The 922746-nt window shown below is 59.8% G+C and carries 824 protein-coding genes, 15 tRNA genes, 8 rRNA genes, 3 other RNA genes, 4 pseudogenes, 3 riboswitches and 1 other annotated feature (2 of these 858 running past the window's edge); of the genes and pseudogenes, 456 read left to right on the forward strand and 398 right to left on the reverse strand.

Annotated features, from left to right (window positions below; translation table 11 throughout):
• The 7 genes from murA to mlaF form a co-directional block, all read right to left on the reverse strand.
• On the reverse strand, positions 1 to 499 hold the beginning of the coding sequence (murA, locus tag ATE40_RS18125) for a UDP-N-acetylglucosamine 1-carboxyvinyltransferase (protein WP_063918698.1). It extends 761 nt beyond the left edge of the window; the window shows 499 of its 1260 coding nt (coding positions 1-499); it begins with the start codon at positions 497 to 499; its stop codon lies beyond the left edge, outside the window.
• 55 nt (positions 500 to 554) lie between these two features.
• Positions 555 to 809: a BolA family iron metabolism protein IbaG gene (gene ibaG, locus ATE40_RS18130; RefSeq protein ID WP_004937066.1), complete on the reverse strand. Its 255-nt coding sequence runs from the start codon at positions 807 to 809 to the stop codon at positions 555 to 557.
• Positions 810 to 949: 140 nt separating this feature from the next.
• The gene (gene mlaB / locus ATE40_RS18135) at positions 950 to 1252 is read right to left on the reverse strand and encodes a lipid asymmetry maintenance protein MlaB (RefSeq protein WP_019453132.1); all 303 of its coding nucleotides are present in this window, start codon (positions 1250 to 1252) and stop codon (positions 950 to 952) included.
• The gene (mlaC, locus tag ATE40_RS18140; protein WP_019453133.1) at positions 1252 to 1881 is read right to left on the reverse strand and encodes a phospholipid-binding protein MlaC; all 630 of its coding nucleotides are present in this window, start codon (positions 1879 to 1881) and stop codon (positions 1252 to 1254) included. Before mlaC ends, mlaB begins: the two co-directional genes overlap by 1 nt.
• Before the next feature lie 14 nt (positions 1882 to 1895).
• Positions 1896 to 2444 carry an outer membrane lipid asymmetry maintenance protein MlaD gene (gene mlaD, locus ATE40_RS18145; protein WP_025160119.1) on the reverse strand — a complete coding sequence of 183 codons (549 nt, stop codon included), beginning with the start codon at positions 2442 to 2444 and terminating at the stop codon, positions 1896 to 1898.
• Between the two features lie 4 nt (positions 2445 to 2448).
• Positions 2449 to 3231 carry a lipid asymmetry maintenance ABC transporter permease subunit MlaE gene (gene mlaE / locus ATE40_RS18150; RefSeq protein WP_004937059.1) on the reverse strand — a complete coding sequence of 261 codons (783 nt, stop codon included), beginning with the start codon at positions 3229 to 3231 and terminating at the stop codon, positions 2449 to 2451.
• Positions 3232 to 3235: 4 nt separating this feature from the next.
• Positions 3236 to 4051: a phospholipid ABC transporter ATP-binding protein MlaF gene (mlaF, locus tag ATE40_RS18155; RefSeq protein ID WP_043129180.1), complete on the reverse strand. Its 816-nt coding sequence runs from the start codon at positions 4049 to 4051 to the stop codon at positions 3236 to 3238.
• A gap of 303 nt (positions 4052 to 4354) precedes the next feature.
• Between mlaF and ATE40_RS18160 the strand changes: the two genes are divergently transcribed.
• The 11 genes from ATE40_RS18160 to npr all read left to right on the forward strand — a co-directional run bounded on the left by ATE40_RS18160 (position 4355) and on the right by npr (position 12389).
• On the forward strand, positions 4355 to 5332 hold the full coding sequence (locus ATE40_RS18160) for a calcium/sodium antiporter (RefSeq protein ID WP_025160120.1): 978 nt from the start codon (positions 4355 to 4357) through the stop codon (positions 5330 to 5332).
• Between the two features lie 16 nt (positions 5333 to 5348).
• The gene (kdsD, locus tag ATE40_RS18165) at positions 5349 to 6335 is read left to right on the forward strand and encodes an arabinose-5-phosphate isomerase KdsD (RefSeq protein ID WP_019453137.1); all 987 of its coding nucleotides are present in this window, start codon (positions 5349 to 5351) and stop codon (positions 6333 to 6335) included.
• Positions 6336 to 6352: 17 nt separating this feature from the next.
• Positions 6353 to 6907 carry a 3-deoxy-manno-octulosonate-8-phosphatase KdsC gene (kdsC, locus tag ATE40_RS18170; protein ID WP_019453138.1) on the forward strand — a complete coding sequence of 185 codons (555 nt, stop codon included), beginning with the start codon at positions 6353 to 6355 and terminating at the stop codon, positions 6905 to 6907.
• A complete protein-coding gene (lptC, locus tag ATE40_RS18175; RefSeq protein WP_019453139.1) occupies positions 6904 to 7482 on the forward strand; it encodes an LPS export ABC transporter periplasmic protein LptC in 579 nt (192 codons plus the stop codon). The genes kdsC and lptC overlap by 4 nt, the downstream gene beginning before the upstream one ends.
• The gene (gene lptA, locus ATE40_RS18180; RefSeq protein ID WP_025160121.1) at positions 7451 to 7990 is read left to right on the forward strand and encodes a lipopolysaccharide ABC transporter substrate-binding protein LptA; all 540 of its coding nucleotides are present in this window, start codon (positions 7451 to 7453) and stop codon (positions 7988 to 7990) included. Before lptC ends, lptA begins: the two co-directional genes overlap by 32 nt.
• Positions 7991 to 7996: 6 nt before the next feature.
• A complete protein-coding gene (gene lptB / locus ATE40_RS18185; protein ID WP_004937040.1) occupies positions 7997 to 8722 on the forward strand; it encodes an LPS export ABC transporter ATP-binding protein in 726 nt (241 codons plus the stop codon).
• A gap of 52 nt (positions 8723 to 8774) precedes the next feature.
• Positions 8775 to 10208: an RNA polymerase factor sigma-54 gene (gene rpoN / locus ATE40_RS18190; RefSeq protein ID WP_063918697.1), complete on the forward strand. Its 1434-nt coding sequence runs from the start codon at positions 8775 to 8777 to the stop codon at positions 10206 to 10208.
• A gap of 23 nt (positions 10209 to 10231) precedes the next feature.
• Positions 10232 to 10519, forward strand: coding sequence for a ribosome hibernation promoting factor (gene hpf / locus ATE40_RS18195; protein WP_004937038.1), 288 nt, complete (start codon positions 10232 to 10234; stop codon positions 10517 to 10519).
• 155 nt (positions 10520 to 10674) lie between these two features.
• Complete coding sequence (gene ptsN, locus ATE40_RS18200) at positions 10675 to 11136, forward strand: PTS IIA-like nitrogen regulatory protein PtsN (protein ID WP_016930212.1); 462 nt, start codon at positions 10675 to 10677, stop codon at positions 11134 to 11136.
• A gap of 129 nt (positions 11137 to 11265) precedes the next feature.
• Positions 11266 to 12120: an RNase adapter RapZ gene (rapZ, locus tag ATE40_RS18205; RefSeq protein ID WP_015379177.1), complete on the forward strand. Its 855-nt coding sequence runs from the start codon at positions 11266 to 11268 to the stop codon at positions 12118 to 12120.
• Positions 12117 to 12389, forward strand: a complete 273-nt coding sequence (gene npr / locus ATE40_RS18210) for a PTS phosphocarrier protein NPr (RefSeq protein ID WP_004937034.1) — start codon at positions 12117 to 12119, stop codon at positions 12387 to 12389. Before rapZ ends, npr begins: the two co-directional genes overlap by 4 nt.
• A 48-nt stretch (positions 12390 to 12437) precedes the next feature.
• On the opposite strand, the gene ATE40_RS18215 is transcribed toward npr, so the two are convergent.
• The 10 genes from ATE40_RS18215 to ATE40_RS18260 all read right to left on the reverse strand — a co-directional run bounded on the left by ATE40_RS18215 (position 12438) and on the right by ATE40_RS18260 (position 21243).
• On the reverse strand, positions 12438 to 14354 hold the full coding sequence (locus ATE40_RS18215; RefSeq protein ID WP_063918696.1) for a BglG family transcription antiterminator: 1917 nt from the start codon (positions 14352 to 14354) through the stop codon (positions 12438 to 12440).
• A gap of 51 nt (positions 14355 to 14405) precedes the next feature.
• Positions 14406 to 15620, reverse strand: a complete 1215-nt coding sequence (locus tag ATE40_RS18220) for a lactonase family protein (RefSeq protein ID WP_063918695.1) — start codon at positions 15618 to 15620, stop codon at positions 14406 to 14408.
• An 87-nt stretch (positions 15621 to 15707) separates the two neighbouring features.
• Positions 15708 to 16448: a 2-dehydro-3-deoxy-phosphogluconate aldolase gene (gene dagF, locus ATE40_RS18225; protein ID WP_063918694.1), complete on the reverse strand. Its 741-nt coding sequence runs from the start codon at positions 16446 to 16448 to the stop codon at positions 15708 to 15710.
• Complete coding sequence (locus tag ATE40_RS18230; protein WP_019453145.1) at positions 16445 to 17563, reverse strand: DgaE family pyridoxal phosphate-dependent ammonia lyase; 1119 nt, start codon at positions 17561 to 17563, stop codon at positions 16445 to 16447. Before ATE40_RS18230 ends, dagF begins: the two co-directional genes overlap by 4 nt.
• The gene (locus ATE40_RS18235) at positions 17547 to 18686 is read right to left on the reverse strand and encodes an amidohydrolase/deacetylase family metallohydrolase (protein WP_063918693.1); all 1140 of its coding nucleotides are present in this window, start codon (positions 18684 to 18686) and stop codon (positions 17547 to 17549) included. The genes ATE40_RS18230 and ATE40_RS18235 overlap by 17 nt, the downstream gene beginning before the upstream one ends.
• Positions 18687 to 18749: 63 nt before the next feature.
• Positions 18750 to 19400: a DUF4310 family protein gene (locus tag ATE40_RS18240; RefSeq protein WP_004937013.1), complete on the reverse strand. Its 651-nt coding sequence runs from the start codon at positions 19398 to 19400 to the stop codon at positions 18750 to 18752.
• A gap of 11 nt (positions 19401 to 19411) precedes the next feature.
• Positions 19412 to 20188, reverse strand: a complete 777-nt coding sequence (locus ATE40_RS18245; RefSeq protein WP_004937006.1) for a DUF4311 domain-containing protein — start codon at positions 20186 to 20188, stop codon at positions 19412 to 19414.
• A gap of 30 nt (positions 20189 to 20218) precedes the next feature.
• Positions 20219 to 20515, reverse strand: coding sequence for a DUF4312 family protein (locus ATE40_RS18250; protein WP_019453147.1), 297 nt, complete (start codon positions 20513 to 20515; stop codon positions 20219 to 20221).
• On the reverse strand, positions 20515 to 20880 hold the full coding sequence (locus ATE40_RS18255; RefSeq protein WP_019453148.1) for a glycine-rich SFCGS family protein: 366 nt from the start codon (positions 20878 to 20880) through the stop codon (positions 20515 to 20517). Before ATE40_RS18255 ends, ATE40_RS18250 begins: the two co-directional genes overlap by 1 nt.
• 36 nt (positions 20881 to 20916) lie before the next feature.
• Positions 20917 to 21243, reverse strand: coding sequence for a glycine dehydrogenase (locus tag ATE40_RS18260; protein ID WP_086012753.1), 327 nt, complete (start codon positions 21241 to 21243; stop codon positions 20917 to 20919).
• Positions 21244 to 21687: 444 nt separating this feature from the next.
• Here ATE40_RS18260 and rnk point away from each other — a divergent pair, with 444 nt between their 5' ends.
• The gene (gene rnk / locus ATE40_RS18265) at positions 21688 to 22098 is read left to right on the forward strand and encodes a nucleoside diphosphate kinase regulator (RefSeq protein ID WP_004936993.1); all 411 of its coding nucleotides are present in this window, start codon (positions 21688 to 21690) and stop codon (positions 22096 to 22098) included.
• A 37-nt stretch (positions 22099 to 22135) separates the two neighbouring features.
• Here the strand turns inward: rnk and ATE40_RS18270 are convergent, their stop codons facing one another.
• Genes ATE40_RS18270 through ATE40_RS18280 form a run of 3 tightly spaced genes read right to left on the reverse strand, consistent with a single transcriptional unit; the run spans position 22136 to position 25189 of the window.
• Positions 22136 to 22924 carry a sulfite exporter TauE/SafE family protein gene (locus tag ATE40_RS18270; protein WP_019453150.1) on the reverse strand — a complete coding sequence of 263 codons (789 nt, stop codon included), beginning with the start codon at positions 22922 to 22924 and terminating at the stop codon, positions 22136 to 22138.
• The gene (locus tag ATE40_RS18275) at positions 22917 to 23798 is read right to left on the reverse strand and encodes a formyltransferase family protein (protein ID WP_019453151.1); all 882 of its coding nucleotides are present in this window, start codon (positions 23796 to 23798) and stop codon (positions 22917 to 22919) included. Before ATE40_RS18275 ends, ATE40_RS18270 begins: the two co-directional genes overlap by 8 nt.
• Positions 23795 to 25189 (reverse strand): FAD/NAD(P)-binding protein, encoded by a 1395-nt coding sequence (locus ATE40_RS18280; protein WP_244889097.1) that lies wholly within the window; start codon positions 25187 to 25189, stop codon positions 23795 to 23797. The genes ATE40_RS18275 and ATE40_RS18280 overlap by 4 nt, the downstream gene beginning before the upstream one ends.
• Between ATE40_RS18280 and ATE40_RS24970 the strand changes: the two genes are divergently transcribed.
• Together ATE40_RS24970 and ATE40_RS18285 are read left to right on the forward strand one after the other, a co-directional pair.
• Positions 25082 to 25333, forward strand: coding sequence for a hypothetical protein (locus ATE40_RS24970; RefSeq protein WP_235049918.1), 252 nt, complete (start codon positions 25082 to 25084; stop codon positions 25331 to 25333). The genes ATE40_RS18280 and ATE40_RS24970 overlap by 108 nt on opposite strands.
• A gap of 199 nt (positions 25334 to 25532) precedes the next feature.
• Complete coding sequence (locus tag ATE40_RS18285) at positions 25533 to 26315, forward strand: AraC family transcriptional regulator (protein WP_019453153.1); 783 nt, start codon at positions 25533 to 25535, stop codon at positions 26313 to 26315.
• A gap of 4 nt (positions 26316 to 26319) precedes the next feature.
• On the opposite strand, the gene cybC is transcribed toward ATE40_RS18285, so the two are convergent.
• Positions 26320 to 26706 (reverse strand): cytochrome b562, encoded by a 387-nt coding sequence (cybC, locus tag ATE40_RS18290; RefSeq protein WP_063918691.1) that lies wholly within the window; start codon positions 26704 to 26706, stop codon positions 26320 to 26322.
• Positions 26707 to 26844: 138 nt separating this feature from the next.
• Positions 26845 to 28185, reverse strand: coding sequence for a metalloprotease PmbA (gene pmbA / locus ATE40_RS18295; RefSeq protein WP_063918690.1), 1341 nt, complete (start codon positions 28183 to 28185; stop codon positions 26845 to 26847).
• A 179-nt stretch (positions 28186 to 28364) separates the two neighbouring features.
• Here pmbA and yjgA point away from each other — a divergent pair, with 179 nt between their 5' ends.
• Positions 28365 to 28913, forward strand: a complete 549-nt coding sequence (yjgA, locus tag ATE40_RS18300; protein ID WP_019453156.1) for a ribosome biogenesis factor YjgA — start codon at positions 28365 to 28367, stop codon at positions 28911 to 28913.
• 30 nt (positions 28914 to 28943) lie between these two features.
• Here the strand turns inward: yjgA and ATE40_RS18305 are convergent, their stop codons facing one another.
• The 5 genes from ATE40_RS18305 to aaeX all read right to left on the reverse strand — a co-directional run bounded on the left by ATE40_RS18305 (position 28944) and on the right by aaeX (position 33116).
• Positions 28944 to 29243, reverse strand: coding sequence for a barstar family protein (locus ATE40_RS18305; protein WP_019453157.1), 300 nt, complete (start codon positions 29241 to 29243; stop codon positions 28944 to 28946).
• 5 nt (positions 29244 to 29248) lie between these two features.
• The gene (locus tag ATE40_RS18310; RefSeq protein WP_019453158.1) at positions 29249 to 29722 is read right to left on the reverse strand and encodes a ribonuclease; all 474 of its coding nucleotides are present in this window, start codon (positions 29720 to 29722) and stop codon (positions 29249 to 29251) included.
• A gap of 280 nt (positions 29723 to 30002) precedes the next feature.
• Entirely contained in the window at positions 30003 to 31970 is a 1968-nt protein-coding gene (aaeB, locus tag ATE40_RS18315) for a p-hydroxybenzoic acid efflux pump subunit AaeB (RefSeq protein WP_019453159.1), read from the reverse strand.
• Complete coding sequence (aaeA, locus tag ATE40_RS18320) at positions 31970 to 32905, reverse strand: p-hydroxybenzoic acid efflux pump subunit AaeA (protein WP_025160123.1); 936 nt, start codon at positions 32903 to 32905, stop codon at positions 31970 to 31972. The genes aaeB and aaeA overlap by 1 nt, the downstream gene beginning before the upstream one ends.
• Positions 32906 to 32912: 7 nt before the next feature.
• The gene (gene aaeX, locus ATE40_RS18325; protein ID WP_004936952.1) at positions 32913 to 33116 is read right to left on the reverse strand and encodes a p-hydroxybenzoic acid efflux pump operon protein AaeX; all 204 of its coding nucleotides are present in this window, start codon (positions 33114 to 33116) and stop codon (positions 32913 to 32915) included.
• Positions 33117 to 33430: 314 nt separating this feature from the next.
• On the opposite strand from aaeX, the gene aaeR reads away from it, so the two are divergent.
• Positions 33431 to 34342 carry an HTH-type transcriptional activator AaeR gene (gene aaeR / locus ATE40_RS18330; protein WP_025160124.1) on the forward strand — a complete coding sequence of 304 codons (912 nt, stop codon included), beginning with the start codon at positions 33431 to 33433 and terminating at the stop codon, positions 34340 to 34342.
• Here the strand turns inward: aaeR and ATE40_RS18335 are convergent.
• Both ATE40_RS18335 and ATE40_RS18340 read right to left on the reverse strand, forming a co-directional pair.
• Positions 34333 to 34677, reverse strand: coding sequence for a hypothetical protein (locus tag ATE40_RS18335; RefSeq protein ID WP_063918689.1), 345 nt, complete (start codon positions 34675 to 34677; stop codon positions 34333 to 34335). The two genes, aaeR and ATE40_RS18335, sit on opposite strands and share 10 nt — an antisense overlap.
• On the reverse strand, positions 34674 to 34949 hold the full coding sequence (locus ATE40_RS18340) for a zinc ribbon domain-containing protein (RefSeq protein WP_019453163.1): 276 nt from the start codon (positions 34947 to 34949) through the stop codon (positions 34674 to 34676). The genes ATE40_RS18335 and ATE40_RS18340 overlap by 4 nt, the downstream gene beginning before the upstream one ends.
• 207 nt (positions 34950 to 35156) lie before the next feature.
• On the opposite strand from ATE40_RS18340, the gene uriH reads away from it, so the two are divergent.
• On the forward strand, positions 35157 to 36098 hold the full coding sequence (gene uriH, locus ATE40_RS18345) for a uridine-preferring nucleoside hydrolase UriH (protein ID WP_019453164.1): 942 nt from the start codon (positions 35157 to 35159) through the stop codon (positions 36096 to 36098).
• A gap of 691 nt (positions 36099 to 36789) precedes the next feature.
• Complete coding sequence (locus tag ATE40_RS18350; RefSeq protein ID WP_063918688.1) at positions 36790 to 38481, forward strand: PglL family O-oligosaccharyltransferase; 1692 nt, start codon at positions 36790 to 36792, stop codon at positions 38479 to 38481.
• A gap of 15 nt (positions 38482 to 38496) precedes the next feature.
• Here the strand turns inward: ATE40_RS18350 and ATE40_RS18355 are convergent, their stop codons facing one another.
• From ATE40_RS18355 to csrD, 10 genes are all read right to left on the reverse strand, one after another.
• The gene (locus ATE40_RS18355) at positions 38497 to 39261 is read right to left on the reverse strand and encodes a CDP-diacylglycerol diphosphatase (protein WP_063918687.1); all 765 of its coding nucleotides are present in this window, start codon (positions 39259 to 39261) and stop codon (positions 38497 to 38499) included.
• 163 nt (positions 39262 to 39424) lie between these two features.
• Complete coding sequence (tldD, locus tag ATE40_RS18360; protein ID WP_063918686.1) at positions 39425 to 40870, reverse strand: metalloprotease TldD; 1446 nt, start codon at positions 40868 to 40870, stop codon at positions 39425 to 39427.
• A 7-nt stretch (positions 40871 to 40877) separates the two neighbouring features.
• Positions 40878 to 41738 (reverse strand): deaminated glutathione amidase, encoded by an 861-nt coding sequence (gene nit1 / locus ATE40_RS18365; RefSeq protein WP_025160126.1) that lies wholly within the window; start codon positions 41736 to 41738, stop codon positions 40878 to 40880.
• Complete coding sequence (gene yhdP / locus ATE40_RS18370; RefSeq protein ID WP_063918685.1) at positions 41735 to 45538, reverse strand: AsmA2 domain-containing protein YhdP; 3804 nt, start codon at positions 45536 to 45538, stop codon at positions 41735 to 41737. Before yhdP ends, nit1 begins: the two co-directional genes overlap by 4 nt.
• 88 nt (positions 45539 to 45626) lie before the next feature.
• Positions 45627 to 47096 (reverse strand): ribonuclease G, encoded by a 1470-nt coding sequence (gene rng / locus ATE40_RS18375; protein ID WP_019453170.1) that lies wholly within the window; start codon positions 47094 to 47096, stop codon positions 45627 to 45629.
• A 38-nt stretch (positions 47097 to 47134) separates the two neighbouring features.
• Positions 47135 to 47719: a Maf family protein gene (locus tag ATE40_RS18380; RefSeq protein ID WP_019453171.1), complete on the reverse strand. Its 585-nt coding sequence runs from the start codon at positions 47717 to 47719 to the stop codon at positions 47135 to 47137.
• 10 nt (positions 47720 to 47729) lie between these two features.
• Positions 47730 to 48218 (reverse strand): rod shape-determining protein MreD, encoded by a 489-nt coding sequence (gene mreD, locus ATE40_RS18385; RefSeq protein WP_004936918.1) that lies wholly within the window; start codon positions 48216 to 48218, stop codon positions 47730 to 47732.
• Positions 48215 to 49240 (reverse strand): rod shape-determining protein MreC, encoded by a 1026-nt coding sequence (mreC, locus tag ATE40_RS18390; RefSeq protein WP_025160128.1) that lies wholly within the window; start codon positions 49238 to 49240, stop codon positions 48215 to 48217. The genes mreD and mreC overlap by 4 nt, the downstream gene beginning before the upstream one ends.
• Positions 49241 to 49334: 94 nt before the next feature.
• Complete coding sequence (gene mreB, locus ATE40_RS18395; RefSeq protein ID WP_003855260.1) at positions 49335 to 50378, reverse strand: rod shape-determining protein MreB; 1044 nt, start codon at positions 50376 to 50378, stop codon at positions 49335 to 49337.
• Between the two features lie 413 nt (positions 50379 to 50791).
• Complete coding sequence (gene csrD, locus ATE40_RS18400) at positions 50792 to 52726, reverse strand: RNase E specificity factor CsrD (RefSeq protein ID WP_019453173.1); 1935 nt, start codon at positions 52724 to 52726, stop codon at positions 50792 to 50794.
• 205 nt (positions 52727 to 52931) lie between these two features.
• On the opposite strand from csrD, the gene acuI reads away from it, so the two are divergent.
• The 11 genes from acuI to fis all read left to right on the forward strand — a co-directional run bounded on the left by acuI (position 52932) and on the right by fis (position 62667).
• Positions 52932 to 53909: an acrylyl-CoA reductase (NADPH) gene (gene acuI, locus ATE40_RS18405; RefSeq protein ID WP_019453174.1), complete on the forward strand. Its 978-nt coding sequence runs from the start codon at positions 52932 to 52934 to the stop codon at positions 53907 to 53909.
• A 155-nt stretch (positions 53910 to 54064) separates the two neighbouring features.
• Positions 54065 to 55066, forward strand: coding sequence for a protein-methionine-sulfoxide reductase catalytic subunit MsrP (gene msrP, locus ATE40_RS18410; RefSeq protein WP_063918684.1), 1002 nt, complete (start codon positions 54065 to 54067; stop codon positions 55064 to 55066).
• A complete protein-coding gene (gene msrQ, locus ATE40_RS18415; protein WP_063918683.1) occupies positions 55067 to 55666 on the forward strand; it encodes a protein-methionine-sulfoxide reductase heme-binding subunit MsrQ in 600 nt (199 codons plus the stop codon).
• Between the two features lie 287 nt (positions 55667 to 55953).
• Positions 55954 to 56406, forward strand: a complete 453-nt coding sequence (gene aroQ, locus ATE40_RS18420; RefSeq protein ID WP_004936891.1) for a type II 3-dehydroquinate dehydratase — start codon at positions 55954 to 55956, stop codon at positions 56404 to 56406.
• Positions 56407 to 56438: 32 nt separating this feature from the next.
• A complete protein-coding gene (accB, locus tag ATE40_RS18425) occupies positions 56439 to 56906 on the forward strand; it encodes an acetyl-CoA carboxylase biotin carboxyl carrier protein (protein ID WP_019453176.1) in 468 nt (155 codons plus the stop codon).
• Positions 56907 to 56918: 12 nt separating this feature from the next.
• Positions 56919 to 58268, forward strand: coding sequence for an acetyl-CoA carboxylase biotin carboxylase subunit (gene accC, locus ATE40_RS18430; RefSeq protein WP_019453177.1), 1350 nt, complete (start codon positions 56919 to 56921; stop codon positions 58266 to 58268).
• A 152-nt stretch (positions 58269 to 58420) separates the two neighbouring features.
• A complete protein-coding gene (locus ATE40_RS18435; RefSeq protein ID WP_004936865.1) occupies positions 58421 to 58663 on the forward strand; it encodes a YhdT family protein in 243 nt (80 codons plus the stop codon).
• Positions 58653 to 60098, forward strand: a complete 1446-nt coding sequence (gene panF, locus ATE40_RS18440) for a sodium/pantothenate symporter (RefSeq protein ID WP_019453178.1) — start codon at positions 58653 to 58655, stop codon at positions 60096 to 60098. The genes ATE40_RS18435 and panF overlap by 11 nt, the downstream gene beginning before the upstream one ends.
• An 11-nt stretch (positions 60099 to 60109) precedes the next feature.
• Positions 60110 to 60991 carry a 50S ribosomal protein L11 methyltransferase gene (gene prmA, locus ATE40_RS18445; protein ID WP_063918682.1) on the forward strand — a complete coding sequence of 294 codons (882 nt, stop codon included), beginning with the start codon at positions 60110 to 60112 and terminating at the stop codon, positions 60989 to 60991.
• Positions 60992 to 61384: 393 nt separating this feature from the next.
• Positions 61385 to 62389: a tRNA dihydrouridine synthase DusB gene (gene dusB, locus ATE40_RS18450; RefSeq protein WP_004936856.1), complete on the forward strand. Its 1005-nt coding sequence runs from the start codon at positions 61385 to 61387 to the stop codon at positions 62387 to 62389.
• Entirely contained in the window at positions 62371 to 62667 is a 297-nt protein-coding gene (gene fis, locus ATE40_RS18455; protein WP_000462905.1) for a DNA-binding transcriptional regulator Fis, read from the forward strand. Before dusB ends, fis begins: the two co-directional genes overlap by 19 nt.
• A 126-nt stretch (positions 62668 to 62793) precedes the next feature.
• Here fis and ATE40_RS18460 read toward each other — a convergent pair whose 3' ends face one another.
• Positions 62794 to 63135, reverse strand: a complete 342-nt coding sequence (locus tag ATE40_RS18460) for a hypothetical protein (RefSeq protein ID WP_004936850.1) — start codon at positions 63133 to 63135, stop codon at positions 62794 to 62796.
• A 247-nt stretch (positions 63136 to 63382) separates the two neighbouring features.
• On the opposite strand from ATE40_RS18460, the gene lpxO reads away from it, so the two are divergent.
• From lpxO to ATE40_RS18475, 3 genes are all read left to right on the forward strand, one after another.
• Positions 63383 to 64288 (forward strand): lipid A hydroxylase LpxO, encoded by a 906-nt coding sequence (gene lpxO, locus ATE40_RS18465; protein ID WP_019453182.1) that lies wholly within the window; start codon positions 63383 to 63385, stop codon positions 64286 to 64288.
• Between the two features lie 300 nt (positions 64289 to 64588).
• Positions 64589 to 65509 carry a kdo(2)-lipid IV(A) palmitoleoyltransferase gene (lpxP, locus tag ATE40_RS18470; protein ID WP_063918681.1) on the forward strand — a complete coding sequence of 307 codons (921 nt, stop codon included), beginning with the start codon at positions 64589 to 64591 and terminating at the stop codon, positions 65507 to 65509.
• A gap of 114 nt (positions 65510 to 65623) precedes the next feature.
• A complete protein-coding gene (locus ATE40_RS18475; RefSeq protein ID WP_230328998.1) occupies positions 65624 to 66322 on the forward strand; it encodes a CTP synthase C-terminal region-related (seleno)protein in 699 nt (232 codons plus the stop codon).
• Between the two features lie 42 nt (positions 66323 to 66364).
• Here the strand turns inward: ATE40_RS18475 and ATE40_RS18480 are convergent, their stop codons facing one another.
• The 3 genes from ATE40_RS18480 to ATE40_RS18490 all read right to left on the reverse strand — a co-directional run bounded on the left by ATE40_RS18480 (position 66365) and on the right by ATE40_RS18490 (position 85861).
• Entirely contained in the window at positions 66365 to 84145 is a 17781-nt protein-coding gene (locus ATE40_RS18480; RefSeq protein ID WP_084799183.1) for a non-ribosomal peptide synthetase, read from the reverse strand.
• A gap of 611 nt (positions 84146 to 84756) precedes the next feature.
• Positions 84757 to 85446 carry an LrgB family protein gene (locus ATE40_RS18485; RefSeq protein WP_004936833.1) on the reverse strand — a complete coding sequence of 230 codons (690 nt, stop codon included), beginning with the start codon at positions 85444 to 85446 and terminating at the stop codon, positions 84757 to 84759.
• On the reverse strand, positions 85439 to 85861 hold the full coding sequence (locus ATE40_RS18490) for a CidA/LrgA family protein (RefSeq protein ID WP_004936830.1): 423 nt from the start codon (positions 85859 to 85861) through the stop codon (positions 85439 to 85441). The genes ATE40_RS18485 and ATE40_RS18490 overlap by 8 nt, the downstream gene beginning before the upstream one ends.
• A 140-nt stretch (positions 85862 to 86001) precedes the next feature.
• Here ATE40_RS18490 and ATE40_RS18495 point away from each other — a divergent pair, with 140 nt between their 5' ends.
• Positions 86002 to 86889 (forward strand): LysR family transcriptional regulator, encoded by an 888-nt coding sequence (locus ATE40_RS18495; RefSeq protein WP_019453187.1) that lies wholly within the window; start codon positions 86002 to 86004, stop codon positions 86887 to 86889.
• Positions 86890 to 86964: 75 nt separating this feature from the next.
• Here the strand turns inward: ATE40_RS18495 and ATE40_RS18500 are convergent, their stop codons facing one another.
• The 5 genes from ATE40_RS18500 to ATE40_RS18520 form a co-directional block, all read right to left on the reverse strand.
• Positions 86965 to 88614 (reverse strand): Na+/H+ antiporter, encoded by a 1650-nt coding sequence (locus tag ATE40_RS18500; protein WP_019453188.1) that lies wholly within the window; start codon positions 88612 to 88614, stop codon positions 86965 to 86967.
• Between the two features lie 197 nt (positions 88615 to 88811).
• Positions 88812 to 90173, reverse strand: coding sequence for an NCS2 family permease (locus tag ATE40_RS18505; RefSeq protein WP_063918680.1), 1362 nt, complete (start codon positions 90171 to 90173; stop codon positions 88812 to 88814).
• Positions 90174 to 90506: 333 nt separating this feature from the next.
• Positions 90507 to 90914 (reverse strand): VOC family protein, encoded by a 408-nt coding sequence (locus ATE40_RS18510; RefSeq protein WP_063918679.1) that lies wholly within the window; start codon positions 90912 to 90914, stop codon positions 90507 to 90509.
• Between the two features lie 47 nt (positions 90915 to 90961).
• Positions 90962 to 91630: a glutathione S-transferase family protein gene (locus ATE40_RS18515; RefSeq protein WP_019453191.1), complete on the reverse strand. Its 669-nt coding sequence runs from the start codon at positions 91628 to 91630 to the stop codon at positions 90962 to 90964.
• The gene (locus ATE40_RS18520; RefSeq protein ID WP_063918678.1) at positions 91627 to 92070 is read right to left on the reverse strand and encodes a lipocalin-like domain-containing protein; all 444 of its coding nucleotides are present in this window, start codon (positions 92068 to 92070) and stop codon (positions 91627 to 91629) included. The genes ATE40_RS18515 and ATE40_RS18520 overlap by 4 nt, the downstream gene beginning before the upstream one ends.
• A 195-nt stretch (positions 92071 to 92265) precedes the next feature.
• On the opposite strand from ATE40_RS18520, the gene bhsA reads away from it, so the two are divergent.
• Positions 92266 to 92526, forward strand: a complete 261-nt coding sequence (bhsA, locus tag ATE40_RS18525) for a multiple stress resistance protein BhsA (protein WP_063918677.1) — start codon at positions 92266 to 92268, stop codon at positions 92524 to 92526.
• 55 nt (positions 92527 to 92581) lie between these two features.
• On the opposite strand, the gene ATE40_RS18530 is transcribed toward bhsA, so the two are convergent.
• Entirely contained in the window at positions 92582 to 93499 is a 918-nt protein-coding gene (locus ATE40_RS18530) for a LysR family transcriptional regulator (protein WP_063918676.1), read from the reverse strand.
• Positions 93500 to 93625: 126 nt separating this feature from the next.
• Here ATE40_RS18530 and ATE40_RS18535 point away from each other — a divergent pair, with 126 nt between their 5' ends.
• Entirely contained in the window at positions 93626 to 94375 is a 750-nt protein-coding gene (locus ATE40_RS18535) for a 3-oxoacyl-ACP reductase family protein (protein WP_063918675.1), read from the forward strand.
• Between the two features lie 190 nt (positions 94376 to 94565).
• Complete coding sequence (locus ATE40_RS18540) at positions 94566 to 95564, forward strand: aldo/keto reductase (RefSeq protein ID WP_019453196.1); 999 nt, start codon at positions 94566 to 94568, stop codon at positions 95562 to 95564.
• Positions 95565 to 95616: 52 nt separating this feature from the next.
• Here the strand turns inward: ATE40_RS18540 and ATE40_RS18545 are convergent, their stop codons facing one another.
• From ATE40_RS18545 to ATE40_RS18580, 8 genes are read right to left on the reverse strand one after another with little or no spacing between them, the layout of a single operon-like run.
• Entirely contained in the window at positions 95617 to 96795 is a 1179-nt protein-coding gene (locus ATE40_RS18545) for an acetyl-CoA C-acetyltransferase (protein ID WP_025160131.1), read from the reverse strand.
• An 11-nt stretch (positions 96796 to 96806) separates the two neighbouring features.
• Positions 96807 to 97202 (reverse strand): carboxymuconolactone decarboxylase family protein, encoded by a 396-nt coding sequence (locus tag ATE40_RS18550; RefSeq protein ID WP_019453198.1) that lies wholly within the window; start codon positions 97200 to 97202, stop codon positions 96807 to 96809.
• Positions 97199 to 98413 (reverse strand): MFS transporter, encoded by a 1215-nt coding sequence (locus ATE40_RS18555; RefSeq protein WP_019453199.1) that lies wholly within the window; start codon positions 98411 to 98413, stop codon positions 97199 to 97201. The genes ATE40_RS18550 and ATE40_RS18555 overlap by 4 nt, the downstream gene beginning before the upstream one ends.
• An 11-nt stretch (positions 98414 to 98424) precedes the next feature.
• A complete protein-coding gene (locus ATE40_RS18560) occupies positions 98425 to 99096 on the reverse strand; it encodes an HAD family hydrolase (RefSeq protein WP_019453200.1) in 672 nt (223 codons plus the stop codon).
• Entirely contained in the window at positions 99093 to 99323 is a 231-nt protein-coding gene (locus ATE40_RS18565; RefSeq protein ID WP_025160132.1) for a tautomerase family protein, read from the reverse strand. Before ATE40_RS18565 ends, ATE40_RS18560 begins: the two co-directional genes overlap by 4 nt.
• A gap of 8 nt (positions 99324 to 99331) precedes the next feature.
• Entirely contained in the window at positions 99332 to 100165 is an 834-nt protein-coding gene (locus ATE40_RS18570) for a hypothetical protein (RefSeq protein WP_019453202.1), read from the reverse strand.
• Positions 100158 to 100952 (reverse strand): AfsA-related hotdog domain-containing protein, encoded by a 795-nt coding sequence (locus ATE40_RS18575; protein ID WP_019453203.1) that lies wholly within the window; start codon positions 100950 to 100952, stop codon positions 100158 to 100160. The genes ATE40_RS18570 and ATE40_RS18575 overlap by 8 nt, the downstream gene beginning before the upstream one ends.
• A 15-nt stretch (positions 100953 to 100967) precedes the next feature.
• Positions 100968 to 101582, reverse strand: a complete 615-nt coding sequence (locus tag ATE40_RS18580) for a hypothetical protein (protein WP_063918674.1) — start codon at positions 101580 to 101582, stop codon at positions 100968 to 100970.
• 244 nt (positions 101583 to 101826) lie between these two features.
• Here ATE40_RS18580 and ATE40_RS18585 point away from each other — a divergent pair, with 244 nt between their 5' ends.
• Positions 101827 to 102741: a LysR family transcriptional regulator gene (locus ATE40_RS18585; RefSeq protein ID WP_025921000.1), complete on the forward strand. Its 915-nt coding sequence runs from the start codon at positions 101827 to 101829 to the stop codon at positions 102739 to 102741.
• A gap of 60 nt (positions 102742 to 102801) precedes the next feature.
• On the opposite strand, the gene ssb1 is transcribed toward ATE40_RS18585, so the two are convergent.
• Positions 102802 to 103332 carry a single-stranded DNA-binding protein SSB1 gene (gene ssb1, locus ATE40_RS18590; RefSeq protein WP_004936793.1) on the reverse strand — a complete coding sequence of 177 codons (531 nt, stop codon included), beginning with the start codon at positions 103330 to 103332 and terminating at the stop codon, positions 102802 to 102804.
• 277 nt (positions 103333 to 103609) lie between these two features.
• Here ssb1 and uvrA point away from each other — a divergent pair, with 277 nt between their 5' ends.
• From uvrA to ATE40_RS18605, 3 genes are all read left to right on the forward strand, one after another.
• Positions 103610 to 106438 carry an excinuclease ABC subunit UvrA gene (gene uvrA, locus ATE40_RS18595; protein WP_019453206.1) on the forward strand — a complete coding sequence of 943 codons (2829 nt, stop codon included), beginning with the start codon at positions 103610 to 103612 and terminating at the stop codon, positions 106436 to 106438.
• Positions 106439 to 106801: 363 nt separating this feature from the next.
• Positions 106802 to 107608, forward strand: a complete 807-nt coding sequence (locus ATE40_RS18600) for a MipA/OmpV family protein (protein WP_063918750.1) — start codon at positions 106802 to 106804, stop codon at positions 107606 to 107608.
• A gap of 219 nt (positions 107609 to 107827) precedes the next feature.
• Entirely contained in the window at positions 107828 to 108625 is a 798-nt protein-coding gene (locus ATE40_RS18605) for a M48 family metallopeptidase (RefSeq protein ID WP_157783364.1), read from the forward strand.
• 15 nt (positions 108626 to 108640) lie between these two features.
• Here ATE40_RS18605 and maa read toward each other — a convergent pair whose 3' ends face one another.
• The 5 genes from maa to ATE40_RS18630 form a co-directional block, all read right to left on the reverse strand.
• On the reverse strand, positions 108641 to 109198 hold the full coding sequence (gene maa / locus ATE40_RS18610; RefSeq protein ID WP_063918673.1) for a maltose O-acetyltransferase: 558 nt from the start codon (positions 109196 to 109198) through the stop codon (positions 108641 to 108643).
• Positions 109199 to 109344: 146 nt separating this feature from the next.
• On the reverse strand, positions 109345 to 109698 hold the full coding sequence (locus tag ATE40_RS18615; RefSeq protein WP_019453210.1) for an MmcQ/YjbR family DNA-binding protein: 354 nt from the start codon (positions 109696 to 109698) through the stop codon (positions 109345 to 109347).
• Positions 109699 to 109702: 4 nt separating this feature from the next.
• On the reverse strand, positions 109703 to 110119 hold the full coding sequence (locus tag ATE40_RS18620; protein ID WP_063918672.1) for a secondary thiamine-phosphate synthase enzyme YjbQ: 417 nt from the start codon (positions 110117 to 110119) through the stop codon (positions 109703 to 109705).
• Between the two features lie 126 nt (positions 110120 to 110245).
• Complete coding sequence (locus ATE40_RS18625) at positions 110246 to 111439, reverse strand: amino acid aminotransferase (RefSeq protein WP_063918671.1); 1194 nt, start codon at positions 111437 to 111439, stop codon at positions 110246 to 110248.
• Positions 111440 to 111519: 80 nt separating this feature from the next.
• The gene (locus tag ATE40_RS18630) at positions 111520 to 111993 is read right to left on the reverse strand and encodes an Lrp/AsnC family transcriptional regulator (protein ID WP_049201491.1); all 474 of its coding nucleotides are present in this window, start codon (positions 111991 to 111993) and stop codon (positions 111520 to 111522) included.
• Between the two features lie 215 nt (positions 111994 to 112208).
• On the opposite strand from ATE40_RS18630, the gene ATE40_RS18635 reads away from it, so the two are divergent.
• Positions 112209 to 112976, forward strand: a complete 768-nt coding sequence (locus tag ATE40_RS18635; RefSeq protein WP_019453213.1) for a transporter substrate-binding domain-containing protein — start codon at positions 112209 to 112211, stop codon at positions 112974 to 112976.
• Positions 112977 to 113020: 44 nt separating this feature from the next.
• On the opposite strand, the gene alr is transcribed toward ATE40_RS18635, so the two are convergent.
• A complete protein-coding gene (gene alr, locus ATE40_RS18640) occupies positions 113021 to 114100 on the reverse strand; it encodes an alanine racemase (protein ID WP_019453214.1) in 1080 nt (359 codons plus the stop codon).
• A gap of 17 nt (positions 114101 to 114117) precedes the next feature.
• On the reverse strand, positions 114118 to 115542 hold the full coding sequence (dnaB, locus tag ATE40_RS18645) for a replicative DNA helicase (RefSeq protein ID WP_025160134.1): 1425 nt from the start codon (positions 115540 to 115542) through the stop codon (positions 114118 to 114120).
• Between the two features lie 167 nt (positions 115543 to 115709).
• Here dnaB and ATE40_RS18650 point away from each other — a divergent pair, with 167 nt between their 5' ends.
• The gene (locus ATE40_RS18650; RefSeq protein WP_019453215.1) at positions 115710 to 116693 is read left to right on the forward strand and encodes a quinone oxidoreductase; all 984 of its coding nucleotides are present in this window, start codon (positions 115710 to 115712) and stop codon (positions 116691 to 116693) included.
• A gap of 299 nt (positions 116694 to 116992) precedes the next feature.
• On the opposite strand, the gene pspG is transcribed toward ATE40_RS18650, so the two are convergent.
• Together pspG and dusA are read right to left on the reverse strand one after the other, a co-directional pair.
• On the reverse strand, positions 116993 to 117211 hold the full coding sequence (gene pspG, locus ATE40_RS18655) for an envelope stress response protein PspG (protein WP_019453216.1): 219 nt from the start codon (positions 117209 to 117211) through the stop codon (positions 116993 to 116995).
• 157 nt (positions 117212 to 117368) lie between these two features.
• Complete coding sequence (gene dusA / locus ATE40_RS18660; RefSeq protein WP_019453217.1) at positions 117369 to 118379, reverse strand: tRNA dihydrouridine(20/20a) synthase DusA; 1011 nt, start codon at positions 118377 to 118379, stop codon at positions 117369 to 117371.
• 205 nt (positions 118380 to 118584) lie between these two features.
• On the opposite strand from dusA, the gene ATE40_RS18665 reads away from it, so the two are divergent.
• Together ATE40_RS18665 and ATE40_RS18670 are read left to right on the forward strand one after the other, a co-directional pair.
• Positions 118585 to 119118, forward strand: coding sequence for a tetratricopeptide repeat protein (locus ATE40_RS18665; protein WP_063918670.1), 534 nt, complete (start codon positions 118585 to 118587; stop codon positions 119116 to 119118).
• Positions 119119 to 119136: 18 nt separating this feature from the next.
• Entirely contained in the window at positions 119137 to 119670 is a 534-nt protein-coding gene (locus tag ATE40_RS18670) for an RNA polymerase sigma factor (protein WP_084799185.1), read from the forward strand.
• Positions 119671 to 119691: 21 nt separating this feature from the next.
• Here ATE40_RS18670 and ATE40_RS18675 read toward each other — a convergent pair whose 3' ends face one another.
• Entirely contained in the window at positions 119692 to 120264 is a 573-nt protein-coding gene (locus tag ATE40_RS18675) for a sugar O-acetyltransferase (RefSeq protein WP_063918669.1), read from the reverse strand.
• Between the two features lie 244 nt (positions 120265 to 120508).
• Between ATE40_RS18675 and zur the strand changes: the two genes are divergently transcribed.
• Positions 120509 to 121021 carry a zinc uptake transcriptional repressor Zur gene (gene zur / locus ATE40_RS18680; protein WP_015379223.1) on the forward strand — a complete coding sequence of 171 codons (513 nt, stop codon included), beginning with the start codon at positions 120509 to 120511 and terminating at the stop codon, positions 121019 to 121021.
• Positions 121022 to 121126: 105 nt separating this feature from the next.
• Here the strand turns inward: zur and ATE40_RS18685 are convergent, their stop codons facing one another.
• From ATE40_RS18685 to ATE40_RS18700, 4 genes are all read right to left on the reverse strand, one after another.
• Positions 121127 to 121336: a CsbD family protein gene (locus ATE40_RS18685; protein WP_004936743.1), complete on the reverse strand. Its 210-nt coding sequence runs from the start codon at positions 121334 to 121336 to the stop codon at positions 121127 to 121129.
• A gap of 314 nt (positions 121337 to 121650) precedes the next feature.
• On the reverse strand, positions 121651 to 122988 hold the full coding sequence (gene dinF, locus ATE40_RS18690) for an MATE family efflux transporter DinF (RefSeq protein WP_019453221.1): 1338 nt from the start codon (positions 122986 to 122988) through the stop codon (positions 121651 to 121653).
• A gap of 101 nt (positions 122989 to 123089) precedes the next feature.
• Positions 123090 to 123698: a transcriptional repressor LexA gene (lexA, locus tag ATE40_RS18695; protein WP_025160136.1), complete on the reverse strand. Its 609-nt coding sequence runs from the start codon at positions 123696 to 123698 to the stop codon at positions 123090 to 123092.
• Positions 123699 to 123800: 102 nt separating this feature from the next.
• Entirely contained in the window at positions 123801 to 124169 is a 369-nt protein-coding gene (locus tag ATE40_RS18700; RefSeq protein ID WP_019453222.1) for a diacylglycerol kinase, read from the reverse strand.
• Positions 124170 to 124317: 148 nt separating this feature from the next.
• Here ATE40_RS18700 and plsB point away from each other — a divergent pair, with 148 nt between their 5' ends.
• Positions 124318 to 126783: a glycerol-3-phosphate 1-O-acyltransferase PlsB gene (gene plsB / locus ATE40_RS18705; protein WP_025160137.1), complete on the forward strand. Its 2466-nt coding sequence runs from the start codon at positions 124318 to 124320 to the stop codon at positions 126781 to 126783.
• Positions 126784 to 126849: 66 nt separating this feature from the next.
• Here plsB and ubiA read toward each other — a convergent pair whose 3' ends face one another.
• Positions 126850 to 127743 carry a 4-hydroxybenzoate octaprenyltransferase gene (gene ubiA, locus ATE40_RS18710; protein ID WP_063918668.1) on the reverse strand — a complete coding sequence of 298 codons (894 nt, stop codon included), beginning with the start codon at positions 127741 to 127743 and terminating at the stop codon, positions 126850 to 126852.
• Entirely contained in the window at positions 127740 to 128255 is a 516-nt protein-coding gene (gene ubiC / locus ATE40_RS18715) for a chorismate lyase (protein ID WP_063918667.1), read from the reverse strand. Before ubiC ends, ubiA begins: the two co-directional genes overlap by 4 nt.
• Positions 128256 to 128647: 392 nt before the next feature.
• Between ubiC and ATE40_RS18720 the strand changes: the two genes are divergently transcribed.
• The 3 genes from ATE40_RS18720 to ATE40_RS18730 are packed head-to-tail and all read left to right on the forward strand — an operon-like array spanning position 128648 to position 132061.
• The gene (locus ATE40_RS18720) at positions 128648 to 130030 is read left to right on the forward strand and encodes an MFS transporter (protein ID WP_019453226.1); all 1383 of its coding nucleotides are present in this window, start codon (positions 128648 to 128650) and stop codon (positions 130028 to 130030) included.
• Between the two features lie 24 nt (positions 130031 to 130054).
• Positions 130055 to 131056 carry a LacI family DNA-binding transcriptional regulator gene (locus tag ATE40_RS18725; RefSeq protein ID WP_063918666.1) on the forward strand — a complete coding sequence of 334 codons (1002 nt, stop codon included), beginning with the start codon at positions 130055 to 130057 and terminating at the stop codon, positions 131054 to 131056.
• 21 nt (positions 131057 to 131077) lie between these two features.
• Complete coding sequence (locus tag ATE40_RS18730; protein ID WP_063918665.1) at positions 131078 to 132061, forward strand: nucleoside hydrolase; 984 nt, start codon at positions 131078 to 131080, stop codon at positions 132059 to 132061.
• A gap of 55 nt (positions 132062 to 132116) precedes the next feature.
• Here ATE40_RS18730 and malM read toward each other — a convergent pair whose 3' ends face one another.
• From malM to ATE40_RS25050, 4 genes are all read right to left on the reverse strand, one after another.
• Positions 132117 to 133016: a maltose operon protein MalM gene (gene malM, locus ATE40_RS18735; protein WP_063918664.1), complete on the reverse strand. Its 900-nt coding sequence runs from the start codon at positions 133014 to 133016 to the stop codon at positions 132117 to 132119.
• Between the two features lie 97 nt (positions 133017 to 133113).
• Positions 133114 to 134406, reverse strand: coding sequence for a maltoporin (locus tag ATE40_RS18740; RefSeq protein WP_156785443.1), 1293 nt, complete (start codon positions 134404 to 134406; stop codon positions 133114 to 133116).
• Positions 134407 to 134435: 29 nt separating this feature from the next.
• Positions 134436 to 135545: a maltose/maltodextrin ABC transporter ATP-binding protein MalK gene (malK, locus tag ATE40_RS18745; protein ID WP_063918663.1), complete on the reverse strand. Its 1110-nt coding sequence runs from the start codon at positions 135543 to 135545 to the stop codon at positions 134436 to 134438.
• Positions 135538 to 136509, reverse strand: a complete 972-nt coding sequence (locus ATE40_RS25050; RefSeq protein WP_043129202.1) for an alpha-amylase family glycosyl hydrolase — start codon at positions 136507 to 136509, stop codon at positions 135538 to 135540. Before ATE40_RS25050 ends, malK begins: the two co-directional genes overlap by 8 nt.
• Before the next feature lie 359 nt (positions 136510 to 136868).
• Between ATE40_RS25050 and malE the strand changes: the two genes are divergently transcribed.
• From malE to malG, 3 genes are read left to right on the forward strand one after another with little or no spacing between them, the layout of a single operon-like run.
• The gene (gene malE, locus ATE40_RS18755; RefSeq protein WP_019453233.1) at positions 136869 to 138062 is read left to right on the forward strand and encodes a maltose/maltodextrin ABC transporter substrate-binding protein MalE; all 1194 of its coding nucleotides are present in this window, start codon (positions 136869 to 136871) and stop codon (positions 138060 to 138062) included.
• A gap of 57 nt (positions 138063 to 138119) precedes the next feature.
• Positions 138120 to 139697: a maltose ABC transporter permease MalF gene (gene malF, locus ATE40_RS18760; protein WP_063918662.1), complete on the forward strand. Its 1578-nt coding sequence runs from the start codon at positions 138120 to 138122 to the stop codon at positions 139695 to 139697.
• Between the two features lie 11 nt (positions 139698 to 139708).
• On the forward strand, positions 139709 to 140599 hold the full coding sequence (malG, locus tag ATE40_RS18765) for a maltose ABC transporter permease MalG (protein ID WP_004936696.1): 891 nt from the start codon (positions 139709 to 139711) through the stop codon (positions 140597 to 140599).
• A 159-nt stretch (positions 140600 to 140758) separates the two neighbouring features.
• Here the strand turns inward: malG and psiE are convergent, their stop codons facing one another.
• A complete protein-coding gene (psiE, locus tag ATE40_RS18770; protein WP_015379238.1) occupies positions 140759 to 141166 on the reverse strand; it encodes a phosphate-starvation-inducible protein PsiE in 408 nt (135 codons plus the stop codon).
• 225 nt (positions 141167 to 141391) lie between these two features.
• Between psiE and ATE40_RS18775 the strand changes: the two genes are divergently transcribed.
• Positions 141392 to 142828, forward strand: coding sequence for a capsule assembly Wzi family protein (locus ATE40_RS18775; protein WP_019453235.1), 1437 nt, complete (start codon positions 141392 to 141394; stop codon positions 142826 to 142828).
• Between the two features lie 61 nt (positions 142829 to 142889).
• Here the strand turns inward: ATE40_RS18775 and pgi are convergent, their stop codons facing one another.
• Positions 142890 to 144536, reverse strand: coding sequence for a glucose-6-phosphate isomerase (pgi, locus tag ATE40_RS18780; protein ID WP_063918661.1), 1647 nt, complete (start codon positions 144534 to 144536; stop codon positions 142890 to 142892).
• A gap of 229 nt (positions 144537 to 144765) precedes the next feature.
• On the opposite strand from pgi, the gene ATE40_RS18785 reads away from it, so the two are divergent.
• The 5 genes from ATE40_RS18785 (at position 144766) to ATE40_RS18805 (ending at position 156313) form a co-directional block, all read left to right on the forward strand.
• Positions 144766 to 146574, forward strand: a complete 1809-nt coding sequence (locus tag ATE40_RS18785) for a cation:proton antiporter (RefSeq protein WP_063918660.1) — start codon at positions 144766 to 144768, stop codon at positions 146572 to 146574.
• A 52-nt stretch (positions 146575 to 146626) separates the two neighbouring features.
• Positions 146627 to 146821, forward strand: a riboswitch (Lysine riboswitch).
• 108 nt (positions 146822 to 146929) lie between these two features.
• Positions 146930 to 148297 carry a lysine-sensitive aspartokinase 3 gene (lysC, locus tag ATE40_RS18790; protein ID WP_063918659.1) on the forward strand — a complete coding sequence of 456 codons (1368 nt, stop codon included), beginning with the start codon at positions 146930 to 146932 and terminating at the stop codon, positions 148295 to 148297.
• 145 nt (positions 148298 to 148442) lie between these two features.
• Positions 148443 to 149360 carry a ketopantoate/pantoate/pantothenate transporter PanS gene (panS, locus tag ATE40_RS18795; protein WP_063918658.1) on the forward strand — a complete coding sequence of 306 codons (918 nt, stop codon included), beginning with the start codon at positions 148443 to 148445 and terminating at the stop codon, positions 149358 to 149360.
• Positions 149361 to 149746: 386 nt separating this feature from the next.
• The gene (locus tag ATE40_RS18800) at positions 149747 to 151426 is read left to right on the forward strand and encodes a ShlB/FhaC/HecB family hemolysin secretion/activation protein (RefSeq protein ID WP_063918657.1); all 1680 of its coding nucleotides are present in this window, start codon (positions 149747 to 149749) and stop codon (positions 151424 to 151426) included.
• A 45-nt stretch (positions 151427 to 151471) separates the two neighbouring features.
• Complete coding sequence (locus tag ATE40_RS18805; RefSeq protein WP_063918656.1) at positions 151472 to 156313, forward strand: hemagglutinin repeat-containing protein; 4842 nt, start codon at positions 151472 to 151474, stop codon at positions 156311 to 156313.
• Between the two features lie 45 nt (positions 156314 to 156358).
• On the opposite strand, the gene ATE40_RS18810 is transcribed toward ATE40_RS18805, so the two are convergent.
• From ATE40_RS18810 to ATE40_RS18835, 6 genes are all read right to left on the reverse strand, one after another.
• On the reverse strand, positions 156359 to 158008 hold the full coding sequence (locus ATE40_RS18810) for a Na/Pi cotransporter family protein (protein ID WP_004936675.1): 1650 nt from the start codon (positions 158006 to 158008) through the stop codon (positions 156359 to 156361).
• A 238-nt stretch (positions 158009 to 158246) separates the two neighbouring features.
• Positions 158247 to 159239, reverse strand: a complete 993-nt coding sequence (locus ATE40_RS18815; RefSeq protein ID WP_033631956.1) for an ABC transporter ATP-binding protein — start codon at positions 159237 to 159239, stop codon at positions 158247 to 158249.
• Between the two features lie 4 nt (positions 159240 to 159243).
• Positions 159244 to 160029 (reverse strand): ABC transporter permease, encoded by a 786-nt coding sequence (locus tag ATE40_RS18820; RefSeq protein WP_015379246.1) that lies wholly within the window; start codon positions 160027 to 160029, stop codon positions 159244 to 159246.
• A 17-nt stretch (positions 160030 to 160046) separates the two neighbouring features.
• A complete protein-coding gene (locus ATE40_RS18825; RefSeq protein ID WP_015379247.1) occupies positions 160047 to 160892 on the reverse strand; it encodes an ABC transporter permease in 846 nt (281 codons plus the stop codon).
• Positions 160889 to 161698: an alkaline phosphatase family protein gene (locus ATE40_RS18830; RefSeq protein WP_063918655.1), complete on the reverse strand. Its 810-nt coding sequence runs from the start codon at positions 161696 to 161698 to the stop codon at positions 160889 to 160891. The genes ATE40_RS18825 and ATE40_RS18830 overlap by 4 nt, the downstream gene beginning before the upstream one ends.
• A gap of 11 nt (positions 161699 to 161709) precedes the next feature.
• Positions 161710 to 162771, reverse strand: a complete 1062-nt coding sequence (locus ATE40_RS18835; protein WP_004936660.1) for an ABC transporter substrate-binding protein — start codon at positions 162769 to 162771, stop codon at positions 161710 to 161712.
• Positions 162772 to 162961: 190 nt separating this feature from the next.
• Here ATE40_RS18835 and ATE40_RS18840 point away from each other — a divergent pair, with 190 nt between their 5' ends.
• Complete coding sequence (locus ATE40_RS18840; RefSeq protein ID WP_019453247.1) at positions 162962 to 163672, forward strand: UTRA domain-containing protein; 711 nt, start codon at positions 162962 to 162964, stop codon at positions 163670 to 163672.
• A 38-nt stretch (positions 163673 to 163710) separates the two neighbouring features.
• Here ATE40_RS18840 and metH read toward each other — a convergent pair whose 3' ends face one another.
• Positions 163711 to 167406 (reverse strand): methionine synthase, encoded by a 3696-nt coding sequence (gene metH, locus ATE40_RS18845; RefSeq protein WP_154747250.1) that lies wholly within the window; start codon positions 167404 to 167406, stop codon positions 163711 to 163713.
• Positions 167407 to 167602: 196 nt separating this feature from the next.
• Here metH and iclR point away from each other — a divergent pair, with 196 nt between their 5' ends.
• From iclR to ATE40_RS18870, 5 genes are all read left to right on the forward strand, one after another.
• Complete coding sequence (gene iclR, locus ATE40_RS18850) at positions 167603 to 168433, forward strand: glyoxylate bypass operon transcriptional repressor IclR (RefSeq protein WP_004936648.1); 831 nt, start codon at positions 167603 to 167605, stop codon at positions 168431 to 168433.
• Positions 168434 to 168685: 252 nt separating this feature from the next.
• Entirely contained in the window at positions 168686 to 169225 is a 540-nt protein-coding gene (gene gntK, locus ATE40_RS18855; protein WP_063918653.1) for a gluconokinase, read from the forward strand.
• Positions 169222 to 170559, forward strand: a complete 1338-nt coding sequence (gntU, locus tag ATE40_RS18860) for a gluconate transporter (protein WP_025160143.1) — start codon at positions 169222 to 169224, stop codon at positions 170557 to 170559. The genes gntK (ATE40_RS18855) and gntU overlap by 4 nt, the downstream gene beginning before the upstream one ends.
• 98 nt (positions 170560 to 170657) lie before the next feature.
• Entirely contained in the window at positions 170658 to 172472 is a 1815-nt protein-coding gene (gene edd / locus ATE40_RS18865; RefSeq protein WP_063918652.1) for a phosphogluconate dehydratase, read from the forward strand.
• A 54-nt stretch (positions 172473 to 172526) separates the two neighbouring features.
• Positions 172527 to 173168 carry a bifunctional 4-hydroxy-2-oxoglutarate aldolase/2-dehydro-3-deoxy-phosphogluconate aldolase gene (locus ATE40_RS18870; RefSeq protein WP_063918651.1) on the forward strand — a complete coding sequence of 214 codons (642 nt, stop codon included), beginning with the start codon at positions 172527 to 172529 and terminating at the stop codon, positions 173166 to 173168.
• 1 nt (position 173169) lies between these two features.
• Here the strand turns inward: ATE40_RS18870 and aceK are convergent, their stop codons facing one another.
• The 9 genes from aceK to ATE40_RS18915 form a co-directional block, all read right to left on the reverse strand.
• Positions 173170 to 174924 (reverse strand): bifunctional isocitrate dehydrogenase kinase/phosphatase, encoded by a 1755-nt coding sequence (gene aceK / locus ATE40_RS18875; RefSeq protein WP_019453252.1) that lies wholly within the window; start codon positions 174922 to 174924, stop codon positions 173170 to 173172.
• Positions 174925 to 174993: 69 nt separating this feature from the next.
• On the reverse strand, positions 174994 to 176301 hold the full coding sequence (gene aceA, locus ATE40_RS18880; protein ID WP_019453253.1) for an isocitrate lyase: 1308 nt from the start codon (positions 176299 to 176301) through the stop codon (positions 174994 to 174996).
• A 41-nt stretch (positions 176302 to 176342) separates the two neighbouring features.
• On the reverse strand, positions 176343 to 177941 hold the full coding sequence (aceB, locus tag ATE40_RS18885) for a malate synthase A (RefSeq protein WP_063918650.1): 1599 nt from the start codon (positions 177939 to 177941) through the stop codon (positions 176343 to 176345).
• Between the two features lie 374 nt (positions 177942 to 178315).
• Positions 178316 to 179245, reverse strand: a complete 930-nt coding sequence (gene metA / locus ATE40_RS18890) for a homoserine O-acetyltransferase MetA (RefSeq protein WP_025160144.1) — start codon at positions 179243 to 179245, stop codon at positions 178316 to 178318.
• A gap of 200 nt (positions 179246 to 179445) precedes the next feature.
• Positions 179446 to 179561 (reverse strand): 5S ribosomal RNA (rrf, locus tag ATE40_RS18895).
• Between the two features lie 45 nt (positions 179562 to 179606).
• Positions 179607 to 179682, reverse strand: a tRNA-Thr gene (locus ATE40_RS18900).
• Positions 179683 to 179696: 14 nt separating this feature from the next.
• A 5S ribosomal RNA gene (gene rrf / locus ATE40_RS18905) occupies positions 179697 to 179805 on the reverse strand.
• Positions 179806 to 180049: 244 nt separating this feature from the next.
• Positions 180050 to 180125 (reverse strand) — tRNA-Glu (locus ATE40_RS18910).
• Between the two features lie 139 nt (positions 180126 to 180264).
• Positions 180265 to 181806, reverse strand: a 16S ribosomal RNA gene (locus ATE40_RS18915).
• A 505-nt stretch (positions 181807 to 182311) separates the two neighbouring features.
• On the opposite strand from ATE40_RS18915, the gene ATE40_RS18920 reads away from it, so the two are divergent.
• Positions 182312 to 182854 (forward strand): gamma carbonic anhydrase family protein, encoded by a 543-nt coding sequence (locus ATE40_RS18920; RefSeq protein WP_063918416.1) that lies wholly within the window; start codon positions 182312 to 182314, stop codon positions 182852 to 182854.
• Positions 182855 to 182892: 38 nt separating this feature from the next.
• Here the strand turns inward: ATE40_RS18920 and aroE are convergent, their stop codons facing one another.
• The 5 genes from aroE to dprA are packed head-to-tail and all read right to left on the reverse strand — an operon-like array spanning position 182893 to position 186437.
• Positions 182893 to 183711 carry a shikimate dehydrogenase gene (aroE, locus tag ATE40_RS18925; protein ID WP_025160382.1) on the reverse strand — a complete coding sequence of 273 codons (819 nt, stop codon included), beginning with the start codon at positions 183709 to 183711 and terminating at the stop codon, positions 182893 to 182895.
• 11 nt (positions 183712 to 183722) lie between these two features.
• Complete coding sequence (gene tsaC, locus ATE40_RS18930; protein WP_063918415.1) at positions 183723 to 184292, reverse strand: L-threonylcarbamoyladenylate synthase type 1 TsaC; 570 nt, start codon at positions 184290 to 184292, stop codon at positions 183723 to 183725.
• 7 nt (positions 184293 to 184299) lie between these two features.
• Positions 184300 to 184845 carry a DNA topoisomerase family protein gene (locus tag ATE40_RS18935; protein WP_019456195.1) on the reverse strand — a complete coding sequence of 182 codons (546 nt, stop codon included), beginning with the start codon at positions 184843 to 184845 and terminating at the stop codon, positions 184300 to 184302.
• 25 nt (positions 184846 to 184870) lie between these two features.
• A complete protein-coding gene (gene smg, locus ATE40_RS18940) occupies positions 184871 to 185344 on the reverse strand; it encodes a DUF494 family protein Smg (protein ID WP_025160381.1) in 474 nt (157 codons plus the stop codon).
• Positions 185316 to 186437, reverse strand: coding sequence for a DNA-protecting protein DprA (gene dprA / locus ATE40_RS18945; protein WP_063918414.1), 1122 nt, complete (start codon positions 186435 to 186437; stop codon positions 185316 to 185318). The genes smg and dprA overlap by 29 nt, the downstream gene beginning before the upstream one ends.
• Positions 186438 to 186570: 133 nt before the next feature.
• Between dprA and def the strand changes: the two genes are divergently transcribed.
• The 5 genes from def (at position 186571) to mscL (ending at position 191390) form a co-directional block, all read left to right on the forward strand.
• Positions 186571 to 187080, forward strand: a complete 510-nt coding sequence (gene def / locus ATE40_RS18950) for a peptide deformylase (RefSeq protein WP_015379260.1) — start codon at positions 186571 to 186573, stop codon at positions 187078 to 187080.
• A gap of 17 nt (positions 187081 to 187097) precedes the next feature.
• Positions 187098 to 188042, forward strand: coding sequence for a methionyl-tRNA formyltransferase (fmt, locus tag ATE40_RS18955; RefSeq protein WP_019456191.1), 945 nt, complete (start codon positions 187098 to 187100; stop codon positions 188040 to 188042).
• 72 nt (positions 188043 to 188114) lie between these two features.
• On the forward strand, positions 188115 to 189404 hold the full coding sequence (gene rsmB / locus ATE40_RS18960; RefSeq protein ID WP_063918413.1) for a 16S rRNA (cytosine(967)-C(5))-methyltransferase RsmB: 1290 nt from the start codon (positions 188115 to 188117) through the stop codon (positions 189402 to 189404).
• A 55-nt stretch (positions 189405 to 189459) separates the two neighbouring features.
• Entirely contained in the window at positions 189460 to 190836 is a 1377-nt protein-coding gene (gene trkA / locus ATE40_RS18965) for a Trk system potassium transporter TrkA (protein WP_004929716.1), read from the forward strand.
• Positions 190837 to 190973: 137 nt separating this feature from the next.
• On the forward strand, positions 190974 to 191390 hold the full coding sequence (gene mscL, locus ATE40_RS18970) for a large-conductance mechanosensitive channel protein MscL (protein WP_015379263.1): 417 nt from the start codon (positions 190974 to 190976) through the stop codon (positions 191388 to 191390).
• Positions 191391 to 191447: 57 nt separating this feature from the next.
• Here mscL and ATE40_RS18975 read toward each other — a convergent pair whose 3' ends face one another.
• The 42 genes from ATE40_RS18975 to fkpA all read right to left on the reverse strand — a co-directional run bounded on the left by ATE40_RS18975 (position 191448) and on the right by fkpA (position 215120).
• Positions 191448 to 191654, reverse strand: coding sequence for an alternative ribosome-rescue factor A (locus ATE40_RS18975; RefSeq protein ID WP_004929720.1), 207 nt, complete (start codon positions 191652 to 191654; stop codon positions 191448 to 191450).
• A 75-nt stretch (positions 191655 to 191729) separates the two neighbouring features.
• On the reverse strand, positions 191730 to 192161 hold the full coding sequence (zntR, locus tag ATE40_RS18980) for a Zn(2+)-responsive transcriptional regulator (RefSeq protein WP_016930321.1): 432 nt from the start codon (positions 192159 to 192161) through the stop codon (positions 191730 to 191732).
• Positions 192149 to 192535 (reverse strand): DnaJ family domain-containing protein, encoded by a 387-nt coding sequence (locus tag ATE40_RS18985; protein WP_019456187.1) that lies wholly within the window; start codon positions 192533 to 192535, stop codon positions 192149 to 192151. Before ATE40_RS18985 ends, zntR begins: the two co-directional genes overlap by 13 nt.
• 149 nt (positions 192536 to 192684) lie before the next feature.
• Positions 192685 to 193074, reverse strand: coding sequence for a 50S ribosomal protein L17 (gene rplQ / locus ATE40_RS18990; RefSeq protein WP_004929726.1), 390 nt, complete (start codon positions 193072 to 193074; stop codon positions 192685 to 192687).
• Between the two features lie 40 nt (positions 193075 to 193114).
• Entirely contained in the window at positions 193115 to 194104 is a 990-nt protein-coding gene (locus ATE40_RS18995) for a DNA-directed RNA polymerase subunit alpha (RefSeq protein WP_002919219.1), read from the reverse strand.
• 25 nt (positions 194105 to 194129) lie between these two features.
• Complete coding sequence (rpsD, locus tag ATE40_RS19000; protein ID WP_004929729.1) at positions 194130 to 194750, reverse strand: 30S ribosomal protein S4; 621 nt, start codon at positions 194748 to 194750, stop codon at positions 194130 to 194132.
• A gap of 30 nt (positions 194751 to 194780) precedes the next feature.
• Positions 194781 to 195170: a 30S ribosomal protein S11 gene (gene rpsK, locus ATE40_RS19005; protein ID WP_004929731.1), complete on the reverse strand. Its 390-nt coding sequence runs from the start codon at positions 195168 to 195170 to the stop codon at positions 194781 to 194783.
• Positions 195171 to 195186: 16 nt separating this feature from the next.
• Complete coding sequence (gene rpsM / locus ATE40_RS19010) at positions 195187 to 195543, reverse strand: 30S ribosomal protein S13 (RefSeq protein WP_004929734.1); 357 nt, start codon at positions 195541 to 195543, stop codon at positions 195187 to 195189.
• A 148-nt stretch (positions 195544 to 195691) separates the two neighbouring features.
• A complete protein-coding gene (gene rpmJ / locus ATE40_RS24350; RefSeq protein WP_002227352.1) occupies positions 195692 to 195808 on the reverse strand; it encodes a 50S ribosomal protein L36 in 117 nt (38 codons plus the stop codon).
• A gap of 33 nt (positions 195809 to 195841) precedes the next feature.
• Positions 195842 to 197173, reverse strand: a complete 1332-nt coding sequence (secY, locus tag ATE40_RS19015) for a preprotein translocase subunit SecY (protein ID WP_004929740.1) — start codon at positions 197171 to 197173, stop codon at positions 195842 to 195844.
• 7 nt (positions 197174 to 197180) lie between these two features.
• The gene (gene rplO, locus ATE40_RS19020) at positions 197181 to 197615 is read right to left on the reverse strand and encodes a 50S ribosomal protein L15 (protein ID WP_004929742.1); all 435 of its coding nucleotides are present in this window, start codon (positions 197613 to 197615) and stop codon (positions 197181 to 197183) included.
• A gap of 3 nt (positions 197616 to 197618) precedes the next feature.
• Entirely contained in the window at positions 197619 to 197798 is a 180-nt protein-coding gene (gene rpmD, locus ATE40_RS24355) for a 50S ribosomal protein L30 (RefSeq protein WP_048232028.1), read from the reverse strand.
• A 6-nt stretch (positions 197799 to 197804) separates the two neighbouring features.
• Complete coding sequence (gene rpsE, locus ATE40_RS19025) at positions 197805 to 198305, reverse strand: 30S ribosomal protein S5 (RefSeq protein WP_004929747.1); 501 nt, start codon at positions 198303 to 198305, stop codon at positions 197805 to 197807.
• 14 nt (positions 198306 to 198319) lie between these two features.
• Complete coding sequence (gene rplR / locus ATE40_RS19030; protein WP_004929748.1) at positions 198320 to 198673, reverse strand: 50S ribosomal protein L18; 354 nt, start codon at positions 198671 to 198673, stop codon at positions 198320 to 198322.
• Positions 198674 to 198682: 9 nt separating this feature from the next.
• Positions 198683 to 199216, reverse strand: coding sequence for a 50S ribosomal protein L6 (gene rplF, locus ATE40_RS19035; protein ID WP_004929751.1), 534 nt, complete (start codon positions 199214 to 199216; stop codon positions 198683 to 198685).
• Between the two features lie 14 nt (positions 199217 to 199230).
• Entirely contained in the window at positions 199231 to 199623 is a 393-nt protein-coding gene (gene rpsH / locus ATE40_RS19040; protein WP_004929753.1) for a 30S ribosomal protein S8, read from the reverse strand.
• Between the two features lie 30 nt (positions 199624 to 199653).
• A complete protein-coding gene (rpsN, locus tag ATE40_RS19045) occupies positions 199654 to 199959 on the reverse strand; it encodes a 30S ribosomal protein S14 (protein ID WP_019456186.1) in 306 nt (101 codons plus the stop codon).
• 13 nt (positions 199960 to 199972) lie between these two features.
• Positions 199973 to 200512 carry a 50S ribosomal protein L5 gene (gene rplE / locus ATE40_RS19050; protein ID WP_004929756.1) on the reverse strand — a complete coding sequence of 180 codons (540 nt, stop codon included), beginning with the start codon at positions 200510 to 200512 and terminating at the stop codon, positions 199973 to 199975.
• A 14-nt stretch (positions 200513 to 200526) separates the two neighbouring features.
• Positions 200527 to 200841, reverse strand: a complete 315-nt coding sequence (gene rplX, locus ATE40_RS19055; RefSeq protein ID WP_019456185.1) for a 50S ribosomal protein L24 — start codon at positions 200839 to 200841, stop codon at positions 200527 to 200529.
• Positions 200842 to 200850: 9 nt separating this feature from the next.
• Complete coding sequence (rplN, locus tag ATE40_RS19060) at positions 200851 to 201222, reverse strand: 50S ribosomal protein L14 (RefSeq protein ID WP_000613954.1); 372 nt, start codon at positions 201220 to 201222, stop codon at positions 200851 to 200853.
• A 172-nt stretch (positions 201223 to 201394) separates the two neighbouring features.
• Positions 201395 to 201649 carry a 30S ribosomal protein S17 gene (gene rpsQ, locus ATE40_RS19065; RefSeq protein ID WP_004929760.1) on the reverse strand — a complete coding sequence of 85 codons (255 nt, stop codon included), beginning with the start codon at positions 201647 to 201649 and terminating at the stop codon, positions 201395 to 201397.
• Positions 201650 to 201841 carry a 50S ribosomal protein L29 gene (gene rpmC, locus ATE40_RS19070; protein ID WP_004929762.1) on the reverse strand — a complete coding sequence of 64 codons (192 nt, stop codon included), beginning with the start codon at positions 201839 to 201841 and terminating at the stop codon, positions 201650 to 201652.
• The gene (gene rplP, locus ATE40_RS19075; RefSeq protein ID WP_004929764.1) at positions 201841 to 202251 is read right to left on the reverse strand and encodes a 50S ribosomal protein L16; all 411 of its coding nucleotides are present in this window, start codon (positions 202249 to 202251) and stop codon (positions 201841 to 201843) included. The genes rpmC and rplP overlap by 1 nt, the downstream gene beginning before the upstream one ends.
• A gap of 12 nt (positions 202252 to 202263) precedes the next feature.
• On the reverse strand, positions 202264 to 202962 hold the full coding sequence (gene rpsC / locus ATE40_RS19080; protein WP_004929766.1) for a 30S ribosomal protein S3: 699 nt from the start codon (positions 202960 to 202962) through the stop codon (positions 202264 to 202266).
• Positions 202963 to 202979: 17 nt separating this feature from the next.
• Positions 202980 to 203312: a 50S ribosomal protein L22 gene (gene rplV / locus ATE40_RS19085; RefSeq protein WP_002223844.1), complete on the reverse strand. Its 333-nt coding sequence runs from the start codon at positions 203310 to 203312 to the stop codon at positions 202980 to 202982.
• Between the two features lie 14 nt (positions 203313 to 203326).
• Entirely contained in the window at positions 203327 to 203605 is a 279-nt protein-coding gene (gene rpsS, locus ATE40_RS19090; RefSeq protein WP_004929772.1) for a 30S ribosomal protein S19, read from the reverse strand.
• A gap of 14 nt (positions 203606 to 203619) precedes the next feature.
• On the reverse strand, positions 203620 to 204444 hold the full coding sequence (gene rplB, locus ATE40_RS24360) for a 50S ribosomal protein L2 (RefSeq protein ID WP_004929775.1): 825 nt from the start codon (positions 204442 to 204444) through the stop codon (positions 203620 to 203622).
• A gap of 18 nt (positions 204445 to 204462) precedes the next feature.
• Positions 204463 to 204765, reverse strand: a complete 303-nt coding sequence (gene rplW, locus ATE40_RS19100; RefSeq protein WP_004951179.1) for a 50S ribosomal protein L23 — start codon at positions 204763 to 204765, stop codon at positions 204463 to 204465.
• On the reverse strand, positions 204762 to 205367 hold the full coding sequence (gene rplD / locus ATE40_RS19105; RefSeq protein ID WP_004929779.1) for a 50S ribosomal protein L4: 606 nt from the start codon (positions 205365 to 205367) through the stop codon (positions 204762 to 204764). The genes rplW and rplD overlap by 4 nt, the downstream gene beginning before the upstream one ends.
• A 10-nt stretch (positions 205368 to 205377) precedes the next feature.
• Entirely contained in the window at positions 205378 to 206007 is a 630-nt protein-coding gene (gene rplC, locus ATE40_RS19110; RefSeq protein WP_015379265.1) for a 50S ribosomal protein L3, read from the reverse strand.
• Between the two features lie 32 nt (positions 206008 to 206039).
• Positions 206040 to 206351, reverse strand: coding sequence for a 30S ribosomal protein S10 (rpsJ, locus tag ATE40_RS19115; RefSeq protein ID WP_001181005.1), 312 nt, complete (start codon positions 206349 to 206351; stop codon positions 206040 to 206042).
• Between the two features lie 378 nt (positions 206352 to 206729).
• Complete coding sequence (gene bfr, locus ATE40_RS19120; protein WP_019456183.1) at positions 206730 to 207209, reverse strand: bacterioferritin; 480 nt, start codon at positions 207207 to 207209, stop codon at positions 206730 to 206732.
• 73 nt (positions 207210 to 207282) lie between these two features.
• A complete protein-coding gene (bfd, locus tag ATE40_RS24365) occupies positions 207283 to 207477 on the reverse strand; it encodes a bacterioferritin-associated ferredoxin (RefSeq protein ID WP_071532885.1) in 195 nt (64 codons plus the stop codon).
• Between the two features lie 132 nt (positions 207478 to 207609).
• Complete coding sequence (gene tuf, locus ATE40_RS19125) at positions 207610 to 208794, reverse strand: elongation factor Tu (RefSeq protein WP_055314187.1); 1185 nt, start codon at positions 208792 to 208794, stop codon at positions 207610 to 207612.
• A 70-nt stretch (positions 208795 to 208864) separates the two neighbouring features.
• Entirely contained in the window at positions 208865 to 210979 is a 2115-nt protein-coding gene (fusA, locus tag ATE40_RS19130; RefSeq protein WP_025159914.1) for an elongation factor G, read from the reverse strand.
• Positions 210980 to 211072: 93 nt separating this feature from the next.
• On the reverse strand, positions 211073 to 211543 hold the full coding sequence (gene rpsG / locus ATE40_RS19135; protein ID WP_004956203.1) for a 30S ribosomal protein S7: 471 nt from the start codon (positions 211541 to 211543) through the stop codon (positions 211073 to 211075).
• Between the two features lie 96 nt (positions 211544 to 211639).
• Positions 211640 to 212014, reverse strand: a complete 375-nt coding sequence (gene rpsL, locus ATE40_RS24370) for a 30S ribosomal protein S12 (protein WP_004930426.1) — start codon at positions 212012 to 212014, stop codon at positions 211640 to 211642.
• Positions 212015 to 212157: 143 nt separating this feature from the next.
• Positions 212158 to 212445: a sulfurtransferase complex subunit TusB gene (tusB, locus tag ATE40_RS19145; protein ID WP_019456119.1), complete on the reverse strand. Its 288-nt coding sequence runs from the start codon at positions 212443 to 212445 to the stop codon at positions 212158 to 212160.
• A gap of 9 nt (positions 212446 to 212454) precedes the next feature.
• On the reverse strand, positions 212455 to 212814 hold the full coding sequence (gene tusC, locus ATE40_RS19150) for a sulfurtransferase complex subunit TusC (protein ID WP_063918427.1): 360 nt from the start codon (positions 212812 to 212814) through the stop codon (positions 212455 to 212457).
• 7 nt (positions 212815 to 212821) lie between these two features.
• Positions 212822 to 213211: a sulfurtransferase complex subunit TusD gene (tusD, locus tag ATE40_RS19155; protein WP_019456121.1), complete on the reverse strand. Its 390-nt coding sequence runs from the start codon at positions 213209 to 213211 to the stop codon at positions 212822 to 212824.
• Positions 213211 to 213933, reverse strand: coding sequence for a helix-turn-helix transcriptional regulator (locus ATE40_RS19160; protein ID WP_019456122.1), 723 nt, complete (start codon positions 213931 to 213933; stop codon positions 213211 to 213213). Before ATE40_RS19160 ends, tusD begins: the two co-directional genes overlap by 1 nt.
• A gap of 347 nt (positions 213934 to 214280) precedes the next feature.
• Complete coding sequence (fkpA, locus tag ATE40_RS19165; protein ID WP_019456123.1) at positions 214281 to 215120, reverse strand: FKBP-type peptidyl-prolyl cis-trans isomerase; 840 nt, start codon at positions 215118 to 215120, stop codon at positions 214281 to 214283.
• 356 nt (positions 215121 to 215476) lie between these two features.
• Between fkpA and ATE40_RS19170 the strand changes: the two genes are divergently transcribed.
• The gene (locus ATE40_RS19170; protein WP_019456124.1) at positions 215477 to 215704 is read left to right on the forward strand and encodes a protein SlyX; all 228 of its coding nucleotides are present in this window, start codon (positions 215477 to 215479) and stop codon (positions 215702 to 215704) included.
• Between the two features lie 15 nt (positions 215705 to 215719).
• On the opposite strand, the gene ATE40_RS19175 is transcribed toward ATE40_RS19170, so the two are convergent.
• The 7 genes from ATE40_RS19175 to kefG form a co-directional block, all read right to left on the reverse strand.
• Positions 215720 to 216892: a MalY/PatB family protein gene (locus ATE40_RS19175; RefSeq protein ID WP_063918412.1), complete on the reverse strand. Its 1173-nt coding sequence runs from the start codon at positions 216890 to 216892 to the stop codon at positions 215720 to 215722.
• A gap of 1 nt (position 216893) precedes the next feature.
• Entirely contained in the window at positions 216894 to 218333 is a 1440-nt protein-coding gene (gene nhaC / locus ATE40_RS19180; RefSeq protein ID WP_063918411.1) for a Na+/H+ antiporter NhaC, read from the reverse strand.
• Between the two features lie 122 nt (positions 218334 to 218455).
• Positions 218456 to 219484 carry a LacI family DNA-binding transcriptional regulator gene (locus ATE40_RS19185; protein WP_019456127.1) on the reverse strand — a complete coding sequence of 343 codons (1029 nt, stop codon included), beginning with the start codon at positions 219482 to 219484 and terminating at the stop codon, positions 218456 to 218458.
• 92 nt (positions 219485 to 219576) lie between these two features.
• Complete coding sequence (gene slyD, locus ATE40_RS19190) at positions 219577 to 220164, reverse strand: peptidylprolyl isomerase (protein ID WP_004930407.1); 588 nt, start codon at positions 220162 to 220164, stop codon at positions 219577 to 219579.
• Positions 220165 to 220276: 112 nt separating this feature from the next.
• Positions 220277 to 220480 (reverse strand): YheV family putative zinc ribbon protein, encoded by a 204-nt coding sequence (locus ATE40_RS19195; protein ID WP_015379274.1) that lies wholly within the window; start codon positions 220478 to 220480, stop codon positions 220277 to 220279.
• A gap of 14 nt (positions 220481 to 220494) precedes the next feature.
• Entirely contained in the window at positions 220495 to 222303 is a 1809-nt protein-coding gene (kefB, locus tag ATE40_RS19200; protein WP_019456128.1) for a glutathione-regulated potassium-efflux system protein KefB, read from the reverse strand.
• A gap of 2 nt (positions 222304 to 222305) precedes the next feature.
• Entirely contained in the window at positions 222306 to 222857 is a 552-nt protein-coding gene (gene kefG, locus ATE40_RS19205; protein WP_025159909.1) for a glutathione-regulated potassium-efflux system ancillary protein KefG, read from the reverse strand.
• Between the two features lie 129 nt (positions 222858 to 222986).
• On the opposite strand from kefG, the gene ATE40_RS19210 reads away from it, so the two are divergent.
• The gene (locus tag ATE40_RS19210; protein WP_019456130.1) at positions 222987 to 224900 is read left to right on the forward strand and encodes an ABC transporter ATP-binding protein; all 1914 of its coding nucleotides are present in this window, start codon (positions 222987 to 222989) and stop codon (positions 224898 to 224900) included.
• A gap of 3 nt (positions 224901 to 224903) precedes the next feature.
• Here the strand turns inward: ATE40_RS19210 and tauD are convergent, their stop codons facing one another.
• From tauD to ATE40_RS19240, 6 genes are all read right to left on the reverse strand, one after another.
• Positions 224904 to 225752: a taurine dioxygenase gene (tauD, locus tag ATE40_RS19215; protein WP_063918410.1), complete on the reverse strand. Its 849-nt coding sequence runs from the start codon at positions 225750 to 225752 to the stop codon at positions 224904 to 224906.
• The gene (gene tauC / locus ATE40_RS19220; RefSeq protein ID WP_019456132.1) at positions 225749 to 226585 is read right to left on the reverse strand and encodes a taurine ABC transporter permease TauC; all 837 of its coding nucleotides are present in this window, start codon (positions 226583 to 226585) and stop codon (positions 225749 to 225751) included. Before tauC ends, tauD begins: the two co-directional genes overlap by 4 nt.
• A complete protein-coding gene (gene tauB, locus ATE40_RS19225; RefSeq protein ID WP_019456133.1) occupies positions 226582 to 227349 on the reverse strand; it encodes a taurine ABC transporter ATP-binding subunit in 768 nt (255 codons plus the stop codon). Before tauB ends, tauC begins: the two co-directional genes overlap by 4 nt.
• A gap of 9 nt (positions 227350 to 227358) precedes the next feature.
• Entirely contained in the window at positions 227359 to 228354 is a 996-nt protein-coding gene (gene tauA / locus ATE40_RS19230) for a taurine ABC transporter substrate-binding protein (RefSeq protein WP_019456134.1), read from the reverse strand.
• A 114-nt stretch (positions 228355 to 228468) separates the two neighbouring features.
• Positions 228469 to 229251 carry a PhzF family phenazine biosynthesis protein gene (locus tag ATE40_RS19235; RefSeq protein WP_019456135.1) on the reverse strand — a complete coding sequence of 261 codons (783 nt, stop codon included), beginning with the start codon at positions 229249 to 229251 and terminating at the stop codon, positions 228469 to 228471.
• A 10-nt stretch (positions 229252 to 229261) separates the two neighbouring features.
• Positions 229262 to 229864 carry a LysE family translocator gene (locus ATE40_RS19240; RefSeq protein ID WP_063918409.1) on the reverse strand — a complete coding sequence of 201 codons (603 nt, stop codon included), beginning with the start codon at positions 229862 to 229864 and terminating at the stop codon, positions 229262 to 229264.
• Between the two features lie 119 nt (positions 229865 to 229983).
• On the opposite strand from ATE40_RS19240, the gene ATE40_RS19245 reads away from it, so the two are divergent.
• The 3 genes from ATE40_RS19245 (at position 229984) to ATE40_RS19255 (ending at position 232215) form a co-directional block, all read left to right on the forward strand.
• Positions 229984 to 230964, forward strand: a complete 981-nt coding sequence (locus tag ATE40_RS19245) for a hydrolase (protein WP_019456137.1) — start codon at positions 229984 to 229986, stop codon at positions 230962 to 230964.
• Positions 230961 to 231194, forward strand: coding sequence for a YheU family protein (locus ATE40_RS19250; protein ID WP_019456138.1), 234 nt, complete (start codon positions 230961 to 230963; stop codon positions 231192 to 231194). The genes ATE40_RS19245 and ATE40_RS19250 overlap by 4 nt, the downstream gene beginning before the upstream one ends.
• A 151-nt stretch (positions 231195 to 231345) precedes the next feature.
• Positions 231346 to 232215: a phosphoribulokinase gene (locus ATE40_RS19255; RefSeq protein ID WP_004930374.1), complete on the forward strand. Its 870-nt coding sequence runs from the start codon at positions 231346 to 231348 to the stop codon at positions 232213 to 232215.
• Positions 232216 to 232253: 38 nt separating this feature from the next.
• Here the strand turns inward: ATE40_RS19255 and ATE40_RS19260 are convergent, their stop codons facing one another.
• A complete protein-coding gene (locus ATE40_RS19260) occupies positions 232254 to 232661 on the reverse strand; it encodes an OsmC family protein (protein ID WP_004930372.1) in 408 nt (135 codons plus the stop codon).
• A 382-nt stretch (positions 232662 to 233043) separates the two neighbouring features.
• Between ATE40_RS19260 and crp the strand changes: the two genes are divergently transcribed.
• Together crp and ATE40_RS19270 are read left to right on the forward strand one after the other, a co-directional pair.
• The gene (gene crp / locus ATE40_RS19265; protein WP_004090925.1) at positions 233044 to 233676 is read left to right on the forward strand and encodes a cAMP-activated global transcriptional regulator CRP; all 633 of its coding nucleotides are present in this window, start codon (positions 233044 to 233046) and stop codon (positions 233674 to 233676) included.
• 49 nt (positions 233677 to 233725) lie between these two features.
• Complete coding sequence (locus tag ATE40_RS19270) at positions 233726 to 235804, forward strand: YccS/YhfK family putative transporter (RefSeq protein WP_063918408.1); 2079 nt, start codon at positions 233726 to 233728, stop codon at positions 235802 to 235804.
• A 40-nt stretch (positions 235805 to 235844) separates the two neighbouring features.
• Here ATE40_RS19270 and argD read toward each other — a convergent pair whose 3' ends face one another.
• The 3 genes from argD to ATE40_RS19285 form a co-directional block, all read right to left on the reverse strand.
• The gene (gene argD / locus ATE40_RS19275) at positions 235845 to 237062 is read right to left on the reverse strand and encodes a bifunctional acetylornithine/succinyldiaminopimelate transaminase (RefSeq protein WP_063918407.1); all 1218 of its coding nucleotides are present in this window, start codon (positions 237060 to 237062) and stop codon (positions 235845 to 235847) included.
• A 130-nt stretch (positions 237063 to 237192) separates the two neighbouring features.
• On the reverse strand, positions 237193 to 237768 hold the full coding sequence (locus ATE40_RS19280) for an aminodeoxychorismate synthase component II (protein WP_063918426.1): 576 nt from the start codon (positions 237766 to 237768) through the stop codon (positions 237193 to 237195).
• Positions 237769 to 237840: 72 nt separating this feature from the next.
• Positions 237841 to 239367 carry a helicase HerA-like domain-containing protein gene (locus ATE40_RS19285; protein WP_063918406.1) on the reverse strand — a complete coding sequence of 509 codons (1527 nt, stop codon included), beginning with the start codon at positions 239365 to 239367 and terminating at the stop codon, positions 237841 to 237843.
• A 210-nt stretch (positions 239368 to 239577) separates the two neighbouring features.
• Here ATE40_RS19285 and ATE40_RS19290 point away from each other — a divergent pair, with 210 nt between their 5' ends.
• Together ATE40_RS19290 and ATE40_RS19295 are read left to right on the forward strand one after the other, a co-directional pair.
• Positions 239578 to 239847, forward strand: coding sequence for a hypothetical protein (locus ATE40_RS19290; RefSeq protein ID WP_063918405.1), 270 nt, complete (start codon positions 239578 to 239580; stop codon positions 239845 to 239847).
• A gap of 17 nt (positions 239848 to 239864) precedes the next feature.
• Entirely contained in the window at positions 239865 to 240143 is a 279-nt protein-coding gene (locus ATE40_RS19295) for a type II toxin-antitoxin system RelE/ParE family toxin (RefSeq protein WP_015379287.1), read from the forward strand.
• Here the strand turns inward: ATE40_RS19295 and btsR are convergent, their stop codons facing one another.
• The 3 genes from btsR to ppiA all read right to left on the reverse strand — a co-directional run bounded on the left by btsR (position 240144) and on the right by ppiA (position 243280).
• Positions 240144 to 240869 carry a two-component system response regulator BtsR gene (gene btsR / locus ATE40_RS19300; protein ID WP_019456143.1) on the reverse strand — a complete coding sequence of 242 codons (726 nt, stop codon included), beginning with the start codon at positions 240867 to 240869 and terminating at the stop codon, positions 240144 to 240146.
• Positions 240869 to 242554: a sensor histidine kinase gene (locus tag ATE40_RS19305; protein ID WP_063918404.1), complete on the reverse strand. Its 1686-nt coding sequence runs from the start codon at positions 242552 to 242554 to the stop codon at positions 240869 to 240871. The genes btsR and ATE40_RS19305 overlap by 1 nt, the downstream gene beginning before the upstream one ends.
• A gap of 156 nt (positions 242555 to 242710) precedes the next feature.
• Entirely contained in the window at positions 242711 to 243280 is a 570-nt protein-coding gene (gene ppiA, locus ATE40_RS19310; RefSeq protein ID WP_019456145.1) for a peptidylprolyl isomerase A, read from the reverse strand.
• Positions 243281 to 243422: 142 nt separating this feature from the next.
• Here ppiA and ATE40_RS19315 point away from each other — a divergent pair, with 142 nt between their 5' ends.
• The 7 genes from ATE40_RS19315 to ATE40_RS19345 all read left to right on the forward strand — a co-directional run bounded on the left by ATE40_RS19315 (position 243423) and on the right by ATE40_RS19345 (position 248406).
• Positions 243423 to 243620 (forward strand): hypothetical protein, encoded by a 198-nt coding sequence (locus ATE40_RS19315; protein WP_063918403.1) that lies wholly within the window; start codon positions 243423 to 243425, stop codon positions 243618 to 243620.
• A 13-nt stretch (positions 243621 to 243633) separates the two neighbouring features.
• A complete protein-coding gene (locus ATE40_RS19320) occupies positions 243634 to 243972 on the forward strand; it encodes a PTS lactose/cellobiose transporter subunit IIA (protein WP_019456147.1) in 339 nt (112 codons plus the stop codon).
• Complete coding sequence (locus ATE40_RS19325) at positions 243969 to 245276, forward strand: 6-phospho-beta-glucosidase (RefSeq protein WP_019456148.1); 1308 nt, start codon at positions 243969 to 243971, stop codon at positions 245274 to 245276. Before ATE40_RS19320 ends, ATE40_RS19325 begins: the two co-directional genes overlap by 4 nt.
• A gap of 73 nt (positions 245277 to 245349) precedes the next feature.
• Entirely contained in the window at positions 245350 to 246330 is a 981-nt protein-coding gene (locus tag ATE40_RS19330) for a LacI family DNA-binding transcriptional regulator (protein WP_063918402.1), read from the forward strand.
• 188 nt (positions 246331 to 246518) lie between these two features.
• Positions 246519 to 247703 (forward strand): MFS transporter TsgA, encoded by a 1185-nt coding sequence (gene tsgA, locus ATE40_RS19335; protein ID WP_004930336.1) that lies wholly within the window; start codon positions 246519 to 246521, stop codon positions 247701 to 247703.
• A 110-nt stretch (positions 247704 to 247813) separates the two neighbouring features.
• Positions 247814 to 248062: an AbrB/MazE/SpoVT family DNA-binding domain-containing protein gene (locus ATE40_RS19340; RefSeq protein ID WP_025159908.1), complete on the forward strand. Its 249-nt coding sequence runs from the start codon at positions 247814 to 247816 to the stop codon at positions 248060 to 248062.
• Positions 248056 to 248406, forward strand: a complete 351-nt coding sequence (locus ATE40_RS19345; RefSeq protein WP_019456151.1) for a type II toxin-antitoxin system ChpB family toxin — start codon at positions 248056 to 248058, stop codon at positions 248404 to 248406. Before ATE40_RS19340 ends, ATE40_RS19345 begins: the two co-directional genes overlap by 7 nt.
• Here the strand turns inward: ATE40_RS19345 and ATE40_RS19350 are convergent.
• Positions 248403 to 249671 (reverse strand): cytosine deaminase, encoded by a 1269-nt coding sequence (locus tag ATE40_RS19350; protein ID WP_275507223.1) that lies wholly within the window; start codon positions 249669 to 249671, stop codon positions 248403 to 248405. The two genes, ATE40_RS19345 and ATE40_RS19350, sit on opposite strands and share 4 nt — an antisense overlap.
• Before the next feature lie 303 nt (positions 249672 to 249974).
• Here ATE40_RS19350 and nirB point away from each other — a divergent pair, with 303 nt between their 5' ends.
• The 4 genes from nirB to cysG are packed head-to-tail and all read left to right on the forward strand — an operon-like array spanning position 249975 to position 255118.
• Positions 249975 to 252524 (forward strand): nitrite reductase large subunit NirB, encoded by a 2550-nt coding sequence (gene nirB, locus ATE40_RS19360; protein ID WP_063918400.1) that lies wholly within the window; start codon positions 249975 to 249977, stop codon positions 252522 to 252524.
• Positions 252521 to 252847 (forward strand): nitrite reductase small subunit NirD, encoded by a 327-nt coding sequence (nirD, locus tag ATE40_RS19365; protein ID WP_019456155.1) that lies wholly within the window; start codon positions 252521 to 252523, stop codon positions 252845 to 252847. Before nirB ends, nirD begins: the two co-directional genes overlap by 4 nt.
• A 16-nt stretch (positions 252848 to 252863) precedes the next feature.
• The gene (gene nirC, locus ATE40_RS19370; protein ID WP_063918399.1) at positions 252864 to 253664 is read left to right on the forward strand and encodes a nitrite transporter NirC; all 801 of its coding nucleotides are present in this window, start codon (positions 252864 to 252866) and stop codon (positions 253662 to 253664) included.
• 50 nt (positions 253665 to 253714) lie between these two features.
• The gene (gene cysG, locus ATE40_RS19375; protein WP_063918398.1) at positions 253715 to 255118 is read left to right on the forward strand and encodes a siroheme synthase CysG; all 1404 of its coding nucleotides are present in this window, start codon (positions 253715 to 253717) and stop codon (positions 255116 to 255118) included.
• Positions 255119 to 255169: 51 nt separating this feature from the next.
• Here the strand turns inward: cysG and trpS are convergent, their stop codons facing one another.
• From trpS to pilM, 12 genes are all read right to left on the reverse strand, one after another.
• Positions 255170 to 256177: a tryptophan--tRNA ligase gene (gene trpS, locus ATE40_RS19380; protein WP_063918397.1), complete on the reverse strand. Its 1008-nt coding sequence runs from the start codon at positions 256175 to 256177 to the stop codon at positions 255170 to 255172.
• 2 nt (positions 256178 to 256179) lie between these two features.
• Positions 256180 to 256878 carry a phosphoglycolate phosphatase gene (locus tag ATE40_RS19385; protein ID WP_019456159.1) on the reverse strand — a complete coding sequence of 233 codons (699 nt, stop codon included), beginning with the start codon at positions 256876 to 256878 and terminating at the stop codon, positions 256180 to 256182.
• Positions 256871 to 257548 carry a ribulose-phosphate 3-epimerase gene (gene rpe, locus ATE40_RS19390; RefSeq protein ID WP_019456160.1) on the reverse strand — a complete coding sequence of 226 codons (678 nt, stop codon included), beginning with the start codon at positions 257546 to 257548 and terminating at the stop codon, positions 256871 to 256873. The genes ATE40_RS19385 and rpe overlap by 8 nt, the downstream gene beginning before the upstream one ends.
• A gap of 51 nt (positions 257549 to 257599) precedes the next feature.
• Positions 257600 to 258412: an adenine-specific DNA-methyltransferase gene (gene dam / locus ATE40_RS19395; RefSeq protein WP_004930319.1), complete on the reverse strand. Its 813-nt coding sequence runs from the start codon at positions 258410 to 258412 to the stop codon at positions 257600 to 257602.
• Positions 258413 to 258496: 84 nt separating this feature from the next.
• Positions 258497 to 259507, reverse strand: a complete 1011-nt coding sequence (locus tag ATE40_RS19400; RefSeq protein WP_063918396.1) for an SPOR domain-containing protein — start codon at positions 259505 to 259507, stop codon at positions 258497 to 258499.
• Between the two features lie 156 nt (positions 259508 to 259663).
• Positions 259664 to 260764, reverse strand: coding sequence for a 3-dehydroquinate synthase (gene aroB / locus ATE40_RS19405; RefSeq protein ID WP_019456162.1), 1101 nt, complete (start codon positions 260762 to 260764; stop codon positions 259664 to 259666).
• A 106-nt stretch (positions 260765 to 260870) separates the two neighbouring features.
• Positions 260871 to 261392: a shikimate kinase AroK gene (aroK, locus tag ATE40_RS19410; RefSeq protein WP_004391482.1), complete on the reverse strand. Its 522-nt coding sequence runs from the start codon at positions 261390 to 261392 to the stop codon at positions 260871 to 260873.
• A gap of 349 nt (positions 261393 to 261741) precedes the next feature.
• The gene (gene hofQ, locus ATE40_RS19415) at positions 261742 to 262986 is read right to left on the reverse strand and encodes a DNA uptake porin HofQ (RefSeq protein ID WP_080062275.1); all 1245 of its coding nucleotides are present in this window, start codon (positions 262984 to 262986) and stop codon (positions 261742 to 261744) included.
• Positions 262983 to 263342 (reverse strand): HofP DNA utilization family protein, encoded by a 360-nt coding sequence (locus ATE40_RS19420; RefSeq protein WP_063918425.1) that lies wholly within the window; start codon positions 263340 to 263342, stop codon positions 262983 to 262985. Before ATE40_RS19420 ends, hofQ begins: the two co-directional genes overlap by 4 nt.
• Entirely contained in the window at positions 263335 to 263835 is a 501-nt protein-coding gene (locus tag ATE40_RS19425) for a hypothetical protein (protein ID WP_063918395.1), read from the reverse strand. Before ATE40_RS19425 ends, ATE40_RS19420 begins: the two co-directional genes overlap by 8 nt.
• Positions 263828 to 264367 (reverse strand): PilN domain-containing protein, encoded by a 540-nt coding sequence (locus tag ATE40_RS19430; protein WP_063918394.1) that lies wholly within the window; start codon positions 264365 to 264367, stop codon positions 263828 to 263830. Before ATE40_RS19430 ends, ATE40_RS19425 begins: the two co-directional genes overlap by 8 nt.
• Positions 264367 to 265200 (reverse strand): type IV pilus biogenesis protein PilM, encoded by an 834-nt coding sequence (gene pilM / locus ATE40_RS19435; RefSeq protein ID WP_019456167.1) that lies wholly within the window; start codon positions 265198 to 265200, stop codon positions 264367 to 264369. The genes ATE40_RS19430 and pilM overlap by 1 nt, the downstream gene beginning before the upstream one ends.
• 121 nt (positions 265201 to 265321) lie before the next feature.
• Here pilM and mrcA point away from each other — a divergent pair, with 121 nt between their 5' ends.
• Complete coding sequence (gene mrcA, locus ATE40_RS19440) at positions 265322 to 267880, forward strand: peptidoglycan glycosyltransferase/peptidoglycan DD-transpeptidase MrcA (RefSeq protein WP_025159904.1); 2559 nt, start codon at positions 265322 to 265324, stop codon at positions 267878 to 267880.
• 51 nt (positions 267881 to 267931) lie between these two features.
• Here mrcA and nudE read toward each other — a convergent pair whose 3' ends face one another.
• Positions 267932 to 268486, reverse strand: coding sequence for an ADP compounds hydrolase NudE (gene nudE, locus ATE40_RS19445; protein WP_015379304.1), 555 nt, complete (start codon positions 268484 to 268486; stop codon positions 267932 to 267934).
• A 446-nt stretch (positions 268487 to 268932) separates the two neighbouring features.
• Here nudE and ATE40_RS19450 point away from each other — a divergent pair, with 446 nt between their 5' ends.
• The 7 genes from ATE40_RS19450 to ATE40_RS19480 all read left to right on the forward strand — a co-directional run bounded on the left by ATE40_RS19450 (position 268933) and on the right by ATE40_RS19480 (position 275835).
• Positions 268933 to 271068: an intracellular growth attenuator family protein gene (locus tag ATE40_RS19450; protein WP_063918393.1), complete on the forward strand. Its 2136-nt coding sequence runs from the start codon at positions 268933 to 268935 to the stop codon at positions 271066 to 271068.
• A 98-nt stretch (positions 271069 to 271166) separates the two neighbouring features.
• Complete coding sequence (gene yrfG / locus ATE40_RS19455; protein ID WP_019456170.1) at positions 271167 to 271847, forward strand: GMP/IMP nucleotidase; 681 nt, start codon at positions 271167 to 271169, stop codon at positions 271845 to 271847.
• Positions 271844 to 272251, forward strand: coding sequence for a ribosome-associated heat shock protein Hsp15 (gene hslR, locus ATE40_RS19460; RefSeq protein ID WP_025304547.1), 408 nt, complete (start codon positions 271844 to 271846; stop codon positions 272249 to 272251). Before yrfG ends, hslR begins: the two co-directional genes overlap by 4 nt.
• A 25-nt stretch (positions 272252 to 272276) precedes the next feature.
• Positions 272277 to 273155, forward strand: coding sequence for an Hsp33 family molecular chaperone HslO (gene hslO / locus ATE40_RS19465; RefSeq protein WP_015379307.1), 879 nt, complete (start codon positions 272277 to 272279; stop codon positions 273153 to 273155).
• 194 nt (positions 273156 to 273349) lie between these two features.
• Positions 273350 to 274969, forward strand: a complete 1620-nt coding sequence (gene pckA, locus ATE40_RS19470) for a phosphoenolpyruvate carboxykinase (ATP) (RefSeq protein ID WP_025159902.1) — start codon at positions 273350 to 273352, stop codon at positions 274967 to 274969.
• A gap of 126 nt (positions 274970 to 275095) precedes the next feature.
• On the forward strand, positions 275096 to 275359 hold the full coding sequence (locus ATE40_RS19475) for a FitA-like ribbon-helix-helix domain-containing protein (RefSeq protein ID WP_004930730.1): 264 nt from the start codon (positions 275096 to 275098) through the stop codon (positions 275357 to 275359).
• Positions 275356 to 275835 (forward strand): type II toxin-antitoxin system VapC family toxin, encoded by a 480-nt coding sequence (locus ATE40_RS19480; protein ID WP_019455155.1) that lies wholly within the window; start codon positions 275356 to 275358, stop codon positions 275833 to 275835. Before ATE40_RS19475 ends, ATE40_RS19480 begins: the two co-directional genes overlap by 4 nt.
• A gap of 34 nt (positions 275836 to 275869) precedes the next feature.
• On the opposite strand, the gene envZ is transcribed toward ATE40_RS19480, so the two are convergent.
• The 4 genes from envZ to cbpA form a co-directional block, all read right to left on the reverse strand.
• A complete protein-coding gene (gene envZ / locus ATE40_RS19485) occupies positions 275870 to 277240 on the reverse strand; it encodes a two-component system sensor histidine kinase EnvZ (RefSeq protein WP_025159901.1) in 1371 nt (456 codons plus the stop codon).
• Entirely contained in the window at positions 277237 to 277956 is a 720-nt protein-coding gene (gene ompR / locus ATE40_RS19490; RefSeq protein WP_004709363.1) for an osmolarity response regulator transcription factor OmpR, read from the reverse strand. Before ompR ends, envZ begins: the two co-directional genes overlap by 4 nt.
• Before the next feature lie 257 nt (positions 277957 to 278213).
• Entirely contained in the window at positions 278214 to 278519 is a 306-nt protein-coding gene (locus ATE40_RS19495) for a chaperone modulator CbpM (RefSeq protein WP_019455157.1), read from the reverse strand.
• Positions 278520 to 278524: 5 nt separating this feature from the next.
• Positions 278525 to 279484 carry a curved DNA-binding protein gene (cbpA, locus tag ATE40_RS19500; protein WP_019455158.1) on the reverse strand — a complete coding sequence of 320 codons (960 nt, stop codon included), beginning with the start codon at positions 279482 to 279484 and terminating at the stop codon, positions 278525 to 278527.
• A 230-nt stretch (positions 279485 to 279714) separates the two neighbouring features.
• On the opposite strand from cbpA, the gene greB reads away from it, so the two are divergent.
• The 5 genes from greB (at position 279715) to ATE40_RS19525 (ending at position 286137) form a co-directional block, all read left to right on the forward strand.
• Positions 279715 to 280188 (forward strand): transcription elongation factor GreB, encoded by a 474-nt coding sequence (greB, locus tag ATE40_RS19505; RefSeq protein WP_019455159.1) that lies wholly within the window; start codon positions 279715 to 279717, stop codon positions 280186 to 280188.
• Positions 280189 to 280345: 157 nt separating this feature from the next.
• Positions 280346 to 282679: a Tex family protein gene (locus tag ATE40_RS19510; RefSeq protein ID WP_019455160.1), complete on the forward strand. Its 2334-nt coding sequence runs from the start codon at positions 280346 to 280348 to the stop codon at positions 282677 to 282679.
• Between the two features lie 606 nt (positions 282680 to 283285).
• Positions 283286 to 283510 carry a ferrous iron transporter A gene (feoA, locus tag ATE40_RS19515; RefSeq protein WP_063918424.1) on the forward strand — a complete coding sequence of 75 codons (225 nt, stop codon included), beginning with the start codon at positions 283286 to 283288 and terminating at the stop codon, positions 283508 to 283510.
• A gap of 72 nt (positions 283511 to 283582) precedes the next feature.
• Positions 283583 to 285898, forward strand: a complete 2316-nt coding sequence (gene feoB / locus ATE40_RS19520; protein ID WP_063918392.1) for a Fe(2+) transporter permease subunit FeoB — start codon at positions 283583 to 283585, stop codon at positions 285896 to 285898.
• Entirely contained in the window at positions 285898 to 286137 is a 240-nt protein-coding gene (locus ATE40_RS19525) for a FeoC-like transcriptional regulator (protein WP_063918391.1), read from the forward strand. The genes feoB and ATE40_RS19525 overlap by 1 nt, the downstream gene beginning before the upstream one ends.
• Before the next feature lie 43 nt (positions 286138 to 286180).
• On the opposite strand, the gene ATE40_RS19530 is transcribed toward ATE40_RS19525, so the two are convergent.
• Together ATE40_RS19530 and bioH are read right to left on the reverse strand one after the other, a co-directional pair.
• A complete protein-coding gene (locus ATE40_RS19530; RefSeq protein WP_019455164.1) occupies positions 286181 to 286465 on the reverse strand; it encodes a YdgH/BhsA/McbA-like domain containing protein in 285 nt (94 codons plus the stop codon).
• A 270-nt stretch (positions 286466 to 286735) separates the two neighbouring features.
• Positions 286736 to 287506: a pimeloyl-ACP methyl ester esterase BioH gene (gene bioH, locus ATE40_RS19535; protein WP_019455165.1), complete on the reverse strand. Its 771-nt coding sequence runs from the start codon at positions 287504 to 287506 to the stop codon at positions 286736 to 286738.
• Between the two features lie 40 nt (positions 287507 to 287546).
• Here bioH and gntX point away from each other — a divergent pair, with 40 nt between their 5' ends.
• Positions 287547 to 288230 carry a DNA utilization protein GntX gene (gene gntX, locus ATE40_RS19540; protein ID WP_063918390.1) on the forward strand — a complete coding sequence of 228 codons (684 nt, stop codon included), beginning with the start codon at positions 287547 to 287549 and terminating at the stop codon, positions 288228 to 288230.
• Between the two features lie 58 nt (positions 288231 to 288288).
• Entirely contained in the window at positions 288289 to 288864 is a 576-nt protein-coding gene (nfuA, locus tag ATE40_RS19545) for a Fe-S biogenesis protein NfuA (RefSeq protein WP_004930777.1), read from the forward strand.
• A 69-nt stretch (positions 288865 to 288933) separates the two neighbouring features.
• Here nfuA and malQ read toward each other — a convergent pair whose 3' ends face one another.
• Both malQ and malP read right to left on the reverse strand, forming a co-directional pair.
• On the reverse strand, positions 288934 to 291024 hold the full coding sequence (malQ, locus tag ATE40_RS19550) for a 4-alpha-glucanotransferase (RefSeq protein WP_063918389.1): 2091 nt from the start codon (positions 291022 to 291024) through the stop codon (positions 288934 to 288936).
• A 9-nt stretch (positions 291025 to 291033) separates the two neighbouring features.
• Positions 291034 to 293439 carry a maltodextrin phosphorylase gene (malP, locus tag ATE40_RS19555; RefSeq protein ID WP_019455169.1) on the reverse strand — a complete coding sequence of 802 codons (2406 nt, stop codon included), beginning with the start codon at positions 293437 to 293439 and terminating at the stop codon, positions 291034 to 291036.
• A 460-nt stretch (positions 293440 to 293899) separates the two neighbouring features.
• Here malP and malT point away from each other — a divergent pair, with 460 nt between their 5' ends.
• The 5 genes from malT to glpD all read left to right on the forward strand — a co-directional run bounded on the left by malT (position 293900) and on the right by glpD (position 300596).
• Positions 293900 to 296614: an HTH-type transcriptional regulator MalT gene (gene malT / locus ATE40_RS19560; protein ID WP_033631899.1), complete on the forward strand. Its 2715-nt coding sequence runs from the start codon at positions 293900 to 293902 to the stop codon at positions 296612 to 296614.
• 82 nt (positions 296615 to 296696) lie between these two features.
• Positions 296697 to 297023 (forward strand): thiosulfate sulfurtransferase GlpE, encoded by a 327-nt coding sequence (gene glpE / locus ATE40_RS19565; protein WP_063918388.1) that lies wholly within the window; start codon positions 296697 to 296699, stop codon positions 297021 to 297023.
• A gap of 171 nt (positions 297024 to 297194) precedes the next feature.
• On the forward strand, positions 297195 to 298031 hold the full coding sequence (gene glpG / locus ATE40_RS19570; RefSeq protein WP_019455181.1) for a rhomboid family intramembrane serine protease GlpG: 837 nt from the start codon (positions 297195 to 297197) through the stop codon (positions 298029 to 298031).
• A 50-nt stretch (positions 298032 to 298081) separates the two neighbouring features.
• Complete coding sequence (locus ATE40_RS19575) at positions 298082 to 298840, forward strand: DeoR/GlpR family transcriptional regulator (protein WP_004930797.1); 759 nt, start codon at positions 298082 to 298084, stop codon at positions 298838 to 298840.
• Positions 298841 to 299087: 247 nt separating this feature from the next.
• Positions 299088 to 300596: a glycerol-3-phosphate dehydrogenase gene (glpD, locus tag ATE40_RS19580; protein ID WP_019455182.1), complete on the forward strand. Its 1509-nt coding sequence runs from the start codon at positions 299088 to 299090 to the stop codon at positions 300594 to 300596.
• A 57-nt stretch (positions 300597 to 300653) separates the two neighbouring features.
• On the opposite strand, the gene glgP is transcribed toward glpD, so the two are convergent.
• The 6 genes from glgP to asd form a co-directional block, all read right to left on the reverse strand.
• Positions 300654 to 303101 (reverse strand): glycogen phosphorylase, encoded by a 2448-nt coding sequence (gene glgP, locus ATE40_RS19585; RefSeq protein ID WP_063918387.1) that lies wholly within the window; start codon positions 303099 to 303101, stop codon positions 300654 to 300656.
• Between the two features lie 141 nt (positions 303102 to 303242).
• Positions 303243 to 304673 (reverse strand): glycogen synthase GlgA, encoded by a 1431-nt coding sequence (gene glgA / locus ATE40_RS19590; RefSeq protein ID WP_063918386.1) that lies wholly within the window; start codon positions 304671 to 304673, stop codon positions 303243 to 303245.
• Positions 304674 to 304808: 135 nt separating this feature from the next.
• Complete coding sequence (gene glgC, locus ATE40_RS19595; RefSeq protein WP_019455185.1) at positions 304809 to 306086, reverse strand: glucose-1-phosphate adenylyltransferase; 1278 nt, start codon at positions 306084 to 306086, stop codon at positions 304809 to 304811.
• Between the two features lie 15 nt (positions 306087 to 306101).
• A complete protein-coding gene (gene glgX / locus ATE40_RS19600) occupies positions 306102 to 308084 on the reverse strand; it encodes a glycogen debranching protein GlgX (RefSeq protein ID WP_063918385.1) in 1983 nt (660 codons plus the stop codon).
• Positions 308081 to 310267, reverse strand: coding sequence for a 1,4-alpha-glucan branching enzyme (gene glgB / locus ATE40_RS19605; protein WP_063918384.1), 2187 nt, complete (start codon positions 310265 to 310267; stop codon positions 308081 to 308083). The genes glgX and glgB overlap by 4 nt, the downstream gene beginning before the upstream one ends.
• Positions 310268 to 310710: 443 nt before the next feature.
• Positions 310711 to 311814: an aspartate-semialdehyde dehydrogenase gene (gene asd / locus ATE40_RS19610; RefSeq protein WP_063918383.1), complete on the reverse strand. Its 1104-nt coding sequence runs from the start codon at positions 311812 to 311814 to the stop codon at positions 310711 to 310713.
• A gap of 192 nt (positions 311815 to 312006) precedes the next feature.
• Here asd and ATE40_RS19615 point away from each other — a divergent pair, with 192 nt between their 5' ends.
• A complete protein-coding gene (locus tag ATE40_RS19615) occupies positions 312007 to 312600 on the forward strand; it encodes a YhgN family NAAT transporter (RefSeq protein ID WP_025159894.1) in 594 nt (197 codons plus the stop codon).
• 30 nt (positions 312601 to 312630) lie between these two features.
• Here the strand turns inward: ATE40_RS19615 and gntK (ATE40_RS19620) are convergent, their stop codons facing one another.
• The 4 genes from gntK (ATE40_RS19620) to ATE40_RS19635 all read right to left on the reverse strand — a co-directional run bounded on the left by gntK (ATE40_RS19620) (position 312631) and on the right by ATE40_RS19635 (position 316724).
• Complete coding sequence (gene gntK / locus ATE40_RS19620; RefSeq protein WP_025159893.1) at positions 312631 to 313158, reverse strand: gluconokinase; 528 nt, start codon at positions 313156 to 313158, stop codon at positions 312631 to 312633.
• 87 nt (positions 313159 to 313245) lie between these two features.
• Entirely contained in the window at positions 313246 to 314562 is a 1317-nt protein-coding gene (gene gntT, locus ATE40_RS19625) for a gluconate transporter (protein WP_016930400.1), read from the reverse strand.
• Between the two features lie 340 nt (positions 314563 to 314902).
• Positions 314903 to 315898, reverse strand: a complete 996-nt coding sequence (gntR, locus tag ATE40_RS19630) for a gluconate operon transcriptional repressor GntR (protein WP_063918382.1) — start codon at positions 315896 to 315898, stop codon at positions 314903 to 314905.
• Between the two features lie 130 nt (positions 315899 to 316028).
• A complete protein-coding gene (locus tag ATE40_RS19635) occupies positions 316029 to 316724 on the reverse strand; it encodes a pirin family protein (protein ID WP_063918381.1) in 696 nt (231 codons plus the stop codon).
• A 390-nt stretch (positions 316725 to 317114) separates the two neighbouring features.
• Here ATE40_RS19635 and ATE40_RS19640 point away from each other — a divergent pair, with 390 nt between their 5' ends.
• Positions 317115 to 317630, forward strand: a complete 516-nt coding sequence (locus tag ATE40_RS19640) for a GNAT family N-acetyltransferase (protein WP_019455192.1) — start codon at positions 317115 to 317117, stop codon at positions 317628 to 317630.
• Positions 317623 to 318804: a P1 family peptidase gene (locus tag ATE40_RS19645; protein ID WP_063918380.1), complete on the forward strand. Its 1182-nt coding sequence runs from the start codon at positions 317623 to 317625 to the stop codon at positions 318802 to 318804. Before ATE40_RS19640 ends, ATE40_RS19645 begins: the two co-directional genes overlap by 8 nt.
• 61 nt (positions 318805 to 318865) lie before the next feature.
• Here the strand turns inward: ATE40_RS19645 and iolE are convergent, their stop codons facing one another.
• Genes iolE through iolD form a run of 4 tightly spaced genes read right to left on the reverse strand, consistent with a single transcriptional unit; the run spans position 318866 to position 323735 of the window.
• Positions 318866 to 319762, reverse strand: a complete 897-nt coding sequence (iolE, locus tag ATE40_RS19650) for a myo-inosose-2 dehydratase (RefSeq protein ID WP_063918379.1) — start codon at positions 319760 to 319762, stop codon at positions 318866 to 318868.
• 59 nt (positions 319763 to 319821) lie between these two features.
• Complete coding sequence (locus ATE40_RS19655; protein ID WP_063918378.1) at positions 319822 to 320706, reverse strand: sugar phosphate isomerase/epimerase family protein; 885 nt, start codon at positions 320704 to 320706, stop codon at positions 319822 to 319824.
• Between the two features lie 39 nt (positions 320707 to 320745).
• The gene (iolG, locus tag ATE40_RS19660; protein ID WP_004930848.1) at positions 320746 to 321759 is read right to left on the reverse strand and encodes a bifunctional inositol 2-dehydrogenase/D-chiro-inositol 1-dehydrogenase; all 1014 of its coding nucleotides are present in this window, start codon (positions 321757 to 321759) and stop codon (positions 320746 to 320748) included.
• A 35-nt stretch (positions 321760 to 321794) separates the two neighbouring features.
• Positions 321795 to 323735, reverse strand: a complete 1941-nt coding sequence (iolD, locus tag ATE40_RS19665; RefSeq protein ID WP_063918377.1) for a 3D-(3,5/4)-trihydroxycyclohexane-1,2-dione acylhydrolase (decyclizing) — start codon at positions 323733 to 323735, stop codon at positions 321795 to 321797.
• Between the two features lie 545 nt (positions 323736 to 324280).
• Between iolD and ATE40_RS19670 the strand changes: the two genes are divergently transcribed.
• Both ATE40_RS19670 and ATE40_RS19675 read left to right on the forward strand, forming a co-directional pair.
• A complete protein-coding gene (locus ATE40_RS19670) occupies positions 324281 to 326212 on the forward strand; it encodes a bifunctional 5-dehydro-2-deoxygluconokinase/5-dehydro-2-deoxyphosphogluconate aldolase (protein ID WP_063918376.1) in 1932 nt (643 codons plus the stop codon).
• Positions 326213 to 326416: 204 nt separating this feature from the next.
• Positions 326417 to 327253, forward strand: a complete 837-nt coding sequence (locus ATE40_RS19675) for a MurR/RpiR family transcriptional regulator (RefSeq protein ID WP_019455199.1) — start codon at positions 326417 to 326419, stop codon at positions 327251 to 327253.
• Between the two features lie 48 nt (positions 327254 to 327301).
• Here the strand turns inward: ATE40_RS19675 and ATE40_RS19680 are convergent, their stop codons facing one another.
• From ATE40_RS19680 to ATE40_RS19695, 4 genes are all read right to left on the reverse strand, one after another.
• Positions 327302 to 327640, reverse strand: a complete 339-nt coding sequence (locus ATE40_RS19680) for a type II toxin-antitoxin system RelE/ParE family toxin (RefSeq protein WP_063918375.1) — start codon at positions 327638 to 327640, stop codon at positions 327302 to 327304.
• Positions 327641 to 327653: 13 nt separating this feature from the next.
• Complete coding sequence (locus ATE40_RS19685; protein ID WP_019455201.1) at positions 327654 to 327923, reverse strand: hypothetical protein; 270 nt, start codon at positions 327921 to 327923, stop codon at positions 327654 to 327656.
• A gap of 174 nt (positions 327924 to 328097) precedes the next feature.
• Entirely contained in the window at positions 328098 to 328919 is an 822-nt protein-coding gene (iolB, locus tag ATE40_RS19690; RefSeq protein ID WP_063918374.1) for a 5-deoxy-glucuronate isomerase, read from the reverse strand.
• A 77-nt stretch (positions 328920 to 328996) separates the two neighbouring features.
• Complete coding sequence (locus ATE40_RS19695) at positions 328997 to 330502, reverse strand: CoA-acylating methylmalonate-semialdehyde dehydrogenase (protein WP_019455203.1); 1506 nt, start codon at positions 330500 to 330502, stop codon at positions 328997 to 328999.
• A gap of 556 nt (positions 330503 to 331058) precedes the next feature.
• Between ATE40_RS19695 and ATE40_RS19700 the strand changes: the two genes are divergently transcribed.
• Together ATE40_RS19700 and ATE40_RS19705 are read left to right on the forward strand one after the other, a co-directional pair.
• On the forward strand, positions 331059 to 332501 hold the full coding sequence (locus ATE40_RS19700; RefSeq protein ID WP_019455204.1) for a sugar porter family MFS transporter: 1443 nt from the start codon (positions 331059 to 331061) through the stop codon (positions 332499 to 332501).
• Between the two features lie 31 nt (positions 332502 to 332532).
• Positions 332533 to 333369 (forward strand): TIM barrel protein, encoded by an 837-nt coding sequence (locus ATE40_RS19705; protein WP_063918373.1) that lies wholly within the window; start codon positions 332533 to 332535, stop codon positions 333367 to 333369.
• A 36-nt stretch (positions 333370 to 333405) separates the two neighbouring features.
• Here ATE40_RS19705 and fetB read toward each other — a convergent pair whose 3' ends face one another.
• The 5 genes from fetB to ATE40_RS19730 all read right to left on the reverse strand — a co-directional run bounded on the left by fetB (position 333406) and on the right by ATE40_RS19730 (position 336902).
• The gene (gene fetB / locus ATE40_RS19710) at positions 333406 to 334179 is read right to left on the reverse strand and encodes an iron efflux ABC transporter permease subunit FetB (RefSeq protein WP_019455206.1); all 774 of its coding nucleotides are present in this window, start codon (positions 334177 to 334179) and stop codon (positions 333406 to 333408) included.
• Positions 334166 to 334843 carry an iron efflux ABC transporter ATP-binding subunit FetA gene (gene fetA, locus ATE40_RS19715; RefSeq protein ID WP_063918372.1) on the reverse strand — a complete coding sequence of 226 codons (678 nt, stop codon included), beginning with the start codon at positions 334841 to 334843 and terminating at the stop codon, positions 334166 to 334168. Before fetA ends, fetB begins: the two co-directional genes overlap by 14 nt.
• Before the next feature lie 190 nt (positions 334844 to 335033).
• Entirely contained in the window at positions 335034 to 335321 is a 288-nt protein-coding gene (locus ATE40_RS19720) for a FaeA/PapI family transcriptional regulator (RefSeq protein ID WP_063918371.1), read from the reverse strand.
• A 37-nt stretch (positions 335322 to 335358) separates the two neighbouring features.
• A complete protein-coding gene (locus tag ATE40_RS19725; protein ID WP_063918370.1) occupies positions 335359 to 336486 on the reverse strand; it encodes an FKBP-type peptidyl-prolyl cis-trans isomerase N-terminal domain-containing protein in 1128 nt (375 codons plus the stop codon).
• Positions 336487 to 336488: 2 nt separating this feature from the next.
• Positions 336489 to 336902: a hypothetical protein gene (locus tag ATE40_RS19730; protein ID WP_063918369.1), complete on the reverse strand. Its 414-nt coding sequence runs from the start codon at positions 336900 to 336902 to the stop codon at positions 336489 to 336491.
• A 758-nt stretch (positions 336903 to 337660) separates the two neighbouring features.
• On the opposite strand from ATE40_RS19730, the gene ATE40_RS19735 reads away from it, so the two are divergent.
• From ATE40_RS19735 to ATE40_RS19770, 8 genes are all read left to right on the forward strand, one after another.
• Complete coding sequence (locus tag ATE40_RS19735) at positions 337661 to 338191, forward strand: fimbrial protein (RefSeq protein ID WP_019455211.1); 531 nt, start codon at positions 337661 to 337663, stop codon at positions 338189 to 338191.
• Between the two features lie 101 nt (positions 338192 to 338292).
• On the forward strand, positions 338293 to 338841 hold the full coding sequence (locus tag ATE40_RS19740; protein ID WP_019455212.1) for a fimbrial protein: 549 nt from the start codon (positions 338293 to 338295) through the stop codon (positions 338839 to 338841).
• A 71-nt stretch (positions 338842 to 338912) separates the two neighbouring features.
• On the forward strand, positions 338913 to 341414 hold the full coding sequence (locus ATE40_RS19745; RefSeq protein WP_025159889.1) for a fimbria/pilus outer membrane usher protein: 2502 nt from the start codon (positions 338913 to 338915) through the stop codon (positions 341412 to 341414).
• Positions 341415 to 341438: 24 nt separating this feature from the next.
• Positions 341439 to 342185: a fimbrial biogenesis chaperone gene (locus ATE40_RS19750; RefSeq protein WP_048795382.1), complete on the forward strand. Its 747-nt coding sequence runs from the start codon at positions 341439 to 341441 to the stop codon at positions 342183 to 342185.
• Between the two features lie 11 nt (positions 342186 to 342196).
• Entirely contained in the window at positions 342197 to 342808 is a 612-nt protein-coding gene (locus tag ATE40_RS19755) for a fimbrial protein (protein WP_063918368.1), read from the forward strand.
• 14 nt (positions 342809 to 342822) lie between these two features.
• Positions 342823 to 343827, forward strand: a complete 1005-nt coding sequence (locus tag ATE40_RS19760) for a fimbrial protein (protein WP_063918367.1) — start codon at positions 342823 to 342825, stop codon at positions 343825 to 343827.
• Between the two features lie 19 nt (positions 343828 to 343846).
• Entirely contained in the window at positions 343847 to 344386 is a 540-nt protein-coding gene (locus ATE40_RS19765) for a fimbrial protein (protein ID WP_019455216.1), read from the forward strand.
• 101 nt (positions 344387 to 344487) lie between these two features.
• Positions 344488 to 345111: a LuxR C-terminal-related transcriptional regulator gene (locus ATE40_RS19770; protein WP_019455217.1), complete on the forward strand. Its 624-nt coding sequence runs from the start codon at positions 344488 to 344490 to the stop codon at positions 345109 to 345111.
• 16 nt (positions 345112 to 345127) lie between these two features.
• Here ATE40_RS19770 and ATE40_RS19775 read toward each other — a convergent pair whose 3' ends face one another.
• A complete protein-coding gene (locus ATE40_RS19775) occupies positions 345128 to 346039 on the reverse strand; it encodes an arginase family protein (RefSeq protein WP_063918366.1) in 912 nt (303 codons plus the stop codon).
• 161 nt (positions 346040 to 346200) lie between these two features.
• On the opposite strand from ATE40_RS19775, the gene pdxR reads away from it, so the two are divergent.
• Complete coding sequence (gene pdxR / locus ATE40_RS19780; RefSeq protein ID WP_063918365.1) at positions 346201 to 347694, forward strand: MocR-like pyridoxine biosynthesis transcription factor PdxR; 1494 nt, start codon at positions 346201 to 346203, stop codon at positions 347692 to 347694.
• Here pdxR and ATE40_RS19785 read toward each other — a convergent pair.
• Positions 347691 to 348608, reverse strand: a complete 918-nt coding sequence (locus ATE40_RS19785; protein WP_063918364.1) for a DMT family transporter — start codon at positions 348606 to 348608, stop codon at positions 347691 to 347693. The two genes, pdxR and ATE40_RS19785, sit on opposite strands and share 4 nt — an antisense overlap.
• Before the next feature lie 298 nt (positions 348609 to 348906).
• Between ATE40_RS19785 and ATE40_RS19790 the strand changes: the two genes are divergently transcribed.
• The 3 genes from ATE40_RS19790 to ATE40_RS19800 are packed head-to-tail and all read left to right on the forward strand — an operon-like array spanning position 348907 to position 355291.
• Positions 348907 to 350157: an SrfA family protein gene (locus ATE40_RS19790; protein ID WP_063918363.1), complete on the forward strand. Its 1251-nt coding sequence runs from the start codon at positions 348907 to 348909 to the stop codon at positions 350155 to 350157.
• Positions 350157 to 353102, forward strand: coding sequence for a virulence factor SrfB (locus ATE40_RS19795; RefSeq protein ID WP_063918423.1), 2946 nt, complete (start codon positions 350157 to 350159; stop codon positions 353100 to 353102). The genes ATE40_RS19790 and ATE40_RS19795 overlap by 1 nt, the downstream gene beginning before the upstream one ends.
• Positions 353099 to 355291, forward strand: a complete 2193-nt coding sequence (locus ATE40_RS19800) for a virulence factor SrfC family protein (protein ID WP_063918362.1) — start codon at positions 353099 to 353101, stop codon at positions 355289 to 355291. The genes ATE40_RS19795 and ATE40_RS19800 overlap by 4 nt, the downstream gene beginning before the upstream one ends.
• A 33-nt stretch (positions 355292 to 355324) precedes the next feature.
• Here ATE40_RS19800 and ATE40_RS19805 read toward each other — a convergent pair whose 3' ends face one another.
• Entirely contained in the window at positions 355325 to 356224 is a 900-nt protein-coding gene (locus tag ATE40_RS19805; RefSeq protein ID WP_063918361.1) for a LysR substrate-binding domain-containing protein, read from the reverse strand.
• 141 nt (positions 356225 to 356365) lie between these two features.
• Here ATE40_RS19805 and ATE40_RS19810 point away from each other — a divergent pair, with 141 nt between their 5' ends.
• The 4 genes from ATE40_RS19810 to ATE40_RS19825 all read left to right on the forward strand — a co-directional run bounded on the left by ATE40_RS19810 (position 356366) and on the right by ATE40_RS19825 (position 359224).
• Positions 356366 to 357376, forward strand: coding sequence for an aldo/keto reductase (locus tag ATE40_RS19810; RefSeq protein WP_063918360.1), 1011 nt, complete (start codon positions 356366 to 356368; stop codon positions 357374 to 357376).
• Between the two features lie 53 nt (positions 357377 to 357429).
• On the forward strand, positions 357430 to 358227 hold the full coding sequence (locus ATE40_RS19815; RefSeq protein ID WP_063918359.1) for an SDR family NAD(P)-dependent oxidoreductase: 798 nt from the start codon (positions 357430 to 357432) through the stop codon (positions 358225 to 358227).
• A gap of 36 nt (positions 358228 to 358263) precedes the next feature.
• Positions 358264 to 358680, forward strand: coding sequence for an SRPBCC family protein (locus ATE40_RS19820; protein WP_063918358.1), 417 nt, complete (start codon positions 358264 to 358266; stop codon positions 358678 to 358680).
• A 124-nt stretch (positions 358681 to 358804) separates the two neighbouring features.
• Complete coding sequence (locus ATE40_RS19825) at positions 358805 to 359224, forward strand: VOC family protein (protein ID WP_063918357.1); 420 nt, start codon at positions 358805 to 358807, stop codon at positions 359222 to 359224.
• Here ATE40_RS19825 and ATE40_RS19830 read toward each other — a convergent pair.
• Positions 359221 to 359826, reverse strand: a complete 606-nt coding sequence (locus tag ATE40_RS19830; RefSeq protein ID WP_230329017.1) for a Crp/Fnr family transcriptional regulator — start codon at positions 359824 to 359826, stop codon at positions 359221 to 359223. The genes ATE40_RS19825 and ATE40_RS19830 overlap by 4 nt on opposite strands.
• A gap of 239 nt (positions 359827 to 360065) precedes the next feature.
• On the opposite strand from ATE40_RS19830, the gene ATE40_RS19835 reads away from it, so the two are divergent.
• Positions 360066 to 361001, forward strand: coding sequence for a nucleoside hydrolase (locus ATE40_RS19835; protein WP_019455226.1), 936 nt, complete (start codon positions 360066 to 360068; stop codon positions 360999 to 361001).
• 14 nt (positions 361002 to 361015) lie between these two features.
• Positions 361016 to 362008, forward strand: a complete 993-nt coding sequence (gene add / locus ATE40_RS19840) for an adenosine deaminase (RefSeq protein WP_063918355.1) — start codon at positions 361016 to 361018, stop codon at positions 362006 to 362008.
• A gap of 29 nt (positions 362009 to 362037) precedes the next feature.
• On the opposite strand, the gene ATE40_RS19845 is transcribed toward add, so the two are convergent.
• Positions 362038 to 363237, reverse strand: a complete 1200-nt coding sequence (locus ATE40_RS19845; protein WP_063918354.1) for a BaiN/RdsA family NAD(P)/FAD-dependent oxidoreductase — start codon at positions 363235 to 363237, stop codon at positions 362038 to 362040.
• 300 nt (positions 363238 to 363537) lie between these two features.
• Between ATE40_RS19845 and pitA the strand changes: the two genes are divergently transcribed.
• Positions 363538 to 365040 (forward strand): inorganic phosphate transporter PitA, encoded by a 1503-nt coding sequence (pitA, locus tag ATE40_RS19850; protein ID WP_019455229.1) that lies wholly within the window; start codon positions 363538 to 363540, stop codon positions 365038 to 365040.
• Positions 365041 to 365112: 72 nt separating this feature from the next.
• Here pitA and uspB read toward each other — a convergent pair whose 3' ends face one another.
• A complete protein-coding gene (uspB, locus tag ATE40_RS19855; protein ID WP_019455230.1) occupies positions 365113 to 365448 on the reverse strand; it encodes a universal stress protein UspB in 336 nt (111 codons plus the stop codon).
• Positions 365449 to 365881: 433 nt separating this feature from the next.
• On the opposite strand from uspB, the gene ATE40_RS19860 reads away from it, so the two are divergent.
• From ATE40_RS19860 to ATE40_RS19905, 10 genes are all read left to right on the forward strand, one after another.
• Positions 365882 to 366655, forward strand: a complete 774-nt coding sequence (locus tag ATE40_RS19860; protein WP_063918353.1) for an SDR family oxidoreductase — start codon at positions 365882 to 365884, stop codon at positions 366653 to 366655.
• Positions 366656 to 366759: 104 nt separating this feature from the next.
• Positions 366760 to 367668 (forward strand): LysR family transcriptional regulator, encoded by a 909-nt coding sequence (locus ATE40_RS19865; RefSeq protein ID WP_063918352.1) that lies wholly within the window; start codon positions 366760 to 366762, stop codon positions 367666 to 367668.
• A 267-nt stretch (positions 367669 to 367935) separates the two neighbouring features.
• On the forward strand, positions 367936 to 368373 hold the full coding sequence (gene uspA, locus ATE40_RS19870; protein WP_019455233.1) for a universal stress protein UspA: 438 nt from the start codon (positions 367936 to 367938) through the stop codon (positions 368371 to 368373).
• A 203-nt stretch (positions 368374 to 368576) separates the two neighbouring features.
• Complete coding sequence (gdhA, locus tag ATE40_RS19875) at positions 368577 to 369920, forward strand: NADP-specific glutamate dehydrogenase (protein WP_019455234.1); 1344 nt, start codon at positions 368577 to 368579, stop codon at positions 369918 to 369920.
• Between the two features lie 328 nt (positions 369921 to 370248).
• A complete protein-coding gene (locus tag ATE40_RS19880) occupies positions 370249 to 371235 on the forward strand; it encodes an autoinducer 2 ABC transporter substrate-binding protein (RefSeq protein WP_063918351.1) in 987 nt (328 codons plus the stop codon).
• 105 nt (positions 371236 to 371340) lie between these two features.
• Positions 371341 to 372840, forward strand: coding sequence for a sugar ABC transporter ATP-binding protein (locus tag ATE40_RS19885; protein ID WP_025159884.1), 1500 nt, complete (start codon positions 371341 to 371343; stop codon positions 372838 to 372840).
• Positions 372833 to 373822, forward strand: coding sequence for an ABC transporter permease (locus ATE40_RS19890; RefSeq protein WP_063918350.1), 990 nt, complete (start codon positions 372833 to 372835; stop codon positions 373820 to 373822). Before ATE40_RS19885 ends, ATE40_RS19890 begins: the two co-directional genes overlap by 8 nt.
• Position 373823: 1 nt before the next feature.
• A complete protein-coding gene (locus ATE40_RS19895) occupies positions 373824 to 374777 on the forward strand; it encodes an ABC transporter permease (RefSeq protein WP_019455238.1) in 954 nt (317 codons plus the stop codon).
• A 13-nt stretch (positions 374778 to 374790) separates the two neighbouring features.
• Complete coding sequence (locus tag ATE40_RS19900; protein WP_019455239.1) at positions 374791 to 376428, forward strand: FGGY-family carbohydrate kinase; 1638 nt, start codon at positions 374791 to 374793, stop codon at positions 376426 to 376428.
• Positions 376428 to 377027, forward strand: a complete 600-nt coding sequence (locus ATE40_RS19905; RefSeq protein ID WP_019455240.1) for a KpsF/GutQ family sugar-phosphate isomerase — start codon at positions 376428 to 376430, stop codon at positions 377025 to 377027. The genes ATE40_RS19900 and ATE40_RS19905 overlap by 1 nt, the downstream gene beginning before the upstream one ends.
• Positions 377028 to 377054: 27 nt before the next feature.
• Here the strand turns inward: ATE40_RS19905 and rsmJ are convergent, their stop codons facing one another.
• From rsmJ to ATE40_RS19925, 4 genes are all read right to left on the reverse strand, one after another.
• On the reverse strand, positions 377055 to 377801 hold the full coding sequence (gene rsmJ, locus ATE40_RS19910) for a 16S rRNA (guanine(1516)-N(2))-methyltransferase RsmJ (RefSeq protein ID WP_004931005.1): 747 nt from the start codon (positions 377799 to 377801) through the stop codon (positions 377055 to 377057).
• An 8-nt stretch (positions 377802 to 377809) separates the two neighbouring features.
• Positions 377810 to 379852 carry an oligopeptidase A gene (gene prlC / locus ATE40_RS19915; protein WP_019455242.1) on the reverse strand — a complete coding sequence of 681 codons (2043 nt, stop codon included), beginning with the start codon at positions 379850 to 379852 and terminating at the stop codon, positions 377810 to 377812.
• A 118-nt stretch (positions 379853 to 379970) separates the two neighbouring features.
• Positions 379971 to 380432, reverse strand: a complete 462-nt coding sequence (locus tag ATE40_RS19920) for an HIT family protein (protein ID WP_019455243.1) — start codon at positions 380430 to 380432, stop codon at positions 379971 to 379973.
• Positions 380433 to 380448: 16 nt separating this feature from the next.
• Complete coding sequence (locus ATE40_RS19925; protein WP_019455244.1) at positions 380449 to 380853, reverse strand: ASCH domain-containing protein; 405 nt, start codon at positions 380851 to 380853, stop codon at positions 380449 to 380451.
• 135 nt (positions 380854 to 380988) lie between these two features.
• Between ATE40_RS19925 and ATE40_RS19930 the strand changes: the two genes are divergently transcribed.
• From ATE40_RS19930 to ATE40_RS19945, 4 genes are all read left to right on the forward strand, one after another.
• The gene (locus tag ATE40_RS19930) at positions 380989 to 381831 is read left to right on the forward strand and encodes a 23S rRNA (adenine(2030)-N(6))-methyltransferase RlmJ (RefSeq protein WP_004931012.1); all 843 of its coding nucleotides are present in this window, start codon (positions 380989 to 380991) and stop codon (positions 381829 to 381831) included.
• Between the two features lie 130 nt (positions 381832 to 381961).
• The gene (gene gorA / locus ATE40_RS19935; RefSeq protein WP_019455245.1) at positions 381962 to 383314 is read left to right on the forward strand and encodes a glutathione-disulfide reductase; all 1353 of its coding nucleotides are present in this window, start codon (positions 381962 to 381964) and stop codon (positions 383312 to 383314) included.
• Positions 383315 to 383471: 157 nt separating this feature from the next.
• Positions 383472 to 383966 carry a putative pterin-binding protein gene (locus tag ATE40_RS19940; protein WP_063918349.1) on the forward strand — a complete coding sequence of 165 codons (495 nt, stop codon included), beginning with the start codon at positions 383472 to 383474 and terminating at the stop codon, positions 383964 to 383966.
• Positions 383963 to 385747, forward strand: a complete 1785-nt coding sequence (locus ATE40_RS19945) for an ATP-binding response regulator (RefSeq protein ID WP_063918348.1) — start codon at positions 383963 to 383965, stop codon at positions 385745 to 385747. The genes ATE40_RS19940 and ATE40_RS19945 overlap by 4 nt, the downstream gene beginning before the upstream one ends.
• Here ATE40_RS19945 and ATE40_RS19950 read toward each other — a convergent pair.
• From ATE40_RS19950 to ATE40_RS19960, 3 genes are all read right to left on the reverse strand, one after another.
• Positions 385737 to 386588: a helix-turn-helix domain-containing protein gene (locus ATE40_RS19950; RefSeq protein WP_019455248.1), complete on the reverse strand. Its 852-nt coding sequence runs from the start codon at positions 386586 to 386588 to the stop codon at positions 385737 to 385739. The two genes, ATE40_RS19945 and ATE40_RS19950, sit on opposite strands and share 11 nt — an antisense overlap.
• 455 nt (positions 386589 to 387043) lie before the next feature.
• Positions 387044 to 390067: an autotransporter serine protease gene (locus tag ATE40_RS19955; protein ID WP_069168310.1), complete on the reverse strand. Its 3024-nt coding sequence runs from the start codon at positions 390065 to 390067 to the stop codon at positions 387044 to 387046.
• Positions 390068 to 390545: 478 nt separating this feature from the next.
• Positions 390546 to 391097 carry a TetR/AcrR family transcriptional regulator gene (locus ATE40_RS19960; RefSeq protein ID WP_019455250.1) on the reverse strand — a complete coding sequence of 184 codons (552 nt, stop codon included), beginning with the start codon at positions 391095 to 391097 and terminating at the stop codon, positions 390546 to 390548.
• A 351-nt stretch (positions 391098 to 391448) separates the two neighbouring features.
• Here ATE40_RS19960 and ATE40_RS19965 point away from each other — a divergent pair, with 351 nt between their 5' ends.
• A complete protein-coding gene (locus ATE40_RS19965) occupies positions 391449 to 392666 on the forward strand; it encodes a Tm-1-like ATP-binding domain-containing protein (RefSeq protein WP_063918347.1) in 1218 nt (405 codons plus the stop codon).
• A gap of 88 nt (positions 392667 to 392754) precedes the next feature.
• On the opposite strand, the gene spy is transcribed toward ATE40_RS19965, so the two are convergent.
• Positions 392755 to 393246, reverse strand: a complete 492-nt coding sequence (spy, locus tag ATE40_RS19970; RefSeq protein WP_019455252.1) for an ATP-independent periplasmic protein-refolding chaperone Spy — start codon at positions 393244 to 393246, stop codon at positions 392755 to 392757.
• A gap of 543 nt (positions 393247 to 393789) precedes the next feature.
• Between spy and pdeR the strand changes: the two genes are divergently transcribed.
• A complete protein-coding gene (gene pdeR / locus ATE40_RS19975; RefSeq protein ID WP_063918346.1) occupies positions 393790 to 395784 on the forward strand; it encodes a cyclic di-GMP phosphodiesterase in 1995 nt (664 codons plus the stop codon).
• A 16-nt stretch (positions 395785 to 395800) separates the two neighbouring features.
• On the opposite strand, the gene ATE40_RS19980 is transcribed toward pdeR, so the two are convergent.
• Positions 395801 to 396667, reverse strand: coding sequence for a crotonase/enoyl-CoA hydratase family protein (locus tag ATE40_RS19980; protein ID WP_063918345.1), 867 nt, complete (start codon positions 396665 to 396667; stop codon positions 395801 to 395803).
• A 341-nt stretch (positions 396668 to 397008) separates the two neighbouring features.
• On the opposite strand from ATE40_RS19980, the gene yhjD reads away from it, so the two are divergent.
• The 3 genes from yhjD (at position 397009) to ATE40_RS19995 (ending at position 400547) form a co-directional block, all read left to right on the forward strand.
• The gene (gene yhjD, locus ATE40_RS19985) at positions 397009 to 398028 is read left to right on the forward strand and encodes an inner membrane protein YhjD (protein WP_063918344.1); all 1020 of its coding nucleotides are present in this window, start codon (positions 397009 to 397011) and stop codon (positions 398026 to 398028) included.
• A gap of 327 nt (positions 398029 to 398355) precedes the next feature.
• Positions 398356 to 399678: an MFS transporter gene (locus ATE40_RS19990; protein ID WP_063918343.1), complete on the forward strand. Its 1323-nt coding sequence runs from the start codon at positions 398356 to 398358 to the stop codon at positions 399676 to 399678.
• A gap of 101 nt (positions 399679 to 399779) precedes the next feature.
• On the forward strand, positions 399780 to 400547 hold the full coding sequence (locus ATE40_RS19995; RefSeq protein ID WP_063918342.1) for a CDP-diacylglycerol diphosphatase: 768 nt from the start codon (positions 399780 to 399782) through the stop codon (positions 400545 to 400547).
• Here ATE40_RS19995 and ATE40_RS20000 read toward each other — a convergent pair whose 3' ends face one another.
• Both ATE40_RS20000 and pdeH read right to left on the reverse strand, forming a co-directional pair.
• Positions 400548 to 402587 carry an AsmA family protein gene (locus ATE40_RS20000; RefSeq protein ID WP_063918341.1) on the reverse strand — a complete coding sequence of 680 codons (2040 nt, stop codon included), beginning with the start codon at positions 402585 to 402587 and terminating at the stop codon, positions 400548 to 400550.
• Positions 402588 to 402678: 91 nt separating this feature from the next.
• On the reverse strand, positions 402679 to 403470 hold the full coding sequence (gene pdeH / locus ATE40_RS20005) for a cyclic-guanylate-specific phosphodiesterase (protein ID WP_019455259.1): 792 nt from the start codon (positions 403468 to 403470) through the stop codon (positions 402679 to 402681).
• A gap of 237 nt (positions 403471 to 403707) precedes the next feature.
• On the opposite strand from pdeH, the gene kdgK reads away from it, so the two are divergent.
• Entirely contained in the window at positions 403708 to 404640 is a 933-nt protein-coding gene (gene kdgK / locus ATE40_RS20010; RefSeq protein ID WP_063918340.1) for a 2-dehydro-3-deoxygluconokinase, read from the forward strand.
• Between the two features lie 243 nt (positions 404641 to 404883).
• The gene (locus ATE40_RS20015; protein WP_063918339.1) at positions 404884 to 405585 is read left to right on the forward strand and encodes a LuxR family transcriptional regulator; all 702 of its coding nucleotides are present in this window, start codon (positions 404884 to 404886) and stop codon (positions 405583 to 405585) included.
• 48 nt (positions 405586 to 405633) lie between these two features.
• Here ATE40_RS20015 and ilvC read toward each other — a convergent pair whose 3' ends face one another.
• Positions 405634 to 407109, reverse strand: coding sequence for a ketol-acid reductoisomerase (gene ilvC, locus ATE40_RS20020; RefSeq protein ID WP_019455262.1), 1476 nt, complete (start codon positions 407107 to 407109; stop codon positions 405634 to 405636).
• Positions 407110 to 407277: 168 nt separating this feature from the next.
• Here ilvC and ilvY point away from each other — a divergent pair, with 168 nt between their 5' ends.
• Entirely contained in the window at positions 407278 to 408168 is an 891-nt protein-coding gene (gene ilvY / locus ATE40_RS20025; RefSeq protein WP_004929971.1) for an HTH-type transcriptional activator IlvY, read from the forward strand.
• Positions 408169 to 408176: 8 nt separating this feature from the next.
• On the opposite strand, the gene ATE40_RS20030 is transcribed toward ilvY, so the two are convergent.
• The 9 genes from ATE40_RS20030 to ATE40_RS20065 all read right to left on the reverse strand — a co-directional run bounded on the left by ATE40_RS20030 (position 408177) and on the right by ATE40_RS20065 (position 417450).
• A complete protein-coding gene (locus ATE40_RS20030; RefSeq protein WP_038874696.1) occupies positions 408177 to 408878 on the reverse strand; it encodes a DUF2461 domain-containing protein in 702 nt (233 codons plus the stop codon).
• Positions 408879 to 408899: 21 nt separating this feature from the next.
• A complete protein-coding gene (locus ATE40_RS20035; protein WP_063918338.1) occupies positions 408900 to 409433 on the reverse strand; it encodes an immunity protein Sip4 in 534 nt (177 codons plus the stop codon).
• A 53-nt stretch (positions 409434 to 409486) separates the two neighbouring features.
• The gene (ilvA, locus tag ATE40_RS20040) at positions 409487 to 411031 is read right to left on the reverse strand and encodes a threonine ammonia-lyase, biosynthetic (protein WP_025159878.1); all 1545 of its coding nucleotides are present in this window, start codon (positions 411029 to 411031) and stop codon (positions 409487 to 409489) included.
• A 4-nt stretch (positions 411032 to 411035) separates the two neighbouring features.
• Positions 411036 to 412886, reverse strand: coding sequence for a dihydroxy-acid dehydratase (gene ilvD, locus ATE40_RS20045; RefSeq protein ID WP_019455267.1), 1851 nt, complete (start codon positions 412884 to 412886; stop codon positions 411036 to 411038).
• A gap of 106 nt (positions 412887 to 412992) precedes the next feature.
• Positions 412993 to 413919: a branched-chain amino acid transaminase gene (locus ATE40_RS20050; RefSeq protein ID WP_019455268.1), complete on the reverse strand. Its 927-nt coding sequence runs from the start codon at positions 413917 to 413919 to the stop codon at positions 412993 to 412995.
• A gap of 23 nt (positions 413920 to 413942) precedes the next feature.
• Complete coding sequence (gene ilvM / locus ATE40_RS20055; protein WP_063918337.1) at positions 413943 to 414200, reverse strand: acetolactate synthase 2 small subunit; 258 nt, start codon at positions 414198 to 414200, stop codon at positions 413943 to 413945.
• The gene (gene ilvG, locus ATE40_RS20060; protein ID WP_025159877.1) at positions 414197 to 415843 is read right to left on the reverse strand and encodes an acetolactate synthase 2 catalytic subunit; all 1647 of its coding nucleotides are present in this window, start codon (positions 415841 to 415843) and stop codon (positions 414197 to 414199) included. Before ilvG ends, ilvM begins: the two co-directional genes overlap by 4 nt.
• 142 nt (positions 415844 to 415985) lie before the next feature.
• Entirely contained in the window at positions 415986 to 416084 is a 99-nt protein-coding gene (gene ilvL / locus ATE40_RS24380; RefSeq protein ID WP_013814970.1) for an ilv operon leader peptide, read from the reverse strand.
• A gap of 133 nt (positions 416085 to 416217) precedes the next feature.
• On the reverse strand, positions 416218 to 417450 hold the full coding sequence (locus ATE40_RS20065) for an MFS transporter (RefSeq protein WP_019455270.1): 1233 nt from the start codon (positions 417448 to 417450) through the stop codon (positions 416218 to 416220).
• A gap of 341 nt (positions 417451 to 417791) precedes the next feature.
• Here ATE40_RS20065 and ATE40_RS20070 point away from each other — a divergent pair, with 341 nt between their 5' ends.
• Complete coding sequence (locus tag ATE40_RS20070; protein WP_063918336.1) at positions 417792 to 419315, forward strand: YifB family Mg chelatase-like AAA ATPase; 1524 nt, start codon at positions 417792 to 417794, stop codon at positions 419313 to 419315.
• Between the two features lie 28 nt (positions 419316 to 419343).
• Here ATE40_RS20070 and ATE40_RS20075 read toward each other — a convergent pair whose 3' ends face one another.
• The gene (locus ATE40_RS20075) at positions 419344 to 419682 is read right to left on the reverse strand and encodes a MaoP family protein (protein WP_048232148.1); all 339 of its coding nucleotides are present in this window, start codon (positions 419680 to 419682) and stop codon (positions 419344 to 419346) included.
• Positions 419683 to 419801: 119 nt separating this feature from the next.
• Between ATE40_RS20075 and hdfR the strand changes: the two genes are divergently transcribed.
• A complete protein-coding gene (gene hdfR, locus ATE40_RS20080; protein WP_025159876.1) occupies positions 419802 to 420629 on the forward strand; it encodes an HTH-type transcriptional regulator HdfR in 828 nt (275 codons plus the stop codon).
• A gap of 264 nt (positions 420630 to 420893) precedes the next feature.
• Here hdfR and ATE40_RS20085 read toward each other — a convergent pair.
• The 4 genes from ATE40_RS20085 to btuB all read right to left on the reverse strand — a co-directional run bounded on the left by ATE40_RS20085 (position 420894) and on the right by btuB (position 425772).
• Positions 420894 to 420969: transfer RNA gene (locus tag ATE40_RS20085), tRNA-Trp, on the reverse strand.
• Between the two features lie 201 nt (positions 420970 to 421170).
• Positions 421171 to 422712: ribosomal RNA gene (locus ATE40_RS20090) — 16S ribosomal RNA — on the reverse strand.
• A 374-nt stretch (positions 422713 to 423086) separates the two neighbouring features.
• Entirely contained in the window at positions 423087 to 423950 is an 864-nt protein-coding gene (gene murI / locus ATE40_RS20095) for a glutamate racemase (protein ID WP_025921004.1), read from the reverse strand.
• Positions 423895 to 425772, reverse strand: coding sequence for a TonB-dependent vitamin B12 receptor BtuB (btuB, locus tag ATE40_RS20100; protein WP_019452256.1), 1878 nt, complete (start codon positions 425770 to 425772; stop codon positions 423895 to 423897). Before btuB ends, murI begins: the two co-directional genes overlap by 56 nt.
• A gap of 69 nt (positions 425773 to 425841) precedes the next feature.
• Positions 425842 to 426061: riboswitch (cobalamin riboswitch) on the reverse strand.
• A gap of 115 nt (positions 426062 to 426176) precedes the next feature.
• Here btuB and trmA point away from each other — a divergent pair.
• On the forward strand, positions 426177 to 427280 hold the full coding sequence (gene trmA / locus ATE40_RS20105; protein WP_063918335.1) for a tRNA (uridine(54)-C5)-methyltransferase TrmA: 1104 nt from the start codon (positions 426177 to 426179) through the stop codon (positions 427278 to 427280).
• A gap of 33 nt (positions 427281 to 427313) precedes the next feature.
• On the opposite strand, the gene ATE40_RS20110 is transcribed toward trmA, so the two are convergent.
• Positions 427314 to 427685, reverse strand: a complete 372-nt coding sequence (locus tag ATE40_RS20110) for a YijD family membrane protein (RefSeq protein ID WP_019452254.1) — start codon at positions 427683 to 427685, stop codon at positions 427314 to 427316.
• A 15-nt stretch (positions 427686 to 427700) separates the two neighbouring features.
• Positions 427701 to 428333 carry an HTH-type transcriptional repressor FabR gene (gene fabR / locus ATE40_RS20115; protein ID WP_019452253.1) on the reverse strand — a complete coding sequence of 211 codons (633 nt, stop codon included), beginning with the start codon at positions 428331 to 428333 and terminating at the stop codon, positions 427701 to 427703.
• A gap of 218 nt (positions 428334 to 428551) precedes the next feature.
• Between fabR and sthA the strand changes: the two genes are divergently transcribed.
• Positions 428552 to 429949, forward strand: a complete 1398-nt coding sequence (gene sthA, locus ATE40_RS20120; RefSeq protein WP_004931047.1) for a Si-specific NAD(P)(+) transhydrogenase — start codon at positions 428552 to 428554, stop codon at positions 429947 to 429949.
• On the opposite strand, the gene oxyR is transcribed toward sthA, so the two are convergent.
• Positions 429932 to 430849: a DNA-binding transcriptional regulator OxyR gene (gene oxyR / locus ATE40_RS20125; protein ID WP_015379402.1), complete on the reverse strand. Its 918-nt coding sequence runs from the start codon at positions 430847 to 430849 to the stop codon at positions 429932 to 429934. The two genes, sthA and oxyR, sit on opposite strands and share 18 nt — an antisense overlap.
• 151 nt (positions 430850 to 431000) lie before the next feature.
• Here oxyR and ATE40_RS20130 point away from each other — a divergent pair, with 151 nt between their 5' ends.
• The 3 genes from ATE40_RS20130 (at position 431001) to ATE40_RS20140 (ending at position 433763) form a co-directional block, all read left to right on the forward strand.
• Positions 431001 to 431732 (forward strand): glutathione peroxidase, encoded by a 732-nt coding sequence (locus tag ATE40_RS20130; protein ID WP_019452251.1) that lies wholly within the window; start codon positions 431001 to 431003, stop codon positions 431730 to 431732.
• 72 nt (positions 431733 to 431804) lie between these two features.
• A complete protein-coding gene (locus tag ATE40_RS20135; protein WP_063918334.1) occupies positions 431805 to 433253 on the forward strand; it encodes a dihydrolipoyl dehydrogenase in 1449 nt (482 codons plus the stop codon).
• Positions 433254 to 433436: 183 nt separating this feature from the next.
• Positions 433437 to 433763, forward strand: coding sequence for a type II toxin-antitoxin system HicB family antitoxin (locus ATE40_RS20140; RefSeq protein ID WP_063918333.1), 327 nt, complete (start codon positions 433437 to 433439; stop codon positions 433761 to 433763).
• A 36-nt stretch (positions 433764 to 433799) separates the two neighbouring features.
• Here the strand turns inward: ATE40_RS20140 and argH are convergent, their stop codons facing one another.
• The 4 genes from argH to argC all read right to left on the reverse strand — a co-directional run bounded on the left by argH (position 433800) and on the right by argC (position 438286).
• Positions 433800 to 435173: an argininosuccinate lyase gene (gene argH / locus ATE40_RS20145; protein ID WP_043140965.1), complete on the reverse strand. Its 1374-nt coding sequence runs from the start codon at positions 435171 to 435173 to the stop codon at positions 433800 to 433802.
• A gap of 68 nt (positions 435174 to 435241) precedes the next feature.
• Positions 435242 to 436462: an argininosuccinate synthase gene (locus ATE40_RS20150; RefSeq protein ID WP_019452247.1), complete on the reverse strand. Its 1221-nt coding sequence runs from the start codon at positions 436460 to 436462 to the stop codon at positions 435242 to 435244.
• A 25-nt stretch (positions 436463 to 436487) separates the two neighbouring features.
• Positions 436488 to 437261, reverse strand: coding sequence for an acetylglutamate kinase (gene argB / locus ATE40_RS20155; RefSeq protein WP_019452246.1), 774 nt, complete (start codon positions 437259 to 437261; stop codon positions 436488 to 436490).
• Positions 437262 to 437281: 20 nt separating this feature from the next.
• Positions 437282 to 438286, reverse strand: a complete 1005-nt coding sequence (gene argC / locus ATE40_RS20160) for an N-acetyl-gamma-glutamyl-phosphate reductase (RefSeq protein WP_063918332.1) — start codon at positions 438284 to 438286, stop codon at positions 437282 to 437284.
• Between the two features lie 216 nt (positions 438287 to 438502).
• On the opposite strand from argC, the gene argE reads away from it, so the two are divergent.
• Both argE and ppc read left to right on the forward strand, forming a co-directional pair.
• Positions 438503 to 439648, forward strand: a complete 1146-nt coding sequence (gene argE, locus ATE40_RS20165) for an acetylornithine deacetylase (protein WP_063918331.1) — start codon at positions 438503 to 438505, stop codon at positions 439646 to 439648.
• A 259-nt stretch (positions 439649 to 439907) separates the two neighbouring features.
• Complete coding sequence (gene ppc, locus ATE40_RS20170; protein ID WP_063918421.1) at positions 439908 to 442544, forward strand: phosphoenolpyruvate carboxylase; 2637 nt, start codon at positions 439908 to 439910, stop codon at positions 442542 to 442544.
• 112 nt (positions 442545 to 442656) lie between these two features.
• On the opposite strand, the gene metF is transcribed toward ppc, so the two are convergent.
• The 3 genes from metF to metB form a co-directional block, all read right to left on the reverse strand.
• Entirely contained in the window at positions 442657 to 443553 is an 897-nt protein-coding gene (gene metF / locus ATE40_RS20175; RefSeq protein WP_019452242.1) for a methylenetetrahydrofolate reductase, read from the reverse strand.
• Positions 443554 to 443781: 228 nt separating this feature from the next.
• Positions 443782 to 446217, reverse strand: a complete 2436-nt coding sequence (locus ATE40_RS20180) for a bifunctional aspartate kinase/homoserine dehydrogenase II (RefSeq protein WP_025160368.1) — start codon at positions 446215 to 446217, stop codon at positions 443782 to 443784.
• Positions 446218 to 446219: 2 nt separating this feature from the next.
• The gene (gene metB, locus ATE40_RS20185; RefSeq protein WP_060441468.1) at positions 446220 to 447380 is read right to left on the reverse strand and encodes a cystathionine gamma-synthase; all 1161 of its coding nucleotides are present in this window, start codon (positions 447378 to 447380) and stop codon (positions 446220 to 446222) included.
• Between the two features lie 304 nt (positions 447381 to 447684).
• Between metB and metJ the strand changes: the two genes are divergently transcribed.
• Entirely contained in the window at positions 447685 to 448002 is a 318-nt protein-coding gene (gene metJ, locus ATE40_RS20190) for a met regulon transcriptional regulator MetJ (protein WP_004931076.1), read from the forward strand.
• Positions 448003 to 448079: 77 nt separating this feature from the next.
• Here the strand turns inward: metJ and rpmE are convergent, their stop codons facing one another.
• Positions 448080 to 448295 (reverse strand): 50S ribosomal protein L31, encoded by a 216-nt coding sequence (gene rpmE / locus ATE40_RS20195; RefSeq protein WP_004931078.1) that lies wholly within the window; start codon positions 448293 to 448295, stop codon positions 448080 to 448082.
• Between the two features lie 200 nt (positions 448296 to 448495).
• On the opposite strand from rpmE, the gene priA reads away from it, so the two are divergent.
• The 7 genes from priA to rraA all read left to right on the forward strand — a co-directional run bounded on the left by priA (position 448496) and on the right by rraA (position 456567).
• On the forward strand, positions 448496 to 450691 hold the full coding sequence (gene priA, locus ATE40_RS20200; protein ID WP_025160369.1) for a primosomal protein N': 2196 nt from the start codon (positions 448496 to 448498) through the stop codon (positions 450689 to 450691).
• 291 nt (positions 450692 to 450982) lie between these two features.
• Positions 450983 to 452011, forward strand: a complete 1029-nt coding sequence (gene cytR, locus ATE40_RS20205; protein ID WP_019452238.1) for a DNA-binding transcriptional regulator CytR — start codon at positions 450983 to 450985, stop codon at positions 452009 to 452011.
• A gap of 65 nt (positions 452012 to 452076) precedes the next feature.
• Positions 452077 to 453012: a cell division protein FtsN gene (ftsN, locus tag ATE40_RS20210; protein ID WP_063918330.1), complete on the forward strand. Its 936-nt coding sequence runs from the start codon at positions 452077 to 452079 to the stop codon at positions 453010 to 453012.
• Positions 453013 to 453114: 102 nt separating this feature from the next.
• The gene (gene hslV, locus ATE40_RS20215) at positions 453115 to 453645 is read left to right on the forward strand and encodes an ATP-dependent protease subunit HslV (RefSeq protein WP_004931085.1); all 531 of its coding nucleotides are present in this window, start codon (positions 453115 to 453117) and stop codon (positions 453643 to 453645) included.
• A 12-nt stretch (positions 453646 to 453657) separates the two neighbouring features.
• Positions 453658 to 454992 (forward strand): HslU--HslV peptidase ATPase subunit, encoded by a 1335-nt coding sequence (hslU, locus tag ATE40_RS20220; RefSeq protein ID WP_004931086.1) that lies wholly within the window; start codon positions 453658 to 453660, stop codon positions 454990 to 454992.
• A gap of 96 nt (positions 454993 to 455088) precedes the next feature.
• Complete coding sequence (locus tag ATE40_RS20225) at positions 455089 to 456006, forward strand: 1,4-dihydroxy-2-naphthoate polyprenyltransferase (protein WP_015379416.1); 918 nt, start codon at positions 455089 to 455091, stop codon at positions 456004 to 456006.
• Positions 456007 to 456081: 75 nt separating this feature from the next.
• Positions 456082 to 456567 carry a ribonuclease E activity regulator RraA gene (gene rraA, locus ATE40_RS20230; protein WP_019452236.1) on the forward strand — a complete coding sequence of 162 codons (486 nt, stop codon included), beginning with the start codon at positions 456082 to 456084 and terminating at the stop codon, positions 456565 to 456567.
• 60 nt (positions 456568 to 456627) lie between these two features.
• Here the strand turns inward: rraA and zapB are convergent, their stop codons facing one another.
• Entirely contained in the window at positions 456628 to 456867 is a 240-nt protein-coding gene (gene zapB / locus ATE40_RS20235; protein WP_004931092.1) for a septal ring assembly protein ZapB, read from the reverse strand.
• 523 nt (positions 456868 to 457390) lie between these two features.
• Between zapB and ATE40_RS20240 the strand changes: the two genes are divergently transcribed.
• The 3 genes from ATE40_RS20240 (at position 457391) to glpX (ending at position 460925) form a co-directional block, all read left to right on the forward strand.
• Positions 457391 to 458236 (forward strand): MIP/aquaporin family protein, encoded by an 846-nt coding sequence (locus ATE40_RS20240; RefSeq protein WP_025160371.1) that lies wholly within the window; start codon positions 457391 to 457393, stop codon positions 458234 to 458236.
• Positions 458237 to 458278: 42 nt separating this feature from the next.
• On the forward strand, positions 458279 to 459787 hold the full coding sequence (gene glpK / locus ATE40_RS20245) for a glycerol kinase GlpK (protein WP_019452234.1): 1509 nt from the start codon (positions 458279 to 458281) through the stop codon (positions 459785 to 459787).
• Between the two features lie 127 nt (positions 459788 to 459914).
• Positions 459915 to 460925 (forward strand): class II fructose-bisphosphatase, encoded by a 1011-nt coding sequence (gene glpX / locus ATE40_RS20250; protein WP_019452233.1) that lies wholly within the window; start codon positions 459915 to 459917, stop codon positions 460923 to 460925.
• Positions 460926 to 460955: 30 nt separating this feature from the next.
• Here the strand turns inward: glpX and emrD are convergent, their stop codons facing one another.
• Positions 460956 to 462140 (reverse strand): multidrug efflux MFS transporter EmrD, encoded by a 1185-nt coding sequence (gene emrD, locus ATE40_RS20255; protein ID WP_063918329.1) that lies wholly within the window; start codon positions 462138 to 462140, stop codon positions 460956 to 460958.
• Between the two features lie 297 nt (positions 462141 to 462437).
• Here emrD and ATE40_RS20260 point away from each other — a divergent pair, with 297 nt between their 5' ends.
• On the forward strand, positions 462438 to 463049 hold the full coding sequence (locus ATE40_RS20260) for a helix-turn-helix transcriptional regulator (RefSeq protein ID WP_019452231.1): 612 nt from the start codon (positions 462438 to 462440) through the stop codon (positions 463047 to 463049).
• A 3-nt stretch (positions 463050 to 463052) separates the two neighbouring features.
• Positions 463053 to 463799, forward strand: coding sequence for a ferredoxin--NADP(+) reductase (gene fpr / locus ATE40_RS20265; RefSeq protein WP_019452230.1), 747 nt, complete (start codon positions 463053 to 463055; stop codon positions 463797 to 463799).
• 12 nt (positions 463800 to 463811) lie between these two features.
• On the opposite strand, the gene ATE40_RS20270 is transcribed toward fpr, so the two are convergent.
• Positions 463812 to 464231, reverse strand: coding sequence for a DUF805 domain-containing protein (locus tag ATE40_RS20270; RefSeq protein ID WP_019452229.1), 420 nt, complete (start codon positions 464229 to 464231; stop codon positions 463812 to 463814).
• Between the two features lie 199 nt (positions 464232 to 464430).
• On the opposite strand from ATE40_RS20270, the gene ATE40_RS20275 reads away from it, so the two are divergent.
• Together ATE40_RS20275 and tpiA are read left to right on the forward strand one after the other, a co-directional pair.
• Complete coding sequence (locus ATE40_RS20275; protein WP_019452228.1) at positions 464431 to 465015, forward strand: DUF1454 family protein; 585 nt, start codon at positions 464431 to 464433, stop codon at positions 465013 to 465015.
• A 127-nt stretch (positions 465016 to 465142) separates the two neighbouring features.
• Complete coding sequence (tpiA, locus tag ATE40_RS20280; RefSeq protein ID WP_025160373.1) at positions 465143 to 465910, forward strand: triose-phosphate isomerase; 768 nt, start codon at positions 465143 to 465145, stop codon at positions 465908 to 465910.
• Between the two features lie 65 nt (positions 465911 to 465975).
• Here the strand turns inward: tpiA and ATE40_RS20285 are convergent, their stop codons facing one another.
• From ATE40_RS20285 to cpxP, 4 genes are all read right to left on the reverse strand, one after another.
• Positions 465976 to 466965 (reverse strand): sulfate ABC transporter substrate-binding protein, encoded by a 990-nt coding sequence (locus tag ATE40_RS20285; protein ID WP_025160374.1) that lies wholly within the window; start codon positions 466963 to 466965, stop codon positions 465976 to 465978.
• A 186-nt stretch (positions 466966 to 467151) separates the two neighbouring features.
• Complete coding sequence (gene pfkA / locus ATE40_RS20290) at positions 467152 to 468114, reverse strand: 6-phosphofructokinase (protein ID WP_004931116.1); 963 nt, start codon at positions 468112 to 468114, stop codon at positions 467152 to 467154.
• A gap of 231 nt (positions 468115 to 468345) precedes the next feature.
• Entirely contained in the window at positions 468346 to 469248 is a 903-nt protein-coding gene (gene fieF / locus ATE40_RS20295) for a CDF family cation-efflux transporter FieF (RefSeq protein ID WP_063918328.1), read from the reverse strand.
• Positions 469249 to 469381: 133 nt separating this feature from the next.
• A complete protein-coding gene (gene cpxP, locus ATE40_RS20300; RefSeq protein ID WP_063918327.1) occupies positions 469382 to 469861 on the reverse strand; it encodes a cell-envelope stress modulator CpxP in 480 nt (159 codons plus the stop codon).
• Between the two features lie 148 nt (positions 469862 to 470009).
• Between cpxP and cpxR the strand changes: the two genes are divergently transcribed.
• From cpxR to ATE40_RS20325, 5 genes are all read left to right on the forward strand, one after another.
• Entirely contained in the window at positions 470010 to 470708 is a 699-nt protein-coding gene (gene cpxR, locus ATE40_RS20305) for an envelope stress response regulator transcription factor CpxR (protein ID WP_004931124.1), read from the forward strand.
• Complete coding sequence (gene cpxA, locus ATE40_RS20310) at positions 470705 to 472099, forward strand: envelope stress sensor histidine kinase CpxA (RefSeq protein WP_019452223.1); 1395 nt, start codon at positions 470705 to 470707, stop codon at positions 472097 to 472099. Before cpxR ends, cpxA begins: the two co-directional genes overlap by 4 nt.
• Positions 472100 to 472142: 43 nt before the next feature.
• On the forward strand, positions 472143 to 472616 hold the full coding sequence (trmL, locus tag ATE40_RS20315; RefSeq protein WP_019452222.1) for a tRNA (uridine(34)/cytosine(34)/5-carboxymethylaminomethyluridine(34)-2'-O)-methyltransferase TrmL: 474 nt from the start codon (positions 472143 to 472145) through the stop codon (positions 472614 to 472616).
• Between the two features lie 61 nt (positions 472617 to 472677).
• On the forward strand, positions 472678 to 473451 hold the full coding sequence (locus ATE40_RS20320) for a CHAD domain-containing protein (protein ID WP_063918326.1): 774 nt from the start codon (positions 472678 to 472680) through the stop codon (positions 473449 to 473451).
• A gap of 104 nt (positions 473452 to 473555) precedes the next feature.
• Complete coding sequence (locus ATE40_RS20325) at positions 473556 to 474227, forward strand: DUF3313 domain-containing protein (RefSeq protein ID WP_063918325.1); 672 nt, start codon at positions 473556 to 473558, stop codon at positions 474225 to 474227.
• A 61-nt stretch (positions 474228 to 474288) separates the two neighbouring features.
• On the opposite strand, the gene cysE is transcribed toward ATE40_RS20325, so the two are convergent.
• From cysE to ATE40_RS20350, 5 genes are all read right to left on the reverse strand, one after another.
• Positions 474289 to 475110: a serine O-acetyltransferase gene (gene cysE / locus ATE40_RS20330; RefSeq protein ID WP_004931135.1), complete on the reverse strand. Its 822-nt coding sequence runs from the start codon at positions 475108 to 475110 to the stop codon at positions 474289 to 474291.
• 103 nt (positions 475111 to 475213) lie between these two features.
• Positions 475214 to 476233 carry an NAD(P)H-dependent glycerol-3-phosphate dehydrogenase gene (gene gpsA, locus ATE40_RS20335; protein WP_019452219.1) on the reverse strand — a complete coding sequence of 340 codons (1020 nt, stop codon included), beginning with the start codon at positions 476231 to 476233 and terminating at the stop codon, positions 475214 to 475216.
• Entirely contained in the window at positions 476233 to 476703 is a 471-nt protein-coding gene (gene secB / locus ATE40_RS20340) for a protein-export chaperone SecB (protein ID WP_004931139.1), read from the reverse strand. Before secB ends, gpsA begins: the two co-directional genes overlap by 1 nt.
• A gap of 57 nt (positions 476704 to 476760) precedes the next feature.
• Positions 476761 to 477009, reverse strand: coding sequence for a glutaredoxin 3 (grxC, locus tag ATE40_RS20345; protein ID WP_019452217.1), 249 nt, complete (start codon positions 477007 to 477009; stop codon positions 476761 to 476763).
• A 28-nt stretch (positions 477010 to 477037) separates the two neighbouring features.
• Positions 477038 to 477472 carry a rhodanese-like domain-containing protein gene (locus ATE40_RS20350; protein WP_015379424.1) on the reverse strand — a complete coding sequence of 145 codons (435 nt, stop codon included), beginning with the start codon at positions 477470 to 477472 and terminating at the stop codon, positions 477038 to 477040.
• A gap of 297 nt (positions 477473 to 477769) precedes the next feature.
• On the opposite strand from ATE40_RS20350, the gene gpmM reads away from it, so the two are divergent.
• Genes gpmM through ATE40_RS20365 form a run of 3 tightly spaced genes read left to right on the forward strand, consistent with a single transcriptional unit; the run spans position 477770 to position 481614 of the window.
• On the forward strand, positions 477770 to 479314 hold the full coding sequence (gene gpmM, locus ATE40_RS20355; RefSeq protein WP_063918324.1) for a 2,3-bisphosphoglycerate-independent phosphoglycerate mutase: 1545 nt from the start codon (positions 477770 to 477772) through the stop codon (positions 479312 to 479314).
• Positions 479315 to 479323: 9 nt separating this feature from the next.
• The gene (gene envC, locus ATE40_RS20360; RefSeq protein ID WP_063918323.1) at positions 479324 to 480658 is read left to right on the forward strand and encodes a murein hydrolase activator EnvC; all 1335 of its coding nucleotides are present in this window, start codon (positions 479324 to 479326) and stop codon (positions 480656 to 480658) included.
• Positions 480659 to 480660: 2 nt separating this feature from the next.
• Positions 480661 to 481614 (forward strand): divergent polysaccharide deacetylase family protein, encoded by a 954-nt coding sequence (locus ATE40_RS20365; protein ID WP_019452214.1) that lies wholly within the window; start codon positions 480661 to 480663, stop codon positions 481612 to 481614.
• 40 nt (positions 481615 to 481654) lie between these two features.
• Here ATE40_RS20365 and tdh read toward each other — a convergent pair whose 3' ends face one another.
• Together tdh and kbl are read right to left on the reverse strand one after the other, a co-directional pair.
• Complete coding sequence (gene tdh / locus ATE40_RS20370) at positions 481655 to 482680, reverse strand: L-threonine 3-dehydrogenase (RefSeq protein WP_016929697.1); 1026 nt, start codon at positions 482678 to 482680, stop codon at positions 481655 to 481657.
• 9 nt (positions 482681 to 482689) lie between these two features.
• Positions 482690 to 483886, reverse strand: a complete 1197-nt coding sequence (gene kbl, locus ATE40_RS20375; protein WP_004931154.1) for a glycine C-acetyltransferase — start codon at positions 483884 to 483886, stop codon at positions 482690 to 482692.
• A 240-nt stretch (positions 483887 to 484126) separates the two neighbouring features.
• On the opposite strand from kbl, the gene rfaD reads away from it, so the two are divergent.
• Genes rfaD through ATE40_RS20405 form a run of 6 tightly spaced genes read left to right on the forward strand, consistent with a single transcriptional unit; the run spans position 484127 to position 490500 of the window.
• Positions 484127 to 485056 carry an ADP-glyceromanno-heptose 6-epimerase gene (gene rfaD, locus ATE40_RS20380; protein ID WP_063918322.1) on the forward strand — a complete coding sequence of 310 codons (930 nt, stop codon included), beginning with the start codon at positions 484127 to 484129 and terminating at the stop codon, positions 485054 to 485056.
• 22 nt (positions 485057 to 485078) lie between these two features.
• A complete protein-coding gene (gene rfaF, locus ATE40_RS20385) occupies positions 485079 to 486125 on the forward strand; it encodes an ADP-heptose--LPS heptosyltransferase RfaF (protein ID WP_063918321.1) in 1047 nt (348 codons plus the stop codon).
• A gap of 2 nt (positions 486126 to 486127) precedes the next feature.
• Positions 486128 to 487093: a lipopolysaccharide heptosyltransferase RfaC gene (gene rfaC, locus ATE40_RS20390; protein WP_019452210.1), complete on the forward strand. Its 966-nt coding sequence runs from the start codon at positions 486128 to 486130 to the stop codon at positions 487091 to 487093.
• Positions 487090 to 488256 carry a glycosyltransferase gene (locus ATE40_RS20395; RefSeq protein WP_063918320.1) on the forward strand — a complete coding sequence of 389 codons (1167 nt, stop codon included), beginning with the start codon at positions 487090 to 487092 and terminating at the stop codon, positions 488254 to 488256. The genes rfaC and ATE40_RS20395 overlap by 4 nt, the downstream gene beginning before the upstream one ends.
• Before the next feature lie 28 nt (positions 488257 to 488284).
• A complete protein-coding gene (locus tag ATE40_RS20400) occupies positions 488285 to 489526 on the forward strand; it encodes an O-antigen ligase family protein (protein WP_063918319.1) in 1242 nt (413 codons plus the stop codon).
• A complete protein-coding gene (locus tag ATE40_RS20405; RefSeq protein WP_063918318.1) occupies positions 489523 to 490500 on the forward strand; it encodes a glycosyltransferase in 978 nt (325 codons plus the stop codon). Before ATE40_RS20400 ends, ATE40_RS20405 begins: the two co-directional genes overlap by 4 nt.
• Positions 490501 to 490536: 36 nt before the next feature.
• Here ATE40_RS20405 and ATE40_RS20410 read toward each other — a convergent pair whose 3' ends face one another.
• Together ATE40_RS20410 and ATE40_RS20415 are read right to left on the reverse strand one after the other, a co-directional pair.
• Positions 490537 to 491631, reverse strand: a complete 1095-nt coding sequence (locus ATE40_RS20410; protein ID WP_063918317.1) for a glycosyltransferase family 9 protein — start codon at positions 491629 to 491631, stop codon at positions 490537 to 490539.
• 8 nt (positions 491632 to 491639) lie between these two features.
• Complete coding sequence (locus ATE40_RS20415) at positions 491640 to 492596, reverse strand: polysaccharide deacetylase family protein (protein ID WP_019452205.1); 957 nt, start codon at positions 492594 to 492596, stop codon at positions 491640 to 491642.
• 210 nt (positions 492597 to 492806) lie between these two features.
• Between ATE40_RS20415 and rfaQ the strand changes: the two genes are divergently transcribed.
• The 3 genes from rfaQ to ATE40_RS20430 are packed head-to-tail and all read left to right on the forward strand — an operon-like array spanning position 492807 to position 496116.
• Positions 492807 to 493889, forward strand: coding sequence for a putative lipopolysaccharide heptosyltransferase III (rfaQ, locus tag ATE40_RS20420; RefSeq protein WP_019452204.1), 1083 nt, complete (start codon positions 492807 to 492809; stop codon positions 493887 to 493889).
• Positions 493886 to 495013 (forward strand): glycosyltransferase family 4 protein, encoded by a 1128-nt coding sequence (locus ATE40_RS20425; RefSeq protein ID WP_063918316.1) that lies wholly within the window; start codon positions 493886 to 493888, stop codon positions 495011 to 495013. Before rfaQ ends, ATE40_RS20425 begins: the two co-directional genes overlap by 4 nt.
• Before the next feature lie 2 nt (positions 495014 to 495015).
• Positions 495016 to 496116 (forward strand): glycosyltransferase, encoded by a 1101-nt coding sequence (locus ATE40_RS20430; protein ID WP_063918315.1) that lies wholly within the window; start codon positions 495016 to 495018, stop codon positions 496114 to 496116.
• A 44-nt stretch (positions 496117 to 496160) separates the two neighbouring features.
• Here ATE40_RS20430 and ATE40_RS20435 read toward each other — a convergent pair whose 3' ends face one another.
• A complete protein-coding gene (locus ATE40_RS20435) occupies positions 496161 to 497174 on the reverse strand; it encodes a glycosyltransferase family 9 protein (RefSeq protein WP_063918314.1) in 1014 nt (337 codons plus the stop codon).
• Between the two features lie 125 nt (positions 497175 to 497299).
• Here ATE40_RS20435 and waaA point away from each other — a divergent pair, with 125 nt between their 5' ends.
• The 3 genes from waaA to coaD are packed head-to-tail and all read left to right on the forward strand — an operon-like array spanning position 497300 to position 499840.
• Complete coding sequence (gene waaA / locus ATE40_RS20440) at positions 497300 to 498577, forward strand: lipid IV(A) 3-deoxy-D-manno-octulosonic acid transferase (protein ID WP_019452200.1); 1278 nt, start codon at positions 497300 to 497302, stop codon at positions 498575 to 498577.
• Positions 498578 to 499351 (forward strand): glycosyltransferase family 2 protein, encoded by a 774-nt coding sequence (locus tag ATE40_RS20445; protein WP_063918313.1) that lies wholly within the window; start codon positions 498578 to 498580, stop codon positions 499349 to 499351. It begins immediately after the preceding gene.
• 3 nt (positions 499352 to 499354) lie between these two features.
• Positions 499355 to 499840 carry a pantetheine-phosphate adenylyltransferase gene (gene coaD / locus ATE40_RS20450; RefSeq protein WP_004931181.1) on the forward strand — a complete coding sequence of 162 codons (486 nt, stop codon included), beginning with the start codon at positions 499355 to 499357 and terminating at the stop codon, positions 499838 to 499840.
• A 3-nt stretch (positions 499841 to 499843) separates the two neighbouring features.
• On the opposite strand, the gene mutM is transcribed toward coaD, so the two are convergent.
• The 4 genes from mutM to radC (ATE40_RS20465) form a co-directional block, all read right to left on the reverse strand.
• Entirely contained in the window at positions 499844 to 500659 is an 816-nt protein-coding gene (gene mutM / locus ATE40_RS20455; protein ID WP_025160307.1) for a bifunctional DNA-formamidopyrimidine glycosylase/DNA-(apurinic or apyrimidinic site) lyase, read from the reverse strand.
• An 81-nt stretch (positions 500660 to 500740) separates the two neighbouring features.
• The gene (rpmG, locus tag ATE40_RS20460) at positions 500741 to 500908 is read right to left on the reverse strand and encodes a 50S ribosomal protein L33 (protein WP_002442576.1); all 168 of its coding nucleotides are present in this window, start codon (positions 500906 to 500908) and stop codon (positions 500741 to 500743) included.
• 11 nt (positions 500909 to 500919) lie between these two features.
• Positions 500920 to 501156 (reverse strand): 50S ribosomal protein L28, encoded by a 237-nt coding sequence (gene rpmB, locus ATE40_RS24385; protein WP_004931195.1) that lies wholly within the window; start codon positions 501154 to 501156, stop codon positions 500920 to 500922.
• Between the two features lie 262 nt (positions 501157 to 501418).
• A complete protein-coding gene (gene radC / locus ATE40_RS20465; protein WP_004931197.1) occupies positions 501419 to 502102 on the reverse strand; it encodes a RadC family protein in 684 nt (227 codons plus the stop codon).
• Between the two features lie 183 nt (positions 502103 to 502285).
• On the opposite strand from radC (ATE40_RS20465), the gene coaBC reads away from it, so the two are divergent.
• From coaBC to slmA, 3 genes are all read left to right on the forward strand, one after another.
• On the forward strand, positions 502286 to 503503 hold the full coding sequence (gene coaBC, locus ATE40_RS20470) for a bifunctional phosphopantothenoylcysteine decarboxylase/phosphopantothenate--cysteine ligase CoaBC (RefSeq protein WP_043129414.1): 1218 nt from the start codon (positions 502286 to 502288) through the stop codon (positions 503501 to 503503).
• Positions 503481 to 503939 carry a dUTP diphosphatase gene (gene dut / locus ATE40_RS20475; protein ID WP_015379440.1) on the forward strand — a complete coding sequence of 153 codons (459 nt, stop codon included), beginning with the start codon at positions 503481 to 503483 and terminating at the stop codon, positions 503937 to 503939. Before coaBC ends, dut begins: the two co-directional genes overlap by 23 nt.
• Before the next feature lie 251 nt (positions 503940 to 504190).
• Positions 504191 to 504787: a nucleoid occlusion factor SlmA gene (gene slmA / locus ATE40_RS20480; RefSeq protein ID WP_004931203.1), complete on the forward strand. Its 597-nt coding sequence runs from the start codon at positions 504191 to 504193 to the stop codon at positions 504785 to 504787.
• A 31-nt stretch (positions 504788 to 504818) separates the two neighbouring features.
• On the opposite strand, the gene pyrE is transcribed toward slmA, so the two are convergent.
• Positions 504819 to 505460, reverse strand: coding sequence for an orotate phosphoribosyltransferase (gene pyrE, locus ATE40_RS20485; protein WP_063918312.1), 642 nt, complete (start codon positions 505458 to 505460; stop codon positions 504819 to 504821).
• A gap of 96 nt (positions 505461 to 505556) precedes the next feature.
• Complete coding sequence (gene rph / locus ATE40_RS20490; protein WP_063918311.1) at positions 505557 to 506273, reverse strand: ribonuclease PH; 717 nt, start codon at positions 506271 to 506273, stop codon at positions 505557 to 505559.
• A 126-nt stretch (positions 506274 to 506399) separates the two neighbouring features.
• On the opposite strand from rph, the gene ATE40_RS20495 reads away from it, so the two are divergent.
• The gene (locus ATE40_RS20495) at positions 506400 to 507263 is read left to right on the forward strand and encodes a YicC/YloC family endoribonuclease (protein WP_015379441.1); all 864 of its coding nucleotides are present in this window, start codon (positions 506400 to 506402) and stop codon (positions 507261 to 507263) included.
• 55 nt (positions 507264 to 507318) lie between these two features.
• Here ATE40_RS20495 and ATE40_RS20500 read toward each other — a convergent pair whose 3' ends face one another.
• Positions 507319 to 507708 (reverse strand): hypothetical protein, encoded by a 390-nt coding sequence (locus ATE40_RS20500; protein ID WP_019452194.1) that lies wholly within the window; start codon positions 507706 to 507708, stop codon positions 507319 to 507321.
• A gap of 349 nt (positions 507709 to 508057) precedes the next feature.
• Here ATE40_RS20500 and ATE40_RS20505 point away from each other — a divergent pair, with 349 nt between their 5' ends.
• Positions 508058 to 509242 carry a NupC/NupG family nucleoside CNT transporter gene (locus ATE40_RS20505; protein ID WP_004931212.1) on the forward strand — a complete coding sequence of 395 codons (1185 nt, stop codon included), beginning with the start codon at positions 508058 to 508060 and terminating at the stop codon, positions 509240 to 509242.
• A 34-nt stretch (positions 509243 to 509276) separates the two neighbouring features.
• Here the strand turns inward: ATE40_RS20505 and ATE40_RS20510 are convergent, their stop codons facing one another.
• Positions 509277 to 509714, reverse strand: coding sequence for a DUF3574 domain-containing protein (locus tag ATE40_RS20510; RefSeq protein ID WP_063918310.1), 438 nt, complete (start codon positions 509712 to 509714; stop codon positions 509277 to 509279).
• A gap of 253 nt (positions 509715 to 509967) precedes the next feature.
• On the opposite strand from ATE40_RS20510, the gene ATE40_RS20515 reads away from it, so the two are divergent.
• The 6 genes from ATE40_RS20515 (at position 509968) to recG (ending at position 516659) form a co-directional block, all read left to right on the forward strand.
• Positions 509968 to 510585, forward strand: coding sequence for a trimeric intracellular cation channel family protein (locus ATE40_RS20515; protein WP_019452191.1), 618 nt, complete (start codon positions 509968 to 509970; stop codon positions 510583 to 510585).
• A gap of 211 nt (positions 510586 to 510796) precedes the next feature.
• Positions 510797 to 511420: a guanylate kinase gene (gene gmk, locus ATE40_RS20520; protein WP_004931218.1), complete on the forward strand. Its 624-nt coding sequence runs from the start codon at positions 510797 to 510799 to the stop codon at positions 511418 to 511420.
• A gap of 54 nt (positions 511421 to 511474) precedes the next feature.
• Entirely contained in the window at positions 511475 to 511750 is a 276-nt protein-coding gene (gene rpoZ, locus ATE40_RS20525) for a DNA-directed RNA polymerase subunit omega (RefSeq protein ID WP_004931221.1), read from the forward strand.
• Between the two features lie 18 nt (positions 511751 to 511768).
• Positions 511769 to 513880: a bifunctional GTP diphosphokinase/guanosine-3',5'-bis pyrophosphate 3'-pyrophosphohydrolase gene (gene spoT, locus ATE40_RS20530; RefSeq protein ID WP_019452189.1), complete on the forward strand. Its 2112-nt coding sequence runs from the start codon at positions 511769 to 511771 to the stop codon at positions 513878 to 513880.
• Positions 513881 to 513885: 5 nt separating this feature from the next.
• Complete coding sequence (gene trmH, locus ATE40_RS20535) at positions 513886 to 514581, forward strand: tRNA (guanosine(18)-2'-O)-methyltransferase TrmH (RefSeq protein WP_004931227.1); 696 nt, start codon at positions 513886 to 513888, stop codon at positions 514579 to 514581.
• The gene (gene recG / locus ATE40_RS20540; protein WP_063918309.1) at positions 514578 to 516659 is read left to right on the forward strand and encodes an ATP-dependent DNA helicase RecG; all 2082 of its coding nucleotides are present in this window, start codon (positions 514578 to 514580) and stop codon (positions 516657 to 516659) included. Before trmH ends, recG begins: the two co-directional genes overlap by 4 nt.
• A gap of 43 nt (positions 516660 to 516702) precedes the next feature.
• Here recG and gltS read toward each other — a convergent pair whose 3' ends face one another.
• Positions 516703 to 517914, reverse strand: coding sequence for a sodium/glutamate symporter (gene gltS / locus ATE40_RS20545; RefSeq protein ID WP_019452187.1), 1212 nt, complete (start codon positions 517912 to 517914; stop codon positions 516703 to 516705).
• 240 nt (positions 517915 to 518154) lie between these two features.
• On the opposite strand from gltS, the gene ATE40_RS20550 reads away from it, so the two are divergent.
• Together ATE40_RS20550 and ATE40_RS20555 are read left to right on the forward strand one after the other, a co-directional pair.
• Entirely contained in the window at positions 518155 to 519555 is a 1401-nt protein-coding gene (locus ATE40_RS20550; RefSeq protein ID WP_063918308.1) for a nucleobase:cation symporter-2 family protein, read from the forward strand.
• Between the two features lie 128 nt (positions 519556 to 519683).
• The gene (locus ATE40_RS20555) at positions 519684 to 521345 is read left to right on the forward strand and encodes an AsmA family protein (RefSeq protein ID WP_063918307.1); all 1662 of its coding nucleotides are present in this window, start codon (positions 519684 to 519686) and stop codon (positions 521343 to 521345) included.
• Positions 521346 to 521383: 38 nt separating this feature from the next.
• Here the strand turns inward: ATE40_RS20555 and fabY are convergent, their stop codons facing one another.
• From fabY to typA, 5 genes are all read right to left on the reverse strand, one after another.
• Positions 521384 to 522331 (reverse strand): fatty acid biosynthesis protein FabY, encoded by a 948-nt coding sequence (fabY, locus tag ATE40_RS20560; RefSeq protein ID WP_004931235.1) that lies wholly within the window; start codon positions 522329 to 522331, stop codon positions 521384 to 521386.
• Positions 522332 to 522352: 21 nt separating this feature from the next.
• Positions 522353 to 522790: a D-aminoacyl-tRNA deacylase gene (gene dtd, locus ATE40_RS20565; protein WP_063918306.1), complete on the reverse strand. Its 438-nt coding sequence runs from the start codon at positions 522788 to 522790 to the stop codon at positions 522353 to 522355.
• A complete protein-coding gene (locus ATE40_RS20570) occupies positions 522787 to 523680 on the reverse strand; it encodes a virulence factor BrkB family protein (RefSeq protein ID WP_063918305.1) in 894 nt (297 codons plus the stop codon). The genes dtd and ATE40_RS20570 overlap by 4 nt, the downstream gene beginning before the upstream one ends.
• Before the next feature lie 51 nt (positions 523681 to 523731).
• Entirely contained in the window at positions 523732 to 524322 is a 591-nt protein-coding gene (gene yihX / locus ATE40_RS20575; protein WP_004931242.1) for a glucose-1-phosphatase, read from the reverse strand.
• Between the two features lie 166 nt (positions 524323 to 524488).
• Entirely contained in the window at positions 524489 to 526312 is a 1824-nt protein-coding gene (gene typA, locus ATE40_RS20580) for a ribosome-dependent GTPase TypA (protein ID WP_004931243.1), read from the reverse strand.
• A gap of 370 nt (positions 526313 to 526682) precedes the next feature.
• Here typA and glnA point away from each other — a divergent pair, with 370 nt between their 5' ends.
• The 4 genes from glnA (at position 526683) to ATE40_RS24810 (ending at position 530992) form a co-directional block, all read left to right on the forward strand.
• Complete coding sequence (glnA, locus tag ATE40_RS20585) at positions 526683 to 528092, forward strand: glutamate--ammonia ligase (RefSeq protein ID WP_019452181.1); 1410 nt, start codon at positions 526683 to 526685, stop codon at positions 528090 to 528092.
• A 193-nt stretch (positions 528093 to 528285) separates the two neighbouring features.
• A complete protein-coding gene (gene glnL, locus ATE40_RS20590; protein WP_004931246.1) occupies positions 528286 to 529335 on the forward strand; it encodes a nitrogen regulation protein NR(II) in 1050 nt (349 codons plus the stop codon).
• An 8-nt stretch (positions 529336 to 529343) separates the two neighbouring features.
• Positions 529344 to 530756: a nitrogen regulation protein NR(I) gene (gene glnG / locus ATE40_RS20595; protein WP_004931248.1), complete on the forward strand. Its 1413-nt coding sequence runs from the start codon at positions 529344 to 529346 to the stop codon at positions 530754 to 530756.
• A gap of 113 nt (positions 530757 to 530869) precedes the next feature.
• A complete protein-coding gene (locus tag ATE40_RS24810; RefSeq protein ID WP_015379453.1) occupies positions 530870 to 530992 on the forward strand; it encodes a YshB family small membrane protein in 123 nt (40 codons plus the stop codon).
• Positions 530993 to 531026: 34 nt separating this feature from the next.
• Here ATE40_RS24810 and hemN read toward each other — a convergent pair whose 3' ends face one another.
• Together hemN and yihI are read right to left on the reverse strand one after the other, a co-directional pair.
• Entirely contained in the window at positions 531027 to 532400 is a 1374-nt protein-coding gene (gene hemN / locus ATE40_RS20600) for an oxygen-independent coproporphyrinogen III oxidase (RefSeq protein WP_063918304.1), read from the reverse strand.
• 182 nt (positions 532401 to 532582) lie between these two features.
• Positions 532583 to 533125 (reverse strand): Der GTPase-activating protein YihI, encoded by a 543-nt coding sequence (gene yihI, locus ATE40_RS20605; protein ID WP_025160303.1) that lies wholly within the window; start codon positions 533123 to 533125, stop codon positions 532583 to 532585.
• Between the two features lie 734 nt (positions 533126 to 533859).
• Between yihI and yihA the strand changes: the two genes are divergently transcribed.
• On the forward strand, positions 533860 to 534504 hold the full coding sequence (gene yihA, locus ATE40_RS20615; RefSeq protein ID WP_019452177.1) for a ribosome biogenesis GTP-binding protein YihA/YsxC: 645 nt from the start codon (positions 533860 to 533862) through the stop codon (positions 534502 to 534504).
• A 278-nt stretch (positions 534505 to 534782) separates the two neighbouring features.
• On the opposite strand, the gene spfP is transcribed toward yihA, so the two are convergent.
• Together spfP and polA are read right to left on the reverse strand one after the other, a co-directional pair.
• Positions 534783 to 534830, reverse strand: a complete 48-nt coding sequence (gene spfP, locus ATE40_RS25105; RefSeq protein WP_071892919.1) for a small protein SpfP — start codon at positions 534828 to 534830, stop codon at positions 534783 to 534785.
• Between the two features lie 180 nt (positions 534831 to 535010).
• The gene (gene polA / locus ATE40_RS20620) at positions 535011 to 537809 is read right to left on the reverse strand and encodes a DNA polymerase I (RefSeq protein WP_063918303.1); all 2799 of its coding nucleotides are present in this window, start codon (positions 537807 to 537809) and stop codon (positions 535011 to 535013) included.
• Between the two features lie 497 nt (positions 537810 to 538306).
• Between polA and ATE40_RS20625 the strand changes: the two genes are divergently transcribed.
• Positions 538307 to 539203, forward strand: a complete 897-nt coding sequence (locus ATE40_RS20625; protein WP_015379457.1) for an acyltransferase — start codon at positions 538307 to 538309, stop codon at positions 539201 to 539203.
• Between the two features lie 41 nt (positions 539204 to 539244).
• Here the strand turns inward: ATE40_RS20625 and dsbA are convergent, their stop codons facing one another.
• From dsbA to ATE40_RS20640, 3 genes are all read right to left on the reverse strand, one after another.
• Positions 539245 to 539868, reverse strand: a complete 624-nt coding sequence (gene dsbA, locus ATE40_RS20630) for a thiol:disulfide interchange protein DsbA (RefSeq protein WP_004931264.1) — start codon at positions 539866 to 539868, stop codon at positions 539245 to 539247.
• A gap of 29 nt (positions 539869 to 539897) precedes the next feature.
• Positions 539898 to 540884: a serine/threonine protein kinase gene (locus ATE40_RS20635; protein WP_063918302.1), complete on the reverse strand. Its 987-nt coding sequence runs from the start codon at positions 540882 to 540884 to the stop codon at positions 539898 to 539900.
• A 98-nt stretch (positions 540885 to 540982) separates the two neighbouring features.
• Positions 540983 to 541252, reverse strand: a complete 270-nt coding sequence (locus tag ATE40_RS20640) for a YihD family protein (protein ID WP_004931268.1) — start codon at positions 541250 to 541252, stop codon at positions 540983 to 540985.
• Between the two features lie 148 nt (positions 541253 to 541400).
• On the opposite strand from ATE40_RS20640, the gene mobA reads away from it, so the two are divergent.
• Positions 541401 to 541991 (forward strand): molybdenum cofactor guanylyltransferase MobA, encoded by a 591-nt coding sequence (gene mobA, locus ATE40_RS20645; RefSeq protein WP_063918301.1) that lies wholly within the window; start codon positions 541401 to 541403, stop codon positions 541989 to 541991.
• The gene (gene mobB / locus ATE40_RS20650; protein ID WP_019452171.1) at positions 541988 to 542506 is read left to right on the forward strand and encodes a molybdopterin-guanine dinucleotide biosynthesis protein MobB; all 519 of its coding nucleotides are present in this window, start codon (positions 541988 to 541990) and stop codon (positions 542504 to 542506) included. Before mobA ends, mobB begins: the two co-directional genes overlap by 4 nt.
• Before the next feature lie 72 nt (positions 542507 to 542578).
• Here mobB and rrf (ATE40_RS20655) read toward each other — a convergent pair.
• The 4 genes from rrf (ATE40_RS20655) to ATE40_RS20670 form a co-directional block, all read right to left on the reverse strand.
• Positions 542579 to 542694 (reverse strand): 5S ribosomal RNA (gene rrf, locus ATE40_RS20655).
• A gap of 175 nt (positions 542695 to 542869) precedes the next feature.
• A 23S ribosomal RNA gene (locus ATE40_RS20660) occupies positions 542870 to 545777 on the reverse strand.
• A 207-nt stretch (positions 545778 to 545984) separates the two neighbouring features.
• Positions 545985 to 546060: transfer RNA gene (locus ATE40_RS20665), tRNA-Ala, on the reverse strand.
• Positions 546061 to 546098: 38 nt separating this feature from the next.
• A tRNA-Ile gene (locus ATE40_RS20670) sits at positions 546099 to 546175 on the reverse strand.
• A gap of 87 nt (positions 546176 to 546262) precedes the next feature.
• Positions 546263 to 546395 (reverse strand) — a sequence feature (16S ribosomal RNA rRNA prediction is too short).
• 401 nt (positions 546396 to 546796) lie between these two features.
• Here ATE40_RS20670 and ATE40_RS20675 point away from each other — a divergent pair.
• Both ATE40_RS20675 and mdtD read left to right on the forward strand, forming a co-directional pair.
• Entirely contained in the window at positions 546797 to 547486 is a 690-nt protein-coding gene (locus ATE40_RS20675) for a FadR/GntR family transcriptional regulator (RefSeq protein ID WP_019455463.1), read from the forward strand.
• A 67-nt stretch (positions 547487 to 547553) separates the two neighbouring features.
• The gene (gene mdtD, locus ATE40_RS20680) at positions 547554 to 548969 is read left to right on the forward strand and encodes a multidrug transporter subunit MdtD (protein ID WP_025160302.1); all 1416 of its coding nucleotides are present in this window, start codon (positions 547554 to 547556) and stop codon (positions 548967 to 548969) included.
• On the opposite strand, the gene rbsR is transcribed toward mdtD, so the two are convergent.
• From rbsR to kup, 7 genes are all read right to left on the reverse strand, one after another.
• Entirely contained in the window at positions 548966 to 549967 is a 1002-nt protein-coding gene (gene rbsR / locus ATE40_RS20685; protein WP_063918286.1) for a ribose operon transcriptional repressor RbsR, read from the reverse strand. The two genes, mdtD and rbsR, sit on opposite strands and share 4 nt — an antisense overlap.
• A gap of 4 nt (positions 549968 to 549971) precedes the next feature.
• Positions 549972 to 550898: a ribokinase gene (rbsK, locus tag ATE40_RS20690; RefSeq protein ID WP_063918285.1), complete on the reverse strand. Its 927-nt coding sequence runs from the start codon at positions 550896 to 550898 to the stop codon at positions 549972 to 549974.
• A 61-nt stretch (positions 550899 to 550959) separates the two neighbouring features.
• On the reverse strand, positions 550960 to 551847 hold the full coding sequence (gene rbsB, locus ATE40_RS20695) for a ribose ABC transporter substrate-binding protein RbsB (RefSeq protein ID WP_025160300.1): 888 nt from the start codon (positions 551845 to 551847) through the stop codon (positions 550960 to 550962).
• Between the two features lie 24 nt (positions 551848 to 551871).
• Positions 551872 to 552840, reverse strand: coding sequence for a ribose ABC transporter permease (rbsC, locus tag ATE40_RS20700; protein ID WP_019455467.1), 969 nt, complete (start codon positions 552838 to 552840; stop codon positions 551872 to 551874).
• A gap of 6 nt (positions 552841 to 552846) precedes the next feature.
• Complete coding sequence (gene rbsA, locus ATE40_RS20705) at positions 552847 to 554352, reverse strand: ribose ABC transporter ATP-binding protein RbsA (RefSeq protein WP_019455468.1); 1506 nt, start codon at positions 554350 to 554352, stop codon at positions 552847 to 552849.
• 7 nt (positions 554353 to 554359) lie between these two features.
• A complete protein-coding gene (gene rbsD / locus ATE40_RS20710) occupies positions 554360 to 554779 on the reverse strand; it encodes a D-ribose pyranase (protein ID WP_019455469.1) in 420 nt (139 codons plus the stop codon).
• 173 nt (positions 554780 to 554952) lie between these two features.
• On the reverse strand, positions 554953 to 556821 hold the full coding sequence (gene kup / locus ATE40_RS20715) for a low affinity potassium transporter Kup (protein WP_015379467.1): 1869 nt from the start codon (positions 556819 to 556821) through the stop codon (positions 554953 to 554955).
• 283 nt (positions 556822 to 557104) lie between these two features.
• Here kup and ravA point away from each other — a divergent pair, with 283 nt between their 5' ends.
• Both ravA and viaA read left to right on the forward strand, forming a co-directional pair.
• Positions 557105 to 558613 (forward strand): ATPase RavA, encoded by a 1509-nt coding sequence (gene ravA, locus ATE40_RS20720; protein ID WP_139285596.1) that lies wholly within the window; start codon positions 557105 to 557107, stop codon positions 558611 to 558613.
• A 2-nt stretch (positions 558614 to 558615) separates the two neighbouring features.
• Complete coding sequence (gene viaA, locus ATE40_RS20725) at positions 558616 to 560079, forward strand: ATPase RavA stimulator ViaA (protein ID WP_019455471.1); 1464 nt, start codon at positions 558616 to 558618, stop codon at positions 560077 to 560079.
• Between the two features lie 6 nt (positions 560080 to 560085).
• On the opposite strand, the gene asnA is transcribed toward viaA, so the two are convergent.
• Positions 560086 to 561078, reverse strand: coding sequence for an aspartate--ammonia ligase (gene asnA, locus ATE40_RS20730; protein ID WP_019455472.1), 993 nt, complete (start codon positions 561076 to 561078; stop codon positions 560086 to 560088).
• 155 nt (positions 561079 to 561233) lie between these two features.
• Here asnA and asnC point away from each other — a divergent pair, with 155 nt between their 5' ends.
• The 23 genes from asnC (at position 561234) to ATE40_RS20845 (ending at position 583863) form a co-directional block, all read left to right on the forward strand.
• Complete coding sequence (gene asnC / locus ATE40_RS20735) at positions 561234 to 561695, forward strand: transcriptional regulator AsnC (RefSeq protein WP_004933786.1); 462 nt, start codon at positions 561234 to 561236, stop codon at positions 561693 to 561695.
• 100 nt (positions 561696 to 561795) lie between these two features.
• Positions 561796 to 562236 (forward strand): FMN-binding protein MioC, encoded by a 441-nt coding sequence (gene mioC / locus ATE40_RS20740; protein WP_019455473.1) that lies wholly within the window; start codon positions 561796 to 561798, stop codon positions 562234 to 562236.
• 380 nt (positions 562237 to 562616) lie between these two features.
• Entirely contained in the window at positions 562617 to 564506 is a 1890-nt protein-coding gene (gene mnmG, locus ATE40_RS20745) for a tRNA uridine-5-carboxymethylaminomethyl(34) synthesis enzyme MnmG (protein WP_019455474.1), read from the forward strand.
• Between the two features lie 138 nt (positions 564507 to 564644).
• A complete protein-coding gene (gene rsmG, locus ATE40_RS20750; RefSeq protein WP_019455475.1) occupies positions 564645 to 565265 on the forward strand; it encodes a 16S rRNA (guanine(527)-N(7))-methyltransferase RsmG in 621 nt (206 codons plus the stop codon).
• A 639-nt stretch (positions 565266 to 565904) separates the two neighbouring features.
• Positions 565905 to 566288, forward strand: a complete 384-nt coding sequence (gene atpI, locus ATE40_RS20755) for a F0F1 ATP synthase subunit I (protein WP_004933796.1) — start codon at positions 565905 to 565907, stop codon at positions 566286 to 566288.
• Positions 566289 to 566310: 22 nt separating this feature from the next.
• On the forward strand, positions 566311 to 567090 hold the full coding sequence (atpB, locus tag ATE40_RS20760; protein WP_025160299.1) for a F0F1 ATP synthase subunit A: 780 nt from the start codon (positions 566311 to 566313) through the stop codon (positions 567088 to 567090).
• 49 nt (positions 567091 to 567139) lie between these two features.
• The gene (gene atpE, locus ATE40_RS20765) at positions 567140 to 567379 is read left to right on the forward strand and encodes a F0F1 ATP synthase subunit C (protein ID WP_004093904.1); all 240 of its coding nucleotides are present in this window, start codon (positions 567140 to 567142) and stop codon (positions 567377 to 567379) included.
• A gap of 57 nt (positions 567380 to 567436) precedes the next feature.
• Positions 567437 to 567907 carry a F0F1 ATP synthase subunit B gene (gene atpF / locus ATE40_RS20770; RefSeq protein ID WP_004933804.1) on the forward strand — a complete coding sequence of 157 codons (471 nt, stop codon included), beginning with the start codon at positions 567437 to 567439 and terminating at the stop codon, positions 567905 to 567907.
• A 14-nt stretch (positions 567908 to 567921) separates the two neighbouring features.
• Positions 567922 to 568455 (forward strand): F0F1 ATP synthase subunit delta, encoded by a 534-nt coding sequence (gene atpH / locus ATE40_RS20775; protein ID WP_025160298.1) that lies wholly within the window; start codon positions 567922 to 567924, stop codon positions 568453 to 568455.
• Between the two features lie 12 nt (positions 568456 to 568467).
• The gene (gene atpA, locus ATE40_RS20780) at positions 568468 to 570009 is read left to right on the forward strand and encodes a F0F1 ATP synthase subunit alpha (protein ID WP_004933808.1); all 1542 of its coding nucleotides are present in this window, start codon (positions 568468 to 568470) and stop codon (positions 570007 to 570009) included.
• A 59-nt stretch (positions 570010 to 570068) separates the two neighbouring features.
• Complete coding sequence (gene atpG, locus ATE40_RS20785; RefSeq protein WP_004933811.1) at positions 570069 to 570932, forward strand: F0F1 ATP synthase subunit gamma; 864 nt, start codon at positions 570069 to 570071, stop codon at positions 570930 to 570932.
• 32 nt (positions 570933 to 570964) lie between these two features.
• Complete coding sequence (gene atpD / locus ATE40_RS20790) at positions 570965 to 572347, forward strand: F0F1 ATP synthase subunit beta (protein WP_004933813.1); 1383 nt, start codon at positions 570965 to 570967, stop codon at positions 572345 to 572347.
• 20 nt (positions 572348 to 572367) lie between these two features.
• Entirely contained in the window at positions 572368 to 572787 is a 420-nt protein-coding gene (locus ATE40_RS20795) for a F0F1 ATP synthase subunit epsilon (protein WP_004933814.1), read from the forward strand.
• Between the two features lie 290 nt (positions 572788 to 573077).
• Positions 573078 to 574451, forward strand: a complete 1374-nt coding sequence (gene glmU, locus ATE40_RS20800; RefSeq protein ID WP_063918283.1) for a bifunctional UDP-N-acetylglucosamine diphosphorylase/glucosamine-1-phosphate N-acetyltransferase GlmU — start codon at positions 573078 to 573080, stop codon at positions 574449 to 574451.
• A 150-nt stretch (positions 574452 to 574601) separates the two neighbouring features.
• A complete protein-coding gene (gene glmS / locus ATE40_RS20805; RefSeq protein WP_025160296.1) occupies positions 574602 to 576431 on the forward strand; it encodes a glutamine--fructose-6-phosphate transaminase (isomerizing) in 1830 nt (609 codons plus the stop codon).
• Between the two features lie 336 nt (positions 576432 to 576767).
• The gene (gene pstS / locus ATE40_RS20810; RefSeq protein ID WP_063918282.1) at positions 576768 to 577808 is read left to right on the forward strand and encodes a phosphate ABC transporter substrate-binding protein PstS; all 1041 of its coding nucleotides are present in this window, start codon (positions 576768 to 576770) and stop codon (positions 577806 to 577808) included.
• 90 nt (positions 577809 to 577898) lie between these two features.
• A complete protein-coding gene (gene pstC / locus ATE40_RS20815) occupies positions 577899 to 578855 on the forward strand; it encodes a phosphate ABC transporter permease PstC (protein WP_004933822.1) in 957 nt (318 codons plus the stop codon).
• A gap of 1 nt (position 578856) precedes the next feature.
• Positions 578857 to 579747 (forward strand): phosphate ABC transporter permease PstA, encoded by an 891-nt coding sequence (gene pstA, locus ATE40_RS20820; RefSeq protein WP_019455481.1) that lies wholly within the window; start codon positions 578857 to 578859, stop codon positions 579745 to 579747.
• A gap of 54 nt (positions 579748 to 579801) precedes the next feature.
• Positions 579802 to 580572, forward strand: a complete 771-nt coding sequence (gene pstB, locus ATE40_RS20825; RefSeq protein ID WP_016929614.1) for a phosphate ABC transporter ATP-binding protein PstB — start codon at positions 579802 to 579804, stop codon at positions 580570 to 580572.
• A gap of 11 nt (positions 580573 to 580583) precedes the next feature.
• Positions 580584 to 581318, forward strand: a complete 735-nt coding sequence (gene phoU, locus ATE40_RS20830) for a phosphate signaling complex protein PhoU (protein WP_004933833.1) — start codon at positions 580584 to 580586, stop codon at positions 581316 to 581318.
• Positions 581319 to 581486: 168 nt separating this feature from the next.
• Positions 581487 to 582326, forward strand: a complete 840-nt coding sequence (locus ATE40_RS20835; protein ID WP_019455482.1) for an ABC transporter substrate-binding protein — start codon at positions 581487 to 581489, stop codon at positions 582324 to 582326.
• Positions 582327 to 582407: 81 nt separating this feature from the next.
• On the forward strand, positions 582408 to 583121 hold the full coding sequence (locus ATE40_RS20840) for an amino acid ABC transporter permease (protein WP_019455483.1): 714 nt from the start codon (positions 582408 to 582410) through the stop codon (positions 583119 to 583121).
• 1 nt (position 583122) lies between these two features.
• The gene (locus ATE40_RS20845) at positions 583123 to 583863 is read left to right on the forward strand and encodes an amino acid ABC transporter permease (protein ID WP_019455484.1); all 741 of its coding nucleotides are present in this window, start codon (positions 583123 to 583125) and stop codon (positions 583861 to 583863) included.
• Here the strand turns inward: ATE40_RS20845 and yieH are convergent.
• Entirely contained in the window at positions 583860 to 584528 is a 669-nt protein-coding gene (yieH, locus tag ATE40_RS20850; RefSeq protein ID WP_019455485.1) for a 6-phosphogluconate phosphatase, read from the reverse strand. The two genes, ATE40_RS20845 and yieH, sit on opposite strands and share 4 nt — an antisense overlap.
• Positions 584529 to 584574: 46 nt before the next feature.
• Positions 584575 to 584979, reverse strand: a complete 405-nt coding sequence (locus ATE40_RS20855) for an NUDIX hydrolase (protein WP_019455486.1) — start codon at positions 584977 to 584979, stop codon at positions 584575 to 584577.
• Between the two features lie 233 nt (positions 584980 to 585212).
• On the opposite strand from ATE40_RS20855, the gene ATE40_RS20860 reads away from it, so the two are divergent.
• Entirely contained in the window at positions 585213 to 586550 is a 1338-nt protein-coding gene (locus ATE40_RS20860) for an NCS2 family permease (RefSeq protein ID WP_004933851.1), read from the forward strand.
• A gap of 35 nt (positions 586551 to 586585) precedes the next feature.
• Here ATE40_RS20860 and ATE40_RS20865 read toward each other — a convergent pair whose 3' ends face one another.
• The 9 genes from ATE40_RS20865 to rpmH form a co-directional block, all read right to left on the reverse strand.
• On the reverse strand, positions 586586 to 587638 hold the full coding sequence (locus ATE40_RS20865; RefSeq protein ID WP_063918281.1) for an alpha/beta hydrolase: 1053 nt from the start codon (positions 587636 to 587638) through the stop codon (positions 586586 to 586588).
• Positions 587639 to 587715: 77 nt separating this feature from the next.
• Positions 587716 to 588282, reverse strand: a complete 567-nt coding sequence (locus ATE40_RS20870; RefSeq protein ID WP_019455489.1) for an NADPH-dependent FMN reductase — start codon at positions 588280 to 588282, stop codon at positions 587716 to 587718.
• A gap of 162 nt (positions 588283 to 588444) precedes the next feature.
• The gene (locus tag ATE40_RS20875) at positions 588445 to 589170 is read right to left on the reverse strand and encodes a 4'-phosphopantetheinyl transferase family protein (protein WP_019455490.1); all 726 of its coding nucleotides are present in this window, start codon (positions 589168 to 589170) and stop codon (positions 588445 to 588447) included.
• A 133-nt stretch (positions 589171 to 589303) separates the two neighbouring features.
• Positions 589304 to 590104, reverse strand: a complete 801-nt coding sequence (locus tag ATE40_RS20880; RefSeq protein WP_063918280.1) for an MBL fold metallo-hydrolase — start codon at positions 590102 to 590104, stop codon at positions 589304 to 589306.
• Positions 590105 to 590250: 146 nt separating this feature from the next.
• A complete protein-coding gene (gene mnmE, locus ATE40_RS20885) occupies positions 590251 to 591615 on the reverse strand; it encodes a tRNA uridine-5-carboxymethylaminomethyl(34) synthesis GTPase MnmE (protein ID WP_063918279.1) in 1365 nt (454 codons plus the stop codon).
• Between the two features lie 96 nt (positions 591616 to 591711).
• On the reverse strand, positions 591712 to 593349 hold the full coding sequence (gene yidC, locus ATE40_RS20890) for a membrane protein insertase YidC (RefSeq protein WP_019455493.1): 1638 nt from the start codon (positions 593347 to 593349) through the stop codon (positions 591712 to 591714).
• Positions 593350 to 593351: 2 nt separating this feature from the next.
• Positions 593352 to 593609, reverse strand: a complete 258-nt coding sequence (yidD, locus tag ATE40_RS24400) for a membrane protein insertion efficiency factor YidD (protein WP_004933881.1) — start codon at positions 593607 to 593609, stop codon at positions 593352 to 593354.
• On the reverse strand, positions 593573 to 593932 hold the full coding sequence (gene rnpA, locus ATE40_RS20895; RefSeq protein ID WP_004933883.1) for a ribonuclease P protein component: 360 nt from the start codon (positions 593930 to 593932) through the stop codon (positions 593573 to 593575). The genes yidD and rnpA overlap by 37 nt, the downstream gene beginning before the upstream one ends.
• Before the next feature lie 17 nt (positions 593933 to 593949).
• Complete coding sequence (rpmH, locus tag ATE40_RS24405) at positions 593950 to 594090, reverse strand: 50S ribosomal protein L34 (protein WP_000831330.1); 141 nt, start codon at positions 594088 to 594090, stop codon at positions 593950 to 593952.
• Positions 594091 to 594772: 682 nt separating this feature from the next.
• On the opposite strand from rpmH, the gene dnaA reads away from it, so the two are divergent.
• The 5 genes from dnaA (at position 594773) to yidA (ending at position 601776) form a co-directional block, all read left to right on the forward strand.
• On the forward strand, positions 594773 to 596167 hold the full coding sequence (dnaA, locus tag ATE40_RS20900) for a chromosomal replication initiator protein DnaA (protein ID WP_004933889.1): 1395 nt from the start codon (positions 594773 to 594775) through the stop codon (positions 596165 to 596167).
• Between the two features lie 4 nt (positions 596168 to 596171).
• Positions 596172 to 597272 carry a DNA polymerase III subunit beta gene (gene dnaN, locus ATE40_RS20905; protein WP_004933892.1) on the forward strand — a complete coding sequence of 367 codons (1101 nt, stop codon included), beginning with the start codon at positions 596172 to 596174 and terminating at the stop codon, positions 597270 to 597272.
• Between the two features lie 45 nt (positions 597273 to 597317).
• Positions 597318 to 598403, forward strand: coding sequence for a DNA replication/repair protein RecF (gene recF / locus ATE40_RS20910; RefSeq protein WP_004933895.1), 1086 nt, complete (start codon positions 597318 to 597320; stop codon positions 598401 to 598403).
• A gap of 18 nt (positions 598404 to 598421) precedes the next feature.
• Positions 598422 to 600836: a DNA topoisomerase (ATP-hydrolyzing) subunit B gene (gene gyrB / locus ATE40_RS20915; protein ID WP_049200580.1), complete on the forward strand. Its 2415-nt coding sequence runs from the start codon at positions 598422 to 598424 to the stop codon at positions 600834 to 600836.
• 124 nt (positions 600837 to 600960) lie between these two features.
• Positions 600961 to 601776: a sugar-phosphatase gene (gene yidA, locus ATE40_RS20920; RefSeq protein WP_063918278.1), complete on the forward strand. Its 816-nt coding sequence runs from the start codon at positions 600961 to 600963 to the stop codon at positions 601774 to 601776.
• Between the two features lie 25 nt (positions 601777 to 601801).
• Here yidA and ATE40_RS20925 read toward each other — a convergent pair whose 3' ends face one another.
• Together ATE40_RS20925 and ATE40_RS20930 are read right to left on the reverse strand one after the other, a co-directional pair.
• On the reverse strand, positions 601802 to 602743 hold the full coding sequence (locus ATE40_RS20925) for an ornithine cyclodeaminase family protein (protein ID WP_063918277.1): 942 nt from the start codon (positions 602741 to 602743) through the stop codon (positions 601802 to 601804).
• The gene (locus ATE40_RS20930) at positions 602730 to 603698 is read right to left on the reverse strand and encodes a threonine/serine dehydratase (protein WP_063918276.1); all 969 of its coding nucleotides are present in this window, start codon (positions 603696 to 603698) and stop codon (positions 602730 to 602732) included. Before ATE40_RS20930 ends, ATE40_RS20925 begins: the two co-directional genes overlap by 14 nt.
• Positions 603699 to 604176: 478 nt before the next feature.
• Between ATE40_RS20930 and ATE40_RS20935 the strand changes: the two genes are divergently transcribed.
• Positions 604177 to 605457 carry a YidR family protein gene (locus tag ATE40_RS20935; protein ID WP_019455502.1) on the forward strand — a complete coding sequence of 427 codons (1281 nt, stop codon included), beginning with the start codon at positions 604177 to 604179 and terminating at the stop codon, positions 605455 to 605457.
• A gap of 30 nt (positions 605458 to 605487) precedes the next feature.
• Here ATE40_RS20935 and ATE40_RS20940 read toward each other — a convergent pair whose 3' ends face one another.
• Positions 605488 to 605835, reverse strand: coding sequence for a YceK/YidQ family lipoprotein (locus tag ATE40_RS20940; RefSeq protein WP_019455503.1), 348 nt, complete (start codon positions 605833 to 605835; stop codon positions 605488 to 605490).
• Between the two features lie 309 nt (positions 605836 to 606144).
• On the opposite strand from ATE40_RS20940, the gene ibpA reads away from it, so the two are divergent.
• The 3 genes from ibpA (at position 606145) to ATE40_RS20955 (ending at position 608919) form a co-directional block, all read left to right on the forward strand.
• Entirely contained in the window at positions 606145 to 606558 is a 414-nt protein-coding gene (gene ibpA, locus ATE40_RS20945; protein ID WP_004933919.1) for a small heat shock chaperone IbpA, read from the forward strand.
• A 106-nt stretch (positions 606559 to 606664) separates the two neighbouring features.
• The gene (gene ibpB, locus ATE40_RS20950; protein ID WP_019455504.1) at positions 606665 to 607093 is read left to right on the forward strand and encodes a small heat shock chaperone IbpB; all 429 of its coding nucleotides are present in this window, start codon (positions 606665 to 606667) and stop codon (positions 607091 to 607093) included.
• A 167-nt stretch (positions 607094 to 607260) separates the two neighbouring features.
• Complete coding sequence (locus ATE40_RS20955) at positions 607261 to 608919, forward strand: putative transporter (RefSeq protein WP_019455505.1); 1659 nt, start codon at positions 607261 to 607263, stop codon at positions 608917 to 608919.
• A gap of 42 nt (positions 608920 to 608961) precedes the next feature.
• Here ATE40_RS20955 and ATE40_RS20960 read toward each other — a convergent pair whose 3' ends face one another.
• The gene (locus ATE40_RS20960; RefSeq protein ID WP_063918275.1) at positions 608962 to 610215 is read right to left on the reverse strand and encodes a valine--pyruvate transaminase; all 1254 of its coding nucleotides are present in this window, start codon (positions 610213 to 610215) and stop codon (positions 608962 to 608964) included.
• Between the two features lie 135 nt (positions 610216 to 610350).
• On the reverse strand, positions 610351 to 612414 hold the full coding sequence (locus tag ATE40_RS20965) for an alpha-amylase (RefSeq protein ID WP_063918274.1): 2064 nt from the start codon (positions 612412 to 612414) through the stop codon (positions 610351 to 610353).
• Positions 612415 to 612610: 196 nt separating this feature from the next.
• Between ATE40_RS20965 and ATE40_RS24900 the strand changes: the two genes are divergently transcribed.
• Positions 612611 to 612763: a hypothetical protein gene (locus ATE40_RS24900; RefSeq protein WP_019455508.1), complete on the forward strand. Its 153-nt coding sequence runs from the start codon at positions 612611 to 612613 to the stop codon at positions 612761 to 612763.
• Between the two features lies 1 nt (position 612764).
• Here the strand turns inward: ATE40_RS24900 and ghrB are convergent, their stop codons facing one another.
• The 8 genes from ghrB to ATE40_RS21005 all read right to left on the reverse strand — a co-directional run bounded on the left by ghrB (position 612765) and on the right by ATE40_RS21005 (position 620190).
• Positions 612765 to 613742: a glyoxylate/hydroxypyruvate reductase GhrB gene (gene ghrB / locus ATE40_RS20970; protein WP_063918273.1), complete on the reverse strand. Its 978-nt coding sequence runs from the start codon at positions 613740 to 613742 to the stop codon at positions 612765 to 612767.
• A 73-nt stretch (positions 613743 to 613815) separates the two neighbouring features.
• Positions 613816 to 615084, reverse strand: a complete 1269-nt coding sequence (locus tag ATE40_RS20975) for an MFS transporter (RefSeq protein ID WP_063918272.1) — start codon at positions 615082 to 615084, stop codon at positions 613816 to 613818.
• Between the two features lie 131 nt (positions 615085 to 615215).
• A complete protein-coding gene (locus ATE40_RS20980) occupies positions 615216 to 616181 on the reverse strand; it encodes a sugar kinase (RefSeq protein WP_025160293.1) in 966 nt (321 codons plus the stop codon).
• Between the two features lie 7 nt (positions 616182 to 616188).
• On the reverse strand, positions 616189 to 616941 hold the full coding sequence (locus ATE40_RS20985; RefSeq protein ID WP_063918271.1) for a sugar phosphate isomerase/epimerase family protein: 753 nt from the start codon (positions 616939 to 616941) through the stop codon (positions 616189 to 616191).
• Between the two features lie 165 nt (positions 616942 to 617106).
• Entirely contained in the window at positions 617107 to 618141 is a 1035-nt protein-coding gene (locus tag ATE40_RS20990; RefSeq protein WP_019455513.1) for a LacI family DNA-binding transcriptional regulator, read from the reverse strand.
• A gap of 124 nt (positions 618142 to 618265) precedes the next feature.
• Entirely contained in the window at positions 618266 to 618928 is a 663-nt protein-coding gene (locus ATE40_RS20995; protein WP_016929583.1) for an OmpA family lipoprotein, read from the reverse strand.
• A 246-nt stretch (positions 618929 to 619174) separates the two neighbouring features.
• On the reverse strand, positions 619175 to 619627 hold the full coding sequence (locus ATE40_RS21000; protein WP_063918270.1) for an N-acetyltransferase: 453 nt from the start codon (positions 619625 to 619627) through the stop codon (positions 619175 to 619177).
• Positions 619624 to 620190: a DNA-3-methyladenine glycosylase I gene (locus ATE40_RS21005; RefSeq protein WP_019455515.1), complete on the reverse strand. Its 567-nt coding sequence runs from the start codon at positions 620188 to 620190 to the stop codon at positions 619624 to 619626. Before ATE40_RS21005 ends, ATE40_RS21000 begins: the two co-directional genes overlap by 4 nt.
• Positions 620191 to 620386: 196 nt before the next feature.
• Between ATE40_RS21005 and ATE40_RS21010 the strand changes: the two genes are divergently transcribed.
• The 3 genes from ATE40_RS21010 (at position 620387) to glyS (ending at position 626138) form a co-directional block, all read left to right on the forward strand.
• A complete protein-coding gene (locus ATE40_RS21010) occupies positions 620387 to 622375 on the forward strand; it encodes an autotransporter domain-containing esterase (RefSeq protein ID WP_025160292.1) in 1989 nt (662 codons plus the stop codon).
• 766 nt (positions 622376 to 623141) lie between these two features.
• Entirely contained in the window at positions 623142 to 624059 is a 918-nt protein-coding gene (gene glyQ / locus ATE40_RS21015; protein ID WP_004933966.1) for a glycine--tRNA ligase subunit alpha, read from the forward strand.
• 9 nt (positions 624060 to 624068) lie between these two features.
• The gene (gene glyS, locus ATE40_RS21020) at positions 624069 to 626138 is read left to right on the forward strand and encodes a glycine--tRNA ligase subunit beta (protein WP_019455517.1); all 2070 of its coding nucleotides are present in this window, start codon (positions 624069 to 624071) and stop codon (positions 626136 to 626138) included.
• A gap of 40 nt (positions 626139 to 626178) precedes the next feature.
• On the opposite strand, the gene ATE40_RS21025 is transcribed toward glyS, so the two are convergent.
• Positions 626179 to 627240: a Fic family protein gene (locus ATE40_RS21025; protein WP_244889055.1), complete on the reverse strand. Its 1062-nt coding sequence runs from the start codon at positions 627238 to 627240 to the stop codon at positions 626179 to 626181.
• 151 nt (positions 627241 to 627391) lie between these two features.
• Here ATE40_RS21025 and ATE40_RS21030 point away from each other — a divergent pair, with 151 nt between their 5' ends.
• The 4 genes from ATE40_RS21030 to ATE40_RS21045 all read left to right on the forward strand — a co-directional run bounded on the left by ATE40_RS21030 (position 627392) and on the right by ATE40_RS21045 (position 632419).
• The gene (locus ATE40_RS21030; protein ID WP_019455519.1) at positions 627392 to 628111 is read left to right on the forward strand and encodes a DUF3053 domain-containing protein; all 720 of its coding nucleotides are present in this window, start codon (positions 627392 to 627394) and stop codon (positions 628109 to 628111) included.
• A gap of 544 nt (positions 628112 to 628655) precedes the next feature.
• A complete protein-coding gene (locus ATE40_RS21035) occupies positions 628656 to 630569 on the forward strand; it encodes a PTS mannitol transporter subunit IICBA (RefSeq protein WP_063918269.1) in 1914 nt (637 codons plus the stop codon).
• A gap of 58 nt (positions 630570 to 630627) precedes the next feature.
• Positions 630628 to 631773, forward strand: a complete 1146-nt coding sequence (locus ATE40_RS21040; protein WP_063918268.1) for a mannitol-1-phosphate 5-dehydrogenase — start codon at positions 630628 to 630630, stop codon at positions 631771 to 631773.
• Positions 631774 to 631867: 94 nt separating this feature from the next.
• Complete coding sequence (locus tag ATE40_RS21045) at positions 631868 to 632419, forward strand: MltR family transcriptional regulator (protein ID WP_016929575.1); 552 nt, start codon at positions 631868 to 631870, stop codon at positions 632417 to 632419.
• Here ATE40_RS21045 and ATE40_RS21050 read toward each other — a convergent pair.
• A complete protein-coding gene (locus tag ATE40_RS21050) occupies positions 632416 to 633024 on the reverse strand; it encodes a LysE family translocator (protein ID WP_004933983.1) in 609 nt (202 codons plus the stop codon). The genes ATE40_RS21045 and ATE40_RS21050 overlap by 4 nt on opposite strands.
• Before the next feature lie 142 nt (positions 633025 to 633166).
• Here ATE40_RS21050 and ATE40_RS21055 point away from each other — a divergent pair, with 142 nt between their 5' ends.
• Positions 633167 to 634633, forward strand: coding sequence for an aminotransferase-like domain-containing protein (locus ATE40_RS21055; protein WP_063918267.1), 1467 nt, complete (start codon positions 633167 to 633169; stop codon positions 634631 to 634633).
• 73 nt (positions 634634 to 634706) lie between these two features.
• Complete coding sequence (locus tag ATE40_RS21060; protein ID WP_063918266.1) at positions 634707 to 635069, forward strand: YibL family ribosome-associated protein; 363 nt, start codon at positions 634707 to 634709, stop codon at positions 635067 to 635069.
• Between the two features lie 10 nt (positions 635070 to 635079).
• On the opposite strand, the gene ATE40_RS21065 is transcribed toward ATE40_RS21060, so the two are convergent.
• The 4 genes from ATE40_RS21065 to sodA all read right to left on the reverse strand — a co-directional run bounded on the left by ATE40_RS21065 (position 635080) and on the right by sodA (position 639407).
• Positions 635080 to 635859, reverse strand: a complete 780-nt coding sequence (locus ATE40_RS21065; protein ID WP_019455524.1) for a class I SAM-dependent methyltransferase — start codon at positions 635857 to 635859, stop codon at positions 635080 to 635082.
• Between the two features lie 103 nt (positions 635860 to 635962).
• Positions 635963 to 636634 carry a 6-hydroxyaminopurine reductase gene (yiiM, locus tag ATE40_RS21070; protein WP_033631409.1) on the reverse strand — a complete coding sequence of 224 codons (672 nt, stop codon included), beginning with the start codon at positions 636632 to 636634 and terminating at the stop codon, positions 635963 to 635965.
• 98 nt (positions 636635 to 636732) lie between these two features.
• Entirely contained in the window at positions 636733 to 638661 is a 1929-nt protein-coding gene (locus tag ATE40_RS21075; protein WP_063918265.1) for a methyl-accepting chemotaxis protein, read from the reverse strand.
• Positions 638662 to 638786: 125 nt separating this feature from the next.
• Complete coding sequence (gene sodA / locus ATE40_RS21080) at positions 638787 to 639407, reverse strand: superoxide dismutase [Mn] (protein WP_004934003.1); 621 nt, start codon at positions 639405 to 639407, stop codon at positions 638787 to 638789.
• A gap of 428 nt (positions 639408 to 639835) precedes the next feature.
• Between sodA and fdnG the strand changes: the two genes are divergently transcribed.
• The 8 genes from fdnG (at position 639836) to selB (ending at position 650088) form a co-directional block, all read left to right on the forward strand.
• On the forward strand, positions 639836 to 642883 hold the full coding sequence (gene fdnG, locus ATE40_RS21090; RefSeq protein WP_154618190.1) for a formate dehydrogenase-N subunit alpha: 3048 nt from the start codon (positions 639836 to 639838) through the stop codon (positions 642881 to 642883).
• Positions 642884 to 642895: 12 nt separating this feature from the next.
• The gene (gene fdxH, locus ATE40_RS21095; protein ID WP_004934014.1) at positions 642896 to 643798 is read left to right on the forward strand and encodes a formate dehydrogenase subunit beta; all 903 of its coding nucleotides are present in this window, start codon (positions 642896 to 642898) and stop codon (positions 643796 to 643798) included.
• Positions 643795 to 644430: a formate dehydrogenase cytochrome b556 subunit gene (gene fdoI, locus ATE40_RS21100; RefSeq protein ID WP_004934017.1), complete on the forward strand. Its 636-nt coding sequence runs from the start codon at positions 643795 to 643797 to the stop codon at positions 644428 to 644430. Before fdxH ends, fdoI begins: the two co-directional genes overlap by 4 nt.
• Positions 644430 to 645359 carry a formate dehydrogenase accessory protein FdhE gene (fdhE, locus tag ATE40_RS21105; protein ID WP_019455528.1) on the forward strand — a complete coding sequence of 310 codons (930 nt, stop codon included), beginning with the start codon at positions 644430 to 644432 and terminating at the stop codon, positions 645357 to 645359. The genes fdoI and fdhE overlap by 1 nt, the downstream gene beginning before the upstream one ends.
• Before the next feature lie 114 nt (positions 645360 to 645473).
• Positions 645474 to 646124 (forward strand): DcrB/PsbP domain-containing protein, encoded by a 651-nt coding sequence (locus ATE40_RS21110; RefSeq protein ID WP_019455529.1) that lies wholly within the window; start codon positions 645474 to 645476, stop codon positions 646122 to 646124.
• 40 nt (positions 646125 to 646164) lie between these two features.
• Positions 646165 to 646770: a glutathione S-transferase gene (locus ATE40_RS21115; RefSeq protein WP_019455530.1), complete on the forward strand. Its 606-nt coding sequence runs from the start codon at positions 646165 to 646167 to the stop codon at positions 646768 to 646770.
• A 70-nt stretch (positions 646771 to 646840) separates the two neighbouring features.
• Complete coding sequence (selA, locus tag ATE40_RS21120; protein ID WP_063918264.1) at positions 646841 to 648235, forward strand: L-seryl-tRNA(Sec) selenium transferase; 1395 nt, start codon at positions 646841 to 646843, stop codon at positions 648233 to 648235.
• Complete coding sequence (selB, locus tag ATE40_RS21125; protein ID WP_063918263.1) at positions 648232 to 650088, forward strand: selenocysteine-specific translation elongation factor; 1857 nt, start codon at positions 648232 to 648234, stop codon at positions 650086 to 650088. Before selA ends, selB begins: the two co-directional genes overlap by 4 nt.
• On the opposite strand, the gene ATE40_RS21130 is transcribed toward selB, so the two are convergent.
• Complete coding sequence (locus tag ATE40_RS21130; RefSeq protein WP_063918262.1) at positions 650078 to 650989, reverse strand: LysR family transcriptional regulator; 912 nt, start codon at positions 650987 to 650989, stop codon at positions 650078 to 650080. The genes selB and ATE40_RS21130 overlap by 11 nt on opposite strands.
• 121 nt (positions 650990 to 651110) lie before the next feature.
• Here ATE40_RS21130 and ATE40_RS21135 point away from each other — a divergent pair, with 121 nt between their 5' ends.
• Positions 651111 to 651743, forward strand: coding sequence for a LysE family translocator (locus ATE40_RS21135; protein WP_063918261.1), 633 nt, complete (start codon positions 651111 to 651113; stop codon positions 651741 to 651743).
• A gap of 52 nt (positions 651744 to 651795) precedes the next feature.
• Here the strand turns inward: ATE40_RS21135 and ATE40_RS21140 are convergent, their stop codons facing one another.
• Complete coding sequence (locus ATE40_RS21140; RefSeq protein WP_004934040.1) at positions 651796 to 653043, reverse strand: MFS transporter; 1248 nt, start codon at positions 653041 to 653043, stop codon at positions 651796 to 651798.
• Between the two features lie 217 nt (positions 653044 to 653260).
• Here ATE40_RS21140 and ATE40_RS21145 point away from each other — a divergent pair, with 217 nt between their 5' ends.
• Positions 653261 to 654253, forward strand: a complete 993-nt coding sequence (locus tag ATE40_RS21145; protein ID WP_063918260.1) for an acyltransferase — start codon at positions 653261 to 653263, stop codon at positions 654251 to 654253.
• On the opposite strand, the gene ATE40_RS21150 is transcribed toward ATE40_RS21145, so the two are convergent.
• The 3 genes from ATE40_RS21150 to ATE40_RS21160 form a co-directional block, all read right to left on the reverse strand.
• Positions 654248 to 655171, reverse strand: coding sequence for a GlxA family transcriptional regulator (locus ATE40_RS21150; RefSeq protein ID WP_015376180.1), 924 nt, complete (start codon positions 655169 to 655171; stop codon positions 654248 to 654250). The two genes, ATE40_RS21145 and ATE40_RS21150, sit on opposite strands and share 6 nt — an antisense overlap.
• A gap of 2 nt (positions 655172 to 655173) precedes the next feature.
• Entirely contained in the window at positions 655174 to 655725 is a 552-nt protein-coding gene (locus tag ATE40_RS21155) for an isochorismatase family protein (protein WP_004934049.1), read from the reverse strand.
• A 100-nt stretch (positions 655726 to 655825) separates the two neighbouring features.
• Positions 655826 to 657214 (reverse strand): amidohydrolase family protein, encoded by a 1389-nt coding sequence (locus ATE40_RS21160; protein WP_063918259.1) that lies wholly within the window; start codon positions 657212 to 657214, stop codon positions 655826 to 655828.
• Positions 657215 to 657422: 208 nt separating this feature from the next.
• Here ATE40_RS21160 and ATE40_RS21165 point away from each other — a divergent pair, with 208 nt between their 5' ends.
• The gene (locus ATE40_RS21165) at positions 657423 to 658043 is read left to right on the forward strand and encodes a nucleotidyltransferase domain-containing protein (RefSeq protein WP_063918258.1); all 621 of its coding nucleotides are present in this window, start codon (positions 657423 to 657425) and stop codon (positions 658041 to 658043) included.
• Complete coding sequence (locus tag ATE40_RS21170) at positions 657994 to 658434, forward strand: hypothetical protein (protein ID WP_063918257.1); 441 nt, start codon at positions 657994 to 657996, stop codon at positions 658432 to 658434. The genes ATE40_RS21165 and ATE40_RS21170 overlap by 50 nt, the downstream gene beginning before the upstream one ends.
• A gap of 6 nt (positions 658435 to 658440) precedes the next feature.
• Here ATE40_RS21170 and ATE40_RS21175 read toward each other — a convergent pair whose 3' ends face one another.
• Positions 658441 to 659295: a LysR family transcriptional regulator gene (locus tag ATE40_RS21175; RefSeq protein ID WP_025160289.1), complete on the reverse strand. Its 855-nt coding sequence runs from the start codon at positions 659293 to 659295 to the stop codon at positions 658441 to 658443.
• Positions 659296 to 659421: 126 nt separating this feature from the next.
• On the opposite strand from ATE40_RS21175, the gene ATE40_RS21180 reads away from it, so the two are divergent.
• The 12 genes from ATE40_RS21180 (at position 659422) to ATE40_RS21225 (ending at position 673798) form a co-directional block, all read left to right on the forward strand.
• Positions 659422 to 660621 (forward strand): cyanate transporter, encoded by a 1200-nt coding sequence (locus ATE40_RS21180; RefSeq protein WP_063918256.1) that lies wholly within the window; start codon positions 659422 to 659424, stop codon positions 660619 to 660621.
• Positions 660622 to 660696: 75 nt separating this feature from the next.
• Positions 660697 to 662040 carry an esterase-like activity of phytase family protein gene (locus ATE40_RS21185; RefSeq protein ID WP_063918255.1) on the forward strand — a complete coding sequence of 448 codons (1344 nt, stop codon included), beginning with the start codon at positions 660697 to 660699 and terminating at the stop codon, positions 662038 to 662040.
• 95 nt (positions 662041 to 662135) lie between these two features.
• Positions 662136 to 662230 (forward strand) — tRNA-Sec (locus ATE40_RS24815).
• A gap of 244 nt (positions 662231 to 662474) precedes the next feature.
• Complete coding sequence (locus ATE40_RS21190) at positions 662475 to 663689, forward strand: tyrosine-type recombinase/integrase (protein ID WP_063918254.1); 1215 nt, start codon at positions 662475 to 662477, stop codon at positions 663687 to 663689.
• A gap of 319 nt (positions 663690 to 664008) precedes the next feature.
• Complete coding sequence (locus tag ATE40_RS24410) at positions 664009 to 664275, forward strand: hypothetical protein (protein ID WP_071892039.1); 267 nt, start codon at positions 664009 to 664011, stop codon at positions 664273 to 664275.
• A gap of 55 nt (positions 664276 to 664330) precedes the next feature.
• The gene (locus ATE40_RS21195) at positions 664331 to 664909 is read left to right on the forward strand and encodes a restriction endonuclease subunit S (RefSeq protein WP_063918253.1); all 579 of its coding nucleotides are present in this window, start codon (positions 664331 to 664333) and stop codon (positions 664907 to 664909) included.
• A 6-nt stretch (positions 664910 to 664915) separates the two neighbouring features.
• Positions 664916 to 666439 carry a type I restriction-modification system subunit M gene (locus tag ATE40_RS21200; protein WP_063918252.1) on the forward strand — a complete coding sequence of 508 codons (1524 nt, stop codon included), beginning with the start codon at positions 664916 to 664918 and terminating at the stop codon, positions 666437 to 666439.
• Complete coding sequence (locus ATE40_RS21205; protein ID WP_063918251.1) at positions 666429 to 667658, forward strand: restriction endonuclease subunit S; 1230 nt, start codon at positions 666429 to 666431, stop codon at positions 667656 to 667658. The genes ATE40_RS21200 and ATE40_RS21205 overlap by 11 nt, the downstream gene beginning before the upstream one ends.
• Positions 667655 to 668701, forward strand: coding sequence for a virulence RhuM family protein (locus ATE40_RS21210; protein ID WP_063918250.1), 1047 nt, complete (start codon positions 667655 to 667657; stop codon positions 668699 to 668701). Before ATE40_RS21205 ends, ATE40_RS21210 begins: the two co-directional genes overlap by 4 nt.
• Positions 668698 to 671976 (forward strand): type I restriction endonuclease subunit R, encoded by a 3279-nt coding sequence (locus tag ATE40_RS21215; RefSeq protein ID WP_063918249.1) that lies wholly within the window; start codon positions 668698 to 668700, stop codon positions 671974 to 671976. The genes ATE40_RS21210 and ATE40_RS21215 overlap by 4 nt, the downstream gene beginning before the upstream one ends.
• Positions 671977 to 671994: 18 nt before the next feature.
• On the forward strand, positions 671995 to 672717 hold the full coding sequence (locus tag ATE40_RS21220) for a M48 family metallopeptidase (RefSeq protein WP_063918248.1): 723 nt from the start codon (positions 671995 to 671997) through the stop codon (positions 672715 to 672717).
• Positions 672718 to 672883: 166 nt separating this feature from the next.
• Positions 672884 to 673798: a restriction endonuclease gene (locus ATE40_RS21225; protein WP_063918247.1), complete on the forward strand. Its 915-nt coding sequence runs from the start codon at positions 672884 to 672886 to the stop codon at positions 673796 to 673798.
• Between the two features lie 389 nt (positions 673799 to 674187).
• Here the strand turns inward: ATE40_RS21225 and ATE40_RS24510 are convergent, their stop codons facing one another.
• From ATE40_RS24510 to ATE40_RS24415, 4 genes are all read right to left on the reverse strand, one after another.
• A complete protein-coding gene (locus tag ATE40_RS24510; protein WP_084799188.1) occupies positions 674188 to 675093 on the reverse strand; it encodes an HNH endonuclease family protein in 906 nt (301 codons plus the stop codon).
• A complete protein-coding gene (locus tag ATE40_RS21230; RefSeq protein ID WP_084799190.1) occupies positions 675090 to 677234 on the reverse strand; it encodes an AAA family ATPase in 2145 nt (714 codons plus the stop codon). Before ATE40_RS21230 ends, ATE40_RS24510 begins: the two co-directional genes overlap by 4 nt.
• 340 nt (positions 677235 to 677574) lie before the next feature.
• Positions 677575 to 677796: a helix-turn-helix transcriptional regulator gene (locus ATE40_RS21235; RefSeq protein WP_063918245.1), complete on the reverse strand. Its 222-nt coding sequence runs from the start codon at positions 677794 to 677796 to the stop codon at positions 677575 to 677577.
• 165 nt (positions 677797 to 677961) lie between these two features.
• Complete coding sequence (locus tag ATE40_RS24415; protein ID WP_071892042.1) at positions 677962 to 678531, reverse strand: inovirus Gp2 family protein; 570 nt, start codon at positions 678529 to 678531, stop codon at positions 677962 to 677964.
• Positions 678532 to 679028: 497 nt separating this feature from the next.
• On the opposite strand from ATE40_RS24415, the gene ATE40_RS21240 reads away from it, so the two are divergent.
• From ATE40_RS21240 to ATE40_RS21285, 11 genes are all read left to right on the forward strand, one after another.
• Positions 679029 to 680024, forward strand: a complete 996-nt coding sequence (locus ATE40_RS21240; protein WP_063918244.1) for a hypothetical protein — start codon at positions 679029 to 679031, stop codon at positions 680022 to 680024.
• Between the two features lie 218 nt (positions 680025 to 680242).
• The gene (locus ATE40_RS21245) at positions 680243 to 680971 is read left to right on the forward strand and encodes a YaaW family protein (protein WP_063918243.1); all 729 of its coding nucleotides are present in this window, start codon (positions 680243 to 680245) and stop codon (positions 680969 to 680971) included.
• Between the two features lie 60 nt (positions 680972 to 681031).
• On the forward strand, positions 681032 to 681709 hold the full coding sequence (locus ATE40_RS21250) for a helix-turn-helix transcriptional regulator (RefSeq protein WP_063918242.1): 678 nt from the start codon (positions 681032 to 681034) through the stop codon (positions 681707 to 681709).
• Positions 681710 to 681765: 56 nt separating this feature from the next.
• Positions 681766 to 682230 carry a hypothetical protein gene (locus ATE40_RS21255; protein ID WP_063918241.1) on the forward strand — a complete coding sequence of 155 codons (465 nt, stop codon included), beginning with the start codon at positions 681766 to 681768 and terminating at the stop codon, positions 682228 to 682230.
• An 86-nt stretch (positions 682231 to 682316) separates the two neighbouring features.
• Complete coding sequence (locus tag ATE40_RS21260; protein WP_063918240.1) at positions 682317 to 682676, forward strand: hypothetical protein; 360 nt, start codon at positions 682317 to 682319, stop codon at positions 682674 to 682676.
• 81 nt (positions 682677 to 682757) lie between these two features.
• Complete coding sequence (locus tag ATE40_RS21265; protein ID WP_063918239.1) at positions 682758 to 682970, forward strand: hypothetical protein; 213 nt, start codon at positions 682758 to 682760, stop codon at positions 682968 to 682970.
• A gap of 100 nt (positions 682971 to 683070) precedes the next feature.
• On the forward strand, positions 683071 to 683889 hold the full coding sequence (locus ATE40_RS21270; RefSeq protein WP_063918238.1) for a DUF932 domain-containing protein: 819 nt from the start codon (positions 683071 to 683073) through the stop codon (positions 683887 to 683889).
• A gap of 70 nt (positions 683890 to 683959) precedes the next feature.
• A complete protein-coding gene (gene radC / locus ATE40_RS21275) occupies positions 683960 to 684433 on the forward strand; it encodes a RadC family protein (protein WP_063918237.1) in 474 nt (157 codons plus the stop codon).
• Between the two features lie 30 nt (positions 684434 to 684463).
• Positions 684464 to 684796, forward strand: a complete 333-nt coding sequence (locus ATE40_RS24420; RefSeq protein ID WP_063918236.1) for a type IV toxin-antitoxin system YeeU family antitoxin — start codon at positions 684464 to 684466, stop codon at positions 684794 to 684796.
• Between the two features lie 37 nt (positions 684797 to 684833).
• Positions 684834 to 685154, forward strand: a complete 321-nt coding sequence (locus ATE40_RS21280) for a TA system toxin CbtA family protein (RefSeq protein ID WP_063918235.1) — start codon at positions 684834 to 684836, stop codon at positions 685152 to 685154.
• Between the two features lie 113 nt (positions 685155 to 685267).
• Positions 685268 to 686131, forward strand: a complete 864-nt coding sequence (locus ATE40_RS21285; RefSeq protein WP_063918234.1) for a DUF4942 domain-containing protein — start codon at positions 685268 to 685270, stop codon at positions 686129 to 686131.
• Between the two features lie 202 nt (positions 686132 to 686333).
• On the opposite strand, the gene ATE40_RS21290 is transcribed toward ATE40_RS21285, so the two are convergent.
• Positions 686334 to 687236: a LysR family transcriptional regulator gene (locus ATE40_RS21290; RefSeq protein ID WP_063918233.1), complete on the reverse strand. Its 903-nt coding sequence runs from the start codon at positions 687234 to 687236 to the stop codon at positions 686334 to 686336.
• Positions 687237 to 687376: 140 nt separating this feature from the next.
• Here ATE40_RS21290 and ATE40_RS21295 point away from each other — a divergent pair, with 140 nt between their 5' ends.
• From ATE40_RS21295 to ATE40_RS21330, 8 genes are all read left to right on the forward strand, one after another.
• Complete coding sequence (locus ATE40_RS21295; protein ID WP_063918232.1) at positions 687377 to 688912, forward strand: MFS transporter; 1536 nt, start codon at positions 687377 to 687379, stop codon at positions 688910 to 688912.
• A 41-nt stretch (positions 688913 to 688953) separates the two neighbouring features.
• Positions 688954 to 689994: an HlyD family secretion protein gene (locus tag ATE40_RS21300; RefSeq protein ID WP_019452604.1), complete on the forward strand. Its 1041-nt coding sequence runs from the start codon at positions 688954 to 688956 to the stop codon at positions 689992 to 689994.
• Positions 689994 to 691439 carry an efflux transporter outer membrane subunit gene (locus ATE40_RS21305; protein WP_063918231.1) on the forward strand — a complete coding sequence of 482 codons (1446 nt, stop codon included), beginning with the start codon at positions 689994 to 689996 and terminating at the stop codon, positions 691437 to 691439. Before ATE40_RS21300 ends, ATE40_RS21305 begins: the two co-directional genes overlap by 1 nt.
• A complete protein-coding gene (locus ATE40_RS21310) occupies positions 691420 to 692193 on the forward strand; it encodes a siderophore-interacting protein (RefSeq protein WP_063918230.1) in 774 nt (257 codons plus the stop codon). The genes ATE40_RS21305 and ATE40_RS21310 overlap by 20 nt, the downstream gene beginning before the upstream one ends.
• Positions 692194 to 692214: 21 nt before the next feature.
• A complete protein-coding gene (locus ATE40_RS21315) occupies positions 692215 to 692658 on the forward strand; it encodes a universal stress protein (protein ID WP_019452601.1) in 444 nt (147 codons plus the stop codon).
• A 71-nt stretch (positions 692659 to 692729) separates the two neighbouring features.
• Positions 692730 to 693242 carry an Mpo1 family 2-hydroxy fatty acid dioxygenase gene (locus ATE40_RS21320; RefSeq protein ID WP_063918229.1) on the forward strand — a complete coding sequence of 171 codons (513 nt, stop codon included), beginning with the start codon at positions 692730 to 692732 and terminating at the stop codon, positions 693240 to 693242.
• A gap of 233 nt (positions 693243 to 693475) precedes the next feature.
• Positions 693476 to 694642: an MFS transporter gene (locus tag ATE40_RS21325; RefSeq protein ID WP_063918228.1), complete on the forward strand. Its 1167-nt coding sequence runs from the start codon at positions 693476 to 693478 to the stop codon at positions 694640 to 694642.
• A 193-nt stretch (positions 694643 to 694835) separates the two neighbouring features.
• Entirely contained in the window at positions 694836 to 695072 is a 237-nt protein-coding gene (locus tag ATE40_RS21330) for a DUF4282 domain-containing protein (protein ID WP_019452598.1), read from the forward strand.
• Between the two features lie 55 nt (positions 695073 to 695127).
• Here ATE40_RS21330 and ATE40_RS21335 read toward each other — a convergent pair whose 3' ends face one another.
• A complete protein-coding gene (locus ATE40_RS21335) occupies positions 695128 to 695877 on the reverse strand; it encodes an NAD-dependent epimerase/dehydratase family protein (protein ID WP_025160408.1) in 750 nt (249 codons plus the stop codon).
• 93 nt (positions 695878 to 695970) lie between these two features.
• On the reverse strand, positions 695971 to 696834 hold the full coding sequence (locus tag ATE40_RS21340) for a LysR family transcriptional regulator (protein ID WP_019452596.1): 864 nt from the start codon (positions 696832 to 696834) through the stop codon (positions 695971 to 695973).
• Positions 696835 to 696948: 114 nt separating this feature from the next.
• Between ATE40_RS21340 and ATE40_RS21345 the strand changes: the two genes are divergently transcribed.
• The 4 genes from ATE40_RS21345 (at position 696949) to ATE40_RS21360 (ending at position 702771) form a co-directional block, all read left to right on the forward strand.
• The gene (locus ATE40_RS21345) at positions 696949 to 697707 is read left to right on the forward strand and encodes an SDR family NAD(P)-dependent oxidoreductase (protein ID WP_063918227.1); all 759 of its coding nucleotides are present in this window, start codon (positions 696949 to 696951) and stop codon (positions 697705 to 697707) included.
• Between the two features lie 259 nt (positions 697708 to 697966).
• Entirely contained in the window at positions 697967 to 699835 is a 1869-nt protein-coding gene (bglF, locus tag ATE40_RS21350) for a PTS beta-glucoside transporter subunit IIABC (RefSeq protein ID WP_063918226.1), read from the forward strand.
• 14 nt (positions 699836 to 699849) lie between these two features.
• Positions 699850 to 701253 carry a glycoside hydrolase family 1 protein gene (locus ATE40_RS21355; RefSeq protein WP_063918225.1) on the forward strand — a complete coding sequence of 468 codons (1404 nt, stop codon included), beginning with the start codon at positions 699850 to 699852 and terminating at the stop codon, positions 701251 to 701253.
• Positions 701254 to 701400: 147 nt separating this feature from the next.
• A complete protein-coding gene (locus tag ATE40_RS21360; protein ID WP_415640706.1) occupies positions 701401 to 702771 on the forward strand; it encodes a carbohydrate porin in 1371 nt (456 codons plus the stop codon).
• Here ATE40_RS21360 and ATE40_RS21365 read toward each other — a convergent pair whose 3' ends face one another.
• The gene (locus tag ATE40_RS21365; RefSeq protein WP_063918224.1) at positions 702772 to 703371 is read right to left on the reverse strand and encodes an HD domain-containing protein; all 600 of its coding nucleotides are present in this window, start codon (positions 703369 to 703371) and stop codon (positions 702772 to 702774) included.
• A 97-nt stretch (positions 703372 to 703468) separates the two neighbouring features.
• Here ATE40_RS21365 and ATE40_RS21370 point away from each other — a divergent pair, with 97 nt between their 5' ends.
• The 14 genes from ATE40_RS21370 (at position 703469) to dppF (ending at position 718900) form a co-directional block, all read left to right on the forward strand.
• Positions 703469 to 703933: a MarR family winged helix-turn-helix transcriptional regulator gene (locus ATE40_RS21370; RefSeq protein WP_019452590.1), complete on the forward strand. Its 465-nt coding sequence runs from the start codon at positions 703469 to 703471 to the stop codon at positions 703931 to 703933.
• Positions 703934 to 704093: 160 nt separating this feature from the next.
• The gene (locus ATE40_RS21375) at positions 704094 to 704519 is read left to right on the forward strand and encodes an organic hydroperoxide resistance protein (protein ID WP_004934114.1); all 426 of its coding nucleotides are present in this window, start codon (positions 704094 to 704096) and stop codon (positions 704517 to 704519) included.
• 225 nt (positions 704520 to 704744) lie between these two features.
• The gene (gene eptB / locus ATE40_RS21380) at positions 704745 to 706439 is read left to right on the forward strand and encodes a kdo(2)-lipid A phosphoethanolamine 7''-transferase (protein ID WP_063918223.1); all 1695 of its coding nucleotides are present in this window, start codon (positions 704745 to 704747) and stop codon (positions 706437 to 706439) included.
• Positions 706440 to 706557: 118 nt separating this feature from the next.
• Positions 706558 to 707148 carry a response regulator transcription factor UhpA gene (gene uhpA, locus ATE40_RS21385; protein WP_019452588.1) on the forward strand — a complete coding sequence of 197 codons (591 nt, stop codon included), beginning with the start codon at positions 706558 to 706560 and terminating at the stop codon, positions 707146 to 707148.
• Positions 707145 to 708689, forward strand: a complete 1545-nt coding sequence (gene uhpB, locus ATE40_RS21390) for a signal transduction histidine-protein kinase/phosphatase UhpB (protein ID WP_063918222.1) — start codon at positions 707145 to 707147, stop codon at positions 708687 to 708689. Before uhpA ends, uhpB begins: the two co-directional genes overlap by 4 nt.
• A 95-nt stretch (positions 708690 to 708784) precedes the next feature.
• A complete protein-coding gene (uhpC, locus tag ATE40_RS21395; RefSeq protein WP_019452586.1) occupies positions 708785 to 710116 on the forward strand; it encodes an MFS transporter in 1332 nt (443 codons plus the stop codon).
• 120 nt (positions 710117 to 710236) lie between these two features.
• Positions 710237 to 710313: transfer RNA gene (locus ATE40_RS21400), tRNA-Pro, on the forward strand.
• A 36-nt stretch (positions 710314 to 710349) separates the two neighbouring features.
• Positions 710350 to 710478, forward strand: a non-coding RNA gene (locus ATE40_RS21405) — RtT sRNA.
• Between the two features lie 435 nt (positions 710479 to 710913).
• Positions 710914 to 712605, forward strand: a complete 1692-nt coding sequence (chiA, locus tag ATE40_RS21410; RefSeq protein ID WP_063918221.1) for a chitinase ChiA — start codon at positions 710914 to 710916, stop codon at positions 712603 to 712605.
• 601 nt (positions 712606 to 713206) lie between these two features.
• Positions 713207 to 714814 carry a dipeptide ABC transporter periplasmic-binding protein DppA gene (dppA, locus tag ATE40_RS21415; RefSeq protein ID WP_019452584.1) on the forward strand — a complete coding sequence of 536 codons (1608 nt, stop codon included), beginning with the start codon at positions 713207 to 713209 and terminating at the stop codon, positions 714812 to 714814.
• Between the two features lie 170 nt (positions 714815 to 714984).
• On the forward strand, positions 714985 to 716004 hold the full coding sequence (gene dppB / locus ATE40_RS21420; protein WP_043129106.1) for a dipeptide ABC transporter permease DppB: 1020 nt from the start codon (positions 714985 to 714987) through the stop codon (positions 716002 to 716004).
• Between the two features lie 11 nt (positions 716005 to 716015).
• The gene (gene dppC / locus ATE40_RS21425; protein WP_025160406.1) at positions 716016 to 716918 is read left to right on the forward strand and encodes a dipeptide ABC transporter permease DppC; all 903 of its coding nucleotides are present in this window, start codon (positions 716016 to 716018) and stop codon (positions 716916 to 716918) included.
• A 15-nt stretch (positions 716919 to 716933) separates the two neighbouring features.
• Positions 716934 to 717914 (forward strand): dipeptide ABC transporter ATP-binding protein, encoded by a 981-nt coding sequence (dppD, locus tag ATE40_RS21430; RefSeq protein ID WP_019452581.1) that lies wholly within the window; start codon positions 716934 to 716936, stop codon positions 717912 to 717914.
• A complete protein-coding gene (dppF, locus tag ATE40_RS21435) occupies positions 717911 to 718900 on the forward strand; it encodes a dipeptide ABC transporter ATP-binding subunit DppF (RefSeq protein WP_060424251.1) in 990 nt (329 codons plus the stop codon). Before dppD ends, dppF begins: the two co-directional genes overlap by 4 nt.
• 297 nt (positions 718901 to 719197) lie before the next feature.
• On the opposite strand, the gene bcsG is transcribed toward dppF, so the two are convergent.
• The 3 genes from bcsG to bcsE are packed head-to-tail and all read right to left on the reverse strand — an operon-like array spanning position 719198 to position 722611.
• Complete coding sequence (gene bcsG / locus ATE40_RS21440) at positions 719198 to 720853, reverse strand: cellulose biosynthesis protein BcsG (RefSeq protein ID WP_019452579.1); 1656 nt, start codon at positions 720851 to 720853, stop codon at positions 719198 to 719200.
• On the reverse strand, positions 720850 to 721056 hold the full coding sequence (bcsF, locus tag ATE40_RS21445; RefSeq protein WP_025160405.1) for a cellulose biosynthesis protein BcsF: 207 nt from the start codon (positions 721054 to 721056) through the stop codon (positions 720850 to 720852). The genes bcsG and bcsF overlap by 4 nt, the downstream gene beginning before the upstream one ends.
• Positions 721043 to 722611, reverse strand: a complete 1569-nt coding sequence (gene bcsE / locus ATE40_RS21450) for a cellulose biosynthesis protein BcsE (RefSeq protein ID WP_019452577.1) — start codon at positions 722609 to 722611, stop codon at positions 721043 to 721045. The genes bcsF and bcsE overlap by 14 nt, the downstream gene beginning before the upstream one ends.
• A gap of 189 nt (positions 722612 to 722800) precedes the next feature.
• Between bcsE and bcsR the strand changes: the two genes are divergently transcribed.
• The 9 genes from bcsR (at position 722801) to ATE40_RS21495 (ending at position 738834) form a co-directional block, all read left to right on the forward strand.
• The gene (gene bcsR / locus ATE40_RS21455) at positions 722801 to 722992 is read left to right on the forward strand and encodes a cellulose biosynthesis protein BcsR (RefSeq protein WP_033649881.1); all 192 of its coding nucleotides are present in this window, start codon (positions 722801 to 722803) and stop codon (positions 722990 to 722992) included.
• A 3-nt stretch (positions 722993 to 722995) separates the two neighbouring features.
• Positions 722996 to 723736, forward strand: coding sequence for a cellulose biosynthesis protein BcsQ (gene bcsQ / locus ATE40_RS21460; RefSeq protein ID WP_019452575.1), 741 nt, complete (start codon positions 722996 to 722998; stop codon positions 723734 to 723736).
• The gene (gene bcsA / locus ATE40_RS21465; RefSeq protein WP_063918220.1) at positions 723733 to 726336 is read left to right on the forward strand and encodes a UDP-forming cellulose synthase catalytic subunit; all 2604 of its coding nucleotides are present in this window, start codon (positions 723733 to 723735) and stop codon (positions 726334 to 726336) included. The genes bcsQ and bcsA overlap by 4 nt, the downstream gene beginning before the upstream one ends.
• A 62-nt stretch (positions 726337 to 726398) precedes the next feature.
• Positions 726399 to 728702 carry a cellulose biosynthesis cyclic di-GMP-binding regulatory protein BcsB gene (gene bcsB, locus ATE40_RS21470; RefSeq protein WP_019452573.1) on the forward strand — a complete coding sequence of 768 codons (2304 nt, stop codon included), beginning with the start codon at positions 726399 to 726401 and terminating at the stop codon, positions 728700 to 728702.
• A 5-nt stretch (positions 728703 to 728707) separates the two neighbouring features.
• Entirely contained in the window at positions 728708 to 729820 is a 1113-nt protein-coding gene (gene bcsZ, locus ATE40_RS21475) for a cellulose synthase complex periplasmic endoglucanase BcsZ (protein WP_063918418.1), read from the forward strand.
• The gene (gene bcsC / locus ATE40_RS21480) at positions 729802 to 733275 is read left to right on the forward strand and encodes a cellulose synthase complex outer membrane protein BcsC (protein ID WP_063918219.1); all 3474 of its coding nucleotides are present in this window, start codon (positions 729802 to 729804) and stop codon (positions 733273 to 733275) included. Before bcsZ ends, bcsC begins: the two co-directional genes overlap by 19 nt.
• A gap of 229 nt (positions 733276 to 733504) precedes the next feature.
• Positions 733505 to 735511: a biofilm formation regulator HmsP gene (gene hmsP, locus ATE40_RS21485; protein WP_063918218.1), complete on the forward strand. Its 2007-nt coding sequence runs from the start codon at positions 733505 to 733507 to the stop codon at positions 735509 to 735511.
• A 273-nt stretch (positions 735512 to 735784) separates the two neighbouring features.
• Complete coding sequence (locus ATE40_RS21490; protein ID WP_019452569.1) at positions 735785 to 737071, forward strand: dicarboxylate/amino acid:cation symporter; 1287 nt, start codon at positions 735785 to 735787, stop codon at positions 737069 to 737071.
• A 260-nt stretch (positions 737072 to 737331) separates the two neighbouring features.
• Positions 737332 to 738834: a M16 family metallopeptidase gene (locus ATE40_RS21495; RefSeq protein WP_063918217.1), complete on the forward strand. Its 1503-nt coding sequence runs from the start codon at positions 737332 to 737334 to the stop codon at positions 738832 to 738834.
• Positions 738835 to 738858: 24 nt separating this feature from the next.
• Here ATE40_RS21495 and ppiC read toward each other — a convergent pair whose 3' ends face one another.
• Positions 738859 to 739140 (reverse strand): peptidylprolyl isomerase PpiC, encoded by a 282-nt coding sequence (ppiC, locus tag ATE40_RS21500; protein WP_004934175.1) that lies wholly within the window; start codon positions 739138 to 739140, stop codon positions 738859 to 738861.
• A gap of 109 nt (positions 739141 to 739249) precedes the next feature.
• Between ppiC and rep the strand changes: the two genes are divergently transcribed.
• Positions 739250 to 741274, forward strand: coding sequence for a DNA helicase Rep (gene rep / locus ATE40_RS21505; RefSeq protein WP_063918216.1), 2025 nt, complete (start codon positions 739250 to 739252; stop codon positions 741272 to 741274).
• 32 nt (positions 741275 to 741306) lie between these two features.
• On the opposite strand, the gene ppx is transcribed toward rep, so the two are convergent.
• The gene (gene ppx, locus ATE40_RS21510; RefSeq protein ID WP_019452565.1) at positions 741307 to 742803 is read right to left on the reverse strand and encodes an exopolyphosphatase; all 1497 of its coding nucleotides are present in this window, start codon (positions 742801 to 742803) and stop codon (positions 741307 to 741309) included.
• Between the two features lie 5 nt (positions 742804 to 742808).
• Entirely contained in the window at positions 742809 to 744095 is a 1287-nt protein-coding gene (gene rhlB, locus ATE40_RS21515; RefSeq protein WP_025160400.1) for an ATP-dependent RNA helicase RhlB, read from the reverse strand.
• A 131-nt stretch (positions 744096 to 744226) separates the two neighbouring features.
• Here rhlB and trxA point away from each other — a divergent pair, with 131 nt between their 5' ends.
• The 20 genes from trxA (at position 744227) to ATE40_RS21615 (ending at position 761982) form a co-directional block, all read left to right on the forward strand.
• Positions 744227 to 744553, forward strand: coding sequence for a thioredoxin TrxA (gene trxA / locus ATE40_RS21520; protein ID WP_004934187.1), 327 nt, complete (start codon positions 744227 to 744229; stop codon positions 744551 to 744553).
• A gap of 399 nt (positions 744554 to 744952) precedes the next feature.
• Complete coding sequence (rho, locus tag ATE40_RS21525; RefSeq protein WP_004934188.1) at positions 744953 to 746212, forward strand: transcription termination factor Rho; 1260 nt, start codon at positions 744953 to 744955, stop codon at positions 746210 to 746212.
• Between the two features lie 296 nt (positions 746213 to 746508).
• A complete protein-coding gene (gene wecA, locus ATE40_RS21530; RefSeq protein WP_025160399.1) occupies positions 746509 to 747606 on the forward strand; it encodes a UDP-N-acetylglucosamine--undecaprenyl-phosphate N-acetylglucosaminephosphotransferase in 1098 nt (365 codons plus the stop codon).
• A gap of 27 nt (positions 747607 to 747633) precedes the next feature.
• Positions 747634 to 748686 carry an ECA polysaccharide chain length modulation protein gene (gene wzzE / locus ATE40_RS21535; RefSeq protein ID WP_029988858.1) on the forward strand — a complete coding sequence of 351 codons (1053 nt, stop codon included), beginning with the start codon at positions 747634 to 747636 and terminating at the stop codon, positions 748684 to 748686.
• A gap of 86 nt (positions 748687 to 748772) precedes the next feature.
• Positions 748773 to 749903, forward strand: coding sequence for a non-hydrolyzing UDP-N-acetylglucosamine 2-epimerase (wecB, locus tag ATE40_RS21540; protein ID WP_025160397.1), 1131 nt, complete (start codon positions 748773 to 748775; stop codon positions 749901 to 749903).
• Positions 749900 to 751162, forward strand: a complete 1263-nt coding sequence (gene wecC, locus ATE40_RS21545) for a UDP-N-acetyl-D-mannosamine dehydrogenase (protein ID WP_019452560.1) — start codon at positions 749900 to 749902, stop codon at positions 751160 to 751162. The genes wecB and wecC overlap by 4 nt, the downstream gene beginning before the upstream one ends.
• On the forward strand, positions 751159 to 752226 hold the full coding sequence (gene rffG / locus ATE40_RS21550; RefSeq protein WP_063918215.1) for a dTDP-glucose 4,6-dehydratase: 1068 nt from the start codon (positions 751159 to 751161) through the stop codon (positions 752224 to 752226). The genes wecC and rffG overlap by 4 nt, the downstream gene beginning before the upstream one ends.
• 48 nt (positions 752227 to 752274) lie before the next feature.
• Complete coding sequence (rfbA, locus tag ATE40_RS21555; protein WP_019452558.1) at positions 752275 to 753156, forward strand: glucose-1-phosphate thymidylyltransferase RfbA; 882 nt, start codon at positions 752275 to 752277, stop codon at positions 753154 to 753156.
• Positions 753134 to 753856, forward strand: coding sequence for a dTDP-4-amino-4,6-dideoxy-D-galactose acyltransferase (gene rffC / locus ATE40_RS21560; RefSeq protein WP_063918214.1), 723 nt, complete (start codon positions 753134 to 753136; stop codon positions 753854 to 753856). The genes rfbA and rffC overlap by 23 nt, the downstream gene beginning before the upstream one ends.
• Positions 753843 to 754973, forward strand: a complete 1131-nt coding sequence (gene rffA / locus ATE40_RS21565) for a dTDP-4-amino-4,6-dideoxygalactose transaminase (protein WP_063918213.1) — start codon at positions 753843 to 753845, stop codon at positions 754971 to 754973. Before rffC ends, rffA begins: the two co-directional genes overlap by 14 nt.
• A gap of 1 nt (position 754974) precedes the next feature.
• Positions 754975 to 756225 (forward strand): lipid III flippase WzxE, encoded by a 1251-nt coding sequence (wzxE, locus tag ATE40_RS21570; RefSeq protein WP_063918212.1) that lies wholly within the window; start codon positions 754975 to 754977, stop codon positions 756223 to 756225.
• On the forward strand, positions 756222 to 757307 hold the full coding sequence (locus tag ATE40_RS21575) for a TDP-N-acetylfucosamine:lipid II N-acetylfucosaminyltransferase (RefSeq protein ID WP_063918211.1): 1086 nt from the start codon (positions 756222 to 756224) through the stop codon (positions 757305 to 757307). The genes wzxE and ATE40_RS21575 overlap by 4 nt, the downstream gene beginning before the upstream one ends.
• The gene (gene wzyE / locus ATE40_RS21580) at positions 757304 to 758671 is read left to right on the forward strand and encodes an ECA oligosaccharide polymerase (protein WP_063918210.1); all 1368 of its coding nucleotides are present in this window, start codon (positions 757304 to 757306) and stop codon (positions 758669 to 758671) included. Before ATE40_RS21575 ends, wzyE begins: the two co-directional genes overlap by 4 nt.
• 14 nt (positions 758672 to 758685) lie before the next feature.
• A complete protein-coding gene (wecG, locus tag ATE40_RS21585) occupies positions 758686 to 759426 on the forward strand; it encodes a lipopolysaccharide N-acetylmannosaminouronosyltransferase (RefSeq protein ID WP_063918209.1) in 741 nt (246 codons plus the stop codon).
• 364 nt (positions 759427 to 759790) lie between these two features.
• A complete protein-coding gene (gene thrP / locus ATE40_RS21590; RefSeq protein WP_019452551.1) occupies positions 759791 to 761194 on the forward strand; it encodes a bifunctional threonine/serine APC transporter ThrP in 1404 nt (467 codons plus the stop codon).
• Positions 761195 to 761329: 135 nt separating this feature from the next.
• Positions 761330 to 761406 (forward strand) — tRNA-Arg (locus ATE40_RS21595).
• Between the two features lie 60 nt (positions 761407 to 761466).
• Positions 761467 to 761542 (forward strand) — tRNA-His (locus ATE40_RS21600).
• Between the two features lie 41 nt (positions 761543 to 761583).
• Positions 761584 to 761670, forward strand: a tRNA-Leu gene (locus tag ATE40_RS21605).
• A gap of 74 nt (positions 761671 to 761744) precedes the next feature.
• A tRNA-Pro gene (locus ATE40_RS21610) sits at positions 761745 to 761821 on the forward strand.
• Between the two features lie 32 nt (positions 761822 to 761853).
• A non-coding RNA gene (locus tag ATE40_RS21615) (RtT sRNA) lies at positions 761854 to 761982 on the forward strand.
• Positions 761983 to 762689: 707 nt separating this feature from the next.
• On the opposite strand, the gene hemY is transcribed toward ATE40_RS21615, so the two are convergent.
• The 4 genes from hemY to hemC are packed head-to-tail and all read right to left on the reverse strand — an operon-like array spanning position 762690 to position 766715.
• A complete protein-coding gene (hemY, locus tag ATE40_RS21620) occupies positions 762690 to 763886 on the reverse strand; it encodes a protoheme IX biogenesis protein HemY (protein WP_019452550.1) in 1197 nt (398 codons plus the stop codon).
• A 3-nt stretch (positions 763887 to 763889) separates the two neighbouring features.
• Positions 763890 to 765014, reverse strand: coding sequence for a uroporphyrinogen-III C-methyltransferase (gene hemX, locus ATE40_RS21625; RefSeq protein ID WP_063918208.1), 1125 nt, complete (start codon positions 765012 to 765014; stop codon positions 763890 to 763892).
• 22 nt (positions 765015 to 765036) lie between these two features.
• The gene (gene hemD, locus ATE40_RS21630; protein ID WP_063918207.1) at positions 765037 to 765777 is read right to left on the reverse strand and encodes a uroporphyrinogen-III synthase; all 741 of its coding nucleotides are present in this window, start codon (positions 765775 to 765777) and stop codon (positions 765037 to 765039) included.
• A complete protein-coding gene (gene hemC / locus ATE40_RS21635) occupies positions 765774 to 766715 on the reverse strand; it encodes a hydroxymethylbilane synthase (protein WP_063918206.1) in 942 nt (313 codons plus the stop codon). The genes hemD and hemC overlap by 4 nt, the downstream gene beginning before the upstream one ends.
• A 316-nt stretch (positions 766716 to 767031) precedes the next feature.
• On the opposite strand from hemC, the gene ATE40_RS21640 reads away from it, so the two are divergent.
• Positions 767032 to 769584 carry a class I adenylate cyclase gene (locus ATE40_RS21640; protein WP_019452546.1) on the forward strand — a complete coding sequence of 851 codons (2553 nt, stop codon included), beginning with the start codon at positions 767032 to 767034 and terminating at the stop codon, positions 769582 to 769584.
• Positions 769585 to 769620: 36 nt separating this feature from the next.
• On the opposite strand, the gene cyaY is transcribed toward ATE40_RS21640, so the two are convergent.
• Positions 769621 to 769941, reverse strand: coding sequence for an iron donor protein CyaY (gene cyaY / locus ATE40_RS21645; RefSeq protein WP_019452545.1), 321 nt, complete (start codon positions 769939 to 769941; stop codon positions 769621 to 769623).
• A gap of 78 nt (positions 769942 to 770019) precedes the next feature.
• Between cyaY and lptM the strand changes: the two genes are divergently transcribed.
• The 6 genes from lptM to uvrD all read left to right on the forward strand — a co-directional run bounded on the left by lptM (position 770020) and on the right by uvrD (position 775697).
• Entirely contained in the window at positions 770020 to 770226 is a 207-nt protein-coding gene (lptM, locus tag ATE40_RS21650; RefSeq protein WP_282437009.1) for an LPS translocon maturation chaperone LptM, read from the forward strand.
• A gap of 71 nt (positions 770227 to 770297) precedes the next feature.
• Positions 770298 to 771122 (forward strand): diaminopimelate epimerase, encoded by an 825-nt coding sequence (gene dapF / locus ATE40_RS21655; RefSeq protein WP_004934244.1) that lies wholly within the window; start codon positions 770298 to 770300, stop codon positions 771120 to 771122.
• The gene (locus tag ATE40_RS21660; RefSeq protein WP_019452542.1) at positions 771119 to 771832 is read left to right on the forward strand and encodes a DUF484 domain-containing protein; all 714 of its coding nucleotides are present in this window, start codon (positions 771119 to 771121) and stop codon (positions 771830 to 771832) included. Before dapF ends, ATE40_RS21660 begins: the two co-directional genes overlap by 4 nt.
• Positions 771829 to 772740, forward strand: coding sequence for a tyrosine recombinase XerC (gene xerC / locus ATE40_RS21665; RefSeq protein ID WP_019452541.1), 912 nt, complete (start codon positions 771829 to 771831; stop codon positions 772738 to 772740). The genes ATE40_RS21660 and xerC overlap by 4 nt, the downstream gene beginning before the upstream one ends.
• Entirely contained in the window at positions 772740 to 773456 is a 717-nt protein-coding gene (yigB, locus tag ATE40_RS21670; protein WP_063918204.1) for a 5-amino-6-(5-phospho-D-ribitylamino)uracil phosphatase YigB, read from the forward strand. The genes xerC and yigB overlap by 1 nt, the downstream gene beginning before the upstream one ends.
• Positions 773457 to 773534: 78 nt before the next feature.
• On the forward strand, positions 773535 to 775697 hold the full coding sequence (gene uvrD, locus ATE40_RS21675; RefSeq protein WP_019452539.1) for a DNA helicase II: 2163 nt from the start codon (positions 773535 to 773537) through the stop codon (positions 775695 to 775697).
• Between the two features lie 45 nt (positions 775698 to 775742).
• Here uvrD and ATE40_RS21680 read toward each other — a convergent pair whose 3' ends face one another.
• Positions 775743 to 776216 carry a WbuC family cupin fold metalloprotein gene (locus ATE40_RS21680; protein ID WP_025160392.1) on the reverse strand — a complete coding sequence of 158 codons (474 nt, stop codon included), beginning with the start codon at positions 776214 to 776216 and terminating at the stop codon, positions 775743 to 775745.
• A 455-nt stretch (positions 776217 to 776671) separates the two neighbouring features.
• On the opposite strand from ATE40_RS21680, the gene corA reads away from it, so the two are divergent.
• On the forward strand, positions 776672 to 777622 hold the full coding sequence (gene corA / locus ATE40_RS21685; RefSeq protein WP_004934262.1) for a magnesium/cobalt transporter CorA: 951 nt from the start codon (positions 776672 to 776674) through the stop codon (positions 777620 to 777622).
• 16 nt (positions 777623 to 777638) lie between these two features.
• Here corA and rarD read toward each other — a convergent pair whose 3' ends face one another.
• Together rarD and ATE40_RS21695 are read right to left on the reverse strand one after the other, a co-directional pair.
• A complete protein-coding gene (gene rarD / locus ATE40_RS21690; protein WP_019452537.1) occupies positions 777639 to 778526 on the reverse strand; it encodes an EamA family transporter RarD in 888 nt (295 codons plus the stop codon).
• Positions 778527 to 778592: 66 nt separating this feature from the next.
• Positions 778593 to 779063 (reverse strand): thioesterase family protein, encoded by a 471-nt coding sequence (locus ATE40_RS21695; RefSeq protein WP_063918203.1) that lies wholly within the window; start codon positions 779061 to 779063, stop codon positions 778593 to 778595.
• A gap of 199 nt (positions 779064 to 779262) precedes the next feature.
• Between ATE40_RS21695 and recQ the strand changes: the two genes are divergently transcribed.
• Both recQ and rhtC read left to right on the forward strand, forming a co-directional pair.
• Positions 779263 to 781095, forward strand: coding sequence for an ATP-dependent DNA helicase RecQ (gene recQ, locus ATE40_RS21700; protein ID WP_063918202.1), 1833 nt, complete (start codon positions 779263 to 779265; stop codon positions 781093 to 781095).
• A 12-nt stretch (positions 781096 to 781107) separates the two neighbouring features.
• Positions 781108 to 781728: a threonine export protein RhtC gene (gene rhtC / locus ATE40_RS21705; protein WP_004934276.1), complete on the forward strand. Its 621-nt coding sequence runs from the start codon at positions 781108 to 781110 to the stop codon at positions 781726 to 781728.
• A 48-nt stretch (positions 781729 to 781776) separates the two neighbouring features.
• Here the strand turns inward: rhtC and rhtB are convergent, their stop codons facing one another.
• Positions 781777 to 782397: a homoserine/homoserine lactone efflux protein gene (rhtB, locus tag ATE40_RS21710; protein WP_019452534.1), complete on the reverse strand. Its 621-nt coding sequence runs from the start codon at positions 782395 to 782397 to the stop codon at positions 781777 to 781779.
• A gap of 147 nt (positions 782398 to 782544) precedes the next feature.
• Here rhtB and pldB point away from each other — a divergent pair, with 147 nt between their 5' ends.
• Positions 782545 to 783588, forward strand: a complete 1044-nt coding sequence (gene pldB, locus ATE40_RS21715; RefSeq protein WP_063918201.1) for a lysophospholipase L2 — start codon at positions 782545 to 782547, stop codon at positions 783586 to 783588.
• Positions 783589 to 783592: 4 nt separating this feature from the next.
• The gene (yigL, locus tag ATE40_RS21720) at positions 783593 to 784390 is read left to right on the forward strand and encodes a sugar/pyridoxal phosphate phosphatase YigL (RefSeq protein WP_019452532.1); all 798 of its coding nucleotides are present in this window, start codon (positions 783593 to 783595) and stop codon (positions 784388 to 784390) included.
• Positions 784391 to 784422: 32 nt separating this feature from the next.
• Here the strand turns inward: yigL and glpQ are convergent, their stop codons facing one another.
• Both glpQ and glpT read right to left on the reverse strand, forming a co-directional pair.
• Positions 784423 to 785502, reverse strand: a complete 1080-nt coding sequence (glpQ, locus tag ATE40_RS21725) for a glycerophosphodiester phosphodiesterase (protein ID WP_019452531.1) — start codon at positions 785500 to 785502, stop codon at positions 784423 to 784425.
• An 82-nt stretch (positions 785503 to 785584) separates the two neighbouring features.
• A complete protein-coding gene (gene glpT, locus ATE40_RS21730) occupies positions 785585 to 786940 on the reverse strand; it encodes a glycerol-3-phosphate transporter (protein WP_004934295.1) in 1356 nt (451 codons plus the stop codon).
• Between the two features lie 364 nt (positions 786941 to 787304).
• Between glpT and glpA the strand changes: the two genes are divergently transcribed.
• From glpA to glpC, 3 genes are read left to right on the forward strand one after another with little or no spacing between them, the layout of a single operon-like run.
• On the forward strand, positions 787305 to 788954 hold the full coding sequence (gene glpA, locus ATE40_RS21735; protein WP_063918200.1) for an anaerobic glycerol-3-phosphate dehydrogenase subunit A: 1650 nt from the start codon (positions 787305 to 787307) through the stop codon (positions 788952 to 788954).
• Positions 788944 to 790212: a glycerol-3-phosphate dehydrogenase subunit GlpB gene (gene glpB / locus ATE40_RS21740; protein ID WP_063918199.1), complete on the forward strand. Its 1269-nt coding sequence runs from the start codon at positions 788944 to 788946 to the stop codon at positions 790210 to 790212. Before glpA ends, glpB begins: the two co-directional genes overlap by 11 nt.
• Positions 790209 to 791408 (forward strand): anaerobic glycerol-3-phosphate dehydrogenase subunit GlpC, encoded by a 1200-nt coding sequence (glpC, locus tag ATE40_RS21745; protein WP_019452528.1) that lies wholly within the window; start codon positions 790209 to 790211, stop codon positions 791406 to 791408. Before glpB ends, glpC begins: the two co-directional genes overlap by 4 nt.
• Positions 791409 to 791442: 34 nt before the next feature.
• On the opposite strand, the gene ATE40_RS21750 is transcribed toward glpC, so the two are convergent.
• The 3 genes from ATE40_RS21750 to ATE40_RS21760 form a co-directional block, all read right to left on the reverse strand.
• Positions 791443 to 791988, reverse strand: a complete 546-nt coding sequence (locus tag ATE40_RS21750; RefSeq protein WP_063918198.1) for a DcrB family lipoprotein — start codon at positions 791986 to 791988, stop codon at positions 791443 to 791445.
• A gap of 80 nt (positions 791989 to 792068) precedes the next feature.
• A complete protein-coding gene (locus ATE40_RS21755) occupies positions 792069 to 792503 on the reverse strand; it encodes a GNAT family N-acetyltransferase (protein ID WP_019452526.1) in 435 nt (144 codons plus the stop codon).
• Between the two features lie 41 nt (positions 792504 to 792544).
• Positions 792545 to 793204, reverse strand: coding sequence for a 7-cyano-7-deazaguanine/7-aminomethyl-7-deazaguanine transporter (locus ATE40_RS21760; protein WP_063918197.1), 660 nt, complete (start codon positions 793202 to 793204; stop codon positions 792545 to 792547).
• Between the two features lie 220 nt (positions 793205 to 793424).
• Between ATE40_RS21760 and tusA the strand changes: the two genes are divergently transcribed.
• From tusA to ATE40_RS21775, 3 genes are all read left to right on the forward strand, one after another.
• Positions 793425 to 793670, forward strand: coding sequence for a sulfurtransferase TusA (tusA, locus tag ATE40_RS21765; RefSeq protein ID WP_004934314.1), 246 nt, complete (start codon positions 793425 to 793427; stop codon positions 793668 to 793670).
• Positions 793671 to 793731: 61 nt separating this feature from the next.
• The gene (gene relB, locus ATE40_RS21770) at positions 793732 to 793929 is read left to right on the forward strand and encodes a type II toxin-antitoxin system RelB family antitoxin (RefSeq protein WP_019452523.1); all 198 of its coding nucleotides are present in this window, start codon (positions 793732 to 793734) and stop codon (positions 793927 to 793929) included.
• Entirely contained in the window at positions 793929 to 794204 is a 276-nt protein-coding gene (locus ATE40_RS21775; RefSeq protein WP_019452522.1) for a type II toxin-antitoxin system RelE/ParE family toxin, read from the forward strand. The genes relB and ATE40_RS21775 overlap by 1 nt, the downstream gene beginning before the upstream one ends.
• 59 nt (positions 794205 to 794263) lie before the next feature.
• Here the strand turns inward: ATE40_RS21775 and ATE40_RS21780 are convergent, their stop codons facing one another.
• Positions 794264 to 796582 carry a zinc/cadmium/mercury/lead-transporting ATPase gene (locus ATE40_RS21780; protein ID WP_063918196.1) on the reverse strand — a complete coding sequence of 773 codons (2319 nt, stop codon included), beginning with the start codon at positions 796580 to 796582 and terminating at the stop codon, positions 794264 to 794266.
• Between the two features lie 681 nt (positions 796583 to 797263).
• Here ATE40_RS21780 and ATE40_RS21785 point away from each other — a divergent pair.
• A complete protein-coding gene (locus tag ATE40_RS21785; protein WP_019452520.1) occupies positions 797264 to 798727 on the forward strand; it encodes a serralysin family metalloprotease in 1464 nt (487 codons plus the stop codon).
• Positions 798728 to 798782: 55 nt separating this feature from the next.
• A complete protein-coding gene (locus ATE40_RS21790; RefSeq protein WP_025160390.1) occupies positions 798783 to 799160 on the forward strand; it encodes an AprI/Inh family metalloprotease inhibitor in 378 nt (125 codons plus the stop codon).
• A 42-nt stretch (positions 799161 to 799202) separates the two neighbouring features.
• Here ATE40_RS21790 and ATE40_RS21795 read toward each other — a convergent pair whose 3' ends face one another.
• Positions 799203 to 799829, reverse strand: a complete 627-nt coding sequence (locus ATE40_RS21795) for a lysoplasmalogenase (protein WP_019452518.1) — start codon at positions 799827 to 799829, stop codon at positions 799203 to 799205.
• A 160-nt stretch (positions 799830 to 799989) separates the two neighbouring features.
• Between ATE40_RS21795 and ATE40_RS21800 the strand changes: the two genes are divergently transcribed.
• The gene (locus tag ATE40_RS21800) at positions 799990 to 800346 is read left to right on the forward strand and encodes a DUF2500 domain-containing protein (RefSeq protein WP_063918195.1); all 357 of its coding nucleotides are present in this window, start codon (positions 799990 to 799992) and stop codon (positions 800344 to 800346) included.
• Between the two features lie 3 nt (positions 800347 to 800349).
• Here ATE40_RS21800 and ATE40_RS21805 read toward each other — a convergent pair whose 3' ends face one another.
• Both ATE40_RS21805 and rsmD read right to left on the reverse strand, forming a co-directional pair.
• Entirely contained in the window at positions 800350 to 800622 is a 273-nt protein-coding gene (locus ATE40_RS21805) for a DUF1145 family protein (RefSeq protein WP_004934327.1), read from the reverse strand.
• Positions 800612 to 801232 (reverse strand): 16S rRNA (guanine(966)-N(2))-methyltransferase, encoded by a 621-nt coding sequence (gene rsmD / locus ATE40_RS21810; protein ID WP_063918194.1) that lies wholly within the window; start codon positions 801230 to 801232, stop codon positions 800612 to 800614. Before rsmD ends, ATE40_RS21805 begins: the two co-directional genes overlap by 11 nt.
• Positions 801233 to 801474: 242 nt before the next feature.
• On the opposite strand from rsmD, the gene ftsY reads away from it, so the two are divergent.
• The gene (gene ftsY, locus ATE40_RS21815) at positions 801475 to 803178 is read left to right on the forward strand and encodes a signal recognition particle-docking protein FtsY (protein ID WP_063918428.1); all 1704 of its coding nucleotides are present in this window, start codon (positions 801475 to 801477) and stop codon (positions 803176 to 803178) included.
• Between the two features lie 5 nt (positions 803179 to 803183).
• A pseudogene (locus ATE40_RS24430) lies at positions 803184 to 803477 on the forward strand (ATP-binding cassette domain-containing protein); the annotation flags it as partial.
• 135 nt (positions 803478 to 803612) lie between these two features.
• On the opposite strand, the pseudogene ATE40_RS21820 reads toward ATE40_RS24430, so the two are convergent.
• Together ATE40_RS21820 and ATE40_RS21825 are read right to left on the reverse strand one after the other, a co-directional pair.
• Positions 803613 to 805274 (reverse strand): annotated as a pseudogene (locus ATE40_RS21820) (S8 family serine peptidase); the annotation flags it as partial.
• Positions 805275 to 805392: 118 nt separating this feature from the next.
• Positions 805393 to 806139: pseudogene (locus ATE40_RS21825) on the reverse strand (autotransporter outer membrane beta-barrel domain-containing protein); the annotation flags it as partial.
• Between ATE40_RS21825 and ATE40_RS24820 the strand changes: the two are divergent.
• The 3 genes and pseudogenes from ATE40_RS24820 to rpoH all read left to right on the forward strand — a co-directional run.
• Positions 806138 to 806518, forward strand: a pseudogene (locus tag ATE40_RS24820) (ATP-binding cassette domain-containing protein); the annotation flags it as partial. The pseudogenes ATE40_RS21825 and ATE40_RS24820 sit on opposite strands and share 2 nt — an antisense overlap.
• The gene (gene ftsX / locus ATE40_RS21835) at positions 806508 to 807461 is read left to right on the forward strand and encodes a permease-like cell division protein FtsX (RefSeq protein WP_019455313.1); all 954 of its coding nucleotides are present in this window, start codon (positions 806508 to 806510) and stop codon (positions 807459 to 807461) included. The pseudogene ATE40_RS24820 and the gene ftsX, both read left to right, overlap by 11 nt.
• A gap of 316 nt (positions 807462 to 807777) precedes the next feature.
• Positions 807778 to 808635: an RNA polymerase sigma factor RpoH gene (gene rpoH, locus ATE40_RS21840; protein WP_004934345.1), complete on the forward strand. Its 858-nt coding sequence runs from the start codon at positions 807778 to 807780 to the stop codon at positions 808633 to 808635.
• A 62-nt stretch (positions 808636 to 808697) separates the two neighbouring features.
• Here rpoH and ATE40_RS21845 read toward each other — a convergent pair whose 3' ends face one another.
• From ATE40_RS21845 to panM, 3 genes are read right to left on the reverse strand one after another with little or no spacing between them, the layout of a single operon-like run.
• The gene (locus ATE40_RS21845) at positions 808698 to 810716 is read right to left on the reverse strand and encodes a hypothetical protein (RefSeq protein WP_156785459.1); all 2019 of its coding nucleotides are present in this window, start codon (positions 810714 to 810716) and stop codon (positions 808698 to 808700) included.
• A gap of 43 nt (positions 810717 to 810759) precedes the next feature.
• The gene (locus ATE40_RS21850) at positions 810760 to 811977 is read right to left on the reverse strand and encodes a DUF3142 domain-containing protein (RefSeq protein WP_063918288.1); all 1218 of its coding nucleotides are present in this window, start codon (positions 811975 to 811977) and stop codon (positions 810760 to 810762) included.
• Positions 811974 to 812366: an aspartate 1-decarboxylase autocleavage activator PanM gene (gene panM, locus ATE40_RS21855; protein WP_019455310.1), complete on the reverse strand. Its 393-nt coding sequence runs from the start codon at positions 812364 to 812366 to the stop codon at positions 811974 to 811976. The genes ATE40_RS21850 and panM overlap by 4 nt, the downstream gene beginning before the upstream one ends.
• Positions 812367 to 812771: 405 nt before the next feature.
• Here panM and ATE40_RS21860 point away from each other — a divergent pair, with 405 nt between their 5' ends.
• From ATE40_RS21860 to ATE40_RS21915, 12 genes are all read left to right on the forward strand, one after another.
• Positions 812772 to 813887 carry a branched-chain amino acid ABC transporter substrate-binding protein gene (locus tag ATE40_RS21860; RefSeq protein ID WP_015376289.1) on the forward strand — a complete coding sequence of 372 codons (1116 nt, stop codon included), beginning with the start codon at positions 812772 to 812774 and terminating at the stop codon, positions 813885 to 813887.
• A gap of 117 nt (positions 813888 to 814004) precedes the next feature.
• Positions 814005 to 814931 carry a high-affinity branched-chain amino acid ABC transporter permease LivH gene (gene livH, locus ATE40_RS21865; RefSeq protein WP_019455308.1) on the forward strand — a complete coding sequence of 309 codons (927 nt, stop codon included), beginning with the start codon at positions 814005 to 814007 and terminating at the stop codon, positions 814929 to 814931.
• Entirely contained in the window at positions 814928 to 816211 is a 1284-nt protein-coding gene (locus ATE40_RS21870) for a high-affinity branched-chain amino acid ABC transporter permease LivM (protein WP_019455307.1), read from the forward strand. Before livH ends, ATE40_RS21870 begins: the two co-directional genes overlap by 4 nt.
• A complete protein-coding gene (livG, locus tag ATE40_RS21875; RefSeq protein ID WP_019455306.1) occupies positions 816208 to 816978 on the forward strand; it encodes a high-affinity branched-chain amino acid ABC transporter ATP-binding protein LivG in 771 nt (256 codons plus the stop codon). Before ATE40_RS21870 ends, livG begins: the two co-directional genes overlap by 4 nt.
• A 1-nt stretch (position 816979) precedes the next feature.
• Complete coding sequence (livF, locus tag ATE40_RS21880) at positions 816980 to 817681, forward strand: high-affinity branched-chain amino acid ABC transporter ATP-binding protein LivF (RefSeq protein WP_019455305.1); 702 nt, start codon at positions 816980 to 816982, stop codon at positions 817679 to 817681.
• A 44-nt stretch (positions 817682 to 817725) separates the two neighbouring features.
• The gene (locus ATE40_RS21885; protein WP_063918289.1) at positions 817726 to 818913 is read left to right on the forward strand and encodes an aminotransferase-like domain-containing protein; all 1188 of its coding nucleotides are present in this window, start codon (positions 817726 to 817728) and stop codon (positions 818911 to 818913) included.
• 311 nt (positions 818914 to 819224) lie between these two features.
• Positions 819225 to 820544, forward strand: a complete 1320-nt coding sequence (ugpB, locus tag ATE40_RS21890) for a sn-glycerol-3-phosphate ABC transporter substrate-binding protein UgpB (protein ID WP_019455303.1) — start codon at positions 819225 to 819227, stop codon at positions 820542 to 820544.
• A 78-nt stretch (positions 820545 to 820622) separates the two neighbouring features.
• Positions 820623 to 821510, forward strand: coding sequence for a sn-glycerol-3-phosphate ABC transporter permease UgpA (gene ugpA, locus ATE40_RS21895; RefSeq protein ID WP_015376293.1), 888 nt, complete (start codon positions 820623 to 820625; stop codon positions 821508 to 821510).
• Complete coding sequence (gene ugpE, locus ATE40_RS21900) at positions 821507 to 822352, forward strand: sn-glycerol-3-phosphate ABC transporter permease UgpE (RefSeq protein ID WP_019455301.1); 846 nt, start codon at positions 821507 to 821509, stop codon at positions 822350 to 822352. Before ugpA ends, ugpE begins: the two co-directional genes overlap by 4 nt.
• A 5-nt stretch (positions 822353 to 822357) precedes the next feature.
• Complete coding sequence (locus tag ATE40_RS21905) at positions 822358 to 823428, forward strand: sn-glycerol-3-phosphate import ATP-binding protein UgpC (RefSeq protein WP_019455300.1); 1071 nt, start codon at positions 822358 to 822360, stop codon at positions 823426 to 823428.
• Entirely contained in the window at positions 823428 to 824165 is a 738-nt protein-coding gene (ugpQ, locus tag ATE40_RS21910) for a glycerophosphodiester phosphodiesterase (protein ID WP_019455299.1), read from the forward strand. The genes ATE40_RS21905 and ugpQ overlap by 1 nt, the downstream gene beginning before the upstream one ends.
• Positions 824166 to 824225: 60 nt before the next feature.
• Positions 824226 to 825182 (forward strand): AEC family transporter, encoded by a 957-nt coding sequence (locus ATE40_RS21915; protein WP_019455298.1) that lies wholly within the window; start codon positions 824226 to 824228, stop codon positions 825180 to 825182.
• Here ATE40_RS21915 and ATE40_RS21920 read toward each other — a convergent pair.
• Entirely contained in the window at positions 825163 to 825492 is a 330-nt protein-coding gene (locus ATE40_RS21920; RefSeq protein ID WP_063918290.1) for a hypothetical protein, read from the reverse strand. The genes ATE40_RS21915 and ATE40_RS21920 overlap by 20 nt on opposite strands.
• Before the next feature lie 151 nt (positions 825493 to 825643).
• Between ATE40_RS21920 and ATE40_RS21925 the strand changes: the two genes are divergently transcribed.
• Positions 825644 to 826504 (forward strand): carboxylate/amino acid/amine transporter, encoded by an 861-nt coding sequence (locus ATE40_RS21925; protein ID WP_019455296.1) that lies wholly within the window; start codon positions 825644 to 825646, stop codon positions 826502 to 826504.
• Between the two features lie 33 nt (positions 826505 to 826537).
• Here the strand turns inward: ATE40_RS21925 and metR are convergent, their stop codons facing one another.
• On the reverse strand, positions 826538 to 827482 hold the full coding sequence (gene metR, locus ATE40_RS21930; protein ID WP_063918291.1) for an HTH-type transcriptional regulator MetR: 945 nt from the start codon (positions 827480 to 827482) through the stop codon (positions 826538 to 826540).
• Between the two features lie 90 nt (positions 827483 to 827572).
• On the opposite strand from metR, the gene metE reads away from it, so the two are divergent.
• Complete coding sequence (metE, locus tag ATE40_RS21935) at positions 827573 to 829861, forward strand: 5-methyltetrahydropteroyltriglutamate--homocysteine S-methyltransferase (protein ID WP_071892045.1); 2289 nt, start codon at positions 827573 to 827575, stop codon at positions 829859 to 829861.
• A gap of 83 nt (positions 829862 to 829944) precedes the next feature.
• Here the strand turns inward: metE and ATE40_RS21940 are convergent, their stop codons facing one another.
• Positions 829945 to 830772, reverse strand: coding sequence for a dienelactone hydrolase family protein (locus ATE40_RS21940; RefSeq protein WP_063918293.1), 828 nt, complete (start codon positions 830770 to 830772; stop codon positions 829945 to 829947).
• 487 nt (positions 830773 to 831259) lie between these two features.
• On the opposite strand from ATE40_RS21940, the gene udp reads away from it, so the two are divergent.
• The 12 genes from udp (at position 831260) to hemB (ending at position 841878) form a co-directional block, all read left to right on the forward strand.
• Positions 831260 to 832021, forward strand: coding sequence for a uridine phosphorylase (gene udp, locus ATE40_RS21945; RefSeq protein ID WP_004934432.1), 762 nt, complete (start codon positions 831260 to 831262; stop codon positions 832019 to 832021).
• Between the two features lie 129 nt (positions 832022 to 832150).
• Positions 832151 to 832933, forward strand: a complete 783-nt coding sequence (locus ATE40_RS21950; protein ID WP_063918294.1) for a tyrosine-protein phosphatase — start codon at positions 832151 to 832153, stop codon at positions 832931 to 832933.
• Positions 832934 to 833012: 79 nt separating this feature from the next.
• Complete coding sequence (locus ATE40_RS21955; RefSeq protein WP_019455291.1) at positions 833013 to 833543, forward strand: DedA family protein; 531 nt, start codon at positions 833013 to 833015, stop codon at positions 833541 to 833543.
• A gap of 140 nt (positions 833544 to 833683) precedes the next feature.
• On the forward strand, positions 833684 to 835231 hold the full coding sequence (rmuC, locus tag ATE40_RS21960; protein WP_063918295.1) for a DNA recombination protein RmuC: 1548 nt from the start codon (positions 833684 to 833686) through the stop codon (positions 835229 to 835231).
• A gap of 78 nt (positions 835232 to 835309) precedes the next feature.
• Positions 835310 to 836065 carry a bifunctional demethylmenaquinone methyltransferase/2-methoxy-6-polyprenyl-1,4-benzoquinol methylase UbiE gene (ubiE, locus tag ATE40_RS21965; RefSeq protein ID WP_004934443.1) on the forward strand — a complete coding sequence of 252 codons (756 nt, stop codon included), beginning with the start codon at positions 835310 to 835312 and terminating at the stop codon, positions 836063 to 836065.
• Between the two features lie 13 nt (positions 836066 to 836078).
• Positions 836079 to 836687: a ubiquinone biosynthesis protein UbiJ gene (ubiJ, locus tag ATE40_RS21970; protein ID WP_019455289.1), complete on the forward strand. Its 609-nt coding sequence runs from the start codon at positions 836079 to 836081 to the stop codon at positions 836685 to 836687.
• Positions 836684 to 838315, forward strand: a complete 1632-nt coding sequence (ubiB, locus tag ATE40_RS21975) for a ubiquinone biosynthesis regulatory protein kinase UbiB (RefSeq protein ID WP_063918296.1) — start codon at positions 836684 to 836686, stop codon at positions 838313 to 838315. Before ubiJ ends, ubiB begins: the two co-directional genes overlap by 4 nt.
• 79 nt (positions 838316 to 838394) lie before the next feature.
• Positions 838395 to 838658 (forward strand): Sec-independent protein translocase subunit TatA, encoded by a 264-nt coding sequence (tatA, locus tag ATE40_RS21980; protein WP_019455287.1) that lies wholly within the window; start codon positions 838395 to 838397, stop codon positions 838656 to 838658.
• Positions 838659 to 838661: 3 nt separating this feature from the next.
• The gene (tatB, locus tag ATE40_RS21985; protein ID WP_063918297.1) at positions 838662 to 839231 is read left to right on the forward strand and encodes a Sec-independent protein translocase protein TatB; all 570 of its coding nucleotides are present in this window, start codon (positions 838662 to 838664) and stop codon (positions 839229 to 839231) included.
• 3 nt (positions 839232 to 839234) lie between these two features.
• A complete protein-coding gene (tatC, locus tag ATE40_RS21990; protein WP_019455285.1) occupies positions 839235 to 840005 on the forward strand; it encodes a Sec-independent protein translocase subunit TatC in 771 nt (256 codons plus the stop codon).
• 53 nt (positions 840006 to 840058) lie between these two features.
• The gene (gene tatD / locus ATE40_RS21995; protein WP_025160386.1) at positions 840059 to 840841 is read left to right on the forward strand and encodes a 3'-5' ssDNA/RNA exonuclease TatD; all 783 of its coding nucleotides are present in this window, start codon (positions 840059 to 840061) and stop codon (positions 840839 to 840841) included.
• Positions 840842 to 840855: 14 nt separating this feature from the next.
• A complete protein-coding gene (gene hemB / locus ATE40_RS22000; protein WP_019455283.1) occupies positions 840856 to 841878 on the forward strand; it encodes a porphobilinogen synthase in 1023 nt (340 codons plus the stop codon).
• Between the two features lie 42 nt (positions 841879 to 841920).
• Here the strand turns inward: hemB and rfaH are convergent, their stop codons facing one another.
• Entirely contained in the window at positions 841921 to 842409 is a 489-nt protein-coding gene (rfaH, locus tag ATE40_RS22005) for a transcription/translation regulatory transformer protein RfaH (protein ID WP_019455282.1), read from the reverse strand.
• A 247-nt stretch (positions 842410 to 842656) separates the two neighbouring features.
• Between rfaH and pepE the strand changes: the two genes are divergently transcribed.
• The 3 genes from pepE (at position 842657) to fre (ending at position 845717) form a co-directional block, all read left to right on the forward strand.
• A complete protein-coding gene (gene pepE / locus ATE40_RS22010; protein WP_019455281.1) occupies positions 842657 to 843382 on the forward strand; it encodes a dipeptidase PepE in 726 nt (241 codons plus the stop codon).
• A 62-nt stretch (positions 843383 to 843444) separates the two neighbouring features.
• A complete protein-coding gene (gene ubiD / locus ATE40_RS22015; protein WP_043129093.1) occupies positions 843445 to 844965 on the forward strand; it encodes a 4-hydroxy-3-polyprenylbenzoate decarboxylase in 1521 nt (506 codons plus the stop codon).
• A 50-nt stretch (positions 844966 to 845015) separates the two neighbouring features.
• Positions 845016 to 845717, forward strand: coding sequence for an NAD(P)H-flavin reductase (gene fre, locus ATE40_RS22020; protein WP_025160385.1), 702 nt, complete (start codon positions 845016 to 845018; stop codon positions 845715 to 845717).
• 172 nt (positions 845718 to 845889) lie between these two features.
• Here fre and fadA read toward each other — a convergent pair whose 3' ends face one another.
• Together fadA and fadB are read right to left on the reverse strand one after the other, a co-directional pair.
• Positions 845890 to 847053 carry an acetyl-CoA C-acyltransferase FadA gene (fadA, locus tag ATE40_RS22025; protein WP_063918298.1) on the reverse strand — a complete coding sequence of 388 codons (1164 nt, stop codon included), beginning with the start codon at positions 847051 to 847053 and terminating at the stop codon, positions 845890 to 845892.
• A gap of 10 nt (positions 847054 to 847063) precedes the next feature.
• Complete coding sequence (fadB, locus tag ATE40_RS22030) at positions 847064 to 849253, reverse strand: fatty acid oxidation complex subunit alpha FadB (protein WP_019455278.1); 2190 nt, start codon at positions 849251 to 849253, stop codon at positions 847064 to 847066.
• Between the two features lie 233 nt (positions 849254 to 849486).
• Between fadB and ATE40_RS22035 the strand changes: the two genes are divergently transcribed.
• The 8 genes from ATE40_RS22035 (at position 849487) to birA (ending at position 858994) form a co-directional block, all read left to right on the forward strand.
• Positions 849487 to 850683 carry an MFS transporter gene (locus ATE40_RS22035; RefSeq protein ID WP_063918299.1) on the forward strand — a complete coding sequence of 399 codons (1197 nt, stop codon included), beginning with the start codon at positions 849487 to 849489 and terminating at the stop codon, positions 850681 to 850683.
• Between the two features lie 112 nt (positions 850684 to 850795).
• Entirely contained in the window at positions 850796 to 852127 is a 1332-nt protein-coding gene (pepQ, locus tag ATE40_RS22040; protein WP_019455276.1) for a Xaa-Pro dipeptidase, read from the forward strand.
• Positions 852127 to 852741 (forward strand): IMPACT family protein, encoded by a 615-nt coding sequence (locus tag ATE40_RS22045; protein WP_063918300.1) that lies wholly within the window; start codon positions 852127 to 852129, stop codon positions 852739 to 852741. Before pepQ ends, ATE40_RS22045 begins: the two co-directional genes overlap by 1 nt.
• A 35-nt stretch (positions 852742 to 852776) precedes the next feature.
• On the forward strand, positions 852777 to 854228 hold the full coding sequence (trkH, locus tag ATE40_RS22050) for a Trk system potassium transporter TrkH (protein ID WP_004934492.1): 1452 nt from the start codon (positions 852777 to 852779) through the stop codon (positions 854226 to 854228).
• Positions 854229 to 854249: 21 nt separating this feature from the next.
• The gene (gene hemG / locus ATE40_RS22055) at positions 854250 to 854783 is read left to right on the forward strand and encodes a menaquinone-dependent protoporphyrinogen IX dehydrogenase (protein ID WP_004934493.1); all 534 of its coding nucleotides are present in this window, start codon (positions 854250 to 854252) and stop codon (positions 854781 to 854783) included.
• A 392-nt stretch (positions 854784 to 855175) separates the two neighbouring features.
• A 16S ribosomal RNA gene (locus tag ATE40_RS22060) occupies positions 855176 to 856674 on the forward strand.
• Positions 856675 to 856997: 323 nt separating this feature from the next.
• On the forward strand, positions 856998 to 858035 hold the full coding sequence (gene murB, locus ATE40_RS22065; protein ID WP_019456480.1) for a UDP-N-acetylmuramate dehydrogenase: 1038 nt from the start codon (positions 856998 to 857000) through the stop codon (positions 858033 to 858035).
• Positions 858032 to 858994 carry a bifunctional biotin--[acetyl-CoA-carboxylase] ligase/biotin operon repressor BirA gene (gene birA / locus ATE40_RS22070; RefSeq protein ID WP_019456481.1) on the forward strand — a complete coding sequence of 321 codons (963 nt, stop codon included), beginning with the start codon at positions 858032 to 858034 and terminating at the stop codon, positions 858992 to 858994. Before murB ends, birA begins: the two co-directional genes overlap by 4 nt.
• 48 nt (positions 858995 to 859042) lie before the next feature.
• Here the strand turns inward: birA and coaA are convergent, their stop codons facing one another.
• Together coaA and ATE40_RS22080 are read right to left on the reverse strand one after the other, a co-directional pair.
• Positions 859043 to 859993: a type I pantothenate kinase gene (gene coaA / locus ATE40_RS22075; RefSeq protein ID WP_025160419.1), complete on the reverse strand. Its 951-nt coding sequence runs from the start codon at positions 859991 to 859993 to the stop codon at positions 859043 to 859045.
• Positions 859994 to 860212: 219 nt separating this feature from the next.
• On the reverse strand, positions 860213 to 860761 hold the full coding sequence (locus tag ATE40_RS22080) for a GNAT family N-acetyltransferase (RefSeq protein ID WP_019456505.1): 549 nt from the start codon (positions 860759 to 860761) through the stop codon (positions 860213 to 860215).
• Between the two features lie 395 nt (positions 860762 to 861156).
• Here ATE40_RS22080 and ATE40_RS22085 point away from each other — a divergent pair.
• From ATE40_RS22085 to ATE40_RS22165, 17 genes are all read left to right on the forward strand, one after another.
• A tRNA-Thr gene (locus tag ATE40_RS22085) sits at positions 861157 to 861232 on the forward strand.
• Positions 861233 to 861257: 25 nt separating this feature from the next.
• A tRNA-Tyr gene (locus tag ATE40_RS22090) sits at positions 861258 to 861342 on the forward strand.
• Between the two features lie 46 nt (positions 861343 to 861388).
• Positions 861389 to 861504: non-coding RNA, RtT sRNA (locus ATE40_RS22095), on the forward strand.
• A 36-nt stretch (positions 861505 to 861540) separates the two neighbouring features.
• Positions 861541 to 861615: transfer RNA gene (locus ATE40_RS22100), tRNA-Gly, on the forward strand.
• A 6-nt stretch (positions 861616 to 861621) separates the two neighbouring features.
• Positions 861622 to 861697: transfer RNA gene (locus ATE40_RS22105), tRNA-Thr, on the forward strand.
• Positions 861698 to 861806: 109 nt separating this feature from the next.
• Positions 861807 to 862991 carry an elongation factor Tu gene (tuf, locus tag ATE40_RS22110; protein WP_015376315.1) on the forward strand — a complete coding sequence of 395 codons (1185 nt, stop codon included), beginning with the start codon at positions 861807 to 861809 and terminating at the stop codon, positions 862989 to 862991.
• 260 nt (positions 862992 to 863251) lie between these two features.
• The gene (gene secE, locus ATE40_RS22115; protein ID WP_004929916.1) at positions 863252 to 863635 is read left to right on the forward strand and encodes a preprotein translocase subunit SecE; all 384 of its coding nucleotides are present in this window, start codon (positions 863252 to 863254) and stop codon (positions 863633 to 863635) included.
• A 1-nt stretch (position 863636) separates the two neighbouring features.
• On the forward strand, positions 863637 to 864182 hold the full coding sequence (gene nusG / locus ATE40_RS22120) for a transcription termination/antitermination protein NusG (protein WP_004929914.1): 546 nt from the start codon (positions 863637 to 863639) through the stop codon (positions 864180 to 864182).
• A gap of 165 nt (positions 864183 to 864347) precedes the next feature.
• Positions 864348 to 864776, forward strand: a complete 429-nt coding sequence (gene rplK / locus ATE40_RS22125; RefSeq protein WP_004929911.1) for a 50S ribosomal protein L11 — start codon at positions 864348 to 864350, stop codon at positions 864774 to 864776.
• A 3-nt stretch (positions 864777 to 864779) separates the two neighbouring features.
• Positions 864780 to 865484, forward strand: a complete 705-nt coding sequence (gene rplA, locus ATE40_RS22130) for a 50S ribosomal protein L1 (protein WP_019456443.1) — start codon at positions 864780 to 864782, stop codon at positions 865482 to 865484.
• 337 nt (positions 865485 to 865821) lie between these two features.
• Complete coding sequence (gene rplJ / locus ATE40_RS22135) at positions 865822 to 866319, forward strand: 50S ribosomal protein L10 (RefSeq protein WP_004929905.1); 498 nt, start codon at positions 865822 to 865824, stop codon at positions 866317 to 866319.
• A gap of 63 nt (positions 866320 to 866382) precedes the next feature.
• A complete protein-coding gene (rplL, locus tag ATE40_RS22140; RefSeq protein ID WP_004929903.1) occupies positions 866383 to 866748 on the forward strand; it encodes a 50S ribosomal protein L7/L12 in 366 nt (121 codons plus the stop codon).
• A 332-nt stretch (positions 866749 to 867080) separates the two neighbouring features.
• Positions 867081 to 871109, forward strand: a complete 4029-nt coding sequence (gene rpoB / locus ATE40_RS22145) for a DNA-directed RNA polymerase subunit beta (RefSeq protein ID WP_004929900.1) — start codon at positions 867081 to 867083, stop codon at positions 871107 to 871109.
• 118 nt (positions 871110 to 871227) lie between these two features.
• Positions 871228 to 875451 (forward strand): DNA-directed RNA polymerase subunit beta', encoded by a 4224-nt coding sequence (gene rpoC, locus ATE40_RS22150; RefSeq protein ID WP_019456442.1) that lies wholly within the window; start codon positions 871228 to 871230, stop codon positions 875449 to 875451.
• Between the two features lie 168 nt (positions 875452 to 875619).
• Positions 875620 to 876066 (forward strand): GNAT family N-acetyltransferase, encoded by a 447-nt coding sequence (locus ATE40_RS22155; RefSeq protein WP_063917920.1) that lies wholly within the window; start codon positions 875620 to 875622, stop codon positions 876064 to 876066.
• Positions 876066 to 876530 carry a putative pterin-binding protein gene (locus tag ATE40_RS22160; protein WP_063917919.1) on the forward strand — a complete coding sequence of 155 codons (465 nt, stop codon included), beginning with the start codon at positions 876066 to 876068 and terminating at the stop codon, positions 876528 to 876530. The genes ATE40_RS22155 and ATE40_RS22160 overlap by 1 nt, the downstream gene beginning before the upstream one ends.
• Before the next feature lies 1 nt (position 876531).
• Complete coding sequence (locus ATE40_RS22165; RefSeq protein ID WP_019456439.1) at positions 876532 to 877806, forward strand: sensor histidine kinase; 1275 nt, start codon at positions 876532 to 876534, stop codon at positions 877804 to 877806.
• On the opposite strand, the gene ATE40_RS22170 is transcribed toward ATE40_RS22165, so the two are convergent.
• The 8 genes from ATE40_RS22170 to ATE40_RS22205 form a co-directional block, all read right to left on the reverse strand.
• Positions 877792 to 878487: a helix-turn-helix domain-containing protein gene (locus ATE40_RS22170; RefSeq protein ID WP_244889056.1), complete on the reverse strand. Its 696-nt coding sequence runs from the start codon at positions 878485 to 878487 to the stop codon at positions 877792 to 877794. The two genes, ATE40_RS22165 and ATE40_RS22170, sit on opposite strands and share 15 nt — an antisense overlap.
• Before the next feature lie 826 nt (positions 878488 to 879313).
• Positions 879314 to 880447, reverse strand: a complete 1134-nt coding sequence (gene thiH / locus ATE40_RS22175) for a 2-iminoacetate synthase ThiH (protein WP_015376321.1) — start codon at positions 880445 to 880447, stop codon at positions 879314 to 879316.
• A complete protein-coding gene (locus tag ATE40_RS22180) occupies positions 880447 to 881226 on the reverse strand; it encodes a thiazole synthase (protein WP_063917917.1) in 780 nt (259 codons plus the stop codon). Before ATE40_RS22180 ends, thiH begins: the two co-directional genes overlap by 1 nt.
• Position 881227: 1 nt before the next feature.
• Positions 881228 to 881428: a sulfur carrier protein ThiS gene (gene thiS / locus ATE40_RS22185; protein ID WP_019456435.1), complete on the reverse strand. Its 201-nt coding sequence runs from the start codon at positions 881426 to 881428 to the stop codon at positions 881228 to 881230.
• Positions 881425 to 882174, reverse strand: coding sequence for a HesA/MoeB/ThiF family protein (locus ATE40_RS22190; RefSeq protein WP_063917916.1), 750 nt, complete (start codon positions 882172 to 882174; stop codon positions 881425 to 881427). Before ATE40_RS22190 ends, thiS begins: the two co-directional genes overlap by 4 nt.
• Positions 882167 to 882817, reverse strand: a complete 651-nt coding sequence (gene thiE, locus ATE40_RS22195; protein WP_063917915.1) for a thiamine phosphate synthase — start codon at positions 882815 to 882817, stop codon at positions 882167 to 882169. Before thiE ends, ATE40_RS22190 begins: the two co-directional genes overlap by 8 nt.
• Entirely contained in the window at positions 882810 to 884753 is a 1944-nt protein-coding gene (gene thiC / locus ATE40_RS22200; protein WP_019456432.1) for a phosphomethylpyrimidine synthase ThiC, read from the reverse strand. Before thiC ends, thiE begins: the two co-directional genes overlap by 8 nt.
• 114 nt (positions 884754 to 884867) lie before the next feature.
• Positions 884868 to 884992: riboswitch (TPP riboswitch) on the reverse strand.
• A gap of 39 nt (positions 884993 to 885031) precedes the next feature.
• Entirely contained in the window at positions 885032 to 885535 is a 504-nt protein-coding gene (locus tag ATE40_RS22205; RefSeq protein ID WP_019456431.1) for an Rsd/AlgQ family anti-sigma factor, read from the reverse strand.
• 101 nt (positions 885536 to 885636) lie between these two features.
• Here ATE40_RS22205 and nudC point away from each other — a divergent pair, with 101 nt between their 5' ends.
• The 6 genes from nudC to ATE40_RS22235 all read left to right on the forward strand — a co-directional run bounded on the left by nudC (position 885637) and on the right by ATE40_RS22235 (position 890012).
• Positions 885637 to 886404 carry an NAD(+) diphosphatase gene (nudC, locus tag ATE40_RS22210; RefSeq protein ID WP_025160202.1) on the forward strand — a complete coding sequence of 256 codons (768 nt, stop codon included), beginning with the start codon at positions 885637 to 885639 and terminating at the stop codon, positions 886402 to 886404.
• Between the two features lie 38 nt (positions 886405 to 886442).
• Entirely contained in the window at positions 886443 to 887507 is a 1065-nt protein-coding gene (hemE, locus tag ATE40_RS22215) for a uroporphyrinogen decarboxylase (RefSeq protein ID WP_004929877.1), read from the forward strand.
• A 9-nt stretch (positions 887508 to 887516) separates the two neighbouring features.
• Positions 887517 to 888203, forward strand: a complete 687-nt coding sequence (gene nfi, locus ATE40_RS22220; RefSeq protein ID WP_063917914.1) for a deoxyribonuclease V — start codon at positions 887517 to 887519, stop codon at positions 888201 to 888203.
• Positions 888204 to 888251: 48 nt separating this feature from the next.
• On the forward strand, positions 888252 to 888842 hold the full coding sequence (locus ATE40_RS22225) for a YjaG family protein (RefSeq protein ID WP_025160203.1): 591 nt from the start codon (positions 888252 to 888254) through the stop codon (positions 888840 to 888842).
• Positions 888843 to 889031: 189 nt separating this feature from the next.
• Positions 889032 to 889304 carry a nucleoid-associated protein HU-alpha gene (hupA, locus tag ATE40_RS22230; RefSeq protein ID WP_004929874.1) on the forward strand — a complete coding sequence of 91 codons (273 nt, stop codon included), beginning with the start codon at positions 889032 to 889034 and terminating at the stop codon, positions 889302 to 889304.
• A gap of 36 nt (positions 889305 to 889340) precedes the next feature.
• Positions 889341 to 890012 (forward strand): DUF1481 domain-containing protein, encoded by a 672-nt coding sequence (locus tag ATE40_RS22235; protein ID WP_026036179.1) that lies wholly within the window; start codon positions 889341 to 889343, stop codon positions 890010 to 890012.
• Positions 890013 to 890061: 49 nt separating this feature from the next.
• Here ATE40_RS22235 and purD read toward each other — a convergent pair whose 3' ends face one another.
• Together purD and purH are read right to left on the reverse strand one after the other, a co-directional pair.
• Positions 890062 to 891345 (reverse strand): phosphoribosylamine--glycine ligase, encoded by a 1284-nt coding sequence (purD, locus tag ATE40_RS22240; protein WP_019456427.1) that lies wholly within the window; start codon positions 891343 to 891345, stop codon positions 890062 to 890064.
• A 48-nt stretch (positions 891346 to 891393) separates the two neighbouring features.
• Positions 891394 to 892983, reverse strand: coding sequence for a bifunctional phosphoribosylaminoimidazolecarboxamide formyltransferase/IMP cyclohydrolase (gene purH, locus ATE40_RS22245; protein ID WP_156785445.1), 1590 nt, complete (start codon positions 892981 to 892983; stop codon positions 891394 to 891396).
• A gap of 636 nt (positions 892984 to 893619) precedes the next feature.
• On the opposite strand from purH, the gene ATE40_RS22250 reads away from it, so the two are divergent.
• Positions 893620 to 895118: ribosomal RNA gene (locus ATE40_RS22250) — 16S ribosomal RNA — on the forward strand.
• Positions 895119 to 895242: 124 nt separating this feature from the next.
• Here ATE40_RS22250 and actP read toward each other — a convergent pair.
• The 3 genes from actP to acs form a co-directional block, all read right to left on the reverse strand.
• Positions 895243 to 896904, reverse strand: coding sequence for a cation/acetate symporter ActP (actP, locus tag ATE40_RS22255; protein ID WP_063919657.1), 1662 nt, complete (start codon positions 896902 to 896904; stop codon positions 895243 to 895245).
• The gene (locus tag ATE40_RS22260; RefSeq protein ID WP_019453431.1) at positions 896901 to 897212 is read right to left on the reverse strand and encodes a DUF485 domain-containing protein; all 312 of its coding nucleotides are present in this window, start codon (positions 897210 to 897212) and stop codon (positions 896901 to 896903) included. Before ATE40_RS22260 ends, actP begins: the two co-directional genes overlap by 4 nt.
• Before the next feature lie 91 nt (positions 897213 to 897303).
• Entirely contained in the window at positions 897304 to 899262 is a 1959-nt protein-coding gene (gene acs, locus ATE40_RS22265) for an acetate--CoA ligase (protein WP_019453430.1), read from the reverse strand.
• 901 nt (positions 899263 to 900163) lie between these two features.
• Here acs and gltP point away from each other — a divergent pair.
• Positions 900164 to 901480, forward strand: coding sequence for a glutamate/aspartate:proton symporter GltP (gltP, locus tag ATE40_RS22270; protein ID WP_015376334.1), 1317 nt, complete (start codon positions 900164 to 900166; stop codon positions 901478 to 901480).
• Between the two features lie 275 nt (positions 901481 to 901755).
• Entirely contained in the window at positions 901756 to 903099 is a 1344-nt protein-coding gene (locus ATE40_RS22275; RefSeq protein WP_063919658.1) for a condensation domain-containing protein, read from the forward strand.
• A 42-nt stretch (positions 903100 to 903141) separates the two neighbouring features.
• On the opposite strand, the gene ATE40_RS22280 is transcribed toward ATE40_RS22275, so the two are convergent.
• Together ATE40_RS22280 and ATE40_RS22285 are read right to left on the reverse strand one after the other, a co-directional pair.
• Complete coding sequence (locus ATE40_RS22280; RefSeq protein WP_063919659.1) at positions 903142 to 906237, reverse strand: amino acid adenylation domain-containing protein; 3096 nt, start codon at positions 906235 to 906237, stop codon at positions 903142 to 903144.
• Positions 906238 to 906301: 64 nt separating this feature from the next.
• Positions 906302 to 907912 (reverse strand): condensation domain-containing protein, encoded by a 1611-nt coding sequence (locus ATE40_RS22285; RefSeq protein WP_063919660.1) that lies wholly within the window; start codon positions 907910 to 907912, stop codon positions 906302 to 906304.
• Between the two features lie 533 nt (positions 907913 to 908445).
• Between ATE40_RS22285 and ATE40_RS22290 the strand changes: the two genes are divergently transcribed.
• The 3 genes from ATE40_RS22290 to ATE40_RS22300 all read left to right on the forward strand — a co-directional run bounded on the left by ATE40_RS22290 (position 908446) and on the right by ATE40_RS22300 (position 914807).
• Complete coding sequence (locus ATE40_RS22290) at positions 908446 to 910539, forward strand: TonB-dependent receptor (RefSeq protein ID WP_063919661.1); 2094 nt, start codon at positions 908446 to 908448, stop codon at positions 910537 to 910539.
• Between the two features lie 78 nt (positions 910540 to 910617).
• Positions 910618 to 913527, forward strand: coding sequence for a condensation domain-containing protein (locus ATE40_RS22295; protein ID WP_063919662.1), 2910 nt, complete (start codon positions 910618 to 910620; stop codon positions 913525 to 913527).
• Positions 913528 to 913574: 47 nt separating this feature from the next.
• Complete coding sequence (locus ATE40_RS22300; RefSeq protein ID WP_063919663.1) at positions 913575 to 914807, forward strand: YncE family protein; 1233 nt, start codon at positions 913575 to 913577, stop codon at positions 914805 to 914807.
• A gap of 59 nt (positions 914808 to 914866) precedes the next feature.
• On the opposite strand, the gene ATE40_RS22305 is transcribed toward ATE40_RS22300, so the two are convergent.
• The gene (locus ATE40_RS22305) at positions 914867 to 917149 is read right to left on the reverse strand and encodes a TonB-dependent siderophore receptor (protein WP_025159574.1); all 2283 of its coding nucleotides are present in this window, start codon (positions 917147 to 917149) and stop codon (positions 914867 to 914869) included.
• A gap of 285 nt (positions 917150 to 917434) precedes the next feature.
• On the opposite strand from ATE40_RS22305, the gene fes reads away from it, so the two are divergent.
• The 3 genes in view from fes to ATE40_RS22320 are tightly spaced (at most 32 nt apart) and all read left to right on the forward strand, a layout consistent with a single transcriptional unit that may run on beyond the window.
• Entirely contained in the window at positions 917435 to 918814 is a 1380-nt protein-coding gene (gene fes, locus ATE40_RS22310; protein ID WP_072271055.1) for an enterochelin esterase, read from the forward strand.
• Complete coding sequence (locus tag ATE40_RS22315; protein ID WP_019453420.1) at positions 918789 to 918995, forward strand: MbtH family protein; 207 nt, start codon at positions 918789 to 918791, stop codon at positions 918993 to 918995. The genes fes and ATE40_RS22315 overlap by 26 nt, the downstream gene beginning before the upstream one ends.
• 32 nt (positions 918996 to 919027) lie before the next feature.
• Positions 919028 to 922746 carry the 5' portion of an enterobactin synthase subunit F gene (locus ATE40_RS22320; RefSeq protein ID WP_063919664.1) on the forward strand. Its footprint extends 226 nt past the window's final position, so only the first 3719 of its 3945 coding nucleotides appear in the window; the start codon lies at positions 919028 to 919030; its stop codon lies off the right edge, out of view.

Below are 922746 nucleotides of genomic sequence, written 5' to 3' on the forward strand. Positions count from 1 at the left end.
CAGTCGCGCCCACGCTCACCTTGTCCATAACGATGTGCGCGCCTTTCAGGCGGCCATCGACGGACGCCTTGACGTAACCTTCTTCCAGCTTGATCTCGGCGCCCAGCTGCTCCAGGCCGGTGATGTGCAGATCGACCGGACGCGCGCCGATGGCGCAGCCGCCCGGCAGAGAAACCTGACCGCGGCCGAAGCGCGCCACCAGCGGCCCCAACGCCCAGATGGAAGCGCGCATGGTTTTCACCAGATCGTAAGGGGCGCAGAACTCGTTCACGCCGCTGGCGTCCACAAAGACTGAACCGTTGCGCTCAATCTTGGTACCCAATTGGTTGAGTAGTTTAATGGTGGTGTCGATGTCCTTCAGTTTAGGGACATTCTGCAGCTCGACCGGCTCTTCCGCCAACAGGGCGGCGAACAGGATCGGCAGGGCGGCGTTTTTGGCCCCGGAAATAGACACTTCACCGCTCAGGCGAGTCCGACCCTGCACACGAAATTTATCCATCTGACTACTCTCTGTTATCTAATCTGAAGCTGCCCGCCCGGCAGGGCAAACAGCCTTAAAATCCGTTGAGTTTGCGGTCTCGCTGCCACTCTTCAGGGGTGTACGCCTTGATAGACAAGGCATGAATGCGGTTGTCCGCAATGTATTCCATCAGCGGCGCGTAAACCGTCTGCTGTTTTTTGACGCGGCTCATGCCGGCGAACAGTTCGCCGACCACGATCGCCTGAAAGTGGCTGCCGTCGCCCGTCACATGTACTTCATCCAGTGCCAATGCCTGCATCAGCACGTCTTTAATCTCGTTGGTTTCCATAGTATCCAGTTCTGCCGCTAAAGGATCATAAACAGCCTAGTATCTTAGTGGAATACGATGTTTTCTTAAACTAAAGAAAAAGCCCCTGCGTAACAGGGGCTTTGTATCGCTTTACCACGTAAAGGCGGCGTAAAACGCCGCTAACCGGCGGTATCGACAGGCATTATCGCCTGCAGGTTGTAGAGCGCGATCAGCGTTTTCAGGCGCTCGGTAGCGCCGAAAATTTTTAGCGCGACGCCGCGTTGGCGCTGCTCTTCCTGCAGATGCAGCAACAGCGCCAGCCCGGAGGAGTCCACGCGCTGCAGTTGCGCCACGTCGATCGCGGTTTTATCCGCCATCAACGCGTCGCGCTGCCGCCACAACGGCTGCAGCGTTTCCCGGTCCAGTTCACCGCGCAGGATCAGCGTCTGCTGCTCTGATTCGAAGCTGAGCGCTGCCGACATCAGTTTTTCTTGTCCAGCGTGATAGGCTGCGCGGCGGCGGCCTGCAGCTGTTTGGTCAGGCCGTCGATGCCCTGGGTACGCAGCGTAGACGCCCACTCGTTCTGCTTGGTGGTGATCATGCTGACGCCTTCGGCGATCATGTCATATGCCTGCCAGTAGCCGGTTTTGCTGTTCTTGCGCCATTGGAAGTCCAGACGCACCGGCGGGCGGCCGCCGTTGTCGATGATGGTGACGCGAATGGCCACGATATCGGCGTTGCCCAGCGGCTGTTCAGGCGCGATCTGGTAAGTCTGGCCGTGGTACATCGCCAGCGCCTGGCCGTAAGCCTGCTCCAGGTAAGACTGGAAGGCGGTGAAATAAGCTTCGCGCTGCGCAGGCGTCGCGTCTTTGTAGTAACGGCCCAGCACCAGCGCGCCGGCATATTTCACCTGCACGAACGGCATCAGTTCCTGATGCACGATGGCGCGCAGATAATTCGGGTCCTGCTTGATCTTCGGCTGTTCGTTCTTCAAACGGCTGAAGGTCTTCTGCGCCGCTTCTTGCATCATGCTGTAAGGATTGGTTTGGTCGGCTGCGCTCGCCAGCGGCGCAACCACCAGCAGGGCCACCATCAGTAAACGTTTAAACATGCAGGTATCCTCTCTTAATGATTTGGAACAGCGGGTTGCGGTGCAGCGCCGGCAGCCGGCTCAGCGGCCGCGTCTCCCGATTTGGCGCTGTCCTGACCGCCGCTTTTATACAGGAACTGGCCGATCAGATCTTCCAGAACCATGGCTGACTTGGTGTCCTGAATGGTGCCGCCGTCTTTCAGAATGGCGGTGCCCATTTCAGGATCTTCGAAGCCCACGTTAAGCGCCAGATATTGCTCGCCCAGCAGGCCGGAGGTGCGGATCGCCAGCGAGCTGGTATCCGGGATTTGGTCGTACTTTTTCTGGATATCCATCGCCACGCGCGGCGTGTAGGTTTTCGGATCGAGTTCGATGTCCGCCACGCGGCCGATCACTACGCCGCCGATCTTCACCGGCGAACGTGGCTTCAGGCCGCCGATGTTGTCGAACGTCGCGTAAACGCGGTAGGTCGGCTCGCTGCCGATCGATTTAAGGTTCGCCACCTGCAGGCAGATAAACACGATGGCGCACAGCGCGATCAGCATAAATGCCCCAACCCAGATTTCACTCTTCTTCGTTTGCATCGAATCAATTCCCAAACATCAGTGCTGTCAGCACGAAATCCAATCCCAACACCGCCAGTGACGAATGCACCACGGTCCGCGTCGTCGCCCGGCTAATCCCTTCAGAGGTAGGCACGGCGTCGTACCCGTTGAAAATGGCAATCCAGGTTACGGTAATGGCGAACACCACGCTTTTGATCAGGCAGTTGAGCAGATCTTTTTTCCACTCTACGGCGCCCTGCATCGCCGACCAGAAGAAGCCGCTGTCGATGCCCTTCCAATCCACGCCGACCACCGAGCCGCCCCAAATGCCGATCGCCACGAAGATGATGGTCAACAACGGCATGCTGATAAGCCCGGCCCAGAAGCGCGGCGCCACGATGCGCCGCAGCGGATCGACCGCCATCATTTCCAGGCTGGAGATCTGTTCCGTCGCCTTCATCAGGCCGATTTCCGCCGTGAGCGCGGAACCGGCGCGGCCGGCGAACAGCAGCGCCGTCACCACCGGCCCCAGCTCGCGCAGCAGCGACAGCGCCACCATCATGCCGAGGCTGGCTTCAGCACTGTAGGTGGTGAGCACGATGTACCCCTGCAGACCCAGCACCATGCCGATGAACAGCCCGGAAACCATGATGATCAACAGCGACTGCACGCCGACGCTATAGAGCTGCTTCAGCAACAGCGGCCACTGCTTGCCGGGTTCCGGCCGGCCAATCAATGCGTTGAACAGCATCAGCCCGGCGCGGCCGAAGCTGGCGCTGGTGTTGATGCCACTGCGCCCCAACGACGCTAACGCTCTTAATAACATGAGCTTATTTACTCCCTAAGCCTAGCAGTTCAGTCTGATAGTCCCCGGCCGGATAGCGGAACGGCACCGGCCCATCCGCTATACCATCCAGGAACTGGCGCACGCGCGCATCAGGATTGTTCTGCAATTGCTGCGTGGTGCCTTCGGCGATCACCCGGTGATCGGCCACGATGTAGGCGTAGTCGGCGATGCTCAGCACCTCCGGTACGTCGTGCGACACCACGATGCAGGTAATGCCCAACGCATGGTTCAGCTCGTCAATCAGCTTGACCAGCACCCCCATGGTGATCGGATCCTGGCCGACGAAGGGCTCGTCGAACATGATCATTTCAGGGTCCAGCGCGATCGCCCGCGCCAACGCCGCCCGGCGCGCCATGCCGCCGGAGAGTTCATTGGGCATCAGTTGGGCCGCGCCGCGCAGCCCCACCGCTTCCAGCTTCATCAGCACCGTGCTGCGCAGCAGGGGTTCAGGCAGGTTGCTGTGTTCACGCAGCGGGTAGGCCACGTTTTCGAATACGGTCAAATCGGTGAACAGCGCACCCGACTGGAACAGCATGCTCATCTTTTTGCGCGCGTCGTATAACTGACGGCGGGACAACGCGGGAATGTTGTCGCCGTCAAACCAAATCTCCCCGCTGTCCGGCGTCAGTTGACCGCCGATCAGACGCAGCAGCGTGGTTTTGCCGATGCCCGATGGCCCCATGATCGCCGTGACCTTACCGCGAGGCACCGTCAGGTTGATGTCTTCAAATATCCGTCGGTCGCCGCGCGAGAAGCTCATGTCGCGCACTTCGACCAAATTATCTGCCTTTTGGAGCATGTTAATGGACCCTTTACGACTCATCTTTTGCTGAATCTACCCGTGATGTTAAAGCAATGGGCGCAATCCGTCTCATCTTTACAAAAACTTACTGCCATTTCGCAACCAATGGTGCCATTGGTTTTACTTTTCCGCGCCACCCGGTCAAAATTGGCGCCATAACGAAAAAAAACGAAAGTGTTCAACTATTAGCCGGGAAAAACCGTTGCTGCGACTCAAACGCGCGCAACGGAGGGCAAGCAATACCGCCGCATTGACGGCTTTAACCAACGAACCGGGATAATACCCGACAAAGGACCCTGCATGTTTCTCGCGATAGCATTATTAATCGTTGGTTTATTTCTACTGGTGTACGGTGCAGACCGCTTAGTTTATGGTGCTGCCGTGATTTCCCGCTCGCTCGGCGTGCCGCCGTTGATCATCGGCATGACCATCGTCGGCATCGGCACGTCGCTGCCGGAGTTGATCGTGTCGACCACCGCCGCGCTCAACGGGCAGATAGATATGGCCGTTGGCAACGTATTAGGTTCCAACATCACCAACATTTTATTGATCCTGGGCGTCGCGGCGCTGATCCACCCGCTGGCGGCGCGCTCCGAAATACTGCGGCGCGAACTGCCGTTGATGTTAGCGGTCACAGTATTGTGCGGTTTCGTGTTGATGGACGGCACCCTCAGCAGGCTGGACGGCGTGCTGCTGTTGGCCGCCGCCGCCGGCTTCATCCTGCTGATGCTGAAAATCGCCCGTCTGGCGCAGCGCGAGGGCAGCGACAGCCTGACCATGGAGCAGATCGCCGAGTTGCCGCAGGACAGCAGCAACACCGTGGCGGTGCTGTGGCTGGTACTGGCGTTTATCATTCTGCCGCTCTCTTCCAGAATGGTGGTCGATAACGCGACGGTGATCGCGCACTATTTCGGCCTGAGCGAACTGGTGGTCGGCCTGACCATTATCGCCATCGGCACCAGTCTGCCCGAGTTGGCCACCTCCATCGCCGGGGCGCTGAAGGGCGAAGATGATATGGCGATTGGCAACATCATCGGCTCCAATATTTTCAACACGGTGATCGTGCTGGGCGTACCCGCCCTGCTGTCGCCGGGCAGCGTGGACGCCGCCGCCTTCCAGCGCGATTACTGGGTGATGCTGGCGGCCAGCGTGCTGCTGAGCGTGCTGTGCATCGGCCGCAAACACCGCATCGGCCACCTGGCGGGCGCGCTGTTATTATGCGGCTTTATTGCGTATCTTGCGGTGCTGTTCTTTAACCCTTTCAGTACTTTCGGCTAAACCGACGGGAATGAGTATGTCGAACATTGAGTTGCAACCGGGCTTCGATTTTCAACAGGCCGGTAAAGAAGTGCTTCAGATAGAGCGTGAAGGGCTAGCCCAGCTCGACAGCTACATCAACGCAGACTTCACCCACGCCTGCGAAACCATCGCCGCCTGCAGCGGCAAAGTGGTGGTGATGGGCATGGGCAAGTCCGGTCATATCGGCTGCAAGATCGCCGCGACATTCGCCAGCACCGGCACCCCCTCATTCTTCGTTCATCCGGCGGAAGCCAGCCATGGCGATTTGGGTATGGTCACCTCGCAGGACATCGTGCTCGCGATTTCCAACTCCGGCGAGTCCAGCGAGATCCTGGCGCTGATCCCGGTATTGAAACGCCAGCAGATCACCCTCATCTGTATGACCAACAACCCGGAAAGTTCGATGGGCAAGGCGGCGGATATCCACCTGTGCATCAAGGTGCCGCAGGAGGCCTGCCCGCTGGGGCTGGCACCGACCACCAGCACCACCGCCACGCTGGTGATGGGTGATGCGCTGGCCGTCGCGCTGCTGAAAGCGCGCGGGTTCACGCCGGAAGATTTCGCGCTGTCCCATCCGGGCGGCGCACTCGGCCGCAAACTGCTGCTGCGGGTTAGCGATATCATGCATAGCGGCGACGAAATGCCCCACGTCAGCGCCGACGCCTCGTTGCGCGACGCGCTGCTGGAAATCACCCGCAAAAATCTGGGCCTGACGGTGATCTGCGACGATCTGATGAAAATCGCCGGCATCTTTACCGACGGCGACCTGCGACGGGTGTTCGACATGGGCATCAACCTGCACGAGGCGAAGATCGCCGATGTCATGACGCCGGGCGGCGTGCGGGTGCGCCCCAATATCCTGGCGGTCGATGCGCTGAATCTGATGCAACAACGCCACATCACCGCGCTGTTGGTTGCCGATGGCGACCAATTGCTGGGTGTGGTACATATGCATGACATGCTGCGCGCCGGCGTCGTTTAATTAAGGAATAGAACGGAATGGGTATGGTAGAAACCTGCTACGGGCCGGTAGAACAAGAGGTTATGGCGCGTGCCGGGAACATCCGCCTGTTGATTTGCGACGTTGACGGCGTGCTGTCGGACGGCCTGATCTTCATGGGCAACAACGGTGAAGAATTGAAGGCGTTCAACGTGCGCGACGGCTACGGCATCCGCTGCTTGAAAACCTCGGACATCGAGGTGGCGATCATCACCGGTCGCTCCGCCAAGCTGCTGGAAGACCGCGCGCAGACGCTCGGTATCACCCATCTGTATCAGGGGCAATCCGATAAGCTTTTGGCCTTCCGCGAACTGTTGGATACACTGTCGTTAACGGCGGATCAGGTCGCCTATATCGGCGATGACCTGATCGACTGGCCGGTGATGGCACAGGTCGGGCTGGCGGTCGCGGTGGCGGACGCACACCCGCTGCTGACGCCGCGCGCTCACTATGTCACCCGCATTGCCGGCGGCCGCGGCGCGGTGCGCGAACTGTGCGACATCATTCTTTTGGCTCAAAATAAGCTGGAGGACGCCAAAGGGCTGTCGATATGAGTAAAACCAAACTGTGGATCACCATCCTGTTGACGGTGATCGTTCTGGCGCTGATCGGCTGGAACATGACGGACTTCAGCGACGACACCGCGCCTGGCCCGGCCAACGATCAGGATCCGACCTACCAGAGCCAGCATACGGTCACCGTGGTGTACAACCCGGCCGGCAAGCTGAATTACAAGCTGGTGGCGGAAGACGCGAAGTATTACACCGCCGGCGAGCTGAGCTGGTTCACCCAGCCGGTGATGACGCTGTTCGATGAGAATGCGGTGGCCACCTGGTCAGTTCGCTCCGATCGCGCCAAACTGACAAAAGACCGGATGCTGTATCTGTATGGTCACGTCGAGGTAAACAGCCTGACCACCACCTCGCAGCTGGAAAAAATTAAGACGGACAACGCTCAGGTAAACCTGGTCACCCAGGACGTCACCTCCGATGACGAAGTCACGCTTTACGGGACCAATTTTACCTCTAACGGCATGAAAATGCGTGGGAACCTGCGGACCAAAACCGCTGAGCTGATTGATAAGGTTAAGACCAACTATGAAATCCAGAACCAAAAACCAACTCCGTAATCTGTTGATCGGCAGCTTAGTTTTGGCCGCCAGCGCCCCTGCTCTGGCGCTGAAATCCGACTCCAGCCAGCCGGTCAGCATCGACTCGCTCAAGCAGTCGTTGGACATGCAAAGCAACGTCAGCACCTTCACTGACAACGTGGTGATCAAACAGGGCACCATCGATATCCGCGCCGACAAGGTGGTGGTCACCCGTCCGGGCGGAGATCAGAATAAGACCTATATTGAAGCGTTCGGCAACCCGGTAACCTTCTACCAGATGCAGGACAGCGGCAAACCGGTCAAAGGCCACGCGCAGAAAGTGCGTTACGACGTGGCGACCCAGCTGGTGACCCTGACGGGCAACGCCTATCTGGAGCAGCTCGACAGCAACGTGAAAGGCGATCGCATCACCTATCTGGTGCAACAGCAGCAAATGCAGGCGTTTAGCGACAAAGGCAAACGCGTGACAACGGTTCTGGTACCGTCGCAGTTGCAAGACAAAAACGGGCAAAAAAAGAGTAACTAATCACTTATGGCAACACTCATCGCAGAAAACCTGGCGAAAGCCTACAAGGGCCGTAAAGTTGTCGAAGACGTCAGCCTGAAAGTGAAATCCGGCGAGATCGTCGGCCTGCTCGGGCCGAACGGCGCCGGTAAAACCACCACCTTCTACATGGTGGTCGGCATCGTGCCGCGCGACGCCGGGCGCATCGTGATCGACGAAGAAGACATCAGCCTGCTGCCGCTGCACGCCCGCGCGCGCCGCGGCATCGGCTATCTGCCGCAGGAAGCGTCGATCTTCCGCCGTCTGAGCGTGTACGACAACCTGATGGCGGTGTTGGAGATCCGTCCCGATCTCACCAGCGAGCAGCGCGAGGACCGCGCCAAGGAGCTGATGGAAGAGTTCCATATCTCCCATCTGCGCGACAGCCTCGGCCAGGCGTTGTCCGGCGGTGAACGCCGCCGCGTCGAAATCGCCCGCGCGCTGGCGGCCAACCCGAAATTCATTCTGCTGGACGAACCCTTCGCCGGGGTGGATCCGATTTCCGTTATCGATATCAAGAAAATCATCGAGCACCTGCGTGACAGCGGCCTGGGCGTGCTGATCACCGACCACAACGTGCGCGAAACGCTGGACGTGTGTGAACGCGCCTATATCGTCAGCCAGGGCAAACTGATTGCCCACGGCACGCCGGATGCTATTCTGGCCGACGAGCAGGTAAAACGCGTTTATCTGGGCGAAGAATTCCGCCTCTGAGCGCCGGCGCGCCCTGCGGGGCGACACCGTTAACGGAAGTAGACAGAAGACTATGAAGCAAGGTTTGCAACTCAGGCTCAGCCAACAGCTGGCCATGACTCCTCAGCTCCAGCAGGCGATCCGCCTGCTGCAGTTGTCCACGCTTGAGCTTCAGCAAGAGATCCAGCTGGCGCTAGAGAGCAATCCGTTGCTTGAACAGACCGATCTGCACGACGAAATCGACGCCAAAGAAACCCAGGATACCGAGGGGCTCGATACCCGCGAGGCGTTGGAACAGAAAGACATGCCGGAAGAGCTGCCGCTGGACGCCACCTGGGATGAAATCTACACCGCCGGCACCCCGTCCGGCACCGGCACCGACTACAGCGACGATGAGCTGCCGATCTATCAGGGCGAGACCACCCAAACGCTGCAGGATTACCTGATGTGGCAGGTGGATCTGACGCCGTTTTCCGATACCGACGCCGCCATCGCCACCTCCATCGTCGACGCGGTGGACGACACCGGCTACCTCACCGTCCCGCTGGAAGACATTCTGGAAAGCCTGGGCGACGAGAACGTGACCCTTGAGGAAGTCGAGGCGGTGTTGAAGCGCGTGCAGCGTTTCGATCCGATCGGCGTCGCCGCGCGCGATCTGCGCGATTGCCTGCTGGTGCAGCTCTCCCAATACGCCAAAGACACCCCTTATCTGGCCGAAGCCCGGCTCATCATCAGCGACCATCTGGATCTGTTGGCCAACCACGACTTTCGCAGCCTGATGCGATCAACCCGGCTAAAAGAAGATACACTGAAAGAAGCGATGCTGCTGATTCAGTCGCTCGATCCGCGCCCGGGGCAGTCTATCAATACCGGCGAATCGGAATACGTGATTCCGGACGTGCTGGTGCGCAAGACGCAGAACAAGTGGACGGTGGAGCTCAACGGCGACAGCGTGCCGCGTTTAAAGATCAATCAGCAGTACGCCGCGCTGGGCAACAGCGCGCGCAGCGAAGCCGACGGCCAGTTTATCCGCAGCAACCTGCAGGAAGCCAAGTGGCTGATTAAAAGCCTGGAGAGCCGCAACGAAACCTTGCTGAAGGTCACCCGCTGCATCGTCAGCCAGCAGCAGGCGTTCTTCGAGCAGGGCGAAGAGTTTATGAAACCCATGGTGCTGGCGGATATCGCCCAGGCCGTGGAGATGCATGAATCGACGATCTCGCGCGTCACCACGCAGAAGTTTCTGCACAGCCCGCGCGGCATTTTCGAATTGAAATATTTCTTCTCCAGCCACGTGAATACCGACAGCGGCGGCGAAGCCTCCTCGACGGCGATCCGCGCGTTGGTGAAGAAATTGATTGCGGCGGAAAACCCCGCCAAACCACTCAGCGACAGCAAGCTGGCCACCCTGCTCTCCGATCAGGGGATCATCGTGGCGCGGCGCACCGTCGCCAAGTACCGAGAGTCTTTGTCCATCCCGCCGTCGAACCAACGCAAACAGTTGGTTTGACCTCTATTGAGAAGGAAGACACTATGCAGCTCAACATTACCGGACACCACATCGAAATCACCGATCCGTTGCGCGAGTTCGTGAACAACAAGTTCGCCAAACTCGAACAGTATTTTGATCGCATCAATCAGGTGTATGTTGTATTAAGTGTGGAAAAAGTGCAGCAAATTGCGGAAGCAACGGTGCACGTGAATGGAGGCGAGTTGCACGCCACCTCGGAAGACGAGAATATGTATGCCGCAATTGATACGCTGATCGACAAATTGGCACGTCAATTGAACAAACATAAAGACAAATTGAAGCAACACTGACACCCTAACCCATTCCATGAGGTTGCATACGTCGCAGCCTCGCCGTTCGGCGCGTGACCCGCATGGGTGACGCGCCGAACGGTAATCAGGGTTAAAACCGACGAAAAACCGCCTTGCCGGGTCCGCCCGGTGGCGCGGTTTTAAGTGAAGATGAGATGAACAACGAATATATGCAATTAAGCTCGGTGTTAAACATCGAGTGCACCAAAAGCTCGGTACACTGCACCAGCAAGAAGCGGGCTTTGGAAATTATCAGCGAACTGGCCGCCAAACAGCTCAATCTGCCTTCGCAGGTGGTGTTTGACGCGGTTCTCACCCGGGAGCGCATGGGCAGCACCGGTATCGGCAACGGTATCGCCATTCCCCACGGCAAACTGGAAGAGGACACACTGCGGGCCGTTGGCGTGTTTATCCGTCTCGACCAACCCATCGCTTTCGACGCCATCGACAATCAGCCGGTCGATCTGCTGTTCGCGCTGCTGGTGCCTGCCGATCAGTGCAAAACCCATTTGCATACCCTGTCGCTGGTCGCCAAACGCCTGGCCGACAAAACCGTATGCCGCCGCCTGCGCGCCGCGCAGAGCGACGAAGAACTTTACCAAATCATCACCGAGTGATGCCCGGCCGGCGTGACTTCCAGCCCGGATAACGATACTGTTTCACGATGATGGATCCGGCTGCGGCCGGAATAACAAAGTTTCCAACGGTGGCGATGAACGCCGCCGCGATGCCAGGGGAGTTGCCACATGGTGCTGATGATTGTCAGCGGCCGTTCCGGTTCCGGAAAATCCGTCGCCTTGCGGGCGCTGGAAGACATGGGTTTTTACTGCGTTGACAACCTGCCGGTGGTCCTGCTGCCGCAGCTCGCCAATACGCTGGCGGAACGCAATATCTCCGCGGCGGTCAGCATCGACGTGCGCAACATGCCGGAATCGCCGGAAGTGTTTGAATACGCGATGACTCAGCTGCCGGACAGCTTCTCGCCGCAGCTGCTGTTCCTCGACGCCGATCGCAACACGCTGATCCGCCGTTACAGCGACACCCGCCGCCTGCACCCGCTCTCCAGCAAAAACCTGTCGCTGGAAAGCGCGATAGACGAAGAGAGCGACCTGCTCGAACCGCTGCGCTCGCGGGCCGATCTGATTATCGACACCTCGGAAATGTCGGTGCACGAGCTGGCCGAAATGCTGCGCACCCGCCTGCTGGGCAAGCGCGAGCGCGAGCTGACCATGGTGTTCGAATCCTTCGGCTTCAAGCACGGCATTCCGATCGACGCCGACTACGTGTTCGACGTGCGCTTCCTGCCCAACCCGCACTGGGATCCGAAGCTGCGGCCGATGACCGGTCTGGACAAGCCGGTCGCGTCGTTCCTCGATCGCCATACCGAAGTGCACAACTTCATCTACCAGACCCGCAGCTACCTGGAGCAATGGCTGCCAATGCTGGAAACCAACAACCGCAGCTACCTGACGGTCGCTATCGGCTGTACCGGCGGCAAGCACCGTTCGGTATACGTGGCGGAACAGCTGGCCGATTACTTCCGCTCGCGCGGCAAGAACGTGCAGTCGCGCCACCGCACGCTGGAAAAGCGCAAACAATGACGGTCAAACAGACGGTTGAAATCAAAAACAAGCTGGGCATGCACGCACGCCCGGCGATGAAACTGTTCGAACTGGTGCAAAGTTTCGACGCCGAAGTGATGCTGCGCAACGAAAGCGGCACCGAGGCCGAAGCCAGCAGCGTCATCGCGCTGCTGATGCTGGATTCCGCCCAGGGCCGGCACATCGAAGTCGAGGCGACCGGCCCCGACGAAGTCAACGCGCTGGCGGCGGTGGTCGAGCTGTTCAACTCCGGGTTTGATGAAGATTAGCCGCTGAGGGCGCACCTTTGCGCCCAATCCCCCCATATTATCTCCCACTCAGCTTCGGCTCAGGCAGTCCAGCGCCACCGCTTTGAAGCTGTCGAAGCTGTCGCTGCCCAGCAGGCGGCTCATTGAGCGCTCACGCACGAAGGTGACGAACAGCTCGTAGATCGCCATCGCCTCTTCATAGTCGCTCTTGCTGATCGCCAGCAGGAAAATCACGTGCGCGACCTCGCCTTCGCCCCAGGCGACGCCCTGCGGCGCCAGCAGCGTCACCACCACGGTCTTCTTCGCCAGCAGCCCCAGCGAATGCGGCAGCGCGATGCCCTCGCCCAGCAGCGTGGAGACGATCGCCTCGCGCTCGACCACCGACGGATAAAAGTCCGCGCCGACGTACCCTTCTCGCTCCAGCTGGCCGCACACCCGGCTGAACAGCTCAGCCTGCGTCAGCGGCTCGTTGAGCACCATGAAATGCTCGGCGTCGAAGAACTTCTCCAGCATGTACGGCCGGGTGCGATCCACCAGCACCAGCTTGCCCAGTTGCTCCAGCTGATAATCGGTCGGGAACGGCGACATCACCACCACCGGCTTGTTCTTCTCGCCGATGCGGGCGTTGGAAATCACGAAGTCTTCGTCGATATGCGCAAGCATCTCGTAATCGCGCAGCGAAACGATGCGCGTCATCACCAACTGCGGATACTTGCGCGCAATCTGCGCCTGGATCATGCGCACCGTCGAGTTGCCGGTATCGCACACCAGCATCACCTGCGGGTGGCGTTCATAACCGATGTTGTAATGTCGCTCCAGCCCCACGCCGATATGCAGCACCAGATAGCCGATCTCGTTCTCGCTCAGGGTATAGGGGGTGTATTTGCCCCAGCTGGAGACCGCCGCCAGCGTCACGTCGTAAGCCATCGGATAGTGCTGCTTGATGTTGGCCAGCAGCGGATTGGGGATATTGATCTGGTACTTCACCCGCGTAATCATGGTTTTGATATGGGTGAGCAGATCGGCCCGCAGCTGCTCGTCGCCCTGCAGGTTGTAGTTATAGTGCGCGTTGATGTAGGACAGGATGTAGTCCACCAGCGCTTCTTCATCGTCGGCGTTGATCTCGGTCGGCTGCACGTCCTGCACGCGCCGCGCGGCGATGTTGACCCGCAGATAGGCCTCTTCGGCCATCGCGATCTCTTTGCCGGAGGCCGAACGCAGCTCTGCCGCCAGGCGGGTCGACACCTGGCGCACCGCCTCGTCGCCGTCCTCCACTTCGAAGTCCGGCAGCGGATAGCCGTCGCTGATGCGCCGCAGCGCCACCGCGCAGTAGAAGATCAGATACTGCTCGCCCTCGTCGGTCAGGCGAATGGCATATTGCGACAGCAGCGGGTGCAACAATCCGGCGAACGCCGCCACCTGCGGCTGCAGCAGGATCTCGTTGTTGAGCAACGGGTTCTCGGCGTCGGCCAGCTGTAGCTGGAACAGCAGATCGGTCAGGCAGGCGCGGATCGCCATTTCCGCGCCGAACAGCTTCATGCCGTAGCGCGGCTTGGTTTCGATCGTCAATTGATAATGCGCCAGACGCTCTCTCACCTCAGCCATGTCGTTTTGCAGCGTGCCGCGGCTGACGAACCACTCGTCGGCCAGATCTTCCAGTTTGAGAGAGAAGGCTGAGGTCAAAAAACGCACCAGCAGATAATGCACCCGCTCCTGCGCGCTGCGCGGGGTAGCCTGCTTGCGGCGCTCCTGCTGCTGCAGGGCGCTGAACAGCGCAGCGTTATCGACCTGCAGACGATAGCCGGCCCCGCGATTATGCACGAAGCGCGCGCCGTATTTGTCCAGGATCTCGTTCAGCGCGGTGATATCCGCCCGCACCGTGCGGGTGGACACGGCGAAACGCTTCGCCAGCTCATCCTGCGGCAAAGTCTCGGTTTGCAAAGCATCGAACAAGTAAGCCAAACGCGGGTAAGGAAATCGCACCATTCTGTGTCCGTCAATCAGGCGGCCCGCCCGGCGAACCGGGCGGGCCACGGGTTACTTCGGCGGCGGCAGGAACGCCATTTGCGAAGGGCTGCCGATCGGCAGATAGCCGCCCGCAAAGCTGAGTTTGCCGTCCGTCGGGTTGACGCTGAAGCGGGTGACGTTATCGCTGCGCTGGTTAAGCGCATACAGATAGCGGCCATCCGGGCTCAGCGCCAGCGAACGCGGGTAATCACCGCGGGTCCAGGTTTCCGCCACCGGTTTCAACTCACCGCCGGCACCCACGCTGAACTGGGCAATGCTGTTATGCAGCCGGTTGGCGACGTACAGCGTGCCGCCATTCTTGCTGAGCGCCAACCCCGAAGCGAAGCTGGTACCCTGATAGTCGGCGGGCAGCGCGGAAACCGCATGCAGTTGTTTCAGAGTACCTTTTTGGCGATCAAAACGGTAGCTGGTCAATGTCGAAGCCTCTTCGTTCACCAGCAGCACGGTGCCGCCGTCCGGATGGAACACAAAGTGGCGCGGACCGGCACCGGCGGACGAGGCGGCGATCCACGGCGGATCGTTCGGCGTCAGCCGGCCGCTCGCGGCGTCAAAGCGCCATTGGTAGATGCGATCCAAGCCCAGATCGGTGGAGAACACGAACTTGCCGCTCGGATCGCTGGCGATCATATGGGCATGCGGGCCGTTGTGATCGCTGATGGCGAAGCTGCCGTTCACTGCCGCCGCCGGTTTGGCCGCCCCCGCCGGGCCCTGCTGTTGCTGCACCGAGCTGGCGGCACCCAAGCTGCCGTCCGCTTCGATCGGGAAAGCCGCTACGCTGCCGCTGACGTAGTTGGCCACCAGCAGATGGCGCCCGTCTGGCGTCGATGAGAGATACACCGGCCCCGCTCCCTGCGAATCCACCTGGTTGAGCTGGATCAGGCCGCCGTCGGCCGGATTGACCCGGTAAGCGGTGATACCGCCGTGTTTGCCGCCGTTGAAGTCGGCCACTTCACTGGCGACATACAGCGTCTTGCCGTCAACGCTCAGCGTCAGCTGCGCCGGATTCGGCACTTTGCTGACCAGCGTGGCGTGGCTCAGCGCGCCGCTGGCCGGATCGACCTGCACCCGGTAAACGCCTTCGCCGTTGGGATTGTAGGTGCCGATATAGGCGAAATGAGATGACGTGGAGTTCATTGCATCCTCAGCATGCAGCGCCGGGCCGGTCACGGCCAGCAGCGCCAGGAACAACGCGGTGCGTCGGGTTGAAGCCTGCCAGTTTCGCATAGTAATCCTCAGTATAGGTAACGGCGCGGCATGCCGCGCCACGGGAAAACCTTCGCCTCCCAGCGTTTACCTCATCCCATTACGCGTTCAACCCACCAGCTTTTTGGTCATCGCCAGCAGGGTTTTCACGTCCTGCGGACGCGTGTCGCCGCTGGCGGCGTCGATGATCGAGCTGTAGATATGCGGGATCACGCGTTTCACACCGGCCGCCAGCGCGATCTCGACGATCGGCTCGTAGTTTTCCAGATCGATGCCGCCGGTCGGCTCCAGCATAAAGTCATGCTCGGCACAGGCCTTGGCTATGTACTGGTATTCGTCCTTGCACTTCAGGCCGCCCATCGGGAAATACTTGATGGAGCTGCCGCCCATGTCCTTCAGCAAGGCGATGGCGGTTTCCACCGGCACGATGCCGTCCGGCGCCTCGGCGCTCAATGGGCCGGTAGAGATCTTCACCCAGCCGACGCGGCCGGTCGGCGATACCAGGCCATTGACCACACTGTCGTTCTGGCCCAGCAGCGCGCGGCTGGCGCCGACGCCGGTAAACACCTGGTTAACGTGCTGCGGCTGCACCTGCTGAGCGATCAGGCTGACCATCGCCGACTGCTTCGGATCACCGGCGCCCAGGCCGACCGAGAGCGCGTTTTCAATCAGGCGCGCATAGCGCAGCATGTCGGTCACCGCGCTGTCGACGTCCGGGTAGTTCTTGGAGAGCACGCCCACCAGCACATGGCCTTCCGCCGCGGCATAGATGTCCTGCGCGTTGGCTTTGGAACCGGCCAGCACGTTCAGGCAGACGCGGTCGCGATAGTAGTTAGGCTGCAGCTTCATGCTTGTTTCTCCGTAAACAGGTTCTTGATACAGCTAAAGACGGTCATCAGCTGTTGCTCGTCGACGCTGCGCACGTCGACCTCAATCTTGCCCTCGTTGGCCTTGTAGCCGCGGAAGTAGATGGCAATATCGCCGGTTTTCAGCGCCTGGACGATGTCATAGGTCGACCGCCCCAGCACCGCTTCGTCGAAAGTGATCTCGGCGCGGGCGATATCGCGGCCGGCGCTGTCCCAGACGGTTTTGGCGCTGACGCCGGTCAGGGTGTTGAGGCTATCGAGGAACGGCGTCATCCGCTCCACCATCTGTTGCCCGGTGGTTTTCTCAAGCGTCAGATAGCTTTCAATTGCCTGCGTCAGGCCGAGGATGCCCTCTTTGCCGACCTTCATCGCCCGGCCGATGCCGCCGGACTGCAGCTTCACCCACTCGACGTACTGTTTCTTGCCGATAACCAGGCCGCTGGTCGGCCCCTCGATGGCTTTGGCGCCGCTGTAGATCACCAGATCGGCCCCCATCTGGTAGTAACACATCAGATCTTCTTCCGCCGCGGCGTCGACGATCAGCGGCAAGTTATGTTTGCGCGCCACCACCGCCGCCTGTTCGACGGACAGAATGCTTTTCTGCACGCAGTGGTGCGATTTGACGTACAGGATCGCCGCCGTCTGCGGCGTGATGCAGGCTTCAATCTGCTCCGGCGAACATTCGTTGGCGTAGCCCGCCTCCACCACCTTGCCGCCGCCCAGCGCCACCATGGTGTCCACCGGCGCGCCGAAGTTGACGTTGTGGCCGCGCGGCAACACGATCTCGCGCGGCACGGTGATCGGCGCCGAGTGCAGGTTCACCAGCAGATTGGCGTTATCTTTAACGATCGCTGCCGCCACCGACTGGGCGATGCCCGCCGAGGCGCAGGAAACGATCACCGCGTCCTCCACGTTGAGCAGGTCAGCGATGTAGGCGCCGGTCTTGTTGACCAGATCCTTGATTTCGAAGTAGTGATTCAGGCCGTAATCAACGGCGTCGATCACGTCCTGGCGCGGCGTGGAAACGCCGAGAATGGTCATGCGGCCAGAGGTGTTGATCACCTGCTTCAAACCGTATTTTTCATAAATCGAAGACATGGCTTGCCTCCCCTTGTTCGGTTAATAGGATTTCCCCGGCCACCACCGCGGCCAGCGGCACCAGCAGCTGTTCGCCTTCGGCGGTTTGCCCATCGGCGTCGGTGAAGACCTGCGGTTCCCGGCGCAGTTCAAACAGCGTGAAATCGGCGTCATAGCCCGGCTCCAGCCGGCCCTTGCCGCTCAGCTGCAGCACCGACGCGGCGTTCTCCGTGACGCAGGCGATCACCTGCGGCAGCGTCAGGCCGACGCTGAAGAATTTGGACATCACCGTCGCCAGGCTATGCACCGGCCCGTTCATGCGGTTGCGGCAGTAAATATCGGAGCTGATGGTGTGCGGCAAAATCCCCAATTTGATCGCCTGGCGCGCCACCTCGAAACTGAAGCTGGCGGTGCCGTGCCCCACGTCGAGCAACACGCCGCGCCGCAGCGCGCGCTGGATAGACTCGCGCAATGTGCCCGCCGGCGTCAGAATGCGGTTCGGTTTACCGTTGTAGCAGTGAGTGATGATGTCGCCGCGGGTCAGCAGATCGGCGATCTCGTCCAGATCCGGCGGGTTGTTGCCGATATGCACCATCAGCGGCAGCTGGCGGTTTTCCTGCTGGATCTCTTTGGCCAACACCAGCGGCCGGGTACCGTTTTTCCCCACCACGCTGCTGCTCATGCGCGCCTTGATGCCGATGATGAAACCGGGATGGTTGGCGATGGCCTGGCCGGCCTCGCGCTTGTCGATGTCCGCCATATCCGCCAGCTCGTTCTGCCGCAGCAGGCCGATGCGCGAGATGTTGAGGAAGGCGAAAACGTTGGTTTTGGCGCTGCGCGTCAGCTGATAAAAAGCGTCGATATCGTCGGCGCCGGTGCTGCCGGCATCGACCACGCTGGTGACGCCGCTGGCGACACCGACCCGATCCGGTTCGTCATGGTAAATCGGCGATTCGGGATAGCAGTGCACGTGCGCATCGATCCAACCGGCGCTCAGGCGGCAGTTACCCGCCAGATCCAGTTGGCGAACGGCGCTGACGTCCGCCGCCAGCCGCCCCACCGAGGCTATTTTGCCGTCCTTTACCGCCAGATCGATGAGCGTATCGTCCGCCAGTCTGGCGCCTCTGATTACTAAGTCATACATACCGCATTGCTCCTGTTAGCCCGGGCGCCGCCGCAGCATCGGGCGGCGCCTGGCGCAGGCCTCTTAAGAAATGGCTACCGGGAAGATCGCTCCCAGGATCATCGCGCCGAGGATCGCTCCGCCGGTGATCGGTTTGCCCCAGATATAGAACAGCAGCGCGCCAAGCAGCGAACCGATGCCGATCGGGATCGAAGCGGTCATCGCCGACAGGATGATCAACGGCCCGAGGAAACGGCCCGATGAGTTGCCCGCGCCCATCATCACGTCCGCGCCGTAGGTGGAGTTGCTCTGATTGATGGTGAATTTGCGCGCCAGGATGATCACGTAACCGATCGCCAGGCCGATGATCAGACCGGTGGCCAGCGACGCGGCGAAGTTGGCGACCGGGAACACGATGCCGGCCCCCAGCAGCAGCGCCGGGACGCCCAGCCCGACGCCGGTCTGGATCGCGCCGCCGATGTCCAGGATGCCCACCAGCGAGCCTTCGATGATGCGCGCGAATAGGAAGCTGGCGCCGAACGCCGCCACCGCGCCGTACACGCCGGTATCCATCCCTGCCCGCAGCATGGAGACGAACGCCACTTCGTTAAAGGCGCCGATGCCGTACAGGTAGTACATGTGCGTCCCGGCGAACACGCCGGAGGACAGCAGGCCAACAAAAATCGGGAATGACCAGTCGGCGTACCAGAAGCCTTTTTGGGTTTGCTCTTCCATCATCCCGCTCCTTATTTACCGCTCAGGGTGTTGTGAATGGCGTCCAGCCAGCCCGGCACGCCGAGGCTGAAGGACTCGAGAACTTTCATGTCGAAGCCGCGGAAGAAGCCGCTCAGCACGAACAACAGCACGATCACCGCCATCATGATCTTGGTTATCTTGTTCCAGCCGCTCTCTTCCACGCCTTTGCCGATCAGAATGCCCAGCACCAGGCCCGGTACGGCGTTGCCCATGATCAGCTGCGCCAGGCCGCCGAAGATGGTGCCCCAGAAGCCGGAACGGCGCCCGGCGTCGATCGCCGCCAACCAGAAGATCACCGGCATCACGGTATTCACCAGCAGGTTGGCCGCCGGCACCAGCACCTTGATCGCGGTGACCTGCAGCGCGGCGGGCACGGCGGAAGCGGTGGTGTTGAGGAAGGCCACCACCAGCATGCCGATGATGCCGCAGGCGATAGCCATTTTTTTCGGATCGTGCAGCGTTTGCGCCAGGTTGCGGTTCTTGACCATCAAGGCCGCCGCGCCCCAGTGCGGAATGATGCGGTGGTCGACGTCCTGCGTGAAGGAACCCGCCGCCACGGAAGACGCCCAGGCGTTGAAGAAGAAGCCCAGACCGAATGAGAAATGGGAAGCCGGATCGCCCTCGCAGGAGTTCAGCTCGCCCAGGGTGCGAAACGCCCCCATGCCCTGTGTGGTCGGTGCGTGGAACATGCGCGCGGCGCCGGCCCCTACGCCGACCCCCACCAGTCCACCGATAATAATCGATTTAAATAAGATGATTAAAAACATCAGTATACCCTTTCATTTATGCTAACGTTTTTATTTCGTGACGAAGACAACCTTCTCGGTGTTGATAATGGTTACGTTCACGGTTATTTCCAGAGAAACGGCATAGCTTTTTCTTTCGCGCGGCAAAAAGAAGAAAAGAAATTTCTCTTTAGTTATTTTCTCTTCCGCTTTCAAGACGCTGACGTCCTGCGGCTCGATGCGCAGCAGAATATTATTGGTGGATTTTAATACCGCGCCCTGCACATTAGCCAAGGCGGAAGCAAAAGCTTTCGCTTTGCTGTCGCCTTTACCCTCCACCTTTACCGATGTGGTATATTGCTCTTTCATTATGGATTGCCATGTTTTTTGACGTAGGCTTCCACCAGTTTCTGGCCCAATTCTTCTTTATCCATAAAGCCGAAGCCCAGCACGTTGTAGCCTTCGTTAATTGCCGTCACGCCCTCTTCCACCGAACGCATGCCGTATTTTGCCTTGTAGCCGTGTTTGGTTTGCGCGGTAATCGCACCGGCGCCGCCGCTGCCGCAAAAAGAGATGCCCAGCTGCGCGTTTTCCGCTTTCATCACGTCGCCCAGCTTCATATCCGCCGCCACGCCGGGGATGACCACCGCTTTTCCACCTGCGCTTTCAACGCCTTGTCCGACTTTTTGCCCTTTACCCAAACGATCGCCGATCACTACGGTAATTTGACCCATGGTATATTCTCCTGATTGAAATCGATGCGTTAACCGCTATGCGTTATTATCTTTCGCAACTTCGAAGTGCACGGACAGCAAATAGGCTTCTTCGATAGGCAATGTGCCAAACTGATTCACCACTCGCTCCGCCATTTGCATGGATTCGGCAGAGATTTCGTCGAATAACGATTTATCCACTTCCGGCAATGGCTCACCGGTTATTGAACGCAGCACCATGGCGCGAATATGCGACTCCAGCATCTGTTGCTGCACCGCATTGGTATAAATATTGTCGGCATTCAGCATCGCGGTAATATCCGCCAATACCCGAGCGGTGATCGCCCCGGCTTCGCTGACATCGGATTGTTCAATTTCTTTTATCGAAGCAGATCCATCATTCACTTTTCAGTACCCCTAGATCCCACATTAATCAGTAAGCCGTAAAGCGCATCACCTGAATAACCCGCTTTCTGTGATGTCTTTACCCTACCCCCGCCAGGATTTTCTGTGTAGACCGGTTTTTTCCAGTTCGAAGTGGAAATCGAATGACGCGCGGAGATCCATTTCGCAAAACGGCGCGGCGGCGAAAAAGTAAATGAGATAACAAATACATAACCCGGCTAACCGTTTCTTTTGCCACGATTGACGATAAAAGCCTTCGTGATCGGGATCTCTTTCTTTTCTCGCCTCAACCGCCTACTATCAATAGGACAAACCGACATTACCCACACCCCCGCTCCTCTGGCGCGGGGGTGTTGCTTTGTGTTGTTTTTCCGAATTTATGGGTGCACAGACTGGCACCCTTTGATTTGACTGGAGAGTGGAATGACCAAGCCCATCATTACTATTAATGAGCTGGATGCGGAACGCCTGGATGCGCTATTGGAACAACCGGCCTTTGCCAACACCGACGTCGCCGCTGCGCTGAACGACGAATTGGATCGCGCGGAGATCCTGCCGCCTGAGAAGATGCCGGCCAACGTGGTGACCATGAACAGCCGCGTGCGTTTTCGCGATCTGCACACCGATGAAGAGCACGTGCGCACGCTGGTCTATCCGGCATCGCTGAAAGACAGCCACGATCAGCTGTCGGTGATGGCGCCACTGGGCGCAGCGCTGCTCGGCATGCACGTCGGCAAGCAGATCTCCTGGCAATTGCCGAACGGTGAAGAAGCGCGGATTGAAGTGCTGGAATTGCTGTACCAGCCGGAAGCGGCGGGCGAATACCACCGTTAAGCGGTTATCAGGGCGGCATCCGGCCGCCCTTTCTGTCTCAGAGGCAGATGGCGATCAGCACGGCGATCAGCAGCAGTACGTAGATTTTGGCATGTAGTGCATCGCTCACCTTCGGCAAACAGCGCCTGGCAAACACGATCCCCGCAATCCCCGCCGCCACCAGCAGCCCCAGAATGTTCAGATTGACGTAGCCCAGATACTGCGGCCCGCTCATCTCGCGCCACCCCAACACGACATACATCAGCGCGCCGATCACCGCCACCGGGATCGACAACGGGTTGGCGGCGCTGACGCAATACTTCATGTCATAACCATGGCGGCGCAGCAGCGGCACGGTCATCACGCTGCCGCCCACCCCCAGCAGAGTGGCGATGCCACCGATCAGCGGCCCGCCGCCCCACAGCGTGGCGGTGGACAGTTCGGCGCGCGCCGGTTTGATCAGGAAGCCCCGGCGGAACAGACAGTCAGCGATGGTCACCGCCATATAGACCACGAACAGCCCGCGTATCACGCCGTCCGCCAACAGCGAGGAGGCGAACGCGCCCAGCGCCGCCCCGATGCCGATGAAAAAGATCAGCGGCACGATGGTTTCGCGCAGCAGGTTGCCGCTGCGCCAGTTGGTCAGGGTGGCGTAACTGGCGTTGAGGATCATCACCGCCGTCGAGGTCGCCACCGCAATATGCATCGCCTGACCGGGCTGCTCGCCCGACGCGGAGATCAAATGATAGACAAAGGGCACCACCACAAAACCGCCGCCGAAGCCGAACAGAATAGTGGTGATGCCGGTCAGAAAACCGGCACCCAGCACGATGAGCGTTTCAATCATGGCCGTGCGCCCGAACGAAGTCGTCGAACCCGGCGCAGAACTGCCCCGCCAGCGGGTGGAAACGATCGCCGACGAACAGCCCCAGATACTGCTCGCGCACGGCGTCATGGTCCACCAGCTCAATGCCCGCCTGTTCCGCCAGCGCCAGCGTCTGCGCGTCCGGGAAGCCCCAATAGCGCGAATCGCCCTGCTTCTCCGCCGCTATCGCTTCGCTGTGCTCCGCCCGCATCAGCTGGCGCGCCAGGAAGCCGCCGCTCTGCACGCCCAGCAGCATCATATTTTCCAGGAACGACAGGTCGTGACGCAGCTCGGCAGGCAAGCGGGCGAGCACCGGCCCCGCGTCCCAGTGCTCATCCATTTCATGCAGCGTCACCGCACAATCCTTGTCACCGTTCATCATCGCCCGGAACAGCGTCATCACCCCGCGATAGCGCGGCAAATCCCCCGGATGCAGGTTCCACAGCAGCTTGCCGCGTCGGCTGAAGGCGCGCACATAGTCAGCGGAAAATTTCTGATAACAACGCAGGGAGATCACCCCGTCCATATGCCCGAGGCTGCTGATAAACGTGGCGTCGTTGATGTCGAGAACGCGATGCGCTTTTACCCCGGCGGCGGCCAGGAACAGGGCCGGCGGCTGATAGGCGCCCTCGCAGGCGCCGGCGTTGCGGCCAACGAACGGAAACACGAAATCATTCAGCACTTCGCGCTCATACAACCCCAGTCGGCGAACCGCCGGCTCCTGTGTGCGTCCGGCGCTTTTCGCCAGGGGGAAATACACCGTAAAAGCACAGTCGTCCTTCAGGGCGGCGATCAGATCCTGGCACACCAGCCAGGAGAAAATGTCGTTGCCGACAAAGAGCGCTACGTTTTTCATACTTCAGCCTTCTTTGCATTGAAAATAGGGTTATTGAACACGATCTTGCTGATATCCCGCGTGATGGATTCCATCGCCGAGGTGTAGAAAAGGTCGCCCTTGGCGGGCGCGCCGAGCGAGTAAAGATGCTGCTCGCGACCGCGGCGGTCCGCGATTTTCAGCGTATGCGGGTCGCACTTCACGCCGCCGAACAGGTTCTCCTGCACCAGCCCATCCTCCAGCAGCTGATGGCTCAGGCGATTGGGCGGCAGTTGATAAGAGGGTGTGGTGCAGTTGAACAGGTATTGCGTATGCACCCGAGCATCATGGCAACGCAGGATAAACCCGTCCGCTCCCTTGCTGATATCCGCCAGGCCGCCACAGACGCGCAGACGCTGGCTCTCCAGGGCCGCCGCGATCTTGTTGGCGTTTTTGATCGGCATGGCGTGCCGATTGCGCATCCAGGAGGAGTTGTAAAAACGCATGAAGACCTGCCGGTTATGAGCATCCATCTTGACCCAGGCAGCGCAGACTGTCGGATGGATCGCCGCCAGATAGCTGCAGATATGTTCCCGGGCAAAGCGCGCCCGATCGAGGCTGTCCGCCAGATCGCGATAACAGTCGCGCCTTTCCCCCAGCGCCGAAAGCACCACCAACCGCTCCGGCCCCGGATAGTGACGCGCCAGCGCGGCGTTGATCGCATGCACCAGCTGATGCGCATCAATAAAATCATTGCCGGCGACAAAGCGCCGCAGCTCCGTCACAAACGATTCCGGCGGCGGACGCATCAGCGCCGGCTGCACGCTGGGGAACAGACCGGAACGCGACAGGGCACAGATATCGGTCGCCCCCAAACGCTCCATAAGTTCAACGATGGCGTCGATCGCCGTCAGGCTGCAGCCGATGACACCGATGGCCGAGTAAGGGTTGATCGGCGGCAGCTCCTGATGCGCCTGATAAGCGATCACCCCGTCCACCGGATAGAGACATTCCGGCGGGTTGTGCCCCGAACACAGCACCAGCGCGTTCATCTGTTCGACGGCGCCGCAGGCGGTGGTCAGCCGATAGCCCGCCTCGTGCGGCGCGATGGCGTTCACTTCGGCGGTCACGAAATTCAATATCACGTTACTGTCCGCCGCCATATACATTGTCATGTCGCGAATAAAATCGAGATATTCCCGATATAGCCAGCGCGGCGGATAACGATCCTGACAAAATTGCGGAAAATGCATGGCGATCCAATCGACGAAATGCGCTTCGTCGAAAATATCCGCCGACATATTTTCCGGCGTCATATTTAATATATGGCTGTCAAAATCGCTGCTGTATGCCATCCCGCCCTTGAAGCCCTGCTTGTCGAAAACCGTCAGGGAAAGCGGTCTTTTGCAATGATTAACCGACTTATTTTTTATAAAGTTATAGGCAAAAGAGATCCCGGCGGCTCCGCCGCCAATCACACCGAACTTATACATGAAATATCACCTTATAGTCATTTAACTGCGCTAAGAACTATTGCTTCAGGTGTTGGAATAAAAAGACGCTTTATTCCTTATTAACTTCTTGTATTGCGAGAACGAGAACGCTCGTCCCACCCCGGTGTGAAAACTTGCACGGGCTTCCTGGCCGATAAAATAACGGCGCCCCGGACAAGCATTATTTTTCTGCCCCGATAGTAGAACCCGGGGAGCTGGCTTGCTTTATATGAAGGGCCAACTATCATTGCGTTTCGGCCAATCTGCTCGCCAAAGGGGATACATGCGCAATGTTCGCATTGATGACTTCGACCATGTAGCGCGCGCGGTGATCGCCATCGGTACCGACTATCCGCCGGGGCATCTGCTGCCGATGCACAGCCACCGGCGCGCGCAGTTGCTGTACGGCGCCACCGGCGTGATGCACGTTTTCACGCAGCAAGGCAATTGGGTGGTCCCGCCACAGCACGCGGTGTGGCTGCCGCCGCAGATGCCGCACGCGGTGAGGATGGTCGGCGTCACCACTCGCAGCCTGTACCTCGAACCCGGCGCCTTGTCCGCCGCACAGCCTCAGGTATGCCAGGTGGTCAGCGTCACCCCGCTGATGCGCCAGCTGTTGATGGCGGCGGTGGATATGCCGCTGGAGTATGAGCAAGCGGGACGCGACGGGGCGCTGGCGACCCTGCTGCTGCACGAGCTGGCCCGGCTGCAGCCCTTGCCGCTGCATATCCCGCTGCCCGCCGATCCGCGGCTCGGCGAGCTGTGCCACGCCTTTTTGCAGCATCCCGACGCCCACGACTCCGCGCAGCAGTGGGCCCCGCGTCTGTACATGAGCATTCGCACCTTCAGCCGCTTCTTTCGCGCGCAGACCGGTATGCCGTTTTCGCAATGGCGCCAGCGCGCCTGCGTGGTGCTGGCGCTGGCGCTGCTGGCGGAAGGGTGCAGCGTGACGCAGGTGGCGATGGAGATGGGGTATGACAGCAGCGCGGCGTTTTCAACCATGTTTCGCCGCGTGCTGGGGCAGGCGCCCTCTGCCTATCTGACGGAGGATGGGCGCGAGGGTTGACGGATTAGCGGAATTTCTTGTGGTTGGCGTCGCGGGTCTGCTTGAAGCCCTGCGCCACTTGCTTCGCTTCGGCGACTTTGCCTTGACTGGCCAGCGCCAATGCCTGATCGATCTGGCCGATCAGGGTATCCAATCCGCGATGAAAATCTTGCATTTCCGGGCTGTCGGCGGCTTTGTCCTCCAGCTTCGGCGGGGTGCCTAGTTTGGCATCCTGCGCCGCCGCGCGCATGTTCTGCAGGCTTTGTTTGAGGGTGGCGGCGGAGTCGGTATTCAGCACCGTTTTGTAGTTTTCCGCCAGGGTGTCCATATCGTCGCCGAGATCGGCGGCGACCGCCAGCGAACTGGCCGCCAGCAGCGCCAACGCCGCCAGCGCTTTCAGGGTATTCTGCATGTTTGCTCACCTTCCAGTTATTGTTTTAATTAACCCACCGTTACCATAGGCAAGGCCGGGCGAAATCGAAACCGGAGATTTGTAAGCAAGGTTGAGACAGGATAATGCGCAGCCGGCGGGCGCCGGCTGCGCTGGGGATCACTGGCCGGCGATCTTCATTTCCGGCAACAGCACCGAACCGCACTGGATATTGCTGCGGGTTTCGATATCGCTGCCAACGCTGACGATGTTGCGCAGCATGTCTTTCAGGTTGCCGGCGATGGTGATCTCGCTGACCGGATATTGGATTTCGCCGTTTTCCACCCAGAAACCGGCGGCGCCGCGCGAGTAATCGCCGGTGACGCCGCTGACGCCCTGCCCCATCAACTCGGTGACTACCAGGCCGGTGCCAAGCTGTTTCAGCATGCCGGCAAAGTCGGCGCCCTGCCCGGCAATGCGCCAGTTATGGATGCCGCCGGCATGGCCGGTGCTGTGCAGGCCCAGCTTGCGCGCCGAATAGCTGGTCATCAGCCAGGTCTGCAGCACGCCGTCCTTGACGATATCACGCCGTTGGGTGCGCACGCCTTCGCTGTCGAACGGCGTCGACGCCAGCCCTTTCAACAGATGCGGATGCTCCTCGACGGTCAGCCACGCCGGCAGGATCTGCTTGCCGAGCGAGTCCAGCAGGAAGGTGGATTTGCGATAAACGCTGCTGCCGCTGATGGCGCCCACCAGATGGCCGAACAGCCCAGTGGCCACCTCGGAAGCGAACAGCACCGGCGCCTTCATGGTCGACAGTTTGCGCGGCGCGAGACGCGCCAGCGTGCGGCGGGCGCACTCCTGACCCACCCACTCAGGGCTTTGCAGATCGCCCATCGCCCGGCCGATGGTGTAAGCGTAATCCCGCTCCATGTCGCCGTCCTGCTCCGCGATGACGCAGCTGGACAGCGAGTGACGGCTGGAACAGTAGCTTTGCAGCATGCCGTGGCTGTTGCCGAACACCTTGATGCCGTAGTGGCTGTTGAAGCTGCCGCCTTCGGTGTTGGTGATGCGCTTGTCCGCCGCCAGCGAAGCCTGCTCGGCGCGCGCCGCCAGCTCGATGCCGCGATCGGCGTCCAGTTCGATCGGGTGGAACAGATCGAGATCCGGCGCCTCAAACGCCAGCAACTCTTTCTCCGCCGGGCCGGCGCAAGGATCTTCCGAGGTGTAGCGCGCGATGTCCAACGCCGCCTGCACGGTGCGGGCGATGGCGTCCGGGCTGAGATCGGTGGATGAGGCGCTGCCTTTGCGTTGGCGGTGATACACGGTAATGCCCAGCGCGCCATCGCTGTTGAACTCGACGTTTTCCACTTCGCCGAAGCGAGTGCTGACGCTGATGCCGGTCGATTTGGTGACCGCGACTTCCGCCGCGTCGGAACCGGCGCGGGCCAGCTCCAGCGCCTGAGAAACGGCCTGTTCCAGCGCCTTGCGCTGTTCTGCAACTTGAGTGACTACTTTCATCAATCTGCCATAATTAATCAGAAAATCGTTGAGAAAAGTGCCGGAGCGGCGTAGTTGTGCACGCGAGGCGGCGCGCAAAAATCCTGAGATCTCTGCCGTTGAGTCTAACAGGAACCGCGTTGAATTTCGCATAAAGCCGGCAACCTGTTAGGATTAGCCTCTTTTTAACGGAGCCTACCATGAACAAACAGCCTGAAGACTGGCTCGACGATGTCCCGGAGAATGAAAACGAGGACGATGACGAGATTATCTGGGTCAGTAAAAGTGAAATTAAACGTGATGCCGAAGCGCTGAAAGACCTGGGGGCCGAAATGGTCGATCTGGGCAAAAACGCGCTGGACCGCATTCCGTTGGACGAAGATTTGCGCGCCGCCATCGAGCTGGCGCAAAAGATCAAGAAAGAAGGCCGTCGCCGTCAGCTGCAGCTGATCGGCAAGATGCTGCGCGCCCGCGATATCGAGCCGATCCAGACCGCTCTCGACAAGCTGAAAAACCGCCACAACCAGCAGGTTTCGCTGTTCCATAAGCTGGAAGCGCTGCGCGACCGCCTGGTGGAAGAAGGCGATGACGCTATCCCGTCGATCCTGGATCTGTACCCGGCCGCCGATCGCCAACAGCTGCGTTCACTGGTGCGCAACGCGCAGAAAGAGAAGGCCGCCAACAAGCCGCCTAAGGCTTACCGCCAGATCTTCCAATACCTGCGCGAACTGGCCGAAGCGGCCGACTAAGCGCCGCCGCCATCCCGGGATGAACCCGTTTCATCCCCGGTGATGCGCCGGTTCGCCGCTGCTTTCGCGGATATTGAAACGCAGGCTGCCTTCCAGCTCTTCTTCCGCCTCTTCAAACAGCAGAATGATCGCGCCGAAACGACGCTTGCTGCGGGCATTCAGGTGGGTGAACTCGATTTCCACCGGCAAACCGATATCGCCGGTCACCACGTCCCACAGCGCGTCGAGGTTGGCGCCAAACTCCTCGTTCAGCGCAAACTTGTGCGCGAAATCGCGGTAGAAGGCCGGCACATCCTGGATCTGCTCAAAATCAAACTCTACTTTTGCCATCAAACTCACTCCACACGAATGAAGTTTTTGTAATGGTCGCGCGTGACGAAGATCAGACCGTCGCTCGAATACAGCAGGCGATCGGCGCCGCGCCGGCCACACTGGTAATTGATGTCCGCTTCGCGCCAAACCCGGCCGCCGGCGGTCGGCAACTGCCCCTCACGGTTAGAGAATCGATCGCCGCCAATCGCCTTGCCCGGCAATACCGAACAGAGGTTGCCTGAACGCGGATCCCAACCCTGCTCGCGCGCCTGCTTCTTGGTGACGTAATAGTCCGGCAGGCGCTGATGCTGCTGCAGGTAACTCACCACCGTTTGCTGCTGCGTGAGTCGATCGATGCTCTGCGGCTGCCCCGCCGATGCCGGTGCCTGCGTTACCGCCGGGTTGCCGCCGATCGCTCGGTGCTCGTTGCCGCGCAAGGCGCTGAAAACGGCGATAACGACGGCGATGACGATCGCCAACAGAATCCGCTTGTTCATGACATTCCCTGAAATTATGCCGCGGGAGGCGCCGCAGCTCCCCCAGGCTAGTTAGGTATATAGCCGTTCTGGATGAAACTAAGATGACCGCCGCGTAACGTTTTCGCGGCGGCGAAGGTTTCATCCATTCATGACAATGATGCCACTTTCCAGCCGTTCTGGCACTCGGAGTCTCTCTGAAAACGGGCCGTCTCACATGAGACGACCCGCCGTGCCAGGCATTGCTTTCAGTATAGTCAGGGAAGGCGCCGCATCGCGCGGCGCAACAGGTGGGAACGCATCAATCGATCAATGCGTGACGATAGCGATGCAGCATGTCGGCCAGGCGTTTCACCGGCCCGGTGACGCTGAGCGGTGCCTGATTGTCTACCAGCTTTTGCTGGTACTCGTTCATTTCACCCAGCAAGCGATCGTAGTAATAAGCGCGCTTGACGTCGTTCTTGGCGGAGACCACCCGATCGGCGGTGCTGCGGATCTGGCGGTGGAAGGCCGACAGCTCTTCGCTGATCGGGATTTCCGCCCGCTGCATGCGCTGATGGGCGATGATCAGGTTCAGCGCCAGACGATACTTGGCGATATCGTTCGGGAACATCATCAGCAGCTGGTTAAGCTGCTGATACAGCGCCGGCAAGTGGTTCTGCCGGCGGCGCGCCGCCTTGGTGGTCAGCGCCGACACCGCGCTGCTGACGAATTGGTTGAGCAACGTGCGGCCGGTGCGTTCGCGCGAATTGTCGCGGATCAGCAGCAGCACCATCAGCCCGACGCAGCTGCCGAGGAACTGGCCGAGCGCCCCGTCGAGAAACTGGGTCACGTTAAACTCCATTGGGTTGCTGAGCACTAGAATGTTGATGGTCCCCGCTAACAGCCCCAGCGAACCGAGCCGCCGCTTTTGCACCTCGATGCCGATGAAAAACGCCAGCAGACCGAGGCTGAGACACAACAGCAGAATGCTCTGCTGCGTCGCCGGCAGGATCACCATGAAGAACAGGGAACCGACCGGGATCGCCGCCAGCATCCCCAGCACGAAATCCATCGCCACCATGCGTGGCGCCGGGGTACGCATCGCCAGCGAAGTGATCACCGCGATGATCACCATAAAACCGCTGCCGGATGTCCAACCGGTCCATAGCCACAGCAGGCTGCCGAAGGCCGTCGCCACGAAGGTGCGCAGGCCGTTGATCATCGCGTGGTGCCCTTCCGCCGAGGTCGGTTTGACCACGGTTTCCTTGCTCAACACGTCCTCTTCAACCGCGCTGATGCTGCCGTTGGTATGCACGCCCTTCGACAGCAGCAGGTAGCGCGTCGCCGCGCCGACCCAGCCGGTGATGGTCGGCAGCGTTTCATCGGAGCGATGGGTGGTCAGCACCTGGCGCAGCAGCTTCATGCGTTTGTGGATCTCCGGCGGGTTTTCCGCCGGCACCATCAGCTGCTCCCGCAGGCTCGCTTGCAACGCGTCCGGGTGATTCAGCAGGATCAGATAGGTTTCGCAGGCCTGAGTGATCAGCGTCAGCGACAGGGTATGCAACGCTTTTACCCGGCGATTGACCTTCTGCCAGCGCGAGGACTCCATCATCAGGTTGTTGCGCATGCCGTCCAGCGCCGTGGTGCTCTTCACCAGGTTGCTCCAGGCGCGGTCGATGTCCTCTTTATCGGCGTTGCTGATGCACATCTGCAGCAGGCGGTATTGATCCACCAGCAGTTGATCGACCGCCCGATCGATGTCCTGCTTGATCGAGCGCGGCGAAAACAGCAGATCCGCCAGCACGGCGCTGACGATCCCCAGCACGATCTCGCTGCAACGCTCAATAGCGAACTGCGGCGCTTCCAACAGATGGGCTTCGCTGGTGGCGACGGTGACGATGATGATCAGCGCGGTATAACCGGCCAACCCCCAGGCGTAAGAGTTTTCCACCTTGATCAGCGAAGAAATCCAGGTGCAGAACCCGGCCCAGATGCAGCACAGCAGCAGCATTACCACCGGCGCGCGGGCGGTGGTGATGATAATGATCAGGCCGACGAAGCAGCCGATAAAGGTGCCGATGATGCGCAGCCAACCGCGATGACGGATGGCGCCGGAGAAGGGTTCACCGCCGGCGGCAAAGGCCGGGCCGGCGGCGACGATGGCGGCGGTCATCGCCGACCACCGCGGGGTTTCCAGATTGAGGTGGAAGCCGACGAACAGCGCAAACACAATCGCGAAGCTGAGTTTGAAGGCAAATCTCAGCCGGATGAAGGTTGGGCTGTTCATCAGCCGAACTCACGCAGCCGGTGCATCAGGCGCACAAAAGGCGAGCCGCTGTCGGCATTGCGGTCGTTCTTGCCGACGATCACCACGGTCGCGGTAGTGCCGGCCGGGTACGGATGCTGCTGATCCTTGGCGTCCAGCAGGATCTTCACCGGCACGCGCTGCGCCAGGCGCACCCACTCCAGGTTGCTGTCGATCGACGCCAACCCTTTGCTGTTGACCGTGCTGCTGCTGTTGTTTACCGCCGCCGCCACGCTGTCGACGGTGCCGTGCATGATGCGGTTGCTGCCCAGCGGGGTGATCTCCGCGCGGTCGCCCTTATTCAGGCCGCTCAGCTTGGTTTCTTCCAGGTAAGCCAGGATGTAGAAGGAGTCTTTCTTCACTAACGCCACCGCCACCGAGCCGCGAGTGATGTATTCGCCGGCGTGTACGTTGAGGTTGGTGATCCAGCCATCGGCCGGGGCGCGCACCGTGGTGCGTTCCAGATCCAGCTGCGCCAGCTCGCGCGCCGCTACGGCCTTCGCCAGCTGGTGCTGCACGGTCTGCAGCGAGTTGTTCGACTGGTCGATCTCTTCCTGCGACATCGCCTGCACGCCCAGCTTCACGCGGCGGCCGGCCTCACGCCGTTTTTCCGCCGCCAGCGTCTGGTAGTAGGCGACGTCGGCGCCGGCTTCCGCCAGGGCCTGCTCATAGCGCGGCCGATCGACCACGAACAGCACCTGCCCTTTTTTCACCAGCTGGTTGTCCACCACCGGCACGTCGGTCAGCAGGCCGCTGACGTCCGGGGCGATCGCCACCACGTCGGCGGTGAACTTGGCGTCGCGCGTCCACGGCGACTCGGTGTAAAACACCCAGGCCTTGAACACCGCAACGATCCCCAGCAGCACAAGAATCAAAGTGATCGCGATCCGGGTTATTTTTATCGAAAAATTTTTCACAGCGACCTCAAACAAAAAGACATGAAATCAAATAAAACAGGCAGCAATACAGCGCGGTGTTAAACAGCGCCGGATGCCAGACAAAATCGTAAATCCCCGTCGGCTGCAGCAGGCGGCGCAGGAGAAAAAACAGCGCCAGCGACACCAACAGCTCGAAAAACACCGGCGGAAACGACAGTCCGAAGATGACCATAACCGGAAGCAAACTCATCACTTTTTCCTTATTGTTCACTGCGCCGGGGGACGACGGGCCTTGCCATTCACATTCTCTTTACATTTTAGCGTGCGCGCGCCACAAATCTTGACCGGACAGCTTGTCCAGGTCACGAACCCGAAAAAAGGTTAAACTTTGGGGCTGACATCCACGACAGGGATTGCGAGGGTGCCGGAGGAGCGGCAGGATTGCAGGGCCGCTCGCTCTCGCACGTTGGTAAGGTCTATTCACCCGACCACGTTATATTAGCCTGCTTACTATCAAGGCATCAACAATCTGTGATCTAAATCACTTTTAAGCCAGAGTGAATAATGGAAAGATTAAAACGGATGTCGGTATTCGCCAAAGTGGTTGAGTTCGGGTCGTTTACCGCGGCCGCGCGCCAGCTCGACATGAGCGTTTCATCGATCAGCCAAACCGTCTCGAAACTGGAAAATGAGCTGCAGGTCAAGCTGCTGAACCGCAGCACGCGCAGCATCGGCCTGACCGAAGCCGGCAAAATCTACTATCAGGGCTGCCGGCGCATGCTGCAGGAAGTCAGTGAAGTACATGAGCAGCTGTATGCGTTTAACAATACGCCCGCCGGCACGCTGCGCATCGGCAGCTCCTCCACCATGGCGCAAAACGTGCTGGCGAACATGACCGCCGAAATGATGAAAGAGTACCCGGGCCTGACGGTCAACCTGGTGACCGGCATACCGGCGCCGGATCTGATCGCCGACGGGCTGGATCTGGTGATCCGCACCGGGGCGCTGCAGGATTCCAGCCTGTTCTCTCGCCGCCTGGGGCAGATGCCGATGGTGGTGTGCGCCGCCAAAAGCTACCTGAGCCAGCACGGCACGCCGCAGAAGCCGAGCGACATGGTTAACTTCTCCTGGCTGGAATACAGCGTGCGGCCCGACAGCGAATTTGAATTGATGTCGCCGGAAGGCATCACCACGCGCATTTCGCCGCAGGGGCGTTTCGTGACCAACGACTCCTCCACCATGATCCGCTGGTTGAAAAACGGCGCCGGCATCGCCTACGCCCCGCTGATGTGGGTGATCGAAGAGATCAAACGCGGCGAGATCGAGATCCTGTTCAAAAGCTACCATTCGGATCCGCGGCCGATCTACGCGCTCTATACCGAAAAGGACAAACTGCCGCTGAAGGTGCAGGTGTGCATCAACTATTTAACCGACTATTTCGAGCGCGTAGCGGCGGTCTATCAGGGCTATCGCTGAGCGGCGCTCAAATAGCGGCGCGCCAGCGCGCCCAGCAGCATCAGCGCCAACATGCCGAGGCCCCACAGCAGCCAAACGGCGTAACCCGCCCAGGTCAGCAACAGAGGAAAATAGCTCGCCAGCCCGCTGCCCAGCTGTTTCAGCCACGGCAGCCAGGCGTCCAGCATCGTCTGCGGCACCAGGCTCAGCGCGCCGTTTACCGGCAGGGATGCGTCGCCGGCCGCCTCCGCCAACGCCGGGAGCCAGGCCAGCATACCGGCAACGCCCCAGGCCAGCAGCGTCCACAGCACCATCGCGCCGAGCAACAGCGCGAGTGTCCAACCGCCCCGGTTCACGGTACGCCGCCGCCGCACTGCGGGCAAAAGCGGCTGCCCGGCGGCAGCGGCGCGGCGCACTGCCCGCAGGTGGCGCTCACCGCGGCAAACGGCTGGCCGCAACGGTGACAGTAACGCGCGCCCGATTTATTCACCGCCTGGCATTCCGGACACTGCGGCCCCTGATCGCCATGCTGGCTATAGCGGTTGCCATGATGCCCGCCGCGGTGACCCGCGCGCTGATGACCGCCGTTAACACCACCTTGCCCCAACAACCTTTTCAGTAAGCTCATCACGCCTCTCCTCTGTGCATTAACGCTGAACCTCACTGTAAACCCTGGAGTAAACTCCAGGGTAAAGCCCGGCGAGCAGGATTTACGTTTCATTACATCGAATGATCGGCAAGGCTTTGATGTAGTTAACAAAATTCGCATCGGCATTCCCCCACCTCGCCGCACTGCGTTATGCTGCGGGAACCTCTCCCTGCATCAGGAATAACCATGAAAAAAATCATACTGGACTGTGACCCGGGGCATGACGACGCTATCGCCCTGCTGCTGGCCTGGGGCAATCCGCAGATCGACCTGCTGGCGGTCACCACCGTGGTGGGCAACCAAACGCTGGACAAAGTGACGCGCAACGCCCTGGCGGTGGCGCGCATCGCCAATATCACCGGCGTGCCTTTCGCCGCCGGCTGCCCGCGCCCGCTGGTGCGCAATATCGAAGTGGCGCCTGACATTCACGGCGACTCCGGCCTCGATGGCCCGGTATTGCCGGAGCCCCACCTGCAGTTGGATACGCGCCATGCGGTAGATCTGATCATCGATACGGTGATGGCTCATCCGCCCGGCAGCGTGACGCTGGTGCCGACCGGCGGCCTGACCAATATCGCCATGGCGGTGCGCAAAGAGCCGCGCATCGCCGAACGGGTCAAGGAAGTGGTGTTGATGGGCGGCGGCTATCATGTGGGCAACTGGAGCGCGGTGGCGGAATTCAATATCAAAATCGACCCCGAAGCGGCGCACATCGTGTTTAACGAAAAATGGCCGCTGACCATGGTCGGGCTGGATCTCACCCACCAGGCGCTGGCCACGCCAGCAATCTGCGAACGCATCGCCGCCCTCGGCACCCGGCCGGCCACGTTCGTCGGCGAACTGCTGGCATTCTTTGGCCGTATGTACCAACAGGCGCAGGGCTTTAGCGCCCCGCCGGTACACGACCCCTGCGCAGTCGCCTACGTGATCGATCCCAGCGTGATGACGGTGCGCAAGGCACCGGTGGATATCGAACTGACCGGCACCCTGACGCTAGGCATGACGGTGGCGGACTTCCGCGCGCCGCCGCCGCCGGATTGCCACACCCAGGTGGCGGTCAAACTGGATCAGGATAAATTCTGGGATCTGGTGGTGGATGCGCTGGAGCGGATCGGTGAGGTGGAGTAAGCGAATGAGAGACGAGATTAACGCGCTTTTACGGGCGCGTTAGTCTGCATCATATCGCGTCAAGCGTGAGGCTCAGGCCATGGCCTCTTTTATTTTCAAGACAGCAGAATATTCCTAACAATAGAGCATTGAATAAAAACCATGAAAAACACTCAAAGACGAGAAAAATCTTAATAAAAATAAAATCACAGCACTCAAATCAAATATGAAAAAAAGCGACAGATGAAGACACAATAAATTGCGGTCGCCACACCGGCATTGGCAACATAAACTTAACAGAGGATTGACGCCTTTATTCTCCATCTTGCCTGTCGATACAATCCGTCGTCGTACTCACCCACTGCGCCAGCTCACACCAAAAATGAGTCCAATTTATTGATTTTAATCAAAAAATAAAATTATTTAATGAAAAATTGACTGAATCGCAATAGATTTGAGAAAATGACACCTCTATTTTTACACACCTAAAATGCCTTTTAAAGGTGAACCAATACGGCTTAACCTTTCTTTATACAAGCAGCACCCCGTATTCTCAGTGTGAAAATAAATTATCATTTCCACATGAAGCACTTTCAATTTTCATAATGTTTTTAGGAATTGAAGCATCAGCGAATTTAAACACCGTAATAAAAGACAGGGAATAATAAAAACATGCATTCAATAACCGATATCGAGACATGGCGGGTTAACCATGACCGATAAATCCCCCGTTAACATACCGACTGCCGCCGTGCTGCCCCTGCTGCTGATCTGGATGGCGGTGATTTTGCCGGTTTATCACCCCAACATGGGCGGCGGTGGCCTGGCGTTGCCGCAAAATATTCTGGCCTGGAGCGCCATGGCGCTCACTACGCTGATAGTGACCTTCACCGTTTGCCTTGGCCGTACCCGTCTTTCGCTTACCCCTACCGCCCGGCTGTTGCTGCTCGGCATCGCCGTGCTGGCGCTGCCGCTGCTGTATACCCGCTCCGAGTGGCGCGAAGATGCCCTGTGGCGCTGCGCCGGTTTGTTCGGCGGTTGGCTGTTCTATGTCGCCTGCCTGCAGCTGCGCCCAACTCCCCGGCAGCGCAGCCTGCTGCTGTACGGCCTGCTGTTCGCCGTCGGCGTTCAGGCGCTGCTGGCGGCTCTGCAGCTGTTCGCTCCCGTGCTGGCCTGGGTAGCCCCTAACGGCGGCCGGGTCTACGGCGTCTTTCAGCAACCGAACGTGCTGGGCAGCTTTATCGCCACCGGGCTGGCTTTGGCGCTGTGGATGCTGTTTTTACCAGCTCTTTCGTCCGCGCGCAGCGAGCGCAAACGGCAGGCGCTGCTGTTCACGCTGTTGACCGCTTTCGTCACCGTACTAGTGTTGGTTCAGTCCCGCGCCGGCTGGCTGGGAGGCGCCGTAGCGGCCTCGCTGCTGATGTGGCGGCTCGGCCGTCGGCGACCACGGGCCGCCCGCCTTGCCTGCTGCGCCCTGACGCTGGGACTGACGCTGGGTGTGACGATACAGCTCACCGGTTTCGGTCTGGGCGAACAAACAGGCTTTCTCGATCGCTCTCCCTCCAACGGCACGCGCCTGACCATGCTGCATGACGTCGGCGCCATGATCCTGGCCAAACCATTGCTGGGCTGGGGCTACGGCGGCTTTGAATACAGCTTCGCGCATTTCCGTCTGCAGGAAATGCCCTGGCGAGAAGTGTTGGAGGTCGCCGGGCATCCACACAATGAAATCCTGCTGTGGTGGGTTGAGGGCGGCCTGCCGGCGCTGGCGGGTATCGTTATCCTCCTCGCCGCCGGCGCGCTGCTGCTGAAACGCGCCTGGCAACGGGATCGCGAGCAGCCGGCCGGCGCGCGCGTCGGGCTGTTTCTGGTGCTGCTGCCAATGCTGGTGCACACTCAGCTGGAATACCCTTTCTATCTGTCTGCGCCGCACTGGCTGGCGTTTCTATTGCTGCTGGCGTTGCTGGACGGCCAAACCGGCGAACCCCGCCCGCTGCCGTTCGCCAAAGCCCTGAGCCTGACGGTGGCGATGGCGGCGATCGGCGTGCTGGTGATGGCGGTCTTCGCCTGGCAAGGGCGCATGGCGCTCACCCAGTCGGAACGCACCATGCTGACCACCATCGACAGCATCGAGCAGATGCCGCCGCCGGCCGCCTGGATCTACCGGGAGCGCAAAACCTTCGACGAGCAATCTCATTCGCTGCTGGTCTATAACCAGACGCGTGATGACGCCCTGTTGACCGGCTATCGACAGTGGGCCAATGCCTATCTGCTGCGCCGTATCGACGCCAACGTCTACGCCACGCTGATCATGATCTTGCGTTACCAGGGCGCTCAGGCGGAAGCCGATGCTCGCCAGCGGGAAGCCGCCTTCCTGTTTTCGCGGGATGCGCGGTTCAGATAGGGAAGAACGCCGCGATCAACGTGGCAAAATCGCGCACTCTTTATCCAGCAACGATTCTACCGACGCGCGATTGCCAACGTCCCAGCCACGTTTCGAGGCCAGCAAGATAAACCCTTGCCGGCCGGCAAATGTGGTCGGGACGATGGCCACGCCATATTCCGCCAGCTGCGACGGCGACAAATGGAAATATTGCGCGACGTCCTTAATCGGGTAAATGCCCATCGCGGTCGGCTGCATCACGCGGCGGGCATAGTAGGTGTGGCGCAACAGCTTATCCGGCAAAGGCCGCCATTGTTCCTGTATGTAGGGGCGCTCCGCCTGCAATTGACGCCGCACATCTTCGCGCAGGCAGGTCAGGTGAATATGCAATTGGTTCTGACTGCGGCCGTATGCGGAGTTGATCGCCATGCCCAACATATCATCCGGCACCGGCCCGCCATACTCGGCGGCCAACCGGTAACGCATCAGCCACGCATAGCCAAAATAATCCGTCCGTTCCCCAGCCAGCAGCTGCGGGCTTTCAATGCCGGAGAGCGGCGCCGTCGGCACCAGGATAAAGTGATAAGGGGAACGCGGGTTTTGCAGCACGCTAAAGCCCTGCGCTTTACCCTGCGGCATATAAATCTGCTCGCACGGGGCCGGATTGCGTTTTTGCTGATAGTTGGCCATGCAGAGCTTATCGACCACGCCCCACAGCGCATCTGAACGGGCGCAGCCCGTCAGGGACAGAACGCCCAGCACCAGCAGCCAACGCCGGGCGGATAATGCCAAACGCCTCATCCTCGAAGTGTTCTGTTTTTTCGCCACGTCAATTTCATTCCATCAATGGGCGCAGGCACGCCTGCTGGGATGCGGCGTCCTGCCGCGCTTAACGTTATGAATGCGAGCAAGCCGCAACAGGGGGAATGATTAAGGGGCCACTGCATGGCCCCTTGAGGAAAGATTACGCCGTGCCGCCGACGGTGAGCGTATCCAGTTTCAGCGTCGGCTGGCCGACGCCCACCGGCACGCTCTGGCCTTCCTTGCCGCACACGCCCACGCCTTTATCGAGCGCCAGATCGTTGCCGACCATCGAGATCTGCTGCATCGCCTCAATGCCGGAGCCGATCAGCGTCGCCCCCTTCACCGGCTTAGTGATGCGGCCTTTCTCGATCAGATAGGCTTCGGTGGTGGAAAACACGAACTTGCCGGAGGTGATATCCACCTGGCCACCACCGAAGTTCGGCGCGTACAGACCGTATTCGACGCTGGCGATGATCTCTTCCGGCGTCGATTGGCCCGCCAGCATGTAGGTGTTGGTCATGCGCGGCATCGGCAGATGCGCGTAGGACTCACGGCGGCCGTTGCCGGTTGGGGCGACGCCCATCAGCCGCGCGTTGAGCTTGTCCTGCATGTAGCCTTTCAGCACGCCGTTTTCGATCAGCACGTTGTATTTGCCCGGCACGCCTTCGTCGTCGATCGCCAGCGAACCGCGGCGCCCTTGCAGGGTGCCGTCATCCACCACGGTGCACAGTTCGGAAGCCACCAGCTCGCCCATATGGCCGCTGAACACCGAAGTGCCGCGCCGGTTGAAGTCGCCTTCCAGGCCGTGGCCTACCGCCTCGTGCAGCAGCACGCCCGGCCAGCCGGCCCCCAACACCACCGGCATATTGCCGGCCGGTGCCGCTACCGCGCCGAGATTGACCAACGCCATGCGCACCGCTTCTTTGGCATAGGCATCGGCGCGCACGTCGCCGTCGGCGATTTCCAGGAAGTAGTCGTAACCGAAACGGCCGCCGCCGCCGCTGGAGCCGCGCTCACGCTTGCCGTCCTGCTCCACCAGCACGCTGACGGAGAGACGCACCAGCGGGCGAACGTCCGCCGCCAGCGTGCCGTCAGTGGCGGCCACCAACACCTGCTCATAAACGCCGGTAATGCTGGCGTTCACTTCCTGCACCCGCGCATCGGCGGCGCGCGCCACTTTGTCGACACGGTGCAGCAGGGCGATTTTCTCTTCACGCGGCAGGCTTTGCAGCGGATCGAGCAGCGGATACAGCGCCCGATAGCCGATCTCGCCCAGGGTATGCGCCCGCCCGTCGCCCTGCTCGCGCACGATGCTGCGCGCCGCCTGGGCGCTCTGCTGCAGCGCATGCAGGGTGATCTGATCGGCATAAGCGAAGCCGGTCTTCTCGCCGCTGACGGCGCGCACGCCGACGCCCTGGTCGATGTTGTAAGAGCCATCCTTGATGATGCCGTCCTCAATCACCCAGGCTTCGTGATAGCTGGACTGGAAATAGAGATCGGCGTAGTCGATACGGCGTTCTGCCAGTTGACCCAGTACCTTGTACAGGTCTTGATGACTCAGCTTGTTGGTAGCGAGTAACTGCTCACTGACAAACGTCAGGCTCATAATGGTTTCACTCTTGATTGGAGGATAGCTTGTCAGACGGCGCCGTCAGCGACGTCTGGAATCGATTATGCTGCAATACCGGCATCTGTTGCCGCAGCGTTTGCAGGCTTGCGGTGTCCACACGCACCTTCAGCGCCGCCACGGCGTCCGCGTTCTCGGCCAGCACCTTACCCCAGCCGTCGACAGCCAGCGAGTGGCCCCAGGTGCGGCGGGTCGGCCCATGGCGCCCCACCTGCGCCGGCGCCAGGATCATGCACTGGTTCTCGATTGCCCGGGCGCGCAGCAGGATCTCCCAATGCGCCTCGCCGGTCACCCGGGTAAAGGCCGCCGGCACCGATATCAGTTCGGCGCCCTGCGCCCGCAGCGCCTGGAACAGCGCGGGGAAACGCAGATCGTAGCATATGGTCATGCCCAAACGCCCGACCGGCGTATCCACCACCGTCAGATGCTGCCCGTGCTGGTAGGTATCCGACTCGCGGTAGTGGCCGTGCGCATCGTTGATATCCACATCGAACATGTGCAGCTTGTCGTAGCGGGCGCGGATCTCGCCCTGATCGTCGAACAACAGGCTGCTGGTAGTGATAAGCTGCGGATCCTCCCGGCTGATCAAGGGCATCGAGCCTACCAATAACCATACGCCATAGCGGCGCGCCAGTTCGCGCACCGCGTTCTGCAGCGGTCCGTCGCCCTGTTTTTCCGCCTGTTGGCGATAGGCCGCGGAGTTGGCGAACAGCAGCGCGTTCTCCGGCGTCATGACCAGTTTTACCCCGGTATTGAGCTGCTTGATCTGCTGTTCAATCTGGGCCAGGTTATCGCGCACCTGATCGCCACTGCACAACTGCAACAACGCAACGTTAGCATTCCTCATGACGCCTTATCCTCCTTTGCCTTACGAAGTACCTCATTGATCTTCGGCTGGTCGAGATCGCCGCCGATATGGTAGCGAATCAGCGAAATCTTGCTCCACAGCGGCCCCAACACCTGCGAGGCGGCAAATACCGCCGCGCCGACGATCGGGTTGACGACAAACGCGGTCGCCACGCCGACGGTCGCCGAAATCGCCGGTGCCACCACCGCCTCCATATCGATGCGGCGGCGCGCCAGATCGATCTGACCGCTCATGGCGATATCCGCCGCCAGGCCGTCGATCAATAGATTATCCGTATGCATTATGCCATCTTTCAGCCAGGCGGTGCTGCGGATGGAATCAAAGTAGAAGCCTTTGCCAAAGGTATCGCTGAAATCGAACTGCAGCTTGCGCAGCAGGGCGTCAAAGCTGACCAATCGCAACAGCTGACCGGCGCGGCCGCCGCCCATGCTGTCGATCTCGCCCTTGCCCATCTTGACCTGCAGCGCGCCGCTCAGCGTATCGACCCGTGGCTGCCACGGCGTGCCATGCCAGTACAGATCGAAATCCACGTCGTAAGGCGCCCCCTTGAGCGGAATGGTGATGCCGAAGAAGGCGGCGGTTTCGTCGATCTTGCCGCCGAGCAGCTTGCCTTTCAGCGAGCTGCGCTCTTCCTGCGCATTTTGTTTCCACAGGCCGGTGGCGGTCATGCGCCCTTTGCCGGTATCGACCAGGCCGTGATCCAGCGTCAGGGTATCGCCCCGATTGGTCAGATCCGCCTCGACCCTACCGAGGTTCTGTCCCAGCACCCAGCACGACTTGCAGCGCAGCATCAGCGAAGGCCAATCGCGGAAGGAAACTTTCTCGGTCGACGGCGGCGGCGTGCCCGCCGCGTTTTTCGTTTCGGCGAACTGCGGGTTGTAATACAGGTAATTGATATCGGCGCGCCACGGCCCGCGATCGGCCACCCGCAGGCTACCGTCCACTTCGTCGCTCTTGGCGCTCACGAGGGTAGCGCCAAGCTGTTTCTCGGCCGACAGCGTCAGCTTATGCCAGGCCTGGCCCCCCAACAGCAGCTGCGGCGTGGTCAGCGCTACGGTGGTGGGGAAACTGAAACCGCCTACCTGACCGCTGCCGCCACCCTGTTTCAGCGCCGGCGCCAGCAGCGCCAGCCACTGCTCGCCGTCCAACGCCGGCAGGTTCAGCGTCATCGATTTGCCGGCTGGCAGCGGCGGCGTGCCGCCACCGTTGGTTTGCCAGGCGGCGCGCGCCAGATTCACCTGTTTCTTGTCGAAGCTCCATTCGCTGTTGAAGCGGTTCTGTTTGCCTGCGCTGCCCGTCAGCATGAAGCCGTTCAGACCGCCTTTAACCTTGACGTTCACCGGCAGCGCCTCACCCGGCGCCTTGTCCAGCGGCGAAGGTAAGTGACTGCTCACTTTCTTCAAATCCGCGTCAATGCCGATATCATAGCTGGCCGAGCCCTGATGCGGCAGCGTGATGGCCACCTGGCTCTGCCAGGACGCGCTGCCGCTGAGCGCATCAGCGGCCTCTTTTGGCAGGCCGGGGAACTTGCCCGGCTGCCAGTCGCCCTTCAGGCCGACGTTGACCTTGTAGTCGCGATCGCCTTCCTGCGTGGTGAAGTTCACCGCCACCGGCTGCCCGAACCAGTTGGCCGACAGGGTGTCGCTCTCCAGATTGCCGTTATCGAAGCGGAATTTGCCGCTAAGCTTCTGCAGCTCGCTTTCCAGCGGCTTGATCAGCAACGAATTGTTGTTCAACGCCACTTCGCCGGTGGCTTTGACCTGCTCGCCGTCCAAGGGGATATCGAGATGTAAGCGCCCACTGACATCACCGCCGATCTGCAGCTGATCCAGCGCCGCCCCCAGCGAATCGTGCAACGGCGTCTGCATGAAGTAGTCATGCACATCGCTGCCCGCCCCCGCCACTTCGGCGTCGATCAGCAGCCGCTCTTTCAGATAATCCGGGATCACCGCGCTGATATTTTTGCCCGCCACCTTACCCAGCCGGGTTTGCGGCGCATGCATCCACAACCCCTCGTTGGCAAAATCGAGATCGATCGCCAAATCGGTCAGCGCCGGCCAGCCCGGTTGGAACTGGAAGGTGGCGTGGCGCAGCGGCACGAAGACCTCGAATTGCCCTTCGTTTTTACGGTACGGGAAGTGCTGCGGATCGCCGGAATAAATCAGCGTGGCGTTATCCACCTGGCCCCCCTGAATGGCGCCGCTCAGGTAATCCACCAGATGCTTGCCCATCAGCGGTTCCGGGAAATAGCGCCAGGCGTCGGCGCCGTCATACAGGCGGATACCCGCCAGGATGTTCAGCCACGGATCGCCCTTGGCCGGCTGCTGGTAGCGAAAATCGCCGTTGACCCACAGCGACTTCGCCTTGACGTCCAGCCCCTGGCTCGCCAGCTCCCAACCCTGCTGGTTATAGCGCCAGGTCAGCGCGCCGCGGGCGCTGCTGACTTCAAGCGGCGCACGGAACATATCGCCGTAAGGCAGGGTGCTGTCGGTAAGCCCCAGCGTCAGACGGCCGTTCTCCACCCCGCCGCTCAACGCGCCGGAGAAGTGGTTGACGCCCGGCAGCAGCTCCCAACGTTGCCAGCTGACATCGCGCCACAGCGCCTGGAACCGGCTCTTTTCCGGCTGCTTGAGCGGGATGTCCAGCGCCAAGGCTTCCAGCTTCCCCTGCGGCTGCAGATCGTTCCAGCGATCGAGCACATCCGGGCTGAGAAACGAGAAGGTCGGCAGCAGCGCCGACAGGCGCTCCAGCTGAATATTGGTCGCGCGCACCCGCAGCTCTTCATTCTGCGCCGGCCCCATGAACTCGGTGTTTTCCGGCAGCCACAGCGCGGAAAGCCTGCCCTGCGGCCAGGCCTGGCCGTCGGTGCTCAAACGCAGCTGCGGCACGTCGAGCTGCCAACCGGTGCCCTGGCGGCGCAGCGACAGCGCCAGATTGTCCACGTCCAGCCGGTGCTGAGCAGCGCCGGTATCCCAGTTGGCCGCCCCCTGCTTGAGCAACGCATGGCCGCCGGCGATCTCGCCGTTCTGCACTTGCAGCCAGGCCGCCAGACTGAAATCGGCGCTTTCCAGCCCGGTGTTGGCACGCAGCCAGCGGGTAAACCAGGGTTTCATGTCGATGTTGTCGGCCTGCAGGTAGACCGTACCGGTATCCAGCAGGCCTTGATTGTCACGCAGGTCCATGCGCAGCTGCACCACGCCATGTTGGCCATTCAACGTCGACAGGCTGATCTGCCCCTCGGCGCGGTGGCGATCGCGGCCGTTGAGCCAGGTCAACTGAGGAATGTCGAATTCGGCGCGCGCGCCGGCGGGCGTCAGGAATGAAATACGGCTGTCGCGCAGATCGAAATGGTCGAGCTGGCGCAGCATCAGATCGCTGATTTTGCCCGGCTCAAGGCCTTCGCCCTGCTGGTCGCCGCCCAGCGTGGCGTTCAGATCGAGCCGGAATTGGTAGAAGGTCAGATCGCGGAACTGCCAACGCCAGTGCAGCAGCGACTGCCACACGTCCAACGCCAGCGTTACGCGTTCGATATGCACATCGCTTTTGGGCAGCGTGGCGCTCAGGTTGCGCATTTCAAGCTGCGGGCCGAAGGTTTCCCAACTGCCCTGCACGAAATCCATTCGTACAGGCACGCCGGACAGCTTCTCCACCTGCGCCAACAGTTGGGGACGATAGTCGTTCAGCTTCGGCAGCATCAGGCGCAGCCCGCTGATCAGCAGCGCCACAATCACAATTAGGGTGGCGCCTGTTGCTAACAGAATCCCAGGCAGTCGCCTCACGCAGTTCTCCTTGCTCCGCTGCCTGGCAACGGGAATATCTATGCACTGACAGGCCCGGCGTGCCGGGCCCTTTCCGATGTCGGGCGGGCTACATCATGACGACGTCGAACTGCTCCTGGCTGTACAACGGTTCGATCTGCACCTTCACCTGTTTGCCGACGAAGATCTCCACTTCGGCCAGCGCATGCGACTCTTCGCTCTTCAGCGCTTCGCCGACCGCCGCGGAGGCGTACACCAGGAAGCGATCGGAATCGTAAGCGTGATGCACACGCACAATCTCGCGCAGGATCTCGTAGCACACGGTTTCCACCGTTTTCACGGTGCCGCGCCCATTACAAGTAGGACAATCGTGACAGAGCACATGTTCAATGCTTTCACGCGTTCGTTTACGCGTCATTTCAACTAAGCCTAGCTGAGAGAAGCCGTTGATCGTGGTTTTTACCCGATCTTTACTCAACGCCTGCTCCAGCGAGTGCAGCACCCGGCGGCGATGCTCTTCGTTGTTCATATCGATAAAGTCGATGATGATGATGCCGCCCAGATTGCGCAGCCGCAGCTGGCGGGCGATGGCCTGCGTTGCCTCGATGTTGGTATTGAAGATGGTTTCATCGAGGTTGCGATGGCCGACGAAGGCGCCGGTGTTGATGTCGACCGTGGTCATCGCCTCGGTTTGATCGATGATCAAATAGCCGCCGGACTTCAGCTCCACCTTGCGCTCCAGCGCGCGCTGGATCTCGTTTTCCACATCGTACAGATCGAAAATCGGCTGGCTGCCGGTGTACAGCTCCAGCTTGCGGGTGATGTCCGGGATGTACTCGCCGGTAAATTCCACCAGCAGATCGTGCGTCAACCGCGAATCGACGCGGATGCGATCCAGCGCCGCGCCGGCGAAGTCGCGCAAAATGCGCTGCGCCAGCGCCAGCTCGCCGTACAGTTTGTACTTGGTCTGGTTGCGCTTCTTGCGCTCCATCACCTTGGTCCACAGGCGCTTGAGGAACGCGGCGTCCTGCGCCAGCTCTTCCTCGCCGATGCCTTCCGCCGCGGTGCGGATGATAAAACCGCCCAGCTCGTCGCAGTGCGGCGCAACGATGGATTTCAAGCGTTCGCGCTCGGCTTCGCTTTCAATGCGCTGCGAAACGCCGACGTGCGCCGCGCCCGGCATGAAGACCAGATAGCGCGAAGGCAGCGTGATGTCGGTGGTCAGGCGCGCCCCCTTGGTGCCGAGCGGATCTTTCACCACCTGCACCATCAGGTCTTGCCCCTGGCGCACCAGCTCGGCGATATCGCGCACGTGGAAGTTTTTCCGCTCGTCACCGGCGACGCATTCGGTATGCGGCATGATGTCGGAGGCGTGCAGGAAGGCGGCCTTATCGAGGCCGATGTCGACGAACGCCGCCTGCATCCCCGGCAAGACGCGGCTGACGCGCCCTTTATAGATATTGCCGACGATGCCGCGTTTGGATTCGCGTTCGATATGGATCTCTTGCAGAATGCCGCCGTCGATATAGGCGACCCGCGTTTCAGACGGTGTGATATTAACCAGTAGCTCAGCTGTCATGCCTTCTCCTCAGAGCCGGTCGATAATGGCAGCGCCCATCAACCGGTTCTTACATCACGTAATGCGACAAAATTACTGAGCAGCTCATGTGTTTCGACCAGCGGCAGACCGACCACCGCATGATAACTCCCGGTTATCGTTCTGACGAAACAACCACCCTTTCCTTGAATTCCGTAGGCGCCCGCTTTATCCATCGGTTCGCCCGTAGCAATATAGTCGCGGATATCCTGTTGCGACAGGCTGCGGAACGTCACGTCGGTCACCACCAATTGGCAACGCACGTCGTGGCGATCGGCGATCGCCACCGCCGTCATCACCTGATGCTGTTTGCCGGACAGGGCCGCCAGCATTTCCGCCGCATGGGCTTCGTCGCGCGGCTTCTCCAGCACCCGGCCGTTGAGCACCACGATGGTGTCGGCACCCAGCACCGGCCGATCTTCCTGCGCCAGCGCCACGCCCGCTTTGGCCTTGTCCTGCGCCAGGCGGCGCACATAGGCTTCCGCGGCTTCGCCTTCCCGGCGCTGTTCTTCGGTATGCGTCAGCAGAATGTCGAACGGCACGCCCAGCAGGGTCAGCAGTTCACGTCGACGTGGGGAGCCGGAGGCCAGATAAAGCGAAGTCATTGATATACCCTTACTGTACGGCGAACTGACGGCGGATTTTGCGCATCAACAGGAATAACCACGGCCACAAAATGCCGTTTACCACACTACTCCAGAACACCTCTGGGCGGAAAGAGACGTTGATCACTAAAAACTCAGCCCAGAACACCACTACATCCATCGACAGCGACAACAGCACGACGATCAGCGCCTGTTGCCACAGCGCCATATTGCGGAACAGTTGGAATTTGAACGCCACCAGGTAAGCGATGATACCCAGCGCCAGCGCGCGCACGCCCAGCGTGGAGCCGAGGATCAGATCCATGATCAGCCCCAGCACGAAGCCGGTGCCGACGTTGACCCGATGCGGCAAGGCCATCACCCAGTAGATCAGGATCAGCACCAGCCAGGACGGCCGGAACATGTAGATCTGCTCCGGCCACGGCATGATTTGCAGCACCAGCGCCACCAGGAACGACAGCCAGATTATCCAGCGCCCGTGGCTGCGGTAGCTGTTCATTGCACGACTCCCGCCGCTGCGGGCTGAACCTGAGGCTGAGCAGACGCCGGAGCGCCGGATTGCGGCGCCGCGCCGCCGGCCGGGGCTGGCAGCTGCGGCCCAACCGAACCGGCCGGCGGCAGCACCTGCGGCATCATCTGCATCAGGCGTTCATTGGCCACGCGGTGTACTTCGTCCGGCGGCAGCGGCATGTCGCCGTTGCGATCGGCGCCCCACAGCAGCAGCAGGTAGCGCAAACGCTGCAGACCGGCGGTTGGCCGCGCCTGAATCACGGTGTAAGCGCGCTGGTTGTCGACCTTGACCGAGGAGACCACCGCCACCGGATAACCTTCCGGGAAGCGGCCGCCGAGGCCTGAGGTCACCAGCACGTCGCCAACGCGGATATCGGTGTTGTTCGGCAGGTGTTCCAGCTGCAGATCGTCGGCGCAGCCGCTGCCTGCGGCGATCACCCGAATATCGTTGCGCAGCACCTGAATCGGCAGCGCGTGGGAGGCATCGCAGATCAGCAGCACGCGGCTGGTGACCTTCGCCACCGCCACCACCTGGCCGACCACGCCCTTGTCGCTGATCACCGGCTGGCCTTCATAGACGCCGTTGTCCGACCCTTTGTCGATAACGACCTGGTCGCTGTAGGGATCGGAACCGGTGGAGATCACCTGGGTAACCATCTTGTGCTCGTCCTGGCGCAGCGGGGAACCCAGCAGTTCGCGCAAACGGGCGTTTTCCTGCTTGAATTGGCCAAGAAGAAGAATATCGCTGTTTTTCAGCAGCAGTTCCTGCCGCAGAGCTCGGTTTTCCAGCTCCAGCTGTTGGCGGGTAGCCAGCGTTTCTGACACGCTGTCCAGAACTTTACGCGGCCCGTTGGCCAGAAAATAGAAAGGGCTGACTGCGGTGTCCATGTAGTTGCGTATCTTCACGAACGTGCCGAGCCGGCTGTCGGCAACGATCAGGCCAATGGCCGCGATCACCGCCAAAAAAAGTCGCAGTTGCAGGGAAGGCCCCCTGCTAAAAATCGGCTTCATAAATTATGCGAGTTCCTCGACAACAGAAAGAGGAACCGTACCCGATTTTCGCTGTGCGCATTCATCCGATACGATTCCTCCTTCCAGGGGCTGACTATTCTTCGCTGAACAAATCGCCGCCGTGCATGTCGATCATTTCCAACGCCTTGCCGCCGCCGCGCGCCACGCAGGTCAACGGATCTTCCGCCACCACGACCGGGATGCCGGTTTCTTCCATCAGCAGGCGATCGAGGTTGCGCAGCAGCGCGCCGCCGCCGGTCAACACCATGCCGCGTTCGGAAATGTCGGAGGCCAATTCTGGCGGGCACTGTTCCAGCGCCACCATCACCGCGCTGACGATGCCGGTCAGCGGCTCTTGCAGGGCTTCGAGGATTTCATTGGAGTTCAGGGTAAAGCCGCGCGGTACGCCTTCGGCCAGGTTACGGCCGCGGACTTCGATTTCGCGCACTTCGTCGCCCGGGTAGGCAGAACCGATTTCGTGCTTGATGCGCTCCGCGGTGGCTTCGCCGATCAGCGAGCCATAGTTGCGGCGCACATAATTGATGATGGCTTCATCGAAGCGGTCACCGCCGATGCGCACGGAAGAGGAGTACACCACGCCGTTCAGCGAGATCACCGCCACTTCTGTGGTACCGCCGCCGATATCCACCACCATGGAGCCGGTCGCTTCGGAGACCGGCAGACCCGCGCCGATCGCCGCCGCCATCGGCTCTTCAATCAGGAACACTTCACGCGCGCCGGCCCCTTGGGCGGACTCGCGGATGGCGCGGCGTTCAACCTGGGTCGCGCCGACCGGCACACAGACCAGCACACGCGGGCTTGGGCGCATAAAGCTGTTGCTGTGAACCTGTTTGATGAAGTGCTGCAGCATTTTTTCGGTCACGAAGAAGTCGGCGATCACGCCGTCTTTCATCGGGCGAATAGCCGCGATGTTGCCGGGGGTGCGGCCCAGCATCTGTTTGGCGTCATGACCGACGGCCGCTACGCTCTTTGGGGAGCCGGCACGATCCTGGCGAATGGCAACCACCGAAGGTTCATTCAGTACGATGCCTTGCCCTTTAACATAAATCAGGGTATTGGCGGTACCCAAGTCGATGGACAAGTCGTTGGAAAACATGCCACGAAATTTCTTAAACATAACGAAAGGATAATCCTGCAAGCTGGGGGCGGAAAATAAAATCCGCCTACTTTACCAACCACACGAAGCAGCGACAAGGCGCAAAAACGTTCTACTTCGGTGAAAAATAGTCTGTATTGTTTCTGCTCGAATGCACGGAAATTGGATGAGGCCTGAATTCCCTGAACAAAGGCTCAGTTTACCACCCTGTCAACGCACGAAACGGCGTAACACAGCTCATAAAATCTAACATATTCCCTGATTGCCGCCGGTGGTAAGCACCTACCAACGTCAGCCAGATAAAAGCTGACAAGAGCCTATCTCAAATAGGCGTCTTTGTCGCAGGCAGATTGGAGAAAACTCCAAAATGACAGGTGACATGGCCCAGATGGATCCGGCGCTCATTCTACGTCAATTTTTGTTCGGCAATCAGCTTAAACACGATAACGACGTGAATATTTTTTACGCCCCGGGTCGATCGGCTCCGGCGACGCGAAAAAGTCGCCCTGCCCGCCGCGGATCCCACGCTCTTTCAGCGTCTGCCACTCGTTGCGCGTACGCACGCTGGCGGCGAACACTTGAGCGTGCGTCCCCGCGCAGGCCCCGGTCAGGCTCTGCACGAACAGCTGATTTTCGTCCCGCTTATCGATACTCCGCACCAGCCCCGGATGGAGCTTGACGATCTCCACCTGCAGCGACTTGATATAGGACGTACTGACCACGGTTAAACCCGCTTTGGACACCGCGAGGCGGCAGCCCAGCCCTGACAACAGCCTCAGCACCGGACGAAGACGGTCGATATGTTGACACACATCTGCCTCCGCAAGTTCAATCAGAATTCGCCGACGCTGACTTTTTTCGCACTGCAGCAGCGTATCGCGCAGCCAGCGCTGGAAAGAGCGCTGCAAAATCGAATCCACGCACAGCGGGAACGCCAGCGTTTCCTCAGGCCATTGCGTCAACAAGGGGATGATACGACTCACCTGCTGGCGATCGTAGCTCTCCGCCAACCCCAACTGCTGAACCAGCGGCATATATTCCGCCGGCAGCAACTCCTGGGAGCCGTCATAGATCCGGCTCATGATCTCGCGATGGTGCACTTCGCCTTCCACGGTGACCGCCGGTTTCTGATACAGCCGCGGGCCGCCGCGCGCCAGCACCTGTTCCAGCAGCGTGCGCCACTTGACGCTGCCGCGCCCCATTTCCGGCACCTGGCTGTCGTACACATACCAACCGTTTTCGCCCTGCAGCGTGGCATGGCGCGTCGCCTGCTCCGCATAGTCGATCACCTGCTCCGTGGTTTGGCCGCTGCGGTACGCCACGATGCCGATGTGAAGGAAGGCCTCACGGTCGATCAGCGCCGTGGAAGGCAAGGCATCGATGGCGTTGACCAGCTGTGACGCGATGCCGTCGGCCTCCTTCAGGGTGCGATGCGGCAACAGCACGGTAAAATCGCTGTGGAAATAGCGCGCCAGCAACGCCGACGGGTAGCGCATCACGAAAGTTGACAGCAGATTGACCAGCGAATACATCAGCTCCTGCACCGCTACGCTGCCGTGCGTGTCGCGCAGGGTCTCGAAATCGGGCAGCCGCACCATCATCACGATGCCGTGCGAACCTTCGTCTTCCAGCTGAGTGGTCAATTGATTATCAAAGAACAGGCGATTGTTCAGCCCGGTTTTGGCGTCCTGTGCGGCGAAGGCGCGGATCAGCGTATCGACCCGGCTGCGCTCTTCCCGCGCTTCCGCCAGATCGGCCAGCAGGCGGTCGAGCGCGCCGCTGACGTTGGCCGGCCACTCACGCACATCGCCCTGCATGACGTTTTCGCGCTCGCCGTTCAGAATGCGCCGCGCGCGGCGTTCCAGGCGATCTTCACCGTCGGCCTGTTCACGCAGCCAGCGCAGGCTGAACAGCAAAACCACCACCATGACGACGATCGACAGCGTGACGGCGGCAGTGGACTGCAGCGTGCGCACATCGCTGGCGAACGGATCGAGGTAAGTGATGTACAGCGTGCTGCCCGGGTGCTGCAACAGGGGGCGCGAGACCTGACGATAGCCGTTCAGCGCATCCCAGGGCTCTTTTTTCACCGTCGGCAATTTATAGTTGAGAAACTGGCTGGTACCGGCCTCTACGCGGATCGACACGATGCCGAGCGGACGCATGACGATCGGCAACCATTTCTCCTGATCGCGCGGCGACTCGTGCAACATGGCCTGATCGAGAGAGGTGACCAGCGAATCAAAGCGACGCTCCTGGCGATCCTGGGTAACGTAAAAGAAGCTGTATGAGCATCCCATCAGCATCAAAAACATCGCCAGCGCGACCAACAGAGTGATCAATGCAGAGAGTTTGGTGGTAAATCGCATCCCTGTGCCTTGTCCGCTATGGTTAAGTGAGTGTTCACCCTTTAGTTAAAAGGGGGTTGTCCAACCCTAACAAGCCTTGCCGAGGAATAAAACCTGCAAGCGCCATTTTTGTCCTTTATCAGGGCCTGAGCCGCTTATTATGCATATAGTCAAAGAAATGTGATTCAGCCATTGATAGAAAAGTGTAAACAAGAGGAAGAGTGACATGCGTGCACTGCTATTGGAACAACAAGACGACCAAACTCTGGCTCATATCAAAGATATCGACAGCGGCCAATTGCCGGAGGGTGATGTTACCGTCGACATCAACTGGTCCAGCCTGAATTACAAGGATGCGCTGGCGATCACCGGCAAAGGCAAGATCGTGCGCAACTTCCCGATGGTGCCGGGCATCGACTTCGCCGGCACCGTGCGCCACAGCCGCGACGATCGTTTCAAAGAGGGCCAAAGCGTGGTGCTCACCGGCTGGGGCGTGGGTGAACACCACTGGGGCGGATTGGCCGAGCAGGCGCGCGTTTCCGGCGAGTGGCTGGTGCCGCTGCCGAACGGCCTCGATGAGCGCAAGGCGATGATCATCGGCACCGCCGGCTTTACCGCCATGCTGTGCGTAATGGCGCTGGAGGAAGGCGGCGTGCACCCGGACGACGGCGACATCCTGGTCACCGGCGCCAGCGGCGGCGTCGGCAGCACCGCCATCGCTCTGCTGGCGGCGCTGGGTTACCGGGTGACCGCCATCAGCGGCCGCGACAGCAATACCGAATACCTGAAGGCGCTCGGTGCCAAAGAGGTGATGTCCCGCGATGGCTATATCGACACGCCGCGTCCGTTGGAAAAACAGCTGTGGGCCGGCGCGGTGGACACCGTCGGCGACAAACTGCTGGCGCGGGTGCTGGCGCAGATGAATTATAACGGCACCGTCGCCGCCTGCGGCCTGGCGGGCGGCTATCAACTGCCGACCACCGTGATGCCGTTCATTCTGCGCAATGTGCGCCTACAGGGCGTGGACTCGGTGCATACGCCGCTGCATCGCCGCCAAACCGCCTGGGAACGGCTGGCCGGCATTCTGCCGGACAGTTTCTATCAGCAGGCCACGCACCAAATCCCTCTCGAACAGGCGCCGGCCACCGCCGCCGCGCTGCTGAACAACCAAATCACCGGCCGCACCCTGGTGAAGATTCGTTGACGCGCTCCCCCCGGCGACGGGGGGTCTCCGGCTTCTGCGAAATTTCATATTTTCCTGCGCCCCCTCGCTTCCGGCCGGCTTTAACGCCATGCTTATTTGATGGAGACCCGCCCGCCGCTCCCCGGCGGCGGGGATCAGTCGCGGAGAACATAAGCATGAACAAACACCCCAAATTGACCGAGGCCGACGTCACGCCGGAGAGCGTGTTCCACCAGCGGCGCAAAGTGCTGCAGGCGCTCGGCATCACCGCCGCTTCGCTGGCGCTGCCTACCGGCGCGCAGGCGGACCTGCTGTCGTGGTTTAAAGGCAACGATCGCCCCAAGGCGCCGCCGGGCAAAGCGCTGGCATTCAGCAAGCCGGCCGCCTGGCAGGCCCAGTTGGCGATGACGCCGGAAGACAAGGTCACCGGCTACAACAACTTCTATGAATTCGGTCTCGACAAGGCCGATCCGGCCGCCAACGCCGGCGGGCTGAAGACTGAAGGCTGGAAAGTGCGCATCGACGGCGAAGTGGCGAAGCCGATAACGCTGGATATCGACGATCTGATGAAGCGTTTCCCGCTGGAACAGCGCATTTACCGCATGCGCTGCGTCGAGGCCTGGTCGATGGTGGTGCCGTGGATCGGTTTCGAACTGGGCAAGCTTATCAAGCTGGCCGAACCGAACAGCAACGCGCGCTACGTGGCCTTCCAGACGCTGTACGATCCGGAACAGATGCCCGGCCAGAAAGATCGCTTTATCGGCGGCGGCCTGAAATACCCCTACGTCGAAGGGCTGCGGCTGGACGAGGCGATGCATCCGCTGGCGCTGCTGACCGTCGGCGTGTACGGCAAAACCCTGCCGCCGCAAAACGGCGCGCCGCTGCGGCTGATTACGCCGTGGAAATACGGCTTCAAAGGCATTAAATCGATCGTGCACATCCGTTTGGTGCGCGATCAGCCGCCGACTACCTGGAACCAATCCGCGCCGAACGAGTACGGTTTTTACGCCAACGTGAATCCGCACGTCGATCATCCGCGCTGGTCACAGGCTACCGAGCGCTTCATCGGCTCCGGCGGCATTCTCGATGTCAAACGCCAACCGACGCTGCTGTTTAACGGCTATGCCGATCAGGTGGCATCGCTGTATCGCGGCATGGATCTGCGGGAGAATTTCTAAGTGCGCCTGACGCCTGTTCATATCAAATGGCTGAAAGCCGCCCTGCATCTGGCGGCGTTTCTGCCCTTTCTCTGGCTGGTGTTGGCGGTGGACCAGGGCTGGTTCAGCGCCGATCCGTCCAAGGACATCCAGCATTTTACCGGCAGGATGACGCTGAAACTGCTGCTGGCCACGCTGATGATCGCCCCGCTGGCGCGCTACGCCCGTCAGCCGCTGCTGATCCGCTGCCGGCGCCTGGTGGGGCTGTGGTGCTTTGCCTGGGGCACGCTGCACCTGATAAGCTACTCCACGCTGGAGCTGGGGCTGAGCAATCTCGGCCTGCTGGGCAGCGAGCTGGTGAACCGGCCCTATCTGACGCTCGGCATCCTCACCTGGCTGATCCTGCTGGCGCTGGTGGCCACGTCGACGCTGTGGGCGATGCGCAAACTGGGCGCCAAATGGCAAACGTTGCACAACTTCGTCTATCTGGCGGCGATCCTCGCTCCCATCCACTACCTGTGGTCGGTCAAAACCTTTTCACCCCAGCCGTTCATTTACGCGTTGCTGGCGGTGGCACTGCTGGGATTGCGTTATAAGAAGTTCCGCGCCTGGTGGCGCTGAATCGCACGGCGGCGCGCGTTATCGCCGTAGAAAAACGCGCGCCGTCGGCGGGAACTTTTTCTGTGTTCCAGCGCTCATATTGCTGTCACGGATCCCCGAGTTCGTCGATTTGGGGTTGAATATCTTCGCTGATAAGACCAGTATTTAGCTGCGAATTGCTACGATATCGTTATAATGCCCGACCTTGTTTCTGTTCTCAGGGTGAATTTACCCCTTAACAGGTGACAAATCGGTAACATCGGGTTATTTTCTACGATGATGGTTTTATTGCCGGAGATACCAGCACAATGGCGGATAAGTTTCACATTTTGCTTCTGAACGGCCCCAATCTCAATCTGCTGGGGACGCGTGAGCCGGAGAAGTACGGCAGCACGACGCTGACAGAGATTGTTAACGGATTGGAAAACCAGGCATCCGCATTGGATATTACCCTGAGCCATCTGCAATCCAACGCCGAGCATCAGCTGATCGATCGCATCCATCAGGCGCGCGGCAACACCGATTTCATTCTGATAAACCCGGCGGCGTTCACGCACACCAGCGTGGCGCTGCGCGATGCGTTGTTGGCGGTGCAGATCCCGTTCATCGAGATCCACCTGTCCAACGTGCACGCCCGCGAACCTTTCCGCCATCACTCTTATCTCTCAGACGTAGCGGTAGGCGTGATTTGCGGCCTCGGCGCGGATGGCTACGCTTTCGCTTTACAGGCAGCGGTTAACCGTCTGTCGAAAACCCACTAATTGCTCCACAAAAAGAGTACGGAATCACACTCATGGATATTCGTAAAATCAAGAAACTGATCGAACTGGTTGAAGAATCAGGCATTTCTGAACTGGAAATCTCTGAAGGCGAAGAATCGGTTCGCATCAGCCGTGCCGCACCGGCGCAGGCTTATCCCGTCATGCAGCAGGCCTACGCGATGCCGGCACAGCAGCAGCCAGCTCTGGCTACCGCCGTCGCCACCGCACCTGCGGCAGAAACCCCTGCAGCACCGGCGGCCATGAGTGGCCACGTCGTTCGTTCTCCGATGGTAGGTACCTTCTACCGCACCCCAAGCCCGGACGCGAAAGCCTTCGTGGAAGTGGGCCAGAAAGTGAACGCCGGCGATACCCTGTGCATCGTTGAAGCCATGAAAATGATGAACCAGATCGAAGCGGACAAGTCCGGCGTCGTGAAAGCCATCCTGGTGGAAAACGGCCAGCCGGTCGAATATGACGAGCCGCTGGTCGTCATCGAATAACGAGGCGCCCCCATGCTTGATAAAATTGTTATCGCCAACCGCGGCGAGATCGCGCTTCGCATCCTGCGTGCCTGTAAAGAACTGGGCATCAAGACCGTTGCGGTTCACTCCGCAGCCGACCGCGATCTGAAACACGTACTGCTGGCCGACGAGACCGTCTGCATCGGTCCCGCGCCATCGGTAAAAAGCTATCTGAACATCCCGGCCATCATCTCGGCGGCGGAAATCACCGGCGCCGTGGCGATCCACCCGGGCTACGGCTTCCTGTCCGAGAACGCCGATTTCGCCGAGCAGGTTGAACGCTCCGGCTTCATCTTCATCGGCCCGAGAGCCGAAACCATCCGCCTGATGGGCGACAAGGTTTCCGCGATCAACGCCATGAAAAAAGCCGGCGTGCCTTGCGTGCCTGGCTCCGACGGCCCGCTGACCGACGACATGGATAAAAACCGTGCCTTCGCCAAGCGCATCGGTTATCCGGTGATCATCAAGGCCTCCGGCGGCGGCGGCGGTCGCGGCATGCGCGTCGTGCGCAGCGACAAAGACCTTGAGCAGTCCATCAACATGACGAAAGCGGAAGCCAAAGCGGCTTTCAACAACGACATGGTGTACATGGAAAAATACCTGGAGAATCCGCGTCACATCGAGATTCAGGTATTGGCCGACGGCCAGGGCAACGCCATCTATCTGGCCGAGCGCGACTGCTCCATGCAGCGCCGCCACCAGAAAGTGGTCGAAGAAGCGCCAGCGCCAGGCATCACCAGCGAAATGCGCCGCTACATCGGCGAGCGTTGCTCGAAAGCCTGTGTGGAAATCGGCTACCGCGGTGCGGGCACCTTCGAGTTCCTGTATGAAAACGGCGAGTTCTATTTCATCGAAATGAACACCCGTATTCAGGTAGAGCATCCGGTTACCGAAATGATCACCGGCGTGGATCTGATCAAAGAGCAGCTGCGCATCGCTGCCGGTCAGCCGCTGTCGATCAAACAGGAAGAAGTGAAGATCCACGGCCACGCGGTAGAATGCCGTATCAACGCCGAAGATCCGAACACCTTCCTGCCGAGCCCGGGCAAGATCACCCGCTTCCACGCGCCAGGCGGTTTCGGCGTGCGTTGGGAATCTCATATCTACGCCGGTTATACCGTACCGCCGTACTATGACTCCATGATCGGCAAACTGATCACCTTCGGCGAAAACCGTGACGTGGCAATTGCCCGCATGAAAAACGCCCTGGCTGAACTGATCATCGACGGCATCAAAACCAACGTTGAGCTGCAGCAGAAGATCATGAACGACGAAAACTTCCAGCACGGTGGCACCAACATCCACTATCTGGAGAAGAAGCTGGGTCTGCAGGAAACCTAAGGCAGCCACGCAGCATCGTCTGACGAAAGGCCGGTTAATCACCGGCCTTTTTCTTTGGCACTACCGCCAGTAACGGCTTGGCAAAACGCCGTCATGCCGTAAAATTCCCTACCTTTGATGAATCCATCACCGTAAACCTATGGGAGACACGGATGGACAAACGCTTTATCCAGGCGCACCGCGAAGCGCGCTGGGCGCTGGGGCTGACGCTGCTCTACCTGCTGGCCTGGGGCCTGGCGGCCTATTTGCCGGACAGCGCCATCGGCGTCACCGGCCTGCCGCACTGGTTCGAAATGGCCTGTCTGCTGGTGCCGTTGCTGTTCATCGGCCTGTGCTGGCTGATGGTGCGCACGGTGTTCCGCGACATTTCGCTGGAGGATCGCGATGCAAACTGAAGTGATTCTGCCGCTGGTCGCCTACCTGTTGCTGGTGTTCGGCCTGTCGGTGTACGCCTATCGCCGCCGCCAGAACGGGAATTTCCTCAGCGAATACTTCCTCGGCAACCGCTCGATGGGCGGCTTTGTGTTGGCGATGACCCTGACCGCCACCTACATCAGCGCCAGTTCGTTTATCGGCGGCCCCGGCGCCGCTTACAAATACGGCCTGGGCTGGGTGCTGCTGGCGATGATCCAGCTGCCGGCGGTGTGGCTGTCGCTCGGCGTGCTGGGCAAGAAATTCGCCATCCTGGCGCGCCGCTACAACGCCATCACCCTCAATGACATGCTGTATGGCCGCTACCAAAGCCGCCTGCTGGTGTGGCTCGCCAGCCTCAGCCTGCTGGTGGCGTTCCTCGGCGCCATGACGGTGCAGTTTATCGGCGGCGCCCGGCTGCTGGAGACCGCCGCCGGCATTCCTTACGACACCGGCCTGTTGATCTTCGGCATCAGCATCGCACTTTACACCGCCTTTGGCGGCTTCCGCGCCAGCGTGCTGAACGACGCCATGCAGGGGCTGGTGATGCTGCTCGGCACCGTGTTGCTGCTGGTGGCGGTGATCCATGCCGCCGGCGGACTGGACAGCGCGGTGCACAAGCTGCAGCAGATCGATCCGGCGCTGGTCTCGCCGCAGGGCGGCGATCAGATCCTCAGCCTGCCGTTTATGGCGTCGTTCTGGATCCTGGTGTGCTTCGGGGTGATCGGCCTGCCCCACACCGCCGTGCGCTGCATCTCTTATAAGGACAGCAAAGCGGTCCATCGCGGCATTCTGCTCGGCACCGTGGTGGTCGCGGTGCTGATGTTCGGCATGCATCTGGCCGGCGCGCTCGGCCGCGCGGTGCTGCCGGATCTCAAGATCCCCGATCAGGTGATCCCGACGCTGATGATCACCGTGCTGCCGCCGTACGCCGCCGGGATCTTTTTGGCGGCGCCGATGGCGGCGATCATGTCGACCATCAACGCCCAACTGCTGCAATCCTCCGCCACCATCATCAAGGATCTCTATCTTGGCGTGCGGCCGCAGCAGATCCACAACGAGCGGTTGATCAAGCGCTTTTCCAGCCTGACTACGCTGGTCCTCGGCCTGCTGGTGCTGCTGGCGGCCTGGCGGCCGCCGGAGATGATCATCTGGCTCAACCTGCTGGCTTTCGGCGGGCTGGAGGCGGTATTCCTGTGGCCGCTGGTGCTGGGCCTGTACTGGGAGCGCGCCAATGCTCAGGGAGCGCTTAGCTCAATGGTGTCGGGTGCGGTATGCTATACGCTATTGGCCAGCTTCAACCTGCAACCGGCGGGGCTGCATCCTATCGTGCCTTCGCTGTTGCTCAGCCTGTTGGCGTTTTATCTCGGTAACGTCGTCGGCGAAAAGCGCCGGGCGACGTCATCATTACCCTCTTGAAGAGAATTGCTATGCCTTGGATCCAACTCAAACTGAACACCACCGGCAGCCAGGCGGAAGACCTGAGCGACGCGCTGGTGGAAAGCGGCGCCGTGTCGGTGACCTTCCAGGACACCCACGACAACCCAGTGTTCGAACCCTTGCCGGGTGAAACCCTGCTGTGGGGCGATACCGACGTGATCGGCCTGTACGACGCCGAGACCGATATGGCCGAGGTGGTGGCGATGCTGGAACAGCACCCGCTGCTGGGCGCCGGTTTCCGCCACAAGATAGAACAGCTGGAGGATAAGGACTGGGAGCGCGAGTGGATGGACAACTTCCACCCGATGCGCTTCGGCGAGCGCTTGTGGATCTGCCCGAGCTGGCGTGACGTGCCGGATCCCGACGCGGTCAACGTCATGCTCGATCCGGGCCTGGCGTTCGGCACCGGCACTCACCCGACCACCGCGCTGTGCCTGCAGTGGCTGGACGGCCTCGATCTGGCCGGCAAAACCGTTATCGACTTCGGCTGTGGTTCCGGCATCCTGGCGATCGCCGCCCTGAAGCTCGGTGCGGCGCGCGCTATCGGCATCGACATCGATCCCCAGGCCATTCAGGCCAGCCGCGACAACGCGCAGCGTAACGGCGTTTCAGAGCGTCTGGAGCTGTATCTGCCGAAAGACCAGCCGGCGGACCTGCTGGCGGACGTAGTGGTCGCCAACATCCTTGCCGGCCCGCTGCGCGAGCTGGCGCCGCTGATCGGCTGTCTGCCGAAGGCCGGTGGCCATCTGGGGCTGTCCGGCGTACTGGCCAGCCAGGCAAGCAGCGTAGCGGAAGCCTACAAAGAGAAGTTCGCACTCGACCCGGTCGCCGAGCGCGAAGAGTGGTGCCGCATCACCGGCCGCCGCAAATAAGCGACACGGCGCGTTGTTCTATCATCCACCGGCCCTGCGCCGGTGGATTTTTTTTGTCCGGCGATCGGCCCGCGAACGACACAAAATTTTATCCACTTTTTCGCCGTTCAACGACGGATCGCCCTGACAATGCGCCTTCCAGGCAGGCTATCCCGGCCAAAACAGCGGGTGAATGCAGATAATATCCTGCACAAAGGCGAATATTTTGCCGCACACAAAATAAGCACTTTTCGTCAACTTATTGTAAAATATATATAATATTTTTATGAATCACCGCGTAGCGCATTTTTCGCCCTAATATCGGGCCAATTGGTTAAAGTTTGGCCTTTCATCTCGGCGCAAAAATGCGTAATATACGCGCCCTTGCGGACACAGTATGGTCACTCTTTGTCTATGCGCATTGGACACCACCAGCTTACTAATTGCCTGATTGCGGCCCCGATGGCCGGTATTACAGATCGCCCGTTCAGAACCCTCTGTCATGCAATGGGTGCTGGGATGGCTGTATCCGAAATGCTCTCCTCCAACCCGGAGGTGTGGCGGACGGATAAGTCGCGTCTGCGTATGGTGCATAGCGATGAACCAGGGATCCGCTCCGTGCAGATTGCCGGATGCGATCCTGATGATATGGCCGCCGCCGCGCGTATTAACGTGGCCAGCGGCGCGCAGATCATCGACATCAATATGGGATGCCCTGCCAAAAAAGTGAACCGGAAGCTTGCCGGGTCCGCCTTGTTGCAGTACCCGGATCTGGTAAAACGGATCCTCCACGCGGTGGTTGACGCGGTGGATGTGCCGGTAACGCTGAAGATTCGCACCGGCTGGGCACCAGAGCATCGTAACTGTGTAGAGATTGCCCAACTGGCCGAAGACTGTGGTATTCAGGCCCTGACGATTCACGGCCGAACCCGCGCCTGTCTGTTTAACGGCGACGCGGAATACGACAGCATTCGGGCAGTTAAGCAGAGTGTTTCCATTCCGATTATCGCGAATGGGGATATTACTGACCCGCATAAAGCCAGAGCAGTGCTCGACTACACCGGGGCCGACGCCCTGATGATAGGCCGCGCTGCTCAGGGGAGACCCTGGATCTTCCGGGAAATCCAGCATTATCTGGACACTGGGGAGTTGCTGCCGCCGCTGCCGCTTGGCGAGGTGAAGCGCTTGTTGATTGGGCACATTCGGGAATTGCACGGCTTCTATGGCCAAGGCAAGGGATTCCGGATTGCTCGTAAGCACGTGTCCTGGTATCTCCAGGAACACGCTCCGAATGACCAGTTTCGGCGCACATTCAACGCCATAGAGGATGCCAGCGAACAGCTGGAGGCGTTGGAGGCATATTTCGAAAATCTTAGCGTAAAAAAAGAGCTGACAGAACTATGTTCGAACAACGCGTAAATTCTGACGTACTGACCGTTTCTACCGTTAACTCACAAGATCAGGTGACTCAAAAGCCTCTGCGTGACTCGGTTAAACAAGCACTGAAGAACTATTTTGCTCAACTGAACGGTCAAGACGTAAATGACCTGTATGAGCTGGTACTGGCTGAAGTTGAACAGCCACTGTTGGACATGGTGATGCAATACACCCGTGGCAACCAGACCCGCGCAGCCCTGATGATGGGCATCAACCGCGGCACGCTGCGTAAGAAGCTGAAAAAATACGGCATGAACTGATACTAGTCAGTTAACGTGTTGAAAAGGCGCAACCTTGCAAGAGGCGGCGCCTTTTTCTTTGGGGCATTCCCGGTTTGCGAGCAATAAAAAAGGCCGCAGCGCGGCCCTTGGGGTAAAGCGGAGACCTTACTCGGTCACTTTGTTCTTGAGGCTTTCCGCCCCTTGCTTGGTCTTATCCCAAGCCTTCTCCGACCCCTGTTTGGTGGAGTGCCAGGCCTTTTGCGAGCCTTCGCTCACTTTACTGCCGACGCTATCGCTCTTGCCTTCGGCGGCGTGCTTGGCTTTCAGCTTCAGCTCTTCACCCTTGTCCTGAGACTGGTGCAGCTTTTCTTTGGCGGTATCCGCCCCTTTATGCGCTTCGGCAACGACCTCGTTGCTGGCGTGAGCGGCGGTGTCGGTCGCGGTCTCAGCGGCGAACACCGGGGAAGCGAGCAGCAGTGCAGACAAGGCAATGATTGATTTCTTCATAAGTCCCTCTTTTCTCAGATACGTGCCATTCGTCATGAAACATGATGGCATAAAATGCCCCTCGAACGATTTAAGAATAGGACTAAAACCAAAAAAATCGATATAAAATTTTATTTTTAATGTATTTCTTGTTCTTTTATGCCACTCACGCAGATCCCGGTCAAAGAGCACGAAAACGTTAAATTTTTCCTGTCACAAAACTATAATTTGTACGAATTATTAACAAGCACTAACAGGGATGGATTCTATGGTTGCCGCGATCATTATCGGCATTTTCATCGTCAGCTTCCTCTACGCACACTCCCGCGGCAAAGAGAAACAAAAGGTTACCCGCCAACTGTTCGATCACTCCACGTTTATGGGGCCGATCAACATGTTTATGACCGGTTTCTCCCGTTTGCCCGCCAAACAGCCCTATTTCGACGAAAAAGGCTTCCCGGAACTGCAAACGCTGACCGACAACTGGCAGGTGATCCGCGAGGAAGCGGTGCGCCTGCAGGATCACATCAAAAAGGCGCAGTCGCACAACGACGCCGGTTTCAACACCTTCTTCAAACGCGGCTGGAAACGTTTTTATCTGAAGTGGTACAGCGACAGCCACCCTTCGGCGCAGACGCTGTGCCCGAAAACCGTCGAGCTGCTCAACCGCATCCCGTCGGTCAAGGCGGCGATGTTCGCCGAGCTGCCGCCCGGCAGCCATTTGGGTAAACACCGCGACCCTTACGCCGGTTCGGTGCGCTATCACCTGGGGCTGATGACGCCCAACGACGATCGCTGCTTTATCGAAGTGGACGGCGAGTCACACAGCTGGCGCGACGGCCAGGCGGTGATCTTCGACGAAACCTACGTGCACTGGGCGCAAAACGCCACCGACCAGACGCGCATCATTCTGTTTTGCGACGTCGAGCGGCCGATGAAGTGGCGCTGGGCGCAGGCGGTCAACCACTGGGTCGGCTCCACGCTGATGTCGGCGGCCAGTTCGCCGAACGACGACCAGGACCGCACCGGCGGCATCAACCGCATCTTCAAATACGTCAATGCGGTGCGCGACGCCGGCCAGCGCCTGAAAGCGCGCAATCGCCGCGGCTACTACCTGCTGAAATGGCTGGTGATCGCCGCAATTTTCGCCGCCATTATCATTCCCAGCCTATAAAACGCGCCAATCTTCAATCCAGGGGCAACGCGAATGAGAATATTCGCATGCCCCTCTTCCGCCACACCCCGTAACCTGTGCTAGCATAAGCATTCCTAGAGCCGCCTCCGCTGGCCAACAGCTATCCCTCCGAAGCCTGATAGCAGCGCAAACCGCCCTTCGAATGTAAATGTTTAGTCAATTATGGAATTCTGACTAAACCCTGGTCATGCCCGGGTGTCTGAGTGGTCGTATCGCTATCGAGTGGAACCTTTATGCGTTACAGCTTGCTGCCCCCTTTAACGTATAAAACGAGTTTCTATGAAACCTGCAAAAGCATTTCAACCGGCCTTGTTGCACCCGCGCTACTGGCTGACCTGGTTCGGCCTCGCTCTGCTGTTCCTGCTGGTCCAGCTCCCCTACCCGCTGCTCAACCGGCTGGGGGTGTGGATGGGCCGCACCTCGATGCGTTTTCTTAAGCGCCGCGTCGCCATCACCCGCCGCAACCTCGAGCTGTGCTTCCCCGAGATGGACGAAGCGCAGCGCGAACGCAAAGTGGTAGGCAACTTCGAATCTCTCGGCATGGGACTCTTGGAAACCGGCATGGCCTGGTTCTGGCCGGATAAACGCGTCAAGCGCTGGTTCAACGTCTCCGGCATCAATCACCTCAAAGTGGCGCAGCGGGACGATCGCGGCGTGCTGGTGATCGGCGTGCATTTCATGTCGCTGGAGCTGGGTGGCCGGGCGATGGGCCTGTGCCAGCCGATGATGGCGATGTACCGCCCGCACAACAACAAGGCGATGGAGTGGGCGCAGACCAAGGGTCGCATGCGTTCCAACAAGGCGATGATCGATCGCAAGGATCTGCGCGGCATGGTGCACGCACTCAAGCGCGGCGAGGCGGTGTGGTTCGCGCCGGACCAGGACTACGGCCCGCGCGGCAGCGTATTCGCCCCGCTGTTCGCCGTCGATCAGGCCGCCACCACCAGCGGCACCTTTATGCTGGCGCGCATGGCCAACCCGGCGCTGGTGCCGGTGGTGCTGATCCGCCGTGAAGGCGGTCGCGGCTACGACCTGCTGATTCAGCCGGCCCTGGAGGACTACCCGCTCAGCGACGAACAGGCGGCGGCGGCCTACATGAACAAAGTGATCGAGAAAGAGATCATGCGCGCGCCGGAGCAATATCTCTGGCTGCACCGCCGCTTCAAAACCCGGCCGGCCGGCGCGCCGTCGCTGTACTGAGCTTCTCTTGCCAGCCCGGCCAACGCCGGGCTTTTTTGTGCGCCGCGTATAAAAAACGGCGGCTCAATATCCCGCTTTGCTGTAATCTCCTTTTTTACCCGCACAGGAAAGGAAATGATGAAAGCTCAAGTCCGCATTGCTCTGGTCGGTGATTACAATCCGCAAGCCGTCGCCCATCAGGCCATCCCCGTAGCGCTCCAGCTTACCGCCGCTCACCTCGACATCGACGTTCAGCCTCAATGGCTGCCGACCGAAACCCTGACCTCCCCCGAAGTCCTGCAAGATTTCGACGCCATTTGGGTGGTGCCGGGCAGCCCGTATCGTCACGACGACGGCGCCTTTATGGCGATCAGGCATGCGCGGGAAAACGACGTGCCATTCCTCGGCTCCTGCGGCGGTTTTCAATACGCTATCGTCGAGTACGCCCGCAACGTGATGGGCTGGCACGACGCCGGTCATGCCGAAACCGACAGCGGCGGCCGGCTGGTGATCGCCCCGCTGAGCTGCTCGCTGGTGGAAAAAACCGGCGACATCGTTTTTCAGTCGGGCAGCCGCGTCGCGCGGGCCTACGGTAGCCTGAACACCCATGAAGGCTACCACTGCAACTTCGGCGTCAATCCGGAATTCGTCGCCGATCTTGAGCGCTTCCCGCTGATCATCAGCGGCCACGATACCGAAGGCGACGTGCGCGCTATCGAGCTACCGGGCCGGCGCTTTTACGTCGCCACGCTGTTCCAGTCGGAACGCGCCGCGCTGCGCGGCGAGCTTTCACCGCTGGTGGTGGAGCTCGTCAAAACCGCCGCTAACGGATAAAAAAAAGCCCTCTTGCGAGGGCTTCACCTACAAGCAACGCGGTCAGCGTCGGGCGAGCGCATTCAGCACGGCGCTGATGCGTTCCCCTAACCCGCGCCGGTTCGCGGCTTCCGACATCATGGTGACATGATCGCCATCGACCAGGTTGACCGTCACCGCCGACGCCGGCAAATGCCCTTCCCAGCCAAGCGCCGAGCCGTCACGGCGGTTGTAACCCGCCGGCTTGATGCGCTGCCAGTAGGCCTCCAGATCGTCGTTCAACAAGCCGGGCATCTCCTCCACCGCTTTAAACAGGTGCAGATTAAGGCCGAGCGGCCGGATAACGCTGGCGCCGACCAGGGTCGCATAGTGATAACGCTTGCGCCACAAAGCGGCTTCCTTCTGCAGATCGTCGAGGAAAGTGCTGATGCCCTGGCCGTGCAGCACGGCCAGCGCCTCCTCCACCGACAGCGGCTGCAGGCGGGCGAACAGCGCCGTCTCCAGCGTCGGATGTTCCACCTCCAGCCAGCTGAGGAACAGCTGCGTCGCATCGCGCATCGCCTGCTGCGGCCGCATGGTGTCGAGCAGGCCCACCAGCGCCACCTCTTCCCCTTCCGCCTGCAGCCGCTCCGCCACCATGTAGGTCAAGATCCCGCCCGAAGAGTAACCGAACAGCTGATACGGCCCGTTGGCTTGCGCCTGTCGGATGACCCCGGCGACGATCTCCGCCATCGCCTCCATCGTTGCCGGCGGCGCATCGGTCATCTCTGGCCATGGCACGGCATAAATCGGAAAGTCCGCATCGATCTCTTTGGCTATCTCATAAACATAGGAGTGATCGCCATAGCCGGTCGGCATGAAGAATACCGGCGGGCGCTGGCCGCTGCGGCGCGCCGGCAATGCCCTGAGCGGCTGTTCGCCCGTGCGCTGCTCGACATGCGCCGCCAGATCCGCCAACACCGGGTGGTCAAAGATCGCCTGTACCTGCAGTGCGATCCCCCACTGCTGCACCAGACTCGCCTGGCGCACCGCCAGCAGCGAGTGGCCGCCCAGTTCGAAGAAGTTGTCGTGTCTGCCGATCTGCGGCAGCCCCAGCAACTCCGCCCACGCCTGCGCCAACAGCGTTTCAGTATCGCCGCGCGGCGCTTCGTAGGCTTCGCCAGCGGCGGCGGCCATCTCCGGCGCCGGCAGAGCCCGCCGGTCAATCTTGCCGTTTGGCGTCAGCGGCATCGCCGCCAGCCAGACAAAGGCCGCGGGCAGCATATAGTCCGGCAGCTGCGCCGCCAGGTGCTGGCGCAGCTCGCTGGCCAACCCGTCGCTCGCCACGTCCTCACGCACGCTGATCCAGGCGATCAACCGCGTATCCGCACCGACGCAGTGGGCATCGACCACCGCTTCGTTCACCGCCGGGTGCGCCGCCAGGCGCGCCTCGATCTCTCCCATCTCGATGCGGAAGCCGCGAATTTTCACCTGACGATCGTTGCGTCGCTGATACTCGAGGTTGCCGTCCGCCCGATAGCGCACCAGGTCGCCGGTGCGATACATGCGTCCACCCGGATTGAATGGATCGTTCAGGAAGCGCTCTGCGGTCAGTTCCGGCCGGTTGAGGTACCCCAGCGCCACGCCCACGCCGCCGATATACAGCTCGCCGGTAACACCCAGCGGCGCCGGTCGGCCGCGCGCATCCAGCACATAGGCTCGGGTGTTGCCGATCGGTTTGCCGATCGGCAAGCGCGTTGCGCCTTGCACCTCGGCGATCGTCGCCGTCGTCGCGAAGGTCGTCGCCTCTGTCGGCCCATAGGCGTGGATCACCTGTACCGGCCCCGCTTCCTGCAGCAGACGTTCGAAGGCACCCGGCTCCTCTTTTTCCCCGCCGCAGATCAGGTAGCGCAGCTGGGCCAGCGTCGCGCCCATGCTGTACACATACTGATTGAACAGCGCGGTCGTCAGGAACAACGTCGTCACGCGATGCTGCGTCAATGCGGCGCTCAGGCGCGCCGCATCCATCACGGTTTCCGCCGGGATCACCACCAGTTCGCCGCCGTTCAACAGCGCCGCCCACACCTCCATCGTCGCGGCGTCGAAGGCCGGGTTAGCGGCGTAAGCCACTCGCTCCGTCGCATCGAACGCCGCATACCGGTTATTGATCACCAACCGGGTGATGCCCTGGTGCGGCGTCATCACGCCTTTCGGCAGCCCTGTGGAGCCGGACGTGTACATGATGTACGCCGCTTCGCCGCTCGACAGCGCCAACGCCGGGTCGCTCTCGTCACCGCCGGCGGCCTCCGGCCGCAGCAGCGGCAAGGTATCCCCGTCCGTCGCTTCACCGACGATAAGACGCGCGCCGCTGTCCTCCAGGATCCACTGCTGACGCGCCGCCGGCAGTTGCGGGTCGATCGGCACATACACCGCGCCGGCTTTGAAGATCGCCAACTGCGTCGCCACCAGATCGATGCTGCGCGTCAGGCGTGCCGCCACGCGCTCGCCCGGTTGGATGCCGCGCGCGATCAGGGCATGCGCCAACCGGTTAGCCTGGGCGTTCAACGCCGCATAGCCGATCCGACGATCGCCTTGCACGATCGCCACAGCCTGCGGCGCACGCTGCGCCTGACGCTCAAACAGCTGATGCACGCAAAGCTCTGCAGGATAAGGCTCCGCCGTCTGATTCCATTCCTCCAGCAGCAGCCGGCGCTCTGACGGCGGCAGGATCTCCAGTTCGCTCGCCGGCAGAGTCGGCTGGCTTTCCAGTGCCTGCGCCAATGAGGCCAGCGCCTGTTGCATATAGCCGCAGATCCTCGCCGCCGGCACCGGCTCGCTGACCTGCGCCGTCAGCCCCAGAGAATCACCGCCGTCTTCCACCGACAGGACGAACGGATAGTTGGTGCGCTCCTGCGCGCTCAACAGCGTCATGCCTTCCGGCAGCACCAGCTCGCTGCCGTTGTTGTGGCGATAGTTGAGCAACGCGCTGAACAGCGGCATCCCCGCCGCCACGCCGCTGCAACGTTGCGCCAGCGCCAGCGGCGCATGTTCATGATGCAGCAACCCGCTCAGCCGCGCATGGGCCTGGCGCGCCGCCGTCACCACATCGTCATCGCCGATGTCGAGGCGCAGTGGCAAGGTATTGATAAACAGCCCCATCGCGCGCTCGGCGCCTTCCCCCGCCTGCATCCGCCCCAGCAGCACGGTGCCGAACACCACGCGGTCGTGGCCGCTGGTGCGGGCCAGCACCTGCGCCCAGGCCAGATGGCACAGGCTGGCCAGGCTCACGCCCAGCCGCTTGGCCTGATGCCGCAGACGTTCGTTCAGCGCCTTGTCGATAGGCTGGTGCGCCGTGGTGACGCCTTTGCCGTCGCCGCGCACGTTGCCGAGCCCGAACGGCAGCACCGGCTCTTCGATGTCCGCCAGCAGGGTGCGGAAGAAGGTTTCATGCTCTTGCGCGCTGACGCTCAAGCGCGCCTGCGCCACCGCATTGCGGAACGGCGGTGCGGCCCCCAGTTCGGCGCCTTTGCCGGCGAGGATCGTGGCGATCTCTTCCTCGATCAATGCCGCCGTGGAATGATCCCCCACCAGATGGTGCCATTGCTGCAGCATCCACCAACCGCCATCGCTATCTTGCGCCACCACCACGTTCAGCAGCGGCGCACGGCTGAGATCCAGGCGCGCGTGCTGAGGATCGAAGCGCGCCAGCAGTTGATCGCCAATCGCCCCCTGCGCCGGATCGAGCGCCAACTCAGTCCACGGCAGCGCAGCGGCGCGCCAAACGACCTGTACCGGCTCGCGGATCGCCTCGCTGATGAACGCCGTGCGCAGAATATCGTGACGATCGATCACCTGTTGCATCGCGGCCCGCCAACGATCCAGACGCTCGCGGTTCTCGAAGCGCAGCAGCGTTGACAACAGGTACGGATCGCCCCGCTCCGCCAACAGGTGGTGGAACAGAATCCCCTCCTGCAACGGCGACAGCGCATAGATATCCTGCACGTTGGCCACGCCGCCCGGCACGCGCGCCACGATGCTGTCGATCTCAGCCTGGTTCAGCGAGGCCAGCGGCAACAGCTCAGGCGTGATGCGCTCGCTATCCGGCCGCAGCAGGTTCTCAGGGATCTCGATTTCGCAGCGCGCCTCCAGCGCCTCCGCCAGCGAGGCCAGCGTCGGGGCGGTAAACAGCGTCTGCACGTTCGCCGTCAGGCCGCAGCGACGCAGCTCCGCGATCAGTTTCACCGCCAGCAGCGAATGCCCGCCCAGTTCGAAGAAATTGTCGTGTCGGCCGACATTCGGCAGACCGAGCAATTCGCCCCAGATCGCCGCCAACAGGGTTTCCGTCTCTCCCTGAGGCGCCTCATGGCCCACGCGCGCAAAGTCGTCGGCCTGCGGCGCCGGCAGCGCGCGGCGATCCACTTTGCCATTCGGGGTCAACGGCAAGTCGGCGAGCATCAGACAGGCCGACGGCACCATGTAGTCCGGCAGCTGCGCCGCCAAATGCCGCCGCAGCTCGTCTGTCAGATCGCGGCCTTCGGCCTCGGCTTGCGGAACGATCCAGGCGATCAACGCAGGATGCGCGCCGCGCACGTCAACCACCGCTTCGCGCACCGCCGGGTGCGTTTCCAGCAGGACTTCAATCTCGCTGCACTCGATGCGGAAGCCGCGGATCTTCACCTGCTGATCGTTGCGCCCGCAGTAATCGAGGTTGCCGTCCGACAGATAGCGCGCCAAATCGCCGGTGCGATACATGCGGCCCCCCTCGTTAAACGGATCCGCCAGGAAACGCTCGGCCGTGAGATCTTCGCGATTCAGGTAACCCAGCGCCACGCCCACGCCGCCGATATACAGCTCGCCAATCGCGCCCAGCGGCACCGGCTGACGGTGTTCGTCCAGCAGATACACCCGCGTATTGCCGATCGGTCGGCCAATCGGCAGACGGTGCCGCCCCGCCGCCACGGTGATGTGCGCCGAGGTGGCGGCGGTGGTGGCTTCCGTCGGGCCGTAGCCATTGATCAGCTGCACCCGGCCGCCCTCCTTCAGCACCCGGGTATAGGCATGAGGATCCGCCGCTTCGCCGCCGCTGATCAGGTATTTCAGCCCCGCCAACGTCGCGGGGATGCTGTGCGCATGCTGATTGAACAGCGAGGTCGGCAGCACCAGCACCGTAATCGCCTGGCGCGTCAGCAGATCGGCGAACGCCGAGGCGTCCAGCAAGACCGCCGGCGGCACCACCACCAGCGCGGCGCCGTTCAGCAATGCGCCCCACACTTCCAGCGTCGCCGGATCGAACGCCGGGTTGATGGCGAAAGCGATGCGATCCGAGTCGCTGAACTCCGCATAGCCGTTATTGATCACCAGTCGGTTGATCCCCTGATGCGGCACCATCACGCCTTTCGGCTTACCGGTTGAACCGGAGGTGTACATGATGTAGGCCAGATCCAGACTGTTGCTCGCCAATATCGGCGCGCCGGCCGGCAGGTCCGCGTCGTCGCTTTGAGGCAGACGGGCGACGCCGACGCCAATCTGCGCGTCGTCCTCACCGCCGTTCAGCAGCAGCACCGCGCCGCTGTCGGCGATGATCCAGTTTTGCCGGCCGGCCGGCAGCTGCGGATCAACCGGCACATAGGCCGCGCCGGCTTTCAGGATCGCCAATTGGGCGATCACCAGGGCAGCGCAGCGCTCAAACCGGACCGCCACCCGCTGGCCGGGCTCCACGCCCGCCTCAATCAGACGCCAGGCCAGTCGATTGGCGCGTTCCGCCAACTGCTCGTAGCGGATAAGCTGCTCGCCATCGATCAACGCCGTCGCCTGCGGCGTGCGCCGCGCCTGCTCGTCGAACAGCTGATGCACGCACGCCTGCGCCGGATACGCCCGCTCGGTGCGGTTCCAATCGTGCAGCAGACGTTGGCGTTCGGCCGCAGGCAGCAGATCGACGCGCGTGGCCGGCTGAGCAAGATCCGCCGCCATCGCTCGCAGCGCCTGCTGCAGATACGCGCCGTAGCGCACCGCCGTGTCGCGATCGAACAAGGCGCTGGCGTAATTCAACGAGCCGACAATGCCGCTGCCGCTTTCCGCCAACTCAAGCGTCATGTCGAATTTCGCGACGTCATAGCTCAACCCCGCATCCGTCGTTTGCAGGCCCGGCAATGCGATATCGCGCACCGAGCCGTCCTGCCAGGCCAGCATCACCTGGAACAGCGGCGTCGCGTCCAGCTGGCGCGGCGGATTGACCACCTCCACCACCTGTTCGAACGGCAGATCGCCGTTTTCCCGCGCCGCCAACACCGTCTCGCGCACTCGCTCGAGCAAGACTTGCAGCGTCGGCTCACCACGCAGATCGACATGCATCGCCAGCGTGCTGACGAAGAAGCCGGCCAGCGGTTCGATTTCCAGCCTGCCGCGGTTGGCTTCCGGCGTGCCGATCACCACCTGCTGTTGGCCGGCCATGCGGGACAGCACCAGACTCCAGGCGGCCAACACCGTCATGAACAGCGTGCCGCCGTATTGACGGCTCAACCGCCGCAGCGCGTCGGTGAGCGCCGCGTCGATGACCAGCGGCACCTCGCCGCCGACGAACGACTGCATCGCCGGGCGCGGCCGATCGGTCGGCAGCGTCAGCAGCGCCGGCGCATCGCCCAGCGTCCGGCGCCAGAACGTCGCCTGCTCGGCCAACCGCTCCTGCGTCAGCCACTGGCGCTGCCAAACGGCATAATCGACGTATTGCACCGCCAGCGGCGGCAGCGGCGACGGTTCGCCGCGTTGGAAGGCGCCATACAACGCACTCAACTCCCGCATCAGGATCCCGGTAGACCAGCCGTCGGAAACGATATGGTGGCAGGTCAGCAGGAACAGATGCCGCTGCTCGCTCACTTGCAGCAAGCAGGCCCGCACCAGTGGCCCCCCTTCCAGATCGAACGGCGCTTTCATCGCCGATTCGGCCAGTGCTTGCAAACGTGGCTCCGCCTGACGCTCGCCGCGCAAGTCGTGATGCGTCAGCGGCATGGCCGCCTCCGGCAAGATACGCACCTGAGGTTGCCCATCCTGGCAGACAAACACGCTGCGCAAGGCCTCGTGGCGGGCATACAGCGCGTCGAGGCTGCGCTGGAACGCCGCTGCATCCAGTTCGCCGTCCAGGCGCAACGCCAGCGGGATATGGTAAGTCTCGCCGATCCCGCCCATTTGGCTCAGGAACCACAGCCGCTGCTGGGCAAACGACAACGGCAACGCGCCGTGACGCGGCGTCGGCACGATGGCCGTCGGCTGCGCCGCTCCCTCCCGTTCAAGCAACTGCGCCAGCGCCTGCAACACCGGCGCTGCGAACAGCGCCGACAGCGGCAGCCGCCAGCCGGCCTGCTGCACCCGATTGGCCAGCTGTACCGCCAGCAGCGAATGCCCGCCCAGGGCAAAGAAGTCATCATGACGCCCGACGCGTTCCACGTTCAACAACTGACGCCAGACGGACGCCAGCAGGCGCTCTCGCTCATCGGCCGGCGCTTCATAAACGGCGCGCGCGGCGGCGCCCAGCTCCGGCGCCGGCAGCGCGCGTTTGTCCAGTTTGCCGTTGGTGGTCAGCGGCAACGCCTCCAGCCACACGAAGGCCGTCGGCACCATATAATCCGGCAGACGACCGGCCAGATGCTGACGCAGCCGCAGCGCCAGCGTTTCCCGATCCGCCCCTTCGCCCGGCACCGCCCAGGCCACCAAACGTTTGTCGCCGCCGTTGTCCTGCCAGGCGTCAACCGCCACACTGCGCACCTCAGGATGGCCCAGCAGCGCCGCCTCCACCTCACCGCACTCAATGCGGAAACCGCGAATTTTCACCTGCTGATCGTTGCGCCCCAGGTACTCCAGCTCACCGTTCGGCAAATAGCGCGCCAAATCGCCGGCGCGATACATCCGTTCTCCCGCCACGAAAGGATCGTCGAGGAAACGTTGCGCATTCAGCTCCGGCCGATTCAGGTAGCCGCGCGCCACCCCCAGCCCACCGACGTACAGCTCGCCCACTGCGCCCTGCGCTACCGGCTGAGCATGTTCGTCAAGCAGATACAAACGCAGATCCGGGATACGGCGGCCGATCGGGCTGCCGCTGCCGGTGATGTCCGCCGGAGACATTTCCCGGTAGGTGACGTGCACCGTCGTTTCCGTTATGCCGTACATATTGATTAGCCGCGGCGCGTCCGGCCGATTACGCGCATACCACGGCGCCAGATCGGCCGGATTCAGCATTTCGCCGCCGAAGACGATGTAGCGCAGCCGATGCGGCGTGTCGTCCTGAGCCTGAATGAACGCCTTAAAGGCGCTTGGCGTCTGGTTCAGCACCGTCACGCCCTGACGGCACACCAGCTGATAGAACGCGGGAGCGGAGCGCGCCGTTTCCTGCGGCACGATCACCAGCCGGCCGCCGTGGCGCCACGCGCCCCAGATTTCCCATACCGAGAAATCGAAGGCGAACGAGTGGAACAGGCACCAGACATCCTCGGCGTCAAAGCCGAAGCCGTCATCGGTCGCGGTAAACAGGCGCTCAACCTGACGGTGTTCCACCATCACGCCTTTCGGTTTGCCGGTCGAGCCGGAGGTATAGATCACATAGGCCAGATTGGCCGCCGTCAGCCCCGCCACCTGCGGATTGGCGGCCTCGGCGCCCCAATCCTCCTCCAGCGCCATCGTCGGCACGTCGGCCCCGCTCAGCGCCGAGCGCCCTGCGGCGTCGGCCAGCAGCAACACCGGCCGGGCATCTTGCAAAATGTACTCCAGACGTTCGCCGGTATAAGCCGGATCGAGCGGCACATAGGCGCCGCCCGCTTTCAGGATCGCCAGCAATCCGACCAGCATCGGCGTGCCGCGCTCCGCACACAGAGCCACCAGGCGATCGGGCCCGACGCCGCGGGCGATCAACACCTGCGCCAACGCGTTGGCTTGCTCATTGAGCGCCCGATAGCTGAGGCGTTCTTCTCCGCACACCACGGCGACCGCCTCCGGCGTGCGCTGCGCCAGCCGCTCCAGATGATGGTGCGGGCAGAGGTCCGTCTGCGGTTCGGCCGGCGTCCGGTTCCAGCCATGCAGCAACCGCTGCCGCTCGTCCTGCGGCAACAGCGCAAGCTGCGAAACCGGCTGCGCCGCCGCCAAGGCGATGCCCTGCAGCACCTGGCGCAGATAGATCCCGTAGCGCTCGGCGGTTTCACGATCGAACAACGCCGTGGCGTAATACAGCGATCCGGCGATCTCTTCGCCGATCTCGGTCAGATCCAAGGTCATGTCATATTTCGCCGCGGCATAGCCGGCATCGATCGCTTCCGCCTGCAGCCCCGGCAGACCGATGTCGTGCACCGAACCGTCCTGCCAGCTCAACATCACCTGGAACAGCGGAGTATGGCCGCGATGACGCGGCGGGTTCACCTGTTCAACCACCTGCTCGAAAGGCAGATCGCCATGATCGCGCGCCGCCAGCAGCGTATCGCGCACGCGCAGCGCCAACGTCGGCAAATCCGGATCGTCGGACAGATCGATGCGCAGCGCCAGGGTGCTGACGAAGAAGCCAATCATCGGTTCCGTTTCCAGCCGGCGACGGTTGGCCTCCGGCGTGCCGATCACCAGATCGCGCTGCCCCGACAAGCGGGACAGCACGACGCTCCACGCCGTCAGCAGCGTGATGAACAGCGTGCATCCCTGACGCAGGCTGAATTGCCTCAGCGCCGCGGTCAGCTCGGCATCGAGCGAGATCGCCACCCGATCCCCGGCGAATGACTGCACCGCCGGGCGCGGGCGGTCGGTCGGCAGCGTCAACAGCGCCGGCGCGTCGCCCAACGTCTGGCGCCAATAATCGGCCTGCTTCGACAACCGCGCCGGCTGCAACCATTGCCGCTGCCAGTGGGCGTAATCCGCGTACTGCAACGCCAGCGGCGGCAGCGGCGACGGTTCGTCGTGACACAAAGCGCCGTACAGCGCGCCCAGCTCCCGCAGCAGGATGCCGTTCGACCAACCATCGGAAATGATGTGGTGGCAGGTCAGCGCGAACAGCTGTTCATCGTCGCTCAGCCGGATGAGGCAGGCGCGCAGCAGCGGGCCGCCGGCCAGATCGAAGGGCGCCGTGACCTCTTCCCGCATCAACGCGGCGGCGCGCGCCTGCGCATCCGCGACGCCGCGCAGATCGTGGATCGTCAGCGGTAAACCGGCGACCGGCAAAATGAGCGCCTGCGGCTGGCCGTCGCGGCTGATGAAAACGGTGCGCAACGCGTCATGGCGCGCATAAAGCGCGTCGAGGCTGCTCTGCCAGGCGGCCAGATTCAGCGACCCGCGCAGCCGCAGCGCCAGCGGCATGTGGTAAATTTCGCTCATGCCGTCCAACTGGGTCAGGAACCACAGGCGCTGTTGAGCGAACGACAGCGGCAAGGCCGCATCGCGCGGCGCGGGCAGAACCGGCGGCAGGCTTTCTGCCTGCGTGATCTGGCGCGCCAGCGCCTGCAAGACCGGGTTGGCGAACAGCGCCTGCAGCGACAGCGGCAACCCGCTTTGCTGCAGGCGGTTGGCCAAACGCACCGCCAACAGCGAATGGCCGCCCAAGGCGAAGAAACTGTCGTTGCGGCCAACCTGTTCCACGCCCAGCAGCTCTTCCCACAGCGCCGCCAGGCGCTGTTCTACGTCCCCCTGTGGCGCCTCGTAGGCTTCACGACGATAGGCCTCGCCCGACGGGTCGGGCAATGCGCGGCGATCGAGCTTGCCATTTGGCGACAGCGGCAGCGTCTCGAGCAGCACGCAGGCGGCCGGCACCATGTAATCCGGCAGTTTGTCGGCCAAATGCCGGCGCAACGTCTCCGCCAGCGACGCCTCCTCGGCGCCCTGCTGCGGCACCACCCAGGCGATCAGGCGTTTTTCACCGCCGTCGCCGCCGCGCGCATCCACCACCGCTTCACGCACCTGCGGATGCGCGGCCAGCGCCGCCTCTATCTCTCCGCATTCGATACGGAAACCGCGGATCTTCACCTGCTGATCGTTGCGCCCCAGATACTCGATATTGCCGTCCGGCAGGTAGCGGGCCACGTCGCCGGTACGGTACATGCGGCCGCCGTGGCCGGCATCGAACGGATCGGCCAGGAAGCGCTCCGCCGTCAGTTCAGGCCGGTTGAAATAGCCGCGCGCCACCTGAATGCCGCCGATATACAGCTCGCCAACCGCTCCCAGCGGCACCGGTTGCCCTTGTTCATCAAGCAGATAGATCCGCGTGTTGGCCACCGGCCGCCCAATCGGCACCGACACCAGCCCGGGTTGGCGGGTGCAATGCCAGGCGGTCACGTCCACCGCCGCTTCGGTCGGTCCATAGAGGTTATGCAACTCGACATGCGGCATCTGGCGATAGAACTCCGCCACCAGCGAGGCGGGCAGCGCCTCGCCGCTGCACATGACGCGCACCACTTGCCCACAGCGGCGGCTCGCGCCTTCATACAACAGGAAGCTTTGCAGCATCGACGGCACAAAGTGCAGCGTTGTCACGCCATACTGTTCGATGGCGCGGCTCAGGTACTCCGGATCCTTATGGCCTTCAGGGCGCGCCATCGCCAGGCGCGCGCCATACATCAACGGCCAGAAGAATTCCCACACCGAGACGTCGAAGCCGAACGGCGTTTTCTGCAGCACCGTATCCGCCGGCGTCAATCCATAAGCCTGCTGCATCCAGATCAGGCGGTTAACGATACCGCGATGCTCATTCATCGCGCCTTTCGGTTTGCCGGTCGAGCCGGAGGTATAAATCACGTAGGCCAGATGATTGGGCTGCGCGCGCGATGCCGGGTTATCGGCATTCAGATCGTTCGGCAACGGTTCATCCAGCGCCAGCAGCGGCACCGCGTGTTCGCCCAGCGCCGCGCGACCGGCGGCATCCGCCAGCAGCAGCACCGGATCGGCGTCCTGCAGGATATACTGTAGACGCTCGCCCGGATAAGCCGGATCCAGCGGCACATAGGCGCCGCCGGCCTTGAGGATGCCGAACAATGCCGTCACCATCGCCAGACTGCGCTCGGCGCACACCGCCACGCGGCAATCCGGACCGACGCCGCGCTGCATCAGCGCGTGCGCCAGGCGATTGGCCTGCGCATTCAGCTGGGCGTAGCTCAGTTCGGCGTCGCCGCAGACCAGCGCCACGGCGTCCGGCGTGCTGCGCACCTGCGCTTCAAACAACGCATGCAGGCAGACATCCTGCGGGTAAGGCTGCGCCGTTGCGTTCCAGCCGTTGATCAGCAAGGCGTACTCGTCGTCCGGCAAAATCGACAGTTCACGCACCGGCATTTCCGGCGTGTGTTCCAGCGCATTCACCAGAGCGGTCAATGCCTGTTGCATATAGCGGCACACCCGCGCGGCTTCGATAGGCTCGATGACCTGCGCCGTCAACGCCAGCGAGTCCATGCCGTCGTCCACCGACAGCACAAACGGATAGTTGGTGCGTTCGTCCGCGCCGATCAGGCTGACCCCTTCCGGCAGCGCCAATTCTTCTCCGTCGTTGTGACGGTAGTTCAGCAGCGCACTGAACAGCGGCGCGCCGCTGTTCACGCCGCTGCAGCGCTGCGCCAACGCCAGCGAGGCGTGCTCATGCGCCAGCAAGCCGCTCAAGCGCGCATGCGCCTGCCGCACCGACGCCTCAACGCTGCGCCCGTCCATATCCAGCCGCAGCGGCAGCGTATTGATGAATAGCCCCAGCGCCCGCTCGGCGCCTTCGCCCGATTCCATGCGGCCCAGCAGCACCGTGCCGAACACCACGGCATCCCGCCCGCTGGTGCGCGCCAGCACCTGTGCCCAGGCCAGATGGCACAGGCTGGCCAGGCTGACGCCCAGCCGTTTCGCCTGTCGACGCAGGCCGGCATTCAGCGTCGGTGCCAGCGCCAGGCGGTCGGTATTGGCGCACTGACCGTCGCCGTGGACGTTGCCGAGCCCGAACGGCAGCACCGGTTCGTCGATGTCCGCCAACATGCCGCGGAAGAAACTCTCATGTTCCTGTTCGCTGAGCCCCAAACGCGCCTGCGCCACCGCATTGCGGAACGGCTGCGCACTGCCCAGCGTCTCGCCGCGTCCGGCCAGAATGGCGTTGACTTCTTCTCCCATCATCGCCAGCGTCGAGTGGTCGCCAATCAGGTGGTGCCACTGCTGCAAGACGTACCAGCTGCCGTCGCTCTCTTCGGCGATGACGTAATACAGCAGCGGCGCCCGCGTCAGATCCTGTCGGATCCGCCGGGGATCGAAACGCGCTTCCAGCTGACGGCCGATCGGCCCCTCGGCCGGATCCAGCGCCAGCTCGATCACCGCTAAACGCGCCCGACGCCAGACGACCTGTACCGGTTCGGATAACCCCGCACCGACAAAAGCCGTGCGCAAAATGTCATGACGATCCACCACCTGCTGCATCGCCGCCAGCCAGCGATCGAAACGCACCCGGCTGTCGAAACGCAGCAATGCCGATAACAGGTAGGGATCGCCCTCTTCCGCCAGCATATGGTGGAACAAGATGCCTTCCTGCAACGGGGAGAGGGCGTAGATATCCTGTACGTTGTCGATGCCGCCCTCCACGCCATCGACGATCTGATCGATCTCCGCCTGAGTCAGATCGGCCAGCGGCAACATCTGCGGCGTGATTGCGCGGCAACCCGGCGCAATCCGATTTTCCGGCACCTTGATCCGCTGCTGCGACACCAGCGTTTGCGCCAGAGCCGACAGCGTTGGCGTGGAGAACAGCGCCTGAACGCTCGCCGACAGCCCGGCCTGGCGCAGCTGCGCCATCAGTTTCACCGCCAGCAGCGAATGGCCGCCCAACTCGAAGAAGTTGTCATGACGCCCCACGCGTTCAACGTTCAACAACCCCTGCCAGATCTGAGCCAGCAGCGTTTCGGTTTCCCCCTGCGGCTCGACATAGTTTTCGCGCATGGCGGCATCCGGTGCCGGCGCCGGCAGCGCGCGCCGATCCAGTTTACCGTTCGGCGACAGCGGCAACGCCTCCAGCCACACAAAGGCCGTCGGCACCATATAATCCGGCAGCGCTGCAGCGAGCGCCCGGCGCAGCGTCTGCGCCAACGCCTCACGCTCCGCTTCCGGCTGCGGCACGACCCAGGCCACCAGACGTTTGTCGCCTTCGCCATCAGTGAGTGCATCCACCACCGCGTCGCGCACGGCGGCATGCATAGTCAGCTGCGACTCGATTTCACCGCATTCGATGCGGAAGCCGCGAATTTTGACCTGCAGATCGTTGCGGCCCAGATACTCCAGGCTGCCGTCCGGCATATAGCGCGCCAGATCGCCGGTGCGGTACATGCGGCCACCCGGCGCGAAAGGATCGGCCAGGAAACGCTCCGCCGTCAGCTCCGGCAGGTTCAGGTAGCCGCGCGCCACCTGCGCGCCGCCGATATACAGCTCACCCACGGCGCCCAGCGGCACCGGCTGGCCATATTCATCCAGCAAGTACGCCCGGCCGTTGGCGATAGGCCGGCCGATTGACGGCATCGCCGCACCGACCGCCGGCTCGCCCGACGTCGCTACCACGGTCGTCTCCGTCGGCCCATAGTTATTCACAATGGTTACGCCAGGCGGCGCCTGCAGCGGCCAGCGGCGAATGCTGTCGCCGCCGATCAGCAGCATCCGCAGATCGGCTGGCATTTCGCCCATCAGTGCGATCTCGGCCAGCGGCGTCACCATAAACCCGACCTGCACACCGCTGCCGCGCCACCATTGCAGCAGCGCTTCGCCATTGCCCGCCGCCTCTGCCGGCGGCAGCAGCAACATCGCCCCTTGCGTCAACGTCGGCCAGATTTCCCAAACGCTGGCGTCAAAACCCAGCCCCGCCATGCTGGTCGTTCGTTCACCAGCCTGCAAACCGGTCGCTGCGCAGTGCCACATGATCAGGTTGATCAGGTGCGCCTGCTCCACCATCACCCCTTTCGGTTTGCCGGTCGAGCCCGAGGTGTAAACCACATACGCCAGATTGTCGGGCTGCGCGCGCGGCGGCAGGTCGTGATCCTGCTCTGGCAGCGCGTCTTCCAGAGCCAACAGCGGCGCCGCCACCTCTCCCAGCGCGGCGCGGCCGGCGCTGTCCGCCAACAGCAGCGCCGGCGCACAGTCCTGCACGATATAGTGCAGCCGCTCAGCGGGATAAGCCGGATCCAGCGGCACATAGCCGCCGCCGGCTTTCAGGATCGCCAGCAGCGCGACGATCATATCCGGGCTGCGCGCAGCGCAAACCGCTACGCGGCTTTCCGGCCCCACGCCGCGTGCCGCCAGATGGTGCGCCAGCCGGTTGGCGCGCACGTTCAATTCCGCATAGCTCAGCGACACCTCGCCCTGAGACAACGCCGGCGCCGTTGGCGTACGCCGCGCCTGCGCTTCAAACAGGGCCGACACGCTCGCCGCCGGCGGGAAAGCCCGGTGGGTGCGGTTGCGCTGGTTGAGCAATAGCTCTCGCTCCGCCTGGCTCAGTAAACGTTCGCCACGCACCGGCGCATTCGGCGCCGCAGCGGCCTGCTGGAGCAGCAACAGCAGATGCTGCGCGGCGCGCAGCATCTGCTCGTCCCCCACCGCGGCACTGTCGTACACCCAACGGAAAGCGCCGTTGCTTTCACTGATTTGCAGCACTGCCCGGGCGCCGGAGCGTTTAACCGCCGCTGCGCCTTCCTGGGTTTCGTCGAACCCCGGCGCGGTATCGCGGCCCAATAGCGCCACAACGGTTGACCAGGCGCGCGAACGCGTGTCCAGGCCGAGCAACGCCGGATGGTAGGCCCGGCGCGCACGCGCCTGCTGCCATTCGCGTCGCATCTGCGCCTGCGCCTCGGCGAAGCCCAGCGTCGGATTCAGCGAGATCTGCAGCGGCAGCGTCCAGACCTGACCCGGCTCGCCGATGCCGTCATCCGTCGCGTTCAGCCAACCAAGTTGGAAATCACTTTCGCCGCCCATCAATCCCAGATACAACGCCAGCCCGGTTAACACCGATTCAACTTCGATCTTGCCCGCGTGTTGCCAGGCCGTAGCCTGCCATACCGGCCGGGTTTCGCGCTGCCAGGCTACCGGGAACGCCGCCGGGGCAAACTGCGCCAATCGCGGTTGCCAGAAGGCCGCATGGTGCCCACCGGCCGCCTGCATCTCCTCCAGCCGTTTCGCCTGTGAAGAGTCAAGCAACGGCAACCGCTCGCCCACCGTCAGGCCGCGCAGCTGCGCCAGCGCTTCCCCCGGCGCCAGCTCGCCTTCGGCGGTGAACCAGCCCCCGATCCGCACCGTCCCTTCCGCCGTGGCGATATTCCAGCCCGCATCGTCGACGCTGAGCAGCGTACCGGGCGCCGCATCGCCGGCGTCATACAGCATTTCCAGGCGCCCAACGCCCAGCGCCCGGTCGGCCAACAGGATTTTCAGCGCGCAATCGCCCGACGGATGGCCGAGTGACGTCGCGAGGCGCACCAGTTCAGCGGCAGGACGATCCCAGCGGATGATGCCGGCGGCCGGCGGCAGTCGGCGAAGATCGTAGAAACTGCCGCTGACGTCCGTTTCAGGCTGCGCATGAAGTTGTTGCATCACCTGAGCGATGCTGCCCTCAGGCTGCTCGCAAAGGCTCCGCAGAATAAACTGGAAACGCCGCTGCAAACTCTCAAGCTGGCTTAATGAATGGGCATGCGGCGCATCGGCAAACATGACGTCCAACTCCTGCGCCTGCTGATCTTCGTAAAACAGAATTTGCATATCGCTGACGGCAATGTTGCCGCCGTAATACCAGCGCGTCTTACATCCCCAAAACGGATCGCCATGATCGAAGGAAACGATATTGATGGCGGGGCCAAACCAGGATGAACTCATGGTGCTGCGATCGCGACGAATGTCTTCACCGCGATATAATTGCCGACGAACCACTTTGGCTATTTCCGCCGCGACCTGTTGTGCGAAATCAGCCAGATGACTTTCAGGGTTAATGGCTAAAATCAGTGGTACCACATTCGCGGTCATGCCAATACTGTTTCGCTCTCGCGTACCGGTCACCGGCAGGCTGAAATTCAACAAGGTCTGACCAGTAATACTATGGAAACATAATGCGACGGCCGTCGCCAATATATGAGCGCGATGCACGCCGGCTTTTTCCGCCCCCCGATCAATCGCCGCTATCTCATTTATTGTTAGTGTGTGATTACTGATTTGCATGGACGAATAAGGGACGAGTTTCTCCTGACGCGTCAGGCTATGGGGCGCGGCGAGCGTGTAGCCTTGCCAGAACTGTTTATCGGTAGCGAAGCGGGAAGAGTCGCGGTACTGCAGATCGTGTTCATACAGCCGGGTAAAACTGCAATTGCTGAATTCAGGAATGGTTTTTTTCTCAGCCAATGCGTTGTAATACAGCACGATACGGCGCATGAACTCTTCGGCGCTGCGGCCATCCACCAGCATGTGGTGAAAACGCCGGTAGAGGATATAGCTGCCCGGCGCCAACGTCAGTAAGGCAAAACCGAACAGGTCCTGATCCAGCGCGGAGATCACGCGATCGGCATCTTGCCGCATCCAGCGCTGCGCCGCTAATTCAGGATATTCGTGGCTGCTGAAATCCTGCACGGCAAGCGGATCATGACTGCGCGCCGCACGGTATTGGTAAAGCTCGCCGTCTTGTTCGGTGAAACGGGCCTGCATCGCCGGCGTTTCTTCAACGATCGCGTCTATCGCCTGGCGCAGCAGGGCTATCTGCAACGGCCCTTCTATCGTGCCGTATCCCCACATATTGAACGGCAAGCCTTCAGACATGCTGGCGCTCAGCCAAAGCTCGCGCTGAGCGGTGGTAATTTCATGCAGTTCGACTTTCTCCACCGCAACATGAGCACCCGCACGGAATTCCCCACTCTTCACATCAGTTTGTTTGTTCATAATATTCTCTAGCACGTTTTCATTACGTTAATGAAAGGGACCGTCCGGATTTAGGCAAAGCCTGGCCGCCCGACAGTTCAAGTCAGAATAAAAAAACCGTAGAAAAGTTGGGTCTCCCCCCAACTAAGAAAGGATGTAATGCTTAATCCAGAGGTTCCCCCTGTGCCTCAATTTGCTGAGGTGTGAAGTATAGGAGAGGATATTTTTTTTGGCGAAATGTGCGAAAGGGAATAAATGACCATTTTATTTCCCCGATATTACTCAGGGATGACGAGCGTATTCCGCTTGTATTAATTCGAGATAATTAGGAAGGAACTCATATTACTTATTATTATTCACCATAGTTAATGTGCAACAATGCTTACGATAAGAGCCTCTCCATATCAATAAGTTATACTTTATTGTTTTAATGAAAATAATTTACTTTTTAATTAATTCATTGCCATTTAAAATGAGCGGCGATTTTGCCTGCAGCGCATCTATCGTTTTTTGTTATAACGATGGGAAAAATTATGCTGAAAAATTTCTTCGTTTTTTCGGGCGTCAATCAACGGCACCGTTCCCAACGACAGACGACGTAAAAGGGGCGGCATAGCCCGCCCCGAGAGGTCTTACCACATCAGCCGGCCGATCAACGGCGCGGCCACTACCGTGATAATTCCCGCCAGCATCATCACCAGGCTCGACACTACGCCCTCCTGCGGCCCCAGCTCATAGGCGCGGGCGGTGCCGGCGCCGTGCGACGAGGCGCCAAATCCGGCTCCCTTCGCCAGGCGGCTACGCACCGCTAGGCGCAGGAACAGAATATCGCCCACCGCCATGCCAAATACCCCAGTGATCACCACGAACAACGCCACCAGGTCCGGCTGGCCGCCCATCTGCTTGGCAGCCTCCAGCGCGAATGGCGTGGTGATCGAACGTACCGCCAGGCTGCGCTGCACCTCTTCCGGCAACGTCAGCAGTCGCGCCAGCCACACCGAGCTGTACACCGCCACCAGCACCGCCGTCGTTACGCCGGCGGTCAGCGACAGCCAGTGGCGGCGAATGATATGCAGGTTCTCGTACACCGGCACCGCGAAGGCGATGGTCGCCGGCCCCAACAGCCACAGCAGCCAGTGGGTTTCACCGATGTAGTCCTGATAGGAAATGTGGGTGACCACCAGCAGCAACACCAGAATCATCGGCGTCAGCACCAACGGCATCAGCAGCAGCGTGCGGCGGCGGCGATAGAGTTTCTTGTTGGCGAAGTACAGCGCCAGCGTCGCCAGAAAACAGGCCAGGCTAAGGATGAAATCATTCATGGCGCTGCTTCCGTCGCTGCAGCCAAATCTCCAGCCGATACACCCTGTCCACCACCAGCCCGGTGGCGCCCAGCGTCAGCATAGTGCTAACCGCGATCACCAGAAAGATCTTCCAGCCCTCGACCATCAGCAGCTGGGCATAGTTGACCACCGCCACCACCGCCGGCACGAAAAACAGCAGCATTTCCGCCAGCAGCCAGCGGGAACCGGCCTTGACCCAGCTCAGCGGCAGAATGCGCAGCAGGATCAGCGCCAACAGCATCAGCATGCCGACGATATTGGCGGGAAGCGGCAGGTGGAATTGTTGCACCAGACGATCGGCGATCAGGAACAGCGCCGCATACAACGCCACCTGAATCGGCACCTGCAAACGGGTCAGCAGGGAGGGGGCTACGCGGCGTAACGCCAGAGACATGAAAGATGACCTCAAACAATAAATTGACGGCCTACAGTATACGCAGCCGGGAAACCACGCCTGAAATGAATTAAAATTATCGACATCATGCCGTCTGGGAATAGTTTCCCACCGGTAGCGTCCCCAAGGAGAACCCTAACGTGGATGTCCGCACCCTGCGCTACTTCGTTGAAGTGGTGCGCCAGCAAAGCTTCACCCGCGCGGCGGAAAAACTGTTCGTCACCCAGCCCACCATCAGCAAGATGCTGCGGCATCTGGAGGAGGAGCTGGAGTGCACGCTGCTGATCCGCGAAGGCCGCAAGCTGCGTCTGACCGACAGCGGCCAGGCGGTGTATCAGCGCGGCCTGACGATCCTCGACGAATTCCGCCAGTTGGAGGCGGAGCTGGAAGACATCGGTTCAGTGAAAAAAGGGGTGCTGCGGCTCGGCATTCCGCCGATGGTCGGCAGGCAGATCGCCGATCTGATCCGCCGTTTTCGCCAGACCTATCCCGGCATCGAATTAAAAATTTCCGAACTGGGCGGGCTGTCGGTCGAGCAGGCGGTGATGTCCGGCGAGCTGGATCTGGCGATGACGGTGCTGCCCTTCGATTCGGAACAGCCGCTGACCTTTCTGCCGCTGCTGGGCCATCCGATGTGCGTGGTGGCGCCGCGCACGCCGCAGTGGCTCAATCGCACCCGCATCAATATCGCCGAATTGGCCGACAGCCCAATCCTGATTTATAACGAGGACTTCGCGCTGTACAAGATGCTGATGAAGGCGTTTAGCCAGGCCGGTTTTGAGCCGCAAATCGCGGTGCGCAGCGGCCAGTGGGACTTCCTCGCCTCGATGGTGCAGGCTGGCGTGGGCATCGCCATGCTGCCGGAACCGGTCTGCCGCTGGCTGGACAAGGAAAACCTGGTTTGGCTGCCGCTGGAGCCGCGCATGGAGTGGCGGGTCGGGCTGATCTGGCGGCAGGGCAGCTATCTGTCGCACAGCGCGCAGGCCTGGATCGCCTGCTGCCGCGACTACTGGCCGCCGGTCAAGTAGCCAAAAAACAAGGGCCGCACAGGCGGCCCTTCGGGGCGGAAATAAGAGGAAAAACGTTTATTCCTCGTCTGAAGTTTACCCTTCGCGCTCGATCAGCAGCGCTTCGAGCAAGTCGAGATCGTGCAGCAGTTTTTGCAGCGTCTCGTTGCTGATTTTCTGCGTGGCGCGCAGGTGGTACAGCTCGCCGCGCTCGGCGCGCAGCGCCGTCAGGCGGAAACGCCGCTCGAGGTTTTCCATCGCCAGCGCATTCTCGATGTCGTCTTTCGAGGCGATGCGCCGCCGCAGCATGCCCGTCACCCGCGAGCTGACCTCTTTCAATACCTGCGGATCGAGGTTCTCTTCGGTATCGGCAACCAGGCGCTCTTCCATTTTATTCACGCTCTCGATCGCCACTTCGGCCGCCATGGCGATCGCCATGCGCTCTTCCTGCTTGCTGGCGCTCTTGTCGGTGACCTGCACGCCACGCAGCAGCAGCGGCAACGCCAGCACGCCGACGATCAACGACAGCAGGATCACCCCGGCGGCGATAAACACCAGTTGATAGCGCGCCGGGAAGGCGGTGCCGTCACTCAACAACAGCGGTATCGACAGCACACCGGCCAGGGTAATCGCCCCGCGCACCCCGGCGAACGACGCCACCCACAGCTCACGCGTGCTGTAATCGCCGAACTGCAGCGGGCGCTTTTTCATAAAGCGGTTGCTGGTTTTCTTCATTACCCACAGCCAGGTGAAGCGCAGCACCAGCAGCGCGGCGTAGATGGTGGCCACGTCAGCGAACAGGTACCAGGTCTGAATCGTCGGATCCAGCTCCGCCTGCAGGATAGAGGTCTCGAGAATGCCCGGCAGCTGCAGGCCCAACATGATGAACACCATGCCGTTGAACACGAACTCCAGCATCGCCCATACGCTGTTGGCGCGCAGGCGCATCGCCAGCGGCGCGTTGCGGATCACGCCGGACTGGCTGATGGTCATCCCCGCCGCTACCGCCGCCAGGATGCCGGAGACGCCGATATGTTCGGCGATCAGATAAGAGGCGAACGGCAGCAGCAACAGGAACACGATCTGGGTCGCCGGATCGTCGCCGCTCCAGCGGCTCATCACCCGCAGCGATTTACTGTAGGTCCAGGTGACCGCCACACCGGCCAACAGGCCGCCGATCGCCACTTTGAGGAACTCCAGGGTTGCGCCGCCCACGGTGAACACCATGGTGCCCATCGCCACCGCGATGGCGAACTTGAGCGACACCAGGCCGGAGGCGTCGTTCATCAGCGCCTCGCCCTCGAGCACGCCCATGATCGGCTTGGGAATGCGCCCTTTACCGACGATGCCGGACAGCGCCACGGCGTCGGTCGGCGACAGCACCGCCGCCAGCGCGAAGGCCGCCACCAGCGGAATGCCCGGCACCATGGCGTAGATCAGATAGCCGACGCCGACCACGGTGATCAGCACCAGCACCAGCGCCAGGCCGAGAATTTCACGCCCGTGATGCAGGAACTCGCGCGTCGGCGTTTTCCAGCCGTCGGCGAACAGCAGCGGCGGGATGAACAGCACCAGGAACAGTTCGGGATCAAAGTCGACGTGCAGCCCGAAATGCGGCCAGGCCAACAGCGCCCCGATGGCGATTTGCATCAGCGGCAGCGGCACCTGGAACGGCAACATGCGCGTCACCACCCCGGACAGGGAGACCACCAGGATCAAAATGAGGATTGTAAAAAAGATTTCCATGCTTTCCTTAGACTCTACGATTCAGACGACATCGGCTCAGGGCCTGCGTTGGTCCCGATAGTAGATCACTTTTTTTACAGCGGTTAAAGCTTGTTGTGCCTTTCAAAACGCGGTGCAGAGCAGAAGAAGACTTATCTTAAGAAGGGAGATGCCGTGCATGCTTCCCCCGCCCGCCGGGCGAGGGAAACGAGGCGTGATTAAATCGCCCAGCCGCCGGCGTAAAACGCCACCAGCGCTACGGCGATCAGCACGGTGCCGATGTTCAGCTTGCGCCATTCGCCGGAGAAGATGCGGCCGATGACCAGCGAGCTGAAGCCCAGCATGATGCCGGTGACGATGTTGCAGGTCAGCACGATGAATACCGCGCACAGCAGGCCGGCCATCGCATCGACGAAGTCGTTGAAGTCCAGCTTGGTGACGTTGCTCAACATCAGCAGGCCGACGTACATCAACGCCGGTGCAGTGGCATAGACCGGTACCAGATAGGCCAGCGGCGACAGGAACAGGATCAGCAGGAACAGAATGCCGACCACGGTGGCGGTCAGGCCGGTCTTGCCGCCCGCGGCGGTGCCGGCGGCGGACTCGATGTAGACGGCGGCGGGTGCGGCGCCCACCAGGCCGGAGAAGATGCTGCTCAGGGAATCCGAGGTCAGCGCCTTGCCACCGCTGATGATCTGCCCGTCTTTATCCAGCAGGTTGGCCTGCCCGGCCACCGCGCGGATGGTGCCGGTGGCGTCGAACACCGCGGTCATCACCAGCGCCAGCACGCTCGGCAACACCACCGGCTGCAGCGCGCCCATGATATCCAGGCTGAAGATCAACGATTTGCCATCAGCGTCCGCCAGGCTCGGCATGGCGAACAGCCCCTGGTATTTCACCGCCGGATCGAAGATCAGACCGATGATGGAAATGGCGATGATCACCAGCAGAATGCCGCCGGGCACGCGCAGTTTCTCCAGCCCGAAGATCACCGCCAGACCGACCAACGTCATCACCACCGGGAAGGAGGTGAAGGCACCGAGCGCTACCGGCAGGCCATCCAGCGGGTTCTTCACCACCAGGCCGACGCCGTTGGCGGCGATCAGCAGCAGGAACAGGCCGATGCCGATGCCGGTGCCGTGCGCCACGCCCATCGGCAGGTTGCGCAGGATCCAGGCGCGAATGCCGGTCACCGAGATGACGGTAAACAGCACGCCCATCAGGAACACTGCGCCCAGCGCCACCGGGATGCTGATGTGTTGGCCCAGCACCAGGCTGAACGCGGTGAAAGCGGTCAACGAGATCGCACAGCCGATGGCCATCGGCAGATTAGCCCACAACCCCATCAACAGCGATCCCAGACCAGCCACCAGGCAGGTGGAGACGAACACCGCCGCCGGCGGGAAACCCGCCTTGCCCAGCATGCTCGGCACTACGATCACCGAGTACACCATCGCCAGGAAGGTGGTCAGCCCCGCCACCACTTCCTGGCGCACGCTGCTGCCGCGCGCGGAAATTTTAAAATAGCCATCAAGCCCGCCGGTTGGTTTTGCGGCGTGGTTCGCTTGAGAGTTCGACATAGGTTACTTCCCCTGTGTTTCATGAATCGGCCCGTCGCAGCAGGCCTGTAATCTCGCCCGCGCCTGATCGCCACGTAATCGTTTACGTCACGTTCCGCTTCCTTGCCCTTCCGTCGCACCGCCAACGGCGATGCGCACCAAGGCAAACGTTTAACTCGCAGCGCGCGGTACGGGTGATTTATGGTGGTTTATTCAAGGCAAACGATTATCCTGCCTTCCCTAGCGTCTAATCAACTAAAGATCGCGGCAAATTATGCAGAAAATGACGGGAATGGCTTCTGCACGAAAAGACGGGGCGACCGGACGCCCCGAGCGACATCTTCCACGACGACATTATTGCGTCTGCACCGCACTGGGATCCATGTACATCAGCTCCCAGATATGGCCGTCCAGATCCTGGAATCCGTGGCCGTACATAACGCCATAATCCCGCGGCTGGTGGTAGGTATTGCCGCCGCCGGCGATCGCCTTGCGCACCAGTTCGTCGACCGCCGCCCGGCTGGGTTGCGACAGACAAACCAGCACCTCGGTGGCCTGCCTGGCATCGCCGATCGGATTTGGGGTAAACATGCTGAATTTGTCGTGGGTCAGCAGCATCACGTAAATCGTCTCGCTGACCACCATGCAGGCGGCGGTATCGTCGGTAAATTGCGGGTTGAAACTGAATCCCAACTGGGTGAAAAACGCCATCGAGGCGGGCAGATCGCGTACGGGCAGATTAACGAAGATTTGCGTAGCCATGGGCTACCTCCGATGAAGAATGACCTCATCGAGTATAGCCCATCGCTTTAACTCAGCAGATCGTAAGGGCCGCCCTGCTCCAGCGCCCGTTGATAGGCCGGCCGGGCATGAATGCGCTGCAGGAAGCCGCGCAGTTTCGGGCAATTGTCCAGCGCGCCGCGCGCCGCCATCGCCTCCAGCGGGAAACTCATCTGGATGTCCGCCGCACTGAAGTCGTTGCCGACGAACCAGCTGCCCTTGTTCAGGTGCTGCTCAAGGTACTCGCAGTGCGGCGCGATCTGCTTGTCGAGGTATTCGCGCTGCACGCCTTTGCCGATCGCGCCCGCCACCGGCCGCAGCAGCCACGGGATCGGCGGCTGGCCGAGACGGCTGAACACCAGTTTCATCACCAACAGCGGCATCAGCGATCCTTCCGCGTAGTGCAGCCAGTAGCGGTATTGCTGACGCGCGTGGAAATCGGTCGGCATGAACATGCCTTGCGCGTCATAGGCTTCCTGCAAATATTCGATAATGGCGCCGGATTCCGCCAGCGTCAGATCGCCGTCGACGATCACCGGCGATTTGCCCAGCGGGTGGATCTTTTTCAGCGCCGGCGGCGCCAGCATGGTGTTCGGATCGCGCTCGTAGCGTTGCACCTGATAGGGCACGCCCAGCTCTTCCAGAAACCACAGAATGCGCTGCGAACGCGAGTGATTGAGATGATGAACAATGATCATGACGAGGCTCCTGTCCGTTGCCACACCAGCTCGCCAACCTGCAAGCCGTTGCCGAGCTGCAGCGGAACCGTGCGCAACGTCAGCCGATCGCCGCTGAAAGCGTAAAAGCGTACCTGACGGCTGCCGATCCAGTTGGGGAACGAACAGCCTTCGACCTGATGCACCACCTGCAGCTCGCTTTCCTCCACCTGATAGCGGCCGAAGTAGCAAATCATATTGATGAAAGCGGTATGGATCTCGCGTTCGGACCCCTGCGCCAAATCAGCGGCGGCGAAACGCGGCCGCACGGCGCTGTAGAGCTGCGCCGCCATCGTGCCATTGGCCTCATAGTGGATGCGCCCCAACACCTGCTCACCCAGCGGATAATTCAACTCGCCATCCTGATTTTTAAACGCCGACGACACCAGCGCCCAGCTGCCGATAAACGCGTTTACCGTCATCAGTCTTCTCCGGTTAAGGATCGTCTGTAAAGGGTAGTGATGATTTTTACCGCGCGCCAGCGGGTGAAAAATAATCAATTTATTTGAATGAAATACTCAAAACTCTCCGATTTTTTATTCCGACCTGCCGCACTACTATTTAACACATCGAGAGACAACGAGCTCTCACCCAATCAATACGCTGAGGAATACATCATGAAAAACGTCAAAATTTTTGCTACCGCTGCACTGCTGGCTACCGCTTCTTTCGCTACCTTCGCCGCTGACCTGCCAACCAGCCAGCCTGCCGCAGACGCTCAGAAAATCGGCGTAGTCTCCGTGAGCGGCGCCGCCAACCTGAGCGCGCTGGAAAGCGAACTGGCCAGCAAAGCCGCCGCGTCGGGTGCCAGCTCATACCGCATCGTCGCCGCCGGCGGTCAGAACAAACTGTATGGCACCGCAGAAATCTTCAACTGATCGTCGAACAGCTAACCGACGGAAGAAAGAAGCCCCGCAAGGGGCTTTTCTCGTTTTAGCGGGCGTCAAAGCGCGCCGCCAGCTTCTGCAGGCGAAACTGCTCGGTGATGTAATCGACGAATACCCGGGTTTTGGTCGGCAAAAATTTGGTGGTGGGAAAATAGAGGTAGACGCTGCCGCGATCGACATACCAGCCCGGCAGAACCCTCACCAGACGGCCGCTTTCCAGATAAGGCGCCGCATTCGGCATGCCGATCAGCGCGATGCCTACCCCCATCTCCGCCGCCCGCGCGGCCGCTTCCGGTTCGTTGACCGTCATCGTGACCGCCATCGCCGGTGCCCGCTGCTCATTGACCGCGTTGCGCAGCGGCTGATGGCGGATACGCCCGGTTTGCGGCGAGCGGATAAAAATGCCCGCATGTTCCGCCAACTGCTCCGGCTCCGTCAGCGGCGGCCGCTGCCGCAGATACTCCGGCGAGGCCACCAACACCCCATGAGCCGGCGCCAGCTCACGCGCGATGATGCCCTGCGCCAATTCAATGCCGCCGCCCAATGCCGCATCGAAGTGCTCACCGATCAGATCGACCTGGCGGTTGTCGAAATGCCAGTCCGGCACGATCGCCGGATAACGCGCCAGAAAGTCCGGCAGCATCGGCAAGACGAAATGCAGACCAAAGGCGGTGCCCATGCTGACCTTCAGCCCGCCGGCCGCCGCGCCGCCGCCGCTGCTCAGCCCTTTCAATGCGCACTGGATCGATTGCAATCCGCCGCTCACCTCGCTGAGAAAACGCTCCCCCGCCTCGGTGAGGATCAGCTTGCGGGTATTACGCTGAAACAGCCGCACGCCAACCACCGCTTCCAGCCGGGTGACATTCTTGCTCACCGCTGCCGGGCTGATGCCCAGCTTGCGGCCGGCGGCGGAAAAGCTGCCGTTTTCCGCGCTGCTGACGAAGCACTCCAGATGTCCCAGCATGTTTTTCCTCTATGGATTTTAAACTTATGGTTTGAACTGATTATAGCTCTTTGTGGCTAGTTACCGCGCGGGCGATCCCAGATACTGACCGTAACGGTTTTCCCTTACCCACTCTGGAGACACAGCATGACCACAGCACAAACTCTGCAAGGTAAAGTCGCATTCGTTCAGGGCGGCTCGCGCGGCATCGGCGCCGCCATCGTGAAACGGCTGGCGAGCGAAGGCGCCGCCGTCGCCTTTACCTACGCCGCCTCGGCCGATCGCGCCGACGCGGTGGTGAACGCCATCACCGCCGCCGGCGGCAAAGCCCTCGCCATCAAGGCCGACAGCGCCGATGCGGCGGCGCTGCAGCAGGCGGTACGCCAGGCGGTGAACCTCTTCGGCAACCTGGATATTCTGGTGAATAACGCCGGGGTATTTACGCTGGGTGGCACCGAAGAGCTGGCGCTGGACGACCTGGACCGCATGCTGGCGGTCAACGTGCGCAGCGTGTTCGTCGCCAGCCAGGAAGCGGCGCGCCACATGAACGACGGCGGCCGCATCATCCACATCGGCAGCACCAACGCCGAGCGCGTGCCGTTCGGCGGCGCCGCGGTCTATGCGATGAGCAAATCGGCCCTGGTCGGTTTGACCAAAGGCATGGCGCGCGATCTCGGCCCGCGCGGTATCACCGTCAATAACGTGCAGCCCGGCCCGGTGGACACCGAGATGAACCCGGACGCCGGCGAGTTCGCCGATCAACTCAAGCAGTTGATGGCGATCGGCCGCTACGGCAAAGATGAAGAGATCGCCGGCTTCGTCGCCTACCTGGCCGGCCCGCAGGCGGGTTATATCACCGGCGCCAGCCTGAGCATCGACGGTGGCTTCTCGGCATAACCATCTCTGAAATGCAAACAGCCCCGTGAAGGGGCTTTTTTATAGAAAAAATATCATTAAATAAGGAAGCATTATTTGGCTTAATCACATTAATGCCACACTCGATACCTTTTTTGAATCGACAACTTTGAAATTCTCTTGTCATTACAGCCAATGCCATACTGCCCAGTCACCCTATGGAGAAGTTAATATGAAAGAAAGAACGCTAGGCAATGGTTTAACCGTATCGGCTATGGGTTTTGGCGCGATGGGATTGAGTGAGTTCTATGGCGACACCGATGATAATACATCGCTGACGGTATTAAAAACGGTGATTGACACTGGCGTCAATTTTATTGACACCGCCAACTTATATGGTCGTGGACATAACGAAAGGTTATTAGGCCATTTCCTTGCCACGCTGGGCCATGCACAGCGCAACAAAATAAAAATTGCCACAAAATGCGGTATCGATCGCTCCGATGACAATGCCTACGCGCGCCGCATCAATAATCAACCTGATTATATTCGCCGTTGCTGTCATGAGTCACTGCAGCGGTTGGGAGTCGAGCGTATCGATCTCTATTACCTGCACCGCGTCGATCCCCAAGCGGATATTGAGGAGAGCATGAGCTGTCTGTCACAGCTGGTGAAAGAAGGCAAGATTGCGCAGGTGGGCTTATGCGAAGTCTCTGCTGCCACATTGGAAAAAGCGCACCATGTTCATCCGATCAGCGCCTTGCAAACCGAATATTCACTCTGGACACGCGATATCGAAGAAAACGTGCTGCCGACAGCCATGCGTTTGGGCGTCGGCGTTGTTCCTTACTCTCCGTTAGGCCGGGGATTCCTGACCGGGAAATATCTCAGCAATCAGGCCTTCGCCGATAATGATTTCCGCAAAAACAATGAACGATTCATTCAGAGTAATATCGAGCATAATGCTAAAATCCTGCAGGCGATCGCCCCGCTGGCGGAAAAGCATCAATGCACGCCTGGACAAATTTCGTTAGCCTGGTTACTGGCTAAATATGAGAAAATCGTCCCCATTCCTGGCACCAAAAACAGTCATTACGCTATCGAAAATGCCCAAGCGGAGAACATCAGACTGACTGAAGAAGATTTAACCTTGCTTAATACATTAAAGGAAAAAATAACAATTATGGGAGAGCGTTATAGCCCAGAGGGAATGAAAGGCGTGAACGCCTGATAATATCAATAAAAAGAGGGCTGAAATATCAGCCCTCTTTTTTATGCTTAATTTATTTTCTCATTACGCTGAGGGCTACCCCCTCACCGCCCCCCACGCACAAAGCGGCAATACCTTTATTCAACCGGTTACGCTGCATATGATGAATCAGCGTAACCAGAATGCGGCAACCGGAAGCGCCGATTGCGTGCCCCAACGCGATCGCGCCACCATGCGGATTGACCCGTTGCGGATCGATGCCAGATGCCGACATCACCGCCAGCGCCTGGGCAGCGAAAGCCTCGTTGGACTCGAGCGCCTCCACCTCGTCCGCATGCCAGTTTTGTTTATTCATGCACTGACGAATCGCCTCGATCGGCGCCGCCCCCATGATTTCCGGTTCGATGCCGGAGTTGCTGAAATGCCCCAGTACCGCCAGCGGCTCCAGCCCGAGGCTCTCCGCTTTCTCCCGGCTACACAGCAGCACCGCCGCAGCACCGTCATTGAGCGATGAAGCATTGCCCGCCGTTACCGTACCCGCTTTTTGAAACACCGGCTTCAGCAACGACAGTTTTTCGTAACTCGTCTCCCGCGGCCCTTCATCCTGCTCGAAACGCGTTACCTCACCTTTGCGACTCACCGACTCAATCGCCACGATCTCATCGCGGAACAGGCCATTCTGCTGCGCTGCCAGAGCGCGCTGATGCGACAGAGCGGCATACTCGTCCTGCTGCGCCCGCGAGATATTGAATTGCCTGGCCACGTTCTCCGCCGTCACACCCATATGGAAATCGTGGAAAGCATCCCATAAACCGTCATGCACCAACGAATCCTTCAGTTCGCCGTGCCCTAAACGCTGACCTTTACGCGAATTGCCGATAAGGTGCGGCGCCAACGACATATTTTCCTGCCCCCCGGCGATCACCATCTCCGCTTCTCCGCTTTGGATAGCCTGCATCGCCAGATGCACCGCCTTAAGCCCCGAGCCACAGACCTTATTGATCGTCAGCGTCTGGGTCGTCACCGGCAATCCCGCCAAAAGCGCCGTTTGTCGGGCGGGGTTCTGGCCGCACCCGGCGGTCAGCACCTGCCCTATGATCACCTGCTCAACCTCTTGTGCCGCCACCCCGCTTTCGGCCAACAGCGCCTTCACCACAGCGCTCCCCAGCGCCGTCGCCGGCTTGTCGGATAGCGCCCCTTGAAAACTGCCTGTCGCCGTACGCTTTGCCGCCACCACCACCACATCTCTCATCACGATTGTCCTTAATCTTCTGGTTGCGCGGCGTGCTGAGCGACGGCAGCGCGATAAACGGTAAGCGCATTCATGCAGGCGGGAACCCCGGCATAGATCGCCATTTGAATCACAATTTCCAGCAGTTCCCGTTGCGTTACCCCCACGTTCAGCGCCGCACGCATATGGAGTTCCAACTGGGCGGATGCATTACCCAAAGTGATAAGCGAAGCAACGGTGATCATCTCCCGGCTCTTGAGATCCAATCCTTCACGCCCTACCACCGCGCCAAAAGCATAATCGGTGATCAAACGCGGCAGGTCGTCGTCCAACTCCCGCAGACGGCCGGTCACCTTATCGGCCAAGCCCGTTTCAAGCCGATCCATAATCGCGCGCCCGTGCTGCGTCAACGCATCCCCGCTTCTCATGGCGCTTCTCCCACCAGCGCCGCTGCTTGTTCGGCTTTTACCGGAATCATCGCGATCAGCAGCAACGAGAGCGCAATGGCGATACCCGCGATCATCAATAACGCAGGAATGCTGTACAACGACACCAGCCATGCTCCCGCCAACGCGCCGCAGCCGATGGCACCATTAAAGAAGGAGACGTAAATCGCTGAAGCGGGGAACGCATTTTCACCGGCCAGGCGCAGCACCCAGGTTTGGAAACCGACGAAGATGCCGGAAACGGCCAGGCCCCAGACGATCACCAACGCCAGAATTTCCGCACTCGTCAGGCTGTTGCCCATCTGGCCAAGGGTCAGCAGCGTTGCGGCGATCAGCACGACAGACAGCACCACCATCGGTTTCAACCATTTGTCGATAAACACGCCGGTGACAAAGTTGCCCGCCAGGCCGGCAATACCGAAAACGAAAAGCATCACCGGGATCATGCTGGAAGTGACTGCCCCAACGCTGTGCAACCAGGGTTCAATAAAGGTGAATGCAGCGAAATGCGCCGTGATGGCCAGCAAAGTCGCACCGTAGATGCGCCACAGCGCGCCTGAACGCAATACGCGAGCCAATGCCTCGAAGCCGAGGGCGCTACTGGCTTTCACCTTCGGCACGACCAAAGCAATTCCCACCAATGCAATCACACTCAGCAGAGACATCAACCAAAAAGCAGGCCGCCAGCCGACGTTCAGCCCGATATAATTCGACAGCGGCACACCGAATACGCTGGCCGCAGAGACGCCACCGAAAACGATGGACGTGGCCAGCCCGATGAATCTTGTCGGCACCAGCGATACCGCCGTTGCACCGATCATCGCCCAGAATGCGCCGTGCGCCAAAGCGCCGATCACGCGGGCAGCCAGTAACCAGTGGTAATTTTCAACCATGGCGCACAGACTGTTGGAGACCAGGATGATCAGCGTCAACGTCAGCAACAGCAGCTTTTTAGGCAAGTTGCCCAGAAACAGCGAAGACAACAGTGCGCTGATCGCGCCAACCCACGCATAGAGCGTGACTGTCAGGCCGATCATCGACTCTGACTGGTGCAGGCCTTCGGCCATCGGCGTCAACAGGCCGATAGGCGCTAATTCAGTGGTAACAATGGTGAACGTGGACAGGGCCAAGATCACCAATGCCAACCAGGTTTTAATGCTCAATGGCTGATTGTCACTTGATAAATTTTTCATCGTATCCTCAATTAATTGGGAGCATTTTCCGCCAGCATGTTCCAATTATTCCGGCGCGCATATTCCGCCAGGTTTGAATGTTCGCCTACACAAACGGGGTTGCCCGTCGCTGACAGCATCGGAATATCAGAGAGATCGTCGCCATAGGCGAAACTTTTTCTCAAATCGATATTATGGCTTTGGCTAAATGACAATAGCGCCCGCTGCTTGCCCTGCCCGATCGTTTGCGGCTCACCGATTTCCCCGGTCAGTTTCCCTTTCGCATCCAACAGCAATTGAGTGCAAAGAATGGCATCGGCGCCGAGCCTCAGCCCTAACGGTTTCAATAACGGCAACATGGAGCCTGAAATAAAAACGGTGAGATGCCCACTGATTTTATGGCGCTGAAAACGATCGACGGCAGAGGCGATATAAGCATCCTGTTCCTGCAGATATTCATGAAACCAGTCCTCCGCTACCTGATAAACATCATCGATATCTATGCCGGAAAACTGCCTGTAATACATACGATTGAGCACCTCTCGCGGCACGCCTTCTGCAACCGCCTGTTGAAAGCGTTTAATAAATTCCTCATAAGCTTTCTGAGTGCCGCGAACATTGCTCCAATAATGATAGAAATGGAACATGCTCTTCATTTTAATCAAGGTTTCATCTACATCGAAAAATGCCGCAGCAGACGTCACGCTTCCTCCTCATAAGTCTTGCGGCGGCTTTTCACCGGAAAAGCGGTATCGTTACCCAATACACCGGCATCCGCCCAACGCGATGGCGAAATTTCGCTGATGACAACGGAAATCTTGTCTAACGGCGCCCCACAATGTAAATGGACCGAGTGCGTAATTTCTTCGATGAGTTTTTTCACTTTAGTCTCATCATTCATTTTCCAGGTAGTAACTTGAACAACTGGCATAGGAAACCTTATTCCACAGTGGTAAATTCGCTAAAAGATAATGCAGGCAATTTCAGATGCGCATGAATATCGCCCCCCAATCCATAAATGCCTATCGCGCCGCCAAAGCTCTGGCGACAGCTCATAAATAAAACCACGACATTAATCACCCGGTTGCTATTTTCGCTCGCGGCCGGGAAAGGGTTGGGCAATTCAGCCCAAAATTCGGCGTGGCCCTGCGCGTCTGTCACGAACACGTTGGGGATCCCCAGTGGTCCCGGCCGGGTTGGCGCAAGCGGCGACAGGTCACGCTCTCGCAAGCTCATCACGGTATAAACGCTATTCGGCACCAGATAATGAAAGCGGAAATCGAAACGGGCCGAGCGGCGATCTTCACTGAGGCTAACGACGAGTTCGCCTTGCGCCGTCATCCAATCGGCCAAAGTAATCGCCGGCAGCCGGCGCGGGCCGTCGGTGGTTCGCATGTCGGCGATGTAGCCTTCATGCAGCGGCACGCTTGGCCTGCGATCGTTAGCGGCCTCCGGCCGTTGCTCCGGTGCAAACGTCATCGGGTAGTTATTCAGCGGCAACGGCAGCGGCAGCGTGTACAGGGTGATATCCGCCAACTGTTCGGCCGTCAATGTCTGCAGTTCGTCGATGACGGTATAGGGTAAAGCCTGGCCAAACGCGGGTAATGGGCTGTTTTTATCTACAATTGCGCCCCCCCACTCAATGCCGTTTTGGCGCGGGATCTGCCCGATGACCACAAAGTTTCCCTTGGCATCCACAACCTCCGCAGGGGGGTAAAGCGGCCCCTGCGTGGTCACGGCCAGAGAGTAGCGCTGGCCGTTAGTCTCAGGCATGCACGCCCCCTCTTTCACTCGGGACGCCGAGACCGGCATTCTGCAAAAGGGTATGCGTCATCTCTGTCGCCAACACCGCTTCTTTTTCACCGATAACCGAAGCCGGATAAACGGTAAACGATACCGACATGCTCGCGCACAGCGTAGTGTGCTGAGAGATGCGGATCTCCGCTTTGAAGCGCGCGCGGCGTTCATTCACGTTCTGCTCCACCAACTCATAGTGGACAATCGCCGGCAACGGGAACAGGAAGTTTTCAAACTTGATGTTCATATCATTGATGACATAGTAGGATTTTCCTGCGCTGTCAGGCAGGTAGAATTCTTCGGTGACAGCAATAAAGGTTTGGCGACACGCCTCAACCAAAATCATCCCCTGAATATGTTGTCCCGTCTGGTGGTCGGCCATCAGTTCACAACGTTCATCAATCAGTAAAGGCAGAGCAAACAAGTTATCCTCAACTTTCTCTGCGGCGCCAATCAATGTGTTGTGATTTATTTTTTTATGCGAATAGGCGTTTCTTGCTGTCGCCGTCAGCTTTTCCAACTCGGTCAGATCTAATTTATTGTCATGACTTCTGTTGCGATGCTGGTTCTCCAGCACTTTCCCGGCATAATCATCGCGCACACCCTGGCCAACAATAAATTGGCTGTTAGTATCTATAATATGAGCAGGGATTTGAGTGATAAGTTCTAACTGGCTAATGGTTACAACGTCTTTACCGTTAGAGAACTCGCTAAACTTATCACCGACGACCACGATTTTCTTCGACATTGCTTGATTTTTCATTACAACCTCAAGTTATCAACAACAAGAAACTGAACGATAAATACGGGTATAAAGACCTTCATTTCCGCCGGTAATATAGCTATCTCCGGCTTGTTGAATAATGGTCTGATAACGGGCATTGGTGAAAGCTTCTTTATAGGCCTCTTTATTTCCATTGAAAGCCGAGATAAACATAACGCCTGGTTGGCCGCTGATCAGTGAGTGATATGCGCCGAAGCTGGTGATTTTATCTTTGTTATCACGAACGACATTGAAAATAGTTTCTTCACGCCAGTGACGATATTGACTGTAATTTTCTGCAGGAACCTCCACATGACGCAGTTGGACATACTCAGTGGCGGGAATATCGTCAACGGTGTCAATAGGCGCTTCAACGAACTTGACCAGCTCGCGGCGAACGTCACCGGCAAGCACGGCAGAAAACGAATGGAATGCAGACTCCAACTCACTTTCCTGAGCGGCAATTTCCTCGACAGAGGAAAATGCGCGTAATTCGAGCAATTCGTTAATATTTTGCTCATCCGAGACAAAGTATTTTCCAGCATGGCTATTCGCCAGCGATTTGAATTGTGACTTATCGGTATTGTCTTTCAGTGGGAAGCGAGTAATGAGTACGTATTTTGCCGACATAAATAAACCTCTGTAGATGTGTGTGTTCAGAGGCTTCACAATAACAAGTCCATAACATTAGAGAATTGTTAGTTTTGTAATATAACTTTTGTATCAATAATGTTATGGAAATATAACAACCGTTCAGGTAATCTGATACAAAAAATAGAATACCGCTGTACCCGACGTGTTGATTCTGGATTTTATTTGCTATCGCCCACCTTTCGCCAATCAGCGTCAGGTCGAATGACGTCGGAGCCCGTAATTGACGATTTTCAATGAAAAACTACCCACAATTAAGCAGTTGCAGTGCTTTCTCGCCGTCGCACACGAGCTGAATTTTCGCCGGGCAGCCGAAAGAATGCGAATGACGCAACCGCCGTTGACCCGGCAAATCCAGTGCCTCGAGGACGTGATTGGTTGCCCGCTGTTTACCCGCGATACCCATCAGGTACATTTAACTGAGGCGGGAATCAAACTGGAGGAGCAAGCCAAACAACTCATTAATCAGCTTTCTCATTTGGTTCAACGACTCAATGTCGAGAGCGACACGGTGAAAATCGGCGTCACGCGTACGCTGGATTTCAGTCTGATCCCCACCATCAATGCCCATTTGGAAAAGCTCATCGATGCCGATGAGATCTCCGCTCATCAACTGACGTCAAAACAGTTACTGCAGATCTTGGCTCGGGGGAATCTGGATATCGCGCTTGTCGGCGAGAAAGCGCCTAACGGCGAAGAAGCCTTTGAATTTCGTTGGTTGTATCGAGAACCGCTCATGTTGGCGCTGCCTTCGTCTCATCCCGCCAGCATTCAAGATACCGTATCGCTGCGCGACGTTGTCGATCTGCCGCTCTACTGGTTCTCCCGCAGTGCAAACCCGGGTTTTTATGATAAGTGCGAAAATGTCCTTCAATCACTGCCTTTTGTACTGAAGCGCAAAGCGGAACCCGACGATTCACTGATCATGCTGGCCAGCATCGCCCGGGGAAAAGGCATGGCACTGATGCCACAATCGATGTGCGTATCCACCCGGGCGGGCTTGTGCTATCGCCACCTGGATGCACAAATGAATGAAAGATTGCATATCGACGTTTATCTGGTGATGCAAAAAAACGAAAAACGGGTCAACGTATTGAACGCAGCCCGACAATTGTTGGCCTCATCGCCAGAGCGCTGAGGCTGCAAAAACAAAAAAGCCCCTTGCGGGGCTTTTTTGTTGGCTGTAAACGGCCGGATATCAGAACGGAATATCGTCGTCGAAATCCATTGGCGGTTCGTTGCTGGTCGCCGGTGCGCTGTTCTGCGCCGGACGAGACTGCTGCTGGCCGCCGCTGAACTGGTTGCCGCCCTGTGGCTGCTGAGGCTGGCCCCAACCGCCCTGGCCGCCGGCAGACTGACCGGCCGGTGCGCCGCCGCCCTGGCGGCCGCCCAACATCTGCATGGTGCCGCCGACGTTAACCACGATCTCGGTGGTGTAACGATCCTGGCCGCTCTGATCCTGCCATTTACGCGTCTGCAGGGAGCCTTCGATGTAAACCTGAGAGCCTTTGCGCAGGTATTCGCCCGCCACTTCGGCCAGTTTGCCGAACAGCACGACGCGGTGCCACTCGGTCTTCTCTTTCTGTTCGCCGGTCGCTTTGTCACGCCAGCTTTCGGAGGTCGCCAGGGTAATGTTGGCCACTGCGCCGCCGTTCGGCATGTAACGGACTTCTGGATCCTGACCCAGATTCCCGACCAGAATTACTTTGTTTACGCCTCTGCTGGCCATGAGCACTTCTCCCGATGATTGATTTCTACACAGTATAAACGCGTCAGTTTACCACGCTGAGTACGAAACCACACCCGTGTTGATAAGTGCGAATTGCATTCCAGAATTGTCTTTTCGATCGGCCTTGTTGCATTCGCATACTGGATATTCATTCAGGTTTTTTTGTGTCATAATTATGCGTTTCGACCAGGCTGTGCCGGTTTTTTGCGAGATCCATCACAAAATCCCCCGCAAAAATCGCGACAGGCGCGGTGTATCATCAAGACGGGAAGTGTAAATGGACAATATCGAAGTTCGTGGTGCTCGAACCCATAATCTGAAAAACATCAACCTGATTATCCCGCGTGACAAACTGATCGTCGTCACCGGCCTGTCCGGTTCCGGCAAGTCATCGCTGGCTTTCGATACGCTGTATGCCGAAGGGCAGCGGCGCTATGTCGAATCGCTCTCCGCCTATGCGCGCCAATTCCTGTCGTTGATGGAAAAGCCGGACGTCGATCATATCGAAGGCCTGTCGCCGGCGATCTCCATCGAACAGAAATCCACCTCGCACAACCCGCGCTCCACGGTCGGCACCATCACCGAGATCCACGACTACCTGCGCCTGCTGTTCGCCCGCGTCGGTGAGCCACGCTGCCCGGATCACCATGTGCCGCTGGCGGCGCAGACCGTCAGCCAGATGGTCGACAATGTGCTGAGCCAGCCGGAAGGCAAACGCCTGATGCTGCTGGCGCCGGTGGTGAAAGACCGTAAGGGCGAGCACACCAAAACGCTGGAAAACCTGGCCGCCCAGGGCTATATCCGCGCGCGCATCGACGGTGAAGTGTGCGATCTGTCCGATCCGCCGAAGCTGGAGCTGCAGAAGAAACACACTATCGAAGTGGTGGTCGACCGTTTCAAGGTGCGCGACGACATGGCGCAGCGCCTGGCAGAATCGTTCGAAACCGCGCTGGAGCTGTCCGGCGGCACCGCGGTAGTGGCGGATATGGACGACGAAAAAGCGGACGAGCTGCTGTTCTCCGCCAACTTCGCCTGCCCGATCTGCGGCTACAGCATGCGCGAGCTGGAACCGCGCCTGTTTTCCTTCAACAACCCGGCCGGCGCCTGCCCGACCTGCGACGGCCTGGGCGTGCAGCAGTTCTTCGATCCGGACCGCGTGGTGCAGAACCCCGAGCTGTCGCTGGCCGGCGGCGCGATCCGCGGCTGGGATCGCCGCAACTTCTATTATTTCCAGATGCTGCGCTCGCTGGCGGAACACTATGAGTTCGACGTGGAAGCGCCGTTCAACACCCTGAGCGCCAACGTGCAGAAGGCGGTGCTGAGCGGTTCCGGCAAAGAGTCGATCGAATTCAAATACATCAACGATCGCGGTGACACCACCGTGCGCCGCCATCCGTTCGAAGGCGTGCTGCACAACATGGAGCGCCGCTATAAAGAGACCGAGTCCAGCGCGGTGCGCGAAGAGCTGGCGAAGTTCATCAGCAACCGACCGTGCGCCTCATGCCACGGCACCCGCCTGCGTGAAGAAGCCCGCAACGTGTTCGTCGAAGACACTACGCTGCCGGAGATCTCCGATCTGAGCATCGGCCACGCGATGACCTTCTTCCAGAACATGAAGCTCAGCGGCCAGCGCGCCAAGATCGCCGAAAAAGTGCTGAAAGAGATCGGCGATCGCCTGAAATTCCTGGTGAACGTCGGCCTGAACTACCTGTCGCTGTCCCGTTCGGCGGAAACGCTCTCCGGCGGCGAAGCGCAGCGTATCCGCCTCGCTAGCCAGATCGGCGCCGGCCTGGTGGGCGTGATGTACGTGCTGGATGAGCCGTCGATCGGCCTGCACCAACGCGACAACGAGCGCCTGCTGGAAACGCTGATCCACCTGCGCAACCTCGGCAACACGGTGATCGTGGTGGAGCATGACGAAGACGCCATCCGCGCCGCCGACCATGTGATCGACATCGGCCCCGGCGCCGGCGTGCACGGCGGCCAGGTGGTGGCGGAAGGCACCGTCGACGACATCATGGCGCAGCCGGAGTCGCTGACCGGCCAGTTCCTCAGCGGTAAACGCGAGATCGCCATTCCGGCGCAGCGCGTGCAGGCCGATCCGACCAAGGTGCTGAAGCTGAGCGGCGCGCGCGGCAACAACCTGAAAGACGTGACGCTGACGCTGCCGGTCGGTCTGTTTACCTGCATCACCGGCGTGTCCGGCTCCGGCAAATCGACGCTGATCAACGATACGCTGTTCCCGATCGCCCAGCGCCAGCTCAACGGCGCCACCATCGCCGAACCGGCGCCGTTCCGCGAAGTGACCGGCCTGGAGCATTTCGACAAGGTGATCGACATCGATCAGAGCCCGATCGGCCGCACGCCGCGCTCCAACCCGGCCACCTACACCGGTATCTTCACTCCGGTGCGCGAGCTGTTCGCCGGCGTGCCGGAATCACGCAGCCGCGGTTACACGCCGGGCCGTTTCAGCTTCAACGTCAAGGGCGGGCGCTGTGAAGCCTGCCAGGGCGACGGGGTGATCAAGGTCGAGATGCACTTCCTGCCGGACATCTACGTGCCGTGCGACCAGTGCAAGGGCAAACGCTATAACCGCGAAACGCTGGAAGTGAAGTACAAAGGCAAGAGCATCCACGAAGTGCTGGAGATGACCATCGAAGAAGCGCGTGATTTCTTCGACGCGGTGCCGGCGCTGGCGCGCAAGCTGCAGACCCTGATGGATGTCGGCCTGTCCTACATCCGCCTCGGCCAGTCGGCCACCACGCTCTCCGGCGGTGAGGCGCAGCGCGTGAAGCTGGCGCGCGAGCTGTCGAAACGCGGCACCGGCCAGACGCTGTATATCCTCGACGAACCGACCACCGGTCTGCACTTCGCCGATATCCAACAGCTGTTGGCGGTGCTGCATCAGCTGCGCGATCAGGGCAACACCATCGTGGTCATCGAGCATAACCTGGACGTGATCAAAACCGCCGACTGGATCGTCGATCTGGGGCCGGAAGGCGGCAGCGGCGGCGGCGAGATCCTGGTCGCCGGCACGCCGGAAACGGTCGCCGATTGTGAAAAATCGCACACCGCGCGCTTCCTGAAACCGCTGCTGGCAAAATAACGGCGGGTTATTCTCTCAACGAGGCGGAATCGTCCGCCTCATTTTTTTAATATTCCGCACTTTTCGCCGAGAAACACCTATCGCTTTAGTGATTGGCATAATATGCCGATTTTTTGCTTCTTCTGAATCATGCCTTTAAAAACAGGCAGTTTCTTCACCTCGAAAAATAAAATCCCTCCTGAATGCCGCCTGTTTGCCTTTTGTTTATTCCCCATGCGCTTCACTATTCCGATGAAATAACGCCGCGCCTGTGCACCGCGCGCATATTAATCAATATAAACATAGCGTTTATAAATAGCCTTCAATAAATGAATGGGCCTATTGGCTCGTACTTTCAATGGGATGATATAAAAGGTGTTTAACGTGGATAATAAATTGGGAACCTCTGCCGCCGCGCTGTTATTGTTTTTCCCCCTCGCCGGTCAGGCGCAAGACGGCGAAGCGTCTTTGACGCTCGCCGGCGGTCTCGCCGTCGCCCCCGCCTATGAAGGCTCTTCTTTTTACAGTATTGAACCTCTGTATCAGGTGAATGCCGGCTATCAAAACGCCAACTGGGGAGAGTTCAGCGCGGGCAGCGAAGGGGCGCGCTGGCAATTTCCGCTGGCCGGGCCCATCGGCATCGCGCTGTTGCTTAACTATGACGCCGGTCGTGACGAAGAAATCAGAACCTTGCGCGGCCGCAACACCCGGCTCAAAGGCATGGGAAAACTGGGTGGCGCACTGGAGGCCGGCGCCGAGCTAAGCTACCAATTCGATCCCTTCCGCGCCTATGTCAAAGGGATGCAGGCGACGCGCAAACGCAGCTACGGCGGGGAAGAACTGGGCCACACCGCCTATGTGGAAACCGGGCTCACCGGGCAATATCCGCTCAGCGAACAGCTGACGTTGATCGGCAACCTCTCCACCACCTGGGCCAACAGCGGCTATCTACGCGGCTATTTCGGCGTAACGTCGCAGCAGGCTCAACGCAGCGCCTTTAGCGCTTATCGGCCGGGCAGCGGATTTAAGGACGCCACGCTCACCGCCGCCCTCAATTATCAGTGGCGGCCGAACGTCGCTTTCCAGGCCGGGGTCGGCGTGACCCGTCTGCTGGGCGATGCGGCCGACAGCCCTATCGTCGAGAAAACCACCTCGGGCATGGCCTTCACCAGCGCCAGTTACAGCTTCTGAGGTTGTTGCCCAGGGTCTGTGCAGGCAGGGAAAACGTCGCGGTTAAAAAATGAACTATAGTTTAGCTGATTGTTAGGTAAACGGATGGATAATTAAGCATTGATTATTTACCTGACAATGTCAGGCGTGACTCCCTCTTATTAAGGATATTTTATGTGTCAACATCATGCGACAGAGAGCCGCAATTTCACCGCATTTCGGCATCGATGGGAAATGCCCATGATCTGGCTGTCGGCGATAATTACGTTGCTCGGTTTTTTATTTGGTATCGCCGCCGTCGTGGTAAATACGGATGGCACTGCACTTGGATTGGGAGACGACGCCAAGGAAACATTGGATACCCTCAGCCTGCTTGCGTTATTACCGCTGATCCCGATCGCTTTCTATATTTATCGTTTCTATCTCGCCGCACAGGCGAAATCCAACGCCTTGCGCATCGGGCCGGCGCAATTTCCGGAATTATTTGCGCTGTATCAGGATATCGGCCGGCGGCTGGAACTCAAGACGCTGCCCAAGCTTTATCTGACCAACGGCAACGGCGTGGTCAACGCCTTCGCGCTGGAGTGCAATCGCCGCCAGCGCTACGTGGTGATCCATTCTGAAATCGCCATGCTGATGCCTACCGCGCCGGAGATCGTGGAGTTCGTGCTGGCGCATGAGCTGGCCCACCACAAACTGCGCCATGTGTCGCTGTGGCGTCTGGCGATCGGCGTCGTGCCGCAGTCGCTGCTGCTGCCCGGCCTGGCTACGACTCGCGCACAGGAGTATTCCGCCGATCGCGTGGCGCTCGCGGTGTGCCCGAACTACGCCAACACGGTGCGGTTGCTGGCCGTCGGCCCCTGGATGCAACATGGCGTGAACCCGCAGGCCTGGCTGGAACAGTGTGAAGACGAGAATAAAGAGCTGTTTGTCCGCATCAGCAATCTGCTGTCTGACCATGCGGTGATGGTTAAACGCTTCAAGGCGCTCAAAGACATTGAGATGCACGGCTTCGAGCGCCACGGCAGCATGTTTTAACCTACTCCGGCGCGCCTACAGCGTTTTCAGCACGCGCGCCGGATTACCGCCCACCACGCAGTTGGCCGGCACGTCTTTGGTGACCACGGCGCCGGACGCCACGACCGCATTATCGCCGATGGTTACGCCCGGATTGATCACCGCACGCCCGCCGATCCACACGTTGTCGCCAATCTTGACCGGCTTGCCGAACTCCGCCCCGCCGACGCGAGTCTCGGCATCCAGCGGATGAGTGGCGGTGTAGATATGCACGCCCGGCGCCAGCAGGCAGTTGTCGCCGATATGCACCTCGCATACGTCGAGGATCACGCAGTCGAAGTTGGCGTAGAAATTCTTGCCGAGATAGATGTTATAGCCGTAGTCGCAACGGAACGTCGGCTCGATGGTGCCGCCCTGATAGCGGCCCAGCAGCTCATCCAGCCACTGCTTGCGCAGCTCGCCCTCTTCCGGCGACGAATGGTTGTAGCGATGCGTCAGTTGGCGTGCGCGCCGGCGTTCGCTGCGCAGCAGTTCATCGCCGGCGTCGTACAGCTCTCCGGCGATCATCTTGCGCTTTTCTTCGCTGATGGCCATATCGGCCTCCTTAATCCGCGTTGCTTGAAGGCTCAAGCGTAGTCGCTTTAGCCAGGCGATAAAAAGGGAACGTTCCCAAATCAGGACCGCGATCACGCTTTAAGACGAAAGAACGGGAAAAAACGGGCGGCGCCGCCGCCCGGCAATCAGGCGCGCAGTTCCTGGCGCACGTGTTCGGGCAGGCCTTCCACCACCAGCTGATAAGAGCTGTCGATCAGCGTGTAAAACTGTGAGTTCGGCAGGTTGCCGTCGAGGAACACCGTATTCCAGTGCGCCTTGTTCAGACCGTCGCAGGCGACGATCTCCGGATGGTGTTCGCGCAGGCTTTCCGCCAGCTCTGGGCTGGACTTGACCGCCAGCGCCGGCCGCCCTTCCACCTCGCACACCATGGCGAACATCACGTCGCCTACCTTGATCTGGCTGGCCTGCCACTGGTTTTGGTCGCTTTGTTCCGCGCCCGGCTTCGCCATGCAGTACTCCAGCAATGCGCTGTTATTCATTGGGTTACTCCCCCTGTAATGTGGCCACAATACGGCGTGCTCCGCCGTGGATGCGGTGCTCCCCCAGCCAGATGCCCTGCCATGTGCCCAGCATCAGCCGCCCGTGCCTGACGGGCAGTGTCAAGGAAGCGCCCAGCAGCGAGGATTTGATGTGCGCCGGCATGTCGTCCGGCCCTTCGTAGTCATGCTGATAGGGTGCGTTTTCCGGCACCTGACGCAGGAAATGCTGCTCCATATCGGCTCGCACCGTGGGATCGCAGTTCTCGTTGAGCGTCAGCGAGGCCGAGGTATGCTGCAGCAACAGATGCAGCAGGCCGGTTTGCAGGCGGTGTAAGTGGGTTAACTGGTTGGCGATCTCGTCGGTAACCAGATGAAAGCCACGCGCTTTTGCGCTGAGGATTAGCGTTTGCTGATGCCACATGAGTGAGCGCCCCTCAATCAGTATATTCTCTCTCCGGTTTGCGGCAACTTCGGCGGCGCGCCGGCAATAAAAAAGGAGCGATATCGCTATCGCTCCTCGATCAACGTCCGTTCAGACTAACAGGCGTTACTGCACCGCGGCAAACGCCTCGGCCACCTGACGCACGTTGTTGTGGTTCAAACCGGCCACGCACATGCGCCCGCTGTGGATCAGGTAGACGCCAAACTCTTCACGCAGACGATCGACCTGCGCCGCGCTGAAGCCGGTGTAGCTGAACATGCCGCGCTGCGCCAGCAGGTAATCGAAGTTGCGCTGCGGCAGCGCGCTCTTCAGGGTGTCCACCAGCGCATGACGCATCTCGAGAATGCGGGTGCGCATGCTCTCCACTTCGTCCAGCCATTGGGTTTTCAGCTGGGCGTCGTTCAGCACTTTGGCCACCAGCTGCGCGCCGAAGTTCGGCGGGCTCGAGTAGTTGCGGCGCACGGTGGCCTTCAGCTGGCCCAGCACGCGCCCGGCCGCTTCTTCGCTTTCGCACACCACCGACAGGCCGCCGACGCGCTCGCCGTACAGCGAGAAGATCTTCGAGAACGAGTTGCCCACCAGGCACGGTAAACCGGCCGCCGCGATGGCGCGAATAGCGTAAGCATCCTGCTCCATGCCGCCGCCGAAGCCCTGATAGGCGATGTCGAGGAACGGAATGATTTCACGTTCGGCGATCACCTTGACCACTTCATCCCACTGGGCGGGGGTCAGGTCGGAACCGGTCGGGTTGTGGCAGCATGGGTGCAGCAGCGCGATGCTGTGCTTCGGCAGCTGTTTCAGCGCGGCAAGCATGGCGTCGAACTTCACGCCCAGGCTTTCGCTGTCGAAATACGGATAGGTATTCACTTTGAAACCGGCGCCGCTGAAGATGGCGACGTGGTTTTCCCAGGTAGGATCGCTGACCCACACCTGCGAATCCGGGAAGTAGCTTTTCAGGAAATCGGCACCCACTTTCAGTGCGCCGGAACCGCCGACGGTCTGAATGGTGGCGATGCGCCCCTGCTGCAGCATCGGGTGCTGCGCGCCGAACAGCAGTTGCTGAATGGCGGAACGGTAAGACTGCAGCCCTTCCATCGGCAGATATACCGAGGCGCCATGCTCGACGCTGTTCAACTGCGCTTGCGCCGCGGCGACCGCCCGCATCTGCGGGATGATGCCCTGCGCATCGTAGTACAGGCCGATGCTCAGGTTTACCTTGTGCGCGCGCGGGTCTTGTTTGAATTTTTCCATCAGCGACAGAATGGGATCGCCGGCATAGGCGTCAACGTTCTGGAACACGGGGTTTTTCTCCTGGTTTATTTATTGTGGTTTGGGCACAGCGTTACGTTCCTAATATAGACGGAAAACCGCATTCGGTTTTAGCTTTCTCGCGCCACCGGCAATAAACCGTTTTCCTTGATGCGATTGAGCACCACCGCCGTTTTGATATGCGCCACGCTTTTGTGCGGCGACAGCGTCTGACTGATGAATTCGCTCAGCGCCGGCAGGTCCGCCACCGCCACTTTGAGCAGGTAATCGGCGTCGCCGGTGGTCTTGTAAGCGTCAAGGATCGCGTCCACTTCCTCCAGCATCTGATGAAAGCTGTCGATCTGCTCCTGCGCGTGCGTGATCAGACTGACTTCGATCAGCCCCACCAATCCCAGACCGACCGCCTCCGGCGCCAGCCGCGCGTGGTAACCGCGGATCAGCTGCGCCTGCTCCAGGCTGATGCGCCGCCGCGAACATTGGGAGGCGGAGAGCCCCACCAGCTCGCTCAGCTCCTGATTGGTCAGACGGCCGTTGGCCTGTAACAGCGTCAGGATTTTCATATCAAAATCGTCAATGTTGTACATAGCCACCTGTAAACTGTGTTAATAAATGTTGACGTTACAGCCTACCAGTTTTTTTACCGTTGCCGACGTCACACCCTGGCGCTTAAATCGCGTACAGCAGCAACGCCCGGCGTTTTCGCCGGTAAGCGGCATAAAAAACGGCTAACCCATGCAGGCAAACGACAATTAACGGCGAAGTAACGCATAAAACCACGAATGTATAAAAAGGACGCCAGATGAAAAAGCTACTCCCCCTCGCGCTGCTGCTCGCCGCCGGCAGCGCCGGCGCGCAATCCCACCTGGACAAAGTGCTGCAGCAAAAGACCCTGGAGGTCTGCACCACCGGCGACTACAAGCCCTATACCTTCCTCAAGGAAGACGGCGGCTATGAAGGTATCGACATCGACATGGCGGAGTCGCTGGCCAAGAGCCTGGGCGCCAAAGTGAAGTGGGTGAAAACCAGCTGGAAAACCCTGACGCCGGACTTCGTCTCCGGCAAGTGCGATATCGCCATGGGCGGCATCTCCGTCACGCTGGAGCGGCAAAAACAGGTGTTCTTCGCCGACAAACTGGATACCGACGGCAAAATCCCGCTGGTGCGCTGCACCGACGTGAAGAAATACCGCACTCTCGAACAGATCAACAAACCGTCGGTGCGCCTGCTGGAGCCGGCGGGCGGCACCAACGAAGCCTTCGTGCACGCCTATCTGCCAAAAGCCAAGCTGACGCTGACGCACGACAACATGAGCATTTTCCAGCAGCTGGTGGATCGCAAGGCGGACGTGATGATCACCGACGCCTCCGAGGCGCTGTATCAGCAGAAGCGTTATCCGAAGCTGTGCGCGGTGAATCCGACCAAGCCGATGCAGTACGGCGAGAAGGCTTACATGCTGCCGCGCGACGATTTGAGCTGGAAACTGTATGTGGATCAGTGGCTGCACCTGGCCAAGGCGACCGGCGAGTATCAGAAGATTATCGACAAATGGTTGGCGGTAAAGAAGTAACGCGTTGAGGAACGGGGCCGACGCACGTCGGCCCCTGCGGCGCATCAGTCGCCGATGTATTCCATCGCCACGCGCTGCGTGAGCTTGGTGATCAGTTCATAAGCGCTGATGCCGGTACAGACGGCGATACGCTCGACCGGCAACGCCGGCCCCCACAGCACCGCTTCATCTCCCACCTTATCGGCGGCGTCCGGCCCGAGATCGACCGAAATCATGTCCATCGACACCCGGCCGACGATCGGCACTTCGCGGCCGTTGATCAGGATTGGCGTACCGGTCGGCGCGCTGCGCGGATAGCCGTCGCCGTACCCCATCGCCACCACCCCCAGCCGGGTATCGCGCGGACTTACCCAGGTGCCGCCGTAGCCGACCGCTTCACCGGCCTTGTGTTCGCGCACCGCGATCAGGCTGGATTTCAGGGTCATCGCCGGCTGCAGCCCATGCTCGGCGCCGCTGCCGTTATCCAGCGGCGATACGCCGTACAGAATGATGCCAGGGCGTACCCACTCGTTGTGGGCGTCCGGCCACAGCAACGTGCCGCCGGAAGCGGCGACCGAGCGCTGGCCCGGTTTGCCGCGCGCGAACTGCTCAAAGCAGGCGATCTGTTTCAACGTGGTGTCGGATTCCGGCTCGTCGGCGCGACTGAAGTGACTCATGATATTGACTGGCTGCGCCACGTTGCGGCAGGCGCACAGGCGCTGATAAAACGCCTCCGCCTGCTCGGGGCGCACCCCCAGCCGATGCATGCCGGTATCGAGCTTCATCCACACCGGCACCGGACGCGCCAGCTCGGCCTGCTCCAGCGCTTCGAGCTGTTCGATGCTGTGCACCGCGGTTTCGATGTTGTTCGCCACCAGCACCGGCAGGTCTTCGGCGCTGAAGAAGCCTTCCAGCAGCAGGATCGGTTTGACGATGCCGCCGGAGCGCAGCATTAGCGCTTCGCCGATGCGCGCCACGCCGTAGCAGTCGGCGTCTTGCAGGGTGTGTGCTGTTTCCAGCAGGCCATGTCCATAAGCGTTTGCTTTCACAACGGCAATCAGGCGGCTTTGCGGCGCCTGGCGGCGCACCTGTTGCAGATTATGTCGCAGAGCGCGGCGGTCGATTACAGCGGTTGCCGCTTTCATTTCAGTTCCTTAGCTGATTATTCGTCATCGTATTGTGGCCCCGCGTAGTTGTCGAAACGAGACCACTGGCCGTTAAAGGTAAGGCGCACGGTACCGATCGGGCCGTTACGCTGCTTACCGATAATAATTTCCGCGATCCCTTTCAGATCGCTGTTCTCGTGATACACCTCATCACGATAGATGAACATAATCAGGTCGGCGTCCTGCTCGATAGAGCCGGATTCACGCAGGTCGGAGTTAACCGGGCGTTTGTCGGCGCGCTGCTCCAGGCTACGGTTCAGCTGCGATAGCGCCACCACCGGCACCTGCAGCTCTTTCGCCAGCGCCTTCAGCGAGCGCGAAATCTCGGCGATTTCCAGCGTACGGTTATCGGACAAGGCCGGCACGCGCATCAGCTGCAGGTAGTCGATCATGATCAGGCTAAGCCCGTCGTGCTCGCGGAAAATGCGCCGCGCGCGCGAGCGCACTTCGGTCGGCGTCAGGCCTGAGGAGTCGTCGATGTACATGTTGCGCTTCTCCAGCAGGATGCCCATGGTGCTGGAAATGCGCGCCCAGTCCTCGTCGTCGAGCTGGCCGGTACGGATGCGCGTCTGATCCACGCGTGACAGCGACGCCAGCATACGCATCATGATCTGCTCGCCGGGCATCTCCAGGCTGAAGATCAGCACCGGTTTTTCCTGGGTCATCGCGGCGTTTTCGCACAGGTTCATGGCGAAGGTGGTTTTCCCCATCGATGGACGGGCGGCGACGATGATCAGATCGGACTTTTGCATGCCCGCGGTTTTCTTGTTGAGGTCCTGATAGCCGGTATCGACCCCGGTCACGCCGTCGTGCGGCTGCTGATACAGCTGCTCGATACGCGACACGGTATCTTCCAGGATGCGTTCGATGCCCTTCGGGCCCTCGTCTTTGCTGGCGCGGTTCTCGGCGATTTGGAAGACGCGGGACTCCGCCAGATCGAGCAGATCTTCACTGCTGCGCCCTTGCGGATCGTAGCCGGCGTCGGCGATCTCGTTAGCGACCGAGATCATCTCGCGCACCACCGCGCGCTCGCGCACGATGTCGGCGTAAGCGCCGATGTTGGCGGCGCTCGGGGTGTTCTTCGACAGCTCGGCCAGGTAGGCGAAGCCGCCGACCGAGTCCAGCTCGCCCTTCTGCTCGAGCGATTCGGACAGGGTGATGAGGTCGATAGGCTTGCTCATCTCCAGCAGACGCTGCATCTCGGTAAAGATCAGGCGGTGCGGACGGCTGAAGAAATCGTTGGCGACCACGCGCTCCGCCACGTTGTCCCAGCGCTCGTTATCCAGCATCAAACCGCCCAACACCGACTGCTCGGCCTCCAGCGAGTGCGGCGGCATCTTCAGCCCTTCCATCTGACGATCTCTGGAACGCTCTCTGGTTTCGTCCGCGTTTGTTTTGTTGGTTGGTTTTTTTCCTGCCATGAAACGTAGTCTTTATCCGGTTGCGAATGAAGGATCCTGACGCGAGAGTATACGTGATTTTTGCGTCATAACCGATGCAAAAAAGGTATTGGCCCCCGCACGGGCGAACTGGATCTCCGCGACTAAAAAGAATAGGGTGAAATCAGACACTCCAACGAGGTAACGACATGGCCAAGCGCATTCAATTCTCCGCCACCGGCGGGCCGGAAGTCTTGCAATACGTTGATTTTACACCGCTCGATCCGGCCGCCGGCGAAGTGCAGATCGAGAACAAGGCGATCGGCATCAACTACATCGACACCTATGTGCGCAGCGGGCTATACGCGCCGGCCAGTCTGCCGAGCGGCCTCGGCACCGAGGCGGCCGGCGTGGTGGTCAAGGTCGGCGCCGGGGTCAGCGCGATCAAACCGGGCGACCGGGTGGTGTATGCGCAGTCGTCGCTCGGCGCTTACAGCGAAATCCACAACGTGCCGGAAGAAAAAGTGGCGCTGCTGCCGCACAACCTGAGCTTTGAACAGGGTGCCGCCTCTTTCTTGAAAGGGTTGACGGTGCACTATCTGCTGCGCCAGACCCACGAAGTGCAGCCGGGTGAAGTGTTCCTGTTCCATGCCGCCGCAGGCGGGGTTGGGCTTATCGCCTGCCAATGGGCCAAAGCGCTGGGCGCGCGCCTGATCGGCAGCGTCGGGTCCGACGAAAAAGCCGCGCTGGCCAAGCAGGCCGGCGCCTGGGCCACCATCAACTACCACAAAGAGGATATCGCCCAGCGAGTAGCCGAGCTGACGCACGGCGAGAAGGTTGGCGTGGTGTACGATTCGGTGGGGCAAAGCACCTGGCAGGCCTCGCTCAACAGCCTGAAGCGGCGCGGTCTGATGGTCAGCTTCGGCAACGCCTCCGGCCCGGTGACCGGGGTCGATCTGGCGCTGCTCAATCAGAAAGGTTCGCTGTATGTCACCCGCCCTTCCCTTAACGGCTACGTGACCAACCGCGCCGAGCTGCAGTACGCCAGCAACGAGCTGTTCTCGTTGATCGGCAGCGGCGCTATTCGGGTGGAAGTGAAAGACGAGCAGAAATTCGCGCTGGCCGACGCCCAACGCGCGCACCAGGTGCTGGAAAGCCGCAGCACCAGCGGTTCCAGCCTATTGATCCCCTGATAACGGCCAAAGAAAAGGGCTCCTTGCGGAGCCCTTTCTGTTACTGCGTTTTGTAGGGGTAGAGCAGAGTCCGCCAGAGACAGGGGTTGCTTCAGCAACACGAATTTTAGTTGTCTCTCACGGTGATGAAATTGGTCGCATCACTGCATCGATAAATATCCTAACAGCCCCGTCCGGCAAAAAACACGCTTTATGTGCCACATCGCGCGGGAAAACTGCCAAGCTGTGATCGCTGCCGCATTAGCGGTGCGGGCGATTGCGCAAGTTTCAGCGTGACTGACTGATTATTCAGCAAAAAATCAGTAGCGTCTGATCTGAGGTTTCTGCATCGAGCGGTAAATCCACACCCCGACCACCGCCAAAATCAGCCACGGCAGCAGCTTAAACACCACCGCGAACAATCCGCCCAACAACATGAACGCCGCCGCCACCAACAGCGCGGCGAAGATCCCCAGCAGCGAGATGCCGGTCACCATCAGCATCACCACAAAGCCAATGAGAAAGAAGATTTCCAACATGATTGCTCCTTTGCAATACAACGTATCTGCAGAGTGAATTACAAGAAGCGTGCCAGAACGGCGAAAGCGCTAACGCATTGAAATGATTAGACAGGCATCCAGTGATACGCTGAATGCCTGGCGAAAAAGACTAACTATTGGTGAAGTTTTTTGTTAATTACGCCATTTCGACCCGCGGTTGGCGCACCAGCGCCAGCGCCTGCTCCACCACCCGCGCATCGGCGCCCGGTTTATGGGCGTTCTCGCTCAGATGGCGGCGCCACTGACGCGCACCCGGCACGCCCTGGAACAAACCGAGGATGTGGCGAGTGATGTGGCCGAGGTAGGTGCCGTTGGACAGCTCGCGCTCGATATACGGATACAGCGCTTCGACGATCGCCACGCTGTCCGGCACCGCGGTTTGCGCGCCAAACAGTTCGCTGTCGACCCGCGCCAGAATCCCCGGATTCTGGTACGCCTCGCGCCCCATCATCACGCCGTCCAGATGCTGCAGGTGCTGCTGCGCCTCTTCCAGCGTTTTCACCCCGCCGTTGATAGCGATGGTCAGCGCCGGGAAATCCCGCTTCAGCTGATAGACGCGCGGGTAGTCCAGCGGCGGCACTTCGCGGTTTTCTTTTGGGCTGAGGCCGGAGAGCCAGGCTTTGCGGGCGTGAATGGTGAACATGTCGCACTCGCCGCGCCCGGCGACGGTCTGAATAAAGTCGCACAGGAAGGCATAGCTGTCCTGATCGTCGATGCCGATGCGGGTCTTCACCGTCACCGGGATCGACACCACGTCGCGCATCGCCTTGATGCAGTCGGCGACCAGCGTCGCCTGGCCCATTAAACAGGCGCCGAACATGCCGTTTTGCACGCGATCGGACGGACAGCCGACGTTGAGGTTAATTTCATCGTAACCGCGCTGCTCCGCCAGTTTGGCGCAGTGCGCCAGCGCGGCCGGATCGCTGCCGCCCAGTTGCAGCGCCACCGGATGTTCTTCTTCGCTGTAGGCCAGATAGTCGCCCTTGCCGTGGATGATCGCGCCGGTGGTCACCATCTCGGTGTACAGCAGCGTTTCCTTGGTCAGCAGGCGGTGGAAGTAACGGCAATGACGATCGGTCCAGTCGAGCATTGGCGCGATGGAGAAACGATTGGCGGCGTAGGTTGGGGCGTGGTTGTCTTTCGTCATGCTGAGTTACTGGCTACCTGATGTCTGTCTGAATTCAACGAACGGCGCGCGGCCGCAAACGGCTATTATAACGACAATCGGCGCCGTTGGGAAAACCGCCTTGTCGCCGACAAAAATTAAGTGGGGGATAAAGCGAATAAACCCACTCGCTCAGGTGTTATCTCATTACGGGCGCGCACGGCGCCTCTGCCTTGAGGACACAACCATGAACAGCTTCATTAAACGCCTGCTGGCATCGGCCATTGCCGGCTGCCTGCTGTTTTCCGGCGGGGCGCTGGCGATGGGCGGCGACGGTAGCGGCCAAACCCCGCCAACCTGTCCGAAAGGCCAGGTCTACGACAGTAAAACCCAGACCTGCACGGTGGATAAAAGCAGCAAAGTCGACGACGCCGACCGCACTAACTATGCCTATGCACTGGCGAAAAGCGGCCGCTATCAGGAAGCGATCGATATGCTCAACACGCTGAAAAATCCCAACACCGCCATAGCGCTGAATTATCGCGGCTACGCCACGCGCAAACTTGGCCGCACCGATGAGGGTATCGGCTATTATTTAAAATCAGTGGCCCTCGATCCGAAATACCCCAAAGTGCGCGAGTACCTGGGTGAAGCCTATATGCTGAAAGGGCGGCCCGACCTGGCGCGCCAACAGCTGCAGGTGATCCAGTCGCTGTGCGGCACCGGGTGCGAGGAGTACCGAGATTTGGCGGCAGCCATCGACCGCCATCCGGAATCTTGATCCGACGCGCCTGCGGAGGTGACTATCAGCGGCGATGCGATACGCGATGAACTCGGCCACTATCTCTCCCGCCTGTGGCGCTATGCGCTGGTGCTTTCGCACCGGCGGGATGTCGCCGACGACCTGGTGCAGGCGACCTGCGTGCGTGCGCTGGAGCGCGCCGCGCAATTCACCCCCGGTTCACATCTGGATCGCTGGCTGTTTGCCATCTTGCACTCTATTTGGCTCAATGAAGTTCGCGCCCAGCTCCTTCGCCAGGGGCAAGGCTGCATGGTGGCGGAAGAGCTGGGCGATGCGGACACCGGTGAACAACCGGTCTTGCTCAATGAAGTGATGCGGCGCGTAAACCGGTTGCCGGCGGCCCAGCGCAACGCGCTGTTTCTGGTGTATGTCGAAGGGCTGTCCTACCGGGAAGCGGCGAAAGTGCTGACGGTGCCGATCGGCACCGTCATGAGCCGCCTGGCGGCCGCACGCCAGGCATTGGCCGATGACCGACAACGGCAACACCGTAAGGAAAGCCATTCGCCCCCCTTACCCCACTCCCGCCGATAAACCGTCGGCCAGCGACCGTACTTATTCCAACGCGCGGATAACCCGGCACGGCTGCCCCAGCGCCAGCACGTTGGCCGGGATGTCGCCGGTCACTACGCTGCCCGCACCGATGGTGGTGCCGTCACCGATGGTCACCCCCGGCAGGATCACCACGTTGCCGCCGATCCATACGTTGTTGCCGATGGACACCGGCTGCGCCGAGGTGCGGAAAGGAAAATCCGGATCGCCGGTGAAGCGTTCATCGGCCTTCAGCGGATGACTCGGCGTGTAGATTTGCACGTTAGGGCCGACCAGCGTGTTATCGCCGATGGTGATGGTATTGCAGTCGAGGAACACCGCATTGACGTTGATAAAACAGTTCTTTCCGATGCGGACATGTTGACCATAGTCGCACCAGAATGGCGTTTCAATCCAGCTTGCTTCTCCCCAGGCGCCGAACAGCTCGCCGAGCAGGCGGTTTTTTTCGTCCGCCTGATGCGAATCCAGCGCACCCAGGCATTTAGTCAACGCCCTCGCCCGGTGGTACATGGCGATCAGTTCTTCATCGCGGCTGTTGTACACCTGGCCGTTTAACAATTTCTCTCTTTCCGTCATCACGCGGGGCTCCAGCTTTTAACGCGGGTGAGGCGCGTTATACCGCTCTCACCGCCCGCTCTCCAGCGCTAAAATCGGCAATGTTGATTTGCCGCCCGCCTGCGGGAAAAAGTTGTGATACACCTCTCGTTTAACGCGGCCAACGCGCCTTTCTCTGCACTATCCTCAGGGGAAAAGGGGCAACTCTCGGCGATTCGCCGTAATCATGGTAAAATCGGCTTTTTTACGTACCGGGATATTTGCGATGAACTCAACCACCCAGGAAAAGCTGTTGGCGCAGGCGGAACGCCTCTGCCAGCAACGCAATGTGCGATTGACGCCGCAACGGCTGGAAGTGCTGCGTCTGATGACTCAGCAACCCGGTGCAATCAGCGCTTACGACCTGCTAGATCTGCTGCGCGTCGCCGAACCGCAGGCCAAGCCGCCGACGGTTTACCGCGCGCTGGATTTTCTGCTGGAGCAAGGTTTTATCCATAGGGTAGAGTCCGCCAACAGCTACGTGCTGTGCCATCACTTCGAACAGCCGATGCATACGTCCGCGCTGTTTATCTGCGATCGCTGCGGCCAGGTGACCGAACGCACTACCGAGGGCGTAGAAGAAACGCTGCAGAAGCTGGCGCAGGAGGCCGGATTTGCGCTGCGGCACAGCGTGGTGGAGGCGCACGGTCTGTGTGCCGGCTGCGTGGAGGTTGAGGCTTGCGACAGCAAGCATGACTGCGCCGAACACGATCACAGCATCGCCATCAAGAAGAAGTAAGCAATACGAAGTCAGGTACTTCCTTGTACCTGCGGCCGGGACGCCAGAGGATGGGGCGACGCCGGCCTGCGCTGTGCGTGCCGCCTTCAATGGCGGCCCTGCAAATTACCAGCGGTGTTTGGTGTGATCTTCCCAGGCTTTCACCTCTTTCTCGGCCGCCTCTTTCTGATAACCGTAGCGTTCCTGAATTTTACCGACCAGCTGTTCGCGTTTCCCTTCGATGACCGTCAGATCGTCATCGGTCAGCTTGCCCCATTTTTCCTTCACTTTGCCTTTAAGCTGCTTCCAGTTACCGTCGGCTTGATCTTTATTCATAGTCTCTCCGTTAACCTGTGGTGAATCAGCGATCCCTGTAACCGGCCGGGGTTAACCAGAAATATTTCTGGCTGATTACGCCCTCACCTTAAGGGTAATCACGCCCATTCATTCGCCAGCCACAAGACTAATTCTAGTCAAAAAAATAAATTAAAATAAAAAAACCAGTATAAAAAACCATTAATAAATAAAATAAAAACAAAAAATGCCAACAAACAAGAAGCTAACGTGAACAGGCCCGGACCGAAAACATGTAAGTAAACATGAATGAAAGCATAAAAAAATCTAATTTATTACCCAACAAAGTTTCTGGACTAGCGTGCAGTAAACCAACTGCCACGCAGCTGGTGACGGTGCCAGATCCAGCCCAACGCCAAGCCGCGCAGCGCCAAAAACACCGCCAACGCCAGCCAGAGCCCATGGTTACCGAGCAGCGGCACGCTGAACAGCGCAATACCATATCCCGCCGCGGCCACCGCCATGCTGTTGCGCATCTCGGCGCCGCGCGTGGCGCCGATAAACATGCCGTCCAGCAAATAGCACCACACGCCGACCAGCGGCAGGATGACCTGCCAAGGTAAATAGTGGGCGGCTAACGCACGCAGCTCCGGCAAAGAGGTCAACGCCGCCACGATCTGCTGGCCGATGACGGCATAGGTCAGGCCAAAGGCCAACGCGACCAGCCCCGCCTGCCGACAGGCCGCGTGCCACACCTTGCGCAGCTGGCTGTCGTCCCGAGCGCCGTAGGCGTGGCCCGAATGGGCCTCCACCGCATAAGCGAAGCCGTCGAGCGCATAAGCGGTGAACGTCAGCAGATTCATCAATACCGCGTTGACCGCCACGACATCGCTCCCCAAGCGAGCGCCGAAGATGGTCAGCGACGCAAAACACAGTTGCAGCAACAATGAGCGCAACATGATGTCGCGGTTGAGCGCCAGCAGGCGGCGCAGATCGCCCCGCCAAGCCTCACACAGCATCGGCAAGGTGATGCCGCGCAGGCGCATCACCCGCCACGCCAGCCACAGGCCGAGCAGCAACGTGGCGTATTCGGCGATGGCGGTCGCCGCCGCCGCTCCCCGCACGTTCCAGCCCAGGCCCATCACCAGCCAGATATCCAGCACAATGTTCAGCAGGTTGCCGACGATCAGCAGGATCACCGGCGCACGCACATACTGCACGCCGAGCAACCAGCCCAGCAGCACCAGATTGGCCAGCGCCGCCGGAGCGCTCAGCCAGCGGATCTCAAGAAAACGCCGCGCCTGTTCCAGCACGTCGGCATTGCCGCCGACGATCTGCAGCGCCAGTTCGATCAGCGGGTAGCGCAGCAGGACGATCGCCACCCCGGCCAACAGCGCCAGCAGCAGCGGTTGCATAAACGCGCGCGCCAGCGCCTGGGGGTTCTGCGCCCCCAGCGCCTGTGCCGCCAGGCCGGTCGTGCTCATGCGCAGGAACAGCAGCAGCATGAACAGAAAGCTGGTCGCCACCGCACCGATCGCCACGCCCCCCAGATAAATGGGGCTGTCGAGGTGGCCAATCACCGCAGTGTCCACCAGTCCGAGCAGCGGCACGGTGATATTGGAGAAAATCATCGGCAATGCCAGGCGCCACAGGGCTTTATCGGTGTCGCTGGTGAAGGCGGAAATCAAACGCATGATGAGATGTTCCCGTAACAGTGGCGAAGGGCAAAGTCAGAAACAAAAACGCCCCAGAACAGGGGCGATTGATACAGGGAGCGGTACGGATGGCGCGGCGTTTAAATCCAGTCGCCGTTGCGGATCACGCCAACCGCCAGCCCTTCGATAGTGAAATTCTGCTGACGCAGATCGACCACGATCGGTTGGAATTCGTTGTTCTCCGGCAGCAGCTCAACCACGTTGCCGTGTTTTTTCAGGCGCTTGACCGTCACTTCGTCTTCGATGCGCGCCACCACGACCTGGCCGTTGCGCACGTCTTGCGTTTTGTGCACCGCCAGCAGATCGCCATCCAGGATGCCGATGTCGCGCATCGACATGCCGTTCACCCGCAGCAAGAAATCGGCGCTCGGTTTAAACAGGGAAGGATCCACCTGGTAGTGCCCTTCGATGTGCTGCTGCGCCAGCAGCGGCTCGCCGGCGGCGACGCGGCCGATCAGCGGCAGGCCTTCCTCTTCTTCCATCAGCAGGCGGATGCCGCGCGACGCGCCGGAGACGATTTCAATCACCCCTTTGCGCGCCAGCGCCTTCAGATGTTCTTCGGCGGCGTTAGGCGAGCGGAACCCCAGACGCATCGCGATCTCGGCACGCGTTGGCGGCATGCCCGTTTGCGAAATATGATCACGAATCAGATCGTAGACCTCTTGCTGTCTGGTAGTTAGTGCTTTCATTCCGCCCCCTGTTTGTTTATACAGTCTTGCTGTGAGTATATACAGGTAAGCGCGGATTGGGAACCGAAGAATAAATAAAAATCAGTCAGTAGGCGCCTTTCGTCAACCGAAATGCTGCCATAAGACCGTGCCCCAAACGAACAGCGCCAGCACGATCGCCAGCGACACCGCCGCCGATCCCATGTCCTTGGCCCGGCCGGACAGCTCGTGATGTTCGCTGCCGATGCGATCCACCACCGCCTCGATCGCGCTGTTCAGGATCTCGACGATCATCACCAGCGCTACCGATCCGATCAATAAAATGCGCGCTATCGCACCCACATCCAGCCACACAGCCAGTATGATAGCCAGGACGGTCGCCACCAGCTCCTGGCGGAACGCCGCCTCGTGTTGCCAGGCGGCGGAAAGCCCTTTATAGGAATAGCCGGCGGCCTTGATGATGCGGGTCAGGCCGGTTGCTTGGTTTGCCATGTTTTCGTGCCTTTCTCAGAGGTCGGTCATAATAAAAAGAGTCTAGAACAGTCCGCGCTGACGGCTCCCGGTTTTCGAACACCACAGATCTGCTACCCGGTTTCTGGTATGCTTGCGGCGCATTGCTAACAAGAGGCTTCACGTTGTTATGTCAGGTTGGCGTAAAATTTATTATAAACTATTGAATTTACCACTTAAATTGTTGGTAAGAAGTAAGGTCATCCCATCAGATCCGGTTACCGAGCTAGGGTTGGATCCCTCACGGCCGATTTTGTATGTTTTGCCTTACAATTCCAAGGCGGATTTGCTGACGCTGCGCACCCAGTGCCTGGCGCAGGATCTGCCCGATCCGCTCGACTCGCTGGAGATCGACGGCACCGTGCTGCCGAGCTACGTGTTCATTCACGACGGCCCGCGCGTGTTCCGCTATTACACCCCGAAAGAAGAGTCGGTAAAACTGTTCCACGACTATCTGGATCTGCATCGCAGCAATCCGGATCTCGACATCCAGATGCTGCCAGTTTCGGTGATGTTCGGCCGCTCGCCGGGCCGCGAAGGCCACGGCACGCCGCACCTGCGTCTGTTGAATGGCGTGCAGAAATTCTTCGCCGTGCTGTGGCTCGGCCGCGATAGCTTCGTGCGTTTCTCCAACACCGTTTCGCTGCGCCGCATGGCCACCGAGCACGGCACGGATAAAACCATCGCGCAGAAACTGGCGCGCGTGGCGCGCATGCACTTCTCGCGTCAGCGCCTGGCCGCAGTAGGCCCAAGCCTGCCGGCCCGTCAGGATCTGTTCAACAAGCTGCTGGCGTCAAAGGCGATCGAAAAAGCGGTCGAGGACGAAGCGCGCAGCAAGAAGATCTCGCACGAGAAAGCCCAGCAGAACGCTATCGCGCTGATGGAAGAGATCGCCGCCGACTTCTCTTACGAAACCGTGCGTCTGTCCGATCGCGTGTTGAGCTGGACCTGGAACCGGCTGTATCAGGGTATCAACGTCACCAACGCCGAGCGCGTGCGCCAGCTGGCGCAGGACGGGCACGAGATCGTCTACGTGCCCTGCCACCGCAGCCACATGGACTACCTGCTGTTGTCGTACGTGCTGTATCACCAGGGCCTGGTGCCGCCGCACATCGCCGCGGGCATCAACCTCAACTTCTGGCCGGCCGGTCCGATCTTCCGCCGTCTCGGCGCGTTCTTCATCCGCCGCACCTTCAAGGGCAACAAGCTCTACTCGACGGTGTTCCGCGAATACCTCGGCGAGCTGTTCACCCGCGGCTACTCGGTGGAATACTTCGTGGAAGGCGGCCGTTCCCGCACCGGTCGTCTGCTGGAGCCGAAGACCGGCACCCTGTCGATGACCATCCAGGCGATGCTGCGCGGCGGCGCCCGTCCGATTACGCTGGTGCCGATCTACATCGGTTACGAGCACGTGATGGAAGTGGGCACCTACGCCAAAGAGCTGCGCGGCGCCACCAAGGAAAAAGAGAGCCTGCCGCAGATGGTGCGCGGCCTGCGCAAGCTGCGCAATCTGGGCCAGGGTTACGTCAACTTCGGCGAGCCATTGCCGCTGACGGCTTATCTCAACCAGCACGTGCCGCAGTGGCGCGAGTCGATCGATCCGATCGAAGCCCAGCGCCCAAGCTGGCTGACGCCGACGGTCAACGATCTGGCCGGCCAGATCATGGTGCGCATCAACAACGCCGCCGCGGCCAACGCCATGAACCTGTGTTCCACCGCGCTGCTGGCCTCGCGCCAGCGTTCGCTGACCCGCGAACAGCTGATTGAACAGCTCGAGTGCTACCTGCAGCTGATGCGCAACGCGCCTTACGCGCGTGACGTCACCGTGCCGACGCAAACGCCGGACGAGCTGCTGGATCACGCGCTGAACATGAACAAGTTCGAGGTGGAGAAGGACAGCATCGGCGACATCATCATTCTGCCGCGCGAGCAGGCGGTGCTGATGACCTATTACCGCAACAACATCCACCACTTGTTGGTGTTGCCGTCGTTGATCGCCAGCATCGTGATGCATCACCGCCGGGTATCGCGCGCCGAGCTGCTGCGCCAGATCGGCATGATCTACCCGATGCTGAAGGCCGAGCTGTTCCTGCACAACGACAAGGAACAGCTGCCGGAGGTGCTCCGGCCGATGATCGACGAGCTGATCCGCCAACAGCTGATCTGCGACAAAGGCGACGAGCTGGTGCTGAACCCGGCGCGCATTCGCCCGCTGCAGTTGCTGGCCGCCGGGGTGCGCGAAACCCTGCAGCGCTACGCCATCACCATGTCGATCCTCAGCGCCAACCCGAGCATCAACCGCGGCGCGCTGGAGAAAGAGAGCCGCATCATGGCGCAGCGCCTGTCGGTACTGCATGGCATCAATGCGCCGGAGTTCTTCGACAAGGCGGTGTTCTCCACCCTGGTGGCGACATTGCGTGAAGAGGGCTATATCAACGACAGCGGTGACGCGATCCGCGAGCACACCCTCGAGGTGTATAACATGCTGAGCGATCTGATCACGCCGGAAATCAAGCTGACCATCGAAAGCGTTAATATGCCGGCGGAGACCAACGACCTGCCGCAAGCCGACGCGGAAGAAGAGCAAGACGAGTGATTTCGCCCGGCGCGGAAAAACAAAAGGCACCCCATGGGGTGCCTTTTTTCTTGCTTTGGGGAACCGTTACCCCGGCAGATAACTCAACGCGATGCCGATAAACACCACCAGCCCGACATAGTTGTTCTGCAGGAAGGCTTTGAAGCAGGCGTCGCGCTCACGCCCGGCGATCTGCTTCTGCTGGTGAATAAACAACGCGCCCGCCAGCAGCAGCGACCAGTAAAACGCCCCGCCGAGCTGCGCCAGATACCCGACCCACGCCAGCAGCAACAGCGTCGCGAGCTGCAGCAGCCCGACGATCAGTTTGTCATAACGGCCGAACAGGATAGCGGTGGACTTGATGCCGATCTTGAGGTCGTCATCGCGATCGACCATCGCATACAGCGTGTCGTAGGCCACCGTCCAGCAGATGTTGGCCAGCAGCAACAGCCAGCAGCTGAGCGGCAGCGATTCGCTGACCGCCGCATAGCCCATCGGAATGCCCCAGCCGAACGCGGCACCCAGCACAAACTGCGGCAGGTTGGTCACCCGCTTCATGAACGGATACACCCAAGCCAACGCCAGCGCCGCCAGCGACAGCCAGATGGTCATCGCGTTCAGCGTCAGCACCAGGCAGAACGAGATCAGCACCAGCACCACGAACAGCACCTTGGCCTCTTTCGCGCTCACCCGGCCGCTCGGCATCGGCCGCCCGGCAGTGCGCTTCACGTAGCCGTCCACCGCGCGATCGGCGTAGTCATTCACCACGCAGCCAGCGGCGCGCATCAGGAACACGCCGAGCACGAACACCACCAGAATCGACAGCGGCGGCACGCCTTTCCCGGCCAGCCACAGCGCCCACAGCGTCGGCCACAGCAGCAGCAGCGTGCCGATCGGTTTATCAATGCGCATCAAATGGCTGTAAGCCCGCCATTTACTTTGAGTCACGCTTCCCTCCAAGGTCTTGCTCTCCTCTCTCATGCGGGAACCGCTGAATACAGCGGTGAAGCCGGTAAAAACAGTTCGGTCAGCAACAGCGGCTTCCCCGCCAACCGCAGCCGCGAACGGCGCGCCCAGAGCGCGTCCTGCCGGCCGATATGAATATAGTCACGGGTCAGATCGCCGCTGCTGAACAGATAGCGCCCGAGCGGCAGCGTGCCCAGATCCACCAATGCCTGATCGGGGCCGGTCAGCGTATTTTCCGGGATCACCGTGCGCCCCAACAGCCAGGGCTGGCCGTCGCCCAGCAGCACCACTTCGCGCAGCCAGTAGCGCGGGCTGTCGGGTAAGTGGTTCGCCTCGTCGCCCAGCGCTTCGCGCGTGACGAAGCATTCGCGCTGCGGTTCGACACGCACCTGGGCGCAATGACGTTCAAATCGGCGGGTCATGGAGCCTAACTCCATCAGCCAGTCGCTGACGGCGGCGGGCGCCGGAGGATCCTGTTCGGACAGCCACTCCAGCGGCGGCAGGATGGAATCCCTGATGCCAGACATTGTTTTACTCCTCGCCTGGACCGCAGCCGGTACGGCGCGCCAGACGATACAAACTGTTAACAGGCCCCCATTGTAGCGCAGAAATGCGAAAGCGGCAGGCTGATTCGTGGCGAAAACGCCGCTCGCCTCGTCCGGAAAAACCGAAGTTCTGTCATCTTTTTGCCATCCGCATTCTCTATCTTCATTCCCCGGCGCGCTGGCGATTCTGTGATCGCACGCAAAGTTTCAGCTTCCTCGCGTTGTGTTATCTACGCGCGTAGATACTCTGATGCCGCAGCGTTGAATCGCCATGCGTCCGACATGATTTGCCGGCACACCTTTGTCGCCGACACCAGGGAAACCATCTTTAACCGCGCCCCTCAAGGCGCAGAACAAAAGAGGATAGCACTGCCATGAGCGAAACAACGCTTGCCACTCCACAGTCCGCCGACGCCGCGCTGGCGGCCGATGAACGCCTGGCAACCAAAGAGGGGCGCAGCCAATTTTGGCGCGCCACCTTCTCCTGCTGGCTCGGCACCGCCATGGAATACGTCGATTTTGCGCTGTACGGCCTGGCGGCCGGCATGGTGTTCGGCGATGTGTTCTTCCCCGAAGCCACGCCGCTGGTCGCGCTGTTGGCAAGCTTCGCCACCTACTCCGTCGGCTTCGTCGCACGGCCTATCGGCGCGTTGGTGTTCGGCTGGATCGGCGATCGCAAAGGCCGCCGCGTAGTGCTGATCACCACCGTGGCGCTGATGGGCCTCTCCACCACGCTGATCGGCCTGATCCCGTCCTATGCGCAAATCGGCGTCTGGGCCCCCGCCTGCCTGGTGATCCTGCGCTTCGCGCAGGGGTTCGGCGCCGGCGCGGAGCTGTCCGGCGGCGCGGTGATGCTGGCGGAGTACGCACCGGCCAAACGGCGCGGGCTGGTGGCGTCTATCATCGCCATCGGCTCCAACAGCGGTACCCTGCTGGCATCGCTGGTATGGCTGCTGGTGCTGCAGCTCGACAAAGAAGACCTGATGAGCTGGGGTTGGCGCATTCCGTTCCTCGCCAGCATTCTGATCGCCGGGGTGGCGCTGTATCTGCGCCGTCACGTACGGGAAACGCCGGTTTTCGAACGCGAGCTGCAGCAAAACCACCAGCGCATGCTGGACGCCGCCCATGCCGCGCCAGATACGCGCAGCTACCTGCAACGCACCAAGGCGTTCTGGGTGATGCTCGGCCTGCGCATCGGCGAGAACGGCCCCTCTTACCTGTGTCAGGGCTTTATCGTCGGTTACGTCGCCAAGGTGCTGATGGTCGATAAATCGGTGCCGGCGCTGGCAGTGTTGATCGCCTCGCTGTGCGGTTTTCTGGTGATCCCGCTGGCCGGTTGGTTGTCTGACCGTTTCGGCCGCCGCATCACCTACCGCTGGTTCTGCCTGCTGCTGGTGCTGTACGCCTTCCCGGCGTTCTGGCTGCTCGACAGCCGTGATCCGGCGATCGTCATCTCGGTGATCGTGGTCGGCATGTGCATCGCGTCGCTGGGGATCTTCGGCGTGCAGGCGGCCTACGGCGTCGAACTGTTCGGCGTGAAGAACCGCTACTCCAAGATGGCGTTCGCCAAAGAGCTCGGCTCGATCCTCTCCGGCGGCACCGCGCCGCTGATCGCCACCGCGCTGCTGTCCGGTTTCGGTCACTGGTGGCCTGTCGCCTGCTATTTTGTTGTAATGGCGGCCATCGGCTTAATCACCACCTTCTTTGCTCCCGAAACCCGCGGCCGCGATCTCAACCTGCCGCAGGATGCCGCGTAGCAAGAAGGCGAACAGGATCCCAATTTGGATAATCACTCCGCGCGACGCGTTACCCGCGCCGACGTGGCCCGCGTAGCGGGTACCTCCGTCGCCGTGGTCAGCTATGTGATCAACAACGGCCCGCGCCCGGTGGCGGAAGCCACCCGGCTGCGCGTGCTGGCGGCGATCGAGCAAACCGGCTACCGCCCGAACGATATCGCGCGGGCGTTGGCCTCCGGCAGTACGCAAACCTACGGGTTGGTGGTGCCGGATATTTCCAACCCGTTCTTCGCCACGCTGGCGCGAGCGCTGCAGCAAGAGGCCTTCAGCCGCGGCCGCGTGTTGCTGCTGGGCGACGCCGGCGACGACCGGCAGCGCGAGTATGAGCTGATCAACAACCTGTTACGTCGCCAGGTCGACGGCCTGCTGTACACCAGCGTCGATCGCCACCCGTGGTTCGATCTGATCCGCGCCTCCGGCACGCCCTGCGTGATGATTGACACCATCGACAGCCAGGCCGACGTCTGCGCCATTCGCGTCGACGAACGCGACGCCGCCTGCCAGGCAACCCGCCATCTGCTGCAGCACGGCCATCGTGATATCGGCATTTTTATCGGCCCGCTGACCATGCTCAACGCGCAGGATCGCCTGAACGGCTGGCGCGATGCACTGCTGGAGGCGGGCATCGCGCCGCGCGACGAGTGGATTTTCGAGGTGCCCTACACCCGCCAGGGCGGCTACCAGGCCACCCAGCGCCTGGTGCGAGGCCCGCGTCCACGCGCTATTTTCACCTCTAACGAACAGCAGGCGCTCGGCTGCCTGTCGGCACTGGCGGAGCATGGGCTGCGCGCGCCGGACGATCTGGCGCTGATCTGTTTTAACGGCACGCAGCAATCCGAATTCAGCGTGCCGCCGCTCAGCGCGGTCGAGCAGCCGATCGACGCCATGGCCAAGCGGGCCATCGCCATGCTGGCCGCCGGCGCCGTACCCGCCGAGCCGCACGAATTCGCTTTTCAACTGCGCATCCGCCGCTCGTGCGGCTGTTAGCGGTTTTTCAGGACACCTTATATGCGTTTGATCATTGATTGCGATCCCGGCAACGGCGTTCCCGGTGCCAACGTCGACGACGGCCTGGCGCTGGCCCTGGCGCTGGCGGCCAAACCGCAGCTGCAGCTGGAACTGATCAGCATCGTGGCCGGCAACACCCCACGTGAAGTGGGCTTTGCCGTCGCCACCGATCTGCTGGCGCAGAGCGGCTATCAAGTGCCCCTCGCCCTCGGCGCAGCGCGCGCCCTGAGCGAACCGCCGGAGCCGTGGCGCGCTCATCTGGACCGCCCGATCGCCGATCCGAAACTGGCGGCGCTGTGGCGCGGCCTGCCCACGCCTTCTTTCGCCAATGCGCCCGCACCGGACGCCGCCATCGCCATCGGTGAGTTGATCTGCCGGCATCCCGGCGAGGTCACGTTGGCGGCGATCGGTCCGTTGACCAACGTTGCGCACGCCATGCAACTTTACCCGCAGATGGCGCAGGCGGTGAAAGAGATCGTCATCATGGGCGGCGTGTTCAACGTTGAGGGGTACATCAAGGACACCAATTTCGGTTTGGATCCGGAAGCCGCGCGGCTGGTATTGAACAGCGGCGCCAATATCACGCTGGCGCCGCTGGACGTCACCACCCAGACCATGCTGACCCAGGCGGATCTGGCTACTCTGACGCAACCGGATACGCCGCTGTGCCGCTATTTACGCGCCACCACGCAGCCGTGGATCGACTATTCGCGCCATACGCGGCGCCTGCCGGGCTGCTGGATCCATGATGCGCTGGTGATCGCCTGGCTGCTGGAACCGCAGCTGGTCACGACCGAAATGTTCCATGTGGATGTGGCGCTGGAAGGGGCGTTGACGCGCGGCAGCTCACGCCGCTGGCGGCCGGAAAGCCTGCGCCTGACGGTCGGCATGCCGCCGCCGCCGGGCAAGCCGGTGCGCATCATGCAGCAGGTGGACAACGCCCGTCTGCTGGCGCTGATCGGCGCAACGCTGGCGCGCGGATGAAAAAAGGTGCGCCAAGGCACACCAATCATCGAGCCAGCATCCGCAGCGCCGGGTGTTACCCCTTGCCTTTAACGCTGCTGATAAAGGTTTTACGCGCGGTGGTCGAGCCCAGCTTTTCGGCCTCATTCATCAGCTTCAGCGCCTTGTCGATATCGCCCGCCTTCACCGCCTGTTTGATGCCGTTATTGAAGTAGCTTTCGGTATCGTTGAGCATCGGCTCCGCCGGTTTCTCCGGGGTCGGTGCTGGCGCGGCGGCCGGGGCGTTCGACCCCACCACCACCGGCGCCACGGTCGGCGCAGGCTGCAGCATGCCAATCATCACGTTGCCGGTGCCCTGTTCGGCGGTCACTTTGAGCTTCAGCGTGCCGGTCGTCGCATGGCCGGCGATCGGATCCGGGATATCCGGCACCGCGTTGCCCACGCCCTGCGCGTAGGCCTTGGCCGGGTTGGTCAGCTGCGTGGTCTTCGCCAAATCCTGGCGGGTGGTGTACACCAGCAGGTAAATCTGTTTTTGACCGAGCGCCGGCGTCAGTTTCAGCGTGCCTTCGAGACGATCGGAGGACATCGCCCCCGGCGGCTGATACGGGAAGTAGCTGCTCGGGTAATACGCCGCCGGGCGCAGATGCTCGTCCAGCACCAGCACGCTCGGCGCGTACAGCGAATTGTTTTTGGCGAGGCTGCTCAGCGTCACTTCCAGCGAACCGCGATCGGCCGGCAGCGTATAGGCGGCGATCGCCCCCTGAATCTCGCCCTGATTGAGCTGCGGGCTGACGGCGTCGAGCTTCACCTCTTGCGACACCGGCGGCTGCAGCGGCTGCCACGGCAGGCTTTGCAGCGTGGCGGCGCTGATGGCCGGCGCGACGGAGACATTGGCCGGCGTATCGGCGTTGGCCGCCAAAGGCGCACCGACGGTCAGCGCCAGCGACAGGCAGAGTGACAGCAGATTCTTTTTCATCGTTATAGCCTCTTTCAGCGCCGCGAAGGATCAGGCAAGAGATCCGGCTGCGGCGAATGCGGTTGGGGGAGAGCCTGCGGCCCTCCCCATCCTGTCGTTACCACCAAATTTCCATCTGGGCGCCGAAGGTGACTTCGTCATCCTTGCCGCGGCTGAAGGTATGCATGCTGGTGTCGTTGTAAGCGGTGCCGGCGTTATACCCGGTATCGTCACTGGTGGCGTAACCCCATTTCTCATCCCACTTGGCGTAGGTGGCGAACAGGCGGATGGCCGGACGCGACCAGATGCTGTTGCCCGCCTGCCACTGCTGCGCCAGGGTCACTTTGTACTGCCCGTTGCGATCGCCGGTGCGCTGGGATTTAACGTTGTCGTAGCCGGCTTCCAGCAGGGTGCTCATGATCGGCGTCCATTTGTACATCGGGCGCACGCCCACGGTGTACCAGGTGGTGCCGTTATTGTTGTCGCGGTCAATATCCTGGAACATGGCGACGTACATCAGCGCCCATTGATCGTTGAAGTCGATGGCGCCGTGATCCAGCACGCGGATCATCTTGCCGTTGTTATCGATGGTGGCGCCTTCGTTGCGGCCGTTGTTCTGCGAGGTCATCGAGTCGGTGGCGTACTGCACCACGAATTTGTTGTAGCCATTCAGAATGCTCTGCGTGTGTTCCGCAGTGAACATCCAGCCGTCTTTGCTGGCGCCGTCGGCCAGGTGGTAATGGTCCTGCGCATTAGCGCGGCCGTAGTCCACGCCCAGCTCCAGGGTGCCGCCCGGGTTCAGCTCCAGCCCGGCCAGGCGCAGGTCGAAGGTATCGTTGACGGTCGGACGCTGTTTCCATTCGTTATCCAGGTAGCCGTAAGAGCCGCCGGATTCGGAGTTGCGGGTCACGGCAGCGGACAGCTTGCCGAAGCCCAGATCGATATTTTCCAGACCGGCGCCCGGGCCGGAGATATCCCAGTAATAGAAGTCGATCATGTGAACGTCATGACGCTGATAGAAGCGCTTACCGGCCCACAGCGTGGAGCCTGGCAGCCAATCGATCAGGTTTTTACCCTGCACGTTGACTTCGCGGAAGCCCGGGGTCACGTCTTCCCAGTCGGAACGCTGCGAGACCGAATAGGCCAGGTTGGTGTCGAAATAGAAGCTCTTGTCGCCTTCTTTCCACACTTCCTGCCCCAGTTTCAGTTCGGCGTAGGTTTCGCATTCGTTGCCGAGACGGTACTTGCTCGCGGCGCCGGTGGCCTTGAAGCACTGTTGCTCACCGCCGCTGCCGGTCCAGCCGATGCCGGAACGGGCGTAACCGTGGAAATCCACGGCCAGCGCCTGGGTGGAGAGAACACCGGCGGCGACAGCCAGTGCCAGAGGAAGTTTGCGCAGAGTAGTCATCATTATTCTCCTGTTATACCGACTTTGATGCTTTAAACGCCCGGCTCCTGGTGCAGCCGTTTACATGCCGTACCGTCTTCACGGAACAGGTGGCAACGGTGAGGCGGCAGGCCGATGGCGAATGTGGCACCTTCTTCTACCAGCACCACGTCGTTCTGGCGGTACACCAGGTTTTGACGGATGGCCGGGATTTGGATGTGGATTTGCGTCTCGTTGCCGAGCTGCTCCACCACCTGTACGTCGCCGGTAAGCCGCACTTCAGAGGCTTCACCGGGCAGCAGATGTTCGGGGCGAATGCCCAGTGACAGGTTGGCGCCGGGCTGAACGCCCGCGCCCTCCACCGGCAGCCACACCAGCTGACGGTTGGGCAGTTCAACCTGCACCTGCCGTGATTCCGCTGCGGTCACCTTGACCGGCAGGAAGTTCATCTTCGGCGAGCCGATAAACCCGGCGACGAAGCGGTTGGCCGGATAGTGGTACAGTTCCAACGGCTTGCCGACCTGCGCCACGCGCCCGGCGTCGAGCACCACGATCTTGTCGGCCAGCGTCATCGCTTCGACCTGATCGTGGGTGACGTAAATCATGGTGCGCTGCAGGCGCTTGTGCAGGCGGGAGATCTCGATGCGCATCTGCACCCGCAGCGCGGCGTCGAGGTTGGACAGCGGCTCGTCGAGCAGGAACACGTCCGGCTCGGCCACCAAGGTGCGACCGATCGCCACGCGCTGGCGCTGCCCGCCGGACAGCGCCTTCGGCCGCCGATCGAGCAGGTGCGCCAGCTGCAGCACCTCGGAAACCTGATTCACCCGTTGATTGATCTCCGCTTTCCTGGCGCCGGCCAACTTCAGGCCGAACGACATGTTGTCCGCCACCGACAGGTGCGGATACAGCGCGTAGGACTGGAACACCATGCCGATGCCGCGCTCGGAAGGCGGCACCTCATTCATGCGTTGGTCGCCGATCAGCAGATCGCCGGAGGTGATGTCCTCCAGCCCGGCGATCATGCGCAGCAGCGTCGATTTGCCGCAGCCCGACGGCCCGACAAACACCACAAACTCGCCGTCGTCGATGGTCAGATTGACGTCTTTGGAAATCACGGCCTCACCGAAGGCCTTATAAACGCTGCGCAGTGTGACGCTAGCCATGCGTTACTCCCCTGCTTTCGCAGTTAACATGTCGTGTGAAAATGGCGGAGGCAAAGCCCGCCAAAACCCATTGATGACCCTCTTGCTGCGCGCCGTGCTGCCATGCCAACGGCAAGGTCGCCTCAGACGGCGCGGCCGCCTGAGTATAAGGCTGCAGGTTTATCAGCGCTTCAAGGCATTGATCCTGATGGGTAATAAGTAAGCGCACCACGCCATCCCGCTGGCTGATCGCGTTCAGCTCGCCGCGCTGGAACAGCGGCGAACGGCGCAGGGCCAGCAGCGCCTGGCAGTAACGTAAGGTGGAATGGCTATCGTGCTGTTGGCGGCTGATGGCCAGCTCGCGGTGTTCGATCGCCACCTGCTGATACCAGCTGATTTCGCCGGCGGTGACCTGTTCGGGGGCTTCATGCCACGGCATCGGCGTTTGCGCACCGCGCGGATCCTGCAGGCCGGCGGCGTGCGGCAGCCCCAGCTCTTCGCCCTGATACAGGCAGATCGGCGCCGGCAACATCGCCAACAGGGTGAGAAAAGCGGTAGCGGAACGCAGGTCGCCCTGCCCCCAGCGGCTCACCACCCGTGGCTGATCGGCGTCGCCGGTGCTCCACAGGCTGTCCGCCAGCGTCGCGCGGCGGGCGTGCAGCACCGCCACCAGCTTCTCCGCGCTGAACGGCATCACGTCCAGCGCCAGCGCGCCGTGGGCGAGCCGCTGCGGCGCGACGGCATTGCAAACGCGGTTGGCTTCATCGCCATACCACAGCGTCAGCCCTTCGCCCGTCACCGCCGCCTCGACCTCCGGTGCCAGCATCTGCGGCAGCAACAGACCGTCGATAGACAGCGCTTTCAGGTAGGGCAGCGCCGCCAGCATGCCGTGCGCGTCACCCACACCGTCCCCGTTTCCGTCACGGAAACTGGCCGGATGGATCCGGTACAGGGTGGGCTGAGTGGCGATAGGCATTGGTGACATAAATCCGGTATCCCTGCTGCGCGTGGCGTTGAAAATCAATGGGGCCGATAGTGCGGGAGTCGCCGGAAAGGGTAATCATCCGTAACAGGATTTTTCATGGGGGAGGAGACGGGAGGATGAGAGAACGACCGCAGCGATGAGAAGTTCCGCGCCGAGGGCAAATCTGTGATCAAGCTGGCAAAAATCGCCCCCCTATTTTGTGCCTGACGCCACAGAATAGAGCGCAACGTTAACTGGATCACACTCCTCATCTCAGGGGCGTAGAGGGGGGGAGGATGAGAATATGTCGCGTTGTGACCCACTATGATCGCGAAACGTCTCTCCTTGATTTATGTGCCCACAAAAAGAAGGACTGGATTATGACTCGCAGCATTACCCTCGCCCGCACGCTGGCGCTCTCGGCACTGGCCACCCTGGTGCTCTCTTCTTCCGCCTTCGCCAAGATTGAGGAAGGCAAACTGGTTATCTGGATCAACGGCGACAAGGGCTATAACGGCCTGGCCGAAGTCGGCAAGAAATTCGAAAAAGACACCGGCATCAAGGTCACCGTCGAGCATCCGGACAAGCTGGAAGAAAAATACCCGCAGGTGGCCGCCACCGGCGACGGCCCGGACATCATCTTCTGGGCCCACGATCGCTTTGGCGGCTATGCGCAGTCCGGCCTGCTGGCCGAAATCCACCCGTCCAAAGCCTTCCAGGACAAGCTGTTTCCGTTCACCTGGGACGCCGTGCGTTACGACGGCAAGCTGATCGGCTATCCGATAGCCGTCGAGGCGCTGTCGCTGATTTACAACAAAGACCTGGTCAAACAGCCGCCGAAGACCTGGGAAGAGATCCCGGCGCTGGACAAACAGCTGCGCGCCAGCGGCAAAAGCGCCATCATGTGGAACCTGCAGGAACCCTATTTCACCTGGCCTATCATCGCCGCCGACGGCGGTTATGCCTTCAAGTATGAAAACGGCAAATACAACATCAAGGATGTCGGCGTCGCCAACGCCGGTTCGCAGGCCGGTCTGCAGTTCATCGTCGATCTGGTGAAAAACAAACACATCAACGCCGATACCGATTACTCGATCGCCGAAGCTGCGTTCAACAAAGGCCAGACGGCGATGACCATCAACGGTCCGTGGGCCTGGAACAACATCGAACAGAGCAAAATCAACTACGGCGTGACGCTGCTGCCGACCTTCAAAGGCAAACCGTCCAAACCGTTCGTCGGCGTGTTGACCGCCGGTATCAACGCCGCCAGCCCGAATAAGGAGCTGGCGACCGAGTTCCTCGAAAACTACCTGCTGACCAACGAAGGGCTGGCGGACGTCAACAAAGACAAGCCGCTGGGCGCGGTGGCGCTGAAGTCTTATCAGGAGGCGCTGGCTAAAGATCCGAAGATCGCCGCCACCATGCAGAACTCGCAAAACGGGGAAATCATGCCGAACATCCCGCAGATGAGCGCCTTCTGGTACGCCGAACGCAGCGCGGTGATCAACGCCGTCAGCGGCCGTCAGACGGTGAAAGCCGCGCTGGACGACGTGCAGACCCGTATCACCAAGTAATGACGTCGTGCGGGGCGCCACGGTGCCCCGCCATTGCTTCACAGAAAGGAACGCCCTATGCAATTCGCTCACGCCGGGACGCCTGCGCGTAAAAAATCGAAGTGGTGGCAAAGCGACGCGCTGAAATGGCTGGTAGTCGGCCTGTTCAGCCTGGTGACCTGCTACCTGATTGTGTTGATGTATGCACAGGGTGAATACCTGTTCGCTATCCTGACGCTGATCCTGGTCAGCGCCGGACTTTACGTCTTCGCCAACCGCCGTGCCTACGCCTGGCGCTATGTGTATCCCGGCGTCGCCGGCATGGGACTGTTCGTCCTGTTCCCGCTGATCTGCACCATCGCCATCGCCTTTACCAACTACAGCAGCACCAACCAGCTGACCTTTGAGCGCGCGCAATCGGTGCTGATGCAGCGCCAGTTCCAGAGCGGCAAAACCTTCACCTTCGGCCTCTACCCGGCGGAAAATCAGCAATGGCGCCTGCAGTTAACCTCGCCGGACAGTGAACAGCCGTTGATTTCCGAGCCTTTCCGCCTCGACGCCGCTGCACCGCAAACCCTGGCATTGACCACCCAGAGCGCCGCACCGCAGGGCGAGAGTGCCACGCTGCGGGTGATCACCCAGAACCGACAGGCGCTGAGCCAGCTGGTGGCGCAACTGCCCGACGGCGGTGAACTGCGCATGAGCTCTCTTCGCCAATTCTCCGGCACCCGCCCGCTGTATGCGCTGGACAAAGACGGCAGCACGCTGACCAATAACCAGACCCAGGTGCGCTATCGGCCGAACGGCGACATCGGCTTCTATCAGGCGATCAACGCCGACGGCAGCTGGGCGCAAGAAACCCTGAGCCCAGGCTATACCGTCACCACCGGCTGGAAAAACTTCCTGCGGGTGCTGCAGGACGAGGGCATCAAAAAACCGTTCGTGTCGATCTTCATCTGGACCATCGTGTTCTCGGTGATGACGGTGATCCTTACCGTAGCGGTCGGCATGGTGTTGGCCTGCGTGGTGCAGTGGGAGGCGCTGAAAGGCAAGGCGATATATCGCGTGCTGCTGATCCTGCCCTATGCGGTGCCGTCGTTCATCTCGATCCTGATCTTCAAAGGCTTGTTCAACCAGAGCTTCGGCGAGATCAACATGATGCTCAGCCATCTGTTCGGCATCAAACCGGCCTGGTTCAGCGATCCGCTCACCGCCAAGAGCATGATCCTGATCGTCAACACCTGGCTCGGCTACCCGTACATGATGATCCTGTGCATGGGGCTGCTGAAGGCGATCCCGGACGATCTGTACGAGGCCTCGGCGATGGACGGCGCCAACCCGTGGCAGAACTTCTTCCGTATCACCTTCCCGCTGCTGATCAAACCGCTGACGCCGCTGATGATCGCCAGCTTCGCCTTCAACTTTAACAACTTCGTGCTGATCCAGCTGCTGACCAACGGCGGCCCGGACATGATCGGCACCACCACGCCGGCCGGCTATACCGATCTGCTGGTCAGCTACACCTACCGCATCGCCTTCGAGGGCGGCGGCGGGCAAGACTTCGGCCTGGCGGCCGCCATCGCCACGCTGATCTTCCTGTTGGTAGGCGCGCTGGCGATCCTGAATTTGAAAGCCAGCAAGATGAACTTCGATTAGGGAGAATAACGATGGCCATGGTTCAACCCAAATCCCAGCGCCTGCGGCTGTGGATCACCCATATTTTGATGCTGTGCTTTATCGCCCTGATCATGTTCCCGCTGCTGATGGTGGTGGCCATCTCGCTGCGTTCAGGCAACTTCGCCACCGGCAGCCTGATACCGGAAACCCTCTCCTGGGATCACTGGCGGCTGGCGCTCGGCTTCAGCGTCACACACGCCGACGGCAGCGTGACGCCGCCGCCGTTCCCGGTGCTGCTGTGGCTGTGGAACTCCATCAAGATCGCGGCGATCACCGCGATCGGCATCGTGACGCTGTCCACCACCTGCGCCTACGCCTTCGCCCGCATGCGCTTTCGCGGCAAGAGCACCTTGCTGAAAAGCATGCTGATCTTCCAGATGTTCCCGGCGGTGCTGTCGCTGGTGGCGCTGTACGCCCTGTTCGATCGCCTGGGACAGTACATTCCGTTTATCGGTCTGAACACCCACGGCGGGGTGATCTTCGCCTACATGGGCGGAATCGCGCTGCACGTCTGGACCATCAAGGGCTATTTCGAAACCATCGATAATTCGCTGGAAGAGGCGGCGGCGCTGGACGGCGCCACGCCGTGGCAGGCGTTCCGTCTGGTGCTGTTGCCGCTGTCGGTGCCGATTCTGGCGGTGGTGTTCATTCTGTCGTTTATCGCCGCCATCACCGAGGTGCCGGTGGCGTCGCTGCTGCTGCGCGATGTGAACAGCTACACGCTGGCGGTGGGGATGCAGCAATATCTCAACCCGCAGAACTACCTGTGGGGGGACTTCGCCGCTGCTGCGGTGCTGTCGGCGATACCGATTACCGCCGTGTTCCTGCTGGCGCAGCGCTGGCTGGTGGGCGGCCTGACGGCCGGCGGCGTGAAGGGGTAATGTGTGCCACTGCAGTGCGTTGGATGTCTTTCCTTATCTTTTACCCTATGGATTTCAAGTTACAGCTAGCGAGTGCAGTCAACAACGCTGTAGCTTGAAAGACGACGGGTAATTATATCCTGTGTCTTTGGCGGCCATTGGCCGCCATTTTTATCTCCGCTATTCCCGTTTCAGCCGATCGGTGTTGGCCAGATAGAGCGTCACCACCAGCACCAATATCGCCGCGGCGTAGATCAGGGTATCGATGGGATTCTTGTGATCCACGATAATCAAACGAATAATCGCGGTAATGCCGATATAAATAAAATAGCGCAGCGGGAAATGATAACCCGACTCAAAATACTTGACGATCAAGGCGATAAATTCAAAGTACAAGAAATAAATCACGATGCCTTCAATCAACAGGTATGAAGAAGACTCTTCGCTATTGATAAAGAGCACCTTCGCCAGGTGAATGGTCTCCTTGACCAGAAACACCACCAGAATTGCCGCCAGCAGCAGCAAGCCTACGTTCAGCACCCGCTGCAGCCCTTTCGCTATCATGATCGAACGCGACGTTTTTGCCATAAAACCTCTCTCTGAATACCGCTAATATGATTCAACCGTGCCAATATAGGCATTGTCTTAAAAATCATGCCCCGTGCGAAAGCACTTTAAACCCCATTTAATTCATAAAGTTATAATAAGATGTTTCTGGCTTATAGATTTGTAGCAAATCGAAATGTCAACTATCATGGGTCACAGAGATCTTTACATAAAACCAATAACCTCGAATTAACAAGGGAATTCTTTATGCGCGCTAAACTTAACGGACTGGTCGCTGCGGGCCTGTTTACCTGTGCATTGTCCGGCCACGCCGCCGGCCTGGTAACCCCTGACAACGATCTGCGTAACGATCTCGCTTGGCTGTCTGACCGTGGCGTCATCAACGTCAGCCTGTCCACCTGGCCGCTGAGTCAGGAAGAGATCAGTTCCGTTATCGCGCAGGCCAAGCCGGTCACCAATACCGAGAAAAACGTCATCGATCGCGTGCAGCGCCGTGTCGATGCCTTGAAAGCCAACATCCGCGTCAGCGGTTACGCTTCAACCGACAAACCCGGTACCCCGCAGGGCTTCGGCCAAAATGAGTACGCCGACGATCGCCTGACCATCGGCGCCGGCGCCAACGGCGAGTTCTGGGACGTACGTCTGCAGGGCTCGGTGGAAGGCGACCAGCGCGTCAGCGACGGCTCCAAATTCAATATGAACGGCTCCTACGGCGCGGTGAAAATCTGGAACCAGTGGCTCTCCTTCGGCGAAGTTTCCCAGTGGTGGGGCCCTGGCTACGACGGCAGCCTGATCCGTTCCGACGCCGCACGCCCGGTGGCGGGCTTTATGCTGCAGCGCGCCGATCAATCGCCGTTTGAAACCCCGTGGCTGTCGTGGATCGGCCGCTGGCAATACCAGCTGACCGCCGGCCAGCTGTCACAGTACAGTTCCGTACCACACACCAAACTGATCGGCGCCCGCTTCACCATGATGCCGACCGATTTCCTGGAGCTGGGCGCATCGCGCGTCATGCAGTGGGGTGGGGAAGGCCGGCCACAATCCTGGAGTTCGTTCTGGAAAGGCGTTAGCGGCCGTGATAATGATGATTCCGGCAGAGGTGATGATCCGGGCAACCAGCTCGCCGGCTTCGACTTCAAGCTGAAAATGCAGCCGTTGATCGGCATGCCGGTCAGCCTGTACGGCCAGTTGGTGGGCGAAGATGAGGCAGGCTATCTGCCGTCGCAAAACACCTATCTGCTCGGGTTGGAAGGCCACCCGGAATGGGGCCCGACCACCATCAACTGGTATATCGAAGGGTCAGACACCCGTTCGGATATGAGCCGTAAAAACTATGTGTACAACCACTACGTTTACAAAGGCGGCTATTACCAACAAGGTTATCCGCTGGGCCACGCCATGGGCGGCGACGGCCAGATGTTGTCCGGCCGCGTCGAGTTGGTGTTGGACGACAGCCAGCGTTGGAGCACCCGCCTGGTATACGCCAAGGTGAACCCGCTGAGCCAAAGCATCAACAAGGCATTCCCGAAATCCGATACGCTGAAGGGCATTCAGGTCGGCTGGGGTTACACCTTCCCGTCGCAGGTTAAGTTCGACACCAGCCTGTGGTACACCGACAACGATCACAGCACCGCCGATGACGTTGGCGCGGGCGTCAGCTTCGAAGTGCCGATCAACCTGTAATTTTCTGCAGACGTAAAAAAACCCGCCGCGGCGGGTTTTTTATTGGCTTCAACTCAGGCGCTTAACGCCATTCCTTGAAGCGGTTGATCAGCGCATTGGTCGAGCTGTCGTGGCTGCTGATTTTCTCGCTGCCCGCCAGTTCAGGCAGGATACGGTTAGCCAGCTGTTTGCCCAGCTCCACGCCCCACTGATCGAAGGTGAAGATGTTCAGGATCGCGCCCTGGGTGAAGATCTTGTGCTCGTACAGCGCGATCAGGCTGCCCAGGCTGAACGGCGTGATTTCGCGCAGCAGGATCGAGTTGGTCGGGCGGTTGCCTTCAAACACTTTGAACGGCGCCACATGCTTGACCTGCTCAGGGGTTTTACCCTGCGCCGCGAACTCGGCTTCCACCACTTCCAGCGATTTGCCGAACGCCAGCGCTTCGGTCTGCGCGAAGAAGTTGGACAGCAGTTTGGCGTGATGATCACCCAGCGGGTTGTGGCTGATGGCCGGCGCGATGAAATCGCACGGCACCAGCTTGGTGCCCTGGTGGATCAGCTGGTAGAACGCGTGCTGGCCGTTGGTGCCCGGCTCGCCCCAGATGATAGGGCCGGTCTGGTAATCCACCGGGTTGCCGTTGCGATCGACGTACTTGCCGTTGGACTCCATGTTGCCCTGCTGGAAGTAAGCGGCAAAACGGTGCATGTACTGATCGTACGGCAGAATGGCTTCGGTTTCGGCACCGAAGAAGTTGTTGTACCAGATGCCGATCAGCGCCAGCAGCACCGGCAGGTTTTTCTCCGCCGGCGTCTCGGCGAAGTGCTTATCCATGGCGTGCGCGCCGCTCAGCAGCTGCTCGAAGTTGTCATAACCGATGGACAGCGCGATCGACAGACCGATCGCCGACCACAGGGAGTAACGGCCACCGACCCAGTCCCAGAACTCGAACATGTTGTCGGTATCAATGCCGAACTCAGCCACCGCTTTGCCGTTGGTAGACAGCGCGGCGAAGTGCTTGGCCACGTGCTGTTGATCGACGGCGCTGCTCAGGAACCAGTCGCGCGCGCTGTGGGCGTTGGTCATGGTTTCCTGGGTGGTGAAGGTTTTGGAGGCCACCAGGAACAGCGTGGTTTCCGGGTTCAGCGGCTGCAGCGTTTCGGCGATGTGGGTGCCGTCAACGTTGGAGACGAAGTGCATGTTCAGGTGGTTTTTATACGGGCGCAGCGCTTCGGTCACCATGTAAGGGCCGAGATCCGAACCGCCGATGCCGATGTTCACCACGTCGGTGATCGGCTTGCCGGTGTAGCCTTTCCACTCGCCGCCGATGACGCGCGCGCAGAACTGTTTGATCTTGGCCAATACCGCGTTCACTTCCGGCATCACGTCTTTGCCGTCGACCAGGATCGGGCTGTTGCTGCGGTTGCGCAGGGCTATGTGCAGCACCGCGCGATCTTCGGTGCGGTTGATTTTCTCACCGGCAAACATCGATTTGATGGCGCCGTGCAGATCGGTTTCTTTCGCCAGCGCCTGCAGCTTCTCCAGGGTTTCCTGCGTGATACGGTTCTTGGAATAGTCCACCAACATTTGGTCGTTGAAGGTCGCGGAGAACCTGGAGAAACGATCGCTGTCCTGGGCGAACAGGTCGGCGATCCGTACGTCTTTCATCTGTGCATAATGTTGCTGCAGGGCTTGCCAAGCAGCGGTTTGACTAGGATTGATATTTTTCATAGCAACACTCTTAGGCTTGAGAATAAAAATGACGCGTTTGTCCGATTGTAGCCTGTTCGACTGTGATTATGATCTCTTTTCTTGCGATAGGCGCTAACTGTCAACGCATTGCCGCCTCGTTTCAGCTTTCACTCTATACTTTTGGCTAACGGCCTGTTATCGGGGTTGCCGAATTGTCATCAGGCTGTGTCATCGTTGCTCATTTCGTCATTTGAAAGGGATCTCGCTTATGGAATTATCCGCCCCGCTCATGTTGGTGCTTATCGGTCTGGCGTCGCTGCTGGCGCAGTGGCTGGCCTGGTTGCTGCGCCTGCCGGCCATTTTGCCGCTGTTGCTGTTCGGCATCGTGCTCGGCCCAACGGTGCATCTGGTGCAGCCGGATCTGCTGTTCGGCGATCTGCTGTTTCCGCTGGTGTCACTGTCGGTGGCGATCATCCTGTTCGAGGGGGCGCTGACGCTGCGTTTCGAGGAGATACGCGGCCTCGGCGGCGTGGTGCGCAACCTGGTCACCGTCGGCATGCTGGTCACCTTTCTGGTCATCAGCCTCGCCAGCTGGTGGCTGCTGGATTTCCCGCCGGAGCTGGCGGCGCTGATCGGCGCGGTGACGGTGGTGACCGGGCCGACGGTGATCGCCCCGCTGATGCGCGTGGTGCGGCCGAACGCCAACATTAACCAGGTGCTGCGCTGGGAAGGGATCGTCATCGATCCGGTCGGTGCCATCTTCACCCTGCTGGTGTTCGAGTTCATCGTGCTGAAGCAGAATGCCGAATCTTATACCCACCTGTTTTGGACGCTGGGCGTGACCGCCGCCGTCGGGCTTATCGCCGGCGCGCTGTTCGGCTACCTGCTCGGCCTGGCGCTGCGTCGCGTCTGGCTGCCGCGCTACCTGCAGAACCTGGCGGTGCTGGCTATTATGCTGACCGCCTTCGGCGTGTCCAACGCCATCGCCGACGAGTCCGGCCTGTTGACCGTCACGGTGATGGGCATCTGGCTGGCCAACATGCGCGACGTGGACACCAGCGATATTCTGGCGTTCAAAGAGGAGCTGTCGGCGATCCTGATCTCGGCGCTGTTCATCATTCTGGCGGCGCGGCTCGACATCCAGGCGCTGTGGAACATGGGGTGGCCGCTGCTGCTGCTGCTGCTGGCGGTGCAGTTCATCGCCCGGCCGCTGTGCATCGCGGTGTCGACCTGGCGCTCTTCCCTGCACTGGCGCGATAGGCTGCTGCTGTGCTGGATAGCCCCGCGCGGTATCGTCGCCGCGGCGGTCAGCTCGCTGTTTGCGCTGACGCTGCAGCGCAGCGGTTATCAAGGCGCCGACCGGCTGGTGACCGTAGTGTTCGCCATCATCATCGGCACCGTGGTGCTGCAAAGCCTGACCAGCGGCATGATGGCGCGCTGGCTGCGCGTGCAACAGCAGAAACCGCGCGGCGTGCTGATCGTCGGCGCCAACAGCGTGGCGCGCATGCTGGCGCAGGCGTTGATCAAGCTGAACGTGCCGGTGATCGTCACCGACAGCAGCTGGGAATATTACCGTCAGGCGCGCATGGAAGGCATTCCGGCCTACTATGGCCACGCCTACTCCGAACACGCCGAGAACTATCTCGATCTGAGCAATATCGCCCAGGTGCTGGCGCTGTCGCCGAATCGCCACCAAAACGCGCTGGCGGTTTATCACTTCGGTCACCTCTTCGGCGAGGATCACGTGTTCGCCATCCGTTCGGGGGCGCCGTTGAAAGGACGCGGCGCCAGCGCGGAAAGTTCGCGTTTTCGCCGGCATGAAATTTTATTTAATCAAGAAGCCACCTACGGCCGCCTGAGCAGCCTGCTCGCCAGAGGCGCCACCATCAAGGCGACCAAATTGAACGAAAATTTCGGTTGGCTGGAGTATTTGGAGAAACATCAGGGCGTTATTCCGTTATTCAGCCAAAAGGAAGACGGTTCTCTACAACCGATTGGCGCCGGTTCCACGCCCGCGATGCCCTGTACGCTTATCGCGCTGGTACAAGATGAAAATCCCTCAACGTCTGTACGTTGACAGAATGGCGATAACCGGCTATTCCTAACAGCCTACTTGCGCACCCGGTGCGCAAGCCAGAAGAGGCGCGTCGCCCAGGTAGAGTGTCAGAGGAGCCGTTTCTCCGTTGACGGCACCCGAGGGGGAGCGACGCCGAGGTAGGGTAATGGCCGGCCATTATCGTATCGACTACAGGGGCTGAATCCCCTGGGTTGTCACCAGGGGATCGCCCACAGGGCGATCGACAAGGTGGGGCGCTTCTGGGTGTATCGTAGCCTGACCTCTACGCCTGCCCCCTGTTTACCGCTCTCCCCTTGTGCCAAGGCTATGGAATTACAGTGCCCCCAAACGGGCATCCCTGACACGAGGTTTCTACATGAACCAAGCAGTACCCCAGAATTCCACCGTGGTGGCCAAGTTCGGCGGCACCAGCGTCGCCGACTTTGAAGCCATGAACCGCAGCGCCGACGTCGTGCTGGCCAACCCACAGGTGCGCCTGGTGGTGTTGTCCGCTTCGGCGGGCGTCACCAACCTGTTGGTCGCCCTGGCCGAGGGTTGCGAGGCCGACAAGCGCAACTACCAGCTTGATGAAATTCGCCGCATCCAGTACGCCATCCTCGATCGCCTCACGGCGCCGGCGGTGATCCGCGACGAGATCGACCGCCTGCTGGAAAACATCGCCATGCTGTCGGAGGCCGCGTCGCTGGCCACCTCGACGGCGTTGACCGATGAGCTGGTCAGCCATGGGGAGCTGATGTCCACCCTGCTGTTCGTTGAAATCCTGCGCGCCCGCAACGTGCAGGCCGAATGGTTCGACGTACGTAAAGTGATGCGCACCGACGATCACTTCGGCCGCGCCGTGCCGGACAGCGCCGCGCTCAGCGAACTGGCTCAGGCGCAATTGCTGCCGCGCCTGCAGGAAGCGCTGGTGGTCACCCAGGGCTTTATCGGCAGCGAGCCGAAAGGCCGCACCACCACGCTCGGCCGCGGCGGCAGCGACTATACCGCCGCGCTGCTCGGCGAAGCGCTCGGCGTCGGCCGGGTGGATATCTGGACCGACGTGCCGGGCATCTACACCACCGATCCACGCGTGGTGCCGGCGGCCAAGCGCATCGACAAAATCGGTTTCGAAGAGGCGGCGGAAATGGCCACCTTCGGCGCCAAAGTGCTGCATCCGGCCACCCTGCTGCCGGCGGTGCGCAGCGACATTCCGGTGTTCGTCGGCTCCAGCAAGGATCCGGCGGCCGGCGGCACGCTGGTGTGCAACACCACCGAGAATCCGCCGCTGTTCCGCGCGCTGGCGTTGCGCCGCAAGCAAACGCTGCTGACGCTGCACAGCCTGAACATGCTGCACGCACGCGGTTTCCTGGCCGAGGTGTTCAACATTCTGGCGCGCCACAATATCTCCGTCGATCTGATCACCACCTCGGAAGTCAGCATCGCGCTGACCATGGACACCACCGGCTCCACCTCCGCCGGCGCCAGTCTGCTGACGACTTCGCTGCTGACCGAGCTGTCGTCGCTGTGTCGGGTGGAAGTGGAAGAGAACCTGGCGCTGGTGGCGATCATCGGCAACCAGCTGTCGCGGGCCTGCGGCGTCGGCAAAGAGGTGTTCGGCGTGCTCGATCCGTTCAATATCCGCATGATCTGCTACGGCGCCAGCAGCTATAACCTGTGCTTCCTGGTGCCGGGCGAAGAAGCCGAGCAGGTGGTGCGAGCCCTGCACCACAACCTGTTCGAATAAGTCATTACCCCTGATTGCGGGCGCAGCACGCTGCGCCCCTGCGTCTAAAAAATCCGTTCAAAACCTGCAGGGGTTCAGCATGTTGAACCCGCAATAAAAAACACAACCACACCCACCGTTCTCAATCTGGCTAAGGAAAACCTGCATGCTGGCACTATTCACGCGCTTATTCCCCCTGTGGGCGATACTGCTGTCCGTCGCCGCTTATTACACGCCGACCACCTTTACCGGCATCGGCCCCTACGTCAGCCCGTTGCTGATGCTGATCATGTTCGCCATGGGCGTCACGCTGCGGCTGGATGACTTTAAACGGGTGCTGGCGCGCCCCGGTCCGGTGGCAGCCGGCATCTTCCTGCACTATCTGATCATGCCGCTGGCGGCCTGGATCCTGGCGATGCTGTTCCGCATGCCGCCGGATCTGTCCGCCGGCATGGTGCTGGTGGGCAGCGTGGCCAGCGGCACCGCCTCCAACGTGATGATCTATTTGGCCAAGGGCGACGTGGCGCTGTCGGTGACCATTTCGGCGGTCTCAACGCTGGTGGGCGTGTTCGCCACGCCGCTGTTGACCCGTCTGTACGTCGACGCCGAGATCAGCGTCGATACCATGGGCATGCTGCTGAGCATCCTGCAGATCGTGGTGATCCCGATCGGCCTGGGCCTGATCGTCCACCATACCCTGACCAAGGTGGTGAAGCGCATCGAGCCGCTGCTGCCGGCGCTGTCTATGGTATGCATCCTGGCGATCATCAGCGCGGTGGTGGCGGGCAGTCAAAGCCACATCGCCTCGGTCGGCCTGGTCGTTATCATCGCGGTGATCCTGCACAACGGCATCGGTCTGCTGAGCGGCTACTGGGGCGGTAAACTGTTCGGTTTCGATGAGTCCACCTGCCGCACGCTGGCGATCGAAGTCGGAATGCAGAACTCCGGGCTGGCGGCCACGCTGGGTAAAATTTACTTCTCACCGCTGGCCGCGCTGCCGGGCGCGCTGTTCTCGGTATGGCACAATCTCTCCGGTTCGCTGCTGGCGGGCTATTGGTCCGGCCGCCCTATCAAGAAAAAATAAACCGCCTGTGGGGGACGCAAACATTTGCGTCCCCACTCTGCTCTGCGAAATTTCGTATTTGCCACTGGTCGGATTGTCATAATTCCCTTCATCCCCTATCATCCGTGGAAAATAAAAATTCAGATTCTTCCTATCCATGCCGATAATGTTGGTAACAGGAAGAGACGTTCTACTTTTTTTAATTAATTAAGTCACCAGGGTTGCCCGCCAAAAAATGAGCAGCCTAATTATTATTTAGATCTATACCCACCGTCTTATTTGCTGCGGCAAATCAAGATACCTCGCAATGTGCATGTCGCTCATTATTTCGGGCCGGCCGTCGGCCGCCCGTGGTTAACCTCATGGATTGGGCTGGCTGCCCCGGCGGCCTCTCAGAATGGATTACAATGATAAAAAAAATCACCGCATTGACACTGCTGGTCAGCACGGCCCTTTCCGCCGAAACCTTGCCGGACTCCCATATGATGATGGACATGTCGATGGGGGAATCACGGCGCGCGTTGCAAGACAGCACGCGTGAAGTCAATCATTTGATCGAGCAGCGCCGCTACCAGCAGCTGAAGCAGCAGCGCTTGCTGGCGGAGCCGGAACCGGCCGCGCCCGCACTGCCGCAGTCCGCGCAGTGCCTGCCGATCGCCGGCGTTTATCTGCAGGGCATTACCCTGCTCTCGCCGGGCGATTTATCTGCGCTGAGCGCGCTGCCGGAAAACTGCATCAGCAGTAACGATATCAATCGCCTGACCCGCGAATTAACGCGTCTTTATGTGCAAAAAGGGTATATCACCGCGCGCGTGCAAATTGTTCGCCCTAATTCACAGGGGGAATTGGGGCTAAGCGTGACGGAAGGATTTATCGAAAAAATAGAAGGCGGCGATCGCTGGGTCAATAGCCGGTTATTATTTCCGGGCCTGGAAGGCAAGCCGTTGAAATTAACCGAACTCGACCAGGGATTGGATCAGGCCAATCGTTTGCAATCGAATACCACCAAGCTGGATATATTACCCGGCCGCCAGGTCGGCGGCTCGGTAATTCGTTTACGCAATCAACACGCCAAACCCTGGTTGATTACCGCCGGTACGGATAATTACGGCCAGAAAAGTACCGGCCAGTGGCTGGCGCGCGCCACCGCCACGCTGGACAGCCCGTTCGGCCTGTCGGACTTCGTCAGCCTGAACGCCAACAGCACGCTGGAAAACCCGGCTCACCGCTACAGTCGCGCCTATACCCTGCTCTACTCGCTGCCGTACGGCGCCTTCACCTTTAGCGGGTTCGCCAGCTTCTCGTCCTATGAGAACCACCAGCAGCTGCAGCACAACGTGGTCAAACTGCACGGCCAGACCCAACAGTACGGGCTGCGCAGCGACTACGTGTTTTATCGCGATCACGATCAGATAGACAGCCTGAGCGGCCAGCTGACCTATAAGCGCATCGACAACTACTTCGAAAGCGTGCGTCTTGAGGTCAGCAGCCCAACGCTGACCCTGGCCGAACTGAGCGCCAGCCACCTGCAAATTCTGCCCAATGGCGTGTTCAGCGCCAACCTCAGCGTCGAGCAGGGGATGCCGTGGCTGGGGGCCGGCCGCCACCCGAGTTCGGTGCACCTCGACAGCCAGTTCACCAAGGGCAAGCTGTTCGCCAACCTCAGCCAGCGCCTCAGGCTGGGCGACGCCACCTATCAGCTCAACAACCTGTTCTACGGTCAATACAGCCGTGACCCGCTGCCCGGCGTGGAGTGGCTGAGCCTCACCGATCGCAGCGCCGTACGCGGCTTCAGCCGCAGCACCCAGTCCGGCGACAACGGCTGGTATCTGCAAAATACGCTGTCTCGCAGTTTCAATCTGGGCGCCACCACGCTGACGCCGCGCCTCGGCGCCGACGTCGGCCGCATTCTGCCGCGTCAGGACAACTCAGGCTGGCGCAGCAGCGCCGGTATAAGCACCGGTGCCACATTGCGTTATCAGCGAGCGCTGGTCGATCTCGAAGTCAGCCGCGGCTGGATTTTGTCTAACCACGCCACGCCGGAAGATCCCGTTCAGGTGTTGGCCCGCTTTTCTTACACCTTTTAATCAACAGTTTTGCAGGACCCCACGGCAATATACGGAGATACATGGATGAAAAATAATAACTTCAGACTTTCGGCGGCAGGCAAACTGGCCGCCGCGCTGGCGATTATTCTCGCCGCTTCCACCGGCGCCTACGCCGCAGAGATCGTTGCGGCCAACGGCGCCAACGGCCCCGGCGTCTCCACCGCTGCCACCGGCGCGCAGGTGGTCGATATCGTCGCGCCGAACGGCAACGGGCTGTCGCACAACCAATATCAGGACTTCAACGTCAACCAGCCCGGCGCGGTGCTGAACAACTCCCGCGAGGCGGGACTGTCGCAGCTGGCCGGCCAACTGGGCGCCAACCCCAATCTGGGCGGGCATGAAGCCAGCGTGATCCTCAACGAGGTGATCGGCCGTAACCCGTCGCTGCTGCATGGCCAGCAAGAGATCTTCGGCATGGCGGCCGACTACGTGCTGGCCAACCCGAACGGCATCAGCTGTCAGGGCTGCGGGTTCATCAATACCAGCCACTCCTCACTGGTGGTCGGCAACCCGCTGGTGGAAAACGGCGTGCTGCAGGGTTACAGCACCTTCGGCAACCGCAACACCCTGAGCCTCAATGGTACCCTGAACGCTGGCGGCGTACTGGATCTGATCGCACCGAAGATCGACAGCCGCGGCGAAGTGATCGTGCAAGATTTCAAGCATTCGGATGGTAACGTGACCTCGGCGACGATCAACGCCATCAGCGGTCTTAACCGGGTAGCGCGCGACGGCACGGTGCAGGCCAGCCAACAGATGCCGACCGCGCTGGACAGCTACTACCTCGGCAGCATGCAGGCCGGGCGCATCAACATCATCAACACCGCGCAGGGCAGCGGCGTGAAGCTGGCCGGCTCGTTGAACGCCGGCGATGAACTCAAGGTGAAAGCCTATGATATCCGCAGCGAAAGCCGCGTCGACGACGCCAGCAGCAACAAAAACGGCGGCGATAACTATCAAAATTACCGTGGCGGCATCTACGTCAACGACCGCAGCAGCAGCCAGAAGCTGACCCGCACCGAGCTGAAGGGCAAGAACATCAGCCTGGTGGCGGATAATCATGCGCACCTCACCGCCACCGATATCCGCGGCGAAGACATTACGCTGCAGGGCGGCAAACTGACGCTCGACGGCCAGCAGTTGAAGCAGACGCAAGGCCATACCGACGATCGCTGGTTCTACTCCTGGCAATACGACGTTACCCGCGAACGCGAGCAGCTGCAGCAGGCGGGCAGCACCGTCGCCGCCAGCGGCAGCGCCAAACTCATCAGCACCCAGGAAGACGTGAAGCTGCTGGGCGCCAATGTCAGCGCCGACCGCGCGCTGAGCGTCAAAGCGGCGCGCGACGTACACCTTGCCGGGCTGGTGGAGAAGGATAAATCCAGCGAGCGCGGCTACCAGCGCAACCACACCTCCAGCCTGCGCACCGGCAGATGGAGCAGCAGCGACGAAAGCGAAAGCCTGAAGGCCAGCGAACTGCGCAGCGAGGGTAAGGGCCAGGACAAGGGTAAACTGACGCTGGAAGCCGGCCGTAACGTTGCGACCCAGGGCGCCAGGCTGCATGCCAACAACGATCTGACTATCGACGCGAAAGACCAGATTCAGATCGGGGTGCAGAAAACCGCCAACGCCAAAGCGGTGCGTGATGACAAAACCTCCTGGGGCGGCATCGGCGGCGGCGACAACAAAAACAACAGCAATCGCCGCGAGATCAGCCACGCCTCCGAATTGACCAGCGGCGGCACCCTGCGCCTGAACGGCCAGCAAGGCGTCACCATTACCGGCAGCAAGGCGCGCGGCCAGACAGGCGGCGAAGTCACCACCACCCACGGCGGCCTGCGCATCGACAACGCGCTGAGCACCACCGTGGACAAAATCGACGCGCGCACCGGCACCGCCTTCAACATCACCAGCAGTTCGCACAAGGCCGACAACAGCTACCAGAGCAGCACCGCCAGCGAGCTGAAGTCCGACACCAACCTGACGCTAGTCAGCCGCAAGGATGCTGACGTGATCGGCAGCCAGGTCGCCAGCGGCGGTGAGCTGAGCGTCGAGTCGAAGACCGGCAACATCAACGTCAAGGCCGCCGAGCGGCAGCAGAAAATCGACGAGCAGAAGACCGCGCTCACCGTTAACGGCTACGCCAAAGAAGCCGGTGACAAGCAGTACCGTGCCGGTTTGCGCATCGAGCACACCAGCGACAGCGAGAAAACCACCCGCACCGAGAACAGCGCCTCAGGCCTCAGCGGCGGCAGCGTGAAGCTCAAGGCGAAGCAGGACGTGACCTTCAGCGGTTCTCAATTGGTGGCCGACAAAGGCGACGCCAGCGTCAGCGGCAACAAGGTTTCGTTCCTGGCGGCCGACGACAAAACGACCTCAAACACCGAGCAAACCAAGATCGGCGGCGGTTTCTATTACACCGGCGGCATCGACAAACTCGGCAGCGGCGTGGAAGCCGGCTACGAGAACAGCAAAACCCAGACGCAAAGCAGCAAGGCGGTCACGTCCGGCAGCGACGTCAAAGGCAACCTGACGATCAACGCCCGCGACAAGCTGACCCAGCAAGGCGCGCAGCACAGCGTCGGCGGCACCTATCAAGAGAACGCCGCCGGTGTCGATCACCTGGCGGCCACCAACAGCAACAGCAGCACCACCCACAAGACCGACGTCGGCGTGAATATCGGCGCCAACGTCGATTACAGCGCCGTCACACGTCCGGTCGAGCGTGCGGTCGGCAAAGCGGCCAAGCTGGACGCCACCGGCGTCATCAATGATATCGGCGGCATCGGCGCGCCTAACGTCGGCCTCGATATCGGCGCACAGGGCGGCAGCAGCGAAAAACACAGCAGCAGCTCGCAGGCGGTGGTCAGCTCGGTGAAAGCCGGCAGCATCGACATCAATGCCAAAGGCGAAGTGCGCGATCAGGGCACGCAGTACCAGGCGAGCAAAGGCGCGGTCAACCTGACGGCGGATAGCCACCACAGCGAAGCCGCGGCAAACCGTCAGGACGAGCAGAGCCGCGAGACCCGCGGCAGCGCCGGCGTGCGCGTCTACACCACCACCGGCAGCGATCTGACCGTGGACGCCAAGGGCGAAGGCGGCACCCAGCGCAGCAACAGCAGCGCCAGCCAGGCGGTGACCGGCTCGATCGACGCGGCCAACGGCATCAACGTCAACGTGAAAAAAGACGCGGTCTATCAGGGTACCGCGCTGAACGGCGGCAGCGGTAAAACCGCCGTCAACGCCGGCGGCGATATCCGCTTCGATCAGGCCAGCGACAAACAGAGCGAGAACCACAGCGGCTTTAACGTCAAAGCGTCCGCCAAAGGTGGCTTCACCGCCGACAGCAAAAACTTCGGCGCCGGTTTCGGCGGCGGCACCAACAACGGTGAAAGCAGCAGCAGCACGGCGCAGGTCGGCAACGTCAGCGGCCAGGGCGTGGAGCTGAAGGCGGGCCGCGATCTGACGCTGCAGGGCACCAACGTCAAGAGCCAGGGCGACGTCAGCCTGAACGCGGGCAACAAGGTCGCGCTGCAGGCGGCGGAATCGACCCAAACGCGTAAGGAAAGCAAACTGTCCGGCAATATCGATCTGGGCGCCGGCAGCAGCGACAGCAAGGAAAAAACCGGCGGCAGCCTCTCCGCCGGCGGCGCCTTCGACATCGCCAAGGTCAATGAGTCCGCGACCGAGCGCCAGGGTGCCACTATCGCCTCAGACGGCAAGGTCACCCTGTCCGCCAACGGCAAAGGCGATGACGCGCTGCATCTGCAGGGGGCCAAAGTCAGCGGCGGCAGCGCCGCGCTCGAAGCGAAAAACGGCGGCATCCTGCTGGAATCCGCCAAGAACGAGCAGCATAAGGACAACTGGAATCTGGGTATCAAAGCCAACGCCAGAGGCGGCCAAACCTTCAACAAGGACGCCGGCGGCAAAGTCGATCCGAACACCGGCAAAGACACCCACACGCTGAGTGCCGGTCTGAAAGTCGGCGTGGAGCAGCAGGATAAAACCACCCACGCCAACACCGGCATCACCGCAGGCGACGTGGCGCTCAACAGCGGCAAAGACACCCGCCTTGCCGGCGCACGCGTCGACGCCGACAGCGTACAGGGCAAGGTGGGCGGCGATCTGCGCGTTGAAAGCCGCAAAGACGTCGAGACAGGCGTGAAGGTGGATGTGGATGCCGGTCTGAGCCACAGCAACGATCCGGGCAGCAGCATCACCTCCAAGCTGTCGAAGGTCGGCACGCCGCGCTACGCCGGTAAAGTGAAAGAGAAACTGGAAGCCGGGGTGAACAAAGTGGCCGACGCCACCACCGACAAGTACAACAGCGTAGCGCGTCGCCTCGATCCGCAGCAGGATACCACCGGTGCAGTCAGCTTCAGCAAGGCTGACGGCAAAGTCACGCTGCCGGAAACGCTGGCCGGCGAAAAACCGCAGGGCCCGCTGTGGGATCGCGGCGCACGCACCGTCGGCGGCGCGGTGAAAGACAGCATCACCGGGCCGGCGGGTCGCCAGGGGCAGCTCAAGGTCAATGCCGACGTGGTGAACAACAATGCGGTCGGTGAGCAATCGGCGATTGCCGGTAAGCACGGCGTGGCGCTGCAGGTCGGCGGCCAAACCCAACTGACCGGCGGCGAAATCCGCAGCCAGCAGGGCAAGGTGGAACTGGGCGGTAGCCAGGTCAGCCAGCAGGACGTCAGCGGCCAGCGTTATCAGGGCGGCGGCCGCGTCGATGCGGCGGCCACGGTAGGTGGACTGTTAGGCGGCGCGGCGAAGCAAAGCGTCGACGGCAACGTGCCGTTCGCCAGCGGCCATGCCTCAACTCAGCAGGCGGACGCCAAAGCCGGCGTATTCAGCGGCAAATAACGCACTCCCCTACGCAACGCCCCCGGAAAACCGGGGGCGTTTTTTTTACAGCGTGCTTGGGGTGTCTTCCCAGTCGCGATCGTCGTCTTTCGCATCCTGATCCAACACGTTGTAGGCCACGGCGCAAAACAGCGAGTTCAGGCGCTTCATGTCCCCCAACAATCCCAAATGCAGCGAACTGGTCTCGATGCTCTGCACGTTTTGCTGATGCAGGCGATCGACGTGCGCATGCGCGTAGCGGCGATCCAGAATGCGGAAGCGGTGCTTGGAACGACGCAGGCGTTTGGCGCTGGTGACGTCGCCGGACAGGAACACCGACAGCCCCAGACGCAGGTTGCCGATCAGCCGTTCGTGCAGCCCGTCCAGCTCCGCCAACCCTTCCGCCGAGAAGGCGCGGCGCGCGGCGTGCGATTTGGCGCCCACGTCGCCGGCCATGCGCTCGATGATGTCGCCCGCCTGTTCCAGGTTGAGCGCCATTTCGATGATCTCTGCCCAACGACGCGAATCTTCCTCGCCCAGATCTTCCTTCTGGATCTGCGCCAGATACAGCTTGATGGCGGTGTACAGCACGTCGACGTCATCGTCGAGTCGCCGCACCTCTTTATCCACGCCTTGCTTACCGTGCAACACTTCGCGCTGCAGGATCATCATGTGTTCCACCACGTCGCCCATGCGCAGCGTTTCGCGCGCCGCGTTGGCCAGCGCCAGCGTCGGCGTATCCAGTGCGCTGGCGTCCAGATGACGCGGCCGCATGCGCGGGTCGTCGGCCGCCACGTCGACGATCAGCCGTTCGCACAGCGTCGCCATCGGCCCGGCCAACGGGATCATCACCAGACAACGGATCAGGTTGTAGAACACGTGGAAATAGATCACCAGCTCTTCGCTGCCACCCGGCAGCTGAGCCATCACATCCGCCAGATAGGAGACGAACGGCAACACCAGTATGCAGCCCACCAGCTTGAACAGCAGGCTGCCGAGCGCCACGCGCCGCCCGGCGGCGTTCTGGCCGCTGGCGTTGATCATCGCCAGCAGGCCGCTGCCGAGGTTGGCGCCGATCACCAGACAGAGCGCCACCTTCAGCGAAATCACGCCGGTGGCGGTCAGGGTGGCGGTCAGCAACACCGCCGCCAGGCTGGAATAGCTGACGATGGCGAACAGCGCGCCGGTCAGGGCGTCGAGCATCACGTCGCCGGTCAGCGACGAGAACAACACTTTCACCCCGGCCGCCTGGGTGATCGGCGTGGCGGCGGCCACGATCAGCTCGAGCGCCAGCACGATCAGCCCCAGACCGATCAAGACGCGCCCGATCTGGCCGATCCGCATCTGCTTGCGGCTGAGGAACAGGAATACCCCAACCAGGATCAGCAGCGGCGACAGCCAGGACAGATCGAAGGTCAACACGCGCGCCATCAGCGCGGTGCCGACGTCGGCGCCGAGCATGATCACCAGCGCAGGCGCCAGCCCCACCAGCCCTTGCGCGACGAAAGAGGTCACCAGCAGCGCCGTGGCGTTGCTGCTTTGCACCAGCGCGGTCACGCCGATGCCGGAAACGAACGCCAACGGCTTTTTCTCAACGCTGTCGCTCAAAACGCGCCGCAGATTGGCGCCGTAAACCCGCATGATCCCGGTGCGCACGATGTGGGTTCCCCACACCAATAGCGCCACGGACGAAAGCAGGTGAAGAAGGGTCAGCACGGAAGATACGCTCCATTAACGCCCGGCCAAAGGAGGCTGGTACCCGATGCCTGTCAGGCGCTGCGGATGGGCGGAACGGTGCTGTTCGCCCCAGCCGCAGCCGGTAGGCTAAAGATGACGGGTACAGCGCGCGGTCCCGCCTGCCGGGCGTGGGTCTGGCAGGACAGCGGGCGGGGGCAGACCGCAGAAGAGAAGGGTTAAGGCGGCGGTGGGAGAGCCCCGGTGCCGCGCTGCGAAGTCATGCAACTTCCCGCAATACAACAGGTTCCAAGTGTAGCCCAATTTCCGCGCCGTCGGGCCGCAGATCGGCCACCGAACGGTTGAGCACGTCAACCAGCAACTCTACCTCGCGAACCTGAATCCGATAGCGTACCACATTCCCGAGCAAACTGTGACCAAGGATCACCCCGCCGATCCCCTGTCCGGCCGGCAACAGGCCGATAGACTCTGGGCGGATCGCCACCTTGCCGGCATAGCTGCGCCCGGTCAGCCGGCCGGCCTGTTCGGCGCTCAGCAGGTTATAGTTGCCGATAAAACCGGCGGCGAAGGCGTCCGCCGGCTGGGTATACAAGGTTTCCGCATCGCCGCTCTGTACGATCTGCCCCTTGTTCATCAGGACGATGCGATCCGACAGGGTCAGCGCCTCTTCCTGATCGTGGGTGACGAAGATCGCCGTCAGGTTCAGCTCGCGCTGAATGCGCCGGATCTGCTCACGCAGATGTTTGCGGATGCGTGCATCCAGCGCCGACAGCGGTTCGTCGAGCAGCAGCAGACGCGGGCGCGTGACCAGCGATCGTGCCAGCGCCACGCGCTGACACTGGCCGCCCGACAGCTGGTGCGGATAGCGCTTCGCCAGATCGCTCAGCTCCACCAGCGCCAGCACCTCCTGCACCCGCTGGCCGATCTGCCCGGCCGCCAGCTTCTGCATTTTCAGGCCGAAGGCCACGTTGCCTTCCACCGTCATATTGGGAAACAGCGCATAGCTTTGGAACACCATGCCGATGCCGCGCTTTTGCGGCGCCAGCGGCACCAGATCCTGGCCCTGCAGTAAAATTTGCCCGCTGTCGACCGGAGTCAGGCCGGCCAGACAGCGCAATAGCGTCGACTTGCCGCAGCCGCTTGGCCCGAGCAGGGTGACGAACTCCCCCTCTTCGGCAGTGAAATCGATATCCTGAAACACCTGGGTCTGGCCATAGTGTTTGTTCAGGCGGGTGACGTTGAGATAAGCCATCGGGTTAACCCTTGTTTTTATTCAGCAGGTTCGCCAGCCAGGTGACGAGCAGCACCACGGCGAAATAAGAGATGACCAGCGCGCTGGTGAAATGCCCGCTGCCGTTGCGCATATTGAACAGATAGACCTGCAGCGTTTCATACTGGCTGCCCACCAGCAGGTTGGCGAACACGAACTCGCCGATCAGGAACGAGAACGACAGCAACACGGCGATCGTTCCGCCCTTGCGCAAATTTGGCAGCACCACCCACAGCGCCGCCCGCCAGGTACTGGCGCCGAGCAGGTGCGCGGCGTCCATCAGATCGCGCAGGTTGATCGCCTGCATGTTGTTGCTGATGGCGCGGTAGATAAACGGCAGCGCGATGGTGAAATAGCAGCCCACCAAAATCCAGGGGGTGCCGAGCAGCGGCAGCGGATCGGCGGCGAACAGTTGCATCAGCCCCACCGCCGACACCACCGGCGGCACGGCGAACGGCAGCAAAATCAGCACGTTCATCACCGCGTCCAGCTTGGGGAAGTAGTAAGCGATCACAAACATCGCCGGCAGGATCACCACCACCGACAGCAACAGCGTGCCGAAGCAGATCAGCAGCGAGTGCCACAGCGCCTGCAAAAAACGCGGGTCGCTCCACAGCGCCGTCAGCCACTTCAGAGTAAAACCGTCCGGCAAAATGGTGGCGCCCCACTGGGTAGCCAGCGCGTAAATCAGCGTCGCCGCCAGCGGCAGCAACAGGATCAACAGCAGCAGGCCGGTCACCGTGCGGTGGTACAAGCGTTCAACACGCGACATGAGCATTCTCCAGCCGGTTATGAGCGCGCATTGAGGTAGCTCCTGCGCAGCATCCATTGGTGGATCACCGTGATAAACGCCATCATCACCACCAGCAGCATCGCCAGCGCGCTGGCCAGGTTCGGATCGAGGGAGATGTCCCCCGCCACCAACGCCGAGATGCGGATCGGGATCACGTTGAAGTTGCCGGTGGTCAGCGCGTACACCGTGGCGTAGGCGCCCAGCGCGTTGGCCAGCAGGATGACGAAGGTGCCCATCAGCGCCGGCGCCAACACCGGCAGGCCGATATGCCGCCAGTAGCGCCAGGGGCCGGCGCCGAGCAGCGCCGCCGATTCGCGCCAGTCGGCACGCAGCGCGTCAAATGCCGGATACAGCAGCAGCACCCCGAGCGGGATCTGGAAGTAGGTATACAGCACGATCAGGCCGCTCTTCGAATAGAGGTTGAAGCTCTCCATCAGACCGTATTTGCGCAGCAGCAACGTCAGGCAACCGTTCAGCCCCAGCAGTATGACGAAGGCGAACGCCAGCGGCACCCCGGCGAAGTTGCTGGTCATGTTGGTGAACGACATTACGAAGTCATGAAACCGCGTCTGGCCTAGCTGACGCAGTGAGTAACTGCCAACTAATGCGATCAGCAAGCCGTAGACGCTCGACCATAGCGAGATCTCCAGCGAGAACTGAAACGCCTGCAGGTAGAACGGCGAGGTGAGGATATCGACATAGTTGCCCCACCCCCAGCCGCTGGTCTCGCTGAAAAAGCTGTGAACGGCGATCCACACCAGCGGGGCGATCTGAAACGCGCCGAACAGCACGATAAACGGCAGCAGGCACAGCGCGGCGATCCATTTGGTTTTGCTGTTCATCGCGCATCCTGCGCCAGCAGCGCCCGGCAGTGCGGCTTGTCGTGCGGCGCCTGCAACAGATCGCAGATCGTGCCACACAGCTCGGTTTGCTGCGGATCGGCGTCATCCAGGCTGAAGCCCGCGCCGAATACGAACAGCGGTACCTGGCGCTCTTCCGGCAATACGCCGCCGTGGCTGCGATCGTCGTTCATGCCGTGGTCGGCGGTAACCAGCACCTGATAACCGGCCGCCAGCCAATCGGGCAGATAGCGCGACAGCGAGCCGTCGGCGCGCCGCGCCGCGTTGCGGTACTGCGGCGAAGAGAGGCCAAAGCGGTGGCCGGCGTCATCGATGTTCATCGGATGGATCAACAGAAAGTCTGGCTGATAACGCAGACGCAGGTTTTCGGCGTCGTCAAACAGATGGCTGTCGGGATAACCGTCGTCGTAATAGAAATGCCCGTGTTGAATCGGCAGCTCGGGGGCATCGGTATGGCGGTCGCGCGCGGCGTCGAACGGCGTGCGGTTATACAATTCGCTGAACCAGTGGTAAGCGGCGGCGGCGGTGGTCAGCCCGGCGGCGCGCGCGTAATGAAACACACTTTGTTGATGAGAAAGGCGCGAGACGTGATTGTGCACCACGCCGCTCTCCACCGGCGTGACGCCGGTGAGGATGCATTCATACAGCGGCCGGGAGAGCGAGGGCAACTCGCTCTCCAGCAGGTACAACCGCCCGCGTCCCGCCGCGCATTCGGCCTGCAGATAACCCATGGCGTCGTGCGCCACCCGGTAGTTGAGGCCGTCCAGCAGCACGAGGATCGTTTTCATGGTGCGTTAACTCACTGCTGCATAAACATAATGACGTTTTCCTGCCACAGGCGCGGCAGCGCTTTGGCGCTCTGTTCCCAGGCTGCCGGATCGGCGATCGGGTGCGCGTTCTTGTACTGCTCGGCCGGCAGCAGCTTGGCTTTGACGTCGTCCGGCAGCGTCAGATGCTCGGCGCGGATCGGGCGGGCATAGCCGCGCGCCAGGTTGATCTGACCGGCGTCGGAGAAGATGTATTCGCGCGCCAGCTTGGCGGCATTCGGGTGCTTGGCGTATTTGTTGATGATGGTGGTGTAGCCGGAAGTGATCGAACCGTCCGACGGGATCAGCACTTCAAAGCGGGTTTTGTCGATCTGATCGCGGTAGTTCAGACCGTTGAAGTCCCATACCACGCCGACCTGCACTTCCCCCTTCTCCAGCGACGCGATCACCGGGTTACTCAGGCTCAGGCGGCCGGCCTTGGCCAGCTTGCCGAAGAACTCCAGGCCCGGCTTGAGGTTTTTCTCGTTGCCGCCCATGGCGTAAGTGGCCGCCAGCACGCCGCTGGCCGCCTGCGAAGCGGTGCCGACGTCGCCGATGGTGACCTGATAGCTGCCCTTCAGCAGATCGGCCCAGCTGTGCGGGATGTCTTTCACCTGTTGCTTGTTAATGATGAAGGCGATGGTGCCGGTGTAAGCCAGCGCCCAGTGGCCATCTTTGTCTTTCGCCCAATCTGGCACCTGATCCCAGGTGGAGGGTTTGTACGGCTGCGTCACGCCCTTCTGCACCGCCACCGGGCCGAAGGCCGCGCCGACGTCACCGATGTCCGCCGTGGCGTTGTTCTTTTCCGCATCGAATTTGGCGATCTCCTGCGCAGAGCTCATGTCGGTATCGACATGCTTCAGGCCGTATTTGCTCAACAGATCTTGCCAGGTGCCTTTCCAGTTGGCCCAGCTGTCCGGCATGCCGACGCTGTTGACTTCGCCTTCTTTTTTAGCGGCCTGCTCCAGCGCCGCCAGATCGGTATCCGCGGCCCAGCTCATCTGGCTGGATAACACGATGGCACTGGTTAACACAGAAGCGCACAAACGTTTCATAACTGATGCTCCAGGTGGTAGTGTGGGGATGGCTGGACTAGTCCAGCAAGGGCCAAACCAATCTAACGGACGAATGTGATAATTATATGTCAGCTTAAAAAAGCGACAGTTTTATCACCCATTGCAACGGCGAAAACGCGACGCTGGTCTACCTTAAAGGCCAAACGCACTGAAACGGGACACCCGCTGTATGAGTGAAGCACCGACGACCGTCGCCACCATCTGCCAAACGCTGCACGCCCGCATCACCGCCGGCGAGTTCGCCGTGGGCGGCAAGCTGCCCTCCGAGCGAGCCCTGAGCGAACAGTTCGCCACCACCCGCATTACCCTGCAGGAGGCGCTCGGCCAATTGGAGGCGCAGGGCGTCATTTACCGTCAGGTGCGGCGCGGTTGGTTTATCTCGCCGCCACGTCTGATCTATAACCCGTTGCAGCGCAGCCATTTTCACGCCATGGCGCAGCAACAGGGGCGCGCCGCCCATACCGAAGCGATAGACAGTGCGCTCGTCACGCTCGACGCGCCGCTGGCCGGCCGCCTGGCGCTGCCCTCCGGCGCCGAGGCCTATCGCATTCGCCGGCTGCGCTACATCGACGGGCGTGCGGTGCTGTACTGCGAGCACTACCTCAATCCGGCCTATTTCCCCGGTATTCTGGACGAAGATCTGACTCAGTCGCTGACCGCGCTGTACGCCGCACGCTACGGCATTCACTACGGCCGGGTACGTTTCGACATGCTGCCCACCCTGCTGCCGCAACAGGCCGCCGCCATGCTGAAGGTGACCTACGGCAGCCCGGCGCTGTTCATTACGCGGGTGAACCGCGATCAGCACGACAGAGTGATCGATTGCGACCTGGAGTATTGGCGTTACGACGCGCTGCACATCGACGTGGAAGCGCTGTAAATGACAAGGGCGCATCGCTGCGCCCTTGAAGAGGAAAATCAGTCGGCGTCGTAGCCGAGGTTTGGCGCCAGCCAGCGTTCTACCTCGCTCACGCTCATCCCTTTACGCGCCGCGTAGTCTTCCACCTGATCGCGCTGGATCTGCGCCACCGCGAAATACTTGCTCTCAGGATGGCTGAAGTACCAGCCGGACACCGCCGCTCCCGGCCACATGGCGAAGGACTCCGTCAGCGCCATACCGGTGTGGCGGTTGACGTCCAGCAGCTGCCAGATGGTCGCTTTCTCGGTGTGCTCCGGGCAGGCCGGGTAGCCCGGCGCCGGCCGGATGCCCTGATAGTTTTCGCGGATCAGCTCCTCGTTGCTCAGATTCTCGTCAGCGGCATAGCCCCAGTGCAGCTTGCGCACCTGTTCGTGCAGGTATTCGGCGAAGGCCTCCGCCAAACGATCCGCCAGCGCCTTGACCATGATTTTGTTGTAATCGTCGTGCTGTGCGTCGTACGCCGCCGCCAGCGCGTCCTCCTCCAGCCCGCCGGTTACCGCGAAGGCGCCGAAGTAGTCGGCCTTGCCGCTGCTTTTCGGTGCCACGAAGTCCGCCAGGCAGTAGTTTGGGAAGTCGGTTTTTTCTGTCTGCTGGCGCAGATGGCGGCTTACCGCCAGCACCTCGCCGCGCTGTTCGTCGCGGTACACTTCCACATCGTCGCCGACGCGGTTGGCCGGGAACAGGCCGTAAACGCCGCGCGGGTTGAGGCTGCGCTCGGCGGCCAGCCGATCCAGCATCTGATTGGCGTCATGGAACAGGCGTTTAGCCTCTTCCCCCACCACCTCATCCTCCAGGATGCGCGGATATTTGCCCGCCAGCGACCAGGTCATGAAGAACGGCGTCCAGTCGATATAGTGGCGCAGCGTCTCGATGCCGACCGCCACCGGGAACACACCCAATTGCCGTGGCGCCGGCGGCTGATAATCGGCCCAATCCAGCGCCATGGCGTTGGCGCGCGCCTTCTGCAGATCGACCGGCGGCGTGCGCGGTTTTTTGCGCGCGTGCTGAATGCGCACCGTTTCGTACTCTTTGCGAGTGCGCGCCACAAACTCGTCGCGCTGGGTGGCGGACAGCAGTGCCGACACCACGCCCACGGTGCGCGAGGCGTTCTGCACGTAGGTGGTCGGGCCGCTGTAGTTCTGTTCAATTTTCACCGCGGTGTGCGCCTTGGAGGTGGTGGCGCCGCCGATCAACAGCGGCAGGGTAAAGCCCTGGCGCTCCATCTCTTTGGCCACGTTGACCATCTCGTCCAGCGACGGCGTGATCAGCCCCGACAGGCCGATGATGTCCACCTTCTCTTCGCGCGCGGTGCGCAGGATTTTCTCCGTCGGCACCATCACGCCCAAATCGACGATTTCATAGTTGTTGCACTGCAGCACCACCCCGACGATGTTCTTGCCGATGTCGTGCACGTCGCCCTTCACCGTCGCCAGCAGGATTTTCCCTGCGGAGGTGCCCTGCTGCTTGCTGGCTTCGATGTACGGTTCCAGGTAAGCCACCGCCTGCTTCATCACGCGGGCGGATTTCACCACCTGCGGCAAGAACATCTTGCCCTCGCCGAACAGGTCGCCGACCACGTTCATCCCCGCCATCAGCGGCCCTTCGATCACTTCGATCGGGCGTTCGGCCTGCTGCCGCGCTTCTTCGGTATCCAGCTCGATAAACTCGGTGATGCCCTTCACCAGCGAATACTCCAGCCGCTTTTCCACCGGCCAGCCGCGCCACTCCGCCTGCTGCACCGCCGCTTCGCCGTCTTTGCTGCCGCGGTACTTTTCCGCCAGCTCCAGCAGGCGTTCGGTGCCGTCCTCGCGGCGGTTGAGGATCACGTCTTCTACCGCCTCGCGCAGCTCGCCAGGCAGATCGTCATAAATCGCCAGCTGCCCGGCGTTGACGATGCCCATGTCCATGCCGTTGCGAATGGCGTGATACAGGAACACCGCGTGGATCGCCTCGCGCACCGGATCGTTGCCGCGGAACGAGAACGACACGTTGGACACCCCGCCGGAGATCATCGCGTGCGGCAGGTGGGTTTTGATGTCGGCGCAGGCTTCGATAAAGTCGACGGCGTAGTTGTTGTGCTCTTCGATGCCGGTGGCGACGGCGAAGATGTTCGGGTCGAAAATGATGTCTTCCGGCGGGAAGCCGACGCGTTCGGTCAAAATTTTATAGGCGCGGCGGCAAATCTCGAACTTGCGCTCGCGGGTATCCGCCTGGCCCACTTCGTCGAACGCCATCACCACCACCGCGGCGCCGTAGCGGCGCACCAGCCTGGCGTGGTGGATAAAGGCCTCTTCGCCCTCCTTCATCGAGATCGAGTTGACGATGCCCTTGCCCTGAATGCACTTCAGACCTTTCTCGATAACGGACCATTTGGAGGAGTCGATCATGATCGGCACCCGAGCGATATCCGGCTCGCCGGCGATCAGATTGAGGAAGCGCACCATCGCCGCCTCGGCGTCGAGCATCCCCTCGTCCATGTTGATGTCGATGATCTGCGCGCCGCTCTCCACCTGCTGGCGCGCCACGTCGAGCGCTTCGTTATATTTCTCTTCTTTGATCAGGCGTTTGAAACGCGCCGAGCCGGTGACGTTGGTGCGCTCGCCGACATTGACGAACAGGGTGTTGGCGTCGATGGTCAACGGCTCAAGACCGGCCAGACGGCAGGCGACCGGGATCTCCGGCAGCCGGCGCGGCGGCACGCCCTCAACCGCCTTGGCCATCGCGGCGATGTGTTCCGGCGTGGTGCCGCAGCAGCCGCCGATGATATTGAGGAAGCCGGCCTGCGCCCACTCCCCGACCTGGCGCGCCATCTCGGCCGCATCCAGATCGTACTCGCCGAAGGCGTTCGGCAAACCGGCGTTCGGGTGCGCGGTGACGTAGGTCTCCGAGATGCGCGCCAGCTCGGCGACGTACTGACGCAGTTCATCCGGCCCCAGGGCACAGTTCAGGCCGAAGGTCAGCGGCTTGACGTGACGCAGCGAGTTGTAAAACGCCTCGGTGGTTTGGCCGGACAGGGTGCGGCCGGAAGCGTCGGTGATGGTGCCGGAGATCATGATCGGCAGTTCCACCCCCAGCGCTTCGAATTCGGTTTCCACCGCAAAGGCGGCGGCCTTGGCATTCAGGGTGTCAAAGATGGTTTCGATCATGATCAGATCGACGCCGCCCTCCACCAGCGCGCGGGTCGATTCGCGATAAGCCGCCACCAGCTCGTCGAACGAGATGTTGCGGAACGCCGGATCGTTGACGTTCGGCGAGATGGACGCAGTGCGGTTGGTCGGCCCCAACACACCGGCGACGTAGCGCGGTTTTTCCGGCGTGCGCGCCGTCCATTCGTCGGCGCAGGCGCGCGCCAGGCAGGCGGCCTGGTAGTTAATCTCGGCGGACAGCGACTCCATGTGGTAGTCGGCCATGGCGATGGGGGTGGAGTTGAAGGTATTGGTTTCAAGGATATCGGCACCCGCCTCGAGGTAGGCGTAATGAATGGCGGTGATCACTTCCGGCTTGGTCAGCACCAGCAGATCGTTATTGCCTTTCAGATCGCTGCCCCAGTCGGCGAAACGCTCACCGCGGAAATCGCGCTCATCCAGACGGTAGCTCTGGATCATGGTGCCCATGCCGCCGTCCAACACTAAAATGCGCTGCGCTAACTGGCGGCGCAGTTGTTCTACTCGATTCGTCACTGTAACCCCTTCCATTGCCATCCAGCCCATCGCTCAACTGCCGCAAAAACCAACGGGTCATCCTAGCACAGCTTGTAGGGACAAAGGGGGAGACGACAATTGAGAGTTTTTCAGGTTGTGCGCCAACACCTCCGATGAGCTGGCGGCGGCTTGCAATTCATCGACAAAAAACGAAAATGAATTCCATCATACGGAAAAAGGAATATCACCCATGGCCACCCCTGCTCCCGCCAAACGCGGCAAGAAGCCCCGCGCAGCAGCCCCGGCCGCCAGTGCGGCGACCGGCCAGGTACAATCGTTGACCCGTGGCCTGAAGCTGCTGGAATACATTTCGGAAGCCCAGGGCAACGTGGCGCTGACCGATCTGGCCCAGCAGGCCGGCCTGCCGAACTCCACCACTCACCGTCTGCTCACCACCATGCAGCAGCAGGGATTCGTGCGCCAGGTCGGCGATCTCGGTCTGTGGACCATCGGCTCGCACGCTTTTGTGGTCGGCAGCAGCTTTCTGCAAAGCCGCAACCTGCTGGCGATGGTGCATCCGACGCTGCGCCGACTGATGGAAGAGTCGGGTGAAACGGTCAACCTGGCGGTACTGGATACCAGCGAGTACCAGGCGATCATCATCGATCAGGTGCAGTGTACGGCGCTGATGCGCATGTCGGCGCCGATCGGCGGCAAACTGCCGATGCACGCCTCCGGCGCCGGCAAAGCCTTCCTCGCCACCCTGCCGGACGATCAGGTGACCAAGCTGCTGCACAAGAAAGGCATGCACACCTACACGCCGCACACCCTGACGCCGCACAACCTGAAAGAGGGACTGGCGCAGATCCGCAAGCAGGGCTTTTCCTTTGACGACGAAGAGCACGCGCTCGGCCTGCGTTGCGTGGCGGCCTGCATCTTCGACGAGCATCGCGAAGCCTTCGCCGCCATTTCTATCTCCGGCCCGGTATCGCGCATCACCGACGATCGCGTGATCGAGCTGGGCGCGCTGGTGATCCACGCGGCGAAAGAGATCAGCCTGGCCTACGGCGGCGTACGCTAATCCAGCCCATCCGCGGGGCGCCGCAGTGCGCCTCCGCTCCCCTTCCTTGCTCTGTTGTCAGCATGTAAATGGCTGTTGGTATCCTGTTTAGCCCACAGGAAAAAAGCTTGAAGCCGATCACAGTTAACGATCCTCACGGCGAAAGCCCATTGCAACCGCTCAAACTTCCTTCGACAATGTTACCGATAACATGTTACCGGTAACAATCGAACTGAACGAAGGTAACGTCACCCGGTGTTTTGGAGCCAAGCCATGACCAACAATCACAATCGCATTTACGTCGTTATGGGCGTTTCCGGCAGCGGCAAGTCCGCCGTCGCCGCCGCCGCGGCCCGCCAACTCTCCGCCGGCTTCCTCGACGGCGACTTCCTGCATCCGCGCAGCAATATCCTGAAGATGGCCGCCGGCGAAGCGTTGAACGACGACGATCGCGCCCCGTGGCTGGCCGCGCTCAACGACGCCGCCTTCGCCATGCAGCGCACCAACAACGTGTCGATCATCGTCTGCTCGGCGCTGAAAAAGCAGTATCGCGACCGCCTGCGCGCCGGCAACGGCAACCTGTCGTTCATCTATCTGCACGGCGAGTTCCCGGTGATCGAATCCCGTCTGGCGGCACGTAACGGCCACTTCTTCAAGCCGCAGATGTTGGTCACCCAGTTCGCCGCACTCGAGCAGCCGGGCGCCGACGAAAACGACGTGATGGCGATCGACATCAATCAGCCGCTGGACGCGGTGATCGCCGATACCGTGCACCATATCCAGAGCTTCCTGCCACAGGACGTGTGCGCGTGAGTACCCTGACGCTGGTCGGTACCGCAGTCGGCTCGGTTTTACTGCTGTTATTCCTGGTGATGAAGGCGCGCATGCACGCCTTCGTCGCGCTGATGCTGGTGTCCATCGCCGCCGGCATTTTCTCCGGCATGCCGCTGGACCATATCGCCGACACCATGCAAAAAGGCATGGGCGACACGCTGGGCTTCCTGGCGATCGTGGTGGCGCTGGGGGCGATGTTCGGCAAGATCCTGCATGAGGTCGGCGCGCTCGATCAAATTGCGGCGCAATTGCTGAAACGATTCGGACAAAGCAAGGCGCACTATGCGCTCGGTATCGCCGGCCTGATCTGCGCGCTGCCGCTGTTCTTCGACGTGGCGGTGGTGCTGCTTATCGGCATCGTGTTCGCCGTGGCGCGCCGCACCGACGGCAATATCGTCAAGCTGGCGATCCCGCTGTTCGCCGGCGTGGCCGCCGCCGCCTCCTTCCTGCTGCCGGGACCGGTGCCGATGCTGCTGGCTTCGCAGATGAAGGCCGACTTCGGCTGGATGATCGCCATCGGCCTGGTGGCGGCGGTGATCGGCATGCTGATCGCCGGCCCGCTGTACGGCAGCTTTATCAGCCGCTTCGTCAACTGGCCAATGCCGCCGGAAGAGAATGAGCCGACGCTGACCAAGGGCAATCTGCCGTCGTTCGGCTTCAGCCTGGCGCTGGTGCTGTGCCCGCTGGTGCTGGTCGGCATGAAAACCATCGGCGCGCGGCTGGTCACTCCGGGTTCACAGCTGCAGCAGTGGCTGGAGTTTATCGGCCATCCATTCACCGCCATCCTGCTGGCCTGCCTGATCGTGATTTACGGCCTGGCGAAGCCACGCGGCATGAGCAACGAACAGACGCTGGCCATCTGCTCCGCCGCAGTGCAACCGGCCGGGATCATCTTGCTGATGACCGGCGCCGGCGGGGTGTTCAAACAGATCCTGGTGGATTCCGGCGTCGGGCCGGCGCTGGGTGACGCCATGATCGGCGCCGGCCTGCCGATCGCCGTGGCCGCCTTTGCGCTCTCCGCCATGGTGCGGGTGATCCAGGGCTCGGCCACCGTCGCCTGCCTGACCACCGTCGGCCTGGTGCTGCCGGTCACCAGCCAGCTCGGGCTGAACGGCGGGCAACTGGCCGCGCTGGCTATCTGCATCGCCGGCGGCTCCATCGTGCTGAGCCACGTCAACGACGCCGGTTTCTGGCTGTTCGGCAAATTCACCGGCGCCAACGAACTGCAAACGCTGAAAACCTGGACGGTAATGGAAACGATTCTGGGCAGCGTCGGCGGCGCCATCGGCATGATTGCATTCACGATGTTTTAACGCCCAAATCGCCCCCGGCCTTGCACACCAGGGCTGCAAATCACCACCGGGGGCACCGCCACAGGCGGCGACTATAACAACAGCAATGTGAGGAAGGCATGATTAACCCAACCTTGTCCCGTGTCACACAGCGCATCATCCACCGTTCCGAGGCCAGCCGCGCCGCCTATCTGGCGCGCATCGAGGCGGCCCGCTCCCAAACCGTCCACCGCGCGCAGCTGGCCTGCGGCAACCTGGCCCACGGCTTCGCCGCCTGTCAGCCCGATGACAAGACGGCGCTGAAAAACATGGTGCGCAGCGATATCGCCATCATCACCGCCTACAACGACATGCTGTCGGCCCACCAGCCCTACGAACACTACCCAGAGCGGCTGAAGCAGGCGCTGAAGGCGGTGGGTGCCGTGGGCCAGGTGGCCGGCGGCGTGCCGGCGATGTGCGACGGCGTGACCCAGGGGCAGGACGGTATGGAGCTGTCGCTGATGAGCCGTGACGTGATCGCCATGTCGGCCGCCGTCGGCCTGTCGCACAACATGTTCGACGGCGCGCTGTTCCTCGGTATTTGCGACAAGATCGTGCCGGGGTTGGTGATGGCCGCCCTCTCCTTCGGCCACCTGCCCGCGCTGTTCGTGCCGGCCGGCCCGATGAGCAGCGGTTTGCCGAACAAGGAAAAGGTGCGCGTGCGCCAGCTGTACGCCGAGGGCAAGGCCGACCGCCTGGCGTTGCTGGAAGCCGAGGCCGCCTCTTATCACGGTATCGGCACCTGCACCTTCTACGGCACCGCCAACACCAATCAGATGGTGATGGAAGTGATGGGTCTGCATCTGCCAGGCGCTTCCTTCGTGCATCCGAACACGCCGCTGCGCGACGCGCTGAACGACGCCGCCGCGCGCCAGGTGACCCGGCTGACCGACACCGCCGGCAACTACCTGCCGATCGGCCGCCTGGTGGACGAGAAAGTGGTGGTGAACGGCATCGTCTCGCTGCTGGCCACCGGCGGCTCCACCAATCTGACCATGCATCTGGTGGCGATGGCGCGGGCGGCGGGCATCATCATCACCTGGGACGATTTCTCCGAGCTGTCGGAAGCGGTGCCGCTGCTGTGCCGCATCTACCCGAACGGCCCGGCCGACATCAACCAGTTCCAGGCCGCCGGCGGCGTGCCGCTGGTGGTGCGCGAGCTGCTGCAACACGGCCTGCTGCACGAAGAGGTGCACACCGTGGCCGGTTTCGGCCTGCGCCGCTACACCCAGGAACCCTGGCTGGATAATGGCCAGCTGGCGTGGCGCGAAGGTGTGGCCGGCTCGCTCGACGCCAAGGTAATCGCCAGCGTCGCTCAGCCATTCGAACATCACGGCGGCACCAAGGTGATGGCCGGCAATCTGGGCCGTGCGGTGATGAAAACCTCGGCGGTGCCCGCCGACAACCAGATCATCGAAGCGCCGGCGGTGGTGTTCGACAGCCAGCACGACATCGTGCCGGCGTTCGAAGCCGGCAAGCTGGATCGCGATTGCGTGGTGGTGGTGCGCTTCCAGGGGCCGCAGGCCAACGGCATGCCCGAACTGCACAAACTGATGCCGCCGCTGGGCGTGCTGATGGATCGCGGCTTCAAAGTGGCGCTGGTGACCGACGGTCGCCTGTCCGGCGCCTCCGGCAAGGTACCTTCCGCCATCCACGTCACTCCGGAAGCCTATACCGGCGGCCTGCTGGCGAAAGTGCGCGACGGCGATCCGATCCGCGTCAACGGCCGCAGCGGCGAGCTGCAGGTGCTGGTCGACGCCGAGGAGCTGGCCCTGCGCACGCCTTGCCAACCCGATCTGAGCGCGGAACACATCGGCTGCGGCCGCGAGCTGTTCGGCGCGCTGCGCAGCCAGCTGTCCGGCGCCGAACAGGGTGCCTGCTGCATCAAATTTTAATCGATAGCCTGGCCGCATCGCCGCCTGGCGGCGGCCACAGAGGAGAGCGTCATCATGAACAAGTGGAAAACAAGCGCCGAACAGATCCTGACGGCGGGGCCGGTGGTGCCGGTCATCGTTATCAACAAGCTGGAACATGCGGTGCCGTTGGCGAAAGCGCTGGTCGCCGGCGGCGTGCGGGTGCTGGAGGTGACGCTGCGCACCGCCTGCGCCATGGATGCCATTCGCGCCATCGCCCAAGAGGTGCCGGAAGCGATCATCGGTGCCGGTACGGTGATTAATCCGCAGCAGCTGCGTGAAGTGACCGAGGCCGGCGCCCAGTTCGCCATCAGCCCGGGACTGACCGACGAGTTGCTGAAAGCGGCCACCGCCGGTTCAATCCCGTTGATTCCAGGCATCAGCACCGTTTCCGAACTGATGCAGGGCATGGATTACGGCCTGCGCGAGTTTAAATTCTTCCCGGCGGAAGCCAACGGCGGTGTAAAAGCGCTGCAGGCGATCGGCGGCCCGTTCCCGCAGGTGCGCTTCTGCCCGACCGGCGGTATCTCGCCGGACAACTACCGCAGTTACCTGGCGCTGAAAAGCGTGCTGTGCATCGGCGGCTCCTGGCTGGTGCCGGCGGACGCGCTGGAAAGCGGCGACTACGCGCGCATCACCGAACTGGCGCGCGCCGCCGTGGCGGGCGCCCAGGCCTGATTTACATCGCAGCGGTGGCGGCCGGCAGCGCCGCCCCGCTGCGCTGACTGAACCGCTGTTTCTTGCGGTAAGCGAACACATCCTCCACGTGCCCCTCGCGGATACGCTGCTGCAACCCGCGCCAATACTCCGCGGTAAACAGATCGCTGTGCAGCTCTTCAAACACCTGCCGGATGCGCCGATCGCCGCACAGGAAATGACGGAACTCCTCCGGAAATACGTCGTTGGGCGCGATGCTGTACCACGGCTCGCTGGCCAGCTCATCCTCCGGATAGCGCGGCGGCGGAATGTCGCGGAAGTTGACCTCGGTCATGTAGCAAATCTCGTCGTAGTCGTAGAACACCACTCGCCCGTGGCGCGTCACGCCGAAATTCTTGAACAGCATGTCGCCGGGGAAGATATTGGCGGCGGCCAGCTGCTTGATGGCGTTGCCGTACTCTTCGATCGCATCGCGCATCTGCTGGTCGTTGGCCTGCTCCAGATACAGGTTCAGCGGCGTCATGCGGCGTTCCATATACAGGTGTTTGATCACGATGCGATCGCCGAGATCTTCCAGCTTGCCCGGCACTTCGCGCCGCAGCTCTTCCAGCAGTTCCGGGCTGAGGCGCGCCTTGTCGACGACAAAATTCTCGTACTCCTGGGTATCCGCCATGCGCCCGACGCGATCGTGCTCTTTCACCAGCTGATAGCAAGCCATCACCTGCGCCTGCGTCACCTCTTTTTGCGGGGCGAATTCGTCTTTGATCACTTTGAACACCCGATCGAAGGACGGCAGAGTGAACACCAGCATCACCATGCCCTTCACCCCCGGCGCGATGATGAACTGCTCCTGCGACTGCGCCATAAAGGTCAGGTATTCGCGATAGCATTCGGTTTTGCCGTGCTTCTGGCAGCCGATCGCCATGTACAGCTCGGCGGTGGTCTTGCCCGGCAGGATCTCGCGCAGCCATTCCACCATCGCCGCCGGCAGCGGCGCGTAGACCATAAAATAAGAGCGGGCGAAGCCGAAAACGATGCTGGCCTCCGCCTTGCCGGTCAGGCAGGCGTCGATAAACAGCGCGCCCGATTCGCTGTGGTGGATCGGCAACAGGAACGGGTAAACGCCGTCGGCCAGGCGCAGCTTGCCAACCAGCCAGGCGGCCTTGTTGCGGTAAAACAGTTCGTTGGCGATCTGAAAGGTCGCGCCCGCCAGCTGCTGTGCGCTGAAGGTGCGTTGCAGCGCTTGCGTGATATAGCGGATATCGCGCGTCAAATCCTCCCACGGCAGCCGCAGCGGCAGATCGCTCAGCAGGCTGCGCAGCATCGCCGGCAGATCGCCATGGGGAGTGAAATCGCGCGCCAGCGGACGCGGAATGTCGCGAAAGCGCCGTTCCGGCTGCGAACTGAACACGAACAGCTTGTCCGGCGTCAGATCGCGATGCTTGAACAGCCGGCAGTAGACCGAGTTAAAAAAGCTTTCGGCTATCTCGAAACGCGGATAGTCCGGCAGCAGATCGATATAGACTGCTTTGACCCGGCTGGGGAAGTCGGCGTCGAAGTATTTCTGCCCGGTGATGCATTTGAGCTGCTCCACCACCAGGCCGACATGATGGTCGTACAGATGGATGCGCTTTTTCATCGCCTGCTGTACCGCCGGCCAGTCCGCCTGTTCGAAGCGCTGCTGCGCGCCGGCGGTCACCTCCAGAAAGCGGCCATACTGCGCATCGAAGCCTTGCAGGATCGTCTGTGCGATCAACAACTCCAGTTTTGCCGCCATCCTTACCCCCGCCAGAAAAAGGAGCCTGCGCATGCAGGCTCCGGGTGAAACGTCTTCAAGCTTGCCGCGTCAGAACTGCTGTTCTTCCGTCGAGCCGGTCAGCGCAGTCACCGAAGAGGCACCGCCCTGAATGATGGTGGTGACCTTGTCGAAGTAGCCGGTGCCCACCTCTTGCTGGTGCGAGGCAAAGGTGTAGCCGCGATCCACTGCGGCGAACTCCGCCTGCTGCACCTTCTCGACGTAGTGTTTCATCCCTTCGCCCTGCGCATAGGCGTGCGCCAGATCGAACATGTTGAACCACATGCTGTGGATGCCCGCCAGCGTGATGAACTGATACTTGTAGCCCATGTCCGACAGCGCCTGCTGGAAGCGGGCGATGGTCTGGTCGTCGAGGTTCTTCTTCCAGTTGAACGACGGCGAGCAGTTGTAGGCCAGCAACTTGCCCGGGTATTTGGCGTGGATGGCGTCGGCGAAGCGCTGGGCGGCATCCAGATCCGGCGTCGAGGTTTCGCACCACACCATATCGGCGTAAGGGGCATAAGCCAGGCCGCGGCTGATCGCCTGCTCGACGCCGGCATGGGTGCGGAAGAAACCTTCCGCCGTGCGCTCGCCGGTGACGAAGGCGCTGTCATACGGATCGCAGTCAGAGGTCAGCAGGTCGGCCGCGTCGGCGTCGGTGCGGGCGATCACCAGCGTCGGCACGCCGAGCACGTCAGCCGCCAGGCGTGCGGCAACCAGCTTTTGGATCGCTTCTTGCGTCGGCACCAGCACTTTGCCGCCCATATGGCCGCATTTCTTCACCGCCGCCAGCTGATCTTCAAAGTGCACCCCGGCAGCACCGGCGGTGATCATCGCTTTCATCAGCTCAAAGGCGTTCAACACGCCGCCGAAGCCGGCTTCCGCATCGGCGACGATCGGCAGGAAATAGTCGGTGTAGCCTTTGCTGCCCGGTTCAATCCGGTTCGCCCATTGGATCTGATCGGCGCGGCGGAAGGTGTTGTTGATGCGTTCGACCACCTTCGGCACCGAGTCCACCGGATACAGCGACTGGTCTGGATACATCGCCGCCGCACTGTTGGCGTCCGCCGCCACCTGCCAACCGGACAGGTAGATGGCCTCGACGCCGGCTTTGGCCTGCTGCAGCGCCTGGCCGCCGGTCAGCGCGCCCAGGCAGTTCACGTAGCCTTTACGCGCCTTGCCGTTCAGCAAGGACCACAGTTTAGCAGCGCCGTTTTGCGCCAGGGTGCATTCCGGGTTGACCGAACCGCGCAGGTTGATCACGTCTTCAGCGCTATAAGGGCGGGTAATGCCTTCCCAACGGGCCGATTTCCATTCCTGTTCCAGCTGCTGGATCTGTTGAGAGCGAGAGGTAGACATAATTTTTATCCTTTCAGTCATGTAGGGTTGATTGGGAAAATTCAGGCCAGCAGCGCATAGCCGGGCAGCGTCAGGAAATCGATTAATTCATCTTGCGTGGTGATGCGCTCCATCAGGTGCGCCGCCTCTTCGAACCGGCCGGCGTTAAAGCGCGCCTCCCCCACTTCTTCACGCACCACCAACATCTCTTCTTGCAACATCTGGCGGAACAGCGCCTTGGTCACCGGACGCCCATCATTCAGGCTCTTCTCGTGGTGGATCCACTGCCAGATAGAGGTACGAGAGATCTCCGCCGTCGCGGCATCTTCCATCAACCCATAGATCGGCACGCAGCCGTTGCCGGAGATCCAGGCTTCGATGTACTGCACCGCCACGCGAATGTTGGCACGCATTCCCGCTTCCGTGCGTTCGCCGTCACAAGGTTCCAGCAGCTGCGCGGCGCTGATCGGCGCATCCTGCTCACGCAGCACGTCCAGCTGGTTTTGGCGATCGCCCAATGCCTTGTCGAACACCTCCATCACCGTGTCCGCCAGCCCCGGGTGTGCCACCCAGGTGCCGTCGTGGCCGTTATTGGCCTCCAGCTCTTTGTCCGCCCGTACCTTGTTCAGCACCCAGGCGTTTTTCTCGGCGTCTTTGCTCGGGATAAACGCCGCCATGCCGCCCATGGCGAACGCACCGCGCTTATGACAGGTTTTGATCAACAGACGCGAATAGGCGCTGAGGAAGGGTTTCTCCATGGTCACCGACTGACGATCCGGCAGCACGCGATCGCCGTGATTTTTCAGCGTCTTGATGTAGCTGAAGATGTAATCCCAGCGGCCGCAGTTCAGGCCAACGATGTGATCGCGCAGGTGATAGAGGATCTCGTCCATCTGGAACACCGCCGGCAGGGTTTCGATCAGCACCGTCGCCTTGATGGTGCCGCGCGGCAGATCGAAACGATCCTCGGTAAAGCTGAAGACATCGCTCCACCAGGCTGCTTCTTCCCAGGACTGGGTTTTCGGCAGATAGAAATACGGGCCGCTGCCCTTGGCCAACAGCTGGCGATAGTTGTGGTAGAAGTACAGCGCGAAATCGAACAGGCCGCCTGGGATGGCCTCGTCGCGCCACAGCACGTGCTTCTCCGGCAAATGCAGGCCGCGCACGCGAGCGATCAACACCGCCGGGTTCGGTTTCAACTGGTAAATCTTGCCGGCTTCATTGGTGTAGGAAATGGTGCCGTTAACCGCATCGTGCAGGTTGATTTGACCGTCGATGACTTTGTCCCAGCTTGGCGCCAGCGAGTCTTCAAAGTCCGCCATAAATACTTTTACGTTGGCGTTCAGCGCATTGATCACCATTTTGCGCTCGACCGGCCCGGTGATCTCAACCCGGCGATCGCGCAGGTCTTGCGGAATGCCGCGGATCTGCCAGTCGCCCTCACGAATGGAATTGGTTTCCGAAATAAAGCCAGGCAATTCGCCGCGATCGATATTTTGCTGCCAGCGGACACGCGCCGCCAGCAGCTCATTGCGCCGCGGCGTGAATTTCGCCACCAGTTCCGCCAGGAACTCAACCGCTTCATCCGTCAATACCTGGCGCTCCGCAGCGGCGAAACCCTGCGTAAACCTTAACTCCGTGCCTGCTATCTGTTGCGTCATGACCTTGCTCCTTCCCATCGTCGCGCCTGAGCGACCGGCGCATTTTCATCAGAAATCACTGTGGATCAGGGCGGATGAAACGATCCTAAACTGGTCAGATCTCATCCCGATAGCTCTAAGAATACTCAACAAAAAATAAAAATCAAAAACCATTTCCATTTTATTATTAAATATTTTATTAACACTTTATTATCAATTAGTTATGAAAAATAACAATACCACCAAGTAAGGAAATCGGTTCCAATAGGCATGCAGGAACATGATAACGCCTTGTCGAACAAGGTATTTCAGGAAGAGATGGGGGAGAAAAAGAGGATCGAACGAGGGATCGTCAACGCGGCGGCCTCGATTCAGCCGCCGGCAGGCAGAAAAATTCAGTCGAGCGTCGGGTTCATATGGCGCAGATCGTAAGGCGTAATCTGGTAGACGTAATAGTTGAGCCAGTTGGAAAACAGCAGGTGGCCATGGCTGCGCCAGGTGGCTTTCGGTGTCAGTGCAGGGTTGTCATCGGGAAAGTAGTTGAGCGGAACGGTGGGATCGAGGCCGGCATCGTTGTCGCGACAATACTCCCCGGCCAGAGTCAGGGCATCATATTCCGGATGGCCGGTGACAAACGCCAGGCGCTTATCTCTGCTGGCGAACAGATAGGCGCCGGCCTGCTCGGATTCGGCCAGGATATCCAGATCGGTATACTGGCGAATCACCTCAGTCGGGAAATCGGCATAGCGTGAATGCGGCGCCAGGAAGCTTTCGTCGAAGCCGCGCGTCAGCAATGCATGCTGCTGCAGCGTTTGGTGCGGATAAACGCCAGAGAGCTTCACCTCGCGCGTCATCTTGGGAATACCGTACAGGATGTTCAACGCCGCTTGTACCGCCCAGCACACGAACAGCGTGGAGGTGACGTGGTTCTTGGCCCAGTCGATCACCCGTTCGATCTGCGGCCAGTAGGCGACATCGCAGAAGTCGACCAGCCCCAGCGGCGCACCGGTGACGATCAAACCATCGAAGTTCTCATTCTGGATGTCCTCAAAGTCGCAGTAGAAATTGTTCAGATGCTCAGCCGGCGTGTTCTTCGACTCGCGGCTATCGATACGCAGCAGCTGGATATCAATCTGCAGCGGCGAGTTGGAGAGCAGGCGCAGAAACTGGTTTTCCGTTTCGATCTTCTTTGGCATCAGATTGAGGATCAGCACTTTCAATGGCCTGATTTCCTGTGTTTTTGCCCGTGAGGATGTCATTACGAAGACATTCTCATCACGCAAGAAGCTGACCGCAGGTAACTCATCAGGAACACGAATCGGCATTGCTTAATCCTCACACATCCATTTATACGTTTAGACTTCCAGATGCCCGAAGATAGCTTTTTTTTCGGTCGATGTCGAGCATTCAGCGGAAAGGTGAAAATGTTTCATTGCGCGGCCTGCGCCAGGATATGAGCAGAGGGAGTAAAGCGGATGAAAAGCAAAAAGGCCATCCTTTCGGATGGCCTCTTGGCTTGTTTGATGCTTGGCAGTGTCCTACTCTCGCATGGGGAGACCCCACACTACCATCGGCGCTACGGCGTTTCACTTCTGAGTTCGGCATGGGGTCAGGTGGGACCACCGCGCTATTGCCGCCAAGCAAATTCTTTTTTCTGCCGAACTTCTAAACCCACTTTAAATAAAGTGGTGCTGATACCCAGAGTCGAACTGGGGACCTCACCCTTACCAAGGGTGCGCTCTACCAACTGAGCCATATCAGCACGCTTAATTTGATGCCTGGCAGTGTCCTACTCTCGCATGGGGAGACCCCACACTACCATCGGCGCTACGGCGTTTCACTTCTGAGTTCGGCATGGGGTCAGGCATCCACCGTGTACGCTTAGTCACTTAACCTCACAACCCGAAGATGTTTCCATCGTTCGCGCTGCAAACATTTGAGAGACTCTATGACAGGTTACTCTTCATCCCAATACATCTACGGAGGGATAAATTTCAGCCGTCATGTTTCAATTTTCAGCTTGTTCCAGATTGTTAAAGAGCAATATCTTAAACATGACTCGCAAGTCATCTTTAAGATTTTTTCGGCCTGTCGTGACCGGTGATAATGTCTTTCACTCATTATCGGAATGGCGTCCCCAAGGGGATTCGAACCCCTGTTACAGCCGTGAAAGGGCAGTGTCCTAGGCCTCTAGACGATGGGGACACGAAAATCCGATTAAACTGAATAACTTAATCGGTTCGTATCAGCATGAATAACTCATGGCATCAACAGGTAGCGCTTTGCTCGTTACTTTCTATCAGACAATCTGTGTGAGCACGCCACTCGAACTAATATCTTTAGGTAAGGAGGTGATCCAACCGCAGGTTCCCCTACGGTTACCTTGTTACGACTTCACCCCAGTCATGAATCACAAAGTGGTAAGCGCCCTCCCGAAGGTTAAGCTACCTACTTCTTTTGCAACCCACTCCCATGGTGTGACGGGCGGTGTGTACAAGGCCCGGGAACGTATTCACCGTAGCATTCTGATCTACGATTACTAGCGATTCCGACTTCATGGAGTCGAGTTGCAGACTCCAATCCGGACTACGACGTACTTTATGAGGTCCGCTTGCTCTCGCGAGGTCGCTTCTCTTTGTATACGCCATTGTAGCACGTGTGTAGCCCTACTCGTAAGGGCCATGATGACTTGACGTCATCCCCACCTTCCTCCAGTTTATCACTGGCAGTCTCCTTTGAGTTCCCGGCCGAACCGCTGGCAACAAAGGATAAGGGTTGCGCTCGTTGCGGGACTTAACCCAACATTTCACAACACGAGCTGACGACAGCCATGCAGCACCTGTCTCAGAGTTCCCGAAGGCACCAATCCATCTCTGGAAAGTTCTCTGGATGTCAAGAGTAGGTAAGGTTCTTCGCGTTGCATCGAATTAAACCACATGCTCCACCGCTTGTGCGGGCCCCCGTCAATTCATTTGAGTTTTAACCTTGCGGCCGTACTCCCCAGGCGGTCGATTTAACGCGTTAGCTCCGGAAGCCACGCCTCAAGGGCACAACCTCCAAATCGACATCGTTTACAGCGTGGACTACCAGGGTATCTAATCCTGTTTGCTCCCCACGCTTTCGCACCTGAGCGTCAGTCTTCGTCCAGGGGGCCGCCTTCGCCACCGGTATTCCTCCAGATCTCTACGCATTTCACCGCTACACCTGGAATTCTACCCCCCTCTACGAGACTCTAGCTTGCCAGTTTCAAATGCAGTTCCCAGGTTGAGCCCGGGGATTTCACATCTGACTTAACAAACCGCCTGCGTGCGCTTTACGCCCAGTAATTCCGATTAACGCTTGCACCCTCCGTATTACCGCGGCTGCTGGCACGGAGTTAGCCGGTGCTTCTTCTGCGAGTAACGTCAATTGATGAACGTATTAAGTTCACCACCTTCCTCCTCGCTGAAAGTGCTTTACAACCCGAAGGCCTTCTTCACACACGCGGCATGGCTGCATCAGGCTTGCGCCCATTGTGCAATATTCCCCACTGCTGCCTCCCGTAGGAGTCTGGACCGTGTCTCAGTTCCAGTGTGGCTGGTCATCCTCTCAGACCAGCTAGGGATCGTCGCCTAGGTGAGCCATTACCCCACCTACTAGCTAATCCCATCTGGGCACATCTGATGGCAAGAGGCCCGAAGGTCCCCCTCTTTGGTCTTGCGACGTTATGCGGTATTAGCTACCGTTTCCAGTAGTTATCCCCCTCCATCAGGCAGTTTCCCAGACATTACTCACCCGTCCGCCGCTCGTCACCCAGAGAGCAAGCTCTCTTGTGCTACCGCTCGACTTGCATGTGTTAAGCCTGCCGCCAGCGTTCAATCTGAGCCATGATCAAACTCTTCAATTAAAAGCTTGATTTGCTTCCACTCGAGAAGCGATGCTCAAAGATTTACTGCATGAATTTTACTTCAGTTAGTCACTCTTCAAGACTTGATATTTTTTGCATCCGAAGATGCTGGATATCGTCTTGTGGAGTGCCCACACAGATTGTCTGATAAATTGTTAAAGAGCAGTGAGTTAGGCGCTTTCGCTTGCTAACTCGAGGTGGCGTATATTACGCTTTCCTCTTTCAGAGTCAACCCTAATTTTCAGGATTTTTTCTCTTTCTTCCCGGCCGCCGTGTGAAGTGAATCACTTGCGCCGTGTCGATGGAGGCGCATTATAGGGATCCGAGTTTTTTGCACAACCCCTTTTTTGATCTTTTCTTTCTGTTTGCACACTTTTCAGCCCTTCCGAGTGGATCTTGTGCGATCAGGGCCATTTTCCGCAGGATCCGGCGCTGCCGTTGGTTGTAATTCCATCGCCAGAGTCTAGTATTGCCGGTAAATATGATCCCGACGTGAGGCAACACTATGTCCGATGCAGTACGTTCTTATCTTCAATACACCCCCAAACTCGGTCAGCGCGTCCTGATCGATCCTTCCAGCGTCGTGATCGGCGACGTCGATCTGGCGGATGACGTCAGCATCTGGCCGCTGGTAGCTATCCGCGGCGACGTCAATGCGGTAAAGATCGGCGCACGCAGCAATATTCAGGATGGCAGCGTGCTGCATGTGACTCACCGCTCCGAACATAACCCCGGCGGTTATCCCCTGTTAATTGGCGAAGACGTTACCGTGGGCCATAAAGCGATGCTGCACGGCTGCGCCATCGGCAACCGGGTGCTGGTCGGGATGGGATCGATCCTGTTGGACGGTGTAGTCGTAGAAGACGACGTAATGATTGGCGCCGGCAGTTTGGTGGCGCCGGGCAAGCGTCTGGCGAGCGGCTATCTTTATATGGGTAGCCCGGCACGCCAGGTTCGGCCGCTGACCGCCGCCGAGTTGGAGGGATTGCTTTATTCTTCTAACAACTATGTACGCTGGAAAGACGAATACCTGTCGGAAGATATCTGATGGGCGCCCCGTTCCCTATAAAGAGAACGGGGTAGGATTTATGCCGCCAGCTCGCTGCGCAGCTGGCGCAAGACCGGTTCTATCTCTGGCATCACGCCGTGCCACAGCAGGAAAGCATGCGCCGCCTGCCCCACCAGCATACCCAGCCCATCGGCGTATTCCGTTGCGCCCTGCAGCTGCGCCCAGGCCAGAAATGGCGTAATGCCTTGCTGATAGAACATGTCATAGCAACGGGTTTGCGCGTTCACCACGCCTGCAGGCAACGCCGGGATCTCCCCGCTGATGCCGGACGCCGTCGCATTGATCACCAGATCGAACGCTTGCTGATCCAGTTGATCCATCGGCGCCGCCGAGATCTCCCCCAGATGCCGGAAAGCGTCGGCCAATTCCTGGGCCCGGCTGAAGGTACGATTGGTGATGGTGAGTCGGCAGCCGAAAGACAGCAGCGGCAGGATCACGCCGCGTGCCGCACCGCCGGCGCCCACCAGCAGAATGCGATCCTGCGGCCGAATCAATTGCTGGCGCTGCAGATCGGTCAACAAACCGATGCCGTCGGTGTTGTCCCCCAGCAGTTCGCCATTTGGCAATACCTTCAGGGTGTTGACCGCGCCGGCCATCGCCGCTCGCTCACTCAGCTCGGAGGCGAGCTCATAAGCACGCTCCTTGAAGGGCACCGTGACGTTCGCCCCCAGCCCTCCGGCGCGGATAAACGCCTGCAAGCTGGTTTCAAAACCGTCCAACGGCGCCAACACCGCGCCATAAGGATGCTCAATGCCGGTCTGAGCAGCAAACAGCGCATGAATTCGCGGCGACTTGCTGTGGCCAATAGGGTTGCCAAATACCGCAAACTTCTCCATGCCCATTACCTCTAGCCCTGACGGATCTGTTCGCCGGTCAGTGCATCTCTGATTTCGGAAGGATTAAGACGGCCGCCCACCTCACCGGCCAATACCGGGAAAGCGTCGCCGAATTGCCGCGTGACTTCATCCGCACTGCGGCACGGCTCCAGCCCGCTGAGATTGGCGCTGGTCGACACGAGCGGCTTGCCGTACTGCCGACACAGCTGCTGCACCAACGGATGATCGCTGACGCGCACCGCCAATGAGCTGAAACGCCCGGTCAGCAAACGTGGCGTCTCCGGCCGAGCGGGCAACACCCAGGTTACCGGCCCTGGCCAGCTGGCAAACATCGTCGCGCGCTGCTGTTCGCTGAGCGCACTGTCATCGATATATGGCTTAAGCTGTGCATAGTCGGCGGCGATCAGAATCAGTCCCTTTTCCCACGGCCGCTGTTTCAACGCCAGCAGCACATTGACCGCCTGTTCACTGTCGGGATCGCAACCCAGGCCGAATACCGCTTCGGTGGGATAGGCAATAACCTGCTGTTGATGCAAAGCATCGATGATAGATAAAAGGTTCGGGCTTAATTCTGAGTTCATGATGTGATTATTCTGTAGTCGCGACGGGTTTGCCGCACAGCTTGCTGGCACAGCACAGGACGGGGCCCTTTGCCGTGCGCTTTTCCATCAGCAACGGGTAATGGCAGTAGGCGCATTCACCGGCGACGGGTTTAACATTGAGGGCGAACTGGCATTCCGGGTAACGATCGCAGGAATGAAAAACCTTGCCGTAGCGCGACTTACGCTGCAACAGCTTGCCTTGCCCGCACTGCGGACAGGTAATGGCGGTTTCGTCAGGCTTGTCGATCACTTCAGTGTGATCACACTGCGGATAATCGCTGCAACCGATAAACATGCCGTAGCGCCCCTGGCGCAGCACCAACGTCGCCTGACACTTCGGGCACTGTTGCCCATCCAACACCTTAACGATATGCCCATCGGCCTGTGCTTTCAGCGGCCGAATATATTGGCATTCAGGGTACTGGGAACAACCGAGGAAGGGGCCGTGGCGACCGCTACGGATCACCAGCTCGGCCCCGCATTCCGGACAGGGTTCATTTTGCCTGGCGGCAAAAATCGCGTTTTTTGTCATAACGTCTTCTATGCGCGTTATCGGCTCAATGCAGATAACCTTCGTTCACTTCAAACAACAGTTCTTCCATTTGCTGATAGGCGCTTTCATATCCGGGGATATTAAACAGCACCATCAACACGACCCATTTCAGATCTTCGAGATCGAATTCCGCATTATCCAAAGCCATAACGCGGTCGATAACCATTTCACGGGTTTCGAGGTTCAATACCTGAATCTGTTCCAGGAACAGGAGAAAACCACGGCAGCCGGCGTCCAAACGCGCACCTTCCTCTTCGGTGTAAATCCGCATCGCCAGCGGATCGGCATCCATAAAGTAAGGGGCATTTTGACCTTCTTGCAGGTCAGCCAACTTCTCAAGCCAATTCAACGCGTTGTAGATATCATCCCGATGAAACCCCGCCTGAGCGAGATCATCGGTCAGTTGATCCTGATCGACGCGCATCTCTGGTTCATTGTGGATATAAGTTTCAAACAAGTACATGAGTACGTCGAACATGGCTTGCCCTCCTTATTCGGACATAGCCGCCGGGTACAGCTGCGATCCACCCTGCTAACTCCAGCTCGAGTAACTTGATTACCACCACTGGCACAGGTTGGCCGGCACGTTCAGCGACGACGTCAACAGGTGTCACCTCATCTCCTACGTTAGCCAACACATCGGCAAATGGCAATTCAACTTCAGCCTGTGACGCACAAATAGTTGTATTTTCGTTCAGCGGCAGCCATTGAAGACCGCTTTCCAGCAATTCGGCGATATCTTTCGGCCCGGTGACCAGATGCGCGCCCTGTTGGATGAGCCAATGTGTGCCCTCGCTCATCGGGTTCCCTAATGGCCCTGGCAGAGCGAACACCTCACGCCCCTGTTCCAACGCATAGCGAGCAGTCACCAGGGTACCGCTGTGCAGCGAGGCTTCTATAACCAGAACGCCCAGACTCAGCCCGCTGATAATACGATTGCGGCGCGGAAAATGGTCGGCCAGAGGCAAGTCGGTGACTAAATGATCTGAAACCACGGCGCCGCCTTGTTCGACTATCTGTTCCGCAAGCCGACGGTGCCGGCGCGGATAGATATTGGCCAGCCCGCTACCCAACACCGCGACAGTACAGCCGCCGGCCGCCAACGCCGCGCGATGGCAAATCCCGTCGATGCCAATCGCCAGACCGCTGGTGATGGCGAAACCGCAGCGCGCCAACTCAGCGGCGAAATGGTTCGCCCATCGCTCGCCGTAATGGCTGAACTGCCGACTGCCGACCATGGCGAGCTGCGGTTGCAACAGCGCCTGCGGATCGCCCTCGATCAGCAAAAACAGCGGCGCATCGTCGATCTGGGCCAGGCGATCGGGATAACCGAGCGCCCCATAGTTCACTATGCGGTGCGCCGGCTTTTCCAACCAATGCAAGGTAGCCGTAAGATAGCCGGGATCCGCCCGGTTGAACTGTGCCCGCTGCCGTTCGTTCAATCCCAGTTCACGCAGCGCGCGATTGGGTTCGCCCCCCATTTGCGATAACTGCTGCACGATCCGACTGGCCGTCGGGGTCTGTAGCCCCGTAACCCCCCGCATCCGTAAAGCGATCTCTTCCAGCCGCATCGTCTGTTCCCTCAGCAAAAACGGTGGTATTACCAATCTGAGCAATTGGTGCGCAATGCTGTCAATCAGGTCGGGAAATGTCTAGAATAGAGGTTAAACCTCGTTCATTACTCGGATACAGATCTAAAGATATATGTCAGTCTTGCAGGTATTACATTTCCCAGACGAGCGTCTGCGCAAAGTCGCAGCGCCGGTAAAAGAAGTCAATGCAGATATCCAGCGCATCGTGGATGATATGTTTGAAACCATGTACGCAGAGGAAGGCATTGGCCTGGCTGCGACTCAGGTGGATATCCATCAGCGCATTATCGTGATCGACGTCTCCGAGAATCGCGATCAGCGCCTGGTGCTGATCAACCCGGAGCTGCTGGAAAAAAGCGGCGAAACCGGCATCGAGGAAGGCTGTCTTTCCATTCCAGAGCAGCGTGCGTTAGTGCCGCGCGCCGCGCAGGTGAAGATCCGCGCGCTAGATCGCGAAGGCAAACCTTTCGAGCTGGAAGCGGACGATCTGCTGGCGATCTGCATCCAGCACGAGATGGATCACCTGATGGGCAAGCTGTTCGTCGATTACCTGTCGCCGCTCAAGCGCCAGCGTATTCGTCAGAAACTGGAAAAAATGGCCAAGCTTCAAGCCCGCGCCTAACCGATCAGGAAATCAACGTGTCTGATTCTTTACGGATTATTTTCGCCGGAACACCAGACTTCGCAGCGCGTCATCTTGACGCGCTGTTGTCATCTGAGCACCAGATTGTCGGCGTATTTACCCAGCCCGACCGCCCGGCAGGCCGCGGCAACAAGCTGACGCCAAGCCCGGTCAAAGCGCTGGCCGAACAACACCAACTGCCGGTATTCCAGCCCAAGTCATTACGTCCCGAAGAGAACCAGCGCCTGGTGGCCGATCTCAACGCCGACGTGATGGTGGTGGTCGCTTACGGGCTGATCCTGCCACAAGCGGTGTTGGATATGCCGCGCCTGGGCTGCATCAACGTACACGGTTCGCTGCTGCCTCGCTGGCGCGGCGCGGCGCCGATCCAGCGTTCACTCTGGGCCGGCGACAGCGAAACCGGCGTGACCATCATGCAGATGGATGTCGGCCTCGATACCGGCGACATGATGCACAAGATCGCCTGCCCGATTGAGAGCAGCGACACCAGCGCCAGCCTCTACGACAAGCTGGCTCAGCTCGGCCCGCAGGGCATGTTGACGACGCTGCGCCAAATGGCCGACGGCAGCGCCACCCGCGAGGTACAGGACGAATCGCTGGTCACCTACGCCGAGAAGCTGAGCAAAGAAGAAGCTCGCCTGGACTGGACCCTGTCCGCCGCCCAGTTGGAGCGCTGCATCCGCGCCTTCAACCCTTGGCCCGTCAGCTACTTCATCATCGACGAGCAACCGGTGAAAGTGTGGCAGGCCAGCGTGCTGGCAGAAAGCGCCAACGCAGAACCGGGCACCGTTATCCATGCCGACAAGCACGGCATTCAGGTGGCGACCGTCGACGGCATCCTCAATCTGATCCAGCTGCAGCCCGCCGGTAAGAAACCGATGTCGGCGCAGGACCTGTTAAACTCACGTCGTGAATGGTTTACCCCGGGCAACCGGCTGTAAGCCACCCCACTGCCCGGCCGTTTATCGCCGGGCCGTTATTTTCTTAATGCCGATCGTTATCAGCTTTAGCCTATGAAAAATAATTACAATCTCCGCAGCATCGCTGCCAAAGCCATCGGCCAGGTGCTGGATCAAGGGCAGTCGCTCAGCACTGTCCTGCCAGCGCTGCAAACCTCCATCAGCGACAAAGATCGCGGGTTGCTGCAGGAACTGTGCTTCGGCACGTTACGCGTGCTGCCGCAGCTCGAATGGTGCATTCAACAATTGATGGCCAAGCCACTGACCGGCAAGCAGCGCACGCTACACTATTTGTTGATGGTCGGCTTGTACCAGCTGCTGTATACCCGCATCCCGGCGCACGCCGTGCTGGCGGAAACCGTGGAAGGTGCGGTAGCGCTGAAACGCCCGCAGTTAAAAGGCCTGATTAACGGCGTTTTGCGCCAATTTCAACGCCAGCAGGAAGAGCTGCTGCAACGCGCCGCCAATAATGACAGCCGCTATCTGCATCCCAGCTGGTTACTGAAACGCATTCAACAGGCTTATCCCGCCAACTGGGAACAGATCGTCGACGCGAATAACCAGAAGCCGCCGATGTGGCTACGCGTCAACCGCCTGCACCACACCCGCGAAGCTTATCTGCAGTTGCTGACCGACGCCGGCATCGCCGCAGAGCCTCATGCAGACTATGCGGACGCGGTGCGTTTGCTGGCGCCTTGCGCCGTGACCGATCTGCCTGGGTTCACCGAAGGCTGGGTCACCGTACAAGATGCCTCGGCCCAGGGCTGTGTCGATCTGTTGGATCCGCAAGACGGCGAGCAGATCCTCGATTTGTGCGCCGCACCTGGCGGTAAAACCACGCATATCCTGGAAGCGGCGCCGAAAGCGCACGTGATGGCCGTCGATATCGACGAGCAACGTCTGGCGCGGGTGAAAGAAAACCTGCAACGCCTGCGTTTGCACGCGGAGGTTAAACTGGGTGATGGCCGCACTCCGCAACAATGGTGCGGCGACAAGCAGTTCGACCGTATCCTTCTGGACGCACCTTGCTCCGCCACCGGCGTGATCCGCCGTCACCCCGATATCAAATGGCTGCGCCGCGATCGCGACATCGCCGAGCTCGCCGCACTGCAGGCCGAAATCCTGGAAGCCGTCTGGCCGCATCTGAAATCAGGTGGCGTGATGGTTTACGCAACCTGCTCTATCCTGCCGGATGAAAACAGCAGCCAGATTGCCGCGTTCTTGCAGCGCCACGCCGATGCCAAGCTGGTTGAAACCGGCGATGCACAGCGGCCAGGGCGACAGAATATCCCGCATCCCGAGGATGGCGATGGCTTCTTTTACGCTAAGCTGATTAAAATGTAATTCTTCAGGGCGTACGTGCGCGCCCTAAGTCTTTCAGTGTGAAGCAGAGAACACGATGAAAATAATTATTCTTGGTGCCGGTCAGGTTGGCGGGACGCTGGCGGAAAACCTGGTGGGTGAAAACAACGATATCACCGTCGTCGATACCGATTCCGGCCGCTTGCGCCAACTACAGGATAAATTCGATTTGCGGGTGGTTCAGGGACATGGTTCCCACCCTCGGGTGCTGCGCGAAGCCGGCGCAGAAGACGCCGACATGCTGGTCGCGGTCACCAACTCCGACGAAACCAACATGATCGCCTGCCAGATCGCCTATTCTCTGTTTAATACCCCTAACCGCATCGCCCGCATCCGCGCGCCGGAATATATCCGCGAATCGGAGAAACTGTTCCTGCCGGAAGCGGTGCCGATCGATCATCTGATTTCGCCGGAGCAGCTGGTCATCGACTATATCTACAAGCTGATCGAATACCCTGGCGCCCTGCAGGTGGTCAACTTCGCCGAAGGCAAGGTTAGCATCGCCGCGGTTAAAGCCTATTACGGCGGCCCGCTGGTCGGCAATGCGCTCTCTTCGATGCGCGAACACATGCCGCATATCGATACCCGCGTCGCCGCCATATTCCGCCAGGATCGTCCGATCCGTCCGCAGGGCTCGACCATTATCGAAGCCGGCGATGAAGTGTTCTTCGTCGCCGCCTCACAGCACATCCGCGCGGTAATGAGCGAACTGCAACGGCTGGAAAAACCCTATAAGCGCATCATGATCGTCGGCGGCGGCAACGTCGGCGCCGGCCTGGCCGCCAAGCTGGAAAAAGACTACAACGTCAAACTGATCGAGCGCAATCAGCAACGCGCCGCCGAACTGGCCGAACAGCTGCACGATACCATCGTGTTCTACGGCGATGCTTCGGATCAGGAGCTGCTGGCCGAAGAGCACGTCGAGCAGGTGGACGTCTTCATCGCCATCACTAACGACGATGAGGCCAACATCATGTCGGCCATGCTGGCCAAGCGCATGGGCGCCAAGAAGGTGATGGTATTGATCCAGCGCCGTGCCTATGTCGATCTGGTGCAAGGCAGCGTGATCGATATCGCCATTTCTCCCCAGCAGGCAACCATCTCCGCCCTGCTGGGACACGTGCGCAAAGCGGATATCGTCAGCGTTTCGTCGCTGCGCCGCGGCGTAGCTGAAGCGATCGAAGCGATTGCTCACGGCGACGAAAGCACCTCCAAAGTGGTCGGCCGCATCGTCGAAGACATCAAGCTGCCGCCGGGTACCACCATCGGCGCTATCGTGCGAGGCGACGACGTGATCATCGCCAACGGCAACAGCAAAATCGAACAGGGCGATCACGTCATCATGTTTATTACCGACAAGAAATTCGTGCCGGACGTTGAACGCTTGTTCCAACCGAGTCCGTTCTTCTTGTAGAACGAATTTATTAGGCGATGGTCTATAATTGCGTAGTTGTTCTCTGCCTTGGGAGGAGATAAAACTTCTCGCCATTTGTGGCAAAGGGAAATTGCTTTGTTAAACTTGAGTTATTAATTCTGCAAGGGGTGCGTTCTATGAGTATGTTGAAAGAGTTTCGCGAATTTGCCATGCGCGGCAACGTGGTCGATCTGGCCGTCGGTGTGATTATCGGTGCTGCATTCGGCAAGATTGTTTCGTCCTTCGTGGCCGATATCATCATGCCACCGTTGGGCTTACTGATTGGCGGCGTCGATTTTAAACAGTTCCATCTGGTGTTACGTGAAGCTCAGGGCGCCGTACCGGCGGTGGTAATGAACTATGGTTCATTCATCCAGACCGTATTTGACTTTGTGATTGTCGCCTTTGCTATCTTCCTGGCGATTAAACTGATGAACAAGATGCGCCGCAAGCAGGAAGAAGCGCCGGCAGCGCCGCCAGAACCAACCGCAGAAGAGAAACTGCTGACGGAAATCCGTGATTTGCTGAGCCAACAACAGCAGCCAAAGCTGTAAAACAGCATTAGGTTACGCCAATAAAAAGCCACCTTCATCGGTGGCTTTTTTAATGCCTTAAAACCAGAAGGCCAGTGGTAAATTATCGTTTGATAGTTTGCCACTGGCCTCCCAGTTACCGCCTTTGTTGTGTTTTTCTTTACGCCGATAGCTGCCTTTGCCTTTCACATTCTTTTCCACTCGTTGGCGGAATAGCGGGTCATGCAGCAGCGCCTCAATGGCGTTATCTTGAATCTGGCCTTTAGTGTGACGATATTTCGTCATGGTAATGCTCCTGTAAAAGGTAGGGTAATAAAACGAGCCGATAATACTGCCGGCAATATAAAAATTAAAGTGCCGTCAGCAACCTTTTTTGCCTTTATCATCGCTGGCGCCCTGCTCCAGGGCTTCCAGAATAGAACAATAGTTGCTGGTATGGGCAGTGCCGCAGCAGGCGTCACTCAAGCGTTTCAACGATTCGCGCATGCGGGTCAGCTCCGCCAACTTGCTTTCCACTTCGCTCAGGCGAGCATCGACGATCGACTTCGATTCCTGGCAGGTATGGTGTTCAGGATCAACCCGGATCGACAGCAGTTCGGCGATCGTTTCCAGAGTAAAGCCCAACTGTTTGGCATAGCGAATAAAACGCAGCCGCTGCAGGTCCTGCTCCGTATACAGCCGATAACCGCCTTCGGTGCGGACATTGTGATCCATCATGCCCTGCTTTTCATAGTAACGCACGGTATCCGGCGTCACTTCGGCGAGCTTGGCCAACTGACCTATCTTGAACATGACTTCTCCTCTCGGGTGAATTTGCCGTCCAGTGCGTGCTGATATTCGCCATGCAAGAAATCCGTGCTCATCCCAGCCTGACGCAATCGATGTTCCAGCAGTGCCATGCGCTTGCTGAGATCGACATAGTCCGGATGTTCGCTATTAATCTCTTGCAGTAAGCGAGCAACGGTTAATGCCTCTTTGCGATCTTCCAGCGCCGGCGGCAGGTAACCGGCATTTTTCAGCAAACGGTAACCGGCGCGTAGCTCGGGCGGCACCGCGCTGTCATCTTCCAGCACAAGCGGCTGCCCCTGGCCGGGCAGATTGTCGAACTCGCCTTTATCCTGGGCATCAAGGATATGACGTTCCGCCCATTGATCGAGCAATCCCATGACAGACAGCCTCGGTTAGCCTAATGAATAAGCCTTAGCATAGCGGATAGGGGCGGGGATCTTAAGCACAGCAGGGGGAATTGCGCACATTTGGCTGGATTTGGACGTAAAAAAACCGGGCAAGCCCGGTTTTTTTACGCGTCTACAGATTACTCTGCAGTTGCCACTTCTGCTTGAGACTCAGCACGATCAACCAGCTCGATGTATGCCATCGGCGCGTTGTCGCCTGCGCGGAAGCCACACTTCAGAATGCGAGTGTAACCACCGGCACGGCTCGCGAAACGCGGGCCCAGCTCGTTAAACAGTTTTGCCACGATCTCGTTATCACGAGTACGGGCGAATGCCAGACGACGATTAGCTACGCTGTCGGTCTTGGCAAGAGTAATCAGCGGCTCAACAACGCGACGCAGCTCTTTTGCTTTTGGCAGGGTCGTCTTGATGATCTCATGACGAACCAAAGAGCCGGCCATGTTACGGAACATAGCCTGGCGATGGCTGCTGTTACGGTTCAGTTGACGACCACTCTTACGATGGCGCATGACCTTATCCTTCTCAGTAAAACCTTAACCTGTGATCCGGTTACTCGTCAGCAATGCTTGCCGGCGGCCAGTTTTCCAGGCGCATGCCCAGAGACAGACCACGTGAGGCCAGCACGTCTTTAATCTCGGTAAGAGATTTTTTACCCAGGTTTGGCGTTTTCAGCAACTCAACCTCGGTACGCTGTACCAGATCACCGATGTAGTGGATAGCTTCTGCCTTGAGGCAGTTAGCAGAGCGGACAGTCAATTCCAGATCGTCAACAGGGCGCAGCAAGATCGGATCGAACTCTGGTTTCTCTTCTTTAACTTCCGGCTGACGTACATCACGCAGGTCAACGAAAGCTTCAAGTTGTTCAGCCAGAATGGTGGCCGCACGGCGGATCGCCTCTTCAGGATCGATCGTGCCATTGGTCTCCATCTCGATGACCAGCTTATCCAAGTCAGTACGCTGTTCTACACGCGCAGCTTCAACATTGTAGGCGATACGCTCTACAGGGCTGTAGCAGGCGTCAACCAACAGACGACCGATTGGGCGCTCATCTTCTTCCGAATGAATTCGGGCAGAAGCCGGCACATAACCGCGACCGCGCTGAACTTTGATACGCATGCTGATAGCCGCGTTCTCATCAGTCAGGTGGCAAATCACGTGCTGAGGCTTGACGATTTCGACATCACCATCATGGGTGATGTCGGCAGCGGTCACAGGGCCAATGCCAGATTTATTCAGGGTAAGAATAACTTCGTCTTTGCCTTGAACTCTCACCGCCAGCCCTTTCAGGTTGAGCAGGATCTCCAGGATATCTTCCTGTACGCCTTCTTTGGTGCTGTACTCATGCAGTACACCATCAATCTCAACCTCGGTCACCGCGCAACCCGGCATAGATGAAAGCAGAATACGGCGCAGTGCGTTGCCAAGAGTATGGCCAAAGCCACGCTCTAAAGGCTCAAGGGTCACCTTGGCGTGCGTCGAACTGACTTGCTCGATATCTACCAGGCGCGGTTTTAGAAACTCTGTCACAGAACCCTGCATTGTGTCCTCTCTTTGGTACTAAGCTTTACTTGGAGTAAAGCTCGACGATCAGGTGTTCGTTAATGTCCGCAGACAGATCGGTACGTTCAGGCATACGCTTGAACACGCCTTCCATCTTAGCAGCATCAACTTCCAGCCAAGTCGGCTTTTCACGCTGCTCAGCCAGCTCCAGAGAAGCTTTAACACGAGACTGCTTTTTAGCTTTCTCGCGGATGCTGACTACGTCATTCGGAGATACCTGATAAGAAGCGATGTTAACAACGCGACCGTTTACCATAACTGCTTTGTGGCTAACCAGCTGACGTGACTCTGCACGAGTAGCGCCGAAGCCCATACGGTAAACAACGTTGTCCAGACGACCTTCCAGCAGCTGCAACAGGTTTTCACCGGTGTTGCCCTTCAGGCGGGTTGCTTCTTTGTAATAGTTGCGGAATTGACGCTCCAGAATGCCGTACATACGACGAACTTTCTGCTTCTCACGCAACTGAACACCGTAATCAGACAGACGCGGTTTACGCGCACCGTGCTGACCAGGTGCTTGTTCAATTTTACACTTGGAATCGATCGCGCGAACGCCAGACTTAAGGAACAGGTCTGTGCCCTCACGACGGCTCAGCTTGAGCTTAGGACCCAAATATCTTGCCATTTTCTTTCTCCAACAATCCTAAAAGCTGCGTTACACGCGGCGCTTTTTCGGCGGACGACAACCGTTATGAGGGATCGGAGTCACATCAGTAATGTTAGTGATGCGGAAACCAGCCGCGTTCAGAGCGCGGATAGTAGACTCACGACCAGGACCAGGTCCTTTAACCATAACTTCCAGGTTCTTGATACCGTATTCTTTCACTGCGTCAGCACAACGTTCTGCTGCAACCTGTGCTGCGAACGGAGTGGACTTACGAGAACCACGGAAACCGGAACCACCGGCTGTTGCCCAACCCAAAGCATTACCCTGACGATCAGTGATGGTAACGATGGTGTTGTTGAAAGAAGCATGGATATGAGCCACGCCGTCAGAGACTTGCTTTCTTACACGCTTACGTGTACGAACAGGTGCCTTTGCCATTATTCAATAACCCCGATTATTTCTTGATCGGCTTGCGCGGACCCTTACGGGTACGAGCGTTGGTCTTGGTGCGCTGACCGCGTACCGGCAGACCACGACGATGACGCAAACCACGATAGCAACCAAGGTCCATAAGACGCTTGATGCTCAGGGTAATTTCACGACGCAAATCACCCTCAACGGTGTATTTGGCAACTGCATCACGAAGCTTTTCGATTTGCTCTTCAGACAGCTCACTGATCTTAACATTTTCAGCAATACCCGTAGATGCACAGATAGCCTGTGAACGGGTTTTACCGATACCGAAGATCGACGTTAAGGCGATAACGGTATGTTTATGATCAGGAATGTTAATGCCTGCTATACGGGCCACTATGCACTCCTACTATTTTATACAGCAACACCATTCTGAAAAGCCCGTTTTCAGGATACTCAAATAATGTTGCAGTGCGACATACAAAAGATTGGCTGGCTAATCTAGCCAGCTCAACCCAACTTTGCAAGAAAAATATGCGAGATAATCAGCCTTGACGCTGTTTATGCTTCGGCTCGGCGCTGCAAATCACACGAACGACACCGTTACGCTTAACGATTTTGCAGTTACGACATAATTTCTTGACGGAAGCACGAACTTTCATTTTTACTCTCCGTAACTTCTCAAACGAATCTGACTAGCGGTTATAGCCTTTCAGATTTGCTTTCTTCAATGCAGACTCGTACTGACTTGACATCATCAGAGTTTGCACTTGAGCCATAAAGTCCATGATGACGACAACCACGATCAGTAGCGAGGTACCACCAAAGTAGAATGGTACTTTCATTGCATCACGCATGAACTCCGGGATCAGGCAGATGAAAGTAATGTACATCGCGCCCACCAGGGTTAAACGCGTCATTACTTTATCGATATACTTCGCCGTTTGCTCTCCCGGACGAATTCCTGGTACGAAGGCACCGGACTTCTTCAGGTTATCTGCTGTCTCACGCGGGTTGAAAACCAACGCCGTGTAGAAGAAACAGAAGAAGATGATTGCAGACGCATAGAGTAACACATAAAGCGGTTGCCCTGGCTGCAAATACAGCGAAATCGTAGTCAGCCAGTTCCAACCGGTACCGCCCCCGAACCATGATGCAATCGTGGCCGGGAACAGAATAATGCTGGAAGCGAAAATCGCCGGGATAACACCCGCCATGTTCACTTTCAACGGTAAGTGTGTACTCTGTGCTGCATAAACACGACGACCTTGTTGACGCTTCGCATAGTTAACGACGATACGACGTTGACCACGCTCGATGAAAACAACGAAGAAGGTTACTGCAAACACCAATACTGCAACCAACAGCAGCAGGAGGAAGTGCAGGTCGCCTTGCCGCGCTTGCTCAATAGTATGGGCCACTGCCGGCGGGAGCCCCGCTACAATACCCGCGAAGATAATGATCGAGATACCGTTGCCGATACCGCGCTCAGTAATCTGCTCACCCAGCCACATCAGGAACATTGTCCCGGTTACCAGGCTCACAACCGCAGTAAAGTAGAATGCAAAGCCTGGGTTTAACACCAGGCCCTGCATACCAGGCATATTCGGCAGACCGGTAGCAATACCGATCGACTGGAATATGGCCAATACCAGCGTACCGTAACGGGTGTACTGGCTAATCTTGCGACGGCCAGCCTCCCCTTCTTTCTTGATTTCCGCCAACGCTGGATGAACCACCGTCAGCAGCTGGATAATGATCGACGCCGAGATATACGGCATGATCCCCAGAGCAAAGATAGAAGCACGGCTGAGGGCACCACCAGAGAACATGTTAAACATTTCAATGATAGTGCCTCTCTGCTGCTCAAGCAATTTGGCAAGCACAGTGGCATCGATACCAGGAATCGGAATGAAAGAGCCGATGCGGAAGACAATCAGCGCGCCGATGACAAACAAAAGTCTGCGCTTCAGCTCGCCGAGCCCGCCTTTAGCACTTTGAAAATCTAATCCTGGTTGCTTAGCCATCTGCTACTTATTCCTCAATTTTACCGCCAGCAGCCTCGATAGCAGCACGAGCGCCTTTGGTGACACGCAGACCACGCAGGGTTACCGGACGAGCGACTTCGCCAGAAAGTACAACTTTCGCGAATTCGATCTGGACACCAACTACGTTAGCGGCTTTCAGCGCGTTCAGGTCGATAACATCGCCTTCAACCAGAGCCAGTTCAGACAGACGAACTTCTGCCGTGATCATCGCTTTGCGTGAAGTGAAGCCGAATTTCGGCAGACGACGGTACAGAGGCATCTGACCACCTTCGAAACCACGACGTACGCCACCGCCAGAACGAGACTTCTGACCTTTGTGACCACGGCCGCCGGTTTTACCCAGGCCAGAACCAATACCACGACCTACACGCTTAGGCGCATGCTTGGCACCTTCAGCCGGAGACAGAGTATTTAAACGCATCTGTTACTCCTCAACTTTAACCATGTAGGAAACCAGGTTGACCATACCGCGAACAGCAGGAGTATCCTCGCGCTCTACGGTGTGACCAATACGACGCAGACCCAGACCGAGCAGAGTAGCTTTATGCTTCGGCAGACGGCCAATTGAGCTGCGAGTTTGTGTAACTTTAATAGTCTTAGCCATGGTCAATTACCCCAGAATGTCGGCAACGGATTTACCACGCTTAGCAGCGACCATTTCAGGAGACTTCATATTCGCCAGAGCGTCGATAGTTGCACGAACCACGTTGATCGGGTTGGTGGAACCATAAGCTTTAGCCAATACGTTGTGCACCCCAGCAACTTCGAGAACGGCGCGCATTGCACCACCCGCGATGATACCGGTACCTTCATGAGCAGGCTGCATGAACACGCGAGAACCCGTGTGAGCGCCCTTAACAGGGTGCTGCAGGGTGCCGCTGTTCAGCGCGACGTTCATCATGTTGCGACGGGCTTTTTCCATCGCTTTCTGGATCGCTGCTGGAACTTCGCGTGCTTTGCCGTAGCCAAAACCAACGCGACCGTTACCATCACCAACTACAGTCAGTGCGGTAAAGCTGAAAATACGGCCACCTTTTACGGTTTTAGATACGCGGTTTACCGCGATCAGCTTTTCCTGCAGTTCGCCAGCTTGTTTTTCGATGTGAGCCATCTTAAACCTCTTCCTTAGAACTGAAGGCCAGCTTCACGGGCAGCATCTGCCAGTGCCTGGACTCGACCATGATATTGGAAACCGGAACGGTCAAAGGATACTTTCGCAATCCCTTTTTCCAACGCGCGCTCAGCCAGAGCTTTACCTACGGCTGCTGCTGCGTCTTTGTTACCGGAATACTTCAGTTGCTCCGCGATAGCTTTTTCTAAAGTAGAAGCGGCTACCAGTACTTCAGAACCGTTTGGAGCAATCACCTGTGCGTAAATGTGACGCGGGGTACGATGTACCACCAGGCGGGTTGCACCCAGCTCTTGGAGCTTGCGGCGTGCGCGGGTCGCACGACGGATACGAGCAGATTTCTTATCCATAGTGTTACCTTACTTCTTCTTAGCCTCTTTGGTACGCACGACTTCGTCGGCGTAACGAACACCCTTGCCTTTGTAAGGCTCAGGACGACGGTAAGCGCGCAGATCTGCTGCTACCTGGCCAATTACCTGCTTATCAGCGCCTTTCAGCACGATTTCAGTTTGGCTTGGGCATTCAGCAGTGATACCTGCCGGCAGCTGGTGATCGATAGGGTGAGAGAAGCCCAGGGCCAAATTCACCACGTTGCCTTTAACGGCAGCACGATAACCAACACCTACCAGTTGAAGCTTTTTGGTGAAGCCTTCGGTAACACCAACAACCATTGCGTTCAGCAGAGCGCGCGTGGTACCCGCTTGAGCCCATGCGTTAGCAAAACCTTCGCGCGGAGCGAAAGTCAGTGCGTTAGCTTCTTGCTTCACTTCAACGGCGTCGTGGATAGTACGAGTCAACTCGCCGTTTTTACCCTTAATCGAAATAACCTGACCGTTGAGTTTTACCTCTACGCCGGCAGGAATGACGACGGGTGCTTTTGCAACACGAGACATTCTTTCCTCCCGAATTAAGCTACGTAGCAGATAATCTCGCCACCCAGACCAGCCTGGCGAGCTGCACGATCGGTCATAACACCTTTAGAGGTAGAAACAACAGCGATACCCAAACCGGCCATAACTTTTGGCAGCTCATCTTTTTTCTTGTAGATGCGCAGACCTGGACGGCTGATACGTTGAATGCTTTCTACCACAGCTTTGCCCTGGAAGTACTTCAGTACCAGTTCCAGAACAGGCTTGGCGTCGCCTTCGATTTTGAAATCTTCAATAAAACCTTCTTCCTTCAGCACGTTGGCAATTGCCACTTTCAGCTTGGAGGAAGGCATGGTGACCGCAACTTTGTTCGCGGCTTGACCGTTACGGATACGGGTCAGCATATCCGCGATCGGATCTTGCATGCTCATCTGTCTTTACTCCCGTGATTCAATTGGTAATTACCAGCTAGCCTTTTTCAAGCCTGGTACTTCACCGCGCATAGCGGCTTCACGAAGCTTAATACGGCTCAACCCGAATTTGCCCACATAACCATGTGGACGGCCAGTTTGGCGGCAGCGTTTACGCTGACGAGACGGGCTGGAATCACGCGGCAGAGTTTGCAGCTTGAGAACGGCATCCCAACGATCTTCATCGGACGCGTTCACATCAGAGATAATAGCTTTCAGTTCAACGCGTTTTGCAAAGAACTTGTCAGCTAATTTCACGCGCTTGACTTCGCGTGCTTTCATTGATTGCTTAGCCATCAGTAACCCTGCCTTACTTGCGGAACGGGAAGTTAAAAGCAGCCAGCAGCGCGCGGCCTTCATCATCAGATTTCGCAGTAGTGGTAATGGTAATATCCAAACCACGAACGCGATCGACTTTGTCGTAGTCGATTTCTGGGAAGATGATTTGCTCACGCACGCCCATGCTGTAGTTGCCACGGCCATCGAATGACTTGGCGGACAGGCCACGGAAGTCACGGATACGTGGAACAGCAATGGAGATCAGACGCTCAAAGAACTCCCACATGCGTTCGCCACGCAGAGTTACTTTACAGCCGATCGGATAGCCCTGACGGATTTTGAAGCCTGCAACAGATTTGCGGGCTTTGGTGATCAACGGTTTTTGACCGGAGATGGCTGCCAGGTCCGCTGCGGCGTTATCCAGCAGTTTCTTGTCAGCAATCGCTTCACCAACACCCATGTTCAGGGTGATCTTCTCGACCCGAGGGACTTGCATGACAGAGTTGTAATCAAACTGAGACATCAGTTGTTTGACTACCTCGTCTTTGTAGTAATCATGCAGTTTCGCCATCGTATTACTCCAAATTACTTGATAGTTTCGCTGTTAGATTTGAAGAAACGGACTTTTTTGCCCTCTTCGAATCTAAAGCCTACACGGTCAGCCTTGCCGGTAGCCGCGTTGAAGATAGCAATGTTAGAAACCTGAATTGCAGCTTCTTTTTCAACAATGCCGCCTGGTTGGTTCAGAGCCGGAACCGGCTTCTGGTGTTTCTTAACCAGGTTGATGCCTTCAACAATGACCTTGCCAGCAGACAGGACATTTTTTACTTTACCGCGCTTACCTTTGTCTTTCCCGGTAATCACGATAACTTCGTCATCACGACGGATCTTCGCTGCCATGTTCGCTCCTTAGAGTACTTCTGGTGCCAGAGAGATAATTTTCATGAACTTCTCATTACGCAGTTCACGAGTTACCGGCCCAAAAATACGCGTACCGATAGGCTGCTCGCTGTTATTGTTCAAAATAACGCATGCATTGCCATCGAAGCGAATGACAGAACCGTCCGGGCGACGTACACCCTTCTTGGTGCGCACCACTACCGCCTTCAGAACATCGCCTTTCTTCACCTTACCGCGAGGAATTGCTTCCTTGATGGTAATTTTGATGATGTCGCCGACGCCTGCGTAGCGACGGTGCGAGCCACCTAGAACCTTGATACACATTACGCGACGTGCACCGGAGTTGTCGGCGACGTTCAGCATAGTCTGTTCTTGGATCATTTTAGTGCTCCGCTAATGTCAACTACTACTTTAAAGACCCAAGTAAAAATTAGGCCGTTGAAAAGCCCCATAACCGAGGGCGCAGCATTATAACACCGCTTACTTGGTATGGGTAGAAAAAATAAACGGCTCATTTTCTGAGCCGTTTATTAAGTGAGAGCCAGCTACTCTATTACAGAATCGCTTTCTCTACAACGCGAACCAACGTCCAGGACTTAGTCTTGGACAGTGGGCGGCATTCGCGGATTTCCACCACGTCGCCGGTACCACATTCGTTGTTCTCGTCATGTACGTGCAGCTTGGTCGTACGTTTGATGAATTTCCCGTAGATCGGGTGCTTCACAGTACGCTCGATAGCAACAACGATGGATTTCTCCATTTTGTCGCTAACAACACGACCCTGCAGGGTACGGATAACTTCAGTCATTTACACACCCGCCTTTTGAGTCAGTAAAGTCTTAACGCGTGCGACGTCACGACGCACTTGTTTCAACAGGTGAGTTTGTTGCAGCTGGCCACTGGCCGCCTGCATGCGCAAGTTGAATTGCTCACGCAGCAGGTTGAGCAGCTCGGCATTCAGCTCTTCAACGCTTTTTTCACGCAGCTCTTGTGCTTTCATTACATCACCGTCTTAGTTACAAAGGTGGTTTTGATCGGCAGTTTCGCTGCTGCCAGTTTGAATGCCTCGCGGGCAACCTCTTCTGGCACGCCGTCCATTTCGTACAGGACCTTACCAGGCTGGATCAGGGCAACCCAATACTCCACGTTACCCTTACCTTTACCCATACGCACTTCCAGCGGCTTCTCGGTGATCGGTTTGTCCGGGAATACACGGATCCAGATCTTGCCTTGACGCTTAACTGCACGAGTCATTGCACGACGAGCTGCTTCGATTTGACGAGCAGTCAGACGGCCACGGCCAACAGCTTTCAGACCGAAAGTGCCGAAGCTAACATCCGTACCTTGCGCCAGACCACGGTTGCGGCCCTTGTGCACCTTACGGAATTTTGTACGCTTTGGTTGTAACATCAGCGACTCTCCTTACTTGCGGCCTTTACGCTGCTGCTTTTTAGGTTGAGCAGCCGGTTCCGGTTGTTCAACTGCAGCCATACCACCCAGGATCTCACCTTTGAAGATCCATACCTTAACGCCGATTACACCATAAGTGGTGTGCGCTTCAGATGTGTTGTAGTCGATGTCCGCACGCAGAGTGTGCAATGGAACACGACCTTCGCGGTACCATTCGGTACGTGCGATTTCAGCGCCGCCAAGACGGCCGCTTACTTCAACTTTGATACCTTTAGCGCCAAGACGCATTGCGTTCTGTACAGCACGCTTCATAGCACGACGGAACATAACGCGACGTTCCAGCTGAGAAGTGATGCTGTCAGCAACCAATTTAGCGTCGAGTTCCGGTTTACGGACTTCGGCGATGTTGATCTGTGCAGGAACGCCAGCGATGTCCGCTACGACCTTGCGCAGTTTTTCGACGTCTTCACCTTTCTTGCCGATAACGATGCCTGGGCGAGCAGTGTGAATGGTCACACGGATGCTCTTCGCAGGACGCTCGATAACGATGCGAGAAACGGAAGCTTTCGACAGTTCCTTAGTCAGGAATTGACGAACTTTAAAGTCGCTGTCCAGGTTGTCAGCGAATTCTTTGGTATTCGCATACCAAGTAGAGTTCCAAGGTTTGACAATACCCAGGCGAATACCATTAGGATGTACTTTCTGACCCATTGCTAGTCTCCAGAGTCTCAGCGATCGGACACAACCACAGTAATGTGGCTGGTGCGCTTCAGGATGCGATCTGCACGACCTTTTGCACGCGGCATAATGCGCTTCATGCTTGGGCCTTCGTCTACGAAGATTTTCGTAACTTTCAGATCATCGATGTCAGCGCCATCGTTGTGTTCTGCGTTAGCAATGGCAGACTCCAGCACTTTCTTAACCAGACCAGCAGCTTTCTTGTTGGTGTAGGTCAGAGTTTCCAGAGCTTGCGACACTTTCTTACCGCGAATCAGGTCAGCAACAAGGCGAACCTTCTGAGCAGAAGAACGAGCGTGGCGATGTTTAGCGATAGTTTCCATCTCTTCCTCCTACCTTAGCGCTTTTTAGCTTTTTTATCAGCCGCATGGCCGCGATAAGTACGAGTCGGCGCGAATTCACCCAGTTTGTGACCGACCATTTCATCGGAAACGAACACTGGTACGTGCTGACGACCATTATGGACAGCGATGGTCAAACCGATCATGTTAGGAAAGATCGTTGAACGACGGGACCAAGTGCGCAAAGGCTTCTTGTCACCGCTTTCCACCGCTTTCTCTACCTTCTTCAGCAAGTGCAGGTCAATAAAAGGACCTTTCTTGAGAGAACGTGGCATGGCTTATCCTCTAATTATTTTTTGCTACGGCGACGTACGATGAACTTATCAGTACGCTTGTTGCTACGGGTCTTCTTACCTTTGGTCTGAACGCCCCACGGAGTTACCGGGTGCTTACCAAAGTTACGACCTTCACCACCACCGTGCGGGTGATCTACCGGGTTCATCGCCGTACCGCGAACGGTAGGACGAACACCACGCCAACGTGCAGCACCTGCTTTACCCAGAACGCGAAGCATGTGTTCAGCGTTACCGACTTCACCCAGGGTGGCGCGGCAATCAGCTGGAACTTTACGCATTTCGCCGGAGCGCAGACGCAGAGTTACGTAGGAACCATCACGAGCAACGATCTGAACGTAGGCACCAGCGGAGCGAGCCATCTGGCCGCCTTTACCTGGTTTCATTTCTACGTTGTGAACCGTTGAACCAACTGGAATGTTGCGCATCGGCAGGGTGTTACCCGCTTTGATTGCAGCATCAACGCCAGATTGAATCTGGTCACCAGCTTTCAGGCCTTTCGGCGCCAGGATGTAACGGCGTTCGCCGTCTTTGTACAGAACCAGCGCGATGTTCGCGGAACGGTTCGGATCGTACTCCAGACGCTCAACCACAGCAGGGATACCGTCTTTGTTGCGCTTGAAGTCAACCAGACGATAGTGTTGCTTGTGGCCACCACCGATATGACGGGTGGTGATACGGCCATTGTTGTTACGACCACCGCTTTTGCTCAGTTTTTCCAGCAGCGGGGCATAAGGTTTACCCTTGTGCAGCTCAGGGTTAACCACTTTAACAACGTGGCGACGACCCGGAGATGTAGGTTTACATTTAACAATTGCCATTGTTCTTACTCCTCCGACTTACTCTGCGCCGCCGATGAAGTCCAGATTCTGGCCTTCTTTCAGGGTGACGTAAGCTTTTTTCCAGTCGCTACGACGACCAACACGCTGACCGTGACGTTTCACTTTCCCTTTAACTACCAGGGTGTTCACGTCTTCGACTTCGACTTCAAACAGTTTCTGCACTGCAGCTTTGATTTCTGCTTTGGTCGCGTCTTTGGCAACTTTGAGAACGATGGTGTTGCTTTTTTCCATCGCAGCGGATGCTTTTTCAGATACGTGCGGTGCACGCAGCACTTTCAGCAAACGTTCTTCACGGATCATGCCAGCATCTCCTCAACTTGCTTCACAGCATCAGCAGTCATAACCACTTTGTCGAAGGCGATCAGGCTAACCGGATCGATACCTGCTACATCGCGCACGTCAACCTTGTACAGGTTGCGAGCTGCCAGGAACAGATTCTCATCCAGTTCACCGGTCACGATCAGCACGTCTTCCAGAGCCATATCTTTCAGTTTCTGTGCCAGCAGCTTAGTTTTAGGCGCTTCTACAGAGAACTTCTCGACAACGATCAGACGATCTTGACGTACCAGCTCGGACAGGATGCTTTTCAGCGCGCCGCGGTACATCTTTTTGTTTACTTTCTGACTGTGGTCCTGTGGCTTAGCAGCAAAGGTCACGCCGCCTGAACGCCAGATCGGGCTCTTTACAGAACCTGAACGCGCACGGCCGGTGCCTTTCTGACGCCATGGCTTTTTGCCGGAACCAGTTACTTCAGCACGGGTCTTCTGAGCACGGGTACCTTGACGGGCACCTGCTGCATAAGCAACAACAACCTGGTGTACCAGCGCTTCGTTGAAATCACGACCGAAGGTAGTTTCGGAAACAGTCAGCGCGCTTTGCGCGTCTTTCAATACTAATTCCATTGCTATCCCCTTACGCCTTCACAGCTGGTTTAACGATCAGGTTGCCACCGGTTGCGCCCGGTACAGCACCCTTAACCAGCAGCAGGTTGCGCTCAGCGTCAACACGTACTACGTCCAGGCTCTGAACGGTTACGCGCTCATCACCCAGGTGGCCAGCCATTTTCTTGCCTTTGAACACTTTGCCCGGAGTCTGGTTCTGACCGATAGAACCCGGAACGCGGTGAGACAAGGAGTTACCGTGGGTAGCGTCTTGGGTACGGAAGTTCCAGCGCTTAACAGTGCCAGCAAAACCTTTACCTTTAGAAGTACCGGTAACATCGACTTTTTTAACGTCAGCGAAGATTTCTACGCTAATTTCCTGACCTGCAGCGAACTCTTGACCTTCTTCAAGGCGGAATTCCCACAGACCACGGCCAGCTTCAACGCCAGCTTTAGCGAAATGGCCCGCTTCCGGCTTGGTTACACGGTTAGCTTTTTTGCTACCGGTGGTAACCTGAACGGCACGGTAACCGTCGGTGTCCAGGCTTTTAACCTGAGTCACGCGGTTCGCTTCAATTTCAATTACGGTTACTGGGATAGAAACGCCATCTTCAGTGAAGATACGGGTCATACCCACTTTTTTACCGACTAAACCAATCATTGTTTCAACCTCTCAATCGCTCAATGACCTGATTAACCCAGGCTGATCTGCACGTCTACACCGGCAGCCAGATCCAGACGCATCAGAGCATCAACGGTTTTCTCGGTTGGCTCAACGATGTCAACCAGACGCTTGTGAGTGCGAATCTCGTACTGATCGCGCGCGTCTTTGTTGACGTGCGGAGAAATCAGAACGGTAAAGCGCTCTTTGCGAGTTGGCAGCGGGATCGGACCACGGACTTGCGCACCAGTGCGCTTTGCAGTCTCGACGATTTCCGCGGTTGATTGATCGATCAGACGATGATCAAACGCTTTCAGGCGGATACGGATTCTTTGGTTCTGCATGAGACCAGAGCTCCAATTATTTATAAACGTAAATAATTACTCCTCACACCCATTTCGATTGATGGGGGAGTGTAATCGTCAACATATAACCCCCATATCGGGAGTATTGTTCGAAAGGCAAAAAAGGCCTGCCAATCGACTGATTCGCTAAAATCAGGCTTACCAAGATTAGGTAAGCCCGCGCATTATACGCAAAATGGCCCAGGAAGCAAGCCGCAGTTGGAAATATGCTCAGGAAATCGTCATTTTTGCGCCTTCAGCGACGGTCGCGGGATGAAGGTGGCGATCAAGGTATGAATTATGCTTGGCGGGTAGCTCCCCTGCCCCACCGTAAAAACGGTTGCCGGCAGGAGAGGCGATGACGAACGGAAGGCAGGCTTACTCTTTGCGTTCTAAAATCTGGGCCTGGGCATAGTTTTGAATGCCGAGGCGAGCGATCAGATCCAGCTCGGTTTCCAGCCAGTCGATATGCTCTTCTTCATCGGCCAGAATGTCGATCATCAAATCGCGGCTGACATAATCGTGAATCGAGTCGGCGTAGGCGATACCTTCGCGCAGATTCTTGGCGCCCGCCAATTCCAGCGCCAGATCGGAACGCAGCATCTCTTCAATGTCTTCGCCGATGTTCAACTTACCGAGGTCTTGCAGGTTAGGGAGCCCTTCCAGGAACAGAATGCGCTCGATGTAGCGATCGGCATGTTTCATTTCGTCGATCGACTCGTGGTATTCCTTATCGTTGAGGCGCATTAAACCCCAATTCTTGAACATGCGGGCGTGCAGAAAATATTGATTGATGGCAACCAGCTCGTTGCCGAGCAGCTTGTTGAGGTGAGCAATGATCTTTTTATCGCCTTTCATAGGTAACTCCTCCTGGCCAGTTCTAAAAGTGTAGAACCTGTAAGCCAAGAGTCAAAAATAACCTTACCCTTTGTTAGGCAACTTCATGCATTGGGATGATAGCTCCGCGTTCCTCCACCATAATTTGTCTTGCCTGACGAATGCACTTTCCACAATCGGTACCAATCGGCACAAGTTCACGCAGCTGCTTCATGGTGTGGGGATTGTGCTGACGCACCGCATTACGGATCGCTTTGTCAGTCACCGCATTACACAGACATACATACATAGAGAGACTCACTTCTTAACCAATGCAATGAGTCTAAATAGGAATGGTTTTTATTTCAATTAAGATTTGTACAAATTGCATAAAAAAAGGGCACCGAAGTGCCCTTTTTTGTGTCGAAAAAATTATTCGCGATTAAGCGATAACTTTAGCAACAACACCAGCGCCTACAGTACGGCCGCCTTCACGGATTGCGAAACGCAGACCGTCGTCCATCGCGATTGGGTGAATCAGGGTTACAATCATGTTCACGTTGTCGCCTGGCATTACCATCTCTACGCCTTCTGGCAGTTCGATGGTACCGGTCACGTCAGTAGTACGGAAGTAGAACTGTGGACGGTAGCCTTTGAAGAATGGAGTGTGACGACCACCTTCATCTTTGCTCAGGATGTACACTTCAGATTCGAACTGGGTGTGCGGCTTGATAGAGCCTGGCTTAGCCAGTACCTGACCACGTTCGATGTCTTCGCGCTTGATACCACGCAGCAGAACGCCTACGTTCTCACCAGCACGGCCTTCGTCCAGCAGTTTGCGGAACATTTCAACGCCAGTACAGGTAGACTTAACGGTGTCTTTGATACCAACGATTTCAACTTCTTCGCCAACTTTGATGATACCGCGCTCAACACGACCGGTAACAACGGTACCACGACCGGAGATGGAGAATACGTCTTCGATTGGCAGCAGGAACGGCTTGTCGATTGCACGCTCTGGCTCTGGGATGTAGCTGTCCAGGGCTTCGGCCAGTTCGATGATTTTCGCTTCCCACTCAGCTTCGCCTTCCAGCGCTTTCAGCGCGGAACCGCGGATTACTGGCAGGTCGTCGCCTGGGAAGTCGTAAGCGGACAGCAGTTCGCGAACTTCCATTTCTACCAGTTCCAGCAGCTCTTCATCATCAACCATGTCGCATTTGTTCATGAATACGATGATGAAAGGAACGCCAACCTGACGACCCAGCAGGATGTGCTCACGGGTCTGAGGCATTGGGCCGTCAGTCGCAGCTACTACCAGGATCGCGCCGTCCATCTGAGCAGCACCGGTGATCATGTTTTTCACGTAGTCGGCGTGCCCTGGGCAGTCAACGTGCGCGTAGTGACGAGTCGGGGTGTCATACTCAACGTGAGAGGTGTTGATGGTGATACCACGAGCTTTTTCTTCTGGCGCGTTATCGATCTGGTCGAAAGCACGTGCAGAACCGCCGTAGGTTTTAGCCAGTACGGTAGTGATCGCTGCAGTCAGGGTAGTTTTACCGTGGTCAACGTGGCCGATAGTACCAACGTTAACGTGCGGTTTTGTACGTTCAAATTTTTCTTTAGACACGGCTATATTCCTTACTATAGCGCTCTCCCCTTCTGGAGAGAGCACGGGACTTTGGTTTTAACCCTGCGGCTTATTTGCCACGGGCTTCGATTACGGCCTGAGCGACGTTGTTCGGTGCATCATCATACTTCAGGAATTCCATGGTGTATGATGCGCGACCTTTAGTCAGAGAACGCAGCTGAGTTGCGTAGCCGAACATTTCGGACAACGGTACTTCAGCGTGGATCTTAACGCCAGTCACTTCAGATTCCTGACCGCGCAGCATGCCGCGACGACGGCTCAAGTCACCGATAACGTCACCGGTGTTCTCTTCTGGAGTCTCAACTTCAACCTTCATGATAGGCTCAAGCAGAACTGGTTTCGCTTTCTTAAAGCCTTCTTTAAAGGCGATAGACGCGGCCAGTTTAAACGCCAGTTCAGAGGAGTCAACGTCGTGGTAAGAACCGAAGTGCAGACGAATACCCATGTCTACTACCGGGTAACCAGCCAACGGACCAGACTTAAGCTGCTCCTGGATGCCTTTATCAACGGCAGGGATGTATTCGCCAGGAATTACACCACCTTTGATGTCGTTGACGAACTCGTAACCTTTCGGGTTAGAGCCCGGCTCCAGTGGGTACATGTCGATCACAACGTGACCGTACTGACCGCGACCACCAGACTGCTTGGCGTGCTTACCTTCAACATCGGTAATCTTCGCGCGAATCGCTTCGCGGTAAGCTACCTGAGGTTTGCCCACGTTAGCTTCAACGTTGAATTCACGCTTCATGCGGTCAACGATGATGTCGAGGTGCAGTTCACCCATACCGGCGATGATGGTCTGGTTAGACTCTTCGTCAGTCCATACGCGGAATGACGGGTCTTCTTTAGCCAGACGGCCCAGAGCCAGACCCATTTTTTCCTGGTCAGCTTTGGTTTTTGGTTCAACGGCGATAGAGATTACCGGCTCAGGGAATTCCATACGCTCCAGGATGATTGGAGAGTCTGGATCACACAGGGTGTCCCCGGTGGTCACGTCTTTCAGACCGATCGCAGCGGCGATGTCGCCTGCGCGAACTTCTTTGATCTCTTCACGCTTGTTGGCGTGCATCTGAACGATACGGCCGAAACGCTCGCGCGCAGCCTTAACGGAGTTCAGCACGGTGTCGCCGGAGTTAACAACGCCGGAGTACACGCGGAAGAAGGTCAGGTTACCCACGAACGGGTCGGTAGCGATTTTGAACGCCAGCGCAGAGAACGGCTCGTCATCACTTGCGTGACGCTCAGCCGGAGTGTCTTTGCCATCGTCCAGGATACCGTTGATCGCAGGAACGTCAGTTGGTGCCGGCAGGTATTCGATTACCGCATCCAGCATCGCCTGTACGCCTTTGTTCTTGAACGCAGAACCACAGGTAACCAGGATGATTTCGTTGTTCAGCACGCGCTGACGCAGAGCGGATTTGATTTCTTCCTCGGTCAGCTCTTCGCCGCCCAGGTATTTTTCCATCAGCTCTTCGGAAGCTTCCGCAGCGGACTCGATCAGGTTCTGGCGCCATTCTTCAGCCAGGTCCATCATGTCAGCCGGCACGTCTTCGTATTCGAAGGTTACGCCTGCGTCTTCTTCGTTCCAGTTGATCGCCTTCATTTTCACCAGGTCGATAACGCCGGTGAATTTGTCTTCTGCGCCGATAGCCAGCTGCAGAGGAACAGGGTTGGCGCCCAGACGAGATTTGATCTGGCCTACAACTTTCAGGAAGTTAGCACCCATACGGTCCATTTTGTTAACGAACGCGATACGTGGCACTTTGTATTTGTTAGCCTGACGCCATACGGTTTCAGACTGTGGCTGAACACCACCAACAGCACAGTAAACCATTACCGCGCCATCCAGCACACGCATGGAACGTTCTACTTCGATGGTGAAGTCAACGTGCCCTGGGGTGTCGATGATGTTTACGCGGTGCGGTTCGAACTGCTTGGCCATACCAGACCAGAAGGCAGTAGTCGCTGCAGAAGTGATGGTAATACCACGCTCCTGCTCCTGTTCCATCCAGTCCATGGTGGCAGCGCCGTCATGAACTTCACCGATTTTGTGGTTTACACCGGTGTAGAACAGAATACGTTCGGTAGTGGTGGTTTTACCGGCGTCGATGTGAGCACTGATACCGATGTTACGGTAGCGTGCAATGGGTGTTGTACGAGCCATTTGATTCCTCTATTCCTAGGGCGTTCAAGTTCAGTTAACCCAAGCGGGCCGATTTGACGCGCCCGCTTGGTTAGCATAACTATCGCGTGGTGATTACCAGCGGTAGTGGGCGAACGCCTTGTTGGCTTCGGCCATACGGTGAACGTCTTCACGCTTCTTAACAGCAGAACCTTTGTTCTCTGCTGCGTCAGACAGCTCGTTCGCCAGGCGCAGAGCCATGGATTTATCACCGCGTTTACGTGCAGCATCAACGATCCAACGCATTGCCAGAGCATTACGACGAACCGGGCGGACTTCAACTGGTACCTGATAAGTAGAACCGCCAACGCGACGCGACTTAACTTCTACAGTCGGGCGAACGTTGTCGAGAGCGACTTCGAAAGCTTCCAGGTGATCTTTACCAGAACGCTGAGCCAGGGTCTCCAGCGCGGTATAGACGATTGCTTCTGCAGTAGATTTTTTACCGTCTACCATCAGGATATTTACAAATTTGGCCAGCAGCTCAGATCCGAACTTAGGATCTGGCAGGATTTTACGTTGGCCGATTACGCGACGACGTGGCATGGAAATACTCCGTTGTTAATTCAGGATTGTCCAAAACTCTACGAGTTTATTTTGACATTAAAGTTAAAACGTTTGGCCTTACTTAACGGAGAACCATTAAGCCTTTGGCTTCTTCACGCCGTACTTGGAACGAGCTTGCTTACGGTCTTTAACACCGGAGCAGTCAAGTGCACCACGGACGGTGTGGTAACGCACACCTGGCAAGTCTTTTACACGACCGCCACGGATCAGGATTACGGAGTGTTCCTGCAGGTTGTGGCCTTCGCCACCGATGTAGGAAGTTACTTCGAAACCGTTGGTCAAACGCACACGGCAAACTTTACGCAGTGCGGAGTTTGGTTTTTTCGGGGTAGTGGTATATACGCGGGTGCATACGCCACGTTTCTGCGGGCAGGCTTCCAGCGCTGGAACGTTGCTTTTAGCAGCCTTCACAGAGCGTGGTTTGCGAACCAGCTGGTTAATTGTTGCCATTAAAAAAGCTCCTGGTTTTTGCTTCGTACTAGCTTCGTAAACATGTGATAAATCCCCTCGTATGCACTACTGGCAAAGTACGAGGACGCAGAATTTTATGGCTGACCAGTATGGGTGTCAAGAAATATACAACATCACTCTCATCACCAGGCCATTTGGCTGCGGTGTTGTTCGGTTAATTCAACGAAGTGATTATAGCCGACGACAGTGATTTTGTGCGAAAAATGACCAACCAATCCCCGGGCTTCCAGGTCGTCCTGCAGCGCATAAAGGGATATGGGGGCGGCGAGCAGCAATTCAAGATGAGCGCTGCCGGCAAGGCCTGCCAGCACGCCATCCTGCAGCAGCAATAGCGCGTCGCCCTCCGCCGTCAGGCGCAGCAGCGCAGGCAGGTCACATTGGTTTGGCGAATGGCTCAGGGTATACAGCATCAGAAGATCCTAAAACGTCATCACGGTATCGTAGCCGGCCAGTTCGCGGCGCAGTTCGTCCGGCGCCAGCACCTCGGCGTCCAGCACCCAATCGGTCACCTGGCCCAGCCCGCGCTCCTGCAGCGAAGCCTGGCACAGATAGCACCGTTCCACGTCATACAGCGGCAGCACGCCGAAGGTGGCGATGTAATTGCGCGCCAAAATTTTTTCCGGCTGTTGGCCCGGCAACAGCTGCAGCACGCCGTCACCAACAAAAAACACCCCTAGATCTTCACTGAGCGCCGACGTGGCGAGCAGCGCGTCCAGCCCTTCCCTGCCGCCGGCGCCGCCATGCGGCCCGTGGGTGAAAACAAAAGCGACTCGTTTCATCATATCCTCAGAACTGCACCAGACGGTCGCAACTCAGCGACGCTTCGGCCAGGGAACCCAGCCCGCTCAGGATAAAACCTGGCTGCAGGTTGGCGTTTGCCAGCCCCTGTTGCGCCGCCTCCTGCTCATCGGAGACGCCGCGGCGCAACGCGGCGGCCACGCAGACGTTGAGCGCCACGCCGTGTTGCTGCGCCAGCTGCGCCCAAGCGCGCACCAGATCGAACTCATCGCTGGCGGGCGCGGTCAGTTGGTTGGCGTTCAGCACCCCTTCACGGTAGAAAAAGACGCTGGAAAGACGGTGCCCTTTCGCCAGCAAAGCCTGAGCGAACTGATAGGCGCTGCTGGCCTGCTGCGTGCCGTAAGCCGGGCCGGTGACCAACAGACAATAATCGAGCATCAACGGTCGCTTCCCGACAGATCGCCGCTCTTGAACTGGCGGATGTACAGATAGACGGTGTGTTTGGAGATATTCAGACGATCCGCCACCTGGTTGATCGCATCCTTGATGTCGAAGATGCCTTTCTCATAGAGGTTGAGCACCACCTGACGGTTCTTGGCGTTATTGGACACCGAGCGGTCGGCGTTCACCTCTTCGATGGTGAACTCCAGCGTCTGCGCCACCAGATCGTCGACAGAAGAGGCGAAATTCACCGACGACGGCACGTCTTGCGTGGCCGGCGGCATAAAGGTCTGCATGATCTGTGAGAACGGCACATCGAGGTTCATGTTGATGCACAGTAGGCCGATCACCCGTTGTTCGCGATTGCGAATGGCGATGGTCACCGACTTCATCAGCACGCCGCTCTTGGCTCGCGTGAAGTAGGCTTTCGACACGCTGCTGTCGTCGCCGGCCATGTCGTGCAGCATGCGCAGCGCCAGGTCGGTGATCGGCGAGCCGATTTTGCGCCCGGTGTGTTCCCCGTTGGCGATGCGCACCGCCGAACTGTTCAGGTCTTCCAGCGCGTGCAATACGATCTCGCAGTGGCCGCCGATCAGCATCGCCAGCCCGTCGACCACCGCTTCATAGGATTTCAGGATTTCATGATCCGTTTGAGTAAACGGACGTTCATTCAGCAAATCAAGTTCGCTGGCTTCGCTGGATAAAAGCGAATTCGACATCGAAGATACCACCCTCATAGATCGCCTGTGCCAGGGGGCGCAGCTAAAATCGCTCGGACCGGCTCGCGGCCGTCGTCAGACATGCGCAGCGCAGTTGGCTGAGATCGACATGAAGCGGCCGGGAACAATTTTAGGTACACGCCCTAAGGGGCAGACGCATGACTGATAAGTCAGAATTATTAGTCTAGCAAAGCGGCCGGAGCAAAGTCCTTGCGTTTGCGCGTGGTATTGACGTTAAGCCCGATGCCCGGCAGGCGTCAAGCCTTCAATGGAGAGAGAGGCGGCGGCGGCCGAAATGAAAACCGCCGCGGAGGGCATCCGCGGCGGTGGCAAACAGAGCGACGAGATTATTTCGCTTTGGCGCCTGCTTTCGCGTCAGCCGGTTTCTCGGCTTTAGCGTCGGCTTTCGGCGCCGCTTTCACGTCCAGCAGCTCAACGTCGAACACCAGCGTGGAGTTAGCCGGGATGCCCGGAACGCCGGTTTTGCCGTAGGCCAGCGCCGGTGGGATCACCAGCTTGATTTTGCCGCCTTTCTTGATGTGCTTCAGACCTTCGGTCCAGCCTGGGATCACGCCGTCCAGACGGAACGACAGCGGCTCGCCGCGGGTGTAGGAATTATCGAACTCGGTGCCGTCGGTCAGGGTGCCTTTGTAGTTCACCACTACGGTGTCGCTGTCTTTCGGCGCTTCACCTGCGCCCGGCTTCTCTACCTGGTACAGCAGACCGGATTCGGTTTTCTTCACGCCTTTTTCTTTGGCGAAGCTGTCACGGTACTTGGCGCCTTTGGTTTCGTTGTCCTTGGCGTCCTGTTCCATCTTCGCCTGAGCGGAAGCCTTCACGCGCGCTTCGAAGCCCTGCAGGGTCTTCTCGATATCGGCGTCGTTCAGCTTGCTCTTGTTGGCGAACGCGTCCTGGACGCCGGCGATCAGCTGATCTTTGTCCAGTTTGATGCCCAGCTTCTCTTGCTCTTTCAGAGAGTTGTCCATGTAACGGCCGAGAGAGGCGCCCAGTGCGTAAGCCGCTTGCTCGTCGTCGTTTTTGAACTTGCCGGTGCTTGGCGCTGCTGCCGCGTCCGCTGGTTTAGCGGCTTCTGCCGGTTTGGCGGCATCGGCTGCCATGACCTGGGTCGCATTCAGAGCAAAAGCCATGGTGGTTGCCAGAAGCGTGACTTTAAACAAAGATTTCATCCATTTCTCCAGTGTCTGAAGCAATGCCCCAAACAATCATTAGGTAAGATAACCGGGCTACTATAGCTGCCTGAAACAAAACAAAACAGTCGCACAGGTAACCAATCGAGTCAAAGTGTGACTCCCACTTTGCCAAGAAGTTTCCCATCCCGCGCTACTCACATGATAAATCAGATTTTTCTTGCAGAATATTCGGCGAGGTTAGCAAAAAACGGCATATCGAGCGCATAACTTTTCAGCACTTTACACTGCCGATCGCAACGTTGCGCGCCGACCAGAGAAATAGCGCGAGCAAACCCGGCGCCAGCTGTTACCATAGCGCCGAATCAGGATTTTATCGCGTCAGAGGTAGCCTCATGCACAATCACGACATTCAAGGTCTGCTACAGCGGCTTGAAGAACTGGAAAGCCGTCAGGCCTTTCAAGAGCTCACCATCGAAGAGCTCAACCAAACGGTCATTCAGCATCAAATGGAAATGCTGAAGATGCGCGAACACCTGCGCATGTTGACCGACAAGCTGCGTTCGACCCAAACCTCGATGATCGCCTCGCAATCGGAAGAAACACCTCCGCCGCACTATTGATAGCCCGCCATGCGCTCATTTCAGGCGCGCCAGCCCGGCGACGGCGCGCTCGAGATACTGGCGCGGGCATCCCAAATTGATGCGAATGAAGCCGCTCCCCTGCGGGCCGAAACCGCAGCCCATCGACGGCGCCAGCTTCGCCTCCTCCACCAGCGCTCGCTGCAATTCCGCATCGCTCAAACCCAGAGCGCGGCAATCCAGCCAGGCGAGATAGGTTCCTTCGGCCCGGGTCAAGGTGCACCAGGGGGCGGCGGCCGCGAGCGCCTGCGCAAACCAGCGCCGATTTTCCGCCAGATAGCCGAGCAACTCGTCAAGCCAAACCGCGCCACGTTGATAAGCCGCAGTCGCCGCCACCATCGACAGCGCGTTGAACACATCCAGGCCGTGAGCGTTCAGTCGATCGACAAACGCCTGCCGCAGCCGGGCGTTGGGGATCAGGAAATTCGAAATGCGCAGCGAGGAGAGGCCAAAGGTTTTGCTGGCGGACGTCGCCACAATCACCCTTTCGCGATAGTCCTCGTTCAGATGCAATACCGAGGTAAACGTCTCGCCGGGCAGCAGCAGGTCGGCCCAGATTTCATCGGAGATCACCGTGACGTCGTGGGCGTGACAAAGCGCCATTAACCGCTCCAGCTCATCGCGGGTCCAGCAACGGCCGGTCGGATTGTGCGGATTACACAACAGCAGCAGCGGCGGCTTACGCTGCGCCAGGCAGGCGGCCAGCCGGTCAAAATCTATCCGGTATCCCAGCGGGGTTTCCTGCAGCGGATTTTCAAGCACTTCTCGGCCGTTCATGGTGATTATCTTGGCGAACGAGCCATAGTACGGCCCCTGCACCACCACGCCGTCCCCCGGCTGGCTGAGCAGTTGGATCAGCATCGCCAACCCGGGCACCACCCCTTCAACCGAGGTGAACCACTCGCGCCGCAGCGGTAAATCGTGCCGCCTGGCGAACCAGTCGATCGCCGCCTGATAGTAGGCGTCGTCGCGCTCGCTGTAGCCAAAGACGCCGTGTTCCACCCGCTGATGCAGCGCCTGCTGCACCTCCGGCGGGCACGGAAAGTCGAAATCGGACACCCACATCGGCAGCAGCTCGCTGCCGTCCAGTTGCAAATAGCGGTCGATGAAGTCCCACTTCACGGAGCCGGTGTTGTGACGGTCGATAATGGCGCTGAAATTAGTCGTCATGTCAGGCTTCCTTACGCTGCAAATCGTTCTGAGGCTGGAGTTTGGCGATACCGAAGCCGGTGAAGCCATAAATCAGGGCGAACACCACCGCGGCATAACATTGAATCGCCCACGGCAGCAAATCGAGCGTGCTCACTCCCAGCGTGGTCGCCATGTAGATGCCGGCGGCCGTCCACGGGATCAGCGGTTCAATGACGGTGCCCGCGTCCTCGACGGTGCGCGACAGGTTTTTATTGTCCAGCCCCATGCGACGATAGGCCCCTTTGAACAGCTCCGCCGGGATCAGCAGCGCCAGCTTGCCGTCGCTGGTCGCACCGGTCACCAGGATGGTGGTGGCAACGGTAGCGGCGATCAGTTGACCGGTGGTGTGCACCACTTTCAGCAGTCGGCTGATGATCACCGTCAGCGCGCCGGTCAGCGTCAACGCGCCGGCGAAGGAGAAGGCGCAGAACACCAGCAGGATCGTGCTCATCATCGAGAACATGCCGCCACGGTTAAGCAGGCGCGGCACGTCGGCGACGATCCCCTCGACGTTGTGGCCCTGGGCGGCGAACATCGACAGATTGAAACCGTCCATCAACGCATTCAGCCCCTGCTGCAGGCTAAAGCCCTGCAGCGCGACGCCGATGGCGATCGCCAGCGCGCAGGCGGCCAGCATGACGGGGATCACCGGCCGTTTGGTCACCGCGCCCCACAGCACCAGCACCGGCGGCAGGATCAGCAGCAGATTGAAATGGTACAGCCCCTCGAGCGCGCTGACGATTTCGGTCACTTTTTCCGGCGTAGCCACGCTGGCCACCGCGCCGGTGTGCCCGGCGATCAGGTACACCACGGCGGCCAAGATGAAGCTCGGCAACGTCGTGTACATCAGATGCTGGATATGGCTGTAGAGATCGGTATCCGCGACGATGGCCGCGAAGTTCGTCGAGTCGGACAGCGGCGAGATTTTGTCGCCGAAGTAAGCGCCGGACACCACCGCCCCAGCTGCGGCGGCCAGCGGCACGTCCAGACCTGCGGCCACGCCCATCAGCGCCACGCCCACGGTGCCGGCCGCTCCCCAGGAGGTGCCGGTGCATACCGAGATCACGCTGGTGATGAAGAACGCGGCGATCAGAATATATTGCGGGCTGATCAGCTTCAGCCCCCAATACACCATGTAAGGGATAGTGCCGCTGATCATCCAGGTGCCGATCAGGCCGCCCACGCAGATCAGGATCATGATCACCGGCATGGCCTTCGCCAGTTTGGCCACGATGGCCTCGATGATGTCGTCCCAGCGGTAGCCTTGCCACCAGGCCAACGCGGCGGCGATAGCGGCGGACACCAGCAGCAGCGGTTCAATGCGCAGGCCAAACTGGCCATAGCCGATGATGAGCAGCAACAGCATGGCCACAATCGGCAGCGTCGCCAACCCAAGGTTGAGCGTTTTCTTATTATCCATATACGGCTCCTGTTGAAGATGGGGTACTGCAACAGCGTAATGGCTTCGATCACCGGAGGATGTGAGCGCAGACAACTGCCCATGTAATCGGTTTCATGCAATAAAATTGTGTGAGCCGCCTCTCATTCACCGCGCTTGCTTTGCTCATGCGGCTCGCCCGCGGCCACGGAGTCTCGCAGGATAAGTTCGGCCGAAAAGCGGTTGTTCTGCGGCGCAACGCCGCTGCCGCTGTGGATCTGTAGCGCCAGGCGCGCGGCGCGGCGGGCCATTTTTTCGATGGGGTAATGCACGGTGGTCAACGAGGGGTGGAGATATTTCGCCAGGGCAATGTCGTCAAAGCCGACGATCGACAGCGCCTCAGGCAGCTGAATTTGCCGTTGGTGGCAGGTGCGCATCATGCCGGCGGCCATCACGTCGTTGAACGTCACCGCCGCGGTAAAGCGTTGATCGCTGCCCAAAACGCGCTCGGCCGCCAGTTCGCCCCCTCTTTCGTTGAAGGGCACGCTGATGATCCAGGCACCCGGCACCTCAATGCCGGCGGCCGCCATGGCCTGGCGGTAACCCGTTAGTCGCTGTGCGCGGTCGTCGATCGGCAGATCCGCCGTCACGCAGGCAATTCTTCGATGCCCCTGACGAATAAGCAATTCGGTCGCCGCCTGCGCCGCATTGGCGTTGTCGAGCCAGATGCAACGGTTGGCGATGGCGGGCAGGTAGCGGTTGATCAGCACCAGCGCGGGCGTGTGAGCAGCGTAACGCAGCAGTTCGTCCTCCCTCATGCGCGTGACGTGCGCCACGATGGCCTCACATCCCTGGTTGATGAGAAAGTCGAGGCCGCTTTTTTCCAGCTCCGCCTGATGTCCGCCGCTGCACAGCATCAGACGCACACCGGCCTGCCGCGTGATGTCTTCCACGCCTCGCGCCAGGCGCGAGAAAAACGGATCGTCGAGGTTGCCGGTCAGCAGCCCCAGCATATTGCCGCTTCTTTTCGCCAACGCCAGCGCGGCGGCGTTACGGTGGTAGTTAAACTCGCGCATCGCCTTCTCGACACGCTCGCGGGTCACCGGCTCAACATAGGCGGTATTATTGATCACCCGGCTGACGGTGGCCGTGGAAACGCCGGCGCGGCGCGCAACGTCTTTCATGGTGGCCATGACATGTCCTGTCGTGCTGTTCGGCGCCCGGTGCGCCGCGCATAAAAAAGGGCAGCCGATGGCCGCCCTCTTGTCTCGTGATCGCGTTCTGCTTAGTGGCAGCCGCAACCGCCGTTACCGCAACCGCCTTTACCGTGGTCGTGACCATGGTCGTGATCGTGGCTGTGGCCGTGACCGCCGCAGCAGCCTTCACCGTGTTCGTGGTGATGGTCGTGCTCGCCGTGTACGTGACCGTGTGCCAGTTCTTCTGCGGTCGCTTCGCGGATCGCGACAACTTCCACGTTGAAGTTCAGGTTTTGGCCGGCCAGCATGTGGTTGCCGTCAACCACAACGTGGTCGCCATCAACTTCGGTGATTTCAACCGGTACCGGACCCTGATCGGTGTCAGCCAGGAAACGCATGCCGACCTGCAGTTCGTCAACGCCCATGAAGACGTCTTTCGGTACGCGCTGCACCAGGTTTTCGTCGTAGTTGCCGTACGCGTCGTTCGCGCCGACGTGAACGTCAAAACGATCGCCAACGTCGTGGCCTTCGAGTGCTTTTTCCAGACCTGCGATCAGAGAACCATGCCCGTGCAGATAGTCCAGCGGTGCGCTCACCGGAGACTCATCAACCAAAACACCGTCTTCTGTACGTACTTGGTAAGCCAGGCTGACCACCAAGTCTTTTGCTACTTTCATGATATCTCCTACCGTTGGCTACTAGGACGCACACCGTTATCGGGATGCGCGCCTTTTCCGGACAGATTGTAACGGAAATCTGTCGCGCTGTACCCTCCGGGATAAAAAAACGCTACTTCGGCTGGAAAATGCCGATCACCTGCTCTTGCGGGCGAACGTGTTTTTCTACCTGTTGTTCGGTCTGGCGCTGATGATGGCCGCACTTGACGCACTCCACCACTTCCACCTGATCCTCCCGCCACACCGCCAGCGTATCCATGGCGCTACAGCTCGGGCACACCGCCCCGGCGATAAATCTCTTACGTGTTGCAGACATCGTTATGCTCCCGCTTATTCATATTCATCCCAGCCGTCGAACTGGCGACTTTCTTTTTGCATTTCGCGATGGAACAGCTCTTCCAACTCGCGCCGCGCCTCTTTCACGCGGGAAATTTGCGCCACGTCGCCCTGATGCGGCGGCATCAGTTCACGCAGCATGCGCATATCCAGGCGGCGGAAATGCTGCTGGGCGCGGAAGGCCTGATGCGGGTGCATGCCCAACTCCATCAGCGCCTTGCGCCCCAGTTCCAGCGCGCTGGAGAAGGTCTCGCGGCTGAACTGTTTCACCCCCGCCTGCAGCAACTCATGCGCCTCCACGCGGCCGCGCGCGCGCGCCAGGATGCTCAGGTTCGGGAAGTGCTGCTGGCACAGCCGCACGATCTCCATGGTGTCTTCCGGCTCATTGCAGGTGATCACGATCGACTTGGCCTTCTCGGCGCCCGCCGCGCGCAACAGCTCCAGCTCGGTGGCATCGCCGTAATAAACCTTGTAGCCGTAGCGCCGCAGTACGCCAACGGCGCTGACGTCGCGCTCCAGTACGGTAATGCGCATCTTGTTGGCCATCAGCAGGCGGCCGATCACCTGGCCGAAACGCCCGAAGCCGACGATGATCACCTGCGGATCGTCGTCTTCCACGTACGGCGTTTCCTCATCCTCGTCCTTGGCGTTGTATCGGCGCGCCAAAATGCGGTCGATGGCCTGCATCAGCAGCGGCGTGGTCATCATCGACAGCGTCACCACCACCAGCAGTAAAGAGAGTTGATCCGGCTGCAGCACCTTTTGGGCGCCCGCCGCAGAAAACAACACGAAGGCGAACTCACCGCCCTGGCTGAGCACGCCGGCGAACTGCAGGCGCACCGAGCTGCGCAGGCCGAACAGGCGCGACACGCCGTAGAGCACGCCGGATTTGACCGCCACCAGCGCCAGCACGCCGATCAACACTTCGGCCAGGTGGGTGTAGAGCACGCCGATATTCAACACCATACCCACCGAGATAAAGAATAACCCCAGCAGCAGCCCTTTAAACGGCTCGATGGAAATTTCCAACTCGTGGCGGTATTCGCTCTCCGCCAGCAGCACGCCGGCAATGAAGGTGCCGAGCGCCATCGACAGGCCGAGCGTCTCCATAAACAGCGCCGAGCCGAGCACCAACAACAGCGCCGCGGCGGTGAAGATTTCGCGCACGCCGGAAGCGGCGATATAGCGGAACAGCGGCCGCAGCAGGAAGCGGCCGCCGATCAGCATGCCGCCGAACGCCGCCACCTTGAGCGCGATTTTCGCCCAATCGTCGCTGGTGCCACCCGCGCCGGCCAGAATCGGGATCAACGCCAGCGCCGGGATCACCGCCATATCCTGGAACAGCAGCACCGAAAAGCCGAGCTGCCCCCCTTCGTTGCGGTTCATGCCCTTCTCGCGCATCAGCTGCAGCGCCATCGCGGTGGAGGACATCGCCAGACCGACGCCGCCGATCACCGCCGCCTGCCAGGCAAAGTGCGTCAGGTACAACAACGCGCCCAGCACCGCCGCGGTGATCAACACCTGGCCGGCGCCGGCGCCGAAGATCGAGCGCCGCAGTTCCCACAGCTTGCTGGGGTTCAGCTCCAGGCCGATGATGAACATCAGGAACACCACGCCCAGTTCGGAGAAGTGCAGGATCTCGTCAACGTCGCGAATGAAGCCCAATCCCCAGGGGCCGATGGCGATGCCGGCGATCAGATAGCCCAGCACCGCGCCGATCCCCAGGCGACGAGCGATCGGCACCGTCACCACCGCGGCGAACAGGAACAGTAAAATGGCGGTCAGTAAGGTTGATCCTTCCATGCTCACCGCCCTCCGTGCGGCAGCGGGTGGCTCAGCCACTCGCCGTAGGCGTCCGCATGGCTGCGCAGCACCTCCGGCTTCTGCCGCCGCGCCCAATACACCACGAACGGCGTCAACCAGTGCATATGGCACATTCCGGCGGTCAACTCGAACGGCCGCAGGATATCTTCCATCGGATAATGGTTATAACCGCCGGTGCGATAGGCGCCTTCCGGCTCGCCGGTGGTGATCACCGAGCGCCAGTATTTGCCCGCCAACGCATTGCCGCCCACCCCGCTGGCGAAGCCGCGCGACAAGACCCGATCCAGCCACTCCTTCAGCAGCGCCGGGCAGCTGTAGGTATAGAGAGGATGCTGAAACACGATGACCTGATGCTCACGCAGCAGCTGTTGTTCGTGATGGATATCGATAAAAAAATCAGGATAGTGCGCGTAAAGATCGTGCACGGTGACATGTTCCAACTGCTGCGCCGGTCGAAGCAAAACCCGGTTCGCCACCGAGTCATGGGATTCCGGATGGGCATACAGCAGCAAGACCTTGGGCGGCTGCGACATCATTCCCCTCCAAAGCGTCGTCAGGGTAGCGGTTTTCCGTTACCATGCATCGCAAAGACAAAAACAGCGCGCGGTGCGCGTTCTGTTACCTTAATGATAATTTAACATACTCTGAACATACGGCGCTTTATGATTGTATTCTCCTCGCTACAAATCCGACGCGGCATTCGCGTCCTGCTGGACAACGCCACGGCGACGGTTAATCCCGGTCAGAAGGTCGGCCTGGTGGGCAAAAACGGCTGCGGCAAATCCACGCTGCTGTCGCTGCTGAAGGGCGAGATCGCGGCGGACGGCGGCAGTTTCACCTTCCCCGGCAACTGGGCGCTGGCTTGGGTCAACCAGGAGACGCCGGCGCTGGACGTGCCGGCGATCGAGTATGTTATCGACGGCGACCGCGAGTTTCGCCAGCTTGAAGCCGAACTGCAGGCGGCCAACGACCGCAACGACGGCCACGCCATCGCCACCCTGCACGGCAAGCTGGACGCCATCGACGCCTGGACCATCCGTTCCCGCGCCGCCAGTCTGCTGCACGGCCTCGGCTTCTCCAACGAACAGCTGCAAAGCCCGGTACGCGACTTCTCTGGCGGCTGGCGCATGCGCCTTAACCTGGCACAGGCGCTGGTGTGCCGTTCGGATCTGCTGCTGCTCGACGAACCGACCAACCACCTGGATCTCGACGCGGTGATCTGGCTGGAGCGCTGGCTGAAAAGCTATCCCGGCACGCTGGTGCTGATCTCGCACGACCGCGACTTCCTCGATCCGATCGTCGACAAGATCCTGCATATCGAACAGCAGACGATGAACGAGTACACCGGCAACTATTCTTCGTTCGAACGCCAGCGCGCCACCAAACTGGCGCAGCAGCAGTCGCTGTATCAGCACCAGCAAGAGAAAGTGGCGCACCTGCAAAGCTATATCGACCGTTTCCGCGCGCAGGCCACCAAGGCCAAGCAGGCGCAAAGCCGTATCAAGATGCTGGAGCGCATGGAGCTGATCGCCCCGGCGCACGTCGACAATCCGTTCACCTTCAGCTTCCGTCCGCCGGAAAGCCTGCCGAACCCGCTGCTGCGCATGGAAAAGGTCAGCGCCGGCTATGGCGAGAAAGTGATCCTGAAGTCAATCAAGCTGAACCTGGTACCCGGCTCGCGCATCGGCCTGCTCGGCCGCAACGGCGCCGGCAAATCGACGCTGATCAAACTGCTGGCCGGCACCCTGGAACCGCTGAGCGGCGAGATCGGCCTGGCGAAAGGCATCAAGCTGGGCTACTTCGCCCAGCACCAGCTGGAATTCCTGCGCGCCGACGAATCGCCGCTGCAACATCTGAGCCGCATCGCCCCAAGGGTGCTGGAGCAGCAGCTGCGCGACTATCTGGGCGGTTTCGGCTTCCAGGGCGACAAGGTCAGCGAAATGACCGAGCGGTTCTCTGGCGGCGAGAAGGCGCGGCTGGTGCTGGCGCTGATCGTCTGGCAGCGCCCGAACCTGCTGCTGCTCGATGAACCGACCAACCACCTGGATCTCGACATGCGCCAGGCGCTGACCGAGGCGCTGATCGATTTCGAAGGCGCGTTGGTGGTGGTATCGCACGACCGTCATCTACTGCGCTCCACCACCGACGATCTGTATCTGGTGCACGACGGCCAGGTCGAGCCTTTCGAGGGCGACCTCGACGACTACCAGCAGTGGCTGATCGATCTGCAGCGTCAGGAAAGCCAGCAGGACGCACCGGAAAAAGAGAGCGGTGGCAACAGCGCACAGGCGCGCAAGGATCAAAAACGCCGCGAGGCGGAATTCCGCACCCAGACCCAACCGCTGCGCAAGCAGATCGCCAAACTGGAACAGCAGATGGAAAAACTGGGCGCCGAACTGGCGGCGGTGGAAGAGCAGTTGGCGGACTCCGCACTGTACGACATCAGCCGCAAGGCCGAGCTGACCGACTGCCTGCAAAAGCAAAGCCAGGCCAAATCCGCGCTGGAAGAGACGGAAATGACCTGGCTGGATGCGCAGGAACAGCTGGAGCAGCTAACGCAGGCGTTCGACGCCTAAGCCTCAGGCCTTGTAAAAAGGTTTATCCCCCAGAATGGTCGCGCGGTGCATGATGCGCCGCTGCGGCAGATAATCCGCGTTGGCGTAGTGTTGCGTCACGCGGTTATCCCAGATCGCCACGTCATTCTCCTGCCAGCGCCAGCGCACCTGAAACTCCGGTTTGGTGATGTGAGCAAACAGGAAATTCAGTAAAGCGTCACTCTCCTTCGGCGCCAGATCGACGATCCGCGTAGTGAATCCTTCATTGACGAACAGCGCCTGCCGGCCGCTGACCGGGTGGGTGCGCACCACCGGATGCAGCAGCGGCGGGTTTTTCTGCACCGCCTGTTGCCAGCGCTGATGTTCCTCGTCACTGCCGCGATGCTTGTGCTCCGGGAACGACTTGGTGAAGTCATGCTCCGCGCGCAGCCCCGCCAACAGCGTTCTGAACGGCGTCGACAGCGCCTCGTAGGCGGCGATGCCGCTGGCCCACAGCGTATCGCCACCGGTGGAAGGCAAGGTCTTGGCCGCCAGGATCGCTCCCAGCGGCGGGTTCTCGATAAAGGTCACGTCGGTGTGCCAGTTATCGTTGTCCGGCGGGTTGTCGTCGTGGGTATCGAGCACGATGATCTCTTCCACGTCGGTGGCGTGCGGATAGACCGGATGAATATGCAGATCGCCGAAGCGGCCGGCCAGATCGCGCTGCTGCAGCGGCGTGATCGGCTGATTGCGGAAGAACAGCACCTGATGCTTCAGCAGCGCATGATAGAGCTGTTCAAACTGGCCGTCACCCAGCGGCCGGGCTAATTCGACGTTTTCCACCAGCGCCCCGATGTAAGGCCCCAGCGGGGTGATATTCAGACGTTCATTCATTGCTGTACTCCATGCCACGGGGTCAATCGACGCTGCAGGGCGCGCAGCCCCAGCTCCAGACCAAAAGCAATCACCGCAATCACGCCGATGCCGGCCAACACTACGTCGGTCGCCAGAAACTCACCGGCGGATTGCACCATAAATCCCAGGCCGCGCGTGGCGGCGATCAGTTCGGCGGCCACCAGCGTCGACCAGCCGACGCCCAGCCCGATGCGAATGCCGGTCAGGATCTCCGGCAGCGCGCTCGGCAACACCACGAAACGCAGCACCTGCCAGCGCGTAGCGCCCAACGCGCGGGCGGCGCGCACCCGCACCTGCGCCACGCTGCGCACACCGGCCACGGCGGAGAGCGTCACCGGTGCGAAGATAGCCAGATAAATCAGCAAGATCTTCGAGGTTTCGCCGATGCCGAACCAAATCACCATCAGCGGCAGATAGGCCAGCGGCGGCACCGGACGATAGATCTCAATCAGCGGATCGAGGATGCCGCGCACCGTGTCGTTCAGCCCCATGGCGATGCCCACCGGAATCCCGACGATCACCGCCGCCAACAGCGCCACCAAAATGCGTCCCAGGCTGGCCGCCAGATGCTGCCACAGCGTGGCGTCCATAAAGCCCTGCGGGCTGGCGATGGTGATCAGCTGGTGCAGCACCTGCTGCGGCGCCGGCAAAAACAGCGGGCTGATCAGCTGCAGCGCCGTCACGCCCCACCAGACGATCAATACCGTCAATAACGTGGCGCCGCTCAGCCAAACGTTGCGCGGTACGCTGAAACGGCGTACCGGCTTGTCCTGCGGCTGCGCCGCGGCCTTCAGAGTGGAATGCAGGCTCATAGCAAGGCCTCGCGCTGTTGGAAAACTTTGCCCAGCACGTATTCGCGCTGCGCGATAAATTCAGGATCGGACTTAATCGCGCGGCAGGCTTCGCCGTCGGCATAGCGTTGGCCGAAGTTCAGCGACAGCCGCTCCACCACCTGCCCCGGCCCCGGCGACAACAGCAGCAGCTCGCTGGCGAGGAACACCGCCTCTTCGATATCGTGGGTGATCAGCAGCACCTGCTTGCCGGTGTCGCGCCAGATGGTCAACAACAGCTCCTGCATCTGCTCGCGGGTGAACGCGTCCAGCGCGCCGAACGGCTCGTCCAGCAACAGCAGGCGCGGATCGGCGGCCAGGGCGCGGGCGATGCCGACGCGTTGACGCATGCCGCCGGAAAGCTGCCAGATAAAATGCCGTTCGTAACCGGCCAGCCCCACGCGCTGCAGCATCTGCTCTGCTACCTGGCGACGCTGCGCCTTGCCGACGCCAGCCAACTGCAGGCCGAATTCGACGTTGTCCACCACGTTGCGCCACGGCAGTAAGCCCTCATGCTGGAACACCACGCCCCGCTCGGCGCTCGGGCCGTGAACGGGCGTTCCATCCAGCGTGATGCTGCCAGCTGAAGGCTCGATAAACCCGGCGATCAAATTCAGCAGCGTGGTCTTGCCGCAGCCCGACGGGCCGAGCACCACCACCAGTTGCCCGGCGGCGATCTGGAACGACACGTCGCGCAGCGCCGGCCGCCCCTGATACTCTGCTGAAAGATGATTGACGTTTAGCATCCTGCTTCCTTACGACTGCGGCGCAGCCTGCACCTGTTTCACAAAACGGTCGGTCACATACGCGCTGTAGTCGCTGTCGACCTGCGGGATCTTGCCCTGCTGCTTGAGGAATTCGGCGGTATCGCGGATCGCCTTATCCACCGGCTGGCCGAGCTGGGCAACCTGATCCGCCACCGGCAGATAACGGTTCCCCTTCACCAGCTCCGGCACCTGCGCTTGCGGCACGCCGCTCAGGCGCGCCAGCGTGCTGAGATGGTTCGGATCTTTCAGCCACTGTTCCGGCGCCGCCAGGTAGGCCTGTTGCGCCTGCAGCGCGCTGGCGGCAAAGGCGGTCACCACGTCGGGATGTTTCTCGGCGAAGTCCTTGCGCACCACCCACACGTCCAGCGTAGGCGAGCCCCATTCGCCTACCTGCGCGGAGTCGGTCAGCACCTTGCCCTGTTTCGCCAGTTCGTTGACTACCGGCGCCCAGACGTACGCGCCGTCGATGTCGCCGCGCTGCCAGGCGGCGGCGATGGCCGGCGGCTGCAGATTGAGGATCTTCACTTGCTCAGGCTTGATGCCCCAATGTTTGAGCGAAGCCAGCAGGCTGTAATGGGTGGTGGAGATAAACGGCACCGCGATGCGCTTGCCGATCAGATCCTGCGGGCTTTTGATGTCATTCTTCACCACCAGCGCTTCGGAGCTGCCGAGCTGCGAGGCGATGAGGAACACTTCGATGGGGAGTTTTTGGCTGGCGGCCACCGCCAGTGGGCTGGAGCCGATATTGCCGATCTGCACGTCGCCGGAGGCCAGCGCGCGCAGCACGCTGGAGCCGCTGTCGAACTTACGCCAGTCGACGGTCGCGCCGGATTTTTTGGCGAAGCTGTTTTCCGCCTGCGCCACCTTGGCCGGTTCCGCCGACGTCTGATACGCCACGGTCACGTCCACCGCGTAGGCGCTGGCCGCGCTGAGCGACAACGCCAACAGCGCCGCGTTGCGTAAGGAAAAGAGTTTGCCCGCCATGTTCCGCTCCGTTGATAAAAATCTGTTCAGTTGCTGACAGTTTTATCTGAGCGATGACGGGCGATAAAAGAATAAAAAAGTCTTCTTTATTACCTTAAGTAATATTAGGGTAAATTACAGCGCGATCGTCCCGCGCAAGAACACGTGAGCATAGCCCCCAAGCAGCGTGCGGTCCCCTTGCAGTTCACAGAACAGCTCACCGCCGCGCGCCGAGATCTGCCGGGCATGCAAGCGATGGCGGCCGAGACGCGCCGTCCAGTAAGGCATCAGCGTGCAGTGTGCGGAGCCGGTGACCGGATCCTCGCCGCCGTCGAGGGTGAAATAGCGCGACACAAAGTCCACCGCGTCACCCGGCGCGGTGACGATCACCGCCCGCCCGGCCAGTGCGATCAGCGCGGGAATGTCCGGCCGCAGCGCGCGCACCTGCGCCTCGTTTTCCACCACCACCAGCAGCGCTTTCGCCTGCCACACTTCTTGCGGTTGCACGCCCAACAGCGCCGAAAGGCCCGCCGGCTCGGCGACTTTCTGCGGCGGCCGGGCGGGGAAATCAAGCACCAGCCGCTCCCGGTCCTGCGCATCGCGCTTGACGAACAGCTCGCCGCCGGCCGAACGGAAACGAATATCCTGCAGCGCCGGGTTAACCGCGCTGAACATCACATGCGCCGCCGCCAGCGTGCCGTGGCCGCAAAGATCGACCTCGCGTTCCGGGGTAAACCAGCGAATGGCGGTCATGTCGCCATCATCCCAGACAAAGCTGGTTTCCGGCAGACCGATCTCGTTGGCGATCGCCTGCAGCCGCTCCGTCGGCAGCGGTTGCGTCAGCAGACAGACCCCGGCCGGGTTGCCGCGCAGCCCTTCGCCGGTAAAGGCGACCACGTGATAATAGTTTTCCGCCATCGTTCGCTCCTTAATGCCAGATCAGTAACACACAGGCTGCAGTCAACAACCCCATGGAAACGTTGAAGATAACCCAGGCTTTTTTGCTGTGCAGCAGGCGGCCGATCACGGTGCCGAACGCCAGCCAGATAATGCCGGCGACGATGTTCACCGCCAAAATGCCCAGCGCAATCGCCGCAATGGAACCGTTATACCTGTCGCCCGCCAGGCTGAAACTCGCCACTGCGCCCAACGCCATCAGCCAGGCTTTCGGGTTGAGGAACTGCAGCAGCCAGCCCTGATAAAGCCGCACCGGCTGCGGCGGCGCCACCTCGGTTTCCAGCTTTTCATAGGCGGCGGTGGCCACTTTCCACGCCAGCCACAGCAGGTACAGGCTGCCGAGGATTTTCAGGATCAGGTGCAGCGACGGATAGACCAGGATCAGGCTGCCGACGCCGAAGGCCACCAACAGCAAAATGCTTTGCATGCCGAGCATGATGCCGATCATCAGCCCCAGCGATCGCATAAAGCCAAAGTTCGCGCCGGAGGTGGTCAGCAGCAGGTTATTGGGGCCGGGCGTGATGGCGGCCACCCACAGGAAGCCCAGCATCGACAGGAATAAACTCGGTTCCATGGCACGGGTGCTCCTCACCCAAGGCGCTTTTTTGCAGTATCATTGTTAGTTATTGGTATTGAAGCTAACAGTGCGTCTGGGATCTCACAATAGTCGCCAACAACATTTTTACTCAACCTATGCATGACGTCTTTCGCCCCCTGACCGGGGCCAGTAACCCGCACCTGCAAACGCTGTTGCCGCGGCTGGTGCGCCGCCGCGTGTTATTGAAACCGCATTGGCAACGGCTGGAATTGCCCGACGGCGATTTCGTCGATCTCGCCTGGAGCGAGGATCCGGCGCAGGCGCGCGACAAACCGCGCGCGGTGCTGTTTCATGGCCTGGAAGGCAGCTTCTACAGCCCCTACGCGCACGGCCTGCTCAACGCCTGGCGCGAGCGCGGCTGGCTCGGCGTGGTGATGCACTTTCGCGGCTGCAGCGGCGTGCCCAACCGCAAGCAGCGCATCTACCACTCCGGTGAAACCGAAGACGCGCGCTTCTTCCTGCGCTGGCTGCGCGACAGCTACGGCGAGGTGCCGACCGCGGCAGTAGGCGTTTCGCTCGGCGGCAACATGCTGGCCTGCTATCTGGCGCAGCAAGGCGCCGACAGCCTGCTGCAGGCGGCGGTGGTGGTCTCGGCGCCGCTGATGCTGGAGCCCTGCGCCTATCGCATGGAGCAAGGCTTCTCTCGCGTTTATCAGCGCTACCTGCTGGGACAGTTGAAACAAAACGCCACCCGTAAGTTGTTGCACTACCCGGACACCCTGCCGCTCAAGCTGTCACAGCTTAACGGCCTGCGGCGCATCCGCGAATTCGACGACGCCATCACCTCGCGCATTCACGGCTTCAGCGACGCTATCGACTATTATCGCCGCTGCAGCGCTCTGCCGCTGTTGCCGGCTGTCCAGACGCCGCTGCTGATCATCCATGCGAAGGACGATCCCTTCATGACCCATGAGGTGATCCCCGACGTCGCCGGCCTGCCGCGCAATATCGAATACCAGTTGACCGAGTACGGCGGCCACGTCGGCTTCGTCGGCGGCACGCTGAAAAAACCGCACATGTGGCTGGAGCATCGCATTCCGGCCTGGCTTTCCCCTTATCTGGACATCCCGACGTGATCATTCCCTGGCAAGAGCTGACAACCGATACCCTGAATAGCCTGATCGAATCCTTTGTACTGCGCGAAGGCACCGATTATGGCGAGCACGAGCGCTCGCTGGAGCAGAAGGTGGAGGACGTGCGCCGCCAGCTGAAAAACGGCGACGTGGTGCTGGTGTGGTCGGAACTGCACGAGAGCGTCAACATCATGCCGCGCGGCCAGTTCCGCGCCGGGCAGGAAGAAATTTAGTGGCGTTCGGTTCTATGACTGACGGAAAAAATCAGGTAACAATGGGGCATTGCAAACCAGCGCGCACCATTTTTTCCTGACATAGAGAGCGTCAACAAGAGCCACAATAATCCCCTGACGCCGGCGCATTCAACACGGAGTGACAACCACCATGTCTGCCAAACATCCCGTTATCGCGGTGACCGGTTCCAGCGGCGCCGGCACCACCACCACCAGCGTGGCGTTCCGCAAAATCTTCCAGCAGCTCAACATTCGCGCCGCCGAGCTGGAGGGCGACAGTTTCCACCGCTACACCCGGCCGGAGATGGACGCGGCGATCCGCAAGGCGCGCGATCTGGGCAGACACATCAGCTATTTCGGCCCCGAGGCCAACGACTTCGGCCTGCTGCAACAAAGCTTTATCGACTACGGCAAGAACGGCACCGGCCGTTCGCGCAAGTATCTGCATACCTACGACGAAGCGGTGCCATACAATCAGGTGCCGGGCACCTTCACCCCGTGGGAGCCACTGCCGGCGCCGACCGACGTGCTGTTCTACGAGGGGCTGCACGGCGGCGTAGTCACCGAGCACCATGACGTGGCCAAACATGTCGATCTGCTGGTCGGCGTGGTGCCGATCGTCAACCTGGAATGGATCCAGAAGCTGATCCGCGATACCGGCGAGCGCGGCCACTCCCGCGAAGCGGTAATGGATTCGGTGGTGCGTTCGATGGAAGACTACATCAACTACATCACGCCGCAGTTCTCGCGCACCCACATCAACTTCCAGCGCGTTCCGACGGTGGACACCTCCAACCCGTTCGCTGCCAAGGCCATTCCGTCACTGGATGAAAGCTTCGTGGTGATCCACTTCCGCGGGCTGGATCAGATAGACTTCCCCTATTTGCTGGCGATGCTGCAAGGATCGTTTATTTCGCACATCAATACGCTGGTGGTGCCGGGCGGCAAGATGGGGTTGGCGATGGAGCTGATCATGGCGCCGCTGGTGCAGCGGCTGCTGGAAGGCAAGAAGATCGAATAAGCGCGTTGAGCGCGGCGGCTGGCCGCGCTCCGTCTCGATTACGCCGGCTGGCGGATCTCGAAGCTGTGGGTCACCGTGGCGGCTTTGTTGAGCATCAGCGCCACCGAGCAGTATTTCTCCGCCGACAGGTTCACCGCTCGCTCTACGATCTTGTCGGTCAGATCCTGACCGGTGACGATGAAGTGCAGGTTGATATGGGTGAACAGCCGCGGGGCTTCTTCGCGGCGCTCGGAGGTCAGCTTCACCTCGCAATCGCGCACGTCATTGCGCCCTTTTTGCAGGATGGACACCACGTCGATCGCGCTGCAGCCGCCTACCGACATCAGCACCATCTCCATCGGGCTGGGCGCTTTATCGCCGGCGTTGCCGTCCATCAGTACCTGATGGCCGGAGGCCGATTCACCCAAAAACGTTAACCCTTCCACCCATTTAACTCTTGCCTGCATTCTGGTCACTCCGGTTGATTTCTTAAAATCAGAGTACGCTTTCGCATAGAAACAGGCAACGTAACCTGATGCTAATCATGCTGAAGCGAGACAACACGAGACACCCGCCTTACTCTGTGCTACAAACAGAGCCGCAATAAATCTTTCCGGGACACTGCATTTCAGGGAAACGCCCAGAGAAAGGCTCCTTTACCGGTATGTTAACAGAATGTAGCTTGCAGCGCTTACGGCAAGTTAATATGCTAGAGCGACAGCGTATTTTTATGACACGCCTCAAAACTTGCCGGTAGCCCTCGCTCATAACAGCGGCTACAGGCGGGTTTTACAGGGAACTCTGACCCCTGTGACACAAGGCAGCGATAACAACAGAGGATAACAGCGAATGGTTCTCGGCAAACCGCAAACAGACCCTACTCTCGAATGGTTCCTGTCTCATTGCCATATCCACAAATATCCATCGAAGAGTACGCTGATTCACCAAGGTGAAAAGGCCGAAACGCTTTACTACATCGTGAAAGGCTCCGTCGCGGTGCTGATCAAGGATGAAGAAGGTAAAGAGATGATCTTGTCCTACCTCAACCAGGGGGATTTCATCGGCGAGCTCGGATTGTTCGAAGAGGGCCAGGAGCGCAGCGCCTGGGTTCGCGCGAAAACCGCCTGTGAAGTGGCCGAAATTTCCTACAAGAAATTCCGCCAGCTGATCCAGGTGAACCCGGACATCCTGATGCGTCTGTCCGCCCAAATGGCGAGCCGCCTGCAGGTCACTTCCGAAAAAGTGGGCAACCTCGCCTTCCTGGACGTTACCGGCCGCATCGCGCAAACCTTGCTGAATCTGGCGAAGCAACCCGACGCCATGACTCACCCGGACGGCATGCAGATCAAAATCACCCGTCAGGAAATCGGCCAGATCGTCGGCTGCTCGCGCGAAACCGTTGGCCGTATTCTGAAAATGCTGGAAGACCAAAACCTGATTTCCGCCCACGGCAAAACCATTGTCGTCTACGGCACCCGTTAATCCCTGAAAAAACGGCGCAATCTGCGCCGTTTTTTATCTGCTCGCTGCCATGTGGCGTCGTCTGATCTACCACCCGGAAGTCAATTACGCACTGCGACAAACGCTGGTGTTGTGCCTGCCGGTGCTGTTCGGCCTGCTGATCGGCCAGCTGCAGCTCGGCCTGATGTTCTCTCTGGTGCCCGCCTGCTGCAATATCGCCGGTCTCGACACGCCGCATAAGCGCTTCTTTAAACGGCTGATCGTCGGCGGTGCGCTGTTCGCCCTCAGCAGCCTGCTGCTGCAACAGGCCCTGCTGTGGCATCTGCCGCTGCCGGCGCTGATGCTGGGTCTGGCGCTGTTGCTCGGCGTCACCGGCGAAATCAGCCCGCTGCACGCCCGGCTGTTGCCGGCGGCGCTGGTGGCCGCCATCTTCGCTCTCAGCATGGCTGGCACGGTACCAATCTGGCAGGCGCCGTTGTTGTACGTCATCGGCACCGCCTGGTACGGCTTATTCACCTGGTTCTGGTTCAAACTGTGGAAAGAGCAGCCGATGCGCGAGACGTTGAGCCAGCTTTATCTGGAACTGGCGGACTACTTCGAAGCCAAGTATTCGCTGCTGACCCAACACACCGACCCGCAAACCGCGCTGCCGCCGCTGCTGGTGCGCCAGCAAAAGGTGATGGATCTGATCAGCCTACTGTACCAACAGCTTAATTTCCTGCCGCACGCCAACAACCTCGATCAAAAGCGCCTGCAGCGCGCCTTTCAGGTGGCGATGGACCTGCAGGAGCACATCACCGTCAGCCTGCATCTGCCGGAAGAAGTGCAGAAGCTGATGGAGCAGAGCCAGGCCGAAGCGATCATTCGCCGCAACGCCCAGGTGATCGCCGGCCGGCTGCGCGTGGTGGCGCACGATATTCTCTACCATCAACATTCGAAGCGCTTTTCCATGACGCACGAGCTGGCGGCGCTGGAAAAAATGGCGGCGCAGCATCCCGACAACCCGGTCGGCCAGTTTTGCTACTACCATTTCAGCCGCATCGCCCGCCTGCTGCGCACCCAGCACCCGCTGTACCGCCGCGATTTGATGCCCAGCCAGCACCGCCTGCCGTTTTGGCCGGCGTTGGCCAGCTACCTGTCGTTCAAATCCACCGCCCTGCGCAACGCCGCGCGGCTGGGGGTAACGCTGGCGGTCGGCAGCAGCCTGGGGGCGGTATTCAACCTGCCGAAGCCTTACTGGATCCTGCTCACTATCATGCTGGTGAGTCAAAACGGCTATAACGCCACCCGGGTGCGCATTCAGCACCGTGCGCTGGGCACGATCGCCGGACTGTTGCTGGCGGCGGGTCTGCTGCAGCTGCAGTTGCCGGAAGGGGAAACGCTGAGCATCATGCTGGTGATCACGCTGCTGGCCTACCTGGTTTCGCGCAAGAATTACGGGCTATCGGTGATCGGCTTTACGGTCACGGCGGTTTACACCCTGCAGCTGCTGGCGCTGAACGGCTCGCATTTTCTGGTGCCGCGCCTGATCGATACGCTGATCGGCTGCGTGCTGGCGTTCGGCGGCACCATTTGGCTGTGGCCGCAGTGGCAAAGCGGGCTGCTGCGCAAAAATGCCCATCAGGCGCTGGAGAACGATCAGGCCGCGCTGCGGCTGATGCTGAAGCAACCCGAGCCGGACGCCGCCTCGCTGGCCTACGCCCGCATGCAGGTCAACCAGGCGCACAATGCGCTGTTCACAGCGCTCAATCAGGCGATGCAGGAACCGGGATTCGCCTCGAACTATCTGGCTGACATGCGGCTGTGGGTCACTCACAGCCAGTTCATCGTCGAGCACCTGAACGCCATGACCATTCTGGCGCGCGAGCACTACATGCTGACGCCGAAGCTGGCGGAAGAGTATCTGCAAACCTGTGAAATCGCGCTGCAAAGCTGCCAGCAGCGGCTGGAATACGATGGCCCGAGCAGCGACAACAGCGGCATCATGCAGCCGCCGGACTTGCATCCGGACATGCCCGTCACCGAGATGGAGCGCCATCTGCGGCGCATCCTGTCGCACCTGAGCGTGATGCATACCATTTCGTCGCTGGCCTGGCGCCAGCGCCCGCACCACGGCATCTGGCTCAAACGCAAACTGCGCGATCAATAAGGGCGCGGCATGCCGCGCCCCGTTATTCGCCGCACGGGCTTCAGGCGTTGATCACGTCCTGCACCGCCAGCTCGAACAGCGCCATGCCGGCTTCGATATCCTGCAGCTCCACCACCAGCGACGGCGCGAAACGAATCACGTTCGGCCCGGCGTTGAGGATCATCAGCCCACGCACAGCGGCGGCGGTGAGGAAGTCACGCGCTCTGCCGTGATAATGCGGCGTCAGTTCGGCGCCAATCAGCAACCCCATACCGCGAATGGCGGTGAAAATACCGTATTTATCGCCGATATTCTGTAAAGCCTGCACATACAGCGCATGGCGCTGCTCAATGCCGCTCAACACCTCCGGCGTATTGATCACATCCAGCGCCGCCTCCGCCACCGCGCAGGCCAGCGGGTTGCCGCCGTAGGTAGTGCCGTGAGTGCCCACCTGCATCACCGACGCGATCTCTTCGGTGGTCAGCATGGCGCTGACCGGGAAACCGCCGCCCAGCGCCTTGGCGGTGGTGAGAATGTCCGGCGTCACGCCATAATGCATGTAGGCGAACAGCTTGCCGCTGCGCCCCATGCCGCTCTGCACTTCGTCGAACACCAGCAGCGCCTGATGTTGGTCGCACAGCTCGCGCACGCCTTTGAGGAAGCCGGCGTCGACCGGCGTAATGCCGCCCTCACCCTGAATCGGCTCCATCACCACCGCGCAGGTATGGTCGTCCATCACCGCTTTCACCGCCGCCAGATCGTTAAACGGCACGTGCACAATGTCGGCCGGCTTCGGCCCGAACCCGTCGGAGTATTTAGCCTGCCCGCCCACCGAAACGGTGAACAGCGTGCGGCCGTGAAACGCGTTATAGAAGGCGATGATTTTGGTTTTGTATGGGCTGTGGCGAGTGATGGCGTAATGGCGCGCCAGCTTGAACGCCGCCTCGTTGGCCTCCGCGCCAGAGTTGGCGAAGAACACCCGATCGGCAAAGGTGGCGTCGATCAGTTTACTCGCCAGACGCAGCGCCGGTTCATTGGTGAAGACGTTGCTGGTATGCCACAGGGTTTCTCCCTGACGTTTGAGCGCGTCGACCAGCGCCGGGTGGCAATGTCCCAGCGCCGTTACCGCGATGCCGCCGGAAAAATCGATGTACTCTTTTCCCTGCTGATCCCAGACCCGGCTGCCTTTGCCGCGCACCGGCACGAACTGGGCAGGTGCATAAACAGGCAGGATAACCTGGTCAAAGGTGCTGCGGCTCACTGCGAATTTGTCAGTCATTTTCGGCTCCACCCCGAAGGTTTTTCGGCGCTATTTCGATGTCATATTGAAAACATAATCACGAAATATGCATAAAAAACCAATCAAGCGCAAACGCAAAACGCCTGACGGGCGAAAAAACGCGAAAGTATTAACGCTTGAGGAAATTATCCAGCAGCTGGTGGCCCTGCTCGCTGAGCACGCTTTCCGGATGGAACTGCACGCCTTCCAACGCCAAAGTGCGGTGGCGAATGCCCATGATCTCATCACGCACGCCGTCGCGCTCGCTCCAGGCGGTCACTTCAAAACAGTCCGGCAGCGTCTCGGCTTTCAGCACCAGCGAGTGGTAACGGGTCACGGTCAACGGATCGCTCAGGCCGCGAAACACGCCGACGCCCAGGTGACGAATGGCCGAGGTTTTGCCGTGCATCACCGCACGGGCGCGCACCACCTCGGCGCCGAACGCCTGCCCCAGCGCCTGATGCCCCAGGCACACGCCGAGGATCGGCAGTTTGCCGGCGAAATGTCGAATGGCGGCCAGCGAGATACCCGCTTCGTTCGGGGTACAGGGGCCAGGAGAAATCACCAGATGCTGCGGCGCCAGCCGCTCGATATCGGCCAGCTGCAGCTCATCGTTGCGCTTCACCAGCACCTCGGCGCCCAATTCGCAGAAGTACTGGTAAAGGTTATAGGTAAAGGAGTCGTAGTTATCGATCAGCAGCAGCATGTTAGGTCCGGCAGAGAAAAACGCCGCCATAGTTTACTGATTTAACCCGCCGCTGCCGACGATAATTTCCGCTTACTTTTTACGGCCGCCGGTGATCGACCCCAGCACGCCGCGCAGGATCTGGCGGCCGAGATCGCGCGCCATGCTCTTGGCGGCGGTCTGGACGATGCCGTCGCGCTTGCCGCCGCGCGGGCCGGTGGAACCGAACAGCAGCTCGTTCAGGCCGTCCATCAGGCCGCCGCCCGCCTGCTGTTGTTGCTGTTGCGCCTGCGGTTGCTGCCCCTGCTGCGGGGTGCCGACGGTGGCAAATCCACCCGACGACAGCTTCTCGTAGGCGGACTCGCGATCGATCATATCCTCATAGCGGCCATACAGCGGCGACTTGTTGATCGCGCTGTTCAGCCCTTCCGCGCCAAGCATGCCCATCTTGGATTCCGGCGCGATGACCATCGCCCGCTCCACCACGTTCGGGCGGCCCTTCTCGTCGAGGAACGACACCAGCGCTTCGCCCACGCCCAGCTCGGTGATCGCCGTTTCGGCATCAAAGGCCGGGTTGGCGCGCAGGGTTTGCGCCGCCGTCTTCACCGCTTTCTGATCGCGCGGGGTAAAGGCGCGCAAAGCATGCTGTACGCGGTTGCCCAATTGGCCCAATACGCTGTCCGGAATGTCCAGCGGGTTCTGGGTGACGAAGTAAATGCCGACGCCTTTGGAGCGGATCAGGCGCACCACCTGTTCGATCTTGGTCAGCAGCGCCGCCGGCGCGTCGTTGAACAGCAGGTGCGCTTCATCGAAGAAGAACACCAGCTTCGGCTGTTCGGGATCGCCCACTTCCGGCAGGTGCTCAAACAGCTCGGCCAGCAGCCATAGCAGGAACACCGAATACAGCTTCGGCTGATTGATCAGCTTGTCCGCCGCCAGCAGGTTGATCACGCCGTGACCGTTGGCGTCGGTTTTCATCAGATCGTTGATGTCCAGCATCGGCTCGCCGAAGAACTGGTTGGCACCCTGTTCTTCCAGCGTCAGCAATCCACGCTGGATGGCGCCGATCGACGCGGTAGAGATATTGCCGTACTGGGTCTGGAATTGTTTGGCGTTATCGCCGACGAACTGCACCATGGCGCGCAGGTCTTTCATATCCAGCAGCAGCAGCGCATTGTCATCGGCGATTTTGAACACCAGCTGCAGCACGCCGCTTTGCACCTCGTTCAGATCCAGCAGGCGCCCCAGCAGCAACGGCCCGAGATCGGAAATCGTGGCGCGGATCGGGTGGCCTTTTTCACCGTAAATATCCCACGGGATAATGGTGCAGGCCTGCGGTTGCCAGTCGGTAACGCCGATCGCCGCCAGACGCGCCTGCAGTTTTTCGGAAGGCACGCCCTCGGTGCCGATGCCGGACAGATCGCCCTTCACATCCGACAGGAACACCGGCACGCCGATGCGTGAGAACTGTTCGGCCATTTTCTGCAGCGTCACCGTCTTGCCGGTGCCGGTTGCCCCGGTGATCAAGCCGTGGCGGTTGGCCAACGCCGGCAAAATCACCAGATCCTGTTCCGGTTTTCCGTCTTTCATCGCTTTGGCGATAATCCGTGGTTCACTCATTTTCTGTTCCTTTGACGCTGACGCGGCGCGAAACGCGCCTGTGGATGCAATAAAGCTATAAGCGCCGCGTAACCCCGTCAAGGACAAACAAAATGAGCGCCGTCGGGGCCTGATGAATTCAGATTGCGCTTAACGTCAGAGCGTCTTTGCTTGAACAATAAAGCACCAGTGCTATAGTGAGCATTACGCTGTATATACGAGGTAAATACCATGTCTGAATCTACCGTGGTAATCCGCGTGGATGACGAGTTAAAAACCGCTTTCGCCAGCGCGGCAAAGGCCGCCGATCGCACGGCTTCGCAACTGTTGCGCGATTTCATGCGCGAGTTTGTCAGCCGCCAGGCGCAGCAGGAAGAGTACGACCAGTGGTTAAAGGAAAAGGTCGAGGTGAGCCGCAAGGCGTTGCGTGAATGCAAGTTCGCCGACGATGAAGAGGTGGCCGCTTATTTCGCCGAACGCAGAGCGAAATCAACGCAATAAAACACAAAAGGACTTTTGTGAAACTGACATGGACGGTACCCGCCATCGCCGATCGTCTGGCGATTTATGAATGGTTGGAACTTAAAAATCCGGCCGCCGCCGCAGAAAATGATGCAAAAATCGCTGACGCGGCGGCACGCCTCGTGCATCATCCCACCAGCGGGAAAACGGGTCGGATAGCCGGCACGCGCGAGCTGGTCATCTCCCCGTCCTATCTGCTGGTCTATGAATTGGCGGCTCAACGCGTCATCATATTGGCCATCGTGCATACTCGCCGCCGGTGGCCGCCGGCATAGTCACCCCCGCAGCCCCAGTTGTTCCTTCAGCGCCTTCAAATAGCGCCGGCTGACCGGAACCGGATCGCCGGCCGACATGATCATCTCCGCCGCGCCGCCCTCTTCGAAGCGGATCTCGCGCACCTGCTCCAGATTGACCAGATACTGCCGATGGCAGCGCACCAGCGGGGTGCGGCTTTCCAGCGTGCGCAGCGTCAATTCGGTGAAACACTCCATGCCGTCGCTACGCACCACAAATACCCCGCTCAGTTTGGAACGGATCGCCAGCACCTCGTCGAACCGCAGCAGATAGATGCGGCTGTGGCCGGTACAGGGAATGTATTTCAGGTAACCGGCGCTCTCATCCAGCACCGCCACGTCCTGCGGTGCACTGCGCTGCCGCAGGCGTTGCAGCGTTTTGCTCAACCGCTTCGGCTCCGCCGGCTTCAGCAGATAGTCGAAGGCATGCTCTTCGAACGCCTGCACCGCGTATTCGTCGTAGGCGGTCAGAAACACGATGTGTGGCATGCGATTGGGATCCAGCATGCCGACCATTTCCAGCCCGCTGATGCGCGGCATTTGGATATCGAGAAACACCACGTCCGGCTGCAGCCGGTGGATCTGGCTGATGGCTTCGATGGCGTTGGCGCATTCGCCGATAATCGCAATCTCCGCCTCGGCCTCCAGCAGATGGCGCAGGTTGTCGCGCGCGGAAGGTTCATCGTCAACAATCAGAGCGTTTAACATCAGGCGGCCCTCTCCATGGGAACATTGAGCGTAATGCGGGTGTAGGCGTCCGGCCGGCAATCCACCCGTACGCCATAGCCCTCGCCGTAGCGCACGCGAATGCGCTTATCCACCAGGTTCATCCCCAGCCCGCTGCAGTTCGGTTTCGGCTGGAACAGCCCGGCGTTGTCCGTCACCTGCAGCAGCAGATGCTCACCCTCACAGCAGGCACCGATTTCGATGCGTCCCACGCCCAACAGGTGCGAGGTGCCATGCTTGATGGCGTTCTCGACGATCGGTTGCAGCGAGAACGCCGGCAGCCGCACCGCCAACAGCGCCTCCGGCAGCGATACCGCGATCTCCAGCCGATCGGCGAAGCGCGCTTTCTCGATCTGCAGATAGGCGTTCACATGTTCAATCTCGTCCGCCAGGCTGACTTCGTCATCCGAGCGCTTGAGGTTTTTGCGAAAGAACGTCGAGAGGGACTGCACCAGCTCGCAGGCGCGCTCGCCGTCGCGACGGATCACCGCCACCAGGGTATTCAGCGCATTAAACAGGAAATGCGGGTTGACCTGCGCATGCAGCAGCTTGATCTCCGACTGCGCCAGCAGCTGTTTGTGGCGCTCGTACTGTCCGGCCATGATCTGCGCCGACAGCAGGCTGGCGATGCCTTCACCCAGCGTCCGGTTGATGGTGCTGAACAGCTGGCTTTTCGGTTCATACAGCTTGATGGTACCGATGACCTGCTGGTTTTCGCCGCGCAGCGGGATCACCAGCGTCGATCCCAGTTTGCAGGCCGGATTGATCGAGCAGCAGTAAGAGAGCTGATTGCCGTCGGCGTAGACCACCTCGTTGTTGTCGATGGCGCGATGCGAATGCACCGAGGCGATCGGCGTACCCGGCAGGTGGTGATCGTCGCCGATGCCGATGAACGCCAGCAGCTTGTCGCGATCGGTGATCGCCACCGCACCGATGCCCAGCTCCTGATAAATCACCCGGGCGACCTTCATGCTGTTTTCCTGATCGAACCCCTGCCGCAGAATGCCCTCGGTGCGCTCGGCGATCTTCAACGCCTTGGACGAAAAGGCGCTGGTGTACTTCTCGAACATGGCGCGCCTGTCCAGAAGGATTTGCATAAACATCGCCGCGCCGACGGTATTGGCGATCATCATCGGCAGCGCGATGTGTTCCACCAGCTGCAACGCCTCGTCGTAAGGGCGTGCCACCGCCAGAATGATCGCCATCTGCAGCACCTCCGCCACCAGCGCCACGCCGCCGACGAACAGCGGGTTGAACAGCAGCTCGATGCGCCCGCGGCGCATGGCGATGCTGTGTACAATGCCGCCGACCAGACCTTCCGACACCGTGGAGATCGCACAGGCCACGTCGGTCATGCCGCCGAGCGTATAGCGATGCAGGCCGCCGGTCAGCCCGACCAGAAAGCCCACCGACGGCCCGCCCAGCAGCCCGCCCAGAACCGCGCCTATCGCACGGGTGTTGGCGATCGAATCCTGAATGTGCAGCCCGAAATAGGTGCCCATGATGCAGAACACCGAGAAGATCACATAGCACAGCAGCTTGTGCGGCAGGCGAATGGTCACTTGCATCAGTGGGATAAACAGCGGGGTTTTGCTCAGCAGATAGGCGATAACGAGATAGACGCACATCTGCTGCAACAGCAACAGCACCTGGTTAAATTCATACATGGCAGCAACTCATCCAGAGACAACAAAGGGCGAACGCCGGATTTCCGGTCTGGTTATTGTCTGCCGATTAGAGCATGAGGCGCGGGAGAAAACAGTGATGAAGGCAAGGCTTCACGAGGAAGGAGCGGCCGACCCCGGCGGGATCGGCCAAAAAATTTACGGCAGCACCTTGGCCGACAGAATCACCACCGGTTTGGTCGGCACATTCTGGTATGGGCCGACGTTGCCGGTTGGTACCTGAGCAATCTTGTCCACCACGTCCATGCCTTTCACCACTTTGCCGAACACCGCGTAACCGAAGTCGCGCTGGCCGTGATCCAGGAAGGCGTTATCCGCCACGTTGAGGAAGAACTGGCTGGTGGCGCTGTCCTTGTCGGCAGTGCGCGCCATCGAGATGGTGCCGCGCAGGTTGCGCAAGCCGTTGTCGGCTTCGTTCTTGATTGGCGCCTTGGTGGATTTCTGCTGCATGTCAGCGGTGAAACCGCCGCCCTGGATCATGAAGCCCGGGATCACGCGGTGGAAAATGGTGTTGTTGTAGTACCCGCTGTTCACGTAATCGACGAAGTTCTGGGTAGAAACCGGTGCCTTCTTGCTGTCGAGCGCCAATTCGATATTCCCCGCCGAGGTCGTCAGCATGACGTGGGTCTCACCGGCGGCGAGTGCGGCTGGCGCCACTGCGGTCAGGGAACACAGCGCGACGAAGGTCACTAAAGTACGTTTGAACATTAACGGGTCCTTTCTCTGAGAGACAAACAACGGAAAAGCGCTTTGATTCTAAAGAGCTGTATCGGCAAGTGCCAGCCATTTACCTATATTTACCCAATTACGGGACATATCCTAGGCGGCCCTGAATTTTGCTGCGGAAAGTATGGGCGCAGAAGACTTTTTTGCCAACCGCATCACGCATTTTTTGCCCAGCGCCGCCATGGGGCGGTTTTTGCGATCCACCTCTCAGTTTGCACACGTATTGTCGTTACTCTATATAAATGAGAGCGCTCTCATTTTAAAAAGAACGGATACTGAGGCATTCCACGACGGCGTCGCCGCGCAACCCCTGGAGAAATGACGTGAGTGAATTGATGACTGAAATCAGCCCCGAGTTTGAAAGCACCATCATGGAACTGCTGGTGTTCTCCGGCAGCGCGCGCAGCAATGCGCTGACGGCGTTGCGGCAAGCGCGCGCCGGCGACTTCGCCGCCGCGGCCAAACACATGGCCGAATCCAAAGAGTGGGTGAAGAAGGCGCACCTGATCCAGACTGAGCTGATCGGTCTGGACGAAGGCTGTGGCAAGTTGGCGATCAACCTGATCACCGTGCATGCGCAGGATCATCTGATGAACGCCATGGTGATCCAGGATCTGGCCGAGGACATGATCGAGCTCTATCGCCGCCAGTCGCAGATGGAGGGCCGCCCATGAACGCGCTCAAAATCGCCGTGATCGGCGGCGGCAGCAGCTATACCCCCGAGCTGGTCGATGGGCTGATCCAACGCATCGAGGAACTGCCGGTCACCGAACTGGCGTTGGTGGACGTCGAACCGGGCCGGCAAAAAGTGGAAATCATCGCCGCCCTGACCCGCCGCATGCTGGCGCGCCACGGGCTGGAGCAGGTGAAGGTCAGCGTGCACTTCGCGCTGGACGAGGCGATTCGCGGCGCCGCTTTCGTGCTGACCCAGTTCCGCGTCGGGCAACTGCCGGCGCGCGCCGCCGACGAACGGCTGGGCCTGAAATACCAGCTGCTCGGTCAGGAGACCACCGGCGTCGGCGGCTTCGCCAAGGCGCTGCGCACCATCCCGGTGATGCTGGATATTGCCCGCCGGGTGGAAAAACTGGCGCCGGACGCCTGGATCATCAACTTCACCAACCCGGCCGGCATCGTCACCGAGGCGGTATCCCGCTTCACCAAGGCGAAGATCATCGGCCTGTGCAACGTACCGATCAGCATGCACCACATGATCGCCAACATGCTGCAGGCGCCCTACGCCGATGTGCAGCTGCGATTCGCCGGTCTGAACCACATGGTCTGGGTGCATCAGGTCACGCAGCAGGGACGCGACGTCACCGCCAAGGTGATCGACATGCTGTGCGACGGCGCGGCGCTGACCATGAACAACATCAAGGAAGAGCCCTGGCAGCCGGACTTCCTGCGCGCGCTCGGCGCCATCCCCTGCCCGTATCATCGCTATTTTTACCAGACCCGCGAGATGCTGGCGGAAGAGATGGCCGCCGCCGGCGAGCGCGGCACCCGCGCGGAACAGGTGATGCAGGTGGAAAAAGAGCTGTTCGAGCTGTATGCCGATCCGCAGTTGAACACGAAACCGGAGCAGCTCAGCTTCCGCGGCGGTTCTTTCTATTCCGAAGTTGCGCTGGAGCTGATTCGTGCTATCCATAATAATCTCGGCACGCAATTAGTGGTCAACACCGCAAACCGCGGCGCAATCCATGGCCTGCCGGACGATGCTGTGATAGAAATCAACTGTATCGTCGATGCCCAGGGCGCGCATCCGCTGACTTTCGGCCCGCTGCCGGAACCGATGCAGGCGCTGACGCAGCAGGTAAAAGCCTACGAACGCCTGACCATCGAAGCTGCGGTGCACGGCGATCGCCGCAGCGGGTTGCTGGCGCTGATCGCTAATCCGCTGGTGGGCAACGCCAATCTGGCGCAGCCGCTGCTGGACGAAGTGTTGGCGATCAACGCGCCGTATTTGCCGCAGTTCAGGTAAGCGCTTAAGCGCAGCCAGACAAGGGTTCGGCGCGCCGAACCCCTTTTTTTTAGCCGTAATCAGGAGTTGGACGATGGTGACACTGGAAGATGTCGCGGCGTTGGCGGGCGTATCGCGCGCCACCGTATCGCGCGTGGTGAACGGCGACAGCAACGTCAAGGCGCCGACCCGCGAGAAGGTTGAACGCGCCGTCACCCAGCTCGGTTACACCCCCAATCCGGCGGCCCGCGCGCTCGCCTCCAGTCACAGCAATACCCTCGGGCTGGTCACCACCTCGTATCGCGGCGGTTTCTTCGGCGCGCTGATGGACTTCGTACAGACCGAGGCCGAATCCCACGGCAAGCAGCTGCTGGTGACCCAGGGCCGCAACAGCGCCGAAAACGAATGGCAGGCGGTGCAGCGGTTATTTAGCCTGCGCTGCGACGGCGTGATCCTGCACGTGCGCTTCCTCAGCGACGACAGGCTGCGTCAGCTGGCGGCGGAGCAACGTCATTTCGTGTTGCTCGATCGCCTGGTGCCTGGGCTGGAGGCCCGCTGCGTCACCTTCGATCACCCGCTCGCCAGCCGCATGGCGACGCAACAGCTGCTCGATGCCGGGCACCGGCGCATCGCCTGCATCAGCGGCCCGCGCGAGCGCCCGTCGAGCCGCCTGCGGCTGCAGGGGTTTGAGGAAGCCATGCAGGCGGCGAACATCGAACCGTTGGCCTGCCTGGAAGGTGTCTACGATCTGGAAAGCGGTTATCGCTGTGCCGATCGGCTGCTGCGGCAAGACGCGCGGCCCAGCGCCATCTACTGCTGCAACGAAGAGATGGCGATCGGCGCCCTGCTGGCGATCAACGAGCATCGTTTGCGGGTGCCGCAAGATATCTCGTTGATCTGCTACGACAGCGGCGAACGCGCGCCTTTCGTGCGCCCGGCGCTGAGCAGCGTACATTTTCCCATCAGCGAGATGGCGCAATACGCTGCGCGGCTGTTGATCGATCCCGCCACTCCGGCGCGCCGTTTTGAGCCGGCGATTATCAACCGCGATTCTATTGTGACTGCGCGCAAATAGATCACAACAACAGGCATCAGCCTTTCATAAATTGCATCAAAAAATCGACAGCCATCACAAAAAATCCCGTTGTCTGTGCTAGGATCCGCCCCCTGGCGGCCTGATCGGGACTTTTCTGCTTTGCCGGGAAAAGCCAGCGGCCTTATGCCAGCGTTAAAACCTCTAACAGACATATTCAGGCCTATACAATGAATGACAGTAACCGCATACGGCTTACCTGGATCAGCTTCTTTTCATACGCGCTGACCGGTGCTTTAGTGATCGTCACAGGGATGGTGATGGGAAACATTGCAGAGTACTTTAATCTGCCGGTTTCCAGCATGAGTAACACCTTTACTTTCCTCAACGCCGGCATTTTGATTTCGATCTTCCTCAATGCCTGGCTGATGGAAATCATCCCGCTGAAGCGTCAGCTGATCTTCGGCTTTGTCCTGATGGTGCTGGCGGTCGCAGGCCTGATGCTCGGCAAGAGCCTGACCATGTTCTCGCTGTGCATGTTTATCCTTGGCGTGGTTAGCGGTATCACCATGTCGATCGGCACCTTCCTGATCACCCACATGTATGCCGGCCGCCAGCGCGGCTCGCGCCTGCTGTTCACCGACTCCTTCTTCAGCATGGCCGGTATGATCTTCCCGATCGTCGCCGCGATGCTGCTGGCCCGCCATATCGGCTGGTACTGGGTTTATGCCTGCATCGGCCTGCTGTACGTGGCGATCTTCGTGCTGACCCTGTGCTCCGAATTCCCGGTGCTGGGCAAGAAAGGCGCCGACGCCGGTCAGCCGGTCGAGAAAGAAAAATGGGGTATCGGCGTGCTGTTCCTGTCGATCGCCGCGCTGTGCTACATCCTCGGCCAGTTGGGCTTCATTCAGTGGGTGCCTGAGTACGCCACCAAGTCCTTCAACATGGACATCGGCCAGGCCGGTAAGCTGGTGAGCGACTTCTGGACCTCTTACATGGTCGGCATGTGGGTGTTCAGCTTCATCCTGCGCTTCTTCGATCTGCAGCGCATCGTCACCGTGTTGGCCGCACTGGCTACCGGCGCGATGTACCTGTTCGTCAGCACCGACAATCCGGAGCACCTGGGCTACTACATCATGGCTCTGGGCTTCGTTTCCAGCGCCATCTACACCACGCTGATCACCCTCGGCTCGCTGCAGACCAAGGTCTCCTCACCGAAGCTGGTCAACTTTATCCTGACCTGCGGCACCATCGGTACCATGCTGACCTTCGTGGTCACCGGCCCGATCGTCGCGAAAGGTGGCGCGCACGCGGCGCTGACCACCGCCAACGGCCTGTACCTGGCGGTGTTCGTGATGTGTCTGCTGCTGGGCTTCGTGACCAAGCACCGCAGCCACGGTCATGTGACGCACTAACGTCTTCGCATCAGATGCACCCAGGGCGCCCGCAAGGCGCCCTTTTTTATGTACATTTTTCACACTTGATTATACATTGTTTATACATGAACAATGGAGAGGGATTGCTCATGAAAGTCTCTATCAAAAAATGGGGCAACAGCGCGGGAATGCTGGTGCCCTCAGCGCTAATGAACGAGCTGGAACTACAGGTAGGTCAGGAAATGGACATGCAGGTTATCGATGGAGCGTTGGTCATTAAGCCGGTTAAGAAACGCTATTCACTGCAGCAATTGCTCGATGGCTGCGACGGTGAAGCGCCGGCCGCCGCAGACGACAGCTGGGAACACATGCCGCCGGCGGGGAAAGAAGTATGGTGAAGCGCCCCGTTTTTCAGCGCGGAGATCTTATCCGGGTCAGCCTGAATCCCGTGGTTGGCCGTGAGCAACAAGGCGACTTTCGTCCGGCACTGGTGCTGTCTCCCCGCGAGTTCAATGCGCTGGGCATGGTATTGGTCGCCCCCATTTCCCAAGGGGCGAATTTTGCCCGTACAGCGGGTTTCACCGTCAGCCTGAGCGGCAGTGGCACCGCAACGCAGGGCGTCATCTTGATCAATCAGGTTCGCATGATGGATCTGGCCGGGCGCAGCGCGCAATTCGTCGAGCATGCCCCCGGCGAAGTCATCGCCGATGCACTGGCGCGGCTTCAGGCGATCATCGACTAACGCCGAAAATCCACCGTCTCATCCTGCTGCAGATGCAGCGTAGTTTCCGCCGGCCGCGTCTCGGCGATCACCGCCCCCTGGCGGATCGAATAACGCACCGGCGTCTGGCGGCGCACCGCATCGAAGCCGCTTTCCGCCGGCAGGATCACCAGGTTGGCGCTGTTGCCGGCCGCCAGACCGTAGTCGCTCAGGTTAAGGGTGCGCGCACTGTGGCTGGTGATCAGCTTCAACCCGTCGTCGATCTGGCCATAACCCATCAGCTGACACACGTGCAGCCCCATATGCAGCACCTGCAGCATGTTGGCAGTGCCGAGCGGGTACCAGGGATCGAACACGTCGTCGTGGCCAAAGCAGACGTTGATCTCCGCCTCCAGCATCTCCTTCACCCGCGTCACGCCGCGCCGTTTCGGGTAGCTGTCGAAACGCCCCTGCAGATGAATATTCACCAGCGGGTTGGCGACGAAGTTGATGCCTGACATTTTCAGCAGGCGGAATAGCCGCGAGGCGTAAGCGCCGTTGTAAGAGTGCATCGCCGTGGTGTGGCTGGCGGTGACTTTCGCCCCCATCTCCAGCTTCAGCGCCAGCGCCGCCACGGTCTCGACGAAGCGCGATTGCTCGTCGTCGATCTCATCGCAGTGCACGTCCACCAGCCGATCGTATTTTTGCGCCAGCGCGAACGCCTTGTGCAGCGACTCCACGCCGTACTCGCGGGTGAATTCGAAATGTGGAATGGCGCCCACCACGTCGGCCCCCAACCGCAGCGCTTCTTCCAGCAGCGCTTCGCCGTTGGGATAAGAGAGGATCCCCTCCTGCGGGAAGGCGACGATCTGCAGCGTCACCCAGGGCGCCACCTCCCGTTTCACCTCCAGCATGGCGCGCAGCGCGGTCAGCGTGGGATCGGAGACGTCGACGTGGGTGCGCACATACTGCACGCCGTTGGCAATCTGCCACTTGAGGGTTTGCCAGGCGCGCTGCTTGACGTCTTCATGGGTCAACAGCGCTTTGCGTTCGGCCCAGCGCTCGATGCCTTCGAACAGCGTGCCGGACTGGTTCCAGGCCGGCTGGCCGGCGGTTTGCGTGGTATCCAGGTGAATATGCGGTTCGACGAACGCCGGCAGCGCCAGCCCGCCCTGCGCATCCAGCACGTCGCTGCGCCACTCCTGCCCTTCCGGCTGCGGCACCAGATGCGCAATGCGCCCCTGCTCAATCGCCAGTTGCCACAATCCTTCATGCCCGCTTAAACGCAGGTTGTCGATAAACTTCAATGGACGTTTCGCCACCCTTCACCTCTGCCGTTGCGCTGGTTTTCTTCATCATACTGGCAGCGGATCGCGCTGACAAAGTCGCCGTTTCGCTCCTACCTCCTGCGGCTACCCCCTGCGGGGTAATTGGCATGCAAACTGACTCGCTTCAGCTAAAGGTGAATAAAATCCGCAACTTATCAAAAATCGTGAAAAATCATCTATATACCACGTTAGAGGTATATAAGAGTGTGATTGATTTGCATCAATAAATTGCCCATCGGGAGAGATAAGGTAAGCCTAGGAAACCAGAATTTTGAGGCAATAATGAGCAGAGTCAAACTTGCCGTCGTCGGCAATGGCATGGTCGGCCACCGGTTCATCGAAGATCTGTTGGATAAAGCAGACAAAGACCAGTTCGAAATCACCGTATTTTGCGAAGAGCCGCGCATCGCTTACGATCGCGTGCATCTCTCTTCCTACTTCTCGCACCACACCGCCGAAGAGCTGTCGCTGGTGCGCGAAGGCTTTTACGAAAAACACGGCGTGAAGGTGCTGATCGGCGAGCGCGCCATCACCATCAATCGCGACGAGAAGGTCATCCACTCCAACACCGGCCGCACCGTCTATTACGACAAGCTGATCATGGCCACCGGCTCTTACCCGTGGATCCCGCCGATTAAAGGCTCGGATAGCCAGGACTGCTTCGTTTACCGCACCATCGAAGACCTGAATGCCATCGAAGCCTGCGCGCGCCGCAGCAAACGCGGCGCGGTGGTCGGCGGCGGGCTGCTGGGGCTGGAGGCCGCCGGCGCGCTGAAAAGCCTGGGGGTGGAAACGCACGTGATCGAGTTCGCTCCGGTGCTGATGGCCGAACAGCTCGACCCGATGGGCGGCGACCAGCTGCGCCGCAAGATCGAACGCATGGGCGTCAAGGTGCACACCGGCAAGAATACCCAGGAGATCGTCAACGGCGGCGGCACGGCGCGTAAAACCCTGCATTTCGCCGACGGCAGCCTGCTGGAAGTGGATTTCATCGTGTTCTCCACCGGCATCCGCGCCCAGGACAAGCTGGCGCGCCAGTGCGGGCTGGAGATCGGCCGCCGCGGCGGCATCGCCATCAACGACAGCTGCCAGACGTCGGATCCGAACGTCTACGCCATCGGTGAGTGCGCCGCCTGGCGCGATCGCACCTTCGGCCTGGTGGCGCCGGGTTACAAAATGGCGCAAGTGGCCGCCGATCACCTGCTGGGCCGCGAAAACAGCTTCCAGGGCGCCGACATGAGCGCCAAGCTGAAGCTGCTGGGCGTGGACGTCGGCGGCATCGGCGATGCCCATGGCCGCACCGAAGGCGCCCGCAGCTACGTCTATCTGGATGAAAACAAAGAAGTCTACAAACGCCTCATCGTCAGCGCCGACAGCAAAACCCTGCTCGGCGCGGTGCTGGTGGGCGACACCAGCGACTACGGCAACCTGCTGCAGCTAGCGCTGAACGGCATCGAACTGCCGGAGAACCCGGACGGCCTGATCCTGCCGGCTCATGCGGGCAGCAAACCGGCCATCGGCGTGGATTCGCTGCCGGAAAGCGCGCAGATCTGCTCCTGCTTCGACGTCAGCAAAGGCGACATCATTCAGGCGGTCAACAAAGGTTGCCACACCGTGGCGGCGCTGAAAGCCGAAACCAAGGCCGGCACCGGCTGCGGCGGCTGCATCCCGCTGCTCACCCAGGTGCTGAACGCCGAGCTGAGCAAGCAAGGCATCGAGGTCAACCACCACCTGTGCGAACACTTCGCCTATTCACGCCAGGAGCTGTTCCACCTGATCCGCGTCGAAGGCATCAAATCGTTCGAGGCGTTGCTGGCCAAATACGGCAAAGGCTACGGCTGCGAAGTCTGTAAGCCGACCGTCGGCTCGCTGTTAGCCTCGTGCTGGAACGAATACGTTCTCAAGCCGCAGCATACGCCGCTGCAGGATACCAACGACAACTTCCTCGGCAATATCCAGAAAGACGGCACCTATTCGGTAATCCCGCGCTCCGCCGGCGGCGAAATCACCCCGGACGGCCTGCTGGCCATCGGCCAAATCGCCAAGGAGTACAACCTCTACACCAAAATGACCGGCTCGCAGCGCATCGGCATGTTCGGCGCGCAGAAAGACGACCTGCCTGCCATCTGGAGCAAGCTGCTCGCCGCCGGCTTTGAAACCGGCCACGCATACGCCAAGGCGCTGCGCATGGCGAAAACCTGCGTCGGCAGCACCTGGTGCCGCTACGGCGTCGGCGACAGCGTCGGCTTCGGCGTCACGCTGGAGCACCGTTACAAAGGCATCCGCACCCCGCATAAAATGAAGTTCGGCGTCTCGGGCTGCACCCGTGAATGCGCCGAAGCGCAGGGCAAGGACGTCGGCATCATCGCCACCGAGAACGGCTGGAACCTGTATGTCTGCGGCAACGGTGGCATGAAACCGCGCCACGCCGACCTGCTGGCTGCCGACCTCGATCGCGAGACCCTGGTGCGTTACCTCGACCGCTTCATGATGTTCTATATCCGCACCGCCGATAAGCTGCAGCGCACCTCGGTGTGGCTGGAAAGCCTGGAAGGCGGCATCGATTACCTGCGCAAGGTGATCGTCGACGACAAGCTCGGCATCAACGATCAATTGGAAGCGGAGATCGCCCGCCTGCGCGACGCAGTGATCTGCGAGTGGAAAGAGACCGTCGAGCATCCGGAAACGCAGCTACGCTTCGCCCACTTCATCAACAGCCCGCTGCGCGATCCGAACGTGCAGGTGGTGGCCGAACGCGACCAGCACCGCCCGGCGCGCCCGGACGAGCGTATTCCCGTCACCCTGATCGATACCGAGGAGAGCCACGCATGAGCCAGTGGATTACCGTTTGTCCCGTCGCCGACATCCTGCCAGGCACCGGCGTGTGCGCCCTGATCGGCGATCGGCAGGTGGCGGTGTTCCGCCCCTATGCCGACGAACAGGTGTTCGCCATCAGCAATATCGACCCGTTCGCCCAGGCCAGCGTGCTGTCGCGCGGGCTGATCGCCGAACATCAAGGCGAGTTGTGGGTCGCCAGCCCGCTGAAGAAGCAGCATTTCCGCCTGTACGACGGCCACTGCCTGGAAGATGACAGCCGTTCCGTCGCCAGCTTCGCCAGCCGGGTGGTCGACGGCATCGTGCAAGTCGCGGCATAACCTTTCGGGAGGCCACATGTTTACCGACACCCTCAACAAATGTGCCGTCAACGCGGCGCGCATCGTCCGCCTGGCGAAGGAGAGCCCGCTCGGTTTCTGGATCAGCTCGGCGATGGCCGGCGCCTACGTCGGCCTCGGCATCATCCTGATCTTCACCCTCGGCAATCTGGTCGATCCAAGCGTGCGGCCGCTGGTGATGGGCGCCACCTTCGGCATCGCGCTGACACTGGTGATCATCGCCGGTTCCGAGCTGTTCACCGGCCATACGATGTTCCTGACGCTCGGCGTCAAGGCCGGCACCATCCGCCAGAGCCAGATGTGGGCGGTGCTGCCGCAAACCTGGCTCGGCAACCTGCTCGGCTCGGTGCTGGTGGCGCTGATGTATTACTACGGCGGCGGCAGCCTGCTGCCGGTGGATACCAGCCTGGTGCACAGCGCCGCGCTGGCGAAAACCACCGCGCCGGCCGAAGTGCTGTTCTTCAAGGGCGTACTGTGCAACTGGCTGGTTTGCCTGGCGATTTGGATGGCGATCCGCGTTGAAGGCGCCGCCAGGTTCATCGCCATCTGGTGGTGCCTGCTGGCCTTCATCGCCTCGGGTTATGAGCACTCCGTCGCCAATATGACGCTGTTCGCCCTCTCCTGGTTCGGCAACCACAGCGAGGCCTATACCCTCGCCGGTATCGGCCACAACCTGCTGTGGGTGACGCTGGGCAATATCCTGTCCGGCTCGGTGCTGATGGGCCTGGGTTATTGGTACGCCACACCGCGTGCCGAACGCCCGCAGGCGGCGAAAGCCGCCGCACGTCAGACCGCCTGAGTTTTCGGGGGCGCCTTTCGCCCCCGCACTGATTATCCCGAGGAGTGCCGATGGACTACCTGCCGATTTTCTGCCAACTGCAACATAAAGCCTGCCTGCTGGTCGGCGGCGGCGAGATAGCCGAACGCAAAGCGCGCCTGCTGCTGGACGCCGGCGCGGCGCTGACCGTCAACGCCCTGGAGTTCACCCCGCAGTTCCGCCAATGGGCGGAAGAAGGCCTGGTGACACTGACCGAAGGCGAATTCAGCCCAAGCCTGTTGGCGGAAAAATGGCTGGTAGTCGCCGCCACCGATCGGCTGGAAGTCAACGCGCTGGTGTACCAATGCGCCAACCAGCAGCGGGTATTCTGCAACGTGGTCGATGACCCGAAACGCGCCAGCTTTATCATGCCGTCGATCATCGATCGTTCGCCGATCATGGTGGCGGTATCCTCCGGTGGCAAAGCGCCGGTATTAGCACGGCTGCTGCGCGAGAAGCTGGAGGCGATGTTGCCGCAGCACCTCGGAAAACTGGCCCAGTTAGGCGGTTCGCTGCGGCAGCGAGTAAAACGACGCTTCAGCAGCCTCGGCGCGCGTCGTCGCTTTTGGGAACGGTTGTTCGCCCACGATCGGCTAGCGCAGTCGCTGGCCAACGACGACGCCGCGCTGGCTGAACGCCAGCTCGAGCAGCTGTTCAGCGAACAGCCGGAAGATCGCGGTGAAGTGGTACTGGTGGGCGCCGGGCCAGGCGATGCCGGCTTGCTGACGCTGAAAGGGCTGCAGCAGATCCAGCAGGCCGACGTGGTGGTTTATGACCGGTTGGTCTCTGAAGATATCATGACGCTGGTGCGCCGCGACGCCGAGCGCATCTTCGTCGGCAAACGCGCCGGCCACCACTGCGTGCCGCAGGAGCAGATCAACCAAATCCTGCTGCAGCAGGCGTTGCAAGGCAAACGCGTGGTGCGCCTGAAAGGGGGCGATCCCTTTATCTTCGGCCGCGGCGGCGAAGAGCTGGAGACGCTGGCAGACGCCAGCGTGCCATTCTCGGTGGTGCCAGGCATTACCGCCGCCTCTGGCTGTTCCGCCTACAGCGGCATCCCGCTCACCCACCGCGACCACGCGCAGAGCGTGCGCCTGGTGACCGGCCACGCCAAAGCCGACGGTGGATTGGACTGGGCGACGCTGGCTGCCGGGCAACAGACGCTGGTGTTTTATATGGGGCTATCGCAAGCGGCGGAGATCCAACGCCAGCTGATCGCTAACGGCCTGCCGGCCGCCACGCCGGTGGCGCTGGTGGAAAACGGCACCTCCTGCCGTCAGCGAGTGATCGAAGGCGAGCTCGGCCAACTGGGCGCCTTGGCCCTGCAGGCCGCCAGCCCCAGCCTGATCATCGTCGGCAGCGTAGTCAGCCTGCGCGGCAAGCTCAATTGGTTCGCCAGCGAGGCAGCGCCCGCCAGTCTGGCGCAAATGGCGTGATAGCGACGTAAAAAAAGCGGCTCTAGGCCGCTTTTTCTATTTGTGCCGGCGTTACGCCTGCGGCGGTACGAAACCGACGGCCTGGTAGACCTTCGCCAGGGTTTCCTGCGCCCGCGCACGCGCTTTGGCCGCGCCATCGCGCATCACCTGCTGCAGGTAGGCTTCATCGTTGCGGAAGCGATAGTAACGCTCCTGCAGCTCGCCCAACATGCCGGAGACGGCGTCCGCCACCGCGCCTTTCAGATGGCCGTACATTTGGCCCTCGAACTCGGCTTCCAGCTGTGCGATGCTCTTGCCGCTCACGCCGGCGAGGATATCCAGCAGGTTGGAGACACCCGCCTTGTTGGCCACGTCGTAACGCACGACAGGCGGCTCTTCCGAGTCGGTCATTGCGCGTTTGATCTTCTTGCTCACCGCTTTCGGATCTTCCAGCAGACCGATCACGTTGTTGCGGTTGTCGTCCGACTTGGACATCTTCTTGGTCGGTTCCTGCAGCGACATTACGCGCGCGCCGGATTTAGGGATAAACGGCTCCGGCACTTTGAACACGTCGCCGTACAGCGCGTTGAAACGCTGGCCCACGTCGCGGCTCAGCTCCAGGTGCTGTTTCTGGTCTTCGCCCACCGGCACCTGGTTGGTTTGATACAGCAGGATGTCCGCCGCCATCAGCACCGGATAGCTGAACAACCCGGCGTTGATGTTCTCCGCATAGCGTGCGGATTTGTCCTTGAACTGCGTCATGCGGCTCAGCTCGCCGAAATAGGTGTAGCAGTTCAGCACCCAGCTCAGCTGCGTGTGCTCAGGCACGTGCGACTGCACGAAGATGGTGCTTTTTTCCGGATCGATGCCGCAGGCCAGGTACAGTGCCAGCGTATCCAGCGTGGCCTTGCGCAACTTCTCGGCGTCCTGGCGCACGGTGATGGCATGCAGATCGACGATGCAATAGATGCAGTCGTAGTCGTCCTGCATCTGAACCCACTGACGCAGCGCACCCATGTAGTTGCCGATGGTCAGTTCGCCGGACGGCTGCGCGCCGCTAAATACGATGGGCTTACTCATGTTTAAATTTCCTGATTCTCTAAAGATGACAGCCCAAGAGCGGGCAACAAATCGGCGAAGCGCTCCAACACCCGATCGGGGTGGCTCAGGGCGATCGATTCGCCGTAGTTATAACCGTAGGTGAAACCGACACTCGGGCAACCGGCGCCCTGTGCGGCTTGAATATCGTTGCGTGAGTCGCCGACGAACAGCAGTTCATGCGCGCGCAGGCCAAGCTTGCCGAGCACCAGGTACAACGGCGCAGGATGCGGTTTCTTTTCCGTCACGTCGTCGCCGCCGATCACCAGCGAGAAATAGTCGCCAATGCCCAACGACGCCAGCAGCGGCGCCACGAACGGCGTCGGCTTATTGGTCACCAACGCCATCGGGTAACCGTGCGCCGCCAGTCGGGCCAGCGTCTCTTGCACCTGCGGGAACAGGCGGCTGCCACTGTCGACGGTCTGCGCATAGAAATGGTCGAAGCGTTCACGCAGCCGGCCGCATTGCTCCGGCGTGCCTTCCGCTTCCGCCCAGCGCAGCGCGCGCTGCACCAGCACGTCGGCGCCGTTGCCGATCCAGGTGCCGACCCGCTCCTCACCCGCTTGCGGCAGGTTCATCTCTTCCAGCGCCATATCGATGGCGGCCGCCAGGCCCGGCGCACTGTCGACCAGCGTGCCGTCCAGATCGAAGGCCAGTGCGCGGATCGCGCCGAAATCAGCCATGGGAAACCTTCGCCAGCTCGCTGCGCATCTCGTCGATCACCTTGCGGTAGTCCGGCTGGCCAAAGATGGCGGAACCGGCGACAAACATATCGGCGCCCGCGGCGGCGATTTCGGCGATGTTGTCCACTTTCACCCCACCGTCGACTTCCAGACGGATATCGCGGCCGCTGTCGTCGATCAGCTTGCGCACCTGGCGCAGCTTGTCGAGGGTACCGTGAATGAACGACTGGCCGCCGAAGCCCGGGTTGACCGACATCAGTAGGATCACGTCGATTTTATCCATCACGTAATCGAGATAGCTCAGCGGCGTGGCCGGATTGAACACCAGGCCGGCTTTGCAACCGTGCTCTTTGATCAGTTGGATGGTGCGATCGACATGTTCGGACGCTTCGGGGTGGAAAGAGATATAGGATGCGCCGGCCTTGGCGAAATCAGGCACGATGCGATCCACCGGCTTGACCATCAGGTGCACGTCAATCGGCGCGGTAATGCCATAGTTACGCAGCGCTTCGCACACCATCGGACCGATGGTCAGATTGGGCACGTAGTGGTTGTCCATCACGTCGAAGTGCACCACGTCGCCGCCAGCGGCCAGCACGTTAGCGGTATCTTCACCTAACCGGGCAAAATCTGCCGACAGAATGGACGGGGCAATCAAAAACTTTTTCATCCGCTTCTCCAAACGTAGGGTCGAGTTGTTATGCGCCGGGGTGCCCCCGGCTTAGCGATACAGCGCCAAAAGCTCGTTCACTTTGCTGCGGCCGAGAATATTGCGGCTGATCGTGCGGCGCGCTTTCACCACATACAGCGCAGCATGCTGATACCAGTCGCGCGTCAGCTCGGTATCGTGATTGGAGATCAATACCGGCACCTGGCTCTCTACCGAGAGCTGGTGCGCCAGATGCGCCAGGCTCTGCTGATCGGCGATGCTGAAGCTGTTGGTGTGGTAAGCGGTGAAATTCGCCGTCGCCGACAGCGGCGCGTAAGGCGGATCACAATACACCACGGCGCCGGCCACGGCCTTCGCCATGGTATCGCGGTAATGCTCGCAGACAAAAGTGGCATTGCGCGATTTTTCGGCAAACCAGTAGAGCTCTTCTTCCGGGAAGTACGGTTTCTTGTAGCGGCCAAACGGCACGTTGAACTCGCCGCGCAGGTTATAGCGGCACAGGCCGTTATAGCAGTGACGGTTCAGATACAGGAACAGCAGCGCCCGGCGGTAAGGCTCGGTGCTAGTATTGAACTCTTCTCGCAGCAGGTAAAACTGATCCGAGTTATTGAATTCATCGGCGAAAAGCGTGCGGGCATCGCGCACGAAGTCATCCGTGCGCAGCTTAACGATGTTATACAGGTTGATAAGATCGCTATTGATGTCGGCGAGAATGTAGGCGTCGTAATCCGTATTCAGAAAGACGGATCCCGCACCCACGAAGGGCTCGATTAAGCAGTCTCCCGCCGGCAGATGGCGACGAATCTCATCTACCAGCGGGTATTTTCCACCAGCCCATTTTAAAAAAGCGCGGTTTTTCTTCATGCCGTCAATTAGCTACTTATACAATTCAGAGCGGCGGATTGTACTCTGTTTCAGACAGCACATCAGCGCACAAATTTAAATGATTTATTTTTTAAGATCTTGCTGCACTTGGTGTACAGGTCGGACCCATGGTTTTTTCGCCTGCACATCCGCCGGCAACGAAGCGATGGCGCGCTTCGCTTCCGCAGAAGACGCGTAGTTGCCGCTCACCAGCACGTACCACGGCTTACCGTCGCGCTTGGTGGCGTACACCAGGTAATTCTGCAGCTTCTGTTGCTTGGCGTAGGCGTTCAGCGTATCGGAGCGCGAAGCGCTGCTCAGCTGCAAGGTATAATGGCTGCCCGGCGCAGACTGCAGAGAACTGCCGCTGCTGCTGACCGCCCCCGCTTTCGCGGTGGAAGACGGCTTGGCCGGCGGCGTATACACCGTAGTCGGTGATTTATGCTGCGTAGCGGTCGGTTTAGTCACGGCGGTTTTCGCCGGCGTTTTATGCTGCTGCGCGGTGCCCTGCACAGGACGTGTCGCTTCGCGCGCCGCGGCGCCGCTCATCACCGTCGCCGGTGCGGTCGGCAACGACGACGCTGCGCCGGTCATGCCCTGGGTCGCGGCATCCACCTGCCCCTGCTGCTGCGACAGCGCATCCGCCATGTTGCCCGGCAAATCGACGCGCTGCTGCGCACCGCCCTGCTGAGGCTGAGTTTGCGCTTCGGTCGGCGTGCCGGAGATCGGCGGAACGCTGACGTTCTGCGGTTGCTGCGGCTGAGTCGCGCTTACGCCGCTGTTGTCGTGGGTATCTGTCGTTCCGCCCGGCACGCCGTTATTGGCAGTGGTCAGCGACGAAGAACCGGACAGGTTGATATCGCGGGCCGCGCCGTTTTGCGCGCCGCTCTCCTGAGCCGCCTCATGTTTGGTCGGCGCCTTCAGGGCGGAACCGATGCCGATAATCAGCAGCAGCAACACCAAAATGCCGATGCCAATCATCAAATGCTGGCGCGAAACGGCGAAGCGCGGCGCAGCGGCCGGCTTGCGCGAACGCGTAGGACGACGATCGCTGCTATCAGGTCTGAGATCGTCTTCCGGTTTAAACTCGTCCATCTGAAACCCTCCAACTAGAGGCAAAAGCCCACCACCGTAGACCTACCGTGGCACGGGCAGATTAACCCGATGATGGCAAAGCGACACCCGTCGTGCTCTGCTCACTGTATTAATATAGATGCAAATGGCGGCTAAGCCACTGTTACTTAGTCCGATTTAATTACGCTTCTGCTCAGGCAGGCAGGCGGCGATCGACGCCAACACCAGCTCATGCCCTATGCCGCCGCGCACTTCCGCCGCGCCGATCGCGGTCGGCAGCACCAGACGCAGTTCACCCGCCAGCACTTTCTTGTCGCGCAGCATGTGCGGCAGATAGGATGCCGGCGTCATTTCCTGCGGCCCGCAGACCGGCAAGCCGGCGCGCAACAGCAGCGCTTTGACGCGTTCGATGTCTTCAACGGAGAACTGGCCGAGACGATATGCGGTTTCCGCCGCCATCACCATGCCCGCAGCCACCGCTTCGCCGTGCAGCCATACGCCGTAGCCCATTTCGGCTTCGATGGCGTGGCCGTAAGTATGGCCCAGATTCAGCAAGGCGCGCAGACCGCTTTCGCGTTCGTCGGCGGCCACGACCTCAGCCTTCAGTTCGCAGCAGCGGCGAATACAGTAGGCCAACGCCTGCATATCCAGCGCCATCAGCGCATCGATATTGTTTTCCAACCAGACGAAGAATTCGCGATCGAGGATGATCCCGTATTTGATGACTTCAGCCAGGCCGGAAGAGAGTTCACGCGCCGGCAATGTCTTCAGGCAATCCAGATCAACCACCACCGAAGCGGGTTGATAGAAAGCGCCGATCATGTTTTTGCCGAGCGGGTGGTTGACGGCGGTCTTGCCGCCCACGGAAGAGTCCACCTGCGACAACAGCGTGGTGGGAACCTGAATAAAGCGCACGCCGCGTTGATAGCACGCGGCGGCAAAGCCGGTCAGATCGCCGACAACGCCGCCACCAAGCGCGATCAACGTGGTGTCGCGCCCGTGCGGTTTTTCGAGCAGCGCCGAAAACACCTGCTCCAACACCGCCAGAGATTTGTACTGTTCACCATCGGGAAGGATCACCTGATCCACCACGACGCCGCCCTGCTCCAGCACCTGCCGGACACGCTCCAGATAGAGCGGCGCCAGGGTCTGGTTGGTGACCAACATCGCTTGCTCACCCGCCTTTAACGGCATAAAAGAAGCCGGATCGTTAAACAATCCGGCGGCGATGGTAATCGGGTAGCTGCGCTCCCCAAGCGTTACAGTAATTCTCTCCATGTCGCGCTCAGTTCTCTGTATGGTGCGGCGGTGGTTGCTCCCCGCAGCGGCGGGGAACACAAATCAGTTTTCCGCATTAGCCGACGGCGAACGCGAAAATCGGCAATCAGTTGCTTTCCAGCATGTTGATGATCTGGTTGGCAACCACTTTAGCGCTCTGATCGTCGGTGCGGATGGTGACATCAGCAATCTCTTCATACAACGGATTGCGCTCTTTCGCCAACGCTTCCAACACCTCGCGCGGCGGAGAGTCGACCTGCAGCAGCGGGCGTTTTTTATCACGCTGGGTGCGAGCCAGCTGCTTCTCGATCGTGGTTTCCAAATAGACCACCACGCCGCGCGCGGACAGACGGTTGCGCGTTTCGCGCGACTTCACCGAACCGCCGCCGGTCGCCAACACAATCCCTTGTTTTTCCGTCAGTTCATTAATGACTTTTTCTTCACGATCGCGGAAACCTTCTTCCCCTTCCACGTCGAATACCCAGCCCACGTCAGCTCCGGTACGTCGCTCAATTTCTTGATCGGAGTCGAAGAACTCCATATTGAGTTGCTGAGCTAACTGACGGCCAATAGTGCTTTTGCCGGCACCCATAGGCCCAACCAGAAAGATATTGCGTTTCTCTGCCATGTTTTTCGGTATTACTAAGACAATTCGTTAATGTTAACCCGCCCCGCCAATCAAATCAGCGGCGGGACCTAAACTGAAACCTCATGAGCGATAGTGCGAGATCAGACGAAAAATTATCTCAACACTCTTGGTAGTTTGGCAACCGAATAAATCGCAATCCACGCCGCGGGAGGGAAACCATATGTTTTTAACGGCGTCTTGGCGCTAACAAAAAACCTCGGTGCTCAATTCGGTAACCCTTGTAAGCTAAATCGGCCGCAGCGTCAAACGCAGATCCCCCCAAGGGGATAAAAAAGTGTATCTGCTCATCAACTTTAGGAGATTTGCCGTCCGGCCGACAGGCAGCCGCTTATCCCTTAATCAACGTCGGCGTAATGAAGATCACCAGCTCGCGTTTTTTCTGCTGTGCGCCGCTCTGCCGGAACAAGCCCCCCAGCAGCGGCGCGTCTCCCAACCCCGGCACCTTGTCCGCCGTATTGCCTTGATGCCGTTGAAAAATGCCGCCGAGCACCAGGGTTTCGCCGTTTTTCACCGTGATCTGCGTCTTAATCTCCTGTTTATCGATGGTCAGCGCTTCGCCCGCCCCCCGGCTGATGGCGCGCCCCGGCATATTTTGGCTGATGTGCAGCGTCAGCGTGATGCGCCCGTCCGGCAACACCTTCGGCGTCACCTCCATGCCCAGCACCGCCTCTTTGAACTCGATCGCGGTCGCGCCGCTGGCGCCGCTTGAGACTTCGTAAGGGATCTCCGTGCCCTGTTTGATGCTGGCGGTTTGCAGGTGCGCCGTCAGCAGGCGCGGGCTGGCGATGATCTCCACCTGATTCTCCTGCTCCAGCGCCGTCAACTCGAGGCTCAGCAAGCGCCCGCTGATGCGCGCCAGGTGGAAACCGGCGTTCACCGCGCTGCGCTCCAGCGGCAGGTTGACGCCGAGATTGCCCGGCCGCAGCGGCTGTGCCGGCCTGTCGTCGGGCGCCAATCCCCAGCGCACGCCAAGTTCACGCAGGCTTTCGCTGTTGATGGTCACGATATGCGCCGCCAGCTGCACCTGCGCCAACGGCGCGTCCATTTCCGTTACGCGCTTTTTCAACTGTGCCAACATCGGCGTGGTGTCACGCAACAGCAGCGTATTGGTGCGCTTATCCGCCAGCACGCTGCCACGCTCGCTAAGCAAGGCGCCGCGTTGGGCGTTGAGGCTTTCGGCAATCTCCGCCGCATCGCCGTTTTGCAACGTCAGCGTCAGACTGTGCAGCGGTTGCCTTTGCGCCAGCGCCTCTCGCTGCTGTTTTTTTTGCTGCTCGTCTGGCTCCGGGGAGACAAGCATCACGTTGCCCTCACGCGTCATCGCCAGTTTGCCCATGCGCAAGGTCAGCGCCAGTGCCTGCGGCCAGGGCACATTCTCCAGCCGCAGCGTCAGGTTGCCGCTCACACCGGGCGCGGCGATCAGGTTCATCTGCCGATAATCCGCCAGCGCCTGCAGGATGACCGTGACCGGCGCGTCTTGAAACTCCAGCGAAATAACCTGTTTATCCTGCGCCTGCGCGGCGCCGAGCATCAGAGACCACAGCGCCATACCCAGTCCAGCGCGTCCTTTCATGATTTGCCATCCTTGCTGTCCATCGTCAGCGATACGTCGCCGTGGCCTGCCGGGCAATCCGGTTCGGCCGCCAGCGCCGTTAACGTCAGGCTGCGCGCCTGCACCTGCGTTACCTGCCAGCGTTCGGCGAGTATCCGCTGCTGCGGCCGCAGGCGCAGCCATTGACCCGCCGGCGTCACCACCCAGCCATAGCGCTGCGTTGGTTGCCCGATGACGCCCTTCAGCCGCCAACCTGCCGGCGATGCCGCCGTCTGCGCACAAGCAGGCTGCGAAGGCGGCGCAAACGGATCGCGCGATTCAGCGCATAAGGCCCACGGCCAGAGCAGCCACCACCCAAGGCCGAGTCTTCTACTCATGCTCATCGGCTCGCTCCTCGGAGGCATCCTGCAGCACCAACCGCACCGTCATGCCCTGCGGCGGGGTCTCCACGCGCAGTTGTACAAGGCGTAAATTGGCCGGTAGCGCCTCCAGCAACGTCAGTAAACCAGCGTAGTCAATGCGCAAGCTCAGCGTTTGCCGCAGCGGTTTTTCCTGCTGCTGCCAGCGCAGCAAGGCGCCCCCTGCCCGTTGCAGCGCGCTCGCCAGATCGCCGGTTGGGAGTGGAGGAACTGGCGCAGCGGGGATAACGGCCTGCGGCGCCTCGTCCAGCTGGCTCCGCACCATGGCGATCTGTTGCAGCAAGCGTTGTTGCCGCTCCGTCGCGTTTGCCTGCTGGCGCCATTCGTCTTGCAGCATCCAGCCGCCGCCCAGCAGCGCCAACGTGCCGATGCCCAGCCATTGCGCGGCCAGCAACTGCCAACCCGACAGGCCCAGCCAGAAGCGCAGCCCGGATGACAAACGGTTATCCATCACGCCCCCATGGCGCCGCCAGATGAAAGGAGAACAGCCCGTCTTCGCGCTGCACCACCTCCGCCAAACGCAGCCGCGGCAGCGCGGGCATCTCCGCCAATCGCCGTTCGAACTGCGAGATGGCCGCAGGAGAACCGCTCAGCCCATGCAGCCGCAGGCCGTTCGCCGCATCGCTGTCCAACGTCGTGAGCCACAGCGCAGGGGGAACGCAGGAGGACAAATGTTGCAGCAGCTGTAAATAACGCCGGTTATGTTGGGCATTGTTCGCCTGCCGTTCGGCGAGGGCGCGGTGCCGCGCCTGCTGAGCCTGCTCTTGTTGCTGTTGACGGGCGAGCAGCGTCAATGCCGCCAGCTCTTCATCCAACGTCGCCAGCCGCTCTTGCCGCTGCGCCTGTTGATGGCGCTGCTGGCCAGCGACGAGGAATCCCGCCAACAACAGCACCGTAACCTGCAACAGCAACACGCACAGCCAGAAATAGCCGCGCCGTCGGTCACGGCGTTGCCGCCAGGGCAGAAAGTTGACCTGATACATCAGCGGTCCTCCTCGCGCAGCGCCAGACCGCCGGCCAACGCGAACGCCGGGGGATGCGTAGGCAACGGCGGACGCAGCTGCGTGAAGGCGCTAAGCGGTGACCAGGAAAGACAGCCGGCGGGCAGAGATCCCGCCAGCACGCCGCCGGCATAGATCGGCCGATCGTCGCCTGGCGGCGACTGGGATTGCAGCGCCCGCAACGCCTGCGCGCCATCGTCGCCCGGCGCCAGGCCAAAGGCGAACGCGCCGTCGGCCGGCGCCACCCACAGCCATTCTCGTTCGAGACGGTGCATCAGCCCCGCAGCGATCGGCACGCCCGCCGCCGTCGCCATCATTCGCAGCGCGCAGGGCGTGATATCGACCGCTTGCGGATGCAGACCAGCCTGGCGCAGACAATGCAGCCACTGCTGCAGCTCCTGTCGCCGCGCGGCGGTCAACAACAACGCCGCCTCATCCGCCGGCGCGGCGCGATAATCGAGCGCCAGCGTCTGGCCATCGAGCGGAAACTGTTTTAAACCGTGGCCGCAGATATAGTCGCTGCGCTCCGGCTCGCGCAGTCGCGCGTCCGGCTGCGCCATGCGCTGCTGCAACACTCGCTGCGCCGGCAGGGCAATGCGTAAGGAAATATGTCGCGGCAGTTGAACGCGCCATTGCCGCAGCGCACGGGTAAGGAATTCTGAAGGTGCCAGGCAGCCGTCGCGTAAAACCGCCTGCGGCAGCGCCTGTTGCCACCAGTGACGCAACTGCCAGCCATTGCGGCGACGCTGAACCGCCATCGCCCGCACGCAGTCGATTTGTATATCCAGCCCCACCTGCCATGCTTGAGGGAACATGTTTCGCAAGCCTCCATAACATCAGATGATAAAAGAACATATCCATGTCGCAGGCTTGCCTTTATACTACCGCGCGGTTGTTTATAAACTGCCCAAATGACTAAGAAATGGGAAATCTCAGGTGAAGTTCGTAAAGTATTTACTAATCCTTGCAGTATGTTGCATCGTGCTGGGAGCAGCCTCGATTTTCGGCTTGTACAAATATGTCGAGCCGCAGCTGCCCGACGTTGCAACGCTGAAAGACGTGCGGCTGCAGATACCGATGCAGGTCTACAGCGCCGATGGCGAACTGATCGCCCAGTACGGCGAGAAGCGCCGCATTCCGCTGAAACTGGATCAAATTCCGCCGGTAATGGTGCACGCGTTTATCGCCACCGAAGACAGCCGCTTCTATGATCACCACGGCGTGGATCCGGTCGGTATCTTCCGTGCCGCCTCCATCGCGTTGGTCTCCGGCCACGCTTCACAGGGGGCCAGTACCATTACCCAACAGCTGGCGCGTAACTTCTTCTTAAGCCCGGAACGCACCCTGATGCGTAAAATCAAGGAAGCCTTCCTGGCGGTGCGCATCGAGCAGATGCTCACCAAGGATGAAATCCTTGAGCTGTATCTGAACAAGATCTATCTGGGTTACCGCGCCTACGGCGTGGGCGCCGCCGCGCAGGTCTATTTCGGCAAAGACGTCAGCCAGCTCACCCTGAGCGAAATGGCGACCATCGCCGGTCTGCCGAAAGCGCCGTCCACCTTTAACCCGCTCTATTCGCACGATCGCGCCGTTGCCCGTCGCAATGTGGTGCTGTCGCGCATGCTGGACGAGCATTACATCACGCAGGCGCAGTACGATCAGGCTCGTAGCGAAGATTTGGTCGCCAACTACCATGCGCCGGAAATCAGCTTCTCCGCACCTTATCTCTCCGAGATGGTGCGCCAGGAGATGATCAAGCGCTACGGTGAAAACGCCTATACCGACGGCTACAAGGTTTACACCACCGTCACCAAGCGGCTGCAGCTGGCGGCGCAGGAGTCGGTGCGCAACAACGTGCTGGCCTATGACATGCGCCACGGCTATCGCGGCCCGTCCAACGTGCTGTGGAAAGTCGGCGAAGCGGCCTGGGATCGCAAACAGATTATCGATTCGCTGAAAAACCTGCCGAACTACGGCCCGCTGGCGCCGGCGGTGATCACCGCCGCCAACCCGCAGGAAGCGACGGCGATGCTGGCCGACGGCAGCAGCATTGCCTTGCCGATGGCCACCATGCGCTGGGCGCGGCCATACCGTTCAGACACGCAGCAGGGCCCAACGCCGAAACGCGTCACCGACGTCGTGCAGGCCGGCCAGCAAGTGTGGGTGCGTAAAGTGAACGAAGCCTGGTGGCTGTCGCAGGTGCCGGACGTCAACTCGGCGCTGGTCTCCATCAACCCGAACGACGGCGCGGTAAAAGCGCTGGTCGGCGGCTTCGACTTCAACCAGAGCAAGTTCAACCGCGTCACGCAGGCCCTGCGTCAGGTCGGCTCGAACATCAAACCGTTCCTGTACACCGCCGCGATGGATAAAGGCCTGACGCTGGCCACCATCCTGAACGATTTGCCGATCACCCGTTGGGATGCCGGCGCCGGCACCGACTGGCGGCCGAAAAACTCGCCGCCGACCTACGACGGCCCGATCCGCCTGCGTCAGGGGCTGGGGCAATCGAAGAACGTGGTGATGGTGCGCGCGATGCGCGCGATGGGCGTCGACTACGCGGCGGAATATCTGCAGCGCTTCGGCTTCCCGGCGCAGAACATCGTGCATACCGAATCGCTGGCGCTGGGTTCCGCCTCCTTCACGCCGATGCAGTTGGTGCGCGGCTATGCGGTGCTGGCGAACGGCGGTTACCTGGTCGACCCGTACTTCATCACCAAGATCGAAGACGATAACGGCAATACGGTGTTCGAAGCCAAGCCGAAAGTGGTGTGCAGCAGCTGTAATCTGCCGGTTATCTACGGTGACACTCGCCGCTCGGCGGTACTGTCCGATGACAACATCGAAAACGTCGCCACTTCGCAGGAAGGCAACAACAGCACAGTGCCGATGCCGCAGCTGGAGCAGGTCACCCCGGCTCAGGTACAGCAGGACGGCGACCAACAGTATGCGCCGCACGTGATCAGCACACAGCTGGCGTTCCTGATCCACGATGCGCTGAACAGCAACATCTTCGGTGAACCGGGTTGGATGGGCACCGCCTGGCGCGCCGGGCGCGATCTGAAACGTCATGATATCGGCGGCAAAACCGGCACCACCAACAGCTCCAAAGACGCCTGGTTCTCCGGTTATGGTCCGGATACCGTGACGTCGGTGTGGATCGGCTTCGACGATCACCGCCGCGACCTGGGCCGTTCGACGGTGTCCGGCGCCATCCCGGATCAGATTTCCGGCGGTGAAGGCGGGGCCAAGAGCGCCCAACCGGCATGGGACGACTTCATGAAGACCGCGCTGGAAGGCATCCCGGAGCAGAAAGTCACGCCGCCGCCGGGCATCATCAGCGTCACCATCGACAAGAGCAGCGGCAAGCTCTCCGGCGGTGGCGGCGGCAGCCGTTCCGAGTACTTCATCGAAGGAACGCAGCCGACGGACTACCCATCGCGCGATACCGGCACCACGTTGACCGATCCGGGCGGCGAAAGCCACGAGCTGTTCTGATCGAAAAGGGCCAGAGAAATCTGGCCCTTTTTTTATGCGGCGCGCAGCGTCTCAGCGCGAAGCGCGCAGAAATGCCTCGGAGAGGAACAGCGCGCTGACGTTGCGCGCCTCGCGGAAATCCGGTTCTGCCAGCAGCGCCATCATGTTGGCGATCGGCCAGCGCACCTGCGGCAGCGGCTCCGGCTCGTCCCCTTCCAGGCTCTGCGGATAGAGATCGTGCGCCAGCACGATATTCATTTTGCTGGAAAAGTAGGATGGCGCCATCGTCAGCTTGCTGAGGAAGTCAAAGCGCTTCGCCCCGTATCCCACCTCTTCCATCAGCTCGCGGTTGGCCGCCTCCAGCACCCCTTCACCGGGATCGATCAACCCTTTCGGGAAACCCAGCTCATAGGATTCAGTGCCCACCGCATACTCGCGGATCAGCAGCAGGTCATCGCCAATCACCGGCACGATCATTACCGCTTCGCGATCCGAAGGCCGCATACGCTCATACACCCGCCGAACACCGTTGCTGAATTCCAAATCGACCGACTCGACGTTAAACAAACGCGAACGCGCGACCGTTTCCACTTTCAGAATTTTAGGTTTTTGCAGGTGTTTATCCATGATTGCCTCAAAGAGGTTACCCAGGCGCAGACGGGGGCAACCGAAATAATGATTGGCGTAGCGCACGGCTCGTTGGCGCTCAAACGCTGACCAAATTCGATCTTGATCACATTGTGCGTTAAGGGCAAGCTTCGCCGCAACGAGCATGAACAGTAATTTACTTTCTTTTAACAAGCGTAGCCAGCGGCGGGCGATTTTCCGTACTGATTCAGCAAACAGCACGCATGAAAATAGGATAATACCGATATCGACGGCACAGGCCGGCTGCTAGTATCACGCAGGCAAGAATCAGTGATAAAATGGCCTTGCGTCATGAAGGAATGAGATCCAGAGCGAGAATCTGTTTGTTCCCTCATTAGTTCTGGGTGCCTCCTGGCGGTTTACTCCGTATAATATTCAGCTTTTCATCAGGTTGGCGAAATTCACGGGTGTGAGATGGGGATTGCATGAGCACAATAGTGTTGATATTGGCCTTAGTGCTTGTCTGCCTGATCGCCGCCGGCCTGTATCTATGGTTCAAGGCCCGCCACCCGTCGGCGCTGACGCACACGTTGCCGTTTATCAAACCCGCCCATCGCAAGCTGACCGACGAAGAGCGTGCCGCAGTCGAGTTCTATCTCAATCAGCAAAACAAGCTGAGCAACAAACTGTTGCCCGGCGGCAGCGCGATGCAGCCCAACGCAAAACTGGCGCTCACGCCGCAAAGCGATAGCGTATATCCCGTGACGCACGCCATCACCCGCTACGGCCTGGCCAGCGACGATCCCAATAAATGGCGCTACTATCTCGACGCCGAAGAGGTGCACCTGCCGCCGTTTTGGGAACCCTATATCACCGCCGACAACCATGTGGAAGTGATCAGGACCCAGACGTTGCCGCTGGTGATTTCGCTCAACGGACACTCGCTGAAAGATCATATCCACGATCGGCCGCAGCCGCCGGTAGTGACCGCCGCACCGACTAAAAACGCCTCTATCCGCAAGGAGGAGAGCGAACATGTCGAGCTGGTGAACATTCGCAAAGAAACGCCGGAAGAGCATGCGCTGAATCGGCCGAACGGCATCCGTGAAGCCGTCATCATCTCCGCCGCGCTGTTGTTGCTGTTCTTTAGCCTGATCAGCCCGGTGCTGGTGATCCCTTGGATGATCTTCGTGGCGGTGCTGATGATCGCCTGGGGCTGCTGGAACCTGTTCCGCCGCCCGGCGCCACGCGAACTGAAAGAGATCCACTGCCTGCGCGGCACGCCAAAGCGCTGGGGCCTGTTCGGTGAATCCGGCCAAGGGCAGATCAGCAATATTTCGCTCGGCATTATCGATCTTATCTATCCGCAGCATTGGCAGCCTTACCTGACGCAGGACCTGGGCAAAACCACCGATGTGGATGTCTACCTCAATCGGCAGGTGGTGCGCCAGGGGCGCTTCCTCTCGCTGCATGACGAAGTGAAGAATTTCCCGCTTCAGCAGTGGGGGCGCAATGCGGTGCTGGTCGCCAGTTCGGCGCTGGTGCTGCTGCTGCTGCTGGTCTATATCCCGCTCAACCTGCCATTGACCCTCAGCATGGCCTGGCTGCAAGGCGCGCAAAAAGTGGAAGTGACCAGCGTGCAAGCGCTGGAAGCCACGCCGCTGCGCATCGGCGATACGCTGAAGGTGCGCGGCAGCGGCATGTGCTATGTGCCGCCGCCGGCCAACGGTGGCGGCGCCGTCAACTTTGCGCCGTTCGACTGCTCCGGCATCTACTGGAACAACGCCGCTCCACTGCCGCCGCCGGAATCGGAAGTCATCGACAAAGCGACGGCCCTGTTGGCCACGGTCAACAGCCAGCTGCATCCAAGCGGCGCCGATCAGAAGGTCAACCCGCAACTGGCCAGCGCCATCGAGAAATCCGGCATGATCCTGTTGGACGACTTCTCCGATATCGTGCTGAAAACGCAGGATCTGTGCCAGGCTGAAAGCGACTGCGTGCGGCTGAAAAACGCGCTGGTCAATCTGGGTAACGCCAAAAACTGGAACGGCCTGGTGAAACGCGCCAAGTCTGGTGCGCTGCAGGGCGTCAACGTCCTGCTGCGCCCGGTAAGCGCCGAATCGCTGGACAGTTTGACCAAGGTGGCCACGTCATCGTTCATCTTCAATGAAACGCGGCTGGCCGCCGCGGCGCTCAACAGCCCGCCGCCGGGCGGTTTCCTGATCAGCAGCGACGAAGGCCGTCAGTTGGTCAGTCACCCGCAGCCGCAGACGCCGCAGAGCGAATACAACGCCCTCGACCAGTGGAACGAGCTGCAACGCCTTTCCAATCTGCTGCTGCACACCCCGTTCCAGGCGCAGGGCGTTATCACCAGCCTCAGCGTTGATGCCAACGGCACTCGCCACGTGGCGCTGCACAGCGAACCGGACATGATCACCCTGTGGCGCTACCTCGGCACCAGCCTGCTGTTGCTGGCGGTGGTCGTCAGCCTGGGTTATAACGCTTGGCGGCTGGTGCAGCGCCGGCGCATCAACCAGCACCGCGTCGCCGATATTCAGCGCTACTACGACAGCTGCTTCAACCCGCAGCTCAATCCGATGTCGATGCGGCCGATGGCCTGAACCTGACGCCGGGGCCTCCGCCCTGTCATCTGCTTATGCTACGCTAACGCTATTATTCTCATCTGCGGACCGTCCGTCGGTCCGCCCGTGGAGTTTTTATGGTCCCTGAGTTTGACTGGCCGCAGATCGATACCGTGCTGCTGGATATGGACGGCACCTTGCTGGATCTGGAGTTCGACAGCCACTTTTGGCTCAGCCTGGTGCCGCAGGCGCTGAGCGAGAGGCGCGCCATTCCGTTCGACGAAGCCCGTGATATCATTCAGCGGGAATATCAGGCGGTGCAGCACACTATGAACTGGTACTGCTTCGATTATTGGAGCGAGCGGTTGGATCTGGACATCTACCGCATGACCAGCGAAGTAGGCAGCCGCGCCCGGCTGCGCGAAGACACCGAGCCGTTTTTACGGGCGCTGCGCGACGCCGGCCTGCAAACCATTCTGTTGACCAACGCCCATCCGCACAGCCTGGCGGTCAAAATCGAGCATACCGGTCTCGATCGGCACCTTGATTTATTGTTTTCCACCCACACATTTGGTTATCCGAAAGAAGATCAGCGTCTGTGGCAGGCGGTGCAGCAGCACACCGGATTCAATCCGCAGCGCACGCTGTTTGTCGACGACGGCGAGCCGATCCTGGACGCGGCGCGCACTTTCGGCATTCGTTACTGCCTGGGCGTGCAAAACCCGGACTCCAGCACGGCGGAGAAAAGCTTCCAGCGCCATCCGTCGATGCGCGACTATCGCCTGCTGATACCGGCGCTGGCCAAGGGGGAAGCATGAAGGAAAAAGCGACGCGCGACGACGCGGTCCGACTGGATAAGTGGCTGTGGGCCGCACGCTTCTATAAGACCCGCGCACTGGCGCGCGAAATGATCGACGGCGGCAAGGTGCATTACAACGGCCAGCGCGGCAAGCCGAGCAAGATTGTCGAACTCAACGCCGAGCTCAAGCTGCGGCAGGGCAACGAAGAACGTACGGTGATCGTGCTGGCGCTGACCAGCCAACGCCGCGGCGCCAACGAGGCGCAGCAAATGTATCAGGAAACCGAAGCCAGCATCGCCAACCGCGAAAAAATGGCGCTGGCGCGCAAGATGAACGCGTTGACCATGCCGCATCCGGACCGCCGTCCGGACAAAAAGGAGCGGCGCGACCTGATGAAATTTAAATTTGGTGAGCCGGAATAACCCCTCACCGCAATGAGAGAAGATTATGTCCAACCATGACCAATTGCACCGTTACCTGTTTGAAAACTACGCGGTGCGCGGCGAGCTGGTTACCGTCAGCGAAACCTATCAGCAGATCCTGAATAACCACGACTACCCGGCGCCGGTACAAAAACTGCTGGGCGAGCTGCTGGTCGCCACCAGTCTGTTGACCGCCACCCTGAAGTTCGACGGCGACATTACCGTTCAGCTGCAAGGCGACGGCCCGCTGAAGCTGGCGGTGATCAACGGCAACAACCGTCAGGAGATGCGCGGCGTTGCGCGCACCCAGGCGCCTATCGCCGACGACAGCACCTTGCATCAGATGATCGGCAACGGCGTCATGGTCATCACCATTTCCCCGACGGAAGGCGAGCGCTATCAGGGCGTGGTCGGCCTGGAAGGCGAAACCCTGGCCGAATGCCTGGAAGCCTACTTCCGTCAGTCTGAGCAGCTGCCAACCCGCCTGTTCATCCGCACCGGCGAAGCGGAAGGCAACGCCGCGGCGGCCGGTATGCTGCTGCAGGTGCTGCCAGCGCAGGACGGCAACCTCGATGATTTCGATCACCTGGTGCAACTGACCAACACGGTCAAAAGCGAAGAGCTGTTCGGCCTGCCGGCCAACGAGGTGCTGTACCGTCTGTACCACCAGGAAGAAGTCACCCTGTACGAACCGCAGGACGTGCAGTTCCGTTGCACCTGTTCACGCCAGCGTTGCGCCGACGCGCTGCTGACCCTGCCGACCGACGAAGTGGCGGACATGCTGGAGCAGGACGGCAATATCGACATGCACTGCGACTATTGCGGCAGCCACTATGTCTTTGACCCGGTTGATGTTGCCGCGTTGTATGCGGGTAACACCGGCGAAAGCGATCAGTTGCACTAAGTTATACCCTCCCGGCGGGCGCGCCCGGCGCCCGCCAACGCCCGCCGTTTGCACGTTTGCTTTTTTCCGTGTGCTATCTCTCAGATCGTAACGAAATACCGCCTAAAACGTTAAATATTTGATACCCATCGCGGTTACGCACCGTTAGATCCCTACAATTGCCGCCAGAAATTCTGTGACCAAGGAGTAGTAACATGCGCGTTAAAGGTATAACCCCTCAGGATCTGGCCGCTTACGGCATTCACGACGTTAGCGAAATCGTTCACAACCCGAGCTATGAACTGCTGTTTAAGGAAGAAACAGACCCATCTCTGGAAGGTTTTGAGCGTGGGGTAGTCACCAAGCTGGGTGCCGTCTCCGTCGATACCGGCATCTTCACCGGTCGTTCGCCGAAAGACAAATACATCGTCCGCGACGACATCACCCGCGATACCGTGTGGTGGGCCGATCAGGGCAAAGGCAAAAACGACAACAAACCCCTCAGCCCGGAAGTGTGGGCCGATCTGAAACACCTGGTCACTGAGCAATTGTCCGGCAAGCGCCTGTTCGTGGTGGATACCTTCTGCGGCGCCAACGCCGACTCGCGCCTGAAAGTGCGCTTCATCACCGAGGTGGCCTGGCAGGCGCACTTCGTGAAAAACATGTTCATCCGCCCAAGCGACGAAGAGCTGGCTGACTTCGAACCGGACTTCGTGGTGATGAACGGCGCCAAATGCACCAACCCGAACTGGCAGCAGCAAGGCCTGAACTCGGAGAACTTCGTCGCCTTCAACCTGACCGAGCGCATGCAGCTGATCGGCGGCACCTGGTACGGCGGCGAAATGAAGAAAGGCATGTTCTCGATGATGAACTACCTGCTGCCGCTGAAAGGCATCGCCTCGATGCACTGCTCGGCCAACGTGGGCGAGAAAGGCGACGTAGCGGTGTTCTTCGGCCTGTCCGGTACCGGCAAGACCACCCTCTCCACCGATCCTAAACGCCAGCTGATCGGCGATGACGAACACGGCTGGGACGACGATGGCGTGTTCAACTTCGAAGGCGGCTGCTACGCCAAGACCATCAAACTGTCTGAAGAAGCCGAGCCGGATATCTATCACGCCATCAAGCGCGACGCGCTGCTGGAAAACGTCACCGTGCTGGCCGATGGCACTATCGACTTCAACGACGGTTCGAAAACCGAGAACACCCGCGTTTCTTACCCGATCTACCATATCCAGAACATCGTCAAACCGGTGTCCAAGGCAGGTCACGCCACCAAGGTGATCTTCCTGACCGCCGACGCCTTCGGCGTGCTGCCGCCGGTATCGCGCCTGACCGCCAACCAGACGCAGTACCACTTCCTGTCCGGCTTCACCGCCAAGCTGGCCGGCACCGAGCGCGGCGTGACCGAGCCGACGCCAACCTTCTCCGCCTGCTTCGGCGCCGCGTTCCTGTCGCTGCACCCGACGCAGTACGCCGAAGTGCTGGTGAAACGCATGCAGGCCGCCGGCGCCCAGGCTTACCTGGTCAACACCGGCTGGAACGGCACCGGCAAGCGCATCTCAATCAAAGACACGCGTGGCATCATCGACGCCATCCTGAGCGGTGAGATCGACAAGGCGGAAACCGTAACCCTGCCGATCTTCGATCTGGCGATGCCGACCGCGCTGCCTGGCGTGAATCCGGAGATCCTCGATCCGCGCAATACCTACGCCAGCCTCGAGCAGTGGCAGGAAAAAGCGCAGGATCTGGCCGAGCGTTTCATCACCAACTTCGACAAATACACCGATACGCCTGCAGGCGCCGCGCTGGTCAGCGCCGGCCCGAAGCTGTAATTCGGTAGCATTACCTCTTCAGCTAAGGCGCGGATCCCGCGCCTTTTTTCATTTTTCGTGATTGCTTTTTAACCAGCGAGACGAGAAAATAAGTCAATGCAATCATTGATAGCAAAGGAGGTTTCAATGGCTACTATCACCGTCAGAAATCTGGACGACGAAATCAAAGAACTGCTGCGTATTTCAGCGGCGAAAAACGGCCATTCCATGGAAGAGGAAGCGCGCATGATCCTGAAGCAGGCGCTGGTGAAAAAGCCGCCACGCTATGGATTGGGTACCTGGATGCATCAGCACTTCGCAGAGTTCGGTGGCGTCGAGCTGGAGATCCCACCGCGTGACGCCGTGCCACCGCGCATCGTCACCTTTGACGATGAAGATGACAACGCATGATTATTCTCGACACCAACGTCATTTCAGAAACGCTGCGCCCCAGTCCGTACTACAACGTCATTAACTGGTTAAATGAAAAGGACAATGACAAGCTCTATCTGAGCGCCATTGTCCTGGCCGAACTGTTCAGCGGCGTCGCCTGCATGCCTGACGGCAAGCGCCAGCGGGATCTCAAGCTCAAATTGGCGGACGCGATTGAATTGAAGTTCGAGGGGCAGATATTGCCGTTTGATGGGCTGTGCGCGATGCAATACGCGGAATTGACGGCAAGGAATCGGCTTCTGGGTAAAGCGATGAGCATGCCGGATACCCAAATCGCCGCCACCTGCCTGCATTACGGTGCCGTCCTGGCCACCCGCAATACCAAAGCCTTCCTCCACTGCGGCATCGAGCTCATCGATCCGTGGCAGGCGCCGACCGGCCGTCGGTTGCATGAGGATGCGGCGGAATATTACGTGATGAGCAGGAAGTCCTGACGGGGCCGCAGCGAGGCAGCCCGCGCCAGGAGGGTCAGGCGTTTTCCCTGGCCGTTTGATGGCCGTTGGCCGACTCTTTTTTCTCCATCGGCAGCGGGATATACGCGCGGATCAACAACCCGCCGCGTTCGCTGGTGCCGATATCCAGCGCCCCGTCGTGCGCATCGATAATACGCTGCACGATCGCCAGCCCCAGACCGGTGCCGCTGGTACTGCGCGCGCTGTCGCCGCGTACGAACGGCTGCAACAGGTGCTTCAACTCTTCCGGCTTGATGCCCGGGCCGTCATCCTCGACCTGGAACCAGCCGCGCTGCAGCTCGCGGCCGCTGCTGACTTTGATCCAACCGTTGCCGTAACGCGCCGCATTCACCACCATATTCACCGCCGCACGCTTAATCGACAGCGGGTGTACGTTCATCATCAGCTCGCCCGGCGACAGCGCGGTTTCAATCACCCGCTCATAACCGCTCTCCGCCGCGACCACCTCGCCCAAAATGGCGTTCAGATCGCTGCTTTCGGTCGGCATTTCCTGCCCGGTGCGCAGATAATCGATGAACTGTTCAATGATGGCGTTGCACTCTTCGATGTCTTTATTGATCGACTCGGCCAGATAGCCGTCTTCGGCGCTCATCATCTCCGTCGCCAGCCGGATGCGCGTCAACGGCGTGCGCAGGTCGTGGCTGACCCCGGCCATCAGCAAGGTGCGATCGTCCGCCAGCTGCTTGACGCCCGACGCCATCTGATTGAACGCACGAGTCACCGAGCGCACTTCGGAAGCGCCATACTCGCGCAGCGGCGGCGGAATAATGCCCTTGCCCACCTGCAGCGCCGCATGTTCCAGCTCCACCAGCGGGCGGTTTTGAATACGGATAAACAGCCAGGCGCCGCCGATCGCCAGCAGCATGATCGCCAGCGTATAGCGGAACAGCGGAGAGAAGTCGCCCTGATGGATTTCCGTCAGCGGCACGCGTACCCAGATATCGGGCTGCAACCAGGTTTTCAGCCACACCACCGGGGAGTTCTTGTTCACCTCCACCCGCACATCGGTCGGCCCGCCAAGCTGCTGCGCCATCTGCTGGCTGAGGAACTGGTAGTGCTGCGCCCAGCGCAGGCCGCTCTCTTCCGCCGCCGAATTGGTGTAGAGAGAGATGCCCAGCTCGCGGTAGATCTCACGACGGAACGCCGGCGGCACTTCCAGCAACGTGCCATCCTCCAGCTGCAGCCGATCGGTCATCAGCATACGCACTTCGTAAGCCAACACCTTGTTGAACTGCTGCAGGCTGGGCAGGATGGCGAAGTTCAGCACCACCAGATAGGTCGTCACCAGGCTGACGAACAGCAAGGTGACGATCAACAACAGGGTTCGGGCAAACGAGCTACGCGGTGAAAAGCGCAATCGCCTCATGCCTTGCTGCCGTCCGGAACGAACACGTAGCCGAGACCCCAAACGGTCTGGATATAACGCGGATGCGCCGGATCTTCTTCAACCATGCGGCGCAGACGAGAGATCTGCACGTCGATGGAACGTTCCATGGCGCTGTATTCACGGCCACGCGCCAGGTTCATCAGCTTATCGCGCGACAGCGGTTCACGCGGGTGGCTGACCAGTGCCTTCAGGACCGCGAACTCGCCGCTGGTCAACGGCATAGGCTCGTCTTCGCGGAACATCTCGCGGGTGCCGAGGTTCAGTTTGAATTTGCCGAACGCGATCACCGCCTCTTCCTGCGAAGGCGCGCCCGGCAGTTCGTTAGCCTGACGGCGCAGCACCGCGCGGATGCGAGCCAACAGCTCACGCGGGTTGAACGGTTTAGGAATGTAGTCGTCGGCGCCGATTTCCAGCCCCACGATGCGATCGACCTCTTCGCCTTTGGCGGTGACCATAATGATCGGCATCGGGTTGCTCTGGCTGCGCAGGCGGCGGCAAATGGACAGACCGTCTTCGCCCGGCAACATCAGATCGAGCACCATCAGATGGAAGGATTCACGGGTCAGCAAGCGATCCATTTGCTCAGCGTTGGCGACGCTGCGAACCTGGAAGCCCTGCTCGGTTAAATAACGTTCTAAAAGCGCGCGCAGGCGCATGTCATCATCGACAACCAGGATCTTATGATTCTCTTGCATGGTATTACTCCCAAAGGCTTTATTGCCTGACTCGAATATTGTTAGAAAACCTTGCCATTTGAGACAGCGTTTAATGGTATGTATTCTAGACGAAATTGTTACAAAGCTTATTCTTTTCCCCATTTATCAACAATTTTCATCGAATGTCGACGGGGGTTCGTCAAAATTTCGCCCTTTATCGGCGCAATGTGGGGCAGCGGCCCAATTTTACGCAATTTCGCCACCGGCGAACCGCACGGTGGCGTTTTGATATCGGGTCAGGAAGTCTGCAGGAAACGCGCCAGCTGCCTACGCAGCTGACGGTTTTCTTGCTGCAACGCATCCACCCGGTCGAGCAGCGTCAGCGCCATGGCGATCCCCGGCCAGTCCAGATCCAGTTCGGCCCGCAGCCTGCGCGCACGCTGCAGATGGCTCAGCGCCGGATAATCGAACACCCAACTCGGCTGCGCCGGCTCCAGCGGCACGATCACGCCCAGGCCGACGATCTCGACCAGCTCATCCTCTGAAATTTCCACCCGTTGGCACAATTCCACCACGGTGAAGGTGATCTCTTTCTTCATCATGTGCTTTACTCCCATTCCGCGCGTGGGTTGAACGGCGCCTGCTCGGCCAGTTCTCGCCACAGGGCGCTGGCTTTCTCGTTGGGTTTCGGCGGCATCACCACCTTGAGAATGACGTACAGATCGCCGGGCTCTTTCTTGCCCGCCAGCCCTTTGCCTTTGACCCGCAGCCGTTTGCCGCTCTGGCTGCCGGCCGGCACGGTCAGCGCGATCTTGCCGGTCAGCGTCGGCACCTCGATGCTGGCGCCGAGCGCCGCTTCCCACGGTGCGAGCGGCGCCACGATGCTCAGGTTGTGGCCGTCGATCTCAAACAGCGGATGCGGCGCGAGGCGGATGACCAGATACAGATCGCCGTTCTGGCCGCCGCCCACACCGGCGACACCCTGCCCCTTGAGGCGAATGCGTTCGCCGTCGCCGACGCCCGCCGGGATTTTCACGTTCAGCGTTTTGCTGGCTTCGCTCACCTGCCGCCCCAGCTCGTCGTACACCGGCAGCTTGTAGGAAATCTCGCGGCTTTGGCCATGCAGCGTTTCCTCGAGAAACAGCGGCACTTCCATCTCCAGATCCTGGCCGCGGAAGCCGTGCCCGCCGTGCGAATGCGCAGAGGAACGGTGGCTGCCCGCCGTCCGGCCGCCGAACATGCTCTCGAAGAAATCGGAGAAGTCTTGTGCGTCGCCGCCACCGTGCCATGAAGCGCTCTGCTGATAGCCACCGTGGTCGCCGCGCGCCTGGCGGCCAAAGTTCGGATCGTTGCGGTGCAGCCGGATCTGATCGTACTCGGCGCGGCGCTCTTCGTCCTTCAGTACCTCATAGGCTTCGGCCAGCTCCTTGAACTTGCTCTCGGCGTCTTCTTCGGTGCTCACGTCAGGGTGATATTTACGCGCCAGCCGGCGGTAGGCCGTTTTGATGGTTTTCAGATCGGCGTTGGGCTCGACGCCCATCGTTGCGTAGTAATCTTTAAATTCCATGCGGTAATACCTTCAATGTGTTGGGTTGTGCGCCAAAATTCCTTGTCTCTCTCGCCAGATATCCTCCTTTCGTCACATTCCTTTTCCGCTATCGCTAAGCATACTCCCGATTGTTAAAAGCTGCGCAAACTGAATAAAAACCGTGCGGCAAGGCGCAGGCCCGCGCGCCATTTTTAAAGCCTTCCGCATTCACGTACACTGTGGCGGTGGCCCCATAAAGATAAATCACGATGAGAACTCAACTGATAACCCGTGAAGGGTATGACAAGCTCAAACAAGAGCTGGATTACCTCTGGCGCGAAGAACGCCCCGAGGTGACCAAGAAAGTGACCTGGGCCGCCAGCCTGGGCGACAGAAGCGAAAACGCCGACTACCAATACAACAAGAAGCGGCTGCGCGAAATAGACCGCCGCGTCCGCTATCTGACCAAATGCCTGGAGCAGTTGAAGATCGTCGATTACTCCCCGCAGCAGGAAGGCAAGGTGTTCTTCGGCGCCTGGGTAGAGGTGGAGAACGACGACGGCGAGATCAAACGCTTTCGCATCGTCGGTTACGACGAGATTTTCGGCCGCAAGGATTACATCTCCATCGACGCGCCGATGGCGCGCGCCCTGCTGAAAAAAGAGGTCGGGGACATCGCCACCGTCAATACCCCGCTGGGCGAAGCGCAGTGGTACGTTAACGAGATAGACTACCCGAAGTAAGCTTTCAGCTTTTTCCGAACCGCCGCCAACGCCGCCGCCTGCGCAGTTCTCTACGCCGCGGCCGCGCGGCGGCGGCCCGCTCCGCTGGCATTTTCCCCGATCAATCCGTATAACTGTCCCCTGTTTATTCACCGTTCTCAATACAGATACCAGACCTATGAATGACCCACTGAGCCGCATTATTGCAACAGAACTGCAGGCCCGGCCGGAGCAAGTCGACTCCGCCATCCGTCTGCTGGATGAAGGTAATACCGTGCCCTTTATTGCACGCTATCGTAAGGAAGTCACCGGGGGCCTGGACGACACCCAACTGCGCCAGCTGGAGACCCGCCTGGGTTATCTGCGTGAACTGGAAGATCGTCGCCAGACTATCCTGAAGTCGATCGATGAACAGGGCAAACTGACCGAACAACTGGCGGGGGCGATCAACGCCACGCTGAGCAAGACCGAACTCGAAGACCTCTACCTGCCGTACAAACCGAAGCGCCGCACCCGCGGCCAGATCGCCATCGAAGCCGGTCTGGAACCGCTGGCGGACACGCTGTGGCAAGATCCCCAGCAGCAGCCGGAGCAGCTGGCCGAACGCTACGTCGACGCCGACAAGGGCGTGGCGGACGTCAAAGCCGCCCTCGACGGCGCGCGCTATATCCTGATGGAGCGCTTCGCCGAAGACGCCGCGCTGCTGGCCAAGGTGCGCGACTACCTGTGGAAAAACGCCCATCTGGTGTCCAAAGTGGTCGAAGGCAAGGAAGAAGAAGGCGCCAAGTTCCGCGACTACTTCGATCACCACGAACCGATTTCTCAGGTGCCTTCGCACCGCGCGCTGGCGATGTTCCGCGGCCGCAACGAAGGCGTGCTGCAGCTGGCGCTGAACGCCGATCCGCAGTTTGAGGAAGCGCCGCGCGAAAGCCAGGCGGAGCTGATCATCATCAACCACCTCAACCTGCGTCTGAACAACGCCCCGGCCGACGCCTGGCGCAAGGCGGTGGTCAACTGGACCTGGCGCATCAAGGTGCTGCTGCACCTGGAAACCGAGCTGATGGGCACGGTGCGCGAACGCGCGGAAGACGAAGCGATCAACGTTTTCGCCCGCAACATGCATGATCTGTTGATGGCCGCACCGGCCGGCATGCGCGCCACCATGGGCCTCGATCCTGGCCTGCGCACCGGGGTGAAAGTCGCCGTGGTCGACGCGACCGGCAAGCTGGTGGCCACCGACACCGTCTACCCGCACACCGGGCAAGCGGCCAAAGCCGCCACCATCGTCGCGGCGCTGTGCATCAAACACCACGTGGAACTGGTGGCGATCGGCAACGGCACCGCTTCGCGTGAAACCGAGCGTTTCTATCTCGACCTGCAGAAGCAGTTCAGCGACGTCCGGGCGCAGAAAGTGATCGTCAGCGAAGCGGGTGCGTCGGTGTATTCCGCGTCCGAACTGGCGGCGCAGGAATTCCCGGATCTCGACGTGTCGCTGCGTGGCGCGGTGTCCATTGCCCGTCGCCTGCAGGATCCGCTGGCGGAGCTGGTGAAGATCGACCCGAAATCCATCGGCGTCGGCCAGTATCAGCATGACGTCAGCCAGAGCCAGCTGGCGAAGAAGCTGGACTCGGTGGTGGAAGACTGCGTGAACGCCGTCGGCGTCGACCTGAACACTGCGTCGGTGCCGTTGCTGACCCGCGTGGCCGGCCTGACGCGCATGATGGCCCAGAACATCGTCAACTGGCGCGACGAGAACGGCCGCTTCAGCAACCGTGAACAGCTGCTGAAGGTCAGCCGTCTGGGGCCGAAGGCCTTCGAACAGTGCGCCGGCTTCCTGCGCATCAACCACGGCGACAATCCGCTGGACGCTTCGACCGTTCACCCGGAAGCCTACCCGGTGGTGCAACGCATTCTGGCCGCTACCGAGCAGGCGCTGCAGGACCTGATGGGCAACGCTTCGGCGGTGCGCAGTCTCAAAGCGGTCGATTTCACCGACGACAAGTTCGGCGTGCCGACGGTTACCGACATCCTGAAAGAGCTGGAGAAACCGGGCCGCGATCCGCGTCCGGAGTTCAAAACCGCGACCTTTGCCGAAGGCGTGGAAACCCTCAACGATCTGCAGGTGGGCATGATCCTCGAAGGATCGGTCACCAACGTCACCAACTTCGGCGCCTTCGTGGATATCGGCGTGCATCAGGACGGCCTGGTACACATCTCCTCGCTGGCGGACAAGTTCGTTGAAGATCCGCATACCGTGGTGAAGGCCGGCGACATCGTCAAAGTGAAGGTGATGGAAGTCGATCTGCAACGCAAACGCATCGCGCTGAGCATGCGGCTGGATGAGCAACCGGGCGAAGGTTCGCCGCGCCGCGGCGGCAATGCGCCGGCGCAAACGCGCGACAACGCCAATCGTTCGGCGGGCGGCAACAAGGCCAAACCGCGCAACGCGGCGCCGGCCGGCAACAGCGCCATGGGCGACGCGCTGGCCGCGGCGTTCGGTAAGAAACGCTAAGCCAGAACCGTCAGGGCGGAGCCTGCTCCGCCCTTGCCGAGAAAGAAAACTTGCGGCATTTTTTGACCCGACTCAATAAACCTTCATCTTTTTATTTCCCGTTGCTGCGTGACCGCCCTCCCATTGTTAAAGCGGCAAAAATCCCTTCTGTAGCCGTTTATTAACAACGTCGTTAACACGCATTTTTCATTTTGCGAATTGTGAGCGAAACACAAATGGTTACCGCTCGTATTACGGCGGAATAATGTTATTGAATTGCCTTTCATCAGAAATAAATAAGGGAAAAACGCCATCAATATTTGCAAACGAGAAAACTCGGCTACAAATACGCAACTGATTTAACTCACCATTCTCATTTGTCGCCGAGTAAAAGCAGTGGTAAAACGGGGCTTATCAAAGCGACACAACCAAAAACTGCCGCCGCCATAATAATTGGTTACAATACCCTTACTTTTTGTATTGAACGCGATAATGATAATTACTATTATTTGCGCTCAATTTATTGCATGACCTTATGGATGAATAGCGCCGACGGCGTGGCATTTTCGCCGGCAACGTCCAATTATTATCAGCCCGATGTTCATCGGCACCCGGAAGGTTAATCACATGCAGCTTCAACCTAAACACACGTATAAAATCGCCGGCTTTTCCAGTGAAATTGCGCCGGCCTATCGCCAGAAACTGTTATCGCTCGGCATGCTGCCCGGCTCTTCATTCGAAGTGGTGCGCGTCGCACCGCTGGGCGATCCGATAGAAATTAAAACTCGCCGCGTCAGCCTGGTGCTGCGCAGGAAGGATCTGGCGCTGCTGCAACTCGACAGTCAGTCCTGAGCCGGCGCGCCCTCCGTTTGCCGACGCGCCTTTGCGCCGGCGCTGTTCTCCTTGAAGACGACACGCTGAACTATGAAAAAACTCACCATCGGTTTAATCGGTAACCCGAACTCCGGCAAAACCACGCTGTTCAACCAGCTGACCGGCGCGCGCCAACGGGTCGGCAACTGGGCGGGCGTGACGGTCGAACGCAAAGAAGGCCATTTCACTACCCCGCAGTCCGACGTGCGGCTGGTCGATCTGCCCGGCACCTACTCCCTCACCACCATCTCGGAACAGACCTCGCTCGATGAGCAGATCGCCTGCCACTACATTTTGAGCGGCGACGCCGATCTGCTGATCAACGTGGTCGACGCCTCCAACCTGGAGCGCAATCTCTATCTGACGCTGCAGCTGCTGGAGCTGGGCATTCCCTGCATCGTGGCGCTGAACATGCTCGACATCGCCAAAAGCCAGCATATCGATATCGACGTCGCCGCGCTGTCGGCACGCCTCGGCTGCCCGGTGGTGCCGATGGTCTCCACCCGCGCCGACGGCATCGGCGTGCTGAAGCAAATGATCGACAATCATCACATCAACGAGCAGCAGGCACTGGTGAACTACCCGCCGCTGTTGCTGAAAGAGGTCGCCACGCTGAGCGACGCCATGCCGCAAACGCTGCCGGCGGCGCAGCGCCGCTGGCTGGCGCTGCAGATGCTGGAAGGCGACATTTACAGCCACCGGCTGGCCGGCCCCGCCGTCGCGTTGCTGCCTGCGGCTACCCAGGCATTGCAACAGCAGCAGCAAGAAGACCCGGCACTGGTTATCGCCGACGCGCGCTACCAGTCTATCGCCACCCTGTGCGACGCGGTCAGCAACTCGCAGCAGGCGATGCCCAACCGCCTGACCGAGCTGCTGGATAAAATGATCCTCAACCGCTGGCTGGGCGTGCCGATCTTCCTGCTGGTGATGTACCTGATGTTCCTGCTGGCGATCAACATCGGCGGCGCGCTGCAGCCGATCTTCGATATCGGCTCGGCGGCGATCTTCATCCAGGGCATTCAGTGGCTGGGTTATACCCTGCACTTCCCCGACTGGCTGACCGTCTTCCTGGCGCAGGGCGTCGGCGGCGGCATCAACACCGTGCTGCCGCTGGTGCCGCAGATCGGCATGATGTACCTGTTCCTGTCGTTCCTGGAGGATTCCGGCTATATGGCACGCGCGGCGTTCGTGATGGACCGCCTGATGCAGGCGCTCGGGCTGCCGGGCAAATCCTTCGTGCCGCTGATCGTCGGCTTCGGCTGCAACGTGCCGTCCATCATGGGCGCCCGCACGCTGGACGCCCAGCGAGAGCGGCTGATCACCATCATGATGGCGCCGTTCATGTCCTGTGGCGCGCGTCTGGCTATCTTCGCGGTCTTCGCCGCCGCCTTCTTCGGCCAGGACGGCGCCGGGGTAGTGTTCTCGCTGTACCTGCTCGGCATCGCGGTGGCGATTCTCACCGGTCTGGTGCTGAAATACACCATCATGCGCGGCGAAGCCTCGCCGTTCGTGATGGAGCTGCCGGTCTATCACGTGCCGCACCTGAAAAGCCTGCTGCTGCAAACCTGGCAGCGGTTGAAAGGTTTCGTGCTGCGCGCCGGTAAGGTGATCGTGGTGGCCAGCATATTTATCGGCGGCCTGAACAGCTTCTCGTTCAGCGGCAAGACGGTCGACAACATCAACGACTCCGCGCTGGCCTCGGTCTCCAAGGTGCTGACGCCGCTGCTGCAACCGATGGGCGTCCACAGCGACAACTGGCAGGCCACCGTCGGGCTGGTGACCGGCGCGATGGCAAAAGAAGTGGTGGTCGGCACGCTGAATACGCTGTATACCGCCGAGCATATCAACAAAGAAGCGTTCGACGCCGCCAACTTCAATCTGCTCGATGAGCTGGGCGGCGCGCTGCAGGAAACCTGGGACGGCCTGAAAAACACCTTCAGCCTGAGCGTGCTCTCCAACCCGATCGAAGCCAGCAAGGGCGACGGCGAGATGGGCGTCGGCTCGATGGGGGTGATGAGCAGCAAATTCGGCTCGGGCATCTCCGCCTACAGCTACCTGATCTTCGTGCTGCTATATGTGCCTTGCGTCTCGGTGATGGGCGCCATCGCCCGTGAATCGAGCCGCGGTTGGATGACATTCTCCATCCTGTGGGGGCTGAACGTCGCCTATTCGCTGGCAACGCTGTTCTATCAGGCGGCGACCTTCAACCAACACCCGCAGTACAGCCTGACGGCGATCCTGGCCGTGGTGGCGGTGAATCTGCTGGTACTGTTCGGCCTGCGCCGGGCACGCAGTCGCGTCACGGTACGCCTGGGCAACGCCACGCCGGCGGCCTGCTGCCAGGGCGCCAAAGGGAATTGCCACTGATGGCCGGGCTGCTGCAGGTGCGCGATGCGCTGGCGCTGCTCGGCAGCGCCCAGGCGCAGCAGCTCAGCCAATCGCTGGCGACGCCGCTGCCGCTGGTGCAGGCGATGCTGGACCGTTTGGCGGCGATGGGGAAAGTGGAGCGTATCGAACAGGATGAGGGCGCCTGTCTGAGCGGCAGCTGCAAAAGCTGCCCGCAGGGCCAGGGGTGCGGCACGGTTATCTACCGGCTGAAGGCCTGAAGATCGGGGGCGCCACGGCGGGCGCCCCTTTGCCGTTGAAGGCTTATTTCTTGTCTTTGTAAACTTCGGCGATGGCGCTGAATTTACCGTGTTCGCGACCCGCCAGAACCACGTAATATTGCCCGCCCTTTTCGTCCGCCAGTTTGGACAGCTCTTCCTTGGCATCCATCGGCGACGTGGTCTGCGCCGTGGTGGTCACGGTGCCGATCTTCTCGTATTTACCCGGGTTTTTATCCAGATCCTCCTTGGTCAGCAGGGTTGCCGCCATGGAGCCGAAAGACACCGAACCCAGCACTGCCGCTGCAATAATCATCTTCAATGATTTCATGACACTAACCTCTCAATGGATAATTTATCTGTTATGAAAGCCGTCAAGAATCCATGCGTAGTACATCAGGCTGCCGCGACATCCTCAGGCTCCGTTGCTTTCCCTGACGGTGCCTGTTTCCCAGAGACGAAACGCCAAAATGAAAAGCGCCGCGTACGGTCTTTTCATTTTGCAGCCAACGCATTGACTCACTAAGTATCGAACAGCTTTGTCTTTTATCCACCCGGCGGTGTTTTTTTTCGCACCTTATTGTGCGTTTTGCCGCCGCATTCAATGTGCTGCAATAAACGCTTCGATCGTCGTCACAAATTCGTCGGGATGAGAGATAAACGGCGCATGAGCGGCCTTAGCCACCATCTGCGACGTGGAGTTCGGCCAGGCGGTATCGAGCAGCTCGGCGACCTTGCGTGGCACCAGCCCGTCCAGATAGCCATAGATCCGCAGCAGCGGCAGATCCAGCGCCGCCAGAGGCGCACGCAGATCGGCGGTGCGCAGGATCTCCAGCCCGCCGTTCAGCACCTCGACGCTCGGCGTCGGCTGGTTGAGCACCACCGCTTTCAGCTGGCGCGCATCCTGACGCGCGCTTTCGGTGCCCAGCGTCTGCAGCGCCAGAAAACGCTCGACGGTGCGTTGGAAATCCAGGCTCAGCTGGTGCTGGAAACCGCTCAGCACGTCCGGACGGATCCCCGGCCACTCATCGCGAGCGGCAAAGCATGGCGAGGAAGCCACGGTGATAAGCCCATTGACCCGCTGCGGCTGCATCAACGCCGCCTGGCTGGCCACCAGCCCACCGAGCGACCAGCCGAGCCACCAGGCCTGCGGCGGGGCGGCCGCCAGCACAATCTCCGTCATCTGCTCTAGCGACAGAGCGCCGAATCCCTGGCTGCGGCCGTATCCCGGCAGGTCGACCAGATGCAGGCGAAAATGCGGCGTCAGTCGCGCCTGAATGCAACTCCACACTTCAGCGTTCAATCCCCAACCGTGCAGCAGCACAAGATCGCGTTCGCCTTCACCTATCGTTTGCCAGTACAGCGCTGTCATTGGTTATTGTCCTTTCATGCCTATTCGTCTCGGAGACGCTATGCTATCAACCCGCGGCCGCTGTTGGCTATGCCGGCAGCCATTAAGCCTGATGCGTCATGGCATCTGCAGCTGCTGTTTGCGCCATCTGCCGGCCAGGCCGCCGTGTTGCCCGTGCTGCGGGCTGCCCGCCGGTGATACGCAAACGCCCTGCGGCCGCTGCCTGCAACGGCCGCCGCCCTGGCAGCGGCTGGTGTTCGTCGGCGACTACGTGACGCCGCTCAGCCTGCTGGTAAAAAGGTTCAAATTTCACCGCGCGCCCGAATTGGCGCCGGCGTTGGCGCGCCTGATGCTGCTGCAGTGGCGGCAGGCGCGCGCAGAGCAGTATCTGAACAGACCCGACCTGATTTTAGCGGTACCTTTGCATGCAACGCGCTGCTGGCGCCGGGGTTATAACCAGAGCGATCTGTTGGCCCGGCAGCTGGCGCGCTGGCTGGGCTGTGCCTATCGGCCCACCGCCTTGCGCCGGGTACGCAAAACCGCCCTGCAACAGCGGCTGAGCGCCTCGGCCCGCAGGCGCAATCTGCAGCGCGCGTTCGCCTGTACCGTGCCGGTCGCCGGCCGGCATATCGCCCTGGTGGATGACGTGGTGACCACCGGCAGCACCGTCTCGGCGATCGCGGCGCTGCTGCGGCGGCAAGGTGCCGCCTCGGTGCAGATATGGTGCGTTTGCCGCACGTTGTAGTGCCACGGCAATGGGCGTATTATAACCGACTATAGAAGTCAACTATTGAGCTAATGCTATGATCCGTATAACAGATGCTGCACAGGAACACTTTGCCAAACTGCTGGCAAATCAAGAAGAAGGCACCCAAATCCGCGTATTCGTGATCAACCCGGGCACGCCGACGGCCGAATGCGGTGTCTCTTATTGCCCGCCGGACGCGGTAGAAGCGACGGATACCGAACTGAAGTTCGACAAGCTGTCCGCCTATGTCGATGAGCTGAGCGCGCCGTATCTGGAAGACGCCGAAATCGACTTCGTGACCGACCAGCTGGGTTCTCAGCTGACGCTGAAAGCGCCGAATGCCAAGATGCGCAAGGTCGATGACGACGCACCGCTGATGGAGCGCGTGGAATACGTGCTGCAATCGCAGATCAACCCGCAGCTGGCGGGCCACGGCGGCCGCGTAACGCTGATGGAGATCACCGACGACAACATGGCCATCCTGCAGTTCGGCGGCGGTTGCAACGGCTGTTCGATGGTGGACGTCACGTTGAAAGAAGGCATCGAGAAAGAGCTCCTGCAGAAGTTCCCGGAACTGAAAGGCGTGCGTGATCTCACCGAGCACCAGCGCGGTGAGCACTCTTACTACTGATACCCGGCGCTCGCGCCACGGTAGATAACACAATGCCGGAAGGGGGAACCCGTTCCGGCATTGTCGTTTTCAGCCCACCGACACCTTGCGGCGCCGTTTATCCAAATCCTTCAGCAGCCGGTTTATCCGCGGATCGGCGAACATCTCCTCCAGCGTCTGGGTCAACTTGCGCCGCCAGTTAGGGTATTGATCGCTGGTGCCGGGAATGTTGACCGGATCGGCCATGTCCAGCCAGTCTTCCGGCTGCAGGCCGAGCAAGGCGCTGGCGCTGTCGGCGACATAACGTTGCAGGCCGCGATTGAGCAGCGGGCTCATGCCGAGCAGCGCCGCCCTTTTGCCCACCTTCTGCGGCACGCAGCCGTAGTGATGCAACCCATCCAGCAACCCCTGCTTGGCGCGTTCCCGGTCGGCGAACAGCTCCCGCAGTATTGCCGCGTCCGGATAAAGCCCCAACCGGTTGCCGAGCGTCAGATCGTCGCTTTGCCAATAGCCGCGCAGCGTCGGCAAATCGTGGGTGGTGATGGTCGCCATCGCCTGCACCGGATAGGCCTGCGGTGCGCGGAAATGGTGCTCGCCGTCGCTTTCGAAATAGAGCACTTTGTAAGAGTAGACGCCGCTGTCGCGCAGCTTGCCGACGATCTCCACCGGCACCGTGCCAAGATCCTCGCCGATCACCATGCAGCGATGACGCTGACTTTCCAGCGCCAGCACCGCCAGCAGATCGTCCACCGGGTATTTGACGTAGGCGCCGCGATCGGCAGTTTCGCCATAAGGGATCCACCACAACCGCAGCAGCGCCATCACGTGATCGATACGCAGCGCGCCGCAGCTGGTCATGTTGGCACGCAACAGATCGATAAACGGCTGATAGCCGCGCGCCGCCATCACGTGCGGATCCATCGGCGGCAGGCCCCAATTTTGCCCCAGCGGCCCCAGAATATCCGGCGGCGCACCGACCGACGCTTTCAGGCAGTACAGCTCGCGGTCGCACCAGGTTTCCGCTCCGCCTTCCGCCACGCCGACCGCCAGATCGCGATACAGGCCGATCGGCATCTGCTGCTGCTGACTCTGCTCAAAACACTGCGCGAACTGCGTGGCCGCCAGCCACTGCAGCCACAGGTAAAAACGGACCGCCTCCTGATGTTCGGCGCAGAACTGCCGCACCGCTTCGCCATCCCCCTGCCGATAACGCTCGGGCCAGGCCGGCCACCCCCACTGACTGACGTCCTCCGCCGCCAAATGGGCATGCAGCGCGTCGAACGCCGCCTGCTGATACAGGCTGTCGCTGCCGTCCGTCACGAACAGCTCGAACGCCTGACGCTGCGCGTCGTTCGGCTTGCGCGCCTGAAACAGCGGGAACGCCAGCTTCAGCGCCGCCAGTTTCAGCTGCATCACGGCGGTATAATCCACCCACTCCGTGGCGCGCGCCTTGGCCAGCTGTTTCTGCGTCGCCGGCTTCTGCCACCAGCGCTGCGCCGCTTCGCTGCGTTGGAAATCCTCCACGGCATTGACATCGATGTACGCCAGATTCAGCCAGCGGCGCGACGAGGGGCTGTAGGGGCTGGCGCTCTCCGGGTTAGCCGGGTACAGCGCATGGATCGGATTGAGACCGACAAAAGCGCCGCCGCGCTCGCCCACCTCTTCTACCATCAGGCGCAGATCGCCGAAATCGCCGATGCCCCAGTTGCGATCGGAACGCAGCGTATACAGCTGAACGCAGGCGCCCCACAGTTTTTTGCCGGTCAGCAAGGCGTCCGGCTCAAAGCAGCGCCTCGGCGCGACGATCACCCGGCATGACCACTGCTGGGCGCCCTGGCTCAACGTCAACTGGTGGTAACCCGCCGGCAGATCGCCGGGCAGCGTCAGGGTCTTGCGCGCGCCGACGCGCCCTTGCAGGCATTCGCCGTCTTCACGCTGCAGCGCCCACAGATATTCGCCTTCGCCCGCCGGCGTCAGCGCCAACGGCGCGCCCTGATAGAATACCTTGACCGCCGGTAACGGCGGCGGCGCGCTTTCCCGTTCGGCAGCGCCCCAGTTCATGGCCGCCAACAGCCTGCGCTTGGTCTCCGGTTCAATCGCCTGCCGCTTGCCGTGGGCATTGATGAAATCGGCAGCGATCCCCGCCTGCGCTGCCGCCTGATCGATACGCTTGCGATCCATTCGCTCTCCTTAACGTTTGGCTTGCCAGATGCGCTGCTGGTAATCGCGAATCGAGCGATCCGAACTGAACATGCCGACGCGCGCGGTGTTAAGGATAGTCCGCCGCGTCCATTCATCCCGATCGCGGTACAGTTCATCGACCCGGCTCTGCGCCTGGCAGTACGAGGCGAAATCCGCCAGCACCAGATAGGGATCGCCGCCTTCCAGCAGACTGTGCAGCATCATGTCGAACGCGTGCTTGTCGCCGTGGCTGAACGCGCCGCTCGCCAGTTCGTCCAGAATCGCCTTCAGGTGTTTGTCTTTCTTGCGGTAGCTGAGCGGATCGTAGCCCTTCGCCAATATCGCCTTCACCTGCTCCACGGTATTGCCGAATATGAAGATATTGTCTTCGCCCACCTGCTCGGCGATTTCGACGTTGGCGCCGTCCAGTGTCCCCACCGTCAGCGCGCCGTTCAGCGCCAGCTTCATGTTGCCGGTGCCGGAGGCCTCTTTACCGGCGGTGGAGATCTGCTCGGAGATATCCGCCGCCGGGATCATCAGTTCGGCTACCGACACGCGGTAGTCGGGAATAAACGCCACTTTCAGGCGATCTTTCACCAGCGGATCGTGATTGATCTTCTCGGCCGCCTGGTTAATGGCGTAGATAATGTTCTTCGCCAGGTAGTAGCCCGGCGCCGCCTTGGCGCCGAACAGGAAGACGCGCGGCACGATGTCCAGATTCGGGTTGTCGCGCAGCTGGCGATACAGCGACAGGATGTGCAGCAGGTTCAGGTGCTGGCGTTTGTACTCGTGCAAACGCTTAATCTGCACATCGAAGATCGCATCCGGGTCGAGCGTCAGCCCCATCACGTCGTGCACGTAATGGGCCAGCGCCACCTTGTTGTCGCGTTTGATCTGCTGATAACGCTGGCGGAACGCCGCGTCGTCGGCGAATTTCTCCAGCCCGCGCAGCGCGTCAAGATCGTTCGCCCACTCCACCTTCAACGTCTCGTCGATCAAGCCCGACAGCGCCGGGTTGCACTGTTTCAGCCAGCGGCGCGGCGTGATGCCGTTGGTGACGTTATGGAATTTATTCGGCCACAGCTGGTGGTATTCCGGGAACAGATCTTTCACCACCAGATCCGAATGCAGCTGCGCCACGCCGTTGACCGCAAAGCCGCTGACCACGCACAGGTTGGCCATGCGCACCTGCTTGTTATGGTGCACCGCCAGCTTGGCCCACACCGCCTCGTCGCCCGGCCAGTGCTTATCCACCAGCTTTTTGAACCTGACGTTGATCTGTTTGATGATGGAGAAATGGCGCGGCAGCAGGCTGCGCACCAATTTCTCATCCCAGCACTCCAACGCTTCCGGCATCAGGGTGTGGTTGGTATAGGCAAAGGTGTTGCTGGTGATTGCCCAGGCCGCCTCCCACTCCAGCTGGTGCTCGTCCAGCAGAATGCGCAGCATTTCCGGAATGGCGATGGTCGGGTGGGTGTCGTTCAGCTGGATCACTTCATACTTCGGCAGTTCTTCAATCTTGCGGCCGGCCTGATGGTGCTTGCGTAAAATATCCGCCACCGAGCAGGCACACTGGAAATACTGCTGCATCAGGCGCAGGCGTTTGCCGGCCTGATGGTTGTCGTTCGGGTAGAGCACCTTGGTCAGCTTGTCGGCTTCTACGCCCTGCTTCTCAGCCTGCAGGAACTTGCCGTCGTTGAAATCGCTCAGGTTGAACGGATGCTGATGAGTCGCCTGCCACAGGCGCAGCGGCTGCGCCACGCCGTTGCGATACCCCAGAACCGGCAAATCCCAGGCTTCGCCGCGCAGGGTGAAGGCCGGACGCCACAGTTCGCGGCCGTCGGCCTGCTTTTCCAGCTTGCCGCCGATGCCCACGTCCACCGCCAGCGCGGCGTTGTGGCGGAACCACGGGTAGCTCTCGCGCTGCCAGTTATCCGGCGCCTCTTGCTGCTGCCCATCGCGGAACGACTGGCGGAACAGCCCATACTGATAATTCAGCCCATAGCCGGTGGCCGGTTGTTCCACCGTCGCCATCGAATCGAGGAAACAGGCCGCCAAGCGCCCCAGCCCGCCGTTGCCCAGCGCCGGATCGGTTTCCTGTTCCAGCAGGTCCGCCAGCTTGATGTTCTGCTCCGCCAGCGCCTGCTCGACGGTGTCGTACCAACCCAGGTTGATCAGGTTGTTCGCCGTCAATCGGCCGATCAGAAACTCCATCGAGATGTAGTTCACGTGGCGCAGCGGCTTGGCGCTTTTACGCGGCGCCGGCTGTGCGGCCAACTGCTCGGCCAGTGCCGCGCTGACGGCTTCCCACCATTGATGTTGCGTCATCTGTTGTGCGGAACTGAGGCCGAACCGTTGCCACTGGCGGGCAAGCGCCGCCAGAAAAGCATCCTTCTTGAGCGTAGGCTGTGACATAAGGAAAACTCTCTATCCAGTAAGTGGGTCAAATTGCCGCTATCGTGCCGGTGAGAAAGCCTGACGGCATCATCCCGCCTGGGGATTAGCTGGGGAGGAGGATTGGGGCGTAGCTGGAATTGTGATCTCAGGCACTTTTTGACTCCCTTGCAACGATGCAAAAAAGCCCGCCAACGCGTGCGGCGAGCACTGAGAACGTTAACCATGACGTTAGCACAAGTATTCGCGCTGCTGAAGTTTTGTCCATGGCCGGAAATGCGATCCGCCATCGCATCGCCGCGCGCCGGCGCCAAACGTAAAAAAGTGTGATCGGCAGCAACTTAACTCCAAGCCGATGCGGAAGCTTGTTGCAATACGTTTAGGGTTGGCAGAAGTTAGGGGGAGCTATTAATTACGAACCATAAAATAATTAGCGCCACTCCAATCCCGGCGGGAACCGCGATTTATACCCTGGAATACTATGCTGATCCCATCAAAACTGAGCCGCCCGGTACGGCTGCAAAATACCGTGATCCGCGATCGCCTGCTGGCCAAACTGGCCAGCGCGGGCAACTATCGCCTGACACTGGTCAATTGCCCGGCGGGATACGGGAAAACCACGCTGATCGCCCAATGGGCGGCCGGCAAAGCCGATCTGGGCTGGTATTCCCTGGATGAGAGCGACAACCAGCCGGAGCGCTTCGCCAGCTACCTGATCGCCGCGCTGCAGCAGGCCAGCGGCGGCCGCTGCGTCAAGAGCGAGGCGCTGAGCCAGAAACACCAGTACGCCAGCCTGTCGGCGCTGTTCGCCCAGCTGTTTATCGAACTGGCCGACTGGCACCAGCCGCTGTATCTGGTCATTGACGACTACCACCTGATCACCAACGACGCCATCCACGAAGCCATGCGCTTTTTCCTGCGCCATCAGCCGGAGAACCTGACGCTGATCCTGCTCTCGCGCACCCTGCCGCCGCTCGGTATCGCCAATCTGCGGGTGCGCGATCAACTGCTGGAAATGGGGACGCAACAGTTGGCGTTCACCCACCAGGAAGCCAAACAGTTCTTCGATTGCCGCCTGGCGGCGCCGATGGAACAGCAGGACAGCAGCCGTCTGTGCGATGAAGTCGAAGGCTGGGCCACCGCGCTGCAGCTGATCGCGCTGTCGGCCCGCCAATCCGCCTCGTCGGCCCAACTGTCGGCCAAGCGGCTGGCGGGGCTGAACGCCAGCCATCTGTCCGACTACCTGGTGGATGAAGTGCTGGACCACGTCGATGCCGATGCGCGCGCCTTCCTGCTGCGCTGTTCGGTGCTGCGCTCGATGAACGATGCGCTGATCGTGCGGCTGACCGGCGAAGACAACGGCCAGCAACGGTTGGAGGAGCTGGAGCGCCAGGGGCTGTTTATCCACCGCATGGACGACACCGGCGAGTGGTTCAACTTCCACCCGCTGTTCGCCTCTTTCCTGCGCCAGCGCTGCCAGTGGGAACTGGCGCTGGAGCTGCCGGGCTTGCACCGCGCCGCCGCCGAAGGCTGGCTGGCGCTGGGGTATCCGGCGGAGGCCATTCACCACGCGCTGGCGGCCAGCGACGTCAGCATGCTGCGCGATATCCTGCTGCAACACGCCTGGTCGCTGTTCCACCACAGCGAACTGGCCTTGCTGGAGGAGTGCCTCAACGCGCTGCCTTATGAGCGCCTGATTCAAAACCCCAAGCTGGCGCTGCTGCAGGCCTGGCTGGCGCAGAGCCAGCACCGCTACAGTGAGGTCAACACCCTGCTGGAGCGCGCCGAGCGCACCATGCGCGAACAGAAAATCGAGATAGACCAAACGCTGCACGCCGAGTTCGACGCCTTGCGCGCCCAGGTGGCGATCAACGCCGGCAAACCGGAAGAAGCCGAACGGCTGGCGACCGAAGCGTTGAAATTCCTGCCGCTGTCGAGCTATTACAGCCGCATCGTCGCCACCTCGGTGACCGGCGAAGTACACCACTGCAAGGGCGAACTGGCGCGCGCGCTGCCGATGATGCAGCAGACCGAGCAGATGGCGCGACGCCATCAGGCGAACCATTACGCGCTCTGGGCGCTGCTGCAGCAGAGCGAAATTCTTATCGCCCAAGGCTTTCTGCAGGCCGCTTACGAAACCCAGGACAAGGCGTTCGAACTGATCCGCGAGCAGCACCTGGAACAGCTGCCGATGCACGAGTTCCTGCTGCGCATCCGCGCGCAGATCCTGTGGTCGTGGTCGCGGCTGGACGAGGCTGAAGACGCGGCGCGCAGCGGGTTGAAAATCCTGGCGAACTACCAGCCGCAACAGCAGCTGCAGTGCATTGCCATGTTAGCCAAATGCTCGCTGGCGCGCGGCGATCTGGACAACGCCAACACCCACCTGCAGCGCTGCGAAACCTTGCTGCACGGCGCCCACTACCATCGCGACTGGCTGACCAATACCGACAAATCGCGGGTGATCCACTGGCAGATGACCGGCGACACCGCCGCCGCCGCCCAGTGGCTGCGCCACACCGAAAAACCCGGCATGGCGGACAACCACTTCACGCAGGGCCAATGGCGCAACATCGCGCGGGTGCAGATCCTGCTCGGCCAGTATGAAGAGGCAGGGGTGGTGCTGGATGAACTGAACGAAAACGCTCGCCGCTTGCGACTGGTGAGCGATCTCAACCGCAACCTGCTGCTCAGCAACCAGCTTTACTGGCTGCAAGAGCGCAAAGGCGAAGCGCAGCAGGCGTTGATCGAAGCGCTGTCGCTGGCCAACCGCACCGGCTTTATCAGCCACTTCGTCATCGAGGGCGAAGCGATGGCGCAGCAACTGCGTCAGCTGATCCAGCTCAACACGCTGCCGGAGCTGGAGCAGCATCGCGCCCAGCGCATCCTGCGCGACATCAACCAGCATCATCGGCACAAGTTCGCGCATTTTGACGAGAACTTCGTCGATAAACTGCTGACCCATCCGCAGGTGCCGGAACTTATCCGCACCAGCCCGCTGACCCAACGCGAATGGCAGGTGCTGGGGCTGATCTATTCCGGTTACAGCAACGACCAGATCGCCGGCGAGTTGGACGTGGCGGCCACCACCATCAAGACGCATATCCGCAATCTGTACCAGAAACTGGGCGTGGCCCATCGCCAGGAAGCGGTGCAGCAGGCGCAGCAGCTGTTGAAGATGATGGGGTACGGTGCTTAAAAACCCTGATATCCCTCTGGTCTTAAACGCCGCAGAGTTGGTTACAATAGCGGCGTCCCCCAATAACGAGGCAGTCAGCAGTATGGAACAGTTCGAAGCGATCAACGTTGAGCAGGCCTACGCCCGCTGGAAAGAAGGCAGCGCCGCCCTGGTCGACATCCGCGATCCGCAAAGTTTTGAAGCCGGGCATACGCCGGGCGCCTTTCACCTCACCAACGCCACCCTGTCGGCTTTCATGCAGCAAAACGACTTCGAGCGGCCGGTGATGGTGATGTGCTACCACGGCAACAGCAGCCGCAGCGCGGCGCAATACCTGCTGCACCAGGGGTTCGACGCGGTCTACAGCATCGATGGCGGCTTCGAGGCCTGGGTCCGTCAGTATCCGCAAGACGTGGAAACCTCCGCCTGATTCCCTCCGCCCGCCGTGCATCGGCGGGCTTCCCCTGCGTTTTTGTGAGCGTTTTCGCGGGTTTTTCGCAGATCCGTTTGCCAGCGCTCAGGATTTCGACGTTATAATCGGCCGTCAGGGTCGCCGGCGCGCAAGCCGCGGCCAAAATCATTCACTTACGACGGAAGAGCAATGGTTAGAGTAATCGCCATATCCAACCCGCGCCTGGCGCTGGCCTTTGTCGACTATATGGCGACCCAGGGCATCCGGCTTGAGCTGCGCAACAGCGGCGAAGCGGCGGAAATCTGGTTGGCCGACGACGGCCACCTCGAGCAGGTGCAACACGAGCTGCAGCAGTTTCTGGCCGATCCGCTCAACCGCCGTTATCAGGCAGCCAGCTGGCAGACCGGCCATACCGACGCCGGCCTGCATTATCAGAGCGAATCCTACCTGCACACCCTGCGCAGCAAGGCCGGGCCGCTGACGCTCGGCGTGATGGTGCTGTGCATCGCGGTCTATATCCTGATGCAGGTGCTGGGCGACGACACCGTGATGTACTGGCTTTCCTGGCCGCAAGACAGCAGCCAGTATTTACAGCTGTGGCGCTGGATCAGCCATGCATTCCTGCATTTCTCCCTGCTGCATATTCTGTTTAACCTGATGTGGTGGTGGTATCTCGGCGGCCAGATGGAAAAACGCCTCGGCGCCGGCAAGCTGTTCGTGCTGGCGGTGGTGTCGGCCTTCTTCAGCGGCTGGGCGCAATCGCTGTTCAGCGGCGCGCTGTTCGGCGGGCTGTCGGGCGTGGTCTATGCGCTGATGGGCTATGTCTGGCTCTCGGGCGAACGGGCGCCGGAGCGCGGCCTGATGCTGCCGCGCGGCCTGATGGCGTTCTCGGTGCTGTGGCTGGTGGCCGGATATTTCGATATGTTAGGAATGTCGATCGCCAACGCGGCACACGTAGCCGGTTTAGTGTTAGGGTTATTGATGGCATTTTGGGATACGCGTCATCGCGCACACAACGAACAATAACAGCCGGGAGCTATGCCCCAGCGGCATAGCGGGCGTTTTAGGGGATTATCGTGAAGCAAACACAGCGTCATGACGCAATTATCGAGCTGGTGCGCCTGCAGGGTTACGTCAGCACGGAAGAGCTGGTCGAACATTTTGACGTCAGCCCGCAAACGATTCGCCGCGATTTGAATGACCTGGCCGACCAGAACAAGATCCAGCGTCACCACGGCGGCGCGGCGCTGCCTTCCAGCTCGGTCAACGCTGCCTATAACGATCGCAAGGTGATGTGGTCGGAAGAGAAAGCCCGCATCGCGCAGCGCGTCGCCAGCCAAATCCCGGATGGCGCCACGCTGTTCATCGATATCGGCACCACGCCGGAGGCGGTGGCCCATGCGCTGATGAACCACAAGAACCTGCGCGTGGTCACCAACAACCTCAACGTCGCCACCCTGCTGACCGCCAAGGAAGATTTCCGCCTGATCCTGGCCGGCGGTGAAGTGCGCACCCGCGACGGCGGCATCATGGGCGAAGCCACCCTGGACTTCATCTCCCAATTCCGCCTCGATTACGGCATTCTCGGCATCAGCGGTATCGATATGGACGGCTCGCTGCTCGAATTCGACTATCACGAAGTGCGCACCAAACGCGCGATTATCGAAAATTCCCGCTGTGTGATGCTGGTGACCGACCACTCCAAATTCGGCCGCAACGCCATGGTCAACCTGGGCAACATGAACCTGATCGACTACCTGTTTACCGATCAGTTACCGCCGCCGAGCGTGATGAAAATCATCGAGCAGTACGACGTGCAGCTGGAGCTGTGCTGATCCGGTCTTAACCTGCGGGGCGCACCGCCGCCCCGTTTCACGCCCCTCTACTCGCCTTGCCCAGCGCCGCCCGCGCGCCCGTGCCATATCCACATCAATTATGTGACTATCATCACCAAACTGTTACCTCTATCACGCCTAAATGTTTTTGTTTGGTTAACTCTTGGCTTGCTTGTTGGTTTTTGATTACAATCATGAGCGAAAACGAACATGAAAGAGCTATTTCGAACATCTGGAGGAAGATGACGTGGAAACCAAAGACTTGATCGTTATCGGTGGCGGCATCAACGGTGCCGGCATCGCGGCGGATGCTGCCGGGCGCGGGCTGTCGGTACTGCTACTGGAAGCGCAAGACTTGGCCTGTGCTACGTCTTCCGCCAGTTCCAAACTGATCCACGGTGGCCTGCGCTACCTGGAACACTACGAATTCCGTCTGGTAAGCGAAGCGCTGGCCGAGCGTGAAGTGCTGCTGAAGCTGGCGCCGCACATCGCGTTCCCGATGCGTTTCCGCCTGCCGCACCAGCCGCACCTGCGTCCGGCCTGGATGATCCGCATCGGCCTGTTCCTGTACGATCACCTGGGCAAACGCACCAGCCTGCCGGGCAGCAAGGGCTTGCGCTTTGGACCAGAGTCGGTGCTGAAGCCTGAACTGAAGCGCGGTTTCGAATATTCCGACTGCTGGGTTGACGATGCTCGCCTGGTGGTGCTGAACGCGCAGGAAGTGGAAAAACGCGGCGGCGAAGTGCGCACCCGCACCAAAGTGACCCGCGCATGGCGTGAAAACGGCCTGTGGATGGTGGAAGCGGTCGATATCGACAGCGGCAAAACCTTCACCTGGCGCGCCAAAGGCCTGGTGAACGCCACCGGCCCGTGGGTGAAAAACTTCTTCGACGACGGCCTGAAGCTGAAATCGCCTTACGGCATCCGCCTGATCAAAGGCAGCCACATCGTGGTACCGCGCGTGCACGATCAGCCGCAGTCTTACATTCTGCAGAACGAAGACCACCGCATCGTGTTCGTGATCCCGTGGAATGACGAGTTCTCCATCATCGGCACCACTGACGTGGAGTACAAAGGCGATCCGAAAGACGTGAAGATCGACGAGAACGAAATCGCTTATCTGCTGAAAGTGTACAACGACCACTTCAAGAAGCAGCTGGGCCGCGACGACATCGTCTGGACCTATTCCGGCGTGCGTCCGCTGTGCGATGACGAATCCGACTCACCGCAGGCGATCACCCGCGATTACACGCTGGACGTGCACGACGAACAAGGCAAGGCGCCGCTGCTGTCGGTCTTCGGCGGCAAGCTGACCACCTACCGCAAGCTGGCCGAACATGCGATGGAAAAACTGGCGCATTACTACCCAGGCTGCGGCCCGGCGTGGACCAAAAACGCCACGCTGCCGGGCGGTGACATCGACGGCGACCGCGACAGCTACGCGGCCAAACTGCGCCGCGCGCACGGCTGGCTGCCGGAAGCCCTGGCGCGTCGCTATGCCCGCACCTACGGCAGCCAGAGCGAGCTGATCCTGGCCGGCGCTAATGGCCTCGCCGATCTGGGCGAAGATTTCGGCCACGGTCTGTATGAAGCCGAGCTGCGTTACCTGACCGAGAAAGAGTGGGTCGTAGAACTGGACGACGCTATCTGGCGCCGCACCAAGCTGGGCATGTGGCTGGACGAGGCGCAGCAGGCGCGCGTGAAAGCCTGGCTGGCGGAACACGCGAAAACGAAAGCGCTGTCTCTGGCTTCCTGAGCCGCAGCGTCACAAAAAAGGGCCGGTTATCCGGCCCTTTTCTTTTGCTCTCACGCTTTACAGTTTCACCGGCTGAATGTGCCAGATTTCATCCGCGTACTCCTGAATGGTGCGATCGGATGAGAAGTAGCCCATATTGGCGATATTCAGCACCGCACGCCGCGTCCACTCGTCCTGATTGAGATACACCTCGTCCACCTTGTCCTGCGTGTCCACATAGCTGCGGTAATCCGCCAACAGCTGATAGTGGTCGCCGAGGTTCACCAATGAGTCGAACAAATTGCCATAGCGTTTCGGCTCCTCCGGGCTGAACACGCCGGTGGCGATCTGCGTCAGCGCCTGATGCAGCTCAGGGTCTTGCTCATAGTACTGGCGCGGGTTGTAACCGTTGCGGCGCAGTTCCTCGACCTGCTCGGCGGTATTGCCGAAGATAAAGATGTTCTCCTCCCCCACATGCTCGCGCATCTCGACGTTGGCGCCGTCCAGCGTACCGATGGTCAGCGCGCCGTTCAGCGCGAACTTCATGTTGCTGGTGCCCGAGGCTTCGGTGCCCGCCAGCGAGATCTGTTCCGACAGATCCGCCGCCGGAATGATGATCTGCGCCAGGCTGACGCCGTAGTTCGGAATGAACACCACCTTCAGCTGGGTATGCACGCGCGGATCGTTGTTGATCACTTTGGCCACGTCGTTGATCAAGCGGATAATTTGTTTGGCGGCATAGTAGGCCGAGGCAGCCTTACCGGCGAAGATCACCACCCGCGGCACGCGCTCGATTTCCGGATCGTCCAGCAAACGGTTATACAGCGTGATGACGTGCAGCACGTTGAGCAACTGGCGTTTGTACTCGTGGATACGCTTGATCTGCACGTCGAACAGCGCATCCGGATTGACCACCACGTTGAGCGTTTTGGCGATATGCAGCGCCAACCGCTCCTTGTTCTGCCGCTTGGCGCGCTGCACCGCCTGCAGGAAGCTCGGGTAATCGATGTTGGCTTTGATCTCGCTCAGTTGGCTGAGATCGGTGCGCCAATTATGGCCGATGCAGTCGTCCAGCACCGTCGCCAGCGGCGGGTTGGCCAGCGCCAGCCAACGGCGCGGCGTCACCCCGTTGGTTTTGTTGCAGAAACGATTGGGGAACAGCCGGGCGAAGTCGGCGAACAGCGACTGCACCATCAGTTCGGAATGCAGGGCGGAAACGCCGTTGACCTTATGGCTGGCCACTACCGCCAGCCACGCCATGCGCACCCGGCGGCCGTTGGTTTCGTCGATGATCGAGACGCGCGCCAGCAGATCGTTGTCGCCCGGCGCCACTTCCTGCACCATCTTGAGGAAGTGATCGTTGATTTCGAAAATCAGCTGCAGATGGCGCGGCAGGATGCGGCCCAGCATATCCACCGGCCAGGTCTCCAGCGCCTCGCTCATCAACGTGTGATTGGTGTAAGAGAACACCTGCTCCACCACTTCCCAGGCGTCGAGCCACTGGAATTTGTGTTCGTCGATCAGCCGGTGCATCAGCTCGGGAATCGACAGCACCGGGTGGGTGTCGTTGAGGTGAATGGCGATCTTGTCCGCCAGGTTGTCGAAGGTTTTGTGCATCAGCCAATGGCGGTTGAGAATATCCTGCACCGTGGCCGACACCAGGAAATACTCCTGCCGCAGCCGCAGCTCTCGCCCGGAAGAGGTCGAGTCGTCCGGATACAACACGCGCGACACGTTTTCCGAGTGGTTTTTATCTTCCACCGCCGCGAAGTAGTCGCCCTGGTTGAATTTGCCGAGGTTGATCTCGTTACTGGCCTGCGCGCTCCACAGCCGCAGGGTGTTGGTGGCGTCGGTGTCGAAACCGGGGATTACCTGATCGTAGGCGATGGCCACGATCTCTTCGGTCTCCAACCAGCGCGCCTTGGCGCCCTCCTGCTGCACGCGGCCGCCGAAGCGCACCTTGTAGCGGGTGTTGTGGCGCGGAAACTCCCACGGATTGCCGTATTCCAGCCAGTAGTCGGGCGATTCCATCTGCTGCCCGTTGACGATGTTTTGCTTGAACATGCCGTATTCGTAGCGAATGCCATAGCCGCGCCCCGGCAGCGCCAGCGTCGCCAGCGAATCGAGGAAGCAGGCCGCCAGGCGTCCCAGACCGCCGTTGCCGAGGCCGGGGTCGTTCTCTTCTTCCAGCAGTTCCGCCAAACTCAGGCCCATTTCGTTCAGCGCGTTGTCGATGTCCTGATAGATGCCCATCGACAGCAGCGCGTTCGACAGGGTGCGGCCGATCAGGAACTCCATCGACAGGTAATACACCTGCCGCACGTCTTGCGACAGCTGGGCGCGGTTGGAGCGCAGCCAGCGCTCCACCATGCGATCGCGCACCGCGAACAGCACGGCGTTCAGCCAGTCGTGCCGGTTGGCGATGGCCGGATCCTTGCCGACGATAAACATCAGCTTATAGGCGATGGAGTGTTTCAGCGCTTCCACACTGACCGTAGGTGAGGTGTAACTAAACGGTGAAGTCATGGCTTTTTAATCCCTTGTAGGGAGCCCAGCCATCCGCCGCGGAATAGCTGGCCCCGCTGAACATGGACGCGGCACGCCGCGCCCCGACAATCAACCCAAACGGCTGCCCGCCGCGCGTCAACCCGAGACGCGAAACGCGGGCTACAAGCGTTGATAAAGCGACAGATACTCTTTCGCCGCCACCGGCCAGCCGAAGTCCACGCTCATGGCGTGACGCTGAACGTGGCGCCAATGTTTCGGCCGGCTCCACAGCACCATGGCGCGGCGAATGGCATTGCCGAGCGCGACGGCGTCGCAATCGTCGAACACGAATCCGCTGGCGGTGCCGTCGGCCAGGTTTTCCAGCGCGCAGTCCACCACCGTGTCCGCCAGCCCGCCGGTGCGGCGCACCAGCGGCAGCGTGCCGTATTTCAGGCCGTAGAGCTGCGTCAGCCCACAGGGCTCGAAGCGGCTCGGCACCAGAATCACGTCGGCGCCGCCGATGATGCGGTGGGAGAAGGATTCGTGGTAACCAATCTGCACGCCAACCTGTTCAGGATAGTCGGCGGCGGCGGCCAGAAACGCCTGTTGCAGCACCGCGTCGCCGGCGCCCAGCAGCGCCAGCTGCCCGCCCTGCGCCAGCAGTTCGGGCAACGCCTGCAACACCAGGTCCAGGCCTTTCTGGCTGGTCAAACGGCTCACCACCGCGAATACCGGCAGCGATTCGTCCACCTTCAGCCCCATGGTCTTTTGCAGATGCAGCTTGTTTTTGACCTTGCTTTTCAGATCGTCGGCGTCATAGCGGGCGGTCAGCCGCGGATCGTGGGCCGGATGCCAAATCTTGTCGTCGACGCCATTGAGGATACCGCTCAACCTGCCCTGCCGCTGCCGCTCCTGCAGCAGCCCCTCCATGCCGTAGCCGAACTCCGGCCGGGTGATTTCGCGCGCATAGGTCGGGCTGACGGCGGTCACGTGGTCGGCATAAAACAGCCCGGCCTTGAGGAACGACATCTGGCCGTAGAACTCCAGGCCGTAGACGTCGTAAAACGACGCCGGCAGCCACAGTTCGGTCACGTGATGGGCGGAGAACAGGCCCTGATAGGCCAGGTTATGCACCGTGAACACCGAACGTGCCGGATGGCCGTTGGCGGCCAGATAGGCGCAGGTCAGGCCGGCGTGCCAGTCATGGGCATGCACCAGCTGCGGGCGCCAGTAGCGGTCCAGCCCCTTGGCCAGCTCGCAGGCCATCCAACCCAGCAACGCAAAGCGGCGGTGGTTGTCGGGGTAGGCGTACATGGATTGATCGTGGTACGGGCTGCCCGGCCGGTCATACAGCCAGGGCGCGTCGATCAGATAAATGCCCACGCCATGGTAGGTGCCGTAGCGCAGGCCAACGCGGCCGGCGAACGAGTCGATTTCCGCCACCAGCACGGTGTCCGGAATGCCGTTGCGTACGTCAGGGAAAGCGGGCAATAGCACCCGAACATCGGCGCCTTCGGCGATTTGCGCCGCCGGCAGTGCGCCAACCACGTCTGCGAGCCCCCCTGTTTTCAGCAGGGGGAACATTTCAGAACATACGTGTAAGACCTGCATTATCACTCCTGAAAGTCGGCCGAAGGCCTCTGGATAAGAAATAAAGCAGGCTTGCCGCTGTTATGCGTGCCGCGTTGCGCAAGCCATCGAACCGTTCATCGGGTGGCAGGCTATCGTTCCGCCACCCACGTTAACTCACAATTTTGACAACATTTCGCGCGTCACCAGCACGATGCCGCCTTCCGAGCGATAAAAACGCTTGCTGTCCTCATCGGCGTTTTCCCCGATCACCATGCCTTCCGGAATATGGCAGGCGCGGTCGATGATGCAGCGCCGCAGGCGGCAGGAACGGCCGACGTTCACGTCCGGCAACAATACGGTAGAGTCGATGGTGCAGAACGAGTTCACTCGCACACGCGGGAACAGCACCGAATGCACCACCACCGATCCGGACACGATGCAGCCGCCGGACACCAGCGAGTTCATGGTCATGCCGTGGCTGCCGGAGCGATCCTGCACGAACTTGGCCGGTGGCAGCGGCTCCATGTGGGTGCGGATCGGCCAGGCGCGGTCATACATGTCCAGCTCCGGCGTCACCGACGCCAGATCGAGGTTAGCGCGCCAGTAGGCGTCCAGCGTACCCACGTCGCGCCAGTAAGGCGGCAGGTCGGGGTTGGACGTCACGCAGGACAAGGTAAACGGATGCGCCCACGCCGCCTGCTGCGCGGTGATTTTCGGGATCAGATCCTTGCCGAAATCGTGGCTGGAACCGGGGGTCGACATATCCTCTTCCAGCAATTGGAACAGATAGGCGGCATTAAAAATATAGATGCCCATGCTGGCCAGCGACATATCCGGGTTACCCGGCATCGCCGGTGGATCGGCGGGCTTTTCCAGAAACTCGATGATGCGGTCGCTTTCATCCACCTTCATCACGCCGAATTCGCTGGCTTCGCTGCGCGGCACCGGCAGACAGGCCACGGTGCACTGAGCGCCCTTCTCGACGTGATCGATCAGCATGCGCGAGTAATCCATCTTGTAGATGTGATCGCCCGCCAGGATCACCACGTATTCGGCTTCATAACGGCGAATGATGTCCAGGTTCTGGTACACCGCGTCGGCGGTGCCCTTGTACCAATGTTCGGTGCTGAGGCGCTGCTGAGCCGGCAGCAGATCGACGAACTCATTCATCTCCTCGTTAAGGAACGACCAGCCGCGCTGAATGTGCTGCACCAGCGTGTGCGACTGGTATTGCGTGATCACGCCGATGCGGCGAATGCCGGAGTTCAGGCAGTTCGACAAGGCGAAATCGATGATGCGGAACTTGCCGCCAAAGTGGACGGCGGGCTTGGCGCGGGTGGAGGTCAAATCTTTCAGACGTGAGCCGCGGCCGCCGGCCAGGATCAGCGCTACGGATTTAATCGGCAGCTGGCGCGCCAACATCAGAGGGTCTTTATTTTCAAACCTAACCATAGCGGACTCCTTTTATTATTTCTGTACCAGTACGCAAACCGAGCGCGCGGCCTGGTGCCAGGCGGGTAATACCGCCCGTGAGTCTTCCTGAGTGAACGGGGCGACAACCTGCCAATCGCCTTCCGGCAGCCTCATCTCCGTCGTTTGCGGCGTGGCGTTGACCAGCACCAACCAGCGCTGCGACAGCAGGATCTGCATGAGCAGCTCGCCCTGCTCCCACTGCTGCGCGTCGAGCGGCTGGCCTTGCGCGTTCAGCCACTGCACGCTGCCGTCATCCTGCCGCCACCAGCGATCCTGCTGCAGAGCGGGGATCTGGCGGCGCAGCGCGATCAGCGCCGCGACGTAATCGGTCAGCGCATCGTCCGCCGTGGCCCAATCGAGCCAGGTGGTGGCGTTGTCCTGACAATAGGCGTTGTTGTTCCCCTGCTGGCTGTGTCCCTGTTCATCGCCGGCCAGCAGCATCGGCGTGCCCTGGGACAACAACAGCGTGGCGAGCATCGCCCGCTGGCTGGCCCTGCGGCGTTGCACAATGGCGTCATCGGCGACCAGGCCTTCCACGCCGTGGTTGTTGCTGAAATTGCGATCGCTGCCGTCGCGGTTGCCTTCGCCGTTCAGCTGGTTGTGTTTCTCGTTGAAGCTGACCACGTCTTGCAGAGTAAAACCGTCATGGGCGGTCAGCATGTTGACGGTGGCGTAAGGCGCTCGCCCGCGCTGATCGTACAGATCGCTGGAAGCGGCAAAACGCCGGGCGAATTGGCCGAGCGATACGCCGTTCTGCAGCCAGAAGCGGCGCATGTCATCGCGGTAATGGTCGTTCCATTCGGCGAAACGCCCGGGAAACGCCCCCACCTGATAACCGCCGGGGCCAACATCCCAGGGTTCGGCGATCAGCTTGCAGCGCGACAGCAGGTCGTCCGCCAGCATCGCCTGAAACAGCGGCGCATCGCGATCGAACCCCGGGGTGCGGCCCAGCACGCTGCCCAGATCGAAGCGGAAGCCGTCAATGTGACACTCGCGCACCCAAAAATGCAGGCAATCCATCACCCAGGCCACGCCCTGCGGCTGATCCAACCGCAGGGTGTTGCCGCAGCCGGTGTCGTTGACGTAGTCCCCTTCGGGCGTCAGCCAGTAGTAGCCCTGGTTATCGATGCCGCTCAGCGACAGCATCGGCCCATCCCTGTCCAGCTCGGCGCTGTGGTTGAACACCACGTCGAGGATCACCTCGATGCCGGCTTTGTGCAGCGCCTTGACCGCATCGCGCAATTCGTTCAGCGGCGTGCCGTCGGTGCTCAGGCTGGCGTAGCGGTTGTCTGGCGCATAGGGCGCCAGCACGTTATAGCCCCAGTAATTGATCAGCCCCAGCCGCTGCAGACGCGGTTCGGAGGTATGCTGTTGCACCGGCAACAGTTCCAGCGCGGTGATGCCGAGGCGTTTGAAGTGGGCGATCATCACCGGATGCCCCAGCGCGGCGAAGCTGCCGCGCAGCGCCGGCGGGATTTTCGGGTGCAGCAGGGTCAGGCCGCGCACATGCGCCTCGTAAATCACCGTCTGCCCCCAGGGCGTGGCGGGCGGGCGGTCGTCCTGCCAGTCATACTGTTCGTCCACCACCACGCATTTCGGCATCAGCTCGGCGCTGTCGTGCGGATCCGGCTGCTCGTAACCGCCGTGCAGGTGCGGGTGGTCCGCCACCGGCCCTTCCACCGCGCGTGCGGCCGGATCGAGCGCCAGCTTGTTGGGGTTGAAACGCTGCCCGTTCGCCGGGTCAAACGGGCCATAGACCCGGTAGCCATAACGCTGCCCCGGTTTGCCGCCCGGCAGATAGCCATGCCAGATGTCGCCGCTACGCGCCGGCAGCGGCAGGCGCACTTCGCGCTGCTGGCCGTCGAACAGGCACAGTTCCACCCGCTCGGCATGCGACGAGTACAGGGTAAAATTGATGCCTTCGCCGTCGTAATGCGCGCCCAGCGGCGCGGCGAGGCCAGCCGTCAGCTCGGTCATGGCGCCTCCCGCAGCAGATAAATGGTCGACAATGGCGGCAACGTCACGCTGATAGAGAAATCGCGCCCATGGCTGCCGACCGTTTCGGAAGAGACCCGCCCCTGATTGCCGGCGTTGCTGCCGTGATAGTGGTGCGAATCGGTATTGAGGATCTCGCGATAGTCACCGGCGCGGGAAATGCCGATGCGGTAGCGATAGCGCGGCACCGGGGTAAAGTTGCTGATGGCGATCAGCTCATTGCCCTGCGAGTCGTAGCGCGCAAAGGCGAACACCGAGTTGTCGTGATCGTCGACCACCAGCCACTCGAAGCCATCCGGGAAGTAGTCGCGCTCATACAGCGGCGCCTGCTGCCGGTAGCAGTGGTTCAGATCGCGCACCAGCCGCTGCACGCCGTTATGCCAGTTATCCAGCCCTTCCAATAAATGCCAGTCTAGGCTGGTATCGAAATTCCACTCGCGCCCCTGCGCGAATTCGCAGCCCATAAACAACAGCTTTTTACCCGGATGCGCCCACATAAAACCGTAATAGGCGCGCAGGTTGGCGAACTTCTGCCAGGCGTCGCCCGGCATGCGGTCGAGGATCGATTTTTTACCGTGCACCACTTCATCGTGCGATATCGGCAGCACGAAGTTCTCGGTATAGGCGTACAGCATGCCGAAGGTCATCTGGTTGTGGTGATACTTGCGGTGTACCGGATCGCACTTCATGTAATTGAGCGTGTCGTGCATCCAGCCGAGGTTCCATTTGTAGTGGAACCCCAGGCCGTTGGCGTCCGGCGGCAAGGTGACGCCGGGATAGTCGGTGGATTCCTCTGCCAGGGTCACCGCCCCCGGCTGCGCCTTGCCGAGGGTCTGATTGGTGTAACGCAGGAAGGCAATCGCCTCCAGGTTCTCGTTGCCGCCGTAATAATTCGGCACCCACTCGCCGTCGGCGCGGCTGTAGTCGCGATAGATCATCGACGCCACCGCATCGACCCGCAGCGCGTCGATACCGAAGCGCTCCAGCCAATACAGCGCGTTGCCCGCCAGGTAGTTGCGCACCTCGTGGCGGCCGTAGTTGTAGATCAGCGTATTCCAGTCCTGATGGAAGCCTTCGCGCGGATCGGCGTATTCGTACAGCGCGGTGCCGTCGAAATTCGCCAGGCCGTAGGCGTCGCTGGGGAAGTGCCCAGGCACCCAGTCGAGGATCACGTTGATGCCCGCCTGGTGCGCCGCCGCCACAAACGCCCTGAAGTCGGCCGGCGTGCCGAAGCGCCGGGTCGGCGCATACAGCCCCAGCGGCTGATAGCCCCAGCTGCCGTCGAATGGATGCTCGTTGACCGGCAGCAGCTCGATATGGGTGAACCCCATGTCCTTCACGTAGTCGATAAGCTGCACCGCCAGCTCTCCGTAGCTGAGCCAGAAGTGGTTGTCGGTGTGACGGCGCCATGAGCCGAGATGTACCTCGTAGATGGCGATCGGCTGGTCAAAATCGTTGGCGCGGCGGCGCGCCTGCGTCGACGGCACCACCTCCGGCAGCGGCGCCACCAGCGACGCGGTGTCCGGGCGCATCTGCGCCTCGAAGGCGTAAGGATCGGCTTTCAGCTGGGTGTTGCCGTAGCAATCGACGATTTCATATTTGTACAGCTGGCCGGCCCGTACGCCGGGCAAGAACAGTTCCCAGATGCCGTTCTCGCGCCGCAGACGCATCGGATGGCGACGGCCGTCCCAGAAGTTGAATTCACCCACTACTGAGACGCGCTGGGCGTTGGGCGCCCAGACCGCAAAGCTGACGCCGTCGACGCCATCCAGAGTAACAAGATGGGCGCCCAAGCGTTCGTAAGGACGCAGGTGCGTGCCCTCGGCCAGCAGCCAGCTGTCGATGTCCTGCAGCAGCGGGCCGAACCGGTAGGGATCGTCGACGATCTGTTGATGATCGCGCCAGCTGACCTGCAGCTGATAGCGGAAAGGATTTTTGCGCCGCGGCACCACGGCGCTGAAGAAACCGCGCGGATCGTCGCAGTTCAGCTGCGCCAGCCGCCGGCCGGTTTGCTGCTCCACCAGCCAGACTTCGCTGGCGTCCGGCAGCAGCGCCCGCACCTGCAGACCGTTATCGGTCGCATGCATGCCAAGCAGAGCGAAGGGATCGGCGTAATGGCCGGCGATGATCTGATCAATCACGTCACGATCGGGAAGTACAGGCATAGTCTTCTTCCTTAGATTAACAGCATGATCTAAGCACGGCTTGTTGGTTAATCCTTGGCCGTTTTGGTCATCATGCAATGCATTCGGTATCTAAAGCGTGATTGCGGTCGGTTATTGACCAATCTTTACTCTGCCGACCTGAATTTCGCTCTTTATGCTTATTTTTTGAAATATTTCAGTCATGGTGAAAAATTGCTCGCCAATGCGTTAAGCATAGCCAATGTCTGTTAAAAACTGCTCAGCATTGCTCAGGAAAATTCTTCATTAAGAAAACTGCCAGCCCGATAGCACGTGCCTGCGGCGGCCGACGAGGAGAGATGCGGGGTGCAGCCCATGGAAGCAGGGCTTGCGATGACCTTGCCCGACGTGGGGCGTGGCGAACAAAAAAGCGGAAAATGAGGCTTTAGGGGGCCGAACGCGGTCAGCCCCCGGGAAGTACAGGTTTACAGCAGGATGCGCAGCATGCGGCGCAGCGGCTCAGCCGCGCCCCACAGCAACTGGTCGCCCACGGTGAACGCCGACAGGTACTCCGGCCCCATATTCAGCTTGCGCAGACGACCGACCGGCGTATTCAGCGTGCCGGTGACCGCCGCAGGCGTCAGTTCGCGCATGGTCAGCTCGCGATCGTTCGGGATCACGCGTACCCAGTCGTTGTGCGTCGCCAGCATCTGCTCGATTTCCGGCAGCGACACGTCCTTTTTCAACTTCAGGGTGAACGCCTGGCTGTGGCAGCGCAGCGCGCCGACGCGCACGCACAGGCCATCGACCGGGATCACGCTGCCGGTGTTCAGAATTTTGTTGGTTTCCGCCTGGCCTTTCCACTCTTCGCGGCTTTGGCCGTTGTCGAGCTGCTTGTCGATCCACGGGATCAGGCTGCCGGCCAACGGCACGCCGAAATTATCGGTCGGCAGTTTGCCGCTGCGGGTGGCCTCGGTCACCTTGCGTTCGATATCCAGAATCGCGGAGGCCGGATCCTGCAGCTCTTTTGCCACGTCGGCGTGCAGCATGCCCATTTGGGTCAGCAGTTCGCGCATGTGGCGCGCGCCGCCGCCGGAGGCCGCCTGGTAGGTGGCGACCGACGCCCACTCCACCAGATCGTTGGCGAACAGGCCGCCGAGCGACATCAGCATCAGGCTGACGGTGCAGTTGCCGCCGACGAAGGTTTTGATGCCTTTGTCCAGGCCCTGCTGAATCACCGCGTGGTTGACCGGATCCAGGATAATGATGGCATCGTCCTGCATGCGCAGCGAAGAGGCCGCGTCGATCCAGTAACCCTGCCAACCGCTGGCGCGCAGCTTAGGATAAACTTCGTTGGTATAATCGCCGCCCTGACAGGTAATAATGATATCGAGCGCGCTCAGCGCGTCGACGTCATACGCATCCTGCAGCGTGCCCTGCTGGCCGCCGAAGGCCGGCGCGGCGGAACCGTGCTGCGAGGTGGAGAAAAAGACCGGGCGAATGGCGTCGAAATCGCGCTCTTCCGTCATGCGCTGCATGAGAACCGAGCCAACCATTCCGCGCCAACCGATGAAACCAACGTTTTTCATAATATCTGTGTCCCGCCCGGATAAGGGCTTATTAGGTGATAACGAGTTGTGTGCAATATCTCCTCACCTTACAAAATGTCGGCGCGGGCGCAAAGTGAATTTATTCGATGGCTGAGGATTTCTCAGCAATCCTTCTTATAGGCAAGGACGCGGCCGAAAAGGCCGAGGTGTTTTCCCGATCACGAGGTCACCATGACAGAGATGATTTCCGCTACGGTATTGCTGTTTTTAATTATGGATCCGCTGGGCAATCTGCCGATTTTCATGTCGGTGCTCAAGCACCTGGAGCCGCGCCGCCGCCGGGTGGTGCTGATCCGCGAGCTGCTGATCGCCCTGTTGCTGATGCTGATCTTCCTGTTCGCCGGCGAGAAAATTCTGGCGTTCCTCAACCTGCGCACCGAAACCGTCTCCATTTCCGGCGGCATCATCCTGTTTCTGATCGCCATCAAGATGATTTTCCCTTCGCAGGAGGGGAACAGCTCCGGGCTGTCCGCCGGCGAGGAGCCGTTCCTGGTGCCGCTGGCGATCCCACTGGTGGCCGGGCCATCGATTCTGGCGGCGCTGATGCTGCTGTCGCACCAGTATCCGCATCAGCTGCCGCATCTGGTGGCGGCGCTGTTGATCGCCTGGGGCCTCTCCGCGGCTATTTTGCTGATGTCGAACCTGTTCCTGCGCCTGCTGGGCAGCAAGGGCGTCAGCGCGCTGGAGCGGTTGATGGGGCTGATTCTGGTGATGCTGTCGACCCAGATGTTCCTGGATGGCGTGCGGGCTTACATGAAGCTGTAGGCGCCTGGCGGCGCCGACAACGGCCCGCGCTTAGCGGGCGGTAACGCGGCGAATATAGGCGAGCGTATCGGCGACCACGCCGTCCAGCGGCTGGTTGATGTCGATCGCTTGCACATCCGGCTCCTGCTCGCCCGGCTCTTCCAGCGTGGCGAACTGGGAAATCAACATCTGCGGCTTGAAGAAATGGCCCTTGCGTTGCTTCAGACGCTCCTCAATCACCGACTGATCGCCTTTCAGATACAGGAAATGCAGGTTGAGATTGCCGTCGCGCAGGCGATCGCGATAGCTTTTCTTCAGCGCCGAGCACACCAGCAGCGACACGTCGTTGGTGCGCTGCATGGCGAAGATGGCGTCGTTCAGGGCCGCCAGCCACGGCGCGCGATCGTTGTCGTCCAACGCATGCCCGGAGGACATTTTGATGATGTTGGCGCGCGGGTGCAGGTAGTCGCCATCCAGCATGGCGGCGTTGGCCTCGTGAGCGACGGCGCTGGCCACGGCGGATTTGCCGCTGCCGGAAACGCCCATCAAAACAAATACGTGATGCTGCGGATTACTCATAATCATGCCCTTATGGGAACTGGCGCGAGCGCGCCAAACGCGTCCCAACTGATAAACGCCGACGCCCCGCAGGGCGCCGGATAAAGATTATACAACCGTCGCCAACAGCAGGCAGCCCACCAGGCCGCACACCGAGATGATGGTTTCCAGCACCGACCAGGATTTGATGGTTTCCATGATGCTCAGGTTGAAATACTCCTTGAACAGCCAGAAGCCCGGATCGTTAACGTGCGAGAAGATGACGCTGCCGGAACCGACCGCAATCACCATCAGCTCAGGGCTGACGCCGGTAGTGGCGATAAGCGGCGCCACGATGCCACCGGCGGTGATCGCCGCCACAGTGGCGGAACCCAGCGCCAGACGCAGCGCAGCGGCGATCGACCAGGCCATCAGAATCGGCGAAACGTTGCTGCCTTCCATCAGGCCGGCGATGTACTGCTCGACGCCGCTGTCCACCAGCACCTGTTTGAAAGCGCCGCCGCCGCCGATGATCAACAGCATCATGGCGATGATTTTAATCGAGTCGGTGATGGTGCCCATCACTTCATCCATGGTGCGGCCACGGTTCAGGCCAAAGGTGAAGATGGCGATCAGTACGGCGATCAGGGTCGCCATCACCGGGTCGCCGAAGAACTCGGCGAAGCGCAGCAGGCTATGGCCCTTCGGCAGCACCATTTCAGCGACCGCGCGCAGCGCCATCAGGATCACCGGCACCAGCGACGTGGCGACGCTGACGCCAAAGCTCGGCATCTCTGCATCGGTAAAGGTTTTCGGGTTGTACAGGCCTTCCGGTACCGGTTTGTCGATGCCTTTCAGGAAGCGGGCATAGACCGGGCCGGCCAGAATAACCGTCGGGATCGCCAGCAGCGTGCCGTACAGCAGGGTTTTACCCATGTCGGCATGGAAGATGGTGGCAATGGCCGTCGGGCCCGGGTGCGGCGGCAGGAAACCGTGGGTCACCGACAGCGCGGCGGCCATCGGCACGCCGACGTACAGCAGCGGAATGCGTGCAGAGGCGGCGATGGTGAATACCAGCGGCAGCAACAGCACGAAGCCCACTTCGTAGAACAGCGCGAAGCCGACGGTGAAACCGGTCAGCACCACCGCCCATTGAATGTGTTTTCTGCCGAACTTGTCGATCAGCGTGGTGGCGATGCGCTGCGCGCCGCCGCAGTCCGCCAGCAGCTTGCCGAGCATGGCGCCGAAGCCCATGATCAGCGCCAGGCTGCCCAGCGTGCCGCCCACACCGGCCTTGATGGAACCGATGACCTTATCGACCGGCATACCCTGTGCAATCCCGACCGCCAGAGCAACCAGAACCAGAGAGATAAAGCCGTTCAGCTTGAAGCGGATCATCAGCAGCAGCAGCAGCGCTACGCCGCCTGCAACAATCACTAATGGCATAATTTTTCTCCAACCTTTTATCGCGACTCTCTTTACGATAGGCGTAAAGCGTGCGGTTGTTTTATTTTTAGGCTCTTTCCCGGTGTTTAAGAAGAGCTGTAGGTGTTGTTAAGTCAGAGGTTCAGTCTTGCAGCAAGGTGACCGCACGCTCATTGTTACCGGTATCATGATACCGGTAACAACATAATCCTCGGAACCGGGTAAACGGCTAAAATTCGCGTTCTGGGACAGAGATCAAACTTATGCCGGCAACGAGCAGCGGGCTTACAGGCGGGATAACCAGCGCGCCTTAGAGCGCGCTGCAAAAAGAAAGAGAGTTAAAACAGAGCGTTAAAATGTCTCAGATGCTGCCGCCGGGGATCACGGTGAAACCGACGTCCACCATGCGCGGGCACACCGTTTCGCCGCGCAGCCGGGCCAGCAGACGCTCGGCGCCGATCTGGCCCATGCGTTCGCGCGGCGTCAGCACGCTGGCCAACTTCGGCACCATCACCTGGCCGATGTCATGGCCGTGGAAACCGGCAATCGCCATGTCCTGCGGGATCGACAGCCCCTGCCGCTGGCACTCGAAGGCCGCGCCGATCGCCAGGTCATCGTTGGTGCAGAAGATACTGTCGATCTGCGGGTAGTCGCGCTGCGCCTGGCGCAGCAGCTCGCCGCCGGCGGAATAGGAAGAAGAGCGGGCGGTCATGATGCTGTACGGCTCCAGGCCGGATTCACGCATCGCCTGCTCATACCCCTGCTGTTTGATGATCGTACGCTCATCCTGACGGGCGCCGAAATAGACCACGTGGCGGTGGCCGTGCGCGATGATCTGCTGGGTCATCTGGCGCGCCGCTTCGAAGTTGTTGAAGCCCACCGCCAGATCGATGCACGGCGAAACGCAGTCCATCAGCTCCACCACCGGAATGCCCGCCACCTCGATCATTTTCAGGGTGCGCGCCGTGTGATGGCGCTCGGACAGGATCAGGCCGTCGATATTGTAAGAAAGCAGCGAGGTCAGACGCTCTTCTTCGCGCTCCGGCAGATAGCCGTAGTGCGCCAGCATGGTCTGGTAGTTGTGCGCGTCGGTCACGCTTTCGATGCCGCGCAGCACTTCGGCGAACACCTGGTTGGTCAGCGATGGCAACAGCACGCCAATCGCCCGGCTGGTGGCGTTGGAGAGAATGTCCGGCGCGCGGTTGGGGATGTAACCCAGCTCATCCAGCGCGACGGCGATTTTTTGCTGCAGGGGAGCGGAAACCTGGTCGGGATTGCGCAGATAACGGCTCACCGTCATCTTGGTCACGCCCACCTTGTCCGCCACATCCTGGAGTACCGGCCGTTTTTTCTTCATTATCAATGAACTGACTAACCGTGAATGGGCAGCCATTTTAGCAAAAAAAACGGCGGGCCGATATTGTCGGTTATGCGACGGCCAACGCAAAAAGGGCTCACATCGTGAGCCCTTGATATTTACCGCTAAATCACACCGGCGGCAGATCGAACAGCAGGATTTCGCTCTCTTCGTCGGCCTGAATCGACAGCGTTGATTCATCCCAAACCGCAAATGCATCGCTGATGCCGGCGGCCTGGCCGTTGACCGAGACCTTGCCGCGCACCACCTGGATCCAAATGCGGCGGCCGGTGTCGATCGCGTATTCCGCCTGTTCGCCTTTATTCAGCGCCCAACGCGACAGCGTCATATCCTGGAACACCTTCAGCGAACCGTCGCGCGCATCCGGCGACAGCACCAGCTGACGACCTTGCGGCGCGTCGAACATGCGCTGCTCGTAGCGCGGCTCCAGCCCGACCTGATCCGGAATGATCCAAATCTGGTACAGATGCAGCGGGCGATCCTGGTTGGCGTTGTACTCTGAGTGACGTACCCCGGTGCCCGCACTCATGATCTGGAATTCGCCGGCCTGGATCTGCTCCTTATTGCCCATGCTGTCCTGATGTTCCACCGTGCCGCTCAGCACGTAGGTCAGGATTTCCATGTCTTTATGCGGGTGAGTACCGAAACCCTGCCCTGCGTCGATCATGTCTTCGTTGATCACCCGCAGCGCCGAGAACCCCATAAAGTTCGGATCGTAGTAGTCGGCAAATGAGAAGGTGTGCCAGCTATCCAGCCAGCCATGATTGGCGTGGCCGCGGTCTTCCGCTTTACGTACATAAATCATATTCAACTCTCCTCAATGTTTTTTTACAGTCTAGTCCTGCCAGCAGAATAAGAAAGCGTAAAAAACTCATGCCTCTGTTCAAAAATTTCGATGGAATGAAACAGCGGAAGGGCAGCGGATTTGTTGAAGGCAGAAGCGGCTGAAAAAAGGGCAAAAAAAAAGCCAGCACCCGAGCTGGCTAAGTAAACACTGGAAGCAATGTGAGCAATGTCGTGCCTTCGCAGTGAGAGTATCAAGGGTTGATGCCCTCCCCGGAACGCATCGCAATAATAATCATTATCATTCGCACCTGTAAAGCGTTTTTTTTGACCCATTGAAATAATATTGACTCAAGGCAGTAAACGGATAAATTCAGAGGTTATTCAACCGGTAAGCGACAGGAGCAGCGACATGAGCGAGATCGTGATACGCCACGTGGAAACAACCGATGCACAAGCCCTGCATCATCTTTATTCTCAGACGCCCGTCTATCGCGATACGCTGCAGCTCCCGCTACCGTCCGTCGAGTCCTGGCAGAAACGCCTCGCCAATCCCGAACCGGGCACGCATAACCTGGCGGCCATCATCGACGGGCAGCTTGCCGGCCAGTTGGTGGTGATGCTGAATCAGCGCGTGCGCCGCCGCCACGTGGCCACCTTCGGCATCGGCGTCGATCCGCGCTACCACGGCAAAGGCGTCGGCAGCCGTCTGATGCAGGCGATGATCGACCTGTGCGACAACTGGGCGGCCATCGAGCGCATCGAACTCACGGTGTTCACCGACAACCCGGCGGCCATCGGGCTGTACCGCAAATTCGGTTTCGAGATAGAAGGCACCAGCCGCGCCTTCGCCATGCGCGACGGCGTGCTGGTCGACGCCTACCATATGGCGCGTTTTCGCACCGGGCAGCCGCGCGGCGATGCGTGATCTCATCCACTGGCAGGGGCCGCTGCGGCGGCCCCTGAATATCAACCGCCGAACCTTTTTACAGGCGCTGGCCGGCCTGACCGCTGCCGCCGGCATATTCTCTCCTCTCACCCCATTAGGTGCCGCTATGCCAACTTCCGCCGCCGGGCGCCCAGGCGCCCGCAACCTGATTACCGATGTACCGGGCCTGAAGGTCGGCGTGGCGCAAGACAGCCGGGTACGCACCGGCGCGACGGTGATCCTGCCGGATAGCCCGGCGATCGCCGCCGTGGATGTGCGCGGCGGTGGCCCCGCCCCCCGGGAAACCGACGCGCTGGGTGAAGACAATCTGGTGCAAACCGTCGATGCGCTGACATTCAGCGGCGGTTCGGTTTACGGCCTGGCGGCGGCGGACGGCGTCGCGGCCTGGTTGGGGCAACAGGGCCGGGGCTACGCGCTGCGCCCGGCGCCTGGCGTGCCGGTCTCCCCTATCGTGCCCACCGCCTGCCTGTACGATCTGGCCAACGGCGGCGACAAAAACTGGCAGCTCACGCCGCCGTATCGCCAGTTGGGCATCGATGCGGTCGGCAAGGCCGGATTGGACTTTCCGCTGGGCAGCGTCGGTGCCGGCTATGGCGCCATGACCGGCATGGGCAAGCTGAAAGGCGGCCTAGGCTCGGCGTCGATCGTCACCGCCAACGGCGCTACCGTCGGCGCGCTGGTCGCGGTCAACAGTCTGGGCTCGGTGGTGGCGCCCGGCACCCGCGCCTTCTGGGCGACACCCTATGAGATCGACGGTGAATTCGGCAACGGCGGTGCGGCGGCACTGGCGCAACTGCGCGCTCAGGGCGAAGACTGGATGGCGCAAGAGCCGCAGGGCGGCAGAAAAAACACCACTCTGGCCTGCATCGCCACCGATCTGGCGCTGACGAGAGTGGAGTTGAAACGGGTGGCCATCATGGCGCAAGACGGCATGGCGCGCGCCATCCGCCCGCTGCATAGCCCGTTTGACGGCGACGTAGTGTTCGCCCTGTCCACCGGGCAGCGCGAGGTACAGGGCAGCCGTGAACTGGCGGTGCTGCAAATCGGCGCGCTGGCGGCGGACACGCTGGCTCGGGCGATCGCCCGTGGCGTGCATGCCGCCACGCCGTGGCCGGGCAGCCAGGTCGTAACCTGGCAAACGCTCGGCGGTTAACACGCCGCCATAAAACAAGGGGCGCCAGCGGCGCCCCTTAATCGTTATTGACCCTCACCGCTTAAATCCCGGCGGTTTCCCGAATATAGCGGCGTGCCTTCACCGCATACTCGAATGGGTTGGCCAGCGCCGGATCCTGCTCGGCCTCCACCACCATCCATCCCTTGTAACCGCGCTCGTCCAGCAGCTTGAACACCGGTCTGAAGTCGATCACTCCATCACCCGGCACGGTGAAGGTGCCCTTCTTCACGCCGTCTAGGAAGCTCAGCTTGTTGGCCTTCACTTCCGCTACCACCTCATCGCGCACGTCCTTCAGATGGACATGGTTGATGCGCGGCAGATACTTCTCCAGGATCGCCATCATCGCCTGCTGGCTGCCTTCCGAATAGTAGGCGTGGCCGGTATCGAACAGCAGGTAGACGTCGTCGTTGACCATGCTCATGTAACGGTCGATTTCGGCCGTGGTCTGAATGCCGGTGCCCATATGGTGGTGCAGACAGACCTGCATGCCTTTGCCAGCGGCGATCTTCGCCAAATCGTTGTAACCGTCGGCCACGCGCTGCCACTCTTCATCGCTGAAGTAAGGCTTCTCTTCGAACACCCCTTTGGTGGTGCCCTGAATGCTCTTGCTCTGCTCGGAACAGCCGATCACCCTGGCGCCCATGGCATGCAGGAAATTCATGTGGTTGATAAATTCATCGATGGTTTTGTCTTTCTGACCGTCGGCGAAAAAGGTGCTGAACCAGGCGTTGCAAATCTGGATGCCGCGAATATCCAGCATTGGTTTCAGCACCGCCGGATCGCGCGGGTATTTGCTGCCCACTTCGCTGCCGGTGAAGCCGGCCAGCGCCATTTCGCTGACGCACTGCTGGAAGGTGTTTTCCTTGCCCAGATCGGGCATGTCGTCGTTGGTCCAGCCGATCGGCGCAATGGCCAATTTCACGTTGTCTTTATTCATGGTCTGCCTCGGTCCTTGGAGGGCCGCCGGTGCACACGCCACCGGCGAGCCGAATAAGATTATTTGCCCAACAGCTCTCTCTCGATGCGTTCTCTGGTCGCCACCGCCTGGCTCGGCATCTTTTCCGGGTAGCCGAACAGCGAGGTGCAGATAATCGATTCGCCGCCGGCCTTGAAGCTGCGGTTGGCGAATTCCATGTCGCGCAGCGTCTGGAACAGGGCATCGAAGTCCACCTCGCCTTCGCCGATGCCGACGTGCTGGTGCACGGCGGCGTCAACGCCCGGCGGGTTGACGATATAGCGGCAATGCTTGGTGTGGTTCATGGTGTCGGCGATCAGCACGTGGGACAGATCGTCCCCGGCGTACTGCAGCATGCCGGCCACGTCGCCTTGCCCCTTGTCGTAGTAGAAGGTGTGCGGCACGCTGTAGAGGTATTTGACGTGATCGCTGCGCAGCGACTTCACCAGATCGGCGGTTTCGTTGCTCAGCTCGCAGAAATCCCAAGGGTGCGACTGGATCTCCATGCGGATGCCCTCGCGCTCGACGATCGGCAGCAGCTCCTCCATCGAGCGATACCACAGCTCCTCGCAGATCTCCGGCTCATTGGGGTTGCCCGCCAGTTCGGTGTTGATCACCTGCACGCCCATCTCCACCGCGATTTCGATCATCCGCCGCCAGTTTTTGACCGCCGCCTGGCGGCGATCTTCTCCCGGCCCGGACCAGCGATACACCACGATAAATGAGGAGATCTCCACGCCGGTCGCTTTCAAGGCGTTTTTATACTCCGCCATGATTTCGCGGCTGGCCTTCGGATGTTTGTAAAACGGGTTGATCTGCGGGTGCGGCGACTGCTCAATGTACTTATAGCCCCAGTCCGCCACCTGCTGAACCATTTTGGTCACGCCCAAATCCCGGATAACGTCGACATCAAAAGCGATCTTCATGGTCACTCCTCTGCAATCGTGGTTACGCGCTACGAGCGGTTATTTACCGTAAAACGCCGGGCGCGCCGGCAGGGTCACCGGCACGATCTCGCCGCTGAGCTGGGCCGCCACGCAGGCGTCGGCGGTCACCGCGGCGGCGTAGCCGTCCCAGGCGGAAGGCCCGGTCAACTTGCCCGCGGCCACGTCGTTGATGAAACCCTGCAGTTCGACGTCATAGGCATCGATAAAGCGATCCTTCCAGTCGGTCAGAATTTCGGTCGACAGGCGGGCGCCGCTGCGCATCTGCACCGAGGACGGTTCCGGCAGCTTGGCGATGCCGGTTTCCCCCACCACTTCACACTGAATGTCGTAGCCGTACTGGCAGTTGACGAAGATTTCGACGTCGATGCGCGTACCCTTGGCGGTTTCAAACAGCACAATCTGCGGATCTTTCAGGTGCGGAAACGCCTTCGGGCTCTTGCGCGGGAACACCACCTGCACCGACACGTAGTCGTCGTCAAGCAGCCAGCGCAGCACGTCGATTTCGTGGATCAGGGTGTCAGTGATCGCCATATCGGTGGTGTAGGCCTCGCCGACCGTCGGGTTGCGGTGCGCGCAGTGCAGCATCAGCGGCTCGCCGATCTGGCCGCTGGTCAGCACCTGTTTCAGCGCGCGATAGCCCTGGTCATAGGGGCGCATGAAGCCGACCTGCACCAGCCGCTTGCCGTGCTTCGCTTCGGCGTCGACAATGTTTTTGCAGCCCTGCGCGGTCACCGCCAGCGGCTTCTCGCAGAACACCGGTTTGCCGGCAGCGATGGCCGCCAACACGAACTCTTCATGACTCGGCCCCCAGGAGGTGACCAGCACCGCCTGTACGTCGGCGGCCTTAATGAGATCGTGTCCGTTGTCATACACCCGCGCATCCAGCTGCAGATCGCTCACCACCTTGGCGGCGTTGTCGCGATTGATGTCGTTGACCGCCACCACGCGAGCGCCCTGCAACACTTTGCTGCAGCGACGGATATGATCGCGGCCGATGGCGCCGGTGCCGATAACCCCAATGTTCAATGTCATTTTCGCTACCCTCGAGATTTATGTATGAAAACGAATCAGTAATCGCGCGCCTTATCGATGTTTTCCTGCAGCTTGCGCGCCACTGCGACGATTTTCTCGCTGTCGGCCACCTGAGCGCCGCCCACGCGCCACCAGCTGAGATACTTGTGCACCATGGTCTTCGGCAGCACCTTGATATCCAGCAGCGTGGATACGGTTTGCCTGCGGGCGTCGGCCAGCGCGTCGAGCAGCTGCTGTTCGGTGGTGACGCGATAGGTTTTACAACCGTAAGCTGCCGCCAGCATGGCGAAATCGACCGGCACCAGTTTGCCGTCGAGCTTGCCGCCCTGTGGATTGCGGAAGCGGAACTCGGTGGTATAGCTGTCCATGCCGTGTTCCATCTGCAGATTGTTGATGCAACCGTTGGTCATGTTGTCGAACAGCACCACGTTGATCTTGCAGCCTTCCTGAATCGAAGTGACCAGTTCGGAATGCAGCATCATGAAGGCGCCATCGCCCACCATCGCGTACACCTCGCGCTGCGGCTCGGCCAGCTTGACCCCCAATGCGGCGTTGACCTCGTACCCCATGCAGGAGTAGCCGTATTCCACGTGGTAACCATGCTCGCCGTGGTTGTGCCAGACCCGCTGCAGATCGCCCGGCAGGCTGCCGGCGGCGGCGACGATCACGCTGTCCGGCGGCAGTTCGCGGTTCAGCACTCCCAGCACCCGGCTCTGGGTCAGAGCCGAGTCGGTCTGGGCGATAAATTCGGCGAACACCCGCTCACGGTCGAGGTGATCGTCTATCTCCGGCACAAAGCCTGTACCGCTGTATTCCACCGAGTAAACACGCTCGCTCTCTTCGCGCTGGGCACCGCGCGCCGCGGCGATGGCATCGCCCCAGCCGGCGCGATAATCGGCCTGTGCCAGCAGCGCGCCCAGCGCGTTCAGGGCCTCGCGGGCGTCCGCCAACACCTGCACGCCGTCGAGCTTGCCGGCGTCGAAGGCGCTGACGTTGATATTGAGGAAGCTGACGTCCGGGTGTTGGAACAGCCATTTGGACGAGGTGGTGAAATCGGTGTAACGGGTGCCGACGCCAATCACCAGATCGGCCTGCCGGGCCAGCGTGTTGGCCGCCAGGCAGCCGGTTTCGCCGATGCCGCCGAGGTTGAATTCATGGTCGCTCGGCACCGTGCCTTTGCCGGCCTGGGTCTCGGCGAACGGAATGCCGAAGCGCTCGGCGAATTCGCGCAGCGCCCGCCCGGCCTGCGAGTACTTCACGCCGCCGCCGCACACCAGCAAGGGTTTGCGTTTGGCCGTCAGCAGCGCCAGCGCGTCCGCCAACATGCCGTCGGTCGCCGGGCGGCGATCGAGCCGGTGCACCCGCTTTTGGAAGAAATAGTCGGGATAGCCGTAGGCTTCCCCCTGCACGTCCTGCGGCAGACACAGCGTTACCGCGCCGGTTTCCGCCGGATCGGTCAGTACGCGCATCGCGTTGATGCAGGCGCTCATCAGCTGTTCCGGCCGCACGATGCGGTCCCAATACTTGCTCACCGCACGGAACGCGTCGTTGGTGCTGATGCTGAGATCGTAAGGCTGTTCGATTTGCTGCAACACCGGGTCCGGCTGGCGGGAAGCGTAAACGTCGCCCGGCAGCAGCAATAAAGGAATGCGGTTGGCAGTGGCGGTGGCCGCGGCGGTGATCATATTGGCGGCGCCGGGGCCGACCGATGAGGTGCAGGCGTAGATCTGCCGGCGCAGTTTCTGCTTGGCGAAGCCGATCGCCGCGTGGGCCATGCCCTGTTCGTTGCGGCCCTGATGCACCCGCAGTTCACCGCTATCCTGCTCCAGCGCTTGCCCCAGCCCCAGCACGTTGCCGTGGCCGAAAATCGCGAAAATGCCCGCGACGAATTTGGTTTCCACCCCGTCGGCCAGCAGATACTGGTTATCGAGAAATCTGACGAGCGCCTGCGCCATGGTTAGCCTGATCTTGCCCATTTACTCACCCTTTAGATTGAGGGCCGCCCCGGAAAGGGCTCGCGCCGAGCCGACAATCCCGTGTTTGTGTTACGCGGCGGCAGCTATTATCTTGAGCAAGCGATGCCCGCTGCTCACGAAGTCGACAACCTGAAACGTGAAGCGATTATAAACAAATATATTTTTCATAAAATCACATTACAGAAGAAACATTTCATTTTGCGATAAAGATCGCATATTGCATGAAAAGCCCGTTTCATCTCGTGGCTTGGCCTTCACCGGCTTCACGCCGCGTATCAGCCGGTAAAGCCATCGACGCGCAAGGCGACAGCCTTTTATCCTGCCGTCACGCCCCTTTTCCGCGCGCCCCTGGCCGCCGTTTCACAGCCGCTTCATCGGCTTTTTCCTCTCCTTTGTCGATGTTTTAAACGCATCACATTTTTGGGGTGTAAATTTCATTCTATATTGAAATTGAAATTTTCATTCCTCATACTGTCCACATGCTTCCAGCAGGGCGCCACGCTCGGGCCGCCGCCGGAGTTTTGCTTAAACAGAAGGAAACGGGTATGGCTACACAAGAAAAACAGCTTGATGTCATTTGTCTCGGGCGCATCGCCGTCGATTTCTATGCTCAGCAGATCGGCGCGCGTCTGGAAGACGCCGGCACATTCGCCAAATACCTCGGCGGCTCTTCCGGCAACGTGGCCTACGGCACCGCCATTCAGGGGTTAAAATCCGGCATGCTGGCGCGCGTCGGCGACGAGCACATGGGCCGCTTTTTGCGCGAAGAGCTGCAGCGCGTCGGAGCCGATACCCGCTGCTTGATCACCGATAAACAGCGGTTAACCGGCCTGGTGATCCTCGGCATCAAGGATCAGGAAACCTTCCCGCTGATCTTCTATCGCGAAAACTGCGCGGACATGGCGCTGACGCCGAGCGACATCGACGAATCCTACATCGCCTCTTCGCGCGCGCTGGCCATCACCGGCACGCACCTGTCGCACCCGAACACCCGCGCCGCCGTGCTGAAGGCGCTGGAATACGCGCGCCGCCACGGCCTGCGCACCGCGCTGGACATCGATTATCGCCCGGTGCTGTGGGGGCTGACGTCGCTGGGCGACGGCGAAACCCGCTTTGTGGAATCAGACCAGGTAACCCGCGAACTGCAGGAGGTGCTGCACCATTTCGATCTGATCGTCGGCACCGAAGAGGAGTTTCATATCGCCGGCGGCAGCACTGATACACTGACGGCATTGAAAAACGTGCGCCGCACCACGGCAGCCACGCTGGTGTGCAAGCGCGGCGCGCAGGGATGCTCCGTGTTCGAGGGCGAGATAGCCGACAGCTGGACGCAGGTGAAGCTGCACGCCGGCGTGCGGGTTGAGGTGCTGAACGTACTGGGGGCCGGCGACGCGTTTATGTCCGGCCTGCTGCGCGGCTATCTGAACGATGAGGGCTGGGATCAGGCCTGCCGTTACGCCAACGCCTGCGGCGCATTGGTGGTCTCGCGCCACGGCTGCGCGCCGGCCATGCCGACCAAACGGGAGCTGGACGACTATCTGCAGCGTGAACAGCAGGTCACGCGCCCAGACCGCGATGCGCGTCTGAACCACCTGCACCGGGTCACTACCCGCAAGCAACAGTGGCCGGAACTGTGCGTGTTCGCCTTCGATCACCGCAAGCAGTTGGCGGACATGGCGCGCGAGGCCGGCGTCGGCGAGGAACGCATCCCGCATCTGAAAACCCTGCTGCTCACCGCAGCGCAACAGGCTGCCACACAGGCCGGCCTCAACGGCAACAGCGGCATTCTGGCCGACACCACCTACGGGCAGGCGGCGCTGAACGAAATCACCGGCCAGGGATGGTGGATCGGCCGGCCGGTAGAGCTGCCCAGCTCGCGCCCGCTGCGTCTGGAGCACGGCAATATCGGCTCGCAGTTGATCGACTGGCCGCAGGAGCACGTGGTGAAGTGCCTGGTGTTTTATCACCCGCATGACGCTGCGGAACTGCGCCGCGAACAGGATGAGCTGATCGCCGACGTCTACCGCGGCTGCTGCAAATCCGGCCATGAGCTGCTGCTGGAGGTGATCCTGCCGGACAGCAACGCCGACAAGGACGAACGTTATTACCTGGAGATGATTGAGCATTTCTACCAGTTGGGCATTCAGCCGGACTGGTGGAAACTGCCGCCGCTGAGCGCGGAAAACTGGCGGCGGGTCGGCGCGCTGATCGACAGCTACGATCCATTCTGCCGCGGCGTGCTGATCCTGGGGCTCGACTCCCCTGAGGCGGTGCTGAAGGCGGGCTTTGCCGCCGCCGCAGATGCGCGTTGGGTGAAAGGTTTCGCCGTCGGCCGCACCATCTTCGGTCAACCTTCGCGCCGTTGGCTGCAGGGGGAACTCGACGATGCGGCGCTGATCGAGCAGGTGAAACAAAAATACCTGACGCTGATCGATTTCTGGCGCCAGTACCGCCCGCAGACGAGCGGCGCTCACTGACAGCGAGAAGCGAGTTCACGTCCCCTTAAGGCCATTTCGCCGCTTTAAGGGGATTTTTTTGCCAATTTTCTGTGAAGTCGCGCAACGTGCGATCGAATAAATCGCTTTTTGAGGAAATGAAATTTCCGCTCCGTCTGTTAAAATACCCTGTCAATATGTCAGGCGTCAGGCCAATGCGCCTTCACCCCACTGCGAGCCGAATGGATGAACAACCCAACTCAACTTTCGCTGTTACAGGACGAGATCCGCCACCGTTATGAAACGCTGAGCAAGCGTTTGAAGCAGGTGGCGCGCTATATTTTGGATAACAGTAACAGCATCGCTTTCGATACCGTTGCCTCCATCGCCGCACAGGCCAGCGTGCCGCCCTCCACCCTGATCCGTTTCGCCAACGCCTTTGGCTTCAGCGGCTTCAACGAAATGAAGCAGGTGTTCCGTCAGCATCTGATGGAAGAAACGGTGAACTATACCGAGCGCGCGCGCCTGTTCCGCCAAACCTCCACCGACGACAACGTCGCGCCGGAGAAACCGGCCGAAATCCTCAACGTATTCACCATGGTCAACGCGCAGGCGCTGCAGCAGCTGGCGATGCAAATCGCTCCCGAGCAGTTGGATCGCGCCGTGGATCTGCTCAACAACGCCGAAAACATCTACGTGATCGGCCTGCGCCGCTCGTTCAGCGTCGCCTCCTACCTCACCTATGCGCTGCGCCATCTGGAGCGCCGCGCGTTTCTGATCGACGGGCTGGGTGGGATGTTCACCGAACAGCTGAGCATGGTGAAACCGAAAGACGTGGTGATCGCCATCAGCTATTCGCCATACGCCCGCGAGGCGGTGGAACTGGTGGAGTTGGGCGCCAAGCGCGGCGCGCAGCAGATCGCCATCACCGACAGCCAGGTCAGCCCGCTGGCCGCCTTCAGCGACGTCTGTTTCGTGGTGCGCGAAGCGCAGGTGGACGGGTTCCGTTCGCAGGTGGCCTCGATGTGCCTGGCGCAGACGCTGGCGGTCTCGTTGGCGCTGAATAACGCCCGGGACGAGTAAGCGGCACGTCTGACGAAAGCGCCCGAGACAGGCTCGGGCGCGGCGGGATTATTGCAGCAATAAATAACGGTAGAGCACGCTTTCCAGATCCTGCTTCATGCTGATGAAAAGCAGAATCTCCACCGTCTGGCCGTCGTAGTCATAGATGACACGGTATTCGCTGTCGGGATCCAATCGTTCGTGCAACCGCACCCCCATGCCCGCCAGCACGGCGTTGAAGCGGTAGCGGGCGGGATCGTCGGCAATTGCCGCAAGGGACGATAACAGCAGGTTATCCACGAACACCCCGGCTGCGGCGGCCCCTATCGTTCCGCTCTTGTAAGACTCGATGTCTTTCAGGCTCCATTCCGCCGCCGGCGCGACGGTAAAACGTATTTCCTGGGGCATCCTGCACCTGGGCCTATTTCCGCGCGTCACGCAGCCGCTGCAAGGTTTCTTCGGGCGACAGACCGCGCTGATTCTTAATCTCTTGCTTCGCCATCATAGTCAGTTTCAACAACGCATTGGACTGGCGCTCGAGATTGCGTTCCCGAATTTCGGCCTCTCTCTCAGCCGCCGTTTGCACAAATAGCTCAGCGACACCATTTTTTGTGACATAGACCCCGCCTTCAAACAGGTCGGGCGAACCTAATCCTTCGCGCGCCGCTTTTTGGGACATGGTGCTCGTCATGGTTGTTCCTCCTGCGCATAGGCAATCACGCTGTATCACAGCGGTTATTGGGATTCACTCAGTCAGAGAGCGAACGCGTGCCGACAGGTTATCATTTGAGCAAGATGGAGGGCAAATTTAGGGCAAATTTATACCCTGATAAAGAGAAGGCCCGGCAAGCCGGGCCTCAAGCGCTTATTGCGCGGCGGGGTAACCTTCGCCGTTAATCCAGGCGTGGTCTTTTTCCCAGGTGAACTTCCACTGCCGCACCGGCCCGGCCATCACGTTGAGATAATAGTTGTCGTAGCCCGCCAGGGTCGCCACCGGGTGATAACCGCGCGGCACTTTCACCACGTCGCGATTGTAGACCGGCATGCACTCGTCGAGCGTGCGATCGTCGGTATAGACGCGCTGCATGCAGAATCCCTGCTCCGGCTGAATGCGGTGATAGTAGGTCTCTTCCAGATAGGTTTCGTCCGGCGAGTCTTCCCGATCGTGCTTGTGGCTCGGGTAGGAGCTGGTGTTGCCCTCGTCGGTATACACTTCCACCACCAGCAGGCTGTCGGCCGGCTCGCTGTCCGGCAGAATGTTGTGCACCAACCGCTGGTTACGCCCCTTGCCGCGCCGCTCCACGCCGATATCCGCCGGCGTAATCAGCCGTGAAGGCAGGTGGCCGCCGCCGGGGGCACTGCACACCGCCAGCTCCAGCTCGGTCTCCGCCCGCACCTCGATGCGATCGTGGTGCGGCACATACACCGCATAAGGCGGCGTGCGTTCGAACGGGCTCATGCGCTTACCGATATGCGGGTATTCGGCGCGCAGCGTGGCCACGGAGGCGATACCGGCGACCAGCACCAGACACAGCTCGTTGTCGCCGCATTCCAACTGCAGCGACTGCCCGGCGGCCAAGCGGTAAACGTCAAAGCCGACATAGCGCCAACCGGCATTTTCCGGCGTCACGTGCTGGATACGCCCCTCGGCGTTCGGCGTCTGACATTTGGCAAGCAGTGAAGACATCTCGATTCTCCTGTTAACACCCCGTGCAAAGGCCGCTGCCCCAAAGGAACAACGGCCCGCTCATACTCTGCGATCGCTTAACCCAGCGTTGGCATGCTGAATTCGGACACCGTCTGCTGCCCGGCCGGCCAGCGCGCGGTGGCGGTCTTCATACGCGTGTAGAAGCGCACGCCGTCGGTGCCGTGCACGTTCAGCGCACCGAACACCGAGCGCTTCCAGCCGCCGAAGCTGTGGAACGCCATCGGCACCGGCACCGGCACGTTGACGCCGACCATCCCGGCCTGCACTTCTTGCACGAACTGGCGCGCATAGTGGCCGCTGCCGGTAAAGATGGCGCTGCCGTTGCCGAATTCGTGGCCGTTGACCGTGTCGATGGCGGTGCGGTAGTCCGGCACCCGCACGATGCCCAGCACCGGCCCGAAGATCTCTTCGCGGTAAATGCGCATGTTCGGTTTCACGTGATCGAACAGCGTGCCGCCGACGTAGTAGCCTTCAGGATAGCCCGGCACCTGATAATTGCGGCCGTCGGCCACCAGGGTCGCGCCTTCTTCCACCCCCAGATCGATGTAGCCCAGCACCTTCTTCTGGTGGGCGGACGACACCAGCGGCCCCATTTCATTCTCTTCGCCGCCCTGCTGCAAGCCAGGGCCGACGCGCAGCTGCGCGATCAGCGGCTTCAGTTTGGCGATCAGCTTGTCGGCGGTATCATCGCCGACCACGACGGCGATCGGCAACGCCATGCAGCGTTCTCCGGCGGAGCCGAACGCGCCGCCCATCAACGCGTTGACCGTGGCGTCCAGATCGGCGTCCGGCATGACGATCGCCTGGTTTTTCGCCGCGCCGAAGGCCTGTACTCGCTTGCCGTGCGCGCTGGCGGTGGTGTAGATATGTTCCGCCACGGTGGAGGAGCCGACGAAGCTCACCGCCTGAATGCGCGGATCGGTGCACAGCTGCGCCGCGTCTTCATTGGCGCAGTGCACCACGTTGAACACGCCGTCCGGCAGGCCGGCTTCTTTCAGCAGCTCCGCCAGGCGTACCGAGGCCGAAGGCACCAGCGCCGGCGGCTTGAGGATAAAGGTATTGCCGCAGGCCAGCGCGATAGGGAACATCCACATCGGCACCATTGCCGGGAAGTTGAACGGGGTGATGCCCGCCACCACGCCCAGCGGCTGCATCAGCGAGAAGCTGTCGACGCCGCTGCCGACGTCCGCCGAATACTCGCCCTTGATCAGATGCGGGATGCCGCAGGCGAATTCGACCACTTCCATGCCGCGCGTCAGTTCGCCCAGCGCATCCGAATACACTTTGCCGTGCTCGCTGACGATAAGCTCGGCCAGCTCGTCGCGGTGCTGTTCCAGCAACGCCTTGAAATTGAACATGATGCGCGCGCGACGCAGCGGCGTGGTGCGCGACCAGTCGGCGAACGCCCGATGGGCCACGTCGATGGCCTGTTTGACTTCGGCGGCGGTGCTCTGCGTGACGCGCCGCTCAACCTGCCCGCTGGCCGGGTTATGCACGTCGACGGTTTGATTGCTGCTGCTCAGGCACACCTGCCCGTCAATAAAGTTACCCACGGTTTTCATGTCACGCCCTCTTTTCAAGTCCGCTGCCGCCTGGCCACACGCAGGCGGCAGCGGCGTTAATCGTCCCGCTCGCCGCACTCCGTCGGCAAGCCGGCTAAATCCTGACCGGATGCAGCAAACTCTATTTCATTGAAAAAAAAGTTTCAAATAAATTGTTTTGGAAAATTTGTTTTTAGTGCGTGAGGTCGCAATTTTGCGGTGTCGATCGGTCGACGCTTTCATTGTCGTGCCAGGGCAGATACCGCGACGAGAGAGAAACCGTGGGTGATGCACGCTGACTTTGCTACAGAAAATCCGCACTGCGCCTGCCCTGCCGTCGCTATCGCCCAGCGCCGAACTCTCAAAGCGTCCGGGCCACTCGCGACGGTTTTTTTTGAACTGGATCTAAAAATCAATATTCCATTATTCACTAATTATGAAATAAATGTTCTTGTTTGTTCCAGCATTTATCGACGACATCGCCTTGATGACAGGCACGGTTCACACCCTTCCGCTCGCCCTCTTTCCGATAACCCAACCGTGCGGACGGAAGCCAGGATAAAAATCGGAGCAACACATGTCATATCAGCGTAAGCACAATACCGGCTACATCTTGCGAATTTGCGGCATCGCCGCCCTGGGCGGCATTCTGTTCGGCTACGACACCGCCGTGATCTCCGGCGCCATCGAAGCGCTGAAAACCTATTTCAGCCTCAGCCCGGCCGAAACCGGCTGGGCGGTCTCCAACGTGGTGATCGGTTGCGTGGTCGGCGCCTTCGCCGCCGGGCCGCTGGCGGCGCGCTGGGGCCGTAAAAAGGCGCTGATGCTGGCGGCGCTGCTGTTCACCGTGTCCGCCGTCGGCGCGGCATTGGCACCGACCTTCACCTGGTTCGTCATCTACCGCATCATCGGCGGCCTGGCGGTCGGCATCGCCGCCACCGTGTCGCCAATGTACATGTCGGAAGTGTCGCCGAAAGACATGCGCGGGCGGGCGCTCAGCATGCAGCAGTTCGCCATCGTGTTCGGCCAGATCGTGATTTTCTACGTCAACTTCAAAATCGCCAGCCTCGCCAGCGAAGCCTGGCTGGTGGAAATGGGCTGGCGCTGGATGTTCGCCTCGGGCGTGATCCCCTGCATCCTGTTCTGCATCCTGGTGTTCATTATCCCTGAATCGCCGCGCTGGAACGTGATGATGGGCCGCGACGATCAGGCGCTGGCGATGTTGACCAAGGTCTCCAACGCTGCCCACGCGCAGAATCTGCTGAAAGAAATCAAAGACTCGCTGCAGCAGGATCGGCAGCAACAACACCGGAAACTGAATTACGGCGACGTGCGGGTGCGGTTCATCCTGTTCGTCGGCTGCATGATCGCCATGCTGCAACAGGTGACCGGCGTCAACGTGATGATGTACTACGCGCCGGTGGTGTTGAAAACCGTCACCGAAAACGCGCAGGAAGCACTGTTCCAGACCATCTGGATCGGCGTGCTGCAGCTGGTCGGTTCGGTGATCGGCGCCATGCTGATGGATCGCATGGGCCGTATTCCGCTGATGCGTTACGGTACGCTGGGCGCCATCGCCGGCCTGCTGCTCACCTCGTACGCGCTCTACACCCAGGCCACCGGCTATTTCGCGCTGTTCGGCATGCTGTTCTTCATGGTGTTTTATGCGCTGTCCTGGGGCGTCGGCGCCTGGGTGCTGGTGTCGGAGATCTTCCCGAACCGCATGCGCGCGCAGGGGATGAGCATCGCCGTCGGCTGCATGTGGGTCGCCAACTTCGCGGTATCGCAGTCATTCCCGATGATCAACGATCATCCTTACCTGTTCTCGCATTTCCACGGTGCCTTCCCGATGTGGATCTTCGCCGCCTGCTGCCTGTTCAGCTACTGGTTTATCGGCCGTTATATCCCGGAAACCAAAGGCGTCTCACTGGAAAAAATGGAGCAGGTGGTGCTGGCCAAACGCCACCGCCATCCTCTGCCCGACGGCAAGCCGCTGCCGCTGGAAAACGGCAAATCCTGATCTCTCACCCTGACCGCTGGAGTAATGCCTCATGACCATTGCGCTGGACCGCTTCTGCATTAACCGCAAGATCGCGCCGAATCTCGATCTGGACAGTTTTTTCCGCCTGGTGAAACGTTGCGGGCTCAGCAAGGTTGAGCTGCGCAACGACATGCCCAGCGGCAAGGTGACCGACGATCTGAGCGACGCGCAGCTCAACGCGCTTGCCGCACAATACGGCATCGACATCGTCACGATCAACGCCCTTGGCATGTTCAACCGGGTGGACGACCCGGCGGCGCTTCTGCAACGCGCCGAAGCGCTGCTGGCGCAGGCCCAGGCCATCCACAGCCGGGCGCTGGTGCTGTGCCCGCACTGCAGCGCCGATGACCAGCGCAGCGAGCAGCAAAAACGGGATGACACCCTCGCCGCATTGCGGCTGCTGGCGCCGCTGTTTGCCCGCTATGGCGTACAGGGATACGTCGAACCGCTGGGTTTCGGCATCAGTTCGCTGCGATCGTCGCTGCTGACCCAGGCGATCATCCGCGATGCCGGCGCGCCGTACCGCATCGTGCTCGATACTTTCCACCACTATCTGAGCGGCGTGACGCAGGCCGATTTCGACGCCCAAATCCAGGTGGCGCAGATCGGCCTGGTGCATCTGTCCGGCGTGGAAGACGCGCGGGAGAAAGGCGCGTTGAGCGACGAAGAGCGCATCATGCTGAGCGAGGGCGATCGGCTGGAGAGCCGCCGTCAGGTGCAGAACCTGGAACGCCTGGGCTACGCCGGCATCTATGCCTTCGAACCTTTCTCTTCCCAGCTGGACAGCTGGAGTGAGGCGGATATCGAACGGGAAATCCGCCAGAGCATCGCCCTGCTGCAAGGGTAAAAAAAACGGCCTCCGCGGAGGCCGTTTTTCATGGCGTTACTTCAGGTTGCCGACCACCAGCTGGTGACGCTGGTTATAAAACTTACGGTAGGCCAGATAGCAGGCGATTATGGTCGACAGGCTGGCGGTGGAAAGCAGCATGAAGGTCACCATAATCTGGTATTTGATCGCTTTCACCGGATCGATGCCGGCGAAGATCAGCCCGGACATCATGCCCGGCAGGCTGACCAGCCCGACGGTTTTCGCCGAGTCCACGGTCGGGATCAGCGAAGCGCGGATGCTGTCGCGGATCAGCGCCGCCGAAGCGAACTTGGGCGTCGCCCCCAGGCTGAGCATCTCCTGAATCTTCTGCTGCTCGCTTTTGAAACGCTGGCCGAGGTTGGTGTAACACAGCCCCACCGCCACCATGGCGTTGCCGGCGATCATCCCGGAGATCGGGATCACCTGCATCGGCGTAAATTCGATAGACCCGGTCAACACCAGCACCGCCAGCGTCAGCACTGCACCGGTGGTGATGGCGATAAACGACGTCACGAAGGCGTGTTCGACGTACTTGCTGCGTTTCTTGGCGTTGTAGGCTGCGTTAAAGCAGATGAACAGCACCATCAGCACGGTGAGAACGGCGTTATCCAGGTCGAAAATATACTTCAGCACATAGCCGACGATGATCAGTTGCACCACCGCGCGGCAGATGCTCCAGATAATGTCCTTTTCCAGCGCCAGCTTTTCCCGATGGCTGATCAGAATGGCGACCACCACCAGGATCATCGACAAGCCCAAGGATTCGTTGGTGATGTTATGCTGATTCATGCTGTTGCTCCTGTTGCTCGGCGCGGTGCGCGCGCAGGGTGATCACCTCGTCCGCATGCGCTATCTCTTCGGTATCGTGCGTTACCCACAGCACCGCCAGCCGCTGCTCCGCCACCAGCTGATGAACGATTTCGTTGACGTTGCGCTTGTTTTCCTCGTCCAGCGCGCTGGTGATCTCATCGAGTAACAGCACCCGCGGCATAAACTGCAGGTTGCGGATCAGGGACACGCGCTGTTTTTCCCCGCCGGAAAGCTCATTGATGCCTTTAGTCAGCATCGCCTCCGGCAACCCGAAACGCGCCAAATCGGCCTTCATTTTCGCCGTGTCCGGCGACTGTTGGCGGATTTGATAGGGCAGCGCCAGATTGTCGTAAACCGTATTGCCGAACAGCGCCGGCGTCTGGAAACAATAAGAGACCTGCTTGCGGTACGCCTCCGGCGACATCTCGGCGATCGCCCGGCCGTCGAAATAGATATTTCCGCGGGTCGGATCCATTAAGGAAGAGATGATTTTCAGCAGGGTGCTTTTCCCGCAGCCGGAAGGTCCGGTGATCAGCTTGAACTCGCCTTCACCCAGGGTGAAAGAGACCGAGTCCAGGATCACCTGGTTGTCTATTTGATAATGAATATCATCCAATCTCAGTATGTCTTTCTTTTCCTTCATTACGATGCCGGCTCCCTACACCTGTTTCCGTCTGAGCGATAAGTATATGGCCGCAAAAAACATCTTAGCAATGCCTGCGCGGCGGGCGGGGAACGCAAAGGAGGATTGGCGGAGCGGAAAGCCCCGCCAAATGATAAGATTAATTAATGCTTAGCTGTAGGAATAGTCAAAAGCGACCGCCAGGGCCGAATCACTCTTTTTTCATCGCTGCCTGTTCGTCGCAGCTGTACCAGCGTAGAGAATTATTGATGCTGCGGTGGGTGCAGCGCACCTTGCCCTCCTTTTCCAACGCCAGCAGCAGGGTGCGGGTGGTATAGATGTTTTCACCGCATTTATCTGCCAGCTCGCGCGTCTTCGGCCACTGCTCCGGCGGGGGATGATGGCCCCCTGACCCTTCCACACGATCCCTGCACAATCCTTGCAACACATTCAGCATCAGCGATTTTCTGCTTTCAAACGTATTCGGCGCCTTGGCCATAGCATTCCTCCTGAGTGGTTACTGCTGAGCACCCCGCTCACGGTTGCACGTCCGCGATGCGCAGGGTGTAAATCATGGTGGCGTTCGGGGGGATCGCCGGCGGGCTGCCCTGCTTGCCGTATGCCAGCGCAGGTGGCACCACCAGGGTGATCGAGCCGTGGCGCTGCAGCTTCTCGATAGCGGCGCGAAACAGCGGCGGATAGCGCGTCAACGGCTGCGAGATCACCGTTCCCGCCAGCTCCATATCTTTGACCACCCGGCCGTCGGGCAAACTCTCGCGCACCACGATGTCCACCCGATCGTCGGTGCCAATCGCGCCGCTGCCGGCATAGTCGACCCGGTAGTAGAAACCGAGCGCATCCTGCTTCACCCCCTCCTGTCGGGCGAAATCGGCCAGGTAGGCCTTGCCGTCCGCAGGGGGAGTCTGCGCCTGCTGCAAACGCTGCTGCGCCGTGCGCAGCGCGCTGTCGATGGCGGCGTCATCCAACCGCAACCGACCGGCCAGGGTATCGGCGATGCCCGCCAGCAAAAGCTGCCTGTCCGCCTCCAGCCCTGCCCGTTGGTTCTCCTGCTGCAGATGCAAAATGTCGCGCCCCAGCGATACGCCGGCGGCATAGGCCTGCTTGTCCGCATCGCTGGCCAGCGGTGGCGCTTGCGCCGCCTGCCGCCGTTCTGTCAGCAAGGTTTCTATCCGCTGCCGTTGCTGCGCCAGCTGCGCGATCAAACTTGCGCTGCGCTGTTCGGCTCGCGTCAGCGAGGCGACCAGCACGCCCACCTCAGGCACCGGCGCAATGGCCTGCTTCACCCCTTTCAACGCATTGATAAGCGGCCGAATATCGACGCCAACCTGCTCCCTTTTCGGCGCCGCAGCGGCCTGAGCCGCCGCCAACTGCAACTCCAACTGACGGATTTTCTCCGCCTGCTGTTGCAAAGAGTGCGTCAGTGCAGTTAAACGAGCGCCATCTGCGCCTGCGACGGCGGCCGGTTTAGCAGCCGGTACGGGCGCCGATTTGCGCTCGGCATCGTCCCTGGGCGCGGCCGGCGGCGCCTGCCGCTGTTCGGCAAACTTCAACAGGGCAGGAATGCCGTCGTCATCGGCGCAAACGGTCCCGCTCACCGCCAACAGCAGGATCCCTATCCCCCATCCTTGCGCACTGCGCTTCACGGCTACAGATTCTCGACCCGGTCAGACAGATCGGACATCAGCTCATGTTCGACGTCGGCGCAGAATTTCTCGGTTTTATATTGATAAAGCGCATCAATAGCTTTGCGGGTGCTTTCATCTACGTTGCCGCGCACCCCGGCATATCCGGAGGCGTTGGAAAGCAGGCCGTTAAAATAGGCGATGCGTTTTTGATAGCTTTGCGGATTAATATTCTTTAAGGAATTAACCCGTTGCTGACAAAGCGCGATGCGCTGTTCATCAGATTTATCATTAGGATTGTTCTGTGAAAGTTTTTTCACGGAATTCAGGTTTGTCTTGCTACCGCCTGCACAGCCAGAAAGCGCCATAACAGAAAACAAAAATATGGCCAAACCCACCGCGCGGCGTCCGCCGCAAGCATTAATCATCGTTATCATTCCGTTTATAATCCTTTAATTGTCACGCAAGTCATCATTATGTAGCGAACGGCAGCAACGCATGCCTTAATTTGATTAATCAAAATGGGTTAGGCAGCGAAAAATCCCTATCACGCAATGCGATAGAATAATTCACTACCGGTGCAATTGTTATTTAATTGTTAACCAATTAGGTCTAAACGCTGGCTAAACGCGAATAAGAAACCCCACTCCCTCATGCACAAACAACCATGAAATAGCAATAAAAACAATAAATTATGTTTTATATTTTGTTTCAGTAAGGAAATTCAGCCTCTGCTGCCTAAGGGCGATATTAGCAAAACAATATTGTGAATTGTAGGTGCCACCCTATTTCCCCCGATCTAATATCTCGCATATCGTTATTTATATAGTGATTTATACTGGATAATATTTGTATACGATCTATTGATTTTAAAGCAAATATATTTCTTTTTCCTTTTGGTTTTATATTCTGAATTTGACTTAATTTAATAAAATCTATTTCCAAGCAATACTATTATTTGCAAGAATATTCCCAGCAACACGTCACACTTAAAACTCGTATTTTATTTACCAAGAAATCCATTGCTGATTTCCAAAATCTCGTTATTTCTCATAAATAACGGATGTTGGCGTATTGCCCAGAGCAAAAGGATCTGGCTCCAGCCGTACGGCCGGCGACATGGCGTTGCCGCCGCTGCGGGGGATTTAGATGTGCTGTTCTTTTTATTTAAAAACTCTCTACAGGAACTTGAGAAATGAAACTGAATAAATTAATGCTGGCAACCGTGATTGCTTTCGCTTCCGCATCTGTTGCTCATGCCGCATCTAATCAGGGCAGCGGTAAAGTCACCTTTACCGGCGAAATTATCGATGCGCCATGCAGCGTCGCACCGGAATCCGTTGACCAAACCGTGCCAATGGGCCAGATCAGCAGCCGCATCCTGGCCAACCAGGGTAAATCCAGCATGCAGCCTTTCAACATCGAACTGAAAGATTGCTCCATCTCCACCATGAAAAACGTCAAAGTGACCTTTACCGGCACGCCTGATCCGGTCAACAACAAATTGCTGGCTCTGAGCGGCACGGCAACCGGCGCCGGCATCGTGATCTACGACAACCTGCACTCCAAAGAAGTGGAACTGGGCACGGCGACCGACGGTCAGGGCCTGAACGACGGCGACAACTCGCTGAAATTCGCCGCTTACCTGCAGGGCAGCAGCGCCTCCGCCGCCGTGGTGCCGGGCGACTTCACCAGCGTGGCGAACTTCACCCTGGCTTACCTGTAATACCCCACAGGGGATGCCGCAGGGCATCCCCCGCTTTATTGCATGCCGACGAGAGCGGCAAGGGAACAGGGAAAGACAGGGAAAGACAGGGAGACGCCAGCATGACTATCCGCCTTTGCGGTCTGTTGCTCATCGCGCTCAGCGTAGGCAACGCGGCGGCAGCGAAAAATCAGGGCCACGGCAAAGTCAGCCTGGGCGGCACCATCGTCGAAACACCGTGCGGCATCGCCAGCGACAGCCTGGATCAAACCGTCGATTTCGGTCTGATTTCCATGACCGACGCCTCACAGGACGGGCAATCGGTGCTGATCGGCAGCCGTCGCCATTTCACGATCAAACTGGTGAATTGCGAACTGGCCAGCCAGGTGAAGCCCGACTTTATCTATCGCGCGGCCAACGTCACGTTCGACGGCACCGCCGACAGCCGAGATCCTTCCCTGTTGGGCGTGTATGGCGAGGCGCAAGGCGTGGCTATCGAGCTGTTGACCGATGCCGGCGCCCCGATCCCGCTCGGCAGCACGACGGCGGATTACCAGATCGTCGCCGGCGACAACACGCTGCGTTTCGGCGCGCAGCTGCGCATACATCCCGATAAGGCGCGGGCGGGCGGCTTCAGCTCTCTGGCCAAATTCACCCTGTCTTATCTCTAGCGCCGGCGGGCGCTGCACAGCATTACGTATTCAGGTCGTACGGATGACCTGCTATTGGGCGCGGACTTGCCATGAGTGATTATGTTATGACGTCATTACTGACACGGAAACACCTACCTCTCCTCGTCATTCTGTCTTTCCTCTGGGTGCGTCCGGCATTTTCCGCCACGGAATTCAATACCGACGTCCTGGATATCGGCGAGCGCAGCAAAGTGGATCTTTCGCGCTTCTCCGACGCCGACTACGTCATGCCCGGCGCTTATTTGCTGGATATCAAGATCAACCAGAAAACGCTGCCTCAGCGCAGCATTCAGTATTTACCGTCACCAGATAACAAGAGCGGCAGCCAGGTGTGCCTGCCGCCCGACCTGGTGGAAAAAATGGCGTTGAAGGAAGAGGCGGCCAAGAAAGTCACCCTGTGGCACGACAACCAGTGCGCCGACATTCGCGCGATCAAAGGTGCGACCGTCTCCGATCGCATCGGCGGCGGCGTGCTGGCGATCACCATCCCGCAGGCATGGATGAAATACTCCGATCCCGACTGGACGCCGCCCGAACAGTGGGATGACGGCATTCCCGGCCTGCTGCTGGATTACAACGTCAGCGGTCAGCTAGGCAAGCAGAGCCATAACAACAACACCGCCCAGAACCTGAGCAGCTACGGCACCTTGGGCGCCAACCTGGGCGCCTGGCGCCTGCGCGCGGACTTCCAGTCCAATTACAACCAGCAGGCCGGCGATCGCAGCACCGGTTTCGACTGGAACCAGATCTACGCCTACCGCGCGCTGCCGATGCAGGCCGCCAAGCTGACGGTGGGCGAGATCTATCTCGACTCCGGGGTGTTCGACGCCTATCGCTTCACCGGCCTCAACCTGGCCAGCGACGAGCGCATGCTGCCGCCTAATCTGCAGGGCTATGCGCCGGAAGTGCGCGGCATCGCCAAGAGCAACGCCAAGATCACCGTCTCGCAGGAAGGCCGCACGCTGTACGAAACCACCGTGCCCGCCGGGCCGTTCGCCATTCAAGATCTCAACAGCTCGGTACGCGGCAAGCTGGACGTCAAAGTGGAAGAGCAGGACGGCACCGTCTCGACCTTCCAGGTGGACACCGCCACCATTCCGTACCTGACCCGGCCGGGCTACGTACGCTACAACGTGGCGCTGGGCAAGACCTCGGCCTACGACCACCGCACTCAGGGGCCGCTGTTTTCCGCCAGCGACTTCTCCTGGGGGTTAAGCAACGCCTGGTCGCTGTATGGCGGCGCGCTGCTCGGCGGCGACTATAACGCCTGGGCGCTCGGCCTCGGCCGCGATCTGAACGTGTTCGGCGCCATGTCGCTGGACGTCACCCAGTCGATCGCCCGTCTGCCCGGCGAGCCGACCGCCAGCGGCATGTCGTTCAAGCTCAACTACGCCAAACGCTTCGACGAGCTGAACAGCCAGATCACCTTCGCCGGCTACCGCTTCTCGCAGCGCAAGTTCATGAACATGTCGCAATATCTGCAGGAGCGCTACGGCGATTACGACAAGAATTACAACGGCCGACAGAAAGAGCTGTACACCATCACCGCCAGCAAAACCTTTATGGCGGAAGACACCGCCAAGGCGATCACCGCCTACCTGACCTACTCGCACCAGACCTATTGGGACGCGCGAACTCAGGATCGTTACGGCCTGTCGGCCAGCAAGCTGTTCAGCATCGGCGATATCAGCAACATCACCGCCTCGCTGTCGGCTTACCGCACCTATTACCAGGGCCGCACCGACGATAGCGTGATGCTCAACTTCACCGTGCCGATCGGCGATCGCCGCCGTGTCGGCTATGCGCTGCAAACCAACAATGGCGATGTCACGCAGACCGCGTCGTACAACGACTACAGCGATCCGGACAATACCTGGCAGGTCAGCGGCGGCTTTAATCAGTCCGGCAAATCGCTGGCGCGCGGGTACTACACCCACAACGCCTCGTTCGGCTCGCTGAACGCCAGCGCCTCTTATCAGCAGGACAGCTACTCGTCGATCGGCGGTTCGTTCCGCGGCGGCCTCACCGCTACCCGGTACGGCATCGCGGCGCACCAGAACTCAAGCAACGGCGGCAGCCGCATGATGCTCGACACCGACGGCATCGCCGGCGTGCCGATCAACAACGGCCGCGCCTACAGCAACCGTTTCGGGCTGGCGGTGATTTCCGACATCACCAGCTACTACAACACCGACACCCGCATCGACGTCAACAAGCTGGCGGACGACGTCGAGGCCACCCGCGCAGTGGTGCAAGGCACGCTGACCGAAGGCGCCATCGGCTACCGCCACTTCGAGGTGGTGAAAGGCAGCAAGCTGCTGGCCACCATTCGCCTTGCGGACGGCAGCGAACCGCCGTTCGGCGCCGCGGTGCTGAGCGAGAAAGGCCGCGAGGTCGCGGTGGTCAACGACGGCGGCTCGGTCTACCTGACCGGCGTACAGCCGGAGGAAAAACTGGACGTCGCCTGGGAAGGCCAACGCCGTTGCCGCATCGTGATCCCGGGCGCCGCCAAGCCGCTGGACCAGCTGCTGCTGCCGTGCGCCACCCTGTAATCCGTAACGCTGAGAAATGATGACATGAACAAACACCCGATAACGCTACTGACCGCCGCCGGCCTGGCCTTGAGCGCCGTACTGCCCACCGCCGACGCGGCGATATCGCTGGATCGCACGCGCGCCGTCTATGTGAGCGACGCCAAATCGATCAGCCTGAATATCGTCAACGAAAACAAAGAGCTGCCCTTCCTGGCGCAGTCCTGGCTGGAGAACGAGCAGCACCAGAAAATCACCTCGCCGCTGGTGGTACTGCCACCGTTGCAGCGCGTGGAGCCGAGCGAGCGCAGTGTGGTGCGCATCACTAAAACGCCGGAGGCGGATCGCCTGCCGCAGGATCGCGAGTCGGTGTTCTACTTCAACCTGCGCGAGATCCCGCCGAAAAGCACCAAAACCAACGTGATGCAGCTGGCGCTGCAAACGCAGATCAAGCTGTTCTACCGGCCGAAGGCGATTGTCGCGCCCAAGGGTGAAGTGTGGCAGGAAAAGCTGGTGTTCCGTAAAAGCGGCGGCGCCATCACCGTCGACAACCCGACGCCGTTTTACATCACCCTGACCGGCATGACGCGGCAAACGCAAAAACAGGGCGGCGGCGCGATTGGCGGTTTTCAACCGCTGATGCTGAAGCCGAAATCCAGCGAAAACCTCAAGCTGCACGACACCGGCATGAACAGCTTCGTCATCACCTACATCAACGACTACGGCGGCCACCCCGAGCTGCGCTTCGCCTGCAACGGCAGCGTTTGCACCGCCGTGCCCGAGAAAAAATAAGGAGGTCCAGCATGGCTGAATTCACCGATCGACTGCGTCCGCTGCTGTTCGGCGCGCTGCTGTGCGGCGGCAGCGCGCTGGCGGCAACGCCGCTGGGCGTGATCGAAGGCACGACCGGCACCGTCAGCTTTCACGGCGGCCTGCTCAGCTCTCCCTGCAGCCTGACGCCGGATAGCCGGGATCAGGCCGTCGATCTGGGCGACGTCAGCGCACGCGACTTCCGAAACACCGGCGATCGCAGTGCGCCGGTGCGTTTTCGCCTCTCGTTCCGCAACTGCCTGCTGGGCGCGCGAGCGCTGGCGGATAACCCGGCCGGCCCGCGCAACGGCGACGCCGGCCGCCTCTACCTGCAGGGTGAGCAGGCCGCCACGCTGGTGTTCCTCGGCGAAAGCGACGTCAACAATCCGTCGCTGCTGAAGCTGAACGGCGGCGTGCAAGGCATCGGCCTGCGGCTGCAAGATCAGCAGGGCCGCGCGCTGGAACTGAATCAGCGCAGCCGCCCCTACATTCTGCAGCCCGGCAGCAACACCCTGTGGTTCAGCGCCAGCGTGGAATCCACCCAGCGGGCGGTGATGGCGGCCGGGTTCGCCGCCGTGGCGCATATTCAGGTGATTTACCTGTGAGGTTCGAGAACGCAATGAAAACTCAACTGACCAAACTCTGCCTGCCGCTGGCGATCGCGCTGGCGGCCCCCGCCGCCTGGGCCAACGGCTATGTCACGCCGGACGGCGGGCCGAAACAGTTCTATATCGACCTCAATCAAAGCAACATCACCAACCAGGTGGGGTTCACCAAACTGTTTCCTTATGATCTCGGCGGAACCTATACCGGCAAGGTGTATTGCGATACCCCTATCCCCACCAGCCCACACTTTTACAAGTCGGATTCAGCCTTGCCTCCTTCCGACTACGGCAACGGCTATTTAAAGCTGAATGACTTTCTGGATTTAAAGGCCGAGGTGTGGATCGCCGGCAACAAGAACGCCTACGTCACCGTGCCCTTTTACAACGAATCGAATTTGCTGAGCCAACACAGCTGCCGCCCACCGTACCTGCAGGTCAACAACTACGGCAGCGGCTCCAAAGGCAAGATCACCTTCCGGGTGCGCAAGAAGATCATCAACGGCGTCGAGATTAACGATCGGCAGATCATCGAGATGTACGGCCGTCTCGGCTCGACCGACGGCGGCTTCGGCCCTAATCCGATGGCGCAGGTGTTTATCCAGTCCGCGATCCTTTATGTGCCGGATAAATGCGTGGTGAACGAAGGCCAGCTGATCAACGTGGAGTTCGGCGAGATCGGCGGCAGCGATCTCAACGGCTCGAACTACCCGCAAAGCATCCCAGTGCGTTTCCAGTGCGAGGGCGGCAGCTTCGAGGACGGCACGCTGAACATCAAGCTGGCGGTGTCGGGTACGGCGGCCTCCTTCAGCAACGAGGTGTTCAAAACCGACAAGAACGATCTCGGCATCCGGCTGACCCACAACGGCCAGCTGGTCATCCCGAATGAGTTTTATCCGGTGCCGAACATCGGCAACGGCGGTTCCTGGAACCTGGTGGCGGCGCCGTTCGCCAACGGCGGCGCGGAGATCGGTGAAGGGGAATTCAACGCGTCGGCCACCATCGTGGCGGCATTCCAGTAACCGAGGGAGGAACGAAAAAATGCGTCTACGCGCTTTAACGCTGCTGGTCTGCGCGCCCTGGTGGGTTGCCGTCATGCCGGCAGCGGCGAACACCGAGCTTATCGGCGCGCCGGTGCAGTTCCACGGTACCGTGGTGAGCCGCCCGTGCAATATCGAACCGCAGTCCGCCGATCAACTGGTGGAGATGGGCACGGTGATCGTCAAAACCCTGTACCGCTACGGCCATACTACGCCGGTGCCGTTCAGCATCAAGCTGACCGACTGCAAGACCACGGTGTTCAAATCCGTCAGCGTGACCTTCAGCGGCACCGAAGACGGAGAACTGCCGGGCAAGCTGGCGATCAACAACGGCGCGAACGGCGCCGCCATCGCCCTGTTCGATCATCAGGGCGCGGACATCGATTTGAACAAGGCCACCAGCGCCGTCGCACTGCAAAACGGCCCCAACAGCCTGAACTTCACCGCCTATGTGCAGGGGAGGCCCAGCGCGATTCAAAACCAAAGCATTACCGAAGGCGAATTCACGTCCGTCGCCAATTTTGTGCTGGCGTACCAATAAGCCCCGCACCTTCCCAGGGAAATCAGGAAAACGACCGGCGCGCAATCGCCGGCGATTGGCCGTCACCGTTCGCTCCGGCGCGGCCTTTTAAGGAGGCACCCATGCCAGATATTCGCTTCACGCTGTTCGACAGCGATAACTTCTACCAGCAGGGGCTGCGTCTGCTGCTGCAGGACTATCTGCACTCCCTGAACGAATGCCATCGCCTGTACCCGCAGTTCTCGCCGCTGGCGCTGCAGGCATTGGATAACATCGAAATCGTGCTTCGCACGCCGGAAGAGCGCTGGGGCTGCGCCAGCTGCTATCAAAGCCCCTACGGCACCCCGCGCCAACGGCAGCTGACCCTGCTGATCCTCGACGACGCGACCCAGCAACAGGTAAAAAATTCACCGCCGCTGTTCAGCATTCATCGGCGCGATTCGGCCTACGCCATCCGCCTCAAGCTGCAGATGGCGTTGGAAAAGTTCATCCAGCACCCGTGGGTGGCGCTGCACGCCGCCGGCACGTGGAAATGCCAGGCTTGCCGCATCGCCGCGCTCAGCCACTGCGAGAAAAAGGTGCTGGGTTTGATGAGCAGCGGCATGTCCGCCTGCAGCATCGCCGGCCTGCTGCAACGCAGCCAGAAAACCATCAGCGCCCATAAACGCTCGGCGATGCGCAAGCTGAACGTGCGTAAAAACAGCGAGTTGAATAAGGTGTTGCTGAATCAGCGGGGTTTGGGTTGAGGGCGATAACACACCATTATGCGCCAGATTGCCGAAACATCGCCGCCAACATATCGACAAGCAGCGCCGCATAATGGCCGGCGGGGTCGAGATCGGGATCGAATACCGTCACCGTCATGCCGCAGCACAGCGGATTTTGCAGCAGACGCGCGCCGATATTCTCCAGCCATTGCCGATCGATGCCGGGTGACCCCGGCGAATCGACCGCTGGCATCACTGTTTGGTCGAGCACGTCCACGTCGAAATGCAGCCAGAAACGCCACTGCGGCTGCGCGGCCAATACCCGCTCGATACGCCGGACAATTTCCGCCTCGCCGATCTGATGGGCGGTAAAAACGTCGATGCGCTCGATCGCCGTCTGCGCAATATCCGGCCAGGCGAAGTCTGCATCCCGGTTTTCGCGCTCCCCCAGCTGCACAATTTGCCGTTCCGGCACCAGCGGCGGCGCGATGCCGGGCCAGGTCGTCAGCAGGGGCTCGCCGCGGCCGCTCGCCAGCGCCAAATCCATCCCTGCCGCCGCACCCAGCATCTGTGCGGTATCGTAGTTGCCGGGGTGGCGAAAGTCGCTGTGACCATCGATATGCACCAGCGACAGTGGCCCCGCCCGGCGCGCCCCGGCCAGCGCCCCCAACAGGATCGAACAGTCGCCGCCGACAACCAACGGAAAGTCTCCTTGCCCCTGCACAGCAGCAACCGCCTCCGCCAACTGTAGATTGAAGGCGCGGATAGCATGCCCATTGCGAATGCGAGTGCCGGGCTGCGCCAGCGGCGAATAAGGCCGTTGCGGCAAGGTGCTGACCGCGCTCGCCGCCAGCCTTTCCACCAGCCGCTGCGCCATCAGCGCCTGCGGCGCCCGCCAGACGCCGGGCACATGGCCGGGCCGCAACGGCCGCAGGCCCAGATTGCTCGGTGCAAGAATGAGGTGCATACGCGCGATCTCCGTGCAAAAAACGTCGTCGTAGCCAAAAGCATAAGCGCCGCAGCGCCGAGCGCGCGTTCTTTTTTCAATCTTGCATGGCGCATAGCGCACAGGGCAAAAGCGGTTTACTCTGAATGTCTATTTTTACACCGTAAAGCGAACCGGAATTCATGCCCAGAACAGCCAAAGTCGTTGACGTTCCCGCCCTCGGCGAGCTCGATCGCCAGGCGGGTCAGCTTAGCCACCAGCTGGCGCAGGCTCTGCGTCAGGCCATCCACCGCGGCGATCTGAAAGCGGGCGATCTGCTGCCCTCGACGCGCCGGCTGTCGGCGGCGCTGAATCTGGCGCGCGGCACGGTGTTGGAGGCGTTCGCCCAGTTGACGGCGGAAGGTTTTCTCGAACCGCAGCCCGGCTCCGGCACCCGGGTCGCTCACTATCAGGCACCGCGCCGCCTGCCCCACGCCACCGTACAGGCCAGTCCGCCGCCGGCGATGCCGCTTTCTTCACAGGCGCAGCATCTGGCGCGCTTTGCCGCTCAGGCGCGGGCGCTGCCGCCGGTGCCGTTCACCGTCTCGGTGCCGATCGGCGATACCGCGCCCGACGATGTCTGGCGGCGGCTCGGCAACCGCATCCGGGCACGCGGCCCCGGCGCGCCTTCGGGCTATGGCGATCCTCTGGGCGCATTGCCGCTGCGCGAAGCCATCTGCGACTATGTGCGGCGTTCCCGCTCCGTGAACTGCACGCCGCAGCAAATCCTCATTACCTCCGGCACCCAGCAGGGGTTGTATCTGGCCGCGCAGATCCTGCTGGACGCCGGCGACAGCGCCTGGGTGGAAGACCCCGCCTACGCCGGCATTACCGCCATTTTCGACAGCCTGTTTCGCGACCGCCGCATGGTCAGGGTGCCCGTCGCCGACGACGGCATCGACGTCGCCGCGGGCATCCGTCTGGCCGCCGACGCCCGCGCCGCCTTTGTCACGCCGTCGCATCAATATCCGCTGGGCATGCCGATGAGCATGGCGAAAAGAAGCGCCCTGCTGGCCTGGGCCAGAGAGCGGCAGGCCTGGATCGTGGAGGATGATTACGACAGCGAGATGCGCTATGCCGGTCATCCGTTCCCCTCGCTGCAAGGGCTGGCACCCGAACGGACGCTCTATCTCGGCACCTTCAGCAAGGTGCTGTTCCCGTCATTGCGGCTGGGTTACGCCATCGTGCCGCCGCCGCTGGTCGACGCGTTTTGCGGCGCCAGGATCCTGATGGATCGCCATCCGCCCAGCGCAGATCAACACGTGCTGGCCGCCTTTATCGCCGAAGGGTATCTCGACCGGCATATCCGCAAAATGCGCGGCGTCTACGCCGAGAAACGCCGGGTGCTGATCGAGGCGATCAACGCGCATATCCCGGCCGAGTTGGCGATGGTGCAGCCCTGCGATCAGGGCATGCATATGGTGCTGTGGCTGAGGAAAGATCTCGACGACGCACAGATCGCCCTGCGCGCCAACCAAGCCGGGCTGGCGCTGCGGGCGGTATCGCCGATGTATGCACCCGGCAACGGCGAACCGGGGCTGGTGCTGGGGTTGGGCGGTTATGCCGATCGCCAGGTACAACAGGCGGTGGAGCGGCTCGCAGAGGTGATCCGAACATGCGCCCGCAACGGTGCCTAGCGGGAAAAACGTTTGGCGCCGAACACGCAAACTACCACGCCGGCCATCACGGCGATCATCATCGGCTGAACGGTCTCATGCAGCAGCCAGCCCGCCAGCGCCAGGCCGAAAAACGGCTGCAGCAGCTGCAGCTGGCCAACCGCGGCGATGCCGCCCTGCGCCAGGCCGCGATACCAGAAGATAAACCCGATCCACATGCTGAACACCGAGACATAAACCAACGACAGCCACGCCTTGCCGCTGACCACGGGCCATCCGGCCGGCGCCGCTAGCCAGGCGGCCGCCAGCGTCAACGGCAACGCCACCACCAGCGCCCAGGAGATCACCTGCCAGCCGCCGATCCGGCGCGACAGCACCGCACCCTCGGCATAACCCAGGCCGCACAGCAGCACCGCCCCGACCATCAGCGCATCCCCCAGCCAGGAGCCGCCGCTCCCCTGGCTCAGTGCGAAGGCCCCCACCAGCGCGGCGCCGACGCCCGAAAACGCCCAAAAAGCGGGCTTGGGCCGCTCTCCGCCGCGCAAAACGCCAAAACCGGCGGTCGCCAGCGGCAGCAGGCCGATATACACCAGCGAGTGCGCCGAGGTGGTGTGCTGCAGCGCCAGCGCCGTCAGCAGCGGAAAACCGATGACCACGCCGAGCGCCACAAACAGCAGCGGCGCTAAATCGGCCCGCGTCGGCCGCGCCTGGCGGGTAAGCAGCAGTGCGCACAGGGCCAGCAAGGCGGCGATCGCCGCCCTGACCGCGGTCAAAAACAGCGGATCGAGCTCCAGCACTGCCACCCGGGTGGCGGGCAACGAGCCGCTGAAGATAATCATGCCGATGAAGCCGTTCATCCAGCCCTGAGCCGAATGCCCGGCGGCGGGATGAGCGGTAGAGGTAACCACAAGAGTTTTTTCAGACTGGCTGTCCATGATGCGAACGCTCCGCACGCCTGAGGCATACCGAAATCGGCAACCCGCGAGGCGATGCCATAAGTGAAAGAGAACATCGTTCCCCAGCGCAGCTTGCCGGGGCTGCGTTCTATTTTTCAGATAAAGCGGTTCAGAGACAGGTCCAGATAGCGAGATTATCGCTGTACCGGTTAGCAAAGCGCGGCGCTAACGCCAAAGAAGGGCGTTTTTCGGGCTGTCCTTGGCCGTTTGGCGGCGCAGTCGGCGCGGTATCATGGACTTTTATGCGTTTTTGTAGAACAGGACAAGGTGCGGCGCCGTGGTGAAACCCTTCTTACGCAGTGGCAGTTTGGATGATGTGCTGGCTTTAGGCGAGAACGGGCAACCGGTCTACGCCTGCGCGCAGCAGCTGCGGGAAACCCTGCGCCTTCGCCGGCAGCAGCAGGCCGCCGACTGCCTGGCGATCCCGCAGCCGAACGAAAGCGGCACCCGCATCGACTGGTATGCACCCTTCCCCGGCAAGGTCACCTCCTGGCTGGCGGCGAGCGATGCCCAGCGAGCGCAGGCGGTGCGCCACCTGGAACACTGCCTGACGACCTTCCGCAGCCTGACGGAACAAACCCAGGCGACCGATCACCCCAGCCACCGCCTGTTCGGCGCGCTGCTGGCCAAAGCGATGCATATCCCCGATCCCAACCACGTCTATCTGGTGGACGACCGGCCGGTGCTGACCTTTTGGGGCTTTATCAAACCGCAGGCGCAGAGCCCGGACGATCCTTTGGCCTGCCTGCGGCCTGCCGAAACGGAAGTGGAAAAACCGGCGCCGATCGCCGCCGCCCCGCGCAAGCCGGCCATGGCCGAGCCGGTAACACCGGCTCCGGTAGCAGAACCTGAACCGGTGCCCACCCCGGCCGAAACCGTCGCGCCCCCGGTAGCCGCACGCCCACGCCGGCGCCGCGCTATCTGGATAGGGTTACCGCTCATGCTGCTACTGGGCGGCGCCTTGGCCGGCTGGCTGGGCCGTTCGCCGACCCCGCCTGCGCCAGAGCCGGCACCGCTGGCCGCAAAACCGCAGCCGGTGTCGCCGGTGAAGGCGGCCGCACCGTTGCCAAAACTGCACTTGCCGCTGGCACACGCGACGCTGATGCCGCCACCACCGGCGCCGGTCCTCCCGCAGCCGGTGGACAAAAACGCTCTGGTGCTGCCACCCGAAGCGGTAAAGGCCGGTTCCACCCGTTTTCTTAACGGCAAATGGCGCGCCACGGTGGCGCTGAAAGATCCGATCACCGGCAAACGCCCCAGCCTGCAATACCGTCTGAACGCGGGCAAGGGCAACGCCATCATCGCCTACGGCGACGGCGTCAGCTGCCGGGTGGCGGTCGAGGCCGGGCTGATGCAGTCCGGCAATCTAGTGATCAACAGCCGAACCAAGGCACGCTGCAGCGACGGCAGCCGCTACCAGATCCCGGAAATCGTCTGCCGCCAGGGCGAGACCGGGGCGGCGGAGTGCACCGGCCGCTACGATGCGGACACCACCTATCCCATGACGTTCAAGCGCGAGAGTAAATGATGCTGGCACCCCTTACGGACTACAAACACGGCATTACGCTGATTCAGGACAGTGGCATCCAGTTTCTGGACTTTGCCCTGACGCCGCTGCTGGACGCCGAGTTTCCCGGCAAATTCGTGCGCAAGACCGCCAGTGGCCCGTTGCTGCGCCTGCAATGGGAGGCCGAGAGCGGCAAATACCAGTTGCCGGCCGAAGGCGGACAGGCCGCCGAGGTGGTACGGCCGGAGTTCAGCTACCCGCTGCAGCAGTCGCTGCGCCTGCTGGATAAGCTCTGGCTGCCGTTGCCGTTCCTGCGCCACACCCCGGCGGGCGTGTTTTTATCAGGCCCGGATAACTGGGCGCGCCTGCAGGTGGTGCAGTTGGATGAGCCGGATCAGGACGGTCATCTGCTGCGCGTGGTGCTGGCCTTCGACACCCGCGCCGCCGCGCCCGCCCAGGAAGCGCTGGCGCCGGGCGAGAGCGATCTCGGCGCCGGCCTTAACTTCGCGCTGGCGCACCGCAATCACGAGCTGGGCGAGTTTCTCGATCTGACCTGGGTGGACGGCTGGCTGCGCGAGGCGTTCAGCCAGCGCGCCGTCGAGCTGGAACAACGCGCCGAGGCGGAGATCAACGCCGGGCTGAAAACCTTCGAGTACCAGGCGCACTACCTCAACCTGCTGCACATGCTCGGCCATCAGCTGGCGGTGCCGCAGATAAAAATGGCGGCTGCGACGCTGCAACAGCCGGCGATCGACGTCGATCTGGTGCTGGACGTCGGCAACTCTCACACCTGCGGCGTATTGGTCGAAGACCATCCGGAAGAGAGCAACGGCCTGAAGCAAACCTATGAGCTGCAGCTGCGATCGCTGTCCGAACCGCATCGCGTCTATAACGAACTGTTCGAGAGTCGGGTGGAGTTTTCTCAGGCCGTCTTCGGCAAGCCGCATTTGTCTTTCCAGAGCGGGCGCGACGACGCCTTCCAATGGCCCTCCATCACCCGGGTCGGCCGCGAAGCCGCGCAATTGGCGCAGCGACGCGAAGGGCATGAAGGCACCACCGGCATCTCCAGCCCGCGCCGCTATCTGTGGGATGAGGAGCGCTATGCGCCCGGCTGGCGCTTCAACGAACGGCACGAACCGATGGCCGCCGCCGCGCCGTTGACCACGCTGATCAACGATGAGGGCATACCGCTGTCCGCCCTGCCGACGGCGCAACGGCTGCCGGTATTCGCCGCCCATTACAGCCGCAGTGCGGTGATGAGCCTGATGTTGAGCGAGCTGTTGGCGCAGGCGCTGATGCAGATCAACAGCATCGCCCAGCGCAGCCGCATGCCGAACGCCGCCGCACCGCGCCGTCTGCGCGCCATCATTCTGACGCTGCCTTCGGCGATGCCAAAGCCGGAGCGCGAACTCTTCCGCCGCCGAATGCAGGAAGCGATCGGGCTGGTGTGGAAAGCCCTCGGCTGGCACCCGCAGGATGCGCCGTTCGACGGCGAACACACCCGCTTCCCGGCGCCGCAGGTGCAGATCGAGTGGGACGAAGCCACCTGCGGCCAGATGGTCTATCTGTACAACGAAACCCAGGTGAACTTCGCCGGCCGCACCGATGCCTTCTTCGCCGCCATGGCGCGGCCCGATCGGCCGCTGGCGCCGGGTGAACAGGCCGGCAAGACATTGCGCATCGCCTCTATCGACATTGGCGGCGGCACCACGGATCTGGCGATTACGCACTACTCGCTCGACGACGGCGTGGGCAGCAACATAAAAATCAATCCGCGCCTGCTGTTCCGCGAGGGCTTTAAGGTCGCCGGCGACGACATCCTGCTGGACATCATTCAGCAGTTTGTCCTGCCCGCCGTACAACAGGCGTTCGAGGCCGCCGGCGTGAGCGCCGCAGCGGCGCTGATGGATAAGCTGTTCGGCAACGAAGGGCGCATGGACGGGCTATCCACCCTGCGCCAACAGGCCGCGCTGCAGATTTTCATGCCCGCCGGGCGCGCGCTGCTCGGTGCCTATGAAGAATACGATCCGCTGGACAGCCGCGCGGAAATCGCCGCCAGCCTCGGCGATCTGCTGCCGCAACGGCCGACGCCGCAGGTGCTGGCGTTTATCAACGGCGAAGTGCAACGCGAAGCCGACAGCGACGCCTTCGATATCCTGCACACGCCGCTGGTGATCCGTCTGGCCGACCTGCACGCCGCCTTCTTGTCCGATCGCATCGGCATCGGCCACTGTCTGCGCCTGCTGGCCGAAGTGGTGGCGCTGTATACCTGCGACGTACTGCTGCTGACCGGCCGCCCGGCGCGCTTCCCCGGCGTACAGGCGCTGCTGCGCCACCTGCAGCCGCTGCCCGCCAGCCGCATTCTGCCGCTTGAGGGCTATCACACCCGCAGCTGGTATCCGTTTAACAAACGCGGCCGCATCGACAATCCCAAATCCACCGCCGCCGTGGGCGCCATGCTGTGCCTGCTGGCGATCGATCTACGGCTGGAAAGCTTTTACTTCAACGTCGGGGATTTCCAGCCCTATTCCACCATTCGCTATCTGGGCATGCTGGACGGCAACAACATGCTGGCGGACGATAACGTCTACTACCGCGACATCGATCTGGATCGCGCCGATTTCGCGCTCGACCCCGCCGGCAGCTTCCAGCTGCGCGGCCCGCTGCGTTTGGGCTTCCGCCAGCTGGACAACGAACGCTGGCCGGCCTCGCCGCTCTATACGCTGACCATCAATGACACCCAGCTGGCGCGCAAGCTGGCCGGCGACGCGGTGATCAGTCTGCGGCTGGCCATCACCGCCAGCGCCGAACAGGGCGCTGAGAGCGTCAAGATCGCGCAGGCGCTGCTGGCCGACGGCAGCCCCGTCCCGGCGCACCACCTGCAACTGAAACTCAATACCCTGGCTGCCAGCGCCTCCGGTGCGACCCACTACTGGATAGACAGCGGGAGCATTTACCCACGATGAACACACAAACCTTCGCCCCAGCGGCCCCGAATAACGCGCTCAGCGCCGGCATTTTGCAGGCGATCGACTGGGTGGACGCCGCACGCCGCCAATCCCCCCGCCTGGAGCGGGAGGCCGATCGCCTGATACAGCGTCTGCGCCGTTGCCATAACCGCGCCGCCCGGTTGGAAAACACCCGGCCTGCGCAGCTCGCCATCGGTTTGTATGGCCACAACGCCGCCGCCAAAAACCATTTACTGGCGGCGCTGGCGCCGGGCGCAAAGCGCTTCAACGCGGACATTTCGCTCGCGGTGCGCTACTGCACGGCGGCCGAAGCGGGCCCCGCCGAGTATCCGATCGCCCTCGCCCTGCTCAATGAAGCGCAGTGGCTGGCCATCACGCTCGACGCCGCGGCGATGAGCGGCTTCCGCCCGGACTGGGACGCCCGCGCGATCGCCGACCATCTGCAGACGCTGGCGCGCCATCGCCAGACGATCGCCGTCGACGGCCTTGACGGCAACGATGTGCTGGCGCTGTGGGACAGCCTGCGCCGCCACGGCGGCAAAGCACAACACACGCTGGACAGGCACTTCTGGCCGCAGGCGGTGACGCTGGCGCCGCAGTTGAGCATCGACGATCGCGCGCGCCTGTTTGCGCCGCTGTGGGGGGAGGAGCCGACGCTGACGGCGCGTTATCGCCAGTTGGCGCACGCGCTGCAGGCCCTCGGCGGCAGCCGGCAGGTTCACGCTCCGCGCCGCGCGCTGGCGCTGCTGACGGCGAGCACCGCGCCGGAAAACGCCGCGTTCGCCGTGCTGACCGAACAAGGCGATGAGCGGGAGGTTGGGCTAAGCGATCTGGCCTGGCTGACCGCTGAAGTGACCACCGCCCTGCCGCCGGCGGCGCAGGCAGGCCTGCCCGCCGACGTAGCCCTGATCGACCTGCCCGGCAGCCGCAGCTGCCCGCAGGCAGAACCGACGCAGCGCCTGCAGCAGGCGAAGCGCGCCCATTTGCTGACCCGCGGTGCGGACGGCCTGCACACCAGCCTGCTGCTGGTGACCGATGCCGCCGCAACGCCGCAGGACGCCGCGCGCATCGGCCAGGCGCTCGCCGGCTGGGTCGACCACACCCAGGGGGAAACCCCGGCGCTGCGCCAGCGCCGCAAGCCCGGTTTAATCTGGGCTATCACGCCGTTCGACCAACGCCAGGAAGGCAAATCACGCCCCGACGACGCCGTTCAGCGCCAGGTCGGCGAACCCGGTGACAGCTGGGCCACGCTGCTGGCGCTGGATGAGCAGGATTGCCGCCGCATGGTGAACTACCTGGCCGCACAGGCGCGCCCGGCCCACAAGCAAGCGCGCTTGCTCGAGCTGCGCGAAGAGTTGCAGCGCGAGCTGACGGAAAGCCTGCTCGGCAACTGGCTCACCGCCGCCGATCCGCACGCGACCCAACAACGCGCCCAACAGCTGCTGCGCGCGCTGCAGGCGCAGGCCGGCCGCCACGGCGAACTGCTGGAACGATTGTTGCCCCAGCGCGATACGCTGCGCCAGCTCTATCAGCAACAGCAGCACGCCGCGCCGACCCCGACGGCGACGCCTTCACCGTTCGGACTGGATATCGATCTGTTCGGCGCACAAGAACCCGCGGCGGCGGGCGGACAACCGGCATCGCCTTTTGCCGCGCGAATCTTCGCAGACTGGATCAATCATCTGCGCGCACTGCCGGACAACCGGCAGCTGTTGGACCTGCTCGGCGTCGACAAACCGCACCTCGAACTGTTGGTCGATGCGCTGATCGGCGCCGCCTGCCGCCTGCAGCTCGATGATGAGCTGCAGCGCGCACTGTGCGCCGGCGGCCTGCCGGAACAAGGGGAAGATCGGCAGATCAGCCAGGCGTTGGCGCTGCTGGGCGACTTCGTCGCCTGGCTCGGCTTCCAGCGGCGCGATGCGGCAACGCGCCCCGAGAGCCGCGTCAACCCCGGCCAGCCGATCTTTACCCCGCCGCCGCAGCCGGCAGTGGACTGGAGCGGCCAGCAGCGGCTCACCCGGCTGGCGCCGACGCCGACCAAAAATACCGCGTTTTATATCTATGACTGGCTGATCGGCCTGCAGACCTTGCTGGCGGAGAATGCGGCGCAGGCGCAGCCCGCGCTGGCAGACGAGCAGCGCGCCGAGCTGGCGGCGATCGTCGCCGCCCTGCGCGCTGTACCGTAGCGGACACAATCCGGGTCGGACACCGCCGCGCAGTTAGTGGCAGGCCGGCCCGGCCGACATCACTTCGCGGAAATGGGTGACCAGCGGGCGCAGGTTGGCCTTGTGCCACACTGCCCACAGCTGCGTGGTGTATTGCATCCAGGGCAGTTCGCGCAGCACCACGCCCTGCGGCGCGTTATGCCGCAAGCTGTGCTGGATCAGCGTCATCCCCAACCCGGCGGCGACCAGCCCCAGCGCGGTCAGCGGCTCGCCCGCTTCCAGTCGAATATCCGGATCGAACCCGGCCTTCACGCAGGCCGCCACGAAGTCGTCGCGCGAATGGGCATCCTCTTTGTGGATCACCGAGATCCAGGCCTGATCGGTGAGATCCGCCGGCTGCAGCTTTTCCCTGTCCGCCAGCGGATGCGTCTGCGGCAGGGCCAGCAGCATGCGATCGTCCAACACCTGCGTATAGTCTAAATCCTGATCGTCGCGATCCGGCGCCGTATTGACCAGCGCTACATCCAGGCTACGCTGCCGCAGCCCTTCCAGCTGCATGGAAGAAGGCTGGCTGTAAAGTACGATGTGCACATCCGGCCGGGAAACCCGCAGCGATCGCAATGCGTTCGACAAGACGCCGGAGTGCATCGCATTTTCGATATAGCCGATGCACAGCCCGCCGTCCTCCCCCCGTCCCAAGCGGCGTCCGAGCGACTCGAGCCGGTTGGCGTGCGTCAATAGCGCGCGGGTTTCGGCCAGAAACGTCTGGCCGTCGGCGGTCAGGCGGATGCGTTGCTGATTGCGCTCAAACAACATCAACCCGAGGCGCTCCTCAAGCTGGGAAATCTGCCGGCTCAGTGGTGACTGGGAAATGTGCAACCGTTCGGCGGCGCGGCCGACGTGCTCTTCTTCCGCCACCGCGACGAAGTATTTCAACTGGCGTAAATCGATCATGTGAGACCTTAAAGGACTTAACTTAGACAAATTATGTCCTATCAAGTCACAACTTGCCACGTTATCTTTAGCCTCGTGACGGGGCAGACGCGGTATGCGCCCCCCAATTTCCCTGAAAAGATAATGTATTGAGGATTCACCATGAGCATCAAAAATATTTTACCCGGCAAGATCGGTTTGGGCGGCGCGCCGCTCGGCAATATGTTCCGCGCCATTCCAGAAGAAGAAGCGCTGGCTACCGTAACCAACGCCTGGGACTTGGGCATCCGCTACTTCGACACCGCACCGCTTTACGGTTCCGGCCTGTCGGAAATTCGCATGGGCGAAGCGCTCTCTCAGTACCCACGCGATGAGTTCGTGCTGAGCACCAAAGTGGGCCGCATCATGCTGGACGAAATGGAAGATCCCGCCGCCCGCGATCTGGGTGAGAAAGGCGGCCTGTTCGAACACGGTTTGAAAAACAAGATCCTGAACGACTACTCGGAAGACGGCACGCTTCGCTCCATTGAACACAGCCTGAAGCGTCTTAAAACCGACCGTCTGGATATCGTCTGGATCCACGACGTCGCTCAGGATTTCTACGGCGACAGCTGGCTGGAACAGTTCAATATCGCCCGTACCGGCGCCTTCCGCGCACTGTCCCGCCTGCGTGACGAAGGCGTGATCAAAGCCTGGGGCCTCGGCGTCAACCGCGTCGAGCCTTGCGAACTGACGCTGGCGCTTGATGAGCCGAAACCGGATGCCTTCCTGCTGGCCGGCCGCTACAGCCTGCTGGATCACGAACGCGCCCTGCAACGCCTGATGCCGGAAGCGCTGGAACAGAATGTCGATATCGTTGTCGGCGGCCCTTACAACTCCGGCGTACTGGCCGGCGGCGAACACTACGAATACCAGAAAGCGTCCCCGGCGGTACTGGCGAAAGTGGCGCAAATCAAAGCGATCGCCGCTCGCTTCCAGGTTGACGTCAAAGCCGCTGCGCTGCAGTTCTCACTGGCTAACCCGGCGGTGGCCGCCGTGATCCCCGGTTCGAGCCGCCCTGGCCGCATGGCCGAAGATCTGGCTGCGCTGGATGCAGTGATCCCGGCTGAGTTCTGGGCGGAGATGCGCCGTCAGAAACTGGTGGCCGACAACGCGCCGCTGCCGATTCGTTAAGTTTTATGGGGCCGCATGGCCCCATTACATCGATTAACTCTATGAGGTACATGATGAAACTGGATCTTTCAGGCAAGGTCGCCGTCGTCAGCGGCTCCACCTCCGGTATCGGTCTCGGCATCGCGCGCGGGCTCGCCAAAACGGGTGCCATCGTGGTGATCGTCGGCCGTCAAAAAACCGGGGTCGATCACGCCATCGCCGACATCAGCGCCAACGTGCCTGGCGCGCAGGTACGCGGCGTGGTCGCCGATCTCGGCACGGAACAAGGGGCAGAGACCCTGTTCGCCGCGGAGCCTAAAGCCGACGTGCTGATCAACAACCTGGGCATTTTCAACGATAAAGACTTCTTTACCGTGCCCGACAGCGAGTGGATGCACTTCTATAACGTCAACGTTCTCTCGGGCGTGCGTCTGGCGCGCCACTACGCGCAGAGCATGACCGAACAGGGCTGGGGACGCATTATTTTCGTGTCGTCCGAATCCGGCGTCGCCATCCCGGCGGACATGATCAACTACGGCGTCACCAAAAGCGCCAACCTGGCGGTGTCTCACGGCCTGGCGAAACGCCTCGCCGGCACCGGCGTGACGGTCAACGCCATCCTGCCAGGGCCAACCTTTACCGAAGGCCTGCAAGAAATGCTGGCGGATGCGGCGGCCAAATCCGGGCGTAGCGCACGCGATCAGGCCGACGAGTTCGTCAAAACCGAACGCCCAAGCTCCATTATTCAGCGCGCGGCAGACGTCGATGAAGTGGCCAACCTTGCCGTTTATCTCGCGTCTCCGCTGTCTTCGGCCACCACCGGTGCGGCGCTGCGCGTTGACGGTGGCGTCGTCGACACCCTGGCAATGTAATTCCGTACCCTAAACCGATATTAAGAGAGAAAGAAAATGGCTAATACATCCGTCTCTATGGACATCCCGGCATCCGCCGACACCGTATGGCAACTGATCGGCGGCTTCGACGCCCTGCCTGACTGGCTGCCGTTCATTCCGAAAAGCGTCGTTTCTGAAGGCGGCCGCGTGCGTACCTTAACCACCGCCGACGGCGGCACCGTCATCGAGCGGCTGGAAGCGTTCGACAACCGTCAACGCAGCTACAGCTACTCCATCATGCAGGCGCCGTTCCCGGTGGTGAATTACCTGTCCACCCTGTCGGTACACGCCACCGACGACGCCAACGTGGCGCGCGTGGAATGGTCGGGCAGCTTCACGCCGGTCAACATCAGCGACGACGAGGCCGTCGCCCTGTTCAGCGGCATCTACCAAGGCGGCCTGGATGCGCTGAGCGGCAACTTCCCGCGCTAACGCCAGCATGCTCAAGCGCTCGCGGCCGATGGTGAAAGCCATTGGCCGTTTTTTGCTTTAGATCTGGAGCAGGATAAATCCGCCAGCGCCGTTTATGCTGTAAAGGAGACTTCCGTTTGAGGAGATGGCCGTGCGCCCTTTCAGCCTGAAGACTATCGACCATGTGGTTCTGCGCGTGCGCGATATGCAGAAAAGCCTGCATTTTTATACCCAGATCGTTGGCTGTGATATCGCCAAACAGCGGCCGGATTTGGGGCTGATGCACCTGCGCGCCGGTGCGGCCATGATCGATCTGGTGGACATTAACGGCGTGCTGGGGAAAAAAGGCGGCACGGCGCCCGATCCTCACCGGCAAAATGTCGATCACGTCTGCCTGCGCATCGATCCTTTCAACGAGGGCGAGCTGTTGGCCTATCTGCGATCGCAGGGGATCGACGTTGATCCCGCCGAATCGCGCTATGGCGCGGAGGGAGACGGCCCGTCCATTTATTTCAGCGATCCGGACGGCAATCGCGTGGAATTGAAGGGGCCGGCGATCGGTTAGGCCCTCTGATTGTCTTCCAGGCCGGACAGCCGCTGGCGATCCGTCACCCGCAGTGACTTGTTTTTAAACTGAATCATGCCGTCCGCCGCGAGCTGCGCCAGTGCGCGGCTCAGTTGCCTGACGGAGATGCCTAATCTGCCCGCCAACAACTCCCGATTTTCGAGCTGAATCTGCACGCCTTCGTCTTTTATTTTAAATAACAGAAACTTTCGCAACTTATATTCTGCCGTTAAGCCGCCGCTCGCATGCAGCAATGAGGCGTTAAGCAGCTTGTCGCTCAGCTGCCGACACATAAAGGTGAGGAAGGCGGGATCGCGCATGGCTCGCTCTCTGATCACCTCGATGGGCAGCGTGAAGATCAGCGCGTCCGTCACCGCCTGAACGCTGCTGAACACCGACCGCTGCGCCTGGGAGAACAGCTCCAGATCGCCGATTACGGAAAAATCCGTTTCAAAGGAAAAGACGATGTGCATGCCGTTCGCGTCGTAATTCTCCACCTGCAGTTTTCCCTGTACGAGCAAATATAGGTGGCTCAAACGATCGCTTTGCGTCACCAGGTGCTCACCGGCCTCGACGCTGACCAGGCGCAAGGCGGCCAGCAACGGGGGCGAAAGCGCCGTTCGCAGATCGTGAGCGTCGATAAACGCTTCTTTTAGCTTGCTGTTACCGACAGTTTTCACGGCGATTCACTCCCGGGGCTTATCCGTTAACGTCTTGCATCCTATCTTTTCGGCTGCGCCCAGCATAGCCGGCGCGCTTCAGAACGAAAAAGGACATCTGGCCTTTTTTGCCTCGGGTCGTCTGGGTATGTTCTCCGCAGACCCCACCCAAGGAGAGTGCCATGCGACATATTCTGATAGACACCGATACCGCTTCCGACGATGCCGTCGCGCTGCTGATGGCGTTGCGCGAATCCGACGTGAAGGTGGAAGCGATCACCACCGTCGCAGGCAACTGCCCACTTGAACAATGCGTCAAAAATGCGCTCATTTGCGTGGAAAAAGCGGGAACCTATGCCCCTCCGGTCTACGCCGGCATGGCGAAACCGCTCTTCCGCACGCGCTATCACTCGCACCATATTCACGGCGAAGACGGCATGGGCGACATGGCCTTGCCGAACCCACAGCTGAGCGCAGAACCCGTTCATGCCGTAGACGCCATCATCGACTGTGCCGCACGGCTCAATGGCGAGCTGGAAATCGTCACCCTCGGGCCGCTGACCAATCTTGCGATGGCGGTGCTGAAGGCGCCCGCGCTGGCCGAACACGTGAAAAGGGTTTATGTCATGGGCGGTTCCGGGCTGACGCCCGGCAATATCACCCCGCTGGCCGAATTTAATTTTTACGCCGACGCCGAAGCCGCGCATCTGGTGCTCACTGCCGGGCTGCCGCTCACCCTTGTCGGCTGGGAGATCGGCATGGGGGAAGCGTTTATCGACCAACGCGATATAGCTCGATTGAATGATCTCAGCGAGCTGGGGCGCTTTGCCGTGCGCTGCAACCGCACGCTGATGGCGTTTAACGCCGGGCGCACCGAGCGTATAGGGTTTGATTTACCCGATCCGACCACCATGGCGGTGGCGCTCTACCCGGACATCGTCGAGACCAGTCTGGAGGCGTATTCTTGGGTAGAATATAAAAGTGAAGGGTCTTACGGCCATTACGTCATCGATTCCACCCACCTGACCGGCAAACCGGCCAATGCGCGCGTAATTACCCGCATTAAACCCGGTCTGTTTAAAGAAAAACTGTTCTCGCTGTTATCTCACCGCGAATGAAATAGGTGGCCGCCATGACTTTCGATCCGAGCAAATTAAACAAGGTGGAATTACACGTCCATTTGGATACCTGTTTAAGCTATCACTATGTAAAGAAGGCCAACCCGCAAATAACCAGAGCGGCATTTAATCGGCAATTTATCGCGCCGAAGCGATGCGCCGATCTGGGGGACTTTTTAAGCAAGATCGCGCCGCAAATAGACCTCTTGCAGACATGCCAGGCGATAACGCTGGCCGTCGATGACTTGTTCGCGCAGCTGGCGGCGGATAACGTCATCTATGCGGAAGTGCGCTTTGCTCCGCTGCTGCATACCCGGATGGGATTAACCGGCGAATCGGTGGTCGAGACGGTGCTCGCCGCGATGCATGACGCCGCGCAAACTTACGGCATCACCGCCGGGCTGATCCTGTGCACGCTGCGGCATTTCGATGCGGCCGCCAGCCTGCAAACCGCCGGGCTCGTGGTTAACTTTCTGGGCCGTGGCGTGGTAGCGCTGGATTTGGCCGCCGACGAGGCGCGTTATCCGCTAACCCACCATGTGGCGGCCTTTCGCGCCGTGCGTGAGGCCGGTGGCAACGTCATCGCCCACGCCGGTGAGGCGAAAGGCGCAGACAGCGTGCGGGAGACGCTGGATCGGCTGCAGGTGTCGCGTATCGGCCACGGCGTCCGGAGCATCGAGGACCCCGCACTCGTCGAGCGTCTGATAGCCACCGGCGTGCTGCTCGAGATCTGCCCCAGTTGTAACCTCACCTGCAATCTGTTCGACAGCATCGACGACCATCCGATAGACCGGCTGAAAAAGTGGGGGGTGCGGCTGAATGTGAATACCGATGCGCGCACCGTCGCCGATACCACGCTGAACAAGGAATATCAGCTGCTGCACGACGCCTTCGGCTGGCGCGATGAAGATTTTAACCGCAGTAACAGGCAGGCGCTGGAGGCGAGTTTTCTCGACGATGACACTAAAATAAAATTAATGAATCAGCTCAATGCCGGGCCAATGTGACCCGGCGCATTTCTAGGTTGAGCGGCGTTTTAACGTTCCTGCGCCGCCAGCGCCTGGGCGCAGGCCCAGGCCGAGCTCCAGGCCCATTGGAAGTTGTAACCGCCCAGCCACCCGGTCACGTCCACCACTTCGCCGATGAAGTAGAGCCCCTGCGCCTTGTGGGCTTCCATCGTCTTGGAGGAAAGTTCGTTGGTGTCGACGCCGCCGAGCGTCACTTCCGCCGTGCGGTAGCCTTCGGTGCCGTTCGGCTGCACGCGCCAGTTCTGCAACAGATCCACCAGCGCCGCCTGCTGCGGGGCATTCAGCTGCTTCAGCGTCGCCTCCGGCAGTTGTCCCAGCATCTGCAAGCATTCCACCAGCCGCTTCGGCAATTGCAGCGCCAGGGTATTTTTCAGGCTTTGGTTCGGGTGTTGCCGCCGTTGTTCATCGAGGAAAGCCGCCAGATCCAGCTCAGGAAGTAAGTTAACGCTCACATACTCACCAGGCTGCCAATAGCTCGACAGCTGCAGCACCGCCGGCCCGGAGAGGCCACGGTGGGTAAACAGGATGCTTTCGCGGAAACTGACGCCGTTCTCGGCGGTGATCACCGCCGGCACCGAGACGCCGGATAGCGTCTGCAAATGCTCCAACAGCGGCTTATGCAGGGTAAAAGGCACCAGCCCGGCGCGAGTCGGCAGCACTTTGAGGCCAAATTGCTCCGCCAGCTTGTAACCGAACGGCGAGGCGCCCAGCCCCGGCATGGATAATCCGCCGCTGGCCACCACAAGTGAGCGAGCACTCACTTTTTCACCATTCAGCGCCAGTTCGTAACCCTGTGCGGTTTTCTCCACGCCCAGCACTTCGCTGCGCAGGCGCATCGTCACCTGGCCCAGCTCGCACTCTTTGACCAGCAGATCCACCACCTGCTGCGCCGAGTCGTCGCAGAACAGCTGCCCCAGCGTTTTTTCATGGTAGGCGATGCCGTAGCGGTTGATCAGATCGATGAAGTCCCACTGGGTATAACGCGCCAGCGCCGACTTGCAGAAATGCGGGTTGTTCGACAGGTAGGCCGCCGGTTCGGCATACATGTTGGTAAAGTTGCAGCGCCCGCCGCCGGACATCAGGATCTTGCGGCCCGGTTTTTTGCCGTTGTCGAGCAGCAACACGCGGCAACCGAGTTGCCCCGCCTGCGCGGCGCAAAACATGCCGGCAGCGCCCGCCCCAATCACTACGACATCAAACTGTTCCACCTGAGCCTCTCTTATCAAAACCACAATCGCGACAAAAGAGCGCCATATTACGCCGTTTCGCCGCCGGTCACCGCCAAATTCACGGCGGCAGATTGTAAAGCCCCGGCGCCGTCAACGCCATAGTAAGAAAATATTACAGAGGTCAGAGGAGAATAACGCGTTGATATTTCATATTTTTGTTATAGACACGCCATCGTTTCGTCATGTCCAAATCAAAAAAACGTCATATTTTCCTTTTCCCCGGCCCCGGTTGTCACTGATAATGCGCGGCGTTCATGTCCACAAACTGGCGTAACGCTTATGCTGCATTTGTTCGCTGGCCTGGATTTCCATACCGGCCTGATGTTAATTCTCGCATTGTTGTTCGTGTTGTTTTATGAAGCCATCAACGGTTTTCATGATACGGCCAATGCGGTCGCTACAGTTATTTATACCCGCGCCATGCGCTCGCAACTTGCGGTCGTGATGGCAGGTTTGTTCAACTTTCTTGGCGTAATGCTCGGCGGTTTGAGTGTTGCTTACGCCATCGTCCACTTGTTGCCTACCGATCTGTTGTTGAACGTCAGTTCAGCACACGGATTAGCCATGGTCTTCTCCATGCTGTTGGCGGCAATCATCTGGAACCTCGGCACCTGGTATTTCGGTCTGCCGGCCTCCAGTTCCCATACGCTGATAGGCGCAATCATCGGTGTCGGTTTAACCAACGCCCTGATGACCCACACTTCGGTGGTGGATGCGCTTAACGTCCCGAAAATGATTGGCATTTTCCTTTCTCTGCTGTTCTCGCCGCTGGTCGGCATGATGGTGGCGGGAGTGATGGTGTTCGCCTTGCGCCGCTATTGGAGTGGCACCAAGAAACGCCAGCGTATCCACATGACCCCTGCGGAACGTGAAAAGGTCGACGGCAAACGCAAGCCGCCGTTCTGGACCCGTATCGCACTGATCCTGTCGGCGATTGGCGTCAGCTTCTCGCACGGCGCCAACGATGGCCAGAAAGGCATCGGCCTAATCATGCTGGTGCTGATCGGCGTGGCGCCGGCCGGCTTCGTGGTCAATATGAATGCAACCGGTTATGACATCACCCGTACGCGTGATGCCGTGACCCACCTGCAGCAATATTACCAGCAGCACGGTGACGCACTGTCGCATGCGGTGTCGTTGACGCCGCTGGTGCCAAGCCCGGATGACGAAGCCGAACCTAACAAGCCGGCCGAGTTCCACTGCGACAGTTCGCGCGCCATGCCGGCGATCGAACTGGCTCAGGGCATGCTGACCAACCTGCAAAGCTACGATCAGCTGACGGTTGAGCAGCGCAGCCACCTGCGCCGCCTGCTGATGTGCGTGACCGACACGGCGGATAAAGTCGCCAAGCTGCCGGAAACCTCATCTGCCGACCAGCGCTTCCTGAAGAACCTGCGTCAGGATTTGCTGCAGACCGTCGAGTATGCGCCGATGTGGATCATCGTCGCCGTCGCGCTGGCGCTGTCGCTCGGTACCATGGTGGGCTGGAAACGCGTGGCTACTACCATCGGCGAGAAGATCGGTAAGAAAGGCATGACCTACGCCCAGGGCGTGTCGGCCCAGATGACCGCGGCGCTGTCGATCGGCGTAGCGAGCTATACCGGCATGCCGGTCTCCACCACCCACGTGCTCTCTTCGGCGGTTGCCGGGACGATGATCGTGGACGGCGGCGGCGTGCAGAGCAAAACCGTGAAAAACATCCTGTTGGCCTGGGTACTGACCCTGCCAATCTCGATTCTGCTTTCCGGTGCGCTGTATTGGGTGGCGCTGAAGCTGATCTAACCGATAGCAACATGAGAAAGGCGGCCGAATGGCCGCCTTTTTTTTGCCTGCATCAAAGGAAACGGACAGACATCAATGCCAGATCATCAGCCCTATCAGGCTGATGACCACCAGGCCGCACAGAGCCGAAGTCAGCATAAACTGCCCGCGCACCCGCTCGCAGCGGCGAATAAACTCCGGATCGTGGTGCTCGACATAGCGCTGCGCAAAGATATAGCGCACCAGCCTCAGCTGCTTGCTGGGTTGCCCGTGGGCGGTGAAGAAACCGCCGCCGTCGACGTATTGGTACAGCAACGGGTCACAGCCGCGCAATACCACCAGCAGCGCGCGCAGAGAAGAGTAATACCGCACCATGTTTACCACACACACCACACATAAGGCCCAAAACAGCGCGACGGTACTGATCATGATTACCCCCTCAAGGCGTTGTTATCCACGGCCATCCGCCGGGTCCAACCGCCCTACCTCATTACCCGATACTCTGCTGGAGCTTACCGCTCTCATCCCCTTTTTTTGCCTGCACGGGCCACGCCCATAACCCACCGCCTCCGAAGACGTTGCCGCACCGCACAGAGAAACTTGCACAGCGTGGTTCTACTCAGAGGGGAAATGATGAGGCCCATATCCATCATTGTAGGTTAATGAAACGCAAACTGGCCTGATCAGTGGATAAAATTTACCGCCGTGCGCCGAAAGCCCCCCGCCGGGGCGAGATAGCGAGTTGTCGCCGGCCGATAATTAGTCGGTTTTTCTGGATAGTCTATCCCGCCGCACGCCGCTGATCTTTCCCCCGGCGCTGGCTAGACTCAGGTTTCCGTTACGTTCATCCAAGGAAACTGTTATGGCAAACCATTCAATCAAGGGAAAAACCGTTCTGATCGCCGGCGGCGCCAAAAATCTCGGCGGGCTGATCGCTCGCGATTTGGCTGAACAAGGCGCCAAAGCGGTGGTGATCCACTACAACAGCGCCGCTTCCAAAGCCGAGGCGGAGAAAACCGTCGCCGCCATTCAGGCCGCCGGGGCGCAAGGCGTCGCGCTGCAGGCCGATCTGACCAGCGCGGGCGCGGTCGAGAAGCTGTTCGCCGATGCGATCGCCGCCGTCGGCAAGCCGGATATCGCCATCAATACCGTCGGCAAAGTGCTGAAAAAACCGATGGTCGACATCAGCGAAGCCGAGTATGACGAGATGGCGGCGGTCAACGCCAAAACTGCGTTCTTCTTCCTGAAAGAGGCGGGCAAGCACCTCAACGACAACGGTAAAATCTGCACACTGGTCACCTCGCTGCTCGGCGCCTTCACGCCGTTCTACGCCGCTTACGCCGGCACCAAGGCGCCGGTGGAGCATTTCACCCGCGCCGCCGCCAAGGAGTTCGGCGAACGCGGCATCTCCGTGACCGCGGTCGGCCCCGGCCCGATGGATACGCCATTCTTCTACCCGGCGGAAGGCGCGGACGCCGTGGCCTACCACAAAACGGCGGCGGCGCTGTCGCCGTTCAGCAAAACCGGCCTGACCGATATCGAAGACGTGGTGCCGTTCATCCGCCATCTGGTCAGCGACGGCTGGTGGGTAACCGGCCAAACCATCCTGATCAACGGCGGCTACACCACCAAATAATCCCGGCGGGGGCAAATATCGCCCCCGCACCTGCTCGCGCGCAACCGCGCCATGCGGCTACACTTTCTGTCGGGAACAGCGCCAAGGAACAGCAGGTCAACGAGATGGACAGATTCAATCAATACCGCGTATTCGTGCAGGTGGCGGAAATGGGCAGCTTTATCCGGGCGGCCCATGCGCTGGAGGTGCCGCGCGCCTCGGTGTCCGCCGCCGTGCAACAACTGGAAACGCAGTTGGGCGTGCGCCTGCTGCACCGCACCACGCGGCAGGTGCGGCTGACCGCCGACGGCGAGCAGCTGCTCGAACGACTGCGCCCGCTGCTGGCCGAAGTGGAAGACATCGATCAGTCGTTTCAGGCCAGCCAGCGCCAGGCCTCCGGGCGGCTCAGCGTCGACGTGCCGAGCCGCATCGCCCGCCGGCTGATCGCCCCGGCGCTGCCCGGCCTGCTGCGGCGCCATCCTCACCTGCAGCTGATGCTCGGCTCCGCCGATCGCGCCATCGATCTGGTGCAGGAAGGGGTCGACTGCGCGGTGCGCGTCGGCGATCTGCACGACAGCAGCCTGGTGATGCGCCCGCTCGGCCGCATCGCGCAGATCAACTGCGCCAGCCCCGCCTACCTGAGCGAATTTGGTTACCCGCAGCAACCCGGCGATCTCGCGCCAGGACACTGGAGTATCGGCTACGCCTCCCCCAAAACCGGCCGCGAATCCCCCTGGGAATACCTGACCGACGACGGCCACACGCGGCGGCTCGAACTGCCCAGCCGGGTGGTGGTCAACAACGCCGAAAGCTATATCGCCTGCTGCCGTGCCGGGCTGGGGTTGATGCAAATCCCGCGTTACGACGTGCAGCATCTGCTCGACGCCGGCGAACTGGTGGAAGTGATGCCCGATTACCGCCCCGCCTCCATGCCGATCGCGCTGATCTATCCCCATCGCCGCCAGCGTTCGCGCCGCCTGGCGGTGTTTCACGAGTGGTTTGAAAGCCTGCTGCAGCCGCATCTGGAACGCTGATTGCACATTTAGCGCTATACTTTGTTTAATAACGCTTATAATTCAAGCGGTCAGACCGTCAGCATTCGCATAACCCATAGGCTTTTACGCCGCGCGGGTGTACAACGAAAGGTATCGGGCGGAGAGCGTTTCGATGCGGCGCAGTGTGATCGCCCCAACATATCATTGCGTTATCCGAATGATACTATGGAACCAAAAGCGCCAGGCGGGTACATGGAACGCCTGCTAACCCTTTTTAATCGGCATGTTTATGGAAGGAGTATTCTTATGGCTTACAAACACATATTGATCGCGGTAGACCTATCCCCGGAAAGCAAGATCCTGGTAGAGAAAGCCGTCTCTATGGCGCGGCCGTACAACGCTAAAGTTTCTCTGATCCACGTCGATGTCAACTATTCCGATCTCTATACTGGCCTGATCGACGTCAACCTCGGCGACATGCAAAAACGCATCTCCGAGGAAACCCATCAGGCGCTGACCGAGCTGTCGCAGAACGCCGGCTACCCGATCAGCGAGACCCTGAGCGGCAGCGGCGATCTGGCGCAGGTGCTGGTGGACGCCATCAAGAAATACGATATGGACCTGGTGCTGTGCGGCCACCACCAGGACTTCTGGAGCAAGCTGATGTCTTCCGCGCGCCAGCTGATCAATACCGTGCACATCGACATGCTGATCGTGCCGCTGCGCGATGAAGAAGACGAGTAAAAAGTAAGCGCCCGCTAACCAAGCTGCCCAACGCCCGCGCCATGCGGGCGTTTTTCATGCCGTCACACCGATTAATCGCTTGATAATCAACCGCCCTCCGATGATATAGTCGCTAAAGACACAACATCCTCCCCCCGAGCATCGCCTAAACCCATTTCTATAAAAAACAGCGGGGGAACATTTAATGCTAAAAGGAGTTATCCATGGAATATGCCGCATCGGTAGAGTCTTTCCTGTCCTCGTTACAGCGCCATAACCCCCACCAGCCGGAATATCTGCAGGCGGTGCGCGAAGTGTTCACTTCGCTGTGGCCGTTTATCGAACGCAACCCGCGCTATCGCGAACAGGCGCTGCTGGAGCGCCTGGTAGAGCCCGAGCGCGTCATTCAGTTCCGCGTCAGCTGGGTGGACGACCGCGGCCAGGTGCAGGTCAACCGCGCCTTCCGCGTCCAGTTCAACTCGGCCATCGGCCCTTACAAGGGCGGCATGCGCTTCCACCCGTCGGTAAACCTGTCGATCCTGAAGTTTCTCGGCTTTGAGCAGACCTTCAAGAATGCGCTGACCACCTTGCCGATGGGCGGCGGCAAAGGCGGCTCCGATTTCGATCCCAAGGGCAAAAGCCAGGGCGAGATCATGCGCTTCTGCCAGGCGCTGATGACTGAACTGTATCGCCATCTGGGGCCGGACACCGACGTGCCGGCCGGCGACATCGGCGTAGGCGGCCGTGAAGTCGGCTTTATGACCGGCATGATGAAGAAGCTGTCCAACAATACCGCCTGCGTGTTTACCGGCAAGGGCCTCTCTTTCGGCGGCAGCCTGATCCGCCCCGAGGCGACCGGCTATGGCCTGGTGTACTTCACCGACGCCATGCTGCAACGCCACGGCCTGGGCTTTGAAGGCATGCGGGTGGCGGTATCCGGCTCCGGCAACGTGGCGCAGTACACCATCGAAAAAGCGCTGGAGCTGGACGCGCGCGTGATCACCGTATCGGATTCCGGCGGCACCCTGGTGGACGAAGATGGTTTCACCACCGAGAAGCTGGCGCACCTGGCGGAGATCAAAAACCAGCGTTACGGCCGGGTGGCGGATTACGCTCGCGAGCGCGGCCTGACCTATCTGGCGGGCCAGCAGCCGTGGAACGTGCCGGTGGATATCGCCCTGCCGTGCGCCACTCAGAACGAGCTGGATCTCGACGCGGCGCAGACGCTGATCCGCAACGGGGTGAAAGCGGTGGCGGAAGGCGCCAACATGCCGACCACCATCCAGGCCACCGACGCCTTCCTCGACGCCGGGGTGCTGTTCGCGCCGGGCAAGGCGGCCAACGCCGGCGGCGTGGCCACCTCAGGGCTGGAGATGGCGCAGAACGCCGCGCGCATCGGTTGGCGGGCGGAGAAAGTGGATGTACGTTTACAACATATCATGGCGGATATTCACCACGCCTGCGTGGAATACGGCGGCGAAGGCAAGCAAACTCACTACGTACACGGCGCGAATATCGCCGGTTTCGTCAAGGTCGCCGACGCCATGCTGGCGCAGGGCGTGCTGTAATCGCCGCAAAGGTGATCTTGTTCACACATCGATTAAATGCTTCAATGCCGGCCTCTGCGCCGGCATTTTTTTCCACCCTCACGCCGTCAAAATGATCTCAATTTGTTAATTTTAAGTTATCAAATAGTTTAAACTTGCCATTTAATCGGTAGTAAATTTACCACCGCCAAATAATTAAACATTTATTTAACAACAAACCCGTCAATATTTTACTTAAATATGCGCAGATCACATTTTATTAACTTCAGCTACGCCCCCTCTTCCATTCCTTTGTAATCTGCAGCGGTGGAAAAACCGCCACCCCTACAGATAAAAAAAGGTACAGCTAATGAAATTTAACCTCGCATTATTAAATGCATGTGTGGTTTCTGCGTGCATGTTATCGACAACACCTGTGTTCGCCGCTGATAAATATGAGATCGCCGTGGTCGCCAAAGTGACCGGCATTCCGTGGTTCAACCGCATGGAAACGGGCGTTAACGAGGCGGCGAAAAAACTCGACGTCAACGCTTACCAGACCGGCCCTGCTACGCCGGATCCGGCAGCGCAGGTCAAGGTGATTGAGGATCTGATCGCCAAGAACGTCAACGCCATCATCGTGGTGCCGAACGACGCCAAGGTGCTGGAGCCGGTGCTGAAAAAGGCGCGCGACAAAGGCATCGTGGTGCTGACCCATGAATCCCCGGACCAGCAGATCGGCCAGTGGGACATCGAGACCATCGACAGCGAGAAATACGCGCAGGCCAACGTCGATGAGCTGGCGAAAGACATGGGCGGCAAAGGCGGTTACGCGATCTACGTCGGTTCGCTGACCGTACCGCTGCACAACGCCTGGGCCGATTCCGCCATCAAATACCAGAAAGAAAAATACCCGGACATGTTTGAAGTCACCTCGCGGTTGCCGGTGGCGGAAAGCATCGACAAATCCTACGCCACCACGCTGGATCTGATGAAAACCTATCCGCAGATGAAGGGCATCATCGGCTTCGGCTCGCTCGGCCCGATCGGCGCCGGCCAGGCGGTGGCCAAGAAGCGCGCCAAGGACAAAATCGCGGTGGTGGGCATCGCCATGCCGGCGCAGGCCGCCCCTTACCTGATGCGCGGCGACATCAAGAAAGCGCTGCTGTGGGATCCGAAAGATGCCGGTTATGCGCTGGTCACGGTGGCCGATCAGCTGCTGCAAGGCAAAGAAGTGAATAAAGATCTGTCGATCGAGGGGTTGGGCAAGGCCGACGTCGATATGGAGCACAAAGTGATTCGGTTTAATAAGATTCTGGAAGTCACCAAAGACAACGCCAAATCGCTCGGATTCTGATTTTTCGCGTAATTTCGCCACACCGGGAAAGTAGTTAAACCCTCGTAGGGGCGCAGCTTTGCTGCGCCCAGGGCTTCGGCCGCTACGCAAGCACAGGTTAACGTTATGACAACCTCCCCCGCATTTATCACCCTGGAGAATATCAGCAAGCGATTCCCAGGCGTGCTGGCATTAGACCAGATCAACCTGACGCTGAATAAAGGCGAAGTGCACTGCCTGGCCGGGCAAAACGGCTGCGGCAAAAGCACCATTATTAAAATCATCTCCGGCGTCTATCAGCCGGAAAAAGGCGCCAATATTTCGCTGGAAGGCAAACTTTTCCATGCCCTGACGCCGCAGCTGTCCGGTTATTACGGCATACAGGTGATCTATCAGGACCTGTCGCTGTTCCCTAACCTGACGGTGGCGGAAAACATCGCCATCCACAGCTACCTGCCCGGCGGCCGCTTCTGGGTACGCCAGCGATTGATGCGCCAGACGGCGCTGGACGCCATGGCGCGGGTCGGCGTGCGTATCGACCCCGATAAAAAAGTGGAAAAACTGTCGATCGCCGATCGGCAGCTGGTAGCGATTTGTCGCGCCATCGCCGCCGAGGCGCGGTTGGTGATCATGGATGAACCGACCGCCTCGCTGACCCGCCAGGAGGTCGACGGCCTGCTGCGGGTGGTCAACGAGCTGAAGGCCGCCGGCATCTGCGTGGTGTTCGTCAGCCACCGATTGGATGAAGTGATGGAAGTCGCCGACCGCATCAGCGTGATGCGCGACGGCAAGCTGGTGGGTACCTGGCCGGCCAGCGAACTGGACAGCCATGAACTGGCGTTCCTGATGACCGGCCAACGCTTCCACTACAGCCCGCTGCCGCCGCTGCCGTCAACCGAACAGGCACCGCTGCTCGAAGTGCGCAACCTCAGCCGCGGCGAGAAATACCGCAACGTCAATCTGGCGCTGCGCGGCGGCGAGATCGTCTCGATCGTCGGCCTGCTCGGCGCCGGCCGCACCGAACTATGCCTCAGCCTGTTCGGCATGACGCGGCCGGACAGCGGCGAGATCCGCATCGAGGGCCGAGCGGTACAGTTGCACAACAACCGCGAAGCGGTGCGCCACGGCATCGGTTATGTGTCGGAGGATCGTCTGACGCAGGGGCTGATCATGGATCAATCGATCTACGACAACACCATCGTCACCGTCTTCGATCGGCTGCATACCTCGCTTGGATTGCTGGATCACGCCAAAGCGACCGAGCTGGTCAACCGGCTGATCCGCGATTTGAACATCAAGGTGTCCGACAGCGCATTGCCGGTGAAGACCCTGTCCGGCGGCAACGCCCAGCGCATCGCCATCGCCAAATGGGTAGCGACTCAGCCGAAGATCCTGATCCTCGACTCGCCTACCGTCGGCGTAGACATCGCCAACAAAGAGGGGATCTACCAGATCGCCCGCGATCTGGCGCAGCTGGGTATGGCGGTGCTGATGATCTGCGACGAGATCCCGGAAGCCTATTACAACAGCCATCGGGTGATGGTGATGCGCAAGGGCGAGCTGATCGCCGAATTCGCGCCGCACCAGAGTACCGAACAACAGATCGCCGAGGTGGTGAATGGATAAGTCATTATTGGCCCGCCTGGCCGGGCGGCACGAGTTTTATCTCGGCCTGCTGGTGCTGCTGCTGGCGATCGGCCTGAGCGCCGGCACCGACGAGTTTCTGACGCTCGGCAACCTGACCGACGTCGCCACCAGCTACGCCATTCTCGGCATCCTGGCCTGCGGCCTGTTCGTGGTGCTGATCGCCGGCGGCATCGACATTTCGTTCCCGGCCATCACCGCCATCGCCCAATATGTGATGGCCAGCTGGGTGATCCAGCACGGCGGCAGCTTCCCGCTGGCGTTCGCCCTGGCTGCCGGCGTCGGCCTGCTGCTCGGGCTGGTGAACGGTTTTCTGGTGTACTGGCTGAAAGTGCCGGCGATCATCATCACCATCGCCACCCTCAACCTGTTCTACGGCCTGCTGGTGTACGCCACCAACGGCACCTGGCTGTACGGCTTCCCGGACTGGTTCATGAACGGCATCAACTGGTTCTCGTTCCAGGGCGCCGACGGCTACGACTACGGCCTGACCCTGCCGCTGCTGTGCCTGCTGGCGACCATCGTCGTCACCGGCGTGCTGATGAACCGTACCCGGCTGGGGCGCCAGATCTACGCCATGGGCGGCAACCGCGACGCGGCGTCGCGCCTGGGGCTCAACCTGCTGCGGCTGCACTTCTGCGTCTACGGTTACATGGGCATCCTGGCCGGCGTCGCAGCGGTGGTGCAGGCGCAGATCACCCAATCGGTGGCGCCCAACTCGCTGCTCGGCTTCGAGCTGACGGTATTGGCGGCGGTGGTGCTGGGCGGCACCAGCATGAGCGGCGGCCGCGGGTCGTTGACCGGCACCCTGCTCGGCGTGGTACTGCTGGCCTTCCTGCAAAACGGACTGACGCTGCTCAGCGTCTCGGCCTATTGGCACCAGGTATTCAGCGGCGCGATCATTTTGATCAGCATCAGCACCACCGCCTGGAACGAAAAACGCAAGCTGCTCAAGGAGATCTGACATGACGCAGTTAACTCGGTTGATCCCAAGCGATCGAATCATTCGCCTGCAGGGCGCGATCATCATCGCGGTGGCGCTGCTGTTCGCCGGGCTGCTCGGATCGCGCTTCTTCAGCCTCGGCAACTTCCAGTCGATCGCTTCGCAACTGCCGATCCTCGGCCTGCTGGCGCTCGGCATGGGCATCACCATGCTGACCGGCGGCATCAACCTGTCGATCATCGCCGGCGCCAACGCCTGTTCGCTGGTGATGGCGGCGATCATCGTCAGCCATCCCGACCAGCCGCTGTTCCTGGTGCTGGCGCTGTTGGCCGGCCTGCTGGTGGCGGTGGCGATCGGCGCGCTCAACGGCGCACTGGTGGCCTGGATCGGCGTGTCGCCGATCCTCGCCTCGCTCGGCACCATGACCCTGATCACCGGCCTGAATATCCTGCTGACCAACGGCGCCGTGATCTCCGGCTTCCCGGCGACGATTCAATTTCTCGGCAATGGCGCCGTGCTCGGCGTGCCGGTGGCGCTGATCCTGTTCCTGCTGGTGGCGATCGGTCTGTGGCTGCTGCTGGAGCACACCACGCTGGGCCGCAGCCTGTACCTGCTCGGTTCCAACGAGCAGGCCACCCGTTTTAGCGGCGTGAACACCGCGCGGGTGCAGATCGCGGTGTATATCCTGTCGGCGCTGCTCGGCTGGGGCGCCGCGCTGCTGATGATGGCCAAGTTCAACTCGGCCAAGGCCGGCTACGGAGAATCTTATCTGCTGGTGACCATTCTGGCCTCGGTGCTGGGCGGCATTAACCCGGACGGCGGTTTCGGCCGCATTCTGGGTCTGGTGCTGGCGCTGATCGTGCTGCAAATGTTGGAAAGCGGCCTCAATTTGCTGGGGGTCAGCAGCTACCTGACCATGGCTCTGTGGGGCGGCGTGCTGATCCTGTTTATCGCGTTACAGAATCGAAAAGCTTAGGAGAAAACAGATAATGGCGAGCTATTTTATTGGCGTAGATGTGGGCACCGGAAGCGCGCGCGCAGGCGTATTCGATCTCAACGGCCGCATGGTCGGTCAGGCCAGCCGGGCCATCGACCTGTATCGGCCAAAGGCGGATTTCGTCGAGCAGTCGTCGGATAACATCTGGCAGGCGGTGTGCAATGCGGTGCGCGACGCGGTCAACCAGGCCGACATCAACCCGATCCAGGTTAAAGGGTTGGGCTTCGACGCCACTTGTTCGCTGGTGGTGCTGGATAAAGAAGGCAAACCGCTGACCGTCAGCCCTTCAGGCCGCACCGAGCAGAACATCATCGTGTGGATGGATCACCGGGCGATCGCCCAGGCCGAGCGCATCAACGCCACCAAACACCGGGTGCTGGATTTCGTCGGCGGCATCATTTCGCCGGAGATGCAGACGCCGAAACTGCTGTGGCTGAAACAGCACATGCCCACCACCTGGGCCAACGCCGGCTACCTGTTCGATCTGCCGGACTTCCTCACCTGGCGCGCCACCCAGGACGCCACCCGTTCGCTGTGCTCGACGGTGTGCAAGTGGACCTATCTCGGCCACGAACAGCGTTGGGACAAGAGCTACTTCCAGCAGATCGGGCTGGAAGACCTGCTGGAACACGACGCGGCCAAGATCGGCAGCGACGTCAAAATGATGGGTGAACCGTTGGGCCACGGCCTGACCCAGCGCGCCGCCAACGAAATGGGCCTGATCGCCGGCACGGCGGTGAGCGTATCGATTATCGACGCGCACGCCGGCACCCTCGGCACGCTGGGCGCTACCGGCGTCTCCGGTGAAGTGGCCGACTTCAACCGTCGTGTCGCGCTGATCGGCGGCACCTCCACCGGCCATATGGCGATGTCGCGCACCGCGCGCTTTATCGGTGGCGTCTGGGGGCCGTACTATTCGGCGATCCTGCCGGAATACTGGCTGAACGAAGGCGGCCAGTCCGCCACCGGCGCGCTGATCGATCATGTCATCCAGTCGCACCCGTGCTACCCGGAGCTGCTGGCGCAGGCAAAAACCCAGGGCCAGACCATTTATGAGGTGTTGAACGCCATTCTGCGCCGCATGGCCGGTGAGCCGGAGAACATCGCGTTCCTGACGCAGGACATTCATATGCTGCCGTACTTCCACGGCAACCGCTCGCCGCGCGCCAACCCGACGCTGACCGGCATCCTGACCGGGCTGAAGCTGTCGCGCACGCCGGAGGACATGGCGCTGCACTACCTGGCCACCATCCAGGCCATCGCGCTCGGCACCCGCCACATCATCGAAACCATGAACCACAGCGGCTACAGCATCGACACCATCATGGCCAGCGGCGGCGGCACCAAGAACCCGATCTTCGTGCAGGAGCACGCCAACGCCACCGGCTGCGCCATGCTGCTGCCGGAGGAGAGCGAAGCGATGCTGCTGGGCGGTGCAATGATGGGCACCGTGGCGGCAGGCGTGTTCGACACCTTGCCGGAGGCGATGAGCGCCATGAGCCGCATCGGCAAGACGGTCACGCCGCAGACCAACCAGATTAAAAGCTATTACGACCGCAAATACCGGGTGTTCCACGAGTTGTACAACGACCACATGAAATACCGCCGGTTGATGCAGGAGGAGGCGTGATGCAGCAGGAATGGCGGCAGGCCCTCCAGGGCTGGCAAACCTACAGCCAGGAGCTGGCCCAGCTGGGCGAACGCCTCGACGCGCACACCTGGCAGCGCCTGCTGGCGCTGCTGGCCGACTGCCACGGTAAAATCGCCGTCACTGGCGTCGGCACTTCGGGGATTGCGGCGCGCAAGATAGCCCATATGCTGGCCTGCGTGGAGCGGCCGGCGGTCTATCTCGACGCCACCGGCGCAGCGCATGGCGATCTGGGCTTTCTGCGCGCCGACGATCTGCTGATCCTGATCTCGCGCGGCGGCAATTCCGACGAGCTGACCCGCCTGCTGCCGACGCTGCAGGCCAAGGGGGTGACGCTGATCGCGGTGACGGAAAATCCGCATTCTGCCATCGCGCAGGCGGCGCAGCTGACGATCGCTACCGGGGTGCAGAAGGAGATAGATCCGCTGAACATGCTGGCCACCACCTCAATTGTGCTGGTGTTGGCGATCTTCGACGCCGCCTGCGCCTGCCTGATGGCGCGCAGCGGTTATGACAAGGACGCCTTGCTGGCGGTGCATCCGGGCGGCGGCGTAGGGAAAAGTTTGCGGGAACAGCGTTGAGGGCCCGACACGCGGGCCCGGCAGAGATTACAGCGGCATGTAGATATCGAAGCGGTGGCTCTTGGTCAGCGTGGCGGCGTGCGCCGGCACGTCGGCCAGCGGCGGCGCGTAGTCCGGGCGTTTCACCACCACGCGCTTGGTCGCCAAACGGCGCGCCGGTTCCAGCAGGCCGTCGGCGTCATCGTCGCTGCCTACCAGCGATTGAAACACCCGCATCTCTTTCTTCACCAGCGCGCTTTTCTGCTTGTGCGGGAACATCGGATCGAGATACACCACCTCGGGACGCGGGCTGAGATCCGCCAGCGCCGTCAGGCTGGAGGCGTGCAGCAGCGTCAGGCGCTCGCGTAGCCACGGGCCGATTTCCGCATCCTGATAACCGCGCTGCAGGCCGTCGTCCAGCAACGCCGCCACCACCGGATTGCGTTCCAGCATCCGTACCCGGCAGCCCAGCGCCGCCAGCACGAACGCGTCGCGCCCCAGCCCGGCGGTGGCGTCCACCACGTCCGGCAGGTAGCTGCCCTTGATGCCGACCGCTTTGGCCACCGCCTCGCCGCGGCCGCCGCCGAAGCGGCGCCGGTGCGCCATGGCGCCGGAGACAAAATCGACGTAGATCCCGCCGAGCTTCGGCTCGTCGCGCTTGCGCAGTTCCAGCCGCTGCGGGGTCAATACCAGCGCCATCGGCGCGTCGTCATCAGACGCCAGCCGCCAGCGCTGCGCCAAAACAGACAAGGCGCCGGGATCGGCGCCTGCTTCACACAATAAACACACGCTCACGTGTCGGGTTATCCTTTAATGCCGTAATGGCGCAGCATAGCATCCAGCTGCGGCTCGCGGCCACGGAAGCGTTTGAACAGCGCCATCGGCTCTTCCGAACCGCCGCGCGACAGGATGTTGTCGAGGAAGGATTTGCCGGTTTCGGCGTTGAAGATCCCCTCTTCTTCGAAGCGCGAGTAGGCGTCGGCCGACAGCACTTCCGCCCACAGATAGCTGTAGTAACCCGCCGCGTAGCCGCCGGCGAAGATGTGGCTGAAGGCGTGCGGGAAGCGGCCCCAGCTCGGCGAAGGCACCACCGCCACCATTTTCTTCACTTCCGCCAGCGTCGGCAGGATCTGCGCCCCTTTTTCCGGGCTGTATTCGAAGTGCATGCGGAAATCGAACAGGCCGAACTCCAGCTGGCGCAGGATAAACAGCGCCGCCTGGTAATTCTTGGCCGCCAGCAGCTTGTCGAGCATTTCCTTCGGCAGCGGCTCGCCGCTCTGATAGTGGCCGGAGATAAACGCCAGCGCTTCCGGCTCCCAGCACCAGTTTTCCATAAACTGGCTCGGCAGCTCGACCGCATCCCACGGCACCCCGTTGATGCCGGAGACGCCGGCGGTATCGATCTGCGTCAGCATGTGATGCAAACCGTGGCCGAATTCGTGGAACAGCGTGGTCACTTCGTTATGGGTGAACAGCGCCGGCTGGTCGCCCAGCGGGCGGTTGAAGTTGCAGGTCAGGTAAGCGACCGGTTTTTGCAGCGTGCCGTCGGCCTTGCGCAGGCTGCCGACGCAGTCGTCCATCCAGGCGCCGCCGCGTTTGTTTTCGCGGGCGTACAGATCGAGGTAGAAGCTGCCGCGCAGCTCGCCGTCGGCGTCGAACAGATCGAAGAAGCGCACGTCCGGATGCCAGGTCTCGACGTCTTTACGCTCTTTGGCGGTGATGCCGTAGATGCGTTTCACCACTTCGAACAGCCCTTCCACCACCCGCTGCTCCGGGAAGTACGGGCGCAGTTGCTCGTCGCTGATGGAGAACAGGTGCTGTTTCTGTTTTTCGCCGTAATAGGTGATGTCCCAGGCTTCGAGCTCGTCCACGCCATAGTGCTGTTTGGCGAAGGCGCGCAGCTGCGCCAGCTCCTGCTCGGCCTGCGGACGGGCGCGCTTGGCCAGATCGCTCAGGAAGCCGATCACCTGCTCCGGGCTTTCCGCCATCTTGGTCGCCAGCGACTTGTCGGCGTAGGTGTCGAAGCCCAGCAGCTGAGCCAGCTCATGGCGCAGCGCCAGCGTTTCCGCCATCACTTCGCTGTTGTCCCATTTGCCGGCGTTCGGTCCCTGATCGGAAGCGCGGGTGGCGAAGGCGCGGTACATCTCTTCGCGCAGCGCGCGATTGTCGGCGTAGGTCAGCACCGGCAGGTAGCTCGGCATATCCAGCGTCAGCAGCCAGCCGTCCTGCTCTTTGGCCTGCGCCATCGCCTGCGCCTGCGCCAGAGCGCTTTCCGGCAGGCCGCTCAGTTCCGCTTCGTCGGTAATCAGCTTGCTCCAGCCCATGGTCGCGTCGAGCACGTTATTGCTGTAGGTGGAACCCAGCTCGGACAGGCGCGCGACGATCTCGCCGTAGCGCTGCTGTTTGTCCGCCGACAGGCCGATGCCCGACAGTTCGAAGTCGCGCAGCGCATTGTCCACCGCCTTGCGCTGCGGCACGCTCAGCGCCTCGAACGCCGCGCCCTCTTTCAGGCTGCGGTAGGCCTGGTACAGCCCTTCGTGCTGGCCGACCCAGGTGCCGTACTCGGACAGCAGCGGCAGCGCCTGTTCATAGGCGGCGCGCAGCTCCGGGCTGTTTTTCACCGAGTTCAGGTGCCCGATCGGCGACCAGATGCGCGACAGGCGATCGTCCGACTCCGCCAACGGCTGACACAGATTGTCCCAGGTGAACGGCCCCGGCTGCGCGACCACGCGCTCTACCGCGGCGCGGCAGTCCGCCAGAGCGGATTGCACCGCAGGCACGATATCTTCAGGGCGGATCGCCGAGAACGGCGGCAGGGAAAACGGGGTCAGCAACGGATTTGTCATAGGGCAGTCCTGATTAGCGTTGAGGCCCGCCGCGGGGGCGAGCCTTAAAATGCGTATGAATCTCTAACATGGAGCCAGACAGCAGGAAAATCAATGCCCGGCGTTGATCGTTCGTGCCTTAAACGGCACTTTGGCGGATGCGGGCGGCCAGCGCCGCCAGCTGCTCGTCGTCGGCGCGCGCGGCGTCGTGGGAGGAGATATAGCCCTCGTAGCGTTCGAAAAACTTCGGCGAGGTCGATTCGATCGGCCGCCACTGCTCCAGCGACGCGGTACCGTGCAGCGGGATCAGTTTGGCGTGCACATGATCGACGCCGTAGCCTTCGAACACCATGCCGCAGCGGCCGACGTCGTCGAACGCGCGGTCCAGCTGCTTCGCCACCCGTTTGGTCGCCAGCATCAGCGCGCTCAGTACCTCGTCCGGCAGCTCAAACGCGTAGCTCGGGTGGTGCGCCTTGGGGATCACCACGCTGAAACCGTCGGTGTTGGGAAAGATGGACAGGAACGCCAGATGGTCGTCGTCTTCCCAGATTTTATGGCACGGCGCCTTGCCCGCCACGATGTCGCAAAAAATGCAGCTCATCCTTTCTCCTTGTGATTCACAGCGTTTCAACCAGTTCGAACTCTTCGAACACCAGCCACATGTCCGGCGCAAAAGTGCCCTCGCGGGTAAAGAACTCTTGATGCCCCTGGCGCCAAAACGCCAGGCTTTTGTCGCCTTCGCCCTCTTTGGCCGCCATCTCAGCGGTCATCCGGTCATAGCGCACCAAACGCAGCGCCAGGGTTTTGATCACGCAGGCCGGTTCGCCACGGCCGTCGAGAATAATGTTATCGTCGCCGATCATCGGCGTTTGCTCCCGGCGATAGCTCGCATAGGAGCTGCAGGTGGCGGTCTTTTCCCCGCTCAGCACCAACTGCAGCAGTTCGTCAGCCAATTCGGGGCCGTCGCCAAACGCCCAGCGCGCCGCGTCGGGGTAGTTTGCCAAAATCGCCTGTTTGCTCATCGTCCTGTCCCTTTCTGTGAACGTCTGCGGCAACGGAGTCCAGTTTTTCCCGGCCAGACAGTTTATACTGTGCAGATTATAAGCCTTATTGCATTGAATGCTCCGCCTGCGGAGCACAAGGAACCGCCACCCGTCATGTTAAGTTATCGCCACAGTTTCCACGCCGGCAACCACGCCGACGTGCTCAAGCACACCGTTCAGAGCCTGATCATCGAGTCGCTGAAGGAAAAAGAGAAGCCGTTCCTGTATCTGGACACCCACTCGGGCGCGGGTCGTTATCAGCTCAGCGGCGAACACGCCGAGCGCACCGGCGAATACCTGGAAGGCATCGGCTTGCTGTGGCAGCGCGACGATCTGCCGGAAGAGCTGGCGGCCTATATGAGCGTGGTGCATAACTTCAACCGTTCCGGCACGCTGCGCTATTATCCTGGCTCGCCGCTGATCGCCCGCCAGCTGCTGCGCCCGCAGGACAAAATCCACCTGACCGAGCTGCACCCGAGCGACTACCCGCTGCTGCGCAGCGAATTCCAGAAAGACGAGCGCGCCAAAGTGCAGCGCGCCGACGGCTATCAGCAGCTGAAATCCCAGCTGCCGCCACTGTCGCGCCGCGGTCTGATCCTGATGGACCCGCCGTATGAAATGAAGACCGATTACCAGGACGTGGTCAAAGGCATTCAGGAAGGCTACAAGCGTTTCGCCACCGGCACCTACGCGCTGTGGTATCCGGTCGTGATGCGCCAGCAGATCAAACGCATGCTGCGCGATCTGGAAGCCACCGGCATTCGCCGCATTCTGCAGATCGAACTGGCGGTGAAGCCCGACAGCGATCAGCGCGGCATGACCGCCTCCGGCATGATCGTCATCAACCCGCCGTGGAAGCTGGAACAGCAGATGAAAAACGTGCTGCCGTGGCTGCACAAGGTGCTGGTGCCGTCGGGCATCGGCCACCATCTGGTGAACTGGGTGGTACCGGAATAATCCCCAGCCGGGTGCGGTTCGCCGCGCCCTGCCTCCACCTATCGCAGCCATCGACGCAATCTTTGCGACAAACCCCGGTCAGGCGTTAAACTCTTACCCTCTTCAAATTCACAACTCATGGAAATCCCAGATGACGAAACATTACGATTATCTAGCAATTGGCGGCGGCAGCGGCGGTATCGCATCGATCAACCGGGCAGCCATGTACGGCCAAAAGTGTGCGCTGATTGAAGCCAAAGAGCTGGGCGGCACCTGTGTAAACGTGGGTTGTGTACCGAAAAAAGTCATGTGGCACGCGGCGCAGATCGCCGAGGCTATCCATCAATACGGCCCGGACTACGGCTTCGACACCACCGTCAACGCCTTCGACTGGAAAAAGCTGGTCGCCAACCGCACCGCCTATATCGATCGCATCCACAACTCCTACGATAACGTGCTGGGCAAGAACAAGGTCGACGTGATCAAAGGCTTCGCGCGCTTCGTGGATGCTCACACCGTGGAAGTGAACGGCGAGACCATCACCGCCGACCACATCCTGATCGCCACCGGCGGCCGCCCGAGCCATCCGGCTATTCCGGGCGCCGAATACGGCATCGACTCCGACGGCTTCTTTGAGCTGGACGCCATGCCGAAGCGCGTCGCCGTAGTCGGCGCCGGCTATATCGCCGTGGAGATCGCCGGCGTGCTGAACGCGCTGGGCGCCGAAACGCACCTGTTCGTGCGCAAGCACGCGCCGCTGCGCAGCTTCGATCCGATGATCGTCGAAACCCTGGTGGAAGTGATGAACACCGAAGGGCCGAGCCTGCACACCGAATCGGTGCCGAAAGCGATCGTCAAGAACGCCGACGGCAGCCTGACGCTGCAGCTGGAAAACGGCAAAGCATTCACCGTCGACTGCCTGATCTGGGCCATCGGCCGCGAACCGGCGACCGACAACCTGAACCTCGGCGTCACCGGGGTGAAAACCAACGAGCAAGGCTACATTGACGTCGATAAGTTCCAGAACACCAACGTCAAAGGCATCTACGCCGTGGGCGACAACACCGGCGCGGTAGAGCTGACCCCGGTCGCCGTAGCCGCCGGCCGCCGCCTGTCCGAACGCCTGTTCAACAACAAGCCGGAAGAGCATCTGGACTACAGCAACATCGCCACCGTGGTGTTCAGCCACCCGCCGATCGGCACCGTTGGCCTGACCGAGCCGGAAGCCATCGAGAAGTTCGGCGCGGACAACGTGAAGGTGTACAAATCCTCCTTCACCGCCATGTACAGCGCCGTGACGCAGCACCGCCAGCCGTGCCGCATGAAGCTGGTGTGCGCGGGTAAAGAAGAGAAAATCGTCGGCCTGCACGGCATCGGCTTCGGCATGGACGAGATCCTGCAGGGCTTCGCCGTAGCGGTGAAGATGGGCGCCACCAAGAAGGACTTCGACAACACCGTGGCCATCCACCCGACCGCGGCGGAAGAGTTCGTCACCATGCGCTAACCGCTGCGGTTAGCCAACTCGCAGGCCGGATAATTACCGGCCTGTTCTTTTTGTGCGGTTTACTATTCCCTTCGCACCCGCCTGCTTTTTCTGCCATTATTCAGCCTGATAAATTAGCGGGACTGATACAACCTCCCCGCGCCTCTGGAGAACACCGATGCTGTTCAAACTATGCAAAACCCTTGCGATGGCCTGCGTGGCCCTGATTATCGCCCAGAGCAGCGCGCTCAGCTTTACCCTGGAAGTGGCGGGCAAGATCGACAACGTGACCGACCCGGTCAACAAAAGCTATCTGTTCACCGATAAGCAACTGTTGGCGATGCCGGTGCGCAGCATCACCACCTCCACCTCCTGGACACCGCAGAGAAAGTTTGAAGGGATTTCGGTGGCCGATATTCTGGAGCGCGTCGGCGCCAGAGGCGAAACGCTGACCTTCTACGCGCTGAACGACTATTACATCGACGTGCCGCTGTCGGACGTCAAGAAGTACAACATGATCCTGGCCTACAAGATGGACGGGGAGATGCTGAAGCTCAGAAACTTCGGCCCGCTGTTCCTGGTTTACCCGCGCGACGCCGCCGGGCCTGAGCTGAACTCGCCGCTCTACAACTCGCGCTTTATCTGGCAAGTCGACCGGATCGTGATCAAATGAAACTGACGACCTTTAAGAACGGCAGCAGGCTGGCGATCCCGGCCATCTTCGCCGCGCTGTTTTTGGTGGCTTCGACCGTTACGCTCTATTACTACAGCGCCACGCTGTCGAAAAAAGGGCTGTACGCCATCGCCGGTACTCAGGAGAACTACTCCTGGTCGATCGCCAAGTTCTCCATCAAGCTGGCGGAATTCGACACGCTGGTAGAACAGCAGAGCCACGCCCCACAGGTGGACAGCGACAACCTGCGGTTGCGGTTCGAGATCCTCTATTCGCGTTTCTATGTGCTGGAAACCGTTTCTGAATCCACCCAGCCGCTGTACGCCGAACCGGGCTACCCGGAAGTGGTCAAACAGATGCGTCTGCAGATGGATCGCATCGATAAGCTGTTGGACAGCCCGAAAATCGACTTCGGCCAGGTTTTCGCGGCCATGAAGGCCATCAAACCTTACGCCATCGAAATGGCCAACCTGACCGACCACGCCGAGGTGAAGCAACGCACCGCCGCCTATGAGGACTATATCGAGAAACGGCACATCATTTTCTATGGGCTGGTGATCGTCATGTTCTCGGTGATCGCGTTGATCGCCATTACGCTCATCGTGTTCCGTCAGCAGCGGCTGACCATTCGCCAGCAGGCCAAGGCGATCGAGGCGGAGAAAGCGACCCGCACCAAAAACGCGTTCCTCGGCGCCATCGGTCACGAGCTGCGCACTTCACTGCAGAGCGTGATGTCGGCCATCGACGTGCTGGTTAACACCCGGGTGTCGGCGGAACATGCGGACACCTTCCAACGGCTGGAAACCGCCGCGCAGCAAATCGAAAGCCAGATGAAAGATTTGACCGACTACGCGCACCTCGACAGCGGTATGATGGAGCTGCGCATCGTGCCGTTCGACGCGCAGAAGCTGATCGCGGAGACCGCCAACGAAATCGCCACCCTGACCCGCAAAGAGCAGGTCAAACTGAGCTGCGAAGTGGAGTGCAGCCACCTGTTGGTGCACTCCGATCCGCTGCGCATCCGGCAGATCATCGTCAATCTGCTGACCAACGCCTACAAGTACACCGAAAGCGGCAGCATTACGCTGCACAGCTGTCTGCGCCGTCAGCCGGGCGGCAGTTCGTTGATTATCGAAGTGACCGATACCGGCATCGGTATCGAAAAGGACCAGCTCGATCAGATTTTCAAACCCTTTACCCAGCTGGATCAGTCGCATACCAAGCAGTATGCCGGCGTCGGGATGGGGTTGGCGATCGTGCACGGCCTGGTGACGCTGCTCGATGGCACCATCACGGTGTACAGCGAAATCAAGAAGGGCAGCACCTTTATCGTCAGCATTCCGGTGCAGATCAGTGAAGAAGAGCGCGCCGACGAGCCCGCCGCCGCCAATGCCTCTTTGCAGCAGAAGCCTCAGCAGGTCCTGGTAGTGGATGACAACAAGTCGGTGGGGGACGCCTTTGCGGCGCTGCTGGACAAGCTGGGTTACCAGCACGAACTGTGCGATTCACCGGAGCGCGCGCTGCAGAAACTGCTCAGACGCCCTTACGACGCGCTGTTGCTGGATCTGCAGATGCCGGGCATCGACGGCGCCGCCCTGGCCAGGCAGCTGCGCAACCGCCGCGGCCCCAACCGCCATGTGCCGATCATCGGCATCAGCGCCTACACGCCGGAGCAGCTGACGGCGGACCAGCGTGCGCTGTTCGACAACTATCTGATGAAGCCGGTCCGGCTGGATGCGTTGTCGAGCGCGCTGGCCGAGGTGTTTCCCGCTAAAGATTAAAACAACGTTGCAGTGCGGCTTCGATCACATGGAGCCGCACCGGTTTTTCGTAAGGGCCGAGCACGTCGTACTCACGCATCGCCTGCGCTATCTCTGATTCGCGCCGGTCGGTGCCGAGTTCGCCGGTCAGCACCAGCACTGGCGCATCCGGGTTGTCGGAGGCGCGGATAGTGGCGATGCAGCGGTCCGCCGTTTCTTCACCGATCAGCCAATCCACCACGTAACCGTCAAACAGGCTTTGCTGTAACGCCTGGCAGAAGCTGTCGACGTCGTAAAACGCCACCGCATTGAAACCGCAACCGCCGAGGTACTTGGCCAGCTCATCGGCCGCCTGATGCGAATCGTCCAATACCGCGATGCTCAAGCGCTCGTCGTCGCCGTAACCGGGCCGGATTTCGATCAGATCGACGCCGTAACGCGGGCCTGCCGGCGCCTCATCGGCGCGATAGATCTGCCATTGTCCCTCTACGCGCAGCGCCACAAACTCCGCCGGCCGCCCCGCAGGCAGTTCATCACCGATGTGCCCGACGCAAGGCATCGCCACCCCGGCCACGAAAAAGATGGCATCACGCGCCATGTTTGGCTCAGCGCTCTCATGTTCGGCGCTAAAATCGGCGATCGCCGCCGGCGTTTCTCCCAACGCAGCCGCGACGCTGTTGATCTGCTCCAGCGTCCAGGGACTTTGCCCTTTCAGTTTGCGGTGCGCATGTGAAAAACTCAGATCCAAGATGCGGCTGAGCTCTCGGGCATGCTGACGTTTTCCAATCCCGTAATGTAAAAACAGCTCCCTGACCCGATTGGCAATCGACTGTGAATCGAATTTTTGATGATTGTTATCCATTTGTTCCTTCGATTTTTTTTACTGATTTATCAGTCGTTTTGATTATTTCTGATGAAAAAGCCACATCTAAAACTAGCATCTCATGCAATTATGCGTTAAAAACGTTGCTTGACATACCATGTTGCATCGTCAAACATGGTATCAAAAGAGACATACAGCAATACACTATAAAAAATAACACCAGCACGTTTTTTAATAATAACCATAGTCACACCAGGGAAAATTTGTTCCGTTGCCGCTACTGAGACGATGCTCACATCGCTCGGACTGCACAAGCAAAACGGGGCTTGAGCCTTTAGCGCTAATCTGTTTTACCCACTTTTAAGCCGGGATCCGCAAGGGTCCCGGTTTTTTATTGCCCTGGCGCCGCGCCATCATACGGACTCCCCCCACCGCCGCAAATAAAAACGGAGCCGGCATGCCGGCTCCGTTGCTCTTTTGATCCCCGCAGAACGTCAGAAGCGCCAGGTAAAACCGGCGTTGACGCTGTTGTCCTGATGATGCTGCGACAGCAGCCCGCCGTAGCCCAGCGACAGCGTGGCGTTCTCGTTCACCGCCACTTCCGCCCCCGCCTTCAGCACCATCCCGTCGCGTGAGACCGGCACGCTGTCCACCACGAACGGCGCGTTGCCGCCGTTGAACCGCAGACCCGTGCCACGCTCCACTCCGCCGTACTGGTGTTGCCACCCCAGCTCGCTGCGCAGCGCCACCGTCGTGCCCGGGCTCACCTGCCATGCGGTGTCCGCGCGCAGGCCCAGCGTCGACACCGTCGCATCGGTATGCTGCTTGTCCCCGCGCAGCGCCGCCGCGCCACCGCTCTCCCCGATGCCGTTGTTCTCGAAGTTCACGTACGCCAGGTTCACGAACGGCTCCAGGTTCAGCCACTCCCCTTTCACGCTGTAGCCCGCTTCCGCGAACAGCTGCTCGGTGCGCGCGCTGTACTTCGCCGTGTCACGGTCCGACTGCATTCCGTAGTTCACCGACCGTTTGGTGTCGATGCGGTGCCAGGTGTAGCCTGCACCGCCGCGCAGCGCCAGCGCACCGAACTGCTTGTCGCCGTACGCCGCCAGGTGGTAGTTGTCGCTGTCCGCCTTTGCCCCGTACCCGCCGTGCAGCGAGGTGCGGGTGTAACCGGTCGCTACCCCCAGCCGCCCGTCGTCCGCAACCGCCGAGTCCAGCCCGACCAGCACCCCGTAGGTCGAGGCCTGGTAACCCGTGGCGTTGGCGTCGCCCGACGCGTGGTCCCACGCCCCCAGCAGCTGCGCCCAGGCGCCGCCCTCGTCCGCCTTGATGGCCGACGAACTCGCCAGCCCTTCCGCCTGACGCAGACGCCCGTTCAGCGCCTCACGCAGGTAGCGGCTGTCGTTCACCAGCGCCGACGCGATGTCCGCATGGATTTGCCCCGACAGCTGACGGAACGCCTGCCGTGCCTCGCCCGCCGTGCCGCTGTTGAGAATGCTCTCGTAGACCGGGTTGCCCGCCGCCAGCGCATCCGCCGCCGCCGCGACCGCCCGCTCGTTCGGCGTCTGCGCCACGCTGGCGAAGCTCGTGCCGTTGCGCCCGACGCTCAGCGTCACTCCGGTCGGCTGGTAGCTCAGCCCGGTGCCGAGGAACAGGTAGTTCGGTGCCACCGCATCAAACTGCCCGCTCACCCCCTGCTGCGCCGTCAGGATGTTGTACTGCTGGCCCAGCAGGCTGCGCACCTCGCTCTCCGTCAGCAGGTTGGAACTGTTCTCCAGCGTCACCGCCACCTCACCGCCGCCGATCGTCGCCGAGCCGCTGCTCTGGAGCCGATCGCTCTGGCCGTTCGGGCCCACTTCTACCGCGTAGCGCGACCCCGGCTCGAAGCTGACGTTGCCGGCCACGTTCAGGGTGCCGATCGAGTTGCCCGGCGCCACGGTGCCGCCACTTCGTGCGGTCAGTGAACCGACCGTGCCGCTGCCGCCGACGATACCGCCGTTCTGCACGCTGACATCCGAGGTGACCGAGCCGTTGATCGCCAGCCGCCCCTGATTGACCAGCGTCGGGCCGGCATAGGTGTTGGTGCCGGTCAGCTCCAGGGTGCCCGCGCCCTCTTTGGTCAGGCCGCCGTGGCCGGAGATGTCGTTAGTCCAGAAATCCAGGCCACAAAGCGTATCGCTGCAGACGCGCTCGGTCGGCTTGCCTTTGTCCAGCACCGCGCCGACGCCCGGCAAATCCACCACGAACTGGGTCGGGCCGTAAGCCACGCCCGTCGGATCCGGGATGCGGAATTCTGCGGGAATATCTTCGACGGTCACCAACATGCCCGGACCGTTGATGGCCTTGCCCAGGTTGATCATCCCCCAGCCGTAGAGCGCATCGATGCCAGGCGCTCCCATATCGGTGGCGGTGGTTTTCAGCACATCCGCCACCTGCGCGCCATTCAGATACGGGAAGCGTTCCATCAGCACCGCAACGCTGCCGGCCACATGCGGCGCCGCCATTGAGGTACCGCTGTATTTGGCGTAGTCGGTAGTCAGATTCTCTACGCTGGTACCTTCAATCACCGAGCTGTACACCCGGGTACCTGGCGCCGAGACGCATAAACTGGCGGTGTAGCCGCAGCGGGAAGAGAAGGTGCTGATGCTGTAGTCGCCGGTATTGGTCGGATCCTGCAGGCTGGCGACCGACAGCCAGTTCGGCGCGATATCCGGCACAAAATAGGCCAGGCCGGCCATGGCGTCCGGATTGTTCAGGTTGTAATCGTTACCGGCAGCAAAGATGGTGACCACGCCGCTGCGCGCCGCATCGATCGCGCCCTGATAGGCGCCACCGGGCTTGGTGCCGAGGATCTGTTTGATCTGATCGAACTGCTTTTGCGCATCGTCAACGGTGAAATGCGGATAAGCCGGGTTCTTACCGCCCTTGGCGAATTTATCGGTAATGCCGATGCCCCAGCTGTTGTTGATAATGCGCGCGCCGCTGGCCACCAGCGCATCCCAACCGGCCTGATACACCGCGCCGTCGTTGCCGAGCACAATGCCGTCTTCCGGGCCGGGGTCGCCGTTCTCCGCGCTGATGATCTGCGCGTTGAACGCCACGCCGTGCATGGCGCCGCCGTCGCGGCTGCCGGCGGCGATGCCGCCCACGTGGGTGCCGTGCGAACCGAGCGTGCCGTCGGAATCCACGCTCGGCGTGCCGTCATAGCGGAAATCATCGCCTTTTTTCACCGGAATATAGGGATCGGTGTATTCGCGAATGCCATGCGTAACCAGATTGATCACTTTATCGGGGCCGACGAACTCGGGGTGTTTGGCGTAGACTGGCTGATCGAAAATGCCGAGTTTGATGCCTTTTCCGGTATAACCGGCGGCGTAGGCCTGGTCGGCGTGGATCGCCCCCAGCCCCCATTCTGCATTGAACTCGCTGCTGCGCCAGCTGGCCGGATCGCCTGCCTTGCCGTTCTCTATATAGGTTGCGGCCTGCGCCCCGCCAATCGCCGTCAGGCAGATCAACATTGCGCTCCACTGCGCGCGATGAACCCCGATCTCAGGCCAGCCGAAGGCCGCCCGAGCGGATTTGACTCCTCTAAGTTTCTTCTCCATCCCAGATACCGTCCGTTGTTGTTTGCAAATGTTTTATAAGATTTTTTGTGTAACAGTTTGGTAACACCAAATAAATAAAGCACAACAATCTCAAGTGCGCTTAATGTGTCATTCGGTAGTCCAGGGGAAGGAGAGAACGTTTCAAGGGTGAATCAGGTGAGCAGCGATAAGAAAGGACAATGATATTGCACGGTGTCTAAGTGGCGTTCGAAAGCGAGAGGATTAAATTTAACAAATTGATAAATAAAGATATAAATCAGATAAAACCGAAGGGGGAGATCGCCTGAAAAGTGCTTAACAGGCGTCTTTTATCACTTTTAATTATAAATTTTGCCAATATTCACTCAGTGAATTATGCTGGTTTATCACTCGGCCATCGGCAAAAATTGGATTATCCTGCTGATGTTTTTTTGCTGTTCATCGCATCCTCTTCCGCCTGACGGAGGATAGCTTTAGCCATCCACTGCGTGACGTCCTGAATACCCTCCAGCTCCAGCCCCCAGATATCTTTCAGCACCAAGAACACCTCCGAACCGTAAATCAGCGAGAAAGCATAAATCACTCTCTGTAGAGAATCCGGCGGCAGTTTGCCCTGCAACGGTTCTACCGCCAGCTGCAGCAGCCGCTTACGGTTACCACGCACGAATTTTTCGCCCGGCGTCGCGTTCGCCCACTGCTGTAGAGAGAGCTGCAGCGCTGCGCGTAATGCGCCCTCATGTCGCTCCATCTGGGGATAGGCGAAGGCCAGCAACTGCTGAATGCGTTTCAGCGCATCGTTATCTTGCGGGCGCCAGGCCAGGATCGGCCCCAGGCTTTCCGTCACCACGGCGGTAATCAGCGCACTTTGAGTGGGGAAATAGCGGTAGGCAGTTGCACGTGAAACCTGCGCGTGCGCCGCCAGTTCGGTGATCGAAGGGAACGCCCCTTCGTCATACAGCGCCATCGCGCTCCCCAGCAGCAAACGATAGGTTTTAGCCCGGGCGGAAGTCAGTGAAAGATCGGACGGGGCGGGAAAAGCATTTATCGGCACTTAAACCTCATACATCTGAACATGCTTGCGCGACCGGAGATACGCCACGGCCGACCGGTTGGCGGTGAAACCTCGGCCGCGCTAAAAAGCTCAAAAATGAGACAGGAGTCCCATTTTTCATTGAGCTGCCCTTGCAAAAATGATACTACCGTCTCATTATATAAATACATTAATCAATTTAACTTAAAAGCCAACACCAGGGAACATCAAAAAACATAACATAATGTTTTTAATTAAAAATTAGAAATCCCTTCGGAAAAATGCATGAAAGATACTTCAAATTTTGTCTATATTGCTACCACAGCAGATACCAAAGGACAAGAGTTGGAGTATGTGCGGCGGCTGATTGCCAGCCTGAATTTGCCCACGCTAACCGTCGATCTCTCCACCCGTAGCTTGCCGTTTAACTCCCCGGCCGATATCGGCCCAGAAGAGGTTGCCCGTCACCATCCGGCGGGCGCAGGCGCGGTCTTCTGCGCCAACCGCGGCCAAGCGATCGCCGCCATGGCGATCGCTTTTGAACGCTTTATCCTGACGCGGCGCGATATCGCCGCCCTGCTTGGCCTGGGCGGTTCCGGCGGCACCGCCATCATTACGCCGGCCATGCAGCAGCTGCCGATTGGCATGCCGAAATTGATGGTCTCGAGCATGGCGGCGGGCGACGTTTCCGCCTATGTTGGCGCCAGCGACATCAACATGATGTATTCGGTCACCGATCTCGCCGGCCTCAACCGCATCTCACGGCGGGTACTGGGCAATGCGGCGCGTCAGATAGCCGGGGCGGTACGCTTCGCTGCCGCCGATCATCTCGAAGACAAACCCGCGATCGGCCTGACGATGTTTGGCGTTACCACTCCCTGCGTTCAGGCGCTGGTCGCCAACCTTGCACCGCAATGGGATTGCCTGACGTTTCACGCGACCGGCAGCGGCGGTAGAGCGCTGGAAAAACTGATCGATAGCCGCCAACTGCACGGCGCCATCGATTTAACCACCACCGAAGTGACCGACTACCTGTTTGGCGGTGTGCTGCCCTGTAATGCCGATCGTTTCGGCGCCATCGCGCGTACCGGCCTCCCGTGCGTGATCTCCTGCGGCGCTATCGACATGATCAACTTCGGCGCGCCGAATACGGTACCGGCTCACTACGCCAACCGTCTGCACCACCATCACAACCCGCAAGTCACGCTGGTGCGCACCAGCGTGCAGGAAAACGCGCTAACCGGGCGTTGGATAGGCGAAAAAATCAACGCCTGCACGGGCGAAGTGCGCTTTGTGATTCCGACGGGCGGCGTGTCGGCTCTGGATGCGCCCGGCCAACCGTTCTGGGATCCGGCGGCGCTGGCCGCCTTTACGCAAACGCTGGAGGAAACGGTGCACGCCACCGACAGGCGCCGATTGATAAAAACGCCTTATCATATTAATGACCCGCGTTTTGCGCAGGCCGTTGCTGAACAGTTCCGACAAATTGGCGGCGGGAAATGACGATCGCGCAATACAACATCGACCGACAATCATGCATGAAAAAGGCCAGACATTTCGTCTGGCCCTTATTATTCACTGCGAACGCATATTACTGACCGGAGGACATCTGCTCCTTCATTTTATTCATGTGGTCCATCATTTTTTGCTCGCGTTTCTGATAATTCTCATTGTATTGTTTTTTCTGCTCAGGAGTCAGCAGGTTATACATTTTATTTTCCGCTTTGGCGCGCTCCAGCATGCGTTCGGATTGCGCTTTATTGATCGTGTCAATTTGCGCTTTCGCCTTCGCTTCATCAAAGCTGTCGGAAGCGACCAGATTATGCAGCGCCTGGCGTTCCTCTTTCATGCCCGGCCCGCGTTTTTGGTGCGAATCTTTCATGATGTCGCGCATTTGCTGGCGCTGTTGCTCGGTCAGGTTCAGCCCGGCGAACGGGCCGCCTTTGCCTTCGCCCTTGTGATGCATCATTTTCATCGGTGCCGCATCCGCCGCCGGAGCGGTTGTCGTGTCGGCGGCGAACGCCGCGGAAGCAGAACCCAGGGCCAGCGTGGAAGCAATAAATAAAGCCGTCAATTTACGCATAATCATTTCCTTAAAAATTTTTCTTCATCAGGAGCGCTGTACGTTAACAGGCTCATTCGTCGTCGGAGATAATAATAGGCTGATAAAATTCAAGTAATGCGAGGGTGTGTAAACTTTTTAAAACCCGTCATGGGTTTATTCACCAATTATGAGAAAAGTATGAAGATGGCGTTTATTCGGCGGAAATTTTAATTTCCCGGCGCAAATCCCCTCGGCGGAGTTATTTTTCAGTCTCACCCTCAACGCTATAATTTACTCGCGTTCACGGCAACCTTGCATCAACCGTTTTTCGCTAGCGAGAAGAATCTGTACAAACTTCGCGCGGCCCGATGTTCTCCTCCTACACTTTAAGACAACAGGCCGTCAGGTGCCGCTTACGCCGCAAAACCAATCATTGCTTATATAATAGTTTCCATCACCCGCCCCGCCTGTGGAAACCTGTTATATGATGCACAGACGCGCACGGCGACCACTTTCGGGCCAACAGGCTGCCCGCCGGTTCTTCGTGCTGACCGGCCGCCCGTGCTCTTTTGAGGAATCATCATGTCCGCAGACCAAGGCCCTGAGCTTCTTAACGCCCACTTCGGCACCCAGAGCCCCCATTGGCGGCTGGCGTTTGACAGCAATGCTTTGGAGCTGTCCGCCGTTAAGGGCAAAGCCCACATCGCGGTGGCGCTCAGCGCGATGGAAGCGGCGAAAATTCGCCGCCTGACCGGCGTCACCGCCAGCCTTGAACTGACCATTACGCTCGCCGGTGAACCGCTGCATCTGCATCTGGTCGGGCGACGCGTCAACCATCTCGAATGGGCGGGCACCGCTTCGGCCTTCAGCGACACCCAATCCGTGGCGCGCGATCTGGTGCACGGCCTCTCCTTTGCCGAACAGGTGGTGTCCGAAGCCAACTCGGTGATCGTGATCGTCGATCAACACGGCCGTATCCAACGCTTCAACCGGCTGAGCGAGGAGTACACCGGGCTGCAAGAACACGAAGTGATCGGCAAAAACGTTTTCCAACTGTTCATGAGCCCGGAAGAAGCCGCCGCCTCACGGCGCAACATCGCCGGCTTCTTCCGCAACGGTTCGTCGTATGAAGTTGAACGCTGGGTAAAGACGGTCAAGGGTGAACGGCTGTTCCTGTTCCGCAACAAATTCGTGCACAGCGGCAGCGGCAAGAACGAAGTTTTTCTGATCTGCTCCGGTACCGACATTACCGAAGAACGCCGCGCGCAGGAGCGGCTGCGGGTGCTGGCCAACACCGATCTCATCACCGGCCTGCCGAACCGCAACGCCATCCAGGACAAGATCAATCATGCCATCGCCACGCGCGGCGAAGAGAGTTTCGGCCTGGTCTACCTCGATCTCGATAACTTCAAGAAGGTCAATGACGCCTACGGCCATATGTTCGGCGATCGGCTGCTGGTCGAAGTCGCGCTGGCGATCCTCGGCTGCCTCAGCCCCAATCAGGTGCTCGCCCGTCTGGGCGGTGACGAATTTCTGGTGCTGGCGCCGCAGACCGACCGCGAGCGCCTGCAAACGCTGGCGCAGCGCATCATCGATCGGCTGAAAACGCCGTTCCGTATCGGTCTGATTGAAGTGTATACCGGCTGTTCGATCGGCATCGCACTGTGCCCGGAGCACGGCAACGATCTCGACAGCCTGATCCGCAGCGCCGATACCGCCATGTACGTCGCCAAGGAGCACGGCAAACGCACCTATACCGTTTTCTCGCCGGAGATGAACAAACGCGTCGCCGAATACATGTGGCTCGATACCAACCTGCGCAAAGGGCTGGAGCAAAATCAGCTGGTGCTGTACTACCAGCCTAAAATCGACGCGCGCAGCGGTGAAGTGCACAGCGTGGAAGCGCTGGTGCGCTGGGATTCTCCGGAGCGCGGCCTCATCCCGCCGCTGCAGTTCATCTCCTACGCCGAGGAGTCCGGCCTGATCGGTCCGCTGGGCCAATGGGTGCTGCAGACCGCTGCCGGCCAGGCGGCGCAGTGGCAAGAGCAGGGGTTGAATCTGCGGGTGGCGGTCAATCTCTCCGCCCGGCAACTGGCCGATGACAGCATCGTCAACGACCTGCTCGGGGTGCTGCGCCATCATCGCATGGCCCCATGCCTGCTGGACTTCGAATTGACCGAGAGCAGCCTGATTGAAGACGAAAATCGCGCGCGCGTGCTGATCACCCGGCTGCGCGAACTGGGTGCGCAGGTGCATCTCGACGACTTTGGTACCGGTTATTCGTCGTTAGCGCAGCTGGCGCGTATTCCGCTGGACGCCATCAAGCTGGATAAAAGCTTCGTGCGCGGGGTGAATTTCAACCCGGTTTCGCAATCGCTGGTACGCGCAATCGTTGCGGCGGCGGAGGCGTTGGCCTTCAGAGTGATCGCCGAAGGCGTGGAAACCGAGAGCGAAAACCACTTCCTCGACGAGGTCGGCGTGGACGAAAAGCAGGGCTTTCTGTTCGCGCGGCCAATGCTCCCGGAACAGCTGGAGCATTGGCTGCAGTCTTATCGCCCGCCCTCACCTTCCGCATGAGGCGGGCGCGTTAAGGTTAGCCGGCACGACGCAGGTTCAGGGTGTGGCGATCCTGCAACATCACCAGCCGCTCGATGTAGGCACGGTCCTTTTCCTCAATGGTAAAGGCCGAGTGCACCCAATCTTCGGTAATGTCCATCAGCTCGGAGCGCGTCAGCTGCAACACGCGCTGCCGCGCCCGCAACATGGCGCGCATGCCGTTGAGCTTCGGCCGAATGGTATCGATAAAGGTGCGCGTCGCCATGTAGGCGTCGCCGGGCTGGAACAGCTGATCCACCAGCCCACGGCTTTCGAACCACTCTGCGGTGTGCGACTCGCCGCCCCAAATCAGCTCCTCGGCCAAGCGCATGCCCGCCTTGCGCGCCACCAGCGAGTAACCGCCCATGCCGGGAAACAGGTTGAACGCGATCTCCGGAAACCCCATGCGCGCATTGTTCTGCGCCAACACGAAATGGTGCGCCAGCGCCGCTTCAAACCCGCCGCCCAGCGCGCTGCCTTCGACCATGGCAATGCTGACCGCGCCGGTGTCGAAACCGCGCGCCGCCGCATGCACGCAGTCAATGCAGGCACGCGCATAGGCCATCATCGCCTCGCGTTTGCGGTTTTTGATCGCGTCGGCGAAGAATTGCAGATCGCCGCCGACGTTGAACATGTTCGGCACCAGCGAGCCGGTGACCCAGAAATCGAACCGCAGCGAAGACTCTTTTGCCGCCTGCGCCAGCGTCATGATGTCCTCGATCAGCGCCTGATTGAAACAGGGGCGCGGCGCAGCGCGCAGCAGCATCCACATGATGTGTCGCCCCTCTTCATAGTAGGCGGAAAGCTGCGTCAGGTTGCCCGCTTCGGTAAACGGACGACAGGTGGGATGATTAAGTAATTTCATAAGACCTTCCAGTTTTTCTGTTGATGACGGATGAGACCGTTTCAGCCCCTACGGCTGCAGCGGAGCGGCGGTCGGCAAAGCGCGACGCCACACCATGAGTAAACGCTTTCTCACCGACGAAACAGATAAAAATTGGAGGTAGGGAAGTGAAAAAAACCGAGGCACCACGGGGTTTTCATAGGAATTTTACCTATCGGACTCTCCCCGGCATTTCATGCCGGGCGCTAACGCGTTAAGCTCGGAAAATGACCGTCCGCCTGCCCGGCGCGCAAACCGCCGCGGAGCTTTGGCTATAATCACTGCTGAAACATGCCATTTAACGTTAAGGAAATCGTGAAGTAATGCCTACAGGACCAGACCAGGAACACCGCCAACCCGCACAAGACACGCCGCCGAAGCCGCTTATCGCCATCAAGACCGGCCATGAGACTCTCGACCGCCGCATCGGTGGTTTTTCACGTCTGATTGAACGCATCAAAGCCTGGCCGAGCGTGGCGCACCTGCTGCGCGCCGCCGAACGCTTTAACGATCGGCTCGGCAGCCAATTCGGCGCCGCCATCACCTATTTTTCATTCCTCTCGCTGATCCCGATCCTGATGGTGTCGTTCGCCGCCGCCGGTTTCGTGCTGGCCTCCAACCCGGATCTGCTGGCCAGGCTGATCAACAGGATCGTCGGCAGCATCAGCGATCCGACGCTGGCCACCACGCTGAAGAACACCGTTAACACCGCCATTCAGCAGCGCACCACCGTGGGGTTGACCGGCCTGGCGCTGGCGCTCTATTCCGGCATCAGTTGGATGGGCAACCTGCGCGAAGCGATCCGCGCGCAGTCGCGCGACGTCTGGGAACGCAATCCGCAGGATCAGGAGAAAATCTACTTCAAATATACCCGCGACTTCATCTCGCTGACCGGCCTGGTGGTCGCGCTGATCATTACGCTGTCGTTGACCTCGGTCGCCGGATCGGCGCAGGCGGCGATCGTCAACGCGCTGGGGCTGGACGGCATCGAATGGCTGCGGCCGGCGCTGACGCTGATCGCGCTGTCGATCTCGATCTTCGCCAACTATCTGCTGTTCCTGTGGATTTTCTGGATGCTGCCGCGCCACAAACCGAAGAAAAAAGCGCTGCTGCGCGGCACCTTGCTCGCCGCCATCGGTTTTGAGGTGATCAAATTCGTGATGACGATGACGCTGCCGCAGGTGGCGAAGTCACCTTCGGGGGCGGCCTTCGGCTCGGTGATCGGGCTGATGGCGTTCTTCTACTTCTTCGCCCGCTTGACGCTGTTTTGCGCCGCCTGGATCGCCACCGCCGACTACAAAGGCGACAAAGCCTTGCCGGAACGCGAGCCTCCGGCGCGCTGAAGCCATGCATCGTGCCGGTGTTTTCGCACACACCGGCACTTTCCTCTGGTTATCAGGCAAAAGACCAGTCAATTTCTCTGAATCTTGCGGCGCGCCATCCAGAAAACCAGCATAACAAACTACCCAGTCACTTTTCTTTCCCCTTTTTGTAGCTATTCCCTCTGCGTGGAATCCATTTCTCAACGTTTAACGCTGCAGAAAAGATGATGGATAAAACATTAGTCTTTTTAACCGGTTAGTGACGGCACTGGCCAAAGTTCCGCCGTTGAAAAGGCCGAATGCTGTCACTAAGATGGATTTTTACCCCTCCTAACGATAAGAAAAATTATGCAAGCCACCATCGCACCCCCACTCGACGCCGGCGACGCACCCACACCGGTAAACTCCCGCGGAAAAGTCATCGTCGCCTCGCTGGTCGGCACCGCCATCGAGTTCTTCGATTTCTACATCTACGCCACCGCCGCGGTGATCGTGTTCCCGCATATCTTCTTCCCACAGGGCGATCCGACCACCGCGACGCTGCAGTCGCTGGCCACCTTCGCCGTCGCCTTTGTCGCGCGCCCTATCGGCTCTGCGCTGTTCGGCCACTTCGGCGATCGCGTGGGGCGCAAGGTGACGCTGGTCGCCTCGCTGCTGACCATGGGGATTTCCACCGTGCTCATCGGCCTGCTGCCGAGCTATGAAACCATCGGCATCTTCGCTCCTATCCTGCTGGCGCTGGCGCGCTTTGGCCAGGGCCTGGGGCTGGGCGGCGAATGGGGCGGCGCCGCCTTGCTGGCGACGGAGAATGCGCCGGCCAAAAAACGCGCGCTGTATGGCTCCTTCCCCCAACTGGGGGCGCCGATCGGCTTCTTCTTCGCCAACGGCACCTTCCTGTTGCTCTCCTGGTTGCTGAGCGACCAGCAGTTTATGGAATGGGGCTGGCGCGTGCCGTTTATCCTTTCCGCCGCGCTGGTGCTGATCGGCCTGTACGTTCGGGTGTCGCTGCATGAGACGCCGGTATTCGCCAAAGCGGCCAAGGCCGGCAAACAGGTGAAAGTGCCGCTCGGCACGCTGCTGAGCAAGCATCTGAAAGCCACCATCCTCGGCACCTTCATCATGCTGGCGACCTACACGCTGTTTTATCTGATGACGGTATATTCGATGACCTACGGCACCGCGCCGCAGCCACTGGGCCTCGGCTACTCCCGCAACAGCTTCCTGTGGATGCTGATGGTGGCGGTGATCGGTTTCGGCGTGATGGTGCCGATCGCCGGCCTGCTGGCGGACGCGTTCGGCCGCCGCAAGACCATGATCGCCATTACCCTGTTGATGATCGGCTTCGCGTTCCTGTTCCCGAGCCTGCTGGGCTCCGGCAACCAAACACTGGTGATGGGCTTCCTGCTGTGCGGCCTGAGCATCATGGGGCTGACTTTTGGCCCGATGGGTGCGCTGCTGCCGGAGCTGTTCCCGACCGAAGTGCGCTATACCGGCGCCTCGTTCTCCTACAACGTCGCGTCGATCCTCGGGGCGTCCGTGGCGCCGTATATCGCCACCTGGCTGGCAGCCCACTACGGGCTGTTCTACGTCGGCATGTACCTGGCGGCGATGGCCGGGCTGACGCTGCTGGCCCTGCTGCTGATGAAAGAAACCCGCCACCAGTCGCTGTGATCCCCTGCGGCCCCCTCACTACGGGGGGCCGCACGCGTTGTGCGTTTCCTGTCATAAAATCGGGCTATGCTGGTCGTTTCTCTCGGTAACAGGATCGGCCGATGTCTCTGCGTCGTGGGGTATTTGTCTGCGTTGCGCTGCTGGCGGCGCTCGCCATCGCACTCTATTACGGGTTGAAGCCCGACCATCCCGATGCGCTGTGGCGCATCGTCAGCCAGCAATGCCTGCCCAATCAGCAGGCGCATGACAACCCGGCGCCCTGCGCGCAGGTGGATGCACAGGCCGGTTTCGTGGTGTTTAAAGACCGCAACGGGCCGCTGCAATATCTGCTGATGCCCAGCGCCAAAATCACCGGTATCGAAAGCCCGGCGGTGCTGGACGCCGCCACGCCGAATTTCTTCGCCCAGGCCTGGCGCGCGCGCCACGTGATGGCGGAACGTTATGGCAAGCCGATCGACGACGGCGATATTTCGCTGGCGATTAACTCGGAATATGGCCGCACGCAAAACCAGCTGCACATTCATATCTCCTGCCTGCTGCCGACGGTAAAACAGCGGCTGGCGCAGATCGGCCCCGATTTCATCAATCAGTGGCAACCGCTGCCCGGCGGTCTGTTGGGGCATGACTATCTGGGGCGGCGGGTGACCCCCGCCGAACTGGAACAACAGGGCGCCTTCCGTCTGTTGGCTGCCGGCCTGCCGCGCGCCGACGGGCGCATGGGCAGCTTCGGCCTGGCGATGACCACGCTACCGGACGGCGATTTCCTGCTGCTGGCGACCGAGCGCAGCCTGCTGCCGTTCACCCTGGCCTCGGCGGAAGAGCTCCAGGATCACGACTGCCGGCTGCTTACGCCGCCGCCACGCGCCTGACTATTTTTTGCCTTTCATCTCCCGCAGGATCTGCCCGCACTGGTTCTCCTCGCCGCCTTCACTGGGCGAGACCAGCGCCAGCAGCGCCGCCGCCGGCGTCAGCACCGCCCCCAAGGCCACCGCCGCCGCACCGCGAGCAATCAGCGGCCCGGCTTTGACCCCGGCGTCCGGGTGCTTGAAGGTGCCTTTCACGTAAAGCGGCGAGCGCAGGGTCAGCACGCGCATGCCCTTGCTTTCCGGATCGATGGACAAATCCAGCCGTTCGGTGGCGAAATTGGTGTTGCCGGTGATGTTGATCACCGCATTCTCGGTGTCGAACACGAACAGACGCGGCGCGGCGACGCCGCTGCGGATGCCGACGTCTGCCGCCGCGCAGTTGATGCCCACCACGTCGTCACCGAACAGCTGCGCCACCAGATAGTTGCCGACGTTCAGGCCGAGGATCTCCATCAGGCTGCGGCTGATCACCCCGTTATTGATCAACAGGCGCAGATCGCCGTTGCTGGTCGCCAGCAGTTCAGCCACCGAATTGCCGCTGCCCGCCAGCCTGGCGTCGCCGTTCATCTGCCCGAGGCTGCGCTTCATCGCTTCCACGTTCGGCAACAGCTGTTTGAGCTGAAGTTTGCGCGCATGCATATCCACCTGGCCGCGCATCGGCTTTTTACTGCCGTCGAGGCGCACGATGGCGTTCATACTGCCGCCCGCCATGCCGAAGCGCAGCGGATCCAGACGCAGTTCGCCGTTGTTCAACTTCAGATGCGTAGCCAGATCGCTCAGCGGCAAATCGCTGCCGCGCTCGATGCGCGCGGCGGCGAATTTCACGTCCGCATCCATCTTGCGCCAGCTTTGCGTATCGAACTGTTCAACCGGCAGCACCTTGTCCGCCGGCTGGCGGCTCTTCTCGCCGCGCCCGGCTTTGGCGGCGTTGGAGTCCGCGCCGATCAGCGGCGCCAAATCCGCCAATCTCAGCTGCCGGGAGTTCACCGCTCCGCTCAGCGTCGGCCGCGGTTTGCCGGCAACGTATTTCAAATCGCCGTGAATATCGCTGTCGCCGATTTTGCCATCGAATTTCTGATACTCGAACACGGCGCCGCCCGGCTGATGCAGACGGGCGCTCAGATGGCCATCGGTCGCATACGGCGGCGTATTCGGCAGCAACACGCCGGTCAGGCCATACAGGTTGCCCAGGCTTTCGCCGGAAAATTTCAGCTGCACGTCCAGGCCGCCGAGGTTCAGCGGATCGGACAAGGTGCCCGCCACCACCACCCGGGTGCTGCCGGAGCGCACATCGGCCTGCAGCGGGAACGGCAAGTTGGCGCTCTGCAACGACAGCATGCCGCCTATCTTGCCGCTGCCGCTCAACGGCTCGCCGTTATATTTGCCTTTCACCTGCCAGCCGAAAACGTAATCCGGTGTCACGGCCTTGCCGCCGTCCTGTTTGCCGGTCACTTCACTGAACGGCAGCGGTTTGCCGAGCGGATCGATAACGGCGCGGAAATCCGCCTTCAGGATGGCGTCTTTAAAGGCGATCTGCCCCTTGTCGAACACGATGTCGTGAACGGTGAACGACCAGTCGGAAGGCGGTTGCTGCGGATCCTGACCGGCGGCCAGGTCAAACGTCCAGTTATTGTCGCCGTTGGCCAGGCGTTGCAACGAGGCATTCGGCTGCTTGAGCCAGATGCGCGGGATCAGCAGTTCTTTCCCCAGCAACGCCAGCGGTGCAATGCTGGCGTCGACGCGCTGCAGCGTCACCATGCTGTCGCCGGGCATGTTTTTCGGATTACCCAGCCACACATCTTCGGCATGGATATGCGGCCAGGGCACCCAGGCGCGCCAGCCGCCCTCATCCGGATTGCGCGACCAGTCGACGCCCAGATCGCCCCGGATGGCGAATGGCCGCCGCAGTTCGGCCGACACTTTGTCGTTGATGGTGGGCTTGAGTCGATTCCAGTCGAAGGTGGCGATGAAGATCGCCAGTGCGGCGATCGCCAGCAGCACAATGCCGCCCAGCCAGCTGAAAACCTTTCCTGTTCTTGTCATAGCGGCTCCCTCAGCGCATAAAACGGGCTGCCGAATGAAAGGAAAAGGTATTAGCAGCCCCGTTTAAGCCTAGCTGAGGATAGGCCGGAGTTCACGCCGACGCGCCGGGCGCGGCGAACAGCGTCGGTACGCTGTGCAGGGTTTCAAAACACGCCGGGCGAGAGAGGTAGTAGCCCTGCGCGGCCAGCGCGCCGGAACGCTGCACCAGCCGCCACTCCTGTTCGGTTTCCACGCCTTCGACGATCACCCCATCGCTGTGCTGGTTCATCATCTTGATCAGGGTGCCGAGCAGTTGCACGCCCTCTTCCGACTGCTTGAGCAAGGTGAACAGCTCGCGCGCCACCTTGATGTATTGATAACGCCAGGCGCCAACGGCGGAGAAGTTGGCCAGCCCGCTGCCGAAATCGTCCAACCACAGCCGTTCACCGCCGACGATCTGCTGCAGCGGGCGGTTTGATGCCGTTTCTGCGTGCTCCACCAACTCGAAACGCAGATAGGGCATCTCGGCGATCTGCCGTTGCAACGCGCTATGGCGCTGCAACGCTTGCAGCGCGATGCCGTCGATATTGACCGACACCATCACCGCGTGGCGAATGAACAACGCCTGCCAACGCTGCAGCAACGCCAACTGTTCCTGGATCACCCGCAAACGCTGAGCGACGTCGAGCGAGGCAAAATAGTGCTCCGGGGATTGCCGTTTGTCCGGCTCATTCGGGTGATACACCGCCGTCAACAGTTCCACCGCCAGCAGCGCGCCGCTGGTGCGATAAATCGGCTGGAAGGTATACAAGCGCCGGCATTGCCGCCAGTAGCGCCGCGATTTAGCGCAGGCATAGAGGGCAAAACAGGGCGCCAGCAGACCAGAGATCAGGTTGGTTATCATCGGTACTATCGCCGTGGCGGGGAAATGAGAGCGCTGCCGCTGTTTCTTTACCCAGCTTATCGGCAGCACGGCGTAAAACTTTAAGCACGAATTGCCGTGCACTTCTCCCTCGCCCTGCCGGCGCTAGCCGATCGCGATCATAAAAAATTAAAACACTGTTTTAATTTATTGACTCCCTCACCGCCTTGCGTGGAGACTGACGGCTGTTGCTTCTTGTTTAGCCAGGGCTTATTGACGATGACTATCCGAAATCTCGCCGTGATCGGCGAATGCATGATCGAGCTGTCGCAACAGGGCGCGCAGCTGACGCGCGGCTTTGGCGGCGATACCCTCAACACCGCCGTCTACCTCGCCCGCCAAATGCCGGAAAAGGCATTGCGGGTGCATTACGTCACCGCACTCGGCACCGACAGTTTCAGCCGCGAGATGCTGAAGGCCTGGCGGCAAGAGAAGGTCGAGACCGGGCTGGTTCAGCAGTTGGAAAACAAACTGCCGGGCCTGTATATGATCGAAACCGACGCCGCCGGCGAACGCACCTTTTACTACTGGCGCAACGACGCCGCCGCCCGGTATTGGCTTGCGGGACCGCAGGCCGACGAGCTGTGCGCCCGGCTGGCGCAGTTCGATTACCTGTACCTCAGCGGCATTAGCCTGGCGATCCTCGCTCCCGCCGATCGTACCAAGCTGCTGGCGCTGCTGCGCCGCTGCCGCGCCAACGGCGGCAAGGTTATCTTTGACAACAACTACCGTCCGCGCCTGTGGCCAAGCCGTGAGGAAACGCAGCAGGCCTATCGCGAGGTGCTGGCCTGTACCGACATCGCTTTTCTGACGCTGGATGATGAAGAGTTGCTGTGGGGAGGGCAGCCGATCGAACGGGTGGTCGCACGCACGCAGGCGCTCGGCGTCGGCGAGATCGTGATCAAACGCGGTGCAGACGCGTGCCTGGTGTTCAGTGCAGAGGGGGAGCGGCTTGAGGTGCCGGCGATCGCGCTGCCGCCGGAGCGCGTAGTGGATACCACTGCGGCGGGCGACTCTTTCAGCGCCGGTTACCTGGCGCTACGCCTGAACGGCGGCAGCGCCCAACAGGCGGCGCAGCGCGGCCATCTGCTCGCCGCTGCGGTGATCCAACACCGTGGCGCCATCATTCCCGCAGCGACCATGCCAGCATGACCAATAAGGCGGCGGCGAGATTATCTCGCCGCCCTCGCACGTGATCCCAGAAGCATTGATAAGAGAATGAGTGAAAGAATTTCCCTGGCGTTGGCTTATTTTCGCCCATAGCTGTTAAGCTCGGGTCTTGGCATTGCCGCCTTTTTGAATTTATTAGCCGAGTATAAATTTCAATCCGCCGCACTGACTAGCTGGACTTTGGTGCAGGTCGGGCTGAACCGCCGAACGACAGGGAGGTTACCGATGGCCGTCGCATTCGCCAACGCCGTCGCCGCAAGACTGCATCTTGACGGCCAACTGCACGCCTTCAGCAGATTCAAATACGCTTATTTGACCTTCAACAAACACCATCCCGATCGCCATCTGCTGGTTTCGAGCTACCCGCAAGAATGGCTGAATATCTACAGCGCCAATCGCTATCAGCACATCGATCCCGTCGTCCGCGCCGCCCATGGCCGCTGCGCGCCCTTCATGTGGCATGACACCCCTCTCACCACCGAGGATCGGCATTACCGGAAGATCTTCAATCAGGCGCGGGAATACGACATCGTGCACGGTTGCAGCTTTGTTTTGCACGATCACGACAACAATCTGGCGATCTTGTCGATCAGCGCGACGGCGGCCGATGACGCCGAACTGCGACAGTTGATGGCAGACGAGCGGGCCAACCTGCAGATGGTCTTGGTCGATACCCACCAGCATGCGCTGGCGTTGGCCAGTGCCGAAACAAGCCGGACGGATCGGCTCTCGCCGCGCGAAGGAGAAATTCTCTATTGGGCCAGCCAGGGCAAAACCTACCATGAGATCGCGTTGATCCTGGGGATCAAAACCGGCACGGTGAAATTTCACATCGGCAATGTGGTGCGTAAGCTGGGGGTGACGAACGCCAAACACGCGATCCGGCGCGGTCTCGAGCAGCAGCTGATCGCGCCGCCGGAGGCATAAAAAAAGCCGGCATCTCAGCCGGCTTTTTGTGCTTCATCTTGCGGACAATCAGCCCGCAACGGCGATGCGTTTCATGTCGGTCATGTAACCGCGCAGTTTGCGGCCGACGGTTTCGATTGGGTGGCTGCGCACCGCTTCGTTCACGTCACGCAGCTGCGCATTGTCTACCGCCGTGCCCGCCGCGGCTTTACCCAAATCACCCGCCTGCAGGGTGGTCATAAAGTCCTTCAGCAGCGGCACCGCCGCGTTGGCGAACAGGTAGTTGCCGTACTCCGCGGTATCGGAGATGACCACGTTCATTTCATACAGACGTTTACGTGCAATGGTGTTGGCGATCAACGGCAGCTCATGCAGCGACTCGTAGTAAGCCGACTCTTCGATGATGCCCGCATCGACCATGGTTTCAAATGCCAGCTCAACGCCCGCTTTCACCATCGCCACCATCAGCACGCCGTGATCGAAGTACTCTTGCTCGCTGATCTTGCCTTCAAACTGCGGCGCATTCTCGAACGCGGTTTTACCGGTCTCTTCGCGCCAGGTCAGCAGTTTCACGTCGTCTTCCGCCCAGTCGGCCATCATGCCGCTGGAGAACGCGCCGGAAATGATGTCGTCCATGTGCTTCTGGAACAGCGGCGCCATGATGGTTTTCAGCTGTTCGGACAGCGCATAAGCGCGCAACTTGGCCGGGTTGGACAGGCGATCCATCATCAGCGTGATGCCGCCCTGCTTCAGCGCTTCGGTGATGGTTTCCCAGCCGAACTGAATCAGTTTCTCGGCGTAAGCCGGATCGGTACCTTCCGCCACCAGCTTGTCGAAGCACAGCAGCGAACCCGCCTGCAGCATGCCGCACAGAATGGTTTGTTCACCCATCAGGTCGGATTTCACTTCGGCAACGAAGGAAGACTCCAGCACGCCGGCGCGGTGGCCGCCGGTCGCCGCCGCCCAGGCCTTGGCGATCGCCATGCCTTCACCTTTCGGATCGTTTTCCGGGTGAACCGCAATCAGGGTCGGCACGCCGAAACCGCGTTTGTACTCTTCACGCACTTCGGTGCCCGGGCATTTCGGCGCGACCATCACTACGGTGATGTCTTTGCGCACCTGCTCACCCACTTCAACGATGTTGAAACCATGGGAGTAACCCAGCGCCGCGCCGTCTTTCATCAGCGGCTGCACCGCGCGCACCACGGAAGTGTGCTGCTTGTCCGGCGTCAGGTTGACCACCAGATCCGCCTGCGGGATCAGGTCTTCGTAGGTGCCGACCTTAAAGCCGTTTTCGGTCGCCTTGCGCCATGAAGCGCGTTTCTCGTCGATCGCTTCTTTGCGCAGGGCATAGGCGACATCCAGGCCGGAGTCGCGCATGTTCAGCCCCTGGTTCAGGCCCTGGGCGCCACAGCCGACAATCACCACTTTTTTACCTTTCAGGTAGCCGGCTTCGTCAGCAAATTCGTCGCGCGCCATAAAGCGGCATTTACCCAATTGCGCCAACTGCTGACGCAGGTTCAATGTGTTGAAATAGTTAGCCATGGTGGTACTCCGGTTTGATGTTGTCTTGCATTGTTATTTTCATTCCCCGCCCTGTCTGTGCGGAGATTCGTTAAACTCAATGTATAACAGGAAATGCGTTGCTTAAATTGATATATTGAGAACGTGATATTGCAATTTATGCAACACTCCAACTGCGAGCGTATCGATATGGATTTACGTGATTTAAAGCTGTTCCTGCATCTGGCCGAAAGCCATCACTTCGGGCGCACCGCCAAGGCGATGCACGTCAGCCCGTCGACGCTCTCCCGCCAGATCCAGCGGCTGGAAGAGATCCTCGGGCAGCCGCTGTTCCTGCGCGACAACCGCACCGTGCAGCTCACCGACGCCGGCGAACAGCTAAAAGAATTCGCCCAGCAAACGCTGCTGCAATATCAGCAGCTGAAGCACTCGCTCGGCCAGCACGGCCCGTCGCTGAGTGGCGAACTGCGGCTATTCTGCTCGGTGACCGCAGCGTACAGCCACCTGCCGCCGATCCTCGACCGCTTCCGCGCGCAGCACCCGCTGGTGGAGATCAAGCTGACCACCGGCGACGCCGCCGACGCGGTCGACAAGGTGCAGTCCAACGAGGCCGATCTCGGCATCGCCGGCCGGCCGGAAACGCTGCCCGCCAGCGTGGCGTTCACCAAAATCGGCGAAATTCCACTGGTGCTGATCGCGCCGGCGCTGCCCTGCGCGGTGCGCAGCCAGGCGTTCGCCGACAAGCCAGACTGGGCCGAGATCCCTTTCATCCTGCCGGAACACGGCCCTTCGCGAAAACGCATCGAGCTGTGGTTCCGCCGCCACCGCATCAGCAATCCGCTGATTTACGCCACCGTCGGCGGCCACGAAGCGATCGTGTCGATGGTGGCCCTGGGCTGCGGCATCGCGCTGATCCCGAGCGTGGTGGTGGACAACAGCCCGGAGCCGGTGCGCAACCGCATCTCGCAGTTGGATAACATCTCGATGGTCGAACCCTTCGAGCTGGGGGTTTGCGTCCAGAAAAAACGCCTGAGCGATCCGCTGATCGACGCCTTTTGGCGTCTGCTGCATCCCCGCTGACGCGAGGTTTACAGATCCGCCGGATCGATCTGCTTCATCGTCTCTACCTGCATCAGCCAGTGGTAGAGCGGCTCAAGCTGCAAAAATGCCCCGGCCAGCAGCGGCACCAGATCGGCGCTGAACAGCTTTTCCACTTCGCTGTCGGTCACCATCACCGCGAACGATTTGCGGTTGTACCAGGTGGCGATCTCTGCCGCCTGCTCCTTCACCAGCGGGCGCTTGTAGCTCTCTCCCACCAGCTCGAACGGCGGCCGGCAGCAGGCGGCTACCTCAAGGAAAGGCTGCGGCCGCTGCCTCAGCGTATGGCGGAACAGATCCATGGTCGGCTTGTTGGCGCTGTAGTAGCCGAGCCCATAGCGCAGCATGTCCGGCCCCAGTTCGAAAAAGTACACCGGCGCGTCTTTCCAGTCTTTGCTCGGGCGCTTGAACGTCAGCCACATGCGGCTGCGGTAGCGCGACTTGTCGTGAGAAAAGCGCGTATCGCGATGAATGCGCGACAGCGTTTTGCCGATCGCCGGGCGAGTCTCGAACTGCGGATCGATCGCCAACATGCCGGGAGCCAACTGCTCCACCAGCGCGCGGAACGGCGCCAGCAGCTCGCGATCGTAGATGTCGCGGTTACCGTCGAACCACGCCTTATCGTTTTCGATCCGCACCTGCTGCAGGAAATTCAAGCCCTGCTGGCTGAAGCCGGAGAAAGGTTGCGTCATAAGTTTTTCCGTTCTGACGGTTTATCGGGTGTTGCGCAGATCTTCCCTCTGCCAACGGCGTTTGATAAACACGCGCCGACGCGTGCGAAAATAAGCGACGTAGAGGTAGAACGCCGCCCGGTTGCTGGACAGCGCGCCGCCAACCGCGCCCCCCAGCAGCAAGGCACCGGTGGCGATGCCGGTCATCCCTGCGGCCCACGCCGCCGCGGCGCCGAGGCAACACAGGCCGAGCATGCCAAGGTAATATTGCAACAATACCACCCCGCTGTTTTTCCCCTGCACCAGCTGGAACAGGATCAGCGTCATCCACACCGCCACGATCGCGCCGCTGCCCATCAACACGGCGGCGGAGGTCTTGCCGCTCCAGGCGGCCGCCACATCCGTGGCCAGACCCATCACGCCCGCCAGCCCCAGCGTCAGGCATACCATCAGCAACATGACATTGCCGACGCCCGGCGGCGATAGCCGCTGGCCCGGCGTCAGGAAATGCTGTTCCAGCTGCGTATCTACGCCGGCGAACAGCGCACTATCACGCGCCGCGATTTGTTTTTCCATCTCCCGGCCATCTATCGCTAAGCGGGACAACCGGCCGGATAAACACACCGGACTCACCCCTGCAAAAAGAAGCGGAACGCCGGGTTGTCGGTTTCGTCGTGGCAATCGTAGCCCAGCGCCTGCAGGTGCCGCTCGAATTCCGGCTCGGATTGCGCCAGTTCGAAGGCCGCCAACACCCGGCCGAAGTCGGTGCCGTGGCTGCGGTAATGGAACAGCGAAATGTTCCAGTGCGCGCCCAGCGTCTGCAGGAACTTCAGCAGCGCGCCCGGCGACTCCGGAAACTCAAAGCTGTACAGCCGCTCGCGCAGCGGCTTCGACGGACGCCCGCCCACCATGTAGCGCACGTGCAGCTTGGCCATCTCGTCGTCCGACAGATCCACCACCTGATAACCGCCGGCGTTGAGCTCGTCGATGATCTCCCGCCGCTCGGCGTGGCCGCGCGTCAGACGCACGCCGACAAAGATGCAGGCGTTGTCGGCATCGGCGTAACGGTAGTTGAACTCGGTCACCGAGCGGCCACCCAGCAGCTGGCAAAACTTGAGGAAGCTGCCCTGCTGTTCCGGAATGGTCACCGCCAGCAGCGCTTCGCGTTGTTCGCCCAGTTCGCAACGTTCGGAAACGTAACGCAGGCCGTGGAAGTTGAGGTTGGCGCCGGACAGCACATGCGCCAGACGCTCGCCCTGAATGTTGTGCTGCTGGACGTACTTTTTCAGCCCCGCCAGCGCCAGCGCGCCGGAAGGTTCGGCAATCGCACGCACGTCCTCGAACAGATCTTTGACCGCCGCGCAGATGGCGTCGCTGTCCACGGTGATCACGTCGTCCAGATATTCACGGCACAGGCGGAAGGTTTCTTCGCCGATGCGCTTCACCGCCACGCCTTCGGCGAACAGCCCGACGCGCGCCAGATCCACCGGATGGCCGGCATCCAACGCCGCGCGCAGGCAGGCGGAGTCTTCCGCCTCGACGCCAATCACCTTGATCTGCGGCATCAGTTGCTTGATCAGCACCGCCACCCCGGCGGCCAGGCCGCCGCCGCCGACCGGCACGAAGACCCGATCCAGATGCGCGTCTTGCTGCAGCAGCTCCATCGCCAGCGTGCCCTGCCCGGCGATCACCGTCGGGTGATCGAACGGCGGCACGAAGGTCATGCCCTGTTGTTGGGAAAGCTCGATCGCCTTCGCTTTAGCCTCATCGAAATTGGCGCCGTGCAGCAGCACTTCGCCGCCGAAGCCGCGCACCGCATCCACCTTGATATCTGCGGTGGACACTGGCATTACGATCAGCGTTTTGATCCCCAGCCGTTTACCGGAGAAGGCAACGCCCTGCGCGTGGTTGCCGGCCGAAGCCGTCACGACGCCGCGCGCCTTCTGCTCTTCGTCCAGCCCGGCGATCATCGCATAGGCCCCGCGCAGCTTGAAGCTGTGCACCGGTTGGCGATCTTCGCGCTTCACCAAAATGGTGTTGCCGAGGCGCGAAGAGATTTTGCTCATGGCCTGCAACGGGGTGACCTGCGCCACCTCGTAGACCGGCGAGCGCAGCACCGCTCGCAGATATTCCGCGCCGCACGGGGCGCTGGGTAGGGGTTGAGAGACCGCCATGCGTTTATCCCCCCAGTTTGCTCTTGTCGCGCACAGCGCCTTTGTCGGCGCTGGTGGCCAACGAGGCGTAGGCGCGCAGCGCGAAGGACACCTGACGCTCACGGTTTTTTGGCGTCCAGGCCGCGTCGCCGCGCGCCAGTTCCGCCTCACGCCGCGCCGCCAGCTCCTGCTCGCTGACATCCAGCTGGATACCGCGATGAGGAATGTCGATCGCGATCATGTCGCCGTCCTGCACCAGGGCGATCAGGCCGCCGTTAGCTGCTTCCGGCGAGGCGTGGCCGATGGACAGCCCGGAGGTGCCGCCGGAGAAACGCCCGTCGGTGATCAGCGCGCACGCCTTGCCCAGCCCCATCGATTTCAGGTAGGTGGTTGGGTACAGCATTTCCTGCATGCCCGGCCCGCCTTTCGGCCCTTCGTAGCGGATCACCACCACGTCGCCCGCCACCACTTTACCGCCGAGGATCGCTTCTACCGCATCATCCTGGCTTTCGTACACCTTGGCCGGGCCGCGGAAGGTGAGGATTTCTTTGTCTACACCGGCGGTTTTGACGATACAGCCGTTTTCCGCCAGGTTGCCGTACAGCACCGCCAACCCACCGTCCTGACTGTAGGCGTGTTCACGGGTGCGGATGCAGCCTTCCTTGCGGTCGGTGTCCAGCGAATCCCAGCGGCAGTCCTGAGAGAATGCCTGCGTGGTGCGGATGCCGGCCGGCCCGGCGGAGTACATTTTCTTGACGCTTTCGTCGCGGGTCAGCATCACGTCGTAGGCTTCCAGCGTCTGCGGCAGGGTCAGCCCCAACACGTTGTTCACCTCACGGTTCAGCAAACCGGCGCGATCCAGCTCGCCGAGGATGCCGATCACCCCACCGGCGCGGTGCACGTCTTCCATGTGGTATTTCTGCGTGCTCGGCGCCACCTTGCACAGGTGCGGCACTTTGCGCGACAGGCGATCGATGTCCTCCATGGTGAAGTCCACCTCGCCTTCTTGCGCCGAAGCCAGCAGGTGCAGCACGGTGTTGGTCGAACCGCCCATGGCGATATCCAGCGTCATGGCGTTTTCAAACGCCGCCTTGTTGGCGATATTGCGCGGCAACGCGCTGGCGTCGTCCTGCTCGTAATAACGTTTGGTCAGCTCGACGATGCGTTTGCCGGCGTTGAGGAACAATTCCTTGCGATCGGCATGGGTGGCCAGCAGCGAGCCGTTGCCCGGCTGCGACAGGCCCAGTGCTTCGGTCAGGCAGTTCATCGAGTTGGCGGTGAACATGCCGGAGCAGGAACCACAGGTCGGGCAGGCGGAACGTTCTATCTGCTCGCTGTCGGCGTCGCTGACGTTCGGGTTGGCCCCCTGGATCATGGCGTCCACCAGATCCAGTTTGATGATCTGGTTGGAGAGTTTGGTCTTGCCGGCCTCCATCGGGCCGCCAGAGACGAAGATCACCGGAATGTTCAGGCGCAACGCCGCCATCAGCATGCCCGGGGTGATTTTGTCGCAGTTGGAGATGCACACCATCGCGTCGGCGCAGTGGGCGTTCACCATGTATTCAACCGAATCGGCGATCAGCTCGCGCGACGGCAGGGAATAGAGCATGCCGCCGTGGCCCATGGCGATGCCGTCATCCACCGCGATGGTGTTGAACTCTTTGGCCACGCCGCCGGAGGCTTCGATCTGTTCAGCAACCAGCTTGCCCAGATCGCGCAGATGCACGTGGCCCGGGACGAACTGGGTGAAGGAGTTGACCACGGCGATGATCGGCTTGCCGAAATCGGCGTCGGTCATCCCGGTCGCGCGCCACAAGGCGCGGGCACCCGCCATATTGCGGCCGTGGGTGGTGGTGGCGGAACGGTACTTAGGCATGCTCTTTTCACTCCAAATGTATTTATGACAGGCGGCGAACGAACCGCCTGGATATTCTTATCTTGTCTGTCTTGTCGTCCGCCACGCTGCGCGGCGAGCCTTGTCGTTAAGGGTTTACCGGATCCAGCCAGCCGTACTTGTCTTCCGTCTTGCCGGTGAACAGGCCGAAGAACGCCTCCTGAATCTGTTTGGTCACCGGGCCACGTTTACCGATACCGACCTGAATGCCGTCCACGCTGCGCACCGGCGTGATCTCCGCCGCGGTGCCGGACATGAACACTTCATCGGCCAGATACAGCGATTCGCGCGACAGCACCTGCTCGCGCACTTCGAAGCCCATGTCTTTCGCCAGCTTGATGATCGCATCGCGGGTGATGCCCGGCAGCGCCGACGAGGTGAACGGCGGGGTGTAGATCACGCCGTCTTTCACCTGGAACAGGTTCTCGCCCGCCCCTTCGGAAATGTAACCGTGCACGTCGAGCGCGATGCCTTCCTGATAGCCGTGGCGGCGCGCTTCGCTGCCCACCAGCAGGGAGGAGAGATAGTTGCCGCCGGCTTTGGCCGCGGTCGGGATGGTGTTCGGCGCCGCGCGGTGCCAAGAGGAGACCATCGCATCGATACCTTGCTCCAGCGCCTCTTCACCCAGGTACGCGCCCCAAGGAAACGCCGCGATAATCACGTCCGTTTTATAACCGGCCGGCGGGTTGACGCCCATGCCGACATCGCCGACGAACACCAGCGGGCGAATGTACGCGCTGACCAGGTTGTTCTTGCGCAGCGTGGCGCGGCAGGCTTCCATCAGCTCGTCGACGCTTTGCGAAACCGGCATGCGGTAGATTTTCGCCGAGTCGTGCAGACGCTGCATGTGCTCGCGATGGCGAAACACCACCGGCCCCAAGTGCGAGTCGTAGCAGCGCACGCCTTCAAATACCGACGTACCGTAATGCAGCGCGTGCGACATCACGTGCACTTTGGCCTCGGCCCAAGGAACCATCTCACCATTGAACCAAATGTAATCGGCTTTCTTTGTCATTGTTATTTATCCTTCTCGGCGCCTCAGGCGCGTATTTGTTGTGATGTTGGCTGCTGGATCTCGACGCAGGAGACGTCCATCAGCTTGCTTAATTGAGATGACAACAAGGCGACCGGACGCGGGCTGGCAACAGTCAATTCGATATTGATGCTGTCGGCGTTGGCCGGGGAAACCATATTCATAGCACAAACCTGAAAGCCGCGATGACGCACGATCCGCAATACGCGCTCTAACATTTCGGGGCGAAAACGCGCCTGGATCGAGAGTTGATGCTGCATCATGATATTTCCTCCAACATGGTTTCGTTGCCGGCGCCCGGCGGCACCAGCGGCCAGACGTTTTCGAGTTCGTCGATAGAGACCTGCAGCAGATAAGGGCCTTCGGTGTTGAACAGCGCCTCGAGCGCGCCCTCCACCTGATCCTTGCGGCTGATGCGCTGGCCGGGAATGCCGAAGGCGGCGGCCAGCATCAGGAAGTCGGGGTTATCGGACAGGTTGGTTTCGCTGTAGCGGCCATCGAAGAACAACTGCTGCCATTGACGCACCATCCCGAGGCGCTGGTTGTCCAGCAGCACGATTTTGAGCGGCAGCTGCTTGCGCTTGATGGTGCCCAATTCCTGCACGTTCATCATGAAGGAGCCATCGCCCGAGACGCAGATCACCGTATCTTGCGGGCGGGCAATCTGAGCGCCTACCGCGGCCGGCACGCCGAATCCCATGGTGCCGAGGCCGCTGGAGGTGATGAAATTCTCCGGGCGCTCGAACGTCATGTGCTGAGCGCTCCACATCTGGTGCTGACCGACGTCGGTGGTCACTACGCTGTTGGCCGGCTTGCGGTCAGACAGCTGGCGCAAGAACAGCGGCGCAAAGATCGGCTGGCCGGGGTGATCGTAGCGGCAGGCGTGCTCGGCTTTCAGCGCCGTTACCCGCTGCTGCCAGGCGGCGATGTTCAGCGGGCGCTGCAACGCCGGCAACAATGCTTTCAGATCGCCCTGCAGAGCCACATGCGCCTGGCGCAGTTTGCTCATCTCCGCCGGATCGATATCCATGTGGATCACTTTGGCATGCGGCGCGAAGGCGTTCAGTTTGCCGGTCACGCGATCATCGAAACGCGCGCCGACGGCGATCAGCAGATCGCACTCCTGCACCGCCAGGTTGGCGGCCTTGGCGCCATGCATGCCCAGCATGCCGAGGTACAGCGGATCTTGCGCATCCGGCGCGCCCAGCCCCTTCAGGGTGGCGACGTTCGGCATGCGGGTCACGGCGATGAACTCGCGCAGCGCCGGCACCGCCTGCGCCATGCCCACTCCGCCGCCGACGTACAGCATCGGTTTGTGCGCCTGCGCCAGCAGCTCGGCCGCCTCCGCCAACGCCGCCGCCGGAAACGCCGGCGCTTCATCGACCGGCATCAGGTGCGGATGCAAGTCGCCCTGCGCCAGCTGGATGTCTTTCGGGATATCGATCAGCACCGGGCCAGGGCGGCCGCCGGCGGCGATGGCGAACGCTTCCGCCATAATGCCCGGCAAGGCGTCCAGCGACTCCACCAGGAAACTGTGCTTGGTGCAGGCCAGAGACAGGCCGAGAACATCGATCTCCTGAAAGGCATCGGTGCCGATCAGCGCGGAACCCACCTGACCGGTGATGGCGACAACGGGAACGGAATCGAGCAGCGCATCAGCCAGGCCGGTGATCAGGTTAGTGGCGCCGGGGCCGGAAGTGGCGATGCAAACGCCGACGTTGCCGGTGGCGCGGGCGTAGCCGATGGCGGCCATGGCGGCGCCCTGTTCATGGCGGCACAGCAGGTGTTCCACACCACCGTCATACAGCGCATCGTACACCGGCATGATTGCCCCACCCGGATAGCCGAATACGGTATCCACTCCCTGCGCACGCAACGCTTGAACTACCCACTGAGCGCCATTCATAGTTATTTCCCCGCCTTACTTCGACAACCGCAGGATTTTGTTCTGTTTTTCATCTTCCGCCCCTTGCTCCACTTTTCTCTTGCCAATAAAAAACCCCCGGACCTGACGGTGCGGGGGTTCTCTTGCGATTCCGGCTTGTTTGCTAAGCCTTTCTTCGTCCAAGTGCAGCCCCGCACGGTGGGATAATAATCACCACCACGCTAATCACGACTAGGCTAATCACTTGGGCAAAGGCTTTCATAATGGGTTTGTTCACTGTGCTCATTCAGAACTAATGCTTACAGAGGTACCACAGCCGCGCGCGACATGACAACACTTTTTTTGCGTTATTATTCGGCGCAATCTGGTCATACCTCATGCGGATCGCCCGGATTTCATACGTTGGCGCGCATGCCCGGATTTTTCACCGCGCCGGTGATGGCCTTGCCGCGCGTATCCTTGCCGAAGAACACCAACAGGGCGATCGCTACCGCTACCGTGCCGGCGACGATCGCCATCGCCAGGCCGTAATTATGCCCATGATGCTCGGCGATGCTGGCTTGCAACGTGGCGTTGACCGAGGCGATCAGGTTGCCCAGCTGATACACGAACCCCGGCAGCACCGCGCGGGTGTTGGCCGGCACCAGCTCGGTCAGGTAGGTCGGCACTACGCCCCAGGCGCCTTGCACCATGAACTGCATCAGGAAAGCGCCGAGCCCCAACATCAGCGAACCGCTGGAAAACGCCCACAGCGGGATCACCGGCAATGCCAGCAGCGCGGCGATGATGATCGCTTTTTTCCGGCCGATTTTTTCCGACAACGAACCGAAGAATACGCCACCGATAATTGATGCGATATTGTAGCTAATGGCAATGATACTGACGGTTTTAGGATCGAAACCGTGCTGAACTTTCAGAAACACCGGATACAGATCCTGGGTGCCGTGGGAGAAGAAATTGAACGCCGCCATCAGCAACACCAGATAGCAGCACAGCTTCCAGTGGCTCTTCAGCACCGGCAGCAAGGCGGTGCTCTCTTTACGCTCACGTGCCGCCAGCCACACCGGCGACTCGTGCACGCAATAATAAATAAACGGCAGCAGCAGGATCGGTGCCGCGCCGATGACGAACATGCCGCGCCAGCCGACCGTTTCGAACAGCAGGCCATAGGCCACCGCCGCCAGCAAATAACCGAACGGATAACCGGCCTGGAAAATGCCCGACATCAGCCCGCGCGAGCGGTCCGGTATGGTTTCCATCGCCAATGACGACGCCACGCCCCAGATACCGCCCATCGCAACGCCGTACAGCACCCGCAACAGCAAAAAGACCGTCAGCGAAGGTGCGGCGGCGGAAAGCAGTTCAAACACCGAGAAGAAGACGATATTCAGCATCAGGATCGGCTTGCGGCCATATTTTTCCGCCGCTCGCCCAAAGATCAGCGCGCCTATTGGCCGCACCGCCAGCGTGAGAAGAATGGCCAACGTGACCTGCTCCAGGCCGACGTGAAAGGATTGTGCGATATCGCTGAGCAAGAATACCAGCACGAAAAAATCGAAAGCGTCGAGCGTCCAGCTTGAAAAGCTGGCGATTGCCGCGTTGCGTTGCAGCGAGGTCCAACCAAACATAGTGTTATCCCTACCGTAGAGTACGAAGTCAGGAGATTTAGCGGCTGCCGGGCGGAATGCGGCGGCGGTCGGAGTGTGTCAAAGAAGTGATTTTTCTTTTAATCAATTGTTAAATACACCCATTAAGCCTATGGGTGCAATGCGTCTGGGCCGCTAATGTGTTGCAGGCTTCAGCGAATTGTTAATGGGTATTGCCGCAGGCTGCGAGGCAGCTCGCACAATCTTATTCGCTTCGATGAAAATCGGTGATTAGGCTGCGAACATCATGGAAAAATTACCAATAACGCCGCGCGCCGCCAGGATGAATCGCGCATCATGTCGCCCTCAGCAAGGAGAGCAATATGTCACTGGCGGTAATCTATAGCCGCGCCATCATCGGCGTTCAGGCCCCTTCCGTCACGGTAGAGGTGCATATCAGCAATGGCCTGCCCGGCCTGACGTTGGTCGGTCTGCCGGAAACCACGGTGAAAGAAGCGCGCGATCGGGTGCGCAGCGCCCTGATAAACAACGGTTTCACCTTCCCCGCACGGCGCATCACCGTCAATTTGGCGCCCGCCGATCTACCGAAAGAAGGCGGGCGTTACGATCTGCCGATAGCGCTGGCGATCCTCGCCGCCTCCGAGCAACTGCCCCTCGCCCCCCTGGCGCGCTATGAGTTTCTCGGCGAGCTGGCGCTGTCCGGCTCACTGCGCGCGGTCAAGGGCGCTATCCCGGCGGCGCTGGCGGCAGCCGAGGCCGGGCGACAACTGATCCTCTCAACGGATAACGCCGCCGAGGTCGGCCTGATCGCACAGTCGCACTCCCATACCGCCCGACACCTGTTGGAAGTCTGCGCCTTTCTGCTCGGCCAGGGCGAACTGCCGGTGGCGACCACACCTCCCGCTGCGGACAACGTCTGCGAAAGCGCCGACCTACGCGACATCATCGGCCAGGAACAGGCCAAACGGGCACTGGAGATCGCCGCCGCCGGCGGGCATAACCTGCTGTTGATCGGGCCGCCTGGCACCGGTAAAACCATGCTGGCCAGCCGTCTCACGGGCTTGCTGCCGCCGCTCGCGGAGCATGAAGCGCTGGAAAGCCTGGCGGTCGCCAGCTTGCAGCATCATGTTCCCGCCGCTCTGCTATCGCGCCAGCGGCCGTTTCGCGCGCCGCATCACAGCGCCTCGATGGCGGCATTGGTCGGCGGCGGCTCACTGCCGCGCCCGGGCGAGATCTCGATGGCGCATAACGGCGTGCTGTTTCTGGATGAGCTGCCGGAATTCGAGCGTAAAGTACTGGATGCGCTGCGTGAACCGCTGGAATCCGGCGAGATCGTGATTTCACGCGCCAACGCCAAGGTCTGCTTCCCTGCAAGGGTACAATTGATCGCAGCGATGAACCCCAGCCCGACCGGGCATTACCACGGGTTGCACAATCGCGCCTCACCGCAGCAGGTGCTGCGTTATCTGGCTCGGCTATCGGGGCCTTTTCTCGACCGTTTCGATCTGTCTATCGAGGTGCCGCTGCTGCCGCCGGGTACGCTCAGTCAGCGGCAAAGGCATGGAGAAAGCAGCGAGCAGGTGAGAGAAAGAGTGTTACTGGCGCGCGCCCGGCAGCTCGAACGCGCCGGCAAAATCAACGCGCTGTTGAGCAACCGCGAAGTGGAACGGGATTGCGTTTTGCAGGCGGCGGACGCCGAGTTTTTGGAGACGACATTGAACGCGCTGGGGCTATCGGTCCGCGCCTGGCAGCGCATCTTGAAGGTTGCACGCACGCTGGCGGATTTGGCGGGAGATGCTGAGCTCAACAGGCGCCACCTCAGCGAAGCGCTGGGCTATCGCAGTATGGATCGTCTGCTGTTACAGCTGCATCGGAGTCTGGAATAGAAAATGGGGCCCGCAGGCCCCATCGTCTTTAGTCGTCGCTGTCGCTGTAATCTTCTACTGCGTCAGCCTGCGGTTTACCGCCGGACAGAGTATGGAATTTCTTCGGGCGACGTGTGCGCGCCAGATATTTAGCCCATACTTTTTCCTGCTCGGTAGCCGCTTCGCGCTCACCGCGGCACACTGCGACGAACAGCTGTTCTTCTTCAGTGACCGGCTGGCGTTTACCTGAGTCCAACTCGTTAAACGCGTAGCCGAAGCGCTCTAGCAATTGCGCCTCTTTAATGGTGAAATCGCCGTGACGGGAGAACCCGCGAGGGTAATGTTTATTATCAAAAAAACGATTGGTCGTGGTGAAGCTATCCGCCATCTGACACGCTCCTAATTCTCTTATGGCCGTGCTGTTTATGGCGCGGAGTATTAGATAGGCTTGACAGTGTGTAAAACAAAACATTTAAATCTTAACGACAAATTTTTTTGGAGATAGGTGTGGATACCGAATTACTGAAAACCTTTTTGGAGGTCAGTAGAACGCGTCACTTTGGCAGAGCCGCAGAATCTTTGTACTTAACGCAGTCCGCGGTCAGTTTCCGCATCCGTCAGCTAGAAAACCAGTTGGGCGCAAATTTATTTACCCGTCATCGCAATAATATCCGCCTGACACCAGCTGGTGAGCGGCTTCTGCCCTATGCAGAGAGCCTGATGAACACCTGGCAGCTGGCGAAGAAAGAGGTCGTGCGTTCGCTGCAACACACCGAGTTATCGATCGGCGCTACCGCCTCGCTGTGGGAGGCCTATCTGACCCCGTGGCTACAGGCGCTCTATCAACAGCGGGAGGCGCTGCAGCTCGAAGCCAGGGTGGCATTAAGGCACTCTTTGGTAAAACAACTGCATGAAAGGCAGCTCGATTTACTGATCACCACAGAACCGCCGAAGATGGATGAATTGGCCAGCCAGCAACTGAGCAATTTCTCTTTACGCCTGTTCTCATCCGCACATCGCGACAAGCAGGCCCCGATGCCCTATATCAAGCTGGAATGGGGGGCCGACTTCCACCAACAGGAAAACCGCATGTTGGAAGGCGATAACGTGCCGGTACTCACCACCACCTCCGCTCATCTCACGCGCCAGCTGCTGGAAACCACAGGCGGCTGCGCCTTCCTGCCCAGCCAATGGGAAAAAGAGTACCCGCAATTGGTTGCCGCCGCCGAGATCCCGCCGATTATTCGCCCACTGTATGCCGTCTGGTTGCAAAACAGCGATCAACAGCCTTTGATTCGACAATTACTTAAAATACCTTTAAATACCGCAGCCTAACACGTTATGGCGGCCTTAAATGCCGCCATCGTGGTCGTGGCTGTCTATCGAGTTAAAATGCGGCTATCGCCTTCTGAGAGAAGATAACGCAAAACGGTGCGACACTCAGGGGGTTAAGGGGGGATTGGAAGTACACGCGGCAGCCGGGAGAGGGCAAACATTGCCTATGGCGTCTAATGCGCTTTTTTCCGCAGCCGTAATGCTCTAAGACAGAGGAACCGTAGGCAAAAAAAAACCCTTTGCTTTCGCAAAGGGTTCTTAATATGGCAGGGGCGGAGAGACTCGAACTCGCGACACCCGGTTTTGGAGACCGGTGCTCTACCAACTGAGCTACGCCCCTAAATCTCGCTTAACATTATGCCTGCTAAGAAAGCAGGCATAATTAAACTAGACGATGGGGACACGAAAATCCGATTAAACTGAATAACTTAATCGGTTCGTATCAGCATGAATAACTCATGGCATCAACAGGTAGCGCTTTGCTCGTTACTTTTCATCAGACAATCTGTGTGAGCACGCCACTCGAACTAATATCTTTAGGTAAGGAGGTGATCCAACCGCAGGTTCCCCTACGGTTACCTTGTTACGACTTCACCCCAGTCATGAATCACAAAGTGGTAAGCGCCCTCCCGAAGGTTAAGCTACCTACTTCTTTTGCAACCCACTCCCATGGTGTGACGGGCGGTGTGTACAAGGCCCGGGAACGTATTCACCGTAGCATTCTGATCTACGATTACTAGCGATTCCGACTTCATGGAGTCGAGTTGCAGACTCCAATCCGGACTACGACGTACTTTATGAGGTCCGCTTGCTCTCGCGAGGTCGCTTCTCTTTGTATACGCCATTGTAGCACGTGTGTAGCCCTACTCGTAAGGGCCATGATGACTTGACGTCATCCCCACCTTCCTCCAGTTTATCACTGGCAGTCTCCTTTGAGTTCCCGGCCGAACCGCTGGCAACAAAGGATAAGGGTTGCGCTCGTTGCGGGACTTAACCCAACATTTCACAACACGAGCTGACGACAGCCATGCAGCACCTGTCTCAGAGTTCCCGAAGGCACCAATCCATCTCTGGAAAGTTCTCTGGATGTCAAGAGTAGGTAAGGTTCTTCGCGTTGCATCGAATTAAACCACATGCTCCACCGCTTGTGCGGGCCCCCGTCAATTCATTTGAGTTTTAACCTTGCGGCCGTACTCCCCAGGCGGTCGATTTAACGCGTTAGCTCCGGAAGCCACGCCTCAAGGGCACAACCTCCAAATCGACATCGTTTACAGCGTGGACTACCAGGGTATCTAATCCTGTTTGCTCCCCACGCTTTCGCACCTGAGCGTCAGTCTTCGTCCAGGGGGCCGCCTTCGCCACCGGTATTCCTCCAGATCTCTACGCATTTCACCGCTACACCTGGAATTCTACCCCCCTCTACGAGACTCTAGCTTGCCAGTTTCAAATGCAGTTCCCAGGTTGAGCCCGGGGATTTCACATCTGACTTAACAAACCGCCTGCGTGCGCTTTACGCCCAGTAATTCCGATTAACGCTTGCACCCTCCGTATTACCGCGGCTGCTGGCACGGAGTTAGCCGGTGCTTCTTCTGCGAGTAACGTCAATTGATGAGCGTATTAAGCTCACCACCTTCCTCCTCGCTGAAAGTGCTTTACAACCCGAAGGCCTTCTTCACACACGCGGCATGGCTGCATCAGGCTTGCGCCCATTGTGCAATATTCCCCACTGCTGCCTCCCGTAGGAGTCTGGACCGTGTCTCAGTTCCAGTGTGGCTGGTCATCCTCTCAGACCAGCTAGGGATCGTCGCCTAGGTGAGCCATTACCCCACCTACTAGCTAATCCCATCTGGGCACATCTGATGGCAAGAGGCCCGAAGGTCCCCCTCTTTGGTCTTGCGACGTTATGCGGTATTAGCTACCGTTTCCAGTAGTTATCCCCCTCCATCAGGCAGTTTCCCAGACATTACTCACCCGTCCGCCGCTCGTCACCCAGAGAGCAAGCTCTCTTGTGCTACCGCTCGACTTGCATGTGTTAAGCCTGCCGCCAGCGTTCAATCTGAGCCATGATCAAACTCTTCAATTAAAAGCTTGATTTGCTTCCACTCGAGAAGCGATGCTCAAAGATTTACTGCATGAATTTTACTTCAGTTAGTCACTCTTCAAGACTTGATATTTTTTTGCATCCGAAGATGCTGGATATCGTCTTGTGGAGTGCCCACACAGATTGTCTGATAAATTGTTAAAGAGCAGTGCCGAGAAACTTCATCGGCGCGGGCTGCGTATATTACGCTTTTCGCCCGGAGAGTCAAGCATTTATTTCGCTTTTCTCTCGCTAACCCGGCGGCTTGTCAGTCGTTGTTCCCGGTCAGTGGAGGCGCATTATAGGGAGTTCTCGGCGGGCCGCAACCCCTAATTTCAATATTTTTTCCGACCGTTGAATGTTTGACCAAAACGCCGTTAAAGCGGCAGTTTTTTCAACGATTTAAAGCCGTAGCCCTGCAAAACGGGCAATAAAGCGTCAGTATCTTCATTTAACGCCATGCAATACGCCAGATTCTCTTCCTGGCTCGAAACCAGATTTTCCTGCGTCGAGATGAGCCAGGCGGTACGGCGGGCTATCGCCGCACCGGAATCCACCAGCCGGGTGCCTTCCGGCAACACCTGCATCAGCTCTTCCGCTAATAGAGGGAAATGGGTGCAGCCCAGCACGACGGTATCCGGCGGCTCACGCATGCTCAGCCACGGATGCAGGATCTTCTTCAGCACCGGCAGCGGCACGGCTTCGCCGTGCAGCTTGGCTTCCGCCAGCTCCACCAGCTCCGAAGAACCCAACAGTTCAATCTTGCAGTCGGTGGCAAAACGGGAAATCAGTTCGTGGGTGTAGCTGCGCTGTACGGTGCCGCGGGTCGCCAACAGGCCGACAATGCCGTTAACGGTAAGACGGGCGGCCGGTTTGATGGCGGGCACCACGCCCACGACCGGGAAGCTGAAACGCTCGCGCAGGGCCGGCAAGGAAACAGTGCTGGCGGTGTTGCAGGCAATGACGACAATCGCCAGAGGATGACGCTGCTGCACCGCGCCAACTATCTCCAGCACGCGCTCAACGATAAACTCTTCGGACTTCTCGCCGTAGGGGAACGCCACGTTGTCGAAAGCGTATATATAGTGGAGATCCGGCAGCAACTGCCGAATCTCCTGATATACCGACAACCCGCCGACGCCGGAATCGAAAACCAGCACCGTCGGGCGAGGTGTGGCGGTGCTGTTAGAAGGTATAGCTTCCAGTGAGGTAGTATTCTCTTCCTGGAGTAGCGTAGCCATAGGCCGTCTCATAATCTTTATCAAACAGGTTGGCAATTCTACCACGAACTGTCAGATGAGATGTGACCGGATACGAAACTGCGAGATCCCACAGGCTCACGCCGCCGAGTTTAACCGTCGGGCTTGGATAAACGCCATAATCCTTGTCATAGCGCTCACCCAGGTATTGATAGGTCACCGCCCAGTCAAAGTCGTACAGCTGCCAATCCAGCTCATACTTCACCTGTTGTTTCGCGCGGCGCAGCAGCACTTCATTGGTTTTAGCATTGCGCGGGTCGACATAATCGTAACCAATCTGATGCGTCAACGGACCGGTTTCAAAAGAAGCGGTGGCCTCTACACCCTTAATGGTCGCCTTACCGATATTGTAATAACGGTAACTCACCGGATCGCTGTCAATCAGGTTATCGATGTCATTGCGGTAGCCGGAAACGCGCCAGGTCACCGGCCCGGTCAAACCTTCGAAGCCGCCTTCCCACTGTTTGCTTTCTTCCGGCTTCAAGTTGCTGTTGCCATAAGTGGTACTAAACAGCTGGTTCATGTTTGGCGCTTTAAACGCGGTGCCATAGGAAGCGATGAAACGGTATCCTTCGATGAACTCCCAGGCTGCGCTGGTTTGCCACGTGCCGTGCCAACCGAACTCAGAGTTATCGTCGCCGCGCGCTGCGGCCTCAAGCGTCACCGGCCCCACCAGTTGCTGCCCGGTCAGATAGATGCCGGTATTGCGCTGGCTTCTCTCGCGGCTGACGGACGCGGTGCCTGGTTTGATCTGTTGATCCTGCCAGTCGGCGCCCGCACTGACGGTGCCTTGAGCCACCTTGAAAGTATTGCCCCACTGCAGATTGTATTGCTCTGAATCATCCAGGCTGGAGGAAATCGCATACTGCCCTTTGCGCGGATCGTAATTGTAGTCTTTGCTGTGGCTGTAGCTTCCCACTAACTGCGTGGCGTAAATTCCTTCCTGATAGCGCAACCCGGTGTCCCAGGTTTGACTATACAGTTTGCGCGTATCCGGCAGACCGGTGATATTGAAATTTTTATCGTAAGAATAGAAGCCGTCGTAGCCCGTACGGTTGTCGTAGCCATATCCACGCACAAAGCCGCTGATTTGCTCGTTGAACCGGTGCTGTACCGCCCCGTATAGCGATTTGCTCATGAAGCCATCGCGATCGGGCTGCGGAATGCTGGTGTTGCCTTCAGCCACCACATCATACCCTTTGGTATAGGTGTAGTTCCCCGCCACCGTCGCCACGGTGCTGTCGCCCAGCAGCTGTTGCGTCGACGCATCATAGGACTGATAGCCGTTGGAGCCAACGCCGGCAGCCAGCGTAGTGCCGTTCTTTTCGCGGGTAGTAATAATGTTGACCACGCCGCCGATGGCGTCGGAACCGTACACCGCAGAGCGCGGACCGCGAATGTATTCGACTTTCTGCACCAGCGAAATCGGGATTTGGCTGAGGTCGGAAGAGCCGCTGACGCCCGCCTGATTAAGGCGGATGCCGTCGATCAATACCAAGACATGGCTGGAGTTGGTGCCGCGAATGAATAGTGAACTCTTTTGTCCCAACCCACCGTTTTGGCCGATGTCCACCCCCGGCAAGCGGCGCATCACGTCGGTCAGGCTCTTGGCCTGCCAGCGATCGATATCGTTGCGGGTGACGACGGAGGTCGGCGCCAATACGGAAGAAATCGGCTGCGGGAAGCGGTTGGCGGTCACCACCAGGTTATCGCCATTCGTGGCCGTGGTGTTGTCTTGCGCCCATCCAGAAAAAGCCGTGACGGAGGAGACCACCGCCAGCAGCGTGTTTTTTGTAATTGTCATGAGAAAAGCATCCAAACTTAATTGGCGGATGCCGCAGGATCATGGCCGGTAGTTCGCGACGGCCACGGACATTGCGACGTAACACCGGCAGGTCTTCGGGCTTGGGATTTGCGGGCCGCGGGGCGCGACCGGCAACGGGCGATGACTTCCCATCCTGCAGTGGACAGTGTCTGCGTCGAAACGCTATCGCCGTGACTTCCCCTTACCGCTGCGCGTCAGCTCCGGATTCACACCGGATTCCCTTTTCACTCGCTGCTTGAGGCCGGACGGCAATGCTACGATCAATGAAAATAGATGTCTAGACTGCTACTAATGTTACAAATAATAAACACGACAAAACTGGACTTCACGGGCTGATTCCCTACAATCCCCGCTGATCAAATTTGCCTGACGAGAAGACACACATGACGCCCGAGAATTTGCCTATTGAACGTTACGATGACCAACTGGCGGAGAAAGTCGCCCGCCTGAAGACGTTGATGTCACCGTTCGCGGCGCCCGAGCCGGAAGTGTTCCGCTCGCCAGTCGACCACTACCGCATGCGCGCCGAGTTCCGCATCTGGCACGACGCGGAAGACATGTATCACATCATGTTCGATCAGCAGACCAAGCAGCGTATTCGCGTCGATCGGTTCCCGGCCGCCAGCGAACTGATCAACCGTCTGATGAGCGCCCTGATCGCCGCGCTGAAACCGGAGCCGATCCTGCGCCACAAACTGTTCCAGATAGATTATCTGTCGACGCAAAGCGGCAAAATCATCGCCTCGCTGCTGTACCACCGCAAGCTGGATGAGGTTTGGCAACGGCGCGCCGAGCAGCTGCGCGACGATCTGCGCGCTCAAGGGTTCGATCTGCAGCTGATCGGTCGGGCGTCGAAAACCAAAATCATGCTCGACCAGGATTATGTTGACGAAGTGCTGCCGGTTGCCGGCCGCGACATGATCTACCGTCAGGTGGAAAACAGCTTCACTCAGCCCAACGCGGCCATGAACGTGCAGATGCTGGAATGGGCGCTGGCGGTCACCGCCGGCTCCAAAGGCGATTTGCTGGAGCTGTATTGCGGCAACGGCAACTTCTCGCTGGCGCTGGCGCGCAACTTCGAGCGCGTGCTGGCGACCGAGATCGCCAAGCCGTCGGTGGCGGCGGCGCAATACAACATCGCCGCCAACCATATCGACAACGTGCAAATCATCCGCATGGCGGCAGAAGACTTCACTCAGGCCATGAACGGAGTGCGCGAATTCAACCGGTTGAAAGGCATCGATCTGAGCGGCTACAACTGCGAGACGATTTTCGTCGATCCGCCGCGCAGTGGGCTGGACGATGAAACGGTGAAGATGGTGCAGGCTTACCCGCGCATTTTGTATATCTCATGCAACCCGGAAACGCTGTGCGCCAACCTGGAAACGCTGCAGACTACCCACCGAGTCAGCCGCCTGGCGCTGTTCGATCAGTTCCCGTATACCCATCACATGGAATGCGGCGTGTTGCTGGAAAAGCACCGCTGATACGACAGGGGCGCCACATGGCGCCCCGTTTCATTACGATTCTTGAGTCGGCGCATCCAGCGCCTTGCGCGCCTTCAGCTTGACCCCGATCCACAACACCAGCGCCACGCAGAGAACCGACGGCAGGAAGTTGGAGCCGATCTGCGGGTATTCGGCGCGCACGATGGCGCTGTACAGCAGCAGCCCCAGCAGGAAACAGGCCGCCGCCAGCTTCGGCATGCCGTCCGGCATGGCACGGTTCAGGTAGCGCTGATGCAGACAGTACACGGCCAGCACCAACGCGAGCAGCGGGAAGATCGAAAACGGCACCACCGAGCTGAACAGCGCGGCAAACGAACCGTTGATCGAAAGGCCGGCAATCAACGCCAGCAGTAAGGTGCCATTTTCACGGCCTGGTTTTTCCATCATTTTTTACCTTTTTTATACGTGGGACACAGAAGCTTTTTCTTGTTCGCGACGATACCAGTAATACGCCCCTTTGGAGATCATCCGCAGTTGCAGCACCAGCCGTTCTTCCAGCTGCAGCCGCTGCTCGGCGTCGATATCCAGCGCTTCCGCGCCGGCGCTGAACACGATGGTGACCATCGCTTCCGCCTGCGCTTCGGTGAAGCTGCGCGGCATGTGGTTTTCCAACTCGAGGTAGTCCGCCAGTTCGGCGATGAAATGCTGGATCTCGCGAGCCACCGCCGCACGGAATGCCGCCGACGTGCCGGAACGTTCGCGCAGCAGCAGGCGGAAGGCGTTCGGGTTGTTGCCGATAAATTCCATAAAGGTGGACACCGAGGTGCGGATCACGCTGCCACCCTTGGCGATGCGTTGGCGCGCCTGACGCATCAACTGGCGCAGCATCAGGCCGCTTTCGTCGACCATGGTCAGCCCCAGCTCATCCACATCGCGGAAATGGCGGTAAAACGAGGTGGGCGCGATACCCGCCTCACGTGAAACTTCCCGCAGGCTCAGGCTGGCGAAACTGCGTTCGGCGCTCAGCTGGCTGAAAGCGGCTTCGATCAGGGAACGACGAGTCCGTTCTTTTTGTTGTGCTCTGACGCCCATATGCATATCCAGATAGGTTCCATTCTCTCAGTCTAACGCCCTAGACCCGGCAATATAGCAAATTTTATTGCAACAGCATTTATACTAACGCGCTCTATCACACTTCCGCCCTGAGCCGATTGTGCTTTGACTCAAAAAGCCTAATGGTGATTGGGTGAGCAGCGCTATGATGTTAAGATACCGTTGTAATCTTGTATAAAAAAACAGGTCTCTCCTACATGCAACAGCACTATCAATTTGATGCCATAGTGATTGGCTCGGGCCCTGGTGGTGAAGGTGCCGCCATGGGGCTAGTGAAACAGGGCGCCCGCGTGGCCGTTATCGAACGGTACAACAACGTAGGCGGCGGATGTACCCATTGGGGCACCATCCCTTCCAAAGCCCTCCGCCACGCCGTCAGCCGCATTATCGAATTCAACCAGAACCCGCTCTACAACAATTCGCGCACGCTTAGCGCGACCTTCCCTGACATTTTACGCCACGCCGATAACGTCATCAGCCAGCAGACCCGCATGCGCCAAGGGTTCTATGAGCGGAACCAGTGCAAGCTGTTCGCGGGCGACGCGCGCTTCATCGACGCCAACACCGTCAGCGTCAGCTACATGGACGGCACCCAGGACACCATCCGCGCCGACCACATCGTGATCGCCTGCGGCTCGCGCCCTTACCACCCGGCCAGCGTCGATTTCAATCACCCGCGCATCTACGACAGCGATTCCATCCTCGAACTGAGCCATGAACCGCGCCACGTAATCATTTACGGCGCCGGGGTGATCGGTTGCGAATACGCGTCTATCTTCCGTGGTCTGAACGTCAAGGTCGATCTGATCAACACCCGCGATCGCCTGCTGGCGTTCCTCGATCAGGAGATGTCGGATTCGCTCTCTTACCACTTCTGGAACAACGGCGTGGTGATCCGCCACAACGAAGAGTTCGAGAAGATCGAAGGCACCGAAGACGGCGTGATCGTGCACCTGAAGTCCGGCAAGAAGGTGAAAGCGGACTGCCTGCTGTATGCCAACGGCCGCACCGGCAACACCGATTCGCTGGGGTTGGAGAACGTCGGCCTGGAGTCGGACAGCCGCGGGTTGCTGAAGGTGAACAGCATGTACCAAACCGCGCTGTCGCACATCTATGCGGTCGGTGACGTGATCGGCTATCCGAGCCTGGCTTCCGCCGCCTACGATCAGGGCCGCATCGCCGCGCAGGCGATCGCGTCCGGCGAAGCCAGCGGTCACCTTATCGAAGATATCCCGACCGGCATCTACACCATTCCGGAAATCAGCTCCGTCGGCAAAACCGAGCAGGAACTGACGGCGATGAAGGTGCCGTATGAAGTGGGCCGCGCCCAGTTCAAGCATCTGGCGCGCGCGCAGATCGCCGGGATGAACGTCGGCAGCCTGAAGATCCTGTTCCATCGCGACACCCTGCAGATCCTCGGGATCCACTGCTTCGGCGAGCGTGCGGCGGAGATCATCCACATCGGCCAGGCGATCATGGAACAGAAAGGTGAAGGCAATACTATCGAGTATTTCGTTAATACGACCTTCAACTATCCGACCATGGCCGAAGCCTACCGGGTGGCAGCGCTGAACGGCTTAAACCGCCTGTTTTAACGCGCTGTCGATGTAGCCCTGCATGTGCTCGCGGATCGCCTCGGCCAACTGCTCATAACGGCTGCGCAGTGGGGAACCGGGGCGGTACACCAGCGCGATGGTGCGCTTCGGCTCAGGCTTGTAGCAATCCAGATAGCAGACGCCGTCGCGTTCGCGCTGCGGCGGCACCGCCAGTGACGGCAGCAGGGTAATGCCGCTGCCGGCCGCGACCATGTTACGCAGCGTTTCCAGACTGGTGGCGCGGAAGTGGGTATCTTCGTCCGCGCCCGCCTGGAAGCAGAAACCCATCGCCTGATCGCGCAGGCAGTGGCCATCTTCCAGCATCAGCAGTTTCTCACCCGCCAAATCCGGCATCGCTACGCGCTCACGCTGCGCCCACGGGTGATCGGAATACACCGCCAGCTTCATCGGCTCATCGAACAGAGGCACTTCAATAAACGCCTCGGTCTCCTTCACCAGCGCCAGAATGGCGCAGTCCAGTTTGCCGCTGTCGAGCTGCGCCAGCAGTTGATGGGTTTGCGCTTCGTGCAGATACATTTCCAGCTTCGGAAAAGTTTTGTGCAGCGTCGGGATGATCTGCGGCAGCAGATAAGGCCCCACGGTCGGGATCAGGCCGATGTGCAGCGGCCCGGACATGGCTTCGCCCTGTTGGCTGGCCATCTCCTTCAACACTTTCACTTCGCGCAGCACGGTACGCGCCTGCTCCACCAGCAACAGGCCCGCCTGGGTGAACAGCACCTTGCGGCTGGTGCGTTCGAGCAGCATGACGCCCAACTCGTCTTCCAGCTTGCGGATCTGCCCGCTGAGCGTCGGCTGGCTCACATGGCATGAATCGGCCGCGCGGCGGAAGTGCCGGTGCTCGGCCAAGGCGACCAGATACTCTAAATCACGAATGTTCATTGTTTCCCTCCAATCCATGATAGCTCATGGCGATAGATAAGATAGCAATGAGCGATTAGATCTATCAAGCCCCAACGACAATAATGTGTCCCAACGAAGCGATATTGCGCTAAATACCAAAAATTACTTTTCCTAATTAAGGGGTTAATCAATGTTTACCAGTCAAGAAGGCAAGAAAGTTCCGCAGGTTACTTTCCACACCCGTCAGGGCGACCAATGGATTGATGTGACCACTGATGACCTGTTCAAAAACAAAACCGTTATCGTATTCTCGCTGCCGGGCGCGTTCACGCCGACCTGCTCTTCGAGCCATCTGCCGCGCTACAACGAGCTGTCCAGCGTATTCAAACAGCACGGCGTCGACGGCATTCTGTGCGTCTCGGTAAACGACACCTTCGTGATGAATGCCTGGAAAGCCGATCAGCATGCGGAAAACATCACCTTCGTGCCGGACGGCAACGGTGAATTCACCAAGGGCATGAACATGCTGGTCGAGAAAGCGGATCTGGGCTTTGGCCCGCGTTCATGGCGTTACTCGATGCTGGTGCGCGACGGCGTGGTCGAGAAAATGTTCGTCGAACCGAACAAGCCGGGCGACCCGTTTGAAGTGTCTGACGCCGATACCATGCTGAAATACCTGGCACCGGAATTCAAAGTGCAGGAATCGGTCTCCCTGTTCACCAAACCGGGCTGCCCGTTCTGTGCCAAAGCCAAGCAGATGCTGCAAGAGCGCGGCATTCAGTATGAAGAGATCGTACTGGGCAAAGACGCCACCACCGTCAGCCTGCGCGCCGTCAGCGGCCGCGCCACGGTGCCGCAGGTGTTCATCGGCGGCCGTCACATCGGCGGCAGCGACGATCTGGAAACTTTCCTGTCAGCTTAATAAGTAATAACAAAGCCAACGTGAACTTTGGCGGGCTACGGCCCGCCCTTTTTTTACCTTTCAGGAGCGGATATGAAACTGTTGAACGTTGATGTCGCGGTCATCGGCGGCGGCACCGCAGGGCTCGGCGCCTATCGCGCAGCCAAACTGTCTACCCCCAGCGTGGTGATGATCGAAGGCGGGCCTTACGGCACCACCTGTGCGCGCGTTGGCTGCATGCCATCCAAGTTATTGATAGCCGCCGCCGAAGCGGTGCATCAAATCGAACGTGCGCCTGGTTTTGGCGTGCATCCAACCGGCAAGACGCGCATCGACGGGCGCGAGGTGATGGATCGCGTCAAGCGCGAACGCGATCGCTTCGTCGGCTTCGTGCTGGAAGGCGTGGACGAGATCCCGGCCGCCGACAAAATTCAGGGCTATGCCCGCTTTATCGACGACAACACGCTGCAGGTCGATGACCATACACGCATCGTGGCACAGCGCATCGTGATCGCCACCGGTTCTCGTCCCAGTTGGCCGGCGCCGTGGAACGAGCTGGGCGACCGCCTGGTCGTCAACGACGATCTGTTCAATTGGGATGATTTGCCGCAGTCCGTAGCGGTATTCGGCCCCGGCGTCATTGGGCTGGAACTGGGGCAAGCGCTGCACCGCCTCGGCGTCGACACCAAGGTCTTTGGCATCGGTGGCGCCGTCGGGCCGCTGACCGACAGCGCCGTGCGCGACTACGCCGCCAAAGCGCTGGGGGACGAGTTCTATCTCGATGCCGACGTGAAGGTAGAGATGATGCAGCGCGAGGGCGATAAAGTATTTATCCGCTATCAGGATCTGCAGGGCCAACCGCAAGAGATCCTGGTGGACTACGTGCTGGCCGCCACCGGCCGCCGCCCCAATGTCGATCGGCTGGGCCTCGAGAACACCGGCCTGCAGCTCGACGCCCGAGGCGTGCCGCTGGCCGACCGCCTGATGATGCAAACCAGCGTGCCGCATATCTTCATCGCCGGCGACGCCAGCAATCAGCTGCCGCTGCTGCATGAAGCCAGCGATCAGGCGCGTATCGCCGGCGCCAACGCCGGCAGTTTCCCGGAGATCAATCCGGGCCTGCGCCGCAGCGCGATTTCGGTGGTGTTTTCCGATCCGCAGATCGCCATGGTCGGCTCAACCTTCCGCGAGCTGAGCGAGAAGTTTAGCGCCTGCGGCTGCTTTGAAGTGGGCAAAGTCTCGTTTGAGAATCAGGGGCGCTCACGGGTGATGCTGCGCAACAAGGGCATTCTGCACGTTTACGGCGAGCAAGGCACCGGCCGTTTCCTCGGTGCGGAAATGATCGGCCCGGACGCCGAGCACATCGCGCACCTGCTGGCCTGGGCGCACCAGCAGCAAATGACCGTCGATCAGATGCTGGACATGCCGTTCTATCATCCGGTGATCGAAGAAGGCTTGCGCACCGCGCTGCGCGACCTGCAGGCGAAGCTCAAACTCGGCGCGACCGAAATCGAGCGCTGCCAGCGCTGTCCGGGCGAATAAGCTCTCATTCGCCGTTCATACTCACCGGGCCTTCAGGCCCGGTTTTTTTTGCGCAGCGCTTTCCACATTTTTCTCCTTCCTCTTGCCTCACGGCCCTCCTGTGCTCATTTTTTATGCTCCGGCATTGAATTGATATCAATATAGATACTAAAATAAAGGAAGGAGCCAGAATGGAAGAAGAACATGGAAAAGCATGAACACTATACCTATCGCATCACCTGGTCAGCGGAAGATCGTAAATATGTCGGGCTGTGCGCCGAATTCCCCTCGCTGTCCTGGCTGGCCGCCACGCGTACCGGCGCACTGGAGGGTATCGAAAAAGTCGTGAGCGAAACGATCGCCGATATGCTGGCGCAAGACGAAACGCCGCCACAGGCGCTGGCGGAAAAAAACTTCAGCGGGAAACTGGTGTTGCGCATGACGCCGGAACAGCATCGCCGGCTGGCGATCGGCGCGATGGAGGAAGGCGTGAGTCTGAACCGTTATCTGTGCGCACGCCTGGCGGGGTAAAGGTTCAAGGGCGACGCCAGGCCGCCCTCGTCATCATCAAGCCAAACGCTGCTTCGCTGCGGCGATTGCCGCGGCTACCTGTTGTGGCGCTACGCCGCCTTTGGCAGCACGCTTGTCCAGGCAGGATTGCAACGCCAGAATCGGGTAAACGTCGTCGCCAATCGTCGCGCTGAACTGCTGCAAATCCGCCAGCGGCAACGCTTCCAGCGGTTTACCCTGGCGAATCGCTTCTACCACCGCCTCGCCGACGATATGGTGCGCTTCGCGGAACGGCACGCCCTTGGCGACCAGGTAATCCGCCAGCTCGGTGGCGTTGGCATAGCCCTGTTCCGCCGCTTCCTGGCAACGCGGGCGCTTCACCTGAATGCCGTCCAGCACCAGCGCCGCCATCTGCAGGCAGTCCATCCAGGTGTCGAGCGCGTCGAACAACCCTTCTTTGTCTTCCTGCATGTCTTTGTTGTACGCCAGCGGCAGGCCTTTCAGCGTCATCATCATGCCGGTCAGCGCGCCCTGTACGCGGCCGCATTTGCCACGAATCAGCTCCAGCGCGTCCGGGTTTTTCTTCTGCGGCATCAGCGAGGAGCCGGAGGTCACGCGGTCGGACAGCTCGACAAACGCCGCCTCGCCGCTGTTGAAGAAGATCAGATCCTCGGCGAAGCGCGACAGGTGCACCATGCTGATGGCGGCATTGGACAACAGCTCCAGCACGTGGTCGCGATCGGAGACGCTATCCAGGCTGTTGCGGGTCGCCGAGGCGAAGCCCAGCCAGCCGGCCAGCTGTTCGCGATCGATAGGATAAGCGGTGCCGGCCAGCGCACCGCTGCCCAGTGGGCTGACGTCCAGCCGTTTCAGGGTATCCTGCAGACGGCTCTCATCGCGCGCCAGCATCTCGACATAGGCCAGGCACCAGTGCGCAAATGTCACCGGCTGCGCGCGTTGCAGGTGGGTATACCCCGGCATCACCGCATCCTGGTTAGCTTCGGCGGTCTCCACCAGCGCCTGCTGCAGCTGGACGATCGCCTGATGCAGATCGCCGATCTGCTGCTTGCACCACAGCTTCAGATCGGTCGCGACCTGATCGTTGCGGCTGCGGCCGGTGTGCAGCTTCTTGCCCAAATCGCCGACCTTCTCGATCAGCTTCTGCTCCACCCAGCTGTGGATGTCTTCCGCATCGCTTTGGACGATCGCCAGAGGATCGGCCTGAACTTCCGTCAGCAAGGCATTCAGCGCCTGCTCCAGCTGCTGCTGCTCCGTTGCCGTCAACACGTTAACGGTCACCAGCGCCTTCGACCAGGCCACCGAGCCCACGATATCTTGCTCCGCCAGGCGATAATCGAACCGCAGCGAATCGTTGAGTTGCTTGAACCGCTGATCCGCCGCCTGAGTGAACCGTCCGCCCCAAAGTGCCATACCTTACTCCTGAATTTTTATGCGAAAGGGCGCAGCATGCTGCGCCCTTGCAGAGTCACGCCAATCGATTATTTATTCTTTTTCTCGTTCAACGCGCGGATGCGTGAAGACAGAGAGAACAGGCGGATAAAGCCGCCGGCGTGGCTGTGATCGTAAACTTCGTCTTCGCCGAAGGTGGCGAACTCTTCGGAGTACAGGCTGTTGGCGGATTTCTTCTGGGTCGCCGTCACCTGGCCTTTGTACAGCTGCAGCACCACTTCGCCGTTCACCTCTTCAGCCAATGCTTCGGCAGAGGCCTGCAGCGAGCGGCGCAGCGGCGCGAACCAGCGGCCGTCGTACACCACATAAGACATCTCCAGGCCCAGCTGCTCGCGCCATTTGAAGCTGTCGCGATCCAGTACCAGCTGCTCGACGGCGCGCAGCGCCGCCACCATGATGGTGCCCCCCGGGGTTTCATAGCAGCCGCGGGATTTGATGCCTACCAGACGGTTTTCCACGATGTCGATACGGCCAACGCCGTGCTTGGCGCCTAACGCATTCAGGGTTTCCAGGCACTGGTACGGCGACAGCGCTTTACCGTTAACCGCCACAACGCGGCCTTTCTCAACGGTAACGGTCACCTGTTCAGGCTGATCCGGCGCTTCCTGCGGATCGACGGTCCATACCCAGCAATCCTTGTTCGGCGCATTCCACGGGCTTTCCAGCACGCCGCCTTCGGTGGAGATGTGCCAGGCGTTTTCATCGCGGCTGTAGATCTTCTCCAGCGACGCAGTGGTCGGGATGTTGCGCTCTTTCAGGTAATCCAGCAGCGCCTCACGGGAACGCAGGTTCCATTCACGCCACGGCGCCACTACTTTCAGCTGCGGAGCCAGCGCGGTGTAGGTGGTCTCGAAACGCACCTGGTCGTTGCCTTTGCCGGTTGCGCCGTGGCACAGCGCGTCGGCGCCCACTTTCAGCGCCAGCTCGACCTGCGCCTTGGCGATGATCGGCCGCGCCATCGAGGTGCCCAGCAGATAGCTGCCTTCATACAGGGCGCCGGTCTGCAGCACCGGATAAACGTAATCGCGGATAAATTCTTCACGCAGATCGACCACGTGACATTCAGAGGCACCGGACTGCAGGGCTTTTTGCTCCACGCCTTCCAGATCGCTGCGCTCCTGACCGATGTCCGCCACGAACGCCACCACTTCACAGCCGCCGTAGTTCTCTTTCAGCCATGGAATGATGGCCGAGGTATCCAGGCCACCGGAGTACGCCAGAACGATTTTTTTGATGCCTTGGTTTTGCATGATCTATTCCTTTCTAATTCTAAAATTAAGCGAGGATCCGGGTGCCAATCGACACGCCGTTAAACAAAGCAGGAAGCTGATCGGCATGGCGCCAGCTGGCGATATCCACCGGGCGGCCGAGGGTGCGGGCTGCGTCGAGCGCCGCATTCACCTTCACCACCATACCATCGGTGATGATGCCTTGCGCGATCAGTTGCTCCGCTTTTTGCGCCGTCATTTCCGCAATGCGTTGCCCCTTGCCGTCGAGGATGCCGCTGACGTCCGACAGCAGGATCAGATCCGCCCCCAGCGTCGCCGCCAGCGCCGTCGCCGCCTGATCGGCGTTCACATTCATTAACTGCCCTTCGGCGGTGATGCCGATGGAGCTGATAACCGGCAGGTAGCCGGCGCCCAGCAGGGTATTGAGCAGCGCGGGCGAGCCGGGCTGCGCGTTGCCGACGTGACCCAATGCCGGATCGAGCTGGGTCACGACTGCGCTGCCGCCGTCCGCCAGGCTCAGGCCAACGGCGTTGATTTGATGCTTAATCGCCCACGCCAGCAGCGTTTTGTTGGCGGTGCCGGCCAGCGCGCCGGTGATGATGTCGATCTGATCGGCCGGCGTGACCCGCAGGCCGTTCTTTTTCACCACCGGTAAAGAGAGCTGCTTCATCAGCTCGTCTACCACGCAGCCACCGCCGTGCACGATCACCAGCGGACGCTGATGCTGCTGCCGGTAGCTGTCCAACGCGGTAAACAGACGTTCCAGCGCTTCTTCACTGTCTAATAACACGCCACCTAACTTGATAATTAACGGGTTCATTGCTGTTTACTCACGCTGGTTTAAAGGAGTGACTGGGTTTCCGGGAAACCGAAACGGATATTCAGGCATTGCACCGCCTGTGCGGCCGCGCCTTTCAGCAGGTTGTCTTCCACCGCCACGGCGATCAGATGCTCGCCCTGCACCGCAAAACCGATGTCGCAGAACGGCAGCCCCACCACCGCTTTCAGCGCCGGCACGCCCTGGTCGTACAGCCGCACCAGCGGCTTGTCGTCATAGGCGGCATGATAGGCGGCAGCCACGTCCTGCGCGGTCACGCCGGCTTTCAGGCGGCAGGTGATGGTTTCAAGAATGCCGCGCGGGAAATTGCCCAGGTGTGGCGTAAAGATGACCGGCACGCCCAGGTGCGCGGCGATCTCCGGCTGGTGCCGGTGAGTGAAAATGCCGTATGGCTGCAGGCTCACTTCGCAAAAGCTGGTGGTCATGCTGGCCTTGCGCCCGGCGCCGCTGACGCCGCTGGTGGCATTGATCACCGGCCACTGGTCCAGGTTCAGCAGCTGCTTTTCGATCAACGGTTTGAGCGCCAACTGCGCCGCCGTTGGGTAGCAGCCCGGCACCGCGATCAGCTGCGCCCGTTTGATCTTGTCGCTCTGCCACTCCGCCAGGCCGTACACCGCCTGCTCCAGCAGAGCGCCATGCTGATGCTCGAAACCGTAGTACTGGCTATAAAAACCGGCGTCCTGCACGCGGAAGGCGCCGGAAAGATCGAACACCACGCAACCCGCCGCCAGAAAAGCCGGTGCAATATCGTGGCTGACTTCATGGGCGGTGGCGAGGAACACCACATCGATACCCTGCGCCGCCAGTGCAACGTCGGTCAACGGCTGCAGCGGCAGATCGACGATGCCTTTCAACTGGGGATGGAGATCGGAAAGCAACTTTCCTGCATCTGCACTTTGCGCTGAAACCGCTAAAGCGGTTATGTTCATGTGTGGGTGGCGATTCAGGTAAGCCGTGAGCTCCGCTCCGGCGTAACCGCTGGCACCAACGATCAGCGTATTCAACATGTGGCCTTTCACCTTCTCAACTGACGTACGGTCGCTTGCGACCCAGGTAACAGGGCTAGCCAGCGTTGTTGCGCCGTTCACCCACGGAGCCAGGCGTTGATGCTTTTATAAACATCCGGGTATCGGGTTCCCTTACGCTTCGGCTTACTGTATTTTTATTCAAAATAAATGCATGAATATTGATACTATCCTAACCAAAGGCTGTCAACAGTGAAGATGAAATTACCTCCATTTATTGAGCTGTACCGGGCGTTGATCGCCACACCGTCGATCAGCGCCACCGATGCCGGCCTCGATCAGAGCAATGAGGCGTTAATCAACTTGCTGGCCGAATGGTTTGCCGACCTGGGCTTTCGCGTCGACGTACAGCCGGTGCCGGAATCGCGCCACAAATTCAACCTGCTGGCCAGCATCGGCGAAGGCAGCGGCGGCCTGCTGCTGGCCGGCCATACCGATACGGTGCCTTACGACGAAGGCCGCTGGACGCGCGATCCCTTCACCCTGACCGAGCACGACAACAAGCTCTACGGCCTGGGCACCGCCGACATGAAAGGCTTCTTCGCCTTTATTCTGGATGCGGTGCGCGATATCGACGCGAGCAAACTGACCAAGCCGCTGTACATTTTAGCCACCGCAGATGAAGAAACGACGATGGCCGGCGCACGCTATTTCGCCGCCTCCACCGCCATTCGGCCGGATTTCGCCATCATCGGCGAACCGACCTCGCTGCAGCCAGTCCGCGCACACAAGGGCCACATGGCCAACGCCATTCGCATCGTCGGCCAGTCCGGCCACTCCAGCGATCCGGCGCGCGGCGTCAACGCCATCGATCTGATGCACGAATCCATCAGCCACCTGATGGCGCTGCGCAAAACCCTGCAGGAGCGTTACAACAACCCGGCGTTCGCCGTGCCTTATCCCACCATGAACTTCGGCCATATCAGCGGCGGCGACGCAGCCAACCGCATCTGCGCCTGCTGCGAGCTGCACCTGGATATCCGCCCGCTGCCCGGCATGACGCTCGACAACATCAACGAACTGATGCATCAGGCGTTGGAGCCGGTGAGCCAACGCTGGCCGGGCCGCCTGAGCATCGAAGAGCTGCACGCGTCGGTGCCGGGCTACGAGTGCCCAACCGACCACCGCATGGTGGCAGTGATCGAGGAACTGCTGGGCACCCGCACCCAGGTGGTCAACTACTGCACCGAGGCGCCGTTCGTACAGCAGGTGTGTCCGACGTTAGTGCTCGGCCCCGGCTCTATCGACCAGGCCCACCAGCCGGACGAGTACCTCGACACCGCGTTTATCGAACCGACGCGTAAACTGCTGGGCCAGCTGGTCACTCATTTTTGCCGGCAATAAACCCGACATTTAACAGGGGAAATGCTTTATGCTTTCCCCTAACTCCAAATAAGTAGTAGACGGCGAAATAAGCCGTGCTGATAACCGACGTGCCGTAATTAAATTTCAGAAAATGCGCCGATTTTGATGTTTTTTTGCTAAAAATAGTGTCAATTGGACGACTGGACAGGAACGCGGTGGGATCAGGCAGGCGGTCTGCGCCTGACGCGTGAAATTTATTTACAAGATAAAAATCATACAGAACTGGGTCAGGGGTTATATGAACGAACAATATTCGGCAATGCGCAGTAATGTCAGTATGCTCGGCAAATTGCTCGGCGATACCATCAAAGAAGCGCTGGGCGAGCATATTCTCGATCGCGTAGAGACCATCCGTAAGCTTTCCAAATCCTCACGCGCCGGCAACGAAGCGCATCGCCAGGAACTGCTCTCCACCCTGCAGAACCTGTCCAACGACGAGCTGCTGCCGGTGGCGCGCGCCTTCAGCCAGTTCCTCAACCTGACCAACGTCGCCGAGCAGTACCACAGCATTTCGCCCAACGGCGAAGCCGCCAGCAATCCGGAGGCGCTGGCCCAACTGTTCAGCCGCCTCAAAGACAAAAAGCTCAGCGACAAAGAGCTGCAACACGCAGTCTCGCAACTCTCCATCGAGCTGGTGCTGACGGCGCACCCGACGGAGATCACCCGCCGCACCCTGATCCACAAGCTGGTGGAGGTCAACACCTGCCTCAGCCAGCTCGATCACAACGATCTGGCCGACTACGAGCGCAACAAGATCATGCGCCGCCTGCGCCAGCTGGTGGCCCAATCGTGGCACACCGATGAAATTCGCAAACACCGCCCTTCGCCGATCGACGAAGCCAAATGGGGTTTCGCGGTGGTGGAAAACAGCCTGTGGGAAGGTGTGCCGGCGTTCCTGCGCGAATTCAATGAACAGCTGGAAAACTCTATCGATTACAGCCTGCCGGCGGAAGCGGTGCCGGTGCGCTTCACCTCCTGGATGGGCGGCGATCGCGACGGCAACCCGAACGTGACCGCCGAAATTACCCGCCATGTGCTGCTGCTCAGCCGCTGGAAAGCTTGCGACCTGTTCACCCGCGATATTCAGGTGCTGGTCTCCGAGCTGTCGATGACCGAGTGCACCCCGGAGCTGCGCGCCCGCGCCGGCGGTGACGAGGTGCAGGAACCGTACCGCGAAATCATGAAGCAGCTGCGCAGCCAGCTGATGAGCTCCCAGGCCTATCTGGAAGGCCGCCTGAAGGGCGAGCGCGTGCTGAAACCGCACGATCTGCTGGTGAACAACGAACAGCTGTGGGAGCCGCTGTATGCCTGCTACCAATCGCTGCAGGCCTGCGGCATGGGCATCATCGCCAACGGCCAGTTGCTGGATACTCTGCGCCGCGTGCGCTGCTTCGGCGTGCCGCTGGTGCGCATCGACGTGCGCCAGGAGAGCACCCGCCATACCGAGGCCATCGCCGAGCTGACCCGCTACCTGGGGCTGGGCGACTATGAAAGCTGGTCGGAAGCCGATAAACAGGCGTTCCTGATCCGCGAACTGAACTCCAAACGCCCGCTGGTGCCGCTGAAGTGGGAGCCGAGCGCCGATACGCTGGAAGTGCTGGAAACCTGCCGGGTAATCGCCGAAGCGCCGCAGGGCTCGATCGCCGCCTACGTGATTTCAATGGCGCGCACGCCGTCCGACGTGCTGGCGGTGCACCTGCTGTTGAAAGAGGCCGGTTGCCCGTTCGCGCTGCCGGTCGCTCCGCTGTTCGAAACCCTCGACGACCTGAACAACGCCGACGACGTGATGACCCAGTTGCTGAACATCGACTGGTATCGCGGCTTTATTCAGGGCAAACAGATGGTGATGATCGGCTATTCCGACTCGGCGAAAGACGCCGGCGTGATGGCCGCTTCCTGGGCGCAATACCGCGCGCAGGACGCGCTGATCAAAACCTGTGAAAAAGCCGGCGTGGCGCTGACGCTGTTCCACGGCCGCGGCGGCTCCATCGGCCGCGGCGGCGCACCGGCGCATGCGGCGCTGCTGTCGCAGCCGCCGGGCAGCCTAAAGGGCGGCCTGCGCGTCACCGAACAGGGCGAGATGATCCGCTTCAAGTTCGGCCTGCCGGAAGTCACTATCAGTAGTCTGGCGCTGTATGCCGGCGCGATCCTCGAGGCCAACCTGTTGCCGCCGCCGGAACCGAAGAAAGAGTGGCGCGCGCTGATGGACGATCTGTCCGAGACCTCCTGCCGGATGTATCGCGGCTATGTGCGGGAAAACCCGGACTTCGTGCCTTACTTCCGCGCGGCTACGCCGGAGCTGGAGTTGGGCAAACTGCCGCTGGGCTCGCGCCCGGCCAAACGCAAACCGAACGGCGGCGTGGAGAGCCTGCGCGCCATTCCGTGGATCTTCGCCTGGACGCAGAATCGCCTGATGTTGCCGGCCTGGCTCGGTGCCGGCGCCGGATTGCAGGAAGCGGTGAAGGCCGGCAAACAGGCGGAGCTGGAGGCGATGTGCCGCGACTGGCCGTTCTTCTCCACCCGCATCGCCATGCTGGAAATGGTGTTCGCCAAGGCCGACCTGTGGCTGGCGGAATACTACGATCAGCGCCTGGTGGATAAATCGCTGTGGCCGCTGGGCCAGCAGCTGCGCGATCAGTTGGAAAGCGACATCAAGGTGGTGCTGACCATCGCCAACGACGCGCACCTGATGGAAGACCTGCCGTGGATCGCCGAATCCATCGCGCTGCGCAACGTTTATACCGACCCGCTGAACGTCCTGCAGGCCGAACTGCTGCACCGTTCGCGTCAGCAGGAACAGCCCGACGCCCGCGTGGAGCAGGCGCTGATGGTCACCATCGCCGGCGTCGCCGCCGGGATGCGCAACACCGGCTAGTGAGCCAAATCGCGGCCCCGTTTACCGGGGCCGTTTTTTTATGCCTTCCCCCACAAAAAAGGGCGCCGCGATAAAGCGACGCCCTTTCTTCATGGGAACAGGCCTGCCAGTGTCAGGCGGCGGCCACCGGGCGCACGCCCAGCGTGTGGCAGATGGCGTAGCTCATCTCGGCGCGGTTCAGGGTATAGAAGTGGAAATCCTTCACTCCTTCGCGGCTGAGGATCTTCACCATGTCCATGGCGATGTTGGCGCCGACCATCTTGCGGGTCTCCGCATCGTCGTCCAGCCCTTCGAACATGCTGGTCATCCAGCTCGGCACCCGCACGTTGGTCATGGTGGCGAAGCGCTGCAGCTGCTTGAAGTTGGACACCGGCAGAATGCCCGGCACGATTTCCACGTCGATGCCGGCGGCGACACAGCGGTCGCGAAAGCGTAGGTAGCTCTCAACGTCGAAGAAGAATTGAGTGATGGCGCGGTTGGCGCCGGCGTCGATCTTGCGCTTCAGGTTGATCAAATCTGCCTGCGCGCTCTTCGCCTCCGGGTGCACTTCCGGGTAGGCGGCGACGGAAATATCGAAGTCGCCCACGTCTTTCAGCAGTGCTACCAGATCGGTCGCATACATGTCCGGCTTACCGCCGCCCGGCGGCAGATCGCCGCGCAGCGCCACGATATGGCGGATGCCGCTGTTCCAGTAGTCGGTCGCGATGTCGCGCAACTGAGCCGGGCTGGCGTCGATGCAGGTCAGGTGCGGCGCAGCCTCCAGGCCGGTGCGCTCCTTGATCCCCTTGATGATGCTGTGGGTGCGATCGCGCTCGCCGGAGTTGGCGCCGTAGGTGACGGAAACGAATTTAGGTTTGAGGATGCTCAGACGATCGATCGACTGCCACAGGGTCTCTTCCATCTCGCTGGTGCGTGGCGGGAAGAACTCGAATGATACGTTAATCTGGCCGTTCAACTCCGCCAGACTCTGATTCAGCGCTTCCCGCTGGTTTGCGTGGAAAAAACTCATACCCTGCTCACCTCTTCTCGATCACTGTTTTTATTTCATCTTGATGAGCGTCTATACGTTTAGACGTCTAGATAGAAAATGCCGCATGTTGGCTAAAGAGTCAACAGGAAAATGAGGGGAATAAGATGATTAATCCTCACCCGCTCAAAGAGGGAATTTCATGATAGCGACAAGGATAAGTATGGCAGGAAAAGCAAAGGGGCGCGGTGAACCCGCGCCCGCAGAGGATTAAAGCAGCTGCGCCAACCGGTTAAGGTCTGACTGGATCGCCCCGGCGGTCACGTCGCGACCGGCGCCCGGCCCGCGGATCACCAGTGGATTATCGCGATACCAGCGGCTCTCGATGGCGAACACGTTGTCGCACGGCAGCAGCGAGGCCAGCGGATGCTCAGGACGCACGGCCTCAACGCCGACCCGCGCCTTGCCGTTGGCGTCGAAACGCGCCACGTGGCGCAACACCAGGCCCATTTCGCTGGCGGCCTCAAAGCGCTGCTGCATCTGCTGGTTCAGCGCCTCGCCGTTCTCGAAGAACTGATCGACGGAACCCAGCTCGCAGCCCGCCGGCACCAGCGACTCGACCCGCACCTGATTCGGCTCGATGTCGTAGCCCGCTTCGCGCGCCAGGATCACCAGCTTGCGCATCACGTCCTGACCGGAGAGATCGACCCGCGGATCCGGTTCGGTCAGCCCCTGCTGCCAGGCCTGATCCACCAGCTCGGTGAACGGCACCGTGCCGTCATACTGCAGGAACAGCCAGGAGAGCGTGCCGGAGAAGATGCCGCTGATCGCCAAAATGCTGTCGCCACTGTCGCGCAGATCGCGCACCGTGTGGTTGACCGGCAGGCCGGCGCCGACGGTGGCGTTGTACAGCCAGTGGCGGCCGGTTTTGGCGAAGGCGTCGCGAATTTGGCGATAGGTCGCGCTGCACGAGGCACCCGCCAGCTTGTTGGCGCTGATCACGTGGAAACCGTAGCTGGCGAAGTCCAGATACTGCCCGGCCAGCTCTTCGCTGGCGGTCACGTCGAGCACCACCAGATCGTCGAACGGGTGCGCGCGCATCCACAGGAACAGCGACTCTTCGTCCAGCTCCTGCGCTTCGTCCTCAAAGAACGCCAGCGCGCGGCTGGCGTCCAGCCCGTCGTAATTCAGCAGGCTGCGGCGGCTGTCCACCACCCCCGCCAGGATAAATTCGAAGCCGCTGCGCGCGGAAATATTGGTCTGCTCGCGGGCGAACAGCTCCAGCCAGCGCGAGCCGATGTTGCCCTTGCCGAACAGCACCAGACCGATGCGCTTCTCGGCGCGGAACAGGCTTTGGTGCAGCCCCTGGATCAGCAGCGCGGTCGGCCCCTGGCGCAATACCGCCACCAGGCTGATGCCATCTTCCGCCTGCCAGATAAACTCGACCGGCTGATCTTTCAGTTGCTGATAGAAACGGTGGCTGTGCAGCGGGTTCTTGCACACCCCGGCGCCGACCATCGCCACCAGCGCCAACCCTTCGCGCAGGCGCAGCTCGCCCGGCAGCGCGGCGGCCTGCAGCGTTGCCAGCGCGCTATTGACCACCTCGGAGGTATAGCACAGCTGCACCAGGTTGCGGTCAGGGTGGATCCCCACCGCCAGCGGTTTGATCTGCGCACGCTTGAGCACCAGATCCAACTCTTTCTGCGCCAGTTTGAAATCATGCTGAGCGGCGACGTGCAGTTCAATCAGGCACACATCGTCGTGGCTGGTGACAATCTTGGCGCCGGTGCCGGAAGCCAATACGCGCTCGATGCGCGTCGAGCCCTGCTCCGGCTGGTAGCTGCAACGCAGCTGAAGATCGATATCGCTGCCGGAGACCGGCTGCAGGGTGCGGGTGTGCAACACCGGCGCAGCCAGACGCGCCAGCTCGCTGGCTTCGTCCAGACGCAGCAGCGGCAGCAGGCAGGCGTCTTTCACCTTGCGCGGATCGGCGCTGTATACCCCGGCTACGTCGCTCCAGATGGTGACGCGCGCAGCACCGGCCAGCGCGCCGACCTGAGTGGCGGAGTAGTCGCTGCCGTTACGCCCCAACAGCACGGTTTCCCCGGCGTCGTTGCGCGAAATGAAGCCGGTCACCACCAGGCGTTTGCCCGGATGTTGGGCCAGCAATTGTTGCAGCAGCGGGTAAGAACGGCCTTCATCCACCTGCGGCTGCGCGGCGCGCTCGGCGCGCAGGAAATCACGCGCATCCAGCCAGGCCGCCTGCATGTCCAGATGATTAAGCACCGCCGCCATCAGGCGCGCCGACCAGATCTCGCCGTGCCCGACCACTTCGGCATAGCACACGTCGTCGACTTTGCCGTCCAGCAGCACCGCCAGACGTTCCAGATCCTGAATGAATTCGGCGATCAGCGGCTCGGCGCTTTCCGGCGGCAGCAGGCCGCCGATAAGATCGCTATGATAACGACGCAACGTCTGCTGCACCTGGTGCGCAGACAGGCGATCGCTCTGGCTGAGCTTCAGCCAGTTGATCAACTGGTTGGTGGTACTGCCGGCGGCCGATACCACCATCATGTCGCCCGGCTGGCTGTATTCCGCCATAATCCCGGCCACACGCAGATAACACTTCACATCCGCCAGACTGCTGCCGCCAAACTTGTGCAGTTGACGCCCGCTCACCGGCCCTGCTACAGCAATTGCATTCATGCTTACCTCGTTGCCGCCGCCTGGAAAGCGCGTTCCAGATCGGCAATCAAATCTTCACTGTCTTCAATACCCACGGAAATGCGCAGCAGGCTCTCGGAGATGCCGGCCGCTGCCCGCGCCTCCGCCGCCATACCGGCGTGGGTCATGGTCGCTGCATGCGAGATCAGGCTTTCTACGCCGCCCAGCGATTCTGCCAGAGTAAACAGCTCAAGGGCAGAAAGAAAACGGCGCAGCACCGCTTCATCGCCGTCCAGTTCAAAACTCAGCATCGCGCCGAAACCGCGCTGCTGCCGGCGGGCGATCTCATGCCCCGGATTTTCCGGCAGGGAAGGATGATACAGCTTTTTCACCAGCGGTTGCTGCTGTAAATAGCCGACAATCGCTTCGGCGTTTTGTTGCGCCGCCTTGATGCGCGGCGACAGCGTGCGCATGCCGCGCAGCAGCAGATAGCTGTCGAACGCGCCGCCGGTCACGCCGATGTTGTTCGCCCACCAGGCCAGTTCGACCGCCAGCTCGGGATCTTTGGCGATCACCGCGCCGGCCACCACGTCCGAATGTCCGTTCAGGTATTTGGTGCAAGAATGGACCACCAGATCGGCGCCGAGTTCGATCGGCTGTTGCAGGGCCGGGCTGAGGAAGGTGTTGTCCACCACCGTCAACGCACCCGCAGCGTGCGCGGCGGTGCAGATCGCCGCGATGTCCACCACCCGCAGCAGCGGATTGCTGGGGCTTTCAATCAGCACCAGCTTGGGCTTTTGCGCCAGCGCCTGCTGCAGGGCTTCTTCATTGCCCTGATCGACGAACAGCACCCGATAGGCGCCGCGCTTGCTCAAACTGTCGAATAACCGATAGCTGCCGCCGTAGCAGTCGTGCGGCGCCACCAGCAGATCGCCGGGCTTCAGCAGCACTGTAGTCACCAGATGGATCGCCGACATGCCGCTGCCGGTCATGACCGCGCCGGCACCGCCTTCCAGCTCCGCCAACGCGCGCTGCACCACGTCGCGCGTCGGGTTGCCGCGGCGCGAGTAGTCATGGGCTCGGGGTTGGTTGAAGTCGGTAAAGTTATAGGTGCTGGACAGATGAATCGGCGGGACAACGCAGCCATACTGTTCGTCGTCGTTCAGGCCGCTGCGTACGGCAATCGTGGCTGGTTTACGCGTCATGGGCTCGCTCGGCTCTCGGTTCGGTGAATGAGGCCTAAAGAGTAATCGCAGGATTGATAGACGTCAATACATCTGGACATCTAAACTTCTCTGCGTATAGATTGAGCAATGGCACAATACCCGCTAAAATTATGCCGATATGACATGACGATAAGATGTTGAGCCACAATGCCCGGCCGAAGCGGGGCATTCAGTGACCCTGGTCGCGTAAAATTGACATTTATTTAGTGAGAACAGTGAAGATCGGGCATAATTGCCCGGTTTTTAGAATTTTGTAATTTTTCTGACAAAGTTAAGGTGTCCCATGGCTGAGTGGAACGGCGAGTATGTCAGCCCTTACGCTGAACACGGTAAAAAAAGCGAGCAAGTCAAAAAGATCACGGTATCCATTCCGCTGAAGGTCCTGAAAATCCTCACCGACGAACGGACCCGTCGCCAGGTCAACAACCTGCGCCACGCCACCAACAGCGAACTGCTGTGCGAAGCGTTTCTGCATGCCTTTACCGGCCAGCCGCTGCCGAATGATGAAGACCTGCGCAAAGAGCGCAGCGATGAAATTCCGGAAGCCGCAAAAGCGTTGATGCGCGAACTGGGTGTCGATCCCGATACCTGGGAATATTGAGAACCGCCCGGCGAACGCCGGCGGCAGAAACGAAAAAAGGCGCCCAGGGCGCCTTTTTCATCGGACGATAAGAAATCTTATTTCTTAGCGCCTGGTACGCTGAAACGCTTGTTGAAGCGGTCAACGCGGCCACCGGTAGCAACGTCACGCTGCTTGCCAGTGTAGAACGGGTGGCATGCGCCACAAACGTCCAGGTTCAGATCGTGGCCCACGGTGGAGCGGATCTTCATCACGTTACCGCAAGAGCAGTTAGCAGTAACTTCTTCGTATTTTGGGTGGATACCTTGTTTCATGGGAAACCTCAGTTAAGGCCGTGTCGCTATCCAGCCCTGTTTCGCCAGACACCACACGTGGTTGATAATAGAATTTTGGTATCGAATTATACCAAAGGCGGCAAATTATACAGCATTAGCCGGGGCGCGCAATCGGAACCGTACATTTGCCGATGCGCCGTGTAAACTGATGCCCTCTTTTTTTCAATTTGGATGAGATCATGCCCGTCGTACACGTTGCTTTGCCGGTCCCCCTCGCCCGCACCTTCGACTATCTGCTGCCGCCCGGCATGCAGCCGGTGGCCGGCGCGCGCGTAGGCGTGCCCTGGGGCAGGCAGCATGCGATCGGCATCGTCACCGGCTGCAGCGACACCAGCGAACTGCCGCTGGACAAGCTCAAACCGATCGACAGCGTGATCGACAGCGAATCGCTGTTCTCCCCTAGCCTGTGGCGCATCCTGCGCTGGGCCAGCGATTACTACCATTATCCTATCGGCGAAGTACTGTTCCACGCGCTGCCGATCCTGCTGCGGCAAGGCAAACCTGCCGAAGCCGCGCCGCTATGGCAGTGGTTCGCCACCGAGCAAGGGCGTGCCACGCCGCCCGACAGTCTGAAACGCGCGCCGAAACAGCAGCAGGCGCTGGCGGCGCTGCTGCAACGCCCGGTCTATCGCCATCAGGTCAGTCAGCTGGAGCTGACGGAAAGCGCCCTGCAGGCGCTGCGCGCCAAAGGGTTGATCGATCTGCGCGCTCAGGTCGCGGACACGCAAGACTGGCGCCCCAACTTCGCGGTACTCGGCGAGCGGCTGCGGCTGAATACCGAACAGGCCACCGCCGTCGGGGCGATCAGAAGCGAGGATGAACAGTTCGCCGCCTGGCTGCTGGCCGGTGTGACCGGCTCGGGCAAGACCGAGGTGTACCTCAGCGTGCTGGAGAACGTGCTGGCCAAAGGCCGGCAGGCGCTGGTACTGGTGCCGGAAATCGGCCTGACGCCGCAAACCATCGCCCGTTTTCGCGAGCGCTTCAACGCGCCGGTGGACGTGCTGCACTCCGGGCTAAACGACAGCGAGCGGCTAGCGGTTTGGCTGCGCGCGCGCAGCGGCGAAGCCGCCATCGTCATCGGCACCCGTTCGGCGCTGTTCACGCCGTTCCGCCAGCTGGGCGTGATCATCATCGACGAAGAGCACGACAGCTCTTATAAACAGCAGGAAGGCTGGCGCTACCACGCCCGCGATCTGGCGGTATTCCGCGCCCGGGAGGAGGACATCCCGATGGTGATGGGCTCCGCCACGCCGGCACTGGAAACGCTGCACAACGTGCAGCTGGGCAAATATCGCCAGCTGAAGCTCACCCAGCGTGCGGGCAACGCCAAACCGGCGGCGCAGCACCTGATCGATCTGAAAGGGCTGCCGCTGAAGGTCGGCCTGTCGCAGCCGCTTTTAAAAAGCATGCAGCACCATTTAAAAGCCGGCAATCAGGTGATGCTGTTCCTTAACCGCCGCGGTTACGCCCCGGCGCTGCTGTGCCACGAGTGCGGCTGGATCGCCGAATGCCAACGCTGCGATCACTACTACACCTTCCACCAGCATCAGCGCCAGCTGCGCTGCCACCACTGCGACAGCCAGCGGCCGGTACCGCACCAGTGCCCGCAGTGCGGCTCGACCCACCTGGTGTCAGTCGGCGTCGGCACCGAACAGCTGGAGCAGGAGCTGGCGCCGCTGTTCCCCGACACGCCGATCACCCGTATCGATCGCGATACTACCAGCCGCAAAGGGGCGCTGGAACAGCACCTGGCGGATATCCATCGCGGCGAAGCGCGCATTCTGATCGGCACGCAGATGCTGGCCAAGGGCCACCACTTTCCCGACGTCACGCTGGTGGCGTTGCTGGATGTCGACGGCGCGCTGTTCTCCGCCGACTTCCGCTCCGCCGAGCGTTTCGCTCAGCTGTACACCCAAGTCTCCGGGCGCGCCGGCCGGGCGGGCAAACAGGGGGAAGTGCTGCTGCAAACCCACCATCCAGAGCACCCGCTGCTGCAGGTGCTGCTGCAACAGGGTTACGACGCCTTCGCCAAACAGACGCTGGCGGAGCGCAACAGCGTGTTCCTGCCGCCCTATACCAGCCACATCATCGTGCGCGCCGAAGACCACGATAACCAGCAGGCCCCGCTGTTCCTGCAGCAACTGCGCAACCTGCTGGAAGCCAGCCCGCTGAAGGACGACTCGCTGTGGGTGATGGGCCCGGTGCCGGCGCTGCAGTCCAAACGCGGCGGCCGTTTCCGCTGGCAGCTGCTGCTGCAGCATCCTGCGCGGCGCGTCCTGCAACAGCTGATGAAAAGTTCGCTGCCGCTGATCGGCACCCTGCCGCAAACGCGCAAGGTGAAATGGACGCTGGATGTCGATCCGATCGACAGTTGATCCCGGAAAAGTCCGATTTAGCTGCCGCAGTGCAAACGTTTACCCTTTAAATTGCGAGCGAACGCTAAAAAACCTTCTCAGGTCACATTTTTTATGCAAATTAGGTAACAAAGGCGGGGCGTATTCTGTTTAGAATGTCTGCGAGGGCAAATTTTGTCGCCACATCGCAGCGCGACGGAATGCCCGAACGCGAGTGGCGCTCAATGACAACAATCCCGCCACCGCATGCCGGACATTGTGAGCAAACAGCAGTAGCGGCGTCGGCATGGCGCTGACGCAAGGAGAAAGGCGTTGGAACACAAGAAAGAGTTATCCATGGCGACCATGAAAGACGTCGCCGAAATGGCGGGCGTTTCAACGGCTACCGTATCGCGTGCGCTGATGAACCCGGAAAAGGTGTCAACGCCGACGCGCCAGAAAGTGGAACAGGCCGTCCTGGCCGTGGGTTATTCTCCTCATGCTCTGTCACGCAATATCAAGCGCAACGAATCCCGCACCATCCTGGTGATCGTACCCGACATCTGCGATCCGTTTTTCGCCGACGTGATCCAGGGGATCGAACAGACCGCCGCCCAGCAAGGCTATCTGGTGCTGATCGGCGACTGCGCGCAGCAGAACCAGCAAGAGCGCACCTTCGTCAATCTGATCATCACCAAGCAGATCGACGGTATGCTGCTGCTGGGCTCCAACCTGCCGTTCGACGCCAGCAAGGAAGAGCAGCGCAACCTGCCGCCGATGGTGATGGCCAACGAGTTCGCTCCCGAGCTGGAGCTGCCGACGGTGCATATCGACAACCTGACCGCCGCCTTTGAAGCCGTGCATTATTTGCATCAGCTGGGCCACCGGCAGATCGCCTGCGTCGCCGGGCCGGAACAGATGCCATTGAGCCATTATCGGCTGCAGGGTTACGTTCAAGCGCTACGTCGTAATGGCATTACCGTCGAAAGCAGCTATATTACCCGGGGTGATTTTACCTACGAAGCCGGCGCGCAAGCGCTGGCGATGCTGATGGCTCAGCCGAAACCGCCGACGGCGGTGTTCTGCCACAGCGACGTCATGGCGATCGGCGTGCTGTCCCAGGCGAAAAAAATGGGGCTGCGGGTACCGCAGGATCTGTCGATCGTCGGCTTTGACGACCTCAAGCTGGCGCAGTATTGCGATCCGCCGCTGACCACGGTGGCGCAGCCGCGCTTCCAGATCGGCCAGCAGGCGATGTTGCTGCTGCTGGAGCAGTTGAACGGCCAAACGGTGGCCAGCGGCTCCCGGCTATTGGACAGTGAATTGATTATCAGAGGCAGCACCGCTGCCCCGAAACGCTAGTCAAATATTTTAGGGTTCAGTAACATGACGGACTTATCCTCTCATCAGGACACAGCGGAATAATAGTGGCACAAAAAGACTATGTAAGCCGTGGGCGCGCAGCAGGAGCTAAGCGTAAAACCCCCAGCCGTAAAAAACGCAGTTCTCCGAAGGTTTCCAAAACCGTGCTGGCGTTAGCCGCCGCGTTGCTGGTTATCTTTGTCGGTGGCCTCTATTTCATTACGCACAACAAGCCGGAAGACGCGCCGTTGTTGCCTGCGCACACCACGCGCCCGGGCAACGGCCTGCCGCCGAAGCCGGAAGAGCGCTGGCGTTATATCAAAGAGCTGGAAAACCGGCAGATCGGCGTGCAAACCCCGACCGAGCCGACGGCCGGCGGCGAGCTCAATTCCAAAACTCAGCTGACCGCCGAACAACGGCAACTGCTGGAGCAGATGCAGGCCGACATGCAGCAGCGCCCGACGCAGCTGAACGAAGTGCCGTATAACGATCCGGGCCAGGCCAACGCGCGCAGCAATCGCCAGCAGCAGCAGATGCAACAACAGCAAATGCAGCAGCAGCCGGTACAGCAACCGCAGCAGGTCACCCAGGCGCCGCGCAACCCGTTCAACAACGGCGCCACCACTGCGCCGGTGCAGCAGCATCAGCAGCCGAAGCCGGCCACCCAGCAACCGGTACAGGTGAAACAGCCTGAGCCGAAGCCGCAACCGAAGCCGGAGCCCAAACCGGAAGTGAAGCAGGAAACGGCCAAGCAGGAAACCAAACCGGAATCGAAACAGAAGTGGATGGTGCAATGCGGTTCGTTCCGCGCCACCGATCAGGCTGAATCCGTGCGGGCGCGCCTGGCGTTCGAGGGCATCGAGAGCCGCATCACCGCCGGCGGCGGTTGGAATCGCGTGGTGCTCGGCCCGTACAGCAGCCGCGCCGCCGCGGACAAAACCCTTTCGCGCCTGAAGGGCGTCGGCATGTCGAGTTGCATTCCCCTCTCCGTTGGGGGTTGAAAAGCGTCAATCCCCCCCCATCTATACTGTCAATATGCCTCGTAGCGTCTGCGAAAGCAGGCGCTGCGGGGACTTCTTTCCGTCTTTAACGAGGGTCTGCTCGTGACAACAATTGTAAGCGTACGCCGCAACGGCCAGGTCGTCATCGGTGGTGATGGCCAGGCAACCCTGGGTAATACGGTGATGAAGGGGAACGTCAAGAAAGTGCGTCGCCTGTATAACGACAAAGTGATCGCCGGTTTCGCCGGCGGCACCGCTGACGCCTTCACGCTGTTTGAACTGTTTGAACGCAAACTGGAAATGCACCAGGGCCACCTGGTGAAAGCCGCCGTCGAGCTGGCGAAAGACTGGCGCACCGACCGCATGCTGCGCAAGCTCGAAGCGCTGTTGGCGGTCGCCGATGAAACCGCTTCGCTGATCATCACCGGCAACGGCGATGTGGTGCAGCCGGAAAACGATCTGATCGCCATCGGCTCCGGCGGCCCGTACGCTCAGGCCGCCGCCCGCGCCATGTTGGAAAATACCGAGCTGAGCGCCCGCGACATCGTTGAGAAATCCCTCAACATCGCCGGCGATATCTGTATTTACACCAACCATTTCCACACCATTGAAGAATTGCCTTCCAAAGCGTAAGGATCGAATACCATGTCTGAAATGACTCCGCGCGAGATCGTCAGCGAACTGGACAGCTACATCATTGGCCAAAACAAGGCCAAACGCGCTGTCGCCATTGCCCTGCGCAACCGCTGGCGCCGGATGCAGCTCAACGAGATGCTGCGTCACGAAGTGACCCCGAAAAACATCCTGATGATCGGCCCGACCGGCGTCGGTAAAACCGAAATCGCCCGCCGCCTGGCGAAGCTGGCTAACGCGCCGTTCATCAAGGTTGAAGCCACCAAGTTCACCGAAGTGGGCTATGTGGGCAAAGAAGTGGACTCCATCATCCGCGATCTGACCGATGCCGCCATCAAGATGGTGCGCATGCAGTCGATCGAGAAAAACCGCACCCGCGCCGAAGAGTTGGCCGAAGAGCGTATTCTCGACGTGCTGATCCCGCCGGCCAAGAACAACTGGGGCCAGCCGGAAGAAAACCAGGAGCCGTCCGCCGCCCGCCAGGCATTCCGCAAGAAACTGCGCGAAGGCCAGCTGGACGACAAAGAGATCGAGATCGATCTGGCTGCCGCGCCGATGGGCGTGGAAATCATGGCGCCTCCGGGCATGGAAGAGATGACCAACCAGCTGCAGTCGATGTTCCAGAACCTCGGCGGCCAGAAGCAAAAACCGCGCAAGCTGAAGATCAAAGAAGCCTTCAAGCTGCTGGTGGAAGAAGAAGCCGCCAAGCTGGTGAACCCGGAAGAGCTGAAAGAGCAGGCGATCGAAGCGGTTGAACAGCACGGCATCGTGTTTATCGACGAGATCGACAAAATCTGTAAGCGCGGCGGCCAAAGCTCCGGCCCGGACGTCTCGCGCGAAGGCGTGCAGCGCGATCTGCTGCCGCTGGTGGAAGGCTGCACCGTGTCGACCAAGCACGGCATGGTGAAGACCGATCACATCCTGTTCATCGCTTCCGGCGCGTTCCAGACCGCCAATCCGTCGGATCTGATCCCGGAACTGCAGGGCCGTCTGCCGATTCGCGTTGAGCTGCAGGCGCTGACCACCGAAGACTTCGAGCGCATCCTGACCGAGCCGAGCGCGTCGCTGACCGAGCAGTACAAAGCGCTGATGGGCACCGAAGGCGTCAATATCGAGTTCACCGCCGACGGCATCCGCCGCATCGCCGAAGCCGCGTGGCAGGTCAACGAAAGCACCGAGAACATCGGCGCGCGTCGTCTGCACACCGTGCTGGAGCGTCTGATGGAAGATATTTCCTACGATGCGAGTGAAATTAATGGCCAATCCATTACAATTGATGCGGATTACGTGCGCAGTCATCTGGATGAACTGGTGGCGGATGAAGATTTGAGTCGTTTTATCCTATAATCGCTCAATCATTGTCTTGTCAGTCATCTGTGTGGGAGGCATTGCCTCCCACAATTATTTCTAACGGACACCGCAACTTACTGACAGAAGCGAAACATGAGCTCATCAACCTCCACCACCCCGATCTCCGCCTGGCTGGAAAGTCTACGCCCCCGCACCCTGCCGCTGGCCTTTGCCTCCATCGTGGTCGGCTCGGCGATCGCCGCCTGGCACGGCAGCCTGAAACCTGAAGTGGCGCTGCTGGCGCTGTTGACCGCCGGCCTGCTGCAAATCCTCTCCAACCTGGCGAACGACTACGGCGATGCGGTCAAAGGCAGCGACAAAGAAGATCGCATCGGGCCGTTGCGCGGCATGCAAAAAGGCATGATCACCCAGGCGCAGATGAAACGGGCGCTGGTGGTGACGGTGGTGCTGATCGCCCTCGCCGGCTGTTCGCTGATCGCCGTCGCCTGCGAGCAACCCAGCGACGTGGTGGGCTTCCTGGTGCTGGGCGGGCTGTCCATCGTGGCGGCCATCACCTACACCGTCGGCAACAAGCCCTACGGGTATTTGGGGCTGGGCGACATCTCGGTGTTGGTATTCTTCGGCTGGCTGAGCGTGGCCGGCACCTATTATCTGCAAACGCACACTTTCGACAGCGTCGTGATGCTGCCGGCCACCGCCTGCGGCCTGCTGGCGACGGCGGTGCTCAACATCAACAATCTGCGCGATATCGAGAGCGATCGCGAGAACGGCAAGAACACGTTGGCGGTGCGTCTCGGCCCGCACAAGGCGCGCATTTACCATGCCCTGCTGCTCGGCGGCGCGGTGCTGTGTTTCGCGCTGTTTACGCTGTTCAATCTCCACAGCCCGTGGGGTTGGCTGTTCGTGCTGGCGATCCCGCTGCTGGTGCGCCACGGCCTGCGCGTGCTGCGCGATCCGACACCGGTCGGCATGCGGCCGATGCTGGAGCACATGGTCAAGGCGGCGCTGCTGGCCAACCTGCTGTTCGCCATCGGCGTGGCGCTCAGTTAAAAACTGATGATTTTGCCAACAGGGCGAATAAAGGGATATACTGAACATTCCAGCGGCAAACAGACGTAAAATCCTATGAAATACGATACTTCCGAACTTTGCGACATCTATCATGAAGAGGTGAACGTTGTTGAACCTCTGTTCTCCAATTTTGGCGGGCGTACTTCATTTGGCGGGCAGATCACCACGGTGAAATGCTTTGAGGATAACGGCCTGTTGTTCGATCTGCTTGAAGAAAACGGCCGCGGCCGCGTGCTGTTAGTCGACGGCGGCGGTTCGGTTCGCCGGGCGCTGGTCAACGCCGAGTTGGCGCGCCTGGCCGCCCAGAACGAATGGGAAGGCATCGTGGTGTACGGCGCGGTGCGTCAGGTGGACGATCTGGAAGAGCTCGATATCGGCATTCAGGCGATGGCGGCGATCCCGGCGGGAGCCGTGAGCGAAGGCGTGGGCGAAAGCGATATCCGCGTCAACTTCGGTGGCGTCACCTTCTTCTCCGGCGACCATCTGTATGCCGACAACACCGGCATCATCCTCTCCGAAGACCCGCTCGACATCGAGTGATTTTCGGTCATGAAAAAGGGCGCCTGAGGCGCCCTTTTCGTTGCTGCATGGCGTGAGGAATCAGACTTCTTCCATCTTGCCCAGCAGCGCGCGCAGGCGATCTTGCCATACGTGCTGTTCTTCTTTCAGCTGTTGGTTTTCGCGCACCAACGCTTCGTGGTTGCCGGAGGCAGCCTGAACTTCCTGCGACAGAGAGTTGTTTTTGTCTTTCAGCTCTTCAATTTCCATCTGCAACAGAGTGATGGTATCAATCGCCTGCTGTACTTTTGCTTCCAGTTTCTCAAATACTTCAAATGACATGCTTCAGTCCCCTCATGATAGCAAGGCGTACATCTATAAGTAGCGGCCGCAACGTCGGCTGCAGCGACTGCGAATATTGCATCGCGCTCAGTGACGCGCGCCGTTACGGAAGGCGCGCAGTCTCGATTCGTTAAAAACGATTGTAAGTAGCCAGTCTCCGCCTGTCTAGCAACATACCGGATCATCGCGCAGTCTGTTGCAATTTTCCTGCCCCCGCCATCAGCAAAAACTGAAAATCCCCGCCGCCGTCGTCGCGAGTTGTTAACAACCCTCGCCAAACCACTGGTCAGATCACACTTTTATGGCTCAGAAAGAACACTAAACGACGCGAAATCGCTCAATTTTATGACGCGCCACACACATTTTGATTTCGCTATTTCTCGTTTATGTTCGTTAACGATAAATTTACATCACGTCCTTATTCAATAATTGGACGAGATGAAAAAAACTGTGCCCATAGGCCGGATGTATACCCAACTGAGCCTATAAACCAACAACCGCCGTTTTGCAGGACACCAACATTATGAGCCAAACCACCAGTCCGACATTAAAAGGCCAGTGCATCGCCGAGTTCCTCGGCACGGCGCTGCTGATCTTCTTTGGCGTAGGCTGCGTTGCCGCACTGAAACTGGCGGGCGCCAGCTTCGGCCAGTGGGAAATCAGCATCATTTGGGGCCTGGGCGTCGCCATGGCCATCTACCTGACCGCCGCCATTTCCGGCGCGCATCTCAACCCGGCGGTCACCCTCGCGCTGTGGCTGTTCGCCTGCTTCGACGGACGCAAAGTGGTGCCATACATCATTGCGCAAGTCGCCGGCGCCTTCTGCGCCGCCGCGCTGGTCTACGGGTTGTACTACAACCTGTTCTTCGACTTCGAAGCGGCTCACCATATGGTGCGCGGCAGCAACGAAAGCCTTGAACTGGCCGGCATCTTCTCAACCTACCCTAACGCACACATCTCCGTCGGCCAGGCCTTCCTGGTGGAAACGGTGATCGCCGCCATTCTGATGTGCCTGATCCTGGCGCTGACCGACGACGGCAACGGCATTCCGCGCGGCCCGCTGGCGCCGCTGCTGATCGGTATTCTGATTGCCGTGATCGGCGCCTCCATGGGACCATTGACCGGCTTTGCGTTGAACCCGGCGCGTGACTTCGGGCCAAAACTGTTCGCCTACCTGGCCGGCTGGGGCAAAGTCGCCTTCACCGGCGCACGCGACATCCCGTACTTCCTGGTGCCGATCTTCGCGCCTATCGTCGGCTGCGGCCTGGGCGCCTTCGGTTACCGCGCGCTGATTGGCCGCCACCTGCCGTGCGACGTCTGCGTGACGGAAGAAGAGTCCGACGCCAAGGCTCAGCAGCGTAAAGCGTGATTGGTGCAGTTTTAAACGGTTAACAACAGCAGGATAATTACCATGACTGTAGAAAAAAAATACATTGTCGCACTCGACCAAGGGACCACCAGCTCACGCGCCGTCGTGCTCGATCACGACGCCAACATCGTTGCGGTATCGCAGCGCGAATTCCCGCAGATCTACCCAAAAGCCGGCTGGGTTGAGCACGACCCGATGGAGATCTGGGCGTCGCAAAGCTCGACGCTGGTAGAAGTGCTGGCGAAGGCCGACATCAGTTCCGATCAGATCGCCGGCATCGGCATCACCAACCAGCGCGAAACCACCATCGTCTGGGAAAAAGAGACCGGCAAGCCTATCTATAACGCCATCGTCTGGCAGTGCCGCCGCACCGCCGACATCTGCGAGAAGCTCAAGCGCGACGGCCTGGAAGAGTACATCCGTCACAACACCGGCCTGGTGGTTGACCCGTACTTCTCCGGCACCAAGGTGAAGTGGATCCTGGACAACGTCGAAGGCGCCCGCGAACGCGCCAAGCGCGGCGAACTGCTGTTCGGCACCGTCGACACCTGGCTGGTGTGGAAGATGACCCAAGGGCGCGTGCACGTTACCGATTACACCAACGCCTCACGCACCATGATGTTCAACATCCACGAGCTGGACTGGGACGAGCGCATGCTGGAAGTGCTGGATATCCCGCGCGCCATGCTGCCGAAAGTCCGTCCTTCCTCAGAAGTGTACGGCCAGACCAACATCGGCGGTAAAGGCGGCACGCGTATTCCTATCGCCGGTATCGCCGGTGACCAGCAGGCAGCGCTGTACGGCCAGCTGTGCGTTCAACCGGGCATGGCGAAGAACACCTACGGCACCGGCTGCTTCCTGCTGATGAACACCGGCAAAGAAGCGGTGCGCTCGAAAAATGGCCTGCTGACCACCATCGCCTGCGGCCCGCGCGGCGAAGTGAACTATGCGCTGGAAGGCGCGGTGTTCATCGGCGGTGCGTCCATCCAGTGGCTGCGCGACGAGCTGAAACTGATCAGCGACGCCGCCGACTCCGAATACTTCGCCACCAAGGTGAAAGACAGCAACGGCGTCTATGTGGTGCCGGCCTTCACCGGCTTGGGTGCGCCCTACTGGGATCCGTATGCCCGCGGCGCCATCTTCGGTCTGACCCGTGGCGCCAACAGCAACCACATCATCCGCGCCACGCTGGAATCCATCGCCTTCCAGACCCGCGATGTGCTGGACGCGATGCAAGCCGACGCCAACACCCGCCTGCAATCGCTGCGCGTGGACGGCGGCGCGGTCGCCAACAACTTCCTGATGCAGTTCCAGTCCGATATCCTCGGCACCCGCGTAGAGCGCCCTGAAGTGCGTGAATCGACGGCGCTGGGTGCGGCGTTCCTGGCGGGCCTGGCCATCGGCTACTGGAACGATCTGGATGAGGTGAAGAGCAAAGCGGTGATTGAGCGCGAATTCCGCCCAAGCATCGAAACCACCGAACGCAACTACCGTTACAGCGGCTGGAAAAAAGCGGTGGCTCGCGCTCAGGCGTGGGAAGATCACGAGTAATCCCGCTTCCGTTGCCCTCCAACAAGCGCTGCCTGCGGGCGGCGCTTTTTTTTGCCCCGCCCCGCCGCCGCCGCGCTGTGATAAACTTTGCCGATATTTTCTTCCCTTTCTCACAGACAGGTTTGCCATGAAACGTGAATTAGCCATCGAATTTTCCCGCGTTACCGAAGCCGCCGCGCTGGCGGGCTACAAATGGCTGGGACGCGGCGACAAGAACGCCGCCGACGGCGCGGCGGTCCACGCCATGCGCATCATGCTCAACAAAGTGGATATCGATGGCCGCATCGTGATCGGCGAAGGTGAAATCGACGAAGCGCCGATGCTGTATATCGGCGAGCAGGTCGGCACCGGCCAGGGCGACGCGGTGGACATCGCGGTCGATCCGATCGAAGGCACCCGCATGACCGCCATGGGCCAGTCCAACGCGCTGGCGGTCTTGGCAGTGGGCGATCGCGGCACCTTCCTGCACGCGCCGGACATGTACATGGAGAAACTGGTGGTTGGCCCGGCGGCGCGCGGCGCCATCGATATCAACCTGCCGCTGGCGGAGAACCTGCAGAACGTCGCCGCGCGGCTGGGTAAACCCTTGTCGCAGCTGACGGTGATCGTGTTGGCCAAACCGCGCCACGACGGCGTCATCGCGCAGATGCAGCAGTTGGGGGTGCGGGTGTTCGCCATTCCTGACGGCGACGTGGCGGCCTCCATTCTCACCTGCATGCCGGAAAGCGAGGTCGATGTGATGTACGGCATCGGCGGCGCGCCGGAAGGGGTGATCTCCGCCGCGGTGATCCGCGCGCTGGACGGCGACATGCAGGCGCGTTTGCTGCCGCGCCATGAAGTGAAAGGCGACAGCGCCGAAAACCGCCGCATCGGTGAACAGGAGCTGGCGCGCTGTCGGGAGATGGGCATCGAAGCCGGTCAGGCGCTGCGTCTGGATCAAATGGCGCGCAACGATAACGTGATTTTCTCCGCCACCGGCATCACCAAAGGCGATCTGCTGGAAGGCATCAGCCGCAAAGGCAACATGGCCACCACCGAAACCCTGTTGATCCGCGGTAAATCGCGCACCATCCGCCGTATTCGTTCAACCCACTATCTGGATCGCAAAGACCCGGCGCTGCACGAATTTCTGCTGTAACGAAACAGGGCGCCGAATGGCGCCCTGTGGTTATGCGGTATGACCCTGATGCTGCATCCGGTTGGACAGCGGCCACCAGCACAGCAGGATCAACAGCGCCATGGCGAACATCAGCAGCCCGAGGCTGAACTGCCCGGTTTGCGGCAGCATGGCGGACAGCCAGGTCGCCAGACCAGACCCCATGTTCTGCATGCCGCCCACCAGCGCGCCCGCCGCGCCGGCCAGGTAAGGAAACGGCTCCATCGCTCCGGTGGTGGCCAGCGGGAACAACATGCCGGCGCCGAAGAAGAACAGCGCGGCCGGCACGATCAGCGTCCAGATGTTCATCACGCCGAACCAGCCCGGGATCCACATCATCGCTCCCGCCAGCAGGCAGCTAATCACCGAATGCCACATCAGCGTGTGGAAGGTCTTGCCGTCGCGCCCGGCGTACCAGGCGCCGAAAAACGCCGCCGGAATTGGCAGAATGAACAGGATGCTGACGGTCAGGCCGCTCAGCCCCAACACGCCGCCCATCAACACGCCGCAGCTGGCCTCGAATACCGCAATTCCCGCCAGCGCACCGATCAGCATCACCAGATAGCAGCTGAAGGTGCTGTCGCCCAGCAGCTGGCGGAAACTGGCCAGCATGCGGCGTTTTTCCGTCTGTACCGGACGGGTCTCCGGCAGCCAGCGGAACATGGCGAAGGCGACGCAGGCGCACAGCGCCAGCAGGAAGGCGTAACAGGCGCGCCAGCCGAACACCATCGCCAGCGCGCCGCCGATCACCGGCGCCAGCAACGGACTGACCAAAATCCCCATGTTCAGCAGGCTGTTGGCGTAACGCAGCGCAGTACCGGCATACAGATCGCGCGGCATGGTGCGCGCCATCACGCCCGCCACGCCGGTGCCCATGCCCTGAATCGCGCTGGCGGCGACCAGCATCGCCAGGTTGGTGGACAGCAGCGCGCCCAGCGCACCGACCAGGAAGATCATCATGCCGGTCAGGATCACCGGGCGGCGTCCGATACGGTCCGATATCGGCCCGTAAATCAGCTGGGAAAAACCGTAGGTCAGCAGATACGCCGCCATCACCCGCTGCACGGCGCCGGTGCGCACCGACAGATCGTGAGCGATATCAGCAATAACGGGAACATAAATGGTTTGCGCCATCTGGCCGACGGCGACCAACAGAACAAGCATCACCAGCAGGTGAAAATTCTCTAGTTTTCTCATTATCTTCGTTAACGTTTCAACTCGTCACAGCGTCCCGGTATGGCCGTTGCAGCAGCCAGAACGGCGAGCAGCCCTCTATGGCGGCATAAACTAATCAAATCTGATTTTTTTAGCGAGTTTCAGACAGATATTGATCCAGGTCACACTGGCAGCAAACCCGACCAGGCTCGTAAATTAAACTGTACGACTAACGCTTTGGAGTTAAAAATTGCGTGCTTGCAGTAGCCGCGCTTTAGCATTTAATCGATAATTCTTTTCATCAACTTGAAATAAAATAACACCATAGGGATTTGGTTCATGAAAACACCTGAGCTGATTTTATTGCAGTTAAAGGCTCTCGGCCCGCACTCGGCCAAAATGCTGGCGGAGCGTCTGGACATCACGCCGATGGGCATCCGACAACATCTGCAATCCCTGGAAAAACGTGAGCTGGTTTGTTACGAAGAAGCGCGCAGCAAGGTCGGCCGCCCGACGCGCTACTGGTCGCTGACCGAACGGGGGCACGCCTTTGCTGCCGCCGATCAGGAGAGGCTGCGAGAATCCGCGTTGCAGCTGTTTGGCGGCGCCGGGGTGGAACCCTTGCTCAATGCGCGCGAAGAGCAGCTTTATCTGCGCTATGCCGAAGAGCTGTCCGCCGAGCGCAGCCATCAGGACCGATTAACCCGCCTGGTGCGGCTGCGGCAACACGACGGTTACATGGCCGAGTTGATCGAACATCCGCACGGCGCGCTGTTGGTGGAAAACCACTGCCCAATCGGCGTAGCCGGTTCCAGCTGCAGCAGCCTGTGCAATTCCGAGCTGCAGCTGTTTCACCGCCTGTTCGGCAACGATTACCGGGTAGAGCGCACCGCGCACGCCATTTCCGGCTCACGACATTGTGCTTATTTGATTCGACCACGGGAGCTTTAGAGTATGGCTGAATGGGTAAACGGCAAGGTTACGCAGGTAAAACAATGGACCGACGGGCTGTTCAGCCTGGTGGTCAACGCCCCCATCGATCCTTTCACCGCCGGGCAATTCGCCAAGCTGGCGCTGGAAATCGACGGCGAACGGGTGCAGCGCGCCTATTCCTACGTCAATGCCCCCGATGACGCCAATCTGGAGTTCTATCTGGTGACCGTACCGGAAGGCAAACTGAGCCCACGCCTCAATCAGCTGCAGCCGGGCTCAGAGGTGATGGTAACCAAAGAAGCCGCCGGCTTCTTCGTGCTGGACGAGGTTCCCGACTGCGACACGCTGTGGATGCTGGCGACCGGCACCGCCATCGGCCCCTATTTATCGATTCTGCAACAGGGCGCCGGCCTGGAGCGCTTTAAAAACCTGGTGCTGGTACACGCCGCTCGCTTTGCGCGCGACCTGAGCTACCTGCCGTTGATGCAGCAACTGCAGCAGCGCTACAACGGCAAGCTGCGTATCCAGACCGTCGTCAGCCGCGAAGAGGCGCCCGGTTCATTGACCGGCCGCGTACCGGCGCTGATCGAGGACGGCCGGCTGGAAGCGGCGATCGGCTTGACCATCGACGCCGAAACCAGCCACGTGATGCTGTGCGGCAACCCACAAATGGTGCGGGACACCCAGCAAACGCTGAAAGACCACCGCCAGATGCGCAAGCACCTGCGCCGCAAGCCGGGCCATATCACCAGCGAACACTACTGGTAACCCGGCGGAAGATCACCGGAACTTCACCGGTTCGGCTTCCGGGCCGAACCGATTGTCCCCCGGCGTACCGACGAAGGCGCCCAGATCGATCATCATCATCACGATAATCAGCGTCGGGATGAAACGCCCGACGCCCCATTGCCAGATTGGCGCCAGCATCTGCCAGTTGCCCGCCGCCAGCATCCACGCCAGGATCAGCAGCAGCGCCCACCAGCCGGCCTTGTTGCGATCGTGCAGCCGCTTGACCAGCACCGCCGCCGTCGGCCACAGCAGCGCAACGATAAAGAAGGCGATGGATTGAATGGCGACCAGCTGATAATTGGCCAACGTAAACGCCGCCGCCATCAGCACCAGCCACAGCCCCATCCAGATCCAGAAGTCGCGCCGCCCGATGCGGCCCTTAAAAGAAAAACACCACTGTTGTAACGTCATCGATTCCTGCGCTCTAAGCCTGCCCATATTCTGCGCCGCAGTGTAACATAGGCGCTGCCGGGCCGAGTTTTTCGCCCTGCATAACGCGGCGCGCCGCACAGCTTTCTCGTCAGCGAACCGATAATGGCGTGGGATCTTTGACAAGGCCTGCGGGTTATCGCTTTAATCGGAGCCATCTTTGTCCTTGATGCCATACGCCATGCTGAGAAAAACCCTCGTCATCGCCTGCCTGCTGCAGGCGGCCGCCACTGCCTGGGCCGACCCGCCTGCAGGCGAAACGAAGCCCACCGCGCCTTACCTGTTGGCCGGAGCGCCGACCTTCGATCTGACGGTGGTCAAGTTCCGCGAGAAATACAATCGCGACAATCCCAAACTGCCGATTGGCGAATTTCGCGCCATTCCCTCGGCCGAAGATGATTCGCCGCTGCTGACGCGCGCCGCCAGCAAACTCAACGAAAACCTGTATGCCTCCACCGCGCTGGAGAAAGGTACCGGTAAAATCAAAACGTTGCAGATCACTCACCTGCCGCTGCAGCAGGCCAATGAAGAAAAAGCCGCGCGCGCCATCGCCATCAACTACATGGCGGCGCTGATGCGCCAGTTCGAACCGGCGTTGACGGTGGAACAGAGCCAGAACAAGGTGAACAACCTGCTGGAAAAAGGCAAAGGATCGCGCTTTTACCAACAGCAGGTCGGCGCCATTCGCTATGTCGTCTCGGACAACGGCGATAAAGGGGTAACCTTCGCAGTTGAACCGATTAAGCTGGCGCTTTCCGAGCCATAACGGCGCGGTATTTAATGACGAAAAGCAAAGCCTTCGCGCTTAATGATCTCTATACTGTTGGGCAGGTAAACTGCCGGTCCGGCAGTTGTCATTTCGACTCTCGCGTTTTCTAGTTGGAGGAAAAAACATGCGTCATCCATTAGTTATGGGTAACTGGAAGCTTAACGGCAGCACCCACATGGTCAACGAACTGATTGCCGGCCTGCGCCATGAGCTGAGCAGTGTTGACGGCTGTGGCGTCGCCATCGCCCCGCCGGTGATGTATCTGGATCAGGCCAAGCACGCGCTGGCCGGCAGCCGCATCGCGCTGGGCGCGCAGAACGTGGACGTTAACCTGTCCGGCGCCTTCACCGGTGAAGTTTCCGCCAACATGCTGAAAGACGTCGGCGCCCAGTACATCATCATCGGCCACTCCGAGCGTCGCACCTACCACAAAGAAAGCGACGAAGTCATCGCCGAGAAATTCGCCGTGCTGAAAGAAGCCGGCCTGATCCCGGTGCTGTGCATCGGTGAAACCGAAGCGGAAAACGCCGCGGGCAAAACCGAAGAAGTGTGCGCGCGCCAGATCGACGCCGTGCTGAAAACGCTGGGCGCACCGGCGATGAAAGGCACCGTGATCGCCTATGAGCCAGTCTGGGCCATCGGTACCGGCAAGTCCGCTACCCCTGCGCAGGCGCAGGCCGTGCACAAATTTATCCGTGATCACATCGCCAAGCACGATGCCGCGGTTGCCGCTGAAATCATCATCCAGTACGGCGGTTCGGTGAACGACAAGAACGCCGCGGAGCTGTTCTCTCAGCCGGACATCGACGGCGCGCTGGTTGGCGGCGCCTCGCTGAAAGCCGACGCTTTCGCCGTGATCGTCAAAGCCGCTGCCGCAGCGAAAAAAGCCTGATTGCCTTAGGCTTGCCATAAAAAAACCCCGGCTTGCCGGGGTTTTTTATTGCCGCTCAACCGGCATCAGCGTTTGCTGATCTCATCGAACACGCCGCCGGTGGCGAAGTGCACCTTCTGCGCTTCGGTCCAGCCGCCGAAGGTGTCATCCACGGTGAACAGCTTCAGCTGCGGGAACTGCCCGGCAAACTTGGCCGCCACCGCCGCATCGCGTGGACGGTAATAGTGCTGCGCCGCGATGGTCTGCCCTTCCGGCGAATACAGATACTTCAGGTAGGCGGTCGCCACGTCGCGGGTACCACGCTTATCAACCACCTTATCCACCACCGACACCGTCGGTTCGGCCAGGATCGATTCGCTCGGCGTAATAATCTCGAACTTGTCTTTGCCCAGCTCTTTCTCCGCCAGCAGCGCTTCGTTTTCCCAGGCGATCAGCACGTCGCCGATGCCGCGCTCAACGAAGGTGTTGGTCGAGCCGCGCGCGCCGGAATCCAGCACTTCGACGTTCTTGTACAGGTTTTTGACGAAGTCCTGCGCCTTGGCCTTATCGTTGTTGTTGTGGTGCAACGCGTAGCCCCAGGCGGCCAGGTAGTTCCAACGGGCACCGCCGGAGGTTTTCGGGTTCGGGGTGATCACCGACACACCCGGCTTGAGCAAATCGGGCCAGTCGTGAATTTGTTTCGGGTTGCCTTTGCGCACCAGGAAGACGATGGTCGAGGTGTAAGGCGCCGAATTGTCCGGCAGGCGTTTGATCCAGTCTTTCTCGATGCGCCCGCGTTCGGCGATGGCGTCGACGTCATAGGCCAGCGCCAGCGTCACCACGTCGGCCTCGATGCCGTTGATCACCGAGGTCGCCTGTTTGCCGGAGCCGCCGTGCGACTGGCGCACCGTCACCTTGTCGCCGGTTTCCGCCTGATAGTGCTTACTGAACGCTGTGTTGTAAGCCTGATAGAACTCACGCGTCGGATCGTATGACACGTTCAGCAATTGAATATCCTTCGCCATGGCGCCGGACGCCAACAGCACCAATGTCAGACCTACACCCCATTTACGCATCGACAGGCTCTCCCAGAAAATTAAGCGCAACCTCAATCGGTTGATTTAGCATCAGAGCCTGCCAGAAACTGTCTCGGCAATTAAAGAATAAAAAATTGTGGGATAGATGATTCCGGAATATATCGCCGACGGGCATAAAAAAGCCCCCGCGAGCGGAGGCTTTTTTGTCGTGCGGTGAGCGGCGTATCAGTACAGTTTTTTCGCCGTTTCCAGCCAGTCGCCCTTGAACGGACGCTTCATGTTTTCGATCGCGTCGATGATGTCGTGGTGCACCATTTTTTCGTTCTGGATACCGACGCAGCGGCCGCCGTAGCCCTGCAGCAGCAGCTCGATGGCGTAGGCGCCCATGCGCGAGGCCAGGATGCGGTCATAAGCGACCGGCGAACCGCCGCGCTGAATGTGGCCCAGCACGGTGGCGCGGGTTTCACGCTTGGTTTCCTGCTCGATGTGGCGCGCCAGCTCATCGATGTCGCAGATGTGCTCGGTGATCGCCACGATGGCGTGTTTTTTACCCTTGGCGATACCGGCCTTGATTTCGCAGACCAGGTCTTCGCGGTTGAATTCGATTTCAGGCAGCACGATGAATTCGCAGCCGCCGGCAATCGCCGCCGCCAGCGTCAGATCGCCGCAGTAACGGCCCATCACTTCCACGATGGAGATACGCTGGTGCGAAGAGGAGGTATCGCGCAGGCGGTCGATCGCTTCCACCACGGTTTCCAGCGCAGTGAAGTAACCGATGGTGTAGTCGGTGCCGGCAACGTCGTTATCGATGGTGCCCGGCAGGCCGATGCACGGAAAACCTTCTTCCGTCAGGCGCTTGGCGCCCATGTAGGAACCGTCGCCGCCGATCACCACCAGCGCGTCGATGCCGCGATTCTTCAGGTTTTCAATCGCCTTGGCGCGCACGTTCTCATCCCTGAATTCCGGGAAGCGGGCCGAGCCGAGGAAGGTGCCGCCGCGGTTGATCATGTCAGACACGCTATAGCGGTCCAGCTGCTCCATGCGATCTTCGTACAAGCCAAGGTAGCCATCGTAAATACCAAAAACTTCCAGACCTTCTGAAAGCGCAGAACGCACAACGCCGCGGATTGCAGCGTTCATACCCGGCGAATCACCGCCGCTCGTCAGTACACCGATTTTCTTGATCATGACTACCTCTGAACTGTGTAGATGCAATTTCTTAAGAATTCTGTCTCCGCCGATCGTCTTGGAACCTCTCCGGCTGCAGAAAACCAGCTTTACGGCTTATTGCTGGATATTATATCAAAAACACCCAGCTGAATTGATTCAAGTCACGCAATATAACGGTAAAAACACCGCATGGCACGCTGAGCTAACTCAGATATTCATGATAATACTTCGATCTGTGCCTCTATCTGATTATAGCTCCCAATGCCCCCGCCTACCCGGCGGCACCACGGAGCACGGATCCAGGTGAATGATGACGTCTGCCCCCGCAAAACGGTGCCGCAATGCCTGTTCAACCTGATCGGCCAACCGATGTGCCTCGCGCAGCGGCAGCGTGTCGTCCATCTCCAGATGCAGCTGGATGAAACGCGTCGGCCCCGACTGCCGCGTGCGCAGATCGTGCGCGCCTTTCACCCCGGGCCAGGAAGAAACCACTTCGATAATCGCCTGGCGCTCGTCATCCGGCAACGCCCTATCCAACAACGACTGCACCGCTTCATAGCCCATGCGCAGTGCGCTATAGAGGATGTAAACGCCGATGCCCAGCGCGAACAGCGCATCCGCCCGCTGGAAGCCGTACCAGCTTAGCCCAAGAGCGATAAGAATAGCACCATTCATCATGACATCTGACTGATAATGCAGCATATCTGCGCGCACTGCCTGACTGCGCGTTTTTCTGACCACCCAGCGTTGATAAGTCACCAAAACCAGGGTGCTGACCAGCGCTATCACCGTCACAACGACGCCGATGCCGGGATCGCGCAGCGTTTGCGGCGCATACAGATGCTGAAAGCCGGTGAGGAACAGAAACAGGGCGGAACCGGAAATAAACATGCTTTGCGCCAGCGCCGCCAGCGACTCCGCTTTGCCGTGGCCGAAAGTGTGTTCGGCATCGGCCGGCTGCAGCGAATAGCGTACCACCAGCAGGTTGGTCAGCGATGCCGCGATATCGACCAGCGAATCCACCAGCGCCGCCAACAGACTGACCGAACCGGTGTGATACCAGGCGACGATTTTAATCAACAGCAGCGACGACGCCAGCGCGGTAGCGGCCAACGCAGCGGACTTCACCAGGCGTGCATAGCGCTGTTCCATTATGGGGGCCCCGGTCAAAAGGTGTGGCGCTCAATATAGCGAAATGCCGGATAAAAAAAACCCCGCCATCATGGCGGGGAAGACAGGGATGGTGTCTATGGCAAGGAAAAACAGGGGACTACTCAGTCGTACTTCACTTCTGGGCAGAAGCTTGTTGCAAACCAGAAATTTGTTGCTCCATCTGCTGCATACGCTGCTGATGTTTCTGGTCTAAAACACTTTTTTGCTCTGGCGTCAGCAGGTTATACATTTGGTTGCGCACCCGGGCCATTTCCACCTGGCGCTTGACCTGCTGTTGGGCCATCTTTTCCGCCTGGGCATACACGGCGGCTTCATCAAATTTCTCTGCGGTCACCAGTTTATGCATGGCTTCCATTTCAGCTACATTGACACCAGGCAGATCGTGCCGGGCCTGGCGCATCAAATCGCGCATTTGTTGGCGCTGCTGTTCGCTGAGGCTGACACCGTCAAACATGTGGTGCTGGCCGGGTATTCGGGTCATCGCGTCGTTGCCGGGAGGTTGGGCTGCATCCGGTATAGTGTCGGCAGCGAAGGCAGCGGTCGAACCAATTGCCAGCAGTGATGCCATAACTAATGCGGTCGCCTTACGCATTTCAACTCCTCAAGCTTTCTCACTTTGCGAATCAACGAGGAGCAGTGTACCGCTACACCTGAAAACCTGCGTCAGTGCATGTAAAACTACGTAAAGTCATGGAATGGCAACAGTTGATGACGTATTTTGCGTCTGGAGGTAAATCATAATGAACAAGATTCTGTTAGTTGACGACGACCGCGAGTTGACCTCGCTGTTAAAAGAACTGCTTGAAATGGAAGGTTTTAATATCGTCGTCGCGCACGATGGCGAGCAGGCGTTGTCGCTGCTGGACAGCTCCGTCGATCTGCTGCTGCTCGACATCATGATGCCGAAGAAAAACGGCATCGATACACTGAAAGAACTGCGCCAGCATCACCAGACGCCGGTCATCATGCTGACCGCGCGCGGCAGCGAGCTGGACCGCGTGCTGGGCCTGGAGCTGGGCGCCGATGATTACCTGCCGAAACCCTTCAACGATCGCGAACTGGTCGCGCGTATCCGCGCCATTCTGCGCCGTTCCAACTGGAGCGAACAGCAACAGCAGGTCGACAGCGGCGCCCCGACGCTGGATGTCGATGGCCTGCAGCTGAACCCCGGTCGCCAGGAAGCCAGCTTCGACGGCCAGGTGCTGGATCTGACCGGCACCGAATTCACCCTGCTGTACCTGCTGGCGCAGCATCTTGGCCAGGTGGTGTCGCGCGAACTGCTGAGCCAGGAAGTGCTGGGCAAACGCCTGACCCCGTTCGATCGCGCCATCGACATGCACATCTCCAACCTGCGGCGTAAGCTGCCGGATCGCAAAGACGGGCATCCGTGGTTCAAAACCCTGCGCGGGCGCGGTTATTTGATGGTATCTGCAACATGATCAATAGTTTGACGGCACGCATCTTCGCCATTTTCTGGTTCACATTAGCCCTGGTGCTAATGCTGGTGCTGATGGTGCCCAAGCTCGACTCCCGCCAAATGACCTCGCTGCTCGACAGCGAGCAGCGGCAGGGGTTGATGCTGGAACAACACGTCGAGGCCGAACTGCAAAACGATCCGGCCAACGATCTGATGTGGTGGCGCCGCCTGTTCCGCGCCATCGACAAATGGGCGCCGCCGGGCCAGCGCCTGCTGCTGGTCACCAGCGAAGGCCGGGTGATCGGCGCGCAGCGCAACGAAATGCAGATCGTCCGCAATTTCATCGGCCAATCCGATAACTCGGATCATCCGAAGAAGAAAAAGTACGGTCGCGTCGAGCTGGTGGGGCCGTTCGCAGTGCGAGACGGCGAAGACAACTACCAGCTGTACCTGATCCGTCCCGCCAACAGCCCGCAATCCGATTTCATCAACCTGATGTTCGACCGGCCGCTGCTGCTGCTGATTGTCACCATGCTGATCAGCGCCCCGCTGCTGTTGTGGTTGGCCTGGAGTCTGGCGAAACCGGCGCGCAAGCTGAAGAACGCCGCCGATGACGTGGCGCGCGGCAACCTGAAGCAGCACCCGGAGCTGGAGGCCGGCCCGCAGGAATTCCTGGCCACCGGCGCCAGTTTCAACCAGATGGTCAGCGCGCTGGAACGCATGATGAACGCCCAGCAACGGCTGATATCGGACATCTCGCACGAGCTGCGCACGCCGCTGACGCGCCTGCAGCTGGCCACCGCGCTGATGCGCCGCCGTCACGGTGAAGGCCACGAGCTGGCGCGCATCGAAACCGAAGCGCAGCGGCTGGATTCGATGATCAACGATCTGCTGGCGCTGTCGCGCGGACAGCAGAAGGGCGAACTGGCGCGCGAACAGCTGAAGGCCAACGAACTGTGGGCCGACGTGCTGGACAACGCCCGTTTCGAAGCGGAACAGATGGGCAAACAATTGGAGATCGTCGCACCGCCCGGCCCGTGGACGCTGTTCGGCAACGCGAGTGCGCTCGACAGCGCGTTGGAAAACATCGTGCGCAACGCCCTGCGTTATTCGCATACCCGCATCGCCGTGGCGTTCAGCGCCGACAATCAGGGCGTAACCATTGAAGTGGATGACGACGGCCCCGGCGTCAGCGCCGAAGATCGCGAGCAGATTTTCCGTCCGTTCTACCGTACCGATGAAGCGCGCGACCGCGAGTCCGGCGGCACCGGCCTCGGCCTGGCTATCGTCGAGGCAGCGGTCAACCAGCATCGCGGCTGGGTGAAGGCGGAAGACAGCCCACTGGGCGGGCTGAGGCTGGTGCTGTGGCTGCCGCTGCATCATCAACGCCTATCGGCTAAGACAGAACAGTAAGAGTTTGCTATCCTGCGCCCCTCGTTCACGAGGGGCCTGCAACATGCTGAACATCGTTTTATTTGAACCTGAAATCCCACCCAACACCGGCAATATCATCCGCCTGTGCGCCAATACCGGCTTTAATCTGCACCTGATCGAACCGCTGGGTTTTCCGTGGGACGACAAGCGCCTGCGCCGCGCCGGGCTGGACTACCATGAGTTCACCCGCGTCCGCCGTCATGCCGACTACGCCGCCTTCCTCGCCGCCGAAAATCCGCAGCGGCTGTTCGCCCTCACGACCAAGGGTACCCCGGCGCACAGCGCCGTCAGCTATCAGGCCGGCGACTACCTGCTGTTCGGCCCGGAAACCCGCGGGTTGCCCGCCGATATCCTTGATGCGCTGCCTGCGCAGCAAAAAATCCGCATCCCGATGCAGGCGCAAAGCCGCAGCATGAACCTGTCGAATGCCGTCGCGGTGGTGGTTTATGAGGCCTGGCGGCAGCTGGACTATGCCGGCGCGTTGATCAAGGCGTAATCCGCGACGACGCGCCATACTGGAAGTGGCATCGCTGCGATGCTCTTTCCAGGAACGGTACATGGCTTTCGTCGAAGATATTGTCACCCAGCTTCGTCGGCTCGAGCTGGCGCTGAACGCGGCGCTGTTGCGGCTGCAGCAAGCGCCTGACAGCGAAGCGCTGCACGACTTGCGCGTCTGTCTGCGGCGCATTCGCAGCCTGTTGCGCCCTTTGCGCGGCAGCCCCGGCGCAACGCGGCTCGATCGGGCCGCCGCCGAGTTAGGCAGGTTCACGACGCCGCTGCGCGATCTCGAGGTGCTGATCGCCGAACTGGTGCGCCATCGCCTGGATTGGCAGGCGAACGCGCGCCAGAGCGATTTTCAGGCCCGCTGCCGCCAACTGCTCGCCCATCCGCAGCTCATCGATTTTCCCTCGCTGCTGCATGCCTGGCCGCGCCGCTTTCGAAGCACTGCGCGGCCCGCCGCCAAACACCGTCTGAATCGACGCCTGCAGCGCCAGCAACGACAACTGCGCCGGGCGTTGGCCGATACAGGCTACGATCGCCACCGCCTGCGGCTGCTGATCAAACGCCTGCGCTACGCGGCCGAAGCCTATCCGCAACGCCTCCCCCTCTCTCCCTGCGCAGCGGCAAGTCTGAAAGCGGCGCAAAACGCCCTCGGCGAGTGGCACGACCGAGAAGTCTGGTGCCTGCAGGCCGAACACCAGGCGGATCTCTGGCCATTGTTGCCCCAGTGGCAAGCCGAGCAACGCCAGGCACTGGCCAGAGCGGATGCCGTACTCGCCGCCTTATCACCGGCGCTAGCGGCGAAAACCGGCGGCGTATCACGATCCTGATAAAAGTCCGCGACAGGGCACGCCCGGCCCCGAAAACGCCCGCTGCGGCGCAGATAATGCGCTATGTTTTTTAAGGGTAATCACCACTCATCATAGGAAAGCATATGAAGAAACCACGCTTGGGCGTTGCCATGGCGGTTCTGGCAGCGGGTCTGTTGCTGGCGGGCTGTTCGTCCAAAGTCACCCAGACATCTCAATATTCGGGCTTCTTGTCCGATTACAGCAAACTGCAGGAAACCACCTCGCCAAGCGGCCATAAAACGCTGCGCTGGATAGACCCAAGTTACAAGGAATCCAACTATCGCGGCCTCTACTTCCAACCGGTGGTCTATTTCCCGGCGGAGAAACCCACGGCGCGAGTCAGCCAGGAAACGCTGAACAAGATTAAGGCGTATGCGACCCAGCGAATTAAAACTGCGTTGCAGAACCGCTTTACCATTCTGCCAAGCCCGGCTGGCTCGCGCGTACTGGTGGCCAAGCTCGCCATCACTGCCGTTTCAGCCGAAAACGAAGACATGAAGTTCTATGAAGTGGTGCCTGTCGCCGCCGTGGTCGCCAGCACCATGGCCGCCACCGGCCACCGGACGCAAAACACCACGCTGTATATCGAAGGTGAGTTGATCGACCAGGATACCGGTAAAACGGTGATGGAAGTGGTGCGCAAGGCCTACGGCAAAACCGTCAGCAACGACAGCTCACCGGTCACGGCGGAAGACGTCAAGGCGGCGATCGACGACATCGTCACCGATATCACCAACTTCCCGAAACAGGGCTGAACGCGGTTTGAAAAACACAGGGGGAGCCGAAGCTCCCCCTGAATGGCTCAGCCAGCGGCGCTCAAATGCCGTCGCCGTACTCAAAACCGTGATTGGTGCCGTTGAAGTATTGGTCCATGTCCATCGACGGCGTATCGCTCTCCGGCCGCCCGACGATGCGCGCCGGCACCCCGGCGGCGGTGGTGTGCGGCGGTATCGCCTGCAAGACCACCGAGCCCGCGCCGATCTTCGCACCCTTGCCCACTTCGATATTGCCGAGAATTTTGGCGCCGGCGCCAATCATCACCCCTTCGCGGATTTTCGGGTGACGGTCGCCGCTGGTTTTACCGGTACCGCCCAGAGTGACCGACTGCAGGATAGAGACGTTGTTTTCCACCACCGCCGTTTCACCGATCACGATGCCGGTAGCGTGGTCGAGCATGATGCCGCAGCCGATGGTCGCCGCCGGGTGGATATCCACGCCGAAGGCGACGGAAATTTGATTTTGCAGGTAGATAGCCAGCGCTTGCCGACCTTGCTGCCACAGCCAGTGGCCGATGCGGTAAGCCTGCAGCGCATGGAACCCTTTCAGGTAAAGCAGCGGCGTGGAGTACTTATCGACCGCCGGGTCGCGCAGCCGCACCGCGAGGATATCGCGCGCCGCCGAAACGATCATCTGGTTGTCGGACTTATAGGCCTCTTCCACCACCTCGCGTACCGCAATCGCGGGCATGATCGGTGTCGCCAGCTTGTTGGCCAGCATATAGCTGAGCGCGCTGCCCAGATTCTCGTGCTTGAGCAACGTCGCATGGAAAAAGCTGGCCAGCATCGGTTCACAATCAGCCAGTGCTCGCGCTTCTGATTTAATGCTGTTCCAGACCTGTTCCAACTCTTCTGACGACATCACATTCCCCTCTGCCTTGCCAAACGGGCCGCTTCACACGGTAGCGCGAAGCGGCCCAGGTCATTTGCGGGGTCAGCATGCTGCCCCGGCATATCGTTTTATGTCACACGCTGGGCTTTTCGTCCTTTCGGGCGCGCCCCAGCAGGCTCAGCGCCGCTTCGCGGGCGTCTTTATGGCAGTAAAGCACCTGATAAATCTGTTCGGTGATCGGCATTTCCACGCCGTGCCGCTGCGCCAGCGCCAACACCTCTTTGGTATTGCGATAGCCCTCGACCACCTGACCGATGCTGTCCTGCGCTTCCTGCACGCCTTTGCCCTGCCCCAGCATAATGCCGAAGCGGCGGTTGCGCGATTGGTTGTCCGTGCAGGTTAGCACCAGATCCCCCAGCCCCGCCATGCCCATGAACGTCGAAGGATCGGCGCCCAGCGCAGAACCCAGACGGCTCATTTCCGCCAGCCCGCGTGTAATCAACGCGGTACGAGCGTTGGCGCCGAAACCGATGCCGTCGGACATGCCGGCGCCGATGGCGATCACGTTCTTCACCGCGCCGCCAAGCTGCACGCCGATGAAATCGGGGTTGCTGTAGACGCGGAAGCTCTTGCCGCAGTGCAGCAGCCGTTGCAGATCGTCGGCGAACTGCGCATCGGTCGCCGCCAGCGCGATCGCCGTCGGCAGGCCGGCGGCCAGCTCTTTGGCGAACGTCGGCCCGGAGAGCACCGCCAGCGGGATCGCCTCGCCCAACGCTTCACGCGCCACGTCCTGCAGCAAGCGGCCGGTTTCCGCCTCCAGCCCTTTGGTGGCCCATACGATGCGGGCGTCCGGGCGCAGATGCGGCTTCAGCTGGCGCAGCACGTCGCCGAACACGTGGCTCGGCACCACCACCAGCACGTCGCGGCTGGCGGCCAGCGCACGCGCCAAATCGGCTTCAAGCAACAGCGTATCGGGGAAAGGAACGTCGGGCAGAAACGCCTGATTGCAGCGATCGTGCTGCAACGTTTGAATTTGCGCGGGGTTATGTCCCCACAACACCACGGGATGGCCGTTACGCGCCAGCGTAATGGCCAATGCGGTGCCGTACGAGCCGGCACCGATGACAGTCATTGAAGCATTGACGGTGTTCATCAGGCATCCTGATGTGGTGCGGCACCTTCGCCTTCCGCCTGCTGCTGCAGATAGTTCATGAACAGCGCGTCAAAGTTGACCGGTGCCAGGTTCAGCTGCGGGAAGGTACCGCGGGAAACCAGGCTGGTGATGCACTCGCGCGCATACGGGAACAGGATGTTCGGGCAGTACGCGCCCAGGCAATGCGCCAGCTGCGTGCCTTCGATGCCTGCTACCGAGAAGATGCCCGCCTGCTGCACTTCGCACAGGAACGCGGTCTCTTCGCCCAGGGTCGCCGTCACGGTTACGCGCAGTACCACTTCATACACTTCGTCAGCCAGCTGGCTGGACGCGGTATCCAGATCAAGTTTAACTTCCGGCTGCCATTCCTGCTGGAAAACCTGCGGCGCGTTCGGCGCTTCGAAGGAGATGTCCTTGGTATAAATACGTTGGATCTGGAAAGCCATTTCAGTGCTGTTTTGTTCTGACATGTGAGTAATACCCTTGGTTAAACGTCCTTATTGACACTCGATGAACCGGCAAGCGGCTTAAAGCAGCGGATCCAGGCCGCCGCGAGCATCGAGTTCATATAAATCATCACAGCCGCCGATATGCCGGCCGTCGATGAAAATCTGCGGCACGGTGGTGCGCCCGCTGCGCTCGATCATCACTTCGCGCTTGGCGCTATCGCCGTCGATGGCGATCTCGTTAAACGCCGCGCCCTTGCTGTTCAGCAGCGCCTTGGCGCGATGGCAGAACGGGCAGGTCGCTTTGGTGTAGATATCAATGTTAGCCATGGATTGCCACCTCAAATAGGTTAAACGGTTACTTACCGCGCACCAGCGGCAGGTTTTCTCCGCTCCAGCCGGCAATGCCGTCTTTCAGCATAGTCACCTTTTCAAAACCGGCCTTGCTCAGGTTCTCCGCCGGCTCGCGGGAGGCGGTGCCGTTGGCGCACACGACGATGATCGGCTGCGCTTTGTGTTTTTCCAGCTCGCCCAGGCTGCCGTTTTTGATTTCGCTGGCGGTCAGGTTGATGGCGTTGGCCAGGTGACCACGGCGGAAATCGTCGCGGCTGCGGGTGTCGACCACCACGGCTTCTTCTTTGTTGATCAGACGAATAGCTTCACCGCGGGCGATCTCTTTGACCTTGGAGAAACGGCTTTTGAACGTCATGACGATCACGGCGACCAGCAGAGCGATCCAAGCCAGGCTCAGAATAGGGTGTCTGCTTACGAATGGCATAATTTCTTGCAGCATGGGGTGTAACAACTCCCGTCAGTTAAGGGATAAATAAGTCAAGGTTCCAGAGTATACCTGCCGAGTGCGGCAAATACAGCCAATAAGCAAGCGCGATTGTAGAAACTGCGGGCTGCGCTGAGAAATTCCCGACGTCAGAGCATAAAAGCCCGCGCGATTCGCCGCAACCTTGATCTCTTTGGGCTATTTATCGCCGGCGGCGGTGTAAAATCAGCCGGTTTTTCGAGGGCGAATAGCCATGCTTGCGGCGGGCGCATGGCTATTCGCAGCTTAAAAAGTTCATAAGAGGTCAATGCAATGTCGAGCAACAAAAAACCGATGGTACTGGTGATCCTGGACGGTTACGGCCACCGTGAAGAGCGGGAGGACAACGCGATCCTGAACGCCGGCACCCCGGTGATGGATCGCCTGTGGAAGGAGCAGCCGCATACGCTGATCGCCGCTTCCGGGCTGGATGTCGGCCTGCCCGACGGGCAAATGGGCAACTCCGAAGTCGGTCATGTCAACCTGGGCGCCGGGCGCATCGTGTATCAGGATCTGACCCGGCTGGACAAAGCGATCGCCGACGGCGACTTCTTCGCCAACCCGGTGCTGACTGCCGCCGTCGACAAGGCAGTGGCGGCCGGCAAGGCGGTGCATATCATGGGCCTGCTGTCGCCGGGCGGCGTGCACAGCCACGACGAGCACATCCTGGCCATGATCAAGCTGGCCGCCCAGCGCGGCGCCAAAGCCATCTATCTGCACGCCTTCCTCGACGGGCGCGACACCCCGCCACGCAGCGCCGAAGCCCCGCTGCAACGCTGCCGCGATGCCTTCGCCGCGCTGGGCGTCGGGCGCATCGCTTCGCTGATCGGGCGTTATTACGCGATGGACCGCGACAACCGCTGGGATCGCGTGCAGCTGGCCTATGACCTGCTGACCGCGGCCAAAGGCGACTACCTGGCCGACGATGCGGCTGCCGGCTTGCAGGCCGCCTATGAACGCGGTGAAAACGACGAGTTCGTCAGACCGACCGTCATTCGCGCCGCCGGTGAGGCCGATGCCGCGATGCAGGACGGCGACGCGTTGATCTTCATGAACTTCCGCGCCGACCGCGCGCGCCAGATCACCCGCGCCTTCGTGAACGCGGATTTCAACGGTTTCCCGCGCGCCAAGCGGGTGCAGTTCGGCGATTTCGTGATGCTGACTGAGTACGCCGCCGACATCGCGACCGCCTGCGCCTATCCGCCGGCGTCGCTGGCCAACACCTTCGGCGAATGGCTGATGAAGCACGACAAAACCCAGCTGCGCATCTCGGAAACCGAAAAATACGCCCACGTCACCTTCTTCTATAACGGCGGCGTGGAAGCGCCGTTCAAGGGCGAAGACCGCGTGCTGGTCAACTCGCCGAAGGTCGCCACCTACGATCTGCAGCCGGAGATGAGCGCCGCCGAGCTGACCGACAAGCTGCTGAGCGCCATCCGCAGCGGCAAATACGACGCCATTATCTGCAACTACCCGAACGGCGACATGGTGGGGCATACCGGCGTGTATGAAGCGGCGGTCAAAGCGGTGGAAACGCTGGACGCGTGCATCGCTCAGGTGGTTGACGCCGTGCGCGACGTCGACGGCCAGCTGCTGATCACCGCCGATCACGGCAACGCCGAACAGATGCGCGATCCGGCCACCGGGCAGGCGCACACCGCCCACACCAGCCTGCCGGTGCCGCTGATTTACGTCGGCAAACCGGCGCGGGCGGTCGAAGGCGGCAAGCTTTCGGACATCGCGCCAACCCTGCTAACACTGATGGGAATGGAAATCCCGCAAGAGATGACTGGTAAGCCGCTGTTCATCGTGGAATAATCCTTCTCCATGAGGGAGAAGGCGTTTTTTGCACTATCAAGGGTAACCCGAAGCGCAAACGCAGGCAGCCGACCGCTGCCTGAACGCACCGCGCCAAGGACGTTCACCGCCATGTGCGCCAGCGTATTTTGCGCTGGCGTCTTGCTGTTGCCGCTCGCTGGCCAGGCGGCGGAAGACAATAAATCCCAGCTGAAAGACATCCAGCAGAGCATCGCCGAGAAAGAAAAAGCGGTGAAGCAGCAGCAACAGCAGCGCAGCTCGCTGCAGGATCAGCTGCGTCAGCAGGAAAAAACCATCGCCCAGGCCAGCCGCCAGTTGCGCGACACCCAGGGCACGCTCACCCAGCTGGGCAAGGATATTTCCGGCCTGAACGCCTCGATCGCCAAGCTGCAAAAGCAGCAGTCGACCCAACAAAACCTCCTCGCCAAACAGCTCGACGCCGCCTTCCGGCAAGGGCAGCACAGCGCCGTGCAGCTGATCCTCAGCGGTGAAGAAAGCCAGCGCAGCGAACGTATTCTGGCCTATTTCGGCTATCTGAACGAAGCGCGTCAGAAAACCATCGAAGAGCTGAAGCAGACCCGCGCCGAGCTGGCGAAGCAAAAAACCACGCTGGTGGCCAAACAGGGCCAGCAAAAATCTCTCCTGGGCGAGCAACAGACGCAGCAGCAGAAGCTGGAGCAGGCGCGCGGCGCCCGCAAGCAAACGCTGACCGCGCTGGAAGCCTCGCTGGAAAAAGACCAACAACGCCTGGTGGAACTGCGCCAGAACGAAGCCCGCATGCGCGACAAGATCGCCCGGGCGGAGCGCGAAGCCCGTGCGCGCGCCGAACGCGAAGCGCGTGAAGCGGCCAAGGTGCGCGAACAGGTGCGCATCAAAGAACAGCAGGCGAAGAAAACCGGCACCACCTACAAACCGAGCGAAGCCGATCGCTCGCTGATGGCGCGTACCGGCGGCCTCGGTCGTCCGGCCGGCCAGCTGATGTGGCCGGTGCGCGGCCGCACGCTGCACGGCTTTGGCGAACCGCAGCAGGGCGAGCTACGCTGGAAAGGCATGGTGATTGAAGCCCGCGAAGGCAGCGAAGTGAAAGCCGTCGCCGATGGCCGCGTGCTGCTGGCCGACTGGCTGCAAGGCTATGGCCTGATGGTGGTGGTCGAACACGGTAAAGGCGACATGAGCGTGTACGGCTACAACCAAAGCGCGTTGGTCAACGTCGGGGCGCAGGTGCGCGCCGGCCAGCCGATCGCTCTGGTGGGCACCAGCGGTGGCCAGGGAACGCCGTCGCTCTATTTCGAAATCCGTCGTCAGGGACAGGCGGTTAACCCACTGCCGTGGTTGGGAAGATAGATTTGCGCTATGTCAAAACCCGTACAGCTCTGTTAATCGGCTGTCTGCTGCAGGTTTACGCTGCGCAGGCAGGCAAACTCTCCATCGTCATCGATGACGTGGGCTACCGCCCTCACGAAGAAAACGCGGTGCTGCAAATGCCGACGGCGATCTCGGTCGCGGTGTTGCCCAACGCGCCGCATGCCCGCCTGATGGCCACCCGCGCCCACAGCCAGGGCCGCGAAGTCTTGATCCACATGCCGATGGCGCCGCTCAGCAAGCAGCCGCTGGAGCGCGATACTCTGCAGCCCTCCATGAGCAGCGAAGAGATCCAGCGCATCATCCGCAACGCGGTGAACAACGTGCCTTATGCGGTCGGCATGAACAACCACATGGGCAGCGCCATGACCTCCAGCCTGCCGGGCATGCAGAAAGTGATGCAGGCGCTCGAAAGCTACCGTCTGTATTTTCTCGACAGCATGACCATCGGCAGCAGCCAGGCAACCCGCGCCGCGGCTGGCACCGGCGTGAAAGTGATCAAACGCAAGGTGTTCCTCGACGATACCGCAAACGAAGCCGACATCCGCCGTCAGTTCAACCGCGCGGTCGAATTGGCGCGGCGCAACGGCTCCGCCATCGCCATTGGCCACCCGCGCCCGGCGACGGTGAAAGTGCTGCAGCAGATGCTGCCGTCGCTGCCCGCCGATATCGTGCTGGTCAAGCCGAGCGCACTGCTGAACGAACCGCAGGGCAACGGCGGCGGCAGCTACGTCCCACCGCCGGTTAAACCGCAGAAACCGCAGCCGAAGAACCCGTTCAGCGGCGGCATCAAGCAGTGCAAGGTCAAACCGCCGAAGGAAAGTACCAACGCCGGCACCGCGCTGGGCGTCATCGCCGACAGCATCGCCACTTCGCCACCGGTGGCCTTCATCAAGCGTCATTGGCAACACTGGACGCAAGCCAAACCGCAAGCATAAAAAAGGGCCGGAATTCCGGCCCTTTTCACGTCTGCCGAGATTAATCCCAGCTCAGCACCACTTTGCCCGACTTGCCGGAGCGCATGGCGTCGAAGCCCTGCTGGAACTCGTCGATCGAGAAACGGTGGGTGATGATCGGGGTCAAATCCAGACCGGACTGGATCAGCGCCGCCATCTTGTACCAGGTCTCGAACATTTCGCGACCGTAAATCCCTTTGATAAACAAACCTTTGAAGATGACCTGGTTCCAGTCGATCGACATATCCGAAGGCGGGATGCCCAGCATGGCGATGCGCCCGCCGTGGTTCATCGCATTGAGCAGCGTGCGGAACGCCGGCGGCGCGCCGGACATTTCCAGGCCGACGTCGAACCCTTCGGTCATGCCCAGTTCGGCCATCACGTCGCTGAGGTTTTCCTTGCTGACGTTCACCGCACGGGTCACGCCCATCTTGCGCGCCAGTTCCAGACGGTATTCGTTAACGTCGGTGATCACCACATGCCGCGCGCCGACGTGTTTGCACACCGCCGCCGCCATGATACCGATCGGGCCGGCACCGGACACCAGCACATCTTCCCCGACCAGATCGAACGACAGCGCGGTGTGCACCGCGTTACCGAACGGATCGAAGATCGACGCCAGTTCGTCGGAGATGTTATCCGGGATCTTGAAGGCGTTGAACGCCGGGATCACCAGGTATTCCGCGAAGCTGCCCGGACGGTTCACGCCCACGCCGACGGTGTTGCGGCACAGGTGTGTGCGGCCACCGCGGCAGTTGCGGCAATGGCCGCAGGTGATATGCCCTTCACCGGACACGCGATCGCCGATGCTGAAGCCTTTGACTTCCTGACCGATCGCCACCACTTCGCCCACGTATTCATGGCCGACCACCATCGGAACCGGAATGGTTTTTTGCGACCACTCGTCCCAGTTGTAGATATGCACATCGGTGCCGCAGATCGCGGTTTTGCGGATTTTGATCATGATGTCGTTGTGGCCCAGCTCCGGCTGAGGCACGTCGGTCATCCAAATCCCTTCTTCCGCTTTCAGTTTTGACAGTGCTTTCATGGTTTTACCTTATGCAATAACGCCAAGATCCTTACCGATACGTGTAAACGCCGCCACTGCGCGTTCGATTTGCTCCGGGGTGTGGTCGGCAGACATCTGGGTACGGATGCGCGCCTGGCCTTTCGGCACCACCGGATAGAAGAAACCGGTCACATAGATGCCTTCCTTGAGCAACGCATTGGCGAACTCCTGCGCCAGCTTCGCCTCACCCAGCATCACCGGGATGATGGCGTGATCGGCGCCGGCCAGGGTGAAGCCGGCGGCGGTCATTTTTTCGCGGAACAGCCGCGCGTTGGCCCACAGGCGATCGCGCAGGGCATCGCCCTCTTCCAGCAGTTCCAGCACTTTGATCGATGCGGCGACGATCGCCGGCGCCAGCGAGTTGGAGAACAGGTACGGGCGCGAACGCTGGCGCAGCCACTCCACCACTTCTTTCTTGGCGGCGGTGTAGCCGCCGGAAGCGCCGCCCAGCGCCTTGCCTAACGTACCGGTGATGATATCGACGCGGCCCATCACTTCGCAGTATTCATGAGTACCGCGCCCGTTGGCGCCGACAAAGCCTACCGCGTGGGAGTCATCCACCATCACCAGCGCCTGATATTCGTCCGCCAGATCGCACACCCCTTTCAGGTTGGCGATCACGCCGTCCATCGAGAATACGCCGTCGGTGGCGATCAGAATGTGACGCGCGCCGTCGGCTTTGGCCTGCTTCAGCTGCGCGGCCAGCTCGGTCATGTCGTTATTGGCGTAGCGATAGCGCTTGGCCTTGCACAGGCGCACGCCGTCGATGATCGACGCGTGGTTCAGCGCATCGGAGATAATGGCGTCTTCCGGGCCAAGCAGGGTTTCGAACAACCCGCCGTTGGCGTCGAAGCAGGAGGAGTACAGGATCGCGTCTTCCATGCCCAGGAAGGCCGCCAGTTTCTGTTCCAGCTGTTTGTGGCTGTCCTGAGTGCCGCAGATGAAGCGCACCGACGCCATGCCGAAACCGTGGCTGTCCATCCCCGACTTGGCGGCGGCGATCAGCGCCGGATGGTTGGCCAGGCCCAGGTAGTTATTGGCGCAGAAGTTGATCACATGGCTGCCGTCGGCGACGGCGATATCCGCCTGTTGCGCGGAGGTGATGATGCGTTCTTCCTTGAACAGCCCTTCACTGCGAGTGGCGGCAAGCTGTTGTTCCAACTGCTGATAAAAAGACGCTGACATTCGGTTATCTCCAGGATTGGGCTATTTGCGGCATATTTTACTGATTTGTAACCAAACTGACGAGAATGCGCGGGAGAGAATATTAAAATTGCAGCAGATATCACGGCAAAAAGCGGACTTCAATGGCAATGCGGGATATTCGGAGCCCTTACGCTGTTTGCCGCGGCATGAAATGCTATGATAACCGCCATTGAGCGTGGGGCATTGTGCTCCACCAGGCAGCTTAGCAGGGGTAACCCAATGATTATCGTCACAGGCGGCGCCGGCATGATCGGCAGCAACATCATTAAGGCACTGAACGACAAGGGATATCGCGATATCCTGGTGGTGGATAACCTGAAAGACGGCACCAAGTTCGTCAACCTGGTCGATCTGGACATCGCCGACTATGTCGATAAAGAAGACTTTATCGCCAGCATCGTGGCCGGCGACGATCTGGGCGATATCGAAGCGGTCTTCCACGAAGGCGCCTGCTCCGCGACCACCGAGTGGGACGGCAAGTACATGATGGACAATAACTATCAGTACTCCAAAGACCTGCTGCACTACTGCCTGGATCGCGAAATTCCGTTCCTGTACGCCTCCTCCGCCGCCACTTACGGCGGCCGCGAAGAGTTCATCGAAGAGCGCCAATATGAAGCGCCGCTCAACGTGTACGGCTACTCCAAATTCCTGTTCGATCAGTACGTGCGCGAGATCCTGCCGGAAGCGGACTCGCAGATCTGCGGCTTCCGCTACTTCAACGTTTACGGCCCGCGCGAAGGCCACAAAGGCAGCATGGCCAGCGTCGCCTTCCACCTGAACACCCAAATCAACCGCGGCGAAAACCCGAAACTGTTCGCCGGCAGCGAAAACTTCAAGCGTGACTTCATCTACGTCGGCGACGTGGCGGCGGTCAACCTGTGGTTCTGGGAAACCGGCAAATCCGGCATCTTCAACTGCGGCACCGGCCGGGCGGAAACATTCCAGGCGGTGGCCGACGCGGTGGTGGACTTCCACCAGAAGGGCGCGGTGGAATACATCGAATTCCCGGAGAAGCTGAAGGGCCGCTATCAGGCGTACACCCAGGCCGATCTGACCAAGCTGCGCGCCGCCGGCTACGACGCACCGTTCAAAACGGTCGCCGAAGGCGTGAAAGAGTACATGGCCTGGTTGAACCGCACCGCATAAGCTGAAGGAACTAACGCTGGGTATGAAAATACTGGTTATCGGCCCTTCTTGGGTTGGCGACATGATGATGTCGCAAAGTCTCTATCGCACCCTGAAGGCCGAATACCCGTCGGCGGAGATCGATGTGATGGCGCCGGCCTGGTGCCGCCCGCTGCTGGCGCGCATGCCGGAAGTCAATCAGGCGCTGGCGATGCCGCTGGGCCACGGCGCGCTGGGGCTCGGCGAGCGCCGCCGCCTGGGGCGCGCCCTGCGCGCCAACCGTTACGATCGCGCTTACGTTCTGCCCAACTCGTTCAAATCCGCGCTGGTACCCTTCTTCGCCGATATCCCGCAGCGCACCGGCTGGCGAGGCGAAATGCGTTACGGCCTGCTGAACGACGTCCGCGTGCTCGACAAGACGGCCTTCCCGCTGATGGTGCAGCGCTACGTGGCGCTGGCCTATGACAAAGGCCGCATTCAGCGCGCCGACGATCTGCCGCAGCCGTTGCTGTGGCCGCAGCTGCAGGTGAGCGACGAAGAGATCGCCGAAACCACTTCGGCCTTTAACCTGACTGACAGCCGACCGATCGTCGGCTTCTGCCCGGGCGCGGAGTTCGGCCCCGCCAAACGCTGGCCGCATTATCACTACGCAACGCTGGCTCAGCAGCTGATCGAGAGCGGCTATCAGGTCACGCTGTTCGGTTCGGCGAAAGACCACGAAGCCGGTGAACAGATCCGCGCCGCATTGCAGGAAGACGCGCGCGATTTCTGCCTCAACCTGGCCGGGAAAACCCAGCTGGAGCAGGCGGTTATCCTGATCGCGGCCTGTCGGGCGGTGGTCAGCAACGACTCCGGTTTAATGCACGTTGCCGCCGCGTTGAACAAACCGCTGATAGCCTTGTACGGCCCAAGTAGCCCCGACTTCACGCCGCCGCTCTCCGACAAGGCGCGCGTTATCCGTTTGATCAGCGGCTACCACAAGGTGCGTAAAGGCGATGCCGATCAGGGATACCACCAAAGTTTGATCGATATTCAGCCGCAGCAAGTGTTGGACGCGCTGACGCCGTTGCTTGTCGCCAGCGAGGAATAGTCATGCAGGTGTTAATCGTAAAAACCTCCTCGATGGGGGACGTGCTGCATACGCTGCCCGCCCTGACCGACGCGCTGCAGGCCATTCCCGATATCCGCTTCGACTGGGTGGTGGAAGAAGGCTTCAGCCAAATTCCCACCTGGCACCCGGCGGTGGACCGCGTGATCCCGGTGGCCATTCGCCGCTGGCGTAAAAACTGGTTCGGCAACGACACCCGGCAGCAGCGCTGCGACTTCAAGCGCGCGCTGCAAGAACGCCGCTACGATGTGGTGATCGACGCACAGGGCCTGATCAAAAGCGCCGCGCTAATCACGCGCATCGCCAAGGGCAACAAGCATGGCCCCGACTGCAAGAGCGCACGCGAGCCGTTCGCCAGCTGGTTCTACAACGTTCGCCATGAGATAGACAAACAGCAGCACGCGGTGGAACGCACGCGCGAGCTGTTCGCCAAAAGCCTCGGTTACGACAAACCGGGCAGCTACGGCGATTACGCCATCGCCGCGCGTTTTCTCAGCAGTCCGCCGGCCGATGCCGGACAGTATTTGGTGTTTTTGCACGCTACGACCCGTGACGATAAACACTGGCCGGAGCAAAACTGGCGTGAGCTGATCGCGCTGACGGCCGACAGCGGGCTGAAGATCAAACTGCCGTGGGGCGCAGAGCATGAACATCAGCGCGCGCTGCGGTTGGCGGAAGGTTTTACGCATGTCGAGGTGCTGCCGAAACTCAGCCTGCAGCAGGTGGCCGAAGTGCTGGCCGGCGCCAAAGGGGTGGTCTCGGTCGACACCGGGCTAAGCCATTTGACCGCCGCGCTCGACAAACCGAACATCACGCTGTTCGGGCCGACCGATCCCGGCCTGATCGGCGGCTACGGGCAAAATCAGCACTCGCTGATTTCGCCGGAAAAAAGCATGGCGACAATCGACGCCGATACAGCATGGCAGGCGTTGCAAAAGGTTATAGCATGAAAAAACTGCATATTATCAACCTGGGTAAAATGGGCGGCGTCGAGCGCCTGTTCCTGCAGTACATCAACGATACCACCGACGGCAGCAACCAGGTCTTGTGCATCAGCGGTGACATTGGCGAAGAGATCCGCCGCCAGTTGCCCGCGCATCAGCCCGTCACCTTCGCCAACCGCCTAATCAATGCGCTGCCGTTGCGCTGCCCGCAGTTCCTGCGCAAATTTTTGCTGAAGTGGAAAATCGAGCGGGCGAACGCCGACGTAGTGATCGTCTGGGACCTGGTGCCGGGGCTGGCGGCCAAACCCAAGCGCGGCAAACTGGTTTACTACGATCACGGCTGCTCCTGGCGTTACCCCAAGAATAAAAAGACGCTGAGTTTCTTCGCCATGCTGGACGGCGTCATTTCCGCCTCGCACGCGTCGAAGCGGGTGATGGAGCTGCGTTTTAATCTGCCTTGCCCAAATCACGTGGTGATCAACCGCATCAAGACGCCGGCGGGGATCGCCGACGCGCCGAAAGTGCTGTCACAGCCGATCAGGATCGGCACCGCCTCGCGCCTGGTCAGCCTGAAAGGCATCAGCGTTTCGCTGCTGATGATGCAGGAATTGCTGCGGCGCGGACATGACGTCACGCTGGAAGTGGCCGGCAAAGGGCCGGATCGCGCAGCGTTCGAGGCGCTGGCGGCCCGGCTTCAGCTCGGCGATCGCGTGACTTTTAGCGGCTACCAGGACGATGTCGCCGGCTTCTTCAATCGTATGCATATCTACATGAGTACACCGATAACCGAACCGTTTGGCTTGTCTTGCATGGAATCGCTCTATTTCGGCGTGCCGGTCATTTTCCCGCAGGTTGACGGCCAGCCGGAGGCGGTGAAAGACGGCGTCTGCGGCATTGGCCTGACGCCGTCGATCACCATTGAACAACACCGACAGCTCACCGATATCGAGGTCGACTTCCCGCATGAGGTCTACGATCCGTTGACCGACAGTCTGGTGTCGCCCAAGCTGCTGTCGCATCTCGACTGTGCGGATGCCGTTGAGAAATTACTGGAGCGCGAAACCTACCAGACTCTGAGCCGCAATGCGCAGCGCTATCCTGCTGAGCATTTCAACTATGCTCAGTTCAAAGCTGAGTTCGACGACACGCTGCGATCCTTCATCGCTTAATTAAAACGTGAGCCGGAAAACACGCCCGATGCTAAAACACAGAACGCCGCACCCTGCCTTCAGCTATCTGATCTATCTGGGGTGCGCCATCGCTTTTTGTACCATTCCTTTCGGTTCCGCGACCGGACGCAATCTGTTTTACGTTTCCAGCTACATCGCCTTTATCGCCGTTTGCCTGTACCCGCGCTACTACTTCAGCAACGTTAAAAATCTGCTGCTGCCCGCACTGATGTTCAGCGTGGGCATGGGAACCATCCTCTGGATGCATCACTTCAAACAGCCGGGTGACTACATCAACATTTATCGCTCTTATATGTCGACCGGCAAACTGCAGCTCGCTACTGCGTTCATCCTGCTGATCGCGCTCAATGAGCGGTTGTGTGTGCAGCGTCTGCTGATCGTTGTAGCTCTCGTTACCGGTCTGGCGGTCAACGGCTATTCCCTCTATCAGGGGCTGCGTCTGGATATTCCGCGCGTAGAGCTCAATTTCGATCGCGCCACGGTCGCTGCCTACCTGATGACCGCCATCGATCTGGTGATGATGCAGGCCATCCTGATGCTGCGCACCCGCTACCGTCTGGTGTGGTACATTGCGGCATTCGTGCTGTCCTTCTCTGCTTTGGTGCTCACCGGCACGCGAGCGGCCATGCTGGTCTACCCGGTGGCGGTCTGCCTGTCGCTGCTGGCGACCAAGCAGCTGGTTTCCAGGAAACACAAATTTGTACTGGTCTCCTCGGTGCCAGTGTTGCTGCTCATCTGCGGGTTCGTCTTTAAAACGCAGATTGAACAACGCATTGCCGACTTCAAAACCAACATGCAACTGATCGATAAACCCGAGATAGATAACTCCATCATTTCCCGTCTGTCGATGCAGGTGATTGCATGGCGTACAGGAGCGGATGCCCCATGGGGCCAATCCGCCGAGCAGCGCGGCGAAGAGATCCGCGCGATGGTCGCACAGCAGCCTCGCCTGTCTGGCGTCATGCCCTACATCAACGTCCACCTGCATAACGAACTGCTGGAAACCTACTCGCTCAAGGGCGTCTGGGGCGCACTGCTGCTGCTGGCGCTCTATGTGGGGCTGTTCTTCTCTTCATTCCGGCCGCAGCGCAACGCGCTGCTGCTGAGCGTCAGCGCCAGTCTGTTCGTTTACGGCCTGAGCGACGTTATCTTCTTCAGCACGGAAGGCACCGCCATGTTCTGTCTGGCGCTGATCGCCGCCGTTCTTTCCGTCGCGAAACAGCCCCCTGTCCAGGAACCAACACCGTGAATCCTCAGCAGCCGCTGCTCAGCGTCATCGTGCCGTTTTATAATAATGAAGCGTTCGTTATCGCTGCGCTGGATTCGTTATTTGCACAGATTAACGACGATATCGAGGTGGTGATCATCGACGATGGCTCCACCGACGCTTCCGGCGCGCTGGTCAGCCACTATCTGGCGCAGCGGCGGCATCCGCGCGTGGTCTTTACTTCACAAGCCAACGGCGGCATTGCGCACGCCCGCAATGTCGGCCTGCAACGGGCCACCGGGCGTTATATCACTTTTCTCGACGGCGACGATCTGCTGAGCGACGACTACCTGGCGATCCTGCGGCCCTTGCTGACAGCCGGGGAAGATGACCTGATCGACTTCAATTATCAGAAGTTTACCGAACAACCGCCAACCCCGGATAACCGCGCAGTGCAGCCCGTGGCCTACGACTTTCCACAGTTGGGGCTCGGCTGCCTGCAACCGCTGTTTGCACGCTCGATGTGGCATCTCTGGAGCCGCGTGTATAAACGTACGCTGCTGGAAGGGGAAACGTTCGAAGACGGCAGGCGCTATGAAGACGTGATTTTCACGCCTTTTCAGTATTTCAAAACCCGCCGCATCGCCCATCTCGACTGCGAACTCTATTTCTATCGGGACAACAGCCAAGGCATCACCCGCAATATCAAACCCAAAGATATCGAAGATTTGCTGTTCGCCATGGAGAAAATGCTGCGTTTTGTGGCGCAGCATCCCGGGGATGAGCCGCTGCGCCGGTTGGCCGCCCTGATGCTGGCCAACTGCTTTTCCGAGGTGAAAAGCATGTCGAAGACGGTATACGGCTATTATCATTACGCGCCGGCAACGCTGCATATCCTGCATCGCACCGCTGAGATCTGCCGCAACAGCGACGTGCCGAGCAAAAAAGTCCGCCAGATGCGCTATGCGCGCGTGGATACCTTTCTTTCGAGACTGCACGGGCGTAAGCCGCACTAACCGCATCGGCCAGGCGGCCGATGCGGTGCCGCACCTCTAGCGCGCTAAAGGCACGTGCGCGACCAACTCATCATAAATCCGCTGCGGCTGGATGACTCCCATCGGGCTTTCTGCCTCCAGCGGCATCGTATAGCCGGTACGCGACACCTGAATGATGCGGTGCAGTTCAGCATCCTGAATCGGGCCGGTAGAGCGTGAGTCGGCGGTCACGAACAGGCTGATGGTTTTCACTTTCAGCGCCACCGCCAGATGCAGCGGCCCGGTATCGCCGGTGACCAGAACATGAAAACTGTCGATCAGCGTCAGCAAGCCTTGCAGCCCCGTTTTACCGATCTGGTTATCCACGCAGGCCTGCGTTTGCGGGCCGATCAGGCTCATAAACTGCTTTGCCTTGCCGTCGTCAAACTGTGCGCCAATGAGTACGATGCGCACATTAGGGTGCTTCGCCACCAGTTCATCGGCCAGCCGCGCATAGTGCGAAACCGGCCAGCAACGCGACTCTGTTGACGCCCCCAGTTGAAAACCGATGGTAGGATGCTCGCTGCTTTTGACGCCGCGCTGATAGTCCACGGGAATTTCCATCGTCGGATCGTCGCTGCGGCAACCCAGGATGGAAATCAGCTCCAGTTTGCGGCGCACGAAGTGGCCGTAATAATGGAAGATGTAGTTGGTCAGCCAAGGCTCCAGCCCGCAAATGCCTGAGCTGTAGTTATCCCTGATAATGTACTTCGCCCCGGCCAGTACGGCGCTGATGATGTCATAAGGCAGGTGGGAGTGCAGAATCAGCGCCAAATCCGGCCGATGTTCGCGCAGCGATTTCAGCAATGGACGTATCGTCTTGATCTTGCTGTCCCAATACACCACGCGATCGTAATAACGACCGTTTTCCACCAGCTCGCGGTTTTTCTTGTGCACCACCAGCGTGATGTGGGCGCTGGGGTAGCGTTCCCTCATCGCCCTCAGCGCCGGCGTGTTGAACATGAAGTCGCCCAACGCCGTGGTGGAATAGATGACGATATTGTCAAACTGTTGGGCGCCGTCAAACGTCGCCTTGTCCTGAAAACGGCCGTATTTCGCCGTATAGCGGCGCAAGAACCAGTCGGCAACCTTGATTTTCCATTTCTTCGACATGTGAGTTCTTAGTTCGCTTTAAGTTGATAATACTCGGCCAGCGTCATGCCCACCGTACGCTGCTGCAGCCAGTCAAACAGCTGTTCCAGATCGCGGTACAGCACTTCGATATCCTGCTCGGTCTTGAACGTCGGGCTGCCGCCCGGCATAAATTCGGAGGAGTGCAGCATAAATTCGACGTAGTCATGCCCCTGCGCCAGCGACGCCTCAGCCACGCCTATCATCTTGTCCACATTGCCGCCGCTCGGGCGCAGCCAGTTGACGGATGGCGAGCGCCGCTTGCCGCGCAGCCGGTCATACCCCTGCTTGAACGCATTCATCAGCGCCGAGTGCTTGTACTGAATGCTCATCGGCACTTCCAGCAGCGACGAAGCGCCCGGTTTGGCGATGTTCTGCGGATCGATGAAATAGGCCTGCGACGGGAAGCGGCTGTAATCCGTGCCGCCGTTGCCCCGCGGATTGCCCGGCGAAAACTGCCAGTTGACCCGCGGCGTGACCGAGCAGTCCACCTGATAACCGTATTCCAGCAGCAGCGAGGCATAGTATTCGTTGAACGCCCAGCGGCCGGCGCGATGGCTGAGCATCTTGGTCTGGAAAGCGTCTTCCAGCAGCTTGGTCATGTGATCGACCTTGGCGCGGATCTGATCGGCGGGATACTCGATCAAATAAGGTTTGTGGCGCCAGTCGTCGTCGGTCAGCGGCGTCAGCGGCGGGCTGTTCCAGGCGTGCAGGTGCATCCCCACCTCGCCGGCGTCGCGGGCGATCACGTCGCGCGCAAACTCGACGTAAGCCGGGTCCATCGCCATTTCATAGTTGGTGAGATAAACCGGTTTGAAGGCGTATTTTTCGCACAGCGCCTGAAAGCGCGGCAAGAAACGCGTGTTTTCGGTCGCGATGCGATCGTGGTTTTGCCACAGATTATCGCCTTCGGTATCAATGGTGATGAGAAACGCCGGTTTAGTCATGAATATCGAGCCTGATATCAACAGAATGCACTATGTTACGCAGGCCGTTTCGCCAGGGCAAACGACTTTGCTGCCTGGTTTGGACAACGTTGAGACGCATTCGTCCCCGACCCGGCGATTTTTTTGCCGCTCGGCAAGAAAACCGTGCAACAGTAGCCACATGCGATCGGGTCATTTAGAATCAAAGATTGGTTTCCCAGAAAGCGACTCATGATGAACGACGCGCCAGCCCTAACTTCCGCCCCATCCGTACAGCGTATTCTGATCATAAAACTGCGCCACCACGGCGATATGCTGCTGGTCACGCCGGTCATCAACAGCCTGCGGCAAAACTACCCGCAGGCGCAGATCGATGTGCTGCTGTATCAGGAAACGCGGGAGATGCTGGCCAGTAATCCGGAGCTGTCGACCCTGTTCGCCATCGATCGTCAATGGAAAAAGCAGGGCACCCGCGCACACCTGGGGCACGAACTGGCGCTGCTGCGCCGCCTGAAAGCGCAGCGCTACGATCTGGTGGTCAACCTGGCCGATCAGTGGCGCAGCGCCATCCTCACGCGCCTGACCGGCGCGCGCATCCGTCTGGGCTTCGATTTTCCCAAACGCCGCGGCTTCGTGTGGCGCCACTGTCACACGCAGCTGGTACCGGTAGACAATCACGCCCGCCTGCATACCGTCGAACAGAATCTCTCATTGCTGGCACCGCTGAACCTGCCCGCGCTCAATGAACGTGTGACCATGAGTTATGATCCAAAGGATTGGCAGGCTTGTGAGCAACTGTTGCAGAAACAGGGTGTCGCCGGCGGTTATATTGTGGTGCAGCCTACGTCGCGCTGGTTCTTCAAATGTTGGAGCGAAGAGAAGATGGCCGCCACCCTCACCGCCTTACAGGCGGACGGCCACCAGTTGGTGATCACCTCCGGCCCTGACGCCAGAGAAAAAGCCATGGTGGAGCGCATTTTGGCGCTCAGCCCGCCGCAGGGCGTGATCTCGTTGGCCGGGCAACTGACGCTGCGCCAATTGGCCGCCTTAATCGATCACGCCAAACTGTTTATCGGCGTGGATTCGGTGCCGATGCACATGGCCGCTGCGCTGCAAACGCCATGCATAGCGCTGTTCGGCCCTTCCAAGCTGACCTTCTGGCGGCCATGGCAGGCTACCGGCGCCGTGATCTGGGCCGGTGACTTCGGTGAACTGCCCGATCCGGACGCCATCGATACCGGCACCGACGAACGGTATCTCGACCTTATTCCTACAGACGCGGTGATTGCAGCCGCGCGGAGCACGCTGGCATGAAAGCATTTCGTTTGGCGATCGTTCGCCAAAAATACCGCCCGGACGGCGGAGCCGAACGTTTCGTTTCCCGCGCCCTGGAGGCGCTGGAGCAACAGGATCTCGATCTGAACGTCATCACTCGCGAATGGCAGGGTGACGCCAATCCCAACTGGCACATCCACCTGTGCAACCCGTTAAAGCTCGGCCGCATCAGCCGCGAACGGGGGTTCGCCGTGGCGGCCAGGGCGCTGTGGCAGAAAGAGCGCTTCGATTTAGTACAAAGCCACGAGCGCATTCCCGGCTGCGACATCTACCGCGCCGGCGACGGCGTACATCGCCGCTGGCTGCTGCAACGCGCGCGTCTGCTGCCGGAATGGCGGCGCAAATGGCTGTTTTCAAACCGCTATCACCGCTACGTGATGTGCGCCGAACGCGCCATGTACGCTGCGCCAGAGCTGAAAGCCGTCATCTGCAACGCCGAGATGATCAAGCAGGAGATCATCGCCGACTTTGGCGTGCCCGCCGACAAGATCACGGTGATCTATAACGCCATCGACAATCAGAAATTCCCGCCCGCCGACGAGGCCCTGCGCCGCGGCCTGCGCGAACAATATCAGATCCCGCAACAGGCGCACTGCCTGATCTTTGTCGGCTCCGGTTTCGAGCGTAAAGGGCTGGCCGCCGCCATCCGCGCCGTGGCGGCGACCGACAGCCATCTCATGGTGGTCGGCAAAGACAAGGCCGAAAAACGCTACCGTGCGTTGGCGCAGTCGCTGGGCTGCAGCGATCGCATTCACTTTATGGGCGTGCAGAAGCAGACCTTGCCGTTCTACCAGGCGGCGGACGCGCTGCTGCTGCCGACGCTGTACGATCCGTTCCCCAACGTGATTTTGGAAGCGATGTCATGCGGCCTGCCGGTTGTCACCAGCACCACCTGCGGTGGCGCCGAATTTATCACCCCTGGCGAAAACGGCTTCGTCACCGATGCGCTCGACGTGCCGGCCATCACGGAGGCTATCCGCGCGCTGCCGCGCCAAGCGCTGGGATCATCCATGGGCGAAGCGGCGAGATTGCGCATTATGACGGCTACGCCGGCGCATCTCTCCGAACAGCTGATTTCTCTCTATAACCGGTTACTGGACTAGCTATGCGTATTCTGATGATCATCGACGGCCTGCCGGGAGGCGGCGCGGAAAAAGTGGTGCTGACCCTGTGTCAGGGTATGCAGCAACAGGGGCATGACGTCAGCCTTATCTCGCTGCGCGACGTCTGCAATTACCCTATCCCGTCAGGCATTGATTATCAGGTGGTGGCCGATCGCAGCCGTGCCCCCTGGCGCAAGCTGACCGAGCTGTCGCGCCGCGCCGCTGCGCTGGATCGGGCGATAGCCGAACACGAACGCCAACACGGCGCGTTCGATCTGGTGTTCTCCAACCTGCATAAAACCGATCGCATCGTCAGCCGCAGCAAGCGGTTGGCCACGGATCGTCTGTGGTTCTGCATTCACGGCATTCTCTCCACCTCCTACCTCGGCCACCGCAAGGGCCTGGACCGCTGGCTGAAGCAGCGCAAAATCGCCAACGTTTACCAGGGGAGAAATATCGTCGCCGTTTCACAGGCGGTCGGCGACGATCTGCAGCAGAACTTGCCGATCCGCCCGCGCCGGCTGGCGGTCATCAACAACCCGTTCGACATCGACGCCATCCAGCAACAGGCCGCGGTGCCTTGCGAACTGGCCGGCCAGGACTATTTGGTGCATGTCGGCCGTTTTCACCCCGCAAAGCGGCATGACCGGCTGCTGAAAGCCTATGCGCAGTCCGGCATTCAGGCGCCATTGGCCTTGATCGGTACCGGAGACGACGCCAGAGTCGCCGACGCCAAACGCCTGGCGGCGGAGCTAGGCATCGCAGAACGCGTGCTGTTTCTCGGTTTTCAGGCCAATCCCTACCCGTTTATTCGCCATGCCTCACTGCTGGTGCTCAGCTCCGACAGCGAAGGGTTCGGTAACGTGCTGGTAGAATCGCTGCTGTGCGGCACGCCGGTGGTCAGCACCCGTTGTCCGGGTGGCCCTGCGGAAATTCTGGAAAAAGCCGGAATGGCTAACGCGCTGGCGGAATTAAGCGAAGCGTCGCTGGCAGCAAAAATGGCGGAAATTTACGCCAAGCCGCCGCAGATAAATCAACAGCAATTGCTGAGCTATGGGCTGGAACCTATTTGCCGCCAATATCTGGAACTGAAAAAACAATAATAAAGAAATAAATAAGGCAGGAGACGCCTGCCTTATTTTCTTCGCTAGTTGAGCGCCTGCATTTTCTGCCAAACTTCATCGACAGAAACATCTTCACAGTGCCCAGACTCACTTTGCAAAATATGATGACGACCGGTCCATGGATGCCAAGACGCTTTATCGGTATCGCCAAAGAACACCACCATATCCTTATTCAACGCAGCGGCAAGATGCATCTGCCCGCCGTCGCTGCACAGCACCCGAACGCATAAATCAAACCCGCCCAACAGCTCACGTACCGAGGCCGTCGGATAAAGCGCGACGCGTTCGTTTTGGCATAGCGCCAACAGCTGTTCTGCGCGCTGCTGGTCGCCGATGTCGTCCGGCGCCAGCGTACCCTGCGGCGACCAGAAAATCAGCACGCCGGTGTGGGGATCGGCAGTCAGACGGTTGATGATTTCGGCATAGCGCTCAACCGGCCAGCGCCTTTTCGGGCTGCGGCTGCTGATATGCACGGCGCAGACTCGTTCGACCGGCGGCAGACGTTCCAGCAACCGCTGCGCCGCCAGCTGCCGCTCTTCCGGCGTCAGAAACACCCGCACCGGAGGGATTGGAATGGATTTATCGGTGATCGCCGATAAATAGCTGTAGGTATGTTCGACCTGATGGAGGCCGCGGAAATCGTCCTTGCGAAACGGGCGATCAATATCTTTCGTGCCCAAATCGGCGCCGATAATATGGGTTGCGCCGGCCATTTTCGCTAAACGCAGGCTGTATTTGCAAGGTACCGGATTGGCCAGAATGACCGCATCGAACTTTATTTTGCGCAGCTTCAGGAAGATCATCAGACGTTCGAAATAAACGCCCAACGTCGTTTCATTTTTCGCCTTATGCTTGGCCTTTTTATAGACAAAAACTTTCTCGAGATGAGGGTTGTTTTTAACAACGTCCTGGCTGACTTTATTGATCAGCAGATAAACTTTAGCGTCTGGATAGGCAATTTTCACCCCTTCGATCAGAGGCGTGGTGCAAACAAGATCGCCGATGTTATCGCGGCGAATAATTAAAATATTCTTCATTCCGAGCCTATCGGCGAAATCGCTCGCCGGTTGTCTGAAACTGACACCCAAGGTTACCAAATTAGCGCCTTTCCCTTCCAGTTATGGTACTATTCCGAATAACCCATATAAATGAAATTGATAGAATGTTGCTGCGTTTATATCAGGTACTACTCTACCTCATCCAACCCCTGATCTGGCTCCGCTTACTGCTGCGCAGCCGCAAAGCTCCAGCCTACCGTAAACGCTGGGCGGAACGCTATGGCTTCTGCGCCGGGAAAGTCGTGCCAGGCGGCATCATGCTGCATTCCGTCTCCGTCGGCGAAACGCTGGCGGCCATCCCGCTGGTGCGGGCACTACGCCACCGTTACCCCGCTTTGCCGATAACTGTGACCACAATGACCCCAACAGGTTCAGAACGCGTCCAGTCCGCTTTCGGCAAAGACGTGCATCATGTCTATCTGCCCTACGATCTGCCCGGTTCCATGAACCGCTTCCTCGACCAGGTGAATCCCAAGCTGGTGATCATTATGGAAACCGAGCTATGGCCTAACCTGATCAACGCGCTGCATCAGCGGCAGATCCCCCTGGTGATCGCCAATGCACGTCTGTCGGCACGCTCCGCCGCTGGCTATAAGAAAATTGGCGGGTTCATGCGCGATATGCTGCGCCGCATTACGCTGATCGCCGCACAGAACCAGGAAGACGGCGATCGGTTTATCGAACTGGGCCTGAAACGCTCTCAGCTGGCCGTCACCGGCAGCCTGAAATTCGATATCTCCGTCACCCCGGAGCTGGCCGCCCGCGCCGTTACGCTGCGCCGCCAATGGGCGCCGCGCCGCCCGGTGTGGATCGCCACCAGCACCCATGAGGGTGAAGAAACCATCCTGCTGGAAGCGCATCGCAAACTGCTGGAAAAACACCCCGACCTGCTGCTGATCCTGGTGCCGCGTCACCCGGAACGCTTCCCGACCGCCAAAGAGCTGGTGCAGAAAGCCGGCTTCAGCTACACCCTGCGCAGCAGCGGCGAAATCCCATCCGGCAGCACTCAGGTAGTGATCGGCGATACCATGGGCGAGCTGATGCTGCTGTACGGCATCGCCGATCTGGCCTTTGTCGGCGGCAGCCTGGTGGAACGTGGCGGGCACAACCCGCTGGAAGCTGCCGCGCACGCCATCCCGGTGCTGATGGGCCCGCACACCTTCAACTTTAAAGACATTTGCGCCAAGCTTTCGCAGGCCGAAGGCCTGATCACCGTGACCGATGTCGATTCGCTGGTGAAGGAAGTGGAAACCCTGCTGACCGACGAAGACTACCGCCGCTACTACGGCCGCCATGCGGTGGAAGTGTTGTATCAGAATCAGGGAGCGTTGCAGCGCCTGCTGCAGCTGCTGGAACCGCACCTGCCGCCCCGGAGTCACTGAATGAGCAGCCGCAAAAGCCTGTCGGTGGTGATGATCGCCAAAAACGAAGCCGGGCTGTTGCCGGACTGTCTGCGCTCGGTCGAGTGGGCCGATGAAATCATTGTGCTGGACTCCGGCAGCGAAGACGACAGCGTCACCGTCGCCGAAAGCCTGGGTGCCAAAGTCTTCACGCACACCGACTGGCAAGGGTTTGGCAAGCAGCGTCAGCTGGCGCAAAGCTACGCCAGCCATGACTACGTTTTGATGATCGACGCCGACGAACGCGTCACGCCCGAGCTGCGGCAATCTATCGAACAGGTGTTGAACGCGCCGGACGACGGCGCCGTCTACAGCTGCGCGCGGCGCAATCTGTTCCTTGGCCGCTTCATGCGCCACAGCGGCTGGTATCCCGACCGCGTCAACCGCCTGTACGCCAACCAACGCTATCGCTATAACAACGATCTGGTGCACGAATCGCTGAACATCGGCGATGCTAAAGTCATCCCCCTCAGCGGCGATATGCTGCACCTGACCTGCCGCGATTTCTTCGCCTTCCAGCGTAAACAGCTGCGCTACGCCGAAGAGTGGGCCACCCAGCGCCACCGGGCCGGCAAGCGCTGCGGCTACCTGTCTATCCTGACCCACACGCTCGGCGCCTTCGTCAAAACCTGGCTGCTGCGCGCCGGCTTCCTGGACGGTAAACAGGGGTTGCTGTTAGCGGTGGTCAACGCGCAATATACCTTCAATAAATATGCCGCATTATGGGCATTGGGCCGCAACTACTCAGAGAAGTGAATCATGACCAGCAAAGCCATCTATCCCGGGACCTTCGATCCCATGACCAACGGCCACCTGGATTTAGTAACGCGCGCGTCACTGATGTTCGATCACGTGATTCTGGCCATCGCCGCCAGCCCGAGCAAAAAACCGCTGTTCAGCCTGGATGAACGCGTGGCGTTGGCGACGCAGGTCACCTCGCATCTGGACAATGTGGAAGTGCTGGGCTTCAGTGAACTGATGGCGCACTTCGCCGCCCACCAGAACGCCAATATCCTGGTGCGCGGGCTGCGTGCAGTGTCTGACTTTGAATACGAATTGCAGCTGGCGAACATGAACCGTCACTTGATGCCAACGCTGGAAAGCGTATTTCTGATGCCTTCCGAAGAGTGGTCGTTCATCTCCTCCTCACTGGTGAAGGAGGTCGCCCGCCACGGCGGCGATATCGCGCCTTTCCTGCCCGATGTGGTCACCCAGGCGCTGATGGCCAAGCTCGCCGCCGAGTGATGCTCAGCGCTGGCAGCGGCGGCAAAAGAAGGTGCTGCGCTGCCCATGTTTGGCGGATTCAATCGGCGTGCCGCATGCGCGGCACGGTTCTCCCGCCCGCCCGTAAACCTGCAACTCCTGCGCGAAATACCCCGGTTTGCCGTCCGACTGCAAAAAGTCGCGCAATGTCGTGCCGCCCTGCTCGATGGAACGTTGCAACACCGCCTTGATGGTCTGCGCCAACAATGCCGCTTCGGCTTTGCTCAAGGATCCCGCCGGACGATCGGGCAGGATCCCGGCGCTGAACAACGATTCGCTGGCGTAAATGTTACCGACCCCGACCACCAGCTTGTTATCCATCAGCCACGGTTTGATCAACGTGCGCTTATTGCGTGATTTTTCATACAGGTAGTCGCCGTTGAACGCTTCGCTCAGCGGTTCCGGCCCCAAGTGAGCCAACACGCTGCTGGTCGCCAAATCTTCGCACCACAGCCAGGCGCCGAAACGGCGCGGATCGGTATAGCGCAGGATCATGCCGTTATTGATCACCAGATCAACGTGGTCATGTTTACCTGCTTCGTCTTCGTTTTCCTCGCGCAGCATGCGCAGGCTGCCCGACATGCCCAGATGCACGATAATCCAACCGCGCTGCAGTTCGATCAGCAGGTATTTGGCCCGACGCTGCACGCTGAGCACCGGCTGATCGCTCAGCGTCAGGATCTGCTCGGAAACCGGCCAGCGCAGGCGCGCGTTGCGCACCACCGCATACTGAATGCTGTGGCCGACAAGATAAGGCTCTATACCGCGTCTGCTCGTCTCAACTTCCGGTAATTCAGGCATCTGGCTTCCCCTCCGACGTTTTCTACCCTTTATAAAACAAAAAACCCGGCCAAGGCCGGGTTTTTCATTAATCCACTAAAATTATTTAATTTTAGCTTCTTTGTATACTACGTGCTGACGGACAACTGGATCGAATTTCTTCAGTTCCAATTTTTCCGGCTTAGTACGCTTGTTCTTCGTGGTGGTATAGAAGTGACCAGTACCAGCAGAAGAAACCAGCTTGATCTTCTCGCGAACACCTTTAGCCATGATTCAGTTCCTTAATACTTCTCACCACGGGCACGCAGATCGGCCAGAACCGTCTCAATACCCTTCTTATCGATAACACGCATACCTTTAGCAGATACACGCAGAGTTACAAAGCGCTTCTCAGCCTCAACCCAAAAACGGTGTGAGTGCAGGTTAGGCAGAAAACGGCGTTTGGTCGCGTTCATTGCGTGGGAACGGTTGTTACCGCTCACCGGGCGCTTGCCAGTAACTTGGCAGACTCGGGACATGTCTATTCTCCAAAAATCAAATCAGCTCGAGCTTCGTATAGGGTATGGCCGCCTCGTCAGGCTTTTAGAGCCCATCTCAGCAAACTTCATACTGAGGAGACTCTCGTCATCAGGTAGAAACCACACATCAGGTCAGAAACCTGCTGAGATAGGCTCTTGCGCCAAACCCAAGATTCTCAAAGGTGGCGTAGTATACGCTCTGAAGCGTAAGTGCTCAAGTCCCGAACAGCTAAAGATCCCACAAGGATCGCGAAAAAATCGCTTAAAGCCATCCGCGCTCGGCAAAAGAGACGCATTCACCCCGACCGATCACCAAATGATCAAGCACTCGGATCTCCAATAACTGGCAGGCTTTCACCACTTGCTCGGTTATCAAACGGTCGGCGTGACTGGGTTCAGCCTTACCCGAGGGGTGATTATGCGCGAGAATCAGCGCGGCTGCATTAGCCTTCAGCGCTTCACGCACAATTTCTCTCGGGTAGACGACGACGCTGCTGATGGTACCAGCAAACATCTCCTGATGGCGAATAACCCGGTGCTGATTGTCTAAAAACAATACCAAAAAGACCTCTCGCTCGCGATGCGCCAGCAGACTTTGCAGGTAATGCTGGGTGACGCGCGGGTTGAGCATGGCATTTTCCTGCGACAAGTGGCTGGAAAAGAAGCGCAGCGCCAGTTCGGCAATCGCCTGCAGTTGGGTATAGCTGGCGTCGCCCAGGCCTTTTTGGCTACAAAAAGCCTGATGATCGGCCGACATCAGGTGATAAAGCGAGCCGAATCGGCGCAGCAGTTGTTCCGCCAACTGCATCACATGCACGCCGGGCAATCCGGTGCGCAAGAAAATGGCCAACAGCTCTGCGTCGGACAGCGACGCCGCCCCTTGCATCAGCAGCTTTTCACGCGGTGCCAACGCGCCCGGCCAGCACGCCACAATCGGGTTGCTCATCGTGTTCCTCCCTGAAAGGGCTACAGCATGCCATGTGCCACCCGGCGCGTTCGACAGGTGTTTGATAACATTGCGAAGTGTTTCGCAAAGCACAATGTAACGCCTTGCAGCCATTGCGGAATCGCTCACCTGAACGGCGGATATGCTAAAATGGCGCATCTTTCGGCTTTCAATCGGACAATGATGATGACGGGACTTTCCGGCAAACATATTGTGCTTGGCATCAGCGGCGGCATCGCCGCCTACAAATGCCCAGAGCTGGTGCGCCGCCTGCGCGACAGAGGCGCAGAAGTGCGCGTGGTGATGACCCACGCCGCCAAGGCGTTCATTACGCCGCTGACGCTGCAGGCCGTTTCCGGCTATCCGGTGTCCGACGATCTGTTGGATCCCGCCGCCGAAGCCGCCATGGGCCACATCGAACTCGGCAAATGGGCGGACCTGGTGATTCTGGCGCCGGCGACCGCCGATCTGCTGGCGCGCGTCGCCGCCGGCATGGCCAACGATCTGCTGACCACCGTCTGCCTGGCGACCGACGCACCTATCGCCGCCGCGCCCGCCATGAACCAGCAGATGTATCGCGCCGCCGCCACGCAGGCCAACCTGCAAACGCTGCAGGCACGTGGCATGCTGCTCTGGGGGCCGGACAGCGGCAGCCAGGCCTGCGGCGACGTCGGCCCGGGCCGCATGCTGGATCCGCTGGACATCGTCGAACTGGCGAACGGCCATTTCTCTGTCACGCAGGATCTGCAACATTTGCAGGTTATGATCACCGCCGGCCCGACGCGTGAAGCGCTGGATCCGGTACGTTTCATCAGTAATCACAGCTCAGGCAAAATGGGCTTCGCCATTGCCCGCGCCGCCGCCGCTCGCGGCGCGCAGGTAACGCTGATCGCCGGGCCGGTCAATTTGCCGACGCCGCCATCAGTCACCCGAGTCGACGTTACCAGCGCACTGGAGATGGAGCAGGCGGTGCAGCAACGCGCCGCGCAGCAGCAGATTTTCATCTCCTGCGCCGCCGTGGCCGACTATCGCCCCGAGCGGATCGCCGATGAAAAAATAAAAAAACAGGGTGATGAAATCGTCCTCAAGATGGTAAAAAACCCCGATATCGTCGCCGGCGTGGCGGCGATGACCAAAAATCGCCCCTTTGTCGTGGGGTTTGCCGCCGAAACCCAGAATGTGGAAGAATACGCGCGGCAAAAACTGGCGCGTAAGAAGCTGGATTTAATTTGCGCTAACGATGTATCGCTTGCAGAGCACGGGTTCAACAGCGACACCAATGCCCTGCACCTTTTTTGGCAGGATGGAGAGAAACGCCTGGCGCTGAGCGACAAGGCACTCCTTGGCCAACGTTTAATAGACGAGATAGTCAGCCGTTATGATGAAAAAAATCGACGTTAAGATCCTCGACCCACGCATCGGTCAGGATTTCCCGCTACCGACCTACGCTACTCCGGGCTCTGCCGGTCTCGACCTGCGCGCCTGCCTGGACAGCGCGGTGGAGCTGGCGCCGGGTGAAACCACGCTGCTGCCTACCGGCCTCGCGATCCACATCGCCGACGCTAGCCTGGCGGCAGTGATCCTGCCGCGCTCGGGCCTGGGCCATAAGCACGGCGTCGTGCTGGGCAACCTGGTCGGCCTGATCGACTCCGATTACCAGGGCCAGCTGATGGTGTCCGTGTGGAACCGCGGCCAGAAGCACTTCACCATCGAGCCGGGCGAACGCATCGCGCAGATGGTCTTCGTGCCGGTGGTGCAGGCCGAATTCAACCTGGTGGAAGAGTTCGACAGCAGCGAACGCGGCGAAGGCGGCTTCGGCCACTCGGGGCGCCACTAAGCGCTACCCAATGTACGATGGCCGGCAGGGAAACGTCGCCTGAACCTTGCCTTTCCGGGGAGAAGGATGTCTCTGCGGCAAGGTTTTACCGCGACAATTGCAGCGCACACCAGGCAGCGCGGAAAAAGGCCGTTAAGGCCGCTGACCCCAGCATCGTAAAAAAGCTATCACATAAGCCGCACAGAGCCTGCTCTGCAGCGGCCGGTGCGCGGGTTTCCGTCAGTTAAGTTTTAGCAAGGGTCTAATCAGACATGGCAGAAAAAGAAAAGACGAAAAGGAATCGGCGCGAGGAAATATTGCAGGCGTTAGCCCAGATGCTGGAGTCCAGCGACGGCAGCCAACGCATCACCACCGCCAAGCTCGCCGCGAACGTGGGTGTTTCTGAAGCTGCGCTGTACCGGCATTTCCCCAGCAAGACACGGATGTTCGACAGTCTGATCGAGTTTATTGAAGACAGCCTGATCACCCGCATCAACCTGATCTTGCAGGACGAGAAAGAGACGTTTAATCGTCTGCGCCTGATTTTGCTGCTGATTCTGGGCTTTGCGGAACGCAACCCAGGGCTGACGCGCATCATGACCGGCCACGCGCTGATGTTTGAACAGGATCGCCTGCAGGGCCGCATCAATCAGCTGTTCGAGCGCATCGAGGCGCAGCTGCGCCAGGTGCTGAAAGAGCGCAAATTGCGCGAAGGCAAAGGCTTTATCGTCGATGAAACGCTGCTGGCCAGCCAGCTGCTGGCCTTCTGCGAAGGCATGTTGTCGCGCTATGTGCGTTCGGAATTCCGCTATCGCCCCACGCAGGAATTCGACGCCCGCTGGCCGCTATTAGCGGCACAGCTGCAATAACGAAAACGCCGGGCATGCCCGGCGTTGTTATTTAGACGCCGTACTGCTCGCGGTAAGTGCGCACCGCCGCCAGGTGGTCCGCCATCTCCGGTTTCTCTTCCAGGTAGGCAATCAGGTCTTTCAGCGTCACGATCGAAATCACCTTGCAGTGATAGTCGCGTTCCACTTCCTGAATGGCGGAGATATCCGCGCGGCCGCGTTCCTGACGGTCGAGGGAGATCAGCACCCCCGCCAGCGAAGCGCCGCTGGCGCCGATGATTTCCATCGACTCGCGGATCGCGGTGCCGGCGGTGATCACATCGTCCACCAGCATCACGCGCCCCTGCAGCGGACTGCCCACCAGCGAACCACCTTCGCCATGGGTTTTGGCTTCCTTGCGGTTAAAGCAGTAAGGCACGTCGCGCTCATGGTGTTCCGCCAGCGCCACCGCCGTGGTGGTGGCGATAGGAATGCCTTTATAGGCCGGGCCAAACAGCAGGTCGAAATCGATGCCGGAATCCATCAGGGCTTCGGCGTAGAAGCGCCCCAACAGCGCAAGATCGCGCCCGGTATTAAACAGGCCGGCGTTGAAGAAATACGGGCTAGTGCGGCCGGATTTCAGGGTGAACTCGCCGAACTTCAATACCTGCTTGTTAAGCGCGAACTCGATAAACTGGCGCTGATAGGCTTTCATTACTGCTTCTCCTCGTCTGAATCTGTTTGGGTCTTGTCATTACTGCCGCCCGATCGTCGGGCATAAAAAAGGCGACTTCTCAGTCGCCTTAAAAAATCAGTTCGCCAGCGCCGCTTTCTGCGCCTGGAAGATGGTTTCGATGCCCCCTCGGGCCAGCGCCAATAGCGCCAACAGCTCATCGTGGCTGAACGGCTCGCCTTCGGCGGTGCCTTGCACTTCAATCATGCGGCCGTCTTCCATCATCACCACGTTCATGTCGGTTTCCGCGGCGGAATCTTCCACATACTCCAGATCGCACAGCGCTTCGCCATTGACGATGCCGACGGAAACCGCCGCCACCATGCCCTTCATCGGGTTGGCTTTCAGCTTGCCGTTGGCCACCAGCGTGTTCAGCGCGTCGGCCAGCGCCACGCAGGCGCCGGAGATGGAGGCGGTGCGGGTACCGCCGTCGGCCTGCAGTACGTCGCAGTCGAGGGTGATGGTGAATTCACCGAGCTTTTTCAGATCCACTGCGGCGCGCAGCGAGCGGGCGATCAGACGCTGGATTTCCAGCGTGCGGCCGCCCTGCTTGCCTTTGGCGGCTTCACGGGCATTGCGGCTGTGGGTGGAGCGCGGCAGCATACCGTACTCGGCGGTGATCCAACCTTGCCCCTGGCCTTTCAGGAAGCGCGGAACGCCCTCTTCTACCGTGGCGGTGCACAAGACTTTGGTATCGCCAAACTCAACCAGCACTGAACCTTCAGCGTGTTTGGTATAGTGACGGGTCAGTGTCAGTGGGCGAACTTGCTGTGGTGCTCTGCCTGCAGGACGCATGGGCTCTCTCCGGCTTCAAATCAACTATTGGCTGCGCATTATACGGGCTTCGTGACGTAATGCCTATCCTGCCCGCAGCCGCGACGCTATAATCGCCCCATCTTTTCCTATTACGGGTACGCATCAATGATCCGCAGCATGACCGCCTACGCCCGGCGTGAAATCAAGGGTGAATGGGGCAGCGCAGCCTGGGAGCTGCGTTCCGTTAACCAGCGCTACTTAGAAACCTACATCCGCCTGCCGGAACAATTCCGCAGCCTGGAGCCGGTGATCCGTGAACGTATCCGTGGCCGCCTGACCCGCGGCAAAGTCGAATGCAACCTGCGTTTCGAACTGGACCCAAGCGCGCAAAGCTCGCTGATCCTGAACGAAAAGCTGGCCAAACAGCTGGTCGAAGCCGCCAACTGGGTGAAAATGCAGAGCGACGAAGGGGAAATCAACCCGATCGACGTGCTGCGCTGGCCGGGTGTGATGTCCGCGCAGGAGCAGGATCTGGACGCCATCAGCGCCGAGCTGATGCAGGCGCTGGACGGCGCGCTGGATGACTTTATCGTGGCACGCGAAAGCGAAGGCGCCGCGCTGAAAACGCTGATCGAACAGCGCCTCGACGGCGTCAGCGCCGAAGTGGTCAAAGTGCGCGCCCAGATGCCGAACATCCTGCAATGGCAGCGCGAGCGCCTGGTCAGCAAGCTGGAAGAGGCGCAGGTGCAGCTGGAAAACACCCGCCTGGAGCAGGAGCTGGTGCTGATGGCGCAGCGCATCGACGTCGCCGAAGAGCTGGACCGTCTGGAAGCGCACGTGAAAGAGACGCACAACATCCTGAAGAAGAAAGAAGCCGTCGGCCGCCGCCTCGACTTTATGATGCAGGAGTTCAACCGCGAATCGAACACCCTGGCCTCCAAGTCGATCAATGCCGACGTCACCGCCTCCGCCATCGAGCTGAAGGTGCTGATCGAGCAGATGCGCGAGCAGATCCAGAACATCGAGTGATCCCGCTCCGCACGCCATCAAGCCCGCGGCACGCGGGCTTTTTTATGGCTGCAGATCAGCGATAGGCGGCCGCCTGCTCCTCACCGATCAACCCCATTTTCTGCAGCTGCACCGCAATGCTCCAGGTTGAGCGCTCAAACTCATCGCTCAACGCTTCCAGCGTCGCCCCGGCCGCATGGCTCTCGCGCAGCCGCAGTTTTTCCTCTTCCGACCAGGGGAAATAGGCATTGGCCGGCCGACCCTCAATGAGATTTTTCTGCCGCTTCTCTTCCGGCGTCAGCCGGGCTTTTTTCTGCAGTGCGGATTCACCGTCGAACTCGTTGGCCAACGCGAACAGCAGGCGGATAGCCTCCGGCGCACAGGCCGCTGAAGCCGGTTTCAACAGCTCGCCGGTGTCGGGATTAACGCCGTTGGCCAGCGCCCTGAGCAACATGCCGGTATTCATCGTTCACCTCCTGACTTGAGAAAATGCGCGCCGGTCGCGGCGCCCTGCTCAAGCATGTTTCTCCGTCTTAGCCGAGAAAACCACGTTTTGCGCCGGGAAAAATCCCCCATTGCGAGCCAGATTCCAGGCGTCTGCACGCGTGGGGCGAAGGTTGCATCAGGTTGCGGGCCAGTAGGCTGTTCACAGGGGGCTTATGAAAAACTGCCGAGCAGCGCGTGTGGATGACATTCGGCAAGATATCCCGCATGCCATAAGTATTTTGTTCTAATTATCACGCAAGGTAATGAAAGGACGGCGATGCTGTGGCTAAATGTGTTTTTTTCCTGCCCGTGAACCGTACGGACCGTTTATGCCACAAATTCTGCAATTTATTATGGCCCTGGTGGTGATCATCGCCCTGGCGCTGCTGGTCAGCAATAATCGCAAGAAAATCCGCCTGCGCTATATCATCCAGCTACTGGTGATCGAAGGCGCGCTGGCCTATTTCTTCCTGCACTCCGCCAGCGGGCTCAGCGTGATCAAACACGTCGCCGGCTTCTTCGACACCCTGCTCGCCTACGCGGCACAAGGATCGGAGTTCGTGTTCGGCGGCATGAGCAAGGATGGCCTGGCGTTCATCTTCCTCGGCGTTTTGTGCCCTATCATCTTTATTTCCGCCCTGATCGGCATTTTGCAGCATTTCCGCATCCTGCCGCTGATCATCCGTCTGGTCGGCACCCTGCTGTCCAAGGTCAACGGCATGGGCAAGCTGGAGTCGTTCAACGCCGTCAGCACGCTGGTGCTGGGGCAGTCGGAGAACTTTATCGCCTATAAAGGCATCATCGGCGATATCTCGCCGCGCCGCATGTACACCATGGCCGCCACCGCCATGTCGACGGTATCGCTCTCCATCGTCGGCGCCTACATGTCGATGATCGACGCGCAGTACGTGGTGGCGGCGTTGATCCTTAATATGTTCAGCACCTTCATCATCCTGTCGATCATCAACCCGTATCAGGTCGAAGACGAGCCGGAGCTGAAGCTGAACAAGCTGCACGAAGATCAGAGCTTCTTCGAAATGTTGGGCGAGTACATTCTGGCCGGCTTCAAAATTGCGATGATCATCGCGGCGATGCTGATCGGCTTTATCGCACTGATCTCCGCCGTCAATGCGCTGTTCTCGGCGGTGCTCGGCATCAGCTTCCAGCAGATCCTCGGCTACGTGTTCTATCCGCTGGCCTGGCTGATCGGCATCCCGGCGGAAGAGGCCTTGAAGGCGGGCAGCATCATGGCAACCAAACTGGTGGCCAACGAATTCGTGGCGATGATTGAGCTGAAGAAGATCGCGGCGGAGCTGTCGCCGCGCGGGCTGGGCATTCTGTCGGTGTTCCTGGTGTCGTTCGCCAACTTCGCCTCCATCGGCATCGTCGCCGGCGCCATCAAGGGGCTGAACGAGCAGCAAGGCAACGTAGTTTCCCGCTTTGGCCTGAAGCTGGTTTATGGCTCGACGCTGGTGAGCCTGTTGTCGGCGGCCATCGCCGGCCTGGTGCTGTAATCTCCACTCCCGGCCATAAGGCCGGGAGTTCGCTTTAAAACGCCACGCACACCGGCGCATCCACCCGCATCACAGAATCCTGCGCAAACTGCTGCTTATAGCCGCTGCGCAGCGCCTCGATATTCGTCTCGCTCTCTTTGCCCGGCGCATGGATCAGCAGCAGCGCCTTGCTGTTCTCGCGCGCCAGTTTGCCGTCGTGGCCCAGCCACTGCCCTTTGGCGTCAAACACCGTCAGCCCGTCTTTAAAGCGCGGCGTCACCTGGCTGTCGACGAAGGTTTGCCACTCGGCGGCGGTGATCGCCGGCCCCGCCGGACGATTCAGGCCAAAATAGAGCGTTGTCTGCACCAGCGGATCGCCGGTGCGGCAAACCGGGGCGGGGGACGTTGTCTGGTGACCTGGCGCCACGCAGCCGCTCAACAGCAGGGCGGCAGCCACCACGGCGCAGGCGGCCAGTTTCGGGGAATTTTTCATCTGCAGTCTCGGTTTCTCAGTTGAAGGATTAGCTGCAAAAAGCATAGTCAGCGATGGAAACAAGCGCGAAATTTCTAATGCTTTTATCAGCAGCAAGATGTTAAAAAAGGCTGGTTATCAGCAATAAAAACGCAGTTTGGATTAGCTAAATTAATCCGAAACGCCATCGGTGAAAAAAACTCAGTAGCGCGCACCCTCGGCGGCGATTACCCTGCCGTCCATCATTCTGACGCAAGTACGCTGTGAACCCCTTATGTTACTGAGCATCCTTTATATCATCGGCATCACCGCCGAAGCCATGACCGGCGCGCTGGCGGCCGGCCGCCGCCAAATGGACATGTTCGGCGTGATCATCATCGCCTCGGTCACGGCGATCGGCGGCGGGTCGGTGCGCGATATGCTGCTCGGGCATTTTCCGTTGGGCTGGGTCAAACACCCGGAATACATCGTCATCGTCGCGATAGCGGCGATCGTCACCACCTGGGTGGCCCCCCTGATGCGCCATCTGCGCCGCCTGTTCCTGGTGCTCGACGCTGTCGGCCTGATCGTCTTCTCCATCATCGGCGCGCAGGTGGCGCTGGATATGGGGCACAGCGCGATTATCGCCGCCATCGCCGCGGTGATCACCGGCGTCTTCGGCGGGGTGCTGCGCGACATGTTCTGCAACCGTATCCCGCTGGTGTTCCAGAAGGAGATCTACGCCGGCATCTCCTTCAGCGCCGCCTGGCTGTATATCGGCCTGCAGCACCTCAGCCTGCCGCACAATCTGGTGGTGATCATCACGCTGGTCGCCGGCCTGAGCGCGCGCCTGATCGCCCTGCGCTTCCGCCTCGGCCTGCCGGTGTTCAACTACCAGCATCCGGATCATTGATGTCGGGGCGGCAACGCGCCGCCGCCGAGGCCAAAACTGCAGAAATGTCGCCCTTCAACGCGCAAATTCGCGCATTCACCGCTTTTTCCGCGCAAAGCCGCGGGCAAAATGCGAGCTAACGCTGCACCCGGCGCGTTAGCCGTGTATACTGTGCGGAGAAAATACACATCCGCTGTTATTGGCATATCAACCGTTATCAACGAACATCATCATGGCTCAAGGCACGCTTTATATTGTCTCTGCTCCCAGTGGCGCAGGTAAATCAAGTCTGATTCAGGCTTTGTTAAAGACGCAACCGCTGTACGACACGCAGGTTTCGGTTTCGCACACCACGCGCGACAGCCGCCCGGGTGAAAATCACGGCGAGCACTATTTCTTCGTCTCGAAAGACGAATTCCGCCGGATGATCGAGCAGGACGCGTTTCTTGAGCACGCCGAAGTGTTCGGCAACTATTACGGCACCTCGCGCGCCGCCATCGAACAAGTGTTGGCGACCGGCGTAGACGTGTTTCTGGATATCGACTGGCAGGGCGCGCAGCAAATCCGCGCCAAAATGCCGCAGGCGCGCAGCATCTTCATTCTGCCGCCGTCGAAGGAAGAACTGGGCCGCCGCCTGCGCGGGCGCGGGCAGGATTCCGAAGAGGTGATCGCCAAGCGCATGGCTCAGGCCGTGGCGGAAATGACGCATTACGCGGAGTACGATTACCTGATCGTGAACGATGATTTCGATCTGGCGCTGTCCGATCTGAAGACCATCATTCGCGCCGAACGCCTGCGTTTGGGCCGCCAGTTGCTGCGGCATGACGCTTTAATCAGCAAACTATTGGCAGACTGAAGGCAGTTTCAGTATCATGCCCAGTCTTTTCGTCACCTGTGGAGTAGCACAAATATGGCACGCGTAACTGTTCAAGACGCTGTAGAGAAAATTGGTAACCGTTTTGACCTGGTGTTGGTCGCTGCTCGTCGGGCGCGTCAGATCCAGACCGGCGGCAAAGATGCACTGGTTCCGGAAGAGAACGACAAGTACACCGTTATCGCCCTGCGCGAAATCGAAGAAGGCCTGATCACCAGCCAGATCCTCGACGTGCGTGAGCGCCAGGAGCAGCAAGAGCAGGAAGCCGCAGAGATTCAAGCGGTTACCGCGATTGCTGAAGGTCGTCGTTAATTAGACTGCGAGTCCGCCTTGTACCTGTTTGAAAGCCTGAATCTGCTGATTCAACGTTACCTGCCCGAGGAGCAGATTAAGCGCCTCAAACAGGCATACCTCGTCGCGCGCGACGCGCACGAGGGCCAGACACGCTCCAGCGGTGAGCCCTACATTACTCACCCGGTCGCCGTGGCCTGCATCCTGGCGGAAATGCGTCTCGACCACGAGACGCTGATGGCGGCATTGCTGCACGACGTCATCGAAGACACCCCGGCCACCTATCAGGATATGGAACAGCTGTTCGGCAAGAGCGTCGCCGAACTGGTCGAGGGCGTCTCCAAGCTCGATAAGCTGAAATTCCAGGACAAGAAAGAAGCGCAGGCGGAAAACTTCCGCAAGATGATCATGGCGATGGTGCAGGATATCCGCGTCGTGCTGATCAAGCTGGCCGACCGTACGCACAACATGCGCACCCTCGGTTCTCTGCGCCCCGACAAACGCCGGCGCATCGCGCGTGAAACCCTGGAAATCTACAGCCCGCTCGCCCACCGTCTGGGTATTCATCACCTGAAAACCGAGCTGGAAGAGCTGGGCTTCGAGGCGCTGTACCCGAACCGTTATCGTGTGATCAAGGAAGTGGTGAAAGCCGCGCGCGGCAACCGCAAAGAGATGATTCAAAAAATCCTCTCCGAGATCGAAGGGCGGCTGACGGAAGCCGGCATCGCCTGCCGCGTCAGCGGGCGGGAAAAACACCTCTATTCCATCTACCTCAAGATGCACCTGAAAGAACAGCGGTTCCATTCCATCATGGATATCTACGCGTTCCGGGTGATCGTCAAAGAGGTCGATACCTGCTACCGCGTGCTCGGCCAGGTGCACAGCCTGTACAAGCCGCGTCCGGGGCGGGTGAAAGATTACATCGCCATTCCCAAGGCCAACGGCTATCAATCGCTGCATACCTCGCTGATCGGCCCGCACGGCGTGCCGGTCGAAGTGCAGATCCGCACCGAAGACATGGATCAGATGGCTGAGATGGGGGTGGCCGCGCACTGGGCTTACAAGGAAAGAGAACAGGGCGAAACCGGCACCACGGCGCAGATCCGCGCCCAGCGCTGGATGCAAAGCCTGCTGGAGCTGCAGCAAAGCGCCGGCAGTTCGTTTGAATTTATTGAGAGCGTCAAATCCGATCTGTTCCCGGATGAGATTTACGTTTTCACCCCGGAAGGCCGCATCGTCGAGCTGCCCGCCGGCGCCACGCCGGTCGACTTCGCCTATGCGGTGCATACCGATATCGGCCATGCCTGCGTCGGCGCGCGCGTCGATCGTCAGCCATACCCGCTGTCGCAGTCGCTGACCAGCGGCCAGACCGTCGAGATCATCACCGCACCGGGCGCGCGGCCTAACGCCGCCTGGCTGAACTTCGTGGTCAGCTCGAAAGCGCGCGCCAAAATTCGCCAGATGCTGAAGAATCTCAAGCGCGACGACTCCGTCGGCCTCGGCCGCCGTCTGCTCAACCACGCGCTGGGTGGCAGCCGCAAGCTGGCCGAAATCCCGCAGGAAAACATTCAGCACGAGCTGGACCGCATGAAGCTGGCGACGCTGGACGATCTGCTGGCGGAAATCGGCCTCGGCAACGCCATGAGCGTGGTGGTGGCGAAGAACCTGCAGGGCGATCAGTCCAGCCTGGGCGCGTCCTCCGGCGTGCGCAACCTGGCCATCAAGGGCGCCGACGGGGTGTTGATCACCTTCGCCAAGTGCTGCCGCCCGATTCCGGGCGACCCGATTATCGCTCACGTCAGCCCGGGCAAAGGGCTGGTGATCCACCATGAATCCTGCCGCAATATTCGCGGCTATCAGAAAGAGCCTGAGAAGTTCATGGCGGTCGAGTGGGATAAAGAGACCGAGCAGGAGTTCATCGCCGAAATTAAGGTGGATATGTTTAACCACCAGGGCGCGCTGGCCAACCTGACGGCGGCGATCAACGCGGCCGAGTCCAATATTCAGAGCCTGAACACCGAAGAGAAAGACGGTCGGGTTTATAGCGCCTTTATCCGCTTGACCACCCGCGATCGCATCCATTTGGCAAACATTATGCGTAAAATCCGTATCATGCCGGATGTGATCAAAGTTAACCGCAACCGAAACTAGCGCTTATGAGTCCTGAACGCTATGCGCGGATTTGTGAAATGCTCGCGACCCGGCAGCCGGATTTGACGGTTTGCCTGGAGCAGGTGCACAAACCGCATAACGTCTCCGCCATTATCCGTACCGCCGACGCCGTCGGCGTGCATCAGGTCCACGCCGTGTGGCCCACCACCCGCATGCGCACCCTGGTTTCCTCCGCCGCCGGCAGCAACAGCTGGGTCAGCGTTAAAACCCACCGCACCATCGGCGACGCGGTCGGTCACCTGAAAGCGCAGGGCATGCAAATTCTGGCCACCAACCTGTCTGCGCGCGCGGTCGATTTCCGCGAGGTGGACTACACCCGGCCAACCTGCGTGCTGCTCGGCCAGGAAAAAACCGGCATCACCGAAGAAGCGCTGGCGCTGGCCGATCAGGACATCGTCATTCCGATGATCGGCATGGTGCAATCGCTCAACGTCTCCGTAGCCTCCGCGCTGATCCTGTATGAGGCGCAGCGCCAACGGCAAAACGCCGGCCTGTATCGCCGCGATAACAGCATGCTGGACGAAGAAGAGCAGCAGCGCCTGCTGTTCGAAGGCGGCTACCCGGTGCTGGCCAATGTGGCCAAACGCAAAGGGCTGCCGCGCCCGCAGATCGACGAACAGGGCCAGGTGGTCGCCAGCGCCGAATGGTGGGCGGCCATGCAGGCGACGGTGCGCAAATGAAAGGCCGCCTGCTGGATGCTGTCCCACTCACCACGCTTTCCGGGGTTGGCGCCAGCCAGGCGGGCAAATTGGCCAAGCTTGGCCTCGATACCATTCAGGACCTGCTGCTGCACCTGCCGCTGCGCTACGAAGACCGCACCCGCCTCTATCCGATCAACGATTTGCTGCCGGGCATCTACGCCACGGTAGAAGGGGAAGTGCTGCGCAGCGACATCAGTTTCGGCCGCCGCCGCATGCTGACCTGCCAGATCAGCGACGGTACCGGCATCCTCACCATGCGGTTCTTCAACTTTAACGCCGCGATGAAGAACAGCCTGGCCACCGGCCGCCGCGTGACCGCCTACGGCGAGATCAAACGCGGCAACCACGGCGCGGAGATCATCCATCCGGAATACCGCATTCAGGGCGAAACCAGCGAGGTTGAGCTGCAGGAGTCGCTGACGCCGGTCTACCCCACCACCGAGGGGGTGCGGCAGGCCACGCTGCGCAAATTGACCGACCAGGCGCTGGAGCTGCTGGATACCTGCGCCATTGCCGAACTGCTGCCGCCGGAGCTGAGCGGCGGCCTGATGAGCCTGCCGCAGGCGCTGCACACCCTGCACCGCCCGCCGCCGGACATCCAGCTGGCGGATCTGGAGCTGGGCAAACACCCGGCGCAAAAACGCCTGATCCTCGAAGAGCTGTTGGCGCATAACCTCAGCATGCTGGCGGTGCGCGCCGGTGCCCAGAGTTACCGGGCGCAGCCGCTGCTGCCGGACGATCGGCTGAAAAACCGTTTTCTCGCCCAGCTGCCGTTCTCGCCGACCGGCGCGCAAACGCGCGTGGTGGCCGACATCGAAGCCGATATGCAAAAAGACTTCCCGATGATGCGGCTGGTGCAAGGCGACGTCGGCTCCGGCAAAACGCTGGTGGCGGCGCTGGCGGCGCTGCGCGCTATCGCGCACGGCAAGCAGGTAGCGCTGATGGCGCCAACCGAGCTGCTGGCCGAGCAGCACGCCAACAATTTCCGTCAGTGGTTCGAACCGCTGGGGCTGGAGGTCGGCTGGCTGGCCGGCAAACAGAAAGGCAAGGCGCGCATCGCGCAGCAGGAGGCCATCGCCAGCGGCCAGGTGTCGATGGTGGTCGGCACCCACGCCATCTTCCAGGAACAGGTGCAGTTCAACGGCCTGGCACTGGTGATCATCGATGAGCAGCACCGCTTCGGGGTGCATCAGCGGCTGGCGCTGTGGGAGAAAGGCGAAGAACAGGGCTTCCACGCCCATCAGCTGATCATGACCGCCACGCCGATCCCGCGCACGCTGGCAATGACCGCCTATGCCGATCTCGATACCTCGGTCATCGACGAGCTGCCGCCGGGCCGCACGCCGGTGACCACCGTCGCCATTCCCGATACCCGCCGCGCCGACATCATTCAACGGGTGAAGAGCGCCTGCCTGGAAGAGGGCCGGCAGGCTTACTGGGTGTGCACGTTGATCGAAGAGTCCGAACTGCTGGAGGCGCAGGCGGCGGAAGCCACCTGGGAAGAATTGAAAACCGCGCTGCCGGAGCTGAAGGTGGCGCTGGTGCACGGCCGCATGAAAGCTCAGGAGAAGCAGGCGGTGATGCAGGCGTTTAAACAGGGCGAGCTGCAGCTGTTGGTCGCCACCACGGTGATCGAAGTCGGCGTCGACGTGCCGAACGCCAGCCTGATGATTATCGAGAACCCGGAGCGGCTGGGTCTGGCGCAACTGCACCAGCTGCGCGGCCGCGTGGGGCGCGGCGCGGTGGCCTCACACTGCGTGCTGCTGTACAAAACGCCGCTGAGCAAAACCGCGCAAACGCGCCTGCAGGTGCTGCGCGACAGCAATGACGGCTTCGTCATCGCGCAGCGCGATCTGGAGATCCGCGGCCCGGGCGAGCTGCTCGGCACCCGCCAGACCGGCAGCGCCGAATTCAAAGTGGCAGACCTGCTGCGCGACCAGGCGATGATCCCCGAAGTGCAACGCGTCGCTCGCCACCTCCACCAGCACTATCCCGAACATGCCCAGGCGCTGATCGAGCGCTGGCTGCCGGAGAAGGCGCGCTACTCCAACGCATAAAAAAGGGCGCCGACGGCGCCCTCTTCTTTTCTGGCTCGCGATATCACCCCACCGCCGGGAACACCGGCAGCAGCAGATACAGCTTGATGACGATGGCATTGGCGATATCGATAAAGAACGCCCCCACCATCGGTACCACCAAAAACGCCACGTGCGACGGGCCGAAACGATCGGTGATCGCCTGCATGTTGGCGATCGCCGTCGGCGTGGCACCCATGCCGAAGCCGCAGTGGCCGGCAGCCAGCACCGCCGCGTCGTAGTTTTTACCCATCACCCGGTAGGTAACGAAGATCGCGTACAGCGCCATGACCAGCGTCTGCACCGCCAGGATCGCCAGCATCGGCAGCGCCAGCGAGGCCAGCTCCCACAGGCGCAGGCTCATCAGTGCCATCGCCAGGAACAGCGACAGGCTGACGTTGCCCAGCACCGATACCGCCCGCTCGAACACGGTATAAAAACCGGTGAAGGCCAGCGTGTTGCTGAGGATCACCCCGACGAACAGCACGCAAACGAAGTTCGGCAGTTCAAACACCGTGCCGCTCAGCAGGCCGGCAATCAGCTGCCCCAGGCTTAGACAGATGGCGATCATGGCGATGGTTTCGATCATCACCAGCGAGGTGATGAGACGGCCGCTTTCCGGCTTCTCGAAGCCGCTCGGCTGCACGCTGTCTTCCGGCGAGCCTTCCGGCGTAGAGGAGTGTTTGACCAGATAGCGCGCCACCGGGCCGCCGATCAGGCCGCCCAGCACCAGGCCGAAGGTGGCGCAGGCCATGGCGACTTCCGTCGCGTTTTCAAAACCGTAGCGCTCGATGAACAGCTTGCTCCAGGCCGCCCCGGTGCCGTGCCCGCCCGACAGGGTGATCGACCCGGCGATCAGGCCCATCAGCGGATCCAGCCCCAGCATTTTCGCCATGCCGATGCCGATGGCGTTCTGCACGATAAGCAACCCCAGCACCACGAACAGGAACACCACCAGTACCTTGCCACCGGCGCGCAAACGCGCCAGGTTGGCGTTCAGACCGATGGTGGCGAAGAAGGCCAGCATCAGCGGGTCCTTCAGCGACATGTCAAAACTGATTTCCCAGTTGACGAGCTTTTTCAGGGCTAACAGCAGCAGGGCCACCAGCAAACCGCCGGCGACGGGAGCAGGAATGGTATATTTTCGCAGCAGGGGAATGGTCCTGACGCACTTGCCCCCGAGGAGCAAAACCAGCGTCGCCGCGACTAACGTGCCATAAGTATCAAGATGAAACATCCAGGTACTCCATGTAAGGGAAAAGATCCAAATAAAAATAATAAGTTATAGAAAACCACTGAGTTTTTAAACTTGATGAGTGCAGGATTAGAAGTAAAAAACGCTGAGATGACAAGAAAAAATGAATGAAAATGCGACATAAACGAGAAAGTCGGCAACATAATATTTACGCGCAACCGTTTGCTTTTGCGGGGCGGAGCATTAAAATGCCTGCTTTGCCGTATCTGGAAACGCCACACCATGAGCATGTCATCCTCCGAGCTTGATGCCGCGCGCCAAGCCGCCTCAGAACCCCGCGCCAGTGAACTGATTTATCGCCTGGAAGATCGCCCGCCGCTGCCACAAACGCTGTTTGCCGCCGGCCAGCATCTGCTGGCGATGTTCGTCGCGGTGATCACTCCGGCCCTGCTGATCTGCCAGGCGCTGGGCCTGCCGGCGCAGGATACTCAGCACATCATCAGCATGTCGCTGTTCGCCTCCGGTCTGGCTTCCATTCTGCAAATCAAAACCTGGGGGCCGGTGGGCTCCGGGCTGCTGTCGATTCAGGGCACCAGCTTCAACTTCGTTTCGCCGCTGATCATGGGCGGTCTGGCGCTGAAAAACGGCGGCGCCGACGTGCCGACCATGATGGCCGCGCTGTTCGGCACCCTGATGGTCGCCTCCTGCACCGAAATTCTGCTGTCGCGCGTGCTGCATCTGGCGCGCCGCATCATCACCCCGCTGGTTTCCGGCATCGTGGTGATGATCATCGGCCTGTCGCTGATTCAGGTCGGCCTGACTTCGATCGGCGGCGGCTATGCCGCGATGAACGATCACAGCTTCGGCTCGCCGAAAAACCTGCTGCTGGCCGGCGCGGTGCTGGCGGTAATCATCCTGCTGAACCGCCAGCGCAACCCTTACCTGCGCGTGGCTTCGCTGGTGATCGCCATGGCGGTCGGCTATCTGTTGGCCTGGGCGATGGACATGCTGCCCGCCAACGCGCCGGCGGCGCCCACGGCGGCGATCACCATCCCCACGCCGCTCTATTACGGCCTGGGCTTCGACTGGAACCTGCTGCTGCCGCTGATGCTGATCTTTATGGTCACCTCGCTGGAAACCATCGGCGACATCACCGCCACTTCCGACGTCTCCGAACAGCCGGTCAGCGGGCCGCTGTACATGAAGCGCCTGAAGGGCGGCGTGCTGGCCAACGGCCTGAACTCGATGCTGTCGGCAGTGTTCAACACCTTCCCCAACTCCTGCTTCGGCCAGAACAACGGCGTGATCCAGCTGACCGGCGTCGCCAGCCGCTACGTCGGCTTCGTGGTGGCGCTGATGCTGATCGCGCTGGGGCTGTTCCCGGCGGTTGCCGGCTTCGTGCAGCACATCCCTGAGCCGGTGCTAGGCGGCGCGACCATCGTGATGTTCGGCACCATCGCCGCCTCCGGCGTGCGCATCGTGTCGCGCGAGCGCCTGAACCGCCGCGCCATCATGATCATGGCGCTGTCGCTGGCCGTCGGCATGGGCGTCTCCCAGCAGCCGCTGATCCTGCAGTTCGCGCCGGACTGGCTGAAAACCCTGCTCTCTTCCGGTATCGCCGCCGGTGGTATTACCGCCATCGTGCTGAACCTGGTGTTCCCGCAGGAACACGAGAAAAAGTAACCCGTCCCTTGACGTTCAAACGGCCGCCTGCGGCCGTTTTTTATTGTCTATCAGACCATTGCCCTTGAGATGCCCGGCCAATTGCGGCATAAACAGGGTATCTTTTTTGACCGATGCGGATGTAGACGATGAAATTTATCGGAAAGCTGTTGCTGACGTTGCTGCTGCTGATGGTGCTGGCGGCGGTGGTGCTGTATCTGGTGGGGCAAACCCGCTGGGCGGCAGGCCGCCTGAGCGCCTGGATCAGTGGCAACAGCGAATACCGCCTGTCGATAGGAAAAATCACCCATTCGTGGAGCCAGCCGGACCAGATCGCTCTGGAAGAGGTGCAGCTGGCGCGCAACGGCCAGCCGCAGGCGCTGGTCGCCAAACGCGTCGATCTCGGCCTCAGCCTGCGCCAAATCACCGAACCGCGCTATTTCCACAGCGTCACGCTGCGCGACGGCACGCTGAACGTGCAGCCGCAGGCGGCGGCGCTGCCTGTACAGGCTGACGTACTGCAGCTGAGCAACATGGCGTTGCAGTCCAACGATAACGAGTGGCAGCTCAACGCGCAGCAGGTCAACGCCGGCATCACGCCATGGCGCCCGCTGGCCGGCCATCTGCTGGGGGACAACAACCAGTTCCAGTTCAGCGCCGGCTCGATGACGCTGAACGGCATTCCCGCCTCGAAGGTATTGGTGCAGGGAGAGCAAAAGCAGGGTCAGCTGCTGTTGAACAACTTTGGCGCCGACCTGGCGCAGGGCGACCTGACCGGCGTGGCCAGCCGCGCCGTCGACGGCAGCTGGCAGGTGGATCGCCTGCGGCTGAGCGGCGTACGCCTGCAAACCCCGTTGACGCTGGCGGAGTTCATGCAGCGCTTCACCACCTTGCCACCGGTCACCCTCAAGCGGTTCGATCTGATCGACGCGCGCCTGGAGGGCAAAGCGTGGGCGTTTAACGATCTCGATCTGTCGCTGCAAAACGTCAGCGTCGAAAAGGGCGACTGGCGCAGCGAGGACGGCTCGCTCAACTTCAATGCCGGCGATGTGATCAACGGCGGCTTCCACCTGATCGACCCGATCGCCACCCTGCGGCTCTCTTCCGCCGGCATCGCCATTCAGCAGTTCACCACCCGCTGGGAAGGCGGCCTGTTGCGCGCCTCCGGCAGCTGGCTGCGCGCCGGCAAACGCCTGCAGCTGGATGAAGTGGCCATGGCGGCGCTGGAATACACTCTGCCGATCGACTGGCGCGAGCTGTGGCTGAAACCGCTGCCGGATTGGCTGAACGAGGTGTACGTCACCAAGCTGACCACCAACCGCAATCTGATCATCGACATCAACCCGGCGTTCCCGTTCCAGATCACCGCGCTGGACGGCTACGGCAGCAACCTGCTGCTGGCGCGCGACCACCAGTGGGGCGTGTGGTCCGGCTCGCTGAACCTGAACGGCAGCGAGGCCACCTTCAACAAAATCGACGTGCGACGCCCTTCGCTGGCGCTGAACGCCGACGCCAGCCAGATCAACGTCACCGAGCTCAGCGCCTTTATGCCGAATGGGCTGCTGGAGGCCAAAGCGAGCGTCGATCAGCTGCCGGGCAAACCGTTCCAGCTGACGCTGCACGGCCGCTCGGTACCGCTCAATACCTTGCAGCAATGGGGATGGCAGCCGGTGCCGCTGACGGGCGACGGCAACCTCGAACTGCAGTTGAAAGGGCTGTTGAACAGCGACGGGCCGTTCAAAGCTTCATTGAAGGGCAATCTGCAGGCCACCGCCGGCGATGGCCAAACGGTGAACCAACAGCTGCCGTAATCTATCGCGCGGCCCGCCATCAGGGCAGGGCCGCCGTTTTACTCTTCCAGCGCTTCGGAACCGCCCTGATCCAACGGCACATCCGGCTCGGCCGGCAACACCATGTAGGTGCCTTCGAACACCGCGCCTTTATCCTCGTCGCCGAACAGATGCACTTCGGCGTGTACGCGCGCGCGGCGGCCGCGCGCCAGACGCGCCAAATCGCCGCTCAGCGAGCCGAGATCCGCCACCGCCCGCGGCCTGCCGGTGATCGGTTTGCTGTAGCGAATGTGCGCGTCCGCCAGAATGATGGTGCCGCCGAGATGGCGCTCGCGCAGCAGCAGCCAAATCAGCCCCCAGGCGGTCAGCGTCGCCAGCGAGAACAGGCTGCCGGCGAACAGCGTATGGTGTGGATTCTGGTTGCCGATCTCCGGCATGGTGGTGACGAAGCGCTGGCCGGTGTATTGGCTGATGCGCACGCCCATCTTTTCGCTCAGCGGGATATGTTCATACCAGGCCTGCTGCAGTTGGCCGCACCAGTCGGGGCGATGCAGGATATCGTCCAGCGTCGCTACCGGTTTGATCATCAAAAAGTGGCGGATCGGGGTGGTCTGCGGCGCAGTGATCTCCCCCTGATTGACGAACCCCAGCTTGGCGAAGAAGTCCACCGCGTCCTCACGAGCGCTACACACCACCCGCTTCACGCCCTCCTGCCGCGCAACGGACTCCAGCGTCATCGCCACCAGCGTCCCCAGCCCTTTATCCTGCAGCGTCGGGTCTACCGCCAGAAAACGGATCGCCGCCTCGTTGTCGGCATTGATGTACAACCGCCCGATGGCGACGATTTTACCGGCCTCGTCCACCACCATTTGGTGATGGGCCATGGCGTCATAGGCATCCTTTTCCGAACCCACCGGCTGGTGCAGCGGCTTGCGCAGCATTTCCCAGCGAAACTGGTAATACTCCTTCAGTTCTTGCTCTGTTACGGGTACTCGTAGGTGATACATAGACGCCTGTTCTCCGAATGCTTAGACCTGTAGCCAGAATGTCACCGGACCATCGTTGACCAGCGCCACCTGCATGTCGGCGGCGAACTCGCCGGTCTGGGTCTCTACGCCGCGTTCGCGGCACTGGCCAACAAAATATTGATACAACCGATCGGCTTCCTGCGGCGCAGCACCGCGCGAGAAGCTGGGCCGCATGCCCTTTTGGGTGTCCGCCGCCAGGGTGAACTGCGAAACGACCAGCACGCTGCCCCCGGCCTGCTGGACGTTGAGGTTCATCTTGTCGTTCTCGTCGCCGAAAATGCGGTATCCCAACACGCGTTCGCACAGGCGCTGCGCTTTTTGCTCGTTATCGCCCTGCTCCACGCCCAATAACACTAACAAACCGGGGCCAATCTTGCCTACCGTCTCGCCACTTACCGTGACGCTGGCGTTTAACACCCGTTGAATCAACGCAATCATTCCTGCTGCCCTTCTGGTTTTGGTTCCTGTTGCTCCGCCTTCTGCCGGCGGTAGTCGCGGTATTCGCCGATGGTCGCGGTGATTTCCGCACCGAGTAACACGATACACCAGCTCCAGTAGACCCACAGGAATAAAATCGGGATCACTGCCAGCACGCCGTAAATCAGCTGATAGGAGGGGAACATGGTGACGTACAGCGCGAACCCCTTCTTACCCAGCTCGAACAGCAACCCGGCCACCACCGCGCCAATCAGCGCGTCTTTGGGCGGCACCCGCACCGTCGGCACGATGCAATACAGCAGCCAGAAGGAGATACACGACAAAATCAGCGGAAAGATGCGCAGCACCTGATCCACCAGACCGTTGACCCCGGTCTGAGTCAGCCAGTTGAGCGACAGCAGGTAGGAGCTGATGGCCATGCTGGCGCCCACCAGCAGCGGCCCCAGCGTCAGCACCATCCAGTACACGGCGAAGGAGAAGACGATCGGCCGCTTGTTCTTGCTGCGCCAGATGGTGTTCAGCACGCTGTCCACCGAGGAGATCAGCAGCAGCGCGGTGACGATCAGCCCGCAGGTGCCGACGGCGGTCATCTTGTTGGAATTGGCAACGAACTGCTCCAGGTAGTTCTGGATCACGTTGCCGGCGGCCGGCACGAAATTGGCAAAAACAAAGCTCTTCAGCTGTTCGCTGATGTCGGCAAACATCGGGAAAGCGGCGAACAGCGCGAACACCACGGTGACCAGCGGCACCAGCGACAGCAGGGAAACATAGGCGAGATGGCCCGCCAGCATCGTCAGGCCATCGTTGTCGATGCGTTGGTACAGCAAACGTCCGAAGGTAACGCCGGGCTTAATTGCAGGGGGCAGCTTCTTGCGGCGGAAAAACGACATGGTCACTCCTTGATGCCAGTTGATACGCCTTAAGCTTAACGCGCCCTGCGCTCATTGGGCAAAATAGGCCGGCACCACGTCGCGATCGGTGACGTGCACCGTCTTGATCCCCAGCGCCTGCGCGGCGAGGACGTTCGCCGGGTGATCGTCGAAGAACACCGCGTCGGCGGCGGCGGTGTTTTCCGCGGCCAGCACATGTTGATAGATATCGGCTTCCGGCTTGCGCATGCCGAGATCTTGCGACAGGTAGAGATGATCGGCGGCGGCGGCCACTTCAGGATAGTGCTGCGGCCAGTAGTTGCAGTGCAAACGGTTGGTGTTCGACAGCACCACCACCCGGTGGCCTTCGTTGCGCAGGCGCTGCATGATGTCGATCACTTCCGGACGCAGCGCGACGAATACCGCCTGCCAGCCGGTGGCGAACTGCTCGAAGCTGAGCGCGATGCCCATTTCATCGCACAGCTTGCCGGCGAAGTCTTCGTCGCTGATTTCACCGCGTTCATGTTGCTGGAACACCTCACCCATGGCGAAACGATCGGACAGCACCGCCAACGGCGTGCCGCTCAAATTGCTCCACACGCCCAGCACACGCTTGAAATCGATATCGACGATCACATTACCTAAATCAAAGATATACAGCATAGTCCTCTCCTGATGGGCCGGTGAGATTTCACTGTAGCGGGAAAAGGAACAGCTGAACAGGGAGCGAACGGAAAAGCGCATAGCGCGCCGCACAAACGGGGAACAACAGAGGAAAAAACTCAGGGCGCGAGAACCGCGCCCTAAGCAGGGGACACTCAATCAGCGATTAAGCGTCTTTAGGACCGCGGCTGGCACGCTTACGATCGTTTTCCGTCAGGTGACGCTTACGGATACGGATCGAGGTCGGCGTCACTTCTACCAGTTCGTCGTCATCGATGAACTCCAGAGCTTGCTCCAGGGTCATTTTGATGGCCGGAACCAGGGTAGTCGCTTCGTCAGTACCGGAAGCACGCATGTTGGTCAGCTTCTTACCGGTCAGGCAGTTTACGGTCAGGTCGTTGGAACGTGAGTGAATACCGATGATCTGGCCTTCATACACTTCCGCACCGTGGCCCAGGAACAGCTTACCGCGATCCTGCAGGCCGAACAGCGCGAACGCGACCGCTTTGCCCTGGCCGTTGGAGATCAGCACGCCGTTCTGACGCTGGCCCACTTCGCCCGGACGCACGTCGTCGTAGTGGCTGAAGGTGGAGTACAGCAGACCGGTGCCCGAAGTCATGGTCATGAATTCGTTACGGAAGCCGATCAGACCGCGGCTTGGGATCACGTAGTCGAGACGCACGCGGCCCTTACCGTCTGGATCCATGTTTTTCAGGTCGGCTTTACGCTCGCCCATCGCCTGCATCACGGAACCCTGATGCTGCTCTTCGATATCCAGCGTCACGTTCTCGAATGGCTCCTGCTTGCGGCCATCGATTTCGCGGAAGATAACTTTCGGACGGGAAACCGCCAGCTCGAAACCTTCACGACGCATGTTTTCGATCAGCACCGACAGGTGCAGCTCGCCACGACCGGATACGCGGAAAGCGTCCGCATCGTCGGTTTCTTCGACGCGCAGCGCCACGTTGTGCACCAGCTCTTTGTTCAGACGATCAAGGATCTGACGCGAGGTCACGTACTTACCTTCTTTACCGCAGAACGGCGAGGTGTTGACGTTGAAGAACATGGTTACGGTCGGTTCGTCGACGGACAGCGCCGGCAGCGCTTCTACGGCGTTGGTGTCGCAGATGGTGTCGGAGATGTTCAGCTCGCCCAGGCCGGTGATGGCGATGATGTCGCCCGCTTCCGCCAGGGTGCTGTCGATACGCTCCAGACCCAGGTGGCCCAGCACTTTGCCCACTTTACCGTTGCGAGTTTTGCCTTCGCTGTCGATGATGGTGACCTGCTGGTTCGGCTTCACTTTACCGCGCTTGATGCGGCCGATGCCGATAACGCCCAGGTAGTTGTTGTAGTCCAACTGGGAGATCTGCATCTGGAATGGCGCTTCCAGCTCAACCTGCGGCGCAGACACGTGGTCGACGATCGCCTGATACAGCGGGGTCATGTCTTCCGCCATGTCAGTGTGATCGACGCCGGCGATGCCGTTCAGCGCAGACGCATAAATGATCGGGAAGTCGAGCTGCTCGTCGGTCGCGTCGAGGTTCACGAACAGGTCGAACACCTGATCCACAACCCAGTCAGGACGCGCGCCTGGACGGTCAACCTTGTTGATGACCACGATCGGCTTCAGACCGTTGGCGAAGGCCTTCTTGGTCACGAAGCGGGTTTGCGGCATAGGGCCATCCATTGCATCCACAACCAGCAGCACCGAGTCAACCATCGACATCACGCGCTCTACCTCGCCGCCGAAGTCGGCGTGTCCTGGGGTATCCACGATGTTGATACGGTAACCGTTCCAATTAATGGCGGTGTTTTTTGCGAGGATGGTAATCCCACGCTCTTTCTCCAAATCGTTGGAGTCCATTACGCGTTCGGTGGCTTCCGCACGCTCTCCGAAAGTACCGGATTGTTGCAGCAGCTTATCAACCAGGGTGGTTTTACCATGGTCAACGTGGGCAATAATGGCGATGTTACGCAAATTTTCGATCACAGCTTTGCCTCGGGCATTAGAAATAGCGCGCTATTGTACACGTATTAAGCGAGGGACTAAACAAGATCACAACCATCTCTTATAAACAACCGCATACCGGTCAGTTTGTGATCCCTTTCACGGTGCAAAAAGCCGCAATCGTTGCACTTTTGCACCATTTCGGTGCCCACGCCCACCCCAATTGCACCATAACAGTGCAAATTATCGCTGATGGTGCATACTGTGGCTGGGTAAAACCCGCGCAGAAAGGCGATGAAAGCCTTTTTTAAAAGTTGGCACGCTTTTCGCTTTAGTCTTTTCAAGGCGAAAAAAAGCCAGTTCCACAGATTCGTTCCACGACGACGACAATGATAAACCGGGAGAGTTAAGTATGTCCGCTGAACACGTTTTGACGATGCTGAATGAGCATGAAGTGAAATTCGTAGACCTGCGTTTCACTGACACCAAGGGTAAGGAACAACACGTGACTATCCCGGCTCACCAGGTAAACGCCGACTTCTTCGAAGAAGGTAAAATGTTTGACGGCTCCTCTATCGGTGGTTGGAAGGGCATCAACGAATCTGACATGGTACTGATGCCGGACGCCAGCACGGCGGTTCTGGATCCGTTCTTCGAAGAACCTACGCTGATCATTCGCTGCGACATTCTCGAGCCGGGCACCATGCAAGGCTACGATCGCGACCCGCGCTCCATCTCTAAACGCGCCGAAGACTTCCTGCGCTCTTCCGGCATCGCGGACACCGTGCTGTTCGGGCCAGAGCCTGAATTCTTCCTGTTCGACGACATCCGCTTCGGCAGCAGCATCCGCGGTTCCCACGTGGCCATCGACGACATCGAAGGCGCCTGGAACTCCGGCACAAAATACGACGGCGGCAACAAAGGCCACCGTCCGGCGGTGAAAGGCGGTTACTTCCCGGTTCCACCGGTCGACTCTTCGCAGGATCTGCGTTCTACCATGTGTCTGACCATGGAAGAGATGGGCCTGGTGGTTGAAGCGCACCACCATGAAGTGGCGACCGCCGGTCAGAACGAAGTGGCAACCCGCTTCAACACCATGACCAAGAAAGCCGACGAAATTCAGATCTACAAATACGTGGTGCACAACGTAGCGCACGCCTTCGGCAAAACCGCGACCTTCATGCCGAAGCCAATGTTCGGCGACAACGGTTCCGGCATGCACTGCCACATGTCGCTGTCCAAGAACGGTACCAACCTGTTCGCCGGCGACAAATACGGCGGCCTGTCTGAAACCGCGCTGTTCTACATCGGTGGCATCATCAAGCACGCCAAAGCGATCAACGCCCTGGCCAACCCGACCACCAACTCCTACAAACGTCTGGTGCCGGGCTACGAAGCGCCGGTGATGCTGGCTTACTCCGCCCGTAACCGCTCTGCGTCTATCCGCATTCCAGTGGTTTCCAGCCCGAAAGCGCGCCGCATCGAAGCCCGCTTCCCGGATCCGGCGGCTAACCCATACCTGTGCTTCGCCGCACTGCTGATGGCCGGCCTGGACGGCATCATCAACAAGATCCACCCTGGCGACGCCATGGACAAAAACCTGTACGACCTGCCGCCGGAAGAAGAAGCCGAGATCCCAAAAGTGGCCGGCTCGCTGGACGAGGCGATGGCCGCACTGAACGAAGACCGCGAGTTCCTGACCCGCGGCGGCGTGTTCACCGACGATGCGATCGATGCCTACATCGAACTGCGCAAAGAAGAGATGGACCGCGTTCGCATGACGCCACACCCGGTTGAGTTCGAACTGTACTACAGCGTCTAAGCCCGACCCGCGCCGTCTGCAGAGGCGGACGGCGCCCACATTTTTGTTATCGCTTTTTTGTTGCCGTGGAAACTTTCAGCCCATCTTCGGATGGGTTTTTTTCTCCACCGTATTTTCTGCAAAACTATTCCATACCACGCCGATCCCGGATGGAGTAGGATAGATGCACTAAAAAGGTGCAGGAGTCTGCTGTATGGCAACTGGCAAGCTGCCCGATGCTGGGCAGATCCTCAATTCACTCATCAACAGCATCCTGCTGTTGGATGACTCACTGGCGGTTCACTACGCCAACCCGGCGGCACAGCAGTTGCTGGCGCAAAGCTCCCGCAAGCTGTTCGGCACCCCGCTGCCCGATTTGCTCGGTTATTTTTCGCTGAACGTCTCGTTGATGCGTGAAAGCCTGCGCGCCGGTCAGGGCTTCACCGACAATGAAGTGACCCTGGTGGTCGACGGCCGCGCGCATATCCTTTCCCTGACCGCTCAGGCGCTGCCGGAAGGCTATATCCTGGTCGAGCTGGCGCCGATGGACAATCAGCGCCGCCTGAGCCAGGAACAGTTGCAGCATGCCCAACAGGTGGCGGCCCGCGATCTGGTGCGCGGTTTGGCGCACGAAATTAAAAATCCGCTGGGCGGCCTGCGCGGCGCGGCGCAGCTGCTGGCCAAGGCGCTGCCCGATCCGGCGCTGACCGAGTACACCAAGGTGATCATCGAGCAAGCCGATCGGCTGCGCAATCTGGTGGATCGCCTGCTCGGGCCACAGCGGCCCGGCCAGCATATCACCCAAAGCATCCATCAGGTCGCGGAGCGCGTCTGCCAGCTGGTATCGCTGGAAATGCCGGATAACGTCACGCTGGTGCGCGACTACGATCCGAGCCTGCCGGAAATGGCCCACGACCCGGATCAGATAGAACAGGTGCTGCTGAACATCACTCGCAACGCGCTGCAGGCGCTGGGTGAAGCGGGCGGCACCATCACGCTGCGCACCCGCACCGCGTTCCAGATCACGTTGCACGGCACCCGCTACCGCCTGGCGGCGCGCATCGACGTCGAAGACGACGGCCCCGGCGTACCGGCGCAGCTGCAGGACACGCTGTTCTACCCGATGGTCAGCGGCCGTGAAGGCGGTACCGGCCTGGGATTATCCATCGCCCGCAATCTTATCGATCAGCATTGCGGAAAAATTGAATTCAACAGTTGGCCAGGTCATACCGAATTCTCGGTCTACCTGCCCATTCGTCAGTGAGGTTTGCTATGCAACGAGGGATAGTCTGGATCGTCGATGACGATAGCTCCATCCGCTGGGTGCTTGAGCGCGCGCTCACCGGCGCGGGCCTGAGCTGCGCCACCTTCGAAGGCGGCAATGACGTGCTGGAAGCCTTGGCCACGCAAACCCCCGACGTGCTGCTGTCCGATATCCGCATGCCGGGTATCGATGGCCTGGCGCTGCTCAAGCAGATCAAACAGCGCCATCCGATGCTGCCGGTGATCATCATGACCGCGCATTCGGATCTGGACGCCGCCGTCAGCGCCTATCAGCAAGGGGCCTTCGACTACCTGCCGAAGCCGTTCGACATCGACGAAGCGGTGGCGCTGGTCGAGCGCGCCATCAGCCATTATCAGGAGCAGCAGCAGCCGGTGCGCAACCAGCCGGCCAGCGATCCGGCGGCGGACATCATCGGCGAAGCGCCGGCGATGCAGGACGTGTTTCGCATCATCGGCCGGCTGTCGCGTTCGTCGATCAGCGTACTGATCAACGGCGAATCCGGCACCGGCAAGGAACTGGTGGCGCATGCGCTGCACCGCCACAGCCCGCGCGCCAAGTCGCCGTTCATCGCCCTGAACATGGCCGCCATCCCCAAGGATCTGATCGAGTCCGAGCTGTTCGGCCACGAGAAAGGCGCCTTCACCGGCGCTAACCAAATCCGTCAGGGTCGCTTTGAGCAGGCCGACGGCGGCACGCTGTTCCTCGACGAGATCGGCGACATGCCGCTCGACGTGCAGACGCGCCTGCTGCGGGTGCTGGCGGACGGCCAGTTCTACCGGGTCGGCGGCTATGCGCCGGTGAAGGTCGACGTGCGCATCATCGCCGCTACACACCAGAACCTGGAGCTGCGGGTACAGGAAGGCAAGTTCCGCGAGGATCTGTTCCACCGCCTGAACGTGATCCGCGTGCACCTGCCGCCGCTGCGCGAACGCCGTGAAGACATCCCACGGCTGGCGCGCCATTTCCTGCAGATCGCCGCCAAAGAGTTGGGCGTAGAGGCCAAGAACCTGCACCCGGAAACTGAAACCGCGCTGACCCGCCTGCCCTGGCCGGGCAACGTGCGCCAGTTGGAAAACACCTGCCGCTGGCTGACGGTGATGGCCGCCGGGCAGGAAGTGCTGATTCAGGATCTGCCGGGCGAGCTGTTCGAAACCGCGGCGCCGGAAAATCCCAGCCACAGTCTGCCGGACAGCTGGGCCACGCTGCTGGCCCAGTGGGCCGATCGCGCGCTGCGTTCCGGTCATCAAAACCTGCTGTCGGAAGCGCAGCCGGAGATGGAGCGCACGCTGCTCACCACCGCCCTGCGCCACACTCAGGGACACAAACAGGAAGCCGCGCGCCTGCTGGGCTGGGGGCGCAATACCCTGACCCGCAAGCTCAAAGAACTGGGCATGGAATAGGTGCCGGGATTGATGATAAAAAACGCAGCCCAGCGCACAAAAAAACGCCAACCTCAGACTTTACAGCCGGTGCGGGCGCAGTATGATCGTGTCGCACACTCTGGAGGTTGACGATGCTGGACTCATTCATCGTATTCATTTCTCAGGGCGCGGAGCTGGGCTCCGCCGCCAGCCACACCCCGCAGGCGGCGGTTGCCGCAGTGTTGTGCGCCGCGCTGATTAATTTCTTCAGTTAAAAAAACAGCCGCATCAGCGGCTGTTTTTTCATCCTCAGATCACCCGTGAGAACTGCTGGCTGCGCGCCTGTTGCCGCAGATAGCGATCGAAACACATACAGATATTGCGGATCAGCAAGCGCCCGCGCGGCGTAACGCGGATGCCCTGCTCGTCGCGCTCCACCAGCCCATCGCGTTCAAACGGCGCCAGCAGCTGCAGGTCTTCGGCGAAGTAAGCGGTGAAGTCGATGCCGTATTGCCGCTCGAGCGGCTGATAGGTCAACCGGAAGTTGCAGATCAGCGTTTTGATCAGATCGCGCCGCAGGCAATCGTCGTCCGTCAGCGCCAACCCTCGCCACAGCGCGTTGCCCTGCGCCTGTACGCTGTCATAGTAATGCTTCAGCTCTTTTTGGTTCTGCGCATAGCTGTCGCCAAGCATGCTGATGGCCGACACGCCCAGCCCCAGCAGATCGCTGTCGCCCTGGGTGGTGTAGCCCTGGAAGTTGCGGTGCAGCTTGCCTTCGCGCTGCGCGATCGCCAGTTCGTCGTCCGGGCGTGCAAAGTGATCCATGCCGATGAACTGATAGCCGGCGTCGGTCAGGAAAGCGATGCTCTGTTGCAGGATATCCAGCTTCTGCTGCGCACCGGGCAGATCGGCGTCTTTGATTTTACGCTGGGCAGCGAACAGGTTCGGCATATGCGCGTAGTTGAATACGCTGAGGCGATCGGGATTTAGCTCCGCCACGCGCTGCAGCGTGAAAGCGAAGCTTTCCGGCGTCTGTTTCGGCAAGCCGTAGATCAGATCGATATTGGTCGAGCGGAAGCCCAGCGCTTTGGCCCGCTCGATCAGGGCGAAAATGAAGGCTTCATCCTGCTCGCGGTTGACCAGCTGCTGCACCTGCTTGTTGAAATCCTGCACCCCCATGCTCAGGCGGTTAAAGCCTTCGGCACGTAAATGATCGAGCACATCCAGCTCTATCTCACGCGGATCGACCTCGATCGACATCTCCGCATCGGGCAGAAAATCAAAATGTTCACGCAGCAGCGCCACCAGCCGGCTGATTTGCGCTTTATCCAGGTAGGTTGGCGTACCGCCGCCCCAGTGCATCTGGCCAACCTTGCGGCCGGCAAACAGCGGCGCGCGGCCGGCGATCTCTTGCGCCAGGACGTTCAGGTATTCGTCGGCCTTGTGCGTCTGACGCGTCACCAGCTTGTTGCAGCCGCAGAAGTAGCACAGCTTGTGGCAGAAAGGGATATGCACGTACAGCGACAGCGGCCGCTCAGGGTAGCGCGCAGCGGCGCGTTGAAACGCCGCTTCGTCGTAGCTCTGGTTAAACTCCAGCGCCGTGGGGTATGAGGTATAACGCGGCCCTGAGTAGTTATATTTTTGGATCAGGGCCAAATCCCAGACAATCGTCTGCTCTGACATGCTCACTCCTTCCGATATCTTTTTCTACCGGGCCGGGAGAGGGGCGGTTGTCTGCGCTGTCTGGCCACGGAAGCGCTGCGAAAACGCGCTTTGCGCTTAGACAGCCGCCATAGTTTACCGAATAACCACAGCAGATAACACATCAAGAGTAGGGCTATTGTCGGGATTAGCCACATGGCGCGTTAAAAGGCGTCTTTCGGGTTGCCGCCTTTCAGCAGCTTCAGAATATCTTCCTGCTTCTCTTCTTCTTCGTCTTCGTCGTCGTCGCCCAGCTCGATGCCCAGCACGTCCATCAGCACATCGATGCGATCCAGCGTCTTGTCGACATACGCCTGCTCTTGCGCATTCAGCGTTTCGCCGTCGTCGATGCGATCCAGCAACTCGTTCAGACGTTCGTCATTTTCCAGCTTCGCCAGTTCTTCTTCCGGCGACAGGCGCGGTTTCGCTTCGGCCTTTGGCTTCGGCTGCGGTTTGGCCTTCACTTTGGTCTCGTCGATCACCAGCGCAACCGGCACCTTACTACCGATACGCGGATCTTTGGCTTCAGACGCCGATTTGTTTTTCTGGCTGCCGGACTCGACCTGGGTGCGCGAACCGGAAGCGTGGCCGCGGCGCTTTTTCAGGCGTTTGCGCTCGCGCGCTTCCTGATCGAGCTCCATACGGCTTTTCTTTTTCGTTTTTGACTTCGCCGCGCTGCCGCGAGGTGCTTTTGATGGCTGGTTCATAGCGTGTGCTCTTAGGTATGTAGATTCAGTATAGAATTGCGGCGGAATCTAGCAGAAAGCGGGCAAAGAAAAAAGGCGGCAGGTTAAACCTGCCGCCTATTTCGCACCTTCTTGCGAAGGGTATTCCTGTTACGCGCTCCTTGCGTACATGCAACATCCCGGTTTTTCCCTCTGCTATAACCGCATTCCCTGCCACTACGTCCTTCATCCTGAAAGAAAAATCGTCCATGGCGCAATCCATTCGCATCCGCCCTTCCCGAGCGAGCTTCCTGCGGGCATCCAAACTGCCGATACTTCACCATCCGATGTGCCTGTCGCCTATTCCGGTGCGAAACAGTCACTTCCTTTTGCGTTCATCCTGGCACTCATTGCACGCCCTGTGCATTCCCTGAGATTTGTCATCCTTCCCGGATGTTCCTTAATCCTGCGCAACCCTGCGTTAACGAGTACTTTACGTTATTGTTGCGAAGGCTCAAGGTACCTGACGCCGTTTTGGGCGACATTTCCACATAACGAAAAAACAACGCATTGTTTTTAAAATAAAAACAGAAATATCACTTTCGAATAAAGCGACATTACCCGCGATTCGAATGGCAAATGTCTCACAACGCACGCTTGGCATAACTGCCGCTTTATCGCGTCCCGCCGCTTAAAAACGGAGAAACACGCCATTTTTACCGCTGATGCAGTTATAATCGCCAACCAGTTAGCCATCCTCACGGAGACGAAAAATTTTGACCAGCAAGAACTACAACTACCATGTGACCCATTTCGTCACCAGCGCACCCGATATTCGCCATCTGCCGGGGGATGCAGGAATTGAAGTCGCCTTTGCCGGCCGTTCCAATGCCGGTAAATCCAGCGCACTGAATACCCTCACCAACCAAAAAAGCCTGGCGCGCACCAGTAAGACGCCAGGGCGCACCCAGCTGATCAACCTGTTCGAAGTGGAAGACGGCATCCGCCTGGTCGACCTGCCAGGTTACGGCTATGCCGAAGTGCCGGAAGAGATGAAACGCAAATGGCAACGCGCGTTGGGCGAATACCTGCAGATGCGCAACAGCCTGAAAGGCCTGGTGGTGCTGATGGATATTCGCCACCCGCTTAAAGATCTCGACCAGCAGATGATCCAGTGGGCGGTCGACGTCGGTACGCCGGTGCTGGTGCTGCTGACCAAGGCCGACAAACTGGCCTCCGGCGCACGCAAGGCGCAGCTCAATATGGTGCGTGAAGCGGTGCTGCCGTTTATGGGAGATATCCAGGTTGAAGCCTTCTCGTCGCTGAAGAAGATCGGCGTCGACAAGCTGCGCCAGAAGCTGGACACCTGGTTCAACGAGATCCCGCCGGAAGTGCTGCCGGAAGACGAAGCCGGCGAATAAGCTCGAGCCGAACGCTTAGGCCGATGCCTCACCGCATCGGCTTTTTTATGCCCGAAGATCGGCCGTAGGCGGGATTTTTCGTTATCTAATTACAGTTTTGAAATAAAGCCATCATAAAAACTTATCGACAAAACGGGCTTATCTCAGCGGATGACGCGAATTAAGGGGGCGGAAACTGACATGAAAAGCGGGGCGTGGTGATAGGAAAAACGTATGGTTTGCTGCTGTTTTTACAATAAAAAACGCCCCAGTCAATACTGACTGGGGCGGCTAAATATTCAGCCAAATCCGATTACGTGAAGTAAAAGGTCTGAAAGATAGAACATCTTACCTCTGTACCCTACACCTGTAACTCTACATCATTTTTTCGCAGGGAAAAAGAATTTTTTGTAGTTTACTTACACAATTTGAGACACAAGAACGGCGAAGTTGAGGAAACAATCGCCGCATCTTGTAGCTTAATTACGAAAAGTGCTTAGCTTCTCGCCAGTTAGCGCATCCGGCGATCAGTGCGCTTCATCCCAGTTCATGCCGACGCCCACATCAACCTTCAGCGGCACCGCCAGCGTCATGCTGCCTTCCATCAGTTGGCGGATGCGTTGGCTGGCTTCGTCGATCACCGACTCATGCACCTCAAACACCAATTCATCGTGCACCTGCATAATCGCGCGCACCAACGGCTTCTCCTCCCCTTGCAGCCAGGCGTCGACCTCGATCATCGCACGCTTGATGATATCGGCCGCGGTGCCCTGCATCGGGGCGTTGATGGCGGCGCGTTCGGCCGCCTTGCGGCGCATGCCGTTGCTGGAGCGTACGTCCGGCAGGTACAGGCGGCGCCCGTCCAGCGTGCTGACGTAGCCCTGTTCGGAGGCCTGCTGGCGAGTGCGCTCCATATAGTCCAGCACGCCCGGGTAACGCTCGAAGTAGAGATCCATATAGCGTTGGGCTTCCCCACGCGGGATCCCCAACTGGCGTGCCAGGCCGAAGGCGCTCATGCCGTAAATCAGGCCGAAGTTAATCGCTTTGGCGCTGCGGCGCTGCTCGCTGGTCACTTTATCCAACGGCACGCCGAACACTTCCGACGCCGTGGCACGGTGGATGTCTTTCCCTTCGGCGAAGGCCTTCAGCAGCCCTTCATCCTGTGACAGATGCGCCATGATGCGCAACTCGATCTGCGAGTAGTCGGCGGCGACGATGCGGTAGCCTTCCGGCGCGATAAAGGCCTGGCGAATACGCCGCCCTTCTTCGTTGCGCACCGGGATGTTCTGCAGGTTCGGATCGCTCGAGGAGAGACGACCGGTGGCAGTCACCGCCTGATGGTATGAGGTATGCACCCGGCCGCTGACCGGATTGATCATCAGCGGCAGCTTGTCAGTGTAGGTGGTTTTCAGCTTCGCCAAGCCGCGGTATTCCAGAATCACCTTCGGCAGCGGGTAGTCCAGCGCCAGTTCGGCCAGTACTTCTTCGTTGGTAGAAGGCGCCCCGCCCGGGGTTTTCTTCAGCACCGGCAGCTTTTGTTTTTCGTACAGGATCGCCTGCAGCTGCTTGGTCGACGCCAGGTTGAACGGCTCTTCCGCCAGCTCATGGGCCTGCACTTCCAGCTCAGCCAGACGCTTGGCCAGCTCCTGGGAGTGGGCCGACAAAATGGCCGGATCGATCAGCACCCCGGTGCGTTCGATATGCGACAGTACCGGCAACAGCGGCATTTCAATCTCATTGAATACCGTCAGCAGTTCCGCGCTTTGCTTCAGCTGCGGCCACATCGCCAGGTGCAGCTGCAGCGTGACATCGGCGTCTTCGGCGGCGTAAGGTGCCGCCTGCTCCAGCGCGATCTGGTTGAACGTCAGCTGGTTTTTGCCCTTGCCGGCGATTTCTTCGAAGGTGATGGTTTTATGGCCAAGATAACGGTCGGCCAGGCTGTCCATATCATGGCGGCCGCCGACGCTGTCCAGCACATAGGACTCCAGCATGGTGTCATAGGCAATGCCGCGCATCTCGATGCCGTAGCGCGCCAGCAGGCTCATGTCGAACTTCAGGTTTTGCCCGACTTTCAGCGCCTTCTCGTCTTCCAGCAGCGGCTTAAGCGCTTCCAGCACGTAGGCGCGATCCAGCTGAGGCGGCGCATCCAGATAATCGTGCGCCACCGGCAAGTAAGCCGCTTCGCCCGGTGCGATCGCGAAGGACAGGCCGATCAGGTTGGCGGTCAGGGTATCCAGCCCGTCGGTTTCAGTATCGAAGGCAAATACCTCGGCCTTTTTCAGCCGCGTCAGCCAGTCGGTAAAGGTCGCTTCATCCAGGATAGTGACATAACCGTCCTGAGAAAGCTTGGCCTCCGCCAGCGCTTTCGGCGCTTCCGCGGCGACGGCCGCTTTGGCGACGCCGGCAGCTTTCGCGCCCGCGCCTTTCTTGTTTTCCAGCCATACGCCGGCTTCCACGTCCGCCAGCCAGCGTTTGAACTCGTACTGTTTGAACAGCTGTTGCAGCGTATCGACATCCGGCTCGGACACCGTCAGCTCAGCGCAGGTCAGATCCAGCTCGACGTCGGTTTTGATCGTCGCCAGCTTATAGGAGAGGTACGCGACCTCTTTGTTCTGCTCCAACTTGGCCGCCATGGTTTTGGCGCCGCGGAAGCTCAGCGTGGCGATGCTCTCCAGATTGCCGTACAGCGCATCCAGCCCGCCGATGCCCTGCAGCAACGCCTGGGCGGTTTTCTCGCCCACGCCCGGCACGCCGGGAATGTTGTCCGATGAATCGCCCATCAGCGCCAGGAAGTCGATGATCAGTTCCGGCGGAATACCGTACTTGTCGCACACTTCCTGCGGGCCGAGGATCGTGTTGTTCATGGTGTTGATCAGGGTAACGTTCGGCGTCACCAGCTGCGCCATGTCTTTGTCGCCGGTGCTGATCAGCACCGCATGGCCGGCCTTCTCGGCCTCCAGCGCCAGCGTACCGATAACGTCGTCCGCCTCAACGCCGGGCGTCACCAGCAGCGGCAGGCCCATCGCCTTGACCATGTTGTGCAGCGGCTCGATCTGCGCACGCAGATCGTCCGGCATCGGCGGCCGGTGCGACTTGTATTCAGCGAACAGCTCGTCGCGGAAGGTCTTCCCTTTGGCATCAAACACCACGGCAACGTGGCTCGGTTGATACTGCAGCAGCAGGCTGCGCAGCATATTCAGCACGCCGTACATCGCGCCGGTCGGCTCACCCGCCGAGTTGGTCAGCGGCGGGAAGGCATGGTAAGCGCGGTAGAGGTAGGAGGAACCGTCAACCAGGATTAGTGGGTTTTCTGCAATCTGGGCCATAGCGTTTCTTTATCGTGATCGGACATAGGGGTAAGCATGCCATAGCTGGCCGCCGGAGACGAACCTTAGCGTGCATTGCGGACGAAAATGATGTGATTGTGCGCGAGGATCCGCAAGATCTTACCTGTGGATAACTTTGTGCATAGAAAAGAGAACGAATTATAACGCTGCGATTATCGTTATAACGGCGAATAAAATTCCTATTTAAATCACCGCGTTAAAAGAACGAATTCCGGCGACGCTTTATTACTGACATTTATTGAATTTGTGGATATAACTTTCGCCGGATTTTAATCGCACTATTAATCAAATTCGGCGCCTCAATTACCATAGCACAAGCTGGACAAGTTGCACGAAAACTCAGCAAATGGTTATCCATCGAGACGAAAAACAGTGATTTTTAGCGGCGCTTTAACCCGACGATTTCTGTTAAAATATTTTTTTGTTCATGCGCTTTGGCATGCAACGATGTACCCAACAACCGTCAGCCCATAACCATGCCAAGATTGTTAACGCCTGTTATCTTTATCATTTCCGTCATACTCACCATTCTGGTAACGGTGTTGTGTTCCATTCCCATCACGCTGGCCGGCATCGTGAAACTCCTGGTGCCCATTCCTGCCGTCTGGCGGTATATCTCGGCTTTCGCCGATTTCATGATGTGGTGTTGGTGTCAGGGGCTGGCGCTGTTATTGCGCATTAACGGGCAATTGCGTTGGGATATTGAAGGGCTGGAAGGCCTGGATCGTAAAAACTGGTATCTGCTGATCAGCAACCACGAAAGTTGGTCGGACATTGTCGTGCTGTGCGTGCTGTTCAGAAATCATATTCCGATGAATAAGTATTTCCTCAAGCAGCAGCTCGCCTGGGTGCCTTTTGTCGGCCTGGCCTGCTGGGCGCTGGATATGCCGTTCATGAAGCGTTATTCCCGCGCCTATTTGCTCAAGCATCCGGAGAAACGCGGCAAGGATATCGAAACCACACGCCGTTCCTGCGAAAAGTTCCGTCAGCGTCCAACCACTATCGTCAATTTCGTCGAGGGTTCGCGCTTCACCGAAGCCAAGAAAATTAAAAGCAATTCGCCGTATCGCAATTTACTGGCGCCCAAAGCCGCCGGCATCGCGTTTACGCTCAGCGCGTTGGGCAATCAGTTCGACAAAGTGTTGAACGTAACTCTGCTCTATCCGGAAAATAACCAACGGCCTTTTATGGATATGCTGTGTGGGCGGCTGACGCGTATCGTGGTGAGAATAGAGACGCTGCCGATCGATGAAACCCTGCATGGAGACTACTTCAACGACAAGCAGTTCAAGCGGCGCTTCCAGCTGTGGCTGAATACGCTGTGGCAGGAAAAAGATCGGTTGCTGGATAAATTGAAACGGCAATATGGATAAAAAAACGCCGGCGATGCCGGCGTTTTCGCATTGGGTCTGGCTTATTTCTGCTGGCTGAGGAATTTAACCACGTCGGCGAACTGCTTCACGTAAGCGTCCATCGAGCTGGTGTCCAGGCCATCGTTCTTAACCATATATTTGCCGTTCACGAATACCGCCGGCACGCCGCGCAGCTGCAGATCTTCTGCGGCTTTCTCCTGTTGAACCACCAGGGATTTCACCACGAAGCTGTTCCAGGCCGCATCATAATCTGCTGCGGTCACGCCCGCTTTCACGAAGACATTGCGGATATCGTCCGGCGTTTGCACGGTTTGGGTTTTCTGCACCGCTTCAAACATCAGCGGGCTCACCTTGTCTTCCACGCCCAGCGCCATCGCCACCGCCCATGCCTGAGTCAGCTGTTTGCCCAACGGCCCCAGGAATTCAACGTGGTACTTGGTCATTTTGGTGCCGGCAGGCAGCGCTTTCTTTACGTTCTCAGACACATGATAGACCTGCTCGAACTGGTAGCAGTGCGGGCAGTAGAAGGAGAAGAACTCCAACACCTGAGGCTCGCCGGTCACCGGTTTGTCCAGGGTCACATACTGAGCGCCATCGCTAAACTGTGCAGCCGAGGCACTGAATGCCATCACCATGCCAACGAGCGCCAACCATATTTTTTTCATAAGACTAAACTCTCCATTGTGTTAAAGCTTCAATACATTGGCGTCAGCTGCAGAGGGGGCTCCTGCAACAGCTTAACCTGTTCGGTGAAGGCCGCAGTCTGAGACAACCAGAAATCAGACTCCACCATCCACGGAAAACTCTTAGGGAAGGCCGGATCCTGCCAACGACGGGCGACCCAGGCCAGGTAATACACCATGCGCATCGCGCGCAGCGGCTCGATCAACGCCAGCTCGCGCTGATCGAACTCGGCAAATTCACCGTACGCCTCCAGCAAGACGTCCAGCTGCATCAGTTGATCGCGACGCTCGCCGTGCAGCAGCATCCACAAATCCTGTACCGCGGGGCCGTTGCGCGCGTCATCAAGATCGACGAACAGCGGGCCATCGCGCCACAGAATATTGCCCGGATGGCAATCACCGTGCAAACGGCGCGGCTGCCAGTTCAGATGCCAGTGCGGCTTGATCGCCACAATCAGATTATCCGTCGCCTGCAGAAACGCGTCACGCTGCGCTGCCGGCAGTAGCGTGCAATTGGCCAGCGCCTGGCGCGGGGCGGTGAGGTACTCTTCAATCCCCATCGTCGGGCGCTCGGTAAACAAACGCTCACCGCCGACCTGATGGATGCGCCCCAGAAAACGACCGACCCATTCCAGCTGATCCAGATTGTCTATCTCATATTGCCGGCCCCCCACGCTGGGGAACAGGGCAAAGAAGAAGCCGCCGTGCGTATGCAGCGTGGTGCCTTGCAGCGCCAAGGGCGCCACCGCCGGGATCTCCGCGCCGGCCAAATCCAGAGCGAACTGATGCTCCTCACCGATTTGTGCGGCGCTCCAGCGCTCCGGGCGATAAAACTTCACCACGTAACGCCGGCGATCTTCGTCCATAAACTGATAGACGCGGTTCTCATAACTGTTCAACGCCGTCAGGCCGGAATCAACGCGCAGGCCAACCCCTTCTAGCGCGTCCATTATCAAATCGGGCGACAGAGTTTCGAAATTAAAAGCAGAGTTATTCATAACGTTCGTTTGATCGCTGACAGCACGGTGCCGGGAATGAGAAATAGTAGCATTAATGGCGCATTTCACGCGCTATGCTTTCTCGCACCGCACGAGGATCAGTCCTTGATAACGCCGCGAGCGCGCAACAACGCCGTTTTAAAATCTTCTTCGTAATCTTTCTTCAGGCCTGGGATCTGATCCGTGCCGGCGCTACCGCGCATTTTCAGATGGTAAATAAGAATGTCGTCGCTCAACTCGGACAGCTCACCCTGAAAACCCGCTTCCTTCGCCAGCTTTTGCAAAAATTGCATCAAATTGAGATCGGGATCTTCCTGCCAGGCCGGGTGCAGCAGCTCGATCAATTCGTTTACGCGATGCGTTTTCATCTCAATATCGTCCAATAGCATGAATAAACTCACAAAGTAACAGGCTTACCCACGCAGTGAAAGAACCGGCTTGTCAATAAAGGTAAATCCTGATGTCACGCCGGCTTTAGCGCTACAATCAGCGCATCGACAAGGCGGGATAAACGAAATGCATAAAGAAATCAGCGGCGTAATTTTGGCCGGCGGGCGGGCCACGCGTATGGGTGGCGAGGACAAAGGCCTGGTGTCGATTGGCGGTGTCGCGCTCTATCAACAGGTACTCGCCAGGTTACGGCCGCAGGTGGCTTCCATCGCCATCAGCGCCAACCGCAATCAGGCACGTTATCAAGCGAGCGGTTTGCCGGTGATTGGCGATCTGACGTCCGATTTCGCTGGGCCGTTGGCCGGGATGCTCGCCGGGCTCAAGCAGGCTCCCAGCGAATGGGTGGTTTTCGTCCCTTGTGATGTCCCTGACTTTCCCGCCAACTTAGTCGCGCAGTTATGGCGACAAAAAAACGCGGCGCTGGCAGCCTTTGCCAGTGATGGCGAGCGAGATCACCCTACGCTGGCGTTATTGCATACCCAACTAGCGCCGCAGCTGGCCGACTACCTGGCGCGCGGTGAACGCAAGCTGATGCTGTTCTTGCATCAGATCGGCGCGCAACGCGTGGTGTTCAGCGGGCAACAAGCGGCATTTCATAACCTGAATACACCGGAAGATTGCCTGAACTGGCAGCAAGCACGGGAGCTAAAAAAATGAATCGTTTATTGCCCCCCTTACTGGCCATCGGCGCCTACAGCGGAACGGGGAAAACTACCCTGCTCAAACAGCTGATCCCACTGCTGAAACAACGCCAGGTGAGGATTGGACTGATCAAGCATACGCATCACGACATGGATGTAGATACGCCGGGTAAAGACAGCTATGAGTTGCGTAAAGCGGGCGCAGACCAAACGCTGGTCGCCAGCGATCGGCGTTGGGCATTAATGACCGAAACGCCGGAGCAACAACCGTTGGATCTGCATTACCTGGCTGGGCGCTTTGACGCCGATAAGGTCGATTTGATCCTGGTGGAAGGGTTCAAACATGAGCCGGTCAGCAAGATCCTGCTTTATCGCGCTGAGATCGGCAGAGCGTTGGAAGATATGCTGGATCAGTTTGTTATAGCGGTAGCCAGCGACCGACCGTTATCCATCACGGCTAAGCAGCTGGATCTCAATCAGCCGGAAAGCATCGCCGACTTTATAGTCGAGTGGTTGAAAGGCGCAGCGTAGCTGCGCTTTTTTGTTTTTTACGCATAGCAAAAAGCCCTGAACGTCAGTTCAGGGCTTTCGGCTTTGTTTGATGCCTGGCAGTGTCCTACTCTCGCATGGGGAGACCCCACACTACCATCGGCGCTACGGCGTTTCACTTCTGAGTTCGGCATGGGGTCAGGTGGGACCACCGCGCTATTGCCGCCAGGCAAATTCTGTTTTATTCCAACCGCTTCACTCTCGTGTCGCCATCAGAACCAATCTCGGAACTTCGCTGAAAATTATTCGTATCATCCTGATACTCACCCCTTCGGGGCCAACGCTCCGCGTTGTTCAAAATCGTTCCCGACGATTTTGTCTCTCTAAAAACACCTTCGGTGTTGTAAGGTTAAGCCTCACGGATCATTAGTACTGGTTAGCTCAATGCATCGCTGCACTTACACACCCAGCCTATCAACGTCTTAGTCTTAAACGTTCCTTCAGGGGCCTTAAAGGTCCAGGGAAGACTCATCTTGAGGCAAGTTTCGCGCTTAGATGCTTTCAGCGCTTATCTTTTCCGCACTTAGCTACCGGGCAATGCCATTGGCATGACAACCCGAACACCAGTGGTGCGTTCACTCCGGTCCTCTCGTACTAGGAGCAACCCCTCTCAATCTTCCAACGCCCACGGCAGATAGGGACCGAACTGTCTCACGACGTTCTAAACCCAGCTCGCGTACCACTTTAAATGGCGAACAGCCATACCCTTGGGACCTACTTCAGCCCCAGGATGTGATGAGCCGACATCGAGGTGCCAAACACCGCCGTCGATATGAACTCTTGGGCGGTATCAGCCTGTTATCCCCGGAGTACCTTTTATCCGTTGAGCGATGGCCCTTCCATTCAGAACCACCGGATCACTAAGACCTACTTTCGTACCTGCTCGAGCCGTCACTCTCGCAGTCAAGCTAGCTTATGCCTTTGCACTAACCTCACGATGTCCGACCGTGATTAGCTAACCTTCGTGCTCCTCCGTTACTCTTTGGGAGGAGACCGCCCCAGTCAAACTACCCACCAGACACTGTCCTCACCCCAGATTATGGGGCAGAGTTAGAACATCAAACATTAAAGGGTGGTATTTCAAGGATGGCTCCACGCAGACTGGCGTCCACGCTTCAAAGCCTCCCACCTATCCTACACATCAAGGCTCAATGTTCAGTGTCAAGCTATAGTAAAGGTTCACGGGGTCTTTCCGTCTTGCCGCGGGTACACTGCATCTTCACAGCGAGTTCAATTTCACTGAGTCTCGGGTGGAGACAGCCTGGCCATCATTACGCCATTCGTGCAGGTCGGAACTTACCCGACAAGGAATTTCGCTACCTTAGGACCGTTATAGTTACGGCCGCCGTTTACTGGGGCTTCGATCAAGAGCTTCGCCTTGCGGCTGACCCCATCAATTAACCTTCCAGCACCGGGCAGGCGTCACACCGTATACGTCCACTTTCGTGTTTGCACAGTGCTGTGTTTTTATTAAACAGTTGCAGCCAGCTGGTATCTTCGACTGGCTTCAGCTCCATCCGCGAGGGACTTCACCTACATGCCAGCGTGCCTTCTCCCGAAGTTACGGCACCATTTTGCCTAGTTCCTTCACCCGAGTTCTCTCAAGCGCCTTGGTATTCTCTACCTGACCACCTGTGTCGGTTTGGGGTACGATTTAATGTTACCTGATGCTTAGAGGATTTTCCTGGAAGCAGGGCATCAACTACTTCTGCACCGTAGTGCATCGTCATCACGCCTCAGGGTTAGTATGCAACCGGATTTACCAGGTCACACCCCCTACACGCTTAAACCGGGACAACCGTCGCCCGGCTAGCCTAGCCTTCTCCGTCCCCCCTTCGCAGTAACACCAAGTACAGGAATATTAACCTGTTTCCCATCGACTACGCTTTTCAGCCTCGCCTTAGGGGTCGACTCACCCTGCCCCGATTAACGTTGGACAGGAACCCTTGGTCTTCCGGCGAGCGGGCTTTTCACCCGCTTTATCGTTACTTATGTCAGCATTCGCACTTCTGATACCTCCAGCAACCCTCACAGGCCACCTTCAACGGCTTACAGAACGCTCCCCTACCCAACAACGCATAAGCGTCGCTGCCGCAGCTTCGGTGCATGGTTTAGCCCCGTTACATCTTCCGCGCAGGCCGACTCGACCAGTGAGCTATTACGCTTTCTTTAAATGATGGCTGCTTCTAAGCCAACATCCTGGCTGTCTATGCCTTCCCACATCGTTTCCCACTTAACCATGACTTTGGGACCTTAGCTGGCGGTCTGGGTTGTTTCCCTCTTCACGACGGACGTTAGCACCCGCCGTGTGTCTCCCGTGATAACATTCTTCGGTATTCGGAGTTTGCATCGGTTTGGTAAGCCGGGATGGCCCCCTAGCCGAAACAGTGCTCTACCCCCGAAGATGAGTTCACGAGGCGCTACCTAAATAGCTTTCGGGGAGAACCAGCTATCTCCCGGTTTGATTGGCCTTTCACCCCCAGCCACAAGTCATCCGCTAATTTTTCAACATTAGTCGGTTCGGTCCTCCAGTTAGTGTTACCCAACCTTCAACCTGCCCATGGCTAGATCACCGGGTTTCGGGTCTATACCTTGCAACTATTCGCCCAGTTAAGACTCGGTTTCCCTACGGCTCCCCTATACGGTTAACCTTGCTACAAAATATAAGTCGCTGACCCATTATACAAAAGGTACGCAGTCACACCACGAAGGTGCTCCCACTGCTTGTACGTACACGGTTTCAGGTTCTATTTCACTCCCCTCGCCGGGGTTCTTTTCGCCTTTCCCTCACGGTACTGGTTCACTATCGGTCAGTCAGGAGTATTTAGCCTTGGAGGATGGTCCCCCCATATTCAGACAGGATGTCACGTGTCCCGCCCTACTCATCGAACTCACGACCTGTGCATTTTAGTGTACGGGGCTATCACCCTTTGCTGCGCGACTTTCCAGACGCTTCCACTAACACACAAGCCGATTCAGGTTCTGGGCTCCTCCCCGTTCGCTCGCCGCTACTGGGGGAATCTCGGTTGATTTCTTTTCCTCGGGGTACTTAGATGTTTCAGTTCCCCCGGTTCGCCTCATGCCACTATGTATTCATGACATGATAGTGTGTCGAAACACACTGGGTTTCCCCATTCGGGTATCGCCGGTTGTAACGGTTCATATCACCTTACCGACGCTTTTCGCAGATTAGCACGCCCTTCATCGCCTCTGACTGCCTAGGCATCCACCGTGTACGCTTAGTCACTTAACCTCACAACCCGAAGATGTTTCCATCGTTCGTGCTGCAAACATTTGAGAGACTCTATGACAGGTTACTCTTCATCCCAATACATCTACGGAGGGATAAATTTCAGCCGTCATGTTTCAATTTTCAGCTTGTTCCAGATTGTTAAAGAGCAAAATACTTCGCAGCATACTGTCGCCAATATACTCTGAAGTATTGAAATACCGGACTATATGGTGGAGCTAAGCGGGATCGAACCGCTGACCTCCTGCGTGCAAGGCAGGCGCTCTCCCAGCTGAGCTATAGCCCCATACAGTCACGTGCAGTACCTTTTCCACTTCTGAGAAGTGGTAGGCCTGAGTGGACTTGAACCACCGACCTCACCCTTATCAGGGGTGCGCTCTAACCACCTGAGCTACAAGCCTATAAAGGTATTTCTGCTCGTTACTTTCTATCAGACAATCTGTGTGAGCACGCCACTCGAACTAATATCTTTAGGTAAGGAGGTGATCCAACCGCAGGTTCCCCTACGGTTACCTTGTTACGACTTCACCCCAGTCATGAATCACAAAGTGGTAAGCGCCCTCCCGAAGGTTAAGCTACCTACTTCTTTTGCAACCCACTCCCATGGTGTGACGGGCGGTGTGTACAAGGTTTTTGCATCCGAAGATGCTGGATATCGTCTTGTGGAGTGCCCACACAGATTGTCTGATAAATTGTTAAAGAGCAGTGAGTTAGGCGCTTTCGCTTACTAACTCGAGGTGGCGTATATTACGCTTTTCACCCGGAGAGTCAAGCGTTTATTTCGCTTTTCTCTCGCTGACCCGGCGGCTTGTCAGTCGTTGTTCCCGGTCAGTGGAGGCGCATTATAGGGAGTTCTCGGCGGGCCGCAACCCCTAATTGCAAAAAACTTTTCAAGCGCGGTTTTTTTCGGCAAAAGGGCGAAAAAGCGGCGAATTAATGTCACTTTTTCAGGCAAACAGCCGTAAAAGCTGGCGTTCACTGGAGTAAAATAGAATTAACGATGTCAGTAAGGACCCGCAGCCATGCCATTAAATGCGCAACAACAGGCCGCCCAACGCAATCTTTCTTATCTGCTTGCAGAGAAACTCGGCCAACAAATTCTGGCGGGCGATTATCAGGCCGGCAGCATCCTGCCTGGTGAAATGGAACTGGGCGAGCAATTCGGCGTCAGCCGCACTGCGGTGCGCGAAGCGGTAAAGATGTTAGCCGCCAAAGGCATGTTATTGCCGCGCCCGCGGATCGGCACCCGCGTAATGCCGCAAAGCCAATGGAACTTTCTCGATCAGGATTTACTGACCTGGTGGATGACGAGGGAAAACTTCGATCAGGTGATGCAACACTTTCTTATCTTGCGCACCTCGCTGGAGCCGCAGGCCTGCGCATTGGCGGCGAGCCACGCCAGCCCGCAGCAAACCAAGCTGCTGGCGGAACTGATGGCGGAAATGCGCGCGCTGCATACCCAGTTTGACCGCGAACGCTGGATCCTGGTCGATACCCAATTCCACCAGCTTATCTACGAGGCCAGCGGCAACCCGTTCCTGACCTCGTTCGCCAACCTGTTCAGTTCGGTGTACCAAAGCTACTTCCGCGCCATCACCGGCAATGAAGTGATCAAGCTGCGCCATCATCAGGCCATCGTCGATGCAATACTCGCCGGGGACAGCGCCGGCGCGCTTGTCGCCTGCCAGGTGCTGCTGAAAGAGAAAGACTAGACACGCTCCCCGCTTATATATAGAAGAAAGAGACGAGGGACAGACGACCATTTAACCAGGACCGACCATGACTCAATCCGCGCGCAGTATGGCAGGACTACCGTGGATCGCCGCAATGGCGTTCTTTATGCAGGCGCTGGACGCCACCATCCTCAACACGGCGCTGCCGGCGATCGCCCAAAGCCTGGGGCGTTCGCCGCTGGCGATGCAATCGGCCGTCATCAGCTACACGCTGACGGTGGCGATGCTGATCCCGGTCAGCGGCTGGCTGGCGGACCGCTTCGGCACCCGGCGCGTGTTCATCTTCGCCGTCACGTTATTCACCCTCGGCTCGCTGCTGTGCGCGCTGTCCCCCACGCTGAGCGCGCTGGTTGCCTCTCGCGTACTGCAAGGCATCGGCGGCGCGATGATGATGCCGGTCGCACGGCTGGCGCTGCTGCGCGCCTACCCACGCAGCGAACTGCTGCCGGTGCTGAACTTCGTCACCATGCCTGGCCTGGTCGGGCCGATTCTGGGGCCGCTGCTGGGCGGCTGGCTGGTGACCTACGCCACCTGGCATTGGATTTTCCTGATCAATATCCCGATCGGCCTGCTCGGCATCTTCTATGCGCGCAAATACATGCCGGACTTCACCACGCCCAAACGCCGCTTCGATTTTCTTGGTTTTATGCTGTTCGGCCTGAGCCTGGTGCTGATCTCCACCGGGCTGGAACTGTTTGGCGAGCGGGTACTGGCGAGCTACGTTTCGCTGGGTATTCTGCTCAGCGGTTTCGTGATGCTGTTCGGCTACATCGCGCACGCCCGCCGTCATCCTCAGCCGCTGATCGGTCTCGACCTGTTCAAAACCCGTACCTTCTCGGTCGGCATCGCCGGCAACGTCGCTTCCAGGTTGGGCACCGGCTGCGTGCCGTTTTTAATGCCGCTCATGCTGCAGGTAGGCTTCGGCTACACGGCGATCGTCGCCGGCTGCATGATGGCGCCGACTGCCATCGGTTCGCTGATGGCAAAATCCACCGTCACTCAGGTGCTGCGCTGGTTCGGCTACCGTAAAACGCTGGTCGGCATCACCGTTATTATCGGGGTGCTGATCGCCCAGTTCGCCCTGCAAAGCCCGGGTATGCCGCTGTGGCTGATGATCCTGCCGCTGTTCGTGCTGGGCATGGCGATGTCCACCCAGTTCACCGCCATGAACACCATCAGCCTGGCGGATTTGAACGACGCCAACGCCAGCGCCGGCAACAGCGTCCTGGCGGTCACCCAGCAGCTGTCCATCAGCTTCGGCGTGGCAATCAGCGCGGCGGTGCTGCGTTTTTACGAATCCCTGTCGTTAGGCACCATGATTGACCACTTCCACTACACCTTTATCACCATGGGGATCGTCACCGTGGCGTCGGCGCTGGTATTTATGTTGCTAAGAAGGAAGGATGGCCGCAATTTGATCAGCGGCCAGGAAAGCAAGAAAGAAGCGAAGGCGGCGAGTTAACGGCGGCCCACCGAGGCACGTTCCACCAGCTCGGGCGTCAGCACCAGCACCTGGGGCGCACGCTCCGGGTTCTGCAGGCGGTTGATCAGCGCATCGATCGCCAGTTCGCCCAGCGAATCCTTCGGTTGATGAATGGTGCTCAGCGGCGGCGCCAGATAACGCGCCAGCTCAATGTCATCGTAGCCCATCACCGCCATATCTTGCGGCACCGACAGTCCGGCCTGATACAGCGCCTGATAAACGCCTACCGCCACCGCGTCGTTGCCGGCAAACACCGCATGGGGCGGCTCGTCCAGCGCCAGCAGCTGGCGCATGGCGTTTACCCCGCCATCAAACTCAAAGTCGCAATGCACTTCATACCCTGGCGGAACCGGTAATCCGGCGCGCCGCATTGCGTTGCGATAGCCTTCCAGCCGGTGACGAGCGGTAGTTTTGTCCTGCGGACCGGCGATGCAGGCGATCTTGCGATAACCACGGGCGATCAGATGATCGGTCGCCATCTCGCCGCCCAGCAGCGAGTTATCCTGAATAATGTCGTTGGCGCCCTCGAACGGCGCCCAGTCCATCATCACGATCGGCAATGACGGGTAGCGGCTCAGGGCGTCCTGCGATGGCCGATGGTTTTCCGTGCACATCAGCAGCAAACCGTCGACGCGCTTTTGCAGCAGCGTCTCCATGCTGCGGTTCATGCGCGCGGCGTCTTCTTCGGTATTGCACAGGATCAGGCTGTAGCCGCGCTCATAGCAGCTGCGCTCCACGCCGCGTACCACTTCGGCATAAAACGGGTTGTTGCTGGCGGTCACCAACATGCCGATGGTACGCGTCTGATTGAGCTTCAGGCTGCGCGCCAGCGCAGAAGGCGCATAGTTCAGCTGTTCTACGGCCGCCATGACCTTGTCGCGCACGCTGTCGCTGACAAAGCGATTGTTGTTGACCACATGCGAAACGGTAGAGGTTGAAACGCCCGCCAGGCGGGCGACATCTTTCATGGTGGCCAAAGGATCACCCCTGTTGCTGCAAGAAGGCGTCGATCTCTTCACGCCAGGGCACTGAAGGCTGCGCACCGGGGCGGGTCACGGCGATCGCCGCCGCCGCATGGGCGAAACGCACCGCGTCGGCCATGATTCTACCTTCCAGCAGGGCGGTCACCAGCGCACCGTTAAAGGTATCGCCGGCGGCGATAGTGTCCACCGCCTGCACCTTGAAGCCGGGCACCAGTTTGCCGTTGCCGTTTTCGCTCAGCCACACGCCGCGGCTGCCGAGGGTGATGATCACCGTCGCGATGCCTTTATCGTGCAGCGCCTGCGCCGCGCGCGCCGCATCGGCGTCGTTGTCCACGGCGATGCCGGTCAGGCGCTGCGCTTCGGTTTCATTCGGGGTGATCATATCGATCATGCCCAGCAGCTCGTCCGGCAGCTCACGCGCCGGAGCCGGATTGAGGATCACCTGCGTTTGATGCTGCTTCGCCAGGCGGGCAGCGGCGATCACCGTCTCGAGCGGCGACTCCAGCTGCATCAGCAGAGCGTCGGCGTCGATCACTTTTTGTTGGTAGCGCGCCAGGTAATCCGGCGTCACCGCGGCGTTGGCGCCGGCATCGATGCCGATCACGTTCTCGCCCTCGGCGTTGACGAAGATCAGCGCCACGCCGGTAGTGCTGTCGGCGATGGCTTCAATCGGTTGGGTATCAATGCGATCGCTCGCCAGCTGCCGGCGGACACGTTCGCCGATATCGTCGGCGCCCACGCAGGCGATAAAGGCGATCTCCGCCCCGCTGCGCCCGGCCGCCACCGCCTGATTCGCGCCCTTGCCGCCAAACGCCACCTTATACTGCTTCCCGATCACCGTTTCGCCCGGATGGGGGAACTGTTCAATATTGAGGATATGGTCGGCATTGATGCTGCCCAGAACCACCAGCTTACCTGTTTCCATCGCATTGATTCCTGAATTGCGCGCCATCGTGAACGCCCCGTCCCGATGGCGCTGGTATGACTTACTGAGTGACCAGTTTCAAATCGACCGGAATGGTCGCCGGCACTTTTTCGCCTTTCAGCACTTTGTCGGCGGTTTCCACACCGATCACGCCGATCTGATCGGGGCGCTGCGCCACGGTCGCCGCCAGCTTGCCGCCTTCGACCGCTTTCACGCCGTCGGCGGTGCCGTCGAAGCCTACCACGATCACGTCGGTTTTACCGGCGGTTTGCAACGCGCGCAGCGCGCCCAGCGCCATCTCATCGTTCTGGGCGAACACCGCCTGCACATCCGGATGGGCGGTCAGCAGGTTCTGCATCACGTTCAGACCCTTGGTGCGGTCGAAATCGGCCGGCTGGCTGGCCAACAGTTTGAATTTATTCTGATCCAGCGACTGCTTGAAGCCTTCACCGCGTTCACGCGCGGCGGAGGTGCCGGCAATGCCTTCCAGCTGAATTACCTTGGCATCGGCGCCCACTTTCTTGGCGATGAAATCACCGGCCATTTTGCCGCCCACACGGTTGTCCGAAGCGATATGGCTCACCACGTCCCCCTTGCTCGCCACGCGGTCCAGCGTGATGACGGGGATTTTCGCCTGGTTGGCCATCTTGATGGCGTTGCCCACCGCATCGGAGTCGGTCGGGTTGATCAGCAGCAGCTTAGGCGCCCGCACCATCAGATCCTGCACGTTGGCCAGTTCTTTCGCCGGGTTGTTCTGGGAGTCCAGCACCACCAGGTTGTAACCCAGCTTGTTGGCCTCTTGCTGCGCGCCATCCTTCATCGAGACGAAGAACGGGTTGTTGAGGGTCGACACCACCAGCGCGATGGTGTCTTTGGCCATGGCATTGGCGCTCAGGGTGGCGCTCAGCGCGATGGCGGAGGCTAAGGTTGCCAGTTTTTTCATTTTCATCATCGTGATTCCTGTAGGGGGAGGTTACTTGTTGCTTTTGTTATCTACCAGAACCGCCAGCAGTATCACCACTGCCTTCACGATCATTTGGTAGTAGGAAGAAACACCCAGTAAATTCAGACCGTTGTTCAGGAAGCCAAGGATCAGCGCCCCAATCAGCGTGCCGACGATGCGGCCCTTGCCGCCGGCCAGGCTGGTGCCGCCCAGCACTACGGCGGCGATGGCGTCCAGCTCATAGCCGGTGCCGGCGGTCGGCTGCGCCGACGACAGGCGCGCCACTTCAATCACCCCAGCCAGCGCCGCTAACAGGCCGCACAGCGAGTAGACAATGATCTTCACTTTATCGACGCTGATGCCGGACAGGCGAGTCGCCGCCTCGTTGCCGCCCAGGGCATAAATATAACGGCCCAGGCGCGTATGGTGCAGCATATACCAGGCGGCGATGAACACGATCGCCATGATCCAGATCGGCGTAGGCACGCCCAGCGGACGGCCAATGCCGAACCAGCCGAAGGTGTCGGCCACGTCGGTGAAACCGGTGTTGACCGGGCTGCCGTTGGTGTACACCATGGTGACGCCGCGCAGCAGCAACATCATCACCAGCGTGGCGATAAAGGCCTGCACTTTGCCTTTGGCGACGATCACCCCGGTGCAGGCACCAACCGCAGCGCCCAGCGCCAATGCCGCCGCCACCGCCACCAGCGCGTTGACCTCAAAGCCGACAATCGACGCTGCCACCGCGCCGGTCAGCGCCAGCAGCGATCCCACCGACAGATCGATGCCGGACGTGAGGATCACCAGCGTCATCCCCACCGCCATGATGGCGTTTACCGAAGTCTGCTGCAGAATATTGAACAGGTTGTTCAGGGTGAAAAAATTCGGGCTCATGGAAGAGACCACGGCGATCAGCACCAGCAGAGCAATCAACGACTTCTGCTCTAACAGCCACTCTTTACTGAACCAGCGCTTAGCTGCGATAGTCTGGGAACTCATATCTGATTACTCCTGCTTTACGCCGTATTGCTTGCCGACGGCTGCCGCCATCAACGCTTCCTGGGTGGCCTGTTCAATCGGAAACTCGCCGCTGAGATGCCCTTCGTGCATCACCAGAATGCGATCGCTCATGCCCATCACCTCCGGCATTTCCGAAGACACCAGAATGATGCTCAGCCCTTCCTGCTTGAACTGGTTGATTAACTGATAAATCTCTTTTTTCGCCCCAACGTCGACGCCGCGCGTCGGCTCATCGAGGATCAGCACCTTCGGCCGGGTCATCAGGCCGCGGGCGATCGCCACTTTTTGCTGGTTGCCACCGGAAAGCAGACCTATAGGCTGCTCCATCGACGGCGTTTTGATATTGAACAGCCGGATGAAATCCCCCACCGCCTGCCGCTCGTCGGCCTGTTTCAGGCTGCCGTCGGCGCGGCTAAAGTAGCGCAGCGCGGTCAGCGACATGTTTTCCTTCACCGACATGCCCAGCACCAGGCCATCGCGCTTGCGGTCTTCCGAGATATAGACGATACCGTTCGCCAACCCGTCCTGCGGCGAATGGGTGACCACGTCGCGGCCGTCCAGGCTGACGGTGCCGGCCTTGCGCGGCGCGGCGCCGTATAGGATCTTCATCAATTCGGTGCGCCCGGCGCCCATCAGCCCAGCCACGCCGAGGATCTCGCCGCGGTACAGCGTAAAGCTGACGTCTTCAACGCCGGGGCCGGAAAGGTGGCTGACTTCCAGCCGCTTTTCCCCACGCGGCAAATCAAGACGCGGATATTGTTCTTCCAGCTTGCGGCCGACCATCATCTCTATCAGCGAATCTTCCTGCAGCTCGCTCACCGGCCGCTCGGCGATAAACTGCCCGTCGCGGAACACGGTCACGTCGTCGCAGATTTCAAAAATCTCTTTCAGGCGGTGCGATATATACACAATGCCGCGCCCTTCGGCCTTCAGCTCGTTGATCACCTTGAACAGCGAGGCGGTTTCGGTGTCGGTCAGCGCATCGGTTGGTTCGTCCATGATGATCACTTTCGATTCGAAGCTCAGCACCTTGGCGATCTCCACCATCTGCTGATCGCCGATCGACAGCTCGCCCACCAGCCGGTGGCTGCTGTAGCGCAGGTTGAGGCGCGCCAGCAAGCGATCGGCCTCGGCGTACATACGCTTCCAGTCAATGCGGCCGAAACGGTTGACGAATTCGCGGCCGAGGAAGATGTTTTCCGCAATCGTCAGCTGCGGGATCAGGTTCAGCTCCTGGTGGATAATGCCGATGCCCGCTTCCTGCGAATCCTTAGGCCCGTTGAACGCCACCTCTTTACCGAGAAAATACTGACTGCCGGCGTCTTTCTGATAGATGCCGGTCAGCACTTTCATCATGGTGGACTTCCCGGCGCCGTTTTCCCCCACCAGCGCCATCACCTTGCCGGGATAGACGCTGAGGGCGGCGCCGGAAAGCGCCTTCACGCCGGGAAAGGCTTTATCAATCCCTTTCAGTTGCAGTAAAGGTTGCATAAACGCCTCAGAATGTTACGCCGGCGCACAGGATCACGTTCGCGTAAGGCGAACACTCCCCGCTGCGGATCACCGCCCGGCTGTGCTCGGTTTGCGCTTTAAACGCCTGATGGCTGATATAACGCACATTGATGGTATTGCCCTGGCGTTGGCCCAACGCGCTCAGTTCAGCCAACAAGGTTTCATGGAGCTGCGGATTCTGTTTCACGATCTCTTCCGCCAGAATGGCGCTTTCTACCTGCATCTCTTGCGTGACCGCCGCGAACACCTGCATAAAGGTCGGCACACCCTGCGTCAGCGCCAGATCGATGCGCTGCGTCGCCGCCGGTATCGGCAGGCCCGCATCACACAGGGTGAGCTGATCGGTATGCCCCAGGCGGGCAATCACGGCAGACACGTCAGAATTCAGTAATACGCCTTTTTTCATCTTCTCACTCCGCTAGCGAAACGTTTCGCTCTTTGATGGGGAGTTTAAAAAAACGACAGGGGAAGGCAACCGGGACAATGCAGAAGTGTGATCGCTATCGAAACGTTTCGTTCACGCGCGGAGAAAGCGCAAACAAAAGGGGCTCAGCCATGCTGAGCCCCTGATCAGGTGGGTTAGATCTCGACCTGCGTGCCGAGCTCGATCACCCGGTTCGGCGGGATCTCAAACTGATCCGGCGCGCGCAGCGCATTGCGGCTCAGGGCGACGAACAGCTTGCCGCGCAGGTAGAGGTACCACGGCCGCTTGGTGAGGATCAGCGACTCATGGGACATGAAGAACGAGGTCTCCGACATGCGGCACGGCAACCCTTCCAGCCCGCAGCGGTGGAACACTTCCTCGACGTTCGGCGTTTCGCGCCAACCGTAGCTGGCCACCACCCGCCAGAAGGTCGGCGACAGCTGTTCGATGGTCACCCGGCGCACATTGTGCACGTAAGGCGCATCCTCGGTGCGCAGCGTCAGCAGCACCACGCGCTCATGCAGCACCTTGTTGTGTTTCAGGTTATGCAGCAGCGCAAAAGGAATGACGTTGGTGGCGCGCGACAGGAACACCGCGGTGCCCGGCACCCGCACCGGCGGCGACTTCTCCAGCGAAGCGATCATCGCCTCCAGCGAGTTGCCGTGTTCATGCAGGCGGCGCAGCAGCCGGAAGCGCTCGCTCTTCCAGGTGGTCATAATGATGAACATCACCAGCGCCAACGTCAGCGGCAACCAGCCGCCGGAGAACAGCTTCAGGGCGTTGGCGGAGAACATCGGCACGTCGATGATCAGCAAGATGGTCACGATGCCGATCGCCAGGAAGCGATTCCAGTGCCAGTTGTTGATCGCCACCGAGGTGACCAGAATGCTGGTCAGCACCATGGTGCCGGTGACCGCGATGCCGTATGCCGCCGCCAGGTTGCTGGAGTGCTCGAAGCCGATGATCACCAGCACCACCGAGATGTACAGCGTCCAGTTGATCACCGGAATGTAGATCTGGCCGGATTCCATTTCCGAGGTGTGAATGATGCGCATCGGCGACAGATAACCCAGGCGCACCGCCTGGCGAGTCAGCGAGAAGACGCCGGAAATCACCGCCTGCGAAGCGATCACCGTCGCCAGGGTCGCCAGAATCAGCAGCGGGATCAGCGCCCAGTCAGGCGCCAACAGGAAGAACGGGTTTTTGATCGCCTCCGGATTTTTCAGCAGCAGCGCGCCCTGGCCGAAATAGTTGAGCACCAGCGAAGGCAGCACCACGGTGAACCAGGCCAGGCGGATCGGGAACTTGCCGAAGTGCCCCATGTCGGCATACAGCGCCTCAACGCCGGTGATCGACAGCACCACCGCACCTAACGCAAAGAACGATACCTTCTTATATTCCATAAAGAAGTTGAGCGCCCATTTGGGGTTCAGCGCCTGCAGCACTTCCGGGTTCGATATGATGCTGCGCGCGCCCAGCACCGCCAACACGATGAACCACAGTAGCATCACCGGGGCGAACAGCTTGCCGACGCTGCCGGTGCCGTGCTTTTGAATGACGAACAGCAGCGTCAACACCAGAATGGAGAGCGGCACAATATAGGCGTCGAGCGCAGGGGCGGCGATTTCCAACCCTTCTATCGCCGACATCACCGATATCGCCGGGGTGATCACCACCTCACCATAGAAGAAGCTGCCGCCGATCAGGCCCAGTATCACCAGCACCGCCGTGGTGCGCGCCGAGGTATTGCGCCCGGCCAGCGACATCAGCGTCAGAATGCCGCCCTCGCCGGCGTTGTCCGCGCGCATCACATAGGTGAGATATTTGAGGGAAACGATCACGATCAGCATCCAGAAAATCAGCGACAGGAAGCCGAAAACCACGTCTGGACGCACGTCGAAGCCGTAATGGCCGGAGAAACACTCTCTCAGCGTATAAAGAGGACTGGTGCCGATATCGCCGTAAACCACGCCGATGGCCGCCAGGGTTACCGCCGATAAGGACTGTTTATGCTCTGCGCTCATAATTCGTTTCTTTATCAGAACATCCGTTAGCGATGCATCCGCATCAGGCAAAATACGGGCTCAAAGATCCGTCACGCCCACCAGAAAGCCGCACAGTATGCACCATTTATACCGCTTGCCTACCCTTATATCAGAGCCGAAAAATAAACAAAATGTGAACCGAATATCCGATTGAACTGAGAAAATTTTTACTAATCAACAAGCTATACCACTAAAAATAATGGTGGTTTATCATCGAATTATCGATCAAGATTGGCTAACTCTCGGACAATACGACGATTATATGACGCCATCATCCCTTCTGGCAGAACGAATTTCCCGCCTCAGCAGCGCGCTGGAGAGCGGTCTCTATGAGCGGCAAGAAGCGATCCGCCTGTGCCTGCTGGCGGCGCTGAGCGGCGAAAGCGTATTCCTGCTCGGCCCGCCCGGCATCGCCAAAAGCCTGATCGCGCGCCGGCTGAAGTTTGCCTTCCGCAACGCCCGCTCCTTTGAATACCTGATGACGCGCTTTTCCACGCCGGAAGAGGTCTTCGGCCCGCTCTCTATTCAGGCGCTGAAAGACGAAGGGCGCTACCAGCGCCTGACCGCCGGCTATTTGCCGGAAGCGGAGATCGTGTTTCTGGACGAAATCTGGAAGGCCGGCCCGGCGATCCTCAACACCCTGCTGACGGCGATCAACGAACGGCGCTTTCGCAACGGTAACAGCGAAGAGCCGATCCCGCTGCGCCTGCTGGTCACCGCCTCCAACGAACTGCCCGAAGCGGACAACAGCCTCGAAGCCCTGTATGACCGCATGTTGATCCGCCTGTGGCTGGACAAGGTGCAGGATAAGCAGAATTTCCGCTCGCTGCTGGTCAACCGCCAGAGCGAAAGCCAAAACCCGGTGCCGGCGGCGCTGAGCGTCAGCGACGAAGAGTTTCTGCAGTGGCAACCGCAGATCGATAAGGTGGCGCTGCCGGAAGCCTGCTTCGAGTTGATTTTCCAGCTGCGCCAGCGGCTGGACGCGCTGGAACAGGCGCCGTACGTCTCTGACCGGCGCTGGAAAAAAGCCCTGCGCCTGCTGCAGGCCTGCGCCTTCTTCAGCGGGCGCGACGCCATCGCCCCGCTCGACCTGATGCTGCTGAAAGACTGCCTGTGGCACGATCTCACCTCGCTGAAGCTGCTGCAACAGCAGATCGACCAGTTGCTGACCGAATCGGCCTATCAGCAGCAGTCGATGCTGATCCAGCTGCAACAGATCCATACCCGCTGGCTGCAGGATCAGCAACAACAGAGCGACCGGCAGGCCATCAGCCTGGTGAAAAAAGGCGGCATGTTCAGCCGCAAACCGCAATACGCGCCGGCCACGCCGTTCGCCGGCGGCACCCTCACCCTGCTGTTGCAAAAGCCGCTGCAGTTGCATGACATTCAGGTCAACCATCTGAGCATCGAAAGCAGCGCGCTGGACAACTGGCTGCAAAAAGGCGGCGACGTGCGCGCCAAGCTAAATGGCATCGGCTTCGCGCAGCCGATCGATTTGGAAGTGGACGACCAACTGCACCTGACGGTGCTGGACGTCAGCCGCCAGCCGTCGTTGCTGGCGCTGCCGGGCAAACAGGCCACCGCCACGCCGCAGGCGCTGCTGGATGAAATGGATGCGTTGGCCCAGCGCCTGGCGGAGCAGCGCCGCGCCTTCAGCCAACATCAACCCTGTCTGTTCACGCCCGCCGCCGGTCTGGCCAAGATCGAAGCCAGCCTGCTGCAGGTGGCAGAGCAGGTTAAACAGCAACAGCAGCAAATGCGCGGCCAGTAACCATGCTCAGTCTGGAGACGCTCGATCTGCTGCTGGCGATCACCGAAGGCGAGATGATCGAGGAGATGATCGTCGGCATGCTGGCGGCGCCGCAGCTGTCGGTGTTCCTTAAAAAGTTTCCGGCCATTCGCCGGGCGCTGGATCGCGATCTGCCGCGCTGGAAGCTGCAGCTCAAGGAGCGTCTGCAGGAGGCCATGGTGCCGCCGGCGCTGGCGCAGGAATTCTATCGCTACCAGCAGTGCCAGCTGGAGAACAACACTCAGTTCTATCACAACCTCAACGACACCATGGAGCTACTGCGCCAGCTGGTCTCACCGTTTTATGAACAGGCGCGCGCGCTGGTGGACGCCGCCGATCTGCCCAATCATCCGCTGGACGACAGCTTTCAAACCCTGTTCCTGCAGCGCTGGCGCATCAGCCTGACGCTGCAGGCCACCATGTTGCACCACCAGCTGCTGGAACAAGAACGCGAGCAACTGATGGCGGAACTGCAGGAGCGCCTGGCGCTGAGCGGCGCGCTGGAGCCGCTGCTGTCGGAAAACGACACCGCCGCCGGCAGGCTGTGGGACATGAGCAAAGGCCAGCTGCAGCGCGGCGACTATCAGCGGCTGGTGGAATACGGCAACTTCTTGCAGCAGCAGCCGGAGCTGAAAAAACTGGCGCAGCAACTGGGCCGCAGCTATCAGGCCAAAGCGGTACAACAACAGGACGCGCAGCCGGAACCGTTCAGGGTCATGGTGCAGGTGCCGGCCACGTTGCCGGAAGAAGTGAGCGGCATTCATCAGAGCGACGACATCCTGCGTCTGCTGCCGCCGGAGCTGGCGACGCTGGGGATTGAAGAGCTGGAATTCGAGTTTTATCGCCGCCTGCTGGAAAAGCGGCTGCTGAGCTACCGCCTGCAGGGCGACGTCTGGCAGGAACAGATTCTGATCCGTCAGGTCACCCACCAGCAGCAGGATCAACAGCCACGCGGGCCGTTTATCGTCTGCGTGGACACTTCAGGATCGATGGGCGGCTTCAACGAACAGTGCGCCAAGGCGTTCTGCCTGGCGCTGTTGCGCATTGCGCTGGCGGACAACCGCCGCTGCTACATCATGCTGTTCGCCAATCAGATCGTGCATTACGAACTCACCGCCGCCAGCGGCATCGAACAGGCGGTGCGCTTTCTCGGCCAGCAGTTTCGCGGCGGCACCGATCTGGCGGCCTGTCTGAACGCCACCGTCACCAAAATGGCCGAGAGCGGCTGGTTCGACGCCGATGCGGTGATCATTTCCGATTTTATCGCCCAGCGGTTGCCGGAGGAGGTAATAAAGAAGGTAAAACAGCAACAGCAGAGCCATCAGCAGCGTTTCCACGCGGTGGCGATGTCCGCCTACGGCAAACCCGGCATCATGCGCATCTTCGATCATATCTGGCGCTTCGATACCGGGTTGAAAAGCCGTTTGATGCGCCGCTGGCGGCGCTAGGCGGGGTTAGAGCAGGCCTTCGACCGCCTCGCGCACTTCCGGCGACCACACGCCGCACTGCACCTGGCCGATATGCGACAGTTGCAGCAACAACATCACCAGACGCGACTGGCCGATACCGCCGCCGATGGTCTGCGGCATATCGCCGCGCAGCAACGACTGATGCCATTCCAGCTTCATGCGCTCTTCATCGCCGGTCAATGCCAGCTGATGTTTCAGCGCGGCGGCGTCGACGCGGATGCCCATAGAAGACAGCTCGAAAGCGTCCTGCAGCACCGGGTTCCACACCACGATATCGCCGTTCAGGCCCGCCAGGCCATCCGCCGTAGGGGTGGTCCAGTCATCATAATCCGGCGCCCGCACATCGTGCGATTTGCCGTGCGACAGCTTGCCGCCGATGCCGATCAGAAACACCGCGCCCAGCTCTTTGGCGATCGCCCGCTCGCGCCCTTTGGCGTCCAGATCCGGATAGCGCTGCAGCAGGGTTTCACTGTGCACGAACTGGATCTGATCCGGCAGGAACGGGGTCAGGCCGTGTTCGCGGCTGACTTCCGCCTCCGTCGCCTTGATGGCAGCGTAAATGCTGCGCACGGTGCTTTTCAGATAATCCAGGCCGCGCTCGCCATCGCCCATCACTCGCTCCCAGTCCCACTGATCGACGTACACCGAGTGGATTGGCGTCAGGCGATCTTCATCCGGGCGCAGCGCCTTCATATGGGTGTACAGGCCTTCGCCGGCGCCAAAGTCGTAGCTGCCCAGAGTTTTGCGTTTCCATTTCGCCAGCGAATGCACCACTTCGAAAGTGGCGTCCGGCAGGGTTTTGACTTTGACCTGCACCGCTTTCTCGCTGCCGGAGAGGTTATCCTGCGTGCCGTCGCCCAGACGGCTGAGGATCGGAGCCTGCACTTCGATCAGACCGAGCTGCTGCTCCAGCTGGCGGGAGAAGAAGAATTTGACCTGGCTGATTTGTTGTTGTTTTTGGATAAACTGTTTTTTCATTGCCGTATCTCTTGTAAACCTGTCTCTGTTGCCATCGATTAAGCAACAAAATGATGCGCCAATTCAATATCCGATAATCAATATTGCCTTTTCACTTTTAATCGTTCATTTTTACCCGGACAGAATTCAACAATCGTTAATTAATGGGGGATTAAATGGCGGAAATTTATCAGATCGATAATCTCGATCGCGGCATCCTCAACGCCCTGATGGACAACGCGCGTACGCCGTACGCCGAGCTGGCGAAAAACTTTGCCGTCAGCCCAGGCACCATTCATGTGCGGGTGGAGAAGATGAAACAGGCCGGGATCATCACCGGCGCGCGCATCGACGTCAGCCCCAAACAGCTGGGCTACGACGTGTGCTGCTTTATCGGCATCATATTGAAGAGCGCCAAGGACTATCCTTCGGCGCTGAAGAAACTGGAAAGCCTGGAGGAAGTGGTGGAAGCCTATTACACCACCGGCCACTATAGCGTCTTCATTAAAGTGATGTGCCGATCGATCGATGCGCTGCAACAGGTACTTATCAACAAGATCCAGACCATCGACGAGATCCAGTCGACAGAAACGCTGATCTCGCTGCAGAACCCCATCATGCGTACCATCGTGCCGTAACCCGCCAAATTGCATACCCACATTATCCACAGGTAGATCCCAGCCGATTCACAGCGTACAATGCAGCCACTTTGAGTGAGAAGGTTGGGATCGTTGGTTCATGGCAGACATTACTCTGATCAGTGGCAGTACGCTTGGCAGCGCCGAATACGTGGCTGAACATTTGGCTGAAAAGCTGGAAGACGCGGGTTTCTCTACCGAGATGCTGCACGGCCCTGAACTGGATGAACTGCCGTTGAGCGGCCGCTGGCTGGTGGTCTCCTCCACACACGGCGCCGGCGAATTGCCGGATAACCTTCAGCCTCTGCTGGAACAGATCGCCGAACAGCAACCGGATCTCTCCGAGGTGCAGTTCGGCGCCGTCGGTTTGGGCAGTTCGGAATACGACACCTTCTGCGGCGCGATCAAACTGATCGACGATCTGTTGATCGCCAGAGGCGCGAAAAGGATCGGCGATCGTCTCGAGATCGACGTGACCGAGCATGAAATTCCCGAGGATCCGGCAGAGGAATGGGTAAAAAACTGGATTAATTTACTCTAATTCGGCGAAAGATCGCGCGAACGATTGTGGATAACTATGCTTAAAAGCAGGGTAAAAGCCGTAGTTATCCAAATAACAACCGTAGGTCGCTTTTTGTCCTGTGCATAACAAGCCTTTTAGATCCCAGCTTATCTGCGTCGGGATCACCGATCATTCACAGCAAACGATCCTCCTTAATCTGCTGATCTTCATCGTGAATAGTCACTTATCCACAGAGGATCGCGATCCTAATAAGAGATCCAATAAAGAGATCTTTAAATAAAAAAGATCTTCTTTTAATTACCGACGATCCTGACCACTTGGTCGATCGTCTAAACTTGAGTAGAATCCCCAACCCCAGGGCAAATACGATCGTTCGCAATACGGCGAGGTGCAGTTCCATGTTTTATCCAGATCAATTTGACGTCATCATCATCGGTGGTGGTCATGCAGGTACCGAGGCCGCGATGGCTGCGGCACGCATGGGGCGTCAGACTTTATTATTGACACACAATATCGATACGCTGGGGCAGATGTCCTGCAACCCGGCGATTGGCGGTATTGGTAAAGGGCATCTGGTTAAGGAAATTGATGCACTCGGCGGCCTGATGGCGACGGCGATCGACCATGCCGGCATTCAGTTTAGGATACTAAACGCCAGCAAAGGTCCTGCGGTTCGCGCCACACGCGCTCAGGCTGACCGCGTACTGTATCGCCAGGCGATTCGCACCGCGCTGGAGAATCAGCCCAACCTGATGATCTTCCAACAGCCGGTTGAGGATCTGATCGTCGAAAACGATCGCGTCGTGGGCGCTGTAACCCAAATGGGGCTGAAATTCCGCGCCAAGGCGGTGGTATTGACCGTAGGCACCTTCCTGGACGGCAAGATCCATATCGGCCTGGAAAATTACAGCGGCGGCCGCGCCGGGGATCCTCCGTCGATCTCGCTGTCGCAGCGTTTGCGTGAACTGCCGCTGCGCGTCAACCGTTTGAAAACCGGTACCCCACCGCGCATCGACGCCCGCACTATCGATTTCAGCGTACTGGCACCACAACACGGCGATACACCGGTGCCGGTATTCTCGTTCCTGGGCAATGCCAGCCAGCACCCGGAACAAATGGCGTGCTACATCACCCACACCAATGAAAAAACGCATGACGTGATCCGCAATAACCTCGATCGCAGCCCGATGTATGCCGGGATCATCGAAGGGATCGGTCCACGTTACTGCCCGTCGATCGAAGACAAGGTCATGCGTTTTGCCGATCGCAACGCGCACCAGATCTTCCTCGAGCCAGAAGGCCTGACCAGCAACGAGATTTACCCTAACGGGATTTCCACCAGCCTGCCGTTCGACGTACAGATGCAGATCGTCCGTTCAATGGAAGGGATGCAGAACGCGCGTATTATTCGCCCTGGTTATGCTATCGAGTACGATTTCTTCGATCCACGCGATCTGAAACCGACGCTGGAAAGCAAATTTATTCAAGGCCTGTTCTTCGCCGGCCAGATCAACGGCACTACCGGCTATGAAGAAGCCGCCGCACAGGGCCTGTTGGCCGGCCTGAACGCCGGCCGCTTCGCCGACGAACAAGAGGGCTGGGCACCGCGTCGCGATCAGGCCTACCTGGGCGTGCTGGTGGACGATCTCAGCACCCTCGGCACCAAAGAGCCGTATCGCATGTTTACCTCGCGCGCCGAGTATCGTCTGATGCTACGTGAAGACAACGCCGATCTCCGTCTGACGGAAAAAGGCCGTGAACTCGGTCTGGTGGACGACGTGCGCTGGGCGCGTTACAGCGAGAAGCTGGAGCGAATCGAACGTGAACGTCAACGCCTGCGCGACATCTGGATGCATCCGCACGCCGAGAACGTAGAACAGGTCAATGCATTGCTGAAAGCGCCGCTGTCGCGTGAAGCGAACGGCGAAGAGTTGCTGCGCCGTCCTGAGATGGATTACGCGCAATTGACCGGCATCGACGCCTTCGCGCCGCCGCTGGAGGATGTGCAGGCTGCCGAACAGGTCGAGATCCAGGTCAAATACGAAGGCTATATCGCTCGCCAGCAGGAAGAGATCGAAAAACAGCAGCGCAACGAGAACACCGTGCTGCCGCTGGATCTTGATTACCGTCAGGTGTCGGGGCTGTCGAACGAGGTGATCGCCAAGTTGAACGATCACAAACCGAACTCCATCGGGCAGGCTTCGCGCATTTCCGGCATTACGCCGGCGGCGATCTCAATTCTGCTGATCTGGCTGAAAAAGCAGGGACTGCTGCGCCGCAGCGCATAAATCCCGCATCCAGGCGGCCGTTTGCTCATCCCGTAGCCAAACGGCCGCTGACATCACATGTGCCCTGAATTATCATAGTCGCCTCATTGCGCCAGCTGACCATCCGCTGGTCGTTCAGCGCCTGCCAGAGGATCCGTTGTGCAAAAAAAATTAGACTCGCTGCTCGCGGCAGCAGGCATTGAGCTGCCCGATCAGCAGAAACAGCAGCTGCTGGGTTATGTCGGCATGCTGGATAAGTGGAACAAGGCTTATAACCTGACGTCGGTGCGCGATCCGCAGCAAATGCTGGTGCGCCACATCCTCGACAGTATCGTGGTCAACCCGCATCTGCAGGGATCGCGTTTTATCGATGTTGGCACCGGCCCCGGTTTGCCGGGCATCCCACTGGCGATCGTTCGTCCGGATGCGCATTTCACGCTGCTCGACAGCCTGGGCAAGCGCGTGCGATTCCTGCGCCAGGTGCAGCATGAGCTGGGCCTGAACAATATCGAGCCGGTGCAGAGCCGCGTTGAGGAGTTTCCGGCCGAGCCGCCGTTCGACGGCGTGATCAGCCGGGCGTTCGCTTCGCTGCAGGATATGCTGTCCTGGTGTCACCATTTGCCGGCGAAAGGGCAGGGGCGTTTTTACGCGCTGAAAGGCGTGCGCCCGGATGAAGAGTTGGCGCAGCTGCCGGCAGGCATCAGCCTGGAGTCCATCGTGCGGCTGCAGGTGCCAGAACTGGAAGGCGAACGCCATCTGGTGGTTCTTAAGGCAAACTGAGTTTGTTTTTGATCAAACAAGCGTGAATTAACGGTAGTACGGTGTGTAAAGGTAAGCAGGCTAATTAGTTGGTCGCTTTTTTTAGTTAATTTACTTTCTATTAACACAAAAAACGCGGCTAATTAGCGACAATAGAGTAATTGCATTTGGAAATAGTCACGTTAGCAATCATGTGCGAAAGATTTGCCTTTGCTGCTAATGTTAATTGGCTGTTGGAATATTGCCCCGCTGCTTGTCAATAAAAGGTTTTCATCGGGTATACGGATTGTTTTTGAACAGTTAACTGATAATGTTTTGATTTATATAATCTTTTGATCGCTCAAATTGCTAAAGACTGTTTGATTGACCATCGGCTATAAATCAGGAAGGGACATTACTGTGATCGGCTTCGCGTTTCTAAACGCAACGCTGGAATAATCAGACAATTAAATGCGCCCTATTATTCCGACCGTTTTCTTGTGAAAATAGGCTGGAATAGGGAAATTTAAATAATTGTTCACCTTTTCGCTACTTATCGATTGAATTCGTTGGTATGCCCCGTATAATTTGCTCGTTTTTTGCTGCTTGACTCAGGACAGCAAAAACAGTTGTATACGTCACTCAGCATACCCCCCCTGGGGTACGGAGAGAACAAACGTCATGTCTGTGTCCCTATACAGCGGGAAAGTCGCACGCAAACTGCTGTTTTTGCAGTTAATGACTTTTGTTCTGATCAGCGTTGCTTTCTGGCTGAAAAGCCCGGAATGGAGCGCTTCGGCGCTGGCGGGCGGTCTTGCCGCCTGGTTGCCGAGTGCAATGTTTATGCTGTTTGCCTTGCGCCATCAGGCGCAAACGCCGGCGCCCGGTAGGGTTGCCTGGTCGTTCGCCATCGGCGAGGGGCTAAAGGTCGTGATCACCATCGTTTTGCTGATCGTGGCGCTGGGGGTGTTCAAGGCGGAGTTTATACCGCTTGGCCTGACCTATTTAGCGGTGTTAGTGGTGCAGATAGTGGCACCGGCCGTGATTAACAGTTACCGAACTTAACTAAATAAGGGTAAGAGGCATCATGTCTGCAGGAGAAGTCTTGACTCCACAGGAGTATATCGGTCACCACCTGACGCAGCTTCAGGTCGGGACTGGGTTTTGGTCGATTAACCTCGACTCGATGTTTTTCTCCGTCGTCCTCGGGGCGCTCTTCCTGGTGATCTTCCGCAAAGTGGCCAAAAACGCCACCAGCGGCGTGCCGGGTAAACTGCAAACCGCCGTGGAGCTGGTGGTCGGTTTCGTCGACAGCAGCGTGCGCGACATGTACCACGGCAAGAGCAAGGTGATTGCGCCGCTGGCACTGACCGTGTTCGTCTGGGTGTTCCTGATGAACCTGATGGACCTGATTCCGGTAGACTTCCTGCCTTATCTCGGCACTCACGTTCTCGGTCTGCCTGCGCTGCGCGTAGTGCCTACCGCCGACGTGAACGTCACGCTGTCTATGGCGCTGGGCGTGTTTATCCTGATTCTGTTCTATAGCATCAAAATGAAAGGCGTTGGCGGGTTCGTTAAAGAGTTGACCATGCAGCCGTTCAACCACCCTGTATTCATTCCTATCAACCTGATTCTTGAAGGTGTCAGCCTGCTGTCCAAACCTGTTTCACTGGGTCTGCGACTGTTCGGCAACATGTATGCGGGTGAGTTGATCTTCATCCTGATTGCCGGCCTGTTGCCGTGGTGGTCACAGTGGGTCCTGAGCTTGCCTTGGGCTATCTTCCACATCCTGATCATTACGCTTCAAGCCTTTATTTTCATGGTTCTGACGATCGTCTATCTGTCGATGGCGTCTGAAGAGCACTGATTTTCTTAAAACACTTGCACTTTTAAACTGAAACAAACTGGAGACTGTCATGGAAAACCTGAGTATGGATCTGCTGTACATGGCTGCCGCTGTGATGATGGGTTTAGCGGCAATCGGTGCTGCGATCGGTATCGGCATCCTGGGTGGTAAATTCTTGGAAGGCGCTGCTCGTCAGCCTGACCTGATTCCTCTGCTGCGTACACAGTTCTTTATCGTTATGGGTCTGGTCGACGCCATCCCGATGATCGCTGTAGGTCTGGGTCTGTACGTGATGTTCGCCGTCGCGTAAGTAGAGCAATCCTCTACGACGTAACCAAACTATTAACTTTTAAAGAGGCATTGTGCTGTGAATCTTAACGCAACAATCCTCGGCCAGGCCATCGCGTTCGTTCTGTTTGTCTGGTTCTGCATGAAGTACGTATGGCCGCCGATCATGGCTGCCATCGAGAAACGTCAGAAAGAAATCGCTGACGGCCTCGCTTCTGCAGAGCGTGCCAAAAAAGATCTGGACTTAGCGCAAGCCAATGCGACCGACCAGCTGAAAACTGCTAAAGCAGAAGCTCAGGTGATCATCGAGCAAGCGAACAAACGCAAAGCTCAGATCATGGATGAAGCGAAAGCCGAAGCCGAGCAGGAACGTAACAAAATCGTGGCGCAGGCTCAGGCTGAGATCGAAGCCGAACGTAAGCGCGCTCGTGAAGAGTTGCGTAAGCAAGTCGCGATGCTGGCAATTGCCGGCGCCGAGAAGATCATCGAACGTTCCGTGGATGAAGCTGCTAACAGCGACATCGTTGATAAACTGGTCGCTGAACTGTAAGGAGGGAGGGGCTGATGTCTGAATTTGTAACTGTAGCTCGCCCCTACGCCAAAGCAGCTTTTGACTTTGCCGTTGAGCACCAAAGCGTAGAGCGCTGGCAGGACATGCTGGCGTTTGCGGCTGAAGTCACTCGCAATGAACAGATTTCTGAACTGCTGTCTGGCGCGGTTGCGCCAGAAACGCTGTCCAAGACGTTCATCGCGGTTTGTGGCGATCGGCTCGACGAACATGGCCAGAACTTTATCCGTGTAATGGCCGAAAATGGACGTTTACTGGTTCTTCCTGCCGTGCTGCAGCAGTTCATCGAACTGCGCGCCTCGCTGGAATCCACCGTCGAAGTCGAAGTGCTCTCTGCGAGCGCGCTGAGCGACGAACAGCAGGCGAAAATCGCCGCTGCGATGGAAAAACGTCTGTCACGCAAAGTTAAGCTGAATTGCAAAATTGACAAGTCTGTACTGGCCGGCATCGTTGTTCGCGCCGGCGATATGGTGATTGATGGCAGCGTTCGCGGTCGTCTTGAACGCCTGACAGACGTCTTGCAGTCTTAAGGGGACTGGAGCATGCAACTGAATTCCACCGAAATCAGCGAACTGATCAAGCAGCGCATTGCTCAGTTCAATGTAGTGAGCGAAGCTCACAATGAAGGTACTATCGTTTCCGTCAGCGACGGGATCATCCGCGTACACGGCCTGGCCGAAGTTATGCAGGGCGAAATGATCGCGCTGCCTGGCAACCGTTACGCAATCGCATTGAACCTGGAGCGCGACTCCGTCGGTGCCGTGGTCATGGGTCCGTACGCGGATCTGGCCGAAGGCATGAAGGTGAAATGCACCGGCCGTATCCTGGAAGTTCCAGTCGGTCGTGGTCTGCTGGGCCGCGTAGTTAACACCCTGGGCGCACCAATCGACGGCAAAGGCCCGATTGAGAACGACGGTTTCTCTCCGGTAGAAGCTATCGCGCCAGGCGTTATCGAGCGTCAGTCCGTTGATCAGCCGGTTCAGACTGGCTACAAATCCGTTGACGCCATGATTCCAATCGGCCGTGGCCAGCGTGAGCTGGTGATCGGTGACCGTCAGACCGGTAAAACCGCGCTGGCGATCGATGCGATCATCAACCAACGCGACTCCGGCATCAAATGCGTTTACGTGGCTATCGGCCAGAAAGCTTCCACCATCGCTAACGTGGTGCGCAAACTGGAAGAGCACGGCGCACTGGCCAACACCATCGTGGTAGTGGCGACCGCTTCCGAGTCTGCTGCACTGCAATACCTGGCGCCATACGCCGGTTGCGCAATGGGCGAATACTTCCGTGACCGCGGTGAAGATGCGCTGATCGTGTACGATGACCTGTCCAAACAGGCCGTTGCTTACCGCCAGATTTCCCTGCTGCTTCGTCGTCCGCCAGGTCGTGAAGCTTACCCAGGCGACGTATTCTACCTGCACTCCCGTTTGCTGGAGCGTGCAGCGCGCGTTAACGCCGAATACGTTGAAGCCTTCACCAAAGGTGAAGTTAAAGGCCAAACCGGTTCACTGACCGCTCTGCCGATCATTGAAACCCAGGCGGGTGACGTTTCCGCGTTCGTTCCGACCAACGTAATCTCGATTACCGATGGTCAGATCTTCCTGGAATCCAACCTGTTCAACTCCGGTATTCGTCCGGCAGTTAACCCGGGTATCTCCGTATCCCGTGTTGGTGGCGCCGCGCAGACCAAGATCATGAAGAAACTGTCCGGCGGTATCCGTACCGCGCTGGCGCAGTATCGTGAATTGGCTGCGTTCTCCCAGTTCGCATCCGATCTGGACGACGCGACCCGCAAACAGCTGAGCCACGGTCAGAAAGTGACCGAGCTGCTGAAACAGAAACAGTATGCGCCGATGTCGGTCGCACAACAGTCTCTGGTGCTGTTTGCCGCAGAACGCGGTTACCTGAACGACGTCGAAGTCGCCAAAGTGGTGAGCTTCGAAGCCGCGCTGGTAGCCTATGCGGACCGCGAGCACGCCGAGCTGCTGAACCACATCAACCAAACTGGCAACTTCAATGATGAGATCGAGGGCAAGTTGAAAGACATCCTCGAGACCTTCAAGAAAACCCAGTCCTGGTAACGCCGAACGGTCCTGCTGTTGAAAGACAGCAGGCCGTCTGGCACTGAGGAGAAGCAGAGATGGCCGGCGCAAAAGAGATACGTAGTAAGATCGCTAGCGTGCAAAACACGCAAAAGATCACTAAAGCGATGGAAATGGTCGCCGCCTCCAAAATGCGTAAATCGCAGGATCGCATGGCGGCCAGCCGTCCTTATGCAGAGACCATGCGCAAAGTGATTGGTCACCTTGCGTTAGGGAATCTGGAGTACAAGCACCCGTACCTGGATGAGCGTGACGTTAAGCGCGTCGGGTATCTGGTGGTGTCTACTGACCGTGGTCTCTGCGGCGGCTTGAACATCAACCTGTTCAAAAAGCTGCTGGCGGAGATGAAAGCCTGGTCCGAAAAAGGCGTCGAAACCGATTTGGCGCTGATTGGCTCTAAAGCGGCCTCTTTCTTTGGTTCCGTGGGCGGCAACGTAGTTGCCCAGGTGACCGGCATGGGGGACAAACCTTCCCTGTCGGATCTGATCGGGCCGGTGAAAGTGATGCTGCAGGCCTACGACGAAGGTCGTTTGGACAAGCTGTACATTGTCAGCAACAAATTTGTTAATACGATGTCCCAAGAGCCGCAGGTGCTTCAGCTGCTGCCGTTACCGCCAGCCGATGACGAAGAGCTGAAGAAAACGCCTTGGGATTACCTGTATGAACCCGATCCAAAAGTGCTGCTTGATACCTTGCTGCGCCGCTATGTGGAGTCGCAGGTTTATCAGGGCGTCGTGGAAAACCTGGCCAGCGAGCAGGCCGCACGAATGGTCGCGATGAAAGCCGCAACCGATAACGGCGGTAGCCTGATCAAAGAGCTGCAGTTGGTATACAACAAGGCGCGTCAGGCCAGCATCACTCAGGAACTCACCGAGATCGTTTCGGGAGCCTCCGCGGTTTAAGCTAGGTTTACGAATTACGTAGAGGATTCAAGATGGCTACTGGAAAGATTATCCAGGTAATCGGCGCCGTGGTGGACGTCGAGTTCCCTCAGGATGCCGTACCAAAAGTGTACGATGCCCTTGAGGTAGAAAACGGCACCGAAAAACTGGTGTTGGAAGTTCAGCAACAGCTGGGCGGTGGCGTGGTTCGCTGTATCGCAATGGGGACCTCCGACGGTCTGCGTCGCGGTCTGAAAGTGAACAACCTGGACCACCCGATTGAAGTGCCGGTGGGTAAAGCGACCCTGGGCCGTATCATGAACGTATTGGGTCAACCGATCGACATGAAAGGCGACATCGGCGAAGAAGAGCGTTGGGCGATTCACCGCGCGGCACCAAGCTACGAAGAGCTGTCCAGCTCCCAAGAACTGCTGGAAACCGGTATCAAGGTAATGGACCTGATTTGTCCATTCGCCAAGGGCGGTAAAGTCGGTCTGTTCGGCGGTGCGGGCGTAGGTAAAACCGTAAACATGATGGAGCTGATCCGTAACATCGCGATCGAGCACTCCGGTTATTCCGTGTTTGCGGGCGTGGGCGAGCGTACTCGTGAGGGTAACGACTTCTACCACGAAATGACCGACTCCAACGTTCTGGACAAAGTATCCCTGGTTTACGGCCAGATGAACGAGCCACCAGGTAACCGTCTGCGCGTTGCGCTGACCGGTCTGACCATGGCGGAGAAATTCCGTGACGAAGGCCGCGACGTTCTGCTGTTCGTTGACAACATCTACCGTTACACCCTGGCTGGTACCGAAGTGTCCGCACTTCTGGGCCGTATGCCATCCGCGGTAGGTTATCAGCCAACGCTGGCGGAAGAGATGGGCGTTCTGCAAGAACGTATCACCTCGACCAAGACCGGTTCGATCACTTCCGTACAGGCCGTTTACGTTCCTGCGGATGACTTGACTGACCCGTCTCCAGCCACCACCTTTGCGCACTTGGACGCAACCGTGGTACTGAGCCGTAACATCGCTTCTCTGGGTATCTACCCGGCCGTTGACCCGCTGGATTCCACCAGCCGTCAGCTGGATCCGCTGGTAGTTGGCCAGGAGCACTACGACGTAGCGCGTGGCGTGCAGTCCATTCTGCAACGCTACCAGGAACTGAAAGATATCATCGCGATCCTGGGTATGGACGAGCTGTCTGAAGAAGACAAACTGGTCGTATCCCGTGCGCGTAAGATCCAACGCTTCCTGTCTCAGCCGTTCTTCGTGGCAGAAGTCTTCACCGGTTCTCCGGGCAAGTTCGTATCGCTGAAAGACACCATCCGTGGTTTCAAAGGCATTATGGACGGCGACTATGACCACCTGCCGGAGCAGGCGTTCTACATGGTTGGCACCATTGAAGAAGCAGTGGAAAAAGCCAAGAAACTGTAACGCCTTGAGAGGAGGGTGATATGGCTATGACTTACCATCTGGATGTAGTCAGCGCGGAAAAACAGATGTTTTCCGGCCTGGTGCAGAAGATCCAGGTGACAGGCAGCGAAGGTGAACTGGGGATCTTCCCTGGCCATGCGCCGCTGCTGACTGCCATCAAGCCTGGCATGGTGCGTATTGTTAAGCAGCACGGTGAAGAAGAGTTCATCTACCTGTCCGGCGGCATCCTCGAGGTGCAGCCGAGCGTGGTTACCGTGCTGGCGGACACTGCTATCCGTGGTACTGACCTCGACGAAGCGAGAGCGTTGGAAGCTAAGCGTAAAGCTGAAGAACACATTCGCAGCTCTCATGGCGATGTCGACTATGCTCAGGCATCCGCTGAACTGGCGAAAGCGATCGCAAAACTGCGCGTTATCGAGCTCACCAGAAAAGCGATGTAATGTTTGGGTGCATAGCACCCAACTTTAAGAAAGCGGCCTATAGGGTCGCTTTTTTTTTACTTTAAAATAAGCATTTCAGCCCGGCGTGCAGAGTGGTGTATAACCCCTGATATCGGGAAAGAAACGTCGCCGATCGCCGACAATTTTTTCGCCCCGGCGCCGAATTGGCCGCGATAGCGGCAGGCCAAGGCCCACGCGGTCTGCGCCGGGTTCGTGCAGAGAAATATGTAGTAATATCGTCGCTAAACGGTTTTACTTTCGTCTATCAAAATGGAGTTATCAGGTTGCTTATGTCGAACAGCGCAATGAGCGTGGTTATCCTCGCCGCGGGCAAGGGTACGCGCATGTATTCCGATCTTCCCAAAGTGTTGCACCCGTTGGCCGGCAAGCCGATGGTGCAGCACGTCATTGACGCCGCGATGAAGCTGGGTGCGCAACAGGTTCACCTGGTATACGGCCACGGTGGCGATCTGTTGAAAAGCACGTTGACTGACGGCGCGCTGAACTGGGTACTGCAGGCCGAGCAACTGGGTACCGGTCATGCAATGCAGCAGGCCGCGCCACATTTTGCCGACGATGAAGACGTGCTGATGCTGTACGGCGACGTGCCGTTGATCTCCGTCGATACGCTGCAACGCCTGTTGGCGGCCAAGCCGCAGGGCGGCATCGGCCTGCTGACGGTCAAGCTGGATGACCCGAGCGGCTATGGCCGCATCGTTCGCGAGAACGGCGACGTGGTGGGCATCGTAGAGCATAAAGACGCCAGCGAAGCGCAGCGTCAAATCAACGAGATCAATACCGGCATCCTGGTGGCGAATGGTCGAGATCTGAAACGCTGGCTGGGAATGTTGAATAACGACAACGCCCAGGGCGAGTTTTACATTACCGATATCATTGCGTTGGCCCATGCCGACGGCAAGAAAATCGAAGCCGTGCACCCGTCGCGTCTGAGCGAAGTGGAAGGCGTGAACAACCGCCTGCAGCTGGCGAGCCTGGAGCGTGTATTCCAGTCGGAACAGTCTGAAAAACTGCTGTTGGCCGGTGTGATGCTGCTGGATCCGGCGCGTTTCGATCTGCGCGGGGAACTTGTTCACGGTCGCGACATCACTATTGATGCGAACGTGATTATCGAAGGCCGCGTCAAGCTGGGCGACCGGGTGAAAATCGGCGCCGGCTGCGTGCTGAAAAACTGCGTGATCGGTGATGACTGCGAGATCAGCCCTTACAGCGTGCTGGAAGACAGCGTGTTGGCAGCCGAGTGCACCGTGGGGCCGTTCGCCCGCCTGCGCCCTGGCGCGGAGCTGGCGGTAGGTGCTCACGTCGGCAACTTCGTGGAAATGAAGAAGGCGCGTCTGGGCAAAGGCTCCAAGGCCGGTCACCTCAGCTACCTGGGCGATGCCGAAATTGGCGATGACGTGAATATTGGCGCCGGCACCATCACCTGCAACTACGATGGCGCCAACAAGCACAAGACGCTGATCGGCGACGGCGTGTTCGTCGGTTCCGATACTCAGCTGGTGGCGCCGGTGTCGGTCGGCAAAGGCTCCACCATCGCCGCCGGCACCACGGTGACGCGCGATATCGCCGAGAACGAACTGGTGCTGAGCCGCGTCAAGCAGGTGCATATTCAGGGCTGGCAACGTCCGGTGAAGAAGAAGTCATAGTGTGTTTTGCGTTGGGCTCCGTTCACGAGCCCAATACAAAACATAATAACCCCACCATCTACAGGCTCGGGGCTGCACGGTAAAAACCGGCAAAAATCAGGTCAAGGCATCGAAAGCGCCCATGAAGGGCGTTCATTAGGAATACAACTGATGTGTGGAATTGTAGGCGCAGTAGCGCAACGTGATATCGCAGAAATCCTGTTGGAAGGTTTACGTCGTCTCGAGTACCGCGGTTATGACTCCGCCGGTCTGGCGGTGGTCGACGCGCAGGGCAACGTCAGTCGCCTGCGTCGCGTAGGCAAGGTGCAAAAACTGGCCGAAGCGGCGGAGCAGACCGATCTGCACGGCGGTACCGGCATCGCTCACACCCGTTGGGCAACGCACGGTGAACCGACCGAAGCGAACGCGCACCCGCATGTTTCCGACTACATTACCGTGGTGCATAACGGCATCATCGAAAACCACGAACCGCTGCGCGAACTGCTGATCGAACGCGGCTACCGCTTCAGTTCTGAAACCGATACCGAAGTGATCGCCCATCTGGTGCACTGGGAACAGCTGCAGGGTGGTACGCTGCTGGAAGTGGTTCAGCGCGTGATCCCGCAGCTGCGCGGTGCCTACGGCACCGTGGTGATGGACAGCCGCGATCCGAGCGTGCTGGTCGCTGCGCGCTCCGGCAGCCCGCTGGTTATCGGCCGCGGCGTCGGGGAAAACTTCATCGCTTCCGATCAGCTGGCGCTGCTGCCGGTGACTCGTCGCTTCATCTTCCTGGAAGAGGGCGACGTGGTGGAAGTGACTCGCCGCACCGTCAACATCTTCGACAAGCAGGGCAACGCCATCGAGCGCCCTGAGATCGAATCCCAGGTGCAGTATGACGCCGGCGACAAAGGCGCTTACCGCCACTACATGCAAAAAGAGATCTACGAACAGCCGCTGGCGCTGAAAAACACCCTGGAAGGGCGTTTCAGCCATGGCCAAATCAACCTGAGCGAGCTGGGCCCACACGCCGACGAGTTGCTGGCCAAGGTGCAGCACGTGCAGATCATCGCCTGCGGGACGTCTTACCACTCCGGCATGGTGGCGCGTTACTGGTTCGAAGCGCTGGCCGGCGTGCCGTGCGACGTCGAGATCGCGTCCGAATTCCGTTACCGCAAATCGGCGGTGCGTCCGGGCAGCCTGATCATCACCCTGTCGCAGTCCGGCGAAACCGCCGACACCCTGGCGGCGCTGCGTCTGTCCAAAGAGCTGGGCTATCTCGGTTCGCTGGCCGTTTGTAACGTTGCCGGCTCTTCGCTGGTGCGCGAATCCGATCTGGCGCTGATGACCAAAGCCGGTACGGAAATTGGCGTCGCCTCGACCAAAGCCTTCACCACTCAGCTTACCGTGCTGTTGATGCTGGTGGCGCGCCTGGGCCGCCTGAAAGGCATGGCGGAAAGCGTGGAGCAAGAGATCGTGCACGGCCTGCAGGCGCTGCCGGCGCGCATCGAGCAAATGCTGTCGATGGATAAACAGATCGAAGCGCTGGCGGAAGGTTTCTCCGACAAGCACCATGCGCTGTTCCTCGGCCGCGGCGATCAGTATCCGATCGCCATGGAAGGGGCGCTGAAGCTGAAAGAGATCTCCTATATTCATGCTGAAGCTTATGCGGCGGGCGAGTTGAAACACGGCCCACTGGCGCTGATCGATGCCGATATGCCGGTGATCGTCGTGGCGCCGAACAACGAACTGCTGGAAAAGCTGAAGTCCAACATTGAAGAAGTGCGCGCGCGCGGCGGTCAGCTGTACGTGTTCGCCGATCAGGACGCCGGTTTCGTCAGCAGCGAAGGCATGACCATCATTCCTCTGCCGCACGTCGAGGAAATCGTGGCGCCTATCTTCTACACCGTGCCGTTGCAGCTGCTGTCTTACCACGTGGCGCTGATCAAAGGCACCGACGTTGACCAGCCGCGCAACCTGGCGAAGTCTGTCACCGTAGAGTAATTTGCCGCAGGTAAACTGCAAAAGCCGGCCTTCGCGCCGGCTTTTTTCATGAGCGACGTAAAAGATGACGGCGAGGTTGATTCGGCGATAAAGGTTGTCATATTCAAGCGGATAGGTCGCGCCAAAACGGTTTTTTTATTGTTTGGCAATTGCGCTGTTTTTAATCTAACGAATTGATTTATAAGTAAACAAACACCATTCAGACAGGCTGTAATATAACTGTCATATTGCGTACATTTTTCTGTCACCAAACTGTCCTATTTTCCCTCCTGCAGCAATACTTACTCTGATTAAAACGACTCGAAGTCGATTTTAAATATCCCATTAGGAGGGATTATGAAACTGATGCGTACCACCGTCGCCAGTATTGTGGCAGCGACCTTCTCCCTGACCGCCGTGTCCGCGTTCGCTGCTGCCAGCCTGACCGGTGCAGGTGCGACATTCCCCGCTCCGGTTTACGCCAAGTGGGCAGATTCTTATCAGAAAGAAACCGGCAATAAAGTTAACTATCAGGGCATCGGCTCCTCTGGCGGCGTGAAGCAAATCGTGGCCAACACCGTTGACTTTGGCGCCTCCGACGCCCCGCTGTCTGACGACAAGCTGGCGGCCGATGGCCTGTTCCAGTTCCCGACCGTGATCGGCGGCGTGGTGCTGGCCGTGAATATCCCGGGCATCAAATCCGGCGAACTGACTCTGGACGGTAAAACCCTGGGTGATATCTACCTGGGCAACGTCAAAAAATGGAACGATCCGGCTATCACCAAGCTGAACCCTGGCGTGAAACTGCCTGACCAGAACATCGCCGTGGTGCGCCGCGCCGACGGTTCCGGCACCTCGTTCGTGTTCACCAGCTACCTGTCCAAGGCCAACGCGCAGTGGAAAGAGAAGATTGGTGCCGGTTCTACCGTTAACTGGCCGACCGGTCTGGGCGGCAAAGGCAACGACGGCATCGCCGCCTTCGTTCAGCGTCTGCCTGGCTCTATCGGCTATGTAGAATACGCGTACGCCAAGCAGAACAACCTGGCTTACACCAAGCTGATTTCCGCCGACGGCAAACCGGTCAGCCCGACCGAAGAGAGCTTCAGCAACGCCGCCAAAGGCGCGGATTGGAGCAAAACCTTCGCTCAGGATCTGACCGATCAGAAAGGCGACAACGTGTGGCCAATCACCTCCACCACCTTCATTCTGGTGCACAAAGAGCAGAAAAACCCTGCTCAGGGTGCCGAAGTGCTGAAGTTCTTCGACTGGGCCTACAAAACCGGCGGCAAACAGGCTAACGAGCTGGATTACGCCACCCTGCCGAAAGAAGTGGTTGAGCAGGTGCGTGCAGCCTGGAAAACCAACGTAAAAGACAGTTCAGGTAAAGCGCTGTACTAACAACGCAGGGGCGCGGGTTCGCCGCGCCCCACAAGTTCTTCAGGCTCCAATCCCGGTTGGGGCTGCCAGGGTTCAAACAGAGAGTAATCTATGGCTGAGTACAAGCCGACCATCAAAGCACCGGGCAAAAACGGTGACATCATTTTCAGCGCGCTGGTGAGACTGGCTGCGCTGATTACCCTATTGTTGCTGGGCGGCATCATCGTTTCGCTGATCTTCGCCTCCTGGCCAAGCATGCAGAAATTCGGCTTCGCTTTCCTGTGGACCAAAGAGTGGGACGCGCCCGCGGAGCAGTTCGGCGCGCTGGTGCCGATCTACGGCACCGTGGTCACCTCGCTTATCGCGCTGATCATCGCCGTGCCGGTCAGTTTCGGCATCGCGCTGTTCCTGACCGAACTGGCGCCGAACTGGTTGAAGCGGCCGCTGGGCATCGCCATTGAGCTGTTAGCGGCCATTCCGAGCATCGTCTACGGCATGTGGGGCCTGTTCGTGTTCGCCCCGCTGTTCGCCGAATATTTCCAGACGCCGGTGGGCGAAGTGCTGTCGGGCATTCCGATCGTCGGCGAGCTGTTCTCCGGCCCGGCCTTCGGCATCGGCATCCTGGCCGCCGGGGTGATCCTGGCTATCATGATCATTCCTTACATCGCCGCGGTGATGCGCGACGTGTTCGAACAGACCCCGGTGATGATGAAAGAGTCGGCCTACGGCATCGGCTGCACCACCTGGGAAGTCATCTGGCGCATCGTGCTGCCGTTCACCAAAAACGGCGTTATCGGCGGCGTGATGCTGGGCCTGGGCCGCGCGCTGGGGGAAACCATGGCGGTGACTTTTATCATCGGCAACACCTACCAGCTCGACAGCGCTTCGCTGTATATGCCGGGCAACAGCATCACCTCGGCGCTGGCCAACGAATTCGCCGAAGCCGAGTCCGGCGTGCACACCGCCGCGTTGATGGAGCTGGGCCTGATTCTGTTTGTTATCACCTTTATCGTGCTGGCGCTGTCGAAACTGATGATCATGCGTCTGGCCAAGAATGAGGGGCGTTAACATGGCGACGATGGATATGCAAAACGCAGTCGTGCTGGCGGAAAGCCGCCGCAAAATGCAGGCCTGGCGCCGGCAGAAAAACCGCCTCGCGCTGTTCTTGTCGATGGCGACCATGGCGTTCGGGTTGTTCTGGCTGATCTGGATCCTGATTGCCACCGTCACCAAAGGCTTCGACGGCATGTCGCTGGCGCTGTTCACCGAGATGACCCCGCCACCGAACACCGCGGGCGGTGGCCTGGCCAACGCCATCGCCGGCAGCGGCCTGCTGATCCTGTGGGCGACCATCTTCGGTACGCCGCTCGGCATCATGGCCGGCATCTATCTGGCGGAATACGGCCGCAAATCCTGGCTGGCGGAAGTGATCCGCTTTATCAACGACATTCTGCTGTCCGCACCGTCGATCGTGGTGGGCCTGTTCGTTTACACCATCGTGGTGGCGAAGATGGAACACTTCTCCGGCTGGGCCGGCATCGTGGCGCTGGCGCTGCTGCAGGTGCCGATCGTCATTCGCACCACCGAGAACATGCTGAAGCTGGTACCGGATACGCTGCGCGAGGCCGCCTACGCTCTGGGCACGCCGAAATGGCGCATGATTTCCGCCATCACGCTGAAGGCGTCGGTGTCTGGCATCATCACCGGCGTGCTGCTGGCGATTGCGCGCATCGCGGGGGAAACGGCGCCGCTGCTGTTCACCTCGCTGTCGAACCAGTTCTGGAGCACCGACCTGATGCAGCCGATCGCCAACCTGCCGGTGACCATCTTCAAATTCGCCATGAGCCCGTTCGCCGAATGGCAACAGCTGGCCTGGGCCGGGGTACTGTTGATCACCCTGTGCGTACTGTTACTGAATATCCTGGCGCGCGTGATTTTCGCCAAGAAAAAGCATTCATAAAATTTTGAGCGCCGCTTTGGCGGCGCTGATGAAAAGAGAGAAGTCTTGATGAGTATGGTTACTGACGCTTCCAGCAGCAAAATTCAGGTACGCGATCTGAACTTCTACTATGGCAAATTCCATGCGCTGAAGAACATCACGCTGGATATTGCCAAGAACAAGGTCACCGCGTTTATCGGCCCGTCCGGCTGTGGCAAATCCACCCTGCTGCGTACCTTCAACAAGATGTACCAGCTGTACCCGGAACAGCGTGCGGAAGGCGGCATCCTGCTGGATGGCCAGAACATCCTGACCGACAACTCGGATATCGCGCTGCTGCGCGCCAAGGTCGGCATGGTGTTCCAGAAGCCGACGCCGTTCCCGATGTCGATTTACGACAACATCGCCTTCGGCGTTCGCCTGTTTGAAAAGCTGTCGCGCGCCGATATGGACGAGCGCGTACAGTGGGCGCTGACCAAAGCGGCGCTGTGGAACGAAACCAAAGACAAGCTGCACCAGAGCGGCTACAGCCTCTCCGGCGGCCAGCAGCAGCGTCTGTGCATCGCCCGCGGCATCGCCATTCGTCCGGAAGTGTTGTTGCTGGATGAGCCTTGCTCGGCGCTGGATCCGATCTCCACCGGCAAGATTGAAGAGCTGATCAGCGAGCTGAAGGCCGACTACACCGTGGTGATCGTGACGCACAACATGCAGCAGGCGGCGCGTTGCTCCGACTCTACCGCATTTATGTACCTGGGCGAGCTGATCGAGTTCAGTGATACTGATAACCTGTTCACTGCGCCGCAGAAAAAGCAGACTGAAGACTACATCACTGGCCGTTATGGTTGATAGGAAGCATCATGGATAACCTGAATTTAAACAAACATATTTCCGGCCAGTTCAACGCAGAGCTTGAGCATATCCGCACCCAGGTGCTGACCATGGGCGGGCTGGTGGAGCAGCAGCTGACCGACGCCATCACCGCGATGCACAATCAGGATGGCGAGCTGGCCAAGCGCGTGATCGAAGGCGACGCCAAGGTCAACATGATGGAAGTGGCGATCGACGAAGCCTGCGTGCGCATCATCGCCAAACGCCAGCCGACCGCCAGCGATCTGCGCCTGGTCATGGCGATCATCAAAACCATTTCCGAGCTGGAACGCATCGGCGACGTGGCGGACAAAATCTGCCGCACTGCGCTGGAGAAGTTCTCGCACCAGCACCAGCCGCTGCTGGTGAGCCTGGAGTCGCTGGGGCGCCACACCGTGCAGATGCTGCACGACGTGCTGGACGCCTTTGCGCGCATGGATCTGGACGAGGCGATCCGTATTTACCGCGAAGATAAAAAGGTCGACCAGGAATACGAAGGCATCGTGCGTCAGCTGATGACCTACATGATGGAAGACTCGCGCACCATTCCGAGCGTGCTGACCGCGTTGTTCTGCGCCCGTTCTATCGAGCGCATCGGCGACCGCTGCCAGAACATCTGCGAATTTATCTTCTATTTCGTCAAAGGGCAGGATTTCCGTCATCTGGGCGGCGACGCCTTGGAAAAGCTGCTGTCTCCAGGCGGTAAAGACGAAAAGGACGACTAACCCTTTCCGGGTAATATCCTTCGAAGGCGCGGTTTCCCGCGCCTTTATTCCATCTTCAGCGCGTAAAGATAAAAAGGTTATAAATATAGCTTTTTATATTATTTCCTGACCTATGTGGCGCTTGCTAGCTTATCCGCCAGCAGGACATCAACCACTTAGGAGCTCTCTATGAAACATCGCGCTTTGGCCTTAACGTTGTTAGCCAGTCTGACCGGCCTCGCCGCCGGCGCCGCGCACGCGGACAAACTTGACGATATCAAGCAAGCCGGCGTGGTGCGCATCGCGGTGTTCGACAGCAACCCGCCGTTCGGCTACATCGATCCGCAGAGCAAGAAGCTGGTGGGTTACGATGTGGATGTCGCCGACGCGATCGGCAAAGCGCTGGGCGTGAAAGTGGAGCTGCGCGCCACCAACCCGGCTAACCGCATTCCGCTGCTGGTGTCGAAGAAGGTTGACCTGATCGCCGCCAACTTCACCATTACCGACGAGCGCGCCAAGGAAGTGAACTTCAGCGTGCCGTATTTCGCCACCGGCCAGAAATTCATCGCTCGCAAAGGCGTGCTGAAAACGCCGGAAGACATCAAGAAGCTGCGCATCGGCGCGGACAAGGGCACGGTGCAGGAAATCACCCTGCGCGAGCGTTTCCCGACGGCGAAAGTGATCTCCTACGATGACACCCCGCTGGCGTTCGTGGCGCTGCGCAATGGCAACGTACAGGCGATCACTCAGGACGACGCCAAGCTGGTTGGCCTGCTCGGCAATCTGCCGGCGGCACAGAAGGCCGAGTTTGAGATTTCGCCGTTCAGCCTGACCAAAGAGTATCAGGGTGTCGGCATTCCCAAAGGCGAAGATCGCCTGACCGCCGCGGTGAACGAGACGTTGATCAAGCTGGAAAAAGACGGTGAAGCAGTTAAGATTTACGATCGCTGGTTCGGGCCGGAAACCCAATCCGCCCAGCCGCGCGGCGATTTCAAAATCGCGCCTTTGGATCAGCAACCGAAAGCCTGATGTAACCGCGCGCGGTGAGATCGGTACGGAGGGGCGCAGCTTGCTGCGCCCCTGATGCATTCTGCAAGACAAGGATTGAACATGAACCTGGACTGGCTGCTGGCGCCGCAATACCTGAGCTGGCTGTGGCACGGTTTTCTGCTGACGCTGTGGCTTTCCGCCTGCGCGGGCCTGGCGGCCACGTTGCTGGGCTTTGTGCTGGCGGCGATGCGCGACAGCAGCCTGCGGCCGTTGCGCTGGCTGGCGATGGGCTACAGCTCGCTGTTTCGCAATACGCCGCTGCTGGTGCAGCTGTTCTTCTGGTACTTCGCCGCCGGGCAGATCCTGCCTTCCGCCGCCATGCAGTGGCTGAACAGCACCCATCAGGTCGGCCCGCTTGAGTGGCCGTCGTTCGAGTTTCTCGCCGGTTTCTTCGGCCTGACGCTCTATTCCACCGCCTTTATCGCCGAAGAGATCCGTTCCGGCATTCGCGGCGTCGCCGGCGGGCAGAAATATGCCGCTCAGGCGCTGGGGCTGACCGGTTGGCAGGCGATGCGCTACGTGGTGCTGCCGCAGGCGCTGAAAATCGCGCTGCCGCCGCTGCTGGGCCAATACATGAACGTAATCAAAAACTCGTCGCTGACCATGGCGATCGGCGTTGCCGAACTCTCTTACGCTTCGCGTCAGGTCGAAACCGAAACGTTGCGCACCTTCCAGGCGTTTGGCGTGGCGACGGTGCTGTATATCGCCATTATCGCGCTGCTGGAAGGCTGGGGCATGTGGCGCCAACAGCGTAAACCGCTGGGAGGACATTGAGATGGATTTCAGCGTGATTCACGATAACCTGGGCTATCTGCTGTGGGGCACCTGGCCGGACGGGCCGCTGGGTGGCGCAGCGCTGACGTTGGCGATCAGTCTGATGGCCGGCGTAGCCTCGGCGGTGCTCGGTACCTTACTCGGCGTGGCGCTGGCGATGTCGCGCGGCGTGGCCGCCGGGCTGCTGGCGGCGCTGCTGGGCTTTTTCCGCGCTATTCCGGTCATCATGCTGATCTTCTGGACCTATTTCCTGCTGCCGATGGTGTTTGGCGTCGAGATCCCGGAAATCACCACCGTGGTGTGCGCGCTGGCGCTGATCGCCTCAGCCTATTTGGCCCACGCGGTGAAAGCCGGCATCGCCGCCATCGGCCCCGGCCAGTGGCAGGCCGGGCTCTCTCTGGGGCTGACCCGCTGGCAGACGCTGCGCATGATCGTGCTGCCGCAGGCGCTGCGCATGATGGTGCCGTCGTTCATCAACCAGTGGATCTCCCTGATCAAAGACACCTCGCTGGCTTATATCGTCGGCGTTGGCGAACTGACCTTCCTGGCGACTCAGGTCAACAACCGCAGCATGGTCTACCCGATGGAAGTGTTCCTGTTCGTGGCGCTGGTCTATTTTGTGTTCTGCCTGGCGCTCGACCTGCTGGCCAACGCGGTCAACCGCCGCTTCGGCGCACAAACTCGCGCGCTGAAGCGGTCCTGGCGCTGGTGGCGCAACAAACCGCCGTTGCCGGCCAGTTAATCGGCCGTCAGCCGCCAGCCGCGTTCACGCCACAGCGCGGGCAGCTGAGCCAAATCGTCGAACGTCGTCACCAGCGGGTGGTCGATCGGCGGGTTATGCGGATCGGCGCAGAAGTAAAATACCGGAATGCCGGCGGCGATCCCGGCCTGCGCGCCGGCGGGCGAGTCGTCTACCAGGAGACAGCGCGTCACCGGCACCTGCATCTGTTCGGCGGCGTGAAACACGATCGCCGGATCCGGCTTCCAGCGCTGAATGTCATAGCCGCTGAACAACCGGTCATCAAAATAGGGCAGCATGCCGGTCAGGCCGAGCGAGTGCTGCATCTTGCTGACCGGCCCATTGGAGACGGTGCAGATTGGCACCGTCACCTGCGCCAGCAACTCGCGGGCGCCGGCGATCTGCTGCAGCTCGCTGTCGAACAGCCGCGCCACTTCCTGCCGATACAGCGGTTCCAGCGTCTCTTTTGCCAGATCGGTGCCCTGCTCGGCGTTGACCCGATCGATGATCTCGTACAGTTTCACCCCTTTGTATTTCTTGAACACCTCTTCCAGCGACAGATGAATGCCGTAGTGGGCGAACATGTGCACATAGGCTTTGCTGCACAGCACTTCGCTGTCCACCAGCGTGCCGTCGCAGTCGAACAAAATGCAGTCAATCTGATTCATGCGGGACAGGTTCCTTCGGGTTAGCGCCGCTGGCGGTGCTCAGCGATCACTTGATCAGGTTACGCGCCTTGAGATCGTGCAAAATCAGCGCGGCGACATGTGAGCAATGCGGCAGATCGCGGCTGTCGCACCATCTCAGTTCGGCGATTTCGGCGGCCGGCTGCAGCTGCCCGGTAAAGCCGGCCTGGTAGCAGCGAATGCGCACCTGGGTGCCGTCCTGCTTGCCGTCTGCCGGGCCGGAGAACTCGCCGTAAAACGCGATGGAGTTCGGCTGCAGCGCGACGGTCAGCTCTTCGTCGATTTCGCGGCACAGCGCCTGTTCGTCGGTTTCACCCGCTTCGCGCTTTCCGCCAGGCATATAAAACAGCGTCTTATTGTGTGAGCGCACCAGCGCCACTTTGTCATCTTTCAGCGCGATCAACGCGAGCTTATCGATAAAGGTCGAAGACATGCGGGTTCCTGTTTCTTAACGGATGAGGAAAGAGGGGGCGATAGGCCATTTTATCGGCCGTGCCGACAAACGGCAACGCAATGGGCGGTCAGGGGATGAATGTCTGTAAATACAAGCCGTTGACACGTTTAGCCGTAAAGACGGCGAAAAAAACCGGTGTTCGGCGTCAAAAGCCCCACTTTTTGTTATAGGATAGCCGGCGACTGTCCATTCCCATTTTCGGAATTCTGATAATGACCAAACCAGTATCTGGCCTTGACGCTGAGCAAGGCTTGCTTGGGCGCGTGTTTAAACTCAAGCAACATGGCACGACGGCGCGTACGGAAACGATTGCCGGTATCACCACCTTCCTCACCATGGTGTATATCGTGTTCGTTAACCCGCAAATTTTGGGCGCGGCGGGCATGGATACCCAGGCGGTATTTGTCACCACCTGTTTGATCGCCGCCTTCGGCAGCATCTTCATGGGGCTGCTGGCGAACCTGCCGGTGGCGCTGGCGCCGGCGATGGGCTTGAACGCCTTCTTCGCCTTCGTGGTGGTCGGGGCGATGGGCATCTCCTGGCAGGTGGGCATGGGCGCCATCTTCTGGGGAGCTGTCGGCCTGCTGCTGCTGACCATTTTCCGCATTCGCTATTGGATGATCGCCAATATTCCGGTCAGCCTGCGGGTCGGCATCACCAGCGGCATCGGCCTGTTCATCGGCATGATGGGGCTGAAAAACGCCGGCATCGTAGTGGCCAACCCGGACACCCTGGTGACCATCGGTAGCCTGACCTCGCACAACGTGCTGCTGGGGGCGCTCGGCTTCTTCATCATCGCCGTGCTTTCTTCGCGTAACTTCCACGCGGCAGTGCTGGTGTCGATCGTGGTCACTACCCTGATCGGTTGGATGCTGGGCGACGTGAAATACGGCGGCCTGTTCTCGCTGCCGCCGAGCATTACCTCGGTGGTGGGCCAGGTCGACGTGGCCGGCGCGCTGAACATCGGGCTGGCCGGGGTCATCTTCTCGTTTATGCTGGTGAACCTGTTCGACTCCTCCGGTACGCTGATCGGCGTCACCGATAAAGCCGGCCTGACCGATAACCAGGGCAAGTTCCCGCGTATGAAGCAGGCCCTGTACGTAGACAGCATCAGCTCAGTGGCCGGTTCGCTGGCGGGCACTTCTTCCGTGACCGCTTACATCGAAAGCTCGTCCGGCGTCGCCGTCGGCGGCCGCACCGGTTTGACGGCGGTGGTCACCGGCCTGCTGTTCCTGCTGGTGATCTTCCTGTCGCCGCTGGCGGGCATGGTGCCGGCTTACGCCGCCGCCGGCGCGCTGATCTACGTCGGCGTGCTGATGACCTCCAGCCTGGCGCGGGTGAAGTGGGACGATCTGACCGAAGCGGTTCCGGCGTTTGTTACTGCGGTGATGATGCCGTTCAGCTTCTCGATCACCGAGGGCATCGCGCTCGGCTTTATCTCCTACTGCGTGATGAAGCTGGGTACCGGCCGCTGGCGTGAAATCAGTCCGTGCGTGGTGGTCGTGGCGCTGCTGTTCGTGCTGAAGATCGTCTTCGTCGACGGCCATTGATCGCTAAAGGGCCGACGGCGGTCGGCCCTGAATCCCTAGACGCCCGGCGTCGCATCCGGCGCCTGATCCAACACCCACTGCAATGGCCGCCTGAAGCGCGCCTGCCAGCTGCCGGCGGCATCCTCTCCCTGGGCGAAGTGCAGCGTCTGCACCTGATTCTCCTCCCCGAACAGATTGGCGAAATGTAGCGCCAGCGCCTGTTCGCTGAAGTTTTGCCGATCGTAATACGCCATCACGATTTTCTTTTGCGCCGCCAGCGACTGCTGGGCGGGTTTGATTTCGCCATGGGGGGCGATCAGCAGCGCACCGGCGTAAAACTGCGGGTATTTCGCGAGCAGGTTAGCGGCGTGCAGCGCGCCCTGGCCGCGGGCGCTGAGGTAAATCCGTTGGGGATTCAGCTTTAGCTGCGGGGCCAGCTGTTGCACCGTGCGCTGCAGGGCGGTTTGGGTGCTCTCGTCGCTGTAATTTGACCAGCGGAAGCTGTTTTCCGACAGCATCTGCGTGCCGTTGATCTCGATGTAGGCCACGCCCATTTCGCCGAACAGCAGCCGCTCCTCGGGGCTGATGGCGGCGGCTTTGCCGTAGGTATGCAGGAAGATCACCGTTGGCCAGCCTGCGGGCGGCGCTTCGCCGTCCGGCACCGCGTAGCTGGCTTTGCCTTCATACTGGCGTGCGTGCTGCAGATAGCGCGCTTTGGTGGCGGCCAAAATGGATTGGTAAGTGGCGGAGTGTTGGATGCTGTTGAAGGCGTCGTCCTCCAGCAGGTTGTAGTAGTACCACAGGCCGCGGTCGGCGCTCAGCTGCAGGTAACGCTCCGCCAGCTCGGTTTGCCCTTTCTCCGCCGACGACACCGCCAGTTGGTAGGGCGCCCAGACGTTGCGGCCGTCTTCGCGCATCAGCGTCAGGTACAGCGACATGGCGCCGAGCTTTTTATCTTCCTGGTTTTGCGCGGATCGCGACAGTTGGGCGTTGAGCGCGCTGTGCGCAGGCAGCTCCAGCGGCTCTTCACCGGCGGGATAACGCATGTCTGCGGCGAAAGCGGGACTGGTGATGGCAACAAAAAATAACGCTAAAATGAAAAAATACATGATGCTATGGCTTTAATTTCTAATGAATTGACGGACTTCATGTCCTGTTGCGGCGCCCGGCAGGCGCCGCGAGACCTTCACTCCACGCGGCGAATAAAATCGCTGAATGCGGACAGCTGGCCAGTCAGGAAATCCAGCGTTCCCTGATCGCTCAGTTCACCAGCCTGTTCATCCACCTTGCTCTGGATCACACCGCCCATAAACTCAGGCTTGTTCATTACCATCGCATCGAGGAACACCAGGATCTGGCGCAGGTGATATTGGCAGCGCGCGCCGCCGATCGGCCCCATCGAACTGGTTTGAATGGCGACCGGCTTACCGGCCAGCGGCTGATTCGGCAAGCGCGACAGCCAGTCGATGGCGTTTTTCAACCCGCCGGGCACGGAATAGTTGTATTCGGGGGTAACGATGATCACGCCGTCGGCCTGGCGGATCTGCTCGGCGATCGCCTCGACCGCGGCAGGGAAACCTTCACCCTGCTGCAGGTCGGCATCGTACAGAGGGATATCGCGGATGGAAGGCAGCGCTTCAATGGTGACGCCCTGCGGAGCCAGGCCTGGCAAGGCGCGGGCCACCATGGCGTTGTAGGAGCCTTTGCGCAGGCTGCCGAGCAGAGTGACGATTTTTAAGGCTTGGTCTGACATGGTGATTCTCCCTTTCGAATGAGCAGATTCAGCGAACAACATGGGCGAATAGTAGGCTAAAGCTCGGGTCGAGAATAGGCGATTGCTCAACATTTAGCTGTTTTTACAATTTAATGCAGAAACTCGTGCGGCAAAGACAAGTGCTGTCCGCTTTGCACCGCCTTAACCGGGCGTCGTCAGGCCCGTCAATTTGACGAAACGCGAGGACGCCGCCGGACTGCGCGGCGAGATCTCCCCGTCTTTGCGCAAACCGTGGCGCTCTTCGTAGCGCCAGCACAGCAGGCGATCCAGGCTAGGGCTGCCGGCGCACGCCCAGCTCAGGTATTCGTCGGCGTCGCTCATCACCTGAACGTCCGGCGTGGCGCTGGAACGCAGGTGGCCGGAGAAGGGGTGCAGACGCAGCGTCGATTGGCCGCTGTTGCCGAGGCCGGAAATTTTCAGCACGCTTTGCCGGATGCTCCACAGCTGAGTCTCCGCTTCCAGCCGATCGTCCTGTGCGCCGATCCAGGCGTTTTCCGCCGGCGTCTGGTGCGCGTGTTGCAACGCGCTTTGCCGGGTGCCGCGCGCGCGCATCACTTCGATATCCAGGCCGACTTTGCCTTCGTCGCTCAGCAGCACGCCCACGGTGTTGCTGGCGTAAGCGAGGCTGAAATCGGGCAGTTGATGATCGGCGAAGCAGGGGCGGCCGGTCGGGGTAGTGGCGATGGGGGGCAGCGTCGGCAGGCCGTACAGATAGAACATCATTTCGGCGAGCAAAATGCGCCCTTGCAGGTAGCGCGTGCGGCGTTTAACGGAAAAGGTGCGAGTGGCGGCAATCACTTCGTCGGAGAGTCTCTGGGTATCCAGGACGGCGGAGGCCGGGGTCCATCGGGCAAAATGACACGCCATTGTTCACTCCATTACAGAGGGTCGCTAAGAACGCAGGGGTGTTAGATTAAGACTAAGTTGAGGATTTATCATCAAAAAACACTATGCGTTTTATCCGATTTGTTGCCAATTTCAGTGATGAGCGGCGCAGGCGTTATTCCAGGATCCAGCTATCGCCGGTGGCCGGCGCGATCCCTTCCGGCAGCCATAGCCGACCCCACGCGCCGGTACAGTGGCAGCCCATGATCTTTTCCGGCTGATGCTGCTTTAAAAAACGGCGGACGCGCCAGAGGGTACGCGGAGAAGCGCAACGCAGATGAAAACCGCCAATCAAGGCGTGGATCCGATCGATCCCGGTGATTTTCTGGCAGTGGCGCACAATATTCACGATCCCGCGATGCCCGCAGCCGGTCACGATCACCAGACCGCGATCCGATTTGTAAATCAGCACTCCTTCGTCGATAACGTAATCCACCGCCGCGTTTTCCCCGGTAATCACCCCGTAGGCGCGCGGTGCGGGCACGGCGATTTCACCTGACCACATAAAGCGATCGCCGATCGCCAGCGGCGTGCGGCTGTAGTGCATGTTATGGCGCGAGTAGTCGATATCCAAAGAGAGCTTTTTGATTTTGTGGGTGTGGCCCAGCACCTTCAGCGCCGCATAGCGCTCATCGCCGACCTGCGGGTGGCAGATGATGCGGCTGTTGTCCGGCAGCCAGGCGACGCCGCCGCAGTGGTCATAGTGGCCGTGGGAGAGCACCGTCGCGGTGATGCGGGAGAGATCGACGCCCATCAGCGCCGCATTGCGCAGGAAGCTGTCGTCGGGGCCGGTGTCGAACAGTATGGAGGTCGTCTCGTCCTCAATCAGCAGGCTTAACCCGGCCTTGGCCTGCAATAGCGGGTTGGCGCCGGCGGCGCGGCGGTTTTCCAGCAATACCTTGAGGGTTAACGCCATGTTGACTCGTTCCTGAGAAAGACACCTGACCGTCCAGTATATCGCGGGCAGTTGCGGCGGCGCTGTGAGCCAGCGCGCAGAGCGAGAGCGGGAAAGAAAAACGGCCGGAACAGGGTGCCCCGGCCGTGAAGGCGTCTGGCAGCGCGTTATTTGCCGATACAGAAGCTGGAGAAGATACGGCCCAGCAGATCGTCGGAGGTGAATTCGCCGGTGATTTCGCTCAAGGCCAGCTGCGCCTGGCGCAGTTCCTCGGCCAGCAGCTCGCCCGCGTAAGCGCTCACTAACTGTTCTTTGCCCTGCACCAGATGCTGCGCCGCCAGTTCCAGCGCCTGCAGGTGGCGACGGCGCGCCAGGAAGCCGCCTTCCATGTTGCTGGTGAAGCCCATGCTCTGTTTAAGATGATCGCGCAGCACATCGACGCCTTCGCCGGTGCGGGCCGACAGGCGAATAAGCGAGTGGTTGTTCACTTCCGTCATACCCAGCGTTTCGCCGGTGATGTCGGCCTTGTTACGCACCACGGTGATCGGCAGCGTGTTCGGCAGGCGCGCCATAAACTCCGGCCAGATTTCGGCCGGCTCGGTGGCGGCGGTGGTGGTGCCGTCAACCATAAACAGCACTCTGTCGGCCTGTTCGATCTCGTTCCATGCACGTTCGATGCCGATGCGCTCCACTTCGTCGCTGGCGTCGCGCAGGCCGGCGGTGTCGATGATGTGCAGCGGCATGCCGTCGATATGGATGTGTTCGCGCAGAACGTCGCGGGTGGTGCCGGCGATATCGGTGACGATCGCCGCTTCGCGCCCGGCCAACGCATTGAGCAGGCTGGATTTACCGGCGTTAGGACGCCCGGCGATCACCACCTTCATCCCTTCGCGCAGCAGGCTGCCCTGGCGCGCTTCACCGCGCACGTTGTCCAGATCCGCCATCACGTCATTGAGCTGCGCCTCGATTTTACCGTCGGACAGGAAGTCGATTTCCTCGTCCGGGAAGTCGATCGCCGCCTCCACGTAGATTCGCAGGTGAGTGAGCGCTTCCACGAGCTGGTGGATGCGGGTGGAGAACGCGCCCTGCAGCGAGTTCATCGCCGAACGCGCCGCCTGCTCGGAGCTGGCGTCGATCAGGTCGGCGATCGCTTCGGCCTGCGCCAAATCGAGTTTGTCGTTGAGAAACGCGCGTTCGGAGAACTCGCCGGGCCGCGCGATGCGCACGTCGGGCAGAGCCAGCACGCGCTTGAGCAGCAGATCGAGGATCACCGGCCCGCCGTGGCCCTGCAGTTCCAGCACGTCTTCGCCGGTAAAGGAGTTCGGCCCCGGGAACCACAGCGCGATGCCCTGATCGAGAGTGGCACCGGCGGCGTCGCGAAACGGCAGATAGTCAGCGTAGCGCGGCTTCGGCAGCTTGCCGAGCAACGCCTGGGCGACGTCTTTGGCCTTGCTTCCGGAAATGCGCAGAATGCCGACGCCGCCGCGTCCCGGCGGGGTGGCTTGGGCTACGATGGTATCGGTGGTGCTCATAACGGTTCTCTCTGACGATTAAGATGCAAAAAGGCGGTCTAATGACCGCCTTTGGTGTGACTGCAAGGGTCGGCGCGCCGAACCCCTACAATACGCTTAGCTTTTTTTCTTGTCGCGGCTGTGCAGACCGCGTTTTTCCAGACCACGGTAAATCAGCTGCTGCTGCAGGATGGTCACCAGGTTGCTGACGATGTAGTACAGCACCAGACCGGACGGGAACCACAGGAAGAACACTGTGAAGATCACCGGCATGAAGGTCATGATTTTCTGCTGCATCGGGTCAGTCACGGTGGTCGGCGACATCTTCTGAATGAAGAACATCGTCACGCCCATCAGGATTGGCAGGATGTAGTACGGGTCTTGCGCCGACAGGTCATGGATCCACAGAGCGAACGGCGCGTGGCGCAGCTCGACCGAACCCATCAGCATGTAGTACAGCGCCAGGAAGATCGGCATCTGAATGATCAGCGGCAGACAGCCGCCGAGCGGGTTCACTTTCTCCGCCTTGTACAGCGCCATCATCTCTTGGCTCATGCGCTGTTTGTCATCGCCGATACGCTCGCGCATCGCCTGCAGTTTCGGCTGCAGCATGCGCATTTTCGCCATCGAGGTGTACTGCGCCTTGGTCAGCGGGTACATGATGCCGCGCACGATGAAGGTGATGATGATGATGGAGAAGCCCCAGTTGCCGATAAAGCCGTGGATGAACTTCAGCAGTTTGAACAGCGGCTGGGAGATAAACCACAGCCAACCGTAATCCACGGTCAGGTCCAGGTGCGGCGCCAGCTGGGCCATCTGGTCCTGCAGCTCCGGACCGACCCACAGGGTGGCGTTCAGCTGTTGCTGAGCGCCAGGCTGCACCACGACCGGCGTAGATTTGAAGCCGATGGTGGACAGGTTGTCACCCGGTTTGGCGGTGTAGAAGGTGTTGTCACCCTTGGTCGCCGGCACCCACGCGGTGGCAAAGTACTGTTGCAGCATCGCGACCCAACCGTCTTTGGTGGTGACGCTCAGGTTTTCGTCTTTGTCGAACGCGTATTTCTGGTACTTGTCTTCGCTGGACGAGTACGCCGCGCCGCGGAAGGTGTGCAGCGCGAAGTTGCTGCTGCCGGTGTCGCGGTGCTTAGGCAATTCGGTGGTCTGCTTCAGCTGGCCGAACAGGGTCAGCTCCAGAGGCGTCGCGCCTTTGTTGTCGATGCTGTAATCCACGCCGACCGCATAGTGATCGCGTTTGAGCACGAAGGTCTTGGTGTAGACCGCGCCGTCTTTATCGGTGTAGGTCAGCGGAATGCGCAGCTCGTCCTGGCCTTCCGGCAGGGTGTAGCTGTCTTGCGCCGCCTGATACAGCGGGCGTTCGCCGTTGGCCGGGTTGTCCGGGCCGTTTTTACCGGTCAGGCCGCTTTGCGCCTGATAGACGAACGACGGGGTGGTTTCCAGCAGTTGGAACGGAGTCGATGAACCCAGAGTATCCGGGTAGGCCAACAGTTTAGCCTGCTCGATATCGCCACCACGGGTGTTGATGGTCAGCGACAGCACGTCGGTGTTCACGGTAATCAGCTTACCCTGACCACTGGCTGGCACGGCCTGGCTGGCGGCATCACCGGCTACTGCGTTCGAAGTCTGTTGCGTGGTCTGTGCGGCCGGCTGCGGAGCGTTGTCCGTTTGCCATGCCTGCCAGATCATGAAAGACACGAACAGCAGAGCGATGAGGAGAAGATTGCGTTGCGAATCCATCGTTAGTGTTCTCTGTTATCGTCGGTTTTTGGCGGCACCGGATCATCGCCACCTGGGTTCAAAGGGTGGCATTTTAATACGCGTTTCAATGCTAACCAACTGCCTTTTATCATGCCAAACCTGCTTAATGCCTCAATTGCGTAATGAGAGCATGTCGGCTGGAAGCGACAACGAGGCCCTAGCAGCGGACTGATGACGAGCTGATAGGCTCGCACCAGCCCGATCAGGATGCGGGAGCCTGGCGACAGTGGCGACGCCATAATTTATCCAAAGCTTCCGTCAGCGCGCGGTTATCCAAATCCGCTATCCCCTTTTTGGCCACCACGACAAAATCCATCGCCGGTAATTCGTGCTGGCGCAGGCGGAAGCTTTCGCGGGTTAGGCGTTTGATCCGATTACGCTCGTGCGCGCGTTTGACGTGTTTTTTGGCGACGGTAAGACCGATGCGGGGATGCCCCAGCTGGTTCAGGCGGCCGAGGATGGTGATTTGCGGCGTGCCAGCCCGTTGTGGCTGCTGGAAGACGAAAGTGAAATGAGTGGGAGTTAACAAACGTAACTCCCTGGGAAAAGCGAGCTTAACCACTCAGCGGGTTAGCTTTATTACTTAGAAACAGTCAGACGAGCACGGCCTTTCGCACGACGGCGGGCCAGAACTTGACGACCATTTTTGGTGGCCATACGAGCACGGAAACCGTGGCTACGGTTGCGCTTCAATACGGACGGTTGGAAAGTGCGTTTCATAGCGATTTCTACCTAAACTTAAAATAATTACTGATCAGTAAACGCGTTTGGCTACTCGGCGTGAAGATGACCGACGCCTCAATCGCAATACATAAAGAAGCGGGATTGTAATAATTGTACAGTCCTGAGTCAATTCGCATCGCGCCAGCCTACCTGGTTGTCTGCCAATAACGGAACAAAATCCGGTCTTGGCCCGTGGTCACCGCAGAATCCTGTCTGGCTAATGACGCACCATAAGGAACCAGGTATCACACGTAGGGCGAAGATTATACGGACTCGGGGTGAAATCGCAAGGATCCCCGTGAGATCCTTTGCGCGCGATCCCAGGATCCGGCGTGGATAACAGGGTATAACCGGTTGACAATGTAAAAAACGCGGCGCAGCGGCCGGGATCTGCACGGTCGTGCGGCCGCAGCGGTGAAAAGATCGCCGCCGGCCGCGGCCTGTGGATAAAATGGATCTAATCTGTGAGGAAGGGGAGGATCTCTTGCGCGGATTGCGCTATGATCCGTCATTCCGATCGCGATCCCTCATGCCGGGATCGTGAGGGACACAAACCGTGAAAGGCGGTTCGCATCCCCCACAGGCAAACAGCCGATGCCGGGTATGTGTCAAAAATCATGAGTTATAAAAAAGTTGCCCGTTTCTTTTCTTTATTGATCTTGTTCGAGTGGAGTCCGCCGTGTCACTTTCGCTTTGGCAGCAGTGTCTTGCCCGATTGCAGGATGAGTTACCTGCCACAGAATTTAGTATGTGGATTCGCCCATTGCAGGCGGAACTGAGTGACAACACCCTGGCGCTGTACGCGCCTAACCGTTTTGTGCTGGATTGGGTTCGCGATAAGTACTTAAACAACATCAATGGTCTGCTGAATGATTTCTGCGGCACGGACGCGCCTTTGCTGCGTTTTGAAGTCGGCAGCAAGCCGATCACGCAGGTGATAAGCCAGACCGTGACCGCCAGCGTCAGCAGCGCTCCTGCGGCTCCGGCGGCGCGCACGGCCGCGCCTTCGCGCCCGAGCTGGGACAACGCGGCGGCGCAGCCCGAGCTCTCTTACCGCTCCAACGTCAACCCTAAACACACCTTCGACAACTTCGTCGAGGGTAAGTCCAACCAGCTGGCGCGCGCGGCGGCTCGCCAGGTGGCGGACAATCCGGGCGGTGCCTACAACCCTTTGTTCCTGTATGGCGGCACCGGCCTGGGTAAAACTCACCTGCTGCACGCGGTCGGCAACGGCATCATGGCGCGCAAGGCCAACGCCAAAGTGGTCTACATGCACTCGGAACGCTTCGTGCAGGACATGGTCAAAGCGTTGCAGAACAATGCCATCGAAGAGTTTAAGCGCTACTACCGTTCGGTCGACGCGCTGCTGATCGATGACATCCAATTCTTCGCCAACAAGGAGCGTTCGCAGGAAGAGTTCTTCCATACCTTTAACGCCCTGTTGGAAGGCAATCAGCAGATCATCCTGACCTCGGATCGCTACCCTAAAGAGATCAACGGAGTGGAAGATCGTCTGAAGTCCCGCTTCGGCTGGGGGCTGACGGTGGCGATCGAGCCGCCGGAGCTGGAAACCCGCGTGGCGATCCTGATGAAAAAGGCCGACGAAAACGACATTCGCCTGCCGGGCGAAGTGGCGTTCTTCATCGCCAAGCGCCTGCGTTCCAACGTGCGTGAGCTCGAAGGGGCGCTGAACCGCGTGATCGCCAACGCCAACTTTACCGGCCGGGCCATCACCATTGATTTCGTGCGCGAAGCGCTGCGCGATCTGCTGGCGCTGCAGGAAAAGCTGGTCACCATCGACAATATTCAAAAGACGGTGGCGGAGTATTACAAGATTAAAGTCGCGGATTTGCTGTCCAAGCGGCGTTCGCGATCCGTTGCCCGCCCGCGCCAGATGGCGATGGCGCTGGCGAAGGAACTCACCAACCACAGCCTGCCGGAAATCGGCGATGCGTTTGGTGGCCGCGACCATACCACGGTGTTGCACGCCTGCCGGAAGATCGAGCAGCTGCGTGAGGAAAGTCACGACATCAAAGAAGATTTCTCCAATTTAATCAGAACATTATCTTCATAGCGCTATGAAATTTATCGTTGAACGTGAGCATCTGCTAAAACCGCTGCAACAGGTGAGCAGCCCGCTGGGCGGCCGCCCGACCTTGCCGATCCTGGGCAACCTGCTGCTGCAGGTGACGGAAGGCTCCCTGCTGCTGACCGGCACCGATCTGGAGATGGAGATGGTGGCGCGCGTCGCCCTGTCCCAGCCGCATGAGCCGGGCGCGACCACCGTGCCCGCACGCAAATTCTTTGATATCTGCCGTGGCCTGCCGGAAGGGGCGGAGATCGCTGTCACGCTGGAAAGCGAGCGCATGCTGGTGCGATCCGGCCGCAGCCGTTTCTCGCTCTCCACGCTGCCGGCGGCGGACTTCCCGAACCTGGACGACTGGCAGAGCGAGGTGGAATTCACCTTGCCGCAGGCGACGCTGAAGCGCCTGATCGAAGCCACCCAGTTCTCGATGGCCCATCAGGACGTGCGTTACTACCTGAACGGTATGCTGTTTGAAACCGAAGGCGAAGAGCTGCGCACGGTCGCGACCGACGGCCACCGCCTGGCGGTGTGCTCGATGCCGATCGGCCAACAGCTGCCGTCGCATTCGGTGATCGTGCCGCGTAAAGGGGTGATGGAGCTGGTGCGTCTGCTGGACGGCGGCGATTCGCTGCTGCAGCTGCAGATCGGCAGCAACAACATCCGCGCCCACGTCGGCGATTTCATCTTCACCTCCAAGCTGGTTGACGGCCGTTTCCCGGACTATCGCCGCGTCTTGCCGAAGAACCCGGATAAAACGCTGGAAGCCGGCTGCGATCTGCTCAAGCAGGCGTTCGCCCGCGCGGCCATTCTCTCGAACGAGAAATTCCGCGGCGTGCGGCTGTACGTCAGCCAGAACCAGCTGAAGATCACCGCCAACAACCCGGAGCAGGAAGAGGCGGAAGAGATCCTCGACGTCAGCTACGACGGCGCGGAGATGGAGATCGGTTTCAACGTCAGCTACGTGCTGGACGTGTTGAACGCGCTCAAGTGTGAAGACGTGCGCCTGCTGTTGACCGACTCGGTCTCCAGCGTGCAGATCGAAGACGGCGCCAGCCAGGCGGCGGCCTACGTTGTCATGCCAATGCGGTTGTAGTCTCGTTACCTTGAATTACAGCACCGTCATCGGTAAAGAGATTGCATGGCTCTGACGCGTTTATTGATTAAAGACTTCCGCAATATCGAGGCGGCGGATTTGGCGCTGGCGCCGGGATTCAACTTCCTGGTCGGCGCCAACGGCAGCGGCAAGACCAGCGTGCTGGAAGCGGTGTATACGCTCGGCCATGGCCGCGCCTTTCGCAGCCTGCAGGCCGGGCGGGTGATCCGCCACGACCAACCGGAGTTCGTGCTGCACGGCCGCATCGAAGGCGCGGAGCGCGAGCTGTCGGTAGGATTGAGCAAGAGCCGTCAGGGTGACAGCAAAGTACGCATCGATGGCAGCGACGGCCACAAGGTGGCCGAGCTGGCGCAGCTGCTGCCCATGCAGCTGATCACCCCCGAAGGTTTTACCCTGCTGAACGGCGGGCCGAAATTCCGGCGCGCCTTCCTGGACTGGGGCTGTTTTCATAACGAACCCGGTTTTTTCACCGCCTGGAGCAACCTGAAACGGTTACTGAAGCAGCGCAATGCCGCGCTGCGCCAGGTGAGTCGCTATGCGCAGATCCGCGCCTGGGATCAGGAACTGATCCCGCTCGCGGAGCGTATCAGCGAATGGCGGGCGGAATACAGCGACGCGATCGCCGCGGATATCACCGCGACCTGCGCGCAGTTTCTGCCTGAATTTGCCCTGAGCTTCTCCTTCCAGCGCGGCTGGGACAAAGAGAGCGACTATGGCGAGCTGCTGGAGCGCCAGTTCGAGCGCGACAGGGCGTTGACCTATACCGCGGTGGGGCCGCATAAAGCGGACTTTCGCATTCGTGCCGACGGCACGCCGGTAGAGGATTTGTTATCGCGCGGTCAGCTTAAGCTGCTGATGTGCGCGTTGCGCTTGGCGCAGGGTGAGTTTCTCACCCGGCAGAGCGGGCGGCGTTGCCTGTATCTGATTGATGATTTTGCCTCCGAGCTGGACACCGGCCGTCGCCGGTTGCTGGCCGATCGCCTGAAAGCCACCCAGGCCCAGGTTTTTGTCAGCGCGGTCAGCGCTGAACAAGTGACCGACATGGCCGGTGAAAAGGGCAAGATGTTCCGCGTGGAACAGGGTAAAATAGAGGTTCAACCACAGGACTAAAATGAGCGAGAAACGTTGATGTCGAATTCTTATGACTCCTCAAGTATCAAGGTATTAAAAGGGCTGGATGCGGTGCGCAAGCGCCCGGGCATGTATATCGGCGACACCGATGACGGCACCGGTCTGCACCACATGGTATTCGAGGTTGTGGACAACGCTATCGACGAAGCGCTCGCGGGCCACTGTAGTGACATTCAGGTCACCATCCATGCCGACAACTCGGTATCGGTGCAGGATGACGGCCGCGGCATTCCGACCGGCATTCACCCGGAAGAAGGGGTTTCAGCCGCAGAGGTCATCATGACCGTGCTGCACGCCGGCGGTAAATTCGACGACAACTCCTATAAAGTTTCCGGCGGCCTGCACGGCGTGGGCGTCTCGGTGGTTAACGCCCTGTCGGAGAAACTGGAGCTGGTGATCCGCCGCGAAGGCAAGGTGCACGAACAAACCTACAGTCACGGTGAGCCGCAGGCGCCGCTGAACGTGGTGGGCGAAACCGAACAGACCGGCACCATGGTGCGTTTCTGGCCGAGCCACCAGACTTTCACCAATGTGACCGAATTCGAGTATGACATTCTGGCCAAGCGTCTGCGCGAGCTGTCCTTCCTCAACTCCGGCGTGTCTATCCGCCTGAAGGACAAGCGCACCGACCGTGAAGACCACTTCCATTACGAAGGCGGCATCAAGGCGTTTGTCGAGTACCTGAACAAGAACAAAACCCCGATCCACCCGAACGTGTTCTACTTCTCCACCGTGAAAGATGACATCGGCGTGGAAGTGGCGCTGCAGTGGAACGACGGTTTCCAGGAAAATATCTACTGCTTCACCAACAACATTCCGCAGCGCGACGGCGGCACGCACCTGGTCGGTTTCCGTACCGCGATGACCCGCACGCTGAACAGCTACATGGAGAAGGAAGGCTACAGCAAGAAGGCCAAGGTCAGCGCCACCGGCGATGACGCGCGTGAAGGCCTGATCGCCGTAGTGTCGGTGAAGGTGCCGGATCCTAAGTTCTCCTCTCAGACCAAGGACAAGCTGGTCTCTTCCGAGGTGAAAACCGCGGTTGAAACGCTGATGAACGAGAAGCTGGTGGATTACCTGATGGAGAATCCAGGCGACGCGAAAATCGTGGTCGGCAAAATCATCGACGCGGCGCGCGCGCGCGAAGCGGCGCGTAAGGCGCGTGAGATGACCCGCCGCAAAGGCGCGCTGGATCTGGCCGGCCTGCCGGGCAAGCTGGCGGACTGCCAGGAACGCGATCCGGCGCTGTCCGAACTGTACCTGGTGGAAGGGGACTCCGCGGGCGGCTCTGCCAAGCAGGGGCGTAACCGCAAGAACCAGGCTATCTTGCCGCTGAAGGGGAAAATCCTCAACGTCGAGAAAGCGCGTTTCGACAAAATGCTTTCTTCGCAGGAAGTGGCGACGCTGATCACCGCGCTGGGTTGCGGCATCGGCCGCGACGAGTACAGCCCGGACAAGCTGCGTTACCACAGCATCATCATCATGACCGATGCCGACGTCGACGGTTCGCACATCCGTACGCTGCTGTTGACCTTCTTCTACCGCCAGATGCCGGAAATCATCGAGCGCGGCCACGTGTTCATCGCGCAGCCGCCGCTGTACAAGGTGAAGAAAGGCAAGCAAGAGCAGTACATCAAAGATGACGAGGCGATGGATCAGTACCAGATCGCCATCGCGATGGACGGCGCTACGCTACACACCAACGCCAGCGCGCCGGCGCTCGGCGGCGAGCAGCTGGAGAAACTGGTGGCTGAGCACTATAGCGTGCAGAAGCTGATCGGCCGCATGGAGCGCCGCTACCCGCGCGCGCTGCTGAACAGCCTGATCTACCAGCCGACGCTGAACGAAGGCGATCTCAGCGATGAAGCCAAGGTGAAAGCCTGGATCGCTTCGCTGGTGCAGGCGCTGAACGACAAAGAACAGCATGGCAGCAGCTATGACTTCGTGATCTTCGAGAACCGTGAACGCCAGATGTTCGAACCGGCACTGCGCATCCGCACCCACGGCGTGGATACCGATTATAAGCTGGACTTCGACTTCATCCACGGCGGCGAATACCGCAAGATCTGCCAGCTGGGCGAGAAGCTGCGCGGGCTGATCGAAGAGGGTGCGTTTATCGAGCGTGGCGAACGCCGTCAGCCGGTAGACAGCTTCGAGCAGGCGCTGGAGTGGCTGGTGAAAGAGTCGCGCCGCGGTCTGTCGGTGCAGCGTTATAAAGGTCTGGGCGAGATGAACCCGGAACAGCTGTGGGAAACCACCATGGATCCGGAAAGCCGCCGCATGCTGCGCGTGACCGTCAAGGACGCCATCGCCGCCGATCAGCTGTTCACCACGCTGATGGGCGATGCGGTTGAACCGCGTCGCGCCTTTATCGAAGAAAACGCCCTGAAAGCGGCGAACATCGATATCTGATGCGTTAATGGCTGTGAAAATCCGCGCCGGGCGACCCGCGCGGATTTTTTTACGCCTTTTTTGGCGCTGACAGCCGAGGCTGAAACGCGTTAGCATGGAAAAAAACCACTGGGAGAAGCGTTGAATGGCTATTGAACTGATTGCGATCGACATGGATGGCACGTTGCTGGATCCGCAGCACCAAATCACGCCGGCGGTAAAGCAGGCTATCGCGGCGGCGCGGCGCAAAGGGGTGCATGTGGTGCTGGCCACCGGGCGGCCTTATGTCGGCGTGCAGGACTATCTGCGCCAGTTGGACATTCAGGGCCCCGGCGATTTTTGCATCACCTACAACGGCGCGCTGGTGCTGCGTGCGGCCGACGGCGCCTGCATCCTGCAGGAAACCCTGGGCTTCGAGGATTATCTGCACTTCGAGCAGATGGCGCGCGAGTTCGGCGTTCACTACCAGGCGTTTGATTTCGATACCCTCTATACCCCGAACAAGGACATCGGCAAGTACACCATCCACGAGGCGGCAATGACCGGCATCCCGCTGAAATACCGCAGCGTGGAAGAGATGGATCGCCAGATGCGTTTCCCGAAAGTGATGATGATCGACGAGCCGGAGCTGCTGGACAGCGCCATTGCGCGCATCCCGGCGGAAACGCGCGAGCGCTACACCATTCTCAAAAGCGCGCCTTACTTCCTCGAGATCCTGCATAAGAACGTCGATAAGGGCGCCGGGGTGAGAATGCTGGCCGAGCACCTCGGCGTGGCGCGGGAAAATATCATGACGCTGGGGGATCAGGCCAACGATACGGCGATGATCGAATATGCCGGCGTCGGCGTGGCGATGGGCAACGCCATTCCCGAGCTGAAAGCGGTGGCGCAGTTTGTCACCAGCGCCAATACCGAAGACGGCGTGGCGCGCGCCATCGAGAAATTTGTGCTCAACGCCTGAGAAAACGGGGCGCTGCGGCGCCCCTTTATATTGCCGCCAGCACCCCTTTGGCGATCTGCAGATCCTGAATCGCCAGCCCGGTAAGATCGGCGATGGTGATGTGCTGCGGCTCGCTTCGCACCTGCTCACCCTGCGCCAATGCGGTGCCAATTTCGACGATCGGCGTTGAAGTCAGCTTGTTCTGCCGATAAGCCGTCGCGATCTCGCCATATTCTGCACACTGCGTCAGCGCATCGACCAGCAGCGTGTCCGCCTTGGCCACCAGATCGGTCGCCAGCTCTTGCTTGCCGGGCGCGTCGGCGCCCACGGCGCTAATGTGCGTGCCGGGCCGGATATCTGCCGCCTGCAAGATCGGTTCGCGGCTGGGCGTGGTGGTCACGATCAGCTGGCAGTGCGCCGCCAGCTCCGCCGCATCCTGCGTGACCCACACCCGAAATCCCTCGGCTTCGGCATCGCGCCGATACGCCGCCAGCGCCTGTTCGTTGCGGCCCCATACCCATACCTCGCGGCAATCGGTCACCGGTTTCAGACACTGCAGCTGCAGCCGTGCCTGCAGCCCGGTACCGACCATGCCTATCGCCTGAATATGCGGCGGCGCGCATAGCTCGGCGGCGATGCGGCCGGCCAGAGCGGTGCGCAGCGCGGTCAACCACCCCTCATCCTGCAGCAGCGCGCGGGGCTCGCCGGTCTGGGCGGAGAACGCCATCATCAACCCCTGATTGCTGGCCAGACCGTGCTCGGCGTTGCGATAGAAACCGGCGGACACTTTGACCACGAACAGCTCGTCGCCTTCCAGCCAGGCGGATTTGATGCAGCAGTCGCCGGCGGCCCGATCGAACTTGAAATGCTGCACTGGCGGCTGTTGCACCCGTCGCTGCGAGTAGGCGATAAACCCCTGCTTCAGCAGCGGCGTAATGGCCTCGGCGTCGAACGCGGCGAGGATTTGCTGCCGGTTAAGGATGCGCATCGGCGATGGCCTTGAGGTATTTCTCCAGCACGATGTTTTTACCGCACAGCACCACCGCCACCTTTTTCCCCTGGTATTCTGGCGCCAGTTTGATCGCCGCCGCCAGTGCCACGCCGGCCGCACCTTCGATAATCCACCGATCGCTGGCGGCAATCAGACGCATCGCATGCTTGATCTCTGCCTCGCTGACCAGCACTTTACGGTCGATCAGCTGCTGGCACAGTGGAAAGGTCACGGCGCCCGGCTCGACGCCGCCTGCGGTGCCGTCGGACAAGGTTTCTTGCTCTGCCACCGGGAAGATATGGCCCGCTTCCAGCGCGCTGTACATGCTGGTGGCGTTTTCCGGCCAGCAGGCGATAAGCTGCGTGTTCGGCGACAATTGCCGCAAAACGGTGCCGATGCCGGCGATATAGCCACCGCCGCCCACCGCCACGAATACCGCGTCCAGATCGGCGAGTTGTTCAACCAGCTCCATGCCACAGGTGCCCTGGCCGGCAATGACCTGCTCGTCGTTATACGGCGAGATATAGGTTTTCCCCTGCTGGCGTGCGGCTTGTTCCCCCGCCAGTTCGGCGTTCAGCGCATCGCCCGGCACCAGTTCCACGGTGCCGCCCAGCGCGCGGATGGTGTCGAGCTTGATGCTCGCCGCCGTCTCCGGCGCATAAACCGTGACGCCAACGCCCATCAGCTGCCCCGCTAGGGCGACCGCCTGGCCGTGGTTGCCGGTTGAGGCGGCGATCACGCCGCGCCGGCGTTGTTCGCTATCCAGTAGCCGCAGCTTGTTGCTGGCGCCGCGAAATTTAAAGGAACCGGTGTGCTGCAGATGATCGCACTTCAGATACAGCTCGCAGCCCAACTGCTGTGAAAGCAGCACGCTGCGCTCCAACGGCGTGACTCGCACCTGAGGGCGCAGTTGCTGATGGGCAGAAACAATGGCATCGAAGAGGGGGTTCATACCGGCTCCAGAATTTTATTGGACTTAAAAATCCAGTTTGTACTTTTTTGTATTGGTTGTAAACCCCGTCGCCCGGGCGTCTGGCTAACCGGCCAGGCAGGGGAAACGGCATCGCGTTTGCGGTGAAAATAATCATTAATTTATCGCTTAGTGGCATGACCTTTTATTTATTTGCGTTAAGTAAGGCGCCGCCACTGCCTTATTTTTATGAGGGAAATGAGAATGAAAAAATAGCGCTCGTCTCATTCACTTATACCGCATTGGCGCCGTTGAGTTTCTCCGCCAGGCATATGGCCGGCTAATCGGGCGCTTATTTCCTGCCGGTGCCGCCGATAGCCTTCAATGATAAGACAGGGGAAAAGTCTGGCGTAATTCCGCACCGAAAAAGCCCTTTGGGCTACCCTTGTTGGCTATGTGAAACGCCGCCGTCGATCCGGTAAGATGGCGGCTCAGTGCCAGCATGCGCAGGAGAGCCGTCATGAGCCATCGGGAAAAACAACTGACTTTCGACCCACGCGGGCATCAGTTAACCAATATCAACGTCTGGACGCCGGACAGCCAATGGCTCGCTTATGACGTGCGCCCGCGCGGCGCCTCTTTCACCGGCCTGAGCATCGAGCGGGTCAACGTCGCCAGCGGCGCGGTGGAAGTGGTGTATCGCGCCCAGCACGGCGCGCACGTCGGCGTGGTCACGGTCAGCCCCGATGCGCCGGCGCGCTATGTATTCATCCATGGCCCGGAGCATCCGGACAGCGCCTGGCAGTATGATTTTCACCACCGTCGCGGGGTGATCGTCAGCGAACCGGATCGCGAGTTGGCCATCACCCTCGACGCGCTGGATATCACAGCGCCCTATACGCCCGGCGCGCTGCGCGGCGGCAGCCATGTGCACGTTTTCAGCCCGGACGGCAGCCGCCTCAGCTTTACCTACAACGACCATGTGATGCATGAACGCGATCCGGCGCGCGATCTGCGCAACGTCGGCGTGGCCGTGCCGCTGCACGGGGTTAATCCGCCGAAACAGCACCCGCGCGAATATGACGGCAGCCACTATTGCGTGCTGGTCAGCGAGACCGTACCGCAGCCGCAGCCGGGCAGCGATCAGATCAATCGCGCCTACGAAGAAGGCTGGATTGGCCGCGAAGGTTACCGCAAGGCCGACGGCAGCCGGCAGCGTTGGGCGCTGGCGTTCATCGGCGATACGCTGTCCGCCGCCGGCGAGAAGCTGCCGGAGGTGTTTATCGTCGATCTGCCGGAAAACGACGCCGACTACGCCGCTGCGGGCGCTCTGCCGCTGCAGGGGACGGAAAGCGAGCTGCCCGCGCCGCCGCTGGGCGTCAGGCAACGGCGGGTGACCTTTACCGGGGAACGCCGTTTTCCGGGCGTAGCCGGCGCGCCGCGCCACTGGCTGCGCAGCTCGCCGGATGGCAGCCAGATCGCGTTTTTGATGAAGGATGACGGCGGCGTGGTGCAGCTGTGGACGGTGTCGCCGAATGGCGGCGAGCCGCGCCAGGTGAGCCGCAGCGAGCATGACATTCAGTCGGCGTTCAGCTGGCACCCGCAGGGCGGGACGATTGCGCTGGTGTGCGATAACAGCGTGATGCTGTGCGAGGTCGCCAGCGGCCGCCTGCAGCGTTTGACGCAGCGCAGCGCGCAGCCGCCGTCGGGCGATGCCGTGGTATTTTCGCCGGATGGCAAGAAAGTGGCGTTTATGCGTGAGATAGCGGGGTTCAACCAGATCTTCGTGGTTGAGGCGTAAGGCGGGCCTGACGGCCCGCAGCGTGCGTGATTAATGCGTGGCGGCGCTGTCGTTACCCTCGCCGGGATTGCCGGTCGCCGCCAGATTCTGCTGCTCGCTGCGCAGGATACGCGCTTTCGGCGAGTCTGCGGTGGCGTCATCGCCGGAACGCAGATAGTCGTAAGGTAACAGTACGGTATCCATCACCGCGGAGAACGGCAGATCCAGCGCCACCAGCGGCATCATCGCCCAACTGGTGTTGTCGTCCTTCAGCATGTCCACGCTGGCGCGGGTGCCGGGATAGTAACCCTGATTCGGGCCAGTATGGCTCATCACGCTGGAGCAACCGCTGGTCGCCAACAGCATGCAGCCCGTCGCTATCGCTTTCATCGTCGTCATTAATCCATCCTGCAGGGTTGCTGTGCCCCTTAATTAATCCGATTTATAACATCCTGTTGCTGCTTGAAAAGAAGCAAAATCCCGCTCTGTGGCGGCTCTCTCACTTTAGTGTAAGTGGTAAAAAAACTTTCACCTAACCGGAATGAGCTTTTTTTGATCCTCGCCTGTTGAATTGATGAAATCAACCCCCATTTTATCATCAGAGCCGAATTGAGAATTCGCCGTAAGGGGATTCTGGCTTAATTAGCCTGTCCAGAATGGAAGGCGTATTTATTTCAACCTCGCTGAAGTGCCTTAGGAGGCTGTTTTATGCGTAATTTTGATCTTTCCCCGCTATACCGTTCCGCCATTGGTTTCGATCGCCTGTTCAACGCGTTGGAGGCTGGCCAGAGCCAGGGCAACGGCGGTTATCCGCCTTATAATGTCGAGCTGGTGGACGAAAATCATTATCGCATCGCTATCGCGGTAGCCGGGTTTGCCGAGCAGGAGCTGGAGATCACCACGCAAGATAATCTGCTGATCGTGCGCGGGGCGCACAATAATGAACCGGCAGAGAAAACCTATTTATACCAGGGCATCGCCGAACGTAATTTCGAGCGTAAATTCCAGCTGGCCGAACATATTCAAATTAAAGGCGCCAAATTGGAGAACGGCCTGCTGTATATCGACATGCAACGCATCGTGCCGGAAACATTAAAACCGCGCCGCATCGAAATTAAATAATTCCCGTTTCGCCGGCAGTTACGCTGCCGGTAAATATGCAGTCATGACACGCCCGCCGTCAGGGGGCTGAATAAACACATCTCGCTTAATGAAAGGAGTTGTTCCTATGCGTAATTACGATTTATCCCCGCTTCTGCGTCAATGGATTGGTTTTGATAAATTGGCCAGCTCAATGGGGGGCCAGGAGCCTCAGGGGTTCCCGCCGTATAACATCGAGAAAAGCGATGACAATCACTACCGCATTTCTCTGGCGCTGGCCGGTTTTCGGCAGAGCGAACTGAATATCGAAGTGGAAGGGCCGCGCTTGACCGTCAGCGGTAAACCCACACCGCCGGAAAAACAGGTCGAATACCTGCATCAGGGCCTGGTGTGCAAAGAGTTCCAGTTGACCTTCACTCTGGCGGAGCATCTGCAGGTGTCCGAGGCCAAATTTGAAAATGGCCTGTTGCACATCGATCTGGTGCGTCAGGTGCCGGAAGCCTTGCAGCCGCAGCGCATCACCATCGGCGCGACGCCGGAGCTGGAAGCCAAATAACCGACTGAAAAACGGTCATCATCATGCGGGGGAGATCCAGACGGATCTCCCCCGCTGCGTTATGTGGCGCACGCCACAGACCCCCCGTCAGCCCGATGTCATAATCCTTGTTAATTGTGTGTCTTTGGCCGCAAACCCATTGTTCAACTTTGGCAAGGATGTGACCTATGAGCGATATCGCCCTGACCGTCAGCATGTTGGCGCTGGCGGCCGTCATTGGGCTGTGGATGGGGAACTGGAAGCTGTACGGCGTCGGGTTGGGCATCGGCGGCGTGCTGTTCGGCGGCATTCTGGTCGGGCACTTCGCCCAGAGTGGGCAAATCAGCCTGAACGGCGACATGCTGCACTTTATCCAGGAGTTTGGCCTGATCCTGTTCGTCTATACCATCGGCATTCAGGTCGGCCCCGGTTTCTTCTCTTCGCTGCGCGTCTCCGGTTTGCGGCTTAACGCCTTCGCGGTGCTGCTGGTGCTGACCGGCGGCGTAGTGGCGGCGGCGGTACATAAGCTGTTCGACGTGCCGCTGCCGATCATCCTCGGCGTGTTCTCCGGCGCGGTCACCAACACCCCGGCGTTGGGCGCCGGCCAACAGATTCTGACCGATCTCGGCTCCGATCCGGCGTTGGTGGACGGCATGGGCATGGGCTACGCCATGGCCTATCCGTTCGGCATTTGCGGCATTCTGCTGGTGATGTGGCTGATCCGACTGTTTTTCCGCATCAATATCGAGCGCGAGGCGCAGGCGTTTGAAAGCAGCCTGGGCAATCAGCGCGAGCTGCTGCACGCCATGAACGTGGCGGTACGCAATCCCAATCTGCAGGGCATGGCGATCAAGCAGGTGCCGCTGCTCAACGGTGAAGCGATCGTCTGTTCACGCCTCAAGCGCGGGGAGCTGCTGATGGTGCCGGCGCCGCACGAGCGGCTGGAGCTTGGCGACTACCTGCATTTGGTGGGCAAGCGCGAAGACCTGGAGAATGCCCGGTTGGTGATCGGCGAAGAGGTAGACGCGTCGCTCTCGACGCGCGGCACCGCGCTGCAGGTGGTGAGGGCGGTGGTGACCAACGAGCAGGTGCTGGGTAAAAAAATCCGCGATCTGAACCTGAAGCAAAAGTATGACGTGGTGATTTCACGCCTCAACCGCGCCGGCGTCGAGCTGGTGGCCGGCAGCAACGTGACGCTGCAGTTCGGCGACATCCTCAACCTGGTCGGTCGGCCGGAGGCCATCGACGCGGTGACGGCAATCGTCGGCAACGCCCAACAAAAACTGCAGCAGGTGCAGATGCTGCCGGTGTTTATCGGTATCGGCCTCGGGGTGCTGCTCGGTTCCATTCCGCTGTTCGTGCCCGGCTTCCCGGCGGCATTGCGGCTGGGGCTGGCCGGCGGGCCGCTGGTGGCGGCGCTGATCCTGGGGCGCATCGGCAGTATCGGCAAGCTGTACTGGTTTATGCCGCCGAGCGCCAACCTGGCGCTGCGCGAACTGGGCATCGTGCTGTTTCTGGCGGTAGTCGGGTTGAAGTCGGGCGGCAACTTCATCGAGACGTTGCTGCACGGCGAGGGGCTGACGTGGGTGGGATACGGCGCGTTGATCACCGCCATTCCGCTGCTGAGCGTCGGTATTCTGGCGCGCACGGTGGGCAAGATGAACTACCTGACGCTGTCCGGCATGTTGGCGGGGTCGATGACCGATCCGCCGGCGCTGGCCTTCGCCAACGGCCTGCACCCGACCAGCGGCGCCGCCGCGCTGTCTTACGCCACCGTTTATCCGCTGGCGATGTTCCTGCGCATCATGTCGCCGCAGCTGCTGGCGGTGCTGTTCTGGACGCTGTAATCCACAAGAAGGGCGCCGTGGTGGCGCCCCGATGGATTGATCTTAGTTCGCTTCCTGATGCGCGCGTTCGATCTCTTCCGCCAGAATAGCCACGCCGCGCTCGATTTTCTCCGGGTCGGGCACGTAGTTCATGCGCATGCACTGGTGGGTATGTGGCCAGTCGTGCTCCAGCCCCGGGAAGAAGTAGTGGCCCGGCACCATCAGCACGCCGCGCTTTTTCAGGCGCTGATACAGCACCTCGGTAGTGATCGGCAGATCCTTGAACCACAGCCAGAGGAAGATAGCCCCTTCCGGTTTGTGGATCAGGCAGCGTTCCGGCGACAGGTAGCGGCGGATAATCTCGATGGTGTGTTCGACGCGCTGTTTGTAGAACGGGCGAATCACCTCGTTAGACAGGCGCAGCAGGTCGCCGCGCTCGATCATTTCCGTCGCCATCGCCGGCCCCATGCTGCCCGGCGACAGGCTGATGATGCCGTTCATGTTGGTCAGCGCGGTGATCACCTTCTCGTCGGCGATTACGATGCCGCAGCGCGAGCCCGGCAGGCCGAGCTTGGACAGGCTCATGCACAGGATGGTGTTCGGGTTCCACAGCGGCGTGGCGTCGCTGAAGATGATGCCGGGGAAAGGCACGCCGTAGGCGTTGTCGATCACCAGCGGGATATCGCGCTGTTGCGCCAACCGATCGAGCTTTATCAGCTCTTCGTCGGTGATCACGTTGCCGGTTGGGTTGGTCGGCCGCGAAACACAGATCATGCCGATGTCATCGCCGATATTCAGGTGCTCGAAATCAACGTGATATTTGAACTGGCCTTCCGGCAGCAGCTCGATGTTCGGTTTAGCGGAGACGAACAGCCCTTCGTCCAGCCCGGCGTCGGCATAGCCGATATATTCCGGCGCCAGCGGGAACAGCACGCGGCGGCGTGAACCGTCGGCGTAGCGGCCGGCGAACAGGTTGAACAAGTAGAAAAACGCGCTCTGACTGCCGTTAGTCAGTGCAATATTCTGTGGCGAGATCTCCCAGCCGAGCTCGTCGCGCAGCAGATTGGCCAGCGCTTTCAGCAGCGCGTCCTTGCCTTGCGGGCCGTCGTAGTTGCACAGCGCTTCGGTCAGTTTGCCCTGATCGAGCATCTCCTGGCACAGCTGTTTGAAGTAGGCTTCCATCTCTGGGATCTGCGCGGGGTTGCCGCCGCCGAGCATGATGGCACCGGGGGTGCGCAGGCCTTCGTTCAGATCGTCCATCAAACGGGTGATGCCCGCATAACGGGTAAATTTGTCGCCGAAAAGTGAGAAAGTCATAGGTGCAGCAGTACTGTTTTTTAGCAGGTAATCACCCACCATACCGCCAGATAAATCCCGCTGCAATGCGGCCGAAAAATAGACCACTGGGCATAAGTTTTACTCAATGGTCTATTGGTAGCATATTACGCTGAATTATTGTGACCGTTCGCCGGCCCACACTATCATCACCTTATCGTCGCCGAGCCGGCGGCTGAAGGCATAGTAAGCGGCGTGCGGCTGCGGGATTTGCACGCCGCCGCCGATCGCCGGGTGGCGGGCGCGAAACTGCCCCAGCCGCTGCCAGTGGGCCAGCAACGGAGCTTTCTCCCCCTGCAGTTCGCGCCAGTTCATGTCGGAGCGGGTGCCCTGCAGCGGATCGGAACCGGTCGGGCCGAGCGGGCGGCCGCTTTCGTCGCCGTAGTAAATCTGCACCGCGCCCGGCGCCAGCAGCAGCAGGTTCGCAGCCCGCTGTTGCCGCGACAGCGAGCCTTTGGCATCGTCGGCGAAGAACAGCCGGGTGTCGTGCGACGAGAGGTAGCTCAGCACGTTGAAATCCTGCAGCCGCTCGGCCATCTGCCGGTAGGTGGCGTCGATGTCGGCAAAGCAGCCCAACGCCAGTGACGCCTGGTCCTGGAAGTCGAAGTTGATCATCGCGTCGAAACCGTTCTGGTAATAGTCGCTTTTCATCACCCCGTGCCCCCAGGCTTCGCCGGTCATCCAGAACGGTGCGTCATCCAGCGCCTGCTGCGGGTGTTCCGCTTTCCACGCCGCCAGCGCCGCCGTGGCGCGTTGCTTCAACAGCGCCAGCGTCGGTTTTTCCACGTGTTTGGCGGTATCGACGCGGAAACCGTCGATGCCGTAATCACGCACCCACTGGCTGAGCCAGACGGTCAGGTAATCGCGGGTAGTGGCACCGGGGATATCGTGTGCGGCGGTGTCGGGCTTATGGCGGTAGAACAGCGGCAGGCCGCTGGCGCCGGGCGCTTCGGTTTTGATGTCCGGCAAGAAGGCCAGCGACATCGTCAGATCATCATAGCCCGGCGCGTCATAGTCGCCGATATCGGTGCGGATCCAGTTTTTCCCCCACCATTGGCGCCAGCCCGCCTTGTCGCTGAAGTTGATGTAGTCGTTGAAGCTGTGCCAGTTTTGCCCCGGCCTAGGACGCCAGTCGCCCCAGTTTTTCCCCAGGATGCTTTCCACCTCCGTGCCCTGCAGATACAGCGAGCCGAAGTGAAACGTCTGCATATCCGCCAGCGTGGCGTAGCCGACGTGGTTCACTACCACGTCGAACAGAATTCGAATGCCGCGCTGATGCGCCTGCTCGACCAGCGTGCGCAGCTCCTGTTCGGTGCCCATGTTGGCGTCGAGGCGGGTCCAGTCCAGCGCGTAATAGCCGTGATAGGCGTAATGCGGGAAGTCGCCCTTGGCGCCGCCGCCGACCCAGCCGTGGATCTGCTCCAGCGGCGAGCTAATCCACAAGGCGTTGACGCCGAGTTGCTGCAGATAATCCAGCTTCTGCGTCAGGCCAGCCAGATCGCCGCCGTGAAAGGTGCCGATCTCCTGCAGGCCGTCGCTGCGGCGCCCGTAGCTGTGGTCATTGGCGGGATTGCCGTTCTCAAAGCGGTCGGTCAGCACGAAATAAACCGTGGCGTTATGCCAGCTGAACGCCGCCGGTTTAGTGGTGGCGGCGGATTCCAGCAGCAACAAGCCGCCGCTGACGGCGGCGGGCTGCAGCGTGATTTTACCCTGGCTCACCTGCGCCGTTTGGCCGGAATAGAAATCGCGCAGCGTTTCGCCTTCGGCGAAGGTCGAGGCGACGTCGACCGTGACCGGCTTGCCGTCCCAGCGCGGGCAGCTGCGGACGGCAACGGCGGCGCTTTCCGGCGCGCTGCGCAGGCTGAGCCGCAGCGTGGGGGTACCGCTGCGGGTGTCGATGTGCGCCTGATAGTCGCCGGCGCGGAACTGCCGCCAGCTGACCGGCGGGTTGACGCCGCAGGGCTGCAGCGACAGCGTCTGGTTAAGCTTCACCGCCTCGGCCGGCTGCCAGCATTGGTTGTCCTGATACAGCTGCAGCGGCCGCTGGCCTTTAGGCAGCGGGGCCTGGCTGATGAACAGCCCGGCGGCGGTTTCGTCGAAGGCCGGAAAGCCGGGCAGCGTCCAGGCGGCTAGCGCTGCTGGCGACAACAGCATCAACAAGGGCAGGGGTAACAGTTTCATGGCTCTCCTTACGCGCGGCAGGAAGCGTTTTTGTCGCAGGGTAGCGCCCAGTGTGGCAAACGGTGAAAAAACGGCCTCCTCCCTGCGGTTTTTTTTCGGGGAGGAGAGGGAGGGCGGAGCGTTTTCGGATTGATTCGGCTTGGCTTTGCGCGTGCGCTGCGGCAGATTAAACGATGAACATCAAAGGAGGTTAGCGATGACGGACAAAAACTGGCGAGAAGAGATCGTTCAGGCAATTCAGGATGCCGAATTGCAGCACTTCGCCGAAGAACATCAGCTGCAGGCGCTGTTCGCGCCGCAGCAGGAAGAGCAACACGGCCGGTTATCCGCAGACCACCGGCCGCGCTAAGTTATTTCTGCAACAGCTGCGGGTTGACGCAGTTTTCTTTCACCGTGCCGGTCAATGCGGCGATCAAGTTATCCACCGCGCAGGCGGCCATGCCGTAGCGCGTTTCATGGGTGGCGGAGCCGATGTGCGGCAACGCCACCACGTTCGGCATGCTGAGCAGCGGCGAGTTGGCCGGCAGCGGCTCTTTCTCGAACACGTCCAACCCGGCGGCGTGGATCACGCCGTTTTGCAGCGCTTCGATCAGCGCCTGCTCATCCACCACCGGCCCGCGGCCGGCGTTGATCAGAATGCCGCTTTTCTTCATCTTCGCCAGCTGATCGCGGCCGATCATGTGGAAGGTTTGCTCGGTCAGCGGCAGCGTGATGCAAACGAAATCCGACTCGGCCAGCAGGGTATCCAGATCGCAGCGGCGCGCGTTGAAGCGCTGTTCCGCCTCTTCGTGCGTGCGGCGGGCGTTGTACAGCACCGGCATGCCGAAGCCGAAGTGCGCGCGCTGCGCCAGCGCCAGGCCGATGCGGCCCATGCCGAGGATGCCGATGGTTTTGTGGTGCACGTCGACGCCGAACCAGTCTGGCCCGATGCTGCCGCGCCATTCGCCGGCCTTGACCCGTTCGGCCACTTCCACCACCCGGCGCGCGGTCGCCAGCACCAGGCTCATGATGGTGTCGGCGACGGTTTCGGTCAGCACCGTCGGGGTGTGCATCAGCAGCACGTTATGCGCGTTGAGCGCCTCGACGTCGAAGTTGTCGTAGCCGACGGAAACGGTCGAGGCCGCGCGCAGTTTGGGCGCCTGCTGCAGGAAGGCTTCGTCAATTTTACCGCCGGAACCGATGATCCCTTCGGCCTGCTGCAGCGCCTGGCGCAGTTCGTCGCGGTTCTCCGGCTGCAGGCCGTTGAAGGCGTGCACGGTGAAGTGCTGTTCCAGGCGTTCACGCAGGTCGGCAGGCAGGCTTTTGTACAATACGATAGAAGGCTTCATCACGAACTCCAGCTGGGCCAAAGGGGGCCTGGCGCCCCCCCGGTTGGGTTAACAGATAAAAAGTATAACCGGATCAAGCCAATTGCGGCTGGATCTCGTTGCGGGCGGGTTTGACGATCAGCGTCAGCACCACCGCCACCACCAGTGCGATGGCCATAAACATGTAAGAGGCCGCCGGGCTGCCGGTGGCGCCATTCAGATAGCCGACGAACCAGGAACCGAAGAACGAACCCAGTGCGCCCATGCTGTTGATCAGCGCCATGGCGCCGCCGGCGACGTTTTTCGGCAGCATTTCCGGAATGATGGCGAAGAACGGCCCGTAAGGGGCGTACATCGCGGCGCCGGCGACCACCAGCAGGCCGTAGGAGATCCAGAAGTGGTTGGTGCCGACGGCGTAAGAACCGAAGAACGCCAGCGCGCCGATCAGCAGCAGCGGCCAGACGAACAGCTTGCGGTTTTGCATTTTGTCCGACGCCCAGGAGACCACGATCATGGCGATGGTCGCCGCCAGGTAAGGTACCGCCGACAGCCAGCCGGCTTCCACCATGCCCATCTGCATGCCGCTGCGCAGGATGGAAGGCAGCCACAGCACGAAGCCATACACGCCGATGCTCCAGGCGAAGTACTGCACGCACAGCAGGATCACGTTGCGCGAGCGGAAGGCTTCGCCGTAGTTGCGCACGGCCTTGATGCCCTTCTGCTCTTCGTCCAGCTGCTGTTGCAGCGCCCGTTTCTCATCGGCGCTCAGCCAGCCGGCCTGCGCCGGTTTGTCTTTCGCCAGCACCCACCAGCAGAACGCCCAGATGACCGCCGGAATGCCCTCGATGATGAACATTTCGCGCCAGCCGAAGGCGTGGATCAGGTAGCCGGACACCACCGACATCCACAGCACCGTCACCGGGTTGCCGAGGATCAGGAAGGTATTGGCGCGTGACCGCTCCGATTTGGTGAACCAGTTGCTGATGTAGATCAGCATCGCCGGCATCACCGCCGCCTCCACCACGCCGAGGATAAAGCGAATGGCGGCCAGCATCGGGATATTGCTGACTACGCCGGTCAGCGAGGCGCAGCCGCCCCACAGGATCAGGCACCAGAAGATCAGTTTTTTGACGCTGCGGCGTTCGGCGTAGATGGCGCCGGGAATTTGGAAGAAGAAATAACCGAGGAAAAACAGCGCGCCCAGCAGCGAGGCCATGCCTTTGGTGATGCCGAGATCTTCATTGATGCCGGCGGCGGAGGCGAAGCTGAAGTTGGCGCGATCGAGATAGGCCAGGCTGTAGGTGATAAACACGATGGGCATGATGTACCACCAGCGTTTGGCCGCGACAGTCGCTTTGTTCATGTTCAGTATCCTTCAGTGGTGTTGCATCCCCTTCGCCGGCATGCCAGAAGAAGGGGCAGATGCTCTCCCGACGCGTCCCGGTTGTAGGGCCAGAGGCTGACGTCATGCGGAGAAGTCGTATTTTTTTATTATTATTCGGCCAGCGCCGCGCGGGTCGGCAAGCCTTCGCTGTCGCCGATGGCCTGGATCGCCAGCGAGCCGATTTTGTTGCCGCGTTGAACCGCCTGTTTCAGCGTTTTGCCTTCCAGCAGGGCGCTGAGGGTGCCGACGGCAAAGCCGTCACCTGCGCCCACGGTATCCACCACGTTGTCGACCTTGACCGCAGCCACTGCCGCTTTATCGCCGGCGGCGGTTTTAAACCAGGCGCCGTCCGGGCCGGTTTTGATGATCACCGCCTGCACGCCGCGCTCCAGATAGAAATCGGCGATGCCTTCCGGCGTCGATTGGCCGGTGAGGATCTGCCCCTCTTTCAGCCCCGGCAGCACCCAATCGGCGGCGAACGCCAGCTGGTTGAGCTGCTCGATCATCACCTCGCGGCTGGGCCACAGCACCGGGCGCAGGTTGGGGTCGAACGAAATGGTTTTGCCCAGGGCGCGCATTTCGCGCGCCGCATGGTGGCACAGCGCCAGCGATTGGCTGGACAGCGCCGCCGCTACGCCGCTCAGGTGCAGGTGGCGCGCTGAAGCGAAATACTCACGGTTGAAATCGGCGACCGACAGGTGGCTGGCCGCCGAGCCTTTGCGGAAATACTCCACGCTGGGATCGGTACCATCGGTGGTTTTGGACTTCACCTGAAAACCGGTCGGATACTGGCCGTCAACCGTGACCTGCCGGTAGTTGATGCCCTCTTTTTTCAGCTGCTGCAGGGTGAAGCGGCCGAACGAGTCGTTGCCGACGCGGCTGACCCAGCCGACGTTCATGCCCAGGCGCGCCAGGCCGATCGCCACGTTCAGTTCGGCGCCGGCGATGCGTTTGGTGAAGGTTTCCACCTCCGCCAGATCGCCGGTCTGTGCCGCCACGAACATCGCCATGGCTTCGCCCAGCGTGACCACATCCAGGGGCGCCTGCTGCGCCGTCGTTGCCGTTAACGTTGTCATCATGGGGTTACTCCGCACGCAAAATATTGACGTAATGGCGGGTGACGGCTTCCAGATCATCGCCCTGCAACGGGAATTCGATGCCGCGCGGCGCGTCGTGCGGCAGGCGGGCCAAGAGATCGCGCCAGCTGCCGTCGGTATCGTCCAGCGCCACGGCGCGCCAGCCGCGTGGGCCTTGGGTGGCGGCTTTGACGTGCACGTAACCGACGTGACGGGCCAGGCGATCGGCGGCGGCGAAGGCGTCTTGTCCTACCCACAGCCAGTTGGCCATATCGAAGGTCATGCTGACCGGCAGGTGGCTATCTTCCGCCGCATGGAAAAAGGCGTTCAGCATCGACAAAATGCCGCAGTCCGGCGTCTGGTCGTTTTCTACCACCAGCTTGACCGGATGTTGTTCCAGCGCCACTTTCAGCTCGGTAAAGTCGAAGCCGGGGCGGAAATGGCCGAGGGACAGCTTCAGCTGGCGCGCATTCAGCGCCTGTGCCTCCGCCAGCAGCGCCGGCAGGTTGGGGTTCAGCGTATGTTGCGGGGTGAACAGCGCCTCAGGGGCGGAATAGACGGAGAACAGTTGCTGGCGCTCGATCTCCTGCGCCAGCGCCGGCAGACTGTCCAGCTCGCCGGCGGCGAACAGTTCGCGGCGGATCTCGACGCCGTCGGCGCCGGCACCGGCGATGAGGGGCAACAGCGCGCGCTGGCCGCCGTGTTGTTTGACGGTATCGGTGCCGTAGGCGCCGGTGACCACGATGATTTCTGTTTTCATTTTGACTCCTGAGGCGGCATTGTCGCCGCCGCTGCTGTTACCGATACGTTAAATGGAACCGGTTCCAGCGGAAAGCGACAGAGTGTAAAAATATGATCGCAATCACGAAGCTGAGCAAAAAACAGCCGATGCGGAGGGGCGGTCAACGGCCCATGGGAAAGTCAGTCAGCGGGTGGTGGAGCCGCGGACGATCAGCTCGCCGGAGAACATTTGATCGCCACTGGGGGCGGCCAGGCCCTGAATGCGCTGCACCAGCCGCTCCAGCGCCGCGTGCCCCATTTGGTAGGTGGGCTGCTTCAGCGTGGTGATGCCGACGCCCGCCAGCTCCGCCCACTCCAGTTCATCAAAGCCCAGCAGGCCGATGTCGTTACCCCACTGGATGCCCAGCCGGCGCATGGCGCGCGCCACCTGCAGCGTCAGGGCGCCATTGGCGGAGATCACCGCCTTGCGCATGCCGCGATGGCGGCCGCTGAAATCGCTCAACACTTGCTCCAGCTTCTGCCGATCGTTGAGCGGCGTTTCGGCCTGCTCCGCCAACAGCGCGGGGTGCTGCGCCATGGTATGCCTGAAGGCGTGCAGGCGTTCCAGACGGGTGTTGACCGTGCCGAGCGGCTCGCTGAGGAACAGGATCGCTTCGAAACCTTGTTGCAGCAGATGTTCGGTGGCGACGGTGGCGGCTTCGCGGTTGTTCAGGCCCACCACGTCGCAGGCGAAGTCGGGGATCTTGCGGTCGATCAGCACCATCGGCAGCATCGACTGTTGCAGCGTGGATAAGGCTTCCTCGCGCATGCCGACCGCGTTGACCACGATGCCTTCCACCCGATAACTGCTGAGCAGCTGCAGATAGTGCTGCTCCTGATTGACTTCGTTGTTGGTGTTACACACCAGCAGGGTAAAACCGTGTTGGCGACAGGCGGCTTCAATACCGCGCATCACGTCCACCGAATAGGGGTTGGTGATATCGGCGAGGATCAGGCCGATCAGGCGGGTCTGGCCGCCTTTCAGGCTGCGCGCCATCTGGCTTGGCCGGTAGTCGAGCTGCTGAATGGCCTGTTCGATGCGCTGTTTGAGATCGTCGGAAAGCAGGTGCTGTTCACCATTCAGATAGCGCGACACGCTGGTCTTGCCGGTTTTGGCGATGCTTGCCACATCGCTGATGGTGGCGCGTCCTGAGGCGCGCGTTGCCTTGCCTGTGCTCACAGCCGATCTCTCCCGCGGTTAATTGCCAAGGAGACTACCATACCCGATGTGCGAGCGGGAATGTTGAAGGATAAGGAGAAAGTCGGGAGGAAGCGGCGGGGCGTCGGTTGCGCCCCGCACGGGATTACTGCAGCGGGCTGAGGGTGATCTCGACGCGACGGTTCTGCGCCTTGCCTTCCGCGGTGCTGTTGGAGGCGATCGGGTTGTCCGGGCCGGCGCCGGTGGTGCGAATACGGTTCGCCGCCACGCCCTGAGTGATCAGCGCGCTGGCTACGCCGTCGGCGCGCTGTTGCGACAGGTTCATGTTGAGCGAGCGAGAACCGGTGCTGTCGGTGTAGCCGACCACGTTGACCGCGGTTTTCGGATACTCTTTCAGCACCATGGCGACGCCGGTCAGGGTGTTGGCGCCCGCCGGTTTCAGCGTGGCGCTGCTGCTGTCGAAGGTCACGTTGTTCGGCATGTTCAGCACGATGTTGTCGCCCTGGCGGGTGACGCTGACGCCGGTGCCTTTCATCTTATCGCGCAGTTTGGCTTCTTGCACATCCATGTAATAACCCGCGCCGCCGCCGAGCGCCGCACCGGCCGCCGCGCCGATCAGCGCGCCTTTGCCGCGATCTTTCTTGGAGGAGGACAGCACGCCGACGCCGGCGCCCAGTGCGGCCCCGAGGCCTGCACCGATACCGGATTTACCGACTTCGGATTCGCCGGTGTAAGGGTTGGTGGTACAGGCCGACAGGGTGAGCGCTACGCTCACTGCGCCGGCAATAATGGCAATGCGTTTTTTCATGTTCTTGTCCTTAATGGCATCAAAATCTGTACGCGCCGGCCCAAAACGGGGGCGCAAAAAATGGGCGCCGCGGGAAGCCCGCGCCACCGCGCTACTATGACGCGCTGGTTCGCCGGCAGTTCCGGAGAAAAGCGTGACAAATGATGAGCGCGGGGGAGTGCTGGGGGGTGTTATGCGACAAAATGCCGGGCGGCGCCATGCAGCGGATTCCTAATTGCGCGCCGCCGGGGTGTGAATGCGCCTTTTTTAACCGCAACCGGTTGAATTTTCGATTGCCGGCCAGTTCATGATCAGCGTATAGGCCAGGGTTTCGTCGTTGAACAGGCGCTGCGTCACCTGAAAACCGTGCTTGTGGTAGAACGCGCAGGCGCGCAGGTTCTGCTGATAAACCTCCAGGCTGAGCCGGCGGTAGCGCTGCTGCACATGCGCCATCAGCGCCTGGGCGACGCCGCGGCCGTGGAACGCCCGATCGACGAACAGCGCGCCGATGAACTGCTCGTCCAGCACGCTGATAAAGCCGACGATCTCGTCGTCATGCCAGCAGGCCCAGCTTTGCGCGCGCGGCAGGTAGTTTTCTCGTACCAGCGCGGCGCTCTCGCGCCAGTATTTTTCCGCCACGAACGGATGGGCGGCGATGGTGCTGGGCAGCCACAGCGCCATCAGCCGGTCGATATCCTCCAGGCCGCTGGGGCGGATCACCGTGGCTTTGGGTAGCACATGCACCCCGTCAGGTGATCGTTCACCAGCCCGCTGGCCTGCATGAAGGCGTAACAGATGGTGGAGCCGATAAACTTGAAGCCGCGCTTTTTCAGCGCCTTGGACATGGCGTCGGACTGCTCGGTTTTAGCCGGGACCTGGCTTAGCGCTTGCCAGCGGTTGAGCTGCGGTTGGCCGCCGACGAAATCCCAAATGAAGGTGACGAAATTCTCCCCGGCCTCCTCCATCGCCAGATAGGCCCTGGCGTTGGTGATAATGGCTTCTATCTTGCCGCGATGGCGGATGATGCCGCTGTCCTGCAGCAATCGTTCCACGTCCTGCTCGCTCATGGCGGCGACCCGCTGCGGATCGAACTGGTGGAAAGCGCGGCGGTAGTTCTCGCGCTTTTTCAGCACGGTGATCCAGGAAAGGCCGGCCTGTTGCCCCTCCAGACAGAGCATTTCAAACAGCTCGCGCGCGTCGGTGGTGGGCGCGCCCCATTCCTTGTCGTGATACTCGAGATACAACGGATCGGCCGTCACCCAACCGCAACGTTCGTCTGCCATCCTGAATGTCCTTATGCTGTATTTATGAACAGTAATCATCGCTCGAAGCGGCGAACTTGGCAAGCCTCTGATTGTTTTGTCATCAGCCCGCTTGACGTGACGGAAAAGCCGACAATAGTTACTACATGGCCGGTGGAAAACCGGTCAACGATAAAAACGATATTGCCTTCATTTGCAGGCTCTCAGGAGTCGATTCATGCCTCTAAAAATAACGTGCATGCCCCGCCCGGCGGCGCTTGCAGTGGCGCTACTTTGCAGTGTGACCCTTCCGGCTCAGGCGTATGACCAACTCTACGTCTTTGGCGACAGCCTGAGCGATACCGGCAACAACGGCCGGTTCACCTATGACGGCAGCCAGCATCTGCTGTACGACGAGGCGTTGGCGCAGCGCATCGGCGCGGCGCTGGTGGCTTCGGACAACGGCGGTGAAAACTATGCCGCCGGCGGCGCCGTGGCGGTGCCGGGCCTGAATCCGGTCGATAATACCCAGGATCAGGTGCAGCGCTATCTGAACCGGGTTAACGGCCAGGCCGATGGCGACGGTTTGTACATTCATTGGATCGGCGGTAACGATCTGGCGGCGGCGGCGTTGAACGCCGCGACCGCACCCGGTGTGGCCTATAACAGCGCGGCGGCCGCCGCCGCGCAGGTGCATTCGCTGCTGAACGCCGGCGCCGGCACGGTGATCGTGCCGACGGTGCCGAACATCGGCTCCACGCCGCAGCTGATGGAGTTGATCATTCAACAGGCACTGTCTCCGGTGCAGGGGGCGGCAATCCAGGCGGCCTACGCCACGCTCAATTCGCTGGCGACGCCGGACAACGCGTCACGCACGCAGGCGATCCACGCGGCGTTGGCCGCTGCGGCGAAGCAGGGCAGCGCCATTCCTCAGGTGCAGCAGGCGATCGCCACCCAGCTCATCGCGGCGTATGACAGCCTGAGCGCGCAGGCCGGTCAGCTGACCGATTTCTATAATCAAAGTGAAGACCGTTTGCTGGCGCAGGGCGGCGGCAATATCGTGCGGGTGGACGTCAACAAACTGTTTGCCGAAGCGATCGCCAATCCGGCGCAGTTCGGCTTCGCCAACACCGCCGGCATGGCTTGTCCGCCGGGCGTTTCCTCGGCGGTCTGCCGTTCCGACATGCCCGGCTTCGATGCCAGCCAATCCTATCTGTTCTCCGACCACTTCCACCCGAGCCCGCAGGCGCACCTGCTGATTGCGGATTATATCCAGGCGGTGTTGGATGGCCCGGCGCAGGTGGTGGCGCTGAATCAGGCGACGGCGGCGATGGCGCGCGACAGCCGCGCCACGCTCGACAGCCGCTTCCAGCAGCTGCGCCACGGCGAAAACCCGCAGGGCTCGCTGGGCGTGTTCGGCGGTTACGCCGGCCAGCACTACGACTATGCCGATAACCGGGCGGCGGGGGACGGCAACGCCACCACCCACAACCTGACCGTCGGCGTGGACTATCAGCTGACCGACGGCTGGTTGATCGGTGCGTTGATCGCCGGTTCCAACGACGATCAGCATCCTTCCAGCCGTTATGATTACAAGGCGCGTGGGCTGCTGCTGTCGGCCTTCAGTTCGCTGGCGATATTCGAGCACGGTTGGGTCAACGCCGATCTGCACTATGCGGCGATGGATTATGACGATATTCGCCGCAGCATGCGGCTGGGGCCGCTGACGCGTACCGAAACCGGTTCGACTTCCGGCAAGCAGTGGGGCGCGCGCGTGACTGCCGGCTATGACTTCCCGATCGCTTCTTACCTGACCACCGGGCCGGTGGCGCAGTTCGCCTGGGATTACAGCCGCGTTTCCGGCTACAGCGAAGACGGCGATGACAGCACCGCCATGCGCTTCAACGATCAAACCTACCACTCGCAGATTGGTGCGCTGGGCTGGCGGCTGGATACGCAATTCGGCGTATTTAACCCTTATGCGGAAGTGAGCTATCAGCATCAGTTCGGCGACGACGTCTACCGCGCCGGCGGTGGCCTGAAATCGACGCAAACCTCGTTTACCCGCGACAGTGCGGGCCAGGACAAAAACTGGGTGGATGTCACGCTGGGGGCCAACATGCCGCTGACGGACAGGGTATCGGCCTTCGCCACCGTCTCGCAAACCGGCGGGCTGAGCAGCGGCGAGCAGTTTATGTATAACGTCGGCGTCAGCGCGCGTTTTTGAATGGATTGCCTGCAGAGCGCGTTTGCCAAAGGCGCGCTAAATGGCAATGCGTAAGCGATACGTTCGTATAAGGGAAGCTAATTAAGAGGAAGCGGACGGGAATTAATTATGCGGGCCGTCATGACGCTGACGGAAATACAAAAAAAAACTGATCCTATGAAAGGATCAGGTAGCCACTTGGCCAACACCAGGGAAAATTTTAATTATTATTGTATAACCAAAGATTAACTGTCAATGGGTTTCTGTGGCTCATTGTTGGCGTATTACATATCCGCTTGTTTCTCCTCGAGTCGCTGCATCGGCCCGTCGCGTGATATCGCCTTATTTTTCACGATATAAGAAATAATTTGGCGCTTAGTCACATTATCTGCCGGTGAGGCGAGTTTTTTAGTTGATAAAATTAACAAAAATAACATTGGCGTAACTTTGCCCTGTGGCAAATATAAGCATGTGTGCATTTCAATCTGCGTAAATAGGGTTGATGAGAACAGGTGCTGTGGGCGAATAAGTGACGATTTAAGCAACGATTAGTCTCGTTTTTTGTTAAGTTATTCTAATGTTTTTGGCGGGCCGTATTTTCGCCACGTTCGTCGCCGGTGAAATAAGCCGGCTAACCGGCGTCCTGTCCTGCGCGCGCCGCGCGCGAAAATCCAGCGCTTCTCGCCCCGATTCGCACTTGTTGCCGGATTCTGGCTGTATATCTTACGGTCAACGGGTATACTGGCTCATTCCATCTAAATCCACTTGTATCGCGTGCGAATTCAACATGCAAAAGTTTGATACCAAGACCTTCCAGGGCCTGATCCTGACACTGCAGGATTATTGGGCGCGCCAGGGCTGCACCATCGTTCAACCATTGGACATGGAAGTCGGCGCGGGAACCTCACACCCGATGACGTGCCTGCGTGCACTGGGGCCGGAGCCGATGGCCGCCGCCTACGTGCAGCCATCCCGCCGTCCGACCGACGGCCGCTACGGCGAAAACCCGAACCGTCTGCAGCACTACTACCAGTTCCAGGTGGTGATTAAGCCATCGCCGGACAACATTCAGGAACTCTACCTGGGCTCGTTGAAAGAGCTGGGTCTGGATCCGACCATCCACGACATCCGCTTCGTGGAAGACAACTGGGAAAACCCGACGCTCGGCGCCTGGGGCCTGGGTTGGGAAGTGTGGCTGAACGGCATGGAAGTGACGCAGTTCACCTACTTCCAGCAGGTCGGCGGCCTGGAGTGCAAGCCGGTAACCGGCGAGATCACCTACGGTCTGGAGCGTCTGGCGATGTACATCCAGGGCGTGGACAGCGTGTATGATCTGGTGTGGAGCAACGGCCCGCTGGGCGTCACCACCTACGGCGACGTGTTCCACCAGAACGAAGTGGAGCAGTCCACCTACAACTTCGAATACGCCGACGTCGACTTCCTGTTCTCCTGCTTCGAGCAGTACGAGAAAGAGGCCCAGTCGCTGCTGGCGCTGGAAAAACCGCTGCCGCTGCCGGCCTACGAACGCATCCTGAAGGCGGGTCATACCTTCAACCTGCTGGACGCGCGCAAGGCGATTTCGGTGACCGAGCGTCAACGCTACATTCTGCGCATCCGCACGCTGACCAAAGCCGTTGCCGAAGCCTACTACGCTTCCCGCGAAGCGCTGGGCTTCCCGATGTGCAACAAGAAGAACGAGAACTAAGAGGCAGCCATGACTCAACAGACTTTCCTGGTGGAAATCGGCACGGAAGAGCTGCCGCCGAAGGCTCTTCGTTCCCTGGCGGAATCTTTCGCCGCCAACTTCACTGCCGAGCTGGATAACGCCGGCCTGGAACACGGTGAAGTGAGCTGGTTCGCCGCACCGCGCCGCCTGGCGCTGAAAGTGGCCAACCTGAGCGCGGCGCAGGCCGATCGCGAAATTGAAAAACGCGGCCCGGCGATCGCTCAAGCGTTCGACGCCGAAGGCAAACCGAGCAAAGCGGCCGAAGGCTGGGCGCGCGGCTGCGGCATCACCGTCGATCAGGCTGAACGCCTGGTGACCGACAAGGGCGAGTGGTTGATGTACCGCGCCCACGTCAAAGGCCAGTCGGCGCAGCAACTGCTGGCCGGCATGGTCAGCACCGCGCTCGGCAAGCTGCCGATCCCGAAACTGATGCGCTGGGGCGATTCTGACGTGCAGTTCGTGCGTCCGGTGCACACCGTCACGATGCTGCTGGGCGCCGATCTGATCCCGGGCACCGTGCTGGGCATCGACTCTGCGCGTACCGTGCGCGGCCACCGCTTCATGGGCGAAGCCGAGTTTACCCTCGACAACGCCGACCAATACCCGCAGATCTTGCTGGAGCGTGGCAAAGTGGTCGCCGACTATGAAGCGCGTAAAGCGCTCATCAAGCGCGACGCCGAGCTGGCGGCGCAGAAGATTGGCGGCAAGGCCGATCTGAGCGACAGCCTGCTGGAAGAAGTGGCCTCGCTGGTGGAATGGCCGGTGGTGCTGACCGCCAAATTCGAAGAGAAATTCCTGGCGGTGCCGGCGGAAGCGCTGGTGTACACCATGAAGGGCGATCAGAAGTATTTCCCGGTGTACGACGCCGCGGGCAAACTGCTGCCGAACTTTATCTTCGTGGCCAACATCGAGTCGAAAGACCCGCAGCAGATCATCTCCGGTAACGAGAAGGTGGTGCGTCCGCGTCTGGCCGACGCCGAGTTCTTCTTCAACACCGACCGCAAGAAACGTCTGGAAGACAATCTGCCGCGCCTGGAAACCGTGCTGTTCCAACAGCAGTTGGGCACCCTGCGCGACAAGACCGATCGCATTCAGGCGCTGGCGGGCTGGGTTGCCGGCCAGATCGGCGCCGACGTCAACCACGCCACCCGTGCGGGCCTGCTGTCGAAGTGCGACCTGATGACCAACATGGTGTTCGAATTCACCGACACCCAGGGCGTGATGGGCATGCACTACGCGCGCCACGACGGTGAGGCGGAAGACGTCGCCGTTGCGCTGAACGAGCAGTATCAGCCGCGCTACGCCGGTGATGCGCTGCCGCAGTCGCTGGTGGCTTGTTCACTGGCGATCGCCGACAAGATGGACACCCTGGCCGGCATCTTCGGCATCGGGCAGCATCCGAAAGGCGATAAAGACCCGTTCGCGCTGCGCCGCGCCGCGCTGGGCGTGCTGCGCATCATCGTCGAGAAAAACCTGCCGCTGGATCTGCAGACTCTGACCGAAGAGGCCGTGCGCCTGTACGGCAGCAAGCTGACCAACGCCAAAGTGGTCGATGAGGTGGTGGAATTCATGCTGGGCCGCTTCCGCGCCTGGTATCAGGAAGAAGGCCACGCGGTCGATACCATTCAGGCGGTGCTGGCGCGCCGTCCGACCAAGCCGGCCGACTTCGACGCACGCGTCAAGGCGGTATCCCACTTCCGCACGCTGGACGAAGCGGCGGCGTTGGCTGCGGCCAACAAACGCGTCTCCAACATCCTGGCCAAATCTACCGAAACGCTGAACGACAGCGTGCGCGCCTCGGTGCTGAAGGACGCGGCGGAGATCCAGTTGGCGACCCACCTGGTGGTGCTGCGCGACAAGCTGCAGCCGTACTTCGCGGCGGGCAACTACCAGGAAGCGCTGGTGGAACTGGCTGCGCTGCGTGAGCCGGTGGATGCGTTCTTCGACAACGTGATGGTAATGGCGGACGATGCGGAAGTGCGCGTGAATCGTCTGACGCTGCTGAGCAAACTGCGAGAACTGTTCCTGCAGGTGGCGGATATCTCCGTACTGCAGTAAACGGCTCTGTGCTGTGAAAAGGCGCCTGCGGGCGCCTTTTTTATGGCTGGCGTAACTGTTTGATACCGGCTGCGGTCAAGCGATAGCGTTGTAAACGGCTCTTGGGCTTATCCGGTAGCGTCATTTCAATCCAACCGGCATTCAAGGCCGGTTGGAGATAGCGTTCGCGGAAAGATTTTCGATCCTGCAACTGTAGAACATTCTGGAGTGCTTCTCGCGACATCTCACCTTGCAGCGTCGCCAGCAAGTCAGCGACTTGGGGGGTGACTTGGGGGGTGACTTGGGGGGTAATACTCAGCTCAAGCGCTTTTAGAATCATTTCCAGCATGAATTCAACGAAGGGTGAACAATCGGTTTTTTGGTTGCTGGCATTCAGCGCTTGGTAATATCCGGACTGGTTATCATGCACCAGGCTCTCAACCGGCACGTTGGCGAACAACGGATCCCAGCGTGACAAAATCAGCGTTTGCCACAACCGTCCCATGCGGCCGTTTCCATCGGCAAACGGGTGGATGAATTCGAATTCATAGTGAAATACGCAGCTGCCGATCAGCGGTGGCAGATCGGTTTGTTGCAGCCAGATGAGCAGTTGGCGGATCAGCAACGGTACGCGTTCCGCCGGGGGAGCCATATGGATCACGACGTTGCCGTTCATCACGCCGACGCCGCTCTGACGATAGCGGCCGGCATCAGGTAGCAAGCTGTTCATCAGCATCCCATGTGCGGCAAGCAGATGGCGTTCATTTTCGGGATGCCAATGATTCAGGTTGGTATAGCAATGGATGGCATTCATCGCTTCCTGAACGTCTCGCGGAGGGGCGATGACGCGTTTACCTGCGATGATAGCGGTGATCTGCTCTTCGCTCAGGGTATTGCCTTCGATCGCCAACGAACCTTGAATGGTGCGGATCCGATTGATGCGCCTTAGCTGCAACGCATGCTCTTGTTCCGCTTGCATTGTCAAATGGGCCAACGCTGCCCCTACGTCTGTCGCCAGATGCAGAATGGAGGGGGTGATGGTCAACGGCGGTTGATAAGAGGACATGAGCAAGTTGGCCCGGCGATAAACGTTGGAAAAGTGTACCATGCGTACGTGGTACACGCAGTACGCCGTTTTTAACCAGACAATGTTCACCGCAAGCGGAATCGCGTATCGGAACGCCGCCAGTTGATCTATTCTTATAGGCGCACGGAGTGCAGAAAAAGGGGCGGAGTCCAATGAAAAAGCAGGTTTATAACAGGAGTTATGTCACATGGCGGTAGGGATCCAGAGCAGAGTTTTCGCGCGTTGGTTGGCACCGGTATTGGCATTGTTGGTGGTCATGCAATTGACCGCCTGCGGCGATAAAGAGCCGGAACAGCGCAAAGCATTCATTGATTACTTACAGAATACCGTGATGCGCAGCGGGGCGAACATCCCCACGCTGAGCGAAGACCAGAAACAGAAGTTCGGCAACTATGCCGGCGATTACGCGATTTTGGTCGGTTTTTCCCAGCAGTTGTCCAAATCGGTCGGCGCCAGCCTGACGCCGGCGCTGGACCAGATTAACCAGATCCGCACCGCGCAGGACTACCTGAACAAACGCGACGCGCTGCAGCAATCGGTCGGAGCATTGAACCTGCTGGGCCAGCAGATCCAGTCCGCCAAATCGCAGGCGGATACCGCCCGTGCGGCGCTGAAGCAGCCCGACGATCTGAAGGCGGTGTACAACCAGGCCTATGACAAGATCGTCACCGCGCCGGCCAACGCCCTGATGCCGGCGATCCCGACCACCGCCAGCTTCGTGCAGGATCTGGTGCAGGTTGGCGATTTCCTGCAGAGCCAGGGCAATCAGGTCAGCTTTAACAACAACGGCGTGCAGTTCCGCACCGCGCAACAGGTGGCGCAATACAACACCATGATGTCGAATCTGGTGGCTAAACAGCAGAACCTGGTGAACGCGCAGAAAACCATTCAAAGCGTGACGCAATAACGCCCCCGCGCACGAGAGACAGGCCGGCATTGCCGGCCTGTTTTATTTCCCCCCTCAGCGTTTCCAATAACTTGCTGGCTTATTGCGCAGGCTTCTGTACTACACTTCAATTAATCCATTCATTAGGCAATGTAGTTTTCTTTCACTCATCACTTCGCTAGTTCCCGGCGGGATGAGTGCTCACAGGGAAGATCAAACAGCGCGTTGTTATCGGGCGCGGCGGTCAAAAATAAATTGTGATGTTTGTCACAATTTAAAAACAAAACACCAAGTTAAAAATGTGATGCGCATCACTTTATTGCGGGTTTTAAGGCGATTTCTTTCTCACTGTGCTTTTCTTACACGCCATAATTGTGATCGGCATCACTATAAGTGGTGGTTTGTTGGGGTGTTATATGTGATTTGTATCACAAAAAATTCGTGAAGTTCGCGTGACAAAAACAGCGTGATAGAGTCCGTTTCGCATACAGCGGCAACACGGCTGGATCGTCACAACAATAATCACGCGCTCTATTGTCAGCGCGTAACAATAGGGGTGTGTTTTATGTTTTCACCAGACATCAAGGTTAAAGTGCAAAACTTTGGCCGCTTCCTGAGCAACATGGTGATGCCCAACATCGGCGCCTTTATCGCCTGGGGGATTATCACCGCACTGTTCATTCCAACCGGCTGGCTGCCGAATGAAACCTTAGCCAAGCTGGTCGGCCCGATGATCACCTACCTGCTGCCGTTGCTGATCGGCTACACCGGCGGGCGACTGGTAGGCGGCGATCGCGGCGGCGTAGTCGGCGCCATCACCACCATGGGCGTCATCGTCGGCGCCGACATGCCGATGTTCCTCGGCGCGATGATCGCCGGCCCGCTGGGCGGCTGGGCTATCAAGCACTTCGACCGCTGGGTGGACGGCAAGATCAAAAGCGGCTTTGAAATGCTGGTGAACAACTTCTCCGCCGGCATCATCGGCATGTTGCTGGCGATCCTGGCCTTCCTGGGCATCGGGCCGCTGGTGGAGGTGCTCTCCAAACTGCTGGCGGCGGGTGTGCACGTGATGGTGACGAACAACCTGCTGCCGTTGGCGTCCATCTTCGTTGAACCGGCGAAAATCCTGTTCCTGAACAACGCCATCAACCACGGCATCTTCTCGCCGCTGGGCATTCAGCAGGCCACGGAAGCCGGCAAGTCGGTGTTCTTCCTGATTGAAGCCAACCCAGGCCCGGGCATGGGCGTGCTGATGGCCTACATGTTCTTCGGCCGCGGCAGCGCCAAGCAATCCGCCGGCGGTGCAGCGATCATTCACTTCCTGGGCGGCATCCACGAAATCTACTTCCCGTACGTGCTGATGAACCCACGTCTGCTGCTGGCGGTGATCCTGGGCGGCATGACCGGCGTCTTTACCCTGACGATGCTGAACGGTGGCCTGGTGTCTCCGGCTTCCCCTGGGTCGATTCTGGCGGTGCTGGCGATGACCCCGAAAGGCGCCTATTTCGCCAACATTGCAGCGGTGTTCGCAGCCTTTGCCGTCTCCTTCGTGGTGTCCGCTTTCCTGCTGAAAACCTCCAAGGTGAAAGAGGATGACGATCTGGAAGCCGCGACCCGTCGCGTGCAAGAGATGAAATCGCAGTCCAAGGGCGGCGCGGCAGCGCCGGCGGCGGTCGATGGCGATCTGAGCACCGTGCGCAAAATCATCGTCGCCTGCGATGCGGGCATGGGCTCCAGCGCCATGGGCGCCGGGGTGCTGCGCAAGAAAGTGGCCGACGCCGGGCTGAAGAACATCTCGGTGACCAACAGCGCCATCAACAGTCTGCCGGACGATGTGGACCTGGTGATCACCCACCGCGATCTGACAGAACGCGCGATGCGCCATGCGCCGCAGGCCCAGCACATTTCACTGACCAACTTCCTCGACAGCAAGCTGTATGGCGATCTGGTCGAGCGTTTGCTGGCGGTGAATACCGCTGCCGCAGCGGCCCCGCAGAGCGGCGCGCACGCGGCTGCAGAGGCCGGCGAACAGGGGCTGTTCAAGCTAAGCGAGAGCAACGTGTTCCTCAACCTGCAGGCCAGCGACAAAGAGCAGGCGATCCGTTTCGCCGGCGAGCAGCTGGTGAAGGGCGGCTACGTTGAGCCGGAATACGTGCCGGCGATGCTGGAGCGCGAAAAGCTCACGTCCACCTACCTGGGCGAGTCGATCGCCGTGCCGCACGGCACCATCGAGGCTAAAGACCGGGTGCTGCGTACCGGCGTGGTGTTCTGCCAATACCCGCAGGGCGTGCGCTTCGGCGATGAAGAGGACGAAGTGGCGCGCCTGGTGATCGGCATTGCCGCGCGCAACAACGAGCATATCCAGGTGATCACCAGCCTGACCAACGCGCTGGATGACGAGAGCGTGATCGAGCGGCTGGCTAATACCACCAGCGTCCAGGAAGTGCTGGACCTGCTCGGCGGCAAAAAAGCCGGATAACAGAATCATTTTAAAGGGTGCAGCTTGCTGCACCCTTCGACATTAAGAAGGTAGAGTTATGAAAGCATTACATTTTGGCGCAGGGAACATCGGCCGCGGTTTTATCGGCAAGCTGCTGGCGGACGCGGGCGTTGAGCTGACCTTCGCCGACGTCAATCAAACGGTGCTGGATCTGCTGAACAGCCGTAAAAGCTACCAGGTGCACGTGGTGGGCGAACAAGAGCGCGTAGAGAGCGTCAACAACGTCAGCGCCGTCAACAGCGGCAGCGAAGCCGCGGTAGCGCTGATCGCCGAGGCGGATCTGGTGACCACCGCCGTGGGCCCGCAAATTCTCGCCAAAATCGCCGGCACGATCGCCAAAGGGTTGGTGTTGCGCCATCAGCAGGGCAATGCGCAGCCGCTGAACATCATCGCCTGTGAGAACATGGTGCGCGGCACCAGCCAGCTGAAGCAGCACGTGTTTGCCGCGCTGCCGCAGGACGAGCAAGCATGGGTTGAGCAGCACGTCGGCTTCGTCGATTCGGCGGTCGACCGCATCGTGCCGCCGGCGGACAGCAGCGATCCGCTGGAAGTCACAGTGGAAACCTTTAGCGAATGGATCGTCGACCAGACGCAGTTTAAAGGCCAGCCTCCGGCGATCGCCGGCATGGAGCTGACCGATAACCTGATGGCTTTCGTCGAGCGCAAGCTGTTCACCCTCAACACCGGTCACGCCATCACCGCCTATCTCGGCCAGCTGGCTGGGTTGCAAACCATTCGCGACGCCATTCTTGACCCGGCGATCCGCCGCGTGGTGAAAGGGGCGATGGAAGAGAGCGGCGCGGTGCTGATCAAGCGCTATGGCTTTGACGCCGATAAGCACGCCGCCTACATCAATAAAATCCTCGGCCGCTTTGAAAACCCGTATCTGCATGACGACGTCGAGCGCGTAGGGCGCCAGCCGCTGCGCAAACTGAGCGCTGGCGATCGCCTGATCAAGCCGTTGCTGGGCACGCTGGAATATGGCCTGCCGCACGCCAACCTGATCCAGGGCATCGCCGCCGCCATGAGTTACCGCAGCGAACAGGATCCGCAGGCGCTGGAATTGGCGGAACTGCTGAGCACCCTGGGGCCGAAAGCCGCGCTGGCGCAAATTTCCGGCTTGCCGGCGGAAAGCGAGGTTGTAGAACAGGCCGTTGCTGTGTATAACGCCATGCACAAGTAGATCCGTGATGATGAACACCCGAGCGCAGCTTGCTGCGCTCCTGCAACCCGAGTTCGGCATCGACGGCCCTCCCCACGCCTTTCGAAAAGCGACGATGGAAGAAGCACAGGCATTTGAAAACCAGGTTCTGGAAAAGCTGAACGCGGGCAAAACGGTGCGCAGCTTCCTGATCGCGGCGGTAGAGCTGCTGGCGGAAGCGCTCAACGTGCTGGTGGTGCAGGTATTTCGCAAGGACGACTACGCGGTGAAATATGCCGTCGAACCGCTATTGTCCGGCAGCGGCCCGTTGGGGGAGCTGTCGGTGCGCCTGAAGCTGATGTACGGGCTGGGGGTGATTTCCCGCCACGAATATGAAGACGCCGAGCTGCTGATGGCGATGCGGGAAGAGCTGAACCATGACGGTTCGGAATACCGCTTCGTTGACGACGAAATCCTCGGACCGTTCGGCGAGCTGCACTGCGTGGCTGCGCTGCCGCCGGTGCCGACCTTCCTGCAGCCGGGTGAGGCGGATGAAGCGCTGATCGCCATGCAGCGCCAGCGCTATCAGCAGATGGTGCGCTCCACCATGGTGCTGTCCATTACCGATCTGATCGCCGGTATCGGCGCCAAACAACCCTCCCGGCTTTCTCCTCTCGGCCGCGGCTAAGCAAAGGCCGCGCGCCACTCGTCGAACAGCAACCACAGCGCGGTGGCGGCCATCAGGCCTGACATCGCGCCGTTGAACACCCGCAGTTTCCAGGTGACCCGCAGCGCGTTGCGCAACCGATCGCCCAGCACCGCCCACAGCAGCACGCAAGGCAAGTTCAGCAGCGCGAAACCGGCGATGACCGACAGCGTATGGACAAAGGTGGCGCCTTCGCGCGGGGTGAACAGGATCGCCACGTTGATCACCATCAGCCAGGCCTTGGGATTGACCGCCTGAAACAGCGCGCCGTTGAGCAGGCTCATCGGCTGCGCCTGCTCTTTGGCGTCCGGCGAGGCGGCCTGGAATAGTTTCCACGACAGCCACAGCAGGTAGGCGCAGCCGATCACCGCCAGCGGGAAGCGGATGACGCCGGCCCAGCTCAACGCCAGCGCCAGCAGCGGGATAATGATCGCCAGCTGCACCGCGCAGCCGACGCAGATGCCGAACAGCATCGGCAGGGTGCGGCGCAGGCCGAAGTTGACGCCCGACGAGGCCAGCAGCAGGTTGTTGGGGCCGGGGGTGATCGACATGACGGTGACGTAGCTGACAAAGGCGGAGTCCAGCATGGCAGGTTCCTTGAAAATGACGGTGATAACGAGAGGATCAGCATAATCGCTGCGATGGGATGGTGACAGAATCACAAATCGTATATTGTCATGGTTACAGTTGTACGAAATGTAAACTGTACCCATTGCCTGGAGAGAAACTGTGACCCTGCTCGATGAGACCCCGGATACCCGTTACCTGCAGCTGGCGGATACGCTGGCTGAGGCCATTCGCCGCGGCACGCTGCTGCCCGGTGACCGCTTGCCCTCGGTGCGGCGCTGTGCGCAAACCCATCGCGTCAGCATCAATACCGTGGTGTCGGCTTACCGCACGCTGGAGGATCGCGGGCTGATTGAAGCACGGCCACAGTCGGGGTTTTATGTGCGCAGCACGCTGCCGGCGCTGAAGATGGCCTCGGCGCCCAGTGGCCGTATCGAACCGCCGGCGGACGACGTGCTGGCGCTGATCGATACGGTGTTCGCCGCCCAGCAAAACCCGGCCTTCACCAACATTGCGCTGGCCTGCCCGCAGACCAGCGATTTCTATCCCGGCGGCAAGCTGGGGCGCATGCTGTCCTCTCAGCTGCGCCGCCAGCCGGATCTGATCGGGCAGTACCCGTTGCCGCCCGGCAGCCTGCGGCTGCGCCAGCAGATCGCCCGCCGCTCGATGACGCTGGGTATGCTGCTGGAGCCGGGCGACGTGGTGCTGACCCACGGCTGCATGGAAGCGCTGCAGCTGGCGCTGCGCGTCACCACCCAACCGGGCGACTGCGTCGGGCTGGAGTCGCCGACCTACTTTTATCTGCTGCCGCTGCTGGCCAGCCTGGGGCTGAAAGCGCTGGAAATCCCCACCGACCCACAGCTGGGGCTGTCGCTGGATGCGCTGGAACTGCTATTGAACGAGAAGCGGCTGAATGCGGTGATCGCCATGCCGACGGTGCAAAACCCGCTGGGTTGCACCATGCCGCTGGCGGCGAAAAAGCGGCTAGCGCGGCTGATGAACGATCATCAGGTGCCGTTGATTGAAGACGGGCTGTATGCCGAGATCCAGTTCGGTGGCGCGCTGTCACCGGCGGTGAAGGCGTTCGATCGCGACGGCTGGGTGCTGTTTTGCTCCAGCTTCACCAAAACGCTGGCGCCGGATTTTCGCGTCGGCTGGATCTGCGGCGGCCGTTTCCATGAGGCGTTGCGCAAGCTGAAGGCGGTGTCGTCGATGTCCGAGTCGCAGCTACTGTCGGAAACGCTGGCGACCTTCCTGGAGAGCGGCGGCTACGATCACCATTTGCGCAACCTGCGTAAGCGCTACGCCGCTCAGGTGGACGAGGCGCGGGCGCTGATCGCCCGGCATTTCCCGCGCGGCACGCTGGCCACGCAGCCGGCGGGCGGCTTCGTGTTTTGGGTCGAGTTCCCTCCTAACGTGGACAGCGTGGCGCTGTTCCATCAACTGCTGGAGGAGCAGATCTGTTTGACGCCGGGCACCCTGTATTCCCCCAGCGGGCGCTACCGCAACGCGCTACGGCTCTCCTGCTGCTACCCGTTCAACGCGCGTTACACCCAGGCGCTGGCCCGGCTGGGTGCCAAAGCCTGCGAGATGAGCGGCCTGCCGCCCGGTATTGCGCAGGACGGGTAACGGCGCGCGCCTTTTGCTACAATGCCGGTATTGTTGATTAGCGTGTCCTTTTGGGCACAATGGGCCAGAGACCATGAAAGAGAAAGAAAAGGCAGAGATCAAGCGCCTGAGCGACCTGCTGGACGCCTTGAACCACAAAGACGCCACCGTGATCCAACAGGGCAATCCTGAGTTGATCGCGCAGCACACCAAAGAAAAAGAGAAGCTGGCGGCGGAGATCGAGCGCCTGAAAAACGTGCGCGGCGAAAAGCTGAGCGCCGAAGCGCAAAAGCTGAGCAAGCTGCCGTTCAGCCGTGAAATCACCAAGAAAGAGCAGGCCGATATGGGCGCGCTGAAGAAAAGCGCGCGTGGGCTGATCGTGGTGCACCCGATGACCGCGCTGGGCCGTGAGATGGGCCTGAAAGCGGTCACCGGTTACGCCAAGAAAGCGTTCTGAACCCCGGGCGTCAGACCTTGGTGGTGAAATACGCCTTGGTCTGATAGGGCACGGTTATCGTGTCCTGGCCCTGCAGCTCCTCTTCTTCCGCCACCAGTTGGCGCAATTGATCGATAACCTGCTCCTGTTGCGGCTGCGGCAGCGCGGCGATAAAGCTGGTTGAACGCACGCGGTTGTAGATCACGTCCTCCACTGCGCCCCGGTGGCCCAGCATAAACACCTGCTCCTGCAGAGGTTCAAAGCCTTTGAACGGGAAGAACTTGCGCCATTCACCGGTATAGAAACGCGGCGCATCGCCTTCGTGGCGATCGACGATCTGATTCAGTTTACGCACCCAACCGACGCGCGCATCGCGCATGTTCCACACCAGACCGAGTTTGCCGCCGGGCTTGAGAATGCGCTGGATTTCCGCCAGCGCCTGCGGCGTGGCGAACCAGTGGAAGGATTGGGCGCACACCACGGCATCGACCGACTCGTCCGGCAGCGGGATCGCCTCGGCGGTGCCCGCCAGCGTTTTCACCTGCGGCAGCGCCGCCGACAATTTTTCCAGCATTTGCGGCACCGGTTCGACGGCGATCACCTGCGCGCCGGTTTCCAGCAGGCGCGGGGTGAACTTGCCGGTGCCGGCACCGAGATCGATAACCGTCATGCCGGCGTGCAAACCGATGACGTCACGCAGCCAGACGGCGATTTCCGGCGGGTAATCCGGCCGGCCTTTCACATAGCGATCGGCATTGGCCTGATAGCCTTCGGCGGCGGCGTGATGAATCGAATGGGTCGGGGTGGTCATATACCTGGCTCCTGGCTGAAAAAACGTGCGGCTACAGTATAGGCGGAAGAAAATGTTTAGCGCGGCATCCGGCGCACGTTTTTCATCTTTTCCGCCCGCGTGTTCAACGGCCGAGCAGGCGGCGATTGAAGTCCTCGAGGCGTCCTTCGGCGAGCCGCGTGAGCATGGTCTTGCTCCAGCTGGCGGAGAGGCCGGCCACCGCCAACAGGCGGCGGTACTGTTCCGCGTCGAACGGCATATGCCAGGCGATGGCGATAGCTTCGGCGACCGTCACGTCGCTGCTGCGCGCCGCCAGCTCCAGTGGACGGTCGCCGCTGACCGCGCCCGGCGACACCACCCGATACAGCCAGCCGCAGCGGCCGCTTTGCTGCATCAGCACCGAAATATCCTCGATCGCGAAGTGATAATTGAGTTTGAAGCACGGCGAGCGCGGCTGAGTGACCTGGATCAGCGCCTCACCCCAGCGGAAGATGTCGCCCATAAACACGTTGTGCTCGGTCAGCCCTTCGGTGGAGAGATTCTCGCCGAAGGCCGGGGCGCAAAACTGCTCCGCCTGCGCCGGAAACTGCTCGCGCCAGTGGAGGTAATGCTCGCGCGGGTAGTGGCACAGCGCGCGGTCCGGCCCGCCGTGATAGCTTTTCTCCGCCTGTTCGTCACCTTCCAGGCCGAGCGGCGTGAGCCGGATGGCGCCATCCACCTGGCGCTTGGCGATGGCGCTGGGGCGCCCGCCTTCATAGGGTTGAATGCTGCCGATGTAAACGTCTGGGTGATGCATGTGCGCCTCCGTGTCTCGCGTCGAGGGCTCAGCATAGCCTGAGTTGCGCCGGGGGGACATAACAACCCGCCCGAAATAATCAGGCGGGCGGCGGGGCGTCAGAAGGTGGTCCAGTTCTCTTCCGCTGCGGCGTTGGCGGCCGCGGGTTTGACGACCGGCGCTTTCGGCGCGGCGGCTTTGGCGGCGACGGGCTCGGTCTGTTCCGCCAAGCGGAACACCGAAACGCTCTGCAGCAGCATCTCCGCCTGCTCTTCCAGCGAATCGGCGGCGGCGGCGGACTCTTCCACCAACGCGGCGTTCTGCTGGGTGGTGTGGTCCATTTCTACGATCGCCTGGCCAATCTGGGCGATGCCGCGCGTCTGTTCATCGGAGGCGGCGGCGATCTCGGCCATGATGTCGCGCACGTGGGTAACCGAGCGGACGATCTGCTCCATGGTGTTGCCGGTGCTTTCCACCAGTTCGGTGCCGGTTTTCACCCGGCTGACCGATTCGGCGATCAGCCCTTCGATCTCTTTGGCTGCCTGGGCGCTGCGGCTCGCCAGGCTGCGCACTTCGCTGGCAACCACCGAGAAGCCGCGGCCCTGTTCGCCGGCGCGTGCTGCTTCCACTGCGGCGTTGAGCGCCAGGATGTTGGTCTGGAAGGCAATACCGTTGATCAGGGTGGTAATTTCGGCGATACGCTGCGAACTGCTGGAGATATCGCGCATGGTGCTGACCACGTTTTCCACCAGCTTGCCGCCCTGCTGCGCGGTCTGCGAAGCGTCGGTGGCCAGCTGATTGGCGTGATGGGCGTTGTCGGCGTTCTGTTTCACCGTGGCGGTCAGCTGTTCCATGCTGGCGGCGGTTTCCTCGACCGCTGCCGCCTGCTGTTCGGTACGGGAAGAGAGATCGGTGTTGCCGGCGGCGATTTCCGCCGAGGCGGTGGAAACCTGGCTGACGCCCATCTGGATCTTTTCAATCATGGTGCGCAGATTTTGGCTCATCGCCGCCACCGCGTTCAGCAGCTGCCCCAGCTCATCGCGGCGGGTGCTGGTCTGCGCCTGGCGCAGGTCGCCGCTGGCGATGCGTTCCGCCATCGCCAGCGTGCTGTGCAGAGGACGGGTGATCTGCAGCGTGATGCGCCAGGCGATAAGGACCCCGGCGATGATGGCGATCAGGGTGGTGATGCCCATCTGCAGCTGCGCCAGATTGATGTTGTTGCGCGTTTGCACCAGCTCGTCCTGCATAAAGGCGTTCACCAGCGTGCCGATCGCCTGCGCGCGTTCGCCGAGCTGCCGGCTGATCTGTTGCTCGTGCTCATAGGCCGGCAGGTAGGCCGCAATGCGGTTTTTGTAATCGTCCAAAGCGGCCAGCAGCGGCTGCAGCTGCGGGCGCTGCGCGTCGCTGACCCGGCGGCTCAGGGCGTTGGCCGCGTCACGCGCGTCGTCAATGGCCGCCATCAGCGGCGCCTCGGTTTCCTTGTTCAGGCTCAGTAGCAGGCCGCGCGCGCCGTAGCGCACCTGGGTCAGCTTTTGGTTCAGCTGGATAAAGGCCAGCTGCAGATCGCCGTTGGTCAGCTGACGTTCCACCTGGCTCAGGCTGGCCTGCACTTCCGACATGTTCCAGCTCTGGCGCACCGCATCTTTGGCCGCCACCGCCTGCTCAAAGACTTTTTGCTGCTGCTGGTATTCCCCGATCAGCGTCACCAGACGCTGCAGATCCTTGCGGCTTTGGGCGTCCCAGTCCAGCGCCTGCCCCTGGTCTATCAGTTTGACGGCGTTGTCGATATTGGCGCGATTGTTCTGAATATATTCCGGCTGGTAGGTCTGGCCATACATGGCGCGGTTGTATTTGGCCTGATTGATCTCCTCGTTCAGCCGGTTGCTGAAGTCGATGCGATCGGCGCGGGATTCGATGATGTGCAGGTATTGCGCTCCGGTGCCGGCGATGACGACCGCCAACAGCAGCAACAGCGCGAAGCCGAGACCGAGCTTTTTACCTACGGTGAGATGAGTGAACTTTCCTGCCAATGCTTGCAATGCCGCCATAGCGTTTTTCCTTCTCCGGGCGAACGTCAATTGAACAAACCATCGGCAAGAAGTGGTCAAACTTTAGCGGATTTCAGGCAAAAAAATACCCGCCGGCGGCGGGCATCTTCATCAGCGGGGGCGAATTACTTCTTCGCAGCGAAGCGTGCGGCCGCTTCGTCCCAGTTGACCACGTTCCAGAACGCCTTGATGTAGTCAGGGCGTTTGTTCTGATATTTCAGGTAGTAAGCGTGTTCCCACACGTCCAGACCGATGATTGGGAAACCGGAAGCGCCGGCGACGGCTTCGCCCATCAGCGGGCTGTCCTGGTTGGCGGTAGACACCACGGCCAGTTTGCCGTCTTTCAGCACCAGCCAGGCCCAACCGGAACCGAAGCGGGTGGCTGCGGCTTTCTCGAACTCTTCCTGGAATTTCTCAACGCTGCCGAAATCGCGCTCGATGGCCGCTTTCAGATCGCCGCCCAGCGTGGTGCCGGTTTTCAGGTTTTTCCAGAAGAAGCTGTGGTTGGCGTGGCCGCCGGCGTTGTTGCGCATGAAGGTGCGTTTGTCGGCAGGCACTTTATCCAGATCCTGGATCAGCTCTTCAACGCTGTATTTGGCCAGCTCAGGGTAGGCTTCCAGCACGGTGTTGGCGTTGTTGACATAGGTCTGGTGGTGTTTGGTGTGATGGATTTCCATCGTCTGCTTGTCGAAATGCGGTTCCAGTGCGTCGTAAGCGTACGGCAGGGATGGCAGTGAATAACTCATAATCATCATCTCCAGTGGTGTATGGGCGGCGCAAAGGGCGAGCACCGCGTAAGCAGTCGGATCATTATAGTTAATTAAATGATATTGAAAATGATTATCAATGCCCTGTGAAGTGTGTGGTTAATGAACAAATCGCTGCGTTAACAGACTGATAGAAAAGAAGCCTTGAGCGCCACCTGATGCCCTCGCGCCGACATGTTGGTTACTCTCTATACTGTAGAGAGCGCCGGGCCTGTACAGACGCCGAAATGTATCGAAATGTGCCAATGCGTTCACTGAATGAGCACGAGTGTGTAACAACCACAAGCACGCTGTGGTAATATCGCCGCGTCGCGTATCAGCATAACAACAGTGACATTAGCGCTCTGCCGTTTTTGGCGAAGAGCGCCATTTGAACAATGTGACAATCGAGAGTAAAGGAGACCCCCATGCAGGTCAGCAGAAGGCAGTTCTTTAAGATCTGCGCTGGCGGTATGGCAGGAACGACGGTGGCCGCGCTGGGCTTTGCCCCTGAAGTGGCGTTGGCGGAAACCCGGCAGTACAAACTGCTGCGCGCCCGCGAGACCCGTAATACCTGTACGTATTGTTCCGTCGGCTGTGGGCTGTTGATGTACAGCCTTGGTGATGGCGCCAAAAACGCCAAAGAAAGCATTTTCCATATCGAAGGGGATCCGGATCATCCGGTAAACCGCGGCGCGCTTTGCCCGAAAGGTGCCGGCCTGGTTGACTTCATCCACAGCGAAAGCCGCCTCAAGTACCCGGAATACCGGGCGCCAGGGTCGGACAAATGGCAGCGCATCAGCTGGGACGACGCCTTTACCCGCATCGCCAAGCTGGTGAAAGAAGACCGTGACGCCAACTTCATCAAAACCAACGATCAGGGCGTTACCGTCAACCGTTGGCTGACCACCGGCATGCTGTGCGCCTCGGCCGCCAGCAACGAAACCGGTTTTCTGTCGCAAAAATTTAGTCGCGCTCTCGGCATGCTTGCCGTAGATAACCAGGCGCGTGTCTGACACGGACCAACGGTAGCAAGTCTTGCTCCAACATTTGGTCGCGGTGCGATGACCAACCACTGGGTTGATATCAAGAACGCGAATTTGATTATCGTCATGGGCGGTAATGCGGCGGAAGCGCATCCGGTGGGGTTCCGCTGGGCGATGGAAGCCAAAATACACAACAATGCCAAGCTGATCGTGATCGATCCGCGCTTTACCCGAACCGCATCGGTGGCGGACTTCTACACGCCGATCCGCTCCGGGACCGACATCGCTTTCCTGTCGGGCGTGTTGCTGTATCTGATGACCAACAACAAATTTAACCGCGAGTACGTCGAGGCCTATACCAACGCCAGCCTGCTGGTGCGGGAAGACTTTGCCTTCGAAGACGGCTTGTTCAGCGGCTACGACGCGGAAAACCGCAAGTACGACAAAACCACCTGGAACTACCAGTTCGACGAGAACGGCTTCGCCAAGCGTGACGTCACGCTGCAGGATCCGCGCTGCGTGTGGAACATGCTGAAGCAGCACGTGAGCCGCTACACCCCTGACGTGGTGACCAACATCTGCGGCACGCCGAAGGACGATTTCCTCAAGGTGTGCGAATACATCGCCGAAACCTGCGTGGCAGATAAAACCGCGTCGTTCCTGTACGCCCTGGGCTGGACTCAGCACTCGGTTGGCGCGCAGAACATCCGCACCATGGCGATGATCCAGCTGCTGCTCGGCAACATGGGCATGGCGGGCGGCGGCGTCAACGCGCTGCGCGGCCACTCCAACATCCAGGGTCTGACCGATCTCGGCCTGCTGTCGCAGAGCCTGCCGGGCTACATGACGCTGCCGTCGGAGAAACAGACCGATCTCGAGACCTACCTGAAGGCCAACACGCCGAAGGCGCTGCTGCCGGGCCAGGTGAACTACTGGGGCAACTACCCGAAATTCTTCGTCAGCATGATGAAGACCTTCTACGGCGACAAGGCGCAGAAGGACAACAGCTGGGGCTTTGACTGGTTGCCGAAGTGGGACAAAGGCTACGACGTGCTGCAGTACTTCGAGATGATGGCGCAGGGCAAGGTCAACGGTTACTTCTGCCAGGGCTTTAACCCGGTAGCGTCGTTCCCGAACAAAAATAAGGTGGTGGCTTCACTGTCCAAGCTGAAGTTCCTGGTGACCATCGATCCGTTGAACACCGAGACCTCCAACTTCTGGCAGAACCACGGCGAGTTCAACGAAGTGGATCCGTCGCAGATCCAGACCGAAGTGTTCCGCCTGCCGTCCACCTGCTTCGCCGAAGAGAACGGCTCGATCGTCAACTCCGGCCGCTGGCTGCAGTGGCACTGGAAAGGCGCGGACGCCCCGGGCGAAGCGCTGAACGACGGCGAGATCCTGGCGGGCATCTTCAGTCGCCTGCGCGAGATGTATGCGCGCGACGGCGGTGCGGTGCCGGAGCAGGTGCTGAACATGCGCTGGGACTACCTGACGCCGGACAACCCGGCGCCGGAAGAGGTGGCGCAGGAGAACAACGGCAAGGCGCTGGCGGATCTGCTGGATGCCGACGGCAAAGTGCTGGTGAAAAAAGGCGAGCTGCTCAGCTCGTTCGCGCAGCTGCGCGACGACGGCACCACCGCCAGCGGCTGCTGGATCTTCGCGGGCAGCTGGACGCCGGCCGGCAACCAGATGGCGCGGCGCGACAACGCCGATCCGTCTGGCCTCGGCAATACGCTGGGCTGGGCCTGGGCATGGCCGCTCAACCGTCGCATCCTGTACAACCGCGCCTCGGCGGACCCACAGGGGAAACCTTGGGATCCGAAACGCCAGCTGCTGGAGTGGGACGGCGCCAAGTGGGTCGGGGCCGATATCCCGGACTACAGCACCGCAGCACCGGGCAGCGATGTCGGGCCGTTCATCATGCAGCCGGAAGGCATGGGCCGCCTGTTCGCCACCGACAAGATGGCGGAAGGGCCGTTCCCTGAGCACTACGAGCCGTTCGAAACGCCGCTCGGCACCAACCCGCTGCACCCGAACGTGGTGTCCAACCCGGCGGCGCGCGTGTTCAAGGACGATCTGGCGGCGATGGGCAAATCCGACAAGTTCCCGTACGTCGGCACCACCTATCGTCTGACCGAGCACTTCCACTACTGGACCAAGCACGCGCGGCTGAATGCCATCGCGCAGCCGGAGCAGTTCGTGGAGATCGGCGAGAAGCTGGCGGAGAAAAAAGGCATCAAGCAGGGCGATACCGTGAAAGTCAGCTCCAACCGTGGCTATATCAAGGCCAAGGCGGTGGTGACCAAGCGCATTCGCACGCTGCAGGTGCACGGCCAGGAAGTCGACACCATCGGCATCCCGATCCACTGGGGTTACGAAGGGGTGGCGAAGAAAGGCTTTATCGCCAACACGCTGACGCCGTTCGTCGGCGACGCCAATACGCAAACGCCGGAGTTCAAGGCGTTCCTGGTCAACGTGGAAAAGGTGTAACGGAGACGAATTATGGCCATGCAATCTCAAGACATCATTCGTAAATCCGCCACCAATGGCTTCACGCCGGCGCCGCGCGCCCGTGACCACCAGGAAGAAGTGGCCAAACTGATCGATGTCACCACCTGTATCGGCTGCAAGGCCTGTCAGGTGGCCTGTTCCGAATGGAACGACATCCGCGACGAAGTGGGGCACAACGTCGGGGTGTACGATAACCCCGCCGATCTGACCGCCAAGTCGTGGACGGTGATGCGCTTCTCCGAGGTGGAGGAAAACGGCAAGCTGGAATGGCTGATCCGCAAGGACGGCTGCATGCACTGCGCCGATCCGGGCTGCCTCAAGGCTTGCCCGTCGGAAGGCGCGATCATTCAGTACGCCAACGGCATCGTCGACTTCCAGTCCGAGCACTGCATCGGCTGCGGCTACTGCATCGCCGGCTGCCCGTTCGACGTACCGCGCATGAACAAGGACGACAACCGGGTGTACAAGTGCACCCTGTGCGTCGACCGCGTGGACGTCGGCCAGGAACCGGCCTGCGTGAAAACCTGCCCGACCGGCGCGATTCACTTCGGCACCAAGGAAGCGATGAAGCAGGTGGCGGCGGATCGCGTCAGCGAGCTGAACACCCGCGGCTACCAGAACGCCGGTCTGTACGATCCGGCGGGGGTGGGCGGTACGCACGTGATGTATGTGCTGCACCACGCCGACAAACCGCAGCTGTACCACGGTTTGCCGGACAACCCGAGCATCAGCCCGGCGGTGACCTTCTGGAAGGGCGTGTGGAAACCCCTGGCGGCCATCGGCTTTGCCGCCACCTTCGCGGCGAGCGTGTTCCACTATGTCGGCGTCGGGCCTAACCGCGTCGAAGATGAGGACGAGCACGACGAGTCGCATGACGAGGAGACGCGCAAATGAGAAAGGAAAAGCCCATTCAGCGTTACAGCGCACCGGAGCGCATCAACCACTGGATCGTGGCGTTCTGCTTCGTGTTCGCCGCCATCAGCGGGCTGGGGTTCTTCTTCCCCTCCTTCAACTGGCTGATGAACATCTTCGGGACGCCGCAGCTGGCGCGCATTCTGCACCCGTTTGTCGGGGTGATCATGTTTGCCGCGTTCCTGCTGATGTTCCTGCGCTACTGGAAGCATAACCTGATCAACCGGGAAGATATCGTCTGGGCCAAGAACATCCACAAAATCGCCATGAACGAGGAAGTGGGTGATACCGGGCGCTATAATTTCGGCCAGAAGTGCGTGTTCTGGGCGGCGATTATCAGCCTGGTGCTGCTGCTGGCCAGCGGCGTGGTGATCTGGCGGCCGTATTTTGCGCCGTCGTTCTCCATCCCGCTGATCCGCATCGCGCTGCTGGTGCATTCGCTGGCCGCGGTCGGCCTTATCATCGTGATTATGGTGCACATTTACGCCGCATTGTGGGTAAAAGGCACCATTACCGCGATGGTGGAAGGCTGGGTGCCGGCGGCCTGGGCCAAGAAACATCATCCGCGCTGGTACCGTGAGGTCCGCGAGAAACGACAGGAAGACAAACCCTGATGAGTATCCGCATCGTTCCTAAAGAGCAGTTAGGGGCACAGCGTGAGAAGTCCACAACGGCGGAGAACATCCCGCCGTTACTTTTCGCCAACCTGAAAAGCCTCTACAGCCGCCGCGCCGAACGCCTGCGTCAGCTGGCGGTCGACAACCCGCTGGGCGACTACCTGAACTTCGCCGCCGAACTGGCGCAGGCGCAGCAGCATGCGCTGCACGACAATCCGCTGGAGCTCGATCTGAGCGAAGCGTTGGCGCAGGGCGCCGCCAGCGGCAAACCGCCGCTTGATCTGAGCGTGTTTCCGCGCAGCGAGCACTGGCGCAAGCTGCTGACGTCGCTGATCGCCGAGCTGCGCCCACAGGCGCCGGAGCACATTCTGGCGGTGCTGGACAACCTGGAGAAGGCCTCGGCGCACGAGCTGGAGCTGATGGCCGACGCCTTGCTCAACCGCGAGTTCGGCAAGGTGGGCAGCGAGAAGGCGCCGTTCCTCTGGGCCGCGCTGTCGCTCTATTGGGCGCAGATGGCCAGCCTGATCCCCGGCAAGGCGCGCGCCGAATACGGCGAGCAGCGCCAGTTCTGCCCGGTGTGCGGCAGCATCCCGGTCTCCAGCATGGTGCACATCGGCACCGTCAACGGCCTGCGCTACCTGCACTGCAACCTGTGCGAAAGCGAATGGCACGTGGTGCGGGTGAAGTGCAGCAACTGCGAGCAGACCCGCGATCTCAACTACTGGTCGCTGGACAGCGAGCAGGCGGCGGTGAAGGCGGAAAGCTGCGGCGACTGCGGCACTTACCTGAAGATCCTCTATCAGGAAAAAGACCCGCAGGTCGAAGCGGTGGCCGACGATCTGGCTTCACTGGTGCTGGACGCCCGTATGGAAGAAGAAGGCTTCGGCCGCAGCAGCATCAATCCGTTCCTGTTCCCGGCGGAGTAACCGCCCGGCCCCGTTCGCGCGGGGCCGGATGAGCAATTTCAGAACGGGCTTCTGGCATTCGCCCGGGCGAGTTGCTACGTTTAGGCCATGACGCGCCAAGCGAAAGGAACCACGATGTTAAACACCCTGGCAAAACTGACTGCGGTCGCCGTACTGGCGTTCGGACTGGCGGCCTGCGACAACAAGGACGACACCAAACCGGCGGTGCCGCCACCCGATACCAAGCCGACCGTGACGCAGCCCGCGCCACCGCCGCCGCCTGCGCCGGTAGAGACGCCACCTGCGCCGCCGGGGCTGAACGTGTCGCTGCAGAAGGGCAAAATCACCTTCGAACTGCCGCCGGGCTTCAGCGATCAGACGCTGAACAGCGGCATCATCAACGACAGCACCTCCACCATCCAGCGTTTCCTCGACGGCAAGTCGCGCCAGAGTGCGGTCTCGTCCGAAGTGATCCCGCCGGATGACATGAAGCTCAACACCAGCGACAAAATGCTGAAAGAGCTGGCGCAGAGCGCCATCACGGTGTTGGCCGAGCGTTATCAGAACATCCAGACCACCAAAGAAGAGAACTTCACCGTCGGCAAACAGAAGTTTCGCCGGGTAGATACCGAGCAGACCGTCAACGGGCAAAAAGTGGTTTCCACGCTGGTGTTGACGGTGTTCAACAAGCGGGTGGTAACGCTGCAAATGCTGTCGCCGGCCAAAACGCCGGAGGTGCATCAGGCGTTGGTGCAGCGGATTATCGATACTCTGACGGTGAAGTAAGGGCGCCGCGCCGCGGCCAGGACGAAGCGGAGGAGAACGGATGAAACTTATCGGCAGTTACACCAGCCCCTTTGTGCGCAAGATTTCCGTGCTGCTGCTGGAGAAGGGGATCGCGTTCGAATTCGTCAACGATCCGCCGTATGAGCCCGGCAGTCGGGTGAAGGAATGGAACCCGCTCGCCAAGGTGCCGGTGCTTATCGCCGACGACGGCGAGGTGTTTTACGACTCGCCGATCGTGGCCGAATACCTTGAGCTGCTGGCGGTGGAACCGGCGTTTTTGCCGGTCGAGCGCGCCGCTGCGCTGCGCGTTCGTCAGGTGGCGGCGCTGGCGGACGGCGTGACCGAAGCGGCGGCGACGCTGTTTCGCGAAAGCCGGCGCGCGCCGGAAAAACAGGACGAAAGCTGGATGCTGCGCCAGCGCGACAAGCTGACGCACGGCCTGGACGCGCTGGAAACGCTGGCGCGGGAAAAAGCGTGGCTCAATGCCGAGCGGCTGACGCTGGCGGATATCGCCGTCGGCTGCGCGCTGGGCTACCTCAATTTCCGCCGCATCCTGCCCAACTGGTGCGTCGAGCGCCCGGCGCTGGTCAAGCTGGCTGAACGCCTGTTCGCCCGCGAAAGCTTCGCCCGCACTGCGCCGCCCTGAGCTTTCTTTTCTCCCCCGCTGCGGCGGGGTTTTGCTATGCCGATACGTCTAAACTGAAAACCGAGCGACCATGAGCACTGAATCCCACCTTCTTTACAGCCAACTGCCCGCCATCGACCGCCTGCTGCGTGAACCCGCGATTGAACCGCTGGTGGCGCAGCATGGCCAGACGCTGATCGGCGAACTGCTGCGCCGGCTGCAGACCCAGGCGCGCGACGCGATCAAACAACAGCAACGCTTACCGGCCTGGTGCGACGACTGGCCGCAGGCGCTGCGGGCCGAGCTGGCCCGGCAGCAACGCCCGGCTTTGTTGCCGGTGTTCAACCTCAGCGGCACCGTGCTGCACACCAACCTCGGGCGCGCCCTGCTGGCGCAGCCGGTGAAGGATGCGGTGAGTGCGGTGATGGGGGAGGCGGTGACGCTGGAGTACGATCTGGACGGCGCCGGGCGCGGCCATCGCGATCGGGCGGTGGCGAGTCTGCTGTGCCAGCTGACCGGCGCGGAAGACGCCTGCATCGTCAATAACAACGCGGCGGCGGTGCTGCTGATGCTGGCGGCGGTCGCCCCCGGCAAAGAGGTGGTGGTGTCGCGCGGCGAGCTGGTGGAGATCGGCGGCGCGTTCCGCATTCCTGACGTGATGCGCCAGGCAGGTTGCCAATTGGTGGAGGTCGGCACCACCAACCGCACCCATCTGAAAGATTACCAGCACGCCATCAACGAGCAGACCGGCCTGTTGATGAAGGTGCACACCAGCAACTACAGCATTCAGGGCTTTACCGCAGCGGTCGACGAGGTCGAGCTGGCGCAGCTCGGGGCCGAACGGGGCGTGCCGACCGCCACCGATCTGGGCAGCGGCTCGCTGATCGATATGGCGCAGTACGGTCTGCCTGCCGAACCGATGCCGCAGCGGCTGTTGGCCGCCGGCGTCGATCTGGTGACGTTCTCCGGCGATAAGCTGCTGGGCGGCCCGCAGGCCGGGATCATCGTCGGCAAAAAGGCGCTGATCGCTCGCCTGCAGCAGCATCCGCTCAAGCGCGCGCTGCGCGTCGGCAAGCTGACGCTGGCGGCTCTGGAGGCCACGCTGCGGCTCTATCTGCAGCCGGAAAAACTGGCTGAGCAGCTGCCGACGCTGCGGCTGCTGACCCGCCCGCAGCAGGAGATGCAACAGGCGGCCGAGCGGTTGCTGGCGGCGCTGACGCCGCAGTTCACCACTGATTTCGACCTGCGCGCCGAACCGTGCTGGTCGCAGATCGGCAGCGGTTCGCTGCCGGTGGATCGGCTGCCCAGCTATGCCCTGACCTTCACGCCGCGCGACGGCCGCGGCGCCACGCTGGAAGCGCTGGCCGAACGCTGGCGCCGCCTGCCGCAGCCGGTGATCGGCCGCCTCGGCGACGGCAGGCTGTGGCTGGATCTGCGCTGCCTGGAACAGGAAGGGGCGCTGATCGCAGCGCTGAGCGCATCATGATCATCGCCACTGCCGGCCATGTCGATCATGGCAAAACCACCTTGCTGCAGGCGATCTCCGGGATCAACGCGGATCGCCTGCCGGAAGAAAAGCGCCGTGGCATGACCATCGATCTGGGCTACGCCTATTGGCCGCAGCCGGACGGCCGGGTGCTGGGGTTTATCGACGTGCCCGGCCACGAGAAATTCCTCGCCAATATGCTGGCGGGCGTCGGTGGCATCGACCATGCGTTGCTGGTGGTGGCCTGCGACGATGGCGTGATGGCGCAGACCCGCGAGCATCTGGCGATCCTGCGCCTGAGCGGGCACCCGGCGTTGACGGTGGCGCTGACCAAGGCCGACCGGGTGGACGCGGCGCGTGTCGATGAAGTGCGTAGCCAGGTGCGCGACGAGCTGGCGCGCCAAGGGTGGCCCGATGCGCCGCTGTTCGTGACCGCGGCGGCGGCGGGCGAGGGCATCGAGGCGCTGCGCACGCATTTGCTGGCGTTGTCGCCCGCTGAACATGCGCTGACGCGCCGTTTTCGCCTGGCGGTAGACCGTGCGTTCAGCGTCAAAGGGGCGGGGCTGGTGGTGACCGGCACCGCGCTCGGCGGCCGGGTGAAGGTGGGGGATACGCTGTGGCTGACCGGTGCTGACGCGCCGGTGCGGGTGCGTGGCCTGCATGCCCAGAATCAGACCGTGGAGCAGGCGCAGGCCGGGCAGCGCATTGCGCTTAACATCAGCGGCGATGTCGACAAAGAGCGGATCGCGCGCGGCGATTGGCTGCTGGCGCAGCGTCCGCCCGAAGCGGCGGAACGCATTCTGGTGGCGTTGGAGACGGATCGGCCGATCCGCCATTGGCAGCCGCTGCATCTGCACCATGCCGCCAGCCACATCACCGGGCGCATTTCGTTGCTGAACGACGAGCTGGCGGAACTGATCCTCGATCGCCCGCTGTGGTTGGCGCAGAACGATCGGCTGGTGCTGCGCGATATCGGCGCGCGGCAAACGCTGGGCGCGGCCCGGGTGCTCAGGCTGAATGCGCCCAAGCGCGGCAAACGTCAGCCGGACTATCTGGCACGGCTGCAGGCCCTGGCGCAGGCGCAAGACGATGCGCAGGCGCTGGCGCTTGAGTTGCCGCACGGCGCGCTGTCGCTGGCGGCGTTCGCCTGGGCGCGGCAATTGACGGACGATGGTCTGAACGATCTGCTGGCGAACGGCGATCTGCTGATCGTCGGTGACCGGGCGCTGGCGCAAGATCAGGTGCAACAGGCGGAAAGCCGCCTGCTGCAGGTGCTGACGGAATATCACCAACAGCACGCCGATCAGCTGGGCTTAGGGCGCGCCCGCCTGCGGCGCATGGCGCTGCCGCAGCAGCCTGAAGCGCTGGTGTTTATGATGATCGATCGGCTGCTGAAGGCCGGTGCGCTGCGCAATACGCGCGGCTGGCTGCACCTGCCGGAGCACGGCCTGGCGTTCAGCGCCGAAGAGGCGCCGCTGTGGGCGCGTATCGAACCGCTGTTCGGCGACGAACCCTGGTGGGTGCGCGATCTGGCGCTCGAATTGGGCGAGGAGGAGAGCCGGGTGCGAACGCTGCTGCGCAAGGCGGCTCAACTGGGCCATGTGACGGCGGTGGTGGTGGATCGCTATTACCTCAGCCGACGCATCGAGCAGTTTGCGGCGCTGATCCGCGCGCTGGATGCGGAGCGGGGTGGCGCCAACGCCGCCGACTTCCGCGATCGGCTTGGCGTCGGGCGCAAGCTGGCGATCCAGGTGCTGGAGTTCTTCGATCGCAGCGGCTTTACCCGCCGCAAGGGCAACGAGCATCTGCTGCGCGACGGCGGGCTGTTCGGTAGCGAGTCCCCTACCCGATAAATCTGACGGCGGCCCGGCTCACGTCGGGCGTCTGGGCGGCGAGAAACGCCTGTAAGCGTTCGATCAGCGGCCGCTTCGCCGACTCCGCCGGCCAAACCAGATAATAACCGTCGCCGGTGCGCACGGCGGTGTCACAAGGCAGCGCCAATAACCCCTCCTCAATGGTCCGCAGGCTCAGCGCCAGATCGCCGATCGAGATGCCGTGCCCGGCGATGGCCGCCGCATTGCCCTGTTCCAGCGAGTCGAACACCTGGCCGCGCGCGAGATCGATCGGGGCCGCTATGCCGCTTTTCTGCAGCCAGCGCCGCCAGTCGCGCCGATCGGGCGACGGATGGATCAGCGGGCAGGTGGCGAGGTTGCGCTGCCCGTCGGCGAGCAGCGCAGGGGCGCAAATCGGGATCAGCCATTCGTCGAACAGCTTTACGGCGGCGGTGTTGGCGCCGAAATAGCCGTTGCCGAGCAGGATGGCGCAGTCGTAGGGTTCGCTGAAAAAATCCACGCTGTCGATATCCATCCAGACGCTGGCTGCCTGCACCTCGAACGCCTGCGCCGTTTGCCGGAACCGGCTCAGGCAGTCCAGCAGCCAGCGCATGGTCAGGGTGGAAGGCGCCTTCAGCCGCAGCAGATCGCGGTGGCTCTTGAACAGCTCGCAGGCTTGATCGATGCGCCCAAACCCTTGCTGCAGCTCGGCGGCGAAGATTTTTCCCTGCGGCGTGACCTCGATGCGCGGGCCATTGCGCTGGAGCAGGCGACAGCCGAAGTGCTGCTCCAGCGTTTTGATGTGCTTGCTGACGGCGCTGGGGGTGAGGTGCAGCTCGGTGGCGGCCTGCGTGAACGAGCCGGTGCGGGCAGCGCTTTCGAAGGCGCGCAGGGCATAAAGCGGCGGAAGGGAACTGGCCATCGCGGCGTCTCTCAAGATGAGTATGACTCACAGTAAACGACAGGATTACTCCTTTTTCAAGGCGGGGGCGGCGGGATGATAATGGCGCGAAGCCAACCGCCTGAATGTGAGTGAAATAAAGATGAACCTGTCGTTGCTGGCGGCGTATTTCGCCGCCATTTTCCTGCTGATCGCCACCCCGGGGCCGGTGGTGATGATGGTGGCCAACACCGCGGCGCGCTTTGGCGCCCGGCGCGCGCTGCTGACCGCGCTCGGCAGCAACTGGGCCTCCTTGCTGCTGATCGGCATCGCGGCGCTGATCATCACCGGGCTGTTCGCCGTGGATATGCGCATGCTGCAGTGGATAAGCCTGTTGGGCTGTCTGTTCATCGCCCGCATGGCGATTGTCTCACTCTATGAGGATTTATCTTCATTTAGCGAGGCACCGAGCGCGCCGCGCCCAGCGGGGCCGCACAAGCGCTCGGCGATCGTGAACGGCTTTCTGGTGGGCATCGCCAACCCGAAAGATATCATCTTCTTCGTCGCCTTTTTTCCGCAGTTCATCGCCGTCACCCCCTCGGTCGGCGCCAGCCTGACGCTGCTGACCACGCTGTGGGTGCTGGCGGACTTCGCCATCTTGCTGGCCTATATCATTCTGCTGTCGGGCTCGGTGCTGCAGCGCGCGCGCCGGACGATTTCCATTCTGTCGGCAGTGCTGCTGTTGGTGGTGGCGGTGGTGGGAACGGGGTATGCGTTGTGGGGGCTGCTCGGCTGAAGCCGCATAAAAAACGCCGGTCGGAAAACCGGACCGGCGTTTATCGTCATGTTTAAGCCGCGCCGTTCGGCTGCGGCGTGGGGTCGCCGTTGCGGCGTTTGCCGAGGAACAGCGCCACCAGCGTCAGCCAGCACAGGCCGCTGATGAGGTTGAACAGGTTGAACAGCCCGCTGCCGCCCCAGACGTAGGCGACCTTGGCCAGTTCGATGCCGACGGTGAACACCATCATGCTCAGCATGCCCATGGTGGCGGACACCGTGCCTTTGCTGACGTTGCTGGAGAACAGCGTCAGGCGGTACAGCCCGGCGTTGGCGAGGCCAATGCCGAAGGCGTACAGGCTCAGGCCGGCGGTCATCCACAGGTAGGCGTGGCTGGAGAACTGGGTCGCCAGCGCGGCGATCAGCAGCCCCAGCAGCATCGGGCCCGCGCCCAGCTTGATCAGGCGCTCCACGCTGTTCTTGCCGGTCAGGCGCGCCAGCGTCAGGTTGCCGAGGATCAGCGCGCCGAACACCGGGATCTGCAGCAGGCCGTAGTCCAACGTCGACAGCGACTCGCCGCTGATCAGGATCACCGGCGATTGGGCGATCCAGGCCAGCAGCGGCAGGCTGGCGAAACCGATCGCCAGGGCGCCGCACAGGAAGCGGCGATTGCCCAACACCTGGCGGTAGTCGCGCCATAGGTTGGCGGCGGAAAACGCCTCGCCCTGCAGCGTGGCGGTTTCCGGCATGGCTTTCCACAGGCCATAGAAGGCGATGGCCGCCAGCGCCGCAAACAGCACGAACATGCTCTGCCACGGCGCGACGTGGATCAGCGCCGCGCCGGCCAGTGGCCCCAGCAGCGGGGCGATCAGCGCCACGTTAGCCATCAGGGCGGTGATTTTGATGCACACCGCCTCCTCGAACGACTCCTGGATCGTGGCGTAGCCGACCGCGCCGATAAAGCACAGGCCGATGCCCTGCAGGAAACGCATGGCGATAAACTGCTCGATGGTGGTGACCAGCAGGATCGCCAGGCAGGAGACGATAAAGAACGCCACCCCGGCCAGCATCACCGGGCGACGGCCGCGGCGATCCGACAGCGGCCCGAGCAGCCACTGCAGGAAGATGCCGCCGGCCAGATAGGCGGTCATCGAGGTGGGCACCCACTCTTCGCCGGCGTTGAAATCTGCCACGACGGCCAGCATGCCCGGCTGAATCATATCGTTGCCGATATAGGTGGCGAACTCGAACAGCACCAGACAAAGAGGGAATAAAAGCGCCTGCCGGCCCAAACGTGCCGCAGGTGGTAATGTTGTTTTCATATTATTGTACTGATAGTAAAAGAGAAAAAGGAACTGCCAGGGCGGGAAGCGCAAACTGAGCGAGTTATGGCGGCTATTTTGCCGCCAATTGTTCACCTTCGCAATCATAAGGTGCGGTTTAAGTGCATTCTGATATTTCGCTTTTGGGTTGTCGCCGAACGCTGCGCCCGATAACCTCTTATTAACATATCAATATGACACAAGATCGAGCGAGCGTTTGAGCGAGAAAATCGGCTGGATAGACAACCTGCGGGCGATAGCGTGCATGATGGTGGTGATGATCCACGCCACCACTTATTACGTCACCAACGGCGCGGCGATAGGGCTGCATAACTGGGATATCGCCAACGTGCTGAATTCGCTGTCGCGTGTGTCGGTGCCGCTGTTCTTTATGATTTCCGGCTACCTGTTCTTCGGCGAAAAGAGCGCCGGCCGGCGACATTTCACCCGCATCATCTGCTGCATTCTGTTCTACAGCGCCATCGCGCTGATCTATATCGCGGCTTTCACCAAGATCGGTTTCTGGCCGTCGCTGCGCGGCATTCTGCAAAAGCCGGTGTTCTATCATCTGTGGTTTTTCTACGCCATCGCGGTGATTTACCTGCTGTCGCCGCTGATCGGCGTTAAACCGGTGTCGCGCCGCTATCTGGCCGTCGCGCTGGTGGTGTTGGCGGCGATCGCCAACCCGAATACCGACAAGCTGGCCTTCGGCAACGCGCACCTGCTGCCGGTTAATCTGTATATCTACGGCGATACCTTCTACTACCTGCTGTATGCGTTGGCCGGGCGGGCGATTGGCATGATGGAGGCGCGCGGGCGCGCCGTGGGCTGGTTGGCGGCATTGGGATTTGCGCTGTGCGTGGCGCTGATCGCGCGCGGCACCAAGCATCAGCTGTTCATCAACGGCAACTTCGCCGATACCTACTACATCTACAGCGGCCCGCTGGTGTTTATGGCGGCGGTGGCGCTGCTGGTGTGGGTGAAACACTGTTTGCCGCAGCCGATCGGCTGGCTGAGCGTATTTTCCCGCCATTCGCTGGCGATCTACGGTTTTCACGCCCTTATCGTCAACATGATGCGCAATCGGCACCTGGATTTCACCGGCCACCCGCTGCTGGATATCTTCTGGGTGTTCGGCGTGGCGCTGGGGCTCAGCCTGCTGCTGTCTGTCGGTCTGCAGCGGCTGGATACCCGCCGGCTGGTGTCATAGCGGCGAGCGCTGGCGCTGTTGGGCGCGGCGCAGCTGCCGCCCGGAAGAAAAACCGGCCGCCAGCGCGGCCTTCTCCAACCCATACCCTTGCTGCAGGCGCTGTTGCGCCACCGCCAACCGCAGCTGCTCATGATATTCCCGTACGCTGATGCCGACGTGGCTGCGAAACAGCCGCGCCAGATGGCGGCTGCTGACGTGCGCCTTCTCCGCCACCTGCGGCACCGACCAGTCGGCTTCCGGCTCGGCGGCCATCACGTCCTGCGCGCGGTGCACCGCCGGGTGCAGGTGGTTGCGGTAACGCAGCCAGGGCGACAGTTGCGGATCGTCGCCGGCGCGGCGGAAATAAACCACCATGTCGCGTGCGACGTCGCGCGCCCGGCCGGAGCCGCAGTGACGGTGAACCAGATGCAGCGCCAAATCGATGCCGGTGGTGATGCCCGCGCTGGTGTAGACGCCGCGGTCTTCGACGAAGATGCGGTTCTCTTTCACCTGCGCCGCCGGCGCCTGCAGGCGGATGCGTTCGATGACGTCGTGGTGGGTGGTGCACTGATAGCCGTCGAGCAGCCCGGCCTGCGCCGCCAGCAGCGCGCCGGAACAGATGCACACCAGGGTGATGCGCTGCCGCTGCAGATCGGGCCGCAGCGTCGCCAGCCAGCGGCGGGCCTGCTCGGCCTCTTCACCGGCGAAATAGCGCTGCGAATCGCCGACGCCCGGCAACACCAGAATAGCGCCGTCTTCCAGGCGTTCGGGCAACGGCTGCAGGCCGCTCAGCGTCATGCCGATGGAGCAGACGACCTGCGGCGCCGGGCTGAGGTAACGCAGGCTGAACGACCCGGCGAGGCGCAGAGTTTCCGCTGGGCCGCTGACGTCGAGCGACAGCACGTTGGGCAACAGCAGAAAATAGACGGCCTGCGGCATGGTTACTCCTGTGCGAGTTGCGCCAGCGCCTCATCCACGCTGGCGATGCGGGCGAAACGATCGACCAGTACGGTTTCAGTATGCCGCTTCAGCTGCGCGGGGGTAAAGACTTCACCGTCGGGATGGCGCATCGGGAAGGTCAGCGTCGCCTCGGTGACGAAGGTCACCCGATAACCGAGATCGGACGCCACCCGGGTGGTGGTTTCACAGCACTGTTCGGTGCGGATGCCGGAGATGATCAGGTGGTTGATATCCCGCTCGCGCAGCCAGGCGTCGAGGCCGGATTCGGTCAGCGCATTGTGCACATGCTTATGCACGGTGATATCCGCCTGGTGGGTGAGGAACGGCAGGCGTTGCACGTGGCCCGAAGCCAGCGAGAAAGGCCCCTGCGGCGAGACGTGCAGCACGTCGACCAGCGCCGCGCCGCGTTGCTGACAGCCCGCGATCAGACGGGTCAGCGCCTGTTGAAACGCCGGCAGATCGTCCTCCTGCCAGAATGGACGGTGCTGGAATGATTGCTGGACATCGATGATCAATAACGCGCTCTGTGACATTTTCGGCCCTCCGCCAGTGTGTGTAGCGACCATCTTGCGCCACGCCTTACTCTGGCAGAAGGCCAAAAACGGCCATCATGATGACAACAGCGGACCGACCTTAGGCTTTGCTCACCTGGCCAGCCACCAGGCGCCCCTGATGGAAGGTGGCGCTGCGCGCCGGCAGGCGGGCGACCGCCTCGGCGGAACAGCTGGCGTTGACCAGCACGAACTCGGCGGCATCGCCGGCTTTCGGCCAGGCGCGCTGGCCCTTATCGTCCAGCGGCAGCACGCCGCCGGTGGCGATGGCCATGGCGCGCGACAGGTGATACTCGTCGGATCCGCGGTACAGCTGGGCGTACAGGTTGGCCTTTTCCAGAATGTCGCCGGTGCCGAACGGCGACCAGTGGTCGATTACGCTGTCGGTGCCGGTCATCACGAACACCCCTTTCTCGCTGAGCTGCGGCAGCGGCATCATCAGGCCGCCGATCGGTACCGTGGAGGCGATGGTGATCTGCTGCGCCGCCAGCCGGGTGGCGGTTTCCGCCAGTTCGCCCGGCGTCAGCGTGGTCAGGGCGAAAGCGTGGCTGATGGTGACCTTGCCGCGCAGCGCCGGGTTTTGCTCCACGGTGGCGATCATGTAGTTGATGGCGGCGACCCCGGCCGGGCTGGTTTCATGCAGGTGGATATCCACGCCTTTGCCGGTATCGAGGGCGATCTGGAACATGGCGTCCAGCGATTTCTCCATCGCGCCGTCGACGTTGGTCGGATCGAGCCCGCCGACGTACTGCACGCCCATCTGCATCGCTTCACGCATCAGCGTATCGACCCTGGAGTGCAGCAGGCCATGCTGCGGGAAAGCGACGATTTCACAGCTGAAGTCCGCCCGGTGGTTTTCCAGCGCGCGCTGCAGGTGCTCCAGGCTTTTCAGGCCGCTGACCGGATCGATATTGCAGTGGCTGCGCGCCACGGTGCTGCCTTTGGATTGCAGCAGGGCGATCAGATTTTCCGCCCGCTGCTGCGAGGTGGACAGCAGTTTCGGGATCAGCGTCTGCTCCAGCGCGATCATGTCCATGATGGTTTTGCCCTGGCGCGGGCGCGGCGCCTGCCACGGGCCGCTGTAGAAGGTTTTGTCCAGGTGGATGTGCATATCGCGAAACGCCGGCAGCAGCAGCTGGCCCTGCGCCTTATAGCGGGGCACGCCGGCGGGCAGCGCGGCGTTGGCGGCATGAATGGCGGCGATCTTGCCGTCTTTGATCTCAAGCGTATACAGCGCGGTGCGGGTGCCGATCACCGTGTCGCCGTCGTATTCAAAGCCGTCTTCCAGCCGCACCTCGCTCAGGCAGTAGTGACGTTCGGTCAGGGTCATCGGTGCTGGTGCGCACTGCTCGCCGCCAAGAGACGCGGCCTGTGCCACACCGCCGGTCAGGCCGATCACCGCGCAGGCGGTGGTGAGTTTGCCGGTTTGGCTGAGGAAGGCTCTGCGGCCCGGTTGTTGAGGGTTTTCCACGTTCGGTTCCTTAATCCAGAGGTGAGGTGGGTGAAAACATCCCCCAATTTAGGAGAGGAAGCGGTCGGTTGGCAGCGACATTTGCCACTGGTGACTATTCGATTTGGTAATGACCGGCGCCCATCGGTTGAATGGCTTTCCTGGTTTGCTCTTTCGTAGCTTTAATGGCTACATTTGTAGTTATTAAAGCTACATTGAGGTTAGCGTGATGCACGATCCGATGCTCGAACTGCTGTTCAGCGAATACCGTAGAAAAGTGCTAAGCCTGCTGTTTATTGAGCCCGGGCGAGCGTTTCACGTGCGGGAAATTGCGCGGCGTACCGCAACTCAGGCCGGTACTTTACATAAAGAGTTGAGCAGGCTGGCTGAGGGGGGCATTTTGCTCAGGCAGCGGCAGGGCAATCAAATTTGCTATCAGGCCAACGTTGATTGCCTGATTTTCCCAGAGCTGGCGGCTATTTTCCGCAAGGCTTGCGGGCCAGTGGAGCGCTTAAGGCAGACATTGGCAGAGTTTGGTGCAGCTATTGAACGGGCCTTTATTTTTGGTTCAGTCGCCAGTGGCAAAGCGACGGCGGCCAGCGATATCGATGTGTTGATCGTTGGCAAACTGTCTTTTTCGCAGGTGATTCAGGCTATTTATCCGCTGCAGGAAACGCTGGGACGGGAAATTAACCCCAAATTTTACTCGCCGGAAGAGTGGCGGGCGGCTTTGGCCGAGAACTCCGCGTTTATACAGGACATTATGCAGAAACCCCAACTCTGGATTGCGGGAGACAAGGATGACGCTGGACAATCTGGTCGGGCTGGGACTGGAGGTGATAACGCCTGACTCGGGAGCGATTAAAAAATTGCTGGCCGCCGCCGCGCGCAACCGCCGTGATGCGGGTATCACTCAGCTCAGCAATGAGAGCCGTTTCGACACGGCATATAAGGCGGTCATGCAAATGGCTAATGCCGCTTTGCAAGCCAAGGGGTACCGTACGCTGACCAGCAAACCCGGTCATCACCAGACCATGATCCAAACGTTGCCGCTCACCGTAGGGTTGCCGCGCGAGGCAATGATCTGCCTGGATGCATTGCGAAAACAGCGCAATGTGGCGGATTACTCCGGCGATTTGGTGACGGATGCGGCGGTACAGGCTTGCCTTGAGCAGACCGACGCGCTGTGGGTACGGATTATCGACTGGCTACAGCGCGAATATCCGCAGATATTGGCGTAACCGATCTCACTTCAACCCGCAAAACACCGTCAGTCGCTGGGCCAGTGCCAGCGTGGCGGCGGGGGCGCCGTCGCGGTAGTAGAGCGCCAGTTCGAAGCTGTCTATCGGCGGCAATCCTTCGGCCGCGCCCAGCACCCGGTGCGTGGGCAGACGGCAGCCGGCCGGCAGCAGGGTGACGCCCAGCCCGGCGGCGGAAGCGGCGGTCAGCGCCGCCAGGCTGGCGCTGCTGTAACCGATACGCCAGCGTTTGCCGAGGTTGTCCAGCGCCTGGCACAGCTCGTCGCGGTACAGGCCGTTGAGTGGAAATACCGCCAGCGGCACCGGCGATTGCTCGATAGCCGGAAAGGCCAGGCTGTCCAGCCACAGCAGCGGTTCCGGCCGCGCGGCGCGCGGCGGTTGCTGGCGGCGCTGCTTCACCAGGATCAGATCCAGCTCTTCACGTGCGTAGGCGCTGTGCAGATCGGCGCTCAGGCCGCTGGCTACGTCCAGCCGCAGGTGCGGGTGCTCGCGGCTGAATTCCGCCAGCAGCTCGGTGGTGGGCACGGCGAAATCTTCCGGCATGCCGATCCGTAGCACGCCGTCGCGCCAGATGCCGGTCAGCGCGTCGTGGGCTTCTTCATTCAGCGCGATGATGCGGCGCGCGTAGCTTAACAACTTGACGCCTTCTTCAGTCAGCAGCACCTGATGCGAGGAGCGTTCAAACAACGGTTTGCCCAACATCTCTTCCAGCCGACGCACCTGCTGGCTGACGGTGGACTGCGACAAAAACACCCGCTCTGCGGCGCGGGTGAAGCTGTTGCTGTCGCACACGGCGACGAAGCTGAGCAGCAGCTGCGGATTGAACATCGGGTAGCGATTCATTTTCCCACTGTTGGCTATTTTATTATTTAATTTCCCAATACTAGCGGCGTTGCCTACAGTAACGCAACGCTGCGGCGATCGCGCTGTGACGCCGCACTCTTCATTTCGCAGTGCCAGGAATATATCGTGTTAAATCATTCTGTTAATTCACCTTCTCCACGTCGCTGGTTCAACCCCCTGTTGCTGGCGCTGGTGTTGATCGGCCTGAACATGCGGCCGCTGTTGACCTCGATCGGCCCGTTGCTGCCGACGCTGCGCCAGGCCACCGGGCTGAGCTTTGGCGGCGCGGCGCTGTTGACCACGCTGCCGGTGCTGATGATGGGGCTGATGGCGCTGGCGGGCGGCGCCATCAATCGGCTGTTCAGCGAACGCAGCGCCGTGACGTTGAGCCTGCTGGCGATCGGGCTGGGCGCGCTTTGGCGCGAACTGGCCCCCGGCAGCGTGCAACTGTTAATGAGCGCGGTGCTGGGCGGGCTCGGCATCGGGGTGATCCAGGCGGTGATGCCCGGCATCATCAAGCATCACTTCCTCAAAAGCATGGCGCTGGTGGCCGGGCTGTGGTCGGCGGCGCTGATGGGGGGCGGCGGTCTGGGGGCGGCGATCACCCCATGGCTGATGAGTACGGGGCGCGACTGGCACAGTGCGCTGGCCTGGTGGGCGTTGCCGGCCCTGGTGGCGCTGCTGGCCTGGTGGCCGGTCAGCCGCGGGCTGTCTCGCCTGGGCGCGGCGGGAGAACACCGCGGCCCAAGCCTGCTGCGCAACCGGCGCGCCTGGCTGCTCGGTGCCTATTTCGGCCTGATCAACGGCGGCTATACCAGCCTGATCGCCTGGCTGCCGCCGTATTACATGCAGCTCGGCTGGCAGCCGCAGGCCAGCGGTTCGCTGCTGGCGCTGATGACCTTCGGCCAGGTGATGGGCGCGCTGCTGCTGCCGGCGCTGGCGCGCAATCATGACCGGCGGCCGCTGCTGTTGCTGGCCTTGATGATGCAACTGATCGGCTTTATCGGTCTGATTTACCTGCCGCAGACGCTGCCGTGGCTGTGGGTGTTGGTTTCCGGGCTGGGGCTGGGCGGCGCGTTCCCGCTGTGCCTGGTGCTGGCGCTCGATCACCTGCACCAGCCGGCGGCGGCCGGGCGGCTGGTGGCCTTTATGCAGGGCGTCGGTTTTCTGCTGGCGGGCGTGACGCCCTACCTCTCCGGCCTGCTGCGCGACTACAGCGGCGGCTTCGTGCTGGACTGGCAGATCCACGCGCTGCTGGTGGTGGTGCTGATCGCCATCACCTGGCGCTTCCACCCGCACAGCTACCGGCGGGCGTTCGCCGAATAATATTTCTGTCATTGCCGCTCCCTATAGTGACGTTGCTTTTACTTCTGGGCGATAACAACGAAAAGGGACAATGACATGCACAACACCAAAACCCGGCTGGCGCTGCTGGTCGGCTGCATGGCGCTGAGCGCCAACCTGTGGGCCGAGGCGCAGCCGGTGCAGGCGACGCTGGCCGGGCATGCGCTGCTGCCGGTAAAATCCGCCGTTTCCACACCGAAGGATGCACCGAGCGATCTGCAACAGAGCGGCAAATACACCAGCGGCAAACGCGTCACCGAGCTGGGCAGCGTGGCGGGCAAATCCGCCGATCGCCTGACCGGCCTCGGCCTGCCGATCAACGGTCAGCCGCTGCAGGGCCACTCCGGCATCAAGCACATGACCGACGGCACCTACTGGGTGCTGACCGACAACGGCTTCGGCAGCAAAGCCAACTCCCCGGATGCCATGCTGTACCTCAACCACTACAAGATCGATTTCAAAGACGGCACGGTTGCGCCGCTGAAGACGGTGTTCCTGCACGATCCGGATAAAAAGGTGCCGTTCCATATCATCAATGAGAGCACCGAGAAGCGCTATCTGACCGGCAGCGATTTCGACCCGGAAAGCTTCCAGTTTGCCGACGATGCCTTGTGGATCGGCGAAGAGTTCGGGCCTTACCTGATCAAGGCCGACCTGAACGGTAAAGTGCTGGCGGTGTTCGACACTCAGGTGGACGGCAAGGTGGTGAAATCGCCGGACAACCCGACGCTGACCCTGCCGGGCGCGCCGGACGGCAAGCAAAACTTCCAGGTGGCGCGCTCCAAGGGCTTTGAAGGCATGGCCGCCTCGCCGGACGGCAGCAAGCTGTACCCGCTGCTGGAAGGGGCGCTGTGGGACGGCGAGCAGTTCGAGAACGTCGGCGGCAAACGCTACCTGCGGGTGCTGGAGTTTGACGTCAAACGGCAGGCCTGGACCGGCCGCAGCTGGCAGTATGTGCTGGAAGACAACCAGAACGCTATCGGCGACTTCAACATGATCGACGCCACCCACGGGTTGGTGATCGAGCGCGACAACGGCGAAGGCACGCCGGACAAAGCCTGCGCCGCCGGTGCGCCGACCGACAACTGCTTCAGCCTGGTGGCCAAGTTCAAGCGGGTATATAAAATCGCCTTCTCGGACGCCAACGTCGGCAAACCGGTCGAAAAACTGGGCTATATCGACCTGATGAACATTCAGGATCCGAACAAGCTGGCGCGCAAGCCGCTGAACGACGGCGTGCTGACCTTCCCGTTCTTCACCATCGAGAACGTGGACGTGGTGGACGCCAACCACATCATCGTCGGCAACGACAACAACTTCCCGTTCTCCTCCAGCCGCCAGCCCAATATGGCGGATGACAACGAGTTCATCCTGCTGGACGTGAAGGATTTCCTGAAGTAGCCCCCCGGCCGCCGAATCGCCGGCGGCCGCCATTTCCCGCTTAGCGCAGCGAACGAACTGCGCTATAATCAGCGCCTTGCTTCCCTCTTCTCCAAGGAAGATCCTCGTCCCCGGTGGGGCGGCCGGACTTCAAATCCGGTTGGGGCCGCCAGCGGTCCTGGGCAGGTTCGACTCCTGTGATCTTCCGCCATTCGATGTCTCTCAAACTCTCCTGAATTCAACTAAAACCCCGTGTATACTGGCTTTAAGCCATGATTCTGTCTACAGAGCTCAACCGAACTCAACCCACATCAAGTGATATCTGGGGGTCCTTTAGGGGGTTCAAAAATGCATGCTATTTTCTGGCACCCCCGTAGGCATGTTGTAACCCCTTTTTATCTGGTTTGGCAGTACCTCGCTTGAGGCCACTGCCCATATCTATCAATGGAGATGCTATGCCACTAACGGACATAAAAGTGAAAACGGCCAAGCCGATGGAGAAAGCCTACAAGTTGGCTGACGGCGGTGGCATGTATCTGCTGGTCAAACCCAATGGCTCAAAGTACTGGCGCTTGAAGTATCGCTTTGCTGGTAAAGAGAAGATGCTTTCTATCGGCGTGTATCCCGATGTCTCATTGGCTGATGCGCGCGAGAAAAGAAAGGAAGCACGCAAAACGTTAGCCTCTGGTGGCGACCCCGGAGAAGTGAAGAAGGCTGAAAAGCTGTCGCAAAAGCTTTCTATCGCAAACACCTTCGGAGCTATCGCCCGCGAATGGCATCAGCATAAGGCCGACCGTTGGTCGTTACGTTACCGTGAGGAAATTATCGATACCTTCGAGAAAGACATTTTCCCTCATATCGGCAAACGCCCTATTGCTGAGATCAAGCCGATGGAGTTGCTGGAAACCTTACGACGGATGGAGAAACGTGGGGCATTGGAAAAAATGCGCAAGGTACGGCAGCGCTGCGGGGAGGTTTTCCGCTACGCCATTGTTACCGGGCGTGCTGAGTACAACCCCGCGCCTGATTTGGCGACAGCATTGGCAACTCCGAAAAAGACGAATTTCCCTTTTCTTAGCGTTGAAGAGCTACCTCATTTCCTCAAAGATCTCGCTGGGTACACCGGTAGCATCATCACCAAAACTGCAACGCAAATCATCATGCTGACAGGGGTTCGTACTCAGGAGCTGCGTTTTGCTCGTTGGCAGGATATCGACTTCGAGAAACGGCTTTGGGAAGTCCCCCCTGAAGTGATGAAGATGAAGCGGCCCCACATCGTTCCGTTGTCTGAGCAGGTAGTGAATTTGTTCTTGTCACTGAAACCTATCACGGGTGCATACTCATTGGTGTTCATTGGGCGAAATGATCGTACGAAGCCGATTTCAAAGGAAAGCGTTAACCAGGTGATTGAGTTGCTTGGTTACAAGGGAAGGCTGACGGGCCACGGCTTTCGCCACACGATGAGCACGATTTTACATGAAAAGGGCTACAACTCGGCTTGGATTGAGACGCAGCTTGCTCATGTGGATAAGAACGCGATTCGTGGAGCTTACAACCATGCGCAGTATCTGGATGGCAGGAGAGAGATGATGCAGTGGTATGCGGATAATCTTGAATCAATGTTGGATAGTGAAATGTTACCACGCAGATCATTCAGCAAGAGCGCATAAAAATCGCAGAGCACAAAAAAATTTGTGCATGTTCCAGTTTATGACAACAGTGGCATATTTTTAATTAAAATCAACAAATTAAGAATTTATGGAGATATGAAACATTTAATTTTTTGCAGATGGAACACGCCAGCTTTGCTCTGTAGCGCTGCTACTGCATTTTTTTAGGTTTACATTCTTGTTTTTTTGTTTGATTATAGCTTCACCGCACCACTTTTAACTCTGTACGATAACTACAGAACTTAGTGATGAAGGTGCGACAGGTTGCAGCCTGTCGCGTTGACTCAAACCCAAACGTCTAAATTAGGAGATCAAATCTATGCCAGCTTATCAAATTTCTTACGATCTGCGGAAGCAGAAAGATTATGCCTCACTCATTGAGCGTATTAAGTCCTATGGGACCTGGTGCCATCCTCTCGAATCAACCTGGGTTATCGTCACCACTCAAACAGCAACTCAAGTTCGCGATTATCTCAAAGCTGTTATGGATAACGATGATGGTTTACTCATCACTGGTTTGCGGGGAGACGGTGCGTGGTATGGGCTTTCCAACAATATCTCTCAATGGCTTAAAAACAACTTATAATCGTCACGCTTAAGAATAGATGCGCCAAGGATGGCGCAATGAATCAGGGGCCCGTATGCCAACATCTTTAAAACAGTTAGGCCAAATTGCAGGCATCCGTTCAGGCCACACTCTGAGGGGAGCAATCACGCCTGATCCTGAAGGAGATGTACGTCTGTTACAGATTAAAGACCTCGATCAGGACTGGCAGTTCGATCACAAAGTACTATCTACTGTTGTATGGGAACAACGAATCGCTCCCCCATTTCTTGAACTGGGGGAGATTGTCGTTGCGGCCAGAGGGAATCGTAATCTGGCAGTTGTCTATCGTGGCGAGGTTCCTGTGGTTGCTACCAGCCAGTTCCTGATTGTTAGCCTCAGAAGACAAGAGCGTGAGATTGTCCCCGAATACCTGTGCTGGCTGTTAAACCATCCGATGATTCAGCAAGAGTTTCATCGGAGTGGTACCAATATTCAGTTAATAACTAAATCAGCGCTGCTGGATGTCGCTATCCCGGTTCCACCTCTTGAAACTCAATTACAGCTTATCGAGCTCCAACGTGTATGGCAGACAGAAGATCAACTTATCAATAAGTTACAGAAAAATCGCCATCAGCTTGAGCTTGGTATTTTGCAAAAACTACTTAAGGATTAACTTGTTATGAGCAATATGATCGATCAAGACCGCATCAACCGCGTGCTATGGGGCGTATGTGACACTTTCCGTGGCACCATCAGTCCTGATACTTACAAAGATTTTATTCTTACTATGCTGTTTCTGAAGTACATCTCGGATGTCTGGCAGGATCACTATGATGGCTACAAAGCCCAGTATGGCGATGAACCAGAACTGATTGAAGAGATGATGAAGAATGAACGCTTTGTGCTTCCGCGCAATGCCAGCTTTTATGCACTTTATGCTCGTCGCAATGAGCCAGGTAACGGGGAGCGCATCGACCAGGCATTGCACGCAATCGAAGAAGCCAATGGAACTAAGCTGAAAGATGGCGGGAAAAGCGTGTTCCAGGACATTTCTTTTAACACTGACAAGTTGGGCGAAGAAAAACAAAAGAACTCTATTCTTAAGCAGTTGCTTGAAGACTTTACTGACCCTGAGTTGAATTTAAAACCAAGCCGCGTTGGCGGTCTGGATGTAATTGGTAATGCTTACGAATACTTAATCGGTAGATTCGCTGCTAACAGCGGCCAAAAAGCGGGCGAGTACTACACACCACCAGAAGTGTCAGATCTGCTCGCTGCATTGCTTGACCCACAGCCAGGGGAATCTATCTGCGATCCAACCTGTGGTTCTGCTTCACTACTGATGAAGTGTGGTAAGTGGGTGGCTCAACAGCACCATAGCAAGAACTATGAGCTTTACGGGCAGGAAGCGATTGGTTCAACCTGGTCGCTGGCTAAAATGAACATGTTCCTGCACGGCGAGGATAACCATAAAATCGAGTGGGGTGACACGATCCGCAACCCCAAATTGCTCGATAAAAATGCCAATCTGATGCTGTTTGATGTGGTTACCGCTAACCCACCTTTCTCACTGGAGAAGTGGGGAATTGATGATGTATCTGATGATCACTTTGGTCGGTTCCGCCGCGGTCTGCCGCCTAAGGCTAAGGGCGACTATGCGTTTATCCTGCATATGATCGAAACTATGAAGCCGAAAACTGGACGCATGGGCGTTGTGGTTCCCCACGGTGTACTATTCCGTGGTTCTAGCGAAGGTAGAATCCGTCAGAAGCTGATAGAGGAGAATCTATTGGATGCTGTGATTGGGTTACCGGAAAAGCTTTTTTTTGGCACAGGTATTCCCGCAGCGATTCTGATCTTCAAAAAGCACAAGGTTGACGATAACGTGCTGTTTATCGATGCCAGCAGTGAGTTTAAACCGGGTAAAAATCAGAACCAGCTGAGCGCAGGTAATATTGCCAAAATAGTAAAAACCTACCGCACTGGCGATAATGTTGACAAATATTCTTATCTCGCTAGCCTGCAAGAGATTCGCGAAAACGACTACAACCTGAACATTCCCCGCTATGTCGATACTTTCGAAGAAGAAAAAGAGATCGATCTGGTAATGGTGCGTGCTGAACGTGATCAGCTTAAAACACAGTTGGTTGAGCTGGAAGTTGAAATGGCTAAATATCTGGAGGAACTAGGTTATGGTGCCTGATGGATGGAAGAGAGCGCCACTTAAAACAGTTGCGGAAGTAAGGTCTGGTGTAGCAAAAGGTAAATCAGGGCTGAGAGATCCAATTGCAGTGCCATATCTAAGAGTTGCTAATGTTCAAGATGGGCATATCAACCTCGATGAGGTGAAGGAGATTGAAATCGAGAGTCATCAGCTTGAGCGTTACGCACTCAAGTTTGGTGATGTTCTTATGAATGAAGGTGGAGACTTTGACAAGTTAGGCAGGGGCGATGTTTGGTTAGCACAAATTACACCTTGCTTACATCAGAATCATGTTTTCGCAGTAAGGCCAATGCCGGAGAAAGTAGACTCATTTTTCCTCGCTGCTTTAGCTGCAAGTAGCTATGGAAAAAAATATTTTCTTAGCTGTGCAAAGCGGAGTACTAATTTAGCAAGTATTAATTCTTCGCAACTAAAAGAATTCCCCGTACTTATTCCACCACTTCCGGAGCAAAAGAAAATCGCCCAGATCCTTTCTACCTGGGATAAGGCGATCACAACAACTGAGCAACTGCTTACCAATAGCCAACAGCAGAAAAAAGCAATTTTGCAACAATTGCTTACTGGTAAGAAACGTTTTTTGAATTTTAGCAGAGAGTGGAAAGAAGTCCCTTTAGGAAAGCTTTTTTGTCGTGTGATGAAAAAGAATTCTGGATGCAGTACCAATGTCGTCACAATATCTGGACAACAAGGTTTGATACGGCAGGATGAATTTTTTAAAAAAACTATAGCCTCAGATATATTGGATGATTACTTCTTGATAAAGAAAGGTCAATTTGCATATAACAAGAGCTACTCAATCGGCTATCCCATGGGGGCTATCAAGAGGCTTAATCGTTACGAGCACGGTGTTGTTACGACATTATATATCTGCTTTGAACTAAGTGATCTTGATAATGCAGATAGTGACTATTTTGAACATTATTTTGAATCAGGGATGCTGAATAGAGGGTTAACAAAAATTGCCCACGAAGGAGGTAGGGCACATGGGTTATTAAATGTTAAACCGTCTGATTTCTTTTCTTTGAGTGTTTTTTTGCCTCCAATTGATGAGCAAAAAAAAATAGCTAGAGCTTTAACCATAGCAGATTGTGAAATTACAACCCTGCAACAAAAACTCAGCTACTTAAAACAAGAAAAAAAAGCCCTGATGCAGCAACTGCTTACCGGTAAACTCCGAGTGAAAACGGAGGCCGCATGACGGATAAACTCTTACCTCAACCACCAGCAGGTGAATTCCTGCTGTTCCAAAGCGAGGATGGTCGCGCACGCGTTGAGTGTCGCTTTCAGTCAGACACTCTTTGGCTCACCCAGGCATCCATGGCTGAGCTATACGATAAGGATGTTCGTACCATCAACGAGCATCTGATCAACATTTTTTCCGAAGGTGAACTTGGTCAAAATTCAACTATCCGGAAATTCCGGATAGTTCGCCAGGAAGGAAAACGTCAGGTTTCCAGAGAGATAGAGCACTACAGCCTCGAAGCCATATTGGCCGTAGGCTATCGTGTTCGCTCAGTTCGGGGGACTCAGTTCCGCCAGTGGGCCACGCAAACCCTACAGGAATATCTGATTAAAGGGTTTGTGATGGATGACGAGCGGCTGAAGAATCCGCCCGTTGGCTCTTCTGTGGTGCCCGACTACTTTGACGAGATGCTGGAACGTATCCGCGATATTCGAGCCAGCGAGCGGCGCGTCTATCTGCGTGTGCGGGAGATTTTCGCGCTGGCTGCTGACTACCAACCATCTCTGAAAGAGACTACCCTTTTCTTTCAGACCATCCAGAACAAGTTGCACTTTGCCTGCACCGGGCATACAGCTGCTGAGCTGATCCACCAGCGGGCAGATGCCAGCCAGCCTTATATGGGGCTCACCAGCTATAAAGGCAATGACGTGCGAAAAGGCGATGTCACGGTTGCTAAGAATTACCTGATCCAAAAAGAGGTCAGTGAGCTGAACCGTGTGGTGAATATGTGGCTGGACTATGCCGAAGATCAGGCATTGCGTCGCCAGCAGGTCTTTTTGCAGGACTGGCAGGAGAAGTTGGATCAGTTCTTGCGGTTCAACGACCGTAATGTGCTCCAGGGCGCGGGCACTGTCAGTAAGAAAATAGCGGATGAAAAAGCTCAGGGTGAATATGCACGATTTGCAGAGCAGCGGCGTTTGTTAAAAGAGGCCGAGGGTGAGAAGGATATTACCGAGCTACTGCACTGGAAAGCCGACAAAGATAAGGGAACATCATGAGCATGCAGATCGCGCCAAAATTCCAGGAAGAGTACAGCGCCAAGCTTCCGGCGCTGGCCCTCCTGAGTAATTTAGGCTGGACCTATATTTCACCTCTGCAAGCCTTGTCTGCGCGAGCAGGCAAGGTAGATCAGGTGGTCCTAAACCAGATTTTGCGTGAACAGTTAGCCAAGAGGACATTTATCTTTGCCGGTAAAGAGCATGCCATTTCTGACAAAGCGATTGATAGCCTGATTGCCGAAGTTAACAGTCCTGCATTAAACCAGGGATTGATTACTGCCAATGAGCACTTGTACAACCACCTGTTGTACGGCATTTCCGTGACGGAATTTATCGATGGCAAACGGGCTAACCCGACTATATCGCTGATCGACTGGAACAATCCGCAAAACAACAGCTTTGTTTTCACCGAAGAGTTCAGCGTGACACGTGCTAACGGCATTGAGGCACGCAGGCCCGATATTGTCTGCTTTGTGAATGGTATTCCGTTGGTCGTTATCGAGGCTAAGCGCCCGGACGGCAATGCTAAAAAAGGGCCGACTATTGACGAAGGGATATCTCAAAGTCTGCGAAACCAGCGCCATGATGAAATTCCACGACTGTTTGCCTACAGCCAGATTTTATTGTCGATAAACGGCCATGATGGACGTTACGGGACTTGCGGAACACCGACCAAATTTTGGGCTACATGGCGGGAAGAAGATATCACCGATCTTGAGATGCTAGCCTTAAAAAACCGCAAGCTTACTGCGCAGCAGATTGATTCAATCTTTAGCCATCGTCCGGGTGCATGCCTGGAATGGTATAAGAAACTGATTGCAGCGGGTGAGCTGGCTTTAACGGGCCAGGACCAGCTGCTTATCAGCCTGTTGTTACCCGAACGTCTATTGGATATGGCTCGTTTCTTCACTCTGTTTGATAAGAAAGCCGGTAAGGTCATTGCCCGATATCAGCAGGTATTTAGTATCAAACGGCTGCTACAGCGTATCGAAACGAAGAATCCTGATGGTAGTCGCAACGGTGGGGTTATCTGGCATACCACAGGTTCAGGTAAGTCACTGACGATGGTTTTCCTGAGCAAAGCGCTGATTCTGAGTGAAAATCTCAAGCAGTGTCGCATCGTAGTGGTGACCGATCGCATCGATTTGGAAAACCAGCTCAGTCGCACCTTTATCTCAACGGGGGAACTGACCGGTAAAAGGGATAAAACCGATGCCATCGCCACCTCTGGCAAACGTCTGGCCGAACAAATAGGCAAGGGGGCTGAGCGCATTCTCTTCTCGTTGATTCAGAAATTTAACACGGCCACCCGCCTGCCCGAGTGCGTGAATACCAGCCCCGATATCATTGTGCTGATTGATGAAGGCCACCGCAGTCACGGCGGCGAGAGTCACCAACGCATGAAGCTAGCTCTACCTAATGCGGCATTTGTTGCTTTCACCGGTACCCCATTGCTGAAAGATGATAAGACCACGAATAAATTTGGTCCCATCGTTCATGCTTACACCATGCAGCGTGCGGTGGAGGACAAGACCGTCACTCCACTTCTCTACGAGGAGCGCCCGCCCGAGCTGAACGTGAATGAACGAGCGATAGATAGCTGGTTTGACCGTATCACCGAGGGGTTAACGGATAAACAAAAAGCCGATTTGAAGCGTAAGTTTGCTAATAAAGGGCAGGTTTATAACGCTGACGATCGCATCCACCTTATTGCGCTGGATATCGCCAACCATTTTGTCAAAAACATCGACGATGGCCTGAAAGGGCAACTCGCCTGTGACAGTAAAGCAGCAGCGATAAAATACAAAAAGTATCTTGATGAAGCCGGGTTGTTTGAGTCTGCAGTGGTGATTAGTTCGCCTGACACGCGTGAAGGGAATACCGAGGTGGATGAATCTGGTATCCCTGATGTGACCAAATGGTGGCAAGATAACGTAGGCTCTCAGGATGAACAGGCTTACACACGTAATGTCATCGATCGTTTTGATAAAGATGATTCGCTGAAGCTACTTATTGTGGTTGATAAGTTACTTACCGGATTTGATGAACCCAAAAATGCCGTGCTTTACATCGATAAGCCTCTAAAAGGGCATAACCTGATTCAGGCAATAGCCCGTGTTAACCGCCTCCACCCTAAGAAAAAATTTGGTCTGTTAATCGATTATCGGGGCATCCTCAAAGAGCTGGATACCACCATTGAGGATTATCAGAAACTGGCATCCCGCACGCAGGGCGGTTTTGATATTGACGATCTGGTGGGGCTGTACGGCCAGATGAGTACGGAGTATAAGCGCCTTCCACAGTTGTATAAAAATTTGTGGGCGATTTTCGTCAGTGTAAAAAATAAAAACGATATTGAGCAGCTTCGTCAGGTGCTGGTGCCACGAACGGAAGAAAAGTACGGCGAAATGGTTGATGTTCATCTTAAAGTCCGTGAAGACTTTTATGAGGCTCTCACACAATTTGCCAGCTGCCTAAAAGTGGCGTTGCAATCGGCTACCTTCTTTGAGGATAAGAGTTTCAGTGAAGAAGACCGCCAGCATTATAAAGAGACGCTGAGGCAATTTACCAGCTTGCGCCAGCTTGTAAAGCAGGATGCCGGAGAAACGGTAGATTATGATCAGTACACCGAACAGGTTAAAAAGCTGCTGGATAAACATGTTGTTGGCGTAGAAGTCCGCGAGCCAGATGGGGTGTATGAAGTCAGCAAAATGGGACAGCGGCCCGAAGAGTGGAGCGAGGATAAAACCCGCAACGAAACGGATATTATCAAAACCCGCGTAACCCGCATGATTGAGCAGGATTTACGTGATGATCCTTATGCCCAGGAAGCCTTCTCGAAGTTACTACGTCTGGCTATTGAAGAGGCGGAAAAACTGTTTGATCACCCTCTCAAGCAGTACATGCTATTTCGTGAGTTTGAGGAGCAAGTACAAGATCGGCGGCTGAACGAAATACCTGATGTGTTTGCCGGTAATCATCATGCGCAAGCTTACTTCGGCGTGTACAAAAAAGTGTTACCGGAGGTTTTTGCCGTTACCGATTCTCAGGTTATCGATAAATGGGTGAAGCTTGCTTTTGAAGTAGACCAGGCTGTTGATATCTCAGTGGCTGAGAACTCGATCAATCCGCAAAATATTGAGGCTGATATCCGCAAGAAGCTTCTACCGATGATGTTTAAAGAGTGTAAGGCAATCGGTGGCGGAATGGATCAGGCGAAAAAGATCGTGGAAATGATTGTCCAGATTACCCGTGTAGGGCTGAGCGGAGTGTAAATCGTGGATGAAAGAGTAATGAGCTTCATTTACGGTGATGAACGCATTACCTTCGAGTGTAAACCCCGATCGTTGGTGAATGGGCGCATTCTGATAAAAGTTCACCCCGACTGCCGGGTTGTGGTATCCGCGCCGCAGGATACCGATGACCAACAGATTCTGAATGCTGTTGAAAAGCGTGGGCGCTGGATCTATCAGCAGCTGAGGGATTTCCGTAAGCAGCTGGAATATATCACGCCACGACAGTATATCAGTGGCGAGAGCCACTATTACCTGGGCAAACAGTACATGCTTAAGGTGATAGTGGCTCCCTATGAAGTTCAGGGCGTAAAAATGTTGCGCGGTAAGCTGGAAGTCACTTTACGCCATAAGAGTGCTGAAAAGGTCCTGCAGCTGCTGACTGACTGGTATAAGGCCCGTGCACGGGAAGTATTCGCCAGAAGGCTGACCGCTATGCTGGAGCAAGCGCTATGGGTCAGTGACTCACCTCCATTGCGCATCCTCACCATGCAAACTCAGTGGGGGAGTTGCTCTCCTAACGGTCGGCTCACCCTTAACCCAAACCTGGTTAAAGCTCCCCGGGAATGCATCGACTATGTGATTTTGCACGAGCTCTGCCATCTAGCCGAGCATAACCATAGTGAACGGTTCTACCGGCTAATGGGGCAGGTGATGCCGGAGTGGGAAATTGTAAAAACGCGTCTGGATGAAATGGCGGGGATGATATTTTCTGATTTATGATGTGGGGAGTGATATTTTCCCATAGTCAGTAAAATTGATGACAATGGTGTACATACTCACTTCCCATCGCGAGATGGAAGTACGCCAGAGTTGCTTAGCAACCAACTAATTTATAGATGGTTGGTTTAACAATCGATTCACCAAAAACTTTATCAGGGATGTTTCTATGGCCGTTCCGACTTACGATAAATTTATTGAACCTGTACTCCGCTTCCTGGCTGGTAAACCTGATGGCGTTCCGGCTCGCGATGCGCACGAAGCGGCCGCTGACGCACTTAATCTTGATGATAATCAGAGAGCTGAAGTGATTGCCAGCGGTCAGTTAGTTTATAAAAATCGGGCTGGCTGGGCACATGATCGTCTGAAGCGTGCAGGGTTATCGCAAAGCTTATCCAGAGGAAAGTGGTGCTTGACGCCAGAAGGAATCAACTGGGTACAAGCCCATTCCCAGCCACTGACTGAAAATGAAGTAAACCATCTGGCGTTTGATTTCATGAATGTTAAGTTAAAGCAGCAACCAGATGCTGTTGACCTTGATCCAAAACCATCATTACCGAATCAGGAAGAGTTAGCAAAGAGCAGCCCGGACGATCGTCTTGATCAGGCGCTAAAAGAGCTACGTGACTCTGTTGCTGACGAACTGTTAGAAAATCTGTTGCAAGTTTCCCCGGCACGTTTTGAGGTTATCGTTCTGGATGTTTTGCATCGTCTGGGTTATGGCGGGCACCGGGATGACCTACAACGCGTGGGGGGCACTGGAGATGGCGGTATAGATGGTATTATTTCGCTTGATAAACTCGGCTTGGAAAAGGTTTATGTGCAGGCCAAACGTTGGCAGAACACGGTTGGCCGCCCGGAACTTCAGGCGTTTTATGGCGCGCTAGCCGGTCAAAAAGCCAAGCGTGGAGTGTTTATCACAACCTCCGGTTTTACTTCGCAGGCAAGAGATTTTTCCCATTCCGTCGAGGGTATGGTACTGGTTGATGGTGAGCGTTTGGTTCATTTGATGATTGAAAACGAAGTCGGCGTTTCCTCCCGTTTGGTTAAAGTTCCTAGGCTGGACATGGATTACTTTGAGTAACGGGTTAATCCGAGCCGGAGCGACAGCTCCGGTGATTTGTTCGAAGTGCTTTCTTTCTGAGGGTTGGTCTTCGTGCTTCTGAGTTTTTTATCCTTTGTATACTGCCATGTGTCTACCAGCCGCTGTAGTTGGTTATTTCGTATGTGCAAGGTGAACTCAGTTTGTTAATCGTTAGCCTCAACGACATTCTGCTTCTGCATCTTCTTATCCGCTTCAGCAAGAGACCTCATGCGCAAACGAATGACTTAGGTAGCGGAATGACGGAAACGGATTATGGTGCGTCTGCACCATATTCAATATCAAAATGTGCGGAAGCCTCTGGTGCGTTATCGCCGCTGAGACTCCAGAGCCGATGTACTTCCAGTACCTTAATGACGTCATCAATGCCTTTACAGAGCCAGTTCCATCGGAAACAGCGCCTTGAATTCTGTTTCCAGGATGGCCAGGTGCAGATTGATATACGCTCGTGACATGGCTGACCATTCTCCCTGGCTGTCCTCATAAGCTGTTAATGACGCGATTTCAGCAACAAAATGGGCTTCAAGGGCATGTCGTTCTGTCGGTTTGACTTGCGCAAGGCTGGAGGCGAGCCGACGAATACTTGTTACTTTTAAATTAATATCGACCAGTTTCTTTTTTCGTTTTTCCAGCAGCCGCTTGCGATTCAGCCCACACAGACTGATGGTCGTTTTTGCCCTCTCATCCAACGGTATAAGAAAAGGATAACCCAGTTGTGTAAAAATCCATTTTAAATGCCTGACAGGATTATCTTTGCACGGGTTCAGAAGTAAGGGGTGTTCAAGCTTTAATTTATGGCTGGGTCTGGTACACCGCACAGAGCCTTGCACTAACGGAAAATGATTCTGCTTCCCGCTTAATTGTTTTTCTTTTTCCAGATAAACCTGACCATCTGACGTAATGGCGTAATGTTGCTTTTTACGATGACTGTTACAGTCGCTGCAGCTGGGTAATAAATTATCCCAGTCAGCCGCAAGCCACCAATATCCAGGGTGTTTCGAAGAGTCGGTAACACCGCCTTTAGGACGATAGTGTTCAACGGCCATCGGCTGAGAGGCCGAGTAATCGGTTTCACAGTAGGCACATTTGTTGTGAAAGAGGGTATCTAATGCTTCAACAACATCAGGCGCTTTATAGACAGCAAAAGGGTAGACCGGTGTATCAGACGTCTTCTGGCGATAATAGGCTTTTGCTTTTTTTAACTCTGTCGCAGCAGCCGACTGGCTTCCTCTCAACGATGCCGGCTTTCTAACAAGATGCTTTTCAACAAAAATCATCGCTGCGCCTCCTGCAACCTTTTGACAATCATTCTTACCGCATCTTCATGAAGTTTCTCGCGTTCCAGAGGAGTCTGGCGTGCCTGTTCAACATAGCGAGCAATACCTTCTGCAATAGCGCGTTGCGCCGGATTTCCTGACAATGCCCTGTATTGGCTCAGTTCTCGCTCAATATCATGGATTAATTCCTGCTGTCGGGACGTTTGTTGTATTGTGCGCTCGTAACGATTGAGCAGATTTTCAAGCGTACCGTCCAGAGTGCTCAATAGTCCGAAATAGTCAGAGGTTAACAATTGTTCAATGTCCATACCCTGCACAAGAGGCAATTCACTCAATTCGACGACCTGCTGACTAGGATCCCGGAAAAGCACGCGTACTTCATGCTGGGTCAGACCTCGAAGGCACAGAGGATCATGTGTGGAAAAAATGAATTGGACACCTGGCATCGCCCGGCGTAATGCCGACACGACCTGAATCTTCCACCGGGGATGAAGATGCGTTTCAATTTCATCAATCAGTACGACCCCATGCGCAGCCTCAAGGCTTCCCCAGTAATGGGTCATTCTGAACATTATATCGAGGCTCATGGCAAACAAGGACTGGTACCCGTCGCTCATCTTGCTGAGCGGCGTATCACGGCCATGAGCGCGAACCAGAATATTGCGATGAATGTCCCGTAGGAGAAACTCCCCCTGTTCTAGTGACAGGATTTCTTTCATTGCACGGGCAATAGAGGCAAAGAATTCATCATCTTTGTCCGCTAATTCGCTCGTCACATCCCGTAGCAGAGCTGTGGGATAAAACAGTGACTTCCCTACGGCAGTACCCCGGGTTCGTTCACAGAAATACCGGCGTGCACCGTAAGCGAGAACCATAAAGTCAGGCCAGTCATTGTCAGCAGACACGAGCCCTTCATCTGAAATCGTCAACATGCGCGTATCGCCTCCCTCCAGGTTGAGAGTAATGCTGGCAGATTTCATGTGGCTACGTTGCCAGCCTTCACGATCGCGTTGCAGGTAATTTTCGTAATCCAGGCGCAATCGAGTCCGTTGCTGTCGACTCATCAGCGTCAGGCAAATTCCCTGTAAAATACTGCTTTTCCCAGTGGAGTTTTCTCCCACTAATGCTACACAGGGGGCTAAGTCTTTTGGGGGGCTAATATTGGTAAAATCAAGAGTAAAATCTTCAAAACTCTTGAAATTTTGTAGTCTGATACCAGTTACGAATTGTGAGGCCAGACTACGACGCTTCTCCTTATTCGCCACGTTTGCCCAGTCTATTTTTTGCTTTGTCTCAGGAAGGGGGAAGGAAAAGTCAGACCAGAGGCGCATAAGTTCGTCGGCCGACAATGAAGAGTCCAGAACAGCATCAAAGGCTCGGGCAAACGTCGGAAGTGGTTTAAAGCGTAGATTTGTGTACTCACCAGCAACGATCCGCAACAGTGTATTGAGAAAGATCATTGTTACACCGGGGCGTTTCGTTTGTATGAAATAATATTCTGACGAACGAGCCTTTATGCACTGATCAAGTTCAGCGATTATATCTATCATTTCATTTTCACGCTCATACCGCAGTGGTGCCCGGTTAAGCTGTAAAATTTCAATGGTGGTATGACCTTTCTCCGTGAGAGGTAACAATAAACCATCATGGCGGATGCTTAGATGCTCACAGGGGTTATCGGCTGAGGGGTTCAGGAGTAACGTTTTTTCAGTTCTTTGCGCCTCTGACCAGGTACACTGGATCTGAGCCGGATGTCCATGCAGGGGAAACCAGTTTGATTTTGCCCGATTACATTCCTTACAGACCAACAACAGATTTTGCCATTGATAGGCGAACCATCCGTAATAATCTGGGGCTACTTGACGGTCAATACCAAACTGTGCCCCTCCGCGGGGTCGGTAATGTCCAATTTCATGAGTGTCAATAAGTTGTTCACACCAGGCACAACGTCCCTGAAATTCACGCGTCAACCTCAGGTGCACCTCGCTGTTATATAATAGTTCAGGATCAAACGGTGGGCGGGAAAGCATTCGTTCTGCGGGCAGTTGTTTGTAGTAATCTGCCAGCTTGCGTCGCTGTTCCCGGATTCTGGACGCTCTTAATGCTTCAGGTGGCACTCTGGATCTGACGATTTTTCTCATGAGGTAATTATCATTAAAAATGACAGGGTAATACACCGCGTGAGAGGTGTAAATCAGAGCTTGTACATTACCCCGGGTTCTGATAGATGAGCTTCCTCAAAAGCAGATCCAGATCACATGCGGAATTCAGAAAACAATGAGAAAACTGAAATGTTACTGATCTGAGAAAGGTAGTGTCTGTAACGGTAACCTACGGTGAGCTCTGAGATAAATAAAAGATCTACAGATGAACTGCGACATCTGATGCTGTTGATACCCACTGCGCAGAGGTAAAAGACTGAACATGCGACTTGCTAAGATTATCAGTGGTAAATATTCCGCCGTGTATTGTATTTTCATATCAGTTAGTTCCACGTGAATCCGCGATACGCTCATACATCCAACTCTCCACCTCACTTTTCAGCCAGCGAGAGCTACGTCCTAGCTTAATTGGCTTCGGGAATTTGCCGTCTTTAATTAATTTGTAGAACCACTTGTCGCTCATGCCAGTATAGGTAGTGATGAAAGTCATGTCGATAAGCGGGTCTTCTGCGCAAAGGACGGATTTATTAGTAGTAATCATGAAATCTCTCCCTCTGAAAATAAATAACGGGAGGACTCCGGCATGGCTAAATGACACTGCACGCCGGAACTCCTTCAGAGGATTGGGATTGCCAGTAAAAAAATACCTGAGTGCCTTACAGAGAGGAATCAGATAGGCTGAGGTGAATCGTGAAATGGGGAGATATCAGCGTTGGCTGCATCCAAAGTTACGTTCTCCATCACCAGTGACTTTGGTATGGTCTTTTGCAAGATATGAAGCCCGTACCAATGCCTCCTGTAGTTGCTCATTATTCCCTCGGTCAATCCAGTACACAGGGCTTTCCGGAAAATGTGCCAGTGTTGAATACTCTTGGGTACTCACTCGTAAGGCGCTACACCATGCCTGTTTGATTAACCCTGCTAGTGAAGCCGGATCGTTATAGTTACCTGCGGAACACCAGACTTCGCGATTAAGTAACAACACCACGTGGTAGTGCTTTTTACCGTTGCACTCTCCATATTCCCTTGCCCAGACATAACGCAAGTCGGTCATGCGTTTTCGGTTACCCTCGCGATGTTTACGTAGCAGGTACGCTGTGATCTTTACTTTAAGGGAATCTATAAAGCGAGAGATAACAGCAGCATCTGAAGCTGCTTGAATATCGGGTAGTCGTAGGTCAACCCTCAGCATTAATACTCGCGGATAAGCCTCAAGGGCATTCAGAAAAGTGTCGGTAATACGTTGTTGCCAGAAAGGATTAAAGGTGTAATTCATTGTGTAAATCTCCAGTGGCTTGTTGTTCATATCAATGACTGGAGCTGTAAAAAAACACTCTAAAGAATAAGGTTTCAGGTAATAAAAACTGAGTGATGATTTTTCAGCCTGCCGAGACTAAATCGTTTCTGATTACAAAAGGATTATGAAGGTAGATCCTATAGCTTTAAGCGTAATAGAGAGGAAGATGTGTCAGACATATATTACCAATCCGACAGTCAGTGCTACGTACTGTGTATGCATATCTGGTCTATGTACCATCAATGCACTTCGGGCAGACCGCTCAGGCACTCTGGAGTTATCGTTTTATGTCAGTACAGTTGGCTTATGTCATGAAAATGTCCTGTACCCCTCTAATGTAGAGGGTGGTTGTGTCATTTAAGGAACGTTTTTTCCATGTTTTTTCAGCTTTATTACGTCATTTTTTCACGAAAAAACTTCATTAAAACTTGTTTTTACACTATCCTGAAAGGAAGGTTTCTAAAGGGAGAGGTGATATGAATTATGAACGTAATATGATTTTAAAAAGGATGGAAATTAAATCTTCGTTGGAACTGGCGGGAGATAACCCAATGCTGGTAAAGGAATATCTTTCAACCTTTCCACTGCCCATTCTTAGGCGCGTATTAATTTATATCAACATGGCAGCAGCAAACTCTGCCTTCCCTAAGATAGCCGATAGCGCCCCGAAATTAATAGATTTCATTTTTTCTGGAGTTATTTCTGAGGAAATTAAATCTTCTTTCAATAAAATAGATAAACTTGTAAAAGCTGCAGAAGGTGACATTTTCTCTGAGGATTGTATTGCATGGCTGAAAAATGATATCGAGGCATGCCATTATTTCTGGTGGGGTTTAATACATCTCGAATGGAAGGGTTTGTTTAATTTGCTCAGGGCGGATAATATACATTGCTATAGTGGTGTGGAGGACAAACAACGAGAGGTGTACGTTTCTGATACATTTGGCCTGCCCTGGCTTATAGCAGGACATAAGGAGCGCTATAAATCAATTTTGATGTTGTTAAATTTGTTGCCATTTAAAAATACTGAAATAAATATTTTGGTTTCACATTTATCTTATAACTACAAAAAGTGCAAGGAAATATGCAAGGGTAAGGTAAATATCACCTCTTTGATAAAAAACAAAGAATCCGTTTCTTTTTCAATTAGCTACTTAAAGAAAAAGAATATATTCCTTCCTGATTTAGAATCTCTCACTGAACTTGATAATAAATATGCATTAATCACACAGCTTTATCTTCTGAGTGGAGGGGCTAAATTTAAAGAATTAGTCACCTCGCTGACTAAAGCCTGGTCACAGAAAAAAGTTCGTGAGAAAAGAAAAGAGGCGGATAAAAAACAGCCCGCCGAATTTCCCAGCCTGAGTAAAGAAAGTATAAGAATGCTTAAGCTCTTATCTAAAAAGCATAGTATGAGCCACGCTGAACTTATGGATCTGGCTGTGCTCTCCTTGTTCGAAGAACTTCGGTGATTGATCTAAGAATCAGATATATATCATCATAATGGATGACGGATAGCGAAAGCTCCAGGCTACTGTGTATGTCTTAGTCGCAGGCGGTACGGGTTTTTCATGACACTCAGTGTCGCATTTAATCCCGTTAGCACAAAAACTCACCGTTTCAGATGACATATCCGTGCAACAGCCCCCCTTACAGTGTGACCTCTCACTACACTGACTGAGGAAGAACAATGGCTGTCTACCGTAATGACCCCGATTTAAACCTGCTGGGCCAGTGCAGCAATGAAGAGCTGCAGCTACTGGTTTCTATTCTGACCACTGACCCTCGTGACGGCGACACCCGCTGGACAGAGAGCCTGACCTGCACCCCGGAATACCGTCTGCTGGCACCGGAACATCGGCGCTACTGGCAACTGATAGCGGCTGAGCTTCAGCGTTACGGGGCTAATACGCTGGTAAGTCTGATGAGGCTGGGGCAGGGCGTGACCTACCGGGAAATCCTCGGTGATGTTTGCGATAAACTTGATGTGAACTACAACCTGAAAAGCACCACCGAGGCCATTGAGTTGTGCCTGCTGACGAAGGTGCTGGAGAAAAGCCTGGACCAGATGACACCGGAAGAACTGGCTACCTTTTCCCGCAATATGCAACTCGACCTCACCAATCCCACTCCTCAGCTCATTTTGATGGCAGTACAGGCCGCCATACGTACCTCCTCTCTAGCAGCACTGGAGCTCGCCACCGTACTGTCCGCCAGCGTCATTACCTCACTGGGGGGGATTGCCACCTGGGGCACGGTGGTGGTGGCATCGCGGGCGCTGTCCGTTATCGCTGGCCCCGCTGCCATTGCGCTTAGTTCGGCGTGGATGATTTCCGACATTGCCGGCCCGGCTTACCGGGTCACCATACCGGCCTGCATCATCGTAGCCTGGCTCCGGCAGCAACGTCTTTCTCGTTAATCCATTTTTTCACTGCCAGCAGATGACTGGTACCAATATTTTCTGCTGGGAGCACACACCATGCCTGAACAGGGACACCGCTATGATCGGTTGGCCAGCCGTCTCGCCATACTGGTAAGTCGCCTCTTTATGGGCGAATCACTAAGCGTCAGACAACTGGCTCAGGAGTTTGGCGTCTCTGAGCGTACCGTTCAGCGCGACCTGCGTGAGCGCCTGCGTTATCTCGACACCGAATATTCCAGTGGAAGCTTCCGGCTTCTGGATGCTCGAGGTCCCTTTCGCACCAACAGCGACATTCTCCGCTTTGCCCGGATAACCAGCGTGGCGCATTACTTTCCTACTCTGGATCCCAGACTGCTATCGGTGTTGCTCGACAGCGGTCAGGATTCCCCCTGTATCATCTGGAATGCCCCACCACGTCAGGCACCTGCGTTGTTTGGCGGTTTCCAGGTCATCGTTCAGGCCATCATCCGTAACCGCCGTATTCACTTTCTGCATCAGGGTCATCAGCAATCTGCTGTGGCCCCTTACCAGCTTATCTGTCTGGACGGGGAGTGGTACCTGGTGGCCGTATCGAAAGATCGCATTCAGGTATTCACCCTTTCAGCCATCACCGATGTGGTGATGACCCTCAGCGGTTTTGTGCGAAACAGCCATATCACTCGCATTTTTCAAGACCCGAGGTTCATTCAGGCCCTGCCGCATTATCAATATATCAGCGGGCTCATCACGGAATAAGCCCGAATTCCCGTCCGTCAGGACAACTTGTTTTTACTCACAAAAGGAATGCATCCATGAATAAATCATCACTCAGCGTGTTGGTACTGGTCTGTGGCCTGGTTCCGGTCATGGCGCAGGCTTTCGGAAATAAGGACACCTGGTCCAGTGGTTGGGGCCAAGGCGTATCAGAGTTTGTTATCAAGGGGAAAGGTCAGTCGCAGTTATATCTATCCTGTGAGAATTATGGTTCACAGCCGGCCACGGTCATATTTACGGACGCTAATGGGCATGAAGTCAGTATGGATGAGGATAAAAACCTTCAGGTCAGAATTGACGGTGGAGAGCCCATTGACATCAGTGAGTCTGACAGTCGTGTCGGCAGTAATAACCTGGTGCTGGCCTGGACACAGTTGCGTAACGGCAAACAGGTCTCGGTATCCGGTGAGGGGGTTAAGCCAGCCATCTTCACGCTAGCCGGGGCGGCGAAGGTGCTGCCTGAGTTTGGCACACACGGCTGTGTGGCAAAAGCTTCACTCTGATTTATACCTGTATTTACTGTCTGTTGCTGGTAACGAATGATGATATTCGTGTTCCGGCGATACGTTACTCTTGAAAGGAATACGCTGTGAAAATCAAACAATGGTTGATACCCGCACTGTTTTTACTGTCTGCTCCGGCGTTGGCCGAGCCAACTTCCCCAATAAGAGTGGAGACCAGTGATTATGTTCATCCTGCCGGAACACGCTATGCCACAGTAGTGGTCACCTCGCTGGATGACAGTGTGAAAGTTGAAAATATTGACGTTAATCGGGGTAATTGTCGCATCGACAACAAAAAGTTTATGTCCTCCGCTAACAAGGAAACCATTCTGCCGATCACTCTGCGCTACGGGCAGTCTGTCAAAGTGAATTTTTATAATGATTGCGTGGCTTCGGAAGTGGTAGTCACCACCGACAAAGGGGCGTGGCGTTACACCTATAACTGAGTAGTCTCTCTGTTTCATCTCCCTCCATAAAGGACATCACATCACCAACGGGCTGCCGTCAGGCAGCCCGGAGCAGACCCTATGATTTTTCTGAAAATGCTGGTAACCGCTCTAGGTCAGGTTCTGACCTGGTACGGCGGACAGCAGGCCCGGCAGTTTATTGAAATCCGATTCCGTCAGGCCGGTCACGATGACGACAGCATAGATGCAGCCAGAGAAGCAGTCACGCTGCTGGTGACTGCGCTGATAACGGCCCTGATGGCGCAGATATTACGGATTCTGGACAACTACTGAGCCGCCGTCTGCTGCAACGACCACTGAACCTACACATCGCCCCTGTCTCCTCACGGAGCAGGTTTTTTTGTTTTATGCCCTAAAATCTAAGGAAATTGTCATGAAATTAGCCAGCCGCTTCGGAGCGGTAAACCTCGTTCGCCGTGACCGACCACTAACCCGTGATGAACTGGCGCACTATGTACCGAGCGTATTCAGCGAAGAAAAGCATGCATCCCGCAGTGAACGCTATACCTACATCCCGACGATTACCCTGCTTGATAACCTAAAACGTGAAGGTTTTCAGCCGTTCTTTGCTTGCCAGACCCGCGTGCGCGATCAGAGCAAGCGAGAGCATACCAAACACATGCTGCGTCTGCGCCGCGAAGGCCAAATTACCGGCAAGCAAGTGCCGGAAATTATTCTGCTTAACAGCCATGATGGTTCAAGTTCATACCAGATGCTGCCAGGTCTATTTAGATCGGTTTGCCAAAATGGACTGATTTGCGGTGAGAGTTTTGGTGAGGTGCGCGTGCCGCATAAAGGCAATGTGGTGGAGAAAGTGATTGAAGGGGCTTACGAAGTACTGGGGATATTTGATCGAGTGGAAGAGAAGCGCGATGCCATGCAATCAATGATGTTACCACCACCGGCTCAACAGGTGATGGCGAAAGCGGCATTAACCTATCGCTTTGGTGAAGAACATCAACCGGTGACGGAATCGCAGATCCTTTCCCCACGTCGTTGGCAGGACGAGAGCAACGATCTCTGGACCACGTACCAGCGAATTCAGGAAAACCTGATTAAAGGCGGGCTGTCGGGGCGAACGACCAAAGGTAAGCATGCTCATACTCGCGCCGTCAAAGGTATCGACGGGGATGTGAAGCTCAATCGTGCTCTGTGGGTGATGGCCGAGAATATGCTGCAGCTTGCTTCATGAATCTTTTAATCCTCACTCCCTTCAAGCCCTGTCGATAAACCGGCGGGGCTTTATATTTTAAGGAACTGATATGTCTGCACTTCATCTATCTCCCGTATTCCCTGCAAACGAGCAGCGCGTTATCCGGCGAGCTCTGAGCTTGCTGGAGAAATATCAGCGCCAGCCGGGTGAACAGTTTACTGCCACTAGTTTTGCTAAAAGCTGGGTGCAATTACAGTTGGCTAGCCAAGAGCGGGAAGTATTTCTCGTAATGTACCTTGATAACCAGCATTGCCTGTTGGGGCACGAAACGTTGTTTATGGGCTCCATCAGCCATACCGAAGTACATCCCCGTGAGCTGGTGAAAGCGGCTTTGCGCCACAACGCTGCTGCAGTGATTCTGGCGCATAACCATCCATCGGGTACGATGGAAATCAGCCAGCAGGACAAATATATCACTCAGCGGATCGTAAAAGCGTTGGCACTGGTGGAAGTGCGCGTGCTGGATCATCTTGTGGTTGGGGGCAGCGATGTCGTTTCTTTTGCCGAGCGAGGCTTGTTGTGAACTGGATAATATAAAACCAGGGAGGTTTTCATGTCATTAACACCATCCCATGAATGGGGACTACAAAGCAATATCACCCCACGGTTTGGCGCAAGGCTGGTTCAGGAGGGTAATCGCCTACATTACTTGGCTGACAGGGCCAGTTTGAATGGGAGTTTTACACCAGAACAGCTTCAGGGGCTGGATCAGGCTTTCCCGCTATTTATAGAGCAACTGGAAACTATGCTCAGCTCCGGTGAGCTAAATCCACACCAGCAACATCAAGTAACCAGCCAGCTTGCGGGTTTGACCTGCATAGCTGATACCCGTGGTAGTTACGGCTACGTTTACATTGCTATTTATTCTCAGTCAGCTACCAAGTAACACCCTCTCAATTCTTCTTTTATCAGGACTTCAACTCATGCACATTTCATCTGTACCGGCCTCGGTGCCGGTTGCGTCACGCCTGTCGCCCGTACAGGTCTGGCAGCAACTGTTAACGTATCTGCTGGAACATCATTACGGTCTGACGCTTAACGATACTCCTTTCCATGAAGATGCGGCCATCCAGGAGCATATTGAAGCTGGCATTACACTTGCTGATGCGGTGAATTTCCTGGTGGAACGCTATGAATTGGTACGCACTGACCGCAAGGGGTTTACGTGGCAGGAGCAGACGCCATTCCTTACCGCTACCGATATTCTCAGAGCTAGGCGTGCCACCGGGCTGATGAATACGTAAATTTTTCGAGCCTCATTCCTGATTTTTACCTCTGCACTTTCCACTCTTTTTATTCATCGCATAATGCGCCTGCTACTCTCGGCAGGCGTGTTTGCTTTTATGGACGAATAATCATGCAAAAAGAACCTGACTTAATTACAGAACATACCGAACTGATCAACTCAACTAGCATTGAGCGCCTTGTTGCTGGGCGTAATTCTGCATTAACGCAGATAAAGCAATTGATTAGTCAGGTGGATTCTATTTCGCGTCTGACTGCCGAAATCGGTGGGGGGACGGCAGAAGATTGGGCGATGAAGTTCGGGCACCGCTATGGCAGTTGGCTAACTGAAAAACCAGAGAAAGCCATGCCAGCGGTCACACGTAATATTGATCGCAGTCTCTGGCGTGACTTAATGCTCAAATCCGGAATGCTATCGCTGATGGATGCGCAAGCTCGCGACCAGTGGTACGAGAGTCTGGAGGAAGGTGATCTACCAGCCATTAGTGAAGCCAACATTCTTAGTACTTTTGAACAGTTAAATCAGAGCAAGGCTGAGGTGTTCGAGCGAGGAATCCTTAATGTGTTTAGGGGACTGTCCTGGGATTACAAAACCAATAGCCCCTGCAGTTTCGGTAGGAAGGTCATTATCAGTAATCTGGTGAGTCACAATCGCTGGGGATTCAGTTTGACCTGGGGCTGGAGACGCGACCAATTAATTGATTTGGAAAGAATGTTGCATCTGTTGGATAGTAAGCCTATCCCTGACAATCGTGGGGATATATCAGTGCGTCTAATGGAGCATGTTCGAGATAACCCTCGTCTGCAGAGTTACGAGGATGATCTCTTTAGTATTCGCTATTTTCAGAAAGGTACAGCACATGTGATATTCAAGCGTCTGGACTTGGTAGAGAAGATGAACGATATCGTGGCAAAGCACTATCCAGGAATGTTAGCTCGGGAAGAGTGTGCTCTCTATATCGTTTTAACTCGGTAACTGAGCCTGTTTGCAGCGTCGAAAATGGAGTAAAGTATACAGGGCACACAAACCACTTTCTGCTTGTTTTTCTTACAGAAAATTGCAAGCAAAAGTATTTGGGGGTACTTGTGGGGGTTACTCAATTATCCATATTAAATAATTCCTTTTTTATCATGTGATTGATGCTCTTATGCGACTCCTGTGATCGCCAATAACCCCCTCACTCCCGCTGCAAAAAGAACTGCTTGATGGTCTGCCGCAGCCAGCGGTGCGCCGGGTCGCGATCCAGGCGCGGGTGCCAGGCCTGGACGATAAACACCGACTCCAACTCGAGCGGCAGCTCGATCTCCGCCAATGGCAGGTGGATGTTGCTCACCCCCTGCAGCACGTGGCGCGGCAGCGGCAGGATGAAGTCCGATTTCATGGTCAGCATCATCGCTGAATGGAAGCCCGGCAGGGTCAGAGCGACGTTGCGCTGCAGGCCGAGATCGCGCAGCGCATCGTCGATCGGCCCCTGCGTGCGCCCGCGGCGGGAGACGCTGATATGCGGGTAATGGGTCAGGGTTTCGGGTGTTACCCGGCCGATGATCGGGTGCCCCGGCCGCACCAGCGCCTGAAAGGTGCTGGTGAACAGGCTCTGCGTCTTGATTTCCGGGTGCCAGTCGCGTGAGGAACCGATCACCAGATCCACTTTGCCGCTGCGCAGCGCGTCATCCTCGCCGTCGCTTTCGGCGATGAATTTCAGGCCGCTCAGCGGCGCCGATTCCCGCAGCGTCTCCAGCAATCCGCCCGCCAGCGCGCCGATAAAGATGTCGTTGGCGCGAATGGTGAAGGTTCTGGTCAGCCTGCCGGGTTCGAACGCATCATTCGGTGCGATCAGCGCGGCGGCCTGTTCGATGATCTCGCCGAGCTGGCGTTTCAATTCCAGCGCGCGCGGCGTCGGCACCAGATGCTTGCCGGCCCTGACCATGATCGGATCGTCGAACTGCCGGCGGATGCGCCCCAGAATGCGGCTCATTGCCGGCGCGCTCAGGTTCATCTTTTCGGCGGCGCCGCTCACGCTCCCTTCTTCCAGCAGCAGATTCAGCGCATAGATCAGATTGAAATCAATTTTTTGCGGCATGGCCTCTCCGGTCGTGACGTGCGTACTGGATTGCGTTTTGTGCAACTAGTTAATTACATGATTTCATTTTAAACAATCGAAATAAGTCCGGATACTGCCCACGACAACAAAGATTGAGGCTGAAACAGCAGGAGTAGGGAATGGTTGAGGTGTCTGTTACGCCGCACCACAAAAATCGATGGCTCGCCAGCGCCGGTGAAATCAACGGCCGCACCTGGCTGGGGCTGTTCGGCGTGTTTTTGGCGGTGATGGCCAGCGGCGTGGGGGAAAACGCCAGCAAGTTCGCGCTGGCGGACATACAGGGCGGCATGCTGCTGAGCTTCGATGCCGGCAGCTGGCTGACTACCTGTTACGTCACCGGTTTTGTGATCGGTTCCGGGTTCACGCCCTGTTTTTGGCCGACTTTTTCGCTGCGCCGGGTGGCGTTGACGATGTGCGGCATTTATCTGGCCGGCGGGCTGCTGATGCCCTGGCTGGGAGAACAGTATGGCGCGCTGTTGGCGGTGCGCAGCCTGCAGGGCTTCGCCGGCGGCGCGTTGCCGCCGATGCTGATGACGGTGGTGCTGCGTTTTATGCCGCCGCTGATCAAGGTGCTGGGGCTGGGCGCCTACGGCTGGGTCTCGGCCTGGAGCGCCACGCTGGGCGCCACCGCCGCCGCCTTCGCCTTCCACTGGGGCTGGAGCGGGTATTTCTACTGGAACCTGCCGCTGATGGCGATCGCCGCCTTGTGCATCGGCTACGGTCTGCCACAGGATCCGCTGCGGCTGGAGCGCCTGCGGCAGTTCAACTGGCGCGGCCTGCTGCTCGGCGGCATGGCGCTCGGCATGCTGACGGTGGGCATTTCACAGGGGGAGCGGCTCGACTGGCTGAATTCGCCGCTGATCTACGTTTTATTATTGGGCGGCGGCGGATTATTGGCGTTATTTCTGATTAACGAATGGTACCACCCGCTGCCCTTTTTTAATTTACAGCTATTAAGCAAAAGGAATTTGTCTTTCTCCTTAATTACGCTGGGGGGCGTGCTGTTAATTATGGTGTCGCTGGTTAATATCACGTCGGGATATTTAGCCGCGATTCAGGGTTATCGTCAGGAACAAACTTCCGACTTAATGCTGTGGGTGGCGTTGCCGCAATTAATTACGCTGCCGATCGTCGCCATAATTTGCAATACGCCGCGGGTGGATTGCCGCTGGGTGCTGGCGATCAGCCTGCTGTTGATGGCCACCGCCTGCGTGCTGGCGGCTCAGCTGACGCCGGAATGGAATGGCGACACGTTCCGCGTCATCGCGCTGTTGCAGGCGGTCGCTCAACCGATGGCGATCATCCCGTTGCTGATGCAGGCGACCGGTGGGCTGTTGCCGACCGACGGGCCGTTTGCGGCGGCCTGGTTCAACGCGGTGAAAGGCTTCGCGGCCACCGCAGCCGGCGGCGCCATCGCGTTGCTCAGCCGCCAGCGCGGGGATTATCACGCCGGCACGATCGCCGACGGTTTCGGCTCGGCCTACAGTAGCGCATCGGGCGGTGCGGAACAGCTGGCGCAGCTCGCCGCCCGGCAGAGCCACGTGCTGGCCAGCGCCGATCTTTATCTGTTGGTTGCCGGCCTGGCGTTATTACTGACCGCGCTGATTTTATTTATGCCGACCCGTATTTATCCGCCGCGATCGGTCGCCGCCTGACATTTCATCATCAGAAATACCTATTATATGGAGTCACTTTTATGGCTAATAAGAAAGTCGCCATTGCCGTATTGGCGGTCGCCGCCATTACGCTGGGATTATTAATCAATAAATTCTTTATTAAAGATACACAGCAACACACCAACGATGCCTATATTCGCGCCGATATTTCGCGTATTTCTCCGCAGATCGCCGGTGAAATTGCACAGGTGTTGGTCAAGGACAACCAGTGGGTCAAGCAGGGGGAGTTGCTGGCGGTGATCGACCCGCGTGAGTTCAACGTTGCCCTGGCGCAGGCGACGGCGCAGGAGCAATCGGCCCGCGCCCGGCAGGACGACGCCAGGGCTAACCTCACCCGGCAGAGTGCGCTGATCGCCGCCGCGCAGGCGGAGCGGCAGGCGGCGCAGGCGGAGCTGGCGTTTGCGCGCCAGGAGCAGAACCGCTACCAGCGAATGGCCAGCAGCGGCGCGGGTTCGCAGCAGGCGGCGCAGCAGGCGACGACGCGGGTGCACACGCTTTCCGCCAATGTGGCGCAGGCGGAGGCGACGCTCAAAGCGGCGAAAAATATGGAGCAGGTGCTGCAGGCCAAGCTGGCGGACAGCGATGCCGAACTGATGTTGGCGCAGGCGAAGAAAGCGATGGCCGAACTGAACCTGTCTTATACCCGCATCACCGCGCCTATCGGCGGCGTGGTCGGCAAGAAAAGCCTGCGGGTCGGGGAGTTCGTCAAACCGGGCGATGCGCTGCTGGCCATCGTGCCGCAGGACAAGCTGTACATCATCGCCAACTACCAGGAAACCCAGTTGGAAAACATTGCGCACGGGCAGTCGGTAGACATCCATATCGATACCTTTCCCGGCCAAACGCTGAAAGGGCAGGTGGACAGCATCGCGCCAGCTTCCGGCGTCAGTTTCTCGGCCGTGGCGCCGGAAAACGCCACCGGTAACTTCACCAAGATCGTCCAGCGCATCCCGGTGAAGATTGTGTTTGATATCAACAAGGAGCACGCCGCTTTGCTGAGCGCGCTGCGCGTCGGCATGTCTGCGGACGTCAGCATCAATACGCTGGACGGGGGGCTGTAATGAACAGAGCCGTGATACCGCTCTTGCTGATTGCGCTGAGCGGCTGCCGGGCGGTGGGGCCGGATTATGCTCAGCCACAGAACACATTGCCCGAGAGCTGGGGTCAGCAGGCCGGCGGCGGGGCATTGCCGGTGGCCTGGTGGTCGATATTCAACGATGCGCCGCTGTCGCAGCTGGCGCAGCGCGTGGCGGCCGGTAACCTGGATCTGCAGCTCGCCACGGCGCGCCTGCAGCAGAGCCGCGCCCTGCTGGGGGTGACGGAGGCGGCGCTGATGCCGGATCTGAGCCTGGACGGCGCTTATCAGCGCCAGCGCGCTACCTCGGTGGGCAGCATGGATCCGTCCGGCAACGGCGGAGAGGCGGATTATAACCTCTGGCGCGGCGGCTTCAGCGCCGCCTGGGAGCTGGACATGTGGGGCAAGCTGCGCCGCGCGTCGGAAAGCGCGCGCGCCGGCTTCGCCGCTTCGCAGGAGAATCGGCGCGCACTGCTGACGTCGGTGACGGCGGAGGTGGCGAGCAACTATCTGCGCCTGCGCGCCACGCAGCAGCAGCTGGCTGTGGCGCAGGAAAACCGCGCCACCGCGCTGCGCACGCTGCAGCTGACGCAAAGCCGTTATCAAAGCGGCGCGGGCAACGAACTGGATATCGATCAGGCGCAGGTGCAGTTGGCGCAGGTGGATGCTCTGCTGCCGACGTTGGCCGATCGGCAGGAACGCTTGATCAACGCCATCGGCCTGTTGCTGGGCGAGCGGCCGGGCGCGCTGAAGGCGATGTTGTCGCCGCCGGGGCCGCTGCCGACGCTGGCGCGCGCGGTGCCGATGGGGGTGCCGTCGGATCTGGCGCTGCGCAGGCCGGATATTCGCGAAGCGGCGGAGCGTTTGCATCAGGCCACCGCCGAGATAGGCGTCGCCACCGCCGACTACTACCCACGCATTACGCTGACCGGCAACGCGGGCTACCAGGCATTGGCCTTGTCGGATATGGGCAGCTGGTCCACGCATACCTTCGCCATCGGCCCCGTTTTGTATCTGCCGTTGTTCGACGGAGGGAAAATCACCCAGCGGGTACGCCTGAGCGAATATCGCCAGCAGGAAATGGCCATCGCCTACCAGCAAACGGTGCTGCGCGCCTGGCACGAGATCGACGACGCGCTTTCCGGCTATCGCGCCCAACAGCGCCGCCAGACGTACCTGGCCGAGGCGCTGGCCGCCAACCGGCACGCGTTTGCGCTGGCGCGCGACAGCTATCTGAACGGCGCCAGCGATTTTATCCACGTTCTGAGCACGCAGCGCGCGCTGCTGGATCTGCAGTCCGCGCAAATTGTTTCAGAGGAGGAGACGGCGATCGCCGTGGTGAATATCTATCGAGCGCTGGGCGGCGGCTGGGAACTCACCTACCCGTCTGCGGCGCCACAGGAGAAGGCTGATGCACAACACGCTGAATAAGATGGTCGACGAGATGCTGGAAAGAGATACCCGCCGCAAACGGGAGGCGCGGGTGAGCGCGGTGCGGCAAGTTAGCGCGCGGATCAGGCGCATCACGTTGAGCGGCGACGATGTGGACAAGTTTATCGCCGCTCCGCGCGCGCAGGAGCCGGCCAGCTGGGTCAAGGTGTTCTTTCCGTGGCGCGACACGCTGGCCGGGCGGGCTTACACCCTGAGCGGCATCGATAAACTCGCCCGCACCTTCGATATCGACATGGTGCTGCACGGCGAAGGCCCGGCGTCGAACTGGGCGCGCGACGCGATGCCGGGCGACAAGCTGGGGTTCGCCGGCCCTTGCTCCGGTGGCTTTCGGCTGCTGCCGCAAACCCGCTGGCTTTTGTTGCTGGGCGATGAGACCGCGTTGCCTGCCATGCGCACCATCCTCGCCTCGCTGTCCGATCCGTTGCCGGTGCTGTGGTTCGCCGAAGTGGGCGATGCGCAGGAGATCCAGGACGTCGATTGCTCCTTTTTGCAGGTGAACAGCTGGCAAATACGCACCCGGCATTTTGACAGCGTGATGAACAGCCCGCTGGTGCAGGCCGTCAGCCACTGCGAACTGCCGGCCGGGGAAGGGCAGGTGTGGCTGGCCTGCGAACACCAGGTCGCTGCGTATCTGAAGGCGCGTTTTATCAACGAAATGGGCATCTCCCGCGCCGCCTTGTTTGCCAAAGGTTATTGGAAAAAGGGCGAAGCCAATTTCAAGGGCGCGATTTAACTCGGTCGAATGAGGATGGTTATGATTGAGAGAGTGTTATTGGCGGTGGACTGCTTTGAACACAGCGGCAACGCCCTGGAGTTTATGGCGCGTCTGCAAGGCAGCATCGGCGGCGTGATCGTGCTGACGGTGGTGGACAATGCCTTCACGCTTAGCCGCAGCGGCCTGCGTTTCGACAGCGACGAGCGCGAAGAATATCCCGCCGCCCAGCGCGAAGAGGCGCTGGCGGAAAAGCAGGTCGGGCAGGTGACGCGGGCGTTGAAACAGATGGGCTTCAACGCCCAGGGCCTGCTGGCTGCCGGGGCGCCCATCGAGGTGATCCCGGAGCAGATGGCGCTGTTCAACTGCGATCTGTTGATCATCTCGCACCGCCACCTGTCTTCGTTGGAGCGCTGGCTGAACGCCTCGGTCACGCGCGGCCTGCTGGATGAGATTGGTCAACCGGTATTGGTGATCCCGCGCTAAGCTATGGGGAAGGGCAGCCGCATGCGGCGGCGCGCGTTCGGCGACGAAGGCCACACATACCGGAGGTCAACATGCGAAGTCTGGAAGATCAACTTGCCGCTTATGCCGCCTATCATCGCGATGCGCGCAATATCGCCACACATTTTATCGGCATCCCGCTGATCGTCGTCAGCCTGTTGGCGCTGCTCTCTCGGCCGGCATGGGGGGCGGGATGGCTGCCGTTCTCGCCGGCCTGCGCGCTGGTTATCGTCTCGGCGCTCTATTACCTGCGGCTGAATCTGCGTCTTGGCGTCATGATGTTGGCGTTGCTGGTGCTGTGCCTCGGGTTCGGCGCCTGGGTGGCGTCGCTGTCGACGGCGGCGTGGCTGAGCGTCAGCCTCGGCGGTTTCGTGATCGGCTGGCTGTTTCAGTTCGTCGGGCATTTCTGGGAGGGGCGAAAACCGGCGTTTATGGACGACGTGGCGGGCCTTATCATCGGCCCGCTGTTCGTGCTGGCGGAAGCCTGCTTCCTGGCCGGCGGGCTGCCTGAGCTGGCGCGGAATATCGAAATGCGTGCGGGCAAGGTGCGCCGCGGGAGGGCCTGAGGTGGCGTTGATTCCACGCTCATGACAGACGTCTTCCGGCCCGATACTCGGGCCGCCATGCCTTATCCCCGTCCGGGTGACGGATGCCGATAGCCTTCCCTTCCCGCCGCACTTTTAACAAAATCGCAAAAGTCTTTTAGCCTTCCGCCGGCTTATCTTTGCTGTGACCAATGTCATACTTTCGGCATCTTAACTGTTCCCGCGCTTCGGCAGCGGTAAACCGGAGTTGTTGCATGAAAGTGAATTATCCCTTGTTAGCCCTGGCGGTGGGGGCGTTCGGTATCGGCACCACCGAGTTTTCCCCCATGGGGTTGCTGCCAACCATCGCCAAAGGGGTGGACGTTTCCATTCCGATGGCCGGCATGTTGATCAGCGCCTACGCTGTTGGCGTGATGGTCGGCGCACCCTTGATGACGCTGCTGCTGTCGCACCGGGCGCGCAGAAGCGCGCTGATCTTCCTGATGGCGATCTTTACCCTCGGTAACGTGCTGTCGGCCCTCGCGCCGGATTACACCACCCTGATGCTGTCGCGCATCATCACCAGCCTGAACCACGGCGCTTTCTTTGGCCTCGGGTCGGTGGTGGCCGCCAGCGTGGTGCCGAAGGAGAAACAGGCCAGCGCCGTGGCGACCATGTTTATGGGCCTGACCATCGCCAATATCGGCGGGGTGCCGGCCGCGACCTGGCTGGGTGAAACCATCGGCTGGCGCATGTCGTTCCTGGCTACCGCAGGGTTAGGCGTGGTAGCCATGCTGGGGCTGTGGTTCTCGTTGCCGCAAGGCAGCGCCGGGGCGCGGCCCGATGTGAAACGCGAACTGTCGGTGCTGGTGCGGCCGCAGGTATTGACCGCGCTGCTGACCACCGTGCTGGGCGCGGGCGCGATGTTCACGCTCTATACCTATATCTCGCCGGTATTGCAGCACATCACTGAGGCGACGCCGTTGTTCGTGACGGTGATGCTGGTATTGATCGGCGTTGGTTTCTCCATCGGCAATTACCTCGGCGGCAAATTTGCTGACCGCTCCGAAAGCGCGACGCTGAAAGGCTTCCTGCTGTTGCTGGCGGCCATCATGCTGCTGATCCCGTTGCTGGCGCGCAGTGAAATCGGCGCGGCGGTCAGCATGGTGATTTGGGGGGCGGCGACCTTCGCCGTGGTGCCGCCGCTGCAGATGCGTGTGATGCGCGTCGCCAGCGAAGCACCGGGCCTGTCGTCTTCGGTCAATATCGGCGCTTTCAACCTGGGCAATGCGCTCGGTGCCGCCGCCGGCGGCGCGGTGGTCTCCGCCGGGCTGGGATACAGCTTCGTGCCGGTGATGGGGGCGATTATCGCCGGGCTGGCGCTGCTGTTGGTGCTGTTTACCAGCCGCCGAGCCGAAAAGGTGGCCTACGCCAACGGCTAAAAACGACAGCGTGCGGCGGGTTTTACCCGTCGCACGCCGTTAGCCGCATAAAACATAAACGCTTATCCACTCCCGCCCCCATTTATCTGTTCGGCATCTAGTCTTAGCCGCTATCATTACCCATGTATATGCATGGTGGCCGCTAGCACGGCACCTCTGGGATAATGAAAGACCTGCCTAAGGAAAGATCCACATGAGAAATATCTTCTTCTTCGATGCGATGCTGACGCCAAAAATCATCACCGCCGTTTACTGGCTGGCGCTGTTGGGCGTGTTGATCAGCGGTATTGGCATGATGTTTTACGGCGAGTTCTTCCGCGGACTGTTCGGCATCATCGTCGGCGGCGTGTTCGTGCGCGTGGCGTTCGAGATGATCATCATTGCGTTTAAAAATAACGAATATCTGCGCAAAATCGCCGAAAAACCGTAATTTCCCGCCAGGCGCCGGGTTCTGCCCGGCGTTGTTCTCTCCCCCTTGCCGCCTGCTACTCGAAACCGAGCAGGCTGAACGCATCGTCCTGCGGGTAGTAACCGAGCAAACGGCTGGTCTCTTCCAGCGATAAACGTTTGTAGCGGTTATTGGAAACCCCGTGCACCACCGCATATTGCACCTCTGCGACACGAATGCAGCGCTCCAGCAGATCGGCGGCGTCGCGATGGCTGAGAAACGCGCTCATGTCGCGGGCGCTGAGGCGATCGCCCGGGCTCAGGGCCGTGAAGTTGGCGATGCGCACCGACAGGGCGGAAAGCCCCTCCTGGTGGGCGAAATAGGCGGCGATGCCTTCGCCGAATGCCTTGCTGGCGCCGTACAGGTTTTTCGGTTTCGGCGCGTCATCCGGGCGGATTTGGTAATCGAGCGGATAACCTTCCACCGCCTGTGCGCTGCTGGCGAACACTACCCGGCGGCAGCCGGCATCTTTCGCCGCGCGGAAGATATTGAAGGTGCCGAGAATGTTGTTGTCCATCAACGAACTGCAAAAATCGGCGTCGGGAGCCGGATCGGCGGCCAGGTGCAATACGGTGTCGATGTTGGCGCAGGCTGCGCGGCAGGCGTCGAGATCGGCAATGTTGAAGCTGATGATCTCATCGCCTGGCAGCCGATCGCTCAGCAGGCTGATGTCGCGTTCCGCCAGGCGCAGCGCGTAGCGATCGCCCATGGCCTGACGAAACGCCGTGGCGACCCGGCCGCCGGCGCCGGTAATCAAAATCCGTCCTACATCAGTACGCAACACCATGATGATGGTCATCCCTACTCTCGATTAAGCGTTGACCAGTAATAATCCCCTGCGTGACTTTTGTCCAGTATTTATATTAGTTGCGCTGATGGTTTATGCCGGCAATGGGCACGTTTTACCGAGCGTCTCGACCAGGAAAGTCATCACTGCGCGCACGGCGGCGGTACGCGCCAAATCGGGATACGTCACCAGCCAAAGCTCGCGCGTTGGCGCGGCGCTCGCCGTGGGCAACGGCACCAGATCCGGATCGTTATCGGCGACAAACGTCGGCAAAACGGCGGCACCCAACCCTGAACGTGCCGCTTGTTGCAGTGAAAACAGATCGCTGGCCTGAAAGACCACCGGCCGCCCCTGTAACAGCTGCTGCAACCATTGTTGATGCGGCTGCTGTCGGTAGTGAGGGTCATAGGCGAGAAAGCGGCGCGCCGCGTCGGGCAGTGCGGCATGCTCAGGCGCGGCGTACAGCGCGTAGCGCATCATGCCGATACGCTGTGCCAGCAGCTCCGGCTGCTGTGGGCGCACCATGCGCACGGCGATGTCCGCTTCGCCGCGATCCAGCTCCGCGAGCGCGGATTCACCCGCCAGCGTCACGACGATTTGTGGGAAAGCCTGATTAAATTCGGCAATGCGCGGCGCGAGAATATGCGCGGCGATCGACGGCGGCGCGCTGATGCGCACGCTGGCCTGTGGCGTTGCGCCGGCGCTGCGCGCATGGCGGATAATGGCCTGGCTCTGCGCGTCGATCCCGGCCGCCAGTCCGGCGATGGCCAGCCCGTCCTGGGTCAGCGGGGTGCTGCGCGGGTGACGTACGATCAAACGCAGGCCGAGCGCCTGTTCCAGCGCTGCTACGCGCCGCCCGACGGTGGCGTGATCGCAGCCCAATTCCCGCGCCGCCGCCGACAGCGAACCGGTGCGCGCCAATGCCACGAAGTGTTTTAAATCCTGCCAGTCAAACATCGGTGAATTCCTGCACATTAACGATGCGGTTTTCAGGAATATTCACACGGATAGCGTCGTGATTCAATGTGCGAACACATCCTTTTAAATTGAATTATTCAATTAGGTTTTCTTATGAATTTGCAATTACAGCAACGCACGGCATTGGTCACGGGAGCCAGCGAAGGGATCGGTGCCGGCATGGTCAGGGTGCTGGCCGCTCAAGGGGTCACGGTAGTGGCCACTGCGCGACGCGGCGATCGGCTGCAGGCCTTGGCGGATGAGGTGGAACGGCAAGGCGCTGTGCGCCCGTGGGTCGCCGTTGCAGACGTTACCGACCCCGAAGCGTTAACCCAACTGGCGGCGCAGGCGCTGCGTCAGCTGGGGACCGTCGATATTCTGATCAACGCGGTCGGCGCATTTCACCCCACGGCGCTGGACGAAAGCGATCGCGGTTGGGAAGAGGCTTTCGCTTTGAACTTCACGCCGGCCCGGCGGTTGACTCAGGCGCTGTTGCCGGCCATGCAGGCACAGGGCTGGGGGAGGGTTATCAACATCAGCGGCTCGATGGAGCCGCGCAGCCTGAGCGCCGCCAGCGCCGCCAAGGGCGCGCTGCATCTGTGGGCCAAGGGGCTGGCCGGCGACGTGGCTGCGCAGGGGATTACCGTCAATACGTTACAGCCGGGGCGCATTAACAGCGAACAGATCCGCGAGCGCTTATACGCATCCGATGAAGCGCGCCAGGCGTTCATTGCGCAACATATCCCGATAGGCTACTTCGGCGAGCCGGAAGATATGGCCTATCTGGCGGCGTTTCTTTGTTCCCCGCTCGCGCGATATATCACCGGCGCAGTGATCCCGGTAGATGGCGGCATGCATTATTTCGCGCATTGAGGCCGTTTTGCCCCCACGATCACAGTTCGAGAATTTGCCGCCGCAAAGCCTTGCCCCGGCAAAATCCGCGGTGGTAACGTCATAACTCAACCGATTTAGGGTTGTTACTGCTGCGGCAGGCAAAACCTAAACCTCGCGTTTTTGTCCCTCGATGGGGCAGAGGCCGCGAGGTTTAGGTTTTTTTTTGCGCCGCATTTCGGCCCTGCGCCAGGCCAGCGCAGGGCGGGCTCGGCAGAACGTGAAGTCTAAGGATAACCGTATGAAATATGACACATTAGCCAGTGAGATTTTGGCCGGCGTCGGTGGCCGCGACAATGTGAAAAGTCTGGTGCACTGCGCCACTCGCCTGCGTTTCAAGCTGCGTGACGACAGCCATGCCAATGCCGAGGCGCTGAAGAAAAACCCCGGCGTTATCATGGTGGTGGAGAGCGGCGGCCAGTTCCAGGTGGTGGTGGGCAACCACGTCGCGGAGGTGTTCGATGCGGTCAACCGGGTCGGTGGGCTGACCGAAGGCGCGCCGAATGGCGGCGAGGCGGACGGCAAGAAGGATAACCTGCTCAGCCGCTTTATCGATCTGGTCTCCGGCATTTTCACCCCGTTGCTCGGGGTGATGGCCGCTTCGGGGATCCTGAAAGGGTTCCTGGCGCTGAGCCTGGCCTGCGGTTGGCTGCTGGAAAGCGGCGGCACCTTCAAAATGCTGTTCGCCGCCAGCGACGCGCTGTTCTACTTCTTCCCGATCATGCTCGGCTATACCGCCGGGAAAAAATTCGGCGGCAACCCGTTCGTCACCATGGCGATCGGCGGCGCGCTGACGCACCCGCTGATGATGGCGGCCTTCGAGGCGGCGCAGCAGCCGGGCGCGGTGCGCGAATACTTCTTCGGCATTCCGTTGACCTTCATCAACTACAGCTCGTCGGTGATTCCGATCATCTTTGCGGCCTGGGTGTCCTGCCGCCTGGAGCCGCTGTTCAACCGGGTGATCCACAGCGCGCTGCGCAATTTCATCACGCCGCTGCTGTGTCTGGCGATCACCGTGCCGCTGACCTTCCTGTTGATCGGCCCGGCGGCGACCTGGCTCAGCCATCTGCTGGCCAACGGTTATCAGAGCATTTACGCCTTCAACCCGATCATTGCCGGCGCCTTTATGGGCGCGATGTGGCAGGTGTGCGTGATCTTCGGCCTGCATTGGGGGCTGGTGCCGTTGATGATCAACAACCTGAGCGTGCTGGGGCGTGACACCATGGTGCCGCTGCTGCTGCCGGCGGTGATGGGGCAGGTCGGCGCCACGCTGGGCGTGATGCTGCGCACCCGTGACGCCAAGCTGCGGGCGCTGTCCGCGTCGGCGATCGGCGCCGGCATTTTCGGCATCACCGAGCCAGCGGTGTACGGCGTCACCTTGCCGAACAAGCGCCCGTTCATCTTCGGTTGCATCGGCGGCGCGCTGGGCGGCGCGGTGATCGGCTACTTCCATACTTCGGTTTACTCGTTTGGCCTGGTGAGCGTGTTCACCTTCGCGCAGATCATCCCCGGCGGCGGCATCGACGCCACGGTGTGGGGCGCGATCGGCGGCACCCTGCTGTCGTTCGTGTTCGCCGCGCTGGCCAGCTATCTGTTCGGCGTCGCGCCGGCGGAAGAGGCCGTCGCGCAGCCTGAAGCCGCTTCACCGCTCAACCGCAAACAGGCGATCCTCAGCCCGATCGCCGGCGATATCGTGCCGCTGGAGCAGGTGAACGACGCCACCTTCGCCAGCGGTCTGCTGGGGAAAGGCGTGGCGATTGCGCCGCAGCAGGGGCGCGTAGTGGCGCCGGTGAGCGGCAGCGTGGCGTCGCTGTTCAAAACCAAACACGCCATCGGTATCGAATCGGACGACGGTGCGGAGATTCTCATCCACGTCGGCATCGATACCGTGAAGCTCGACGGGGCGCATTTCACTGCCCACGTGCGGGAAGGCGAACGGATCGCCCCGGGCGATCTGCTGATCGAGTTCGACCAGGCGGCGATCCATGCCGCCGGCTATGACACCACCACGCCGATCATCATCAGCAACAGCGATGACTACGTGGACGTGTTGACCAGCGGCCTGTCTCCGGTGCAGGAACAGGCGCCGCTGCTGACTTTATTACGTTAATTGAGGAGCAAGCGATGAACGGCAAGTTTCCGCAACATTTTCTGTGGGGCGGCGCGGTAGCGGCGAACCAGGTAGAAGGCGCATATCAGGCCGACGGCAAGGGGCTGTCGACCTCCGATCTGCAGCCGCAGGGTATTTTCGGCGCCATCACGCCGCGCATGCCGGGCGACAGCGGCATCAAGGACGTGGCGATCGATTTCTATCATCGCTATCCGGAAGACATCGCGCTGTTCGCCGAAATGGGTTTCAAGTGCCTGCGCACCTCGATCGCCTGGACGCGCATTTTCCCGCAGGGCGATGAAGAGACCCCTAACGAGGCCGGGCTGGCGTTTTACGATCGGCTGTTCGACGAGATGGCGAAGTATGGCATCCAGCCGCTGATCACGCTGTCGCACTATGAGATGCCTTACGGCCTGGTGAAGAATTACGGCGGTTGGGGCGATCGCCGGACCATCGCTTTCTTCGAGCGCTATGCGCGCACCGTATTCGAACGCTATAAGCACAAGGTCAAACACTGGCTGACCTTCAATGAGATCAACATGTCGCTGCACGCGCCCTTCACCGGCGTCGGCTTGCCGCCGGAGAGCGACCGGAGCGCCATCTATCAGGCGATCCACCATCAGCTGGTGGCCAGCGCCAAAGCGGTGAAGGCCTGTCACGAGATCGTGCCGGAGGGCAAAATCGGCAACATGCTGTTGGGCGGCATCCTGTATCCGCTGAGCTGCAGGCCGGAAGATCTGCTGGAAACCCAGCGCCAAAACCGCGACTGGCTGTTCTTCGGCGACGTGCAGGCGCGCGGCTATTACCCGGCCTATATGCAGCGATTCTTCCGCGAAAACGGCATCCAGGTGGAGATCACCAACGAAGACCGGCAAACGCTGCGTGAAACCATCGATTTCATCTCGTTCAGCTACTACATGAGCGGCTGCGTAACCGCCGATCCGGAGCAGTACGAAACGGCGCGCGGCAACATTCTCGACATGGTGCCGAATCCGCACCTGGCCAGCTCGGAGTGGGGGTGGCAAATCGATCCGATCGGGCTGCGCTACCTGCTCAACGTGTTGTACGACCGCTATCAGAAGCCGTTGTTTATCGTTGAGAACGGGCTGGGCGCCAAAGACCGCGTCGAGGCCGACGGCAGCATCAACGACGATTACCGCATCAACTACCTGAATGATCATCTGGTGCAGGTGGCCGAGGCGATCGATGACGGCGTCGAGGTGATGGGCTATACCAGCTGGGGGCCGATCGATCTGGTCAGCGCCTCGAAGGCCGAAATGTCGAAGCGTTACGGCTTCATTCACGTCGACAGAGACGATGCCGGCAACGGTAGCCTCGAGCGTCGCCGCAAGAAGAGTTTCTACTGGTATCGCGATGTGATCCACAGCAACGGCGCCAGCCTGAAAGACCGACTCTAGCCCTTCAGCCCGGCGGCAAACGCCGGGCATTAACCTTTATTCGCTGCTGTTCATGATGGGAAATTCTCTCCCAGGGAATGCTGTTGCCCGCAGTCAGCCGTTATGCGGAGAAATATAATAATGATGAAAAGCTTATTACCTCGTTCTATGACTCTGGCGGCGCTGGCGCTGTGGTGCAGCCAGGCGCAGGCGGAAACGCTGCAGACCGGCAAGGACGTCGAAGCCCCCACCGCCAAATGGGAAGGGGTGGCGCTCGGTTTTGAACCGCCGCAGCCTGGGCTATTGGGGGATATGCTGGGGATCAGGCCGATCCTGGAGGATCACGGTTTCCACTATAATCTCGGTTACCTCAGCCAGCTGTCGTATAACGCCGGCGGCGGTTACAACCACGATAAGCAGGCGTCGTACATCGACCAATTTTCGCTGACCTTCAGCCAGGATCTGCAGGCGCTGACCGGCATTCCGGACGCGGCGATCGAAGGCAATATCGTCAACCGCAACCATGACAACAGCCTGACCCGCGATCGGCTGCAGGATCCGCGCGTCGGCCTGACCGATCTGTCGCAGGAGAGCTTTGGCGGGCAGTCGATTACCCGCCTGGGCTGGTTGACCTTCAGCCGTTCCTTCCTCGACAGCCGGTTGCAGTGGCGCATTGGCATGATGAACAAGGTGCAGGATTTCGATCAGATCATCCCCTGCGACTTCCAAACGCTGACGCTGTGCGGCGGCAAGTCCGCCAACTCGTTGACCTGGTACAACTGGAACGTGCATTACTGGGGCACCACGCTGCAGTACAAGCTGACCGACGGCCTGACGCTCAAGGGCGGCGTGATGGAACAGAACCCGAGCGCCCCCAGCCGCAGCCACGCCTGGAGTTGGTCCACCAAGGGCAGCAAAGGCTTTCTGTTGCCGATGGAGCTGGAGCTGAAAACCCACGCCGTCAACCAGCTGCCGGGGGTGTATAACCTGGGCGTGCTGTTCACCAACGCGCGCCAGAGCGATCTCTATGAAGGGGTATCCGGCGGGCCGGGCGCCAGCGATCCGCAGGGCTATCGCAGCCACGATCGCACCTGGTTCCTGTACACCGGTTTCAACCAGCAGGTGACGCGCCATGCGGATGATGCCAACCGCGGTCTGAGCGTGTTTTACAGCCTGGGGCTGGGGGATCAGCGCAGCAACTACCTGCACTGGTCCACCTCGACCGGCATCCGTTACCGCGGGCTGTTCGATGCGCGGCCGGACGACTGGCTGGGGCTGGGTGTCTCGGTAGTGAAGCTGAGCGATCGCTATAAAGACAATCAGCGCTATCTCAACCAACTCAACGGCGTCAGTGATTATCACGATCCGAACTACCGGCCGGTACCGGGCCATTCGGTGACGGCGGAGCTCTATTATCGGGTGAACGTCACGCCGTGGCTGCAGCTGCAGCCGGGCCTGCAGTATTGGCATCACCCGGCGGGCGTCAGCGAGACGCAGGACGCCTGGGTGACGGCGTTGAAAACGGTAGTGACCTTCTGATCAGGCCGCGTCGCTCTCGCGGTAGCGCCGGCGGGCATGATCGAACCAGCTGGCCGGCACGTTGTGCGGCGGCTGCTGCAGTCTGAGCAGCCCCTGTTCGACGATATGGCTGGCCTGGCGCCACAGCGTCGGGTCGCCTTCGGTCAGTACCTCCAGCAGGCGCTGCTTCTCGATCAGGTAGGTCTGGGCGAAGTGGCTGTCGTAGTCCAGCAGCGAGCGGGTGTTGTCGATCAGATCCGCCAGCTTGATGGTTTTGGCCTGTGGCGATGCGCTTGCGCTGTGGCGCCGATCGCGGTTTTTGCGCTCGAAGCGGTTGCCGTCCTCGGCGTGGCTGACATTGGTCAACATCCGCACCAGCTCCGCTACCTGCGGCCCAAAGTGGCTTTCGATATCGCCGAGGGTGGTGGGCGTGTCTTCCACCGTGTCATGCAGCCAGGCGGCCGCCAGCATCTCTTCGGTATGCGGCACGCTACGCACCAGTTCCATGACCGCCTGCGGGTGGACGATGTACGGATCGTCGGTGTATTTGCGGCGCTGATCGATGGCCGCATGCGCCTTGGTGGCGTAGCGGCGCGCGCGTTCTGCAAGCGTGTTCGTCATTTCCTTTCCCTCCGGGCTTCCTCTGCATGAAAAAAATGTAGCACACCTCACAAAAAATAGCTTGCGATTACATCGTGCGCTATCTATATTCACACACATGAAAAGCACCGATACCGAACAATTCAAGGCGAAGAATCTGCTGCAGCTCGATCAGCAGCTCTGTTTCGCGCTGTACTCCGCCAACCTGGCGCTGCACAAAGTTTACCGCAAGCTGTTGAATCAGCTCGAACTCACCTACCCGCAATACCTGGTGATGATGGTGCTGTGGGAACGCGATCGGGTGACGGTATCGGATATCGGCGAGCGGCTGTTCCTCGATTCCGCCACGCTGACGCCGCTGCTGAAACGGCTGGAAACCGCCGGTTTGCTGGTGCGCTATCGCGCCACCACCGATGAACGGCAGGTGATCATCGCGCTCACCGAAGCAGGCCGCGCGCTGCGCGAGCGGGCGCAATCGGTGCCCGAGGCGGTGATGTGCGCCACCGACTGCAGCCTGGACGAGATCGTTTCGCTTAAACAGCAGCTGGAAAAGCTGCGCGGCAGCCTGATCGATCAGATTTGACCCGTCGCCGCCGAACGCAAGAACGGCGCGGGTGGTCTACACTGGTTAATAAGTGTCAAAAATAAGTAGTGCGCGATTTAATCGCAAAAGATAAATATGTGACCGGTTTTCCCTCGTGGAAGCCGTAGTCATCTCGCCAACCAGCAAGAAGGAATGAACGATGTCTATTGAGAAAGTGGTTTACCGCGCTCACGCCACCGCAACCGGCGGCCGCGACGGCCGAGCGACCTCCTCCGACGGCGTGTTGGACGTGAAACTGGGCGTGCCGAAAGAGATGGGCGGCGCCGGCGGCGAAGTCACCAACCCCGAGCAGCTGTTTGCCGCCGGTTATTCCGCCTGCTTCCTCGGCGCGCTGAAGTTCGTCGCGGCGAAAGAAAAGGTTAAAATTCCGGCCGAAGCGAAGATCGACGGCACCGTCGGCATCGGTGAAATCCCGAACGGCTTCGGCATCGAAGTGCAGTTGGATATTTCGCTGCCGGGCATCGAACGCAGCGTGGCGGAAGATCTGGTGAAAAAGGCGCACGTGGTGTGCCCGTATTCCAACGCGACTCGCGGCAATATCGACGTCACTCTGAACGTTAAGTAAGATTTTCGCCGACACCTTGGAAAAAATGGAGGGTTTATCCCTCCATTTTCATGTCCGTCCCGCCTGAAAACAGTTCACGTAAATGGCAAAAAATGTCCGTTTTGTGAGAATTCTCTTGATTGTTGCCTGCCAAATCACGCTTATTGCCGGTTGGCTGAACCTGCAGCCGCATTGACTGTCTGAAAAACTCAGAACTGCTATCGCCCTCCGGAGCCACCGCACTACATGAACAAAATAAAATCGCTATCGCAGCAGAATTTATCGTTATTGTTAGCGATCTATATCGGCATCTTTTTAAACCTGTCCGTTTTTTATCGCCGTTTTGACTCGCTCGCGCACGGCATTCAGGGAATTAAGCTTATTTCGGCGGTGACGGAAGTGATCGCTATCGTTTTGTTCACTTTCTTTATCATGCGGTTGGTGTCGCTCGGCGGCCGTTTGTTTTATCGCATTGTCGCCTCGCTGCTGGTGCTGATTTCGGTTGCCGCCAGCTACTACATGACGTTTTTCAATGTGGTGATCGGCTACGGCATCGTGGTGTCGGTGATGACCACCGATATCGATCTGTCGAAAGAGGTGGTCGGCTTGCACTTCGTGCTGTGGATGATGGCGCTCAGCGCCTTGCCGCTGCTGCTGATCTGGAAAAACAGCCTGCGCCACACCCTGATAGAGCAGCTGAAAACCCCCGGCCACCGCATCAAGCCGCTGCTGGTCTTGCTGGCGGTGGTGGCATTGGTATGGCTGCCGCTGCGTATGCTGGACGATGAACAAAGCGTGCAGGAGAAGCTCGCCAACGTCGATCTGCCGAGCTACGGCGGCGTGGTGGCGCATTCGTACCTGCCGTCCAACTGGCTGTCGGCGCTGGGGCTGTTCGCCTATACCCGCTATGACGAAAGCCAGGATCAGAGCACGCTGTTCGATCCGGGCAAACATTTCACCTATGTACCGCCGGCCGACATCGACGATACCTATGTGGTGTTCATCATCGGCGAAACCACCCGCTGGGATCACATGGGCATGCTGGGCTACGAGCGCGATACCACGCCGCGGCTGTCGAAAGAGAAGAATCTGGTGGCGTTCCGCGGCGAGTCGTGCGACACCGCCACCAAACTGTCGCTGCGCTGCATGTTCGTGCGTGAAGGCGGCGCCGAGGACAACCCGCAGCGCACGCTGAAAGAGCAGAACGTGTTTGCGGTACTGAAAGAGCTGGGCTTCTCTTCCGAACTGTTCGCCATGCAGAGCGAGGTGTGGTTTTACAACAACACCGAGGTGAACAACTATTCGTTCCGCGAGATGATCGCGTCCGAGAAGCGCAACGACGGCAAGGCGGTCGACGATATGCTGCTGGTGGATGAAATGAAGGAATCGCTGGCGCGTTATCCGAAGGGCAAACACCTGGTGATCCTGCATACCAAAGGCTCGCACTACCTGTACTCGCAGCGTTATCCGCGCAGCTATGCGCGCTATCAGCCGGAGTGTATGGGGGTGGATGACTCCTGCACCAAGGCGCAGCTGATCAACGCCTTCGATAACACCGTGTTGTATACCGACAGCTTTATCAGCAACGTGATCGATCAGGTGCGCGACAAGAAGGCCATCGTGTTCTACGCCGCCGATCACGGCGAATCGATCGGCGAGAATACACACCTGCACGGCACGCCGCGCGAAATGGCACCGCCGGAGCAGTTCCGCGTGCCGATGATAGTGTGGGCGTCGGACAAGTACCTCGAGAATCCGCAGCACCTCAGCGCCTTTGAGCAGCTGCAGGCGCAGCAGCGCATCGGCAGAACGCACCGCCACGTCGAGCTGTTCGACACCATTCTCGGCTGTCTCGGCTACACCTCGCCGAACGGCGGCATCGTGGATAAAAACAACTGGTGCCATGTGCCGCAGCCGAAAGCGGCGCCCGCCCGCCTGTAATCCCCCTGCCGGGCGCCATGTGCGCCCGGCTATTTCACCTAATACATTCTCTTCATCAATTATTCCGGTGTGTGCATACGGTATACTTGCGCACTTTCCCTGCTAACCGGAGATTTCCATGACCCTGCGCGTGGCGTTTATCGACGATCATGACATTGTGCGTTCGGGCTTTGTGCAGCTGCTGTCGCTGGAGGCCGATATTCAGGTGGTGGGCGAATTCAGCAGCGCGGCGCAGGCGCGTGCCGGCCTGCCGGGGCTAGAGGCGGAAATCTGCATCTGCGATATTTCGATGCCGGACGGCAGCGGCTTGGATCTGCTGGCGGACATTCCTTCCGGCATTCGCGTGGTGATGCTGTCGATGCACGATAACCCGGCGCTGGTGGAAATGGCGCTGGAGCGCGGCGCCAGCGGCTTTCTCTCCAAGCGTTGCAAGCCGGAAGATCTGATCACCGCAGTGCGTACCGTCGCCGGCGGCGGCGTCTACCTGATGCCGGAAATCGCCCAGCAGCTGGCGCGGGTGAAGGTGGATCCGCTCACCCGCCGCGAGCGCGAGATCGCGCTGCTGTTGGCGCAGGGGCAGGAGGTGCGCGAGATTGCCGCCGCGCTGGGGCTGTCGCCGAAGACGGTGCATGTGCATCGCGCCAACCTGTTCGCCAAGCTGGGCATCAATAACAACGTCGAGCTGGCCAGACGGATGTTGAATCTGTGACGCAGCGCCTGATCACCCAGCTGGCGCTGTTTTTCATCTATGCCGCCAGCGCGTTTTGCCTGTGGGGCATCGGCACCGCACTGATCGATCCGCCCTGGCAGGCGCTGTTGCTGTTCCCGTTCGGCCTGCGCATGGGCATTCTGCTGCAGAGCCCTTACCGTTTCTGGCCGGGGATCCTGCTGGCTGACCTGCTGCTGATGGCGCTGCTGGCGGATCAGTTCGGCTATGGCCCGGCGCTGTGGGCATCGGTGGCGGTGCTGGTACTGACGGTGCTGCTCAGCCTGCTGGCCTCGCCGTGGTTGCTGCGCCATCAGCAGAGCGACAGTGAATGGCGTTGGCCGCTATTGCAGGGCGCGGTGGTGGCCGCTGCCGCTTTATTGCAGGCGCTGGTGTGGCAACTGGTGAGCGGCGAGGGCGCGCGCGCGCTGCTGCTCGGCCTGACCGGCGGTTTCACCATCGCGCCGACCTGCCTGCTGCTGTGGCACTATCTGGCGCGCCAAATCTGGGTGCCGCTGGAGCCGGGGCTGATCCACAAACCGGTGGAGTTGCGCCTGGGTCACCTGGCCAGCTATCTGCTGCTGTTTGCGTTCAGCATCTGGCTGCAACAGCAGGTTAACGCCGCCGAGCTGCGCCGTTTCGCGCCTTTCTGCCTGGCGATCCCAATCGTGTTCATGTCTTATCGCTACGGCTGGCAGGGGGCGCTGTTGGCGACGCTGCTCAACGGCGTGGCGCTGATGGTCAACGAGCCGCCGCAGCCGGAGTCGCACCGCGATCTGCTGTTGTCGTTGCTGGTCCAAAGCCTGACCGGGTTGCTGCTGGGGGCCGGCATTCAGCGCCAGCGCGAGCTGAATCAGCAACTGAGGCTGAGGCTGGAAGAGAATCGGCAGCTGGCGCGGGCGCTGGTGACGGCGGAGGAACAAACCCGGCGTGAGGTGGCGCGCGAGCTGCACGATGAAGTGGGACAGACCATTACCGTTATTCGCACTCAGGCCAGCATCGTCAAGCGCCTGGCGCCGGAGCCGGCGGTGATCGGCTGCGCCGACGCCATCGATACGTTGGCGCTGCGGGTCTACGACGGGGTGCACGATGTGCTGACCCAGCTGTGGCCGGCGGCGCTGAACAACCTGCCGCTGTCGGCGGCGGTGGCGGCGATGCTGCGGGAGTCGCTGCCGCAGGACGCGTCGCTGGTGAGTAGCATGCAGTGGCAGGTACCGGACGAACTGCTGGATGAAACGCTGAAAATCACGCTGTATCGGGTGTGCCAGGAAGGCGTGACCAATGTGTGCCGCCACGCCGGCGCCAGCCGCCTGGAGCTGGACGCGCGCCTGCAACCGCGCAAAGGCGCCGCGCCGCAGATCGTCCTAACCATCCGTGACAACGGCGTGGGTTTTGCTGCGGATAATCATCAGCCGGGATACGGCCTGCGCGGTATGCAGGAGCGTATCAGCGCCCTCGGCGGCAGCCTGCGGCTCACCTCTGAGCGGGGCGCCTGTTTGAGTGTGATCTTGCCCACAGTTTCGCCGGCGCAGGCGCAAAACTAGGAAAAACTCCTAGCCGCATCGGGAATCCGGCGTAAGCTCCGCGCGCGCGCGAGGAGCATCATAGCGGCACTTTATTCAATCCTCTGAGGTTCCACATGTGGTCTTTCCTTAAAAGCCGCCCGGACGCGCCGCAGGTCACCGATCAACGGCAGATCGACGCCAGCTACAAATACTGGCGCATCCAGCTGATGTGCACCATGTACATCGGCTACGCCGCGTTTTACTTCACGCGCAAAAGCTTCAACTTCATCATGCCGGCGATGCTGAGCGATCTGGGCCTGACGATGTCTGACGTCGGCATTCTCGGCACGCTGTTCTACATCACCTACGGCTGCTCGAAATTCATTTCCGGCATGATCAGCGATCGTTCCAACCCGCGTTACTTTATGGGCCTGGGCCTGATCATGACCGGGGTGCTGAATATCTTCTTCGGCCTCAGCTCGTCGTTGATGATGCTGGGCACGCTGTGGATCCTCAACGCCTTCTTCCAGGGCTGGGGCTGGCCGCCGTGCTCCAAAATCCTCACCAGCTGGTATTCGCGCTCCGAGCGCGGCAGCTGGTGGGCGATCTGGAACACGTCGCACAACGTCGGCGGCGCGCTGATCCCGCTGCTGGTGGGCTTTATCTCGCTGCACTTCAGCTGGCGTTACGGCATGATCATTCCCGGCATCATCGGCGTGGTGCTGGGCCTGCTGATGTGCTGGCGCCTGCGCGACAAGCCGACCAGCATGGGGCTGCCGAGCGTCGGCAAATGGCGCAACGACGCCATGGAGCTGGTGCAGGAGTCGGAAGGTCAGGGGCTGAGCAATCGCGAGATCATCAAGCGCTACGTGCTGACCAACAAGTACATCTGGCTGCTGGCGGTCTCTTACGTGCTGGTGTACATCGTGCGTACCGCGATCAACGACTGGGGCAACCTCTATCTGACGCAGGAAAAAGGCTATTCGCTGATGACCGCCAACTCGGCTATCTCGCTGTTTGAAGTGGGCGGCTTTATCGGTTCGCTGGTGGCCGGTTGGGGTTCCGACAAGCTGTTCCGCGGCAACCGCGGCCCGATGAACCTGATCTTCGCTATCGGTATCTTCCTGTCGGTAGCCGCGTTGTGGCTGATGCCAGGCGTCACCTACCTGCTGCAGGCCTGCTGCTTCTTCGCCATCGGCTTCTTCATCTTCGGCCCGCAGATGCTGATCGGCATGGCGGCGGCGGAGTGCTCGCACAAGGATGCGGCGGGCGCGGCGACCGGTTTCGTCGGCCTGTTCGCCTACCTGGGCGCGGCGCTGTCTGGCTATCCGATCGCGCGGGTGATGGAAATCTGGCATTGGAACGGCTTCTTCGTGGTGATTTCCATCGCCGCCTGCCTGTCGGCGCTGTTCCTGCTGCCGTTCCTGCGTGCGCAGACGCCGGCGCTGAAAACCGCCAAAGCCTGAGCATCCTGCGCTGCGCAACCCCCGGCGCAGCGCATTATGGCGCTTTTATCACCACTTGAAATACGGGGGAAAAAAAGTGATTGACGCCTATAACCGCCAGCAGTAAGATGCGCCCCGCATCGGCGAGTAGCGCAGCTTGGTAGCGCAACTGGTTTGGGACCAGTGGGTCGGAGGTTCGAATCCTCTCTCGCCGACCACCATTCGAAAAACCTGCTTTTTAAAGCAGGTTTTTTTTCGCCTGCAGTTTATGAGGATGAGTACCTCCGCAGGAGGTTCGAGCCTCGCGAAGCGAGACAACGTTGCTTCAGCAACGGCCCGCAGGGCGCGCATCAAGGATGCGCGTAATCCTCTCTCGCCGACCACCCTTCGAAAAACCTGCTTTTTAAAGCAGGTTTTTTTTCGCCTGTCGTTTATGAGTGTCCTCCCTTCGTGGGCACTTACGGCTTCATTTTGGCAATGAACAGCATGGCGAGTTAATTCACTACCCCTGTGAAATATATTTATCCTTTGCAATTAATTAATTCACGATTCTTATTCCAATTAGGTTCTTTTTTCTATATTAAAATAAATTCACGTTTGCTGAATAAAACCCAGTTGATAGCGCTCTTGTTTTCACGCCTTTTTTATTTATAGTCTGAATGTACGCGGTGGGAATGATTATTTCGCCACGTGGAAGGACGCTGTTGCTATTTATTGATTTTAATCTTCGTGGATTATTGCGGAATTTTTTCGCTTCGGCAATGCATCGCGACGATTAACTCTTTTATGTTTATCCTCTCGGAATAAAGGAATCAGTTATGCGCAAATTTAATAAACCGCTGTTGGCGCTGTTGATCGGCAGCACGCTGTGTTCCGCGGCGCAGGCCGCCGCGCCGGGCAAGCCGACCATCGCCTGGGGTAACACCAAGTTCGCCATCGTCGAAGTCGATCAGGCGGCCACCGCTTATAATAATCTGGTGAAGGTAAAAAATGCCGCCGACGTTTCGGTCTCCTGGAATTTATGGAATGGCGACGCGGGCACGACGGCCAAGATTTTATTAAATGGCAAAGAGGCGTGGAGCGGCCCTTCAACCGGTTCTTCCGGTACGGCAAATTTTAAAGTCAATAAAGGCGGCCGTTATCAAATGCAGGTGGCACTGTGCAATGCCGACGGCTGCACCGCCAGCGACGCCACCGAAATTGTGGTGGCCGACACCGACGGCAGTCATTTGGCACCGTTGAAAGAGCCGCTGTTGGAAAAGAATAAACCTTATAAACAGAACTCCGGCAAAGTGGTCGGTTCTTATTTCGTCGAGTGGGGCGTTTACGGGCGCAATTTCACCGTCGACAAGATCCCGGCGCAGAACTTGACCCACCTGCTGTACGGCTTTATCCCGATCTGCGGCGGCAACGGCATCAACGACAGCCTGAAAGAGATTGAAGGCAGCTTCCAGGCGCTGCAGCGCTCCTGCCAGGGGCGTGAGGACTTCAAAGTCTCGATCCACGATCCGTTCGCCGCGCTGCAAAAAGCGCAGAAGGGCGTCACCGCCTGGGATGACCCCTACAAGGGCAACTTCGGCCAACTGATGGCGCTGAAGCAGGCGCGTCCCGATCTGAAAATCCTGCCGTCGATCGGCGGCTGGACGCTGTCTGACCCGTTCTTCTTCATGGGCGACAAGGTGAAGCGCGATCGTTTCGTCGGCTCGGTGAAAGAGTTCCTGCAGACCTGGAAGTTCTTCGACGGCGTGGATATCGACTGGGAATTCCCCGGCGGCAAAGGCGCCAACCCGAACCTGGGCAGCCCGCAGGACGGGGAAACCTATGTGCTGCTGATGAAAGAGCTGCGGGCGATGCTGGATCAGCTGTCGGCGGAAACCGGCCGCAAGTATGAGCTGACCTCCGCTATCAGCGCTGGCAAGGACAAGATCGACAAGGTGGCGTACAACGTCGCGCAGAACTCGATGGATCACATTTTCCTGATGAGCTACGACTTCTACGGCGCCTTCGATCTGAAGAACCTGGGGCATCAGACCGCGCTGAATGCGCCGGCCTGGAAGCCGGACACCGCTTACACCACGGTGAACGGCGTCAATGCGCTGCTGGCGCAGGGCGTCACGCCGGGCAAGATCGTGGTCGGCACCGCCATGTATGGCCGCGGCTGGACCGGGGTGAACGGCTACCAGAACAATATTCCGTTCACCGGCACCGCCACCGGGCCGGTCAAAGGCACCTGGGAGAACGGCATCGTGGATTATCGCCAAATCGCCAGCCAGTTCATGAGCGGCGAGTGGCAGTACACCTACGACGCTACGGCGGAAGCGCCATACGTGTTCAAACCTTCCACCGGCGATCTGATCACCTTCGACGATGCCCGCTCGGTGCAGGCCAAAGGTAAGTACGTGCTGGATAAGCAGTTGGGCGGCCTATTCTCCTGGGAGATCGACGCGGATAACGGCGATATTCTCAACAGCATGAACGCCAGCCTGGGCAACAGCGCCGGCGTTCAATAATCGGTTGCAGTGCGTTGCCGGGGGATATCCTTTCGCCCCCGGCTTTTTCGCCGCCGAAAGTTTTTTTACGCCGCACAGATTGTGGCTTTGCCCCGAGCAAAACGCGGTCATCGGACTCACCCTTTTGGGTAATCCTTCAGCATTTCCTTCTGTCTTTAACGGCGATCACAAAAATAACCGTTCAGATATTCATCATTCAGCAACAAAGTTTTGGCGTTTTTTAACGGAGTTAAAAACCAGTAAGTTTGTGGGGGTCAGACCAATGCGCTAAAAATGACCGCTTAGCATAAATTTTCATGCTGGAACTGTTAACAAAAGGTTTTTTTTATGTTTGTTTGCTGTTTCTCACAGTCTGCGTAAATCCCCACTGGTTATATTGACGACACCCCAAACAGTTGGCAACTTGATAGCCTCAGGGATAAGAGCGAGAGTTGTTTGAGTGAATTCCACGCGCTCAGACGTCCCCGCCGCGATGCGTTCCATCCGGCATTCTCTCCTCTTATACCTTCTGCCTTCGGGCACCGACCGCACAGGCCACGCAATAAAAAATACAGGTCTGGCGGCAATTACACACATCACATCACACAATGGAGCACTAACGATGACACGTTCCTTGGGTAAATCGGGGGTTCTGAAATTCGGCATTGGGCTGATCGCGCTGACCGTGGCGGCCAGCGTACAGGCCAAGACGTTGGTTTACTGTTCTGAAGGTTCCCCGGAAGGGTTCAACCCGCAGCTGTTCACCTCCGGCACCACCTACGACGCCAGCTCGGTACCGATCTACAACCGTCTGGTCGAATTCAAAATCGGCACCACCGAACTGCAGCCAGGTCTGGCGGAGAAGTGGGACGTCAGCGAAGACGGCAAAACCTACACCTTCCACCTGCGCAAAGGCGTGAAGTGGCAGAGCAGCAAAGATTTCAAGCCGACGCGCGATTTCAACGCCGACGACGTGGTGTTCTCCTTTGAGCGCCAGTTGGATGCCAACAACGCCTATCACAAGGTGTCCGGCGGCAGTTACGAATACTTCGAAGGCATGGACATGCCTAAGCTGATCGCCAAGATCGAAAAAGTCGACGACAACACCGTGCGCTTCGTGCTGAACCGCCCGGAGGCGCCGTTCCTGGCTGACCTGGGCATGGACTTCGCGTCCATCCTGTCCGCCGAATATGCTGACGTGATGATGAAAGCCGGCACGCCGGAGAAAGTCGACCTGAATCCGATCGGCACCGGCCCATTCCAGCTGCTGCAATACCAGAAAGACTCCAAGATCCTGTACAAGGCGTTCGACGGTTTCTGGGGCACCAAGCCGAAGATCGATCGCCTGGTGTTCTCCATCACGCCTGACGCCTCCGTGCGTTACGCCAAACTGCAGAAAAACGAATGCCAGGTGATGCCGTATCCGAACCCGGCCGATATCGCCCGCATGAAGCAGGACAAGTCCATCAACCTGATGGAACAGCCGGGCTTGAACGTGGGCTATCTGTCGTTCAACGTCGAGAAAAAGCCGCTGGATAACCTGAAGGTACGTCAGGCGTTGACCATGGCGGTCAACAAGCAGGCGATCATCGATGCGGTCTATCAGGGCGCGGGCCAGGCGGCCAAGAACCTGATCCCGCCGACCATGTGGGGCTATAACGACGCGGTGCAGGATTACGCTTACGATCCGGCCAAGGCGAAAGAGCTGCTGAAAGAAGCGGGCATGGCCGACGGTTTCAGCATCGATCTGTGGGCGATGCCGGTACAGCGTCCTTACAACCCGAACGCGCGCCGCATGGCGGAAATGATCCAGGCCGACTGGGCCAAGATCGGCGTGAAAGCCAAAATCGTGACCTATGAGTGGGGTGAATACCTCAAGCGCGCCAAAGCGGGCGAGCACCAGACGGTGATGATGGGCTGGACCGGCGACAACGGGGATCCGGACAACTTCTTCGCCACGCTGTTCAGCTGCGCGGCGGCGAAAGACGGCTCCAACTACTCCCGCTGGTGCTACAAGCCGTTTGAAGATCTGATTCAACCGGCGCGCGCCGAATCCAACCACGACAAGCGTATCGAACTGTACAAACAGGCGCAGGTGGTGATGCACGATCAGGCTCCGGCGCTGATTGTCGCACACTCCACCGTGTATGAGCCTGTGCGTAAGGAAGTGAAAGGCTACGTCGTGGATCCGCTCGGTAAGCATCACTTCGAGAATGTCTCTGTAGACTGATTTCGACCGCTTTACCGGAGACGCACGAATGGACTTGCAGGGGCGCAACAGGTTTGCGCCTCTGCTGACCAGTCTCCGGCGTATGGCCGTCGAATCGTTCAAAGGCATGTGAGCGTTAATAAGCCTGGCGGACGATGAGCTGCCGGGCATTGATACAGAGAGTTCGGGATATGTTGCAGTTCATACTCCGACGTTTGGGGTTAGTTATCCCAACGTTTATCGGCATTACGTTGCTGACTTTTGCATTCGTCCATATGATCCCCGGCGACCCGGTGACCATCATGGCCGGGGAACGCGGTATCTCCGCCGAGCGCCACGCGCAGCTGATGGCGGAAATGGGGCTGGACAAGCCGCTTTATCAACAATATTTCTCCTACGTGTCCAACGTGCTGCACGGCGATTTGGGCACCTCACTCAAAAGCCGCATCTCCGTCTGGAGCGAGTTCGTTCCGCGCTTCCAGGCTACGCTGGAGCTGGGTTTCTGCGCGATGCTGTTCGCGGTGCTGGTGGGCATCCCGGTCGGGGTGCTGGCGGCGGTCAAACGCGGCTCGGTCTTCGATCACACCGCGGTGGGCATCTCGCTGACCGGCTATTCGATGCCAATTTTCTGGTGGGGCATGATGCTGATCATGCTGGTGTCGGTGCAGCTTAACCTGACGCCGGTATCGGGGCGCATCAGCGACACGGTATTCCTCGACGACAGCCATCCGCTGACCGGCTTCATGCTGATAGACACCCTGATCTGGGGCGAGCCGGGCGACTTTATCGATGCCGTGATGCATATGATCCTGCCGGCCATTGTGCTGGGCACTATCCCGCTGGCGGTGATCGTGCGCATGACCCGCTCCTCGATGCTGGAAGTGCTGGGCGAAGACTATATCCGCACCGCGCGCGCCAAGGGCGTGAGCCGCATGCGGGTGATCGTCGTTCACGCGCTGCGCAACGCGCTGCTGCCGGTGGTGACGGTGATCGGGCTGCAGGTCGGCACCATGCTGGCCGGCGCCATTCTGACTGAAACCATCTTCTCCTGGCCGGGGCTCGGCCGCTGGCTGATCGACGCGCTGCAGCGCCGCGATTACCCGGTGGTGCAGGGCGGGGTGTTGCTGGTCGCCTGTATGATCATTCTGGTTAACCTGCTGGTAGACGTGCTCTACGGCGTGGTCAACCCGCGTATTCGCCACAAGAAATAAGGGGCGCTCTCATGTCTCAAGTCACTGAGTCTGCAGTTAAAGGTGCGCCGAAGCCGATGACCCCGTTCCAGGAGTTCTGGCACTATTTCAAGCGCAATAAAGGGGCCGTGGTCGGCCTGGTGTATATCGTTCTGATGCTGGTGATCGCGCTCGGTGCCGGGGTGCTGGCGCCGCATGCGCCGGCGGACCAGTTCCGCGACGCGCTGCTCAAGCCGCCGGTGTGGCAAGAGGGCGGCAGCTGGCAATACATTCTCGGCACTGACGACGTCGGCCGCGACGTGCTGTCGCGCCTGATGTACGGCGCGCGCCTGTCGCTGCTGGTCGGCTGTCTGGTGGTGGTGCTGTCGCTGATCATGGGCGTGGTGCTCGGCCTGCTGGCCGGTTACTTCGGCGGCGCGGTGGACGCGGTGATCATGCGCGTCGTCGACATCATGCTGGCCCTGCCGAGCCTGCTGCTGGCGCTGGTGCTGGTGGCGGTCTTCGGGCCGTCGATCGTCAACGCCTCGCTGGCGCTCACCTTCGTCGCCCTGCCGCACTATGTGCGTCTGACGCGCGCGGCGGTGCTGGCGGAAGTGAACCGCGATTACGTCACCGCCTCGCGGGTGGCGGGCGCCGGCGCGCTGCGCCAGATGTTCGTCAATATTCTGCCTAACTGCCTGGCGCCTTTGATCGTTCAGGCTTCTCTCGGTTTCTCGAACGCCATTCTGGACATGGCCGCTCTCGGCTTCCTGGGCATGGGCGCGCAACCGCCGACGCCGGAGTGGGGCACCATGCTCTCCGACGTGCTGCAGTTCGCGCAAAGCGCCTGGTGGGTCGTGACCTTCCCCGGTCTGGCGATCCTGCTGACGGTTCTGGCATTTAACCTGATGGGGGACGGCTTGCGTGATGCTCTCGACCCCAAACTCAAGCAGTAACAGAGGACGAGAGAGATGGCGTTATTGAATGTAGACAAGCTTTCGGTGCACTTCGGTGACGAAGGCACCCCGTTCCGCGCAGTGGACCGCATCAGTTACAGCGTGGATCAAGGCCAGGTGGTCGGCATCGTCGGTGAATCCGGCTCCGGCAAATCCGTCAGCTCGCTGGCGATCATGGGCCTGATCGATTTTCCCGGCAAGGTGATGGCCGACAAGCTGGAGTTCAACGGCCAGGATTTGCGCAAGATCTCCGAAAAAGAGCGCCGCCAGCTGGTGGGCTCCGAAGTGGCGATGATCTTCCAGGATCCGATGACCAGCCTGAACCCGTGCTACACCGTCGGCTATCAAATCATGGAAGCGCTGAAGGTGCATCAGGGCGGCAACCGCCGCACCCGTCGCCAGCGCGCCATCGACCTGCTGACGCAGGTGGGTATCCCCGATCCGGCCTCGCGGCTGGACGTGTACCCGCACCAACTTTCCGGCGGTATGAGCCAGCGCGTGATGATCGCCATGGCCATCGCCTGTCGGCCGAAGCTGCTGATCGCCGATGAGCCGACGACCGCGCTCGACGTGACCATCCAGGCGCAGATCATCGAACTGCTGCTGGATCTGCAACAACGCGAGAATATGGCGCTGGTGCTGATCACCCACGATCTGGCGCTGGTGGCGGAAGCAGCGCATCACATCATCGTGATGTACGCCGGCCAGGTGGTGGAATCCGGCAAGGCGGCGGAGATTTTCCGTGCTCCGCGTCACCCTTATACCCAGGCGCTGCTGCGCGCGCTGCCGGAGTTCGCCGCCGACAAGGCGCGGCTGGCTTCGCTGCCGGGCGTGGTGCCGGGCAAATACGATCGCCCGACCGGCTGCCTGCTCAACCCGCGCTGTCCCTACGCCAACGAGCGCTGCCGTAACGAGGAGCCGGAACTGCGCAGCATTCCCGGCCGTCAGGTTAAATGTCACACACCGCTGGATGATGCGGGGAGGCCGACCGTATGAGCCAGAATCAACCTTTACTGCAGGCGATCGACCTGAAGAAGCATTACCCGGTGAAAAAGGGCCTGTTCGCGCCGGAGCGGCTGGTCAAGGCGCTGGATGGCGTCTCCTTCACCCTGGAGCGCGGCAAAACGCTGGCGGTGGTCGGCGAGTCGGGCTGCGGCAAATCGACGCTCGGCCGCCTGCTGACGATGATCGAAGTGCCGACCGGCGGCGAGCTGTATTACCAGGGGCAGGATCTGCTGAAGCCGGACGTTTCCGCCGAGAAGCTGCGCCGCCAGAAGATCCAAATCGTGTTCCAGAATCCTTACGGATCGCTCAACCCGCGCAAGAAGGTCGGGCAGATCCTCGAGGAGCCGCTGTTGATCAACACGCCCCTCAGCGCCGCCGAGCGGCGGGAAAAAGCGCTGGAGATGATGGCGAAGGTCGGCCTGAAAACCGAGCATTATGACCGTTACCCGCACATGTTTTCCGGTGGCCAGCGTCAGCGTATCGCCATCGCCCGCGGGCTGATGCTGAACCCGGACGTGGTGATCGCCGATGAGCCGGTGTCGGCGCTGGACGTGTCGGTGCGCGCTCAGGTGCTGAACCTGATGATGGATCTGCAGCAGGAGCTGGGGCTGTCCTATGTGTTTATTTCGCACGATCTGTCGGTGGTGGAACACATCGCCGACGAGGTGATGGTGATGTACCTCGGCCGCTGCGTGGAAAAGGGCAGTAAAGAGGCGATCTTCAACAACCCGCGCCATCCGTACACCCAGGCGTTGCTGTCGGCGACGCCGCGGTTGAATCCGGATATGCGCCGCGAGCGCATCAAGCTGACCGGCGAACTGCCCAGTCCGATGAACCCGCCGCCGGGCTGTGCGTTCAACGCCCGCTGCCGCCGCGCCTTTGGCACCTGCGTGCAGCTGCAGCCCCAGCTCAAACAGTACGGTGAGCAGATGGTAGCCTGTTTTGCGGTCGATCAGGACGAACATCCGGGAACGTAAGGCGCTCGAGGTCACTGCGTAAACCCACGCCGGCATAACGCCGGCGTTTTTTATTATTCAATCAACGGGTTAATCATTAAACTATCTTCATTACCCGCGATTTAACGACTTTCTTGCTGTAAGTCGGGCGATCGTTATTTTTTTTAAGAATCTTCGCATGGCAATAATTATCGGATAATAGAATTTAACGGTTTGTTGTTAATAACATTTTGTCGGTCGATCGGCTTAACTATTTTTATTATAAAAACCAAATAAAAAAGCACGCCGCCGGCGTGCTTTGAGTTGCTGAGGCCGTACTTATTGCGGATAGGGCACCCAGTCGCCGCCGTTCAGGCGAATGTAGGGCTTGCCCTGATACTGCATCACGATGGCGTTGTCGTTTTCGGAGATGACCGGGGTCTGCGGCAGCCCCTGCGTCAGCGCCTGCCAGTCGACGCTGGATTCGCTGAAGACTTTGCCGTCCACCAGGCGCGACACCAGTTCAGACAGCGCCAGATAGCTGCTCGGCGTTTTGATCTGCAGCGGGCTGCCCTGATGCGGCGCCTTCATGCCCACCAGTTTGATGCCGACCGGCGTATGGGTGATGTTCGGGCTGGGAATGTCGCGCAGGCCGGACATCTGCATCTTGTCGCCCACCAACGCCGCGCCGTGTTCAGGCACGATCACCACCACCACTTTGCGGCCGGATTTCTCCAGCTGGTCGAGGAAGGTGTTCAGCTGATCGAACAGCTTCTGCGCGCGCGGCTGGTAGTCGGCGCTCTTGTTGGAGCCGACAAAGCGGTTGCCGTCGTGCAGCGGAATGATGTTGAAGAAGGTGGCGGTGCGGCCGTCGCCGCCTTTTTGCTGCTGATCCAGCCAGCGGCTCAGCAATTCGAGATCGTTATAAATCGGCTCGCCGTCGAACGATGTCAGCTCGTTGCCGATGCCGGCCTGCGACATCAGCGGCGCCTGCATGTCGCCCTGTTCGCGCAGCTCTTTCAGGAAGTTGCCGAATACCCCGGAGTGATCGAGCATCAGCTGTTCCTTGAAGCCGAGCTTCGCCAGATTGTCGAACAGGTAACACTGCTGGTTCACCGGCTGATACAGATCGTGATGCGAAAGCTGCCCGCAGCTGGCGCGCAGCAAGCGGATGGCTGCCGGGCCGCTGTAGGCAGTAGCCGAGTTGAAACTGTCGAACATGATGTCCATTTTCGACCACAGCGGATGATTCTGCAGATTGACTGCCTCCATATCGGCCCAGGCCAGCGAACAGATGTTGATCACCAGCAGATCGAACGGCTGGGCGTCGGCGGGCAAGGTGGCCGGAAACGCGGTGGCGCGGCCTTTTTCCCGCTCGTAGAACTGATTGAGGTAGGCCGTCAGGTTGGCGCTGGTCGGCGGCAGGCTGTCTGCCGGCGCGGCGTCCCCGGCCGCCGGCGCAGAGGTGGCCGGTGCATTGGCTCCGCCGCTTGAGGCCGTGGAGGTGGCGGGCAGCAGTGAGACCGCCGGCCCGGCGATGTTGACGATATTGAGCCACACCAGCGCCGCTACGGTGAACACCGTGACGCGCACCCACTGGGCAACGAACAGGTAGGCGATAAGCAGCACGAAGGCGGCGCCGACCATCTGCCAGTTGATGAAGCGGTTGACCAGCTCCAGCAGATACTGGGCGCTGAAGCCGGTCAGCTGCGAGCCCTGGCTGAGAATGCTGTTGATGCCCGGCAGCCAGGTGTCGTGATAGAACAGCGCGATGCCGATCGGGATGGCAAGGTAATGGCGCCAGCGGTGCAGGCGTTGCGAGGGGATCGGCATCAGCAGAAACGCCATGAACACCAGGTTTGGCAGCGCATGGAAGTTCAGATAGCCGAACCACAGCAGGGCGAATTTGGCCAGAAAGTAGAGGTTCCAGCCGCCCAGCCCGCGCCAGTAGCGCCACAGTGCGTTATCGGATTGCGTATTCGAGTTTGAATTCATGGCTGCTTCTTATCACGTTTAATCTGAGATGAGGCGCCTGTGCGCACCCACAAACCGGCGGATTTCAAATAGCGCGGCGATAACAACAGGTTTTGCCAGTATTGGCGCAAATGTGGAAAACGCCGATGAAAGGCGTAGCCCAGCGGAATGAAGATCAGCGCGCACAGCAGGATCAGTTGCACGATGTCGTTAAGGTTCAGCATGCTTTTCCTCCTGCGGGCCGAGCGGCAGCGTGAAGGCGACCGGCTGGCGCCGTTCTGTGGGCTCTGCGCTGGCCGCCACGTTCGGACGCGGCGCGGCACCGGCGGCGCCGGTGGCCGAGATCTGCCAGCGCCCCTGGGCCATGCGTTTGATTTCCGAAATGATATCGACATCCTGGTGCCACACCACCCGATTACTGAAGGCCTCATCCACCGGCAGGCGGAAGATGAATTTCAGCGCGGTATCCAGATCGTTGATGCGGCAGGTGGAGAGGAACAGCACCAGTCGCCCCTGCACCACGGTCATCACGTCGCCGAAACGCCGCAGGTGGCACAGGGTCATCGCCTGTTCGGCGCGCAGGCCGGTGGCCGGGCGCAGCGCCACCATCACGCCCTTGCCGTCTTCGGGCAGCAGCGTGTTGCCCATCAGCGAGAGCACCGCCTGGCTGAACGCTTCCGGCCGCATGTAGCCTTTCAGCTGCAGCGGGCGCAAACCGGCCAGCAGCGCATCGATGTCGGCGGGCACATGGCGTGAGAAACGCTGCCCCTGGATGCCCTCAAGCATGGTCAGAAAACGCGACAGCGGCGCGACGTGCGGCACGATCAGGTTGGCGCCGCAGGCCAGCAGCAGCCGTTCGTCGCTGTAACGCAGGCTGGCGCTCATTTCGCGCACCGCGATTTTCATCCCGTTGCCGCGGCTGCGGCGCAGGGTGTGGATCTGGTGCGCCAGGTGATCGATTTGGTCGCTTTGGTACAGGGCGAAAATCAAGGTCGCCGAGAGTCTCAGCATGCCGTGCTGCGCCAGCTCGTCGTTGCTCTCCAGCAGTTGCCAGTTGGCGGACAGCGGCGGCGCGCCTTCCAGAATGCTGCGTTCGGCCAGATACAGGCCTTCGTCGCTGCGCAGGGTGGTGGGGGAGGGCTGGCTATTTTCATCCTCGCCCTGCCAGCCGCCCTCCGCGGCGTACAGCGTCAGCAGCTGATTGGCGTTGATGCCGTTTTCGGTGCTCCACCAGTTCACCAGGTATTGCGCGCTGTCCTGCTGCCATTGCAGGCTGGACAGGCCGTTCAGAATGCGGTGCTGCGCGCTGAGCTGGCCCTTGAGCTTATTGATACCGCCGCCGTGGCTGAGGATCAGCAACGTGCATTCCTGACGCCGCAGCCAGGCGGCGAGCGCGCGCGTCCACTCGCGCAGTTCTTCGGTGGTGAAGGTTTGCCACAGGCTGGCATGGGCCAGCAGGATCAGTAAGCGATTTTGCGGCCGCAGGGCGCGCATCAAATCGTCGCTCAACTGCGTCAGCGCGGCTTTTTTCTCCGGCAATTGATACAGCGGCAGCTTCTGCAGGGCAGGCGACGCCAGCTCGGCCAATAGGCGATCGGGTTTGTCGCCGCTGCAGATCAGGGCGACTTTGTGGGTGGCCGGTTGGGCGGCGATGGCCTGACGACACAGCAACGCGGCGTCGCTTTGCCGATCGATATTCACCCAATAAAGGCCGGGGGCCTGCATCACCGACAGCTCTTCCCAAATCTGCCGAATGCCTAGAGAAAAAGAGTGCGCCATAGGATGTGTTCTACTTTCGTTGAAAGCCGACTAAAGGCGTTTATATTTAAAGATAGCCATTTTTACTCTGGCAATAACAAATCTCCGACGCTCTGCAACAATATTTGTTGAGAATCATCTTATTGCCTATCTCTTTTTGTATCGTTGCTATAGTTAATTAACATAGCCTATTTTCGCAAAGGCGGAAGAATGAATAACGCACCCACCCATTTTCGTGCAGCGGCGCCTGGGGAGAGCCAGGATGACCTGCAGGCGCTCAGCCAGGCTTTTTCATTGCCGAAATTAAGCTATGTCGATATTTCACGGCAGGAGCGGTTAACGCAAATGATGACGCGTTGGCCTCTGTTGGCCGAATTGGCGCAGACCACGGGGAGCCACTGATCTATGCCGGTGATCGCGCTGCAAGGGTTGCGGGGTGGAATGGGGACGACGTCGGTCACGGCGGCGCTCGCCTGGGCGTTGCAGCAGTTGGGCGAATCGGTGCTGGCGATCGATTTCACGCCGGATAATCTGCTGCGTCTGCATTTCAACACGCCGTTCGAGCTGACGCGCGGCTGGGCCCGCGCAGAACATGACGGCGGCGGCTGGCGGGAAGGCGCGCTGCGTTATTGCGAAAACCTCGACTTTTTACCGTTTGGCCGCCTGAATGCGGCGGAACGGCTGGAAGTGCAACGTCAATGTCAGCAGCAGCCCGAGCGCTGGCGCGACAATGTGCGCCAACTGATCGCCGGCGAGCCGCAGCGCTGGATCCTGCTGGATGTTCCGGTCGGGGACGGCGCGCTGGCGCAACAGGCGCTGCAGCTTGCCGACAGCGTGTTCGTGCTGTTGAATCCCGACGCCAACTGTCAGGTTAGGCTCCATCAGCAGACGCTGCCGAACGATTGTCGTTTCCTGGTCAATCACTACTCCTCCGCCAGCCAGCTGCAGCAGGATCTGCATCAGCTGTGGCTGCAAACCCTGGGCGGTCTGCTGCCTGTGGTGATCCATCGCGATGAAGCGTTGGCGGAAGCGATGGCGGTCAAGCAGCCGTTGGGCGAGTACCGCCCCGAAAGCCTGGCGGCGGATGAAGTGCTGACGCTGGCCAACTGGTGTCTGATCAATCTTAAACCGGGCGTTGCGCCATGAGTCGGGTGCTGAGCCTGCTGCTGGTGCCGCCGGTGCGTCAGGCGGTGCAGGCGCGCTATCGCGGCTATCGCCGCAGCGGCGCGTCGGCGCTGACCGCCTTTTTCGCCACGCTGCTGGTGGCGTTGGGGTGGCTGCTGCTGCGCTTCGAGTCGCCGGCCTGGCAACGCGTGCGCGCCGGCCGCGCTTATTGGTTCCCGCACCTGTCCGCCGAACGTCCGCGTCCGGCGGATGCGCTGCGCTATCTGCTGCAAGGGCTGTGGCTGCTGCTGTTTTGCAGCGGCCGCGCGCCGGTGCAGCGCGACTATTTCGCCGGCTGGCGCCGCCTGCAGCAGCGCTATGCCGACTGGCTGCAGAGCCTGCCGCAACGGCTGGAAAACGCCGGCGTGGAGCAGCGCTCGGTGGCGCGCCTTGGCCGCATGAGCCGCGGCATGCGGCGCGCGCTGTTTATCCTGATCGGGGTGTTGGCGGCGATCCTCGCCATGCTGTGCATTTCGCAGCCGTTCGATCTGCCGGCGCAGTTCGTGTTCGTTCTGCTGCTGTGGGGAATCGCCATGGTGGTGCGCCGGGTGCCGGGGCGCTTGCCGGGGCTGATGCTGATCGTCCTGTCGCTGACCGTGTCCTGCCGCTACCTGTGGTGGCGCTATACCGCCACGCTGAACTGGGACGATCCGCTCAGCCTGACATGCGGCCTGCTGCTGCTGGTGGCGGAGACCTATGCCTGGGTGGTGCTGGTGCTGGGCTATTTCCAGACCGTTTGGCCGCTTAACCGCCAGCCGGTGCCGTTGCCCGAAGACAGCGCGACCTGGCCGACCATCGATCTGATGGTGCCGACCTACAACGAAGACCTCGGGGTGGTGAAGCCCACCATCTATGCGGCGTTGGGTATCGACTGGCCGAAGGAAAAGGTGAACATCTATATCCTCGACGACGGTAATCGCCCCGAATTCCGGGCGTTCGCTGCCGAAGTCGGCGTGAAGTACATCGCCAGGCCGACCCACGAACACGCCAAGGCCGGCAACATCAACAATGCGCTGAAGCAGGCCACCGGCGAATTCGTGGCGATTTTCGACTGTGACCACGTGCCGACGCGCTCCTTCCTGCAGCTGACCATGGGCTGGTTCTTCAAAGACAAAAAGCTGGCGATGCTGCAGACCCCGCACCACTTCTTCTCGCCGGATCCGTTCGAGCGCAACCTCGGCCGCTTCCGCCAGACGCCTAACGAAGGCACTTTGTTCTACGGGCTGGTGCAGGACGGCAACGACATGTGGGACGCCACCTTCTTCTGCGGTTCTTGCGCCATTCTGCGCCGCAGCGCGCTCGACGAGATCGGCGGCATTGCGGTGGAAACCGTCACCGAAGACGCCCATACCTCGCTGCGTCTGCACCGGCGTGGGCACACCTCGGCCTACATCCGCATTCCGCAGGCCGCCGGGCTGGCGACCGAAAGCCTGTCGGCGCATATCGGCCAGCGCATTCGCTGGGCGCGCGGCATGGTGCAGATCTTCCGGCTCGACAACCCGCTGCTGGGCAAGGGGCTGAAACTGGCCCAGCGCCTGTGCTATGCCAACGCCATGCTGCATTTCCTGTCGGGCATTCCGCGCCTGATCTTCCTCACCGCGCCGCTGGCGTTTTTGCTGCTGCATGCCTACATCATTTTTGCGCCGGCGCTGGCGATCGCGCTGTATGTGCTGCCGCACATGATCCACGCCAGCCTGACCAACTCGCGCATTCAGGGGAAATACCGCCATTCGTTCTGGAGCGAGATCTATGAAACGGTGCTGGCCTGGTATATCGCGCGGCCGACGACGGTAGCGTTGTTCAATCCGCACAAGGGTAAATTCAACGTCACCGCCAAAGGCGGCCTGGTGGAAGAGGAACACGTCGACTGGGTGATCACCCGGCCTTACATGTTCCTGGTCGTGCTGAATCTGGCCGGGCTGGCGTTCGGCGCCTGGCGGTTGGCCTATGGCCCGACGGATGAGGTGATGACGGTGATCATCAGCCTGGTGTGGGTGCTGTACAACATGACGATTCTCGGCGGCGCGGTGGCGGTGGCGGTGGAGGCCAAACAGGTGCGCCAGGCGCACCGCGTGGAGATCGCCATGCCGGCGGCGATCGCGCGCGCCGACGGTCATCTGTATCCCTGCACGCTGCGCGATTACTCCGATGGCGGCGTGGGCATCGAGATGCGGGTGGAGAATGCGTTGAAAGACGGCGACAAGGTTTCGCTGTTGCTCAAACGTGGCCAGCAGGAATACAGCTTCCCCTGCGTGGTGACGCGCGCCTTCGGCAACAAGGTGGGGGTGCGCCTGGTCGAGCTCTCTACCCGTGAACATATCGATTTCATTCAGTGCACCTTCGCCCGCGCCGATACCTGGGCGCTGTGGCAGGACGGGTTCCCTGAAGACCGGCCGATCGAAAGCCTGCGCGACGTGCTGGCGTTGGGTTTCCGAGGGTATGTGCGCATGGCGGACTACGCGCCGCCGCTGGTGCGCGGTCTGCTGGTCGGGGTCACTTCGCTGACCGCCTGGGTAGTGTCGTTTATTCCGCGCGGCGTCGGCAGGGATCCGACTTTGGGTCAACAAGAAACAGTGGGTTAGCTGCGAGTTCAACCGCCCGCTCACTCGCCCGGTGAACAGGCTCCAACATTGATGATGATACGATGACGAGAAAAATAACCTGGTTAACTGCTCTGGCCTTAGGCATCAGTACCCTGTCGCAGGCCGAAACCGCCACCGCGCCGACCGTGGCGGCCCAGCCGCCGATTGCGGCGCCGGCCGATACCTCGAACGCGCCGCCGCTCGCCGTGCCGCAGGATCCTAATGCGCCGGTGCGCGACGTGTCGCTGCCGTTTGCGCAGATAGCGCCGCCGCCGGGCACCTTTATTCTGCGCGGCACCCGCCCGGATGGGCAGATTGAATTCGGCGTGCGCAGCGATGAAGTGGTTTCGCAGGCGATGCTCGATATGGAGTTTACGCCGTCGCCGGCGCTGATCCCGGTGGAGTCGCACGTCAAGGTCTACCTCAACGACGAGTTGATGGGCGTAACCACTATCGCCAAAGAGCAGCTGGGCAAGCCCAATCGCATTCAGATGGCGATCGATCCGCGCTATATCACCGATTTTAACCGCGTCCGACTGGTGTTTGTCGGCCATTATCAGAACATTTGCGAAAACCCGGCCAGCACCTCGCTGTGGCTCGACGTCAGCAAATCCAGCGCGCTGAAGCTGCGTTTCCAGACGCTGCCGGTGAAAAACGAACTGTCGCATTTCCCTGAGCCGTTCTTCGACAGCCGCGATAATCGGCCGCTGACGCTGCCGATGGTGTTTGCCGGCCAGCCGGATCTCGCCCAGCAGCGCGCGGCGGGCATCCTGGCATCCTGGTTCGGCAGCAAGGCGCAGTGGCGCGGGCAGTCTTTCCCGACGCTGTATAATGCGCTGCCGACGCAGCATGCGGTGGTGTTCGCCACCAACCAACAGCGCCCGGATTTCCTGCGCGATTACCCGGCGGTCAACGGCCCGACGGTGGAGATGATCAGCCACCCGGACAATCCGTACGTCAAACTGCTGCTGATTCAGGGGCGCGACGACAACGATTTGATCACCGCAGTGAAAGGTATCGCACAGGGCAACATCCTGTTCCGCGGCCAGAACGTAACGGTGGACAAGGTGGAGCAACTGGCGCCGCGCCAGCCTTACGACGCGCCGAACTGGGTGCGCACCGATCGGCCGATGACCTTCGCCGAACTGCAGCAATACGCCGAACAGCTGCAGACCAGCGGCATTGAACCCGGCCCGATTTCGTTGACCATGAACCTGCCGCCGGACCTGTTCCTGATCCGCAGCACCGGCATCGACATGCACCTGAAGTACCGTTACACCGCGCCGCGCATTCAGGACGGTTCACGGCTAAGCGTCAGCCTGAACAACCAGTTCGTGCAGGCTTACTCGCTGGTGCCGGAACACGAGCAGGGGGCGCAGCTGCTGCGCCTGCCGTTGACGCAGGGGCTGCTCGATTCCGACAAGAACGTCAGCATCCCGGCGCTGCGTCTGGGGGCCACCAACCAGCTGCGCTTTGACTTCGACTACACCACGCTGCTGGCCAGCGGCGCCGAAGGGCGTTGCGAAACTTATTCCTTCACGCAAAACCACGCGGTGATCGACGGTGCTTCCACCATCGATTTCTCCGGCTACCGCCACTTTATGGCGATGCCGGATCTGCGCGCCTTTGCCAACGCCGGCTTCCCGTTCAGCCGCCTGGCGGATCTGTCGCAAACGCTGGTGTTGGTGAACCAGAAACCTCAGCCGGCGCAGGTCAGCGCGCTGCTGAATGCGCTGGGGGTGATCGGTGCGCAAACCGGCTATCCGGCGCTGGCCTTCACGCTCAGCGACGACTGGTCGCAGGCCAAAGATCGCGACGACGATATCCTGATGGTCGGTACCATCCCGCCGGAGCTGCGTGACGATAAGAAAATCAGCCTGTTGGTGGACGCCACCCAAAGCTGGGTGAAACAGCCGACGCGCCAACCGCCGCTGCCCAGCGCAGAAGTGCTGGCGGAAGATACCAAACCGGACAGTAAAACGACCGTCAGCTCAGAGGGGGCGATGTCGGCGATTATCGGCGTGCAGTCGCCGTTCAACGACCAGCGCAGCATCGTGGCGCTGTTGGCGGACAGCCCGCGCGGCTATGAGTTGCTGAATGACGCCTTGCTGGACAGCGGCAAGCGCGCCGCGGTGTTCGGTTCGGTGGCGGTGATCCGCGAATCGGGGGTCAACAGCCTGCGCGTCGGCGATGTTTACTATGTTGGCCACCTGCCGTGGTGGGAGCGGCTGTGGTATGCCCTCTCCACCCATCCGGTCCTGCTGGCGGCGATCGCGGTGGTGCTGGTGGTGATCCTGGGGCTGATGCTGTGGCGTGGCCTGAAGGCCTTCAGCCGGCGTCGCCTGGCGCCTGAAGATCGGGATTGACGGCGGTGAACGCGATGCTGCAACGCCTGTCGCTCGGCATGCTGCTGCTGTGCGCCTTCAGCGCGGCGGCGGCCTGCGAGTGGCCGGGCTGGCAACAGTACAAGCAGTTCTACATCAGTCCGCAGGGGCGGGTGATCGACCCGAGCAGCCCGAACAAAATCACCACCTCGGAGGGGCAGAGTTACGGCCTGTTCTTCGCCCTGGTGGCCAACGACCGGCCGACCTTCGACCGGCTGTTGACCTGGACGGAGAACAACCTGGCGGCGGGCGATCTCAGCGCGCATTTGCCTGCCTGGCTGTGGGGCGAAGGTGACGACAAGCAGTGGAAGGTGCTGGACGCCAACTCGGCATCGGACGCCGATCTGTGGATAGCATACAACCTGCTCGAAGCCGGCCGCCTGTGGAAAAGCCGGCGTTATCAAACCCTGGGAACGCTGCTGCTGCAACGCATCGGCCGTGAGGAAGTGGCCGACATTCCCGGCCTGGGGTTGATGCTGCTGCCGGGCAAGGTCGGGTTCGTGGCGGAAGATCGCTGGCGCTTGAACCCCAGCTATCTGCCGCCGCAGCTGTTGGCGCGCTTTGCGGCGCTGAACGGCCCGTGGCGCGCGATGCGTGAGATCAATCAGCGGCTGTGGCTGGACACCGCGCCGCACGGTTTCTCACCGGACTGGGTGGTGTGGCGGGTCGGCGCCGGCTGGCAGCCGGACACCGTCAAGCCGAACGTCGGCAGTTACGACGCCATTCGGGTCTACCTGTGGGCCGGCATGCTGGCGGACGACGATGAGCACAAGGCGGCGCTGCTTGAACGCTTCCAGCCGATGGCGCAGCTCACCGCCAAACAGGGCGTGCCGCCGGAGAAAACCGATACCGCCAGCGGCAAAACGACCGGCGACGGCCCGGTCGGTTTCTCCGCTTCCATGCTGCCGATGCTGGCGACGCAGGCTGAAGCGCTGGCGGTGCAGCGGCAGCGCATCAGCGATCATCCGCCGGGTGACGACGCCTATTTCAGCGCCTCGCTGACGCTGTTCGGCCAGGGGTGGGATCAACAACGTTATCGCTTTAATCGTCAGGGTGAATTGCAACCCTCGTGGGACGGCCAATGCACAACTTCAAAATAAACTGGCTGAATTTGATTCCGCTGAGTCTGGCGATGCTGCCGCAGGCGCGCGCCGCGGAGGCCGTGGCCCCGGAACAGTGGCTGTTGGAGCAGGTGCGCATCGGCGAGGCCGGCAACAAGGACGATCTGGTGCGCCAGTCGCTGTACCGGCTCGAGCTGATGGATCCGAACAACCCGGACGTGATCGCCGCGCGCATGCGTTTGGCGCTGCGGCAGGGCAACATGGCGCTGGCGCAGCAGCAGCTGGATAAGCTGAAAACCCTCGCGCCGCAGTCCAGCGCCTATCGCCAGGCGCAAATGAACATGCTGCTGACCCAGCCGGAAACCCGGCAAAAGCTGCAGCAGGCGCGCCTGATGGCGACCGCCGGCCGGTTGCCGGAGGCCAAGGCGCAGTACGATGCGCTGTTCCACGGCGAGCCGCCGACGCTCGACCTGGCGGTGGAATACTGGCGGCTGGTGGCGCGCTTGCCGGGGCAGGAAGCGAAGGCGCTGAAGCAGCTGCAGGCGCTGGACCAGCAATATTCAGGCAACGTGGCGCTGCGCATGTCGCTGGCGCGCATGCTGTTCAGTCAGAATCAGGACACGCAGGCTTATGAACTGCTGCAGAAGATCGCCGCCGATCCGGCCGGGCGCGGCGATGCTGCCGATCTGTGGTTGGACAAGGTCAAAGCGATGCCGGTCAGCGCGCAAAGCGTGGCGGCGCTCAACCGTTTCCTCGGCGTGTTCGACACCGGCGATCAGGCGACCAGCGCCCGCGAAGAGCTGGCCAGACAGCAGAAATTGTTGGCCGATCCGGCCTATCAGGCGCGGGTGCGCGGCCTGGCGCAGGTGGATAAAGGCGGCAGCCGGGCGGCTATTCCGGAATTGCAAAAGGCGCTGGCGGCGACGCCGAACGACGCCGAGGTGCTGGGCGCGCTCGGCCAGGCCTATTCGCGCGCCGGCAATCGCCCGCAGGCGCTGAAGCTGTTTCGTCAGGCGCTGGCCGCCGACAAGAACGGCTACGACAGCGGCAAGTGGCAAAGCCTGATCAAGAGCACCGGCTACTGGCTGGCGATCGATGAGGGCGACAAGGCGCTGAAGGCCGGCAATCTCTCGCTGGCCCGCCAGAAATATCAGCAGGCGCGTCAGCTCGACGACAGCGACGGCGACGCGTTCATCGGCCTGGGCGATGTGGCGGTGGCGAGTAAAGATGACGCCGCGGCGGAAGGGTTTTATCGGCAGGCGCTGCGGCGCGATCCCGGTAACGGCAGCGCGTTGCGCGGCCTGGTGAATATCTATCAACGGCAGTCGCCGGAAAAAGCGTTGGCCTACCTTAATGGGCTGCCAGGCAGCCAGCAGGCCAAACTGCGCAGCACCCTCGACGGACTGCGGCTCGATATGCTGAAACAGCAGGCGGAGACATTGGCGGCGCAACAGCAGTGGCGGCAGGCGGCGGAAATCTATCGCCGCGCCCAGCCGATGGATCCCGACGACGTCTGGCTGACCTACCGCTACGCCCAAGCGCTGCGCCAGGCCGGGCAGCCGCAGCAGGCGGATGCCTTATTCCGACAGTTGGCGCAGCGTCAGCACGCTAATCCGCAGTTGGTCTACGCCTATGCGCTCTACCTTTCCGGCAGCGATCGCGACGATCAGGCGCTGGCGCAGCTCAATACGCTGCCTGTTGCGCAGTGGAACGACAACATGCGCGAGCTGGCGCAGCGGCTGAAAATGCAGGCGGTGATCGATCATGCCGAACGGCTGCGGGCGGCCGGTGACGAACCGGCGGCGGAAGCCTATCTGCGCCGGCAGCCGGCAGACACGCGCATCGATTTGCTGCTGGCCGACTGGGCGCTGGCGCGCGGGGAGTATGCGGCGGCGCTGGACGACTATCAGCGGGTGAAACGGCGTGAACCGAATAACCCGGATGCGCAGCTGGGCGAGATTGAAGCCTATGTAGCGCAGGGGGATCTGGAAGCGGCGCGGCAACGGCTGAAAACCGAACCGCAGCCACAAGACGCTTCGCTCAACAGCCAGCGGCGAGTCGCCAACGCCTGGGGGGCGGTCGGCGATCCGCAGCAGGCCGAAGCTATCTTCGACCGACTGAAAACGGCGGCGGCTTCGGAGCCCGTCGGGCAGACCAAGGCGCTGGTTTACCGTGACGCCGCCCGGCTGGAGCGGGCTCAGCAACAGCCTGAGCGGGCGCAGCAGGATTACCGCCAGGCGATGGTGGCCAGCGGCATCACGCCGACGCTGCCGCAGGACAATGACAGTTACACCTATTTGACGCGCAATAATCCGAGCGACGACTGGCTGAAACGCGGCATCCGTTCCGACGCGGCGGATCTGTATCGACAGCAAGACGTGAACGTCACGCTCGATCACGATTACTGGCGCTCGAGCGGCACCGGCGGCATTTCCGATTTCAACGCGCACGACACCATGCTGCAGATGGACATGCCGCTGTATGACGGGCGCGCCTTCTTGCGCACCGACACCGTGCAGCTGGATGCCGGCCGCTTCTCGACCGACGGCAGCGGCAAATACTACGAGACCTTCGGCACCTGCCACACGCAAGGGTGCCGCGGCGATGAACACCAGAAAACCACCGGTACCAGCGTGGCGGCCGGCTGGAAAAACGATCGCTGGGCCGCCGACATCGGCACGACGCCGATGGGCTTTGAGGTGGTCGACTGGACCGGCGGCCTGGCCTACAGCGGCGATTGGAACCACATCGGTTGGACGCTGGCGGCTTCGCGGCGGCCGATCTCCAGCTCGCTGCTGGCGTTCGGCGGCGCCAAAGACCCGAATACCGGCGTCACCTGGGGCGGCGTACGCGCCACCGGTGTCAGCCTGAGCGCCAGCTACGATCGCGGCGAGGCGAACGGCGTCTGGGCCGATCTCAGCGCGCACCAGATTACCGGCAAGAACGTGGCGGACAACCAGCGGCAGCGGTTGATGGCCGGCTATTACTACAAGCTGATCAACGAAGACAATCGCCGTCTGAGCGTCGGGCTCAATACCATGCTGTGGCACTATCAGAAGGATTTGAGCGGCTATTCGCTGGGACAGGGCGGCTATTACAGCCCGCAGCAATATCTGTCGCTGTCACTGCCGGTCAACTACCGCCAGCGCACCGAGAACTGGTCGTGGGAGCTGGGCGGTTCGGTGTCGTTGTCCCATTCAAAAACCGACAGCCAGCGCCGCTATCCGCTGCAGGGCCTGATCCCGGACTCGCTGCCCGACAAGTTCGCCGTCGAGGACGGCAGTTCCTCGAGCGGCGTCGGCTATACCCTGCGGGCGATCGTCGAACGCCGCCTCAGTTCGCACTGGACGCTCGGCGCCGGCATCGATATCCAGCAGGCGAAAGACTATACGCCGAGCCACGCATTAATTTATCTGCGCTATTCGCTGGCCGGCTGGCAGGGGGATCTCGATTTGCCGCCGCAGCCGCTGACGCCATACGCCGACTTCAAGTAGCCGGGAGGGGGAAGATTCGGAGTGTCGGACACCGGGGAGTTTTGTTACCCTGTGTCCGGGTTGCGTTTGTCCGCTTTAGGAAAAGACTGAAACCCGCGATTTTCTTGGTTCTGCCTGCGGCATAGCCAGATAAAAACAGCCGATGATCGAGTATACTCAGCCCGGTTCGAGGGGGCGGGTAAGAGTCAGCCCCCTTTTTTGTTTCAGCCCGATTTTACGGAGAGCAGGTTTGCGGGTCAGGCGTTCGTTAACGATTAAGCAGATGGCGACGGTGTCCGGCGTGGCGCTGGTTACGATCTGCATTTTTATCGTGATCCAGTTATTCCACTTTGTGCAGCAGCGCAGGGATGACTACGCCCAGCAACTGGAGAATATCGCCCACTCCGTGCGCCAGCCACTGGCGGAAGCGGTGCTGCGCATGGACGTGCCGGAAGCCAAAAAGGTGCTGAACACGCTGTTGCCGGTCGGCATTCTGAGCCGGGCGGATATCGTCTTGCCGAATGAGTTTCAGGCGCTGCATGCCAATTTTCCGCCGGAGCGGCCGGTGCCGACGCTGATCGCCCGGCTGTTTGAATTGCCTATCCAAATTTCCGTGCCGCTTTATTCGCTGGAGCGGGTGCCGGCCAACCAGCAGCCGCTGGCTTATCTGGTGCTGCAGGCCGATTCGTTCCGCATGTACCAGTTTATCCTCAGTATTTTGTCGACCATGCTGTCGACGTACCTGCTGCTGGCGCTGATCCTGTCGGTGGCCATCACCTGGTGCATGAACCGGCTGATGGTGCATCCACTGCGCGCGATGGCCAAAGAGCTGGAAAACATCTCGCAGGACGAAGCGCCTTATCACCAGCTGATGCTGCCGGCGCTGCATCAGGACGACGAGCTCGGCCTGCTGGTGCGCAACTACAACCGCAATCAACAGACGCTGGCCAAGGCGCATGCCGACATGAGCCGCCTCAGCACCCGTCACCCGGTGACCGAACTGCCGAATGCGGTACTCTTGAACGCGCTGCTGGAACAGCATATCGCCTCCAGCCTGCGCCCTGAGCGTTTTAATCTGCTGGTGATCGGCATCGAGACGTTGCATGAGGCCTCCGGCGTGATGAGCCCGGCGATGCGTGAAGCCCTGCTGTTGGCGCTGGCGAAGAAACTGCGCGGCTGCATCGACGAAAACGGCGTGCTGGCGCAGCTGAGCAATACCGAATTCGCCATCCTGGCCAAGGGCATCGAGCGGCCGTTCCACGCCATGCAGCTGGCGCGGCGCATCATGGCGGAGATCAACGCGCCGTTGACGCTGGAAGGCCTGGCGCTGCGGCCTAACGCCAGCATCGGCATCGCGCACTACCTCAATCAGGAGGAGAGCGCGGAACAGCTGCTGCGCAGCGCTACCTCGGCGATGATGTCCGCGCACCGCGAAGGAAAAAATCAGATTCTGTTCTTCGAACCCAGCCTGACGGAACGCACGCAGAAGCGGCTGACGCAGGAGAGCGAGATCCTGCACGGCATTGAACAGCGGCATTTCACGCTGTTCCTGCAGCCGCAGATCGATATGCAGTCCAATGAGGTGATCGGCGCCGAAGCGCTGTTGCGTTGGCAACAGTACGACGGCAGCTATACCCTGCCGGCCGACGTCATCCCGCTTGCGGAAGAGCTGGGCGTGATCGTGCCCCTCGGCAACTGGGTGCTGGAAGAGTCTTGCCGTATCCTGGCGGACTGGCAGCAGCGCGGTATTGCGCTGCCGCTGGCGGTCAACGTTTCCGGCATTCAGATGCAGGACGAGGCGTTCGTTCCGCATCTGAAAAGTCTGCTGGCACAGTATCGGATCGATCCGCGCAAGCTGCTGCTGGAGATCACCGAGACGGTACGCATCGACGATCTCGACCGCGCGCTGGCGCTGCTGCGCGAGCTGCACGATCTGGGGCTGTCGATCGCGCTGGACGACTTCGGCATGGGCTACTCCAGCCTGGAGTACCTGAACCGGTTGAAATCCCTGCCGATCGATTTGATTAAAATCGACCGCAGCTTCATTCAGGGGCTGCCGGCCGACGATGCGATGGTGCGCATCGTCAGTTCGATCTCCGAAGTGCTGGCGCTGCCGGTGATGGCCGAAGGCGTGGAAAACGCCGAGCAGCGCGACTGGCTGCTGCGGCACGGCATTCGCAGCGGGCAAGGGTTCCTGTTCGCCCGGCCGCTGCCGCGCGAAGCCTTCGAAGCCGAGTTTTGCCGCGCGGCGCCTTGAGCGCCGCGTTACCTTTCCGGTACTTTTCCCTGTCCGAAAACCGCCATTCTCTCCCTACCTCTTTTGCGTTAGTGCAAACATAGGCTTACGCAATTTTCAGCTTTGCACCCGGACTGACGCGTTTCAGCTCTTAAATTCACATCAACCCCGAGGCTGGGGTGCAACAAATTATTTCCATGTTGTTAAGTGGGTGTTATTTTCCGCGCAAGCAATGAACAGGCTGGATTTTTAGACTGCTGCCTGGTGCGTGTCTTCCCCCCATAGGATGTTCATATGAAAACAACGATTTTTAAGAGCCTCTATTTTCAGGTGCTGACGGCGATCACGCTGGGTATCCTGCTTGGCCACTTCTACCCTGACCTCGGCGCCCAAATGAAACCCCTGGGCGATGGCTTCGTCAAACTGATCAAGATGATTATCGCCCCGGTGATCTTCTGCACCGTGGTGACCGGCATCGCCGGTATGGAAAGCATGAAGGCGGTGGGGCGCACCGGCGCCATCGCGCTGCTGTATTTTGAAATCGTCAGCACCATTGCGCTGATTATCGGCCTGGTGATCGTCAACCTGGTGCAACCGGGCGCCGGCATGAACGTCGATCCCGGCACGCTGGACGCCAAAGCGGTGGCGGTCTATGCCGAGCAGGCGCAGCAGCAGGGCATCATTCCGTTCCTGCTGGATATCATCCCCGGCAGCGTGATCGGCGCGTTCGCCAGCGGCAACATTCTGCAGGTGCTGCTGTTCGCGGTGCTGTTCGGCTTCGCTCTGCATCGTCTGGGCGAGAAAGGGCAGCTGATCTTCAACGTGATCGACAGCTTCTCGCGAGTGATTTTCGGCATCATCAACATGATCATGCGCCTGGCGCCGCTGGGGGCCTTCGGCGCCATGGCGTTTACCATCGGTAAATATGGCGTCGGCACGCTGGTGCAACTCGGCCAGCTGATCGTGTGCTTCTATATCACCTGTATCCTGTTCGTGGTGGTGGTGTTGGGCAGCATCGCCCGCGCCAACGGCTTCAGCATCTTCAAATTCGTCAACTACATCAAAGAAGAGCTGCTGATCGTGCTGGGGACATCGTCGTCCGAGTCGGCGCTGCCGCGCATGCTGGATAAAATGGAGAAGCTGGGCTGCAAGAAATCGGTGGTGGGCCTGGTGATCCCGACCGGGTACTCCTTCAACCTGGACGGCACCTCGATCTACCTGACCATGGCCGCGGTGTTTATCGCGCAGGCGACCAACACCCATATGGACATCATGCATCAGGTTACCCTGTTGGTGGTGCTGCTGCTTTCTTCCAAAGGGGCGGCGGGCGTGACCGGCAGCGGCTTTATCGTGTTGGCCGCCACCATCTCCGCCGTCGGCCACCTGCCGTTGGCCGGCCTGGCGCTGATCCTCGGCATCGACCGCTTTATGTCGGAAGCCCGCGCGTTGACCAACCTGGTGGGCAATGGCGTGGCGACCGTGGTGGTGGCGAAATGGTGTAATCAGCTGGATGAGCAACAGCTGAAAGACACGCTGAACAACAAAAACGCCGGCGCGGACAAAACGCTGCCTTCCGCCTGATATCGGCGGTAAATCACCGGCCGCAGCCGCGGCCGGTGAAGTTCTATCCCTGCCTCGTAACGATTTCTTGCATTAAAAACCCCGCTATCCATTATTTTTCACTCTAATGAGTGACATCCGCAAAGGCGCGCGGTCTAACACGATGGTACACTTTCTGCTTTCCGCCCCACTGTGAAACTCAGGGCGTATTTTTATGATTCCATTGAATGGAATACACGCATTTGCATAAGAAATTGGATAGTCATTAAGTAGGGGTTCACATGCAGGGCACCAGAATTCATCTTATAGTTGGTGGGCTGCTATTGGCTGCAGCCAGTAGCAGCGTGCAGGCTGAAGCACTACAACCCGATCCTGCCTGGCAGCAGGGGGCGTTGGCCAACGGGTTTTCATGGCAGATTCTCGATACGCCGCAGCGGCCGAGCGACCGCGTCGAACTGCGGCTGATCGTCAATACCGGCTCTTTGGTGGAGTCTTCTCAACAGACCGGCTTCGCCCACTTGCTGCCGCGGCTGGCGTTGGCGCGCAGCGAAAGCTTCACCGCGCCGCAGCTGCGCGCCCTGTGGCAACAGAGCGTGGATAACGAACGGCCGCTGCCGCCGGCTATCATCTCGTATGACTTCACCATGTATAACCTCAGCTTGCCGAACAACCGGCCCGACCTGCTGAAGGAAGCGCTGGCCTGGCTGGCGGACACCACCGGCAAACTGGCGATCGACGAGCATACGGTGCATGCGGTGATGAACTCCAGCATCAATCCGGTCGGCACGTTCCCGCCCAATACCAAAGACGCCTGGTGGCGTTACCGCCTGAAGGGCTCGACGCTGCTGGCGCACGATCCGGCGCAGCCGGCGAAACGGCCGGTCAATCTCGAACAGCTGAAGAAATTCTATCAGCAGTGGTATACCCCGGACGCCATGACGCTGTTCGTGGTCGGCAAGGTCGACAGCCGCAGCCTGGGCGAGCAGATCAACAAGGCGTTCTCGCCGCTGCAAGGCAAGCGTGAAACCCCGGCCCCGATGCCGACCCTGACGCCGCTGCCGCAGCAGCCGGTGAGCCTGATCAGCGAGCAGGTGAAACAGGATACGCTGTCGATCATGTGGGATTCGCCGTGGCACCCGATTCGCGATTCGCAGAGCCTGCTCCGCTATTGGCGTGGCGATCTCGCCCGCGAGGCGCTGTTCTGGCATCTCCAGCAAACGCTGGAAAAAAGCGACCAGAAGAACCTGCATCTGGGCTTTGACTGCCGCGTGCAGTACCAGCGCGGGCAGTGCGCCATCCACCTGGATACGCCGAACAACAACCTGAACGGCAGCCTGGGCTTTATCGCCCGCGAGCTGGCCAACGTGCGTGACAACGGCCTGTCGAAAGAGGAATTCGATGCGCTGCTGGCGCAGAAAAACGATCAGCTGAGCAAGCTGTTCGCCACCTACGCCCGCACCGACACCGACGTGCTGATGAGCCAGCGCCTGCGTTCGCAGCAGAGCGGGGTGGTGGATATCGCGCCGGAGCTGTATCAGAAGCTGCGCCAGGAGTTCTTGTCCAGCCTGACGCTGGAGACGCTGAATCAGGCGCTGAAGCTGCAGCTGTCTCAGGAGGCGACGCTGGTGCTGTTGCAGCCGAAGGGCGAGCCGGAAATGAGCATGAAGCAGCTGCAGGAAACCTATGACGGCATCATGATGCCGGCGCCGGCGGTGGTGACGGAAGAAGCCAAACCGGCCGACACCGCGGTGGCTGCGCCGGCGACGGACGCCAGCGCGCAGTAATTCGCAGCAGGGGGCGCAGGCCCCCTAGTTGCGGTACAGCACCTTGATGATATGGTAACCGAACTGGGTTTTGACCGGGCCGTAGGGTTTGAGCAGCGGAATGCTGAACACCGCTTTGTCGAACGCCGGTACCATCGCGCCCTTGTTGAATTCGCCCAGCGAGCCGCCGTTGCGTTTTGACGGGCAGCTCGAGTATTTGCGCGCCAGCGTGTCGAAGCTGACGCCGCGCTTCAGCTTGGCCAGCAGCTCGTTGGCCAGCTTTTCATTGTCTACCAGAATGTGCAGGGCGCACGCCGTTTTTGCCATGGTAATGCCTTTGTCGATGCGAAAATTGCGCTGATTATACCCGCTAAATCTCATCGGCGCTTTCTGCTACAATTCCCTTCCACGTTTTACAGTCGAGCAAGTCAGCACCATGCGATTAAACCCCAGCCAACAACAAGCCGTCGAATTCGTTACCGGGCCCTGCCTGGTGTTGGCCGGCGCCGGTTCCGGCAAGACGCGCGTTATCACTAACAAGATAGCTCACCTGATCCACCACTGCGGCTATCAGGCACGGCATATCGCCGCCGTGACCTTCACCAACAAGGCCGCGCGCGAGATGAAAGAGCGCGTGTCGCAAACCCTGGGCCGCAAAGAGGCACGCGGGCTGATGATTTCCACCTTCCATACCCTGGGGCTGGAGATCATCAAACGGGAATACGTGGCGCTGGGAATGAAGTCCAACTTCTCGCTGTTCGACGACCAGGATCAGCTGGCGCTGTTGAAAGAGCTGACCGAAAAGTGGTTGGAGAGTGACAAAACGCTGGTGGCGCAGCTGATCTCGACCATCTCCAACTGGAAAAACGACTTGATCGATCCTCAGCGGGCGGCGGAGCTGGCGCGCTCGGAGCGCGACAAGCTGTTCGCCCACTGCTACGGCCTGTACCACGCCCATATGCGGGCGTGCAACGTGCTGGACTTCGACGATCTGATCCTGTTGCCGACGCTGTTGCTGCAACGCAACGAAGAGGTGCGCGAACGCTGGCAGCAGCGCATCCGCTATCTGCTGGTGGATGAGTATCAGGATACCAACACCAGCCAGTACGAGCTGGTGAAGCTGCTGGTGGGCAACCGCGCGCGCTTTACCGTGGTGGGCGACGACGATCAGTCGATCTACTCCTGGCGCGGCGCGCGGCCGCAGAACCTGGTGCTGTTGAAGGAAGATTTCCCGGCGCTGCAGGTGATCAAACTGGAGCAAAATTATCGCTCCAGCGAGCGCATTCTGAAGGCGGCCAACATCCTGATCGCCAATAACCCGCACGTGTTTGAAAAACGGCTGTTTTCCGAACTCGGGTATGGCGAAGAGCTGAAGGTGGTGACCGCCAATAACGAGGATCACGAAGCCGAGCGCGTGGTGGGGGAGCTTATCGCCCACCACTTCGTGAAAAAGACCAATTACGGCGACTATGCGATTCTGTACCGCGGCAATCATCAGTCGCGGGTGTTTGAAAAGATGCTGATGCAGAACCGCATCCCGTACAAGATTTCCGGCGGTACGTCGTTCTTCTCCCGCCCCGAGATCAAGGATTTGCTGGCCTACCTGCGCGTGCTGACCAACCCGGAGGACGACAGCGCCTTCCTGCGTATCGTCAATACTCCCAAGCGCGAGATCGGCCCGGCGACGCTGCAGAAGCTCGGCGAGTGGGCCAACCAGCGCAACAAGAGTTTGTTCCATGCCAGCTTCGATCTGGGGCTGAGCCAGCACCTGACCGGGCGCGGGCTGGAATCGCTGCAGCGTTTCACCCACTGGCTGGGCGGCATCGCCCAGCAGGCGGAGCGTGAGCCGGTGGCAGCGGTGCGCGATCTGATCCGTGGCGTGGATTATGAGAGCTGGCTGTTTGAAACCTCGACCAGCCCGAAGGCCGCCGAAATGCGAATGAAGAACGTCAATACGCTGTTCGGCTGGATGACGGAGATGTTGGAGGGCAACGATCTGGACGAGCCGATGACGCTGACCCAGGTCGTGACCCGCTTCACCCTGCGCGACATGATGGAACGAGGTGAAAGCGAAGAAGAATTGGATCAGGTGCAGCTGATGACGCTGCACGCCTCCAAGGGGCTGGAGTTCCCTTACGTGTTCCTGGTGGGCATGGAAGAGGGCCTGCTGCCGCACCAGAGTAGCATCGATGAAGACAATGTCGATGAAGAGCGGCGCCTGGCCTATGTGGGGATCACTCGTGCGCAAAAAGAACTGATTTTCACTCTGTGCCGCGAGCGCCGCCAGTACGGCGAGTTGGTGCGGCCGGAGCCGAGCCGCTTCCTGCTGGAATTGCCGCAGGACGATCTGGCGTGGGAAAGCGAGCGCAAAGTGGTGAGCCCGCAGGAGCGGATGCAGAAGGGACAGAGCCATCTGGCCAACATCCGCGCCCAGCTGGCCAAGGCCAAAGGCGGGAATTAAAAAGAAAGGGCGCTCATCGCGCCCTTGTCATTTCAACGTTGCTCTTCCAACCGCAGCGTCCAGTGGACGTAACTCTGCCAGTGGCTTTCCTGCTCCAGCGCCTCGGCGCGCAGCGGATGCTGTTCCAGCCAGCCTGGCGGCAAGATCACCGTCAGTTCATCATCCTGATTGGCGCGTAAACGTACCGCCGGCAGCGTGTCGTCGCGGCGGCGGCTGGCGAAGATGATCGCCAGGCGCAAAATGCGGCACAGACGCTGCGCGGTGCGCGGCGGCAGGGCGTTTTGCTGGTTCAACAGCGACAGGTCGAGGGTGTTGCTCTGGTTTTGCAGCAGGGTGGCCAGCAGTTTTTTCTGCGCTGGGGTAAAGCCGGGGAGATCCAGATGGCGAATCAGGTAGGCGGCGTGTTGCGGCGCCTGCTTGAAATCGACGCTGAGGCCGAGCTCGTGGATTAGACAGGCGCTGTGCAACAGCTCGCGACATCGTGCATCCAGCTGCCACTCGTTGGCGACCTGCTGCGAGAAGTTGGCGGCGAGCTGGCTGACGCGTTCGGCCTGTTCGGTATCGATCAGGTAACGACGCTGCAGGTTGCGGATAGTGCGAATGCGGATATCCTGTTCCACCGGCAGATGCAGCATGCCGTAAACCAGGCCTTCGCGCAGCGCCCCGCCGGCCAGCATCATGCTCTCGATGCCCAGCTCCTGGAAGATGGCCAGCAGAATGGACAGGCCGCTTGGAAACACCAGCGCGCGCTCCAGCGTTAACCCTTCTATCTCCAGCTCTTCCAGCTTGCCGCACTGAATGGCGCGTTGTTTCAGCTGGCGCAATTTGGCCAGGGTGATGCGCTCATCCATGCCTTGCGCCACCATGATCTCCTGCAGCGCTTGCACGGTGCCGGAAGCGCCGACGCAAACCTGCCAACCCTGCTGGCGCAGCTGTGGCGCGATCGGCCGCACCATTTCGCGCGCGGCCTGTTCGGCGCGCTCGAAGTTTTCTTGCGCGAGGTTGCGATCGCTGAAGTAGCGTTCCAGCCAGGTGACGCAGCCCATCGACAGGCTATACAGCTGCGATGCCTGCGCGCCGGTGCCGGTGACCAGTTCGGTGCTGCCGCCGCCGATATCGACGACCAGCCGCTGATCCGGCCCGCCGGTGGTGTGTGCGACACCGTGATAAATCAGCCGTGCCTCTTCTTCACCGCTGATCACCTGTACCGGGCAGCCGAGGATGTGCTCGGCGGCCTGCAGAAACTCATCGGCGTTGGACGCCAGACGCAGCGTGGCGGTGGCGACAACGCGGATTTGCTCGCGCGGAATGTCCTGCAGGCGTTCGGAGAACAGCCGAAGACACTGCCAGCCGCGCTGCATGGCCTCATGCGACAGGTGATTGTTCTGATCCAGCCCGGCCGCCAGGCGCACTTTGCGCTTGATCCGCGCCAGAGTCTGAATGCTGCCGGCCACCTCGCGCACCACCAGCATATGGAAGCTGTTGGAGCCGAGATCGATGGCAGCATAAAGCGTGCTGGAACTGAGCATGGCGATCAGCTCGAACGTTTACGGTTGTTGCGCGGCGCGCCGCCGCGACGAGGCGCGGAGTTGCGACGTGGGCCGTTGCCGCCGCGCGGACGCGACAGGCGCTTCGGTGCCGGCAGATCGGTCAGCAGCGCATCGCTGTTGTACTTGCTCACCGGAATGCTGTGGTCGATATAGGTCTCGATCGCCGGCAGGTTGAGCGCGTACTCTTCACAAGCCAGACTGATGGAGTGACCGCTGGCGCCTGCGCGGCCGGTACGGCCGATGCGGTGCACGTAGTCTTCGCAGTCGTCAGGCAGATCGTAGTTGAAAACGTGCGTGACGGCAGGGATGTGCAGACCGCGCGCGGCGACGTCGGTGGCGACCAGGATATCGAGGTTGCCCTTGGTGAAGTCGTCGAGGATGCGCAGGCGTTTTTTCTGCGCCACGTCACCGGTCAGCAGGCCGACGCGGTGACCGTCGGCGGCCAGGTGGCCCCAGATGTCTTCGCAGCGGTGCTTGGTGTTGGCGAAGATGATGGCGCGATCCGGCCACTCTTCTTCGATCAGCGTCTGCAGCAGACGCATTTTTTCTTCGTTGGACGGGTAGAACAGCTCTTCTTTAATGCGGTGGCCGGTTTTCTGTTCCGGTTCCACTTCAACATATTCGGCGTTGTTCATCTGCTCGAAGGCCAGCTCGCGTACGCGATAGGACAGGGTGGCGGAGAACAGCATGTTCAGGCGTTGATCGGCCGCAGGCATGCGACGGAACAGCCAACGGATGTCTTTGATAAAGCCCAGATCGTACATGCGATCGGCTTCATCCAGCACGACAACCTGCATCGCGCCGAGATCGACATAGTTCTGTTTGGTGTAATCGATTAAACGGCCGGTGGTGCCAATCAGAATATCCACGCCGCTTTCCAGCACTTTCAGCTGTTTGTCGTAGCCGTCGCCGCCGTAGGCCAGGCCCAGTTTCAGGCCGGTGGTCTGGGAGAGAGCTTCCGCATCGGAGTGGATTTGCACCGCCAGTTCACGCGTAGGCGCCATGATCAAGGCGCGCGGCTGATTGGTCTGGCGATCCTGTTTCGCCGGGTGAGTCAGCAAATAGTGAAAAGTAGACGCCAAAAACGCCAGCGTCTTTCCGGTACCGGTTTGCGCCTGACCTGCAACGTCACGCCCGGAGAGCGTGAGCGGCAATGCTAACGCCTGGATGGGCGTGCAATTGTGAAACCCTTTTTTCTCAAGGGCTTCAAGGACTAACGGGTGCAGGGCGAAGTCGGAAAACTTCTGTTCGGTCAAGTGTGTTTTGCTCATAGTGTGGTAGAATATCAGCTAACTATTGCTTTACGAAAGCACATCCGTTGAAATAAACGCGGTGCAATAAAATCACCTTGAGTTGGTTAATGCTACACCAACAAGGTAGACATAATCCTGTGGAGTAGAACATGAGCGATAAAATTATTCACCTGACTGACAGCAGCTTCGAAGCCGATGTGCTGAAAGCGGAAGGGCCGATCCTGGTCGATTTCTGGGCTGAATGGTGTGGGCCGTGCAAGATGATTGCTCCGATTCTGGATGAGATTGCCGAAGAGTTCGAAGGCAAGCTGACCATCACCAAGCTGAATATCGATCAGAACCCGGCTACCGCGCCTAAGTACGGTATCCGTGGCATCCCTACGCTGTTGCTGTTCAAGAACGGTGAAGTGGCCGCGACCAAGGTGGGCGCGTTGTCCAAAGGTCAGCTCAAAGATTTCCTGAACGCGAATCTGTAATCGGGCGGGAAGCCCCATATCAGGCGGCTGGCGGTGATGTTCAATTCACCGCTAGACGCCTGCCAAGAAGCGTGTTAAGTTTAACCACACTGCATATAGAACTTGCCCGAAGTTTTAAATCTAAAGAGTTTGAATCTAAAGCTATACTCTGTGTTGAACCACTGGCGTTGAAAGTAAACTGAACTCAGCCCGTGTTTTGGCAATCAAACGGTTTTGCAAAATCATTTTTAAGGTACCTTCGATCTTCAACCGTCAATGCGTACGCCCGATGTAAGCCATTTCTTACCGCGACGGCTCTGCGCCCGGTGATCGAACGTCCAGTAGACAGGCACGCATTTCGCTGCCATACCATTCACGATACAAGTTCGAGACATACCCCGAGTTTAAGAACCCACCATTATGAATCTTACCGAATTAAAGAATACGCCGGTTTCTGAGCTGATTACTCTCGGCGAAAATATGGGGCTGGAAAACCTTGCCCGCATGCGCAAGCAGGACATTATCTTCTCCATTCTGAAGCAACATGCGAAAAGCGGAGAAGATATCTTCGGCGACGGCGTGCTCGAGATATTGCAGGATGGATTCGGTTTCCTCCGCTCTGGAGACAGTTCCTACCTCGCCGGTCCCGACGACATCTACGTATCCCCTAGCCAAATCCGCCGTTTCAACCTCCGCACAGGTGACACCATTTCCGGTAAGATTCGTCCGCCAAAAGAAGGCGAGCGCTATTTTGCCCTGTTGAAAGTCAACGAAGTCAACTACGACAAGCCGGAAAACGCCCGCAGCAAGATCCTGTTCGAGAACTTGACGCCGCTGCACGCCAATTCACGTCTGCGGATGGAGCGCGGCAACGGCTCTACCGAAGACCTGACGGCGCGCGTACTGGATCTGGCGGCGCCGATTGGCCGCGGCCAACGTGGCCTGATCGTGGCACCGCCGAAAGCCGGTAAAACCATGCTGCTGCAGAACATCGCGCAGAGCATCGCCTACAACCACCCAGACTGCGTGCTGATGGTGCTGCTGATCGACGAGCGTCCGGAAGAAGTGACCGAGATGCAGCGTCTGGTGAAAGGCGAAGTGATCGCCTCGACCTTCGACGAGCCGGCTTCGCGTCACGTGCAAGTGGCCGAAATGGTGATCGAGAAGGCCAAGCGCCTGGTTGAACACAAGAAAGACGTTATCATTCTGCTCGACTCCATCACCCGTCTGGCGCGCGCCTACAACACCGTGGTACCGGCCTCCGGCAAGGTGCTGACCGGTGGTGTGGACGCCAACGCCCTGCACCGTCCGAAGCGTTTCTTCGGTGCGGCGCGTAACGTGGAAGAGGGCGGCAGCCTGACCATCATCGCGACTGCGCTGGTTGATACCGGTTCGAAGATGGACGAAGTGATCTACGAAGAATTTAAAGGCACCGGTAACATGGAATTGCACTTGGCGCGTAAAATCGCCGAGAAACGCGTATTCCCTGCGATCGATTACAACCGTTCCGGTACTCGTAAAGAAGAGCTGCTCACCACCTCCGAAGAGCTGCAAAAAATGTGGATCCTGCGCAAAATCATTCACCCGATGGGTGAGATTGACGCGATGGAGTTCCTCATTAATAAGTTGGCGATGACCAAAACCAACGATGAATTCTTCGATATGATGAAACGCTCATAATTCGTTAAAAAATTCGCTGAACGCCACGCCTAGTCGTGGCGTTTTTCGCTTTTGGCGGATACGATAAGTAGCAGTAATGGAAAAGTAAGTTGTTTCCTCGACTTATTGAGAATTCATCTTGTTTGTCGGTCGGTTCTTCGCCGATCGGCTTTGCTGCTGTCATTTTGTCAGCCGAAGCGAAGAAAATAGGCATGAATCACCGTTGTCATAGGAAATGACCGAAAGGTGGCGGGGGCCGATGGCACAAGCTATTGCCCGTGGTAAGCTGCCTTATCTTCTACAGAGATCTGTTAACTGTGAACTTACTCACTATGAGTACTGAAATTCTATTTGTTTTCCTGTTTTCTTTGGCTTTTCTCTTTGTTGCCCGCAAGGCGGCAAAACGTATTGGTCTGGTAGATAAACCCAATTATCGCAAACGCCACCAGGGGCTGATTCCGCTGGTCGGCGGTATTTCCGTTTATGCAGGGTTGTGCTTCGCGTTTTGGATTTCCGAACAACCTATCGCGCACGCCAAGCTTTATCTTACCTGCGCCGGCATTCTGGTGTTTGTGGGGGCGCTCGACGATCGTTTCGACATCAGCGTTAAAATTCGCGCCCTGGTGCAGGCGTTGGTCGGCATCGCCATGATGGTCTTCGCCGGGCTGTACCTGCGCAGCTTCGGCCATGTGCTGGGCGACTGGGAGATGCTGCTGGGGCCGTTCGGCTATCTGGTGACGCTGTTCGCGGTATGGGCGGCGATCAACGCCTTCAACATGGTCGACGGCATCGATGGTCTGCTGGGGGGGCTGTCGTGCGTCTCCTTCGGCGCGCTGGGCCTGTTGCTGTACCTGAGCGGCCATCATGAGCTGGCGTTCTGGTGCTTTGCGATGATCGCCACCATCGTTCCCTATATTTTGCTCAACCTCGGTATTCTCGGTCGCCGCTATAAGGTGTTCATGGGGGATGCCGGCAGTACCCTGATCGGCTTTACTGCCATCTGGCTGCTGCTGCAAAGCTCGCAGGGAAAGGCGCACTCGATTAACCCGGTGACCGCGCTGTGGATCATCGCTATTCCGCTGATGGACATGATAGCAATCATGTATCGTCGTTTACGCAAGGGGATGAGCCCCTTCTCTCCCGATCGTCAACATATTCACCACCTGATCATGCGCGCCGGCTTTACGCCGCGGCAGGCTTTCGTGTTGATCACCCTGGCGGCCGCATTGCTGGCTGCGGTTGGCGTGATTGGCGAACGCCTGACTTTTATCCCTGAGTGGGTTATGTTGGCATTATTCTTGCTTGCATTCTTCCTGTACGGTTACTGCATCAAGCGCGCCTGGCGGGTTGCGCGGTACATTAAGCGTATCAAGCGCCGGTTGCGGCGTTCGGGCGATAACAAGCAAGTACCTTAACCAGAGACCAGAGGCTTTTTGGCTGTGATGAATCCAGAAACAACGTCTGACAAGCATACCCCGGCGGTGGATAACGAACTCGATATCCGCGGCCTGTGCTGCACCCTGTGGCGCGGCAAACCGTGGATTATCGGCATTGCGGTGCTGTTCGCGGCGGTCGCGCTGATCGTCTCTTACCTGGTTAAGCAAGAGTGGAGCGCCACCGCAATCACGGACAGACCTACGGTGAATGCGCTGGGCGGTTACTACTCGCAGCAGCAGTTCCTGCGTAATCTGGACGTGCGTACGTTGCCGGCGACGGCCGGCGATCAGCCGAGCATCGCGGACGAAGCATACAATGAGTTCATCATGCAGCTGGCGGCTTATGATACGCGTCGCGATTTCTGGCTGCAGAGCGATTACTACAAGCAGCGTCAGGAAGGGGATGCCCGCGCCGATGCGGCATTGCTCGACGAGCTGATCAACAACATCCTGTTCACGCCGCGCGACGACAAGAAAGTACCGAACGACGGCGTGAAGCTGACGGCGGAAACCGCTGCGGACGCCAACCGCCTGCTGCGCCAATACGTGGCCTTCGCCAGCCATCGCGCGGCCCTGCACCTGAACGAAGAAATTCAGGGCGCCTGGGCCGCTCGCACCACCTCGATGAAGGCGCAGGTCAAGCGCCAGGAAGCGGTGGCAGAGTCGGTTTACAAGCGTGAGCTGAACACCACGCAGCAGGCGCTGAAAATCGCCGAGAGCCAGGGGATCAGCCGTACACAAACCGACACCCCGGCCGAACAACTGCCGGATTCGGATCTGTTCCTGCTGGGCCGGCCAATGCTGCAGGCGCGTCTGGAAGGCCTGCAGGCTTCCGGCCCGACCTACGATCTGGATTACGATCAGAACCGCGCGATGCTGGCGACGCTGAACGTTGGCCCGACGTTGGATGAGAAGTTCCAGACCTATCGCTATTTACGTACGCCGGAAGAGCCGGTAAAACGCGACAGCCCACGCCGGGTCTTCTGGCTGATTCTGTGGGGCGCGATGGGCGCTTTGGTTGGCGCGGGTGTTGCCTTGGCGCGTCGGCCGCGTAGTTAAAAAATAATATAATAATCTGATGCAGGGCGCGTGAGCGCCCCATTCGCAGGCGGGGCCTGCGATTAACCGACCAAAAGAGATTCGCTGTGAAAGTGTTGACTGTTTTCGGCACCAGGCCTGAAGCCATTAAGATGGCGCCGCTGGTACATGCACTGGCCCAGGACGAGGCCTTTGACGCAAGAGTCTGCGTAACGGCACAGCATCGAGAGATGTTGGATCAGGTTTTGCGGTTGTTTGAGATCACGCCGGATTACGACCTGAACATCATGAAACCCGGCCAGGGGCTAACGGAGATCACCTGCCGTATTCTGGAAGGGTTGAAAGGGGTGCTGGAAGATTTCAAACCGGACGTGGTGCTGGTGCACGGCGATACCACCACCACGCTGGCGACCAGCCTGGCGGCGTTCTATCAACGCATCCCTGTCGGGCATGTCGAGGCCGGCCTGCGCACCGGAAATCTGTATTCTCCCTGGCCGGAAGAGGCCAACCGCAAACTGACCGGCCATTTGGCGATGTACCATTTCGCGCCTACCGAGAACTCACGCCAAAATCTGTTGCGCGAGCTGCTGCCTGACAACCGCATTTTCGTGACCGGCAATACGGTGATCGACGCGCTGTTCTGGGTGCGCGATCGCGTGATGAGCGATGCCGCATTGCGGGCTAGCCTGGCGCAGCGTTACCCGTTCCTCGACGCTGACAAGAAACTGATTCTGGTCACCGGCCATCGCCGCGAAAGCTTTGGCGGCGGCTTTGAGCGAATTTGCAGCGCGCTGGCGGAGATCGCCCGCAACCACCCGGAAGTGCAGGTGGTGTATCCGGTGCATCTCAACCCGAACGTCAGCGAGCCGGTGAATCGCATTTTGAAAGGCATCGACAACGTCATGCTGATCGAACCGCAGGATTATCTGCCGTTTGTCTATCTGATGACGCACGCTTACATGATCCTCACCGATTCCGGCGGCATTCAGGAAGAAGCGCCGTCGTTAGGCAAACCGGTGCTGGTGATGCGCGACACCACCGAACGCCCGGAAGCGATAGATGCGGGCACGGTGCGTTTGGTCGGCACCGACGTGGCTAAAATTGTTGAAGCAGTGACCCGGCTGTTGACGGACGAAAGCGAATATCACGCGATGAGCCGGGCGCACAACCCATACGGTGACGGTCATGCCTGTCAGCGTATCCTCGAAGCTTTAAAGAATCATCAGGTGGCACTATGAGTTTTGACACTATTTCGGTTATCGGCCTGGGTTATATCGGCTTGCCAACGGCGGCGGCGTTTGCCTCCCGCAAGAAAAAAGTGGTGGGCGTAGATGTTAACCAACATGCGGTAGATACCATTAACCGCGGTGCGATCCACATCGTCGAACCGGATCTGGACAAAGTGGTCAAGGAGGCTGTCGACGGCGGTTTCCTGCAGGCGGTAACCAAACCGCTGGCGGCCGATGCGTTCCTGATCGCGGTGCCTACGCCGTTCAAAGGCGACCATGAGCCGGATCTGGCCTTTGTTGAAGCGGCGGCGAAATCGCTGGCGCCGGTGCTGAAAAAGGGCGATCTGGTGATCCTTGAGTCCACTTCGCCGGTGGGCGCCACCGAACAGATGGCGGCATGGTTGGCGCAGGCGCGCAGCGATCTGAGCTTCCCGCAGCAGGCGGGCGAAGCGGCGGACGTGAATATCGCCTACTGCCCGGAGCGCGTGTTGCCGGGGCAGGTGATGGTGGAACTGATTCAAAACGACCGCGTGATCGGCGGCATGACGCCGAAGTGTTCGGCGCGCGCCAGCGAGCTGTACAAGATTTTCCTCGAGGGGGAATGCGTGGTTACCAACTCGCGCACCGCCGAGATGTGCAAGCTGACGGAAAACAGCTTCCGTGACGTGAACATCGCCTTTGCTAACGAACTGTCGTTGATCTGCGCCGAACAGGGGATCAACGTCTGGGAACTGATTCGCCTGGCGAATCGTCACCCGCGGGTGAATATTCTGCAGCCGGGGCCAGGCGTCGGCGGCCACTGCATCGCCGTCGATCCGTGGTTTATCGTGGCGCAGAACCCACAGCAGGCGCGCTTGATCCACACCGCGCGTCTGGTGAACGACGGCAAACCGCTGTGGGTGGTCGATCGGGTGAAAGCGGCGGTGGCCGATTGTCTGGCCGCCACCGACAAGCGTGCGTCTGAGGTGAAAATCGCCTGCTTCGGCCTGGCCTTCAAGCCGAATATTGACGATCTGCGTGAAAGCCCGGCGGTAGAAGTCGCGCACCTGATCGCCGAATGGCACGTTGGCGAAACGCTGGCGGTGGAACCGAACGTCGAACAGCTGCCGAAGTCACTGGCGGGCCATGTGACGTTGACGCCAATCGCCGAGGCGTTGCAGCAGGCGGATGTGATCGTGATGTTGGTCGATCACCAGCAGTTCAAGGCCATCCGGCCGGAAGAGATCAAGCAAAGTTGGGTAGTGGATACTAAGGGAGTCTGGCGTTGAAGCGTATCTTGGTGACTGGTGGCGCCGGATTCATCGGTTCTGCGGTCGTGCGGCATATCATCGAGGCCACTGGCGATAGCGTGGTGGTGGTGGATAAGCTGACCTATGCCGGTAACCTCGAGTCGCTGGCGGTGGTGGCTGAGAGCGATCGCTATGCTTTCGAGCAGGCCGACATTTGCGATCGCGCCGAGATGGATCGGGTGTTCGCCCAGTATCAGCCGGACGTGGTGATGCACCTGGCGGCGGAAAGCCACGTCGATCGCTCTATCGACGGCCCAGCGGCATTTATCGAGACTAACGTGGTCGGCACTTACACCCTGCTGGAAGCGGCGCGTCACTACTGGCAGCCGCTGGTGGCGGAGAAGAAACTGGCCTTCCGCTTCCATCATATCTCCACCGACGAAGTGTACGGGGATCTGCACGGCACCGACGATCTGTTCACCGAAACCACGCCGTATGCGCCGAGCAGCCCGTATTCCGCTTCCAAAGCGTCGAGCGATCATCTGGTGCGCGCCTGGTTGCGTACCTACGGTTTGCCGACTCTCGTCACCAACTGTTCGAACAACTACGGTCCTTATCACTTCCCGGAGAAGCTGATTCCGTTGGTGATCCTGAATGCGGTAGCCGGCAAACCGCTGCCGGTATACGGCAACGGCGCGCAGGTGCGTGACTGGCTGTATGTCGAAGATCACGCGCGCGCGCTCTATCAGGTCGTGACCGAAGGCGTGGTGGGCGAAACTTACAATATTGGCGGCCATAACGAGCGCAAGAATATCGAAGTGGTGCAGACCATTTGCGATCTGTTGGAAGAACTGGCGCCGAACAAACCGCAAGGCGTGGCGAACTACCGCGATCTGATCACTTACGTCAAGGATCGCCCGGGCCACGATATGCGTTACGCTATCGACGCCGGCAAAATCGATCGTGAATTGGGCTGGCGGCCGCAGGAAACGTTCGAAAGCGGCCTTCGCAAAACCGTGGTTTGGTACCTGAACAACGAAACCTGGTGGCGCCGGGTGCAAGACGGTTCTTATGCCGGCGAGCGTTTAGGGCTGTCAGATTAATTTAACGCCGCGCCGCTTTGGGGCGGTACGGCGGGCTTTGGAGTGAGTATGAAAGGCATTATTCTGGCCGGCGGTTCCGGTACGCGTCTGCATCCGATTACTCGTGGCGTGTCCAAGCAACTGCTGCCGATCTATGACAAACCGATGATCTATTATCCGCTGTCGGTGCTGATGCTGGCAGGGATCAAAGATATTCTGATTATCTCCACGCCGGAAGATCTGCCTTCATTCAAGAGGCTCTTGGGCAGCGGCGAAGAGTTCGGCATCAATCTCAGCTATGCCGAACAGCCGAGTCCCGAAGGCTTGGCCCAGGCATTTCTGATCGGTGAAGAATTTCTGGCCGGTGAGCCAAGCTGTTTGGTGTTGGGCGACAATATTTACTTTGGCCAGGGGTTCAGCCCCAAACTGAGAAGCGTTGCGGCGCGCACTACCGGCGCGACCGTATTCGGTTATCAGGTGATGGATCCCGAGCGCTTTGGCGTGGTGGAATTTGACGACCGCTTCCGTGCGCTGTCGATCGAAGAAAAACCGGTTAAACCGAAGTCTAACTGGGCGGTGACCGGCCTGTATTTCTACGATAGCCAAGTGGTGGAGTTCGCCAAGCAGGTGAAGCCTTCTGAGCGTGGCGAGCTGGAAATTACCAGCATTAACCAGATGTATCTGGAACGCGGAGAGCTGACCGTCGAGCTGTTGGGGCGCGGTTTTGCCTGGCTGGACACCGGCACGCACGACAGCCTGCTGGAAGCCAGCAGCTTCGTGCAGACGGTCGAGAAACGCCAGGGCTTTAAAATCGCCTGTCTCGAGGAGATCGCCTGGCGTAATGGCTGGCTGGATGATGACGGCGTGAAGCGCGCGGCTCAGACGCTGGCCAAAACCGGTTATGGCAAATACTTACTGGATTTATTGCATGCGCGTCCACGCCAGTATTGAACCGCTGTATTGGGAGAGCGATTTCTTCCAACTAGATAGCGCCAAGTTACATTTCGACAGCTCGGCGGCGCCCGTGGCCGAGGCTGATTTGGATGCTTATACGTTGGTGCAGGCCAAAATCCCCGCTGACCGCCTGAAGTGGGCCGATGCGCTATCGACGCTGGGATTCCGTCTAGTCGAAGGGGAAGTGGACCTGGCAATGAACGTTGCGCCTGAAAACACGACGGTTGATGCGGTTGCGGTACGTCTGGCCGTTCCCGAGGACATCCCATCGTTGCGCGCTGTCGCCGGTGAGGTGTTTGCCGCCAGCCGGTTTCGCGCACCGTGGTACGATCGCGCCGATAGTGGCCGATTCTATGCGGCCTGGATCGAAAAAGCGGTGCTGGGCACCTTTGATCACCAATGCTTGATGGTATTGAACAACCAGGGGCAACCAGAAGGCTTTGTCAGCCTGCGTGACATTGGCGGCCAGGACATGCGCATCGGCCTGTTGGCGGCTTTCCCCGGCGCATCAGGCCGGGGCATTGGCACTCGGCTGATGGCGGCGGCGATCGCCGAAAGTCGGCGCCAGGGGATGCAGCGCCTGCGGGTGGCGACCCAGATAAGCAATATCGCCGCATTACGACTCTATCAACGACAGGGTGCCGTGATTGAAAGCACCGCGTACTGGTTATACAGAGGTAAACATGATTCCATTTAACGCTCCACCGGTTGTTGGCACTGAATTGGAATATATGCAAGCTGCCATGGGCAGCGGCAAGTTGTGCGGCGACGGCGGTTTTACCCGTCGCTGCCAGCAGTGGATGGAACAGCGTTTCGGCAGCGCGAAAGTATTGTTGACGCCTTCCTGCACCGCGTCGTTGGAAATGGCCGCCATTCTGCTGGATATTCAGCCGGGTGACGAAGTGATCATGCCGAGCTTTACCTTCGTTTCCACTGCCAACGCCTTTGTGCTGCGCGGCGCCAAAGTGGTGTTCGTCGACCTGCGTCCGGATACCATGAACATCGACGAAACCAAAATCGAAGCGGCGATCACTGATAAAACCCGCGCGATCGTGCCGGTACACTACGCCGGTGTCGCCTGCGAGATGGATACCATCATGGCGCTGGCGAAGAAATATAACCTGTTCGTGGTGGAAGACGCCGCGCAGGGCGTGATGTCGACCTACAAAGGCAAGGCATTGGGCACCATCGGCCATATCGGCTGCTTCAGTTTCCATGAAACCAAAAACTATACCGCCGGCGGCGAAGGCGGCGCGACGCTGGTGAACGATCCGGCGCTGGTCGATCGGGCGGAAGTCATCCGCGAGAAAGGCACCAACCGCAGCCAGTTCTTCCGTGGTCAGGTCGACAAATATACCTGGCGCGACATCGGCTCCAGCTATCTGATGTCTGATCTGCAGGCCGCCTACCTGTGGGGCCAGCTGGAAGTGGCGGAACGCATCAATCAGCGCCGCCTGTCGCTGTGGCAGAAGTACTACGACAGTTTCCTGCCGTTGGCGCAGGCCGGCCGCATCGAGCTGCCGAGCGTGCCGGCAGATTGCAAGCACAATGCGCACATGTTCTATATCAAGCTGCGCGATATCAACGATCGCACCGCGTTTATCGACTATTTGAAAGAAGCCGGGATCATGACGGTGTTCCACTATATCCCGCTGCATGAGTGTCCGGCCGGCGAACAGTTCGGTCGCTTTGCCGGCGAAGACCGATACACCTCACAGGAAAGCGCGCGTCTGGTGCGCTTGCCGCTGTTCTACAATATGTCCGATGTTAATCAACGTACGGTTATCAATAGCATACTGAGCTTCTTCGCCTGATATGTCGTTGGCAAAAGCATCGATATGGACCGCCGGCTCTACGCTGATAAAAATCGGCGTGGGGTTGTTGGTGGTGAAACTGCTGGCGGTGGCGTTTGGCCCCAGCGGGGTGGGGCAGGCGGGTAACTTCCGCCAGTTGATTACCGTGCTGGGCGTGCTGTCCGGCGCGGGCATTTTTAACGGCATCACCAAATACGTGGCGGAGTATCACCAGGATCCGCAGCGTCTGCGTCTGGCGGTTGGCACTGCGTCGAGCATCGTGCTGGGCTTTTCGACCTTGTTGGCGCTGGTGTTTCTGTTCGCCGCCGAGCCTATCAGCATAGGGTTGTTCGGGCATGCCGATTATGTCGGCGTGGTGCGCGCCGTGGCTTTCATTCAGATGGGTATCGCCTACGCCAACCTGTTTATGGCGGTGCTGAAAGGCTATCGCGATGCGATGGGTAACGCGCTGGCGGTGATAGGCGGCAGCCTGATCGGCGTGGTGGCTTACTATCTGTGTTTCAAGCTGGGCGGCTATGAAGGCGCGCTGGCGGGGCTGGCGCTGGTGCCGGCGTTGGTGGTGTTGCCGGCAGGGTTGATGTTGTGGCGGCGCAAAACGCTGCCGCTGCGCTATCTGGCACCGCGCTGGGACAAACCGGTGGCCGGCAACCTCGGCAAATTCACCATCATGGCGTTGATCACCTCGGTGACGCTGCCGGTGGCCTACGTGATGATGCGTAACCTGTTGGCCGCGCATTACGGTTGGGATGAGGTGGGGATCTGGCAGGGCGTCAGTAGCATTTCCGATGCCTATCTGCAGTTTATCACCGCCTCGTTTACCGTCTATCTGCTGCCGACGCTGTCGCGGCTGACGGACAAGGGCGCCATCTCGCGAGAGATCGTGCGCTCGCTGAAATTCGTGCTGCCGGCGGTAGCGGCGGCGAGCTTTACGGTGTGGTTGCTGCGCGATTTCGCCATTTGGCTGCTGTTCTCGGACAAATTCGTCGCCATGCGCGATCTGTTTGCCTGGCAGCTGGTGGGCGATGTGCTGAAAGTCGGGGCTTATGTGTTCGGCTATCTGGTGATCGCCAAAGCGTCGCTGCGCTTTTATATCCTGACAGAAGTCAGTCAGTTTCTGCTGCTGACGCTGTTCTCGCATTGGCTGATCCCGCTGCACGGCGCGCTGGGAGCGGCTCAGGCCTATATGGCAACCTACATCGTGTATTTCGCGCTCTGTAGCTGCGTGTTTCTTATTTATCGTAGACGAGTATGACCACACTGATTCACGTTCTGGGATCCGATATCCCGCATCATAACCAGACGGTGCTGCGCTTCTTCAACGACGTGCTGGCGCCGCGTTTGCCGGCTGAGCAGACGCGGCATTTTATGGTGGCGGCCAAGGATGTGGCGGCGTTGGGGGCGTTTCCCGCCCTTAATATTGAGCCTTACGCCGACAAGAAGAGTTTGGCGGCGGCGGTGATCGCTCGTGCCCAGTCCGATCGTGATGCGCGTTTCTTCCTGCATGGCCAATTTAACCCGGGGCTGTGGCTGGCGCTGCTGAGCGGCAAGATCAAGGCGCGTCAGGTCAGTTGGCATATTTGGGGCGCCGATCTGTATGAAGACGCCACCAGCTGGAAATTCCGCCTGTTCTATCTGCTGCGGCGCATTGCGCAGGGGCGGGTGGGGAACGTGTTCGCCACTCGTGGCGACGTGATTCACTACCAGCAGCGCCATGCGCGGGTACCGGCCTCGCTGCTGTATTTCCCGACCCGCATGGACCCGGCGCTGACCGACGTTCACGTCGAAAAAAATCTGGCCGGGCCGATGACGATTCTGGTGGGCAATTCCGGCGATCGCAGCAATCGGCATATCGAAGCGCTGCAGGCGATTCATCAGCAGTTTGGTGCCGACGTGCGCGTGATCCTGCCGATGGGCTATCCGGCCAACAACGACGCCTACATCGAGCAGGTGCGCGCAGCCGGATTGCCGCTGTTCGGCGAGAAAAACCTGCAGCTGCTCACGCAGCAGGTGGCGTTTGAGGATTACCTCAATATTCTGCGCGCCTGCGATCTCGGCTATTTCATTTTCAATCGCCAGCAGGGGATCGGCACCTTGTGCCTGCTGATTCAGTTCGGCGTGCCTTTCGTGCTCAGCCGGCAGAACCCGTTCTGGCAGGATCTGGCGGAACAGCATCTGCCGGTGTTGTTCTATGGTGATTCGCTGGACGAAGCGGTGGTGCGCGAAGCGCAGCGCCAGCTGGCGGCGGTGGATAAACAGGCGATCGCCTTCTTCAATCCGAACTATGTCGACGGCTGGCAGCAAGCCTTGGCGTTGGCGGCGGGAGAGCACTCATGACGTTGGCGCAATTCGGCGGCCTGTTCGTCGTCTATCTGGTCAGCCTGACGTTTATCCTGACGCTGACCTATCAGGAGTTTCGGCGCGTGCGCTTTAACTTCAACGTTTTCTTCTCGCTGCTGTATTTGCTGACGTTTTATTTCGGCTTCCCGCTGACCTGCCTGCTGGTGTTTCAGTTTGACGTCGAGGTGGTGCCGGTGGAGTTTCTGCTGTACGCCCTGCTGTCGGCGACGGCGTTTTACGCCATCTATTACGTCACTTACAAGACGCGGCTGCGCAAGCGGCGCGTTCAGCCGCGCGCGGCGCTGTTCACCATGAACCGGGTAGAGACTCATATGACCTGGGTGTTGCTGGCGCTGGTGGCGATCGGCACCGTAGGGATCTTCTTCATGCAGAACGGCTTCCTGCTGTTCAAGCTCAATTCCTACAGCCAGATCTTCTCCAGCGACGTGTCCGGCGTGGCGCTCAAGCGGTTCTTCTACTTCTTCATTCCGGCCATGCTGGTGGTCTATTTCCTGCGACAGGATCTGCGCGCCTGGTTCTTGTTCCTGGTGGCGACGGTGGCGTTCGGCATTCTGACCTATGTGATCGTCGGCGGCACCCGCGCCAATATCATCATCGCCTTCGCGCTGTTTCTGTTTATCGGCATCGTGCGCGGCTGGATCACGCTGTGGATGCTGGCGGCGGCGGGCATATTCGGCGTGGTCGGCATGTTCTGGCTGGCGTTGAAGCGCTACAGCCTGGACGTCAGCGGCGCGGAAGCGTTTTATACCTTCCTCTATCTGACTCGCGATACCTTCTCGCCGTGGGAAAACCTGGCGCTGCTGCTGCAAAATTACGACAAGATCGACTTCCAGGGGCTGGCGCCGATCGTGCGCGATTTCTATGTCTTTATCCCGACCTGGCTGTGGCCGGGCCGGCCGGACGTGGTGCTGAACTCGGCCAACTATTTCACCTGGGAAGTGCTGAACAACCACTCCGGGCTGGCGATTTCCCCGACGCTGATCGGTTCGCTGGTCGTGATGGGCGGCGCGCTGTTTATCCCGCTCGGTGCGATTCTGGTGGGTATGATCATCAAGTGGTTCGACTGGCTGTACGAGTTGGGCAAAACCGAACCGAACCGCTACAAGGCGGCTATCCTGCAAGGCTTCTGCTTCGGCGCGGTGTTCAACATGATCGTGCTGGCGCGCGAAGGGGTGGACTCCTTCGTGTCGCGCGTGGTGTTCTTCTGCATTATTTTCGGCGCCTGTCTGGTGCTGGCGAAGTTGCTGTATTGGCTGTTCGATACCGCCGGGTTGATCAAGGCCAGAGTGACGCGCGCTCGCGCGCCGGCGTCTCCGCCTCGGGCGAGCGGTCTTTTGTAAGGGTAATGAGAACGATGGAAGCAAAGATTTCGGTGCCGCAGTACGAGCTGCGCGGTTTCAGCCTGTGGGGCTTTCGCGATATGGCGCACTGCATGGACTTTTTGTTCGACGGCGGCCGGGTAAAGCAGGGCACGCTGGTAGCGATGAACGCGGAAAAGATCCTGAAGGCGGAAGAGGACCAAGCGCTGCATGCGTTGCTGGATGAGGCGGAGTACAAGTACGCCGATGGCATCAGCATGGTGCGTTCGATCCGCCGCAAATACCCGGCGGCGGAGGTTTCGCGCGTCGCGGGCGCCGATCTTTGGGAAGCCTTGATGCAGCGCGCCGGGCAGGAAGGCACGCCGGTCTTTCTGGTCGGCGGCAAGCTGGAAGTCCTGGTGGAAACCGAGCAGAAGCTGCGCAGCCAGTGGAATGTCAACCTGGTGGGCAGCCAGGACGGCTATTTCAAGCCGGAGCAGCGAGAGGCGCTGTTCGAGCGTATTCGCGCCAGCGGTGCCGCCATTGTGACGGTAGCGATGGGATCGCCGAAGCAGGAGATTCTGATGCGCGATTGCCGCAAGGTGCATCCACAGGCGCTGTACATGGGCGTAGGCGGCACCTATGACGTGTTTACCGGGCACGTGAAGCGTGCGCCCAAGGTCTGGCAGAACCTCGGCCTGGAGTGGCTCTACCGCCTGCTCAGCCAGCCCAGCCGCATCGGCCGGCAGTTGAAGCTGTTGAAGTTTGTCGGCTACTACTACCGCGGCAAGATGTAATCCCTCATTCGGGGCGGAAAGTGTTGTTCCGCCCCGGTCTGCTATACCAATAATCTGTTTTTGCCCATTTCTCCCGCATATCTATAACCCCCGGCCCTAAACGCCGCCGCATTTATTCCATAAAGTTTTAAATTGCGGTTTGCTTATAGCGGCGAAATGCGAAACGATACCGCCCGGAAATTATCCCTGGCCGCTGCGCCTGTTGCGCCAGCGCTGAACGATGTTCTTCTCACGGTAACTTCGCTCCGACTACCCGTTGATGCCAACCCGATCGGCAGGGGATGATTTATTCTTTTAATAATGACAATAACGACCGGCAGCGGCCGGCAGGCAAACACAACCCGAGAAAAATTATTGAGGATTTATGGCACACAAAGAGAAACCGCAAGGGCTACACCGGGGCCTTGAGGCCCGGCATATCGAGCTTATCGCTCTGGGGGGCACCATCGGTGTCGGCCTGTTTATGGGGTCGGCCAGTACGCTGAAGTGGGCGGGGCCATCGGTGCTGCTGGCTTACATCATCGCCGGGCTGTTCGTGTTCTTCATTATGCGTTCGATGGGGGAAATGCTGTTCCTCGAGCCGGTCGCCGGGTCGTTCGCCGTTTACGCGCATAAATACATGAATCCCTATTTCGGCTATCTGACCGCCTGGGGCTATTGGTTTATGTGGATCGCCGTCGGCATTTCGGAGATCACCGCCATTGGGGTGTATGTGCAGTTCTGGTTCCCCGAAATACCGCAGTGGGTGCCGGCGCTGATCGCCGTGGCGATGGTGGCGCTGGCCAACCTGGCGGCGGTGCGCCTGTACGGTGAGCTGGAGTTCTGGTTCGCCATGATCAAGGTCACCACCATCATCGTGATGATTCTGGTGGGGCTGGGGGTGATCTTCTTCGGTTTCGGCAACGGCGGTGAACCCGTTGGTTTCGCTAATCTGACGGCGCACGGTGGCTTCTTCGCCGGTGGCTGGAAAGGCTTCCTGTTTGCGCTGTGCATCGTAGTGGCGTCCTATCAGGGGGTAGAGCTGGTGGGCATCACCGCCGGGGAAGCCAAGAATCCTCAGGTGACGCTGAAACGCGCGATCAACAATATCCTGTGGCGTATCCTGATCTTCTATGTCGGCGCCATCTTCGTCATCGTTACCATCTTCCCGTGGAACGGCATCGGCACCACCGGCAGCCCGTTCGTACTGACCTTCGCCAAGATTGGCATCGTCGCCGCCGCCGGCATCATCAACTTCGTGGTGTTGACCGCCGCGCTCTCCGGCTGCAACAGCGGCATGTACAGCGGCGGCCGCATGCTGTACGCCCTGGCCAAGAACCGCCAGCTGCCAGCGGCGTTGACCAAGCTTTCCGCCAGCGGCGTGCCGGTCAACTGCATCGCCGTCACCATCGGCTGCCTGTTGGTGGGATCCGCGCTGAACTACATCATCCCTAATCCGGAGCAGGTGTTCGTCTACGTCTATAGCGCCAGCGTACTGCCGGGCATGGTGCCGTGGTTCGTGGTGCTGATTAGCCAACTCTATTTCCGCCGCGCCCACAAGGAAGCGATCAAAAACCACAGCTTCAAGTCGATCATGTTCCCGTATGTGAACTATCTGACCATCGCTTTTCTGGTGTGCGTGCTGGTCGGTATGGGAATCAACCCGGATACGCGGATTTCCCTGCTGGTCGGGGCGATTTTCTTAGCCGGCGTCAGCCTGTGCTACTTCGCTTTCGGCATGCACAAGAAACATCATCCGGCTGAAAATCGGGTAGAAACGCGCCAATAAACGGTGAAAAGGGGCTACGGAGTGCGCTTTTGTGCGTGGGAGTGAGCAAAGCGTAATCAAACGCAACATTTCTGCGAAAAAGCACTAGACAGAATTGGCGTAAATCCGTAGTATCCCCTCCCGCAACGGCGCTACGCGCCCGTAGCTCAGCTGGATAGAGCGCTGCCCTCCGGAGGCAGAGGTCTCAGGTTCGAATCCTGTCGGGCGCGCCATTAAGTTTGTGCGCAGGAGCTGCGGTGGTAATATTACCGCGTGAGTAAGAAGTAGTAATGGTGGCTATAGCTCAGTTGGTAGAGCCCTGGATTGTGATTCCAGTTGTCGTGGGTTCGAGTCCCATTAGCCACCCCACTTCCTAACGAAGTGAAGATTTAGCAGTATTTTGTGACAGTGCGAAGGTGGCGGAATTGGTAGACGCGCTAGCTTCAGGTGTTAGTGTTCTTACGGACGTGAGGGTTCAAGTCCCTCTCTTCGCACCACGCAAAATATCTGATAAATATAAGATTTATATGGACAATGGTCTGATAAATCGGGTAGTATAAGCAACATAAATCGGCGAGTAGCGCAGCTTGGTAGCGCAACTGGTTTGGGACCAGTGGGTCGGAGGTTCGAATCCTCTCTCGCCGACCACTTTCAAAGAAACCGACGCAAGTCGGTTTTTTTACGTCTGTAGTTTATGAGGATGAGTACCTCCGCAGGAGGTTCGCGCCTCGCGAAGCGAGGCAACGTTGCTTTAGCAACGGCCCGCAGGGCGCGCATCCAAGATGCACGTAATCCTCTCTCGCCGAACGCTTTCAAAGAAACCGACGCAAGTCGGTTTTTTTACGTCTGCAGTTTATGAGGATGAGCTTATGCTCAGCATGGCGAGACGAAAAATGAGCAGCCTGTGCAACCCTGTGCGGGTTTTTTGCCGGTCTGGAGTTGGCGCCTTGTTTATACCAGCAAGCCTGTTGGTTTTCAGCGACAGTATCGCCTGATGCTGTCGTCAGTTTGAGACAAATAATCAATTGATTTTAAACAACATAATCATCTTTGGCTTAAGTCGTCGTTGCGAGGCGACATCTTCAGATCGGCCGTCGGTATGGACCGAAGGGTGCGGCACATGACGAGGAAGGCGGAGTTAAATAAAAAATAGATATATTTCAATGCATTGAATTCTATTTTTTATGGGTGGTCGCTTGAATCTAAAAGTTGGCACGGCAAGTGCAATATCTACAGCGTAGATGCTCATTCCATCTCTTATGTTCGCCTTAGGCTTCATAAACCCTGGGAATGACGCAGAGCCGATTTAGGGTGCCTATCGCCCACGAGAACGATGACTAACCCGTCATCACGCTCAGGGCAGAACGTTGAGTGAGGCACCGCCCCTGTTGTCCTAGACCTGATTGCTTCTTTATACACTTGCCCTACGGCAAGTGTTTTTTTTTGCGCTTCAGCCAGCTCGCGGGCAAAAAAAAGCGCGGCATCGGGGCCGCGCTTCTCTCAACCGAACGGGGCGTTACTCGCCGCCGTTCTGTTTCAGCGTTAACATCAGCCCTTCACGCCGCATCTGCGCCGCCTCATCCGAACGATGCAGTTTCTCCAGCGTATCGGCCAACCAGGCGTAATCATAGGCGTCCGGGCGCTGCTTCAACGCTTCGCGGAAGGCGTCGGCCGCCTGCTGCCATTCGCCGTGCTTCATCAGCAACTGCCCCAGCGTGCTGTTCAACAGCGGCGTCGCGCCGTGTTGTTTCATCTGCTGGCGCAGCGCTCTCTCCAACTGCTCGGGATTGCCGGACTTCAGCCGCGGCAGCAACAGCACCAGACGCTCGTCGTATTGGCGCTTCAGGCTGTCGAGCACAATTTCCTGCGCCAGTTCATGGTCGTTGCATTCGATCAGGTGCTCCACCATCGCGATTTGCAGCGGCACTTCGTGACGCGTCTTGCGGCTCTGATCTTTCCACCAGCGCTTCAGGCCTTCGCTGCCTTCGTCCGCCATCGCCTGATTCATCAGCCCGATGTAAGCCTGTTGCTGCAGGGCCTGCAGCTGCTCTTCACTATGCAGTTCGATTTTACGCATCGACGGCAGCACTTCCAGCAGCGACGCATAGGCGCCGGTGCGCAGATAGGCTTGTTCCGCCAGGCGCAGCACTTCCGGATGGCGCGGAGCCTGGTTCAGCAGACGATCGACGCCGTGGCGCGCGGCGTGGTTCTCGCCCTGCGCCAGCTGAATGCGAACCCGGGTGATATCCACCGGCAGCTGATCGGTGTCGGCGGCTTCGGCGGCGCGTTCCAGATACTGGTTGGTGCGGAAGTCATCGCCGCGTTGCTGCGCGGCCTCGGCGGCCAGCAGGTAGTTCACCACCGGCTGTTCGGCGTGATCGGCGTTGCGCGTCATCAGCTTTTCAACCTGCTTGTAGTCGCCTTCCGCCAGTTTGATCAGCGCGGCTTTGGTTTGCTGGCGCGCGCGGGTGCGCTTGCGGCCGATAAACCAACCGCGCGTGCGGGCGCCGGTACGGAAAATTCGGCGCAGGATCCACTCGATCGCCAACAGCACCACGAACAGCAGCACCAGCATGATCACCAGGCCGGTGACGCTGGTTTCAATATTGTAATTATCGGTCTGGATCAGCACATAGCCTTGATGCCCGGCCAGCATCGGCCCGAGCACCACGCTGGCGATCACCACCAGAAACAGAAATAGCACGCGTAACATGGCTTAACCCTCCTGGTGAACGGCAGGGGACTGGGTCATCAGGTTGCGCACCCGGGTCTGCATCACTTTTTCCAGCAGCGGCTGGCTTTTCAGCTGATCCGGCACGTCCATCGAGATCGACTGTTGGCTCAGGTTATCCAGCTCTTCAAGGAAGGCCTTGGTCGCTGGGTCGGTGGTGTCGAAATAGGCGCGCACCCAGGTAGAGACGGTTTCCAGCGATTGCTTGTAGGTCTCGTTCTGGTGACGCGGAATGGCCTGTGCCGCCACCAGCAGGCGCGAACGGATGTTTTCGCGCAGGTAGATGTCCTGGTTCGGCGCCAGCAGCGGCTCGGCGCTGGTGTCGCGGCGGCGGATGGTGATGAAGTCGGCCATGAAATTGCGCCAGCTCTTGGCCAGGTTCTGCCGCCATTCGCCGATCGAGCCGGAGAGCTCGTTGCTGTTTTGATCCATCGGCGCTTCGTCGGTGTCGTTGTCCGCCAGGCGCAGGTTATCCACCTGATTGGACAGCTGATTAACCTTGAGGATGATGCCGTCGTAATCGACCTGGGTCAGGGTTGAAAGCGTACCGATGTCTTCGGTAATGGCGCGACGCACGTCGAGCAGGCTCGGATCGTTCATGTCCGCCAGGCTGGCGTCGGCGCTTTTCAGCAGCGCGGCGGCGCTGGTCACGTCCTGATCGCTCCACAGTTTGCGGCCGGCCATTTTCACCAGGAAATCGGCCTGAGCCAGCAGCCAGGTTTTGGCGTCGCTGCCGGAGATGGTCGCCACTTTTTCCTGCAGCTCGCTCAGCTGGCGCGCCAGGTTCGCCTGCTCGCGATCGGCGGCGTCCAGGGTTTTACCCTGCTGTTGCAGCAGGCCTTCCAGCGCGTTTCTTTCCTGCTGCTGGCTCTGCTTCACGCCTTCGAGCTGCTGCTGCAGCGCCTGGTTGGCGGCGATCAGCTGTTGCGCCTGCTTGTGCGTGTGGTAATAGCCGCCCGCGCCGAGGGCGATGACCAGCACGATAGCGATCGCGCCGAGCACCGGGCCGGTATTCTTGCCTTTGCGGCTGGCAGCGGCTGGCTGCTGGGAGCTCTCAACCGCGGTGGTTGGCTCTTCAACCGGGGCGGATGGGGTATTTTGTTCCGTCATAGTGGCACATCCCATAGTCAGATTATTGTAGCGCGCGGATCAGCGCGTCATTATCGGCGTTGTCAGCTACCCGAATCGTACGCCAGCCCAATTCCCGGGCGAGGGTAGCCAGGCGTTCGCTCACTACTACCAGGCGGCAACGCAGCAGCCATGAAGAACGATAGTAATCAGGAACTAAAGTATAGAGCTGTTGTAACATTTCACCGCTGGTCACCACCAGCGTATCCACACCGGCGCGCTGCCAGTGGGCGCTTTGCTCGCTGCCGTCGTAGTGCACCGGGCTGCGTTGATAACATTCATAATAGCTGACGTCGGCGCCGCGCTCGCTCAGCGTCGAGCCCAACAGTTCGCGGCCGCCGTTGCCGCGCAAAATCAGCGCGCGTTTGCCCGCCAGCTTTTGCAACGCCGGCAGCAGCAGCAGCGTTTCGCTGATTTCGCGTTCGCGCGGGTACTCCACCGGCAAACTGCTGATGCGATGCAGTGCCAGCCCGGTGGTGCGGCCGATGGCGTAATAAGCCAGGTGAGCGGGCCAGCTCAACCCGGCGCGGCCGATGACCGAATCGGCATAGTTCACCGAATGTTGCGACAGCACGAACACCAGATCGCCGGCATTAAGCTGCTGCAACGCCTGCGGCAGCTCCGGCAGATCGCCGCCGGGGGCGAAGTCGATCAGCGGTGCATGATAGGCAACCCGGCCGAGCGCGCGCAGCCGGCTCACCAGCAGCTCTCCCGAAGGCGATGGGCGGGTTACCAGAATGGTCATGCCGGCGGATTTCCCTGATAAACTTCGCGCAGGATCTCGCGCGCGCCGCGCGCCAGCAGCTCTTCCGCCAGCTCAACGCCCATCCGTTCGGCCTCGGCGGCCGGGCCGCGGCGCTCGCCGCGCACCATCTGGCTGCCGTCCGGCGCGCCGACCAGCGCGCGCAGCCACAGGCTGTCGCCATCCAGTTCGGCATAGCTGCCGATCGGTACCTGGCAGCCGCCTTCCAGACGGGTGTTCATCGCCCGTTCGGCGCGCACGCGGGTTTCGGTGGCCGCATGGTTCAGCGGCGCCAGCAGCGCGCGGGTGACGCTGTCGTCGAGACGGCATTCGATGCCGACTGCACCCTGGCCGACCGCCGGCAGGCACTCTTCGGCGCTCAGCGGGCTGCGGATGCGTTGCTCCAGCCCCAGGCGCTTCAGGCCGGCCACCGCCAGAATAATCGCGTCGTAGTCGCCGTTGTCCAGCTTGGCCAGGCGCGTGCCGACGTTGCCGCGCAGGTCGCGCACGACAAGATCCGGGCGGCGTTCACGCAGCTGACACTGGCGGCGCAGGCTGGAAGTGCCGACCACGCTGCCCTGTGGCAGTTGATCGAGCGAGGCGAAACGATTGGAAACAAAAGCGTCACGCGGATCTTCGCGCTCGCAGATGGTGGTCAAACCGAGGCCGGCGGGGAAGTCGACCGGCACGTCTTTCATCGAGTGCACGGCGATGTCGGCACGGCCTTCCAGCAGCGCCAGTTCGAGTTCTTTAACAAACAGGCCCTTACCGCCGACTTTCGCCAACGGCGTATCCAGAATAACGTCGCCGCGCGTCACCATCGGCACCAACTCGACCTGCAGGCCGGGATGGCTGGCCATCAGACGTTGCTGCACATAATGTGCTTGCCAAAGTGCAAGCGGGCTTTGTCGGGTGGCAATTCGAATAATTTTGTCTAACATGCTTGTTACCGTTTTTATATTTCGCCATCCATCCTACCACTGAGAGCCAATACTGTCAGTGCAAGAAGCCGGAGGCGGAAAAAGGACAACGGAATCAAAGGGACGTGTGATGTGCTTTGGGGCAGTTAACACTGCGGGTAAATCGTTTAGGGAAGCGCTACAATAATTGTGAAGCGTTACCTCCTTTACGGTCAATCAGCAAGGTGTTAAATTGATCACGTTTCCAGCAATAAGTCGCCAAATATTCTTCTTACACTAACGGCGCTTATGGAATACGGGTTTTTTTCTAAACACCGGGATAATCAGGCGAGACGTCTTGTACCTCTACATCGAGACATTGAAGCAGAGACTGGATGCGATCAATCAGCTACGTGTCGATCGCGCCCTGGCGGCTATGAAGCCCGCGTTTCAACGGGTATACAGTCTGCTGCCCACCTTACTGCACCACCACCACCCGCTGATGCCGGGTTACCTGAACGGTAACGTTCCCCACGGCATTTGCCTCTACACGCCTGATGAAACTCAACAAGATTACCTGAACGATTTAGAAGACAAATGGGGCAGCCCGTTTGATAAGCCGGCCAGCGGCGAGCTGCCGATCACCGGCGTCTACTCGATGGGCAGCACCTCGTCTATCGGCCAAAGCTGCAGCTCGGATCTCGACATCTGGGTCTGCCACCAGTCCTGGCTGGACAACGAAGAACGCACCCGCCTGCAGCAAAAATGCAGCCTGCTTGAGAAGTGGGCCGCCTCGATGGGGGTGGAGGTCAGCTTCTTCCTGATCGACGAAAATCGTTTCCGCCACAATGAAAGCGGCAGCCTGGGCGGCGAAGACTGCGGCTCGACGCAGCATATTCTGTTGCTCGACGAATTCTACCGCACCGCCGTGCGCCTGGCCGGCAAACGCATCCTGTGGAACATGGTGCCGGGCGAAGAAGAAGCGCACTACGATGAATACGTGCTGTCGCTGTACGCGCAGGGCGCGCTGACGCCCAACGAGTGGCTGGATCTCGGCGGCCTGAGCTCGCTGTCGGCGGAAGAGTACTTCGGCGCCAGCCTGTGGCAGCTGTACAAGAGCATCGATTCGCCTTACAAGGCGGTGCTGAAGACCCTGCTGCTGGAAGCCTATTCCTGGGAATACCCCAATACCCAACTGCTGGCGACGGACATCAAACATCGTCTGCACCAGGGCGAGATCGTCAGCTTCGGGCTCGACGCCTACTGCATGATGCTCGAACGCGTCACCCGCTACCTGACCGACATCAACGATACCACCCGCCTCGATCTGGCCCGCCGCTGTTTCTATCTGAAAGTGTGTGAAAAGCTGTCGCTGGCCAAGGCCTGCGTCGGCTGGCGGCGCGAGATCCTCAGCCAGTTGGTCAGCGAGTGGGGCTGGAGCGAAGAGCGTCTGGCGATGCTGGACAACCGCGCCAACTGGAAAATCGAACGGGTGCGTGAAGCGCATAACGAGCTGCTCGACGCGATGATGCAGAGCTACCGCAACCTGATCCGTTTCGCCCGCCGCAACAATCTCAGCGTCAGCGCCAGCCCGCAGGATATCGGCGTGTTGACCCGCAAACTGTACGCGGCGTTTGAAGCGCTGCCCGGCAAGGTGACGCTGGTGAACCCGCAGATCTCGCCGGATCTGTCGGAAAACGATTTAACCTTTATTCACGTGCCGGTTGGCCGCGCCAACCGCACCGGCTGGTACCTGTATAATCAGGCGCCGGCCATGGATTCGATCGTCAGCCATCAGCCGCTGGAATATAACCGCTACCTGAACAAGCTGGTGGCCTGGGCCTATTTCAACGGCCTGCTGACGCCGCAGACCCGCCTGCACATCAAGAGCGGCAACCTGTGCGACACCGCCAAGCTGCAGGAGCTGGTGGCCGACGTTTCTCATCACTTCCCGCTGCGCCTGCCGGCGCCGACGCCGAAAGCGCTGTACAGCCCGTGCGAGATTCGCCATCTGGCGATCATCGTCAATCTGGAAAACGATCCGACCGCCGCGTTCCGCAATCAGGTGGTGCACTTCGATTTCCGCAAGCTGGACGTGTTCAGCTTCGGCCAGCAGCAGCAGTGTCTGGTGGGCAGCATCGATCTGCTGTACCGCAACTCCTGGAACGAAGTGCGTACCCTGCATTTCAGCGGCGAGCAGTCGGTGCTGGAAGCGTTGAAAACCATTCTCGGCAAGATGCACCAGGATGCCGCCCCGCCGGAGTCGGTGGAAGTGTTCTGCTACAGTCAGCACCTGCGCGGCCTGATCCGCACCCGCATCCAGCAGTTGGTGTCGGAGTGCATCGAGCTGCGCCTGTCCAGCACCCGGCTGGAACCCGGCCGCTTCAAGGCGGTGCGCGTCGCCGGGCAGACCTGGGGGCTGTTCTTCGAACGTCTGAGCGTATCGGTGCAAAAGCTGGAGAACGCGGTGGAGTTTTACGGCGCCATCTCCAACAACAAGCTGCACGGCCTGTCTATCAAGGTGGAAACCGATCAGGTGCATCTGCCGCCGGTGGTGGACGGTTTCGCCAGTGAGGGGATCATTCAGTTCTTCTTCGAAGACACCTCAGACGACAAGGGCTTCAACATCTATATTCTGGATGAGTCTAATCGGGTGGAGGTGTATCACCACTGCGAGGGCAGTAAAGAGGAACTGGTGCGCGACGTCAGCCGCTTCTACTCCTCGTCGCACGATCGCTTCACCTACGGTTCCAGCTTCATCAACTTCAACCTGCCGCAGTTCTATCAGATCGTGCAGCTCGACGGGCGCACGCAGGTGATCCCGTTCCGCAGCAACGTGCTGTCCAGCCTGTGCGTGACGGTGGCCGACGGCGCCGCTCAGCCGCTCAAACAGCAGTTCCAACTGCATTGACGCCGCGAGGGCTCGGTGGCCGAGCCCTGCATTGCTTCAGGAAAAACGCAGTGCTTCGCCGGCCTGCGTGCTGGCTGCTTCGCTGAGCAGCTGATAAAACGGCTGCCCGCTGCGATCGCATAGCCAGACGCCGTCGCGGTAGTTGAAGTGATAGCCGCCGGCCTTGGTGGCAAGCCACACCTGGTGCAGCGGCTCCTGGCGGTTGATGACGATCTTGGTGCCGTTTTCGAAGCTCAGCGTCATCACGCCGCCATTGGTTTCGTAATCGATGTCCGCATCGCCGTCAAAATCGTCCAGTGTCTCTTCAATATTCAGCATCAGCTGGTCGGCCAACTGGTGAAACTCGCTGTCGTTCATATTCAATTCCTATTGCTTTTCATGATCCACCTGCGATTATAGAGACCTTGGACGCATGAATTACAGGCATTAATGCAAATGAAAAAACAACTACGCTATGCGCTGATGGCAGTTCTGCTTACCGGCCTCGCCGGCTGTGGTCTGAAAGGCCCGCTTTACTTCCCACCTGCCGACGCCACTGGCCAAAAATCGGCCAAGCCGCCGGTGCAAACGGGCGATCAGGTGCAAAAGAACCAGCAGGAGCAGTCTGGCTCTCAGCAAAAACCGTCGATGGTCGATCAGTAACACCCGGTTTGCGGTGGCGAGCGCCGCCGCAAAATCAAGACGGATAGCGCGTCCAGATAGCGGAGTATGATATGCAGTTCTCCAAAATGCACGGTCTGGGCAACGACTTTATGGTGGTCGATGCCGTTACACAGAATGTCTATTTTTCACCTGAGCTGATCCGCCGGCTGGCCGATCGGCACCTGGGCGTCGGCTTTGACCAGATGCTGGTGGTAGAACCGCCTTACGATCCCGAGCTGGATTTTCACTACCGGATTTTCAACGCCGACGGCAGCGAAGTGGCCCAGTGCGGCAACGGCGCGCGCTGCTTCGCGCGCTTTGTGCGGCTGAAAGGGCTGACCAACAAGCGCGATATCCGCGTCAGCACCCAAACCGGGCGTATGGTGCTCAGCGTCACCGACGACGATCTGGTGTGCGTCAATATGGGCGAGCCGAATTTCGATCCGCAGGCGGTGCCGTTCCGCGCCGCCAAAGCGGAAAAGACTTACATCATGCGCGCGGCGGAACATACCGTGCTGTGCGGCGTGGTGTCGATGGGCAACCCGCATTGTGTTTTGCAGGTGGATGATGTAAAAACCGCCAAGGTGGAGCTGCTCGGACCGGTGCTGGAAGGGCATGAGCGCTTCCCGGAACGGGCCAACATCGGCTTTATGCAGGTGGTCAGCCGCGATCACATCAAGCTGCGGGTTTATGAGCGCGGCGCCGGCGAAACCCAGGCCTGCGGCAGCGGCGCCTGCGCGGCGGTGGCGGTGGGGATCCAACAGGAATTGCTGTCAGAAGAGGTGCATGTAGAACTGCCGGGCGGCAGCCTGCATATTCGCTGGAAAGGGCCGGGCAACCCGCTGTTTATGACCGGTCCGGCAACCCATGTCTATGACGGATTTATTCATCTATGAAGAGCGTAGAAGAACAGAGCGTCGCCGGCCTGGCGCTGGATGACGACACCGTGATGCAGTATCTGCTGCAGAACCCGGATTTCTTTATTCGCAACGCGCGCCAGGTTGAGCAGATGCGCGTGCCTCACCCGGTACGCGGCACCGTTTCGCTGGTGGAATGGCATCTGGCCCGCCAACGCAATCACATCGAACGGCTGGAAGAAGAGATCACGCTGTTGATGGAGCAGGCCAGCGCCAATGAAGGGCTGTTCGCCAGGTTGCTGCACCTGCAGGCCGATCTGGCCACCGCCGACAGCCTGCAGGATATGCTGAACCGGCTGCAGCGCTGGGCGCGCGGCTTCGGTTTGGCCGGCGCTACGGTGCGTCTGTTTGCCGATCGCTGGAATATCGGCGCGCCTTCCGACTTTACCCATCTGGCGCTGACGCGCTCGGCGTTTGAGCCGTTCCGCATCCAGCGCTTGGGCAGTGAACAACACTACCTCGGCGGCCTGAACGGCCCCGAACTGCTGCTGCTGTTGCCGCAGGCCAAACAGATCGGCCAGATTGGCTCGGTGGCGCTGTCAATGCTGGGCGACGACGGCGAATTGGGCATGGTGATCTTCAGCAGTCGCGATACGCAACACTATCAGCAGGGCATGGGCACGGTGATGCTCAATCAACTGGCGCGCATGCTGCCGGAACTGCTGGAACGCTGGGTCGAACGCGCATGACGCCGATTGCGCCCAGCCTGCAGCAGCCGGTGGACGCTTTTCTGCGTTATCTCAAGGTAGAACGGCAACTCAGCCCGCTGACGCAGCTCAGCTATTCGCGCCAGCTGGCGGCGTTGATGCGCCTGGCGCAGGAGATCGGCGTCACCGACTGGACGGCGCTGGACGCCGCCCGGGTGCGCATGTTGGCGGCGCGCAGCAAACGCGCCGGCCTGCAGTCAGCCAGTCTGGCGCTGCGGCTCTCTTCGTTGCGCAGTTTTCTCGACTGGCTGGTCAGCCAGGGCGTGTTGCACGCCAACCCCGCCAAAGGCATCCGCACGCCGCGCAGCGGCCGCCATCTGCCGAAAAACATCGACGTCGATGAAATGAACCAGCTGCTGGAGATCGATCTCAACGATCCGCTGGCGGTGCGCGATCGCGCCATGCTGGAGGTGATGTACGGCGCCGGCCTGCGCCTCTCCGAGCTGGTGGGGCTGGACTGCCGCCATGTCGATATGGCCGCCGGCGAGGTGTGGGTGATGGGGAAAGGCAGCAAAGAGCGCAAATTGCCGATCGGACGAACCGCCGTCACCTGGCTGGAACACTGGCTGGCGATGCGCGATCTGTTCGGGCCGCAGGACGACGCCATGTTCCTGTCCAACCAGGGGCGACGCATCTCGACGCGCAACGTGCAAAAACGCTTCGCCGAATGGGGCGTGAAGCAGGGCGTCAACAGTCATATTCATCCGCACAAGCTGCGCCACTCGTTCGCCACCCACATGCTGGAGTCCAGCGGCGATCTGCGCGCGGTGCAAGAGCTGCTCGGCCACGCCAACCTGACCACCACGCAGATTTATACCCACCTCGACTTTCAACATCTGGCGAACGTGTACGATGCCGCTCATCCGCGCGCCAAACGGGGGAAATCCTGATGCATTTTTATCGCCCGCTGCGCCCGCTGGCGGCGCTGACTTTCGATCTGGACGACACGCTGTATGACAATCGTCCGGTGATTAGGCAGACCGAACAACAGTCGGTGGCCTTCCTGCAGAGCTACCATCCCGGTCTGAACAGCTTCCAGTCGGCGGATTTCCACCGCCTGCGCCAGGAGCTGCGCGAACAGGATCCGGAGATCTACCACGACGTCACCGAGTGGCGCTGGCGCGCCATTCATCTGGCGCTGAGCCGGCAGGGGCTGCGCGACGCCGAGGCAGCGGTCGGGGCCGATGCGGCGATGCAGAACTTCGCGCTATGGCGCAGCCGCATCGAGGTGCCGGAAACGACCCACGCCACGCTGAAGGCGCTGGCCGCGCGCTATCCGCTGGTGGCGATCACCAACGGCAACGCCGATCCGGCGCAGTGCGGCCTGGACGGTTACTTCCAGTTCGTGTTGCGCTCCGGGCCGGACGGGCGCGCCAAGCCGTATCAGGACATGTATCACCTGGCCGTCGAACGGTTGGGCGTGGCGCCCGAACAGATCCTGCACGTGGGCGACGATCTGACCACCGATGTTGCCGGCGCGCTGCGTGCGGGGCTGCAGGCCTGTTGGATCAACGATCGCCAACGGGATCTGATGCAGGTCGCCGACAGTCGCCTGTTGCCGCATATTGAGATTTCACAGTTGGCATCGCTGACAGCATTGTTATAATCCCTGCCAGAACTCTGTATAAATTTCCAGTGAAAAACCCGTCGCCGGCGGGTTTTCCCTTAACCATTAGTGGTGCCTATGGACGTCTCCGATCTGCTCGATAGCCTGAATGAAAAACAACGTGAAGCCGTGGCGGCGCCGCGCAGCAACCTGTTGGTTCTGGCCGGGGCGGGCAGCGGCAAGACGCGGGTGCTGGTGCATCGCATCGCCTGGCTGCTGTCGGTGGAGAACTGCTCGCCGTATTCGATCATGGCGGTGACCTTCACCAACAAGGCGGCGGCGGAAATGCGCCATCGTATCGAACATCTGATCGGTACCAGCCAGGGCGGCATGTGGATCGGCACCTTCCACGGCCTGGCGCATCGCCTGCTGCGCGCCCACCATCTGGAGGCCAACCTGCCGCAGGATTTCCAGATCCTCGACAGCGATGACCAGCTGCGGCTGCTCAAGCGCATCATCAAGGCGCTGAACGTCGACGAGAAGCAGTGGCCGCCGCGTCAGGCGATGTGGTACATCAACGGCAAGAAAGACGAAGGCCTGCGGCCGCAGCACGTCGAGACCTACAACAACCCGGTGGAGGCCACCTGGTTGCGCATCTACCAGGCCTATCAGGAAGCCTGCGATCGCGCCGGGCTGGTGGATTTCGCCGAGCTGCTGCTGCGCGCGCATGAACTGTGGCTGAACAAGCCGCATATCCTCAATCATTACCGCGAACGTTTCACCAACATACTGGTGGACGAATTCCAGGATACCAACAGCATCCAGTACGCCTGGATCCGCCTGCTGGCGGGCGGCAACAGCAACGTGATGATCGTCGGCGACGACGACCAGTCAATCTACGGCTGGCGCGGCGCGCAGGTGGAAAACATCCAGCGCTTCCTGAAGGATTTCCCCGGCGCGGAAACCATCCGCCTGGAGCAGAACTACCGTTCCACCAGCAACATCCTGAAAGCGGCCAATACCCTGATCGCCAACAACGACGGGCGCATGGGTAAAAACCTGTGGACCGAAGGCGGCGAAGGCGAACCAATTTCCATCTACTGCGCCTTCAACGAGCTCGACGAAGCGCGCTTTGTGGTCAATCGCATCAAGACCTGGCAAGACAACGGCGGCGCGTTGAACGACTGCGCCATCTTGTACCGCAGCAACGCCCAGTCGCGCGTGCTGGAAGAGGCGCTGCTGCAGACGGCGATGCCGTACCGCATCTACGGCGGCCAGCGTTTCTTCGAACGCCAGGAAATCAAGGACGCGCTGGCTTACCTGCGTCTTATCTCCAACCGCAACGATGATGCGGCCTTTGAGCGCGTGGTCAACACCCCGACGCGGGGCATCGGCGATCGCACTCTCGACGTGGTGCGCCAGGCGGCGCGCGATCGCCAGCTGACGCTGTGGCAGGCGACACGCGAGCTGATGCAGGACAAGGTGTTGGCCGGCCGCGCCGCGTCCGCGCTGCAGCGTTTTATCGAACTGGTGGAGTCGCTGGCGCATGAAACCGCTGACATGCCGCTGCATGTGCAGACCGACCGGGTGATCCGCGATTCCGGGCTGTTCATCATGTATGAGCAGGAAAAGGGTGAAAAGGGGCAGGCGCGCATCGAAAACCTTGAGGAACTGGTGACGGCGACGCGCCAGTTCAGCTATCAGGAAGAAGATCAGGATCTGATGCCGCTGCAGGCGTTCCTGTCGCATGCGGCGCTGGAGGCGGGTGAAGGCCAGGCCGACGCCTATCAGGACGCGGTGCAACTGATGACCCTGCACTCCGCCAAGGGGCTGGAGTTCCCGCTGGTGTTTATCGTCGGCATGGAAGAAGGCATGTTCCCGAGCCAGATGTCGCTGGATGAAGGCGGCCGGTTGGAAGAGGAGCGCCGCCTGGCCTATGTGGGCGTAACGCGCGCCATGCAGAAGCTGACGCTGACCTATGCCGAAACGCGCCGTTTGTACGGCAAAGAGGTGTATCACCGGCCGTCGCGCTTTATCGGCGAGCTGCCGGAAGAGTGCGTGGAAGAAGTGCGCCTGCGCGCCAGCGTATCCCGCCCGGTCAATCACCGCCGCATGGGCACGCCGATCAGCGAGAACGACACCGGCTACAAGCTGGGCCAGCGCGTGCGCCATCCCAAGTTTGGCGAAGGCACCATCGTCAATCTGGAGGGCAGCGGCGAGCACAGCCGGCTGCAGATCGCTTTCCCGGGCGAGGGCATCAAGTGGCTGGTGGCGGCCTACGCTCGCCTGGAAACGGTATAAAGAGAGAGGGAAGTTGCAGGGGCAGGCCCCTGCAATCGTTCATGATCAGTGAGGGTAGCGATCGCCGACCTGCGCGGTGGCATACCAGCGCATCACCGCTTCGGTGCCTTCGCCGCCTTCCTGCGGCGCCCATTGCATGCAGTCCTCTTCCGTCAGCGCCTGATAAGGGCCCTGCTTCACTTCGAACACCACGCCGCCGGCATCGACCGACAGCACTGCATGCCAGGTAAATGCCGGCATCTCCAGCACTTTGGTCTCTTCGCCGAGCAGGGTGCGCTGCGTCACGACGCCGTCATCGTTGAACTGCAACACGACAAAACGGCCGCGCAGCGGCGTCAGCAGTTCCCAGGTTTGCGGGTGGCGGTGCGGGCGGATATAGGTGCCGGGTTCCATGGCGATCGCCAGGCGTTGCACCGGGTCGCTCAGCTCTTCGTGTAAGGTGCGGTGCGCGCGCAGGCGGGCCACGCTGGCGGCCTGTTCGCTCATCGCGGTCAGTTCATGGGCGGTAATCTGTTTCATCATTTAAATCCGCATGCTTGTCGTACCATTAGGGTGATGTCATCTTAGCAACATTCTCGTTGGCGGTAAGCGATCGCCGCGACTTTTTCAGCACGGTTTACCCCAGGTTAAGCGCGATTTTTGCTATTGATCATCGTGATGATTTGTTGCGCAATTATCCCTCCTAACGTGTTGACAGGCTTTTTCCTCTCGGCGTAACATGCGCGCACTATTATCATTGAGGACAGACGCCTTGGACACACCCAGTAGATACTGGCTCACTGACCTGCGCCGCAGGTATAACTTCTAAGGCTCTCCGTTTTTGCTGATAGCCTTCGTGGTTGTCGGCGACCCCGCAAAGTGTCGCTATGAGTCAGATCTCTTCATGGTCTGAAACAAATCGGTGATACGTATCCCCTCTGTTTCTGTGCTTCAACGCGTTGTCCGCACCCGTTACCTTCACGGAGTTTTGGCACATGCTGAGCGCTTTTAAATTAGATAACCGCCGCTTGTCCCGCCTGGAACTGGACGACTCAGATGATCTCACTTCATCGCTGTGGGTTGATCTGGTCGAGCCGGAAGAGGGCGAGCGCGAGCGCGTGCAGAATGAGCTGGGACAAAGCCTGGCGACGCGTCCCGAGCTGGACGACATCGAAGCCTCCGCCCGTTTCTTCGAAGACGAAGACGGTCTGCATATCCACTCCTTCTTCTACTTTGAAGATGCGGAAGATCACGCCGGCAACTCCACGGTGGCGTTCACCATCCGCGACGGCCGCCTGTATACCCTGCGCGAGCGCGAACTGCCTGCGTTTCGCTTGTACCGCATGCGCGCCCGCAATCAGACCATGCTCGAAGGCAACGCCTACGAACTGCTGCTGGATCTGTTTGAAACCAAGATTGAACAGCTGGCGGACGAGATTGAGAACATCTACAGCGACCTGGAACAGCTCAGCCGGGTGATCATGGAAGGGCATCAGGGCGATGAATACGACGCCGCGCTGTCGACGCTGGCGGAACTGGAGGATATCGGCTGGAAGGTGCGTTTGTGTCTGATGGATACCCAGCGCGCGCTCAACTTCCTGGTGCGCAAGGCGCGTCTGCCGACCGGCCAGTTGGAGCAGGCGCGTGAAGTGCTGCGCGACATCGAATCCCTGCTGCCGCACAACGAATCGCTGTTCCAGAAGGTGAACTTCCTGATGCAGGCGGCGATGGGCTTCATCAATATCGAACAGAACCGCATCATCAAGATCTTCTCGGTGGTGTCGGTGGTGTTCCTGCCACCTACGCTGGTGGCCTCCAGCTACGGCATGAACTTCGAATTCATGCCGGAGCTGAAATGGTCGTTCGGCTACCCGGGGGCCATCACGCTAATGATCCTGGCCGGCCTGGCCCCTTACCTGTACTTCAAGCGCAAGAACTGGCTGTAACCCGGCGGCGCCGGGCTCAGCGCAGCTTGCGCTGGGTGTAGAGCGCGTCGAGGGTGAACAGGATCAGCGCCGCCCAGATAAAGCCGAAGGTCACCAGTTTGTCCTGGCCGACGGTTTCACCGTAGAACGTGACCGCCAGCAGGAACATCAAGGTCGGGCCGAGGTACTGGAAGAAGCCGAGCGTTGACAGACGCAGCCGGGTGGCCGCCGCGGTGAAGCACAGCAGCGGCACGGTGGTGACGATGCCGGCGGCGACCAGCAGCAGGTTCAGCGACCACGGGTTGGCGCTCAGATGGCTGGTAGGGCTGTCGGCGAACAGGAACAGGTAGGCCGCCGCCACCGGCAGCAGCCACAGCGTTTCGATCAGCATGCCGGTCTGGGCGTCGATGGCGATTTTCTTGCGCAGCAGGCCGTAGAAGGCGAAGCTGAACGCCAGCCCCAGGCCGATGATCGGCAACGAGCCGAACTGCCAGAGTTGCACCAGCACCCCGGTGAACGCCAGCGCCACCGCCACCCACTGCATGCGGCGGAAACGCTCGCCGAGAAACAGCATCCCTAACAGCACGTTAACCAGCGGGTTGATGAAGTAGCCCAGGCTGGCTTCCAGCATATGGTGGTTGTTCACCGCCCAGATGAACAGCAGCCAGTTGCCGCCGATCAGCAGCGCGGTGAGCGCCAGCAGCAGCAGCCGTTTGCGGTTTTGGCAGGCGGCGCGCACTTTCGGCCAGTTGCGGCCCAGCGTGATCAGCGCCAGCATGAAGAAAAACGACCAGATGATCCGGTGAGTGAGGATCTCATCGGCGGGCACTTGCTGAATCAGTTTGAAATAGGCCGGGGCGATGCCCCACATAAAATAGGCGGCCAGGGCGAAGAAAATGCCCTGACGCGTTTGCTTTGCGTCCATGACGTCACTCTGGGTGGGAACTTAAGATGCGGTGAGTGTACTGAAGACGCTCACCGCGCACAATCATCAGCCGACCAGATAGGTGGCGGTAGCGGTGGCGATATGCAGGCCGTCGTGGTTATGAAGTTCTACGCGCGCGACGGCGACCTTATTGCCGCTGCGCAGCACGTGCGCAGTGGCCACGAAGTGCTCGCCGCGGCCGGGGCGCAGGTAATCGACGCGCAGATCGATGGTGCCCATGCGCGACAGCTTGGCAGCGATCTCTTCTTCGATCAGCGGGTCCAGGCGCGTCAGCACACCGCCGGCGCAGGCCATCCCGGCGGCGACGTCAAGCACCGCGGCGATCACGCCGCCGTGCAGAATCTCCTGCGCGGCGTTGCCCACCAGCTTGCGTTGGTTGGTAAAGCTCAGTTCGACGTAGTCATCGTCGAAACGGCGCAGTTCCAGGCCGAGCTCGCGGTTGAACGGCATGTGATAAACAAAGATTTCGCCGATCTTCTGGCGGGCGGTTTCCAGGGTGAGAGGTGTGGTCGACATAGCATGTTTCCGTTTTTCTTTTGCGTTTTAAGGGAGGTAACTGGTCAGTCCAGGTTAATGCCATGTTGATTTTATGCTTAACCTTTGTTGCTTTCCAGCCGGTTTCGGCAAAAGAGTCGCACGCGCGTCGGTGTCATGCTGAACGATATTATGTAATCATACCCGGTGGGTGTGTACCGATGAAAAAATGGGGAAGTGTGTGTCAACCGCAGCAGTGATTAACAGAGAGTTGCTGGCCGAGCAGGTATTGCGCGATACCTTCGGTTACCAGCAATTCCGTCCGGGGCAGCAAACGATTATCAATGCCGCGATCGGCGGGCAGGATTGCCTGGTGGTGATGCCGACCGGCGGCGGTAAGTCGTTGTGTTACCAAATCCCGGCGCTGGTGATGGACGGCCTGACGCTGGTCGTTTCTCCGCTGATTTCGCTGATGAAAGACCAGGTCGATCAGCTGTTGGCCTACGGCGTCTCCGCCGCCTGCTACAACTCGACGCAAACCCGCGAAGAGCAGCTGGAGGTCATGGCCGGTTGCCGCAACGGCACCATCAAGATGCTGTACATCGCGCCGGAACGGCTGATGATGGAAAGCTTCCTCAATCTGCTCGATCACTGCCCGCCGGCGATGCTGGCGGTGGATGAGGCGCACTGCATTTCGCAGTGGGGCCATGACTTCCGGCCGGAATACCGTGCGCTGGGTCAGCTGAAACAACGCTTCCCGTCGATGCCGGTGATCGCGTTGACCGCCACCGCTGACGAGGCCACGCGCGGCGACATCGTGCGCCTGCTGTCGCTGCAGGATCCGTTGGTGCAGGTCAGCAGCTTCGACCGGCCGAACATCCGCTACACGCTGGTGGAAAAATTCAAACCGCTCGATCAGTTGTGGCGCTTCGTGCAGGATCAGCGCGGCAAGAGCGGCATTATCTATTGCAACAGCCGCGCCAAGGTGGAAGACACCGCCGCGCGTCTGCAAAGCCGCGGGTTGAGCGTCGGCGCCTATCACGCCGGGCTGGACAACGATCGCCGCGCGCAGGTGCAAGAGGCGTTCCAGCGTGACGATCTGCAGGTGGTGGTGGCCACTGTCGCCTTCGGCATGGGCATCAACAAACCCAACGTGCGCTTCGTGGTGCACTTCGACATCCCGCGCAATATCGAATCCTATTATCAGGAGACCGGCCGCGCCGGGCGCGACGGCCTGCCGGCCGAAGCCATCCTGCTGTACGATCCGGCCGACATGGCCTGGCTGCGCCGCTGTCTGGAGGAGAAACCCGCCGGGCAGCAATTGGACATCGAACGCCACAAGCTGAACGCCATGGGCGCGTTCGCCGAGGCGCAAACCTGTCGTCGTCTGGTGCTGCTCAACTACTTCGGCGAAGGCAAACACGAGAACTGCGGCAACTGCGATATCTGCCTCGATCCGCCCAAGCGCTACGACGGGCTGGAGGACGCGCGTAAGGCGCTGTCCTGCGTGTATCGCGTCGGCCAGCGCTTCGGTCTGGGGTACATCGTGGAAGTGCTGCGCGGCTCCAACAACCAACGCATTCGCGAATACGGTCACGACAAGCTGCCGGTGTACGGCATCGGCCGCGATCAGACCACCGAACACTGGACCAGCGTGCTGCGTCAGCTGATCCACCTGGGCTTTATCACCCAGAACATCGCCATGCACTCGGCGCTGCAATTGACCGAGGCGGCGCGCCCGGTATTGCGTGGCGAGGTGGTGCTGCAGCTGGCGGTGCCGCGCATTCAGAGCCTGAAGTCGCGCAGCAGCGCCAACCAGAAATCCTACGGCGGCAATTACGATCGCAAGCTGTTCGCCAAGTTGCGCAAACTGCGCAAATCGATCGCCGACGAAGAAAACATTCCGCCTTACGTGGTGTTCAACGACGCCACGCTGCTGGAAATGGCCGAACAAATGCCGATCAAGGCCGGCGATCTGTTGAGCGTCAACGGCGTCGGCCAGCGCAAACTGGAGCGTTTCGGCGCGCCCTTTATGGCGATGATCCGCGACCATCTCGACAATGACGAAGACTGAGGGCGATAAATCATGCTGATGCTGTTTCTCACCGTGGCGCTGGTACATCTGATTGCGCTGATGAGCCCGGGGCCGGACTTCTTTTTCGTGTCGCAAACCGCCGCCAGCCGTTCGCGCCGTGAGGCGATGATGGGCGTGGTCGGCATTTCGCTCGGCATCGTGGTGTGGGCCGGCGTGGCCTTGATGGGGCTGCACCTGATCCTGCAGAAAATGGCCTGGCTGCATCAGATCATCATGGTCGGCGGCGGGATGTACCTGTGCTGGATGGGGTGGCAACTGCTGCGTTCCGCGCGGGCGCAGCAAGCGCAGCCGGCGGCGGAGGCCCAGGTGGCGTTGCCGAAGGCCGGACGCAGCTTTATTCGCGGCTTCCTGACCAATCTGTCCAACCCGAAAGCGGTGATCTATTTCGGCAGCGTGTTCTCGCTGTTCGTCGGCGACAGCGTCGGTGCCGGGGCGCGCTGGGGGCTGTTCCTGCTGATCGTCGCCGAGACCTTCGTCTGGTTCAGCCTGGTGGCGGTGGTGTTCGCGCTGCCGGCGATGCGCCGCGGTTATCAGCGGTTGGCCAAGTGGATCGACGGGGTGGCGGGCGTGCTGTTCACCGGCTTCGGGTTACACCTGATCTTTACCCGTTAACCGGCAGTGAAACGCCGAAGGCCGAGCAGCGATGCCCGGCCTTTTTTGTCAGGCTTTGCGTGCGGTCGCCAGCAGGCCGGCCACCAGAATGAACAGCGAACCGAACAGCCGGTTGAGCAGCTGCATCTGGCGCGGGGTCTTCAGCCAGCCGGCGATGCGCGTCGCCAGGGTGGCGTAACCGATCATCACCAGAATATCCACTATCACGGTAGTGACGCCGAGCACCAGATACTGCTCGGCCTGCGGTTGATTGGGCAGAATGAACTGCGGGAACAGCGCGGCGAGAAACACGATGCTTTTCGGGTTGGTCAGGTTGACCAGCACCGCGCGGCGGAACAGACGGCGGCGCGGCATGCTGCCCGCCAGCGCATGCAGATCCAGCGCGCCGGCGGCGCGCCACTGCTGGATGCCGAGCCACACCAGGTAGGCGGCACCCAGCCATTTCAGCAGCTCGAACGCCAGCAGCGATTGAGAAATCAGCGCGCCGAGGCCGATGCCAACCAGCACGATGTGCGCGCTCAGCCCGACCTGCAGCCCGGCGATCGACGCGGCGGCGCCGCGATAGCCGTGGCTGATGCCGGTGCTCATGGTGTTGATGGCGCCTGAGCCGGGGGACAGGCTGAGGATAAGCGTGGTCAGCAGGTAGGTTAACCACCAGTCCAAGGTCATGGTTCTCGGCTCCCTGAAAGTGTCGTTTTGTGCCACAATGCGCCGAGGCGGCGCCGTTTTTTGTAAGAATTGAATCACAATACGCTAGTATGATTTCTTGTGCCAGCGGTCACATTTTCCGCCGGCCCCACAGGGAAAACGCTCTCGATGATCTCGTTCACTCTCAGCTCCGATGACTGGTTAACGCGTGAAACGCAGTTCGCCGCCTTCGCCACCGGGCCGCTGCTGGACTTCTGGCGGCAGCGCGAAGAAGGCGAGTTCAGCGGTGTGGATGGCGTGCCGATCCGCTTTGTGCGTTTTCGTTCCGCGCGGCATCAGCGGGTGGTGGTGGTCAGCCCCGGCCGCATCGAAAGCTACGTGAAATACCCTGAGGTGGCCTACGACCTGTTCCACTGCGGTTACGACGTAGTGATCGTCGATCATCGCGGGCAGGGGCGCTCCGGGCGTTTACTGGCGGATACGCACCGCGGTCATGTGGTAAACTTCGACGACTACGTGGACGATTTCGAGCAGCTTTGGCTGCGCGAGGTCGAATCGCGCGGTTACCGGCAGCGCTTCGCGCTGGCGCATTCGATGGGCGGCGCGATCCTGGCGCGGTTCCTGCAGCGTCGGCCGCAGGCGTTCGACGCGGCGGCGTTTTGCGCGCCGATGTTCGGCATTCAGTTGCCGATGCCGGGCTGGCTCGCCGACCGCATTCTCGACTGGGCGGAGGCGCACCCGGCGATCCGCGACTATTACGCGGTGGGCACCGGCCAGTGGCGTCCGCTGCCCTATGTGGTCAACGTGTTGACCCACAGCCGCGAGCGCTACCGGCGCAGCCTGCGCTATTACGCCGATTACCCCGAGCTGCAGGTGGGCGGGCCGACCTACCATTGGGTGCGGGAGAGCATTCGTGCCGGCCGGCAGATTATCGCGCAGGCCGGGGAGATAACAACGCCGTTGTTGCTTTTGCAAGCCGGTGAGGAACGGGTAGTCGACAACCGTTCGCACCAGGCTTTTTGTCAGGCTCTGTCAGACGCGGGGCGCCCTTGCGAAGGGGAGCTCCCGTTGGTTATCAACGGCGCACGCCATGAGATCCTGTTCGAGCGGGACGCGATGCGCGCCGAAGCACTGAACGCAATTCTGCGCTTCTTTGCTCAACACTTAGGCGGTGCGCTGCCGCCGACAACTCCATCAGAGGTTAGAACATAACGCTATGTATCACGTCGTCGCTTCCGATTTAGATGGCACGCTGCTGTCTCCCGACCATACCCTGTCGCCGTACGCCAAAGAAACGCTGAAGTTGCTGACCCAGCGCGGCGTGCATTTCGTGTTCGCCACCGGCCGCCACCATATCGACGTGGCGCAGATCCGCGACAGCCTGGAGATCAGCGCCTTTATGATCACCTCCAACGGCGCGCGGGTGCACAATACCGCCGGCGAGCTGATCTTCAGCCATAACCTGGATGGGGATATCGCCCGCGATCTGTACGGCATGCTGCACGACGATCCGGAGATCACCACCAACGTCTACCGTAACGATGACTGGTTCATCAACCGCGAGAGCCCGGAGCAGGAAGAGTTCTTCCAGGAATCTGTGTTCAAATATCAACTGTTCGAGCCGGGCCTGCTGGAAACCGACGGCGTCTGCAAGGTTTACTTCACCTGTGAAGACCATGAGCGGTTGCTGCAGGTGGAAGACGCCATCAACGCGCGCTGGGGCGATCGGGTCAACGTCAGCTTCTCGTTCCCGACCTGCCTGGAAGTGATGGCGGGCGGCGTGTCGAAAGGGCATGCGCTGGAAGAAGTGGCCAAGATCATCGGCTATACGCTGCAAGAGTGCATCGCCTTCGGCGACGGCATGAACGATCTGGAGATGCTGTCGATGGCCGGCAAGGGCTGCATCATGCGCGACGCGCATCAGCGCCTGAAGGATATGCTGCCGGAGCTGGAGGTGATCGGCTCCAACGTCGACAACGCGGTGCCGCACTACCTGCGTAAAATGTTCCTCTGAAATAACAAGGGCGCCTTGCGGCGCCCTTGGCATTATTTGTGCTGGCCCTGCTTCTGCAGGAACTGCACGCCCTTGTCCGGGAAGTCGGTGAACACGCCGTCAACGCCGGCCTGGTTGTAAATCACGTCATACAGCTGATTCACGTCGGTCACGTACTTCGGCAGCGCATCGGCGCGAATGGTGAACGGATGCACCGCCAGCTTGCTGGCGTGCGCTTCTTTCACCATGTCGGTCAGCACGATGTGGCCCGGCTTGGATTTATCCGCTACCACCAGCATATGGTAGTCCGGCCCGATGCCGTCGGCATACTGCGCGATTTTCTTCATCGCGCCCGGCTTGAACATCCAGTCGTAGTCGTATTCCACCCACTTGCCGTCGGCTTTCTGCTCGTAGGTTTCCTGCCAGTCGTTATAGGCGATCAGCTGCACCAGCTTCAGATCCATGCCCAGCTTCGGCTCCAGCTCGTTCTTGATGCGCTTGAGCTCGTTGGCGTCGAAGCACTGCAGGTAGACGTTGTCGTTCTTGCCGGTGTAGCCGTACTGCTTGAGCACCGCCAGTACTTTGCTGGAGATGTCTTTGCCTTCCTGCTTATGGAACCACGGTGCCTTGATTTCAGGGTAGATGCCGATGTTTTTGCCGGTCGAGTGGTTCAGACCCTGCACGAACTCGATCTCTTCCTGGAAGGTGTGTACGCGGAAGTCGGATTTGCCCATCGGGAAGCGGCCAGGGTAGCCCTGCACCTTCTTGCCGTTTTCGATTTCAAAACCTTCGGTGAACTTCAGCGATTTGATCTCCGCCAGCGTAAAGTCGATGGCGTAGTAGCGGCCGTCTTTACGCGCGCGATCCGGGAAGCGTTCGGCGACGTCGGTGACGCGATCGAGGTAGTGGTCGTGCAGCACCACCAGCTCGTTGTCTTTGGTCATCACCAGGTCTTGCTCGAGGTAATCGGCGCCCTGCGCATAGGCCATCGCCTTCGCCGGCAGGGTGTGTTCCGGCAGGTAGCCGCTGGCGCCGCGGTGGGCGATCACCACTTTGTCCGCCGCCTGCGCGGCGCTGACCATTGAGGTGGCGAGAATGATCCCTGTCAGCAGGGCTTTGACTTGAGTCCGCATTCCGTTTTCTCCGTGTTGTTGGGGGCAGGGTAGTAAAAAGGCCGCAGGGCGGCCTTTAAATCATGCAAAAGTCGTGTGACGGTTAGCCGCGCTTGCCGGCAGCGATTTCCGCGTGGTGTTTCTTCTCGTTCAGCATGGTCAGCAGCAGCAGGATAACCGCCAGCACGCCGCCGCCGATCATCACCATAAAGCCGCCGTCCCAACCGAAGAAGTCCACGGTGTAACCGACGATGGCGCTGGCCGCAACCGAGCCGCCCAGGTAGCCGAACAGGCCGGTGAAGCCTGCGGCGGTGCCGGCGGCTTTCTTCGGCGCCAGCTCCAGCGCATGCAGGCCGATCAGCATGACCGGGCCGTAGATCAGGAAGCCGATGACCAGCATACAGATCATGTCCACGGTCGGGTTGCCGGCCGGGTTCATCCAGAACACCACGGTGGCGATGGTCACCAGCGTCATGAAGAACACGCCGGTGGCGCCGCGGTTGCCTTTGAACACCTTGTCCGACATCCAGCCGCACAGCAGAGTGCCCGGAATACCGGCGTACTCATACAGGAAGTAGGCCCAGGAAGACTTGTCCAGCGCGAAGTGCTTCACTTCTTTCAGGTAGGTCGGCGACCAGTCCAGAATGCCGTAACGCAGCAGGTAGACGAACACGTTGGCGACCGCGATGTACCACAGCAGCTTGTTCGGCAGGATGTACTGCATGAAGATCTGCTTGGCGGTCAGCTCTTCTTCGTCTTTTTCGCTGTAGTCGTCCGGATAGTCGTTTTTGTACTCTTCAATCGGCGGCAGGCCGCAGGATTGCGGGGTGTCGCGCATCAGGGCGAAGGCGATCAGGGCCACCAGGATGGCGCCGAAGGCCGGCATGTACAGCGCCGCGTGCCAGTCGTTGAACCAGGCCATACCCAGCAGGAACAGCAGCGGCGGCAGGCCGCCACCCACGTTGTGGGCGCAGTTCCAGATGGAAACGATGCCGCCGCGTTCTTTCTGCGACCACCAGTGCACCATGGTGCGGCCGCACGGCGGCCAACCCATGCCCTGGAACCAGCCGCACAGGAACAGCAGGACGAACATGATGGCGATGCTGGAGGTTGCCCACGGCACGAAGCCCATGAACAGCATTACCGCCGCCGCCAGGATCAGGCCGGCTGGCAAGAATACCCGCGGGTTGGATCGGTCGGAGACCGAGCCCATGATGAATTTGGAGAAGCCGTAGGCGATGGAGATGCCCGACAGCGCGAAGCCGAGGTCACCGCGGCTGAAGCCTTGTTCGATCAGGTAAGGCATGGCCAGGGTGAAGTTCTTACGCACCAGATAGTAAGCGGCGTAACCGAAGAAGATCCCCAGGAAAATTTGCCAGCGCAGCTTACGGTAGAGCGGGTCTACCTTATCGCTCGGCACACGGGCGATGTGTGCGGCCGGCTTAAAAATACTCAACATGAGCGCCTCCGATGGCTTTATCTGTTATCACATCAATATGACCTTTTACGTTCATTTGATGATTGAGCGGATATCGAATGTGGTGTTTTTGTGTTCCATAACGAGCGCCATTGTCATCAAATACGCCTGGTGTCGCTGTGACGAATGGCGCAATTGTTACACTTTCATGAAACCACGGCGGATTTTGAGCGATTCGTTAACGTTATGAAATAGAAAAACGTCCAAAAATCGTGATTATGATCACATTGATGGTTTTTTGTGGACATTTTTATTTCGTTTCATGTTCGTTCTTGTTCCTTATCAAACAAAGACCCTAATAACCGTGGCTCAATAGGCTCATAACTACCGATCCTGAGGGAGCGAAATGAGCAGCTATTTTGACGGCGGCGAAACGGATGTGATCATCATCGGCGGCGGCGCCACCGGCGCAGGCATTGCCCGCGATTGTGCGCGGCGCGGCTTGCGCTGCATTTTGCTGGAGCGTCATGACATCGCCACCGGCGCCACCGGCCGCAACCACGGCTTGCTGCACAGCGGCGCGCGCTATGCGGTGACTGACGGCGAGTCGGCGCGCGAGTGCATCGAAGAGAACCGCATCCTGAAACGCATCGCGCATCACTGTATCGAGCGCACCGATGGGCTGTTCATCACCCTGCCGCAGGACTCGCTGGAGTATCAGCAACAGTTTATCGCCGCCTGTCGCCAGGCCGACATCGACGCCGAAGCGATCGACCCGCAGCTGGCGCTGCGGCTGGAGCCGGCGGCTAACCCCGCGCTGATCGGCGCGGTGCGCGTGCCGGACGGCACCGTCGATCCCTTCCGGCTGAGCGCCGCCAACATGTTGGACGCGCGCGAACACGGCGCGCAGATCCTGACCTACCACCAGGTGGTGGGATTGTTGCGCAGCGGCGAACGGGTGACGGGCGTGCGCGTTTACGACCATCAGAGTCAGCGGCGCTATGAGCTGCACGCGCCGGTGGTGGTCAATGCCGCCGGCATCTGGGGCCAGCAGATCGCCGAATACGCCGATTTGCGCATCCGCATGTTCCCGGCCAAGGGGGCGCTGCTGATCCTCGGCCATCGCATCAACAACATGGTGATCAACCGCTGCCGCAAACCGGCGGACGCCGACATCCTGGTGCCGGGCGACACCATCTCGCTGATCGGCACCACCTCGACCCATATCGACTACGACCAAATTGACAACATGCTGGTGACCCCGCAGGAGGTGGACATTCTGATCCGCGAAGGGGCGCTGCTGGCGCCCACTCTGGCGCAGACCCGCATTTTGCGCGCCTACGCCGGGGTGCGGCCGCTGGTGGCCAGCGACGACGATCCCAGCGGGCGCAACGTCAGCCGCGGCATCGTGCTGCTCGATCACGCCGCCCGCGACGGGCTGGAAGGGTTCATCACCATCACCGGCGGCAAGCTGATGACCTACCGCCTGATGGCGGAGTGGGCCACCGACAAGGTGTGCGAAAAGCTCGGGGTAAACAGCCCGTGCACCACTGCGCAGGACGCGTTGCCGGGATCCCGTCAGTCGGCGGAGGAAACGGTGCGCCGCGTAGTTTCTCTGCCCGCCAGCATTCGCGGTTCGGCGATTTACCGGCACGGCGATCGCGCCAGCCAGGTGCCGGCGGCCGATCGGCTCGACACCAGCCTGGTGTGCGAATGCGAGGCGGTGACCGCCGGGGAGGTGCGCTATGCGGTCAATTCGCTGACCGTCAATAACCTGGTGGATCTGCGCCGCCGCACCCGCGTCGGCATGGGCACCTGCCAGGGGGAACTCTGCGCCTGTCGCGCCGCCGGGCTGTTGACGCGCTTTAACGTCAGCACGCCGCAGCAGTCCATCGCGCAGCTGTCGCAGTTCCTCAACGAACGATGGAAAGGTGTTCGGCCGATCGCCTGGGGCGATGCGCTGCGCGAGAGCGAATTTACCAGCTGGGTTTATCAAGGGTTATGCGGGCTTGAGGCCCAGGCCGACAAGGGGCAGGAGGCGGATGATGCGATTTGACGTAGTGGTGATTGGCGGCGGCCTGGCGGGCCTGAGCTGCGCCATTGCCGTGGCCGAGCAGGGCAAGCGCTGCGCGGTGGTCAGTTCTGGCCAGAGCGCGCTCTACTTCTCCTCCGGTTCGCTCGACCTGTTGGCGAGATTGCCGGACGGCACACCGGTCGAGATGCCGTTGGCGGCGTTGCCGCAGCTGGCGCAGCAGGCGCCGCAGCATCCGTATTCTCTGATTGGCCCCGGCCGGGTGGCGGCGCTGTCCGCCGCCGCGCAACGGCTGCTGGAACGCTGCGGGCTGAACCTGCAGGGTGAGGGGACCAAAAACCATCTGCGCATTACGCCGCTCGGCACGCGCCGCGCCACCTGGCTCAGCTCGCAGGCGATCCCGACGCTGCCGCTGACCGGCCAGTTGCCCTGGCGGCGCATCGCGGTGATCGGCATCGAAGGGTTCCTCGACTTCCAGCCGCAGATGGCTGCCGACTCCTTAAGCCGGGAGCTCGGCGTGCAGACGGACGTAGCCTATCTGCACGTGCCGGCGCTGGACCGATTGCGCAATAACCCCAGTGAGTTCCGCGCGGTGAACATCGCCCGGGTACTGGATTTGATGGAAAGCCTGCCGCCGATGGCCGAAGAGCTGCGGCGGCTGGCGGGTGAGGCCGAGGCGCTCTTCCTGCCGGCCTGTCTGGGCCTGGAGGACGATGCGTCGCTGGCGGTGCTGCAGGATGCGGTCGGCAAGCCGATCCGACTGCTGCCGACGTTGCCGCCTTCGGTGCCCGGCATGCGCTTGCATCAGGCGCTGCGGCGGCGTCTCCAGCAGCTGGGTGGCGTTTTCATGCCGGGTGACAGCGTAGTGCGCGCCGAGTGCGAAGCCGGCTGCGTCACCGGCCTGTACACCCGCAACCATGGCGATATTCCGCTGCGGGCGCAGCAGGTGGTGCTGGCCAGCGGCAGCTTCTTCAGCAACGGGTTGGTAGCGGAGTTCGACCGGGTGCGTGAGCCTATCTTCGGGCTGGACGTGCACAGCCGCGCGGATCGTGCCGACTGGAGCCAACGCGAACTGTTCGCGCCGCAGCCTTATCTGCAGTTCGGCGTGCGCACCGACGGCAGGCTGCGGGCGATGAAACAGGGGATGCCGTTCGACAATCTGTATGCCATCGGCGCGGTCGCCGGCGGTTACGATCCGCTGCAGCAGGGCTGCGGCGCCGGCGTGTCATTGATCGGGGCGCTGCACGTCGCGCAGCAGATCGCCGCGGAGGAGAACGCATGAGCCTGCATCAGGACCACAGCTTTGAAAGCTGCATCAAATGCACCGTTTGCACCACCTACTGCCCGGTAGCCAAAGTTAACCCGCTCTACCCGGGGCCGAAACAGGCGGGGCCGGACGGCGAACGGCTGCGGCTGAAAGACCCGGCGCTGTATGACGAAGCGCTGAAATACTGTACCAACTGCAAGCGCTGCGAAGTGGCCTGCCCATCGGACGTCAAAATCGGCGACATTATTCAACGCGCCCGTGCCGACTTCGCCCAGAGCAAACCGACGCTGCGCGACGCCATCCTTAGCCATACCGACATCATGGGATCGCTGTCGACGCCGTTTGCGCCGATCGTCAACGCCGCCACCGGGCTGAAACCGGTGCGCAAGCTGTTGGACAAGGCGCTGAAGATCGATCATCGTCGCGAACTGCCGAAGTATTCGTTCGGCACCTTCCGCCGTTGGTACCGGCAACAGGCGCAGGCCCAGCAGCGTTACGCCGAGCAGGTGGCGTTCTTCCACGGCTGCTTCGTCAACTACAACCACCCGCAGCTGGGCAAGGATTTGATCCGAGTGTTCAACGCGCTGGATATCGGCGTACAGTTGCTGAAGCGCGAGAAATGCTGCGGCGTGCCGCTGATCGCCAACGGGTTTATCGAGCAGGCGAAAAAACAGGCCAGGGTCAACGCCGAATCGCTGCAGGAAACGGTGCTGGAGCGCGGCATTCCGGTGGTGGCGACCTCATCGAGCTGCACCTTCACCCTGCGTGACGAATACCCCCATTTGCTGGACGTGGACACCACCCCGGTGCGCGATCGGGTAGAGCTGGCGACGCGCTATCTCTATCGCCTGATCAATCAGGGGCGCAGCCTGCCGCTGCAGCACACGCCGCTGCGGGTGGCTTACCACACGCCTTGCCATATGGAGAAAATGGGCTGGACCGCCTACACCCTGGAGTTGTTGCGCCAGATACCTGGGCTGGAGCTGGTGGTGCTGGATTCGCAGTGCTGCGGCATCGCCGGCACCTACGGGTTCAAGTCGGAGAACTATGCCACGTCGCAAGGCATCGGCGCGCCGCTGTTCCGGCAGATAGAAGAGAGCGGGGTGGATCTGGTGGTGACCGATTGCGAGACCTGCAAGTGGCAGATCGAAATGTCCACCAGCAAGCGCTGCGAGCATCCGATCACCCTGCTGGCGCAGGCGCTGGCGTAAAGACTCAGGGGCCGGCAAACCGGCCCCTGCGGGATCACTGCTTCAGCTTCAGGGTGGAGATGATACCTTCGGCTTCGGTCTGCGCCTGCTGCTGATTGTCCGCTGGCAGCGAAATCTGAATGGTCAGCAAGTTGTTGTTCAGTGCGCCAACCAGAATGGAAGAGTAAGCTTTCTTGCCACTGTTGGTGACGATGCTGTCCAACTGACGCAGCGGCACGCCGTCTACGTCGATAGCCTTGTTGGTAATCAGCTGCAGATTGGCGTCGTTCGCGCGTTGGTTGTTTTCCAACCGTTGGGCCAGGGTTTCCAGACTGTCGGCGGTCTTGTCGCCGAGGATCACAATCACTGCGCGCTGGCTGGTGCTGTCAGCATATGCGTGCATGTTGTTGGCCGGTTTTTCCAACTTGCTGGTTTGATCCGCCATGCCCGCCGGCAGGGTGAACTCTAGGTTGCCGCCCAGCAGGCTGACCTGCTGTCCGGCCTGGGTGCTGGCCGTCGCGCTGTCTTTGGTGTTGCCGTCGCAGGCCGCGAGGCCAAGCACCAGCAGGCTGATACCTATCAATTTCGCTACTTTATGCATCGGGCTTCCTTCTTCCTTTCCGGTAGGGATTTACTGTCGTATCGCAACCTATTCCAGGTTGAAATGCAAGGCAGATGTTGTCACAAGTTTTTTTCCAGTAATAGCCGATAATCAGCCACTTCGCCTTTCTTTTCCAGCTGAACAATCTGATAGTGGTGAGCGAGCAGCATCGTCAGCATGGCGCGAAATCGATTACGGGTTTTGACCGTCAGTTGGCGATAGCCCTGCGCCCGAGCCCAGCGTTCTTGTTCGGCCAGCAGCGCCTGCGCGACGCCATGGCGACGAAACGCCGGCAGCACGCCGCCCAGCCAGCTGTAAAACACCGTCTCCTGCCGTTGATAACCGAGTTTGAAGCCGGCCGGTTGGCCGTCGATCTCGGCGATCAGCAGGCTGGCGGGGGCGGCGCCGATGCGCTGTTGCAGATCGGCCAGGCTATGCAGGCCGCCGAATTCGGGGATGCGTTGATACAGACGGTGGATTTCTTCGAGCGTGGCGGTGCGGGTGAGCGGAGTCATCGGCGGCCTCCAGAGGATAGGGCCGCCCAGCATAGCACGGTTCAGCCTGGCTGCAGGTCGCCGCTGCGCGCCGCGATGCGTTTGAGCAGCATGTTCAGCAGCACGCCGTACATCGGCAGGAAGAACAGCAGGCAGATCATGACTTTGAAGCTGTAATCCACCAGCGCGATCTCCACCCAGTTGTTGGCCATGAAGGGATCGCTGCTCTTGTAGAAGGCGATGAAGAAGAACGCCAGCGTATCGCTGATGTTGCCGAAGAACATCGCCGCCGCCGGCGCCACCCACCAGGCACTGCGCTGACGCAGGCGGTTGAAGACGTGCACGTCGAGGATCTGGCCGAGCACATAGGCCATAAAGCTGGCCACGGCGATGCGCGCCACGAACAGGTTAAAGCTGCTCAGTGCGGCAAACCCTTGCCACTCTCCCTGATAGGTGACGGTGGAGATCACATAGGAGATGAACAGCGCCGGCACCATCACCGCCAGGATAATGCGCCGCGCCAACGGCGCGCCGAAGATGCGCACGGTCAGATCGGTCGCCAGGAAGATGAATGGGAAGGTAAAAGCGCCCCAGGTGGTATGAAAGCCGAAAACGGTGATCGGCAGCTGCACCAGGTAGTTGCTGGAGGTAATGATGGCGATATGAAACAGCGAAAGCCAGACCAACGCCGTGAAGCGCTGCTGTGCGGTAAACGAATACATGTTGTAGCCTTTTTAGCAGTGGGGTGAGGGAACCCAGTGTGTCTTGTTAAAACAGCAAAAAACGCTGCGCGGCGGCATGATACGCGTTTGCGCAACCAATGCAATGGTTAAATTTAACGCAAACGTTAACGCATCTTGCGCAGAAAAACTACCGGCGTAAACTAGGCGCTAATGAGATGCGGCGAGCGTTCGCCGATCGTTTTTGAACGAGAAAAATTGCATGACTGACTTATTTGCCCAGGCGGACCAGACGCTCGACGCGCTGGGGCTGCGCTGTCCGGAACCGGTGATGATGGTGCGTAAAACCGTGCGCCATATGGACAACGGCGAAACGCTGCTGATTATTGCCGACGATCCGGCCACCACCCGCGATATCCCGGGGTTCTGCCGCTTTATGGAACACACGCTGGTGGCGCAGGAGACCGAACAGGTGCCATACCGTTATCTGTTACGTAAAGGTGTATAGTTTTTAATCGCCTTGTAAGATAAGCTCCCTGCGATCGGGGAACGTTCGAAGGGGACAAACGATGAGTATTTTACTACTGCCAACGGTTGCCAAGATGGAAAGTGAGGAACGTACACAGGGCTATGAGCGCTGGTTTCTTGAGAGCGTTCAGGAAGCCATGGATGAGCCGCTGCCCGGTATTCCTCATGACGAGGTGATGGCTGAAATGGATGCGGTTATCGCTGCTGCAGAAGCCAGGATGAAAGCTAAGCAGTCATAATGCTCAACATCGAATGGACTCGATCCGCTCGTCGGGATCTGGCGGAGATTGTGGGATTCATCGCCAATGATAATCCCTTGGCGGCCAGAAAAATGAAGCTTCTCATCATGGAGGCGGTCATTCCCGCCGCCAGACATCCTCGACTTTTCCGGCGTGGCAGAGTGGATGGCACGCATGAAATCCCTCTACATCCCAATTATCTCTTGGTTTATCAAGTGCTGGAAACTCACATCCGGGTGTTGAGGGTTTTACATGCGCGCCGACAATATCCGTAGTATCGGCGCTGTAGTTCATCATACCGGGCTCCCATTGAGGAACCCGGTATGGCACCAGGTTATTGGCGCTTTCTCAATAGCCGCAGCGCGTTGGCGGTGACCAGCGCGGTGGCGCCGGAGTCCGCCAGCACTGCCAGCCACAGCCCGGTCAATCCCAACAGGCTGGTGATCAGGAAGACCCCTTTCAACCCCAGCGCGATGGTGATGTTTTGCCGGATGTTGGCGTGGGTGGCGCGCGAGATACGAATCATCTCCGCAACGCCCAGCAGCCGGTTGTGGGTCAGGGCGGCGTCGGCGGTTTCCAGCGCCACGTCGGTGCCGCTGCCCATGGCGATGCCGATGCTGGAGGCTTTCATCGCCGGGGCGTCGTTGATGCCGTCGCCGATCATCGCCGTCGGGCGTAGTTCGCTCAGCTCGGTGACCGCTTTGACCTTATCTTCCGGCAGCAGACCGGCGCGATAGTCGAGGCCCAGTTCGCCGGCGATCGCCGCGGCGGCGCGCGGATTGTCACCGGTCAGCATCACGCCGCGAATACCCAGCGCGTTCAGTTCGGCGATCGCCTGTTTGGCGTCGCCGCGCAGCGTATCGCGCAGCGCCAACAAACCGATAGGCGCGCCGTCTTCCAGCACCACCACCGCCGTTTTACCGGCGTTTTCCAGCTTGTCCACCTGGCTCTGCCATTGGGCGTCGAGCAGGCCTGGCACCAGCTTGCTCGGCGCGCTGATCAGCACGGTCTTGCCGTCCACGATGCCTTCCACACCGATGCCGGCCAGGGCGCGGCGCGCCTGCGCCAGCGGCAGCTCAGCTCCGCTCTCGGCGGCGCGGTTGATGATCGCCTGCGCCAGCGGGTGATGCGAGCCGGCTTCCACCGCGGCGGCAAGCTGCAACAGCCGTTGTTCGCTGAGGGCGCCGATCGGCAGCACGTCGGTGACCGTCGGCTTGCCCTCGGTCAGGGTACCGGTTTTATCGAAGGCGATAGTTTGCACCTGCCCCAGCTGTTCCAGCGCTGCGCCGCCTTTAATCAGCGCGCCGCGCCGCGTGGCGGCCGCCAGTCCGGAGGTAATGGCCGCCGGGGTCGAGATCACCAGCGCGCATGGACAGCCGATCAACAGCAGCGTCAGGCCGCGATAGATCCAGGTATCCCACGGCTGCGAGAACAGCAGCGGCGGCAACAGGATCACCGCGACCGCCAGCAGCATAATGGCCGGGGTGTAATAACGGCTGAACCGATCGAGGAAGCGTTCGATCGGCGCACGGCGCTCTTCGGCTTCTTCAATCAACTGCAGAATACGGTCGATGGCATTTTTGCCGGGCTCGGAGATCACCTTCATCTGCGCCGCCTGATCGACGGACAGGCTGCCGGCGGCCACTTTCTCACCCTGTTGGCGTTCGACCGGCACCGATTCGCCGGTCAGGGCGCTTTCGTCGAAGCTGGCGAACGGATTGAGCAGCTCGGCGTCGGCCGGCAGGCGTGCGCCGGGGGCGATTTCAATCACATCACCAGGCCGCAGGCTGGCGACCGGCACGCGTTTACGCTCCGTGCCTTGCAGCAGCAGCGCATCTTCCGGCACCAGCTCCATCAGCGCCGTCACCCCGCGCCGCGCGCGGTTGGCGGCGTAGGATTCCAACAGTTCACCAACCATAAACAGCAGCAGCACCATCGCCGCCTCGGCGGTGGCGCCGATGAACAGCGCGCCGATGGCCGCCACGCTCATCAGCGTTTCGATGGCGAACGGCGTGCCGGAACGGATCAGGCGCACTGCCTTGGCGGCAACCGGTGCCAACCCGACCAGCGTGGTGGCGATAAAGGCGATGCGGCCCAGCTCCGGGTTAACCCGATCCAGCACCCAGCTGACGACCATCAACGAGGTCAACAGCAGCAGCGGCGCGAATTCGCCGAAGCGCGAGGTTTTTTCCGCGGCGCCTTTGGCGGTCTGCGCGCCGAGCAGGGTAAAGCCGGCCTGGGCGACCGCGTCCTGGATCCGCTGGCTGATGTCGGACTGCGCGTCTACCACCAATTTCTCGGTGGCGAACAGCACCCGCGCGCTGTCGACGCCAGGGATGGCGGTGACGGCATTCTCAATTTTCTTGGCGCAGCTGGGGCAGTCCATACCGGTGACTTTCCAGCTGAAACGTTGGCTGCCGGAAGGGGGAGCGGCGGCCAGCCTGTCGCTTTCCTCGTCCGGATCGTCGGGCGCGGCGGTGCCGCAGCCGCTATCGCCATGATCGTGATGGTGGTGAGCGTGTTCGGTCTGTGCGGCGGCGTTTTTCGGCTCGCTGCTGCAGCCGTGCTGCGTTTTGCTGTGGCTGTGGTTGCAGCCGCACCCGCCTTCGGCGTGGTGATGTTCCTGATGATTATGATTTTGCTGATTGAGCATAACGTCCCCCTTCGGGCTGTTAACCGGGTTTGCTTGTCCGACTCTACACCCTGGAGTCCACTCCAGAGTCAAGCGATGGATGAGAATTATTGCTAACGGCGCTCAGGCGCATGCAGGAATATTCATTCAATAATGAATAATGCAAATTTCAATCTATTGGCTTTCCTTATTACCTATTTCGATAAAGAGGCTCGCCGCCGTTAGTTTAAATAAGAAAATAATATTCCTATAGAAACTAAAAAGTCGCCCGACCTAATAATAAAGAGTTATTAATCTATTACGCTTTAGCAAAATTTACCTTTTTGTGATGGAGCAGCCAGCATTATTCGCTTGTGTCTGCAGGCCGCATTTCTATTGAAGTTTGGTGCCAACTTATCGGTGTTGAGTTTCATTTGTTTTGTAAATATAGCGATAAAGTAGCATAACAATCTTTCGTTGAGTCAATAAATGGTTGATTATTTTATGTTCAGTTTTGTGGCCCTGCCTATAATTGGAATCGATTACCATTTTTAATGGTGATCTTATTTGCTGATATATATGCATTAATTCTACCTAACACACTGCCGGCAACGGCGCATAAGCCCCTTCCAGCAAGCTTAAGGTTCATTAACCGTGGCTTACGGGGAGGTTATGTCTATCTGTCTGATTGATATCAATCAGGTAATGAGTGGAATCGAACCAATGCAATCTACTAAAAAGGCAATTGAAATTACTGAGTCCAACTTCGCGGCCGCCAAAACCGGCTACGATGCTGTAGCCGACCTGCTGCATTATCATGAGCGTGGCAACGGGATTCAGATTAATGGCAAGGATTCATTTTCTAACGAGCAAGCTGGGCTGTTTATTACCCGTGAGAACCAAACCTGGAACGGTTACAAGGTATTTGGCCAACCGGCCAAATTAACCTTCTCCTTCCCGGACTATAAGTTCTCTGCCACCAACGTCGCCGGCGACACTGGGCTGAGCAAGTTCAGCGCGGAACAGCAGCAGCAGGCTAAGCTGTCGCTGCAGTCCTGGGCCGACGTCGCCAATATCACCTTCACCGAAGTGGCGGCCGGGCAAAAGGCCAACATCACCTTCGGCAACTACAGCCAGGATCGCCCTGGCCACTATGATTACGGCACCCAGGCCTACGCCTTCCTGCCGAACACCATTTGGCAGGGCCAGGATCTGGGCGGCCAGACCTGGTACAACGTCAACCAGTCCAACGTGAAGCATCCGGCGACCGAAGACTACGGCCGCCAGACGTTCACCCATGAGATTGGCCATGCGCTGGGTCTGAGCCATCCGGGCGATTACAACGCCGGTGAAGGCAACCCGACCTACCGTGACGCCAGCTATGCGGAAGACACCCGTCAGTTCAGCCTGATGAGCTACTGGAGTGAAACCAACACCGGCGGCGATAACGGCGGTCACTACGCCGCCGCTCCGCTGCTGGACGACATTGCCGCCATTCAACACCTGTATGGCGCTAACCTGTCGACCCGCACCGGTGACACCGTGTATGGCTTCAACTCCAACACCGGTCGTGACTTCCTCAGCACCACCAGCAACTCGCAGAAACTGATCTTTGCGGTCTGGGATGCGGGCGGCAACGATACCTTCGACTTCTCCGGTTACACCGCTAACCAGCGTATTAACCTGAATGAGAAATCGTTCTCCGACGTGGGCGGTTTGAAGGGCAACGTGTCGATCGCCGCCGGTGTAACCATCGAAAACGCCATTGGCGGTTCCGGTAACGACGTGATCGTCGGCAACGCGGCCAACAACGTGCTGAAAGGCGGCGCGGGCAATGACGTGCTGTTCGGCGGCGGCGGGGCGGATGAGCTGTGGGGCGGTTCCGGTCAGGATACCTTCGTCTACACTGCCGCCAGCGAGTCCGCACCGGGCGCTTCCGACTGGATCCGCGACTTCCAGAAAGGGATCGACAAAATTGACCTGTCGTTCTTCAACAAAGAAGCGAATAGCAGTGATTTCATCCACTTCGTCGATCACTTCAGCGGCGCAGCCGGTGAGGCGCTGCTCAGCTACAACGCGTCCAACAACGTGACCGATCTGGCGGTGAACATCGGCGGCCATCAGGCGCCTGACTTCCTGGTGAAAATTGTCGGCCAGGTAGACGTTGCCACCGACTTTATCGTGTAACACAGCAACGAAACGCCCGGCGCTGTCTCGGCCGGGCGTCATGCGGGAGCCCGGTATGAAAGGTAATCTAACGCGCACCGCTCTGGCAGCGGGAGGCATGATGGTGACGAGTGCGGTAATGGCCGGCAGTTTGGCGCTGCCGACCGCGCAGTCGCTGGCGGGGCAATGGCAGGTTGCCGACAGTGAACGGCAATGCCAAATCGAGTTTCTGGCCAGTGAGCAAAGTGAGACCAACGGCTATCAGCTGGTGGATCGGCAACGTTGTCTGCAAAGCGTGTTTGCGACCGAAGTGGCGGGCTGGCGCCCGGCGCCGGACGGCATCGCGTTGCTGAGGGAGGATGGCAGCACGCTGGCGTTCTTCTCGCGCGACGGCGATCTGTATCGCAACCAGCTGGGCGCTGATGATGCCCTGACGTTGAAAGCGCTGGCGTAATATGAAGAAACGGGTTCGGCGCGCCGAACCCGCGGCAGGTATTTACAGGTAGAGCGAGCGCACGATCAGGAAGTGGCCGGAGAAGTAGCAGAAGGCCACGATGGCGTCCGCCGCGCGGAAGGTAAAGCGGTAGCGGTTGATCAGCCAAACTACGTTGGCCAGCAGCAGCAGCGAGGTGCCGGTCAGCAGCGAAAAACCGAAATCGGTGCTGCGCAGGAAGTATTGCTCGCCTGCCAGCCAGACCATCAGCAGCGTCATCGCCACGTAGGTGACGATCGGCCAGCGCATCTCTTCCAGCCGGGTCCAGACGGTGGCCAGCAGCAGTGCGCCGATCGCCAGCAACGCCAGCGGCAGCGGCCAAAACAGGCTGAACGTCATCTGGCTGGCGAAACTCAAGGTATACAGCAGGTGGGACAGGAAAAAGGCGCCGATGGCGTACAGCACCCGTTCGCGCGGCAACAGGAGCAATGCGTCGCCGATCAGCGTCGCCAGCAGGCCGAGTACAATCAGATAGCCCGCAGCGCTGAGCACCGGCGCCTGCCAGGCCAACAGCAACAGCAGCAGCAGCGTGACGGGTTTGAACACCCAGCGCTGCCAGCGCGGCCCACGGTAAGAGGCGTCGACGAACAGCCAACCGGAAAAGAATACGGCAAGGAACGGCCAACTCATTAATGTCTTCCTTATGTATGAGGGAGCCGCAACAACAGGCTCCAAACTGTCACCAATGTCACTTCTTCATTTCAGTGTAGGTAGCCTGCCGGCGATCGACAATGCTTTCTTGAGAATGCTATGTTTACGCTGATTTAGCCGCGAAGGAAATGGGAAACCGATGAGTAAGCCACCGTTATTTTTTGTCGCCGTGATTGCGCTGATCGCCGTGCTGGCCACGCAACGCTACTTCAAGCAGCGGCAGCAGGAGGCGGAAAACGATCGCGCGCCGATGCGCAGTCTGCAGGTGACGGTGAGCGACAAACGCGCGGTGCCGGTCACCAAGACCCGCGCGCCGCAGCGCGAGCCGTTGGTCAATGAACCGATGAATTACGAGGTGGTGTTCAGCCCGGTTCAGGGAGGTAAAGACATCCAGTTGCGGCTGAAACAATGGCAGTACAACCCGATAGAAAAGGGCGCGCAGGGCACGTTGAACATGCAGGGCACGCGCTTCGTCTCGTTCACCGCTCAGCCGTAGCGGTCACTTCTTCTTGATGGGCGGCTGTTTCTTTTGCCAGGCCAGCAGCTCGAACACGCCAAAGATAAAGATCTTGGCCTCTTGCCAGTAGCTGATCGGCTGATCCTTCGGCTGGGTGGATTTCAACAGCACCAGTTGCAGGCCGTGCATCACCACCATAAAGAACAGCGCCACGTCGATGAAATACTTCAGCGGCTTGGGAAATGGATGGAACAGGTTAGAGAGCAGGAAGCCCCACACGCACAGCATCAGCAGGCGGCCCAGATTAATCAGCATGGTCGGTTTTCTCTTGCGAACGAATATAAAGGCGATAGGCCACCTGGCCGGCGACCTTTTCCCGGTGCAGCTGCCAGCTGGCAGGCACGTCCGCCGCGGCGCTTTCTGCCTCGGCTTCTACATAGATCCAGGCCTCGTCGGCCAGCCAGCCACGTTGCTCCAGCAACAGGGCGGTTTCCGCCAGCAGGCCTTTGCGAAACGGCGGATCGAGGAACACCACGTCGAACGGTTGGCCATCGCCCGCCAGCCAGCTCAGCGTGTTGGTGTTGATAACCACCCCTTTGCCCTGCAGCAGCGCCAGATTTTTTTCCAGTTGCTGCGCCACCGGCCGTTCGAATTCCAGCAGCGTGGCGCTGCCGGCATAGCGCGATAGCGCCTCCAGCCCCAATGCGCCGCTGCCGGCGAAACAGTCGAGGCAGCGTGCGCCCTGAATCACCGGCGCCAGCCAGTTGAACAGGGTTTCGCGTACCCGATCGGTGGTGGGGCGCAGCCCCGGGCTGTTCGGCACCGGGAGTTTGCGACCGCGCCATTGGCCGCCGATGATGCGGATCTGTCCGGCTGCGGCCTGGGGCGGTTTTTTGGCCGCCGCCCGTGGCGAGAGTCTTGTCATAAGCGTTGTTTGGTTTCTTTTGCGGCGCGGGGCCGCCGAGGTTAACGAAAAGTTGTCCCTATTCTACCGGTGACGGGCGTCGGGGGGAACGGTAAAACGTTGTTGTCTGATTTCACGCCGGAAAGCATGCCGGATGCGTGTTGCTGCGCGAGGGAAAGTGATAGACTCGGCGGATTATTGTCAGCATATATCCTTCAGGTATGTAGGGTAAGCGAGCCTTCGGTACGGAGTAGAGTCATAACATGGCAAAAGATAAGAAACGTGGGTTTTTCTCCTGGCTGGGCTTTGGCCAGAAGGAGAAGGAAGAAGAGCAACAGCAACCTGAGCCGTCGGTAGAGCAGGCGGAACCTCAGGCCGCGGAGACGCCGGCTGAACCGGTCGCCGCCAAGCTGGACGACAAGCTCCCCGCCCAGGAATCTGAACCTGCCGCCTCCGTCGACACCCCGGGAGAGTGGGATAACGGTCAGGCCGGCGAGCAAATCGCAGAAAATCTGCCTGCGGCGGCCGAACATCCGGCGGCGCAAGCGCTGGCCGAAGAGATCGTCAGCGTAACTGAACAGGTGGCGGCGCAGCAGCAACCTGTCACCGAACCCGAGCCGGTTGTCGAGCCAGAGCCGGTCGTTGAATCCGAGCCGGTTGTCGAGCCAGAGCCAGTCGTTGAACCCGAGCCGGTTGTCGAGCCAGAGCCAGTCGTTGAACCCGAACCGGTTGTCGAGCCTGAGCCGGTCGTTGAGCCTGAGCCGGTCGTTGAACCTGAGCCGGTCGTTGAGCCTGAGCCGGTCGTTGAGCCTGAGCCGGTCGTTGAGCCTGAGCCGGTCGTTGAGCCTGAGCCGGTTGTCGAGCCTGAGCCGGTCGTTGAACCCGAGCCGGTCGTAGAGCCTGAGCCGGTCGTTGAGCCTGAGCCGGTCGTCGAACCTGAGCCGGTTGTTGAACCCGAGCCAGTCGTTGAGCCAGAGCCGGAAGCGGAAGAAGAGCCGCTGGAACCCGTCGTGCCGGCCGCTGCGCAAGAGCAAGAGCGCCCGACCAAAGAGGGCTTCTTCGCGCGCCTGAAGCGCAGCCTGCTGAAGACCAAGCAGAACCTCGGCTCCGGCTTTATGGGGCTGTTCCGCGGCAAAAAGATCGACGACGACCTGTTCGACGAGCTGGAAGAACAGCTGTTGATCGCCGACGTTGGCGTGGACACCACGCGCAAGATCATCACCTCCCTGACTCAGCACGCCAGCCGCAAGCAGCTGAAAGACGCCGAAGCGCTGTACGGCAAGCTGAAGGAGGAAATGTCCGAAATTCTGGCCAAGGTCGATCAGCCGCTGGATGTCAGCGGGAAAACCCCGTATGTCATCCTGATGGTCGGCGTGAATGGCGTGGGTAAAACCACCACTATCGGTAAACTGGCGCGCCAGTTCCAGGCGGAAGGCAAGTCGGTGATGCTGGCGGCGGGGGACACCTTCCGCGCCGCGGCGGTGGAGCAGCTGCAGGTGTGGGGCGAGCGCAACCGCATTCCGGTGGTGGCGCAGCATACCGGCGCGGATTCCGCTTCGGTGATCTTCGATGCGGTGCAGGCCGCCAAGGCGCGTGGCATCGATGTCTTGATCGCCGATACCGCCGGCCGTCTGCAGAACAAATCGCATCTGATGGAAGAGCTGAAGAAGATCGTCCGCGTCATGAAAAAACTGGACGACCAGGCCCCCCATGAGGTTATGCTGACGCTCGATGCCAGTACCGGCCAGAATGCGGTCAGTCAGGCGAAATTATTTAATGAAGCCGTGGGCTTAACCGGCATCACGCTGACTAAACTGGACGGTACCGCCAAGGGCGGGGTGATCTTCGCCATCGCCGATCAGTTCGGTATCCCGATTCGCTATATCGGCGTCGGTGAAGGCATCGAAGATTTGCGGCCGTTTAAGGCTGACGATTTTATTGAGGCACTTTTTGCCCGAGAGGATTAATACGGATGATTCGCTTTGAACAGGTCAGTAAAGCTTATCTGGGCGGACGGCAAGCGCTGCAGGGGGTAGATTTCCATCTGCGCCCAGCGGAAATGGCGTTTCTGACCGGCCATTCCGGCGCGGGGAAAAGTACCCTGCTGAAACTGATTTGCGGTATCGAACGGCCCAGCGCCGGCCACATCTGGTTTGGCGGTCACGACATCAGCCGTTTGAAAAACCGCGAGGTGCCGTTCCTGCGCCGGCAGATCGGCATGATCTTCCAGGATCACCACCTGCTGCTGGATCGCACGGTGTATGACCTGTCTCTTATACACATCTAGATGTGTATAAGAGACAGGAGTAGAGTCATAACATGGCAAAAGATAAGAAACGTGGGTTTTTCTCCTGGCTGGGCTTTGGCCAGAAGGAGAAGGAAGAAGAGCAACAGCAACCTGAGCCACGGTGCCGCCACTTCGTGCGGTCAGTGAACCGACCGTGCCGCTGCCGCCGACGATACCGCCGTTCTGCACGCTGACATCCGAGGTGACCGAGCCGTTGATCGCCAGCCGCCCCTGATTGACCAGCGTCGGGCCGGCATAGGTGTTGGTGCCGGTCAGCACCAGGGTGCCCACGCCCTCTTTGGTCAGGCCGCCGTGGCCGGAGATGTCGTTGGAGTAGGTTTCCCATCCACAGTGGAAGTCATCACATTTCCTGGCGTGCAGCGTACCGGCATCCACCTCGGCGCCGATCCCCGGAATATTGGCGACAAACTGGGTCGAGCCATAGGCCACGCCCGTCGGATCCGGGATGCGGAATTCTGCGGGAATATCCTCAACGGTATAGAACATGCCCGGGCCTTTGATGGCCTTGCCCAGGTTGATCATCCCCCAGCCGTAGAGCGCGTCGATGCCCGGCGCCCCCATATCGGTGGCGGTGGTTTTCAGCACGTCGGCAATCTGCGCCGAGGTCATGTACGGGAAGCGCTGCAGCAACACCGCCACCGCACCGGTCACGTGCGGCGTCGCCATCGAGGTACCGTTTTTATTGCCGTAGTCCGAAACCAGATGGGCCGGATCGGAGCCGTTGGCCACGGTGCTGTAGATTTTGCTGCCCGGTGACGACACGCAGAAGCTGGCGGTATAGCCGCAGCGGGAAGAGAAGCTGCTGATGGTGTAAGGCACGCTGTTGCTCGATGCCGCATCCTGCGCCACGCTGGCGACCGACAGCCAGTTCGGCGCGATATCCGGCACAAAGTAGGCCAAGCCGCTGATCACGTCCGGCTGGTTGTAGTTGCCGTCGTTGCCGGCGGCGAACAGCACCAGAATATTCTTGCGCGCGGCGTCGATAGCGCCCTGATAACCTGCGCCGGCCAGGCTGCCGAGCAGCGGTTTGACCTGATCGAACTGTTCCTGCGCATCCTTCAGCTCAAAGTGCAGCGCATTAGGATCGCGGCCGCCGTCGGACAGAAAGTCGGGAATGCTGACGCCCCAGCTGTTGTTGATCACCCGCGCGCCGCTCTTGATCATCGCCTGCCAGCCGGCATTGGTGACGGCGCCGTCCAGACCGAGGAATTCTCCGTAAGCCGGGCCGTCGTTGTCGTTATCGACGCTGATCACCTGCGAATCGAAGGCCACGCCGTGCATGCCGGTGCCATCGCGGTTGGCCGCGCTGATCCCCGCGACGTGCACCCCGTGGTTGCTCAATGTCGCCCCGCTATAGAAATGGAAGGTGCCGTCGAAGTAAAAGCGATCGCCGGCGTTGATCCCCGGCCGGTGCGGGTCGGTATAGGCGCGGTAGCCTTCGGTGACGACGTTGATCAGTTTGCCGTCGCCGGCGAACTCGGGATGGTGGTTAACCGGGGTGTCGAAAATGCCCACCTTCTGCCCTTTGCCGGTATAGCCGGCGGCGTAGGCCTCATCGGCATGGATCGCCCCCAGCCCCCAGTTGGCATTGAACTCGGCGCTGCGCCAGCTGGCCGGATCGCCCGCCTGGCCGTTCTCTATATAGGTTGCGGCCTGCGCATACCCCGCCAGCCCCATGCAGCAGACCAGCGCGTTCAGCCGCCACGGTGAGCGACGAGCCTTTCCTTTGCTATCAAAACCCATTGTTGTTGTCATTTCCTTACCTTTTGCTTGTTATTGGCCGACGCCCCAGGTGCGTCGGGTTCTCATTAGCAGGATGTGAAAAAGGAACCGCCCGCAGACGGTTCCCGTACAAGGATTGAGAAGAAGCGTCTTAGAAGCGCCAGGTGAAGCCGGCGTTGACGCTGTTGTCCTGATGATGCTGCGACAGCAGCCCGCCGTAGCCCAGCGACAGCGTGGCGTTCTCGTTCACCGCCACTTCCGCCCCCGCCTTCAGCACCATCCCGTCGCGCGAGACCGGCACGCTGCCCACCACGAACGGCGCGTTGCCGCCGTTGAACCGCAGACCCGTGCCACGCTCCACTCCGCCGTACTGGTGTTGCCACCCCAGCTCGCTGCGCAGCGCCACCGTCGTGCCCGGGCTCACCTGCCATGCGGTGTCCGCGCGCAGGCCCAGCGTCGACACCGTCGCATCGGTATGCTGCTTGTCCCCGCGCAGCGCCGCCGCGCCACCGCTCTCCCCGATGCCGTTGTTCTCGAAGTTCACGTACGCCAGGTTCACGAACGGCTCCAGGTTCAGCCACTCCCCTTTCACGCTGTAGCCCGCTTCCGCGAACAGCTGCTCGGTGCGCGCGCTGTACTTCGCCGTGTCACGGTCCGACTGCATTCCGTAGTTCACCGACCGTTTGGTGTCGATGCGGTGCCAGGTGTAGCCCGCACCGCCGCGCAGCGCCAGCGCACCGAACTGCTTGTCGCCGTACGCCGCCAGGTGGTAGTTGTCACTGTCCGCCTTCGACCCGTACCCGCCGTGCAGCGAGGTGCGGGTGTAACCGGTCGCTACCCCCAGCCGCCCGTCGTCCGCAACCGCCGAGTCCAGCCCGACCAGCACCCCGTAGGTCGAGAACGTGGCGATGCCGCTGATCATCGCCGGCGCCAGCACCGAAGACATCCGTCGCCGCGTCTCCGCCGCGCTGGATAAGGTCGGTCTGCTGGATAAAGCGAAGAACTTCCCGATTCAGCTGTCTGGCGGTGAGCAGCAGCGTGTGGGCATCGCCCGTGCGGTGGTGAACAAACCGGCGGTGCTGCTGGCGGATGAACCGACCGGTAACCTGGACGATGCGCTGTCGGAAGGCATTCTGCGCCTGTTTGAAGAATTCAACCGCGTCGGCGTGACCGTCCTGATGGCGACGCACGACACCGGGCTTATCGCCCGCCGCAATTACCGCATCCTGACGCTGAGCCAGGGCCGCATGCAAGGGGGCGCTCACCATGGCCAATAACGCAAAAACCGCCAAGAGCAAGGCGCTGCGCGGCGGCTGGCGCGAACAGTGGCGTTATGCCTGGATGAACGCCATCAAAGACATGCTGCGTCAGCCGTTGGCGACGCTGCTGACGGTGATGGTGATCGCCATTTCCCTGACGCTGCCGAGCGTGTGCTACATCGTGTGGAAAAACGTCAGCACCGCAGCCAGCCAGTGGTACCCGACGCCGCAGTTGACGGTCTACCTGGATAAATCGCTCGATGACGACGCGGCGCTGAAAGTGCTCGACGCCATCAAGGCGGAAGCCGGGGTGGAGAAAGTGAACTACCTGTCGCGTGAAGAAGCGCGCGGCGAGTTCCGCAACTGGTCGGGCTTTGGCGGCGCACTGGACATGCTGGAGGAGAACCCGCTGCCGGCGGTGGCGATCGTCACGCCGAAGCTGAGCTTCCAGAGTTCGGACACCCTCAACACCCTGCGCGATCGCGTAGCGGCGGTGCAGGGGGTGGAAGAAGTGCGTATGGATGACAGCTGGTTTGCCCGCCTGGCGGCGCTGACTGGGCTGGCGGGCCAGATCGCGGCGATCATCGGCGTGCTGATGATCGTGGCGGTGTTCCTGGTGATCGGCAACAGCGTGCGTCTGAGCATCTTCAGCCGTCGCGACACCATCAACGTGATGAAGCTGATCGGCGCCACCGACGGCTTTATTCTGCGGCCGTTCCTCAACGGCGGGGCGATGCTGGGCTTTGCCGGCGCGCTGCTGTCGCTGGTGCTGTCCGGCGCGCTGGTGTGGCAGCTTGAGTCGGTGGTCACCGGCGTAGCTAAAGTGTTCGGCACCACCTTCACCCTGCACGGGCTGGGTTGGGATGAGGCGCTGCTGCTGCTGATCATCTCCGCGATGATCGGTTGGATCGCCGCCTGGCTGGCGACGGTGCAACATTTACGCCGATTTACACCACAGTAAGATTTTTTTGGTATACTCTTCTCCTGCTGCTTTTGATCGCGTTGCGGGAGAAGAGTGACCTCAAGCGAAGTCAGCACCATCCTCTCTTCTTAGCGCACAAATTCCCTATCGGCCTGTACCCTCGTCACGTATTGTCAGCAACAATGCTTGCAAAAAAGGGTGAACTTATAGGGCGGAGTACGGTCAAAAATTGCAGCAAATGTTAAGGTGCCCGGCGTGTGGAACCGCTTTTGCTTCAGCAACTGCCGTAGAATCAATCATTTCCCCGCTGTAATAATCACCTGCATGATTTTGTATTCTCATAGAGAGGGTTTGAATGACCAAAGAAATGCAAACTTTAGCCTTAGTACCCCAAGGTAGCTTGGAAGCCTATATCCGGGCAGCCAACGCCTATCCGATGCTGACGGCAGAGGAAGAGCGGGAGCTGGCTGAACGGCTGCATTATCAGGGCGATCTGGATGCCGCTAAGCAGCTCATCCTGTCTCACCTGCGCTTTGTCGCTCATATTGCCCGCAACTATTCAGGCTATGGTCTGCCACAGGCGGATCTGATTCAGGAAGGCAATATCGGCCTGATGAAAGCCGTTCGCCGCTTCAACCCTGAAGTCGGCGTGCGTCTGGTTTCCTTTGCGGTGCATTGGATTAAGGCAGAAATCCACGAGTACGTATTGCGCAACTGGCGCATCGTAAAAGTGGCGACCACCAAAGCGCAGCGCAAGCTGTTCTTTAACCTGCGCAAAACCAAACAGCGTTTGGGCTGGTTCAACCAGGACGAAGTGGAACTGGTGGCCCGCGAGCTGGGCGTAACCAGCAAAGACGTACGCGAGATGGAATCTCGCATGGCAGCGCAGGACATGACTTTCGATCCGACTCCGGACGACGAGGCCCGCGACGGCCAGTCGATGGCGCCGGTGCTGTACCTGCAGGACAAGAGTTCTGACTTCGCCGAAGGCATCGAGGAAGATAACTGGGAAAGCAACGCCGCAGACAAGCTGGCCTATGCGCTGGAAGGTCTGGACGAGCGTAGCCAGCATATCATTCGTGCCCGTTGGCTGGACGACGACAACAAGTCGACGTTGCAGGAGCTGGCCGATCAGTATGGCGTTTCCGCCGAGCGTGTGCGCCAGTTGGAAAAGAACGCCATGAAGAAACTGAAAATGGCGATCGAAGCCTGAGTTGACGCGATATTCGAAAAAAAGCCCGGCAAGCCGGGCTTTTTCATGCCTGAAATCCGGCGTTATGGCGCTACGGCGGCGAAGTCCGGCGCCGGGCAGTCGTAGCCGAATTTCGCCGCCCACGAGTAGCGGGTGCCGGTGTTGATGTAGCGCTGATAAAGCGCCCGGCCGGTTTTGGCGTCGCGCTTGATCACCCAGCTGGCGGCGTTACACAGCACGGCGGCGTAGGCCTGGCTCTTCGGCGGCAGCAGATCGGCCGCCTGTTGCGCCAGCCCCACCGCCTGCCAGCGATAGTGCAGGAAACGGTTGTCTTCCGGCGGCAACGCCGCCTTGGCGCGCGCCGCTTCTGCGCTGTCGATCCAGCTTTTATGCTTCAGCTCGCGAGTATCGAACGCATCCCCCAGATAGGAATAGCCGGCGCCATAGATGGCGTAGTCCGGCGTCATCTCATAGCCGGTAAATTCCAGCCCCTGGGCGCGCAGCAGGTTGGCAGCGCGATAGTAAGCCTGCGCACGCGCCAGCGGTGCGGCGGATTTGTCCTTGGCGGCCTTCAGCTCGTCGGCGTACTGCTGCGCCGCCTGCCGGTAGTTGGGTATATCGAAGTAGGCCAGCGCCTCCGGGGCTCTTCCTACGCGCATCAGCCGCCGCGCCAGCAATTCGCGCAGCTGCACCTCCGGCGTGATCTGCTGGCCGCCGTAGTCGTCCGGGTTAACCGGCTTGAGTGGCGTCGTCGGCGCCGGGACGTGCTTATCGACAAAGCCTTTCAACTCATCGACGGTCAGCACCCGCTCCGCCACATCGGCCACGTCGGCCCAATAGAGTGCCTTGCCGCGATACAGCAGGTCCATCGCCTGCAGATAGTCGCCGCGGTTCAGCGCCAGAATGGCCTGTTCGCCGGCCACCCGGCATTCGGGCACGATGGTTTCCGCGACAAAGTCGGCGTTGCGCTGTTCGCCCCAGCTTTCGTCGGCGGGGAACGCGCTTGCCGCCTTGGCGTAGGCTGCGGTGGCGGCTTTCACGTCGCCGTCGCGCAGCGCCATTTTCGCGCGCAGCCACCATGCGAGGCCGCTGTCACCGGCGTTTTTCAGCAGGCTTGCCGCCATCGGGTACTGGCCGGAGCGGTAAGCCAATGCCGCCAGCCGATCGCTGCCGGCGAAGCCGCTTTTCACGGAGCCATCCAGCAGACCCAGGATCTGGCTGATGATCTGCGTGGAGCGGCTGTTACCGTCGGTATCTGCCATTTGCAGGTTGCCGCTGCGGGCGAATAGCTCAATGGTTACCAACTGCTGGATCAAGGGATCGCCGATCGCCTGTTTCAGCGTGTCCAAATGATCGGGATTGACCAGGAAGCTGGAGACGTACTGCAACGACTGCCCGCCGCTCGGATCGCCCTGCGCCGCCTGCTGTGCGTACAGGTGGGCGGCGGGGGTGACCTCACCCAGCCACAGATGGATGCGTGCCTGCTGCCCAAGGCTGCTCAGCGCCAGCTGATCGGGATCGGCGGCGCCGCCTTTCACCCGGTCGATCACCTGCTGGAATGCCGCCAGCGCCTGTTCAAGTTCGGCTTTGGGCGGATGCTCGGCGGCGGGAGCCGCTTCACCAGATTCATTCACCGGCGTACCGTGGTCATCCATCAATACCCGCCCCAGCGAATACTGCGCCCGCAGTCCCCAATCGCCCTGCTCGGCGGCCGGCAGCTTCAACACCTGCTGGAAATAGTCTGTGGCGCGCGGATCGTGGCTGGCGAAAGCGACGGCCCCCAATTGATAAAGACGCGCGGCGTTGGATAACCCCTGTGTATTGACGGCATCAGCTTCTTCCACCGTATTGGCGGCGCGCATTTTGCCGATCGCCACCGTTTCCAGCGACGGCGGCATCGGTTTCGGCGGCATCGGCGGCGGCGGGGCCTGCCAGTGCGGCAACTGACTGTCCGCCGGCACCAGCCGGCCGGCTTCGAAGGCGAAATTGCCCTCCGGCATATACAGCAGGGTGCCATTGCGGTCGATCAGCAGCCGGTTAGGGAAATCCGGGCCGCAGGCATAGCCGTTCAGCGGCAGCGTCAGCGCGGCGCCGATCAGCATGGCCAGCGGAAGAAGGCGGCGGGTGTTCCGTGCCGCGCGCGTATCAAGGTGTGACAAGGGTGCCTCCTGGCGTCAGTTGTTGGCAGCGCAGCCAGCCCAGCGGCCGGGATTGCCCGGCGCGCAGCTGATCGCTGCTGATGCGGATAAAACGCTGCCGTTGCGGTGCGGATTCCAACCGGTAGTTACCGACCGCGTCCGCCGCCAGACAGTCGTCGGCGCGGATGAGCACTTCTTGCGGCAGCGGGGCGTCCACCGGCCCGTTGTTATGAATTATCAGATCATACAGCCCGTTTTGCTGTGGCTGAGGCCTAAATTTTACCTGCCAGTCGACGTTCAGTGGCCGCCGTTCGATCACCGCTCGTAGCGTAGCGAGCGACCAGGCGCGCCGATCGTCCGCCAGCGGCAAGCGGAACCAGATAATGCCGCGCAGCCGGGGCGGCGTTTGCTGCGTCAGCGTTTGCAGAAAATCGGCGATCTGCCGCGGCGCGACCGTCAGCTCGCGGCCGTTGCCCGCCACGCGCAGCGAGGATTCGCTCTCCACCTGTGCGCCCTGCGCATCAAAACCCAGCAGCGCCATGCTATAGGCCGGCAGCGCGACGCGAAACGGCTTCGGTGTGACGGCGGCGTACTGCCGTACCCAGCGCAGCGCCAGCGGGTCGTCAAACAGCCCTTGCTGCGGTGAGAGCACCGCGTGTACCTGCAGGACGGAGCTATCGGCCTGTTGCAGTACGCCGGGCAGGTCGGGTGAGCCGATCCAGGCCGGCAGGGCGGTAATGCCGAGTTGCAAAGAGGCGGGCAGCCGTTGGCGCAGCCGCTGCAGAAAACGTTGATAGTCGGGCAGGCGAGCGGTGGCGGCGTCATGATCGATCTCGACGCCGGTGACGTGCAGCCCGGCCGTCTGCCAGCGCTGGGCCAGCGCCAGCAGACGCTGGATAATGGCCGCCTGGTCCAACTGCGGCAGCTGGCCGTCAAGGCGCGCCACCAGCCACAGCGGGCGGCCGTCCTGCCGCAGCAAGCGAAGGTCGGCCGGGATTTCTCGCCAACCTTCGCCTGGATGCACCTGCAATGCCAATACTCGCAGCTCGGTGAACAGATCACGGCTGTGCGCCAGCGCATCGGCGTGTTGCGGCGTCCAGACCCGCTGCCAGACATAAACCTGCTGATCCCAGACAGGGGGCAGGCGCAGCGCCTGCTGGCGCCCGGCGAACCAGGCCGCCAACCCCAGCGCAATCAGCACCAGCGCCGCCAGCCGGCGTTTCATTTTTGCCAGAGATCGCCCTGCGGTGCGAAGCCGCAGGCGCGCATGAAGTTATCGACTTCGCCGCGTTCGCGCGGCGTCAGACCGGCAGTCGACAGCTGCCAGTGGGCTGCCTGCGGCAGCTGACGCTGCGCATCCTGCACCAGGTAAAGACCGACGCCGCGGCGGCGCGTCACTTCACGGACCAGCAAATCCTGCAGCTCGGCGCGGTCGTCCTGCAGCACGATCTTTACCGCGCCCAGCAGGCGCTCGTTAAAGCGGGCGGCGAACAGCGCCTTGCCGTCGTTCAGCCAGTTCTGCCACTGTTCCGGCTGCTGGTGCGGCCAAATTTTACCGAGGTCGATAAGGTCTTGCGGGGACAGCGCGGTCAGGCGCTCGATGGTCAGTTTCATGCAGAATTTCCGCGCAGCTAAATGATGCCGACAGTGTAATAGATCTTGTGCAGAGCGTTGTGTAAGTTTTTCTGTACGATTACTGTGCAATATGTTTTTTGCACGGGGCATTTTCCGAGTAAATAGTTAGTAAAGGGATTGTTAACCAGCACAACGCGCTACGCCTCAAGGTAAACAGCGCAGATTTAATTCGAATTTTATCCTGTTTACACCGCTTGTTTCTGCCGGATGAAGTTGATTTGCAGCAGAAAATTCCTGTTTAATGGCATGAAAAATAAAGTCTTATTAGAAAATAATGCCGACAAAACGCCTAAATCATTATTACTTATAACAAAAGCGGTCAATAACGATCGGGCGCAGGCAAACACAACAGGTACGTTCACAACGACAGATGGGGATTTGCGGATGAAATTAACAACAGGTAAGGCACTGCTGGCGGGTTGTATTGCGATGGCCATGAGCCAGGCGGCCATGGCGAAAGACATCAAGGTGGCGATCGTCGGGGCGATGTCCGGTCCGGTGGCGCAGTATGGCGACATGGAGTTTACCGGCGCGCGCCAGGCGATCGCCGACATCAACGCCAAGGGCGGCATCAAGGGCGACAAGCTGGTCGGCGTCGAATACGACGACGCCTGCGACCCGAAACAGGCGGTTGCGGTCGCCAACAAGGTGATCAACGACGGCATTCGCTACGTAATCGGCCACCTGTGCTCCTCTTCCACCCAGCCGGCGTCCGATATCTATGAAGACGAAGGCGTGATCATGATTACCCCGGCGGCCACCAACGCCGATCTGACCACCCGCGGCTACAAGATGATCCTGCGCACCACCGGCCTGGATTCGGATCAGGGCCCGACTGCCGCCAAGTACATCCTCAGCGACATCAAACCGAAGCGCATCGCCGTGGTGCACGATAAGCAGCAATACGGCGAAGGCCTGGCGCGCTCGGTGCGCGACAGCCTGAAAAAACAGGGCACCGAAGTGGCGATGTTCGAAGGCATCACCGCCGGCGACAAAGACTTCTCCACCCTGGTGGCGCGCCTGAAGAAAGAAAATATCGATTTCGTGTATTTCGGCGGTTACTACCCGGAAATGGGCCAGATCCTGCGTCAGGCCAAACAGGCCGGGTTGACCACCCGCTTCATGGGGCCGGAAGGCGTGGGTAACTCCTCGCTGTCCAACATCGCCGGCGCCGCCTCGGAAGGCATGCTGGTGACGCTGCCGAAACGCTACGATCAGGTGCCCGCCAACCAGCCGATCGTCGATGCGTTGAAAGCCAAGAAGCTGGATCCGACCGGCCCGTTCGTCTGGACCACCTATGCCGCGCTGCAGTCGCTGACCACCGGCATGGAGCGCAGCGGCAGCCAGGAACCGGCGGACATCGTCAAGGATCTGAAAACCGGCAAGCCGGTGGACACCGTGATGGGGCCGTTGAGCTGGGATGATAAGGGCGACCTGAAAGGCTTCGAGTTCGGCGTGTTCGAGTGGCATGCCAACGGCACATCCACACCGATCAAATAAGCCATAATGATTAGGGTGGGGCGCAGCGCGCTGCGCCCGGTGGGTCGGCTTGCCGGCCCCGCTTCCCTTTACCTGCCGGTTCTCCGCCGGCGGGTTTCGCAGCCAAGGGTTCAGAGTATGTCAGAGCAACTCCTCTATTTTCTGCAGCAGATGTTCAACGGCTTAACGTTGGGCAGCACCTATGCATTGATCGCCATCGGTTACACCATGGTTTACGGCATCATCGGCATGATCAACTTCGCCCATGGCGAGGTGTACATGATCGGCAGCTATGTCTCCTTTATCGTCATCGCCGCCCTGATGATGCTCGGCATCGACGTCGGCTGGCTGCTGATCGGCGCCGCGTTCCTGGTCTCGATCGTCATTGCCAGCGCCTACGGCTGGAGCATCGAGCGGGTGGCCTACAAGCCGGTACGCAACTCCAAGCGCCTGATTGCGCTGATCTCGGCCATCGGCATGTCGATATTCCTGCAAAACTACGTCAGCCTGACGCAGGGCTCGCGCGATCTGGCGCTGCCCAGCCTGGTGACCGGCCAATGGGTGCTGGGGGAAAGCAACGGCTTCGCCGCCACCATCAGCACCATGCAGCTGACCATTTGGATCGTGACCTTCCTGGCGATGCTGGCGCTGACGCTGTTTATCCGCTATTCGCGCATGGGGCGCGCCTGCCGCGCCTGCGCGGAGGACCTGAAGATGGCCAGCCTGCTGGGCATCAACACCGACCGGGTGATCTCGCTGACCTTCGTTATCGGGGCGGTAATGGCGGCGGTGGCCGGGGTGTTGCTCGGCCAGTTCTACGGCGTCATCAACCCTTACATCGGCTTTATGGCCGGTATGAAAGCCTTTACCGCCGCGGTCCTGGGCGGCATCGGCAGCATTCCCGGCGCGATGATCGGCGGCCTGGTGCTGGGCGTGGCGGAGGCATTGACCTCCGCCTACCTGAGCACCGAGTATAAAGACGTGGTGTCGTTCGCGTTGCTGATCGTGGTGCTGCTGATCATGCCGACCGGTATCCTCGGGCGTCCGGAGGTTGAGAAAGTATGAAACTCAATCTGCTTAATGCGCTGATCGCCACGGCGGTGCTGTTCGTGATGGCGTCGTTCCTGATGGGCATGCAGCTCAGTCTGGACGGCACCAAACTGGTGGTACACGGCGCGGCGGAAGTGCGCTGGATGTGGATCGGCATCGGCTGCGCCATCGTCTTTCTCTTCCAGCTGTTGCGCCCGCTGATGCAGCAGGGGCTGAAAAAGGTCTCCGGCCCGGCGTTCGTGCTGCCGAGCTTCGACGGCACCACGCCGCGGCAAAAGCTGTTGGCGGCTCTGCTGCTCGTCGCGGCGGTCGCCTGGCCGTTCCTGGTGTCGCGCGGCACGGTGGATATCGCCACGCTGACGCTGATCTACGTGATGCTGGGCCTCGGCCTCAACGTGGTGGTGGGTTTGTCCGGCCTCCTGGTGCTGGGCTACGGCGGTTTCTACGCCATCGGCGCCTACACCTATGCGCTGCTGAATCACTATTACGGCCTCGGCTTTTGGGAGAGCCTGCCGCTGGCGGGCATCGTCACCGCCGCTTTCGGCTTCCTGCTCGGTTTCCCGGTGCTGCGGCTGCGCGGCGACTATCTGGCGATCGTGACGCTCGGCTTCGGCGAGATCGTGCGCATCCTGCTGCTGAACAATACCGAGATCACCGGCGGGCCGAACGGCATCAGCCAGATCCCGAAACCGACCTTTTTCGGCCTGGAGTTTAACCGCAGCCTGCGCGACGGCGGTTGGGATACCTTCCATAACTTCTTCGGCCTGAAATACGATCCGAGCGATCGCATCGTGTTCCTGTACCTGGTGGCGCTGCTGCTGGTGGTGCTGACGCTGTTCGTCATCAATCGCCTGCTGCGCATGCCGCTGGGGCGCGCGTGGGAAGCGCTGCGTGAAGACGAGATCGCCTGCCGCTCGCTGGGCCTCAGCCCGACGCGCATCAAGCTGACCGCCTTTACCATCAGCGCCGCCTTCGCCGGGTTCGCCGGCACGCTGTTCGCCGCGCGCCAGGGGTTCGTCAGCCCGGAATCCTTCACCTTCGTCGAATCGGCCTTCGTGTTGGCGATCGTGGTGTTGGGGGGCATGGGGTCGCAGTTCGCGGTCATTCTGGCGGCGATCCTGCTGGTAGTGTCGCGCGAGCTGATGCGCGATCTGAATGAATACAGCATGCTGCTGCTGGGTGCACTGATGGTGCTGATGATGATTTGGCGGCCGCAGGGGCTATTGCCGATGAAACGGCCGCAGCTGAAGCTGCAGGCGGCGGATATTCGCGCGGGCAAGGGGGAGCAGGCATGAGCGTTCAACCTTTACTGCAGGTGGAAGGCCTGTCGATGCGTTTCGGCGGGCTGCTGGCGGTCAACAACGTGGCGTTGACGCTGAACGAAGGCGAAATCGTATCGCTGATCGGCCCCAACGGCGCCGGCAAGACGACGGTGTTCAACTGCCTGACCGGTTTTTACCGCCCGACCGGCGGCACCATCAAATTGCGCGATCGCCATCTGGAAGGGCTGGCGGGGCAGGCCATCGCCCGTATGGGCGTGGTGCGCACCTTCCAGCACGTGCGGTTGTTCCGTGAAATGACGGTGATCGAGAACCTGCTGGTGGCGCAGCATCAGCATCTGAAAAGCGGCGTGTTCGCCGGACTGCTGAAAACTCCGGCCTTCCGCCGCGCCGAAGCCGAGGCGCTGACGCGCGCGGCGGAGTGGCTCGAGCGCGTCGGCCTGCTGGAGATGGCCAACCGTTCGGCGGGCAACCTGGCCTACGGGCAGCAGCGGCGGCTGGAGATCGCCCGTTGCATGGTGACCCGGCCGGAGTTGCTGATGCTGGACGAACCGGCCGCCGGCCTTAACCCGAAAGAGACCGATGAGCTGGATCATCTGATCGTCGAGCTGCGTGACCGGCATAAGGTATCGGTACTGCTGATCGAGCACGACATGAAGCTGGTGATGGGCATTTCCGACCGCATTTATGTGGTGAATCAGGGCACGCCGCTGGCGCAGGGCACACCGGCGGAGATCCGCAACAACCCGGACGTGATCCGGGCTTATTTGGGCGAAGAATAATATGTTGTCATTCAATCAGGTATCCGCCCATTACGGCAAAATTCAGGCGCTGCATCAGGTCAGCCTGACGATCAGGCAGGGCGAAATCGTGACGTTAATCGGGGCCAACGGCGCCGGTAAAACCACGCTGCTCGGCACCCTGTGCGGCGAACCGCGCGCCAGCGAAGGCAGCATCATCTTCCTGGATCAGGACATCACCCAGTGGCAAACCTCGCGCATCATGCGCGAGGCGGTGGCGATCGTGCCGGAAGGGCGGCGCGTCTTCTCGCGCATGACGGTGGAAGAAAACCTGGCGATGGGCGGCTTTTTCGCCGATCGCCAGCAGTATCAACAGCGCATCGAACGGGTGTTCACTCTGTTCCCGCGCCTGCTGGAGCGGCGTAACCAGCGCTCCGGCACTATGTCCGGCGGCGAGCAGCAAATGTTGGCCATCGGCCGCGCGCTGATGAGCCAGCCGAAGCTGCTGCTGCTCGACGAGCCCTCGCTCGGGCTGGCGCCGATCATCATCCAGCAGATCTTCGACATCATTCAGCAGCTGCGGGAAGAGGGCATGACCATCTTCCTGGTGGAGCAAAACGCCAATCAGGCGCTGAAATTGGCGGACCGCGGTTATGTGCTGGAAAACGGCCGCGTGGTGTTGGAAGATACGGGGGCTGCATTGTTAGCCAACGAAGCAGTGAGGTCGGCGTATCTGGGCGGTTAATCCGCCCCCCTACGAATTAAAATAATCAGGTACGAGAAGAAGAAATGAAGACAGAAGGGTTACTCGCGCAGCGCATCGTTAACGTAAAAAGTTCGGCCATCCGTGAATTGCTTAAGCACAGCAAGATGGAACACGTCATTTCGCTGGCGGGCGGCATCCCCTCTGATGCGCTGTTCGATTTCGAAGGATTGAGCATCGCCACGCAGCAGGCGATCACCGAACAGCCGAAAAGCGCGTTCCAGTATGGCTTGACCGAGGGCAGCCCGCTGCTGCGTGAGCGCATCTGCGCGCTGTGCGCCGAGCGCGGCGTCACCGCTCGCGCGGAAGAGGTGATGGTCACCGCCGGCTCTCAGCAGGCATTGGATTTGGTGATGCGCGCCATCGTCAATCCGGGCGAAGTGTTCGTGGTGGAGCGCCCGACCTACCTGGCGGCGCTGCAAACGCTGGAACTGGCGGAGGCCAACATCATGTCGGTTTCGTCCGACAGCGACGGCATGGTGGTGGAAGAGTTGGCCGAGCTGCTGAAAACCCAGCGCATCAAGGGCGTGTATGTGGTGCCGAACTTCGGCAACCCCAGCGGCATCACCCTGAGCGCCGCGCGCCGCGAACTGCTGGTGAAGCTGGCCGTCGAACATAACTTCCTGATCATCGAAGACGATCCGTACGGCGAGCTGCGCTTCACCGAAGAGCGCCACCCGACGCTGCATCAGGTGTCGCAGCGGGTGCTGGGCAACACCGACCACATCATCTATACCTCGACCTTCTCCAAGATCCTGGCGCCGGGCCTGCGGTTGGGCTGGGCGATCCTGCCGCCGTTCCTGCTGCATAAAGTGGCGATCATCAAACAGGCGGCGGATCTGCACGCCAGCGCGCTGTCGCAGAGCATCGTCGAGTGCTACCTCGGTTTGGGCCGCCTGCCGGCGCAGATCGACAAGATCCGCGCCGCCTACAAACAGAAGGGCGAGATCCTGGCCGGTTTGGTGGAACAGGAGCTGGGCGACTACATCACCTTCGATAAGCCGAAGGGCGGCATGTTCCTGTGGGCGCGTTTCCGCCAGCCGTTCAACGCCACCGAATGGCTGAACGCCACCCTGCAGCAGGGCGTGGTGTTCGTGCCGGGTGAATACTTCTTCTCCGACAACCCGGATCGTTCGACCTTCCGCCTGTCGTTCGCCACCGCCACCGAGCAACAGATGCAGGAAGCGGTGGCGCGTCTGCGCCGTTCGCTGTAATCCTCGCGGCGGCGGAGCACATGCCCGCCGCCGACATCAAACCGCCATCTTCACTTCACCTTGCCGTCATGTGGCTGTCATGTAACGGTTATTTTTCTGTCATCCGAGCATGGCATGTTATCCCCCGTCATCTTTCGAGCCACAGCGTTGTTGGCTGCCCGGCTGCCCCCTGTCACTTAGTTAGCTAAGCTCCAGGGTGCCAGCAGGTTGCCGCCTGGCTGCAACTCGAAAGCTATAGGGGGCACTCCCTCATCAAGAATTGATTCTTTTCGCTCACGCGCATTTACACCAGCTTTTTTCAGGAGTTAGGCATGCTCACCTACGCTATTCGCAAAACCACGCTGTGCGTCGCGTTGACCCTGGCGGTCAGCACTCAGGCACTGGCGGCGACCGAGATCCCGTTCTGGCATTCGATGGAAGGCGAACTGGGTAAGGAAGTGGATTCCCTGGCGGATCGCTTCAACCAGTCGCACAGCGACGTCAAGATTGTGCCGGTTTATAAAGGCAACTACGAACAGAGCCTGGCGGCGGGCATCGCCGCTTACCGCTCCGGCAAAGCGCCGGCGATCCTGCAGGTTTACGAGGTGGGCACCGCCACCATGATGGCCAGCAAGGCCATCAAGCCAGTCTACGAAGTGTTCAAAGAGGCCGGCATCAACTTCGACGAATCGGTGTTCGTGCCGACGGTAGCCGGCTATTACACCGACAACAAGAGCGGCCATCTGCTGTCGCAGCCGTTCAACAGCTCCACGCCGGTGCTGTACTACAACAAAGACGCCTTCAAGAAGGCCGGCCTGAACCCGGATCAGCCGCCGAAAACCTGGCAGGAACTGGCGGCGGATACCGCCAAGCTGCGCGCGGCCGGCATGAAATGCGGCTACGCCAGCGGCTGGCAGGGCTGGATCCAACTGGAGAACTTCAGCGCCTGGCACGGCGTGCCGTTCGCCAGTGAAAACAATGGCTTCGGCGGTACCAACGCCAAGCTGGAGTTCAACAAGCCGCTGCAGGTCAAGCATATCGAGCTGCTCGAAGCGATGAACAAGAAGGGTGATTTCACCTACTTCGGCCGCAAAGACGAATCCACCGAGAAGTTCTACAACGGCGATTGCGCCATCACCACCGCCTCTTCCGGTTCGCTGGCGGACATCAAGCACTACGCCAAATTCAACTACGGCGTCGGCATGATGCCTTACGATGCCGACGCGAAAAACGCGCCGCAGAACGCCATCATCGGCGGGGCCAGCCTGTGGGTGATGAACGGCAAAGACGCCGCCACCTACAAGGGCGTGGCCGAGTTCCTGCAGTACCTGGCGCAGCCGGAAATCGCCGCCGAATGGCACCAGAAGACCGGCTATCTGCCGATCACCACCGCGGCTTACGATCTAACCAAGCAGCAGGGCTTCTACGACAAGAACCCGGGCGCCGACGTCGCCACTCGCCAGATGCTGAACAAGCCGCCATTGCCGTTCACCAAGGGGCTGCGCCTGGGCAACATGCCGCAGATCCGCAGCGTGGTGGATGAGGAGCTGGAAGGCGTGTGGACCGGCAAGAAAACGCCTCAGCAGGCGCTGGACGCCGCCGTGCAGCGCGGTGACGTGCTGCTGCGCCGTTTCGAAGCGTCGACCAAGTAATCCTGTGTCGCGGGCCCGGTAGACCGGGCTCGCATCTTCACGCCGATCCTCCCGCACCCGATTAATGGTTTAACGTCTATGTCATCTTCCCGTCCCGGTTTCGGCTGCAGCTGGTTGCCCTATGCATTGGTGCTGCCGCAGCTGCTGATTACCGCCGTGTTCTTTTTATGGCCCGCCGGCGAGGCGCTGTGGTATTCGGTGCAGAGTCTCGATCCGTTCGGCCTGTCCAGTCAGTTTGTCGGGCTGGATAACTTTAAGCAGCTGTTCCAGGATCCATACTACCTCGACTCGTTCTACACCACGCTGATCTTCAGCTTCCTGGTGGCGGGCATCGGGCTGGCGGTCTCGCTGTTTTTCGCCGCGCTGGTGGACTACGTGCTGCGCGGCAGCCGCCTCTACCGCACGCTGATGATCCTGCCCTACGCGGTGGCACCGGCAGTGGCGGCGGTGCTGTGGATCTTTCTGTTCAACCCCGGCCTCGGGTTGATCACCCACTTCCTCAATGGGCTGGGCTATAACTGGAACCATGCGCAAAACAGCGGCCAGGCGATGTTCCTGGTGGTGCTGGCCTCGGTATGGCAGCAGATAAGCTATAACTTCCTGTTTTTCCTCGCCGCGCTGCAGTCGATCCCGCGTTCGCTGGTGGAGGCGGCCGCCATCGACGGCGCCGGTCCGGTACGCCGCTTCTTCCATCTGGTGCTGCCGCTGATCGCGCCGGTGAGCTTCTTCCTGCTGGTGGTCAATCTGGTGTACGCCTTCTTCGATACCTTCCCGGTGATCGACGCCGCCACCGGCGGCGGGCCGGTGCAGTCCACCACCACGTTGATCTACAAGATCTACCGCGAAGGCTTCGCCGGATTGGATCTCTCCAGCTCCGCCGCGCAGTCGGTGATCCTGATGCTGCTGGTGATCGGCCTGACGGTGATCCAGTTCCGCTTCGTTGAACGTAAGGTGCGCTACCAATGATTGAGAATCGACGCGGGCTGGACATCTTCAGCCATGTGATGCTGATTATCGGCGTGCTGGTGGTGCTGTTCCCGCTGTACGTGGCCTTTGTCGCCGCCACGCTGGACGACAAACAGGTGTTTCAGGTGCCGATGACGCTGGTGCCCGGCGGCCACCTGTGGGAGAACATCCGCAATATCTGGCAGGGCGGCGTGGGCAACCTCAAAGTGCCGTTCTCGTTGCTGCTGCTGAACAGCGTGATCATGGCGCTGGCGATCACCTTCGGCAAGATCGCGGTGTCGGTGCTGTCGGCTTACGCCATCGTGTACTTCCGCTTTCCGCTGCGTAGCCTGTTCTTCTGGCTGATTTTCCTCACCCTGATGCTGCCGGTGGAAGTGCGTATTTTCCCGACGGTGGAGGTGATCTCCAACCTCAACCTGCTGGACAGTTACACCGGTCTGACGCTGCCGCTGATGGCCTCGGCTACCGCCACTTTCCTGCTGCGCCAGTTCTTCATGACGCTGCCGGATGAGCTGCTGGAGGCGGCGCGCATCGACGGCGCCGGGCCGATGCGTTTCTTCTGGGACATCGTGTTGCCGCTGTCGAAAACCAATCTGGCGGCGCTGTTCGTCATCACCTTTATCTACGGCTGGAACCAATACCTGTGGCCGATCCTGATCACCAGCGACGCCTCGATGGGCACCGCGGTAGCGGGCATCAAGAGCATGATCTCCACTTCCGGCGCGCCGACCCAGTGGAACCAGGTGATGGCGGCGATGATTCTGACTTTATTGCCACCGCTGGCGGTGGTGCTTCTGATGCAGCGCTGGTTTGTGCGCGGTCTGGTTGATAGCGAGAAATAACGACGATGGCAGGATTAAAACTACAGGCGGTCACCAAGTCTTACGACGGTAAAACGCCGGTGATCAAACAGATCGATCTCGATGTGGCGGACGGTGAGTTCATCGTGATGGTTGGCCCGTCCGGCTGCGGCAAGTCCACGCTGCTGCGCATGGTAGCCGGGCTGGAACGCACCACCAGCGGCGATATCTATATCGATACCCGGCGCGTGACCGATCTGGAGCCCAAGGATCGTGGCATCGCGATGGTGTTCCAGAACTACGCGCTCTATCCGCACATGAGCGTATACGACAACATGGCCTACGGCCTCAAGATCCGCGGTTTTGGCAAGGATCATATCCGCCAGCGGGTGGAGGAGGCGGCGCGCATTCTGGAGCTGGAGCCGCTGCTCAAGCGTAAACCGCGCGAGCTATCCGGCGGCCAGCGTCAGCGCGTGGCGATGGGGCGCGCCATCGTGCGCGAACCGGCGGTGTTCCTGTTCGATGAACCCTTGTCCAACCTGGACGCCAAACTGCGGGTGCAGATGCGCCTGGAGCTGCAACAGCTGCACCGGCGCCTGAAAACCACCAGCCTGTACGTGACCCACGATCAGGTGGAGGCGATGACGCTGGCGCAGCGGGTGATCGTGATGAATAAGGGCGTGGCGGAGCAGATCGGCACGCCGAGCGAAGTGTACCAACGGCCGGCTTCGCTGTTCGTCGCCGGCTTTATCGGCTCGCCGGCGATGAATTTGCTGCCCGGCACCCTCAGTGCCGACGGTAGCCAGCTGCTGCTGGCGGACGGCATGGCGCTGCCGTTGCCGGTGGCCAAACCGCAGTGGGCGGGGCGGCAGTTGACGCTGGGCGTCAGGCCGGAGCATATTCAGCTGGTGGCGCAAGGCCAGGGCGTGCCGTTGCAGTTGCAGACGCTGGAACTGCTGGGAGCCGACAATCTGGCGCACGGCCAGTGGGGCGGCCACGGAGTGATCGCGCGGTTGTCGCATGAAACCTTGCCGACGGCGGGCAGTACGCTATATTTGCAGCTGCCTGCTCAGGCGCTGCACTTCTTTGACACCCACAGCGGATTACGGATGGATTGATGACTAGACCCTGGCCTTATCCTCATATTGTCGCCCATCGCGGCGGCGGTTCTCTGGCGCCGGAAAATACCCTGGCGGCGATCGACGTCGGCGCGCGCCATGGCCACAAGATGATCGAGTTCGACGCCAAGCTGGCGCAGGACGGACAAATTTTCCTGCTGCATGACGATACGCTGGATCGCACCAGCAACGGCTGGGGCGTGGCGGGCGAACTGCCGTGGGATAAACTGGTGCAGCTGGACGCCGGCAACTGGTACAGCTCGGCCTTCAAGGGCGAGCGGCTGCCGCTGCTGTCGGAAGTGGCGGAACGCTGCCAGGAACATGGTCTGATGGCCAATATCGAAATCAAACCGACCACCGGCAGCGACGATGAAACCGGCCGGGTGGTGGCGCTGGCGGCGCGGCTGCTGTGGCAAGGGCAGACCGACCCGTTGCTCTCCTCCTTCTCGGTGGAAGCGCTGGCGGCGGCGCAGCGCACCGTGCCGGATTTGCCGCGCGGCTTGCTGCTGGAGGACTGGGACGATAACTGGCGCGAGCTGACGGAACGCCTGGACTGCGTCTCGCTGCATATCGACCATAAAGCGCTGACCGCCGAGCGGGTGAAAGCGTTGAAAGACGCCGGGCTGCGCATTCTGGTGTATACCGTTAACCAACCGGATCGCGCGCGCCTGCTGCTCGACTGGGGCGTTGACTGCATTTGCACCGACCGGATAGATTTGATTGGCCCGGAGTTCTAATCCGGCGCCGATGAATCCCGCGACGACAAGCCTTGCCGCCGCACCACCGGAAGGAATGCGATGCCTGGCTTTATCCTGTCACTGTGGCACCAGATGGTGCTGTCTTTACCGCTGTTCGTCCTGATCGCGTTGGGTTATGGGCTGATTCGCTGGGGGAAATGGCCCACCAGCATCACCGATGGCCTGACGCGCTTTGTGTTTTCCCTCGCCTTGCCCGCCATGCTGTTTCGCATGATGTGCGACTTCTCGCAGCGTCCGGCGGTCGACGCCCGGCTGCTGATCGCGTTCTTCGGCAGTTGCCTGATCGTGTTCGTGCTCGGCCGTCTCGTCGCCCGGCACCTTTTCCGGCTGGATGGCGTCGCCGGGTCGGTGTTTGCACTGGGCGGTATTTTCTCCAATAACGTGATGCTCGGTTTACCGATCGCCAGCGTGATGCTGGGGGAGGCGGCGATCCCGTCGGTGGCGCTGGTGCTGGTGTTCAACGGCCTGATCCTGTGGACGCTGGTCACGGTGTCGATCGAATGGGCACGCAACGGCTCGCCGACGCTGGGGGGCTTTGCTAAAACCGCGCGCAGCGTACTGACCAATCCGCTGATCGTCGGCATTTTGTCTGGCACACTGTTCAGCCTGACTGGCTTGCCGCTGCCGGACTTCGTCGACCGGCCGGTCAGCATGCTCGGCCAGGTGGCGGCGCCGCTGTCGCTGGTGGTGCTCGGCATGGGGCTCGCTGAGTACCGCATCAGCGAAGGCTGGCAGTTGAGCGGCGCCATCTGCGTGTTGAAATTGCTGGTGCAGCCGTTAGTGATTTGGCTGCTGGCCTGGATGATGGCGCTGCCGCCGATGGAGACCCGCGTCGTGGTGCTGCTGGGTTCAATGGCGGTGGGCGTGAACGTCTACCTGATGTCGCGCCAGTTCAATACGCTCACCGGCCCGGCCGCCACCAGCCTGGTGATGTCCACCGTGCTGGCGGCGATCACCACGCCGCTGATCCTCACCGTTATGGGCGTGCGGGCGTAGCCTGCAGCGGCGCCTGCGGCACTGCCGGCGTGGTGCGGTTGAACGGATCGCGCGGTTGGTTGCCGTTAGGCAGCAGTTGGCCGCCGTTCGGCGTGGTTTGCAGCAGCTGTTGCCGCTGATTGTCGAACTGCCGCTGCTGCTGCTGGCGGCGTTGATCCATCTGCCGGTTGTTCAACAGGCGCTGTTGCTGGGCCTGTTGGCTGTTTTGGTTGAGGAACTGCTGCTGTGAACGCAGGTCGGTCACGCCGTTGGCCGCCGCAGCCAGACCGGGCAGCAGCAACAGAGCGAACAGGATGTGAGACGTTTTCATGATGGTTACCTCGCTTTTTTATTAAGCCTAACGCAGCGGCGAAATTTTGCCGGTAGTTTATCTTTTGCTCAGATGTAAACCGCCTTTCATCCCCTTATGCATCCATCTTCCGTTACAATCGCCCTTTCGGTATTTTTAGGATGAACCCATCGTGCTGCTCTTGGTTATCACCACCATTTTGTGGGCGTTCTCTTTCAGCCTGATCGGCGAATATTTGGCGGGCCATGTCGACAGCTGGTTCTCGGTGCTGATGCGCATCGGGCTGGCGGCGCTGGTATTCCTGCCGTTTCTGCGCTGGCGCAATATCAAACCCAGGGTGATCCTGCTGTATATGCTGGTGGGCGCCTGCCAACTGGGCATCATGTACCTGTTCAGCTTCCGCGCCTATCTCTACCTGACGGTGCCGGAGTTCCTGCTGTTTACCGTGCTGACGCCGCTGTACATCACGCTGATCTATGATTTGCTGAGCGGCCGGCGCTTGCGCTGGGGCTACGTATTCAGCGCGTTGTTGGCGGTGCTGGGTGCGGCGATCATCCGCTATCACCAGTTGAGCGAGCACTTCTGGTGGGGGCTGCTGTTGGTGCAGGCGGCGAACATCAGCTTCGCCATCGGCATGGTCGGCTATAAGCGCCTGATGGAAGTGCACCCCTTGCCGCAGCACACCGCATTTTCCTGGTTCTACCTGGGGGCGGCGGTGGTGGCGGTGGTGGCCTGGTGCCTGTGGGGCAATCCGCAACAGCTGCCGACCACTCACCTGCAGTGGGGCGTGCTGATCTGGCTGGGCGTAGTGGCGTCGGGGCTGGGTTATTTCATGTGGAACTACGGCGCGACGCAGGTGGATGCCGGCACGCTCGGCATCATGAACAATATGCATGTGCCGGCCGGGCTGTTGGTCAACCTGGCTATCTGGCAACAGCAGCCGCACTGGCCGAGTTTTATCATCGGCGGAGCGGTGATCGTCGCTTCGCTGTGGGTGCACCGCCGCTGGGTGGCGCCGAAACAGAACGGCTAAGAGGATGGGCCCCGGCAGGAGGGGCCCGCAAGTTTATACGCCGGCCGCCAACGCTTTGGCGCCGGTTGCGCCGGGGCGTGCGGCGTCGCGCACAAACGGCAGATGATCGCAGGCGTGCTGACGGGCCGAGCGGATAAAGGCTTCAGTCACCGTTTGGCGCTGCTCGCCGTCGCGCACGGCGGCGTACAGCCGGCTCCACAGGCCGTCGCCCAGGGTTTTGGTCACCACCAGGCCTTGCTGTTCGAAGCTCTCCACCACCCAGTGCGGCAGCGCCGCAATCCCCATCCGCGCCGATACCATCTGGATCAGCAGCAGCGTGTTATCGACGTTCTTCAACGCCGGGCTGACGCCCGCCGGCTGCAGGAAATGCCGCCAGATATCCAGCCGCTGGCGCTGCACCGGGTAAATCAACAGCGTTTCATCGCTCAAGTCTTCCGGTTCGATGTGCGGCTTGCCGGCCAGCGGATGATCCGGCGCCAGCACCAGACGCACCTCGAAATCGAACATCGGCGAATAGTGCAGGCCGCTGCGCGGCAGAATATCCGACGTCATCACCAGATCCAGCTCGCCCTGCTGTAAAGCCGGCTGCGGATCGAAAGTGACGCCGGAGGTGAAGTCCATCACCACCTGTGGGAAACGCCGGCGGAAATTGTCCAGCGCCGGCGTCAGCCACTGAATGCAGCTGTGGCATTCGATGGCGATGCGCAGCGTAGTCTGATGGGGCTCGTGGCAGGCCTGCAGCGCCTGTGAGATTTGTGGCAGCACCTGTTCCGCCAGCTGCAGCAGGATCTCGCCCTGGGCGGTGAAGCGCAGCGGCTGGCTCTTGCGCACGAACAGCTTGAAGCCCAGACGTTGCTCAAGATCGCTGAACTGGTGCGACAGGGCAGACTGCGTCTGATGAAGTTGGGCCGCCGCCCCCGCCAGCGAACCGCTGCTGCGCAGGGCCTGCAGCGTCCGTAAATGTTTCAGTTCGATCATGAGAGTCCTTCACATTGACAGTGAATAAATTGCGCTTGTGGTTAATACAGTACCTGCTGATTATGGATGTGTAAACATCTGGACGGCTAAATGGGGAATATGACGATGGCAATTTTGAATCACACACTGGGTTTTCCTCGCGTTGGGCTGCGACGTGAGCTGAAAAAAGCTCAGGAAAGCTACTGGGCTGGCAACTCAACGCAGGAAGAGCTGTTGGCGGTTGGCCGCGAGCTGCGCGCTCGCCATTGGCAACAGCAACAGCAGGCCGGGGTGGATTTGGTGCCGGTCGGCGATTTCGCCTGGTACGATCATGTGTTGACCACCAGCCTGCTGTTGGGCAACGTGCCGGCGCGCCATCAGAATGCGGATGGCTCGATCGATCTGGACACGCTGTTCCGCATCGGCCGAGGCCGCGCACCGACCGGCGAGCCGGCGGCCGCGGCGGAAATGACCAAATGGTTCAACACCAACTACCACTACATGGTGCCTGAGTTCCAGCAAGGTCAGCAGTTCAAGCTGGGCTGGACCCAGCTGCTGGACGAAGTGGACGAAGCGCTGGCGCTTGGTCACCGCATCAAACCGGTGCTGCTTGGCCCGGTGACCTATCTGTGGCTGGGTAAAGTGAAGGGCGAGCCGTTCGATCGCCTGTCGTTGCTGAAAGACATTCTGCCGGTTTACCAGCAGGTGCTGGCCGAGCTGGCGAAACGCGGCGTCGAGTGGGTACAAATTGACGAGCCTGCGCTGGTGCTGGAGTTGCCGCAGGCCTGGCTGGATGCCTTTAAACCGGCTTACGACGCGCTGCAGGGGCAGGTGAAACTGCTGCTGACCACTTACTTCGACAGCGTCGGCCACAACCTCGACACTATTCGCACGCTGCCGGTGCAGGGGCTGCACGTCGATCTGGTCGCCGGCCATGACGATATCGCCGCGTTGAGCGCCGCATTGCCGCAAGAGTGGCTGCTGTCGCTGGGCGTGATCAACGGCCGCAACGTTTGGCGCGCCGATCTGAGCCGCTGGTTCGAACGTCTGCAACCGCTGGTGGGCCGCCGCCCGCTGTGGATCGGCACCTCCTGTTCACTGCTGCACAGCCCGATCGATCTGAGCGTGGAAAGCCGTCTGGACGAAGAAGTGAAGAGCTGGTTCGCCTTCGCGTTGCAAAAATGTACCGAGCTGGCGCTGCTGACTGCGGCGCTGAACGCGCCCGACGCGGCGAAACAGGCCGAACTGGACGCCTACAGCGCGCCGATCCGCGCCCGCCGTCAGTCGAGCCGTGTACACAATGCGCAGGTTGAGCGCCGTCTGGCCGCTATCACCGCGCAGGACAGCGAGCGCCACAGCGCTTACGCCGAGCGCGCCAGGGCGCAGCGCGAACGTTTCAACCTGCCGGCCTGGCCGACCACCACCATCGGTTCGTTCCCGCAGACCACCGAGATCCGCGGCCTGCGCCTGGACTTCAAGCAGGGCCGTCTGGACGGCAGCAACTACCGCACCAGCATCGGTGAGCACATCAAACAGGCGATCGTTGAGCAGGAGCGCCTCGGGCTGGACGTGCTGGTGCACGGTGAAGCCGAGCGCAACGACATGGTGGAATATTTCGGCGAGAACCTGGACGGCTTCGTGTTTACCCAGAACGGCTGGGTGCAGAGCTACGGTTCCCGCTGCGTGAAGCCGCCGGTGATCATCGGCGATGTCAGCCGCCCGGAAGCCATCACCGTCGAATGGGCCAAATTCGCCCAGTCTCTGACCGACAAGCCGGTAAAAGGCATGTTGACCGGGCCGGTGACCATCCTGTGTTGGTCGTTCCCGCGTGAAGACGTGACCCGCGAAGCGATCGCCAAGCAGATTGCGCTGGCACTGCGTGACGAGGTGGAAGATCTGGAAAAAGCCGGCATCGGCATCATTCAGATCGACGAACCTGCGCTGCGCGAGGGGCTGCCGCTGCGTCAATCCGATTGGGCCGCCTATCTGAACTGGGCGGTGGACGCCTTCAAGCTGAACGCCGCCGTGGCGCGGGATGATACCCAGATCCACACCCACATGTGTTATTGCGAGTTCAACGACATCATGGACTCCATCGCCGCGCTGGACGCCGACGTGATCACTATCGAGACCTCGCGTTCCGATATGGATCTGCTGGAAGCCTTCAAAGAGTTCGAATACCCGAACGAAATCGGGCCGGGCGTCTACGACATCCACTCGCCGAACGTGCCGAGCGTGGAATGGATTGAAGCGTTGCTGCGTAAAGCCGCGCAGAATATCCCGGCTGAACGCCTGTGGGTTAACCCGGATTGCGGCCTGAAAACCCGCGGCTGGCCGGAAACCCGCCAGTCGCTGGCCAACATGGTATTGGCGGCGCAGCGCCTGCGCGAGCAGGCGTGATGAGTGCGGCGGATTGACCGCCGCTTATAGATTTACTGGTGTGATGATTGGGCGCTTCGGCGCCCTTTTTTATGCAGGGGAGGTTACTTGACGCCGTGCTGGGCGAACCACGCCAGCATGCGCTGCCAACCGTCCTGCGCCGCTTCGGCGTTGTAGCTGGGGCGATAGTCGGCGTTGAACGCGTGCCCGACGCCGGGGTACACCACGATTTCAGCATCAGCGTTGGCGGCGCGGATCGCCTGACGCATGGTTTCCACCGTCTCCAGCGGAATACTGCTGTCCTGCCCGCCATACAGCCCCAGCACCGGCGTCGACAGGTGCGTTGCGACATCGACCGGATGCTTCGGTGAATTCAGCGTTTTTTCACCCACCAGCTTGCCGTACCAGGCGACCGCCGCCTTCAACTGCGGGTTGTGCGCCGCATACAGCCAGGTAATGCGGCCGCCCCAGCAGAAGCCGGTGATCGCCAGCTTGCCGGCGTCGCCGCCGTGGCGGATGGCCCAGTGCGCGGCGTGGTCCAGATCCGACAGCACCTGGCGATCCGGCACCTTGGTCACCAGTTGCTGGAACAGCTCGCCGATATCGGTGTAGTCATTGGCGTCGCCCTGGCGGAAATAGAGCTCGGGCGCGATCGCCAGATAGCCCTGTTTCGCCAGGCGGCGGCACAGATCCTGAATATGTTCATGTACGCCGAAAATTTCCTGCACCACCAGCACGATGGGGAAGGGGCCATTATGCTCGGCGGGTTTGGCGACGTAGGCCGGCAGCGCGTCTCCCTGAGAAGGGATGGTCGTTTGCCCGGCGTGAATGCCCTGTTCATCGGTGATAATCGCGGAGGCGGCCAACGGCGCGGCGGCCGGGGCGAATCCCCCCTGAGCCTGTTCTAATGTCATCACATGTTCGGTTTTCATTGCGGTCTCCGTGCAATAGAAAAAAGCGCTGAGATTAACTATAGGAAAGATTACCCATTATTGGCGCTGCGTGGAGCACTTTCGGACAAGTCGATAAAAAACGGCTAATTATCTGGCTTTACGGCATTTTTAGGCGCTTTTTATCATGTTATTGCGGGTTTTGGCCCACGTAATTGCCATAAGGTGCGTTAGATGGCTTTTTTGTCCCTAAGCAGCCGATAAGATAGGGTTATTTCTGGTTGTTGAGCTAAATAGTTTCAACCGGCAACCAACGGGGAGAGGCGGTAAGTTTTGTCGGCTAGACTGAGGTTCAGCAAGAGAGTGCTGGCGGCGCTGCCTCGTTATTTTGTGATAAAAATCACAAAAAATATGTAGCATGTAATTTGTTTCTCTTTTCATAGTGACTGTCGTCACGAAAATGGGCGACGATTTTCAGTAGAGTGCTTTTTTGTTCCTCCCAATAAACATGATCCATGAGGAGTCTCGTATGTCTCAGTCTGACGTTTTTCATCTCGGCCTCACCAAGAACGATTTACAAGGGGCCCAGCTTGCCATCGTGCCGGGCGATCCGCAGCGCGTAGAGAAGATTGCCAAGCTGATGGAAAATCCGGTGCATCTGGCCTCCCATCGTGAATTCACCACCTGGCGCGCGGAGCTGGACGGCAAGGCGGTGATCGTCTGCTCCACCGGCATCGGCGGCCCGTCTACCTCTATCGCGGTGGAAGAGCTGGCGCAGCTGGGCATCCGCACCTTCCTGCGCATCGGCACCACCGGCGCCATTCAGGCGAACATCAACGTCGGTGACGTGCTGGTCACCACGGCGGCGGTACGCCTCGACGGCGCCAGCCTGCACTTTGCGCCGATGGAGTTCCCGGCGGTCGCGGACTTCGCCTGCACCACCGCGCTGGTGGAAGCTGCCAAAGCCAGCGGCGCGACCACCCACATTGGCGTAACCGCCTCTTCCGATACTTTCTACCCGGGCCAGGAACGTTACGATACCTACTCCGGCCGCGTGGTCAGCCGTTTCAAAGGCTCGATGGAAGAGTGGCAGGCGATGGGCGTGATGAACTATGAAATGGAATCCGCCACGCTGCTGACCATGTGCGCCAGCCAGGGCCTGCGCGCCGGCATGGTGGCTGGGGTGATCGTCAACCGCACCCAGCAAGAGATCCCGAACGCCGAGACCATGAAAAACACCGAAAGCAAAGCGGTGCAGATCGTGGTGGACGCCGCTCGTCGCCTGCTGTAATCGCCTTCCCTGAACGGGCCGCCGACGCGGCCCGTTTTTCCATTCGCGACTAATCTGTTACGGTGATACTCCTCAGCGCTGCGCCGATGGCCGCCGCGCGTTGTCAGAACAACAACAACGAGGACGTTTATGACCGCCCAGATCCTGCTTCATCCTTCGCTTGCGCCGCTCGACGGTGGCATCAATTTCCGTGACTTCGGCGGCAACGGCGTGGCCGATGGGCGCCGCATCAAGCGCGGCCTGCTGTTTCGCTCCGGTTCCCTCGAGCGGCTGACGGAAAACGACTGCGCCTTTCTCGCCGGTGTGCCGGTGCGTTCGGTGCTGGACTATCGCGATGCCGACGAAGTGCAGGCCAAGCCGGATATTCTGTGGAATGGTGCCGACTATCATCACGTGCCGGCCAACCCGCTGAGCAGCGAAGTCAACGCCAACCTGGAGAAGCTCACCAACGAAACGCTGGCCGCTTTCGACGCCCGCGCGTTCATGCTGGAACTGTATCGCCGCCTGCCGTTCGGCAATGCGGCCTATCAGCGGCTGGCGCAGCTGCTGAGCAATCCTGGCGGTGGCGCCATCGTGCAGCATTGCGCGGTCGGCAAGGATCGCACCGGTGTCGGCTCGGCGCTGGTGCTGTTCGCGCTGGGTGCCGACGAAGCGACCGTGCTGGAAGACTATCTGCTGACCGAAACCACGCTGGCCGCTTTCCGCGAGCAGATGCTGGATCAGCTGTCTATCAAGCTGAATGCGGCGGCGCTGGAGCAATTCGCCTACGTGCTCAGCGCGCGTGAGGAGTTCCTGATGACCGCGCTGGGCTGCATCCGTCAGCAATACGGCTCCACCGACCGCTGGCTGGAGGCGGAATACGGTCTGGGCGCGGCACAGCGCGAAGCGCTGCAGGCGTTCTACCTCGAGTAAATCGCCGCGTGTTTAACCGGGGTTTAACTCGCCCCGGCCTATCCTAAGCGGTGAATTATCGCGTATCAGGAGCCCCGCATTGAGCCTCAATGACGTTATCAACTGGGTCAGCGACGTCGTGCGTCAGCACGAAGGCTGGGCCATTCCCATCATTTTTTTCCTGGCGTTCGGCGAGTCGTTGGCGTTTTTGTCGCTGCTGTTGCCGGCCACGGTGATCCTGCTGGCGCTGGGTGCGCTGATCGGCGAAAGCGGAATCGCCTTTTGGCCGATTTGGGCCGCCGCCGCCGTCGGGGCGTTTTTCGGTGACTGGCTCTCTTACTGGATCGGCTACCACTATCAGGATCGCGTGGCCCATATGTGGCCGCTGTCGCGCAATCCGCAGTTGCTGGCGCGCGGCCACGCGTTCTTTGAACGCTGGGGCGTGCTGGGCATTTTCATCGGCCGCTTCTTCGGCCCGCTGCGCGCCGTGGTGCCGCTGGTGGGCGGCATTTGCGGCATGCCGCAGCGCTACTTCCAACTGGCCAACGTCACGTCGGCGATGATCTGGGCGTTCGGCATTCTGGCGCCGGGGGCATTCGGCATCAAGTGGCTCAGCCAGTGGCTGGGTTGATTTCTCGCTAAATTGCGCAGCGCCGCGCAATATTGTGCGCGGCCGGCAAAATCAGGCTGGACATCCATACAGCCTCCCCTTAACGTGACGGGCAATGGGCGTGCAAAACGCCGCAACGGCAAGGTGCAACAGGAGGCAGGGTGGATACCAGTCTGATTTATGGGATTGGCGGCGTAGCGATCGGCATGCTGTTGGGGTGGCTGATCGCCAGTCTGCGGGTGCAGCAGACGCATGCGCAACATGAAACCGAGCTGCGGTTGCTGGAGCAAGCGTTGCAGCAGGCGCAGCAGGAAACGGCGGCGCGGCAGGAAACGCTGCAGCGCCACGAGCAACAGCTGCGCCAGAGCGAGCTGGAGCTGCGCAATCTGCACAGCCAACTGGCGGCCGGGCATGAGAAGCTGCAACAGCTCAACCATTGGCGCAACGAATGCGAACTGCTCAATCAGGAGCTGCGTGCCCAGCGCGAGGTCAATAGCGCGCAAGAAGCCGAACTGCGCGAAGTCACCATCCGTCTGGAAGAGACGCGCATGGCGGCGGAAGAGAAGCAACGCCTGCTTATCAACAGCGAACAGCGGCTCACCACCCAGTTTGAAAATCTCGCCAACCGCATTTTTGAACACAGCGGCCGCAAGGTTGACGAGCAAAATAAGCAAAGTCTGGATCGTTTACTGTTGCCGCTGCGCGAACAGCTGGACGGTTTCCGCCGTCAGGTGCAAGACAGCTTTGGCCAGGAGGCGCGGGAGCGCCACACGCTGACGCACGAGATACGCAATCTGCAGCAGCTGAACGCGCAGATGGCGCGCGAGGCCATCAACCTCACCAAGGCGCTGAAAGGCGACAACAAGACGCAGGGCAACTGGGGCGAGGTGGTATTGAGCCGGGTGCTCGAGGCCTCAGGCCTGCGCGAAGGGCACGAATATGAAACGCAGGTCAACGTGCGGGTGGATCACCAGAGCCGCATGCAGCCCGATGTCATCGTGCGTCTGCCGCAGGGCAAGGATGTAGTGATCGACGCCAAGATGTCGCTGATCGCCTACGAGCGCTATTTTAACGGCGAAGACGAGGTGGAGCGCGAAGCGGCGCTGAGCGAACATATCGCCTCGCTGCGTGGCCACATCCGCATGCTGGGCCGCAAGGACTACCAGCAATTGCCGGGGCTGCGCTCGCTGGATTATGTGTTGATGTTCATTCCGGTCGAACCCGCCTTCCTGCTGGCTATCGATCGCGAACCGGAGCTGATCAGCGAAGCGCTCAAGCACAACATCATGCTGGTCAGCCCGACCACGTTGCTGGTGGCGCTACGCACCATCACCAATCTGTGGCGCTATGAACATCAGAGCCAGAACGCCCAACGCATCGCCGATCGCGCGGCGAAACTGTATGACAAGATGCGGCTGTTCGTGGACGATATGTCCGCGCTGGGGCAGAGCCTGGACAAGGCTCAAGGCAGTTATCGTCAGGCGATGAACAAACTGAGCGAAGGCCGTGGTAATCTTATTGGCCAAATTGAAGGTTTTCGCGCGTTGGGGGTTGAGGTCAAACGGCCGATCAACCCGCTGCTGGCGCAGCAAGCCGGCGCGCAACACGATGAAGCGGAAGAGGCGAACGACGACGATGTCGCCGCGCTGCCGCAGACGAACGACGATGATGATACCGCCGGGGAACCGGGCTTCGTTTCGCACGGCTGAGGCCGTGGCGAGGTGGGGTATTCCCCGGGCTTCTGGTACACTCATCCACACAAAATTGACTGAATAGCAGGCAGGACAATGGCAGATCAATCGCAGGAAACCACCGATTTCGGTTTTCGCACCGTCGCTAGAGACGAAAAACAGGCCATGGTGGCGGACGTTTTTCATTCGGTAGCGGCAAAGTATGACGTGATGAACGACCTGATGTCGTTCGGCATTCACCGTATCTGGAAGCGTTTCACCATTGACTGCAGCGGCGTGCGCCGTGGGCAGCGCGTACTGGATCTGGCCGGCGGCACCGGCGACCTGGCCGCCAAGTTCTCCCGCATGGTGGGCGAGCAGGGGCAGGTGGTGCTGGCGGACATCAACGATTCGATGTTGAAAATGGGGCGCGAGAAGCTGCGCGATCGCGGCATTGTCGGCAACATCAACTACGTCCAGGCCAATGCGGAAGCGTTGCCGTTCCCGGACAACTACTTCGATTGCATCACTATCTCCTTTGGCCTGCGCAACGTCACCGACAAAGACAAAGCGCTGCGTTCGATGTTCCGCGTGCTGAAGCCGGGCGGCCGCCTGCTGGTGCTGGAGTTCTCCAAGCCGCTGCTGGCGCCGCTGAGCAAAGCCTACGACGCTTACTCCTTCCACGTGCTGCCGAAGATCGGCGAGCTGGTGGTGAAAGATCCGGACAGTTACCGCTACCTGGCGGAATCGATCCGCATGCACCCCGATCAGGAAACCCTGAAGGGCATGATGGGCAACGCCGGTTTTGAAAACGTCACCTATTTCAACCTGACCGGTGGGATTGTCGCCCTGCATCGCGGCTTCAAGTTCTGAGAGGGAGATGCCGATGCTGTTTACCCCTCTGCTGACCGGTGCGCTGGAAACCTCGCTGAATAATCTGCTGTTTCGCGATCGCAGCATGAAAGCCGCCCGCCAACGTCTGGCGGGCAAGGTGCTGCGTATTGAACTGGAAGAGTTGGCTTCGCCGCTGGTGCTGGTGTTCAGCGAACTGCGCGTGGATGTGCTGGGGCAGTCTGAAGACAGCGCTGATTGCACGGTGCGCAGCCGCATTCCCTCCTTGCTGAAGCTGCGCGATCGCCAGCAGTTGCCGGTGCTGATGCGCAGCGGTGAATTGACGGTGGAAGGTGATATTCAGGTGGTGCAACAGCTGGTTGGCCTGCTCGATCTGGCGGAGTGGGATCCGGCGGAGTGGCTGGCGCCCTACATCGGCGATATCGCCGCTCAGGGCATCACGCAGGCGCTGGGAAAAGGTGCCTCGTTACTCAAGACCGGATTGATGCGTCGGCAACAAGACATGGCGGAGGCGCTGACCGAAGAGTGGCGTCTGGCGCCGGGGCCGCTGGAAGTGGTGTGGTTCCATGAAGAAGTCGACGCGCTCGCCCGCAGCGCGGAAGCGCTGATTGCCCGTATGGACAAGTTGGAGGGCAAGCGATGACCCCAGGCGAACTGCGTCGTTTGTATTTTATCGTCCGCGTTTTTCTCAGCTATGGGCTGGATGAGCTGATCCCTAAAATGCGTTTGACGCTGCCGCTGCGCTTCGGCCGCCGGCTGCTGTTCTGGATGCCGAATCGGCACAAGGACAAACCGCTGGGTGAACGCCTGCGGCTGGCGCTGCAGGAGTTGGGGCCGGTCTGGATCAAGTTTGGCCAGATGATGTCGACCCGCCGCGATCTGTTTCCACCGCAGATTGCCGATCAGCTGACGCTGCTGCAGGATCGGGTGGCGCCTTTCGACGGTGCGTTGGCGCGCAAGCATATCGAGTTGGCGATGGGCGGCCCGCTGGAAACCTGGTTCGACGACTTCGAGCAGCAGCCGCTGGCTTCCGCTTCGATAGCGCAGGTGCACACCGCGCGGCTGAAAACCACCGGTCAGGAAGTGGTGCTGAAGGTGATCCGGCCGGATATCGGGCCGGTTATCAAGGCCGACGTGCGGCTGATGTACCGGTTGGCCGGCTGGGTGCCGAAGCTGCTGCCGGACGGCCGCCGCCTGCGTCCGCGCGAAGTGGTGCGCGAGTACGAGAAAACGCTGCTGGACGAATTGAACCTGCTGCGCGAAGCGGCCAACGCCATTCAGCTGCGCCGCAATTTCGACGGCAGCCCGATGCTGTATGTGCCGGAGGTCTATTCCGACTACTGCCGTGAAAGCGTATTGGTGATGGAACGCATCTATGGCATTCCGGTTTCGGACATCGCCACGCTGGAGCAACAGGGCACCAACATGAAACTGTTGGCGGAACGCGGCGTCCAGGTGTTCTTTACCCAGGTATTCCGCGACAGCTTCTTCCATGCGGACATGCATCCCGGTAATATTTTCGTCAGCTATGAACATCCGGAGGATCCCTGCTACATCGGCATCGACTGCGGCATCGTCGGTTCGCTGAACAAGGATGACAAACGTTACCTGGCAGAAAACTTCATCGCCTTCTTCAACCGCGATTACCGTAAGGTGGCGGAACTGCACGTCGATTCCGGGTGGGTGCCGCGCGACACCAATGTGGAAGACTTCGAATTCGCCATCCGCACGGTGTGCGAACCGATTTTCGAGAAGCCGCTGGCGGAGATTTCCTTCGGCAACGTGCTGCTGAACCTGTTCAACACCGCGCGCCGCTTCAATATGGAAGTGCAGCCGCAGCTGGTGTTATTGCAGAAGACCTTGCTGTATGTTGAAGGTCTGGGGCGCCAGCTCTATCCGCAGCTGGATCTGTGGACCACCGCCAAGCCGTTCCTCGAGAGCTGGCTGCGCGATCAGGTCGGCATTCCCGCGGTGGTGCGCGCGCTGAAAGAGAAAGCGCCGTTCTGGGCGGAGAAGCTGCCTGAACTGCCCGAGCTGTTTTACGACAGCCTGCAGCAACATAAACTGTTGCAACAAAGCGTTGATAAGCTGACTAATCAGATGCAGGCTCAGCGGGTTCGTCAGGGGCAGTCACGTTATTTGTTCGGCGTTGGCGCTACACTGTTGGTAAGCGGCACGCTGTTGCTGCTGGGGCAAATCGAGGTGTTTCCCGCCTGGATGATGGCCGCCGGCGTCGTATGCTGGGTGATTGGCTGGAAGCGAACCACCTGATTTAATTCGTTACTCTGGTAAAGTCGGCCCTATAATGCGGGCTGGCTTTAAAAGACCCTTTAAATTAGAGGTAATTAAAATGGGCGGTATTAGTATTACGCAATTGTTGATCATCGCAGTGATCGTGGTGCTGCTGTTCGGTACCAAAAAACTGCGCACGCTGGGCTCCGATCTCGGCGCCTCGATCAAGGGCTTCAAGAAGGCGATCGGCGACGATACGCCGTCGACTACCAACACGGCTGAAAAAAGCAGCCTGGATGACGCTGACTTCTCGGCCAAGCCTATTACCGAAAAGCAGCCGGAAGTGAAACCGGAAGAGTCGAAGAACAAAGAGCAGGTATAAACCGTGTTTGACATTGGGTTTAGTGAGCTGCTGTTGGTGCTGGTGATCGGCCTGGTTGTCCTGGGGCCGGAACGGTTGCCGGTCGCGGTCAGAACGGTGTCGGGCTGGATCCGCGCGCTGCGCTCGCTGGCGGCCTCGGTGCAGCACGAACTGTCTCAAGAGCTGAAGCTGCAGGAGCTGCAGGACAGTCTGAAAAAAGCGGAACAGGCCGGCCTGCAGAACCTGACGCCGGAGCTGAAGGCGTCGATGGATGAGCTGAAAGACGCGGCGGAATCTTTGAAACGCACCTACCGGGGCGAGAAAGAAGAGCTGGCGAATACCATCCATAATCCGCAGGTCACCGATCCGGAAGCCTTGCATGACGGCGTGACGCCGGCTGAAGCGGCAACCCGCGCCAGCGCGCCCGCCGCTGCGCCAAAACCGCCAGCGGAACCTGAAGCCGTCGCGCCCGTGTCACCGGCACCGCCAGTGGCGGCGCAACCCGCTAAAGCGCCGGTGGAAACGGCGCCTGCCTCTGTCGAACCTGTTGCGGATAAAACCCCAACGTCTCACCAACCTAGTGGCGATCGTTAATACATGGCTGTTGAAGATACCCAACCCCTTATCAGTCATCTGATAGAGCTGCGCAAGCGGCTGTTGAACTCGATTATTTGCGTGCTGGCGGTGTTCGTGGTGCTGGTGTTTTTCGCCAACGACATCTACCAGCTGGTTTCCGCGCCGCTGCTCAAGCAGCTGCCGGCCGGGGCGAGCATGATCGCCACCGACGTGGCGTCACCGTTCTTTACTCCGATCAAGCTGACCATGATCGTCTCGGTGTTCGTCTCTGCGCCGATGATCCTGTATCAGGTATGGGCATTCATCGCGCCGGCGCTGTACAAGCACGAACGCCGCCTGATGATGCCGCTGCTGGTGTCCAGCAGCCTGCTGTTTTACCTCGGTATGGCCTTCGCCTACTTCATCGTGTTCCCGCTGGCCTTCGGCTTCTTCGCCAAGACCGCGCCGATGGGGGTGACCATTGCTACCGACATCAAAAACTACCTCGACTTCGTCATGGCGCTGTTTATGGCGTTTGGCGTCGCCTTCGAAGTGCCGGTCGCTATTATTCTGCTGTGCTGGAGTGGCGTCACTTCGCCGGACGACCTGAAGAAGAAACGGCCGTATGTGCTGGTCGGCGCGTTTGTGGTCGGCATGTTGTTGACGCCGCCGGACGTGTTCTCGCAAACCCTGTTGGCGATACCGATGTATCTGCTGTTTGAAGTCGGGGTGTTCTTCGCCCGCTTCTATACCGGCAAACGTCGTCCGCAGGCGGAAGAAGAAGACGAGGGCGACGAACCCCCAGCCCCCTGAACCACATTGATTGCTAAGCCGCCCATTGGGCGGCTTTTGCTTTGGAAAAAACCATGTTTGATATCGGCGTTAATCTTACCAGCAGCCAATTCGCCAAAGACCGTCAGGTGGTGGTGGAGCGCGCCCGCGCCGCAGGGGTGACCGGGATGTTGATTACCGGCACCGATCTGCCGGAGAGCCGCGAAGCCGCCGAACTGGCGCAACAACATCCGGGCTATTGTTGGTCTACCGCCGGCGTGCATCCGCACTACGCCAGCAGTTGGAATGAACAAACCGCCGAGCAGATTTATGCCCTGGCCGCCCGCCCCGAAGTGGTGGCGGTCGGCGAATGCGGTCTGGATTTCAACCGCAATTTCTCGACGCCTGAGCAGCAGGAAGCGGCGTTCACTGCGCAGCTGGCGCTGGCGGCGGAGTTGGCGCTGCCGGTGTTTCTTCATTGCCGCGACGCACACGCACGTTTTGCCGAGCTACTGACGCCGTGGTTGGATAAACTGCCCGCGGCCGTGGTGCACTGCTTCACCGGCACCGCCGAAGAATTAGCAAGCTGCCTGTCGTTGGGCCTGTCGATCGGGATTACCGGTTGGGTCTGCGACGAGCGGCGCGGCCTGGAATTGCGCGCCCTGTTGCCGCAGATCCCGGCCGAGCGTCTGCTGCTGGAAACGGACGCCCCTTATCTGTTGCCCCGGGATTTACTGCCTAAACCCGCATCTCGCCGCAACGAACCCTGTTTCCTGCCCCACATCGTGCATCAGGTCGCCATCTGGCGGCAGGAAGAGCCGCAATGGCTGGGGCAAAAAACCGATGAGAACGCCCGCCGGCTATTCCGGCTGGTTTGAGCTAGGAGAAAACTATGAGCTATGCATTTCCGGGCACCTTCCCTGGTCGCCGTATGCGCCGCGTGCGCCGTCATGACTTCAGCCGCCGCCTGGTCGCCGAGAACCAACTGACGGTCAACGACCTGATCTATCCGGTGTTTGTCATGGAAGGCAGCAACCGCCAGGAAGAAGTGGCCTCGATGCCTGGCGTATCGCGCATGACGATCGATCTGCTGGTCAAGGAAGCGGAAGCCATCGCCAAACTCGGCGTGCCGGTGATTTCCCTGTTCCCGGTGATCGAACCGGGCCTGAAATCGCTGCATGCGGAAGAAGCCTATAACCCGGAAGGGCTGGTGCAGCGCACGGTGCGCGCGCTGAAAGACGCGGTGCCTGAGCTGGGCATTCTGACCGACGTAGCGCTCGATCCCTACACTACGCACGGGCAGGACGGGGTGATCGATGAACAGGGCTACGTAATTAACGACGTGACCAAAGACATTCTGGTGCGTCAGGCGCTGTCCCATGCCGAAGCGGGCGCGGAAATCGTGGCGCCGAGCGACATGATGGACGGCCGCATCGGGGCGATCCGCGATCGTCTGGAGCTGCAGGGCCTGGTGAACACTCAGATCATGGCCTACTCCGCCAAGTACGCTTCCTGTTACTACGGCCCGTTCCGCGATGCGCTGGGCTCCAGCGGCAATCTGAAGGGCGGCAACAAGAAGACCTATCAGATGGATCCGGCCAACAGCGACGAAGCGCTGCAGGAGATTGCACAGGATCTGCAGGAAGGTGCGGACATGGTGATGGTGAAGCCGGGCATGCCGTACCTGGACGTGGTGCGCCGCGTGAAGGATACCTTCGGCGTGCCGACCTTCGCTTATCAGGTGTCCGGAGAGTACGCCATGCACATGGCGGCGATTCAGAACGGCTGGCTGCAGGAGCAGCCAGCGGTGATGGAGTCGTTGATGTGCTTCAAACGCGCCGGTGCCGACGGTGTGCTGACTTACTTCGCCAAGCGTGTCGCCCAGTGGCTGCATGAAGAAGCGCTGCGCCGCTAAGCGCGAAACCGTAAAAAAGGCGCCTGAGGGCGCCTTTTTACATTACATTTTCTGGAATTGCCGATTGTCGATGCTTTGACTGACCTGTTTGTTGATCAGGTTCAGCAGCAGCATGGAGCGCGCCTCGCCGTCCGGCTCGGTGTAGATCGCCTGCAATCCTTCGAACACGCCGTCGACGATCAGGACGGTATCCCCAGGCTGTGGGGTTTCCGGATCGACATAGGCTTCGCTGGCGTGGGTGCGCAGCTCATCGATCACCTTGCTCGGGATGACGCTCGGCAGCGCGCCGAAACGCACGAAGTGGCTGACGCCGCGGGTGGCGCTGATGGTGGTGGTGTGAATGCGCTCCGGGTCGAACTCCACAAACAGATAGTTGGGAAACAGGGGTTCGCTGACCGCAATGCGTTTGCCACGCACGATTTTTTCCAGCGTGATGATCGGGCTGAGGCAGTTTACCTGCTGCCGTTCCAGATGTTCCTGCGCTCGCAACAGCTGACCGCGTTTGCAATAAAGTAGATACCAGGATTCCATAATTTCACATGCCTTTCTGCCAGCCGGTAAGCATATCAAAAGCTATTCCGGATACATAGTGATGCAAGTTTCAGCATGTAACATCGCCTATCTCTATGAATCTATGGCTATTAGCGAAGGGTCACACACTTGTCGATACGGTGCTGGTATAACAGAGGACTGAAAAATTTGTTACCGTCACAGTATGGCAAGGCGTTGCGCCACCGGCTGTGACGCTATTCATCGTTTTTGACCGAGGGGGAGAGAAATGGAGCTGTTTCTGTTGAGCAACGGCAAGCTGTCTGGCGAAGCCGAACTGCTGGGGTACGCCAAAAGCCAACTGCTGGCGATGATTGCGCGCCGCGGCATTAAATCCGCCGTCTTTATCCCTTACGCGCTGATCCGTTACGACTACGATCGGCGTGCGCAGGAGCTGGCGCAAACATTGGGCATTGAAGTCACCAGCATCCACCACGCCGCTTCGCCCGCGGAGGCCATCGCGCAGGCGGAATGCATTTTGGTCAGCGGCGGCAATACCTGGTTGCTGAACCAGATGCTGCACGAGCAAGGCCTGATTGTGCCTATCCAGCGCGCGGTGCGCGAACGCGAAGTGCCTTACGTCGGCTGGAGTGCCGGTTGCAACGTGGCCACGCCGAGCATTCGCACCACCAACGATATGCCGGTGCGCTGCAGCGTGGTGCTGCCGGCGTTGGGGCTGTTCCCGGTGCAGATCAACCCGCATTACATCGATGCGCATATCAGCGGCCACATGGGCGAAACCCGTGACGAGCGCCTGGCGGAGTTCTGCGCGATCAACCCGAGCGAATCGGTAGTGGCGCTGCGTGAAGGCAGCCTGTTGCACGTTGAAGGCAACGAGCTGCGTTACTTCAGCGCCAACGGGCAGGGCTTCAAGGTGTTCCGCCACGGCGAAGAGACGCGCGAATATCAGGATACGCGCGCATTGGCCTCGCTGGTGCCGTTCCACTGCCGCTGAACGCCGCCCGGCAGCGGGCGGCGTTAACAAAATTGCAGCAACAACCGTGAAGAGGGCTTATAATGCCCTCCCCACTGGCCGCTATAATGATCAGCATGAAATACCGTGACTTACGCGATTTCCTCTCGTTGCTGGAGAAGAGAGGGGAACTAAAACGCATCAGCCAGCCGATCGATCCTTACCTGGAAATGACGGAGATTGCCGATCGCACCCTGCGGGCGGGCGGCCCGGCATTGCTGTTTGAAAACCCGAAAGGGTACGACATGCCGGTGCTGTGCAACCTGTTCGGCACCGCCAATCGCGTGGCGATGGGCATGGGGCAGGAAGACATCAGCGCGCTGCGCGAAGTCGGCAAACTGCTGGCGTTCCTCAAAGAACCGGAGCCGCCGAAAGGCTTCCGCGATCTGTTCGACAAAATGCCGAAGTTCAAGCAGGTGCTGAACATGCCGACCAAGGTGCTGGGTTCAGCGCCTTGTCAGGAGCAGGTATGGCAAGGCGATGATGTCGATCTCAGCCGTATTCCGGTGATGCACTGCTGGCCGGAAGACGCCGCGCCGCTGATCACCTGGGGGCTGACGGTGACCCGCGGCCCGCATAAGGAACGGCAAAACCTCGGCATCTACCGCCAGCAGGTGCTGGGCAAGAATAAAGTGATCATGCGCTGGCTGTCGCACCGTGGCGGCGCGCTGGATTACCAGGAGTGGTGCCAGGCGCATCCCGGCGAGCGTTTCCCGGTCGCCGTGGCGTTGGGCGCCGATCCCGCCACTATCCTCGGCGCGGTCACGCCGGTGCCGGATACCCTGTCTGAATACGCCTTTGCCGGGCTGCTGCGCGGCAATAAAACCGAAGTGGTCAAGTGCCTTTCCAACGATCTGGAAGTGCCCGCCAGTGCTGAAATCGTGCTGGAAGGCTATATCGAACCGGGTGAAATGGCGCCGGAAGGCCCGTACGGCGATCACACCGGCTACTACAATGAAATCGACCAGTTCCCGGTATTCACCGTCACCCACATCACCCAGCGCCGCAACGCGATCTACCACTCGACCTACACCGGCCGGCCGCCGGATGAGCCGGCGATCCTGGGCGTGGCGCTGAACGAAGTGTTCGTGCCGATCCTGCAAAAGCAGTTCCCGGAAATCGTTGATTTCTATCTGCCGCCGGAGGGATGCTCGTATCGCCTGGCGGTAGTGACCATGAAAAAACAGTACGCCGGCCACGCTAAACGCGTGATGATGGGCGTCTGGTCGTTCCTGCGGCAGTTTATGTACACCAAATTTGTTATCGTCTGTGATGATGACGTCAATGCGCGCGACTGGAACGACGTGATTTGGGCGATCACGACACGAATGGATCCGGCAAGGGATACCGTTCTGGTGGAGAATACGCCGATCGACTATCTGGACTTCGCCTCGCCGGTTTCCGGGCTGGGTTCGAAGATGGGGCTGGACGCCACCAATAAATGGCCGGGTGAAACCGATCGCGAATGGGGCCGTCCGATTCAGATGGATGAAAAGGTACGTGCGCGCGTCGACGAAATCTGGGATGAGCTCGCAATCTTCAGTGACAGGGAGCCGACGTTATAACGTCAGGCTCTGTTCTCAGCTTTGCATTGATGACCCGACAGAGGGAACGCATGACAATATTGAGCTGTAAAGTGACCTCGGTAGAGGCCATTACCGATACGGTTTATCGGGTACGTCTGGTGCCTGAACAGCCGTTTTCTTTCAAGGCAGGGCAATATCTGATGGTGGTGATGGACGAGCGCGACAAGCGTCCGTTCTCGCTGGCATCTACCCCGACGCAGCAAGATTATATCGAGCTGCATATCGGCGCTTCGGAACTGAATTTGTACGCCATGGCGGTGATGGATCGCATCCTGAAAGAGCAGGCGATCACCGTCGACATGCCGCACGGCGATGCCTGGCTGCGGGAAGAGGGCAGCCGTCCGCTGGTGCTGATCGCCGGTGGCACCGGTTTCTCTTATGCGCGTTCAATTCTGCTGACCGCGTTGGAGCAGCAGCCCGATCGCGACATTTCTATCTACTGGGGCGGGCGTGAGCTGAAGCACCTGTACGATCTGAGCGAGCTGGAAGCGCTGTCGTTGCAGCACCCGAACCTGAAGGTGATCCCGGTGGTCGAGCAGCCGGATGCCGAATGGCGCGGCCGCAGCGGCACCGTGCTCAGCGCGGTGCTGCAGGATTTCGGGACGCTGGCGGAGCATGACATCTATATCGCCGGGCGTTTCGAGATGGCGAAAATCGCCCGCGAGCGTTTCTGCGCCGAGCGCGGCGCGCAGGAAGCGCATATGTTCGGCGACGCGTTTTCGTTTATCTGACAGAAGCGATGCACAGTGAACGGGGTGGCCGAGGGTCGCCCCGTTTTTATTTGGGCGTCGGCAAATTTCAGGCATAAAAAACCCGCCCCTGACAGGCGGGAAGAACGGCAACTAAACTTGGCGGGATGCCGCGATTTGAAGTGGTGACGCGGTCATCCCAAGATAGACACAGCTAAACGCGTTCAAAGACGGTGGCGATACCCTGGCCCAGACCGATGCACATGGTCGCCAGGCCAAACTGCGCGTCGCGACGTTCCATGTTGTTCAACAAGGTGGTCGAGATGCGAGAGCCTGAACAACCCAGCGGGTGGCCGAGCGCGATGGCGCCGCCGTTCAGGTTGATCTTGTCGTCGAGGCTGTCCATCAGCCCCAGATCCTTGATGCACGGCAGCGACTGGGCGGCGAACGCTTCGTTCAGCTCGAACAGATCGATGTCCTGCACGCTCAGACCGGCACGTTTCAGCGCCAGCTTGCTGGCCGGCACCGGGCCGTAGCCCATGATGGAAGGATCGCAGCCGACGACCGCCATCGAGCGGATACGGGCGCGGGCCTTCAAACCGAGCGCTTTGGCGCGCGATTCGCTCATCAGCAGCATGGCGGAAGCGCCGTCCGACAGGGCGGAAGAACTGCCGGCGGTGACGGTGCCGTTGACCGGATCGAACGCCGGGCGCAGGGCCGACAGGCTTTCGACGGTGGTTTCCGGGCGAATGACTTCATCGAAGTCGAAACGGGTCAGCACGCCGTCGGCGTCGTGGCCGTTGGTCGGTACGATCTCGTTCTTAAAGTAACCCGCCAGCGTCGCTGCATGCGCGCGCTGGTGGGAGCGGGCGGCGAATTCATCCTGCATCTGGCGGCTGATGTTGTGCATCTTGGCCAGCATTTCGGCGGTCAGCCCCATCATCCCGGCGGCTTTGGCCACGCTGCGGCTCAGGCCCGGATGGAAATCCACGCCGTGGTTCATCGGCACATGGCCCATGTGTTCCACGCCGCCGATCAGGCTGACGTGCGCGTCGCCCACCATGATGGCGCGCGCCGCGTCATGCAGCGCCTGCATCGAAGAGCCGCACAGGCGGTTGACGGTCACCGCCGGCACGCGGTGCGGGATCTCGGCCAGCAGCGCGGCGTTGCGGGCGATGTTGAAGCCTTGCTCCAGCGTCTGCTGCACGCAGCCCCAGTAAATGTCATCGATCTCGGCGGCGTCCAGCGCCGGGTTGCGGCTCAGCACTTCGCGCATCAGGTGAGCGGAGAGATCTTCGGCGCGTACCTGGCGGAAGGCGCCACCCTTGGAGCGGCCCATCGGCGTGCGTACGGCATCAACAATAACTACGTTTTCCATCTTTATGACCTCATGCCGGTTGGCGGGTAGCGACGTCGGACAGCGGTGTCGCCACCGGGTAGTAGCTTTCATTGTGCTCGGCCTTGGCGCGCAGACCGGCCGGCACCTGATACAGCGCGCCGAGGTGTGCGTAACGCTGGGCCAGCTCAACGTAGTTGGCGGTGCCAAGCGTATCCAGGTAGCGGAACGCGCCGCCGTGGAACGGAGGGAAGCCGATGCCGTAGACCAGCGCCATATCGGCTTCCGCCGGGCTGGCGACGATCTTCTCTTCCAGGCAGCGAACCACCTCGTTGATCATCGGGATCATCATGCGCGCGATGATTTCTTCGTCGCTGATGGTCTGGCGCGGTTGGCTCACTTCGGCCAGCAGCGCATCGGTCTGTTCGTCGTTGTCCTTGCGCGGCTTGCCTTTGTTGTCCTGGCTGTAACGGTAGAAGCCCAGTTGGTTTTTCTGACCGAAGCGCTGGCTGTCGAACATCACGTCAATGGCGTCGCGGTAGTCTTTGCTCATGCGATCCGGGAAGCCGGCGGCCATCACCGCCTGCGCGTGGTGCGCGGTATCGATGCCCACGACGTCGAGCAGGTAGGCCGGGCCCATCGGCCAGCCGAACTGTTTCTCCATCACTTTATCGATCTGACGGAAGTCGGCGCCGTCGCGCAGCAGCAGGCTGAAACCGGCGAAATACGGGAACAGCACGCGGTTGACGAAGAAGCCCGGGCAGTCGTTCACCACGATCGGCGTTTTGCCCATGCGGCTGGCGTAGGCCACCACTTTGGCGATGGTGTCGTCGCTGGTCTGTTCGCCGCGGATGATCTCGACCAGCGGCATGCGGTGCACCGGGTTAAAGAAGTGCATGCCGCAGAAGTTTTGCGGGCGCTTCAGCGATTTTGCCAGGTGATTAATCGGAATGGTCGAGGTGTTCGACGCCAGAACAGTGTCTTCACCGATCAGGCCTTCCACTTCCGACAGCACGGCGGCTTTCACCTTCGGATTCTCCACCACCGCTTCGACGATCACCTGCGCGCGCTCGATGCCAGCGTAGTCCAGCGTCGGCTGAATGGTCGACAGCACCTGCGCCATTTTCAGGCCATCCAGCTTGCCGCGTTCCAGCTGCTTGTTGAGCAGCTTGGCCGCTTCGCTCATGCCCAGCGTCAGCGACTTGTCGCTGATGTCTTTCATGATCACCGGCACGCCTTTCAGCGCCGATTGGTAGGCGATGCCGCCGCCCATGATGCCGGCGCCCAGCACCGCCGCCTGTTTCGGCGCATCCACATTCTTGGCCAGCTTTTTCGCCTGGCCCTTCACGAACTGGTCGTTGAGGAAGATGCCGACCAGCGCGCGCGCTTCGTTGGAACGCGCCAACGGCACGAAGCTGGCGGTTTCCAGTTTCAGCGCTTCATCGCGGCCCAGCTTGGCGGCGGCTTCAATGGTCTTCACTGCGGTCATCGGCGCCGGGTAATGTTTGCCGGCGGTCTGCAGCACCATGCCTTTGGCGGTGGTGAAGCTCATCGCCGCTTCGATCGGGCTGAGTTTCAGCGGCTCCAGCTTCGGTTGACGCGCGGCGCGCCAGTCCAGTTTGCCGTCGATCGCCTGTTGCAGCATTTTGAGCGCCGCTTCGGCCAGTTTTTCCGGCGCCACTACCGCATCGACCAGGCCGACTTTCAACGCGTCTTTGGCGCTGACGTCTTTGCCGGCGGCGATGATTTCCAGCGCGCTGTCGTTACCCAGCAGGCGCGGCAGGCGGACGGAACCGCCGAAGCCCGGCATGATGCCCAATTTGGTTTCCGGCAGGCCGATACGCGCGTCCGGTGAGGCGACGCGGAAATCGGTCGCCAGAATGCATTCGCAACCGCCGCCGAGCGCATAGCCGTTAATGGCCGAAATGGTCGGCACCGGCAAATCTTCCAGCCGGTTAAAGACGTTGTTGGCGAACACCAGCCACTCTTGCAGCTTTTCGGCCGGCGCGGCGAACAGAGAAAGGAATTCGGTGATATCGGCGCCGACGATAAACGCGGCTTTGGTGGAGCGCAGCAACAGCCCCTTCAGCGCAGGCTGGTTTTCCAGCACGGTGAGCGCTTCGCCCAGGCTGGCGACGGTGCGGGTATCCAGCTTGTTGACCGAGCCTGGTGCATTGAACACCAGCTCGGCGATGCCGTTATCGAGCCAGTGCAGTTGTAATGTTTCGCCTTGGTAGAGCATGTCTATCTCCTGAATCAGCGTATGATCTGGTATGACCAGATGAAGAGGAGTGTGGTTTTTATGTTAATAATATGCAAATAAGAGATTGCATATTTGCTGGTCGGATCACATCTCACCAAGTTAGTGTTTTGATTTAGAACGAAGTTATATTTTATGTGCTATCGGCATTTGCTGGAGTTGGTCGGCCCTCATACACTTGCTCGCAGCGATTGATCATTCAGACGAGGTTACGCATGAATAAGGCGGCTTGTGTCAAACGCAGCGGCTTATGGAGCATTCCCGCCAGAACCATGACGCTGGCGTGTCTGTTGGTGTTCATGGCACAAATGGCGACGACCGTGTACCTGCCTTCGCTGCCGACGGTGATGCGGGAGTTGACGATGAGCCGGCGAGCCACCGAGTTGTCCATTTCAATCTTCGTCATCGGCGCTGCGTTGCCGGTGCTGTTCTGGGGCGCGGCGGCCGATCGCTTTGGCCGTCGAGCGCCGCTGACGCTTTCCCTGTTTCTCTTCATTGGCTGCAGCGGGCTGTTGGCGCTGTGCAGCAACGGTGCCGAGCTGCTGACCCTGCGCGCTCTGCAGGGCGTCGGCGCCGGCGGTGCGGCGATCATTGCGCGTATCATCGTGCGGGATAACTGGAGCGGTGATGAGCTGGCGCGCCGTCTGTCGGTGCTCTCCATCGCTTTCATCACCGCACTGGGCGGGGGGCAGTTTATCGGCGGCCTGCTCAGCCAATATTCGCACTGGCAGATGGGCTTCGTCTTGATGGCCGCCACCGGATTGACCGTTCTGGCGCTGATGGTGACGCTGCCGCTGGAAGCGGGGCGGGCACGTGGGCCACGTCCGGCGATGGCGGCCACCTACTTCGCCATCCTGCGGCGGCCGGGGTTCTTTTGGCCGGCCTGCGTTGGCGGGCTGGGCTTCGCCACCACGGTGACGTTGCAGGAGGTGAGCCCGTTCGTCATGCAGCAAGGTTTTGGTCTCAACGTCACGGCGTTCGGCGCGCTGGGATTGGTGATCGGCATCGCCTACTTTAGCGGCGCGTTGACGGTGAACCGCACGGTGGCGCGTGTCGGCGGGAAAAAGCTGATGCAAACCGGCAGCGGCATCGTGGCTCTGGCGACGGCAGCGATCCTGCTGCTGTGGTGGAGCGGCATCCTGGCCGGCCTTTCCGGCATGGTGGTGTTCATCGCGCTGTATTGCCTGACTATTTTTGGCCAGGCGGTGCTGTTTCCCAACAGCATGGCGATGGCGGTCAGCGACGCCAAAGAGTACGGCGCCTATGCGATGGCGCTGTGCGGTTTTCTGCAGCAGTGTCTGGCGGGCGTCGCCGCAGCCGGCGCGGTGTTGTTGGAGCACCATGGCCTGTGGGCGCTGGCGATAGCGCTGCTCGGCCTGGCCGGCTGGCTGATGGTTAAACTGCGGATGTAACGGCATTTGCAGGGAATTGCGAGCTGCTCCGCATGCCCAACGCGATGAGGTTGGTGCGCCGGAGCGCTGTGTTAAGATGGCTTCTTTCGTGCTAAGGCATAAGGGTATTGTGATGGAAACGCTGGCTTCTTTGTATAACGACCACCTGGCAGAGCTGCAAAAACGCGCGCGCGAAGTGCTTGAGCGCAACAAGTTGGATGCGCTGCTGATTCACTCCGGGGAACTGCAAAAGGTATTTTTGGACGACCATAGCTATCCGTTCAAAGTGAATGCGCATTTCAAAGCCTGGGTGCCGGTGACGTCGGTGCCGAACTGCTGGTTGTGGATCGACGGCGTCAATAAGCCGAAGCTGTGGTTCTACTCTCCGGTTGACTATTGGCATAGCGTAGAGCCGCTGCCGAACAGTTTCTGGACCAAATCCCTTGAATTGATGCCGCTGGCCAACGCTGACGCTATTGCGCAGCAGCTTCCGCCTCAGCGTGAGCGCGTCGGCTATATCGGTTATGCGCAACAGCGCGCCCGCGATCTCGGCATCCCTTCTGAGAACATCAATCCGAAAGCGGTGTTGAACTACCTGGATTTCCACCGTTCGATCAAAACCGGTTACGAGCTGGCCTGCATGCGCGAAGCGCAGAAGACGGCGGTAACCGGCCATCGCGCGGCGCATGAGGCCTTCCTCTCCGGCATGAGCGAGTTCGACATCAACCTGGCCTACCTGACGGCGACTGGCCACCGCGATACCGACGTGCCTTACGACAACATCGTGGCGCTGAACGAACACGCTTCGGTGCTGCACTACACCAAACTGGATCACCAGCCGCCGGCCGAGTCACTGAGTTTCCTGATCGACGCCGGTGCGGAATATAACGGCTACGCCGCCGATCTGACCCGCACCTATGCAGCGCAAAGCGGCAGCGAGTTCGCCCACCTGGTGAAAGATCTCAATAGTGAACAACTGGCGTTGATCGACACCATCAAGACCGGCGTGCGCTATACCGACTATCATGTGCAGATGCACCAGCGCATCGCCAAACTGCTCAAGAATCACAAGCTGGTGAACGGCCTTAGCGAAGAGGCGATGGTTGAAACGGGCATCACCACGCCGTTCCTGCCGCACGGGTTGGGTCACCCGCTGGGCCTGCAGGTGCACGACGCCGCCGGCTTTATGCAGGATGAGCAAGGCACCCATCTGGCGGCGCCGTCCAAGTATCCGTTCCTGCGGTGTACCCGCGTGTTGCAGCCGGGCATGGTGTTGACCATCGAACCGGGTCTGTACTTTATCGACTCTCTGTTGGCGCCGTGGCGCAGCGGTGAGTTCAAGCAGCACTTCGCCTGGGATCGCATCGATGCGCTGAAGCCGTATGGCGGCATCCGTATCGAAGACAACATCGTGATCCACGAAAAGCGCATCGAGAACATGACGCGCGATCTGAACCTGGCCTGATGCGGCCGTACCCGATACCGGCGGAAGCAACCTGCTTTACCGAAGAGATAAAGAAGAGCCGTTTTATCACCCTGCTGGCGCCGACCAGCGGGGTAGAAGCGGCAAAGGCGTTTATTCAGCAGGTACGGGATGAGCACCCGGCGGCGCGGCACCACTGCTGGGCCTTCGTCGCCGGTAGTCCCGATGACTCGCAGCAGTTGGGGTTCTCCGACGACGGCGAACCGTCGGGCACCGCCGGCAAACCGATCCTCGCGCAGCTGATGGGCAGCGGTATCGGCGAAGTGACCGCCGTGGTTGTCCGTTACTACGGCGGCGTCAAATTAGGTACCGGCGGGCTGGTGAAAGCCTATGGCAACGGCGTTCAACAGGCGTTGAAGCAGTTGGCATTGGTACAAAAGGTGCCGGAAGCCGAATATATCTTGCAGTGCGACTATGCGCAGTTGGCGTTGGTGGAGAACTTGCTGCAGCAAACCGCAGGTCGGATCCTGCAGGGCGAATACGGCGCCGCCGTCGTGCTGCATCTGGCGTTGCCGGCCACCGAGGTCGATCTGTTTGGGAATAAATTGCGTGATCTCAGTCGCGGTAATTTGCAATTAACCCCCATTTCGCAATAATTCCTCCCAATTGAATTGCTAAGGATCGTGCTGAAATGCATTTTCGCGCCATAACCCGTATCGTTGGTCTGCTGGTCATCCTGTTCTCCGGGACGATGTTTATTCCCGGCCTGGTGGCATTGATTTACCGCGATGGGGCGGGGCGCGCGTTCAGCCAAACCTTCTTCGTGGCGCTGACCATCGGCCTGATGCTGTGGTGGCCGAACCGCAAACAGAAACACGAGCTGAAGCCGCGCGAAGGCTTCCTGATCGTCGTATTGTTCTGGACCGTGCTGGGCAGCGTAGGGGCATTGCCGTTCCTGTTTTCGGAACGGCCCAACTTGTCGCTGACCGACGCCTTCTTTGAATCCTTCTCGGGATTGACGACTACCGGCGCGACGACGCTGGTGGGGCTGGACTCGCTGCCGAAGGCCATTCTGTTTTATCGCCAAATGCTGCAATGGATGGGCGGTATGGGGATCATCGTGTTGGCGGTAGCGATACTGCCGATACTCGGCGTCGGCGGCATGCAGCTGTATCGGGCGGAAATGCCCGGGCCGCTGAAAGATAACAAGATGCGTCCGCGCATTGCCGAAACCGCCAAAACTCTGTGGCTAATCTATGTATTGCTGACCGTGGCCTGCGCGCTGGCGCTATGGGGTGCCGGGATGTCGGTGTTCGATGCCATCGGCCACAGTTTCTCGACTATCGCCATCGGCGGTTTTTCTACCCACGACGCCAGTATCGGTTATTACGCCAGTCCGACCATCAACACCATCATCGCCGTGTTCCTGCTGATTTCCGGCTGTAACTATGGCCTGCACTTCGCTTTGCTGAGCGGCCGCAGTCTGAAGGTGTATGGGCGCGATCCTGAATTCCGCATGTTTATCTTCGTTCAGCTGACGCTGGTGGTGGTGTGTACGTTGGTGCTCTGGGGGCATGGCGTGTACAAGAGCGGTATGGAAACGCTCAATCAGGCGTTTTTCCAGGTGGTCTCGATGGCGACCACGGCCGGTTTTACGACCGACAGCATCGCCAAATGGCCGCTGTTCTTACCGATGTTGTTGCTATGTTCGGCGTTCATCGGCGGCTGCGCCGGCTCGACCGGCGGCGGCCTGAAGGTGATCCGTATTCTGCTGCTATACCTGCAGGGCTCGCGCGAGTTGAAGAGGCTGGTGCACCCCAACGCGGTCTATACCATCAAACTGGGCAACCGCGCGCTGCCGGAACGCATTCTGGAAGCGGTATGGGGATTCTTCTCCGCCTATGCACTGGTGTTTATCGTCAGCATGTTGGCGATCATTGCCACCGGTGTCGACGACTTTTCCGCGTTCGCCGCAGTGACGGCAACGCTCAATAACCTTGGCCCCGGCCTGGGGGTGGTGGCGGATAACTTCACCACGATGCCGGCGGCAGCCAAGTGGATCCTGGTGGTGACGATGCTGTTCGGGCGCCTGGAAGTGTTTACATTGCTGGTGCTGTTCACGCCAACCTTCTGGCGTGAGTGAGCCTGATATAAGGAGTACGCCATGAAGGCATTGATACTTTATTCGAGCCGTGACGGGCAAACACGTGCTATCGCTTCTTATATAGCAAGCAAGTTGCAGGACACGCTGCGCTGTGAGGTGATCGATCTGCTGCAGGCGGAACAGGTCGACCTTAGCCAGTATCAGCAGGTGATGATCGGCGCCTCCATCCGCTACGGGCACTTTAACCCGGTACTGGATAAATTCGTTAAGCGCCATGCCGAACAGCTGAATAGGATGCCGAGCGCGTTCTTCGCGGTGAACCTGACCGCGCGTAAACCGGAAAAGCGTTCGCCGCAAACCAACGCCTATACCCGTAAGTTCCTGTTGGCCTCGCCGTGGCAGCCAAAACAGTGCGCGGTGTTTGCCGGCGCATTGCGTTATCCGCGCTATCGTTGGTTCGACCGCATCATGATTCAATTTATTATGCGTATGACGGGCGGTGAAACGGATACCAGTAAGGAAGTGGAGTACACAGATTGGCAGCAGGTCGATCGTTTCGCCCAGGAATTTAGCCAGATCCAGTACGAAAAGTGACAAAAACGCGGGTTTGGCCAGCGTTTTGCCGAAAAAATCCGCGCTTGAAAAGTTTTTTGCAATTAGGGGTTGCGGCCCGCCGAGAACTCCCTATAATGCGCCTCCACTGACCGGGAACAACGACTGACAAGCCGCCGGGTCAGCGAGAGAAAAGCGAAATAAACGCTTGACTCTCCGGGCGAAAAGCGTAATATACGCAGCCCGCGCCGATGAAGTTTCTCGGCACTGCTCTTTAACAATTTATCAGACAATCTGTGTGGGCACTCCACAAGACGATATCCAGCATCTTCGGATGCAAAAAAATATCAAGTCTTGAAGAGTGACTAACTGAAGTAAAATTCATGCAGTAAATCTTTGAGCATCGCTTCTCGAGTGGAAGCAAATCAAGCTTTTAATTGAAGAGTTTGATCATGGCTCAGATTGAACGCTGGCGGCAGGCTTAACACATGCAAGTCGAGCGGTAGCACAAGAGAGCTTGCTCTCTGGGTGACGAGCGGCGGACGGGTGAGTAATGTCTGGGAAACTGCCTGATGGAGGGGGATAACTACTGGAAACGGTAGCTAATACCGCATAACGTCGCAAGACCAAAGAGGGGGACCTTCGGGCCTCTTGCCATCAGATGTGCCCAGATGGGATTAGCTAGTAGGTGGGGTAATGGCTCACCTAGGCGACGATCCCTAGCTGGTCTGAGAGGATGACCAGCCACACTGGAACTGAGACACGGTCCAGACTCCTACGGGAGGCAGCAGTGGGGAATATTGCACAATGGGCGCAAGCCTGATGCAGCCATGCCGCGTGTGTGAAGAAGGCCTTCGGGTTGTAAAGCACTTTCAGCGAGGAGGAAGGTGGTGAACTTAATACGTTCATCAATTGACGTTACTCGCAGAAGAAGCACCGGCTAACTCCGTGCCAGCAGCCGCGGTAATACGGAGGGTGCAAGCGTTAATCGGAATTACTGGGCGTAAAGCGCACGCAGGCGGTTTGTTAAGTCAGATGTGAAATCCCCGGGCTCAACCTGGGAACTGCATTTGAAACTGGCAAGCTAGAGTCTCGTAGAGGGGGGTAGAATTCCAGGTGTAGCGGTGAAATGCGTAGAGATCTGGAGGAATACCGGTGGCGAAGGCGGCCCCCTGGACGAAGACTGACGCTCAGGTGCGAAAGCGTGGGGAGCAAACAGGATTAGATACCCTGGTAGTCCACGCTGTAAACGATGTCGATTTGGAGGTTGTGCCCTTGAGGCGTGGCTTCCGGAGCTAACGCGTTAAATCGACCGCCTGGGGAGTACGGCCGCAAGGTTAAAACTCAAATGAATTGACGGGGGCCCGCACAAGCGGTGGAGCATGTGGTTTAATTCGATGCAACGCGAAGAACCTTACCTACTCTTGACATCCAGAGAACTTTCCAGAGATGGATTGGTGCCTTCGGGAACTCTGAGACAGGTGCTGCATGGCTGTCGTCAGCTCGTGTTGTGAAATGTTGGGTTAAGTCCCGCAACGAGCGCAACCCTTATCCTTTGTTGCCAGCGGTTCGGCCGGGAACTCAAAGGAGACTGCCAGTGATAAACTGGAGGAAGGTGGGGATGACGTCAAGTCATCATGGCCCTTACGAGTAGGGCTACACACGTGCTACAATGGCATATACAAAGAGAAGCGACCTCGCGAGAGCAAGCGGACCTCATAAAGTATGTCGTAGTCCGGATTGGAGTCTGCAACTCGACTCCATGAAGTCGGAATCGCTAGTAATCGTAGATCAGAATGCTACGGTGAATACGTTCCCGGGCCTTGTACACTGGCGGGCAGTGTGGGGTCTCCCCATGCGAGAGTAGGACACTGCCAGGCATCAAACAAAGCCGAAAGCCCTGAACTGACGTTCAGGGCTTTTTGCTATGCGTAAAATAATGTCATGACTGTCTTTATTGTTTATAAAAATACCAATTTCGGGCGCATGTCCATACTCTCATAAGCATGCATAATGTTTTTGATGAGGTAAATTGTCAGCTCAATATATAATTGATAGCTCCAGATTATTATTTAAATAATAAAAATGTCTATTTATGAACATGTAGATAAGAGTTTTCCTGTTATATCAAAGATAAGTCTTAATTCTTCCGCGCATTCCTCGATAAATTTCACGTTAATTAAAACAAATATTAGCCAGGCGCCTCGAATCGAGTAGACTAGGCAACAGATTATTTCCGGATGAGTACTGAACGTTATGTCTACTGAAAGCGCGTCTTTAAAAAACCACAATACTTTTGCGCTCCCGGTCAACGCAGCGCACCTGATCATGGCCGATAGAATTGAGCTGATGCTCAAAGTTTGGCAACAAACGCGCAAGCGTCAGGAGCCGCTGCTGATTCTCGGTGAAGGTAGCAACGTGCTGTTCCTGGAAGATTTTGCGGGCACGGTGATGGTTAATCAGCTAAAGGGCATCGATGTTCGGGAAGATAATGGCGCCTGGTATATCCACGTCAGTTCCGGTGAGAATTGGCACGATCTGGTGCAATATACGCTCCAGGCAGGCATCTGCGGGTTGGAGAACCTGGCCTTGATTCCCGGCTTGGCCGGCTCCGCCCCTATCCAGAACATAGGCGCCTACGGTGTCGAATTGAAAGATGTCTGTGAGTATGTCGATCTACTGGATTTCTCCACCGGTGCCATCGATCGCATTCCGGCAGCCGATTGTGGTTTCGGCTATCGGGAAAGCATTTTCAAACACCGTTTCCAAACCGGGTATGTCATTGTCGGGCTCGGTCTGCGTCTGAGCAAGCAATGGCAACCCAAACTGAGTTATGGCGATCTGACCAAGCTGGATCCCGCCACGGTGACACCGCTTCAGGTATTTGAATCCGTATGCGCGATGCGCCGCAGTAAGTTGCCAGACCCGCGTGAAACCGGCAACGCCGGCAGCTTTTTCAAGAATCCGCTGGTAAACGCGGGGAAAGCCGCTGAACTCATCGCGCAATACCCCGGCATGCCGCATTATCCGCAGCAGGGGGACCAGGTGAAGCTGGCTGCCGGTTGGTTGATCGATCAGTGCGAACTGAAGGGATATCGTATCGGTGGCGCAGCGGTACACCGCCAGCAGGCGCTGGTGCTGGTGAACCTCGACAATGCGCACAGTCAGGATGTGGTGGCGCTGGCGCGCCATGTACGCAAAACGGTGGCCGATAAATTTGGCGTGTGGCTGGAACCTGAGGTGCGCTTTATTGGCGCGACCGGTGAGCTGAATGCTGTGGCGGTGCTGTCATGAAAGATACCAAGGTCCCATTAAAGCTGATTGCACTGCTGGCCGACGGCGAGTTCCATTCCGGAGAACACCTCGGTGAGTCATTGGGCATGAGCCGTGCCGCAATTAATAAGCATATCCAGACCATTCGCGAGTGGGGACTGGATGTCTTTACCGTACCAGGCAAAGGCTACAGCCTTCCTGGCGCCATTCAGCTGCTGGAAGCCGAACGCATTCTCAGTCTGCTGGAAGACAAGCGCGTGAGCGTGTTGCCAGTCGTTGATTCCACCAACCAATATTTGTTGGATCGCATTGCCGAATTGAACTCGGGCGATGCCTGCGTGGCTGAATATCAACAGGCGGGGCGAGGGCGTCGTGGGCGTCAGTGGATCTCGCCATTCGGTGCCAATTTGTATCTGTCGATGTTTTGGCGATTGGAACAAGGCCCGGCCGCAGCGATGGGGCTCAGCCTGGTGATCGGTATGGTGATGGCAGAAGTTCTGCAGCGTCTCGGTGCGGCAGACGTACGCGTGAAGTGGCCCAACGATCTTTACCTGAACGATCGTAAACTGGCGGGGATCCTGGTTGAATTGACGGGGAAAACCGGCGATGCGGCCCAACTGGTTATTGGCGCCGGCATCAATCTGGCGATGCGTGATACCAATGCCGGCGGAATAAATCAGGGATGGATCAACCTGCAAGAGGCCGGCATTAACATCGATCGTAATGAGTTGACCGCCACTCTGCTCAATGAACTGCGGCAGTCGTTAAAGCAGTTTGAGATAGATGGACTGGCGCCATTCATTGGCCGCTGGCGCGCGCTGGATAATTTTATCGATAGACCGGTCAAACTGCTGATCGGTGAGCGGCAGATTGTGGGTATCGCCCGGGGTATCGACTCACAAGGTGCGCTTTTGCTGGAGCAGGATGGGGAAATCAAACCCTTTATCGGCGGGGAAATATCGCTGCGCAGCGCGGAATAGTGAAGTAAAACAAGGGGGCGATAACGCCCCCTTGTTAGATCGGTTGGTTTATTTTCTTAAGCGCACGCTTTCAACGGCATGGTTGGCGCTTTTGGTCATAATCAGGCTCGCGCGTTCGCGGGTAGGCAGTATGTTCTGCTGTAAATTCAATCCGTTAATTTCATTCCATAATTGCGTGGCAATATTAATCGCTTCCGGCTCAGGCAATTTTGAATAGTTATGGAAATAAGAATCAGGATTGGAAAATGCGCCCTGACGGAATTTCAGGAAACGATTGATATACCAGCTTTGCAATAGCGTCTCCGGCGCATCGACATATATAGAGAAGTCGACAAAATCGGAAACGAATACGCGATGCGGATCGTGAGGATAATCCATACCGCTTTGCAATACGTTAAGCCCTTCCAGAATAAGAATGTCCGGCTGCTCGATGACTTTATTGCCTTCGGGGACTACGTCATAGATCAAATGGGAATAAACCGGGGCGGTGACGCGTTTGGCGCCGGATTTTACTTCCGACACAAACTTCACCAGGCTATGCATATCGTAGGACTGCGGGAAGCCTTTTTTCTTCATCAAACCGCGTTCGTTCAGCACCTTGTTAGGATGCAAGAAACCGTCGGTAGTGATCAGCTCAACGCTGCGGTGTTCCGGCCAGCGGCTCAGCAGGGCCTGCAACAGACGCGCGGTCGTGCTCTTGCCGACGGCTACGCTGCCGGCGATGCCGATGACATAAGGAATTTTTTGCCCGTCAGTGCCGAGGAATTGCTCCAGCACCGCCTGCCTACGCAGGTTGGAACTGATATAGAAGTTCAACAGTCGTGACAGCGGCAGATAAATCTGCGCAACTTCTTCCAACGAGAGATCTTCGTTAATCCCTTTCAGTTTAACGATCTCTTCTTCCGACAACGTCAGCGGCACCGAATCTCGCAACGCAGCCCACTGGGCACGATCGAACTGTAGGTAAGGCGTTGCTAAAGATTGATCTCTTTTTATCATAAGCCAAATTCTGCCTGTTAACGCAGGTTGGGAAAGGCGCCGGACGCCAACTCCAGAGAATAAACAAGCTGCATATTATAGACAGCTTCGTTTTTGGCGTAGACTTTTTTCGCAAAAGTTGTCGATAGGCAGCAGTTTATGTCAATTGTGCGAAGCGGCGCGCAGTTGATAAAGCGGGGTTGCAAGGCGGCATCATTGAGTCAGGATACCGCCTCGAGGCTAGCTGGCAATAGCGCGCGAAGAGGGGGTCACGATGAACAGACGTTTGTAATAAATGATGGTCGGGTGGTAATAGCCATCGGGCCCGGCTGCATAATCCGGTATTTCTCCCAGACAGCGATAGCCTAGGCTGCGGTAAAGCGCCTCCGCCGCCGAACCTGTCTGCGTATCCAGGTACAGGAGCCCGCGCCGCTGTTGCAATGCCGCTTGCTCCAGCGTCTTCATCAGCGCCTGGCCGACGCCGTTGCGACGAGCTCGGCTGTGAACCAGCAGCTTCACCACCTCCGCACGATTACGGCCGTTCGGCTTCTGACAAAGCTCGAGTTGCACGGTGCCAACGACGCCGCGCTCATCGCGCGCAATCCACAACAGCCGTTCACCCTTAGCCAGAGCAGGACGAAGACTGTGGAAGTAACTTTCGGCATCTTCATGGGGGATTAAGGTATCGTAGCCCACCGAAGCGCCGTGCGTGATGGCATCGGTCAACAGGTGGGCCAACTCGTCGCGGTAAATTGGGAGCGTAGCGGCGTTGACAGGCACTATTTTCATCGGTCATTCCTCCAGGATGGGGGTAATGAAGATAAGCAATAACTGCGCCAGAGCGGCGAAAGGTATGACGCCGGCGAAAGGGCGAGGAATAAATGTAGTCCATGCCGCACCACGGGGCAGCTATCTTCTTTTTGGTGCATCGATCCCGCTCACAGTTTACCGCTGTGGGTTAAGCGTTATGAGAAGCCCGACACGGAGAAAGGGGCGCTCAAGGCTTGCCAAAAGTGGATAAAATTGTAGAGAATGATTGCTGCGGGTGATGAATGTTTGCACGCTGCAGGCTGCGAATTGCATGACAGCATGCAAAATTGACTGATTTGTGAGCGAAAGTGCGCGTAAAGCAATTTTTTTGTTGCATAGGTCGCCCGCTCTACCTAGAATGCGCTGCACTTGATGCCGGCTTAGCTCAGTAGGTAGAGCAACTGACTTGTAATCAGTAGGTCACCAGTTCGATTCCGGTAGCCGGCACCATTCAAGTCACAAGTAGTTAAAATCTGGTGGGGTTCCCGAGCGGCCAAAGGGAGCAGACTGTAAATCTGCCGTCACAGACTTCGAAGGTTCGAATCCTTCCCCCACCACCAAATCTTGCCTTCGGCGATTAACTGACATGCGATAAATACCGCAGCGGTTGATGGCGGGAGGAGAAGGCGAAAGCCTTCGGCAAGGTTCGAGCTGTGCAGCGCAAGGCGCAGCCGGCCCGAAGGATGCGAGCCGAGTGATGAACAATCCTGCTCCATCCCAAAATTCTACAGAAAAATCAGGTAGCCGAGTTCCAGGATGCGGGCATCGTATAATGGCTATTACCTCAGCCTTCCAAGCTGATGATGTGGGTTCGATTCCCACTGCCCGCTCCAAGATGTGCTGATATAGCTCAGTTGGTAGAGCGCACCCTTGGTAAGGGTGAGGTCGGCAGTTCGAATCTGCCTATCAGCACCACTTCTTAATTTCTCGCCCCCTGATTTTCTTTCTGTTCTGGATTCAACGAGCAAATGCTTGGTTGATGTGGTGATACCACCGATTTATCCGTGTCTTAGAGGGACAATCGATGTCTAAAGAAAAGTTTGAACGTACAAAACCGCACGTTAACGTCGGTACTATCGGCCACGTTGACCACGGTAAAACTACCCTGACTGCAGCGATCACCACCGTACTGGCTAAAACCTACGGCGGTTCTGCACGTGCTTTCGACCAGATCGATAACGCACCAGAAGAAAAAGCTCGTGGTATCACCATCAACACCTCTCACGTTGAGTATGACACCCCGACTCGTCACTACGCGCACGTTGACTGCCCAGGGCACGCCGACTACGTGAAAAACATGATCACCGGTGCTGCTCAGATGGACGGCGCGATCCTGGTAGTAGCTGCGACTGACGGCCCAATGCCTCAGACCCGTGAGCACATCCTGCTGGGTCGTCAGGTTGGCGTTCCTTTCATCATCGTATTCATGAACAAATGCGACATGGTTGATGATGAAGAGCTGCTGGAACTGGTAGAAATGGAAGTTCGCGAACTGCTGTCCGCTTACGACTTCCCAGGCGACGACCTGCCAGTAATCCGCGGTTCCGCGCTGAAAGCGCTGGAAGGCGAAGCTGAGTGGGAAGCGAAAATCATCGAACTGGCCGAAGCCCTGGACAGCTACATCCCAGAGCCAGAGCGTGCAATCGACAAGCCGTTCCTGCTGCCAATCGAAGACGTATTCTCCATCTCCGGTCGTGGTACCGTTGTTACCGGTCGTGTTGAGCGCGGTATCATCAAAGTTGGCGAAGAAGTTGAAATCGTTGGTATCAAAGACACCGTTAAGTCTACCTGTACTGGCGTTGAAATGTTCCGCAAACTGCTGGACGAAGGCCGTGCTGGTGAGAACGTAGGCGTTCTGCTGCGTGGTATCAAACGTGAAGAAATCGAACGTGGTCAGGTACTGGCTAAGCCAGGCTCTATCAAGCCGCACACCCAGTTCGAATCTGAAGTGTACATCCTGAGCAAAGATGAAGGTGGTCGTCACACTCCATTCTTCAAAGGCTACCGTCCACAGTTCTACTTCCGTACTACTGACGTGACCGGTACCATCGAACTGCCAGAAGGCGTAGAGATGGTAATGCCAGGCGACAACGTGAACATGGTTGTAACCCTGATTCACCCAATCGCAATGGACGACGGTCTGCGTTTCGCAATCCGTGAAGGCGGCCGTACCGTTGGCGCTGGTGTTGTTGCCAAAGTTATCGCTTAATCGCTGATAAAGTTTGACGCGACACGCGGTAAAAGGGCATCATTTGATGCCCTTTTTCTACGCTGTGAACTAGAACCTATCTCATCAGCGATTTTGCAGTCATAATCATTGGTGAGATGGGCTCTTAAACCGTATTGACTGAAATACGTCATAGCGTAAAACACCGGGATATCGCTAGTGCGGTATCCGATCGGTTTGGTTTGCCTCGCAATGCGAGGCAAAGTTGTTTGTTCTGAATCATCATTGTGACAGGTTGGTTTATGAGTGCGAATACCGAGGCTCAAGGGAGCGGACGCGGCCTGGAAGCGGCAAAGTGGCTGATCGTCGCCGTTCTGTTGGTTGTGGCTATTGTCGGTAACTATTACTACCGTGATTTAAGCCTGCCATTGCGCGCGCTGGCAGTTGTGCTGATCATCGCCGTTGCTGGTGCAGTGGCTCTGATGACCACCAAAGGCAAAGCCACCGTTGCGTTTGCCCGCGAAGCGCGTACCGAAGTACGTAAAGTGATTTGGCCAACTCGTCAGGAAACGCTACACACCACGTTGATCGTTGCCGCGGTAACCGCCGTGATGTCACTGATTCTGTGGGGGCTGGATGGTATTCTGGTCCGTCTGGTGTCGTTTATTACTGGCCTGAGGTTCTAAAATGTCTGAAGCTCCAAAAAAACGTTGGTACGTCGTTCAGGCGTTTTCCGGTTTTGAAGGTCGCGTAGCGCAATCGCTGCGTGAACACATCAAACTGCACGATATGGAAGAGCTGTTCGGCGAAGTGATGGTGCCTACGGAAGAAGTGGTTGAAATCCGTGGCGGCCAGCGTCGCAAGAGCGAGCGTAAGTTCTTCCCTGGCTATGTGCTGGTGCAAATGGTAATGAATGACGCCAGCTGGCACCTGGTGCGCAGCGTACCGCGCGTCATGGGGTTCATCGGCGGTACTTCTGACCGTCCTGCGCCGATCAGCGATAAAGAAGTTGATGCGATCATGAACCGCCTGCAGCAGGTTGGTGACAAGCCGCGTCCGAAAACGCTGTTCGAGCCGGGCGAGCTGGTGCGCGTCAACGACGGCCCGTTTGCCGATTTCAACGGCGTGGTCGAAGAAGTCGATTACGAGAAGAGCCGCCTGAAAGTTTCCGTTTCCATCTTCGGCCGTGCAACGCCGGTGGAACTGGACTTCAGCCAGGTTGAAAAAGGCTGATCGAATAATCAGCAGTAAGCGGCCCGTTGCCGCTTGTCAAAGGCGCGAAATTGAACTACAATTTCGCGCCTTTTGTTTTTAGATGCCTTGCCTGACGTTTGTTCGGCGAGGTTAAACACGGGGAGCCTCTCACGAGGCGATACTACCCAAACCGAGGAAATTTAAATGGCCAAGAAAGTACAAGCCTACGTTAAGCTGCAAGTTGCAGCTGGTATGGCTAACCCGAGCCCGCCAGTTGGTCCAGCTCTGGGTCAGCAAGGCGTTAACATCATGGAATTCTGTAAGGCGTTCAATGCTAAGACTGACAGCATTGAAAAAGGTCTGCCGATTCCGGTTGTTATTACCGTTTATTCTGATCGCTCCTTCACTTTCGTTACCAAAACCCCGCCAGCAGCAGTACTGCTGAAAAAAGCGGCTGGTATCAAGTCTGGTTCCGGTAAGCCGAACAAAGACAAAGTAGGTAAAGTGACCCGTGCTCAGGTACGTGAAATCGCAGAAACCAAAGCTGCGGACATGACTGGTTCTGACGTTGAAGCGATGACTCGCTCCATCGAAGGTACCGCTCGTTCCATGGGCCTGGTAGTGGAGGATTAAGAGATGGCTAAGCTGACCAAGCGCATGCGCGTGATCCGTGACAAAGTTGATGCTACTAAACAGTATGACATCACTGAAGCTGTTGCTCTGCTGAAAGAGCTGGCCACCGCTAAATTCGTAGAAAGCGTTGACGTTGCCGTGAACCTCGGCATCGACGCTCGTAAATCTGACCAAAACGTTCGTGGCGCTACCGTTCTGCCACACGGCACCGGTCGTTCCGTTCGCGTTGCCGTATTTGCCCAAGGCGCTAACGCTGAAGCAGCGAAAGCTGCTGGCGCAGAGCTGGTAGGTATGGACGATCTGGCTGACCAGATCAAGAAAGGCGAAATGAACTTCGACGTTGTTATTGCTTCTCCGGATGCAATGCGCGTTGTCGGTCAACTGGGCCAGATCCTGGGTCCACGCGGCCTGATGCCAAACCCGAAAGTGGGTACCGTTACTCCGAACGTTGCTGAAGCTGTGAAAAACGCTAAAGCAGGTCAGGTTCGCTACCGTAACGACAAAAACGGCATCATCCATACCACTATCGGTAAGGTTGATTTCGACGCAGACAAACTGAAAGAAAACCTGGAAGCCCTGCTGGTTGCGCTGAAAAAAGCAAAACCTTCTCAGGCGAAAGGCATGTACATCAAGAAAGTTAGCCTCTCCACCACCATGGGTGCTGGCGTTGCTATCGATCAGAGCGGTCTGTCTGCTGCAGCGAACTAATCGCACTTGCGATTATCGCTTTGACTTGGGGCCGAGATTTGTCTAGAATCTTATGCCCCAAGGTTTTGCTATTGGCGATGCCGTAAGCAAAACAAAGATTTTTCGGTTGGAGCCTGGCCTATCCAGGCCTCCGTCCAAGACCGCAGGTGTATCGCAAGATACTTAATCCTTCCTGCGTAGACGGTGACAGAGCCTAAGAAAATTTTTCTTTTTTATAAAAGAATGTCTTTGCTGGATTCTGCTCACCGTGTTAAGCCGCTCGGCGTGGCGTTTTACAAAGCGCCGAGTGAAGTGAGTTCCGGGGATTTTCCCCGGCTAATCCAGGAGCAAAAAGCTAATGGCATTAAATCTTCAAGACAAACAAGCGATTGTTGCTGAAGTCAGCGAAGTAGCCAAAGGCGCGCTGTCTGCGGTTGTTGCGGATTCCCGCGGCGTTACCGTAGATAAAATGACTGAACTGCGTAAAGCAGGTCGTGAAGCTGGCGTTTACATGCGTGTTGTTCGCAACACCCTGATGCGTCGCGTAGTTGAAGGCACTCCATTCGAATGCCTGAAAGACACGTTTGTCGGTCCAACCTTGATTGCATTCTCTCACGAACACCCGGGCGCTGCTGCTCGTCTGTTCAAAGAGTTCGCGAAAGCGAATGCAAAATTCGAGGTTAAAGCTGCGGCCTTTGAAGGTGAGCTGATCCCAGCGGCGCAAATCGACCGCCTGGCGACGCTGCCAACTTACGAAGAAGCGATCGCACGCCTGATGGCAACCATGAAAGAAGCCGCTGCCGGCAAACTGGTTCGCACTCTGGCTGCAGTACGCGATCAGAAAGAAGCGGCGTAAGCCCCTCTTTCTTAGCCTTTGCTAACGTATTTAAACTATTTCTGAATTTTAGGAACAATTGTTATGTCTATCACTAAAGACCAAATCCTGGAAGCAGTTGCCGCTATGTCCGTAATGGACGTTGTTGAACTGGTTTCCGCTATGGAAGAAAAATTCGGCGTTTCTGCTGCTGCTGCTGTAGCTGTAGCTGCTGGCCCAGCTGAAGCTGCTGAAGAGAAAACTGAATTCGACGTTATCCTGAAAGCTGCAGGCGCTAACAAAGTTGCTGTTATCAAAGCAGTACGTGGCGCTACCGGCCTGGGTCTGAAAGAAGCTAAAGACCTGGTTGAATCTGCTCCAGCCGCTCTGAAAGAAGGCGTGAGCAAAGATGACGCAGAAGCTCTGAAAAAATCTCTGGAAGAAGCTGGCGCAGAAGTTGAAGTTAAATAAGCCAACCTTTCCGGTTGCAGCCTAGTCTTTTAGGCTGATGGCTGGTGACTTTTTAGTCACCAGCCTTTTTGCGCTGTAGGGCGCCAGTAGCGTTTCACACTGTTTGGCTGCTGGTTTCGCCTCCCAATGTTTGTTTCTATTGACGACTTAATATACCGCGGTCTTTGCACTACCAGGAGTTCTGGGGGAAGGCGCGATGAAATGGTTTAAGCGTGATAGCAAGAGACATTGCGGAAAGTGTTCCCGCTTTCCGGTCGACAAAACGGTGTTGCATGAACTGTCCCTAATCGGACGGACAGATTGGGTCACTGATCAGCGAGCTGAGGAACCCTATGGTTTACTCCTATACCGAGAAAAAACGTATTCGTAAGGATTTTGGTAAACGTCCACAAGTGCTGGACATACCATATCTCCTTTCTATCCAGCTTGACTCGTTCCAGAAGTTTATCGAGCAAGATCCAGAAGGGCAGTACGGCCTTGAAGCCGCATTCCGTTCTGTTTTCCCTATCCAGAGCTACAGTGGCAATTCGGAGCTGCAATACGTTAGCTACCGTCTTGGTGAGCCGGTCTTCGACGTCAAAGAGTGCCAGATCCGTGGTGTGACGTTCTCTGCACCGCTGCGCGTAAAACTGCGCCTGGTTATCTATGAGCGCGAAGCGCCTGAAGGTACGGTCAAAGACATCAAGGAACAAGAAGTCTACATGGGCGAAATTCCGCTCATGACCGAAAACGGCACCTTTGTGATCAACGGTACTGAGAGGGTTATCGTATCTCAGTTGCACCGTAGTCCTGGCGTATTCTTCGACAGCGATAAGGGTAAAACCCACTCCTCGGGTAAAGTGCTGTACAACGCACGCATCATCCCTTACCGCGGTTCATGGTTGGACTTCGAGTTCGATCCGAAAGACAACCTGTTCGTGCGTATTGACCGTCGCCGCAAACTGCCTGCGACCATCATTCTGCGCGCGCTGAACTACACCACTGAACAGATCCTCGACCTGTTCTTTGACAAGATCGTCTTCGAAATCCGCGACAACAAGCTGCAGATGGAGCTGGTGCCTGAGCGCCTGCGTGGTGAGACCGCTTCGTTCGATATCGAAGCCAACGGCAAGATCTACGTAGAGAAAGGCCGTCGCATCACCGCTCGTCATATCCGTCAGCTGGAAAAAGACGACATTCAGAGCATTGAAGTACCGGTAGAGTACATCGCGGGCAAAGTGGTCGCGAAAGACTATATCGATACCAATACCGGCGAACTGATCTGCGCAGCCAACATGGAGCTGTCGCTGGATCTGCTGGCCAAGCTGAGCCAGTCTGGCCACAAGCGCATCGAAACGCTGTTCACCAACGATCTGGACCACGGCGCGTACATCTCTGAAACGCTGCGTGTCGATCCGACCAACGATCGTCTGAGCTCGCTGGTAGAAATCTACCGCATGATGCGTCCTGGTGAGCCGCCAACGCGCGAAGCTGCCGAAAGCCTGTTCGAGAACCTGTTCTTCTCCGAAGACCGCTACGATCTGTCCGCGGTTGGCCGTATGAAGTTCAACCGTTCTCTGCTGCGCGACGAGATCGAAGGTTCGGGCATCCTGAGCAAAGACGACATCATCGAAGTGATGAAGAAGCTCATCGATATCCGTAACGGCAAGGGCGAAGTGGACGATATCGACCACTTGGGCAACCGTCGTATCCGCTCCGTCGGCGAAATGGCCGAGAACCAGTTCCGCGTAGGTCTGGTGCGTGTTGAGCGTGCGGTGAAAGAGCGTCTGTCTCTGGGCGATCTGGATACCCTGATGCCTCAGGACATGATCAACGCCAAGCCGATTTCGGCGGCGGTGAAAGAGTTCTTCGGCTCCAGCCAGCTGTCCCAGTTCATGGACCAGAACAACCCGTTGTCCGAGATTACGCACAAGCGTCGTATCTCCGCACTGGGCCCGGGCGGTCTGACCCGTGAGCGTGCCGGCTTTGAAGTTCGAGACGTACACCCGACCCACTACGGCCGCGTGTGCCCAATCGAAACGCCGGAAGGTCCAAACATCGGTCTGATCAACTCCCTGTCCGTGTACGCACAGACTAACGAGTATGGCTTCCTGGAAACCCCGTACCGCCGCGTGCGTGACGGCGTGGTGACCGATGAAATCAACTACCTGTCTGCTATTGAAGAAGGCAACTTCGTTATCGCCCAGGCGAACTCCAACCTGGATGAAGAAGGCCGCTTCGTAGAAGACCTGGTCACCTGTCGTAGCAAAGGCGAATCAAGCCTGTTCAGCCGCGACCAGGTTGACTACATGGACGTATCCACCCAACAGGTTGTTTCCGTTGGTGCCTCACTGATTCCATTCCTGGAACACGATGACGCCAACCGTGCATTGATGGGTGCGAACATGCAACGTCAGGCCGTACCAACCCTGCGCGCTGACAAGCCGCTGGTCGGTACCGGTATGGAACGCGCTGTAGCGGTTGACTCCGGCGTAACCGCCGTTGCCAAACGCGGCGGTGTGATCCAGTACGTGGATGCTTCCCGTATCGTTATCAAAGTTAACGAAGACGAGATGTACCCGGGCGAAGCAGGTATCGATATTTACAACCTGACCAAGTACACCCGTTCTAACCAGAACACCTGCATCAACCAGATGCCGTGTGTGAATCTGGGTGAGCCAATCGAGCGCGGCGACGTGCTGGCGGATGGCCCATCGACAGACCTGGGCGAACTGGCACTGGGCCAGAACATGCGCGTAGCGTTCATGCCTTGGAACGGCTACAACTTCGAAGACTCCATCTTGGTCTCCGAGCGCGTGGTGCAGGAAGATCGCTTCACCACCATCCACATCCAGGAACTGGCGTGCGTGTCTCGCGACACCAAGCTGGGGCCTGAAGAGATCACTGCCGACATCCCTAACGTGGGTGAAGCTGCGCTCTCCAAACTGGATGAATCCGGTATCGTGTATATCGGTGCTGAAGTGACTGGCGGCGACATTCTGGTCGGTAAGGTAACGCCTAAAGGCGAAACCCAGCTGACGCCGGAAGAGAAACTGCTGCGTGCGATCTTCGGTGAGAAAGCGTCTGACGTTAAAGACTCTTCTCTGCGTGTGCCGAACGGCGTTTCCGGTACGGTTATCGACGTGCAGGTCTTCACCCGCGATGGCGTGGAAAAAGACAAGCGCGCGTTGGAAATCGAAGAGATGCAGCTGAAGCAGGCGAAGAAAGACCTGACTGAAGAACTGCAGATCCTGGAAGCCGGCCTGTTCGCACGTATCCACGCGGTGCTGGTTGCCGGTGGCATCGAAGCCGACAAGCTGAGCAAACTGCCGCGCGATCGCTGGCTGGAACTGGGCCTGACCGACGAAGAGAAGCAAAACCAGCTGGAGCAGCTGGCTGAGCAGTACGACGAACTGAAATCCGACTTCGAGAAGAAGCTGGAAGCCAAGCGTCGTAAGATCACTCAGGGCGACGATCTGGCGCCGGGCGTGCTGAAAATCGTCAAGGTTTATCTGGCCGTTAAACGTCAGATCCAACCGGGTGACAAGATGGCGGGCCGCCACGGTAACAAGGGTGTTATCTCCAAGATCAACCCGATCGAAGATATGCCTTACGATGAAAACGGCACGCCGGTAGACATCGTACTGAACCCGCTGGGCGTACCATCACGTATGAACATCGGTCAGATCCTGGAAACCCACCTGGGTATGGCTGCGAAAGGCATTGGTGAGAAGATCAACCAGATGCTGAAGCAGCAGCAGGAAGTGGCCAAGCTGCGTGAGTTCATCCAGAAGGCCTACGATCTGGGCGACGACGTTTGCCAGAAAGTTGACCTGAACACCTTCAGCGACGACGAAGTGCTGCGTCTGGCAGAGAACCTGAAAAAAGGTATGCCGATCGCAACGCCGGTGTTTGACGGTGCGAAAGAGACTGAAATCAAGAAGCTGCTGGAAATGGGCGGAATCCCGACCTCCGGTCAGATCACGCTGTTCGATGGCCGTACCGGTGAGCAATTCGAGCGCCAGGTTACTGTCGGCTATATGTACATGCTGAAACTGAACCACTTGGTTGACGATAAAATGCACGCCCGTTCAACCGGTTCTTACAGCTTGGTTACTCAGCAACCTCTGGGTGGTAAGGCGCAGTTCGGTGGTCAACGCTTCGGTGAGATGGAAGTGTGGGCACTGGAAGCATACGGCGCGGCTTATACCCTGCAGGAAATGCTCACCGTTAAGTCGGATGACGTTAACGGCCGTACCAAGATGTACAAAAACATCGTGGATGGCGATCACCGGATGGAGCCAGGCATGCCGGAATCCTTCAACGTACTGTTGAAAGAAATCCGCTCGCTCGGCATCAACATCGAACTGGAAGACGAGTAATCGTCATGCCGGCTCAGGCTCCCCGCCTAAGGGAGCCTGAGGGTGGTTGTTCAGGTCACACGGGTACCTACTGCGGTTGTGGGTACCCAACAGGTTTAACTCCGACAGGAGCCAATCCGTGAAAGACTTATTGAAGTTTCTGAAAGCGCAAACTAAGACCGAAGAGTTTGATGCGATCAAGATTGCTCTGGCCTCGCCAGACATGATCCGTTCGTGGTCGTTCGGTGAAGTTAAGAAGCCGGAAACCATTAACTACCGTACGTTCAAACCTGAACGTGACGGCCTTTTCTGTGCCCGTATCTTCGGGCCGGTAAAAGATTACGAGTGCCTGTGCGGTAAGTACAAGCGCTTGAAACACCGCGGCGTGATCTGTGAGAAGTGCGGCGTTGAAGTGACCCAGACCAAAGTGCGCCGTGAGCGCATGGGCCACATCGAGCTGGCTTCGCCGACCGCGCACATCTGGTTCCTGAAATCGCTGCCATCCCGCATCGGTTTGCTGCTGGATATGCCGCTGCGTGATATCGAACGCGTACTGTACTTCGAATCCTATGTGGTGGTCGAAGGCGGTATGACCAACCTCGAGCGTCGTCAGATCCTGACCGAAGAGCAGTATCTGGACGCGCTGGAAGAGTTCGGTGACGAATTCGACGCCAAGATGGGTGCGGAAGCTATTCAGGCCCTGTTGAAAAACATGGATCTGGAAGCCGAGTGCGAGCAGCTGCGTGAAGAGCTGAACGAAACCAACTCCGAAACCAAGCGCAAGAAGCTGACCAAGCGTATCAAGCTGCTGGAAGCGTTCGTACAGTCCGGTAACAAGCCGGAGTGGATGATCCTGACCGTGCTGCCGGTACTGCCGCCGGATCTGCGTCCTCTGGTTCCGCTGGATGGCGGCCGTTTCGCGACGTCGGATCTGAACGATCTGTATCGCCGCGTGATCAACCGTAACAACCGTCTGAAACGCCTGCTGGATCTGGCTGCGCCTGACATCATCGTGCGCAACGAAAAGCGTATGCTGCAAGAAGCGGTAGACGCCCTGCTGGATAACGGCCGTCGCGGTCGTGCGATCACCGGTTCCAACAAACGTCCTCTGAAATCTTTGGCCGACATGATCAAAGGTAAGCAGGGTCGTTTCCGTCAGAACCTGCTCGGTAAACGCGTTGACTACTCCGGCCGTTCCGTAATCACCGTAGGTCCATACCTGCGTCTGCATCAGTGCGGTCTGCCTAAGAAGATGGCGCTGGAGCTGTTCAAACCGTTCATCTACGGCAAGTTGGAGCTGCGTGGCCTGGCCACCACCATCAAAGCCGCCAAGAAAATGGTTGAGCGTGAAGAAGCCGTCGTTTGGGATATCCTGGACGAAGTGATCCGCGAACACCCGGTACTGCTGAACCGTGCACCAACCCTGCACCGTTTGGGTATCCAGGCGTTTGAACCGGTTCTGATCGAAGGTAAAGCGATCCAGCTGCACCCGCTGGTTTGTGCGGCCTATAACGCCGACTTCGATGGTGACCAGATGGCCGTTCACGTACCGCTGACGCTGGAAGCCCAGCTGGAAGCGCGTGCGCTGATGATGTCCACCAACAACATCCTGTCCCCAGCGAACGGCGAGCCAATCATCGTTCCTTCTCAGGACGTTGTACTGGGTCTGTACTACATGACCCGCGACTGTGTTAACGCCAAAGGCGAAGGCATGGTGCTGAACGGTTCCAAAGAAGCTGAGCGTGTTTACCGCGCCGGCCTGGCGTCTCTGCATGCGCGCGTTAAAGTGCGTATCACCGAAGACGTCAAGAACGCCGAAGGCGAATGGACCTCTCAGACCAGCATCATCGACACCACCATCGGCCGCGCCATCCTGTGGATGATCGTACCGAAAGGTCTGCCGTACGCGATCGTTAACCAGCCTTTGGGCAAGAAAGCGATCTCCAAGATGCTGAACACCTGTTACCGCATCCTGGGCCTGAAGCCGACCGTTATCTTTGCTGACCAGATCATGTACACCGGTTTTGCTTACGCAGCCCGTTCCGGCGCTTCCGTAGGTATCGACGACATGGTTATCCCGGCCAAGAAAGCGGAGATCATCGAAGAAGCGGAAACCGAAGTTGCCGAGATCCAGGAGCAGTTCCAGTCTGGTCTGGTTACCGCCGGCGAACGCTACAACAAAGTGATCGATATCTGGGCTGCAGCGAACGAACGCGTTGCGAAAGCGATGATGGAAAACCTGTCGGTTGAAGACGTGGTTAACCGTGACGGCGAAGTGGAACAGCAAGTTTCCTTCAACAGCATCTTTATGATGGCCGACTCCGGTGCGCGTGGTTCCGCCGCTCAGATTCGTCAGCTGGCCGGTATGCGTGGTCTGATGGCGAAGCCGGACGGCTCCATCATCGAAACGCCAATCACCGCGAACTTCCGAGAAGGTCTGAACGTACTCCAGTACTTCATCTCCACCCACGGTGCTCGTAAAGGTCTGGCGGATACCGCACTGAAAACCGCGAACTCCGGTTATCTGACCCGTCGTCTGGTTGACGTGGCGCAGGATCTGGTGGTGACCGAAGACGACTGTGGCACCCACGACGGCATCCTGATGACTCCGGTTATCGAAGGTGGCGACGTGAAAGAGCCGCTGCGTGAACGCGTTCTGGGCCGTGTGACGGCAGAAGACGTCCTCAAGCCGGGTACGGCGGACATTCTGGTGCCACGCAACACCCTGCTGAACGAGAAGGCGTGTGACCTGTTGGAAGAGAACTCTGTCGACAGCGTTAAAGTCCGTTCCGTGGTGAGCTGTGAAACCGACTTTGGTGTGTGTGCAAACTGCTACGGTCGCGACCTGGCACGTGGCCACATCATCAACAAAGGTGAAGCCATCGGCGTTATCGCGGCACAGTCCATCGGTGAGCCGGGTACACAGCTGACGATGCGTACGTTCCACATCGGTGGTGCGGCATCTCGTGCGGCTGCTGAATCCAGCATCCAGGTGAAAAACAAGGGTAGCCTGAAGCTGAGCAACGCGAAGTTCGTTATGAACGCCGCAGGCAAGCTGGTAATCACCTCGCGTAACACCGAACTGAAACTGATCGACGAATTCGGCCGTACCAAAGAAAGCTACAAGGTGCCTTACGGCGCCGTGATGGGCAAAGGCGACGGTGAAGAAGTTAACGGCGGCGAAACCGTTGCTAACTGGGATCCGCACACCATGCCGGTCATCAGTGAAGTCAGCGGCTTCATTCGCTTCGCGGACATGGTTGACGGCCAGACCATTACTCGCCAGACCGACGAACTGACCGGTTTGTCTTCTCTGGTAGTTCTGGACAGCGCAGAGCGTACCGGTAGCGGTAAAGACCTGCGTCCGGCACTGAAAATCGTTGACGCTCAGGGCGAAGACGTATTGATCCCAGGTACTGATATGCCTGCTCAATACTTCCTGCCGGGCAAAGCGATCGTTCAGCTGGAAGACGGCATTCAGATCGGTGCGGGTGATACCCTGGCGCGTATTCCTCAGGAATCCGGCGGTACCAAGGATATTACCGGTGGTCTGCCGCGCGTTGCCGACCTGTTCGAAGCACGTCGTCCGAAAGAGCCGGCAATCCTGGCTGAAATCAGCGGGATTATCTCGTTCGGTAAAGAGACCAAAGGCAAACGTCGCCTGGTGATCTCTCCGCTGGACGGCAGCGACGCTTACGAAGAGATGATTCCGAAATGGCGTCAGCTCAACGTGTTCGAAGGCGAAGTGGTGGAACGTGGCGACGTCGTATCCGACGGCCCAGAGTCTCCGCACGACATTCTGCGTCTGCGTGGCGTGCATGCGGTTACCCGCTACATCACCAACGAAGTGCAGGAAGTTTACCGTCTGCAAGGCGTTAAGATTAACGATAAGCACATCGAAGTTATCGTTCGTCAGATGCTGCGTAAAGGCACTATCGTTAGCGCTGGTGGCTCCGAGTTCCTGGAAGGCGAGCAGGCTGAAGTGTCTCGCGTCAAGATTGCCAACCGTCAGCTGGAAGCTGAAGGTAAAATCGCGGCAACCTTCTCGCGCGATCTGCTGGGTATCACCAAGGCATCCTTGGCGACCGAGTCCTTCATCTCCGCCGCATCGTTCCAGGAAACGACACGCGTTCTGACCGAAGCTGCCGTAGCCGGCAAGCGTGATGAACTGCGTGGCCTGAAAGAGAACGTCATCGTGGGCCGTCTGATCCCAGCCGGTACCGGTTACGCTTATCATCAGGACCGCATGCGTCGTCGTGCTCAGGGTGAAACGCCGGTTGTTCCGCAAGTCAGCGCGGAAGAAGCGACGGCTAACCTGGCCGAACTGCTCAACGCAGGCCTGGGCGGCAGCGACGACGAGTAATCGTCATCCGCGCCGCGGGCCCGGCATGCCGGGCCCCATCGCCAGATAAACCGCTCCTTCGGGGGCGGTTTTTTTTCGCCTCGCATCGGGTTATGACAAACTTTGCTACTATGGTTACAGCAGAATTGACCTGCGCTTTTTATCTGACAACCAAGGACAGTGCGAAACATGGACAGCCTCCTCACCTTCGAAAAACTGACGGCGCAACACCTGCCTTACCTGTATGAGATCCGTTTTTCCGTCGAAGAAAACCTGCTGCATCCGCATCAGATTCAGTATCTGCAGCGCAAACAGGCGCTGGAGGACATCAATCAGGGCGGCGGCTGGATCTGCAAGCATGGCGATGACTATGCCGGCGTGGGATTCGGGCTGTTCATCCCCGAACCGCTGATCGGCGGCCTGTTCGTGAAGCCGGAATACCAATCGCTGGGGATCGGCTCCGCCTTGTTGGCGCGAGTCACCGCCTGGATGTTTGAGCACGGCGCCGAGGCGATCCACTTAACCACCGATCCGGGCTCCAGGGCCGAAGGCTTTTATCAACATCATGGCTGGGTCGTGGTCGGGCTGGATGAATTCGGCCAGGCCGAACTGGTGAAACGCAAAGAGGGTGAATAATGAAAATCAAAGGATTGATGACGCTGCTGCTGTTTTCGCTGTTCTGCGCGCCGCTGTATGCGGCGGTTGACTATTTTTACCTGAAACCGCTCGATGGCGAGAAGATCAAGATAACCCGGCAGATGCTGGAGGCGATGCCGCCGCACACGATCAAAACCTCGACCAATTTCACCCCGGAAGATACGTTCACCGGCGTTGAGTTTGCGGAGCTGGTGAAAGCCTATCATCTGCAAGGTCAGGCGGTGCGTGCTTTCGCCTGGGACGATTATTCCTACTCAATGCCGATTGACGAGATGATTAAATATCGCGTGATCGTCGCCTATCAGCGCGGCGGTAAGCCGATCGACGTTGGGGAGCTGGGACCGTTCGCCATTATCTATCCGCGCGATCAATATGCCGAGTTGAATAATCTGGACGTGAATGCGAAAACCGTCTGGCAGGTCAAACGGTTGGAGATTAAGTAAGATGAGCAAGAAACTGATCGGTACTCTTATCGCGTTGGTTGCCATCTTCTCCCTATTAATTTTGTTGATTGCCATTAATTTCGGCGGCGTAAAAGATCGTTATAAGCAGATCGAACCCAATCTGGACAATTACTCGGTGGCCGAGATCCTTTTTTTGGCGTTCGAAAGGAGCAAAACCGCGTTGCTGCTCAGTGAAAATAACGACTACGACGCCTTCCTGATCAAAAAGAAAATCTTTTACTCAAAGATCCAGATCCTGGAGAGCCGCTCGACCTTCAGCGACTCATTTTATTACGACGACGAATTTATCAAGAATGTTGCACTGCTGAAGCAACAGTACCGCACGTTAGACGGTCTCTCCGCCGGCTTGCTGGCGGGGCAGAAAAGCAAGGCGGATATTCTCGCCTATATGGATGACATCGAAGGCACGCTGGTTGATATCCAGGAGATTATCTATCGGATACAGATCAAAAACTTTACCGAAGTGAAAGGCATCATCCAGGATAATTCGAGTAAAGCCGAGATGTTCGCCTTCTTTTCGCTGATTTTGGTATTCCTGATGATGTTCCTGGTGTTGAGAAATGCCTTCTCATTAAAAGAGATCATCAAGAACAAGAACATTTTCATCTCTTCCATCTACCACGAGATCGCCGGCTCGACCCAGGCTATCGTCATTGCCGCGGACATCATGGAGCATGAGCTGGCGCAGGAGGAGCTGAAAAAAGAGGCCCGCCTGATTTCCTATCACGGCAATAAGATAGCCGAACAAACGCGCGAGGTGATGGATTACTCGCGGCTTGAGATGGGGGAGGTCAAAGTCAATATTTCCACCTTCCGGCTGAATGACGTGGTGGACGATGCCGTGACCGGTATCGGCACCGGGCGCGGCAACCGCCTCGAGATCCACCGTTCGTCTTATCGTGCGTCTATCGGCTCCGATAAGTACAAGCTCTACCGGATAATGGCCAATTTGCTCAGTAATGCGGACAAGTTTACGCACCACGGCGTGGTCAGCCTCAATGTGAAGGTGTGCCACGGCCATCTGTATTTACGGGTGAAAGACAATGGCATTGGGTTTAACGTCAATAATCTGGATCGGTTATATAAGGCGTTTAACCAGGGCGTAGAAAAAGAAACGCGGCAGGGATTGGGGCTGGGGCTGACCATTATCAAAAATTATGTCACGACGATGAAAGGCACCATCAGGGTTAAATCTGTCGAAGGCGTTGGCTCATCGTTTTTTATTCGCATTCCGGTCAAGCTAATTAAAGAATAGGTTCGACAGCAGCAGTGAGGAGATAATCAGCGGTTTGGTCGGTTTTTCCACCAGGTGCACGTCATAGTGCAGGATCATGTCGCCGATGTTCTTCTCGTAGTGGTTCAGTTGGCCGGTGAGAATAATGATGCGGGCGTGCGGATCGAGGGCGTCTTTAATTTTCTTCACCACGCGTTCGGAGGTCTCGCCGAAGTCCAACAGCCAGTCCAAAATAAACGCCTCAAAGGACTGCTGCTCCAGCGCGGCCAGCATGGCGTCCGCCGTTTGGAAGGTTTCGGTCTCAATGCCGTATCGGCTGGCGATCTTCTTCAGAAGTTCGAGGATATCGCTGTCATTATCCAGGATGGCGATGCGCGGGGCCGGCAGAAAGTCTATCTTGTTGACTCTATACAGCGGTAATTCGGCCTGCGTATCTCGGCTGGTATTGATGATGAAAAGATCGTCTTTTTTGCAGGCGTAGGTTTCGTCGTCGTTTGCGTGTGTGACCGGGTGTTGGTCGACCTCAATTTTACAGCGCTTGTGAATGCTGTTCATGATAAAGACGCCGTTATGCGTCCTTTGGCCGGCAAACGGCTCGTTGAAATACTGAAAAACCTTTTTCACTTCGTCGAGGGTGATGCCTCTTTTGCCATCCAGTTTCTGTTTGGCGCTGTTGTATTGAAGATTCAGTATGTTGGCCATCGTGGAGGCATGTTTTCTGTCGCCAACTCCTTTCAGAGTGAGCAACGCGCTGATTGCATCGATGTAATTTGGCGTTTTCTTCATGACAACCCTGGCTTTTTTGATGTTGACCGCGAGCGTTGCAAAATCTGCGCGAGGACCCGTGCTGGATTATAGATGAAGCCTCGGGTATTGCGGTGATATCAGTTTGATTTTCCTTGGCAAACTCAAAACACACTCGATATCAAATAAAAAAACACTCAAAAGACATTCACATTTAATCGTTTATATGATTAATTAGCGCACATACTGTGTGATTCGCGTCCTGGGGGGGTGCCAGTCTCACAAAATAAACCGCCTGCTCTTGTCCGTAAGCAGGGAGCAGGCGGCAAAAAGATCCGCGGCCAACACCAGGGCCATTGGCAGCACCGGGGATTATCCTTCAAGCTTCTCTTGTCGCCGTACCTTCTTTGCTGTGCCTTCTTTTTCCATGCTCTCCACTGTCTGTGGTAACCGCCGCCCTTTGCATCTCACTCTGAGTTATTGCAGAACGCTGTTACTCCTGTCAGCTGAGTCGCCAAAACTGCCTGTCCACATGCCCCACCGGCGCAAATTCAAAAGAGAATGCGGCGTCGCCGTTGGTGAGGAACCGGAGTCGCGCAGAGAATCTCTGCGCGATCCGGGGTGGGATAAGGCGGGGCCATCGAGAGGGTAACGGCCCCGGCCGGCGCCGGGTTTGGCGGCTGGCAACGTCACTATAATCGGCGCGTTTGTCGGCGCCAGCACCACCGTTCGGCATTGCGCGACCGCTCCAGCGTTTTCTTCACACGGCGGCAAACGTTGCCGTTTATTGCGCGCCGCGTCCCAGATAACCGTCCCAGTCTTTCCACACCGGCTGCAGCCCGGCGTTGCTGATGGCCTCGGCGACCTGCTGCGGCGTGCGGCCGTCGTGCGGCTCGAACTGCTCCAGCTCAGGCGGCACGTCGTCGGCATAGCCGCCGGGTTGCGTCTTGGATCCGGCGCTGACGCTGTTGATCGCCACCGGGATCATATGATCGCGGAAGTACGGCGACTCACGCGTAGACAGCGACAGCTCAACATCCGGCGCGAACAGCCGGAAGGCGCAGATCAGTTGCACCAGCTGAGGCTCGCTCATGATAGACGCCGGTTCGATGCCGCCGGCGCAGGGGCGCAGGCGTGGAAACGAGATCGAGTAACGGCTCTGCCAGTAGGTTTGCTGCAGGTAGAACAGATGTTCCGCCAGCAGGTAGCAGTCGGTGCGCCAGCTGTTGGACAGGCCGATCAACGCGCCGAGGCCGATCTTGTCGATCCCGGCGCGCCCCAGGCGATCCGGCGTGGCCAGGCGCCAATGGAAATCCTGCTTCTGGCCGCGCAGGTGGTGCTGCAGATAGGTGGCCGGATGGTAGGTTTCCTGATACACCAGCACGCCGTCCAGGCCCAGCGTTTTCAGTTCGGCGTACTCTTCTTGCGCCAGCGGCTGCACTTCCATCATCAACGAGCTGAAATGGCGGCGGATCGCCGGAATGTGCTGGCGGAAATAGTCCATGCCGACCTTGGTCTGATGTTCGCCGGTGACCAGCAACAGATGTTCGAACCCCAACGCCTGGATGGCTGCGCATTCGCGGGCGATCTCCGCCGCATCCAGCGTTTTGCGCTTGATGCGGTTGCTCATCGAAAAGCCGCAGTAGGTGCAGTCGTTGGCGCACAGGTTGGACAGGTACAGCGGCACATAGAAGCTGACGACGTTGCCGAACCGCTGCCGGGTCAGCTGCTGCGCGCGCTGCGCCAGCGGTTCCAGGTACGGCGCGGCGGCGGGGGAGATCAGCGCCATAAAGTCGTCGCGCGTCAGCTTGTCGGCGTTCAACGCACGTTCCACGTCGCGCGCGGTTTTGCCGTTGATGCGCAGCGTAATGTCGTCCCAATCCAGCTGTTGCCAGCGGCTACTGAAGTCGTCGGCCATCACTGCGCCTCCTCGGGTTGGCTGAGGAAGGCGGTCAGCGGGCTGGAGGCGATCGCGCCGCGCTGGCTCGCGCCTAACCCGGCGCTGCGCGCCAGCTCACCGGCCTCCAGCGCCAGGCGAAACGCCCGCGCCATTTGCACCGGATCGCGCGCCACGGCGATGGCGGTATTCACCAGCACCGCGTCGGCGCCCAGCTCCATCGCTTCCAGCGCGTGGCTCGGCGCGCCGATGCCGGCGTCGACCACCACCGGCACCCTGGCTTGCTCAATGATGATCTCGAGGAAGTCGCGGGTGCGCAGACCGCGATTCGATCCGATAGGGGAACCGAGCGGCATCACCGCCGCACAGCCCACCTCTTCCAGCCGCTTGCACAGCACCGGATCGGCGCCGCAGTAAGGCAGCACGACAAACCCGTCTTTCACCAGCGTTTCCGCCGCCTTCAGCGTTTCTATCGGATCCGGCAGCAGGTATTTCACATCGGGATGGATCTCCAGTTTCACCCAGTGGGTGCCGAGCGCTTCGCGCGCCAGCCGGGCGGCGAACACCGCCTCGGCGGCGGTTTTGGCGCCGGAGGTGTTGGGCAACAGCCTGACGCCCAACTGCTGCAGCGGCGCCAAAATGGCGTCATTGCCGCCGCGCAGATCGACGCGCTTCATGGCCATGGTCACCAGCTGCGAACCGGAGGCCGCCAGCGCCTCCAGCATCAACGCCGGCGTGGCGAACTTGCCGGTGCCGGTGAACAGACGAGAAGAGAAAGTGGTATCGGCGATTTTCAGCATGTCAGCCTCCGGCGATCGCTTGAAACAGCAAAATGTCGTCACCGTCCTGCACCAAATGGTTGGCCCAGTCGGCGCGCGGGATGATGGTTTGGTTGATCGCCAGCGCGGTGCCCGGCTGGTGGCGTTCCAGTTGGCTCAGCAGGGCGGCGACGCTGAGCGGCTGCGCCAGCTCCAGCGGTTGATCGTTCAAACGGATCTTCATGCCGCGCCTCCGCATACCGGGCAGGCGCGGGCCTGGCTCAGTTGCAGCGTGCTCCAGCTTTGTTGCTTGCCGTCGAACAACCGCAGTTTGCCGCTGAGGGGGGAAGGCATGCCGGCCAACATCTTGATGGCCTCCAGCGCTTGCAGGGTGCCGATCACGCCCACCACCGGGCCAAGCACCCCGGCGGTGCGGCAGTTGCGCTGCGGCTCTTCCTGCTCCGGGTACAGGCAGGCATAGCAGCCGTGCACGTAGGGCGGCTCGAGCACCAGCAGCTGGCCGCTGAAACCGACGGCGCTGCCGCTGATCAGCGGTTTGGCGGCGGCGATGCAGGCGGCATTGACCTCATGACGGGTCGCCATATTGTCGCAGCAGTCCAGCACCAGATCTGCGCGGGCGACCGCGTCGCGCAGCGCTTGCCCCTGTAGCCGCTGCGCCAGCGGGATGAGCTCCACCAAAGGGTTCAGCGCCTGCAAATGGCGCTGCGCCAGCGCCGCCTTGCCTGTGGCGGTATCGGCGCTGCGGTAAAGGATTTGTCGCTGCAGATTGGTGACGTGCAGCTGGTCGTCGTCGGCCAGCAGCAGCGTGCCGACGCCGGCGGCGGCCAGATACAGTGAAGCCGGGGAGCCGAGCCCCCCGAGGCCGACGATTAACACTGTGGCGCGCTTGAGTTTCTCCTGGCCTTCCGGGCCGACGTCCTCCAGCAGCAGCTGGCGGCTGTAGCGCAAAAACTCCCGATCGTTAAGCATCGTTCGGATCCTCGCCTTCGATCAGCCGCAGCAGCTCGGCCGTCGCCGCGCGCCAGTCCGGCGCCTGGGTGATGGCGCTGACCACCGCCACGCTGCCGACGCCGCACGCCAGCACCGCCGGAACGCGATCGATACTGATCCCGCCGATCGCCACCGTCGGGTAATCCGCCAAGCCGGCGATGTGGCGTTTCAACTCCGCCAGCCCCTGCGGTGCCGAAGGCATGTCTTTGGTCTGAGTGGGGAAGATGTGCCCCAGCGCGATGTAGGAAGGTTTCACCGCCAGCGCGCGCGCCAGCTCGGCGTCGTCATGGGTGGAGACCCCCAGCCGCAGCCCGGCGCGATGGATGGCCGCCAAATCGGTGGTATCGAGATCTTCCTGGCCCAGATGCACACCGTAGGCGCCGTGTTTGACCGCCAGCCGCCAGTAATCGTTGATGAACAGCCGCGCCTGATAACGCCGGCCCAGCGCGATGGCGGCGGCGATATCCTGTTCAACCTGCTCGTCAGGCAGATCCTTGATGCGCAGTTGGATCGTGGTGACGCCGGCCTCCAGCAGGCGAGCGATCCACTCTACGCTGTCGACCACCGGGTAGAGCCCCAGTTTGTGAGGCGTTGCCGGGAAGGGGGTAGTGATATCAGTCATTGCTGGTCTCCTCTTGCAGCGAGGTGGCGCTGTGATACAGGTCGCTGCCGCGGGCGCGGAACTCGGCGGACATTTTTTCCATGCCGGTCAGCTGCACTTCGATCGGCTTGGCGGCCTCCTGGGCAGCGGCGTAGTCGCGCACCTCCTGCGAAATTTTCATCGAGCAGAATTTCGGCCCGCACATTGAGCAGAAGTGGGCGATCTTGCCGGACTCCTGCGGCAGGGTTTCGTCGTGATAGGCGCGCGCGGTGGCCGGATCGAGCGCCAGATTGAACTGATCTTCCCAACGGAATTCGAAGCGCGCCTTGGACATGGCGTTATCGCGGATCTGCGCGCCCGGATGGCCTTTGGCCAGATCGGCGGCGTGAGCGGCGATCTTGTAGGTGATCAGGCCCTGTTTGACGTCCTCTTTGTTCGGCAGGCCGAGGTGTTCTTTCGGCGTGACGTAACACAGCATGGCGCACCCGAACCAGCCGATCATCGCCGCGCCGATGCCGGAGGTGAAATGGTCATAGCCCGGGGCGATGTCGGTGGTCAGCGGACCGAGGGTGTAGAACGGCGCTTCGTGGCAGTGTTCCAGCTCTTCGGTCATGTTGCGGCGGATCATCTGCATCGGCACGTGGCCCGGCCCTTCAATCATCACCTGCACGTCGTATTCCCAGGCGATTTTGGTCAGCTCGCCCAGCGTATGCAGTTCGGCGAACTGGGCTTCGTCGTTGGCGTCCTGAATCGATCCGGGGCGCAGGCCGTCGCCGAGCGACAGCGAGACATCGTAGGCGGCGCAGATCTCGCAGATTTCACGGAAGTGCTGATAGAGGAAGTTTTCCTGATGGTGCGACAGGCACCATTTGGCCATGATCGAGCCACCGCGCGACACGATGCCGGTCAGGCGTTTGGCGGTCATCGGCACATAGCGCAGCAGCACGCCGGCGTGGATGGTGAAGTAGTCGACCCCTTGTTCAGCCTGTTCCAGCAGCGTATCGCGGAACATCTCCCAGGTGAGGTTCTCCGCCACGCCGTTGACCTTCTCCAGCGCCTGATAAATAGGCACGGTGCCGATGGGCACCGGGCTGTTGCGCAGGATCCATTCGCGGGTTTCATGAATATAGCGGCCGGTGGAGAGATCCATCACGGTGTCTGCGCCCCAGCGGGTGGACCACACCAGTTTCTCCACTTCTTCTTCTATCGACGACGTGACCGCCGAGTTGCCGATATTGGCGTTCACCTTCACCAGGAAATTGCGGCCGATGATCATCGGCTCCGCCTCCGGGTGGTTGATATTGGCGGGAATGATAGCGCGGCCGGCGGCCACTTCCTGACGCACGAACTCCGGCGTGATGTTGTCCGGCAGGTTGGCGCCCCAGCTCTGGCCCGGATGCTGGTGGCGCAGCACCTCGCCGCGAATGCGCTCGCGCCCCATGTTTTCGCGGATGGCGATGAATTCCATCTCCGGGGTGACGATGCCGGCACGGGCGTAGTGCAATTGGGTGACGCACTTGCCCGGCAACGCTTTGCGCGGCAGCGGCAGGTGTTCGAAACGCAGGTGATCGAGGCCTTCGTCCGCCAGCCGCTGTTGGGTGAAGCCGGAGCTGGCGCCGCTCAGGGTGGCGGTATCGCCGCGCGCGTCGATCCAGCCGGCGCGCAGCTTGGCCAGGCCGGCGTGCACGTCGAGCTCGGCTTGCGGATCGCCATACGGGCCGGCGGTGTCATACACCGGGATCGCCTCGTTCTGTTCATACTGCGGATTATCTTTGCTGCCGCCGACCAGGGTCGGGCTGAGCTGAATTTCACGCATCGGCACCTGGATATCGCTGCGCGAGCCCTGCAGGTAGATGCGGCGTGAGTTAGGGAAAGCCATACCTTGCAGCGTGTCGATAAACTGCTGGGCGGCTTCGCGTTGCGCTTTGCGGGCGCGCGGTGGATTAACGTTAGACATAGCAAGTTCCTACCAGTGTGTTGGGTTGGGAAAGTTGCTTGTCTGGAGTTCGGAGGGAGTAATGATGGTGGCCGATAAGGCAGGGCGCCCGCAAAAAGAGGGTCGTGCCTGTGGCGATAGATTACTCTTGTTCCCTTCGCGGGTATTAACCCGATCAGGTTCCGCGGATCCCGAATTAACGGTCTCAGCCTGGCTGATTCGATGAACAAATCAGGCGCTAGGCACTCCGACAAGATGCCCCCCAGTATAGGAGGGATAAGAAAAAAAACTATAAAATTTTAACGCGCCGGATCCAGCGCCTGGTCCGGCAGCGGTTGCTGCGCGGCTTCCGCCTCCAGCAGGATCAGCTTATCTTCCAGCGCAAAGCGCGCCGCCAGCGTTTCGCCGATATCCGACAGGGCCTGATGGAACTCCAGACAAACCTCCTGATCGATATCCACTTCGGTATAGCGATCGTGGAACGCCATGATCTGTTCGGTATTGGCCCACAGCTTGGGATAGATGTTCACCGCCAGCGACATTTTCGGACTGGCCGCGCCTTCCACTTGTTTGATAATTCTGTCATAGATATGAAAATGCCCTGCGGAGAGATAATCCACCAGGTTGTGGCAAAAGTTCTCCAGCGCTTTTTCATTCAGCGGCGTATGCTTTTCTTTATTCGGTTTGAGGCCTACCAGCGTGCAGTAAGCGACCAGCAACTGCTTGCGGGCCTGAAGCCATTGATCAACTAATTCATTACTACCGCCAACGCGCTGAGTCAGCCTTTCCAAACGGTTGAGCATGTTTGACTCCGTGTAAGTAATAAAAGTAACCGGTAAGTTATTAAAATGTAACAAAGCCGATTCGTAGAGTGCCAGTGAAGCTGAGGTTGTGCAACAACGATATGGAACTTGCATTAACGGGCAATGAAAACGGCTGGTGGATCGTCAGCCATGAAAGCAAACTTTGGTTACCGAACGGTGAATTGCCGTCGGGAACGGCCGCCGCCCTCGGGCTGCAGGGCCACATGGCGCGCACCATCGGTGAATGGGAGGGCGCGCCGGTTTGGCTGGTGCGCCAGGCGATGCCGCGGGAGATGGGCTCGGTGCGTCAGCTGTTGGATCAGGATCGCGGCTTGTTCCAGCTAGCCGGGCGCGGCGTGCAGCTGGCGGATTTCTACCGCTCCCATCGCTATTGCGGCTACTGCGGCCATGAGATGCACCTCAGCCGCACCGAAAGCGCCTGCCTGTGCGGCCATTGCAAGGAGCGCTACTACCCGCAGATCGCGCCCTGCGTGATCGTCGCCATTCGGCGCGAGGATCAGATCCTGCTGGCGCAGCACGTGCGCCATCGCGGCGGCATTCACACGGTGCTGGCCGGCTTCGTCGAAGTGGGCGAAACGCTGGAACAGGCGGTGGCGCGTGAAGTGATGGAAGAGAGCAACATTGAAATCAAAAACCTGCGCTATGTCACTTCGCAACCCTGGCCGTTCCCGCACTCGCTGATGATGGCCTTTATGGCCGATTACCATCAGGGCGAAATCCGTCACGATCCCAAAGAGTTGCTCAACGCCGGCTGGTATCGTTACGACCAATTGCCGCTGTTGCCGCCGCCCGGCACCGTGGCACGCCGCTTGATTGAGGACACCGTGGCGCTGTGCCGGGCAGAATAATGTACAATGGCCGGCAGATTATTAAGGGAGCCCCATAAATGACTGAGTTGAAGAACGATCGTTACCTGCGCGCGCTGTTGCGTCAGCCGGTGGATGTGACCCCCGTATGGATGATGCGCCAGGCCGGTCGTTATTTACCGGAGTACAAGGCAACCCGCGCCCAGGCCGGTGATTTCATGTCGCTGTGCAAGAACGCGGAGCTGGCCTGTGAGGTCACGCTGCAGCCGCTGCGCCGCTATGCGCTGGACGCCGCCATCCTGTTCTCCGACATTCTCACCATTCCTGACGCCATGGGGCTTGGCCTGTACTTTGAAGCCGGCGAAGGTCCGCGTTTCAGCTCACCCGTCACCTGTCGTGCCGACGTCGACAAACTGCCGGTGTTCGATCCGGAAGTGGAGCTGGGCTATGTGATGAACGCGGTGCGCACCATCCGCCGCGAGCTGAAGGGCGAAGTGCCGTTGATCGGCTTTTCCGGCAGCCCGTGGACGCTGGCGACTTACATGGTCGAGGGCGGCAGCAGCAAGGCTTTCACCAAGCTGAAGAAGATGATGTATGCCGAACCGGCGACGCTGCACCTGTTGCTGGACAAGCTGGCGGACAGCGTGATTCTGTACCTCAACGCCCAGATCAAGGCCGGTGCGCAGTCGGTGATGGTGTTCGACACCTGGGGCGGCGTACTGACCGGGCGCGACTACCGCGAGTTCTCTTTGCACTACATGCACAAGATCGTCGATGGTCTGCTGCGTGAAAACGACGGCCGCCGCGTGCCGGTGACGCTGTTCACCAAAGGCGGCGGGCAATGGCTGGAGGCGATGGCCGCCACCGGCTGCGACGCGCTGGGGCTGGACTGGACCACCGACATCGCCGACGCGCGCCGTCGCGTAGGCGACAAAGTGGCGCTGCAGGGCAATATGGATCCGTCGATGCTCTATGCTTCTCCGGCGCGCATCGCGGAAGAAGTGGAGACCATTCTGGCCGGTTTCGGCCACGGCAACGGTCATGTATTCAACCTGGGCCACGGCATCCATCAGGATGTGCCGCCGGAGCACGCCGGCGCCTTCGTCGAGGCGGTGCACGCGCAGTCGGCGAAATACCACCGCTGAGGATCCGAGGTGACCGATATGCAGGCCCTGCGCGCCGAACAGCTGCGGCGCGCCGCTGAAGTCATTCGCTATGACGATCTGCCGGCCGAACCGCCGGCGTTCATCGCCGGCGCCGACGTGGGCTTCGAACAAGAGGGGGCGGTGACGCGCGCCGCCATCGCCATCCTGCGCTATCCGTCGCTGGAACTGGTGGAGTATCAGGTGGCGCGCATCGCCACTGTCATGCCTTATATCCCGGGCTTCCTGTCGTTTCGCGAATACCCGGCGTTGTTGGCCGCCTGGGGGCAGCTGCAGCAGAAACCGGGGCTGATCTTCGTCGATGGGCACGGCATTTCACATCCGCGGCGCCTTGGCGTCGCCAGCCATTTCGGCCTGCTGGTCGATGTGCCGACCATCGGCGTGGCCAAGAAGCGCCTGTGCGGCAAATTTGCCCCGCTGGACGCCGCCGTCGGCGCGTTGGCGCCGCTGGAAGATAAGGGCGAACAGCTGGGCTGGGTGTGGCGCAGCAAGGCGCGCTGCAACCCGCTGTTCATCTCTACCGGGCATCGCGTGGGCGCCGACAGCGCGCTGGCGTGGGTGCAACGCTGTATGGCAGGCTACCGTTTACCGGAGCCGACCCGCTGGGCCGACGCCATCGCATCGCGTCGCCCGGCGTTTCAGCGCTGGTTGCAGCAGCATCCGGAGGTGTCGCGATGAGCGATTTCGGGTACACTGCGCCGCAGATAACGCGTAAGAGAGTAAATCATGCTACGTAACCCGATTCATTTACGCCTGGAACGGCTCGAGGCCTGGCAACATTTGACCTTTATGGCCAGTTTGTGCGAGCGTATGTACCCGAATTACCAGATGTTCTGCAAACAGACCGAGTTCGGCGATCCGGCGGTTTATCGCCGCATTCTGGATTTGGTGTGGGAAACGCTGGTGGTGAAGGATGCCAAGGTCAACTTCGACAGCCAGCTCGAGAAGTTGGAAGAGGCGATTCCGTCGGCGGAAGATTACGATCTTTACGGCGTTTACCCGGCAATTGATGCCTGTATCGCATTAGGGGAACTGATCCATTCGCGGCTCGGCGGGGAGACGCTGGAGCACGCCATCGCCATCAGCGAAACATCGATTCGCACCGTGGCGATGTTGGAAATGACCCAAGCCGGTAAGGAAATGACCGACGAAGAGTTGGAAAGTTTGCCGGCGGTAGAGGAAGAATGGGACATTCAATGGGAAATTTTCCGCCTGTTGGACGCCTGTGAAGAGCGCGATATAGACCTGATCAAGGGGCTGCGATCCGACCTGCGAGAGGCCGGTGTCAGCAACATCGGGATAAATTTAGCGCAATAAGGCAACAAAACGTGATTTAACGCCTGATTTGTCATGCCTTAAGGCTTCACATCCGCACCCTGTCTGGTCTACATTTGGGGGGCGTAAAAAAAGTGGCTATCGGTGCGTGTATGCAGGAGAGTGCTGTCAATCGGCATATCCGTCGCACTCGATGCTTTGCAAACGATAAACACACTGTAAGGATAACTTATGAACAAGACTCAACTGATTGATGTAATCGCGGACAAGGCTGACCTTTCCAAAGCACAAGCTAAACTGGCTCTGGAATCCACCCTGGCTGCTATTACTGAGTCTCTGAAAGAAGGTGATGCAGTACAATTGGTTGGCTTCGGTACTTTCAAAGTAAACCATCGTAGCGAGCGCACTGGCCGCAACCCGCAGACTGGCAAAGAAATCAAAATCGCAGCAGCCAACGTGCCTGCGTTCGTTTCTGGCAAAGCACTGAAAGACGCTGTTAAATAAGACCGCGCCTCGGTGAAAAGTTTAAACAGGGGGGCGATGATGCCCCTTTTGTTTACTCGTCGGGCGTTCATGGCCGCCGGCATTGCCCTCGGTCTGAGCGCCTGCAGTTTCCATTCCGATATCCCCAGCTTTACCGCCAGCGGCTTCGTGGCCGATCAGGGCGTGATACGCCTGTGGCGTAAAGACGATGAGCAACACCGCCCACAGGTGCTGGTCAGCGTCTATAGCCCTTACCGAGGGCCGGGCACCATCACCACGCTGTACACCTATCAGGGCGACGTGCTGCGCCAAATCAAACGCAACGACGCTGACGGCGATCGAGATTCCATTCAGCTGCGCTTTGCCGACGACGGCACGGTGAGCTTTATGCAGCGCCAGTTGGCGACGCGCCGCGAACCGCTGACCAGCGATGAAATCGCCCTGTACCAATATCAGGCGCGGCGTATCCTCGAAGTGAGCAATGCGCTGCGCGCCGGCAAGGTCAAATTGCTGCAGGGGCGTTGGATGCAGGGCCAGGTGCAAACCTGCGACGGCCAGCGCTTAAAACCTGGGCTGGATGCCGCCGCCATCGTCTGGATCGAGAAGCGCGCTCGCAGCAGCAGCCGGCCGGTGAGCGTCGCCTGGCTGGAAGCGCCGGAAGGCAGCGAGCTGCTGCTGGTGGCTAACGACGACTTCTGCAGCTGGGAACCGAAAGAAGACCAGCTATAAAAAAGGCCCCGCGCTGCGGAGCCTCTTGTCATGACCGTGAAAGGTCAAATCATTTGCCGCGCGCGATCGCGCGATAACCGATATCTTTGCGGCAGAAGCTGCCCGGCCAGTGGATGCCTTCCGCCAGCTGATAGGCGCGTTGCTGCGCCTGCGCCACGGTGTCGCCCAATGCGGTGACGCACAGCACGCGACCGCCGCTGGTGACGACGTCATCGCCCTGCAGGCGCGTACCGGCGTGGAAGACTTTACCCTCGGCGCTTTCCTGTTGCGGCAGCCCCTGGATAACCTCGCCGTTGCGGTAGTCACCCGGATAACCGCCGGCCGCCAGCACCACGCCGAGCGCAGGACGCTCGTCCCAGTCGGAGGTTTTCTCGTTCAGGCGGCCTTCGGCGCCCGCCAGGCACAGCTCCACCAGATCGGAACGCAGGCGCAGCATGATCGGTTGGGTTTCCGGATCGCCAAAACGACAGTTGAATTCGATCACCTTCGGCTGACCGTCGGCGGAGATCATCAGGCCGGCGTACAGGAAGCCGACGTAGGTGTTGCCTTCCGCCGCCATGCCACGCACCGTCGGCCAGATCACCTGATCCATGGCGCGCTGGTGGATTTCGTCGGTCACTACCGGTGCCGGAGAATAGGCGCCCATACCGCCGGTGTTCGGGCCGGTGTCGCCGTCGCCGACGCGCTTGTGGTCCTGGCTGGTGGCCATCGGCACCACGTTCTCGCCGTCGACCATCACGATGAAGCTGGCTTCTTCGCCGTCGAGGAACTCTTCCACGACGATGCGATGGCCGGCGTCGCCGAAGGCATTGCCGGCCAACATGTCGCGCACCGCTTCTTCCGCTTCCTGCAGCGTCATCGCGACGATCACGCCCTTACCGGCCGCCAGGCCATCGGCCTTGATGACGATCGGCGCGCCTTTGCGGCGCACGTAGGCCAGCGCCGGCTCCACCTCGGTGAAGTTTTCATATTCGGCGGTCGGGATGCGGTGGCGCGCCAGGAAATCCTTGGTGAAGGCTTTGGAGCCTTCGAGCTGTGCGGCGGCCTGTGATGGGCCGAAAATTTTCAGACCGGCGGCCTGGAAGGCGTCGACCACGCCGATCACCAGCGGCGCTTCCGGCCCGACGATGGTCAGACCGATGTCATGGCTCTGGGCGAAAGCGACCAGGGCGGGGATGTCGGTGGCGGCGATCGCCACGTTTTCCAGATTGGCTTCCAGCGCGGTGCCGGCATTGCCCGGCGCAACATAGACTTTATCCGCCAGCGGAGACTGGGCGGCTTTCCAGGCCAGCGCGTGCTCGCGCCCGCCGTTGCCGATAATCAAAATGTTCATCAGGGGCTCCACGAATGGCGTGCGCCGGAGCGCACGCGGCAAAAGGAATTAATGGCGGAAGTGACGCATGTCGGTGAAGATCATCGCAATGCCGTGTTCGTTGGCGGCGGCGATCACTTCGTCGTCGCGGATCGAACCGCCCGGCTGGATCACGCAGGTGATGCCAACCGCCGCTGCGGCGTCGATGCCGTCGCGGAACGGGAAGAAGGCGTCGGAGGCCATGGCGGAGCCTTTTACTTCCAGCCCTTCGTCGCCCGCTTTGATGCCGGCGATCTTGGCGGAGTAAACGCGGCTCATCTGGCCGGCGCCTATGCCGATGGTCATATTGTCACGCGCATACACGATAGCGTTGGATTTCACGAACTTGGCCACTTTCCAGCAGAACAGCGCGTCACGCAGTTCCTGTTCGGTCGGCTGGCGCTCTGATACCACGCGCAGATCGCCGGCGGTCACCATGCCCAGATCGCGATCCTGCACCAGCAGCCCGCCGTTGACGCGTTTGAAGTCCAGCCCAGCCACGCGTTGCTGCCACTGGCCGCAGGCCAGCACGCGCACGTTCTGTTTGGCGGCCAGCAGGGAGCGCGCTTCCTGGGTGACGCTTGGCGCAATGATCACTTCCACGAACTGGCGGCTGATGATCGCCTGTGCGGTGGCGGCGTCCAGTTCGCGGTTAAAGGCGATGATGCCGCCGAAGGCGGAGGTCGGGTCGGTTTGGTAAGCACGCTCGTAGGCGGCCAGGATGTCGTCGCCGATCGCCACGCCGCAAGGGTTGGCGTGCTTGACGATCACGCAGGCCGGTTCGGCGAACTCTTTCACGCATTCCAGCGCGGCGTCGGTATCGGCGATGTTGTTATAGGACAGCGCTTTGCCTTGCAGCTGTTCGGCGGTCGCGACGGACGCTTCCTTTACCTCTTCCTCTATATAGAAGGCGGCCTGCTGGTGGCTGTTCTCACCGTAGCGCATATCCTGCTTCTTAATGTAGTTGAGGTTCAGGGTGCGCGGGAAGCGGCCGGACGGCTGCTCGGTCTCGCCGTGGTACGCCGGCACCAGCGCGCCGAAGTAGTTGGCGATCATGCTGTCGTAGGCGGCGGTGTGTTCGAAAGCTTTGATGGCGAGATCGAAACGGGTGGCATAGCGCAGCGAACCGTCGTTGTTGTCCATCTCGGTAATGATGGCGGCGTAGTCGCTGCTCTTCACTACGATGGCGACGTCTTTATGGTTCTTGGCGGCGGAGCGCACCATGGTCGGGCCGCCGATATCGATATTCTCGACCGCATCCTCCAGCGAGCAATCCGGGCGCGCCACGGTTTGGGCGAACGGGTACAGATTGACGACCACCATGTCGATAGGCTTGATGTCATGCTGATTCATGACGGCATCGTCCTGGCCGCGGCGGCCGAGAATGCCGCCGTGGACTTTAGGGTGCAGGGTTTTGACTCGTCCGTCCATCATTTCCGGGAAACCGGTGTAGTCGGAAACTTCGGTAACGGACAGACCGGCGTCTGCCAGCAGACGGGCGGTGCCGCCAGTGGAGAGCAGTTCAACGCCGCGCTGGGAAAGCGCTTCGGCGAATTCAACGATACCGGTTTTGTCAGACACGCTGAGCAGGGCCCGGCGGATTGGACGAGGTTGTTGCATGGTTTTATCCCTTGGCTTTGAGTCGCAATTAAAGAGCGTTACGTGAATGTCCACCTCGTTCTCTCTATAAAGCGCGGTTTTTTGCCTTATAAAGGGAGGGACAGGCACAAATTCAGGTAACGCCCCCATAAAAGGGGGATCGTTTCGTCGCGGGGAATTGTAGCGAAAACGTTTGCGTGGCGCTCGTAAATTTTCCGTACAAATCGCATCTGTGGATAACACTGTGTGCAAGTGGGTATAAGGCGGGGTTTTGCTGTGGAATGCAGCGAACGATCGTTTTTGCTGAAAATACCTGTTGCGGCCTGCGAGGAACTCCCTATAATGCGCCTCCATCGACACGGAACATGTGAACAACTTCACAGAGTATCCGGGGGTCGCAGAGAAAAAATCCTGAAAATTAGGGTTGACTCTGAAAGAGGAAAGCGTAATATACGCCACCTCGAGTTAGCAAGCGAAAGCGCCTAACTCACTGCTCTTTAACAATTTATCAGACAATCTGTGTGGGCACTCCACAAGACGATATCCAGCATCTTCGGATGCAAAAAAATATCAAGTCTTGAAGAGTGACTAACTGAAGTAAAATTCATGCAGTAAATCTTTGAGCATCGCTTCTCGAGTGGAAGCAAATCAAGCTTTTAATTGAAGAGTTTGATCATGGCTCAGATTGAACGCTGGCGGCAGGCTTAACACATGCAAGTCGAGCGGTAGCACAAGAGAGCTTGCTCTCTGGGTGACGAGCGGCGGACGGGTGAGTAATGTCTGGGAAACTGCCTGATGGAGGGGGATAACTACTGGAAACGGTAGCTAATACCGCATAACGTCGCAAGACCAAAGAGGGGGACCTTCGGGCCTCTTGCCATCAGATGTGCCCAGATGGGATTAGCTAGTAGGTGGGGTAATGGCTCACCTAGGCGACGATCCCTAGCTGGTCTGAGAGGATGACCAGCCACACTGGAACTGAGACACGGTCCAGACTCCTACGGGAGGCAGCAGTGGGGAATATTGCACAATGGGCGCAAGCCTGATGCAGCCATGCCGCGTGTGTGAAGAAGGCCTTCGGGTTGTAAAGCACTTTCAGCGAGGAGGAAGGTGGTGAACTTAATACGTTCATCAATTGACGTTACTCGCAGAAGAAGCACCGGCTAACTCCGTGCCAGCAGCCGCGGTAATACGGAGGGTGCAAGCGTTAATCGGAATTACTGGGCGTAAAGCGCACGCAGGCGGTTTGTTAAGTCAGATGTGAAATCCCCGGGCTCAACCTGGGAACTGCATTTGAAACTGGCAAGCTAGAGTCTCGTAGAGGGGGGTAGAATTCCAGGTGTAGCGGTGAAATGCGTAGAGATCTGGAGGAATACCGGTGGCGAAGGCGGCCCCCTGGACGAAGACTGACGCTCAGGTGCGAAAGCGTGGGGAGCAAACAGGATTAGATACCCTGGTAGTCCACGCTGTAAACGATGTCGATTTGGAGGTTGTGCCCTTGAGGCGTGGCTTCCGGAGCTAACGCGTTAAATCGACCGCCTGGGGAGTACGGCCGCAAGGTTAAAACTCAAATGAATTGACGGGGGCCCGCACAAGCGGTGGAGCATGTGGTTTAATTCGATGCAACGCGAAGAACCTTACCTACTCTTGACATCCAGAGAACTTAGCAGAGATGCTTTGGTGCCTTCGGGAACTCTGAGACAGGTGCTGCATGGCTGTCGTCAGCTCGTGTTGTGAAATGTTGGGTTAAGTCCCGCAACGAGCGCAACCCTTATCCTTTGTTGCCAGCGGTTCGGCCGGGAACTCAAAGGAGACTGCCAGTGATAAACTGGAGGAAGGTGGGGATGACGTCAAGTCATCATGGCCCTTACGAGTAGGGCTACACACGTGCTACAATGGCATATACAAAGAGAAGCGACCTCGCGAGAGCAAGCGGACCTCATAAAGTATGTCGTAGTCCGGATTGGAGTCTGCAACTCGACTCCATGAAGTCGGAATCGCTAGTAATCGTAGATCAGAATGCTACGGTGAATACGTTCCCGGGCCTTGTACACTGGCGGGCAGTGTGGGGTCTCCCCATGCGAGAGTAGGACACTGCCAGGCATCAAACAAAGCCGAAAGCCCTGAACTGACGTTCAGGGCTTTTTGCTATGCGTAAAAAACAAAAAAGCGCAGCTACGCTGCGCTGCTTTACCCAACTTCTCTCCGACAGGCAGCCAGAGAAAAGGCCCCGAAGGGCCTTTGATTAGGGTGTGTTTGCTTTTTTCACTTATTATTCGGTTAATGCGAGCTGCCCTGAGAGATGCCCAGTCCGGTTTGCGAACGGACAAACTGGGCCCGGAAGCGTTCCCTTTCTTGCTGTCCAGCCAGCGAGCCGTCGGTTATCGAGAACAGCCAGGTGCCGACAAAGGCCACGATCATCGAGAACAGCGCCGGATATTCATACGGATAAATCGGTTTTTCATGGCCGAGGATCTGCACCCAGATCGTCGGGCCGAGGATCATCAGTATCACCGCCGTCAGCAGGCCCAGCCAGCCGCCAATCATCGCGCCACGGGTAGTCAAACGCGACCAGTACATCGACAGGATGATGATAGGGAAGTTACAGCTGGCGGCGATGGAGAACGCCAACCCGACCATAAAGGCGATGTTCTGCTTCTCGAACAAAATCCCCAGCGCAATGGCGACCAGCCCCAGCACCACGACGGTGATCTTGGAGACCTTCAGCTCATCGCGCTCGGTCGCCTTGCCGTTTTTCATCACGCTGGCGTAGAGATCGTGGGACACTGCCGAGGCGCCGGCCAGCGTCAGGCCCGCAACCACCGCCAGAATGGTGGCGAAGGCTACCGCCGAGATAAAGCCGAGGAAGAAGTTGCCACCAACGGCATTGGCCAGGTGCACCGCCGCCATGTTGGTGCCGCCCAGCAGCGCGCCGGTGGCGTCTTTGAACGCCGGATTGGCGCTGACCAGCAAGATGGCGCCGAAGCCGATGATAAAGGTCAGGATATAGAAGTAACCGATAAAGCCGGTGGCGTAGAACACGCTCTTGCGCGCTTCCTTGGCGTCGCTGACGGTGAAGAAGCGCATCAGGATGTGCGGCAGGCCGGCGGTGCCGAACATCAGCGCCAAACCGAGCGACAGCGCGGAGATCGGATCGGAGACCAGGCCGCCGGGGCTCATGATGGCGATGCCTTTCGGGTGCACCTTCACCGCTTCGGCGAACAGGGTATTGAAGTCGAAGTTAACCGACTTCATCACCATCAGCGCCATAAAGCTGGCGCCTGCCAGCAGCAGCACCGCTTTGATGATCTGCACCCAGGTGGTGGCCAACATGCCGCCGAACAGCACATACAGCACCATCAGAATGCCGACCAGGATCACCGCCACGTGGTAGTTGAGCCCGAACAGCAACTGGATCAGTTTGCCGGCGCCGACCATCTGCGCGATCAGATACAGCGCCACCACCACCAACGAGCCGCAGGCCGACAGGGTGCGGATCGGTTTCTGCTGCAGGCGGTAAGAGGCGACGTCGGCAAAGGTATAGCGGCCGAGGTTGCGCAGGCGCTCCGCGATCAGAAACAGAATGATCGGCCAGCCGATGAGGAAGCCGATGGAGTAGATCAGGCCATCATAGCCCGAGGTGTAAACCAGAGCGGAGATGCCGAGGAACGAGGCGGCGGACATGAAGTCGCCGGCGATCGCCAGGCCGTTTTGCAGGCCGGTGATACGCCCGCCTGCGGTGTAGTAGTCCTGACGGGAACGGGTGCGTTTGGACGCCCAGTAGGTGATGTACAGGGTGGCGCCGACAAACAGGATAAACATCACGATCGCCTGGATGTTCAACGGCTGACGATGCACTTCGCCGCCGATGGCGTCGGCGCGGGCCAGGCCGGGCAACAGCAGCAGCGCGGCGGCGGAGAGGGCGGAACATAAGCGTTTCATTGTTTCACCTCGCGCAGAATTTCTGCGGTGAGGCGGTCAAACTCGCCGTTGGCGCGAAACACGTAGATTCCGGTCAAGACGAAAGAGATCACGATCAGCCCGACGCCGACCGGGATCCCGCGGGTGATGGTCGATCCGACGGCGATCGGCGTGCCGAGCCACTGAGGATCGAAGGCGATCAATAGAATAAAGCCGACATACAGCGCCAGCGTAATCAGCGAAAGCAGCCAGGCGAACCGGCCGCGTTTTCTTACCAGCTCTTTAAAGCGCGGGTTTTCTTCAATCCCTTGATAAATGGTGTCATTCATCAGTGTGTCTCCAGTCGGTATTGAGAGAGTACGCCGCGCCAGGGCCGCTCAACGGCGCGTTATCCGAATGAGCGGCCTGAAGCGGCGTAAATTATGACGGTACTTTCATTGATTGTTTTTCTTCCAACAGCTTGTCGACTACGGCCGGATCCGCCAGCGTGGAGGTATCCCCCAGGTTGCTGGTGTCACCGGCGGCAATTTTGCGCAGGATACGCCGCATGATCTTGCCGGAACGCGTTTTGGGCAGCGAATCTGTCCAATGCAGCACGTCCGGCGTGGCGATCGGCCCTATCTCTTTGCGCACCCAGTTGCGCACTTCGGCATAGAGCTCCGGCGTTGGTTCTTCGCCGTGGTTCAGCGTGATATAGGCGTAGATCGCCTGGCCTTTGATGTTATGAGGAATGCCGACCACCGCCGCTTCGGCGATTTTCGGATGCGACACTAGCGCGGATTCGATCTCGGCGGTGCCCAGACGGTGGCCAGAGACATTCAGCACGTCGTCGACGCGGCCGGTGATCCAGTAATAACCGTCCTCGTCGCGGCGGGCGCCGTCGCCGCTGAAGTACATGCCTTTGAAGGTCGAGAAGTAGGTCTGCTCGAAGCGCTCATGATCACCGAACAGGGTGCGCGCCTGGCCCGGCCAGGAGTCGACGATCACCAGGTTGCCTTCGCAGGCGCCCTCCTGCGGTGTGCCGACGTTATCGACCAGCGCCGGCTGTACGCCGAAGAAAGGCCGCGTGGCGGAACCGGCCTTCAGCTCAGTGGCGCCCGGCAGCGGAGTAATCATGAAGCCGCCGGTTTCGGTTTGCCACCAGGTGTCGACGATCGGGCATTTCGCGTTGCCTATCTTGTTGTAGTACCACTCCCAGGCTTCCGGGTTGATCGGTTCGCCGACCGAGCCCATGATGCGCAACGAATCGCGCCGGGTGCCCTCGATCGCCTTGTCGCCTTCGGCCATCAGGGCGCGAATGGCGGTTGGCGCGGTATACAGAATGTTGACCTGATGCTTGTCGATCACCTGCGACAGGCGGTTGACGCCCGGGTAGTTAGGCACGCCTTCGAACATCAGGGTGATGGCGCCGCAGGCCAGCGGGCCATACAACAGATAGCTGTGACCGGTGACCCAACCCACGTCGGCGGTGCACCAGTAAACGTCGCCATCGTGATAGTCGAAGACATACTTGAAGGTCATCGCGGCGTACACCAGGTAGCCGCCGGTGGTGTGCAGCACGCCCTTCGGCTTGCCGGTCGAGCCGGAGGTGTACAGGATAAATAGCGGATCTTCGGCGCTCACTTCTTCTGGCGGGCAGTCGGCGGAAACGTCCTGAGTCAGCTCATGCCACCACAGATCTCGCCCTTCCTGCCAATACCCCGGTTTACCGGTGCGTTTGAACACCACCACGTTCGCCACGCTGACCACGCCGGGATTTTTCAGCGCGTCGTCGACGTTCTTTTTCAGCGGCACGGCGCGGCCGGCGCGCAGGCCTTCATCGGCGGTGATCACCAGTTTGGCGTTGGAATCGATAATGCGTCCGGCGACCGCTTCCGGCGAGAAGCCGCCGAAGATCACCGAATGGACGGCGCCGATGCGCGCGCAGGCCAGCATGGCGACCGCCGCCTCCGGCACCATCGGCATATAGATAGCCACCACGTCCCCTTTTTTCACGCCGAGCTTTTTCAGCACGTTGGCGAACTGGCAGACATCATGATGCAACTGTTTGTAAGTCACTTTCTTGGATTGGGTCGGATCATCGCCTTCCCAGATGATGGCGGTTTGGTCGCCGCGCTCGGCCAGATGGCGGTCCAGACAGTTGGCCGACAGGTTCAACGTGCCGTCTTCAAACCAACGAATGCTGACGTGGCCCGGATCGAACGAAGTGTTTTTAACTTTGGTATAGGGTTTGATCCAGTCCAGGATTTTGCCATGCTCACCCCAGAAAGCCTCTGGGTCTTGAACCGACTGTTGATAATACTGTTGGTATTGTGCCGGATTAATCAGGGCGCGTTCTGCAATTGCAGAAGGAATAGCGTGTTTATGCAGTTGGCTCATAGCTTTTCTCCTTGAAGTTGTTAATGATATGTCAACTGAAGGTTAAGTATAGTTTGCTACGATTCTTTGTTTCTTTTTTGCGCGGCAGATCACGCAACAAAGATATTGATTTGTAATAGTTCTGTCGCATTTGCAGGGCGTATCTATCTCTTTGGCGTTTAAATCATCATAAACCCGCGTTTTTAGCCAAAAATACTTATCTAAAGAACAAAAAAGAATAAACAACGCCGAGACTATTTGCCTCGTGCTTAATAGCGTGGGGAAGTATTGGCATTATTCCGCGCTATAAATCTTTTTGGATTATTTTTCGCTATTAATATTCGAAGTTGGTATTAACGCGATATAACGATAGACGGCACATCCTGAAATAACGTTTTATTAACCTTTAATTCCTGATGAAAAGTCGGGTGATACCCGAGGGTATTCACTCTGCGGCATCGCTCGATTTTTAAGCTAAATATAAAGTGGCGCTGCATTTATGAGGGAAAGTGTCACTCGGTAAATTCTCATTTAATTGACTTTTGAGTAACAAAATATAAACATTTGTCGTGGACTAAATATGCAGAATGGACGAAAAATAACGCATTTTAATGGCGTTCAAAAAAACGTCGTCGGCACGGTTATGTACTTCATTATATGAAAAATTATGTTTTTAATAACAAGCAATTATGCCATTTGAAATAGTAACGCGAAATTTTTGTGATTCGATTCAGCGCTCAACCCTGACAAATCAAGGCTTGCAGAGCATGCCGCCCGGATGATACAGATTTATACTGCGTCGCACCCAGGGCAGGTGAACGCTTCCACTGAATTAACATAAGCCTGTAATAAATGATTAAGTATTCTTTTCGCTGTGTTGCGACTTTGTACGGCGGAAAGAGTCTTTGAGGACTTTTTGGGTATGAAAAGTGTAAAAATTAGCCTGGCTTGGCAAATCCTGATCGCGTTGGTACTGGGTATTATTGTTGGCGCGGTATTGCACAACCAGACCGAATCTCGTGAGTGGCTGGTAAGCAATATTCTCAGCCCGGCGGGTGATATCTTTATTCGTTTGATCAAGATGATTGTAGTGCCGATCGTTATTTCCACGCTGATCGTCGGCATTGCCGGCGTGGGCGATGCGAAAAAGCTGGGCCGCATCGGATTGAAAACCATTATTTACTTCGAAGTGATCACCACCGTTGCCATCGTGGTGGGGCTGACGTTAGCCAACGTATTCCAACCCGGCCACGGCATCGATATGTCGACGCTGACCACGGTGGACATTTCGCAGTATGAGAAAACCACCGAACAGGTGCAAAGCGGTTCGCACAGCCTGGTGGCGACCATTCTGTCGTTGATCCCGTCGAACGTCTTCTCGTCGATGGCCAAGGGCGACATGCTGCCGATTATCTTCTTCTCGGTGCTGTTCGGTCTGGGCTTGTCGTCGTTGCCGAAAGAGACCAAAGAGCCGTTGCTGAAGGTGTTCAAGGCGGTGTCCGAGAGCATGTTCAAAGTCACCCACATGATCATGCGCTATGCGCCGATCGGGGTGTTTGGCCTGATTGCGGTCACGGTAGCCAACTTCGGTTTCGCTTCGCTGCTGCCGTTGGCCAAGCTGGTGGTGCTGGTGTACTTCGCCATCGCCTTCTTCGCCCTGGTGGTGCTGGGGGCGGTCGCCCGGCTGTGCAACCTGCGCATCTGGACGCTGATCCGCATCCTGAAAGACGAACTGATCCTGGCCTATTCCACCGCCAGCTCGGAAACGGTGCTGCCGCGCATCATCGAAAAGATGGAGGCTTACGGCGCGCCCAAGTCGATCACCAGCTTCGTGGTGCCGACCGGTTACTCCTTTAACCTGGACGGCTCGACGCTGTATCAGAGCATCGCCGCTATCTTTATCGCCCAGCTGTACGGCATCGAGCTGTCGCTGGGGCAGGAGATCGTGCTGGTGCTGACGCTGATGGTCACCTCGAAAGGGATCGCCGGCGTGCCGGGCGTTTCGTTCGTGGTGTTGCTGGCCACGCTGGGCAGCGTCGGCATTCCGTTGGAAGGCCTGGCGTTCATCGCCGGCGTGGACCGTATCCTGGATATGGCACGCACCGCGCTGAACGTTGTGGGCAACGCGCTGGCGGTGCTGGTGATCGCCAAGTGGGAACACCAGTTCGATCGCAAGAAAGCGCTGGCTTACGAAACGGAGTTCCTGGCGCAAAAGGTGAAGCCGGCCAATCAGGCCTAACCACCGAGTATCGCCTACGTTAAAAACGCCCCGGGCCCCGCGCCTGGGGCGTTTTGCTTTTATGTCCTTTCAGCCTGCCACTTTCTTTTCTCTGCCCCCGCTACGTGACTTGCATCCCCGCTTAACAGAATCTAAAGTGTTACCAAATTATTGGAAATGATAATAGATGTTATTATCATTTTCATTTGATGATGTATGGAAACACGCAAAAGCGGTTGAACGGCGGAATGTCGTCCGTGCGGCGCTTTTATTCAGGCTTATCAAAGGTAGGTAACATGTCGGACACCGCTTTGGCCTCTGAATGGTTGCCGCTGGCGCCAGCGCAGCTTGATTTCTGGGAAGAATACACCTTGCACCCCGGGCAGACCTTATCCACCGTCGCGCATTGCACCGAACTGTGCGGCGCGGTAGAGGAAGAGGCGCTGTGTCGGGCGATCGCCGTCACGCTTGCCGAAACGCAGGCGTTTGCCCTGCGCTTTGGCGAACGGCGTGGCGACCATCCTCCGCCGTTACGGCACGATCCTCAGCGCATACCGTCATTGCAACGCATCGATCTGCAAGCGCATCGCGATCCCTGGCAGGCGGCGCAAAGCCTCATGCGCGAGGATATAGCGCAGCACCGGGCGCTGCACAGCGAAGCGTTAGCCGCAACCTGGCTGCTGAAGCTGGCACCGGAGCGCTACCTCTGGTACGTGCGCGCGCACCATATCTTGGTCGACGGTTTCGGCATGGCGCTTATCGAACACCGCTGCGCCGCGTTATATGCGCACTACCTCGGCCAGGGCAACGCAGGCATCCCTCTGGGCGCCTTTGGCCCCTTTCAACAGGCCGAGCTGGCCTATGCCGACTCCGAGCGCTGCGAGCGCGATCGGCGCTTTTGGCAAGCCTACCTGCCGTCGTCGCAGGCGTTGCCGACGGTGCGCAAGGGCGGCGCGGCGTACGGCGTGCGGCGTTTGAGCGCCAACCACCGGCTGCCGGCGGCGGTGTCGCAACGTTTAACGCAGCTGGCGGAGCGCAGCGGCATCAATTGGCCCGACTTGCTGGTGGCGTTGTCGGCGGTCTGGCTGTTTCAGGTGATGCCGCAGCACACCCGGCAGGGCGATACGCTGCCGATGTGGATGCCGGCGATGAATCGCCGCGGGCAGGCCGCCACCAATGTGCCTGCGCTGGCGGTCAATACCCTGCCGCTGCTGGTGTCACCGTCGCAAGCAGAGACGCTAGGGGGCTTTCTGACCGCTCTGACGCAGCAGCTGCGCGAGCTACGCGGCCACGCCGGCTACCGGCTGCGCCAACTGGCCGTCGATCGCGGAGTGGCTCCGGACTCGCGTTTCTTTATTTCCCCTTTCATTAATGTGCAACCCTTCGATGCGCCCCGTTTCACCGGCTGCAGCGGCGCCCGGCGCGTGCTGGCCGGCGGTTCGGGTGACGGTTTCAACCTGACTTATCGCGGCCGCACCGACGCCCGCGATCTGCAGGTGGATATCGATATCTATCTGGAACAGTTCCCGACGGAGGATGCGCTGAACTATGGCGAGGCACTGCAAGAATTCCTGTTGCGTGCGCTGCAACGGGATGCGTGGGAACAGCCGCTGGCGGGTCTGACGGCGCTACCCGCCTGATAAAATACGGGCGGGGGATATCCCCGCCCGAGTGGCATGGCTTCAGTTGGTCAGTAACGCCGCCACTTCACGCGCGTTCTTGCACGGCAGGAGCGAACTGCTCACCAACCGGGTGCCGAAGGCGTCATTGAGGCGCTCCGCCACCTGTTTGATATGCGGCAGTTTCAGCCCCATGGCGATAAACGCCGTCTCTTCTCCCCATTCCGGGCGCGGCGTCACGCCGATCGCCTGCCAGTAAATGGTCAGGATCTCTGCGCTGCGCGCCAAAGGCGCGTGCGGCGGCGGTGCCGCGCAGGCGTTCAACGCCGGCGCGGTTTGCTGGTGGCTCAGGTCGGCGCGGATGCGATGGCGGTCGGTTTTACCGTTGGCAGACAACGGCAGCGCCTCGGCATGGATAAAGCGCGTGGGAATATGGGTACAGGGCAGATAGCCGGTGGCGAAGGCACGGATCTCGGACAGCGGCAGCGGTTTGCCGTCGCGAGTCAGATACAGGGCGCCGAGCGCCGCCTCGTTGTTCTCTCCGCTGGGATAATCCACCACCACCATATCCTGAATCGCCGGATGACGGCGCAGCACGTCTTCGATTTCCGGCAGTGAGACGCGTACGCCGCGGATCTTCACATAGCCGTTCACTCGGGTCGCGAACATGATGTTGCCGTCCGCGCGATAGTAACCCTGATCGCCAGTGCGGAAAGCGCGTAGCGGCTGCCCATCCGGCCCTTCGAGGGTGATGAAATCATGCTGCTTCAGCTCCCCCTGTTCCAGATAGCCCAACGCCAGGTTGACCCCGGCGGTATGGATGCGGCCGACCACGCCGGCCGGGCAGTGGCTGCCGTCGTCATGACAGATGAAATAACGGTTGGCCGGCAGCGGGCGGCCGTAAGGCACGGTGCCGCTCTCCTGCGGGGCGATCGGGTGCCAGATGCTCCAGATGGTGGTTTCGGTCGGCCCGCCGAGCGAGAACAGCGCGAGATCCGGGCGCAGGGTGCGCAGGGTTTGCACCGTCGCCGGCTTGATGTAGTCGCCGCCTTGCGCCACCAGACGCAGCGAACGCAGGCTGTCGGCCGTCTTGCAGGTGAGCAGCATCTCCAGAATGGCAGGCACCGAACACCACAGGGTGACCCGATGTTTTTCCACCAGCTGATTCCAGCTGATGGCGTCTTTTTCCTGATGCGGCGCCGGCAGCACCAGCGTAGCACCGGCGCACAGCGAACCGAACAGATCGAACATCGACATGTCATGGTGCGGCGGCGTGACGGAAATGAACACGTCGTCGGCGGTGACCGCCCAGCGCTGCTGGGTCTGGTGGACGACGTTGGCGGTGGCGCGGTTGTTGAGCACCACGCATTTAGGCTTGCCGGTGGTGCCGGAGGTGTACAGGTAGTAGCTCGCGGTCAGGCTGGCGCTGCGTTCCGCCAGCGTCTGTTCATCCGCCAGCGCAGGCGCGCGATCCGTCGGCGCCAGCAGGATCGCCGGCGTGACGCCGATCGGCGTCTCCAGATCGCCGCCGTGCACCACCAGCGTTGGCCGGCAGTTCTCCAGCAGGTAGGCGGTACGTTCCGGCGGCGAGTTGATATCGATAGGCACCCAGATCACGCCCTGCAGGGCGCAGGCGAGGCTGAAGATGACCTGTTCCGGGCTGCGCGGTAGATACAGCGCCACCACATTGCCCGGCTGCACGCCGCGGCTCTGCAGGTTGGCGATCGCCGTGGCGATCCGCTGGCCCAGCTCATTATAGGTCAGCGTCTGCTCGCCGCAGATCAGCGCGTTGCCGCCGTTCTGCGCGCCAAACAGCCGCTCGGCCAGCTGCGCCAGATAAGGATAAGGCGCGTAATTCGCTTCGCTGTCGTTGTGGCGGTAATGCGCCAGATCGATGAAGTCTCGCGGCGCGATTGTCAGGTCGGCGCGTTGGCAACTGTGCAGGATGCGCTGCTGCAAGGCCGCCAGCATGGCCTCGACCTGCTCGCCGTGCAGCGCCTGTTCGGCGTAGTCCACGCACAGCTGCAGGTTCTTTTCACTGTCCAGCGTCAGGCGAATGTCGATGGCGACCTGCGGCGTTTGGGTCAGGCCGTCGTGGAAGCGCACTGGCGCCTCGGCCGGCAGCGTTTCCCAGCCCAGACAGTTGGTCAGGATCACCGGCAGCGCCGGGCCGCCCTGGCTTTGGCCGAGCAACTGTCGCGCCAGATCGACGCCGGAAAATGTCAGGTGGTCGAGCGCGCCAAGCACGTCGTCCTGCAAGGCTTGCGCACGCTGGATAAAGTCTTCGCCGTAGCGGGAATAACGCACCGCCACGAAGCTGGAGGCGTTGCCCAGCGCGCCGTCGGCGGCGGGGAACGCCACCGGTACGCCGACGCACAGCTCGCCGTCGGTGGTCCAGTGGGCCAGCGTATCGAGGATCAGCGCCGACAGTAGGCTGTTGCGCAGCAGCGCATGCGGCGATCCCAGGCGGCCGAGCCGTTTTAGCGTGTCGTGCGGCAGCGTCAGGGTGGCGCGGCGATAGCGTGATGAGGTGAGATTGGCGAGCGGGGCGCGCCACGGCAATGCCGACGGGGTGGTGACATCCTGCAGCTTGTCGCGCCAGTAGGCCGCATCGGCCTGACGCTGCGCCGCCGGGGCGGCCGGGGGCGGCAGCGCGGCGGCGGTCGGCGCCAGAGGGCGATCGTCGAACAGGCGCGCGATCACGCTGGAGATCCCCTGGCCGTCGAGGATCAAGGCATCGAAGCTGGTGAAGATCAGCGTATCGTACGGCGATCCCGTCGGATCCTGCTGTTCGGCAAGCTGGATCACGGCGATGCGCCACAGCGGCTGGCTCGGATCGTGGCGCTGGTGGGAGTAGTGCTCGCGCAGCTGTTCGAGCTGGCGCTGCGCTGCTGCGCCGTCAAGAGAGCGCAAGTCGTGGCGATCCAGGTGCAGCGCAACCTCCGGGCGCACGTGCTGCGTGCCGCGCTGCACATCGATGCAGGTGCGAAGCGCCGGGTAGTGCTGTACCAGCTCGGTCAGACGCGCTTCAAGGCGCGGCACATCCAGCTGCCGGGCGCGGTATTCGCGAAAGTCGTGCATCGCCACGCCGCCGAGCGGCCATCGATCGCTGCGGCCAAGAAGATAGGCCTGCTGCAGTGCGGTTAATGCTGTCTCCATGATACTTCCCTATAGTCGCTAACCGATTAAAACGAGTCGGGCGCCACGCGCCCGGAAACCGATCTCAGTGCTGCGGCGCCAGGGCGGCGAGCAGCGTTTTTGCATTTCGCCCCGCCTCGGGCGAACGTTGGCAAATCAGCGCCGCCAGCGCCGCCGGGGAGGGATGGGCCGCCAGATCCTGCGCCGTCAGCGCCGCCGTCAGATACTTGTTGAGCACCGTCAACAGCGCATTCACCCCGGCATCCGGCAAGGCCAACCGGTGGATATCGTCGTGGTCGCGCAAGTCGGCCTCGAGGGCCACCCGCGCCAACAGCCGATGCAGCACCTGGCGCACCGGTGCCTGCTGCGCCAGCGCGTCGGGCGTACATTGCGCCAGCAGCTGCGACAGCGGGCGATCGAATGCCCCCGCTTGCCGCGCAGCCAGGTGCAGCAGCGCCCGGTAACAGGCCAGCAGGCGCGGCAGCACGTGCTCGGGAAACGCGTCCAGCCGCACGTCCCAGTTGATCAAAATGCCGTCGTCGACGTGGGCGACCTGCGCATCCAGCGCCACCTGCGGCCCCTGAGAGATCACCCAGCCGAGACGGCCGAAGGTGTCGGCGACCCGTTCGGAAAACAGCGTCTTGCCGCGGATGCCGAAGCCGGCGGTAAACACCACCGGTGAAGGCTGCAGGCTGCCGTGCAGGCGCGACAGATCGCGCATCACACTGACGCCGGGGTAATCCGCATGCTCGATCAGCTCCGCCAGCTGCGTCATCAGGCGTTGGCAGAAGGCGTTCAGGTTTTCCGTCGGATTCAGTTCCACGCCGAGCAGCACCAGGTTAGAGAAGTCGCCGATGAGGCGCTGCGCGTCCTCCCGCTCGCTCTCGCGGTGGAACAGCGGCACGTTGAGCCGAAAGCGCGTCATGTTCCAACCCTGGCCGACGGCCAGGGCGAACAATGCGAGAAACAGCGTCGAGAGGGAGGTGTGGTGCCGTTTGGCGACGTTCTCCAGCGCGCGGCTCTCTTCTGCATTCAGCTGTACGGCCAGGCGATCGCTGCGGCAGCGGTCCGGCGTGCGCAGCAGGCGCGGCGCCGGCGGCACCTGCGCCAGGCGTTCGCGCCACCAACGTTGGCCGCGTTCGCGCCGCTGGCGCAGCGCGTCGTCGGCGTCGCGTTGCGCGAGGTGATCGAAATAGGCCGGCGGCGCGTCATGGGCAGGGGCCGGCGGGCACTGGTGATAAAACGCCGTCAGATCTTCCATCAACAGGCGAAAACTCATGGCATCGCCTGCGATCATGTCGAGATCGACATGCAGGCGGCTGCGCCCCGCCGGCAACAGGCTCAGGCTGATATCGCAGGGAACGCCCTGCTCCAGCGGCAGCAATTGAGTGCTTTTCGCCTGGCGTTTGGCGGCGAGCGCGGCCGCCAGCGTCGTTTCATCGGCGTGTCGCCAGTCGTCGAGATGCAAGGTATGTCGGGGGCCGGGAGGCGCGATCGTCTGCCGGCCATCGTCGGTAATGCGCAGGCGCAACAGCGGATGACGCAGGTACAACGCCTCGACGGCCTGGCGTAGCCGAGCGATATCCAGCTCGCCGCCGTCGAACTCCGCATACAGATGGGCGGCCATGCCGCCCAGAGGAGGAGCGGACTGTCGGCCAACCCAATAGGCGGCCTGCATCGTGGTTAAAGCTTTCATCGGGTATCCATTTTGATTCAGCCAACGAGACTGCAAGAATATATCCAAATGTTAATAGGAATGAAAATTATTATTATTTGATCCATTTGACGCGAGGGTGCTATCTATAAGGGGTTTTAGCTGTAACGGGCAGGCATGGGGTTGGGTATGAATAATTTATTCATATTATTCTTAGCATTGTAATTATTGTCTGTTATTGCAGCGCTTGTTTTACCTGCGAAAGTATAAGGTTTTCTGGCGGTTATCGTGGCCGCTCTCACACCTTTATTGATAATGATTTGCATTAGAAAATGCAAAATATTATCATTCTTAACATTATTTTACGTTTTTATACAAGCCGTCGGCCGCTCCGCCGGCGGCTTGGCCGTGGACGGGCCGCGCCCGTTCGGCCGCGCAAGGCATAGGTTTGCCGCAGGGATAAGCAACAGAAAGGTCGGGAAGGCCGCAGCGTCATAGTCTGTGTGAGTGTCGATGTAGGTTGTGTAAAAAAAATCAAATTTTGTGCACCTCTGGGATGAAAGGAGAAGACATCTATGGGCAAGCATTTTGCGGCTCAACGGCATGAAAGCGTAGGAAACGGGGAAAAGGCGGGGTTAAGAGCCATTGGGGCATTTTCCTCCGTATTTTTAGGCGTGTGTTCACTGGCGATCGGTAACGTCAACGCGGCGGAAACTAAGAGCAACGAAACCTACCAGGACGCGGAAACGCTGCTGGTCACCGGTGAGAAGATCAAACGTTCCATTTTCGACACCGGCTCCAGCGTGCAGGTGTTCGACAGCAACCGCATCGCCTCGATGCCCGACGCGGTGCAGATCCCCGATCTGCTGCGCATGACCCCCAACGTGGTGGATCTGGGCATCGGCAACGAACTGCCGACCGTGCGCGGTATCGACGGTTCCGGCCCGAACGTCGGCGCCAATGCTTTCCTCAGCGGCACCCGCCCGCGCCTCAATCTGTCGTTGGACGGCCGTTCGCTGACCTATAACGAACAGGCGTTCGGCCCGCAGTCGCTGTGGGATCTGGATCGCGTCGAAGTGTTCCTCGGCCCGCAAAGCTACATCCAGGGGCGCAACGCCATCGCCGGCGCCATCGTCATGGCCAGTAAAGACCCGACCTTCGAATGGGAAAGCGCCTTCAAGGGCGGGGCAGGCAACCAGCACTCGTCACAGTTGGCCGCCATGGCGTCCGGCCCGCTGGTGGAGGATCAGCTGGCGTTCCGCGTCAGCGTCGATCGCCAGCGCCGCCGCAGCGAGGCTGACCTGCCGGCCTATGCGCCAGTGGGTGATCCGCGTGAAGTGGAAGCCACCACCGCCCGCGCCAAGCTGCTGTTCAACCCGGCCGGCCTGCGCGATCTGACCACCAAGCTGACCTTTAACCACTTCGGCAGCACCGCGCCGCAAAACGAAAGCCTCAACCCGCAGCCGCATCCGACCAATCCGCGTCACGATCCGCGCCGCGCCGTGTTCAAAAGCAACATGAACAGCACTATCTGGGATCTGGCCTGGGAGTCCTCCGATGCGCTGACGTTTGAAAACCGCGTTATCTACACCGATTTCAACATCAACCGTCCGACCGCTTACAACATCCAATACGCCGAGATCGACGGCCAGGAAGTTCACGTGGAGCCGGTGGTGCGCTTCGGCGGCGCGGACAGCCGCCTGCACGGGCTGGCGGGGTTGCGTTATTTCCACGGCACGCAGGATGAGTTCGTCAACATTTTCGGCGGCTCGACCTTCAAGGATAAAACCGATACCCATTCGGCGTTCGCCGAGTTGACCTATGCGCTGACGCCGCAGGTGGACGTGACCGCCGCCAGCCGTCTGGAACGCGAACACCGTCGCCGCGACGGCGGCAGTCAGGCGGTGCGCATCGACTTCGATGAAACCTACACCGTGTTCCTGCCGAAACTGGACGTGGCCTGGAAACCGACGGATACCCAAACCTACGGCGCCAAGATCGCCCGCGGTTATAACGCCGGCGGCGGCGGCATCACGATCGGCACGCCGGTGGTCAGTTACACCTACGGTTCCGAGTATGTCTGGAACTACGAGCTGTACACCCGCCATCACCTGAAAGACGCCAACGTGGTGCTGACGGGTAACATCTTCTACAACGATTACAAAGATATGCAGCTGCCGTACTCGCTGGGTGAGAACTCCAGCGTGATCCGCAACGCCGACAAGGTGGAAACCTACGGGGCGGAAATCGGCGCCACCTGGCAGCCGCGCTGGGACTTCGAGCTGTTCGGCAACCTCGGCCTGCTGAAAACCGACATCAAAAAGTTCTCGGGCAGCGGCGTGGAAGGGCATGAACTGGCGCGCGCGCCGGCTTATACCGCCAACATGGGTGCCAAGTATCAGTTCCTGAAAGGGTGGGAGCTGAGCAGCAACGTGGCGTTCACCGACTCCTACTATTCGCAATACGACAACGACTCGCGCGGGCGCATCGGCTCCTATTGGACGGCCAACGCCCAGCTGGCTTACACCTTCGACTACGGCCGCGCCACGCTGTATGCGAAGAACCTGTTTGACTCCGACCGCCGCGAGATGATCCGAAGCAATGACATCTACACGGCGACGCTCCAGCGCGGCCGCCTGATCGGCGCGGCGGTTGAGCTGAATTTCTAACGCTATCGCAATGACGGGGGACGAATGTCCCCCGTTTTGTGCGCTATCCCGGCATGGCCGGGCAAAGGAGATAACGCAGTGATCGGTGATTTTGACAGCATTCTGAGCGATGAAGAGGCCCAGCGGCTGGAGAGCGCGTTTCAGGCGCTGGGCGCGGAATCGGCGAACGGCGAGCGGCCGGTGAGCGAAGCCGAAGAGCGGGCATGGTTTGCCCATCTGCAGCAGGGTGACGCACGCGGGCAGCGGGCGTTGGCCTGGCGCCTGACGGGGGAAGTGGATATCGCCCGGCTGACGGCAGCACTGCAGGCGCTGGTGCGGGAGACGCCGGGCGTGGACGTGCGCTACGTTTTTGATGACGAAAACGGGCTGGTTAAACGCGCCGCCGGTTCGGCGCCGTTGCCGGTGAGCCTTCGTCAGGTGGCGGACGAACAGCACGCCATTGGCTGCCTGCTGCAGGCGCAGGCGGCACCGTTTGAACTGGAAGGCGAAGCGCCGCTGCGCGGCTTGCTGTTGCTCACGCCGGACGGCGAGGTGATTTTGGGCGCAGTATTGCATGACATCCTGGCGGAAGCGCTGCCGTGGCGCCATCTGCCGCCGATGCTGTCCGCCCGTTATAACGGGGACCCAGTGCCTCTGCCTTTCGCCGCTGAGCCGGTCGAGCTGCCGGAAAGCCCGGAGCCGCAGCTGCCTTGGCTGCGCCAGGCGGTCTCGCTACAGGATTACCGCAGCCCGGCGCAGCGTGCTGAAGCCTTGCCGCCGGTGGGTTCGCGCGTGGTCACTCGCATTGCGCGCACGTTGCTGCCCGCCAACAATACGCCGCGAGCATTGCTGGCGGCGGTGGCGGGGCGGTTTGCCGAGTTCGTCGCCGCACAGGCCGGCGGCCAAACGGTGCAGCTGTGCGTGCCGGTAGCCGAAACGGCGGAATTCGTCGGTCTGGAACTGGGCCTGACGGCGGCGCCGCTGATGCGTCTGACCGTGCAGCATGGCGAGCACGACGTCGGGCAGCGGCTGCTGGCGCAGACCGTGGCTGAACAGCCGGACCCGCAGCGGGCACAGCTGCTGGTGGCCTGGCGCGACGATCTGGCTGCAGAGTGGCGGCTGGAAGGCGTTCACGCCGAGCGCCTGCTGCTGCCGCCGCTGCATACGCCGTTTGAACTGGCGCTGCTGCTGGGCTTGCCGGAAGCGGAGGCGCTGACGCTGGAGCTGGTTACCGATCCGCGTTTGTCCCCACATGCCGCGCCTTTCCTGCTGGAACAGTTCAGCGCCTTCCTGGCCGGGCAGCAAATTGCCGTCGCATTGCCGGCGGCTGAGGCCGCCTCCCCGGCGATTACCGCGCCGGCGGCGAACGGCGACGCGGACGAAAGCGTTGCGCCGCTGATTTTGCAGGAGTTCCGTGAGGCGCTGGTGGCGCCGGAAATGACCCTGGATGAAGACTTCTTCGATCGTGGCGGTCATTCGCTGGTCGCCACCCGGGTGATCGGCCGCTTGCTGAGCCTGCATCAGATCGAAATCAACATTAACGACCTGTTCAGCCATCCGACGGCGCGTGGGCTGGCGGGGTACGCCAAACGCCTTAACGTCGCACAGCCGAATGCCGCGGTGGTGACCGCCGACGATCATGATCGGGCGCAGGCGCCGCTGTCGTTGGCGCAGGAATCGCTGTGGAAGGTGTATGAAGCCTTTGGCCATGACGAGATCTTCAACCTGCCGTTCTCGTTGCGCTTCTTCGATGCAGTGGATGAAACGGCGCTGCGTCAGGCGTTTATCGACGTCATGACTCGCCATACCGTGCTGCGTTCACGCTTTGTTGAGCAGCAGGGCGAGGTGGTGCAGGTGGTGGTGCCGGCTGCCGAACTCGCGGACTACTCGTGGTTCCGCTTCTCTCACGAGACGCCGGCGGGCAGCGCCGCCGCCCTGTTGGCCGATGCCGGCCAGCACCGATTCGATCTGGCCGCCGAGCTGCCGCTGCGCGTCACGATGCTGCGCGATGCGGACAACGGCCAGCAGCTGCTGTCGCTGCTGTTCCACCATGTGGTGCTGGATGAATGGTCGCTCAACCTGATGATGGACGAGCTGGGCGTCGCTTACCGCCATCGCGTCGCCGGCCAGGCGCCGCAGTGGCGCGGGCAGCCGCCGCAGTTCCACACCTTCGCCCGGCAGCAGCGAGCCTCCGGGGTGCAGCAGCAGCATCTGGACTACTGGCTCGACGCGCTGCGCGGCGCGCCGGTCGGCCAGCCGATCTTCCGGCAAGAACCCTCTACCCATCCGGCGGTGCCGGCGCCGGCGGACGTCAACGGCGGCTGGCTGGAGTTCGAGGTCGATCCGGCCGTGGCGGAGGGCCTGTATCAGCTCGCTCGCCGCAACAACGCTTCGCTGTTCAACGTGGTGTATGCCGGTATTACCTCGGCGCTGCGCCTGCTCGGCGGCCCGGCGGATCTGCTGGTGGGCACCTCGACCTCCGGCCGTAACGACGCCGAGTTCTTCGATACCGTCGGCTACTTCACCACCGTGGTGGTGCACCGCGTGCGCTTCGACGAAGGGCTGACGGTGGCCGGCTTGGTCAGCCAGGTGAAAAACACCATCAACGGCTCGCTGCCGTACACCGATATTCCGATCGATCTGGTGGAGGAAGGGCTGTTCGGCGTGGACGCCGACCGCAAGAACCATATGTTCGAAGTGTTTATCCAGATCCACAGCCGCATCAAGCTGAATGGCGAGTTCCGGCTGCAGGACGGCAGTGCGATCGCCTACCGGCAGGTGGAGCCGGAGAAAGCAGAATCGCTGCTCGGCCTGCAGTTTGAGGTGATGGAAGACGATCTGGCCGGGAAGAAATCCCTGCGGGTGATGATGACCTACCGTCAGGATCACTACAGCAAGGAACAGGCTGATTTGATCGCCGATGGCGTTCAGCACGTCTTTACCCAGTTTGCGCAGCACATCGCTGGCGATATCGCTCTGGCGGCGCTGCCGCCCGGGCCGCAGGCATGACGTTGTTTCACTCTAACCGAAAGCATGATTTTCAAGGAGATAAAAGGATGTCTGGAACCCTAGCAACCCCGCGCGCGTTACTGTCGCTGCTGGTGGCGGCCTCTCTGGTGGTCGCCGGCGCCGCGCAGGCGAACGATGTCGGCATCAAACCGCAGGACATCAAGCGCGAGGCGCTGTCGTCGACGGTGGTGGAGATGGCCTACAGCACCTCGCAACAGGCGCTGTTCGTCAGCGCGCCGGACTGGAAGGAAGAGGCGCGCTCCCGCGTGCTGCGGCTGGATCCCAACACCCTGGCGATCAAGGCGGAGATCCCGCTGCAGGTGAAAGGCTTCGGCGTGGCGCTGAACGATGCGGGCAATCGCTTGTACCTGACGCAGGCCTTCAACGGTGAAGTCGGGGTGGTAGACACCACCACCAACCACGCGCTGGGCAGCATCAAGCTGCTGGACAAAGCGGTGCTGGAGCAGGCTTACAAGCAGGCGGGCATCAGCGGCAAGCGCCTGGATTTCCTGCTGGCGGAGCTGAAGAAATTCAAAATCACCGAGGACTACCTGTACCGCCTCCGCGAGCTCAAGTATGACGCGCAAAGCGGCCGTCTGTTCCTGCCGGGCCTGGGCTTCGGCGTCGACAGCGTGCTGTACGTGGTCGATACCAAAGCCGGCAAGCTGGAGAAAGTGATCCCGGGCTTCGGCTACAACGCGGTGGGCATCACGCTGGATGAGAAGGGCCGCAGGGTATTCGTTTCCAACATGCAGGGGCAGGTGATCACCCTGAACGCCGACACGCTGGCCATCACCGCCACGCACGAAGTGCAGGCCGATCAGCTGCTGAATCTGGTGTATGACCCGGCGAGCAATCGCCTGCTGGGCGTCGATCAGGGCATCGATCGCGACGACTACCGCAACCATCATCTGGGGCACGACTACGTGAAGCGCAGCAGCGGTCACCGGGTGTTTGCGCTGGATGCGGACAGCGGCAAGGTGCTGGCCAGCGAGCTGACGGATGAGGTGCCGATCGGCCTGCTGCTCGATGAGCGCAGCCAGCGGCTGTATGTCGCCAATCGCAAAGGCGTGCGCGTGGATCACGGTGCCGGCACGCTGACGGTGTTCGACGCCAAGACGCTCAAGCGCCTGCAAACCGTAGACCTGCCGCCGCACCCTAACAGCCTGGCGTTGGATCCGAAAGGCGACGCGCTGTTCGTGACGGTGAAAAACGACGGCGCTTCCACCAAGGCCGGCAAGCCGGAAAGCGTGGTGCGCATTCAGCTGCATACCAAATAACGCAATGGAAAGATAAAAAAAGGGGCGCCGCGGCGCCCCTTTGTCGTTGGGTCATGTCATCAGAAGTGGGTGTTGATGCTCATGTAGTAGGTACGGCCCGGTTCGTTGTAGGTGGCCGCGCCCGCGCCGGCGATGTTGACCGCGCCGGTAATCGGGTCGCCCACGTTCTGCGCGTTACCGGCGCGGAACTGGCGTTTATCGAACAGGTTGTCGATACCGGCGGTGACGCTGACGTTTTTGGTCAGGTCATAGGTCGCGCTGGCGCCGACGACGGCATAAGGGCTGACCTCGCGGGTTTCGCCGCCGGTGGCCGGTTTACCCTGGTAGTTGTACTTCTTCGGCTTCTGACGGCCGTACCAGGTCAGGGTGGACTGCATCGACAGATCCTGCGTGGCCTGCCAGCTGAGAGTCGAGTTGACGGTGAACTTCGGGATCACCGACAGGTAATCGCCGGTGGTCTTGTTCTTGTTCTCGATCATGTAGGTGGCGTTGTTGCTCCAGGTGACGGTCTCGCTGACCGGCACGTTCAGCGAGCCTTCCAGCCCTTGTACGACCGCTTTCGGTACGTTCTCCCACTGATAAACCGCCGTGCCGGTGCTGCTGGTGGCGATGCGCGAGTTACCCGCTTCAATCTTGTTGTGGTAATCGTTGCGGAAGTAGGTTACGCCGGCCAGCCAGCCTTCGTTATGGAACTCCAGCCCGATCTCTTTGTTGACGCTGGTTTCCGCCTTCAGATCGTCGTTGCCCAGCAGGTAGCAGCCGTTTCTGACATCGCTGCCCGCACACCCCTGGCCTTTGCTGTACAGTAGGTAGTTGCCGTTGGTCTGGTACAGGGTCGGTGCCTTATAGGAACGCGCGATGCCCATTTTCAGCGTGAAGTAGTCGCCCAGTTCCTGCGACAGGTTCAGCGCCGGGCTCCAGTTGTTGCCGGATTCTGAATGCAGATCGTAGCGCAGGCCCGGCGTCAGCATGGTGGTGTCGGTCAGCTCGATATTGTCTTCGGCGAACAGCGAGAAGATATGCGCGGAAGCGTAAGGGCTGCGCGTGCCGTTGCCCATGCCGGGAATGGTGCCGCCCATCAGCGTTTGGCTGGTGGAGGTACCGTCTTTCATCCGCTGTTGGGTCCACTCGGTACCCAGCGTGGCGGTCTGTGAAACGCCCAGCTCAAACGGCACGCTGACTTCGCTGTGCGCCAGGAAGTCGTCCAGCTTGGTGGTGCCGAACCCGGTATTTTTGGTGTCGAAGATGCCTTCGGTGCCGCCGGCCAGTCCTTCGTTCAGACGGGTGTTGCGGGTGCGCTCGAACTGCACGTAGTTGTTGGTGCTCACGCCGTTGTCCCAGGCACCGCGATGGGTCAGGCCGAAGGTTTCACGGTAGATGCGGTTGGTCTCTTTGCCGTAGTTGCTCTGCACCAGGGCATTGGTGTTGGTGTTCTGGGTATCGCCGGAATACAGGTTGCCCTGACGGCCATAGGCATACTCGAACTCCAATGACTGCAGATGGGCGAAGTCCCAGTGCAGCAAGGCGTCGATGTTTTTATCGACCACCCCTTCGCGCCCGGCGGGCAGGCTGCTGGCGTAGGCGCCTACGCGTTCGGATTTATGTGATTCGTTAATGTCCCAGGCGTCGGCCTGCGTTTTGCTGTAGCCGCCGAACAGGCGGAAGCTCAGGGAATCGCTCAGCGGGCCGGACAGGCTGAAGTCGGTGCGCTTGGTGGCGCCCTCCTGCTTGTGCTGCGGCACGTTGAAGTAGCCGTTCAGCGAGCCGTGCAGCGCATCGCCGGCCTTCTTGGTGATGATGTTGACCACGCCGCCCGCCGCGCCGTTGCCGTAGCGCGCCGCGGCCGGGCCGCGCAGCACTTCGATGCGTTCAATCATTTCCGGCGGTACCCAGGCGGTATCACCGCGCGAGTCGCGCTCGCCGCGCCAGCCCTGGCGCACCGAGTTGCGGCTGGAGGCCGGTTTGCCGTCGATCAGCACCAGGGTGTTTTCCGGGCCCATGCCGCGGATATCGATCTGGCGGTTGTTGCCGCGCTGGCCGCTGGTGGAGTTGCCGGTCAGGTTAACCCCGGGCATGGTGCGGATAAGTTCGCTGATGTCGCGCGCCGGCGGGCGTTTCTTGATCTCGTCGGCGGTGATGGTGGACACCCCCGGCGCCTGCAGGTTCTGCCGGGCGGCGGTGACGACGATGGTGTCTTCGCCGCGCGGTTTTTTATCCGTGGCGCCGCTGTTTTCTTCCGTGGTGGTGGTATCAGCCTGCTGTGCGGCGTTGGCGAACGCGGACGCGCCCAATCCCAAGCCGATAAGAGTGGCTAAAGAATAACGTGATAGCTTGCTTTTCATTTGAGTGTCCTACCTTGCTGCCATCCCTCGCCGAATGGAGAGAAGGGCGGTTGTAGTTTTTTGTGTAGTCGGAAATAGAAAATCGGCTGCGGCAAGGGATGCCATTGATGTATCCCCGATCCCTGTCCGTTGCGCGCAATACCAGCACGATCTCCAAGCCTTACACACTATTGCAAATGCAAATTATTATCAATAGTATTTGGCGTACAGTGCGTTCGGGCGGTGGCCGGCGATAGGGAAAAGTCGACGTTCCCGGTGCCGCCAACTACAAAATGGGTAGGCGTTGTGAATACAGAACTACAGTCAGAAAGCAGCAGATTATTGGCCAGCAGCAATGCGGGCAGTCCAGGGTGGTGGTTGACGGTGGCACGACGCGGTACGCCATGGGTAGAACCGGCGGGTAACGGCCGGTGGCGAACCACCTTTTTCTGGCGCGATCCTCAGGGATGCGAATTGACCTCCGCCTACCGTCGCGTGTGGATCAACATCAACTGCCTGACCGACCATCATCAGCCGAATCCGCCGCAAAGCCTGCAGCGTTTGGCCGGCACCGACGTGTGGTACTGGCAGACCGAGCTGAGCGGCGCCTGGCGCGGCAGCTACTGCTTTATCCCCTGCTTTGACGAGCGGCCGCCGGCGTTCAGCGGCGACGATGCGCACGCCAACATGCACAACCTGCGGCACTGGTGGCACCAGGTGTTCGCCAGCGCCACCCCCGATCTGCTCAACCCGTACCGCTCCTGGCAAAGCGCCAGCGGCCACAGCGTCTCCGGCCTGCACATGCCGGATGCGCCGCCGCAGCCGGTATGGCGTTCATTCGATGAGTATGAAATAGCCAGCGGGCGCTGCACGCCGCCGCTGCCGGCGCGTTTGCAGCGCCATACCTGGCAGAGCGAGCGTCTCGGCAACAGCCGCGACGTCTGGATTTACACCACCGGCGACAGCAAGCCGGCCGAGCGCCCGTTGGCTATCCTGCTCGACGGCCAATTCTGGGCGAAGCAGATGCCGGTCTGGGAGCCGCTGATGCAGCTGACCCGCGAAGGGGCGTTGCCGGAAGCGGTGTATGTGCTGATCGACATCATCGATCTGCCGCACCGGTCGCGCGAACTGACCTGCAAAGACGACTTCTGGCTGGCGGTGCAGGAAGAACTGATGCCGCAGCTGGCCGACTGGGCGCCGCACAGCGACAAACCGGCCGATACGGTGGTGGCGGGGCAAAGCTTTGGCGGCCTGGCCTCCCTGTATGCCGGGCTGCGCTGGCCGCAGCGCTTCGGTGCGGTGATCACCCAGTCCGGTTCCTACTGGTGGCCGCGGCGCGACATGCTGCAGCTGCCGAGCATTCCCGACGACGCCTGCTGGCTGATGCAGCAGGTAGAACGTCACGGCCTGGGCAACCACGGCGCGCTGAAGGTCTTTATGGAAGCCGGTTCGCAGGAAAAGCTGGTGCATCGGGTCAGCGGCGAAATGGCGGCACGCCTGAGCGACGCCGGCCATCGGGTGCACTACCGGGTGGTGGAAGGCGGGCATGACGCGCTGTGCTGGCGCAGCGGCCTGACCGACGGGCTGCAGGCGGTATGGGCTTCCGCTTTCGCCACAGCTTATCCGGCATCGGCGACGGCAACGGCACGAGGAACACATGATGGAAAGCCTGAATCCGTTCGATGATCTACAGCAGCGCAGCCTGGTGCTGCGCAACGTACAACAACAATACAGTTTGTGGCCGGATTTCCGCGCCATTCCGTCCGAGTGGACGATCGTCTTCGGCCCGGCGGCGCGCACCGAGTGCGCCGAATGGCTGGAACAGCATTGGCAAGACATTCTGCCGGTCGCAGCACGCGAGGCGTGACCGGCGCCAGGTAATCACGGGAGCAATAAGCAGTGTCACACACCCCTAACTCTCTCAGCGGCCCGGCGCTTGCGGGCGAATGGCCGCTGGTCGCGGCGCAACCCGGCATTTGGGTCGCCGATCAAATTTCCCCGCATCGCAATGCTTACGCGGTGGCGCACGCCATCGAACTCAACGGCCCTGTCGCCGTGGAACCTTTGCTGCAGGCCATTACTCAGGGCCTGGGCGAGGTGGACATGCTGCGCCTGCGTTTTGCGGAACGCGACGGCGTGCCGGTGCAATGGCTGGATGACACGCTGGCGATACACGCGCCGGAACTTGTCGATCTGACGATGTCGCCGGACCCCGAAGCCGCCGCGCGCGCGCTGATGGATATCGATCTGGCGAGCGATCTGCGCGCCGGCAGCGGCGCGCCGCTGTATCGTCATGTGGTGATGCGCCTGGCGGATGACCGCTGGTTCTGGTATCAGCGCTATCACCATCTGCTGGTGGACGGTTTCAGCTTCACCGCCATCGCGCGCCGCGTGGCGGCGATTTATAGCCACCTTTGCCGCGGCGACGCGCTGGAACCGACGCCTTTCACGGCGTTCAGCGACGTGGTGGCGGAATACCAGGCTTACCGGGAGGCCCCGGCCTGGCAGCGCGACGCCGATTTCTGGCTCGAAAAAGCACGGCAGCTGCCGCCACCGGCCACGCTCTGCCCGCAGCCGCTGGCCGGGCAAACGCCCACGCCGCGCATCCACCGGCTGGAACAGCGCTGCGATCCGCAGGCCTTCGCCGAACTGGTGCAGTGCGGCGCGCAGCAGAAGCTGAACGCCGCCGATATGGCGGTGGCGCTGGTGGCGCTGTGGGTGTCGCGTCTGAGCGGTCAACCGAGCTTCAGCGCCGGTTTTATCTTCATGCGCCGTACCGGATCGGCCGCCCTGTGCGCCGCCGGCCCGGTGATCAACGTGCTGCCGATGGAGATGCACCTCGAGCCGCAGGCCACGCTCTATGAGGCCGCCACCCGCATCAGCCGCGAGCTGAAAACGGTGCGCCGCCATCAGCGCTACGATGCCGAACAGGTACAGCGCGATCTGGGGCGCATCGGCGACGGCGAACCGCTGTACGGTACGGTCTTCAACTTCAAAATGTTCGATTACCAGCTGGATTTCGCCGGTATCGAAGGCATTACCCACGATCTGGCCTCCGGGCCGGTGCGCGATCTGGAGATTGCGCTGTTTATCGACGAACACCATCAGCTGAAGGTTGAACTGCTGGCTAACGCCGAGCGTTACAGCCGTCAGGAACTGCTGGCGCATCTGCAGCGGTTGCCGCTGCTGCTGGCGCAGTTCGCCGCGCAGGCAACGTTGCCGATCGGCGAAGCCGATATGCTGACCGCCGACGATCACGCGCTGCTGGCGCGGGTCAACGACACGGCGCACCCGGTGCCGGCGACCACGCTGAGCCAGCTGCTGGCGCAGCAGGCGAAAACCACGCCGGACGCACCGGCGCTGGCGGATGCGCATTTCAGCTTCACCTACCGCGAAACGCGCGAGCAGGTCACGGCGCTGGCGCGCCAACTGGTGGCGCAGGGCGTGCGACCGGGCGACATCGTGGCGGTGGCACTGCCGCGTTCGGTGTTCCTGTCGCTGGCGTTGATGGCGATCGTGGAAGCGGGCGCCGCCTATCTGCCGCTGGACACCGGTTATCCGGACGAGCGGCTGGCGATGATGCTGGAAGACGCCGCGCCGCGGCTGGTCATCACCAACCCGGCGCAGCAGGCGCGTTTCGCCGACAAGGGCGAAATCTTGCTGTATGACGCGCCGCTGGCGGCCAATCACGCCGCCGGGGTGGCGATCGCGGGCCCGACGCCGGACCATGCGGCCTATATCATCTTTACCTCCGGCTCCACCGGGCGTCCGAAAGGCGTGCTGGTCGGCCATCAGGCGATCGTCAACCGTTTACTGTGGATGCAGCACCAGTACCCGCTGGGGGCGGACGACGCGGTGCTGCAGAAAACGCCATGCAGTTTCGACGTCTCGGTGTGGGAATTCTTCTGGCCGCTGATGGTCGGCGCCCGGCTGGTGATGGCGCCGCCGGAGGCGCACCGCGACCCGCAGCAGCTGCAACAGCTGATCGCACACCATCGCATTACCACGCTGCACTTCGTGCCGTCGATGCTGGCGGCCTTCGTCGCTGCCCTGGACGACGACGCGGCGGTGGCGAGCTGCGCCGCGCTGCGCCAGGTGTTCTGCAGCGGCGAAGCGCTGCCGGCGGAGCTGTGCCGCCTGTGGCAAAGCCGCACGGCGGTGCCGTTGCACAACCTCTACGGCCCGACCGAGGCGGCGGTGGACGTGACCTGGCATCCGGCCTACGGCGACGCGCTGGCGAAGGTGACCGGCGCCAACGTGCCGATCGGCCTGCCGGTATGGAACACCGGGTTGCGCATTCTGGACGCGCGCCTGCGGCCGGTGCCGCCGGGCGTGGCGGGCGATCTGTATCTGACCGGCGTGCAGCTGGCGCACGGCTACCTTGGCCGGCCGGATCTGACCGCCAGCCGCTTTGTCGCCGATCCGTTCGGCGAGGGCGGACGGATGTACCGCACCGGCGACGTGGCGCGCTGGCTGCCGGACGGCGCGGTGGAATATTTGGGCCGCAGCGACGATCAGCTGAAGATCCGCGGGCAGCGTATCGAGCTGAGTGAAATCGACCACGCCTTGCTGTCGCTGCCGGGCGTGCGCCAGGCGGTGACGCACGCGCTGGTGTTGCAGGGTACGCCGGTGGACGCCGGCGGCGATGCGCGCCAGCTGGTGGGTTATCTGGTGATGCAACCCGGCGCGAGCTGGGATGCGGAAGTTTTGCGTGCGGCGCTGGCCGACCGCCTGCCGCCGCACATGGTGCCGGTGGCGTTGGTGGAAATGCAGGATTTGCCGCTGAGCGCCAACGGCAAGCTGGATCGCAAGGCGTTGCCGCAGCCGCAGGGCGGTGAACGCAAGGCAGGACGGCCGCCGCAGGCCGGGTTGGAAAGCGAGATCGCGGCGGTATTCGCCCGTTTGCTGCAGCGCGAGCAGGTGTTCGCCGACGACGATTTCTTCGCGCTCGGCGGCCATTCGCTGCTGGCGATGCGCCTGGCGGCGGAGCTGCGCCGCGATCTGGGCAAGGCGGTGTCCGTCGGCCAGGTGATGGTGGCGTCGCGCGTTGAGCAACTGGCCGCCTTGCTGGCGGAAGATCGCACGCAGGAAGAGGCCGATCGCAGTGGCTTCGACAGCGTGTTGCCGCTGCGCGTCACCGAGGGGCCGACGCTGTTCTGTCTGCATCCGGCATCCGGCTTCTCCTGGCAGTTCAGCGTATTGCCGCGCTATCTCGACCAACACTGGTCGCTGGTCGGCATCCAGTCGCCGCGGCCGGATGGCCCGCTGGCGCTGAGCGAAGACATGGATCAGGTAGTGGATGCCCACTTGCAGACGGTGTTGCAGGTGCAGCCGCACGGGCCGTACCACTTCATCGGTTATTCGCTTGGCGGCACGCTGGCGCAGGGCATCGCCGCCCGGCTGCAGGCGCGCGGCGAGCAGGTGGCGTTCCTCGGCCTGCTGGATACCTATCCGCCGGAGACCCAAAACTGGGACGTGATGCTGGACGACAACGTGTTGAAGGAAGTGCAGCGCGAGCGCGAGCAGTTCCTGGCGGTGTCGCAGGACACGCTCGATCCGGCGCTAGGCGAGACGCGCACGGCGATGTTCGACAACATCGAAGCCAACTACGCCGATTC

Source organism: Serratia surfactantfaciens, from assembly GCF_001642805.2.
GTDB classification, from domain to species: Bacteria; Pseudomonadota; Gammaproteobacteria; order Enterobacterales; family Enterobacteriaceae; genus Serratia; species Serratia surfactantfaciens.

Excerpts from the sequence above, each read along its gene's own strand:
- ibaG (WP_004937066.1), bottom strand. The coding sequence starts at position 809 with ATGGAAACCAACGAGATTAAAGACGTGCTGATGCAGGCATTGGCACTG.
- mlaB (WP_019453132.1), bottom strand. The coding sequence starts at position 1,252 with ATGTCGGCAGCGCTCAGCTTCGAATCAGAGCAGCAGACGCTGATCCTG.
- mlaC (WP_019453133.1), bottom strand. The coding sequence starts at position 1,881 with ATGTTTAAACGTTTACTGATGGTGGCCCTGCTGGTGGTTGCGCCGCTG.
- mlaD (WP_025160119.1), bottom strand. The coding sequence starts at position 2,444 with ATGCAAACGAAGAAGAGTGAAATCTGGGTTGGGGCATTTATGCTGATC.
- mlaE (WP_004937059.1), bottom strand. The coding sequence starts at position 3,231 with ATGTTATTAAGAGCGTTAGCGTCGTTGGGGCGCAGTGGCATCAACACC.
- mlaF (WP_043129180.1), bottom strand. The coding sequence starts at position 4,051 with ATGCTCCAAAAGGCAGATAATTTGGTCGAAGTGCGCGACATGAGCTTC.
- ATE40_RS18160 (WP_025160120.1), top strand. The coding sequence starts at position 4,355 with ATGTTTCTCGCGATAGCATTATTAATCGTTGGTTTATTTCTACTGGTG.
- kdsD (WP_019453137.1), top strand. The coding sequence starts at position 5,349 with ATGTCGAACATTGAGTTGCAACCGGGCTTCGATTTTCAACAGGCCGGT.
- kdsC (WP_019453138.1), top strand. The coding sequence starts at position 6,353 with ATGGGTATGGTAGAAACCTGCTACGGGCCGGTAGAACAAGAGGTTATG.
- lptC (WP_019453139.1), top strand. The coding sequence starts at position 6,904 with ATGAGTAAAACCAAACTGTGGATCACCATCCTGTTGACGGTGATCGTT.
- lptA (WP_025160121.1), top strand. The coding sequence starts at position 7,451 with ATGAAATCCAGAACCAAAAACCAACTCCGTAATCTGTTGATCGGCAGC.
- lptB (WP_004937040.1), top strand. The coding sequence starts at position 7,997 with ATGGCAACACTCATCGCAGAAAACCTGGCGAAAGCCTACAAGGGCCGT.
- rpoN (WP_063918697.1), top strand. The coding sequence starts at position 8,775 with ATGAAGCAAGGTTTGCAACTCAGGCTCAGCCAACAGCTGGCCATGACT.
- hpf (WP_004937038.1), top strand. The coding sequence starts at position 10,232 with ATGCAGCTCAACATTACCGGACACCACATCGAAATCACCGATCCGTTG.
- ptsN (WP_016930212.1), top strand. The coding sequence starts at position 10,675 with ATGAACAACGAATATATGCAATTAAGCTCGGTGTTAAACATCGAGTGC.
- rapZ (WP_015379177.1), top strand. The coding sequence starts at position 11,266 with ATGGTGCTGATGATTGTCAGCGGCCGTTCCGGTTCCGGAAAATCCGTC.
- npr (WP_004937034.1), top strand. The coding sequence starts at position 12,117 with ATGACGGTCAAACAGACGGTTGAAATCAAAAACAAGCTGGGCATGCAC.
- ATE40_RS18215 (WP_063918696.1), bottom strand. The coding sequence starts at position 14,354 with ATGGTGCGATTTCCTTACCCGCGTTTGGCTTACTTGTTCGATGCTTTG.
- ATE40_RS18220 (WP_063918695.1), bottom strand. The coding sequence starts at position 15,620 with ATGCGAAACTGGCAGGCTTCAACCCGACGCACCGCGTTGTTCCTGGCG.
- dagF (WP_063918694.1), bottom strand. The coding sequence starts at position 16,448 with ATGAAGCTGCAGCCTAACTACTATCGCGACCGCGTCTGCCTGAACGTG.
- ATE40_RS18230 (WP_019453145.1), bottom strand. The coding sequence starts at position 17,563 with ATGTCTTCGATTTATGAAAAATACGGTTTGAAGCAGGTGATCAACACC.
- ATE40_RS18235 (WP_063918693.1), bottom strand. The coding sequence starts at position 18,686 with ATGTATGACTTAGTAATCAGAGGCGCCAGACTGGCGGACGATACGCTC.
- ATE40_RS18240 (WP_004937013.1), bottom strand. The coding sequence starts at position 19,400 with ATGGAAGAGCAAACCCAAAAAGGCTTCTGGTACGCCGACTGGTCATTC.
- ATE40_RS18245 (WP_004937006.1), bottom strand. The coding sequence starts at position 20,188 with ATGTTTTTAATCATCTTATTTAAATCGATTATTATCGGTGGACTGGTG.
- ATE40_RS18250 (WP_019453147.1), bottom strand. The coding sequence starts at position 20,515 with ATGAAAGAGCAATATACCACATCGGTAAAGGTGGAGGGTAAAGGCGAC.
- ATE40_RS18255 (WP_019453148.1), bottom strand. The coding sequence starts at position 20,880 with ATGGGTCAAATTACCGTAGTGATCGGCGATCGTTTGGGTAAAGGGCAA.
- rnk (WP_004936993.1), top strand. The coding sequence starts at position 21,688 with ATGACCAAGCCCATCATTACTATTAATGAGCTGGATGCGGAACGCCTG.
- ATE40_RS18270 (WP_019453150.1), bottom strand. The coding sequence starts at position 22,924 with ATGATTGAAACGCTCATCGTGCTGGGTGCCGGTTTTCTGACCGGCATC.
- ATE40_RS18275 (WP_019453151.1), bottom strand. The coding sequence starts at position 23,798 with ATGAAAAACGTAGCGCTCTTTGTCGGCAACGACATTTTCTCCTGGCTG.
- ATE40_RS24970 (WP_235049918.1), top strand. The coding sequence starts at position 25,082 with ATGGCTGTCAAAATCGCTGCTGTATGCCATCCCGCCCTTGAAGCCCTG.
- ATE40_RS18285 (WP_019453153.1), top strand. The coding sequence starts at position 25,533 with ATGCGCAATGTTCGCATTGATGACTTCGACCATGTAGCGCGCGCGGTG.
- cybC (WP_063918691.1), bottom strand. The coding sequence starts at position 26,706 with ATGCAGAATACCCTGAAAGCGCTGGCGGCGTTGGCGCTGCTGGCGGCC.
- pmbA (WP_063918690.1), bottom strand. The coding sequence starts at position 28,185 with ATGAAAGTAGTCACTCAAGTTGCAGAACAGCGCAAGGCGCTGGAACAG.
- yjgA (WP_019453156.1), top strand. The coding sequence starts at position 28,365 with ATGAACAAACAGCCTGAAGACTGGCTCGACGATGTCCCGGAGAATGAA.
- ATE40_RS18305 (WP_019453157.1), bottom strand. The coding sequence starts at position 29,243 with ATGGCAAAAGTAGAGTTTGATTTTGAGCAGATCCAGGATGTGCCGGCC.
- ATE40_RS18310 (WP_019453158.1), bottom strand. The coding sequence starts at position 29,722 with ATGAACAAGCGGATTCTGTTGGCGATCGTCATCGCCGTCGTTATCGCC.
- aaeB (WP_019453159.1), bottom strand. The coding sequence starts at position 31,970 with ATGAACAGCCCAACCTTCATCCGGCTGAGATTTGCCTTCAAACTCAGC.
- aaeX (WP_004936952.1), bottom strand. The coding sequence starts at position 33,116 with ATGAGTTTGCTTCCGGTTATGGTCATCTTCGGACTGTCGTTTCCGCCG.
- aaeR (WP_025160124.1), top strand. The coding sequence starts at position 33,431 with ATGGAAAGATTAAAACGGATGTCGGTATTCGCCAAAGTGGTTGAGTTC.
- ATE40_RS18340 (WP_019453163.1), bottom strand. The coding sequence starts at position 34,949 with ATGAGCTTACTGAAAAGGTTGTTGGGGCAAGGTGGTGTTAACGGCGGT.
- uriH (WP_019453164.1), top strand. The coding sequence starts at position 35,157 with ATGAAAAAAATCATACTGGACTGTGACCCGGGGCATGACGACGCTATC.
- ATE40_RS18350 (WP_063918688.1), top strand. The coding sequence starts at position 36,790 with ATGACCGATAAATCCCCCGTTAACATACCGACTGCCGCCGTGCTGCCC.
- ATE40_RS18355 (WP_063918687.1), bottom strand. The coding sequence starts at position 39,261 with ATGAGGCGTTTGGCATTATCCGCCCGGCGTTGGCTGCTGGTGCTGGGC.
- tldD (WP_063918686.1), bottom strand. The coding sequence starts at position 40,870 with ATGAGCCTGACGTTTGTCAGTGAGCAGTTACTCGCTACCAACAAGCTG.
- nit1 (WP_025160126.1), bottom strand. The coding sequence starts at position 41,738 with ATGAGGAATGCTAACGTTGCGTTGTTGCAGTTGTGCAGTGGCGATCAG.
- rng (WP_019453170.1), bottom strand. The coding sequence starts at position 47,096 with ATGACAGCTGAGCTACTGGTTAATATCACACCGTCTGAAACGCGGGTC.
- ATE40_RS18380 (WP_019453171.1), bottom strand. The coding sequence starts at position 47,719 with ATGACTTCGCTTTATCTGGCCTCCGGCTCCCCACGTCGACGTGAACTG.
- mreD (WP_004936918.1), bottom strand. The coding sequence starts at position 48,218 with ATGAACAGCTACCGCAGCCACGGGCGCTGGATAATCTGGCTGTCGTTC.
- mreC (WP_025160128.1), bottom strand. The coding sequence starts at position 49,240 with ATGAAGCCGATTTTTAGCAGGGGGCCTTCCCTGCAACTGCGACTTTTT.
- mreB (WP_003855260.1), bottom strand. The coding sequence starts at position 50,378 with ATGTTTAAGAAATTTCGTGGCATGTTTTCCAACGACTTGTCCATCGAC.
- csrD (WP_019453173.1), bottom strand. The coding sequence starts at position 52,726 with ATGCGATTTACCACCAAACTCTCTGCATTGATCACTCTGTTGGTCGCG.
- acuI (WP_019453174.1), top strand. The coding sequence starts at position 52,932 with ATGCGTGCACTGCTATTGGAACAACAAGACGACCAAACTCTGGCTCAT.
- msrP (WP_063918684.1), top strand. The coding sequence starts at position 54,065 with ATGAACAAACACCCCAAATTGACCGAGGCCGACGTCACGCCGGAGAGC.
- aroQ (WP_004936891.1), top strand. The coding sequence starts at position 55,954 with ATGGCGGATAAGTTTCACATTTTGCTTCTGAACGGCCCCAATCTCAAT.
- accB (WP_019453176.1), top strand. The coding sequence starts at position 56,439 with ATGGATATTCGTAAAATCAAGAAACTGATCGAACTGGTTGAAGAATCA.
- accC (WP_019453177.1), top strand. The coding sequence starts at position 56,919 with ATGCTTGATAAAATTGTTATCGCCAACCGCGGCGAGATCGCGCTTCGC.
- ATE40_RS18435 (WP_004936865.1), top strand. The coding sequence starts at position 58,421 with ATGGACAAACGCTTTATCCAGGCGCACCGCGAAGCGCGCTGGGCGCTG.
- panF (WP_019453178.1), top strand. The coding sequence starts at position 58,653 with ATGCAAACTGAAGTGATTCTGCCGCTGGTCGCCTACCTGTTGCTGGTG.
- prmA (WP_063918682.1), top strand. The coding sequence starts at position 60,110 with ATGCCTTGGATCCAACTCAAACTGAACACCACCGGCAGCCAGGCGGAA.
- dusB (WP_004936856.1), top strand. The coding sequence starts at position 61,385 with ATGCGCATTGGACACCACCAGCTTACTAATTGCCTGATTGCGGCCCCG.
- fis (WP_000462905.1), top strand. The coding sequence starts at position 62,371 with ATGTTCGAACAACGCGTAAATTCTGACGTACTGACCGTTTCTACCGTT.
- ATE40_RS18460 (WP_004936850.1), bottom strand. The coding sequence starts at position 63,135 with ATGAAGAAATCAATCATTGCCTTGTCTGCACTGCTGCTCGCTTCCCCG.
- lpxO (WP_019453182.1), top strand. The coding sequence starts at position 63,383 with ATGGTTGCCGCGATCATTATCGGCATTTTCATCGTCAGCTTCCTCTAC.
- lpxP (WP_063918681.1), top strand. The coding sequence starts at position 64,589 with ATGAAACCTGCAAAAGCATTTCAACCGGCCTTGTTGCACCCGCGCTAC.
- ATE40_RS18475 (WP_230328998.1), top strand. The coding sequence starts at position 65,624 with ATGATGAAAGCTCAAGTCCGCATTGCTCTGGTCGGTGATTACAATCCG.
- ATE40_RS18480 (WP_084799183.1), bottom strand. The coding sequence starts at position 84,145 with ATGAACAAACAAACTGATGTGAAGAGTGGGGAATTCCGTGCGGGTGCT.
- ATE40_RS18485 (WP_004936833.1), bottom strand. The coding sequence starts at position 85,446 with ATGAATGATTTCATCCTTAGCCTGGCCTGTTTTCTGGCGACGCTGGCG.
- ATE40_RS18490 (WP_004936830.1), bottom strand. The coding sequence starts at position 85,861 with ATGTCTCTGGCGTTACGCCGCGTAGCCCCCTCCCTGCTGACCCGTTTG.
- ATE40_RS18500 (WP_019453188.1), bottom strand. The coding sequence starts at position 88,614 with ATGGAAATCTTTTTTACAATCCTCATTTTGATCCTGGTGGTCTCCCTG.
- ATE40_RS18505 (WP_063918680.1), bottom strand. The coding sequence starts at position 90,173 with ATGTCGAACTCTCAAGCGAACCACGCCGCAAAACCAACCGGCGGGCTT.
- ATE40_RS18510 (WP_063918679.1), bottom strand. The coding sequence starts at position 90,914 with ATGGCTACGCAAATCTTCGTTAATCTGCCCGTACGCGATCTGCCCGCC.
- ATE40_RS18515 (WP_019453191.1), bottom strand. The coding sequence starts at position 91,630 with ATGATCATTGTTCATCATCTCAATCACTCGCGTTCGCAGCGCATTCTG.
- ATE40_RS18520 (WP_063918678.1), bottom strand. The coding sequence starts at position 92,070 with ATGACGGTAAACGCGTTTATCGGCAGCTGGGCGCTGGTGTCGTCGGCG.
- bhsA (WP_063918677.1), top strand. The coding sequence starts at position 92,266 with ATGAAAAACGTCAAAATTTTTGCTACCGCTGCACTGCTGGCTACCGCT.
- ATE40_RS18530 (WP_063918676.1), bottom strand. The coding sequence starts at position 93,499 with ATGCTGGGACATCTGGAGTGCTTCGTCAGCAGCGCGGAAAACGGCAGC.
- ATE40_RS18535 (WP_063918675.1), top strand. The coding sequence starts at position 93,626 with ATGACCACAGCACAAACTCTGCAAGGTAAAGTCGCATTCGTTCAGGGC.
- ATE40_RS18540 (WP_019453196.1), top strand. The coding sequence starts at position 94,566 with ATGAAAGAAAGAACGCTAGGCAATGGTTTAACCGTATCGGCTATGGGT.
- ATE40_RS18545 (WP_025160131.1), bottom strand. The coding sequence starts at position 96,795 with ATGAGAGATGTGGTGGTGGTGGCGGCAAAGCGTACGGCGACAGGCAGT.
- ATE40_RS18550 (WP_019453198.1), bottom strand. The coding sequence starts at position 97,202 with ATGAGAAGCGGGGATGCGTTGACGCAGCACGGGCGCGCGATTATGGAT.
- ATE40_RS18555 (WP_019453199.1), bottom strand. The coding sequence starts at position 98,413 with ATGAAAAATTTATCAAGTGACAATCAGCCATTGAGCATTAAAACCTGG.
- ATE40_RS18565 (WP_025160132.1), bottom strand. The coding sequence starts at position 99,323 with ATGCCAGTTGTTCAAGTTACTACCTGGAAAATGAATGATGAGACTAAA.
- ATE40_RS18570 (WP_019453202.1), bottom strand. The coding sequence starts at position 100,165 with ATGCCTGAGACTAACGGCCAGCGCTACTCTCTGGCCGTGACCACGCAG.
- ATE40_RS18575 (WP_019453203.1), bottom strand. The coding sequence starts at position 100,952 with ATGAAAAATCAAGCAATGTCGAAGAAAATCGTGGTCGTCGGTGATAAG.
- ATE40_RS18580 (WP_063918674.1), bottom strand. The coding sequence starts at position 101,582 with ATGTCGGCAAAATACGTACTCATTACTCGCTTCCCACTGAAAGACAAT.
- ssb1 (WP_004936793.1), bottom strand. The coding sequence starts at position 103,332 with ATGGCCAGCAGAGGCGTAAACAAAGTAATTCTGGTCGGGAATCTGGGT.
- uvrA (WP_019453206.1), top strand. The coding sequence starts at position 103,610 with ATGGACAATATCGAAGTTCGTGGTGCTCGAACCCATAATCTGAAAAAC.
- ATE40_RS18605 (WP_157783364.1), top strand. The coding sequence starts at position 107,828 with ATGATCTGGCTGTCGGCGATAATTACGTTGCTCGGTTTTTTATTTGGT.
- maa (WP_063918673.1), bottom strand. The coding sequence starts at position 109,198 with ATGGCCATCAGCGAAGAAAAGCGCAAGATGATCGCCGGAGAGCTGTAC.
- ATE40_RS18615 (WP_019453210.1), bottom strand. The coding sequence starts at position 109,698 with ATGAATAACAGCGCATTGCTGGAGTACTGCATGGCGAAGCCGGGCGCG.
- ATE40_RS18620 (WP_063918672.1), bottom strand. The coding sequence starts at position 110,119 with ATGTGGCATCAGCAAACGCTAATCCTCAGCGCAAAAGCGCGTGGCTTT.
- ATE40_RS18630 (WP_049201491.1), bottom strand. The coding sequence starts at position 111,993 with ATGTACAACATTGACGATTTTGATATGAAAATCCTGACGCTGTTACAG.
- ATE40_RS18635 (WP_019453213.1), top strand. The coding sequence starts at position 112,209 with ATGAAAAAGCTACTCCCCCTCGCGCTGCTGCTCGCCGCCGGCAGCGCC.
- alr (WP_019453214.1), bottom strand. The coding sequence starts at position 114,100 with ATGAAAGCGGCAACCGCTGTAATCGACCGCCGCGCTCTGCGACATAAT.
- dnaB (WP_025160134.1), bottom strand. The coding sequence starts at position 115,542 with ATGGCAGGAAAAAAACCAACCAACAAAACAAACGCGGACGAAACCAGA.
- ATE40_RS18650 (WP_019453215.1), top strand. The coding sequence starts at position 115,710 with ATGGCCAAGCGCATTCAATTCTCCGCCACCGGCGGGCCGGAAGTCTTG.
- pspG (WP_019453216.1), bottom strand. The coding sequence starts at position 117,211 with ATGTTGGAAATCTTCTTTCTCATTGGCTTTGTGGTGATGCTGATGGTG.
- dusA (WP_019453217.1), bottom strand. The coding sequence starts at position 118,379 with ATGACGAAAGACAACCACGCCCCAACCTACGCCGCCAATCGTTTCTCC.
- ATE40_RS18665 (WP_063918670.1), top strand. The coding sequence starts at position 118,585 with ATGAACAGCTTCATTAAACGCCTGCTGGCATCGGCCATTGCCGGCTGC.
- ATE40_RS18675 (WP_063918669.1), bottom strand. The coding sequence starts at position 120,264 with ATGACGGAAAGAGAGAAATTGTTAAACGGCCAGGTGTACAACAGCCGC.
- zur (WP_015379223.1), top strand. The coding sequence starts at position 120,509 with ATGAACTCAACCACCCAGGAAAAGCTGTTGGCGCAGGCGGAACGCCTC.
- ATE40_RS18685 (WP_004936743.1), bottom strand. The coding sequence starts at position 121,336 with ATGAATAAAGATCAAGCCGACGGTAACTGGAAGCAGCTTAAAGGCAAA.
- dinF (WP_019453221.1), bottom strand. The coding sequence starts at position 122,988 with ATGCGTTTGATTTCCGCCTTCACCAGCGACACCGATAAAGCCCTGTGG.
- lexA (WP_025160136.1), bottom strand. The coding sequence starts at position 123,698 with ATGAAAGCACTAACTACCAGACAGCAAGAGGTCTACGATCTGATTCGT.
- ATE40_RS18700 (WP_019453222.1), bottom strand. The coding sequence starts at position 124,169 with ATGGCAAACCAAGCAACCGGCCTGACCCGCATCATCAAGGCCGCCGGC.
- plsB (WP_025160137.1), top strand. The coding sequence starts at position 124,318 with ATGTCAGGTTGGCGTAAAATTTATTATAAACTATTGAATTTACCACTT.
- ubiA (WP_063918668.1), bottom strand. The coding sequence starts at position 127,743 with ATGAGAGAGGAGAGCAAGACCTTGGAGGGAAGCGTGACTCAAAGTAAA.
- ubiC (WP_063918667.1), bottom strand. The coding sequence starts at position 128,255 with ATGTCTGGCATCAGGGATTCCATCCTGCCGCCGCTGGAGTGGCTGTCC.
- ATE40_RS18720 (WP_019453226.1), top strand. The coding sequence starts at position 128,648 with ATGAGCGAAACAACGCTTGCCACTCCACAGTCCGCCGACGCCGCGCTG.
- ATE40_RS18730 (WP_063918665.1), top strand. The coding sequence starts at position 131,078 with ATGCGTTTGATCATTGATTGCGATCCCGGCAACGGCGTTCCCGGTGCC.
- malM (WP_063918664.1), bottom strand. The coding sequence starts at position 133,016 with ATGAAAAAGAATCTGCTGTCACTCTGCCTGTCGCTGGCGCTGACCGTC.
- ATE40_RS18740 (WP_156785443.1), bottom strand. The coding sequence starts at position 134,406 with ATGATGACTACTCTGCGCAAACTTCCTCTGGCACTGGCTGTCGCCGCC.
- malK (WP_063918663.1), bottom strand. The coding sequence starts at position 135,545 with ATGGCTAGCGTCACACTGCGCAGCGTTTATAAGGCCTTCGGTGAGGCC.
- ATE40_RS25050 (WP_043129202.1), bottom strand. The coding sequence starts at position 136,509 with ATGTCACCAATGCCTATCGCCACTCAGCCCACCCTGTACCGGATCCAT.
- malE (WP_019453233.1), top strand. The coding sequence starts at position 136,869 with ATGACTCGCAGCATTACCCTCGCCCGCACGCTGGCGCTCTCGGCACTG.
- malF (WP_063918662.1), top strand. The coding sequence starts at position 138,120 with ATGCAATTCGCTCACGCCGGGACGCCTGCGCGTAAAAAATCGAAGTGG.
- malG (WP_004936696.1), top strand. The coding sequence starts at position 139,709 with ATGGCCATGGTTCAACCCAAATCCCAGCGCCTGCGGCTGTGGATCACC.
- psiE (WP_015379238.1), bottom strand. The coding sequence starts at position 141,166 with ATGGCAAAAACGTCGCGTTCGATCATGATAGCGAAAGGGCTGCAGCGG.
- ATE40_RS18775 (WP_019453235.1), top strand. The coding sequence starts at position 141,392 with ATGCGCGCTAAACTTAACGGACTGGTCGCTGCGGGCCTGTTTACCTGT.
- pgi (WP_063918661.1), bottom strand. The coding sequence starts at position 144,536 with ATGAAAAATATCAATCCTAGTCAAACCGCTGCTTGGCAAGCCCTGCAG.
- ATE40_RS18785 (WP_063918660.1), top strand. The coding sequence starts at position 144,766 with ATGGAATTATCCGCCCCGCTCATGTTGGTGCTTATCGGTCTGGCGTCG.
- lysC (WP_063918659.1), top strand. The coding sequence starts at position 146,930 with ATGAACCAAGCAGTACCCCAGAATTCCACCGTGGTGGCCAAGTTCGGC.
- panS (WP_063918658.1), top strand. The coding sequence starts at position 148,443 with ATGCTGGCACTATTCACGCGCTTATTCCCCCTGTGGGCGATACTGCTG.
- ATE40_RS18800 (WP_063918657.1), top strand. The coding sequence starts at position 149,747 with ATGATAAAAAAAATCACCGCATTGACACTGCTGGTCAGCACGGCCCTT.
- ATE40_RS18805 (WP_063918656.1), top strand. The coding sequence starts at position 151,472 with ATGAAAAATAATAACTTCAGACTTTCGGCGGCAGGCAAACTGGCCGCC.
- ATE40_RS18815 (WP_033631956.1), bottom strand. The coding sequence starts at position 159,239 with ATGGCTTATCTCAACGTCACCCGCCTGAACAAACACTATGGCCAGACC.
- ATE40_RS18820 (WP_015379246.1), bottom strand. The coding sequence starts at position 160,029 with ATGTCGCGTGTTGAACGCTTGTACCACCGCACGGTGACCGGCCTGCTG.
- ATE40_RS18825 (WP_015379247.1), bottom strand. The coding sequence starts at position 160,892 with ATGAACAGCAAAACCAAATGGATCGCCGCGCTGTGCCTGCTGCCGTTT.
- ATE40_RS18830 (WP_063918655.1), bottom strand. The coding sequence starts at position 161,698 with ATGAAAACGATCCTCGTGCTGCTGGACGGCCTCAACTACCGGGTGGCG.
- ATE40_RS18835 (WP_004936660.1), bottom strand. The coding sequence starts at position 162,771 with ATGAAACGTTTGTGCGCTTCTGTGTTAACCAGTGCCATCGTGTTATCC.
- ATE40_RS18840 (WP_019453247.1), top strand. The coding sequence starts at position 162,962 with ATGAGTGAAGCACCGACGACCGTCGCCACCATCTGCCAAACGCTGCAC.
- metH (WP_154747250.1), bottom strand. The coding sequence starts at position 167,406 with ATGGAAGGGGTTACAGTGACGAATCGAGTAGAACAACTGCGCCGCCAG.
- iclR (WP_004936648.1), top strand. The coding sequence starts at position 167,603 with ATGGCCACCCCTGCTCCCGCCAAACGCGGCAAGAAGCCCCGCGCAGCA.
- gntK (WP_063918653.1), top strand. The coding sequence starts at position 168,686 with ATGACCAACAATCACAATCGCATTTACGTCGTTATGGGCGTTTCCGGC.
- edd (WP_063918652.1), top strand. The coding sequence starts at position 170,658 with ATGATTAACCCAACCTTGTCCCGTGTCACACAGCGCATCATCCACCGT.
- ATE40_RS18870 (WP_063918651.1), top strand. The coding sequence starts at position 172,527 with ATGAACAAGTGGAAAACAAGCGCCGAACAGATCCTGACGGCGGGGCCG.
- aceK (WP_019453252.1), bottom strand. The coding sequence starts at position 174,924 with ATGGCGGCAAAACTGGAGTTGTTGATCGCACAGACGATCCTGCAAGGC.
- aceA (WP_019453253.1), bottom strand. The coding sequence starts at position 176,301 with ATGTCTACCTCTCGCTCTCAACAGATCCAGCAGCTGGAACAGGAATGG.
- aceB (WP_063918650.1), bottom strand. The coding sequence starts at position 177,941 with ATGACGCAACAGATAGCAGGCACGGAGTTAAGGTTTACGCAGGGTTTC.
- metA (WP_025160144.1), bottom strand. The coding sequence starts at position 179,245 with ATGCCGATTCGTGTTCCTGATGAGTTACCTGCGGTCAGCTTCTTGCGT.
- ATE40_RS18920 (WP_063918416.1), top strand. The coding sequence starts at position 182,312 with ATGTCCGATGCAGTACGTTCTTATCTTCAATACACCCCCAAACTCGGT.
- aroE (WP_025160382.1), bottom strand. The coding sequence starts at position 183,711 with ATGGAGAAGTTTGCGGTATTTGGCAACCCTATTGGCCACAGCAAGTCG.
- tsaC (WP_063918415.1), bottom strand. The coding sequence starts at position 184,292 with ATGAACTCAGAATTAAGCCCGAACCTTTTATCTATCATCGATGCTTTG.
- ATE40_RS18935 (WP_019456195.1), bottom strand. The coding sequence starts at position 184,845 with ATGACAAAAAACGCGATTTTTGCCGCCAGGCAAAATGAACCCTGTCCG.
- smg (WP_025160381.1), bottom strand. The coding sequence starts at position 185,344 with ATGTTCGACGTACTCATGTACTTGTTTGAAACTTATATCCACAATGAA.
- dprA (WP_063918414.1), bottom strand. The coding sequence starts at position 186,437 with ATGCGGCTGGAAGAGATCGCTTTACGGATGCGGGGGGTTACGGGGCTA.
- def (WP_015379260.1), top strand. The coding sequence starts at position 186,571 with ATGTCAGTCTTGCAGGTATTACATTTCCCAGACGAGCGTCTGCGCAAA.
- rsmB (WP_063918413.1), top strand. The coding sequence starts at position 188,115 with ATGAAAAATAATTACAATCTCCGCAGCATCGCTGCCAAAGCCATCGGC.
- trkA (WP_004929716.1), top strand. The coding sequence starts at position 189,460 with ATGAAAATAATTATTCTTGGTGCCGGTCAGGTTGGCGGGACGCTGGCG.
- mscL (WP_015379263.1), top strand. The coding sequence starts at position 190,974 with ATGAGTATGTTGAAAGAGTTTCGCGAATTTGCCATGCGCGGCAACGTG.
- ATE40_RS18975 (WP_004929720.1), bottom strand. The coding sequence starts at position 191,654 with ATGACGAAATATCGTCACACTAAAGGCCAGATTCAAGATAACGCCATT.
- zntR (WP_016930321.1), bottom strand. The coding sequence starts at position 192,161 with ATGTTCAAGATAGGTCAGTTGGCCAAGCTCGCCGAAGTGACGCCGGAT.
- ATE40_RS18985 (WP_019456187.1), bottom strand. The coding sequence starts at position 192,535 with ATGGGATTGCTCGATCAATGGGCGGAACGTCATATCCTTGATGCCCAG.
- rplQ (WP_004929726.1), bottom strand. The coding sequence starts at position 193,074 with ATGCGCCATCGTAAGAGTGGTCGTCAACTGAACCGTAACAGCAGCCAT.
- ATE40_RS18995 (WP_002919219.1), bottom strand. The coding sequence starts at position 194,104 with ATGCAGGGTTCTGTGACAGAGTTTCTAAAACCGCGCCTGGTAGATATC.
- rpsD (WP_004929729.1), bottom strand. The coding sequence starts at position 194,750 with ATGGCAAGATATTTGGGTCCTAAGCTCAAGCTGAGCCGTCGTGAGGGC.
- rpsK (WP_004929731.1), bottom strand. The coding sequence starts at position 195,170 with ATGGCAAAGGCACCTGTTCGTACACGTAAGCGTGTAAGAAAGCAAGTC.
- rpmJ (WP_002227352.1), bottom strand. The coding sequence starts at position 195,808 with ATGAAAGTTCGTGCTTCCGTCAAGAAATTATGTCGTAACTGCAAAATC.
- secY (WP_004929740.1), bottom strand. The coding sequence starts at position 197,173 with ATGGCTAAGCAACCAGGATTAGATTTTCAAAGTGCTAAAGGCGGGCTC.
- rplO (WP_004929742.1), bottom strand. The coding sequence starts at position 197,615 with ATGCGTTTAAATACTCTGTCTCCGGCTGAAGGTGCCAAGCATGCGCCT.
- rpmD (WP_048232028.1), bottom strand. The coding sequence starts at position 197,798 with ATGGCTAAGACTATTAAAGTTACACAAACTCGCAGCTCAATTGGCCGT.
- rpsE (WP_004929747.1), bottom strand. The coding sequence starts at position 198,305 with ATGGCTCACATCGAAAAACAAGCTGGCGAACTGCAGGAAAAGCTGATC.
- rplR (WP_004929748.1), bottom strand. The coding sequence starts at position 198,673 with ATGGATAAGAAATCTGCTCGTATCCGTCGTGCGACCCGCGCACGCCGC.
- rplF (WP_004929751.1), bottom strand. The coding sequence starts at position 199,216 with ATGTCTCGTGTTGCAAAAGCACCCGTCGTCATTCCTGCCGGCGTAGAG.
- rpsH (WP_004929753.1), bottom strand. The coding sequence starts at position 199,623 with ATGAGCATGCAAGATCCGATCGCGGATATGCTGACCCGTATCCGTAAC.
- rpsN (WP_019456186.1), bottom strand. The coding sequence starts at position 199,959 with ATGGCTAAGCAATCAATGAAAGCACGCGAAGTCAAGCGCGTGAAATTA.
- rplE (WP_004929756.1), bottom strand. The coding sequence starts at position 200,512 with ATGGCGAAACTGCATGATTACTACAAAGACGAGGTAGTCAAACAACTG.
- rplX (WP_019456185.1), bottom strand. The coding sequence starts at position 200,841 with ATGGCAGCGAAGATCCGTCGTGATGACGAAGTTATCGTGATTACCGGG.
- rplN (WP_000613954.1), bottom strand. The coding sequence starts at position 201,222 with ATGATCCAAGAACAGACTATGCTGAACGTCGCCGACAACTCCGGTGCA.
- rpsQ (WP_004929760.1), bottom strand. The coding sequence starts at position 201,649 with ATGACTGAAGTTATCCGTACCCTGCAGGGTCGTGTTGTTAGCGACAAA.
- rpmC (WP_004929762.1), bottom strand. The coding sequence starts at position 201,841 with ATGAAAGCACAAGAGCTGCGTGAAAAAAGCGTTGAAGAGCTGAATGCC.
- rplP (WP_004929764.1), bottom strand. The coding sequence starts at position 202,251 with ATGTTACAACCAAAGCGTACAAAATTCCGTAAGGTGCACAAGGGCCGC.
- rpsC (WP_004929766.1), bottom strand. The coding sequence starts at position 202,962 with ATGGGTCAGAAAGTACATCCTAATGGTATTCGCCTGGGTATTGTCAAA.
- rplV (WP_002223844.1), bottom strand. The coding sequence starts at position 203,312 with ATGGAAACTATCGCTAAACATCGCCACGCTCGTTCTTCTGCTCAGAAG.
- rpsS (WP_004929772.1), bottom strand. The coding sequence starts at position 203,605 with ATGCCACGTTCTCTCAAGAAAGGTCCTTTTATTGACCTGCACTTGCTG.
- rplB (WP_004929775.1), bottom strand. The coding sequence starts at position 204,444 with ATGGCAATTGTTAAATGTAAACCTACATCTCCGGGTCGTCGCCACGTT.
- rplW (WP_004951179.1), bottom strand. The coding sequence starts at position 204,765 with ATGATCCGTGAAGAACGTTTGCTGAAAGTGCTGCGTGCACCGCACGTA.
- rplD (WP_004929779.1), bottom strand. The coding sequence starts at position 205,367 with ATGGAATTAGTATTGAAAGACGCGCAAAGCGCGCTGACTGTTTCCGAA.
- rplC (WP_015379265.1), bottom strand. The coding sequence starts at position 206,007 with ATGATTGGTTTAGTCGGTAAAAAAGTGGGTATGACCCGTATCTTCACT.
- rpsJ (WP_001181005.1), bottom strand. The coding sequence starts at position 206,351 with ATGCAGAACCAAAGAATCCGTATCCGCCTGAAAGCGTTTGATCATCGT.
- bfr (WP_019456183.1), bottom strand. The coding sequence starts at position 207,209 with ATGAAAGGCGATAAAAAGATCATTGCTCACCTCAACAAGCTGCTCGGC.
- bfd (WP_071532885.1), bottom strand. The coding sequence starts at position 207,477 with ATGTATGTATGTCTGTGTAATGCGGTGACTGACAAAGCGATCCGTAAT.
- fusA (WP_025159914.1), bottom strand. The coding sequence starts at position 210,979 with ATGGCTCGTACAACACCCATTGCACGCTACCGTAACATCGGTATCAGT.
- rpsG (WP_004956203.1), bottom strand. The coding sequence starts at position 211,543 with ATGCCACGTCGTCGCGTAATCGGCCAACGTAAAATCCTGCCAGATCCT.
- rpsL (WP_004930426.1), bottom strand. The coding sequence starts at position 212,014 with ATGGCAACAATTAACCAGCTGGTTCGCAAACCACGCTCTGTGAAGGCT.
- tusB (WP_019456119.1), bottom strand. The coding sequence starts at position 212,445 with ATGCTGTATACCCTGAGCCATTCGCCAAACCAATGTGACCTGCCTGCG.
- tusC (WP_063918427.1), bottom strand. The coding sequence starts at position 212,814 with ATGAAACGAGTCGCTTTTGTTTTCACCCACGGGCCGCATGGCGGCGCC.
- tusD (WP_019456121.1), bottom strand. The coding sequence starts at position 213,211 with ATGCTCGATTATTGTCTGTTGGTCACCGGCCCGGCTTACGGCACGCAG.
- ATE40_RS19160 (WP_019456122.1), bottom strand. The coding sequence starts at position 213,933 with ATGTCGAATTCGCTTTTATCCAGCGAAGCCAGCGAACTTGATTTGCTG.
- fkpA (WP_019456123.1), bottom strand. The coding sequence starts at position 215,120 with ATGAAATCTTTGTTTAAAGTCACGCTTCTGGCAACCACCATGGCTTTT.
- ATE40_RS19170 (WP_019456124.1), top strand. The coding sequence starts at position 215,477 with ATGCACAATCACGACATTCAAGGTCTGCTACAGCGGCTTGAAGAACTG.
- ATE40_RS19175 (WP_063918412.1), bottom strand. The coding sequence starts at position 216,892 with ATGACGACTAATTTCAGCGCCATTATCGACCGTCACAACACCGGCTCC.
- nhaC (WP_063918411.1), bottom strand. The coding sequence starts at position 218,333 with ATGGATAATAAGAAAACGCTCAACCTTGGGTTGGCGACGCTGCCGATT.
- ATE40_RS19185 (WP_019456127.1), bottom strand. The coding sequence starts at position 219,484 with ATGGCCACCATGAAAGACGTTGCGCGCCGCGCCGGCGTTTCCACGGCC.
- slyD (WP_004930407.1), bottom strand. The coding sequence starts at position 220,164 with ATGAAAGTAGCAAAAGACTTGGTGGTCAGCCTGGCTTACCAAGTACGT.
- ATE40_RS19195 (WP_015379274.1), bottom strand. The coding sequence starts at position 220,480 with ATGTCTGCAACACGTAAGAGATTTATCGCCGGGGCGGTGTGCCCGAGC.
- kefB (WP_019456128.1), bottom strand. The coding sequence starts at position 222,303 with ATGGAAGGATCAACCTTACTGACCGCCATTTTACTGTTCCTGTTCGCC.
- kefG (WP_025159909.1), bottom strand. The coding sequence starts at position 222,857 with ATGTCGCAGCCGCCCAAGGTCTTGCTGCTGTATGCCCATCCGGAATCC.
- ATE40_RS19210 (WP_019456130.1), top strand. The coding sequence starts at position 222,987 with ATGATTGTATTCTCCTCGCTACAAATCCGACGCGGCATTCGCGTCCTG.
- tauD (WP_063918410.1), bottom strand. The coding sequence starts at position 225,752 with ATGAATGAACGTCTGAATATCACCCCGCTGGGGCCTTACATCGGGGCG.
- tauC (WP_019456132.1), bottom strand. The coding sequence starts at position 226,585 with ATGAGCCTGCATTCCACTCTGAAGGCCGCGGCGCAGCCGCAGGACAAG.
- tauB (WP_019456133.1), bottom strand. The coding sequence starts at position 227,349 with ATGCTAAACGTCAATCATCTTTCAGCAGAGTATCAGGGGCGGCCGGCG.
- tauA (WP_019456134.1), bottom strand. The coding sequence starts at position 228,354 with ATGGCGGGCAAACTCTTTTCCTTACGCAACGCGGCGCTGTTGGCGTTG.
- ATE40_RS19235 (WP_019456135.1), bottom strand. The coding sequence starts at position 229,251 with ATGGCGGAAAACTATTATCACGTGGTCGCCTTTACCGGCGAAGGGCTG.
- ATE40_RS19240 (WP_063918409.1), bottom strand. The coding sequence starts at position 229,864 with ATGGAACCGAGTTTATTCCTGTCGATGCTGGGCTTCCTGTGGGTGGCC.
- ATE40_RS19245 (WP_019456137.1), top strand. The coding sequence starts at position 229,984 with ATGCATGACGTCTTTCGCCCCCTGACCGGGGCCAGTAACCCGCACCTG.
- ATE40_RS19255 (WP_004930374.1), top strand. The coding sequence starts at position 231,346 with ATGTCTGCCAAACATCCCGTTATCGCGGTGACCGGTTCCAGCGGCGCC.
- ATE40_RS19260 (WP_004930372.1), bottom strand. The coding sequence starts at position 232,661 with ATGCAGGCAAGAGTTAAATGGGTGGAAGGGTTAACGTTTTTGGGTGAA.
- crp (WP_004090925.1), top strand. The coding sequence starts at position 233,044 with ATGGTTCTCGGCAAACCGCAAACAGACCCTACTCTCGAATGGTTCCTG.
- ATE40_RS19270 (WP_063918408.1), top strand. The coding sequence starts at position 233,726 with ATGTGGCGTCGTCTGATCTACCACCCGGAAGTCAATTACGCACTGCGA.
- argD (WP_063918407.1), bottom strand. The coding sequence starts at position 237,062 with ATGACTGACAAATTCGCAGTGAGCCGCAGCACCTTTGACCAGGTTATC.
- ATE40_RS19280 (WP_063918426.1), bottom strand. The coding sequence starts at position 237,768 with ATGCTGCTGCTGATCGATAACTACGACTCCTTTACCTATAACCTTTAC.
- ATE40_RS19285 (WP_063918406.1), bottom strand. The coding sequence starts at position 239,367 with ATGAGTGAACCACGGATTATCGCCAAAGCGATGAAAGACGGAAAACCG.
- ATE40_RS19290 (WP_063918405.1), top strand. The coding sequence starts at position 239,578 with ATGTCTGAATCTACCGTGGTAATCCGCGTGGATGACGAGTTAAAAACC.
- btsR (WP_019456143.1), bottom strand. The coding sequence starts at position 240,869 with ATGTTAAACGCTCTGATTGTTGACGATGAACCTTCCGCGCGCGACAAC.
- ATE40_RS19305 (WP_063918404.1), bottom strand. The coding sequence starts at position 242,554 with ATGTATGAATTTAACCAGGTGCTGTTGCTGTTGCAGCAGATGTGCGTC.
- ppiA (WP_019456145.1), bottom strand. The coding sequence starts at position 243,280 with ATGTTCAAACGTACTTTAGTGACCTTCGTCGCGCTGTGTTCCCTGACC.
- ATE40_RS19315 (WP_063918403.1), top strand. The coding sequence starts at position 243,423 with ATGGGCGCAGAAGACTTTTTTGCCAACCGCATCACGCATTTTTTGCCC.
- ATE40_RS19320 (WP_019456147.1), top strand. The coding sequence starts at position 243,634 with ATGACTGAAATCAGCCCCGAGTTTGAAAGCACCATCATGGAACTGCTG.
- ATE40_RS19325 (WP_019456148.1), top strand. The coding sequence starts at position 243,969 with ATGAACGCGCTCAAAATCGCCGTGATCGGCGGCGGCAGCAGCTATACC.
- ATE40_RS19330 (WP_063918402.1), top strand. The coding sequence starts at position 245,350 with ATGGTGACACTGGAAGATGTCGCGGCGTTGGCGGGCGTATCGCGCGCC.
- tsgA (WP_004930336.1), top strand. The coding sequence starts at position 246,519 with ATGAATGACAGTAACCGCATACGGCTTACCTGGATCAGCTTCTTTTCA.
- ATE40_RS19340 (WP_025159908.1), top strand. The coding sequence starts at position 247,814 with ATGAAAGTCTCTATCAAAAAATGGGGCAACAGCGCGGGAATGCTGGTG.
- ATE40_RS19345 (WP_019456151.1), top strand. The coding sequence starts at position 248,056 with ATGGTGAAGCGCCCCGTTTTTCAGCGCGGAGATCTTATCCGGGTCAGC.
- nirB (WP_063918400.1), top strand. The coding sequence starts at position 249,975 with ATGAGCAGAGTCAAACTTGCCGTCGTCGGCAATGGCATGGTCGGCCAC.
- nirD (WP_019456155.1), top strand. The coding sequence starts at position 252,521 with ATGAGCCAGTGGATTACCGTTTGTCCCGTCGCCGACATCCTGCCAGGC.
- nirC (WP_063918399.1), top strand. The coding sequence starts at position 252,864 with ATGTTTACCGACACCCTCAACAAATGTGCCGTCAACGCGGCGCGCATC.
- cysG (WP_063918398.1), top strand. The coding sequence starts at position 253,715 with ATGGACTACCTGCCGATTTTCTGCCAACTGCAACATAAAGCCTGCCTG.
- trpS (WP_063918397.1), bottom strand. The coding sequence starts at position 256,177 with ATGAGTAAGCCCATCGTATTTAGCGGCGCGCAGCCGTCCGGCGAACTG.
- ATE40_RS19385 (WP_019456159.1), bottom strand. The coding sequence starts at position 256,878 with ATGGCTGATTTCGGCGCGATCCGCGCACTGGCCTTCGATCTGGACGGC.
- rpe (WP_019456160.1), bottom strand. The coding sequence starts at position 257,548 with ATGAAAAAGTTTTTGATTGCCCCGTCCATTCTGTCGGCAGATTTTGCC.
- dam (WP_004930319.1), bottom strand. The coding sequence starts at position 258,412 with ATGAAGAAAAACCGCGCTTTTTTAAAATGGGCTGGTGGAAAATACCCG.
- ATE40_RS19400 (WP_063918396.1), bottom strand. The coding sequence starts at position 259,507 with ATGGACGAGTTTAAACCGGAAGACGATCTCAGACCTGATAGCAGCGAT.
- aroB (WP_019456162.1), bottom strand. The coding sequence starts at position 260,764 with ATGGAGAGAATTACTGTAACGCTTGGGGAGCGCAGCTACCCGATTACC.
- aroK (WP_004391482.1), bottom strand. The coding sequence starts at position 261,392 with ATGGCAGAGAAACGCAATATCTTTCTGGTTGGGCCTATGGGTGCCGGC.
- hofQ (WP_080062275.1), bottom strand. The coding sequence starts at position 262,986 with ATGAAAGGACGCGCTGGACTGGGTATGGCGCTGTGGTCTCTGATGCTC.
- ATE40_RS19420 (WP_063918425.1), bottom strand. The coding sequence starts at position 263,342 with ATGAGTAGAAGACTCGGCCTTGGGTGGTGGCTGCTCTGGCCGTGGGCC.
- ATE40_RS19425 (WP_063918395.1), bottom strand. The coding sequence starts at position 263,835 with ATGGATAACCGTTTGTCATCCGGGCTGCGCTTCTGGCTGGGCCTGTCG.
- ATE40_RS19430 (WP_063918394.1), bottom strand. The coding sequence starts at position 264,367 with ATGTATCAGGTCAACTTTCTGCCCTGGCGGCAACGCCGTGACCGACGG.
- pilM (WP_019456167.1), bottom strand. The coding sequence starts at position 265,200 with ATGTTCCCTCAAGCATGGCAGGTGGGGCTGGATATACAAATCGACTGC.
- nudE (WP_015379304.1), bottom strand. The coding sequence starts at position 268,486 with ATGGATAAACACCTGCAAAAACCTAAAATTCTGAAAGTGGAAACGGTC.
- ATE40_RS19450 (WP_063918393.1), top strand. The coding sequence starts at position 268,933 with ATGAGCACAATAGTGTTGATATTGGCCTTAGTGCTTGTCTGCCTGATC.
- yrfG (WP_019456170.1), top strand. The coding sequence starts at position 271,167 with ATGGTCCCTGAGTTTGACTGGCCGCAGATCGATACCGTGCTGCTGGAT.
- hslR (WP_025304547.1), top strand. The coding sequence starts at position 271,844 with ATGAAGGAAAAAGCGACGCGCGACGACGCGGTCCGACTGGATAAGTGG.
- hslO (WP_015379307.1), top strand. The coding sequence starts at position 272,277 with ATGTCCAACCATGACCAATTGCACCGTTACCTGTTTGAAAACTACGCG.
- pckA (WP_025159902.1), top strand. The coding sequence starts at position 273,350 with ATGCGCGTTAAAGGTATAACCCCTCAGGATCTGGCCGCTTACGGCATT.
- ATE40_RS19475 (WP_004930730.1), top strand. The coding sequence starts at position 275,096 with ATGGCTACTATCACCGTCAGAAATCTGGACGACGAAATCAAAGAACTG.
- ATE40_RS19480 (WP_019455155.1), top strand. The coding sequence starts at position 275,356 with ATGATTATTCTCGACACCAACGTCATTTCAGAAACGCTGCGCCCCAGT.
- envZ (WP_025159901.1), bottom strand. The coding sequence starts at position 277,240 with ATGAGGCGATTGCGCTTTTCACCGCGTAGCTCGTTTGCCCGAACCCTG.
- ompR (WP_004709363.1), bottom strand. The coding sequence starts at position 277,956 with ATGCAAGAGAATCATAAGATCCTGGTTGTCGATGATGACATGCGCCTG.
- ATE40_RS19495 (WP_019455157.1), bottom strand. The coding sequence starts at position 278,519 with ATGATGAAGAAAGAGATCACCTTCACCGTGGTGGAATTGTGCCAACGG.
- cbpA (WP_019455158.1), bottom strand. The coding sequence starts at position 279,484 with ATGGAATTTAAAGATTACTACGCAACGATGGGCGTCGAGCCCAACGCC.
- greB (WP_019455159.1), top strand. The coding sequence starts at position 279,715 with ATGAGAACTCAACTGATAACCCGTGAAGGGTATGACAAGCTCAAACAA.
- ATE40_RS19510 (WP_019455160.1), top strand. The coding sequence starts at position 280,346 with ATGAATGACCCACTGAGCCGCATTATTGCAACAGAACTGCAGGCCCGG.
- feoA (WP_063918424.1), top strand. The coding sequence starts at position 283,286 with ATGCAGCTTCAACCTAAACACACGTATAAAATCGCCGGCTTTTCCAGT.
- feoB (WP_063918392.1), top strand. The coding sequence starts at position 283,583 with ATGAAAAAACTCACCATCGGTTTAATCGGTAACCCGAACTCCGGCAAA.
- ATE40_RS19525 (WP_063918391.1), top strand. The coding sequence starts at position 285,898 with ATGGCCGGGCTGCTGCAGGTGCGCGATGCGCTGGCGCTGCTCGGCAGC.
- ATE40_RS19530 (WP_019455164.1), bottom strand. The coding sequence starts at position 286,465 with ATGAAATCATTGAAGATGATTATTGCAGCGGCAGTGCTGGGTTCGGTG.
- bioH (WP_019455165.1), bottom strand. The coding sequence starts at position 287,506 with ATGACAGCGCTGTACTGGCAAACGATAGGTGAAGGCGAACGCGATCTT.
- gntX (WP_063918390.1), top strand. The coding sequence starts at position 287,547 with ATGCTATCAACCCGCGGCCGCTGTTGGCTATGCCGGCAGCCATTAAGC.
- nfuA (WP_004930777.1), top strand. The coding sequence starts at position 288,289 with ATGATCCGTATAACAGATGCTGCACAGGAACACTTTGCCAAACTGCTG.
- malQ (WP_063918389.1), bottom strand. The coding sequence starts at position 291,024 with ATGGATCGCAAGCGTATCGATCAGGCGGCAGCGCAGGCGGGGATCGCT.
- malP (WP_019455169.1), bottom strand. The coding sequence starts at position 293,439 with ATGTCACAGCCTACGCTCAAGAAGGATGCTTTTCTGGCGGCGCTTGCC.
- malT (WP_033631899.1), top strand. The coding sequence starts at position 293,900 with ATGCTGATCCCATCAAAACTGAGCCGCCCGGTACGGCTGCAAAATACC.
- glpE (WP_063918388.1), top strand. The coding sequence starts at position 296,697 with ATGGAACAGTTCGAAGCGATCAACGTTGAGCAGGCCTACGCCCGCTGG.
- glpG (WP_019455181.1), top strand. The coding sequence starts at position 297,195 with ATGGTTAGAGTAATCGCCATATCCAACCCGCGCCTGGCGCTGGCCTTT.
- glgP (WP_063918387.1), bottom strand. The coding sequence starts at position 303,101 with ATGACTTCACCGTTTAGTTACACCTCACCTACGGTCAGTGTGGAAGCG.
- glgA (WP_063918386.1), bottom strand. The coding sequence starts at position 304,673 with ATGCAGGTCTTACACGTATGTTCTGAAATGTTCCCCCTGCTGAAAACA.
- glgC (WP_019455185.1), bottom strand. The coding sequence starts at position 306,086 with ATGGTTAGGTTTGAAAATAAAGACCCTCTGATGTTGGCGCGCCAGCTG.
- glgX (WP_063918385.1), bottom strand. The coding sequence starts at position 308,084 with ATGACCGAGCTGACGGCTGGCCTCGCCGCGCCGCTGGGCGCGCATTAC.
- glgB (WP_063918384.1), bottom strand. The coding sequence starts at position 310,267 with ATGCCTGTACTTCCCGATCGTGACGTGATTGATCAGATCATCGCCGGC.
- asd (WP_063918383.1), bottom strand. The coding sequence starts at position 311,814 with ATGAAAAACGTTGGTTTCATCGGTTGGCGCGGAATGGTTGGCTCGGTT.
- ATE40_RS19615 (WP_025159894.1), top strand. The coding sequence starts at position 312,007 with ATGACAGAGATGATTTCCGCTACGGTATTGCTGTTTTTAATTATGGAT.
- gntK (WP_025159893.1), bottom strand. The coding sequence starts at position 313,158 with ATGAGTAATCCGCAGCATCACGTATTTGTTTTGATGGGCGTTTCCGGC.
- gntT (WP_016930400.1), bottom strand. The coding sequence starts at position 314,562 with ATGCCATTAGTGATTGTTGCAGGCGGCGTAGCGCTGCTGCTGCTGCTG.
- gntR (WP_063918382.1), bottom strand. The coding sequence starts at position 315,898 with ATGAAGAAAAAACGGCCGGTACTCCAGGATGTGGCGGACAAGGTGGGC.
- ATE40_RS19635 (WP_063918381.1), bottom strand. The coding sequence starts at position 316,724 with ATGATTTATGTACGTAAAGCGGAAGACCGCGGCCACGCCAATCATGGC.
- ATE40_RS19640 (WP_019455192.1), top strand. The coding sequence starts at position 317,115 with ATGAGCGAGATCGTGATACGCCACGTGGAAACAACCGATGCACAAGCC.
- ATE40_RS19645 (WP_063918380.1), top strand. The coding sequence starts at position 317,623 with ATGCGTGATCTCATCCACTGGCAGGGGCCGCTGCGGCGGCCCCTGAAT.
- iolE (WP_063918379.1), bottom strand. The coding sequence starts at position 319,762 with ATGAATAAAGACAACGTGAAATTGGCCATTGCGCCGATCGGCTGGACC.
- ATE40_RS19655 (WP_063918378.1), bottom strand. The coding sequence starts at position 320,706 with ATGAAGATCGCTTTTGATGTCGACGTTATCCGGGATTTGGGCGTGACC.
- iolG (WP_004930848.1), bottom strand. The coding sequence starts at position 321,759 with ATGACATTGAACATTGGGGTTATCGGCACCGGCGCCATCGGCCGCGAT.
- iolD (WP_063918377.1), bottom strand. The coding sequence starts at position 323,735 with ATGGGCAAGATCAGGCTAACCATGGCGCAGGCGCTCGTCAGATTTCTC.
- ATE40_RS19670 (WP_063918376.1), top strand. The coding sequence starts at position 324,281 with ATGGCTACACAAGAAAAACAGCTTGATGTCATTTGTCTCGGGCGCATC.
- ATE40_RS19675 (WP_019455199.1), top strand. The coding sequence starts at position 326,417 with ATGAACAACCCAACTCAACTTTCGCTGTTACAGGACGAGATCCGCCAC.
- ATE40_RS19680 (WP_063918375.1), bottom strand. The coding sequence starts at position 327,640 with ATGCCCCAGGAAATACGTTTTACCGTCGCGCCGGCGGCGGAATGGAGC.
- ATE40_RS19685 (WP_019455201.1), bottom strand. The coding sequence starts at position 327,923 with ATGACGAGCACCATGTCCCAAAAAGCGGCGCGCGAAGGATTAGGTTCG.
- iolB (WP_063918374.1), bottom strand. The coding sequence starts at position 328,919 with ATGTCTTCACTGCTTGCCAAATGTCAGACGCCGAACGCCGAGGGGCGT.
- ATE40_RS19695 (WP_019455203.1), bottom strand. The coding sequence starts at position 330,502 with ATGAAAACCGTGGGTAACTTTATTGACGGGCAGGTGTGCCTGAGCAGC.
- ATE40_RS19700 (WP_019455204.1), top strand. The coding sequence starts at position 331,059 with ATGTCATATCAGCGTAAGCACAATACCGGCTACATCTTGCGAATTTGC.
- ATE40_RS19705 (WP_063918373.1), top strand. The coding sequence starts at position 332,533 with ATGACCATTGCGCTGGACCGCTTCTGCATTAACCGCAAGATCGCGCCG.
- fetB (WP_019455206.1), bottom strand. The coding sequence starts at position 334,179 with ATGAATCAGCATAACATCACCAACGAATCCTTGGGCTTGTCGATGATC.
- fetA (WP_063918372.1), bottom strand. The coding sequence starts at position 334,843 with ATGAAGGAAAAGAAAGACATACTGAGATTGGATGATATTCATTATCAA.
- ATE40_RS19720 (WP_063918371.1), bottom strand. The coding sequence starts at position 335,321 with ATGGCCAAGGCGCCGAATACGTTTGAAAGCAGAAAATCGCTGATGCTG.
- ATE40_RS19730 (WP_063918369.1), bottom strand. The coding sequence starts at position 336,902 with ATGATAACGATGATTAATGCTTGCGGCGGACGCCGCGCGGTGGGTTTG.
- ATE40_RS19735 (WP_019455211.1), top strand. The coding sequence starts at position 337,661 with ATGAAACTGAATAAATTAATGCTGGCAACCGTGATTGCTTTCGCTTCC.
- ATE40_RS19740 (WP_019455212.1), top strand. The coding sequence starts at position 338,293 with ATGACTATCCGCCTTTGCGGTCTGTTGCTCATCGCGCTCAGCGTAGGC.
- ATE40_RS19745 (WP_025159889.1), top strand. The coding sequence starts at position 338,913 with ATGAGTGATTATGTTATGACGTCATTACTGACACGGAAACACCTACCT.
- ATE40_RS19750 (WP_048795382.1), top strand. The coding sequence starts at position 341,439 with ATGAACAAACACCCGATAACGCTACTGACCGCCGCCGGCCTGGCCTTG.
- ATE40_RS19755 (WP_063918368.1), top strand. The coding sequence starts at position 342,197 with ATGGCTGAATTCACCGATCGACTGCGTCCGCTGCTGTTCGGCGCGCTG.
- ATE40_RS19760 (WP_063918367.1), top strand. The coding sequence starts at position 342,823 with ATGAAAACTCAACTGACCAAACTCTGCCTGCCGCTGGCGATCGCGCTG.
- ATE40_RS19765 (WP_019455216.1), top strand. The coding sequence starts at position 343,847 with ATGCGTCTACGCGCTTTAACGCTGCTGGTCTGCGCGCCCTGGTGGGTT.
- ATE40_RS19770 (WP_019455217.1), top strand. The coding sequence starts at position 344,488 with ATGCCAGATATTCGCTTCACGCTGTTCGACAGCGATAACTTCTACCAG.
- ATE40_RS19775 (WP_063918366.1), bottom strand. The coding sequence starts at position 346,039 with ATGCACCTCATTCTTGCACCGAGCAATCTGGGCCTGCGGCCGTTGCGG.
- pdxR (WP_063918365.1), top strand. The coding sequence starts at position 346,201 with ATGCCCAGAACAGCCAAAGTCGTTGACGTTCCCGCCCTCGGCGAGCTC.
- ATE40_RS19785 (WP_063918364.1), bottom strand. The coding sequence starts at position 348,608 with ATGGACAGCCAGTCTGAAAAAACTCTTGTGGTTACCTCTACCGCTCAT.
- ATE40_RS19795 (WP_063918423.1), top strand. The coding sequence starts at position 350,157 with ATGCTGGCACCCCTTACGGACTACAAACACGGCATTACGCTGATTCAG.
- ATE40_RS19800 (WP_063918362.1), top strand. The coding sequence starts at position 353,099 with ATGAACACACAAACCTTCGCCCCAGCGGCCCCGAATAACGCGCTCAGC.
- ATE40_RS19805 (WP_063918361.1), bottom strand. The coding sequence starts at position 356,224 with ATGATCGATTTACGCCAGTTGAAATACTTCGTCGCGGTGGCGGAAGAA.
- ATE40_RS19810 (WP_063918360.1), top strand. The coding sequence starts at position 356,366 with ATGAGCATCAAAAATATTTTACCCGGCAAGATCGGTTTGGGCGGCGCG.
- ATE40_RS19815 (WP_063918359.1), top strand. The coding sequence starts at position 357,430 with ATGAAACTGGATCTTTCAGGCAAGGTCGCCGTCGTCAGCGGCTCCACC.
- ATE40_RS19820 (WP_063918358.1), top strand. The coding sequence starts at position 358,264 with ATGGCTAATACATCCGTCTCTATGGACATCCCGGCATCCGCCGACACC.
- ATE40_RS19825 (WP_063918357.1), top strand. The coding sequence starts at position 358,805 with ATGGCCGTGCGCCCTTTCAGCCTGAAGACTATCGACCATGTGGTTCTG.
- ATE40_RS19835 (WP_019455226.1), top strand. The coding sequence starts at position 360,066 with ATGCGACATATTCTGATAGACACCGATACCGCTTCCGACGATGCCGTC.
- add (WP_063918355.1), top strand. The coding sequence starts at position 361,016 with ATGACTTTCGATCCGAGCAAATTAAACAAGGTGGAATTACACGTCCAT.
- pitA (WP_019455229.1), top strand. The coding sequence starts at position 363,538 with ATGCTGCATTTGTTCGCTGGCCTGGATTTCCATACCGGCCTGATGTTA.
- uspB (WP_019455230.1), bottom strand. The coding sequence starts at position 365,448 with ATGATCAGTACCGTCGCGCTGTTTTGGGCCTTATGTGTGGTGTGTGTG.
- ATE40_RS19860 (WP_063918353.1), top strand. The coding sequence starts at position 365,882 with ATGGCAAACCATTCAATCAAGGGAAAAACCGTTCTGATCGCCGGCGGC.
- ATE40_RS19865 (WP_063918352.1), top strand. The coding sequence starts at position 366,760 with ATGGACAGATTCAATCAATACCGCGTATTCGTGCAGGTGGCGGAAATG.
- uspA (WP_019455233.1), top strand. The coding sequence starts at position 367,936 with ATGGCTTACAAACACATATTGATCGCGGTAGACCTATCCCCGGAAAGC.
- gdhA (WP_019455234.1), top strand. The coding sequence starts at position 368,577 with ATGGAATATGCCGCATCGGTAGAGTCTTTCCTGTCCTCGTTACAGCGC.
- ATE40_RS19880 (WP_063918351.1), top strand. The coding sequence starts at position 370,249 with ATGAAATTTAACCTCGCATTATTAAATGCATGTGTGGTTTCTGCGTGC.
- ATE40_RS19885 (WP_025159884.1), top strand. The coding sequence starts at position 371,341 with ATGACAACCTCCCCCGCATTTATCACCCTGGAGAATATCAGCAAGCGA.
- ATE40_RS19890 (WP_063918350.1), top strand. The coding sequence starts at position 372,833 with ATGGATAAGTCATTATTGGCCCGCCTGGCCGGGCGGCACGAGTTTTAT.
- ATE40_RS19895 (WP_019455238.1), top strand. The coding sequence starts at position 373,824 with ATGACGCAGTTAACTCGGTTGATCCCAAGCGATCGAATCATTCGCCTG.
- ATE40_RS19900 (WP_019455239.1), top strand. The coding sequence starts at position 374,791 with ATGGCGAGCTATTTTATTGGCGTAGATGTGGGCACCGGAAGCGCGCGC.
- ATE40_RS19905 (WP_019455240.1), top strand. The coding sequence starts at position 376,428 with ATGCAGCAGGAATGGCGGCAGGCCCTCCAGGGCTGGCAAACCTACAGC.
- prlC (WP_019455242.1), bottom strand. The coding sequence starts at position 379,852 with ATGACAAATCCGTTGCTGACCCCGTTTTCCCTGCCGCCGTTCTCGGCG.
- ATE40_RS19920 (WP_019455243.1), bottom strand. The coding sequence starts at position 380,432 with ATGAGCTGCATTTTTTGCGACATCGTGGCGGGCAAGGCGCCGTGCCAT.
- ATE40_RS19925 (WP_019455244.1), bottom strand. The coding sequence starts at position 380,853 with ATGAGCAAACAGGCGATTTTGGCAAACTACCCCGACGCGGCGCGCTGG.
- ATE40_RS19930 (WP_004931012.1), top strand. The coding sequence starts at position 380,989 with ATGTTAAGTTATCGCCACAGTTTCCACGCCGGCAACCACGCCGACGTG.
- gorA (WP_019455245.1), top strand. The coding sequence starts at position 381,962 with ATGACGAAACATTACGATTATCTAGCAATTGGCGGCGGCAGCGGCGGT.
- ATE40_RS19940 (WP_063918349.1), top strand. The coding sequence starts at position 383,472 with ATGCTGTTCAAACTATGCAAAACCCTTGCGATGGCCTGCGTGGCCCTG.
- ATE40_RS19945 (WP_063918348.1), top strand. The coding sequence starts at position 383,963 with ATGAAACTGACGACCTTTAAGAACGGCAGCAGGCTGGCGATCCCGGCC.
- ATE40_RS19950 (WP_019455248.1), bottom strand. The coding sequence starts at position 386,588 with ATGGATAACAATCATCAAAAATTCGATTCACAGTCGATTGCCAATCGG.
- ATE40_RS19955 (WP_069168310.1), bottom strand. The coding sequence starts at position 390,067 with ATGTTGATCTGCCTGACGGCGATTGGCGGGGCGCAGGCCGCAACCTAT.
- ATE40_RS19960 (WP_019455250.1), bottom strand. The coding sequence starts at position 391,097 with ATGGCGCTGTATGACGAAGGGGCGTTCCCTTCGATCACCGAACTGGCG.
- ATE40_RS19965 (WP_063918347.1), top strand. The coding sequence starts at position 391,449 with ATGAAAGATACTTCAAATTTTGTCTATATTGCTACCACAGCAGATACC.
- spy (WP_019455252.1), bottom strand. The coding sequence starts at position 393,246 with ATGCGTAAATTGACGGCTTTATTTATTGCTTCCACGCTGGCCCTGGGT.
- pdeR (WP_063918346.1), top strand. The coding sequence starts at position 393,790 with ATGTCCGCAGACCAAGGCCCTGAGCTTCTTAACGCCCACTTCGGCACC.
- ATE40_RS19980 (WP_063918345.1), bottom strand. The coding sequence starts at position 396,667 with ATGAAATTACTTAATCATCCCACCTGTCGTCCGTTTACCGAAGCGGGC.
- yhjD (WP_063918344.1), top strand. The coding sequence starts at position 397,009 with ATGCCTACAGGACCAGACCAGGAACACCGCCAACCCGCACAAGACACG.
- ATE40_RS19990 (WP_063918343.1), top strand. The coding sequence starts at position 398,356 with ATGCAAGCCACCATCGCACCCCCACTCGACGCCGGCGACGCACCCACA.
- ATE40_RS19995 (WP_063918342.1), top strand. The coding sequence starts at position 399,780 with ATGTCTCTGCGTCGTGGGGTATTTGTCTGCGTTGCGCTGCTGGCGGCG.
- ATE40_RS20000 (WP_063918341.1), bottom strand. The coding sequence starts at position 402,587 with ATGACAAGAACAGGAAAGGTTTTCAGCTGGCTGGGCGGCATTGTGCTG.
- pdeH (WP_019455259.1), bottom strand. The coding sequence starts at position 403,470 with ATGATAACCAACCTGATCTCTGGTCTGCTGGCGCCCTGTTTTGCCCTC.
- kdgK (WP_063918340.1), top strand. The coding sequence starts at position 403,708 with ATGACTATCCGAAATCTCGCCGTGATCGGCGAATGCATGATCGAGCTG.
- ATE40_RS20015 (WP_063918339.1), top strand. The coding sequence starts at position 404,884 with ATGGCCGTCGCATTCGCCAACGCCGTCGCCGCAAGACTGCATCTTGAC.
- ilvC (WP_019455262.1), bottom strand. The coding sequence starts at position 407,109 with ATGGCTAACTATTTCAACACATTGAACCTGCGTCAGCAGTTGGCGCAA.
- ilvY (WP_004929971.1), top strand. The coding sequence starts at position 407,278 with ATGGATTTACGTGATTTAAAGCTGTTCCTGCATCTGGCCGAAAGCCAT.
- ATE40_RS20030 (WP_038874696.1), bottom strand. The coding sequence starts at position 408,878 with ATGACGCAACCTTTCTCCGGCTTCAGCCAGCAGGGCTTGAATTTCCTG.
- ATE40_RS20035 (WP_063918338.1), bottom strand. The coding sequence starts at position 409,433 with ATGGAAAAACAAATCGCGGCGCGTGATAGTGCGCTGTTCGCCGGCGTA.
- ilvA (WP_025159878.1), bottom strand. The coding sequence starts at position 411,031 with ATGGCGGTCTCTCAACCCCTACCCAGCGCCCCGTGCGGCGCGGAATAT.
- ilvD (WP_019455267.1), bottom strand. The coding sequence starts at position 412,886 with ATGCCTAAGTACCGTTCCGCCACCACCACCCACGGCCGCAATATGGCG.
- ATE40_RS20050 (WP_019455268.1), bottom strand. The coding sequence starts at position 413,919 with ATGACAAAGAAAGCCGATTACATTTGGTTCAATGGTGAGATGGTTCCT.
- ilvM (WP_063918337.1), bottom strand. The coding sequence starts at position 414,200 with ATGATGCAGCATCAACTCTCGATCCAGGCGCGTTTTCGCCCCGAAATG.
- ilvG (WP_025159877.1), bottom strand. The coding sequence starts at position 415,843 with ATGAATGGCGCTCAGTGGGTAGTTCAAGCGTTGCGTGCGCAGGGAGTG.
- ilvL (WP_013814970.1), bottom strand. The coding sequence starts at position 416,084 with ATGAAAGCCTTTGCCCAAGTGATTAGCCTAGTCGTGATTAGCGTGGTG.
- ATE40_RS20065 (WP_019455270.1), bottom strand. The coding sequence starts at position 417,450 with ATGTTTGGTTGGACCTCGCTGCAACGCAACGCGGCAATCGCCAGCTTT.
- ATE40_RS20070 (WP_063918336.1), top strand. The coding sequence starts at position 417,792 with ATGTCACTGGCGGTAATCTATAGCCGCGCCATCATCGGCGTTCAGGCC.
- ATE40_RS20075 (WP_048232148.1), bottom strand. The coding sequence starts at position 419,682 with ATGGCGGATAGCTTCACCACGACCAATCGTTTTTTTGATAATAAACAT.
- murI (WP_025921004.1), bottom strand. The coding sequence starts at position 423,950 with ATGGCTACGCTACTCCAGGAAGAGAATACTACCTCACTGGAAGCTATA.
- btuB (WP_019452256.1), bottom strand. The coding sequence starts at position 425,772 with ATGACAATTACAAAAAACACGCTGCTGGCGGTGGTCTCCTCCGTCACG.
- trmA (WP_063918335.1), top strand. The coding sequence starts at position 426,177 with ATGACGCCCGAGAATTTGCCTATTGAACGTTACGATGACCAACTGGCG.
- ATE40_RS20110 (WP_019452254.1), bottom strand. The coding sequence starts at position 427,685 with ATGGAAAAACCAGGCCGTGAAAATGGCACCTTACTGCTGGCGTTGATT.
- fabR (WP_019452253.1), bottom strand. The coding sequence starts at position 428,333 with ATGGGCGTCAGAGCACAACAAAAAGAACGGACTCGTCGTTCCCTGATC.
- sthA (WP_004931047.1), top strand. The coding sequence starts at position 428,552 with ATGCAACAGCACTATCAATTTGATGCCATAGTGATTGGCTCGGGCCCT.
- oxyR (WP_015379402.1), bottom strand. The coding sequence starts at position 430,849 with ATGAACATTCGTGATTTAGAGTATCTGGTCGCCTTGGCCGAGCACCGG.
- ATE40_RS20130 (WP_019452251.1), top strand. The coding sequence starts at position 431,001 with ATGTTTACCAGTCAAGAAGGCAAGAAAGTTCCGCAGGTTACTTTCCAC.
- ATE40_RS20135 (WP_063918334.1), top strand. The coding sequence starts at position 431,805 with ATGAAACTGTTGAACGTTGATGTCGCGGTCATCGGCGGCGGCACCGCA.
- ATE40_RS20140 (WP_063918333.1), top strand. The coding sequence starts at position 433,437 with ATGGAAAAGCATGAACACTATACCTATCGCATCACCTGGTCAGCGGAA.
- argH (WP_043140965.1), bottom strand. The coding sequence starts at position 435,173 with ATGGCACTTTGGGGCGGACGGTTCACTCAGGCGGCGGATCAGCGGTTC.
- ATE40_RS20150 (WP_019452247.1), bottom strand. The coding sequence starts at position 436,462 with ATGCAAAACCAAGGCATCAAAAAAATCGTTCTGGCGTACTCCGGTGGC.
- argB (WP_019452246.1), bottom strand. The coding sequence starts at position 437,261 with ATGAACCCGTTAATTATCAAGTTAGGTGGCGTGTTATTAGACAGTGAA.
- argC (WP_063918332.1), bottom strand. The coding sequence starts at position 438,286 with ATGTTGAATACGCTGATCGTTGGTGCCAGCGGTTACGCCGGAGCGGAG.
- argE (WP_063918331.1), top strand. The coding sequence starts at position 438,503 with ATGAAATTACCTCCATTTATTGAGCTGTACCGGGCGTTGATCGCCACA.
- ppc (WP_063918421.1), top strand. The coding sequence starts at position 439,908 with ATGAACGAACAATATTCGGCAATGCGCAGTAATGTCAGTATGCTCGGC.
- metF (WP_019452242.1), bottom strand. The coding sequence starts at position 443,553 with ATGAGTTTTTTCCACGCAAACCAGCGGGAAGCGCTGAATCAGAGTCTG.
- ATE40_RS20180 (WP_025160368.1), bottom strand. The coding sequence starts at position 446,217 with ATGAATGCAATTGCTGTAGCAGGGCCGGTGAGCGGGCGTCAACTGCAC.
- metB (WP_060441468.1), bottom strand. The coding sequence starts at position 447,380 with ATGACGCGTAAACCAGCCACGATTGCCGTACGCAGCGGCCTGAACGAC.
- metJ (WP_004931076.1), top strand. The coding sequence starts at position 447,685 with ATGGCTGAGTGGAACGGCGAGTATGTCAGCCCTTACGCTGAACACGGT.
- rpmE (WP_004931078.1), bottom strand. The coding sequence starts at position 448,295 with ATGAAACAAGGTATCCACCCAAAATACGAAGAAGTTACTGCTAACTGC.
- priA (WP_025160369.1), top strand. The coding sequence starts at position 448,496 with ATGCCCGTCGTACACGTTGCTTTGCCGGTCCCCCTCGCCCGCACCTTC.
- hslU (WP_004931086.1), top strand. The coding sequence starts at position 453,658 with ATGTCTGAAATGACTCCGCGCGAGATCGTCAGCGAACTGGACAGCTAC.
- ATE40_RS20225 (WP_015379416.1), top strand. The coding sequence starts at position 455,089 with ATGAGCTCATCAACCTCCACCACCCCGATCTCCGCCTGGCTGGAAAGT.
- rraA (WP_019452236.1), top strand. The coding sequence starts at position 456,082 with ATGAAATACGATACTTCCGAACTTTGCGACATCTATCATGAAGAGGTG.
- zapB (WP_004931092.1), bottom strand. The coding sequence starts at position 456,867 with ATGTCATTTGAAGTATTTGAGAAACTGGAAGCAAAAGTACAGCAGGCG.
- ATE40_RS20240 (WP_025160371.1), top strand. The coding sequence starts at position 457,391 with ATGAGCCAAACCACCAGTCCGACATTAAAAGGCCAGTGCATCGCCGAG.
- glpK (WP_019452234.1), top strand. The coding sequence starts at position 458,279 with ATGACTGTAGAAAAAAAATACATTGTCGCACTCGACCAAGGGACCACC.
- glpX (WP_019452233.1), top strand. The coding sequence starts at position 459,915 with ATGAAACGTGAATTAGCCATCGAATTTTCCCGCGTTACCGAAGCCGCC.
- emrD (WP_063918329.1), bottom strand. The coding sequence starts at position 462,140 with ATGAGAAAACTAGAGAATTTTCACCTGCTGGTGATGCTTGTTCTGTTG.
- ATE40_RS20260 (WP_019452231.1), top strand. The coding sequence starts at position 462,438 with ATGAAAACACCTGAGCTGATTTTATTGCAGTTAAAGGCTCTCGGCCCG.
- fpr (WP_019452230.1), top strand. The coding sequence starts at position 463,053 with ATGGCTGAATGGGTAAACGGCAAGGTTACGCAGGTAAAACAATGGACC.
- ATE40_RS20270 (WP_019452229.1), bottom strand. The coding sequence starts at position 464,231 with ATGACGTTACAACAGTGGTGTTTTTCTTTTAAGGGCCGCATCGGGCGG.
- ATE40_RS20275 (WP_019452228.1), top strand. The coding sequence starts at position 464,431 with ATGCTGAGAAAAACCCTCGTCATCGCCTGCCTGCTGCAGGCGGCCGCC.
- tpiA (WP_025160373.1), top strand. The coding sequence starts at position 465,143 with ATGCGTCATCCATTAGTTATGGGTAACTGGAAGCTTAACGGCAGCACC.
- ATE40_RS20285 (WP_025160374.1), bottom strand. The coding sequence starts at position 466,965 with ATGCGTAAATGGGGTGTAGGTCTGACATTGGTGCTGTTGGCGTCCGGC.
- pfkA (WP_004931116.1), bottom strand. The coding sequence starts at position 468,114 with ATGATCAAGAAAATCGGTGTACTGACGAGCGGCGGTGATTCGCCGGGT.
- fieF (WP_063918328.1), bottom strand. The coding sequence starts at position 469,248 with ATGGAACAGCGCTATGCACGCCTGGTGAAGTCCGCTGCGTTGGCCGCT.
- cpxP (WP_063918327.1), bottom strand. The coding sequence starts at position 469,861 with ATGCGTAAGGCGACCGCATTAGTTATGGCATCACTGCTGGCAATTGGT.
- cpxR (WP_004931124.1), top strand. The coding sequence starts at position 470,010 with ATGAACAAGATTCTGTTAGTTGACGACGACCGCGAGTTGACCTCGCTG.
- cpxA (WP_019452223.1), top strand. The coding sequence starts at position 470,705 with ATGATCAATAGTTTGACGGCACGCATCTTCGCCATTTTCTGGTTCACA.
- trmL (WP_019452222.1), top strand. The coding sequence starts at position 472,143 with ATGCTGAACATCGTTTTATTTGAACCTGAAATCCCACCCAACACCGGC.
- ATE40_RS20320 (WP_063918326.1), top strand. The coding sequence starts at position 472,678 with ATGGCTTTCGTCGAAGATATTGTCACCCAGCTTCGTCGGCTCGAGCTG.
- ATE40_RS20325 (WP_063918325.1), top strand. The coding sequence starts at position 473,556 with ATGAAGAAACCACGCTTGGGCGTTGCCATGGCGGTTCTGGCAGCGGGT.
- cysE (WP_004931135.1), bottom strand. The coding sequence starts at position 475,110 with ATGTCGTCAGAAGAGTTGGAACAGGTCTGGAACAGCATTAAATCAGAA.
- gpsA (WP_019452219.1), bottom strand. The coding sequence starts at position 476,233 with ATGAACACCGTCAATGCTTCAATGACTGTCATCGGTGCCGGCTCGTAC.
- secB (WP_004931139.1), bottom strand. The coding sequence starts at position 476,703 with ATGTCAGAACAAAACAGCACTGAAATGGCTTTCCAGATCCAACGTATT.
- grxC (WP_019452217.1), bottom strand. The coding sequence starts at position 477,009 with ATGGCTAACATTGATATCTACACCAAAGCGACCTGCCCGTTCTGCCAT.
- ATE40_RS20350 (WP_015379424.1), bottom strand. The coding sequence starts at position 477,472 with ATGCTGCAAGAAATTATGCCATTCGTAAGCAGACACCCTATTCTGAGC.
- gpmM (WP_063918324.1), top strand. The coding sequence starts at position 477,770 with ATGTCGAGCAACAAAAAACCGATGGTACTGGTGATCCTGGACGGTTAC.
- envC (WP_063918323.1), top strand. The coding sequence starts at position 479,324 with ATGAGGGAGAAGGCGTTTTTTGCACTATCAAGGGTAACCCGAAGCGCA.
- tdh (WP_016929697.1), bottom strand. The coding sequence starts at position 482,680 with ATGAAAGCACTGTCAAAACTGAAAGCGGAAGAAGGGATTTGGATGACC.
- kbl (WP_004931154.1), bottom strand. The coding sequence starts at position 483,886 with ATGTCAGCGTCTTTTTATCAGCAGTTGGAACAACAGCTTGCCGCCACT.
- rfaD (WP_063918322.1), top strand. The coding sequence starts at position 484,127 with ATGATTATCGTCACAGGCGGCGCCGGCATGATCGGCAGCAACATCATT.
- rfaF (WP_063918321.1), top strand. The coding sequence starts at position 485,079 with ATGAAAATACTGGTTATCGGCCCTTCTTGGGTTGGCGACATGATGATG.
- rfaC (WP_019452210.1), top strand. The coding sequence starts at position 486,128 with ATGCAGGTGTTAATCGTAAAAACCTCCTCGATGGGGGACGTGCTGCAT.
- ATE40_RS20395 (WP_063918320.1), top strand. The coding sequence starts at position 487,090 with ATGAAAAAACTGCATATTATCAACCTGGGTAAAATGGGCGGCGTCGAG.
- ATE40_RS20400 (WP_063918319.1), top strand. The coding sequence starts at position 488,285 with ATGCTAAAACACAGAACGCCGCACCCTGCCTTCAGCTATCTGATCTAT.
- ATE40_RS20410 (WP_063918317.1), bottom strand. The coding sequence starts at position 491,631 with ATGTCGAAGAAATGGAAAATCAAGGTTGCCGACTGGTTCTTGCGCCGC.
- ATE40_RS20415 (WP_019452205.1), bottom strand. The coding sequence starts at position 492,596 with ATGACTAAACCGGCGTTTCTCATCACCATTGATACCGAAGGCGATAAT.
- rfaQ (WP_019452204.1), top strand. The coding sequence starts at position 492,807 with ATGATGAACGACGCGCCAGCCCTAACTTCCGCCCCATCCGTACAGCGT.
- ATE40_RS20425 (WP_063918316.1), top strand. The coding sequence starts at position 493,886 with ATGAAAGCATTTCGTTTGGCGATCGTTCGCCAAAAATACCGCCCGGAC.
- ATE40_RS20430 (WP_063918315.1), top strand. The coding sequence starts at position 495,016 with ATGCGTATTCTGATGATCATCGACGGCCTGCCGGGAGGCGGCGCGGAA.
- ATE40_RS20435 (WP_063918314.1), bottom strand. The coding sequence starts at position 497,174 with ATGAAGAATATTTTAATTATTCGCCGCGATAACATCGGCGATCTTGTT.
- waaA (WP_019452200.1), top strand. The coding sequence starts at position 497,300 with ATGTTGCTGCGTTTATATCAGGTACTACTCTACCTCATCCAACCCCTG.
- ATE40_RS20445 (WP_063918313.1), top strand. The coding sequence starts at position 498,578 with ATGAGCAGCCGCAAAAGCCTGTCGGTGGTGATGATCGCCAAAAACGAA.
- coaD (WP_004931181.1), top strand. The coding sequence starts at position 499,355 with ATGACCAGCAAAGCCATCTATCCCGGGACCTTCGATCCCATGACCAAC.
- mutM (WP_025160307.1), bottom strand. The coding sequence starts at position 500,659 with ATGCCTGAATTACCGGAAGTTGAGACGAGCAGACGCGGTATAGAGCCT.
- rpmG (WP_002442576.1), bottom strand. The coding sequence starts at position 500,908 with ATGGCTAAAGGTGTTCGCGAGAAGATCAAGCTGGTTTCTTCTGCTGGT.
- rpmB (WP_004931195.1), bottom strand. The coding sequence starts at position 501,156 with ATGTCCCGAGTCTGCCAAGTTACTGGCAAGCGCCCGGTGAGCGGTAAC.
- radC (WP_004931197.1), bottom strand. The coding sequence starts at position 502,102 with ATGAGCAACCCGATTGTGGCGTGCTGGCCGGGCGCGTTGGCACCGCGT.
- coaBC (WP_043129414.1), top strand. The coding sequence starts at position 502,286 with ATGATGACGGGACTTTCCGGCAAACATATTGTGCTTGGCATCAGCGGC.
- dut (WP_015379440.1), top strand. The coding sequence starts at position 503,481 with ATGATGAAAAAAATCGACGTTAAGATCCTCGACCCACGCATCGGTCAG.
- slmA (WP_004931203.1), top strand. The coding sequence starts at position 504,191 with ATGGCAGAAAAAGAAAAGACGAAAAGGAATCGGCGCGAGGAAATATTG.
- pyrE (WP_063918312.1), bottom strand. The coding sequence starts at position 505,460 with ATGAAAGCCTATCAGCGCCAGTTTATCGAGTTCGCGCTTAACAAGCAG.
- rph (WP_063918311.1), bottom strand. The coding sequence starts at position 506,273 with ATGCGTCCTGCAGGCAGAGCACCACAGCAAGTTCGCCCACTGACACTG.
- ATE40_RS20495 (WP_015379441.1), top strand. The coding sequence starts at position 506,400 with ATGATCCGCAGCATGACCGCCTACGCCCGGCGTGAAATCAAGGGTGAA.
- ATE40_RS20500 (WP_019452194.1), bottom strand. The coding sequence starts at position 507,708 with ATGAATACCGGCATGTTGCTCAGGGCGCTGGCCAACGGCGTTAATCCC.
- ATE40_RS20505 (WP_004931212.1), top strand. The coding sequence starts at position 508,058 with ATGCCACAAATTCTGCAATTTATTATGGCCCTGGTGGTGATCATCGCC.
- ATE40_RS20510 (WP_063918310.1), bottom strand. The coding sequence starts at position 509,714 with ATGAAAAATTCCCCGAAACTGGCCGCCTGCGCCGTGGTGGCTGCCGCC.
- ATE40_RS20515 (WP_019452191.1), top strand. The coding sequence starts at position 509,968 with ATGTTACTGAGCATCCTTTATATCATCGGCATCACCGCCGAAGCCATG.
- gmk (WP_004931218.1), top strand. The coding sequence starts at position 510,797 with ATGGCTCAAGGCACGCTTTATATTGTCTCTGCTCCCAGTGGCGCAGGT.
- rpoZ (WP_004931221.1), top strand. The coding sequence starts at position 511,475 with ATGGCACGCGTAACTGTTCAAGACGCTGTAGAGAAAATTGGTAACCGT.
- trmH (WP_004931227.1), top strand. The coding sequence starts at position 513,886 with ATGAGTCCTGAACGCTATGCGCGGATTTGTGAAATGCTCGCGACCCGG.
- recG (WP_063918309.1), top strand. The coding sequence starts at position 514,578 with ATGAAAGGCCGCCTGCTGGATGCTGTCCCACTCACCACGCTTTCCGGG.
- gltS (WP_019452187.1), bottom strand. The coding sequence starts at position 517,914 with ATGTTTCATCTTGATACTTATGGCACGTTAGTCGCGGCGACGCTGGTT.
- ATE40_RS20550 (WP_063918308.1), top strand. The coding sequence starts at position 518,155 with ATGAGCATGTCATCCTCCGAGCTTGATGCCGCGCGCCAAGCCGCCTCA.
- ATE40_RS20555 (WP_063918307.1), top strand. The coding sequence starts at position 519,684 with ATGAAATTTATCGGAAAGCTGTTGCTGACGTTGCTGCTGCTGATGGTG.
- fabY (WP_004931235.1), bottom strand. The coding sequence starts at position 522,331 with ATGTATCACCTACGAGTACCCGTAACAGAGCAAGAACTGAAGGAGTAT.
- dtd (WP_063918306.1), bottom strand. The coding sequence starts at position 522,790 with ATGATTGCGTTGATTCAACGGGTGTTAAACGCCAGCGTCACGGTAAGT.
- ATE40_RS20570 (WP_063918305.1), bottom strand. The coding sequence starts at position 523,680 with ATGTCGTTTTTCCGCCGCAAGAAGCTGCCCCCTGCAATTAAGCCCGGC.
- yihX (WP_004931242.1), bottom strand. The coding sequence starts at position 524,322 with ATGCTGTATATCTTTGATTTAGGTAATGTGATCGTCGATATCGATTTC.
- glnA (WP_019452181.1), top strand. The coding sequence starts at position 526,683 with ATGTCCGCTGAACACGTTTTGACGATGCTGAATGAGCATGAAGTGAAA.
- glnL (WP_004931246.1), top strand. The coding sequence starts at position 528,286 with ATGGCAACTGGCAAGCTGCCCGATGCTGGGCAGATCCTCAATTCACTC.
- glnG (WP_004931248.1), top strand. The coding sequence starts at position 529,344 with ATGCAACGAGGGATAGTCTGGATCGTCGATGACGATAGCTCCATCCGC.
- ATE40_RS24810 (WP_015379453.1), top strand. The coding sequence starts at position 530,870 with ATGCTGGACTCATTCATCGTATTCATTTCTCAGGGCGCGGAGCTGGGC.
- hemN (WP_063918304.1), bottom strand. The coding sequence starts at position 532,400 with ATGTCAGAGCAGACGATTGTCTGGGATTTGGCCCTGATCCAAAAATAT.
- yihI (WP_025160303.1), bottom strand. The coding sequence starts at position 533,125 with ATGAACCAGCCATCAAAAGCACCTCGCGGCAGCGCGGCGAAGTCAAAA.
- polA (WP_063918303.1), bottom strand. The coding sequence starts at position 537,809 with ATGGCCCAGATTGCAGAAAACCCACTAATCCTGGTTGACGGTTCCTCC.
- ATE40_RS20625 (WP_015379457.1), top strand. The coding sequence starts at position 538,307 with ATGCCAAGATTGTTAACGCCTGTTATCTTTATCATTTCCGTCATACTC.
- dsbA (WP_004931264.1), bottom strand. The coding sequence starts at position 539,868 with ATGAAAAAAATATGGTTGGCGCTCGTTGGCATGGTGATGGCATTCAGT.
- ATE40_RS20635 (WP_063918302.1), bottom strand. The coding sequence starts at position 540,884 with ATGAATAACTCTGCTTTTAATTTCGAAACTCTGTCGCCCGATTTGATA.
- ATE40_RS20640 (WP_004931268.1), bottom strand. The coding sequence starts at position 541,252 with ATGAAAACGCATCGCGTAAACGAATTGATCGAGCTGCTGCACCCGGCC.
- mobA (WP_063918301.1), top strand. The coding sequence starts at position 541,401 with ATGCATAAAGAAATCAGCGGCGTAATTTTGGCCGGCGGGCGGGCCACG.
- mobB (WP_019452171.1), top strand. The coding sequence starts at position 541,988 with ATGAATCGTTTATTGCCCCCCTTACTGGCCATCGGCGCCTACAGCGGA.
- ATE40_RS20675 (WP_019455463.1), top strand. The coding sequence starts at position 546,797 with ATGCCATTAAATGCGCAACAACAGGCCGCCCAACGCAATCTTTCTTAT.
- mdtD (WP_025160302.1), top strand. The coding sequence starts at position 547,554 with ATGACTCAATCCGCGCGCAGTATGGCAGGACTACCGTGGATCGCCGCA.
- rbsK (WP_063918285.1), bottom strand. The coding sequence starts at position 550,898 with ATGGAAACAGGTAAGCTGGTGGTTCTGGGCAGCATCAATGCCGACCAT.
- rbsB (WP_025160300.1), bottom strand. The coding sequence starts at position 551,847 with ATGAAAATGAAAAAACTGGCAACCTTAGCCTCCGCCATCGCGCTGAGC.
- rbsC (WP_019455467.1), bottom strand. The coding sequence starts at position 552,840 with ATGAGTTCCCAGACTATCGCAGCTAAGCGCTGGTTCAGTAAAGAGTGG.
- rbsA (WP_019455468.1), bottom strand. The coding sequence starts at position 554,352 with ATGCAACCTTTACTGCAACTGAAAGGGATTGATAAAGCCTTTCCCGGC.
- rbsD (WP_019455469.1), bottom strand. The coding sequence starts at position 554,779 with ATGAAAAAAGGCGTATTACTGAATTCTGACGTGTCTGCCGTGATTGCC.
- kup (WP_015379467.1), bottom strand. The coding sequence starts at position 556,821 with ATGAGCGCAGAGCATAAACAGTCCTTATCGGCGGTAACCCTGGCGGCC.
- ravA (WP_139285596.1), top strand. The coding sequence starts at position 557,105 with ATGACGCCATCATCCCTTCTGGCAGAACGAATTTCCCGCCTCAGCAGC.
- viaA (WP_019455471.1), top strand. The coding sequence starts at position 558,616 with ATGCTCAGTCTGGAGACGCTCGATCTGCTGCTGGCGATCACCGAAGGC.
- asnA (WP_019455472.1), bottom strand. The coding sequence starts at position 561,078 with ATGAAAAAACAGTTTATCCAAAAACAACAACAAATCAGCCAGGTCAAA.
- asnC (WP_004933786.1), top strand. The coding sequence starts at position 561,234 with ATGGCGGAAATTTATCAGATCGATAATCTCGATCGCGGCATCCTCAAC.
- mioC (WP_019455473.1), top strand. The coding sequence starts at position 561,796 with ATGGCAGACATTACTCTGATCAGTGGCAGTACGCTTGGCAGCGCCGAA.
- mnmG (WP_019455474.1), top strand. The coding sequence starts at position 562,617 with ATGTTTTATCCAGATCAATTTGACGTCATCATCATCGGTGGTGGTCAT.
- atpI (WP_004933796.1), top strand. The coding sequence starts at position 565,905 with ATGTCTGTGTCCCTATACAGCGGGAAAGTCGCACGCAAACTGCTGTTT.
- atpB (WP_025160299.1), top strand. The coding sequence starts at position 566,311 with ATGTCTGCAGGAGAAGTCTTGACTCCACAGGAGTATATCGGTCACCAC.
- atpE (WP_004093904.1), top strand. The coding sequence starts at position 567,140 with ATGGAAAACCTGAGTATGGATCTGCTGTACATGGCTGCCGCTGTGATG.
- atpH (WP_025160298.1), top strand. The coding sequence starts at position 567,922 with ATGTCTGAATTTGTAACTGTAGCTCGCCCCTACGCCAAAGCAGCTTTT.
- atpA (WP_004933808.1), top strand. The coding sequence starts at position 568,468 with ATGCAACTGAATTCCACCGAAATCAGCGAACTGATCAAGCAGCGCATT.
- atpG (WP_004933811.1), top strand. The coding sequence starts at position 570,069 with ATGGCCGGCGCAAAAGAGATACGTAGTAAGATCGCTAGCGTGCAAAAC.
- atpD (WP_004933813.1), top strand. The coding sequence starts at position 570,965 with ATGGCTACTGGAAAGATTATCCAGGTAATCGGCGCCGTGGTGGACGTC.
- ATE40_RS20795 (WP_004933814.1), top strand. The coding sequence starts at position 572,368 with ATGGCTATGACTTACCATCTGGATGTAGTCAGCGCGGAAAAACAGATG.
- glmU (WP_063918283.1), top strand. The coding sequence starts at position 573,078 with ATGTCGAACAGCGCAATGAGCGTGGTTATCCTCGCCGCGGGCAAGGGT.
- glmS (WP_025160296.1), top strand. The coding sequence starts at position 574,602 with ATGTGTGGAATTGTAGGCGCAGTAGCGCAACGTGATATCGCAGAAATC.
- pstS (WP_063918282.1), top strand. The coding sequence starts at position 576,768 with ATGAAACTGATGCGTACCACCGTCGCCAGTATTGTGGCAGCGACCTTC.
- pstC (WP_004933822.1), top strand. The coding sequence starts at position 577,899 with ATGGCTGAGTACAAGCCGACCATCAAAGCACCGGGCAAAAACGGTGAC.
- pstA (WP_019455481.1), top strand. The coding sequence starts at position 578,857 with ATGGCGACGATGGATATGCAAAACGCAGTCGTGCTGGCGGAAAGCCGC.
- pstB (WP_016929614.1), top strand. The coding sequence starts at position 579,802 with ATGGTTACTGACGCTTCCAGCAGCAAAATTCAGGTACGCGATCTGAAC.
- phoU (WP_004933833.1), top strand. The coding sequence starts at position 580,584 with ATGGATAACCTGAATTTAAACAAACATATTTCCGGCCAGTTCAACGCA.
- ATE40_RS20835 (WP_019455482.1), top strand. The coding sequence starts at position 581,487 with ATGAAACATCGCGCTTTGGCCTTAACGTTGTTAGCCAGTCTGACCGGC.
- ATE40_RS20840 (WP_019455483.1), top strand. The coding sequence starts at position 582,408 with ATGAACCTGGACTGGCTGCTGGCGCCGCAATACCTGAGCTGGCTGTGG.
- ATE40_RS20845 (WP_019455484.1), top strand. The coding sequence starts at position 583,123 with ATGGATTTCAGCGTGATTCACGATAACCTGGGCTATCTGCTGTGGGGC.
- yieH (WP_019455485.1), bottom strand. The coding sequence starts at position 584,528 with ATGAATCAGATTGACTGCATTTTGTTCGACTGCGACGGCACGCTGGTG.
- ATE40_RS20855 (WP_019455486.1), bottom strand. The coding sequence starts at position 584,979 with ATGTCTTCGACCTTTATCGATAAGCTCGCGTTGATCGCGCTGAAAGAT.
- ATE40_RS20860 (WP_004933851.1), top strand. The coding sequence starts at position 585,213 with ATGACCAAACCAGTATCTGGCCTTGACGCTGAGCAAGGCTTGCTTGGG.
- ATE40_RS20865 (WP_063918281.1), bottom strand. The coding sequence starts at position 587,638 with ATGTATTTTTTCATTTTAGCGTTATTTTTTGTTGCCATCACCAGTCCC.
- ATE40_RS20870 (WP_019455489.1), bottom strand. The coding sequence starts at position 588,282 with ATGTCAGACCAAGCCTTAAAAATCGTCACTCTGCTCGGCAGCCTGCGC.
- ATE40_RS20875 (WP_019455490.1), bottom strand. The coding sequence starts at position 589,170 with ATGGCGTGTCATTTTGCCCGATGGACCCCGGCCTCCGCCGTCCTGGAT.
- ATE40_RS20880 (WP_063918280.1), bottom strand. The coding sequence starts at position 590,104 with ATGGCGTTAACCCTCAAGGTATTGCTGGAAAACCGCCGCGCCGCCGGC.
- mnmE (WP_063918279.1), bottom strand. The coding sequence starts at position 591,615 with ATGAGCACCACCGATACCATCGTAGCCCAAGCCACCCCGCCGGGACGC.
- yidC (WP_019455493.1), bottom strand. The coding sequence starts at position 593,349 with ATGGATTCGCAACGCAATCTTCTCCTCATCGCTCTGCTGTTCGTGTCT.
- yidD (WP_004933881.1), bottom strand. The coding sequence starts at position 593,609 with ATGGCGTCGCCACTGTCGCCAGGCTCCCGCATCCTGATCGGGCTGGTG.
- rpmH (WP_000831330.1), bottom strand. The coding sequence starts at position 594,090 with ATGAAACGCACTTTCCAACCGTCCGTATTGAAGCGCAACCGTAGCCAC.
- dnaN (WP_004933892.1), top strand. The coding sequence starts at position 596,172 with ATGAAATTTATCGTTGAACGTGAGCATCTGCTAAAACCGCTGCAACAG.
- recF (WP_004933895.1), top strand. The coding sequence starts at position 597,318 with ATGGCTCTGACGCGTTTATTGATTAAAGACTTCCGCAATATCGAGGCG.
- gyrB (WP_049200580.1), top strand. The coding sequence starts at position 598,422 with ATGTCGAATTCTTATGACTCCTCAAGTATCAAGGTATTAAAAGGGCTG.
- yidA (WP_063918278.1), top strand. The coding sequence starts at position 600,961 with ATGGCTATTGAACTGATTGCGATCGACATGGATGGCACGTTGCTGGAT.
- ATE40_RS20925 (WP_063918277.1), bottom strand. The coding sequence starts at position 602,743 with ATGCGCATCCTTAACCGGCAGCAAATCCTCGCCGCGTTCGACGCCGAG.
- ATE40_RS20930 (WP_063918276.1), bottom strand. The coding sequence starts at position 603,698 with ATGAACCCCCTCTTCGATGCCATTGTTTCTGCCCATCAGCAACTGCGC.
- ATE40_RS20935 (WP_019455502.1), top strand. The coding sequence starts at position 604,177 with ATGAGCCATCGGGAAAAACAACTGACTTTCGACCCACGCGGGCATCAG.
- ATE40_RS20940 (WP_019455503.1), bottom strand. The coding sequence starts at position 605,835 with ATGACGACGATGAAAGCGATAGCGACGGGCTGCATGCTGTTGGCGACC.
- ibpA (WP_004933919.1), top strand. The coding sequence starts at position 606,145 with ATGCGTAATTTTGATCTTTCCCCGCTATACCGTTCCGCCATTGGTTTC.
- ibpB (WP_019455504.1), top strand. The coding sequence starts at position 606,665 with ATGCGTAATTACGATTTATCCCCGCTTCTGCGTCAATGGATTGGTTTT.
- ATE40_RS20955 (WP_019455505.1), top strand. The coding sequence starts at position 607,261 with ATGAGCGATATCGCCCTGACCGTCAGCATGTTGGCGCTGGCGGCCGTC.
- ATE40_RS20960 (WP_063918275.1), bottom strand. The coding sequence starts at position 610,215 with ATGACTTTCTCACTTTTCGGCGACAAATTTACCCGTTATGCGGGCATC.
- ATE40_RS20965 (WP_063918274.1), bottom strand. The coding sequence starts at position 612,414 with ATGAAACTGTTACCCCTGCCCTTGTTGATGCTGTTGTCGCCAGCAGCG.
- ATE40_RS24900 (WP_019455508.1), top strand. The coding sequence starts at position 612,611 with ATGACGGACAAAAACTGGCGAGAAGAGATCGTTCAGGCAATTCAGGAT.
- ghrB (WP_063918273.1), bottom strand. The coding sequence starts at position 613,742 with ATGAAGCCTTCTATCGTATTGTACAAAAGCCTGCCTGCCGACCTGCGT.
- ATE40_RS20975 (WP_063918272.1), bottom strand. The coding sequence starts at position 615,084 with ATGAACAAAGCGACTGTCGCGGCCAAACGCTGGTGGTACATCATGCCC.
- ATE40_RS20980 (WP_025160293.1), bottom strand. The coding sequence starts at position 616,181 with ATGACAACGTTAACGGCAACGACGGCGCAGCAGGCGCCCCTGGATGTG.
- ATE40_RS20985 (WP_063918271.1), bottom strand. The coding sequence starts at position 616,941 with ATGAAAACAGAAATCATCGTGGTCACCGGCGCCTACGGCACCGATACC.
- ATE40_RS20995 (WP_016929583.1), bottom strand. The coding sequence starts at position 618,928 with ATGAAAAAACGCATTGCCATTATTGCCGGCGCAGTGAGCGTAGCGCTC.
- ATE40_RS21005 (WP_019455515.1), bottom strand. The coding sequence starts at position 620,190 with ATGGCAGACGAACGTTGCGGTTGGGTGACGGCCGATCCGTTGTATCTC.
- ATE40_RS21010 (WP_025160292.1), top strand. The coding sequence starts at position 620,387 with ATGCCTCTAAAAATAACGTGCATGCCCCGCCCGGCGGCGCTTGCAGTG.
- glyQ (WP_004933966.1), top strand. The coding sequence starts at position 623,142 with ATGCAAAAGTTTGATACCAAGACCTTCCAGGGCCTGATCCTGACACTG.
- glyS (WP_019455517.1), top strand. The coding sequence starts at position 624,069 with ATGACTCAACAGACTTTCCTGGTGGAAATCGGCACGGAAGAGCTGCCG.
- ATE40_RS21030 (WP_019455519.1), top strand. The coding sequence starts at position 627,392 with ATGGCGGTAGGGATCCAGAGCAGAGTTTTCGCGCGTTGGTTGGCACCG.
- ATE40_RS21035 (WP_063918269.1), top strand. The coding sequence starts at position 628,656 with ATGTTTTCACCAGACATCAAGGTTAAAGTGCAAAACTTTGGCCGCTTC.
- ATE40_RS21040 (WP_063918268.1), top strand. The coding sequence starts at position 630,628 with ATGAAAGCATTACATTTTGGCGCAGGGAACATCGGCCGCGGTTTTATC.
- ATE40_RS21045 (WP_016929575.1), top strand. The coding sequence starts at position 631,868 with ATGGAAGAAGCACAGGCATTTGAAAACCAGGTTCTGGAAAAGCTGAAC.
- ATE40_RS21050 (WP_004933983.1), bottom strand. The coding sequence starts at position 633,024 with ATGCTGGACTCCGCCTTTGTCAGCTACGTCACCGTCATGTCGATCACC.
- ATE40_RS21060 (WP_063918266.1), top strand. The coding sequence starts at position 634,707 with ATGAAAGAGAAAGAAAAGGCAGAGATCAAGCGCCTGAGCGACCTGCTG.
- ATE40_RS21065 (WP_019455524.1), bottom strand. The coding sequence starts at position 635,859 with ATGACCACCCCGACCCATTCGATTCATCACGCCGCCGCCGAAGGCTAT.
- yiiM (WP_033631409.1), bottom strand. The coding sequence starts at position 636,634 with ATGCATCACCCAGACGTTTACATCGGCAGCATTCAACCCTATGAAGGC.
- ATE40_RS21075 (WP_063918265.1), bottom strand. The coding sequence starts at position 638,661 with ATGGCGGCATTGCAAGCATTGGCAGGAAAGTTCACTCATCTCACCGTA.
- sodA (WP_004934003.1), bottom strand. The coding sequence starts at position 639,407 with ATGAGTTATTCACTGCCATCCCTGCCGTACGCTTACGACGCACTGGAA.
- fdxH (WP_004934014.1), top strand. The coding sequence starts at position 642,896 with ATGGCCATGCAATCTCAAGACATCATTCGTAAATCCGCCACCAATGGC.
- fdoI (WP_004934017.1), top strand. The coding sequence starts at position 643,795 with ATGAGAAAGGAAAAGCCCATTCAGCGTTACAGCGCACCGGAGCGCATC.
- fdhE (WP_019455528.1), top strand. The coding sequence starts at position 644,430 with ATGAGTATCCGCATCGTTCCTAAAGAGCAGTTAGGGGCACAGCGTGAG.
- ATE40_RS21110 (WP_019455529.1), top strand. The coding sequence starts at position 645,474 with ATGTTAAACACCCTGGCAAAACTGACTGCGGTCGCCGTACTGGCGTTC.
- ATE40_RS21115 (WP_019455530.1), top strand. The coding sequence starts at position 646,165 with ATGAAACTTATCGGCAGTTACACCAGCCCCTTTGTGCGCAAGATTTCC.
- selA (WP_063918264.1), top strand. The coding sequence starts at position 646,841 with ATGAGCACTGAATCCCACCTTCTTTACAGCCAACTGCCCGCCATCGAC.
- selB (WP_063918263.1), top strand. The coding sequence starts at position 648,232 with ATGATCATCGCCACTGCCGGCCATGTCGATCATGGCAAAACCACCTTG.
- ATE40_RS21130 (WP_063918262.1), bottom strand. The coding sequence starts at position 650,989 with ATGGCCAGTTCCCTTCCGCCGCTTTATGCCCTGCGCGCCTTCGAAAGC.
- ATE40_RS21135 (WP_063918261.1), top strand. The coding sequence starts at position 651,111 with ATGAACCTGTCGTTGCTGGCGGCGTATTTCGCCGCCATTTTCCTGCTG.
- ATE40_RS21140 (WP_004934040.1), bottom strand. The coding sequence starts at position 653,043 with ATGAAAACAACATTACCACCTGCGGCACGTTTGGGCCGGCAGGCGCTT.
- ATE40_RS21150 (WP_015376180.1), bottom strand. The coding sequence starts at position 655,171 with ATGCCGCAGGCCGTCTATTTTCTGCTGTTGCCCAACGTGCTGTCGCTC.
- ATE40_RS21155 (WP_004934049.1), bottom strand. The coding sequence starts at position 655,725 with ATGTCACAGAGCGCGTTATTGATCATCGATGTCCAGCAATCATTCCAG.
- ATE40_RS21165 (WP_063918258.1), top strand. The coding sequence starts at position 657,423 with ATGCACGATCCGATGCTCGAACTGCTGTTCAGCGAATACCGTAGAAAA.
- ATE40_RS21170 (WP_063918257.1), top strand. The coding sequence starts at position 657,994 with ATGACGCTGGACAATCTGGTCGGGCTGGGACTGGAGGTGATAACGCCT.
- ATE40_RS21175 (WP_025160289.1), bottom strand. The coding sequence starts at position 659,295 with ATGAATCGCTACCCGATGTTCAATCCGCAGCTGCTGCTCAGCTTCGTC.
- ATE40_RS21185 (WP_063918255.1), top strand. The coding sequence starts at position 660,697 with ATGCACAACACCAAAACCCGGCTGGCGCTGCTGGTCGGCTGCATGGCG.
- ATE40_RS21190 (WP_063918254.1), top strand. The coding sequence starts at position 662,475 with ATGCCACTAACGGACATAAAAGTGAAAACGGCCAAGCCGATGGAGAAA.
- ATE40_RS24410 (WP_071892039.1), top strand. The coding sequence starts at position 664,009 with ATGCCAGCTTATCAAATTTCTTACGATCTGCGGAAGCAGAAAGATTAT.
- ATE40_RS21195 (WP_063918253.1), top strand. The coding sequence starts at position 664,331 with ATGCCAACATCTTTAAAACAGTTAGGCCAAATTGCAGGCATCCGTTCA.
- ATE40_RS21200 (WP_063918252.1), top strand. The coding sequence starts at position 664,916 with ATGAGCAATATGATCGATCAAGACCGCATCAACCGCGTGCTATGGGGC.
- ATE40_RS21205 (WP_063918251.1), top strand. The coding sequence starts at position 666,429 with ATGGTGCCTGATGGATGGAAGAGAGCGCCACTTAAAACAGTTGCGGAA.
- ATE40_RS21210 (WP_063918250.1), top strand. The coding sequence starts at position 667,655 with ATGACGGATAAACTCTTACCTCAACCACCAGCAGGTGAATTCCTGCTG.
- ATE40_RS21215 (WP_063918249.1), top strand. The coding sequence starts at position 668,698 with ATGAGCATGCAGATCGCGCCAAAATTCCAGGAAGAGTACAGCGCCAAG.
- ATE40_RS21220 (WP_063918248.1), top strand. The coding sequence starts at position 671,995 with ATGAGCTTCATTTACGGTGATGAACGCATTACCTTCGAGTGTAAACCC.
- ATE40_RS21225 (WP_063918247.1), top strand. The coding sequence starts at position 672,884 with ATGGCCGTTCCGACTTACGATAAATTTATTGAACCTGTACTCCGCTTC.
- ATE40_RS24510 (WP_084799188.1), bottom strand. The coding sequence starts at position 675,093 with ATGATTTTTGTTGAAAAGCATCTTGTTAGAAAGCCGGCATCGTTGAGA.
- ATE40_RS21230 (WP_084799190.1), bottom strand. The coding sequence starts at position 677,234 with ATGAGAAAAATCGTCAGATCCAGAGTGCCACCTGAAGCATTAAGAGCG.
- ATE40_RS21235 (WP_063918245.1), bottom strand. The coding sequence starts at position 677,796 with ATGATTACTACTAATAAATCCGTCCTTTGCGCAGAAGACCCGCTTATC.
- ATE40_RS24415 (WP_071892042.1), bottom strand. The coding sequence starts at position 678,531 with ATGAATTACACCTTTAATCCTTTCTGGCAACAACGTATTACCGACACT.
- ATE40_RS21240 (WP_063918244.1), top strand. The coding sequence starts at position 679,029 with ATGAATTATGAACGTAATATGATTTTAAAAAGGATGGAAATTAAATCT.
- ATE40_RS21245 (WP_063918243.1), top strand. The coding sequence starts at position 680,243 with ATGGCTGTCTACCGTAATGACCCCGATTTAAACCTGCTGGGCCAGTGC.
- ATE40_RS21250 (WP_063918242.1), top strand. The coding sequence starts at position 681,032 with ATGCCTGAACAGGGACACCGCTATGATCGGTTGGCCAGCCGTCTCGCC.
- ATE40_RS21255 (WP_063918241.1), top strand. The coding sequence starts at position 681,766 with ATGAATAAATCATCACTCAGCGTGTTGGTACTGGTCTGTGGCCTGGTT.
- ATE40_RS21265 (WP_063918239.1), top strand. The coding sequence starts at position 682,758 with ATGATTTTTCTGAAAATGCTGGTAACCGCTCTAGGTCAGGTTCTGACC.
- ATE40_RS21270 (WP_063918238.1), top strand. The coding sequence starts at position 683,071 with ATGAAATTAGCCAGCCGCTTCGGAGCGGTAAACCTCGTTCGCCGTGAC.
- radC (WP_063918237.1), top strand. The coding sequence starts at position 683,960 with ATGTCTGCACTTCATCTATCTCCCGTATTCCCTGCAAACGAGCAGCGC.
- ATE40_RS24420 (WP_063918236.1), top strand. The coding sequence starts at position 684,464 with ATGTCATTAACACCATCCCATGAATGGGGACTACAAAGCAATATCACC.
- ATE40_RS21280 (WP_063918235.1), top strand. The coding sequence starts at position 684,834 with ATGCACATTTCATCTGTACCGGCCTCGGTGCCGGTTGCGTCACGCCTG.
- ATE40_RS21285 (WP_063918234.1), top strand. The coding sequence starts at position 685,268 with ATGCAAAAAGAACCTGACTTAATTACAGAACATACCGAACTGATCAAC.
- ATE40_RS21290 (WP_063918233.1), bottom strand. The coding sequence starts at position 687,236 with ATGCCGCAAAAAATTGATTTCAATCTGATCTATGCGCTGAATCTGCTG.
- ATE40_RS21295 (WP_063918232.1), top strand. The coding sequence starts at position 687,377 with ATGGTTGAGGTGTCTGTTACGCCGCACCACAAAAATCGATGGCTCGCC.
- ATE40_RS21300 (WP_019452604.1), top strand. The coding sequence starts at position 688,954 with ATGGCTAATAAGAAAGTCGCCATTGCCGTATTGGCGGTCGCCGCCATT.
- ATE40_RS21305 (WP_063918231.1), top strand. The coding sequence starts at position 689,994 with ATGAACAGAGCCGTGATACCGCTCTTGCTGATTGCGCTGAGCGGCTGC.
- ATE40_RS21310 (WP_063918230.1), top strand. The coding sequence starts at position 691,420 with ATGCACAACACGCTGAATAAGATGGTCGACGAGATGCTGGAAAGAGAT.
- ATE40_RS21315 (WP_019452601.1), top strand. The coding sequence starts at position 692,215 with ATGATTGAGAGAGTGTTATTGGCGGTGGACTGCTTTGAACACAGCGGC.
- ATE40_RS21320 (WP_063918229.1), top strand. The coding sequence starts at position 692,730 with ATGCGAAGTCTGGAAGATCAACTTGCCGCTTATGCCGCCTATCATCGC.
- ATE40_RS21325 (WP_063918228.1), top strand. The coding sequence starts at position 693,476 with ATGAAAGTGAATTATCCCTTGTTAGCCCTGGCGGTGGGGGCGTTCGGT.
- ATE40_RS21330 (WP_019452598.1), top strand. The coding sequence starts at position 694,836 with ATGAGAAATATCTTCTTCTTCGATGCGATGCTGACGCCAAAAATCATC.
- ATE40_RS21335 (WP_025160408.1), bottom strand. The coding sequence starts at position 695,877 with ATGGTGTTGCGTACTGATGTAGGACGGATTTTGATTACCGGCGCCGGC.
- ATE40_RS21340 (WP_019452596.1), bottom strand. The coding sequence starts at position 696,834 with ATGTTTGACTGGCAGGATTTAAAACACTTCGTGGCATTGGCGCGCACC.
- ATE40_RS21345 (WP_063918227.1), top strand. The coding sequence starts at position 696,949 with ATGAATTTGCAATTACAGCAACGCACGGCATTGGTCACGGGAGCCAGC.
- bglF (WP_063918226.1), top strand. The coding sequence starts at position 697,967 with ATGAAATATGACACATTAGCCAGTGAGATTTTGGCCGGCGTCGGTGGC.
- ATE40_RS21355 (WP_063918225.1), top strand. The coding sequence starts at position 699,850 with ATGAACGGCAAGTTTCCGCAACATTTTCTGTGGGGCGGCGCGGTAGCG.
- ATE40_RS21360 (WP_415640706.1), top strand. The coding sequence starts at position 701,401 with ATGACTCTGGCGGCGCTGGCGCTGTGGTGCAGCCAGGCGCAGGCGGAA.
- ATE40_RS21365 (WP_063918224.1), bottom strand. The coding sequence starts at position 703,371 with ATGACGAACACGCTTGCAGAACGCGCGCGCCGCTACGCCACCAAGGCG.
- ATE40_RS21370 (WP_019452590.1), top strand. The coding sequence starts at position 703,469 with ATGAAAAGCACCGATACCGAACAATTCAAGGCGAAGAATCTGCTGCAG.
- ATE40_RS21375 (WP_004934114.1), top strand. The coding sequence starts at position 704,094 with ATGTCTATTGAGAAAGTGGTTTACCGCGCTCACGCCACCGCAACCGGC.
- eptB (WP_063918223.1), top strand. The coding sequence starts at position 704,745 with ATGAACAAAATAAAATCGCTATCGCAGCAGAATTTATCGTTATTGTTA.
- uhpA (WP_019452588.1), top strand. The coding sequence starts at position 706,558 with ATGACCCTGCGCGTGGCGTTTATCGACGATCATGACATTGTGCGTTCG.
- uhpC (WP_019452586.1), top strand. The coding sequence starts at position 708,785 with ATGTGGTCTTTCCTTAAAAGCCGCCCGGACGCGCCGCAGGTCACCGAT.
- chiA (WP_063918221.1), top strand. The coding sequence starts at position 710,914 with ATGCGCAAATTTAATAAACCGCTGTTGGCGCTGTTGATCGGCAGCACG.
- dppA (WP_019452584.1), top strand. The coding sequence starts at position 713,207 with ATGACACGTTCCTTGGGTAAATCGGGGGTTCTGAAATTCGGCATTGGG.
- dppB (WP_043129106.1), top strand. The coding sequence starts at position 714,985 with ATGTTGCAGTTCATACTCCGACGTTTGGGGTTAGTTATCCCAACGTTT.
- dppC (WP_025160406.1), top strand. The coding sequence starts at position 716,016 with ATGTCTCAAGTCACTGAGTCTGCAGTTAAAGGTGCGCCGAAGCCGATG.
- dppD (WP_019452581.1), top strand. The coding sequence starts at position 716,934 with ATGGCGTTATTGAATGTAGACAAGCTTTCGGTGCACTTCGGTGACGAA.
- dppF (WP_060424251.1), top strand. The coding sequence starts at position 717,911 with ATGAGCCAGAATCAACCTTTACTGCAGGCGATCGACCTGAAGAAGCAT.
- bcsG (WP_019452579.1), bottom strand. The coding sequence starts at position 720,853 with ATGAATTCAAACTCGAATACGCAATCCGATAACGCACTGTGGCGCTAC.
- bcsF (WP_025160405.1), bottom strand. The coding sequence starts at position 721,056 with ATGCTGAACCTTAACGACATCGTGCAACTGATCCTGCTGTGCGCGCTG.
- bcsE (WP_019452577.1), bottom strand. The coding sequence starts at position 722,611 with ATGGCGCACTCTTTTTCTCTAGGCATTCGGCAGATTTGGGAAGAGCTG.
- bcsR (WP_033649881.1), top strand. The coding sequence starts at position 722,801 with ATGAATAACGCACCCACCCATTTTCGTGCAGCGGCGCCTGGGGAGAGC.
- bcsQ (WP_019452575.1), top strand. The coding sequence starts at position 722,996 with ATGCCGGTGATCGCGCTGCAAGGGTTGCGGGGTGGAATGGGGACGACG.
- bcsA (WP_063918220.1), top strand. The coding sequence starts at position 723,733 with ATGAGTCGGGTGCTGAGCCTGCTGCTGGTGCCGCCGGTGCGTCAGGCG.
- bcsB (WP_019452573.1), top strand. The coding sequence starts at position 726,399 with ATGACGAGAAAAATAACCTGGTTAACTGCTCTGGCCTTAGGCATCAGT.
- bcsC (WP_063918219.1), top strand. The coding sequence starts at position 729,802 with ATGCACAACTTCAAAATAAACTGGCTGAATTTGATTCCGCTGAGTCTG.
- ATE40_RS21490 (WP_019452569.1), top strand. The coding sequence starts at position 735,785 with ATGAAAACAACGATTTTTAAGAGCCTCTATTTTCAGGTGCTGACGGCG.
- ATE40_RS21495 (WP_063918217.1), top strand. The coding sequence starts at position 737,332 with ATGCAGGGCACCAGAATTCATCTTATAGTTGGTGGGCTGCTATTGGCT.
- ppiC (WP_004934175.1), bottom strand. The coding sequence starts at position 739,140 with ATGGCAAAAACGGCGTGCGCCCTGCACATTCTGGTAGACAATGAAAAG.
- rep (WP_063918216.1), top strand. The coding sequence starts at position 739,250 with ATGCGATTAAACCCCAGCCAACAACAAGCCGTCGAATTCGTTACCGGG.
- ppx (WP_019452565.1), bottom strand. The coding sequence starts at position 742,803 with ATGCTCAGTTCCAGCACGCTTTATGCTGCCATCGATCTCGGCTCCAAC.
- rhlB (WP_025160400.1), bottom strand. The coding sequence starts at position 744,095 with ATGAGCAAAACACACTTGACCGAACAGAAGTTTTCCGACTTCGCCCTG.
- trxA (WP_004934187.1), top strand. The coding sequence starts at position 744,227 with ATGAGCGATAAAATTATTCACCTGACTGACAGCAGCTTCGAAGCCGAT.
- rho (WP_004934188.1), top strand. The coding sequence starts at position 744,953 with ATGAATCTTACCGAATTAAAGAATACGCCGGTTTCTGAGCTGATTACT.
- wzzE (WP_029988858.1), top strand. The coding sequence starts at position 747,634 with ATGAATCCAGAAACAACGTCTGACAAGCATACCCCGGCGGTGGATAAC.
- wecC (WP_019452560.1), top strand. The coding sequence starts at position 749,900 with ATGAGTTTTGACACTATTTCGGTTATCGGCCTGGGTTATATCGGCTTG.
- rfbA (WP_019452558.1), top strand. The coding sequence starts at position 752,275 with ATGAAAGGCATTATTCTGGCCGGCGGTTCCGGTACGCGTCTGCATCCG.
- rffC (WP_063918214.1), top strand. The coding sequence starts at position 753,134 with ATGCGCGTCCACGCCAGTATTGAACCGCTGTATTGGGAGAGCGATTTC.
- rffA (WP_063918213.1), top strand. The coding sequence starts at position 753,843 with ATGATTCCATTTAACGCTCCACCGGTTGTTGGCACTGAATTGGAATAT.
- wzxE (WP_063918212.1), top strand. The coding sequence starts at position 754,975 with ATGTCGTTGGCAAAAGCATCGATATGGACCGCCGGCTCTACGCTGATA.
- ATE40_RS21575 (WP_063918211.1), top strand. The coding sequence starts at position 756,222 with ATGACCACACTGATTCACGTTCTGGGATCCGATATCCCGCATCATAAC.
- wzyE (WP_063918210.1), top strand. The coding sequence starts at position 757,304 with ATGACGTTGGCGCAATTCGGCGGCCTGTTCGTCGTCTATCTGGTCAGC.
- wecG (WP_063918209.1), top strand. The coding sequence starts at position 758,686 with ATGGAAGCAAAGATTTCGGTGCCGCAGTACGAGCTGCGCGGTTTCAGC.
- thrP (WP_019452551.1), top strand. The coding sequence starts at position 759,791 with ATGGCACACAAAGAGAAACCGCAAGGGCTACACCGGGGCCTTGAGGCC.
- hemY (WP_019452550.1), bottom strand. The coding sequence starts at position 763,886 with ATGTTACGCGTGCTATTTCTGTTTCTGGTGGTGATCGCCAGCGTGGTG.
- hemX (WP_063918208.1), bottom strand. The coding sequence starts at position 765,014 with ATGACGGAACAAAATACCCCATCCGCCCCGGTTGAAGAGCCAACCACC.
- hemD (WP_063918207.1), bottom strand. The coding sequence starts at position 765,777 with ATGACCATTCTGGTAACCCGCCCATCGCCTTCGGGAGAGCTGCTGGTG.
- hemC (WP_063918206.1), bottom strand. The coding sequence starts at position 766,715 with ATGTTAGACAAAATTATTCGAATTGCCACCCGACAAAGCCCGCTTGCA.
- cyaY (WP_019452545.1), bottom strand. The coding sequence starts at position 769,941 with ATGAACGACAGCGAGTTTCACCAGTTGGCCGACCAGCTGATGCTGAAT.
- lptM (WP_282437009.1), top strand. The coding sequence starts at position 770,020 with ATGAAAAAACAACTACGCTATGCGCTGATGGCAGTTCTGCTTACCGGC.
- dapF (WP_004934244.1), top strand. The coding sequence starts at position 770,298 with ATGCAGTTCTCCAAAATGCACGGTCTGGGCAACGACTTTATGGTGGTC.
- ATE40_RS21660 (WP_019452542.1), top strand. The coding sequence starts at position 771,119 with ATGAAGAGCGTAGAAGAACAGAGCGTCGCCGGCCTGGCGCTGGATGAC.
- xerC (WP_019452541.1), top strand. The coding sequence starts at position 771,829 with ATGACGCCGATTGCGCCCAGCCTGCAGCAGCCGGTGGACGCTTTTCTG.
- yigB (WP_063918204.1), top strand. The coding sequence starts at position 772,740 with ATGCATTTTTATCGCCCGCTGCGCCCGCTGGCGGCGCTGACTTTCGAT.
- uvrD (WP_019452539.1), top strand. The coding sequence starts at position 773,535 with ATGGACGTCTCCGATCTGCTCGATAGCCTGAATGAAAAACAACGTGAA.
- ATE40_RS21680 (WP_025160392.1), bottom strand. The coding sequence starts at position 776,216 with ATGAAACAGATTACCGCCCATGAACTGACCGCGATGAGCGAACAGGCC.
- corA (WP_004934262.1), top strand. The coding sequence starts at position 776,672 with ATGCTGAGCGCTTTTAAATTAGATAACCGCCGCTTGTCCCGCCTGGAA.
- rarD (WP_019452537.1), bottom strand. The coding sequence starts at position 778,526 with ATGGACGCAAAGCAAACGCGTCAGGGCATTTTCTTCGCCCTGGCCGCC.
- ATE40_RS21695 (WP_063918203.1), bottom strand. The coding sequence starts at position 779,063 with ATGTCGACCACACCTCTCACCCTGGAAACCGCCCGCCAGAAGATCGGC.
- rhtC (WP_004934276.1), top strand. The coding sequence starts at position 781,108 with ATGCTGATGCTGTTTCTCACCGTGGCGCTGGTACATCTGATTGCGCTG.
- rhtB (WP_019452534.1), bottom strand. The coding sequence starts at position 782,397 with ATGACCTTGGACTGGTGGTTAACCTACCTGCTGACCACGCTTATCCTC.
- pldB (WP_063918201.1), top strand. The coding sequence starts at position 782,545 with ATGATCTCGTTCACTCTCAGCTCCGATGACTGGTTAACGCGTGAAACG.
- yigL (WP_019452532.1), top strand. The coding sequence starts at position 783,593 with ATGTATCACGTCGTCGCTTCCGATTTAGATGGCACGCTGCTGTCTCCC.
- glpQ (WP_019452531.1), bottom strand. The coding sequence starts at position 785,502 with ATGCGGACTCAAGTCAAAGCCCTGCTGACAGGGATCATTCTCGCCACC.
- glpT (WP_004934295.1), bottom strand. The coding sequence starts at position 786,940 with ATGTTGAGTATTTTTAAGCCGGCCGCACACATCGCCCGTGTGCCGAGC.
- glpA (WP_063918200.1), top strand. The coding sequence starts at position 787,305 with ATGAGCAGCTATTTTGACGGCGGCGAAACGGATGTGATCATCATCGGC.
- glpB (WP_063918199.1), top strand. The coding sequence starts at position 788,944 with ATGCGATTTGACGTAGTGGTGATTGGCGGCGGCCTGGCGGGCCTGAGC.
- glpC (WP_019452528.1), top strand. The coding sequence starts at position 790,209 with ATGAGCCTGCATCAGGACCACAGCTTTGAAAGCTGCATCAAATGCACC.
- ATE40_RS21750 (WP_063918198.1), bottom strand. The coding sequence starts at position 791,988 with ATGCATAAAGTAGCGAAATTGATAGGTATCAGCCTGCTGGTGCTTGGC.
- ATE40_RS21755 (WP_019452526.1), bottom strand. The coding sequence starts at position 792,503 with ATGACTCCGCTCACCCGCACCGCCACGCTCGAAGAAATCCACCGTCTG.
- ATE40_RS21760 (WP_063918197.1), bottom strand. The coding sequence starts at position 793,204 with ATGTATTCGTTTACCGCACAGCAGCGCTTCACGGCGTTGGTCTGGCTT.
- tusA (WP_004934314.1), top strand. The coding sequence starts at position 793,425 with ATGACTGACTTATTTGCCCAGGCGGACCAGACGCTCGACGCGCTGGGG.
- relB (WP_019452523.1), top strand. The coding sequence starts at position 793,732 with ATGAGTATTTTACTACTGCCAACGGTTGCCAAGATGGAAAGTGAGGAA.
- ATE40_RS21775 (WP_019452522.1), top strand. The coding sequence starts at position 793,929 with ATGCTCAACATCGAATGGACTCGATCCGCTCGTCGGGATCTGGCGGAG.
- ATE40_RS21780 (WP_063918196.1), bottom strand. The coding sequence starts at position 796,582 with ATGCTCAATCAGCAAAATCATAATCATCAGGAACATCACCACGCCGAA.
- ATE40_RS21785 (WP_019452520.1), top strand. The coding sequence starts at position 797,264 with ATGCAATCTACTAAAAAGGCAATTGAAATTACTGAGTCCAACTTCGCG.
- ATE40_RS21790 (WP_025160390.1), top strand. The coding sequence starts at position 798,783 with ATGAAAGGTAATCTAACGCGCACCGCTCTGGCAGCGGGAGGCATGATG.
- ATE40_RS21795 (WP_019452518.1), bottom strand. The coding sequence starts at position 799,829 with ATGAGTTGGCCGTTCCTTGCCGTATTCTTTTCCGGTTGGCTGTTCGTC.
- ATE40_RS21800 (WP_063918195.1), top strand. The coding sequence starts at position 799,990 with ATGAGTAAGCCACCGTTATTTTTTGTCGCCGTGATTGCGCTGATCGCC.
- ATE40_RS21805 (WP_004934327.1), bottom strand. The coding sequence starts at position 800,622 with ATGCTGATTAATCTGGGCCGCCTGCTGATGCTGTGCGTGTGGGGCTTC.
- rsmD (WP_063918194.1), bottom strand. The coding sequence starts at position 801,232 with ATGACAAGACTCTCGCCACGGGCGGCGGCCAAAAAACCGCCCCAGGCC.
- ftsY (WP_063918428.1), top strand. The coding sequence starts at position 801,475 with ATGGCAAAAGATAAGAAACGTGGGTTTTTCTCCTGGCTGGGCTTTGGC.
- ftsX (WP_019455313.1), top strand. The coding sequence starts at position 806,508 with ATGGCCAATAACGCAAAAACCGCCAAGAGCAAGGCGCTGCGCGGCGGC.
- rpoH (WP_004934345.1), top strand. The coding sequence starts at position 807,778 with ATGACCAAAGAAATGCAAACTTTAGCCTTAGTACCCCAAGGTAGCTTG.
- ATE40_RS21845 (WP_156785459.1), bottom strand. The coding sequence starts at position 810,716 with ATGCTGATCGGCGCCGCGCTGACGCTGCCGCTGAACGGCTATGCCTGC.
- ATE40_RS21850 (WP_063918288.1), bottom strand. The coding sequence starts at position 811,977 with ATGAAACGCCGGCTGGCGGCGCTGGTGCTGATTGCGCTGGGGTTGGCG.
- panM (WP_019455310.1), bottom strand. The coding sequence starts at position 812,366 with ATGAAACTGACCATCGAGCGCCTGACCGCGCTGTCCCCGCAAGACCTT.
- ATE40_RS21860 (WP_015376289.1), top strand. The coding sequence starts at position 812,772 with ATGAAATTAACAACAGGTAAGGCACTGCTGGCGGGTTGTATTGCGATG.
- livH (WP_019455308.1), top strand. The coding sequence starts at position 814,005 with ATGTCAGAGCAACTCCTCTATTTTCTGCAGCAGATGTTCAACGGCTTA.
- ATE40_RS21870 (WP_019455307.1), top strand. The coding sequence starts at position 814,928 with ATGAAACTCAATCTGCTTAATGCGCTGATCGCCACGGCGGTGCTGTTC.
- livG (WP_019455306.1), top strand. The coding sequence starts at position 816,208 with ATGAGCGTTCAACCTTTACTGCAGGTGGAAGGCCTGTCGATGCGTTTC.
- livF (WP_019455305.1), top strand. The coding sequence starts at position 816,980 with ATGTTGTCATTCAATCAGGTATCCGCCCATTACGGCAAAATTCAGGCG.
- ATE40_RS21885 (WP_063918289.1), top strand. The coding sequence starts at position 817,726 with ATGAAGACAGAAGGGTTACTCGCGCAGCGCATCGTTAACGTAAAAAGT.
- ugpB (WP_019455303.1), top strand. The coding sequence starts at position 819,225 with ATGCTCACCTACGCTATTCGCAAAACCACGCTGTGCGTCGCGTTGACC.
- ugpA (WP_015376293.1), top strand. The coding sequence starts at position 820,623 with ATGTCATCTTCCCGTCCCGGTTTCGGCTGCAGCTGGTTGCCCTATGCA.
- ugpE (WP_019455301.1), top strand. The coding sequence starts at position 821,507 with ATGATTGAGAATCGACGCGGGCTGGACATCTTCAGCCATGTGATGCTG.
- ATE40_RS21905 (WP_019455300.1), top strand. The coding sequence starts at position 822,358 with ATGGCAGGATTAAAACTACAGGCGGTCACCAAGTCTTACGACGGTAAA.
- ugpQ (WP_019455299.1), top strand. The coding sequence starts at position 823,428 with ATGACTAGACCCTGGCCTTATCCTCATATTGTCGCCCATCGCGGCGGC.
- ATE40_RS21915 (WP_019455298.1), top strand. The coding sequence starts at position 824,226 with ATGCCTGGCTTTATCCTGTCACTGTGGCACCAGATGGTGCTGTCTTTA.
- ATE40_RS21920 (WP_063918290.1), bottom strand. The coding sequence starts at position 825,492 with ATGAAAACGTCTCACATCCTGTTCGCTCTGTTGCTGCTGCCCGGTCTG.
- metR (WP_063918291.1), bottom strand. The coding sequence starts at position 827,482 with ATGATCGAACTGAAACATTTACGGACGCTGCAGGCCCTGCGCAGCAGC.
- metE (WP_071892045.1), top strand. The coding sequence starts at position 827,573 with ATGGGGAATATGACGATGGCAATTTTGAATCACACACTGGGTTTTCCT.
- ATE40_RS21940 (WP_063918293.1), bottom strand. The coding sequence starts at position 830,772 with ATGAAAACCGAACATGTGATGACATTAGAACAGGCTCAGGGGGGATTC.
- udp (WP_004934432.1), top strand. The coding sequence starts at position 831,260 with ATGTCTCAGTCTGACGTTTTTCATCTCGGCCTCACCAAGAACGATTTA.
- ATE40_RS21950 (WP_063918294.1), top strand. The coding sequence starts at position 832,151 with ATGACCGCCCAGATCCTGCTTCATCCTTCGCTTGCGCCGCTCGACGGT.
- ubiE (WP_004934443.1), top strand. The coding sequence starts at position 835,310 with ATGGCAGATCAATCGCAGGAAACCACCGATTTCGGTTTTCGCACCGTC.
- ubiJ (WP_019455289.1), top strand. The coding sequence starts at position 836,079 with ATGCTGTTTACCCCTCTGCTGACCGGTGCGCTGGAAACCTCGCTGAAT.
- ubiB (WP_063918296.1), top strand. The coding sequence starts at position 836,684 with ATGACCCCAGGCGAACTGCGTCGTTTGTATTTTATCGTCCGCGTTTTT.
- tatA (WP_019455287.1), top strand. The coding sequence starts at position 838,395 with ATGGGCGGTATTAGTATTACGCAATTGTTGATCATCGCAGTGATCGTG.
- tatC (WP_019455285.1), top strand. The coding sequence starts at position 839,235 with ATGGCTGTTGAAGATACCCAACCCCTTATCAGTCATCTGATAGAGCTG.
- tatD (WP_025160386.1), top strand. The coding sequence starts at position 840,059 with ATGTTTGATATCGGCGTTAATCTTACCAGCAGCCAATTCGCCAAAGAC.
- hemB (WP_019455283.1), top strand. The coding sequence starts at position 840,856 with ATGAGCTATGCATTTCCGGGCACCTTCCCTGGTCGCCGTATGCGCCGC.
- rfaH (WP_019455282.1), bottom strand. The coding sequence starts at position 842,409 with ATGGAATCCTGGTATCTACTTTATTGCAAACGCGGTCAGCTGTTGCGA.
- pepE (WP_019455281.1), top strand. The coding sequence starts at position 842,657 with ATGGAGCTGTTTCTGTTGAGCAACGGCAAGCTGTCTGGCGAAGCCGAA.
- ubiD (WP_043129093.1), top strand. The coding sequence starts at position 843,445 with ATGCCCTCCCCACTGGCCGCTATAATGATCAGCATGAAATACCGTGAC.
- fre (WP_025160385.1), top strand. The coding sequence starts at position 845,016 with ATGACAATATTGAGCTGTAAAGTGACCTCGGTAGAGGCCATTACCGAT.
- fadA (WP_063918298.1), bottom strand. The coding sequence starts at position 847,053 with ATGGAAAACGTAGTTATTGTTGATGCCGTACGCACGCCGATGGGCCGC.
- fadB (WP_019455278.1), bottom strand. The coding sequence starts at position 849,253 with ATGCTCTACCAAGGCGAAACATTACAACTGCACTGGCTCGATAACGGC.
- ATE40_RS22035 (WP_063918299.1), top strand. The coding sequence starts at position 849,487 with ATGAATAAGGCGGCTTGTGTCAAACGCAGCGGCTTATGGAGCATTCCC.
- pepQ (WP_019455276.1), top strand. The coding sequence starts at position 850,796 with ATGGAAACGCTGGCTTCTTTGTATAACGACCACCTGGCAGAGCTGCAA.
- ATE40_RS22045 (WP_063918300.1), top strand. The coding sequence starts at position 852,127 with ATGCGGCCGTACCCGATACCGGCGGAAGCAACCTGCTTTACCGAAGAG.
- trkH (WP_004934492.1), top strand. The coding sequence starts at position 852,777 with ATGCATTTTCGCGCCATAACCCGTATCGTTGGTCTGCTGGTCATCCTG.
- hemG (WP_004934493.1), top strand. The coding sequence starts at position 854,250 with ATGAAGGCATTGATACTTTATTCGAGCCGTGACGGGCAAACACGTGCT.
- murB (WP_019456480.1), top strand. The coding sequence starts at position 856,998 with ATGTCTACTGAAAGCGCGTCTTTAAAAAACCACAATACTTTTGCGCTC.
- birA (WP_019456481.1), top strand. The coding sequence starts at position 858,032 with ATGAAAGATACCAAGGTCCCATTAAAGCTGATTGCACTGCTGGCCGAC.
- coaA (WP_025160419.1), bottom strand. The coding sequence starts at position 859,993 with ATGATAAAAAGAGATCAATCTTTAGCAACGCCTTACCTACAGTTCGAT.
- ATE40_RS22080 (WP_019456505.1), bottom strand. The coding sequence starts at position 860,761 with ATGAAAATAGTGCCTGTCAACGCCGCTACGCTCCCAATTTACCGCGAC.
- tuf (WP_015376315.1), top strand. The coding sequence starts at position 861,807 with ATGTCTAAAGAAAAGTTTGAACGTACAAAACCGCACGTTAACGTCGGT.
- secE (WP_004929916.1), top strand. The coding sequence starts at position 863,252 with ATGAGTGCGAATACCGAGGCTCAAGGGAGCGGACGCGGCCTGGAAGCG.
- nusG (WP_004929914.1), top strand. The coding sequence starts at position 863,637 with ATGTCTGAAGCTCCAAAAAAACGTTGGTACGTCGTTCAGGCGTTTTCC.
- rplK (WP_004929911.1), top strand. The coding sequence starts at position 864,348 with ATGGCCAAGAAAGTACAAGCCTACGTTAAGCTGCAAGTTGCAGCTGGT.
- rplA (WP_019456443.1), top strand. The coding sequence starts at position 864,780 with ATGGCTAAGCTGACCAAGCGCATGCGCGTGATCCGTGACAAAGTTGAT.
- rplJ (WP_004929905.1), top strand. The coding sequence starts at position 865,822 with ATGGCATTAAATCTTCAAGACAAACAAGCGATTGTTGCTGAAGTCAGC.
- rplL (WP_004929903.1), top strand. The coding sequence starts at position 866,383 with ATGTCTATCACTAAAGACCAAATCCTGGAAGCAGTTGCCGCTATGTCC.
- rpoB (WP_004929900.1), top strand. The coding sequence starts at position 867,081 with ATGGTTTACTCCTATACCGAGAAAAAACGTATTCGTAAGGATTTTGGT.
- ATE40_RS22155 (WP_063917920.1), top strand. The coding sequence starts at position 875,620 with ATGGACAGCCTCCTCACCTTCGAAAAACTGACGGCGCAACACCTGCCT.
- ATE40_RS22160 (WP_063917919.1), top strand. The coding sequence starts at position 876,066 with ATGAAAATCAAAGGATTGATGACGCTGCTGCTGTTTTCGCTGTTCTGC.
- ATE40_RS22165 (WP_019456439.1), top strand. The coding sequence starts at position 876,532 with ATGAGCAAGAAACTGATCGGTACTCTTATCGCGTTGGTTGCCATCTTC.
- ATE40_RS22170 (WP_244889056.1), bottom strand. The coding sequence starts at position 878,487 with ATGGCCAACATACTGAATCTTCAATACAACAGCGCCAAACAGAAACTG.
- thiH (WP_015376321.1), bottom strand. The coding sequence starts at position 880,447 with ATGGCCGACGACTTCAGTAGCCGCTGGCAACAGCTGGATTGGGACGAC.
- ATE40_RS22180 (WP_063917917.1), bottom strand. The coding sequence starts at position 881,226 with ATGCTGAAAATCGCCGATACCACTTTCTCTTCTCGTCTGTTCACCGGC.
- thiS (WP_019456435.1), bottom strand. The coding sequence starts at position 881,428 with ATGAAGATCCGTTTGAACGATCAACCGCTGGAGCTGGCGCAGCCGCTC.
- ATE40_RS22190 (WP_063917916.1), bottom strand. The coding sequence starts at position 882,174 with ATGCTTAACGATCGGGAGTTTTTGCGCTACAGCCGCCAGCTGCTGCTG.
- thiE (WP_063917915.1), bottom strand. The coding sequence starts at position 882,817 with ATGACTGATATCACTACCCCCTTCCCGGCAACGCCTCACAAACTGGGG.
- thiC (WP_019456432.1), bottom strand. The coding sequence starts at position 884,753 with ATGTCTAACGTTAATCCACCGCGCGCCCGCAAAGCGCAACGCGAAGCC.
- ATE40_RS22205 (WP_019456431.1), bottom strand. The coding sequence starts at position 885,535 with ATGCTCAACCGTTTGGAAAGGCTGACTCAGCGCGTTGGCGGTAGTAAT.
- nudC (WP_025160202.1), top strand. The coding sequence starts at position 885,637 with ATGGAACTTGCATTAACGGGCAATGAAAACGGCTGGTGGATCGTCAGC.
- hemE (WP_004929877.1), top strand. The coding sequence starts at position 886,443 with ATGACTGAGTTGAAGAACGATCGTTACCTGCGCGCGCTGTTGCGTCAG.
- ATE40_RS22225 (WP_025160203.1), top strand. The coding sequence starts at position 888,252 with ATGCTACGTAACCCGATTCATTTACGCCTGGAACGGCTCGAGGCCTGG.
- hupA (WP_004929874.1), top strand. The coding sequence starts at position 889,032 with ATGAACAAGACTCAACTGATTGATGTAATCGCGGACAAGGCTGACCTT.
- ATE40_RS22235 (WP_026036179.1), top strand. The coding sequence starts at position 889,341 with ATGATGCCCCTTTTGTTTACTCGTCGGGCGTTCATGGCCGCCGGCATT.
- purD (WP_019456427.1), bottom strand. The coding sequence starts at position 891,345 with ATGAACATTTTGATTATCGGCAACGGCGGGCGCGAGCACGCGCTGGCC.
- purH (WP_156785445.1), bottom strand. The coding sequence starts at position 892,983 with ATGCAACAACCTCGTCCAATCCGCCGGGCCCTGCTCAGCGTGTCTGAC.
- actP (WP_063919657.1), bottom strand. The coding sequence starts at position 896,904 with ATGAAACGCTTATGTTCCGCCCTCTCCGCCGCCGCGCTGCTGCTGTTG.
- ATE40_RS22260 (WP_019453431.1), bottom strand. The coding sequence starts at position 897,212 with ATGAATGACACCATTTATCAAGGGATTGAAGAAAACCCGCGCTTTAAA.
- acs (WP_019453430.1), bottom strand. The coding sequence starts at position 899,262 with ATGAGCCAACTGCATAAACACGCTATTCCTTCTGCAATTGCAGAACGC.
- gltP (WP_015376334.1), top strand. The coding sequence starts at position 900,164 with ATGAAAAGTGTAAAAATTAGCCTGGCTTGGCAAATCCTGATCGCGTTG.
- ATE40_RS22275 (WP_063919658.1), top strand. The coding sequence starts at position 901,756 with ATGTCGGACACCGCTTTGGCCTCTGAATGGTTGCCGCTGGCGCCAGCG.
- ATE40_RS22280 (WP_063919659.1), bottom strand. The coding sequence starts at position 906,237 with ATGGAGACAGCATTAACCGCACTGCAGCAGGCCTATCTTCTTGGCCGC.
- ATE40_RS22285 (WP_063919660.1), bottom strand. The coding sequence starts at position 907,912 with ATGAAAGCTTTAACCACGATGCAGGCCGCCTATTGGGTTGGCCGACAG.
- ATE40_RS22290 (WP_063919661.1), top strand. The coding sequence starts at position 908,446 with ATGGGCAAGCATTTTGCGGCTCAACGGCATGAAAGCGTAGGAAACGGG.
- ATE40_RS22300 (WP_063919663.1), top strand. The coding sequence starts at position 913,575 with ATGTCTGGAACCCTAGCAACCCCGCGCGCGTTACTGTCGCTGCTGGTG.
- ATE40_RS22305 (WP_025159574.1), bottom strand. The coding sequence starts at position 917,149 with ATGAAAAGCAAGCTATCACGTTATTCTTTAGCCACTCTTATCGGCTTG.
- ATE40_RS22315 (WP_019453420.1), top strand. The coding sequence starts at position 918,789 with ATGGAAAGCCTGAATCCGTTCGATGATCTACAGCAGCGCAGCCTGGTG.